The organism is Bradyrhizobium sp. BR 1432, assembly GCF_051547705.1.
Classification (GTDB): Bacteria; Pseudomonadota; Alphaproteobacteria; order Rhizobiales; family Xanthobacteraceae; genus Bradyrhizobium; species Bradyrhizobium zhanjiangense.
Window position 1 is genome coordinate 5,830,321 of the sequence record NZ_JBPUGF010000003.1, and the last position, 908,218, is coordinate 6,738,538.

The 908,218-nt window shown below is 63.7% G+C and carries 808 protein-coding genes, 13 tRNA genes, 95 pseudogenes and 2 riboswitches (2 of these 918 running past the window's edge); of the genes and pseudogenes, 489 read left to right on the forward strand and 427 right to left on the reverse strand.

Annotated features, from left to right (window positions below; genetic code table 11):
- The 3 genes and pseudogenes from ACSKB8_RS28185 to ACSKB8_RS28195 all read right to left on the reverse strand — a co-directional run.
- A protein-coding gene (locus ACSKB8_RS28185) for a GNAT family N-acetyltransferase (protein ID WP_438107755.1) crosses the window boundary here: on the reverse strand, positions 1-1,104 show its 5' portion. The gene continues 138 nt to the left of window position 1, outside the view; only the first 1,104 of its 1,242 coding nucleotides appear in the window; the start codon lies at positions 1,102-1,104; the stop codon falls past the left edge of the window.
- Between the two features lie 211 nt (positions 1,105-1,315).
- Positions 1,316-2,058, reverse strand: a pseudogene (locus ACSKB8_RS28190) (glycerophosphodiester phosphodiesterase).
- Between the two features lie 5 nt (positions 2,059-2,063).
- Entirely contained in the window at positions 2,064-2,531 is a 468-nt protein-coding gene (locus tag ACSKB8_RS28195) for a RidA family protein (protein ID WP_438107756.1), read from the reverse strand.
- A gap of 240 nt (positions 2,532-2,771) precedes the next feature.
- Here ACSKB8_RS28195 and ACSKB8_RS28200 point away from each other — a divergent pair, with 240 nt between their 5' ends.
- Positions 2,772-3,617, forward strand: a complete 846-nt coding sequence (locus ACSKB8_RS28200; protein ID WP_438107757.1) for a cell envelope integrity EipB family protein — start codon at positions 2,772-2,774, stop codon at positions 3,615-3,617.
- A gap of 175 nt (positions 3,618-3,792) precedes the next feature.
- Positions 3,793-4,194 carry a RidA family protein gene (locus ACSKB8_RS28205; protein ID WP_091899125.1) on the forward strand — a complete coding sequence of 134 codons (402 nt, stop codon included), beginning with the start codon at positions 3,793-3,795 and terminating at the stop codon, positions 4,192-4,194.
- Positions 4,195-4,283: 89 nt separating this feature from the next.
- On the opposite strand, the gene ACSKB8_RS28210 is transcribed toward ACSKB8_RS28205, so the two are convergent.
- Complete coding sequence (locus tag ACSKB8_RS28210) at positions 4,284-4,691, reverse strand: ACT domain-containing protein (RefSeq protein ID WP_438107758.1); 408 nt, start codon at positions 4,689-4,691, stop codon at positions 4,284-4,286.
- A gap of 199 nt (positions 4,692-4,890) precedes the next feature.
- Between ACSKB8_RS28210 and ACSKB8_RS28215 the strand changes: the two genes are divergently transcribed.
- Entirely contained in the window at positions 4,891-5,046 is a 156-nt protein-coding gene (locus ACSKB8_RS28215; protein WP_438107759.1) for a hypothetical protein, read from the forward strand.
- Between the two features lie 16 nt (positions 5,047-5,062).
- Here ACSKB8_RS28215 and ACSKB8_RS28220 read toward each other — a convergent pair whose 3' ends face one another.
- Together ACSKB8_RS28220 and ACSKB8_RS28225 are read right to left on the reverse strand one after the other, a co-directional pair.
- Positions 5,063-6,352 carry a DNA polymerase IV gene (locus ACSKB8_RS28220; protein WP_438107760.1) on the reverse strand — a complete coding sequence of 430 codons (1,290 nt, stop codon included), beginning with the start codon at positions 6,350-6,352 and terminating at the stop codon, positions 5,063-5,065.
- The gene (locus tag ACSKB8_RS28225) at positions 6,349-6,660 is read right to left on the reverse strand and encodes a DUF3572 domain-containing protein (protein WP_091895933.1); all 312 of its coding nucleotides are present in this window, start codon (positions 6,658-6,660) and stop codon (positions 6,349-6,351) included. Before ACSKB8_RS28225 ends, ACSKB8_RS28220 begins: the two co-directional genes overlap by 4 nt.
- A 240-nt stretch (positions 6,661-6,900) precedes the next feature.
- On the opposite strand from ACSKB8_RS28225, the gene ACSKB8_RS28230 reads away from it, so the two are divergent.
- A complete protein-coding gene (locus ACSKB8_RS28230; protein WP_008566616.1) occupies positions 6,901-7,266 on the forward strand; it encodes a response regulator in 366 nt (121 codons plus the stop codon).
- Positions 7,267-7,280: 14 nt separating this feature from the next.
- A complete protein-coding gene (locus tag ACSKB8_RS28235) occupies positions 7,281-8,654 on the forward strand; it encodes a PleD family two-component system response regulator (RefSeq protein ID WP_128933302.1) in 1,374 nt (457 codons plus the stop codon).
- A 295-nt stretch (positions 8,655-8,949) separates the two neighbouring features.
- On the opposite strand, the gene ACSKB8_RS28240 is transcribed toward ACSKB8_RS28235, so the two are convergent.
- The gene (locus ACSKB8_RS28240; RefSeq protein ID WP_438110706.1) at positions 8,950-9,552 is read right to left on the reverse strand and encodes a TetR/AcrR family transcriptional regulator; all 603 of its coding nucleotides are present in this window, start codon (positions 9,550-9,552) and stop codon (positions 8,950-8,952) included.
- Between the two features lie 130 nt (positions 9,553-9,682).
- Here ACSKB8_RS28240 and ACSKB8_RS28245 point away from each other — a divergent pair, with 130 nt between their 5' ends.
- The 3 genes from ACSKB8_RS28245 (at position 9,683) to ACSKB8_RS28255 (ending at position 13,065) form a co-directional block, all read left to right on the forward strand.
- Positions 9,683-10,915: an MFS transporter gene (locus ACSKB8_RS28245; RefSeq protein ID WP_091895942.1), complete on the forward strand. Its 1,233-nt coding sequence runs from the start codon at positions 9,683-9,685 to the stop codon at positions 10,913-10,915.
- A 169-nt stretch (positions 10,916-11,084) separates the two neighbouring features.
- Complete coding sequence (locus ACSKB8_RS28250) at positions 11,085-12,821, forward strand: adenylate/guanylate cyclase domain-containing protein (RefSeq protein WP_438107761.1); 1,737 nt, start codon at positions 11,085-11,087, stop codon at positions 12,819-12,821.
- Positions 12,822-12,942: 121 nt separating this feature from the next.
- Entirely contained in the window at positions 12,943-13,065 is a 123-nt protein-coding gene (locus tag ACSKB8_RS28255; RefSeq protein WP_276339337.1) for a hypothetical protein, read from the forward strand.
- Positions 13,066-13,200: 135 nt separating this feature from the next.
- Here ACSKB8_RS28255 and rpmG (ACSKB8_RS28260) read toward each other — a convergent pair whose 3' ends face one another.
- Positions 13,201-13,368 (reverse strand): 50S ribosomal protein L33, encoded by a 168-nt coding sequence (rpmG, locus tag ACSKB8_RS28260; RefSeq protein ID WP_438107762.1) that lies wholly within the window; start codon positions 13,366-13,368, stop codon positions 13,201-13,203.
- Between the two features lie 75 nt (positions 13,369-13,443).
- Here rpmG (ACSKB8_RS28260) and ACSKB8_RS28265 point away from each other — a divergent pair.
- Both ACSKB8_RS28265 and ACSKB8_RS28270 read left to right on the forward strand, forming a co-directional pair.
- Positions 13,444-13,742 (forward strand): annotated as a pseudogene (locus ACSKB8_RS28265) (MFS transporter); the annotation flags it as partial.
- Between the two features lie 397 nt (positions 13,743-14,139).
- Complete coding sequence (locus ACSKB8_RS28270; protein ID WP_438107763.1) at positions 14,140-15,534, forward strand: ammonium transporter; 1,395 nt, start codon at positions 14,140-14,142, stop codon at positions 15,532-15,534.
- Positions 15,535-15,550: 16 nt separating this feature from the next.
- Here the strand turns inward: ACSKB8_RS28270 and ACSKB8_RS28275 are convergent.
- A protein-coding gene (locus ACSKB8_RS28275; protein ID WP_438107764.1) for an IS5 family transposase occupies positions 15,551-16,299 on the reverse strand; the annotation gives its coding sequence in 2 pieces (ribosomal slippage) (positions 15,551-15,975 and positions 15,975-16,299; 750 coding nt in all).
- A gap of 144 nt (positions 16,300-16,443) precedes the next feature.
- Here ACSKB8_RS28275 and ACSKB8_RS28280 point away from each other — a divergent pair.
- Positions 16,444-16,791, forward strand: a complete 348-nt coding sequence (locus ACSKB8_RS28280; RefSeq protein WP_370985845.1) for a hypothetical protein — start codon at positions 16,444-16,446, stop codon at positions 16,789-16,791.
- On the forward strand, positions 16,769-17,872 hold the full coding sequence (locus ACSKB8_RS28285; RefSeq protein ID WP_438107765.1) for a DUF6745 domain-containing protein: 1,104 nt from the start codon (positions 16,769-16,771) through the stop codon (positions 17,870-17,872). The genes ACSKB8_RS28280 and ACSKB8_RS28285 overlap by 23 nt, the downstream gene beginning before the upstream one ends.
- Positions 17,873-18,198: 326 nt before the next feature.
- Here ACSKB8_RS28285 and ACSKB8_RS28290 read toward each other — a convergent pair whose 3' ends face one another.
- The 7 genes and pseudogenes from ACSKB8_RS28290 to topA all read right to left on the reverse strand — a co-directional run bounded on the left by ACSKB8_RS28290 (position 18,199) and on the right by topA (position 27,024).
- The gene (locus tag ACSKB8_RS28290) at positions 18,199-18,729 is read right to left on the reverse strand and encodes a hypothetical protein (protein ID WP_370985848.1); all 531 of its coding nucleotides are present in this window, start codon (positions 18,727-18,729) and stop codon (positions 18,199-18,201) included.
- Positions 18,730-18,828: 99 nt separating this feature from the next.
- Positions 18,829-18,996 carry a 50S ribosomal protein L33 gene (gene rpmG / locus ACSKB8_RS28295; protein WP_007603295.1) on the reverse strand — a complete coding sequence of 56 codons (168 nt, stop codon included), beginning with the start codon at positions 18,994-18,996 and terminating at the stop codon, positions 18,829-18,831.
- A 124-nt stretch (positions 18,997-19,120) separates the two neighbouring features.
- A complete protein-coding gene (locus tag ACSKB8_RS28300) occupies positions 19,121-20,446 on the reverse strand; it encodes an LLM class flavin-dependent oxidoreductase (protein WP_438107766.1) in 1,326 nt (441 codons plus the stop codon).
- Positions 20,447-20,677: 231 nt separating this feature from the next.
- Positions 20,678-21,430, reverse strand: coding sequence for an NUDIX hydrolase (locus ACSKB8_RS28305; RefSeq protein ID WP_438107767.1), 753 nt, complete (start codon positions 21,428-21,430; stop codon positions 20,678-20,680).
- Positions 21,431-21,461: 31 nt separating this feature from the next.
- Entirely contained in the window at positions 21,462-21,902 is a 441-nt protein-coding gene (locus ACSKB8_RS28310) for a DUF983 domain-containing protein (protein WP_370985853.1), read from the reverse strand.
- Positions 21,896-24,251: pseudogene (gene rnr / locus ACSKB8_RS28315) on the reverse strand (ribonuclease R). Before rnr ends, ACSKB8_RS28310 begins: the two are co-directional and overlap by 7 nt.
- Before the next feature lie 7 nt (positions 24,252-24,258).
- Positions 24,259-27,024 (reverse strand): type I DNA topoisomerase, encoded by a 2,766-nt coding sequence (topA, locus tag ACSKB8_RS28320; RefSeq protein ID WP_438107768.1) that lies wholly within the window; start codon positions 27,022-27,024, stop codon positions 24,259-24,261.
- 323 nt (positions 27,025-27,347) lie between these two features.
- Between topA and ACSKB8_RS28325 the strand changes: the two genes are divergently transcribed.
- Positions 27,348-27,491, forward strand: coding sequence for a hypothetical protein (locus ACSKB8_RS28325; RefSeq protein WP_244551336.1), 144 nt, complete (start codon positions 27,348-27,350; stop codon positions 27,489-27,491).
- Between the two features lie 135 nt (positions 27,492-27,626).
- Here the strand turns inward: ACSKB8_RS28325 and ACSKB8_RS28330 are convergent, their stop codons facing one another.
- A complete protein-coding gene (locus tag ACSKB8_RS28330; RefSeq protein WP_438107769.1) occupies positions 27,627-28,094 on the reverse strand; it encodes a winged helix-turn-helix transcriptional regulator in 468 nt (155 codons plus the stop codon).
- 124 nt (positions 28,095-28,218) lie between these two features.
- Between ACSKB8_RS28330 and ACSKB8_RS28335 the strand changes: the two genes are divergently transcribed.
- Positions 28,219-28,992, forward strand: coding sequence for an SDR family oxidoreductase (locus tag ACSKB8_RS28335; protein WP_438107770.1), 774 nt, complete (start codon positions 28,219-28,221; stop codon positions 28,990-28,992).
- Positions 28,993-29,201: 209 nt separating this feature from the next.
- A complete protein-coding gene (locus ACSKB8_RS28340; protein ID WP_091895976.1) occupies positions 29,202-29,384 on the forward strand; it encodes a hypothetical protein in 183 nt (60 codons plus the stop codon).
- A gap of 72 nt (positions 29,385-29,456) precedes the next feature.
- Here the strand turns inward: ACSKB8_RS28340 and ACSKB8_RS28345 are convergent, their stop codons facing one another.
- Positions 29,457-30,065 carry an FMN-dependent NADH-azoreductase gene (locus tag ACSKB8_RS28345; RefSeq protein ID WP_438107771.1) on the reverse strand — a complete coding sequence of 203 codons (609 nt, stop codon included), beginning with the start codon at positions 30,063-30,065 and terminating at the stop codon, positions 29,457-29,459.
- Positions 30,066-30,148: 83 nt separating this feature from the next.
- On the opposite strand from ACSKB8_RS28345, the gene ACSKB8_RS28350 reads away from it, so the two are divergent.
- The gene (locus ACSKB8_RS28350; protein ID WP_438107772.1) at positions 30,149-30,595 is read left to right on the forward strand and encodes a winged helix-turn-helix transcriptional regulator; all 447 of its coding nucleotides are present in this window, start codon (positions 30,149-30,151) and stop codon (positions 30,593-30,595) included.
- A gap of 232 nt (positions 30,596-30,827) precedes the next feature.
- Here ACSKB8_RS28350 and dprA read toward each other — a convergent pair whose 3' ends face one another.
- Positions 30,828-31,970 (reverse strand): DNA-processing protein DprA, encoded by a 1,143-nt coding sequence (gene dprA / locus ACSKB8_RS28355; RefSeq protein ID WP_438107773.1) that lies wholly within the window; start codon positions 31,968-31,970, stop codon positions 30,828-30,830.
- A 91-nt stretch (positions 31,971-32,061) separates the two neighbouring features.
- On the opposite strand from dprA, the gene ACSKB8_RS28360 reads away from it, so the two are divergent.
- Positions 32,062-33,306 carry an amidase gene (locus tag ACSKB8_RS28360; RefSeq protein ID WP_438107774.1) on the forward strand — a complete coding sequence of 415 codons (1,245 nt, stop codon included), beginning with the start codon at positions 32,062-32,064 and terminating at the stop codon, positions 33,304-33,306.
- Positions 33,307-33,534: 228 nt separating this feature from the next.
- On the opposite strand, the gene ACSKB8_RS28365 is transcribed toward ACSKB8_RS28360, so the two are convergent.
- The 4 genes from ACSKB8_RS28365 to ACSKB8_RS28380 all read right to left on the reverse strand — a co-directional run bounded on the left by ACSKB8_RS28365 (position 33,535) and on the right by ACSKB8_RS28380 (position 37,862).
- Positions 33,535-34,752 (reverse strand): patatin-like phospholipase family protein, encoded by a 1,218-nt coding sequence (locus ACSKB8_RS28365; protein ID WP_438107775.1) that lies wholly within the window; start codon positions 34,750-34,752, stop codon positions 33,535-33,537.
- A gap of 211 nt (positions 34,753-34,963) precedes the next feature.
- Positions 34,964-35,560, reverse strand: a complete 597-nt coding sequence (plsY, locus tag ACSKB8_RS28370) for a glycerol-3-phosphate 1-O-acyltransferase PlsY (protein WP_128933319.1) — start codon at positions 35,558-35,560, stop codon at positions 34,964-34,966.
- Positions 35,561-35,607: 47 nt separating this feature from the next.
- On the reverse strand, positions 35,608-36,909 hold the full coding sequence (locus tag ACSKB8_RS28375) for a dihydroorotase (protein WP_438110708.1): 1,302 nt from the start codon (positions 36,907-36,909) through the stop codon (positions 35,608-35,610).
- A gap of 5 nt (positions 36,910-36,914) precedes the next feature.
- Positions 36,915-37,862, reverse strand: a complete 948-nt coding sequence (locus ACSKB8_RS28380; protein WP_438107776.1) for an aspartate carbamoyltransferase catalytic subunit — start codon at positions 37,860-37,862, stop codon at positions 36,915-36,917.
- 290 nt (positions 37,863-38,152) lie between these two features.
- On the opposite strand from ACSKB8_RS28380, the gene ACSKB8_RS28385 reads away from it, so the two are divergent.
- The 3 genes from ACSKB8_RS28385 to ACSKB8_RS28395 all read left to right on the forward strand — a co-directional run bounded on the left by ACSKB8_RS28385 (position 38,153) and on the right by ACSKB8_RS28395 (position 41,493).
- The gene (locus ACSKB8_RS28385; protein ID WP_438107777.1) at positions 38,153-38,872 is read left to right on the forward strand and encodes a M15 family metallopeptidase; all 720 of its coding nucleotides are present in this window, start codon (positions 38,153-38,155) and stop codon (positions 38,870-38,872) included.
- Positions 38,873-39,061: 189 nt separating this feature from the next.
- On the forward strand, positions 39,062-40,705 hold the full coding sequence (locus tag ACSKB8_RS28390; RefSeq protein WP_438107778.1) for an acyl-CoA dehydrogenase family protein: 1,644 nt from the start codon (positions 39,062-39,064) through the stop codon (positions 40,703-40,705).
- Positions 40,706-40,728: 23 nt separating this feature from the next.
- Entirely contained in the window at positions 40,729-41,493 is a 765-nt protein-coding gene (locus ACSKB8_RS28395; protein WP_438107779.1) for a CPBP family intramembrane glutamic endopeptidase, read from the forward strand.
- Positions 41,494-41,620: 127 nt separating this feature from the next.
- Here the strand turns inward: ACSKB8_RS28395 and ACSKB8_RS28400 are convergent, their stop codons facing one another.
- Both ACSKB8_RS28400 and ruvX read right to left on the reverse strand, forming a co-directional pair.
- Positions 41,621-42,544: an AEC family transporter gene (locus ACSKB8_RS28400; protein ID WP_438107780.1), complete on the reverse strand. Its 924-nt coding sequence runs from the start codon at positions 42,542-42,544 to the stop codon at positions 41,621-41,623.
- Between the two features lie 3 nt (positions 42,545-42,547).
- Positions 42,548-43,039 (reverse strand): Holliday junction resolvase RuvX, encoded by a 492-nt coding sequence (gene ruvX, locus ACSKB8_RS28405; protein WP_438107781.1) that lies wholly within the window; start codon positions 43,037-43,039, stop codon positions 42,548-42,550.
- A 46-nt stretch (positions 43,040-43,085) separates the two neighbouring features.
- Between ruvX and ACSKB8_RS28410 the strand changes: the two genes are divergently transcribed.
- Together ACSKB8_RS28410 and ACSKB8_RS28415 are read left to right on the forward strand one after the other, a co-directional pair.
- Positions 43,086-43,298, forward strand: coding sequence for a hypothetical protein (locus tag ACSKB8_RS28410; RefSeq protein WP_370985874.1), 213 nt, complete (start codon positions 43,086-43,088; stop codon positions 43,296-43,298).
- 318 nt (positions 43,299-43,616) lie between these two features.
- Positions 43,617-45,833, forward strand: coding sequence for a DNA/RNA non-specific endonuclease (locus ACSKB8_RS28415; RefSeq protein WP_438107782.1), 2,217 nt, complete (start codon positions 43,617-43,619; stop codon positions 45,831-45,833).
- 114 nt (positions 45,834-45,947) lie between these two features.
- On the opposite strand, the gene ACSKB8_RS28420 is transcribed toward ACSKB8_RS28415, so the two are convergent.
- Both ACSKB8_RS28420 and ACSKB8_RS28425 read right to left on the reverse strand, forming a co-directional pair.
- Positions 45,948-46,883, reverse strand: a complete 936-nt coding sequence (locus ACSKB8_RS28420; protein ID WP_438107783.1) for a cyclase family protein — start codon at positions 46,881-46,883, stop codon at positions 45,948-45,950.
- Between the two features lie 196 nt (positions 46,884-47,079).
- Positions 47,080-47,969, reverse strand: a pseudogene (locus ACSKB8_RS28425) (LysR family transcriptional regulator).
- A gap of 96 nt (positions 47,970-48,065) precedes the next feature.
- Between ACSKB8_RS28425 and ACSKB8_RS28430 the strand changes: the two are divergent.
- From ACSKB8_RS28430 to gatB, 7 genes and pseudogenes are all read left to right on the forward strand, one after another.
- Positions 48,066-49,027, forward strand: a pseudogene (locus ACSKB8_RS28430) (NAD(P)H-dependent flavin oxidoreductase); the annotation flags it as partial.
- 203 nt (positions 49,028-49,230) lie between these two features.
- Positions 49,231-50,308, forward strand: a pseudogene (locus ACSKB8_RS28435) (NAD(P)H-dependent flavin oxidoreductase).
- Between the two features lie 77 nt (positions 50,309-50,385).
- A complete protein-coding gene (gene gatC, locus ACSKB8_RS28440) occupies positions 50,386-50,673 on the forward strand; it encodes an Asp-tRNA(Asn)/Glu-tRNA(Gln) amidotransferase subunit GatC (protein ID WP_007611211.1) in 288 nt (95 codons plus the stop codon).
- 24 nt (positions 50,674-50,697) lie between these two features.
- Positions 50,698-50,910, forward strand: a complete 213-nt coding sequence (locus tag ACSKB8_RS28445) for a hypothetical protein (protein ID WP_027547180.1) — start codon at positions 50,698-50,700, stop codon at positions 50,908-50,910.
- Positions 50,907-52,382 (forward strand): Asp-tRNA(Asn)/Glu-tRNA(Gln) amidotransferase subunit GatA, encoded by a 1,476-nt coding sequence (gene gatA, locus ACSKB8_RS28450; protein WP_438107784.1) that lies wholly within the window; start codon positions 50,907-50,909, stop codon positions 52,380-52,382. Before ACSKB8_RS28445 ends, gatA begins: the two co-directional genes overlap by 4 nt.
- Entirely contained in the window at positions 52,373-52,675 is a 303-nt protein-coding gene (locus ACSKB8_RS28455; RefSeq protein WP_438107785.1) for a hypothetical protein, read from the forward strand. The genes gatA and ACSKB8_RS28455 overlap by 10 nt, the downstream gene beginning before the upstream one ends.
- Positions 52,672-54,149, forward strand: a pseudogene (gene gatB, locus ACSKB8_RS28460) (Asp-tRNA(Asn)/Glu-tRNA(Gln) amidotransferase subunit GatB). Before ACSKB8_RS28455 ends, gatB begins: the two are co-directional and overlap by 4 nt.
- 91 nt (positions 54,150-54,240) lie before the next feature.
- On the opposite strand, the gene ACSKB8_RS28465 reads toward gatB, so the two are convergent.
- Positions 54,241-54,477, reverse strand: coding sequence for a hypothetical protein (locus tag ACSKB8_RS28465; RefSeq protein ID WP_438107786.1), 237 nt, complete (start codon positions 54,475-54,477; stop codon positions 54,241-54,243).
- Between the two features lie 1,242 nt (positions 54,478-55,719).
- Between ACSKB8_RS28465 and ACSKB8_RS28470 the strand changes: the two genes are divergently transcribed.
- The 3 genes from ACSKB8_RS28470 (at position 55,720) to ACSKB8_RS28480 (ending at position 58,680) form a co-directional block, all read left to right on the forward strand.
- Positions 55,720-55,986: a hypothetical protein gene (locus ACSKB8_RS28470; RefSeq protein ID WP_438107787.1), complete on the forward strand. Its 267-nt coding sequence runs from the start codon at positions 55,720-55,722 to the stop codon at positions 55,984-55,986.
- A 486-nt stretch (positions 55,987-56,472) separates the two neighbouring features.
- Positions 56,473-56,566: transfer RNA gene (locus ACSKB8_RS28475), tRNA-Ser, on the forward strand.
- 572 nt (positions 56,567-57,138) lie between these two features.
- Positions 57,139-58,680 (forward strand): porin, encoded by a 1,542-nt coding sequence (locus ACSKB8_RS28480; protein ID WP_370985885.1) that lies wholly within the window; start codon positions 57,139-57,141, stop codon positions 58,678-58,680.
- Between the two features lie 436 nt (positions 58,681-59,116).
- On the opposite strand, the gene ACSKB8_RS28485 is transcribed toward ACSKB8_RS28480, so the two are convergent.
- Positions 59,117-61,549, reverse strand: coding sequence for a lytic transglycosylase domain-containing protein (locus tag ACSKB8_RS28485; RefSeq protein WP_438107788.1), 2,433 nt, complete (start codon positions 61,547-61,549; stop codon positions 59,117-59,119).
- Positions 61,550-61,828: 279 nt separating this feature from the next.
- On the opposite strand from ACSKB8_RS28485, the gene dapA reads away from it, so the two are divergent.
- The 4 genes from dapA to ACSKB8_RS28505 are packed head-to-tail and all read left to right on the forward strand — an operon-like array spanning position 61,829 to position 64,304.
- Positions 61,829-62,719, forward strand: coding sequence for a 4-hydroxy-tetrahydrodipicolinate synthase (dapA, locus tag ACSKB8_RS28490; protein ID WP_438107789.1), 891 nt, complete (start codon positions 61,829-61,831; stop codon positions 62,717-62,719).
- Between the two features lie 52 nt (positions 62,720-62,771).
- Positions 62,772-63,185: a large conductance mechanosensitive channel protein MscL gene (gene mscL / locus ACSKB8_RS28495; RefSeq protein ID WP_091899100.1), complete on the forward strand. Its 414-nt coding sequence runs from the start codon at positions 62,772-62,774 to the stop codon at positions 63,183-63,185.
- Between the two features lie 59 nt (positions 63,186-63,244).
- Positions 63,245-63,718 (forward strand): SsrA-binding protein SmpB, encoded by a 474-nt coding sequence (gene smpB / locus ACSKB8_RS28500; RefSeq protein WP_024341117.1) that lies wholly within the window; start codon positions 63,245-63,247, stop codon positions 63,716-63,718.
- Between the two features lie 4 nt (positions 63,719-63,722).
- On the forward strand, positions 63,723-64,304 hold the full coding sequence (locus tag ACSKB8_RS28505) for a peroxiredoxin (RefSeq protein ID WP_438107790.1): 582 nt from the start codon (positions 63,723-63,725) through the stop codon (positions 64,302-64,304).
- Between the two features lie 251 nt (positions 64,305-64,555).
- Here ACSKB8_RS28505 and ACSKB8_RS28510 read toward each other — a convergent pair whose 3' ends face one another.
- The gene (locus ACSKB8_RS28510) at positions 64,556-65,230 is read right to left on the reverse strand and encodes a uracil-DNA glycosylase (protein ID WP_438107791.1); all 675 of its coding nucleotides are present in this window, start codon (positions 65,228-65,230) and stop codon (positions 64,556-64,558) included.
- Entirely contained in the window at positions 65,211-65,855 is a 645-nt protein-coding gene (locus ACSKB8_RS28515) for a LabA-like NYN domain-containing protein (RefSeq protein ID WP_128933338.1), read from the reverse strand. The genes ACSKB8_RS28510 and ACSKB8_RS28515 overlap by 20 nt, the downstream gene beginning before the upstream one ends.
- 325 nt (positions 65,856-66,180) lie before the next feature.
- On the opposite strand from ACSKB8_RS28515, the pseudogene rpoZ reads away from it, so the two are divergent.
- From rpoZ to ACSKB8_RS28575, 12 genes and pseudogenes are all read left to right on the forward strand, one after another.
- A pseudogene (rpoZ, locus tag ACSKB8_RS28520) lies at positions 66,181-66,574 on the forward strand (DNA-directed RNA polymerase subunit omega).
- Between the two features lie 207 nt (positions 66,575-66,781).
- Positions 66,782-69,068, forward strand: a pseudogene (locus ACSKB8_RS28525) (RelA/SpoT family protein).
- Between the two features lie 46 nt (positions 69,069-69,114).
- Positions 69,115-69,867, forward strand: coding sequence for a pyridoxine 5'-phosphate synthase (locus ACSKB8_RS28530; RefSeq protein WP_438107792.1), 753 nt, complete (start codon positions 69,115-69,117; stop codon positions 69,865-69,867).
- Positions 69,864-70,282 (forward strand): annotated as a pseudogene (acpS, locus tag ACSKB8_RS28535) (holo-ACP synthase). Before ACSKB8_RS28530 ends, acpS begins: the two are co-directional and overlap by 4 nt.
- A gap of 249 nt (positions 70,283-70,531) precedes the next feature.
- A complete protein-coding gene (lepB, locus tag ACSKB8_RS28540; RefSeq protein WP_091893218.1) occupies positions 70,532-71,296 on the forward strand; it encodes a signal peptidase I in 765 nt (254 codons plus the stop codon).
- Positions 71,293-72,113 (forward strand): annotated as a pseudogene (rnc, locus tag ACSKB8_RS28545) (ribonuclease III). The gene lepB and the pseudogene rnc overlap by 4 nt, the downstream one beginning before the upstream one ends.
- Entirely contained in the window at positions 72,103-73,029 is a 927-nt protein-coding gene (gene era, locus ACSKB8_RS28550; protein ID WP_438107793.1) for a GTPase Era, read from the forward strand. Before rnc ends, era begins: the two are co-directional and overlap by 11 nt.
- 21 nt (positions 73,030-73,050) lie before the next feature.
- Entirely contained in the window at positions 73,051-73,431 is a 381-nt protein-coding gene (locus tag ACSKB8_RS28555; protein WP_438107794.1) for a hypothetical protein, read from the forward strand.
- A 140-nt stretch (positions 73,432-73,571) separates the two neighbouring features.
- Positions 73,572-74,325, forward strand: a pseudogene (gene recO, locus ACSKB8_RS28560) (DNA repair protein RecO).
- Between the two features lie 447 nt (positions 74,326-74,772).
- Positions 74,773-77,031: a DNA topoisomerase IV subunit A gene (gene parC / locus ACSKB8_RS28565; RefSeq protein ID WP_438107795.1), complete on the forward strand. Its 2,259-nt coding sequence runs from the start codon at positions 74,773-74,775 to the stop codon at positions 77,029-77,031.
- A gap of 1,178 nt (positions 77,032-78,209) precedes the next feature.
- Positions 78,210-78,635, forward strand: coding sequence for a YybH family protein (locus ACSKB8_RS28570; protein WP_438107796.1), 426 nt, complete (start codon positions 78,210-78,212; stop codon positions 78,633-78,635).
- A gap of 301 nt (positions 78,636-78,936) precedes the next feature.
- A complete protein-coding gene (locus ACSKB8_RS28575; RefSeq protein ID WP_438107797.1) occupies positions 78,937-80,343 on the forward strand; it encodes an FAD-dependent oxidoreductase in 1,407 nt (468 codons plus the stop codon).
- A gap of 86 nt (positions 80,344-80,429) precedes the next feature.
- Here ACSKB8_RS28575 and chrA read toward each other — a convergent pair.
- Together chrA and ACSKB8_RS28585 are read right to left on the reverse strand one after the other, a co-directional pair.
- Positions 80,430-81,816: pseudogene (gene chrA / locus ACSKB8_RS28580) on the reverse strand (chromate efflux transporter).
- Positions 81,816-82,634, reverse strand: coding sequence for a chromate resistance protein ChrB domain-containing protein (locus tag ACSKB8_RS28585; RefSeq protein WP_438107798.1), 819 nt, complete (start codon positions 82,632-82,634; stop codon positions 81,816-81,818). The pseudogene chrA and the gene ACSKB8_RS28585 overlap by 1 nt, the downstream one beginning before the upstream one ends.
- A gap of 196 nt (positions 82,635-82,830) precedes the next feature.
- Here ACSKB8_RS28585 and dmeF point away from each other — a divergent pair, with 196 nt between their 5' ends.
- Both dmeF and ACSKB8_RS28595 read left to right on the forward strand, forming a co-directional pair.
- Positions 82,831-83,817, forward strand: a complete 987-nt coding sequence (dmeF, locus tag ACSKB8_RS28590) for a CDF family Co(II)/Ni(II) efflux transporter DmeF (protein ID WP_438107799.1) — start codon at positions 82,831-82,833, stop codon at positions 83,815-83,817.
- Between the two features lie 79 nt (positions 83,818-83,896).
- On the forward strand, positions 83,897-84,724 hold the full coding sequence (locus ACSKB8_RS28595) for an N-acyl homoserine lactonase family protein (protein ID WP_438107800.1): 828 nt from the start codon (positions 83,897-83,899) through the stop codon (positions 84,722-84,724).
- Between the two features lie 53 nt (positions 84,725-84,777).
- Here ACSKB8_RS28595 and ACSKB8_RS28600 read toward each other — a convergent pair whose 3' ends face one another.
- Positions 84,778-85,935, reverse strand: a complete 1,158-nt coding sequence (locus tag ACSKB8_RS28600) for an MFS transporter (RefSeq protein ID WP_438110710.1) — start codon at positions 85,933-85,935, stop codon at positions 84,778-84,780.
- Between the two features lie 172 nt (positions 85,936-86,107).
- Between ACSKB8_RS28600 and ACSKB8_RS28605 the strand changes: the two genes are divergently transcribed.
- A complete protein-coding gene (locus ACSKB8_RS28605; RefSeq protein ID WP_370985904.1) occupies positions 86,108-87,367 on the forward strand; it encodes an adenylate/guanylate cyclase domain-containing protein in 1,260 nt (419 codons plus the stop codon).
- 161 nt (positions 87,368-87,528) lie between these two features.
- Here the strand turns inward: ACSKB8_RS28605 and ACSKB8_RS28610 are convergent, their stop codons facing one another.
- Positions 87,529-88,773, reverse strand: coding sequence for an MFS transporter (locus ACSKB8_RS28610; RefSeq protein WP_438107801.1), 1,245 nt, complete (start codon positions 88,771-88,773; stop codon positions 87,529-87,531).
- A 170-nt stretch (positions 88,774-88,943) separates the two neighbouring features.
- Between ACSKB8_RS28610 and ACSKB8_RS28615 the strand changes: the two genes are divergently transcribed.
- Positions 88,944-90,296, forward strand: coding sequence for an Nramp family divalent metal transporter (locus ACSKB8_RS28615; RefSeq protein WP_438107802.1), 1,353 nt, complete (start codon positions 88,944-88,946; stop codon positions 90,294-90,296).
- Positions 90,297-90,425: 129 nt separating this feature from the next.
- On the opposite strand, the pseudogene ACSKB8_RS28620 reads toward ACSKB8_RS28615, so the two are convergent.
- From ACSKB8_RS28620 to hemB, 3 genes and pseudogenes are all read right to left on the reverse strand, one after another.
- Positions 90,426-91,203 (reverse strand): annotated as a pseudogene (locus tag ACSKB8_RS28620) (arginyltransferase).
- A gap of 114 nt (positions 91,204-91,317) precedes the next feature.
- Positions 91,318-91,857, reverse strand: a complete 540-nt coding sequence (locus ACSKB8_RS28625; RefSeq protein ID WP_438107803.1) for an RDD family protein — start codon at positions 91,855-91,857, stop codon at positions 91,318-91,320.
- A 397-nt stretch (positions 91,858-92,254) separates the two neighbouring features.
- Positions 92,255-93,316, reverse strand: a complete 1,062-nt coding sequence (hemB, locus tag ACSKB8_RS28630) for a porphobilinogen synthase (RefSeq protein ID WP_438107804.1) — start codon at positions 93,314-93,316, stop codon at positions 92,255-92,257.
- 123 nt (positions 93,317-93,439) lie between these two features.
- On the opposite strand from hemB, the pseudogene ACSKB8_RS28635 reads away from it, so the two are divergent.
- From ACSKB8_RS28635 to ACSKB8_RS28690, 12 genes and pseudogenes are all read left to right on the forward strand, one after another.
- Positions 93,440-93,936, forward strand: a pseudogene (locus ACSKB8_RS28635) (DUF6163 family protein).
- A 539-nt stretch (positions 93,937-94,475) separates the two neighbouring features.
- Entirely contained in the window at positions 94,476-94,994 is a 519-nt protein-coding gene (gene ldtR, locus ACSKB8_RS28640) for a transcriptional regulator LdtR (protein ID WP_091893258.1), read from the forward strand.
- Positions 94,995-95,199: 205 nt separating this feature from the next.
- The gene (locus ACSKB8_RS28645; RefSeq protein WP_091893370.1) at positions 95,200-95,436 is read left to right on the forward strand and encodes a hypothetical protein; all 237 of its coding nucleotides are present in this window, start codon (positions 95,200-95,202) and stop codon (positions 95,434-95,436) included.
- 38 nt (positions 95,437-95,474) lie between these two features.
- Complete coding sequence (locus ACSKB8_RS28650; RefSeq protein ID WP_091893260.1) at positions 95,475-95,696, forward strand: hypothetical protein; 222 nt, start codon at positions 95,475-95,477, stop codon at positions 95,694-95,696.
- Positions 95,697-95,962: 266 nt separating this feature from the next.
- Positions 95,963-97,261: a serine hydroxymethyltransferase gene (glyA, locus tag ACSKB8_RS28655; RefSeq protein ID WP_128946708.1), complete on the forward strand. Its 1,299-nt coding sequence runs from the start codon at positions 95,963-95,965 to the stop codon at positions 97,259-97,261.
- Positions 97,262-97,276: 15 nt separating this feature from the next.
- Positions 97,277-97,759, forward strand: coding sequence for a transcriptional regulator NrdR (nrdR, locus tag ACSKB8_RS28660; RefSeq protein WP_011087793.1), 483 nt, complete (start codon positions 97,277-97,279; stop codon positions 97,757-97,759).
- Positions 97,756-98,904, forward strand: coding sequence for a bifunctional diaminohydroxyphosphoribosylaminopyrimidine deaminase/5-amino-6-(5-phosphoribosylamino)uracil reductase RibD (gene ribD / locus ACSKB8_RS28665; RefSeq protein WP_438107805.1), 1,149 nt, complete (start codon positions 97,756-97,758; stop codon positions 98,902-98,904). The genes nrdR and ribD overlap by 4 nt, the downstream gene beginning before the upstream one ends.
- Positions 98,904-99,512 carry a riboflavin synthase gene (locus tag ACSKB8_RS28670; protein ID WP_438107806.1) on the forward strand — a complete coding sequence of 203 codons (609 nt, stop codon included), beginning with the start codon at positions 98,904-98,906 and terminating at the stop codon, positions 99,510-99,512. Before ribD ends, ACSKB8_RS28670 begins: the two co-directional genes overlap by 1 nt.
- An 89-nt stretch (positions 99,513-99,601) precedes the next feature.
- On the forward strand, positions 99,602-100,093 hold the full coding sequence (ribH, locus tag ACSKB8_RS28675; RefSeq protein WP_438107807.1) for a 6,7-dimethyl-8-ribityllumazine synthase: 492 nt from the start codon (positions 99,602-99,604) through the stop codon (positions 100,091-100,093).
- Positions 100,094-100,096: 3 nt separating this feature from the next.
- Positions 100,097-100,595 (forward strand): annotated as a pseudogene (nusB, locus tag ACSKB8_RS28680) (transcription antitermination factor NusB).
- A 138-nt stretch (positions 100,596-100,733) separates the two neighbouring features.
- On the forward strand, positions 100,734-101,732 hold the full coding sequence (thiL, locus tag ACSKB8_RS28685) for a thiamine-phosphate kinase (RefSeq protein ID WP_438107808.1): 999 nt from the start codon (positions 100,734-100,736) through the stop codon (positions 101,730-101,732).
- 234 nt (positions 101,733-101,966) lie between these two features.
- A complete protein-coding gene (locus tag ACSKB8_RS28690; protein ID WP_438107809.1) occupies positions 101,967-104,087 on the forward strand; it encodes a sodium-translocating pyrophosphatase in 2,121 nt (706 codons plus the stop codon).
- 175 nt (positions 104,088-104,262) lie between these two features.
- On the opposite strand, the gene ACSKB8_RS28695 is transcribed toward ACSKB8_RS28690, so the two are convergent.
- Complete coding sequence (locus ACSKB8_RS28695; RefSeq protein WP_438107810.1) at positions 104,263-105,276, reverse strand: Bug family tripartite tricarboxylate transporter substrate binding protein; 1,014 nt, start codon at positions 105,274-105,276, stop codon at positions 104,263-104,265.
- 117 nt (positions 105,277-105,393) lie between these two features.
- On the reverse strand, positions 105,394-105,876 hold the full coding sequence (locus ACSKB8_RS28700) for an outer membrane protein assembly factor BamE (RefSeq protein WP_438107811.1): 483 nt from the start codon (positions 105,874-105,876) through the stop codon (positions 105,394-105,396).
- Positions 105,877-105,974: 98 nt separating this feature from the next.
- On the opposite strand from ACSKB8_RS28700, the gene ACSKB8_RS28705 reads away from it, so the two are divergent.
- From ACSKB8_RS28705 to ACSKB8_RS28735, 7 genes are all read left to right on the forward strand, one after another.
- Positions 105,975-106,526, forward strand: coding sequence for a ubiquinol-cytochrome C chaperone family protein (locus ACSKB8_RS28705; protein WP_438107812.1), 552 nt, complete (start codon positions 105,975-105,977; stop codon positions 106,524-106,526).
- On the forward strand, positions 106,523-107,152 hold the full coding sequence (locus ACSKB8_RS28710) for a YceD family protein (RefSeq protein ID WP_438107813.1): 630 nt from the start codon (positions 106,523-106,525) through the stop codon (positions 107,150-107,152). Before ACSKB8_RS28705 ends, ACSKB8_RS28710 begins: the two co-directional genes overlap by 4 nt.
- 234 nt (positions 107,153-107,386) lie before the next feature.
- The gene (gene plsX / locus ACSKB8_RS28715) at positions 107,387-108,448 is read left to right on the forward strand and encodes a phosphate acyltransferase PlsX (RefSeq protein ID WP_091893283.1); all 1,062 of its coding nucleotides are present in this window, start codon (positions 107,387-107,389) and stop codon (positions 108,446-108,448) included.
- Positions 108,445-109,425, forward strand: coding sequence for a beta-ketoacyl-ACP synthase III (locus ACSKB8_RS28720; protein WP_438107814.1), 981 nt, complete (start codon positions 108,445-108,447; stop codon positions 109,423-109,425). Before plsX ends, ACSKB8_RS28720 begins: the two co-directional genes overlap by 4 nt.
- 131 nt (positions 109,426-109,556) lie before the next feature.
- A complete protein-coding gene (locus tag ACSKB8_RS28725) occupies positions 109,557-109,898 on the forward strand; it encodes an integration host factor subunit alpha (RefSeq protein ID WP_176945860.1) in 342 nt (113 codons plus the stop codon).
- Positions 109,899-109,922: 24 nt separating this feature from the next.
- Positions 109,923-110,501 carry a MerR family transcriptional regulator gene (locus tag ACSKB8_RS28730; protein WP_438107815.1) on the forward strand — a complete coding sequence of 193 codons (579 nt, stop codon included), beginning with the start codon at positions 109,923-109,925 and terminating at the stop codon, positions 110,499-110,501.
- Positions 110,502-110,614: 113 nt separating this feature from the next.
- Positions 110,615-110,692: transfer RNA gene (locus tag ACSKB8_RS28735), tRNA-Pro, on the forward strand.
- Positions 110,693-110,838: 146 nt separating this feature from the next.
- On the opposite strand, the gene ACSKB8_RS28740 is transcribed toward ACSKB8_RS28735, so the two are convergent.
- From ACSKB8_RS28740 to ACSKB8_RS28755, 4 genes are all read right to left on the reverse strand, one after another.
- The gene (locus ACSKB8_RS28740; RefSeq protein ID WP_438107816.1) at positions 110,839-111,141 is read right to left on the reverse strand and encodes a hypothetical protein; all 303 of its coding nucleotides are present in this window, start codon (positions 111,139-111,141) and stop codon (positions 110,839-110,841) included.
- Between the two features lie 743 nt (positions 111,142-111,884).
- Positions 111,885-112,616, reverse strand: coding sequence for a hypothetical protein (locus ACSKB8_RS28745; RefSeq protein ID WP_438107817.1), 732 nt, complete (start codon positions 112,614-112,616; stop codon positions 111,885-111,887).
- 314 nt (positions 112,617-112,930) lie between these two features.
- A complete protein-coding gene (locus ACSKB8_RS28750; RefSeq protein ID WP_438107818.1) occupies positions 112,931-113,800 on the reverse strand; it encodes a hypothetical protein in 870 nt (289 codons plus the stop codon).
- 729 nt (positions 113,801-114,529) lie between these two features.
- The gene (locus tag ACSKB8_RS28755; protein ID WP_438107819.1) at positions 114,530-115,543 is read right to left on the reverse strand and encodes a zinc-dependent alcohol dehydrogenase family protein; all 1,014 of its coding nucleotides are present in this window, start codon (positions 115,541-115,543) and stop codon (positions 114,530-114,532) included.
- A gap of 693 nt (positions 115,544-116,236) precedes the next feature.
- Between ACSKB8_RS28755 and ACSKB8_RS28760 the strand changes: the two genes are divergently transcribed.
- The 4 genes from ACSKB8_RS28760 (at position 116,237) to ACSKB8_RS28775 (ending at position 120,059) form a co-directional block, all read left to right on the forward strand.
- A complete protein-coding gene (locus ACSKB8_RS28760) occupies positions 116,237-118,057 on the forward strand; it encodes a glycoside hydrolase family 15 protein (protein WP_438107820.1) in 1,821 nt (606 codons plus the stop codon).
- A 13-nt stretch (positions 118,058-118,070) separates the two neighbouring features.
- Entirely contained in the window at positions 118,071-118,535 is a 465-nt protein-coding gene (locus ACSKB8_RS28765) for a HEAT repeat domain-containing protein (RefSeq protein WP_438107821.1), read from the forward strand.
- Positions 118,536-118,759: 224 nt separating this feature from the next.
- A riboswitch (SAM-I-IV-variant riboswitch) is annotated at positions 118,760-118,867 on the forward strand.
- Between the two features lie 128 nt (positions 118,868-118,995).
- Positions 118,996-119,250 (forward strand): hypothetical protein, encoded by a 255-nt coding sequence (locus ACSKB8_RS28770; protein WP_438107822.1) that lies wholly within the window; start codon positions 118,996-118,998, stop codon positions 119,248-119,250.
- Complete coding sequence (locus ACSKB8_RS28775) at positions 119,247-120,059, forward strand: N-formylglutamate amidohydrolase (protein ID WP_438107823.1); 813 nt, start codon at positions 119,247-119,249, stop codon at positions 120,057-120,059. Before ACSKB8_RS28770 ends, ACSKB8_RS28775 begins: the two co-directional genes overlap by 4 nt.
- A 232-nt stretch (positions 120,060-120,291) precedes the next feature.
- On the opposite strand, the gene ACSKB8_RS28780 is transcribed toward ACSKB8_RS28775, so the two are convergent.
- Together ACSKB8_RS28780 and ACSKB8_RS28785 are read right to left on the reverse strand one after the other, a co-directional pair.
- A complete protein-coding gene (locus ACSKB8_RS28780) occupies positions 120,292-121,920 on the reverse strand; it encodes an AMP-binding protein (RefSeq protein ID WP_438107824.1) in 1,629 nt (542 codons plus the stop codon).
- Positions 121,921-122,045: 125 nt separating this feature from the next.
- Positions 122,046-122,540, reverse strand: a complete 495-nt coding sequence (locus ACSKB8_RS28785) for a MarR family winged helix-turn-helix transcriptional regulator (RefSeq protein WP_438107825.1) — start codon at positions 122,538-122,540, stop codon at positions 122,046-122,048.
- A 98-nt stretch (positions 122,541-122,638) separates the two neighbouring features.
- Between ACSKB8_RS28785 and ACSKB8_RS28790 the strand changes: the two are divergent.
- Together ACSKB8_RS28790 and ACSKB8_RS28795 are read left to right on the forward strand one after the other, a co-directional pair.
- A pseudogene (locus ACSKB8_RS28790) lies at positions 122,639-125,987 on the forward strand (carboxyl transferase domain-containing protein).
- Between the two features lie 25 nt (positions 125,988-126,012).
- Entirely contained in the window at positions 126,013-127,779 is a 1,767-nt protein-coding gene (locus ACSKB8_RS28795; protein WP_438107826.1) for an AMP-binding protein, read from the forward strand.
- A 5-nt stretch (positions 127,780-127,784) separates the two neighbouring features.
- Here ACSKB8_RS28795 and ACSKB8_RS28800 read toward each other — a convergent pair whose 3' ends face one another.
- The 9 genes from ACSKB8_RS28800 to ACSKB8_RS28840 form a co-directional block, all read right to left on the reverse strand.
- A complete protein-coding gene (locus tag ACSKB8_RS28800; protein ID WP_438107827.1) occupies positions 127,785-128,996 on the reverse strand; it encodes an ABC transporter substrate-binding protein in 1,212 nt (403 codons plus the stop codon).
- A gap of 136 nt (positions 128,997-129,132) precedes the next feature.
- Positions 129,133-130,257 carry a CaiB/BaiF CoA transferase family protein gene (locus ACSKB8_RS28805; protein ID WP_438107828.1) on the reverse strand — a complete coding sequence of 375 codons (1,125 nt, stop codon included), beginning with the start codon at positions 130,255-130,257 and terminating at the stop codon, positions 129,133-129,135.
- Positions 130,254-131,918 (reverse strand): AMP-binding protein, encoded by a 1,665-nt coding sequence (locus tag ACSKB8_RS28810; RefSeq protein WP_438107829.1) that lies wholly within the window; start codon positions 131,916-131,918, stop codon positions 130,254-130,256. The genes ACSKB8_RS28805 and ACSKB8_RS28810 overlap by 4 nt, the downstream gene beginning before the upstream one ends.
- A 12-nt stretch (positions 131,919-131,930) precedes the next feature.
- Positions 131,931-133,289 carry an ABC transporter substrate-binding protein gene (locus tag ACSKB8_RS28815; RefSeq protein WP_438107830.1) on the reverse strand — a complete coding sequence of 453 codons (1,359 nt, stop codon included), beginning with the start codon at positions 133,287-133,289 and terminating at the stop codon, positions 131,931-131,933.
- Entirely contained in the window at positions 133,183-134,763 is a 1,581-nt protein-coding gene (locus ACSKB8_RS28820) for an acyl-CoA carboxylase subunit beta (RefSeq protein WP_438107831.1), read from the reverse strand. The genes ACSKB8_RS28815 and ACSKB8_RS28820 overlap by 107 nt, the downstream gene beginning before the upstream one ends.
- Complete coding sequence (locus ACSKB8_RS28825; RefSeq protein WP_438107832.1) at positions 134,760-135,533, reverse strand: ABC transporter ATP-binding protein; 774 nt, start codon at positions 135,531-135,533, stop codon at positions 134,760-134,762. Before ACSKB8_RS28825 ends, ACSKB8_RS28820 begins: the two co-directional genes overlap by 4 nt.
- Positions 135,530-137,311, reverse strand: a complete 1,782-nt coding sequence (locus ACSKB8_RS28830; protein WP_438107833.1) for a branched-chain amino acid ABC transporter ATP-binding protein/permease — start codon at positions 137,309-137,311, stop codon at positions 135,530-135,532. The genes ACSKB8_RS28825 and ACSKB8_RS28830 overlap by 4 nt, the downstream gene beginning before the upstream one ends.
- Positions 137,312-137,313: 2 nt before the next feature.
- Positions 137,314-138,192: a branched-chain amino acid ABC transporter permease gene (locus ACSKB8_RS28835; RefSeq protein WP_438107834.1), complete on the reverse strand. Its 879-nt coding sequence runs from the start codon at positions 138,190-138,192 to the stop codon at positions 137,314-137,316.
- 10 nt (positions 138,193-138,202) lie between these two features.
- Positions 138,203-139,378, reverse strand: coding sequence for an ABC transporter substrate-binding protein (locus ACSKB8_RS28840; RefSeq protein ID WP_438107835.1), 1,176 nt, complete (start codon positions 139,376-139,378; stop codon positions 138,203-138,205).
- Here ACSKB8_RS28840 and ACSKB8_RS28845 point away from each other — a divergent pair.
- The 6 genes from ACSKB8_RS28845 to ACSKB8_RS28870 all read left to right on the forward strand — a co-directional run bounded on the left by ACSKB8_RS28845 (position 139,313) and on the right by ACSKB8_RS28870 (position 146,095).
- Entirely contained in the window at positions 139,313-140,221 is a 909-nt protein-coding gene (locus tag ACSKB8_RS28845; protein ID WP_438107836.1) for a TetR/AcrR family transcriptional regulator, read from the forward strand. The two genes, ACSKB8_RS28840 and ACSKB8_RS28845, sit on opposite strands and share 66 nt — an antisense overlap.
- A 55-nt stretch (positions 140,222-140,276) precedes the next feature.
- Positions 140,277-141,908, forward strand: a complete 1,632-nt coding sequence (locus ACSKB8_RS28850) for an AMP-binding protein (RefSeq protein WP_438107837.1) — start codon at positions 140,277-140,279, stop codon at positions 141,906-141,908.
- Positions 141,905-143,422 carry an acyl-CoA carboxylase subunit beta gene (locus ACSKB8_RS28855; RefSeq protein WP_438107838.1) on the forward strand — a complete coding sequence of 506 codons (1,518 nt, stop codon included), beginning with the start codon at positions 141,905-141,907 and terminating at the stop codon, positions 143,420-143,422. Before ACSKB8_RS28850 ends, ACSKB8_RS28855 begins: the two co-directional genes overlap by 4 nt.
- A gap of 43 nt (positions 143,423-143,465) precedes the next feature.
- Complete coding sequence (locus tag ACSKB8_RS28860) at positions 143,466-143,687, forward strand: biotin/lipoyl-binding carrier protein (protein WP_354136620.1); 222 nt, start codon at positions 143,466-143,468, stop codon at positions 143,685-143,687.
- A gap of 355 nt (positions 143,688-144,042) precedes the next feature.
- On the forward strand, positions 144,043-145,293 hold the full coding sequence (locus ACSKB8_RS28865; protein WP_438107839.1) for an acetyl-CoA C-acetyltransferase: 1,251 nt from the start codon (positions 144,043-144,045) through the stop codon (positions 145,291-145,293).
- A gap of 19 nt (positions 145,294-145,312) precedes the next feature.
- Entirely contained in the window at positions 145,313-146,095 is a 783-nt protein-coding gene (locus tag ACSKB8_RS28870) for an SDR family NAD(P)-dependent oxidoreductase (RefSeq protein WP_438107840.1), read from the forward strand.
- Between the two features lie 77 nt (positions 146,096-146,172).
- Here ACSKB8_RS28870 and ACSKB8_RS28875 read toward each other — a convergent pair whose 3' ends face one another.
- From ACSKB8_RS28875 to ACSKB8_RS28910, 8 genes are all read right to left on the reverse strand, one after another.
- On the reverse strand, positions 146,173-147,381 hold the full coding sequence (locus tag ACSKB8_RS28875) for an ABC transporter substrate-binding protein (protein WP_438107841.1): 1,209 nt from the start codon (positions 147,379-147,381) through the stop codon (positions 146,173-146,175).
- A gap of 33 nt (positions 147,382-147,414) precedes the next feature.
- Positions 147,415-149,157, reverse strand: coding sequence for a class I adenylate-forming enzyme family protein (locus tag ACSKB8_RS28880; protein WP_438107842.1), 1,743 nt, complete (start codon positions 149,155-149,157; stop codon positions 147,415-147,417).
- A 183-nt stretch (positions 149,158-149,340) separates the two neighbouring features.
- Entirely contained in the window at positions 149,341-150,546 is a 1,206-nt protein-coding gene (locus ACSKB8_RS28885) for an ABC transporter substrate-binding protein (protein WP_438107843.1), read from the reverse strand.
- Positions 150,547-150,608: 62 nt separating this feature from the next.
- The gene (locus ACSKB8_RS28890) at positions 150,609-151,889 is read right to left on the reverse strand and encodes an acyl-CoA dehydrogenase family protein (protein ID WP_438107844.1); all 1,281 of its coding nucleotides are present in this window, start codon (positions 151,887-151,889) and stop codon (positions 150,609-150,611) included.
- A gap of 6 nt (positions 151,890-151,895) precedes the next feature.
- Positions 151,896-152,300, reverse strand: a complete 405-nt coding sequence (locus tag ACSKB8_RS28895) for a DUF6285 domain-containing protein (protein ID WP_438107845.1) — start codon at positions 152,298-152,300, stop codon at positions 151,896-151,898.
- Position 152,301: 1 nt separating this feature from the next.
- Positions 152,302-153,303, reverse strand: coding sequence for a phosphotransferase family protein (locus tag ACSKB8_RS28900; protein WP_438107846.1), 1,002 nt, complete (start codon positions 153,301-153,303; stop codon positions 152,302-152,304).
- Entirely contained in the window at positions 153,300-154,046 is a 747-nt protein-coding gene (locus ACSKB8_RS28905; RefSeq protein ID WP_438107847.1) for a TetR/AcrR family transcriptional regulator, read from the reverse strand. Before ACSKB8_RS28905 ends, ACSKB8_RS28900 begins: the two co-directional genes overlap by 4 nt.
- 123 nt (positions 154,047-154,169) lie before the next feature.
- On the reverse strand, positions 154,170-154,865 hold the full coding sequence (locus ACSKB8_RS28910) for a TetR/AcrR family transcriptional regulator (RefSeq protein ID WP_438107848.1): 696 nt from the start codon (positions 154,863-154,865) through the stop codon (positions 154,170-154,172).
- 156 nt (positions 154,866-155,021) lie between these two features.
- Between ACSKB8_RS28910 and ACSKB8_RS28915 the strand changes: the two genes are divergently transcribed.
- The 7 genes from ACSKB8_RS28915 to ACSKB8_RS28945 all read left to right on the forward strand — a co-directional run bounded on the left by ACSKB8_RS28915 (position 155,022) and on the right by ACSKB8_RS28945 (position 162,761).
- Positions 155,022-156,263 (forward strand): ABC transporter substrate-binding protein, encoded by a 1,242-nt coding sequence (locus ACSKB8_RS28915; protein ID WP_438107849.1) that lies wholly within the window; start codon positions 155,022-155,024, stop codon positions 156,261-156,263.
- Between the two features lie 16 nt (positions 156,264-156,279).
- Positions 156,280-157,089, forward strand: a complete 810-nt coding sequence (locus ACSKB8_RS28920) for an enoyl-CoA hydratase/isomerase family protein (RefSeq protein WP_438107850.1) — start codon at positions 156,280-156,282, stop codon at positions 157,087-157,089.
- A gap of 91 nt (positions 157,090-157,180) precedes the next feature.
- The gene (locus ACSKB8_RS28925) at positions 157,181-158,593 is read left to right on the forward strand and encodes an AMP-binding protein (RefSeq protein WP_438107851.1); all 1,413 of its coding nucleotides are present in this window, start codon (positions 157,181-157,183) and stop codon (positions 158,591-158,593) included.
- Positions 158,560-158,727 carry a hypothetical protein gene (locus tag ACSKB8_RS28930; protein ID WP_438107852.1) on the forward strand — a complete coding sequence of 56 codons (168 nt, stop codon included), beginning with the start codon at positions 158,560-158,562 and terminating at the stop codon, positions 158,725-158,727. The genes ACSKB8_RS28925 and ACSKB8_RS28930 overlap by 34 nt, the downstream gene beginning before the upstream one ends.
- Before the next feature lie 10 nt (positions 158,728-158,737).
- A complete protein-coding gene (locus ACSKB8_RS28935) occupies positions 158,738-159,619 on the forward strand; it encodes an enoyl-CoA hydratase-related protein (RefSeq protein WP_438107853.1) in 882 nt (293 codons plus the stop codon).
- Positions 159,620-160,602: 983 nt separating this feature from the next.
- Complete coding sequence (gene ald / locus ACSKB8_RS28940) at positions 160,603-161,718, forward strand: alanine dehydrogenase (RefSeq protein ID WP_438107854.1); 1,116 nt, start codon at positions 160,603-160,605, stop codon at positions 161,716-161,718.
- Positions 161,719-161,972: 254 nt separating this feature from the next.
- The gene (locus ACSKB8_RS28945; protein WP_438107855.1) at positions 161,973-162,761 is read left to right on the forward strand and encodes a sulfite exporter TauE/SafE family protein; all 789 of its coding nucleotides are present in this window, start codon (positions 161,973-161,975) and stop codon (positions 162,759-162,761) included.
- Between the two features lie 66 nt (positions 162,762-162,827).
- Here the strand turns inward: ACSKB8_RS28945 and ACSKB8_RS28950 are convergent, their stop codons facing one another.
- Together ACSKB8_RS28950 and ACSKB8_RS28955 are read right to left on the reverse strand one after the other, a co-directional pair.
- On the reverse strand, positions 162,828-163,370 hold the full coding sequence (locus tag ACSKB8_RS28950) for an Lrp/AsnC family transcriptional regulator (protein ID WP_438107856.1): 543 nt from the start codon (positions 163,368-163,370) through the stop codon (positions 162,828-162,830).
- Complete coding sequence (locus ACSKB8_RS28955) at positions 163,351-164,091, reverse strand: GntR family transcriptional regulator (RefSeq protein ID WP_438107857.1); 741 nt, start codon at positions 164,089-164,091, stop codon at positions 163,351-163,353. The genes ACSKB8_RS28950 and ACSKB8_RS28955 overlap by 20 nt, the downstream gene beginning before the upstream one ends.
- Before the next feature lie 106 nt (positions 164,092-164,197).
- Here ACSKB8_RS28955 and ACSKB8_RS28960 point away from each other — a divergent pair, with 106 nt between their 5' ends.
- From ACSKB8_RS28960 to ACSKB8_RS28990, 7 genes are all read left to right on the forward strand, one after another.
- Positions 164,198-164,524, forward strand: a complete 327-nt coding sequence (locus tag ACSKB8_RS28960; RefSeq protein WP_438107858.1) for an FAD-dependent oxidoreductase — start codon at positions 164,198-164,200, stop codon at positions 164,522-164,524.
- Positions 164,484-165,926 carry an FAD-binding protein gene (locus ACSKB8_RS28965; RefSeq protein WP_438107859.1) on the forward strand — a complete coding sequence of 481 codons (1,443 nt, stop codon included), beginning with the start codon at positions 164,484-164,486 and terminating at the stop codon, positions 165,924-165,926. Before ACSKB8_RS28960 ends, ACSKB8_RS28965 begins: the two co-directional genes overlap by 41 nt.
- Positions 165,926-166,279: a 2Fe-2S iron-sulfur cluster-binding protein gene (locus ACSKB8_RS28970; RefSeq protein WP_438107860.1), complete on the forward strand. Its 354-nt coding sequence runs from the start codon at positions 165,926-165,928 to the stop codon at positions 166,277-166,279. Before ACSKB8_RS28965 ends, ACSKB8_RS28970 begins: the two co-directional genes overlap by 1 nt.
- Positions 166,280-166,307: 28 nt before the next feature.
- The gene (locus ACSKB8_RS28975) at positions 166,308-166,643 is read left to right on the forward strand and encodes a DUF3470 domain-containing protein (protein ID WP_438107861.1); all 336 of its coding nucleotides are present in this window, start codon (positions 166,308-166,310) and stop codon (positions 166,641-166,643) included.
- A 28-nt stretch (positions 166,644-166,671) separates the two neighbouring features.
- Positions 166,672-167,493, forward strand: coding sequence for a creatininase family protein (locus ACSKB8_RS28980; protein ID WP_438107862.1), 822 nt, complete (start codon positions 166,672-166,674; stop codon positions 167,491-167,493).
- A 36-nt stretch (positions 167,494-167,529) separates the two neighbouring features.
- A complete protein-coding gene (locus ACSKB8_RS28985; RefSeq protein ID WP_438107863.1) occupies positions 167,530-168,879 on the forward strand; it encodes an FAD-dependent oxidoreductase in 1,350 nt (449 codons plus the stop codon).
- A 302-nt stretch (positions 168,880-169,181) separates the two neighbouring features.
- Positions 169,182-170,681, forward strand: a complete 1,500-nt coding sequence (locus ACSKB8_RS28990) for an aminotransferase class V-fold PLP-dependent enzyme (protein ID WP_438107864.1) — start codon at positions 169,182-169,184, stop codon at positions 170,679-170,681.
- Here ACSKB8_RS28990 and ACSKB8_RS28995 read toward each other — a convergent pair.
- Positions 170,662-171,819 carry an IS4 family transposase gene (locus ACSKB8_RS28995; protein ID WP_438103250.1) on the reverse strand — a complete coding sequence of 386 codons (1,158 nt, stop codon included), beginning with the start codon at positions 171,817-171,819 and terminating at the stop codon, positions 170,662-170,664. The genes ACSKB8_RS28990 and ACSKB8_RS28995 overlap by 20 nt on opposite strands.
- A gap of 203 nt (positions 171,820-172,022) precedes the next feature.
- Here ACSKB8_RS28995 and ACSKB8_RS29000 point away from each other — a divergent pair, with 203 nt between their 5' ends.
- The 11 genes and pseudogenes from ACSKB8_RS29000 to ACSKB8_RS29050 all read left to right on the forward strand — a co-directional run bounded on the left by ACSKB8_RS29000 (position 172,023) and on the right by ACSKB8_RS29050 (position 182,944).
- Positions 172,023-172,913, forward strand: coding sequence for an MBL fold metallo-hydrolase (locus ACSKB8_RS29000; RefSeq protein ID WP_438107865.1), 891 nt, complete (start codon positions 172,023-172,025; stop codon positions 172,911-172,913).
- Positions 172,904-175,263: pseudogene (locus tag ACSKB8_RS29005) on the forward strand (xanthine dehydrogenase family protein molybdopterin-binding subunit). The gene ACSKB8_RS29000 and the pseudogene ACSKB8_RS29005 overlap by 10 nt, the downstream one beginning before the upstream one ends.
- Entirely contained in the window at positions 175,260-176,096 is an 837-nt protein-coding gene (locus tag ACSKB8_RS29010) for an FAD binding domain-containing protein (protein ID WP_438107866.1), read from the forward strand. The pseudogene ACSKB8_RS29005 and the gene ACSKB8_RS29010 overlap by 4 nt, the downstream one beginning before the upstream one ends.
- The gene (locus ACSKB8_RS29015) at positions 176,093-177,280 is read left to right on the forward strand and encodes a xanthine dehydrogenase family Fe-S subunit (protein ID WP_438107867.1); all 1,188 of its coding nucleotides are present in this window, start codon (positions 176,093-176,095) and stop codon (positions 177,278-177,280) included. Before ACSKB8_RS29010 ends, ACSKB8_RS29015 begins: the two co-directional genes overlap by 4 nt.
- Positions 177,281-177,354: 74 nt before the next feature.
- Positions 177,355-178,502 (forward strand): annotated as a pseudogene (locus tag ACSKB8_RS29020) (ABC transporter substrate-binding protein).
- A gap of 133 nt (positions 178,503-178,635) precedes the next feature.
- Positions 178,636-179,508 carry a branched-chain amino acid ABC transporter permease gene (locus ACSKB8_RS29025; RefSeq protein ID WP_438107868.1) on the forward strand — a complete coding sequence of 291 codons (873 nt, stop codon included), beginning with the start codon at positions 178,636-178,638 and terminating at the stop codon, positions 179,506-179,508.
- Positions 179,505-180,545, forward strand: coding sequence for a branched-chain amino acid ABC transporter permease (locus tag ACSKB8_RS29030; protein ID WP_438107869.1), 1,041 nt, complete (start codon positions 179,505-179,507; stop codon positions 180,543-180,545). The genes ACSKB8_RS29025 and ACSKB8_RS29030 overlap by 4 nt, the downstream gene beginning before the upstream one ends.
- Before the next feature lie 2 nt (positions 180,546-180,547).
- On the forward strand, positions 180,548-181,324 hold the full coding sequence (locus ACSKB8_RS29035; RefSeq protein WP_438110713.1) for an ABC transporter ATP-binding protein: 777 nt from the start codon (positions 180,548-180,550) through the stop codon (positions 181,322-181,324).
- Positions 181,317-182,021 (forward strand): ABC transporter ATP-binding protein, encoded by a 705-nt coding sequence (locus tag ACSKB8_RS29040; RefSeq protein WP_438107870.1) that lies wholly within the window; start codon positions 181,317-181,319, stop codon positions 182,019-182,021. The genes ACSKB8_RS29035 and ACSKB8_RS29040 overlap by 8 nt, the downstream gene beginning before the upstream one ends.
- A 139-nt stretch (positions 182,022-182,160) precedes the next feature.
- Positions 182,161-182,727 carry an Lrp/AsnC family transcriptional regulator gene (locus tag ACSKB8_RS29045; RefSeq protein WP_438107871.1) on the forward strand — a complete coding sequence of 189 codons (567 nt, stop codon included), beginning with the start codon at positions 182,161-182,163 and terminating at the stop codon, positions 182,725-182,727.
- A 94-nt stretch (positions 182,728-182,821) separates the two neighbouring features.
- Positions 182,822-182,944 (forward strand): hypothetical protein, encoded by a 123-nt coding sequence (locus tag ACSKB8_RS29050; RefSeq protein ID WP_438107872.1) that lies wholly within the window; start codon positions 182,822-182,824, stop codon positions 182,942-182,944.
- Positions 182,945-183,485: 541 nt separating this feature from the next.
- Here the strand turns inward: ACSKB8_RS29050 and ACSKB8_RS29055 are convergent.
- The 7 genes from ACSKB8_RS29055 to ACSKB8_RS29085 all read right to left on the reverse strand — a co-directional run bounded on the left by ACSKB8_RS29055 (position 183,486) and on the right by ACSKB8_RS29085 (position 190,474).
- Entirely contained in the window at positions 183,486-184,484 is a 999-nt protein-coding gene (locus tag ACSKB8_RS29055) for an NADPH:quinone reductase (protein WP_438107873.1), read from the reverse strand.
- A 44-nt stretch (positions 184,485-184,528) separates the two neighbouring features.
- Entirely contained in the window at positions 184,529-185,269 is a 741-nt protein-coding gene (locus tag ACSKB8_RS29060) for an SDR family NAD(P)-dependent oxidoreductase (protein ID WP_438107874.1), read from the reverse strand.
- A 60-nt stretch (positions 185,270-185,329) separates the two neighbouring features.
- Positions 185,330-186,256: a 3-keto-5-aminohexanoate cleavage protein gene (locus ACSKB8_RS29065; protein WP_438107875.1), complete on the reverse strand. Its 927-nt coding sequence runs from the start codon at positions 186,254-186,256 to the stop codon at positions 185,330-185,332.
- On the reverse strand, positions 186,253-187,287 hold the full coding sequence (locus ACSKB8_RS29070) for a CocE/NonD family hydrolase C-terminal non-catalytic domain-containing protein (RefSeq protein WP_438107876.1): 1,035 nt from the start codon (positions 187,285-187,287) through the stop codon (positions 186,253-186,255). Before ACSKB8_RS29070 ends, ACSKB8_RS29065 begins: the two co-directional genes overlap by 4 nt.
- The gene (locus ACSKB8_RS29075) at positions 187,274-188,035 is read right to left on the reverse strand and encodes a CocE/NonD family hydrolase (RefSeq protein WP_438107877.1); all 762 of its coding nucleotides are present in this window, start codon (positions 188,033-188,035) and stop codon (positions 187,274-187,276) included. Before ACSKB8_RS29075 ends, ACSKB8_RS29070 begins: the two co-directional genes overlap by 14 nt.
- A gap of 36 nt (positions 188,036-188,071) precedes the next feature.
- Positions 188,072-189,421 carry an MFS transporter gene (locus tag ACSKB8_RS29080; protein ID WP_438107878.1) on the reverse strand — a complete coding sequence of 450 codons (1,350 nt, stop codon included), beginning with the start codon at positions 189,419-189,421 and terminating at the stop codon, positions 188,072-188,074.
- A gap of 123 nt (positions 189,422-189,544) precedes the next feature.
- The gene (locus ACSKB8_RS29085; RefSeq protein WP_438110715.1) at positions 189,545-190,474 is read right to left on the reverse strand and encodes a LysR family transcriptional regulator; all 930 of its coding nucleotides are present in this window, start codon (positions 190,472-190,474) and stop codon (positions 189,545-189,547) included.
- 968 nt (positions 190,475-191,442) lie between these two features.
- Between ACSKB8_RS29085 and ACSKB8_RS29090 the strand changes: the two genes are divergently transcribed.
- From ACSKB8_RS29090 to ACSKB8_RS29105, 4 genes are read left to right on the forward strand one after another with little or no spacing between them, the layout of a single operon-like run.
- Positions 191,443-191,934, forward strand: a complete 492-nt coding sequence (locus tag ACSKB8_RS29090; RefSeq protein WP_438107879.1) for a hypothetical protein — start codon at positions 191,443-191,445, stop codon at positions 191,932-191,934.
- Positions 191,931-192,503 (forward strand): CoA transferase, encoded by a 573-nt coding sequence (locus ACSKB8_RS29095; RefSeq protein ID WP_438107880.1) that lies wholly within the window; start codon positions 191,931-191,933, stop codon positions 192,501-192,503. The genes ACSKB8_RS29090 and ACSKB8_RS29095 overlap by 4 nt, the downstream gene beginning before the upstream one ends.
- Entirely contained in the window at positions 192,478-193,122 is a 645-nt protein-coding gene (locus tag ACSKB8_RS29100) for a CoA transferase (RefSeq protein WP_438110717.1), read from the forward strand. The genes ACSKB8_RS29095 and ACSKB8_RS29100 overlap by 26 nt, the downstream gene beginning before the upstream one ends.
- A gap of 15 nt (positions 193,123-193,137) precedes the next feature.
- Positions 193,138-194,484 carry an MmgE/PrpD family protein gene (locus ACSKB8_RS29105; RefSeq protein WP_438107881.1) on the forward strand — a complete coding sequence of 449 codons (1,347 nt, stop codon included), beginning with the start codon at positions 193,138-193,140 and terminating at the stop codon, positions 194,482-194,484.
- A gap of 29 nt (positions 194,485-194,513) precedes the next feature.
- On the opposite strand, the gene ACSKB8_RS29110 is transcribed toward ACSKB8_RS29105, so the two are convergent.
- The 3 genes from ACSKB8_RS29110 to ACSKB8_RS29120 are packed head-to-tail and all read right to left on the reverse strand — an operon-like array spanning position 194,514 to position 197,627.
- Positions 194,514-195,476 (reverse strand): Bug family tripartite tricarboxylate transporter substrate binding protein, encoded by a 963-nt coding sequence (locus tag ACSKB8_RS29110; protein ID WP_438107882.1) that lies wholly within the window; start codon positions 195,474-195,476, stop codon positions 194,514-194,516.
- A gap of 58 nt (positions 195,477-195,534) precedes the next feature.
- Complete coding sequence (locus ACSKB8_RS29115; protein WP_438107883.1) at positions 195,535-197,037, reverse strand: tripartite tricarboxylate transporter permease; 1,503 nt, start codon at positions 197,035-197,037, stop codon at positions 195,535-195,537.
- A gap of 17 nt (positions 197,038-197,054) precedes the next feature.
- Complete coding sequence (locus ACSKB8_RS29120) at positions 197,055-197,627, reverse strand: tripartite tricarboxylate transporter TctB family protein (protein ID WP_438107884.1); 573 nt, start codon at positions 197,625-197,627, stop codon at positions 197,055-197,057.
- A 117-nt stretch (positions 197,628-197,744) separates the two neighbouring features.
- Here ACSKB8_RS29120 and ACSKB8_RS29125 point away from each other — a divergent pair, with 117 nt between their 5' ends.
- The 11 genes and pseudogenes from ACSKB8_RS29125 (at position 197,745) to ACSKB8_RS29175 (ending at position 205,900) form a co-directional block, all read left to right on the forward strand.
- The gene (locus ACSKB8_RS29125; RefSeq protein ID WP_438110719.1) at positions 197,745-198,503 is read left to right on the forward strand and encodes an IclR family transcriptional regulator; all 759 of its coding nucleotides are present in this window, start codon (positions 197,745-197,747) and stop codon (positions 198,501-198,503) included.
- Positions 198,504-198,647: 144 nt separating this feature from the next.
- Positions 198,648-199,634, forward strand: a complete 987-nt coding sequence (locus tag ACSKB8_RS29130) for a tripartite tricarboxylate transporter substrate binding protein (RefSeq protein WP_438107885.1) — start codon at positions 198,648-198,650, stop codon at positions 199,632-199,634.
- 40 nt (positions 199,635-199,674) lie between these two features.
- Positions 199,675-200,565: an enoyl-CoA hydratase/isomerase family protein gene (locus ACSKB8_RS29135; protein ID WP_438107886.1), complete on the forward strand. Its 891-nt coding sequence runs from the start codon at positions 199,675-199,677 to the stop codon at positions 200,563-200,565.
- A pseudogene (locus ACSKB8_RS29140) lies at positions 200,511-200,669 on the forward strand (CoA-binding protein); the annotation flags it as partial. The gene ACSKB8_RS29135 and the pseudogene ACSKB8_RS29140, both read left to right, overlap by 55 nt.
- A gap of 125 nt (positions 200,670-200,794) precedes the next feature.
- On the forward strand, positions 200,795-202,525 hold the full coding sequence (locus ACSKB8_RS29145) for an acetate--CoA ligase family protein (RefSeq protein ID WP_438107887.1): 1,731 nt from the start codon (positions 200,795-200,797) through the stop codon (positions 202,523-202,525).
- Between the two features lies 1 nt (position 202,526).
- Positions 202,527-203,366: an amidohydrolase family protein gene (locus ACSKB8_RS29150; protein WP_438107888.1), complete on the forward strand. Its 840-nt coding sequence runs from the start codon at positions 202,527-202,529 to the stop codon at positions 203,364-203,366.
- Positions 203,363-204,163, forward strand: coding sequence for an SDR family NAD(P)-dependent oxidoreductase (locus ACSKB8_RS29155; protein WP_438107889.1), 801 nt, complete (start codon positions 203,363-203,365; stop codon positions 204,161-204,163). Before ACSKB8_RS29150 ends, ACSKB8_RS29155 begins: the two co-directional genes overlap by 4 nt.
- A 24-nt stretch (positions 204,164-204,187) precedes the next feature.
- Positions 204,188-204,721 (forward strand): Bug family tripartite tricarboxylate transporter substrate binding protein, encoded by a 534-nt coding sequence (locus ACSKB8_RS29160; protein WP_438107890.1) that lies wholly within the window; start codon positions 204,188-204,190, stop codon positions 204,719-204,721.
- A 31-nt stretch (positions 204,722-204,752) separates the two neighbouring features.
- Positions 204,753-205,142 (forward strand): Bug family tripartite tricarboxylate transporter substrate binding protein, encoded by a 390-nt coding sequence (locus tag ACSKB8_RS29165; protein WP_438110721.1) that lies wholly within the window; start codon positions 204,753-204,755, stop codon positions 205,140-205,142.
- A 1-nt stretch (position 205,143) separates the two neighbouring features.
- Positions 205,144-205,668, forward strand: a complete 525-nt coding sequence (locus ACSKB8_RS29170) for a carboxymuconolactone decarboxylase family protein (RefSeq protein ID WP_438107891.1) — start codon at positions 205,144-205,146, stop codon at positions 205,666-205,668.
- A gap of 88 nt (positions 205,669-205,756) precedes the next feature.
- Complete coding sequence (locus ACSKB8_RS29175; RefSeq protein WP_438110722.1) at positions 205,757-205,900, forward strand: helix-turn-helix domain-containing protein; 144 nt, start codon at positions 205,757-205,759, stop codon at positions 205,898-205,900.
- Between the two features lie 168 nt (positions 205,901-206,068).
- Here ACSKB8_RS29175 and ACSKB8_RS29180 read toward each other — a convergent pair whose 3' ends face one another.
- On the reverse strand, positions 206,069-206,287 hold the full coding sequence (locus ACSKB8_RS29180; protein WP_438107892.1) for a hypothetical protein: 219 nt from the start codon (positions 206,285-206,287) through the stop codon (positions 206,069-206,071).
- A gap of 135 nt (positions 206,288-206,422) precedes the next feature.
- Between ACSKB8_RS29180 and ACSKB8_RS29185 the strand changes: the two genes are divergently transcribed.
- A tRNA-OTHER gene (locus ACSKB8_RS29185) sits at positions 206,423-206,507 on the forward strand.
- A gap of 176 nt (positions 206,508-206,683) precedes the next feature.
- Here the strand turns inward: ACSKB8_RS29185 and ACSKB8_RS29190 are convergent.
- Both ACSKB8_RS29190 and ACSKB8_RS29195 read right to left on the reverse strand, forming a co-directional pair.
- Positions 206,684-206,923: a hypothetical protein gene (locus ACSKB8_RS29190; protein ID WP_438107893.1), complete on the reverse strand. Its 240-nt coding sequence runs from the start codon at positions 206,921-206,923 to the stop codon at positions 206,684-206,686.
- Positions 206,924-207,282: 359 nt separating this feature from the next.
- The gene (locus tag ACSKB8_RS29195; protein WP_438107894.1) at positions 207,283-208,140 is read right to left on the reverse strand and encodes a helix-turn-helix domain-containing protein; all 858 of its coding nucleotides are present in this window, start codon (positions 208,138-208,140) and stop codon (positions 207,283-207,285) included.
- A 480-nt stretch (positions 208,141-208,620) separates the two neighbouring features.
- Between ACSKB8_RS29195 and ACSKB8_RS29200 the strand changes: the two genes are divergently transcribed.
- From ACSKB8_RS29200 to ACSKB8_RS29245, 10 genes are all read left to right on the forward strand, one after another.
- Positions 208,621-208,746, forward strand: a complete 126-nt coding sequence (locus tag ACSKB8_RS29200; protein ID WP_438107895.1) for a hypothetical protein — start codon at positions 208,621-208,623, stop codon at positions 208,744-208,746.
- Positions 208,747-209,563: 817 nt separating this feature from the next.
- A complete protein-coding gene (locus ACSKB8_RS29205) occupies positions 209,564-210,244 on the forward strand; it encodes an isochorismatase family protein (protein ID WP_438107896.1) in 681 nt (226 codons plus the stop codon).
- Positions 210,245-210,347: 103 nt separating this feature from the next.
- A complete protein-coding gene (locus ACSKB8_RS29210; RefSeq protein ID WP_438110724.1) occupies positions 210,348-210,617 on the forward strand; it encodes a XapX domain-containing protein in 270 nt (89 codons plus the stop codon).
- A 427-nt stretch (positions 210,618-211,044) separates the two neighbouring features.
- Positions 211,045-212,079, forward strand: a complete 1,035-nt coding sequence (locus ACSKB8_RS29215) for a LysR family transcriptional regulator (RefSeq protein WP_438107897.1) — start codon at positions 211,045-211,047, stop codon at positions 212,077-212,079.
- A 592-nt stretch (positions 212,080-212,671) separates the two neighbouring features.
- A complete protein-coding gene (locus ACSKB8_RS29220; protein ID WP_438107898.1) occupies positions 212,672-214,846 on the forward strand; it encodes a PAS domain-containing sensor histidine kinase in 2,175 nt (724 codons plus the stop codon).
- Positions 214,847-214,913: 67 nt separating this feature from the next.
- The gene (locus ACSKB8_RS29225) at positions 214,914-215,216 is read left to right on the forward strand and encodes a response regulator transcription factor (protein WP_438110726.1); all 303 of its coding nucleotides are present in this window, start codon (positions 214,914-214,916) and stop codon (positions 215,214-215,216) included.
- A gap of 49 nt (positions 215,217-215,265) precedes the next feature.
- Positions 215,266-215,898, forward strand: coding sequence for a response regulator transcription factor (locus ACSKB8_RS29230; protein ID WP_438107899.1), 633 nt, complete (start codon positions 215,266-215,268; stop codon positions 215,896-215,898).
- Between the two features lie 307 nt (positions 215,899-216,205).
- Complete coding sequence (locus ACSKB8_RS29235) at positions 216,206-217,063, forward strand: alpha/beta fold hydrolase (protein WP_438107900.1); 858 nt, start codon at positions 216,206-216,208, stop codon at positions 217,061-217,063.
- A gap of 5 nt (positions 217,064-217,068) precedes the next feature.
- Positions 217,069-217,524 carry a VOC family protein gene (locus ACSKB8_RS29240; protein WP_438107901.1) on the forward strand — a complete coding sequence of 152 codons (456 nt, stop codon included), beginning with the start codon at positions 217,069-217,071 and terminating at the stop codon, positions 217,522-217,524.
- A 72-nt stretch (positions 217,525-217,596) separates the two neighbouring features.
- Positions 217,597-218,091, forward strand: coding sequence for a cupin domain-containing protein (locus tag ACSKB8_RS29245; RefSeq protein ID WP_438107902.1), 495 nt, complete (start codon positions 217,597-217,599; stop codon positions 218,089-218,091).
- 142 nt (positions 218,092-218,233) lie between these two features.
- Here the strand turns inward: ACSKB8_RS29245 and ACSKB8_RS29250 are convergent, their stop codons facing one another.
- Positions 218,234-218,821 carry a TetR/AcrR family transcriptional regulator gene (locus ACSKB8_RS29250; RefSeq protein ID WP_438107903.1) on the reverse strand — a complete coding sequence of 196 codons (588 nt, stop codon included), beginning with the start codon at positions 218,819-218,821 and terminating at the stop codon, positions 218,234-218,236.
- 366 nt (positions 218,822-219,187) lie between these two features.
- A complete protein-coding gene (locus tag ACSKB8_RS29255; protein ID WP_438107904.1) occupies positions 219,188-219,604 on the reverse strand; it encodes a winged helix-turn-helix transcriptional regulator in 417 nt (138 codons plus the stop codon).
- A gap of 453 nt (positions 219,605-220,057) precedes the next feature.
- On the opposite strand from ACSKB8_RS29255, the gene ACSKB8_RS29260 reads away from it, so the two are divergent.
- From ACSKB8_RS29260 to ACSKB8_RS29335, 16 genes and pseudogenes are all read left to right on the forward strand, one after another.
- Positions 220,058-220,702, forward strand: a complete 645-nt coding sequence (locus tag ACSKB8_RS29260; protein WP_438107905.1) for a hydrolase — start codon at positions 220,058-220,060, stop codon at positions 220,700-220,702.
- A gap of 32 nt (positions 220,703-220,734) precedes the next feature.
- Positions 220,735-221,019, forward strand: a complete 285-nt coding sequence (locus tag ACSKB8_RS29265; protein ID WP_438107906.1) for a XapX domain-containing protein — start codon at positions 220,735-220,737, stop codon at positions 221,017-221,019.
- Positions 221,016-222,900: pseudogene (locus ACSKB8_RS29270) on the forward strand (amidohydrolase). Before ACSKB8_RS29265 ends, ACSKB8_RS29270 begins: the two are co-directional and overlap by 4 nt.
- A gap of 1 nt (position 222,901) precedes the next feature.
- The gene (locus ACSKB8_RS29275; RefSeq protein WP_438107907.1) at positions 222,902-223,321 is read left to right on the forward strand and encodes a DoxX family protein; all 420 of its coding nucleotides are present in this window, start codon (positions 222,902-222,904) and stop codon (positions 223,319-223,321) included.
- 28 nt (positions 223,322-223,349) lie between these two features.
- On the forward strand, positions 223,350-224,258 hold the full coding sequence (locus ACSKB8_RS29280; protein ID WP_438107908.1) for a glyoxalase: 909 nt from the start codon (positions 223,350-223,352) through the stop codon (positions 224,256-224,258).
- Between the two features lie 84 nt (positions 224,259-224,342).
- Positions 224,343-225,695 (forward strand): alginate export family protein, encoded by a 1,353-nt coding sequence (locus tag ACSKB8_RS29285; protein ID WP_438107909.1) that lies wholly within the window; start codon positions 224,343-224,345, stop codon positions 225,693-225,695.
- A gap of 8 nt (positions 225,696-225,703) precedes the next feature.
- Positions 225,704-226,408: a YoaK family protein gene (locus tag ACSKB8_RS29290; RefSeq protein WP_438110728.1), complete on the forward strand. Its 705-nt coding sequence runs from the start codon at positions 225,704-225,706 to the stop codon at positions 226,406-226,408.
- A gap of 40 nt (positions 226,409-226,448) precedes the next feature.
- Positions 226,449-226,910, forward strand: a complete 462-nt coding sequence (locus ACSKB8_RS29295) for a hypothetical protein (protein ID WP_438107910.1) — start codon at positions 226,449-226,451, stop codon at positions 226,908-226,910.
- Positions 226,853-227,950, forward strand: coding sequence for an alginate export family protein (locus ACSKB8_RS29300; protein ID WP_438107911.1), 1,098 nt, complete (start codon positions 226,853-226,855; stop codon positions 227,948-227,950). Before ACSKB8_RS29295 ends, ACSKB8_RS29300 begins: the two co-directional genes overlap by 58 nt.
- A gap of 89 nt (positions 227,951-228,039) precedes the next feature.
- The gene (locus ACSKB8_RS29305; protein ID WP_438107912.1) at positions 228,040-229,260 is read left to right on the forward strand and encodes an ABC transporter substrate-binding protein; all 1,221 of its coding nucleotides are present in this window, start codon (positions 228,040-228,042) and stop codon (positions 229,258-229,260) included.
- Between the two features lie 211 nt (positions 229,261-229,471).
- Positions 229,472-230,200, forward strand: a pseudogene (locus ACSKB8_RS29310) (MFS transporter); the annotation flags it as partial.
- A 94-nt stretch (positions 230,201-230,294) separates the two neighbouring features.
- On the forward strand, positions 230,295-231,119 hold the full coding sequence (locus ACSKB8_RS29315; RefSeq protein ID WP_438107913.1) for an MFS transporter: 825 nt from the start codon (positions 230,295-230,297) through the stop codon (positions 231,117-231,119).
- A 218-nt stretch (positions 231,120-231,337) separates the two neighbouring features.
- Positions 231,338-231,637, forward strand: a complete 300-nt coding sequence (locus ACSKB8_RS29320) for a hypothetical protein (RefSeq protein WP_438107914.1) — start codon at positions 231,338-231,340, stop codon at positions 231,635-231,637.
- An 804-nt stretch (positions 231,638-232,441) separates the two neighbouring features.
- Positions 232,442-233,176 (forward strand): SDR family oxidoreductase, encoded by a 735-nt coding sequence (locus ACSKB8_RS29325; protein WP_438107915.1) that lies wholly within the window; start codon positions 232,442-232,444, stop codon positions 233,174-233,176.
- A gap of 255 nt (positions 233,177-233,431) precedes the next feature.
- A complete protein-coding gene (locus ACSKB8_RS29330; protein WP_438107916.1) occupies positions 233,432-235,225 on the forward strand; it encodes an adenylate/guanylate cyclase domain-containing protein in 1,794 nt (597 codons plus the stop codon).
- 165 nt (positions 235,226-235,390) lie between these two features.
- Positions 235,391-235,714: a putative quinol monooxygenase gene (locus ACSKB8_RS29335; RefSeq protein WP_438107917.1), complete on the forward strand. Its 324-nt coding sequence runs from the start codon at positions 235,391-235,393 to the stop codon at positions 235,712-235,714.
- A 99-nt stretch (positions 235,715-235,813) separates the two neighbouring features.
- On the opposite strand, the gene ACSKB8_RS29340 is transcribed toward ACSKB8_RS29335, so the two are convergent.
- Positions 235,814-235,945, reverse strand: coding sequence for a hypothetical protein (locus ACSKB8_RS29340; RefSeq protein WP_438107918.1), 132 nt, complete (start codon positions 235,943-235,945; stop codon positions 235,814-235,816).
- Positions 235,946-236,291: 346 nt separating this feature from the next.
- Between ACSKB8_RS29340 and ACSKB8_RS29345 the strand changes: the two genes are divergently transcribed.
- From ACSKB8_RS29345 to ACSKB8_RS29360, 4 genes are read left to right on the forward strand one after another with little or no spacing between them, the layout of a single operon-like run.
- Positions 236,292-237,437 carry a hypothetical protein gene (locus ACSKB8_RS29345; RefSeq protein WP_438107919.1) on the forward strand — a complete coding sequence of 382 codons (1,146 nt, stop codon included), beginning with the start codon at positions 236,292-236,294 and terminating at the stop codon, positions 237,435-237,437.
- 2 nt (positions 237,438-237,439) lie between these two features.
- The gene (locus tag ACSKB8_RS29350; protein WP_438107920.1) at positions 237,440-240,364 is read left to right on the forward strand and encodes a hypothetical protein; all 2,925 of its coding nucleotides are present in this window, start codon (positions 237,440-237,442) and stop codon (positions 240,362-240,364) included.
- A gap of 12 nt (positions 240,365-240,376) precedes the next feature.
- Positions 240,377-240,838, forward strand: coding sequence for a DUF1192 family protein (locus tag ACSKB8_RS29355; protein WP_438107921.1), 462 nt, complete (start codon positions 240,377-240,379; stop codon positions 240,836-240,838).
- Positions 240,839-240,876: 38 nt separating this feature from the next.
- Complete coding sequence (locus ACSKB8_RS29360; RefSeq protein WP_438107922.1) at positions 240,877-241,101, forward strand: hypothetical protein; 225 nt, start codon at positions 240,877-240,879, stop codon at positions 241,099-241,101.
- 103 nt (positions 241,102-241,204) lie between these two features.
- On the opposite strand, the gene ACSKB8_RS29365 is transcribed toward ACSKB8_RS29360, so the two are convergent.
- The 4 genes from ACSKB8_RS29365 to ACSKB8_RS29380 all read right to left on the reverse strand — a co-directional run bounded on the left by ACSKB8_RS29365 (position 241,205) and on the right by ACSKB8_RS29380 (position 243,858).
- On the reverse strand, positions 241,205-242,155 hold the full coding sequence (locus tag ACSKB8_RS29365; protein WP_438107923.1) for a sensor histidine kinase: 951 nt from the start codon (positions 242,153-242,155) through the stop codon (positions 241,205-241,207).
- A gap of 284 nt (positions 242,156-242,439) precedes the next feature.
- A complete protein-coding gene (locus tag ACSKB8_RS29370) occupies positions 242,440-242,586 on the reverse strand; it encodes a hypothetical protein (RefSeq protein ID WP_438107924.1) in 147 nt (48 codons plus the stop codon).
- Positions 242,583-243,167 carry an ATP-dependent DNA ligase gene (locus ACSKB8_RS29375; protein ID WP_438107925.1) on the reverse strand — a complete coding sequence of 195 codons (585 nt, stop codon included), beginning with the start codon at positions 243,165-243,167 and terminating at the stop codon, positions 242,583-242,585. Before ACSKB8_RS29375 ends, ACSKB8_RS29370 begins: the two co-directional genes overlap by 4 nt.
- A 316-nt stretch (positions 243,168-243,483) precedes the next feature.
- Positions 243,484-243,858: a hypothetical protein gene (locus tag ACSKB8_RS29380; protein WP_438107926.1), complete on the reverse strand. Its 375-nt coding sequence runs from the start codon at positions 243,856-243,858 to the stop codon at positions 243,484-243,486.
- A 98-nt stretch (positions 243,859-243,956) separates the two neighbouring features.
- Between ACSKB8_RS29380 and ACSKB8_RS29385 the strand changes: the two genes are divergently transcribed.
- Positions 243,957-244,142, forward strand: coding sequence for a DUF3606 domain-containing protein (locus ACSKB8_RS29385; protein WP_438107927.1), 186 nt, complete (start codon positions 243,957-243,959; stop codon positions 244,140-244,142).
- Between the two features lie 293 nt (positions 244,143-244,435).
- On the opposite strand, the gene ACSKB8_RS29390 is transcribed toward ACSKB8_RS29385, so the two are convergent.
- From ACSKB8_RS29390 to ACSKB8_RS29405, 4 genes are all read right to left on the reverse strand, one after another.
- Positions 244,436-244,816 carry a hypothetical protein gene (locus ACSKB8_RS29390; protein WP_438110917.1) on the reverse strand — a complete coding sequence of 127 codons (381 nt, stop codon included), beginning with the start codon at positions 244,814-244,816 and terminating at the stop codon, positions 244,436-244,438.
- 31 nt (positions 244,817-244,847) lie between these two features.
- Positions 244,848-245,081: a hypothetical protein gene (locus tag ACSKB8_RS29395; RefSeq protein WP_438107928.1), complete on the reverse strand. Its 234-nt coding sequence runs from the start codon at positions 245,079-245,081 to the stop codon at positions 244,848-244,850.
- 1,026 nt (positions 245,082-246,107) lie between these two features.
- Positions 246,108-246,350 carry a hypothetical protein gene (locus ACSKB8_RS29400; protein ID WP_438107929.1) on the reverse strand — a complete coding sequence of 81 codons (243 nt, stop codon included), beginning with the start codon at positions 246,348-246,350 and terminating at the stop codon, positions 246,108-246,110.
- Between the two features lie 710 nt (positions 246,351-247,060).
- Positions 247,061-247,492 carry a hypothetical protein gene (locus tag ACSKB8_RS29405; protein ID WP_438107930.1) on the reverse strand — a complete coding sequence of 144 codons (432 nt, stop codon included), beginning with the start codon at positions 247,490-247,492 and terminating at the stop codon, positions 247,061-247,063.
- Between the two features lie 101 nt (positions 247,493-247,593).
- On the opposite strand from ACSKB8_RS29405, the gene ACSKB8_RS29410 reads away from it, so the two are divergent.
- On the forward strand, positions 247,594-247,824 hold the full coding sequence (locus ACSKB8_RS29410; RefSeq protein WP_080648044.1) for a hypothetical protein: 231 nt from the start codon (positions 247,594-247,596) through the stop codon (positions 247,822-247,824).
- Positions 247,825-248,588: 764 nt separating this feature from the next.
- Here ACSKB8_RS29410 and ACSKB8_RS29415 read toward each other — a convergent pair.
- Positions 248,589-248,813 carry a hypothetical protein gene (locus ACSKB8_RS29415; RefSeq protein ID WP_438107931.1) on the reverse strand — a complete coding sequence of 75 codons (225 nt, stop codon included), beginning with the start codon at positions 248,811-248,813 and terminating at the stop codon, positions 248,589-248,591.
- 784 nt (positions 248,814-249,597) lie between these two features.
- Between ACSKB8_RS29415 and ACSKB8_RS29420 the strand changes: the two genes are divergently transcribed.
- Positions 249,598-249,792 carry a hypothetical protein gene (locus ACSKB8_RS29420; protein ID WP_438107932.1) on the forward strand — a complete coding sequence of 65 codons (195 nt, stop codon included), beginning with the start codon at positions 249,598-249,600 and terminating at the stop codon, positions 249,790-249,792.
- 142 nt (positions 249,793-249,934) lie between these two features.
- Here ACSKB8_RS29420 and ACSKB8_RS29425 read toward each other — a convergent pair whose 3' ends face one another.
- Positions 249,935-250,180, reverse strand: a complete 246-nt coding sequence (locus ACSKB8_RS29425) for a hypothetical protein (RefSeq protein WP_438107933.1) — start codon at positions 250,178-250,180, stop codon at positions 249,935-249,937.
- A gap of 126 nt (positions 250,181-250,306) precedes the next feature.
- Positions 250,307-250,522 carry a hypothetical protein gene (locus ACSKB8_RS29430; protein ID WP_438107934.1) on the reverse strand — a complete coding sequence of 72 codons (216 nt, stop codon included), beginning with the start codon at positions 250,520-250,522 and terminating at the stop codon, positions 250,307-250,309.
- Between the two features lie 476 nt (positions 250,523-250,998).
- Here ACSKB8_RS29430 and ACSKB8_RS29435 point away from each other — a divergent pair, with 476 nt between their 5' ends.
- The 3 genes and pseudogenes from ACSKB8_RS29435 to ACSKB8_RS29445 form a co-directional block, all read left to right on the forward strand.
- Positions 250,999-251,199, forward strand: coding sequence for a hypothetical protein (locus ACSKB8_RS29435; protein WP_438107935.1), 201 nt, complete (start codon positions 250,999-251,001; stop codon positions 251,197-251,199).
- Positions 251,200-251,504: 305 nt separating this feature from the next.
- Complete coding sequence (locus ACSKB8_RS29440; RefSeq protein WP_438107936.1) at positions 251,505-252,395, forward strand: hypothetical protein; 891 nt, start codon at positions 251,505-251,507, stop codon at positions 252,393-252,395.
- Positions 252,396-252,424: 29 nt separating this feature from the next.
- A pseudogene (locus ACSKB8_RS29445) lies at positions 252,425-252,664 on the forward strand (Ku protein); the annotation flags it as partial.
- Positions 252,665-253,132: 468 nt separating this feature from the next.
- Here the strand turns inward: ACSKB8_RS29445 and ACSKB8_RS29450 are convergent.
- The 4 genes from ACSKB8_RS29450 to ACSKB8_RS29465 all read right to left on the reverse strand — a co-directional run bounded on the left by ACSKB8_RS29450 (position 253,133) and on the right by ACSKB8_RS29465 (position 254,727).
- Positions 253,133-253,264 carry a hypothetical protein gene (locus tag ACSKB8_RS29450; RefSeq protein ID WP_438107937.1) on the reverse strand — a complete coding sequence of 44 codons (132 nt, stop codon included), beginning with the start codon at positions 253,262-253,264 and terminating at the stop codon, positions 253,133-253,135.
- Between the two features lie 16 nt (positions 253,265-253,280).
- Positions 253,281-253,610: a hypothetical protein gene (locus ACSKB8_RS29455; protein WP_438107938.1), complete on the reverse strand. Its 330-nt coding sequence runs from the start codon at positions 253,608-253,610 to the stop codon at positions 253,281-253,283.
- Positions 253,611-253,690: 80 nt separating this feature from the next.
- Positions 253,691-254,182, reverse strand: a complete 492-nt coding sequence (locus ACSKB8_RS29460; protein ID WP_438107939.1) for an Hsp20/alpha crystallin family protein — start codon at positions 254,180-254,182, stop codon at positions 253,691-253,693.
- Between the two features lie 83 nt (positions 254,183-254,265).
- Positions 254,266-254,727 carry an Hsp20 family protein gene (locus ACSKB8_RS29465; protein ID WP_438107940.1) on the reverse strand — a complete coding sequence of 154 codons (462 nt, stop codon included), beginning with the start codon at positions 254,725-254,727 and terminating at the stop codon, positions 254,266-254,268.
- Positions 254,728-255,066: 339 nt separating this feature from the next.
- On the opposite strand from ACSKB8_RS29465, the gene ACSKB8_RS29470 reads away from it, so the two are divergent.
- Both ACSKB8_RS29470 and ACSKB8_RS29475 read left to right on the forward strand, forming a co-directional pair.
- Positions 255,067-255,288, forward strand: coding sequence for a hypothetical protein (locus ACSKB8_RS29470; protein WP_128944248.1), 222 nt, complete (start codon positions 255,067-255,069; stop codon positions 255,286-255,288).
- A complete protein-coding gene (locus ACSKB8_RS29475) occupies positions 255,288-255,467 on the forward strand; it encodes a hypothetical protein (protein ID WP_438107941.1) in 180 nt (59 codons plus the stop codon). Before ACSKB8_RS29470 ends, ACSKB8_RS29475 begins: the two co-directional genes overlap by 1 nt.
- A gap of 77 nt (positions 255,468-255,544) precedes the next feature.
- On the opposite strand, the gene ACSKB8_RS29480 is transcribed toward ACSKB8_RS29475, so the two are convergent.
- The 8 genes and pseudogenes from ACSKB8_RS29480 to ACSKB8_RS29515 all read right to left on the reverse strand — a co-directional run bounded on the left by ACSKB8_RS29480 (position 255,545) and on the right by ACSKB8_RS29515 (position 259,041).
- The gene (locus ACSKB8_RS29480; RefSeq protein WP_438107942.1) at positions 255,545-255,748 is read right to left on the reverse strand and encodes a hypothetical protein; all 204 of its coding nucleotides are present in this window, start codon (positions 255,746-255,748) and stop codon (positions 255,545-255,547) included.
- Positions 255,749-255,845: 97 nt separating this feature from the next.
- A pseudogene (locus ACSKB8_RS29485) lies at positions 255,846-255,914 on the reverse strand (NUDIX hydrolase); the annotation flags it as partial.
- A gap of 28 nt (positions 255,915-255,942) precedes the next feature.
- Positions 255,943-256,209, reverse strand: coding sequence for a hypothetical protein (locus tag ACSKB8_RS29490; RefSeq protein WP_438110730.1), 267 nt, complete (start codon positions 256,207-256,209; stop codon positions 255,943-255,945).
- 125 nt (positions 256,210-256,334) lie between these two features.
- A complete protein-coding gene (locus ACSKB8_RS29495) occupies positions 256,335-256,562 on the reverse strand; it encodes a hypothetical protein (RefSeq protein WP_438107943.1) in 228 nt (75 codons plus the stop codon).
- A gap of 54 nt (positions 256,563-256,616) precedes the next feature.
- Complete coding sequence (locus ACSKB8_RS29500) at positions 256,617-256,934, reverse strand: hypothetical protein (protein ID WP_438107944.1); 318 nt, start codon at positions 256,932-256,934, stop codon at positions 256,617-256,619.
- Between the two features lie 122 nt (positions 256,935-257,056).
- Complete coding sequence (locus ACSKB8_RS29505; protein ID WP_438110731.1) at positions 257,057-257,983, reverse strand: 3'-5' exonuclease; 927 nt, start codon at positions 257,981-257,983, stop codon at positions 257,057-257,059.
- 27 nt (positions 257,984-258,010) lie between these two features.
- Entirely contained in the window at positions 258,011-258,232 is a 222-nt protein-coding gene (locus tag ACSKB8_RS29510; RefSeq protein ID WP_438107945.1) for a hypothetical protein, read from the reverse strand.
- A gap of 71 nt (positions 258,233-258,303) precedes the next feature.
- Positions 258,304-259,041: a hypothetical protein gene (locus tag ACSKB8_RS29515; RefSeq protein ID WP_438107946.1), complete on the reverse strand. Its 738-nt coding sequence runs from the start codon at positions 259,039-259,041 to the stop codon at positions 258,304-258,306.
- Positions 259,042-259,915: 874 nt separating this feature from the next.
- Between ACSKB8_RS29515 and ACSKB8_RS29520 the strand changes: the two genes are divergently transcribed.
- Together ACSKB8_RS29520 and ACSKB8_RS29525 are read left to right on the forward strand one after the other, a co-directional pair.
- Complete coding sequence (locus ACSKB8_RS29520) at positions 259,916-260,110, forward strand: hypothetical protein (RefSeq protein ID WP_438107947.1); 195 nt, start codon at positions 259,916-259,918, stop codon at positions 260,108-260,110.
- Position 260,111: 1 nt separating this feature from the next.
- Positions 260,112-260,975, forward strand: a complete 864-nt coding sequence (locus tag ACSKB8_RS29525) for an SDH family Clp fold serine proteinase (protein ID WP_438107948.1) — start codon at positions 260,112-260,114, stop codon at positions 260,973-260,975.
- Here ACSKB8_RS29525 and ACSKB8_RS29530 read toward each other — a convergent pair.
- From ACSKB8_RS29530 to ACSKB8_RS29555, 6 genes are all read right to left on the reverse strand, one after another.
- On the reverse strand, positions 260,972-261,313 hold the full coding sequence (locus ACSKB8_RS29530; RefSeq protein WP_438107949.1) for a hypothetical protein: 342 nt from the start codon (positions 261,311-261,313) through the stop codon (positions 260,972-260,974). The two genes, ACSKB8_RS29525 and ACSKB8_RS29530, sit on opposite strands and share 4 nt — an antisense overlap.
- Positions 261,314-261,420: 107 nt before the next feature.
- Entirely contained in the window at positions 261,421-261,702 is a 282-nt protein-coding gene (locus ACSKB8_RS29535; RefSeq protein WP_438107950.1) for a hypothetical protein, read from the reverse strand.
- A 36-nt stretch (positions 261,703-261,738) separates the two neighbouring features.
- Entirely contained in the window at positions 261,739-262,203 is a 465-nt protein-coding gene (locus tag ACSKB8_RS29540) for a hypothetical protein (RefSeq protein WP_438107951.1), read from the reverse strand.
- Between the two features lie 1,069 nt (positions 262,204-263,272).
- The gene (locus ACSKB8_RS29545; protein ID WP_438107952.1) at positions 263,273-263,851 is read right to left on the reverse strand and encodes a DUF2939 domain-containing protein; all 579 of its coding nucleotides are present in this window, start codon (positions 263,849-263,851) and stop codon (positions 263,273-263,275) included.
- Between the two features lie 229 nt (positions 263,852-264,080).
- On the reverse strand, positions 264,081-264,560 hold the full coding sequence (locus ACSKB8_RS29550; protein ID WP_438107953.1) for a hypothetical protein: 480 nt from the start codon (positions 264,558-264,560) through the stop codon (positions 264,081-264,083).
- 272 nt (positions 264,561-264,832) lie between these two features.
- Positions 264,833-265,048 carry a hypothetical protein gene (locus tag ACSKB8_RS29555; RefSeq protein ID WP_438107954.1) on the reverse strand — a complete coding sequence of 72 codons (216 nt, stop codon included), beginning with the start codon at positions 265,046-265,048 and terminating at the stop codon, positions 264,833-264,835.
- Positions 265,049-265,107: 59 nt separating this feature from the next.
- Between ACSKB8_RS29555 and ACSKB8_RS29560 the strand changes: the two genes are divergently transcribed.
- From ACSKB8_RS29560 to ACSKB8_RS29570, 3 genes are all read left to right on the forward strand, one after another.
- Positions 265,108-265,257, forward strand: a complete 150-nt coding sequence (locus tag ACSKB8_RS29560) for a hypothetical protein (RefSeq protein WP_438107955.1) — start codon at positions 265,108-265,110, stop codon at positions 265,255-265,257.
- Between the two features lie 673 nt (positions 265,258-265,930).
- Positions 265,931-266,413, forward strand: coding sequence for a thermonuclease family protein (locus tag ACSKB8_RS29565; RefSeq protein WP_438110733.1), 483 nt, complete (start codon positions 265,931-265,933; stop codon positions 266,411-266,413).
- Between the two features lie 211 nt (positions 266,414-266,624).
- Positions 266,625-266,828: a DUF2934 domain-containing protein gene (locus ACSKB8_RS29570; RefSeq protein WP_438107956.1), complete on the forward strand. Its 204-nt coding sequence runs from the start codon at positions 266,625-266,627 to the stop codon at positions 266,826-266,828.
- Positions 266,829-266,908: 80 nt separating this feature from the next.
- Here ACSKB8_RS29570 and ACSKB8_RS29575 read toward each other — a convergent pair whose 3' ends face one another.
- The 7 genes from ACSKB8_RS29575 to ACSKB8_RS29605 all read right to left on the reverse strand — a co-directional run bounded on the left by ACSKB8_RS29575 (position 266,909) and on the right by ACSKB8_RS29605 (position 274,175).
- Positions 266,909-267,670, reverse strand: coding sequence for a hypothetical protein (locus tag ACSKB8_RS29575; protein WP_438107957.1), 762 nt, complete (start codon positions 267,668-267,670; stop codon positions 266,909-266,911).
- A gap of 4 nt (positions 267,671-267,674) precedes the next feature.
- On the reverse strand, positions 267,675-268,136 hold the full coding sequence (locus tag ACSKB8_RS29580) for a hypothetical protein (RefSeq protein WP_438107958.1): 462 nt from the start codon (positions 268,134-268,136) through the stop codon (positions 267,675-267,677).
- A 354-nt stretch (positions 268,137-268,490) separates the two neighbouring features.
- The gene (locus ACSKB8_RS29585) at positions 268,491-268,973 is read right to left on the reverse strand and encodes a hypothetical protein (protein ID WP_438107959.1); all 483 of its coding nucleotides are present in this window, start codon (positions 268,971-268,973) and stop codon (positions 268,491-268,493) included.
- Positions 268,974-269,048: 75 nt separating this feature from the next.
- A complete protein-coding gene (locus ACSKB8_RS29590) occupies positions 269,049-269,462 on the reverse strand; it encodes a hypothetical protein (protein WP_438107960.1) in 414 nt (137 codons plus the stop codon).
- Positions 269,463-269,828: 366 nt separating this feature from the next.
- On the reverse strand, positions 269,829-272,291 hold the full coding sequence (locus ACSKB8_RS29595; RefSeq protein WP_438107961.1) for a DUF3987 domain-containing protein: 2,463 nt from the start codon (positions 272,289-272,291) through the stop codon (positions 269,829-269,831).
- Between the two features lie 147 nt (positions 272,292-272,438).
- Positions 272,439-272,636: a helix-turn-helix domain-containing protein gene (locus ACSKB8_RS29600; RefSeq protein WP_128933983.1), complete on the reverse strand. Its 198-nt coding sequence runs from the start codon at positions 272,634-272,636 to the stop codon at positions 272,439-272,441.
- 69 nt (positions 272,637-272,705) lie between these two features.
- A complete protein-coding gene (locus tag ACSKB8_RS29605) occupies positions 272,706-274,175 on the reverse strand; it encodes a tyrosine-type recombinase/integrase (RefSeq protein ID WP_438107962.1) in 1,470 nt (489 codons plus the stop codon).
- Positions 274,176-275,339: 1,164 nt separating this feature from the next.
- Between ACSKB8_RS29605 and ACSKB8_RS29610 the strand changes: the two genes are divergently transcribed.
- The gene (locus tag ACSKB8_RS29610; protein ID WP_370985931.1) at positions 275,340-275,510 is read left to right on the forward strand and encodes a hypothetical protein; all 171 of its coding nucleotides are present in this window, start codon (positions 275,340-275,342) and stop codon (positions 275,508-275,510) included.
- Positions 275,511-275,740: 230 nt separating this feature from the next.
- Here ACSKB8_RS29610 and ACSKB8_RS29615 read toward each other — a convergent pair whose 3' ends face one another.
- The 4 genes from ACSKB8_RS29615 to ACSKB8_RS29630 all read right to left on the reverse strand — a co-directional run bounded on the left by ACSKB8_RS29615 (position 275,741) and on the right by ACSKB8_RS29630 (position 277,911).
- The gene (locus tag ACSKB8_RS29615; protein ID WP_370985932.1) at positions 275,741-275,896 is read right to left on the reverse strand and encodes a hypothetical protein; all 156 of its coding nucleotides are present in this window, start codon (positions 275,894-275,896) and stop codon (positions 275,741-275,743) included.
- 115 nt (positions 275,897-276,011) lie between these two features.
- Complete coding sequence (locus ACSKB8_RS29620; protein WP_370985933.1) at positions 276,012-276,221, reverse strand: PRC-barrel domain-containing protein; 210 nt, start codon at positions 276,219-276,221, stop codon at positions 276,012-276,014.
- A gap of 181 nt (positions 276,222-276,402) precedes the next feature.
- Entirely contained in the window at positions 276,403-276,915 is a 513-nt protein-coding gene (locus ACSKB8_RS29625; RefSeq protein ID WP_438107963.1) for a septal ring lytic transglycosylase RlpA family protein, read from the reverse strand.
- A gap of 363 nt (positions 276,916-277,278) precedes the next feature.
- Positions 277,279-277,911, reverse strand: coding sequence for a TetR/AcrR family transcriptional regulator (locus tag ACSKB8_RS29630; protein WP_438107964.1), 633 nt, complete (start codon positions 277,909-277,911; stop codon positions 277,279-277,281).
- A gap of 124 nt (positions 277,912-278,035) precedes the next feature.
- Here ACSKB8_RS29630 and ACSKB8_RS29635 point away from each other — a divergent pair, with 124 nt between their 5' ends.
- Complete coding sequence (locus ACSKB8_RS29635; RefSeq protein WP_438107965.1) at positions 278,036-279,001, forward strand: alpha/beta fold hydrolase; 966 nt, start codon at positions 278,036-278,038, stop codon at positions 278,999-279,001.
- A 122-nt stretch (positions 279,002-279,123) separates the two neighbouring features.
- Here ACSKB8_RS29635 and ACSKB8_RS29640 read toward each other — a convergent pair whose 3' ends face one another.
- Positions 279,124-279,363 carry a hypothetical protein gene (locus ACSKB8_RS29640; protein WP_091893297.1) on the reverse strand — a complete coding sequence of 80 codons (240 nt, stop codon included), beginning with the start codon at positions 279,361-279,363 and terminating at the stop codon, positions 279,124-279,126.
- A gap of 412 nt (positions 279,364-279,775) precedes the next feature.
- Here ACSKB8_RS29640 and ACSKB8_RS29645 point away from each other — a divergent pair.
- Both ACSKB8_RS29645 and ACSKB8_RS29650 read left to right on the forward strand, forming a co-directional pair.
- Positions 279,776-280,733 (forward strand): annotated as a pseudogene (locus ACSKB8_RS29645) (SDR family oxidoreductase).
- A gap of 248 nt (positions 280,734-280,981) precedes the next feature.
- Complete coding sequence (locus ACSKB8_RS29650; RefSeq protein ID WP_370985938.1) at positions 280,982-282,094, forward strand: alpha/beta hydrolase family protein; 1,113 nt, start codon at positions 280,982-280,984, stop codon at positions 282,092-282,094.
- A 13-nt stretch (positions 282,095-282,107) separates the two neighbouring features.
- Here ACSKB8_RS29650 and ACSKB8_RS29655 read toward each other — a convergent pair whose 3' ends face one another.
- Positions 282,108-282,614, reverse strand: a complete 507-nt coding sequence (locus ACSKB8_RS29655) for a MarR family winged helix-turn-helix transcriptional regulator (RefSeq protein ID WP_164935046.1) — start codon at positions 282,612-282,614, stop codon at positions 282,108-282,110.
- A 408-nt stretch (positions 282,615-283,022) separates the two neighbouring features.
- Between ACSKB8_RS29655 and ACSKB8_RS29660 the strand changes: the two are divergent.
- Positions 283,023-284,547, forward strand: a pseudogene (locus ACSKB8_RS29660) (porin).
- 262 nt (positions 284,548-284,809) lie between these two features.
- Here ACSKB8_RS29660 and ACSKB8_RS29665 read toward each other — a convergent pair.
- The 3 genes and pseudogenes from ACSKB8_RS29665 to ACSKB8_RS29675 form a co-directional block, all read right to left on the reverse strand.
- On the reverse strand, positions 284,810-285,313 hold the full coding sequence (locus ACSKB8_RS29665; RefSeq protein ID WP_438107966.1) for a GcrA family cell cycle regulator: 504 nt from the start codon (positions 285,311-285,313) through the stop codon (positions 284,810-284,812).
- 74 nt (positions 285,314-285,387) lie between these two features.
- Positions 285,388-285,585 (reverse strand): hypothetical protein, encoded by a 198-nt coding sequence (locus tag ACSKB8_RS29670; RefSeq protein ID WP_007603456.1) that lies wholly within the window; start codon positions 285,583-285,585, stop codon positions 285,388-285,390.
- Positions 285,586-285,786: 201 nt separating this feature from the next.
- Positions 285,787-286,729 (reverse strand): annotated as a pseudogene (locus tag ACSKB8_RS29675) (acetamidase/formamidase family protein).
- A gap of 168 nt (positions 286,730-286,897) precedes the next feature.
- On the opposite strand from ACSKB8_RS29675, the gene ACSKB8_RS29680 reads away from it, so the two are divergent.
- The 3 genes and pseudogenes from ACSKB8_RS29680 (at position 286,898) to ACSKB8_RS29690 (ending at position 289,692) form a co-directional block, all read left to right on the forward strand.
- On the forward strand, positions 286,898-287,665 hold the full coding sequence (locus ACSKB8_RS29680; RefSeq protein WP_438110735.1) for a YdcF family protein: 768 nt from the start codon (positions 286,898-286,900) through the stop codon (positions 287,663-287,665).
- Between the two features lie 56 nt (positions 287,666-287,721).
- A pseudogene (locus tag ACSKB8_RS29685) lies at positions 287,722-288,503 on the forward strand (DUF169 domain-containing protein).
- A gap of 9 nt (positions 288,504-288,512) precedes the next feature.
- Positions 288,513-289,692: pseudogene (locus ACSKB8_RS29690) on the forward strand (saccharopine dehydrogenase family protein).
- Positions 289,693-289,964: 272 nt separating this feature from the next.
- Here the strand turns inward: ACSKB8_RS29690 and ACSKB8_RS29695 are convergent.
- Positions 289,965-291,200, reverse strand: a complete 1,236-nt coding sequence (locus tag ACSKB8_RS29695; RefSeq protein WP_438107967.1) for an FAD-dependent monooxygenase — start codon at positions 291,198-291,200, stop codon at positions 289,965-289,967.
- Positions 291,201-291,307: 107 nt separating this feature from the next.
- Between ACSKB8_RS29695 and ACSKB8_RS29700 the strand changes: the two genes are divergently transcribed.
- Positions 291,308-291,778 carry a MarR family transcriptional regulator gene (locus ACSKB8_RS29700; RefSeq protein WP_164935052.1) on the forward strand — a complete coding sequence of 157 codons (471 nt, stop codon included), beginning with the start codon at positions 291,308-291,310 and terminating at the stop codon, positions 291,776-291,778.
- Here ACSKB8_RS29700 and ACSKB8_RS29705 read toward each other — a convergent pair.
- The 3 genes from ACSKB8_RS29705 to ACSKB8_RS29715 form a co-directional block, all read right to left on the reverse strand.
- Positions 291,753-293,006 carry an O-antigen ligase family protein gene (locus ACSKB8_RS29705; protein ID WP_438107968.1) on the reverse strand — a complete coding sequence of 418 codons (1,254 nt, stop codon included), beginning with the start codon at positions 293,004-293,006 and terminating at the stop codon, positions 291,753-291,755. The two genes, ACSKB8_RS29700 and ACSKB8_RS29705, sit on opposite strands and share 26 nt — an antisense overlap.
- Positions 293,007-293,167: 161 nt before the next feature.
- Complete coding sequence (locus ACSKB8_RS29710; protein ID WP_438107969.1) at positions 293,168-294,718, reverse strand: undecaprenyl-phosphate glucose phosphotransferase; 1,551 nt, start codon at positions 294,716-294,718, stop codon at positions 293,168-293,170.
- Between the two features lie 118 nt (positions 294,719-294,836).
- The gene (locus tag ACSKB8_RS29715) at positions 294,837-295,970 is read right to left on the reverse strand and encodes a glycosyltransferase family 4 protein (protein ID WP_438107970.1); all 1,134 of its coding nucleotides are present in this window, start codon (positions 295,968-295,970) and stop codon (positions 294,837-294,839) included.
- Positions 295,971-296,173: 203 nt separating this feature from the next.
- On the opposite strand from ACSKB8_RS29715, the gene ACSKB8_RS29720 reads away from it, so the two are divergent.
- A complete protein-coding gene (locus ACSKB8_RS29720) occupies positions 296,174-298,420 on the forward strand; it encodes a GumC family protein (RefSeq protein WP_438107971.1) in 2,247 nt (748 codons plus the stop codon).
- 170 nt (positions 298,421-298,590) lie between these two features.
- Here ACSKB8_RS29720 and ACSKB8_RS29725 read toward each other — a convergent pair whose 3' ends face one another.
- Complete coding sequence (locus tag ACSKB8_RS29725; RefSeq protein WP_438107972.1) at positions 298,591-299,772, reverse strand: GNAT family N-acetyltransferase; 1,182 nt, start codon at positions 299,770-299,772, stop codon at positions 298,591-298,593.
- A gap of 126 nt (positions 299,773-299,898) precedes the next feature.
- Here ACSKB8_RS29725 and ACSKB8_RS29730 point away from each other — a divergent pair, with 126 nt between their 5' ends.
- Positions 299,899-300,942, forward strand: a complete 1,044-nt coding sequence (locus ACSKB8_RS29730; RefSeq protein ID WP_438107973.1) for a polysaccharide deacetylase family protein — start codon at positions 299,899-299,901, stop codon at positions 300,940-300,942.
- A 3-nt stretch (positions 300,943-300,945) separates the two neighbouring features.
- Here the strand turns inward: ACSKB8_RS29730 and ACSKB8_RS29735 are convergent, their stop codons facing one another.
- A complete protein-coding gene (locus ACSKB8_RS29735) occupies positions 300,946-301,167 on the reverse strand; it encodes a DUF2842 domain-containing protein (protein ID WP_027529931.1) in 222 nt (73 codons plus the stop codon).
- A 92-nt stretch (positions 301,168-301,259) separates the two neighbouring features.
- Between ACSKB8_RS29735 and ACSKB8_RS29740 the strand changes: the two genes are divergently transcribed.
- Entirely contained in the window at positions 301,260-302,342 is a 1,083-nt protein-coding gene (locus tag ACSKB8_RS29740; protein ID WP_438107974.1) for a COX15/CtaA family protein, read from the forward strand.
- Here ACSKB8_RS29740 and ACSKB8_RS29745 read toward each other — a convergent pair whose 3' ends face one another.
- The 4 genes from ACSKB8_RS29745 to ACSKB8_RS29760 form a co-directional block, all read right to left on the reverse strand.
- Positions 302,343-302,687 carry a hypothetical protein gene (locus ACSKB8_RS29745; RefSeq protein ID WP_438107975.1) on the reverse strand — a complete coding sequence of 115 codons (345 nt, stop codon included), beginning with the start codon at positions 302,685-302,687 and terminating at the stop codon, positions 302,343-302,345.
- 121 nt (positions 302,688-302,808) lie between these two features.
- Positions 302,809-304,089 (reverse strand): O-acetylhomoserine aminocarboxypropyltransferase, encoded by a 1,281-nt coding sequence (locus ACSKB8_RS29750; protein ID WP_438107976.1) that lies wholly within the window; start codon positions 304,087-304,089, stop codon positions 302,809-302,811.
- A 138-nt stretch (positions 304,090-304,227) separates the two neighbouring features.
- Complete coding sequence (locus tag ACSKB8_RS29755) at positions 304,228-304,812, reverse strand: CoA-binding protein (protein WP_438107977.1); 585 nt, start codon at positions 304,810-304,812, stop codon at positions 304,228-304,230.
- Positions 304,813-304,831: 19 nt separating this feature from the next.
- Entirely contained in the window at positions 304,832-305,656 is an 825-nt protein-coding gene (locus ACSKB8_RS29760) for an enoyl-CoA hydratase (protein ID WP_176945864.1), read from the reverse strand.
- A gap of 85 nt (positions 305,657-305,741) precedes the next feature.
- Here ACSKB8_RS29760 and ACSKB8_RS29765 point away from each other — a divergent pair, with 85 nt between their 5' ends.
- From ACSKB8_RS29765 to ACSKB8_RS29790, 6 genes are all read left to right on the forward strand, one after another.
- Positions 305,742-306,170 (forward strand): PaaI family thioesterase, encoded by a 429-nt coding sequence (locus tag ACSKB8_RS29765; RefSeq protein WP_128933403.1) that lies wholly within the window; start codon positions 305,742-305,744, stop codon positions 306,168-306,170.
- A 156-nt stretch (positions 306,171-306,326) separates the two neighbouring features.
- A complete protein-coding gene (rplM, locus tag ACSKB8_RS29770) occupies positions 306,327-306,791 on the forward strand; it encodes a 50S ribosomal protein L13 (RefSeq protein WP_018642440.1) in 465 nt (154 codons plus the stop codon).
- Between the two features lies 1 nt (position 306,792).
- Entirely contained in the window at positions 306,793-307,272 is a 480-nt protein-coding gene (rpsI, locus tag ACSKB8_RS29775; RefSeq protein ID WP_018642439.1) for a 30S ribosomal protein S9, read from the forward strand.
- Positions 307,273-307,501: 229 nt separating this feature from the next.
- Entirely contained in the window at positions 307,502-308,722 is a 1,221-nt protein-coding gene (locus tag ACSKB8_RS29780) for a diguanylate cyclase (RefSeq protein WP_438107978.1), read from the forward strand.
- A 59-nt stretch (positions 308,723-308,781) separates the two neighbouring features.
- Complete coding sequence (locus ACSKB8_RS29785; RefSeq protein WP_091893392.1) at positions 308,782-309,018, forward strand: hypothetical protein; 237 nt, start codon at positions 308,782-308,784, stop codon at positions 309,016-309,018.
- 123 nt (positions 309,019-309,141) lie between these two features.
- Positions 309,142-309,438, forward strand: a complete 297-nt coding sequence (locus ACSKB8_RS29790) for an antibiotic biosynthesis monooxygenase family protein (protein WP_091893338.1) — start codon at positions 309,142-309,144, stop codon at positions 309,436-309,438.
- 7 nt (positions 309,439-309,445) lie between these two features.
- Here ACSKB8_RS29790 and ACSKB8_RS29795 read toward each other — a convergent pair whose 3' ends face one another.
- The gene (locus ACSKB8_RS29795; RefSeq protein ID WP_370985958.1) at positions 309,446-310,585 is read right to left on the reverse strand and encodes an AI-2E family transporter; all 1,140 of its coding nucleotides are present in this window, start codon (positions 310,583-310,585) and stop codon (positions 309,446-309,448) included.
- Between the two features lie 261 nt (positions 310,586-310,846).
- Here ACSKB8_RS29795 and ACSKB8_RS29800 point away from each other — a divergent pair, with 261 nt between their 5' ends.
- Positions 310,847-311,620, forward strand: coding sequence for a gamma-glutamyl-gamma-aminobutyrate hydrolase family protein (locus ACSKB8_RS29800; protein WP_091893342.1), 774 nt, complete (start codon positions 310,847-310,849; stop codon positions 311,618-311,620).
- A gap of 819 nt (positions 311,621-312,439) precedes the next feature.
- Here the strand turns inward: ACSKB8_RS29800 and ACSKB8_RS29805 are convergent.
- Positions 312,440-313,417 (reverse strand): GlxA family transcriptional regulator, encoded by a 978-nt coding sequence (locus tag ACSKB8_RS29805; RefSeq protein WP_438107979.1) that lies wholly within the window; start codon positions 313,415-313,417, stop codon positions 312,440-312,442.
- Between the two features lie 150 nt (positions 313,418-313,567).
- Here ACSKB8_RS29805 and ACSKB8_RS29810 point away from each other — a divergent pair, with 150 nt between their 5' ends.
- The 4 genes from ACSKB8_RS29810 to ACSKB8_RS29825 all read left to right on the forward strand — a co-directional run bounded on the left by ACSKB8_RS29810 (position 313,568) and on the right by ACSKB8_RS29825 (position 317,368).
- Complete coding sequence (locus ACSKB8_RS29810) at positions 313,568-313,825, forward strand: tautomerase family protein (RefSeq protein WP_438107980.1); 258 nt, start codon at positions 313,568-313,570, stop codon at positions 313,823-313,825.
- A gap of 180 nt (positions 313,826-314,005) precedes the next feature.
- On the forward strand, positions 314,006-315,388 hold the full coding sequence (locus ACSKB8_RS29815) for an NfeD family protein (RefSeq protein ID WP_438107981.1): 1,383 nt from the start codon (positions 314,006-314,008) through the stop codon (positions 315,386-315,388).
- Positions 315,385-316,146, forward strand: a complete 762-nt coding sequence (locus ACSKB8_RS29820; protein WP_128933410.1) for a slipin family protein — start codon at positions 315,385-315,387, stop codon at positions 316,144-316,146. Before ACSKB8_RS29815 ends, ACSKB8_RS29820 begins: the two co-directional genes overlap by 4 nt.
- 82 nt (positions 316,147-316,228) lie before the next feature.
- Positions 316,229-317,368: an asparaginase gene (locus tag ACSKB8_RS29825; protein ID WP_438107982.1), complete on the forward strand. Its 1,140-nt coding sequence runs from the start codon at positions 316,229-316,231 to the stop codon at positions 317,366-317,368.
- Between the two features lie 225 nt (positions 317,369-317,593).
- On the opposite strand, the gene glnA (ACSKB8_RS29830) is transcribed toward ACSKB8_RS29825, so the two are convergent.
- Both glnA (ACSKB8_RS29830) and ACSKB8_RS29835 read right to left on the reverse strand, forming a co-directional pair.
- The gene (gene glnA / locus ACSKB8_RS29830; protein ID WP_370985964.1) at positions 317,594-319,003 is read right to left on the reverse strand and encodes a type I glutamate--ammonia ligase; all 1,410 of its coding nucleotides are present in this window, start codon (positions 319,001-319,003) and stop codon (positions 317,594-317,596) included.
- Between the two features lie 151 nt (positions 319,004-319,154).
- Positions 319,155-319,493, reverse strand: coding sequence for a P-II family nitrogen regulator (locus ACSKB8_RS29835; RefSeq protein ID WP_091893396.1), 339 nt, complete (start codon positions 319,491-319,493; stop codon positions 319,155-319,157).
- 381 nt (positions 319,494-319,874) lie between these two features.
- On the opposite strand from ACSKB8_RS29835, the gene ACSKB8_RS29840 reads away from it, so the two are divergent.
- On the forward strand, positions 319,875-321,374 hold the full coding sequence (locus ACSKB8_RS29840) for an NAD(P)H-hydrate dehydratase (protein ID WP_438107983.1): 1,500 nt from the start codon (positions 319,875-319,877) through the stop codon (positions 321,372-321,374).
- A complete protein-coding gene (locus ACSKB8_RS29845) occupies positions 321,374-321,811 on the forward strand; it encodes a GNAT family N-acetyltransferase (protein ID WP_438107984.1) in 438 nt (145 codons plus the stop codon). The genes ACSKB8_RS29840 and ACSKB8_RS29845 overlap by 1 nt, the downstream gene beginning before the upstream one ends.
- Before the next feature lie 4 nt (positions 321,812-321,815).
- Here the strand turns inward: ACSKB8_RS29845 and ACSKB8_RS29850 are convergent.
- Positions 321,816-323,131: pseudogene (locus ACSKB8_RS29850) on the reverse strand (multicopper oxidase family protein).
- A 153-nt stretch (positions 323,132-323,284) separates the two neighbouring features.
- Here ACSKB8_RS29850 and ACSKB8_RS29855 point away from each other — a divergent pair.
- The 3 genes from ACSKB8_RS29855 to ACSKB8_RS29865 all read left to right on the forward strand — a co-directional run bounded on the left by ACSKB8_RS29855 (position 323,285) and on the right by ACSKB8_RS29865 (position 325,831).
- A tRNA-Leu gene (locus ACSKB8_RS29855) sits at positions 323,285-323,369 on the forward strand.
- Positions 323,370-323,541: 172 nt separating this feature from the next.
- Positions 323,542-324,903, forward strand: coding sequence for a trigger factor (gene tig / locus ACSKB8_RS29860; protein ID WP_438107985.1), 1,362 nt, complete (start codon positions 323,542-323,544; stop codon positions 324,901-324,903).
- Between the two features lie 289 nt (positions 324,904-325,192).
- On the forward strand, positions 325,193-325,831 hold the full coding sequence (locus tag ACSKB8_RS29865) for an ATP-dependent Clp protease proteolytic subunit (RefSeq protein ID WP_128946185.1): 639 nt from the start codon (positions 325,193-325,195) through the stop codon (positions 325,829-325,831).
- Positions 325,832-325,893: 62 nt separating this feature from the next.
- On the opposite strand, the gene ACSKB8_RS29870 is transcribed toward ACSKB8_RS29865, so the two are convergent.
- The gene (locus tag ACSKB8_RS29870; RefSeq protein ID WP_438107986.1) at positions 325,894-326,100 is read right to left on the reverse strand and encodes a hypothetical protein; all 207 of its coding nucleotides are present in this window, start codon (positions 326,098-326,100) and stop codon (positions 325,894-325,896) included.
- Between the two features lie 178 nt (positions 326,101-326,278).
- Here ACSKB8_RS29870 and clpX point away from each other — a divergent pair, with 178 nt between their 5' ends.
- The 3 genes from clpX to ACSKB8_RS29885 all read left to right on the forward strand — a co-directional run bounded on the left by clpX (position 326,279) and on the right by ACSKB8_RS29885 (position 330,773).
- Entirely contained in the window at positions 326,279-327,550 is a 1,272-nt protein-coding gene (gene clpX / locus ACSKB8_RS29875; protein WP_025576640.1) for an ATP-dependent Clp protease ATP-binding subunit ClpX, read from the forward strand.
- A gap of 325 nt (positions 327,551-327,875) precedes the next feature.
- Entirely contained in the window at positions 327,876-330,299 is a 2,424-nt protein-coding gene (gene lon, locus ACSKB8_RS29880) for an endopeptidase La (protein WP_091899076.1), read from the forward strand.
- 69 nt (positions 330,300-330,368) lie between these two features.
- Positions 330,369-330,773 (forward strand): GFA family protein, encoded by a 405-nt coding sequence (locus ACSKB8_RS29885; RefSeq protein WP_438107987.1) that lies wholly within the window; start codon positions 330,369-330,371, stop codon positions 330,771-330,773.
- A gap of 89 nt (positions 330,774-330,862) precedes the next feature.
- Here the strand turns inward: ACSKB8_RS29885 and ACSKB8_RS29890 are convergent.
- The 4 genes from ACSKB8_RS29890 to ACSKB8_RS29905 form a co-directional block, all read right to left on the reverse strand.
- A tRNA-Val gene (locus tag ACSKB8_RS29890) sits at positions 330,863-330,939 on the reverse strand.
- A 242-nt stretch (positions 330,940-331,181) separates the two neighbouring features.
- Positions 331,182-331,538: a hypothetical protein gene (locus tag ACSKB8_RS29895; RefSeq protein WP_438107988.1), complete on the reverse strand. Its 357-nt coding sequence runs from the start codon at positions 331,536-331,538 to the stop codon at positions 331,182-331,184.
- Between the two features lie 232 nt (positions 331,539-331,770).
- On the reverse strand, positions 331,771-333,603 hold the full coding sequence (locus ACSKB8_RS29900) for a caspase family protein (RefSeq protein WP_438107989.1): 1,833 nt from the start codon (positions 333,601-333,603) through the stop codon (positions 331,771-331,773).
- Positions 333,604-333,824: 221 nt separating this feature from the next.
- Positions 333,825-334,916 carry an acyltransferase family protein gene (locus ACSKB8_RS29905; protein ID WP_438107990.1) on the reverse strand — a complete coding sequence of 364 codons (1,092 nt, stop codon included), beginning with the start codon at positions 334,914-334,916 and terminating at the stop codon, positions 333,825-333,827.
- Between the two features lie 170 nt (positions 334,917-335,086).
- Here ACSKB8_RS29905 and ACSKB8_RS29910 point away from each other — a divergent pair, with 170 nt between their 5' ends.
- The gene (locus ACSKB8_RS29910) at positions 335,087-335,947 is read left to right on the forward strand and encodes a class I SAM-dependent methyltransferase (protein ID WP_438107991.1); all 861 of its coding nucleotides are present in this window, start codon (positions 335,087-335,089) and stop codon (positions 335,945-335,947) included.
- 120 nt (positions 335,948-336,067) lie between these two features.
- Here ACSKB8_RS29910 and ACSKB8_RS29915 read toward each other — a convergent pair.
- Positions 336,068-336,882: pseudogene (locus tag ACSKB8_RS29915) on the reverse strand (cation diffusion facilitator family transporter).
- Between ACSKB8_RS29915 and ACSKB8_RS29920 the strand changes: the two are divergent.
- A complete protein-coding gene (locus ACSKB8_RS29920; protein WP_438110919.1) occupies positions 336,820-337,053 on the forward strand; it encodes a hypothetical protein in 234 nt (77 codons plus the stop codon). The pseudogene ACSKB8_RS29915 and the gene ACSKB8_RS29920 sit on opposite strands and share 63 nt — an antisense overlap.
- On the opposite strand, the gene ACSKB8_RS29925 is transcribed toward ACSKB8_RS29920, so the two are convergent.
- The 4 genes and pseudogenes from ACSKB8_RS29925 to ACSKB8_RS29940 form a co-directional block, all read right to left on the reverse strand.
- Positions 337,050-340,268: an efflux RND transporter permease subunit gene (locus tag ACSKB8_RS29925; RefSeq protein WP_438107992.1), complete on the reverse strand. Its 3,219-nt coding sequence runs from the start codon at positions 340,266-340,268 to the stop codon at positions 337,050-337,052. The two genes, ACSKB8_RS29920 and ACSKB8_RS29925, sit on opposite strands and share 4 nt — an antisense overlap.
- Positions 340,261-341,238: a divalent metal ion exporter adaptor subunit IhpB gene (gene ihpB / locus ACSKB8_RS29930; RefSeq protein ID WP_438107993.1), complete on the reverse strand. Its 978-nt coding sequence runs from the start codon at positions 341,236-341,238 to the stop codon at positions 340,261-340,263. Before ihpB ends, ACSKB8_RS29925 begins: the two co-directional genes overlap by 8 nt.
- Positions 341,235-342,510: pseudogene (gene ihpA, locus ACSKB8_RS29935) on the reverse strand (divalent metal ion exporter subunit IhpA). Before ihpA ends, ihpB begins: the two are co-directional and overlap by 4 nt.
- Before the next feature lie 54 nt (positions 342,511-342,564).
- Positions 342,565-342,870, reverse strand: coding sequence for a hypothetical protein (locus ACSKB8_RS29940; RefSeq protein ID WP_438107994.1), 306 nt, complete (start codon positions 342,868-342,870; stop codon positions 342,565-342,567).
- Between the two features lie 203 nt (positions 342,871-343,073).
- On the opposite strand from ACSKB8_RS29940, the gene ACSKB8_RS29945 reads away from it, so the two are divergent.
- Positions 343,074-343,703, forward strand: coding sequence for a cation transporter (locus ACSKB8_RS29945; protein WP_438107995.1), 630 nt, complete (start codon positions 343,074-343,076; stop codon positions 343,701-343,703).
- 43 nt (positions 343,704-343,746) lie between these two features.
- Here the strand turns inward: ACSKB8_RS29945 and ACSKB8_RS29950 are convergent, their stop codons facing one another.
- From ACSKB8_RS29950 to ACSKB8_RS29995, 10 genes and pseudogenes are all read right to left on the reverse strand, one after another.
- A complete protein-coding gene (locus tag ACSKB8_RS29950) occupies positions 343,747-344,460 on the reverse strand; it encodes a c-type cytochrome (RefSeq protein WP_438107996.1) in 714 nt (237 codons plus the stop codon).
- A 2-nt stretch (positions 344,461-344,462) separates the two neighbouring features.
- On the reverse strand, positions 344,463-344,591 hold the full coding sequence (locus ACSKB8_RS29955) for a hypothetical protein (RefSeq protein WP_283806517.1): 129 nt from the start codon (positions 344,589-344,591) through the stop codon (positions 344,463-344,465).
- A gap of 8 nt (positions 344,592-344,599) precedes the next feature.
- The gene (locus ACSKB8_RS29960; RefSeq protein ID WP_438107997.1) at positions 344,600-347,785 is read right to left on the reverse strand and encodes an efflux RND transporter permease subunit; all 3,186 of its coding nucleotides are present in this window, start codon (positions 347,783-347,785) and stop codon (positions 344,600-344,602) included.
- Positions 347,782-349,222 (reverse strand): annotated as a pseudogene (locus tag ACSKB8_RS29965) (efflux RND transporter periplasmic adaptor subunit). The gene ACSKB8_RS29960 and the pseudogene ACSKB8_RS29965 overlap by 4 nt, the downstream one beginning before the upstream one ends.
- The gene (locus ACSKB8_RS29970; protein WP_091886033.1) at positions 349,219-349,617 is read right to left on the reverse strand and encodes a FixH family protein; all 399 of its coding nucleotides are present in this window, start codon (positions 349,615-349,617) and stop codon (positions 349,219-349,221) included. The pseudogene ACSKB8_RS29965 and the gene ACSKB8_RS29970 overlap by 4 nt, the downstream one beginning before the upstream one ends.
- Positions 349,618-349,748: 131 nt before the next feature.
- The gene (locus ACSKB8_RS29975) at positions 349,749-350,123 is read right to left on the reverse strand and encodes a hypothetical protein (protein ID WP_438107998.1); all 375 of its coding nucleotides are present in this window, start codon (positions 350,121-350,123) and stop codon (positions 349,749-349,751) included.
- Between the two features lie 141 nt (positions 350,124-350,264).
- Positions 350,265-350,492 carry a hypothetical protein gene (locus ACSKB8_RS29980; RefSeq protein WP_091886028.1) on the reverse strand — a complete coding sequence of 76 codons (228 nt, stop codon included), beginning with the start codon at positions 350,490-350,492 and terminating at the stop codon, positions 350,265-350,267.
- 165 nt (positions 350,493-350,657) lie between these two features.
- Positions 350,658-351,275, reverse strand: coding sequence for a class I SAM-dependent methyltransferase (locus ACSKB8_RS29985; RefSeq protein WP_438107999.1), 618 nt, complete (start codon positions 351,273-351,275; stop codon positions 350,658-350,660).
- 66 nt (positions 351,276-351,341) lie between these two features.
- Positions 351,342-352,592: a peptidase T gene (gene pepT, locus ACSKB8_RS29990; protein ID WP_370985990.1), complete on the reverse strand. Its 1,251-nt coding sequence runs from the start codon at positions 352,590-352,592 to the stop codon at positions 351,342-351,344.
- Between the two features lie 103 nt (positions 352,593-352,695).
- A complete protein-coding gene (locus ACSKB8_RS29995) occupies positions 352,696-352,995 on the reverse strand; it encodes an HU family DNA-binding protein (RefSeq protein ID WP_091886018.1) in 300 nt (99 codons plus the stop codon).
- A 241-nt stretch (positions 352,996-353,236) separates the two neighbouring features.
- Here ACSKB8_RS29995 and ACSKB8_RS30000 point away from each other — a divergent pair.
- A tRNA-Asp gene (locus tag ACSKB8_RS30000) sits at positions 353,237-353,313 on the forward strand.
- A gap of 126 nt (positions 353,314-353,439) precedes the next feature.
- On the opposite strand, the gene ACSKB8_RS30005 is transcribed toward ACSKB8_RS30000, so the two are convergent.
- From ACSKB8_RS30005 to ACSKB8_RS30015, 3 genes are all read right to left on the reverse strand, one after another.
- Positions 353,440-353,643 (reverse strand): hypothetical protein, encoded by a 204-nt coding sequence (locus ACSKB8_RS30005; RefSeq protein ID WP_370985992.1) that lies wholly within the window; start codon positions 353,641-353,643, stop codon positions 353,440-353,442.
- 142 nt (positions 353,644-353,785) lie between these two features.
- On the reverse strand, positions 353,786-355,078 hold the full coding sequence (locus ACSKB8_RS30010) for a spinster family MFS transporter (protein ID WP_438108000.1): 1,293 nt from the start codon (positions 355,076-355,078) through the stop codon (positions 353,786-353,788).
- Positions 355,079-355,123: 45 nt separating this feature from the next.
- Positions 355,124-356,314 (reverse strand): Rieske 2Fe-2S domain-containing protein, encoded by a 1,191-nt coding sequence (locus tag ACSKB8_RS30015; protein WP_438108001.1) that lies wholly within the window; start codon positions 356,312-356,314, stop codon positions 355,124-355,126.
- 184 nt (positions 356,315-356,498) lie between these two features.
- Here ACSKB8_RS30015 and ACSKB8_RS30020 point away from each other — a divergent pair, with 184 nt between their 5' ends.
- The 32 genes and pseudogenes from ACSKB8_RS30020 to ACSKB8_RS30175 all read left to right on the forward strand — a co-directional run bounded on the left by ACSKB8_RS30020 (position 356,499) and on the right by ACSKB8_RS30175 (position 387,926).
- The gene (locus tag ACSKB8_RS30020; RefSeq protein WP_438108002.1) at positions 356,499-357,014 is read left to right on the forward strand and encodes a MarR family winged helix-turn-helix transcriptional regulator; all 516 of its coding nucleotides are present in this window, start codon (positions 356,499-356,501) and stop codon (positions 357,012-357,014) included.
- Positions 357,015-357,190: 176 nt separating this feature from the next.
- Positions 357,191-359,446: a TonB-dependent siderophore receptor gene (locus tag ACSKB8_RS30025; RefSeq protein WP_438110738.1), complete on the forward strand. Its 2,256-nt coding sequence runs from the start codon at positions 357,191-357,193 to the stop codon at positions 359,444-359,446.
- A gap of 119 nt (positions 359,447-359,565) precedes the next feature.
- Entirely contained in the window at positions 359,566-360,600 is a 1,035-nt protein-coding gene (locus ACSKB8_RS30030) for a PepSY-associated TM helix domain-containing protein (protein ID WP_438108003.1), read from the forward strand.
- Positions 360,601-361,042: 442 nt separating this feature from the next.
- Positions 361,043-361,408 carry an NADH-quinone oxidoreductase subunit A gene (locus tag ACSKB8_RS30035; protein ID WP_091886001.1) on the forward strand — a complete coding sequence of 122 codons (366 nt, stop codon included), beginning with the start codon at positions 361,043-361,045 and terminating at the stop codon, positions 361,406-361,408.
- Positions 361,399-361,989, forward strand: coding sequence for a NuoB/complex I 20 kDa subunit family protein (locus ACSKB8_RS30040; RefSeq protein WP_438108004.1), 591 nt, complete (start codon positions 361,399-361,401; stop codon positions 361,987-361,989). The genes ACSKB8_RS30035 and ACSKB8_RS30040 overlap by 10 nt, the downstream gene beginning before the upstream one ends.
- An 11-nt stretch (positions 361,990-362,000) precedes the next feature.
- Positions 362,001-362,612, forward strand: a complete 612-nt coding sequence (locus tag ACSKB8_RS30045; RefSeq protein WP_438108005.1) for an NADH-quinone oxidoreductase subunit C — start codon at positions 362,001-362,003, stop codon at positions 362,610-362,612.
- A gap of 2 nt (positions 362,613-362,614) precedes the next feature.
- Positions 362,615-363,811, forward strand: coding sequence for an NADH-quinone oxidoreductase subunit D (locus tag ACSKB8_RS30050; protein ID WP_091885993.1), 1,197 nt, complete (start codon positions 362,615-362,617; stop codon positions 363,809-363,811).
- A complete protein-coding gene (locus ACSKB8_RS30055) occupies positions 363,811-364,788 on the forward strand; it encodes an FkbM family methyltransferase (RefSeq protein WP_438108006.1) in 978 nt (325 codons plus the stop codon). The genes ACSKB8_RS30050 and ACSKB8_RS30055 overlap by 1 nt, the downstream gene beginning before the upstream one ends.
- Positions 364,789-364,800: 12 nt before the next feature.
- Entirely contained in the window at positions 364,801-365,412 is a 612-nt protein-coding gene (nuoE, locus tag ACSKB8_RS30060) for an NADH-quinone oxidoreductase subunit NuoE (protein ID WP_091885987.1), read from the forward strand.
- Positions 365,412-365,618, forward strand: a complete 207-nt coding sequence (locus ACSKB8_RS30065) for a hypothetical protein (RefSeq protein ID WP_438108007.1) — start codon at positions 365,412-365,414, stop codon at positions 365,616-365,618. The genes nuoE and ACSKB8_RS30065 overlap by 1 nt, the downstream gene beginning before the upstream one ends.
- A 15-nt stretch (positions 365,619-365,633) precedes the next feature.
- Positions 365,634-366,960 (forward strand): annotated as a pseudogene (gene nuoF / locus ACSKB8_RS30070) (NADH-quinone oxidoreductase subunit NuoF).
- Positions 366,961-366,965: 5 nt separating this feature from the next.
- Positions 366,966-369,043: pseudogene (nuoG, locus tag ACSKB8_RS30075) on the forward strand (NADH-quinone oxidoreductase subunit NuoG).
- Between the two features lie 10 nt (positions 369,044-369,053).
- A complete protein-coding gene (gene nuoH / locus ACSKB8_RS30080; protein ID WP_091885977.1) occupies positions 369,054-370,121 on the forward strand; it encodes an NADH-quinone oxidoreductase subunit NuoH in 1,068 nt (355 codons plus the stop codon).
- An 8-nt stretch (positions 370,122-370,129) separates the two neighbouring features.
- Positions 370,130-370,624, forward strand: a complete 495-nt coding sequence (nuoI, locus tag ACSKB8_RS30085; protein WP_433995575.1) for an NADH-quinone oxidoreductase subunit NuoI — start codon at positions 370,130-370,132, stop codon at positions 370,622-370,624.
- Positions 370,625-370,633: 9 nt separating this feature from the next.
- Positions 370,634-371,274 (forward strand): annotated as a pseudogene (locus ACSKB8_RS30090) (NADH-quinone oxidoreductase subunit J).
- Positions 371,271-371,579 (forward strand): NADH-quinone oxidoreductase subunit NuoK, encoded by a 309-nt coding sequence (gene nuoK, locus ACSKB8_RS30095; RefSeq protein WP_008547737.1) that lies wholly within the window; start codon positions 371,271-371,273, stop codon positions 371,577-371,579. The pseudogene ACSKB8_RS30090 and the gene nuoK overlap by 4 nt, the downstream one beginning before the upstream one ends.
- Before the next feature lie 8 nt (positions 371,580-371,587).
- Complete coding sequence (gene nuoL / locus ACSKB8_RS30100; protein ID WP_438108008.1) at positions 371,588-373,675, forward strand: NADH-quinone oxidoreductase subunit L; 2,088 nt, start codon at positions 371,588-371,590, stop codon at positions 373,673-373,675.
- Positions 373,676-375,182: pseudogene (locus ACSKB8_RS30105) on the forward strand (NADH-quinone oxidoreductase subunit M).
- 22 nt (positions 375,183-375,204) lie between these two features.
- Positions 375,205-376,641: an NADH-quinone oxidoreductase subunit NuoN gene (gene nuoN, locus ACSKB8_RS30110; protein WP_438108009.1), complete on the forward strand. Its 1,437-nt coding sequence runs from the start codon at positions 375,205-375,207 to the stop codon at positions 376,639-376,641.
- Position 376,642: 1 nt separating this feature from the next.
- A complete protein-coding gene (locus ACSKB8_RS30115) occupies positions 376,643-377,449 on the forward strand; it encodes a biotin--[acetyl-CoA-carboxylase] ligase (RefSeq protein WP_438108010.1) in 807 nt (268 codons plus the stop codon).
- Positions 377,449-379,119 (forward strand): annotated as a pseudogene (locus tag ACSKB8_RS30120) (ribonuclease J). The gene ACSKB8_RS30115 and the pseudogene ACSKB8_RS30120 overlap by 1 nt, the downstream one beginning before the upstream one ends.
- A 42-nt stretch (positions 379,120-379,161) precedes the next feature.
- A complete protein-coding gene (mce, locus tag ACSKB8_RS30125; RefSeq protein ID WP_011087668.1) occupies positions 379,162-379,566 on the forward strand; it encodes a methylmalonyl-CoA epimerase in 405 nt (134 codons plus the stop codon).
- A gap of 9 nt (positions 379,567-379,575) precedes the next feature.
- On the forward strand, positions 379,576-379,851 hold the full coding sequence (locus ACSKB8_RS30130) for a DUF1467 family protein (protein WP_128933453.1): 276 nt from the start codon (positions 379,576-379,578) through the stop codon (positions 379,849-379,851).
- 33 nt (positions 379,852-379,884) lie between these two features.
- Complete coding sequence (locus ACSKB8_RS30135; RefSeq protein ID WP_370986007.1) at positions 379,885-380,232, forward strand: hypothetical protein; 348 nt, start codon at positions 379,885-379,887, stop codon at positions 380,230-380,232.
- Between the two features lie 35 nt (positions 380,233-380,267).
- On the forward strand, positions 380,268-381,554 hold the full coding sequence (gene mtnK / locus ACSKB8_RS30140; RefSeq protein WP_438108011.1) for an S-methyl-5-thioribose kinase: 1,287 nt from the start codon (positions 380,268-380,270) through the stop codon (positions 381,552-381,554).
- A gap of 230 nt (positions 381,555-381,784) precedes the next feature.
- Positions 381,785-381,967 carry a hypothetical protein gene (locus ACSKB8_RS30145; protein ID WP_438108012.1) on the forward strand — a complete coding sequence of 61 codons (183 nt, stop codon included), beginning with the start codon at positions 381,785-381,787 and terminating at the stop codon, positions 381,965-381,967.
- Positions 381,968-382,007: 40 nt separating this feature from the next.
- The gene (locus tag ACSKB8_RS30150; RefSeq protein ID WP_438108013.1) at positions 382,008-383,597 is read left to right on the forward strand and encodes an ABC transporter substrate-binding protein; all 1,590 of its coding nucleotides are present in this window, start codon (positions 382,008-382,010) and stop codon (positions 383,595-383,597) included.
- 60 nt (positions 383,598-383,657) lie between these two features.
- Positions 383,658-384,593, forward strand: coding sequence for an ABC transporter permease (locus ACSKB8_RS30155; protein WP_370986060.1), 936 nt, complete (start codon positions 383,658-383,660; stop codon positions 384,591-384,593).
- Positions 384,590-385,410, forward strand: a pseudogene (locus ACSKB8_RS30160) (ABC transporter permease). The gene ACSKB8_RS30155 and the pseudogene ACSKB8_RS30160 overlap by 4 nt, the downstream one beginning before the upstream one ends.
- Positions 385,407-386,386: pseudogene (locus ACSKB8_RS30165) on the forward strand (ABC transporter ATP-binding protein). The pseudogenes ACSKB8_RS30160 and ACSKB8_RS30165 overlap by 4 nt, the downstream one beginning before the upstream one ends.
- Positions 386,379-387,416, forward strand: a complete 1,038-nt coding sequence (locus ACSKB8_RS30170; RefSeq protein WP_438108014.1) for an ABC transporter ATP-binding protein — start codon at positions 386,379-386,381, stop codon at positions 387,414-387,416. The pseudogene ACSKB8_RS30165 and the gene ACSKB8_RS30170 overlap by 8 nt, the downstream one beginning before the upstream one ends.
- Before the next feature lie 177 nt (positions 387,417-387,593).
- Complete coding sequence (locus tag ACSKB8_RS30175) at positions 387,594-387,926, forward strand: RidA family protein (protein WP_370986013.1); 333 nt, start codon at positions 387,594-387,596, stop codon at positions 387,924-387,926.
- A gap of 107 nt (positions 387,927-388,033) precedes the next feature.
- On the opposite strand, the gene ACSKB8_RS30180 is transcribed toward ACSKB8_RS30175, so the two are convergent.
- Positions 388,034-388,708 (reverse strand): hypothetical protein, encoded by a 675-nt coding sequence (locus ACSKB8_RS30180; RefSeq protein WP_438108015.1) that lies wholly within the window; start codon positions 388,706-388,708, stop codon positions 388,034-388,036.
- A 205-nt stretch (positions 388,709-388,913) separates the two neighbouring features.
- The gene (locus ACSKB8_RS30185; RefSeq protein WP_438108016.1) at positions 388,914-389,540 is read right to left on the reverse strand and encodes a LysR family transcriptional regulator; all 627 of its coding nucleotides are present in this window, start codon (positions 389,538-389,540) and stop codon (positions 388,914-388,916) included.
- A 144-nt stretch (positions 389,541-389,684) separates the two neighbouring features.
- Here ACSKB8_RS30185 and ACSKB8_RS30190 point away from each other — a divergent pair, with 144 nt between their 5' ends.
- On the forward strand, positions 389,685-390,071 hold the full coding sequence (locus tag ACSKB8_RS30190; protein WP_438108017.1) for a RidA family protein: 387 nt from the start codon (positions 389,685-389,687) through the stop codon (positions 390,069-390,071).
- Positions 390,072-390,410: 339 nt separating this feature from the next.
- Here the strand turns inward: ACSKB8_RS30190 and ACSKB8_RS30195 are convergent, their stop codons facing one another.
- From ACSKB8_RS30195 to ACSKB8_RS30210, 4 genes are all read right to left on the reverse strand, one after another.
- A complete protein-coding gene (locus ACSKB8_RS30195) occupies positions 390,411-391,439 on the reverse strand; it encodes an ABC transporter permease (RefSeq protein ID WP_370986015.1) in 1,029 nt (342 codons plus the stop codon).
- Between the two features lie 12 nt (positions 391,440-391,451).
- Entirely contained in the window at positions 391,452-392,954 is a 1,503-nt protein-coding gene (locus ACSKB8_RS30200) for a sugar ABC transporter ATP-binding protein (protein WP_438108018.1), read from the reverse strand.
- Positions 392,955-392,960: 6 nt separating this feature from the next.
- Positions 392,961-393,983: a sugar ABC transporter substrate-binding protein gene (locus ACSKB8_RS30205; RefSeq protein ID WP_091885915.1), complete on the reverse strand. Its 1,023-nt coding sequence runs from the start codon at positions 393,981-393,983 to the stop codon at positions 392,961-392,963.
- 141 nt (positions 393,984-394,124) lie between these two features.
- The gene (locus ACSKB8_RS30210) at positions 394,125-394,529 is read right to left on the reverse strand and encodes a globin (RefSeq protein ID WP_438108019.1); all 405 of its coding nucleotides are present in this window, start codon (positions 394,527-394,529) and stop codon (positions 394,125-394,127) included.
- Between the two features lie 481 nt (positions 394,530-395,010).
- Between ACSKB8_RS30210 and ACSKB8_RS30215 the strand changes: the two are divergent.
- The 9 genes and pseudogenes from ACSKB8_RS30215 to ACSKB8_RS30255 form a co-directional block, all read left to right on the forward strand.
- A pseudogene (locus tag ACSKB8_RS30215) lies at positions 395,011-395,384 on the forward strand (DUF2946 domain-containing protein).
- A gap of 84 nt (positions 395,385-395,468) precedes the next feature.
- Positions 395,469-397,601 carry a TonB-dependent receptor gene (locus ACSKB8_RS30220; RefSeq protein ID WP_438108020.1) on the forward strand — a complete coding sequence of 711 codons (2,133 nt, stop codon included), beginning with the start codon at positions 395,469-395,471 and terminating at the stop codon, positions 397,599-397,601.
- 25 nt (positions 397,602-397,626) lie between these two features.
- The gene (locus tag ACSKB8_RS30225) at positions 397,627-397,947 is read left to right on the forward strand and encodes a TonB-dependent receptor domain-containing protein (RefSeq protein WP_438108021.1); all 321 of its coding nucleotides are present in this window, start codon (positions 397,627-397,629) and stop codon (positions 397,945-397,947) included.
- A gap of 38 nt (positions 397,948-397,985) precedes the next feature.
- Positions 397,986-398,519 carry a copper chaperone PCu(A)C gene (locus ACSKB8_RS30230; RefSeq protein WP_438108022.1) on the forward strand — a complete coding sequence of 178 codons (534 nt, stop codon included), beginning with the start codon at positions 397,986-397,988 and terminating at the stop codon, positions 398,517-398,519.
- Between the two features lie 31 nt (positions 398,520-398,550).
- Entirely contained in the window at positions 398,551-399,069 is a 519-nt protein-coding gene (locus ACSKB8_RS30235) for a YcnI family copper-binding membrane protein (protein WP_438108023.1), read from the forward strand.
- Positions 399,069-400,631, forward strand: a complete 1,563-nt coding sequence (locus tag ACSKB8_RS30240; RefSeq protein ID WP_438108024.1) for a copper resistance CopC/CopD family protein — start codon at positions 399,069-399,071, stop codon at positions 400,629-400,631. Before ACSKB8_RS30235 ends, ACSKB8_RS30240 begins: the two co-directional genes overlap by 1 nt.
- Positions 400,632-400,796: 165 nt before the next feature.
- A complete protein-coding gene (gene proS / locus ACSKB8_RS30245; protein ID WP_438108025.1) occupies positions 400,797-402,116 on the forward strand; it encodes a proline--tRNA ligase in 1,320 nt (439 codons plus the stop codon).
- Positions 402,117-402,189: 73 nt separating this feature from the next.
- Positions 402,190-403,470: a lipoprotein-releasing ABC transporter permease subunit gene (locus ACSKB8_RS30250; protein WP_091885894.1), complete on the forward strand. Its 1,281-nt coding sequence runs from the start codon at positions 402,190-402,192 to the stop codon at positions 403,468-403,470.
- Positions 403,471-403,477: 7 nt separating this feature from the next.
- Positions 403,478-404,178 (forward strand): annotated as a pseudogene (locus ACSKB8_RS30255) (ABC transporter ATP-binding protein); the annotation flags it as partial.
- Positions 404,179-404,505: 327 nt separating this feature from the next.
- On the opposite strand, the gene ACSKB8_RS30260 reads toward ACSKB8_RS30255, so the two are convergent.
- Positions 404,506-405,585: an alcohol dehydrogenase catalytic domain-containing protein gene (locus tag ACSKB8_RS30260; protein WP_438110740.1), complete on the reverse strand. Its 1,080-nt coding sequence runs from the start codon at positions 405,583-405,585 to the stop codon at positions 404,506-404,508.
- 110 nt (positions 405,586-405,695) lie between these two features.
- Between ACSKB8_RS30260 and ACSKB8_RS30265 the strand changes: the two genes are divergently transcribed.
- The gene (locus ACSKB8_RS30265; protein ID WP_438108026.1) at positions 405,696-406,469 is read left to right on the forward strand and encodes a helix-turn-helix transcriptional regulator; all 774 of its coding nucleotides are present in this window, start codon (positions 405,696-405,698) and stop codon (positions 406,467-406,469) included.
- Between the two features lie 268 nt (positions 406,470-406,737).
- Here ACSKB8_RS30265 and ACSKB8_RS30270 read toward each other — a convergent pair whose 3' ends face one another.
- Positions 406,738-407,493, reverse strand: a complete 756-nt coding sequence (locus ACSKB8_RS30270; RefSeq protein ID WP_438108027.1) for a LysR family transcriptional regulator — start codon at positions 407,491-407,493, stop codon at positions 406,738-406,740.
- Positions 407,494-407,599: 106 nt separating this feature from the next.
- On the opposite strand from ACSKB8_RS30270, the gene ACSKB8_RS30275 reads away from it, so the two are divergent.
- Both ACSKB8_RS30275 and ACSKB8_RS30280 read left to right on the forward strand, forming a co-directional pair.
- Positions 407,600-408,976, forward strand: coding sequence for an FAD-binding oxidoreductase (locus ACSKB8_RS30275; protein WP_438108028.1), 1,377 nt, complete (start codon positions 407,600-407,602; stop codon positions 408,974-408,976).
- Between the two features lie 115 nt (positions 408,977-409,091).
- Positions 409,092-409,991, forward strand: a complete 900-nt coding sequence (locus ACSKB8_RS30280) for a GNAT family N-acetyltransferase (RefSeq protein WP_438108029.1) — start codon at positions 409,092-409,094, stop codon at positions 409,989-409,991.
- Here ACSKB8_RS30280 and ACSKB8_RS30285 read toward each other — a convergent pair.
- Both ACSKB8_RS30285 and ACSKB8_RS30290 read right to left on the reverse strand, forming a co-directional pair.
- Positions 409,961-410,161: a hypothetical protein gene (locus ACSKB8_RS30285; protein WP_438108030.1), complete on the reverse strand. Its 201-nt coding sequence runs from the start codon at positions 410,159-410,161 to the stop codon at positions 409,961-409,963. The genes ACSKB8_RS30280 and ACSKB8_RS30285 overlap by 31 nt on opposite strands.
- A 7-nt stretch (positions 410,162-410,168) precedes the next feature.
- Positions 410,169-411,575 (reverse strand): PLP-dependent aminotransferase family protein, encoded by a 1,407-nt coding sequence (locus ACSKB8_RS30290; protein ID WP_438108031.1) that lies wholly within the window; start codon positions 411,573-411,575, stop codon positions 410,169-410,171.
- Positions 411,576-411,688: 113 nt separating this feature from the next.
- Between ACSKB8_RS30290 and ACSKB8_RS30295 the strand changes: the two genes are divergently transcribed.
- Positions 411,689-412,150: a carboxymuconolactone decarboxylase family protein gene (locus ACSKB8_RS30295; RefSeq protein WP_370986030.1), complete on the forward strand. Its 462-nt coding sequence runs from the start codon at positions 411,689-411,691 to the stop codon at positions 412,148-412,150.
- 41 nt (positions 412,151-412,191) lie between these two features.
- A complete protein-coding gene (locus tag ACSKB8_RS30300; protein WP_438108032.1) occupies positions 412,192-412,830 on the forward strand; it encodes an HD domain-containing protein in 639 nt (212 codons plus the stop codon).
- Between the two features lie 29 nt (positions 412,831-412,859).
- Here the strand turns inward: ACSKB8_RS30300 and ACSKB8_RS30305 are convergent, their stop codons facing one another.
- Both ACSKB8_RS30305 and ACSKB8_RS30310 read right to left on the reverse strand, forming a co-directional pair.
- Positions 412,860-413,117 (reverse strand): DUF3551 domain-containing protein, encoded by a 258-nt coding sequence (locus ACSKB8_RS30305; protein WP_370986032.1) that lies wholly within the window; start codon positions 413,115-413,117, stop codon positions 412,860-412,862.
- A 1-nt stretch (position 413,118) separates the two neighbouring features.
- A complete protein-coding gene (locus tag ACSKB8_RS30310; protein ID WP_370986033.1) occupies positions 413,119-413,439 on the reverse strand; it encodes a DUF3551 domain-containing protein in 321 nt (106 codons plus the stop codon).
- A gap of 252 nt (positions 413,440-413,691) precedes the next feature.
- Here ACSKB8_RS30310 and ACSKB8_RS30315 point away from each other — a divergent pair, with 252 nt between their 5' ends.
- The 15 genes and pseudogenes from ACSKB8_RS30315 (at position 413,692) to fabZ (ending at position 433,808) form a co-directional block, all read left to right on the forward strand.
- Positions 413,692-414,414: an outer membrane protein gene (locus ACSKB8_RS30315; RefSeq protein ID WP_091885854.1), complete on the forward strand. Its 723-nt coding sequence runs from the start codon at positions 413,692-413,694 to the stop codon at positions 414,412-414,414.
- A gap of 437 nt (positions 414,415-414,851) precedes the next feature.
- Complete coding sequence (gene dnaE / locus ACSKB8_RS30320; RefSeq protein WP_438108033.1) at positions 414,852-418,355, forward strand: DNA polymerase III subunit alpha; 3,504 nt, start codon at positions 414,852-414,854, stop codon at positions 418,353-418,355.
- A gap of 100 nt (positions 418,356-418,455) precedes the next feature.
- Entirely contained in the window at positions 418,456-418,983 is a 528-nt protein-coding gene (locus tag ACSKB8_RS30325; RefSeq protein WP_176945512.1) for a DUF2846 domain-containing protein, read from the forward strand.
- Positions 418,984-419,206: 223 nt separating this feature from the next.
- Positions 419,207-421,753, forward strand: coding sequence for a caspase family protein (locus ACSKB8_RS30330; RefSeq protein ID WP_438108034.1), 2,547 nt, complete (start codon positions 419,207-419,209; stop codon positions 421,751-421,753).
- A gap of 212 nt (positions 421,754-421,965) precedes the next feature.
- Complete coding sequence (locus ACSKB8_RS30335; protein WP_370990084.1) at positions 421,966-422,961, forward strand: 30S ribosomal protein S2; 996 nt, start codon at positions 421,966-421,968, stop codon at positions 422,959-422,961.
- A gap of 133 nt (positions 422,962-423,094) precedes the next feature.
- Positions 423,095-424,018, forward strand: coding sequence for a translation elongation factor Ts (gene tsf, locus ACSKB8_RS30340; protein ID WP_438108035.1), 924 nt, complete (start codon positions 423,095-423,097; stop codon positions 424,016-424,018).
- A 61-nt stretch (positions 424,019-424,079) separates the two neighbouring features.
- Positions 424,080-424,797, forward strand: a pseudogene (gene pyrH, locus ACSKB8_RS30345) (UMP kinase).
- A 66-nt stretch (positions 424,798-424,863) separates the two neighbouring features.
- A complete protein-coding gene (frr, locus tag ACSKB8_RS30350) occupies positions 424,864-425,427 on the forward strand; it encodes a ribosome recycling factor (protein ID WP_091885834.1) in 564 nt (187 codons plus the stop codon).
- Positions 425,428-425,439: 12 nt separating this feature from the next.
- Complete coding sequence (locus ACSKB8_RS30355; protein WP_438108037.1) at positions 425,440-426,198, forward strand: isoprenyl transferase; 759 nt, start codon at positions 425,440-425,442, stop codon at positions 426,196-426,198.
- Positions 426,195-427,037, forward strand: coding sequence for a phosphatidate cytidylyltransferase (locus tag ACSKB8_RS30360; protein ID WP_438108038.1), 843 nt, complete (start codon positions 426,195-426,197; stop codon positions 427,035-427,037). The genes ACSKB8_RS30355 and ACSKB8_RS30360 overlap by 4 nt, the downstream gene beginning before the upstream one ends.
- 4 nt (positions 427,038-427,041) lie before the next feature.
- Positions 427,042-428,265 (forward strand): 1-deoxy-D-xylulose-5-phosphate reductoisomerase, encoded by a 1,224-nt coding sequence (dxr, locus tag ACSKB8_RS30365; RefSeq protein WP_438108040.1) that lies wholly within the window; start codon positions 427,042-427,044, stop codon positions 428,263-428,265.
- Positions 428,266-428,309: 44 nt separating this feature from the next.
- Positions 428,310-429,461, forward strand: a complete 1,152-nt coding sequence (gene rseP, locus ACSKB8_RS30370; protein ID WP_128941739.1) for an RIP metalloprotease RseP — start codon at positions 428,310-428,312, stop codon at positions 429,459-429,461.
- A gap of 178 nt (positions 429,462-429,639) precedes the next feature.
- A pseudogene (gene bamA / locus ACSKB8_RS30375) lies at positions 429,640-432,157 on the forward strand (outer membrane protein assembly factor BamA).
- 125 nt (positions 432,158-432,282) lie between these two features.
- Positions 432,283-433,350 (forward strand): UDP-3-O-(3-hydroxymyristoyl)glucosamine N-acyltransferase, encoded by a 1,068-nt coding sequence (gene lpxD / locus ACSKB8_RS30380; RefSeq protein ID WP_438108042.1) that lies wholly within the window; start codon positions 432,283-432,285, stop codon positions 433,348-433,350.
- Entirely contained in the window at positions 433,347-433,808 is a 462-nt protein-coding gene (gene fabZ / locus ACSKB8_RS30385; protein ID WP_091885814.1) for a 3-hydroxyacyl-ACP dehydratase FabZ, read from the forward strand. The genes lpxD and fabZ overlap by 4 nt, the downstream gene beginning before the upstream one ends.
- Before the next feature lie 6 nt (positions 433,809-433,814).
- Here fabZ and ACSKB8_RS30390 read toward each other — a convergent pair whose 3' ends face one another.
- On the reverse strand, positions 433,815-434,159 hold the full coding sequence (locus tag ACSKB8_RS30390) for a KTSC domain-containing protein (RefSeq protein ID WP_438110741.1): 345 nt from the start codon (positions 434,157-434,159) through the stop codon (positions 433,815-433,817).
- 177 nt (positions 434,160-434,336) lie between these two features.
- Between ACSKB8_RS30390 and lpxA the strand changes: the two genes are divergently transcribed.
- From lpxA to lpxB, 3 genes are read left to right on the forward strand one after another with little or no spacing between them, the layout of a single operon-like run.
- Positions 434,337-435,128, forward strand: coding sequence for an acyl-ACP--UDP-N-acetylglucosamine O-acyltransferase (gene lpxA / locus ACSKB8_RS30395; RefSeq protein ID WP_438108044.1), 792 nt, complete (start codon positions 434,337-434,339; stop codon positions 435,126-435,128).
- A 19-nt stretch (positions 435,129-435,147) separates the two neighbouring features.
- On the forward strand, positions 435,148-436,005 hold the full coding sequence (locus tag ACSKB8_RS30400) for an LpxI family protein (protein WP_438110743.1): 858 nt from the start codon (positions 435,148-435,150) through the stop codon (positions 436,003-436,005).
- Complete coding sequence (gene lpxB, locus ACSKB8_RS30405) at positions 436,002-437,180, forward strand: lipid-A-disaccharide synthase (protein ID WP_438108046.1); 1,179 nt, start codon at positions 436,002-436,004, stop codon at positions 437,178-437,180. Before ACSKB8_RS30400 ends, lpxB begins: the two co-directional genes overlap by 4 nt.
- A gap of 104 nt (positions 437,181-437,284) precedes the next feature.
- On the opposite strand, the gene ACSKB8_RS30410 is transcribed toward lpxB, so the two are convergent.
- From ACSKB8_RS30410 to gltX, 8 genes and pseudogenes are all read right to left on the reverse strand, one after another.
- Positions 437,285-438,052, reverse strand: coding sequence for an SDR family NAD(P)-dependent oxidoreductase (locus ACSKB8_RS30410; protein WP_438108047.1), 768 nt, complete (start codon positions 438,050-438,052; stop codon positions 437,285-437,287).
- Complete coding sequence (locus tag ACSKB8_RS30415) at positions 438,049-439,158, reverse strand: ABC transporter ATP-binding protein (RefSeq protein WP_438108049.1); 1,110 nt, start codon at positions 439,156-439,158, stop codon at positions 438,049-438,051. The genes ACSKB8_RS30410 and ACSKB8_RS30415 overlap by 4 nt, the downstream gene beginning before the upstream one ends.
- A gap of 10 nt (positions 439,159-439,168) precedes the next feature.
- On the reverse strand, positions 439,169-440,026 hold the full coding sequence (locus ACSKB8_RS30420) for a carbohydrate ABC transporter permease (RefSeq protein ID WP_438108051.1): 858 nt from the start codon (positions 440,024-440,026) through the stop codon (positions 439,169-439,171).
- Positions 440,019-440,945: pseudogene (locus ACSKB8_RS30425) on the reverse strand (carbohydrate ABC transporter permease). The gene ACSKB8_RS30420 and the pseudogene ACSKB8_RS30425 overlap by 8 nt, the downstream one beginning before the upstream one ends.
- Positions 440,942-442,228, reverse strand: coding sequence for an ABC transporter substrate-binding protein (locus ACSKB8_RS30430; protein WP_438108052.1), 1,287 nt, complete (start codon positions 442,226-442,228; stop codon positions 440,942-440,944). Before ACSKB8_RS30430 ends, ACSKB8_RS30425 begins: the two are co-directional and overlap by 4 nt.
- A 58-nt stretch (positions 442,229-442,286) precedes the next feature.
- Positions 442,287-443,464 (reverse strand): annotated as a pseudogene (locus ACSKB8_RS30435) (ROK family protein).
- A 322-nt stretch (positions 443,465-443,786) separates the two neighbouring features.
- Positions 443,787-445,088, reverse strand: coding sequence for a citrate synthase (gltA, locus tag ACSKB8_RS30440; RefSeq protein WP_370990068.1), 1,302 nt, complete (start codon positions 445,086-445,088; stop codon positions 443,787-443,789).
- Between the two features lie 148 nt (positions 445,089-445,236).
- A complete protein-coding gene (gltX, locus tag ACSKB8_RS30445; RefSeq protein WP_438108054.1) occupies positions 445,237-446,664 on the reverse strand; it encodes a glutamate--tRNA ligase in 1,428 nt (475 codons plus the stop codon).
- Positions 446,665-446,807: 143 nt separating this feature from the next.
- On the opposite strand from gltX, the gene ACSKB8_RS30450 reads away from it, so the two are divergent.
- Positions 446,808-448,484 (forward strand): glutamine--tRNA ligase/YqeY domain fusion protein, encoded by a 1,677-nt coding sequence (locus ACSKB8_RS30450; protein ID WP_438108055.1) that lies wholly within the window; start codon positions 446,808-446,810, stop codon positions 448,482-448,484.
- Positions 448,485-448,492: 8 nt separating this feature from the next.
- On the forward strand, positions 448,493-448,879 hold the full coding sequence (locus tag ACSKB8_RS30455; RefSeq protein WP_438108056.1) for a nuclear transport factor 2 family protein: 387 nt from the start codon (positions 448,493-448,495) through the stop codon (positions 448,877-448,879).
- Positions 448,880-448,921: 42 nt separating this feature from the next.
- On the opposite strand, the gene ACSKB8_RS30460 is transcribed toward ACSKB8_RS30455, so the two are convergent.
- The 6 genes from ACSKB8_RS30460 to ACSKB8_RS30485 form a co-directional block, all read right to left on the reverse strand.
- Positions 448,922-449,407 (reverse strand): adenosine-specific kinase, encoded by a 486-nt coding sequence (locus ACSKB8_RS30460; RefSeq protein ID WP_130213724.1) that lies wholly within the window; start codon positions 449,405-449,407, stop codon positions 448,922-448,924.
- Positions 449,408-449,850: 443 nt separating this feature from the next.
- Entirely contained in the window at positions 449,851-450,516 is a 666-nt protein-coding gene (locus ACSKB8_RS30465; RefSeq protein WP_438108058.1) for a phosphoribosylanthranilate isomerase, read from the reverse strand.
- Between the two features lie 173 nt (positions 450,517-450,689).
- Positions 450,690-451,838 (reverse strand): CapA family protein, encoded by a 1,149-nt coding sequence (locus ACSKB8_RS30470; RefSeq protein ID WP_438108060.1) that lies wholly within the window; start codon positions 451,836-451,838, stop codon positions 450,690-450,692.
- A 24-nt stretch (positions 451,839-451,862) separates the two neighbouring features.
- A complete protein-coding gene (locus tag ACSKB8_RS30475; protein WP_438108061.1) occupies positions 451,863-452,879 on the reverse strand; it encodes a ribonuclease Z in 1,017 nt (338 codons plus the stop codon).
- 79 nt (positions 452,880-452,958) lie between these two features.
- Positions 452,959-454,389, reverse strand: a complete 1,431-nt coding sequence (gene glnA / locus ACSKB8_RS30480) for a type I glutamate--ammonia ligase (RefSeq protein WP_438108063.1) — start codon at positions 454,387-454,389, stop codon at positions 452,959-452,961.
- Between the two features lie 167 nt (positions 454,390-454,556).
- The gene (locus ACSKB8_RS30485; protein WP_176945507.1) at positions 454,557-454,739 is read right to left on the reverse strand and encodes a hypothetical protein; all 183 of its coding nucleotides are present in this window, start codon (positions 454,737-454,739) and stop codon (positions 454,557-454,559) included.
- 238 nt (positions 454,740-454,977) lie between these two features.
- On the opposite strand from ACSKB8_RS30485, the gene ACSKB8_RS30490 reads away from it, so the two are divergent.
- Positions 454,978-455,340: an SPW repeat domain-containing protein gene (locus ACSKB8_RS30490; RefSeq protein WP_176945519.1), complete on the forward strand. Its 363-nt coding sequence runs from the start codon at positions 454,978-454,980 to the stop codon at positions 455,338-455,340.
- A 158-nt stretch (positions 455,341-455,498) separates the two neighbouring features.
- Here ACSKB8_RS30490 and ACSKB8_RS30495 read toward each other — a convergent pair whose 3' ends face one another.
- Positions 455,499-456,827, reverse strand: coding sequence for an MFS transporter (locus tag ACSKB8_RS30495; RefSeq protein ID WP_438108065.1), 1,329 nt, complete (start codon positions 456,825-456,827; stop codon positions 455,499-455,501).
- A gap of 503 nt (positions 456,828-457,330) precedes the next feature.
- Between ACSKB8_RS30495 and ACSKB8_RS30500 the strand changes: the two genes are divergently transcribed.
- Entirely contained in the window at positions 457,331-459,610 is a 2,280-nt protein-coding gene (locus tag ACSKB8_RS30500) for a ComEC/Rec2 family competence protein (RefSeq protein WP_438108067.1), read from the forward strand.
- Positions 459,611-459,749: 139 nt separating this feature from the next.
- Here the strand turns inward: ACSKB8_RS30500 and ACSKB8_RS30505 are convergent, their stop codons facing one another.
- From ACSKB8_RS30505 to ACSKB8_RS30535, 7 genes are all read right to left on the reverse strand, one after another.
- Positions 459,750-460,184, reverse strand: coding sequence for a hypothetical protein (locus ACSKB8_RS30505; protein ID WP_370990056.1), 435 nt, complete (start codon positions 460,182-460,184; stop codon positions 459,750-459,752).
- 167 nt (positions 460,185-460,351) lie between these two features.
- Positions 460,352-460,582 (reverse strand): hypothetical protein, encoded by a 231-nt coding sequence (locus ACSKB8_RS30510; protein WP_438108069.1) that lies wholly within the window; start codon positions 460,580-460,582, stop codon positions 460,352-460,354.
- Between the two features lie 179 nt (positions 460,583-460,761).
- Complete coding sequence (gene lexA / locus ACSKB8_RS30515; protein WP_091886069.1) at positions 460,762-461,463, reverse strand: transcriptional repressor LexA; 702 nt, start codon at positions 461,461-461,463, stop codon at positions 460,762-460,764.
- Positions 461,464-461,639: 176 nt separating this feature from the next.
- Positions 461,640-462,851 carry a molybdopterin molybdotransferase MoeA gene (locus ACSKB8_RS30520; RefSeq protein ID WP_438108071.1) on the reverse strand — a complete coding sequence of 404 codons (1,212 nt, stop codon included), beginning with the start codon at positions 462,849-462,851 and terminating at the stop codon, positions 461,640-461,642.
- A 224-nt stretch (positions 462,852-463,075) separates the two neighbouring features.
- Positions 463,076-463,282 carry a hypothetical protein gene (locus ACSKB8_RS30525; protein WP_370990054.1) on the reverse strand — a complete coding sequence of 69 codons (207 nt, stop codon included), beginning with the start codon at positions 463,280-463,282 and terminating at the stop codon, positions 463,076-463,078.
- 159 nt (positions 463,283-463,441) lie between these two features.
- Positions 463,442-464,065, reverse strand: a complete 624-nt coding sequence (locus ACSKB8_RS30530) for an HAD family hydrolase (RefSeq protein WP_438108073.1) — start codon at positions 464,063-464,065, stop codon at positions 463,442-463,444.
- 14 nt (positions 464,066-464,079) lie between these two features.
- Positions 464,080-465,213, reverse strand: a complete 1,134-nt coding sequence (locus ACSKB8_RS30535; RefSeq protein WP_091885725.1) for an alpha-hydroxy acid oxidase — start codon at positions 465,211-465,213, stop codon at positions 464,080-464,082.
- A gap of 319 nt (positions 465,214-465,532) precedes the next feature.
- On the opposite strand from ACSKB8_RS30535, the gene ACSKB8_RS30540 reads away from it, so the two are divergent.
- The gene (locus ACSKB8_RS30540) at positions 465,533-466,870 is read left to right on the forward strand and encodes a S41 family peptidase (protein WP_091885720.1); all 1,338 of its coding nucleotides are present in this window, start codon (positions 465,533-465,535) and stop codon (positions 466,868-466,870) included.
- A 186-nt stretch (positions 466,871-467,056) separates the two neighbouring features.
- Here ACSKB8_RS30540 and ACSKB8_RS30545 read toward each other — a convergent pair whose 3' ends face one another.
- The 5 genes from ACSKB8_RS30545 to ACSKB8_RS30565 form a co-directional block, all read right to left on the reverse strand.
- A complete protein-coding gene (locus tag ACSKB8_RS30545) occupies positions 467,057-469,777 on the reverse strand; it encodes a bifunctional diguanylate cyclase/phosphodiesterase (RefSeq protein WP_438108075.1) in 2,721 nt (906 codons plus the stop codon).
- Between the two features lie 175 nt (positions 469,778-469,952).
- Positions 469,953-470,471 (reverse strand): cyclic pyranopterin monophosphate synthase MoaC, encoded by a 519-nt coding sequence (moaC, locus tag ACSKB8_RS30550; protein WP_438108077.1) that lies wholly within the window; start codon positions 470,469-470,471, stop codon positions 469,953-469,955.
- Position 470,472: 1 nt separating this feature from the next.
- A complete protein-coding gene (gene trpC / locus ACSKB8_RS30555) occupies positions 470,473-471,294 on the reverse strand; it encodes an indole-3-glycerol phosphate synthase TrpC (protein WP_438108079.1) in 822 nt (273 codons plus the stop codon).
- A 7-nt stretch (positions 471,295-471,301) separates the two neighbouring features.
- Entirely contained in the window at positions 471,302-472,315 is a 1,014-nt protein-coding gene (trpD, locus tag ACSKB8_RS30560; protein WP_438108081.1) for an anthranilate phosphoribosyltransferase, read from the reverse strand.
- A gap of 14 nt (positions 472,316-472,329) precedes the next feature.
- On the reverse strand, positions 472,330-474,228 hold the full coding sequence (locus tag ACSKB8_RS30565) for a SurA N-terminal domain-containing protein (protein ID WP_438108083.1): 1,899 nt from the start codon (positions 474,226-474,228) through the stop codon (positions 472,330-472,332).
- Between the two features lie 220 nt (positions 474,229-474,448).
- On the opposite strand from ACSKB8_RS30565, the gene tpiA reads away from it, so the two are divergent.
- The 3 genes from tpiA (at position 474,449) to ACSKB8_RS30580 (ending at position 477,522) form a co-directional block, all read left to right on the forward strand.
- A complete protein-coding gene (gene tpiA / locus ACSKB8_RS30570; protein ID WP_438110745.1) occupies positions 474,449-475,204 on the forward strand; it encodes a triose-phosphate isomerase in 756 nt (251 codons plus the stop codon).
- 139 nt (positions 475,205-475,343) lie between these two features.
- Positions 475,344-475,724: a preprotein translocase subunit SecG gene (gene secG, locus ACSKB8_RS30575; RefSeq protein ID WP_438108085.1), complete on the forward strand. Its 381-nt coding sequence runs from the start codon at positions 475,344-475,346 to the stop codon at positions 475,722-475,724.
- A 166-nt stretch (positions 475,725-475,890) separates the two neighbouring features.
- Positions 475,891-477,522: a CTP synthase gene (locus tag ACSKB8_RS30580; RefSeq protein ID WP_128933524.1), complete on the forward strand. Its 1,632-nt coding sequence runs from the start codon at positions 475,891-475,893 to the stop codon at positions 477,520-477,522.
- On the opposite strand, the pseudogene ACSKB8_RS30585 reads toward ACSKB8_RS30580, so the two are convergent.
- The 3 genes and pseudogenes from ACSKB8_RS30585 to ACSKB8_RS30595 all read right to left on the reverse strand — a co-directional run.
- Positions 477,520-478,125, reverse strand: a pseudogene (locus ACSKB8_RS30585) (class I SAM-dependent methyltransferase); the annotation flags it as partial. The gene ACSKB8_RS30580 and the pseudogene ACSKB8_RS30585 overlap by 3 nt on opposite strands.
- A gap of 101 nt (positions 478,126-478,226) precedes the next feature.
- Positions 478,227-479,603 carry a sensor histidine kinase gene (locus tag ACSKB8_RS30590; protein WP_438108086.1) on the reverse strand — a complete coding sequence of 459 codons (1,377 nt, stop codon included), beginning with the start codon at positions 479,601-479,603 and terminating at the stop codon, positions 478,227-478,229.
- Positions 479,600-480,274, reverse strand: coding sequence for a response regulator transcription factor (locus tag ACSKB8_RS30595; RefSeq protein WP_438108088.1), 675 nt, complete (start codon positions 480,272-480,274; stop codon positions 479,600-479,602). Before ACSKB8_RS30595 ends, ACSKB8_RS30590 begins: the two co-directional genes overlap by 4 nt.
- Before the next feature lie 197 nt (positions 480,275-480,471).
- Here ACSKB8_RS30595 and ACSKB8_RS30600 point away from each other — a divergent pair, with 197 nt between their 5' ends.
- The 3 genes from ACSKB8_RS30600 to ACSKB8_RS30610 all read left to right on the forward strand — a co-directional run bounded on the left by ACSKB8_RS30600 (position 480,472) and on the right by ACSKB8_RS30610 (position 482,987).
- Positions 480,472-480,798, forward strand: coding sequence for an NIPSNAP family protein (locus ACSKB8_RS30600; protein ID WP_438108089.1), 327 nt, complete (start codon positions 480,472-480,474; stop codon positions 480,796-480,798).
- Between the two features lie 117 nt (positions 480,799-480,915).
- Entirely contained in the window at positions 480,916-481,779 is an 864-nt protein-coding gene (gene kdsA / locus ACSKB8_RS30605) for a 3-deoxy-8-phosphooctulonate synthase (protein ID WP_438108090.1), read from the forward strand.
- Positions 481,779-482,987, forward strand: coding sequence for an MFS transporter (locus ACSKB8_RS30610; protein ID WP_438108091.1), 1,209 nt, complete (start codon positions 481,779-481,781; stop codon positions 482,985-482,987). The genes kdsA and ACSKB8_RS30610 overlap by 1 nt, the downstream gene beginning before the upstream one ends.
- A gap of 41 nt (positions 482,988-483,028) precedes the next feature.
- Here the strand turns inward: ACSKB8_RS30610 and queF are convergent, their stop codons facing one another.
- Positions 483,029-483,481, reverse strand: coding sequence for a preQ(1) synthase (gene queF, locus ACSKB8_RS30615; protein ID WP_438108093.1), 453 nt, complete (start codon positions 483,479-483,481; stop codon positions 483,029-483,031).
- A 51-nt stretch (positions 483,482-483,532) separates the two neighbouring features.
- Positions 483,533-484,510, reverse strand: a complete 978-nt coding sequence (locus ACSKB8_RS30620; protein ID WP_438108095.1) for a Vgb family protein — start codon at positions 484,508-484,510, stop codon at positions 483,533-483,535.
- A 174-nt stretch (positions 484,511-484,684) separates the two neighbouring features.
- Here ACSKB8_RS30620 and eno point away from each other — a divergent pair, with 174 nt between their 5' ends.
- Entirely contained in the window at positions 484,685-485,968 is a 1,284-nt protein-coding gene (gene eno, locus ACSKB8_RS30625; protein WP_438108097.1) for a phosphopyruvate hydratase, read from the forward strand.
- 44 nt (positions 485,969-486,012) lie between these two features.
- Positions 486,013-487,149 (forward strand): zinc-binding dehydrogenase, encoded by a 1,137-nt coding sequence (locus ACSKB8_RS30630; protein ID WP_438108099.1) that lies wholly within the window; start codon positions 486,013-486,015, stop codon positions 487,147-487,149.
- 29 nt (positions 487,150-487,178) lie between these two features.
- Here ACSKB8_RS30630 and ACSKB8_RS30635 read toward each other — a convergent pair whose 3' ends face one another.
- Positions 487,179-487,916, reverse strand: a complete 738-nt coding sequence (locus ACSKB8_RS30635) for an SDR family oxidoreductase (protein ID WP_438108101.1) — start codon at positions 487,914-487,916, stop codon at positions 487,179-487,181.
- 98 nt (positions 487,917-488,014) lie between these two features.
- On the opposite strand from ACSKB8_RS30635, the pseudogene ACSKB8_RS30640 reads away from it, so the two are divergent.
- The 5 genes and pseudogenes from ACSKB8_RS30640 (at position 488,015) to ACSKB8_RS30660 (ending at position 492,551) form a co-directional block, all read left to right on the forward strand.
- Positions 488,015-488,984 (forward strand): annotated as a pseudogene (locus ACSKB8_RS30640) (AraC family transcriptional regulator).
- 114 nt (positions 488,985-489,098) lie between these two features.
- Positions 489,099-490,097 carry an MBL fold metallo-hydrolase gene (locus ACSKB8_RS30645; RefSeq protein WP_438108103.1) on the forward strand — a complete coding sequence of 333 codons (999 nt, stop codon included), beginning with the start codon at positions 489,099-489,101 and terminating at the stop codon, positions 490,095-490,097.
- Between the two features lie 197 nt (positions 490,098-490,294).
- Positions 490,295-490,846 carry an NADPH-dependent FMN reductase gene (locus tag ACSKB8_RS30650; protein WP_130213688.1) on the forward strand — a complete coding sequence of 184 codons (552 nt, stop codon included), beginning with the start codon at positions 490,295-490,297 and terminating at the stop codon, positions 490,844-490,846.
- Between the two features lie 214 nt (positions 490,847-491,060).
- Positions 491,061-491,378, forward strand: a complete 318-nt coding sequence (locus ACSKB8_RS30655) for an FtsB family cell division protein (RefSeq protein WP_438108104.1) — start codon at positions 491,061-491,063, stop codon at positions 491,376-491,378.
- 213 nt (positions 491,379-491,591) lie between these two features.
- The gene (locus ACSKB8_RS30660) at positions 491,592-492,551 is read left to right on the forward strand and encodes a GAF domain-containing protein (RefSeq protein WP_438110747.1); all 960 of its coding nucleotides are present in this window, start codon (positions 491,592-491,594) and stop codon (positions 492,549-492,551) included.
- A 139-nt stretch (positions 492,552-492,690) separates the two neighbouring features.
- Here ACSKB8_RS30660 and ACSKB8_RS30665 read toward each other — a convergent pair whose 3' ends face one another.
- Positions 492,691-492,867, reverse strand: coding sequence for a hypothetical protein (locus tag ACSKB8_RS30665; protein WP_438108106.1), 177 nt, complete (start codon positions 492,865-492,867; stop codon positions 492,691-492,693).
- Here ACSKB8_RS30665 and adh point away from each other — a divergent pair.
- A complete protein-coding gene (gene adh, locus ACSKB8_RS30670; protein WP_438108108.1) occupies positions 492,860-494,377 on the forward strand; it encodes an aldehyde dehydrogenase in 1,518 nt (505 codons plus the stop codon). The two genes, ACSKB8_RS30665 and adh, sit on opposite strands and share 8 nt — an antisense overlap.
- 65 nt (positions 494,378-494,442) lie before the next feature.
- On the opposite strand, the gene ACSKB8_RS30675 is transcribed toward adh, so the two are convergent.
- Positions 494,443-494,592: a hypothetical protein gene (locus ACSKB8_RS30675; protein ID WP_164934894.1), complete on the reverse strand. Its 150-nt coding sequence runs from the start codon at positions 494,590-494,592 to the stop codon at positions 494,443-494,445.
- Between the two features lie 54 nt (positions 494,593-494,646).
- Between ACSKB8_RS30675 and pdhA the strand changes: the two are divergent.
- From pdhA to ACSKB8_RS30720, 9 genes and pseudogenes are all read left to right on the forward strand, one after another.
- Positions 494,647-495,668 (forward strand): annotated as a pseudogene (gene pdhA, locus ACSKB8_RS30680) (pyruvate dehydrogenase (acetyl-transferring) E1 component subunit alpha).
- Positions 495,669-495,697: 29 nt separating this feature from the next.
- Positions 495,698-497,089, forward strand: a complete 1,392-nt coding sequence (locus tag ACSKB8_RS30685) for a pyruvate dehydrogenase complex E1 component subunit beta (RefSeq protein WP_091885648.1) — start codon at positions 495,698-495,700, stop codon at positions 497,087-497,089.
- Between the two features lie 3 nt (positions 497,090-497,092).
- A complete protein-coding gene (locus ACSKB8_RS30690) occupies positions 497,093-497,395 on the forward strand; it encodes a DUF5076 domain-containing protein (RefSeq protein ID WP_027559362.1) in 303 nt (100 codons plus the stop codon).
- A gap of 1 nt (position 497,396) precedes the next feature.
- Positions 497,397-497,849, forward strand: coding sequence for a nucleoside deaminase (locus tag ACSKB8_RS30695; protein ID WP_128933542.1), 453 nt, complete (start codon positions 497,397-497,399; stop codon positions 497,847-497,849).
- A gap of 62 nt (positions 497,850-497,911) precedes the next feature.
- Entirely contained in the window at positions 497,912-499,267 is a 1,356-nt protein-coding gene (locus ACSKB8_RS30700) for a pyruvate dehydrogenase complex dihydrolipoamide acetyltransferase (RefSeq protein ID WP_438108111.1), read from the forward strand.
- Positions 499,268-499,289: 22 nt separating this feature from the next.
- Positions 499,290-499,523, forward strand: a complete 234-nt coding sequence (locus tag ACSKB8_RS30705; protein ID WP_438108113.1) for a hypothetical protein — start codon at positions 499,290-499,292, stop codon at positions 499,521-499,523.
- 17 nt (positions 499,524-499,540) lie between these two features.
- On the forward strand, positions 499,541-500,962 hold the full coding sequence (gene lpdA / locus ACSKB8_RS30710; RefSeq protein ID WP_438108115.1) for a dihydrolipoyl dehydrogenase: 1,422 nt from the start codon (positions 499,541-499,543) through the stop codon (positions 500,960-500,962).
- A 129-nt stretch (positions 500,963-501,091) separates the two neighbouring features.
- Positions 501,092-502,332 (forward strand): annotated as a pseudogene (locus ACSKB8_RS30715) (threonine synthase).
- 183 nt (positions 502,333-502,515) lie between these two features.
- Entirely contained in the window at positions 502,516-503,484 is a 969-nt protein-coding gene (locus ACSKB8_RS30720; protein WP_438108116.1) for a tripartite tricarboxylate transporter substrate binding protein BugD, read from the forward strand.
- A gap of 48 nt (positions 503,485-503,532) precedes the next feature.
- Here ACSKB8_RS30720 and ACSKB8_RS30725 read toward each other — a convergent pair whose 3' ends face one another.
- The 3 genes and pseudogenes from ACSKB8_RS30725 to ACSKB8_RS30735 all read right to left on the reverse strand — a co-directional run bounded on the left by ACSKB8_RS30725 (position 503,533) and on the right by ACSKB8_RS30735 (position 506,664).
- Positions 503,533-503,919, reverse strand: coding sequence for a response regulator transcription factor (locus ACSKB8_RS30725; RefSeq protein WP_438108118.1), 387 nt, complete (start codon positions 503,917-503,919; stop codon positions 503,533-503,535).
- A gap of 95 nt (positions 503,920-504,014) precedes the next feature.
- A complete protein-coding gene (locus ACSKB8_RS30730; RefSeq protein WP_438108120.1) occupies positions 504,015-504,683 on the reverse strand; it encodes a response regulator transcription factor in 669 nt (222 codons plus the stop codon).
- Positions 504,680-506,664 (reverse strand): annotated as a pseudogene (locus tag ACSKB8_RS30735) (PAS domain-containing sensor histidine kinase). Before ACSKB8_RS30735 ends, ACSKB8_RS30730 begins: the two are co-directional and overlap by 4 nt.
- An 836-nt stretch (positions 506,665-507,500) precedes the next feature.
- Between ACSKB8_RS30735 and ACSKB8_RS30740 the strand changes: the two are divergent.
- Together ACSKB8_RS30740 and ACSKB8_RS30745 are read left to right on the forward strand one after the other, a co-directional pair.
- Complete coding sequence (locus ACSKB8_RS30740; protein ID WP_438108122.1) at positions 507,501-507,863, forward strand: hypothetical protein; 363 nt, start codon at positions 507,501-507,503, stop codon at positions 507,861-507,863.
- Positions 507,860-508,048: a hypothetical protein gene (locus ACSKB8_RS30745; RefSeq protein WP_091885602.1), complete on the forward strand. Its 189-nt coding sequence runs from the start codon at positions 507,860-507,862 to the stop codon at positions 508,046-508,048. Before ACSKB8_RS30740 ends, ACSKB8_RS30745 begins: the two co-directional genes overlap by 4 nt.
- Before the next feature lie 124 nt (positions 508,049-508,172).
- Here the strand turns inward: ACSKB8_RS30745 and ACSKB8_RS30750 are convergent, their stop codons facing one another.
- Positions 508,173-510,668 (reverse strand): transglycosylase SLT domain-containing protein, encoded by a 2,496-nt coding sequence (locus ACSKB8_RS30750; protein WP_438108124.1) that lies wholly within the window; start codon positions 510,666-510,668, stop codon positions 508,173-508,175.
- A 325-nt stretch (positions 510,669-510,993) separates the two neighbouring features.
- On the opposite strand from ACSKB8_RS30750, the gene ACSKB8_RS30755 reads away from it, so the two are divergent.
- The 10 genes from ACSKB8_RS30755 (at position 510,994) to ACSKB8_RS30800 (ending at position 520,879) form a co-directional block, all read left to right on the forward strand.
- Positions 510,994-512,730, forward strand: a complete 1,737-nt coding sequence (locus tag ACSKB8_RS30755; RefSeq protein WP_438108126.1) for an adenylate/guanylate cyclase domain-containing protein — start codon at positions 510,994-510,996, stop codon at positions 512,728-512,730.
- 122 nt (positions 512,731-512,852) lie between these two features.
- Positions 512,853-513,029 (forward strand): hypothetical protein, encoded by a 177-nt coding sequence (locus ACSKB8_RS30760; protein WP_164934897.1) that lies wholly within the window; start codon positions 512,853-512,855, stop codon positions 513,027-513,029.
- 152 nt (positions 513,030-513,181) lie between these two features.
- Positions 513,182-513,391, forward strand: coding sequence for a hypothetical protein (locus ACSKB8_RS30765; protein ID WP_091885589.1), 210 nt, complete (start codon positions 513,182-513,184; stop codon positions 513,389-513,391).
- Positions 513,392-513,542: 151 nt separating this feature from the next.
- Positions 513,543-513,800 (forward strand): hypothetical protein, encoded by a 258-nt coding sequence (locus ACSKB8_RS30770; RefSeq protein WP_438108128.1) that lies wholly within the window; start codon positions 513,543-513,545, stop codon positions 513,798-513,800.
- Positions 513,801-513,889: 89 nt separating this feature from the next.
- Positions 513,890-514,104: riboswitch (cobalamin riboswitch) on the forward strand.
- A 115-nt stretch (positions 514,105-514,219) separates the two neighbouring features.
- A complete protein-coding gene (locus ACSKB8_RS30775; protein ID WP_438108130.1) occupies positions 514,220-516,454 on the forward strand; it encodes a TonB-dependent receptor in 2,235 nt (744 codons plus the stop codon).
- A 61-nt stretch (positions 516,455-516,515) separates the two neighbouring features.
- Positions 516,516-517,097, forward strand: a complete 582-nt coding sequence (locus tag ACSKB8_RS30780) for a hypothetical protein (RefSeq protein ID WP_438108132.1) — start codon at positions 516,516-516,518, stop codon at positions 517,095-517,097.
- A 604-nt stretch (positions 517,098-517,701) separates the two neighbouring features.
- The gene (locus tag ACSKB8_RS30785) at positions 517,702-518,253 is read left to right on the forward strand and encodes a helix-turn-helix transcriptional regulator (protein ID WP_438108134.1); all 552 of its coding nucleotides are present in this window, start codon (positions 517,702-517,704) and stop codon (positions 518,251-518,253) included.
- Between the two features lie 246 nt (positions 518,254-518,499).
- A complete protein-coding gene (locus ACSKB8_RS30790) occupies positions 518,500-518,658 on the forward strand; it encodes a hypothetical protein (protein ID WP_438108135.1) in 159 nt (52 codons plus the stop codon).
- A gap of 378 nt (positions 518,659-519,036) precedes the next feature.
- Positions 519,037-519,258 (forward strand): helix-turn-helix domain-containing protein, encoded by a 222-nt coding sequence (locus ACSKB8_RS30795; protein WP_438108137.1) that lies wholly within the window; start codon positions 519,037-519,039, stop codon positions 519,256-519,258.
- Positions 519,259-520,585: 1,327 nt separating this feature from the next.
- Complete coding sequence (locus tag ACSKB8_RS30800; protein ID WP_438108138.1) at positions 520,586-520,879, forward strand: hypothetical protein; 294 nt, start codon at positions 520,586-520,588, stop codon at positions 520,877-520,879.
- 208 nt (positions 520,880-521,087) lie between these two features.
- On the opposite strand, the gene ACSKB8_RS30805 is transcribed toward ACSKB8_RS30800, so the two are convergent.
- The 3 genes from ACSKB8_RS30805 to ACSKB8_RS30815 all read right to left on the reverse strand — a co-directional run bounded on the left by ACSKB8_RS30805 (position 521,088) and on the right by ACSKB8_RS30815 (position 522,234).
- Positions 521,088-521,432 (reverse strand): hypothetical protein, encoded by a 345-nt coding sequence (locus ACSKB8_RS30805; protein ID WP_438108140.1) that lies wholly within the window; start codon positions 521,430-521,432, stop codon positions 521,088-521,090.
- An 83-nt stretch (positions 521,433-521,515) separates the two neighbouring features.
- Complete coding sequence (locus ACSKB8_RS30810) at positions 521,516-522,070, reverse strand: hypothetical protein (protein WP_438108141.1); 555 nt, start codon at positions 522,068-522,070, stop codon at positions 521,516-521,518.
- Positions 522,067-522,234, reverse strand: coding sequence for a hypothetical protein (locus tag ACSKB8_RS30815; protein ID WP_438108143.1), 168 nt, complete (start codon positions 522,232-522,234; stop codon positions 522,067-522,069). Before ACSKB8_RS30815 ends, ACSKB8_RS30810 begins: the two co-directional genes overlap by 4 nt.
- Before the next feature lie 374 nt (positions 522,235-522,608).
- Here ACSKB8_RS30815 and ACSKB8_RS30820 point away from each other — a divergent pair, with 374 nt between their 5' ends.
- The 4 genes and pseudogenes from ACSKB8_RS30820 to ACSKB8_RS30835 all read left to right on the forward strand — a co-directional run.
- Positions 522,609-523,007, forward strand: coding sequence for a hypothetical protein (locus ACSKB8_RS30820; protein WP_438108144.1), 399 nt, complete (start codon positions 522,609-522,611; stop codon positions 523,005-523,007).
- A 36-nt stretch (positions 523,008-523,043) separates the two neighbouring features.
- Entirely contained in the window at positions 523,044-523,412 is a 369-nt protein-coding gene (locus tag ACSKB8_RS30825; RefSeq protein WP_438108145.1) for a Rap1a/Tai family immunity protein, read from the forward strand.
- A gap of 200 nt (positions 523,413-523,612) precedes the next feature.
- Positions 523,613-523,957 (forward strand): Rap1a/Tai family immunity protein, encoded by a 345-nt coding sequence (locus ACSKB8_RS30830; protein ID WP_438108147.1) that lies wholly within the window; start codon positions 523,613-523,615, stop codon positions 523,955-523,957.
- A 35-nt stretch (positions 523,958-523,992) separates the two neighbouring features.
- Positions 523,993-524,273 (forward strand): annotated as a pseudogene (locus ACSKB8_RS30835) (SOS response-associated peptidase family protein); the annotation flags it as partial.
- 79 nt (positions 524,274-524,352) lie between these two features.
- Here ACSKB8_RS30835 and ACSKB8_RS30840 read toward each other — a convergent pair.
- From ACSKB8_RS30840 to ACSKB8_RS30865, 6 genes are all read right to left on the reverse strand, one after another.
- Complete coding sequence (locus ACSKB8_RS30840; RefSeq protein ID WP_438108149.1) at positions 524,353-524,907, reverse strand: hypothetical protein; 555 nt, start codon at positions 524,905-524,907, stop codon at positions 524,353-524,355.
- Positions 524,908-525,413: 506 nt separating this feature from the next.
- The gene (locus ACSKB8_RS30845) at positions 525,414-525,692 is read right to left on the reverse strand and encodes a hypothetical protein (protein WP_438108151.1); all 279 of its coding nucleotides are present in this window, start codon (positions 525,690-525,692) and stop codon (positions 525,414-525,416) included.
- 145 nt (positions 525,693-525,837) lie between these two features.
- Positions 525,838-526,626 carry a hypothetical protein gene (locus tag ACSKB8_RS30850; RefSeq protein ID WP_438108152.1) on the reverse strand — a complete coding sequence of 263 codons (789 nt, stop codon included), beginning with the start codon at positions 526,624-526,626 and terminating at the stop codon, positions 525,838-525,840.
- Positions 526,562-526,903, reverse strand: coding sequence for a hypothetical protein (locus ACSKB8_RS30855; RefSeq protein WP_438108154.1), 342 nt, complete (start codon positions 526,901-526,903; stop codon positions 526,562-526,564). Before ACSKB8_RS30855 ends, ACSKB8_RS30850 begins: the two co-directional genes overlap by 65 nt.
- A 380-nt stretch (positions 526,904-527,283) precedes the next feature.
- Complete coding sequence (locus ACSKB8_RS30860; RefSeq protein WP_438108156.1) at positions 527,284-527,556, reverse strand: hypothetical protein; 273 nt, start codon at positions 527,554-527,556, stop codon at positions 527,284-527,286.
- 114 nt (positions 527,557-527,670) lie between these two features.
- Positions 527,671-529,278, reverse strand: coding sequence for a primase-helicase family protein (locus tag ACSKB8_RS30865; RefSeq protein ID WP_438108157.1), 1,608 nt, complete (start codon positions 529,276-529,278; stop codon positions 527,671-527,673).
- A gap of 102 nt (positions 529,279-529,380) precedes the next feature.
- On the opposite strand from ACSKB8_RS30865, the gene ACSKB8_RS30870 reads away from it, so the two are divergent.
- A complete protein-coding gene (locus ACSKB8_RS30870; RefSeq protein ID WP_438108158.1) occupies positions 529,381-529,575 on the forward strand; it encodes a hypothetical protein in 195 nt (64 codons plus the stop codon).
- Between the two features lie 348 nt (positions 529,576-529,923).
- Here the strand turns inward: ACSKB8_RS30870 and ACSKB8_RS30875 are convergent, their stop codons facing one another.
- Positions 529,924-531,513, reverse strand: coding sequence for a tyrosine-type recombinase/integrase (locus tag ACSKB8_RS30875; RefSeq protein WP_438108160.1), 1,590 nt, complete (start codon positions 531,511-531,513; stop codon positions 529,924-529,926).
- Positions 531,514-532,828: 1,315 nt separating this feature from the next.
- Between ACSKB8_RS30875 and ilvD (ACSKB8_RS30880) the strand changes: the two genes are divergently transcribed.
- Together ilvD (ACSKB8_RS30880) and ACSKB8_RS30885 are read left to right on the forward strand one after the other, a co-directional pair.
- The gene (gene ilvD / locus ACSKB8_RS30880) at positions 532,829-534,550 is read left to right on the forward strand and encodes a dihydroxy-acid dehydratase (protein ID WP_438108162.1); all 1,722 of its coding nucleotides are present in this window, start codon (positions 532,829-532,831) and stop codon (positions 534,548-534,550) included.
- Positions 534,537-535,361: a tetratricopeptide repeat protein gene (locus ACSKB8_RS30885; RefSeq protein WP_438108164.1), complete on the forward strand. Its 825-nt coding sequence runs from the start codon at positions 534,537-534,539 to the stop codon at positions 535,359-535,361. Before ilvD (ACSKB8_RS30880) ends, ACSKB8_RS30885 begins: the two co-directional genes overlap by 14 nt.
- Before the next feature lie 15 nt (positions 535,362-535,376).
- On the opposite strand, the gene xth is transcribed toward ACSKB8_RS30885, so the two are convergent.
- The gene (gene xth / locus ACSKB8_RS30890) at positions 535,377-536,174 is read right to left on the reverse strand and encodes an exodeoxyribonuclease III (protein WP_128945869.1); all 798 of its coding nucleotides are present in this window, start codon (positions 536,172-536,174) and stop codon (positions 535,377-535,379) included.
- A gap of 132 nt (positions 536,175-536,306) precedes the next feature.
- Here xth and ACSKB8_RS30895 point away from each other — a divergent pair, with 132 nt between their 5' ends.
- Complete coding sequence (locus tag ACSKB8_RS30895; RefSeq protein ID WP_438108166.1) at positions 536,307-538,637, forward strand: ATP-binding protein; 2,331 nt, start codon at positions 536,307-536,309, stop codon at positions 538,635-538,637.
- Positions 538,638-538,664: 27 nt separating this feature from the next.
- Here ACSKB8_RS30895 and ACSKB8_RS30900 read toward each other — a convergent pair whose 3' ends face one another.
- Positions 538,665-539,495 (reverse strand): hypothetical protein, encoded by an 831-nt coding sequence (locus ACSKB8_RS30900; protein ID WP_438108168.1) that lies wholly within the window; start codon positions 539,493-539,495, stop codon positions 538,665-538,667.
- Between the two features lie 261 nt (positions 539,496-539,756).
- Between ACSKB8_RS30900 and ACSKB8_RS30905 the strand changes: the two genes are divergently transcribed.
- Entirely contained in the window at positions 539,757-540,422 is a 666-nt protein-coding gene (locus ACSKB8_RS30905; protein WP_438108169.1) for a DUF4272 domain-containing protein, read from the forward strand.
- Between the two features lie 131 nt (positions 540,423-540,553).
- Here ACSKB8_RS30905 and erpA read toward each other — a convergent pair.
- Positions 540,554-540,884: pseudogene (gene erpA / locus ACSKB8_RS30910) on the reverse strand (iron-sulfur cluster insertion protein ErpA).
- Positions 540,885-541,008: 124 nt separating this feature from the next.
- Here erpA and ACSKB8_RS30915 point away from each other — a divergent pair.
- The 12 genes and pseudogenes from ACSKB8_RS30915 to surE all read left to right on the forward strand — a co-directional run bounded on the left by ACSKB8_RS30915 (position 541,009) and on the right by surE (position 553,094).
- A pseudogene (locus ACSKB8_RS30915) lies at positions 541,009-542,217 on the forward strand (deoxyguanosinetriphosphate triphosphohydrolase).
- Between the two features lie 9 nt (positions 542,218-542,226).
- Positions 542,227-544,017, forward strand: coding sequence for an arginine--tRNA ligase (argS, locus tag ACSKB8_RS30920; protein WP_438108170.1), 1,791 nt, complete (start codon positions 542,227-542,229; stop codon positions 544,015-544,017).
- A gap of 141 nt (positions 544,018-544,158) precedes the next feature.
- The gene (locus tag ACSKB8_RS30925; protein ID WP_438108172.1) at positions 544,159-545,730 is read left to right on the forward strand and encodes an SPOR domain-containing protein; all 1,572 of its coding nucleotides are present in this window, start codon (positions 544,159-544,161) and stop codon (positions 545,728-545,730) included.
- A 46-nt stretch (positions 545,731-545,776) separates the two neighbouring features.
- Positions 545,777-546,805 (forward strand): beta-N-acetylhexosaminidase, encoded by a 1,029-nt coding sequence (gene nagZ, locus ACSKB8_RS30930; RefSeq protein ID WP_370987203.1) that lies wholly within the window; start codon positions 545,777-545,779, stop codon positions 546,803-546,805.
- Positions 546,802-547,641 carry a segregation and condensation protein A gene (locus tag ACSKB8_RS30935; RefSeq protein ID WP_438108174.1) on the forward strand — a complete coding sequence of 280 codons (840 nt, stop codon included), beginning with the start codon at positions 546,802-546,804 and terminating at the stop codon, positions 547,639-547,641. The genes nagZ and ACSKB8_RS30935 overlap by 4 nt, the downstream gene beginning before the upstream one ends.
- A 21-nt stretch (positions 547,642-547,662) precedes the next feature.
- Positions 547,663-548,415 (forward strand): SMC-Scp complex subunit ScpB, encoded by a 753-nt coding sequence (gene scpB, locus ACSKB8_RS30940; RefSeq protein ID WP_165405914.1) that lies wholly within the window; start codon positions 547,663-547,665, stop codon positions 548,413-548,415.
- Between the two features lie 164 nt (positions 548,416-548,579).
- A complete protein-coding gene (locus ACSKB8_RS30945; protein WP_091885538.1) occupies positions 548,580-548,816 on the forward strand; it encodes a twin-arginine translocase TatA/TatE family subunit in 237 nt (78 codons plus the stop codon).
- An 86-nt stretch (positions 548,817-548,902) separates the two neighbouring features.
- Positions 548,903-549,461 (forward strand): annotated as a pseudogene (gene tatB / locus ACSKB8_RS30950) (Sec-independent protein translocase protein TatB).
- On the forward strand, positions 549,458-550,267 hold the full coding sequence (gene tatC, locus ACSKB8_RS30955) for a twin-arginine translocase subunit TatC (protein ID WP_438108176.1): 810 nt from the start codon (positions 549,458-549,460) through the stop codon (positions 550,265-550,267). The pseudogene tatB and the gene tatC overlap by 4 nt, the downstream one beginning before the upstream one ends.
- A 199-nt stretch (positions 550,268-550,466) precedes the next feature.
- Complete coding sequence (gene serS / locus ACSKB8_RS30960; RefSeq protein WP_438108178.1) at positions 550,467-551,798, forward strand: serine--tRNA ligase; 1,332 nt, start codon at positions 550,467-550,469, stop codon at positions 551,796-551,798.
- A 55-nt stretch (positions 551,799-551,853) separates the two neighbouring features.
- Positions 551,854-552,217, forward strand: a pseudogene (locus tag ACSKB8_RS30965) (hypothetical protein).
- A 109-nt stretch (positions 552,218-552,326) separates the two neighbouring features.
- Positions 552,327-553,094: a 5'/3'-nucleotidase SurE gene (gene surE, locus ACSKB8_RS30970; RefSeq protein ID WP_438108180.1), complete on the forward strand. Its 768-nt coding sequence runs from the start codon at positions 552,327-552,329 to the stop codon at positions 553,092-553,094.
- A gap of 106 nt (positions 553,095-553,200) precedes the next feature.
- On the opposite strand, the gene ACSKB8_RS30975 is transcribed toward surE, so the two are convergent.
- Positions 553,201-553,572, reverse strand: a complete 372-nt coding sequence (locus tag ACSKB8_RS30975) for a response regulator (protein ID WP_091886060.1) — start codon at positions 553,570-553,572, stop codon at positions 553,201-553,203.
- A gap of 41 nt (positions 553,573-553,613) precedes the next feature.
- Here ACSKB8_RS30975 and ACSKB8_RS30980 point away from each other — a divergent pair, with 41 nt between their 5' ends.
- From ACSKB8_RS30980 to ACSKB8_RS30990, 3 genes are all read left to right on the forward strand, one after another.
- Positions 553,614-553,802: a hypothetical protein gene (locus tag ACSKB8_RS30980; protein ID WP_438108182.1), complete on the forward strand. Its 189-nt coding sequence runs from the start codon at positions 553,614-553,616 to the stop codon at positions 553,800-553,802.
- Positions 553,799-554,449 carry a protein-L-isoaspartate(D-aspartate) O-methyltransferase gene (locus ACSKB8_RS30985; RefSeq protein ID WP_091885512.1) on the forward strand — a complete coding sequence of 217 codons (651 nt, stop codon included), beginning with the start codon at positions 553,799-553,801 and terminating at the stop codon, positions 554,447-554,449. Before ACSKB8_RS30980 ends, ACSKB8_RS30985 begins: the two co-directional genes overlap by 4 nt.
- Positions 554,450-554,558: 109 nt before the next feature.
- Positions 554,559-555,956: a peptidoglycan DD-metalloendopeptidase family protein gene (locus tag ACSKB8_RS30990; RefSeq protein ID WP_438108184.1), complete on the forward strand. Its 1,398-nt coding sequence runs from the start codon at positions 554,559-554,561 to the stop codon at positions 555,954-555,956.
- Between the two features lie 165 nt (positions 555,957-556,121).
- Here the strand turns inward: ACSKB8_RS30990 and ACSKB8_RS30995 are convergent, their stop codons facing one another.
- Positions 556,122-557,105 carry an ATP-binding protein gene (locus ACSKB8_RS30995; RefSeq protein ID WP_438108186.1) on the reverse strand — a complete coding sequence of 328 codons (984 nt, stop codon included), beginning with the start codon at positions 557,103-557,105 and terminating at the stop codon, positions 556,122-556,124.
- A gap of 182 nt (positions 557,106-557,287) precedes the next feature.
- Between ACSKB8_RS30995 and yajC the strand changes: the two genes are divergently transcribed.
- The 6 genes and pseudogenes from yajC (at position 557,288) to ACSKB8_RS31025 (ending at position 562,944) form a co-directional block, all read left to right on the forward strand.
- Positions 557,288-557,653, forward strand: a complete 366-nt coding sequence (gene yajC / locus ACSKB8_RS31000) for a preprotein translocase subunit YajC (protein ID WP_091885503.1) — start codon at positions 557,288-557,290, stop codon at positions 557,651-557,653.
- A gap of 60 nt (positions 557,654-557,713) precedes the next feature.
- A complete protein-coding gene (secD, locus tag ACSKB8_RS31005) occupies positions 557,714-559,318 on the forward strand; it encodes a protein translocase subunit SecD (protein WP_091885500.1) in 1,605 nt (534 codons plus the stop codon).
- Between the two features lie 10 nt (positions 559,319-559,328).
- A pseudogene (gene secF / locus ACSKB8_RS31010) lies at positions 559,329-560,349 on the forward strand (protein translocase subunit SecF).
- Positions 560,350-560,394: 45 nt separating this feature from the next.
- Positions 560,395-560,793: an Mth938-like domain-containing protein gene (locus tag ACSKB8_RS31015; protein WP_438110749.1), complete on the forward strand. Its 399-nt coding sequence runs from the start codon at positions 560,395-560,397 to the stop codon at positions 560,791-560,793.
- Positions 560,790-561,653, forward strand: a complete 864-nt coding sequence (locus tag ACSKB8_RS31020; RefSeq protein ID WP_438108188.1) for a phytoene/squalene synthase family protein — start codon at positions 560,790-560,792, stop codon at positions 561,651-561,653. The genes ACSKB8_RS31015 and ACSKB8_RS31020 overlap by 4 nt, the downstream gene beginning before the upstream one ends.
- 46 nt (positions 561,654-561,699) lie before the next feature.
- Positions 561,700-562,944, forward strand: coding sequence for a threonine ammonia-lyase (locus ACSKB8_RS31025; RefSeq protein ID WP_438110751.1), 1,245 nt, complete (start codon positions 561,700-561,702; stop codon positions 562,942-562,944).
- Between the two features lie 7 nt (positions 562,945-562,951).
- Here ACSKB8_RS31025 and ACSKB8_RS31030 read toward each other — a convergent pair whose 3' ends face one another.
- Positions 562,952-564,130 (reverse strand): aminotransferase class V-fold PLP-dependent enzyme, encoded by a 1,179-nt coding sequence (locus tag ACSKB8_RS31030; protein ID WP_438108190.1) that lies wholly within the window; start codon positions 564,128-564,130, stop codon positions 562,952-562,954.
- A gap of 148 nt (positions 564,131-564,278) precedes the next feature.
- Here ACSKB8_RS31030 and ACSKB8_RS31035 point away from each other — a divergent pair, with 148 nt between their 5' ends.
- Positions 564,279-564,752 (forward strand): VOC family protein, encoded by a 474-nt coding sequence (locus ACSKB8_RS31035; protein WP_438108192.1) that lies wholly within the window; start codon positions 564,279-564,281, stop codon positions 564,750-564,752.
- 12 nt (positions 564,753-564,764) lie between these two features.
- Here the strand turns inward: ACSKB8_RS31035 and ACSKB8_RS31040 are convergent, their stop codons facing one another.
- The 6 genes and pseudogenes from ACSKB8_RS31040 to ACSKB8_RS31065 all read right to left on the reverse strand — a co-directional run bounded on the left by ACSKB8_RS31040 (position 564,765) and on the right by ACSKB8_RS31065 (position 570,474).
- Positions 564,765-565,316 carry a CAP domain-containing protein gene (locus tag ACSKB8_RS31040; RefSeq protein WP_438110753.1) on the reverse strand — a complete coding sequence of 184 codons (552 nt, stop codon included), beginning with the start codon at positions 565,314-565,316 and terminating at the stop codon, positions 564,765-564,767.
- A 91-nt stretch (positions 565,317-565,407) separates the two neighbouring features.
- Positions 565,408-566,448 (reverse strand): AMP-binding enzyme, encoded by a 1,041-nt coding sequence (locus tag ACSKB8_RS31045; RefSeq protein WP_438108194.1) that lies wholly within the window; start codon positions 566,446-566,448, stop codon positions 565,408-565,410.
- A 60-nt stretch (positions 566,449-566,508) separates the two neighbouring features.
- Positions 566,509-567,937, reverse strand: a pseudogene (gene trmFO / locus ACSKB8_RS31050) (methylenetetrahydrofolate--tRNA-(uracil(54)-C(5))-methyltransferase (FADH(2)-oxidizing) TrmFO).
- Between the two features lie 126 nt (positions 567,938-568,063).
- Positions 568,064-568,216 carry a DUF1127 domain-containing protein gene (locus ACSKB8_RS31055; RefSeq protein WP_007590701.1) on the reverse strand — a complete coding sequence of 51 codons (153 nt, stop codon included), beginning with the start codon at positions 568,214-568,216 and terminating at the stop codon, positions 568,064-568,066.
- A 398-nt stretch (positions 568,217-568,614) separates the two neighbouring features.
- Positions 568,615-569,439, reverse strand: coding sequence for a lytic murein transglycosylase (locus ACSKB8_RS31060; RefSeq protein WP_091885472.1), 825 nt, complete (start codon positions 569,437-569,439; stop codon positions 568,615-568,617).
- A gap of 126 nt (positions 569,440-569,565) precedes the next feature.
- A complete protein-coding gene (locus tag ACSKB8_RS31065) occupies positions 569,566-570,474 on the reverse strand; it encodes a DUF2189 domain-containing protein (protein ID WP_438108198.1) in 909 nt (302 codons plus the stop codon).
- 333 nt (positions 570,475-570,807) lie between these two features.
- Here ACSKB8_RS31065 and ACSKB8_RS31070 point away from each other — a divergent pair, with 333 nt between their 5' ends.
- On the forward strand, positions 570,808-571,194 hold the full coding sequence (locus tag ACSKB8_RS31070) for a DUF3597 domain-containing protein (protein ID WP_176945500.1): 387 nt from the start codon (positions 570,808-570,810) through the stop codon (positions 571,192-571,194).
- A gap of 53 nt (positions 571,195-571,247) precedes the next feature.
- Here ACSKB8_RS31070 and ACSKB8_RS31075 read toward each other — a convergent pair whose 3' ends face one another.
- Positions 571,248-571,523: a GNAT family N-acetyltransferase gene (locus tag ACSKB8_RS31075; protein ID WP_128933623.1), complete on the reverse strand. Its 276-nt coding sequence runs from the start codon at positions 571,521-571,523 to the stop codon at positions 571,248-571,250.
- Between the two features lie 318 nt (positions 571,524-571,841).
- On the opposite strand from ACSKB8_RS31075, the gene ACSKB8_RS31080 reads away from it, so the two are divergent.
- Positions 571,842-572,237, forward strand: a complete 396-nt coding sequence (locus tag ACSKB8_RS31080; protein ID WP_128933624.1) for an SPW repeat domain-containing protein — start codon at positions 571,842-571,844, stop codon at positions 572,235-572,237.
- Positions 572,238-572,340: 103 nt separating this feature from the next.
- Here the strand turns inward: ACSKB8_RS31080 and ACSKB8_RS31085 are convergent, their stop codons facing one another.
- A complete protein-coding gene (locus ACSKB8_RS31085) occupies positions 572,341-572,700 on the reverse strand; it encodes a hypothetical protein (RefSeq protein ID WP_438108201.1) in 360 nt (119 codons plus the stop codon).
- Between the two features lie 94 nt (positions 572,701-572,794).
- Between ACSKB8_RS31085 and ACSKB8_RS31090 the strand changes: the two genes are divergently transcribed.
- The 6 genes and pseudogenes from ACSKB8_RS31090 (at position 572,795) to ACSKB8_RS31115 (ending at position 579,353) form a co-directional block, all read left to right on the forward strand.
- Entirely contained in the window at positions 572,795-573,292 is a 498-nt protein-coding gene (locus tag ACSKB8_RS31090) for a hypothetical protein (protein ID WP_438108202.1), read from the forward strand.
- 105 nt (positions 573,293-573,397) lie between these two features.
- Positions 573,398-575,005 (forward strand): acyl-CoA synthetase, encoded by a 1,608-nt coding sequence (locus ACSKB8_RS31095; protein ID WP_438108204.1) that lies wholly within the window; start codon positions 573,398-573,400, stop codon positions 575,003-575,005.
- Between the two features lie 9 nt (positions 575,006-575,014).
- Positions 575,015-575,874 (forward strand): annotated as a pseudogene (locus ACSKB8_RS31100) (PCC domain-containing protein).
- 140 nt (positions 575,875-576,014) lie between these two features.
- Positions 576,015-576,737 carry an AAA family ATPase gene (locus ACSKB8_RS31105; protein ID WP_438110755.1) on the forward strand — a complete coding sequence of 241 codons (723 nt, stop codon included), beginning with the start codon at positions 576,015-576,017 and terminating at the stop codon, positions 576,735-576,737.
- A gap of 1,082 nt (positions 576,738-577,819) precedes the next feature.
- Positions 577,820-578,382 (forward strand): annotated as a pseudogene (locus ACSKB8_RS31110) (SRPBCC family protein).
- 2 nt (positions 578,383-578,384) lie between these two features.
- Positions 578,385-579,353 carry a cytochrome D1 domain-containing protein gene (locus ACSKB8_RS31115; RefSeq protein ID WP_438108205.1) on the forward strand — a complete coding sequence of 323 codons (969 nt, stop codon included), beginning with the start codon at positions 578,385-578,387 and terminating at the stop codon, positions 579,351-579,353.
- 157 nt (positions 579,354-579,510) lie between these two features.
- On the opposite strand, the gene ACSKB8_RS31120 is transcribed toward ACSKB8_RS31115, so the two are convergent.
- A complete protein-coding gene (locus ACSKB8_RS31120) occupies positions 579,511-580,161 on the reverse strand; it encodes an HAD family hydrolase (RefSeq protein WP_438108207.1) in 651 nt (216 codons plus the stop codon).
- Between the two features lie 70 nt (positions 580,162-580,231).
- Between ACSKB8_RS31120 and ACSKB8_RS31125 the strand changes: the two genes are divergently transcribed.
- On the forward strand, positions 580,232-580,453 hold the full coding sequence (locus ACSKB8_RS31125; RefSeq protein WP_438108209.1) for a DUF433 domain-containing protein: 222 nt from the start codon (positions 580,232-580,234) through the stop codon (positions 580,451-580,453).
- A gap of 71 nt (positions 580,454-580,524) precedes the next feature.
- Complete coding sequence (locus ACSKB8_RS31130; RefSeq protein WP_438108211.1) at positions 580,525-580,875, forward strand: DUF5615 family PIN-like protein; 351 nt, start codon at positions 580,525-580,527, stop codon at positions 580,873-580,875.
- Here the strand turns inward: ACSKB8_RS31130 and ACSKB8_RS31135 are convergent.
- Positions 580,801-581,145, reverse strand: coding sequence for a hypothetical protein (locus ACSKB8_RS31135; protein ID WP_438108212.1), 345 nt, complete (start codon positions 581,143-581,145; stop codon positions 580,801-580,803). The genes ACSKB8_RS31130 and ACSKB8_RS31135 overlap by 75 nt on opposite strands.
- Positions 581,146-581,196: 51 nt before the next feature.
- On the opposite strand from ACSKB8_RS31135, the pseudogene ACSKB8_RS31140 reads away from it, so the two are divergent.
- A pseudogene (locus ACSKB8_RS31140) lies at positions 581,197-581,697 on the forward strand (RNA 2'-phosphotransferase).
- Positions 581,698-581,772: 75 nt separating this feature from the next.
- Here the strand turns inward: ACSKB8_RS31140 and uvrA are convergent.
- From uvrA to ACSKB8_RS31155, 3 genes and pseudogenes are all read right to left on the reverse strand, one after another.
- Entirely contained in the window at positions 581,773-584,754 is a 2,982-nt protein-coding gene (uvrA, locus tag ACSKB8_RS31145; protein WP_438108214.1) for an excinuclease ABC subunit UvrA, read from the reverse strand.
- 286 nt (positions 584,755-585,040) lie between these two features.
- Positions 585,041-585,713, reverse strand: a pseudogene (locus tag ACSKB8_RS31150) (outer membrane protein).
- Positions 585,714-585,946: 233 nt separating this feature from the next.
- Positions 585,947-586,717, reverse strand: coding sequence for an outer membrane protein (locus ACSKB8_RS31155; RefSeq protein ID WP_438108216.1), 771 nt, complete (start codon positions 586,715-586,717; stop codon positions 585,947-585,949).
- A 450-nt stretch (positions 586,718-587,167) separates the two neighbouring features.
- Here ACSKB8_RS31155 and ACSKB8_RS31160 point away from each other — a divergent pair.
- A pseudogene (locus tag ACSKB8_RS31160) lies at positions 587,168-587,663 on the forward strand (single-stranded DNA-binding protein).
- 357 nt (positions 587,664-588,020) lie between these two features.
- Complete coding sequence (gyrA, locus tag ACSKB8_RS31165) at positions 588,021-590,765, forward strand: DNA gyrase subunit A (protein ID WP_438108217.1); 2,745 nt, start codon at positions 588,021-588,023, stop codon at positions 590,763-590,765.
- A gap of 80 nt (positions 590,766-590,845) precedes the next feature.
- Here the strand turns inward: gyrA and ACSKB8_RS31170 are convergent, their stop codons facing one another.
- From ACSKB8_RS31170 to ACSKB8_RS31200, 7 genes are all read right to left on the reverse strand, one after another.
- Positions 590,846-591,781: an alpha/beta hydrolase gene (locus ACSKB8_RS31170; RefSeq protein ID WP_438108218.1), complete on the reverse strand. Its 936-nt coding sequence runs from the start codon at positions 591,779-591,781 to the stop codon at positions 590,846-590,848.
- Positions 591,782-591,812: 31 nt separating this feature from the next.
- Complete coding sequence (locus tag ACSKB8_RS31175) at positions 591,813-592,547, reverse strand: ABC transporter ATP-binding protein (protein ID WP_438108220.1); 735 nt, start codon at positions 592,545-592,547, stop codon at positions 591,813-591,815.
- Positions 592,544-593,677 (reverse strand): ABC transporter permease, encoded by a 1,134-nt coding sequence (locus tag ACSKB8_RS31180; protein ID WP_438108222.1) that lies wholly within the window; start codon positions 593,675-593,677, stop codon positions 592,544-592,546. The genes ACSKB8_RS31175 and ACSKB8_RS31180 overlap by 4 nt, the downstream gene beginning before the upstream one ends.
- 10 nt (positions 593,678-593,687) lie before the next feature.
- Entirely contained in the window at positions 593,688-594,596 is a 909-nt protein-coding gene (locus ACSKB8_RS31185; RefSeq protein ID WP_438108224.1) for an acyltransferase family protein, read from the reverse strand.
- Entirely contained in the window at positions 594,536-595,036 is a 501-nt protein-coding gene (locus ACSKB8_RS31190) for a hypothetical protein (protein WP_438108226.1), read from the reverse strand. The genes ACSKB8_RS31185 and ACSKB8_RS31190 overlap by 61 nt, the downstream gene beginning before the upstream one ends.
- A gap of 86 nt (positions 595,037-595,122) precedes the next feature.
- Positions 595,123-596,976 (reverse strand): potassium transporter Kup, encoded by a 1,854-nt coding sequence (locus ACSKB8_RS31195; RefSeq protein ID WP_438110757.1) that lies wholly within the window; start codon positions 596,974-596,976, stop codon positions 595,123-595,125.
- Positions 596,977-597,174: 198 nt separating this feature from the next.
- Positions 597,175-597,432, reverse strand: a complete 258-nt coding sequence (locus ACSKB8_RS31200) for a hypothetical protein (protein ID WP_128933644.1) — start codon at positions 597,430-597,432, stop codon at positions 597,175-597,177.
- 246 nt (positions 597,433-597,678) lie between these two features.
- Between ACSKB8_RS31200 and coaD the strand changes: the two are divergent.
- The 5 genes and pseudogenes from coaD to queA all read left to right on the forward strand — a co-directional run bounded on the left by coaD (position 597,679) and on the right by queA (position 600,869).
- Positions 597,679-598,174: pseudogene (gene coaD / locus ACSKB8_RS31205) on the forward strand (pantetheine-phosphate adenylyltransferase).
- A 38-nt stretch (positions 598,175-598,212) separates the two neighbouring features.
- The gene (locus ACSKB8_RS31210) at positions 598,213-598,776 is read left to right on the forward strand and encodes a peptidylprolyl isomerase (RefSeq protein WP_091897764.1); all 564 of its coding nucleotides are present in this window, start codon (positions 598,213-598,215) and stop codon (positions 598,774-598,776) included.
- Between the two features lie 9 nt (positions 598,777-598,785).
- On the forward strand, positions 598,786-599,190 hold the full coding sequence (locus tag ACSKB8_RS31215) for a hypothetical protein (RefSeq protein WP_438108228.1): 405 nt from the start codon (positions 598,786-598,788) through the stop codon (positions 599,188-599,190).
- The gene (locus ACSKB8_RS31220) at positions 599,187-599,651 is read left to right on the forward strand and encodes a peptidylprolyl isomerase (RefSeq protein ID WP_438108230.1); all 465 of its coding nucleotides are present in this window, start codon (positions 599,187-599,189) and stop codon (positions 599,649-599,651) included. The genes ACSKB8_RS31215 and ACSKB8_RS31220 overlap by 4 nt, the downstream gene beginning before the upstream one ends.
- Positions 599,652-599,795: 144 nt before the next feature.
- Positions 599,796-600,869: a tRNA preQ1(34) S-adenosylmethionine ribosyltransferase-isomerase QueA gene (gene queA / locus ACSKB8_RS31225; RefSeq protein ID WP_438108231.1), complete on the forward strand. Its 1,074-nt coding sequence runs from the start codon at positions 599,796-599,798 to the stop codon at positions 600,867-600,869.
- Positions 600,870-600,966: 97 nt separating this feature from the next.
- On the opposite strand, the gene ACSKB8_RS31230 is transcribed toward queA, so the two are convergent.
- From ACSKB8_RS31230 to ACSKB8_RS31245, 4 genes are all read right to left on the reverse strand, one after another.
- Entirely contained in the window at positions 600,967-602,004 is a 1,038-nt protein-coding gene (locus ACSKB8_RS31230) for an aspartate-semialdehyde dehydrogenase (RefSeq protein WP_438108233.1), read from the reverse strand.
- A gap of 228 nt (positions 602,005-602,232) precedes the next feature.
- A complete protein-coding gene (locus tag ACSKB8_RS31235) occupies positions 602,233-602,835 on the reverse strand; it encodes a PepSY domain-containing protein (RefSeq protein ID WP_438108235.1) in 603 nt (200 codons plus the stop codon).
- Between the two features lie 251 nt (positions 602,836-603,086).
- The gene (locus tag ACSKB8_RS31240; protein WP_438110759.1) at positions 603,087-603,830 is read right to left on the reverse strand and encodes a TetR/AcrR family transcriptional regulator; all 744 of its coding nucleotides are present in this window, start codon (positions 603,828-603,830) and stop codon (positions 603,087-603,089) included.
- A gap of 135 nt (positions 603,831-603,965) precedes the next feature.
- A complete protein-coding gene (locus ACSKB8_RS31245; protein ID WP_438108237.1) occupies positions 603,966-605,144 on the reverse strand; it encodes a patatin-like phospholipase family protein in 1,179 nt (392 codons plus the stop codon).
- A 216-nt stretch (positions 605,145-605,360) separates the two neighbouring features.
- On the opposite strand from ACSKB8_RS31245, the gene tgt reads away from it, so the two are divergent.
- Positions 605,361-606,506 (forward strand): tRNA guanosine(34) transglycosylase Tgt, encoded by a 1,146-nt coding sequence (gene tgt, locus ACSKB8_RS31250; RefSeq protein ID WP_438108239.1) that lies wholly within the window; start codon positions 605,361-605,363, stop codon positions 606,504-606,506.
- A gap of 1 nt (position 606,507) precedes the next feature.
- Here the strand turns inward: tgt and ACSKB8_RS31255 are convergent, their stop codons facing one another.
- Positions 606,508-606,726: a hypothetical protein gene (locus ACSKB8_RS31255; protein ID WP_370987247.1), complete on the reverse strand. Its 219-nt coding sequence runs from the start codon at positions 606,724-606,726 to the stop codon at positions 606,508-606,510.
- 221 nt (positions 606,727-606,947) lie between these two features.
- Between ACSKB8_RS31255 and cysK the strand changes: the two genes are divergently transcribed.
- Both cysK and ACSKB8_RS31265 read left to right on the forward strand, forming a co-directional pair.
- Positions 606,948-607,925, forward strand: a complete 978-nt coding sequence (gene cysK / locus ACSKB8_RS31260) for a cysteine synthase A (protein ID WP_438108241.1) — start codon at positions 606,948-606,950, stop codon at positions 607,923-607,925.
- 3 nt (positions 607,926-607,928) lie between these two features.
- Positions 607,929-608,171: a BrnA antitoxin family protein gene (locus ACSKB8_RS31265; protein WP_091897797.1), complete on the forward strand. Its 243-nt coding sequence runs from the start codon at positions 607,929-607,931 to the stop codon at positions 608,169-608,171.
- A gap of 238 nt (positions 608,172-608,409) precedes the next feature.
- Here the strand turns inward: ACSKB8_RS31265 and ACSKB8_RS31270 are convergent, their stop codons facing one another.
- Together ACSKB8_RS31270 and ACSKB8_RS31275 are read right to left on the reverse strand one after the other, a co-directional pair.
- Positions 608,410-609,840 carry a caspase family protein gene (locus tag ACSKB8_RS31270; protein ID WP_438108243.1) on the reverse strand — a complete coding sequence of 477 codons (1,431 nt, stop codon included), beginning with the start codon at positions 609,838-609,840 and terminating at the stop codon, positions 608,410-608,412.
- Positions 609,841-610,042: 202 nt separating this feature from the next.
- Complete coding sequence (locus ACSKB8_RS31275) at positions 610,043-610,918, reverse strand: DMT family transporter (protein WP_438108245.1); 876 nt, start codon at positions 610,916-610,918, stop codon at positions 610,043-610,045.
- Positions 610,919-611,067: 149 nt separating this feature from the next.
- On the opposite strand from ACSKB8_RS31275, the gene ACSKB8_RS31280 reads away from it, so the two are divergent.
- Complete coding sequence (locus ACSKB8_RS31280) at positions 611,068-611,466, forward strand: RidA family protein (RefSeq protein WP_438108247.1); 399 nt, start codon at positions 611,068-611,070, stop codon at positions 611,464-611,466.
- Positions 611,467-611,514: 48 nt separating this feature from the next.
- Here ACSKB8_RS31280 and ACSKB8_RS31285 read toward each other — a convergent pair whose 3' ends face one another.
- The 3 genes from ACSKB8_RS31285 to ACSKB8_RS31295 form a co-directional block, all read right to left on the reverse strand.
- Positions 611,515-612,060 carry a hypothetical protein gene (locus ACSKB8_RS31285; protein ID WP_165405230.1) on the reverse strand — a complete coding sequence of 182 codons (546 nt, stop codon included), beginning with the start codon at positions 612,058-612,060 and terminating at the stop codon, positions 611,515-611,517.
- Entirely contained in the window at positions 612,005-612,355 is a 351-nt protein-coding gene (locus ACSKB8_RS31290; RefSeq protein WP_091897812.1) for a hypothetical protein, read from the reverse strand. The genes ACSKB8_RS31285 and ACSKB8_RS31290 overlap by 56 nt, the downstream gene beginning before the upstream one ends.
- Before the next feature lie 172 nt (positions 612,356-612,527).
- Positions 612,528-613,115, reverse strand: coding sequence for a formyltransferase family protein (locus ACSKB8_RS31295; RefSeq protein ID WP_438108249.1), 588 nt, complete (start codon positions 613,113-613,115; stop codon positions 612,528-612,530).
- Positions 613,116-613,365: 250 nt separating this feature from the next.
- On the opposite strand from ACSKB8_RS31295, the gene ACSKB8_RS31300 reads away from it, so the two are divergent.
- Entirely contained in the window at positions 613,366-613,599 is a 234-nt protein-coding gene (locus ACSKB8_RS31300; RefSeq protein WP_438108251.1) for a hypothetical protein, read from the forward strand.
- Positions 613,600-613,604: 5 nt separating this feature from the next.
- Here the strand turns inward: ACSKB8_RS31300 and ACSKB8_RS31305 are convergent, their stop codons facing one another.
- The gene (locus ACSKB8_RS31305) at positions 613,605-613,907 is read right to left on the reverse strand and encodes a hypothetical protein (RefSeq protein ID WP_027575377.1); all 303 of its coding nucleotides are present in this window, start codon (positions 613,905-613,907) and stop codon (positions 613,605-613,607) included.
- A gap of 189 nt (positions 613,908-614,096) precedes the next feature.
- On the opposite strand from ACSKB8_RS31305, the gene ACSKB8_RS31310 reads away from it, so the two are divergent.
- A complete protein-coding gene (locus ACSKB8_RS31310; protein ID WP_438108253.1) occupies positions 614,097-614,309 on the forward strand; it encodes a hypothetical protein in 213 nt (70 codons plus the stop codon).
- A 111-nt stretch (positions 614,310-614,420) separates the two neighbouring features.
- A pseudogene (locus ACSKB8_RS31315) lies at positions 614,421-615,156 on the forward strand (IS5 family transposase).
- Between the two features lie 61 nt (positions 615,157-615,217).
- Here the strand turns inward: ACSKB8_RS31315 and ACSKB8_RS31320 are convergent.
- Positions 615,218-615,445, reverse strand: coding sequence for a hypothetical protein (locus ACSKB8_RS31320; RefSeq protein ID WP_438108255.1), 228 nt, complete (start codon positions 615,443-615,445; stop codon positions 615,218-615,220).
- 82 nt (positions 615,446-615,527) lie between these two features.
- Positions 615,528-615,752 carry a hypothetical protein gene (locus tag ACSKB8_RS31325; protein WP_438108257.1) on the reverse strand — a complete coding sequence of 75 codons (225 nt, stop codon included), beginning with the start codon at positions 615,750-615,752 and terminating at the stop codon, positions 615,528-615,530.
- Positions 615,753-615,902: 150 nt separating this feature from the next.
- Between ACSKB8_RS31325 and ACSKB8_RS31330 the strand changes: the two genes are divergently transcribed.
- Both ACSKB8_RS31330 and ACSKB8_RS31335 read left to right on the forward strand, forming a co-directional pair.
- The gene (locus ACSKB8_RS31330; RefSeq protein ID WP_128941147.1) at positions 615,903-616,982 is read left to right on the forward strand and encodes an AI-2E family transporter; all 1,080 of its coding nucleotides are present in this window, start codon (positions 615,903-615,905) and stop codon (positions 616,980-616,982) included.
- Between the two features lie 145 nt (positions 616,983-617,127).
- Positions 617,128-617,517, forward strand: coding sequence for an NUDIX hydrolase (locus ACSKB8_RS31335; RefSeq protein WP_091897831.1), 390 nt, complete (start codon positions 617,128-617,130; stop codon positions 617,515-617,517).
- A 300-nt stretch (positions 617,518-617,817) separates the two neighbouring features.
- On the opposite strand, the gene ACSKB8_RS31340 is transcribed toward ACSKB8_RS31335, so the two are convergent.
- Positions 617,818-618,057, reverse strand: a complete 240-nt coding sequence (locus ACSKB8_RS31340) for a hypothetical protein (protein WP_438108259.1) — start codon at positions 618,055-618,057, stop codon at positions 617,818-617,820.
- 746 nt (positions 618,058-618,803) lie between these two features.
- On the opposite strand from ACSKB8_RS31340, the pseudogene ACSKB8_RS31345 reads away from it, so the two are divergent.
- Positions 618,804-621,909, forward strand: a pseudogene (locus tag ACSKB8_RS31345) (DEAD/DEAH box helicase).
- Between the two features lie 1,381 nt (positions 621,910-623,290).
- Entirely contained in the window at positions 623,291-623,959 is a 669-nt protein-coding gene (locus ACSKB8_RS31350; protein ID WP_438108261.1) for a hypothetical protein, read from the forward strand.
- A gap of 93 nt (positions 623,960-624,052) precedes the next feature.
- On the opposite strand, the gene ACSKB8_RS31355 is transcribed toward ACSKB8_RS31350, so the two are convergent.
- Both ACSKB8_RS31355 and ACSKB8_RS31360 read right to left on the reverse strand, forming a co-directional pair.
- Entirely contained in the window at positions 624,053-624,229 is a 177-nt protein-coding gene (locus tag ACSKB8_RS31355) for a hypothetical protein (RefSeq protein WP_438108263.1), read from the reverse strand.
- A 548-nt stretch (positions 624,230-624,777) separates the two neighbouring features.
- The gene (locus tag ACSKB8_RS31360; RefSeq protein ID WP_164934919.1) at positions 624,778-624,936 is read right to left on the reverse strand and encodes a hypothetical protein; all 159 of its coding nucleotides are present in this window, start codon (positions 624,934-624,936) and stop codon (positions 624,778-624,780) included.
- Between the two features lie 1,157 nt (positions 624,937-626,093).
- Here ACSKB8_RS31360 and ACSKB8_RS31365 point away from each other — a divergent pair.
- Complete coding sequence (locus tag ACSKB8_RS31365; RefSeq protein ID WP_091897849.1) at positions 626,094-626,369, forward strand: hypothetical protein; 276 nt, start codon at positions 626,094-626,096, stop codon at positions 626,367-626,369.
- A 143-nt stretch (positions 626,370-626,512) separates the two neighbouring features.
- Here the strand turns inward: ACSKB8_RS31365 and ACSKB8_RS31370 are convergent, their stop codons facing one another.
- The 4 genes from ACSKB8_RS31370 to ACSKB8_RS31385 form a co-directional block, all read right to left on the reverse strand.
- On the reverse strand, positions 626,513-627,634 hold the full coding sequence (locus tag ACSKB8_RS31370; RefSeq protein ID WP_438110760.1) for an acyltransferase family protein: 1,122 nt from the start codon (positions 627,632-627,634) through the stop codon (positions 626,513-626,515).
- Positions 627,635-629,034: 1,400 nt separating this feature from the next.
- Positions 629,035-629,110, reverse strand: a tRNA-Lys gene (locus ACSKB8_RS31375).
- Positions 629,111-629,425: 315 nt separating this feature from the next.
- Positions 629,426-632,092, reverse strand: coding sequence for a glycosyltransferase (locus ACSKB8_RS31380; protein ID WP_438108265.1), 2,667 nt, complete (start codon positions 632,090-632,092; stop codon positions 629,426-629,428).
- 216 nt (positions 632,093-632,308) lie between these two features.
- Positions 632,309-632,896, reverse strand: a complete 588-nt coding sequence (locus ACSKB8_RS31385; protein ID WP_370987471.1) for a beta-1-3, beta-1-6-glucan biosynthesis protein — start codon at positions 632,894-632,896, stop codon at positions 632,309-632,311.
- Positions 632,897-633,227: 331 nt separating this feature from the next.
- On the opposite strand from ACSKB8_RS31385, the gene ACSKB8_RS31390 reads away from it, so the two are divergent.
- Positions 633,228-634,787 (forward strand): beta-(1-6) glucans synthase, encoded by a 1,560-nt coding sequence (locus ACSKB8_RS31390; protein ID WP_370987260.1) that lies wholly within the window; start codon positions 633,228-633,230, stop codon positions 634,785-634,787.
- Here the strand turns inward: ACSKB8_RS31390 and ACSKB8_RS31395 are convergent.
- The gene (locus tag ACSKB8_RS31395; protein WP_438108267.1) at positions 634,747-635,127 is read right to left on the reverse strand and encodes a hypothetical protein; all 381 of its coding nucleotides are present in this window, start codon (positions 635,125-635,127) and stop codon (positions 634,747-634,749) included. The two genes, ACSKB8_RS31390 and ACSKB8_RS31395, sit on opposite strands and share 41 nt — an antisense overlap.
- Before the next feature lie 154 nt (positions 635,128-635,281).
- Between ACSKB8_RS31395 and ACSKB8_RS31400 the strand changes: the two genes are divergently transcribed.
- Complete coding sequence (locus ACSKB8_RS31400; RefSeq protein ID WP_164934922.1) at positions 635,282-635,428, forward strand: hypothetical protein; 147 nt, start codon at positions 635,282-635,284, stop codon at positions 635,426-635,428.
- A 127-nt stretch (positions 635,429-635,555) separates the two neighbouring features.
- Here the strand turns inward: ACSKB8_RS31400 and ACSKB8_RS31405 are convergent, their stop codons facing one another.
- Positions 635,556-635,810 carry a hypothetical protein gene (locus ACSKB8_RS31405; protein WP_438108269.1) on the reverse strand — a complete coding sequence of 85 codons (255 nt, stop codon included), beginning with the start codon at positions 635,808-635,810 and terminating at the stop codon, positions 635,556-635,558.
- A 184-nt stretch (positions 635,811-635,994) separates the two neighbouring features.
- Positions 635,995-637,410 (reverse strand): hypothetical protein, encoded by a 1,416-nt coding sequence (locus ACSKB8_RS31410; RefSeq protein WP_438108271.1) that lies wholly within the window; start codon positions 637,408-637,410, stop codon positions 635,995-635,997.
- A 172-nt stretch (positions 637,411-637,582) separates the two neighbouring features.
- Between ACSKB8_RS31410 and glmU the strand changes: the two genes are divergently transcribed.
- The gene (gene glmU, locus ACSKB8_RS31415; RefSeq protein ID WP_438108273.1) at positions 637,583-638,950 is read left to right on the forward strand and encodes a bifunctional UDP-N-acetylglucosamine diphosphorylase/glucosamine-1-phosphate N-acetyltransferase GlmU; all 1,368 of its coding nucleotides are present in this window, start codon (positions 637,583-637,585) and stop codon (positions 638,948-638,950) included.
- 6 nt (positions 638,951-638,956) lie between these two features.
- Here glmU and ACSKB8_RS31420 read toward each other — a convergent pair whose 3' ends face one another.
- A complete protein-coding gene (locus tag ACSKB8_RS31420) occupies positions 638,957-639,172 on the reverse strand; it encodes a hypothetical protein (RefSeq protein WP_128941160.1) in 216 nt (71 codons plus the stop codon).
- A 218-nt stretch (positions 639,173-639,390) separates the two neighbouring features.
- Between ACSKB8_RS31420 and glmS the strand changes: the two genes are divergently transcribed.
- The 3 genes from glmS to ACSKB8_RS31435 all read left to right on the forward strand — a co-directional run bounded on the left by glmS (position 639,391) and on the right by ACSKB8_RS31435 (position 643,034).
- Positions 639,391-641,217 (forward strand): glutamine--fructose-6-phosphate transaminase (isomerizing), encoded by a 1,827-nt coding sequence (gene glmS, locus ACSKB8_RS31425; protein ID WP_438108275.1) that lies wholly within the window; start codon positions 639,391-639,393, stop codon positions 641,215-641,217.
- An 84-nt stretch (positions 641,218-641,301) separates the two neighbouring features.
- Complete coding sequence (locus ACSKB8_RS31430; protein ID WP_091894454.1) at positions 641,302-642,075, forward strand: DUF502 domain-containing protein; 774 nt, start codon at positions 641,302-641,304, stop codon at positions 642,073-642,075.
- A gap of 104 nt (positions 642,076-642,179) precedes the next feature.
- A complete protein-coding gene (locus tag ACSKB8_RS31435; RefSeq protein WP_438108277.1) occupies positions 642,180-643,034 on the forward strand; it encodes a DUF1932 domain-containing protein in 855 nt (284 codons plus the stop codon).
- Here ACSKB8_RS31435 and ACSKB8_RS31440 read toward each other — a convergent pair.
- From ACSKB8_RS31440 to recG, 4 genes and pseudogenes are all read right to left on the reverse strand, one after another.
- Positions 643,031-643,511, reverse strand: a pseudogene (locus tag ACSKB8_RS31440) (IS5 family transposase). The gene ACSKB8_RS31435 and the pseudogene ACSKB8_RS31440 overlap by 4 nt on opposite strands.
- 114 nt (positions 643,512-643,625) lie before the next feature.
- Positions 643,626-644,266, reverse strand: a pseudogene (locus ACSKB8_RS31445) (glutathione S-transferase family protein).
- Between the two features lie 204 nt (positions 644,267-644,470).
- Complete coding sequence (locus tag ACSKB8_RS31450) at positions 644,471-644,899, reverse strand: hypothetical protein (protein WP_438108278.1); 429 nt, start codon at positions 644,897-644,899, stop codon at positions 644,471-644,473.
- A 588-nt stretch (positions 644,900-645,487) separates the two neighbouring features.
- Positions 645,488-647,611 (reverse strand): ATP-dependent DNA helicase RecG, encoded by a 2,124-nt coding sequence (recG, locus tag ACSKB8_RS31455; protein WP_438110762.1) that lies wholly within the window; start codon positions 647,609-647,611, stop codon positions 645,488-645,490.
- Between the two features lie 182 nt (positions 647,612-647,793).
- Between recG and ACSKB8_RS31460 the strand changes: the two genes are divergently transcribed.
- Both ACSKB8_RS31460 and mfd read left to right on the forward strand, forming a co-directional pair.
- Entirely contained in the window at positions 647,794-648,084 is a 291-nt protein-coding gene (locus ACSKB8_RS31460) for a succinate dehydrogenase assembly factor 2 (RefSeq protein WP_438108279.1), read from the forward strand.
- Positions 648,081-651,600, forward strand: a pseudogene (gene mfd, locus ACSKB8_RS31465) (transcription-repair coupling factor). The gene ACSKB8_RS31460 and the pseudogene mfd overlap by 4 nt, the downstream one beginning before the upstream one ends.
- 114 nt (positions 651,601-651,714) lie before the next feature.
- Here the strand turns inward: mfd and ACSKB8_RS31470 are convergent.
- The 3 genes from ACSKB8_RS31470 to ACSKB8_RS31480 all read right to left on the reverse strand — a co-directional run bounded on the left by ACSKB8_RS31470 (position 651,715) and on the right by ACSKB8_RS31480 (position 656,386).
- Complete coding sequence (locus ACSKB8_RS31470; RefSeq protein ID WP_438108280.1) at positions 651,715-652,938, reverse strand: GGDEF domain-containing protein; 1,224 nt, start codon at positions 652,936-652,938, stop codon at positions 651,715-651,717.
- An 84-nt stretch (positions 652,939-653,022) separates the two neighbouring features.
- On the reverse strand, positions 653,023-654,525 hold the full coding sequence (locus ACSKB8_RS31475) for an AMP-binding protein (protein WP_438108281.1): 1,503 nt from the start codon (positions 654,523-654,525) through the stop codon (positions 653,023-653,025).
- Positions 654,526-654,529: 4 nt separating this feature from the next.
- Positions 654,530-656,386 carry an extracellular solute-binding protein gene (locus ACSKB8_RS31480; RefSeq protein WP_438108283.1) on the reverse strand — a complete coding sequence of 619 codons (1,857 nt, stop codon included), beginning with the start codon at positions 656,384-656,386 and terminating at the stop codon, positions 654,530-654,532.
- 260 nt (positions 656,387-656,646) lie between these two features.
- Here ACSKB8_RS31480 and ACSKB8_RS31485 point away from each other — a divergent pair.
- Positions 656,647-657,463, forward strand: a pseudogene (locus tag ACSKB8_RS31485) (invasion associated locus B family protein).
- Between the two features lie 75 nt (positions 657,464-657,538).
- Here the strand turns inward: ACSKB8_RS31485 and hspQ are convergent.
- Positions 657,539-657,871, reverse strand: a complete 333-nt coding sequence (gene hspQ / locus ACSKB8_RS31490) for a heat shock protein HspQ (RefSeq protein ID WP_091894475.1) — start codon at positions 657,869-657,871, stop codon at positions 657,539-657,541.
- A 106-nt stretch (positions 657,872-657,977) separates the two neighbouring features.
- On the opposite strand from hspQ, the gene ACSKB8_RS31495 reads away from it, so the two are divergent.
- Entirely contained in the window at positions 657,978-658,931 is a 954-nt protein-coding gene (locus ACSKB8_RS31495) for an AEC family transporter (RefSeq protein WP_128933840.1), read from the forward strand.
- 70 nt (positions 658,932-659,001) lie between these two features.
- Here ACSKB8_RS31495 and ACSKB8_RS31500 read toward each other — a convergent pair.
- Positions 659,002-660,185: pseudogene (locus ACSKB8_RS31500) on the reverse strand (UbiH/UbiF family hydroxylase).
- Positions 660,186-660,271: 86 nt separating this feature from the next.
- Here ACSKB8_RS31500 and pcsA point away from each other — a divergent pair.
- From pcsA to ACSKB8_RS31515, 3 genes are all read left to right on the forward strand, one after another.
- On the forward strand, positions 660,272-661,039 hold the full coding sequence (gene pcsA, locus ACSKB8_RS31505) for a phosphatidylcholine synthase (protein WP_438108285.1): 768 nt from the start codon (positions 660,272-660,274) through the stop codon (positions 661,037-661,039).
- The gene (locus ACSKB8_RS31510) at positions 661,036-661,770 is read left to right on the forward strand and encodes a TerC family protein (RefSeq protein ID WP_438108287.1); all 735 of its coding nucleotides are present in this window, start codon (positions 661,036-661,038) and stop codon (positions 661,768-661,770) included. The genes pcsA and ACSKB8_RS31510 overlap by 4 nt, the downstream gene beginning before the upstream one ends.
- 92 nt (positions 661,771-661,862) lie before the next feature.
- Positions 661,863-662,837 (forward strand): quinone oxidoreductase family protein, encoded by a 975-nt coding sequence (locus tag ACSKB8_RS31515; protein WP_130219964.1) that lies wholly within the window; start codon positions 661,863-661,865, stop codon positions 662,835-662,837.
- A 103-nt stretch (positions 662,838-662,940) separates the two neighbouring features.
- Here the strand turns inward: ACSKB8_RS31515 and ACSKB8_RS31520 are convergent, their stop codons facing one another.
- Positions 662,941-664,137: an acetylornithine transaminase gene (locus tag ACSKB8_RS31520; RefSeq protein ID WP_438108289.1), complete on the reverse strand. Its 1,197-nt coding sequence runs from the start codon at positions 664,135-664,137 to the stop codon at positions 662,941-662,943.
- A 266-nt stretch (positions 664,138-664,403) separates the two neighbouring features.
- The gene (locus tag ACSKB8_RS31525) at positions 664,404-665,045 is read right to left on the reverse strand and encodes a hypothetical protein (protein ID WP_438108291.1); all 642 of its coding nucleotides are present in this window, start codon (positions 665,043-665,045) and stop codon (positions 664,404-664,406) included.
- 328 nt (positions 665,046-665,373) lie between these two features.
- On the opposite strand from ACSKB8_RS31525, the gene ACSKB8_RS31530 reads away from it, so the two are divergent.
- Positions 665,374-666,315 (forward strand): hypothetical protein, encoded by a 942-nt coding sequence (locus ACSKB8_RS31530; protein ID WP_438108293.1) that lies wholly within the window; start codon positions 665,374-665,376, stop codon positions 666,313-666,315.
- A gap of 100 nt (positions 666,316-666,415) precedes the next feature.
- On the opposite strand, the gene rimO is transcribed toward ACSKB8_RS31530, so the two are convergent.
- On the reverse strand, positions 666,416-667,741 hold the full coding sequence (gene rimO / locus ACSKB8_RS31535) for a 30S ribosomal protein S12 methylthiotransferase RimO (protein ID WP_438108294.1): 1,326 nt from the start codon (positions 667,739-667,741) through the stop codon (positions 666,416-666,418).
- A gap of 111 nt (positions 667,742-667,852) precedes the next feature.
- Between rimO and ACSKB8_RS31540 the strand changes: the two genes are divergently transcribed.
- From ACSKB8_RS31540 to ACSKB8_RS31560, 5 genes and pseudogenes are all read left to right on the forward strand, one after another.
- Complete coding sequence (locus ACSKB8_RS31540) at positions 667,853-668,443, forward strand: ANTAR domain-containing response regulator (RefSeq protein ID WP_438108296.1); 591 nt, start codon at positions 667,853-667,855, stop codon at positions 668,441-668,443.
- Positions 668,440-669,603: a CmpA/NrtA family ABC transporter substrate-binding protein gene (locus tag ACSKB8_RS31545; RefSeq protein WP_438108298.1), complete on the forward strand. Its 1,164-nt coding sequence runs from the start codon at positions 668,440-668,442 to the stop codon at positions 669,601-669,603. Before ACSKB8_RS31540 ends, ACSKB8_RS31545 begins: the two co-directional genes overlap by 4 nt.
- A 336-nt stretch (positions 669,604-669,939) precedes the next feature.
- Positions 669,940-671,724 (forward strand): NirA family protein, encoded by a 1,785-nt coding sequence (locus tag ACSKB8_RS31550; protein ID WP_438108299.1) that lies wholly within the window; start codon positions 669,940-669,942, stop codon positions 671,722-671,724.
- Positions 671,721-673,332: pseudogene (locus ACSKB8_RS31555) on the forward strand (sulfite reductase subunit alpha). The gene ACSKB8_RS31550 and the pseudogene ACSKB8_RS31555 overlap by 4 nt, the downstream one beginning before the upstream one ends.
- Positions 673,333-673,627: 295 nt before the next feature.
- The gene (locus ACSKB8_RS31560) at positions 673,628-673,780 is read left to right on the forward strand and encodes a hypothetical protein (RefSeq protein WP_035666020.1); all 153 of its coding nucleotides are present in this window, start codon (positions 673,628-673,630) and stop codon (positions 673,778-673,780) included.
- A 119-nt stretch (positions 673,781-673,899) separates the two neighbouring features.
- Here ACSKB8_RS31560 and ACSKB8_RS31565 read toward each other — a convergent pair whose 3' ends face one another.
- The 3 genes and pseudogenes from ACSKB8_RS31565 to pxpB form a co-directional block, all read right to left on the reverse strand.
- Positions 673,900-674,670: a LamB/YcsF family protein gene (locus ACSKB8_RS31565; RefSeq protein WP_438108300.1), complete on the reverse strand. Its 771-nt coding sequence runs from the start codon at positions 674,668-674,670 to the stop codon at positions 673,900-673,902.
- A gap of 32 nt (positions 674,671-674,702) precedes the next feature.
- Positions 674,703-675,740, reverse strand: a complete 1,038-nt coding sequence (locus ACSKB8_RS31570; RefSeq protein WP_438108302.1) for a biotin-dependent carboxyltransferase family protein — start codon at positions 675,738-675,740, stop codon at positions 674,703-674,705.
- Positions 675,737-676,469, reverse strand: a pseudogene (gene pxpB / locus ACSKB8_RS31575) (5-oxoprolinase subunit PxpB). The gene ACSKB8_RS31570 and the pseudogene pxpB overlap by 4 nt, the downstream one beginning before the upstream one ends.
- A 248-nt stretch (positions 676,470-676,717) precedes the next feature.
- Here pxpB and ACSKB8_RS31580 point away from each other — a divergent pair.
- Positions 676,718-677,416 (forward strand): ribonuclease activity regulator RraA, encoded by a 699-nt coding sequence (locus tag ACSKB8_RS31580; protein ID WP_027550912.1) that lies wholly within the window; start codon positions 676,718-676,720, stop codon positions 677,414-677,416.
- Positions 677,417-677,440: 24 nt separating this feature from the next.
- Positions 677,441-677,845 carry a (R)-mandelonitrile lyase gene (locus ACSKB8_RS31585; protein ID WP_128933856.1) on the forward strand — a complete coding sequence of 135 codons (405 nt, stop codon included), beginning with the start codon at positions 677,441-677,443 and terminating at the stop codon, positions 677,843-677,845.
- A 140-nt stretch (positions 677,846-677,985) separates the two neighbouring features.
- On the opposite strand, the gene ACSKB8_RS31590 is transcribed toward ACSKB8_RS31585, so the two are convergent.
- From ACSKB8_RS31590 to ACSKB8_RS31600, 3 genes are all read right to left on the reverse strand, one after another.
- Positions 677,986-678,342, reverse strand: coding sequence for a hypothetical protein (locus ACSKB8_RS31590; protein WP_438108304.1), 357 nt, complete (start codon positions 678,340-678,342; stop codon positions 677,986-677,988).
- Between the two features lie 181 nt (positions 678,343-678,523).
- Positions 678,524-679,390, reverse strand: coding sequence for a DUF2147 domain-containing protein (locus ACSKB8_RS31595; RefSeq protein WP_438108306.1), 867 nt, complete (start codon positions 679,388-679,390; stop codon positions 678,524-678,526).
- Between the two features lie 71 nt (positions 679,391-679,461).
- The gene (locus ACSKB8_RS31600) at positions 679,462-679,755 is read right to left on the reverse strand and encodes a hypothetical protein (RefSeq protein ID WP_370987288.1); all 294 of its coding nucleotides are present in this window, start codon (positions 679,753-679,755) and stop codon (positions 679,462-679,464) included.
- A 136-nt stretch (positions 679,756-679,891) separates the two neighbouring features.
- Between ACSKB8_RS31600 and ACSKB8_RS31605 the strand changes: the two genes are divergently transcribed.
- The gene (locus ACSKB8_RS31605) at positions 679,892-680,665 is read left to right on the forward strand and encodes an alpha/beta hydrolase family protein (protein WP_438108308.1); all 774 of its coding nucleotides are present in this window, start codon (positions 679,892-679,894) and stop codon (positions 680,663-680,665) included.
- A gap of 13 nt (positions 680,666-680,678) precedes the next feature.
- Here ACSKB8_RS31605 and ACSKB8_RS31610 read toward each other — a convergent pair whose 3' ends face one another.
- The gene (locus ACSKB8_RS31610) at positions 680,679-681,458 is read right to left on the reverse strand and encodes a transporter substrate-binding domain-containing protein (protein ID WP_438108310.1); all 780 of its coding nucleotides are present in this window, start codon (positions 681,456-681,458) and stop codon (positions 680,679-680,681) included.
- Between the two features lie 112 nt (positions 681,459-681,570).
- Between ACSKB8_RS31610 and ACSKB8_RS31615 the strand changes: the two genes are divergently transcribed.
- Entirely contained in the window at positions 681,571-682,068 is a 498-nt protein-coding gene (locus tag ACSKB8_RS31615; protein WP_165405927.1) for a DUF1993 domain-containing protein, read from the forward strand.
- Between the two features lie 65 nt (positions 682,069-682,133).
- On the opposite strand, the gene ACSKB8_RS31620 is transcribed toward ACSKB8_RS31615, so the two are convergent.
- The 6 genes from ACSKB8_RS31620 to ACSKB8_RS31645 form a co-directional block, all read right to left on the reverse strand.
- The gene (locus ACSKB8_RS31620; protein ID WP_438108312.1) at positions 682,134-682,607 is read right to left on the reverse strand and encodes a hypothetical protein; all 474 of its coding nucleotides are present in this window, start codon (positions 682,605-682,607) and stop codon (positions 682,134-682,136) included.
- Between the two features lie 170 nt (positions 682,608-682,777).
- Positions 682,778-683,767: a hydroxyacid dehydrogenase gene (locus ACSKB8_RS31625; protein ID WP_438108313.1), complete on the reverse strand. Its 990-nt coding sequence runs from the start codon at positions 683,765-683,767 to the stop codon at positions 682,778-682,780.
- A gap of 34 nt (positions 683,768-683,801) precedes the next feature.
- Positions 683,802-684,902 (reverse strand): ABC transporter ATP-binding protein, encoded by a 1,101-nt coding sequence (locus ACSKB8_RS31630; protein WP_128933862.1) that lies wholly within the window; start codon positions 684,900-684,902, stop codon positions 683,802-683,804.
- A 6-nt stretch (positions 684,903-684,908) separates the two neighbouring features.
- Complete coding sequence (locus ACSKB8_RS31635; RefSeq protein ID WP_438108316.1) at positions 684,909-685,820, reverse strand: carbohydrate ABC transporter permease; 912 nt, start codon at positions 685,818-685,820, stop codon at positions 684,909-684,911.
- Entirely contained in the window at positions 685,820-686,758 is a 939-nt protein-coding gene (locus ACSKB8_RS31640) for a carbohydrate ABC transporter permease (protein WP_128933864.1), read from the reverse strand. Before ACSKB8_RS31640 ends, ACSKB8_RS31635 begins: the two co-directional genes overlap by 1 nt.
- A gap of 137 nt (positions 686,759-686,895) precedes the next feature.
- A complete protein-coding gene (locus tag ACSKB8_RS31645) occupies positions 686,896-688,236 on the reverse strand; it encodes an ABC transporter substrate-binding protein (RefSeq protein ID WP_438108318.1) in 1,341 nt (446 codons plus the stop codon).
- A gap of 490 nt (positions 688,237-688,726) precedes the next feature.
- Between ACSKB8_RS31645 and ACSKB8_RS31650 the strand changes: the two genes are divergently transcribed.
- Together ACSKB8_RS31650 and ACSKB8_RS31655 are read left to right on the forward strand one after the other, a co-directional pair.
- Positions 688,727-689,527: a Spy/CpxP family protein refolding chaperone gene (locus ACSKB8_RS31650; RefSeq protein WP_438108320.1), complete on the forward strand. Its 801-nt coding sequence runs from the start codon at positions 688,727-688,729 to the stop codon at positions 689,525-689,527.
- Positions 689,528-689,639: 112 nt separating this feature from the next.
- Positions 689,640-690,017 carry a response regulator gene (locus ACSKB8_RS31655; protein ID WP_438108322.1) on the forward strand — a complete coding sequence of 126 codons (378 nt, stop codon included), beginning with the start codon at positions 689,640-689,642 and terminating at the stop codon, positions 690,015-690,017.
- 133 nt (positions 690,018-690,150) lie between these two features.
- Here ACSKB8_RS31655 and ACSKB8_RS31660 read toward each other — a convergent pair whose 3' ends face one another.
- From ACSKB8_RS31660 to glk, 3 genes are all read right to left on the reverse strand, one after another.
- Positions 690,151-690,306 (reverse strand): hypothetical protein, encoded by a 156-nt coding sequence (locus ACSKB8_RS31660; protein WP_438108324.1) that lies wholly within the window; start codon positions 690,304-690,306, stop codon positions 690,151-690,153.
- 144 nt (positions 690,307-690,450) lie between these two features.
- Positions 690,451-690,654 carry a hypothetical protein gene (locus tag ACSKB8_RS31665; protein WP_091894535.1) on the reverse strand — a complete coding sequence of 68 codons (204 nt, stop codon included), beginning with the start codon at positions 690,652-690,654 and terminating at the stop codon, positions 690,451-690,453.
- A gap of 144 nt (positions 690,655-690,798) precedes the next feature.
- On the reverse strand, positions 690,799-691,785 hold the full coding sequence (gene glk / locus ACSKB8_RS31670) for a glucokinase (RefSeq protein ID WP_438110764.1): 987 nt from the start codon (positions 691,783-691,785) through the stop codon (positions 690,799-690,801).
- 255 nt (positions 691,786-692,040) lie between these two features.
- Here glk and pncA point away from each other — a divergent pair, with 255 nt between their 5' ends.
- From pncA to ACSKB8_RS31690, 4 genes and pseudogenes are all read left to right on the forward strand, one after another.
- Entirely contained in the window at positions 692,041-692,679 is a 639-nt protein-coding gene (pncA, locus tag ACSKB8_RS31675) for a bifunctional nicotinamidase/pyrazinamidase (RefSeq protein ID WP_091894567.1), read from the forward strand.
- Positions 692,680-692,695: 16 nt separating this feature from the next.
- Positions 692,696-693,812: pseudogene (locus tag ACSKB8_RS31680) on the forward strand (alpha/beta fold hydrolase).
- A 156-nt stretch (positions 693,813-693,968) separates the two neighbouring features.
- Positions 693,969-696,002, forward strand: coding sequence for an NAD(+) synthase (locus tag ACSKB8_RS31685; protein WP_438110766.1), 2,034 nt, complete (start codon positions 693,969-693,971; stop codon positions 696,000-696,002).
- 35 nt (positions 696,003-696,037) lie between these two features.
- A complete protein-coding gene (locus ACSKB8_RS31690; protein WP_164939254.1) occupies positions 696,038-696,421 on the forward strand; it encodes a GrlR family regulatory protein in 384 nt (127 codons plus the stop codon).
- A 109-nt stretch (positions 696,422-696,530) separates the two neighbouring features.
- On the opposite strand, the gene ACSKB8_RS31695 is transcribed toward ACSKB8_RS31690, so the two are convergent.
- A protein-coding gene (locus ACSKB8_RS31695; RefSeq protein WP_438107764.1) for an IS5 family transposase occupies positions 696,531-697,279 on the reverse strand; the annotation gives its coding sequence in 2 pieces (ribosomal slippage) (positions 696,531-696,955 and positions 696,955-697,279; 750 coding nt in all).
- Positions 697,280-697,870: 591 nt separating this feature from the next.
- Between ACSKB8_RS31695 and ACSKB8_RS31700 the strand changes: the two are divergent.
- The 10 genes and pseudogenes from ACSKB8_RS31700 to ACSKB8_RS31745 all read left to right on the forward strand — a co-directional run bounded on the left by ACSKB8_RS31700 (position 697,871) and on the right by ACSKB8_RS31745 (position 708,094).
- Positions 697,871-698,685, forward strand: a pseudogene (locus tag ACSKB8_RS31700) (sugar phosphate isomerase/epimerase family protein).
- Between the two features lie 30 nt (positions 698,686-698,715).
- The gene (locus ACSKB8_RS31705; protein ID WP_438108326.1) at positions 698,716-700,353 is read left to right on the forward strand and encodes an ABC transporter substrate-binding protein; all 1,638 of its coding nucleotides are present in this window, start codon (positions 698,716-698,718) and stop codon (positions 700,351-700,353) included.
- A gap of 1 nt (position 700,354) precedes the next feature.
- Positions 700,355-701,338: an ABC transporter ATP-binding protein gene (locus ACSKB8_RS31710; RefSeq protein ID WP_438108328.1), complete on the forward strand. Its 984-nt coding sequence runs from the start codon at positions 700,355-700,357 to the stop codon at positions 701,336-701,338.
- Positions 701,335-702,321 carry an ABC transporter ATP-binding protein gene (locus tag ACSKB8_RS31715; RefSeq protein ID WP_438108330.1) on the forward strand — a complete coding sequence of 329 codons (987 nt, stop codon included), beginning with the start codon at positions 701,335-701,337 and terminating at the stop codon, positions 702,319-702,321. The genes ACSKB8_RS31710 and ACSKB8_RS31715 overlap by 4 nt, the downstream gene beginning before the upstream one ends.
- Positions 702,321-703,250 (forward strand): ABC transporter permease, encoded by a 930-nt coding sequence (locus ACSKB8_RS31720; protein WP_438108332.1) that lies wholly within the window; start codon positions 702,321-702,323, stop codon positions 703,248-703,250. The genes ACSKB8_RS31715 and ACSKB8_RS31720 overlap by 1 nt, the downstream gene beginning before the upstream one ends.
- On the forward strand, positions 703,247-704,209 hold the full coding sequence (locus tag ACSKB8_RS31725) for an ABC transporter permease (protein ID WP_438108334.1): 963 nt from the start codon (positions 703,247-703,249) through the stop codon (positions 704,207-704,209). The genes ACSKB8_RS31720 and ACSKB8_RS31725 overlap by 4 nt, the downstream gene beginning before the upstream one ends.
- Positions 704,210-704,455: 246 nt before the next feature.
- On the forward strand, positions 704,456-706,306 hold the full coding sequence (gene ilvD / locus ACSKB8_RS31730) for a dihydroxy-acid dehydratase (RefSeq protein WP_438108336.1): 1,851 nt from the start codon (positions 704,456-704,458) through the stop codon (positions 706,304-706,306).
- A 397-nt stretch (positions 706,307-706,703) separates the two neighbouring features.
- Positions 706,704-707,021 carry a hypothetical protein gene (locus ACSKB8_RS31735; protein WP_438108337.1) on the forward strand — a complete coding sequence of 106 codons (318 nt, stop codon included), beginning with the start codon at positions 706,704-706,706 and terminating at the stop codon, positions 707,019-707,021.
- A gap of 342 nt (positions 707,022-707,363) precedes the next feature.
- On the forward strand, positions 707,364-707,687 hold the full coding sequence (locus ACSKB8_RS31740; protein ID WP_438110768.1) for a hypothetical protein: 324 nt from the start codon (positions 707,364-707,366) through the stop codon (positions 707,685-707,687).
- A 317-nt stretch (positions 707,688-708,004) separates the two neighbouring features.
- A tRNA-Ser gene (locus tag ACSKB8_RS31745) sits at positions 708,005-708,094 on the forward strand.
- A 372-nt stretch (positions 708,095-708,466) separates the two neighbouring features.
- Here the strand turns inward: ACSKB8_RS31745 and ACSKB8_RS31750 are convergent.
- The 4 genes from ACSKB8_RS31750 to ACSKB8_RS31765 all read right to left on the reverse strand — a co-directional run bounded on the left by ACSKB8_RS31750 (position 708,467) and on the right by ACSKB8_RS31765 (position 710,800).
- The gene (locus ACSKB8_RS31750) at positions 708,467-708,661 is read right to left on the reverse strand and encodes a hypothetical protein (protein WP_438108339.1); all 195 of its coding nucleotides are present in this window, start codon (positions 708,659-708,661) and stop codon (positions 708,467-708,469) included.
- Positions 708,662-709,023: 362 nt separating this feature from the next.
- The gene (locus tag ACSKB8_RS31755) at positions 709,024-709,575 is read right to left on the reverse strand and encodes a hypothetical protein (RefSeq protein ID WP_438108341.1); all 552 of its coding nucleotides are present in this window, start codon (positions 709,573-709,575) and stop codon (positions 709,024-709,026) included.
- Positions 709,576-709,727: 152 nt separating this feature from the next.
- Entirely contained in the window at positions 709,728-709,982 is a 255-nt protein-coding gene (locus ACSKB8_RS31760) for a hypothetical protein (RefSeq protein ID WP_438108342.1), read from the reverse strand.
- 692 nt (positions 709,983-710,674) lie between these two features.
- Positions 710,675-710,800, reverse strand: coding sequence for a hypothetical protein (locus tag ACSKB8_RS31765; RefSeq protein ID WP_370987307.1), 126 nt, complete (start codon positions 710,798-710,800; stop codon positions 710,675-710,677).
- A 278-nt stretch (positions 710,801-711,078) separates the two neighbouring features.
- Between ACSKB8_RS31765 and ACSKB8_RS31770 the strand changes: the two genes are divergently transcribed.
- The 3 genes from ACSKB8_RS31770 (at position 711,079) to ACSKB8_RS31780 (ending at position 712,873) form a co-directional block, all read left to right on the forward strand.
- Positions 711,079-711,342 carry a hypothetical protein gene (locus ACSKB8_RS31770; protein WP_438108344.1) on the forward strand — a complete coding sequence of 88 codons (264 nt, stop codon included), beginning with the start codon at positions 711,079-711,081 and terminating at the stop codon, positions 711,340-711,342.
- Between the two features lie 612 nt (positions 711,343-711,954).
- A complete protein-coding gene (locus ACSKB8_RS31775; RefSeq protein ID WP_438108346.1) occupies positions 711,955-712,272 on the forward strand; it encodes a hypothetical protein in 318 nt (105 codons plus the stop codon).
- A gap of 412 nt (positions 712,273-712,684) precedes the next feature.
- The gene (locus ACSKB8_RS31780) at positions 712,685-712,873 is read left to right on the forward strand and encodes a hypothetical protein (protein ID WP_438108348.1); all 189 of its coding nucleotides are present in this window, start codon (positions 712,685-712,687) and stop codon (positions 712,871-712,873) included.
- Positions 712,874-713,125: 252 nt separating this feature from the next.
- Here the strand turns inward: ACSKB8_RS31780 and ACSKB8_RS31785 are convergent, their stop codons facing one another.
- Complete coding sequence (locus ACSKB8_RS31785; protein ID WP_130216847.1) at positions 713,126-713,332, reverse strand: hypothetical protein; 207 nt, start codon at positions 713,330-713,332, stop codon at positions 713,126-713,128.
- A 403-nt stretch (positions 713,333-713,735) separates the two neighbouring features.
- Between ACSKB8_RS31785 and ACSKB8_RS31790 the strand changes: the two genes are divergently transcribed.
- The 6 genes from ACSKB8_RS31790 to ACSKB8_RS31815 all read left to right on the forward strand — a co-directional run bounded on the left by ACSKB8_RS31790 (position 713,736) and on the right by ACSKB8_RS31815 (position 717,444).
- Positions 713,736-714,755, forward strand: a complete 1,020-nt coding sequence (locus tag ACSKB8_RS31790) for a hypothetical protein (protein ID WP_438108350.1) — start codon at positions 713,736-713,738, stop codon at positions 714,753-714,755.
- Positions 714,724-715,491 (forward strand): phospholipase D-like domain-containing protein, encoded by a 768-nt coding sequence (locus tag ACSKB8_RS31795; RefSeq protein WP_438108351.1) that lies wholly within the window; start codon positions 714,724-714,726, stop codon positions 715,489-715,491. The genes ACSKB8_RS31790 and ACSKB8_RS31795 overlap by 32 nt, the downstream gene beginning before the upstream one ends.
- A complete protein-coding gene (locus ACSKB8_RS31800; RefSeq protein ID WP_438108353.1) occupies positions 715,473-715,769 on the forward strand; it encodes a VTT domain-containing protein in 297 nt (98 codons plus the stop codon). The genes ACSKB8_RS31795 and ACSKB8_RS31800 overlap by 19 nt, the downstream gene beginning before the upstream one ends.
- Entirely contained in the window at positions 715,769-716,443 is a 675-nt protein-coding gene (locus ACSKB8_RS31805; protein WP_370987311.1) for an endonuclease/exonuclease/phosphatase family protein, read from the forward strand. The genes ACSKB8_RS31800 and ACSKB8_RS31805 overlap by 1 nt, the downstream gene beginning before the upstream one ends.
- Before the next feature lie 244 nt (positions 716,444-716,687).
- Positions 716,688-716,879: a hypothetical protein gene (locus tag ACSKB8_RS31810; RefSeq protein ID WP_438108355.1), complete on the forward strand. Its 192-nt coding sequence runs from the start codon at positions 716,688-716,690 to the stop codon at positions 716,877-716,879.
- A 247-nt stretch (positions 716,880-717,126) separates the two neighbouring features.
- Positions 717,127-717,444, forward strand: coding sequence for a DUF1476 domain-containing protein (locus ACSKB8_RS31815; RefSeq protein ID WP_438108357.1), 318 nt, complete (start codon positions 717,127-717,129; stop codon positions 717,442-717,444).
- 19 nt (positions 717,445-717,463) lie between these two features.
- Here ACSKB8_RS31815 and ACSKB8_RS31820 read toward each other — a convergent pair whose 3' ends face one another.
- Positions 717,464-718,054: a TIGR00645 family protein gene (locus ACSKB8_RS31820; protein ID WP_438108359.1), complete on the reverse strand. Its 591-nt coding sequence runs from the start codon at positions 718,052-718,054 to the stop codon at positions 717,464-717,466.
- A gap of 223 nt (positions 718,055-718,277) precedes the next feature.
- On the opposite strand from ACSKB8_RS31820, the gene ACSKB8_RS31825 reads away from it, so the two are divergent.
- Positions 718,278-718,511 carry a hypothetical protein gene (locus ACSKB8_RS31825; RefSeq protein WP_370987480.1) on the forward strand — a complete coding sequence of 78 codons (234 nt, stop codon included), beginning with the start codon at positions 718,278-718,280 and terminating at the stop codon, positions 718,509-718,511.
- Between the two features lie 33 nt (positions 718,512-718,544).
- Here ACSKB8_RS31825 and ACSKB8_RS31830 read toward each other — a convergent pair whose 3' ends face one another.
- Both ACSKB8_RS31830 and ACSKB8_RS31835 read right to left on the reverse strand, forming a co-directional pair.
- On the reverse strand, positions 718,545-718,673 hold the full coding sequence (locus ACSKB8_RS31830) for a hypothetical protein (RefSeq protein WP_256465491.1): 129 nt from the start codon (positions 718,671-718,673) through the stop codon (positions 718,545-718,547).
- Between the two features lie 359 nt (positions 718,674-719,032).
- A complete protein-coding gene (locus ACSKB8_RS31835; protein ID WP_438108360.1) occupies positions 719,033-719,272 on the reverse strand; it encodes a hypothetical protein in 240 nt (79 codons plus the stop codon).
- Positions 719,273-719,480: 208 nt separating this feature from the next.
- Between ACSKB8_RS31835 and ACSKB8_RS31840 the strand changes: the two genes are divergently transcribed.
- Complete coding sequence (locus ACSKB8_RS31840) at positions 719,481-720,416, forward strand: septal ring lytic transglycosylase RlpA family protein (protein WP_438108362.1); 936 nt, start codon at positions 719,481-719,483, stop codon at positions 720,414-720,416.
- Here the strand turns inward: ACSKB8_RS31840 and ACSKB8_RS31845 are convergent.
- Positions 720,410-721,366 (reverse strand): alpha/beta fold hydrolase, encoded by a 957-nt coding sequence (locus ACSKB8_RS31845; RefSeq protein WP_370987315.1) that lies wholly within the window; start codon positions 721,364-721,366, stop codon positions 720,410-720,412. The two genes, ACSKB8_RS31840 and ACSKB8_RS31845, sit on opposite strands and share 7 nt — an antisense overlap.
- Before the next feature lie 154 nt (positions 721,367-721,520).
- Between ACSKB8_RS31845 and ACSKB8_RS31850 the strand changes: the two genes are divergently transcribed.
- From ACSKB8_RS31850 to ACSKB8_RS31895, 10 genes and pseudogenes are all read left to right on the forward strand, one after another.
- Positions 721,521-722,783, forward strand: coding sequence for a D-alanyl-D-alanine carboxypeptidase family protein (locus ACSKB8_RS31850; RefSeq protein ID WP_438108364.1), 1,263 nt, complete (start codon positions 721,521-721,523; stop codon positions 722,781-722,783).
- Positions 722,784-722,785: 2 nt separating this feature from the next.
- The gene (gene tmk, locus ACSKB8_RS31855; protein WP_128933889.1) at positions 722,786-723,472 is read left to right on the forward strand and encodes a dTMP kinase; all 687 of its coding nucleotides are present in this window, start codon (positions 722,786-722,788) and stop codon (positions 723,470-723,472) included.
- Positions 723,469-724,515, forward strand: a complete 1,047-nt coding sequence (locus ACSKB8_RS31860) for a DNA polymerase III subunit delta' (RefSeq protein ID WP_370987319.1) — start codon at positions 723,469-723,471, stop codon at positions 724,513-724,515. Before tmk ends, ACSKB8_RS31860 begins: the two co-directional genes overlap by 4 nt.
- A 110-nt stretch (positions 724,516-724,625) precedes the next feature.
- The gene (locus ACSKB8_RS31865) at positions 724,626-725,120 is read left to right on the forward strand and encodes a hypothetical protein (protein ID WP_438108366.1); all 495 of its coding nucleotides are present in this window, start codon (positions 724,626-724,628) and stop codon (positions 725,118-725,120) included.
- The gene (metG, locus tag ACSKB8_RS31870; protein WP_438110770.1) at positions 725,104-726,588 is read left to right on the forward strand and encodes a methionine--tRNA ligase; all 1,485 of its coding nucleotides are present in this window, start codon (positions 725,104-725,106) and stop codon (positions 726,586-726,588) included. Before ACSKB8_RS31865 ends, metG begins: the two co-directional genes overlap by 17 nt.
- A gap of 14 nt (positions 726,589-726,602) precedes the next feature.
- Positions 726,603-727,391 (forward strand): TatD family hydrolase, encoded by a 789-nt coding sequence (locus tag ACSKB8_RS31875; RefSeq protein WP_438108368.1) that lies wholly within the window; start codon positions 726,603-726,605, stop codon positions 727,389-727,391.
- Positions 727,388-728,185, forward strand: a pseudogene (locus tag ACSKB8_RS31880) (MBL fold metallo-hydrolase). Before ACSKB8_RS31875 ends, ACSKB8_RS31880 begins: the two are co-directional and overlap by 4 nt.
- A gap of 209 nt (positions 728,186-728,394) precedes the next feature.
- A complete protein-coding gene (locus ACSKB8_RS31885; protein ID WP_245473404.1) occupies positions 728,395-728,943 on the forward strand; it encodes a TRAP transporter small permease in 549 nt (182 codons plus the stop codon).
- 2 nt (positions 728,944-728,945) lie between these two features.
- A pseudogene (locus ACSKB8_RS31890) lies at positions 728,946-730,260 on the forward strand (TRAP transporter large permease).
- Between the two features lie 37 nt (positions 730,261-730,297).
- Positions 730,298-731,275 carry a TRAP transporter substrate-binding protein gene (locus ACSKB8_RS31895; RefSeq protein WP_438108369.1) on the forward strand — a complete coding sequence of 326 codons (978 nt, stop codon included), beginning with the start codon at positions 730,298-730,300 and terminating at the stop codon, positions 731,273-731,275.
- Positions 731,276-731,347: 72 nt separating this feature from the next.
- Here the strand turns inward: ACSKB8_RS31895 and ACSKB8_RS31900 are convergent, their stop codons facing one another.
- The 4 genes from ACSKB8_RS31900 to ACSKB8_RS31915 all read right to left on the reverse strand — a co-directional run bounded on the left by ACSKB8_RS31900 (position 731,348) and on the right by ACSKB8_RS31915 (position 737,547).
- Positions 731,348-732,712 carry an autotransporter outer membrane beta-barrel domain-containing protein gene (locus ACSKB8_RS31900; protein WP_438108371.1) on the reverse strand — a complete coding sequence of 455 codons (1,365 nt, stop codon included), beginning with the start codon at positions 732,710-732,712 and terminating at the stop codon, positions 731,348-731,350.
- 239 nt (positions 732,713-732,951) lie between these two features.
- Positions 732,952-734,601, reverse strand: coding sequence for an acyl-CoA synthetase (locus ACSKB8_RS31905; protein WP_438108373.1), 1,650 nt, complete (start codon positions 734,599-734,601; stop codon positions 732,952-732,954).
- A gap of 21 nt (positions 734,602-734,622) precedes the next feature.
- Positions 734,623-736,512, reverse strand: a complete 1,890-nt coding sequence (locus ACSKB8_RS31910) for a TRAP transporter large permease (RefSeq protein ID WP_438108375.1) — start codon at positions 736,510-736,512, stop codon at positions 734,623-734,625.
- 15 nt (positions 736,513-736,527) lie between these two features.
- A complete protein-coding gene (locus ACSKB8_RS31915) occupies positions 736,528-737,547 on the reverse strand; it encodes a TRAP transporter substrate-binding protein (protein WP_438108377.1) in 1,020 nt (339 codons plus the stop codon).
- Between the two features lie 468 nt (positions 737,548-738,015).
- Here ACSKB8_RS31915 and ACSKB8_RS31920 point away from each other — a divergent pair, with 468 nt between their 5' ends.
- On the forward strand, positions 738,016-739,212 hold the full coding sequence (locus tag ACSKB8_RS31920) for a M24 family metallopeptidase (RefSeq protein ID WP_438108379.1): 1,197 nt from the start codon (positions 738,016-738,018) through the stop codon (positions 739,210-739,212).
- 334 nt (positions 739,213-739,546) lie between these two features.
- Positions 739,547-743,539, forward strand: coding sequence for a Dyp-type peroxidase (locus tag ACSKB8_RS31925; RefSeq protein ID WP_438110772.1), 3,993 nt, complete (start codon positions 739,547-739,549; stop codon positions 743,537-743,539).
- 87 nt (positions 743,540-743,626) lie between these two features.
- Here ACSKB8_RS31925 and ACSKB8_RS31930 read toward each other — a convergent pair whose 3' ends face one another.
- The 6 genes and pseudogenes from ACSKB8_RS31930 to ACSKB8_RS31955 form a co-directional block, all read right to left on the reverse strand.
- A complete protein-coding gene (locus tag ACSKB8_RS31930; RefSeq protein ID WP_438108381.1) occupies positions 743,627-743,881 on the reverse strand; it encodes a hypothetical protein in 255 nt (84 codons plus the stop codon).
- Positions 743,882-744,020: 139 nt separating this feature from the next.
- Entirely contained in the window at positions 744,021-746,732 is a 2,712-nt protein-coding gene (locus ACSKB8_RS31935; protein ID WP_438108383.1) for an ATP-binding protein, read from the reverse strand.
- Positions 746,733-747,156: 424 nt separating this feature from the next.
- Positions 747,157-747,985 (reverse strand): annotated as a pseudogene (locus ACSKB8_RS31940) (hypothetical protein).
- 120 nt (positions 747,986-748,105) lie between these two features.
- Complete coding sequence (locus ACSKB8_RS31945) at positions 748,106-748,486, reverse strand: hypothetical protein (protein ID WP_438108384.1); 381 nt, start codon at positions 748,484-748,486, stop codon at positions 748,106-748,108.
- Between the two features lie 199 nt (positions 748,487-748,685).
- Positions 748,686-749,978, reverse strand: coding sequence for a siderophore utilization protein FsrB (fsrB, locus tag ACSKB8_RS31950; RefSeq protein ID WP_438108386.1), 1,293 nt, complete (start codon positions 749,976-749,978; stop codon positions 748,686-748,688).
- A 210-nt stretch (positions 749,979-750,188) separates the two neighbouring features.
- The gene (locus tag ACSKB8_RS31955; protein WP_438108388.1) at positions 750,189-752,177 is read right to left on the reverse strand and encodes a TonB-dependent siderophore receptor; all 1,989 of its coding nucleotides are present in this window, start codon (positions 752,175-752,177) and stop codon (positions 750,189-750,191) included.
- Positions 752,178-752,321: 144 nt separating this feature from the next.
- Between ACSKB8_RS31955 and ACSKB8_RS31960 the strand changes: the two genes are divergently transcribed.
- On the forward strand, positions 752,322-752,540 hold the full coding sequence (locus ACSKB8_RS31960; RefSeq protein ID WP_438108389.1) for a hypothetical protein: 219 nt from the start codon (positions 752,322-752,324) through the stop codon (positions 752,538-752,540).
- 151 nt (positions 752,541-752,691) lie between these two features.
- Here ACSKB8_RS31960 and ACSKB8_RS31965 read toward each other — a convergent pair whose 3' ends face one another.
- The 3 genes from ACSKB8_RS31965 to ACSKB8_RS31975 form a co-directional block, all read right to left on the reverse strand.
- Complete coding sequence (locus ACSKB8_RS31965) at positions 752,692-753,357, reverse strand: methionine ABC transporter permease (protein ID WP_438108391.1); 666 nt, start codon at positions 753,355-753,357, stop codon at positions 752,692-752,694.
- Complete coding sequence (locus tag ACSKB8_RS31970) at positions 753,347-754,498, reverse strand: methionine ABC transporter ATP-binding protein (RefSeq protein ID WP_438108393.1); 1,152 nt, start codon at positions 754,496-754,498, stop codon at positions 753,347-753,349. Before ACSKB8_RS31970 ends, ACSKB8_RS31965 begins: the two co-directional genes overlap by 11 nt.
- A gap of 230 nt (positions 754,499-754,728) precedes the next feature.
- Positions 754,729-756,201, reverse strand: a complete 1,473-nt coding sequence (locus ACSKB8_RS31975; RefSeq protein WP_438108395.1) for a DASS family sodium-coupled anion symporter — start codon at positions 756,199-756,201, stop codon at positions 754,729-754,731.
- A 239-nt stretch (positions 756,202-756,440) separates the two neighbouring features.
- Here ACSKB8_RS31975 and nthA point away from each other — a divergent pair, with 239 nt between their 5' ends.
- Genes nthA through ACSKB8_RS31990 form a run of 3 tightly spaced genes read left to right on the forward strand, consistent with a single transcriptional unit; the run spans position 756,441 to position 758,100 of the window.
- Complete coding sequence (gene nthA, locus ACSKB8_RS31980; RefSeq protein ID WP_438108397.1) at positions 756,441-757,067, forward strand: nitrile hydratase subunit alpha; 627 nt, start codon at positions 756,441-756,443, stop codon at positions 757,065-757,067.
- On the forward strand, positions 757,064-757,723 hold the full coding sequence (nthB, locus tag ACSKB8_RS31985; RefSeq protein WP_438108398.1) for a nitrile hydratase subunit beta: 660 nt from the start codon (positions 757,064-757,066) through the stop codon (positions 757,721-757,723). Before nthA ends, nthB begins: the two co-directional genes overlap by 4 nt.
- Positions 757,723-758,100, forward strand: coding sequence for a nitrile hydratase accessory protein (locus ACSKB8_RS31990; protein WP_370987338.1), 378 nt, complete (start codon positions 757,723-757,725; stop codon positions 758,098-758,100). Before nthB ends, ACSKB8_RS31990 begins: the two co-directional genes overlap by 1 nt.
- Positions 758,101-758,342: 242 nt before the next feature.
- Here ACSKB8_RS31990 and queC read toward each other — a convergent pair whose 3' ends face one another.
- Complete coding sequence (gene queC, locus ACSKB8_RS31995; protein ID WP_438108400.1) at positions 758,343-759,056, reverse strand: 7-cyano-7-deazaguanine synthase QueC; 714 nt, start codon at positions 759,054-759,056, stop codon at positions 758,343-758,345.
- 126 nt (positions 759,057-759,182) lie between these two features.
- Between queC and mazG the strand changes: the two genes are divergently transcribed.
- Positions 759,183-760,037, forward strand: coding sequence for a nucleoside triphosphate pyrophosphohydrolase (gene mazG / locus ACSKB8_RS32000; protein ID WP_370987340.1), 855 nt, complete (start codon positions 759,183-759,185; stop codon positions 760,035-760,037).
- Positions 760,038-760,170: 133 nt separating this feature from the next.
- Here mazG and hflX read toward each other — a convergent pair whose 3' ends face one another.
- The 4 genes and pseudogenes from hflX to ACSKB8_RS32020 all read right to left on the reverse strand — a co-directional run bounded on the left by hflX (position 760,171) and on the right by ACSKB8_RS32020 (position 765,948).
- Complete coding sequence (gene hflX / locus ACSKB8_RS32005) at positions 760,171-761,571, reverse strand: GTPase HflX (protein ID WP_370987341.1); 1,401 nt, start codon at positions 761,569-761,571, stop codon at positions 760,171-760,173.
- A gap of 11 nt (positions 761,572-761,582) precedes the next feature.
- Positions 761,583-761,831: an RNA chaperone Hfq gene (hfq, locus tag ACSKB8_RS32010; RefSeq protein WP_007591126.1), complete on the reverse strand. Its 249-nt coding sequence runs from the start codon at positions 761,829-761,831 to the stop codon at positions 761,583-761,585.
- Between the two features lie 310 nt (positions 761,832-762,141).
- Positions 762,142-763,512, reverse strand: a complete 1,371-nt coding sequence (gene ntrX, locus ACSKB8_RS32015) for a nitrogen assimilation response regulator NtrX (RefSeq protein WP_438108406.1) — start codon at positions 763,510-763,512, stop codon at positions 762,142-762,144.
- Positions 763,513-763,529: 17 nt separating this feature from the next.
- Positions 763,530-765,948, reverse strand: a pseudogene (locus tag ACSKB8_RS32020) (ATP-binding protein).
- 173 nt (positions 765,949-766,121) lie between these two features.
- Between ACSKB8_RS32020 and ACSKB8_RS32025 the strand changes: the two are divergent.
- Positions 766,122-766,268, forward strand: coding sequence for a hypothetical protein (locus tag ACSKB8_RS32025; protein WP_438108408.1), 147 nt, complete (start codon positions 766,122-766,124; stop codon positions 766,266-766,268).
- A gap of 168 nt (positions 766,269-766,436) precedes the next feature.
- Here the strand turns inward: ACSKB8_RS32025 and ntrC are convergent, their stop codons facing one another.
- The 3 genes and pseudogenes from ntrC to dusB all read right to left on the reverse strand — a co-directional run bounded on the left by ntrC (position 766,437) and on the right by dusB (position 770,055).
- Positions 766,437-767,879 (reverse strand): nitrogen regulation protein NR(I), encoded by a 1,443-nt coding sequence (gene ntrC, locus ACSKB8_RS32030; protein WP_091895433.1) that lies wholly within the window; start codon positions 767,877-767,879, stop codon positions 766,437-766,439.
- A 9-nt stretch (positions 767,880-767,888) separates the two neighbouring features.
- Positions 767,889-769,057: pseudogene (locus ACSKB8_RS32035) on the reverse strand (two-component system sensor histidine kinase NtrB).
- Positions 769,054-770,055, reverse strand: a complete 1,002-nt coding sequence (gene dusB, locus ACSKB8_RS32040; RefSeq protein WP_438110774.1) for a tRNA dihydrouridine synthase DusB — start codon at positions 770,053-770,055, stop codon at positions 769,054-769,056. Before dusB ends, ACSKB8_RS32035 begins: the two are co-directional and overlap by 4 nt.
- Before the next feature lie 282 nt (positions 770,056-770,337).
- On the opposite strand from dusB, the gene ACSKB8_RS32045 reads away from it, so the two are divergent.
- Together ACSKB8_RS32045 and ACSKB8_RS32050 are read left to right on the forward strand one after the other, a co-directional pair.
- Entirely contained in the window at positions 770,338-771,519 is a 1,182-nt protein-coding gene (locus ACSKB8_RS32045) for a bifunctional 2-C-methyl-D-erythritol 4-phosphate cytidylyltransferase/2-C-methyl-D-erythritol 2,4-cyclodiphosphate synthase (protein WP_438108410.1), read from the forward strand.
- A 4-nt stretch (positions 771,520-771,523) separates the two neighbouring features.
- Entirely contained in the window at positions 771,524-772,132 is a 609-nt protein-coding gene (locus ACSKB8_RS32050) for a CinA family protein (RefSeq protein ID WP_128933917.1), read from the forward strand.
- 8 nt (positions 772,133-772,140) lie between these two features.
- On the opposite strand, the gene ACSKB8_RS32055 is transcribed toward ACSKB8_RS32050, so the two are convergent.
- On the reverse strand, positions 772,141-772,917 hold the full coding sequence (locus ACSKB8_RS32055; RefSeq protein WP_438108412.1) for a mechanosensitive ion channel family protein: 777 nt from the start codon (positions 772,915-772,917) through the stop codon (positions 772,141-772,143).
- Between the two features lie 970 nt (positions 772,918-773,887).
- Here ACSKB8_RS32055 and ACSKB8_RS32060 point away from each other — a divergent pair.
- The 6 genes and pseudogenes from ACSKB8_RS32060 to ACSKB8_RS32085 all read left to right on the forward strand — a co-directional run bounded on the left by ACSKB8_RS32060 (position 773,888) and on the right by ACSKB8_RS32085 (position 778,991).
- Positions 773,888-774,568 carry a c-type cytochrome gene (locus tag ACSKB8_RS32060; RefSeq protein WP_438108413.1) on the forward strand — a complete coding sequence of 227 codons (681 nt, stop codon included), beginning with the start codon at positions 773,888-773,890 and terminating at the stop codon, positions 774,566-774,568.
- 11 nt (positions 774,569-774,579) lie between these two features.
- Positions 774,580-775,823: pseudogene (locus ACSKB8_RS32065) on the forward strand (cytochrome c).
- Positions 775,824-775,830: 7 nt separating this feature from the next.
- Entirely contained in the window at positions 775,831-776,007 is a 177-nt protein-coding gene (locus tag ACSKB8_RS32070) for a hypothetical protein (protein WP_027542758.1), read from the forward strand.
- The gene (locus ACSKB8_RS32075; RefSeq protein WP_438108414.1) at positions 776,004-776,567 is read left to right on the forward strand and encodes a cytochrome C oxidase subunit II; all 564 of its coding nucleotides are present in this window, start codon (positions 776,004-776,006) and stop codon (positions 776,565-776,567) included. Before ACSKB8_RS32070 ends, ACSKB8_RS32075 begins: the two co-directional genes overlap by 4 nt.
- Positions 776,554-778,176, forward strand: a complete 1,623-nt coding sequence (locus tag ACSKB8_RS32080) for a b(o/a)3-type cytochrome-c oxidase subunit 1 (protein ID WP_438108416.1) — start codon at positions 776,554-776,556, stop codon at positions 778,174-778,176. Before ACSKB8_RS32075 ends, ACSKB8_RS32080 begins: the two co-directional genes overlap by 14 nt.
- Entirely contained in the window at positions 778,176-778,991 is an 816-nt protein-coding gene (locus tag ACSKB8_RS32085) for a c-type cytochrome (RefSeq protein WP_438108418.1), read from the forward strand. The genes ACSKB8_RS32080 and ACSKB8_RS32085 overlap by 1 nt, the downstream gene beginning before the upstream one ends.
- Before the next feature lie 170 nt (positions 778,992-779,161).
- Here ACSKB8_RS32085 and ACSKB8_RS32090 read toward each other — a convergent pair whose 3' ends face one another.
- Positions 779,162-779,632, reverse strand: a complete 471-nt coding sequence (locus ACSKB8_RS32090; RefSeq protein WP_128941665.1) for a type II toxin-antitoxin system RatA family toxin — start codon at positions 779,630-779,632, stop codon at positions 779,162-779,164.
- Positions 779,633-779,638: 6 nt separating this feature from the next.
- Positions 779,639-780,595 (reverse strand): lipoyl synthase, encoded by a 957-nt coding sequence (gene lipA / locus ACSKB8_RS32095; protein ID WP_438108420.1) that lies wholly within the window; start codon positions 780,593-780,595, stop codon positions 779,639-779,641.
- Positions 780,596-780,725: 130 nt separating this feature from the next.
- Here lipA and ACSKB8_RS32100 point away from each other — a divergent pair, with 130 nt between their 5' ends.
- The gene (locus ACSKB8_RS32100) at positions 780,726-781,328 is read left to right on the forward strand and encodes a DNA-3-methyladenine glycosylase (RefSeq protein WP_128933922.1); all 603 of its coding nucleotides are present in this window, start codon (positions 780,726-780,728) and stop codon (positions 781,326-781,328) included.
- Between the two features lie 2 nt (positions 781,329-781,330).
- Here the strand turns inward: ACSKB8_RS32100 and ACSKB8_RS32105 are convergent, their stop codons facing one another.
- From ACSKB8_RS32105 to ACSKB8_RS32180, 16 genes and pseudogenes are all read right to left on the reverse strand, one after another.
- Positions 781,331-784,207: a valine--tRNA ligase gene (locus tag ACSKB8_RS32105; protein ID WP_438108421.1), complete on the reverse strand. Its 2,877-nt coding sequence runs from the start codon at positions 784,205-784,207 to the stop codon at positions 781,331-781,333.
- A 126-nt stretch (positions 784,208-784,333) separates the two neighbouring features.
- On the reverse strand, positions 784,334-785,095 hold the full coding sequence (locus ACSKB8_RS32110) for a PopZ family protein (protein WP_438108423.1): 762 nt from the start codon (positions 785,093-785,095) through the stop codon (positions 784,334-784,336).
- A gap of 302 nt (positions 785,096-785,397) precedes the next feature.
- Entirely contained in the window at positions 785,398-786,783 is a 1,386-nt protein-coding gene (locus ACSKB8_RS32115) for a TolC family outer membrane protein (RefSeq protein WP_438108425.1), read from the reverse strand.
- A 205-nt stretch (positions 786,784-786,988) separates the two neighbouring features.
- Positions 786,989-787,652: pseudogene (locus ACSKB8_RS32120) on the reverse strand (protein-L-isoaspartate O-methyltransferase family protein).
- 143 nt (positions 787,653-787,795) lie between these two features.
- On the reverse strand, positions 787,796-787,975 hold the full coding sequence (locus ACSKB8_RS32125) for a hypothetical protein (protein ID WP_128933926.1): 180 nt from the start codon (positions 787,973-787,975) through the stop codon (positions 787,796-787,798).
- 212 nt (positions 787,976-788,187) lie between these two features.
- Positions 788,188-788,263, reverse strand: a tRNA-Asn gene (locus ACSKB8_RS32130).
- Positions 788,264-788,392: 129 nt separating this feature from the next.
- Positions 788,393-788,761 carry a hypothetical protein gene (locus ACSKB8_RS32135; RefSeq protein ID WP_438108427.1) on the reverse strand — a complete coding sequence of 123 codons (369 nt, stop codon included), beginning with the start codon at positions 788,759-788,761 and terminating at the stop codon, positions 788,393-788,395.
- A gap of 212 nt (positions 788,762-788,973) precedes the next feature.
- Positions 788,974-790,677: a flotillin family protein gene (locus ACSKB8_RS32140; protein WP_438108429.1), complete on the reverse strand. Its 1,704-nt coding sequence runs from the start codon at positions 790,675-790,677 to the stop codon at positions 788,974-788,976.
- A gap of 22 nt (positions 790,678-790,699) precedes the next feature.
- Positions 790,700-791,359: an OB-fold-containig protein gene (locus ACSKB8_RS32145; protein WP_438108431.1), complete on the reverse strand. Its 660-nt coding sequence runs from the start codon at positions 791,357-791,359 to the stop codon at positions 790,700-790,702.
- A 10-nt stretch (positions 791,360-791,369) separates the two neighbouring features.
- Positions 791,370-792,533: a PspA/IM30 family protein gene (locus ACSKB8_RS32150; RefSeq protein ID WP_438108433.1), complete on the reverse strand. Its 1,164-nt coding sequence runs from the start codon at positions 792,531-792,533 to the stop codon at positions 791,370-791,372.
- Between the two features lie 1,190 nt (positions 792,534-793,723).
- The gene (locus ACSKB8_RS32155) at positions 793,724-794,107 is read right to left on the reverse strand and encodes a RidA family protein (RefSeq protein WP_438108435.1); all 384 of its coding nucleotides are present in this window, start codon (positions 794,105-794,107) and stop codon (positions 793,724-793,726) included.
- 13 nt (positions 794,108-794,120) lie between these two features.
- Positions 794,121-796,451, reverse strand: coding sequence for an acetamidase/formamidase family protein (locus ACSKB8_RS32160; RefSeq protein WP_438108437.1), 2,331 nt, complete (start codon positions 796,449-796,451; stop codon positions 794,121-794,123).
- 134 nt (positions 796,452-796,585) lie between these two features.
- On the reverse strand, positions 796,586-797,827 hold the full coding sequence (locus ACSKB8_RS32165; protein WP_438108439.1) for an acetamidase/formamidase family protein: 1,242 nt from the start codon (positions 797,825-797,827) through the stop codon (positions 796,586-796,588).
- 49 nt (positions 797,828-797,876) lie between these two features.
- Positions 797,877-799,498 (reverse strand): annotated as a pseudogene (locus ACSKB8_RS32170) (amino acid ABC transporter permease/ATP-binding protein).
- Entirely contained in the window at positions 799,498-800,379 is an 882-nt protein-coding gene (locus ACSKB8_RS32175) for an ABC transporter substrate-binding protein (RefSeq protein WP_370987358.1), read from the reverse strand. The pseudogene ACSKB8_RS32170 and the gene ACSKB8_RS32175 overlap by 1 nt, the downstream one beginning before the upstream one ends.
- A gap of 455 nt (positions 800,380-800,834) precedes the next feature.
- Positions 800,835-801,094, reverse strand: a pseudogene (locus ACSKB8_RS32180) (hypothetical protein).
- Positions 801,095-801,350: 256 nt separating this feature from the next.
- On the opposite strand from ACSKB8_RS32180, the gene ACSKB8_RS32185 reads away from it, so the two are divergent.
- Complete coding sequence (locus ACSKB8_RS32185) at positions 801,351-801,545, forward strand: hypothetical protein (protein WP_438108441.1); 195 nt, start codon at positions 801,351-801,353, stop codon at positions 801,543-801,545.
- 81 nt (positions 801,546-801,626) lie between these two features.
- Here ACSKB8_RS32185 and ACSKB8_RS32190 read toward each other — a convergent pair whose 3' ends face one another.
- The 7 genes and pseudogenes from ACSKB8_RS32190 to ACSKB8_RS32220 all read right to left on the reverse strand — a co-directional run bounded on the left by ACSKB8_RS32190 (position 801,627) and on the right by ACSKB8_RS32220 (position 812,078).
- A complete protein-coding gene (locus tag ACSKB8_RS32190; protein WP_438108443.1) occupies positions 801,627-801,773 on the reverse strand; it encodes a hypothetical protein in 147 nt (48 codons plus the stop codon).
- A gap of 178 nt (positions 801,774-801,951) precedes the next feature.
- A tRNA-Cys gene (locus ACSKB8_RS32195) sits at positions 801,952-802,025 on the reverse strand.
- A 119-nt stretch (positions 802,026-802,144) separates the two neighbouring features.
- Positions 802,145-802,884 (reverse strand): annotated as a pseudogene (locus ACSKB8_RS32200) (tRNA-uridine aminocarboxypropyltransferase).
- A gap of 36 nt (positions 802,885-802,920) precedes the next feature.
- A pseudogene (locus ACSKB8_RS32205) lies at positions 802,921-806,026 on the reverse strand (efflux RND transporter permease subunit).
- On the reverse strand, positions 806,026-809,175 hold the full coding sequence (locus ACSKB8_RS32210) for an efflux RND transporter permease subunit (protein WP_438108445.1): 3,150 nt from the start codon (positions 809,173-809,175) through the stop codon (positions 806,026-806,028). Before ACSKB8_RS32210 ends, ACSKB8_RS32205 begins: the two are co-directional and overlap by 1 nt.
- 37 nt (positions 809,176-809,212) lie before the next feature.
- Positions 809,213-810,604: an efflux RND transporter periplasmic adaptor subunit gene (locus tag ACSKB8_RS32215; protein ID WP_438108447.1), complete on the reverse strand. Its 1,392-nt coding sequence runs from the start codon at positions 810,602-810,604 to the stop codon at positions 809,213-809,215.
- The gene (locus ACSKB8_RS32220) at positions 810,594-812,078 is read right to left on the reverse strand and encodes an efflux transporter outer membrane subunit (protein ID WP_438108449.1); all 1,485 of its coding nucleotides are present in this window, start codon (positions 812,076-812,078) and stop codon (positions 810,594-810,596) included. The genes ACSKB8_RS32215 and ACSKB8_RS32220 overlap by 11 nt, the downstream gene beginning before the upstream one ends.
- 726 nt (positions 812,079-812,804) lie before the next feature.
- Between ACSKB8_RS32220 and ACSKB8_RS32225 the strand changes: the two genes are divergently transcribed.
- Positions 812,805-813,839, forward strand: a complete 1,035-nt coding sequence (locus ACSKB8_RS32225; protein WP_130214075.1) for a cysteine synthase A — start codon at positions 812,805-812,807, stop codon at positions 813,837-813,839.
- Positions 813,840-813,900: 61 nt separating this feature from the next.
- Here ACSKB8_RS32225 and ACSKB8_RS32230 read toward each other — a convergent pair.
- The 6 genes and pseudogenes from ACSKB8_RS32230 to ACSKB8_RS32255 all read right to left on the reverse strand — a co-directional run bounded on the left by ACSKB8_RS32230 (position 813,901) and on the right by ACSKB8_RS32255 (position 823,100).
- Positions 813,901-816,145, reverse strand: a pseudogene (locus ACSKB8_RS32230) (O-linked N-acetylglucosamine transferase family protein).
- 101 nt (positions 816,146-816,246) lie between these two features.
- Complete coding sequence (locus ACSKB8_RS32235; protein ID WP_438108450.1) at positions 816,247-818,487, reverse strand: O-linked N-acetylglucosamine transferase family protein; 2,241 nt, start codon at positions 818,485-818,487, stop codon at positions 816,247-816,249.
- A 99-nt stretch (positions 818,488-818,586) separates the two neighbouring features.
- Positions 818,587-819,324 (reverse strand): amino acid ABC transporter ATP-binding protein, encoded by a 738-nt coding sequence (locus tag ACSKB8_RS32240; protein ID WP_370987371.1) that lies wholly within the window; start codon positions 819,322-819,324, stop codon positions 818,587-818,589.
- A gap of 11 nt (positions 819,325-819,335) precedes the next feature.
- The gene (locus tag ACSKB8_RS32245) at positions 819,336-820,856 is read right to left on the reverse strand and encodes an amino acid ABC transporter permease (protein ID WP_438108452.1); all 1,521 of its coding nucleotides are present in this window, start codon (positions 820,854-820,856) and stop codon (positions 819,336-819,338) included.
- The gene (locus ACSKB8_RS32250; protein ID WP_438108454.1) at positions 820,853-822,058 is read right to left on the reverse strand and encodes an amino acid ABC transporter permease; all 1,206 of its coding nucleotides are present in this window, start codon (positions 822,056-822,058) and stop codon (positions 820,853-820,855) included. Before ACSKB8_RS32250 ends, ACSKB8_RS32245 begins: the two co-directional genes overlap by 4 nt.
- 25 nt (positions 822,059-822,083) lie before the next feature.
- Entirely contained in the window at positions 822,084-823,100 is a 1,017-nt protein-coding gene (locus tag ACSKB8_RS32255) for an amino acid ABC transporter substrate-binding protein (protein ID WP_370987374.1), read from the reverse strand.
- A 397-nt stretch (positions 823,101-823,497) separates the two neighbouring features.
- Here ACSKB8_RS32255 and metC point away from each other — a divergent pair, with 397 nt between their 5' ends.
- Positions 823,498-824,682: a cystathionine beta-lyase gene (gene metC / locus ACSKB8_RS32260; RefSeq protein WP_370987375.1), complete on the forward strand. Its 1,185-nt coding sequence runs from the start codon at positions 823,498-823,500 to the stop codon at positions 824,680-824,682.
- Between the two features lie 155 nt (positions 824,683-824,837).
- Positions 824,838-826,529 carry a Na/Pi cotransporter family protein gene (locus tag ACSKB8_RS32265; protein ID WP_438108457.1) on the forward strand — a complete coding sequence of 564 codons (1,692 nt, stop codon included), beginning with the start codon at positions 824,838-824,840 and terminating at the stop codon, positions 826,527-826,529.
- Here ACSKB8_RS32265 and ACSKB8_RS32270 read toward each other — a convergent pair.
- The 7 genes from ACSKB8_RS32270 to ACSKB8_RS32300 form a co-directional block, all read right to left on the reverse strand.
- Entirely contained in the window at positions 826,500-826,940 is a 441-nt protein-coding gene (locus ACSKB8_RS32270; RefSeq protein WP_438108459.1) for a DUF3592 domain-containing protein, read from the reverse strand. The genes ACSKB8_RS32265 and ACSKB8_RS32270 overlap by 30 nt on opposite strands.
- Before the next feature lie 41 nt (positions 826,941-826,981).
- Positions 826,982-827,320, reverse strand: coding sequence for a lipid-A-disaccharide synthase N-terminal domain-containing protein (locus ACSKB8_RS32275; RefSeq protein WP_091894846.1), 339 nt, complete (start codon positions 827,318-827,320; stop codon positions 826,982-826,984).
- Positions 827,317-828,054, reverse strand: coding sequence for a glycosyltransferase family 2 protein (locus ACSKB8_RS32280; RefSeq protein WP_438108461.1), 738 nt, complete (start codon positions 828,052-828,054; stop codon positions 827,317-827,319). Before ACSKB8_RS32280 ends, ACSKB8_RS32275 begins: the two co-directional genes overlap by 4 nt.
- A gap of 64 nt (positions 828,055-828,118) precedes the next feature.
- Positions 828,119-828,964, reverse strand: coding sequence for a phosphatase PAP2 family protein (locus ACSKB8_RS32285; protein WP_438108463.1), 846 nt, complete (start codon positions 828,962-828,964; stop codon positions 828,119-828,121).
- Entirely contained in the window at positions 828,965-830,707 is a 1,743-nt protein-coding gene (locus ACSKB8_RS32290) for an ArnT family glycosyltransferase (protein WP_438108465.1), read from the reverse strand. It abuts the gene before it with no gap.
- Between the two features lie 50 nt (positions 830,708-830,757).
- On the reverse strand, positions 830,758-832,995 hold the full coding sequence (pbpC, locus tag ACSKB8_RS32295; protein ID WP_438108467.1) for a penicillin-binding protein 1C: 2,238 nt from the start codon (positions 832,993-832,995) through the stop codon (positions 830,758-830,760).
- Between the two features lie 9 nt (positions 832,996-833,004).
- A complete protein-coding gene (locus ACSKB8_RS32300) occupies positions 833,005-838,209 on the reverse strand; it encodes an alpha-2-macroglobulin family protein (protein ID WP_438108469.1) in 5,205 nt (1,734 codons plus the stop codon).
- Between the two features lie 403 nt (positions 838,210-838,612).
- Between ACSKB8_RS32300 and ACSKB8_RS32305 the strand changes: the two genes are divergently transcribed.
- Positions 838,613-838,689, forward strand: a tRNA-Arg gene (locus ACSKB8_RS32305).
- A gap of 7 nt (positions 838,690-838,696) precedes the next feature.
- Here ACSKB8_RS32305 and ACSKB8_RS32310 read toward each other — a convergent pair.
- The gene (locus ACSKB8_RS32310; RefSeq protein ID WP_438108471.1) at positions 838,697-839,980 is read right to left on the reverse strand and encodes a hypothetical protein; all 1,284 of its coding nucleotides are present in this window, start codon (positions 839,978-839,980) and stop codon (positions 838,697-838,699) included.
- 125 nt (positions 839,981-840,105) lie between these two features.
- Here ACSKB8_RS32310 and ACSKB8_RS32315 point away from each other — a divergent pair, with 125 nt between their 5' ends.
- Both ACSKB8_RS32315 and ACSKB8_RS32320 read left to right on the forward strand, forming a co-directional pair.
- Complete coding sequence (locus ACSKB8_RS32315; protein WP_438108472.1) at positions 840,106-840,333, forward strand: DUF2171 domain-containing protein; 228 nt, start codon at positions 840,106-840,108, stop codon at positions 840,331-840,333.
- 197 nt (positions 840,334-840,530) lie between these two features.
- Entirely contained in the window at positions 840,531-840,800 is a 270-nt protein-coding gene (locus ACSKB8_RS32320; RefSeq protein ID WP_438108474.1) for a hypothetical protein, read from the forward strand.
- A gap of 241 nt (positions 840,801-841,041) precedes the next feature.
- On the opposite strand, the gene ACSKB8_RS32325 is transcribed toward ACSKB8_RS32320, so the two are convergent.
- Positions 841,042-841,230, reverse strand: coding sequence for a hypothetical protein (locus tag ACSKB8_RS32325; protein WP_438108476.1), 189 nt, complete (start codon positions 841,228-841,230; stop codon positions 841,042-841,044).
- A gap of 137 nt (positions 841,231-841,367) precedes the next feature.
- On the opposite strand from ACSKB8_RS32325, the gene ACSKB8_RS32330 reads away from it, so the two are divergent.
- Complete coding sequence (locus ACSKB8_RS32330) at positions 841,368-841,529, forward strand: hypothetical protein (RefSeq protein WP_164935011.1); 162 nt, start codon at positions 841,368-841,370, stop codon at positions 841,527-841,529.
- Between the two features lie 47 nt (positions 841,530-841,576).
- Here ACSKB8_RS32330 and ACSKB8_RS32335 read toward each other — a convergent pair whose 3' ends face one another.
- The 4 genes from ACSKB8_RS32335 to ACSKB8_RS32350 all read right to left on the reverse strand — a co-directional run bounded on the left by ACSKB8_RS32335 (position 841,577) and on the right by ACSKB8_RS32350 (position 843,292).
- On the reverse strand, positions 841,577-841,771 hold the full coding sequence (locus tag ACSKB8_RS32335) for a hypothetical protein (RefSeq protein ID WP_438108478.1): 195 nt from the start codon (positions 841,769-841,771) through the stop codon (positions 841,577-841,579).
- 53 nt (positions 841,772-841,824) lie between these two features.
- Entirely contained in the window at positions 841,825-842,583 is a 759-nt protein-coding gene (locus ACSKB8_RS32340) for a hypothetical protein (RefSeq protein ID WP_438108480.1), read from the reverse strand.
- Positions 842,584-842,766: 183 nt separating this feature from the next.
- Positions 842,767-842,979, reverse strand: coding sequence for a hypothetical protein (locus ACSKB8_RS32345; protein ID WP_438108481.1), 213 nt, complete (start codon positions 842,977-842,979; stop codon positions 842,767-842,769).
- 76 nt (positions 842,980-843,055) lie between these two features.
- Complete coding sequence (locus ACSKB8_RS32350; RefSeq protein WP_438108483.1) at positions 843,056-843,292, reverse strand: hypothetical protein; 237 nt, start codon at positions 843,290-843,292, stop codon at positions 843,056-843,058.
- 264 nt (positions 843,293-843,556) lie between these two features.
- Between ACSKB8_RS32350 and ACSKB8_RS32355 the strand changes: the two genes are divergently transcribed.
- Positions 843,557-843,904, forward strand: coding sequence for a DUF6481 family protein (locus tag ACSKB8_RS32355; RefSeq protein ID WP_438108485.1), 348 nt, complete (start codon positions 843,557-843,559; stop codon positions 843,902-843,904).
- 117 nt (positions 843,905-844,021) lie between these two features.
- Here ACSKB8_RS32355 and ACSKB8_RS32360 read toward each other — a convergent pair whose 3' ends face one another.
- A complete protein-coding gene (locus ACSKB8_RS32360; protein WP_028150975.1) occupies positions 844,022-844,264 on the reverse strand; it encodes a pentapeptide MXKDX repeat protein in 243 nt (80 codons plus the stop codon).
- A 319-nt stretch (positions 844,265-844,583) separates the two neighbouring features.
- Between ACSKB8_RS32360 and ACSKB8_RS32365 the strand changes: the two genes are divergently transcribed.
- From ACSKB8_RS32365 to ACSKB8_RS32375, 3 genes are read left to right on the forward strand one after another with little or no spacing between them, the layout of a single operon-like run.
- Positions 844,584-845,606, forward strand: coding sequence for a TRAP transporter substrate-binding protein (locus ACSKB8_RS32365; RefSeq protein ID WP_370987388.1), 1,023 nt, complete (start codon positions 844,584-844,586; stop codon positions 845,604-845,606).
- Positions 845,603-846,157: a TRAP transporter small permease gene (locus ACSKB8_RS32370; protein WP_438108487.1), complete on the forward strand. Its 555-nt coding sequence runs from the start codon at positions 845,603-845,605 to the stop codon at positions 846,155-846,157. Before ACSKB8_RS32365 ends, ACSKB8_RS32370 begins: the two co-directional genes overlap by 4 nt.
- Positions 846,154-847,533 (forward strand): TRAP transporter large permease, encoded by a 1,380-nt coding sequence (locus ACSKB8_RS32375; RefSeq protein ID WP_438108489.1) that lies wholly within the window; start codon positions 846,154-846,156, stop codon positions 847,531-847,533. Before ACSKB8_RS32370 ends, ACSKB8_RS32375 begins: the two co-directional genes overlap by 4 nt.
- A gap of 119 nt (positions 847,534-847,652) precedes the next feature.
- Here the strand turns inward: ACSKB8_RS32375 and ACSKB8_RS32380 are convergent.
- Positions 847,653-848,335, reverse strand: a pseudogene (locus ACSKB8_RS32380) (GntR family transcriptional regulator).
- A gap of 209 nt (positions 848,336-848,544) precedes the next feature.
- Between ACSKB8_RS32380 and ACSKB8_RS32385 the strand changes: the two are divergent.
- The 4 genes and pseudogenes from ACSKB8_RS32385 to ACSKB8_RS32400 all read left to right on the forward strand — a co-directional run bounded on the left by ACSKB8_RS32385 (position 848,545) and on the right by ACSKB8_RS32400 (position 852,440).
- A pseudogene (locus ACSKB8_RS32385) lies at positions 848,545-849,154 on the forward strand (TRAP transporter small permease).
- Positions 849,154-850,419, forward strand: coding sequence for a TRAP transporter large permease (locus ACSKB8_RS32390; RefSeq protein WP_438108490.1), 1,266 nt, complete (start codon positions 849,154-849,156; stop codon positions 850,417-850,419). The pseudogene ACSKB8_RS32385 and the gene ACSKB8_RS32390 overlap by 1 nt, the downstream one beginning before the upstream one ends.
- Positions 850,420-850,442: 23 nt before the next feature.
- Positions 850,443-851,426, forward strand: a complete 984-nt coding sequence (locus ACSKB8_RS32395) for a TRAP transporter substrate-binding protein (RefSeq protein ID WP_438108492.1) — start codon at positions 850,443-850,445, stop codon at positions 851,424-851,426.
- A gap of 87 nt (positions 851,427-851,513) precedes the next feature.
- Positions 851,514-852,440: a dihydrodipicolinate synthase family protein gene (locus tag ACSKB8_RS32400; protein WP_128941628.1), complete on the forward strand. Its 927-nt coding sequence runs from the start codon at positions 851,514-851,516 to the stop codon at positions 852,438-852,440.
- Positions 852,441-852,547: 107 nt separating this feature from the next.
- Here the strand turns inward: ACSKB8_RS32400 and ACSKB8_RS32405 are convergent, their stop codons facing one another.
- The 4 genes and pseudogenes from ACSKB8_RS32405 to ACSKB8_RS32420 all read right to left on the reverse strand — a co-directional run bounded on the left by ACSKB8_RS32405 (position 852,548) and on the right by ACSKB8_RS32420 (position 858,226).
- Positions 852,548-853,459 carry a hydroxymethylglutaryl-CoA lyase gene (locus tag ACSKB8_RS32405; protein ID WP_438108494.1) on the reverse strand — a complete coding sequence of 304 codons (912 nt, stop codon included), beginning with the start codon at positions 853,457-853,459 and terminating at the stop codon, positions 852,548-852,550.
- Position 853,460: 1 nt separating this feature from the next.
- On the reverse strand, positions 853,461-855,464 hold the full coding sequence (locus tag ACSKB8_RS32410; protein WP_438108496.1) for an acetyl/propionyl/methylcrotonyl-CoA carboxylase subunit alpha: 2,004 nt from the start codon (positions 855,462-855,464) through the stop codon (positions 853,461-853,463).
- A gap of 4 nt (positions 855,465-855,468) precedes the next feature.
- Positions 855,469-857,074, reverse strand: a pseudogene (locus ACSKB8_RS32415) (carboxyl transferase domain-containing protein).
- Between the two features lie 24 nt (positions 857,075-857,098).
- Complete coding sequence (locus ACSKB8_RS32420; RefSeq protein ID WP_438110776.1) at positions 857,099-858,226, reverse strand: isovaleryl-CoA dehydrogenase; 1,128 nt, start codon at positions 858,224-858,226, stop codon at positions 857,099-857,101.
- Positions 858,227-858,382: 156 nt separating this feature from the next.
- On the opposite strand from ACSKB8_RS32420, the gene ACSKB8_RS32425 reads away from it, so the two are divergent.
- The gene (locus ACSKB8_RS32425; protein WP_438108497.1) at positions 858,383-859,411 is read left to right on the forward strand and encodes an AraC family transcriptional regulator; all 1,029 of its coding nucleotides are present in this window, start codon (positions 858,383-858,385) and stop codon (positions 859,409-859,411) included.
- A 94-nt stretch (positions 859,412-859,505) separates the two neighbouring features.
- Here ACSKB8_RS32425 and ACSKB8_RS32430 read toward each other — a convergent pair whose 3' ends face one another.
- The 3 genes from ACSKB8_RS32430 to ACSKB8_RS32440 all read right to left on the reverse strand — a co-directional run bounded on the left by ACSKB8_RS32430 (position 859,506) and on the right by ACSKB8_RS32440 (position 861,059).
- A complete protein-coding gene (locus tag ACSKB8_RS32430) occupies positions 859,506-859,805 on the reverse strand; it encodes a DUF3551 domain-containing protein (protein WP_091894895.1) in 300 nt (99 codons plus the stop codon).
- 252 nt (positions 859,806-860,057) lie between these two features.
- Complete coding sequence (locus ACSKB8_RS32435) at positions 860,058-860,549, reverse strand: Lrp/AsnC family transcriptional regulator (RefSeq protein WP_438110778.1); 492 nt, start codon at positions 860,547-860,549, stop codon at positions 860,058-860,060.
- Between the two features lie 204 nt (positions 860,550-860,753).
- Positions 860,754-861,059, reverse strand: coding sequence for an ETC complex I subunit (locus ACSKB8_RS32440; protein ID WP_438108498.1), 306 nt, complete (start codon positions 861,057-861,059; stop codon positions 860,754-860,756).
- A 256-nt stretch (positions 861,060-861,315) separates the two neighbouring features.
- On the opposite strand from ACSKB8_RS32440, the gene ACSKB8_RS32445 reads away from it, so the two are divergent.
- Entirely contained in the window at positions 861,316-862,485 is a 1,170-nt protein-coding gene (locus ACSKB8_RS32445) for an OpgC domain-containing protein (RefSeq protein ID WP_438108500.1), read from the forward strand.
- A 25-nt stretch (positions 862,486-862,510) separates the two neighbouring features.
- Here the strand turns inward: ACSKB8_RS32445 and ACSKB8_RS32450 are convergent, their stop codons facing one another.
- Positions 862,511-862,705, reverse strand: coding sequence for a hypothetical protein (locus ACSKB8_RS32450; protein ID WP_438108501.1), 195 nt, complete (start codon positions 862,703-862,705; stop codon positions 862,511-862,513).
- A 263-nt stretch (positions 862,706-862,968) separates the two neighbouring features.
- On the opposite strand from ACSKB8_RS32450, the gene ACSKB8_RS32455 reads away from it, so the two are divergent.
- Complete coding sequence (locus tag ACSKB8_RS32455; protein WP_438108503.1) at positions 862,969-863,196, forward strand: hypothetical protein; 228 nt, start codon at positions 862,969-862,971, stop codon at positions 863,194-863,196.
- Positions 863,197-863,589: 393 nt separating this feature from the next.
- Positions 863,590-863,790 carry an RNA-binding protein gene (locus tag ACSKB8_RS32460; protein ID WP_438108504.1) on the forward strand — a complete coding sequence of 67 codons (201 nt, stop codon included), beginning with the start codon at positions 863,590-863,592 and terminating at the stop codon, positions 863,788-863,790.
- A 70-nt stretch (positions 863,791-863,860) separates the two neighbouring features.
- On the opposite strand, the gene ACSKB8_RS32465 is transcribed toward ACSKB8_RS32460, so the two are convergent.
- From ACSKB8_RS32465 to ACSKB8_RS32480, 4 genes are all read right to left on the reverse strand, one after another.
- Positions 863,861-863,937 (reverse strand) — tRNA-Pro (locus ACSKB8_RS32465).
- 74 nt (positions 863,938-864,011) lie between these two features.
- The gene (locus ACSKB8_RS32470) at positions 864,012-864,497 is read right to left on the reverse strand and encodes a DUF192 domain-containing protein (protein WP_438108506.1); all 486 of its coding nucleotides are present in this window, start codon (positions 864,495-864,497) and stop codon (positions 864,012-864,014) included.
- A 114-nt stretch (positions 864,498-864,611) separates the two neighbouring features.
- On the reverse strand, positions 864,612-865,241 hold the full coding sequence (locus ACSKB8_RS32475) for a cold-shock protein (protein WP_164935008.1): 630 nt from the start codon (positions 865,239-865,241) through the stop codon (positions 864,612-864,614).
- A gap of 198 nt (positions 865,242-865,439) precedes the next feature.
- Positions 865,440-866,201, reverse strand: a complete 762-nt coding sequence (locus tag ACSKB8_RS32480; protein ID WP_438108508.1) for an SIR2 family NAD-dependent protein deacylase — start codon at positions 866,199-866,201, stop codon at positions 865,440-865,442.
- A gap of 265 nt (positions 866,202-866,466) precedes the next feature.
- Here ACSKB8_RS32480 and ACSKB8_RS32485 point away from each other — a divergent pair, with 265 nt between their 5' ends.
- Positions 866,467-866,631: a hypothetical protein gene (locus ACSKB8_RS32485; RefSeq protein ID WP_164935006.1), complete on the forward strand. Its 165-nt coding sequence runs from the start codon at positions 866,467-866,469 to the stop codon at positions 866,629-866,631.
- A 70-nt stretch (positions 866,632-866,701) separates the two neighbouring features.
- Here ACSKB8_RS32485 and ACSKB8_RS32490 read toward each other — a convergent pair whose 3' ends face one another.
- Positions 866,702-866,989 carry a hypothetical protein gene (locus ACSKB8_RS32490; RefSeq protein ID WP_438108510.1) on the reverse strand — a complete coding sequence of 96 codons (288 nt, stop codon included), beginning with the start codon at positions 866,987-866,989 and terminating at the stop codon, positions 866,702-866,704.
- 232 nt (positions 866,990-867,221) lie between these two features.
- Here ACSKB8_RS32490 and ACSKB8_RS32495 point away from each other — a divergent pair, with 232 nt between their 5' ends.
- The gene (locus tag ACSKB8_RS32495; protein ID WP_438108512.1) at positions 867,222-867,497 is read left to right on the forward strand and encodes a hypothetical protein; all 276 of its coding nucleotides are present in this window, start codon (positions 867,222-867,224) and stop codon (positions 867,495-867,497) included.
- Here ACSKB8_RS32495 and ACSKB8_RS32500 read toward each other — a convergent pair.
- The 4 genes from ACSKB8_RS32500 to ACSKB8_RS32515 form a co-directional block, all read right to left on the reverse strand.
- Complete coding sequence (locus tag ACSKB8_RS32500) at positions 867,494-867,691, reverse strand: hypothetical protein (RefSeq protein ID WP_091887818.1); 198 nt, start codon at positions 867,689-867,691, stop codon at positions 867,494-867,496. The two genes, ACSKB8_RS32495 and ACSKB8_RS32500, sit on opposite strands and share 4 nt — an antisense overlap.
- 748 nt (positions 867,692-868,439) lie before the next feature.
- A complete protein-coding gene (locus ACSKB8_RS32505) occupies positions 868,440-868,577 on the reverse strand; it encodes a hypothetical protein (protein WP_008558897.1) in 138 nt (45 codons plus the stop codon).
- A 179-nt stretch (positions 868,578-868,756) separates the two neighbouring features.
- Complete coding sequence (locus ACSKB8_RS32510) at positions 868,757-868,975, reverse strand: hypothetical protein (protein WP_438108514.1); 219 nt, start codon at positions 868,973-868,975, stop codon at positions 868,757-868,759.
- 62 nt (positions 868,976-869,037) lie between these two features.
- Entirely contained in the window at positions 869,038-869,334 is a 297-nt protein-coding gene (locus tag ACSKB8_RS32515; protein ID WP_008558895.1) for an HU family DNA-binding protein, read from the reverse strand.
- A 353-nt stretch (positions 869,335-869,687) separates the two neighbouring features.
- Here ACSKB8_RS32515 and ACSKB8_RS32520 point away from each other — a divergent pair, with 353 nt between their 5' ends.
- The gene (locus ACSKB8_RS32520) at positions 869,688-870,179 is read left to right on the forward strand and encodes a hypothetical protein (RefSeq protein ID WP_438108516.1); all 492 of its coding nucleotides are present in this window, start codon (positions 869,688-869,690) and stop codon (positions 870,177-870,179) included.
- Positions 870,180-870,295: 116 nt separating this feature from the next.
- On the forward strand, positions 870,296-870,598 hold the full coding sequence (locus tag ACSKB8_RS32525) for a hypothetical protein (protein WP_091887822.1): 303 nt from the start codon (positions 870,296-870,298) through the stop codon (positions 870,596-870,598).
- Positions 870,599-870,963: 365 nt separating this feature from the next.
- On the opposite strand, the gene ACSKB8_RS32530 is transcribed toward ACSKB8_RS32525, so the two are convergent.
- The 3 genes from ACSKB8_RS32530 to ACSKB8_RS32540 form a co-directional block, all read right to left on the reverse strand.
- On the reverse strand, positions 870,964-871,131 hold the full coding sequence (locus ACSKB8_RS32530) for a hypothetical protein (RefSeq protein ID WP_370987410.1): 168 nt from the start codon (positions 871,129-871,131) through the stop codon (positions 870,964-870,966).
- Positions 871,132-871,207: 76 nt separating this feature from the next.
- Complete coding sequence (locus tag ACSKB8_RS32535; protein WP_438108518.1) at positions 871,208-871,432, reverse strand: hypothetical protein; 225 nt, start codon at positions 871,430-871,432, stop codon at positions 871,208-871,210.
- Positions 871,429-871,662 (reverse strand): hypothetical protein, encoded by a 234-nt coding sequence (locus tag ACSKB8_RS32540; RefSeq protein ID WP_370987411.1) that lies wholly within the window; start codon positions 871,660-871,662, stop codon positions 871,429-871,431. Before ACSKB8_RS32540 ends, ACSKB8_RS32535 begins: the two co-directional genes overlap by 4 nt.
- Before the next feature lie 212 nt (positions 871,663-871,874).
- Here ACSKB8_RS32540 and ACSKB8_RS32545 point away from each other — a divergent pair, with 212 nt between their 5' ends.
- Positions 871,875-872,087 carry a hypothetical protein gene (locus tag ACSKB8_RS32545; RefSeq protein WP_438108520.1) on the forward strand — a complete coding sequence of 71 codons (213 nt, stop codon included), beginning with the start codon at positions 871,875-871,877 and terminating at the stop codon, positions 872,085-872,087.
- A gap of 208 nt (positions 872,088-872,295) precedes the next feature.
- On the opposite strand, the gene ACSKB8_RS32550 is transcribed toward ACSKB8_RS32545, so the two are convergent.
- From ACSKB8_RS32550 to ACSKB8_RS32580, 7 genes are all read right to left on the reverse strand, one after another.
- Entirely contained in the window at positions 872,296-872,427 is a 132-nt protein-coding gene (locus ACSKB8_RS32550; protein ID WP_256477664.1) for a hypothetical protein, read from the reverse strand.
- Positions 872,399-872,581, reverse strand: coding sequence for a hypothetical protein (locus ACSKB8_RS32555; protein ID WP_438108522.1), 183 nt, complete (start codon positions 872,579-872,581; stop codon positions 872,399-872,401). The genes ACSKB8_RS32550 and ACSKB8_RS32555 overlap by 29 nt, the downstream gene beginning before the upstream one ends.
- Positions 872,582-872,620: 39 nt before the next feature.
- Complete coding sequence (gene ligD, locus ACSKB8_RS32560; RefSeq protein ID WP_438108524.1) at positions 872,621-873,562, reverse strand: non-homologous end-joining DNA ligase; 942 nt, start codon at positions 873,560-873,562, stop codon at positions 872,621-872,623.
- A 200-nt stretch (positions 873,563-873,762) separates the two neighbouring features.
- The gene (locus ACSKB8_RS32565; protein WP_438108526.1) at positions 873,763-874,275 is read right to left on the reverse strand and encodes a hypothetical protein; all 513 of its coding nucleotides are present in this window, start codon (positions 874,273-874,275) and stop codon (positions 873,763-873,765) included.
- Between the two features lies 1 nt (position 874,276).
- The gene (locus ACSKB8_RS32570) at positions 874,277-875,350 is read right to left on the reverse strand and encodes a hypothetical protein (protein ID WP_438108527.1); all 1,074 of its coding nucleotides are present in this window, start codon (positions 875,348-875,350) and stop codon (positions 874,277-874,279) included.
- Positions 875,351-875,372: 22 nt separating this feature from the next.
- Positions 875,373-877,172, reverse strand: coding sequence for an AAA family ATPase (locus ACSKB8_RS32575; RefSeq protein WP_438108529.1), 1,800 nt, complete (start codon positions 877,170-877,172; stop codon positions 875,373-875,375).
- A 274-nt stretch (positions 877,173-877,446) separates the two neighbouring features.
- On the reverse strand, positions 877,447-878,061 hold the full coding sequence (locus ACSKB8_RS32580) for a 3-keto-disaccharide hydrolase (RefSeq protein ID WP_438108531.1): 615 nt from the start codon (positions 878,059-878,061) through the stop codon (positions 877,447-877,449).
- 412 nt (positions 878,062-878,473) lie between these two features.
- On the opposite strand from ACSKB8_RS32580, the gene ACSKB8_RS32585 reads away from it, so the two are divergent.
- From ACSKB8_RS32585 to ACSKB8_RS32600, 4 genes are all read left to right on the forward strand, one after another.
- On the forward strand, positions 878,474-878,665 hold the full coding sequence (locus ACSKB8_RS32585) for a hypothetical protein (RefSeq protein ID WP_438108532.1): 192 nt from the start codon (positions 878,474-878,476) through the stop codon (positions 878,663-878,665).
- A 55-nt stretch (positions 878,666-878,720) separates the two neighbouring features.
- Positions 878,721-879,089 (forward strand): VOC family protein, encoded by a 369-nt coding sequence (locus tag ACSKB8_RS32590; protein ID WP_027576603.1) that lies wholly within the window; start codon positions 878,721-878,723, stop codon positions 879,087-879,089.
- A gap of 259 nt (positions 879,090-879,348) precedes the next feature.
- Positions 879,349-879,801: a VOC family protein gene (locus tag ACSKB8_RS32595; RefSeq protein ID WP_438108534.1), complete on the forward strand. Its 453-nt coding sequence runs from the start codon at positions 879,349-879,351 to the stop codon at positions 879,799-879,801.
- 288 nt (positions 879,802-880,089) lie between these two features.
- A complete protein-coding gene (locus ACSKB8_RS32600; protein ID WP_438108536.1) occupies positions 880,090-880,728 on the forward strand; it encodes a glutathione S-transferase family protein in 639 nt (212 codons plus the stop codon).
- 229 nt (positions 880,729-880,957) lie between these two features.
- Here the strand turns inward: ACSKB8_RS32600 and ACSKB8_RS32605 are convergent, their stop codons facing one another.
- The 3 genes from ACSKB8_RS32605 to ACSKB8_RS32615 are packed head-to-tail and all read right to left on the reverse strand — an operon-like array spanning position 880,958 to position 881,704.
- Entirely contained in the window at positions 880,958-881,125 is a 168-nt protein-coding gene (locus ACSKB8_RS32605; protein WP_370987417.1) for a hypothetical protein, read from the reverse strand.
- 6 nt (positions 881,126-881,131) lie between these two features.
- A complete protein-coding gene (locus tag ACSKB8_RS32610; protein WP_438108538.1) occupies positions 881,132-881,392 on the reverse strand; it encodes a hypothetical protein in 261 nt (86 codons plus the stop codon).
- A gap of 57 nt (positions 881,393-881,449) precedes the next feature.
- On the reverse strand, positions 881,450-881,704 hold the full coding sequence (locus ACSKB8_RS32615) for a PilZ domain-containing protein (protein ID WP_091887851.1): 255 nt from the start codon (positions 881,702-881,704) through the stop codon (positions 881,450-881,452).
- A 225-nt stretch (positions 881,705-881,929) separates the two neighbouring features.
- Here ACSKB8_RS32615 and ACSKB8_RS32620 point away from each other — a divergent pair.
- Positions 881,930-882,004: transfer RNA gene (locus ACSKB8_RS32620), tRNA-Glu, on the forward strand.
- 226 nt (positions 882,005-882,230) lie between these two features.
- On the opposite strand, the gene ACSKB8_RS32625 is transcribed toward ACSKB8_RS32620, so the two are convergent.
- From ACSKB8_RS32625 to ACSKB8_RS32635, 3 genes are all read right to left on the reverse strand, one after another.
- Entirely contained in the window at positions 882,231-882,587 is a 357-nt protein-coding gene (locus tag ACSKB8_RS32625) for an Mth938-like domain-containing protein (RefSeq protein WP_438108539.1), read from the reverse strand.
- A gap of 112 nt (positions 882,588-882,699) precedes the next feature.
- A complete protein-coding gene (locus ACSKB8_RS32630; protein WP_370987418.1) occupies positions 882,700-883,887 on the reverse strand; it encodes a 6-phosphofructokinase in 1,188 nt (395 codons plus the stop codon).
- 51 nt (positions 883,888-883,938) lie between these two features.
- Positions 883,939-885,084: a fructose-1,6-bisphosphatase gene (locus ACSKB8_RS32635; RefSeq protein ID WP_438108541.1), complete on the reverse strand. Its 1,146-nt coding sequence runs from the start codon at positions 885,082-885,084 to the stop codon at positions 883,939-883,941.
- A 311-nt stretch (positions 885,085-885,395) separates the two neighbouring features.
- Between ACSKB8_RS32635 and ACSKB8_RS32640 the strand changes: the two genes are divergently transcribed.
- The 5 genes from ACSKB8_RS32640 to ACSKB8_RS32660 all read left to right on the forward strand — a co-directional run bounded on the left by ACSKB8_RS32640 (position 885,396) and on the right by ACSKB8_RS32660 (position 889,698).
- Positions 885,396-886,022, forward strand: a complete 627-nt coding sequence (locus ACSKB8_RS32640) for a PilZ domain-containing protein (protein WP_370987420.1) — start codon at positions 885,396-885,398, stop codon at positions 886,020-886,022.
- 102 nt (positions 886,023-886,124) lie between these two features.
- A complete protein-coding gene (locus ACSKB8_RS32645) occupies positions 886,125-886,379 on the forward strand; it encodes a hypothetical protein (RefSeq protein ID WP_438108543.1) in 255 nt (84 codons plus the stop codon).
- A gap of 306 nt (positions 886,380-886,685) precedes the next feature.
- Complete coding sequence (locus tag ACSKB8_RS32650; RefSeq protein ID WP_438108544.1) at positions 886,686-887,726, forward strand: PrsW family glutamic-type intramembrane protease; 1,041 nt, start codon at positions 886,686-886,688, stop codon at positions 887,724-887,726.
- A 71-nt stretch (positions 887,727-887,797) separates the two neighbouring features.
- A complete protein-coding gene (locus tag ACSKB8_RS32655) occupies positions 887,798-888,376 on the forward strand; it encodes an HdeD family acid-resistance protein (protein WP_091887862.1) in 579 nt (192 codons plus the stop codon).
- Between the two features lie 236 nt (positions 888,377-888,612).
- Entirely contained in the window at positions 888,613-889,698 is a 1,086-nt protein-coding gene (locus ACSKB8_RS32660) for a 3-deoxy-7-phosphoheptulonate synthase (protein WP_438108547.1), read from the forward strand.
- 70 nt (positions 889,699-889,768) lie between these two features.
- On the opposite strand, the gene ACSKB8_RS32665 is transcribed toward ACSKB8_RS32660, so the two are convergent.
- Genes ACSKB8_RS32665 through epmA form a run of 3 tightly spaced genes read right to left on the reverse strand, consistent with a single transcriptional unit; the run spans position 889,769 to position 892,221 of the window.
- Positions 889,769-890,023 carry a hypothetical protein gene (locus tag ACSKB8_RS32665; RefSeq protein ID WP_128934044.1) on the reverse strand — a complete coding sequence of 85 codons (255 nt, stop codon included), beginning with the start codon at positions 890,021-890,023 and terminating at the stop codon, positions 889,769-889,771.
- Positions 890,024-890,065: 42 nt separating this feature from the next.
- Entirely contained in the window at positions 890,066-891,160 is a 1,095-nt protein-coding gene (locus ACSKB8_RS32670; RefSeq protein ID WP_438108549.1) for a lysine-2,3-aminomutase-like protein, read from the reverse strand.
- Positions 891,157-892,221 (reverse strand): EF-P lysine aminoacylase EpmA, encoded by a 1,065-nt coding sequence (gene epmA, locus ACSKB8_RS32675; protein WP_438108551.1) that lies wholly within the window; start codon positions 892,219-892,221, stop codon positions 891,157-891,159. The genes ACSKB8_RS32670 and epmA overlap by 4 nt, the downstream gene beginning before the upstream one ends.
- Before the next feature lie 162 nt (positions 892,222-892,383).
- Between epmA and efp the strand changes: the two genes are divergently transcribed.
- Positions 892,384-892,950: an elongation factor P gene (efp, locus tag ACSKB8_RS32680; RefSeq protein WP_028177546.1), complete on the forward strand. Its 567-nt coding sequence runs from the start codon at positions 892,384-892,386 to the stop codon at positions 892,948-892,950.
- Positions 892,951-892,974: 24 nt separating this feature from the next.
- Positions 892,975-894,597 (forward strand): M23 family peptidase, encoded by a 1,623-nt coding sequence (locus tag ACSKB8_RS32685; RefSeq protein ID WP_438108553.1) that lies wholly within the window; start codon positions 892,975-892,977, stop codon positions 894,595-894,597.
- A gap of 95 nt (positions 894,598-894,692) precedes the next feature.
- Here ACSKB8_RS32685 and ACSKB8_RS32690 read toward each other — a convergent pair whose 3' ends face one another.
- Both ACSKB8_RS32690 and ACSKB8_RS32695 read right to left on the reverse strand, forming a co-directional pair.
- Positions 894,693-895,196: a cupin domain-containing protein gene (locus tag ACSKB8_RS32690; protein ID WP_370987429.1), complete on the reverse strand. Its 504-nt coding sequence runs from the start codon at positions 895,194-895,196 to the stop codon at positions 894,693-894,695.
- Between the two features lie 21 nt (positions 895,197-895,217).
- Complete coding sequence (locus ACSKB8_RS32695) at positions 895,218-895,697, reverse strand: carboxymuconolactone decarboxylase family protein (protein WP_091887877.1); 480 nt, start codon at positions 895,695-895,697, stop codon at positions 895,218-895,220.
- Between the two features lie 54 nt (positions 895,698-895,751).
- Here ACSKB8_RS32695 and ACSKB8_RS32700 point away from each other — a divergent pair, with 54 nt between their 5' ends.
- A complete protein-coding gene (locus ACSKB8_RS32700) occupies positions 895,752-896,276 on the forward strand; it encodes a MarR family winged helix-turn-helix transcriptional regulator (RefSeq protein ID WP_438108555.1) in 525 nt (174 codons plus the stop codon).
- Here the strand turns inward: ACSKB8_RS32700 and ACSKB8_RS32705 are convergent.
- Positions 896,273-896,524 carry a hypothetical protein gene (locus ACSKB8_RS32705; RefSeq protein ID WP_091887880.1) on the reverse strand — a complete coding sequence of 84 codons (252 nt, stop codon included), beginning with the start codon at positions 896,522-896,524 and terminating at the stop codon, positions 896,273-896,275. The genes ACSKB8_RS32700 and ACSKB8_RS32705 overlap by 4 nt on opposite strands.
- A gap of 172 nt (positions 896,525-896,696) precedes the next feature.
- Between ACSKB8_RS32705 and ACSKB8_RS32710 the strand changes: the two are divergent.
- A pseudogene (locus ACSKB8_RS32710) lies at positions 896,697-897,926 on the forward strand (lytic murein transglycosylase).
- A gap of 6 nt (positions 897,927-897,932) precedes the next feature.
- On the opposite strand, the gene ACSKB8_RS32715 reads toward ACSKB8_RS32710, so the two are convergent.
- From ACSKB8_RS32715 to recJ, 3 genes and pseudogenes are all read right to left on the reverse strand, one after another.
- Entirely contained in the window at positions 897,933-898,724 is a 792-nt protein-coding gene (locus tag ACSKB8_RS32715) for an aldolase (RefSeq protein ID WP_438108557.1), read from the reverse strand.
- A gap of 96 nt (positions 898,725-898,820) precedes the next feature.
- A pseudogene (locus ACSKB8_RS32720) lies at positions 898,821-899,629 on the reverse strand (SDR family NAD(P)-dependent oxidoreductase).
- 34 nt (positions 899,630-899,663) lie between these two features.
- Positions 899,664-901,506 (reverse strand): annotated as a pseudogene (gene recJ, locus ACSKB8_RS32725) (single-stranded-DNA-specific exonuclease RecJ).
- Between the two features lie 284 nt (positions 901,507-901,790).
- Between recJ and ACSKB8_RS32730 the strand changes: the two are divergent.
- The 5 genes and pseudogenes from ACSKB8_RS32730 (at position 901,791) to ACSKB8_RS32750 (ending at position 906,017) form a co-directional block, all read left to right on the forward strand.
- Positions 901,791-902,867, forward strand: a complete 1,077-nt coding sequence (locus tag ACSKB8_RS32730; protein ID WP_438108559.1) for a methyl-accepting chemotaxis protein — start codon at positions 901,791-901,793, stop codon at positions 902,865-902,867.
- Positions 902,868-903,257: 390 nt separating this feature from the next.
- Positions 903,258-904,000: pseudogene (locus tag ACSKB8_RS32735) on the forward strand (SDR family oxidoreductase).
- A 40-nt stretch (positions 904,001-904,040) separates the two neighbouring features.
- A complete protein-coding gene (locus ACSKB8_RS32740) occupies positions 904,041-904,457 on the forward strand; it encodes a cupin domain-containing protein (protein WP_438108561.1) in 417 nt (138 codons plus the stop codon).
- A gap of 265 nt (positions 904,458-904,722) precedes the next feature.
- On the forward strand, positions 904,723-905,082 hold the full coding sequence (locus ACSKB8_RS32745) for a hypothetical protein (RefSeq protein WP_438108563.1): 360 nt from the start codon (positions 904,723-904,725) through the stop codon (positions 905,080-905,082).
- On the forward strand, positions 905,073-906,017 hold the full coding sequence (locus ACSKB8_RS32750; protein ID WP_438108564.1) for an adenylate/guanylate cyclase domain-containing protein: 945 nt from the start codon (positions 905,073-905,075) through the stop codon (positions 906,015-906,017). The genes ACSKB8_RS32745 and ACSKB8_RS32750 overlap by 10 nt, the downstream gene beginning before the upstream one ends.
- A gap of 78 nt (positions 906,018-906,095) precedes the next feature.
- On the opposite strand, the gene ACSKB8_RS32755 is transcribed toward ACSKB8_RS32750, so the two are convergent.
- Positions 906,096-907,109, reverse strand: a complete 1,014-nt coding sequence (locus tag ACSKB8_RS32755; RefSeq protein WP_438108566.1) for a 4-hydroxythreonine-4-phosphate dehydrogenase PdxA — start codon at positions 907,107-907,109, stop codon at positions 906,096-906,098.
- Positions 907,106-908,218: pseudogene (locus ACSKB8_RS32760) on the reverse strand (tripartite tricarboxylate transporter permease); it runs 425 nt beyond the window's last position. Before ACSKB8_RS32760 ends, ACSKB8_RS32755 begins: the two are co-directional and overlap by 4 nt.

Sequence of the window (908,218 nt, forward strand, 5' to 3'; positions counted from 1 at the left end):
GGAATAGGTCGTCTTCGGCAGATAGCCGCGTGCGATCTTGTGCTCGCCCTGTGCGCCGGCCTCGACGTGCCGGAGGCCGCGCTTGATGGCGAAATCAATCGCCTGATAGTAGCAGACCTCGAAATGCAGGAACGGATGATGCTCGACCGCGCCCCAGTTGCGGCCGAACAGCGTGTCTGAGCCGATGAAGTTGATCGCGCCTGCGATCCAGCGATTGTTGCGGCGGGCCATCACCAGCAGCACGTCCTCGCTCATCGTCTCGCCGATCAGCGAGAAGAACTCGCGCGTCAGATACGGCCGGCCCCATTTGCGCGAGCCGGTCTCCATGTAGAATTCGAAGAACGCGTCCCAGGCGTCCTCGGTGATGTCTTTGCCCGTGAGCCAGTGGATGGTGATGCCGGCGGAGAGCGCATCGCGTCGCTCGCGCTTGATCGACTTGCGGTGGCGCGAGTTCAGCGTCGCCAGAAAGTCATCGAAGCTGGCAAAGCCATCATTGTGCCAGTGGAACTGCTGGTCGGTGCGCTGGAGGAAGCCGTGCTTGGCGAGCAGCTTCCATTCGGCCTCGCGGGCGAAGGTGACGTGCACCGAGGAGGCCTTGCTGACCCCGCACAGCGCCACCAGCCCGCTCGCCAGGGCCTCGCTGATCCGCTCGCGGTCGACACCGTCGCGGACCAGCAGACGCGGTCCTGTGGCTGGGGTGAACGGAACCGAGACCTGGAGCTTCGGATAGTAGCGCCCGCCCGCGCGTTCATAGGCGTCCGCCCAGCCCCGGTCGAAGACATATTCGCCCTGCGAGTGCGACTTGAGATAGCAGGGCACTACGCCGGCGACGCGACCGTCGAGCTTGGCCACGAGATGCCGCGGTCCCCAGCCGGTGCGGATCGTCGCTGAGCCCGATTTCTCAGCGGCGGAGAGAAATGCGTGTGAGACGAACGGGTTATAGGCCGACTTTAAGAGACCGGCGGAATCGCCTGGAAGGGCGGATGAGGTTCCCGTGCCATTCCCATTGCAAGCCTTGCCGGGATTGGCGCAGGCGTCCCAATCCTCCGGTGCCACTTCGCCAATCGAAGGTACGGCCTCGAGCGTGATTTCGGATGATGCCATCGTCCCCAAGATCGTGCATTGCAGCAGCGACTTCAAGGGTGGGGAACGCCTCTCTCGTGCCCGGACGCAGTGCAGCGCTCCTTCAGCGGGGCGCTGCAGAGCCGGGGCCCATGTGGCAGCACGTTCGCGGAGGGATGGGTCCCGGCTCTGCGCCGCAACGCTTGGAGCGTTGCAGCTTGTCCGGGACACGAGCGCGTTCGCATGCCGTACCCTACGGCACGAACCCCTCGAAGATCATCTGATCCGCATATTGACCGACCCGCGTCCGCTGCTCCGGCGTGCGCACGGTCCAGCCGAGCAGGGCGCAGCCGAAGACGTTGCGGGCAATCCAGGGGGCGGGGCCGGCAGGTGATCGACTTTGAACGCCACAAAGTGCGGCTGGGTCTGCAAGCCGTGGCGCAGGTACAGCATGCTGTCGCGCTGCGCCTGGGTCAGCTTGGCCCAGTACTCGTCCTCGAGGTCTGCTGCGCGACGATGCCGCGCGGGCGGGAGCAGCGCCTCGCGTAGCGCCAGCACCTGGTCGGGATCGAAGGACATGCCGACGGCGGGACCGTCATAGGACGCCAGCACCTCGGCCATCCGCTTCACCAGCTTGCGGTCGCCGCCAAAATGGCTCTTCACCTCGATCACCAGCGGTACCCGACCGGCGACCAGGGCGCAGAGATCGCCGAGCGACATCATCCGCTCCGGCGTATCCTTGAACTTGACGGCTTTCAGCTCGGCCGCGGTTTTCTCGATCACCTCTCCAGTGGCCTCGGTGAGGCGGCCGAGCGCATGGTCGTGATGCACCATGGCCTCGCCGTCGGCGGAGAGCTGGATATCGACCTCGATCGAAAAATTGCCTGCGATTGCGGCCTGGACCGCGCCCGGCATGTTTTCCACGATGCCGCGCGAAATGTCATGCAGGCCGCGATGGGCGACCGGCCGGGCTGTCAGCCAATCCGGAGCGCGCATTCGGGTCAGGCGACCTCGAACACGCCGTCGACCTCGACCGCCGCATCGGCAGGCAGCGAGGCGACCCCGACGGTGGTGCGGGCATGGCGGCCCTTGTCACCGAAGGCCGCGACCATCAGGTCGGAAGCACCGTTCAGCACCTCGGGCCCGTCCAGGAAGTCGGGCGCCGAGTTGATGAAACCGCCGAGGCGGACCACGCGCACGACCTTGTCGAGGTCGCCGAGCGCGGCCTTGACCTGGGCCAGCAGGTTCACCGCGCAGCCGCGGGCGGCCGCAGCGCCGTCTTCGATCGAGACGCCGGCACCCAGCTTGCCCTTGGCGATCAGCTTGCCGGCGGGATCGAAGCAGACCTGGCCGGAGACGAACAGCAAATTGCCGGTGCGCACGAACGGCACATAGTTGGCGACGGGAGTGGGGGCTTCATGCAGCTTGATGCCTTGTTCCGCCAGTTTCTGCTCGACTGTGCCAGCCATGTTCGACCTCGTTGTCCAAGAATTCATCTGCCCCGACGCCTCTGGAGGCCGGCGGCCCTGTTTCGCTCATCGTGCCGCCACATGCAAGCAACCGAAGGGACTGCATTTTGTTGAGGCAGGGGAGGAGGTTCAACGCGGGAGCCGCAACTTTACGTGAAACGGCCTCAGTTGCGACGCAATGGATCGGTCATTAAAATGTCTAATCTGCGCTCCCCAAGGACGCATCCTCAAGGAACAGACATGGTGCACCTTTTCCGGACTTCGCTCGGTGTGATGGCGCTCGCGGCGGCCACTGTCGGCCTTGGCGGCGAGGCGCAGGCTGCCAAGGGTCCGTTCCTCGCGCACCAGGCGCTTTATGACCTTAGCCTCGTGAAATCGCGCTCCAACTCGGTCAACAGTGCCCGCGGCCGCATCCTCTACAATTTCACGGGGAATGCCTGCGAGGGTTATACCTCGGAATTCCGCCAGGTCTCCGAGCTCGACAGCGGCGAGGGTAAGGTCACGCTGAGCGACCTCCGGTCCAATTCCTGGGAGGACGCCGCCGGCAAGAGCTACCGCTTCAACATCGAGACGCGCATGAACGAGGCGGATGCCGGCCGCGTCGACGGCTCGGCCGAGCGCGACGGCGACCACATCAACGTCAAGCTGAAGCTGCCGGCGCCGAAGACATTTACCCTCGACGGCAAGATCGTATTCCCGACCGAGCAGATCCAGCGCATCATCGCTGCAGCCAACGAAGGCAAGTCGCTGCTCGAGCTCTCCGTCTATGACGGCTCCGACGATGGCCAGAAGGTCTACAACACACTGACCGTGATCGGCCAGCCGATCCCGGCCGACCGTGCCACCGCGTCCGACCCGTCGATCTCCGACGAGCATATGAAATCGCTCAAGCGCTGGCCCGTCACCGTCAGTTACTTCGACCGCGAGGCCCAGCAGAAGGAAGGCGAGCAGACGCCGGTCTACGCGATGGCGTTCGAGCTCTACGAGAACGGCGTCTCCCGCCAGCTCGTGCTCGACTACAACGATTTCGTGATCTCCGGCGCGATGGGCAAGTTCGACGTGAAGGACAGCAAGCCCTGTAATTAATGGGGCTGCGTTCTCTCCTCCGTCATTGCGAGCGCAGCGAAGCAATCCAGACTATTTCCATGGTGACAGTCTGAGCTGCTTCGTCGCAAGAGCTCCTCGCAATGACGGGGCTGGCTCTCCGCGCGCTCTCCAGCTACCCTCCATCCCAACCACAAACATCCGGGAGGCCAGCACCATGCCCAAGCTCGACCATCTCCGCCCCAGCGGCCTGCATCACAATCCCGCCTATTCGCACGTCGTCACCGCTACCGGCGCGCGCACCATCTACATCTCCGGTCAGGTGTCGGTGGACGAGGAGGGGCGGATCGTCGGCGAGGGCGATATTGCCGCGCAGACGACGCAGGTGATGCAGAATCTCGGCCACGCGCTGAAAGCGGCGGGGGCGAGCTACGCCAACATCGTCAAGATCACGACCTTCGTCGTGAACTACAAGCCGGAGCTGCGCCCCATCATCGGCAAAGCCCGCTCCGTCTTCTTCGAAGGCATGGAGCCACCGGCCTCGACGCTCGTCGGCGTCTCCGCGCTGGCCGCACCGGAGTGGCTGATCGAGATCGAGGCGGTGGCGGTCGCGGATTGAGGTCTCTCTTGTAGCCCGGATGGAGCGAAGCGTAATCCGGGTCTGCTGCTAGGATGCGCTGTCCCGGATTGCGCTACGCTCCATCCGGGCTACGAGTGTCTCGCGCCAGACATCTTCTGTAGAACAGCCATCGCTTCGTCCGCCTTGTCGATGGGCACGAAGAGGTGATCGTGATGGAAGGCCGAAACGGCATTCACGCTGATGCCGGCGTCGGCCAGACGCGCTGTGATTGCAGCCAGGAAGCCGACCGCGTCCAGCGACGAATGAACCGTCAGAGTGATCAGGCGCGAGGCGAACTCGTAGCGTAGGCCTGCCGCTTCGGCCTCTTCGAGAGCGATCACCAGCGTTGTTCCTTCGCGTTCGCGGAACGTCAGGATCGGACTGATGGCGGCTGGAATGATCGCGCTCGGCGCAAGCGTGCAAAACACGAAGATGCCGTCCAGGATCTCCGGCTTCATGTTACTCAGCAGCGCGTCGAGATCGCGTTCGCCTGTCACGGTGCTAGCCCCTGAACCGGTAGGATCGTTTGAGCCCATGCGAAGCTATCGGCGACAGAGGCTGTTGGAGCCATGGTCAACATACCTTTGTATATCTCCTCTAATCCTTCTCATGCGCTGATCTTACGCTGGTAGAATTGAGCGACGGCGGGAGAGTCTTACAATTTGAGTCCACTCGGGTCACTGCGAGGAGGCTCAAATGAACGTCGTCATTCGAAAGCTCAACGGCTTGTGGCACCTCATCGTCGGGTCTTGTCAGATCCGAACGCCGTTCCTGGAAACTCAGGATCGGCATTTGGCCGTTCAGTATGCCCGGCGCGCCTATCCGGGTGCACGGATCTTCGAACGCGACTGAGTTGAGCAGGACTCGATCACTCCTGCGCCTTCTCCGGCCCCTCATACGCAATGCCGCGGATCACCGCGGCACTGCCGAACTTCTTGCGCAGACTGTCCACCGCGCGCTCGGCGTGCGCGGCGCGGCGGTCGAGCATGTCGGTGTCGTCGGAGACCGAGCCGTCGCGCAGCGCGCTGACGCCGGCGCCCATCAGGCGGAAGGCGGTGCCGTCGATCTCTTTCGCCAGCATCTCGCGGCAGATCGAGAAGATCTTTGCGGCGAGCTGCGTCGGGGCGGCGATCGACTGCGAGCGCGTGCGCTGGCGGAAATCGGCGGTCTTCAGCTTCAGCGTGACGGTCGAGCCGGCGAGCTCGCTGCTCTTGAGACGCGACGACGTCTTCTCGCATAGCCGCCACAAGATCTTCTCCAGCGTCGCGAAATCGCGGATGTCGCTCTCGAATGTGGTTTCGCTGGAAATCGTCTTGGCGCCGCGATCAGGCTCGACGCGGCGGTCGTCGATGCCGCGCGCAAGCCGCCACAGCCGGCGGCCGTCGCTCGGAAACTGCCGCATCATCTCGGTCTCGTCGGCCTTCTGCAGATCGGCGATGATGCGGAAGCCGCGCTGCAAGAGGCGTTCCTGCGTGGCCGGTCCGACGCCAAAGATGAAGCCGACCGGCCTCGAAGACAGCATCAAGCGCGCTTCGTCCTGGTCGAGCGCGGCAAAGCCGCGCGGCTTGTCGAGGTCGGAGGCGATCTTGGCCAAAAACTTGTTGCAGGACAGGCCGACCGAGACGGTGATGCCGATGTCGCGCTCGACCTCGTAGGCAAAACGCGCCAGCACCTTTGCCGGGATCATGCCGTGGACGCGCTCGGTGCCGGACAGATCGAGGAAGGCCTCGTCGATCGAGAGCGGCTCGACCAGCGGCGTCAGCGCCTGCATGGACTGGCGCACCTCGCGGCCGACCCGGACGTACTTCGACATGTCGGGCGGGATCACGGTGGCGTGCGGGCAGGCCTCCAGAGCCTTGAACATCGGCATGGCCGAGCGCACGCCATAGGTGCGGGCGATGTAGCAGGCAGCCGACACCACGCCGCGCTTGCCTCCGCCGATGATGACGGGCTTATCGGCGATAGCAGGATTGTCGCGCTTCTCGACCGTCGCATAAAAGGCGTCGCAGTCGATATGGGCGATGGTCAGGCCCGCGAGCGCGCGGTGGCGGACCAGGCGAGGGGATCCGCAGGCGGAACAGCGCCTCACGCCCATATCCAGATCGGCCAGACAATCCCGGCAGAAGCAGCGGGGCCCGGCCGGATCGGGTTCGGTCACGGCACGTCGCGCTCCCAGGAGGGGTCGCCGAGCGCGTCGCCCAGCACCTGCCGCGCCGCGGCAACGTTGGTTGGATGCAGTTCCGCGGTCTTCGCAAACGCCTTCACGGTCTCGTCATCGCGCAGCACGAAATCGAGCACGCTGAGCAGGAAATTGGGGTCGGAGGCGGCATTGCGCAGGGTCTCCGGACCGACCCCTGTCTCAGCCAGGAACAGGCCCAGCCGCTCGGGCTCGCCGGCGACGAAGGACAGGGCCTGAATCGCAACGATTTCAGCGACTTCGCGGGGGTTGTGAACAGGCTTTTTCACGGGGCCGGTTTGCCTTTCCGTTAACTTTCGGTCTCTAATTTGGAATCATCATGCCCGAGTCTTCGCCTCGAGTCTTGCGAGCCCGACAAGCAACTGGAAACCACATCGCAGAAAGTCGGCCCTCGGGTTTAACGAAACTAGAGCGAATCTGGGGCTAGTTTGAATCCAGTTTTCGAAGCGCCGGCGAGCGGCGCCTGAGGCGTCACATGTATGGGTCTGCGGACCAATCAGGAGGGCGGGATGGCTAAGACCGTCCTGATCGTGGAAGACAACGAGCTCAACATGAAGCTCTTCCGCGACCTGTTGGAGGCGCACGGTTACCAGACCTCCGGCACCAGCAACGGCTACGAGGCGCTCGATCTCGTTCGCAAGATGAGGCCCGACCTCGTGCTGATGGATATCCAACTGCCGCAGGTCTCGGGCCTCGAGGTGACACGCTGGATCAAGGACGATCCGGAGCTACGCGCCATTCCCGTCGTCGCGGTCACGGCCTTCGCGATGAAGGGCGACGAAGAGCGCATCCGCGAGGGCGGCTGCGAAGCCTATTTGTCCAAGCCGATCTCGGTCGGCAAATTCATTGAGACGGTCCGGCGTTTTATCGGATAGGAAGTGAGTTCAAAGTGTCCGCGCGTATCCTGGTTGTCGATGACGTTCCTGCCAACGTCAAGCTCCTCGAAGCCCGCCTGTCTGCCGAATATTTCGACGTGATGACTGCGGCGAACGGCGCCGAGGCGCTGGCGATCAGCCGGCGCGCCGAATGCGACATCATCCTGCTCGACGTGATGATGCCCGACATGGACGGCTTCGAAGTTTGCCGCCGCCTGAAGACGGACCCTGCCACCCACCACATTCCCGTCGTGATGGTCACCGCGCTCGACAGCCCGTCCGACCGCAACCGCGGACTTGAAGCCGGCGCCGACGATTTCCTGACAAAACCCGTCTCCGACGTGGTCCTGATCGCGCGCGTGCGCTCGCTGACGCGGCTGAAGATGATGACCGATGAGCTGCGCATGCGCGCCATCACCTCGCTTGAGATCGGCATGCAGGCGCCCGAGCGCAGCGCCGTGGCCGACACCGGCAAGGGCGGCCGCATCCTGCTGGTCGACGACCGCGAGTCCTCCTATGAGCGGCTGGCGACGATCCTCGCCGCCGAGCACACCATCGACGTCGAGCCGAACCCGACGGAAGCGCTATTCCACGCCGCCGAGGGCAATTACGACCTCTTGATCGTTTCGCTCGATCTCAACAATTTCGATGGCCTGCGGCTCTGCAGCCAGGCGCGCTCGCTGGAGCGCACGCGCCACGTCCCGATCCTGGCGATCGCCGACCCCGAGAACTCGACGCGGCTGCTCCGCGGCCTCGAGATCGGCGTCAACGACTATCTGCTGCGCCCCATCGACAAGACCGAGCTGCTGGCGCGGGCCCGCACCCAGATCCGCCGCCGCCGCTACACCGATCACCTGCGCGACAACGTGCAGAACTCGATCGAGATGGCGATCACCGACGCGCTCACCGGGCTGCACAACCGCCGCTACATGGAGAGTCATCTGGCGACGCTCGCCGAGCAGGCCGCGACCCGCGGCAAGCCGCTCGCGCTGATGATTTTGGACATCGATTACTTCAAGTCGATCAACGACAATTACGGCCATGACGCCGGTGACGACGTGCTGCGCGAGTTCGCGGTGCGGGTGCGCAAGTCGATCCGCGGCATTGACCTTGCCTGCCGCTATGGCGGCGAGGAGTTCGTCATCGTGATGCCCGAGACCGATCTCCACGTCGCCGGCATGGTCGCCGAGCGCCTGCGCCGCTCGATCGCGGGCGAGCCGTTTGCGATCCACAAAGGGACGAAGCGCATCGAGGTCACGATCTCGATTGGCCTGACCACGCTGGAGCAGAAGGGCGAGGCGGTCGCCGACGTCCTCAAGCGCGCCGACACCGCGCTCTACCGCGCCAAGCACGACGGTCGCAACCGGGTGGTGGCGCAGGCCGCGTGAGCTGCCGGCACAATAAGTGCGAAAACAACCCCATGCACAGTAGCCGGCGATAGCAAGATCAACGGCTTACGTGAGAAGCAGGGCGGTTTGCGCTGGCGGCAGCGCCATTTGACACGTCGGGCAAAACAGGGGCATTCTGCCATCATCCCGAACAGGTCCTACAAACTCCGCTGTCATTCCCCGCGCATGCGGGAATCCAGTACGCCGCGGCCTTTCGGTTCTAACCTCGCTGCCTCTGGAATACTGGATCACCCGCCTTCGCGGGTGATGACACCGAGTGATGCGGTGGCAGCGATCACTGCGGCGGACACTTGTCCTTCACCGGCTTCGCATCATCCCCCACATCCACCCCCGCATTTCGCAGCAGCACCTTTGCGGCCTCCTTTGCCGCCCTGGCCATCGCCGGATCGTCGCGGACGAGGTCCTGGGCGATGGAGCCGTCGACGAGCAGCACGAGCTGCGTTGCGAGCGCCTCCGCATCCGCAACGCCGAGCTCGTTCGACCGATCGCGAAACCAGACGCGGCGGCTTTCCTTGAAGGCGATTGCGATCTTCTTCACCGCGCGGTCGGAAGGCCCGAGCTCGGCGACCGCATTCACGAACGGGCAGCCGCGAAAATCCTTGGCGGCGAAGCGTCGCTCCAGCGAATCGAACGTCGCAAGGATCTGCTCGGCCGGCGGCTTGTCGGAGGGGCGCGCGCTGACGAAGCGGCGCTCGAGGTAAGCCGCGATCAGCGCGTCCTTGGAGGGGAAGTGGTTGTAGAGCGTGCGCTTGGAAATGCCGATCTCGGCCGCGATGGTGTCGACGCCAATGGCGCGAATGCCTTGCAGATAGAACAGCTTGTCGGCGGTCTGAAGGATCCGCTCTTTCATCGTCTGTGGGGCGGGCGGGGGAGCCATGCGGTAGCGCGCGTCCTGTTCGCTTGACAGCACCGGCCCTTTATAGCCTAAGTACACAGGTCTGTGTACCCAAAATCAACGGCAAAAGCAGACGGCGGCGTTCGCGCCGTGCCCAAAAGGGAGAAGAAAAATGCCCCTGTTGCAGGTCCTGCGTCCGACCTTGCCCATCCTGATCGGCGCCTCGATCATGCTGACGCTGAGCATGGGACTGCGGCAGTCGCTCGGCATCTTCCTGCAGCCGCTGACGCATGACATCCACATCTCGGTGTCGGATTTCACACTGGCGCTGGCCGTGCAAAACCTCGCCTGGGGCTTTCTCCAGCCACTCGCCGGCGCCATGACCGAGCGCTACGGCTTTCGTCCCATCATGATCGTGGGCGCGCTGATGTACATCGTCGGCCTCGCGCTGATGGCGACCGCCAACGGGCTTGTCAGCATCATGATCGGCGCCGGCGTTCTGATCGGCACCTCGCTGGCCTGCACGGCCGCTGCGATCGCGATGTCGGTGGCGGCGCGCGCGGTGCCTGAGACGGTGCGCTCGACCGTGCTCGGCATCGTCTCCGGCGCGGGCTCGCTCGGCGCGCTGCTGTCGGCGCCGATCGGGCAGATGCTCAACGAGGGCTTTGGCTGGCGCATTGGCCTTGCCGGCTTCGTCATCATGTCGGTGTTGATGATCCCCGCCGCCTGGTACGCCGGTCGCGTCGACCAGATCCCGCTGCCCAAGCCGGCCGCCGACGAAATCGACGATGCCACCGCCGCGATTGCGGCGCGGACCGCGTTCGGCAATGCATCCTTCGTGGTGATGACCTGCGCCTATCTCGTCTGTGGCATGCAGCTCGTGTTCCTCACCACGCATCTGCCGTCGTATCTGGCGATCTGCGGCCTCGACCCGATGCTGAGCGCGCAGACGCTCGGCATGATCGGTGGCTTCAACGTGCTGGGCTCGCTGTTCTTCGGCTGGGCCGGGCAGCGCTGGAACAAGCTGGCGCTGCTGGGTGCGATCTACATCCTGCGCTCGCTGGCGCTCGCCTGGTATTTCATGCTGCCGGCGACGTCATTCTCGACGCTGCTGTTCGGCGCGATCATGGGCTTCCTCTGGATGGGTGTCGGCCCGCTGGTTGCGGGCGCGGTCGCCGAGATGTTCGGCCTGCGCTGGCAGGCGATGATCCAGGGCCTCGCCTTCATGAGCCACCAGATCGGCAGCTTCCTCGGCGCCTACGGGGGAGGGCTGCTCTACGACGCGCTCGGCTCCTACACCATGGCCTGGCGCATCGGCGTGGCACTGGGCCTCGCCGGCGGCATCGTGCAGGTGGCGTTCGCGCTGATCCGGCCGTCGCAGCCGCCGGTGTTGAAGGCGGCGTAGCGAGGGGCGTTCGTAAGCGCCAAGCAAGCGTCGCGCCGCTTGGTCGCGAACAGCCGCTCGTGCCCCCGAAGCGGACCAGGCGCGGCGTCCAGACCCCGGCCTTTCGTCCGGCTGGGACGGAAGATGTTCATCCTGCTATATTAACCAGACTGGCAGGGTGGCGGTGGCTATGGCGCGCGTTGAGAGACGGTTAGCGGCGGTGCTGGCAGCGGACGTTGCGGGTTACTCGCGGTTAATGGGCGCCGATGAGGTCGGCACGCTCGAAGCCCTTAAGGTCATTCGCCGCGAAATCGTCGATCCAGCCATTGCGGAGCACAAGGGCAGGATCGTCAAGACAACTGGCGATGGCCTCCTGGTCGAATTCGCCAGCGCTGTCGACGCGGTGACTTGCGCCATGACCGTTCAAGAGAAGATGGCCGGCCGGGAAGGACCGATTGCCTTTCGCATCGGCATCAACATCGGCGACATTATCAGCGACGAAAACGACATCTTCGGTGATGGCGTGAATGTGGCTGCACGCGTTGAGAACGAGTGCGTGCCGGGCGGCGTGTGCTTGTCGGGAAATGCGTTCGAACAAGTCAGGGGAAAGACGACATTCGAGTTCGATGATCTAGGCGAACGATCGCTGAAGAACATCGATCGGGCGGTTCGACTATATGGAGTCAAGCTTGCCAATGCGAAGCCAGCGACTGCGGAGAGCAATCGACTGCTGTCATTACCCGACAAACCTTCAATCGCGGTTCTCCCGTTTCAGAATATGTCCGGCGACCCGGAACAAGAGTACTTCGCCGATGGCATGGTGGAGGACATCATCACTGCGCTGTCCCGATTCAAATGGCTGTTCGTGATCGCCCGCAATTCGACCTTTACCTACAAGGGGCGGTCCGTTGACATCAGGCAGGTTGGACGCGAACTGGGGGTTCGTTACGTGTTGGAAGGCAGCGTGCGGCGGGCGGCCGACCGCGTACGGATCACAGCGCAGCTCATTGACGCGGAGACCAGGGCCCATATCTGGGCAGATCGCTACGACCGCGCGGTCGACGACATCTTTGCCTTGCAGGACGAAATTACCGTGAGCACCGTCGCCGCGATCGAGCCCAGCGTGCGTCAGGCCGAAATTGAACGGGCGAAGCGCAAGCGCCCTGATAATCTCGACGCCTACGACCTCGTGTTACGTGCGACGCCTCTAGTGGACACCGGGATGCCGGAGGGCGCGTCGCAGGCAGTGCCACTGCTCGAGCGCGCACTTCTGCTCGAGCCGAACTACGCGCTCGCGCACGGCCAGACGGCGTTCTGCAATGAAATACTGTATCTCCGAGCGGGAAGGCGTGAAGACAATCGCACGGCCGCGATACGGCACGCGCATACTGCAGTGGCGCTTGGCCCCGACGATGCCCCGGCACTCGTCTACGCCGCAATCGCTATCGGTCTCGTCGAACATGACCGTATCTTGGCTCTGGAAACGTTCGAGGCCGCCCTGGCAATCTCCCCGTCGGCGGCGTGGGGCTATTCCTGGGGCGCGTTGATCTTGGGCTGGGGAGGGGAAGCCGAGCGCGCCATCGAATGGGGCGAGCGGGGTATCCGGCTTAGTCCATTCGATCCGTGGATTACCGCAGCGCTGCATGGCATTTGCATGGGGCATTTTCTTCGCGGACGCTATGAAGATGCTGCGGCGGCAGCGCAACGGGCCATTCGCAGCAAACCAGGTTTCAGCGTCTCGCACATGTTTCTGGCAGCGTCGCTTGCCAAACTCGGACGAATGGAAGATGCGAATGCAGCCGCCGAGCGCGTGATGCAACTTCAGCCCAATTTCAGCAGCAATGGTCAGTGCTCCGCCATCGGCTGCGTGCCGGTGCTCGCAACACCTCTGATCGAAGCAATGCGCGCTTCAGGTCTTCCCGAATAACCGGGATCCGCCACCAGGCGGCCGATGCGTCAGCACAGTTGACTTTTAACCAAGGTTCCACAGGGCTAGGCTGCCGAGATTAATGATCGCGCTCCCGCCAGATGGTGAGAGGAGGCGTGGCATGATCGAACAGCCGCACTTTGACGCGTATTCAATCCCAGCACGTATCTGCTTTACCGTTGCATTGCTTGGTTGTGCCGTACTGATCGCCGTGTTGGTTACGAGCGTCTACTTCCTGGAATAAGGTGCAGGAGTGAACCTTCGCGACGAACCAGGCTCGCGCCATCGGCATGGCGGCTGGGATACGAGAGGGGCGAGCGGGCAAAATAAAAACGGGGCCCGAAAGGGCCCCGCAAAACTCTTCAACGCTGCGCCGATCTTACTTGATCTTGGCTTCGCGGAATTCGACGTGCTTGCGCGCGACCGGGTCGTACTTCTTCTTGACCAGCTTGTTGGTCATGGTGCGCGAATTCTTCTTGGCGACGTAGTAGAAGCCGGTGTCGGCCGAGGACACGAGCTTGACCTTGATGGTGACCGCTTTGGCCATGTTCTGAACCTCAGAAAATTGGGGAATCTGGAGCCGGCCAAACGGCCCGCGTTGGCCGGCAACCTAGCCAGAGCCTCGACGCTGGTGTTCGGCGCGCTGATGGGGTTCCTCTGGCTCGGCGTCGGGCCGCTGGTTGCGGGCGCTGTCGCAGAGATGTTCGGCCTGCAATGGCAGGCGATGATTCACGGGCTCGCCTTCATGAGCCACCAGGTCGGTAGCTTCGTCGGCGCCTATGGCGGCGGGCTGATCTATGGCGCGCTCGGCTCCTACAACATGGCTTGGCGGATCGGCGTCGCGGTGGGCTCGCCGCCGGCATCGTTCAGATCGCGTTTGCGATAAAGCCGACGGCGCCACCCGTGCTGCGAACCGTATAGGCATCGTCAGCGATTGCTTATTTGTTGGGCGATGCGCTGCTGCGTGAAGCAGCGCAACGCGCGATTGCCGCAAAGCAGCAAACTGGAATCGCTGCGCATTCAGTAGCTTGAATGAATCGCATCGATGGTGCGAATCTTGCACGTCCTTTGATCAGGAATTGGAACGTCTCTGACGCTTTCCGATCTGGTGACAAGGGAAAGGCCGATAAGCCATGAGGCTGGTCGCCGCCAGTCTCCAGTCATCGAGGCTCGACGACCTCATCGCGCCGAGCCGCGATCATTGTGTCCCAAAAACCCGAGCTGATCGCGCTGGCGTCGTCACGCCGGCGCGAACGATCGTTTCCGCGGTTCCACTCGAACAATGCCCAGAAAACATCTCTTGCGACTTGGGAGGACGATGATGGAGTCGAGAACATCCACGCGCCAAAGGCTCGTGACGTTGTTGGTCGCGCTGGTGGGAATTGCGCTTCTCTACCTCGCCCTCGGCGAGGTCGCGCTGGCCGAGGATGCGGCCCCGCCCGCTTGCGGCGGCAAGATCCTCGAGAAGTGCACGCCCAATCCTGGCGACACCGCCTGGATGCTCACCTCCGTTGCGCTGGTGCTGATGATGACGGTCCCGGGTCTCGGGCTGTTCTATGGCGGCATGGTGCGCAAGAAGAACGTGGGCGACACCGTGATGACGAGTTTTGCGGTGACGTGCCTCGTCACCATCCTGTTCGCGATCCTGACCTATAGCCTGGCCTTCCGCGCCGGCACGCCGTTCATCGGCGGGCTGGACCGCATGTTTCTGAAGGATATCCTCAGCGACATCGGCAAGGGCGGGATCGGTAATCCCAATCCGCTCGCAGCGACGATCCCCGAGAGCGTCTACATCTGCTTCCAGATGACCTTTGCGATCATCACGCCGGCGCTGATTGCCGGCGCGTTCGCCGAGCGGATGAAGTTCTCCGCGATGCTCTGGTTCATCGGCCTGTGGGCGATCTTCGTCTATGCGCCGATCGCGCATTGGGTATGGGGCCCTGACGGCATCTTCGCCTCCGGCAACGACGCCGCCTGGGTCAAGGTGCTCGATTTCGCCGGCGGGACCGTGGTGCATATCAATGCCGGCGTGGCCGGCCTGATGTGCGCCATCATGCTCGGCAAGCGCAAGGAGACGGGACCGGCCCATAACATGGTGCTGACCTTCATCGGCGCCTCGCTGCTCTGGGTCGGCTGGTTCGGCTTCAACGCCGGCTCCGCGGTGACGGCGGGCATGCAGGCCGGCATGGCGATGCTGGTGACGCAGATCGCAACTGCGGTCGCCGGCTTCACCTGGATGCTGGTGGAGTGGTCGCTCAAGGGCAAGCCGACGGTGGTCGGCATCTGCTCGGGGGCGGTCGCGGGCCTCGTCGCCATCACGCCGGCGTCCGGTTTCGTCAGCCCGGTAGGGGCCTTCGTGATCGGGATCGCGGCCGGCGCCCTCTGCTACTGGGGATGCACCGGGCTGAAGGCCATGTTCAGCTATGACGATGCGCTCGATTGCTTCGGCGTCCACGCCGTCGGCGGCATCGTCGGCGCATTGCTCACCGGCGTTTTCGCCGTCGAGCAATATGGCGGCACTGCGGGTGCGCTGGAGGGAAACCCGATCCAGTTCGTCAACCAGTGCATCGGCGTCGCCACGGTCTTTGTCTACGATGCCGTCGTCAGCCTGATCATCCTCTACGTGGTCAAGCTCTTCGTCGGCTTGCGGGTATCGGAGGATATGGAGCGCGACGGTCTCGATCTCGCACTGCATGGCGAGGTCGTGCACTAAGGCCTGTTTACAGTCGCTAGTTTGCGAGGAAAGCCGCGACGAGATTGAGGAGGCCGGCAAAGCAGGCGTCTGTCTTTTCGTAGCGAGTTGCGATGCGGCGGAATGCCTTGAGCTGGCAGAAGAAGTTCTCGACCAGGTGGCGCCATTTGTACATTTCGGCGTCGTGCGGGATGCGCCCGGCGCGGTCGGCCTTGGACGGGATGACCGCTGCGGCGCCGCGTTGGTTCAGATTGGCGCGCAGCCAGTTATTATCGAAGGCCTTGTCGCCGATCAGCGCTTCAAAATCGAGGCCAGTGATCAAAGGCTCGACGCCAATGCTGTCGTGACGCTGGCCGGGCAGCAGGGTGAAGCGAATGAGATTGCCGAGTGCGTCGACCAGAGCCATGATTTTGGTAGTCAGGCCACCACGCGAGCGGCCTATGGCCTGATTTTGAGTTCCCCTTTTGCCCCGGTGCCATGTTGGTGGACCCGGACGAGTGTGCCGTCGATCAGGACATATTCGAAATCGGGATCGTCACAGAGAGCTTTGAAGACCCGCTCCCAGACCCCCTTCTGCGCCCAGCGCCAGAAGCGCGTATACACTGTGAACCACTTGCCGAACGCTTCCGGCAGATCTCGCCACGGCGAGCCCGTGCGCGCAATCCAAAGAACTGCTTCGATAAAGAGCCGGTTGTTACGCCCGGTGCCGCCGGGATCACCGGCTTTGCCAGACAATTCCGGCGCAATCCGCTCCCACTGCGCATCGCTCAACATCAATCGAATCAAGGCTGATCTCCAATTTTCAGCCTTGAATCAATTTTCTACTGATTTGGGAATCCTGTCTGTAAACAGGCCTTAGATCGCCGACGGCAATGTTGAACCAATCCGGCCATCCGCACATCCAGCGGATGCGTCGGCACGGGAGAAGGCATGATGACCGAGATCTTTGCGCAAGGTGACCTGCTGATCGAGCGGGTGTCCGATGTCGCGCCATCGGGAGCGCTCACGGAGACCGCCGAAGGTGTGCCGCTGGTCCTGCTGGAGGGCGAGGCCACCGGACATTGTCATGCGATCCGCGAGCGCGTGACGCTGTTTCGCGACGACGATCTGGCGCGCGACATTCCGGCCGGGCTCTATCTCGGGCATCTCCAGATTGCCTCGGCCTATGCGCGGGTGACGCATCAGGAGCATGCGCCGCTGACGCTGCCGCGCGGGACCTATCGAGTGCGCCGCCAGCGTGAGTTGGGGCCGCGAGATGCGCGCGTCCTCGCCGATTGAGCAGACGGCGGCGTTGGGCGATTACCGTGCACGGTGGAGAGCCGTCCGACGCTCGACCGCGCCTGCCGATCGCGACAGCGCGGAGCAGGGCGTGCGGCTTGCCTATCGTGCTGCAGGACTGGAGCCGCCGGCCCGCATCGTCTGGTGCGACGGCCCGCAGGCGCTGGCCGGGCTTGTCGTTTCGCGCGATGACGGCCGCAATCTCCGCTTTCAGCTCGTCGATCGGCTTCGCCGTCAAATCATTTCGAAAATCGAGGCGCGGATTCACCGGAAGGTGCTTGCCGCGGTCGACAGCGCAGTCAATCCCGCGGACGCGCTGGTCACTGCTGCGGCCGAGGCGGTGATTCGGAACGTGCCGGAGCAGAACCTGTCCGTGCTGGGCCAGCTGCGCCGAACCGGTCTGTCGCTCGCTGGCGTGCTGCAGGCGCTCACCGCCCCGCGGAGCTTTTCGAGCTGCGCGGCGGGGCCGCACGATCTGTCGTGGCTGGGTGCTTACGACTATCTCCGCGAGGTCCTCGGTTTGCACGCCGAGACCGAGCCGCTGCGCGGCCTGATGCAACTCGCGACGGGCGTGGGCTGGCTGCTGCCGCACGAGCACACCTGCTGGCTCGCGGAGCGACCGAACCTGTTATGCGGCGATGCGCGCGACCGGCTGCATCACGCCAGCGGTCCGGCGCTGCGTTATCCCGACGGTTGGTCGATCTGGGCCTGGCGCGGGGTGGAGGTGCCACGCTGGATCATCGAGCACCAGGACCGGATCACGCTCGCTGCGATCGACGACCAGATCGACGTCCAGGTCCGCCGCTGCATGATCGAGATCATGACGCCGGAGCGTTACGTCGCGCTCGGCGGCGCCACCCGCGTGGCCGAGGACGAGACCGGAATCCTGTGGCGCCGCAACTGGCTCGCCGCGGACGCCTGGGCCGCCGTGGAGGTCGTCAACGCCACGCCCGAGCCGGACGGCACGCGCAGGCATTTCTTCCTCCAAGTGCCGGCCAATCTGCACACGCCGCGCGAAGCGGTTGCGTGGACCTACGGCATGAGGGCAGAGGCCTATGCACACCTCGTGGTGAGGACGTGAGGCACATCTTCTTGGCGGCTAAAGCGCGATGAGATTTGGATGAATCGTCATCGCGCTTTAGGTTGTTGTTTACGCATGATCTTTCCGGAAAACCGCTTCGCACTTTTCCGGATCATGCTTTAGAGCAGAATGGCCTTTGGTTGAATCGATCGAGCCGCGGGATCACTCGACCTCTCCCGCGTGCGGGAGAGGTCGGCGCGAAGCGCCGGGTGAGGGCTTTCTCCTCTTGGGGGTTCTCGATTGCGGAGACACCCTCTCCCCCAGCCCGAGCGGGGGAGGGAGCGCATCTTCTCCATGGCAACCAGCCAAGCCCAATTTCACCCGCCTTAACTGCGGTAGTAGCGCCACATCCGCAGGAAGGTGCGATGGATCACGTCCGGCGGCTGATCGAACGGCTCGACATTGATCCGCACCATGTTGGTGTGGCTCATCCGCCAGGGTAGCCGCATCAGCCAGCGCCAGGACGGCTGCTTGCGCCAGTCGGCCACGAGCGCGCTGGTGAGCGGCGCGTTCAGCACGATCTGGAGTTCATGCACCGTCATGGCGCGCTCGGCGATCTCGACAAGGTCGATGCGCTCGATGGCGCGCCAGCGGATCAGGCCGAAGGCCTGGACGAAGATGCCGTACTGGTTCGCGCCGATCGTGGGCCGGCCGGTCTCGAGCAGTGGAATATTGTAGTAGGTAAACCCGGCCGCGAGCGCCGCGAGCGCAAGCCAGTAGAACTCGCCGGTGAGAAACGCGGCGGTGCAGAAGATCGCGGCCAGCGCCGCCGTGACGTAAACCGGGAAATAGACATCGTCGCGGCCATAAGCGACCGAGTAGCCACCGACATGTTCCTCGTCCAGGGCTGCGCTCATGGACGTGGAGGCTACGACCATCGACCGCAAATAAAAACGGCCGCAAATAAAAACGGGGCCGCGAAGGGCCCCGTCAAAGTCGTTCAGCGTCCCGCGATCTTACTTGATCTTGGCTTCGCGGAATTCGACGTGCTTGCGCGCGACCGGGTCGTACTTCTTCTTGACCAGCTTGTCGGTCATGGTGCGCGAATTCTTCTTGGCGACGTAGTAGAAGCCGGTGTCGGCCGAGGACACGAGCTTGACCTTGATGGTGACCGCTTTGGCCATGTTCTGAACCTCAGAAAATTGGGGAATCTGGAGCCGGCCAAACGGCCCGCGTTGGCCGGCAACCTAGCCAGAAACCGCCTGATGTCAAGGTTTTAGGGGACTGAAACCACCCAAATCGGCCCGATCAGGCCTCGAAGAACCGGTTTTTCGGCCGCGGCAGGCCCAAATTCTCCCTCAAAGTGGGCCCTTCATACTCTTTGCGGAAAATCCCGCGGCGCTGCAGCTCCGGCACGACCTTGTCGACGAAATCGTCGAGGCCGGCGGGCAGGAACGGGAACATGATGTTGAAGCCGTCCGAGCCGCGCCCGACCAGCCATTCCTCCATCTGGTCGGCGATGGTCTTGGCGGTGCCGACGAAGGACAGCCCGCCATAGCCGCCGACGCGCTGGGCGAGCTGGCGCACGGTGAGCTTTTCGCGGGCGGCGAGATCGACCATGCGCTGGCGGCCGCTCTTGCTGGCATTGGTCTCGGGGATGTCGGGGAGAGGGCCGTCCGGATCGAAGCCGGAGGCATCGGTACCGAGAATGACGGACAGCGAGGCGATGGCGCTGTCGTAATGCACGCGGCTGTCGAGCAGCGCGCGCTTCTCCTTGGCTTCATCGACGCTGTCGCCGACGACGACGAAGGCGCCGGGCAAGATTTTGAGGTGTTCGGGATCGCGGCCGATCTTCTCCATGCGGCCCTTGATGTCGGCATAGAGCTTTTGCCCGTCGGCGAGGCTGCCGCCGCCGGTGAACACGGCTTCAGCCGTTTCGGCCGCGAGCTGCTTGCCGTCTTCGGACGCGCCGGCCTGCACGATCACCGGCCAACCCTGCACCGGACGGGCGATGTTAAGGGGGCCGCGCACTTTGAGATATTTGCCGTTGTGGTCGAGCGTGTGCATCTTCGCGGGATCGAAGAACAGGCCGCTCTCGACGTCGCGCACGAACGCATCGTCGGCGAAGGAATCCCAGAGGCCCGTGACGACGTCGTAGAACTCGCGGGCGCGCTTGTAGCGCTCGGCGTGCTCCATGTGATCGTCTAGGCCGAAATTCAGCGCTGCATCCGGATTCGAGGTGGTGACGATATTCCAGCCGGCGCGGCCGCCGCTGAGATGGTCGAGCGAGGCAAAGCGGCGCGCGACATGATAGGGCTCGTCGAAAGTGGTCGAGCCCGTCGCGATCAGGCCGATGCGCTCGGTGACGGCGGACAGCGCCGACAGCAGCGTGAACGGCTCGAACGACGTCACCGTGTGGCTGCGCTTGAGCGCATTGATCGGCATGTTCAAGACGGCGAGGTGATCGGCCATGAAGAAGGCGTCGAACTTGCCGGCCTCGAGCTTCCTAATCAGCTGCTTGATGTGACTGATGTTGAAATTGGCGTCGGGCCAGGCGCCGGGATAGCGCCAGGCGCCGGTGTGGATGCTGATCGGGCGCATGAACGCGCCAAGCTTGAGTTGCCGTTGTGCCATCGCCCGGTGTCCGTTTTGGGTGTCGTTGCGAAAGACATAGGCATGCGGCGGAACTCCGCCATTGGCGGCGGCGGGAAGATTATTTCGTTTTTTGCAGATCTCTCAGCACGTCATTCCGGGGCGCGCCTCTTGGCGCGAGCCCGGAATCCATCGAGCTGCAGACACGGTGGATGAATCGGATTCCGGGTTCGCGCTGCGCGCGCCCCGGAATGACGGCGAGGGGAGCGCCGATCAGCTCAAAACATCCTTCTGCATCTTGCCGCCGTAGAAATGGAAGAACGGCACCGGCGCATCGTGGCGCAGCGGGCCGGTGGCAAGGCGGGTGTCGAGCTCGTTGAGCACGTTGCGCGTCATCGGATGCAGATCCGCGAGCGGTTTTGAGCCAAGCTCGACCCAGACCAGCTCGACCAGCTCGGCATCGGCATGGATCACGCCGTCGACGCGGTGGGTGATCGCGGAGGCATCTGCCGTGAAGAAGCGGGTGTCGAAGCGTTTGACGCGGCCGGGCGGGGTGATGGCGCGGGCGATCAGGAACAGGCCGGAGGGATCGGGCAGCAGGCCGGCATCCGCGAATGGCTTCCAGGGGCCTTCGAGCTTGGGCACCTTGTCCTCCGCTCTGCGGCCGAGGCAGAGACCCGTCTCCTCGCAGGCTTCGCGGATCGCGGCAATGGCGAGCGACTTCGCGCGCGAGGCCGGGGTCTTCGGGCTGCCCTTGGCGAGATTGGCTTCGAGCTCGGCGGTGATGGGCGCGGCGCAGGGCACGCGATAATCGGCCTTGTCGACACGGCCGCCGGGGAAGACGAACTTGCCGGGCATGAACACCACCTTGTCGTGGCGCTTGCCAACCAGCACTTTCGGAATGGGCCCGCTGCGATCGACCAGGATCAGCGTCGCCGCATCCCTTGGGCGAAAATAGGGATGGTGGTCGGCTTCCTTCTCATCGTGAACCTTGGCCTTCTCCACTGCCTGCGCCGTATCCGTCATATCCTCACCCAAACCGTTTTTTGCTTCTTACTTACACAGGCGGAATACCATCGGGAGGGTTCTCGTCAAACCCGTGCATGCGCAGAGCCCATTGCAAGCCGACCACAGCTCCCTTCACGGGCTGCAACAACGCGAGCGAGGCGACGAAGGTGAAGGGCAGATAGGCCACGAAACTGAGCCAGATCGGCGTGGTGTAGTTGGTCTCGATCCAGAGGATGGCCGGCACCACGATGTGACCGACGATGACGATGACGAGATAGGCGGGCAGATCGTCGGCACGATGCGGGGTGAAGTCGAGGCCGCATTTGGCGCAATTGTCCGCCGTCTTCAGGAAGGCGCGGAACAGCTTTCCCTCGCCGCAGCGCGGGCAGCGACCGCGAAAGCCGCGCTTCATCGCAGCCCACACGTCGCGCTTCTCGACGAGGCCGGTCTCGCGCGTCCAGATCTTTGGGGCCGTGCTCATCGTCACCATGCCTTGCCCTTCTGTCCCTTGCCTTTGCCCTTGCTCTTTCCCTTGACCTTCCTGCCCTTGGCAGATTTTTGCTTTTCCGGCTTGCGTTTTCTCTCCGGACTGCGCCCCGGATGCGCCTTGGACAATTTGCGCTGCGGACGGAACGGCCGGCGCTCGCGGGGACTGGTCTCGCGTTCTGACGACAGCAGCTCGAAGCGTAGCGCGCCTGCGATAGGAGCTGCTTCTATCAGACGGACGTCGACGACGTCACCCAGCTGATGCATGGTGCCGCTGCGCGTGCCGACGAGGGCGTGGCGGCTCTCGTCATAGTTGAAATATTCCGTGCCGAGGGATCGGATCGGGATCAATCCATCGGCGCCGGTCTCGCTCAGCTTGACGAAAAGACCGGCGCGGGTGACGCCGGAGACGCGTCCCTGGAAGCTGGCGCCGATGCGGTCGGCGAGGTGATGCGCGATCAGGCGATCGACGGTCTCGCGCTCCGCCTTCATCGCGCGCCGTTCGGTCAGCGAGATATGCGCGGCGACCTCGCCGAGCGATTCCGGCGTTTCGCTGTCGGGCAGGGCGCCTTCGCCGAGGCCGAGCGCGCGGACCAGTGCGCGGTGCACGATGAGGTCGGCATAGCGGCGGATCGGCGAGGTGAAATGCGCATAGCGGCGCAGGTTCAGGCCGAAATGGCCGTAATTCTCCGCGGAATATTCCGCCTGCGCCTGGGTGCGCAGCACGACCTCGCTCACCAGCGGGTAATAGTCGTGACCTTCGAGCTGGGCCAGCACGCGGTTGAACAGGGTGGGGCGCAACGCGCCTGATTTCGCGAAGGGAACGTCGAGCGTTTGCAGAAACTCGCTGAGCGCGTGGACCTTCTCCAGCGTCGGCTCATCGTGCACGCGATAGATCAGCGGCAGCGATTTCTTCTCCAGCATCTCGGCCGCGGCGACGTTGGCGAGGATCATGAACTCCTCGATCAGCTTGTGCGCATCGAGACGTTCGGGCACGACGACGCGGTCGACCGTGCCGTCGCTCTTCAACAGGATCTTGCGCTCGGGCAGATCGAGATTGAGCGGATCGCGCTCGTCGCGGGCGCGCTTGACGCAAGCATAGGCGGCGTAGAGCGGCCTCAGGATCGGATCGAGCAGCGGGCCGGTGGTGTCATCAGGTCGACCGTCGATCGCAGCCTGTGCCTGCGCATAATCGCAGCTTCGCCGCCGAGCGCATCAGGATGCGGTGGAAACTGTGCGAGCGCTTGCGGCCGTCGGGTCCGATCACCATCCGCACCGCGAGCGCGCCGCGTGGCTCGCCCGGCACCAGCGAGCAGAGATTGTTGGAGATGCGCTCCGGCAGCATCGGCACGACGCGGTCGGGGAAATAGACCGAGTTGCCGCGATCGAGCGCGTCGCGGTCGAGCGCGGTGCCCGGCCGCACGTAGAAGCTCACGTCTGCGATGGCGACGTTGACGATGAAGCCACCCTTGTTGTTGGGATCGTCGTCGGCCTGCGCATGCACCGCGTCGTCGTGATCCTTCGCATCCGGCGGATCGATGGTGACGAGCGGCACGTCGCGCCAATCCTCGCGCCCTTTCAGGTTCGCAGGCTCGGCCGCTTCCGCCTCGCGTTCGGCGGCAGGGGAAAATTGCAAGGGGATGTCGTGGGCATAGATCGCGATCAGGCTGATCGCCTTCTCCGACTTGACCGAGCCGAGCCTCTCCTTGACCCGGCCGGAGGCGAGGCCAAAGCCGCGCGAGCGGACGATGTCGACGCTGACGAGGTCGCCGTCCTGCGCGCCTTGTGTATCGGTCTTCGCGATGTTCAACTCGCGGTCGGCGAACTTCTTGTCGACGGGAACGAGCCGTCCGCCGCCTTCGGGCAGTGCTCGGAATACACCGAGGATGCGGCTCTTGGCCTTGTCGATGAGCTTGATGATGCGGCCGCGATAGGCGGGGCCTTCGTCCTCGTCGGTGCGTTCGACGCGCAGCAGCGCGCGGTCGCCGACGCCGGCGGCGGTGCCGGGCTTGGGCCGGCGCGGCATCTCGATCAGGATTTTGGGCGGCTCGCCGCTTTCGACCTCGTCCCATTCGGCCGGTGAGGCGATCAATTCGCCGTCGCTGTCGCGCCCGGTGATGTCGGCGAGCAGCGTCGGCGGAAGCGTGTCCGGCTCGGAGACCTTGTGCCGCTTCTTCTTGATGATGCCGTCGTCGGCGAGCTCGCGCAGCATGCGCCTGAGCTCGGCGCGATCGGCGTTCTTCAGGCCGAACTCGCGCGCAATTTCGCGGGTCCCGACCTTTCCGTGGTTTGCCTTGATGAAGGCGACGATGGCTGTCCGGTCGGGAAAGCCACGGTCATTCTTGCGTTTCACTTAACCTCTAATTCTTGCCGGCACTCTTCTTGGCCGGAGCCTTGGTGGCGGCTGCCTTGGTCGGCGACGGCTTTGTGGCAGAAGTCTTGGCGGTCGACGGCACGGCGGCGCGCGCCTTGCTGGTGGATTCGGTTTTCGATTTGGCCGCGGCTTTCTTCGTGGCGGGTTTCTTCGGCTTTGGCGCGGCGTCCTCTCCGTCCGCAGCCTTCTCCGTAGCCTTCTTGGCCTTGGCGGGCTTTGCCGCCTTCTTCGCCTTGGTCTTGCCGCCGCCCTTGGCCGCGCGTTCGTCGATCAGCGCGATCGCCTGCGGCAGCGTGATGGCGTCCTTTTCGAACTCGGCCGGGATCGTCGCGTTGACGCCGCCTGCGGTGACATAGGGGCCATAGCGGCCGCTCTTCACGGTGACGGTGCCGAGCGTCGGATGATCGCCGATTGCCTTGCCGGGATCGGCGCCGAAGCGGCGGCTCGGGCCCTTCGCGACCTTTTCCGCGATCAGCGTCACCGCGCGGTTGAGGCCGATGTCGAACACCTCGTCGCCGGCCTCGAGGCTGGCGTAGGTCTTCTCGTGCTTCACGAACGGCCCGAAGCGGCCGAGGCCGGCGGTGATCGGCTGACCGGTTTCCGGGTGCTTGCCGATCACGCGCGGCAGCGACAGCAGTTTCAGCGCAAGCTCGAGGTCGACATCGCTGGGCGAGGTGCCCTTCGGAATGCCCGCGCGCTTCGGCTTCTCGCCTTCCGCATAATCCTTCTGCTCGCCGAGCTGGATGTAGGGGCCGAAGCGGCCGGCCTTGACCCAGACATCGAAGCCGGTGTCGGGATCCTGGCCGAGCGAGCGGTCGGCGTTGGCTTCGCCATCAGCGGCGAGCTGGCGGGTATAGCGGCACTCCGGATAGTTCGAGCAGCCGACGAAGGCGCCGAACTTGCCGGCCTTCAGGTTCAGCCGGCCGGTGCCGCAGTTCGGGCACTGCCTGATGTCGCCGCCATCGGCGCGGGGCGGATAGATGTGCGGGCCCAGCATCTCGTCGAGCACGTCAAGCACCTGCGCGACGCGCAAATCCTTGATGTCGTCGACGGCGCCGATGAAGTCGCGCCAGAAATCCTTCAGCACCTCCTGCCAGGAGATCTCGTTGTTGGAGATGCGGTCGAGCTGCTCTTCGAGGCCCGCGGTGAAATCGTATTCGACGTAGCGGCTGAAGAAGCTCTCGAGGAACGCGATCACGACGCGGCCCTTGTCCTCGCCATGCAGGCGCTTCTTCTCCAGCTTGACGTAGCCGCGGTCCTTCAGGACCTGGAGGATCGAGGCATAGGTCGAGGGTCGGCCGATGCCGAGCTCTTCCATGCGCTTGACGAGGGATGCCTCAGAGAAGCGCGGCGGCGGCTCGGTGAAATGCTGGGTGACGGCGAGCGACTGCCGCTTCAGGGCTTCGCCTGCGCTCATGCCGGGCAGGCGGCGGGAATCCTCGTCCTCCTCGTCGTCGCGGCCTTCCTGGTAGAGCGCGAGGAAACCGTCGAACTTGATGACCTGCCCGGTGGCGCGCAGCTCCAGCGTCCGGCCGCCGGCTTTTGCGGTGATGTCGACCGTGGTGCGCTCGAGCTCGGCCGCCTCCATCTGGCTCGCGATGGTACGCTTCCAGATCAGCTCATAGAGCCGGGCCTGATCGGCATCGAGCTTGCGGCTCATGCTGTCGGGGCGGCGCGAGAGGTCGGTCGGACGGATCGCCTCGTGCGCTTCCTGGGCGTTCTTGGCCTTGGCCTGGTACTGGCGGGGAGCGTCCGGCACATAAGCGTTGCCGTAATCCTCGCCTATCACCTTGCGCGCCTGGGTGATCGCCTCGGGGGCAATCTGCACGCCATCGGTTCGCATATAAGTAATGAGTCCGGTGGTCTCGCCGCCGATGTCGATGCCTTCATAGAGGCGCTGGGCGATGCGCATCGTGTGCGCCGGCGCAAAGCCGTATTTGCGGCTGGCTTCCTGCCGCAGCGTCGAGGTGGTGAAGGGCGCCTGCGGATTGCGCCGCGCGGGCTTGGCATCGACCGCGGTCACGGCGTAGGCGGCTGCTTCCAGCGCCTTCTTGAAGTCTTCGGCTTCCGCGCCGGTGCCGATGTCGAGGCGCTGGATCTTCTTGCCGTCGGCACCGACCAGGCGGGCCTCGAAGGCATCGCCGCGCGGGGTCAGCAGGGTCGCGACCAGCGACCAATATTCGCGCGGGACGAACTTCTCGATCTCGAGCTCGCGGTCGCAGACGAGGCGCAGCGCCACCGACTGCACGCGGCCGGCCGAGCGCGCGCCGGGCAGCTTGCGCCACAGCACGGGGGAGAGGGTGAAGCCGACCAGATAGTCCAGCGCACGGCGCGCCATATAGGCATCGACCAGCGCGCCGTCGATCTGGCGCGGATGCTTCATGGCTTCCGAGATCGCCTGCTTGGTGATGGCGTTGAACACTACGCGCTCGATCTTCTGGTCCTTCAGCGCGCGCTTCTCTTTAAGCACCTCCAGCACGTGCCAGGAGATGGCCTCACCCTCGCGATCAGGGTCGGTGGCGAGAATCAGGCGGTCAGCGCCTTTCAGCGACCTCGCGATATCGTTCAGCCGTCCGGCGGCCTTGGGGTCGACCTCCCAGATCATCTTGAAATTGGCGTCGGGATCGACGGAGCCGTTCTTGGCGGGGAGGTCGCGGACATGGCCGAACGACGCCAGAACCTCGTAGGACGAGCCCAGATATTTGTTGATCGTCTTGGCTTTCGCCGGCGACTCCACAATGACGATATTCATGTAGTTCCAGTAACTTGCGGGAAAATCTTGGCCGAATACGAAAGGACTCGGGTCGGCCGTTTCGACCCGAGCATGGGTGGTGAGGCCGGTCCTGTCGAAATCGGCGGGTGTTGAACGCCGCCGCAATGGGAAAAATTTCATATCGAGAAAGTTGCAAAATACCACCTTGGAGTTGCGGCCGATGTCGGCGTAATGTTTCCGCGGGGCATGGATTCGGGGTGGGTCTGGTGACTAGGCCAGGAAAGAAACGGGCGCGCGCCGCATCGGGCGCGCCGGGAGGCTCGCGCAACGAGGAACCGGGGGAAGGTGGGGCGGATGAGGCGGTGGCCTTCATTGCCGAGCAGACGGCTGCTCTGCGCAAGCTCGCCGAGCGCCACAAGCTGCACGTGTTACATTATCTCTTGGGCATGACACAGCTCGAGGCCGACGAGCATCTGAGGCTGCGGAGCAGGCGCAAGCTGTCGTGAGCGACTCTAGAGTAAGGCGCGCTGTCTCAACGTCGTCATTGCGAGCGCAGCGAAGCAATCCAGAATCCCTCCGCGGAAAGACTCTGGATTGCTTCGCTACGCTCGCAATGACTGTTTGGTGCCGGTCGTGCGCCGTCAGGCCGACCGCCGCCGCGGCGCCGGCCGCGGCTTCAGCGTGGTGTCGGCCGGGCTGAGCAACCGGCCGTCCTCGGCGCGCATTTCGAGCTTCTTCACCGGGCGGCCCTTGGCGCGATCGATCAGGATGGTCGCGATCTCTTCGGGGTGATCGTCGAACTCCTCGCTCCATTGCCGCAGCGCCACCAGGATCGGGAAGGTGCCGCGGCCCTTCTCCGTCAGCACGTATTCCTGGTAGCCGCTGCCGTCGGAGGCCGGGGCGGTCGCCAGAATGCCGTGCTCGACGAGTGACCGCAGTCGCACCGACAAGATGTTCTTGGCCATGCCGAGCTTGCTCTGGAATTCGCCGAAACGGCGTGCGCCGAGCAGCGCCTCGCGGATGATCAGCAGCGACCACCAGTCGCCGAGCGCCTCCAGCGATCGCGCGATCGGGCAGGCATCGCCCTCAAAGCTCGTTCGTTTCACCATGGTCTTTCGTCCTGTCGCGTTCGCCCGCTTTCGGGGGGGCGATCACGCGCTTGTGTGGTTGCATCATAAAACCGTATGCCCTAGATGGCAAATTAGTTTTATCATGCAACCACTGGAGGCGAACGTGAGACTGACGAACAAGACGGCCCTGATTACCGGCGGCAACAGCGGCATTGGCCTTGCGACCGCAAAATTGTTCGTGGCCGAGGGCGCCAGGGTCGTGATCACCGGGCGCAACAAGGAGACGCTGGAGGCAGCTGCGAAAAAGCTCGGGCCGAATGCGCTGGCGCTCGCCGCCGACGCCACCGACATCGCCGCGACGGAAGCCGCGATCAAGAAGGGCGCCGAGACGTTCGGCAAGTTCGACATCGTCTTCGCCAATGCCGGCATCGCCGGCGGCACGCCGCTCGGCTCGGCGACGCTGGACGTCTTCGAGAAGGTCATCAGCACGAACCTCACCGGCGTGTTCTTCACCGTTCAGTCGGCGCTGCCGTATCTCAACGACAACGCCTCGATCATTCTCAACGGTTCGGTGATCTCCGTGCTCGGCATTCCCGGCTACTCCGCTTACGGCGCCGCGAAGGCCGGCGTCCGCGCGATGGCGCGGACCATGGCCTCGGAACTGTCGCCGCGCGGCGTTCGCGTCAACGTGGTGGCGCCCGGTGCGATCCGCACGCCGATCTGGGGACCTGCGGTCGCGACGCCCGAGGCCGAGAAGGCGTTCGAGAAACGGATCGCGCTATCGACGCCGCTCGGCCGCATCGGCGAAACGGATCACGTTGCGAAGACGGTGCTGTTCCTCGCCTCCGATGATTCCGCCGACGTGCAGGGCCAGGAGATCTTCGTCGACGGCGGCGCGGTGGCCTCGCCGAGCGGCGCGCCGATCTATCGCGGCTAACCTAAAGCGCGATGACGATTCATCCAACTTTCATCGCGCTTTAGCGCAAATTGAATTGGTTGGCGCAATGCGCGCGGTTGCGCCGGCCGGTTCCTGCATCTTGCGCGACGTGCTCCAAAACCTTTGCGTGAGGACTTGAACCTCCGCGCGCACTGCCAAGACATTTTTACGGGCAGGGGGCAGAAGACTCATTTTTAAGGGAGTCCGTTATGCCGAAAGCAGCCCGTATTTTTTCGTCGATTTCATCACCGCGTATTTACACTGAAAATTCCGCCACCCCGGCCAAACGCTCCGGAAGGTCCGAACTCGTCGCGGTCGCACTGTTTTCCGGAATCGGCCTGTTCGTCTCGCTCGTCGCCGTGATCCTGGGCATGCAGGGCGTCTGGTTTTAGCTTTGCAGATGGCGCAGCCGTCCATCAGCCGCCGCAGGCGATGCCGCGGCGACTGATGATGTCGGTCTGATCTCAGGCCGCGCGCAGGCTGGTTGCCGCCTGGAGCGCGCCGGCCAGAGACTTCTCGCGATGCTCCGGTCCGACCTGGATGCCGTCGGCGATGATGAATTCGGCATTATGGATGCCCATGAAGCCGAATACGCCGCGCAGATAGCTTTCGAGGTGCTCCAGCGCTGCGGCGGGCGAACCCGCGCCATAGTATCCGCCGCGGGAGATCGCGACGATCACGCGCTTGCCGCCGGCGAGCCCCTCCGGCCCCGCCGCGCCATACTCAAAAGTCTTCCCCGCCACCAGGACGCGGTCGATCCAGGCCTTGAGCTGGCTTGGGATCGTGAAATTGTACATGGGTGCGCCGATGACGACGATGTCGGCGGCCAAGAACTCGTCCAGCGCGGCTGCGCTCGCGGCGAGGTCGGGTGCGAGTTCCGCCGGCGCGGGTGCGCCTTGCGCGGCCGCCAGGTGTGAGCCGGAGAGGTGGGCGAGCGGGGTCTGGGTCAGGTCGCGATAGGTGATGTCGAGCCCGGGCGTCGCCTGGCGCAGCCGGTCGACGATGGCGGCGGAAACCTGCCGGCTGACGGAGTGGGGGCCGAGGACGCTGGAGTCGATATGGAGGAGTTTCATTGGGGTCACCCATGGTATAAGTTTGTAACCCGCGCTACATGAGTGACTGTCGAAATCCCCGCAAGAACGCACTTTTTTGAGCCATGGGCACATTATTGAAACCTGAAAACACCGATTTGCCTGCTCCGCCGAGGCCAAATCCAAGGTCGGATACAAGGCCCGACCCAAGGCCGGATCCCAACCATGCGGATTGTCGTGGGGTCGCCTCCGTGCTGTCCCGTGTCGGCGACAAATGGAGCGTGTTCGTCATCATGATGCTCAGCGACGGGCCGAAGCGCTTCAATGAGCTGAAGCGCATGATCAACGGCATCTCGCAGCGGATGCTGACCTTGACGCTGCGTGGCCTCGAGCGCGACGGCCTCGTCACGCGCACGATCTTCCCCACCATTCCGCCGCGCGTGGACTACGAGCTCACCGATCTCGGCCGCGGCCTGTCGCGCCCCGTGGAAGCGCTCGGCAGCTGGGCGAAGGACCATCTGGCGCAGATCGAGGCGGCACGGACGAAGTTCGACCAGCGCAACGAGGGCTGAAGCGGAGAATGGAGAATAAGGAGTAGGAGCCTGATCGTGCTGCGAGGTGGATTTTACCCTCCCCTGGAGGGGGAGGGTCGGCTCACATTGAGCGCAGCGAAATGTGGGACGGGGTGGGGTGACAGTCTCTCCGTCTCAAACAGAGCCTGCGTGGAGAGATCACCCCACCCCGCTCGCGCTTCGCGCGATCGACCCTCCCCCTCCAGGGGAGGGCAAGGTACGGGCCAGCTCCCTAAAGCAGCGATACCAATCCGCCGCCGTGACGCTCCAGCTTGCCGGCGAGCTCGAGCTCCAGCAGCACGGTGCGCACGATTGCGGGCGAGGCGCCGGACATCCGCACGAGATCGTCGATCGAGATTGGGGCAGGGCCGAGCAGGCCGGTGATCTGGTCGCGATCGTGGCCTTGCGGATCGCTCTCGAACGGCTCGCTGTCGGGCTCGCCTGCGGGGTGCATCAGCGGCCGCTCCATGATCGGCTGCACCGCATTGACGATGTCGGCGGCCTCGGTGACGAGCGTTGCTCCCTGCTTGATCAGATCGTTGGTGCCGGCGGCGCGCGGATCGAGCGGCGATCCGGGCACTGCGAACACCTCGCGGCCCTGTTCGGCCGCCATGCGGGCGGTGATCAGCGAGCCCGAGCGGTGCGCCGCTTCCACCACGACCACGCCGAGCGACGCACCGGAGATCAGGCGGTTGCGGCGGGGAAAGTCGCGGGCACGTGGCTCATGGCCGAGCGGCATCTCGGAGATCGCAGCGCCCTCATGGTCGAGGATCGCGGCGAGCAGGTCGCCATGCTCGGGCGGATAGATGCAATCATGCCCGCCGGCGAGCACGGCGATCGTGCCGCTTTCGATGCTCGTGCGATGCGCGGCCTGGTCGACGCCGCGGGCGAGGCCGGAGATGACGACGAAACCGGCTTCGCCAAGCTCGCGCGCAAGCTGGCCGGCAAACTTCAAGCCGGCGCCGGAGGCATTTCGAGAGCCGACGATCGCGATCATCGGTCGCATCAAGGTTTTCGCGTCGCCGCGCACGGCGAGCAATGGCGGCGCATCGTCGAGCGTTGCGAGCCGCGCCGGATAGCCGTCTTCGCCGGGCGCGCGCCAGGCGATGCCGAACTTGCGGCTTGCGGCGAGCTCGGCCTTCGCTTCATCGGCGCTACAGATGCGCCCCGATCGCTGCGCACCGCCGCGGCGCGCCAGATCCGGCAGCCGCTCCAGCGCGGCGCGCGCCGTGCCGAAATGGTCGACCAGCGAACGGAAGGTGCGCGGCCCGACATTGTCGGAGCGGATCAGCCGCAGGCAGTCGATCCGCTCAGACTCGGTCAGCTCCACGCTTGGATTGATGGCGTCCACGGCGTCTCCTTGCAGACACAGCATGGAACAACCTGAGGGCGTTGCGCAACAGGGACGTGCGCTTGCGCGACCGCGCCCCGATGCTAAAAGCGATCCCAATAAGAAGGATTTTGCCATGATCTCACTCGCCGATCTCCAGCGCCGCATTGAAGCCGGCGAGTTGTCGCCCGATGCCGCGATCGCGCAATCGCATGCGGCGATCGAGGCCAAGGAGAAGGACGTCCGCGCCTTCGTCCGCCACGACAAGGCTGCGAAGGCGCAAGGCGCCGGTCCGCTGCGGGGCATCGCGGTCGGGATCAAGGACATCATCGACACGGCCAATATGCCGACCGAGATGGGCTCGGAGATCTATCGCGGCTGGCAGCCGCGCTCGGATGCGCCGGTCGTGATGATGCTGAAGCGGGCGGGCGCCACCATCATCGGCAAGACCACGACCACGGCGTTCGCCTCGCGCGATCCCACGCCGACGCGCAATCCGCACAATACGGGCCATTCGCCAGGCGGCTCGTCCTCGGGCTCTGCGGCAGCCGTCGGCGCCGGCATGATCCCGCTGGCGCTGGGCACCCAGACCGGCGGCTCGGTGATCCGTCCCGCCGCCTATTGCGGGACCGCCGCGATCAAGCCGTCGTTCCGCATGCTGCCGACGGTCGGTGTGAAGTGCTATTCATGGGCGCTAGACACGGTCGGCCTGTTCGGCGCGCGCGCGGAGGATCTCGCGCGCGGGCTGCTGGCGATGACGGGGCGCAGCGAATTCTCCGGCATCACCGCAGCGAAGTCGCCGCGGATCGGCGTCGTCAGGCAGGAGTTCGCCGGCGCCGTCGAGCCGGCGGCTGAAGAGGGGCTGCAAGCCGCGATCAAGGCGGCGACGCGCGCCGGCGCCAGCGTGCAGACCATCGATCTGCCCGAAGCGGTGCAGAAGGCCTGGCGCATCCATCCGATCATCCAGGATTTCGAGGCGCATCGCGCACTCGCCTGGGAGTTTTCCGAGCGCCACGACGAGATCGCGCCGATGCTGCGCGCCAGTCTCGATGCGACGGTCGGCCTGACGCCGAAGGAATATGACGAGGCGCGGCGGATCAGCCGGCGCGGCCGCCGCGAGCTCGGCGAGCTGTTCGAGGGCGTCGACGTGCTCCTGACCTATTCCGCGCCAGGTACGGCGCCGGCCAAGGAGCTCGCGACCACGGGCGATCCCCGTTACAACCGGCTCTGGACGCTGATGGGCAATCCTTGCGTCAACGTGCCGGTGCTGAAGGTCGGCGGCCTGCCGATCGGCGTGCAGGTGATCGCGCGCTTCGGCAACGATCCGCTCGCACTCGCAGCGGCCTGGTTCTTGGAGGACGCGCTGGCGAAATCAGGCTAGCGCGGGATGCGACTTGGTTGAATCGATGCGCCTCCGGGACTCGATACACCTCTCCCGTAGGGAGAGGTCGCATCGTGAGATGCGATCCGGGTGAGGGGTTATGACCTCACCGAATGCCACAGCCCCTCACCCGGATTGCACTGGACGATGCTCCGCATCGCCAGACGCAATCCGACCTCTCCCCGTTGGGGAGAGGTGAACCACGGACCGCCGGCAGACCGTCACACCCTATACCAGCGCGGGTTCGGCTGGAGCGATGCGCTGATCGGATGCAGGTGAGGCTGCACTGACAGCGGTGCCTTGCTTCAACCAGCGCTCCGCGGCCTCGCGGCCGCTCCGGTGCAAGAGGCGAATGAAGCCTCGGCCGAGATCGGTGGAGGAGCGTTGCGCCAGCCCGTCAACGAAGTCTTCGGCTGCGATCCTGGAGAGCCGCAGCGATGGCGCGGCATGAGCCTGCGCCCATTCGATCGCGGCGATCTCGGCGTTGAGCGCGGCGTTGGCTGCAATCTGGTCGAGCCGGCGGTCGATCGCGGCAAGCGTGATCGGCACGTAGCTGTCGCGCGCCGGCGTGACCTGGACCAGCAGGACATCGGACGTCATCGTTTCCTGCGCCAGCCGCAGCAGCGGCGGGTTGCCGCCAAAGCCGCCGTCCCAATAGGCCTCGCCGTCGATCTCGACGGCGCAGTGGACGAGGGGCGGGCAGGTCGAGGCCAGCGCGACGTCGGCGGTGACAGCGTCATTGCGGAAGATCTGTTGCTGGCCGTCGTGGATCCGCGTCGCTGCGATCAAGAGCTTGGGACAGTTCGGATGGCGCAGGGCGGCGAAATCGATGTCGCGCGACAGCGCCTGCCGCAGCGGATCGAGATCGAACGGATCGAAGTGGCCGGAGCGCAGCGTCGGCCCGAACGCGACCGAGCTTCCCGCTGGCGAAAAGCCGCCGACCAGCATCAGCGCGCGGAACGAGGCTTCATGCATCAGGCGGAGCCAGAACCGGTTCAGCCGTGACCGCGCGCCTTCGCGCCCGCCTTCGGCAAAGCCGGAGGCGAGCAGCAGCGCGTTGATGGCGCCGGCGCTGGCGCCACTAATGGTGTCGATCGCGATGGAGGGCTCTTCCAGCAGCCGCTCGAGCACGCCCCAAGTGAAGGCGGCGAAGGTGCCGCCGCCCTGAAGCGCCAGCGACAGTTTTCGCGGCGGCCATTGATCGGAATGCGTCCGCGCGGGCGCGACCGGTGCAGCCTTCGTCATGACGATATCGACGGGAGCGTCGGCTTTCGCGAGCGGCTCAGGCTGCGGTGCTTGCGGTAAAGCGGGAGCAGGTTCTAGTGCGGGAGGCGGCGAGGCCGCATCGGACCAGATATTGGTCATCGACAGCAGTCGGCTCGCTGCGGTGCCCGAAGCACCCTGCGAACCAACCCCGTCATGCGCGCCGACAATCTTCTCGCTCATTCTGAGCTACCGCGTAACGCTATCCACGCTGTCAGGATGACAGCCCAGAATCCCGCTGGCCAATACAACAGTGATTCGGCCGCAAGTTGCGAACAGGATTTGGGATATAATGTGGAAGGGCCGTTTCGGTATCCGTAGATGCCCGGCTCCGGAGTTTTGTTTTGACGCGTCTTCTTGACGCGAACCGGCATCCACTTCGCTCGAAAGCACTCTAGGCCTTCTCGCCGATCCGGCTTTCCTTGCCCGCTTGCAAGCGCTTGATGTTCTCGCGATGCGCGTAGAACAGCAACAGTGTCAGCACTGCTGTCAGAGCAGACAATGCGAGATGCCCGAACCACCACAGGAACATCGGCGTGATGAACGCCGCCACCAGCGCGGAGAGCGAAGAGTAGCGGGTGGTGAAGGCGGTCGCCAGCCAGAGCAGACAGAACACGACGGCGCCAGGCCAGAACAGGCCGAGCAGGATGCCGATATAGACGGCCACGCCCTTGCCGCCTTTGAACTTGAGCCAGACCGGGAAGAGATGGCCGAGGAAAGCGCCGAGCCCGGCCACCATGGCGGCATTGGGGCCTGCAATGTAGCCGGCAATCACCACGGCCACGGTGCCCTTGAGCGCGTCGAACAGCAAGGTGCCTGCGGCGAGGCTCTTGCGTCCCGTGCGCAGCACATTGGTGGCGCCGATGCTGCCGGAGCCGATCGAGCGGATATCCTGCGTGCCCGCGAGCTTGGTGAGGATCAGCCCGAACGGAATCGAGCCGAGGAGGTAGCCGATGACGAAGGCCACCGGCAAAAATGCTTCAAGCCCCATGGCGGCAGCTCCAAAGGCTGGATCTCCATGTCGAACGATCGCGCGCGTCAGACATGCTCGTAGACCGTCCGTCCGCCGACAATGGTGCGCACCACGCGGCCTGTAAAGCGGGCCTCGTCGAACGGGGTGTTCTTGCAGGGCGATTTGAGGTCGGCGGGATCGACCACCCACGGCGTATCGGGGTCGATCACGATGACATCCGCCGGGCTGCCGGCGCGCAGGGTTCCGCCTTGTAGCCCGAGCAGCTCGGCCGGCCGGGTCGACATCGCGCGGATCAGCGTTTTCAGTTCCATCTCGCCATTGTGCACGAGGCGCAGGCCCGCGGGCAGCATGGTCTCGAGTCCGACGGCGCCGGGAGCGGCTTCCGCGAACGGCAGGCGCTTGACCTCGACGTCCTGCGGATTGTGATCGGACATGATGACGTCGAGAAGGCCGGAGGCGAGTGCCGCCACCAGCGCGCGGCGATCGTCCTCGGTGCGCAACGGAGGCGACAGCTTCAGGAACGAACGATAGGGCCCGATGTCGTTCTCGTTCAGCGCCAGATGGTTGATCGAGACCGAGGCGCTGACGGTAAGCCCGGCGTCGCGGGCGCGCTCGAGGATCTCGAGGGAGTTGATGCAGGTCAGCGACGCCGCGTGGTAGCGGCCGCCCGTGAGCGCGACGAGCCGCAGATCGCGCTCCAGCATCACGGCTTCGGCGGCATTCGGGATGCCCATCAGGCCGAGCCGGGTGGCGAACTCGCCCTCGTTCATCACGCCTTCGCCGACGAGGTTGGGATCCTCGGTGTGATGCACGATCAGCGCGTTGAAGTCGCGGGCGTAGGTCAGCGCGCGGCGCATCACCTGGGCGTTGGTCACGCTTCTGTCGCCGTCGCTGAAGGCGACCGCGCCGGCGGCTTTCAACAGGCCGAACTCGGTCATCTCCTCGCCGTGCATGCCCTTGGTGAGGGCCGCCATCGGCTGGATGTTGACGATCGCGGTGTCGCGGGCGCGCCGCATCACGAAGTCGACCGTCGCCGAATTGTCGATGACGGGCGAGGTGGCGGGCTGGCAGATGATGGTGGTGATGCCGCCGGTTGCGGCGGCCTGGCTCGCCGAGGCAAAGGTCTCGCGGTGGCTGAGGCCGGGCTCGCCGACGAAGGCGCGCATGTCGATCAGGCCCGGCGCCACGATCTTGCCGGAGCAGTTGACGATGTCGGTACCCTCGGGGACGCCGGCCGCGCCAATGCCGCGGCGGGTCTCGCGGACGATGCCGTCGGCAATGAGAACGTCGGCGACACCGTCGAAATCCTTGCTGGGATCGACGACGCGGGCGTTGGCGAGCAGGATGGGGCGGCGGTCGGTCAACATCGGCATCACGCGTTCGGCAGGTTGCGGGCGAGCGCTTCCAGCACGGCCATGCGCACGGCGACGCCCATCTCGACCTGTTCGCGGATCAGGGACTGGGCGCCATCGGCCACGATCGAGTTGATCTCCACGCCGCGGTTCATCGGGCCGGGATGCATCACGAGTGCGTCCGGCTTGGCGTAGGCGAGCTTCTTCTGGTCGAGCCCGAAATAATAGAAGTATTCCGATGACGACGGCACAAAGGAGCCGTTCATGCGCTCGCGCTGCAGCCGCAGCATCATGACGATGTCGGCGCCTTCGAGGCCCTCGCGCATGTCGCGCGCGACCTCGACGCCCATCCGCTCGATGCCGGGCGGCAACAGCGTGGAGGGGCCGACGACGCGGACGCGGGCACCCATGGTGTTGAGCAGGATGATGTTGGAGCGGGCGACGCGCGAATGCAGCACGTCGCCGCAGATCGCGACCACGAGGCCCTCGATCCGACCCTTGTTGCGGCGGATGGTGAGCGCGTCGAGCAGGGCCTGCGTTGGGTGCTCATGTGCACCATCGCCGGCATTGATCACGGAACCGTCGACCTTGCGTGCCAACAGTTCCACCGCGCCGGAGGCGTGATGGCGCACCACCAGGATGTCAGGGTGCATCGCGTTCAGCGTCACCGCGGTGTCGATCAGGGTCTCGCCCTTGCGGATCGAGGACGAGGACACCGACATGTTCATGACGTCGGCACCCAGCCGCTTGCCGGCGAGCTCGAACGAGGACTGGGTCCGGGTGGAAGCCTCGAAGAAGAGGTTCACCTGCGTCCGTCCACGCAGGACGGTACGCTTCTTGTCAACTTGGCGGTTGAGCTCGACATATTCTTCGGACAGGTCGAGGAGGCCGGTGATGTCGGCCGCGGAAAGGCCCTCGATGCCCAGCAAATGCCGGTGGCCGAGGACGAAGGTCGATTTCGATGTCATTAAAAGCAGAGCTATAGGGGGACGGCGGGGGAGCAAGGGGCAAAGGTGAGGAAGTGAGTTATCCCCTGATCTGTCGGTGCGGGCGGCGCGACGTCATCCTCTCCGTCATGCCCGGGCTTGTCCTGGCTTGTGCCGGGCATCCACGTTCTTCTATCGCATTTGACGCAAAAGAACATGGATGGCCGGGCCTTCGCCTCGCCGAAGCGGCTTCGGCCGCGCAGGCGGGACAAGCCCGGCCGTGACGGTCCGGAGGCCATAGCGTGAGATCACTTCTGATTGCGATTGTCGTGATGGCTATCGTTTCGCCTAACCACGCCCAATCGCTGCCCGGCGGCTTCGTGTACCTGCGCGACATCGACCCCAGCATCATCCAGGACATCCGCTACGCCACATCGAACAATTTCGTTGGCCGTCCGCTCGCCGGCTATGGCGCCGGCGAATGCGTGGTGAAGCGGGAGGTGGGGCTGCGGCTGAAGGCCGTTCAAGAGGAACTGGTGGCGCAAAATCTCTCGCTCAAGATGTTCGACTGCTACCGGCCGGCGCGGGCCTCCCTCGACATGGTGAAGTGGTCGCAGAACGGCCACGAGACGGCGGCCGAGCGGCGCTACAATCCCAAAATTCCCAAGACCGAGCTGTTCCGCCTCGGCTACATCGCCAGCCGTTCGCAGCATTCCACCGGGGCGGCGCTCGATCTCACTCTGGTCGATCTCAAAGGCGACAATTCCGCCAAATATGATCCGTCAAGGATCTATGCCGATTGCACGGCACCGGCCGAGGCGCGGGCGCCGGAGGGCAGTGTCGACATGGGCACCGGCTATGACTGTACCGATGCGCTGGGCCATACTGCGGCACCATCTATCAACCCGGCCCAGCGCGCCTGGCGCAAGCGGCTGGTGGCTGCGATGGCGAGGCAAGGCTTTGTGAACTATTCGAAGGAGTGGTGGCATTTTTCCCTGCCGGGGGCGGGCGGGGCGGCCTATGATTTCCCGATCCAGCCGCGAACAAGGTAGAGTTCAATTGAGGCGGAAGCAGCCGCGAGCAGGTTTACCTCTCCCAAGGGGAGAGGTCGGCGCGAAGCGCCGGGTGAGGGGATCAGGTCCCTCGTTCGAGCGTAACCCCTCACCCGCGCCTGCGGCGCGACCTCTCCCGTCGGGAGAGGTGGCACCGCCCGCGGCGAGATACGGTCGATCGGAAGCATCATGACCCAGCCGAGCTTTGCGACCCACGAGGTCTTCAACCAGTCGCCGCCGTTCGAGAACGTCGACCTGTTCGCGGTGGATCGGCCGCTGGTCGAGGCGGTCAAGGCCAATGGCGGTGCGGCGGCGGAACGCGAGCTCTCGGAGTTCGGCAAGCACTGGGGCTCGGCCGCGATGGCTGATCGCGGGCGCGTCGCGAACGAGAACACGCCAAAACTGCGCACATTCGATGCCAAGGGCAATCGTCGCGACCAGGTCGAGTTTCACCCCTCTTATCACGAGTTGATGGCGCACAGCGCGCATGCCGGCGTGCACAATTCGACGTGGACGGCGGACGGGAAGCCCGCGGGCGATGCCGCCGAGGTCATCCGCGCGGCAAAATTCTATATCGCCGCGCAAGTCGAGACCGGCCATCTCTGCCCGATCACGATGACGCGCGCCTCCGTGGCCGCGCTGGCGATGCAGCCGGATCTGCTCGCGCGCGTGATGCCGGTGCTGTCGACGAAAAGCTACGATCCCAGCTTCGCGCCGTGGTGGGAAAAGCGGGGCATGACGCTCGGCATGGGCATGACCGAGAAGCAGGGCGGCACCGACGTCCGCGCCAACATGACGCGCGCAGTGCGCGACGGCGATGCCTACCGCATCACCGGCCACAAATGGTTCATGTCGGCGCCGATGTGTGACGCATTCCTGGTGCTGGCGCAGACAGACGCTGGGCTGACCTGCTTCTTCATGCCGCGTTTTGCGCCGGATGGCTCGGTGAATGCGATCCAATTCCAGCGGCTGAAGGACAAGCTCGGCAACCGCTCCAATGCCTCCTCGGAGGTCGAGTTCGTCGGCGCCTATGCGCAAGCGGTCGGCGAGGAGGGCAAGGGCATCCGCACCATCATCCAGATGGTGCAACTGACGCGGCAGGATTGCGCGATCGCCTCCGTCGGCCTGATGCGCTCGGGCCTCGCACATGCGCTGCATCACGCCCGTCACCGCAGCGTGTTCCAGAAGCATCTCGCAGACCAGCCCTTGATGCAGGCGGTGCTGTCGGACATGGCGCTGCATGTCGAGGCGAGCACAGCCCTGGTGATGCGGCTCTGCCGCGCCTTCGACCGCACGCCGCACGATGCGGCGGAGGCCGCGTACATGCGGCTGCTGACGCCCGCGATCAAATACTGGACCTGCAAGAGCGCGCCGCCGTTCCTCTACGAGGCGATGGAGTGCCTCGGCGGCAACGGCTATGTCGAAGACGGCATTTTGGCGCGTCACTACCGCGAGTCTCCCGTCAACGCGATCTGGGAAGGCTCGGGTAACGTCATGTGCCTCGACGTGCTCCGCGCGCTCTCGCGCGAGCCGGAGGCGGCGATGGCGGTGCTGCAATCGCTCGCGGCCGAGACAAAGGGGCTGCCAGGGACAGAAGATGCGGTGGCGTTCATCGGCAAAACCTTCCGCCGCGCCGACGGCGAACGGGTCGCGCGGCTTGCGGTCGAGAGGCTGGCGCTGCTCGCTGCGGCTGCGGCGCTGAACGGCGTGTCACCGCACGATGCCGAACTGTTCGCGAGCACGCGTCTCGCTGCCAATCACGCCAGCATGTACGGTGCCGTGGAGCTCGACAGCGCCGACGTGCGCGCGCTGCTGGAGCGCGCGCTGCCGTGAGTCTCCCAAACGAAAGCCTTTTGATGGACTCCGTTAATCCCGATCATCCGCCATTGAGGGTAACGCCTGCGACGCCGCATGTCTGGATGTTCTGGGGCACGGCGCTGTGGGGCTTCCTCATCTTCGTCGCGATGTTCGTCGGGCAGATCGGCGCGATCGTTCTGCTGGTGGCGGAGCGTGGTTTGCCCATGGACCTCGCTTCGCTGCAACTTGTCGGCCGTGAGCCCCAGGCGCTGGCGCTGTCGGTCACCATGGGTCTGCCAGCGACGCTGGCTGCGGTCTGGCTTGCCATTCGTATCAAGAAGGCGTCCTTCGTCGATTACCTCGCGCTGCGTTGGCCGGCCTGGAAGCAACTGGCATTCGGCGCCGTGGGGCTCATCCTGCTGGTACTGATCTGGGAGACGATGTCGCGCGCGCTCGGCCGCGAGGCGACGCCGGGGTTCATGGCCGATCTGTTGAAATCGGGCCGCGACAAGGGCGCCGCAATGGTGCTGCTGTTCGCCTTCAGCGTCGCTGCGCCGATGTCGGAAGAAGTCCTGGCGCGGGGCTTCCTCTATCGCGGCTGGTCGGCAAGCTTCCTGCGGGTGCCTGGCGCGATCCTCCTGTCGTCGCTGGTTTGGACGGTCGTGCACCTGCAATACGACATGTACTTCCTCGCCGAGGTCTTCACCATCGGATTGTGGTTCGGCTACATGCGCTATCGCGCCAATTCGCTCTGGCTCACGGCCGTGCTGCATGCGCTCAACAATCTGACCGCAGTGGTGCTGACGATGTGGCTGGGTGTCTGAGGTCTCATACTCCGTCATTGCGAGCGCAAGCGAAGCAATCCAGAATGGTTCCGCGGAGGAATTCTGGATTGCTTCGTCGCAAGGGCTCCTCGCAATGACGAGGTGAGGGAGCTCGCAATGACGAGTCTTAGGCCGCCAGCGCGATCGCCATTGGCATCGTGATGGCCGCAAAAATCGTCTGCAGCGTGATGATCTGCGCCAGCAGCGGCGCATCGCCGCCCATCTGGCGGGCCAGCACATAGGCGCTGGGCGAGGTCGGCACTGCCGCGCAGATCGCCACGATCGCGAGGCTATTGCCGGAAAGCCCGAACCAGGCACCGAGCACCAGCGCGAGCGCGGGCATCAGCGCGAGCTTGAAGACGACGCCGATCGCCGCTCCCATGCTCGGGCGCAAGAGGCCTTCGAGATGCAGGCCGGCGCCGGTGACGAGCAGGCCGATCGCGAGCGAGGAGCGGCTCAGCGCATCCGCCACCTCGTGCCAGAGCTTCGGCAGCGGCAGGTGCGTCAGGTTGACGGCAAGCCCGATGACGCAGGCCCAGATCAGAGGATTGCGGATCACCGTCATGACGATGGCGCGTGCGGACTGCTTTTTAGGCGCGGCGTAATGGGCGAGCACCACGACGCTGAGCACGTTGACCAGGGGAATGATCGCGACCATCGCCACGGAGGCGAGCGCCAGCCCGACGTCGCCGAACAGGTTGGCGGCGACCGACAGCCCGACGAAGGTCTGCCAGCGCGTTGCGCCCTGAAAGATCGAGGTGAAGGCGGGCCCGTCAATGCCGAGCCGCGACAAAGCGGGGCGCAGCGCGAGGCACAGCAGCGACATCGCGAGCGCCGACAGCAGCAGCGCGCCGCCGACGCCGGCGACCGGTACCTTGGAGAGGTCGGCCTTCACCAGCGTCTGGATCAGCAGCATCGGAAACAGCACGAAATAAGTCAGCCGCTCCAGCCCGTGCCACTGCGTGTCGAGCCGCATCAGGCTGCGCTTCAGCACGACGCCGAGCACGATGAGGACGAAGACCGGCAGCAGCGCCGCGATGACGACGGCCATGGATCAGTCCGTCCCCGGGCTCGCGCGAAGATTGGCGAGGCGGTCGAGCGCGCCTTGCAGGATGAAGATCGCGGCATGCTCGTCGATCACCTCGGCGCGCTTGGCGCGGCTGACATCCATGCCGATCAGCTCGCGCTCGACCGCTGCGGTCGAAAGGCGCTCGTCCCAGAGGCCGATGGGGAGCGCGGTCAGGCCGGCGAGATTGCGGGCGAAGGCGCGGGTCGACTGCGCGCGCGGGCCCTCGCTGCCGTCCATGTTGATGGGCAGGCCGAGCACGAAACCGGTCGCCTTGCGCTCGGCCGCGATCGCGAGCAGCCGGGCGGCATCCTGCTTGAACGCCTTGCGCTGGATCGTCTCGATGCCGGTCGCTAACCGCCGGTCGGGATCGGACACGGCAACGCCGATGGTCTTGGTGCCGAGGTCGAGCCCGATCAGCGCGCCGCGCGCGGGCCAGTGGGTTGCAGCATCGACGAGTGGCAGGATAAGAGCCGGCATGGCCTTAGCGCATATCACGCGTCGCGCTGCGGAGTGAACCCTGGACATGGATGCACTGACACTATTCGGCCTGTTTGCCGTGACGGCGATGCTGGTCTGCTATGCACTGGAAGACCGCAGCCATTGGTTCGTGTTGCTGTTCGCGGCGTCCTGCGCACTCGGCTCGGCCTACGGCTTCCTGCAGGGCGCCTGGCCGTTCGGCCTCGTAGAGGCGATCTGGGCTCTGGTGGCGCTGCGGCGGTGGCACCGGAGGGGCTAGCGACGGAAGCTCGTCTTTTGGACCGATCTCAAAGAAGAGCTTTTCGAAACCGTGATGCACATGCGAGAACATCGATCATTTGTTGCGTAGTTCACACAAGCAAAGCGCTCCCCATGACATGATGCCGCGCGCGCGGCAGCCGGCATCAATTGACGCGTTGGTTGTGGCGCGATAGGATTATGAGGCTAAAGTAGTAGGGGACCCAACCCCGATTTGAACAATCATTGGCAGTGAACGGCAGATCAGGCCGCACTGCAGCCTTGGCGCAATTTTCAGCGTCCGCACGTCGATATTCATCCGAATTTTCGAGAGGTCATCATGTTCATCAAGCCAAGCCTGATCGCGGGCTCAGAAAGGCGATTCAAGCAAGCCGAGTTTTCACCGGAAGCCTTGAACCGGAAATTGGGCGACGGCCCGATCGAGATGACGGTCGAGAAGAAACGCCTGCGCCAGCGCCAGCTTTTCGCCGAGACACGGGACGTGCAGGCGGCCGAGATCGGCCTCGAGCGGATCATCCAGGGCAACGATCTCGACAGCATCAACTACCTCGCCAAGGGTACGGCGGCCTCGCGCCCGGTCTGTCGCATCCAGCTCAGGGATATGAGGTCAAATCTGCTCGGCTATGGCTCGGGCTTTCTGATCGGGCCGGGCCTGCTGCTCACGAACCATCATGTCTTCGGCAGGCCGTCCGATGCAGCCAATTCGATCGCCGATTTCAACTACGAACTGGACATTTCGGGACAAGAGCGCGTGCCGGTCAGATTCGGATTCGAGCCGGGCAAATTCTTCTACACCAACGACGGGCTTGATTTCTCAATCGTCGCGGTGGCGCCGACCTCGGTGTCAGGCGACGAACACCTCGAGGATTGGGGATGGTTGCCGCTCAGTGGCGCGCCCGGCAAGGCTGACCCTGGCGAGTACCTCACCATCGTCCAGCATCCCAGCGGGCAGATGAAGCAGGTCTGCGTTCGCGAAAACAAGCTGCTCAAATATGTCGGTGACTTCCTCTGGTACAACACCGATACCACGGCCGGCTCGTCGGGCTCGCCGGCGTTCAACCGCTTCTGGCAGGTGGTCGCGCTGCACCACAGCGGCGTGCCGAGAAAGGATACGCGGGGCCGAACGCTGACCAAGGATGGCAAAGTGTGGGATGCCTCGATGGACGAAACCTCGATCGACTGGATCGCCAACGAGGGCATCCGGATCAGCGCGATCGTCGCCGATCTCAAGGTTTCCGTGGGCTCACATCCTCTGATCAAGCCGGTGCTCGACGAGGAGGAGCCGCCGACCCGGCAGGAGGTCGCGAAAATGCCGCGCCCCGCCGCTGCAGCTCCCTTCGGAGCGAGTGTCTGGGTCGAGCAGTCTGTCGACGGAAGCTCGCTGGTGGTCCCGATCCGCGTGCCATTGCCAATGTTCAGGAAGGACATTCCGGTTGCCCCACCGGCGCCCGTTCCGAACCTTGGGGGCAATGGCGGCGCGCCGAACGGCGGCATGCAGAACGGCGGCAAGCCCCTGATCGTCCCGCCGGTCGGCCTGTTGCCTCACATCAGCGCGAAGAACGGCCTGCCCATGGAGGCGGTGCACATCGATCAGAGCACGCTGAAATCGCGGCCCGGCTACAAGGCGAATTTTCTCGGCAGCGGCAAATTTTCCGTCCCCTTGCCGAAGATACCCGCCGCCCTCAAATCCCGGGTTGCGATGTTGAAGGGCAGCTCCAAGCAGTCCGAGCTGAAATATTTCAACTATAGTGTCGTCATGAACAAGGCGCGCCGGCTCGCCTTCTTCAGCTGCGTCAATATCGACGGCGGCGAGCAGCAGGACGTCGGCAAGCGCGAAGGCGATTCCTGGCTGCGCGATCCACGCATCGACGATGAGGCCCAGATCGGCGACGAGTTCTACCGCAAGCAGGCCACGTTCGAGGCCGACCGCAGCAAGAATCCGTTCGATCGCGGTCATCTCGTGCGCCGGCTGGATGCGACCTGGGGCGACACCGTCGCAGCGGCCAAGCAGCATGGCGACGATTCCTTCCATTTCACCAATTGCTCGCCGCAATTCTTCTCGTTCAACCAGGGCAAGCAGCTCTGGGCCGGACTGGAGGATTATACGCGCGATGTCCTGCTCGAAGGCGAGGAGAAGGGCATCGTGATGAACGGTCCGGTCTTCGACGGACCGGATGCCGACGGATCGGATTTGCCCAATCCGGCCGGCAAGTCGCACAAGGATCCGAGCTTCGGAGGCGTTCAAATTCCGAAATACTTCTGGAAAATCCTGATCCGACGCGACGACGATGGTCTCAAGGCGGCGGCATTCCTGATGAGCCAGCGAAAGCAGGTCATGGAGATCGATCGAATCCAGGAGGCGGATCTGCTCGAGCGGTTGTCCGAAGAGGATGTCAGCGTCTTCCAGGTCTCGATCGCAGACCTGACGAAATTGACCAAGCTCGACTTCGGCAATCTCGTCGACGCGGATTCGCACGAGGCGACCTCGGTCGGCCCGCGCCGGATCGAGTCCTATGAGGACATTCGACTCAAATAGTGCTTCGGTTCGCCGAGCCGCGAAACCGACGCGGCGTTCGGGTGAGGGCAGCGCTGCGCTCCGCAGAGACACCGCATGACCCTCACCCGACTTTCCTTAGGGCCCGTGTGGGCGTCAGCGGATTGCGATCGGATTGATCATCGCCTGCACGCCGCCGGTCCAGCGCGGCTGGCCAAGCACGAACAGAAATTCGTATCCCTTGTCCCGGGCGAGCGCAGCGGTGTCCATGTTCTCGAGGATGTAGGTCCCGTTCATCGCGAGCAGGATCTGGTGCACCTCGAACACGTTCTTGGACTCGAACGGCAGCACCTCGAGCGCCCAGGTATCGGCGCCGATCGCGACGACGCCCTTGCCGGTCAAATACTTCGCACCCTCGACGCCGAGGCCGGGCTCGCCCGCCGAATAGCGCTTGTCATCCTTGCCGATCAGGCTGAGCCAGCCGGTGTGGAAGATGACGACGTCGCCCTGGCGGATCTCGACGCCTTGCTTCTTGGCGGCTTCCTCGATCTCCTTGACGTTGAAGGCGGTGCCTTCCTTGACCACGTCGGTGTTGAAATAAGCGGCCATGTCGAGCAGCACGCCGCGCGTGACCATCGGCGGCACCTTCTCGATGCCGAGCTTCTTCAGCCCGTTGGGATCGGCGAAATCGGCGAGCTTGTTGCCGTTGTAATAGACATGCTCGACGCCGAGATGGCCGAGCCCGTCGAGCTGGCTGCCGATGCCGACCCAGGTGTCGAGGATATCGTCGTTATAGGTTGCCTTGTTCGGACCGAGACCCGGGCTGCCGGCCTGTCCGGGCTGCACGATGGTCAGCTTGAACGCGCGCGGCGGATAGGCTGGTGTCTGCGGCGTGACGGGAATGCCGAGGGCATAGGTCTTGCCGGTCTTCACCAGCGACGCCGCTTTCACCACGAGCTCGGGTGTCATGTAGTTGGCGGCGCCAATCTCGTCGTTCGGCCCCCATTTCGATTTGGTCCAGTCCTGTGCGCTTGCAGTTCCTAATATCGCCGACAACGCAGCGACACAGCACAACACGAGCGTATTGCGCATCGATAGTCCTCCCGATGTTTTGGCTTCGTTATGGTTTCGCGCCGGCCAGTCATTCATCCTAACGTAGAAGGAGAGCGGCCTTCAAAGTTTTTCCACGCGCAGCGCTGCGACGGCTGAACGCAACGCAGCGTGGATGGATTCAAGTACGACAGATTTGTGACGGTGAATTTCGCGCGGTGGAACGGATTGCGTCGCGTCAGGCCGCGATGACGTCGTCATCTTTCGTCAGGCACGCGGCAAAGCCACTGAGCGCGCTGGTTTGATGGCCGGCGCAGCGCTGGATGAAGAGGGTCTCGACGCGCGCGTGCGAGGCGCTCAACGTGTGGATCGACACATTGCCGTCCATCGCGCTGCATTCGACCACCGCGCGCGGCAGCAGCGTCACGCCCATGTCGGCGGCGACGCAGCCGATCATGCCGTCGAGCGTGCCGAGCTCGAAGCGCGCGGCCGACGGCCAGCCGAACTCGACGAACACTTGCTCGAGCCGCTGACGGTAGGTGCAGCCGGTGCGAAACACCAGCGCGGTCGGGCCGGATTCCGGCGTGCCGGCGCGCAACTCGGCCAGCGAAGCCCAGCGCCGCGCGCTGACCAGCACCAGCTCTTCGCGGAAGGCGCTCGTCGCGATGAGATCGGCATGCGCGATGGGACCCGCGACGAAGGCGCCGTCGAGCGTGCCGTCGAGCACAGCGGCGACGAGATCGGCAGTCGGCGCGGTGCGCAAGGAAAGTCGCACGGCGGGAAACGGCGATGGAAGTCCGCCAGCAGCGGTGGCAGCCGCACGGCCGCCGTCGTCTCCATCGATCCGATCGCGAGCGGTCCCTTCGGCTCGCCATCGTCACGCGCGGCGAGCAGGGCTTCGCGCGACAGCGCCGCCATTTTTTGGGCGTAGGGCAGGAGGCGCTTGCCGGCACCAGTCAGCGTCATGCCGCGGCTGTGACGTTCGAACAGCGGCGTGCCGATCTCCGCTTCGAGCGCCTTCACGCGCTGAGTGACGTTGGACTGCACCGTGTTGAGCTCTTCGGCGGCGCGGGTGATGCCGCCGGTGCGGGCGACGGCGGCAAAGGTCTGGAGATCGCTGAGTTCCATGGCGTCGTTCCGCTTTTGAGATGGTAGCGTTCTCTAGAATTCAATTTTAGAGAATGCTATTCGCGCCTAGTGTTCTTGTCCAGAGTGGGAGGACGCATGCCGATCGCGACGCCGCTGACAGAGCTTCTTGGGATCAAGCATCCCATCCTGTTGGCGCCCATGGACACCATCGCCGGCAGCCGGCTGACCCGTGCCGTCAGCGGTGCCGGCGGATTCGGAATCCTGGGTGGTGGCTACGGCGAGCAGGCCCGGCTGGAGGCCGAGACCAAGGAGCTGAATGGCGTTGCGCCGTTCGGTATCGGCTTCATCACCTGGAGCCTCGCAAAACAGCCCGAACTGCTCGACATCGCACTCGACGCTCGCCCGCAGGCCATCATGCTGTCATTCGGTGATCCCGCGCCATTCGCGCCGCGCATCAAGGCGGGCGGCGCGCGATTGATCTGCCAGGTGCAGAGCGAGGACATGGCGAAGCAGGGGCTCGATTCCGGGGCAGACATCCTGATTGCACAGGGTACCGAGGCCGGCGGCCATGGCGCATCGCGCACCACGATCGACATCGTGCCTGCGATCGTCGATCTCGCGGCAGGGCGCGTGCCTGTCGTCGCGGCCGGCGGGATCGCCGATGGCCGGGGCCTCGCCGCAATGATGATGCTCGGGGCGTCCGGCGTGCTGATCGGCACGCGGTTCTATGCCAGCGTGGAGGCCAATGGTGCGGAGGAGGCGAAGCAGCGCATTCGCGCGGCTAATGGCGATGACACCGTGCGCGGCGTCGTCTTCGACTGGTCGCGAAATCTGTCTGGCCGGCGCCGTTCACCGCGCGCTCGCTGGTCAATGATCACATCAAGCGCTGGACCGGTCGTGAGATCGAGCTGATGCAGCGCGCAAGCGAGGTCGCTGTGGAGTATGCTGCGGCGAAGGCCGCGGGCAATTTCGAGATTGCTGCGGTTTTTGCCGGCGAGGCGGTCGGCCTGATCCATGACATTCCGTCCGCGGCGGAGATCGTCGAACGCATCGCGGCTGAAGCCGAGCAGCTGCTTGCCGGACAGCGCAACTCGGTGAGAGGTACGCACGCTCTTCCACCCTCCCCTGGAGGGGAGGGTCGCTTCGCATGTAGCGAAGCGAAATGCGTAGCGGGGTGGGGTGATCTCTCCAGGTGGGCAGCGCCTCCGAGGAGAGACTGTCACCCCACCCCGCTCGCGCTACGCGCGATCGACCCTCCCCCTCCAGGGGAGGGTAAGGAAAACAAGTAGTGAGAGAACCCATGTGGCCTGACCGTCGACTAATCGATCTCTTCAAGACCGAATTCCCGATCGTGCTGGCGCCGATGGCGGGCGTGATGGATGCGGAGCTGGTGATTGCGGCCGCGCAGGGCGGGGCGCTGGGATCGCTGCCCTGCGCGATGATCTCGGCGGAGAAGGCACGCGAGCAGGTTGGCCTCATCCGCCAGCGCGTGAAGGCGCCGGTCAACATGAACTTCTTCTGCCACACGCCTGTCGAACTCACGGCCGAGGCTGAGGCGCGCTGGAAGCAGCGGCTCGCGGGCTATTACACCGAGCATGGCCTCGATCCCGCCGCGCCGATCGCTGCGGCGAACCGTGCGCCGTTCGATGCTGCCTTCTGCGAGGTCGTCGAGGAGCTGAAGCCGGAAGTCGTCAGCTTTCACTTCGGCTTGCCGGAGCAAACTCTGCTCAAGCGCGTTAAGGCAGCCGGCTGCGTCGTGATCTCGTCCGCCACTACGGTGAAGGAAGCGGTCTGGCTCGAGCAGCACGGCGTTGATGCCATCATCGCGCAAGGCGCGGAGGCGGGCGGTCATCGCGGCATGTTCCTGACCGACAAGATCGCCGAGCAGCCCGGTACGTTCGCGCTGGTGCCGCAGGTCGTCGATGCCGTGAAGGTGCCGGTGATCGCATGCGGCGGCATCGCGGACGGGCGCGGCATTGCCGCGGCCTTTGCGCTCGGTGCATCCGGTGTGCAGATCGGCAGTGCCTATCTGCGCTGTCCGGAATCCAAGGTCACGGCCGGAGGCCGCAAGGCGCTCGCCAAGGCGGGCGACGAGTTCGACCGTCATCACCAATGTCATGACCGGCCGTCCGGCGCGCGGTGTCCAGAACCGCCTGATGCGTGAGGCGGGCCCGGTCTCGCCGGACGCGCCGCCCTTTCCCCATGCCGCGACCGCGCTGGGGCCGCTGAAGGCGGCTGCCGAAAAGCAGGGCAGGGTAGATTTCACCAATCTCTGGGCCGGCCAGGCGATTGCCCTTGGCCGAGAGGTGCCGGCGGCCGAATTGACCCGGGATCTGGCGAAATCGGCGCTTGCCCGCATGAAAGCGCTTGCTGGCTAGGCGGGAAGCGCCGGTTGCGGCGCAAAAGCGGCCTCTGCTATACGGCGGTTAGGTTTTGCCGTGAGAGGCCTTATATAATGTCCGTCGACGCCGCTACCGTCCGCCGCATCGCGCATCTGGCGCGCATTGCGGTTTCCGAGGGCGAGGTTCCGCATCTGCAGGGCGAGCTCAACGCCATGCTCGCCTTCGTCGAGCAGCTCTCGGAGGTCAATGTCGAGGGCGTGGAGCCGATGACCTCGGTCACCCCGATGCAGATGAAGAAACGGCAAGACGTGGTCAATGACGGCGAGATCGCCGACGATATCGTTGCCAACGCGCCCGCGACCGAAGGACACTTCTTCCTGGTGCCCAAGGTCGTTGAGTAACATCTCAATTCAGGACGCCGTCCGATGTGCCTGTTATGCGACGATGAGAAGGCCTACCAGGCCTATATGAACTATCTCGACAAAATGGAACGGCAGGGCAAGGCTGCCGATCCCAACGTCGCCGTCAATGCCGTGCTCGACGAGATCGAGGCCGCCGCGAAAGCAGCCGCCAAAAAAGACGACCCGGCCAACGACAAGACCCTGTCTCCGTTCTTCTGCAGCCCGATCAATAAATGACCGATTTGACATCGCTGACGCTCGCCGAGGCCCGCATGGGCCTCGCGGCCAAGACCTTCACGTCGCTCGAGCTGACCGACGCGCATCTTTCCGCGATCGAAGCCGCGCGCGTGCTCAATGCCTTCGTCATGGAGACGCCGGACCAGGCGCGCAGCATGGCGCGCGAGGCGGACGCCAGGATCGCCAAGGGCGACGCCGGTCCGCTCGCCGGCATCCCGCTCGGCATCAAGGATCTGTTCGCGACCAAGGACGTGCGCACCACGGCCTGCTCGAAGATCCTCGGCAATTTCGTGCCGACTTATGAGTCCACCGTGACCTCGCAGCTGTGGCGCGACGGCGCGGTGATGCTCGGCAAGCTCAACAATGACGAGTTCGCGATGGGCTCGTCGAACGAGACCTCGTGCTTCGGCCCGGTCGGCAATCCCTGGCGGCGCGACGGCTCGAACACGACGCTGGTGCCGGGCGGCTCGTCCGGTGGTTCGGCCTCGGCCGTGGCGGCGCTGCTCTGCATGGGCGCGACCGCGACCGACACCGGCGGCTCGATCCGCCAGCCGGCGGCGTTCACCGCCACCGTCGGCATCAAGCCGACCTATGGCCGCTGCTCGCGCTGGGGCATCGTCGCCTTTGCCTCCTCGCTCGACCAAGCCGGTCCGATCGCGCGCAGCGTACGCGATAGCGCGATGCTGCTGCGCTCCATGGCGGGCCACGATCCCAAGGACACGACCTCGGTCGACATCCCGGTGCCGGACTACGAGGCTGCGATCGGCAAATCCGTGAAGGGCATGAAGATCGGCATCCCCCGGGAGTATCGCCTCGAAGGCATGCCGGCGGAGATCGAAAAACTTTGGGAAGCGGGCGCGGCCTGGCTCAGGAGCGCCGGCGTCGAGCTCGTCGAGGTATCGCTGCCGCACACCAAATATGCTCTGCCGGCCTATTACATCGTGGCGCCGGCGGAGGCGTCCTCCAACCTCGCGCGCTATGACGGTGTCCGCTACGGCCTGCGCGAACCGGCTAAGAACATCATCGAACTCTACGAAAACACCCGCGCCGAAGGTTTTGGCGCAGAGGTGAAGCGCCGCGTCATGATCGGCACCTATGTGCTCTCAGCCGGCTATTACGACGCGTACTATTTGCGCGCCCAGAAGGTGCGCACGCTGATCAAGAAGGATTTTGAGGACTGCTTCGCCAAGGGCGTGGATGCCATCCTGACGCCAGCAACGCCGTCGGCGGCCTTCGGCATCGGCGAGAAGGGCGGCGCCGATCCTGTCGAGATGTATCTCAACGACATCTTCACGGTGACCGTGAACATGGCGGGCCTGCCCGGCATCGCCGTGCCCGCCGGCAAGGACGCGCAGGGCCTGCCGCTCGGCCTGCAACTGATCGGCCGTCCCTTCGACGAGGAGACGCTGTTCTCGCTCGGCGAGGTGATCGAGCAGGCCGCCGGCCGCTTCACGCCCGCGAGGTGGTGGTGAATGTCGCGGCATTCATCGCGAGCCTCGACGGCGCGGCGCCTGCGCCGGAATTGAACGCGCCGCTCGCCGGACTCTGGTGGGCGGCCAAAGGCGACTGGGACCGCGCGCACAAGATCGTCCAGGACGAGAGCAGCCGTGAGGCGGCTTGGGTGCACGCCTACCTGCACCGTGTCGAAGGCGATCTCGGCAATGCCGGCTATTGGTACCGCCAGGCCGGCCAGCCCGCAACAAAGGATTCATTGGAAGCAGAGTGGCAGCGCATCGCGGCCACGCTGCTCGGGAGCAAGACATGAGCACGGCCACGCACAAGCTTCTCAAGGGCGCCACCGGCGATTGGGAGATGGTCATCGGCATGGAGATCCATGCGCAGGTGACCTCGAACTCGAAACTTTTCTCGGCCGCCTCGACCGCGTTCGGCGGGGAGCCGAACAGCCACGTGTCGCTCGTCGACGCCGCGATGCCCGGCATGCTGCCCGTCATCAACGAGGAATGCGTCAGACAGGCTGTCCGGACCGGTCTCGGCCTCAACGCGAAGATCAATCTGCGTTCGGTGTTCGACCGCAAGAACTATTTCTATCCGGACTCGCCGCAGGGCTACCAGATCAGCCAGTACAAGTCGCCGGTCGTCGGTGAGGGCGAGGTGCTGGTCGAGCTCGACGGCGGCCGCAGCGTCACCGTCGGCATCGAGCGGCTGCATCTGGAGCAGGACGCCGGCAAGTTGCTGCACGACCGGTCGCCGACCATGTCCAATGTCGACCTCAACCGCTGCGGCGTGGCGCTGATGGAGATCGTCTCCAAGCCCGACATCCGCGATGCCGAGCAGGCCAAGGCCTATGTGACCAAGCTGCGCTCGATCCTGCGCTATCTCGGCACCTGCGACGGCGACATGGAGAAGGAAGCTTGCGCGCCGACGTCAACGTCTCAGTGCGCAAGCCCGGCGGTCCGCTCGGCACCCGCTGCGAGATCAAGAACATGAACTCGATCAACTTCATCGGCCAGGCGATCGAGTACGAGGCGCGGCGTCAGATCGAGATTCTGGAGGATGGCGGGGCGATCGACCAGGAAACGCGGCTCTATGACCCCAACAAGGGCGAGACGCGCTCGATGCGGTCCAAGGAAGAGGCGCACGACTATCGCTACTTCCCCGATCCCGACCTGCTGCCGCTGGAGTTCAGCCAGGAATTCGTCGACGATCTGAAGGCTGAGCTCCCCGAGCTGCCGGACCAGAAGAAGACGCGCTTCGTCGCCGACTTCGGCCTGTCGGCCTACGACGCCAGCGTGCTGGTCGCCGAGCGCGAGAGCGCAGTGTTCTACGAGACGGTGCTCGACAAGCTCGCGAGCCGCGCGCGCGACGGCAAGATGGCGGCGAACTGGGTGATCAACGAGCTGTTTGGCCGTCTCAACAAGGAAGGCCGGGGTATTACGGACTCTCCCGTCAACGCCGAGCAGCTCTCAGGGATCATCGACCTGATCGGCGAGGGCACGATCTCAGGCAAGATCGCCAAAGATCTGTTCGAGATCGTCTGGCAGGAGGGCGGCGATCCCCGCGCGCTGGTGGAAAGCCGCGGCATGAAGCAGGTCACCGACCTCTCGGCGATCGAAAAGGTTGTCGACGACATCATCGCGGCCAATCCCGACAAGGCCGCGCAGGTCAAGGACAAGCCGCAGTCGCTCGGCTGGTTCGTCGGCCAGGTGATGAAGGCGTCCGGCGGCAAGGCCAACCCGCAGAGCGTCAACGAGCTGCTCAAGTCCAAGCTCGGCGTCTAGCCTCGCGCGTTTGAACGAGGTGACGGACACGCTTCGTCACCTCGCTTTCCGCTCTTGGTGCGGCGCTCGCGCGCATCCTCGGCGGCAAACTTCATCCCGATCGACGGTGATGCGGCGGCCGAATCGGCGGCGCGCGATTCGCACAAAACGGCGGCTTGCACACGCTCAGGCGAGCGTTCGCGCCGTTAAGCATGAAAATTTTTTCGTTGCCAAAAGTCGCGACTTCAGAGTCCGCGAAACGCCGTCGCGAGGCGATCGCGCGACTCGCGACGCTCATCATCGCGTCGCTCATGCGCGATGCATGCGCGCAGAAAAATACTTGCTGCATAGTGTTTTTCTGCAATCGCATCCGTCGCAAACGCTGACGATGCGCCCACTCTCTGCGATCGCAAGCACACGTGATGCAGTGCGCTTGCATCGCGCTCGCCAAGCGCACGCGCGTTGCGCCGTCAACACTTCTTTAAGCGAGACGCTGTTTTTTTCTTCGTGTTGGTGTATTCGGGATGAAGTGCATTCGATCCCCGAGTGCACGCAGCGATTAAAGCCATCTCACACATCGGAGGGCAACATGGCCAAGAAAGCGAAGAAGGCGAAGAAGGCGAAGAGCGCAGTGAAGAAGACTGCGAAGAAGACCCGCAAGGTCGCGAAGAAGAAGAAGTAACTTCGCTTCTGAAGTTGCCGGCTCCAGATAGCCGGCACGTCATCAGCGCCTCCTAAGGGTTCTGGTCGACGATAGAGGGTGTCGGCGAGACATCAGGTCAACGGTCGGATCGTTCTCTTTCGCGGTCCGGCAGAAGAAACAAGTTTTCTTCGTTCGGTGCGGTTCTCCTCAAGGGGCTCCGCAATTTCACAAGCGGCCTTCGGGCCAACGTGGAATCTGGTCCTGACGTGTTCGCCGACGCCCTCGTTCTCTTGAAGCCGGGGTATTGCCGGCATTCCTTTCCCCGACATTGCTGATCTGACCGTGACACGGCCGCGCGCCTTGCTCGCACTGCCTTGGGGCAGGCAAGGGCTGCGGCCTGATTGCACGCTGTTCGCACGCCGCTTCTCCGTTCGCGGCGTCATCGCCCGGCTCCGACCGGGCGATGCAATACTCCGAGACGGCAGTGGTTGAGTAGATCCGCCGCGCCGTACGGCAGTCCCCGCCGGAGCCTGTCATCGGGCTCGCCGGAGGCGAGACCCGGTGGCGGGGAATGACAGGGCGGGCGCGGCCACGACAGCGATCCGCTCCTACAAATCGTAACCGCAGGACATCCGCCACCGCGCGCGATGGTTATCGTTCTCCCAAAATCCCAGGGTAAACCGAATCTGACGAATTGCAGAAGTACCTGCAAGTCAGGGACTTTTTGAATTCCCTGCGCAGGCACCGCGCGCTCGCGTTTACGTCTGCTTCATCGCGATACTTAAACTGCCATTCAAATTTGCCCGCCATCATCGCCTCCAACAAGCCGGCAAACGGCAATGGGGATGAGTTGAACAGTGCACGATCCCGGGAAGGGTCGTGCACATCAGAGTTGGACGGGAGCCGCGCTCGGGGGAACGAGACGGCATAAGAAAAAGGGGATGCGACATGTTTCAGGGTACTTTCGATCTGGAGACCGCGACGCCGATCGACACGAGCGCGCTCTCGGATGTGCTGTTCGAGCGCGGCATCTATTGGGCGAGTGGCCGCTCCGGCCTCGTCGATCTCGTCGCCGCGCATAAATGGTTCAACCTCGCCGCGCTGAAGGGCCGCAAGGACGCCGTCGCGCTGCGCCAGGAAGTTGCCGGGCAGATGTCGGACGCCGAGATCTCGGCCGCGCAGCGCGAGGCGAGGGCGTGGGTCTCCGCCCACTGAACTGAGAATCGCATCCGTATCCGTGTTTCCACGGGTGAGCTCGGTTGCGCTGGATCAAATTCCCTCGTCGTGCGGTCCCCTAGATCCGCACGGTATGAGCGACCCCGACCAGAATGGGCCAAACAATGGCCGATGGCTTCCGATTCAGATCGCGCCCGACGACTGCGATCTGGAACTCGGACGGTTCCACAAGACGGGCATTTTGCCCTGGACTTTTCCATGCCGGCGCAGGTCCGGCGTCTGGTTCAACGTCTGGGCGGGCGAGGCGGTGCTGATATCGCCCTCGCACTGGCGGATCTGGCGATCCAGCCGCTGAGACGCGCGCACCCATATATAAGGTCAGTGCGAATCGCAGGAACTCGCCCCGAGGATTCATTCGCGAGGCTTGCGTCGCCGGCTGCTCGTCAGCTTTCAGGTGAAAAGAACCCGCCGCCCTCAATTCTGCCGCTTGCGGCCCGCCGCCGTGTCGGGCATACCCGGCGTATTGGAGACGTGGCCGAGTGGCTGAAGGCGGCGGTTTGCTAAACCGTTATAGGCTTGTAAAGGCCTATCGAGGGTTCGAATCCCTCCGTCTCCGCCAGCCAAGCTGGCCCCGGACATAGATACCCCCGCACCACACATGGAGAGAGCTGACCTGGTCGAGATTTGGCCTCGCCTGTCGGGGCCAAGGCCGTTTCGCCGCCATCGATAACCGTTGGGCTGAGCGAGATTCGGAGGTGCTTGAGTCTCGTCCGATTCTACGATTCGAGCGCGCCTGGGTCGCCACATCCCGGCCCTCCGCTCGCCGCGCCTTAGGTGCGGAATTTTGACGGCAGGCGGAACCTCTCTGAAAACATCAATAAAAACAAAGTGTTGCGAGCGCGTCGCGATCACATCTACGTGTTATTTGTGCAACACCCGTCGGAAAACACGTTTCATAGGCCCGCTTCGGAGCGTTCTTTTGTTGTGTGTGCAAAGACGTTCGGTAATTGTGACTGAGCGACGGAGGGGGGCATCCCAAGGTCGTCCCGTTTAGGTCATTCGCTTAAGTCCCTCGCGTTCATGCGGGTGTGTCCGAAGACGCGAAGGAGCCGAAAGCGGTGATTTAGAGGGGGTTGGGGAATTGGCCGTCCGGTCAGTGACCTTCCCTGAAGAGCAACTTGGAGGTTTAACATGAAGTTGGTTAAGAGCCTTTTGCTCGGCTCAGCGGCGGGTCTGATCGCCGTGGGCGGAGCGCAGGCAGCCGATCTGCCCGTGAAGGCCAAGGCGGTCGAATACGTGAAGATCTGCTCCCTGTACGGTGCAGGATTCTACTACATCCCCGGCACTGACACCTGCATCAAGCTGGGTGGCTACCTGCGCGCCGAAGTCGCGCTGGGCACCAACAGCGTTTACGGCATTGCGAACGGCGCTCCCGCCGGTGCGCACAACCGCCTGAGCAACTACTACACCGCGCGCGCTCGTGAAGATCTCAACATCGACACGCGCACCGCCACCGAATACGGCGTCGTCCGCACCTTCTTCGATGCGACGTTCTCCTGGACCACCGCCGGCTACGTCGGCACCGGCTCGGCCACGGGCACGACCGCCGCTACCTTCACGACGGCTGGTAACACCACCATCAATCCGACGGACGGCGGCACCTCGGGCGGTTCGCTCGGCGTGTACTACGCCTTCATCCAGTTCGCTGGCTTCACGATGGGTAAGGCCGTGTCGCAGTTCGACGCGCCCTGGACCAACTATCCCGGCAACAACATCGACAGCCTCGTCGGCGGCAGCGGCACGGTCACTGGCGTCAACCAGTTCACCTACACCGCTGACTTCGGTCAGGGCGTGACGGCGGCGTTCTCGGCGGAAGACGCGACGGCTTACTATCAGGCCGGCAACCTCAACATGACCGGCGCGACTGCCGCTGGCATGGTTGGCGGTGCGTATGGCTCGAACGCCATCGGCGGTTCGCGCTCTCCGAACCTCGTCGGTATGGTCCGTGTCGACCAGGCCTGGGGCCTCTTCCAGGCGTCGGTTGCTGCGCATGACAACCACGTTGCCTACTACGGCGCTACCGAGACCACTGGCCACCCCGACGACAAGTGGGGTTGGGCGGTTCAGCTCGCTCTGTCGATCAAGAACATCCCGACCGGTGCGGGTGACACGATCAACATCCAGGGCGTCTACACCGACGGCGCGACCCGCTACAACTTCCAGAACCTGGCGGGCAGCTCCTACCAGATGTACGGCAGCTCGGGCATCGCCTATCAGAGCGTCGGCTTCGCCAATGCTCCTGACACCGTGTTCATCACGGGCAGCTCGCAGGAGACGGTCAAGACCTGGGGCTTCCGTGGTGCTTACACCCACAACTGGGATCCCTACTGGAACACCGCGCTCTACGGTGCTTACGCTCAGGCCCAGTTCGGCACGCTCGCCAAGACCACGCTCTGCGGCGCGACTGGCACCGGTGGCGTGTTCGGCGGCCTCGTGGGTGTGACGGGTTGTAACCCTGACTTCGCGATCGGTCAGATCGGTATCATCACCCGCTGGACCCCGGTCAAGAACCTGACGTTCTCGGCTGACCTGAACTGGACCCATCTGGATCAGAAGTATTCCGGCACTGCCATCCTCAGCCCGGCCGCTAACACGGCCAAGCCGACCGCAGTGTATGAGCTGAAGGATCAGGACAGCATCACGCTGCTGCTCCGCGCTCAGCGCAACTGGTAAGTTCGGTCTAACGACCTGACAGAGAGCCTCGGCGGGAAACCGCCGGGGCTTTTCTTTTGTCTTTTGCCGGCTTGTTCTCTCCTCGAGTCAGGGCGGCCAGAGCTGGCGCCGCGCGTTCCGTTGATCGATCGGTCGCCGAGACCTGATTGAAGCCGCTGCGAGAGAGGGATGACCGCGCGGCCCGCATGCCCATCCGTGGCGAGGCATAGCCAGGCTGTCGCTGATCGGTCCGTCTTGCAAAGCGACCCGCCGATCCAGCCTTGCCGACAATGGTGAGCTCGTCGATGTGGCAAGCGACCTTGCAGACCTCGATCGAGGCGCGTCTCGGGAAGGGCGCCAGAAGGTCGCGTGACTGCGCAGTCCGTCCGTCGGAGACTTAAGGCCTGAGGCATCGCTTGCCACCGATGCTCCCGGCAGCGATCGGGCGAGGGTGTTGCTATTCCACGCTGCCGGTGCCGCGGCGCAAATCGGCTTCGATCTGCAGCCGCGTGCCGCCGCCGAAGCGGGCGCGGTAGACCTGAAGGTTCTCCATGATCCGCTGCACGTAGTTGCGCGTCTCGGAGAAGGGGATCAGCTCGACCCAATCGACCGCGTCGACCTTGGGGTCGCGCGGATCGCCGTAGCGCTCGACCCACTTCCTCACGCTGCCGCGGCCGGCATTGTAGGCGGCAAACGTCATGATGTAGGAGCCGCGATAATCCTCGAGCAGTCCGCCGAGCTCGGCCGAGCCGAGCGTGGCGTTGTAGACCGAATCGTTCTTCAGCCGGGACAGGTCGTAGGTCGCGCCGTGGCGTTTGCAGACGTAGCGCGCGGCGTCCGGCGTCACCTGCATCAGCCCATAGGCCTGCGCCGGCGAGACCACCGACGGATTGAATGCGCTCTCCTGCCGTGCGATCGCATAGACGATGCTGCGCTCGACCTGGGGGCCGATCGGCGTGAACTGCGGAATGCCGTTGACGGGATAGGCGTAGAAGTCGAACGGCAGGCCGCGATTGAGCGCGGCCTTGCCCAGCAGCAGCATGCCGCGCGCGTCGCTGTAGCGCTGGGTGAGCTCGCCGAGGCCGGCAAGCGCTTCGGGATCGCCGTTCTCGCCCATGTCGGCGAGCATGGGCACCGCGAGCTCGCGCTCGTCGAGCTCGTAGAGCAGTTGCGCGGCGCGCACGATCTCGAGCCGTTCGGCGCCGCGTCCGCGCGGCGGGTTGTTGAGCTCGATCTGGGGCAGGCCGAGTTTTGCGCGCGCGAGCTGGCCGTAATAGCTGGTCGACTGCTCGGCGGCGCGGGCATAGGCGTTGCGCGCCTCCTGCTGGCGGCCCATCGCTTCCGCAGCGCGGCCCTGCCAATAGCCGGCGCGCGCCAGCGTGGTCGGGTTGACGCTGCCCACGCCGATACGGGCAAAATGCTGGGCGGCGGTCGCAGGATCGTTGAGGAAGCGCAGCGCGATCCAGCCTGCGGTGAATTCCTGCTCGGTCTTGTAGATGTCGCGCGAGGGCAGGGCGGCATCGCGCGCGATCAGATAGGCGCTGCGGAATTCCTCGGTGTCGATCATCTTGCGCGCCAGGAGGCGCCGCTCGATCCACCATTCGTCGAGATTGTGGAGCCGGTTCGGATCCTTCGGCGCCGAGAGCATGAGCTGCGCCGCTTCGGCAAACTTCTCCTCGCGGCGCAGGAGCTGGATCTTGCTGAAGATGAAGCCTGGATCGCTGTGCAGCTCGCGCGGCACGGCATCGAGCAGCGCGCGCGCATTCGGCGCCTTCTTGACGGCAGCGATGCGAGCCTTGGCGAGCGCGACATAGCCGGCGCCGAGGCGCTTGGCGGCGCGCAACGCGGCTTCGTTCTCGCTGCCGTAGAGCAGGGTGTCCATCCGCGCCTTCTGATCGCCCGCCGTCAGCAGGGCGCCGAACTGGTCGAGCGCGTTGTTCTCAGTGTCCTCCGACATCGGATCGCTGCGCCAGGCCTCGCGCACCAGCCGCTCGGCGTTGGCGCGGTCGCCGCGCGCCAGCATCGCCTTGGCAAGCGTGAAGCGGCCCTTGGCGGAGATCGGGAACTCATTCTCGAACCACGACCACGCAACTGAATCGTCGCGCCTGTCGTCCCACATCGCAGCCTCGAGCCGGCGGCGCAGGAAGGTCTGCGACGGCCAGCTCGGATTGGCGGATAGGAAGGCGCGGTAGCGCTCCACGGTCGCGCCATTGTCCTCGCTGCGCAGGATGATCCATTCCGCGAGCTTTCGCGCGACGGGATCCGAGATCGAAGCTGCATAATTGGTGGCGTCGCCCGCTTTGCGCTTGCGCACGAGCTCGATGACGTTTTCCAGCGTGTCCTTGTCGGCCTGCGACGTCGACGATGTTGCGGCGACCGCGGCCGGTATGACCGGCTTGCGCGGCGCTGCATGCTGGCGGGTCGCAGGAGCCAGCACGGGAGCTGCGGACGGTCTGGCGGCCGCCGGGGCGGTGGGTCTGACGGTGGCCGTCGAAGCCGGGGCGGGTGCGGGCTTGGACGGCGCGCCGTTGGCGGTCGGTTTTGATGTTGCCGCGGGGGCCGCTGCCGCAGGCTTGGACGCTGCCGCGGGCTTGGATGCTGCCGCGGGCTTGGGCTTGTCTTTCGCGGGCTCCTTGGCGGCGTCCTTCTCAGCGTCCTTGGCAGATTTCTTCGCGGCATCCTTGGCCGGGGCGCTGGCCGCGCCCTTGCTGGCGCCCTTGTTGGCGCCCTTGGCCGTATCCTTTGAAGTTTCCTTGCCGGTTCCCTTGGACGAGTGCTTGGCGGCTGGCTTCGCGGAGTTCTTAGCCTCGTCCGCGGCCGTCTCGTTGGACTTGTCGGACTTGTCACTGGACTTGGCCAAGGCGGCACAACCGACGGACAACCCTGCCATCAGGCATACGACCAGACCGGTGGATCGCCATGCGGCACGAGGAAAGGAGGTCACGGCGTTTCGTCGCCCCGAATCAGTCAAGTGGCCCAAAATCTAGCTGTATTGATTGAATATGCGGACAAAATACCAACAGCCGCTTACCTCGGGCCGATTTGCACCATCACCGCGGCAAAATCGCGGCCTAAACGGTGCGTCACACGGCGGCGGGCCTTTTACCGGCGGGATAGACCCGATATGTATGAGGCTTGCTCAAGAGATCGCCGCGTACGGAGGAAGTCCATGGCAGCCAAGACGAAATTCCGGGGGTCGTTCACCGCCTTGGTCACGCCGTTCAGGAACGGCTCGCTGGACGAGGCGGCGTTCCGCTCCCTGGTCAATTGGCAGATCTCAGAAGGCACCAACGGCCTGGTGCCGGTCGGCACCACCGGCGAGAGCCCGACGCTCAGCCATGACGAGCATAAGAAGGTCGTCGAATGGTGCATCGCTGAAGCCAAGGGCCGCGTGCCTGTCATCGCGGGTGCCGGCTCCAACTCGACCAAGGAGGCGATCGAGCTCTCTCAGCACGCCGAGAAGGCGGGCGCGGACGCCGTGCTGATCGTGACGCCTTACTACAACAAGCCGACCCAGGAAGGCATGTATCAGCACTTCAAGGCGATCAACGATGCGATCGGCATCCCGATCATCATCTACAACATCCCGCCGCGCTCGGTGATCGACATGTCGGTCGACACCATGAAGCGGCTGTGGGAGCTGAAGAACATCGCCGGCGTCAAGGACGCCACCGCCAGCATGGTCCGCGTGTCGCAGCAGCGCGCGGCGATGGGCGAGGATTTCAACCAGCTCTCGGGCGAGGACGCGACCATCCTCGGCTACATGGCCCATGGCGGCCACGGCTGCATCTCGGTGACCTCGAACGTCGCGCCGCGCCTGTGCGCGGAGTTCCACGTGGCCTGGCAGAAGGGCGATCACGCCACCGCCCTGAAGCTGCACGACAAGCTGATGCCGCTGCACAACAACCTCTTCATCGAGAGCAATCCGGCGCCGATCAAGTACGCGATGTCGCTGCTCGGCAAGCTGGACGAGACGCTGCGGCTGCCGATGGTGCCGGTCTCCGAGCCGACACGCGTCGCCGTGCGCAGCGCAATGGTGCACGCCGGCCTCATCAACTGACGCATTGGCGTTTGGGGAGCGTTTCATGAGCGTCGAGGAGAAGGGCATGCAGATGCTCAAGGAGTTCCGCGAATTCGCCATGAAGGGCAACGTCGTCGACCTCGCGGTCGCCGTCATCATCGGTGCGGCCTTCGGCGCCATCGTCAATTCGCTGGTCGGCGACGTGATCATGCCGATCATCGGCGCCGCTACCGGCGGGCTCGACTTCTCAAACTACTTCACCCCCTTGTCGAAGGCGGTCACCGCCACCAATTTGGTTGAAGCGAAAAAGCAAGGCGCCGTACTTGCTTGGGGCAACTTCCTCACGCTGACGATCAACTTCATCATCATCGCCTTCGTGCTGTTCCTGGCGATCCGGGTGATGAGCCGACTGAAGAAGGAGCAGGCCGCGCCTGCGGCGCCGCCTAAGCCGTCGGCCGAGGTCGAGCTGCTGACCGAGATCCGTGATCTCCTCAAGAAGTCTTGACGCGCGCGCTTCATCCGAACTGTTAGAATCCGTGCGCATCTTGATCAGGTTTGTCTGCGATGGCCGATAAGAACGAACGTCCGATCAAGGTGATGGCGGAGAATCGCAAGGCCCGCTTCAACTACGCCATCGAGGATACGATCGAGGCGGGCATTGCGCTGACCGGCACCGAGGTCAAGTCGATCCGCAACGGCAAGAGCACGATCGCGGAATCCTACGCCGACTCGAAGAACGGTGAGATCTGGCTGATCAACGCCACCATTCCCGAATATCTCCAGGGCAATCGCTTCAATCACGAGCCCAAACGGCCGCGAAAACTGCTGCTTCACCGCCGGCAGATCAACAAGCTGATGGGCGCGGTCGACCGCGAGGGCATGACGCTGATCCCGCTCAAGCTCTACTTCAACGAACGCGGTCGCGCCAAATTGCAGCTGGCGGTTGCCAAAGGCAAGAAGCTGCACGATAAGCGCGAATCCGAGAAGAAGCGCGACTGGAGCCGCGAGAAGGGCCGCCTGATGCGGGCGAGGGGATAGCGGGATGACCCAGAGGAACCTGCTCGAAGTCGATTGGAGCCGGATTCCTGCGCCTGCCGACGACGGTGGCGCCGCCCATCTGAAGGGCATGACGTTGCCGCCGATCGGCTTGGTCGCGACGGACGACAGGTCAGTCACGCTGTCGGCGCTGCGCGGCCGTACCGTCGTGTTCGCCTATCCCCGCACCGGCGAACCCGGCAAGATCGCACTGGTCGACGATTGGGACATGATCCCGGGCGCGCGCGGCTGCACCCCGCAGACTTGCGCGTTCCGCGATCTGTTTGCCGATTTGAAGGCGGCTGGCGCCTTGCACGTGTTCGGTCTCTCGACGCAGAGCAACGACTATCAGATCGAGATGGCCTCGCGGCTGCATCTGCCGTTCCCGGTGCTCTCGGACGAGAAGCTGGCGCTGACGCGCGCCCTGAATTTGCCGACGATGGAGGTCGCTGGCCTGACGCTGATCAAGCGGCTTGCGCTGATCATCGACGACGCCAGGATCACGCATGTGTTCTACCCGGTGTTTCCGCCCGACCGGAATGCCGGCGATGTGCTGGACTGGCTGAAGGCCAATCCCGCCAAGGGCTAGATCGCTAGCTAAGGTGGGATGAGCCGTGGTCGGTTGAATCGATGCGAGCCGAGGGTTCACCTCTCCCGTAGGGAGGGGTCGGATCGCATCGAAGATGCGGTACGGGTGAGGGATCAGGTCTCACTGGATGCCGCGGCCCCTCACCCGGATTGCACTGGACGATGCTCCGCATCGCCAGGCGCAATCCGACCTCTCCCCGTCGTCGGGAGAGGTGAACCCCGGACAACCGACCGGCCCAACTGCATAAGGCTCTAGTAGAGATCGGCCTTCACCTTCGCGAACACGGACCGGAACATGTCGGGCGTCAGCACGCCGGTGTTCGTGTTGTAGCGGGAGCAGTGGTAGCTGTCGTAAAGCTTGAACGCGCCGGCCTGGTGCACGGCGCCATGGCCGAAGGGGGCTTGCGAGCCCTTCAAATTCAGCGGCTTGAGCACGCTGTCGTGCGCAATCCGCCCGAGCGCGACGATCGCGCGCAGGTTCGGCATGGTCGCGAGATTCGCCGCAAGGAACTGGCGGCAGGTGGTGATCTCGATCGGAAGCGGCTTGTTCTGCGGCGGCAGGCAATGCACTGCGTTGGCGATCCGGCAATCGATCAGCTTCAGGCCGTCATCGGGGCGCGCCTGATAGGTGCCCTTGGCAAATCCATATTCGACCAGCGTCGCGTAGAGGAGATCTCCGGCATAGTCGCCGGTGAAAGGACGGCCGGTGCGGTTGGCTCCGTGCATCCCCGGCGCAAGGCCGACGATCAAGAGGCGCGCCTTGATGTCACCGAAGGGCGCAACCGGCGCATTGTGCCACAATGGCTCGCGCACGCGGTTGGCCTCGCGAAAGGCGACCAGGCGCGGACAGAGCGGGCAGTCACGGTCGGGAACGACGGTGGAAGGCTGGCGGCTTGACCGGGCCGCCTCACTCCTCGAAGTCGTCATCGCCCCTCGGCGCCATCGTGGTTGCGCGCTGGAGGAATTGCGGAGCGTGGTGGCGTCCCTCGCGCTCGCCGCGGTCACGCGGGGCGGGCCGTTCGGACGGGTCGCGGCCGAGCTTGGATTGCAGCTCGACGAGGTCTGTGAAGACGTCGGCCTGGCGGCGCAGCTCGTCGGCGATCATCGGCGGCTGGCTGGCGATGGTGGAGACCACGGTGACCCGCACGCCGCGGCGCTGGACGGCCTCGACCAGGGAACGGAAGTCGCCGTCACCCGAGAACAGCACCATCTGGTCGATATGCTCGGCGAGCTCCATGGCGTCGACGGCGAGCTCGATGTCCATGTTGCCCTTGACCTTGCGGCGGCCGGAGGCGTCGATGAATTCCTTGGTCGCCTTGGTGACGACGGTGTAGCCGTTGTAGTCCAGCCAGTCGATCAGCGGGCGGATCGAGGAGTATTCCTGATCCTCGATGATGGCGGTGTAGTAGAACGCCCGAAGCAGCGTCCCGCGGCTCTGAAACTCCTTCAGCAGGCGCTTGTAATCGATGTCGAAGCCCAGAGTTTTCGCCGTCGCGTAGAGATTGGCCCCGTCGATGAAGAGCGCGATCTTGTTGGTAGGAGAAAGTGACATTCAGTTTGCTCGCGTAGTGCTCGTGATTGATCGTTTATTGTTGGCGCGGCGGCAGCGAGCCGCGCAGGTCTAAGGCGCCGTCGAAACCCGTCGAAACCGCAAATCCGGAGAAGTCGGGGCAATCAAGGTATAGTTATGGCGGTCCACACGCCCGGCGCTAACTTCGATGGCAGCCCGGCAAATCACCCATCCCAGCCCTAATGTGGGGGTACCAGAGCCGTTTGGCGAGGCCAAATCACAAATTGGCCTTGCGAAATCGGCCCGGTCCCTATAACTAGCCCGATCATCCACATATTTCGTCCCACCCACAACGGAGCGACAGGCCATGGCTCGCGTCACCGTAGAAGATTGTATCGACAAGGTCGACAACCGCTTTGACCTGGTCCTGCTGGCCGCCCACCGTGCCCGCATGATTTCGTCCGGTTCACAACTAACGGTTGACCGCGATAACGACAAGAACCCCGTTGTGTCTTTGCGCGAAATTGCCGAGACCACCATTTCGCCGGAGGACCTCCGCGAGGAGCTGGTGCACTCGCTCCAGAAGTTCGTCGAGGTCGACGAGCCCGAGCCCGATACGGTACCGCTGATCGGTTCCGCGGGTGCGAGCGTCGATGCGGATGATACTCGAGGTCGCCGTCGAACGCATGACCGAAGAGGAGCTCCTGAAGGGTCTCGAAGGCCTCGCGCCGCCCGAGGAACAGCCGGAGGAGGACGAGTAGATCGTCCCGTCGTAATCATCGACCTCTTGTGATCTTATCAAGGCCCGAACCGTTGTTCGGGCCTTTGCTTTTGTTGGTGTTTTCGTGGTTACCATAGCGTTGTCGGTTCGCGCCGCGCCCTGTCACCGAATTGATCGGACGCGCCCGGGATCAGCGTTAAGATGTATACAACGGCCCGCCTCCGGGTCCGTTTGAAGGCAGGACGGCATGGTGTATCGGCGCTGGAAACCAATGCAGATGCAGGCCGCAACCGAATCGGTCGCCGTGGCCCCGACTGCGCCGGTGCCGCGCCCGGCGAAGCCACGCGCACGCATGATGCGTCAATATGACCTCGTCGAGCGCGTCAGGTCCTACAACCCCAACACCAACGAAGACCTGCTCAACCGCGCCTATGTCTATGCGATGAAGGCGCATGGCTCGCAAACCCGCGCCTCGGGCGACCCCTATTTCTCGCACCCGCTCGAAGTCGGCAGCGATTCTCACCGACCTCAAGCTCGACGACGCCACCATCGTAGCCGCGCTGCTGCACGACACCATCGAGGACACCGAAGCGACGCGGGCCGAGATCGACCAGATCTTCGGGCCCGAGATCGGCGCGCTGGTCGAGGGCCTGACCAAGCTGAAGCGGCTGGAGCTGGTGTCGCGGGAGGCCAAGCAGGCCGAGAACCTGCGCAAATTGCTGCTGGCCATTGCCGACGATGTCCGCGTGCTTCTGGTCAAGCTCGCCGACCGCCTGCACAACATGCGCACGCTGGACTTCGTGCCGACGGAATCGCGCAGGCGCATTGCCGAGGAGACGCTCGACATCTATGCCCCGCTGGCCGGCCGCATGGGCATGCAGGAAATGCGCGAGGAACTGGAGGATTTGTCCTTCCGCACCCTCGATCCCGAGGCCTATTCGGTGGTGATGCAGCGGCTCGACGCGCTCGCCGAGCGTAACCGCAATCTGATCGGCGAGATCGAGGACCAGCTCTCCAACAATCTGCGCCACCGCGGGCTGGGTGCGCGGGTCGATGGCCGGCGCAAGAAACCGTTCTCGATCTGGACCAAGATGGAGCGCAAGTCGGTCGGCTTCGAGCAATTGTCAGACATCTTCGGCTTTCGCCTCGTCGTGAGTGACATCGAAGCCTGCTATCGCGCACTCGGCATCGTCCACACCACCTGGCCGGTCGTGCCCGGGCGTTTCAAGGACTACATCTCGACGCCGAAGCAGAACGACTACCGCTCGATCCACACCACCGTGATCGGCCCCGGGAACCAGCGCGTCGAGCTCCAGATCCGTACCGAGGCGATGGACCAGATCGCCGAGCGCGGCATCGCCGCGCACGTCTTCTACAAGGAAGGCGTCGGCTCGCCGACTGAGTTCCTCAAGCGCGAGTCCAACGCGTTCGCCTGGCTGCGCCACACCATCGGCATCCTCTCCGAGAGTGCCAATCCCGAGGAATTCCTTGAGCACACCAAGCTCGAGCTGTTCCACGACCAGGTGTTCTGCTTCACCCCGAAGGGCAAGCTGATCGCGCTGCCGCGCCATGCCAACGTGATCGACTTCGCTTATGCGGTGCATACCGACGTCGGCAATAGCGCGGTCGGCTGCAAGATCAACGGCAAGTTTGCGCCGCTGTCTTCGGAGCTCCAGAACGGCGACGAGGTCGAGGTGCTGACCTCGGAAGCGCAGTCGGCGCCGCCATCGGCCTGGGAGACGCTCGCGGTCACCGGCAAGGCGCGCGCCGCGATCCGTCGCGCCACGCGTACCGCCGTGCGCGATCAATATGTCGGCCTCGGCCGGCGCATCGTCGAGCGCCTGTTCGAGCGGGCCAAGATCGAATACGCCGACGACAAGCTCAAGGGCGCGCTGCCGCGGCTGGCGCGGACCTCGATCGAGGACGTCATGGCGGCGGTCGGCCGCGGCGAGATCAAGGCCTCCCACGTCGCGCGCGCGATGTATCCCGACTACAAGGAGGAGCGCATCGCGCGCTATGGCGCCAAGAAGGGGCTGGCCGCCAAGCTCAAGGAGAAGTCGTCGGAGGCGCCGCGCAGCCCGGTCGCGATCCCGATCCGCGGCATCAATTCCGACCTCCCGGTGAAGTTCGCGCCGAATGGCGGCGCCGTGCCCGGCGACCGCATCGTCGGTATCGTCACGCCGGGCGAGGGCATCACGATCTACCCGATCCAGGCGCCGGCCCTGAAGGATTTCGAGGAGGAGCCGGAGCGCTGGCTCGACGTGCGCTGGGACATCGAGGATTCCGCGCCGCAGCGCTTCCCGGCCCGCATCAAGGTCGAGAACGTCAACGAGCCCGGCGCGCTGGCACAGATCGCGACGGTGATCGCCGAGCACGACGGCAACATCGACAACATCAGCATGCAGCGCCGCTCACCTGATTTCACGGAGACGACGATCGATCTCGAAGTCTACGATCTGAAGCATCTGAGCGCGATCCTCGCCCAGTTGCGCGCAAAGGCGGTCGTCGCCCGCGTCGAACGTGTTAATGGATAGACGCTTTGCGTCTGCGTCCATCGCCCTGATTTCGTGAGTCCTGCAAATGCCCGCACTTCCGCTCCGCCTCGGCGTCAATGTCGACCATGTCGCAACCCTGCGCAACGCGCGCGGTGGGCGTAATCCCGATCCGGTGCGCGCCGCACTGCTGGCGATCGAGGCCGGCGCCGACGGCATCACGGCGCATTTGCGCGAGGATCGCCGGCACATCCGCGACGAGGACATGGCGCGGCTGAAGGCCGAGATCTCCAAGCCGCTCAATTTCGAGATGGCGGCGACCGACGACATGATGCGCATCTCGCTCGCCACCAAGCCGCATGCGGTGTGCCTCGTGCCGGAGCGCCGGCAGGAGGTGACAACCGAGGGCGGGTTGGATGTCGTCGGCCAGCACAATGCGCTCGCGCCCTATATCGCGCGGCTCAACGATGCCGGCATCCGGGTATCGCTGTTCATCGCCGCCGACCCCGCGCAGATCGAGATGGCGGCACGGCTGCGCGCGCCCGTCATCGAGATCCACACCGGCGCCTGGTGCGACGCGGTGGTCGATGGCCATACTGAGAAGGCCGAGGCCGAATGGCAGCGGATCGTGGCGGGGGCGAAGCTGGCCAAGGCTGCCGGGCTGGAGGTCCATGCCGGACACGGGCTCGACTATGCGACGGCGGAGACGATCGCGGCCCTGCCGGAGATCATGGAGCTCAACATCGGCTACTACATGATCGGAGAGGCGCTGTTCGTGGGGCTGGCCGCGACCGTGCGCAGCATGCGCGCGGCGATGGACCGCGGCCGGAGCCGGGCATGATCATCGGCATCGGCTCGGATCTGATCGACATCACCCGCGTCGCCAAGGTGATCGAGCGCCACGGCGAGCGCTTCCTCGACCGCATCTTCACCGTGGCCGAGCGGGCCAAGGCGGAGCGGCGCGCCAAGAACGAGAAGATGGTGGTGGCGACCTACGCCAAGCGCTTTGCCGCCAAGGAGGCCTGCTCCAAGGCGCTCGGCACCGGCATCAGGCGCGGCGTCTGGTGGCGCGACATGGGGGTGGTCAACCTGCCGGGGGACGGCCGACCATGCAACTGACCGGCGGCGCCTTGGCCCGGCTTCAGGCCCTGACGCCGGAGGGTTTCGAGGCGCGGATCGATGTGTCGATCACCGACGACTGGCCGCTCGCGCAGGCCTTCGTCATCATTTCCGCCGTCCCGCTGGCCAAGTCCTGACAGGATCCAGAGAATCTCATAATTCGTTTGAAATACCAAGGTCTTATGCAGTTTTGATGCGATCCTTGATTGCGTGGTCTTCGACAACAGTCTAAAAGTCTGCCGACGCAAATCAGGCTGGGTGAATTCGGCTTTACGCCGGAATTGGCCCTCACTATCAGAATCAGGACAATCTCCTTGGGCCGCGAACCGATGGGCTGTTCGCGGGAGGAGGGCGCTCTGTGATCGCCGGCCGGAATTGAGAGAGCAATGAGCGTGACTTCGGGAACGAAAACTGAGAGCGGCGTCGGCGAAACGATCCGGGTCGTGATCCACGCTCTGCTGATCGCGCTGGTGATCCGCACGTTCCTGTTCCAGCCGTTCAACATCCCGTCCGGCTCGATGAAGGCGACGCTGCTGGTCGGCGACTATCTGTTCGTCTCGAAATATTCCTACGGCTATAGCCACTATTCGATCCCGTTCTCCCCGCCGCTGTTCTCCGGGCGGATCTGGAGTTCGGATCCGAACCGCGGCGACATCGTCGTGTTTCGCCTGCCCAAGGACGATTCCACCGACTACATAAAGCGCGTGATCGGCCTTCCCGGCGACCGCATCCAGATGCGGGATGGTCTGCTCTACATCAACGACACCCCGGTCGAGCGGCAGCGCATGAGCGAGTTCGTTGGCGAGGATCCCTGCGGCTCCGAAGGCGGCGGCATCTCCCGGGTGAAGCGCTGGAAGGAGACGCTGCCGAACGGCGTGTCCTACGAGACGCTGGACTGCGCCGACAACGGCTACATGGACAACACCAACGTCTACACGGTGCCGCAGGGCCACTTCTTCATGATGGGCGACAACCGCGACAACTCGACCGACAGCCGCTTCCTCGGCCAAGTCGGTTATGTGCCGCAGGAGAATTTGATCGGCCGCGCCCAGATGATCTTCTTCTCCATCGCCGAAGGCGAGCATGCCTGGATGTTCTGGCGCTGGCCGTGGGCGGTGCGCTGGAATCGTTTCTTCAAAATCGTTCGATGAAAGACGAAGCCAAGGACATCGCGACCCCACCGACGGAGGCGCAAGGCGCCCCTGATGGCGAAGCTGCGACCAGAACGCCCGCGAAGAAGAAGCGGACGCGAAGCAGCAAGGCCAAGGGCACTGATGCGAACGCGGCGCTCGAGGCGCGCATCGGCCACAGCTTCACTGACCCGAACCTCCTGATGCAGGCGATCACGCATGTCTCGGCGCTGAAGTCCGGCGCAAGCGCGGCGACAGTTATCAGCGACTGGAATTCCTCGGCGACCACGTGCTCGGGCTGGTCGTCTCCGACATGCTCTATCACACCTTCCCGAACGCCGACGAAGGCGAGCTGTCCAAGCGGCTTGCCGAGCTCGTGCGCAAGGAGAGCTGCGCCGACGTCGCAAAATCGCTCGGCCTCGTCGACGACATCAAGCTCGGCTCGGTCGGCCCCAGCGCCGACGCCCGTCTACGCAAGAGCGTGCTCGGGGACATCTGCGAGGCCGTGATCGGCGCGATCTTCCTCGACGGCGGCCATGCGGCGGCAGCCGAGTTCGTCAGGCGCAACTGGACCGAGCGCATGCACAAGCCGCGCCGTCCCTTGCGCGACCCCAAGACCGTGCTCCAGGAATGGGCGCAGGGGAAGGGGCTGCCGACCCCGGTCTACCGCGAGGTCGAGCGCACCGGCCCGCACCACGATCCGCAATTCCGCGTCGCGGTGGACCTGCCGGGATTGGCCCCGGCCGAAGGCATCGGCGGCAGCAAGCGCGCGGCAGAGAAGGTGGCAGCTTCAGTGATGATCGAACGCGAAGGCGTTGGCGGCGGCAATGACGGCTGAAGCAAACGGCGAGACGCCCACCGCGACGCGCTGCGGCTTCGTTGCGCTGATCGGTGCGCCGAATGTCGGCAAGTCCACGCTGGTCAATGCGCTGGTCGGGGCCAAGGTCACCATCGTCTCGCGCAAGGTGCAGACCACGCGCGCGCTGATCCGCGGCATCGTGATCGAGAACAACGCGCAAATCATCCTGGTCGACACGCCCGGCATCTTCCTGCCCAAGCGCCGGCTCGACCGCGCCATGGTCTCGACCGCCTGGAGCGGGGCGCACGACGCCGACCTCGTCTGTGTGCTGCTCGATGCCAAGGCCGGGATCGACGAGGAGGCCGAGGCGATCCTCGCCAAGGCGGCCAGCGTCAACCACGAGAAGATTTTGGTGATCAACAAGGTCGACCTGGTCCAGCGCGAGAAGCTGCTAGCGCTGGCGCAGGCCGCCAACGAGCGTACGAAGTTCGCGAAGACCTTCATGATTGCAGCGATCTCGGGCGACGGCGTCGACGACATCCGCACGACGCTGGCCGAAATGGTGCCGCCAGGCCCATTCCTCTATCCCGAGGACCAGATGTCGGACGCGCCGATGCGGCAGCTTGCGGCCGAAATCACGCGCGAGAAAATCTATCAGAAGCTGCACCAGGAATTGCCCTACCAGTCCACGGTCGAGACCGACAAGTGGGAGGAGCGCAAGGACAAGTCGGTGCGCATCGAGCAGACGATCTTCGTCGAGCGCGAAAGCCAGCGCAAGATCGTGCTCGGCAAGGGCGGCGCCACCATCAAGTCGATCGGCGCGGACTCGCGCAAGGAGCTGATGCAGATCCTGGACGTGCCGGTGCATCTGTTCCTGTTCGTCAAGGTGCGCGAGAACTGGGGCGACGATCCCGATCGCTATCGCGAGATGGGGCTGGACTTCCCCAAGGAATAGCCAAGAAAAGATCGGTATCCGATGAGCGTGCCCAGCAACGTCCGGCGCTTCGAAGCGCTGCTCTATGCATCGTTGATGCTGGATGCCCTGTCGGTCGCGGTGCAGGACCGCACGCCCAATGCCGAGATGACCGAGCAGATGATCACGACGGCGACGCTGCTCGCCGGCGGCATGATCCTGCTGCTGGTCTATTTCGTTTGGCTCGCTGCGCATTGGCGCAAGAACTGGCCGCGCTGGGTGCTCGCGGCAGCCCTGGTGCTGTCGGTGATCTCGCTCGGCCAGATCATCGGCGAGAAGGGCATGCAGCTCGACAGCGCCATCGAGGTCGTCTCCTGCGCGCTGACCACGATGGGACTGTATTTCTCCTTCACCGGGGATGCGCAGGGCTGGTTCAACGCGTGAAGTTTCACGCGGTGCCGATAGAGTGGGCAAAGGCGCGCCCTTGCGCGCCGTGCCCACCAAGTTTGGCCATCGATCAAAATCGGTGGGCACGCTTCGCTTTGCCCACCCTACGGTCCCTCGAATGGGCTACACTTCCTCCCATGGAATGGATCGACGAAGGCATTGTGCTGGGCGTGCGGCGGCATGGCGAGTTGAGCGCCATCGTCGAGCTGCTGACGCGCGCGCATGGCCGCCATCTCGGTCTCGTCCGCGGCGGCGCCGGCTCGCGGATGCGGCCGCTTTTGCAGCCGGGGAACAGCGTCAGTGCGGTGTGGCGGGCGCGGCTCGACGAGCATCTCGGCACCTATGCGATCGAGGGATTGAAGCTGCGCGCAGCGACGCTGCTGGCATCGTCGCACGGGGTCTACGGCGTCACCCATCTGGCCTCGATTGCGCGGCTGCTGCCCGAGCGCGATCCGCATGAGGCGATCTTTGCGCTGCTCGAACATTCGCTCGACGATTTCGACGATATCGGCGGCGCCGCCGTGCACGTCATTCATTTCGAACTGGCGATGCTCGCCGAGCTCGGCTTTGGGCTCGGCGCTGGAAAATTGTGCGGTGACAGGAGAGACGACGGACCTGATCTATGTCTCGCCCAAATCCGGCGGCGCGGTGTCGCGCGGCGCGGGCGAGCCGTGGCGCGACCGGCTGCTGCGCCTGCCGCCATTCCTGCGCCAGGGCGAGGTGCAGACCGATCTCACGGAGCAGGATCTCCTGGACGGTTTTCGGCTCACCGGTCTGTTCCTGCCGCGCCACGTTCTGGAGCCGCGCGGCCAGGGCCATTCCGACGCGCGCGCCGGCTTCATCAACGCCTTGATGCGGCAGCAGGCGAGGGCGGCAATCCCGGCGCCATGATCGAAATCGCGATTCTGCCTTGCCAGCCAGCATAGATTTTCCGGGAACCAAATCGGGCCGGCCGGAATTGGCTCGCGGGTTCCACAATGGGGACAGCCTAAATGTTGATCAGGGGATTCGCCTTATCCGCGGCGCTGCTCGCGTTTGCGCCTGATGCAATGGCCGGCGAGCCGCAACCTGGCGTATTTCGCCGGGCATCCTGCACGGTCGTCCGGTACGATGTGGCCGAATATTCTGCTGCGGCCGCAGAGGCATGGGCACGCTCCCACGGAGCGACCGAGGCCGAAATCGACGCCGCCCGCCGCTGTGTGACCAATGCGCCGCCGGCCCAAGCCCCTGGCCAAGCCAAGACACAGCCTGTCACAGCCGGCTGGGCCGGCCAGTAGGCCGCCCACAGGGAACCAATCGATCCTTGCCCGATTCGCTTCCACGGTTTAACCGGGCGGCATGGGAAAACGAATCGTTCCGCCGGAAGAACCGGCCGAAATTCACGAGGTGCCGCTGCGTGACGCGCTGGAAGAGCGCTATCTCGCCTATGCGCTCTCCACCATCATGCACCGTGCGCTGCCGGACGCACGCGACGGCCTGAAGCCGGTGCACCGGCGCATCCTCTACGGCATGCGCCTGCTTCGGCTCGATCCCGGTACGGCCTTCAAGAAATCCGCAAAGATCGTCGGCGACGTGATGGGCTCGTTCCATCCGCATGGCGACCAAGCCATCTACGACGCCATGGTCCGCCTCGCGCAGGATTTCTCCTCGCGTTACCCGCTGGTCGACGGCCAGGGCAATTTCGGCAATATCGACGGCGATAATCCCGCCGCCTACCGCTACACCGAAGCGCGCATGACCGACGTCGCGCGGCTTCTGCTCGAGGGCATCGACGAGGACGGCGTCGAATTCCGCGCCAATTACGACGGCCAGTCCAAAGAGCCGATCGTGCTGCCGGGCGGCTTCCCGAATCTGCTCGCCAACGGCGCGCAAGGAATCGCGGTCGGCATGGCGACCTCGATCCCGCCGCACAACGCCGCCGAGCTTTGCGATGCCGCGCTGCACCTGATCGAGAAGCCCGACGCGAAATCCAAGGCGCTGCTGAAATGGGTCAAGGGCCCGGATTTCCCGACTGGCGGCATCTGCGTCGATTCCAAGCAGGCGATTGCGGAGGCTTACACCACGGGCCGCGGCTCGTTCCGTGTCCGCGCCAAGTGGGAGCAGGAGGAGGGTGCGCGCGGCACCTGGGTGGTTGTCGTCACCGAGATTCCGTATCTGGTGCAGAAGTCGCGGATGGTCGAGAAGATCGCCGAGCTGCTCGACCAGAAGAAGCTGCCGCTGGTCGGCGACATCAGGGACGAGTCCGCCGAAGACGTGCGCCTCGTCATCGAGCCGAAGTCGAAGAACGTCGATCCCGCCCTGATGATGGAATCGCTGTTCCGGCTGACCGAGCTCGAAAGCAAGATTCCGCTGAACCTCAACGTGCTGATCAAGGGCCGCATTCCCAAGGTCGTGGGGCTCGCGGAGTGCTTGCGCGAATGGCTCGATCATCTGCGCGACGTGCTGATCCGCCGTAGCAACTACCGCAAGGCGCAGATCGAGCACCGGCTGGAAGTCCTTGGCGGTCATCTCGTCGCCTATCTGAACCTCGACAAGGTGATCAAGATCATCCGCACCGAGGACGAGCCGAAGCCGGCCCTGATCAAGGCGTTCAAGCTCACCGAGATCCAGGCGGAGGCCATCCTCAATATGCGTTTGCGCAATCTGCGCAGGCTCGAGGAAATGGAGATCCGCAACGAGGACAGGGATCTCCGCAAGGAGCTAAAGGGCATCGAAGGCGTGCTCGCCTCCGAAGCCGAGCAGTGGAAGAAGGTCGGCGAGCAGGTCGGCAAGGTCCGTGACATGTTCGGACCGAAGACGCCGCTCGGCAAGCGCCGTACCACCTTCGCCGACGCGCCCGAGCACGATCTCGCCGCGATCGAGGAGGCCTTCGTCGAGCGCGAGCCGGTCACCGTCGTCGTCTCCGACAAGGGCTGGATCCGCACCATGAAGGGCCATGTCGAGGATCTCTCCGGGCTTGCCTTCAAGCAGGACGACAAGCTCGGCTTCGCCTTCTTCGCCGAGACGACGTCGAAGCTGCTGCTGTTCGCTACCAACGGCAAGTTCGACTCGCTCGATGTTGCCAAGCTGCCGGGCGGCCGCGGTCATGGCGAGCCGATCCGCCTGTTCATCGACCTCGAGCAGGAAGCAGCGCCCGTCGCGCTGTTCGTCCACAAGGGCGGACGCAAATTCCTGGTCGCGAGCCACGAGGGGCAGGGCTTCGTCGTCAACGAGGACGATTGCGTCGGCACCACCAAGAAGGGCAAGCAGGTCCTCAACGTCGATATGCCGAACGAGGCGCGTGCGATCACCGAGGTGCTTGGCGACACCGTCGCGGTCATCGGCGACAACCGCAAGATGCTGATCTTCCCGCTCGACCAGGTGCCGGAGATGGCCCGCGGCCGCGGCGTCCGCTTGCAGAAATACAAGGACGGCGGCCTCTCCGACGTTGCGGTCTTCGACGCCAAGGCGGGCCTGACCTGGAAGGACTTCGCGGGTCGCGAATTCTCGGCGACCATGAAGGAGCTCGCCGAGTGGCAAGGCACCCGCGCCGATGCTGGCCGCCTGCCGCCGAAGGGTTTTCCGAAGTCGAACAAGTTCGGGCGGGTGATCGGGTAGGGCGGTCCCGTGTCTCGGACGCGCTGCAAACGCTTTTCGCGTTGCTGCGCAGAGCCGGGACCCACGCTGCACGGATTGCTCGGAGATATGGGCGCCCCGGCTCTGCAGCGCACCGCACGATGCTTCGCATCGCCGGGGGCGCTGCACTGCGTCCGGGGCAAGAGAGAGTATTGTGCGCACCTTTCTCCACACCGTCATTGCGAGCGTAGCGAAGCAATCCAGGATCTTTCCGCGGAAGGACTTTGGATTGCTTCGTCGCAAGGGCTCCTCGCAATGACGGAGCAAGCGGCGAGGCCATTGCTCTCCAATTCACATTTCAAATAGCGCGCGAGCGTTCGCATTCCCGCGGCGCATGTCGCCCGAGTTTTGCTCCAGGTGCACCCTCGAAAAAGACGAGGGCGCAGGGAAGGCCGGGCGCCGGCTGGCACCCGCAGGTCCGTGCGCTGTAGAAATGCACACGGGGTGGACCACAGGTGATGCCGGTCGCCCGGCCTTCCCTGCGCGAATGGTTTTAACGGTGTCCTTCGTGCTCTCCCCGGGGAGCGATGCACCATCGCCCCCGTCGCCCTGCGGATGGCTGATGTGCGGACCCGGTTGGGCCGCGGGCATCACCGCAGGACTTGACGCACAGACCCCGGGCGTCAGGACCACACGACTTCTCCGTCCGCGCACGTCTTCGCTGGGAATCCGAGGGGTGGCGTGTGCTCGCCCCCGAAGCCATGCGAAGACGCTGTCAGCGTCGTGTCGTCGGCGCGAAGCGATTGCTCACAGCCGAAGCCGCCCTGCAGTGCCTGTTACGCCCGACGCCGTCGCGTCCATCGCTGCCCGGCCTGCGGTTCGTGACGATCGCGATCCGCCCCTTGTCTCAGGTCAGGGTGTTTCGCTTGTACGTCAAATCCGAATTTCGGTAAAGTGGAATATTTTGCAAGGTGAGGCTTGACAGGCGGATGGTGGGTGTGTCGCGGCTGGTTTGCCGGACGGGCAACGGCCGACGGGGGCGTGGTGACGAGCTTTGCCTTGAGGACGGGCACTCCACGCCGCACTTACTTCGTCAATATTTCTTACAGTAGTTCCCCGGAGTTGCTGTTTCGTCAAACACGGTCTGGGATGCGGCATTGCATGCTCTGTGGAGCAACAGCCGCGCTGCATTCGAATCGTACATTGAGTTGGAGACGATCATGCGCAACATCGTATTGGTGATGGCATTCGTGATCTCGCTGTCGACTCCGGCTTTGGCTCAGAAGCCCGAGATTGAAGCGATCAACAGCAAATTTGTCGAATTTTTCAACAAGGGCGATTTCCCCGGCATTGCGTCGCTTTATAGCGCTGATGCGATCGCTTTGCCGCCCGGTTCTTCGATGGTGCGGGGCCGAGTAGCCATCGAAGTCATGTGGAAAAGCATGGCGGAACAAGTCGGCGACCCGAAGCTCACAACTGTTGATGTGAAGGCGCTCGGTCCTTTGGCGGCACGCGAGATCGGCACGTTTGCTCTAAAGACCAAAGGGGCGACACCGCAGGAAGTGACTGGGAAGTACGTCGTTGTTTGGGAAAAGGTCGGAAATGACTGGAAGCTCGCCACCGACATATGGAACGAGGGCAAGTAGGCCGGCGGCGTACATGTCTGTTGTTGACCCATCAGCGAAGTGGCGACGGTTCTCATTGAGGTCCGTTTGGTGGGGCATAGCAGACGAGATTTGCTCACGCTGACATCACGGACCTATGGGCGTCACCTGTGACATCTGGCTCCGAAGGCAGGCTGAGGAGAGCTTTGAACCTCCCGTTCGCCACATCGACCTATATCTTGAAGAACCATGCGCATATGAAACTCGTCGTCGTTTCGCCGGGAGGAGACGATGACGATTTAGCGCGACTTCCGCGGTCGGCCGAACTCTAGGGGGAGAACGGATGAGCAAAATCCTGATTTGCGGCGGAGGCGTGATTGGATTGTGCACAGCGATGATGCTTGGTCGCGATGGCCACCGAGTCACAGTTCTAGAGGCTGACCCGGCCGATCAACCCGCAGCGCCCGCCGAGGGATGGAATTCGTGGGAACGTCCGGGAGTTGCCCAATTCAGGCAACCTCATAACCTCAGTTCGCGATTTCGGATGATCAGCGATCAGGAATTGCCGGGGTTGACCGATGGTCTGCTTCGAGCCGGTTGCGTTTGGGTGGACTATCTGGACAGTCGATCTCTTCCCCCAACCATAACGAATCGGACGCCGCGTCCGGGTGACGAGGCCATACGCTTCGTCACCGGTCGGAGGCCCATTATTGAATGCGCCGTGGCTGCAATGACGCAAGTGGCACCTAACGTGACCATTCGTCGGGGCACCAAGGTTCGCGAACTGATCACGGGCGCTTCGGCGGTCCGAGGTGTGCCGCACGTTGCAGGGGTACGCACGACATCTGGCGAAGAGATTCGCGCTGATCTGGTAATCGACGCCATGGGACGACGAAGCGCGGCCTGCGATTGGATCACCAGCGCGGGTGCCCGTAGCCCGATCGAGGAATCCGAAGATAGCAACTTCGCTTATTTTACGCGGTATTTCTCAGGGCAACAGCGGCCTCGCAGGACGGGACGTGCACTCACGCCGATGGGCTTGTTTTCGATCCTTACCCTGGACGGGGACAATGACACCTGGTCGATCACCTTGTATACCTCGTCGAAGAACAAGGCGATGCGAGCCTTGCGCGATACGGCGACATTCCATCGCGTCGTCTCCGCATGTCCGCGGCAAGCCCATTGGCTCGACGGCGAGCCAGTAACGCCCGTCCTTCTGATGGCGGGAGTTGTCGACCGATACCGACGGTTTGTCGTCGATGGTCGGCCGGTCGTCACGGGATTCGCCGCTGTAGGCGATGCATGGGCGTGCACCAATCCGTCCGCCGGACGCGGCTTGAGCGTCGGCCTTCTGCACGCGCAGGTGCTCCGTAATGTTGCCCGCCGACACATCGACAATCCCGGAGCTTTCTCCCGGGAATACGACGCTGACACCGAAAGCCAAGTCGGTCCGTTTTATCGAAATCAGATCGCCGCGGATCGCGTTCGGATCGCCGAAATGACGGCTCTGGAAGAGGGCATGCCGATGCCCGCGCCCAACCCAGTCATGGCCAAGCTTCTGGTTGCATCATCCCAAGACGCGGACGTGCTCCGTGGCATGATCGAAATCGCAATGTGCCTTGCGCTGCCTCAGGACGTCATCGCTAGACCGCATGTAGCCGCAAAACTGGCCGAGTTGGACGGCTGTCAATTGCCGCAAGACCCCAACATCGTCGATCGACAACGGATGGCAGCGCTACTGGATGGCTGATCCTAGCGAAGCCAGCCACACTTCCGCGCGTGGTCATGGGGAGCATCGCTCGGCGCGAAACATTCGTTTCTCTTGCTAACCATGCCCTAGATCACCCCCGCCAGCCGCAGCGCCACGCCGGCGGCGCTGCTGCCCGCAAGCACCGTGAGCATGCCGAGCTTGAAGCGGAAGATCGCGGTGGCGGCCGCGATCGACAGCACCAGCGCCGGAATATCGACGCTCGTCAGCACCGGCCTGTCGAAGTCGAATGGAGACGCGTGCACCGGCACGGTCTCGCGGAACAGCGTGTGTAGCGCGAACCAGATCGAGAGGTTCAGGATCACGCCGACCACCGCGGCGGTGATCGCGCTGAGTGCGCCGGCCAATCCCGTATTGCCGCGCAGGCGCTCGATATAGGGCGCGCCGACGAAGATCCAGAGGAAGCAGGGCGTGAAGGTGACCCAGGTCGCGAGCAGTCCGCCGAACGTTGCCGCCAGCATCGGCGACAGGCCGCTTGGGTCGCGATAGGCCGCCATGAAGCCGACGAACTGGAGCACCATGATCAGCGGGCCCGGGGTGGTCTCGGCCATGCCGAGGCCGTCCAGCATCTCGTGCGGCTTCAGCCAGTGATATTGCTCGACCGCCTGCTGCGCGACATAGGCCAGCACGGCATATGCGCCGCCGAAGGTGACCAGCGACATTTTTGAGAAGAAGAGCGCGATCTGGCTGAAGACGTTGTCCTGACCGAAGGCCGCGAGCAGCGCCACGACTGGCACGAGCCAGAGCGCAAGCCACAACGCACCGACACGGATCGCGCGCCCGGTGTTCGGGACGAACGTGCTCGGGCACGGCTTCGCCGAGCATGCTGTCGATCGCAGCGTTGTTGCCGCCATGGCCGTGACCGGCCGGCGCGAATTCCGGACGGCCACTTCTGGCGCCGGCATAGCCGATGATGCCGGCAGCGATGATGATGATCGGGAAAGGCACCGCGAGGAAGAAGATCGCGATGAAGGCCGCGGCCGCGAGCGCGATCATGATGCGGTTCTTCAGCGCGCGCTTGCCGACGCGCACCACAGCCTCGACGACGATGGCGAGCACGGCGGCTTTCAGCCCGAAGAACAGCGCCTCGACGAAGCTGACATTGCCGTAGGCGGCGTAGACGTAGCTGAGGCCCATGATGGCGATGATGCCGGGCAGGATGAACAGCCCACCCGCCATCAGCCCGCCGGCGGTGCGATGCATCAGCCAGCCCACATAGGTCGCCAGCTGCTGCGCCTCCGGTCCCGGCAGCAGCATGCAGTAGTTCAGCGCATGCAGGAAACGGCCTTCGGAGATCCACTTCTTCTCCTCGACCAGGATACGATGCATCACCGCGATCTGGCCCGCGGGCCCACCGAAGCTCAAGGACGCGACGCGGAGCCAGACGCGAAAGGCCTCATTGAAGCTGACGCCGTGACCGGCGCCAGCTCCTGCTTGAAGGTTACGGGTATCCATTATGCCTTCACCTTGTTGGTCGGCCAGTTGTGGGTCTCGGCCGTGGCATCGCGGCACCAGCGGTAGAAGGCGTCGTAGAGCACCATGCCGGCCTCGAGCTGTTCGAGGTCGTCGTCATACATGCGCGACAGTCCGAGCGAGGCCGCGAGCAGGCCCGGCGCCTCCGGCGCAAGATCAGGCCGCGCGGTGTCGGCGCCGCGCACCAGCGTCGCGAGCCGGAGCAGGGCTGGCGAGGCGATCCCGAACTCCTCGATCATGACGTCGAAGGTGCAGAGCTCGCCGCGGTGGCTCCAGAACACGTTCTCGATGTCGAAGGGAGCTGCATTGAACCGCTCACCGACGCCGACCACCTCGGACGGTGTCACATACAGGAACACCGCGTTGGGGTCGACAAAGCGACGGATCAGCCAGGGGCAGGCAATGCGGTCGATCTTCGGCCGCGCCCGCGTGACCCAGACGGTGCGCCCCCTCGCATCGCGCGGCGGCAGCTTGCGCGTGTCGAGCAGCGGCAGCTTGGCTGCCTTCCAGCCCTCGAAGCCGCCGTCCAGCGTCTCGGCCTGGACGCCGAGCTGGCGCAGCCAGGCCGCCGTGCCCTGTGCGAGCTTTTCGCCGCGCAGGCACGCGACGATCGCCCGGCGGCCGGCGAAGTCGCGGCCCCAGTCCTGGACCTTGTCGTGGCTGAGCTTGATCGAGCCGGGGATCAGCCGCTGATCAGCGGCAAAATCCTCCTCGGTCCTGACGTCGATGAGTACAGGGGCATTGGCCGTGCCAATCAGGCGCGCCAATTTGTCGGATGATATGGTCGTGAAAGTAGACATGATGCGTCCTCGCAAAAACCGAACGGGACGCGATACTTGGGCATGTCGCCTCGTGGGAGATCGCTCAAATCCCCATGGCGCGGATTACAGCGAAACTAAGCAGGACTGTCAATCCACTGGACGATTGGGCCTTAGAAAATCGGACCCCAGCGGTCTATACTGCGCGCCGACAGACCTGAATTTTCTGGAGAATTCGATGCACTCGCACTCCATCGAGCAATGGACCCACGATCACGCCTTCCTCGGCGACAAGCACGAGGAGAACGAGCGGCGCACCTGGCTCGTGGTCGTCCTGACGCTGGTCATGATGGTCGGTGAGATCGTCGCCGGCTCGCTGTTCGGTTCCATGGCGCTGCTCGCCGACGGCTGGCACATGGGAACGCATGCGGCCGCGCTCGGCATTGCGGCGTTCGCGTACCGCTTCGCGCGCCGGCACCTGGGAAATGCGCATTTCACCTTCGGCACCGGTAAGTTCGGCGATCTCGCCGCCTTCTCCAGCGCGATCATCCTGGGTCTGATCGCGGTCGAGATCGCCTATGAGAGCGTGCTGCGGCTGATCGCGCCGGTGCCGATCGTCTTTGGCGAGGCGATCGCGGTCGCTGCGCTCGGCCTGTGCGTCAACCTCGCCAGCGCGTGGCTTTTGCGCGGCAGCCACGATCACCACCATCATGGCCATGATCACGGCCATGGCCACGTGCATGATGATCACGACGATCATGGCCACGACCACGATCATCATGGCCATCACCACCATCATCATCACGACAACAATCTTCGTGCTGCCTATGTGCATGTCATGGCGGACGCGGCGACCTCGGTGCTGGCGATCGCAGCACTCGTCGTCGCGATGTATTCAGGCTGGGTCTGGGCCGATCCGGCCGTCGGCCTGATCGGCAGCGTCGTGATCGCGAGCTGGGCGTTCGGCCTGATCAAGTCATCAGGCGCGGTGCTGCTCGACGTGCGCGCCGACGAGAAGCTGGAGCGGGTGATCCGGGCGCGCATGGAGATCGGCGACGACCGCGTCACCGATTTGCATCTCTGGCAGGTCGGCCCCGGCCATTGTGCCGTGCTGCTCTCGGTGGTGTCGGACCAGCCGAAGCAGCCGGCCGTCTACAAACGGCGACTGGCCGGGCTGAAGGGCCTCAGCCACGTCACGGTCGAGGTCGAGACCTGCCCGCATTGACGGGCTTTACGGGAATTCCGCGAACGGGCCGGGGTTGATCCTCGGTCGTGGCCTGCATGGCTGTACGGGAGGAACAACAATGCCCAGGATGAAGTTCGCGCTCGCCATTGCTGCACTCGCTCTGTCCAGCCCTTCAGCGCTGGCACAATCGGAAAAGACGGGCGTCGAAAGGCTCTACGTCCTCAATTGTGGCGAGGGCACCGCGGGCGACATCTCGCGCTGGACGCCCGGCCTGAACGAAGGCAAGGCGATGGACTTCGTCGACACCTGCTATCTCATCAAGCATGCTAAGGGCTGGTTCCTGTGGGACACCGGCATTGCCGATTCCGTCGCCGCGATGCCGAATGGGCTCGTGCCCGCCGATCCCAAAGCCGTCACCTGGCGCCGGCCGAAGACGCTTGCCGCCCAGCTCGAGCAGCTCGGCGTCAAGCCCGCCGACATCAAGGCGATGGCGGTTTCGCACACGCATCCCGATCACATCGGCAATGTCGAGCTGTTTCCGCAGGCGACGCTCTACGTGCAGAAGACCGAATATGATTGGCCCGCCGCCAACAACGAGCCGCGCTTCAAGCCGTCACATCCGGTCGAACTGCTGGCGGGCGACAAGGACGTGTTCGGCGACGGCAGCGTCACCATTCTATCCACGCCCGGCCACACGCCGGGACACCAGTCGCTGCTGGTGAAATTGCCGAAGACCGGCGCGGTGATCCTGTCGGGCGATGCCGTGCACTTCAAAGACAATTGGGACAACCGCCGCGTGCCCAGCATGAACGTGAGCAAGGACCAGACCGCGGCCTCGATGCAGAAGATCGCCGACACGCTCGCCAAGGAAAAAGCCCAGCTCTGGATCAACCACGACAAGGCCCTGCGCGACAGCCAGAAGATGGCGCCGGAGTTTTACGACTGAGATCCGGATCCGGTGTCTTCGGTCATCGCCGCTTGCGCGAGAAAGTGGCGCGGTCAATCCGAGCGTCGCTCCGGGCGGATCAGGAACAGGGCCGCCAACGCCGAGAGGCTGAGCGCGGAGGAGACGATCAGCACCTTGGCGCCCATGATGTCGATCAGCAGGCCGAAGGCGAGCGGCGCCACCGCCTGCGCCATCCGCGCCGGCGCGCCGATGATGCCGAGACGGTAGCCAAAGTCCTTCGGCCCGAAGATTGCGAGCGGCAGCGTGCCGCGCGCGATCGTCAGGATGCCGTTGCCGGAGCCGTGGAACAGCGCAAATGCGCTCGCCGCAGCGCCGCCGAAGATCGCCACGACCACCGCGCCGATCGGATGGGTGAGGCAGGCGAGCCGCGTCGACCACAGCGGATGGAATCGGCTGAGAACGCCCGCTTCGAGGATACGTGCGCCGACCTGGGCCGGGCCGATCAGCGCGCCGGCCGCGATGGCCTCGACCGGCGTTGCGCCCGTCGTCTCCAGGATGCGCGGGAAATGCGCGGCCATCGCGCCGGTGACGGTCCAGACCGCGGCGAAGATGAAGGCGAGCAGGATCATGGTGCGGTCGAGCGGCAGGTGCGGCTTCTCGGCGGTCGCTGCGGCCTGCCTGGCGCCCTTGATCGCCGGAAGCATGAAGAAGTTGAGAGGCAGGCCGATCAGGATGTTGGCGGCGGCCCAGGCAAAGCAGGTCTCGCGCCAGCCGATATGGGACAGCCCCCAGGCGGTGAGCGGCCAGCCGACCGTGGAGGCGAAGCCCGCCATCAGCGTGATGCCGGTGATGGGCCTGCGCGCCTCGGTGCCATAGATGCGGCCGAGCGCGGCGAAGGCGGCGTCATAGAGGCCCATCGCCATGCCGATGCCGAGCACGAGCCAGGCGATCCCCATCACCGCCACCGACTGCGAGAGCCCGAGCAGGACGAGGCTGGCGGCGATGGTCAGGTTCGAGGCCGACAGCACCTGCCGTCCGCCGACGAGATCGATCTGCCGCCCGATGCGCGGGCCGAGCATCGCCGCGATCACGAGCGAAGCCGAGAACGCGCCAAAGATCCAGTTGGAAGAGACGCCGAGGTCGTGCGCCATGGGATCGGCGAGCAGCGCCGGCAGATAATAGCTGGAAGCCCAGGCCAGGGTCTGCGTGGTGCCGAGCGCCAGGATGATCGGAAGCTGGCGCCGGGTCATTCGCGCGTGCTTCCGATTCTGGCCGACAAAGTCATCATCGCCGGCATTTGCAGCCCGCGCGGCGGACGCGTCAACCGCGGCGGCGGCATATTCGACCTGCAAGGGACGGGAGCCTGGCGTCACGTCGGCCCTCGCGCCTTTCGCTCGTCACGAATGCGCGTCATAATGGCATATGCAAGTAACTTCGCGCCTTTCACTGATGAACTGGGTCGCCGGCCAGGGGCTTACGGGCCTGCCTGAACCCGAACTGCTCCGCGGTTTCTGCGAGCGCTGCTGCGCCGAAGGGCTCGACCTGTCGCGCGGGCTCGTGGTCATCGACACGCTGCATCCGATCTACGAGGGCCGCGCGTTTCGCTGGAGCGATACGCCAACCAACGAGAGCGACGTCATCGAATACGGTTCGACCGCGGAGGGCGACGCCGCCAAGAACTGGCGTCGGTCGGTGTTCTATCATCTGCTCGAGCACGGGCACGACGAGATGGTGATCGATCTTGCCGATGCCCCGTCGCTCGATTTCTCGCAGATCGGCGACCTCGCCGAAAAGGGCCATCGGCATTTTCTTGCTTTCGTGCATCGATTCGGCGAGACCGGCGCGCTCGGACAGATGGACTGTCTCTACTCCTACTGGACGACGCGGCGCGAGCACGGCTTTACGGAATCCGAGCTGGTCGCGCTGCGCGATCTCGTCCCCGTTCTTGGTCTCGCGATCAAGTCGGCGCAGCAGGTCGACATCGTGCGCACGCTCGGCCGCGTCTATCTCGGCCGCGACGCTTCCGAGCAAGTGCTCCGCGGGCGCATCTCGCGCGGCGTTACCGAGCGCATCAACGCCGTGCTCTGGTATTCGGACCTGCGCGGCTCGACCGGGATCAGCGAGAGCATCGGTCCCGACGAGATCATTCCGTTCCTCAACGACTATGCGCAGGCCGTGATCGACGCCATCCACGATGCCGGCGGTGACGTCCTCAAGCTGATCGGCGACGGTGTGCTCGCGATGTTCTGGGGCGAGGATATGGCGGATGCGCGTCGGGCCGCGCTGCGCGCCGAGCATCTGTTTCGCAAGAACATCACTGCCTTGAACAAGCGCCGGGCGGCCGACGGCCGTCCCACCACGTCGGCCTATATCGGCCTGCATGTCGGGGAGGTCTTCTACGGCAATATCGGCAGCGAGGACCGGCTCGATTTCACCGTGGTCGGCCCGACCGTCAACGAGGTCAGCCGCATCGCCTCGATGAGCCGCTCGGTCGATCGCGAACTGCTGGCGTCATCGGAGTTTTACAAGGGTCTCGACGCCACTGGGCGCCGCTATCTCGTCTCCACCGGCCGCTACGCACTGCGCGGCATCGGACGCGCGCAGGATCTCTACACGCTCGATCCCGACGTCGATGCCAGCGAGCCCGTGACGGGAAGCTACGAGCGGTATCTGGCGGGTTGATCTTCGATGTCGTCCCGGCGAAGGCCGGGACCCATACCCCCAGGGAGAAGTTGCGGCACGAGCTAGTAACCACGAGTCTTCGCCAAACTACTCTCTGTGGTTATGGGTCCCGGCCTTCGCCGGGACGACGGAGATTGTTGCTGCGCTATGCTCTCAATCAGCTAACACCGCGCCGGCGCCTCATCGCCCACCATGTCGGGCTGCCGGTCCAGCGCCACGGCCGGGGACAGCAGGATCACCAGCGCCTGCACGCCGAACACGGCCGCGGCGAGATAGAGGCAGGCTTCCGCGCTCCAGATGCCGCCGACGATTGCACCCAGCGCCGAGCCGAGCGGGCGGGCGCCGTAGCTCATGATGTTGATGGCGGAGACGCGTCCCAAGAGGCGCGGCGGTGTCACCGACTGGCGCAGTGTCGTGGTCGAGATCACCCACAGGATCGGCCCGACGCCCAGCAGGAAGAAGCTCAAGGCCGCAAGCCAGGGCGAGGGGACCAGCACCGTCAGTGCCATCACGAGTGCGGCGACGAAGCCGGTGACGGGCCCGAGCCCGACCACGGTGCCGAACGCGACGCGCTGCATCACGCGCGTGGCGACCAGCGCGCCGATCACCATGCCGACGCCGTACATCGTCAGCACGGTGCCAACGCCGGCGGCGGTCAGGCCGAGATGGCGCACGGCGTAGGGCACGAACACCGCGATCTGCACGAACCATCCGGTGTTGAAGATGAACTGGGTGATGAATACCGGCCGCAGCAGCGGGTGGTGAAACACGAAGGCCGCGCCTTCGCGGATGTCCTGGAACGGGTGGCGCTGCGGCGCCGGCGCGCGGGCAGGCTCGTAGATGCCGGCGAGCAGCACCACCGCGACGGCCGAGAGCGCGGCGGCAAAGCCGAAGGCAGGGCTTGCGCCCCACCATCCCACAAGCGCGCCTCCGAGCGCAGGGCCGCTCGCAAAGGCGATGGTGCGCGCGAGCTCGATCCGCGCATTCGCCGCCGGCAACAGGTCCGAGCTCACCAGCGACGGCACCAGCGCTGGCGCGGCCACGCTGTAGACGACAGTGCCGCACACCGCAGCGAAGCCGAGCAACGCCAGCATCGGCAAATTGAGCGCGCCCAGCGCCAGCAACAGCACGATGGCTGCGAGTGCGGCGGCCCGCAACGCCTCGGCTCCCGCCATCAGCCAGCGGCGGGAGATGCGGTCGGCGAGCACGCCGGCGGGAATGGCGAACAGGACGAAGGGCAGGGTGAGGGCGGTCTGCAGCAGGCCGGTCCGGCCTTCGGCGACCCCCAGCGTCAGCACGGCGACGATGGGCGCTGCGGCCAGCGCGATCTGCTCGGCCGATTGCGCCGCAAGGTTCGACCAGGCGAGGCGGTTGAAGGTGTCAGGGAGGCGAGGAGGCGTTGACATGGCTCATATCCTGCAGAGGCGAATTTGCGCCAATGTTCGCCCGTGAGGACCACCGAACCCACCCGCTTCCCGACAAGAGGCGAGATTGCCACGGCCACGCCAGGAACCGGTGCGGCTAGATGCAGTTGCAAATGAGTTGCAATAAGCACCAAGTCGGGTATTCTGCCAGCATGGATGCCCGATCACCCCACCTGACCCCCGACGCAGCCGGCTGGCGTGCCGACGCGCCGATCACCAAGAGCCTCGCCGAGGTCAATTCCACCGTCGCCATTCCGGCCGCCGGCCGCTGGTGGCGGCGGCTGCTTGCCTTCGTCGGTCCGGGCTACCTCGTCTCGGTCGGCTACATGGATCCCGGCAATTGGGCGACCGACCTCGCCGGCGGATCGAAGTTCGGTTACACGCTGCTCTCGGTCATCCTGCTCTCCAACCTGATGGCGATCCTGCTGCAGTCGCTGGCGGCGCGGCTCGGCATCGTCACCGACCGCGACCTCGCGCAGGCGTGCCGCGCCACCTATTCGCCGGCGGTGAACTTCCTGCTCTGGCTCGCCTGCGAGGCGGCGATCATCGCCTGCGATCTCGCCGAGGTCATCGGCACCGCGATTGCGCTGAAGCTTCTGTTCGGCATTCCCCTGATCGGCGGCGCGCTGCTCGCAGCGCTGGACGCCTTCCTGCTGCTGCTTCTGATGAACCGCGGCTTCCGCTTCCTCGAAGCCTTCGTCATCGCGCTGCTGGTGGTGATCGCGGTCTGCTTCGTGGTCCAGATCGCGGCTGCGGCTCCGCCGGTCGCGGAGGTGCTGCACGGTTTCGTGCCGAAGACCGAGATCTTCACCAATTCCGACATGCTCTACATCGCGATCGGCATCATCGGTGCGACCGTGATGCCGCATAATCTCTACCTGCACTCCTCGATCGTGCAGACGCGCGCCTACGAGCGCAACGACACTGGCCGACGCGAAGCGATCAAATGGGCGACGACGGACTCGACCATCGCCCTGATGCTGGCGCTGTTCATCAACGCCGCGATCCTCGTCGTGGCAGCTGCGACATTCCACAGAAGCGGCCATTCCGACGTCGCCGAGATCGGCCAGGCCTTCGAGCTGCTGTCGCCCTTGCTAGGTCTTGGCATCGCCTCGACGCTGTTCGCGGTGGCGCTGCTCGCCTCGGGCCTCAATTCAACCGTGACTGCGATGCTCGCCGGCCAGATCGTGATGGAGGGCTTTCTCGACCTGCGTCTGCCGAGCTGGGCGCGCCGCCTGCTCACGCGCGGCATCGCCATCATTCCCGTGATCATCGTCACCGCGATCTATGGCGAGCGCGGCACGGCGGATCTGTTGGTGTTCAGCCAGGTCGTGCTGTCGATGCAGCTGCCCTTCGCCGTCATCCCGCTGGTCCGCTTCGTCTCCGACCGCCGCAAGATGGGCCAGTTCGCGATCCCGGTCTCGGTCGCCGCCGTCGCATGGATCGTCGCGGGCGTGATCGTGGTTTTGAACGTGAAGCTGCTGGCGGATACGCTGTTCGGGTGATGTAGCCGCAACGTTTTCTGTCATCGCACGGTTTAACCGGGCGATCCAGTATTCCAGAGACCGTTGTGATTGAGTTCGAGAAGCCGCGGCGTACTGGATGCCCTGGTCAAGCCGGGGCATGACAGTGAGCTAATCCTGCGGCTCGGACGCTGTATCCCCGTGCGCGTCGATGCGCAGCCAGCCTGAGGGAGCGAGGCGCTGGCTGCGGCAGGAAGCGGGCCTTGTAGTCCATCTTCTTGGAGCCCTCGATCCAGTAGCCGAGATAGACGTAAGGCAGGCCCTGCCGGCGGGCGCGAGCGATGTGGTCGAGGATCATGAAGGTGCCCATCGAGCGGCTGACCTGGCTCGGCTCGAAGAACGAATAGACCATCGACAGGCCGTCACTGAGCACATCGGTCAGCGCCACGGCGATCAGGTCTTCGCCGCGGCCGGTGAGGCCGCTATCCGGGCCGCGCTTGCGGTACTCGATGATACGGGTCTCGACATGGCTGTCCTCGACCATCATGGCGTAGTCGAGCACGGTCATGTCGGCCATGCCGCCGTGGCGGTGGCGGGCATCGAGATAGGCGCGGAACACCGAATATTGCTCGGAGGTGGGCACCGCGCTGCGCTGCTCGCCGATAATGTCGGCGTTGCGCGTCAGCACTTTTCGGAAGTTGCGGGAGGGCCGGAACTCGTTGGCGATCACCCGGACCGAGACGCAGGCGCGGCACTGGTCGCAGGCCGGCCGGTAGGCGATCGACTGGCTGCGGCGGAAGCCGCCATGGGTCAGGAGGTCGTCGAGGTCACCGGCGCGCTCACCTACGAGGTGCGTAAACACCTTGCGCTCATGCCGGCCCGGCAGATAGGGGCACGGGGAAGGCGCCGTGAGGTAAAATTGGGGGGTATCGCGCGAGTGCTGGGTCAAGGGACGTCGTGGGCCTCCGAACTGTGTATCAGCATCGCGCTACGGACGCTCCCGGTCAATTGGTCTGCTTGGCAGATCAGTCAGTCTAGAAGGTCCGGGTTGATAGGTCGTTGATCAGTACATCCTTGCGGCCTGGGGCGCGGGTACGCGAACCGAATTGTTGATCACAACCGTTCCCAGCACGAAATCGTGCAACAGGCGACGGCGGCCGTTGAACAGGCCGACCAGCACCACGAAGGGTGACAGGAACGAGATCGTCACCCAGAACAGCACGGCATGGGTGGCGCCGAGGACGAAGTAACCGGGCGCGCCGTACCAGGTGCGCAGTTCCAGATCCATCACGCGCATGCCCACTGTTGCGGAGGAAGGGCCGCCGATGCTGGCACCGTAATACACGATGGCCCAGACCACCGAGGCCGGCCAGGCGATCCAGAACAGCGCCCAGCCGATGCCGAGCGTCACCACGCCGAACAGGGCGATGAAGATGTAGCCGAGGATCACCGGCACCGAGATCACGACCATGTCGATCAGGAAGGCGAACACCCGCCGCGTTGCAACGCCGCGGAACAGTTCCGGATGCAGATAGGGGTCGTAGGCGTGCGGCTGCATCCCGCCGTCGTTGCGCCAGGCGCCTGAATTGCCCGAGTCCGACATGTCCGTTTCTCCCAGCGAACCCCCATGGCGGGACATGGGAACAGGTCGTCCGCATGCCAAGGGCGCGCTGGGATCAACAAGCGAAAATATTCCGGCGATTCCGCGGCTGTTGCGAGCGGCGAGTTATCAATCGCAGTGTCGTCCTGGACCCATTAACGCAGGCAGGAGGGATTGCGGCGAAATGCCACTACGAGTCCTCGTCAAACGGAAGCTGGTGGGTATGGGTCCTGGCTTTCGCCAGGACGACGAGGAGGCAGGTGCGCCCGGTCTTCGCCGAAACGACCATGGGGAGGCAGGGTGGGCAAAGGCGCGTTAGCGCCGTGCCCACCATCGTTCCGCGATCACAAGCCGGAATGGTGAGCACGTCGCTACGCGACTTTGCCCACCCTACGGCACCTTATCCTTGGCTCCGCAGCTTCTCTGCCGCCTTCGGCGCGAAATAGCTCAGCACACCGTCGGCGCCGGCGCGCTTGAAGGCGAGCAGGCTTTCCATCATGGCACGGTCGCCGTCGAGCCAGCCGTTATTGGCGGCGGCTGCGATCATCGCGTATTCGCCGGAGACTTGGTAGGCGAAGGTCGGCATCGCGAAGGTATCCTTCACGCGGCGGACCACGTCGAGATAGGGCATGCCCGGCTTCACCATCACCATGTCGGCGCCTTCGGCGATGTCGAGCTCGACTTCGCGCAGTGCTTCATCGGTATTGGCGCTGTCCATCTGGTAGGTGCGCTTGTCGCCGGTGAGCGTCTTGGCCGAGCCGATGGCGTCGCGGAACGGGCCGTAGAAGGCCGAGGCGTATTTGGCGGCATAAGCCATGATCTGCACGTCGAGCAGGCCGGAGCGATCGAGCCCCTCGCGGATCGCGGCGACGCGGCCGTCCATCATGTCGGACGGCGCGATGATGTCGCAGCCGGCCTCGGCCTGCACCAGCGCCTGACGCACCAGCACTGCGACCGTCTCGTCGTTCAAGATCTTGCCGTCGGAGATCAGGCCGTTGTGACCGTGACTGGTGAACGGATCGAGCGCGACGTCGCAGAGAATGCCGATCTCCGGAAACTCCTTTTTGATCGCGCGCACAGCCTGGCAGACCAGATTGTTCGGATTGGTCGCTTCCGATCCTTCCTCGTCGCGCAGGGACGGGTCGGTATAGGGAAACAGCGCGATGCAGGGGATGGTGAGCTTCATGGCGCGCTCGACTTCGCGCACGGCCTGGTCGACGCTAAGGCGGTCAACGCCGGGCATCGAGGCGACCTGCTCGCGCTTATTGCTGCCGTCGATCAGGAACAGCGGCCAGATCAGATCATCCGTGGTGAGGACATTCTCGCGCACCATGCGCCGAGCCCACTCGGCCTTGCGGTTGCGGCGCGGACGGACGGTCAGATCGAGGGCAGGGGAGGCGCCGGCATCATCCCGGCGCGAAACCTCGCGCAGTTCGATCGGACGTCCGTATTTGATCGCCATTAGTCTTCCTCCGGCTGGAATTATTCTTATACCAGCTCGCATGGTTCCCGTCACCGCGGCTTGACCTGCCGCAAGGGATGACAGCCGATTGATTTTGCGGGGCGAAACAGCCAGAAGGGGGCCATGTCCGAGATCTCCACCCGCGATACGGCCCGCGACAGTGCCAGGGACAATGCCAGAGACACCGCCAGGGATGGCGCGATGTCGGTGGCGGCGATCTCATCGGAGCGCTCCCAGTCCGATGACAATGTGTGGACGCGCCGGCTCGTGTTGTTCCTGCGGGTGATGGCGCTGCTCTCGATCCTGAAGGGTCTCTATCACTGGGCGCAAGTGACGGGTTTCGTCGGTGGCGAGGACGAGGCGTTCGAGAACCAGTCGATGGCCTGGCAGGCCGCGACCGTCTACTTCGCCGTGATCGAGCTCGTCGCGGCGGTTGGTCTGTGGCTGGCGACGCCTGGGGCGCGGTGGTGTGGTTGACGACCGTGGTGTCGATGGCGGTGATCGAGCTGATGTTCCCCGGCATCTACGGCGGCAGCCTCGTCGTGGTCGGCGTCGAAGCGTTCATGCTCGCCGCATATCTCGCGCTCGCCTGGATGGCTGCGCGGGAACGGCCGCCGTAGCAGATAGTTCGACACGTCAGTGCTCTCGTGCCCCGGACGCAATGCAGCGCGCCCCGGCGATGCGAAGCGTCGTCCAGTGCGGCGTGATGCGTTGCAGAGCCGAGGCCCATTTCTCCGCGATCTCGTTTGTGGCTTTCTGGGTCCCGGATCTGCGCTTCGCTTGTCCGGGACACGAAGGAAGCTCGCGCAGTTGTGCGCGATTGGTTGACCGTTGGTTGCCTAAAATTTGCGGTAAGTTTTCGTTGACCAGCCTGTTCCGCCACAGCTGTTACGCGCCCGTTTCGAAACGGGGCGGGGCTGTACTGGAATGCGACAATAGGGGCGGACGGAGGGTGAACAGGACCTTGCGAGGGTCAACAGAGGGTTGCGAAAAGTCCTTTTGCTACAGGCTTAATCCGCAATTCACTGTCTTAAATTCATGATCTCTTTATTCTCTTATTTAAGCCGATCTTCAAACGAGCCCCTTAAGTTGCACCTATCAGACGGGACACAAGTTTCGTCGAATAAGTGTCGATAAAAACGACAACAGGGGAAGTGTCATGATGAAAGCCGTCGCAACTGCGGCAGATACCGCAGAGCGCGTCTCCGGCCAGCAGGGTTCGGTGCAGTCGCTCTATCTGGAAGCTTTGACTTTGGTGGAGCGGCTGCATCGCCGGCTCCTCGACGTGATCAAGGATGAATTCGATCGCCGCGGCCGTGCGGACATCAACTCGGTCCAGGCGCTCCTGCTCTATAACATCGGCGACAAGGAGCTGACCGCGGGCGAGCTGCGCACGCGCGGTTACTATCTCGGCTCCAACGTCTCCTACAATCTGAAGAAGCTCGTCGAGCTCGGCTTCCTCGATCATCAGCGCTCGCGCGTTGATCGCCGCTCGGTGCGCATCCGCCTGACCCCGCAGGGCCACGAAGTCCGCCGCATCGTCGATGCGCTCTACCAGAAGCACGTCAAGACGGTGGAGCAGGTCGGCGGCATCTCCGGCGAGGAGTTCTCGACCCTCAACAAGTCGCTGCACCGTCTTGAGCGGTTCTGGACCGACCAGATCCTGTACCGGCTCTGAGTTCCAAGGGATCAAGGCCAAGCCGGCCCCCAACAAGACCGGCAAGCCTCCCCGAACGTGCCCTTAGACTTCCCCAAGCGCGCCGGCCCGGATTCCGTCCGGACCGGGGCGTTTTGTATTTTTTTGCACCTGCGAAAAAAAAACCTCGCAGGCGGGGAACCAGTTCCGGGCTCGGCGCTTATCTCCGTCGGATCGGAGAATGTCGATGCTGGTCGAGCGCGGGCCTCAGGCGATGAACGTGGAACTCGTGAGCGAGGCCTACGCCATTGCCGCGAACTACCTTCGCCGCTCCGGCGCGATTCCCGATTCCCTCGTCACCGACGAGCGCCTGCTCAGGATCATCGTCAAGCTGCTCCAGCAGGGCGAATTCAACAAGATCAGGCTCGCCAACAAGGCGATCGCCCGGTTCGAGACGCAGTCCGAGGCCCGCGCGGTTGCCTGATCAAAACTCCCAAGATTTCAAGAGAACCAGAGGGTGCCATGGAAGCCGCCATCGACCGCATCATGCAGACCTATGACCTGCTCGCCAACCGCACCGCAGCAGCGAGCGAGGAGGCACGGGCCAAGGTCACCAACTATCTCAATACGTTGATGGAGGCCGGCGAAAAGGACACCCACCGGTTGACGGTCTGCGGCCTGACCTATCTCCGGCAGCTCGACGGCAGCGTGGACCCGGTGAAGGCGGGCTATACCGGGCTATGAATTGCCACCGGCTCGGGCCGGCGGCCGTTGGCGCGAGGTGAGGCCCAAAGCGGTCCTAGTCCGGACATTCGCAGAGGAGCGGTTCTATGAAACCGCTCCGGCGCCGAAAACCTCCACTCTCCACCATATCTTGCATAAATCTCAGGTCCGACCCGCAAATACTTGGCCGTGGGCGGGCGATGTGGTAGATCGCGCGTGCTTCCGACCGCCACACCAGACCCGCCCGTAGCCCGCCAAAAGGCTGCGGCGGTGGAGATATTCGCAAGATGACCTCAGCCAAAACCGCCTCCGCGCCCGATTCGTTTTTCACCGCCTCGCTCGAGCAGGCCGACCCGGACATTGCCGCCGCCATCAGGGGCGAACTCGGCCGGCAACGCCATGAGGTCGAGCTGATCGCCTCCGAGAACATTGTCAGCCGGGCCGTGCTGGAAGCGCAGGGTTCGGTGATGACCAACAAATATGCGGAAGGTTATCCGGGCGCGCGCTATTACGGCGGTTGTGAGTGGGTCGACGTCGCCGAGAACCTTGCGATCGATCGCGCCAAGAAGCTGTTCGGCGCCAACTTCGCCAACGTGCAGCCGAACTCGGGCAGCCAGATGAATCAGGCGGTGTTTCTGGCGCTGCTCCAGCCCGGCGACACCTTCATGGGTCTTGATCTTGCGGCCGGCGGCCATCTCACCCACGGCTCGCCCGTCAACATGAGCGGCAAGTGGTTCAAGGCCGCGCACTACACCGTGCGCCGCGAGGATCAGATCATCGACATGGACGCGGTCGCCAAGCAGGCCGAAGAGGTCAAGCCGAAGCTGATCGTCGCGGGCGGCTCGGCCTATTCGCGCGCCTGGGACTTCAAGCGTTTCCGCGAGATCGCGGACAGCGTCGGCGCGTATCTCTTGGTCGACATGGCGCACTTCGCCGGCCTCGTCGCCGGCGGCGTGCATGCTTCGCCGGTGCCGTATGCCCACGTCACCACCACCACGACGCACAAGTCGCTGCGCGGTCCGCGCGGCGGCCTGATGCTGTGGAATGACGAGACGCTGACCAAGAAGCTCAACGGGGCGATTTTCCCGGGCCTCCAGGGCGGCCCCCTGATGCACGTGATCGCGGCGAAGGCGGTTGCCTTCGGCGAGGCGCTGCGTCCGGACTTCAAGGTCTATGCCAAGAACGTCGTCGAGAACGCCAAGGCATTGGCCGAGGCGATGAAGAGCCACGGGTTCGATATTGTCTCGGGCGGTACCGATAACCATCTGATGCTCGTCGACCTCAGGCCGAAGGGCCTGAAGGGCAACGTCTCGGAGAAGGCGCTGGTGCGCGCCGCCATCACCTGCAACAAGAACGGCATTCCGTTCGACCCCGAAAAGCCCTTCGTCACCTCGGGCCTGCGTCTCGGCACTCCGGCCGCGACCACCCGCGGTTTCGGTGTCGCCGAATTCCAGCAGGTCGGCGGCATGATTGCCGAGGTCCTCAACGCGATCGCGCAGTCCGACGACGGCAAGGCGCCGCTCGTGGAAGCTGCGATCAAGGAACGGGTCAAGGCGCTCACCGACCGGTTCCCGATCTACCAGTAAGGCTTGGGTAAACGGATGCGCTGCCCGAACTGCAACAGTCTCGATACGCAGGTAAAGGACTCGCGTCCGACCGAGGACTCTTCTGTCATCCGCAGGCGGCGCGTATGCGTCGCCTGCAATTTCCGCTTCACCACCTTCGAGCGCGTGCAGCTGCGCGAGCTCACGGTGATCAAGCGCAACGGCCGCCGCGTGCCGTTCGACCGCGACAAGCTGATGCGCTCGGTGCAGATCTCACTCCGCAAGCGGCAGGTCGAGCCGGAGCGGGTGGAGAAGATGGTCTCCACCATCGTGCGCGAGCTCGAGACCGGCGGCGAGGCCGAGATCTCCTCCGAGGTGATCGGCGAGACCGTGATGGAGCATCTGCGCACGCTCGACGACGTCGCCTATGTGCGCTTCGCCTCCGTCTACCGCAATTTCCGCGAGGCCAAGGATTTCGCCGACGTGCTCGGCGAGCTCTCCGGTGAGGAGGAAGCGCGGCTCGCCGCGATCCGCAAATGATCTTCCGCATCCTGGAAGATCAATTCGCGCAGAAGGCCCGTGAGGCCAAGGATGCCGATCTCCGCTTCATGCAGCTGGCGCTTTCGCTTGGGCGCCGCGGGCAGGGTCGCACTTGGCCGAATCCGGCCGTCGGTGCGGTCATCGTCAAGGATGGGGTCATCGTCGGCCGCGGCTGGACACAGCCCGGAGGGCGGCCGCATGGCGAGCCCGAGGCCTTGCTGCGGGCCGGCGAGGCGGCGCGCGGCGCCACGCTCTACGTCACGCTGGAGCCATGCTCGCATTTCGGCAAGTCGCCGCCTTGCGCCGATGCGGTGATCGCCGCCGGCATCAAGCGGGTGGTCGCCGCGATCGAGGATCCCAATCCGGAAGTTGCCGGCCAGGGCCATGCGCGTTTGCGGGCAGCCGGCATCGTCGTGGATGTGGGTCCATGCGCTGCGGAAGCCGCGTTCGATCATGCCGGCCATTTCCGTCGCATCCGGGACAAGCGTCCGCACGTGATCCTGAAGCTCGCGGTCTCGCCCGACGGCAAGATTGGCGCGGCCGGCGGCAAGCCGGTTGCGATCACCGGCGAGGCGGTGCGCAATCGCGTGCATCTCTTGCGCGCGCAGAGCGATGCCATCCTGGTCGGCATCGGCACGGTGTTGGCAGATGATCCGCTTCTCACCTGCCGCCTGCCGGGCATGGCGGCGCGCTCGCCGGTGCGGGTGGTGCTCGATCAGAGCCTGCGCATTCCCGGCGCAGGCAAGCTCGTTCGCACCGCGCGCGAGACGCCGCTCTGGGTGGTGAGTTCTGAGCTTGCCGAAGCCGCGGCCGCCACGCGGCTTGGCGCGGCCGGTGCGCAAATGTTGCGCGTGCCGCCGGTCGGTGCATCAGGGCTCGATCTTACGGCCGTGCTGCATGCGCTGGCCGAGAAAGGCATCACGCGGCTGATGGTCGAGGGCGGCAGCCGTGTTGCCGCGTCCTTCGTCGCGGCCGACCTGGTCGACGAAATCTGGCTGTTCCGCGGCGCGGAAGAGGTGGGCTCTGGCGGCGTCGATGCGCTCGATGCATTGCCCCTGTCGAAAATCACGCAGTCGCGGGCCTACAAGGTTCATGCTAGCGAGACATTCGACAGGGATACTCTCACCGTTTACGAGCGCTCGTAATGTTCACTGGCATTGTCACCGATATCGGCGAGATCGTCGGCTTCACGCCAACGGCGCAGGGGCAGCTGCACCGTCTGCGCATCGCCTGCCGTTATGATCAGACCACCATCGCCGATGGCGCCTCGATCGCCTGCAACGGCGTCTGCCTCACCGTGGTCGCCTCCGGCGTTGAGGGGAATAACACCTGGTTCGACGTCGATGCCGCCGCCGAGACGCTGGCACTGACGACCGCAAAACACTGGAAGGTCGGAACAAAGCTCAACCTCGAGCGGGCGCTGAAGATTGGTGACGAACTCGGCGGCCACATCGTCGCCGGCCATGCCGACGGCATCGCAACGCTTCTCAGCCGCGAGGATCTGCCCGACATGGCGCGGTTCGAGCTCTCGACGACGCGCGAGCTGGCGCGCTTCATCGCCACCAAGGGCTCGATCACGCTCGACGGCGTCTCGCTGACCGTCAATACGGTGAAAGACACGACCTTTTCGGTGCTGATCATCCCGCACACGCTGACGGTGACGACGATCGGCGGCTGGAAGGCGGGGCACGAGGTCAATATCGAGGTCGATCTGATGGCCCGCTACGCGGCGCGGCTGACGGAAATGAAGTGACCGGCGCAGCCGGAACGACGGTTTAAAACTTGGCTTACCCGCCTGCGGCGACTACATAACGCGCCGACCACTGTAGAACGGATTGAACGATGGCAGACGCGCGGCGCGCACCCCTGAAGGACCAGACCGACATCTCCGGCGCCCGCGCGCTGATTGTCGAGGCGCGGTTCTATGACGATCTCCAGGACGCGCTCCTGGACGGTGCAGTCGCCGAGCTGAAGGCGGCCGGCCTCACGCACGACGTCATCACGGTTCCCGGCGCGCTGGAGATTCCGGCGGCGATCGCCATCGCGATCGACGCGGCTGCGGCGAACGGCAGGCCCTATGATGCGGTGATTGCGCTCGGCTGCGTGATCCGCGGCGACACCATCCATTTCGAGATCGTCTCGCAGGAATCCTCGCGCGCGCTGATGGACCTTGCGGTGGCGCGAAAGCTGCCGCTCGGCAACGGCATCCTCACCGTCAACACCGAGGCGCAGGCCTGGGCACGGGCACGCGCCAGCGAGCTCAACAAGGGCGGCGATGCCGCACGTGCAGCGCTTGCGATGCTGCGCATCAAACGCTGCTTGGCACGGGCCTGAGTCATGGCCGACAACAACAAAAAGCCGGCGGGCGCTCCGGAGAAGAAGGCGAACCGCCGCGGCGCGGCGCGGCTTGCCGCCGTGCAGGCGCTCTACCAGATGGACATCGCCGGTGCCGGCATCAACGACATTTTTGCCGAGTTCGAGAGTCGATTGGCTCGGCAACGAGGTCGAGGGCGACACATACCTGCCGGCAGAGGCCGCCTTCTTCCGCGATGTCGTCTCCGGCGTCGTTCGCGACCAGAAGAAGCTCGATCCGCTGATCGATGAGGCGCTGTCGAAGGGCTGGCCCTTGAAGCGGATCGAGGCGATCCTGCGCGCGGTGCTGCGCGCAGGAGCCTACGAATTGGAGCACCGCAAGGATGTGCCGGGTCGCGTGGTGATCTCCGAATATGTCGACGTCGCCAACGCTTTCGTCGACCGCGAGGAGACTGGTATGGTCAACGCGGTGCTCGACCAGATTGGCCGCCAGTTTCGCGGTGACGAGTTCGGGCGGGGGTAGCTACACATTCCGCTGTCATCACCCGCGAAAGCGGGTGATCCAGTACGCCGCGGCAGCGGTAATTGATGTCAGGCGTCTCGGCGTACTGGATCGCCCGGTCAAGCCGGGCGATGACACTTGTGTTCGAGGCTAACGCCGATGGCAAACCCGCAAAATCCCTCCGGCGAAGACTCCCTCATCGCGCGCTATTTCAAGCCGCTGGCGACCGATCCCGGCGCGTTCGGACTGGTCGATGATGCCGCTATCCTGAGATCGGCTGGCGAGGACATCGTCGTCACCACCGACGCGGTGGTGGAGGGCGTGCACTATCTTGTCACCGATCCGCCTGACACCATCGCGCGCAAGGCGCTGCGGGTGAACCTGTCCGATCTCGCGGCCAAAGGAGCGGTCCCGGCCGGCTTCGTGCTGACGCTGGCGCTGCGCAGCAGGGAGGATGCCTGGCTCAAGCCGTTTGCGGATGCGCTCGGCGAGGACGCCAAGAGCTTCGCGTGCCCGCTGCTCGGCGGCGACACGGTGTCGACCCCAGGACCGCAGATGGTCTCCATCACCGCCTTCGGCCGCGTGCCGCAGGAACGGATGGTCGGCCGCACCGGCGCACGGCCGGGTGATCGCATCCTGGTGACGGGCACGATCGGCGATGCTGCGCTCGGCCTCGACGTGCTCACGGGCGGCGCTGCGGCGGGCGCGCTGACATCCGATCCCGCTGCACGGGATTTTCTGGTGTCGCGCTATCGCGTGCCGCAGCCGCGCAATGTGCTGGCGCAGGCCGTGCGTGATCATGCGACCGCTGCGATGGACGTCTCCGACGGGCTCGCCGGCGATCTGACAAAGCTCTGTGCGGCATCGGGCGTCTCGGCCACGGTCGAAGTGGCGAACGTGCCGCTCTCGGCCGCGGCCGCAAGCCTGATCGCGCGCAACGCTGTTTGTGTCGAGACGCTGCTGGCGGGCGGCGACGATTACGAGGTGCTGTGCACCGTTCCGCCGGCACAAAGCGATGCGTTGATCGCAGCCGGGCGGACGGCAGGCTTCGCCGTCACCGCCATTGGCACGATCATCGAGGGCGGGGCGCCACCGCGCTTCCTGGACGGGCAGGGCCAGGAGCTGACCTTGAAGCGGCTGTCGTACAGCCACTTCTAGGAATTGCTCCAAACCGGCATCTTAATTCTCCGGACTGGCCCAAATACCTGCCGAGATCGGCCGTTTCGGCCTTATCCGGCGTTGCACCCTTAATTTGATTTTGGCAAGCTCGCGACCGACTGGGGCCGCCCCTTCGGGCAAGGGGCGGCTTTGTTCAAAATCAAGGCGCCGCACCGGCACGACGGACAACAAAAGGCGCCGGGGGTACATCAAGGATCTGAGGCAAAAAATCACATGACAGCATTATGGTTGATAGTGCTCTGCGGAGTGCTTTCCGTCGTCTACGCGATTTGGGCGACGTCTTCGGTGTTGGGCGCGGATGCGGGGACGCCGCGCATGCAGGAGATCGCAGGAGCGGTGCGCGAAGGCGCGCAGGCGTATCTGCGGCGCCAGTACACCACGATCGGTCTCGTCGGCATCGTCATCTTCTTGCTGCTTGCCTATTTCCTCGGGGTCTATGTCGCGATCGGTTTTGCCATCGGCGCCGTCCTATCGGGGGCGGCCGGCTTCATCGGCATGAACGTCTCGGTCCGCGCCAATGTGCGCACCGCGCAGGCCGCGACGACCTCGCTCGCCGGTGGCCTCGAGCTCGCTTTCAAGGCGGGCGCCATCACCGGCCTTCTGGTCGCCGGTCTCGCGCTGCTCGGCGTCACCCTCTATTTCGGCTTCCTGGTCCATTCGCTGAAGCTTGCGCCCGACAGCCGCACCGTGGTTGACGCCATGGTGGCGCTCGGCTTCGGCGCCTCGCTGATCTCGATCTTCGCCCGTCTTGGTGGCGGTATCTTCACCAAGGGTGCGGACGTCGGCGGCGACCTCGTCGGCAAGGTCGAGGCCGGTATCCCCGAGGACGATCCGCGCAACCCCGCCACCATCGCCGACAACGTTGGCGACAATGTCGGCGACTGCGCCGGCATGGCCGCCGACCTGTTCGAGACCTATGCGGTGACAGCGGTCGCCACCATGGTGCTCGCGGCGATCTTCTTCGCCAAGACGCCGATCCTCGCCAACATGATGACGCTGCCGCTCGCGATCGGCGGCATCTGCATCATCACCTCGATCGTCGGCACCTTCTTCGTCAAGCTCGGGCCGAGCCAGTCGATCATGGGCGCGCTCTACAAGGGCCTGATCGCGACCGGCATCCTGTCGTTGATCGGCATCGCGCTGGTGATCTACTACCTGATCGGCTTCGGCAAGCTCGAGGGCGTCGACTTCACCGGCATGGCGCTGTTCGAATGCGGCGTGGTCGGTCTCGTCGTCACCGCGCTGATCATCTGGATCACCGAATACTACACCGGCACCGACTATCGCCCGGTGAAGTCGATTGCGCAGGCCTCGGTCACCGGCCACGGCACCAACGTGATCCAGGGCCTCGCCGTCTCGATGGAAGCGACCGCGCTGCCCGCGCTCGTCATCATCGCCGGCATCCTGGTCACTTACAGCCTCGCCGGGCTGTTCGGCATCGCGATCGCGACCGCCACCATGCTGGCACTGGCCGGCATGGTCGTCGCCCTCGACGCCTTCGGTCCTGTCACCGACAATGCCGGCGGCATTGCCGAGATGGCGGGACTGCCCAAGGAGGTGCGCAAGTCGACCGACGCGCTCGACGCGGTCGGCAACACTACCAAGGCGGTGACCAAGGGCTACGCGATCGGCTCGGCCGGTCTCGGTGCCCTGGTGCTGTTCGCGGCCTACAACCAGGACCTCAAGTTCTTCGTTGCGGACTCCGCGAAACACGCCTACTTCGCCGGCGTCAATCCGGACTTCTCGCTCAACAACCCCTATGTGGTGGTGGGCCTGCTGTTCGGCGGCCTCTTGCCGTATCTGTTCGGCGCGCTGGGCATGACCGCGGTCGGCCGTGCGGCCGGCGCGATCGTCGAGGAAGTCCGCCGTCAGTTCCGCGAGAAGCCGGGCATCATGCAGGGCACCGACAAGCCCGACTACGGCAAGGCGGTCGACCTGCTCACCCGCGCGGCGATCAAGGAGATGATCATCCCCTCGCTGCTGCCGGTGCTGTCGCCGATCGTCGTCTACTTCCTGATCTACGCGATCGCGGGCGGCGGCGTGGCCGGCAAGTCGGCGGCATTCTCGGCGGTCGGCGCGATGCTGCTCGGCGTGATCGTGACCGGCCTGTTCGTCGCGATCTCCATGACCTCGGGCGGCGGCGCCTGGGACAACGCCAAGAAGTACATCGAGGACGGCCATTTCGGCGGCAAGGGCTCTGATGCCCACAAATCGGCCGTCACCGGCGACACCGTCGGTGATCCCTACAAGGACACGGCCGGCCCCGCGGTGAACCCGATGATCAAGATCACGAACATCGTGGCCTTGCTGCTGCTGGCGATCCTGGCGCACTGAGCGGCGGCGGCGACACAAGACAAAACCCCGCGGCGCGAGCCGCGGGGTTTTTGCTTGGCAGGCCGAGCCCTCTCACCACGTCATTGCGAGCGCAGCGAAGCAATCCAGAATTTTTCCGCAGAGGCAGTCTGGATTGCTTCGTCGCAAGAGCTCCTCGCAATGACGTAGGTGGCGATCACTGCACGTCCATCTGCAGCCCTTCCTTCTGGATGATGCCGGCGAACTTCTTCGTCTCGGCGCCCACGAAGGCGGCGAATTGCTGCGGTGTGCCGTAGTCGGCGCGGGCGCCCATGGCGGCGATCTGCTTTTTGATGTCGTCGCGCTCCAGCATCGCCTTGACCTGAAGATTGAGCGCGTTGAGCACCTCGGGTGAGACCCCCTTCGGCAGGAACACGGCGAACCAGGAGGACACGTCGAAGTTCGCCAACTCCGACGCGCTCTCGCGCATGGTCGGCAGGTTCGGCGCGAGCTCGCTGCGCTCGGTCGTGGTGACGCAGAGGCCGTTGAGCGTGCCGTTCTGCACCTGCGGCAGGCTCGGATAGAGATTGTCGAACAGGATCTGGATGTCGCCGGCGAGCGCGGCCTGGAGCGCGGGGCCGGCGCCGCGGAACGGGATGTGGGTCATCTTCAGCCCGGTGAGCTGGAGAAACCAGGCGCCGGTGAGGTGAGGGCTCTGGCCGACGCCCGAGGAGGCGTAGCTCAGCTTGTCCGGATTGGCCTTGAGGTACGCGATCAACTCGGCGATCGACTTGATGCCGGTCTTCGGATGCGCCGAGACGATGTTCGGGATCCGGATCATGTTGGAGACCGGCTGAAGCTGGTCCGGCTTGTAGGTGAGGTTCTTGAAGATGCTGTAGGCGATCGCGTTCGGCCCGGGATTGCCGACCAGGATGGTGTGACCATCAGGCTTGGCGCGGACCACCTCGGCCGTGCCGATCGTGCCTCCGCCGCCGGAGCGGTTTTCCACGACCGCCGTTCGGCCCCAGGCGGTTTGCAGGTGGGCAGCCAGGAGCCGGCCCATGACGTCGGTGGAGCCGCCGGCCGCCGCCGGCACGATGAGGCGGACGTTCTCGGTCGGCTTCCAGTCGGCCAGGCTCGATCGTGGCAGGATGGCTGCGGCCGAGAGACCGGCAACGCCGGTGAGCACGCGACGGCGGGACAACGAAATGTTCTGAAGTTTCTTGGGCACGAATCCACTCCCTGCTTTTTGTTTTGCCGGGAGCGTAGGGAACCCGGCGCGCGACGGCAAGCCGCGCGCGAGGGCAAGTGCCGCGCGGAGGGCGGCACGACGCCGCAGGGTGACGGCTCAGTTAAAGCTGAGCAGCTTGAACAGCGGCGCGAGGTAGCTCATCTCCTGGCCCGACGTCGCTGTGGTGCGGCTGATGAAGTCGAAGATCTTGCCGTCCTGGAGGCCGTAATTCGCCAGCCGGCGCACGCGGCGGTTCTTGTCGAAATAGATCGCGATCACGCGCTGGTCGACCACCTTCTGGTTCATGAAGGCGACCATGCGCTCGGAGCGCTGGGAGATGTAGTAGAACACCTCGCCGTCCAGGGTCGCGACAGTGGAGGGCGTGCCCATCACGATCAGCACTTGGTCTTGGCTCGCGCCGATCGGAATCTGCTCCAGCGCGCCGGGCGGCAGGATGTAGCCCTTCTGGAACTGCTCACCGGTGCACCCGGCGAGGGCGGCGCCGACCAGAGCCACGGCCGCGAACATGCGCAGGCCGCGCCAGCGTGCATGAAGGCCGCGCTTGTCCGCGCGCAGGCCAATCTGGTTCGTCATCGTCATAGCGGAACTGATTCCGTCCCCTTGCGTCGCGCGAGGCGCTGAAGTACCGGGCGGAGGCTCTGAATGCAACACGCGCGCGCCCGCTTGCGGAAACCACAATGCTTTGGCCGTTCAATCACTTCAGGAAACCCCGGCTAACCCCGCCGGGCACCATCGAAGCCATCTATGGCATGATCGTGACGCAGGCGCGAGAACCCATATTTTACCGTGACTTGGGGGTACCGGATACGGTTAACGGGCGTTTCGACCTGTTGCTGCTGCATCTCTGGCTGCTGCTGCGCCGCCTGCGCACGGTCCAGGGCGCCACCGAGCTGTCGCAGGCGCTGTTCGATCGCTTCTGCGAGGACATGGACGACAATCTGCGCGAGATGGGGGTGGGCGACCAGACCGTACCGAAGCGGATGCGGGCTTTTGGCGAGGCCTTCTATGGCCGCGTCCAGGCCTATGACCAAGCCATCGAGAGCGCCGGCGAGGCGCTGGCATCAGCGATCTGCAAGAATATCTTGAATGGGACCGGCATGGATCAGGCGCAGAGGCTCGCGGCCTATGCCCGGGCCACGGAAGCCGATCTCGGCCGGACCGACGAGGCCGCGCTCTTGCGCGCGTCCTTCAAGTTTCCCCCGGCGCTGCCAGAGGATGTCATGCCATGAGCCGACCGACGACCGGATCCCAGCCCGATCCCTGGCGGGCGCCCGTGATCGTGGCGCAGGTCCCCGACACCGGCCTGCATCGCGAACTCGAGGCCTCGGCGGCCGAGCGGCAGGCGATGGCCGCGATCGCGGGCCTGCGGGAGATCCTGTCCGCCCGTGCCAGCTTCGATATCGTTCCGAAAAGCGGCGGGCGGGTCCAGGTCACCGGGCTGGTCCGCGGCCGGATCGGCCAGACCTGCGTCGTCACGCTCGATCCGATCGAGAGCGAGATCGAGGAGGAGGTGGACCTGATGTTCGCTCCCGAGGCCGAGGCGCGCCGGCTGGCCGACCTGATCGAGGAGGGGCAGGACGATCAGGAGCCGCCTGATGTCGCCGACCCTCCGGAGGCGGTCGTCAATGGCATCATCGATCTCGGCCGTCTCGCCACTGACGCGCTGTTCCTGGCGATTGATCCCTATCCGCGCAAGGAGGGGGCCGTGTTCGAGGCGGAGGTCACCGCCCCCGATCCGGAGGACCATCCATTCGCAGCCCTGAAGGCACTTCAGGACAGGAAAAGGGCAAATAGCTCGGCATTTCCGGCGGGACCGCTTGGGGCGGGGCACGAGCCGTTTGCCGCGATGGTTTGAAGAACGGTTATATCCGTTTGATTCCAAGGCGTTTCCTGCAGATTCATCCGTTCGCTCGCGGATCGTCCTGAATGCAAAAGGCTGGGGCAAGAGGTTGTTTCGGGGTAACAAAACGCTATTGTCGCGCCCCGGTTCGGGTGCGGCGTGGCGCTTGGCCAGTCGCCATGTCCGTGGCGAACCCATTTTGCGGCCCGCGAGCTCAAGACCGCACGAGACCAGGTTTCCAGGACTTTCATGCCAAGCAAGGTTCGCATCGCGCTGGACGCCATGGGAGGCGATGTCGGCCCCGCCGTGGTCATTCCCGGTGCTGCCATCTCGCTTGGCAGGCACCGCGATAGCGAATTCCTGCTGGTCGGGGACCGCGCCAAAATCGAGCCCGAGCTCGAAAAGCACCCCGCGCTCAAGGCCGCCTCGAAGATCATCCATACCGACGTTGCCGTCAGCGGTTCGGACAAGCCGAGCCAGGCGCTGCGGCGCGGCCGCAAGACCTCCTCGATGTGGCTCGCGATCGATGCCGTGAAGAAGGGCGAGGCGGATGTCGCGATCTCCGCCGGCAACACCGGCGCGCTGATGGCGATGGCCCGCTTCCACCTGCGCACGCTGCCGGGCATCGACCGTCCGGCCATCTCCGCGATATGGCCGACCAGGCGCGGCGAGTCCGTCGTGCTAGATCTCGGCGCTACCCTTGGTGGCGATGCGCACCACCTGGTGTCGATGGCGGTCATGGGCGCGGCCAAGGCGAGCGTGCTGTTCAACAAGACGCGGCCCACGGTCGGACTGCTCAACATCGGCGCCGAGGAGATCAAGGGGCACGAGGAGATCCGCGAGGCCAGCGAGATCCTGCGTGCGAGGAACCTGCCCGAGCTCGACTATATCGGCTTCGTCGAGGGCGACGGCATCGGCAAGGGGCTGGCCGACGTCATCGTGACCGAAGGTTTTAGCGGCAACATCGCGCTGAAGGCCGCCGAGGGAACCGCGCGCCAGATGGCGGAATTACTCCGCAACGAGATGCAGCGGAGCTGGCTGTCCAAGCTCGGCTATCTCTTTGCGCGTAGCGCTTTTCAGGCCCTGCGCGACAAGATGGACCCCAACAAGTCCAATGGCGGCGTGCTGCTGGGGCTAAACGGGGTGGTGGTCAAGAGCCACGGCGGAACCAACGCCGAAGGCTTTGCCTATGCGATCGATGTTGGCTATGAGATGGCTCACTACGATCTCCTGAACAAGATCAATCAGATGCTCAACCGCGAGGGCGGTGCACTTAGTTCCGTGCAGGCCGCGCAGGAGGCTGTTTCGTGACGAAAATCCGTTCGGTCGTGCTCGGCTGCGGCTCTTATCTGCCGGAGCAGGTGGTGACCAACGCCCAATTGGCGGCGCGCATCGACACCTCCGACGAGTGGATCGTACAGCGGACCGGCATCCGTGAACGGCACATCGCGGCCGAGGGCGAGTTCACCTCGCACCTAGCGCTGAGGGCAGCGCAGGCCGCGCTCGCCGATGCGGGCGTGGACGCGCAATCGATCGAGCTGATCGTGCTGGCGACCTCGACGCCGGACAATACGTTCCCAGCAACCGCGGTCGCCGTGCAGCACGGGCTCGGCATCAACCACGGCGCGGCGTTCGACCTCCAGGCGGTGTGCTCGGGCTTCGTGTTCGCGCTCGCCACCGCCGACAATTTCCTGCGCACCGGCGCCTACAAGCGCGCGCTGGTGATCGGCGCGGAGACATTCTCGCGCATCCTCGACTGGAACGACCGCGGCACCTGCGTGCTGTTCGGCGACGGCGCCGGCGCGGTCGTGCTGGAGGCGCAGGAGCAGCCGGGCAATGCCGCGACCGACCGCGGTCTCGTGACCACTCACTTGCGCTCCGACGGCCGCCACAAGGCAAAACTGTTCGTCGACGGCGGGCCGTCCTCGACCCAGACCGTCGGCCATCTGCGCATGGAGGGCCGCGAGGTCTTCAAGCACGCGGTCGGCATGATCACCGACGTGATCGTCGATGCGTTCCAGGCGACCGGACTCAACGCCGACAGCATCGACTGGTTCGTGCCGCACCAGGCCAACAAGCGAATCATCGACGCCTCCGCCCACAAGCTGCATATCGCCCCTGAGAAGGTGGTGCTGACGGTGGACCGGCACGGCAACACCTCGGCGGCCTCGATTCCCCTGGCGCTCTCGGTGGCGCGCAAGGACGGCCGCATCAAGAAGGGCGACCTGGTCCTCCTTGAAGCCATGGGCGGCGGCTTCACCTGGGGCTCTGCCCTCGTGCGCTGGTAGCAACAGTCTATAAAATTTTGCCGGAATCAGCGCGATTATCGATGCGTCTGCATTGATGAGCGCTGTTGACCGCCGTATCGTAAGCTCCTAATTTCAGACAACAATTGTTCGCCGTGATGTGGGGCAGGGCGATGACCGAGACCAGCAAAACCGTAACGCGTGTTGATCTGTGCGAAGCCGTCTACCAGAAGGTGGGGCTATCGCGCACGGAGTCGTCCGCCTTCGTGGAACTCGTGCTGAAGGAGATCACCGACTGCCTCGAGAAGGGCGAAACGGTGAAATTGTCCTCGTTCGGCTCGTTCATGGTGCGCAAGAAGGGTCAGCGTATCGGCCGTAATCCGAAGACCGGCACCGAGGTGCCGATCTCGCCGCGCCGGGTGATGGTGTTCAAGCCGTCGGCGATCCTGAAGCAGCGGATCAACGCCCAGCACCGCACCAACGGCGATGGCAGCAAGGTTCAACCCGAGGCGTAACCGCCTATCGGAAAGGATTGGCATTTGGACAAGGCGCCGGATGCGTTCCGAACCATCAGCGAAGTAGCGCAGGAGCTCGACATTCCGCAGCACGTGCTGCGGTTCTGGGAGACGCGTTTCTCCCAGATCAAGCCGATGAAGCGCAGCGGCGGCCGCCGCTATTACCGCCCCGACGACGTCGACCTGCTCAAGGGCATCCGCCGCCTGCTCTACGGGGAGGGCTACACCATCCGCGGGGTGCAGCGGATCCTGAAGGAGCACGGCGTCAAATCGGTGCAGGGCCTCGCCGACAGCGCTGCCGCGGTCTCGTTCGGGGCCATCGAGGACGCCATCGGCGCGAGCCTGATGGAGCCCGAGGACGAGGCGCCGATCAAGGGCGTCACCGATACCGACGATGACGACTATCAGGGCAGCGAGGAGGAAGGCATCGACTTCCGCTTCGCCGAGATCGACGACGAGGACATCCTCACCACCTTCCGCAAGGGCGGCTCTGCCACAGCGCCCGCCGGCCCCAGTGCGCTGGATAGGGAGCGGCTCGGCCGGGCGCTCGCCGACCTCGTCGCAGCCAAGGAAATGCTGGATCAGGCGCTGAAGGACGGATGAGGGGCCGCTTCGCGCCGGCTTTGCGGGGAGTTCCGGGGGCTGTGGGCGGATACAGCAAAATGCTGCGGCCTCGCCTTGCGCAAAGCGGCGATCCTAGCTAATGGAACGACATTCGGAGCGTGGCGCAGCCCGGTTAGCGCACTAGTCTGGGAGACTAGGGGTCGGAGGTTCAAATCCTCTCGCTCCGACCATCTAACGAACTGCAATTGCAGGGACATTTTTGCTCCTATCCATCGTGGATTGCGCCCGTGCCTCCCGCGGGGAAGCACCGGGGAAGCACGAGCGTCGATTATGGGCTGATTTGGGCGGTTTGCGAGCGCCCAATGACCGCGATTATTCAGTGCAACTGAAGTCGAGCGCTCGCAGCATCCTTTGCCTCCAGCATCTTCATCGCGACCGGCAACGTCACCGCGGCGTCGATCTCGACCATGTTGCCGGCGAGAACTCGGAACTGGCCGGCGGCCTTCCCCTTGAGAGGGGCAAGCATCGCAGCGGCGATTGCCGAGCTGACCTGACACTGAACGAGGGCGTACGGCCCATCAATGCTCAAGAGGAGGTCGACTTCCCTGCGTGCAAGCGCGCGGCCGATTTCGGTTTCGCAGAGGGTGACGCTGGAACGCAGAGCGGAAGAAGCGATCATGATGTTTTGCCTTTCGAGCAAGATGGAAGTCCAGGGGCGAAATGACCGACATCAGACGGCCCCGCGCACCTTTGGGCGTGCGCCTTGGACATACGCGCGCGGCCCCTGGACAAGATCTGTGATCGCCGCTGACCGGAATGGCTATCGGCTGATGTTTCGGGCTTTCGACCCGGGACCAGCATGCGGCATCTCGAAAAATCGACAACGAATTTCTTGTCTGGAAAAGTCTAATACGTAAAACCAGACAACTTAGCGCTTGATCGGATTTGCGCATTTATCGATTTCAGCGCTTTTGTCGGGTTTCGAAAGCGCGCATTACCCGACAAGGAATTCGAGGCGGGCACGACGCACCGCGCGTCAATATGGAAATAGCGCCAGCGACTTAGCATGCGTGCGTCGCTATCACAGCATGCAGAATTCTTTGAAGGTCAGTCATGCGTATGACTGCGGGCCTTTCGATCGCAGTTTGAAGGGACCGCCTCGAGACCGTCATAACGAGAGCTCAGCGGGGCACCCATCCCGGCCCACTTCCGACCCCTAGGGGGAGGGGCGGACGCGCGTAGTCCAAAGGTCGCAAAGCCCCTCGGCTAAATTTCAGAATTTTCAAAAGTCCGAGTGGCGCTCATCGAGCGTCATACGATGGGTCTTCGAAGATGTCGCTGGCTTCGATCGGCTCAATGATCTGTTTCTGCAATACTTCTACCGCGCAAAGCTTCAGAACCTTCTTAATGAGCTTGTATTTCTCAGCATAGAACTTGAGGCCACGAACGGGCCTCGTATTCTTCGGATCTCGTTGTCGCACCACGTCTTCGGTTGCCGCGGCGATATCCTGCTTCAGAACTCTTAAGGCCGCTTGCAAACGATTCATCTCGGCACGTCTTGGCATAGTCGTCTGGATCAAGTTCGGTGATCGTACGCGCCGGAGCTCGGGGCTCATCGGCCGCAACTGGTGCTGACGTCGTTTCTGAAGGAGAGGCCTTCGCTTCCGTTCTGGATCGCTCGGGTTCGCGCACCACGAGCTCCTTTACTCGGGAAGGGTCGATCTTTGCATGCTCCAGGTTGCGGCCTGCCTCATCGAGCGCCTTCTTGAGTTCCGGAGAGATCTCGGCGATCGCCTCCAAGGCACCCTTTGAACCGGCCACAACGCCTGAGCTTGGCTGTTTTGCCGGAGGAGATGCTTGTGCAGGTGCCGCCGCGGCAGCCTTCGGCGGTGCATCATCGCACTTCATCGGCTTGAGTTCGACGCCATCGATCTTGCCGCTTACGCCGCTGCAATCTTTCTGCGGCTTGACGGGTCTTGAGATTGGATTGCCGACGGCTGCTGCTGTTTGGTTCGAAGGAGTTGGAGAGGGCTTTGCCGGCGGAGCCGGCGCTCTCCCGATGCGCACGGCTCGGGCGATGCCGCCGTTGGCCGTAATCGAGCCGTCGGGTTGCAGCGTGTACACCCACGATCCCAGACTCGTTGTGTAGGTCAAGTTATCGCCGGAGCACGTCCAGGTACCCTCCGCCTGACACGCCGCGTGCTCACTACAAATGGCTCTCCCGTCAGCGGTGAGCGTCCCCTTATTTCCTCCGGAATGCCTCCATTCGCCGATGAACTTAGAAGAGCAGCTCGCTGGCGGAGCGGCAGAGGCGGGTGTCATTGATACGGCTGCTGCCAACGACAGGCAAAGCAATAAGCGCACTGAAATTCTCCCAAACAAATGCGATCAGAGTTATCGGCAGCCACGAGTCCCATCAGAATGGATAACCACCCGCGGCGTTTATCGGAAGCCAAGTCGCCGGCGCGTTAGTGCTTTAGGTCTTCGAGCGCCCTCCCAAAAACCTGTCGGGCTTTGCGCTCATATCCTTCCGTTCCCCCTCGGCCGTAGTCATCCAGGTACGCAGCAGCTTCCGCTGTATAGTGACCTTTGAGACTGCAGCCCGAGTATAGCGCTGTGATCTCCTTAGCAAATGCCCGCGCCGATTCGAGCTCTTGCGCATTGAGCCATTCACCAGCTCGGGGTGTCTCCCTCTCCAATTCCGTAGCAAGATCGTACCGATACAAGCGCTCGAACGGATTTTGGCCTGCTTCTCTCTTTGACCACTGCGAGACGCCGATACTATGCTGCTCTCTTTCTTCAACGAACTTGGGTTCGCCGGATCTAGCTCTTTCCACGAGTGCGCTGTATCGCAAAGCAGCGTAGGCCTGCAGCGTTCGGGAGAACACTTGATACAGGTCAAAACCAATGATCCGTACCATGGGGCGGACGATTCCAGCGCGCTCCTCCGCACTGATGTTCAAATCGGCAAGTTGCTTGTCCACTTCATCTAGCTGAGCTTGTTTTTCTCGTGCGGTCGGGGCGCCCATCCGATTGCCCCATGCTGCCTGATTGTAGGCAGCGCGAGCACTATTGATCGAAGTCCGCCTCAACTGTTGAAGAAGTGCCTGTGCCTGATCGAGTTGCTCGCGCAACTCCACTTGAACCTCCCAAACCTTGAACGTCTTGATTTGAGATAGAAAGACAAACAAGGCGCAGACGATGAACGCAGCTCCTAGGGTCGCAGTCGACCCAGTCTTCCAAGCTTGATGGATGCAGAGTATTAGAGCAGCTATCCCCATCGCAAAGCAAACAAGAGTGAAGATTTCGCGCAGTTTTTCCATGTCGCCGTCGATCAATTTAAATATGCTCCCGCGCCGAATAGGACGCGCCTCTGCCCCCGACGAAATCAAATTGTGACGCGGGCTGGCGTGTCACGTGCAACTCTAGCGGGTCTTTTGCGGCCGCCAAGCAAAACCGGTAGTTTGCCCCCAGCTAGCTTGCGAGGGCGAATCTGCTGAAGGAGGCCGCTTGAGCTAAAGCCCTTGGAGTTGATTTTGATCACAAGGCCGGCCCGGATCGTCGTGGGCACCGGTCTATCTTGAGCCTTCAGGTGGCCGAAAGTGCCGTTTGCCCCGACCCGATGAGCGCTACCGCGCGTGGTTTTCAAGCCGTGCCTACAAACCCGGGCCGATCAGCTGTAACTTTCCGCTTACTACTCCAGAGTCATAATCACCGCACGGACGTCTAAGCCGCTTCGCCGACGGCACCCACCGCGCAATCCCGCGCACTTCCTCTCACCCCGTCGGCGAATGTCGTCAACCCCGTACGGATGTCCAACAGACGTTACGCCGATGGAGTAGTTCGGCGTACGATAGCGTGCGAAAGGGCGAGAGCCGGACTTGGGCTAAGGAGACCGGGCCGCTTTGAACAAACTGAAGATCAAGAACTGTAACGCTGGGGGGCGAGTCGCTCCCGGCCACCCCGGGCCACGATTTTCCGCGCCACTCTGCGATATTCCGCGATTTCCCGCGTTTGATGATAGCGGTCGGCTCCACCGTTGGACAGAGATCGCTCTACAACGTCCGTCATTCGACCGCGATGGCCACTTTTCCGAAGTGCGCGCCGCTAGCCATGTGACGGAACGCCTCCGGAACTTGGTCGAACGGGAAGGTCTTGTCGATCACGGGCCTCATTCGATTGATGGCGATCGCATCGCACATTGCCTGCAGGTCTTCGACTGAGCCCACGGTGACCCCCTGCAGTCGTTGCTGCTGCATGACCATCAAGGGCAGGCGCAGTTCGGCCGGCGGCGGTCCGGCGAGCACGCCGATGAAGGCGATCGTCCCGCCGATGCGGATCGCCCGGATCGACTCGTCGAGCGAGCCGACGCCGCCGACCTCGACGACCAGATCCACGCCTTGGCCTGTAAGGTCTCGCGCCTTCTTGCCCCAGTCGGGCGCCGTCCTATAATTGATTGTGACATCGGCCCCCAAAGATTTCAGCCGTTCGAGCTTGGCCTCGTTCGACGAGGTGGCGATGACGCGCGCGCCGCACATCTTCGCGAACTGAAGTGCAAAGATCGATACGCCGCCGGTGCCCTGTGTCAGGACGGTCTGGCCGGCCCTCACGCCACCGAGTTTGACCGTCGCGCTCCATGCGGTCAGCCCCGCGCAGGGCAGGGCGGCAGCCTCGAGGTCGGAGAGGTGATCCGGAGTTCGGACCAGCGCTTGCGATGAAAAGACGCGGTACTCGGCGAGGACGCCGTCGACAGCGCCTCCGAGGGCTCCCTGCATCTTCGCCGCACTTGGTTCGCCGCCGATCCATGTCTCGAAGAAGCTGCCGACGACGCGATCGCCAGGCGCGAATGCCTTCACATCCGGACCGACGGCCTCCACGAGGCCGGCACCGTCGGAAACCGGTATCAACGGAAATTTCTGACGCGAACCGTACCCGCCCTTGATCGTGAGAAGGTCGCGATAGTTGAGCGTCGCAGCCTTGATGCGCACCAGCACTTGGCCCGGTCCGGCCTGCGGGACGGGTCTGTTGACCAGCTTGAGTCCCTCGACCCCATCCGGTCCCTGCAATTCGAAGCACTTCATTGTCGCGTTTCCTTGTGTTCGCCCGGTCAAGACCGAAACGGCATTCGCTTGAATGTCACGCTCAATCCTCCTGACCGTCTGCACGAAGGGGCCCGGCGGCTTGCGACAGCAGTGCGACGACTCCCAAATGCGGTCTCGTCCGGCTCATCCAGAGATCCGGGCGCCGAATATTCCGGATTCGAAAACCGCCGTTATCCCTGCGTCGTTGAGCATACCTGCCCGAGGTCGAAAGGTCACTGAGTTCGAGTGTGGCTCAAAACCGAACCCAGCGGGGAGGGCAGCTCTTGGCGCGAAGCGGACATTCGACCGGACGCGCATGTCCAAAGGCCAAGCGCCGACATGCCGAATAGTGCCGCTCTCCGGGTTGAGCGGACGCAGTTCCCGAGTTGCGGATCCGACTACTGTTGCGAAGGCCCCGCAGCAGCCGAAAGGTTCTCGCGGGAAGAGATTGCTAGACTTCGCTCTCGCGTGCGCAATTTCCAGCGACCCTGTATTGGATCAGTCGATGCAAACGATGTTTTTCGGACGCTTTAGAGTTCCGAATTTCAGAAATTTTACTGGCGAGGGGGCCGCGAGCGAGATAAGCGAGCAAAAAAGTTGAATATCCGCTGTCTCTTTTCTCCGCCTCAGGGCATTGACGATATGCCCATCATGGGGCTCGATCAGCGTCGAGCGTGCGGAGGAGACGAGATCATGGGCTACAAGCCGATCGAGTCCTATGGCGTCATCGGCGACCTGCACACCATTGCCCTGGTCGGCATCGACGGGTCCATCGACTGGTGCTGCCTGCCGCACTTTGACTCACCGAGCGTCTTCGCGGCGATCCTCGACGACCAGAAAGGGGGCTCATTCCGCATCGCCAGTCTCTACGAGGCGCAGCACAAACAGATGTACATGCCTGACAGCAACGTCCTGGTGACGCGCTTTCTTAGCGACCAGGGCGTTGGTGAGGTCGTCGACTTCATGCCGGTCCAAGGCCCGCGCGAGATCAGAAAGATCCACCAGATCGTCCGGGTAGTGCGGGCGGTGCGCGGGTCGGTTCGATTCCGCCTCGACTGCCGGCCGGCTTTCGACTTCGCCCGCCGGCCCCACCAGGTCGTCCTGGAGGGCCGGGGAGCGATCTTCGAGGCGCAAGGCATGAAAGTCTCGCTAGTCAGCCGCTTCCCGCTTGGTCGGCAGGGCGACGGCGTCGCTGCCGAGTTCGTTCTCAACCCCGGCGAGACGACCACGTTCATCCTCCGCCAGGTGGAGGAGAACGGCCACGATAGCGATCATGACGGCGTCCTGCTCGAGGCGCGGCTGGTCGGCACGGAGGCCCTGACGCAAACCCTGGCCTTTTGGCGGCAGTGGCTGAGAAAGTGCAACTATTCAGGTCGCTGGCGCGAGATGGTCCACCGCTCGGCGCTGGTATTGAAGCTGCTGACGTTCGCGCCGACCGGCGCGATCGTGGCGGCGCCGACCTGCGGGCTGCCGGAAGAGATCGGCGGAGTGCGCAACTGGGACTATCGTTATACTTGGGTGCGCGACGCCGCTTTCACCAATTACGCCTTCCTGCGCCTGGGGCTGACGTCGGAGGCGGAGCAGTTCATGGCCTGGTTGGAACAGCGGGCCGTCGAGGGCGCCCGGGGCAACCCGTTGCAGACTATGTACCGCATCGACGGCGGGCACGAACTACCCGAGGAGGTCCTCGGCCACCTCGATGGCTACCGCGGCTCGCGTCCGGTGCGAGTCGGAAACGCCGCTGCCGCGCAGCTGCAGCTGGACATCTATGGCGAGCTGATGGACGCCGTCTACCTGTACGACAAGTACGGGACGCCGACCGGCTATGACTTCTGGTGCCACCTGCGCAAGATGCTCGACTGGGTGGCGAACAACTGGGAGCGAGCCGACGATGGCATCTGGGAGGTGCGCGGTGGACAGCAGCAGTTCGTCTACTCCAAGGTGCAGTGCTGGGTGGCGCTGGACCGAGCGATCCGCCTTGCGCAGAAGCGGAGCCTGCCGCTGGACCGCACCCGCCTGGCCGCGGAGCGAGACCGCATCTACGAGGCCATCATGACGCGCGGCTGGGACACGGAGCGGCAGACCTTCGTGCAGCACTTCGCCACCGACGCGGTGGATGCGTCCAACCTGATCATGCCGCTCGTCTTCTTCCTGTCGCCGACTGACCCCCGCATGCGCGGGACGCTCGATCGGACCATGGCGGAGCTGGTCTCCGACAGCCTGGTGCACCGCTACGAGATCGGCAGAGGAGCCGGCGACGGCCTGACCGGGAGCGAGGGGACGTTCAATATGTGTACGTTCTGGCTGGTGGAAGCGCTGGCCCGGTCGGGCCGCGCCGAGGAGGCCCGCTTCATCTTCGAGAAGATGCTGACCTATGCCAACCACCTCGGCCTGTACGCCGAGGAAACGGGTCCGCGTGGCGAAGCGCTGGGCAACTTCCCGCAGGCATTCACTCACATCGGGTTGATCAGCGCCGCGTTCAACCTGGACCGCCGGCTCGGCGTGGCGCCTTGAGTAGGGTCGGACCATGAGCGCGCAGGTCACTTACCTAGGGACTTCCATCGCAGACTGGGTGGGGGAGCTTTCGAGCAGCGATCCGCTCCAGCGCCGCCTCGGCGCATATGCCCTGGGCGAGATCGGCCCCGCGGCAACCGAGGCTGTGTCCGACCTCGCTGCGGCCCTCCAGGACCCGGTTGAGTTCGTGCGCGTCTGGGCGGCGGCGGCCCTCGCCCGGGTGGCGCCGCTGGGTGGAGAGTCGGTCACCGTCCTTATTGCGGAGTTAGGCGACGAGCTTGCCTTCGTCCGCAGCCTGGCGGCCTGGCACCTCGGGCGCCTCGGTCCGACCTTCCCGGGGATCGAACAAGCCCTCATCCCCCTCCGACAGCTAGCGGGTGATAAGGATCCGAGCGTGCGGGTGGAGGCCGCGCTGGCGCTGGGGATGCTCGAGGGGAAGGGCGCCCCGCCGCCGGAGCTGAAGTCCTTGTCCACTTGAGCTCGTCAGTTAAACCTATCTTCGAGATAGCTGATCAGCTTCACTTGCGATGGCGCGTGATCGGGCAGGTATATTTGCGCTCGTTCGTCGCCGGATCCCGATTACGAGGTCAGGCGCCAATTTAGGGATGATGATTCTCTTTCGACGTCGAGGAACCGAATCTCTGGACGCGAGAGCAGACCGGCGGGCGCTACTTGAACGTTTCTCGTTCGCCTCCCATGTACAAGGTACATCAAGACGAAGGCTGGTACCTTCACCAACCTGCCCGCTGCGGTAAGGTGGTATCCACACTTGTGGGATGGGGCTGTTCAGTGGCAATCCAGGCAGTACCAGCCTCCGGCGAAGCTCAGGGGGCAACATGTCTATCCCACCTTTAAGTCTGTATTCCGCTCCGCCAACGCGGCGCCGTGTCATCATCGGACTGGCCGCGTCTTCCCTTCCCGCTCCAGCCATTGTCCGCGTGGGCCGCATCATGCCAATCCGCAGCATGGTGATCGCTGAAACCGGCCGCCCATCGGCCGGCTTTGTCCAGCGCCTGTTCTATAATGCTCTCGCCACCGGGCTTGCCCGAGGCCGGATCACGGTCCGGCTAAAAAACAGGGCCGTGACCTCGAATGAAGTGGAGCGACTGGTCAGCAACGCGCGCCAAACTGGCTGGATCGATGACCAGCCCGGCGCGCCGGGGGCCATCCGGAATGGGGAGAACTGGCAATGACCATTAGGCAGAGCACCGAAATCCGAAACGGGATGGATGCGAGAAAGATCGCTGTGCTGCACATTCCCCACAGTTCTCGCCTGATTCCGGCCGATGAGCGCGCGCGACTGTCTCTCGGCGAGAGTGAGCTCGAAACTGAGTTGCTCCGGATGACGGACGCTTTTACCGACGAGCTATTCCCACCTACGCTTCATGAAGCGGAGCGAGTTGTGTTTCCAGTCAGCCGGCTGGTATGCGACGTGGAACGCTTTTCAGACGATGCAGACGAGCCGATGGCAGGCCGCGGCATGGGCGCGATCTACACCGCAACCAGCACCGGGAGACGCCTGCGAGCCACAGCTTCGGCGCCTGAACATGAGCGTATTATGACGCGGTGGTATCGGCCGCATCATGAGTTACTCACGTCGGCCGTGGACAAGGTGCTCCGCCGTGAAGACCGTTGCCTCATTATCGATTGCCACAGTTTCGCTGATCGTCCGCTACCGCACGAGCCTGACCAGGACCCGCGGAGACCCGAAATCTGCATTGGGACGGATCCTCTCCACACCGCGCATGGACTGAGTGGAGCAATTGCAGACGCTGCAAGGAAACTCGGGTTCACCGTTGCTGCTGACAGACCATTTTCGGGCGCGCTCGTTCCGGCGAAACACTACCGTGCCGACATGAGGGTTCAATCGCTAATGATAGAGGTGAACCGGCGGGTCTACATGAACGAGCTTACGGGCGATCGTCTCGTCAGCTTTGAGAAGTGCAGGGAAGCCGTTGGCAGTCTTGTGTCAACTGCGGCGACTTTCCTCCTTTCTGCATAGCCATAGAGCAGAGCCGAGGCTCGCGTTCCGTTTTTTTGCTCGAGCCGCCATATTCACGCTGGAAGCGACGACGCTTTTCCTGCCTGGTGTTTTTGCGTTCACTCGCTGGTAAGGGCTGTCCATTGGTGCAGGCGTTCATGGGGTAGTGCTGCGTGGTATAACGTACGCAAAGCTGGGGTGGGCTTTCGCTAAGTAGGGCATCCGGGTGAGCGCCTGCGTCGAAGAGAGCGCGCTAGCGCGGTGAGCGTACAGGCTCACTCCTGATGACAATCCCAGCCGCATCGCGATCAAACGTGTCGGACGTAACCCCGTCCCTGCGCAGCAGATATTTTTCAATCTTGTTAGTTGGCGTCTTTGGCAGATCGCTCAGGATGCGGACGTAGCGCGGCACCATGAAGTGAGCCATTCTTGGCCTGAGGAAGTGGATGAGGTCCGCGGGATCCAGGGTCTGACCTTCGGCGAGGGACACTGCGACGAGCACGTCGTCCTCGCCATGTTCGCTGGGCACGGAGACCGCGGCAGCCTCCCGAATGGCCGGGTGGGCTGCGACTTCGAGCTCGACCTCGAACGAGGAAATATTCTCGCCGCGCCGGCGAATGGCGTCCTTGAAGCGATCGACGAAGAAGTAATTTCCGTCCTGGTCGATGCGGAAGGCGTCGCCCGTGTGAAACCAGCCATTGCGCCAGGCGAGCGCGGTGGCCTCCGCGGCCTTGTTGTAACCGTGATTCATTGCCCAGGGCGTGTCGGTTCGCAGGACCAGTTCCCCGATCTCGCCAACCGCAACTTCGCAGTCATGGGCGTCGACGAGTCGGGCCTCGACACCGGCCCGTGGCTTGCCGCAGGCGGCTGCGACGGTCGGGTTCGGCTCTGTCGCCAGCGGGCAGGAGACTTCCGACATGTTGAAGAGCGTGTGCGTCGTGACGCCGTAGCGTTTGCCGAACGTGATCCCTTCCTCGCTCAAGGGAATGATGGTGACGTTCTTGAGCGGGCTGTCCTTCTCATCGCCATTGTCCGTCCGTTTCATCAGGAAGCTCGCCATCACGCCGAGTAGGATCACCATCGTCGTGTTGGTCTTGGCCACCGTCGACCAGAATGATCCGGTATCGAAACGGTCAACCATGGCGATGGAGCCGCCGTTGATCAGCATGGCGTAGCTCGGCCCCGTCCCGCCGACATGAAACAGCGGAAGGTTCACCATGAACGTGTCGGTGGCGTCGAGGTAAGGGATGCCGTCTCGATCGGCCGAGATGCCGCGCCCCGTGGCATAGAGGTGGGCGTAGGACGACAGGACGCCTTTTGAGGGGCCGGTCGTCCCGGATGTGTAGATGATGGTCTGCGTGTCCCAGGGCGCGATCGGATGATCGAGTTTCGGCGCTTCCGCGGACGTCGAATCGAGGGCACTCGACGGCAGCACCTCGAGCCCGCCAATCGCAGCCGGCTCACCGCTGATCACGACGACCTTGCGGAGCTTGGCTCTGTCGATGTCGCCGAGCCGTGGCAGCAGGCTCGCATGGACGATCGCAACCGTTGCGCCGGCATTGTTGACGACATGTTGGAGAATGCCGCCACGATAGGCGGTGTTGATCGGCACGTAGATGGCGCCCATCATGTTGATGCCAAACCAGGCGCGCAGACATTCAGGGCCGTTCGGGAGCCAGACGAGGACGGTGTCGCCTTGCTTCACGCCCAGCGCTTGCAGGGCGTTGCCGGTTCGGCGCGCCAGGCGTAGCAATTCGCCGTATTTCAACCGGGTGCCGTCGTCGAAGGTTGCGTAGACCTTGTCCGGCGTCTCGCGACCCCAGCGTTCGAGGAGGCAACTCAGAACGCATTCCTCGGCGGCGGGAACCTTGTGGCTCGTCATTGAAACCTCCCTGCTCATATTGTCGCGGCCAGCGCTAAAGGCGCACTAGCCGGGTCGAATGGCCCCGGTCGTTGCGATGCCGGAGCTTCCTTCAGTTCCACGCCGGAGGGCGCGGTCGTCCAACCTCAGTCGGGGCCGATGGCGCGCAGCCCCCGAGCGATGCGGGACAGCGTTTCGATGCAATCGGTAATTTCGGTGGCCGACACGCCCCTCGTTCCCTGCCGGAAGAATTCCAGCGAGCGCGTGTGCAAATCCTTCCAGGCCCCGATGCCGGCCGAGGTGAGGCACACCATCCTCTTGCGGCGATCGTCTTCAGCCTCGACGCGTTCGACAAGACCCTTCTTCTCAAGTCCCTTCAGCACGGCATCCAGATTTTGCCGGCTCACGCCGAGATACGCATAGAGATCCGAGAACAGCATGCCCTTGGGATCGCGGTACAGCGCGCCCAGCGTCGCACCCGTCACGGCCGAGAAACCCAGTTCGCGAACGGCTTGGGTCTCGTAGATGTTGGCGGCCTGAAACAGCCTGAAGAAGAGCCTGTTGTTGAGATGGTCGCGCGAGGAATGACCCGCCGGCAGGTCGCGGCTGGTCCTCGTCCCGGTCTTGACGGCTGTCGGCATCGCGCGTCCCCTTAATTTGTGTAATGATATTGACATAATATGGCCTTGTCCATAGCCTTTGGCGCCAAATGCAGCCCCGTGAGCCGGGAAGGATCGACATGCCGTTTCGAAAGATGCTCATCGCCAACCGCGGGGAAATCGCGCTTCGCATCGCACGGGCGGCGTTCGAGCTGGATATCCCCATCGTCACGGTGTTTCCCGCAGATGACGCGGCTTCCGCCCACGCCAAGGCCGGCAGCGAAGCACGGCAATTGCCGGGTATGGGAGCTGCGGCCTATCTCGATGTCGAAGCCATCGTCGATGCAGCGCGGCAGACTGGTTGCGACGCCGTGCATCCCGGCTATGGGTTTCTGTCGGAGAACCCGGCCTTCGCGCGGGCGCTGTCCGCGGCAGGGATGACTTTCGTCGGTCCGGCCGCGGAGACGCTCGAACTGTTCGGCAACAAGTCGGAGGCGCGGCGGCACGCGCGCGACGCCGGCGTCCCCGTGCTCGAAGGATCGGCCGGAGCGGTTTCCCAGGCCGAGGCGGCGGCCTTCCTGGACAAGCTCGGCAGCGGCGGCGCGATCATGATCAAGGCGGTGGCCGGGGGAGGCGGCCGCGGCATGCGCGTCGTGTCGGCACCGGCCGAACTCGCTGCAGCCTGGGAGCGCTGTCGTTCCGAGGCGCAGGCCTCGTTTGGCGCCGATGCGCTCTATGTCGAACGTTACCTGCCGAACGCGCGCCATATCGAAGTGCAGGTCGTCGGAGACGGCGACGCGATCGTCCATCTGGGCGAGCGCGAATGCACCATCCAGCGGCGCCATCAGAAGATCGTCGAGATGGCGCCGAGCCGGAGCCTGACGCCAAAATTCCGCGACGCCATCTGCGAGGCATCGGTCCGCATGGCCACTGCTGCGGCGTATCGCGGCCTCGGAACATTCGAATTCCTGATGCCTGCGGACGGCGGCAGCTTCGTCTTCATCGAGGCCAATCCGCGCCTGCAGGTCGAGCACACCGTGACCGAGGAGATCTACGGGATCGACCTGGTCAAGACGCAGATCCGCGTCGCTTCGGGCCTGCGGTTGCGCGACATCGGTCTCGGCACCGCGCCCGTTGCGCGCGGCGGCGCGATCCAGTTCCGCGTCAATATGGAGAAGATGACGGCCGATGGTGGTGCGCGACCGACCGGAGGTGCGCTGACGAGGTTCTCCTTGCCGAGCGGTCCCGGCATCCGTGTCGACACGTTCGGCTATGTCGGTTACCGCACCAGTCCGCGTTATGATTCCCTGCTCGCGAAAGTCATCGCTTATTCACCCGAGGGCATGGACGATGCCATCCGGCGCGGGCGGCGGGCGCTGGAAGAGTTTCGCATCGACGGCGTGGAGACCAACATTCCCGTGCTTCGCGCGCTCGTGGAGAACGCGGATTTTCTTGCCGACCGCCTGTCGACGAAATTCCTGGAGCAGCATCACGAAAGCATCTTCGCGGCCGCGACGAAGTTTGCAGGCCACGCCGAACAGCCGGCCAAGCGCTCGCGCGACGTCCGCGCCATCGATCCGCTCGGCGTCTTCGAGAGCAAGGCGGCCATCGCGTCCCAGCAGCTCACCGCAGGACGCGAGCGGCACGCGGTTCATGTGCCGGAAGGACTGGTCGCAATCCCGGCGCCGCTGCAGGGAACGATCGTTGCCTGCAACGTCGCACGGGGCGACCGCGTGCGCGCGGGACAGCAGGTGGTCGCGATCGAAGCCATGAAGATGGAGCATGTGATCGCGGCACCGGTTGCGGGCGTCGTCGAGGACATTCTCGTCACGCGCGGCGACACCATCTTCGAAGGCGAAGTCACTCCTGCACATCACGCCTTCCGACGACGCCGGGGCCGGTGTCGAGGAAGCCGAAGCCATCGATCTCGATCACATCAGGGGCGATCTGGCCGAAGCGCTGGCGCGACGTGCGGAACGGCTCGACGAGGGCCGCCCGGACGCCGTTGCGCGTCGTCGCAAGACCAACCAGCGCACTGCGCGCGAAAACATCTCCGATCTCTGCGATCCCAACTCCTTCATCGAATATGGCGGCCTCGCGCTCGCGGCGCAGCGCCAGCGGCGTTCGCCGGAGGAGCTGCGCCGGATGAGTCCCGCCGATGGCCTGATCACGGGCGTCGGGGCGGTGAACGGCGAGCTGTTCGGCGACGACCAATCGCGCTGCGCGGTCATGGCCTACGACTACACGGTGTTCGCGGGGACGCAGGGCGTCGTCAATCACAAGAAGAAGGACCGGCTGTTGTCGCTCGCCGACAAATGGTCGCTGCCGGTCGTGCTCTTTGCGGAAGGCGGCGGCGGCCGGCCCGGTGACGAATGGCCGACACCTGCGGGGCTGGAAACCACGACGTTCTCGAAGGTCGGCGCCATTAATGGCAAGGTGCCGTTGATAGGTGTGGTTTCGGGACGGTGCTTTGCGGGCAACGCCGCGCTGCTGGGCAGCTGCGACGTCATCATCGCCGACCGAACCTCGAACATCGGCATGGGCGGCCCGGCGATGATCGAAGGCGGTGGGCTCGGCGTGTTTCGCCCTGAAGACATCGGCCCGGTAGATGTCCAGGCGCCGAACGGCGTGATCGACGTGCTGGTCGAGGACGAGGCGGAAGGTGTCGCTGCCGCCCGCAAATATCTCGGCTATTTCCAGGGGCGGGTCCGTGACTGGTCGTGCGCCGACCAGCGTCTGCTGCGCCACGCCGTGCCCGAGAACCGGCTGCGCGCTTACGACGTGCGGCCGATCATCGAGACGCTCGCGGATGCCGGCTCGGTGCTCGAGCTGCGTCCGTCCTTCGGGCGGGGCATGATTACGGCGCTCGCGCGCATCGAGGGCATCCCGATTGGCCTGATCGCGAACGATTCACGGCATCTCGGCGGTGCCATCGACGCCGATGGCGGCGACAAGGCGGCACGCTTCATCCAGCTCTGCGACGGGTTCGGCATTCCCATCGTCTCGCTGTGCGACACGCCGGGCATGATGGTGGGGCCGGAGGTCGAGAAGACCGCCCAGGTCCGCCACGTCTCCCGGGTGTTCGTCGCGGCCTCGCGCGCGACGGTACCTTATTTCACGGTGGTGCTGCGCAAGGCCTATGGGCTCGGCGCGCTGGCCATGGCCGGCGGATCGAGCCAGATGTCGTTCTTCATGGTGGCTTGGCCCAGCGCCGAGTTCGGTGCCATGGGCCTCGAAGGCGCCGTGAAGCTGGCCTATCGGAAAGAGCTCGCCGCGATCGAGGACGCCGCGGCCCGAAAAGCCTGGTTCGACCAGATGGTGGCCAAATCCTACGAGGACAACAAGGCGCTGAGCGGCGCGACCTTCCTCGAGGTCGACGACGTCATCGACCCCTGCGAGACCCGGCGCTGGATCGTCCGCGGGCTCAAGGCGTCGATGCAGCCGGGCCGATTCAGCGAGAGACGAACGACACGCGTCGACCTGTGGTGAACACGGGCGAACAAGGGAGGAAACAATGACAGGGGTCAAACCCGATACCGACTATACACGCAACGAAGAGAGTTATCTGGCGCATGTGCGCGGCCTGCAAGCCGCGCTCTGGCCGGCTGGCGTTCCCAGGGAGCCGGTGTTTCCGCTCGGCCGCCAGCCACTGACGCATTACCTGCGTGAATGGGCACGGCGGCAGCCCGACAAGGCGGCGGTGCTGTTCTACGGTCATGCCATCAGCTACGCCGATCTCGATCGTCTCAGCGACCGCTTCGCGAGCCTCCTGAAACGTCTTGGCGCGCAGAGAGGCGACCGCATCGCGGTGTTCCTGCCGAATTGCCCGCAGTTCTATGTCTGCTTCTACGGCATCCTCAAGGCCGGCTGCGTTCACGTGCCGGTGAATCCGATGTTCACGCGGCCCGAGCTTGCCTACGAGGTCAACGACACGCAGGCGCGCATCGTGATCGCGCACGATCAGCTGGCCCATCTCGTCGAAGAGGTCCGGCAGGAGTGCAATATCGCGCATCTCGTCGTCACGAGCTTTGGCGATGCGCTGGGGGCCGAACCCGAGGGGCCGCTGCCGCCAGCGCTGACGGCGCCGCGGGTCGCGGTCGCCAATTCCATCGACCTCATGGCTGCGCTAGCGCAAGAGGCTGATGCGCCGCCGCAGGCCGATGCCGGCATCGATGATATTGCGGCGCTGAACTATACGGGCGGTACCACCGGCATGCCCAAGGGCTGCGTCCACACGCAGTTCGACATGCTGTTCACCGGCGCCGTCATGGGATCGGTGTCGATGAAGGTCACGTCCGACGATGTCATCATCAATTTCTGGCCGATCTTCTGGATGGCCGGCGAGGACCTCGGCATCATCCTGCCGATGGTGACGGGTTCGACCTGCGTGCTGATGGCCCGCTGGGATCCGCAGGCTTACATGTTCGCCGTCCAGCGCTATCGCGCGACCATCTCGAACATGGTCGTCGACAACGCGGTCGAGATCATGAATCGGCCTGATGCAAGCCAGTACGACCTCAGCTCATTGCGGGAAGTCATGGTGGCGTCCTTCGTCAAGAAGCTCAATCCGGTGTTCCGCGACGGATGGCGCAAGCTCACGGGAACGACGCTGCGGGAAGCGGCGTGGGGGATGACCGAAACGCATTCCTACGATGCCTTCAACCGCGGCTGGCAGGATGACGATCGCGACCTCAAGCAGCGCCAGATCTTTTGCGGCATTCCTGTGCCGCAGACCGACTTCAAGATCCTGGAGTTCGGCTCGGACCGGCTGCTGCCGCTCGGCGAGGAGGGCGAATTGTGCGTGCGCACGCCGTCGCTGCTGAAGGGGTACTGGAACAAGCCGGATGCGACGGCCGAGGGTCTCGTCAATGGCTGGCTGCGCACCGGGGACATCGGCATGATTTCGGAGCAGGGCACCATCCATTTCCTCGGCCGGCGCAAGGAGATGCTGAAGGTGAAGGGGATGAGCGTGTTTCCGTCCGAGATCGAGGCGGCGCTCGGTCAGCATCCCGACGTGACGGGAAGCGGGGTCATCGGACGCGTGGACGATACGCGCGGACAGGTCCCTGTCGCCTTCGTCACCGTGCTGCCGGAGCGCAAGGCGGTAACGACCGCGGACGTGCTCGCGGCCTTCTGTCGGGAGCGCCTCGCGGTCTACAAGATTCCGGAGATCCAGATCGTCGATGCATTGCCGATGACGGCGACCGGCAAGGTCAAAAAGAAGAACTCGCTCGGCTTTACAGCTGAGCGAGTCCTGAGGTCGCGTAAAGTTTCTTCTTGAGGGCCTTACTTCTTGAGGGCTTTGCATTCGCTTTCGCTGGCCGGGATGAACGCTTCCGATCCCGGCACCTTCTTGACCAGGGTGATCAGATCGGTGGGGCTGCCCTTGGCGCCGGGCTTCTTCGCCTCGGCGTAATAGACGTCGCGCATCAGGCGTCCGTCTTCGCGAATGCGGGCGCCCGAGGTGAAGAGATCCTCGACCGGCATCTCCTTCATCTTGGCCAGCACCGCCGTCGTGTCGCTCGTGCCGGCGGCCTTCACCGACTTCAGATAGTGCAGGACCGCGCTATAGACGTTGGCCTGCGGATCGCTCGGCATCTTTCCAAACGCCTTCTTGAAGCGCTCGGCGAAGGCCTTGGTCTTGTCAGAGGCATCCCAGTAGTAGCTCAGCACGAGCGGCATGCCCTGCGTGGCCTCGTTGCCGAGCGCGTCGATGTCGACCGTGGTCAGCGAGAAGGGCACGAAGCGCTGACCGGTGCGGTCGATGCCGAACTCGGCCGCCTGCTTGATCGCGTTGGTCATGTCGGCGCCACCGCCGATGAAGCCGATATTCTTGGCGCCGGAGTTCTGAGCCTGCAGCAGGAACGAGCTGAAATCCGGCGTATTGAGCGGAAAGCGCACCGCGCCGACGAACTTGCCGCCGTCCTTCTCGATCATCTTCTGGGAGTCGCGCTCGATCGAGTGTCCCGCCGCGTAATCCACGGTCAGGAAGAACCAGGACGTCGGCTTGCCGTCGGATGCGCCTTTGATCGTGAGATTGGCGACCTCGTAGCCGTCATTGGCCCATTGCATGCCGTTCGGCGAGCAGGACTTGCCGCTGATGTCGCGGCTCGAGGCCATCGAGACCACCAGCAGCTTGTTCTTTTGCTCGGCAATGCCCTGCACGGCGAGCGCGACGCCGGAGCTGTAGATGTCGAAGATCGCATCGACGCCCTCTGTATCGAACCAGCGCCGGGCGATGACCGAGCCGATGTCCGGCTTGTGGCCGTGGTCCGCGGAGACCAGTTCGATCGGCTTGCCCAACAGCGCGCCACCCATGTCTTCGATGGCGAGGCGGGCAGCCGCGACCGAGCCGGGCCCGGTGATGGCGGAGTAGACGGAAGCCTGGTCGTTCAGGATGCCGATCTTGACGGGCCGATCCTCGGCCGAAGCATCACTAATGCCCATGGCGGCCGCCAAAAGTGCAAGCGATGCCAGCGTCGCTATTGTCCGCGTCATTCTCTCCTCCCGATGTTTCTTCGTCGATCTTTGCATCCACGATTTCACGGAGGTCTATATATGTCAATATCTTTACATGAATGCAGGCATTGGTCCGCTGGCGGTATTCAGTGCCTGACGGTTTGTCGCAGGCTGCCTATGCGAGGAGACGCTCGACGATGGGCTGCGCCACTCCCCAGCGCCGCAGCACCTCGCGCGTATCGTCGCCGGAGACGCGGGCAGATCGCGGGGTGGCGGCCGGCGTGCGGCTGAAGCGCGGCGCCGGGGCCGGCTGCGTCACTTCGTCGATGGTGACGAAGGTGGCGCGTGCGACATTGTGCGGATCGCTCGGCGCCTCATCCCAGTCGAGCACGGGCGCGACGCAGGTGTCCTCGCCGCCCAGCAGAGCAACCCATTCGGCGCGGCTCCGCGTGAGAAACATCGCCGCAATCCGCTGCTTTTGCGCCGGCCATTTCGCCTTGTTCATCTGGTCGTCGAACAGCGGGTCCGTTAGCCGGCACAGCGTGCGGAAGCGCGCGTAGAATTGCGGTTCGATCGCGCCGAGCGCGATGAACTTTCCGTCTGCGGAAGCATAGGTGTCGTAGAACGGCGCGCCGCCATCGACCAGATTGTCGCCGCGCTGATTGCTCTGGCTGCCGGAGGCACGACCTGCGTAGCGACCGGCGGCAAGCAGCGCGGCGCCATCCGTCATGGCGGCATCGACCACCTGTCCCTTCCCGGAGGCGCGGGCCTCGAGCAGTGCAGCCATGATGCCGAAGGCCAGGAACATTGCGCCGCCACCGAAGTCGCCGACCAGGTTGAGGGGCGGTGGCGGCGGCGAGCCGGGGCGGCCGATCGCGTGCAACGCGCCAGTCAGGGCGATGTAATTGATGTCGTGGCCGGCGCGGCGCGCGAGCGGGCCGTCCTGGCCCCAGCCGGTCATGCGGCCATAGACGAGACGCGGGTTGCGCGCGATGCAAATGTCGGGTCCGAGACCCAGACGCTCCATCACGCCGGGGCGATAGCCTTCGATCAGGACCTCGGCCTTTTCAATCAAGGCAAGCGCGCTCGCGACGGCGCCGTCCGCGCGCAGATCGAGATCGACGAAGCGGCAGCCGCGTCCTGTCACGTCGAAGCGCGGCTCGGTGTCGAACATCGAACCGCCGGGCCTGCGGATGCGCACGACCTCGGCGCCAAGATCCGCGAGCAGCATGGCGCAGAACGGGCCGGGACCGATCCCGGCCATCTCGACGACGCGCAGGCCCGCGAGCGGCCCGCTCACCGGATGATCTCGCCGGCGCCGCCGAGGCTGGCGAGCTTGTCGCGGCGGACCTTGAGCCCGGCCGCCTCGCGGTCCCATGTGTCCGCGGACACGCCGTCGGCGCGCGGCAGGTGTTTCTGCACCTTTTGGGTCGGCGTCTTCGGCAGCACTGGCAAGATCCGGATGTAGCGCGGGATCATGAAGTGGGCGAGCCGCGTGCGCAGCCACTCCAGCAGGGTGATCGCGTCGACCGATCGTCCTTCGACCGGCGAAACGACGGCGAGCACCTCGTCCTCGCCGAACTCGCTGGGGACGCCGACGACCGCGACCTCGCGGATATCGGGATGTGCGTTGATCGCAGCCTCGACCTCGAACGAGGAGATGTTTTCACCGCGCCGCCGGATCGCGTCCTTCATGCGATCGACGAAGAAGAACTCGCCGCGTTCGTTCTGTCGGAACGCGTCGCCGGTGTGGAACCAGCCGTTGCGCCACGCACGTGCCGTTGCTTCCGGGTTGCCGTAGTAGCCATGACTCATCGCCCAGGGCGCGTCCGTGCGCAGCACCAGCTCCCCGGTCTTGCCCTGCACGACATCGATGTCGTTCTCGTCGACGACGCGTGCGAACACGCCGGTGCGGGGTCGGCCGCAGGTGCCGAGCGTCTCGGGATCGCGCTCCGAGATGATCGGCCACGACGTCTCGGTCATGTTGAAGACGGTGTAGACCTCGACGCCGAAACGCTCGCCGAACTCCCTGAAGCCATCGGCCAGCGGCACGATGTTGACGACGCGCAGCGTATGGTCGCGGTCGCCCGGGCCCGGCGGCTCCTTCAGCAGGAATGGCACCATGGCGCCGAGCAGGGTCAAATAGGTCGATTGCGTTCGCCGTACCGTGTCCCAGAACGAGCGCGTGTCGAAGGACTCGACGAGCGCGATCGATCCGCCCTTGACGAGCATGCGGTAGACGGCGCCGGTGCCGCTCATGTGGAATAGCGGCAAATTGACCAGATTGCGGTCGTCAATCGTCAGCGGCGCAAAGGCGAGCGCGCAGGAGCCGCAGTGCATGTAGGTGCAGAGCACGCCCTTGGACGGGCCTGTCGTGCCCGACGTGTAGATGATCATCTGGTTGTCCCAGGGCATGATCGGGCGTTGCGGCGCGTCGGGCTCGCCCGGCGCGGAAAGATCGGCCGCGTCATGGTGCCGGAAGCCGGCCAAGCGCTTGTCGCGGGCGTCGGGCCCGATCAGCAGCAAATCGGTCAGTGCGCAGCGGTCGACGTCTTGAAGGCGGTCGACGAGCTCCACGTGGGAAATCAGCAGTCGCGCGCCGGAAATCCGCACGGCGTTCTCAAGCACCTGCCCACGCCAGGCGATGTTCATAGGGACATAGACGGCGCCGATATAGTTGATGGCAAACCAGATACGCAGCGCATCCGGACTGTTCGGAAGCCAGGTGAGGACGTGGTCGCCCTGTGCCACGCCCATGCGTTGAAGGGCGGCTGCGGTGCGGCGAACGGTCGAATGGATCTGTGCGTAGGTCCATTCGTGGCCGTCGTCGAAGCGGACGAACACCTTGTCCGGGGTATCAGCCGCATGGCGGTCGAGGACATGGCGGAGCACGCAGACCTCGGGCGGAAGGATGCGCGGATCCTTCCACGCCGCGTTTGTGCTGTGGCTCGTAGCCTGCATCGACGCTCTTCCCTAGACAGCGCGCTTGCGGAATACGGACATTGCCTTGGGATCGCGGCCTGACAGCAGCGTCGCCATCGTCATGTCCTCGACCGAGATCGCGGCGTGATTGGTCGGCGTGAAGTTGAGGTTGCCGAGCAGGCCCTTGTAGTCCCTGGTCGCGTCCATCGCGCGTTTGACCTTCTCGGGGTCGAAGGACTTCTCCTGTACGATCGCCGCGCGCACCAGATATAGGAAGTCGTAGAAGGGCGAGGCGGCGACGTTGACGCCGGTCTCCTTGGTCTCGGGAAAGGTGTTCGCCTTCTTGGCGAATTCCAGCTGCCTGCTGCCGATGTCTTCCTTGTCGCTCCAGGTCAGCGTCTTGTAGTAGGTGCCGGCCGCGTTCTGCAGCGCTTCCGCGGGCACGAGGTCGAGCAGCGAATCGGCGAACAGCGAGCTATGGCCGGCGATCGCCGGATAGTATTTCTGGCTGTGCATGGAGTTGAATCCCTTGGCCGTGATCGGCGTCGAGCCGGTCCAGAACAGCACGCCGTCGGCGCCGGCCTTGCGCAGATTTCCGACATAGCCGTTCAGGTCCGGCGCCGTAATCGGGAAGACTTCGACGCCGACAGGCGCTACGCCGAGCTTCTTCAGGATGGTCTGGCACGCCGCGACGACCTGTTCGCCATAGGCGGTGTTCTCCTGGAGAATGCCGATCTTCTTCAGCCTCAGCGTCTCGACGAGATAGCGCGAGGCCATCTCCGCCTGCAGGTCCGAATTGAAGGTGCACTGATAATGCCAGGGATAGCGGTTGCCGTCGCCGGCTTCCGAGGCGATGGCGTACATGGTGGTAATGGTCTTCGATGACGTCGTGACCGCGAGTGCGGCCAGTGACTGGCTCGAACCGGTGGGACCGCATATGTAGCGGACGCCGCCTTCCTGCAGCTTCTTGATGACGGCAGGTTCGCGCGCAGGGACGCTTCGTCGTCTTCTTCCTGGCGCGCGATCTTCCGGCCCATGACGCCGCCGGCAGCATTGATCTCGTCGATCGCGATCAGTCCGCCGATATAGAGCGGGGCGTAGGAGGAGGCGAGCCGACCGGTCGTCGGTCGCACCCAGCCGATGTTGAAGGTATCGTCGGCCGCGAAACCCGGTCGCACCAAGGTACTCGCGCCAAGGGCTGCCACACCGCCGAGAAACAGGCGACGGTCGAGAGTGTTGCGTCGGATCGTCATGGCATTCCCTCCCAATATGTTCTTGTTGCTTCTGCGCGAGGCGCGTGGAGCTAGATCGGCGGGATCGACCGGAATTTCGGCGGGTGATCCGGCTCGCGCCGCGGCGGCACCTGTGCGAAGATCTCGATGATGCGACGGCGTGTGGTGCGCGGATCAATCACGTCGTCGACGCCGAAGCCCTCGGCCGCATGGATGGCGCCGGTCTGTGCACGCGTCTCCTCGATCATTTCCTGGCGGCGCGCCTGCGGATCGGGGGCGGACATGTATTCTTTCCGGAATGCGACATCGACGGCCCCCTCGATCGACATCGCGCAAATCTGCGCCGAAGGCCAGGCGAAGGAGGCGTCGGAATCGAAGGCACGGCCACCGTTCATGGCGAAATAGCCGAGGCCAAAGCCCTTGCGGATCACCACCGACACGCGCGGGACGCTGGCGTGGCCCCATTCGTAGATCAGCTTTGCGCTTCGCCGCCCGAGTGTGGTGCGCTCCGCAGCCGAGCCGATGTAGAAGCCGGGCACGTCGATCAGCGAGATCAGCGGCAGGCCATAGGCATCGCAGAGCGCGATGAAATGCGCGCCCTTCTCGCAGGCATTGGCATCGAGGATGCCGCCGGTCCGCATCGGCTGGTTGGCGATGAAGCCGACCGGCCGTCCGCCAAGCCGCGCGAATGTGGTGATGATATTGCCGGCAAAGGTTGGCTTGATCTCGAACAGGCTGCCGACATCGGCGATGCCTCTGATGATCTGGCGCATGTCATAGGCGCGTCGGGTCGAGGGCGGAACGATATCGAGCAGCGCGTCGTCTCCGCGATCGCTGGGATCATCGGTCGCCACCAGGGGCAGGGGCTTGCGCGCGTTTCCGGGCAAATAAGAGAGGAAGCGCTTCGCGGCGGCGAACGCCTCGTCCTCGCTGGCGACGCCGAGATCGGCAAGGCCCTGCTTGTCGACCTGCACCGCGGCGCCGCCGAGCGCTTCCTGGTCGGTCTCCTCGCCGGTCCCGGCCTTCACCAGCGCAGGTCCCGCAAGGCCCATCACGGACTGGCCGCGCACCATGACGACGAGGTCGGCGAGGCCGGCATAATTGGTCGGTCCGGCAAAGCCTGCACCGAGCATCAGCGCGACCATCGGGATCCATCCCGAGGCATGCGCAAGGTCGTGAAACATGCTGTTGGCTTGGGCGAAGTGCCGCGAGTTTTGTCCGCCCTGGATGCGGTGGCCGCCACCGTCGAGCATCATGACCATGGGGATGCCGCGGCGGATCGCGATCTTCACCAGGCGGTGGGTCTTGGCGCTGCCGAACTTGCCGATGCTGCCGCCGAATACGCTGAAATCCTGCGCGAAGACGGCGACGGGGCGCCCGTCGATGCGTGCGGTGCCCGTAACGACACCGTCGGCCGGCGATTTGTCGCGGGGATGGGGCTGGCCTGCCTGCGGCTCCTCCGAGGCGAGCGCGCCGATCTCATCGAACGTACCGGGATCGACGAGACTGGCGATCCGTGAGCGCGGCGACATGCGGCCGCGTTCGGCCAGCCGCTTCATCGCCTCGGGACGCGCCTCGTCCATCAACTTGCCGCGCTCGCTCTCGATCGCCGCGAGAATCTGCCGCTGCCCGGCATCGGGATTGGTCGTCATGGCTGGCTCTGTCGGGGTTCGGAATGATGGGGCGCGCCGTGCTCGCCCATGAAGGCGGCGTGCAGGGCGTCGCCGGCTGCGATCTCGGCAGCCGGGCCGCTGGCGATGACGCGCCCGTTCTGCATGACATAGGCGTCGTTGGCGATCTCGAAGGCGCGCTCCACCATCTGCTCGACGAGGAGGATCGCGACCCCTTGCGCTCGTAGTGCGAGGATGGCGGCCAGCACCTGGTCCACCAGGACCGGCGCGAGGCCGAGCGAGGGCTCGTCGAGCATGAGCAGCTTCGGCTCGCGCATCATCGCCTGGGCGATCGCGAGCATTTGTTGCTGGCCGCCGGACAGGCTGCCGGCCGGCAGGTTCATCTTCTCCTGCAGGATCGGAAAAAGCTCGTGGATGCGCGCGACACGCCGGCCGTGCTCTTGCTCGGTGAGGCGCAGCCCATAGCGGCCGAGCTCGATATTGTCGGTGACACTCTGGCGCCGGAACAGGCGCCTGCCTTCCGCGACGTGCAGCAGGCCCGCATCGACGATGGCATTCGGCCGCGCGGTCGTGATGTCGCGGCCATCGAAGGTGATCCTGCCGGAGGTCGGACGATTGAGGCCGGACAAGGTGCGCAGCAATGTCGACTTGCCGGCGCCGTTGCGGCCGACCAGCACGACGATGCGTCCCTGGCGAACGTCGACCGAGACGTCCTCGAGAACGCGGACATGGCCATAGCCTGCATCAACATTGGCGGCCGACAGCAGCGGCGCGGAGACCATCGCCTTCATGCGGGAACTCCAGCTTTCAGCGCCCGCTCGCCCATATAGGCCCGCATCACGCGTTCGTCGTTGAACACCGCTGATGGCTTGCCCGCGGCGAGCACCGCGCCGCGGTCGAGAACGGTTACGCGGCTTGCGACATTGGCAACGAGGTCGAGATGGTGCTCGACGATCACGATCGTCGCCCCCAAACCGCAGATGCGCATGATGAGCCGCTCCAGCCGCTCCAGTTCGGACATCGACAGTCCTGCCGCGGGCTCGTCGAGCAGGATCAGCCGCGCGCCGCCCATCATGGCGCGGGCAATCTCGACCAGCCGTTGCTGGCCGTGCGGGATCTCGCCGGCTTCGATGTCGGCGCGGTCGGCGACGCCGACGAATTGCAGGAAGCCGAGCGCCTCCTGCCGCAGTCGCCGCGTCTCAGCACGCGCCGATGGCAGCCGCAACGCCGTCGAGAGCAGCCCCGCGCGTTCGCGCGTATAGGCGCCGAGCATGACGTTATCGAGCGCCGTGAGGTCGGCGATCAGCCGCGGAGTCTGGAAGGTGCGTCCGACACCACGCGCGGCGATCTGCTGCGCGCCGGAGCCGAGCGCCTCGGCGCCGCCGATCTTCACGCTGCCGGAGTCGGGCACGTAATATCCGCTGGCGAGATTGAGCAGCGTCGTCTTGCCGGAGCCGTTCGGGCCGACGATGGCGCAGCAGCTTCCGGCTGGAACGGAGAGATCCACGCCGTCGAGGGCCTGGACGCCGCCGAATTGCTTGCGCAGTCCGGTGATGTCGAGCGCCAGGCCTGCGATCGGCGGATGCTCCCTGGCTTCGGACGCGGCAGCGTTGGCTGCCGGCTTGGCCGGTGCCATGCGCCGCCAGGCCTGCCGCAGTGCGCCGTACAGGCCATGCGGTGCGAACAGCATCAGGCCCAGCAGCATGCCGCCGTAGATCAGCATGCGCCAGCTCTGGAGGCCGGCCAGCAGTTCCGGGATCAGGAAGAAGACCAGCGCGCCGATGATCGGTCCCCAAAGCGTGCCGAGGCCGCCGAGCACCACGGTCAGCAGGAAGAAGATCGAGAAGTCGGCGGTGAAGTCATCCGGTGTGACCACCGTCTTCTGCACGGCGAAGAAGGCCCCCGCAACACCTGCAAGTGCGGCCGAGATCACGAAGGCAACGAGCTTGGTCCGCTGCGGCGAGGCACCGACGGCAAGCGCTGCCGGCTCGACGTCGCGCACCGCGACGAAGGCGCGGCCGAAGCGGGAGTGCACGATGTTGCGCACCAGGATGAAGGCGACGATCGTGACCGCGACGATCGTGTAATAGAGCGGCCGCGGGCCGAATTCGGAGCCGAAAGCCGAGGGCGGCGGCACGCCGACGACGCCGGCAAAGCCCTTTGTCAGCCAGCGCCACTCGACGATCATCTTCTCGAAGACCAGCGCAAAGGCGAGTGTGATGAAGGCGAAGTACCAGGTGCTGAGCCGGAAGGCGGGCAGGGCCGCCAGCACGCCGAGCCCGGCGGCGAGCACCATTCCGACCACGGCTGCGGGCCAGAACGGCCAATGATGATCGACGGTCAGGAGGGCGACCGAGTAGGCGCCGATCGCGACGAACGCGGCGTGCCCGAGCGAGACCTGCCCGGCATAGCCCGCGAGCAGATTGAGGCCGATCGCGGCGATGATGTAGATGCCGAGCTGGGTGGCGACGAACAGCGCGTAGGAATTGGCGCCGACAAAAGCAGGAAGGGCCAGCGCAACGGTGAGTGCGGCGAGCTGCATGGTGATGGGAATGACGGCGCGTGACATGATCAGACCGTCCGTGCATTCGGGCTGCCGAACAGGCCTTCCGGCTTCAAGAGCAGCACCGCCAGGACGACGATAAAGATCACCGCTTCCTGGTAGCCGGGCGACAGCAGCGACGCGCCGACCGCTTCCGTGACGCCGATGACGTATCCGGCGATCAGCGCGCCGCGATTGTTACCGATCGAGCCGACGGCCGCAGCCGCAAAACCCTTGAGCAGCAGATCCGGACCGAGGGACGTCGATGCATAGAGGACGGGCGCGGCGAGAATGCCGGTCATGGCCGCGAATGCTGCACCGAGGAAAAACGACCAGCGGCCGAGACTGCCGGGATCGATGCCGCGCAGCAGGGCCGCCTCGCGATCTTCGGCGACCGCCATCACGGCCTTGCCCTTGAGCGTGCGGTAGATTCTCTCGACGATGAGAACGAGCACCAGCGTCACCAGGATGAGCGCAATCTCGTAGGACGAGATGCGCGACGACAGGATGTCGAGCGATTCCATGCTGAGCAGCGCGGGCGGCTTGACCAGGATCGGATCGGGTCCCCAGAAGCGCCCGACGAGGTTGGAGATGATCAGGGACGTCGCGAGCGTCGTGATGACCCAGCCCGTTCCCGTCTGCGATCGCGCCAGGATGGGCGCGACCGCAACACGCTCCTCGACCAGCCCGATGCATCCGACGGCGACGAGCGTCCCTGCGAAGGCGACCAGCCACGGCATGCCCGCGAGCGAGGTGAGGCTCGCGAAGATCATCGCGCCGAGCATGACGAGCTCTCCTTGCGCGAAGTTGAACACGTTGGTCGGCCGGTAGAGAATATTGAAGCTCACCGCGACCAATGCATAGAGGCTGCCCGCGACGATGCCATGCGCGAGGACGTCGATATCCATCGGCGTGCCTTCACTGGCCGGGTGCGCGGGCGCGCATACAGCCAATGGCGCGCGGATCCTGTCCCGACGCGACCGAGACCAGCACCACGTCCTTGGCCCCGATGCCCGAATGGTTTTCCGGCGTGAAGGAAATGTCGCCCAGCAGGCCTTTGTGATTGCTGAGCTTGTCGAGCCCGCGCTTGATGGCTTCGGGCTCGAAGCTCTTCTCCGATTCGATTGCGGCCTTCAGGCAATAGAGGAAATCGTAATAGGGCGCGGCGGCGACGTTGACCTCATAGCCCTTCGATTCCGGGTATTTTGCCAGTTTCTTGGCGAACTCAAGCTGCCGCGCGCCGGGCTGCTCGGCGTCGGTCCAGGTGAAATTGCGATAGTAGGTCGCGAACACGTTCTTGACGGCTTCTGCCGGCACGAGATCGAATAGTGCCGGCAACATCAGGCCGCTGTGACCGGTCACCGGCGGGAACCATTTCAACGTCTTCATCGCGTTGAAGATCATGGCGGCATTGGGAACGTTGGCGATCCAGCCGATGATTCCGTCCGCGCCTGATTTTTGCAGATTGGCGACGTAGGTCGACAGGTCGGGCGCCGAGATCGGATAGACCTGCTCGCTGACCGGCGTGAGGCCGAACTTCTTCTGCAGGATAGCCTTCGTCGCGGCTGTTCCCTGCTCACCGAAGGCGGTGTTCTCCTGCAGGATGCCGATCTTCTTCAGGCCGAGCGTCTTGATCATGTATTCGACGCAGACATGGGCCTGCTGATCGGTGTTGAACATGATCTGGTAGTGATAAGGATATTTGCGCCCATCGCCGGCTTCCGCGGCAGCCGCATAGGTCGCCTGGATGGTCTTGGCTGATGTCGTGGCCGCGATCGATGCGAGCGACTGCGAGCTGCCGGTCGGTCCGACGAAACATCCGATGTTCTGTTCACGCAGCTTGCGCACGATGCCCGGTTCCTTTGCCGGCGACGCCTCGTCGTCTTCCTCGATGCGCGCGATCTGGCGGCCCAGAATGCCGCCGGCGGCGTTGATTTCATCGACAGCGATGAGCCCGCCGAAATACAGCGGCGCAAAAGACGAGGCGAGGCGGCCGGTCGTCGGCCTGATCCAGCCGACCTTGAATGCTTGCTGCTGTTGCGCAAATGCGGGGCCGGCGAAGGCAGCAACGCCGAGCTGTGCGGCGAGACGCAACAGCGCGCGTCGATCGATGAGGTTGCGGGCAAGCAAGGGGATTGCGGGCGTCGAGCGCATGCGTTTCTCTCCCGGATGAGCGGCTCTTGTGTCGGCCGCAATTTGCGCCCGATCATAATACTTGTTGACCGACCAGCAAGTAGATTATTAACTTCGGCCATGGCTTCTCCAGCGCCTCAACTCAAGACAAAGCCTGCATCGCGGCAGGACGAACGGCGGCGTGCGTCAGATGCGCGCATGTTGCGCGCAGCGATGTCGATCATCGCGCAGAAGGGCGCAGCGGGAGCGACGCTCGCCGAAATCGGTCTCGCCGCGGGCTTTAGTCGTGGGCTTCCGGCAGAGCGGTTCGGCACGAAATTCGCGCTGCTGAACGCGCTGATGGATTTCATGGAAGGCTGGTTTGCCGAGCGACTGCGTCACGCAATCGGGGACAAGACGGGGCTCGACGCCGTGCAGGCGCGGATCGACGCGCATGTGGACAGCGCTTGCGCCAGCCCGGTGGCGACCGCGGCGCTCTATTCGCTGTTCGTCGAATCGCTCTGCGCCATACCGGAGTTGCAGTTGCGCACGCGCGCCATCAGCGCCAGCTTCCATGACGGCTTTCGCAGGCATCTGGAGCAGGCGCGCCGCAGCGGAGAACTCCGCGAAGGCGTCGATTGCACGAAGATGGCCAACATCCTGGTCGGCATGTTGCGAGGCCTGATCATCCAGTCGCTGCTCGAGGGCAATGCGACGAGCCTCGCGACGAACCGGGCGCAAATCCACGCATTCATCGACGCGGGCTTGCGCAAGCGACGCAACGGTGCGGGAGGGCACGCTTCCGGCCGGCGGAAGAACCACTGACGGCGTTCGCGCCGGAATAAACGACCGCCTGAAGGCGGCGCAATGGGAGGCGCCAATGAGTGGCGACAACGATCGGCTGTCCCCATCGGACAGATACGTGCTGCGCAATCTGGTCGACCGCCACGCGCGCGAGCGGGGCGACCAGACCTTCATCGTGCTGTCGACGGGCGAGGAATGGTCGTACACGCGGCTGCGTGACAACGTGCGCCGGGTCGCTGCGAGCCTCCAGGCGCTCGGCGTGAAGCAGGACGATTTCGTCCTGTCCTGGCTCCCGAACGGTCCGCATGCCATCGCCGTCTGGTTCGCACTGAACTACATCGGCGCGGTCTACGTCCCTGTGAATGTGTCCTATCGCGGGCGGTTGCTCGCTCACGTGATCAAGAATTCCGGCGCGCGCCTGATGATCGCCGATGCGAGGCTCGCCGAGCGGCTCATCGAGGTCGAGACCGCCGCGCTCGATACGCTGGTCGTGGTGTCGGGCAATCCGCCACCGGGCCTGACGGGCATTCGCGGCCTGACCGAAGATGCGCTTGGCTCTGCCGCCGGCGAGCCCGCCGATCCTCCGCGCGCGATCATGCCGTGGGACACCCATGCGGTCATCTACACGTCGGGCACCACCGGTCCGTCGAAAGGCGTGCTGTCGTCTTATCGCCATCTGGCGGCAACGACGGAGGCGATCGATACCGTGACCTCGGATGATCGTGCCATGGTCAACCTGCCTCTGTTCCATGTCGGCGGCACTAGTGGCGTTTATCGCATGCTGACGCGCGGCGGCTCGATCGCGCTGGTCGAAGCCTTCGACACCCGGACCTTCTGGGACACGGTGCGCCGCACCGGCGCCACTACGACAACGCTGCTCGGCGCGATGATCCCGTTCCTGATGAAGGCACCGCCGAGCCCGCGTGACCGCGATCATACGTTCCGGCAGGCAATCATGGTGCCGCTCGCCGACGACGCGGCGGAATTCACCGCCCGCTTCGGCGTCGACATCTACACGGTCTTCAACATGACGGAGATTTCGTGCCCGATCGTGTCGGTGCGCAATCCGGATGTGCTCAAGACTTGCGGTCGGTTGCGCGACGGCTTTGAGGCCCGCGTGGTCGACGAGAACGATGTCGAGGTGCCGCATGGCACGATCGGCGAGTTGATGGTCCGGGCCGACGAGCCTTGGACGATGAATCACGGCTACAACGCAAATCCCGAGGCAACCGCGCGAGCCTGGCGCAACGGCTGGTTCCACACCGGCGATGCCTTTCGCCGGGACGAGGCCGGCAATTTCTTCTTCGTCGACCGCATGAAGGACGCCATCCGCCGACGCGGCGAGAACATCTCCTCGTTCGAGGTCGAGGCGGAAATCGGGGCGCATCCGAAGGTGCGCGAGAGCGCGGTCGTCGGCGTTCCCAGCGAATTCGGCGAGGACGAGGTCATGGCGGTGATCTCGCCGGTCCCCGGCGCCGACATCGACCCGCTCGAGATCATCTCGTTCCTGACCCCGCGACTGCCGCACTTCATGGTGCCGCGGTACGTCCGCCTGCTGGCTGAACTGCCGAAGACGCCGACCCAGAAGATCGAAAAGCACGTGCTGCGCTCGGAGGGCGTGACCGGCGACACGTGGGATCGCGAGCAGGCAGGCATCCGCCTCAAACGCGAGAAATTGACAGCCGGAGATTTGAAGGTCGCACGATGAAGGAAGATACCAAACCGAGGGCCGATCTCAGGCTCGTTCGGGATGCCCAGGCCGAACGTCTTGACGCCGCGCGTCCCAAGGCGGTCGCACGCCAGGAGAAGCGGGGACGCTGGACGGCGCGCCGGGCCGTCGAGGCGCTCGCGGATCAGGACAGCTTCGTCGAATATGGCGGGCTGGTGCGTCCTGCGACGAAGGGCATGGAAGGCGCTGCCGACGGACTGGTCATGGGGACCGCCAAGGTCGACGGGCGGCCGGTGGATCTGGTCCTGTACGACTACACGGTCTATGCGGGCACGCAGAGTGCAATGAACCACGCCAAGATCACGCGCATGTTCTCGCATGCCGAGAAGCACCGGTTGCCCGTGATCTGCTGGCTCGATGGCGGCGGCGCACGGCCGCACGACATGCACGTCACGGCCAGGCCTTCGACGCCGACCTTCGTGGTGTATGCCCGTCTGTCCGGGCTCGTGCCGACGGTCGGCATCTCGCCGGGCCGGGCCTTCGCGGGCCACGCCAATCTCGCGGGATTGTGCGACGTCCTGATCGCCACGGAGGATTCGGCCATGGGCATGGCGGGCCCGCCGTTGGTCGAGGCCGCGCTCGGCAAGAAATACACGCCGGAGGAGATCGGTCCGGCCTCGGTGCACTGGGCCTCGGGCGTGATCGACATCCTCGTCAAGGACGAAGTCGAGGCAATCGCCGCCGCGAAGAAATATCTCGGCTATTTCGACATGCAGCAGCCGGCAGGCGAAGCGCCAGACCAGATGCTGCTGCGCGACATGGTGCCGGAGAACCCCCGCAGGGCCTACAATGTCCGCAACGTAATCCAGACGCTGTGCGACGTCGACAGCGTCATGGAGGTCAAGGCGGGTTACGGCAAGGCGGCCGTGACGGCCTTCGGCCGCATCGCGGGCCGCACTGTCGGGATCGTCGCCAATCAGCCAATGTATCTTGCCGGCGCCATGGACACGCCGGCCTGCCTCAAGATGGCCCGCTTCATCCAGATCTGCGATGCCTTCGACATTCCCCTCGTCGTGCTCTGCGATACGCCCGGCCTGATGGTCGGGCCGGAGGTCGAGAAGACCGGGCTGATGCGTCACAGCGCGCGCGTGCTGTCGGCGCTCGCCAATGCCACCGTGCCCGTGCTGACGGTCGTGCTGCGCAAGGCTTACGGCCTCGGCTATTACATCATGGGCTCGCGTCCGCTCGAACCGGCGATCCTCGTGGCGTGGCCGACCGCCGAGTTCGGCGGCATGGGACTCGAAGGCGCTGTCAACATCATCTACGCGAAGGAGCTCGAGGCGGCTACGACGTTGGAGGAGCGCGCCGAATTGCACGCCAGTCTGACAGCGGAGCTGAAGCGATCGAACACGGCGGTCGAGAGCGGCGCCAAGTTCCTCTACGACGACGTCATCGATCCCGCCGATACGCGGGACATCCTCGTCAAGACGCTCGAGACGCTACCGCAGCCGGCGCCGCGAACGACGCGCAAACGCGTCATCGAGCCGTTCTGAACGTCAAGAAATTCTGTTGTGAAGACCTGAAAGGCAATTTGGAATGGCAAAGCTTGAAGCAAAGTCCGAGGTGAGCGGTTTCGTCTGGAAGGTGGAGACCGAGCTCGGCAAGCGCGTGGCGAAGGGCGACACGCTCATCCTGATCGAGTCCATGAAGATGGAGATCCCGGTCGTAGCGGAGGCTGACGGGGTGGTCGTGAAGATCTCCGTCGAGGAGGGCGCCGCCGTCAACGAGGGTAACACGGTTGCCGTGCTGGAGATATGAGGACTACTTTAGGAAAGAGCCTTGATGATGCGCCGGCGAAGTCAATTCCGCCCGGTGAAAATGAAAGACGTTCCGCGTCAAGCTCGGTGAGCAGGAAGCTTATGGATGTTTCGGGTGCCTTGCGTGAGGGAGCCTGGGCGCCCTTGATTGTCTTCGGCGCAAATTGCAAGCTCGTCTGGTTCTCCAACTGAAGTGCTGGCTCCGCATGCAATGGCGCCCGGTGGCTCTCGATTGCGGAGAGCTGCAACAGGCCTGCCTGCGCCGCAGGTCAGGATGTCCACGAACGCGCAACTGTCCGTATGGCGGAAAAACAGCTCGCGCTTGAAGCAAGAACGTTCAAAACGAAGAGGAACGCATGTCTGGAGCATATATCATCGACGCGGTTCGCACGCCGCGAGGCATCGGCAAGCCGGGCAAGGGGGCGCTGTCGCACCTCCATCCGCAGCAATTGGCCGCAACGGTGCTCAAGGCGCTCAAGGAGCGCAACAACCTCGACACCTCGACGGTCGATGACATTATCTGGTCGACGTCGACCCAGGAGGGTAAGCAGGGCGGCGATCTCGGTCGCATGTCGGCGCTTGCGGCTGGATATGACATCAACGCCAGCGGCACGACGCTCGACCGCTTCTGCGGTGGCGGTATTACGTCCGTCAATCTTGCCGCAGCATCGGTCATGTCGGGAATGGAGGACTGCGTCATCGCGGGCGGCACCGAGATGATGAGCTATCAACAGGCTTTGGCAGCCGAGCGATCCAAGGCCGGCCAGCCAGCGCGGCTGATGGGTGCGGGCAATGCGGCGCTCGACGCCGTTCATCCGCAGTCTCACCAGGGCGTGTGCGGCGACGCCATCGCCACGCGCGAGGGTATCAGCCGCGAGGCCTGCAACGCGCTGGCCCTGGTCAGCCAGCAGCGGGCCAAGAGAGCGATTGACGAACGCCGCTTCGCGAAGTCGGTGGTGCCTGTGTACAATGATGACGGAAGTGTCGCTCTCGATCGTGAGGAATTCCCGCGCCCTGAGACGACGGCCGAGGGACTCGCTGCGCTCAAGCCCAGTTTCGAACAACTCGCCGATTTCGATCTCGGCAACGGCGCGACGTTCAGGAAGCAGATCCAGCGCCGCTACCCCGACCTCGAATGGAAAGGCGTGCATCACGCCGGCAACAGCTCGGGTGTGGTAGACGGCGCAGCCGCTGTGCTGATTACCTCGAAGACATATGCCGAGAAACACGGCCTCAAGCCGCGCGGCCGGATCGTGGCCTATGCCAACCAGGGTGACGACCCGACGTTGATGCTGAACGCTCCCGTTCCGGCGGCCAAGAAGGTTCTCGCCAAGGCGGGCCTGACCAAGGAGGATATCGACGTCTGGGAGATCAACGAGGCCTTTGCGGTCGTCGCCGAGAAGTTCATCCGCGACCTCGGGCTGAATCGTGAAAAGGTCAACATCAATGGTGGCTCCATCGCGCTGGGGCACCCCATCGGTGCGACCGGATCGATCCTGATCGGAACGGCGCTCGACGAACTCGAGCGCAGCGGTGGACGCTATGGTCTCGTTACCATGTGTGCCGCCGGCGGGATGGCGCCGGCCGTCATCATCGAACGCATCTGATCTGAAAAGGGATTCTGCAATGAAACTCAGTTCATCGGTTGCCGCTGTTGTCACCGGCGGCGCTTCCGGTCTCGGCGCAGCTACGTCGCGAGCCCTCGCTGCGGAGGGCGTGAAGGTCGCCATCTTCGACTTCAACGTCGAGAAGGGGGAAGCCATCGTCCGGGAGATTGGTGGGGTGTTCTGCAAGGTCGATGTCACCTCGGACAACGAGGTCGATGCGGCTTTTGACAAGGCCCGCGCGGCCCACGGCCAAGAGCGCATCCTGGTCAATTGCGCAGGCACAGGCAACGCGGTGAAGACGGCAGGCCGGGACAAGAAGACCGGGGAGGCCACCCACTTTCCGCTCGATGCCTTCAATCGCATCATCCAGATCAACCTCGTCGGCACTTTCCGCTGCATCGCGAAGTCGGCGAAGGGCATGCTGTCGCTGGCCCCGCTCGAGGACGGCGAGCGCGGTGCGATCGTCAACACCGCTTCCGTGGCGGCCGAGGACGGGCAGATGGGGCAGGCTGCATATTCGGCTTCCAAGGGCGGTGTCGTCGGCATGACGCTGCCGATCGCGCGCGATCTGATGAACGAGGGAATCCGCGTCAACACGATCCTGCCGGGCATCTTCAATACGCCCCTGCTGCAGGGAGCTCCGGAGAACGTCAAGGCTGCTCTCAGCGCGTCGGTGCCCTTCCCGAAGCGTCTTGGAATGCCGGAGGAATATGCGCAGCTTGCGCTGACAATGATCACCAACGGCTACTTCAACGGTGAAGACGTCCGCCTCGACGGCGCCATCCGCATGGCCCCCCGCTAAGAGCATTCTAAAATGAATGGGGCGACCGGACATCAAGTCCGGTCGCTCCTGCGGTCCCGATTGCACGTTGACGAGAATTAATCGACCGTGATCGCCGTCACTTGGACCCAATCCTGCCCGTCAAATGTTTGCACTACCAGGCGCTTGAACGGAACGTAGTTGTCCGGCGTCGTATTGTAGGTGGTACCGGCCAGCAGCGAGGGCGCGGCTACATTGTTCAGGTGCGTCGCCTGATATAGCAGGTTCTCACGGGTCAGATTGTCCCCGCAGGCCTCAATGATTTTCGCCATGATGTAGGCAAACGAATACACGGCAAAGCCGATCTCGTTCTTGGGGTCTTCATTAGGCAGGTACTTCTTCATGAAGGCCTGATAGGCGACGATGTCATGGTCTTCGGCCCATTTCGGGCTCGACACCTGCTTGTAGGGCGTTGCCGCGATGATACCGGTGACCGAATCGAGACCGGCAGCTTCCAGGAACTGTCGCCCGACCGACGGGCTGACGACGAGCTGCAGCGGCTTCCAATCGAGCTCATAGGCCTTCTTCATCGACTGCGAGGCAGCCTTGCCGAGCGAGACGTTGAAGAACACGTCGGCACCTGACGATTTGAGCTGCGCGACCTGCGAATCCATCGTGGGATCGGTCAGCTCGTAGGTGACCTCCTTGACGATCATGGTGGATGCCTTGTCGCCGAGGCCCTTCTTGAACCCGGAGACATAGTCGCGGCCGAAATCGTCGTTCTGCATGAGGATCGCGACCTTCGCGTCCGGCTTCACCGACAGGAGATACTTCGCGAGGATCTCGCCCTCGGTGCCGTAGAGATGGAATGCAGGCGTCGACCATTTGAACGCCTTCGGCTGGTTCCACTTGTTGGCGCCGGTCGAGACCAGCAGCTGCGGAATGCCTTTGCTGTTGAGATATTTCTGCACCGAGGACTGTGCCGCAGTGCCGGACGAGCCGAACAGCGCGAGCACGCCGTCGCTCTCGACCAGCTTGCGGGTCTGCTCGACGGTCTTGGGCGGCGAGAACGCGTCGTCGAGCGAGATCAGATTGATCTTGCGGCCGTTGATGCCGCCTTTCTCCTCGTTGAGCATCTTGAAATAGGCGACCTCGGTGCGGCCCTGGATGCCGTGGATCGACAGCGGACCGCTATAGGGCATGGTCTGGCCGAGCTTGACCTCCGTATCCGAGGCGCCTTCGTCGTACTTCTTCTCCGCGGCACTCGCGCCTGTGACGAAGACGAGCCCGGCGGACAAGACCGCCATCGCCGACAATAGTCTCTTCATTTTATCCTCCCGATCCTGCTTTGTTATTCACCCTCACCCAAGTGCACTTGCCTTTGCGGCGAGTTCTTCGCGAAGCTGTCGCTTGACGATCTTGCCGCTTGCGGTGCGCGGCAGCTCCTCGATTCGAATATCGACATGCGTGGGCAGCTTGAATGCGGCGAGCCTTGGGCGTAGATGCTCGGTCACCTGGTCCGCGGTCAGGCGCGATCCGGCCCGTATGCGAACGACGGCGCCGACGAGTTCGCCGAGCACGCGGTCGGGAATGCCGACGATGGCGGCTTCCAGGATGTCCGGATGCGCGAGGAGGGCGTCCTCGATCTCGACGCAATAGACGTTCTCGCCGCCGCGGATCAGCATGTCCTTGGCGCGGTCGAGCAGATAGACGAAGCCCTCCGCGTCCATCCGGACGATGTCGCCGGTGCGGTACCAGCCATCGCGGAACGCTGCCGCGGTCGCCTGAGGGTTGTTCCAGTAACCCTTCACGACGTTGCCACCGTAGATTTCAAGCTCTCCGATCGCCCCGATGGGCAAGACGTTCCCGGACTCATCGATGACACGCAAGTCGCATCCGGGTACGGCGGGCCCGACGGAGTCCGGCCGTGCGAGATAGTCCTCGGCACCGTTCGAAGTCGATACCGACGACGTCTCAGTGGCGCCATAGCCCGTGCCGCCGAACTTGCCCGGGAAGAGCGCAGCTACTTTCCGGGTCAGCTCAGGCGACGCGGCGGCGCCGCCGTAGGAGAGACCCTCGAGGCTCGAGACGTTGCGCCGTTCGAAATCCGGCGACTCCAGCAATTGCCATGTCATCGACGGTACGCCGGACATAGCGTTGATGCGCTCGCGCTCGATCAGTTCGAGTGCTGCTTCCGCGTTCCATTTGTACATCAGCACGATCTTCGAGCCGTTCGCCATGGCGGGGATCATGATCGAGTGGCACCCGGTGACATGGAAGAACGGCACTGGAAGCAGCACCGCTTTCTGGGCCTCTGGCGGCGCTGGCAGGGGATCACCGCGCCGGATTGCCGCTCGTGCGCCCGAGAACGTGATGTTCACGAGGTTGCACATGATGTTTCGATGGGTGCCCAGCGCTCCCTTGGAACGGCCGGTCGTGCCCGACGTGTAGAGAATGGTCGCGTCGTCGTCCGGATGGATGTTCCGATCGGGTGGTGCCCGGTCCGGCAATGCGCCGTAGTTCGACGCCGGACCTATCAGATCTTCCAGTGTGTCCGTTCCGTTCCGGATGTCCGATGCAGCGCGGACCGCGATGAGTCTGGCAGGGTGACTTCCTGGGGCGAGCGAATTGAGCCGCTCCAGCCGCTCACCGTCGACGATGGCGACAGAGGCACCAGAATCGCGCAAGCCGTAGGCGAGATCATCTCCGGTTCCCCAGGCATTGAGCGGGACTGCGATGGCGCCGATGGTTGTTGCGGCCCAGAATGCGATCGTCCATTCCGGATAATTCCGCATGGCGATGGCAACGCGGTCGCCTTTCTTGACCCCGTAGCTATCGACCAGCCGCCACGCGAGGGCGGATGCGGCGCGATAATGTTCGGCAAATGTAAGCCGCTCATCTTCAAACACGAGGAAAGTGCGGTCGCCCCATGCCTTGCTGGCCTCGAAGATCTCCCGCAGATCGCGACGGGCCTTCTTGTAGAGCCGGTAAGGGCGCCCGGCAATGTCGATCGTCTCCATCTCGAAAGGTGCGCCAGGCGCTGTGAGGAGGCGGTAGGTTTCGTCGAGCGAGACTGCCGGCCAATTGCGTCGCTCACACGTCATTTTCTTGTCTCGTTGCGGCGTGCTCTTGGCGAAGCGCAATTCGTGAAGGCGCAACGCAAGGAATTTCTATAGCGATATCGTTGAGCGCGGCTTGCGTTAGTCTGCTGGCAAGTCGAAAGGGCAGGAAGGCGCACGGTACCGCCTCGGCGGAGCACTCGAGTTGCTCCGCCGGACATGATCAGCTCAGGTCCCAACGCTTTCCCAGTTCTTGCCGTTGAAGCGTTCGAGCGTCATGAATTTCACGACGCGATAGTCAGTCGGGCTGGTGTTGATGAGACTGCCCGCCAATAGCCCGGGATTGCGGAAATCCTTCAAATTGGCCGCCTGCCGCATGATGTTCTCGCGGGTCAAATCGTCGCCGCACTGACGCAGCACCTGCACCAGCATCTGACTGAATGTCCACCCCGCGAGGAAGAAGGTGTCGTTCGAATTCGCGTTCGGCATGTATTCCTTCAGCCATTCGTAGAACGGCTTCAGCTCGGGGTCGTCGCGCCAGCGCGGGTCCGACGGGTCCTTCATGTAGCGTGCGGTCTTGATGCCGACGCAGCGCTCAAGGCCAGCCGGGATCAGGGTCGCGCTCATCGAGGCCGAGCCCGAATGCAGGTAGGTGTCAGGCTGCCAGTTCAGCTCGTAGATCTTGCGGATCGCCTGCGCCGCCTGCTTGGCGTAGGCAAACAACAGGACGGTGTCGACGCCGGTCGACTTCAACTTGACGATCTGCGAATCTACGGTCGGATCGGTCGGGGTGAAGCTCTCGGCCGCGATGACGGCGGAGGCCTTGGCGGCGAGACCGTCGGAAAGGCCCGACAGCATCTCCTTGCCGAAGTCGTCATACTGGTACAGCACGCCGATCTTCGGATTGGCGTTGACGGCCAGGATCTGCTTGCCGAAGAACGTGCCCTCGGAGCGCAAGGTCGGCTGGAAGCCGATGGTCCAGGGATATTTCTCCGGATTGGCAAACTGTTCGGAGCCGGCCGCGACGAACAGCTGCGGCATCTTGTTGGAGTTGAGGTAGGTCCGAGTCGCGAGGTTCAACGGCGTGCCGAGCATGCCGAACATGACGGCGACCTCCTCCTGCTCGACCAGACGGCGCGTCTGCTCGACAGCCTTGGGCGGACTGTAGCCATCGTCGACCGAAATGAAGTTGATCTTGCGGCCGTTGATGCCGCCGCGATCGTTGATCGCCTTGAAATAGGCGGCCTCGGCCTGGCCGAGCTGGCCATAGGCGGAGGCCGGTCCGCTATACGCGATGGTCTGGCCGACCTTGATCTCGGTGTCGCTGACGCCGGGGCCGTATTTCTTTTCGGCCCGAGCGTGGTTCGGAGCGAGCGTGGCGGCAAGTGTTGCAAGCGAGGCGAGCGCGATCGTTCGCCGTGAGACGTCCGGCATGATACTCTCCTTGTGCTTCCCTAACGCGTCCGTTCGTGCCGTTTGCACTGACGGATCTGGTCCTAGGCTCTCTTGTGGGGGCCCATGAAACCAAACAGATAACCAGCCACCTTGCGCATCTGGATCTCTTCCGAACCCTCGGTGATCCGGTAGCGGCGGTGATGGCGGTAGATGTGCTCGAACGCCTTATGGCGCGAATAGCCGATGCCGCCGTGCACCTGCATGGCGCGGTCAGCCGCCTCGCAGCAGAGCCGGTTGGCCCAGTAGTTACACATCGAGACTTTGTCGGAGAGCCGTTTTTCGACCTCGGGATGAGGCATGCTGTCCATCTCCCAGGCGGTCTTGCGAATGAGCAGTCGGAGCATCTCGATCTGCGTGGCCAGCTCGACTAACGGGAACTGGATGCCCTGGTTAACCGATAGCGGCTTGCCGAACGGCTTGCGCTGATTGGCGTATTTGACGCTCTCATTGACGCAATACGCGGCCGCGCCGAGCGAACTCGCGGCCTGGCGAATGCGGTTTTCGTGCACGAATGCCTGCGCCAGCGCGAGCCCCCGGTCGATCTGTCCGAACATCGTGCTTTCGGGCACCCAGACGTTGGTGAAGCTGACGCGCGGGTGGTCCGTCGGCATGTTGAAGGTCCACATATATTCCTCGACCTTCACGCCCGGTGAATTGGCTGGAACCAGGAATGCGGTGATACCCTTGGCATCGCCGTCCTCGCCGCTGGTGCGGGCAAACAGGCAGCAATGCGATGCGGTGTGCATGCCGGTGGTCCACATCTTCTCGCCGTTGATCAGCCAGCCGGCGACTCCATCGCGTGTCTCGCGGACCGCGCGCGTTTCCATGTGAGTGGCGTCCGAGCCGTGGTGCGGTTCAGTGAGGCCGAAAGTGACGCGAATCTTGCGGTCGAGCGAACCGCGGATGAACTTCTCCTTCTGCTCGGGCGTGCCGAAATCGCGCAGCATCACGATGAAGGGGAAGTTGCCGACCACTGAATGTTCGTTCTGGAGGTCGTTGTGCAGGCCGAGGCCTTGCGTCGCCAGATGCTCCCGGATCACGGCCATCCAGAGATTGCCGCCGCCTTGGCCGCCGAATTCCTTGGGCAGCGAGAAGCGGAAGAAGCCGGCCTTGTCGGCCAGCGCCTTGGCCTTTTCGAGCAGCGCCTCCCATTCGGGGCGGGGCAGGCCACCCTTGTCGAAATCGGTCCGTGCCCATTCACGGCGATGATCGAAGAAGCGCTCGTTGTCGTCCTGCGCCTGCAGCGGCTTGATCTCGGCCTGCACGAAAGCGTCGATCCTGGCGAGATAGTCGACGAGATCCTTGGGGATGCTGAAATCCATCGCTGGTCAATCCTCTTGCTTCGTTTGTTGTTGGCCGGCGCGCGTTTCGAGCGTGCGGCGGTAGCTGGCGTAATTCGGCTGATCGATCTTCATCTTGTCGAGCGTGGTCCGCCAGAGATGGTCGGCAAGCCCGTCGCTCTGCAGGTCGAACTCGCCGCGCCGGATGCGGCCTGACAGTTCGGCCTCCAATTGCTCCAGAGTGCCGTCGCGGTTCAGCAGCGCCTGCAATCGCGCAAGCGCTTCGCGTTCGACGCTCCCGCCGAAGTCGATCTCGCGGGCGACGAGGTCGATCGCATTGGCGGCCACCCGGGCCTGGAAGGCGGCGTTGGCGGGAAGTTGCGGCATCAGCGTCTCGCGCAGCAGACGCGAGACCGCGGTCAGGATGTCGGCGCCACGAGGTTGATCCAGCATGTCAGTCCGTCCCGGTCAGGATGCGCATCAGGTCGAGCTCGTTTTCGGACACGCGCCGCGCGATCATCGCGCGCTCCACGCTGGGGTCGCGCCCGCTGATGAACCATTCCAGCATGCTGGCGCAGCTGACGCCCCAGCGCAGGCTGCCGAGGACTTCCCAATAGTGCACGCGCGCGGGATCGACGCGCTCGCCGCTTGCCGCCTCATAGGCCTCGAACAATTGCTGTCGCGAGCCGAGCCCGCCGACCGGGCGGTCGAGCTCACCGAAACGCCAGGGCGGGGTCGAGATCCAGGCGAGGTCCTCGGCGGGGTCGCCGATATGGGCGACCTCCCAGTCCAGCACCGCGCGCACGCCTTCGGCTCCGAAGATGATGTTGCCGTTGCGGAAGTCGCCGTGAACCAGCCGATATGTCGCGAGCGGCGCCGGTGCGTTCTGTTGCAGCCAGCGGAAGGCGAGGTCGAACACCGGCCGCGCGACGCCGAGACTGTCGTAACGGCTCAAGAGCCGCGCCACGATCACGTCAGCCGGCTTGAACGGCAGCGCCGGCAGGCGCGCGGTATCGACCCTGCTCATGGTGCCGCGAATGGTGCCGAACTGGGCCGCGAGGTGAGGGCGGATCGCGGCGAACTGGGCGTCGCGCAAGACCTTGCGCGCGATCGTTTCGCCCTCGATCCGCGTCATCAGAAAGCCGTCGCCGAGTCCGTCCTCCGGCGCCAGCGTGTGCACGACGGTCGCGACCGGCACGCCGCTGCCGTCGAGGACGCGGATCAGATCCGCCTCGGCCTCCAGCGATAGCGATTCCGTGCTGCGCAGGCCGCCCGGCGAGCGGCGCAGGATCAGCGGGTGCAGCATCCTGTCGCCATCGACGGCGTCGAATGACCAGGTCTCCAGGGTTGCGCCTGCAGATAGTCGGCGCAGAGCGGCGATGCCACGTGCGCCCGGCACGATGCGGACCGTCATGGCTTGGAGAGCGTGGCTGAAGCTGTTGTCCATCGCGTTCATGCGTCTCGCCGCTGTCTCTTTCGCTTGCCGCCGGACGCGATGGCTGGGACCATCTCGGGCCCTGGCGTGAGCGGTCGATCCGGGTCGGTGTAGACCGCCCGGCACCAGATCTCGGTGACCTCTTTGCAGAGCCGCTTCAACTCCAGCGGACGTTCGAACGGCTCCATCTTCTGGATCGCAAAGGACTGCGCGGTGCCCTCGACCATCATCGCGAGCGACAGGGCGGCCGCATCAGGATCGATCGGCAGGCAGCGCCCGAGCTGGCGCTGGCGTTCTAGATGATCGCGCACCCGGATGATGTAGGCGCTGCGCATCTCGGCGCGCTTCCGGCCGATCTCGGGATCGACATAGCTCGCCTCGAAGAAGGCCCGTAGCAATCCGCGGTTGGCGCCGAAGATCTCGAAGTAGCGAAGATTGTTGTCGTAGACGCGCTCGCGCAGCGTATGGCCTGAGCGCACCCGGGAGGAGGCGACGATGTCGTCGACGACTTCGGTGATGGTGCGGACGAAGATGTCGTCGGTGCTGCGGAAATACAGATAGAAGGTGCCGCGGCTGAGACCGGTGGACTCGATGATGTCCTGCACGGTGGCGCGGATGTAGCCTTTGTCGGCGAACACGCGCCGGGCGGCCTCGAGCAGAATCCGTTCGGAGGTTTCGGCAGAGTTGCGGGTGCGCCGCAGCTCTGTCGGCAGCGCGCCGCGGCGCACGGCGGCCGAACGCGTGATGCGTCGCTTCCCTGCCACGTCTCTTCCTCTGTTTCGCGTGCATGGATTGCACGTCGTCGCTTGCTTGCACCTAACCTGACACTGATGTCAGTGTCAGACTTGCGTCTTGTCGCCGTCCACGCGGTTCTTTCTCGTGAATCGTCAGGCCATCGTTTCGACGTCGGCCGTTCGGCCGGTGCGCCTGGCCGAGAGCTTGGGGCATTGCGCTTGAAAGGTTCTCAGGCGCTTGAGCATCAATTGCTGCCCCTTCGCCGTCGCAGCGCCGCGCAAGGCGAGCGCATAGCCGTAGCCGACCGCGGCCTGGATATCCTCGATCTCGATCTCCGCAATGACCCAGTGCAGCATCACCGAGCGAAACGTGTAGTCGAGATTGCGCAGCAGCACCGCGGTGTCGATCTCGGGCAGCAGCAGGCCTTCGTCGACGGCGTCGTCGAGCAGCTTCATCCAGAAGCTGTCGCGCTTCTGGTTGAAGATCGCGCTGCGCTCCTCGGAGGCGGACGCGGCGAGAATGCTGGTCCACAGCGCACGGTAGAACATCGGATCGTCTTCGTAATAGCTCACGGCGAGCTTCGCGGCCCGCAGGATCCTTTCAAGCGGATCGAGCGACTTGAATCGCGCGAAGCGCGCGCCGAATCCCTTGATGTCCTCGAGCACGGCGACGAGCACGGCGCGCTTGGAGCCGAACAGATTGTAGGGCGTGGCGAGACTGAGGCCGGCCTTCGCCGCGAGGGCGCGCATCGACAGTCCGGCATCGCCGGTCTCGCGGATCAGGTCGCGCGCCGCCTTGATGATGCGAGAGCGCCGCTCCGCCTTTGCCGTGTCGCGTCGGTTTTCCATTCCGCCGCCTGCCGTGCCTCTCGTGCGGACGATAAGCGCTGGTTGACACCCCGACAAATCTATATCACGTTATAAGAACGCGTTATAAAAATATTTCAGCGGACGGGCGGGGTGTCATCGCATTCCCTTCGAAATCGCCGCGACGGGAGAAACGCCATGCGAACCTGCAATGGATCGCGGCTGACGCCGCATGCCTGCTTCCTGCTTGCCGGGATCGCGCTCGCAGTCCAGTCGCCGATCCCGGCGCGCGCGGACGCCGCGAAGGGCGACATTAAGATCGGCAATATCGCGCCCTACAGCGGCCCCGCCTCGGCCTACAGCGCGTTTGCGAAGACCGAGGCTGCCTACATGAAGATGCTCAACGACAAGGGTGGCATCAACGGGCGCAAGATCCAGTTCATCTCTTATGACGATGCCTACAGCCCGCCAAAAGCGGTCGAGCAGGCGCGCAAGCTGGTCGAACAGGACGAAGTCCTTGCGATCTTCCAGGCGGTCGGAACGCCGTCGAACGCGGCCATGATGAAGTACATGAACGCCAGGAAGGTGCCGCAGCTGTTCTCCGCCACCGGCGCGACCAAGTTTGGCGATCCCAAGAACTTTCCCTGGACGATGGGCTTTTCGACCTCGGTCTACCGGATCGAGAGCGCGATCTACGCGAAGTACATTCTGGCGAATTACCCGGAAGGGAAGGTCGCCGTCCTGTTTCCGAACGACGACTATGGCCGCGATATCTACGGCGGGTTCAAGGATGCGCTCGGCGCCAGGGCCAAGACGACGATCGTGGCGGAAGCGTCCTACGACAGCACTGAGCCGACGATCGATTCCCAGATCGGCAAGCTGAAGGCATCGGGGGCCGATATCTTCGTCAATTTCTCGACGCCGCGATTTGGCGCGCTTGCCATCCGCAAGGTGGCCGAGCTCGGCTGGAAGCCGGTCCATTTCATCAATACAACTGCCGCGGCGATTTCGAACTTCAAGCCGGCCGGGCTCGAGAACGCGATCGGATTGTTCACCGCGACATCGATGAAGGAGGCGAACGATCCTCGTTATGCCGACGACCCCGGTGTGAGGGAGTATCGCGACTTCATGAAGCGCTACAATCCGGAAGGCGACATCGCCAATGGCCAGAACGCCTACGGATTTCTTGCCGCGCAAGTGCTGCAGAAGGTGCTCGAACAGTGTGGCGACGACCTGTCCCGCGACAACATCATGCAGCAGGCCGCCAATCTGAAGGCGTTGAAGTTTGGTCTGCTGTTCGACGGCATCACGGTCAACACCAGCCCGACCAACTACTTCCCAATCACCCAGATGCAGATGCTGCGTTTCAACGGCACCAGCTACGACAAGGTCGGTCCGATCATGTCGGAGACGGTGATGCTGCCGGAAACGCGCGATTGATGCGGAGCAGCCAGCGATGACGGTGCAGCCAAAGATCCCTCCGAGCGAGTTCCAGTGCCTGAAATACGACGTCACCGATCATGTCGCCGTCGTCACGCTCAACCGGCCGGAACGACGCAACGCACTTAACCGGCGTGCCTATGACGAGGTCGAATCCGCCTTCCGCGCCGCCTCGATCGACACGGAGGTCCGCTGCGTCGTCATCACCGGGGCTGATTCAGCGTTCTGCGCCGGAGAAGACGTCAAGGAGATGATGACCGGCGAGAAGCGCGCCATGACGCCGGTGGTGCGTCGTCCGCCAACTCCGGCCGCGATGTCCGCGCTCGAATGCCCGGTGCCGGTGATCGCCGCCGTGAACGGCTCGGCGGTCGGTTGGGGCATGGAGCTTGCGCTTTACGCAGACATTCGCCTGGCGTCCGAGAAGGCGAACTTTGCCGAGCTTTTTATCCGCCGTGGCTTAATCTGCGATGTTGGCGGGCTCTTGCGCCTGCCAGCGATCGTCGGGCCCGCCAAGGCGGCCGAGCTGCTCTATACCGGCGACGTCATCGATGCCCATGAGGCCGCCCGCATCGGCCTGGTCGGCGAGGTGACCGCGCATGCCGAGCTGATGCCGAAGGCGATGGCTCTGGCGGCGCGCATCGCGCGCAATTCGCCGCTGGCGCTGCGTTTCATGAAGGAGGGCCTGCGCCGCGCCTCCCATGGCGATCCCCGCGAGACCGGGAGCTGGGCTATCGACGTCATCTACAAGCTGTTCGACACCGAGGATCACCGCGAGGGCGTGCGAAGTTTCCTCGAGAAGCGCGAGCCGGTGTTCACGGGCCGCTGACATCTTAGACTAGCGGGAGCGGACCGCCGTCCCCGCCAAACACAGCAACACTGCGACAAGCGGGAACTACAACAGAGCCGGGAGGCGCGCGATGGATTCGTGGGTCAGGATTGGCGATCGCGTCAAGACCAAGGCGGAGATGGACGCGCGCGCCCAACGCGCCGCGCGAGGCTATGCCAGCCTCGGTGTCGGCGCAGGTGACGTCGTCGCGGTCTACATGCGTAACGATTTCACCTTCATGGAGGCCTCGCTCGCCGCGGGCCTGTGCGGCGCCTATGTCGTGCCGGTCAACTGGCACAACACGCCGGAGGAGGCTCGCTACGTCATCGAGAATTCCGGCGCCAAGGTGCTGGTCATCCATGCCGATCTCTGGCGCAACATCGGCCACGCTGTTCCCGCCGGGGTCATCGTGATCGTCGCGGAAACGCCGCCGAGCCTGCGCGGTCCTTACCGCGTACTGGATGAAGCTGCAAAGGTGCCGGCAGGGATGAATGACTGGGAGAGTTGGCTTGCGGGCTTCGAGCCCGCAGTGCCGCCTTTCCCGACCTCGCCGGGATCGATGATCTACACGTCGGGCACCACGGGCCATCCCAAGGGCGTGCGCCGGCAGCCGCCGACGCCGGAGCAGGCGCTGGCGAGTCAGCAGATGATGCGTATGGTCGGCGGCCTCACCGACTGGGCGGATCGCCTGAACGAAGTCGTGCTGCTGATTCCGGGACCGGCCTATCACTCCAGCCCGAACGGCTGGATGTTCTCGTTCTACAACATGGGTGCCAACATCATCGTTGAGCCGCGCTTCGAGCCGGAGCGGATGCTTGCGACGATCGAGAAGCATCGCGTCACCCACGCGCTGGTCGTGCCGACCATGTTCGTGCGGATGCTGGCGCTGCCAGCCGAGGCCCGCTCGCGCTACGATCTATCGAGCCTGACTTTCGCCATGCATGTCGGCGCGCCCTGTCCGCCGCACGTCAAGCGCGGCATGATCGGCTGGTGGGGGCCGATCATCACCGAGCACTATGGTTCGACCGAAGTGGGCGCTGTGACTTTTTGCACATCCGCTGAATGGCTGGCGCATCCCGGCACTGTCGGGCGGAGGCTGCCGGGCTGCGCCGTCGTCGTCATGGACGAGGAGGGCAGGGAGCTGCCGCTCGGGCAATCCGGCGAGGTCGTCTGCGGACGCGATCTCTATCCGGAATTCACCTATCACGGCGATCCGGCCAAGCGGGCGAAGTCCGCGCGGGGCCGTCTTGTCGCCACCGGCGACGTCGGATTCTTCGACGCGGACGGTTTTCTCTACCTGACAGGCCGCGCCAGCGACATGATCATCTTCGGCGGCACCAACATCTATCCCGCCGAGATCGAATCGGAGTTGATGAAGGTCCCCGGCGTCGCCGACTGTGCGGTGTTCGGGATACCTGACGACGAGTTGGCGAGAAGGTCTGCGCCTTCATTCAGCCGAGTGCTGGTGCCGTGCTCGACGAGGAAGCGGTCCGCACGGATCTGAAGTCTCGGCTGGCCGGCTACAAGATCCCGCGGCGGATCGAGTTCTCCAGCACGCTGCCGCGCGAAGACACTGGCAAGATATTCAAGCGGAAGCTCAAGGAGCCGTTCTGGCAAGGCACGGGTCGTACGATCTGAGGAGAGTTTCGTGGATCAGCAATATTCCGCTTACAGCTTCATCAGCTGCGAGATCGATCGCGCAATCTTGGTGATCACGCTCAATCGTCCGGAAAAGCTCAACGCCTATACCGGCGCGATGGGATCCGAGATCGAGGATGCCTTCCGAAAGGCCGATATTGATGACGAGATCCGCGCCATCATTGTGACGGGCGCGGGCCGCGCCTTCTGCGCCGGCGCCGATGTCTCGGGCGGCGCGTCGAGCTTTGATACCTCGGGCGCGCATGGCGCCGGCGTGTTCGGCAATCGCCTGACCGGCGGCGGTCCGCGCTCGGGCAGTGGCTTCGTCGACGCGATCTTCCGCTGCCGCAAGCCGTCGATCGCCGCCATTAACGGCCCCGCGGTGGGTATTGGCATCACCATGACCCTCCCGATGGACGTGCGCATTGCCGCGAAGGGCGCGAAGATTGGCTTCATCTTCGCGCGGCGCGGCCTGGTCCCGGAGGCGGGCAGCGCGTGGTTTCTGCCCAAGCTGGTCGGGCTGCCGCAGGCGCTGCGTTGGTCGATCTCGGGCCGTACTTTCGGCGTCGAGGAGGCGTTGAGCGGCGGCCTTGTCAGCGAAACCGCGGAGCCCGCCGACCTCCTGACACGTGCGAAAGAGATCGCGTGGGAATTGACCTCGCAGACGTCGGCCGTCTCGGTTGCGCTCACCCGCCAAATGCTGTGGCGTTTCGCAGGCGCACCGGATCCATTCGAGCTCTTGACGATCGATGGCCCCATCTCGCGCGAGCGCGGCAGTCACGCAGATGTCCGCGAGGGTGTCGCTTCCTTCCTGGAGAAGCGGGCGCCAGTATTCCCGGGCAAGGTTTCGACCGATATGCCCAGCCAGTATCCTTGGTGGAAAGAGCCGTAAGAACACTTGCCGCCCGACTGCCGATCGCTCGTGGCGCAAAGCGGACCAGAATGGCTTGCGCGCAGTGGCGAGCGAACGCGAGAGGCATCGAAAGACCGGACTAGCGCGTCCCTGATCTCTGACGGTATTTGAAGCTTAAGTCGCACGAGTGCGGGCATGGCAGTCTCGGCTGCGCAGGCAGTGCTGATCAGTCGATCGGTTCCGATAGGTCGCGGAATCGCCAACATTGTGAATGGCTCGAATTTTCCTGTGAGTTCGAGACTGAAAAGTTGCTACGGCGATACCGTCGGGAGTCGTCCGTCAGGCTTGAAGAATTGTGCTTGCAAATCAACGACGATACGCTGTCCTAAATGATTGAGTGGGAGTAGTGTCCCCGGCGGTTATTAGCTCGATTGGCGTAGGTTCACGCGTTCTCGATGGATCTGGCATGTTGCCCATATGACTTAACGCCGGGGAAGCGGATCTCCAACAGACGTCACGCCGATGGAGTAGTGCGGCGTACCATAGCGTGCGAAATGGCGGGAGCCGAACTTGGGCTGAGCAGGGGACCGCGCGCGCCGTTTTGAACAGACTAAACATCATTAACGTCGGGGATCGAGTCGCTCGCTCCGCTACGCCCGCCCACAATCCTGCGATCTTCCGCGCTTTAGTGCCCTTCATGGTAGCGCTCACCGCGTGCTGTCTGCGGCGCGATCATTCGCGGCCGAAAACACCAGGTTGAAACAGCATGTCAGCAAATTCCTTGTGACCGTGCGCGCGGCCTGAGGTTTGCGAAGAACGCGCGTCGGCTCAAAAATGCGAACGCGATGCTGTTCAATTCAACTATCCTCATCGAACGTACCATCCCGTGTGGTGAAAATACTCGCGTTCGATAACTTGGACGCAGATTTTGCGAACTCGTCGACGGAGATTCAGCAATAAACGGAGATTTTTCGCGTCCCGTCCTTCGTACAGTGCCGGCTGTTTCAAGCGGAGGATGAAAAATGCGCGTCGGGGTTCCCACTGAAGTCAAGCGGCATGAATATCGGGTGGGCATGACTCCGGCCGCTGTTCGCGAATATCGGGCTGCCGGTCACGAGGTGATTGTGCAGGCGGGAGCCGGTTTGGGAGTTGGCGCTTCGGATGCCGAATACACCAATGCAGGCGCGCATATCGTCGATACCGCCGATGAAGTCTTCGCGACGGCGAATATGATCGTCAAGGTGAAGGAGCCGCAGCCCGCAGAATGGGCAAAGCTCAAGGACGGGCAAATCCTGTTCACCTATCTCCACCTGGCGCCGGATCTCGAGCAGGCCAAGGGACTGTTGGCTTCAGGCTGCACTGCCGTGGCGTATGAGACCGTTACAGACGAGCGTGGCGGGCTGCCGCTCTTGGCTCCCATGAGCGAAGTTGCGGGACGTTTGTCGATCGAAGCCGCCGGCTCAGCTCTCAAGCGCTACGCCGGCGGACGAGGGTTGCTGCTCGGCGGCGTGCCGGGTGTGAAGCCGGCGCGCGTTGCCATTCTCGGTGGTGGCGTAGTCGGCACGCATGCGGCTCGCATGGCCGTCGGTTTAGGGGCGGAGGTCTCGATCCTGGATCGGTCGGTGCCGCGGCTGCGGCAGCTCGACGAGCTGTTTGGCGGCCGCGTTCGGACGCTGTTCTCGACGGCCGAGTCGATCGAGAGCGAGGTGTTCGGATCGGATGTGGTGATCGGAGCCGTGCTCGTGCCCGGCGCCGCGGCGCCGCACCTCATCTCTCGGCCGATGCTCAAGAAAATGAAGCCTGGTGCTGTTCTGGTCGACGTTGCGATCGATCAGGGCGGCTGCTTCGAGACCTCGCGCGCGACTACCCACGACGAGCCGACCTACGAGGTCGACGGCGTCGTTCATTACTGCGTCGCGAATATGCCGGGCGCCGTTCCCTTGACCTCGAGCTATGCGCTCAACAATGCGACCTTGCCGGTCGGGTTGGCCCTTGCCGCTGGCGGCGTGAAAGCGATCTCGCAAAGCCATCTACTGCGCACGGGCCTGAACATCCATAAGGGCAAGCTAACCTGCAGACCGGTGGCTGAAAGCCTGAACCTCCCGTTCTCGCCGCTGGATCAGGCGCTAGCTGCGTAACGAGCTGGCCCGGCCAAGTGTGGAGGGCGGGCGCGGTGTCGATCTCAGGGAAGAACCCGATTCGACCGGTTGTCCATTCAGCCAATCTGCCCGGTGATGTGAGGCAGAACGGGCGCCTGACTTTTCCATGTTTCTCCCTGACTTGGGCTACCGCGCCGAGCGGTAGCCTTCTTTTTGTCAAAACCGCGGTTGTGAGCCCGCCGATGGGAATCCAGTGAGTGTGTTCCATCATGCCGTTAGGGAGATAGAGCGACATGGAAAGCACGATTGCGGCAGCCATTGGGTCTGGCGCGCTGGTTGGGTTCATGCTCGGTCTCATCGGAGGGGGCGGTTCAATTCTTGCGACTCCTTTGCTGCTCTACGTCGTGGGGATTTCCCAAGCACATGTCGCCATCGGGATCAGCGCGCTGGCTGTGTCGGCGAACGCATATGTGAATCTTCTCGGTCACGCCCGCAAAGGAAATGTCTGGTGGTCCCGTGCCATCCTGTTTGCTCTCGTCGGCGCGATCGGTGCATTGGTCGGTTCGACCTTGGGCAAGTCCTTCGACGGACATCTGTTGGTCGTTCTGTTCGGGGGAGTGATGGTGGTCGTCGGATTGCTGATGCTTTGCCCGCAGAAGACGCCGACAATTGCCCCGCAACGTGAGAATGGCTTTCGCTTCGACCTTCGCACGGCGATCACGGCTCTGCTGGTCGGCCTCGTGTCGGGGTTCTTCGGAATCGGTGGCGGATTCCTGATCGTGCCTGGTTTTATGCTTGCGACCCGCATGCCGATGATCAACGCCGTCGGCTCTTCATTGTTGGCTGTCGGCACGTTCGGTCTCGCCACGGCCCTGAACTATGCCTGGTCCGGGCTCGTCGACTGGTCCGTGGCGATGGAATTTGTTGCTGGCGGCGCGATCGGTGGCATCCTGGGCACGTCGGCTGCAACGCGGATGGCCGTTCACAAGTATGCGCTCAATCGCTTGTTCGCGGGTGTAATCTTCGCGGTCGCGTTCTACCTGATCCACCGCAATATGTTTGCCTTTGTGCGCCCGAACTGAAGATAGTTCGTTTCGGCGATGCCGCTGCCGCAGGCACTAGGTTCGAGACGGCGATAGCGTCTTGTCTTAGGTGCCGGCGCGTGACCTTTCCAGCACTCGCGGAGGCAAGTCTCTGTCCAGGATGGTTCTAAGAGCAAAGTTCGATTGGATTCGCGCGACGCCCGGCAGACGCGCAAGCTGCGTCTTGTGAATGTGCTCAAAATCCTCGATGTCGCGTGCGACGACGAGGATAAGATAATCATCCGATCCCGACATCAGAAAGCAACGCGCAATCGAGGGACACAAGGCCGCCGCCCGTTCGAACGTGGACAGGGCTTCTTCGCTTTGGCTGTGCAAAGCGATGCGGACGACCACCGTCGCCGGAAATCCCAAGGCGGTCAGGTTCAGTTCCGCGCGGTAGGCATGAATGTATCGTCCGCTCTCGAGCGCGTTCTGCCGGCGAACGCAGGCCGTCGTCGACAGGCCGACCTTCTCGGCCAAGTCTGATTGCGTGACGTTGGAGTTCGTCGCCAATTCGCGCAACAGTTTGAGGTCCAGATGGTCTAACTCCATCATCAATCCCCGTTTCCGACCCAGTGCGGCTCCGCCCTTATCGGGAAGGCCGAGCACGACCTCCTGAAATATTGGTGCTTGTAAGATTTGTGCCGTCGATCAAACCTTCGATCACCAACTTGCGAACCGTTGCGATATGAGTCTCCGTCATCTCGCGGGCACGTTTCTTGTCGTTGTTTACCAGGGCATCGATCAATGAATCATGCTCTTGATGCATCTCTGCGGGCCGTTCGCGTAGAACGAACCCCAGATGGAGAAGCCGAGTCATCTCGTCCATGATCTGCGAAAGCGCTGCAAAGAGCCGAGAATTGCCCGACGCACGTGCGATTTCCATGTGGAAGCTGCGGTTCGCTTCCATGAAGCGCATCTCGCTGGCTATGTCGCCGGGTACGTAACCGGCCGTGCATTTCGCATTGAACTGATGAAGAAGCCCGCCGTCGACGTTACCGCAGGCCTTCTCCACGGCCGCCGGCTCGAGAAGCATTCTGAGTTCGAAAACCTCGTTCACCGACTGCAGCGTCACCGGTGCTATCACATGACCCGAGCGGGGCACGGGTATGACGAGGCCTTCTTGGGCGAGCTTGGATAGCGCTTGCCGGATCGGCGCCTTGCCGTAGCCGTACATTTCGCACAGCTGCGCCTCGCTGATCGCCTGACCCGGCTGCAGCTTGCACCAGACGATATCGTCCTTGATCCGATCGAAGGCTTGGATCGTCAGCCCCTTTTCGGCGGCCTCAATCGTATCCGATCGCGCCGGGTTCCTTGCCAATTTCGCCACGATTCACCTCCGCAAGCGACATAGCACGCTGGCGAGATATTTCAATGATCGGCCGTTGACATGTCAGATTGACATTTCTAACATATCAAAAATGGAGAGGTTTGAGATGCCTGATATCGCGACGGATGTCCTAGTGGTTGGAGCGGGGGCTGCTGGGATCTCGGCTGCGATGGCGGCCGCGAAAGGCGGTGCATCCGTTCTTCTCGTGGACAAGAGTCTGATCGGACGCGGCGGCGCGACCATCATGGCGCAAATGACCGTCGCAGCCGCCCTGGGTGAGCTGGATGCGGATGATTGGCATCTTCATCTCGCCGACACGCTCAAGGCCGGACGCGGAATCTGCAACGCTGAGCTTGCTGGCATTCTCTGCCGTGAAGCGCCCGATCGGATTCGTGAGCTCGGATTCGTGGAACGTTGGTTGGGCACGCGATGAGAAAGGGCGCATCAAGGGCGTGCGGGCCCCTGGCCACAGTGTGAGGCGCTGCGTCTACGTCGATTTCCTGGACACTGGTCCCGCTATCGCCCAGACACTTCGTACCCAGGTATCGCGCGCAAAGGGCGTCAAACGCATAAGCAATTTATCGATCCGTGATCTCGTGTTGCACGAGGGGCGTGTCATCGGTGCCGTCGGTACCAACGCAGGCGACGGTCGGCATGTCGCGATCGCGGCCAAGGCGGTCATCCTGGCGGCTGGCGGCTTGACCAGGATATTCCAGCGTAACAGTGCGTCTCTGAACATGACCGGCGATTCCTATGCGATGGCGCTGCGCGCCGGAGCAGAGCTGGTCGATATGGAATTCCCGCAATTCTTCCCGATCGGGCATCTGGCTCCGCGCCTGGTGGGCATGGATCCAATCATGTGGGATCCGTTTCGTTACAAGCTTGGCGGCCGCCTGCTGAACGGCAACATGGAGGAATTCCTCGAGCGTTACGGCCTGAACGACGGGGGCGTCTATTCGGCCCCACGCGATGTGACGGCCTATGCCATCGTCAAGGAAAACGAAGCGGGCCGCGGATCGCCGTCCGGCGGTGCCTATCTCAGCTTCATGCACGTGCCGGAGCCGGAGTTGCGTGAAGCGTTCGGCCCGGCGATCGAGTTGCTGGCGCGCAACGGCATCGATCTGGCCAAGCGGTGCGTCGAGGTCGCGCCGATCGCCCACTATCACATGGGCGGAATCCGGGTGAACAGCCAAATGCAGTCCGGTGTGCCGGGCCTGTATGCGGCGGGAGAGGCAGTCGGCGGCGCGAACGGTGCTAACCGGCTTTCCGGGAATGCGCTTCCGGAAGCGCTCGTCTTCGGAGAGCGCGCCGGCCGGTTTGCGGCGATCGAAGTTAAGGAAAGCGAACTCGTCTGGAGCGAGGCGGCTGCGGCTCCAGCTCTTGCCGTGCTTCGTGACGTGGACCAGCGAGCCCAGTCGAGCGATGGCGCTGTGGCGCAAACCGCCCAGCTCTGGACCGACCTGCAGCAGCTCATGTGGAAGAAGGTTGGCCTGTCGCGTACCGAGCAATCGCTTTCCGAAGCGCTTGTCCGTCTCCGCCAGATGCGGGCGGAGTTTCCGAGCCTGACCTTGGGCTCCGGCAGCGCCTACAACATGACGATCGAAGAGTGGTTCGAACTGCGGAGCGCCCTGCAGGTCGCTGAGGCGATCACGCTCGCCGCGCTCAATCGCAACGAAAGCCGGGGCGCTCATCAGCGTCTGGATCATCCCGAAACGCAGGCGGACTACGAGCGCACTCAGGTCCTGCGCCTGGACGGCGACGCAATCACCAGCCGATGGATACCGCTGGTGCGGGACGCCATTGGTTTGCAATCCAACGCAAGCGAGATGAATTGATGACGACTTCTGTCACGCTGTCGGTAATGAGGGGCACGGGAGATGCGGATTCCACCCTGCAGGACTTCACCGTTCCCTATGTCGAAGGAATGTCGGTTCTGGATGCGCTGATCTGGCTTCGTGCCCACGTCGATCCGACGCTTGCGATTCGCTACAGCTGCATCAACGCGAACGCCTGCAAGGAGTGCTCCGTCATGGTCGATGGTGACGTCACTTACGCTTGCACAGCGCGCTTGACGCCGAAGGGCGCGAGGGTCGAGCCCCTCGAAGGCAAGCCGGTTATTCGCGATCTGGTCACCGACATCCTTCCCACAAAGGAACGCCTGTCAGCCGTGCTGGTCGCAAAGCGCTAGCGCTCCGTCTCCAATCAAGGAGGGCCCGATGGCCTTTGTCGTCACCAATTCCTGTATCCGATGCAAATTCCAGGACTGTTTGCAGTCCTGTCCGGCTACCTGCTTCTACGAAGGCCAGAACATGCTGGTCATCAATCAAGACGAGTGCATCGACTGCGGCGCCTGCGAGCCCGAATGTCCCGCCGAAGCGATCGTTCGCGACAACGCGCCTGGCGCGCAGCAGTGGGTCGAGTTCAATCGCAAATATGCAGCGGTCTGGCCCAAAATCCTCAAGCCCGGCGTCGTCCCCGACGATGCCGAGGACTGGGTGGGTACTGAAGGCAAGCTTGAAGCGCATTTCAACGCCGAGCCGGCGGCTCGCTGAGCGCCGGATCTGATCCGTGGGAGGAGCAATGACAAAAAGCGTCTGGATCCATGAACTGACATGGCCCAATATCGCCAAGTACCTCGAGACCGACGATCTCGCCATGGTCCCGATTGGGGCCACCGAGCAGCACGGGCATCACACGCCGCTGCTCGTCGACACCGCCTGGGCAAGCGATGTGTCCGAGATGGTCGCGCGCCGAGAGAACGTGCTGGTGGCGCCGCCGATGCACTTCGGCTGGTCTCCCCATCATCTGGCTTATCCAGGCGGCATCACGCTGCGGCCCGAAACCTTGGCGCAGGTTGCGGTCGATATCGGCGAGAGCCTGATCTCCCATGGCTTCCGGAAGATCATCTTCGTGAACGGAAACAGGGTGGCAAATCTTCCTCCCCTGCAGATCGCCATGGCGAAGCTGCGCTTCAAGACGAAGGCTTATGTCGCGATCATCGATACGCATCTGATCGCACGGAAGGAGGTCTGCGAGGCCGCGGGCAATGCGAGAGACGCATCGCATCACGCCGGCAACGTCGAAACCTCATTCATGTTGCATGCGCATCCCGATCTGGTGCGCGCGGACAAGATCATGAGCCTGCCCGAGCATCCGCTCGCCGATTTCGCGAGCAATTTTCCCATGGATCCGCCGCTCGATCAGAACATCGCATTCTGCCAACCGACGGCCGATGAATTCTACAAGCGAACTCAAGGTCACGGAACGTATTCGAATCCCGGCACCGCGTCGGCCGAGATCGGTCGCGCGGTCCTGGACGTCACCGTCGCGCGGGCAGAGCAGTTTATCGCGCAAGTGAAGAAGATCGACGTCGTCTGCGATCGGTGCCCGATTCCGATCTGATCGATAGCAGTCTTTTTCGAGGGTGGAGGTTTGGGGATGCAGCACGGCAATGAATTCTCGACGCTGAAGGTCGCGATCGTTGGTGCCGGACCGGCAGGCTTCTATGCGGCTGAGGCGCTCGCCGCTCTATGTCCCGGTTGCGAGGTCGATCTGATCGAGCGGCTTCCGACGCCTTATGGGCTGATCAGATCTGGCGTGGCACCCGATCACCAGACGACCAAGTCCATTCAGCAGACGTTCGAGCAGACCGCAAGCCGATCCAACCTGCGGTTCGTGGGCAATGTCGAGCTGGATCGTGACCTGAAGCTGGAGGAACTCGCGGACGTCTACGACGCGGTCGTTCTGGCTTGCGGCGCGCCTCACGACATGAAACTCGATATCCGCGGCGCAACTCTCAAAGGGGTTTACGGTGCTTCGGAATTCGTCGGCTGGTACAACGCGCACCCCGATCATGCGAACCTCGATCCGGATCTTTCCGCTCGCGGAGCCGTCATTATCGGAAACGGCAACGTGGCGCTCGACATCGCGCGTATCCTGACGAGGCCGGTCCGCGAGCTCGCCAGCACGGATATCGCCGAGCATGCGATCCAATGCATCGCGGGTTCGAAACTGACGGATGTTCACGTCGTCGGACGCCGTGGGCCGCTCGACGCGAAATTTACCAGCGTCGAGCTGCAGGAGCTGGGGCACCTGCAGGATGTCGTGGCGGTTGCAAGCTCCGATCAGATGCCTGAGGGCGTCGATGATGGCGTCCCTCCTCGGGAGCGTCGGGCAAAGGTCAAGAATCTCGAATGCTTCCGCGCGTTTGCAGAAGCCGATCCTGCCTCCGCGTCGCGCCGAATTCAGTTTCAGTTCAATGCGCGGCCCTACAACGTGCTGGGGACGGATCGCGTCGAGGCTGTTCGGTTCGAGCGCACGCGCGTCGAAAACGGTAGCGTGATCGGCACGGGGCAGCTGTTCAGGATCCCCTGCGGGCTCATCGTCACCGCGATCGGCTATCGCGCCCGTCCAGTAGGCGAACTGGCCCTTTCCGAAACAAAGGACCGGCTCCGAAACGATGATGGTCGAATTAAACCAGGGCTGTACGTGGTTGGGTGGCTGAAGCGAGGTCCTTCAGGCAAGATCGGAACGAACCGCGCGGACGGTGAGCAGATCGCCGAACGAATCCGCGTCGAGGTCAGTCCGGCGGGCAAGCCGGGTTTCGCTGCTCTACAGCAGGCTCTCCGGAGCCGCGGGCTCCGATGGACCGATTTCACCGATTGGAAAGCGATCGAGCGCGCGGAGATCGAGGCAGCCGCCGAAGGGGCCCCGCGCCGAAAATTCCCCAGTATCGATCGCATGCTTCAAATCTGCGCCGCGAAGTCGCCGGCCGTCGCCTCGCTTTAGCCGGAGCCCGTTCTGATGATCGATGGAACAGGAACAGTTTCACCTCAGCTATCCCGCCGCGGCCCGAACTGGCGCGTGGCAACGCGCGCGCTGAGCGGTCCCGAAGCCGTCGATGCGTGCAGCCAAGGTGGTCCGCGGGCGTCTTGGCTCCGCACTGCTTCGTCAGAACAAGTGCATCGCAGTTTCCGCATGCGTCGTTCATTTGAACGAAAAGAGCGCCAGAAGAGGCGCGGATACGGTGAACAACCACCAGCCTCCCGCGGCTACTGTACCGCCGGGCAGTTGACTTCACCGAGGATTGCATGACCGGAGCAGACAAAACGACTGTGGGTGCCGCCGATCCGTTCGCGGATTTCAGGAGGAGCCTCACGCGGAGCGACCTTCTGCCGTGGCTCGCGACCGATTTGATCGGGCACGATGCGGAGCTCGTCGGCCCGTTCGGGCCAAAGACCCTCGTCTATGCGGACTATGTCGCATCCGGTCGTGCCCTGTCGGTCGTCGAGAACTTCATTCTCGAAAAGGTTCTCCCCTATTACGCGAACAGTCATACGGAGGCCTCCTATTGCGGCGGAGCGATGACGAGACTGCGTCGCGCTGCCCGATCCGTCGTCGCCGCTTGCTGCGGCGCGGATGAGCGGTACGCGGTCATCTTCACCGGGTCGGGAGCGACGTCCGGCCTCAATCGGCTGGTAAATCTGTTCGCGGTGAAGACCAATTCCGGCGTCATTCCCCGCGTGATCATCGGGCCCTACGAGCACCACTCGAACATCTTGCCCTGGCGCGAAAGCGGCGCCGAGATCATCGAGATCGAAGAGGCGCCCGCGGGCGGTCCCGATCTCGTCCAGTTCGACGCCGCGCTCGAAGGAGCGGCAGGCCGCCCGATCGTCTGTGCATTTTCCGCCGCATCCAACGTTACGGGCATTACGTCCGACGTCGTCGAGATTACGCGAAGAGCAAAACGGGCGGGCGCGAAGATCATTTGGGACTACGCTGGCGGCGGGCCCTACTTGCCGATCGCCATGCAGCCGGCGAGCGATGCGGAAATCGATGCGCTCGTCGTCTCTCCGCACAAATTCATAGGTGGGCCCGCTGCCTCGGGAGTCTTGATCGTCCGCATAGACGCCGTCCTTGCAAGCACACCGACTTGGCCGGGCGGCGGTACGGTGAAGTTCGTCACGCCAACGACGCACGATTACAGCGACGATCTGGAAGCGCGTGAAGAGAGCGGGACGCCGAACGTCGTCGGCGACATCAGGGTTGCATTGGCCTTCCTCGTGAAGGAAGCGATCGGCCAGGCTACCATGGACATGCTCAACACGGTCCTCAGGACCGGGGCCTTGGCCGCCTGGCGAAAGCTCGAGCGCATCGAGCTGCTGGGCAATCAGCAAGCTGCCGGCCTGCCAATCTTCTCGTTCAGGATCAAGGACGGGCAGGGCGGCTACATTCACCAGCAGCTCGTGACCCGACTTCTGAGCGACAGGTACGGCATTCAGGCGCGTGGCGGTTGCGCCTGCGCGGGGCCGTATGCGCATCGGTTGCTGTGCATCGATGATGCGGAATCCAGCGAGCTGCGGGCGGCTATCGCCGACGGCGACGAGGTGCGGAAGCCGGGATTCACCCGTCTCAATTTCAGCGTTCTGCTCTCCGACGAGAAGGTCGAGTTCATCTTGAAGTCCGTCGCCGAGCTCTCTCAGAACGCAACGCTTTATTCGAGCAACTATACCGTCGATGCGAGCAGGGCGATCTTCAGTCCCCGCGCGAGCGCAGGGCTGTCCGGGGAATCTATGCATAACAGAAGCTGATCTGGTCGGGGGAGCTTCTGTCGCGGGCAGCGGATGGGTTCACCTTGGGAGGTCGGTCGATGTCGGCGATTGGTTTTCGTGCGAACAGCGACGCGGCGACAAGACCTGCGAAGCGGATAGCCGGCATGATTAGACGACTTTCGCGTGCGGCGATCCGCAGCAGCAGATAGGCGATCATGGCGGCGAGGATTTGCAGACGGACCGCGTTCTCGGAGCGGCCGAGAAATTTGCGAAGCTTGAGGTGCTGCTTGATCCAGCGGAACAACAGCTCGATCTGCCAGCGTGTTTTGTAAAGCGCAGCGATTTCGATGGCCGAACGCTTCAGATCGTTGGTGATGAGGGTCAGTTTTGTACCGTCATCGCGTTTGAGGCGTATGCGGCGCATCGGAACAGCAAGTTTGGAGCTGCTGAGGAGCTTTACCTCAGCATCGTCGATGATTTTAAAGCCCTTCCCCTTTTGTTTCCGCAGCTTCCGCCAGCGTGTAGCTCTGAAGCGCAGATTCTTCTTCTGGCGGGTGACGAAGCAGGCGCCCGCGTCGTGAAGCCGTGTCCACCAGGCATAACTGCAATAGGCCTTGTCGAACACATAGGTGGCGCCGGCCTCGATCGGGAATTGCTGGGCTGGTGTGACGTCATTGACCGTCGACGGCGTGATCGCCAGACGGCGCGGATGATCCGAGCCGGGATCGTAAACCACGTGAAGCTTGAGACCACGGGTACGTCCGTTCCAACCGGCCCAGGTGCTGAGTTGATCCAGCGGCACCGGCGTCGCATCGATCAGCCGCAGCATCTCGGCACCCTCCCGCTTCAGCGCTCGGTCGGCATGCCCAGACAATCGCTCAAAGACTTCTGCGAAGATACTGACCGGCCGTCGGGCATTGGCATCCGCAAGCGTCGAGCGCGCCAATTTGCCGACACCAAGATGGTAGTGATGATGCGAATTGGCGTTCCAGATCGCCTCAAGGGCACGCAAGCTGTCGACGCCACTGAGCTGGGAGAATATCAATGCGACAAGATGATCCCAGCTGTCGAACGTCTTGTCGTAGGCATCGCCATCCAAACGATCCACAGTCGTCTGAAACTGCCGCCGATTGATCGGTTCAAGCAGCCTTCCAAAAATGCTATCGCTAAACCGCATGCCCGGCCCCTTTCTGAGTCTCGACAACCAGAAAGTACCTGCTTCAAGCCGGGAAAACCCGGGCATGCTCCGCGACACAGTGAATCATTCCCCGGACAGCCCTGCGCGCGAGCGTCGATCCGCAAGCCTGGGTGTTGCCGGAGGCGGTGTAGCGATAGTCGGTCTTCGCGGGCCGTTGCGAAAAGAGGACGTAGGAAGGACAGATGCCCGTTTCCGAACCCGGAAAGACCGATGTGCGAGGGTTCTTCGACCCGCGCACGTGGAGTATCCAGTACGTGGTCGCCGATCCCGCCACGCGGGAGTGCGCGATCATCGATCCCGTGCTGGACTACGACGAGAAGTCGGGCTCGACCGGGACGCTCAACGCGGACAAGATCCTGTCCTATGTGGCCGAGCGCAATCTGAAGGTCGCCTACATCCTCGATACCCATCCGCACGCCGATCATTTCTCGGCAGCGCAATATCTCAAGAGAAAGACCGGCGCACCGACGGCGATAGGCAAGCACGTCATCGAGGTGCAGAAGCTCTGGAGGGATATCTACAATTCGGCCGGTCTCCTCACCGACGGATCGCAATGGGATCATCTGTTCGCCGATGGCGAGCGCTTCTCTGTGGGCTCGATGGAAGCGCGGGTGTTGTTCTCGCCCGGGCATACCCTCGCGTCGATAACCTACATCATCGGGGACGCCGCGTTCGTGCATGACACGATGTTCATGCCCGACAGCGGAACGGCACGCGCTGACTTTCCGGGCGGAAGTGCATCGCAACTCTGGACGTCGATCCAGAAGATTCTCGAACTGCCCAACGCCACCCGTGTCTTCACCGGCCAGGATTATCAGCCGGGCGGGCGCGAGCCGCGCTGGGAAAGCACGATCGGGGAGCAGAAGTCCCTCAATCCTCACCTGCATGGCCAAAGCCAGGACGAGTTCGTCGCGATGCGAGAGGCGAGGGATCGGACGCTGCCGATGCCGAAGCTGATCCTTCACGCCTTGCAGGTCAACATCAACGGGGGCCAGTTGCCCACCCCCGAGCGGAATGGCCGGCGCTACCTCAAGATCCCGCTGAACGCGCTGGGAGATGCGGTATGGGGCTGACCTTGGAATCCTCGGGCGGTCATGGGATCGGCGCGCGCGTCTTGCGCAAGGAAGACGATCGCTATTTGCGCGGCCGCGGTCAGTATGTCGCGGACATCCGCTTGCCGAGAATGCAGGACGTGGCTTTCGTCCGGAGTCCGGTTGCGCATGCCCGCATCCGGGGGATTTCCGTTCCCGAGGAATACCGCGACTTTGTCTTCTCGGCGTCCGACCTAGCCGACGTGAAGCCGATCCGTGCGGTCACGGCACTGCCGGGCTTCAAGGTGTCCGAACAGCCCGTGCTCGCGAGCGGCAAGGTGCGCTATGTCGGCGAGCTCGTGGCCATGTGCGTCGCGCCAACCCGTGCCGAGGCCGAAGATATCGCCGCGCAGGTGACGCTGGACCTCGAAGAGCTCCCGGCCGTGTACGACATGCTGCAGGCTTGCGACCCGGGCTCGCCGCTCGTTCACGAGCAATGGGGCGATAACATCTTCCTGAAGTCCAAGTACGAGAGGGATGTCGAGGCGGCATTCGACGCTCCGATCAAGGTGACGCGGGAAATTTCGACGTCCCGGCAGTGCATGGCGCCGATGGAAGGCCGCGGCGTGGTCGCGACGTTCGACCACAGGTTCGAGCAACTCACGCTCCATACCGCGACGCAGATGCCGCACATCGTGCGCAGCGGCGTTTCGGATTGTCTCGGGCTGGAGCACGGCAAGATCCGGATCGTATCGCCCGATGTTGGCGGCGGCTTCGGCTACAAGGGCATTTTGTCGCCGGAGGAAGTATGCCTCGGCTGGCTGGCGATGCGATGCGGTCATCCCGTTCGCTGGATCGAGGATCGACGGGAGCATCTCGTCGCGAACGCCAATTGCCGCGAGCACCATTACAAGATCACGGTCTACGCCGATCGCGACGGCATGCTGCGCGGCATAGATTGCGATGCTCACGTGGATTCCGGGGCCTATTCATCGTACCCGTTTTCGGCATGCCTGGAATCGGGGCAGGTCGTGAGCGTATTGCCCGGCCCGTACATCATGCCTTCTTATCGCTGCAGCGCGCGATCGGTCGCCACCAACAAATGTCCGATCCTGCCGTATCGCGGCGTCGCGCGCACCGGCGTTTGCTTCGCGCTCGAGATCATGTTGGACGCGATTGCCGCCGAGGCAGGACTCGAGCCTGGCGAAGTCCGGCTGCGGAATTTGGTCCGTCCCGACCAGATGCCGTTCGAGAACATCACCGGAAAGCACTTCGATAGCGGCGACTATCCCGAGGCGTTGCGCAGGGCGCTCGCCGCTATCGACGTCGCTGCCGTGCGCGAACGGCAGCGCAAGGGCGAAGCGGACGGTCGCCTGATCGGCGTCGGCATGGCGATCTACTGCGAGCAGGCCGCTCACGGCACCTCGGTCTATGCCGGTTGGGGCATTCCGATGGTGCCCGGACACGAGCAGGCCAATGTCAGGCTGACGCCGGACGGCGGGCTGGAGATCAAGGTGGGCGTGCACTCGCACGGACAGGGCATGGAGACGACCCTGTCGCAGGTGGCCCATGAGGTGCTTGGCATCGATCTGGCGAGGATCAAGCTGGTGCACGGCGACACGGCCTTCACGCCCTACTCGACCGGCACTTGGGGTTCACGCTCGATGGTGATGGCCGGAGGCGCTGTGTCGTGCGCATGCAGCAAACTCGGCGAACGGATGCGGAAGATCGGGGCCAAGCTACTACAGCTTGATCCGTCGGACGTCCGGCTGAGTGCTGGAAAGGTCGAGGGTGCAAGCGGAAGCGTCACGATCGACGAGATCGCCAAGACTTGGTATCGGCGACCGCAGGACTTGCCGGCAGACGTCGATCCGGCTGGTCTGGAGACGACGGCCGGATACAAGCCACAACGCGACACCGGCGTGTTCAGCTATGCAGCGCACGCGGTGACGGTCGCGGTCGATCCGGAGCTCGGGAACGTGAAGATCCTGGACTACGTGGTCGTTGAGGACGGCGGTGTGCTCGTCAATCCGATGGTCGTCGATGGGCAGATCCTCGGCGGCCTCGCGCAGGGTATCGGAACGGCGCTTTACGAGGAGATGCCGTTCGATTCGGCTGCGCAGCCGCTTGCAACTACCCTTGCCGATTACCTGCTGCCGGGGCAACGGAGATACCGGATCCAACACTCGAGCATATCGAGACACCCTCGCCATACACCTTGTTCGGCGCAAAGGGCATCGGCGAGGGCGGTGCGATCGCGCCGCCGGCTGCCATCGCCAACGCGATCAACGACGCGCTGCGGCCGCTGGGCGCAGAGCTGCTGCGCAGTCCGATGTCGCCGCGCCGCGTCATCGAAAGCATTCTTGCTGCACGGGCTCGGAGCGCCACATGAAACCGGCTTCCTTCAGCTATGAGCGTCCCGCAAATGTCGCATCCGCGCTCGAGGTGCTCGGATCGGCCAGCGGAATGGTCAAGGTCATGGCTGGCGGGCAATCGCTCGGGCCGATGCTGAATCTTCGGCTCGCGGCGCCCGATCTCATCATGGACATCGCTGGGTTGAGCGAGCTCGAGCATGCGGCGACCGATAAAGGCGAACTCGTCATCGGGGCGTGCGTCACCCATGCCGATATCGAAGATGGACGTATCCCCGACGTCACGCGCGGCGCGATGAGCCGGGTCGCTGCGGCGATCGCCTATCGCGCGGTGCGCAACCGCGGCACCATCGGTGGCTCGCTTGCACATGCCGATCCGTCGGCGGATTGGATCTCGGCGCTGCTCGCTTTGGGAGCAAAGGCGGTTCTGCGAAGCAGCAAGGGCTCGCGCAAAATTGCCATGTCCGACTTCGTGGTCGGCGCGCTCGAAACGACCCTGCAACCCGGCGAGCTGATAGAGCAGATCCGCGTGCCCGCGACGAGTCCATCTTCCCGTTGGGCTTATGTCAAAGCGTGTCGCAAGACCGGCGAATTTGCGCATGCGATCGGCTCGGTGCTGATCGAGCCGGAAGCGGGGACGGCCAGGATCGTCATTGGCGCCACCGAGACCGCTCCGATGCTCGTGAAGGACGCTGCCGAACTCTTCGGTGGACGCATCACCGGCGAGTTCAAGGCACAGTTCGACGTCCGGGTCGCGGACCGTCTCCTGCTTCAGGCCGGCATGTCGGATCCCTGTGACCGGCAGGTCCATCTTACGGTGCTGCGCCGCGCCGTCATGGAGGCTGCCGCATGACCAATCTCTCGCTGACGGTCAACGGACGCGCCGTCGAAGCCGCCATCGAAGCACGCACCAATCTTGCGGATTTCGTCCGCGAAAAGCTCGACCTGACCGGAACCCACACCGGTTGCGAGCATGGCGTCTGCGGCGCATGCACCATGATCGTCGATGGCATGCCGGTGCGATCATGCATCACTTTCGCGGTCGCCTGCGGCCGCGCCAGCATTACGACCATCGAAGGCCTGGACGAAGACGAGATTGCCGCCGAACTCCGTACAGCCTTCAGTCGCGAGCATGCGCTGCAATGCGGCTATTGCACGCCCGGCATGCTCGTTTCGGCGCGAGACCTCGTGCTGCGGTTGCCGGACGCGGACGAGGAGCAAATCCGCATTGGGATGAGCGGCAATCTGTGCCGATGCACCGGCTATGTCGGGATCGTGCGAGCTGTACGCGCGGTGATCGCGAGCCGCCGCGAACGTGGTATCGCGCCCGTCCCGGGCGCCGGCCGCGAGCAGCTTGGACCCGCCGGTGCCGGTCACAAATCCGGTGCGAGCGTCTCCGACCGGAAATCGAAGCGCGCGAAGGCGTCGGTGACGCCGGCGAAAATCGAGATCCCGGATTTCGCGCCGACGGTCGTCTTTGAGCAGCGTTTCGATGTCGCCCACGCACCTGACCGCGTGTTCGATTTCTTCGGTGACGTTGCGGCGGTCGCGAGCTGCCTGCCTGGTGCCGTGCTCAACGAGGATGCTACGCCCGAGCACGTCAATGGCGCGTTTCGGGTCAAGATCGGACCGATCACCGCATCGTTCAACGGTAGCGCGCGAATCGAACGCGATATCGAATCGCGGTCCGGCCGCATCGTGGGCGTGGGAGCGGATCAGCGCTCTCGATCTTCCACGCAAGGCGAGATTCGCTATCGCGTGGTTTCTCTCGACGACGCGGCCAAGACGCGCGTCGAGCTTACGATCGGATACAGCCTGAAAGGCATGCTCGCCCAGGTCGGTCGTCCCGGACTGGTGCGCGACCTCGCCAGCCGATTGATTTCCGAGTTCGCCGGCAACGTCAATCGACATCTTGCGGGCGCGCCTGCCGCGGCAGACCCGCGAATGGCGTCGAGCTTGAATGCCTTTTCCCTGATCCTGGGTCTCGTGAGCTCGCAAGCGAAGCGTCTGCTTCGACGGTTGACGGGAGGCGATTAGAACTTTCTGGAGTGCGGTCTCCATTCGCCGGGGGAAGTCCGAAGTGTGTAACCACAGTAAGACTGGAGAGCGGAATGAAACGTACTACAATGTTTGCGATCGCAATTGCGCTTGTTTGCGCTCATGGCGCCGCCCTTGCGCAGACGATTAAGATAGGCGTCAACCAGCCGTTGACCGGTGCGTTTGCCGCGTCCGGCAATTTCGTTGTCGGCGGAGCGCGGATCGCTGCCGACGAAATCAACGCCAAGGGCGGCGTTCTCGGAAAAAAGATCGAGCTGGTCATCGAGGACAACAAGAGCAATCCGACGGAAGCCGCAGCCGTCGCTGAGAAGCTCATCACGAGCGACAAGACGCCGGTTCTGATGGGCGCGTGGGGCTCCAATCTCACTCTCGCGGTGATGCCCAAGCTGGTCGAATACGCGATCCCAATGATCGTCGAGACTTCCTCGGCCGCCAAGATTACGACGCAGGGAAATCCCTACGTCTTCCGGATTTCGGCGCCCGCCGCGGTGGAGGCCGACGCCTTGGGCAAGCTCGTCGGAAAGCTCGGCATCAAGAAAGCGGACTTCCTTGCCATCAATAACGATTGGGGCCGCAACACGGTTGATGAATTCGGCAAGATGTTCGGCAATAACGGCGTGCAGGTCGGAACTGTCCAGTTCATGGATCAGTCGGCGCAGGACATGAGTGCCCAACTTGCCAAGCTGAAGGACACGGACGCCAACACGCTGATCGTCACCGCTGCGGTGGACCAGCTGACTCTGATCTTCAAGCAGGCTGCGGCCCTTGGAATGAAGAAGCGGATTATCACGACGGGCGGTGCGCAGAATCCCGATCAGCTCATTCAGCAGGCAGGCGCCGCTGCGAACGACACGATGCATCTGGCGACGTTCGTGCCCTGGTTTCCGGAGGAACTCCAAATCCCGAAGGCACCAAATACCTGGTTGGCGAGTGGCAAAAGCGCGGCTTCACGCCGGCTGGCGTCGCCGAGGGATTCCGCGGCTATGACGGGATCCGCACCGCGGTAGCCGCGATCGAGAAGGCCGGAACGACCGAACCTGCCCCGATCACCAAGGCGCTGTGGCAAGTCAAGGTTCAGGGCCTGAACGGGGACATCAGCTTCGAGAAGGTCGGACCAGCCGGCCGGGAAAGCGGACAAAGCACGCCGCGGGTGTTCCTGCTCCAGATCGCCGACGGGAAGATCACGGTGCCGGCCCTCTAATTCGCAATGGATGACGAACGTTCTCGCACGAGGTGCGACTGACGCCACGCGTGTCGCTTGCAGAGTGGTGAGTCCGCTCTGCAAGGGGGCAGTCGTAACGGTGCGAGGCTCATGCTTCAATGCGGAGAAGGATATGGATGAACTTGCGCAACATCTCGTAAACGCCGTCTTGATCGGTGGTGCCTATGCCTTGCTCGGCATCGGCCTCACCCTGATCTTCGGCATCATGAATGTGGTCAACTTCGCGCACGGCGTCCTGTACATGTTCGGCGCGTACGTGATGTACATGGTTACGCAGCAATTCGGCGTGAGCTTCTTCATGGGCCTTCCGTTCGCCGTCGTGGCCGGATGGCTTCTCGGAGCTCTGATTGAGCTCACCTTACTGCGTCCATTGCGAGGGTCCGACGTCGACACGACCATGCTCGTCATGATCGGCGCCTGGATAGCCATGCAGGCAGGTGCGCTGTGGATCTGGGGCGGGGTCGCGAAGTCGGTGGCGCCTCCGTTCTCTGACAAGCCGCTGGTGCTCGGCCCGGTCTCCGTTTCCTGGTTGTGGCTGTTCGTCCTGGCCGCAGTCGTCGTCCTGATCGGCGGGACATATTTCGTGATAGATCGAACGAAGCTCGGTCGCGCGATGCGTGCCACCTTTCAAGATGAGAGCACGGCGGCTCTGATGGGGGTCAACGTCAATCTTATCTACACCTCGACCTTTGCGATCGGATCGAGCCTAGCCGCCGCGGCCGGCGCGCTGCTCGGACCGGTCTACGTCATATTCCCGCAAATGGGGGATCTTGCCGTCGCCAAGTCGTTCGCCGTCGTCATTCTCGGCGGGCTCGGCAGCATCAGCGGCGCGGTGATCGGCGGCTTCGCGCTGGCCCTCGCGGAAGAGCTCGGTGCCGGCTACGTCTCGTCGGGATATCGGGACGCCATGGGTTTTCTCATCATCATCGCCGTTCTGCTGTTCAAGCCGACGGGACTGTTCGCCAGAGTGGAGCGCGTCGGATGAACAGGTTCACGGTATTCGTCGTCGGGGTGCTGGTGTTCGCATCGATCCCGCTTTGGCTCAGCGATCCATATCTGCTGAACACGCTGGTCACGACCGGCATCTTCATCATTGCCGCCATGAGCTTCAACCTGCTATTGGGCTACACGGGGCAGCTCAGTCTTGGCCATACGGCGTTCTTCGGCATCGGAGCCTATGTCAGCGCGCTGACATCGCTGGGGTTCGACGTCGGCTTGCCCGGCGGGTTTCGTATCGTTCACGAGCCGTGGCCTGCCGTGACGGGTTTTGCTCTTGCGGTCGTCGCAACGGCATTGTGCGGCTATTTCGTCGGACGACTGTCGTTCCGCGTGCGTGGGGCTTATTTCGTCATCGTAAGCATTTCGTTCGCGGAGGTGATGCGGCTCATCGCCCTGAACTGGGTTGAACTCACTCAGGGACCGCTTGCCCTGACGGGCATTCCGTTCTTTACGCTGGAATTGCCGGGCGTGGGCAGCTTCGCGCTGCGGACCAAGAGCCAGAACTTCTACGTCGTGCTTGCGATCGGAGCCGCGGCCTATCTGTTGATCTCGCGACTGGTCCATTCTCCGTTTGGCCGAGCGATGCGGGCGCTGAAGGAAAACGAGACGCTCGCCGTTTCGGCGGGGGTCGATGTTACGCGTACGCTGACGCTCGCGACCGTCATCTCCGCGGCTATCGCGGGCGCGGCCGGCAGTCTCTATGCCCATTACATCCGGATCATCGATCCCGAAGTGTTCATGTTCCTCAACACCGTGACAATGGTCATCATGGTCGTCAGCGGCGGCAAGGGCTCTCTGGCGGGACCGGTGGTCGGTGGATTGATATTCGGGCTGTTGCCGGTGGCGTTGCGTCCGATCATGGCGCCTGAGGCGCAGTGGATCACCTACGGTGTCGTGCTGATCGTGATCCTGTTCGTGCTGCCGCGCGGCATCGTCCCCTCGCTCGCCGAGCGCTTTCGCGGCCGCGTAGGAAAGCCCACTGCGGTAGGTCTATTCCAGCGGAACGCCGAGGAGCGTGCGTGATCATGACAACTCCGGCACTTTCAATCGAGCATGTCGGCGTGCAGTTCGGCGGCCTGACGGCACTCTCGGACCTCAATTTCAGCGTGGGCGAAGGCGAGATCGTTAGCCTGATTGGACCCAACGGGGCCGGCAAGACCACCGCGTTCAACATCATGACCGGGTTCCTCACGCCTACGCGAGGACAAGTGCGCTATCGCGGCGCCGTACTTGCCGGATTGAAGCCGCATCAGATCGCGCATCTTGGCCTGATCCGCACGTTCCAGCGGACGAGCGTCTTTCCGAATGACACGGTCTTCGAGAATGTGCTGATTGGCCTGCATCGGCGGAATGCGGTCTCGCTGCCCGCCTCCATCTTCGGCTTGCCGGGCGCGCAATTGTCCGAGCGAGCGCTACGGGAGCAGGCGGACGAGATCATCGAGTGGGTGGGGCTGAGCGCGAGGCGCGACGACTTGGCTGGGTCCCTGTCCTATGGCGAGCAGCGATTGGTCGGTGTCGCCTTCGCGCTCGCGGCGGAGCCATCGATGCTGCTGCTCGATGAGCCCGTGTCGGGCATGAATGCGTCTGAAACCCATGCGTTCGTGCAATTGATCCGCAGCATTCGCGAGCGGGGAACGACGGTACTGCTCGTCGAGCACGACATGCCGATGGTCATGAGCGTTTCGGATCGCATCGTCGTGCTGAACTACGGGCGTATCATCGCCGAAGGAGGTCCAGATTTCATCCGAAACAATCCGGACGTGATCGAAGCGTATCTCGGAAAGGGCGTGCGGCATGCTTAAGATCAGCGACATGGTCTGCTGCTACGGCCATGTGACGGCTCTCAAAGGAATCTCGCTTGAGGTCGCGGCCGGACAGCTGGTGGCGCTGATCGGTGCCAATGGGGCTGGCAAGAGCACAACACTGCGTGCAGTTTCGGGCCTGATGACACCCAGTTCCGGCGCGATGACCTTCGACGGGCAGGACATCACGCGCGTCGGAGCCAGGCAGGTGCTCAAGCGCGGCATCGCTCACTGCCCGGAGGGCAGACGCGTGTTTCCGCAAATGAGCGTTGAGGAAAATCTCGAAATGGGCGCCTATCTCCGTTCGGACGGTGCGGGTGTCAGATCGGACGCCGAACGCATCTATGGCATGTTCCCGCGCCTTGCGGAGCGGCGGCGGCAGGTGGCCGGCACGCTCTCCGGCGGCGAGCAGCAGATGCTGGCGATCGGCCGGGCGTTGATGTCGCGGCCCCGACTTGTCTTGTTTGACGAGCCGTCGCTCGGGCTCGCTCCCAATATCGTCGAACAGACATTCGACATTATCCGGGAGATCAGGAAGGCAGGCACTACCGTGCTCCTCGTCGAGCAGAACGCATTCGCGGCGCTCGAGATGTGCGACTACGCGTACCTGCTGGAATCCGGTCGAGTGGTGCTGTCCGGATCCGGTGCCGAACTGATCAAGAACGACCATGTTCGCAAGGCCTATCTTGGTGCCTAGATATGATCCGGAAAAGCGCGAAGCGTTCTTTCCGGAAGGGGGCGTGCTCGAACAATGAAGTGCGAGCATGATACGCTTCCACCTGATCGTATCTTGATCCAGGAGGCGTCGAGCGAGCTGACCATGTGAGACGACCGAAATGGATGACGGGCTGATCAAGCTTGACAAGATCGATCTGAAGATTCTCTCGCGTCTTCAGAACGACGGCACGCTGTCGCAGCGGGATCTCGCCGACCGGGTCGGACTGTCGCTCAACGCCTGCTGGAGACGGCTACAGAGACTGAACAGCGCCGGCATCATCCTCGGCACGAGCAGTCAAATCGATCTGGCGGCGCTCGGGATTGACCTGACGATCTTTGTGATGATCAGAACGCGACATCACACCAAGGAATGGACAGATCGATTTCGGAAGTATGTCGAGCGGCAGCCGGAGGTGATCGACTTCCATCGTATAGGCGGCGACTGGGACTATATGATCAAGGTCGCGGCCAATGGGATCAGCGGCTACGACAATTTCTATCAGCGTTTGATAACGAGTTTCGACTTCGACCGCATAACCGGTCTGTTCTCGATGGAAGCCATCGTCAACAATCGCGCCATTGATCTGGTGCGGTTGACCGCGTCCAGCGTCAGGGCAGTCCCCAAACGTGCGCTGATCGAAATATCTGACCACGAGCCCACGCTCAATGGCCGAGAGCTAGTGTAGGTAACGAAGCCATAGCGATCCAGAACGCGATACATCGTATCTATCTCGGCCGCGCGCGCCATAGACGTTCATAACCGGGACCACGGCGCAGATCATGATCGACTTGGCCGATGTGATGCTGCCAGGAAGCGCAAAGAGCCAAGCGACTGGTCGCCTGACAAGGATGTTGGTGAACGTCGTGGTGTTCGAAGACGAACCACAGTTTCCTAATCATTGACGGTACCGGAAGCAGAGCATGAGCGGCGGTCGTTATGGCGAAGCACGTGCGCCCACTTAATCGATTGATTCCGATAGTTGCCGAAGCAGGGATTCTTCCGAGCGGCAAGAATTTTCCTGTGAATTCAAGATCAAAAGGATCGGGCGGGTATCCCGGCGGGATTTGTCCGTCAGCGATGAGAAATTGTGCTTGCAGATCAACGCGGAAACGGCGTCATGAATGATTGAGTGGGAGTAGGGCTAGCGGCGGCCTTCGCGTAGTTTGGCGTATTTCGGGGCGCGTTCTCGTTCTCTTTCTTCGACGTCGAGGTGGTCGGCCGGAGTTGCATGCTTCGATTTAATCCGGCCGAAGCCGATATCCCAGTGTTCTTACGCGGACGGCGTACTGCTGGGCATTTTAGCGTGCAGAAAGGCGAGCGCGTCTTCATCGCGAACTCGATCTACTCACAGACATCGCGCTAGCTTTGGACAAGGCGTAGCCGCATTCGTTGCGTCCAAGTGCCTCAGATGCGAAACCTAGCCTGTCAGACTGGTCTTTTTGCTCATCGACCAGGAGTTTCCTCGGATATGTCGAGGACGACGTTTCCTACGACATCTCCGCGTTCTATCATGTCGTGGGCTTCGGCGATCGCTTCGAGTGGCAAGCGGCGCGCTATGGCGTGGACCAACCGTCGTTCGCTCAGGATCTTGGTCAATTCGGCGACGCCGGCCAGTCGATCTGCGTCAGAAATATCATAGATCAGGAACAGGCGCAGCGTGATCGAGTTCTGCATCAGCCAGAGGCTGGGCAGAGCCAACTCGTTGGCCGACATGCCATACACCACGACCGTGCCGTGTGGACGAAGCAGGAGGGGATACAGCTTCGCGTTCGACGTCAGGTCGAGCTCAATGATTGTGTCGACGCCGCGCCCCTGGGTGATGTCTCTGACGCGCGCGCCGACATCCTCGGTCCTGTAGTTGACGACGTGATCCGCCCCGACGCGTCTGGCATGCTGCGCCTTGGCGTCCCCGCTGACCGTTGTGATGACCGTGGCGCCGCGCAGCTTGGCTAACTGGATAGCATAGTGGGCGACCGATCCCGCGCCGCCGGCGACCAGCACGGTCGCGTGTTGGTCGATGTTGGCAAGGCGAACGGCCTGGACCGCGGTCAGGGCAGGGATGCCGAGGCAGGCACCCTCGTCGTAGCCGACATTGGCCGGTAGCTGCACCGCCTGCGCGCTCGGCAGCACGATGTATTGGGCCGCGGTGCCGTGCGGACGCTTCCATTGGCCGTTCCAGACCCAGACGCGTTCGCCGACGCGATCGGCAACGCCGGGACCGACGGCGTCGATATCCCCGGCGCCGTCGCTGTGCGGAATCACCAGCGGCGCGGCGAGCCCCCGGCCAAATCCGCCACGGCGAACCTTCCAGTCGGAAGGGTTCACGCCAGAGATCCGCAGCTTGACGCGGACTTCTCCCGGTCCCGGTGCTGGGGTCGGCTGTTCGCCGATCTGCAGGACCTCATGCGCCGGACCCTGCCGTGTATAGAATGCTGCGCGCATCGCTAGTGCCTTTCAGTTGGATGATTCAAAGGTGAAAGCACGCCTCATTGCGCCGTCGCGCCGCCGTCGACTTTGAGGCTGGTGCCGGTGACGAGCCGGGCGGCGGGTGAGGCGAGGTAGACGACCGCTTCGGCGACGTCCTTTGGCGCGGCGATCCGCTTCAGCGGAATGGTGTCCATCGCAAACTGGCGATACGACGCATCTTGCAGGAATGGCGCAGTCATCGATGTCTCGACAATGGTCGGGGCGACGGCATTGACCCGGATGTCATGTGCGGCGAGCTCGATGGCCATCGCCTTGGTCAAGCCTTCGATGGCATGCTTGGTCATGCAATAGACACTGCGTTTGGCGGCTCCGACGTGACCCATCTGAGACGAGATGTGGATGATCGCGCCACCGCGTCGCCGTGCAATCATGGACCTGGCGACCGCCTGCGAAGTCTTGAACGCCGAGCGGACGTTGAGCATGAGGAGCAGGTCGAGTGTCGCATCGTCGACTTCGTCGATGGCCTGAAGCCGATTGGTACCGGCATTGTTGACGAGTACGTCGATGTTGGAGTTCGACTCCAGCTCGCGCCAGAACGCCTGCTCGGTGACATCGGCCTGTCGGGTCTCGAGCCGGGGGCCTGCTTCCTCCTTGAGATCGTCAAGGTCGCGCCGGGTCCGGGCAACGGCCACGACGCGGGCGCCGGCCTGCGCGCTGGACAGCGCGCAGGCGCGGCCGATGCCGCGGCCGGCGCCGGTTACCAGCACAGTCAGGCCATTGAGTGGTGATGCACGGTCCATCACAGGTCTCCATGATTCATTCGGGTGAGTGCGCAGGCGTCTGTTGCTTGCCGCACCGCGCTAGAACGCCACGCGCGCCGCACCTTTGAGCGCGAGCATGTCCCTCGCTTCGTCGGCGCTTGCGACCTCAAGTCCGAGGCCCTCGATGATCTTGCGGGCGAGGGTGACCTGCTCGGCATTGGATCGCGCCAGGCGGCCTCTGCCGGACCAAAGCGAATCCTCAAGCCCTACGCGGACGTGACCGCCCATGGCGGCGGCCATTGCCGCAATTCGCATTTGTGCGGATCCGGCACCCAGCACCGACCAACGATACTGAGCGCCAAACAGCCGGTCGGCTGTCCGCTTCATCTGCATCACATCTTCGGGGTGGGTGCCGATGCCGCCGAGGATGCCGAACACCGACTGCACGAACAGCGGCGGACGCACCAGCCCGCAGTCAAGAAAATGCGCGAGATTGTAGAGATGCCCGATGTCGTAGCACTCGAACTCGAACCTTGTGTCGCTGCCGTAGCAAGTCTCGAGGATGTATTCGATATCTTTGAACGAATTGCGGAACACGAGATCGCGCGTTGCTTCCAGATGCTGGCGTTCCCATTCGAATTTGAAGTCGTTGTAGCGGTCAAGCAGCTGGAAGAGTCCGAAATTGATGGAGCCCATGTTGAGCGAGGCGACTTCCGGCTTAAAGCGGGCCGCAGGTTGGACCCGCTCCTCGACCTTCATGTAGGGGCTGCCGCCCGTGGTGAGGTTAATCACCGCACCGCAGCGCTGCTTGAGGCGGGGCAGGAACCTGGCAAAGCCTTCCGAGGTCTGATCGGGCTTTCCGGTTTCGGGATCGCGCGCATGCAGGTGCAGGATGGCGGCTCCCGCCTCGATGGCGGCGACGGCCTCATCGATGATCTGATCCGGCGTGATCGGCAAATGCGGCGACATGGAAGGGGTGTGGATCGCCCCTGTGATGGCGCAGGTGATGATGACTTTTGATGTCATGGCGCGGTGTTCGTTCTGGTTGGCACGATCGGCACGAGCAGGTGTGAAGGGCAGGCGGGCCCGGCGTGCAAAGTCACCCTGCCGCCGAAGATGGAGGCCGGCCGATCGCGGGGATCGTCGTGCAGGAACGGTCCGCAGCCACGCATCTCGTTGCGGATATTGGAAAGGCGGGCCGATGGGCCGGAATACTCGTAGTCCTTGCCGCGCACGGTGAGCGCCAGCCGGTAACCCGCCGGCACGACGATCGAGGTCGGCCAGATCTCGATGTCGAGCTCGTAGATGCGGCCGGGTTGAAGAGGCTCGATCTCGTCATGCGGATGATACGGCCGATAGATCGTCGATTGCCGTGGATCGAGCTTGCGATGCGATGCGCGCAGCCAGCCTTGCGCGATCGGCGTGTGCGGATCGAGCGCGCCCTGGAATACCACCTCTTTCATGTCGGGCGAGAACAGCCGGAGAACCAGGAACAGGTCGGCGTCGGTGGTCTCAGAAGAGACGAACAGCTTTGCCGCAAGCGGTCCGGTGATCTCCAGCTCGCGATCCTGCGCCGGGAGCAGGAATGTAGCGCCATCGCCCAGCCCGTCGTAGCTGTGGCTTGCCTGCAGCTCGGGTTGATAGGGGAGCAGGACCAGGTTGCTGCAATTGAGGAACAGCTTGCGCCACTCGGTGCGCGCGATCGGCCATTGCTGTTCGCTACGCGGCTCGAAGCGATCGACGTGGCGTACCCAGAGCTGGACCGGCGGCTCCTTGTCCCATCCGTTGGCTTCGCCCTTGAGGAAATGGTCGAAGAAGCGCTTTTGAACGTCCACGCCGCAGTTCGAGTAGAACTCGGTCCAGTGCTCGCGGCCGTGGACTTCCAGCCATTTGTGTTTGGACGCAGCGCGGAGGAATCCCTCGATATTGCCTCGCAGGTGCAACCCGTTGCCGCCCCAATTGGCTGCGGACAGCAAGGGCACATCGATCTGGTCCCACTGCGCGGACCGCTCCTTGTAAAACGGATCCCAGAGCGGACGGGAATCAGACGTCTTCACCGAGATCGCTACAGCTTGCCGCGAGTTCAGCGGCGTCCAGCGTCTCCGGACCGCAGACCAGATCGCCCGTGACGACGCTGCGTGGGCCGCGGCGACCGAGGCCATGCTGGACCGACGTGACCTGCTGGCGGTACCAGTTGGCGAGGAACGTGCAATAGATGCCGCCGTGATGGCTGACGTCGCGATAGAAATCGGCCGCGCCTTCCCAGACGCAGATCGCCGCAAGGTGAGGCGGGCGCAGCGACGCCACCTGCCATTGGTTCATGCCGTAATAGGAAATGCCGTTGAGGCCGACCTTGCCGTTTGACCAGGGCTGCGCCGCGGCCCACTCGATGCAGGCGTAGAAGTCGCGGCTCTCGCGTCCTGACCAGGGCTCGATGTGACCGGGCGACCGCCCGGCACCACGTCCGTCGACCCTCACGCAGGCGTAGCCATCCGGCACCCAACGTTCGGGATCGACGACTTCCCAGTTTTGATAGAGGCCGCTCGATCCATGCGTGACCTCCGGGAAGTGCTCGACCATCTGCTGCCACGCCGAGGGATAGCCCTGCTGAAACGACAAACCCTTGGCGTAGGGCCCGTAGCTCATGACGACCGGGCAGGCGGCGCTGCCCGGCGGGCGAAACACATCTGCCCGCAGCACGACCCCGTCATCCATCGCGATCGGCACGTCCCATTCGACGATCATGCCGTCCCGCCGCTCGACCCGGTGAGGATCGGCTGCAACGGGCTGCTCCATCAGCGACATCTCTTCACTCCCTCGCATTCGATTGTCCTTTCCGGTCTATTGCGGCAGCGCGTCGTCCCTGGTCTCGCGGCCGATGGTGACCGCGAGCAGGCTGAGCAGCGCAAAGCAGGTCATCACGCCGGCCGCCTTGCTGAAATTTCCGCCGAACGGCGCGACCAGCAGGCCCGCGACAAGCGGTCCGAAGCTCGTAATGATGCGTCCGGTCCCGTTGCAGAACGACAATGCAGTGGCGCGAACGTGCGTCGGGAAGAGCTCCGGTACGTAGATGGCGTGGCCGGAGAACACGCCCCAGACGAAGTAGCCGAACAGCGGCAGCAGGCAGGGATAGAGGGCGTGGTGGTCGACACCGAAGTAGAGGTAGAGGCCGACGGCCAGCGTTCCGAGGTTGTAGAAGGCGATGGTGGCGCGGCGGCCGATCCGGTCGGCAATAAAGCCGAATGTCGCGTAACCGAGGATGCCCCCGATGCTCCAGAGCTGCATATTGTGGCTGACGATCGCGATCGCCTCGGCGCCGTTGATCGCTTCCTTGTCCAGCATCAGGCTCTGGATCGTGGGCAGCCAGATCAGGCTCGTCCAGATCGACAGTAGCGTGCCGAGGCAAAACATCAGTCCGATGATGGTGTTGAAGATCAGCTTGCGTCCAAAGAGCTGCATCGGAACGAACCGAAGAAATTCGCGATCGGCATCCGACAAGCTGCCTCCGGCGAGCCTGGCGCGCGATCGCCGCGCCTGCACCGCGGCAAACAACTCTGGTTCGGCCACGCCGCGGCGGAGCAGGAACAGCAGCAGTGCCGGTGCGATGCCCGCTGCGAACACGTAGCGCCAGCCCAGCGGCGCGAGCAGGCCGTACACGGATGCCCCGAGCAGGCTGCCGAACGCGCCGCCGGTCATCATAATCCCGGTAATCTTGGCGCGGTACGGCCCGCTGAGCGCCTCCGCGAGCAGCGGGATTCCGACGATAATCTCGGCGCCTGCGCCGACGCCGGCGAGAAAGCGGAAGAGGCCGAGCTGTAGCGGCGTCTGGGCGAGCCCCTGCAGGCCGGTGAACACGCTGAAGATCAGGATGCTGACGGCCAATGTCCGCAGCCGGCCGGCATAGTCAGCCACGATCCCGAACACGAAGCCGCCAATGGCCCATCCCAACAGGCCGACCATGCTGAGCAGACCGCCGATGCGGCCAAGCTCGGCAAGGTTCGCCTGGCTGCCGAGCAGCTCAGAGAGTGCCGGGCGCAGCACAAAGGAGAACAGCCCGAAATCGGTGGAATCGAGAATCCAGCCCAGCCACACCACCGCAAAGACGCGCCATTGATACGGGGTGATGTCGCGGACCCAGTCCAGCGGGCGCGCATCTACCGTGGTCGTCTCAGCTGCCGAAGGCTGCTTCATTGCCGGTCTCCCTGTCGGACGAATTTCTTGACGTCGTCTCGAGCGAGGGGATAGCGGTCCGCACCTTGTCGCAGGAAATACTATCTCGGCATGACGGTCATAACGCGATGCTGATCACGGCGGTCAGGGCAGCAGCTTCGCCATTGTCCAGCTGCCGGAGGCGATCTGGGTGGCGATGGTCTCGCGCAGGGTCGCCTTGAGCTGCTCTCCGGCCGCCGACAAGGGCTGTTCGCGCGACTGGACGAGCGCCCACGACACATCGAGGTGCCGGATCGGCGCGAGGCTGACGCGCCCCTCGCGGAGGAAGCGGTAGGCCGAGCAAAATGGCAGAGTGGCGAAGCCGAGCCCGGCTTCGACCGCGAGCACGATCAGGGTCGGAGAGTTTCCCTCGAACGCAACATGAAGCGGGATCTTCCGCTCGGCCATTGCTGTTTCAAGGATCAGCCGAAGGCTGTTTGGTCGTCCCGGGACGATCAGCGACTTCGTCGCCACCTCCTCGAGCGCAACCGGTGCAGCCGGATCGAGACCGGCGGATCTGGGGCCAATCAGGCACAGCGGCTCACGCAAGAACTCGGTGCTCTCGAGTGTTGCCAGCGGCTCGACGTTGGTCACGACCGCCAGGTCAGCCTTTCCGAGGTGAACCATCGACCAGGCATTCAGGACGCCACTGATGCCCTCGATGACGCGCAGCAGCACGCCCGGGTGACGCTCCCGATATCGGGCGACCGCCGGTAATGTCACGAGTTCGAGCATGGATGGCGGCATCGCCACCGTCACCTCGCCGCTCGGCTCGTTGAACTCGTCGCGCACCTCCTGCCGCACCCGATCAACGTGCTGCAGGAGGCCAACGGCGCGATCGCGCAACAGCATCCCGGCGCTGGTCAAGGCAACTCCGCGATCGGAGCGCTGGAACAGCGCAACTCCGACTTCTTCCTCAAGCTGGCGCACATGACGGGACAGCGCAGGCTGTGCGATGTGCAGCAATGTCGCCGCACGCGTCACACTTCCAAGCTCGGCAATCTGAAGAAAAAAGCGAAGCTGCTTGATGTTCATGATCAAGAAGGCGTGTCACTATCCTGTCATCGGCCAATCGCGGACGGACGCCGAGAGTTGCTCATACAATCTGTTCCTGGCCCTGCCGTTGACGCAAGTACCTCCGACAGCTTCGGCGTTTCGCTTGAGAATGTCTACTTCTTATGACCGGAAACGCGCCAACATTGGCCCGTGGTCTCGCCGTTCAAGAGGCGAAAGGGATCGGCTTGGGCTCATCGGCGCGCCATCCCGAATCAGGCGTTGACGTCGCTCGCAATCGGGCTGTTGATCGGCCCCCTTGGAAAAGGCGTCGTCACTGTGACGGCGGCCCTTAGTTTGAGCGCGTGCTTGCGCTGCCCGCGCCGAGGCAATCAATATCGAGCGCTCTGCCAAACTGAAGCAGGCGGCTTCCCGATCGGAGCGGCTGGTCAGCTACGGGTCAGGCTACGGCTTGGCGGAGAGGGCCCCTTGTGGCGCCAAACCAAACCATCAATGGCCGCCCGCCTGACCATTGACGGTATCACGTGGTAATCGACGAAAGGACAAGTAGAGGCCGTCCGACCGGGTGTATGTCTACTGCGTCGATTGATTCCGATACTTGCTGAAGGTGCCAATCCTCAGAACCTCGTAAATTTTCCTGTGAACTCAAGACCGAAAGATTAGGGCGGGTATACCGTCGGGATTTGACCGTCAGCTTTGAGAATTTGTGCTTGGAAATCAACGCGGAAACGTCTTCCAAAATGATTGAGTGGGAATAGCGCGGACGGCTGGCATCGCGCGGTTTAGCGTAGTTTGCTCGAGTTGCTCTCGCTTTTTTCGCGTCGAGAAGCCGACCGAATAGTGAGCTTGCTTTATCCCAGTGGAGGTCCGAGATCCATTGGTCTTCACTGATGGAGTATCGCAGCGTGTTCGATCGTACGGAAGGTGTGGGCGCTTAAAGCTTGGCCGGGAGCACCGGTCGCTTTTGGCACAAGGCAGAGTTGATTGCCTTGTATCGGTCCTATGACGGTACCACATTTCCCGGTGCGGACCTTGACCGCCATAAACCGGTTGGCCGCGTAGGCGAGATGGACGGGTGCTCCGGCGATACCCTCTTCCTGGTTGCACTAGCGACGTTGTCTCTTCAGACCGAGAGGGCGGCTCGCGGGCCTCTGCTCTTTGTTGCCGATGACGCACAATGGCTGGATCAGCCGACCCATGACGTGCTGGCCTTCATCTCGCGCAGATTAAGTTCGGACCGCGTTGTTCTCTCGGTGGCCATGCGCGATGAGTTTCAACTCTTCGCCGCGGTCATGTTGCCGCCATCACGTCGGTCTTGCCATCGGACAGGATGGCGTCCGGAAGGGCGTGTTTCACGTGATGGAATTTGCCGGCTGACGAGGCTTGTCGGCGGACTAAAATGGATGACGAATAACGGTGTGCCGGCGTGTGAGCAAAAAGGGCTGCACCGGGAGAAACACTTTGCATGGGTGGATAGATGACGAAAGCTTTCAGCGGTATCCGAATTGTCGATTCGACCCACGTTCTAGCTGGTCCGTTTGCGAGCTATCAGCTCGGCGTCCTCGGTGCAGAAGTCATCAAGATCGAATCTCCGCACGGTCCCGACCAGGCCCGCCTGCAGGGCAGCGACAGGGGCATGAACGACCGGGCAATGGGAACCTCGTTCATGGCTCAAGCATCCAACAAGAAGGCGATCGCGCTCGACCTGAAAACGGAGGGCGGCCGGAAAGCGCTGCTGCGCCTGCTCGAAACTGCGGATGTCTTCGTGCAGAACTTTCGACCCGGGGCCTTCGACCGCCTGGGACTGTCCTGTAACGACGTGCGAGCGCTTAATCCGCGCCTGATCTACTGCTCGATCTCGGCCTTTGGCGCGACCGGGCCGAGACGCGAGGAAACCGGCTACGACAATGTGATCCAGGCTTCCTCCGGAATGATGGCGATGACCGGCTATGGCGACGGCCGGCCATTGAAGAGCGGGGCCCAGCTCGTTCGACTATGGTACCGGCTTCGCCGCGGCCTTTGCGATCTCCGCCGCGCTTTTCCAGCGTGAGAAGACAGGCGTGGGGCAGCATATCGATGTATCCATGTTCGATGTGGCCCTCATGCTGTGCTCCTCGCACATTGCGGGCCTGACCTGGAACGGCTCGCATCCCAAGGCGAAAGCGAACCGGTTTCCGTTTGCCACCATCGGCTGTTACCGCGCCTCCGACACCGACATGATGATTGCGGCATCGAATCTTGCGCAGCAGCGGCGGCTGTGGACGGCATTGGGCCGGGAAGACCTGATCAAGACCAACAACAACCAGCGCCTTGATGCCCACGCCGAAGAAGAGGCTGCGCTCAGCGCGATCATCGCCACGCGGTCCGCAGCGGAGTGGGAGGCGTTGTTGCGGAAACATCGCGTTCCGGCCTCTCGCGTTCGCACGCTCGCTGAGGCGATCGCCGATCCCCAGGCCGTCGCGCGAGGGGTCGTTCAGAATGCCGGGCTGCGCGGCTCGGGGCAGCAAGAGCTTGGTGTCGCCGTGGCCGGCTTCAAGATGTCGGCAAGTCCGGCTGGACTGACGTCGCCGCCGCAGCCGGTCGGATCTCACACAGTCGAGGTCCTTGAATCTTTGGGCTATGGTGAGGCAGACATCGCCGCGCTAAGGACGCAGGGTGCGATCGGGTAGAAGGAGATTTGTGCTTTGCCCAATCCGTTGATCGCGCTTGCGGAGGCTGCGGCAGCCTGGCGTGAGGCGGAGCTTGCCCCGGACATCGAATGGGCGGCTCGGCGGGCGGTGCTTGACTGGTTTGCAACGACGCTCCCGGGGTGCCGGGAGAAACCTGCGACACTGGTCATCGACGCTCTGGCCGAGGAGAAAACCTCGGGACGCGCGGTCTGCTATGTCGATGGATCGCTCAGGTCTCCGCGTCAATCCGCGATGATCAACGCGGTTGCCAGTCACATCGTCGAGTTCGACGACATCTTCCGGGACGGCGGCTATCATCCGGGCAGCTCGACCATTGCGGCCGCTTTCGCCATCGCTCAGCACCATGGCCTGTCCGCCGGTGCGTTTCACAGAGCCGTCATTGCCGGCTATGAAGCCGGATGCCGCGTGTCTCTTGCTATCCAGCCCAGCCATTATGCGTTCTGGCACACGACCTCGACGGTCGGCACCATCGGCTCGGCCGCTGCGGGCGCCGTTCTGCTGGGCTGTGATGCCAAGGCCATCGCCCATGCCATGGCGCTGGCGAGCAGCTTCGCGGGCGGACATCAACAGAATTTGCAGGACGAGGGAATGGCAAAGGCGATGCATCCCGGCCACGCCGCCGACGCGGGCCTCCTGGCTGCGGTCTGTGCGAGGCAGGGCATCACCGGATCGATGGCCAGTTTCCATGGGCCCAAGGGCTTTGCCGCAGCGAGCAGCGACTCCGCGGGCGATTGGACCAAGGCGCTGCACGGTCTCGGTGACTGGACGCCGATTGCGCGCATGACAGTGAAAGCCCACGGCTGCTGCGGCCACATCTTCCCCGCGATCGATGGGCTGAAGGCGATGCAGCGTACGTCAGGCTTTGCGGTTGATGAAGTCGCTGCGATCCACGTCGAAGGCTACGGGGCGACCTACCAGATGTGCAATCGGCCCGATGCGATCACGGCGCAGGACGCGCGCTTCAGTCTGCAATATTGCCTTGCGGCTCAACTGGTGCTGGAAGCGGTGCGGCTCGAAGCGTTTCGGCCTGCTGCGCTCTCCGATGCTCGCATCCGGAGCCTGATGCCGCTGATCACCGTCAGCGAGGCCGCCGACCTCGCCGCCGCCTATCCAGGCCGGCGCATGGCCCGGCTCGCGGTCACGTTGCGCGACGGCCGCCGGATCGACCATTTTCAGAGGACGAGGAAGGGAGATCCAGACGATCCCCTTAACGATGACGAGCTCGTTGACAAATTCATGGAGCTTGCCGGCTCCGTCCTCGAACCTGCCAGCGTCGAACGATTGATGCAGACGCTATTGCACGGCAATGACCTGCCCGGATCGGTCCGGTTCAAGCCGTGACCGCTGGCCTGTGGCCAGCGTTCGGAGGCTTACTCCATTCTGATATCTGCTGCCTTGATCACCTCACCCCACTTTTTCGTTTCCGACGCGAGAAAGGTTCCGAAAGCGGAGGACGTCATGGCAACGGGTGATGTTCCCAACGCGTCGAGTCTGGAGATGGCGTCGGTCTCGCCGAGTGCAGCGTTCAGTTCCTGGCTCAGGCACGCGACGATTGTTTCAGGCGTACCTTTCGGTGCCACGAGGCCGTAGAAGTTGGTCGCTTCGTATCCGCCGATATGCTCGCCGATCGCTGGAATGTCGGGCAATGTCGCCAGGCGGCTGGCGGACGTCACGCCAAGCGCACGCAGGGTCCCCGATTTGATGCTTGCCGTCGATGAGACCGAAGACGGGAATCCCGCCTGGATGTGCCCGCCGATGAGGTCCTTCAGCACGGGGCGGCCGCCCTGATACTGCACGAATAGACAATCTGTCTTCGACAACTGCGAGAACAGCGCGGCGGCCAGATGCTGCGGGCTACCATTGCCCGGCAGTCCCATGCTTGTTGCGCCTGGGTTCTCGCGAGCCAGCTCGATGAATTCGGGGAGGGTCTTTGCGGGAACGTCCGGGTGCACAACCAGGATGTTGGGCACGAGACCAATGCTTCCGATCGGGGTCGAATCCGCGAGGAAATTGAATCGGAGCTTCGGATAGAGCGTTGCATTGGCGGCATTGGCGGTGCTCGCGAGCAGCAACGTGTAGCCGTCGGCCGGCGATCTCAACGCGGCCTCCGTGCCGATATTCGCGCCGCCGCCGGCTCGGTTCTCCGTGATGAAGGGCGCCTTGAGCTGCTCGGCCAGCCGCTGTCCGATCAACCGGGCGATGATGTCAGTCGCCCCGCCCGGAGCATAGGGCGAGATGAGCTTGACCGGCTTCGACGGATAATCCGGCGTCGCGGCGAGGCCCGGCCTGCTGCCGGCCGCGGCAGTGGCGATGAAGGATAGCGCGGCAAGCATCTCGCGCCGGCTGAACTGCGTCATGGCATATTCCTTTCTGAAGGGGCGGAGCTTGCGCTTACTCTTCTTGGAAGGCTTCCTCGCGCGTGACCGAGAATGAAGGCAGCAGCACGAGCGCGAGCAGGACGAGCGCGAGCGCCAGCATGCCCGCACTGATCGGACGGGTCAGCAGCACCAGCGGATCCCCCTTGGACAGCAGGAGCGCACGGCGCAGAAACTCCTCCATCATCGGTCCGAGGATGAATCCCAGCAGAAGCGGGGCCGGTTCGCAGTCCAGCTTCTTGAAGACGTAGCCGATCACCCCGAACAGTGCCATTAGGTACACGTCGAAATGCGCATTGTTGAGGCTGAAGACGCCGATCGCGCAGAACACGATGATCATCGGGAAGAGATATCGATAGGGGATCGTGATCATCTTCACCCACATCCCGATCAGGGGCAGGTTCAAGACCAGCAGCATCAGATTGCCGATCCACATCGATACGATCAGGCCCCAGAACAGCGCGGGTTGCTCGGTCATCACGGATGGGCCGGGCTGAATGCCCTGGATGATCATCGCCCCGATCATGAGCGCCATCACCGGGTTCGCTGGGATACCAAGCGTCAGCATCGGGATGAACGACATTTGCGCGCCGGCGTTGTTTGCCGATTCGGGCGCCGCGACGCCCTCGATCGCGCCCTTGCCGAACTCGCTCCTGTTCTTCGAGACCTTCTTCTCGAGCGCGTAGGCTCCGAAGGAGGCGAGCGCGGCGCCGCCGCCGGGCAGGATGCCGAGGATCGAGCCGAGCGCGGTCCCGCGCAGGGTAGGCGCGACCATCCGCCGGAAATCCTCCTTGGTCGGCCACAATCCCTTCACTTCGTTGATCGAGACGTCGCGGCTGGCTTCCTGCTGCAGGTTGGCGACGATCTCGCCGATGCCGAACATGCCCATCGCAACGATGACGAACCCGATGCCGTCGGACAGTTCTGGCAGGTCGAATGTGTAGCGCTGCAGGCCCGAGTTCACGTCCGTTCCAATCAGGCCGAGCAGCAATCCGAGCACGATCATGCCAAGCGCATGCAGGATCGAGCCGTGCGCGAGGACGATGGAGGCGATCAGGCCGAGCACCATCAGCGAGAAATATTCGGCGGGGCCGAATTTCAGGGCGACCTCGGCAAGCGGCGGAGCGAACAGCGCGATCAGCAGCGTGCAGACGGTGCCGGCGAAGAACGAGGCGAGCGCTGCGGTGGCGAGCGCGCGACCTGCCTTGCCCTGTCGTGCCATCTGGTGACCGTCGAGTGCCGTGACCACCGACGACGTTTCGCCTGGCAGGTTGACAAGAATGGCCGTCGTCGAGCCGCCATATTGGGCGCCGTAGAAGATGCCGGCGAGCATGATCAGCGCGGTGACCGGCGGCATGGCGAAGGTGGCCGGCAGCAGCATCGCGATGGTGGCGGCCGGTCCAAGTCCCGGGAGGACGCCGATGGCGGTTCCCAGAAAGCAGCCGATCAGGGCGTACAGCAGATTGACGGGCGACATCGAGGTCTGAAGCCCGAGCAGAAGGTTGGCGAAGATGTCCATGGGAAGGCTCTCCGGACTTAGCGTTGTGGAGCGATGGCGGCGGCGTGCTCGAACCACGATCCGAGGATCGGCATCGGCACTCCGAGACCCTTTACGAAAACGAGGATGCAGAAGACGGTCAGGCCAACGAGCACCAGAAGGCTCTTGAGGTCGTAGACGGATTGTTGCGAGGCCAGCGCCGAGATGATGACAAGCGCGGGCAGGGCGAAGACGAGCCCCGCGGTGTCGATCAGGAAACCGAAGGCCACGACCGCAGCGGTGATCAGCGCGAGTTGCTTCCATGCGATGCTGCCGACGGGAGAGCCGTTGGCAACGAACGAGCGAACGATGGAAATTGCGCCAAAGGCGCCCAGGATCCAGCTTAGGGTCAGCGGAAAGTAACCAGGCCCCATCCGGGAGGCGGCGCCCATCTTGAGGTCGCGTCCAAGCCAGAGGAAAGCAGCAGCCAGCAGAACGTAGAGAAGGCCTGCCCAAAAGTCCTTTTCAGCCCTTATCCTGATCAAGGCGGTATCCTCCCATGTTCTCTTGGTTGTGCCGATCGCTCTCCCGCCGGTCAGGGCGGGTACAGCTCCGATTGTCGCCGCGACCAAAGCGCGCCGATTGCACTATTTCGACGAACCTATATCGACAAATCCGACGGATTAGGCTGTGCTAATTCCACTAGGTGAAACGGCGGCCCCATGACTAACCGGCACGACGGGGATGGGATGAACCGCTCGCTCGAGCGCGGCATCGCTATCCTGCGGGCGTTCAAGCCCGGCCTCAGCGAGCTCGGCAATGCGGAGATTGCGGAGCGGACCGGTCTGCCCAAGGCGACCGTGAGCCGTCTGACGCGGACCCTGGTGTCCGCGGGCATGCTGGAGAGGGATGCCGCCCAACGCGTCTACCGCCTGGCTCCAGCGGTCTTGAGCTTCGCCCATGCAATGCGCTTGAGTTCGCCGATTCTGTCCACAATCGCGCCGCTGATGCGGGCCGAAGCGACACGACGACACGTGAACGTCGGACTGGCGGCGGCCGACGGCGACATGATGGTTTATCTGGAATCATTTCGTTACAGCCCCCGCGCGAGTTTCCGGACTGTCGTCTCGGGTCAGCGCGTGCCGGTGGAACTGACGTCGCTTGGCCGGGCCTATCTCTGGGCGATACCGCGCGAAGATCGGGACCGTGAACTGGCAGCGATCGCAAAGCGCCGCCCAAAGGGATCTCGCCAGTTCCGCCACGATATCGAACGATCTTTCGCCGAACTCGATCAGCTCGGCTATTGCGCAGTCAGATGGCAGCCCGGCGTTGTGGCGGTGGCGACGTCGCTCCGGTTCGAGGAGCAGGATCCATACTCGCTGAATATGAGCCTTGCGAGCGACGAGCCCTTGGCTGACGCCCGGCGGCGGCTGGGACCCTGGCTGCTGGACCTGAAACGCAGATGTCTTGAAAAGCTCGAGTTGAACGCTGCGCGAGACACCTATTGAGCGGTGGATCGCGGCCGCCGCCGGGACGGCGACGGCACGCGTTCGATTCCAGCAGGTGGAATTGGCCGAGCATCAAGCGGCAGTGGAAGTTCTATAGTCCTCCTCAAATCAACAGGCCGTGCGCGCACGGATTGGGAGGATGCCATGTGGAAAGAACGTCGGAAGGTCATCAGCTTCTTCCGAATAGCACTTGTGGCGGCCGCGCTACCGGTTTCGCTCGCGGTACCGGCTCACGCTGAATATCCAGAAAAGCCGATGCGCCTGATCGTGCCTTTTGCGCCCGGCGGCGGCACCGACACGATCGCAAGAAGCCTCGGCTCCCTGCTGGCCAAATCACTGGGGCAGCCCGTCATCATCGAGAACAAGCCGGGCGGCAGCACCATGATCGGCTCGGAAGCCGTGGCGAACAGCCCTCCGGATGGCTACACGCTGCTGGTCGCGACCTTGGCTCATGCCGTCAATCCCAGCATGCAGCCGAAGATGCCCTACAACACCGAGAAGGCGTTTTCCGCGGTCACCCTGATCGGCAGCTCGCACAACGTTCTGGTCGTGAGGCCAGACAGTCCGTTCAAGACGGTCGGCGATATCATCGAGGCGGCGAAGAAGTCGCCCGGCAAATACACGTTCGCGTCCCAGGGTAGCGGCACGTCGGCGCATCTCGCCGGCGAGCTGTTGAAGAACCTGGCGCAGATCGATTTGCTTCACATTCCCTATCGCGGCGCCGGTCCCGCTCTGACGGACCTGATCGGTGGCCAGGTCGACATGATGTTTGCCACCAACGCCGCCGTAGCGGGCTTCATCGCGAGCAAGCGATTGCGGCCAATCGCCGTGACGGCGCCTTCCGGACAGTCGAAGCTCCCCGGGGTGCCGACGGTCGAGGAGACCGTGCCCGGCTATGTGGTGGACAGTTGGTACGCCTTGTACGCGCCTGCGAGGACGCCCCAGCCGATCATCGACAAGATCGGAGCGGCCGTCAAACTCGCCGCGCAGGATCCAGATTTCATCAAGCGGGCGGAAGGCGAAGGCGTCACGCTTCATTCGAGCTCGCCGGCCGAGCTGGACGCGTTCGTACGTGCCGATACGCAGCGCTGGCACAAGATCGTAACCGAGAACAAGATTACCGCGGATTAGGAACATGGCTGAGACACTTCTGAAATCTGTCACCGAGGGCGTGGCAACCATCACGCTCAATCGGCCCGACAAGCGAAACGCGATGAGCGACGAGATGCGAACCGCGTTCATCGAGGCTATCGAGGAGATGACCGCCGACAAATCCGTGCGTGCGCTGGTCCTCACCGGCGCCGGCAGGGGATTTTGCGCCGGTGGCGACATCGCAGGCATGAAGCGTCGCATGGAGGCGCCGGCAGGCGAGGTGGCCTTCAACGGATGGGCCCGCCAGCAGCGCGTGCACCACTCCATATCGCTGCTTCACACGATGCCAAAGCCGACGATCGCGGCCGTGAATGGCGCCGCCGCCGGTCTCGGTGCCGATATCGCCCTGGCGTGCGATTTCATCATGGCGAGCCCGGTTGCCAGCTTCACCTGGTCGTACGTCCTGCGAGGGCTGATCCCCGATGGCGGCGGGATGTACTTTCTGCCGCGGCGTGTTGGTTTGGCGCGGGCGAAGGAACTCATCTTCACTGGTCGGAGAGTCGATGCCGACGAAGCGCTGACGCTCGGCATCGTCGACAGGGTCAGCAGTCCTGAAACACTGCTCCCCGACGCCCAGCAATGGGCACGTTCGCTCTCGGCAGGATCTGCCACTGCGATCGCCCTGGGCAAGTCGATCCTCAATCAGTCCTTCGAGAGCAAGGCCGGGTCGGTCTTTGCCTCCGGAAGCCAGGCGCAGGGCATTTGCTACACGAGCACCGAGCATCGTGAATTCGGTCCTGGCGTTCCTCGCCAAGGCCGCCAACTGAGGGAGTGGATATGTCGCTGGGCGTGCTGTTCAACCCCCGGAGCGTCGCCATTGTCGGCGCTTCGGCCGATCCCTCGAAGACGTCAGGACTGCCCGTCAAGTTTTTGCGACAGCAGAACTTTGCCGGTGAGATCTATCCGGTGAACCCGCGCGTCGCTGTGATCGACGGGTTGCGCTCCTATGCGACGGTCGAGGAGCTGCCGGCGGCGCCGGATGTAGCGATGATCGTTCTCGGTGCTGACCGAACCGTGGACGCTGTGCGCGCACTGGCTCGGAAAGGGACCAGGCACGCCATCGTTCTCGCCAGCGGATTCGGCGAAAGCGGGAGGAAGGTAAGAGCCGTCAACGTCTGCTGCGCGAAGTTGCCGGCTCGATGCGCATCCTGGGGCCGAATACGATCGGGCTGGTCAACGTCTCGGATGGCGTTCCGCTCTCCGCGAGTGGCGCGTTGGCAGCAGGATCGTTCATCAAGGGGCCGGTCGGTGTGGTCTCCCAAAGCGGAGGTATTCTCGGTGCGTTGCTCTCGCGCGCCTCGGCGCAGGGGATCGGTCTGTCGAAACTGGTGGCGACCAGCAACGAGGCCGACCTCGAGATGTCGGAGTTCATCGACTATCTGTCGGACGATCCTCACACGTCGGTGATCGCGCTCTACATCGAGTCGGTCCGCGATTCCGATCGCTTCCGCCGCGCAGCGCTGAAGGCGAGAGCCGCAGGAAAGTCCATCGTCGCCCTGAAGATCGGACGTTCCGCCGCCGGCGCACGCGCCGCGGCGTCACACACCGGCGCCATGGCGGGAAGCGACCGCGTCTACGACGCGTATTTTCGAGATCTCGGCATCATTCGCGCCCAGAGCTTCGGCGACCTCGTCGACATCCCGGCCGCGCTTGCGACGCAGCCGCCGCTGACCGGGCGGCGAATTGCCATCCTGACGTCGACCGGCGGAGCCGGCACGCTGGTCGCCGACAGTCTGGGCCTTTGCGGTTTCGATTCTCCCGCTCCCGAAAAGTCGACCATCGATCACCTGCTGCAGGCCATGCCGGGTGGAAACGCCGCTCTCGACACCAATCCCGTCGACGTGACCCTGGCTGGACTTCAGCCGGACATTCTGAAGGGCTGCATCAAGGCTCTGCTCGACAGCCCGTCCTATGACGGACTGACGGTAGTCGTCGGCTCGTCGAGCGTCGGAAATCCGGAACTGGTCAGCAACGCGATCCGCGAGGCTGGATCGGCAACTGCTGCAAAGCCGGTGCTGGCCTACGTCAGTCCCCACGCGCCGGAAGCGGCCGCCCGACTGACCCGGCAAGGCGTACCGGCCTTCAACACACCGGAAGCGGTTGCCTCGGCGTTCTCGGCGCTATGGACGGCGGGAGAGCCTCTCGTCCGGATGCAGCCGGCAAACCGATCACCCGTGGATGTCCCGGCAGATTGGCAAGGTTCGCTCGATGAGCACAGGGCCAAATCGCTGTTCAGCCGGTTCGGCCTGCCTGTCGTCCGCGAGCACGTCGTTGCCAGCGCCGACGAGGCCCGGCAGGCCGCGAGCACACTCGGCGGCAAGGTTGTGCTCAAGATGCTGTCGTCCGCCGTCACGCACAAGAGCGACGTCGGCGGCGTTGCGGTGGGGCTCGATGCGGACACGATTGGAGAACAGCTCAAGAAGATGCGCGCGACGGTCAAGCTCCGCGCCGGCATCGATCCAGACGGCTTCCTCGTGCAGGAAATGGTGCCGCCCGGAGGGCTCGAGCTCATTCTTGGCTACAGTCGCGATCCGCTCGGGGCGGTGCTGCTGATCGGCATCGGCGGCGTGACGGCCGAACTGATGAAGGACTCCGTTCTTCGACTGCTGCCGCCCGGCTGTGCGATGACTAGGGACGATGCGGTCTCTGCCTTGCGAGAGTTGCGATCCTGGCCGCTGCTGGACGGCTATCGCGGCCGTCCGAAGCTTGACGTCGAGGCTCTGGCGACGGCCATCGTCGATTTCTCCGTCATGGTGGCCCAGTTGGGCGACCGGCTGATCGAGGCCGAGATCAATCCGATCTTCGTTCTGCCGAAGGGATCCGGGGTCAAGGCCGCTGACGCAGTGGCCATCCTTGGGGCGGGTTCGTGACATGAGCGTCAGGCTTCCCGCGCTATCCTGCAATTCCCACTGCCACGTGTTCGGGCCTGCGGAGCTGTTTCCGTTCGACCCGCAGAGCCCGCCGCCGCTCGCGGAGGCGCCGAAGCAGGCTCTGTTCGCGCTGAATGACGCATGTGGCCTGGAGCGTTGCGTGGTCGTGCAGTCGAAGGTTCACGGCTACGACAATCGGGCAGCCGAGGACGCGATTGCGGCTCGGCCGCGAACCTATCGCGGCGTCGCGCTGGTAGCCACCGACGTCTCCGACGACGAATTGAAGCGACTGGACCGGGCCGGGTTTCGCGGCGCCCGCTTCAACTACATGCACCATCTCGGTACTGGAGAGGATGTCGAGGCCGTGCTCACGCTCGCACGTCGCCTTGCTCCGCTCGGATGGCACGTCCAGGTCCACGGCGATCCCGCGACGGTGCTCGGCGAAATCGTGCCCCGACTTCTCGGCGGTCCCGCTCCCGTGGTGATCGACCATATCGGCCGCATCGACGCGGCGCTCGGATTGGAGCAACCGCACTTCACTGCGCTGCGCCGGTTGATGGAGCACCCGGCATGCTGGGTGAAGGTCTCGGGGATCGACCGCATCACGCGCAAGGGACCGCCCTATGACGATGCCGTGCCATTCGCGAGGTTGCTTGCATCCGAATTCACCGATCGTGTCGTCTGGGGCAACGACTGGCCGCATCCGAACCATCAGGGACCGCTTCCCAGCGATGAAGAGCTGGTGGATCGCATCGCCAACGTTGCGCCGGACTCCATGGTGCGCAGATCACTCATGGTGACGAATCCGGCGCGACTTTACCATTTTGGAGAGACGGAATGAGCCAGCGCTTCAAGGAGAAGGTCGCGATTGTCACCGGTGCCGGATGTGTAGGTCCCGGTTGGGGCAACGGACGAGCGATCGCGGTACGCCTCGCCGAGGAGGGGGCCATGGTCTTCGCCTGCGACCGCGACCTGTCCCGTGTCGAGGAAACGGTCGAGCGGGCGGGCGCCGTCGGCGCCGCGATCGTTCCACATGCCTGCGACGTGACATCCAGTGCCGACCTCGCGGCAACTGTCGAGGCGTGCCTTGCGCGCTTCGGCAAGATCGACGTTCTCGTGAACAATGTCGGCGGTTCGGCGGCCGGCGGTCCCGTCGAGCTTGCGGAGGACGCCTGGAATACGCAGGTGGATATCAACCTGAAGAGTGTTTTCCTGGCCTGCAAGCACGTCCTGCCGCATATGGTTGCAAGAAAGGCGGGGGCCGTCGTCAATCTTGCGTCGACGTCGGGTCTGCGATGGACCGGATCGGCCCAGGTCGCCTACGCAGCCACCAAGGCCGGCGTGATCCAGATGTCGCGCGTCATTGCCGTGCAGCACGCACCCGACGGCATCCGGGTCAATACCGTGGTGCCCGGACAGCTCCATACGCCCATGGTCGAGGCGCGCCTGGCCGGTCAGCGAACCGGGGCAACGTCGATGCACTGTTGGCCTCGCGCGTCCGCCGCATTCCACTTGGCTTCATGGGTGATGGCCGCGACACGGCTGGCCGCCGTCGCCTATCTCGCATCGGACGAAGCGCGCTTCGTGACGGGGACCGAGATCGTGGTCGATGGTGGAATGATCGCGCGCTGCGACTGAGACGAATTTTCAGGAGAACTTCACATGTTGAGACGCACATTCCTGGCCGCCATCATCTGCCTGGCACTGGCTGGACCGTCATTCGCCCAGACGAAACCCGCGCGGATCATCGTCGGCTTCGCCCCCGGAGGGCCCGTCGACAGCGTTGCGCGGATCCTGGCCGATCAGCTTGGAAAAGAGCTCGGTCGCACCGTGATCGTCGAAAACAAGTCGGGTGCAAACGGGGCGATCGCTGCCCAGGAGGTCATCAGATCGTCGCCTGACGGCAGCACGATCTGGATCACGTCGGTCGGTGCGGCCGCAATCAACCCATCGCTTTACGACAAGCTCGTCTATGACATGACGAGGGACTTTGCGCCGGTCTCGCTGGTCGTGAACAACGTCGAAGTTCTCGTGGTCAATCCGAATGACAGCGCAAAGGATGCTGCCGATTTCGTCGCCAACGCCAGGCGGGCCAAGGAGACGGCTATGGCTTCGTCGGGTGTGGGATCGATTCCCCATCTCGCGATCGAGCAACTCGCCGACGCGACCGGTGCGGCGTTTCTGCATGTGCCCTGACAAGGGAGCGGCTCCCGCGATTTCTGATGTGATGGGAGGTCAGGTCGCGGGTTTTTTTGGAGATGTGCCTGGTCTCATCGGCCACGTCAGAGGAGGCAAATTGCGCGCCGTCGGTGTGGCGGCGCCGAAGCGGCACCCGGCGTTGCCCGACGTCAAGACGTTCGAAGAGCAGGGCTTCAAAGGCATCGATACCAACAATTGGTACGCAATATTCGTGTCATCGAAGACTCCTCTCGCCGTGGTGGAAACTCTGAACAAGGCCGTACGGGCGAGCCTGACCGCACCGGACGTGAACGCCAAGCTGATCGCGCTGGGCGCCGAGCCGGCCCCCTCGACCCCAGACGAATTGGCCGCTCTTCTCAAGACGGATACCGAGAAGTGGTCGGCCTTGATCAAGGCGAAAAATATCAGAGGTGAGTAAGATGGCTGACGGAATCCGGGTGCCGCCGGTCGTCCCTGGTACGCGACCCGAGCTTGCCAATCTCGAGGGTCGGATCCTGGCTGAACGCGGACGCATCTCGCTGCTCTACCAGGTCCTGCTCAACTCGGGGCCGATCGCCGCCGGCTGGGAACGGATGTTGACGGCGGTACGCAACGAGACATCGCTCCCTGCGGACTTGCGCGAGCTCGTCATCTTGCGCGTTGCGGTGCTCAATCGGGCCAGTTTCGAATTCGAAGCCCACGCGCCGATCGCGAAGCGCGCCGGTCTTAGCGACGAGAAGATCGAGGCGGTGAAGCAGGATGGCATCGCTGCAGCGTTCGATTCCCGCGAAGCGCTGATGCTCGAGCTCACCGATGCAATGACGCGCGACATCATCGTATCGGACGCACTCTTCGGGAAGCTCCGGGAAACGTTCGATGACGGCGGGATCGTGGAAGTCGTGGCGACCATCGCTGCGTACAACATGGTCTCACGCTTTCTCGTCGCGCTCAATGTTTGCCATTGACAGGGAGCCAGGACGATCGACCAAAGAGATCGCCAGCGAAGTTGATGGTCACCTTTGGCTCTAGGATCGGGGGCGTGGCCTGCCGCGAATAGTTGTCCGGGAAGGCAAGCGCCATGCCTCCAAGAAGAGGAGGGTCATCGATCTACGCTTTTCCCAGGAGGACTTGGCCGTGAGGATCGGCGTCGGTCGCCAAACGATCAACCGGTTGCTCAAGAGTTCTCGAGCAGGATGAGTTGTTAGGAGAGCCGCTGTTGGTGCAAACCTTGACATCAGAGGCCTGTCCGATTGACCGATGACGGTATCTGCTGCAAGTCGAGGAAAGCACAAGAGCAGGCCGTTCCGAGCTTGTGGCCCGTCGAGTGCCCCGATTGATTCCGATACTTGCTGAAGATACCAACCCTCAGAGCCACCCAAATTTTCCTGTGAATTCAAGACCAAAAAATTGCGGCGGGTATACCGGCGGCATTTGTCCGTCAGATTTGAAGATTTGTGCTTGCAAATCAACGACGAAACGTCGTTCGAAATGATTGAGTGGGTAGTGTGGCCGGTGGCTGACGCGCAGTTTGGCGTAGGTTTTCGTAAGATTATTCTCACTCCTTTCATCTTGGTCGATGACCACCGTTGTATGCGTTGGCTTAGCCGACGCCCGGCCGCGATTTCAAGCCGGCATCGCTGGTGTGCGCGTTGCAGCGTACAGAAGGGAAGAAAGCCGTACTGAAGGCTTGTGGCGCGTGGGCAGGGTCCGGAGTTGCGAGGGGAGGAGCGGGCGAGTGCCTACGTGCAGTCTCAGCAGTTCGACGCGGAATTGAAAATCGTGGGTTTGACTCCCACTCTCTCCGCCGCACCATTTCTCTACTTTATCCGGCTGTTCGAAGCGACAGCAAAACAATGAAGAGTGCCAGAACAGTTGTTGCAGCTAATTCCGTGATGTTACCCTTGGTCACCGCGCCAACAGTAGCTTCAGAACGTGGGGTCGGAGATTTTGATGAAGAACCTAGCGCGCAAGACCAAGTCGTTAGTTGTTGGACACGAAAAGAGATGAAAAACCTCGGTTAAATCGCAACCTGAAGTGAATGTCGGTATCGGTGGTTGCACCTGCATCATGCCAGTCCACCGCGCGTTCCTGGCAACGTGAGGGACAGCCGCAGGGGATCGCGATAGACGTGCGGCAGGGCCGCCCGCCTGCCAAAGCCGAAAGCTCGGAGTTCGAGACAAACACGTTTGGCGTTTCGTCCCGCTGGAAAGCGATGCGCATGGAATACTCGCGACTGAGAGGTGTCGGCCTGTCCCGATAATCCAAAATCAAGCCTGTCGCATGCAGCCGGGCCGTCCCCACACACAAATCGGGTTGGCGCGCAGACCGGACGAACGCTTTCGACGGCTTCACCGCCGCTTTTGACCCGAGTCGGAGAGTACGAACGCGGCTTCGACCGCGGCTCGGTTGCTCCGCCCGACGGCATGGCTCAGGTTGCCATCACAACCCATTAGTGCGGCAGATTGGTCTGGCGCCTGCGCAGGCTGATGGAGGCGTTCCGGCACGAGGGGAATGCGCAGCCAGAAAAGTGAGGAAATGATCATAAACGAGGGCCTAGTGTCGGTGGTTATTCGCATGATCTAAACGTCGCTTTGGCGCCTATACTCCGTCGGTGTCGTTCCGACCATGCGGCGGAACGCGGTGGCCATGTGCTGCGACGAGGCAAAGCCACAGGCGTGCGCAACCTGGGTAACGCTAAGGGGGCCTGCTACCAGAAATTCCTTTGCGAGTTCTATCCGAAGCATCATTACATAGCGATGGGGCGGAACTCCCGTGCTGGTCTTGAAGGCGCGTGCGAAATGATATGGAGAGCGAGAAACAAGTGCAGCAAGCTCGGCGAGCGACAAGTCACTCGCGAGTTGACCCTTCATGTACTCAGTGAGGAGCTTCAATTCTTTCGGTGTTAGTCCGCCTTTCGCCAGTTTCATCCCAATCGCGGGCTGCGAGGCTCGCGCGAGCAAAGTCGCGAGCGCCATGCCAAAGCTGTCGGCCTCCAATTGCGTCAGTCCATGCGCGCTTAGCTCCCAAAGTTGCTCCGCGAGCTGCAGCGGCAACGTGTCATAGCGTGCTCCATGATGGAGCGGTCCGCAGTCTTGGAGGCGCCAAGGATCGTCCCAAAAAACCTTGGACGAAAATTCAATGACGAGAAGATCGATGTTGGACGTGAGGTCGTACCTGCAAGGATGATCGGGAGGCGCGACGAAATAGTTTGGTGCGGACAGATCCGCGTTGAAACGGCCTGCGCCCAGATCGACGACAGACCGACCCGCCCGAGGCGCGCGGCTAATCTGAAGCGATACTCCATGGGCAGATTCGACGTACTCACCGGCTTGGTGCTGCGGCGAACGAAACAAATTCAGTCCGCCAACAGATCTGTGCTGTTGTTCAAACGGATATATAGTGCGGTAATAGTCGGCGTAGCTCAGGGGGTGACTCATGGGCGGGCATCACGATGCGGTCTCCTACTAGGACAGTGGGAGAGGCGTCGTGTCGATTACACCATAGTGTATGGTTGTTTGTTGCGATAGCGGCGAAGCCGTTGGCGTACATGCCGTCGACGCAGATCAGGTGGTTCTTGTGAGTGGCGCCTTACGCAGGCCTGATGCTGAGTTTGGATTGGTATCGCCGCGACGGAAGGCGCTTGCGTCAGACTGTTTAGCATTGTGGCCGATCAACCATACTCACGGCCTGCGGCCTCGTCTCAGGATGCCGCGGATCTCTTGCGGCGTAGCGTGGAAGGTTTTATGGAAGGCCAACCTGGCTTCCGCCCCACTCCTGTCCAGCTCGCGAGCGAGTTGTTCGAGGCCCGGCTCCTGAGCGTCGCCAAGAAGCGACAAGAGGCGCCGGCTCTCTTGTCCGGAAAGCGCTCGGGGCCGCGGGCGGCGAGGAGGCTTTGTCGTTGCGTGGGTACGAATGAGATGGCATCCGAGACTCAAGGAAAGATCGTCCAGCTCAAGGCGGCTAGGCACATCGCCGCGCCGCAATCGCTGCTCGAGCCTGCGTCCGATCCGACCAAGCACGGGCTCTCGGGCAAAATGGGGTAGGGTGAAGGTTAGCCCGAATGCGTCTATTGCCGAGAGTCCAAGGTCTTCGCCGAGTTGCCAGAGATCGGCGGCCGGAAAGTAGATGTGGATGACGCGCCAGTCGCCCGTCAGCATAGCGGCCGGTGCTTGGCCTGCTTGGACCAATTCAACCGCGCCAGCCTCAAACATTCCCTCATGTACTTCGCGACCATCCACGGCGTAGGTCGCATGGTGGCCGCAAGTCGATACCGCGAGAATGTGTGTTGTCGGATCTGAAGGCGATGCGACTTCGAGTCTCTGAGCGTTCTGGCCCGCGAATACGCCGGCCGATAGGCCAGCTGTCCGCCCCGGCCAGGCAATTGCAATCGGAGAGATGCCCCAATCAGCTGACACACTCTCAGGGGTTGTCGATCCTCGTTCGCCCATAGCGTTGCCACCGGTCAATTATTGTTTCGCATGATGGCGGACGCGCGCTGGAGACATGTCTTGTTCGCCAACGAAGGCCAGCAAGCACCAAGTCACGATTTCAACCATAGCCGTAGTTGATCAAGTGTCGCCAGCTCTAATGTGCGTTCGATACCAAAGACGGCGCGGTTTTGCGCAAGAATTTGAACATTCATCAAATCCGTGAACGACGACTGTGGCTTTGTGCTCCACATCCATCCTCGAGATCGTTGCTGAGATCTGCGCAGCGTTTCTTGGCACGAGGGCCTCAAAGCGTCCGGCATCTGGAGTCGCGACGGCATTCAGCGAGACGGCCTCTCAACGAACGTATGAGCAGACCCGCCGGCTAGCCAGGTTGCTGATCCGGTGGGACACCACTGCTGAAGGAGAAGTTATGGCGAATACATTGAAGAGCAAGTCAAGCGTTCTGTCGACTGGTGGCGGGCAAGCCCTGATCGACCCGGCCGACACAGTGATCCTATTGCTCGATCACCAATCCGGTCTGTTCCAAACAGTGAAGGATATCGCGGTCGCCGACCTCCGGCGGAACGTCGAAATGATCGCGAAACTAGCGACATTGCTGAAGATCCCGGTCATTACGACCGCATCTGAGCCGAAGGGACCGAACGGCCCGCTCATGCCGGAAATCCATAAGCACGCGCCGCATGCCGTGTTCGTGCCGCGTAAGGGTGAAGTGAATGCCTGGGATAACGCAGACTTCGTCGAAGAGGTGCGCTCGACCGGCCGAAAGACGTTGGTCATGGCGGGTGTCTGGACGAACGTTTGCGTGATGTTCCCGGCGCTGGATGCCCGGGCAGCTGGATTCGACGTGTATGCGGTGATCGACGCCTCCGGCGACCCGAGCGAATTGGCGTCGCGCACGACGCTGGCCCGCTTCGTCCAAGGCGATGTTATCCCGACGTCGACCAATGCGCTCCTGTCCGAGCTTCATCGCACGTGGGCCCGCCCTGAAGCGGCAGAGCTCGCGAAGTTGTATGGCCTGGTGGCGCCCAACTACGCCGCGGTATCGGAGAGCTACGAGAAGGCTCAGGAGGTCGCAAAACATGCAAAATGACGTCGAGCTTTGTTCGGGTGCCGTACGCACGGCATGAAGGCGTCAGCGCGCGACGGCAGGCAAGACCGCGGTAATCCCCAAAACGTTCAAAGGAAGGAAGCCGATATATGTTGTGTCTCTTGGCGCGGGCCTCCTTGTTGGATTGATCTATAGCGTTCTCAACGTGCGCTCTCCGGCGCCGCCTTTGGTCGCCCTCGTCCGATTGTTCGGCATTCTCGTCGGCGAGCAGTTGCTTCCTGTCGGCAAGCAACTGCTCGTAGGCTCGATCATCGCGGCTGCATGGCGCGAAGGAGGATGCTCTGCTTACATGTTCGGGATGTTGCCGGGACGGCACGGTGATGATACGGCAGAATCGAAAGAGGACTTGTCATGAGTGTTCCGGACCTCATCCTGCACCGCGGTCTGACCACGAAGCCCGATCGTTCCACGGGCATTTGCGACCTACCGGAACCGGGTACCACAAGACGGTATCACAAGTCTATGTGCGCGCATGCTGTGGTGCAGGTCGTGGTGCAGGTCGAATCCGACAGCGCGCCGGGAACTGCGCGACGATTCGTCCGCACGGCATCAGCTCTGCCGACGAGCACAAGGATTTTTCACACCAAGGTGCAATTGAGCAGTCAATTTCATGGGCTCTACTCTCGGCTGTTCGCGATACCTGACTGAGAGAGCGCATAGATGATCCCGATCGAGAGCATCTAGGTCGATAACAATAATGTCCCTGCGAAACTATCGTAAAGTAGCGAGACTGAGCTGCATCCTAAGTTCCGCAACGCGTAATCATCTTTCGCAGTTTGGCCATGACGATGTCCCTGAACAGATTTGATCTGAATCTTCTGCGCGTGTTCGACGCGGTCATGGAGGAACGAAGCGTGCTGCGAGCCAGCCGGAGGATATGTGTCAGCCCTACGGCCGTTAGTCACGCTCTCGCCCGGTTAAGAGAGTTGCTCGACGACGAATTGTTTGTTCGCACGAACGCGGGGATGCAACCGACCGCGCGCTCGGTTGCGATGGCCCCTTTGATACGCCAAGCGTGGAAATCACTGGAGGCGGCGATCGACCCACCCAAATTCGAGCCAGGTAGTTCGACGAGGCGGTTCACTATTGCGGTGAGCGATTTTGCCACCATGGTGATGCTGCCATATCTCCTCACCATTTTAAGGAGGGAGGCGCCGCTCGTTAATCTCGTAATCCGGCCGGATAGTTGGATCGATCTGGCCGAGGAGATAGATCTCGGACAGATTGATGCAGCAATCGGTACTTTCTCAGATGTGCCTGCGCGTTTCGGGTCAAGCTCGCTCTTTGCATACGATGATGTCCTTATCACGAGTTCTTCACGGGAACTCGGCAAGCCGTCGCTTGAGGCATTCTCTGCGCTTTCCATAGCCGTGGTCTTGTTGAATGGCGAGCATGAGGGAGCTGTCGACGGCTATGTATCTGAACGTGGGCTGGCCCGGCGATCGGAAATGTTCGATAGGGCCGCCTTCGAACGGGCCTTTTCGGGGGCAAAGCGAAGTCCGCGCATAGCTGTCTCATTGCCTCACTTTCTTGCGCTTCCCTCACTACTTGAGGACGCGGATTTGACGGCTATCGTGCCACGGCCGCTCGCCAAGTTGTTGGTCGGCAGGCACCCACTGTCGATGCACGAGTTACCATACAAAACGACTTTGGAGGACGTTAGCGTTCTGTGGCATGAACGGAACGAGGGTGACGCGCCGCAAGAGTGGCTGCGCGCCACATTGAGCCGAGCTACCGAGCCTCTGCGGGCTCGTTTGTTTGAGTTTGCGAGACCCATATTAAGCCCATCGGTGCAGCGGCTCGCCGCGGAAGCGTGAGGGAGGTCGAAGACTTCCTGTATTCCAAAAACCGACACCAAGGTACGATGGACCTCGCCGAAGAGGCACTCTATTCTAGCGGGCGGACCTTGGCTGTTCGCAACCTTGATTTGTGGCCTCTTACGAGTTGTTCAGGGAATGACGTGGAGGACGGCCGGCCTCCCAAAGACCTTCATCAAGCGCCGTATCGGGACTTCCCGTGAGAGCTGGTCAATTCGTTCGAGCCGGCTCTCAGCAACTCCAACGGTGAGCGGGCTAGGAATTGACCCCGTGGCCGACCAGCAGCCAGCGGAGTAGAACATGGGCGAAACGGCAGTTCGGCGCCGTGACCGCAGCTTGTATGAGTTGATGACCCGTAGTCCGAAGTGTCAGTGAGTGCCGGCGCTATGGTCGTCGTAACGGAAGGGCCTCTGCGTGCGCAAACTTGCGACAGTTGGAAGGGGCATGGTAGCTTATGTTATGCGATCGTACTCTATCATTGTCGACGGCCTCTGAAGCGACAGCTCGGGTTTGCTGCCGCCGGAAAGGGATACGTGGAAATGTCTCCGAGCGTAAGTTGAGCACGCCGGGGTGTCCTTGGCAGCGATCTAAAATGGTGGTCAACAGCAAACATTCTGCTGAGCAGCGCCAGTGCTCTCGGTGCTGTATCAACGATCTGAACAGGATCCTTGCTCATCCTCCTATCTGGAGCGATGGCTCGTTCTCACAAGCGCTTCCGGATTTGCTGGACATCGTGGTGGACATGCTCCACCTGGACTTTGCTTACGTTCGTCTCAAAGACCCAGTCAAGATGGAATATCTTGAAGTAGCTCGAACAGCGAGATCACTTGTCGGAGCCATCGCGCCGCAGGAGGTAAGCAGCGTTCTAAGCACTTCGCTGGGTCAAGACCCGAAAACTTGGCCCTTGATCCAGCGAATTGCGATTGGCGAGAGAGAGCTGTCGACCATATCGCTGCACCTGGGATGGCTCCCGGATGATACCGGAATGTTGGTGGCTGCATCTCATCGTGCCGAGTTTCCCGAAGAGGCAGAGACGCTTCGCCTCAGAATTGCAGCCAATCAAATTGCGAGCGGCCTACAGGAGGCGCGGCTCTTCAGCCAACGAACGCGAGTTGACGAAACTACAGATCAAGAGGTTTGGCGGCGAACCAAAGAGATTCTTGCCCTTAGCGAAGATCGAAGACAAGAGATTGTCGAGCTCAGGCGAGTGGTGGAATCGCTTCGCGTACGAGAAATCGATATTCAGTTGATAGTGGACGCCATTCCGGCTCCTCTAGCCATTATGACGGTGGATGGAGAGGTTGAGGCCGTCAATCGTCCTGTCCTTGAATATTTCGGGATGGGCGCCGATGAATTGAAGCGCTGGAGCACGACCGGAGCCGTCCATCCTGATGACGTAGCCGCGACGATCAGCACATGGAGGCGGGCGGTCCAAACTGGCGAGCCATATGAAGTGGAAAGCCGGCATCGCCGCAGCGATGGTGTCTACCGATGGTTCAGCGTCCGCGGCTTTCCATTACGAGATAAGCACGGAGACATCGTACGCTGGTGTGTACTGCAAATCGACGTCGAGGAACGGAAACGCGCCGAGGAAGCGTTGCGAGCCAACGAGCGCAATCTCAATCTCATCATCAACACCATTCCTGGGCTCGTGTGGTCTGCTAGTGCAGACGGCTCAGCCGACTTCGTCAATCAGCACTACGCAGATTATGTGGGCTTCGACTTGGAGCACCTCCAAGGGTCTAGGTGGACGGCGGCGATTCATCCCGACGACAGGAGCGGTATGGCTCATGCGTGGCGTTCGTTCATGACGTCGCGCCGAGCGGGAGAGAGGGAAGCGCGATTGCGCCGCTTCGATGGCACGTACCGATGGTTTCTGTTTCGCGCCAATCCACTACTTGATGAGTCCGGTAATGTCATCAAATGGTTCGGAATCAACACCGACATAGAAGACCGCAAGCGCGCCGAGGAGCAGCTGCGCGATACGCAAACGAAACTAGCGCATATGGCGCGTATGACGACGATGAGTGAGCTAACGGCATCCATAGCCCACGAGGTCAACCAGCCGCTATCGGGCATCGTCACTAATGCAAGCACTTGCTTGCGCATGTTAGCCGCGGATCCACCAAATGTCGCAGGTGCCCTCGAAACCGTGCGCCGTACGCTTCGTGACGGCAACCGGGCGTCCGATATCATTGGTCGCCTGCGATCGCTCTTCAATAGGAAGGCGCCTGTAGCCCGGCCGGTGGACCTGAACGAGGCGACCCGCGAGGTCATTCCGTTACTACTAAATAGGCTTCATCGTGATGGCGTCAGCCTGCGGATGGAATTTGCCGAAGACCTTCCGCTCGCGGCCGGCGATCGGGTGCAACTTCAGCAAGTAATCTTGAATTTGCTCCAAAATGCCATGGACGCGATGAGCATGATCGATGATCGACCAAGAACGCTGACGATCAGGACGGAGCGGGAGCAAAGTAATTGGATTCGCCTGAGTGTGCAGGATTCGGGACATGGTTTTGACGGTGAGGCCATAGAAAAGCTTTTTGACGCATTCTATACGACCAAGGACGACGGTATGGGAATTGGATTATCGGTCAGTCGCTCGATTATTGAGAATCATCATGGGCGCCTATGGGCGTCGTTGAATGACGGCTGGGGGGCCACGTTCTCGTTTTCAATTCCCCGAAGCGCAGAGAGTATAACTAGCGCGCACAGTCTTGACGCCAAGGGAACGCTCGGTGAGGGCGGCGTCACGAGGAATGTATGATGGTCACACGTTCGTTTGTGTCGGTGGTCGACGACGATGAGTCCGTGCGGAGTCCTTACCGGACCTGCTGAGGGAATTCGGCTACGCGGCTCTAGCGTTTTCGTCGGCCGAAGAATTTCTGGCATCTGAATATGTAGGGCAGACGGGCTGCCTCGTTCTCGATATCGCGATGCCCGGTATGACTGGTCCCGAACTCCAAAGAGAGCTGACGCGTCTCAACCAAAGAATTCCAATTGTCTTCATCACCGCGCATGGAGATAATTCAACACGTCCGCGAATGCTTGAGCAGGGCGCCGTTGAGTGCCTTTCCAAGCCATTCAGCGACGAAGCTCTGCTGAAGGCGCTCAATGCTGCGTTCGGAGCCAGTTGAGGTTGGAAAGTACTCACGCGTCTGATGTGAGATATTGGAAAAGGAATCGATGGCGGAAGGGCTCCTCGCTATGTCACACGAAGACGCAATCGTGTTCGTCATCGATGATGACGTCTCGGTACGCGAATCTCTAGAATTGCTGATACGTAACGCGGGCTGGCTGCCGGAGATATTCGAGTCCGCTCAGGTGTTCCTCTCGCGCCCACGCGTGTCTGTTCCTCATTGTCTGATTTTAGACGTTCGTCTTCCGGGGCTTAATGGCCTCGAATTGCAAAAGCGGGTAGCAGTCGAGCGCCCCGATATGCCGATCATCTTTATCACGGGTTACGGGGACGTGCCGATCACGGTCCAAGCCATGAAGGCTGGAGCCGTAGAATTTTTGACTAAGCCATTCAGTGATACTTTGTTGCTGGATGCAATTCGAGATGCCATCAATCGAAGCGACGCCTTACTCCGCCGTGAGGCTGAGGTGCAGGATCTGCGAGATCGCTATGCCTTGCTCAGTCGACGTGAGCGGCAGGTGATGGGTCTGATCGTTCGTGGTGTCTTGAACAAGCAGGTGGCCCACGAGCTCGGCATAAGTGAGATAACAGTCAAGGCGCATCGAGGCCAGGTAATGCGGAAGATGAACGTAACCTCGTTCGCCGAATTGGTGAGCATCGCGCCAAAGCTAGATCCTTAGCGTCGACTGGAAAGCCGGTGGCGGTGTCACAGCGCTTGGCTCTTTGCTGCCTCGGTTACGCGTCAGTATAGCCAACGCGGTGACGAAGCGCGTATCGCGGGCCCTTCGTGGCATTGGTGTACCAATATTCGAACGCTGAGCGACCGGAATGCAGCCTGCTCATCCGAGCGCTGAAATCGTTTCACTTCCGCGCGCTCGCTAAATTGCACAACATCCACGTCGACTTCGCGACGGTTAGAGGCAACGGCGGGACATAAGCATCGATGGATGCTGTTAGCTTGCGCATAGCAACGGGAGGGGCTCGGCAATGGTGGAAGCTCAGATGATTAGCAAGCGCGCTTTGGTGAATGGCGTGACGCTGCACTACGTAGCGGTCGGTTCCGGGCCTGCAGTGCTATGCCTCCACGGCTGGCCTCAAAATCACCGCGAGTTCCTGCCGATCTTTAAGGAGTGTGCTGAGCGCTACCAATTCATAGCCCCGGACCTGCGTGGGTACGCCGACAGCGACAAGCCCTATGCTGACTATATGCCGGCCACCATCGCCCAGGATTTGCTTGAGCTCGCCGACGTTGAGAAGGTCGACCAATTCCACATTCTCAGCCACGACCTTGGAGGGCCGCCGTCCGTCGCCCTAGCTTACATGGCAGGAGCGCGCGCGCTGTCTCTAGCGACGATCGAGACGCCGTTCTTCGGACTCGATTACAAGGACTATGTGGATCCGAGAGTGCCGTATTGGCATCTGTCGATGCACGCCAATATGGATATTGCGCGTTTCTTGATCGAAGGTCGAGAAGAACAGTATCTTCGTCACTTTTTTCGAGACTTTGCCTACAATCCCAACGCGATCAACGAAGACGAACTACAACGGTACGTTATTCAGATGAAGCAGCCCGGAAACCTGCGGGCCAGCCTCAACCACTACGCCTTCATCGATGAGAAAGCGGCGCAACTCGCTGAGTTCGCAAAGGAGAAGCTTTCGATTCCGACCATGGGGTGGGGAGGGCGCCGATCCTTTGGGGCGCACTGCTTCGACAGCGCCAAGGCACTCTCGGACCGGGCAGAGGGCGGTGTCATCGAAGAGTGCGGACACTGGGTGTTCGAGGAAAAAACGGACTTCATTTGCGAGCAACTCGTTCAATTCTGGGACAAGGGTGCCAGGTTGTAATCGGCATGATCGAATCAAGCCCTCCATTTCGCATCGAGAGTACAGAGCATACCGGCATCACGGTGTCGTCGCTCGATCAGGCGCTTTCGTTCTGGGTCGACGTCATGGGCTTCGATCACCTGTATACTTGGGACTTCGATGAAAGCTCTTTCCTTGAGGAGCTGGTCGGCGTGAATGCGGCAGCGGCGCGTTTAGCAATGGTGAAGGCGCCCGGTCATTTGATCGAGCTTCTGGAATACCGCTCTCCGAACGACCGGAAGGTAGTGAAGCCCCGGTCCTGCGATGTGGGATCTGTACATGTGGCCTTCCGGGTCGAGAACATCGACGCATTGTTGGAGCGGATCAGTACTGTGGGGTGGAACGCTTTAAGCCGGGTCCAAAAGGTGGAGTCCGGGGAGCGCACCGGACTTCGCCTCGTTTACGTGCGTGGGCCGGACGGCGCGAACTCTCGAGTTTCTTGAGTATCCAAAAAGTAGCCCCGGCGCGGCACCCTGAGTTTCGATCGACCAATTCCGGGAAAGGAAGGAAAAGTCATGCTCCGAAGCAGAGCGATTTTCATCGTCGGCACGATCATGTTTGGCGCAGCCGCAGCAGCGCAGCCGCCGGCGCCACAACTTCCAAAGTACTCCAAGTCGCCTGCCGAATTGACTGCTATCGCGCCAACCGGTGGCGTGGGAGGGTCGGGCAACGCCAAGGTCCAAGTCGTTACGATTCTAGGCGATCCGTCCAAGCCAGGGCCGTACAGCCAACTGCTTAAGGTCGCGCCCCATGCGACCATTGCCGCGCATCATCACGCAGGGGATCGGGTCGGCACGGTGCTGCAGGGAACCTGGATGTTCGGTTACGGTCCAAGTTTCAGCAAGGAAGAACTCCGGACGCTTCCCGTCGGGTCAGTTTACACCGAGCCGTCAGGCGCTGCGCACTTCGCGATGACCGGTGACGAGGCGGTAACTGTGTTGATCACCGGCTCAGGGCCGACGGATACTGTCTACGAGAACCCTGCTGACGACCCGATGAAGAAGCCGTGAGACACCGACTCCGGGCGTTCACTATTTCAGCCGTTCACGGTGGGCGAGCGACGCGAAGCGCAGCTTATCGCGATTGCCGATCTGCATGAGATCGGGCACAGCGGGCGCGTCGATGCGCACAAGCCGTACTCAGAATCGCATATTAATTCTCAGGCCAGCTGAGCAAAAATGCTTGCACAATTTGCCGGAGCTCATTCCTCGTGGCGCCGCCCTTTGCCTCAACCGCCATGCCTTGAATGGTCAACACCACAAGCCGCGCCGCATCGGCCGTCGTCATGCCAGGAGGCAGCGGCCCGGCGCTTGTCACAGCTTCGAGCCTGTCGCGTAGGATCTGACCGAATTCATTTCGGCTGCGAACGAGATGTTGGCGGATTGATTCAGTTTCCGGTGAACATGCAAGCGCAGCGCCCGTGATAAGGCAGCCCGGGGGCGTGCGCGATCCAGCGTGCAGATCGGCCATGCCATATAGTAGACGCTCTATAATTCGCCGCGGTGTTGGTTCGGCCAGGGCGCATGCCTGGCGAAATTCAACGTGCTTGGACAAGTAGCGCTCGACGATCCGATGGAACAGCTCTTCCTTGCTACCGAACGCAGCGTACAGGCTTGATTTCGTAAGCCCCGTCGCGTCGAGAAGATCATTCAACGAAGTGCCTTCATATCCTTGCTGCCAGAACACCTGCAGCGCTTTATCCAGCACCTTAGTTTCATCAAACTCTCGGACTCGAGACATTGTCGCTCCTGAACCAAACGCATTATAGTGGACCGAGTGGTCCATTATATCAACCTATGTTATTGATTCAAAACCCCGAAAATGCGGCAAGGGCCGGTACCAGTTCAAGCGGCAGGCGAAAGTGAAACGATTTCACTAGCGAGATGAATCTGATGCAGTTTGCCGTTCGAGCTCGGCCTTCCGAGATTCTAGAGATTGTCAGGCGTGTAGGCTAGTGCGTTCAGTCGACGCACCTGAACGTGCGGCGCTTGCGAACGAACGGATTATTGACGGATCCAGCTACCGATAGGCAAGCAAGCGACTTCCGACGCGCTTGGAAGTGCGTCCGGCTTCGCAATGCGACGCTTTCCGCAAGCGATGATTTCATTATTTGCGGGCCTTTCCTCGCTGCGCATCGAACCGCTGTCGGGCCCCCTCGACCTGGTCTTGGTATGCGACGGCCCACCGGTATATCGCCGAGAAGGGACCGCCAAGCGTACGGCCGAGCCGGGTGATGGCGTATTCAACCGCTACCGGAGAGGTATCAAGCACCTTTCGGGAAACCATCCCGCTTCGCTCGAGGCGGCGGAGCGTCTGCGTCAATGACTTCTGAGTGACGGGCTCTAGTGCGCGCTTCAGCTGGTTGAAGCGCGTCGGGCCTCGCGAGAGCGCCGCAACCACCAGGATCGTCCATTTGTCGGCGATCTCTTCGATCAGCACCCGATTCGGACAATCCGCCGGAAATGGCCAAATCTCCAGCTCTGGCGGATAGATGAGTTCAGGAGGTTGAGCTTCATTTTCCACGATGCGGTATCCGATCAGAAACCTGGTAGCGGGCTAGTGCCTAATTTACATGAGCGCCGTGCCGATACTATAGCCCCATCCCATGACGTGGACGGGAAGTGGGTTGAGATGAACATGCAGAACCGCCAAAGCGTAGCACGCTTCGGCCTGTGATTGTCCCATCGAAACCGCCCGCGATCATCAGTGCAAATATCGTCGCGGCGCACAATCTCGGGTCGCGAACACCAGAAGGCATCGGCGCATGGAGTTGTAGTATCTTCAGCCCTTTTTGGAAGTCGCAGCCGCAGGCGCCGTCCCGCCAGTCGCCGCTGTGTCGGCACAACGCGTGAAGGAGAGAAATGCAGCGTTTTCATCGACCGGCTGAAATCGTTTCACTTCCGGCAACGGCACGGACAGCATCAATTACAGGCCGCCTCCAACTGATCTGCCCTCACCAAACTCAGGAGACCTCGAATGCCCAAGCTTGATATGCTTACCCCGCAAAACAGCGCCATCGCCCTGATCGACTATCAGCCGGCAATGTACCAGGGCGTGCAGTCGCATGACCGCCTGGTGGTGTTCAATAATATCCAAATCCTGGCCAAGACGGCGAAGCTGTTCAAGATCCCCACCGTAATATCGACGGTTGCCAAAGACTCGTTCTCCGGTCCGTTCATGCCGGAGGTGACAGATCTGTTCCCAAACTACGAAATCATCGACCGGACGTCCATGAACTCGTGGCTCGATCCGAACTTCCGCAAAGCCGTGGCTGCTACCGGCAAAAAGAAGTTCGTCATCGCCGGGCTGTGGACGGAAGCATGCGTGATGTTTCCGAGCCTCGACATGCTTAAGGAGGGGTACGAAATCTACGTTCCGGCAGATGCCTGCGGTGATCTGTCGCTCGAGGCGCATAACCGTTCCATGGAGCGCCTGCTGCAGGCCGGCGCCGTTCCGATCACCTCGTGCCAATACGTCTTCGAACTGCAGCAGGACTGGGCACGCGCCGAAACCTACGAGGGCGTTATGGATATCCTTCGCGCTCATACGCCTTACGGCATCCAGGTCCGCTTCTCCAAGTGGGCGCTCGGCGAGCACGCTTCCGAGGCTGGCCCGCGGTAACACCCGGAACCGAAGGAGATAGGAGGACTGACATGAAGGTTTATGTATTGTCTTTGGGTGCAGGCCTCCTCGTCGGAGTGATCTACAATCTCCTCAATGTACGCTCGCCAGCGCCGCCCCTGGTGGCGCTGGTCGGGCTTCTCGGAATCCTGATTGGCGAGCAGGTCGTCCCGGTCGCCAAACTCCTGATACGGGGCTCGAGCTTTGTCGAGGCATTCCATCTCTCGAGCTGCAATTCCCACATTTTCGGCATGCTGCCTGGCCGACGCACGGTCGGTCCGATTGATGGCCTCAAGAATCCGGAGAAACAAGCATGAGCAAGCAGGGCCCCGACCTGATCCTGCATCACGGTCTGTTCGCGACACTTGATCGCTCGAACCCGGCGGCGACCGCAGTGGCGATCAAAGACGGGCTGTTTACGGCCGTGGGACACGTTGGCGATGTGATGAAGCTCGCCGGTTCCTCGACAAAGATCGTCGACCTGAAAGGGCGGCGCGTGCTGCCGGGGCTGATCGACAATCATCTCCATATCATTCGGGGAGGGCTAAACTACAATATGGAGCTGCGCTGGGATGGAGTTCTGGTCACTCGCCGACGCCATGGCCATGTTGAAGAAGCAGGTCGCGATCACGCCGCCGCCGCAGTGGGTGCGGGTCGTCGGCGGATTCACCGAGCATCAGTTCGCCGAGAAACGGTTGCCGACGATCGAGGAGCTTAATGCGGTCGCGCCCGATACCCCGGTCTTCATCCTTCATCTTTACGACCGCGCCATGCTAAATGCCGCCGCGCTGCGCGTAATCGGATACACAAAGGACACGCCCGAGCCGCCCGGCGGCGAGATCGTGCGTGATGCGAAGGGCAATCCGACCGGACTTCTCCTGGCCAAGCCGAATGCCAACATCCTCTACGCGACGCTGGCAAAGGGACCGCGGCTTCCCTTCGAATATCAGGTCAACTCGACCCGGCATTTCATGCGGGAGCTGAACCGTCTCGGCGTCACCGGAGCGATCGACGCCGGCGGCGGTTTCCAGAATTATCCGGAGGACTATGCGGTCATTCAGAAGCTGTCGGACGAAGGGCAGCTCACCGTCCGCCTTGCCTACAACCTGTTCACGCAGAAGCCGAAGGGGGAGAAGCAGGACTTCCTGAATTGGACCAAGACTTCGAAGTACAAGCAGGGAACCGACTACTTTCGGCACAACGGCGCCGGCGAGATGCTTGTGTTCTCGGCAGCAGACTTCGAGGATTTCCGCGTGCCTCGTCCGGATATGCCGCCGGAAATGGAGGGCGAACTCGAAGACGTCGTGCGCATCCTCGTCCAGAACAAGTGGCCATGGCGCCTGCACGCGACCTACGATGAGACGATCTCGCGCGCGCTCGACGTGTTCGAGAAGGTCAACCAGGACGCGCCACTTGATGGTCTGCACTGGTTCTTCGACCACGCCGAGACCATCTCCGATCAGTCCATCGACCGCATCGCGGCGCTTGGCGGCGGCATCGCGGTGCAGCACCGCATGGCCTATCAGGGCGAGTATTTCGTCGAGCGCTACGGTTTGGGCGCGGCCGAAGCGACGCCACCGGTCAGGAAGATCATGGACAAGGGTGTGAAGATCTCCGCCGGCACGGATGCAACCAGGGTTGCCTCCTACAATCCGTGGGTCTCGCTGGCCTGGCTCGTGACTGGCATGACCGTGGGCGGTCTGCGGATATATCCTCAGCGCAATTGCCTCGATCGCGAAACCGCGTTGCGGATGTGGACCGAAAACGTCACTTGGTTCTCCAATGAGGAGGGGAAGAAAGGGCGCATCCAGGTCGGTCAGTTCGCAGACCTGATCGTGCCGGATCGGGATTTCTTCTCCTGCGCCGACAACGAGATCGCCGAAATCGCGAGCGATCTGACGGTGGTCGGCGGGCACATCGTCTACGGGGCAGGCGAGTTCAAAGCTCTCGACGATACCGCGCCGCCGCCCGCGATGCCCGACTGGTCTCCGGTGCGCAGTTTTGGAGGGTACGGCAACTGGGCGGAACAGGGCGGCAAGGCACAGGCCATCCGCGCGAACGCAATGCAGATGTGCGGCTGTGCCAACGCGTGTACCGTGCACGGCCACGACCATGCGCGCGCATGGTCCGGAAGGCTGCCGGTTTCGGATCTCAAAAGCTTCTGGGGTGTACTCGGTTGCGCCTGCTGGGCTGTGTGAGATGTTCGCCAAATCGGATACTCCGAGATGGGTTGCGACAGTCCTATCTTGGTCATGGCTTGCCGCGGCGGCCAGAATTGCGCTCGTCTCCGCGTTCTTGATCGGCGGAGTTCAGAAAGCCCTCGATTTTTCGGGGGCCGTTGCGGAGCAGGCGCATTTCGGTCTGCAGCCGGCATGGCTTTGGGCCACGGCGGCCATCATCGTCGAACTCGGCGGCTCCGTGCTCGTCATTCTTGGACGCTGGGTGTGGCTCGGAGCCGGCGGGCTTGGCGTGCTGACTACGGTCGCCATGCTCACCGCGAACGATTTTTGGACCAAAGCCGGCCATGATCGTTTTCTGGCCGTGAACGCCTTTTTCGAGCATTTGGGGCTGATCGCCGGCCTGGTGCTCGTGTCTGTACTGTCCTCGCGCTCGCAATGAGCTTTCAACTTGGTGTTCGAGGTGTCCCATGATCGGCAAACGTCATCTGATTGAAATCCTTCTGGTGTCGTCACTGCTATCCCCGTCCGTGGCAATCGCGCGGGATCCGGGAGAGCATACCGCGCCACAGGTCGGTGTCGGCGCGCAATACGACACCACACATGTCTATGTGGCTCCCGAAGACGTGGACAAGTTCGTGGCGAGCTTTCTCGCAACCTTCGGAGGTCAGAGCACGAAGCAGGTCGTTGCCACGGTGACGCCGACGCCGAGCAGCACGACTTCCCAGCTTCTTCAGACGCCCGTTGGTACCGTGTCCCTGTTCGGATTCAAGACGCCCATTCCTTATCCATTCGGCGCCGAGCGAACGGGCTATCTCGTTACGGATCTCGACGAGGCGATCAATGTGGCCAGGGACTCGGGCGCGGACGTGCTGGTGGCGGCCTTTCCGGATCCCATCGGACGCGATGCGGTGATCCAGTGGCCGGGCGGCGTGAATATGCAACTCTACTGGCATACGACGAAGCCTTCCTATGCGGCGTTCGAGACCATTCCCGAGAACCGCGTTTATCTCTCTCCGGAGCGGGCGGATGCCTTCACCCGCAGCTTCTTGCGGTTTTCACACGGGAAGGTTGTGTCTGACGATGGGCATGCCGGCGGGGTCGAGATCGGCCGAGCGAAGGATACGTTCAGGCGCATTCGGATCGAATTGGCGTTCGGAAAGATGACGGTGTTGGTCACGGACGGTCACCTGCCGTATCCCTACGGGCGGGAGCTGACCGGTTACGAGGTGAAAGATCTGCAGGAAACTTTGACGAAGGCCAAGGCCTCGGGTGCTACCGTGCTTGTCGAACCCTATAGCTCTGACGGGCGATCTGAAGCCATGGTACAATTCCCCGGCGGATACATTGCGGAGATTCACGCGACCGTACCGAAATGAGGGGGCGGGATGGCATTGTTGCCGGGACGATTGCTTTTGCGGAGGTGCTGGGCGGCAGGCGTAGTGTGTGCGGCGGCGCCCCAGATGGCGTGGGCGGATGATCAGTCTCAAGCTTCAACGCCGCAGCGGCCGGCCATCATGTTCAACCGCTGGCAGGAAGACTGGTCGGTGCTCGCGGACCCGCGCGTGCCCCGTGAGCCGTTTGATGAGCTCAAATACATTCCGCTGTCCGGCTTCGACCCGCACACCTATCTCTCATTCGGCGCCAACACGCGTGAGCGCTTCGAGTCCAACAACGCGCCGAACTTCGGCACCGGTCCGAACCGCAGCCAAAACTACGTCATCAGCCGAAACGAATTCCATGCCGATCTTCGCGTGGACAATCAACTACAGGCGTTCGTGCAGTTTCAGGCCGATTACGCGCCGTGGAAGACCATGTTGACGCCGGTCGACCGCGACCGGCTCGATCTAGAGCAGGCCTGGGTTGCTCTGACCGAGCCTGTGGGCGGCGGAACGCTGAAGCTGAGGGCCGGCCGTCAGCAATTTGGCTTCGACCTGCAGCGCTTTGTGGCTGTTCGCGACGGTCCCAACGTTCGCCAATCCTTTGACGCAGCCTGGGCGGACTATGAGAACGGACCCTGGCGGTTCATCACCTTTTACAGCCTGCCGGTCCAGGTTCGGGACGTTGCGATATTCGATGATTACAGCAGCGTCAGCACGCAGACTTTCGGGATGGCGCGGGCGGAGTATAAGTTTTCCGAGTCGCTGTTTATCGCCGGCTACTATGCCAATTTCACCCAGGGAAACGCGCAGTTTGCAAATGCCTCCGGCGCCGAGCGGAGAGACATTTTCGATGTCCATCTGAACGGTAACGCCAACCATTTCGATTTTGATTTCGAATTGATGAATCAGACCGGACGCATTGGCATCGAGCCTGTCGAGGCCTGGGCTGTCGGCTCAATCGCTGGCTACACCTTCGCCGACGTGAACTGGAGTCCAAGAGTGGGAATCCAGCTCGACGTGGCGTCCGGTGATGGCAACACCAAGCGAACCTTTGGGACGTTCAATCCGCTGTTCCCCAACGGTTACTATTTCACTCTGGCGGGTTACACTGGGTACGCCAACCTCATCCACGTCAAGCCATCCCTGACGTTGAGTTTGACTTCGTCAGTGAAGCTCATGTTCGCGGCAGCGCCTCAGTGGCGCCAAAACACCGCCGATGCGGTCTACGCGCAGCCCGACATACCGATTCCGAACACCGCGGGCCGCCCTGGTGCGTATACTGGAAGCTACGGCCAGGTCCGGCTCGATTGGAGCATAGACCGCGCGACTTCCTTCGCAATCGAAGCGGTGCACTTTGCGGTCGGTGACACGTTGCGCAACGCCGGTGCGCATAACTCGAACTATGTCGGCGTAGAGATCAAACGGGGATGGTAGTGACCCCGGTGTCGAGCGGAAATTCCATGATCGTGCCTTTTCTCTTGAGCCTCACCGCAGGCTATGTCGACACGGCGGGCTTCCTCGCATTGCAAGGGCTCTTCACGGCCCATGTTACCGGCAATTTCGTGACCCTTGGCGCGTCGCTGGCTCTCGGCACGTCGGGAGCCGTTGCGAAACTCCTGGCGCTTCCGGTCTTCTGTGCGGTCGTAATGGCTGTCCGCCTGCTCAGCTCGGCGCTAACGCAGCGCTGGCGCTTTGTCTTCGAAGCCATGCTCGGCCTTAAGGTCCTCCTGCTGATCGTCGGCGCCGCGCTCGCGATCGAGTTCGGACCGTTCCGGAACGGCGACAGCTGGCAAGCGGTGATCACCGGAATGGTGCTCGTTTCGGCCATGGCGATCCAGAACGCCGTACACCGAGTTTATCTAGGAAGTTCACCTCCCTCGACCCTGATGACCGGCACGACGACGCAGATCATGATCGATCTAGCAGATATGATCTACGCGAGGGACAACGTGCCAGCTGGCCAAATCAGGTCGCGGGTCGCAATGATGTCGAAGAACGTCATCATCTTTGCCATCGGGTGCGCCGCCGCGGCCCTCTTGTACGCGCAATACAACATTTGGTGTTTCGTGGTGCCACCGCTATTGGGCGGACTTTCGCTGCTTGCTCGACTAACGGAGCAGACGCTGAAAGATGCACCGAAAATCTGACCGTTCCAGTCTGTTTCCAAATTCGCGGACGAATTCGAAGATGCAAATCGACGTTGTCGAAGGTGCTAACTCTTCCGGATTTTTCGGAGCCCGAAAGTTAGTCGATGGGGCCGCCCCCGTGGCCGCGGTCCTCGCGGCGATGGCTATCTTCGTTGCAGTTGCCGTCGCGGTACCTGCCGACGCCCTGTCAGCGGAAGTCAATGGAACGGAAAACGCGAATGTCGCGCCGCTGAAGACGACGCTCCTCCGCTATGACGAGGACTATTCCTATTTGCGCGATCCAGCGAAACGGACCGGAGCCTGGTGGGAGCCATACAAGTACATTCCGCTCGATTTCAGAGATGATGCCTACCTTACGCTCGGCCTGGAGCTTCGGTTCAGGGAGGAGGCATATCGCAACTTTAATTGGGCGAGCTTCCGGTCAACGAGTATCAGTGGTACCGGATGTTGCCATATGCGGACCTGCATTTCGGCCCGAACCTGCGCCTGTTCGGCCAAATGATTGGTGCCTGGGTTACGGACAAGGAAACAGTTGGAGGCATCGACGCAACGGGTGCTGAACTGCTCCAGGGCTTCGCAGATATCAAGCTGCCGTTGGCCAGCGGTACCGATCTTACCTTGCGGGGAGGGCGCCAACTCCTGTCGTATGGCACTGAGCGATTGATCAGCTTGCGGTATGGCCCGAACGTGCTTCGTTCCTTCGACACGGCCCTGGCCTCGATTCAATCGGCTCCATGGCGGGTCGATGCCCTTTATGCGCGACCGGTCCGAAACCTGGTCGGCAGCTTCAATGACCGTTTCGATCCAGACCGATCACTCTGGTCGATCTATACCACGCGCCAATTGACGGAGATCAGCTCCAAGTCGGGGCTTGATGTCTACTACATCGGGTACCGCAATGCCGCCGCAGAGTACAATCAAGGGAGCGGAGAGGAACTACGGCACACTATCGGCAGTCGGTTTTTCGGTGCCGCGGAGGGATGGGACTGGAATTTCGAAGGCATGGCTCAGTTTGGCCATTTCGATCATGGAGATATCCGCGCCTGGTCCATTGCCTCCGATACAGGCTACACGTTCGCCGGCGTGACCTTCAGCCCGCGGCTTGGCCTGCGGGCGAACATTATCAGTGGCGACCGTAACCCACACGACCCGAATCTTCAGACCTTCAATCCACTGTTCCCGAAGGGAAAGTATTTCGGCGAGATCGGCCTGCTCGGGCCATACAACCTGATCAACGCTCACCCGACGCTCACACTCCAGCTGAACCGGGAATGGACCCTCGATCTGGCAACGGTCTTCTACTGGCGCGAAAGTCTTGGCGACGGAATCTACGGTCCTGGAGGGAACCTCGTGCGACCTTCGGATGACAGCCGCTCCCGTTATATCGGAACTCAGGCCGACGTCATACTCGGGTGGCAACCGGTACCTTGGTTCAGCGCCGCCCTGTCCTACTCTGTATTCGTGCCTGGACAGTTTATACAGGATACCGGCCCATCCAAGACGGCTCACTTCGTGGGCGTCGAGGCGATGCTGAAGTTTTAACTGCAATGTAGACGCCGCTCTGGATCCATTTCGGATAGCCCTACAATAGCGACTGAAGCGAAACCAATCTTGCGAGGGGAGCCAAACAAATGCGCATGATACTAAAGATCGTGTTCGCAGCATCGCTACTCGCCGCCCCGATGCTCCCTCTCGCGGCTTCGGAGACGAAGGACACGGGTGATGGCGAAATCCGTATAGGCAACATCATGCCCTATAGCGGTCCGTTGACGGAATTTGCGCCTATCGGAAAGACGGAATCTGCCTATTTCGACATGATCAACGATCGCGGAGGCATCAATGGCCGGAAGGTGAGGTTCATTTCGCGGGATGACGGGTCAAATCCAAGGAAGGCATTGGAGCAGACCCGCCAATTGATCGAAGATGATCATGTGTTGCTGATTTCTGGCTCGTTCGGAACACCCGGCAATTTGGCCGTACGCCCTTATCTGAACGAGAATAGGATACCACAGTTGTTCGTCGCTTCCGGTGACCAGGAATGGAATAAGCCCGCTGAGTTTCCCTGGACAATGGGCTGGCAGCCTCCGTTTCGCGCCGAGGGGCGCATTTACGCGAATTATGTGCAGGCGTTTCATCCGGACCACAAGCTTGCAGTCCTCTGGCAGAACGATCAGTTCGGGCGCGATCTGTTGATCGGCCTACAGGAAGGCCTAGGAGACTGGACGCGTATGATCGTCGCTGACAGTACTTTCGACATCTCGGACAAATCGATCGATAGACAAATCGACGTTCTGAAAGCGTCGGGAGCAGGAGTCCTGCTTTTCGCGGGTTCGCCGAATTTGGCTGCACTTGCCATAAGGCGGTTGGCAGAAATCGATTGGCACCCGGTCGTTATCCTCAACAACGTGGCCGCACCCGCCGTGCGCGCGCTGAGGCCGGCCGAAGTACAAAACGCGGTGGGAGTCATCTCCACGTCTTTCTTGAAAAATGCGACCGACCCGGCCTGGAAAGATGACGAAGGGATCAAGCAGTTCTCAACGTTCATGGACAGGTATTATCCCGGCGGGGGCAAGGCGGATAGCAACGTTCTCTTTGGTTACGCTGCTGCCCAGACCCTGTCTCAAGTGCTCGAACAATGTGGCGACGACTTCTCGCGCGAGAACATCATGCGACAGGCCGCTTCGTTGAAGGATTTTCAGAGTTCGGTCACTCTCCCTGGGATTACGATCAGCACGGGCCCAAACGACTTTCTGCCGATCAAGCAGATGCGGCTTGTGCAATTTGACGGAAATATATGGCAGTTAATCGGGGATGTTATCGATAGCGCGTTCCTCGGTCCGACAAACCACTAGATCGAGAGATGAGGACGCGCCGTGTACTCCCCGATCTACCTTCCGTTTCGGCATCTCTCCGGTGAAGGTCAGATTATTAAGCGATCCTCTGGTCAGTCTTTCTTGGAGAGTGGTCGCTTGCGGCAGCTGGCAGACTGCGGCTCGGCAGAGAGCGATGCTGCCGCTCACGTTGGGCGCCAGTTACTCCCACACCTGAGTGGAGCGAATGAAGATGGAGATCGATCACCAACCAAAGCGGACGACAAGTCCGCCGAGCACGTTGCCCTGGAACGCATTTCGCCACACGGCCTTTACGGTAGTTTGGATTGCGACCGTGGTCTCCAATGTCGGAACCTGGATGTACAATGCGGCGTCCGGCTGGCTGATGACGAGCCTGGACGCCAACCCACTGAGCGTATCTCTGGTTCAAGTCGCAACCAGCCTGCCCATGTTTCTCTTTGCGCTTCCGGCGGGCGCGCTGGCGGACATTGTCGACAAACGCCGCTTCCTGATCGTTACGGAAATCGTTGTCACGTTGGTTGCGGCGGCGAGTGCTGTCCTCGTCTGGCTGGGCCTCATTAATCCGTCCATCCTGCTGCTGTTTACGTTCCTCCTCGGCGTGGGCGCAGCGTTTACCGCGCCAGCGTGGCAATCGGTGGTACCCAGCCTTGTGCCGAGGCAGGATCTGGCTGCGGCGGTGGCAAGCAACGGGGTTGGCGTCAACATCAGCAGGGCGATCGGACCTGCACTGGGCGGCGTGATCATTGGCGGATTGGGAATTGCCGCGCCGTTCTGGTTGAACGCGCTTAGCAATTTCGGCGTTATCGGAGCCCTTTGGTGGTGGCGCCCATCAACGTCCGGCGGTCATGCGCTCCCTGCCGAACGTCTGACCAGCGCCCTGATGATCGGACTTCGCCATGCCCGGTACAATCCGCATCTGCGAGCAACACTGATAAGAGCTGCGAGCTTTTTCTTCTTTGCGAGCGCCTATTGGGCGCTACTTCCGCTTGTCGCGCGCAACCAGATTGTTCGGAGGGCCGGCGCTTTACGGCATAATGCTGGGCGCGATCGGAGCAGGCGCGGTCAGCGGAGCGTTCGGCCTGCCCTGGATGAAGGACACCTTCGGGCCCGATCGGCTCGTTGCACTCGGCACCGTTGGTACAGCGGTCAGCCTGATCCTGCTCGGCCTCGCACGTGACTCCTTGGCTGCGCTGGTTGCCTGCATCGTCGCTGGTCTTTCCTGGATCGCGGTCCTCGCGACCCTCAATGTCTCAGCGCAGGTTTCTCTGCCGGATTGGGTACGTGGTCGCGGGCTTGCCATGTTCGTGACGGCCTTTTTTGGTGCCATGACTGCGGGCAGCGCGATTTGGGGGCAAGTTGCTTCGATGCTCAGCCTGCCGGGCGCTCACTTCATCGCGGCTGCTGGTGCGCTGATTGGTATTGTGTTGAGTTGGCCATGGAAGCTGCAAAGCGGGGCGGAGATTGATCTCACACCCTCAATGCATTGGCCCGTTCCGGTTTTGACGATCGACGCGGAGCCGGATCGGGGACCAGTGCTGGTAACGGTTGAATACCACATCATTCCTGAGCGACGCGGTGCCTTTTTGGCCGCGCTCCAGGAACTTGGCCAGCAGCGTCGACGGGACGGCGCGTACGCCTGGGATGTCTTTGAAGACGCCGCCGAGGAAGGGCGCTTCATGGAAACATTCCTGGTCGCATCGTGGCTTGAGCACTTGCGGCAGCATCAGCGTGTTACGAATGCCGACCGCGTCGTCCAAGACGCCGTTCGTCAATACGACGCCAAGGCCGAGCCGAAGGTAAGCCATTTCGTTGCTGCATCCTTCGAGTCCAAATCAATCCGGGGATCTGATGAGCTATAGCTTCTTCCAGGGGCGTGAGCTTAGAGGCGTTGATTTTCTAGGCGCGCGGGCGTTTCTCGAAACTAAAACAGCAAGAAGCTTCACAGAAGTCGGCAACAGCCCTCAAGAGATGGGCCTGTCTGAACGTCACATTGGGGCGTGGGAAAATTGGTCTTGCAATTCTAGTGGTTGGCAAATGGGCCGATTGTCCTCGTGTGTGTGTCTTGAGGCGCGGTAAAATGGAGGCACTGATGCAGAGCGAACGGGTGTACTGGGTATTCACTGTTACCGTTGATCAGATGGACAAGTTCACGTCGCTGATAGCAAAGATTGTTGCAGCGACAGAGAAGGAGCCGGGCGCGCTGCAGTTCGAGTGTAGTATCGGTGAGGACCAGAAGACGGTTGGATTTATTCGAACGATACGCGGACTCAAAGGCGGCCCTATTCCATCAAGTGGAAAGCTTCGCACCGTTCTCGAAAGAGTTCTTCGCCGTGGCCAAGCTCACTCGCTGGGTGATCTATGGCACGCCTTCAGATGAGTTCAAGAAGGCGAACGTGGACTTTCACTCGATTTATATGACGCGATTCGATGGTTTTGTTAGGTGAGGAAAGTGGCTGCTGAGCTTAAAGTCTAGCGGATTGAACGGCTGCCTGATCCGCCGATCCTCTCCGAAGTCATTGAAACCCCCGTGGGCTCTGCCCAATTTCTACCTTATAGATTGCTCCTTGCTGGAGCAGGAGCGCACACATGCTGGAGGCGCAGGTCTGACACAGGTTAGCGGCCATAGTCGCGGCCGATGTGGCAGGCCGTCTGAGGAACAAACGCAAGCGATAATCGAATAGCCGGTGCATTAGGAGATCTCGGAAAATACCCGGACATCAAGGTCCTTGCGGTTCGGCCGGCCAACGATCAGCCTGGCCTAAGCTCCATGCTACGAAATTGGAAGCTTTCGCATCTGCCCAGCGTCAAAAAGGTCCATGGTGGTGAGTAGGGAGGGGGTGACCTCGGTGGCACCGGAGGGCTGCTCGCCCGCGCGACGATTTCGTTCGCAGGCTTTCAGCTCTGCTGGTTATGCACAAGAATTGTTCACACCATGGTACAATTGAGCCATCAATTTCGGGGGCTCTACACTCAGCTCCTGGCGATTGATCACTCAAAGAGTGCGTTGATGGTCCCGACCGAAAGCATCGAGGGCGCTCGATCCCCGCTCCAGGAGCCATCAGGAAGTAGCGAGCAGTTCAGAACGCGCGGACTATCGACGCAGCTGTGCTTGTTGGTGCAACCGCATTGCGGCGCTTCTCCGTTGGACCGGCACAGCTCTTTAACGGAGGACGACTGACAAATGAACAGGTTGAATAACAAACGCACTCTTGTCACCGGCGGCAGCAGCGGCATCGGGCTCGAGACGGCTCGCCGCTTCCTTGAGGAAGGGGCCCGCGTTGCCATTACCGGCAGCAATTTGGCCTCGCTGGAAGCTGCTCGCAAGGAACTTGGAAACGTGCTAGTTGTCCATGCGGATGCCGGCGACATCGGCGCTCAGAAGAAGGTGGCCGCTGAGATACAGGACAATTTCGGCGGCCTCGACGCAATCTTCATCAACGCCGGCATCGGCGACTTCCGTCCATTGGCCGAGTGGGACGAGGCGGGCTTCGACCGCTCGGTGGCGGTCAATTTGAAGGGACCGTTTTTTCTGATCCAGGCTCTGTTGCCGATTCTCGCCAACCCGGCGTCGATTGTGCTGAATACCTCAATCAACGCTCACATTGGCATGCCCAATTCCAGCGTCTACGCGTTGACGAAAGCGGGATTAATTTCGCTCGCTCGCACCTTTTCCGGCGAACTCCTGCCGCGGGGCGTTCGCGTCAATGCTGTGAGCCCCGGCCCAATCGCTACGCCTTTGCACGGCAAGATCGGCATGGGCGATGCGGAGATCAAACGCCTGGTCGGTCAAATCCCGGCGGGTCGCCGCGGCGTGCCCAAGGAAGTAGCTGACGCCGTCGTCTTCTTCGCCTCAGATGAATCATCTTTTGCCATCGGTAGCGAACTCATTGTCGATGGTGGCATGAGCACACTCTGATCGATGGGACCATGCTTTTTCGCGAAGTGACATGTTCCGTCAGCTGTTCGAGAGCGTCGTATGCTGCTATAGTAATAGCGAATGGTCAGCAGGGATGGAGTTGCAGTCGATGCAAGCCTGTTCAAGGACGATGCCGACCGACAGAAGGGGATCGAAGGCGTAAAGACTTCTTTCGGAAGTCGGCCGAGCGATCGATGAATATCGGGCTGTTTTCGCGAGACCGCTACATGCTCGGTTCTGGAGCAGAGCGCACACATGCCGGAGACGCGGGTTGGACGCAGGTTGGCGGCCATAGTCGCGGCTGACGTCGCAGGCTATTCACGGCTCATGGGCCTCGACGAGGTCGGTACCGCCCGGACCCTTCGAGAGCACCGAGCAGTGATTGACGCGCTTGTGGCCAAACACGGCGGTCGGATCGTCAAGACGACCGGCGACGGCGTGCTGCTTGAGTTTCACTCGGTAGTAGATGCGGTCGAATGCGCGGCGACCATGCAAGTGGTGATGGCCCAGCGGAACAACAGTGTCCCCGAGGGCCGGCGCATGCTGTTTCGGATCGGGATCAACCTTGGCGATATCCTGATCGAGGAGGATGACATCCTTGGCGATGGCGTCAACGTCGCGGTCCGGCTCGAGAGCCTGGCGGAGCCGGGTGGCATCTGTATCTCAGCTTCCGTGTACGATCAGGTTCGGGGCAGGGTCGCGGTCGAGTTCGCCGATTTTGGCGAGCAAAGGCTGAAGAACATCAATCGCCCGGTGCACGTCTACGCAACGAGGTCGAGTGGTAATCTCGGGATGGTTTTACCTGACGTACAATCTCGGTACCCTCAGATGCTCGCGCTACCCGACAAGCCGTCGATCGCAGTGCTGCCGTTCCAAAATATGAGCGGGGATCCGGAACAGGAATATTTTGCCGACGGCATAGTCGAGGATATCATTACCGCGCTCTCGCGTATCCGCTGGCTCTTCGTGATCGCCCGCAATTCGAGCTTTACGTATAAGGGGCATCCCGTTGACGTGAAGCAGGCTGGGCGCGATCTAGGAGTTCGCTATGTGCTTGAGGGCTCAGTGCGCAAAGCCGGCGACCGGATTCAAATCACCGGACAGTTGATCGATGCGCTTACAGGCTCGCATCTGTGGGCCGAGCGCTATGACCGCGACATCAGCGACATCTTCGCGGTGCAGGATGAAATCGCCGGGAGCGTCGCCGCGGTTATAGAGCCGGCACTGGCTGCCGCCGAGCAAGAGCGCGTGCTCCGCAAATCACCGGAACGGCTTGATGCGTGGGAAGCCTATCAGCGTGGCGTTTGGCACCTCCACAAATATCGGCCGGAGGAGAACAAGATCGCGCTGGCTTTCTTCAGCCAAGCTATCGCGCTCGATCCGCATTTCGCACCCGGCCACTATGGATATGCGCTGGCTCTCCAGTGGGATATCTGGCACTTTTCGAACCGCCCCTTCGTGGAGGTTCAACAAACCGCGCGTGACGAAGCGCAAATCGCGGTATCGCTCGACGACAAGGATGCGACGGCGCATGCCGTACTGGCACACATGATGATGTGGGGTAGCGAATGGGAGTCGGCGATCGCGGAAACGCGCACCGCAATTGCCCTCAATCCAAACAGCGCGTTTGTCATCAGCATGCTTGGCTGTGTGCTCGGGTTCGGCGGATATCGAGAGGAAGCACTCGAAAGGCTGCAGCAGGCATTGCGTGCCAGCCCACACGATCCCCTGATTTGGCTTTGGTTGATCTGGCGTGGGCTTTTGCAGTTCTTTTCACGCGATTTCACGGCTGCGCTGCAGACGTTGCGTCAGGTTGCTCGCCTGCGTCCGGGGTACGTTGTCACCTTCCAATACATTGCAGCGTCGCTTGCTCATCTCGGGCGTTCGGACGAGGCGCGCGAAGCGCTCGAACGTGTCCCCCCGCAATCGGTGGAGCAGCTTGAGCGGTGGCAGGAAAGGCCACCCTGGATGCGCCCCGAAGATTATGCGCTTCTCGTCGAAGGTGTCCGCCTCGCAGCCCATCCAGGGACAGCGCAATCCCAATCATAAGGGGTAAACGATCAACTCTACTCTTGCAGCATCGCGTTTCGTTTACTAGGAGCCAGGGATGTCATCGCAGATTATCTGCTGCTCAGGTCCGCCACCGCTGCACCGAGCTGAACGCCGCCGCAACGGCTGATTGAGCACTCTTGGTCCAACTCTGGGAGCTTATCTATGTCTCAGACTATTTCATTCATCGTTCATTTGCCCGGCAAGGCCGAAGCACGCGAAGCACTCTATTCGAGCCTCGTAAAGGTACTCGACGAAATGTCGAATGAACCGGACTTCGTAAACACTTATCTTCACCGTTCGGTCGAAGATTCCGATACCTTGGTACTCTACGAAACCTGGGCATGCAGCGCGCAGTATTTCCAAGATTACCATCTGAAGAAGGCGTATCGGGTCGAATACGAGGGCAAGCTCAAGAACATGTTGAGGTCGGAGCGGCGTTTTGAATGGCTCGAACCCGTCAAAAGCTACGAGAGCAAGGGAAGATAGTTCATGATCGACGCCGGCCCGTTCCTTGGGCTCCATTGAGCGACCGCGAGAGGCAGGTGGACGAAGGTCTAGGCCTAGTTGCGAGCAGGGAGCGGGTTATCATCGATCAGCTCCGCCGGAGCTCCCGGCCGCCATCTTGGCGTCGAGCACATCAGTCAAACGGACTGGATCAAGCTCGCCTTCGGTCCGCGCAATCACGATCGTCGCCACGCCGTTGCCGATCACGTTCACGAGTGCCCGTGCCTATGACGGTATTTGAAGCGTCGCCGCACCAGTGCTGCACGGCAGCCTTGGTTAGGCACGCAGCACTGATCAGTCGATTGATTCCGATAGGTAGCGGAACGGCCAGTACTTCAGCGGCGTGGATTTTTCTGTGGATTCAAGAGCGAAAGATTTCGGCAGGTATACCATCGGCATTTGTCCGTCGGACTTGAAGCTTTGTGCTTGCAAATCAAGGACGAAACGTCGTCCGAAATGATTGAGTGGGAGTAGTGCCCCCGGCGGTCATCAAGTAGATTTTCGTAGGTTCATTCGCATTCTCGATGGATCTAGCCTGCTGCCCATCCGACTTAACTCCGTGGAAGCGGATCGGCAAACCAGTTTCGCGCTATTCAGCGCTGAAAACCCGACCTCTCAGCAGTCCGGCACCGATCTCGACGCGGAATTCAACGCCGTCAAGGTCGCCCTCGACGACACCCAACAGAACCTGGCCAAAATCCAGGATGACGACGGTGTCCTGAAGCGCGGATCAGTCGGGAAGGCGCAATTCGACAGCAGCGTGACGTTAGGTTTCGCGGCGCCGGCGCTGTGGGCGAGCGGCGTCATCTACACCGCAAACGTCAGCACGGTCTTTTACAACTCGATTTTCTACATCGCGAACACTACGCACACGTCTGGCGTGGGTTTCGATGCGTCCAAGTGGGACGAGATCGCAGATTTCACCGCTGCGGCCGCCATCACGGATGGTTCGATCACTTCCGCCAAGTTGGCCGACGGCGCGGTCGCCGCGAACAAGCTGGCTGACGGCGTTGTGTCCAACAGCAAACTCGCGACGGGCGCGGTCACCACGAACAAACTGGCCGACGCGAACGTTACGAGCGACAAGCTGGCCGACGCGGCCGTTTCGTTCTCGAAACTTGGCAGTGACGCGAACCAGATTATCCCCGCGGGCCTCGGGCCGTTGCCGTGGTCCTTGCCGACGCTGCCGGCGGGCTGGGATTGGGCCGACGGCGGCGTGCTGCTCCCGAGCACGGCGTTTCCTGTGCTGCGTGCCGCACTCGTGGCGGCCGGTTTTCCTCATGGCCAGGACGGCTCTGGTAATCCGAAGAAGCCGGACGCGCGTGGCAGCTTCATCGGAGGTGCGGATTCGCTCGGCGGGGGCGCAGCGGCAGGGCGTCTGACGTCGGCCACGATCTCGGGCGGCGCAAATCTTGGCGGCCGTGGCGGCCAGGAGCAAGTCACGCTCACCCAAGCGCAAATGCCGCCGCACAGCCACCCTGCAACCTCGGTCGATGCTGGCCACTTCCACAACTACAATGAGTCCTACAAATCCGGTGCCAACGCGGGCGCAGCCAATTTTGTGTCCGTTGACTCCACACGAACATCCACCACTGCTTTCGCGCAGGCCAACGTCACCACTTCGATCAGCGCGACCGGCGGGGGCGGCGCGCACACCAATATCCCGCCGACGCTTGTGTGCAACATGATCATCAAGGCGCACTGACGATGCCCCAACTCATCGAATTCGAAGGCCAACAGCACGAATTCCCCGACGACTTCACGCCGGCGGACATTCAGCGCGCGCTCGCCACCGTGCCGCCTCCGGTTGCGGCGGCGCCTGCATCCACTCCCGGCGTCGGCGCTCAAAACGCCGCACAGCAAGGTCGTCTCTACGTCACTCCCGAAGCGCCCAAGCCGATCGAACGCCCCGCGTCCGTGCTGCCGAGCAGCGTCGGCGGCGCAGTGCGCGACTTCCAGGTCGGCGCTCAAGGCGTCGGCAAGGGGCTCACCGACATCGTCACTGGTCCGTTTGACCTTGTGGCCGGCGCGCAGAACGCCGCCGTCGGCGGCATCAACAAGCTGTTCGGCACGAACATCCCGATGGCCACGCCGGCGTCCAAGCTGGTCGAGCATGCCGTCGACGCCACCGGCATCCCCGTCATCGATCCGGCCACCATGTCGCGGAGTGAGAAGCTCGCCTACGACGTCAATCGGTTCGGCACGCAAGCCGTCGGCGTCGGCTCCATGTTGGCCCAGCGCGCGCCGAGCGTGGCGGCCGCGGCCACGCGATCCGAGACCGTCTCTCAGCGGGTCCTGGACCACATGGCGCGTCCGTACACCGAGTCACCGGCCCGAACACTGGTAGGCGATACGATTGGCGGTGCAGGTGCCGGCGTCGCTGTGAATGCCTCAGACAACTACATTCCCGACGACGCAAGTGTCTTCGGGCATTACGTTGGGCATGGCCTGAAAGATGTCACCAATGTGCTTGCTCCGCTGGCAGGCGCTTCTGGCGCCAATACGTTGCAGGCTGGCGTCGAAGGCCTCGGCGGTCTGATCCGGAATATCGCGTCCAAGACCTTCTCCTCCGCACCGGCGCCGATACCACTCAACCCGGCCACCAAAGCGCCCTACAGCATCGCCGATGTCGACCGCGCCGCGGCAAAGCTTCAATCTGCTACTACCGGCTCCCCACGAGCTCTGGCTCAAGACATCCGGGAGAACGCAGCAGCTCTTGCAAACCCTCAAGAAGGAGGAGTGCCCCTCCAGGTTTCGGCGATGCCGACTTCAGCCTTGCTGTCGCGGGACCCTGGCCTAATCGCAGCGGAGCAGGGCGCGCGTCTCAAGTCCTCGCCCGATTTCGTCAAGCGGGACCAGAACGTCAAGGCCGCGGCCGCCGAGCGTGTCGAGGCGATGCGGGATCCCGAGGCGGACCTCGGTTCGGTGATGCGCCGCGCCGCCGAAACGCGGGCGGAGCGCATGAACGCCGCGGAGGGCGATGTCTTGCAACGCCAGGACGCCGTCAACTCGCTCGATCAGATCAGGCGTGATCAGGGGCAGCCGCTCAGCGCCGTAGCCAACTCCGAGGCCAGAGCGAACGCTTCCCGGCGGCTCGATCGAGCACTGGTAGAGGACACCTATCTTCCGGCCCGTGCCGAGAAGAACCGCTTGTTCGACACCGCACCCGGCCGCAACGAGCAGCTCCCGGCCGACGATGTATTTGGGGCGATCGATCGCATCCGCGCCGGTGCGAACAACTTGGCACCCGGCACGCTCCCTGAGGATTTCATGCGGCGGTTAGACGCCCTGCGGCCGCGGCTGGTGGAGCATCCGCCGGAGAGCGGCCAGATGGCCAATGTCGGCGGCCCCGGCACGGCCTTGGGTGCGGACCTTGCGGATCTCCGCAAGTTCATTGGTCCCGCACAGGCGCGCGCTCAGCGCGCCGGCAACTTCGACCTGGCCGACAACCTCTCGGCGCTCCGGAGCGCGGTCAATCGCACGATTGAAGATGCGCCTGGCTACGCGGATGCGAACGCAAACTATCGTGGCTTCGCCGAGCGGTTTCGGCCCGAGCCGAATGACGCGATGGCCAAATTCACCCGCGCGCTTGACCGCGGCGGTCAGAATGCCGACGGCGAGCTCAATCGTGGCGCCACCCCGCAGAGCGACACCGCGAGCAGGTTCCTTTCATCGCCCGAGAGCGCCGCCAGCTTGCCGCGTGCGCTGCAAGGCTCGCCGGCCATGGCCGCCGGCGAGACTGCGCTGCGCGACCATTACAGGTCCAACCTGGCCATGTCGGCCTTGAACCCGGACGGCACGATCAACCCGATTAGGGCGTCGGCATGGGCGAACAACCACGCGGAAATCCTGGCTCAATTCCCCGCAATCCGTCGGGAGTTTGACGACATCGTCGCACAGGCACGCCGCGGTGAGCACCTGTCGACGCAGGCGCGTGCCGATCTCGAGGCCGCTCGGACGGCGCGGAATGCCACCGAAGTCGACGTCGATCGTTCGGTGATCGGCACATTGCTCAGAGAAGACCCTCGCGACGCTGCCGCCAAGATCCTGAATGGGGGTTACGATGCATCGAAGCGGCTCGATGAGATCAATGCCCTGGTCCGCCACGATGCACAAGCGCAGCGCGGCTGGAAAGCTGCCATGACGGAAGTCCTAGCCGACAAGGTGCAAGGCACGCGGCAAGTCGGCGAGACTCTTGAGGTTCAATTCGCGCGCCTCGCCAAAGAGTTCAAAGACAACGAGACGCTGCTTGCAAAGACCTTCAGTTCACAAGAAATGAACAACCTGCGGCAGGCCCACAAAATCCTTTCGTACTTTAAGGAGGCTGAGAAGCGAGCGACGGTCGGTAGCGACACGGCGGAGAAGCTAAACATTCCCGGATGGGCCCAACTGGCCGTTCGCCACTTCAAGGGAGATCTCGCCGGTGGCGGTTTGATCAAGCGGTTCAAGCTGCTCCTCGAGATGCTGCCATCCAACAAGCAGAGCGCTGATGAAATCATCCACATGGCTTGGTTTGATCCGAATGTGGCCGCGTATCTCCTGGAGCGCCCAGTAAAGAACCCGAACGTGCCGGCCTACAATATCGACCTGCGGCGGCTGATCGCGGCCGCGAACGCGTCTCGCGAAAACTGAAGGGGGACATAAATGCCTTCAATTGCCGCTTACGATCTGTCCGAACAGCAGCGGACACTAGTTCGGCTCATCGTCAACGAGGGCAGGCGGCCTGAGGAAGCCGCAGAGCTCGCCGGATATCACCCGAAGTCCGTCTACAAGACGATGCGATTACCGGCGGTCGCGGCCGCAATTTCGGAATCCATCCAGCTCGATCTCGCAGTGGTTGGCGCGCCACTAGCTTATCGCGTGGCGAAGTCACTGCTCCAGGACGCAAGTGTGAGTGCCCGTGTCCGAGCTGACCTTTCGATCAAGGTGCTGGATCGGGCAGGGCACATTGCGCCAACTCGCAAGGAGACGGCCTCTCAGCAGAAGTCGCTCTCTGAAATGTCTCGTGACGAATTGGCTGCCTTCATCGCGGGCAACCAAGCCGAGATCGACAAGATCGAAGCCGAGCTGGCCTCGCGGGCTAAGGACGTGTCGTATCTGGGCTAGGTGGGTCGCCTTAGGGCGACATCTAGATCCTAATTGGCATGGCCGTCATCGTCGGACTCTGCACGGCCATGGCCGCACTGCAGGAGCTGCGCCGCGGCATCTCGGCTGCAGTCGGCTGGCTGGCGCTGGGGCTGGTCGACGCCGTCCTGGCGGCGGCCTTCGCCGTGCACGCGGCGATGCCCGCCAGCGGCTGCGAGCAGCGTTTCTCCGGGCCTGTCTCACACTATCCGTGCGGCTGGGTGGAGCTAGGGCTTTCTCTTTGAACTAGGGCGTGTCCTCATAAGCGCAGACGTCCGCTTTTGATGACGCTGCCCGCTTAAAGTAGCGCGTCGTCAGGTCGATTGAAGGCGTGCTGACGGTCGGCCTCTAGACACTAGGCTTAGGCATTCGGAGTGTGACGCGGCAACCCTGATCCAGATTTTCGTAATCGATCGTGCCGCCGAGTTGCTGTGATAGCAGAGATAGAACCCGCGATCCGACGCCTTCCGGCTGCTGCGTTCGGATGCCGACGCCGTTGTCACTCACGGTAAGGACCACTTCGCTGTCGGCATGAAGGTCGACGTGGATATGACCCGGCCGCCCGTCCGGGAAGGCATACTTTAGGCTGTTCGTAACAAGCTCATTGACGATGATCGCGATTGGGACGGCCTGCTCGCTGTGAATATACAGCTCATCCGCCCGAGCCGTGATCGCCACAGGGCTTGTCCCAGTGATTGACGCGGAAAGATGCTGGCATATTTCTGTGAGATACTGCTTGGCATCGACAACCTTCCGCTCGGCCCTGATCGTGAGGTGATCGTAGACCTGTGACATCACCTGGATACGTGAGGCCATGTCGCCGAGCGCGTCGGCCGCGCTCACGCCAGCCTGCTTGGCCTGCAATCGCATCATCGCGGATAACATAGCTAAATTGTTCTTCGTGCGATGCGCCAACTCCATGAGAAGAACCGTTTTCGCTTTCTGGGCGGCAACCATCCTCTCCAGTTCGTTACGAAATCCCTCTGCAACTACGCCGATACCGAGACCGGTCGCAACGAACAATCCCAAAGGTAGAAGATGGGCAGTCCACGGTGCAGCGGGCGCGGCGTACACCGCATATAACGTGGCGAGTGCGGTCCCCAAAAATGTGCTACCGCGATCGAACAGAAGGCCACATAGAAAGATCCCGGGAAGAAGGAAGAACAATCCGCCGAAGCCGCTTTGCGATTGCAGACCCATTTGCACAAGAATGAAGAACGCCATGATGAGGGCGCTCGTCCCAAACCGGATATAGGCAGGCTGCGGATGAGCAGGGAGGAAATAGAGTAGGCGTTCCATTCAGTCGAAACCGTCAGGCTGCACTTTGAGTTCCCGAAGCTCTCGGCCAATGTCCCTTTTCTGTAGGCCGCCTTGCTCCGGCGGTGGCCGGCTGTAGGTGCGTGCGCTGCACAGGAATTTCGTCAAAGATGCGAGCCCTCCTTCGTCTGCTCCTGGGCCCTTAGCCGAAGAAGGCTAAGGCCATTGCGGTGTCGGCTGTCGGGGGTACAGCGGGCCCGCCGGCTCGCGCTGGCGGGCCCAGGCGTACTGGCCTAGAAGGCGCGTCCACGTCGGCGGATGCGCGTTTATTCGAGAATCTCATATTCGAACGCTACGCCCTCAGGGTCGTTTTCCTCGAACCATTTCTCTGCGGCATCCTGGTTAGCGAACACCTTAATGTGGTCCTTATCGCCAGCCTGCTTGCCGGTGTTGACGTATACGAAGACTGTCATAGCTCGCGCTCCATCGCGGGATGGCTCCGGTTCTTCACCTTGATCCAGTGCTTCTGCCGCCCACCACGATACGGTCGATCGCGATAATTCGAGACCAAGCCCTCAAGTCCCATCCGGCAAGCCGCCCGAAATAGGTCAGGTCCAATCTCCCCGCGCTCGAACGGCGCGACACTGATCCCGTCCGGCCGGCGCGCCAATAGCTGCTGCAGATTTGCTTTGCGCAAGTAAAGGGGCAGCAAGCGCAAATCATCGCCGCCCATCGCGAGGATATCGAAGGCATATAGCTGCACCTCGTGGTCGTGGAGCCGGCTGTGGAGCGCGTTGAAGTCGCTGATGCCGTCCACCCCGAGGATCACAGCCTCGCCATCGATCACAAAGCGCTTCTGCCGGTTCTTCAGCGCCGCCTCAGCAATCCAGGGATAACGCTTCGTCCAGTCGGTGCCGTTGCGAGATAGCAGGCGCACGCGCTCGTTCTCCCGGACGACCAGCATCCGATAGCCATCGTGCTTTACTTCGTGAATCCAGTCCGGCCCTGAGGGCACTTGCTTGGCGGCGGTGGCCAGGCTGAGTTCGTACGCCATACGCATGAGCCGAAGATAGGCACCTGCCGCGAATTTTACGAATCCGAATCGATAGCGCAAGTTCCTGACCGGAACAGTGCTAAAGCGAACAGAGGACTGCGGTGACCGCTGATAGGCTCGTTCTCGCCTGGCCTTGATGCTTGAGGATCAGGCAAACCTCCAGCGGCCCCGGCCTCACGACCCCTTTCTAGCCTAGGGCCGGGGCCGTCCAATCGCCATCATCGTCCTCTCGCTGCCGGCGCGCAGGATGACGCTTCGCTGGCCGCACGCCTGACATACAAACGCCCTCCTACGGCGTCCAGCCGAGCGGCCTGCTTCACGCGGTGCCGCGAAGCGGTAGGGCGAGCTGCACGTCGAGGCGCCTCGTGGCATTGGCCTGGATGAAGGCCTGCAGCCCCGGCGAGATCTCCGCGTCGGTATGGGCCGCGCGCTCGGCCAGCGCGTTGGCGACGTCCGAGGTGGCATCGCGCGACCAGCCCTCGACCGGATTGAAGCACACGATCCGGATAGGATAGGCGTATTGGCCGGAGAGGATGTCCTGCAGGACCGTCTCGAGATCCGTGTCGGCTTCGTCAGTCTCGCGCCAGGCGCATCCGGCACGCGCGCCGAAATCCTCAAGCACCAGGTAGATATCGCGGTCGAGGCGATCGTTCGGGATGATTGACGGTGCGGCCGTACGCGAGAACTCCACTGACCGGAGTTCAATCTAAGTGGCCTGTGGCTGGAAGGCGAATCGGAACCTGCGAAATCTTCCTCGCATTGGCGTGGTGCCAACATGGAGGAATGAGCATGGCAACGTCGAACAAGCAGGCCGCTCGCGGTCGCAGGCAAGACCGGGCGCGGGTGGCGGGCGGACAAGATTACGAGATTGGTTATGAGGCCAAGAAGACTAGCCGCCCGGCTTCCGCCGTGAAGAAGGCGGTCAAGAAGGTGGGTAGCAGCCGCAAGAAAGTGGAGCGGCGCTTGGGCCGATGAGGGGCGTGGTATTTCGGCATCGATTCCTAGGAACGAGCGCCGCCGCAGCCAGTTCAAGGATCGGTCTTGCGTGCCATCGAAGCAAGACCTATTGCCAAAACTTAGCTCCAGCTCGTCCCCCGCGGGCTGGAGCTTTTGCGGCGGATTCATAAATTTGAATCCCAAGTGGATGATTTTTGGGAGGAAGCTCCTTTGCCGACCAGACAGCGGCAGACCGCTCGGTCCCAGCTCATTTTTCGATCCGGAAAAACCGCCAGGCTGGGGCCGATGTGCTCTATGCCGGGCGCGTTCGATCAGTACCAGCCCATCTTGAAACAGAGACCAAACCAACCAGCGAGCGCGATTAGAGCGGCAATGTTGATGTACGTCTGAGCCTTCTGCATCGGTTCACCGCAATCAAAGGCGTCCCGCAATTCGGAAAAATGGTGCTTGGTCCCTGCCTGCTCCACCTCTCCGCACTCGACCAGGTCAACAAGGTTTCTGTTTCTGGCGCCCGGCTCATCGCCGGAGCTTGGGGTTCTCCACCTTATGTGCTTTGGCGTGTTCTTCTCGACCTGCGGGACCATGCGGGCGGGGTCGGGAGCGCCCGGAACGCCCCGCGGGCCGAGCAGCCCACGCGTAATGTCATCTTCGGTTCTTTCCGGCTCGACGCCGTTGATGGGCCGCTGTCGCACGGGAACGACCTCCTGATGCGCACCGGCAAGCTCAAGCTACCTCCGGCTTGAAGGTCTGCGGCTGCTGCTCTGGTGCCGGCGGTCGAAAAGGAATCGGGAACGTCGTGCGCGCGAGGCTTACCAGCGCCGCTCGTTGCTCGGAGAGACGGCTTTCGATGTACTCGCGCTCCAGATGGGAAAGGCGGGTCTTGAGCAGCCGGTGGTAGCGGTGAATGTTATTGCGGTGGGTGCGCAAGCGGGCGAGCTTTTCTTCGAGTGTCATCATCGTCATCCTCGACGGTTACAAGCAATCCTTTCCAAAAGAGGTCGGAGGAGCCCCTCCGGCGCAAGACTTAGAGAGGCTTGATCTTGTTTCAAGATGGATAAGGATAGGGCGAGGGAGCCGGACCGGCCGCTGCTTCGGAGGACATCAGGTGGGGAGCAAAGTCCTACCCGGTTCTTCGGCGCTGGTTGGCTTCCGCCGTAGCCGGCGCCCCGCCTGCGGTATCCACCGTGAATCTTGCGACCCGCCGGGGACCACTCCAGACCTCTGTCACCGGGTGCGCTTCGAGGAATTTCACAGCTCGACGCTTAGCATCATCGTCGCAGCCGCACTCCAACTCATAGGTCGCATGAGCGACGCCCCAGAGATCGACTGCATATGCCACGTAACGCATGGTCGTGCTGTCGACTAATCGAGAGCGGTCGTTTTTTGCGTCACAACTTCGGCAGCCACGTGCTGACACGTCGTTAGGACAAATGCCGCCCTGCTGCATTGCCATTCACTACCGAGGGCAGCACTTGAGACTGGCTCGTGAGCGGCCAACCCTAACAGAGCGGCCGCGCCGATCAGCAAATTTACGACAACGAGCTTGCGTGCTTTGCGAAGTCCACGTTGGGCTAATCATTGAGATAGTTCCCCTTCTGGGACATGCGCTGGAAGGGAGGAGGCTGGGCCTCGTTTGTTTCAGGCCGACTTCGCAGCCCAGGGAAAATGGTTTCATGGCGATGATCTGGAGGATCGATTCGGAGGCATCTCGGTTAGGCGGGCATGGGCATCCAAGCGATAATGCGGGCGGTTTTGGTCGGCCTTCCTGCCCTACTTGTCTCTGCTTGCGTGAGCTCTGATCGGGTCACTTCCGGTTCGACAGTTAGATCAGGGGCACCATGGGCGCGAGACCTCAATGAACCGCCCCCAAGTCGACCGCCGGCTGACGCAGCAATCTCAGGCGTAAAAGCAGACCTGAATGCTGCGCGCGCGAGAGCTTCCCGTTAGAGCTATCTTCGGCTCGCACTCACAAGACCCGCTGGTTCACGCCGGCGGGCCTTCGCTCCTGCTTCTCTTTCCGGAACTGAGGAGGAGCTTGGGCAGGGGCGGCATCTGCGGGCGGGGAGTATCGATCGGTTGGTCAGGAGAGGGATCAACCTCTTCCGCCTTCCTCCTGCTGACGAGGACGCCAATGGAGCCGGTGACTACTAGCAAGGTCCCTGCGATCATCAGGAAGAGCGGCAACTTCAAGGTTGCGAAAAGAGATAGCCACGCAGTCTCCGCCAACTTTTCTACTCCTTTGGTTTGGCCCACCGGTTGATGGCGCCACGCCTGCCGCAGGCCTTACAAACCGGCTCTGTATGTGACGGCGGCTTGCTGATTATCTCGAATTGGTTACAATACAACCTGTTTTAGAATTTTGGATTTGGATCTACCCATTGGCAACAAGCATTGAAGAGATCGTTTCGGCTTATGTACGTCTGAAGAACCGGCAAGCGTTGGAGAATATGCGAGACCTGCGGCGCCAGTTGCTTGAACAGCTACAGTCCACATCAAGCATTAATCCGACTGACTCTCGGGATGCTTTGCTTGATGACCTCCGAGTGATCGAGGATGGACTGGAGCAGCTCCAGCTAAGGCATTGACGAGAGGCCCGCCGGTTCACGCTGGCCGGTCTCTATGCTAGCGAGTTGGGGTGCCCCGGCGATCGTGCGGAACGTCGTGGCACCGGCCGCAGGAACCGTCACAAGGCGGCGCCTGCGGCCGCTTGTTCTCGTTTCACGGAACGTTCTTACGCACCGTCAAGGTACTGTCCGTATTTAAGCCCAGGTGTCCTAAGTTGAATTTGGAAAGTGCCCTAAATTCCAGAAGGAACAAATGTTCGCTTTGGCATTTAAGGGGCCGATAGCCGAACGACGGTGCAGCCGTTGCTGAGGCTATGGGCCCGGCCTCCTAGGCACACCGGGCCCGCTTGGGGGGTCTTAGGAACCCCTCGACTAAAAAAGCCCCAGCCGCTGTCTGGACGGCTGGGGCGTCAACCAAGAGAGATCACCTGTTCTTCGGCAGATGTATGGATCAAGCTGCCCAAGGCATTCACGTTCCGAATAGAGTGTGGCGGTGTCGGTATCAGGACAGCGGGCGGAGCGGCGCGAGTAAGCGCGTGGAAGTAACCAAGCATGCCTCAGGCTGTTCACATGCATGAAGCGCATCTTCTGCAGGTCACTACTGACGATGGTGAGCGCCGGTTTTGGTTGGCGGCCGGTACGGAAGAACAGGCCGTTCAGCTGGTCTTGGATGCCATCCCAGAGGGATGGACCGCTAAACTGATCGATGGTGGGCTCGCCGCCCGCGAGGAAGTCGCAGCACTCGGCCTGAATGTTGGGCTCGCGCCAGGTGAAGCCCGCGAGGTAAGCAGAGGAATCGGGCATAGCTGATATGAAGGTGCTTCTCCGCCCGCGAGCGGGAAACACAAGCACGGTTCGGGACGCGAGCCAGATGATTCTGAAGCTCCCCCGACAAGGAGCGTCAGATGAGCGAACGACGTGAGCTATATCGCAGCACCAATGGCGACGCCTGGTTTCTGGGACGCGAGCCGGCCAATGGCCATGCTTTCATCATTCATCAGCCAAATGCGCCTTCCGGCGGTCGATTGACACACATCGAACTTGGCGACTTCTTGCGAAGCGAGCCGAAAGGACCCGAACATCAGGCCCTGCTGCGCTTGATAGGGACCCTCGTGAACGTGCCGCCATACGCTTAGGATATTGCGGCCGCGGACAGCTTCTTACCAAACTGGGAGCTAAGATCACGTTGTTACACGAATGCGCACTGCGTTCTGGAACCGGCCTGAATTTGCTTGCCAGTGCTTAGGAACGGCGTCGGAGGGGCGCACGTCGAACACTTCGCGAGAGGAGCAACGTGGACAACGAAACTCAGCTGCCCTTCCGTAGGAGGACACTATCCCTGAAATGGCCATTGGCCATGCTTCACAACGTGGGCACGATGGGAGCATACAATCAGCCGATAATGTCATGGGACAATCTCCTTCGTATCACTGCATTCCGAGGGACGCTCCCGCTGGAGAGCTGCACTGAAGGCCGGGGCCGCTCCACCGGCTCGGCGGGAGAGCCGACACATTACCAATTCCGAATTTTCGCCCCTCTTGAAATACTCGGCCGCCCTCTCCGATTGAGCTAGAATCTGCTTGCTTTGCTCGATCAATAGGAGGGTTCGCTCCCTATGTTGTTGGGCCTGCTGTACTTGCCTCTGTGCTCGTTCGATCAAATAGCGGCTGTATTCCTGTGGTGAGGGCATCAAATGCATAGGTAGAACTCGTGGTAAGAGTGCTAAATGCCTCGATTTGTTAAACGTTCCTCTCGCGGTTGCCGAGCTAAGCCGACGCCATGCCCATCATACATCGCGCAGATCAAGACTCCGCTTCCGATGACGTCGCGCCCCCAGAAATTCAAACTGAGGCTTGACCCAATTCCGCGTTGGAAGTGTAGGGGCGTGCCTCGACGTGTTTCATGCGCCGTGCCCCGTGAGCTTGTCTCGTTCAGTGCGGGCGATTGCCTTGACCTTGGCCTCGGCTTCGCTGCGGGTCAGCAGATCCGGCCTGAGGCGGCGGCTCGGCATATCGTCCCAGTAGACAAAGACGCTGGGCCGGCCATCGGCGAAGCGGACTTCGTAGCTGCCGGCATTGGGGACGGCTTCGTGCTTGAGCAGGCGGATAGGATCGGCGTCGGTCATGGTTTGGTGTCTAGGCAACTGATTGGGTAATGCCAAATCGCTTCGCCCGGATCCAGCCCTGTTCGGAACAGTAACCCGACAATGTTCGGAAACGAACAGAACGGCGCTTCGAGCTGTGATTAAGCTCGCAATCGCTTGGCCTCCCCAAGCGCCAAGCACCTCCAGCGGCCCCGGCCTCCACCACCCCGTAACCCCACTGGCCGGGGCCGTCTTTCCTTGTGGTTCCGGACAGTCCGCGCGGCCGCTTGCCGCTGGCGATTTAATTTTTAATTTGAATTAATTTAAATGGCTGATTTAATATCGCGTCGGGGGCAATCGCTGGCCGCTCGGCGGAGCGCGGAGCTAGCAGAGGAGAGGTTCCAGGAAGATCACCTGGGGTGTTCTTCGGCAACAGCATTTGCATTGACTCTGGCGATGACGACCGTGCCATCTGTATGGGCTTGCAACGGCAATGGGAAGTGTTCCGACGCGCCCGGGCAGACGAGGGGAGCCCCCGGACCGATTGGGGCCGGCCTTCCTATTCTCGCGATTGGATACGGCGTGTACTGGCTGGTAAGACGACGGCGGACCCGCTAAGTCCCGCGATTGCCGGAACCAAATCACAGGAGCAGAGTTGATCCTTCCGTCACGTCTTGCCAATGTGATGCCGACACAAGGACCTCAGCTCGGCGTCAGCCCCGGAGCTGAGGTCTTTTTTTGTCTTCTGTGTACATTTTGCACAAAGCACCGGAACGCAATCCGGGTTCCTGACTCATCTCAAGGGGACTTGGATGGATAATAAGACGTGCCGCGCTACACCTCCTTTGCCCGAGAGGCCGCAGCAACGCTGCTTCGAATGGCCAAAACAACAAAAAACCCGCAGGTTGCATCCGGATTGATCCAGCGTGCAGCCGATCTGAAGGACAGAACGGGCGAACTGCCCCCGGTTGATATTGAGGCGGTCGCCGAGGAACCAAAGAAGCCTCTAACGAAGAACTGAGGCTGCCTCAATTGGCGGCCTCTTTCATTTCGGAATTCATGTGAACAAAAATGGCCCCCCTCCATGGGCGGCGAAGCTGGGGCCAATCGGGGTCGACCGGGCAAGGGCCGTTCCACTCCGGCTTGAGCAGAGCAGTCGGAAATTACTTTAAAAGAATCTCATAGCGACGTTTGAGCCGGTCGCTTGTGGTCTTTGCTGCGTATTGAATGCGTGCAAGGTCGCAGCCTTCCTGCGCGACGACATGCAGCTTCCACTCTGAGGTGCCGGGTCGGGGATCGGGCCCGAACTCAACTTCGATGGACACGACCTTTTCTGTGCCTGGAAAACTTCGGATCTCCTGCAGCGCAATTCGCTCGAGCTCATCCTTCGACACCGGTGATCTGGACACCGTTCGCTCCTAAGGGTGGAGGCGGCTGCTTGAAGCCGCGCACAGCTCAATGCAGTCAGTGACCTCGACGTTCCTCAGATGAGAAGGCGCATCGCGAATCGCTCCAAGCTCGCGCCGATCTTATGATCAGCGCAATTGCTGCAGAGCTTCCGGAGTCAGCTCGTATCGACTCCCCACCTTTTTCAACCAGTGTGCTTTAAGCATACGCCTTGCAGTGTAGAACCCGCACAGTGGACGGTCGCCTCCTGGATGAAATAGCAGGCCGTCGCGTTCGATCAGATAGCCGTACAGCTGTGCGTGCCGCAGCGGCCTCAGCATTCCCGGTTTCGAGGCGGCCTCCATAATCGGCGTTGCTCCTTCGGGCGACGCGGCTCGCTGGACAGAAGGTCTACGGGGAGAGCGGCAGCTGTACCGGTGAGTCGCTGCGAAAACAATGGCGGCTCTGCGCATATCGTTCCTGCCTCTGGGGCGCATCCTCTGCCCGAAGAGGAACGGGTAATCGTCCGCTCTGGAACTGGAACCCTGCTCACCCCGTTTAGCTAACGGGCAGAACAAGGAGGAGGAAACCATGCCAGTCGTACTGCTTTGGGCTGTGCCTACGGTTCTCGTGATCGGTGGCGTCAGCTACTATTTTCTTCATGTCGTGCACTGATCCTGTTGTTTTGAGCGTACGGGCGATGCTTGATGGCGCCTAGGTCGACGCTGCAGCACTGCCGGAAGCCCAGCGCCCTCCCATTGCCCGGCGCTGGGCAGCTATTTGAAAAGGTCGAACCATGAAGCACGCGCTTCCGACAATCGGAATTGTTCTAGGGTTGATCGTGACACCTGCACTCGCCGACTCCTGGAAGGATGAGAGCGGCAAAGGCCGATGGGGCTACGATCATGGTCCTTACCGCGCCTACAACTACGACCGCGAATACAAGCAGGAGTATTACCGAGGCCCCTGCAAGATCGAGCGGAAGTGGGGCAAGCACGGAGAGTACAAAGAAGAGACGAAGTGCAAGGGCTATCGCGACTGACCGCCGAGCGCTGGAAGCGGCCTAGTTTGTAAGCCCGCAACTGCAAAATGCGGCAAAGGCCCCAGCCCGGGACTGACCGGCTGAGGCCTTTGTACCCACAATCTTCATCCTTCGGATCGCCCACGCAAATGCGCATCCCACCGGTTCGTTTCCTGGAATTTCCGAATTCAGGAACGTTCCTCATTCCTCCTGATTAGACGTGTTTGAGGAGGAAGGGACCATGGACGGACTGATTTATCTCATCGGCTTGATCGTCGTGATCATGGCGATCCTGTCGTTCTTCGGCCTGCGCTGAGAGAACGACAATGGCTATTGAAACACTCATGCGCGAAGAAATCATGGAGGGCGGCGTGGCTGCCGAAGACCGCCGGACCATCCAATGGAGTTCGGTGCTCGCAGGCGCTTTCGCCGCCGGCGCGATGTCGTTCATCCTGGTCAGCTTTGGCGTTGCCATCGGTCTCGGCGTCAGTTCGGCCTCGCCGACCTGGCGTGATGCCTCCGCGGCGCTGGCGCTGCTCTCCGGGCTGTATCTGATCATCCAGGCGATCTTCAGCTTCGGCTTCGGTGGTTACATCGCCGGCCGGACCGCGCGCCCGGCGCCCGCCCTTGCAACGATCGAGGATGAGGGTGAGCGGCGGGACGGGCTGCACGGCCTGACGGCGTGGGCTCTCGCGGTGCTCCTCGGCGCCGCGCTGCTTGCGCTGCTCGGTGCAGCCGCGATCGACCGCTCGCCGATGCGCAGCTCGGCCAGCAATATGTCTGCCGCCGAACCGCTGTTGAGCTATGAGCTCGACAAGCTGTTCCGCGCGCCGCGGCGCCCGCCCAACACCGATCTGCGGGAAGCCCGCGCCGAAGCGGGACGCATCCTGATGACGTCATCGAGCCACAGCGGTGTCAGCACCGATGACCGGACCTATCTCGTGCAGCAGGTGGCCGCAGTCGCAGGACTTGCGGCGCCCGACGCGGAACGACGGGTCGACGCGCTCATCGCAGACTCGAAGACGGCCATCAACCGCGCGCGGCGCAACGCGATCATCGTCGCCTTCTCGGTTGCGGCCGCGACCTTGATCGGGGCCGCGGTCGCCTGGGCCGCAGCCGTCGCCGGCGGGCGGCATCGTGACGGAGAACCGCTGCCGAACTGGATGGCGAGCTCCAATCGCTTCCATCGCAACCCGCGCGCAATGCCGGTGCCGTAGGCCCCAAAGAAAATGGCCGGGCGCAAGCCCGGCGCAGCGGAAAGCCGATCGCGCCGAAGGAGCGGCCCGCTGCCGGCAACGTCGTCGACCTGATGGAGGCGCTGCGCCGGAGTGTCGGCGGTGCCTCCGCCGAGACCAAGACTCCGAAGAAGCCGGCCAAGAAAGGGAAGAAGGCGGCCGTGGGGCAACGGGAGATGCTTATGCCGATCGCCGGCAAGGAGGCGGCGGCGAAGAAGCCGGCGGCCAGGCCGCAGCGCAAGTCTGCCTGAAGCCAGAATAGGAGAGCCGCATGGATATGCGAGAAGCTTCGGCGATGACAGAAGCCTCGGGGCTTGTGAGCGATCCGACGGCGTCGAGCAGGTTTCCGGTGTGAGGCCCGCCGCCTCGGCGGAGGCGGCAAGGAGGCGGCAGCCGCTCCAGTCGCCTTCGTCTGACGCCGCGATGCGCTGGGCCGGTCGGCTGCGCGAGGTAACGGTGAAGGCCCCGTTGCAGTCGCTCTTCGTCGCGTTCCTGCTCGGTGTTTGGGTCGCGCGCCGGCGCTAAGAGACCTGCGAGCCTGCATGCTTCATGGCTAGGACGCTCAAGACATCTCAGGCCTCACTGGGCTTCTACGATCTGGCGATAGCGGCCCCCTCCAATGAGTCCGAGGTTGACTCGATCGAAGAGAACGGACGGCACTCCAGGGGCGAGCCGAGATGAGGAGACTCGCTGGGAGAAGCAGAAGGAAATGCTCGAGGCTACCCTGCGCCGCGCGCGAACAGCGTTGTCGCCTGCGCTTGCTGCGCGAGCCGGCCTTTCGACTCGCTCATGAGCGTAATGAACGGAACGGCCCACATCGCCGAAGCCTGCCCGAGCAGAACGACCGTCACTACGGCCTGGTGAGTATCATGCTGACCTCCGCAGCGCGGCGGCCCAAGGCCGCCGCAGCCGCATCGGCACACCCCCGCCGCGCGGCGGGTCATCGTCGTCGCCGTCGAGCCGCCGCAGCGCGGCGAGGATGTCGGCGAGCCGGATCGCGCGATCCATGCCGGGTATCTCGCGTAGCGCGGGGCAGGATTCCACTGCGAACATGTCGGACGCCCAAGACGACAGGATGATCCGCTTTTCCGGCACGGAGAGCTCATCGTCGTTGAGGACGTCGTCCGCAGATGCATAGTGCGCGGCGGGATGGAAGAGGGGATCGAGATTGCCGGTGTTTGTGTTGGCGTTGGCCATCGGTTGCCTCCCTTACGCTCCTTTTCTTCGGGATGGGTTCGAGTTGGTGCCGGACGGCGGCGTGGCCGCCGTCCGGATTGCTACTGGGTGTTGATCGCGATGCGCTTGACGCCCGCACTCGGATTTTCCGACTTCGGCAGCGACACGATCAGGACGCCGTTCTTGAACGACGCCTCGGCCTTGTCTTCTTCGACGTCCTCGAGCGGGATCCGCCGCTCGAAGGCGCCGTAGGTGCGCTCGGTGAAGTACCTGCCTTCGTCGCTGCGCTCGGCCTTCTTCTCCCCGCGGATGGTCAGCACGCCACCGGCGATTTCGATCTGGACGTCCTTCTCCCTCATGCCGGGCAGTTCGGCCGAGATCGTCAGCGCCTTGTCCGTCTCGCTGAGCTCGATCTTGGGCCAGCCGAATTGCCCTTCCATCAGCGGCGCCAGACCCGTCCCGCCGAAGCCGCGGAAGACATCGTCGAAGAGGCGGTTCATCTCGCGATGAAGCGCCATGAAGGGGTCGTAGTTGCCGCGCGCCGGCGCAAGTTCCTGATTCCGCGACCGGGGAATGAGATCACCAACTGCCATGGTTTTTCTCCTTCGTTGCATGAGCCAAGGATCGCGGCCGCGATTGCGCAGGCCGCGTTCCGCCATCGAACCTCGATCCGGCGTCAGGCCGCCTTCTTCTGCTCGATCTGCGAGGCCGGAGAGGCGCCGCTTCCGATCTGGATCCGGCGCGGTTTCATGGCTTCCGGCACCTCGCGGACGAGATCGATGATCAGCAATCCGTCGCGGAAGGCGGCCTCTTTCACCTGGACGTAGTCAGCCAAATTGAACACGCGCCTGAATGGACGTGCGGCGATCCCCTGGTAGAGATATTCGCCGGCCGCCTTCTCGGGCTTCCTGCCATCGATGGTGAGCGCGTTCTGTTCGGCCGTCACGGTGATGTCGTCGGCTCCGAAGCCGGCGACGGCGAGCGAGATCCGGTAGTGGTCCTCGCCGGACCGTTCGATGTTGTACGGGGGGTAGTGGTCCTCGGTCGCCTGGCGCATGGTGCTATCGACGAGATCGGCCAGGTGGTCGAAGCCGATGGTGGAGCGCCACAGGGGCGCGAAGTCGAAGGTCGTCCTCATAACCAAGTCCTCCAAAGAGCAAGATGGATACGAAGAGCGCAAGACAGGGGTTTCAGACGGGGTCCGAAGACACCGGCCCGGCGCCCGCACCGGGCCCGATGAGGCGCCCGGCACACCGCTCTCGCGGCGAAAAATGACTTAGATAAACGGAAGGTCGTTTCAAGCGGTGGGTCGCAAAAAATTTGCCGGTGACGGCCGGCCCTGCGCCACCTTCCTGAAGGACTCGGATGCGCGGCAAGAGGCGTCTTGACAGTGATCCGCGCCCGAATATTTTTCCGCTGGGATTCTCTTCCCTTCTTCTCAACACAAGGACCGCGACGACCGTCAGGAGTGACGACGATGCTCGATGAAGATCTGGCCCGCATTCGCGCGCACCGCAACAACATCCACCGCTACCAGCGACTGCTTCGGACGAAGCTATCGGAGCTTGAACGCCAGTTCATCGAACGCCGCCTCGCCGAGGAGCAGGCCGCGGTTCAATCCCTCGCCGCAGAGACCTTCCCAGTCGCGTTTATGCTGCCGGAAGGTCCCGCTCGCTCCGCAGGAATGGGGGCCGAGTGATGAGCGACGTTCGCGACCTCCTGATCCGCGGCAGCGAAAAGGTCATCGGACACTATCGGCTGCTACTGGCGAGCGCCAAAAGCGAGAGCGAGCGCCAGCTCTACCGAAGCCGGATCGAACGCGAGCAGCGGCTACTGGATGAATTGCTGGGCGGCTTTCCGGATCGGTACGCCGCATAAGCTCTTTCCGAATGCCACACGATGACCGCCATCCACGTCTCGGGTGGGCAGTTCGTCGTAGATCGATGCTACTGTCGTCAGCTCGAGCCGATGCCAGAGTGCGCGTCCTTGCCGCCGGAGGCCATTGGCGAGGAGGCGCCGTTCCTATCGGGTGCTTGGATCAGTCGGGCACCATCGAACTGCCTGGCGCGGTACTCGAGATATAGCTGGCCCGTTATCAGCATGACGCCGGCGCAAGCCAGCGCCATGGCGGCGGCGATGATGTCACGATAGTCATCCATTTTGGAATCGAATTTCGCAGCCAAAGAACGCTGGTATTGCGGCTAAGTTCCTGGCCTAGCCTGTAGCTCACACGCACCCGCGCAACGGTTGCCGCGCTCACCTCGGAAAGAGCTTGTCGCGAATATAGCGCGAGGTCGGCGTCAGTCTGATGCCGCGCGGCTTGCGCACGCATTTCCACGCCGGCGTCGATCCCTCAGTCCTCGGGCGGGCACTCGGGACAGGTGACGCCGATCGAATCCAGGAAATCGCGAAGCTCGGCGGCAGCCTCATCGGACGAGACGCCTGGCGGCGGATCCTGACGAGCGATGTCGAGGGCACGCTCGCGGGCATGCGGGTCGGCGCGATCCTGCATCCACCCGTGCGCCCCGCATTCGCCGATTGCGCCGGCTTCTTGCAGAACGCTGATCGCCCATCCGCGCATCGTCCGGATCGCCGGCCGTCTCTCCTTCGTCATCAGCATCGAGATCGCTCCTGCCGGACGAATCCTTCCGCCGCCCGCGTCGTTCCGGCGCATAGCACAGAGCAGGGATTCGAAATGTGCAGGCTCAATCTTGTCCACCTGTTCCAGTGCGGGTCTGTGGACAGCTATTGTCCCGATTTCATCAGCTGCCGCGGGAGAACGAGCACTACATTGATCTGGCGATCGAGGATCTTCGAGGCGATGATCGAAATCTGCAGCGCGAACTCGTCCTCCATCTCGGCTGCGGCATCCTCGTCTCGTGCATAGACGTAGAGGATATCGCCGTCCACTTCGTCGAACCGGACAGCTCGGAAGAGCCGATCGAAGCGATCCGCACCGACGATCAGCGCCATTCGGGCGGCAATCGCCTGGTCTTGGACTGCAGTCACAATCATAGCTCGGCGGTCCTAATTTCCTCTGCCGTAGTCGACTGCGAAGACTTGGTAGTATTGGCCCGGCGTCGTCTGAGTGAACACGATCTCCAATGCGACGATCTCTGCATAACCTCTGGTATCGTCGCCGACGTTGATGAGATCAACCACAGTCAGCCCTTTGCCAGTGTCAAAGTTGGAGGCCGGCGCTCCAGGAATGCGGATGAGACCTTGCATGGCCGGGCCTCGGGTCTGGATGGCAACCTTGATGTGGGGCGCCCTTCGAACGGCGAGCCGCTCCGAACGGAAATCGATCCGCTGCCACTGGTCGCGATCTCCTGAAGCGTGACCCATGTACCTAGGTCCAGTCGCCGGATCGATAGCGGCAAAGGTTGGTGCCGTGAAAAGTAACAGGGCTGCGCAACTGCTTAAAAAGGAACGATGCATGGAGCAATTTCGTTTCGGCATCGCCCGCCTCATGCCCTGATCGAGAAGCGGTCGAATGCCGTCAGGGTTTGCAAGCGCGGTTGTACGTCCTGAAGATAGATTTGAGCCTTGAGGAACGTGATCTCATCCTCAAGCTTGCTCTCATCAACATCGACAAACCATGACCTTGGCCTACCGTCGGTCCCATCGCTCCATCTGTATCCCCGTCGCTTGAGGGCGTCCTTGAGATCGAAAGGCGATTGCTCCGCCCATACGCGGATCGTCTTTTTCCGGGCTTGCTCAAGCAGGGCCGCCAGAGCTGATGTGCCTGTCGTGGGGAGCTGGAAAGCAAGCAATTCGAGCAGCGCATGGCAATCGTCGACCGCTCTGTGGGCATGATGAAAGAAGCCGGCGCCGTTCAAGAGATAGCCCAGGCGAGAGCCTTCGAAGCCATGCTTCCGCCACTCGACCTGCGTTGCAGAGCATGCCCAGGCTTTGCGTTGGAAGATTGGCCAATAGCGCTCCGCAAATTTGCGGTCGAAGCCTGCGTTATGGGCAATGACGATCACTGCGTCGCCCACGAATGACGAAACAGAATCCTCGTCGATACGGTGGCCGGCGACCATCTCGTCGGTGATACCGGTGAGAGCAATCACCTCCGGCGGGATGGGCGCGGATGGCTCATTGAACGAGGTGAAAGTATCTCTCAGACCTGCGATGCGACCGTCCGGTAGGTAGCCGAATTTGACCATCCCCAATTCGATGACTTCGTCCTTTCGCTGGTCGAGGCCTGTCGTTTCTACATCGAGCAGAATCCCGGTTTTGGTTTGTTGCTCGCTGGACGGCGTAAAGGTCTCACGGCGCACTAAACGCCGAAGGACGCGGTAATCTGCAGATTTGGCCAATGCCTCGGCCATGGCGGCCAAGGCTAGGTGGTTCTCAGGATTCGGCGTCGTGCTGACCTCGCGTAACGCTATCTTCACGTTGGAGTTTCGCGTATGCCTTCAGGCGTTTCGGAAAGCGTGCGTGTACGCTCCTGCCGCGATGGCATATACCGCTTCGCCGCCTGAATAGAAGACAAGCGCTCCACCTGCAACCACGTCCATCTTCTCTGCATTCAGGCCAACGACCGCTGTTCGTCCGCTCATCACGACAAATGAATGCTGCCCAACAAAATCCGGAGATTCAAATTTGGGCTGCTTGGGTTTGGTGGGCTTCTTGGGCATGAAAACCTCCATGAATGTTGCTTCAACGATCGGAGCGGCGGAGCCGCGCAATATCAATTAGCTTGACCCGGTCACGCACCTGCCGGCCCTTGAGCGACGTCAATGACATGACGGTCAGGCCCAACAGTGATCACGATTGTGTAGCTCTTTTGAGCTCCGCCCTGGTCGGTCGGCGGCGCAAGGTGCAGCTGGCCTCCGTACCATTCGCCCGGTAGCAGCGTATTGTCTTTGATCACCGCTTGCTCGAGCACGGCCATGTTGCGCTGGCCGGTCTCGATGGTCGCGGAAATCATCGCTTCATTCTGAGCAGCTGCGTTGCCTTGAGCAATGACCGCTGCGGTCGGGCTGTAGAACGTGCCGGTTCGGCCACTCGGTGTCGTGTAGCTGCCGTAACCAGCGCGAGAGGCGCTGTATGCGTTGGCGCCGGCGGCAACGCCTGTCAGAAGCGCAGCGGCGACCTGCCGGTTCTTTTCCTCCTGAACCAGCATCTCATAGGTCACGATTTTCATTTCGAAGTCCGACCCGGCGGCGTGCTGGACTGCCTCAACTTGTCCGACTCGAAACTCGACAGGCTGTCGGCTGAGATTATTAATGCCCACCACGAACACAGGGCGGCCGTTCGCTTGCAGCTGACGGGATGCCGGTCGAACGAGCACCACAGAGCTTTTCTGTCGAGACACAAGGGCAGGTTGCCCGTCCCGCATAAGAGCTTGTTGCTGCGGATTAGACGCCTTGAACGAAACCGTCTCGCCAGCTGTCATGCAGCCAGCCACCGTGGCGCAGGCCGCCACAATCACCAAAATGCGCATGTTGAAATGCCCCGTCGAAAGGGGCTATGCAAGCGCAACCGATGCGCGAGGGCAAGCGCCGTTTACGCGCGGGAGGTCCGCGGTCCGCAATCAAAAGGTCTAAGGCGGCCGCGGGGTACCGCTACGCACCTCGCGTCCAGTGCAGGGCAGGCTTTAGGCGCACTGCAGCAAGCGTGCAGGGTATTTGTCGACTATTGTACTAGGCTCAAGGACCATCAGTCGCTCGAGGACCTCAGGATACGCCGCCGGCGACTGGTGGTGGATCTGCCAGAACCGGCTGCGACTGCTGGACGTCGATCGTTGGCGGGTAGCGGGCGAGCACGAGCGAATCAGTGTAAAGACGCCCAAAGGGCCGCGTGGAACCTGAATGCCATCTTCCGCTCTCACGAGGTCTGGAGGGCCCCGGAGCGCCTGATGGGCGAGGGGCGCCCCCCACTGCACATATTAGCGGGGCGACGGGCCTGGTGAGGTCTGAATGCCACCGGATGGGCGCCGTGATCGGTCGCATGAACGAAGGCGGCGGGGCAAGCCGGAATGGGCCTCCCCGAGCTGGCTGGGCGCTCCGGGTAGATTTCAACCGCCTACCGCCCCGGCGATGTCCGGGAGAAGGGTCGGCGGACGATTGCCGACCGGGCGGCCTGTTGCGCCAGTCCGCCAGCCGAAAAGAAGGACAACGTGGTAGCGATGCGGGCCTGATTCTGGGGCCGCCGCAAAGCTCGGCAGAGTTGTAAAGCATCAATTTGAGTTGACGTCGGGCCTCCGGTAGGCCTTTAGTTCCTTCGTGGGGCAACCGAACTTCATCGTTAACGCAGCGTTAATAGCTGGAATGTTCGGATCTGACTTGGCGATTGCCGAGTTGCAAAGGGAGATCAGCATGGCTATGGCAACGGGGCGTCTGTACGGCCCCACAGAGGAACGGAAGGACGCGGATTACAGTTCGCTTCTCGGGTTCGTTGCTCAGCCTGTGCGGATCGATCCGCATACCCACGATGCTGAGCAGAGCCCGCAGGTCAATCTCAGAGACATCGCGGAAACCATTCGTCAGCGGTCGACATCACCCACGGAATAGCATGACCGGTGCCCCGTCGGCGCCGCCTGCGCCTGTAACGGCCGACGATCAGTTTCCGCGGTCGATGAACCTACCTAAGCAATCTCCGCTGTTTTGGGTGGCGGAGAAGGACAGGTATCTTAGGCAATTAATGATACGCGACATCCAGGCCCTGACCGGCCGGACATTGCTCGTCTATTTTGCGTCTATGACTGATCAGCGAGCGCAAATCAGCCTGGGTGACGAGGTCTATTTCACTGAGATGTTGCGCGATGCAAAGGGCGGTCCTGTCGATCTTCTGATCGAGACCCCCGGCGGCTACACCGATCCCACCGAAAAGATTGCATCGCTCCTTCGGACTCTCGCGCCCGACCTACGAGTGATCGTTCCATGCCGCGCAAAAAGCAATGGAACGATGCTCGCGCTCGTGGGATCGAACATCGTCATGGGACCGGCCTCGGAGCTCGGCCCAGCGGATCCGTTTATTTCCCTCGGGCCGAATAATATCGTGCCCGCGCATTTCCTGATCGGAGTGCAAGGGGTAGATCCGGTTTTCGTCCAGGCCGCACAGCACGCCATTGCGCAGACAATGAAGCTCGCGGAAACCCTTCTGACCACGGGCATGATGAAGGGCAAACAACCTGGAGAGATAAACTCCGTCGTGCAAGCCTTAGCGTCGCGGCAACAGTACCCATCTCACGGATCGGTCATTGACGCGGACGAGGCCATGCGTCTGGGTCTGTCAGTGACGAAACTAAGTTCATCGGACGACCTATGGCAGCGCTTGTGGCTCTTACGATGCATGTACGAGCACGACATCCGTCGGGCAGGGGCGATCAAAATCTTTGAAGGCCCTTCGATCAGCAACAGCCTGCGAGCTGCTTAGCCGCCGCGGGACCATCCCGGCGGCAAGATCCCAGGTTTTGGCTCGTGCCCCTTCTCGATGTCGAGGAGGTCGCAAACGTTTTCAGGCTTGGCATCGACGACGCGCCATCGATTGAGATCGCGAAACCATAGCTTCTCTTCAAATCGATAGACCTTCAAGATCGGTCCAGCGGCTGCGCCAGGATCAGACCCGCACGTCTTCACGAAGACTGCTTCGCGATCAAACCTCTTGTCGAACGCAACCTGCTCGGCATCAGGGATATATCTGTTCCAATATCCGAACAGGCCAATCCCGCAAAAGAACAGGACAACAAATATAAAGCTTCCTAGACCGCGCACTGCGACTATCCCCGATACCGCTGACTATAGAAAACGCGCCAACCGCCAAACGATCGCGACGACTGTAAGACATACAGGTGATAGTGCGCCGGCCGATGCGGTTCATCCTACTGTCGCTTCTTGGCTCGGGATTCCAGGACAGCGAGCGTCGCTTCTCCCACGGCGTGGTTCTCATAAGCGGTGAGCTGACCCCCTACGAGATTGGGATTGCGCTCGAGCATCTTCGCTAGCAGACCGCCGCAAAGCACTGCCGCATTTTTTGCGATCAGATCTGCAGCGTTCGATCCAGCTGAGAGCCGCATAGATTCATCAGAAACGCAGCGATTGTAAGCTGCGATTTCCAGATCGATGGCAAAGGCCGGTGCCGAAAGCGCACAGAACAAGATCATGGCGTACGATATTATTCGCATGGTCATTCCTGCACATCAATCGCGTGTAAAGCCGGCGCATAGCCAGCCGATAAGCCAGAAGAATAGGAAAACGGCGGCGCTGCACGCGATCGAGATGGCGAGCCCGAGAGAAAAGGGCTGGATTGCGTATTCAAGGGGAGCAGGAGGGGCGCCTCTCGCGTGCGCAAGCGCTACTTCCACCGGGTCTCCGTAGAAATAATAGCCTGGGCATCCAAATTCATCCCAATCCACTTTTTTAGGATCGTACGTCCTTGTTTTGAGCGGACGATTTTCCTTAACCAGACGTGCAATGCACGTTGCCTGCGCGAATTTTCGATTTTCTCTGTCCTGCTGTTCCACTGCTGTCACTACTGAGAAGGCAATACCGATGAGCAGGAAAATTGCACCGGCAACAATGCCGATCCGCTTGAAGCCGCGAATGAAGCGGGCTCCTGCCGTCAACGGCACGGGTGCTGATCGATAGGGGCTGATCTCGGTCATTCTTGCAAAATTCGGAAAGAGATGTTGCGACACGTGAGAAATGCGAGAAGAGCCGCCGGTTTTAAAACACCGGCGGCTTGAGCGATCGATCTCGTTACACAGGCGGCAAGCCAATCATCGTGCGCCCCCAATTGTAGGGGGCTTTCCGATCAATCGCTGTGCAACTCGCAAAATTCTCTCTACTCGGCTTATTCTCTTTTTTTCCTTGGCAATTATAAAATCCTTGACCGAACGCAAACGTGTCGCGAGGCGCACCAGTAAGCTTGAGCGAGTCCCACATTGTGTTGCGGCCCTCGATGGGCGGCGCCCCTCCACGCAGACACCACTCGATGTCCATCTGAGCTCGCACGGAATCGCAAGCGCTCGCGTCCCATGATCCAGCCAGTGAGATGACAAACGCGCCGAAAAATGTTCTTCCGATAAACATCGTGCCCCCTGCATAGGTTCTAAGGTCAAACGGCGCGGATCCCACCGCAACCCGAAGGCGAGCGCAAGAGATGCGGCCATAAGGTAAGCAAATTTATTTTTTCACAATAAGCCCCATTGCGCGCGCCATTCGCCTCACGGATCCGGTGTGCCGACCGAGCGCCGCCGCTATCTCCGACACGACACGACGACGTGCCAGCCACGCAAGCCGCTTCCGCTCAGCCGCAGTCCATTCCTTTGGCTTCGACGATCTCATTTCGAAATGATCGAATGAGCTCGATGCGAGCGATATTGGGAAATTTACGGGTGGCGGCGAGCGACTAAAGTGCGCCGAAGCGCCCAGGAGAGACGGATTTCTTAACGCACCTCAAACCCGCCAACCTTAGTGCAATACGCGAGCGGCTTCTGCTAGCCGGACCTTCTCTCTCAGCCCCTCAAGATCTTTCATTGCTTTAAGCAATCTCACCAGATCAGAGACCATGTGTGCCAGAGTAGGCTTGCGCGGCTTTGGGACTCGAGATTTCTGTTTCATCGCGAAACGGCTCCCTGCCATGACCGACGGAGATGGGCTGGATCAGCAAGGACCGTGCCAAGCGAAGTGCAATCAGTCGCGGCAGAGAGCGTGGGGGCGGGCAGGAGGGGGTCACCGCGTCGGCAGCCGGTCAACCATATTCGCCAAGACCTTCGGCGGCAGCCCGATCCCCGAGAGCTTCCAGGTCGTCCCGTCCAGATGCATGCTGACGCTACCTGCGTCCTGACTCTCGCCAAGCCGCAACGCAAACTCGACAGGCTTCACCGGGGTGATCCGTCCGGCGAAAACGAAGATGTTCGAGACGTCGAGCTCGGCCAACGACGACATCGTTCCGAACGTGATGTTCTCCGCGCCGTTGCGAACAGTACCGCTCTTCAGAAGTACCGACAGGTTTTCCGGAGTCAAGAGCTTGATTGCGAGATCATCGGCGATCGTTGCGCCGAACGCGTTTATGGCCATTCGCTCGAATGGTCGCACCGGCCGCTTTTGGCTGATTCGATCGAGGTACGCGGAGACAACCTGGTCGACGAGGGAGTGGCGAACACGCGGCAGATCCGTTCGGGTCATCACTTGACGGGCGTCTCCGCTCCGAACGGCCGAAACGAGATCCAACGCGGAAACGAAAGCCGATCCGGCATACACCACAAGGCAGAGCACGAGGACCGCAACGATGCCTACGAGCCACTTCATGGAGCGGCAATCGAGGCGACCGGACTTTGTTCCCGGAGCTACCGATCCGGTGGCGCCTTCGATCCATAGGATTGACGCGCGATTGGGCGATCCCCGGCACTCAGCGTTGGGATCGCAAGGGGATTGATTGGTATCTCGACCGGGCGTCCGGTCTGGCTACCGAGGCGACCGCATCGAGCGATCCGCTGGCAGACTGGCGGGCTTTCCGCGCATGGCGAACGACATGACACTAATCCTGAGCAAGCTTCATCAGACCTTTTAAGCGGCGACCGATACCACCCTTAAGTTCGCGCATGTTACGAAACATAATTATGGGATAGTCTTTGACATCAAAATGAAGCTTCGTCCCTGAACGAGCAATGTAGATTGGGGTCTTCCCAATACCGTGTGCGTATCCGGCTTCCCAAAACACATTTGGCCTCTCAAGCGTCAGGTCGACAAAAACATACTCTGCCTTTCGAATAGACTCTAAAATTCGATCCGTGATGCGGTCATTCGACTCGGCATCATCGATCCTCTCGGCGGCAATTCCGAATTCCTTCGTGGCCTCTTTTATAGCTTCAAGAACGTCGACGAGCTGATGGTCGTTTTCGTCGATTGCCATGGCTACGAAAGCATAGCCTTTCTGGATGTCCGCAACGACCTGAGCACCGTCTTCGGGCTCTTTTGGAGAAGGATTGAGCAGCTCGGCAATGGTCATATCGATCATATCGCCAATTGTCGGGACTAGGCTCATCAGGTACGGGCGGGGTCGTGCATCAGATCGAACGGATTCGAGTTTCGCATTATTGGCCCTCCAATTGCGGGAGGAGGACTAATTGTGACAAGCCTCATGCATCCGGCTTCGACGATTTCTCGCTCAACTGCTCGCCTATTGAGGTTCAGCCGTTCGCGAAGTTCAGCGTCGGGCTTGTTGTGCCATGCCTGAAGTCTTTTCTTGAATGCTTTAAGCCGCTCGATACGGTCTTTTATGTCCATGAATTATCCGGAATAAGCGTTGAACCTGCCGTGCTTCACGCCGCGAATGTACCCGCGCGACACGCGCTCTTCCATCTCGCGCTCCAAAAACTCGTTCGCAATCAACAGCGCCTTCACAGCTTCGCGCGCATCACCGCCGCAGGCTGCTATGGCCTGATCGGCGGCAGCTTCCAAAGCCTGCGCATCCAATTGTAGTTTGGGAGCGGCAGCTTCGGGCATGAGGAAGTCCAAACGGTGGGGCTAGGCAATGTTCTCATTCCGTTCTAAACAAGTCAAGCATGGTCGAGCGCGGCTGGAATCGCGAGTTCGATGAACCGATCTCGCTGCCCGGCGGGAAGGAGCTTGTCACTTTGCGGGATGCTGCAATGTACGTGACGCTGCTTCCGGCTGAGAGCGCCCAAGCGCGAGGAGTGGCAGGCCGCTATTGAGGCTTTGATGTTAGTGGCAGAGCAAGGCGGTCCCACAATGTTCGCGCGGATAGGAATCATGCGGGCGCTCAACATTGGCAGGGCGGAAGTGCCTCGAAAGAAGGTTGCGAAGAAATATAGGATTGTGCGGTGATGCTCAGATTGCCGGTTCGATCATATCGGCGCAATATTGGCCGCTCCTGATTATCGTTGAGCGTACTTAGATTGTTTAAGGAGACTTGAGATGAGAGTGTTTTTGGGCGTGCTTTTGGCTTTCTGCCTCGCTTCCGCAGCGCATTCGCAAGACTCACCCTACCGAAAAGAGTTGAAGCGTGCAGACCTCACCGGCACAAACATGGAGGTGATAACAAGCATTAGCGAAATAAAACCCGGCGAAGTCTCGATGTTGCACATCCATCATGGGGACGAGTCGTACTACTTCCTGGAGGGCGGCACTATCGAGAACTCCAGACGGCAACCAACGGAACGTGCCGACGGGTACTGTGGGTGTAAACGCGCGTGACGTGCCCCACGGCGCTTATAAGGTTGTTGGCGACAAAACGATAAAGATTCTGACCGTCCACATCGTCGACAAAGGTAAGCCCCTTTACGACAAACCCAATTAGGAGAGTCCACTATCATCGGGCGGTTTTGCAGCGTTCTATTCCGGGCGGCGGCGTTAACGGTTCTTACTCTGTCGCCCGGCATTGCGAGCAATTTGGTCGGACAAGCCAGCATCATTGACGGCGACACGCTCGAAATTCACGGCACGCGCATTCGCCTTTTTGGAATTGATGCACCCGAAAGCTCGCAGCTCTGTCGCGGTGACGACAGCTTGCCTTATCGTTGCGGAGCGAAGGCGGCGAACGAGCTGGACGCCTTCATAGCGCGGCGGCCGGTTGACTGTGAGCCGGTTGGGCGTGATTTCCATGGACGTACAGTCGCAACGTGCTCAGCGAGCGGTGTTGATCTTGCGGAGTGGCTAGTCCGTGGCGGGCTCGCATTCGATTGGCCTCGCTACTCCAAAGGTAAATACGACGGCGCGCAACGCGAAGCCGAACGCGCGGGGCGGGGAGTATGGACGGGCAGCTACGTCGTGCCCTGGCTCTATCGCGCTTGCATCAAAGACGGCGGCGAGCCTAAAGGTTGTTCTGACGGGGCAAATGCACGGCCGTAGTGATCAGCGACAGGCTTCGTAGACTGAAAGCGGCAAGGTCACCGGGACGGCGACGCCCCAGCGCAGCTGTTCCCCCTTTGACGTATATTTGATGCGCGATTGAAACGCGCACTGCCGCTCGTTGGTTTGGAGGGTAATCGAAACTGCTCTCGGAGATCCCCATGAGCGACGAGGATATGGTCGTCCTGGCCGGATTGGCCGGCTTAGCCTGGTGGACATACGTCTTTCTGCCCCTGGTCTATTTCTATACCTGAAGGACGGGTTGTTTGGTGGACGTTGTGCCGCTTTGGAGATCTTGGAGGAGGAGACCCGGAGGCGGGCGCACGAGCTTTGGGAGAACGAGGGGCGGCCCGAGGGCAGGGACCTAGAATTCTGGTTGCGCGCGGAGCGCGAGCTACACCGGGGAGGCCCTTAAACCCATCAACCCACGCGGCTGATCTTTCACGTGGAGGAGCGCGTGGAGAAGATCAAAGAACGCGAAAAACATCAATTAAATCAATTATCATAGGGGGACACCCCTTCCACCGAGCCGAAGCGATAATCGTCTCCGTCCCTCGGGTTCCTCCGCAGGATCTTCATCAGCTTCGGCTTCGGCGGTCGCTTCTTCGGATCCTTATGGTTGAAGTGCCCGCGGGTTGGCATAGGGATCATATATCGCTTGCAGAGGTGGCGTAGGGCGGTCTCGGTGATCCCAAGATCGGCGCCGGCGCGGATCATGGTTTTGCTCCACACCAAGTCTCGGAGCTTCGCCCGGCTTATCTTGACCTGCGTGCCGCGAATGCTGACATCGACACCGCGGGTCTTCGGCGGCGGTTTGATCCCGTGCTTCAGCTCGAAGGCTTTGGTGGCGCGGTCTTCCATCCTTGATCGGTAGCGCGCCAGGCGCTCTGGGTAGGGATATGGAAACGGCGCGCACGCCTTCTTCAGCTTGTAATAGCGCCGGGCCCAGGATTGCTGCTCTTTGTCATCGAACGGATAGAAGGGCAGGTCGACGGCGCGCGCCCACGGAGCTCCGTCGGGCACGTAGCCGGGTCTGTTCAGGTCGAAGTCCCACCACAGGGCGTCGGAGAGCCTGATACGTTGCTGCGGAGCGGCCAGGTGATCGACTGTCTCGGCGCAGTATCTGGGGTGCCCTGATGGATCGCCGGCCACTGGCGCAATGATGCCGACATTGAGGAGGCCGTCGAGCTCGTAGCCTTTAAGTTGGAGCCGCTCGAGGAGCTCCTGTTCGTCGTAGAGGGGCGGATCGGTCGTCATTGCTTCATCCGCCGACGACAACGCGCGTCCATCTGATCGGGCGGTTAGCAAAGCTTGTGTTGAAATAGCCTTTTGGAGGTGTCGGCACCTCGTAAAGTTTGCAGATCCGCATAAGCACGTGCTTCTTCATCCTAAGGCGTTTCGCCACCTCGGCCATCGGCGCATTCCAGACGCGCAGACCCAGCTCAACTCGAGAGATGCCGGTGTACTTGGTGACCTCATCGTTCTGAAGCGCGGCCAGTCGATCGATCATGAGCTGGGCATAGGCGGCCGCAAGCATCGCCTTTTTGATCTCGGGTGAAACATCGTGCGGTACGCTGGGCTCCAGGGCAGGGGACGCTTCCAGCGGCCGCGGATCCTGAGCGCGGTCAATGGCCTGATCGTGCGGCAGAGGGGGCGGAAATGGGTCGTTGGGCGCGCCGGTGAATGGCTCTGCGGCGTTGAGGACTTCCTGTTCGTTGCACATGCTTTGCTCTCCGTGAGCCCCAGCATGCGTTTGGGATCACTGAAACCGAGCTCGGTCAACGGTGAGAGTTTGTTGGCTTTGTCGACATTGCGCGAATTGCCTGCAATCTGGAGGCCCCCGCTTGCGTGTTGGTCTTTGTCGGGTCGGTAATGATCACAAAACTCGACCGGCGCGGACGAAGCACTCCGAATCGGGTCGGGTTGCTAGTGCTGCATTGTCGATTTTATCCGTTTTGGCGGTTCTGAAAGGAGCGACTTCGTCGACCGAGGCTGGCTGCTCTCTGCGATAGTGGGCAGTGCGGGGTACGTCGCCGGAGGCTGGTTCGGTGAGATGACTTAGGGGCGCGCAGCCCTTTCACGTGGCTGCTTCGCGGCAGCGCTCGGCCGCCTGATCAGACGGGCGTCTAACTTGGACGCCGGCGGCAGCTGCAGCATGCAGCATCTTCTCGCGTCCGAAGAGATTGAACGGCTTGCCCTCACTCTCCTCGATCATCGATTGGGCCTGCAGTCTCATGAACTCGTCGGCGTACTCACGACCCTGAAGCTGCGCGAGCATGTTGTATTCGCGGTTTAGCTTCGCGATAAGGCGATCGCCGGACCATCGAACAATCGCTTGCTGGATCCGCACAATCCAGTAAGCGAAAAACAACGCCGCGCCGGCAACAGCGAGCGACAAGTACAGCGGCGACAGGTGATCGCCGTAGGCTCCGAGCGCCCTAGCTATGCGCCAGGTGGGCTCATGCCAGAAGAGCAGGATGCCCCCGGTGACCATTCCGAGCACTGCGATCGCGCTGGCAAATCCCAGGGTGAACACCGTGTAGAATTGGCCGCGGGGCATCCCCAAACCTCCGTTCTGAGCTCAACGCCAGATTGCCGTAGCTGAAGGGCCCCTGCAAGCCCGTCAGAAGGCCCCTCAGTCAAGGTAGGAGAGCCGCTGGACGCGTTGCACGGCGACGAGGGCCCGTTGAACCGCACGCTCCCGACGAGCCGCCATGCGGGCCGCCGGTGTGATCGCTGGAGTTCTGGGGACCAAGCGGCGCTTTTTCGGCCGGGCCGTCTTCGCAGGCTTCTGCTTGAGCTTTTTCAGCGGCGCCGGAATGCCCGGCGCGTGGTGGAGCTCGCAGCGCTTGTTGAGCTGGCCTTTCTGAATTCGGCTCTTCGTTGTCAGAGCCGTGAACACGGCGTTGCATCCGGGCTCGGCACAAACGGACTGATAGCGGATCATTTCGACGTAGCGGCCATCCCGGCACCAGTGATCTTTCGTTCCGAGGATTTGGTATTGCCGGCCTCGAGACTTGAAGATGCGGCCAGGGGTGAAGCGGTTCATTGGGGTCTCCCCATGTTGCGGGCGCATGCCGGCTGCTTGAGTGGACGCAAAAGCCGATCCCGGCACCACGACTGCGGTGGAACGGCCAGCGGTGGGGGTGTCAGCGGTGTCAGCGGATTCCGCCTAAACAGGCTCAGGGGAAAATAGAGGGAGGAGGGGGAAGAAGCCTTGGTGTTTCCGCGCGCGCAAGTGACACCGCTGACACCCCCGCACCTGGTGAGACCTTCAAAGCGTCGTTCGTGTCAGCGCTGTCAGCGGTTGTCAGCGCCTCGAGGCGCCCGCACCGCTCCCGGCTGCGCCGAACGTCGGGAAGCAATAGCGCTGACAGCGTTGACACCCGCTGACAGCGCTGACGGGGGCCGGTCTTCATGCCGGGCGTCCGTCAGGTGCCCGCCGGCTGGCTGCTGCGACCGCAATTTCACCGCGAACAGCATCTCGTCGATCAGCTTCGGCGCGCCGGATATCCTCGAAGCGACCGTCGTGAACGGCGGGGTTGATCCGCCAACTGGCCGGGTCGGACGTCGCGAGGCGGACCCATCCGTCGACCTCGAGCTGGCCCATCACTGCCATCAGTTGCTTGGGGTTCTTGCTGAGACTGCGCGGCCGAGCCCTCTTGATCTCCCTGGCCGTGAGCCGCTCGATGTTCCGGGTGAGTATGTAGCCCGCGACCCACCGTGCCTCATGGTCGTGGCCGGCGCCGTCGAGCACAGTGGTGTGAATGAACAGCGCGTGAGCGTAGAGAAACTCCTCGACGTAGCGCCGTGCCCTCCTGGCCGTAGCAGCAGAAATGAGATTGTCCGGCGGCATTTCGATCGCGTCCGCTACGATGGCCCATTCGATCAGGTGAAAGGCGAGGGCATACCGCCCGAACTCGGCATCGGCCTTCGCCAGCCACGTCTTCAGTCCCGAGGGGACGTCGGGGCGGGCCATCTCTCGCACCTTGAACGCCTTGATGGCCCACAGCTCCTCTGCCGCTGCAGGGGAGAAGCGGTAGGTTGCCTCACTGAGGCCAGCAAGTGCCAAGGCGACGCGCGGGATCGTAGCTTCGATGGCAGGATCTTCGGCATTATCCTCGCCAAGGCCGAGCTGCCGAATGGCAATCAGAGCGAAACGCTGCAACAGCCCGTCGGTCTGGAGATCGGGAGCTAGTCGAGCAATGAGATCGTCTTGGATGCCCCCGATGATCGACACAGCCAAATTCGGTGCTTCGACTGACCCGCGGCCTTGCCGGTCGACCCGGTAGGACGCGCCTTCCTTGGCCTCAAGCCAAAGCGCCCTGTCTTTGGACCCCTTAGCCCGATAGGCATCCATGCCGCCAAGCCACCCCGAGAGCTCGTCGGAGCACTGGATTAGCGGAGCAATTTCGGGCGTTTCGGCCAAGCGCGTTACGATCGCCTCTGTCGTGCTGTCGTTCGAGATCTTGGATCGCGATTTGGGCGGCGTGGGCCTTACAATGAGGTCTGCAGGAAGCTCAGCTGGCTCGTCGGCCTTCTTCTTCTTCCAGTTCCGAGCTGAATAAGCGAGCTCTGCCTGTTCGTAGCCGGCCATTTCCTTGGCGAATGCCGCCGACCAACGCTTGTTGACCGGACCCGCGAATGTAAGAGCCGCCTTCACCGCGGCGGATTTGGCCGACCCCGGATCGCCGACAAGGGCAGTCCAAAGCACACAGAGTACGGACCACGAACTCCGATTCTGAAACATCTGTAGCCGGTTGCTGGCCGGGATCAGTGAGCCCACGACGGCCACGGCTGCGGCCGTGACTGCATCGGAATTTACGCCTAGCGATCGCGCGCGATCTTTTCCGAATGCCACCAGGAAAGGCGGAACGATGCCCTCGAGCATGTCTCCGGGTGGCTTTTCTTGCTTCCAGAAATCGGTCGGCTCGTCCCATGCGCCGGGAAGAGTCTTGGAAGAATCCTTCCGATGATCTTTCAGTTCAACCGCCTCGAGCTCGTGCTCCGGCGCCTTCACCCCGACGGAATTCTTGCGGGATTTCGAGGCGCTCCTCACCTTCTTGGCGAGATCATCGTAATCCCACGGCGGAATTGCCTTTGTCCGGTTCCAAAACTCGTCGACCAGTTCGAGCGTCGTCTCTGCGCTCAAGTTGAAGTCGCGAACATGATTGATGACAATGATGGTGGTGGCGTCGCCCCCTTGTCCTTCGATCGCCTCGGGCGCGTGACGGACGAGATAGTCGATCGCGCGTGCTTTTTCGCTCTCGCTGTCCTGTCCTTCAAGTGGAGGGTCCAACTGGAGGGCTTGGCCTTGATCGCTCTTCGGCAGAATGGCGATAAGCTCAGGGCTCGCGTCCGCAATTGGAGCGTCGTCCTCAATTGTGTACGCACCGGCTGAAGTCGTCGAACCCGCGCCGAGTATGTATCCCTTTCGATCGGCACGAATGTCGGTCCCAGGATATCCGGGGATCGTCCCGACGGCATTCTTGAGGATTTTAGCGATCGCTGGCGAGCATTTATAGGTTTCGTGGAAGCCTCCCGAAGGCGACCGTTGCGTATAGGTGCGGGTGAGGAGGCCTGCCTGTTTCATCCTCTGGCGAGACTCTAAACCGCCGTTTTTGGGGTCAAAGTCGATCGAAAAACCCGCGTCGATCAAGCAGCCTATGTTTAGCCTCGGTTCGAGCTCCCAAATCGCACTGAGCTGCTCAGGATCTCGCGTCGCATGGGTTTGCCATCCTTCGATGAAAGGCGGCTTCTTTTCGTTGATCACAACCGGAAAAGCGCGGAAGCCCTTCGCGGCGAGATGCAGCACGCTCTGGAGCTTGGCGTTCTCTGGAGCACTTCGTTGTTTCGTAACGGTATTTGTGGTATTCATCTCTCAGGTTTTCAGTTTCTGGCCCCGTTCGACCTGGCAGTCGGCGGGGCCATTCTTTTGGCGCCCGCGGGGACGTTGTCTTTTGGCCCTCATTGTCTGGTGTTGGGAATGCTTGGCCGGCGAAGAGCGCTTGGCGCGAGTAAAAGATTAGGCGGCCGCTTCTGAGGTCGACTTGCGCCGGCGACTCCACATCCAAGCATCGAGGTCGGTCACGTCGTAGACCACCTTGGACGGAATTGGCGTGATGTAGGTCGGGCCTCCACCACGAACGCGAAGGCGTTCAAGAGTCGCAGTCGAGAGGCGCACGTGTTTCGCTGCCTCTTTGGTATTCAGAAATTGCTGCATCCTTCTCTCCATTTGAAGGCGCCGGCGCTCAGCAAACAAGCGACCGGCGCCAACTGACTGGATCAGATGCTAGCAAACACCATCAGGGGCCATCTCCCCTTGCATTTGTGGGTTTGTCGATCTTAGCGATTCACAAGAGTCACAATTCTCGGCAATCGAAGGCCGGGATCCAATAATCTTGCGGAGCTCGGCTTCCAGAATCGTCGCAACTTGACGCTTCTCTGGCAGCATGTCGTATTTGTCGTAGACCGCAGTCACATCGCCGTTGACGTGATCAAGTAACGCCTTGACGTCTGGCCGCGGAGCGCCCCCGCGCCGCGCGATCGTAGCGGCAGTCCGCCGCAAATCGTGCGCAGTGAAGTGCGCCAGTCCCAGAAATTCGCGGATGCCGCCACGATCCGAGATGTCCTTTCCCTTTTTCTTGCCCTTTTTCTTGCCATTCAGTGCTTGGCTGATTGAAGCGCGCGAAATTGCAATGTCCCCGATGCTGAATTTGCTTGGAAAGACTACCTCCGCCGGCACCTCGTCGATGGGTTCGGGTGGATTGTTGTGACCGATGCCGGGCCGCTCGCGTGTGGTCGCTTCCCTAACAATCTCTTTTGCGAGTTCTGAGAGGGGGACGAGCACAGCCCGGTCCTTTTTCACACGACCGGGCGGCATGTCGTAAAGCGCCTCCACGGTGTCGAGGTGCGTGAGTTCGGCGATCCTGGCGCCGGCCGCTTGGTACGGGCGGACCATCGTCGCCAGGATGAACCTGATTGCAAGGGCAACGGGCCGCTCCACGGGACAGTCGGGCAGGTCGAGACCCCACCAAAGGATTCGGATCTCGTCGTCCGCCAGGACTCGGTTGCGCTCCTTTTCCTTGCCGCCGCGACGCTCCATCCCCTCCAGCGGGTTAGAGGGGACGTACTTCCGCCCGGGCTGTTTGCCCCACTTGAACATCTTGTGGAGGATCGATTGGGTCCGGTTGGCGCTGACGGGTGCGGTTTCAGCGATTAGATCCAGCAGCTCTGCGGCGTCGTCGTCGGTAATGGCTGCTGCCAGCAGGCGCCCCCATTCGTCGCGCGGCCGCTTGAGGTATTGGACGTCATTCTTCCAGCTCTTCTTGTTTGCGCTCGGAATCTCCGCCGGCCACTTCCCCGTCGCATTGAACGCCTGGACGATCTCCTTGCCTCCGGTCCCGATCACGTACTCGGCTATGTATCGGTCCGCAAAGGCATCGAACGTCAACTGATCTCGTTTGGGGCGGTTCGCCCGCTTCGCTGCAGCCGGGTCGGCGCCGTTGGCGATGTTCCCAAGCAAGATCTTGGCTTGGGTACGGGCGGCCTCGGGGGCCAACTTCCCGACTGCCGCGACGGTGTAGCGCCGGACGGGAGCTCCGCGGCCGGTCCCGGCGCGATAGACGATGACGAATGATTTGGCGCCGGTGGGTCGGACGCGTACCCCGAACCCGGGTAGCTTGGCGTCCCACACTGTGTATTCGGATGCCTGCTTTTCGAGGCCGTCGACCAGGCTCTTTGTGATGGTTTGACCGCTCATTTGCCCTCCGGGAAGCACGGGGAAGCACCGCGATGCCAATCACAGCAGGCAAGGGATAGCGGTAGGTTATGGTTGGCCAGACTTTCCGCGAGGCGTTAGGGCCTCTGAGGGTGGGTGAGGGGAGGCGAGGGAATGGCAGATATGTCTGGGAGACTAGGGGTCGGAGGTTCAAATCCTCTCGCTCCGACCATTTTTTCCAACTCATTTGGCGGGTGGATGATGTTGGCGTGGGGGCTTGCTCCCGCCCGTGGCGGACGCGCGGCGACCAGTGGTGGGTGGCTGCTGCGGCGGTCGGCAAACTAAAGTGCCAAAACAACCCCATGCACAGTAGCGATGCCATTGGAAGATAATGTTTTTCCGAAAACGACTTGACGCGTCGGGCAAAACAGGGGCATCATGTCACCATGCCAGCGGTGTCGTGATGGGAAAGTATCTCCGACAGCCGGCTCCTTATCCCATGTTGGTGATGCGCCGAATTCGGAGTGCGCCATTTGCGAAGCGTCGGCACGCTCGCCAAGTTCGGGTGGCGCGAAATGCAAACAGCGTCAACTAACTCAGATCACGCAAAACTTTTGCCAGAACGTCGCGCCAAAGGACGGCACGATCACGATTCGCCGCAGAAAAAGAGCTGCCCACCTTTTCGGAGTGATCAACCTCCGCCTGCGCCACCGCGGGCAATCAAGCCTTTGGCGGGTTCATCGACAGCACGATGATGCGGCCGATTTTCTAAGAGTTGCTTAACGTCTCAGGTCGTCGCTACTGCCAAAGCCGGCGAGTGAGGTTGAGAAAGCCGGCGAAAGGCACGCCAACCAAAATGCCGACAGTGCCGTATGCGATCGCGAACAGCGCCGCCATCCATGGCCCTGAACTTGTCGCTATCCCCGTAAGCCGCACCAAGCCCCGCCAAGTGCTCCAGCAATAACGATCATATTGCGATCGTTGCGCGCCTCAACGTTGTGAATGGGCGATCGCTTGCGATCCAGGATCGGAGGACCAAACGGTTGCCTTGACCCGCGATCAGAAAATTTATTATATATTTTTTATTTAATGTGATTTAATATTGGGGGCTTAATTGTAACAGTGCCCGTGCCTGAGCTTGGCCTAGAACGCTGGGCATCTCCCTCAGCCACGCATCTTGGGGTAATCTGCAGGGACCCGGGTGGCATGGATCGAGATCACTTTGACGAGATGTCCATTGATGAGTTGTGGGCGCTGCACACCGACGTGGGTCAGGTCCTAGCCGTCAAGCTGATCGCAGCAAAGCGCGCCCTGGAGGAGCGGCTTAAACAGCTCGGCCAGAGAGCAGACTGGAGAGAACCGGGGATAAAACACTAAGGGAGCCCGGCGCGAGTGTTATAATTCGTGATTAATTTTAATTAACTAATTTATTTTTTTTGACTTGCGATGTGATTTAATTGTCGCCTCGCTATACAAAAAGCGCGGCGCGGCCCTTCCTACTCCATTTCCCTTGCGCCCGCTCGGAAGGTCCGGCCATGACTGGTCTCCATCATTTCCAGAATTCCCCAACGCCAATGCGATCGGCCACTCCCTTCGAATGGGCCAACTTACCCGAGGCGGGCAATCGCGGCGGTCGAGCGGATACCGCTGCCGCTGTTCTTCGGCACCGCTTCGAAGTGCTCGCTGCTCAGATTGCCGAATTGGAAGCACTGCGCGAACGCGTCCTTGAGGCTGAGCAGAAGATCGCCTTTTGAGTTGAACAACGCAGCTACCTCCGCTCACGTCGGCCGTCCGCGCCAGATGAAGCGCCTGCCACAGCGCAGCAGCAACAATTGCTCGCGTGATGACGAGGATCAGCGCACATAAACAGGTGGGCTGTCACTTCTGCGCCAGCTTAATCGTTGCCACGGGCCACTTTCCGGGATGGCCAGTAATGGAAAGACGCAAGCCGTGCGCTTCGTCCAAGTGCAGTTCCTCGACAGTCCCTGCTGTACCGTCCGTGAGCACCACCGCCTTGCCGATCAATTCTGTCTCGGCTTCGTGATATTCGCGTAGAATAGCAGAGGCGTGAGCTTTAGCCCGGGGCATCTGCCGCATCTCGTTCTGGCTATGCGGCCACAACCGCTGAGACTGAGCTGCGTTCCTTTCTGAATGGGCGCACGAGGGATGGATGGCTGGATGACCTGACGCGCCGGGCAAAACAGGGGGCACGCAGGAGCGTCGGAGTTCCTTTAGTTGCAGGCAAGTTCGCTCGGCGCCGGTTGTGTGTTCACAACACCTCGGCACGAACCTGAGCCACGCCACGATCCGTAATCCCCAAGCTGCGCGCAGCAGCCAGCGAAAGGTCGAGGACACGACTGCGGACGAACGGACCGCGGTCATTGACTGTGACGATGACGCTTCGGCTGTCGTGAGTGACGCGCAATTTGGTGCCGAAAGGCAGGCGGCGGTGCGCCGCTGTTAGCCGATTACGATCAAACGATGAACCGCTCGCTGTCTTGCCTTTGAAATAAGAATAGTAGGAGGCTTTGCCGGAAAGAACTCGATTAGAAGATTGGGCTCCTAAACGATCTTTCGAAGGCTCTTCCGGAGTGAGAGGTTGCGCTTGCTGTGGGGTCGAAGGTTTCGTTTGCGTTTCGTCCTTCTTTGTCTGGTCGAGCCCCTCAGGAGCTGGCTCCGCGTGAGCTTTTGGAATGATGAACCACCTCTCATCGAAGGTTTGCGCGACAGCAGAAGTCGAGTAGATCGCCATCCAAGCTGGGATTGTTGCAATCGCGATCATTCTACAAAGAACTTGCATGATCGGCCTCACGCATGAAACTGATGGACAATGCAAACTCATCGGCCTGTGTTCCTGCACCCCGCATTCTCGTGCAGACAAAGGTGAGTGCATACCGATGGTTCGATGCGTAGTTCCGAGAGTACTTAGGCGCAGCGCAGCAAGCAGCCGTCTCGCTGCGGCGCATAGCCGCGTCCAGCAGGCACTGCTTGGCTTCTACTCCGATAGTGTAGTTCTTCGATGTCGAAACTGCTCGAGCTTCGCAATTTGCGTTAGCTGCCAGAACGCCCAGTCGTGCAAGGTCGAGATCAATAATCTTCTGGGACTTGTCGACGCTCTAGCAATGAGCGCTTGCAATATCGACTGCTAAGCGGCTGGTCGCAAATACCCCACCACCATCCTTGTCGTCTCGTCCACCAGCGTCCGCACCATTTTCTCCGACAGCATCTCGGCCTGGTTCAGCACCGTGTTGTGCGCGACCGCTTCGATCGCGCTGACGCAGATGAACGTCGCCAGGCCCGGATCGATCTTGCGCATCTCCTTGCGGCGGCTTTCGAGATAGGTGCGCACGAGGGTGTGGACTTCGCGGTTGAAGGCTTCGACGTCTTTGAGCTGGCCGGTGCGCGGAATTTGCTCGGCGAGGACGCGGTGCAGTTTCGGGTCGATGCGGTGGGCTTCGATCGCAACGGTGACGAGCTTGCGCACGGCATTTTCGATCGGCAGGTCGGCGACTTCGGTCAGCGCGGCGCGGACGAGGCCCATGATCTCCTCGTTGTGACGCTCGATCACGGCGGCGACGAGGGCCTCCTTGCTCGGAAAATATTGGTAGAGCGAGCCGACGCTGACGCCGGCGATTTCGGCGATGCGATTGGTGCTCGCCTTCTCGAAGCCTTCGCGGACCAGAATGCGAGCGGTTGCCTCGACCAGTGCGTTGACGGTGGCGCGTGATCTCGCCTGCGAAGCATTTTTCCGCGGTTTTGTCGGCGGTTTGCGCGCCATGGTCTTGCAGTCCGAATGCGAGTAGGAAAAGCGAGCGAATGCTCGCATTATAGTCGCAAGTGGCGGCGGGTCGGCAAGCGTCTTTGTCGCCCTGTGAGATCAAGCCAGGCGGAGAGAGGTGGCCATGAGCGTCGCAAAGATGTTGTCGTCCCTGCAGTTTTGCCCTGACTTCGGCGCGCTGCGCCGCGGCGATCCCGCGCCGAGCTTGCAGAGCCGTTGCTTCAATGCGCTGCTGCGGCAGCTTCCGTTCAAGCAGCAGCTCGCCTCAGCCGAAGCCGTGCAGGCGCGTGTTCAGAAGCTCGCATTACAGCCGGCGTCGTATGAGCCGACGGGACTGGGCCGCGGCGTCGAGGTGACGTTGACCAAGATGGGCGGCTGGCCGGTGTACTACACCGCACCGTCGTCGGGCCATGAGGGCTGCAATCACGTCATGTTCCTGCATGGCGGCGGCTTCATCAACGAGATCGTGCCGACGCATTGGCGCTTCGTCGGCCAGATGACGCGCAAGGCGCGCGTCGTTTGCGTCGTGCCGATCTATCCGCTGGCGCCGCGCGCGACCGCGAAGGAGATCGTGCCGGCGACGGCGGAGCTGTTGCGCATGCTGCTGGAAGACGCGGGGTCCGCAAAGGTCACGGTGGTCGGCAATTCCGCCGGCGCGGGTCTTGCGCTCGCTGCCTGCCAGTGGCTGCGCGATCGCGGGCACCGGCAGCCGGCCCGGCTGGTGCTAATCTCGCCCGCGGCCGATGCCTCGGTCAGCCGTCCGGAGCAGGTGGCGCTTGCGGCACGCGATCCCATTCAGGACATTCCGGGGATCGTCGAGGCGGGACGACTCTATGCCGGTGAGCTCGATGTCGGTCATCCCTTTGTCAGCCCGCTCAACGGCGCGTTCCGTGCGCTCGCGCCGATGACGATCTTCTCGGGCACGCGCGACCTTCTGTATCCCGACAGCGTCGATCTTGCGGAGCGGGCGAGGGCGGTGGGTGTGCCGGTCGAGCTGCATCTGCTCCGCGACCAACCGCACAATTACGCGCTGATGCCGACGCCGGAGGGGCGACGTGCGCGTGCGCTCATTTTGCGCGCGGTAGCTTAAAGGAAGGGCGTGATCATTGTCACAGAGCGCGGCGGCCCAATGAGGGTGGCGCTATCGAGCCCATGCGGAGGGAGAATGGGCGCGCCTCCGGGGCGTTTCCTCAACGTCGTAGTTCTACGGGCCTACGCGTGGCCCTTGATCTCGTAATGGCCCGGTACGCATTTGTAGCGCTCGAGGCGCCAGTTCGCGTGATAGATCGGATGCTCGCCCATCCATTTCGCCAAGGGGGCCTGTGCGCCGATCGCGCATTGCATCATCGACATCTCGGGCGTCATGTTGCTGTCGGTCACGATTTCCTCGACGCAACTGCCTGAGCTGATTGCGCTTAGCCGGCAGAGCACGGCAACGACGGTCACGAACATTCCTGTCACCTCATCGGTTGTTTCTGACCACGAAGAGGATGCAAGCGGAGTGCCAGAGCCTGTGACACGCAAACAACACGCTGGCCTGGCCGAATCGCCCAGCGTCCGGAATCCATTTGACGATTCGGATTGTAAAAAAATTCCCCCTAAACCGAAGCCGGACAAATACGGGAACGGGGCAGCAATGCACAAATTATGGACCAGCGCCGCCCGGCGCCTTTCACGAGGCCTGCCCCGCCGTAACGGGTTGGCGCGCGTCGAAGCCGCACAATAGTCCGTCCGCCGAAATAACTGATGCCGAACATGGCAGCGCGCCGCTTTTACCTGCGGATGCGGCGCTGCTACAGTTTCGCGGCGCCCGATGAGCGCGGCAAGGAAGAAACAAACCGACAAGGGGAGGGACCGAAGTCCCATGAAGGATTTTGCAGGAAGGATCGCGGTCATCACCGGCGGCGGCACGGGGATGGGGCGAGAGCTGGCGCGGCAGCTCGTGGCCGAGGGCTGCAACGTCGCGATGTGCGACGTCTCGGAAGCGGCGATGGCCGAGACCAAGCGGCTTTGCGAGGTCGAGAGGCTGCCGCAGGGCCTGCGCGTCACGACACATGTCGCCGACGTCGCGATCGAGGATCATCTGAGGCGCTTTCGCGACGAGCTCGCCGAGCAGCAGAAGACGGACAAGATCCATCTGTTGTTCAACAATGCCGGCATCGGCGGCGGCGGCAGCCTGTTCAGCAACACGCGCGAGCAGTGGGAGCGCACCTTCAACATCTGCTGGGGCGGCGTCTATCTCGGCGTGCGCACCTTCCTGCCGATGCTGGTCGCCGCGGACGAGGCTCACATCGTCAACACTGCGAGCGTCAACGGCTTCTGGGCCTCGATCGGCATGAACCAGGCGCACACCGCCTACAGCTCGGCGAAGTTCGCGGTGAAGGGATTTACCGAAGCGCTGATCAACGACCTTCGCCTGCACGCGCCGCACGTCAAATGCTCGGTGGTGATGCCCGGTCACATCGGCACCTCGATCGTCTCCAATTCGCGCAAGGTGCAGAGCAGTGACGGCTCGGACCGACTCGACGCCGACGAGGTCGCGCTGACCCGCAAGCGCATGGTCGCGGCCGGCGTGCCGGATGCCGACAAGATGTCGGACGAGGACATCCAGGCGGCGTTTGCCGAGCGCGCCCGCAGCGCCGACGACGGCGGCAGCGGCCGCGAAGATCATTCTCGACGGAGTCAAGGCGGAGCGTTGGCGCATTCTCGTCGGCGAGGATGCCAAGCGCCTCGACGAGCGCGTGCGCGCCACGCCCGAGCAGGCCTACGACCGCGCCTTCTACGAAAGTTTTACGCAGGAGGTCGGCTGGCGGCTTGGCTGACCGCCCAAGAGGCGCGCGAATGTAGGTATGATAATCGTCATGGCAAGAGGTGCGCCGGTGATAATGCGTGCCACCTCTTGCCAATGTTCAGCGCCTTATGCCGAATTCGAATGTCACGCATGCGACGCGTCCGTGCGTTCAAGCGATGGTGATCTTGAATGGGTCTCATTTGACGCACGCCAGCTTGGTTGGCCAACCAAAATAGTCTAGTCAATCAGGGGTAACGCGACGATAGAGCGTAGCTCCCGATGATACCCGCATGCCTCTCCGACGACTGGACCCTTTGCCCGGAGAGAGAGGACATCTCCGCTGAATTCACGCGGCTGCTCACCGCGGCCCAGGAGGGCGGCGCCACGATCGCCGAATGCCTGATGATCGCGCGGCAGCTGAAGCGGGGCAACGATCAATCCTGGCATCGCGAGTGGAAGAAGCTGGCGCAGGCCAACCGGCAGCGTGCCGAAGCCGCCTTCGCGGAAGGCCATTTGGCGACGGCACAGCGCAACTGGCTGCGTGCGACGAACTACTATGGAGCAGCGGCGATGCCGCTCGACCCGGCCGACGAGCGCCGCTGGGTCGCAGTGCTCGCGATGCAGGAGTGCGCCCGCCGCTATTTGTCGGCCCGCGGTCCGGCCGGCGAGGTCGTGACCATCCCCTGGATCGACGGACATGCGCTGCAGGGGTACTTCCTGCCTGCGTCGTCGGGAAGGGGGCGGGCGCCGACCGTGATCTGCATCGGCGAGCCCGGCCACCGCAAGGAGGAGTTTCTGTTCAAGCTCGCGCCGCATGCGCGCGAGCGCGGATTCTCGATGCTGGCGCTGGACCTCTTCGGCGACCAGCGCGACGATTTTCTCGACGTGCTGCTGCGGCGCCGGGACCTCGAGAGCTCGATTCCCTGCGTCATGGACTATCTGGAGATGCGCAGCGATGTCGATTTCGGGCGCGTCGCGATCGTCGCGGACGGCTGGGGCTCTTCCTTCGTCGCGCGCGCGGTGTTGCAGGAGCCGCGGCTTGCCGCCGCCGTCTGCGACGGCGGGCTGTGGGATCTGCACGAGCGGGCCTTCTTCGCCAGCCGATTCGCGATGAGCGACGTCAGCATCGTGCCGGTGCCGCATGCCCCGCTGATGGCTTCCAGCGCCGACTGTCCCGTGCTGATCACGCTCGGCGAGGACGGCTGGCTCAAGGCCGATCGGGCCCGTCAGCTCGTCCAGAAATCCCGGCTCGGAAGCTCGGACGTGATGCTGAAGGTGTTCACTGCGGCGGAGACCGGCGCGGCGCAGGCGCATGCGGACAATCCCAGCCTTGCCAACGAATACATCTTCGACTGGCTCGAATCGCGGCTCGGCGCGGCCGGGCGGATCTGATCTAAAGCGCGCGTCAGAAGTCGAGGGTGAGGCGAACGCAGGCCTTCTCGAGGCGGGACTTCAGCATTGCGAGCTTGGCGGTGAATTCGGTGAGCTCGTGCTCGTCGAACTCCTGGAAGACGAATTCCTTGATGGTCTTGTACTGCTCGTTGAGGCTCGCCAGGTGCTTCTGCGTCTTCTCGGTCAAGGACAGCCGCACCACCCGGGCGTCGGTCGGCGAGGGACGACGGCGCAACAGGCCCTTCTTCTCGAGCAGCTTGGACTGGGTGGTGACGAACGAGGGATCGACGTGGAGGAGCTTGGAGACGACGTTGACCGGGATGCCGTCGTCCTTGTCGAGGTCGGAGATGGCCATCAGGATCAGCCATTGCGGGCCGCTGATGCCGAGCGTCCTCGCCCAGAACTGACGCAGCTCCTCCAGATACATGTTGATCGACGATATCTCCCAGGTGAAGCGCCTGATGATATCCAGATTTCCGATGGAGCGCAGGCGCGCACCCTCTTTCCTCGTTGCGGACACAGCGTCACTCCCGTGAACTGATTTTCAGGCCGGTGTTCGTGGAAGGCCATAGTCCACGCAAGCCTGCCCTGACGCAAGTGCAGAGCAGGGTAATTTCGTCACTAAAACTACAAAGATGATCAGCTCAGCAGATTTGAGCTCACCCGTGGTGTTGCGCGCGGGGCACAGGTTTAGTGAAACAATAAAGCTGACTAAATAAACTATTTTGATTAGCGGAACAGCGTAGGCATATTGGCTGGCGACGGTGGGGGGTACTCGATCGTCCCGTTGCAGGTGGTTCGCTCACGTCCCTCGCGTTGCAAGCGGGTGCGTCCGAAAGCGCGAAGCGGCCGAGCGGATTGAAGAGGCGGGGACCTGGGGGGCCTCACGGTCCAGTCTCCGTAAAATGAGCAACTTGGAGGTTTTAAAATGAAAGTAGTGAAGAGCCTTTTGCTCGGCACTGCGGCGGGTCTGATCGCCGTAGGTGGAGCCCAGGCGGCCGATCTTCCGGTCAAGGCCAAGGCGGTCGAATACGTGAAGATCTGTTCGCTCTATGGCGCGGGTTTCTACTACATCCCGGGCAGCGACACCTGCATCAAGCTGGGCGGCTATCTACGTGCCGAAGTGGCGCTCAATGCCGGCGGCAACTACAGCGCCCAGTACAACGGCGTCTTCGCGGCGAATAACCGCCTGACGAACTACTACTCGATGCGCGCTCGTGAAGATCTCAACATCGATACGCGCACCGCGACCGAGTACGGCGTGGTCCGCACCTATTTCGACGCGGTCTTCACCTGGACGACCGGCAGCTATGTCGGCACCGGCTCTGCCACAGGTGCGACCGGCTACAGTGCCACGACGGCTGGCTCGTCCACCATCAACCCGACGGACGGCGGCATCTCGGGCGGATCGCTCGGCGTCTACTACGCCTTCATCCAGTTCGCCGGCTTCACCATGGGTAAGTCCGTCTCGCAGTTCGACGCGCCCTGGATCAACTATCCCGGTAACAACTTCGACCAGCTGGTCGGCGGCAGCGGCTCGACCAACGGCGTCGCCCAGTTCACCTACACGGCTGATTTCGGCCAAGGCGTGTCGGCGACGATCTCGGCGCAGGACCAGAACTCAGTTCTTCACGACCAACATCTGGAACACGGCCGGCATGAGCACCACCGGCGTCCTCGGCGGCGCTTACGGCTCGAACGACATCGGCGGCACCCGGTCGCCCGACATCGTCGGCGTCGTCCGTGTCGACCAGGCATGGGGCCTGTTCCAGGCGTCGGTCGCCGCGCACGACAATCACGTCGGCTATTACGGCGCCACTGAAGTCACCGGTCATCCGGAAGACAAGTGGGGCTGGGCCGTCCAGCTCGCTCTGTCGATCAAGAACATTCCGACCGGCGCAGGCGACGTGATCAACGTGTCGGGCGTCTACACCGAAGGCGCGAGCCGCTACAACTTCCAGTCGCTGGCTGCGACCAGCTACTCGATGTTCGGCAGCTCGAATGCGGCGTATCAGAGCATCGGCTTCGCCGGCGTGTCTGACGCGGTGTTCGGCCCCGGCGGCAACCTCGAGCTGACCAAGACCTACGGCTTCCGTGGTGCCTACACCCACAACTGGAGCCCGTACTGGAACACGGCGCTCTACGGCGCGTGGGCTGCGGTCAACTACAGCGGCACGGCGAAGGGCCTGATCTGCGGCAGCGCCGCGTTCGCGACCCTGACCGGCACCTGCAACCCGGACTTCAACATCGGCCAGGTCGGCGTCATCACCCGCTGGACGCCGGTGAAGAACCTGACCTTCTCGGCCGACTTCACCTACAGCCATCTCGACCAGAAGTATTCGGGCGCGATCACGACCGGAGCACTGACGAGCGTCGCCAAGCCCGCGGCAACGTATGAGCTGAAGGACCAGGACACCTACAGCCTGCTGCTGCGCGCCCAGCGCAACTGGTAAGCGCGGTCTTCGGACATGAAGCAGCCCGGCGGGAAACCGCCGGGGCTTTTGTTACGATGAGGGGTTCGGAAATCCGGCAGCTTTCCACGCAGCCGATGAAGACGAGCCATGCGATTCGATCGTCCTCAGACTTATTTACTTACCTGAGTTACTAAGCTATATAGATCTCGGCCGATTACGAAAGTTGCGGCTCTTAGCTTCACGCTAAGCCTCCAAGAACCTCCGGTGATGCCCCGCCGGAGGTTTTTCGTTTTGGGCTGTTTCAGCCGCGCATGGCGCGGCTGCGCGAGTTCGGCCGGTAGGCGAGGCGGCTGTGGCCGGCGCAGTAGGACTGGCCGTTGGGTGCAGCATTGCCGCAAAAGCAGAAATCGTCTTCGCCCGGCGTCGAGATCGGCCAGCGGCAGCGATTCTCGGAAAGCTCCAGCAGCGAGCAGCGGTTGGCCTCATCGATCGGCCCTGTGATCACAGGCGCGTCGGTCTCGCCGTAGATCGTGGCGAGCATCGCGTATTGCAGCCGCGGCACGGCCCTCGTCGCGCGCGCCGGCGCAAAGCCCCTGTCGTGAACCTTGCGCTCGTCGGCCGTCCGGCCCCGCGTCAGATTCAATCGGGACAACTTGCCGATCACGGCGTTGCGGCTGACGCCGATGTCGGCGGCGATCTCGCGGCAGGAGAGGCCGGCCTCGAAATGCCGCTTCAAGAGTTCAATGCGTTCGTCGGTCCAAGTCTGTGAAGCAGTCTGTGAAGCAGTCGGGGAAACAGCAGGCATGTGTAACGGTCCCAGGTTGCGAGATGTCGGCCATCCGCCTCTCGAGATCGGTCCGCCTCACGTCCGGCGCGCGCTCACGTCCTGCCATTGTCGCGGATCGACAAAAGCCCGTCCTTGATGGCGAGACGGATGCCTTCCTCGATCAAGGTACGTGCGACGCCGGGGACGCTGGTGCCGTGGGTGCCCTGTCTCACCAGTTTCTCCAGATAGGTGATGGTCGAGAGCGCCAAGGTTACGGGAATACGGTCAGTCTCGGCTTTTTCGGTGGCCATGGCCCGAACGCTAGCCTCTTACTCGGGTACATAAAAGTAACGATTAAGACTCTATTTAGGTTCAGAGGTGGAAGTCAAATCCGGGCCATGCCGGTGCGTCAGCCCGTTGGAATCACTGGAGAAGTTCGGGCATGGCGCGGCACGCCGCCCGAAAGCCGGGCAGCGGCGTGGCGTCACCACATCAGGAGAGGCGGGGCCGGCTCAGCCGTGCACGATCGCCTTTTCGATCATGCAATGGATGCCCTTGGCGCCATTGACGGTCTGGGTCACCCGCAAATCGGCGGCTAGGCTGCACAGCGTATAGGCGTCCTCGCGCGACAAGTTTCGCGTCTCGCCGAGCAGCGCGATCATGTCGCGCAGCGCGCGCACCACGCATTGGTCAAGGTCGGGGTCCATCGCCATGGTCATGTAGTGCGTCGCCGTCTCGGCGCGGGGATAGTCGAACTTGAGGTCCTTGCGCAGCGTCAGGCGGAAGCGGCCCCGGAGTGCAGTCTCGATCGCGGTGACGCAGACCTCGCCGTCGCCTTGCACGCCGTGGCCGTCGCCACAGGAGAACAATGCGCCCGGCACGAACACCGGCAAATAGAGCGTCGCACCCGCACCTAACTCCTTGTTGTCGAGATTGCCCGCCCATGGCCCGCGGGATCAGCGAGGAGATGCGGCCCCAGCTAGGTGGCGGCGACACGCCCATCACGCCGAAGAACGGTTTGAGCGGCAGGTCCAGGCCCCATGGCATGCGACCGACCATCCGCGAGCGGTCGAGCGGGATGTTCAGGATACGCGTCTCGTGGAAATCGTCGGGCAGGGTGCCGGACAGCGGCTTGATCATGTTCCAGCCCCAATCCTGCCGGAGTTGGACGTCGAGGATCTCGACCGCGAGCACGTCGCCGGGCTCGGCGCCTTCGACCGCGATGGGGCCGGTGAGGATGTGGCCGGGCAGCATGCGCTCGTTTTTGGCATGAACCTCGAACATCTCCGGCGGAATGTGAAACTTGTTGTGGTCGGGCAGCATGTCCGGACCGCCGCTGATGGTGTCGACCGTCACCTCATCGCCGCTGGCGACGGTGAGGACGGGCTTGAGCGCAGCTTCGAAGAAGCCCCAATGACAGGTTTCGGGGCTGGAATGCAGGTGGTGATGGGGCATTTGCCGCGTCCGGTTGGTTTCATCGGCCGCGGGCTTGACCCGGCGATCGATCCTCTTTCAAGAAGATTTCCGAAGAAGGCCGGGCCGGTCAAGCCCGCGCATGACAGGCACGATCATTTCAGCGAGGCTCCCCTGTTTTTCGCTCTTTCCAAGACCCTCGGCGTCGCGCTGCTGCCGATCAATCTCCTGGCCGAGCTCGGAATCCTGTCTGTCGTGCTGATGGCGACGCGCTTTGCCGCGCTCGGCCGCAAGCTCGCCGTGACGACGCTGGTTCTGCTGGCGCTCGCGGCGTTCTCGCCGCTGGGCAATCTCCTGATCTATCCGCTGGAGTCGCGCTTCGCGCCCTGGGATCCGTCGCGCGGTGCGCCCGACGGCATCATCGTGCTCGGCGGCTCCGTCGACACCGATCTGTCGGCGGCGCATCGGACGTCAGTCGTCGCGCACGCGGCCGATCGTCTATTTGCGCCAGCCGAGCTTGCCCGCCGCTATCCCAATGCGCGCATCGTCTTCACCGGGGGCACGTCGAACCTGGTCTCGACCAACGCGAGGGAAGCAGATTATTCCGCGCCGGTCCTGGAGAATGCCGGCATCGCGAAGGAACGCCTGATCCTCGAGCGGGACTCCCGCAACACCTGGGAGAATGCCATCTTCACGAAGCAATTGGTCGCACCGAAGCCGGGCGAGCGCTGGCTTCTGGTGACGTCGGCCTTTCACATGCCGCGCTCGATGGGAATCTTCCGCAAGGCCGGATTTGACGTCGAAGCCTATCCAGTGGACTGGCGGATGGGCGGGCGTGACGATCTCTTCTCCTTCACCAAAATAGGTGCGGACGGCCTTGGCCGAACCGACGTCGCCGTGCGCGAGTGGATCGGCCTCGTCGCCTACCGCCTGATGGGCAGGACTGGCGAGTTGCTTCCGGGGCCCGTCAAGGACTAGAACGAGAGCCGCAAAACAAGAACAGACGGCGCGCGATCGCCGGCTCGGAGGACGCCATGCAACAGCAGAGTGCGGACAGGATCGATCTTGCCGGCCTCGTCGCCGATCTCAACAGCCTGCTGCGGCTGAAGACGACGGTGATCGGCATGAAACTGTTCGCGCGTGCCGCGGACATGGAGGCGATCGCAAAAATCCGGCGGCCGAACGCGATCCACACCACCGATCAGATCGTCAGCATGGCCGCGCGTCTGGGATGGACCGTCGGCATCACGGCCGACGATCTCGTGGGTGCGCAATGCCGCGCGGTGATCGGTCTTGCGCCGCAGGATGAAAAATGGCTCGCCGGCGAAAATTATGTCGGCGTGTGGCACGGCACAGCGGAAGATGCGCGCAAGCGTCAGGAAGCGCTGGACGTGGTGCCGTTCGGGCAGTATCAGGCGCTCGCCGTCAGTCCGCTGGCGAGCGGCCGGCTCGATCCGCCCGACATCTGCCTCGTCTATGCGACGCCCGCGCAGATGATCATCCTGATCAACGGGCTGCAATATACCGGCTACAGGAAGTTCGAATGGGGCGTGGTCGGGGAGACCGCTTGCGCGGATTCCTGGGGCGGGCGCTCAAGTCCGGCGAGCCCAGCCTGTCCTTGCCATGCTATGCCGAACGGCGCTATGGCGGCGTGCCGGACGAGGAGATGCTGATGGCCTTGAAGCCCTCGCATCTTGCGAAGGCGATTGAGGGCATGAAGGCGCTGGCGAAGAACGGCCTGCGCTATCCGATCCCGCCCTATGGCATTCAAAGCGACGTCCGCGCCGGCATGGGCGTGAGCTACGCGAAAAAGTAAAGGCCGATCATGAGCTCTGCGAAATTCGACATCGTGGTCTACGGCGCGACCGGTTTCACCGGCCAGGCTCGTCGCCGAATATCTGGCGGCGCACTATAGGGACGACAAGGCGCTGAAATGGGCGATGGCGGGCCGCAGCCTCAACAAGCTGAAGTCGGTGCGCGAGGCGATCGGCGCGCCCGCGGATACGCCGCTGATCGTGGCGGATGCGGCCGATCCTGCATCGCTGAAGGCGATGGTGGCGCAGACCAAGTCGGTGATCACGACGGTCGGTCCGTACCAATTCTATGGCGAGGGCTTGCTCGCGGCCTGCGTCGCTGCGGGTGCGGATTATTTCGATCTCTGCGGCGAGCCGGTCTGGATGCGGCAGATGATCGACAAGTACGATGCGGCGGCCAAGGCCAGCGGCGCGCGCATCGTGTTTTCCTGCGGCTATGATTCCGTGCCATTCGAGCTTGGCACCTTCTTTGTGCAGGAAGAGGCCAGACGCGTGTTCGGCGCGCCGGCCGCGCGCGTGAAGGGCCGCGTGCGCGACATGCGCGGCACGCTGTCAGGCGGCACCGCGGCGAGCGCGAAGGCGACCTTCGATGCCGTCGCCAAGGATCTCAGCCTCGTCGCCATTCTCAACGACCATTTTGCGCTGACGCCGGGCTTCACCGGTCCGAAGCAGCCGAAGGGCAACAGGGCGGTCTATGAGGAGGATCTGCAATCCTGGGCCGCGCCGTTCATGATGGCGCTGATCAACACCCGCAACGTCCATCGTTCCAACATGCTGATGGGCTTTCCTTACGGCAAGGACTTCGTCTACGACGAGATGGTTCTGACCGGTCCCGGCGAGAAGGGCGAGGCCAACGCCAAGCGCGTGATGGCTGCCAATGCCGAGAAGACCGGGCCGAACGCGCCGAAGCCGGGTGAGGGGCCGTCGAAGGAGGAGCGCGAGAAGGGCCTGTTCAATCTGCTCTACGTCGCCATCGCCCCCGACGGCCGCCAGGTGCGCGCCGGCGTCACCGGCGACCGCGATCCCGGTTATGGCTCGACCTCGAAGATGATCTCCGAATGCGCGATCTGTCTGCTTCGCGATGCGGCCGACGTTCCGGCCGGCTTCTGGACCCCGGGCGCAGCGATGCAGCACAAGCTGATCAAGCGGCTGGTCGAGAACGCGGGGCTGAGGTTCGGGGTGGAAGCCTAGGCGCAGTATCGTAGGGTGGGCAAAGCGGAGCGTGCCCACCACCTACGAAGCGATATTGCGGAGAGATGGTGGGCACGGCGCTTTGCGCCTTTGCCCACCCTACGGCAGCTGACATTTTAGGTAGAGAGTTAAGCGCGACGTGCGCGCCCAAATGACGGTGTCATCGTCCGGCTTGACCGGACGATCCAGTATTCCAGAGAAGGCATTGATTGAATCGAGAGGCCGCGGCGTACTGGATGCCCCGCCTGCGCGGGGCATGACAGCGTCCGCCGTCACACCGCCCGCGCGTCATACGCATACATGAAGTCCATGCCCTTGGCGCCCAGCGGCAGGAGCCATTTCAGCATCTGATTTCTGACCCACGCACCAGTCGCGCTGAACTCGCGCTTGCTGTTGCCGTTGCGGCGGGCCATGGCGACGATCTTTTCGGTGCGCGGGCGGCGCTCGGCCTCGAACGCCTGGAAGGTGGCGCCGAGCTCCTGGCCTTCCTGCATCAGCCGCGCGAGCCGCATCGCGTCCTCGAGCGCGAGCGAGGCGCCCTGGCCGGCATGGGGGCTGGTCGCATGCGCGGCATCGCCGATCAAGAGCGAGCGCTTGCGCGACCAGGTCGGCAAGGTCGCGACGTCGAGCGTGTCGGTGACGACGATGTTCTCGGCCGCTTCGATGATGTCGGGAATCGGATCGTGCCAGCCGCGGTGGAAGCCGCGCAGATGCTGCTTCAGCGTCGCTGGGTCGAGCGCGCGGAACATCGCGGCGTCCATGCCGTGCGCCGGCTGCGTGCTCCACCACATCACGCCGTCGTTCGGATCGGGGCTGCAATAGCCGTAGCCGAAGAAGCCGCTTTGTCCGAACGTGGTCTCGACGTGACGGCCGATCGGCCTGCCGTCGAGCACGGCGTGCGGGACGAAGCCGCCGAAGCCGATCAGTCCGGTGTTGAACGGCTGCGGCCCGTCCGGCACCACCTGGCGGCGCGCCACCGAGTGCACCCCGTCGGCGCCGATCAGGAAGTCGCCTTCGGCCGTGGTGCCGTCGGCGAAGTAGGCGATGATCGGCTGGTCGCCGCGGTCATCGATCTTGATCAGGCGCTTCTCGAAATAGAGCGAGACGCAGGCACACCAGGCCTTGTCGATCAGGATCTCGTTCAGCGTGGCGCGACAGACGTTCACGGCCGGTTGGCCGAAGCGCCGCTCCATCTCGCGGTTGATCGAGCCGAGCCGTTCTCCGCCTTGCGAATAGAAATCGAAGGCCTCCGCGACCGAGCCGCGGCTGATCAGTTCGTTCGCGAGCCCGATCTCGTCCATGACGTGCATGCCGTTCGGTGCGATCTGAAGGCCGCCGCCGATGCCTTTCGAATAGGGCCAAGCCTCATAGATCGCGGATTCGATGCCGGCGCGGCGCAGCAGGATGGCGGCCACGGGCCCGGCGATGCCGGCGCCGATGATCAGGGCCTTGCGGGACGGCTGGACATGGCTTGCTCCCGAGGTTTCCGTGGTGCTAGGAGAAATCACGGCTGCTAAATCGCTTAGCTGCTAAGATATATATCGAGTAAGAGAAGAGGCCGACCTTGTCAAGGACGAAGGCGCGCACGGCGTTGTTGCAGGAGCTCGAGGCGGCGATGCGCAGGTCGTCCGCGCAGGGCGTGCTCTATGGTCAGACCGTTGCGAACGTTGCCGGAATTGCCAATTCCGACCTGGAATGCATGGACATCCTCTATCTCGAAGGCCGCGTCACCGCGGGCCGGCTCGCCGAGGTCACGGGCCTCACGACGGGCGCGATCACGGGTGTGGTCGACCGGCTCGAAAAGGCAGGGCTGGTGCGCCGCGAGCGGGACGAGACCGATCGCCGGAAAGTTTTCATCGCGGTCGTGCCGGACGCGGCGATGAAGATCGGTCAGTTCTACGTGCCGATGCAGCAGGCGATGGAGAAGGTGTTCGGCGGCTATTCCGACGAGGAATTGCGCTTGCTGCTACGCTTCGCCAATGATGGCTACAAGGGCGTGCTCGCAGCCACAGAGGCGCTCAAGAGCCTGCTCGACACGCCGCCGGAAAAGCGGCCCGCTCTCAAGCTGAAGAAGCTTCGTCGCTAGCCGTCTTGTAGACCTGCGCGGCCGCGATCATGCCCCACATCGCGCCCAGCATCATCCAGAAGTGCCGCCAGTGGTCGGTGTCGATCACAAAACTCTCGCCGACGGTGCCGACGAAGGCGGAAAAGATCGCGAGATAGGCGCGCTGCCAGGGCACGCGGACGAAGACGTGGCGGAAGCCCATGATGAGGGTGGTGAAGACCAGCGCGGGATAGCACACGCCGGAGAGCCAGCCGCCGGACATGAAGGCGTTGAGGTAGGAGTTGTGGGTGTCCTCGGGGAAGTAGCGGTGGAATTGCAGGGGGCCGATGCCGAACGGCAGGTCGAGCGCCATCTCCGCACCGAGGATGTGGCGGCCGAACCGGCCGAAGCGGCCCTCGTCATAGCTCTGGTCGAAGCTCGCGCGCTGCTTGAACATCTCGGCAGTGGAGTCGAATGACAGCAGTGCTGCGATCAGCGCCAGCCCCAGCACTGCGGCGACGATCGCCATGATGATGATGCGCGAGCGCTGTGCGTTGGTGCGGCTGGTCAGCACCATCAGCGCCAGCATGAAGGCGGAGGTCAGCACCAGCCCGCCCCAGGCGGCACGGGAGAACGCGAGCAGGATCGCCAGCGACATGATGCCGAAGGCGATGACGTTGCGGAACGCCTTGCCGAGCTTGTCCGAGACCACGCTCTGGAGCGCAAACAGAGCCGGCAGGATCAGGAAGGCGCCGAGCACGTTCGGGTCTTTGAACGTGCCGCGTGCGCGTCCGTAGAGTGTCAGGAGGTCGTTGCCGCCGGGAACCAGATGGAAGTAGCCGGCGACCGCCAATAGCGAGGCGACCATGGCGCCGACCACGAGCCCGCGGCGGAGCATGTCGAGCCGGGCCGCCGTATCCTCCGAGGTGACCATCGCGAAGAACACCACGGTCACCGCCATGTACCAGGAGGTCGCGATCGAGCTCACCACCTCGGACTGCTCGAACAGCGGGATCGCGCTGATCGTGTAACCGACATTGAGCAGGACCAGCAGCGCGACCAGCGGCATCAGCGCGAGCCTCAGCCGCAGGCCGGTGGCGAAGAAGGCGACGGTCGCGAGCAGCGTCGCGATCTCGTAGGGGCTCGGCTCGATGAACACGATCGCGCCGGACGCGCCGACCAGCCACACCAGCGCGCGCTGCAGCGCCAGCACGCCGGGCGCAGCCGGTGCGGCTACGTTCACTTCACCGGCTGTCGCCGCATAGGCCATCACACGCTCATACGCTTACGCTACTGGTACGCCACAAACACCGCTGTCATCGCCCGGCTTGACCGGGCGATCCAGCTACTCCGCGGCGCCTATTGCGAAAACGGTTGGCGCTGCGGAGTACTGGATGCCCCGCCTTCGCGGGGCATGACAGGAAACTCAACTCAATACGCGTTCTCGTTCTTGGTCAGCAGCGAGATCGGCGTCTTCAGGAGAATGTAGAGGTCGAACAACACCGACCAGTTCTCGATGTAGTAGAGGTCGAACTCGACGCGCTTTTGGATCTTCTCTTCATTGTCGATCTCGCCGCGCCAGCCGTTGATCTGGGCCCAGCCGGTGATGCCGGGCTTGACCCGGTGGCGGGCGAAATAGCCGTCGACGGCTTCGTCGAACAGCCGGCTCTGGAGCTTGCCCTGCACCGCATGCGGACGCGGGCCGACCAGCGAGAGATTGCCGGAGAACACCACGTTGAAGAGCTGCGGCAGCTCGTCGAGGCTGGTCTTGCGGATGAAGCGGCCGACGCGGGTGACGCGTGGATCGTTCTTGGTCACGACCTTCGAGGCGGTCGGATCGGCCTGATGGTGGTACATCGAGCGGAACTTGTAGACGTCGATCCGCTCGTTGTTGAAGCCGAAACGCTTCTGGCGGAACAGCACCGGGCCGGAGCTGTCGAGCTTCACCGCCAGCGCCACCAATCCCATCACCGGCAGGGCGGCGAGCAGCGCGAGGCTGCCGACGATGCGGTCGAACAGCCACTTCATCACCAGATCCCAGTCGGTGATCGGCGCCTCGAACACGTCCAGCGTCGGCACCTCGCCGAGATACGAATAGGAGCGGGGACGGAAGCGCAGCTTGTTGGTGTGCGCGGAGAGGCGAATGTCGACCGGCAGCACCCAGAGCTTCTTCAGCATCTCCAGGATGCGCGTCTCCGCCGAGATTGGCAGTGCGAACAGCACGAGGTCGACGCGGGTGCGGCGGGCGAACTCGACGATGTCGTCGACCTTGCCGAGCTTGCGCGCGCCGGCGCAGCTGTCGAGCGCGCGGCTATCGTTGCGGTCGTCGAATACGCCGAGCACGTGGATGTCGGAATCCTCCTGCGCCTTCAGCGCCTCGACGAGCTGCTCGCCGTTGCTGTCGGAGCCGACGATAATGGTCCGGCGGTCGAGCCGACCCTCGCGCGCCCAGGCGCGCACCAGCGAGCGCAGGACGAGACGCTCGGCCATCAGGGCGGCGAGCCCGAGGAAGTAAAAGGCGGCAAGCCACAGCCGCGACACTTCGCTGCCGAACTTGGCGAAGAACGAGATGCCGATGAACAGCAGGAAGACGACCGACCAGGACGAGATCATCCGGGTCAGCTGCCGAAGCTGCCCGCGGAACAACTGCACCTGATAGATGTCGGCGGCCTGAAAGCAAACCACGGCGGCGACCGCCACCGCAATGATCTCTGCAGGATAGACCCAGCTGAAGGCACCGGCGAGCGGCATGACATAGCCGACATAGAGCGCAATGCCGACGAGGCTGAGCAGCGCGAAGTCAGCCAGGCGGACGAAGCCGGCGATCACGATCGGCGAATAGGCGCGGGCGACCTTCTGATTGACGACCTCGAGCGCAGCGGGCGAGAGCCGGCGGCGGCGCTCCACAAAGGGTTGGGCAGCGGGCGTCGCCGCGGCGCTGGCCGCGGCATCGAGCATCGAGCGTGCGTTGAGCGGTTCCACGGGCGTCCACGTCCATTCCAAAGCCCCGCGGCACGGCCTTGCGCGCCGGGGCGAGCATCCCCTGGGCCTTCGATTATCGAACAAATCGGAAGATTTTCTAAAGCGGGCTTAAGGATGGTTAATGATTGGCAAATGCGTCGCGATAGGCGGCGAGCACGCCGTCGACCATCGCGGCTTGCGAGAAATGCGCCGAGATGCGCGCGCGCAAGGCGGCCGCGCGCTGCGCCGTTGCTTGCGGATCGTCGAGGGCGGCCGCGATCGCTTCGGCCATGGCCTCGGAATTGCTCGGTGCGAACAGGGCCGGACTCTCCGCCCCGAAGATCTCGGGAATGCCGCCGATGCGGGACGCGATCATGGGAATGCCGGCCGCGCCCGCTTCGATCACGACATAGGGCATGGAATCGCCGCGCGAGGGGACGACCAGCAGCCGCCCCTTGGAGAAGCCGTAGCGCGCCTTGACATGGCCGATGAAGCGGATCGCGCTGGAGAGGCCGAGCCTCTCGACCTGATGCTTCAGCGCCGCGGTTTCCTCGCCATCGCCGCCGAGCGTCAGCGTGACCTTCTTGCCGCCCTCATGCAGGCGCGCCACGGCATCGACCAGCAGATCCGCGCCCTTGATGTGCCTGAACTCGCCGACATAGGCGAGGTCGGTGGCATCGTCGGCGATCACGACGGGCTCGAACTCTTCCGGCGTGACACCGTTGAAGACGCAATGGACCACACCCTTGGGCGTGCCGACGATGCGTTGATAGGTGTCGCGGGCAAACGCGCTCTCGAACAGAAACAGGTCGGTCGCGTCCATCAGCGTGCGTTCGAGTCGCGCGTAGAACTCGCCCTTGAAGGTGTTGAGGGGATAATGCAGCGAGCCGCCGTGCGGGGTGTAGATGCGGATGGTATCGTCCGAGCGCCGCCGCATGCGGATGAAGGCGCCGGCCTTGGCGCCGTGGCCGTGCATGACGTCAGGCTTGAGCGTCGCGATCAGGCGCCGCATGCGAAGCCACACCAGAACATCGCCAGGTGACGGTTCGCGGTGGATCGCGAGCCGGTGCACGCCGAGCTTCAGCCGCGGCGCGAGCTCGGCAAGCGCCTTGTCGGCGCGCTCGCCGCCGGTGAGGCTGTCGGCGAGGATGCCGACATGATGGCCGCGATCGACCTGGCCATTGGCGACGTCGAGGATATGGCGGAAGATGCCGCCAACGGGTGCGCGCACGGCGTGCAGGATGCGAAGCGGCCGGTCGGGAGAGGGGGGCATGATCAAAACCAGCGCTCGACGGCGGCTTCCGAACAATTCTCGCGAAATAATCGAGATGGATTAAGGGGCCTCGTGGTTAACAAACGGTGACGAGCGCGCGTGCGCCGGTCGCCGGACGTCGCGATTAACCCAGCGGCAACCTTAATGGAGTGTAATCGCTCCGGTTGAGATAGAGTCGCAGCGTTGCCCTGCGGGAGTGTTCGATGCGTTTAGCGTTCTGGCGTGCCGGCAAGGACAAGGCTGTGATCGAGCGGGCTGTCTCGAAGTCCAAAGCCGAAGCCGCGCCCAAGATCGAAGCCAAGATCGAAGCAGGGCCTGCACCCGTTGTCGTGAAGCAGGCGCCAGTCGAATCCGGCGACATCGACCTGCATGCGCTCGGCGCGGCATTGGCGCGCAAGCGCGGCTGGATCGTCGTGCCGACGGTGCTGGTGCTCGTCGCATCCATCGCCGCCGTCAACCTCGTCACGCCGCGCTACAAGTCCGAATCGCGGATCCTGATCGACGGCCGCGAGAACGTGTTCCTGCGCCCGAACAGCGATCGCACCGAAGAACGGCAGGCGCTCGACGCCGAAGCCGTCACCAGCCAGGTGCAGCTCGTGCTGTCGCGCGATCTCGCGCGCGAGATCATCAAGAAGAACAAGCTCGCGGAGCGGCCTGAATTCGATCCGGTGCTGCAGGGCATCTCGCCGCTGAAATCGCTGGCGGCACTGGTCGGCATCGGCCGCGATCCGTTCTCGATGACGCCGGAAGAGCGCGTGCTGGATGCCTATTACGAGCGCCTCCAGGCTTACGCCGTCGACAAGTCGCGCGTGATCGTGGTCGAATTCCAGTCCGCCGATCCCGAGCTCGCCGCGCGTGTCGCCAACTCTATTGCCGACGGCTATCTCGTGCTCCAGCAGGGTGTGCGGCAGGAGCAGGCCAAGAATGCCAGCCAGTGGCTCGCGGGCGAGATCGAGACTTTGCGCAAGAAGGTCTCCGACGCCGAGGCCAGGGTGGAGGATTTTCGTTCCAAGTCGAGCCTTTTCGTCGGCACCAACAACACCACGCTGTCGAACCAGCAGATGGGCGAGATCAATACTCAGCTCAACAACGCGCGCTCGATCAAGGCCGACGCAGAATCCAAGGCGCGCCTGATCCGCGAAATGCTCCAGAGCGGAAAGCCGATCGAGGCATCGGAGGTGGTGAACTCCGAATTGATGCGGCGGCTGTCGGAGCAGCGGGTGACGCTGCGTGCGCAGCTTGCCGAGCAGTCGTCCACGCTGCTCGGCAATCACCCGCGGATCAAGGAGTTGAAGGCGCAGCTTGGCGATCTCGACAACCAGATCCGCGACGAAGCGGGCAAGATTTCGCGTTCGCTCGAAAACGACGCTCGAATCGCCAGCGGTCGGGTCGACGGGCTGACGACGAGTCTCGAGCAGCTCAAGAAGCAGGCTGCATCCACCAACGGCCAGGATGTGCAGCTCCGCGCGCTGGAGCGCGAAGCCAAGGCGCAGCGCGACCTGCTGGAAACCTATCTCGCCAAGTACCGCGAGGCCAACACTCGCGAGACGATCGATACCGCGCCGACGGATGGCCGCATCATTTCGCGCGGCATCGTCTCGAACACGCCGGCCTATCCGAAGAAGCTGCCGATCGTGCTGATCGCGACGATCGCGACGCTGCTGCTGTCGTCCGGTGTCGTCGTCACCGGCGAGCTGTTGCGCCAGACCGCGCCGCGCGCGGTAGCTGCGGTCCTCCCGTCGCGGGCTACGCTGCGTCATGAGCCGGTGGTCGAGCCGATGGTCGATCCGGTCGTCGACGAGCCCGGGCCGCTTCAACCAGCGATGACGGCTGAGGCCGACATCACCGAACTCGCCGAGATCGAGCAGTTGGCCGAGCGCCTGCGCGCAGCGGGCGCGGCGGCGAAGAAGATCACAGTGCTGGGCACCGCGGCCGGCACATCGATCACGCTCTCGGCGCTGACGCTCGCCCGGCATCTTGCGCGTGACGCACGTGTCGTCGTGGTCGATCTCGCCGCGTCCTCGCCGACCATTGCCGCGGTGGCTGTCGATGCCTCTGCGCCGGGCCTTGCCGAGCTGATGCAGGGCGAAGCGTCTTTCGCGCAAATCATCACCCGGGACAAGCTGTCGCGGCTGCATCTGGTCCTGGCCGGCCGCCCCGGCTTCGATCGCAGCTTGCTGCAGTCGCCGCGGGTGACGCTCGCGATCGATGCGCTGCTCCGGGCCTACGACCACGTGCTGCTGGATGCCGGCAGCGCCTCCGATCTGCCGGCCGAATTGCTGACGACCAATGCCCGCGCCGTCGTGGTGCCCGAGGCGTCGATGACGCCGGATGCGCGTACGTTGATGTGCGAGCAGCTGAGCGCCGTCGGCTTCAGCGATGTGACGATGCTGAGCAAGCCGGTGCAGCCGACGGATGCGATGGAGGCGCCGCGCGTCGTGGCGGCGTAGGCTTTTCTTTCTCTCTCCGCGCGCTCGGAATCGTAGGGTGGGCAAAGGCGCGCTTGCGCCGTGCCCACCATCGATCCAATACCGCAACAGAAGTGGTGGGCACGCTTCGCTTTGCCACCCTACGATACTTTCCGTTGCGGGAGCAGGGCAGCTCGCAAGCGGAGAATTGCTTACCCGAACGCCTGCCGCAACTTACGCGCCAAGTCGAACAGCATCTGGTTCTGCTTGACCATTCGCTTGCCGCGGCTCAGTGAGGACATTGCCATCGCCGCGAGCTTTCCGCGTGAGGTCAACGGGACGAAGCTGTCAAAAATCTCTTCGTCGTCCTTGCAGAACATCCGCTTGTAGTCGTCCGAGCCGATGCCGAGGTCGAGCGAGCAATAACCGCGCTCGGCGCAGGCGTCGATGATGTAGCGCATCAGGATCAGGCCCGGGCTGTAGCGGGCGTGCTCGGACATCGTGTAGGTGTTGAACATCATCGAGAGGCGCTGGCCGTCGGCGACGCCGGCGAAGATCGCGATCACGTCCTCGTCGCATTCGAGCGCGTGGATGTCGATCACGCGTCCATCTCCGCGCCGGGCAAGGCAGGCGTTGCGGATGAACTGTTCGACCCCCGGTTCGGCGAAGACGTTCGGTAGTTTCTGCTCCGCCATCCGCGCCGGCTTGACGCGGAAGAACCAGTCGAGCAGGCGCACGATGTCCGCATCCTCGGTCGCAAGGTGGTAGCGGTAGCCGGCGAGGGCCTGGAGCTTCTTCTCCTTGCTCTTGAGGCGGCGACGGAAGGAATTGCTGATCCGCGATGCCGGCGGGCCGGCCGGCTCCATCGCCAGCAACGGGCAGCCGTTGACCGAGCTCTGCTGCGGCAGCAGCGCAAACGGGTTCTGCTGGTCGTGCCAGCGCTTGGGTTGCTGCGTTAGCGAGAGGACGTCGACATGCTCGCGCAGCGGCGCAAGCAGCGCATCGAGATCCGCGAGGACGACCTGTGCCGCGAATTCGGCGCTCCACAGGCCCATGTTGAAGGTGGTATGCTTGCCGCCCATGAAGCAGGCCGTGCGCACGCCGTGGCTTTGGCGCAGCGACAACGGCAGCAGCAGGAGCGGCCTGTGCTCGGCGTCGCGAGCGATCACAATGAAGGGGCGGGCGCCCTCGCATTCGCCGACCAACTGCTGCCAGGGAGCGAGCAGGTCAAAGCGCTGATAGGGTGTGAAGAAGTGGCCGCTCTCCTCGAAGGCGCGCCAGGCCGCCTCGGCCTCGCCGAGATCGGTGACGATGTCGACCTGGGCGATGCGGCTCGTTTTCGACCGCGCTGGCGCTTCTGCCGTCCGGCTTTGCATCGCCGCAGCCATGGTCATTCGCGAAACCTGTCGAGAAATCAAAAATATAGGTATTTCGGCCCGTGGCCGACCTTTGCAAAGAAGTGTCAACAAAGGGTAATGATAATAGGCGGGGGGAACAGGCGCCGGAGGGAGGTGTAGACCTTGGCATCCGACGACAGATGGCCGGCGCGTCTGCGGCTTGAACTGGCCTGGTTCAGCGGTCAGGCTGCGCTGCGCAGCCGTGGTGCCGGCGCCATCCTGCGCTTCGCGCATGTGCGGCCGCGGCGGCGCGGCCGATTTCAGCCGCTGGGCCAGCACGAGATCACGCCGCAGTTCCTCGATCGCGCCATTCGCGCGCTGAAGCAGTGGAAGTACGATTTCCTTGGCATGGACGAGGTCTGCCGCCGCGCGGTGACGCTGCCGGAGAAACGGCGCTTCGTGGCACTGACCTTCGATGGCGCTACTAAGGATCTCATCAACTTCGCCTATCCGGTGCTGGCGCGCCACGCCGTGCCCTTCACGATCTATGTGCCGACCGCGTTCCCCGATGGCGTCGGCGAAGCCTGGTGGCTCGCGCTCGAACGGATGATCGCGCGCGAGACCCGCATCAGCCTGATCATGGACGACAAGGAGCAGCGCTTCACCATCACTGACAATGCCGAGAAGCAGGCGGTGTTTTCGTATCTCGAGGGCTGGCTGCGTTCGCTGCCGCCGGCGGATCTGTCAGCGGCGATCGCCGATCTCTGCACGCGCTACCGAATAGACCTCGCCGCGCTCTCACGCGAAGCGTCGATGGATTGGGAAGACCTGACCAAGCTCGCCGCCGATCCGCTCGTCACGATCGGCAGCGCGACCGTGAACTATCCCGTCCTCGCCAACATGAAGGATGCGGCCGCGCTCCGTGAGATGACGATGGGCAAGGCGGTCGCGGAAGCGGCCTTCCGCCGCGAGATCAGGCATCTCGCCTTTCCGTTCGGCGATCGATCTTCGTTTCGGCGCAGCCACGTCGTGATGGCGGAGGAGGCCGGCTTTGCCAGCGCCGTGTCGACGATCCCTGGTATCGTAGATGCGGAGGGACGCACCAATTTGCGCGCGCTGCCGCGGATCTCCTGGGACGGCCGGATCCAATCGCTGCGCAGGATGCGCGTGCTGATGTCAGGCGTTGCCTTTGCGCCGGTGAAACCGACGGGAAGCGCCACGAGATAGGCGCTACGAACTGGATTTGGCGCGATCGGGACGCTGCATCCAGCTCACGATCGGCATCGCCGGCAGCACCCAGCCCATGCCGACGACCACATAGTAGATCGCCTGCCGCCAGCCGGACTCGGCGATCCACGGCATCTGCGCCAGCGCCATGCCGAGCAGAGCCCAGACCGTGGCCAGCACCAGGAGCAGGATGGCGCCGAGGAACTTGCGGGTGCGGATCGTCATGGCGGGAGCTTGCTGCTTTCGCGTAACTTGCGCTGCGGGAGCGGGGACTATAAGGAGCGCGCAGTCCGGTTCAAGCCTGGTTTTTGCCCTCAATGACGACGATTTCCGCCCCGTCCCAACCGCATCGCGCCGTGCGCGTGTGGCTGATCGCCGTGGCCGCGCTGATCGCGCTGATGGTGCTCGTCGGCGGCGCGACGCGGTTGACGGAATCCGGCCTCTCGATCGTCGAATGGAAGCCTGTTACGGGCAGCGTGCCGCCGCTCACCGAGACGCAGTGGATCGAGGCGTTCGAGGCCTACAAGAGGATCCCGCAATATCGCGAGCTCAATGCGGGCATGAGCCTGTCCGAGTTCAAGGAGATCTTCTGGTGGGAATGGAGCCACCGGTTGCTCGGCCGTTTCATTGGCGTTGCCTATCTGCTGCCGTTCCTGTTCTTCCTGTGGCGCGGCGGCCTGCCGGGTGAACTGAAGCGGCGGCTCTGGCTGCTGTTCGCGTTCGGCGGCCTCCAGGGCGCGGTCGGCTGGTGGATGGTAGCCTCGGGCCTGTCGGAACGCATCGAGGTGTCGCAATATCGGCTGGCGACCCATTTGATGCTCGCGCTTCTGATCTTCGCCGGCATCGTCTGGACGGTGCGGCGGCTCAAGGAGCGGCCGCAGATCGCCGTGCCGCCGCGGTTGAGGTTCACGAGCGCACTGCTCCTCGTTGTGACCTTCGTGCAGATCTATTTCGGCGCGCTGGTCGCGGGTCTGCGGGCCGGGCGTGCCTACAACACCTGGCCGCAGATCGACGGTGCGTTCATTCCGTCGGCGGATCGGCTGTGGTTCGAGACGCCGTGGTGGCGCAACCTGTTCGACAATGTGCTGACGGTGCAGTTCGAGCATCGCATGACCGCCTATGCGCTGTTCGTGCTGGCGGCGCTGCACGCGGTTGACGCGGTGCGCTCACGCGCAGGTACGGCGGCAAGCGGCGCGCTCTGGTTGCTTGCTGCGGTGAGCCTGCAGGCGGTGTTCGGCATCCTGACGCTGCTCAACCAGGTTCCGATTGGACTGGCGCTGGCGCATCAGGCGGTCGCGATCATCGTGTTGACACTCGCGGTAATGCAGGTGGAGCGTCTGGCTTCGCGGCAGCTGACTGAGGCGCGGCCGCGCGGTGTTCCGCTGGGTCAGGCCAGCTGATCAACAATAGCCGTAGACTCCGCACGCGTAAGGCAGGCGCCAGAAATAGTCGACCTGCTTCCCGCCGTAATACGAGCCCTGATAATCGTAATCCCAGGGGCGACCGTAATAGCCCGGCAGCGTGTGCGAGCCGGGCAGGAGCGGGTGCCCGGCAGGTTGCGGACGTAGCTGCCGATGCCATAGGCCGGCGAGATCAGCGCGTCCGGATCGGTCTCGACATAGAACTCTTGGTGCCTCCTGCGGCGGAACAGCGGCGCGTCGCTTCGGCGTGGCCGGCAGATCGGCAGCAACGGCGGCCGAGACGATCAGCATCGCGGCAAGGGCAGGCACCATCCAGCGCAGCATCGTCGGCTCCGAATCAAAGGGGGCGATCCAAAGACGATGTATGCGGCAGGTGTGGTTAATGACTGTTAACTAGGCCCGTCATTCCGGGGCGGCTTTGCACTCCGCCTCGGAATCACAAGAACTAAGCGCCCAGCGCCTGCTCCAGATCCGCGATCAGATCTTCCTTGTCCTCGATGCCGATCGAGAGCCGCACCACGTCGGGGCCGGCGCCGGACTTGACCTTGGCGGCGTCGTCGAGCTGGCTGTGCGTGGTCGAGGCCGGGTGGATCACCAGCGAGCGGGTGTCGCCGACGTTGGCCAGATGCGAAAACAGCTGCAATTTCGATACCAGGCTGACGCCGGCGTCATAGCCGCCCTTCAGGCTGAAGGTGAACACGGCGCCCGCGCCCCTCGGCGCATATTTGCGCGCGAGCTGATTGTACTTGTCGCTCGGAAGGCCCGCATAGCTGACCGAGGCCGCCGCCGGATGGCCGGCGAGGAATTCGGCGACCGCCTTGGCGTTGTCGCAGTGCTTCTGCATGCGCAGCGGCAGCGTCTCGATGCCGGTCAGGATCATGAAGGCGTTGAACGGGGAGAGCGCCGGCCCGAGGTCGCGCAAGCCCAGCACGCGGCAGGCGATCGCGAAGGCGAAATTGCCAAAGGTCTCCTGGAGGCGGATGCCGTGATATTCCGGCCGCGGCTCCGACAGCATCGGATATTTGCCGCCTATGGACCAGTCGAACGTGCCGGCGTCGACGATGATGCCGCCGAGCGAATTGCCATGGCCGCCCAGGAATTTCGTCAGCGAGTGCACGACGATGTCCGCGCCGTGATCGATCGGGCGGATCAGATAGGGCGAGGCCAGCGTGTTGTCGACGATCAGCGGGACGCCGGCCTTGCGCGCCACCGTCGAGATCGCCTCGATGTCGGTGATGCTGCCGGCCGGATTGGCGATGGACTCGATGAAGATCGCCTTCGTGCGCGGCGTCACCGCGCGCTCGAAGCTTCCGATGTCATCGGGATCGGCCCACACCACGTTCCAGCCAAAGCTCTTGAACGCATGCGTGAACTGGTTGATCGAGCCGCCATAGAGCTTTCGCGCGGCGATGAATTCATCGCCGGGCTGGAGCAATTGCTGCAGCACCACGACCTGTGCGGCATGGCCCGAGGCCACCGCGAGCGCGGCCGTGCCGCCTTCGAGCGCGGCGACACGCTCCTCCAGCACCGCGTTGGTGGGATTGCCGATGCGGGTATAGATGTTGCCGAACGCCTGCAAACCGAACAGCGAGGCGGCGTGGTCGGCATCGTTGAACACGAAAGATGTCGTTTGATAAATCGGAGTTGCGCGCGCACCGGTGGTGGGGTCGGGCTGTGCACCGGCATGCACGGCGAGCGTGGAAAATCCCGGAAGGCGATCGCTCATTGAGGGCGTCCTGTTCTCTTGGTCTGAAATCGCGCGGCATGCTGATCGGCGCGGCGTCCGCCGTCAAGCTGCGGCTTCACATCGGAACGATCGTGCTACGCATTGTCGCGATCGCGAAATGAATCCTACGCGATCGCGTCAGCTTTGCTCGGTCTTGTTTTTGGCGGCGCGATCTGATGCCGCGGTGTCGCCACCGCCGACACTCATCCGATTGAGGGATAGCCGCATGCCTTGCGTCGGCACCGGCGCGCGCTTGGAGCTGAGCGTGCGTGAATTCACGCCCATCCAGGAGATCTCAGACGACAAGCGGCCGTATTCGATCTTGGGACAGCGGTTCATCACAACCTTGATACCGACGGACTCTGCCTTCGCCGCCGCAGCGTCGTCGCGCGCGCCAAGCTGCATCCAGATCACCTTCGGCAGTGGATCGAGCGTGAGCGCCTCTTCGACCACAGGCATGATGTGGCTGGAGTTGCGAAAAATGTCGATCATGTCGATCGGACGGCCGATGTCTACGAGCGAGGCGACGAAGGGCTTTCCGAGCAGCTCCTTGCCGACATGACCGGGATTGACCGGGATCATGTCGTAGCCGCGCTGCGCCAGATATTTGAACGCAAAGTAGCTCGGCCGCACGTTGACCGGCGAGGCGCCGACCATCGCGATCGACTTCACGCTGTTGAGGATGCCGCGGATGTAATTGTCGGGATAGGCGTCGTGGTTCATCTCATATCTTTTCTTGTTGTCATTCATCCCGCCATGTCGGCGTACGCTTTGCGATGAAGGCGCCAATGCCTTCCTCGGCGTCGCGCGCCATCATGTTCTCGGTCATCACCTCTGCCGCATGGCGATAGGCCTCGGCAAGGCTCATCTCGGCCTGGCGATAGAATGCCTCCTTGCCGAGCTTGACGGTGTAGGCAGATTTCAGTGCGACCTGCTGTGCGAGCGCAATCGCGGCCTCGCGCTCGGTGCCAGCGGGGACGATGCGATTGACGAGGCCGATCTCGCGGGCGCGCGCGGCCGGGATCGGCTCGCCCGTCAGCAGCATCTCCATCGCCTGCTTGCGCGGCACGTTGCGCGACAGCGCCACCATCGGTGTCGAGCAGAACAGGCCGATGTCGACGCCGGGAGTGGCGAAGCTCGCCGCCTCCGAGGCGATCGCCAGATCGCAGCTTGCCACGAGCTGGCAGCCCGCCGCGGTGGCGATGCCTTGGACTGCAGCGACCACGGGCTTGGGTAGGCGCACGATCGCCTGCATCATGGCGCTGCACGCCGTCATGATCTGTGCAAAATAAGCCCGGCCGCGATCCGGATCGGTGCGGCGCGCGGTCAGTTCCTTCAGGTCGTGGCCGGCGGAAAAAGCGGGGCCGTTGGCTGCGATGACGGCCGCACGGATGTGCTTGTCTTCCGCGATCGCATTGAGGCTCGCATGCAGCTGTCCGATCATCGCCTCCGAAAGGCTGTTGCGCGCGGCTGGTCGGTTCAGCGTGAGCACGGCGACGCTGCCGACGATCTCGCGCAGCAGGATCGGCGGTTGCGGGGAGGGGGCACGGGCGGCCTGGGCGGACATCGAAGCGTTTCCAGTTGGATTATTGCAATTGGATGATGCAGATAACTTAATGTAACAGGGCGAGCGAAGCGAGGGTGGGAACAGCATGGCATTGGCGAAAATGAGCGTGGCGGAGGTCGAGCAGTTTCTGCGTGACGAGTTTCCCCAGGCCTTCAGCGGCGATGACATCACGATCGAAAGCGCCGATGGCCAGACCTGCCTTTTGCGCCAGCGCTACAGCGAAAGGATGCTGCGACCGGGTGGAACCGTGTCCGGACCGACGCTGATGGCGCTGGCCGATTTCGCGATGTACGTGGTGCTGCTGTCAGCAATCGGGCCGATCGGGCTCGCGGTCACGACCAATCTCAACATCAACTTCCTGCGCAAGGGCCAGCCCGGGCAGGACGTGCTGGCCGAGGCCCGACTGCTCAAGCTCGGCAAGCGCCTGGCAGTGGGGGAGGTGAATCTCCTGTCGGGCACATCAGCCGACCCAATCGCCCATGTCACCTCGACCTACTCCATTCCAAATGTTTGAACTTTTTGCAGGTAGTATAGCACCATATTTTTAAGTTATTGATTCTACGAATATAAATTCCGCCTTGGGGCATTGACCGCTGCGCCTCTCTTCTCTAGAAACCCGCCCAGTCCGGTGCGGTGTTCGCGCCGATGTCTCCCTCACGGAAATTCTGACATGAAAACCTTTTCGGCAAAGCCGGCCGAGGTGACGAAGAAGTGGGTGCTGATCGACGCCAAGGGTCTGGTCGTCGGCCGTCTCGCCACCATCGTCGCCATGCGGCTCCGCGGCAAACACCTCCCGACCTACACCCCGCACGTCGATTGCGGCGACAACGTCATCATCATCAACGCGCAGCATGCGGTCCTCACCGGCCGTAAGCGCGAGCAGAAGACCTACTACAAGCACACCGGCTACGTCGGCCACGTCAAGGAGCGCACCGCGCGCCAGATCCTCGAAGGCCGTCATCCCGAGCGCGTGCTCGAGAAGGCCGTCGAGCGCATGATCCCGCGTGGTCCGCTCGGCCGCGTGCAGATGGGCAACCTCCGTGTCTACGGCGGCGCCGATCATCCGCACGAGGCGCAGCAGCCCGAGAAGATCGACATCGCCAAGTTGAACCGCAAGAACACGAGGGCCGCATAACATGGCCGAATCCATCCAGTCGCTCGACCAGCTCTCGCAGCTCAAGACGGCGGCCGCGCCCGAGGCGCCCAAGCACGAGAAGAAGGTCGACAAGTTCAACCGCGCCTACGCCACCGGCAAGCGCAAGGACGCGGTCGCCCGCGTCTGGATCAAGCCGGGTGCCGGCAAGGTCACCGTCAACTCGCGCGAGGTCGAGGTCTATTTCGCCCGTCCCGTGCTGCGCATGATGATCGAGCAGCCGTTCTCCGTGGCCCAGCGTTCCGGCCAGTACGACGTGATCTGCACGGTCGCCGGCGGTGGCCTGTCCGGCCAGGCTGGCGCCGTCCGTCACGGCATCTCCAAGGCGCTCACCTATTTCGAGCCGGAGCTGCGCAGCGTGCTCAAGAAGGGCGGCTTCCTGACCCGCGACTCCCGCGTGGTCGAGCGTAAGAAGTACGGCAAGGCCAAGGCCCGCCGGTCCTTCCAGTTCTCGAAGCGTTAATCGCTTCGATCACATTCGCCGCGAAAGCGGCTCCAATGAGATGCAAAAGGGCGCTGTTTTCAGCGCCCTTTTTGTTGTTCGTTTGTACGCAAATTGATGACGTGTTTCCCGAAAACTTGGGTCCACGCGAAAACCTGAATGGAACCCGCGAGACATAGCGTCACATTCGGAAGGGCGCGCAAATCGGCTGGGCCGATCGCGTAACTGCTATGTTTTAGAGGGGGCTGACATGATGTCGCTCGATAGCATCACGCTCTATTTGGTCGCCACCATGGTTGCCGCACTGCTCGGCGCCATGATGGTGTTTTTCGGCAGACAGGAGAACAGCCCCGCGCTGAAATGGTGGGGCACCGCCTATCTCCTCGGCGCCGCCTCCGTTGCGCTCTGGACTGCGGCCGGCGACAGGCTGGGGCCGCATCTCTATCTGGCGTTAAATGCCGTCGGCTTCGTCGCCTGCGGCATGGTGTGGAATGCGGCGCGCGTCTTCCACGGCCGCAAGCCGAACTGGCCGGGCCTCGTGCTCGGCGCGCTCGCCTGGGTCGCTGCCGTCACGCTGCTCAACGCCGAGGCGTCCGTGCTGCGCATGATCATCGGCGCCGGCATCGTCTCGGTCTATGCGGCGCTGACCGCGAGCGAGCTCTGGACCGAACGGCGCAAGAGTATGCAACGCCGCTGGCCGGCCTTCGTGATGCCAGTGATGCACGGCTGCGCATTGATGCTGCCGATCGTGCTCGGCAGCTTCCTGCGCCCGCACGACGCCGGCTTCTCGTCGAGCATCTGGGTCACCGTGTTCGCGGTCGAGCTCGTGCTCTATGCCGTCGGCACCGTGTTCGTGATCTTCATGCTGGTGTCCGAGCGCACGGTGACCGCGCACCGGACCGCCGCGTCGACCGATCCCCTGACCGGCATGCTCAACCGGCGCGGCTTCTCCGAGGCCTGCAGCCGCGTGATCGAGCGCGAGGCCAAGGCCGGGCGGCCGGTGACCGTGATGATCTTCGACATCGACCACTTCAAGTCGATCAACGATCGGTTCGGTCATCCCGCGGGCGACGAGATGCTGAGACTGTTCTCGACCGTCGTCGTCAGCAACCTGCGCATCTCCGATCTCTCGGGCCGCATCGGCGGCGAGGAGTTTGCGGCCTTGCTGCCGTGCTCGCTGGAAGAGGGGGTGCTGGTCGCCGAGCGCGTGCGCGAAGCGTTCGAGACCTCCGGCGTCGTGGTCGATGAAGGTCCGGTCGATACCACCGTCAGCATCGGCGTCGCCGGCGGTCCGGCCGGCACCGAGCTCGAGGTGCTGCTGGCTTCGGCCGACACCGCGCTCTACCAGGCCAAGCGCGGCGGCCGTAACCGCGTCGAGGCGGCGGAGGAGCTGCCGCTGTCGCTGGAGAACTGGCGTCGCCAGAGCGCTGCGCGGCCCGGTGCGCCGCAGGCGCGTCCGGCTACCGCCTGAGACGACAGGCGGCGTTGCGGTAATCCTCTGTTTACCATTCGATCCCTACCATCATGGTCATGGAATCGATCCGTCGACAGACCCCGCAGGCCGCCCTGATGTCACTCGAAGCCCAAGCTGCCTCGGCACGCGGCGGCTTCGCCTGTCTGTTCTCGACCGCGGACGAATACGAGAGCGCGCTGATCACGGAGCGTCGTGCGCAAGGACGATACGGCCAGGCCCGCAGCTACTGGCCGTTCGTGCTGTTCGTCGGCTGCGCGTTCATCGTGGCGGGCACCGTGCTGCTGCTCGCCTGAGAGGCTTGCATTTAGCATTTAAGAGACCTGCATTTTCGAGCCGTCCAGGCGCCGTTTCGGCGCCTTTTTCTTTTGCGCCGGCTGCGGTAGACACGCCCATCGAACAAAAATGGGTGGAAACCGATGATCACCGAGATCGCGCAAATCGACGTCAAGCCGGGCAGCGAAAAGGATTTTGAGGCAGCTGTCGCCAAGGCCAAGGCCGCCTTTGGCCGCTCCAAGGGCTTTCACGGCTTCGAGCTGCACAAGTCGATCGAGAAGCCGCAGCGCTACCGCCTGATGGTGAAGTGGGCGACACTGGAGAGCCACACCGTCGATTTCCGCGGCTCCGAAAACTTCACCGAATGGCGCGGCCTCGTCGGGCAGTATTTTGCTTCGCCCCCCGAGGTCGAGCACACCGAGACCGTGCTGACGACCTGAAGCAGGCTCAGGCCGCCTCGGCCAGAGACGGTGCCTCATACGACTTGAAATGGTCGATCATGACCTTGGCGATGGCGACCAGTGGCAGCGCCAGCGCGAGGCCCCAGATTCCGAACACGACGCCGAGCAGGATCTGGAACGCGAACAGTGTGGCCGGCGGAATGTCCAGGGCCTGGCGCTGAAGGATCGGCGTCAGCACGTAGCTTTCCATGGCGTGGACCCCGAGGAACAGCAGCAGCGCGGACAGCGCCGCGATCCAGCCCGACGCAAGGCTCGCCAGCACCACGATGACCCCGGCGATGATGGCGCCGACGGTCGGGACAAAGGCGAGCAGGCCTGCCTGGATTCCCAGGATGAACGCGCCGGGGATGCCGATGACGGCAAGGCCGATCCAGGTCACCGCGCCGACCGCGAGCATGACCGTAATCTGCGCGATCAGCCAGCGCTCCAGCGTCTCGCTGATGCGGTCGATGATGAGGGTGATGCGCGTGCGATGTTTGGCCGGCGCGAGGAACAATAGGCCGTCGTGATAGACGCCGGGCTGGGCGGCGAAGGCGAGACCCAGGAACAGCACGATAAAAATGTTTCCGACACCGTGGATGGTGCCAAGCAGCAGCTTGAAGGTCTGGCTCACGATCGCCCCGCCGCTGGAGGCGAGCGCGCCGGCGCCCGGCAATGCACCGCGCGAGGGCGCTGCGGGTGAGGGCGTCGAGTCCGATGTTGTCGCCGCCGTGGCGTCAGGAGCAGCGTTGCCGAGATCGAAGAAGCTGGTGTCGATGCCGTGGCTTTCGAGGAAGGACCGGACGTTGGTGATCTGCGACTTGATGGTATTGCTCAGCAGCGAGGCCTGCTCGGCGATGGTGGCACCGCCGAGATAGGCGACGCCCGCGAGCATCAGCGCGAGGGCGATGCAGACGATCGCGAGCCGGACGGGATGCGGCAGGTGCACGCGGCGGCCGAGCGCGCCCGTCAGCGCATTGAGGCCGAGGCCGAGCAGCATGCCGGTGAAGATCAGCAGCAAGGTGGCGGCAAAATACCAGGTGAAGACCAGCATCGCCGTGAACAGAACAACGCCGATGCCCCCGACCGAGATCGCCCAGGCGAGATCGGCACGAGGGCGGGGCCGTTCATCTGCGGGGATGGTCACATCGGGTCCTTTCAGGGGCTGCGGGGGAGGCACTCTTTCGCGAAATCCCGCCTCGGATCAAGCCGGTCGAAAACCGCCGGTTTGACGTTGTCCACGGCTTCGTTCGGGCGAACGCCACCGGCGCGAACAGTGCCGCGGCCGCCCTCCGACCGGGCATTTGCGCGAAAATAGCATTGCCGTCCCGCGATCCCTTCTGTTGAATTTGTTCCACCCCAAGGGCATGTTTGGAGAATCTTCTTACGGAGGAGGTCGGAACGGGAGATGAGAAAGCCGGTCGTCGGCGTGATCGGGAATGCCCATCGCGTCGAAAATCGATTTCAGGTCCAGATGGTCGGCGAGCGAAATCTGCGCGCCGTGGCTGAGGTCTCCGGTGGCTTGCCGGTGATGTTCGCGGGCTCGCCCGACATCACCGATATCGGGGCGCTGCTCGATACCGTCGACGGCGTCATCCTCACCGGCGCCCGGGCCAACGTGCACCCGACGCGTTTCAACGTCGATCCCTGCGAGAAGCACGAGCCCTACGACATCCACCGCGACGAGGTCGCGCTGGCGCTCTCGGTTGCCTGCGTCGCCCGCGGCATCCCCCTGTTCGGCATCTGCCGCGGCCTCCAGGAGATGAACGTCGCCTTCGGCGGCTCGCTCCACCCCGAGATCCGCGAAATCCCCGGCCGCATGAACCACCGCATGCCCAGGCTCGAGAATGGCGAGATCCATCCCGATCCGACCGTGGTGTTCGCCGACCGCCACGACGTCGACCTGACGCCGGGCGGTGCGTTCGCGAAGATCCTCGGGTGCGAGAAGATCCGGGTCAATTCGCTGCACGGCCAGGGCATCCTGGAGCCCGGCAAACGTGTGCTGATCGAAGGCGTCGCCGAGGATGGCACCATCGAGGCGATCCGCATCGCCGAAGCCCCGACCTTCGCGCTCGGCGTGCAATGGCACGCCGAATACGATCCGCAGCACAATCCGATCAACCGCAAGCTGTTCGAGGCCTTTGGCGAAGCGCTCGTGGCGCGGCAGAAGGCGGTGGCGTAGGCTAAGCACACGTCGAGGCTTTGGGGCCGACTCTCGGCACGCCGTCATTGCGAGCCAACGGGTCCGACGAATTCAATTCATCGAGCTCATGCTAGGCATGTGCGCTGATGAGCCCATCAATTCGATCTGCCGGAACGAGCCCATTAGGTCTGCATGGCTGCTACACCATCGATGGCTGCGGGCCTATAGAGGGGATGGACCGCCGTGCGCGGTGAGCGCCCGTGCGTACCACCATTTTCATAAAACTAGATTGTAACTGCCCCACGTAGCTTAATTCGGTTGTGAGGGCTCAACTCATGACGAAGTACTTTTCGAAGCGCATCGCGACTGATGTGTTCGTAGTCGTCATATCGGTGGTGACAATCACGATTGCAGCGACCTCATTGGGTGAGCCCATTGTGGCAGGCATCGCGGCTTCTATTCCGGGCCCATTTCATCTTGCGATGGAAAACACACTTGGAAGTGCCAGGCCGAGCACACCGAAGCAGGCCTCCGCGCAAACAGGTTGTCGGCTTCGATCTGCTCCTCTGCAATGGAACGTGGACTGGCTTTTCCGTCCGCCTGCCGCTCCCACACGATGAATGCGATCCCAATTGAGGGCGCGGCAAAGATGGGCGGCCCGTGTTTCGCCCATGCGCCTTCCAAATCTCGGGCGGCATAAACCAATCAGTAGGAATTGGTCCGCTCCGATTTTTGCGGCTCTGATTTGTTCTTTGAGAACAAAGTGGAGTCAGATGCAGAACGAAAGCTGACGGTGAGGTTTATCTCTGCAATGCGGTTGAATCGTAGACGCGCTCAGTTGGTCGTCTGGCGTCAGCCTCACGCCGCCCGCTCCATCCGCCGCGTGCGGTAGGCCTGCGGCGACATCAGGGTCAACTTGCGGAATGCCTTGCGAAAGCTGCTTTCGTCCTCGTAGCCCGCCGCCCGCGCGATGGTCTTGACCGGCTGCGCCGTCGTCTCCAGCAGCGTGCGCGCGTGCTCGACGCGGCGGCGCGTGATGAAGGCCTGCGGCGGCTCGTGCGTGAGCTCCTGAAACTTCCGGTTCAGCGTGCGCTCGCTGAGGCCGAGTGCGTCGGCGAGGCGCTTGACTGTCATCGGACGCTTGCCCGCGCGCCGAACCAGCAGGTCGGCCCTGGTCAGCAGCGGGTCCTGCGACAGCAGGTAACCGACGGGCATGAAGATCGACTGGGTGCGCTGCGCGGTGTCGATGACGACGTAATCGGCGCACAATTTTGCGATCTCCTTGCCGTCGACCATCTCGATCAGCCTGAGCAGGAGGTCGACCCACGACATCGGTCCGGCCGCGCAGACGAGACGGTCTGCGCAGGTGATGACGGCGTCCGGGGCGAGGTCGATCGCGGGATGGCGTTGCCGCAGTTCGTTTTGCAGCCACCAGGTGATGGTGGCGCGGCGGTTGTCGAGCAGGCCGGCGCCGGCCAGCAGAGAGACGCCGCTGCAAAATGCACCGATCAGCCGGCCATTTGCGTGCTGCTGCCGGAGCCAGGCGCCGGCGCGGGCATATTGCGGTTGCAGGCGCGCGGCCGTGACGTGGTCGACGAGATTGCCGGGGACGATGATCGCGTCGAAGCTGCCGCGGCTCGTGGTCGCGCCATCGACCGAAACCAACTGGCCGCCGCCGGCGCGCACGGCCTTGCCATCGAGCGAGAGCGTCTGGCAGGCGAACCGGGATTTTGCTCCGCTCTGCTGCATCACGTGGTTGGCGAGCGACAGAATGTCGGCGACGCCGGCGATCGCCGAATGCATGCAGCCTTCCAGCGCCAGAATTGCAAGTTTCATGGGACCTCCGGGCGATGCGACGATCCTAACCTGATCGACGTGCGGGCGCGTGGCGGAAATTGCCCGATCTCTGTCTTATCCGCCACTGCCTGGCCGCCACTGTCCGGTCCAATCTGCCGCCGTCGTCACACGACATGATTGGAGAAAGACATGCCTTACGTCACCATTTCCACCGTCCGCGGCATCCTGGACGCTGTGCAGAAGAAGACGCTGCTCGAACGCGTCACCGACCTCCTGGTCGAGGTCGAAGGGCAGGGCAACCCCGATTTCCGCCGCAACGTCTGGGTGAGGATCGAGGAGCACGAGCCCTCGCACTGGTCGCTCGGCGGCATGCAGCCGACGAGCGAGATCATCGCGAGCACGTTCGGACCGATCGGCGCGGACGGCGTGAGGGTGGTGGCACGGTAGCAGCGCCTGGCGCAGGGCGGATCAGCCGTACGCAGGTCCGCCACTGCCTCTGCTCAACCGATCGCATCGCCATCCCGCATGGCCATTTGCATTGCGTTGCACAATCGCGACGTTGGCCTCCACGCGCAGCATTGAGGTTCACGAGGGGAACACCATATGCTCTGCAAGGGAGCCCTTGCCGTGCAAACCATGAAGGCGGCCCTCGTTGCGGCGATCACCGTCGTGGCATTGATCTGCTGCCTCCTTCCCAGCTCAGCGGAGGAGAGCGGCCGCCTTGCACTGATTGTTTCGATCGACGGGGCCATCGGCCCTGCGTCAGCCAGCTATGTCCGGGAGGCTTTGGCCAGGGCGAGCGAACGGCGCGCGGAGGTCGTGCTTCTGAGAATGAACACGCCCGGCGGTCTCAATTCCAGCATGCGCGAGATCATCGCGGATGTGCTCGCCTCGCCCATCCCCGTCATCGGCTACGTCGCTCCCTCCGGCGCCCACGCGGCGAGTGCAGGGACCTATATCCTTTATGCGACCCACATCGCGGCGATGGCACCAGGCACCAATATCGGTGCGGCGACGCCGGTCCAGATTGGCGGGCCGCTGCCGGGACTGCCGAGCGGCACACCCGACAAGGATGGCAAAGACAAGAAGGATGAGCCGAAGGACGCGATGACGGCGAAGGCCACGAACGATGCCGTCGCCTTTATCCGCAGCCTCGCCGAGCTGCGCAGCCGCAATGCGGACTGGGCGGAGAAGGCGGTCCGTGAGGCCGCCACTCTCTCTGCCAATGGCGCGCTGGAGGCCCATGCCATCGATCTCGTCGCGCGGGACCAGGCTGAATTGCTGAGGCAGCTCGATGGCCGTGTGGTGGAGGTTGCAGGCGGCAAGACGCAACGCCTCGCGACGAAGGATGCGGTCGTCGAAGCCATCGAGCCTGGACGGATATCCCGCTTCCTGGCGGTCATCACCGACCCGAACGTGGCGTTCATTCTCCTGATGGTCGGCATCTACGGTCTGATCTTCGAGTTCATGTCTCCCGGAGCCGTCGCTCCCGGAGTTGTCGGCGCGATCTGCCTGCTGATTGGCCTCTATGCGCTCAACTTGCTGCCGATCAACTATGCCGGCCTAGCCCTGATGCTGGTCGGACTCGTGCTTCTCACCGTCGAAGCCTTCAATCCAACGGTGGTGATTGGTCTCGGAGGGATCATCGCTTTCGTGCTAGGTGCGCTGATGCTGTTCAGGGTCGAGGCGCCCGGCTACCAGCTGTCGTGGTGGGTGATCGGCATCACTACAGCTGTGTTCGTCGGCTTTGCACTGGTCGTGCTTGGTTCGCTTCGGCGGGCCGCCAAGGCTCCTGAACGGGTCGGCGCGCAGGCCATGCGAGGCTTGCCCGCCGAAATTCTCGACTGGAACGGGAACGAGGGTCATGTGTTCGCCCATGGTGAACGCTGGCAGGCGCGCGGCGCCGACACGTTCGAGCCCGGAGAGACGGTCGAAGTTGCCAGCGTCGTCGACCTGACGCTGCTGATACGGCGCGCACCGGCGAGGACCGGTGAGGGAGGTACATCATGATGCTGGAATATCTGACCTATGCGGCGCTCGCGCTGCTAGTCGTCATATTTCTGTCCCAGGCCATTCGAATCCTGCGCGAATATGAGCGCGGCGTCGTCTTTACGCTCGGCCGCTTTACCGGTGTGAAGGGCCCTGGCCTCATCATCCTCATTCCGATCGTGCAGCAACTCGTCAAGGTCGACCTCCGGGTGATGGTGCAGGTCGTGCCGCCGCAGGACGTGATTTCGCGAGACAACGTGTCCGTCAAGGTCAACGCCGTTCTGTACTTCCGCATCGTCGACCCCGAGCGCGCCATCATCAAGGTCGGTGATTACATGGCGGCCACCAGCCAGCTCGCCCAGACCACGTTGCGTTCGGTGCTCGGCAAGCACGAGCTCGACGAGATGCTTGCCGAGCGCGACAGGTTGAACGCCGACATCCAGGAGATCCTCGACAAGCAGACTGACGTCTGGGGCATCAAGGTCACCGGCATAGAGATCAAGGACGTCGATATCAACGAAACCATGGTGCGTGCGATTGCCAAACAGGCTGAGGCGGAGCGCTTGCGGCGGGCCAAGGTGATCAATGCGATGGGCGAGCAGCAGGCTGCCGAAAAGCTCGTCGAAGCCGGCCGGATCCTCGCGCAGGAGCCTCAGGCCATGCAGCTGCGTTATTTCGCGGCTCTGCACGACATCGCCGGTGAACGGTCATCGACCGTCGTGTTTCCGCTACCGACGGGCTTGCTCGACCATTTGATGCCGCGGCCTAACAACCCGTAGCCGTAAGCGGCGAAGATGACCCATCTTCGGCCCAAATGGGCGTGTCGAATGTTGATGCCTACTTAAACGGGAGCAACATTCGATGACCAAGCACGCCGTCAGCCCACCAAGCCGCCGTCAACGCCGGACATTCATGCTTGCCGTTCCGCTGGTCGCCTTCGCACTTTGTTCGTGGCCGATCGGCGGAGCCGCGCAGGCCGCAGAGCCCGGCAAGGACACCCCTGCCGCCAATCTGCCCCGCATTCTCGTACTGGCGACGGGCGGCACCATCGCGGGCCAGGCCGACCCGCGCGCGACGGGTGCGTACAAATCCGGCCAGATCACGGGCGAGCAGCTGATGCAGTCAGTGCCGGGCCTGGACAAGCTGGCGAAGCTGAACGCCGAGCAGATTTCGTCGATCGGATCCCAGGACATGAACGACAAGGTCTGGTTTGCGCTGGCCCGCCGCATCCAGGAGGCCTTCGACAAGAATGAAGCCGATGGCATCGTCATCACCCATGGCACCGATACGCTGGAGGAGACCGCGTTCTTTCTCGACAACGTGGTGCGCGGCGACAAGCCCGTGGTGATCGTCGGCTCGATGCGGCCGGCCACGGCGGTGAGCGCGGACGGCCCCGGCAATCTCTACGAGGCGGTGCAGGTGGCCGCCGATCCGCGCTCGCGCGGGCGGGGCGTCATGGCGGTGCTGAACGACAAGATTCAGGGCGCCCGCTCGGTCACCAAGACCAACACCACGAGCATCGAGACGTTCAATACGTCCAATGACGGGCCGATCGGTTATGTCGACACCGCCGGCGGCATCCGTTTCATGACCCAGGCTGCCGGCTTCAAGCGCGCGACCTATCAGCTGCCGGCAGGCGAGCAATTGCCGCGCGTCGCGATCGTCTACTCGCACGCCAATATGGATGCCGTTCCGATCGAGGACGCCATCTCGCACGGCGCCAAGGGCATCGTGCTCGCCGGCGTCGGCGATGGCAACACGTCGAAGCCGGCGCTCGAAGCGCTCGAAGCGGCGGCGAAGAAGGGCATCATCGTGGTGCGCTCCACGCGGGTTCGATCCGGCTTCGTGACGCGAAACGTCGAGGTCGACGACGACAAGAACGGATTCGTCGTGTCCGAGGACCTCAATCCCCAGAAGGCGCGCGTTCTCACCCAATTGCTGATCGCGAGCGGTGTGACGGCGCCGGCCGAATTGCAGAAGGCGTTCACCGCGACGTGGTAGCGGCTGGCTCGTATCTTGTGGGGTGGGTTAGCTTAGCGGGTTGCGCAAAGCGCAAATCGCTAGGCGTAACCCACCAACTTCCGCATTTGCTGAAGCATGGTGGGTTACGCCAGCGGACTGCGCTTCGCGCAGCCGCCAGCTAACCCACCCTACAGACCCAACGGCCCAAACGAAAAGGCGCTCCTCTCGGAGCGCCTTTTGCTTGCCGTATGGCGTTCGGGCCGATCAGCCCGAATAGTACATGTCGAATTCGATCGGATGCGGGGTCATCTCGAAGCGCTCGACTTCGGTCATCTTCAGCTCGATATAGGCATCGATGAAGTCGTCGTCGAACACGCCGCCGGCCTTCAGGAAGGCGCGGTCCTTGTCGAGATTCTCGAGGGCTTCACGCAAGCTGCCGCACACCGTTGGGATCTGCTTCAGTTCTTCCTTCGGCAAGTCGTAGAGATCCTTGTCCATCGCCGGGCCCGGATCGATCTTGTTCTTGATGCCGTCGAGACCGGCCATCAGCATCGCGGCGAAGCCGAGATAGGGGTTGGCGAGCGGATCGGGGAAGCGCACCTCGACGCGCTTGGCCTTCGGCGAAGCAGTGTAGGGGATGCGGCAGGAGGCCGAGCGGTTGCGCGCGGAGTAGGCGAGCAGCACGGGGGCCTCATAGCCCGGGACCAGACGCTTGTAGGAGTTGGTCGAGGGATTGGTGAAGGCGTTGATCGCCTTGGCATGGTTGATGATGCCGCCGATGTAGTGGAGGCATGTCTCCGATAGGTCGGCGTATTTGTTGCCGGCGAACACCGGCTTGCCTTCCTTCCAGATCGACTGGTGCACGTGCATGCCCGAGCCGTTGTCGCCGTAGACCGGCTTCGGCATGAAGGTGGCGGTCTTGCCGTAGATGTGCGCGACCTGGTGGATGCAGTACTTGTAGATCTGGAGGTGGTCGGCCATCAGCGTCAGCGTGTCGAACTTCATGCCGAGCTCGTGCTGGGCGGAGGCGACCTCGTGGTGATGCTTCTCGACCTTGACGCCCATCTTGGCCATGGCGCCGAGCATCTCCGAGCGCATGTCCTGCACGGAGTCCTGCGGCGGAACCGGGAAGTAGCCGCCCTTGGTGCGGACGCGGTGGCCGAGATTGCCGCCTTCATATTCGGTGTCGGAGTTGGTCGGCAGCTCCGAGGAGTCGAGGCGGAAACCGGTGTTGTAGGGGGTCGAGGAGAAGCGCACGTCGTCGAACACGAAGAACTCGGCCTCGGGGCCGACGAAGACGGTGTCGCCCACGCCCATCGACTTCACCATCGCCTCCGCCTTCTTGGCGATGCCGCGGGGGTCGCGGTTGTAGGGCTCGCCGGTGGTCGGCTCCAGCACGTCGCAGGTAATGACCATCGTGGTCTCGGCGAAGAACGGATCGATCGTCGCAGTCACCGGATCGGGCATCAGGCACATGTCGGACTCGTTGATCGCCTTCCAGCCGGCGATCGAGGAGCCGTCGAACATCGTCCCTTCGGCGAAAATGTCCTCATCGATCATGCTGACGTCGAACGTCACATGCTGCCACTTGCCGCGCGGATCGGTGAAGCGCAGGTCGACGTATTTGACGTCGTTGTCCTTGATCGATTTCAGGACGTCTTTGGCGGTCTTCATGCATACCCCTTTTGGCTCTGCGGGTCGGTTTCCAGATGAGCAAGATTATTCTCGCTTGGGCGAGTTTGGCGCGACCGCACAAACGAAATCAGGCCGCCGAAGCAGCCTTATTTCCTGTCAGAGTGTCGCAAAACGCGGGATAGCACCCGGCTCAGATAGCGTCCAGCCCGGATTCGCCGGTTCGGATGCGGATCGCCTCTTCGACGTTGGAGACGAAGATCTTGCCGTCCCCGATGCGCCCGGTCTGCGCGGCGCGGCGGATCGCCTCGATGGCGCGCTCGACCAGATCGTCGCCGATCACGATCTCGATCTTCACCTTGGGCAGGAAGTCGACGATGTATTCTGCGCCGCGGTAGAGTTCGGCGTGACCCTTCTGCCGGCCAAAGCCCTTGGCCTCGGTGACGGTGATGCCCTGAAGGCCGACTTCCTGAAGCGCTTCCTTCACCTCGTCGAGCTTGAATGGCTTGATGATGGCTTCGATTTTCTTCACTGCGCGCCTCCCGGCCTCTCGATCAAATAGCAACGTCTTCGTCAGGATGCGCTTTGTCACGCACGATCTTGTCTTCGCTATGCCGGGATGCCTGACCAGCCCGGCAACGACGGCCGGCCACACCCTGATGAATGCCAGTGAGCACGACAAACCGAAGCGGCTTCCTCGAAAGCAGGGTCTATGCCAAGTTGCAAATGCCCTGATTATTGGAGCGTTATCAGCCTTTTAACGAGCACAATCTGATAGGTGGCGCCGACCGGCCCAAAATACCGCAGACTACGAAATAGGCAAACGGTTCAATATATGTGCAGATCGTTGTTCCGTGGGATGGGTCGGCGCGGAACGTGCCCGTTGAACGGGCGTTTGGACCAGGGAAGTGGCATGGAAGTTCTGACCAACGCTGAAATGCAGCGCGCCGATCAGCTCAGTATCGCGGCAGGCACGCCCGGCTTCAAGCTGATGCTCAGCGCCGGCCAGGCGGTCGCCGAGGCGGCCAATGCGCTGGTCGAGGAGGGGCCGATCCTGATCGTCGCCGGCCCCGGCAACAATGGCGGCGACGGTTTTGTCGCAGCCGCCGAGCTCGCCGCCCAGGGCCGCGAGGTCTCGGTGATCCTGATGTGCGAACGCGACCAGCTCCAGGGTGACGCCGCCTCCGCCGCGCGGGGCTGGAAGCACCCGGTGCTCCCGTTCAATCCGCAGGCGATCGGAAAGCCGGCGCTGATCATCGATGCCCTGTTCGGCGCGGGCCTCAGCCGCCCCGTCGACGGCGAGGCGCGCGCCATGATCGAGGCGATCAACGGCAACGGCGCCTTGGTGCTGGCGGTCGACCTGCCGAGCGGCATCAACGGCACCAGCGCCGCCGTGATGGGCGCGGCCGTGAATGCCACGGAGACCGTGACCTTCTTCCGCAAGAAGCCGGCGCATCTGTTGCTGCCCGGCCGCATGCATTGCGGCCGCGTGCGCGTCGCCGACATCGGCATCGACGCGAGCGTGCTGGACGAGATCGCCCCGCAGCTCTTCGAGAACGATCCGGATTTCTGGGGCGCCGCCTTTCCGGTGCCGCGCATCGACGGCCACAAATTCGCGCGAGGCCATGTGCTGGCCGTCTCCGGTGACGCAGCCGCGACAGGCGCTGCGCGGCTCGCCGCGCGCGGGGCGCTGCGGGCCGGCGCGGGCCTCGTGACGCTGGCGAGCCCGCGCGATGCGCTCGCGATCAATGCCAGCGCGCTGACCGCGGTGATGGTTCGCCCGGTCGACACCGCGATCGAGTTCGGCGAGCTCCTCGGCGACAAGCGCTATAACACCTGCATGATAGGCCCCGGCGCGGGCGTCGGCGAGCGCACCTGCGATCTCGTTCATACCGCGCTGACGGCGCAGCGGCATCTGGTGCTGGACGCGGACGCGCTGACGAGCTTTGCCGCAAAGCCAGAGCGGCTGTTCGAATCGATCAGGTCCTCGCAGGACAATGCGGTGGTGCTGACCCCGCACGAGGGCGAGTTTCCGCGGCTGTTCTCGGATCTCAGCAACAAGCATCCCGGCCGGTCCAAGCTCGAGCGCGTCCGCGCCGCCGCCGAGCGCTGCGGCGCCGTGGTGCTGCTGAAGGGACCGGACACGACGGTCGCGGCCCCTGACGGCCGCGCCACCATCGCCGCCAACGCGCCGCCCTGGCTCGCCACCGCCGGCGCCGGCGACGTGCTCTCGGGCATCATCGCAGGCCTCCTGGCGCAAGGCGTGCCGGCGTTTGAGGCCGCCAGCATCGGCGTCTGGATGCATGGCGAGGCAGGAAGCGAGGCGGGGCCGGGGCTGATCGCGGAAGACCTGACCGAGACGCTGCCGGCCGTGCACCGGCGGATCTATGATGCGCTCGGGGTGGAGTACTAGTGCTGCGGCAGCTCGCGCTCGCGGACATGGATGCGGCCGCCCAGGTCCATCGGATTGCGCTCGACCAGGCGATGCCGTGGCTCGTCGGGTTGCACACGCCGGACGAGGACCGCTGGTTCTACCGCGAGCGTGTTTTTCCGACCTGCCGCGTATGGGGACGCTTCGACGACGAAGTGCTCAGCGGGATCATTGCGTTCCGTGAGGGCTGGATCGAGCAGCTCTACGTGCTTCCGGTTGCCCAGGGCCGTGGTGTCGGTACTGAACTCCTCGACGTTGCCAAAGAGGCCTGCGATCGACTCGAGCTCTGGACCTTCCAGCGCAACGCGCCGGCGCGGCGCTTCTATGAAGCGCGCGGATTTGCGCTGGTCGAGCAGACCGACGGGGTGCGGAACGAGGAACGGGAGCCCGACGCTCGGTACCTCTGGACGCGCCAATAGGCGCTCACTCCACCGCGTACCAGCGGACGAGCCGCGGGGCGGCCCAGTCGGTCAGAACGGATTCGATCAGCCATCGTCCGGATGAGGTCGCCGCGAATGCGATGCGCTGGGTCTGGCCGGGCTCGATCGCGAGCGTATCGAGCCAGTAGGGCTTCCAGCCGTCGTCGAGCTTGTCGAGCAGGCGGAAATGGTGGCCGTGCAGGTGGAACACGGTCGTGACGGGGGCTGGGTTCTTCAGGGCCAGGACGATCGTGCGGCCGGCCTTGGCGCGGAAGGTCGGGGCGGAGGCGGTGGAGAAATTGACGGGCCGCGTCCAGCCGGCGTCGGCTGCGCCGAGCGCGACATCGAACCGCAGGGCGCCTTTCAGATCGAGTTGATCGGGCAGGTCATTGGAAGGGAGCGGCTGTGCCGGCACTGGCGGCGCGCGCCGCTCCAGCCTGCCTGTGACCGAGAGGCTGCCGACCTGGCGGGCCTCCTTGCCGTCGTGCAGCAGGAATGGGGCCGACGTGGCCGCGTCCACAAAGACATCGGCCCGCGCGCCCGGGGCCAGCACCAGCGCCCCGCTGCGCGCCGAAAACGGCTCGGCCGGTTGTCCGTCCAGGGCCATCACCCGGACGTCGTGGCTTTCCAATTTGATCGCCAGAACAGTACGTTGGGAGCCGTTGATAAAGCGTAGCCGCAGCCGCTCATTGGCCGCGGCTAACAGTTCGAATGAAGTCTGTCCGTTGATCGTGTAGAGCGGCGTCGTGTCCTTGGGATCGCGCCCCGGGGAAGCGCGGTCCCATCCGGCCGCACGCGCCATTCCTCGATCAGCAAAACCTCGTCACGATCAACAGTGACCCGATTTGCCTCCTCGGCGATGATCGGAAGTGGGCGCGCGGGTTGCTTCAGGCCGTCCTCGAAGAGGCGGAAGTCGGCCAGCAGGGTTCCTGCATTAGATATTGAAATAATTGATGTTTCAGTCGTGTCTGGGGCGGTCGGCGCGCGCCCCCGGAAAGGATCGGAAGTGGTCGGGCCGGTCAGGCCGTACCAGACTGGTGCAAGCGGCACAGGCAGCTCGTTCCGGAACACCACCTCGCAGCGGTTGCCGCGCTTGAGACGGACGTTTCCCAGGTGGCTTACGGCGGCCAGCTCCCAGATTGGTGTCGGCGGCTGACCCGGCGTCAAGGCCAACGTGGCCGGTCGTGCCTGGAGCGCGAGCTGGGCGGTCACGAGCGGGCCTGCGCCGCCGCCGATCAGCCCGGCCGCCGAGGCGCCAAGTCCAGTCAAAAGTCCGGCCAAAACCTCGCGTCGGTTCGGGTCAAAAATCCGCGTTGCCATGGCCGATCCGGACCACGCCGCGCTGGATAAGTCCAGCCGTCGTGCCTACTTGAAGCTTGCCTCCAACCGGCCATTTTTTTGCTGCGAACAGTCAGGCACATGCTATAAGCCCGGCCGCCCGCGGCATCGCGGCCGGTCTTGATGCAAATTCACGCGGGCGTGGCGGAACTGGTAGACGCGCTGGATTTAGGTTCCAGTGACGAAAGTTGTGGGGGTTCGAGTCCCTCCGCCCGCACCAAGCGCTTTCAGCGTTTGCACGGATTACGAGACCTGCTTCCGCGCGGACTTTGTCCGCTTGGAGCCGGTCCAATGAACCACCGGCGTTGAGGCGTTTGCCTCGCGTCGGATCGATTAATGACAGCGTCCCGACGCATGCGCGCCGGGACCGAACGAGAAGAAGATTGGACGCCATGCAGGTCACAGAGACCCTCTCGGAAGGTTTGAAGCACGAGTTCAAGATCAGCGTCCCTGCGTCAGATCTCGACGCCAAGGCCGATGCCAAGCTCGTCGATCTCAAGGACAAGGTCCGTCTCAACGGCTTCCGTCCCGGCAAGGTGCCGGTCGGTCACCTGAAGAAGGTCTATGGCCGCTCGGTGATGGCCGAGACCATCGACCAGACCATCCGCGACACCAACACGCAGCTGTTCTCCGAGCGCGGCTTCCGCCTCGCGACCGAGCCGAAGATCACCATGCCGACCGAGCAGGCCGAGGTCGAGGAACTGCTGAGCGGCAAGACCGATCTGACCTACACCGTCGCGATCGAGGTGGTGCCAGCCATTGCGCTCGCCGACTTCAAGACCTTCGAGGTCGAGAAGCCCGTCGTCGACGTCACCGAATCCGACGTCGACGAGGCGATCAAGCGCATCGCCGATTCCAATCGCACCTTTGCCGCCAAAGGCGAGGGCGCCAAGGCCGCCTCGGGCGATCGTGTCACCATCAACTTCAAAGGCACCATCAACGGTGAGGCCTTCGAGGGCGGCACCGGCGAGGGCATCCAGGTCCTGATTGGCTCCAACACCTTCATCCCCGGCTTCGAGGAGCAGCTCATCGGCATCGGCGCCAACGAGACGCGCACGCTGAAAGTGTCGTTCCCGAAAAACTACATGAACGACAAGCTCGCCGGCCAGCCGGCCGAGTTCGAGACCACCGCGACGCTGATCGAGGCGCCGCAGGATCTCGCGATCGACGACGAGTTCGCCAAGACGCTCGGCCTCGAATCGCTCGACAAGCTCAAGGAAGCCGCGCGCGAGCGGCTGGCCGCCGAATTCGCGACCGCGACGCGTCAGCGCGTCAAGCGCGCGCTGCTCGACCGCCTCGACGAAGCGCATCGCTTCGATGCGCCGCCCTCGCTGGTCGACGAGGAGTTCAATCTGATGTGGAACTCGGTCAAGGCCGAGATGGCTTCGGCCGGCAAGACCTTTGCCGACGAGAACACCACTGAAGACGCCGCCAAGGAAGAGTACCGCAAGATCGCCGACCGCCGCGTGCGCCTCGGCCTCGTGCTCTCCGAGATCGGCGAGAAGAACAAGATCACCGTGACCGACGACGAGGTCGGCCGCGCCGTGATCGAGCGGGCGCGCCAGATGCCCGGCCGTGAGAAGGAAGTCTGGGACTATTACCGCAACAACGCCCAGGCGCTGGCCCAGCTTCGTGCACCAATCTATGAGGACAAGGTCGTCGACTTCATCCTCGAGCTCGCCAAGGTGACCGAGAAGAAGGTCTCGCGCGAGGAGCTCTACAGGGATGACGAGGCGGAAAAGAGCGCTGCCTGAAGGCGTTGAGAAAGCCTTCCATTAAGGATGATCAGCGAAGGGGCTCAGCTAGCCAGATGGCCGGCTGGGCCTCTTTGCGCGAATCAGCTTCAACTGCCCGACGGGTTAAGCCTTAATGCGCTCCGCACTTGTCAGGCGCGAATTGGGCTATATCTGTCGGTACACCCTGTACTCAATGTTCTACCTCTACCAAGTTCCTGCATCACAGGACGTCCATCCGCCTTCCGGCAAATCCAGCCAAACTGGCAGCTAGCCTGGCGATGTCCGTCTCCGAAACCCTAGGTGACTCATGCGCGATCCGGTTGAAACCTACATGAACCTCGTGCCCATGGTGGTCGAGCAGACCAACCGTGGCGAGCGCGCCTACGACATTTTCTCGCGCCTGTTGAAGGAGCGCATCATCTTCGTGACCGGCCCGGTCGAGGACGGCATGTCGACGCTGATCGTCGCGCAGCTGTTGTTCCTTGAGGCGGAAAATCCGAAGAAGGAAATCTCGATGTACATCAACTCGCCGGGCGGCGTGGTGACGTCGGGCCTTGCCATCTACGACACCATGCAGTTCATCCGTCCGCCGGTCTCGACGCTGTGCACGGGACAGGCGGCCTCGATGGGCTCGTTGCTGCTCGCCGCCGGCGAGAAGGACATGCGCTTCTCGCTGCCGAACGCGCGCATCATGGTCCACCAGCCCTCGGGCGGCTTCCAGGGCCAGGCCACCGACATCATGCTGCACGCTCAGGAAATCCTGAACCTGAAGAAGCGGCTCAACGAGATCTACGTGAAGCACACCGGCCAGACCTACAAGTCGATCGAGGACGCGCTGGAACGCGACAAGTTCCTGACTGCGAACGACGCCAAGGAGTTCGGTCTGGTCGACAAGGTCATTGACAAGCGCGCCGAGGAGCCGACGCCGGCGAAAGCCCCATTGTAGCACTACCGGGGCGTTACGGCGATCCCTCGGGATCGCCGCGTAGCGTCAGGGCGGTGTTCACGTTAAGGGCGCGTGCGCGCGCCGCACAACGCGGTTTTGCGCCCTGCGACAGGCGGAAAGTTCCGCTTTCGTGCTTGTTTTTCGTGGCAATCCAGCAACGCCGGGGTGATTTCGATCACTTCGCTCGTGCCAAGACCGGAAATCACGGTATTGTCACGGGTAGCCGGCGAGCCCCGATTAGCGAATTCTTGATAGTCGGGTGACAGCATGGTTGGCTACGATTGATCGGCTATGATCGCGGAGAATCGAGCGACCGTGATTCGCACTGGATGTAACGCGTAGGGTCTTTTTTGGTACGGAATTTGCTCTACTTAAGCTCCATGCCGGCCATCGTGTCGGAATGGAGCGATCGAGCGGAACGGGATCGAACCGCGGACGGAGACATGAATGAGTAAGGTCGGCACGAGCGACTCCAAGAACACGCTATATTGCTCGTTCTGCGGCAAGAGCCAGCACGAAGTCCGCAAACTGATCGCGGGTCCCACGGTCTTCATCTGCGACGAGTGCGTTGAGCTCTGCATGGACATCATCCGCGAGGAGAACAAATCCTCGCTGGTCAAGTCGCGCGACGGCATTCCGACGCCGAAGGAAATCTGCAAGGTGCTGGACGACTACGTGATCGGCCAGAGCCATGCGAAGAAGGTCCTGTCGGTCGCGGTGCACAACCACTACAAGCGCCTCAACCACCAGACCAAGCACAACGACGTCGAGCTCGCGAAGTCGAACATCCTGCTGATCGGTCCGACCGGTTCGGGCAAGACGCTGCTCGCGCAGACGCTCGCCCGCATCCTGGACGTGCCGTTCACGATGGCGGACGCGACGACGCTGACCGAAGCCGGCTATGTCGGCGAGGACGTCGAGAATATCATCCTGAAGCTGCTTCAGTCCGCCGACTACAATGTCGAGCGCGCCCAGCGCGGCATCGTCTACATCGACGAAATCGACAAGATCAGCCGCAAGTCCGACAATCCCTCGATCACGCGCGACGTGTCGGGTGAGGGCGTGCAGCAGGCTCTGCTCAAGATCATGGAAGGCACGGTGGCTTCGGTCCCGCCGCAGGGCGGCCGCAAGCATCCGCAGCAGGAGTTCCTGCAGGTGGATACCACCAACATCCTGTTCATCTGCGGCGGCGCCTTCGCCGGCCTCGAGAAGATCATCTCGGCGCGCGGGCGGTCGACCTCGATCGGCTTCGGTGCCCAGGTGCTCGCGCCGGAGGACCGCCGTACCGGCGAGATCTTCCGTCACGTCGAGCCTGAGGACCTCCTGAAATACGGCCTCATTCCTGAGTTCGTCGGTCGTCTGCCGGTCGTGGCGACGCTCGAAGACCTGGACGAGACGTCGCTGAAGAAGATCCTCACCGAGCCGAAGAACGCGCTGGTGAAACAGTACCAGCGGCTGTTCGAGATGGAGAACATCGAGCTGACCTTCGCCGACGAGGCGCTTGGCGCGGTCGCCCGCAAGGCGATCGAGCGCAAGACCGGCGCGCGCGGCCTGCGCTCGATCCTTGAGGCGATCCTGCTCGAGACCATGTTCGACTTGCCGGGCCTGGAAGGTGTGGAAGAGGTCGTGATTTCGCGAGAAGTCGTGGAAGGCACGGCGCGTCCGCTCTACATCTACGCCGATCGGTCCGATCGCGCCGTCGAGAACGCCAGCGCCTGATTTTTTCGGCGCTGGAACGCTCCAATTGTCTGATCAAGGAGGGCTGCGGAAATGTATCTCCGCAGCCGGTGTTGCGTCGCTTACCTGCGTGCGTAAGCGCCTGATGGCGCGCGTTTTTCGATGACTTGACACCCCCCGGGTCGATAGCCACCTAATGTCGGCGGGCGAGCGAAAATTCTCTTCAAGATTCGCCTCAGTTCCGATCCGGCAAGCCGGTCCAACTCGCAAAAGGACCGACCGGTTCTGCGGATCACCTCGGCACCTCGTGGCGGTTGCGCATGATCAGCGGGCTGCGTGCGAGGGGGCAAAGCAAAAGGAAAAGGCCATGACTAATCCCAAACCCCGGCCAACCATCGTTCATGGCGCAACGCACGCTTATCCCGTGCTGCCGCTGCGCGATATCGTCGTCTTCCCGCACATGATCGTGCCGCTCTTCGTCGGCCGCGAGAAGTCGATCCGCGCGCTCGAAGAGGTGATGAAGAACGATGCGCTGATCATGCTGGCGACGCAGAAGAACGCGTCCGACGATGATCCGGCGCCCGATGCGATTTACGAGACCGGTACGCTTGCCAGCGTGCTCCAGCTCCTGAAGCTTCCCGACGGCACCGTGAAGGTGCTGGTCGAAGGGCTCGAGCGTGCGCGCGTGCAGAAATACACCGATCGCGCCGACTATTACGAAGCGACTGCCGTCGCGCTCGCCGATACCGATGCGAAGTCGGTCGAGGCGGAGGCGCTGGCGCGCTCGGTCGTGTCCGACTTCGAGAGCTATGTGAAGCTCAACAAGAAGATCTCGGCCGAGGTCGTCGGCGTCGTGCAGGCGATCACCGATTTCGCCAAGCTCGCCGACACGGTCGCCTCGCATCTCGCGGTCAAGATCGCGGACCGCCAGGGTATCCTGGAAACGCTGTCCGTCACCACGCGCCTCGAGAAGGTGCTGGGCCTGATGGAGAGCGAGATCTCGGTGCTCCAGGTCGAGAAGCGGATCCGCTCGCGCGTCAAGCGCCAGATGGAGAAGACCCAGCGCGAGTATTATCTCAACGAGCAGATGAAGGCGATCCAGAAGGAACTCGGCGACGACGACGGTCGCGACGAGCTCGCCGATCTCGAAGAGAAGATCTCCAAGACCAAGCTCTCCAAGGAAGCGCGCGAGAAGGCGCAGCATGAATTGAAGAAGCTGCGCCAGATGTCGCCGATGTCCGCGGAAGCGACCGTCGTGCGCAACTATCTGGATTGGCTGCTGTCGATCCCGTGGAACAAGAAGTCCAAGGTCAAGAAGGACCTGGAAGCGGCGCAAGCCATCCTGGACTCCGATCATTACGGGCTCGAGAAGGTCAAGGAACGTATCGTCGAGTATCTCGCGGTGCAGTCGCGCGCCAACAAGCTGACCGGGCCGATCCTGTGCCTCGTCGGGCCTCCCGGCGTCGGCAAGACCTCGCTCGGCAAGTCGATCGCGAAGGCGACGGGGCGCGAATTCGTGCGCGTCTCGCTCGGCGGCGTGCGCGACGAGGCCGAGATCCGCGGTCACCGCCGCACCTATATCGGCTCGATGCCCGGCAAGATCATCCAGTCGATGCGCAAGGCGAAGTCGTCCAATCCGCTGTTCCTCTTGGACGAGATCGACAAGATGGGCGCCGATTTCCGCGGCGATCCGTCCTCGGCGCTGCTCGAGGTCCTCGACCCCGAGCAGAACGCGACCTTCAACGACCACTATCTCGAGGTCGACTACGATCTGTCCAACGTGATGTTCATCACGACCGCGAATACGCTCAATATTCCCGGCCCGCTGATGGACCGCATGGAGATCATCCGGATCGCGGGCTACACCGAGAACGAGAAGGTCGAGATCGCGCGCAAGCACCTGATCCCGAACGCGGTGTCCAAGCACGGCCTGGACTCCAAGGAGTTCTCGATCGACGACGACGCGCTGCTGCTTTTGATCCGCCGCTACACCCGCGAAGCGGGCGTGCGCAATCTGGAGCGTGAGCTCTCCACACTCGCCCGCAAGGCGGTGAAGGAGCTGATGATCTCCAAGAAGAAGTCGGTCAAGGTCACCGAGAAGACTCTGGAAGAGCTGCTCGGCGTTCCGAAATACCGCTTCGGCGAGATCGAGAGCGAGCCGCAGGTCGGCATCGTCACCGGCCTTGCCTGGACCGATGTCGGCGGCGAGCTGCTGACCATCGAAGGCGTCATGATGCCCGGCAAGGGCAAGATGACGGTCACGGGCAATCTGCGCGACGTGATGAAGGAGTCGATCTCGGCGGCGGCGTCCTACGTCCGCTCGCGTGCGATCAACTACGGCGTCGAGCCGCCGCTGTTCGACAAGCGCGACATCCACGTGCACGTGCCGGAGGGCGCGACGCCGAAGGACGGTCCGTCCGCGGGCGTCGCCATGGCCACCGCGATCATCTCGGTCATGACCGGCATTCCGGTCCGCCACGATGTCGCGATGACCGGCGAGATCACGCTGCGCGGCCGCGTGCTGCCGATCGGTGGTCTGAAGGAGAAGCTGCTGGCAGCTGCCCGCGGCGGCATCAAGACGGTGCTGATCCCCGAGGACAACGCCAAGGATCTCACGGAGATTTCCGATGCGATCAAGGGCGGCATGGAGATCATCCCGGTCTCGCGCCTCGACGATGTCGTCGCCAAGGCGCTGGTGAAGAAGCCGGTGCCGATTGTCTGGGAAGAGGACACCAAGGTGACGGTAAAGCCGGATGGGGACGAAGCCGCCGGCGGCCTCACCGCTCACTGAGGCTCAGTGAAAGATGATAGAACGGCGCCTTCGGGCGCCGTTTTTGTTTTGGGCGAAGGGACGAGGGCGATGCAGATCGACGGGCAATGCCATTGCGGCAAGATCACCTTCGATGCCGACATCGATCCCGAGCAGATCTCGGTCTGCCACTGCACCGATTGCCAGACGCTGACCGGCTCGCCGTTCCGGGTGACGGCCGTCTGTTCCGGAACGGACGTCCGTCTGACCGGCGGCACGCCAAAGATCTACGGCAAACGGGGCGACAATGGCCGCATGCGCTTCCAGCACTTCTGCGCCGATTGCGGTTCCCCGCTGTTCACGAGCGGCGAGGGCGATGACGCCGACGATCGGGGCATCCGCTGGGGCAGCATCCGTCAGCGCGACGCTCTCAGGCCGGTCCGGCAGATCTGGTGCCAGTCGGCCGCGGTCTGGATCGATGCGGTGCCGGGGCTACCGGGGAGGCCGAAGGATTGAGGTTGGCTCGCGACAAGCCTTCGCCAGCTTCGCACCAATGAGCGCCTCGGCTGGCTTGCCAAGCCGTAGCCTGCGAAGCAGGCGAAGGCTGGTGGGCGGTCACGGATTCGAACCGCGGACCCTCTCGGTGTAAACGAGATGCTCTAACCAGCTGAGCTAACCGCCCAAGTGCGCCTTCAAGTGCGCCTCTTTAGCGCCCCGGCGGGTGCCGAAGCAAGAGCCGAGCGCGTCGCAAACTGGCTCCAATTTGCGGCCTGGTCAGGGTTTTCATGCTGGACACACGAGCGGCCCTGCAGCAGGCCCGCTGCAGGGCAATCCTCTTTCGTCGCGTGGATCTCGTCGTCCGGCCGAGGAGGCGGCGATCGTGCTCGCGGCCGCCGTGCGTCGCCTCGAAACTGCCGTCCGATGTCAGGCCGTCTTGGTGAACATCGTCAGAACACCGTCGGCGATGTTGATCGCAACGACTTGGGACGAACTCAAGCCCTTGGCCTTGAGCACGGAGGCTGCCTGCGGTGTGGCGTCGATGGACTTCCGAAGCGACTGGATGTCTTGCTCGCTTGTCTGCGCCACGAGTTCATCGACTTTCGCGCGCACCGCCGGCTGCAATTCCTTGACGTCCACGACCTGTATGCTCCGGATCACCGTGCTGGATTCAGAGGACGGCTGTTCCGCGCCGGGTTGTGACGATGCGCCCTGTGCCTGCACCAGAGTAGGTGTTCCCAGGGAGAGAGCTGCAACGATGACGGATGCCGTGAAGCTGCGCATGGTCTTGCCTTTCCAGGTTTGAGGAACGGCGAATCTATCGAGGAAATCTGGTTGGCATCTGATTCCGATGTGGCCGTTCGGTGAAACCAATGCGGCCGCAATGCGCACAGAGGGTCCGCGGTTCGAATCCGTGACCGCCCACCAGTCTGCGCTCGCAGGTCGAGCGAGGCAGCGTCGTTCTCGTTGGGGCTAGCTTCAAGTTAAGCAGTACTGCTGGACGGTTACACCGCTGTCAGTTGCAAACTTCGACGTCGCCAGGTCCACTGCCGTAGCCACGTACCCCGGCTCTATTTGCCTCGAGCCTGCAGCCCGATCGAATTGGACGGCAACCGGCTGCATTGCAAATTATCTGTCCTGACGATTTGGCTTGCGGAGACGCTGGCGCAGCCTCCGTTTGTTTCCGCTCGCTATCCCGCCCTTTCGAATTATCGCGCGTCGCTATCGGCTTCTTCTCCTGCACCTTCTCGCACTCGTTCTCGTCATTGACGCGATAGCCCGCGCGGCAGGCGATCTTCACGCAGGCGTCGCCGTCGGCCTTGAAGCCGTGATCGCAAACCAGCGGACAGACGCGGCCCGGCTTGGCCTTGATCGCGTCCAGCGCATAGAAGCTCGCCAGCTTGGCGTCGAGCTTCGTGCCGGCGTACTTGTTGAACAGCGTCAGCGAACGTTGTGACGACGCATTCCAGTCGCCGTCGGCCGAGGCCGTCAGGCAGCCGACGCGGCGGAGTTCTGACTGCACCAGCTTTGTCATTTCCTGCGGCGACAGGCTCGGCTGCGACGAGGTCGGGGCGACGGCGGCGACCTTCTGTTCATTGGCGACCTGCGGCTTTTGCTCGGCGACGGCCTTGTCGCTCGCGAGCTTCTCGGCCAGCGCCTTCTCGGCCGCTTGTTTGTCGGCCAGCGCCTTTGCCGCTGCGGCCTCGGCCTCCTTCCTTCGTTGCTCGGCTGCGGCTGCCTTGGCTTCCTCGACCTGCTTGGCCTTCTCGGCGGCGAGACGCTTCTCCTCGGCCGCCTTGGCGGCGGCCGCCGCCTTCTCCTGCTCGGCCTTGGTGGCGCGCTCGGCGGCGAGCCGGGCCTTGGCGTCTTCTGCCTGGCGCGCCTTCTCGGCTGCGGCGGTGCGCGCCTCTTCGGCCGCGACGTTCTTCAATTGGGCGCGAGCGAGGCCGGCATAGAAGCCGTCGGGGTAGGCCTGCAGGAAGGCCTCCCAGGCGTCCCGGTTTCCCGCCTGCAGCGCCAGTTCGTAGTCCCGGCGGATCGCATCCTGCGGGCTCGCTTGCGGTCCTGCGGCGACGGGCTTGGCCGGGACCAGTGCCACGTCATCGCCGCCGAGCGAGCCGTACACATACGGCTCCTGCTTGTAGCCGGTGTTCTTCAAGACGTCGTCGCGCACGAATCCGAAGGCCTTGCGCAGGTCGAGCCCCGGCGTCGGCAGGCGCTCGACCAGCGCTGCTGCAAACGGGCTGTTTCTGGAGTCGCCGTCCGATGCCGTCGAGCCCGCCTTGGCCGCGAAGGCGATCATGGTGTTCGGGCTGGTCGGCTCGACCTTGGCGAGGCCACGGCCAATGGCGCGCGCGGCGACCGTGCGCTTCATCGTCTTGGCGAACGGGTTGTCGCGACAGGCGTCGAGAATGACGAGACGGAGCTGCTTGGCTGGCTCGATGGCGAACAACACCCGGTCGAGCGGGAAAGCCTCGTCGAAGACGTCGGTGTCGGTTTCCAGTGCGGCGTCAGTGGGTATCAGATAATTGTTGCCGTCCAGCTCGATGCCGTGGCCCGCATAGTAGATCACCGCGACATCGGCCTCGCGGGCCTTGGATCCGAATTCGCGCAGCGCCTTGCGCATGTCGACGACGCTAAGGTCGAGTTTGACATCCACGGTATCGAACCCGGCCTTCCTAAACATGCCACCGACGAGCGAGGCATCGTTCACCGGGTTGGTCAGCCTGGGCACGCTCTTGTATGCGGAATTGCCGATGACAAGCGCGACGCGCTTGTCCGCCTGTGCCGGTCCGCAGCCAAGATAGAATGCGCCCAATAGAAATACGAAAATCCGAATCGCGCCCATTGCAGCCCCAAATCGCAATGTGACCAGAGTAGTCGGAGCATGCCACCAAGGCAAAGCCCGCTATGTGACCAATGTCACAGGGGGCTGCGCCACCCTGGGCCATATCAAGCCGCAAGCGACAACGGTGGGTTGGCCGATGCGTACTCTGCTGGATCTCATCTATCGATATTGCTGCCGCGCCTGCCTGCGCGAAAGTCGACGCTATCGGACTGGCAAGGACGCTATCGGATTGGCAAGTCCTGGGGCATGACGTCGCCGGCGTTGGCAGCGGCGGAGGATTTGACGGCCGCGGGCTGCCATTGGCGAAGCCAGGCGAGCGGGTGAGTCAGGAAGGCGGTCAGCGGCTTGAGCGTGGGCCTCTCGACAAATGTATAGACCAGCCAGGCTATGCCCGTGAGGAAACCCGGCAGCACGACGGCGCGAATGAGCAGGGCCGGCTTCGAGACAAGACCAATCTGGGCCCATTGCAGGATCATGGTCCCGATGTCCTGATGCAGCAGGTAGAGCGGATAGCTGATGACCCCGATGAACGCCAAGGGAACGGCCAAGGCGCGAAACGATCGAAGCAGGACATGGTCATAACGCGCGGCAAGATAGACCGCGGCGGTGCCGGACCACAGCAGCAGCGACCGGTACATCTCGATCGCCATCGACGGCTGTTTGACGTTGAAATACAGATGATAGAGCTCGAGCGAGAACGCGATGACAATTCCCATGATCGCCTCCCTGCTGCGCCCCCTGACGAGCGCCGCCACGCTCATGCCGGCAATGAAGAACGGGAAGAAATCGTTGGATGTGGCATAGTCCGTGCTGGTGGTCAGGGTCCGGAAGATGGTCACCACGCAGAGCAATGCCAGCAGGCGTTGCTTGAGCCCCAGCGCCATCATCATGAAGCAGAAGAGGTAGAACTGAAACTCGATCTGCAATGACCAATAGGCGCCGTCGGGCAGATGATAGTCGACGTGAAGGACGTTGAGCGTCGGAAGAGCTATCAGCGTATAGGCGTAATCGAACCAGTTCACCCCACGGCCCGCTTCGACCAGCTCGGGCATGAAAATCTTGAACAGCGTCGTCAGCAGGCCACAAACAATCAACGCCGGCAGCAGGCGGCCGAGCCTCTTGGCATAGAAGTGCCACGCCGATTGCGACGTCTCAGCGCTGAACGCGATGCAATAGCCGCTGATGATGAAGAACAGCAGGACGCCGAACGTGCCCCGGTTGAAAGCCTGACCCGGGACGAAATGATAGAGCAGCACCCATATGATAGAGATTGCGCGCAGGCAATCGATGCCGATTGATCGTTCCGACTTCAAGGGGTTTTCTCCTGTTCCCTGAGTTAGCGCAGGGCCGCTTGGCTGTGTCAACTTGGCTTGGCACATCAGCCTCGGCCGCCGCGTTGAAATCGGCCTTGCAGCAGGGAAGGACATGTGGATAAGCGTCTTGGGCCGGGCGCGGACGTTCGGCCCTGTCGCGGAGAGGGTTGATGGAACAGTCAAGCGGACACGAGCTCAACGCCGACCAGATCGCCTATTGGAACGGCCCAAGCGGACAGCGCTGGGCTGATCGTCATGCGGTGCAGGAGACGCTGCTCGGGCCGATCGCGGACGCGCTGATCGATCGTGCCAAGCCGAAGCCGGGCGAGCGCGTGATCGACGTCGGCTGCGGCTCGGGTGCAACGACGGTCGCGTTCGCGAGGGCGGTGGCGCCTGATGGCTTTGCGCTCGGCCTCGACGTCTCCGATCCGATGCTGTCGCAGGCGCGCGCGTTGGCGCCGAAGGGCCTGCCGCTCGATTTCGTGCTGGCGGATGCGACCGTTCATCCGTTCGAGCCGGCGAGCTTTGATCTGCTCGCCTCGCGCTTTGGCGTGATGTTCTTCGCCGATCCCATCGCGTCCTTCACCAATCTCCGCCGTGCGCTGAAGCCGTCCGGGCGGCTTGCCTTCGCCTGCTGGCGCGAGCCGAAGGAAAATCCGTGGATGATGGCGCCGCTGATGGCGGTCTACAAACACGTGCCGAAAATGCCGCCGGTCGGGCCGGAGGAGCCGGGCCCGTTCGCCTTTGCATCAGAAGAGCGCGTGATGCGTATCCTGAAGGGTGCCGGCTTCGTGGACGCGGCGATGCAGCCGCATAATCTTGCGATGGATATCGCGATCGGCGGCGGGCTCGATGCCGCCGTCGACGGCGCGCTTCAGATCGGCCCCGCCAGCCGCGCGCTGCAAGGTCATCCGCCGGAGACGTACGCGGCCGCCAAGGCTTCGATCCGCGACATGCTCGCGCCGTTCCTGAAGGGGCAGTCGGTGACGTTGCAGGGCGCGATCTGGATCGTGACGGCGAAGGCGGCGTAGGACTCTCTTTCCGCCGTCATTGCGAGGAGCTCTTGCGACGAAGCAATCCAAAGTCCCTCCACCGACGCATTTCTGGATTGCTTCGCTGCGCTCGCAATGACGATGTGGAGATAGAGCGCCTCACACCACATCATCCGGCGCCAGCGCGCAGCCGTTGTCGGGATGCGTCTCGACCTGAAGCGTCGTGTGGCCGATGCGGAATGAGGTCTTGAGCAGCTGCGCGGTCTCCATCAGGAATGCGTCGCCGGCCCCAGTGGGCATCACGAGATGGCAGGTCAGCGCTGTCTCGGTGGTCGAGATCGGCCAGACGTGGAGATCGTGGATCCCTGAGACGCCCGGCCGCTCGAGGAGAAATGCCCTGATCGCGGCGAGGTCGGTGCCTTTGGGGGCTGCCGCCATCGACATGTCGATGGAGCCGCGCAAAAGGCTGGTCGTGCTCCAGAGGATCGTCGTGCAGATGACGAGGCTGGTTAAGGGATCGAGCCAGAGCCAACCGGTCCAGATGATCAGCGCCGCCGAGACGACCACGCCAAGCGAGACCGCGGCATCGGCGGCCATGTGCAAGTACGCGCCTTCGATGTTGATGTCGTCCTTGCGCCCGCGCGCGAACAGCATGGCGGTGAAGCCGTTGATGAGGATGCCGATGCCGGCCACCACCATCACCGTGACGCCGGCGACCGGCTCCGGCGCGCGCAGGCGCAGGATCGCCTCCCAGCCAATGGCACCGGTTGCGACCAGCAGGAACACCGCATTCGCCAGCGCCGCAAGAATCGTGGAAGCGCGCAGGCCGTAGGTGAAGCGGCCGCTCGGCGCACGCCTTGCCGCGATCGACGCGCCCAGGCCACGACCAGGCCGAGCACGTCGGAAAGGTTATGGCCGGCGTCCGCGAGCAGGGCGGTGGAGTTGCCGATATAGCCGTACACGGCTTCGGCCACGACCAGCGCGGTGTTGAGCGAAATGCCGATCGCGAACGCCTTGCCAAAGCTGGCGGGCGCATGGACATGCGCGTGCCCAAGACCATGAGCATGGTCGTGACCATGGTCGTGCGAATGGTCGCCATGATCATGGTGGTGATATCGGTGATGGTCGTGGCCGGCCACCTCTAGCGCTCCCCGGACGCTGCCAAATCAGGCGCCATTGTAGGCGTTTCGGTGGCTGCGTCACGGCGGAACAGCACGTAGAGTGCGGGCAGCACCAAAAGCGTCAGCACGGTCGAGGAGATGATGCCGCCGATCACCACGGTCGCAAGCGGCCGCTGCACCTCGGCGCCGGCGCCGGTGGCGAGCGCCATCGGCACGAAGCCGAGCGAGGCGACGAGGGCGGTCATCAGCACCGGGCGCAGCCGCGTCAGCGCGCCCTCGCGCACGGCATCCACGACGGACCGCCCCTCGCTGCGCAACCGCTCGATGAACGCGATGATTACGAGCCCATTGAGCACGGCCACGCCCGACAGCGCGATGAAGCCGACGCCAGCGCTGATGGATAAAGGAATGCCGCGCAGCAGCAGTGCCGCAACGCCGCCCGTCAGCGCCAGCGGCACGCCGGAGAACACCAGCGCCGCATCCGCAGCCGATCCCATGCCCATGAACAGCAGCAGGAACACCAGCAGCAGCGCCACCGGCACCACGATCGTCAACCGCTTGGTGGCGGAGACCAGTTGTTCGAACTGCCCGCCCCAGCCGATGAAGTAGCCCGGCGGCAGCTTGACCTTCTCAGCCACCGCCGCTTCGGCCTCGACGACGAAGGAGCTGAGGTCGCGCGCGCGGACATTGGCGGTGACGACGATGCGCCGCTTGCCGTTTTCGCGGCTGATCTGGTTGGGACCAGGCGTCGCATCGACGGTGGCGACCGACGACAGCGACACATAGCGCATCTGGGTGAGCGGGGAGGCGGCCAGCGCGGTCCGAATGGCCGTGCCGGGGCCGGCCTCCTCACCGGGCGGCAGCGGGATCGGGATCGCCCGGATCGCTTCGAGATTGCCACGCAGATGCTCCGGCAGGCGGACGACGATGTCGAAGCGGCGGTCGCCCTCGAACAGCTTGCCGGCCGACTTGCCGCCCACCGCGATCTCGACGATGCCCTGCACCTCACCGACGCTGACACCGTAGCGGGCGAGCGCCTGGCGGTCGAGCCGGACGGTGAGGATCGGCAGGCCTGCGACCTGTTCGATCTTGACGTCGCTGGCGCCGCGGATGCCGCGGATCGCGGCCTCCACCTGTTTGGCCGCGCCTTGCAGGATGTCGAGGTCATCGCCGAAGATCTTGACGCCGATGTCGCTGCGCACGCCGGAGATCAGCTCGTTGACCCGGAACTGGATCGGCTGGGAGATTTCATAGGCGCTGCCGGGAATGTCGTCAGCGGCATGGTCGATGGCCTGGATCACCTCCGATTTCGGCTTGTTTGGGTCGGGCCATTCGGCGCGCGGCTTCAGCATGATGTAGCCGTCGGTCTGCGCGGGCGACATCGGGTCGGTTGCGATCTCCGCGGTGCCGATGCGGGTGAAGAACTCCTTGACCTCGGGAATCTGATTGATGCGTTTCTCCAGCGCCTTCTGAAGGTCCAGCGATTGCGTGAGACTGGTGCCGGGAATCCGGATCGAGGCCAGCGCGACGTCGCCTTCGTCGAGGCTCGGAATGAACTCGCCGCCCATGCGCGCGGCGGCGATGCCACTTGCGACCACGACGACGACGGCCATGATTGCGAAGGCGAGCCGGTTGTCGATGGCAAATCGGAGCAGGGGAAGATAGGCGCGCTTCGCTGCCCGCATGAACAGGTTTTCGTGCTCGGATACCTTGCCGGTGACGAAGATGGCAACCGCCGCCGGCACGAAGGTGATGGAGAACAGCACGGCAGCGCCCAGCGCCATCAGCACGGTCAGCGCCATCGGCGTGAACATCTTGCCTTCGACGCCGGTCAGCGTCAGCACAGGCAGGTAGACCACCGCGATGATCAGCGTTCCGAACAGGCTCGGTTTGATGACCTCGCTCGACCCGCGCAGGATCGCGCGCAACCGCTCGGAGGTCGTCAGCAGCCCGCCTTTCTCGCGCTGGGCCGCGGCCAGCATGCGCAGGCAATTCTCGACGATGATCACGGCGCCATCGACGATGATGCCGAAGTCGATTGCGCCGAGGCTCATCAGGTTCGCGCTGACCTTGGTCTCGACCATGCCGGTGACGGTCATGGCCATGGATAGCGGAATGACGCAGGCGGTGACGAGCGCGGCACGGATGTTGCCGAGGATCAGGAACAGCACGGCCACCACCAGCGCCGCGCCTTCCAGCAGGTTATTCCGGACGGTGCGGATGGTGGCTTCGACCAGATCGGTGCGGTCGTAGACCGTCCGCGTCACGACGCCTTCGGGCAGCGATTTGGCGATGTCCGCGAGACGGGCTGCGACGCGGCGCGCCACGGTCCGGCTGTTCTCGCCGATCAGCAGCATCGCGGTGCCGAGCACGGTTTCCTCGCCGTTCCACGTCGCGGCGCCCGTGCGCAAGTCGCGGCCTTCGGTCACGGTCGCGACATCCCTGATCCTGACCGGATTGCCGCGGCGCGAGCCGATGACGATGTCCTGGATCTCGTTGACGTTGCCGACCTGGCCTGGGGAGCGAACCAGGTATTGCTCGCCGTTGCGCTCGATATAGCCGGCGCCGACATTGGCGTTGTTGGCGGCAAGCGCCGTCATGACGTCGCGAAAGCCGAGCCGGTAGGCCATCAGCTTGCCGGGGTCCGGCAGCACGTGGAATTGGCGCTCGAAGCCGCCGATGGTGTTGACTTCGATCACGCCCGGCACGTTGCGAAGCTGCGGCCGGATGATCCAGTCCTGGACCGTGCGTAGATCGGTCAGCGAATAGTCGTGGCCGCCTTGCGTCTTGGCGCCCGCCTTGGCCTCGACGGTGTACATGAAGATTTCGCCGAGCCCAGTGGAGACCGGGCCCATCGCGATCTCGACGCCGGCCGGAAGCTGGTCCTTCACCTGCTGGATGCGCTCGCCGACGAGCTGGCGGGCGAAGTAGATGTCGGTGCCGTCCTTGAAGACGACTGTCACCTGGCTCAGGCCGTAGCGCGACAGCGAGCGGGTGTAGTCGAGCTTCGGCAGGCCGCCCATCGCGGTCTCGACCGGGAAGGTGATGCGCTGTTCGGTCTCGAGCGGCGAATAGCCGGGCGCACGGGTGTTGATCTGGACCTGAACGTTGGTGATGTCTGGCACGGCGTCGATCGGCAGGCACTGGAAATTCCAGCCACCGAAGGCGAGCGCGCCCAGCGCGAGCAGCAGGACCAGCCAGCGCTGATGCAGTGAGGCGGCGATGAGACGCTCAATCATGCTCGGCCTCGCCCTTGCCCATCTCCGCCTTCACGACGAAGCTGTTCTCCGCGACGTAATGCTCGCCGGCCGCAAGGCCCGCCTTGATCTCGACATGGCGCGGATCGGAATCCCCGAGCTTCACGGGACGCGCCTCGATCTTGTCGCCGTCCTCGCGGACGAACACGATCGTCTTGTTCTCCAGCGTCTGGATCGCACTGCGGCGCACAGCAACCGCGACGTTGCGCGCGGCGAGGATCAGCCGCGCCGTGACGAATAGGCCGGGACGAAGTCGGCCGTCGGGGTTGGCCAGCACCACCCGCGCCAGCGCGGTCTGGGTCTCGCTACTGCCGATCGGCGCCATGTAGGAGATCGTGCCCTTGATCTCGCCGCGGCCATCGTCGAGATCGATCAGAACCTCGTCGTTGAGGTGGACGCGCCGCAGATCCTGCCGGTAGATCGACAGGTCGACCCAGATGGTGGAGAGGTCGGCGACGACGAAGGCCGGCTTCTGTTCGGAGGCGTATTCGCCGAGCGAGATCTGCCGCTCGATGATGGTGCCCGCGATCGGCGCCTTCAGCTCGTAGACGGTAAGGCTCTGGTTGCTCTCGATCGCGGCGAGCAGATCGTCCTTGCCGACCTTGTCCCCGATGCGCTTCAGGATCGATTTGGCGATGCCCGGAAAGCGCGGCGTCACCTGCACCACGGCTTCCTGGTTGGCGCGCAGGATGCCGTTGAAGGCGAGCGTGTCGGTCAGCGTCGCGCTCGCGGCTTCCGCCAGCACCACACCGGCTGCGGCAAGCTTGACGTCGGAGATGCGGATGCGGTCGGCGCCGTGCTCGTCCTGCTCGACATGGTGGTTCGGCTTCTCCGGCTTCTTGTCCGCGGCATGCTCGGCGGGCGCGACCCTGGCCGGCGTCAGCAGGGCATAGCCACAAGCGCCGAGGGCAGCGGCAATGACAGCGACGACAATGGTGGAGGACGTCTTCATCGTGCGCTCTCCCGCGCCAGCGTGAAGGGATTGCCGACCAGGCCTTCGATGGTCGCCACCCCCGCATGAAAGTTCTGGAGCGCCTCCTGCTCACGCAGCCGCGCCTGGGTGACGCTTGCCTGGGCGTCCAGCACTTCGAGCAGGGTGAAGCGGCCCTGACCGTAGCCTTGCGAGATCGCCTCGGACGCTTCGACGGCCTTGGGAATCGCGGTCTCGCGCAGGACCGCGAGCTCGCGCAGCGAGCCTTGCAGCGAGTCGTAGGCCCGGCCGGCGATCACGATCAGCGCGTTGCGGTTGGCCTCGCGCTCGGCTTTGGTCTTGGCGAGGCTTTCCTGGGCGGAGAGGATGTTGCCCTGGTTCTGGTCGAACACGGGAATTGGCACCGAGAGCGTGAGGCGCACAGCATCGTCATTGGTTTCGTTGTAATGGCGCCAGCCAGCCGCGATCCGCACGTCGGGGTAGGGCTTGAGCCGTGCCAGCAACAGCTCGGCATTGCGCTGAGCATAGACCGCGGTCCAGCGCACCAGTTGCGGATTGGCATCGATCGCGGCGACGACCGACTGGAACGTCGGCGGGCGTCCCGTGGTGTCGAGCCGGCCGGAGACCTCGCCGAATTTCGCGGCGGGATCTCCCATCAGCACCGCCAGCTCGCGCCGGGCGCTTGCCAGCGTCGCCTTGAAGCGCTCGCGGTCGGCCTTCACCAGGGCGGAGGCGACCTCGGCGCGGCCGGTCTCGGCCGGCGAGGAGGCGCCGGCCTCGACGCGGCGGCGCAGCAGCGGCGTCAGGCGGTTGATCGCGGCGATCTGCTCGTCGAGGATCTGGATGCGCCGCTGCGCGCCGAGCACGCTGAGGAAAGCGATCGCCGTCTCCGACAGCACCTCCAGCCTGACGGCCTTACGCTGGATGGCGGCGACCTCGATGCCGGCTGCGCCCGCGGCAATCCGCGCCTCCCGTTTGCCGAACAGCTCGAAAGCCTGGCTGATCTGGAGCGTGGTCTCGGCCGACCGCGTGCCGCGATATTTGCCGGAGCCGAATGAATCGTCCTGTTCATAAGTCAGCTCCGGGTTGAGCAGCGCGCCCGCCTGGATGCGCTGGCCCGTGGCAATGCCGACGTCGCGCTCCGCCGCCGTCAGGCGCGGACTTCGCGGCCAGCGCGCGCGACAGCGCGCTCCGCATCGTCAAAGTCTGGGCGTGAGACGGTGCAAGCGCCAATCCGACAAGCAGACACGCCGCCGCGCACGCGAGGCGCGCGGCCATTCCCCTGCAAAACATGAAACCGACCTGTGAAGGATGAACCTAATGGGCGCGGGGGCCCGACCAATCCATTCAGGCAATAGGTTTGGGAGGCGGGGAGTCGGTATCGGGAATAATTCCGGCGAGCCGGGATGCGCGTAGCGGGTGCGATGCAGACACCAGCGCGACCGATGTGGCGGATAGCGCCGGCTGCGCCACCGTCAGCGAGAAGCAGCCATGGCAATGATGGCCGCCGATCGCCTTGTGGTCGCCGTGGCCCGTGGAGCCAGCGAGGATCGAAGCGATTTCCGAGCCACCGGACGGGCTGGTCACATCGATGTCATGAGTGCCGTGGAGCGCGCCCGACAGCAGGTACATGACCGCAACAAACACAGCCATGAGTCCACGCCAATTGCGCGTGCGCCTGAGTCTAAAGGGCCGGCGGTTCAAGACCACGAATTCACTCATCCTGTCAGTCAGGCTGGCCTAGCACGGTGACGGGAACAGTGTCGACCCGCAACAATGTTACGTGTGGGAACTTGATGTCGCGGGGCCGGCCCCGCGTGATTGTCCGGCGCGTGCAACCGCTCTATCCTGTGAGCATGGCTGATGCATGCTGCTCACCGCCGCCGCTTAATCTCGATCGCCATCGCGACAACAAGGCGTATCGTCGCGTGCTTTGGGTTGTGCTCGCCGTCAATGCCGTCATGTTCCTCGCCGAAATTGGAGCGGGCCTTGCTGCGGGATCGGCGTCGCTCCAGGCGGACGCGCTCGATTTTCTCGGAGACGCCGCGAACTACGCCATCAGCCTTCTGGTGGTCGGCATGGCGCTGCGCTATCGCGCTGCCGCGGCCCTGGCGAAGGGGCTGACGATGGGCGCCTTTGGCCTTTGGGTCGTCGGCACGGTGGTCTGGCACGCAGCCCATGGCACGCTGCCGAACGCCTTCACTATGGGTGCGGTCGGCGTGGCGGCCCTTACCGCAAACGCTGCTTCGTTCGGATTGTTGTGGGCCCATCGCAAGGGCGACGCCAATATGCGCTCCGCCTGGATATGCACCCGTAATGACGTGCTCGGAAACATCGCCGTGCTGTTGGCCGCCCTCGGCGTGTTCGGCACCGGCACGGGCTGGCCCGATATCATCGTGGCCGCAATCATGGCCGGCCTCGCGCTTCAGGGAGCGGTTGTCGTGGTACGGCGCTCCCGAATGGAGCTGAAGCTCACTCCGGCCTAGAACAAAACCTTGGTTGGCGGCCAGATGGCGACCAGCCAAGAGCTCAGCAGTGATCTTCTATCGTTTTGGAGATTTCGTTCGGCGCGGCGAAAATCACGTCCGCCCGGTCACCCATCATGCCGGCCGACACGATAGCGGGCGCGCCGCTCTGCGGTCCGTCTTCGCTGGAATCCGTCTTCAGACGCAGATTGCGTTCCCAGAAGGGGCGCGTCTTGCCGTCGGCCGTCGTCACCCGATAGGTGTCCCGACAGTGGGTCATGCCGGTGACGCGTTGCGCGGGATTCAGATTCTTCAGATTGGGGGCGCGGCCGCTACCCATCATCCCTCCCATCATGCCGCCCCCATTCATGCGGTTTTCGGCCGTTCGCTCCGGCGCGGCCCCCGGCCTGGTGGCCTCCTTAAGGAATGCCAACAGATCCGCGCGAACGCGTGAGTCATCGATCCCCTCGAACGGCATCTCGTTGTCCGGCACCATGCGCGCAGGATCGGTCAACCAGGCATCCAGCGAGCGGTCGTCCCAGATGATTCCCGAAGCTTTCAGCGCGTCGGAGTAGCGGTCGAAACTCGGCAAGCTGGCGGCCTTCCTCCCCCAGAGATTTGCAAGACTTGGCCCCGTCATGTTGCGGTCGGGCTCGAGCGAGTGACATGCCGCACAGACGCGAAAATCACGTTCGCCCCGAGCCACGCTGTCCTGCTGCGCGCCGGCCGGCGAGGAGACGAGGACGGCCGCGAATGCCACGAAGAGAAGGCGATCCATGTTCAATCTCCCCGATTTGAGAAGAAGAGATACTTGACCAGCGCTGCCGCCCCCAGCGCGAGCACGACAACGACTAGAACCGCGATCAGCCCCATGCCGGCCATCATTCCCGACATCATGTCCTGCATCATGGCTCACCTCATTCGGCTGGCTCCTGGATTCGCAACTTTGCAACGATCGCTTTCGATTTTCCCGGAGGTCGTGGCTTGCCCGCAGACAGCAAATGCAAGCCCTTGACCAGGCCAAAGATCGCCGGGATCACGATCAGGGTCAGCAGCGTCGAGGAGATCATGCCGCCGATCATGGGCACGGCGATGCGCTGCATGATCTCCGAGCCGGTGCCGGTGCTCCACATGATCGGCAGCAGGCCGGCCATGATCGCGACCACCGTCATCATCTTCGGGCGGACGCGCTCGACGGCGCCCTCCATGATGGCCTCGCGAAGGTCTATCCGGCTCAATGTCCAACCCTCGGCGGCGCGGCGCTCCTTGATCTCCGCAAGCGCTTGATTGAGGTAGATCAGCATCACAACGCCGGTCTCGGCGGCGACGCCGGCGAGCGCGATGAAGCCCACGGCGACGGCGACAGAGAGGTTGAACCCGAGCCACCACATCAGCCAGAGCCCGCCAACCAGCGCGAACGGCAGCGACAGCATCACGATCATCGTGTCCGTGACCGACCGGAAATTGAGGTACAGCAGCAGGAAGATGATGAGGAGCGTCGCCGGCACGACGATTTTCAGACGCGCCATGGCCCGCTCGAGATATTCGTACTGGCCGCTCCAAACCACGTAGTAGCCCGGCGGAAACTGGATGCTGGCCTGGACGGCGCGCTGCGCCTCCGCGACGTAGCCGCCGAGATCGCGGTCGCGGATGTCGACGTAGATGTAAGTGGCGAGCTGTGCGTTCTCCGTCCGGATCGATGTCGGGCCGCGCGCGAGTTGGACGGTCGCGACTTCCGCGAGCGGGACGGCGCCGCCGGCCGGCATGGGAACGAGGATGTCGCTTGCGATCTTCTTCGGATTGTCCCGGAGGTCGCGGGGATAGCGCATGTTGACCGTGAAGCGCTGCCGGCCCTCGACGGTGGTCGTGACCGCCTGACCGCCGAGCGCGGTCGCGATGGTGTCCTGGACGTCTTGGACCATGATTCCGTAGCGGGCCAGCGCCGACCGGTCGGGGGTGATTTCCAGATAGTAGCCGCCGATACTGCGCTCCGCGTAGGCGGACGAGGTCCCGGGCACCACCCGCAGCACCTGCTCGATCTGCTTCGCGAGCTTATCGATTTCGACGAGGTCAGTCCCGATCACCTTGACGCCGACGGGGGTCCGGATGCCGGTCGAGAGCATGTCGATGCGCGCCTTGATCGGCATGGTCCAGGCGTTCGATACGCCGGGAAACTGTAGCGCCTTGTCCATTTCGGCGATCAGCCCGTCGATTGTGAGGCCTTTCCGCCACTGTCCCTTCGGCTTGAGGTTGACCACGGTCTCGAACATCTCGGTCGGCGCCGGATCGGTCGACGTGGAGGCGCGGCCGGCCTTGCCGTAGACGGACTCCACTTCCGGAAACGACTTGATGATGCGATCCTGCGTCTGCATCAGCTCGGCGGCCTTGGTCACGGAAATGCCGGGCAGCGTCGTCGGCATGTAGAGCAGGGTGCCTTCGTTGAGGTTCGGCATGAACTCGGTGCCGAGCTGGCGCGCGGGCCAAATCGTCACCGCGAGCACGGCGAGTGCGAGCAGGATAACCAACGTCTTTGCGCGCAGCACGCCCTTGATGACCGGTCGGTAGATCCAGATCAGGAAGCGGTTGATCGGATTCCTGTGCTCCGGAACGATCCGCCCGCGGACGAAGATCACCATCAAGGCCGGCACCAGGGTCACCGAGAGCAGCGCGGCCGCGGCCATCGCGAAAGTCTTGGTGAAGGCGAGCGGGCTGAACAGCCTCCCCTCCTGCGATTCCAGCGTGAAGATCGGCATGAAGGAGACGGTGATGATGAGCAGGCTGAAGAACAGCGCCGGCCCGACCTCGGAGGCGGAATCGATCAGGATCGCGATCCGCGACCTGCCGGGCTCGGCGCGCTCCAGGTGCTTGTGGGCGTTCTCGATCATGACGATGGCGGCGTCGACCATGGCGCCGATGGCGATGGCGATGCCACCAAGGCTCATGATATTGGAGCCGATTCCGAGCAGCTTCATCGCCCCGAACGCCATCAGCACGCCAACCGGCAGCATCAGGATGGCGACGAGCGCGCTGCGGACGTGCAGCAGGAACACGATGCAGACCAGCGCGACGACGGTGCTTTCTTCGACCAGCGTATGCTTGAGCGTATCGATGGCGGCATAGATCAGGTTCGACCGGTCATAGACCGGCACGATCTCGACTGATTTGGGGAGGCTGGTCGCGATCTCCTTGAAGCGCTTCTTGACGTTCTCGATGACGTCGAGCGCGTTCATGCCGAAGCGCTGGAGGACGATGCCGCTGGCGACTTCCCCCTCGCCGTTGAGCTCGGTGATGCCGCGCCGCTCGTCCGGTCCCAGTTCGACCCTGGAGACGTCCCGTAGCAGCACCGGCGTGCCCTTGTCGGTCTTGAGGACGATGTTACCGAGATCGTCGATACTCTTCAGGTAGCCCTTTCCGCGGATGACGTACTCGAACTCCGACAGCTCGACAGTACGCCCGCCGACGTCGGCGTTGCTGGCACGGATCGCGTCCCGGATCTTCTGCATGGTGATGCCGAGATCGCGCATCCGCTGCGCGTCGAGGACGACGTTGTACTGCTTCACGAAGCCGCCGACACTCGCGACCTCCGCGACGCCCTCCGCCTTGGCAAGGGCGAATTTGAGATTCCAGTCCTGGATGGTGCGTGTGTCCGCGAGGTTCAGTTCCTTGGACATCACCGCGTACTGGTAGACCCAGCCGACGCCGGTCGCGTCCGGACCGATGGTCGGCGCCACGCCCGCCGGCAGCCGTGAGGTGGCGGCGTTGAGGAATTCGAGGACACGCGAGCGGGCCCAGTAGATGTCGGTGCCGTCCTCGAAGATCACGTAGACGAAGGAGACCCCGAAAAAGGAGAAACCGCGCACCACTTTGGATTTCGGCACCGTGAGCATGGCGGTGGCCAGCGGATAAGTGACCTGGTCCTCGATCACCTGTGGCGCCTGCCCTGAATACTCCGTGTAGACGATGACCTGCGTGTCGGAGAGATCAGGAATGGCGTCCAGCGGCAGATGGACGAGCGCGTAGATTCCGGCGGCAGCCGCGAAGCCGGTGCCGAACAGCACCAGCAGCAGGTTGCGCGCCGACCAGGCGATGACGCGGGCGATCATGGGCGCGCTCCCGTCGTGCCTGCCGCTTGGGCGGGTTGCGTACCCTCGGGCGCGGCAAACCCCTTCAGCGCGGCCTTCAGGTTGCTCTCGGCGTCGATCAGGAAATTGGCCGAGGTGACGACGGCCTCGCCCTCCGACACGCCTTGGGTCACCTCGACGAAGCCGCCGCCGCGACGGCCGAGCTTCACTTCACGCGGCTCGAAGCGGCCCTCACCCTTGTCGACAAGGACGGCCTGGCGGCTTCCGCTGTCGAGTACGGCGCTCTCCGCCACCGCCAGCACCGGCCCAGGCGTGCCGGCTTCGATCTCGGCATCGACATACATCTCGGGCCGCAGCACTTCGTCGGGATTGGGCACCTCGATCCGGATCCGCGCGGTGCGCGTCGCAGCGTTGAGATGGGGATAGATCAGCGCCACCGTGCCGGCGAAGCTCTGGCCGGCGAGAGCGCGCGGCCTGATGGTCACTTTCGTGCCGACGGCGACTTGCGGCAGATCGCGCTCCGCCATATCGATGAGCACCCAAACCAGGCGGTGGTCCGCGATCCTGAAGAGCACGTCTCCCGGGCCCGCCCGCATCCCGGGCACAGCGTTGCGTTCAAGAATCTCGCCGTCCTGGGGCGCGAGCCAGGGAATCGAGAGCGAGATTTCCCGGGTGCGTTCGAGCTCCTTGATGGCGGGCTCCGGCGTGGCGAGATTCTCCAGCCTCCGGCGCGCGCCCTTCAGTTCCTTCCCGGTCGCGCCGGCGTTGATGGCGGAGAGATATTCGGCGGCGGCGCTCGACAGCGCGGGGCTGTATACGTTCAGCAGCGGTTGCCCCTTGTGGACGTGATCGCCAGTCGTGACGTTCGCGACGCTCTCGACGAATCCCTCGAAGCGCAGCGCGACCACCGAAACGCGTCTCTCGTCTTCCTGGATGGTCCCTGGCGCGCGGATCAGGGTGGTGACGGGCCTCCTCACGACCGGCTCGGACCTGGCTCCCGTGCGCTGAATCTTGCCGGGCGACAGTTTCACCGACCCGTCGTCGCTGTCCTCGCCTTCGTAGACGGGGATGTAATCCATCCCCATCGAGTTCCTTCTTCGGCACCGGCGAGGTGTCCGGCAGGCCCATCGGGTTGCGGTAATACTTGATCTTGCGATCGCCCTTGGCGTCGGTCGCCATAACGTCGGGCGCTTCGTCAGCCTCCTCGAAGCTGATGTCCTCGTCCGCCCGCACGGCGCGATAGTCGCGGCCGTCGGCGGTCTTCTTCGGGGTGAGCGAATAGAACGGCCGGCCGTCCGGATCCCGGAAATAGATCGGTGCGCCCGCGTCAGCCGCATGCGCGGCGAAAGTCAGCGAGCTTGAATCCGACTGAGGCTGCATGGCGCGGCCGCCAATCAGCGCGACACCTGCCGCCGCGAAAATCGCAGCGGCAGTGCCTGTAATGGCGAGGCGGGTCATTTCTCGGCCGTGACGACGAGCTTGTTTTCGACCGTGCCGGTCTCGCCCTGCACCTTGGCGCCGAGCGAGAGTTGCCAGCGTCCGGCCATGCTGAAATTGGCCTTGAAGCGATAGGTCCCGGGTTCGGTGCCCGGCATCGGCGTGACCTTGGTGACCATCTCCTGCATGCCGTCAGGCGCCATGTCGAGCCGGCTGGCGAAGATCACCGCATCGGGTATCGCCTTGCCACTGGTCTTGTCGACCAGCCGCACGGTCACGATGCGATCGGCCCCGGTCTTGATGGTCGGCTGAACCAGATGGAATTCGTAGTTCTTGATTTCGGCGTGCGCGCTCCCCGTGAACGCAGCACCGATCAGCGCGGCCATGGCGGCGCGCGCGAGCTTGGTGGTCGTCATAATTTATAATTCCTCGATGGGTCTGATGGAGCCGCCGGAGCTGCTCGCGGCAAGCCGGATGCAGCCGAGCGGCAGGCAATGGCGCGCACGCCGATGTCGGCGCGCACTATCATCAGGCGCGTCAGCGCCGATCAGGCCCGGGTTCGAGGAGGATGGTCGGGAGGTTTTGCCGCGAGGCCGTCGCGCAGGCGGTCATTGCCCGGCGCGAGCGCGCTACTCTGCGGCTGCCGCTCGATCTCCGTGCTCGCTCCGGAAGGAGCGGAGAGCGAGAGGCTCAGCATGCACAGCGCGACGAGCGGACAGGAATCGCAGGTCTTGCTCTTGGTCTGATCCGGGCAGCAGGGCATGTCTTCGTACATGCCTTGCGTGTCGTCCGACATCGCCGCCATGCTGCTTCCTGCACCCGATACCGCCATGGCAGATGCCGGCGTCGCCAGCGGTGCGAGCAGGAGCCCGACCGCTACGAGCAGCATCACGACAACCTTGGCGAACCTATTCAGGTGCATGCCTCGTTGTCGCATGGCACGGCGGAACCTGTAAACCGGCCCGACATCACGATTTGGCCAGAGGCGGACGCGGCGGCATCTTGTGCGCGGGGCAATATAATTCGCGTTAAGCAAATTCTGAATTTTTGGAGGAGCGTGCGATCAGCCACTGCGCTCGGGGCGTTGCGACAACAACGCTTCAGCTGCCGCATCTTGAAGGAGCCAATCTTCTTTGGCTTCGATCGTGACCGCGACGCGGCGGCTCGCCTCCATTGCCCGCTCCAGCCACTTGATGGCCTCGTCGATCCATTCGTCATGGTGCGCTGGATCGGCGATGGCCTTTTCCCGAAATGCGTCTGCCTGCTTCAGGCAAGCGGTTCTGCGGTCCACGCGGCTCTCCCGAGTTTTCCGCCCCGACCGCATCTTTGATGCATCGCGTAATGGACGTCGTTAACATAGGACATGTGACGCGCCGCAAAAACGGAAGGCGTCGCGAATGTTTGTTCCCGCCGACGATGCCGGCCGTCGGCATCGCGGGCGCGGCAACTGCGGTCATTACGAACGCGGGAGGGCTCGACCTTCATACATGAACGTCATCGGCTTTGGTCCCCGCATATAGCCGACATTGAGATCTTGGACGAAGAAGCCGTTGGTGCGGATCAGGTCTGCGATGGCGCGGTTGAGATGGCAGCCGCCCGCGATGACCTTCCAGGGCGGGGTCAAACGATCCTGCCACCATTGCACGCTGGGCTCGGGTGCGCGGCCATGCTCGACGAACAGAAGCTGTCCGCCCGGCTTCAGGATACGTCGAGCCTCCGAGAGCGCGCGATTGACGTCGGGGATGCTGCACATCGTCCACGTCGTCACGACGGTGTCCACGCTCGAACTCTCCAGCGGAATAGCTTCCGCGGAGCCTTCGATCAGATCGAGCCAGCTCGCATGCTGCCGACCGGCGTTGCGCGCGATCTCCAGCAGCTTGGGTGATGGATCAATGCCGATGATTTGCGTCACGCTCGGCCCGTAGAATCCGAGATTGAGCCCCGGACCAATGCCGAGCTCAAGGACGCGCCCCGTTGCGGCGGATGCGACCCGGGTACGATAAGGCACGAGCTGGGCCTGGCGCATGGCGAGCTGCGTCAGCCAAGGCAAGATCCTGTCCTGATAGAAGCTCATGCGACTCCTCGGACATCGTATCTGTCTCGCGGGGCCGTGCTGGCCCCGCGTCCTGTCGCGGTGGCCTTACGCCCGTTCTTCCCAGATCATCGCCAGATGCACGATGGTCTGCACCGCCTTCTCCATGTCCTGCCGGCTCACCCATTCCAGCCGCGAATGAAACGCGTGCTCGCCGGCGAAGATGTTGGGGCAGGGCAGTCCCATGAAGGACAGGCGCGAGCCGTCGGTGCCGCCACGGATCGCGGTGCGCATCGGCCGCAGGCCGGCGCGGCGGATCGCCTCGATGGCGTATTCGAGCACGTGCGGGTGCCGGTCGATCACCTGCTTCATGTTGCGGTACTGCTCGCGTACCTCGAATGTGTAGGTCGAGCGCGGATAGTCCTTCATCACGTCCTTGACGATGGTCTCGAGCAGGACCTCCTTCTCCTTCAGCCCTTCCTCGGTGAAGTCGCGGACGATGAAGGAGAGCGTCGCCTGTTCCAGCGCGCCCTCGATGCCGACCGGGTGCAGAAAGCCCTGCTTGCCTGAGGTCGTCTCCGGCGAGCAGCCTTCCTTGGGCAAGCGCTCGACGATGGCGGCCGCGATCTTGATCGCGTGCTCCATCTTTCCCTTGGCATAGCCGGGATGGGCGCTGACGCCGTTGATGGTGATGGTGGCCCCGTCGGCCGAGAAAGTCTCGTCCTCGACGCAGCCGGCGCTCTCGCCGTCCATGGTGTAGCCGAAATCCGCCCCGAGCTTCTTCAAATCGACATTGTCGACGCCGCGGCCGATCTCTTCATCTGGCGTGAACAGGATCTTGATGGTGCCGTGCTTCACATCGGGATTGTTGATGAAGAAATGCGCGGCATCCATGATCTCGGCGACGCCGGCCTTGTTGTCGGCACCCAGCAGTGTGGTGCCGTCGGTCGTGATGATGTCGTTGCCGATCTGGCTCTTCAGCGCAGGGTGCTCGGCGAAGCGGATCACCTGGCTGGTGTCGCCAGGCAGCACGATGTCGCCGCCGCGATAGTTCGTCACCAGCTGCGGCTTGACGTCCTTGCCGGTGACGTCGGGTGAGGTATCCATGTGCGAGCAGAAACAGATCACCGGCACCTTCTTAGGTGTGTTGGCCGGGATCGTTCCATAGACATAGCCGTAGTCGTCGAGATGCGCGTCCTCGACGCCCATGGCTTTCAGCTCGGCGGCGAGCACGCGGCCGAGATCCTTCTGCTTCTCGGTCGAAGGCGAGGCCGGGGAGTCCGGATCGGACTGGGTGTCGATGGTGACGTAGCGCAGAAAGCGCTCGGTCACGGTATGCGAAAAGGTGAGGGAGGACATTTCTGGTCAAACCGCCGGGTCAGATGAGCAAGGCGATATACCAGAAAAGCGGGCCGCGTTGCGGCCGGAACGAGGTCGGATCAGGCTTAACGAAACGTAATTGCTAGATCGCCTCTTTCAGTTCCTTGACCGGGCGGAACGCGACCTTCCTGCTGGCCTTGATGTGGATCGGCTCGCCGGTGGCGGGATTGCGGCCGGTGCGGGCGGCGCGCTTGCGGACCTGGAGGATGCCGAGACCGACGATCCGGACGCGGTCGCCCTTCTTCAGGTGCTTGGTGATCAGGTCGACCATGTCGGTCAGGACGGCCTCGGCTCGCTTTTTCGACAGGTCCTGGCTCTCCGCGATGTCAGCGGCGAGGTGCTTGAGCGTGATGGTGGCGGGAGCGGCTGCTTTCTTCGCCATGTCTGCCTCCTCGATTCTGGCCGGAGTCCTCTAGGAAGATAGTCTGGGAACTCCACAAGTTCCGCGAGGCGTAGACGATTCGGGAATGGACTGACTACGCGTCTGCGCGGCCCGTTAAGCATCGTCTGCATGCGGTGCTTGGTGGGAAATGCGGGCGTTGCGGCTGAACGACGCAACGTCCTTGACTTCACCAAGTCCGGCCTTTAAGTCCCCCCTCGTTCCGCAGACATTTGCGTGTCACGCGGGAGTAGCTCAGTTGGTTAGAGCGCCGGCCTGTCACGCCGGAGGTCGCGGGTTCGAGCCCCGTCTCTCGCGCCATTTCATGGCGGAATACACCCCTCGATCTCATAAAATCAATGGCTTGGCGGCTTGTCTTTACCTGTCGCTGGACATCAAAAAGGCCGCCCAAGGGCGGCCGTTTGGCGTCAAATCGGACCTTTCGTCTCAGCGAATCTCCGAGGAGCCCGCGCTGGTCACCACCACAGGCTTGCCGGCCTTGATCACGTGGGTGGACTGAGCGGTCTGGCTGTAATCGGCATGGGTGCGGGCCGCGATCCCGAAGCCGGCCACCGCAATGCCGGCCACCAGCGCCACCACCACGATCTTCAGGTGGGTCGCACGATCAGCAGAGTGAATTGAGTGGTTCATCTGAGCCTCCCGACGGGCTTTGCCGCCGTCTATGGGCTCCTCTTCTAGGCACTCTCTGTTTCCGGATGGTTTCGCGGGTTCCGCAAAATGGTTTCATTAATACGCCCGCTTGGTTTCGCCGGGCTGGTGGCCTGAAGCGGCGTTAGGCGGCCGCTCGGCCGATGTCATCCCGGATCGAGCGGGCCGCCCAGATGAACAGCAGGGCGCCGAGCGTGGTCGTGACAGCGGCCGAGAGCAAGGAGTAGCGCACGGCATCCGCGCCATAGCTGCCCTTGAGGGCATCGTTGACCGCGCCCACGGCGAGCGGGCCGACACCCTGGCCGAAGCAGGTCGCGGTAAGGGCAATGAGCGCGGAAGCGAGCGCCCGCATGCTCGGCTTGGCCACGGTCTGCGCAATCGCGAAGACGGGGCCGAGATGGAAGCCGACCAGGAACGAGGTCAGCGCCAGCATGGCCACCATCATCGTAAAATCCTGCGTCAGCATGCACAGCGCGAACACCGGGCCGGCGACGCCAGAGGTGACCGCGGGCGCCCATAGCTTCCAGCGGTCGTCACGACGGCTGATTTGCGCCACCACGAAGCCGCCGAGCAGGGTGCCGGCCATGCCGGCGAGCCCCTTGAAGGCACCGGCATAGGTGCCGATCTCGGCGCTCGACAGATGGTGCACGCGCGCCAGGAACGGCGGGATCCAGGCTGCGGTCGCGTAGTTCGTGTAGGTGGTGAGGCAGAAGCCGATCAGCACGATCACGAAGCTCCGCTGCGAGGCGAGGAAGCGCAGCGTCGGCTCGAGCGGCTCGGGGACGAAACTCTCCTGCATTGCGCCGCGCTTGGGCTCGGAGATCGTCAGCCACAGCAACAATGCGAGCAGGATGCCGGGCAGGCCCGCGACGTAGAAGGCCATGCGCCAGCCATAGTGCTGGTTGACGTAGCCGCCGACGAAATAGCCGAGGAAGACGCCGAGATAGGTGCCAATGGCGTAGATGCCGAGCGCGCGCGGACGCTCGTTCTTGGCAAAGAGATCGGCGACGATCGATTGCGAGGCCGGCGAGCCCGCGGATTCGCCGATGCCGACGCCGATGCGCGCCAGCGCCAGCGAGGTTAGGCTGGTCGCCGCGCCGCACAGTGCCGTCATTGCGCTCCAGAACGCGAAAGCGAGGGCGACGATGTTGCGCCGGTTGAGCCGGTCGGCGACGCGCGCGATGGGGATGCCGAGCAGGGAGTAGAACAGCGCAAAACCAAAGCCTGCGAGCAGGCCCATCATGGTGTCGCTGAGCGCAAACTCCTTCTTGATGGGCTCGATCAGGACGTTGAAGATCGTGCGATCGAGGAAATTCAGCGCATAGATGATGGTGAGCAGGCCCAGCACGTAATAGCGCCGCCCCGACGGCTTTGCTTCGGCCGTTTGCACCGACATTTGTGACGCTACATCGACCATTGCTTCCCCCGATTTGTCTTTGTTGTCGTTGTCGGTCCAGCTGCTCTAGCCTTCGCGGATGTAATTCCCCGCTTCGAATTCGACCGGCGGCGCGGCTGCATCGAACGAGACGCCGATTGGATCACGGCCTGCTGCGAGCGCGTCGAGCTGATCGCTCAGCATGCGCCGGATCATCAGGATGCCGCGGTCGCTCTGGCCGAAATGCTCCTCGGAGTGGACGGTCACCTCGCCCTGGCCGACCTGGGCCTCGTAGTCGCCCGGGAATTGCTGATGCTCTTCCTCGGTCATGTCCCACCAGAATTTGCCGTTGAACTTCGAGCGCATGCGGCCGATGTCGCCTGGATTCTTGACGCGGCCGGCGACGTAGATGCGGAAGGACGTATCGTCGATCGGAAGCACCCAGCCGATCGACTCGACGCGGGCGAATTGCGCAACGCGCGGGTTCGGCACCACGCGAAGCGTCGGCAATGCGGCCTCGCTGACGCGATAAAACACCTTGCCGTCGTCCTGCTTGCGCTCGGAGCGCACGAGCACGCCGCGCGGCGATTTCTCGAACTTCACCTCGGGGATCGAGGCCATCATGTTGGTGAATTGCGGGCCCGAGAACGAGCCGTGCAGCACCGGCACGTGATAGGGATCGACCACGTTCTCGAAGTGCTGGAGCCAGTTGCAGGGGATGATGGCGGGACCGCCGCCGCCGATCGAGGAATCGTCGGCATCGACCAGTTCGCCATCGTCCATGTTTTCCAGACATTCGTAGGTCGGCAGCACCGGACGTTTCTCGGCCGGGCCCATATAGGCGAAGATCAGGCCGTAGCGTTCCTCGACCGGATACCAGGGCTGACGCACCTTGTCCTTGAACTGGCCGCCGTCAGGCTCGCAGGGCTGCTCCAGACAGTGGCCTTCGGTGTCGAACTTCCAGCCGTGATAGCAGCAGCGGATGCCGTCCTCCTCGACCTTGCCATAGTAGAGCGTGGTGCCGCGATGGCAGCAGCGGGCGTGCAACAGGCCGGCGCGCCCATGCTTGTCACGGAAGAGCACGAGATCCTCTCCGAGCGCGCGCACCTTTTTCGGCGCGTTGGTGGCGTCGCTGGTGAGCCCGACCGGGTGCCAGTAGCGGCGGAGCAGCTCGCCCATCGGCGTGCCGCGCACGACCGAGGTGAGCTCGGTGCGCGTATGCGCCGGCTTCATCGCATAGGCCGTACCGAGATCGCGATCCCGCTGGGTGATGGTCATGCTGCTCCTCCCGCTGTGGGCCGTGCTGGCCGGGCCTTTTTCATGCCTTGTCCCGAGTGAAAGATAATTCGATGACAATGTCAACGATCTTCCAAATGCCTCTTAGACGCATTCGGATCAGATTGGGGGAGGCCGCCGTGACCCGGGCTTGGCACGCCCCGGCTTTCTTGGCAGAGGTGGAATCATGAGCGAGACGGAGAGCAGGGGCGGGTCGACGCCGTCCGAAACGGACGAGAGCGCGCCGGCGGCGCCGGTCACCGCGATGCTGTCGTCGCGGCTGATGGTGCTCGCCAACCTGCTCAAGCGCGGCGCCATCCTGCGCTACAAGCGTCTCACAGGACTGAACTCAGTCGAGTTCGGTCTCGTCGCCTCGCTTGGGCGGCGGCCGCCCATGAGCGTGGCGCGGCTCGCCGAGGCGGTCGGCCAGGACAAGGGACAGATCAGCCGTGCGCTGGCAAACCTCTTGTCGCGCAAGCTGATCGCGAAAACGGCAAACCCGAAGGACAGCCGCGAGGTGCTGATCTCGCTGACTGCGACGGGCCTCGCCGCGCATGATGCGATTGTCGATGGCGCGCAGGAACGCAATCGGCGCCTGCTGCAACATTTGAGCGAAGCCGAGTTCCAAGTACTGCTTCGGCAGGTCGATCAGCTCACGGCGATCGCGGCCGAGATGCTCGAGAGCGAGAAGAATTCGCGCTGATGTCTCGGCAATCTCTGGAAATGTTGGAGCGCTTCTAAGAATCTTTCTAAGAAGTTTTCAATTAGGCAATTCGCGCACCCTCACATAAGCGTCACCGCAGCGCATGTCGCCGCGGGGACTGGCGGCATGATGCATCAAAACATGCAGCTTGGGGTGGCGCGTTGAACAGTCTTGGAATGCTGCGGTCGGCCGTGTTGGCGACCGCATCCGCTTGGGTCTTGATGCCGCAGGCATCGCTCGCACAATCGTCCGCGCAGGGTGGCGCGCAGAACATTCCGTCGGTGACGGTCACGGCGCCGGAAGCGCGCCGCCGCACCGCGGCGACCCCTCAGCGCCGTGCGCCGCGGTCGTCGGAGCAGACCGCCAACAGGAACAAGCCGCAGCCGCAGCGCAATGTCGGCTTCGTCGAGACGCCGCGCGGTCCGGTGAACGGCTACGTCGCCGGCCGCAGCTCGTCCGGCACCAAGACCAACACGCCGATCATGGAGACGCCGCAGTCCGTGTCGGTGATCGGTGCCGAGCAGATCCGCGACCAGAAGCCGAACAAGCTCGACGAGGTGCTGCGCTACACCGCCGGCGTGCGCGCCGGAACGTTTGGCACAGACACCCGCAACGACTGGTGGCTGATCCGCGGCTTCAAGTCCGAGGACATCGGACTGTTCCTCGACGGCATGCAGCTGTTCTACACGTCCTATGCGAGCTGGAAGCTCCAGACGCCCAACATGGAGCGCGTCGAGGTGCTGCGCGGACCGTCAGCCGTGCTCTACGGCGGATCGAGCCCAAGCGGCATCGTCAACGTCATCAGCAAGATGCCGCCGGCCGAGCCGATCCGCTATATCGAGACCGGCGTCAACAATTTCGGCAACGCCTATATCGGCTTCGATTTCGGCGGACCGGTCGCGACGAGCCCCGAGAACGGCAAGCTGTTCGCCCGCGTGGTCGGCCAGGTCCAGAACGGCGGCACCCAGGTCAACTTCACGCCCGACAACAACTACTTCATCGCGCCGTCGGTCACCTGGAAGCCGGATGCCGACACGACCTTGACGGTGCTGGCCTCGGCCTCGAAGCAGGACACCCGCGGCATCAACTTCCTGCCTTACCAGGGGACGGTGACCAGCGCGTCGTTCGGCAAAATTCCCACCAGCTTCTTCGTCGGCGATCCCAGCGTCGACAAGTTCACGCGCGAGCAGGAGATGCTCGGCTATCAGTTCGAGCGCAATCTCACTGACGACCTGACGTTCCGTCAGAACGCCCGCTTTGCGCATGTCGACATCACCTACCGCGGCTATGTCGGCAACGGTTGGGCCGACATCAACACGGCCACTCTCAATCGGTACAATTGGTATGCGAAGAACACTGCCAATCAGGCCAATCTCGACAACCAGCTCGAGTACCGCTTCGACACCGGCCCGGTCAGGCACACGATGCTGTTCGGGGTCGACCTGAGGGGCTACCAGATCGACGACTACCAGGCCTTCGGGTTCGGCGTGCCCGCGATCAACGTCTTCAATCCCGTCTACGGGTCGGCCGAGGTTCCATTACCGAGCGCTCCGTTCCGGAACTTCCTGATCACGCAGAAGCAGGCCGGCACGTATCTTCAGGACCAGATGAAGCTCGGCAACTTCACGCTGGTGCTGAGCGGGCGCAATGACTGGGTCGAGACGACGCAGGAAGCGCGCGACACCGGCGCTCTGGTCGCCAGCCGCGATGACAGCAGGTTCAGCGGCCGCGCCGGGCTGATCTACAATTTCGACAATGGCATCGCGCCCTACGTCTCCTATTCGACGAGCTACAACCCGATCATCGGCCTCAACGCCCAGAACCAGCTGTTCCTGCCGGAGACCGGCAAGCAGGCCGAAATCGGCGTGAAGGTCGCGCCAAAAGGCTTCGACGGCGATTCCACGGTCTCGGCTTTCGATCTGGTCCGGCAAAATGTCGCGACGACATTGCCGGGTAGCGTACCCGTGTTGCAAAACCAGACCGGCGAGGTGACCTCGCGCGGCATCGAGCTCGAAGCGGTGGCCAATGCCACGAGGGAGCTGAAGCTGATCGGCTCCTTCACGGCCTATCATCTCTTCAACAGCAAGGATCTCGATCCGGCGCTGGTCGGCAAGACGCCGACCAACACGCCTGAGCTCCTGGTCTCGGGCTGGGCCGACTACACCTTCAAGGACGGACCGCTGGAAGGATTTGGTTTCGGCGGCGGCGTGCGCTACGTCGGCTCGTCCTGGGCGGATACGGCCAACACTCTCGAGGTTCCCGCAGTGGTGCTCGGCGATCTCGCGGTCCACTACGAATGGCAGAACTGGCGGACGGCGCTCAACGTGATCAACGTGACCGACAAGATGTACGTCGCGAGCTGCGCGTCGGCCACGTCCTGCTTCTACGGCGACCGCCGGCGCGTGACCGCCAGCGTCTCCTACAAGTGGTAGGCGAGGGGAGACTGTCGTGAAGGCGCGCACGGTCAGGCTCTGGTCCGTGGTCCATAACTGGACCAGCCTGATCTCGACCGTGTTCCTGGCTGCTGCTCTGCCTGACCGGCCTGCCGCTGGTGTTCCACCACGAGATCGATGAGCTCCTGGGCTATGCCCCCCAGCCCGAAGCTCATGCGAGCGCGGCGCGCGCGACGCCTCAACAAATCGCCGAGGCCGCGCTCGCCGCCGATCCCGGCCGGGTGATGCAATATATCTCCTGGGACAAGGACGAGCCCGGGATCGTGATGGCCTTCACCAACAGCGCCCCTGACGGGGTTCCCGACAATGCGACGGTGCGAGCCTTCGACGCGGTCTCGGCCAAGCTGCTCGGGCCTGTCGGCGTCGGGCCGATGCTGATCGTGCTCAAGCTGCACACCGACATGTTCGCTGGCCAGGCCGGAAAACTGTTCCTCGGTGCGATGGGGTTCTTGTTCGCCGTCGCCATCGTCTCGGGCGTGGTGCTGTATTGGCCGTTCACCCGCCGCCTGCGCTTTGCCACCATCCGCGATCATGCCTCCCGCCGCGTGCGCTGGCTCGACTGGCACAACCTGATCGGCGCGGTGACCGTGGCCTGGGCGCTGGTGGTCGGGCTGACCGAAGTCGTCAACACCTGGGCCGAGCTGATGCTGAACCAGTGGAAGGCGACCGAACTCGCCAGCATGGTCGCGCCCTATGCCGGCAAGCCGCCGCCCGCGCATCTCGCCTCACTCGATGATGTCGTCGCGCGCGCGAAGGGGGCGGCTCCCGGCATGGAGATCGCCTTCATCGCGTTTCCGGGCACGCCGTTCACGTCCTCGCATCATTTCGCCGCCTTCATGCGGGGCGATACGGCCCTGACGGCGCGGCTGCTCAAGCCTGTCCTGCTGGATGGCGAAAGCGGGGAGGTCGCCGACAGCCGGGCACTGCCGCTCTATCTGCAGGCGCTCTTGATCTCGCAGCCGCTGCATTTCGGCGACTACGGTGGCATGCCGCTCAAGGTGATCTGGGCCGCGCTCGACGTGCTCACGATCGTCGTGATCGGCAGCGGCCTCTATCTCTGGCTGGCGCGGCGGCGGAAGCGGTCCTCCGCCCGCGCTGACGCATTCGCCAGACGAGTTCCGGTCCCGTCGTGATGCATGGCTCGCCCGACCGCCCGCGGCTGTGGATACGTGTCTTTGCTGCACCTATCCTGCTCGGGGCTGCGACCATCACCGGCTTGCTGGCCGCGTTGCTTTGGGGCGAGGCCGGCCAATATGTCGCCTGGGTGACGGTAGGGGCGCCTGTCCTGGTTGTAATCTGGACTTTGCTGCGCCCCAGCCTAGATAAAGTGCGCCTTCCCAACAAAGGCCGTCACGGCCGAGCGCGCGTGGACTGATCGGGATCGCCCTTGCTGGGTCAGCTGATCTGCTCCATACCAGCGCGGGGTGATTCCGGGATTTCCACCGTTCTGGGAGCGGCAAAGGGCCTGAAAAGAGCGTGTCTTGCGCCCATTGGTGCACTGCGCTAAGGCTCAGAATAATTCCAAATCGGACGAATCCGTGGCTGTCCCGAGGCTGCGGGAAAAAGGGCTCGTCGATGAGCGGCATTCTAGAGAACTATCTTCCACTCGTTGTCTTTATAGGGGTCGCGGGCCTCATCGGCCTCGTGCTGCTGATCGCGCCCTTCATCGTGGCGTTCCAGCAGCCGGACCCGGAAAAACTGTCGGCATATGAGTGCGGTTTCAACGCCTTCGACGACGCCCGCATGAAATTCGACGTCCGCTTCTACCTGGTCGCCATCCTCTTCATCATCTTCGACCTCGAGGTGGCGTTCCTGTTTCCCTGGGCGGTGGCGTTCGGCAAGCTTGGCGCGACCGGCTTCTGGTCCATGGTGGTGTTCCTCGCCGTGCTGACGGTCGGGTTCGCCTATGAATGGAAAAAAGGGGCACTGGAATGGGATTGAACCCTCCTACTCAGTCCTTGGCTCCGGTCGTTGCGCCGGCCCCCAAGGGCATTTTGGATCCGTCGACCGGTAAGCCGGTCGGGGCCGATGATCCGTTCTTCCTCGAGGTCAAGCACGAGCTGTCCGACAAGGGCTTCTTCGTTGCCGCGACCGACGACCTCATCACCTGGGCGCGCACCGGCTCCTTGATGTGGATGACCTTTGGTCTCGCCTGCTGCGCGGTCGAGATGATGCAGGTCTCGATGCCGCGCTACGACGTCGAGCGCTTCGGCTTCGCGCCGCGTGCCTCGCCGCGCCAGTCCGACGTCATGATCGTCGCGGGCACCCTGACCAACAAGATGGCCCCGGCGCTGCGCAAGGTCTACGACCAGATGCCCGAGCCGCGCTACGTCATCTCGATGGGCTCCTGCGCCAATGGCGGGGGCTACTATCACTATTCCTACTCGGTCGTGCGCGGCTGCGACCGCATCGTGCCGATCGACATCTACGTGCCGGGCTGCCCGCCTACGGCGGAAGCGCTGCTCTACGGCGTGCTGCTGCTGCAGAAGAAGATCCGCCGCACCGGCACCATCGAACGCTAAGGTTTTACGTCATGGACGACGCCAAGCTCAACGCCCTGGGGCAGACGATCGTTAGCGCGCTTCCGGGCGCCGCTACCGGTCACTCGGTGGCCTTCAACCAGCTCACGGTGGACGTCGAGGCGGCCAAGATCGTCGAGGTGGTCAAGTACCTGCGCGACGATCCGAACTGCCGCTTCGTCAACATCACCGACATCACGGCGGTGGACTATCCGGATCGCGAGAAGCGTTTCGACGTGATCTATCACTTCCTGTCCCCGACGCTGAACACGCGGATCCGGCTCAAGGCCCAAGCCGACGAGACCACGCAGGTGCCGTCTCTGATCGACGAATTCCCCGGCGCCGACTGGTTCGAGCGCGAGGCCTACGACCTCTACGGCGTGTTCTTCGTCGGCCATCCCGACATGCGCCGCATCCTCACCGATTACGGTTTCGAGGGCCATCCGCTGCGCAAGGATTTCCCGCTGACCGGCTTCGTCGAGGTTCGCTACGACGACCAGGAGAAGCGGGTGGTGTACGAGCCCGTCAGGCTCAACCAGGAGTTCCGCAAATTCGATTTCCTCTCGCCATGGGAAGGGGCGGACTATCCGTTGCCGGGGGATGAAAAAGCGGGGCCGAAGAGCTGATCATGAACGAGCAACCGCAAAATCTCCGTAACTTCACCATCAATTTCGGCCCGCAGCATCCGGCGGCGCACGGCGTGTTGCGGCTGGTGCTGGAGCTCGACGGCGAAGTCGTCGAACGCGTCGATCCGCATATCGGCCTGCTTCACCGCGGTACCGAAAAGCTGATCGAGCAGAAGACCTACCTGCAGGCGATTCCCTATTTCGATCGCCTGGACTACGTCGCGCCGATGAACCAGGAGCATGCCTTCTGTCTTGCTGCCGAAAGGCTGCTCGGCATTGAGGTGCCGCGCCGCGGCCAGCTCATCCGCGTGCTCTATTGCGAGATCGGCCGCATCCTGTCGCATCTGCTCAACGTCACCACGCAGGCGATGGACGTCGGCGCGCTGACCCCGCCGCTGTGGGGTTTCGAAGAGCGCGAGAAGCTGATGGTGTTCTACGAGCGCGCCTCGGGCAGCCGTATGCATGCAGCCTTCTTCCGCGTCGGCGGCGTGCATCAGGATCTGCCGCAGAAGCTGGTCGACGACATCGAGGCCTGGTGCGATCCGTTCCTGAAGGTGGTCGACGACCTCGACCGTCTGCTCACCGCCAACCGCATCTTCAAGCAGCGCAACGTCGACATCGGCGTCGTGTCACTCAAGGAGGCCTGGGAGTGGGGTTTCTCGGGCGTGATGGTGCGCGGCTCGGGCGCGGCCTGGGACCTGCGCAAGTCGCAGCCCTATGAATGCTATGCCGAGATGGATTTCGACATTCCGATCGGCAAGAACGGCGACTGCTACGACCGCTATCTGATCCGCATGGAAGAGATGCGCCAATCCGTGCGCATCATGAAGCAGTGCATCCAGAAGCTGAACGCGCCCGAGGGCAAGGGCCCGGTCGTCGTCGCCGACAACAAGGTCGCGCCGCCGCGCCGTGGCGAGATGAAGCGCTCGATGGAAGCGCTGATCCACCACTTCAAGCTCTACACCGAGGGCGTCCACGTTCCGCCCGGCGAAGTCTACGCCGCGGTCGAGGCCCCCAAGGGCGAGTTCGGCGTCTATCTCGTCTCCGACGGCACCAACAAGCCGTACAAGTGCAAGATCCGCGCGCCGGGCTTTGCCCATCTGCAGGCCATGGACCACGTCTGCCGCGGCCATCTGCTCGCCGACGTCTCGGCGATCCTCGGCTCGCTCGACATCGTGTTCGGAGAGGTCGATCGGTGATGGCGCAGGCGCCAATCCAGTTTGACCGTGCCTCGGGGGCCCTTGAAGGGGCCAACCTGTGGGAGCGGACGGCTGCCTTGGCGCTGGTGACGGGATCGAAGATCTCCTCGCACTTCTCGCATATGGGCTACATCGCTTGCGCCAATTTGCTGGCGAAGACGCTGCCCAAGCGCAACATCGCGATCAGGCTCAATCCCGACGCCGTGTTCGAATTCCCTTATGGCGACGGCTATTGGAGCAAGCTGCTCAACCGCTCCTACAACTACGAGGACGAGCTCGAGCTGCTATTCGCCGACTCCATCGACGTCGACTACACGCTGCTCGATTGCGGCGCCAATTACGGCTACTGGTCGGTGCTGGTCTCGAGCAGGCCGTTCGGTTCGCACAAGGCGATTGCGATCGAGCCGTCGGGTCAGAACTATCCGAAGCTAGCCAACAACGCCCGCATCAACGAGGGCCGCTTCGAGACGATGAAATGCGCGATCGGTGCAGCGCGCGGCACCGCGCGCTTGTCTGGTACCAAGCACGAAGCCTTCAGCATCGCCGGCGATCCCTCAGTGGGCGGCGAGGAGGTGCCTGTCATCGCGCTCGACAATCTGATCGACGACGGCAAGGTTGCCTCCAGCGGCAAGTATCTGATCAAGCTCGACGTCGAGGGCGTCGAGATCGAGGCGATCAAGGGCGGTGCCCGGCTACTCCAGGCCGACAGCGTCATCATGTGCGAGGAGCACGGCAGCGACCGCTCTCATGCGGTGTCGCGCTACATCCTCGAACAGACCCCGCTGAAGCTGATCGTGTTCGATCCGCGCAGCAACCGGATGGAGACCGTGACCGAGCTGTCGATCCTCGACCGCATCAAGGTCTCGACCCATGTCGGCTACAACGTTTTCGGCACCGCAAGCGCATTCTGGCAGGACAGGATCGATGCCCTGAATGCCAAGAATCTGAATGCCAAGTCCGCGCGCCGCATGCAGTGAGAGATTGAAGAGATGTCCGTTCGCCGATTAGCACCGAAGGAAGTCCAGCCCGCGAGCTTTGCGTTCACGGAGGAGAACCTCGCATTCGCGCGGCAGCAGATCGCGAAATATCCGGCCGGACGGCAGGCCTCCGCGGTCATCGCCATCCTCTGGCGCGCGCAGGAGCAGAACGAGGGCTGGGTCTCGGAAGCCGCGATCCGCGTCATCGCCGACATGCTCGACATGCCCTATATCCGCGTGCTCGAAGTTGCGACCTTCTACACGATGTTCCAGCTCGCCCCCGTCGGCAAGAAGGCCCACGTCCAGGTTTGCGGCACCACGCCGTGCCGCCTGCGCGGTGCCGAGGATCTGATCCACGTCTGCGAGCACCGCATCCATCACGAGCCCTTCCATCTCTCGAAGGACGGCAATTTCAGCTGGGAAGAGGTGGAGTGCCTGGGCGCCTGCGTGAACGCGCCGATGGTGCTGATCGGCAAGGACACCTATGAGGACCTGACCAAGGAGAGCTTTGGCAAGGTGCTCGACGGTTTTGCATCGGGCAATCCGCCGAAGCCCGGCCCGCAGAACGGCCGCCAGTTCTCGGCGCCGATTACGGGGCCGACCACGCTGAAGGAGATCACCTGATGCGTGATCTCTCGTCGCCTTCAGTGCAGGGGAGCGGTGCCATGAAGAAGTGGGGCTTCATCGCGATGCACGCCGCGTTGGCGGCCGCGTTCATTTTCCTGCTGCAGCGTTTCAGCCTGAACGCGTCGCTGGAAACCAGTCTGCTCTGGGCGCTGACCTTCGCCGTCTGCGCCGCCGGACTTGCCTACAAGCAGTCCAATCGTTGATCGGAAAGCACTGATATGCTCGAGGACAAGGACCGCATCTTCAAGAACCTCTACGGCCTTCACGATTGGGGGCTCGAGGGTGCGCGGCGCCGCGGCGCCTGGGATGGCACCAAGGCCATCATCGACAAGGGCCGCGACTGGATCATCAACGAGATGAAGGCGTCGGGCCTGCGCGGCCGCGGCGGCGCCGGCTTCCCGACCGGCCTGAAATGGTCGTTCATGCCGAAGGAATCGACCGACGGCCGGCCGAGCTATCTCGTCGTCAATGCCGACGAATCCGAGACCCGGCACCTGCAAGGATCGCGAGATCATGCGGCACGATCCGCATCTCCTGGTCGAGGGCTGCCTGATCGCGAGCTTCGCGATGAACGCGCATGCCTGCTACATCTATGTCCGCGGTGAATTCATCCGCGAGCGCGAGCGCCTTCAGGCCGCGATCGACCAGGCCTATGAGGCCAAGCTGATCGGCAAGGACAACGTCAACGGCTGGCCGTTCGACCTTTACGTCGCCCACGGCGCCGGCGCCTATATCTGCGGCGAAGAGACCGCGCTGCTCGAAAGCCTCGAAGGCAAGAAGGGCCAGCCGCGGCTGAAGCCGCCGTTCCCGGCCAATGTCGGCCTGTTCGGCTGTCCGACCACCGTCAACAACGTCGAGTCCATCGCGGTCGCGCCGGACATCCTGCGCCGTGGCGCGGCATGGTTCGCCGGCATTGGCCGTCCGAACAATGTCGGCACCAAACTCTTCTGCATCTCCGGCCATGTCGAGCGGCCCTGCAACGTCGAAGAGGCCATGGGCATTCCGTTCCGCGAACTGATCGACAAGCATTGCGGTGGCATCCGCGGCGGCTGGGACAACCTCAAGGCCGTGATCCCCGGCGGCTCCTCCGTGCGCATGGTGCCGGCCGAGCAGATCATCGACACGCCGATGGATTTCGACAGCTTGAGCAAGCTGCGCTCGGGCCTCGGCACCGCGGCCGTCATCGTGATGGACAAGTCGACCGACCTGATCCGTGCGATCGCCCGCATCTCCTATTTCTACAAGCATGAGAGCTGCGGCCAGTGCACGCCGTGCCGCGAGGGCACGGGGTGGATGTGGCGCGTGCTCACCCGCATGGCCGAAGGCCGCGCCCACAAGCGCGAGATCGACATGCTGCTTGAAGTGACGAAGCAGGTCGAGGGCCACACCATCTGCGCGCTCGGCGATGCCGCGGCCTGGCCGATCCAGGGCCTGATCGCCCATTTCCGTCACGAGATCGAAGCGCGCATCGACCAATATTCGCACAGGGCCGACATCGACGATATCGGCGTCCGCGATCCCGTGAACATGGTCGCGGCGGAGTAGGATAAATGACCAAGCTCATCATCGACGGCAAAGAGATCGATGTGCCCGCCGAGTACACGCTGCTCCAGGCGTGCGAGGCCGCGGGCGCCGAAATTCCGCGCTTCTGCTATCACGAGCGGCTGTCGATCGCCGGCAATTGCCGGATGTGCCTCGTCGAAGTGAAGGGCGGCCCGAAGCCTGTCGCAAGCTGCGCCTGGGGCGTGCGCGACTGCCGTCCGGGCCCCAAGGGCGAGCCGCCGGAGATCTCGACGCGTTCGCCGATGGTGAAGAAGGCACGCGAAGGCGTGATGGAATTCTTGCTGATCAACCATCCGCTGGACTGCCCGATCTGCGACCAAGGCGGCGAGTGCGACCTGCAGGACCAGGCGATGGGCTACGGTGTCGACACCAGCCGCTTCGCCGAGAACAAGCGCGCGGTCGAGGACAAATATCTCGGCGCGCTGGTCAAGACCTCGATGAACCGCTGCATCCAGTGCACGCGCTGCGTCCGCTTCTCGGCGGAAGTCGCCGGCGCGCCCGAGATGGGCGCAACCGGCCGCGGCGAGGACATGGAGATCACGACCTATCTCGAGCACGCGCTGACGTCGGAATTGCAGGGCAACCTCGTCGACATCTGTCCGGTCGGCGCGCTGACCTCGAAGCCTTATGCGTTTGCGGCGCGTCCCTGGGAGCTCGGCAAGACCCAGTCGATCGACGTGATGGATGGCCTGGGATCGGCGATCCGCGTCGATACCCGCGGCCGTGAGGTGATGCGTGTGCTGCCGCGCATCAATGAGGCCGTGAACGAGGAGTGGATCTCCGACAAGACCCGCCACATCGTCGACGGCTTGCGCACCCAGCGCCTCGACCGGCCCTATATCCGTGAAGCCGGCAAGCTGCGTGCGGCGAGCTGGCCCGAGGCCTTCGCCGCGATCGCGGCCAAGGCGGCGCGCACTGACGGCAAGCGCATCGGTGCGATCGCCGGTGACCTCGCCGGTGTCGAGGAGATGTTCGCGCTGAAGGACCTGCTCGCCAAATATGGCTCGGGCAATCTGGCGGTGCAGGGCGGCGACGCCTTCGATCCCGCGCTCGGCCGCGGCTCCTACATCTTCAACCCGACGCTCGTAGGCGTGGAGCAGGCCGACGCGCTGCTCATCATCGGCGCCAATCCGCGCAAAGAGGCGGCCGTGTTCAATGCCCGCATCCGCAAGCGCTGGCGCGCCGGCGGCTTCAAGATCGGTGTGATCGGTGCCAAGGTCGACCTGACCTACGACTATGACCATCTCGGCGCGGGCACCGAGACGCTCGGCGAGCTCGCGGCGGGCAAGCACTCCTTCATGGACGTGCTAAAGAACGCCAAGCACCCGATCATCCTGGTCGGCGCGGGCGCGGCCTCGCGTCACGACGGCGCCGCCATCCTCGCCGCCAGCGCCAAGCTCGCGCTCGATGTCGGTGCGGTGAAGGACGGCTGGAACGGTTTTGGCGTGCTGCACGAGACCGCCTCGCGCGTCGGCGCGCTCGATATCGGCTTCTCTGCCAGCGCGGGCGGGCTGAACGCGGCACAAATCGACGACGTTCGGAACGCTCGATCTGTTGTTCCTGTTAGGGGCCGACGAGATCAAGGCGCCGGATGGCACCTTCGTCGTCTATATCGGCACCCATGGTGACCGCGGCGCGCACCGCGCCGACGTGATCCTGCCGGCAGCGGCCTACACCGAGAAGTCCGCGATCTACGTCAACACCGAGGGCCGCGTGCAGATGACCGGCCGCGCCGCGTTCCCGCCGGGTGAAGCCCGCGAGGACTGGGCGATCATCCGCGCGCTGTCGGAAGCGCTCGGCAAGAAGGCTCGGCTATGACTTGCTTGCCGCCCTGCGTCAGGCGATCTTCAAGGCCGTGCCGCATCTGATCCGCCTCGACCAGATCGAGGCCGGCTCCGCCGACCAGATCAAGAAGCTGGCGGGGAAGGGCGGCTCGCCGGAGAAGGCGCCGTTCAAGCCACTGGTCGAGGACTTCTACCTGACCAACCCAATCGCGCGTGCGTCCGCCGTGATGGCGGAATGCTCGCGCCTCGCCTCCGGGCACATGCTGACCGCAGCGGAGTGAGCGTGATCTGATGGAATTCTTCGAAAGCGCATTCTGGACCGGGTTCCTCTGGCCGCTGATCATCATGGTCGCGGAGAGCGTCCTGGTGCTCGTCGTCCTCTTGGTCGCGATCGCCTACATCCTGCTCGCCGACCGCAAGATCTGGGCGGCGGTGCAGATCCGCCGCGGCCCGAACGTGGTCGGCCCCTGGGGCCTGCTGCAGTCCTTCGCGGACTTGCTCAAGTTCGTGCTGAAGGAGCCGATCATCCCGGCCGGCGCCAACAAGGGCGTGTTCCTGCTGGCGCCGCTGGTGTCCTGCGTGCTCGCGCTCGCCGCCTGGGCGGTGATCCCGACCAATCTCGGCTGGGTGATCTCCGACATCAATGTCGGAATCCTCTTCATCTTCGCGATCTCGTCGCTGTCGATCTACGGCATCATCATGGCCGGTTGGTCGTCGAACTCGAAATACCCGTTCCTGGCCGCGTTGCGCTCGGCGGCGCAGATGGTGTCCTACGAAGTCTCGATCGGCTTCGTCATCATCACGGTGCTGCTCTGCGCCGGCACGCTGAACCTCACGGCCGTGGTCGAGGCCCAGCATGCGCGCGGTCTTGCCAGCCTGATCGGGCTGCCGCAGCTCACCATCCTGAACTGGTACGTCTGGCCGCTGTTCCCGATGTTCGTGGTGTTCTACGTCTCGGCACTGGCGGAAACCAACCGTCCGCCGTTCGATCTCGTGGAGGCCGAATCCGAGCTCGTCGCCGGCTTCATGGTCGAATACGGCTCGACGCCGTACCTCTTGTTCATGCTCGGCGAGTATGTCGCGATCGTCACGATGTGCGCGTTGGCGACGATCCTGTTCCTGGGAGGCTGGCTGCCGCCGGTCGACCTGCCGCCCTTCAACTGGGTGCCGGGGATCATCTGGTTCTCGCTGAAACTGTTCTTCATGTTCTTCCTGTTCGCGATGGCCAAGGCGATCGTGCCGCGCTACCGCTACGATCAACTGATGCGCCTCGGCTGGAAGGTGTTCCTGCCGATCTCGCTGGCGATGGTGATCGTGGTGGCCGGCGTGCTGCATTTCGCCGGCATCGCGCCGAAGTGAGGTCCGCCATGGGTATCAACGTCAACGCCACTGCACGCTCGCTTCTGCTGTCGGAATTCGTCTCGGCGTTCTTCCTCGCCATGCGCTATTTCTTCCAGCCGAAGCCGACCATCAACTATCCGTTCGAGAAGAACCCGATCTCGCCGCGCTTCCGCGGCGAGCATGCGCTGCGCCGCTATCCGAACGGCGAAGAGCGCTGCATCGCCTGCAAGCTGTGCGAAGCCATCTGCCCGGCGCAGGCCATCACCATCGAGGCCGGCCCGCGCCGCAACGACGGCACCCGCCGTACCGTGCGCTACGACATCGACATGGTGAAATGCATCTATTGCGGCCTCTGCCAGGAGGCCTGTCCGGTCGACGCCATCGTCGAAGGTCCGAACTTCGAGTTCGCGACCGAGACCCGTGAGGAACTGTTCTATGACAAGGCCAAGCTGCTCGCCAACGGCGACCGCTGGGAACGCGAGATCGCCAAAGCGATCGAGCTCGACGCGCCGTACCGGTGAGGTGAGGGCATGATCCTTCCCGCGCTGTTCTTCTATCTGTTCGCCGGCGTCTGCGTCGCCTCGGCGGTGATGGTGATTGTCTCGCGCAATCCCGTGCACTCCGTGCTGTACCTGATCCTGGCCTTCGTCAACGCCTCCGGCCTGTTCGTGCTGATGGGCGCCGAATTCCTGGCGATGATCCTGATCGTCGTCTATGTCGGCGCGGTCGCGGTGCTGTTCCTGTTCGTGATCATGATGCTCGACGTCGACTTCCTCGAGCTGCGCGAGGGCTTCATCGAGTACCTGCCGGTTGGGCTGGTGATCGGCGGGATCTTCATGTTCGAGCTGCTGCTTTTACCGTCGGCTTCTGGGTCATCAACCCCGGCGTCTCCAAGACCATCACGGCGGCGATCCCGACCAATGTCAGCAACACTGAAGCACTCGGCCTCGTGCTCTATACGAAGTACATCCACTACTTCCAGCTCGCGGGCATGGTGTTGTTGGTCGCCATGATCGGCGCCATCGTGCTGACGCTGCGCCACAAGGCGAGCGTGAAGCGGCAGGACATCAACGTGCAGAACGCGCGCACGCCGGAAATGGCGATGGCGATGCGCAAGGTGGCGTCAGGACAGGGGCTCTCGGATGCCGATGCGGCGGAGTGGGTGAAATGACGATCGGGCTCGGACACTATCTGGCGGTCGGCGCGATCCTGTTCACGCTGGGGATCCTCGGCATCTTCCTGAACCGCAAGAACATCATCGTCATCCTGATGTCGATCGAGCTGATCCTGCTCTCGGTCAACATCAACCTCGTGGCGTTCTCGACCTTCCTCGGCGACATCGTCGGCCAGGTCTTCGCGCTGCTGGTGCTCACCGTCGCTGCTGCGGAAGCCGCGATCGGTCTCGCCATCCTGGTGGTCTATTTCCGCAACCGCGGCTCGATCGCGGTTGAGGACGTCAATCTGATGAAGGGCTGAGCTCAGTCATGGTTCAGGCAATTGTCTTTCTGCCTCTGCTGGGCGCTATTCTCGCCGGCCTGATCTCGCTGGTCGGCGCGCATGCTCGCAATCCCTCAGGCGACACGGTCGAGCATCACGACGAGGCGCACGGTAATGGTGCGAATAACGGTCATGTCTCCGCTGCCTCCATCAAGGAGGAGGGGAGCGTCATTCATGAGACCCATGACGAGCCGGGCGACCACGAGCCGCCAGCGGCTGGTTCTCGCGCGGCCGAGCTGATCACGACGGGACTGCTGTTCGTGTCGGCGGCGCTGTCCTGGTTCACGCTGGTCGACGTCGGCTTCATGCATCATGACGCCCGCATCCAGCTGCTGCCCTGGATCTTCTCCGGCGATCTCCAGGTCTGGTGGACGCTGCGGGTCGACACGCTCACCGCCGTGATGCTGGTGGTGGTGACGACCGTGTCTTCGCTCGTGCACCTCTATTCCATCGGCTATATGGATCAGGACCCGAACCGGCCGCGCTTCTTCGGCTATCTCTCGCTGTTCACCTTCGCGATGCTGATGCTGGTCACGGCGGACAACCTCGTGCAGCTGTTCTTCGGGTGGGAAGGCGTCGGTCTCGCCAGCTACCTCCTGATCGGCTTCTGGTACCAGAGGCCGTCGGCGAATGCGGCGGCGATCAAGGCCTTCGTGGTCAACCGCGTCGGCGATTTCGGCTTCGCGCTCGGCATCTTCGCGATCTTCATGCTGGCCGGCTCGACCGATTTCGAGACCATCTTCCATGCCGCACCTGGCCTCACCGGCAAGACCATCAACTTCCTCGGCTGGCACGCCAACGCGCTGACCCTGACCTGCCTGTTGCTGTTCATGGGCGCGATGGGCAAGTCGGCGCAGTTCCTGCTGCACACTTGGTTGCCGGACGCGATGGAAGGCCCGACCCCGGTCTCCGCGCTGATCCACGCCGCGACCATGGTCACCGCCGGCGTGTTCATGGTGGCGCGGCTGTCGCCGCTGTTCGAACTCGCCCCTAACGCGCAGGCCGTCGTAATGTTCTTCGGCGCGACCACGGCGTTCTTCGCGGCGACCATTGGCCTCGTCCAGAACGACATCAAGCGCATCGTCGCCTATTCGACCTGTTCGCAGCTCGGCTACATGTTCGTGGCGATGGGGGCAGGGGCCTATTCGGTCGGCATGTTCCACCTGTTCACGCACGCCTTCTTCAAGGCGCTGCTGTTCTTGGGCTCCGGCTCGGTGATCTACGCGATGCACCACGAGCAGGACATCCGCAACATGGGCGGCCTCTGGCGCAAGATCCCTTATACCTACGCGGTGATGGTGGTCGGCACGCTGGCCCTGACCGGCTTCCCGCTCACCGCCGGCTACTTCTCCAAGGACGCGATCATCGAGTCCGCCTACGCCGCGCACAATCCGTTCGCGGTCTACGGCTTCCTGATGACGGTCATCGCCGCCGGCCTGACCTCGTTCTACTCCTGGCGCCTGATCTTCAAGACCTTCCACGGCGAGCCGCATGACGAGCATCACTACGAGGCCGCACACGAGGCCCCGATCTGGATGCTGATCCCGATCGGCGTGCTCGCGGTCGGCTCGTTCGTCGCGGGCCTTCCGTTCAAGGAGCTGTTCGCCGGTCACGGCATCGAGGAGTTCTTCCGCAAATCCGTGAAGATGAACCCGCACATCATCGAGGAGATGCACCACATCCCCGAGACCATCGCCTTCCTGCCGACGGTGATGATGGTGGTGGGCTTCCTGGTGTCGTACCTGTTCTACATCCGCCGGCCGTATCTGCCGGTCGAGCTGGCGAAGACGCAGCCGATGCTGTACCAGTTCCTGCTCAACAAGTGGTACTTCGACGAACTCTACGACGTCATCTTCGTCCGTCCGGCGAAGTGGATCGGCTATCAGCTCTGGAAGAAGGGCGACGGCTTCATCATCGACGGGCTCGGTCCCGACGGCGTCTCGGCGCGCGTGCTGGACGTCACCCGTAACGTCGTGAAGATCCAGACCGGCTATCTTTATCACTACGCATTCGCCATGCTGATCGGCGTCGCCGGCCTGATCACCTGGTTCATGTTCGGCTTTGGAGGCCAGTAAATGACAACCTGGCCCATCCTTTCCGTCACCACCTTCCTGCCGCTGGTCGGGACGCTGATCGTCTATCTCAGCCGCGGCGACGACGAGGCCGCGCAGCGCAACTCGCGCTGGATCGCGCTGTGGACCACGCTGATCACCTTCGCGGTGTCACTGATCCTGGTAGCGCGCTTCGAATTCCTCGACCGCCGACTTCCAGTTCGTCGAGAAGGCGAACTGGCTCGCCACCGGCATCACCTACCACATGGGCGTGGACGGCATTTCGCTGCCCTTCGTGATCCTGACCACCGCCTTGATGCCGTTCTGCATCATCGCGAGCTGGAAGGTTACGAGCCGGGTACGCGAATACATGATGGCGTTCCTGATCCTGGAAACGCTGATGGTCGGCACCTTCTCGGCGCTCGACCTTGTGCTGTTCTACTTGTTCTTCGAGGGCGGCCTGATCCCGATGTTCCTGATCATCGGCGTGTGGGGCGGCCCGCGCCGGGTCTATGCCTCGTTCAAGTTCTTCCTCTACACGCTGCTCGGCTCGGTCCTGATGCTGCTCGCCATCATGGCGCTGTACTGGAACGGCAACACCACCGACATTCCGACCCTGATGCACACGGCCGTGCCGCGGTCCTTGCAGACCTGGGCGTGGCTGGCCTTCTTCGCCTCCTTCGCGGTCAAGATGCCGATGTGGCCGGTGCACACCTGGCTTCCGGACGCACACGTCGAAGCGCCGACCGCCGGCTCGGTGATCCTGGCGGCGATCCTCCTGAAGATGGGCGGCTACGGCTTCCTGCGCTTCTCGCTGCCGATGTTCCCGCTGGCCTCGCATGACTTCGCGCCGCTGATCTTCACGCTGTCCACCATCGCCATCATCTACACCTCGCTGGTGGCGATGATGCAGGAGGACATGAAGAAGCTGATCGCGTACTCCTCGGTCGCGCATATGGGCTTCGTGACCATGGGCATCTTCGCCGGCACCATGCAGGGTGTCGCCGGCGGCGTGTTCCAGATGATCTCGCACGGCATCGTCTCCGGCGCGCTGTTCCTCTGCGTCGGCATCGTCTACGACCGCATGCACACCCGCGAGATCGCGGCCTATGGCGGCATCGTCAACCGGATGCCGCTCTACGCCATGACCTTCATGGTCTTCACCATGGCCAATGTCGGCCTGCCGGGTACCTCAGGCTTCGTCGGCGAGTTCATGACGCTGCTCGGTACCTTCAAGACCTCGATCCCGACCGCGTTCTTCGCCACATCAGGCGTCATCCTGTCGGCGTGCTATGCGCTCTGGCTATACCGCAAGGTCGTGTTCGGATCCTTGGTAAAGCCGTCGCTGATGACCATCAAGGACCTCACCTTCCGGGAGTGCCTGACGCTGTTCCCGCTGATCGCGCTGACGATCCTGTTCGGCGTCTATCCGCAGCCGGTGCTCGACATGTCGGCCGCCTCGGTCCAGCAACTCGTCAACAATTACAACACCGCTGTGACGGCCGTGAAGGCCGCCGCACTGCTCCAGTGAGCGGGCAGGTCAGGACATCGCCATGAGCTTTGAGACTGCAGGATATCAACTGGCGCCGGTGCTGCCCGAGCTCTTGCTCGCGGTCGGCGCGATGGCGCTTCTGATGCTGGGAGCCTATCGCGGGCAGGAGACGACCAAGACCGTCACCTCGCTGGCGGTGGTGCTGCTGATCGTGGTCGGCGCGCTCGTCTACATGCAGCCCGCGGGCAAGCAGGTCACCTTCGGTGGCAGCTTCATCGTCGACGATTTCGCCCGCTTCATGAAGATCCTGGCCCTGATCGGCTCGGCGGTGACACTGGTGCTGTCGACCGAGTTCCTGTCGGACCCGTCGCGGCGGATCTTCGAATATTCGATCCTGGTGCTGCTCTCGACGCTCGGCATGATGGTGCTGATCTCGGCCGGCGATCTGATCTCGCTCTATCTCGGCCTCGAATTGATGTCGCTGGCGCTCTACGTCGTGGCGGCCTCGAACCGGGACAATGCCAAGTCGAACGAGGCGGGCCTGAAGTACTTCGTGCTGGGCGCGCTGTCCTCGGGCATGCTGCTGTACGGTGCCTCGCTGATCTACGGCTTCACCGGGACCGTCAGCTTCACCGGCATCGCTACCGCCGCGACATCAGCGAATGTCGGACTGATCTTCGGCCTCGTCTTCCTGCTTGCCGGCCTCTGCTTCAAGATCTCGGTGGTGCCGTTCCACATGTGGACGCCCGACGTCTATGAGGGCGCGCCGACGCCGGTCACGGCCTTCTTCGCCTCTGCGCCGAAGGTTGCCGCGCTCGCCGTCTTCACCCGCGTCACGCTGACCGCGTTCCCCGGGATCGTGCCGCAGTGGCAGCAGATCCTGGTGTTCGTGTCGATCGCCTCGATGGCGCTCGGCGCCTTCGCGGCAATCGGCCAGAGCAACATCAAGCGCCTGATGGCCTATTCCTCGATCGGCCATATGGGTTTTGCCCTGGTCGGGCTTGCCTCCGGCACCGTCGAGGGTGCGCAGGGCGTACTGATGTACATCGTGATCTATGTGACGATGACGCTCGGCGCGTTCTCGGTCATCCTCGCCATGAAACGCAACGGCCAGGCGGTCGAGCAGATCAGCGATTTCGCCGGTCTGTCGCGGACCAACCCGATGCTCGCCTTCTTCTTCGCGATGCTGCTGTTCTCGCTCGCGGGCGTTCCGCCGCTCGCCGGCTTCTTTGCCAAGTGGTACGTCTTCGTCGCCGCGATCAAGGCCAACCTGTTCACGCTCGCCGTCATCGGCGTGCTGACCAGCGTGGTGGGCGCCTACTACTATCTCGCCGTCGTCAAGACGATGTCTTTCGACGAACCGGCCGGCCAGGTCGATCCGGTGCGCGTCGAGGTGCGGACGGTTGTGGCGGTCGCGGGCGTGTTCAATATCCTGTTTGCGCTGTTCGCGGGCCCGGTGGTGAGCGTCGCCTCCGCAGCGGCAAAGTCGCTGTTCTAGGATGGGGTTCGCGCTCGGTCCTCGCGCACAGGCCGCGGGCTTCAAGCTCGCGGCTTTCGAACGGACCGGCTCGACCAATACCGACGCGATCGAGCACGCCCGCGCCGGCGAACGCGGCCCGATGTGGTTCGTCACGTCCGAGCAGACTGCCGGCCGCGGCCGGCGCCAGCGCGCCTGGATCGCGCCACGGGGCAATCTCGCAGCCAGCATCCTCGAAGTCATGGACGTAGCCCCGGCGGTGGCCGCGACGCTCGGCTTTGCCGCCGGGCTGGCGGAAGAGGCCGCGCTGGAGAAGGTCAGCCTGGAGGCGGCGCTCCGCCTCGGCCAGGGCCGTCCCCGCTACGCCCTGAAATGGCCGAACGACGTGCTTGCCGGCGGCAAGAAGCTCGTCGGCATTGCACTCGAGGCCGAGGCCATTGGCGATCGTCTTGCCGTCGTCGTCGGCATCGGAACCAATGTCGTCGCAGCGCCGGAGGGCACGCCAACGCCGGCGGTCTCGCTGGCCGAGCTCGGCGTCCAGATCAGCGCGGAGGAGCTGTTTGCGGCGCTGTCCGACGCCTGGGTCGAGTTCCGCGGCATCTGGGACAATGGCCGCGGCTTTGCCGAGATCCGAAAGCTCTGGCTGGAGCGCGCCGCCGGCCTCGGCGAGAAGGTCGCAATCCACACGGGAACGATGACGCTGGAAGGCATTTTTGACACCATCGACGACACAGGCTGTCTGATCGTCCGCACCGCGGAAGGGCGGCGGGTGCCGGTTGCGGCGGGCGAGGTGTTCTTCGGCCCGGCCGCCTCCGTGGGAGCTGCGTGATGGCGAGGCCCGACGAACTGGTGTTTGCGCCGCTCGGCGGCGTCGGCGAGATCGGCATGAACCTGTCGATTTACGGCCTCGGCAACCGCCACCAGCGCGCCTGGCTCGCGGTCGATCTCGGCGTCTCCTTCGGCGACGAGGAGCATCTGCCGGGCATCGACCTGATCATGCCGGACATCTCCTTCCTGGAGAAGGAGCGCAAGAACCTGATGGGCCTGGTGCTCACCCACGCCCATGAGGACCATTTCGGCGCGATCATCGATCTCTGGCCGAAGCTGCAATGCCCGATCTACGCGACCAAGTTCAGCGCGACGCTGTTCGAGGCCAAATGCGCCGCCGAGCGTGGTGCGCCCAACATTCCGGTGACTGTGGTCCCGTCCGGGGGCCGCGTCGATGTCGGGCCGTTCAACGTCGAGTTCATCCCGGTCGCGCATTCGATTCCGGAAGCGCATGCGCTGGCGATCCACACCGAAGCCGGCACGGTGTTGCACACCGGCGACTGGAAGATCGACCCGACCCCGACGCTGGGGGCCCCGACCGACGAGAAGCGCCTGCGCGAGCTCGGCGAGCAGGGCGTGCTCGCCTTGATCGGCGATTCCACCAACGCGGTGCGCGACGGCCGCTCGCCGTCGGAGGCCGAGGTCGCCCGGACCATCATTGATCTCGTGAAGGCGGCCAAGGGCCGCGTCGCGGTCACGACCTTCGCCTCCAACGTCGCCCGCATCAAGGCCGTGGCCGAGGCCGCGAAAGCCGCCGACCGCGAGGTCGTCGTGGTCGGCCGCGCCATGGAGCGCGTGGTGCAGGTCGCGCGCGAGACCGGTTATCTCGATGGCGTGCAGAATTTCCGCTCGCCCGAGGTCTACGGCCATCTGCCGCAGGACAAGGTGCTGGCGCTGTGCACCGGCAGTCAGGGCGAGCCGCGCGCGGCGCTGGCGCGCATCGCCAATGACGACCATCCCGAGATCACGCTCAATCGCGGTGACAGTGTCATTTTCTCCTCGCGCACCATTCCCGGCAACGAGAAGGCCGTCGGCTCGATCATCAACAATCTGGTGCTCCAGGGTGTTCGAGATCATCACCGACCGCGACCATCTGGTCCACGTCTCCGGCCACCCGCGCCGCGACGAACTGCGCGATTTGATCTCCTGGGTGAAGCCGCAGCTTCTGATCCCCGTCCATGGCGAGGCCCTGCACCTGCACGAGCACGCAAAACTCGCGCGCGCCGCCGGCGTGCCGCGCGTGCTGGTCTGCCGCAACGGCGATCTCGTCAAGCTCGGTCCCGGCGATCCCGGCATCGTCGGCGAGGTGCCGTCGGGCCGTCTCTACAAGGACGGCATGATCCTGGAGGACGCAAAATCCCGTGCGGTGGTCGAGCGGCGCCGCATGGCGTTCTCCGGCTGTGCCTTCGTCGCCATCGCCATGACGGAGCAGGGCGAGCTCGCCGACGATCCCGAGGTCGATCTCGTCGGCATCCCCGACAAGAACAGGGCGGGCGAAGCCTTCGACGACATCGTCTTCGACGCCGTGCTCTCCACCATAGAAGGCTTGCCGCGGCCCCGCCGCCGCGATCCGGACGCGCTGGCCGAGTCGGTGCGACGCGCTGTCCGTGCCGTGATCAACGAACATTGGGCAAAAAGCCCCCCTGTCTGGTACACGTCCTGACAGTGTAGACTAGGCGTGGTCTCCGGATCACGCTGTGAGGGAGAAGAAACATGCTGGGTCGCCTCAACCATGTCGCGATCGCGACCAAGGACGCCGTCAAGGCCGCAAAGATCTATGGCGCCGCGTTCGGGGCGCAGATTTCGGAAGCCGTGGCGCTGCCCGAGCATGGCGTCACCACCGTGTTCGCGACGCTGCCCAACACCAAGATCGAGTTCATCGAGCCGCTTGGCGAAGCCTCGCCGATCGCAAAGTTCCTCGAGCGCAATGCCGACGGCGGCATCCACCACGTCTGCTACGAGGTCGTCGACATCATTGCCTCGCGCGACACGCTGGTGAAGGAAGGCGCGCGCGTGCTCGGCGACGGCGTGCCCAAGATCGGCGCCCACGGCAAACCGGTGCTGTTCCTGCACCCCAAGGATTTTTCCGGCGCCCTGGTCGAGATCGAGCAGGCATAAGGCCGCCCCATGGCCATCCAGATCTCAACGGCGATCGCGATCTACTTCGTCATCTGGTGGATCGCGCTGTTCCTGACGCTGCCGTTCGGCGTGCGCAGCCAGCACGAGGACGGCGTCGGTGCGCCCGGCACCGACCCCGGCGCGCCGATCCTGACGCGGATGGGGCGCAAGCTGATCTGGACCACGATCATCTCGGCGATCATCTACGGCCTCGGCATGGCCGCCTATCACGCCGGCTATCTCTCGATCGAACGCCTGTCGAAGATGATGGGAATGCCGTTCTAGACGTTTTTTGCTGATTATTGTTTTGGGGGAAGAATGACTTTTCAGCGCATCGTCATCGCGCTTCTGGTGCTGATCGTCGTCGGCCTTGGCGCCATCGGTTATGTCGAATGGAAGATGGCGGTGCAGGTGCGCACCCTGAAGGCGTTCGTCGAGGGCTACGTCTTCAACGAAGCGGTGATGGCCTGCGAGCAGGCCAAGAGCTCGACGCCGTTCAAATGGAACGGGGGCAAGAGCACCTCGGTGATCGGCTTGAACTCGGTCAAGCTGGACAAATACACCGTCAGCGCCAGCTACACGCTGGTGGCGGACAGCGTCTATTGTGATTACGATCCGATCAAAAGAAAGGCCGGGATCGGCTCGAGCTTCCTGGAGCGGGAGTAACGATCCGGCCATATCGAGCATGGGATGGGATCGTCATGGCGCGGGAGCAGGGGGACTACCGGATTCTGCATGAGGGTGCCTTGCGGGATTATCTCGCAGGCCTGCCTGAAATCGCCGCACTCCTTGGCGGTGAGCCACCATCCTGGGCGATCACCGAAGTCGGCGACGGCAATCTCAACCTTGTCTTCATCGTCAAAGGCGGGCGTGGCGGCATCGCGGTGAAGCAGGCGCTGCCTTACGTGCGCCTCGTCGGCGAGAGCTGGCCGCTGCCGCTGTCGCGGGCCCATTACGAATATCTGGCGCTGTCGAAGCAGGCCCAGCTCGCACCCGGCCTCGTGCCAGCGCTGTTGCATCACAACGAGGCGCTGGCGCTGACGGTGATGGAGCTGCTCGAGCCCCATATCATCATGCGCAAAGGGCTGGTTGCGGCAACGCAATATCCGCGCTTTGTCGACGACATCAGCACCTTCATGGCGCGGACGCTGTTCTTCACCTCCGATCTCGCGCTCTCAGCGGCCGAGAAGAAGCAGGGCATCGCCGCCTTCGCCGGCAACCATGCGCTGTGCAAGATCACCGAGGACCTGATCTTCACCGATCCCTACCGCATCGCCGAACAGAACCGCTGGACCGCGCCTTACCTCGATGGTCTCGCTGCGTCCTTACGCGAGGACATGGAGCTGCATGTCGCGATCTCCCGGCTGAAGCTGAAATTCATGGCGAGCCCCGAGGCGCTGTTGCATGGCGATCTCCACACCGGCTCGATCATGGTCACGGAGAGGCAGACGCGGGTGATCGACCCCGAATTCGCGTTCTACGGCCCGATGGGATTCGACGTCGGCGCCGTGCTGGCTAACCTCCTGATGGCCTATTTCGCCTCCGCCGGCCACGAGCGCTCGCCGGGCGAGCGGGTCGCATTCGAGGGCTGGGTCCTGGAGACGGTCGAAAAGGTCTGGAACGAGTTCGCCCGCAAATTCCTCGAGCTCTGGCGCGCCGGCGCTGCCGGCGATGCCTATCCCGTCTCACTCTTTACCGGCGAGAAGGGCGCCGTGCGTCTCGAGGCCGAGCGGCAGGCCTACATGCAGCGCCTGTTCACTGATACGGTCGGCTTCGCAGCCGCAAAAACCATCCGCCGCATCTTCGGTCTCGCCCACAATATCGACTTCGAGCTGATCGAGGACCCACGGAGGCGAGCGGTTAGCGAGGCGCGTGCCGTCCGTCTGGCAAGGGCGATGATGGTGGAGGCGGCGGCGTTTCGGGCGATCGCTGAGGTCACCGGTGCTGCACGAAAATTGCGCGATTGGATGCCGGAATTATCCAGTTAAGGGCCTCTAGAGGAGCGCGCCTTCGCGCTCCGTCATTGCGAGCGCAGCGAAGCAATCCAGACTGCCGCCGCGGAAAGACTCTGGATTGCTTCGTCGCAAGGGCTCCTCGCAATGACGGTGGAGAGAGAGCTGCGCTCGCAATGACGGGGAGAGATTGTCGCTGAACGTCAATAAAGCCGCACCGGGAGCAGGACGCCGTGCCGCCTCGGGCTCAGATAACGATCCTGAGCTTGGTCGCGCTGATCGCGAAAAATGTTCACTGGTTCTGGTCGATGACGCACCGCGTCAATTGGCGGCTTGCATCGCCCGGGGGATACAACCTGAGCCCCGAGCTCTCCGTCGAAGGGCTGCTATCCGGAACCGGCATCGGTTGTCACCAAAAACGAAGCTTGCTTTCGACAGGCGACGAATGATCAAATCCCTGATCGGAATACCTGCGTTGTTGGGGGACACATGATGTTCAGGATGATTGCGGTCGTCGCTGGTTTGGGACTGGCGCTCGTTACCACAGCGGAGGCCCAGACACCGCGCAAGGGCGGAACCATCCGCATGACCGCGCCCTATGGCTCGAGTTTCTCCAGCCTCGACATTCACACGACGCAGCGCGCCCAGGACGAGATCTACGCCAAGGCCCTGCATCGGTCGCTCTACATCTGGAATTCCGCGGAAGGCAAGCCGGTCCTGGAGCTTGCCAAGGAAGACGTGGTCTCGGGCGGAGGCCTGGTTCACACCTTCAAGCTGCGAGACGATGCCTATTTCCACAACGGCCGCAAGATGACGGCTGACGACGTCATCTGGTCCTACAATCGCATCATGGACGGCACCAAAGCCTATCCCGGCGCGCGTTTCGTCCGGGTGATCGAGGGCGCGGCCGCAGTGGAGAAAGGCCAGGCCAAAGAGATCTCCGGCCTGAAGAAGATCGACGACTTCACCGTTGAGATGAAGCTGACCGAGAAAGTCGATCCGGGCTTTTATTTCTTCAACGCGCTGACCTCGATCTATCCCGCAGACGAAGGTGCAAAGGAAAGCTTCATCCAGAAGCCGATCGGCCTCGGCCCGTTCAAGTTCGTCGAGCACGTGCCGGGATCGCGCATCGTTCTGGAACGTTGGGACCGGTTCTACAAGCCCGGCAAGCCCTATGCCGACAAGCTCATCGTGTCGGTCATGGGCGAGGCCGCGGCCCGCGATGTCGCCTTCCGCAACAAGGAGATCGACACCTCGGTGCTCGGGCCTGCACAATATGTCGCCTATCAGGCCGACCCTGCCCTCAAGGGCACCATCGTCGAAGTCGCCGAGGTCTTCACGCGTCACATGGGGATGAATCCGGCATTCAAGCCGTTTGCCGACAAGCGCGTCCGGCAGGCGATCAACCACGCGATCGATACTGACCTGATCATCAAAAAGCTGGTCAAAGGCAAGGCGTATCGCGCCACCAGCTGGCTCCCTCTGACCTCGCCAATCTACGACAAGACAATGAAGCCCTACGCCTTCGATCCCGCGAAAGCAAAGCAGTTGCTTGCGGACGCCGGCTATCCCACGGGCTTCGAATTCGAATGGACGACCAGTCAGAATGAAAGCTGGGGTCTGCCGATCGTCGAGGCCATCATCCCGATGCTGGACCGCGTGGGCATCAAGGTGAAGGTCAAGCAGGTCGAGACCGCGGTGCTGGCGGAGGTCATTAAGAAAGGCGACTTCCAGGCCTATGTCTATTCCATGGCGACAGGGCCGGATCCCCAGGCGGCGCTGAAATGCTTCTACTCGTCGACGCCGCAATCAGCCTGCAATTACACCTCCTTCAAGAACGCAGATTTCGACAAGCTGATCGACGAAGCCGGGCAGACCGACGACGCTGCGAAACGCGACCAATTGCTGCAGAAGGCCAATGCGCTGCTCGATGAAGAGGCGCCGGTCTGGTTCTTCAACTACAACAAGGCGGTCATGGCGGTGCAGCCGTGGCTGAAGGGGATTCAGTTGAATGCGACGGAACTGACCCATCAAAACGTCGAGGACCTCTGGGTGGACGAGTCGTCGCCCGCCAAGTGACACGTGCTCTCACCCTCCCGCCATCGCAGCAAGCGCTGGAGGGAGGGAGGAACAGTTGCAATGCTCGCCTTCCTGATCCGTCGAATCCTGCAAACCGTTCCGACCGTGCTGGCCGTGGTGCTGGTGGTCTTCGTGCTGTTCAGCGTGGTCCCGGGCAGCATCGTCTCGAGCATGAGCGATGACGGCCGAGGTGCAGCGGACCCGCAGGTCGTGGAGCGCATGAGAAAACAGCTCGGCCTCGACGATCCCGTTTACATGCGCTTTGGCTCCTACATCGCCAAGCTTGCGACCGGTGATCTGGGGACGTCGTTCCGGACCCGTGAGCCCGTGACGATCATGATCGCAAAACGGATGTGGCCGACGCTGCAATTGATATTCGCAGCCTTGACGTTTGCGATTGCGATCGGCGTTCCGCTCGGCTTCGTCGCAGCATTGCGACCGGGCGGCATCGTCGACACGGTCTCCATGGTTGTCGCGGTGTCAGGCCTGTCAATGGCCAAATTCTGGCTCGGGCTTCTGCTGATGTACCTGTTCGCCTTGAAGCTCGGCTGGCTGCCGAGCTTCGGCTATGGCGACGGCAGCCTCAAATATTTGATCCTGCCGGCGGTGACACTCGGCGTCTCGCCGATGGCGCTGCTGGCCCGGACGACGCGCGCCGCCGTGCTCGAGATCATGACCGCTGATTTTGTCCGCACGGCGCGCTCCAAGGGCATGAGCGAGATGCGTGTCGTGAAGTGGCACGTGATGCGCAACGCGCTCGTCCTGATCCTCACGACAATGGGCCTGCAATTCGGTGCGTTGATGGGACAAGCCGTCGTCGTCGAGAAATTGTTCTCGTGGCCGGGCATCGGCTCGCTGCTCGTCGACAGTGTTCTCCAGCGCGACATTCCCGCCGTTCAGGGCTCCATTCTCGTGGTGGTGCTGGCCTTTCTCGCGATCAATTTGCTGATCGACGTGCTCTACGGCGTGATCGATCCCAGGATCAGATACGCATGAAGCTCCGCGCCAATCTCATCATCGGTGGCGCATTGTTCGCGCTTGCGATCCTGGTCGGCCTGCTCGCGCCGTGGCTGGCGCACACCGATCCCGTCATGGACGCCAACCTCATGAACGCAGAGGAGGCGCCGAGCTGGACCTGGTGGTTCGGTACCGACGGGCAGGGCCGCGACATCTATTCCCGCGTCGTCTATGGGGCGCGCGTCTCGCTGACGGTGGGTATTGTCTCCCAGCTCATCAACAGCATCATCGGCGTGGCACTGGGCCTGAGCGCCGGGTACCTGGGCGGCTGGTGGGACGATGTCGTCAACGCCCTGACCAACCTCATGCTGGCGATCCCCTCCCTGATCTTCGCGCTTGCCATCATGGCGGTGCTTGGGCCCGGCCTGACCAGCCTGCTCATCGCGCTCGGCTTGACCAACTGGTCCTTCACCTGCCGGATCGCGCGGGCCTCGGCGCTGTCGCTGAGGAGCCAGGGCTATGTGCAGGCCGCAACCGTGCTCGGCTATGGCGATCTGCGCATCATGATCACGCAGCTGCTGCCCAACATGCTCGGACCGATCGTCGTCATCGGCACGCTCGGCATGGGCAGCGCGGTCCTGTCGAAGCCGCATTATCGTTCCTCGGCCTCGGCGTCCGCCCGCCGTTTCCGAGCTGGGGCAGCATGTTGTCCGAGGCCCGCGACCAGATCACGACGGCGCCGTGGCTCTCGGTTTTTCCCGGCCTTGCCATCTTCCTGACGGTGCTCGGCCTCAACCTGCTCGGCGACGGCCTGCGCGACATTCTTGATCCACAATCGCGGAGCCGGCGCACATGACGGGTTCGCCGCTGATCGAAGTCGAGGATCTGCGCATCGATCTCGACGACGGCTCCCGCAAGGTGCCCGCCGTCGAGAACGTTTCGTTCCGCATCGATCGTGGCGAGACGTTCGGCTTGGTCGGCGAATCCGGCTGCGGCAAGAGCATCACGGCGCTCGCCTTGATCGGACTGCTGCGGCCGCCGTTGTCGATCGGCGGTGGCGTCATCCGCTTCGAGGGGCAGGAGATCCAGAGACTTTCCGCCGCCCGGCAGCGGGAGCTGCGCGGCAACCGCATCGCGATGATCTTCCAGGAGCCGATGACGGCCCTGAACCCGGTCTCGCCGGTGGGACGGCAGATCGCCGAGATGTTCGTGCTGCACAAGGGCAAGAGCCGGCGGAAGCCGACCAATTGGCGGTCGAGGCGCTGGCGAGCGTCCGCGTCCCCGCGCCCGAGCGGCGCGTGAAGGATTACCCGCATCAGCTCTCAGGCGGCATGCGTCAACGCGTGATGATCGCCATCGCGCTGGCATGCGGTCCGGATCTCCTGATCGCAGACGAGCCGACCACCGCGCTCGACGTGACCGTGCAGGCGGAAATCATCGAGCTGATGCGCAATCTATGCGCTGAGAGAGGAACGGCGATCCTAATGATCAGCCACGATCTCGGCCTGGTCGCCAATGTCTGCCGCCGCGTGGCCGTCATGTATGCCGGCCGCATCGTCGAGGAGCGCGGCTCGGCCGATATCTTCCGGACGCCCTCGCATCCCTATACGCAGGGCCTCGTCGCCTCGCTGCCGCGGCTCGGCAGCCGCGCTGCGCTTGGCCGTAGCAGACTGAAGGAGATCGCGGGCGTCGTTCCGGCCATTACGAGCTTCCCGGACGGCTGCCGGTTCAATCCGCGTTGCGCGCAGGCGACCGATATTTGCCGGACACTCGCGCCCGAGACGGATTTGCTGGAGGCAGGCGGTCTTGTCAGGTGCCACCACCATGCATGAACCGCAGGGGAGAGCGGATGACGATGTCATCCTCAGCATCGAGGATCTCGCGGTTCATTTTCCGCTCGGGGGTGGCTTGCTGGGCCGCGAGAAGCGGCTGCTCCGTGCCGTCGACGGCGTCGATCTCAGCTTGAGGCGCGGCGAATGCCTCGGCCTCGTCGGCGAGTCCGGCTCGGGCAAGTCGACGGTCGCATTGTCGATCCTTGGTCTCCTGACGCCGACGCGCGGCCGCATCGTGGTGGACGGACAGGTCGTGACGAACCGGCAATCCGGCGATCGGAAGGCCTTGGCCCGCATCGTGCAGATGGTGTTTCAGGATCCCTACGCCTCGCTCAATCCGCGCCAGACCGTTCGCCGTACGCTGGAAGATCCGCTGCGTGTGCACGGCGTGACCGCGAAAAGCGAGATCGAGGACCGCGTTGCGACGATGCTGCGGCATGCGGGCCTGCGGCCCGAACAGTCGGGCCGCTACCCCCATGAATTCTCCGGTGGCCAGCGCCAGCGCATCGGCATTGCGCGCGCGCTGATCCTCAATCCCAAGATCGTCATCTGCGACGAACCGGTCTCCGCGCTCGATGTCTCGATCCGTGCCCAGATCATCAATCTGCTGCTGGAATTGAAGGACACGCTCGGCCTCTCATTCATCATGATCAGCCACGACCTCGGCGTCGTCGAGCACATGAGCGACAGGGTCGCCGTGATGTATCTCGGCCGCATCGTCGAGAATGGCCACTGGCGCGAGATCTTCGAACGACCTGCGCACCCCTACACCCAAGCCCTGATCGCCGCCATCCCCGATCCCTTACGCCACGCACCGTTAGCGACGACAGGGGGCGACCTGCCCAATCCGCTCAATCCGCCAAACGGATGCGCGTTCAGCCCGCGCTGTCGTTACGCCGAGTCCCTGTGTCGCCGCGAGCCTGGTCCATCGCTGGAGACGCGCTCCGACGGACATGCGGTCCGGTGCTGGCGAAGTGATGAGATTACGGGGCAGCTGGTGTTAGCTTCGTCCGAAAGCAGATCTTCCTAGAATGGCCACGCGAACCGATCAGTTATTTTCCGCTATTCTGGGCGTTGTTGGACCCGTGCGCCAGTTATCGTCGTACAACTATCGGGAGCTGCAATGAGTCGAGTGGTACATGTCCCAAGGGGGGTCTTTGACAGTCGGCGTTACGGCTTTGCGCAGGTGGTAGTTGTACCAACGCCCTTGGGCGACGCTGTGCATGTATCTGGCCAAGTGGCGTGGGATGCCGACCAAAAGGTCGTCGGCATTGGTGATGTTGGACGCCAACTTGAGAAAAGCTTAGATAACCTTGCTGCCGCCCTAGCATCCGTTGGCGCCAAACTCGATGACGTCGGATCACTGCGGCTTTACATTCGGCAAACGCACATGCATGAAGGCGACGCCATTACAGCTGCTCTCAAGGCTATGTTTGGCGATAATCCGCCTTGTGCAACTTGGATCGGGGTGTCGAGCCTCGCCATGGACGAGTTTCTGGTGGAGGTCGAGCCCTGTGTTGTGTTTCTTACGCGAAAGTAGGTCAGCTTCGAGTCAGACACGGTCACCGTTGCCGCCTCACGCCAGCTTTGGGCCATGCCGACCGGCAGTTCGAGGCGGAGCAGTCGACGCTGACGTCGCTGTGGTCATTAGTCGTCGATCGTCAGCTGCGATACCGGAATTTGCGGCGGTGGATCTGGATCTGCCAGGTAATTGAGGCGCCTGACCAACTCGCCAGGGATGTCCCGCTCCCATTTTGAACCCCTGCCACCATTGCGGAGCCTTCGAAGCCCCGCGTAGCAAAATTCGTAAATGCCGTGAAAAATTGAATAGTTGCCTGTGTAGGCAAAATGGGACAACCCAACGAGACACGGTTGGCCAAACCCGATCTCTTCGTAGTCACGCTTTGTGCCATCGCCATAGTTGACGCTCCATCGGACTTTGTCGTTCTTCATGACAATGTAGTCGCCGGCGAAGATCGAAATGTCGTGGATGATATTGACGCCGTGATATTCACCAACCCATGCGGGCTCGTAATCGTTCATCGCGAAGAGGACTTCGCCGCCATTCGGAATCAAATGGCCGCCATAACGAAGGAGCCAGTTGTCGAGCGCGGGTAGCGCCTCCGGCGATAGACTTAGCTCTACAAAGAAATGACGCAGATAGCTCGCTAGAAACTCCAACCGCCTTGCCTTCTGCTCCAGAAAATAATTGTAGTTGGCGGCGATCTCGCTCCGCGACAGAACCGCCTCGGAATTGTGAAACGGTGGAGAATAGACCGGATATTTAGACAGCGCCTTCAAGACCCGGCGCCGATCGATCATGTTGGAGATAAACCCCACTTACATTCCCCCAGCGTGACCAAGATCCGCTAGATAGCGCGATGCCACTTTAACTGAAAAGCCGACAGCACGCGCACAAACTATGCCACCACGAATCAGCTGCGCAAATTCCGCTTGTCGGTGCAGAAGGTCGGGCCGCTAGAGGTAAGTACACCCCAATCATTAAGAGAATTCAGTGTCGCCCGCCTCAACGTCCGCTGATGCCGACCAGGCGGGGGCGGCGGTTTGCGTGCGGGTTCTCGGCGAGGAAGGCGCGCAGCCATTCGCGGAAGCTGACGACTTCAGGGCAATCCGCGGTGCCTTCAGGCGCAACCAGCCAATCACCCAGACCAGCCCCCTCACTGACCCGGTCGCAGCGATAGCCCGGATGGTGGCCAAGACCGCGCGCGATCAGCAGGTCGACCTTGCCCTCGACCAACTCGTGCAGGCCGGCGGGCTGCAGCACCCGCAAGCCGATGTCTGGATGCGCGCTGCGAAACTCCGCCAGTTCGAGGCGGCGCAGGTCGACGCTGCCATGGACTCCCAATTGCAGCAGCGCCGCACCTGCCGGCTTCAATTGCGAGGTCGCCTCCGCAATGTGACGAAAGCCTTCGGATATCGCGGGCAGATAGGTCTGACCGGCCGCGGTCAGGATGAGCTGCTTATGCAGCCGCTCGAACAGGCGTACGCCAAGGCGCGCCTCCAGCGCCTTCACCTGCTGCCCCACGGCGGCGGGCGTTACGTGCAGCTCGTGCGCAGCCAATTTGAAGCTGAGATGCCGAGCCGCGGCTTCGAATGCGCGGAGCGCGTTGAGCGGAGGAAGGATGTAAGTCATCGCTGCCGAGTTTGTCACTGAATGGCCGCGCGCTTGCAATAGATTTTCTTGCGCTGAACCGCAGCAACATTGCTTTGCGCCGGCGCGATGCCGCCGGTTAGGGTCGATCAACCGCAAACCGGAGCGAACAGGAGACAATCTGACATGGCTCAAATCGTCGGTCATAATCCTCCATCGGTCCATGCTCCCGCCGGTGGTTACAGCATGGGACTTGAATTCAGTCAGCATCGCCGCCTGCTGTTCATCAGCGGCCAGGTGCCCGAGAGATCTGACGGCAGCGTGCCCGAAGGTTTCGAAGCGCAATGCGAGCAGGCCTGGCGCAATGTGATCGAGGTGCTCGCCGCCGCCGGCCTCGGCGTCACGCATCTGGTCAAGGTCACGACGTTCCTGACCGACATCAGTCAGGTCGTGCCCAATCGTGCCATTCGTCGCAAGATGCTCGAAGGACACGAACCCGCGCTGACGGTCATGATCGCTGAAACCGTCGACAGCAAATGGCTGCTGGAGATCGAGGCGATCGCTGCGGAATGAAGCGGATCCAAGATGCAATTGCTCACGGTGCCCGAAATGGAACGTCTCGCCGCGGAGCACTGCGTCGTCATTGCGAGCGTAGCGAAGCAATCCAGAAATGTATCCGCGGAAAGACTCTGGATTGTTCGCTGCGCTCGCAATGACGGGGGGTGGCAGACAGCACTCCGCCGGTTGCTTTCGAGGCGCCGCCATGGTGACATCCTGCCCCTGTTTTGCCCGACGTGTCAAATGGATTTCGCGAAATCCGCAATTGTACGGCGCCGCCGGCAAGCCATTGATTCCGCTAGCCCCGGCTACTGTGCATGGGGTTGTTTTCGCACTTTTTTGTTTGAGCGCCGTCTACTCCGCCGCTTTTTCTCTCAGCCGCTGCGCATAGACGTTGATGACCAGCGCCGCCAAAAGGATCAGGCCGCGGATCAGGATCTTCAAAAAGCTGTCGATGTTGACGTGGTCGAGGCCGTTGTTGAGGACGCCGAGCACGAACAGGCCGACGATGGTGTTGCCGATGCCGCCGCGGCCGCCGAACAGGCTGGTGCCGCCGACCACGACGGCGGCGATGGAGTCGAGCAGGTAGGTGTCGAACTCGTTCTGCTGCGCGCTGCCGAAATGGGCGACGCCGAGCATGCCGCCGATGCCCGAGCAGACCGCCGAGATCACCATCACCGCGCCGAGGATCAGCTTGACGTTGAGGCCGGAATATTCGGCCGCCTCGCGATTGCCGCCGACCATGTAGATGTAGCGGCCGAAGCGCGTGTAGGTCAGCACCAGATGCCCGCCGAGCAGCATGATGGCTGCGACGATGACGATCCAGGGGATGCCACCGATCGAGCCGGAGCCGAGCGTCGTGATCAGGCTCGGCACCTTGTAGGCGATCTGGCCGCGTACCAAGAGTGCCGAGATGCCGGCCGCGATCTGCATCATGGCCAGCGTCATGATGAAGGAGGGGATGCCGATCACGGTCAGCCCCAGCGCATTGACGAGGCCGAGCAGCGCGCAGAGCAGGATCGACAGGATGATCGCGATCGCGCCCGGCAGCGGCACATTGGCGATGTTGACGTAGGATTCCTGGAGCGTGAAGTAGGCGACGGCGATGCCGGTGACGTTGGCGATGCTGGCGATCGACAGGTCGATCTCGGCGCAGAGGATCACGAAGGTGAGGCCGACCGCGATGATGCCTGTCACTGACACCTGGGTCAGGATGTTGCCGAGATTGTCGAGCGTCGCGAAGGAGGGGCTGGCGAAGGCGAAGAAGCCGGACAGGAAGATCAGGGTGAGGAACGGCGCGATGTTGCGCATCTGCGAGCGCAGGAAGGGCGCAACGCCCCGCGCTCGCGCAGCTGCCGCCGGAACCGTTTCACTGCTCGTCATGGTGCTGCTCCGTCACGCCGCTTCCAGCAGGCGGTCCTTGCTGACCGGCTCGTTCCTGAATTCCCGCACCAATGCGCCGCGTTTGAGCACGAGGATGCGGTCGGCCAGCGACAGCACCGTTTCCGGCTCGGTCGACAGCACGATGATGGCAAGCCCCCTGGCGCGAAGGTCGCGGACGATGTTGATGACGTCGTTCTTGGCGCCGACATCCATGCCACGGGTCGGCTCGCACAGCACCAGAAGCTTGGGCGGATAGGTCAGCCATTTCGCCAGCGCGACCTTCTGCTGGTTGCCGCCGGAGAGCATGCCGAGGTCGAGGCCGACCACGGGCGGCCGGATCTGCAACTGATCGACCTGGCGCTTGGCGATATCGCGCTCCTGTGCCGGCTTGAGCAGCAGGGACGAGATGCGATCCAAAATGCTGATCGAGATGTTCTTGTAGACCGGCTCCTGGTGAAACAGCATGTCGCGCCGGCTCTCCGGCACCAGCGCCACGCCAGCCCGCCGCGCCGCCGCCGTGCTGGCGAAGGTTTTTGGCGTGCCCTCGACGGCGAGCGTGCCGCTGTCCGGCTTCAGCTTGCCGAACAGGATGCGCGACAGCTCCTGCTGGCCGCAGCCCATGAAGCCGTAGATGCCGAGCACCTCGCCGGCGCGGGCCTCGAACGAGACATCCTGAAGGCTGCGGGCAAGCGATAGCTGATCGACTTTCAGCACCACCGCGCTGTCGCTCGGCTGCGGCAGCATCAAATCGTCGGTGTAGCTGTGCTCGAGCACCTCGCCGCCGCGGCCGATCATGGCCTCGATCAGCGCGCCCTTGCTGGTCGCGGCGCTCGCCGTCTCCGCGACCTTCCGTCCGTTGCGGAACACGGTGACAGTGTCCGACACGCGAAGAATGTCCTCGATGAAATGCGAGATAAAGACGATTGCGGTGCCTTCCTCGCGCAGTCGCCTGAGCGTTGCGAACAGGCGCTCGACCTCGGGTGGGGAGAGGGCGGAGGTCGGCTCGTCCAGGATGACGATGCGCGCGCCGGAGAACAGCACGCGCGCGATCTCGATCAGCTGCTGAAGTCCGATCGGGAGGTCGCCGAGCCGCGACATCGGGTCGACGTCGATGCCGAAGCGGGCGAGCTGCTCGCCGGCTTCGCGCGCCATCCGCCGCCACTGCACGAGGCCGAGCCGGTTGACCGGCTGGTTGCCCAGGAAGACGTTCTCCGCGACCGTGAGGTCGGGCGCGACAGAGAGCTCCTGGTGCACCATGGCGATGCCGGCCGCATGCGCATCGCGCGCCGAGCGAAAATGCGTCTCCACCCCGTCGATCAGGAAGCGGCCGGAGAATTCGGCATGCACGCCGGCGATGATCTTCATCAGCGTGCTTTTTCCCGCGCCGTTCTCGCCGACAAGACCGTGGATCTCGCCGGGAAGAAGCGCGAAGTCGACACCACGAAGTGCTTCGACGCCGCCGAAGCTCTTCGTGATGCCTTTCAGTTCCAGGATGGGCGAACGAACCTCTGGCATGGAGGACTAAATCAGGAAATGGTCTTCCATCCACTGCATGCCGGGGGCATTGGCCTTGGTCACGACCGGGCCGTCGGTGACGACGTTTTTCGGGATTCCCTGTCCGCTCTTCTCGCCGCCGACCACGGCCGACACGCCTGCGATGATGGCGCCGCCATGGATGCGGCAGGATGGATTGCGCACGGTCGCGAACATGCGGCCCTCGCTCACCGCCTGGATTGCCGGCGGCATGGCATCGACACCGCCAATCAGGATGTTGGTGCGGTTGCGGGCCTTCATGATGTTGTAGGCGGCGAGCGCCATGTCGTCATTGTGGAAGAACGCCGCGTCGATCTGCGGATATTTCGTGAGATAGGTCTCCCAGAGGCGGGCGGTCTTGGAGACGTCCCAGTCGGCCGGCTGGGTGTCGAGCACCTCGATGCCAGGGAATTGCTTGACCACCGAGTTGAAGCCTTTTGCGCGTCCTTGTGCGCCGGTATGGCCGAGCGCGCCTTGGGTCATGATGATCTTGCCCTTGCCGCCCATGGCGTTGCACAGCGCCTGCGTCACCGAGGCGCCCATGAACTCGTTGTCGGGGGCGAGGAAGGAGTGGACATTGATCTGGTCGAGCGGCGCGATCAGCGTGTCCATGTCGATCACGGGCGTGCCGGCGTCGATCATCTTCTGCACGGGCTGGGTGAGGGTGCCGATGCCGAAAGCCTGGATCGCAACGAAATCCCATTTCTGCGAGGCCATGTTGTCGATCGCGGCGCGCTGCTTCACCGCGTCGAGCTGACCATCGAACCAGGTCACCTCGACATTGAACAGCTTGCCCCAGAATTCCGCGGCCTGCTTGCCTTGCGCACACCAGGTGGCCTGGAGGCCCGCGTTGGAGAAGGCCGCTTTCAGCGGCTTCTCGGATCGTCCGACTTCGGCTGCAAGTGCTGGGTTTATGCCCATGCTGCCGAGGATGGCAGTCGCGGCGCCGGCGGTCGCTGCCGCCTGAAGAAGATCGCGCCTCGTCGTCGAGAAATCTTTCGTCCCGGACATCGCTCGCTCCCGTAAAATTTTATCGTCGGCGCGTCATTGCTTGCGCGACCGATGTCCGAAAGTGTCTCACAAGAGCTGACGTCACTCAATCTGCAATCAATCGCGCGATCGCAGCAAGCACCCTTGGTGCAGCGCAAAGTATCAGGCCGGCACGCCTGCGAATGCGTCGATCGCCACGAGCAATGCATCCCAGGCCTGTCCAATGTCCGGTGACCATTCATCGCCGAGCAGATCGCGGAGCGTATCCCTGATGATCGCAAAGAAGGCGATGAAGAGGTCGCGTGACGTGCCGTAAGCCTCGTGCGAGGCGGCCTCGCAGGCGTTCAGCCGGAAATGCCCGCGGCGCTCGTCGGCGAAGTCGAGGACCGCCTCGATCGCCAGCGCGAGCATCGATCCCATCACGAGCTCGCTGCCTTGCGAGCGAAACATCATCCGGGTTTCCGGATGCTCTTCGAACAGGCGCTGATAGACCCTCGGCGTCAGATCGGCGCGGCGCGAGGCCGCCAGCTCAAAACTGCGTTCGATCGGATTGGGAGGAGCCTTCATCGGCGCTTCAGCCATGCAGGCAAAAAAAGAGCGGGGCCCTGGCCCCGCTCAAAAATTGTGTCGACCCTATTATCCCCAATTCTAAGATTTGCTCTTGATTGACGGGGCGACGCTGCGTTTTGCGCGCCAGGGGCTCCTCCCGAGACTTGGACCACCAGGCCACGACCTCGCGGTCAGCGCCTGAGCAAGAGAATGCTAGATCAACTTTTCTCACTTGTCATCATTTTCGGCAACGATTGTTCAAAATAAGAGCAGCTGACGAAATGATCGGGTTTGCGGCCTTATAAGTATATGACAAATATAAGAAATCTGTGGACCGTGGTGCCTTTGACTTGTCTCAAATGCCGGCCTTCCCACCGGGGTAGGGTGCTCCGATCACAGTTTTCGAGAAATTTGCGCCGGGGCAAGAAGGCCGCGGAACTGACCTCGACTTAGGGCAGGCCGCGGTGTTTAGTTAGCAGGCGAACGAATGGTTCGGCGGATGCGCGCGCGGCTGCAAAAATTCCTACCCCTTGTCCTGCTCGCCCTGGCGATGCAGGTGCTGGCGCCGATTGCTGCCTGTCTGGCGGCCGGTCAGGCCGTGGCCGATCCGCTATCCGCCGGCGTCATCTGCCACAGCGGGGGTGAGCAGGGGGCCTGAACGATCAAACCGGCGGCCCCAGCGCGCACGCCGGTGCGTGCGCGCTGTGTTGCCTGGCGCAGGCGGGCGCATCGCTCGATTCGCCGCCGCAGCCGGCGTTCGCGATTCCCTCCCGCCACGTCGAAAGCGTAGTGTGGCACGCGGCGGATGTATCTGCCGGTTTCACCCACAAGGGCTCAAGCGCCCAGGCGCGCGCGCCTCCTCGAATTTCCTGACGACCTCCACCGTCGCCGCGGCTCGTCCGCTGGCGATTGATGCTGTCGAACAGCCGGGAAGAAAGCCGGCGTCAGGAATGCCCCATGTTACGTTGTCATGCCCGCCGCGGCGTGAGCATCGTTGCCATTCAGGCCGCGCTGCTGGCGTCGTCGAGCGGAGTTTTCGCTCAGAGCAGTAACGTCGTGCTGCCGCCGGTCACCGTCGATGCCCCCGCGGTAGTGAAGCCCAAGCCGCGCAAGCCGGCGGCGCGTACGGTCGCCGTCCGGAACCGGTCGGCAAAGCCCGCCACCGAGCGGGCCGCCCCCGCCGTCGCGGCCGAGCAGGGTGCAGGCAGTGCCCGCGTGTCACTCGAGCCGCCGGCCGCCGTGGCCCGTTATCAATTGCCGCAGCGCTCCTTCAGCGTCACGGCGAAAGAGGTCGACGAGACTATCAACCTCAAGGACCCCGAGGACGCCGTCAAATACATGCCGAGCCTGTTCGTGCGGAAGCGCAACGACGGGGACAACAATGCCGTGCTCGCGACGCGAAGCTGGGGCCTCAATTCAAGCTCGCGGACGTTAATCTACTACGACGATCTCCTGATCTCGGCGCTGATCGGCAACAACAACACGAATGCCTCGCCGAAGTGGAACCTGATCTCGCCGGAAGCGATCGGTCGGGTCGACTATCTCAACGGGCCGTTCGCGGCCGCCTATCCCGGCAACTCGATCGGCGGCGTGCTGCTGATCTCGTCGAAGATGCCCGACAAGCCGTTTGCAGTCGCCAAGGAAGCCGTGTCCGTGATGCCCTGGAATCAATACGGCACCAAGGACACCTACGTGACCAGCCAGACCAGCGCCGCTGCGGGCAATCGCGACGGCAAGCTGTCCTGGCTCGCCAGCGCCAACTATCTCGATAGCTACCAGCAGCCCCTGACCTACACGACGAGCGGCAGCATCCCGGCCGGTACGACCGGTGCGTTTTCGGCGCTCAACAAGCAGGGCGTTGCGGCCAACGTGGTGGGCACGGGCATCCTCGCGCATTCGCAGCAGACGTCCGGTAACATCCGCCTTTCCTATGACGTGACGGCGCAGGTGCAGGCGACCTATTCGTTTGGGATCTGGAATAACCACCAGGTCTCCGATCCCCAGACCTACTTGAAATCAGCAGCGACGGGTGCGCCCACATTCGCGGGCCTGTCCGGATTTGCCACGGGCAAATATGTCTGGGACCAGACCCATGTCAGCAACGCCGTTGCGATCAAGAGCGACACCAAGGGCACCTACGATTTCGACCTTTCGGCGTCGAGCTACAACTATCTCCAGGACATCCAGCTCAACCCGTTCACCATCACGCCCACAGGCGTCGGCTATTCCCAGAACGGGAAGATCACGAGGATGGACGGCACCAACTGGCAGAATGCCGATGCCAAGGGGATCTGGCGGCCGTATGGTTATGACGGACCGCACGAGGTCAGTTTCGGCATGCATGGTGATCGTTATCGCCTGGAAAGTCCCGTTTATGCGTCATCCGTTTGGAATACGACGGGAGACACCGGGACGGGCACGCTCTACTCGCAGGGGCAGGGTGAAACCCGGACCGGTGCGATTTGGCTTCAGGATGCCTGGAGGATCCTTCCCAATCTGAAGCTCACGCTCGGTGGTCGGTTCGAAACCTGGCGAGCCCAGGATGGTTTCAATATCAGCACCGCGACGAACGCTGCCGGCGCGATTACATCGATCGCTGCGGTTCAACAATCGCAACTCGCCTCGACGAATTTTTCACCGAAGGCGTCGCTGTCCTTTGATCCGAACAAGGATTGGAATATCACGGCAAACTTCGGGCAGGCCTATCGCTATCCGACCGTCATGGAGCTCTATCAGAACCTGACAGTCGGCGGCGTAGCGACGATCGCCAATCCCAACCTGTTCCCCGAGCAGGATCTGACAGGTGAGCTGAACATCGAGCGCAGATGGAGCGACGGCCGCATCCGCTTGACCCTGTTCCGGGAGCACACCGATCATGCGATCATCTCCCAGACCAACCTCGTCACCAATCCGATCACGAAGGTGCAAACGCCGACGACCGTGATCAGCAATGTCGATGCGATCAGGTTGCAGGGTATCGAGTTGTCCGCCGACAAGGACAACGTTCTCGTCAGTGGTCTGCAGCTGTTCGGCAGCGTTACTTATGTCGACTTCGCGAATCCTGGCCGACGCGGGGTGGGCCGGAATTGATCCTCTGACGAATCTGCCCACGACTGTGGTCGGCAAGCGCGTGCCTTACGTGCCCGACTGGCGCGCTAAGTTCGGCGTGACCTACCGGCCGAACGATAGCTGGGCCTACACGGTTGCTGCACGCTACAGCGGCAAGCAGTACTCGACGCTGGACAACACGGATCGCGTCTCCCACGTCTATGGCGCGTTCGATAACTTCTTCGTTGTGGACTTGAAGGTGCACTATAACGCGACGAAGAACTTCGCATTCGACTTCGGCATCGATAATCTCTTCAACGAGCAGTACTTCCTGTTCCATCCGTTCCCGGGGCGAACCTTCGTTGTCGCCGGCAAGTACACGTTCTGAGGGGTGGAGTGATGTTTACGACAAGAAAGGCAAAGGACATGACCAAGCTCTCACGCATCCTCGCGCTCGCAGCGCTTTCCGCCGCAATGTTCGCCGCCCCCGTGCGCGCCGACGACGTCAAAGCCGGCGATATCGTCATCTCGCAGGCCTGGAGCCGGGCGACGCCGGGCGGCGCCAAGGTCGCGGGCGGCTATCTCACCATCGAGAACAAGGGGTCGGCGGCGGACAGGCTGGTCAGCGTTTCCGCCGACATCGCGGGGAAGGCCGAGATTCACGAGATGGCGATGGACAATGGCGTGATGAAGATGCGCCCCCTCGACAAGGGGCTCGTCATTGATCCCGGCAAGACCGTGAAGCTTGCGCCCGGCGGCAATCATCTGATGCTCCAGGAGCTGAAGGGCCCGTTCAAGCAGGGCGACAAGGTGCCGCTGACACTTCAGTTCGAGAAGGCCGGCAAAGTCGCCGTCTCTCTCGACGTTCAGGCTGTTGGCGCGCCGGCGCCCGGCGGCGCCGGACACTCCGGCCATATGGACATGAAGAAAATGCCGGATCACTCGGGAATGAAGATGTGATGAGGATGATCTGGCCTCCGGGAGACCGAATATGTTGAAGCGATCCTGCCCGATCTTGATTGCTGCGTTCGCCATCTCGCCGGCGGCGGCGCATGTGTCGCTCGAGACCAAGCAAGCCACGGTCGGCGCGTCGTACAAGGCTGTGTTCACCGTGCCGCACGGCTGTGCGGGCTCGCCCACGGTGAAGATCCGCGTGCAGATCCCTGAAGGGGTGATCGCTGTCAAGCCGATGCCGAAGGCGGGCTGGAACGTCGATGTCGTCGAGGGCAAATATGCCAACGAATACGACTTTCACGGCAACAAGCTCTCTTCCGGCGTCAAGGAGGTGATGTGGTCCGGCGGCAAGCTGCCGGACAAGTACTATGACGAGTTCGTCATGCAGACGATGCTGACCGATATGCTCAAGCCGAACACGACGCTGTACTTCCCGGTTGTGCAGGAATGCGATACGGGCGTGAGCCGCTGGATCGAAATCCCGACGGAGGGGGCAGGGCATTCGCATGAGGGCAAGTCGCCGGCACCGGGCGTGAAGCTGCTGCCAAAGCCGTAATGCGCCTGCTCGCCACGCTTGCGACGCTACTCATCGTTGTCGGCTTCGCGACCGGCGCGTTCGCGCATGCGGCGCTGGTCGCGGTCGAGCCGGCCAGCGGCAGCGTGCTTGCGAGCGCGCCGAAGGCCGTGGTGCTGCGCTTCAACGAGGCGGTGACGCCGGGCGCGGTCCAGCTGATCGATGGCACGGGCAGGGCGCGGGACGATGTGCGCATCAACGCGTCGGGCGAAACGATTTCGGTTGCGGTGCCGCCGGACCTGCCGCAGGGCACGGCGGTCGTCAGCTATCGGGTGATTTCGCAGGACGGCCATCCCATCGCGGGATCGGTGGTGTTCTCGATCGGCGTGCCGACGGGGACGACGCCTCCCGCGAATACGGATGGCGGGTTGAGTGCGCTCATCTGGCTGGCGCGGGTCGGCCTTTACCTCGGGCTGTTTGTTGGTGTCGGCGGTGTGTTGTTCGCGCGCTGGATCGCGTGGTCGATGACGGGCACGACCGTGCCGTTTGTTGCACTCGCGGTCGGCCTTCCGAGCGCGGTGGTGTCCCTTGGTGCGCTGGGCCTCGATCTTCTCGGCCTGCCGCCGGCGGCTCTTGCAACCATTGCTCCCTGGAAGGTGGCGTTCGCGACGAGCGCGGGCCCCGCATCGCTGGTCGCCATCGCCGCGATGCTGATCGCATTGATGGCGCTGCGCAGCGCATGGTACGCGCGCGCTCTTGCGTTCATCGCGTTCATCGGCGTCGGCCTGTCGCTGGCCATGACCGGGCACGCCGCCACGGCTCCGCCCGAAATGTTGACGCGGCCGGCGATTTTCCTCCATGGCCTCGGCGTTGCCTTCTGGATCGGGGCGCTGGCGCCGCTCGTTGCGCTGGTGTCGAAGCCGGTGGCCACGACCTTGCCTTTCGTAAACCGCTTCTCCCGCATTGCCGTGCCGGTCGTCGCCACGCTGGCATTGACCGGCCTTGTGCTCGCCATCGTCCAGCTCGAAAAGTTGTCGGCGCTGGTCGAGACCCGCTACGGCCTCATCCTTTCCATCAAGCTCGCGCTGGTCCTCGTGCTGCTCGCACTCGCCGCGCTCAACCGCTTTCACCTGACCCCGGCGCTGGCAAGGGATCACGAGGCCGCGTCCGCCCTCAAGCGCTCGATCCTGTTCGAATGCGCGATCGCACTCATCATCTTCGCGGTCGTCGCCGGCTGGCGCTTCACGCCGCCGCCGCGGAGCATCGTTCCGGAGACGCCCTTGGCGATCCATATTCACAGCGACAAGGCAATGTTCCAGGTGCTGGTGTCTCCTGGGAAGGCCGGCGTCGACGATTTCGTGCTTCAGCTCATGACCGGAGAGGGGACGCCGCTCGCGGCCAAGGAGGTGACGTTGACGCTGAGCCTGCCTGAGCGCGGCATCGAGCCGATGGAACGAGGCGCCTCGCTGGGGCCGGACGGCTACTGGTACGTGCGCAAGGTCGAGTTGCCCTTCGCCGGCCGCTGGTACGTGCGGATCGACGCGCTGGTGACCGACTTCGAGAGGATCACGCTGGAGGATGAACTGGAGGTGGCGTCGCCCTAGGCTCGCCGGCTTTGCAGGGTATGCTGCTGCTCAAGTCAAACCTGAAGTCGACGGAAAAATGACAGGAATTCCGCCGCGTTAGCGGCTTTTCCTCATTCTCGGTCTTGTGTTTTCGCTCCCAATCCGGTTTCACTGCAACCCGTCACTGATTCCTAGAGTGTTGCCATGCGGTTGTCGCGATTCTTTCTGCCCATCCTGAAGGAAAATCCGAAAGAGGCGGAGATCGTCTCGCATCGGCTGATGCTGCGCGCTGGCATGATCCGGCAGGAGGCCGCCGGCATCTATGCCTGGCTGCCGCTTGGCTTCCGCGTGCTCAAGAAGATCGAGCAGATCGTGCGTGAGGAGCAGGACCGCTCCGGCGCGATCGAGGTATTGATGCCGACGCTCCAGCTCGCCGATCTCTGGCGCGAGAGCGGCCGCTACGATGCCTATGGCCCGGAGATGCTGCGCATCGCCGACCGCCACAAGCGCGAGCTGCTGTACGGACCGACCAACGAGGAAATGATCACCGAGATCTTCCGCGCCTATGTGAAGTCCTACAAGAACCTGCCGCTCAATCTCTATCATATTCAATGGAAATTCCGCGACGAGCAGCGTCCGCGGTTCGGCGTGATGCGCGGCCGCGAGTTCCTGATGAAGGACGCCTATTCGTTCGACCTCAACGAGGCGGCGGCGCGGGTCGCCTACAACAAGATGTTCGTCGCCTATTTGCGGACCTTCGCGCGGATGGGGCTGAAGGCGATCCCGATGCGCGCCGAGACCGGCCCGATCGGCGGCGATCTCAGCCACGAGTTCATCGTGCTGGCAGAGACCGGCGAATCCGGTGTCTTCATCAATCGCGACGTGCTGGACCTGCCGGTGCCGGGCGAGGACGTCGATTATGAGAGCGACCTGACGCCGATCATCAAGCAGTGGACCTCGCTGTACGCTGCGACCGAGGACGTTCACGATTCCGCGCGGTTCGAGCAGGAGGTGCCTGCGGACAAGCGGGTGAACACCCGCGGCATCGAGGTCGGCCAGATCTTCTATTTCGGTACGAAGTACTCCGAGCCGATGAATGCGCTGGTGGCCGGCCCCGACGGTGTCGACGTGCCGATCCATGGCGGCTCCTACGGTGTCGGCGTCTCGCGCCTGCTCGGCGCCATCATCGAGGCCTGTCACGACGACGCCGGTATCAAATGGCCGGAAGCCGTCGCCCCGTTCCGCGCCGTGGTGCTCAACCTGAAGCAGGGCGATGCCGCGGTCGATGCGGCCTGCGAGAAGCTCTATGCGGAGCTCACCGCCAAGGGCGTCGATGTGCTCTATGACGATACCGACCAGCGCGCCGGCGCCAAATTCGCCGCTGCCGACCTGATCGGCATCCCCTGGCAGATCATGATCGGGCCGAAGGGGCTCGCCGACGGCAAGGTCGAGATCAAGCGGCGAGCCGACGGCGCACGCGAGACCATGTCGCCTGCGGACGCAGTCGCCCGGCTGGTCGGCTGAATATTGTTCATCGCGCGATATCGCGGCCGCCAATCCGGCCACAATTGACCCCGAATCATGGGATTATCGAGCGATGGATGAGACCATGACCGAAACCGTGCAGACCGCGCCTTTTGCGCCATTCGAGTGGATGCTGTCGGGGCGCTATTTGCGGGCGCGCCGCAAGGAGGGATTCATCTCGGTCATCGCTGGGTTCTCCTTTCTCGGCATCATGTTGGGCGTGGCGACGCTAATCATCGTCATGGCCGTCATGAACGGCTTCCGCAAGGAGCTGCTCGACAAGATCTTAGGGCTCAACGGACATATCCTGGTCCAGCCGCTGGAATCGCCGCTGACCGACTGGAAGGACGTCGCCGACCGCCTCAGCCAAGTCGAGGGCATCCGGCTCGCTGCTCCCGTGGTGGATGGCCAGGCGCTGGCGTCATCGCCATGGAACGCTTCGGGCGTCCTGGTGCGCGGCATCCGCTCCGACGACCTCAACAACCTCACCTCGATCGCCAAGAACATCAAGCAGGGCTCGCTCGAAGGCTTTGACGAGGGGCAGGGCGTCGCGATCGGCCGCCGCCTCGCCGACCAGCTGTCGCTGCATGCCGGCGACAGCGTAACGCTGGTGGCGCCAAAGGGCGCGGTCACCCCGATGGGGACGACGCCGCGCATCAAGCCGTACAAGATCGTCGCCGTGTTCGAGATCGGCATGTCCGAATACGATCTCGGCTTCGTGTTCATGCCGCTGGCGGAGGCACAGGCCTATTTCAACCGCAGCAACGACGTCACCTCGATCGAGGTGTTCACCACCAATCCCGACAAGATCGACGCCTTCCGCAAGGCAGTGACGGAGGCCGCGGGCCGCCCTGTGTTCCTGGTCGACTGGCGGCAGCGCAACTCGACCTTCTTCAACGCGCTCCAGGTCGAGCGCAATGTGATGTTCCTGATCTTGACCATGATCGTGCTGGTCGCGGCCCTGAACATCGTCTCCGGCCTGATCATGCTGGTGAAGGACAAGGGCAGCGACATCGCGATCCTGCGCACCATGGGCGCCTCGCAGGGCTCGATCATGCGCATCTTCCTGATCACGGGCGCCTCGATCGGCGTGGTCGGCACGCTGGTCGGCTTCTTCGTCGGCCTCGTGATCTGCCTCAACATCGAGTCCATCAGGCAATTCCTGTCCTGGCTCACCAGCACCGAGCTGTTCTCGCCGGAACTCTATTTCCTGTCGAAGCTGCCCGCCGAGATCGACATCGGCGAGACCACGGCGGTCGTCGTCATGGCGCTGACGCTGTCGTTCCTGGCGACGCTGTACCCGTCGTGGCGCGCCGCGCGCCTCGATCCCGTCGAAGCGCTCCGGTACGAGTGAGGGGCTGATGGAGCAGCAGCAGGGGCGGAAGATGTACCGGTCATTTATCTCCACGAGATAAAGCGGCAGTACTTGCAGGGCGAGGTGCCGCTGACGATCCTCGACGGCGCCAAGCTGGCGTTGTGGCGCGGGCAGTCGGTCGCGCTGGTGGCGCCGTCGGGCTCGGGCAAGTCGACGCTGCTGCACATCGCGGGGCTGCTCGAGGCGCCGGATTCCGGGGAGGTCTATGTCTCGGGCGCGCCGACCTCGCAGCTGCCTGATATCGAGCGCACCCAGCTGCGCCGCACCGATATCGGCTTCGTCTACCAGTCGCACCGGCTGCTGCCGGAGTTCTCGGCGCTGGAGAACGTCATGCTGCCACAGATGATCCGCGGCCTGAAGAAATCCGAGAGCGTCAAACGCGCCAAAGATATCCTGGGCTATCTCGGCCTCGGCGATCGCATCACCCATCGCCCGGCCGAGCTGTCCGGCGGCGAGCAGCAGCGCGTCGCGATCGCGCGCGCGGTTGCCAATGCGCCACGCGTGCTGTTTGCGGACGAGCCGACCGGCAATCTCGATCCGCATACCGCGGACCACGTCTTTCAGGCCCTGATGCAGCTGGTCAAGGCGACCCAGGTGTCGATGCTGATCGCCACCCACAACATGGAGCTCGCCAGCCGCATGGACCGGCGAGTCTCGCTGTCGAACGGCCAGGTCGTCGAGCTCGAACTAGCTGAAGCGTGCTTGGTTGGACCGGGCTCCGGGCTCGCTTCACCTCTCCCCGGCGGGGAGAGGTCGATTTGCGCCAGCAAATCGGGTGAGGGGGCGCTGCCCAACGCGAGACCTTAAACCCTCACCCGGCGCTACGCGCCGATCTCTCCCAAGGGAGAGGTGAGTTTCCGATGCCGTGCCGGCGGGCCGCCAAACTAAAACAGCGAAAACAACCCCATGCACAGTAGCCGGCTGCTGCCGGCCACGATCGGGGGCATGCATTCCAGCTATTTGATATATCCAGCAAATCGGCTGCGACGGCGCATCGCAGCGGCGCGCTCGCCGTTACGGCCGGATCACGGTCAATTTGAACGGCCCGCCATTGGTCGCGGCATGTGCCACGGCCTCGTTGGCGTGGTCGAGATCGAATGCCGTCACCTCGTACTCGTCGAGCCTGAGCAGCCCGGCACGCACCAACGCGATCAGGCGGCTGGCGGCGTCCGGCGGGTACATCCAGACGCCGTGGATGGTGATGCAGTTGCGCATGATCCAGGGGTAGGGCAGCTCGAGCCCCGCGCCGCCCGCCATGCCGACGCCGCCCATCAACACGACACGGCCGTAAGCGCGCACCGCCATGATCGCCGCGCGCACCACATTCGTGCTGACCGAGGGCGGCATGATGTCGAACACGCAGTCGATCGGGCCTGATGCAGCGCGCTTCATGCTCTCGCGGTCCTCGTCCTCAACGCCGGTGAGCTTGACCGGCTTGACCCGCGCGCCGAAGCGGCGGACGAGGTCGGCCAGGATTGTCTCGTTGCGGCCGGGAGCGATCACGCAGGCCGCGCCCATTGCCAGCGCGACCGAGACGGCGGCGCTGCCGAAATTGCCGGTGGCCCCGCTCACCAGGACGGTCTCGCCTGGTCGCAGGTTCGCAGCAAGGAAGCCGCCATAGGGCACCAGCAGCGTGCCAAGGGCGCACCATTGGGTCGCTTCCTCCGGCGTGATCGCGCCGAGGCGTGTGACGTTCTCGGTCGGTACCCGCATCTGCTCGGCAAATGAGCCGTGGCGAAAATGCTTTTGCAGGAGCATGCCGCCGGGGCCGGCGGCGGTGAGCCCTTGCAAGGCGATGTCGGGTGCAACGGCGTCGTCGCGCGAACGCACCATCGGGTCGCAGAACACCCAGTCGCCGATGGCAAGTTTGGTTGCGTCCGGGCCGATCGCGCGCACCCGCCCGATGCCGCCGGGTCCGGGGATGATCGGCAGGTCGAGCGCATAATTGCGCGTCCCGTCGAAGACCTCGTTCATGTAGGACAGCACGCGCGTGGCGACGACATCGACAATGACCTCGCCGGTGCCGAGCACCGGTTCGGGGGCATTCTCGATCACCAGCGGCGAACCGAAGGATTTGAGCACGGCAGCTTTCATGATGTTCACCTCAAAGTCGGTGAAGCGCATATGCGCCGCCTTGGAGGGGACATGAAGGCCTGGTATTATCCTCAGCATTCTAGAGACCCTCCATCGCGGGAGCGACAGCAATGGCCGACCCACGCCGCGTCGAATTCGGCGATTTCCTCAGGTCCCGCCGCGAAAAGCTGTCGCCGAAATCCGTGGGCCTTCCGGCGGGCCGCCGGCGGCGCACCGCGGGGCTGCGGCGTGAGGAGGTCGCGCAGCTCGCTGGTATCGGCGTCGACTGGTACATCCGCCTCGAACAGGGCCGCACCGTCAGCCCCTCGGTCACCACCGTCGACGCACACGCCCGCGCGCTGCGGCTCAGCAAGACCGAGCACGCCCATTTGAAGGCGCTGGCACGCGACGGCGCGAGGGCTGCCTTCGTGCCCGAGATCGTGCCGCCGCCCATCCGGCGGATGATCGAGAGTTTGACGCAGCCGGCCTACATCACCGGCCGGCGCTGGGACGTGCTGGCCTGGAACGCGGCGGCCGAGGAGGTCTTTGGCTTCGGACAGCTGCCGGAGCAGGATCGCAATACGCTGCTCCTGGTGTTGACGAACAAGCAGACGCGAAAATTCTACGGCGCAGGCTGGACCGATGTTGCCAAGAGCATGGTCGCGATGTTCCGCGCCACTCACGACGTCTGGGCCGGCGATCCCGCCTTCATCGAGTTGCTCACGCGACTGCGCCAGGGCAGTCCGGAATTCGTCAAATGGTGGGAGGCGCACGAGATCCGCAGCACGGCCTCGGGCCTGAAGACCATGAACCATCCGACCAAGGGCGTGCTCCGGTTCGAGCACACGAGCTTCCAGGCCAACGACGATCCCGCGCTGAAGCTCGTGATCTATACGCCGGTGTAGGGCAGAGACATCAACGCCAGCGCGTCTGCTTTCGAGTGGCCGGAGACGTTGCTGGTCAATTTGGACTGAACCGCTATAACCCTGATGACATCTCGAAGGGCGCAGAGAAGCGGATCAAGGACTTGACCGTAACCACTCCGAGAAGGCCCGGATGGTTCGCGCGCGCGGATGGCCCGGCTTGCTGACCACATGGAAGCCGTAGCCAGGCAAGCTCAACTTGAACGCCTTCACGAGCGTACCAGCTGCGAGGTCGTGTGCCACGAGCACATCACTGAAAACCCCGAACTCCTTGCCCGGCGATCACCGCCTCGATGGCGTGCAGTTCCTCCCGGAAACTCAGGTGCTGCATGTCCTTGAACTGGGGCACCTCGCGCCACCTGCGCTGAGCCGCGGCGAGCCATCTCTGCCATGTCGGCGGCTCACGATCGGCCGGCGACCAATAGGAGTGAATCAGAACGTGGTTTGCGAGGTCGACCGGTCTCTTCAGGTGCTCCGTTGCAAGCAAACGCGGACTGCACACCGGCCAGAACGTATCGCTGAAGAGATCATCGACAATTCCGTCTGTCGGCCGTGCTCGGCTAGTCGCATAGCGAATGGCGACATCGCCATCTCCGGCCTGCAAATCGAGCACTGAGTCAGTGCCGATGACTTCCAGTGGCACATCGGGATGCAGCTTCCGCCACAGGGGCAGGCGGGGCACGAGCCAGCGGCTCGCAAAAGCATTGGTCGTCGTTACCCGGAGAGGCTGTTGGTCGCCTTCCTGCCTGACGGCCGCAATGGCCGCGGCGAACACCTCAAGGCCGCCACGAATGGCGGGGAAGAGCCGCGCTCCGGCATCGGTCAGCGAGAGAGGCCGTGGTCTGCGCCGGAACAGAGCGCGACCACAATACTGCTCGAGCAACCCGATCTGGTGGCTGATCGCCGTTGGCGTGACGCCGAGTTCCGCCGCCGCCTTCTTGAAGCTCAGATGGCGGGCGGCAGCTTCAAAAGCGCGCAGCTCGATCAGGGGCGGCAGCTTGTACATGCCGCCAGTCTAGGTGAAATCAGTTCATCGTCACCTGAAATCTTCGGATTTGCTCCAAGACAGCCCACGATCGAGGATATGGCGGGTCAAGCTGAGGAGACATATCATGTCGTCCATCGCATCTGTCGCCAGCGCTGCCGCCGACCTCAACGCCTCGTTCGGAGGACAACTGCTCAAGCCGGGGGACGAGGGCTACGAGGAGGCGCGAAAGATCCACAACGGGCTGGCCGACAAACGGCCGGCATTGATTGCCAGGTGTCGCAGTGTGTCCGATGTCGTGGATGCCGTCGTTCTTGCGACCAAGCTCGGCCTCGAGGTCGCGGTTCGCGGCGGCGGCCATAATGTGGCAGGTCGCGCGACCATCGACGGCGGTATCATGATCGACCTCTCGCCCATGAAGGGCGTCCGGGTCGACCCTGTCGGCAAGACGGTGTGGGCGCAGGGCGGGGTCACGTGGGGCGAGCTTAATCGCGAAACACAACTTCATGGGCTTGCGGTCACCGGCGGCGTGATCTCGACCACCGGGATCGCCGGGCTGACGCTCGGCGGAGGACTGGGTTGGCTGATGGGCAAGTACGGCCTCGCACTGGACAATTTGCGGGCCGTCGAACTCGTCGCCGCCGACGGCAAGGTTTTGCGGGCCAGCAAGCAAGAGGAGCCTGATCTGTTCTGGGCGATCCGCGGCGGCGGCGGAAACTTCGGGATCGCCACCAGTCTCGAATATGATCTCCATATGGTCGGGCCAATCATCACGGGCGGTCCGATCGTCCACCCCATAGAGCGCTCACGCGACGTGCTCGAATTCTTCCGGGCCAGCACGCGATCGCTCGCGGACGAGCACATGTTGTTCGCATCCCTGACCCATGCGCCCGATGGGTCCGGCACGGAGGTCGCAGTCCTGGTCACCAGCCACTGCGGTCCGGTGGCGAAGGCCGAACGAGCGATGCGACCGCTGAAACAGTTCGGGGCTCCGATCCTCGATGCAGTGGGACCGATGCCCTATTGCGACCTCAACCGCATGCTCGACGCCAACTATCCGAAAGGCGCCTTCAACTATTGGAAATCGAACTTCCTGAGGGAACTGAGTGATGGTGCGATTGCGACCATGATCGAATGTTTCGCGCGCTGCCCGACTCCCATGGGGCAGCTGCTTCTTGAACACATCCACGGTGCGGCGGCCCGTATCGATGCCGGGGACACGGCATTTCCGCATCGGCAGGAGGGCTACAATTTCTTGATTCTCGCGCAGTGGATGCAGCCCAGCGATACGAGCCGCTGCATCTCCTGGGCACGCGAAACCCATGAAAGGATGCGACCCTTCTTTGCCTCCGGCCGCTATGTCAATTATCTCGATGATGACGAGACAGGCGATCCCGTCGCGGCTGCCTATGGACCGAACTACCGGCGCCTGCAGCGGATCAAGGCGAAATACGACCCGATGAACTTCTTCCGCATGAACCAGAACATCCGGCCGCTCGCCTGATTGCCGGCCGAGGATTTCGTCGCTCTCATTCTGTTCAGGATGTCGGTCGAAGGCGCTACGTTCCGGCCCGGTTCGACGGTTGGCCGGGCGTGCTGATCCCCGGGAGGATTCGAGAATGGCTGTCGTGTGCCGACCGGCTCGCATGGACGACTTGGCGAGAGCCGACGAGATCGTGGTCGCCAGCATCAATGAACTCACTGAGAGGCGGGGCTTTGGCAAGATGGCATCCTCCTGCCCGCAGAATTTTCAGGCCTTCTCGCTCACGGACGATCCCGAAGGTTTATGGGTCGCCGATGACGACGGAGAACTCGTCGGCTTCGCGTGGAGTTGGGTTTGTGGCGAGCTTTGGTTTCTGGCGCAGCTGTTCGTGGCCCCAGATCGCCAGAGCGACGGCATTGGCAATCAACTCATCAGCAAGATGTTTGCTCACGCAGAGAAGCGCGGAGCATCCGTCAAAGCGCTGATCACCTTCACGTTCAACAACGTGTCTCAAGGCCTCTACATTCGCCACGGACTGTTCCCGCGCTGTCCGATCTACATGGTCAGCGTGCCTCGTGACCGACTGGCGTCGCGGTTGGCTGAGCCGCGGCTTCGTCTTGAATCTCTCACGGCCAAGACGGCCGGGTTGGATGAGCTGGCGCCCATTGATATCAGTGCACTCGGTGTTTCCAGGGAGAAGCATCATCGATATCTCCTGGGCGACAGCCAGACGAGCGGGTTCACCATCCACGCCGGCAGTGAGTGCGTCGGGTATGTCTATATTTCGGATGGACACATTGGCCCGCTTGCAGTCTGCCGGCCAGATCTCATGGGCTCGGCGTTTGCTGCTGCGTTATCGTTCGCGGCGCAGAGCGATGTTCCGACCATTTCGGCCTTCGTGCCGGGCGCGAGCGAGTCAGCGCTCAAGGCGGCGACCGACCACGGGATGCGCCTGACGTTCCCGATGTTGCTGATGTCGAATCGACAGTTCGGAGATTGGGGCAGCTACCTCCCGCGCAATCCGGGTTTCATGTAGTTCAATCCAGATGCGTTGAACGTGGCGTCGTAGGTAGCGGCCTCACCCGGATGGATACAGGGCTCATCGATCCTGCGCAGCTTGGTGCCGACTGTTGCGATCACGCCGTGATCGCCACCCGAAGCGGAGCTTTGATCGTCACGCTGGCCGGTGAAGGTTACCGAACTCATAGTCGGATCACGTAATACGGTCGATGATCTGAAGGAGCCGATCACAGGACGCCTCGATCCTCTTGAGTGGAGATGTCGCGACGCCCAGCAACAGTCCCGGGCGCGCCGAAGCCCTCGACGCATACCAGAGCGATAGCGGCGTAGGCGCCAGTCCAAGCGGTGCTGCTTCCTTGGCGATGGCAAGATCGGCTGCTCCCTTCGGCAACCGCAGGACAGCCGCCAATCCGGCAATCGCAACATTTGCAGTGCGCGGGCGAAGGTATTTCAGCAATGCATCGCCTTGCGCTGCGTAGACCCGCTTGGTGCGCCGAAGATGCCGGAGATAATGGCCGTCGCGCATGAAATCGGCGGTCGCGAGCTGCACCGCTGGCCCGGGCGCCGGCGCGAGGCACGCCGCAGTTTCGGCAAACCGCGACGCCAGTGCGGCCGGTGCAACCACAAAGCCGAGCCGCAAGGCAGGGGTTATGGTCTTGCTGAAGGAGCCGATGTGAATGACGCGGCCGACGCGATCGAGGGAGGCGAGCGCCGGCGTGGCTCGGCCCTTGAGCTGAAGCTCGCTCAGATAATCATCCTCGATCACCCACGCCTTGTTTTGGGTCACCCAGTCGAGCAGGCGTGAGCGTCTTGCCAGCGACAGCGTGAATCCGAGCGGCGCCTGCTGCCCTGGTGTCACGACAACCAGTGCCGCATCAGGCGCATGTTTCAGGCCGAAGTCGACATCGATGCCGTCAGCGTCAACCGGGATCGGCGCGATCGACAATCTCGCAAGCTCGAGGCCGCGCCGCGTAAAGGGAAAGCCGGGATTCTCCACCCAGACTTTCTTCTGCTCGAGACCAAGGACACGGAGCGCCAGACCAAGCCCGCCGCTAAAGCCGCTGGTGATGATGATCTGGGACGGCGCGCATTCGATCCCGCGCGCCAGCGCAAGGTAGGCCGCGATCTCGCGCCGCAACTCCAACTCGCCGCGCGGGTCACGGTAAATCGCCGGCGCGCTCACCTCAACGCGAACCGCCTGCGCGCGCATCCTCGCCAGCAGCGTCGCAGGAAGGGTCTCCTGCGCAGGCACGCCCATCTGGAAGATCGCCGGCCCTGCGGTGAGTTCCTGGTACATCTCCATGAATGAGCCGGGGGCGGGGGCTTTGTCCCGCCGAACGGGGAAGGACGGCCGGTCCACGACATGCGTGCCTGTAGCGCGGGCTGCAACGATCAGTTGGGCGGATGAGAGCTTTTCATACGCCGAACGCACGGTGCCGCGCGCAACGCCGAGCTGGGCCGCCAAATCCTGCCATGAAGGCAGGCGAGCGCCCGGGGCGAGCACACCGCTCTCGATGGCAGCTCTGATTCCCCGGTGGATCTGCTCCGCCAGTGGCGTCTTTGCGGATCGATCAAGCTCCAGCCGCAGCCGTTTGGTCATGCATCTTGGTACACGAGTTTAGTGCCTTTTTGGTACTTTTTTGTAGACCAGGACAGGGGCACCTAAGGGGGCGAAGGGAGCGTTTCATCCCCTGATCATCAAGGAGATAGCAGATGCGTGAACGTCTCAACTACAACCACATCGCGCCGGCAGGCGCGAAGGCACTGGGCGGTGTCTACGGCTACGTCATGCAGAGCGGACTGCCTGCGACACTGGTCACCCTGGTTTATCTCCGCGTGTCGCAGATCAACAACTGCGCCTATTGCTTGGACATGCATACCCGCGACCTGCTGAAGAGCGGCGTGAAGATTGAAAAGCTCGCGCTGGTCCAGGCGTGGGCCGAGGCGGGCAATCTCTTCGACGAACGCGAGCGCGCGGCGCTCGCCTGGGCCGAGACTGTCACCCGCGTCGCCGAGACCAACGTTCCGGATGAAGCCTATCAAGCCGCCCGCGCGGTCTTCAGCGAGCGCGAGCTGGTCGATCTCACGATCGCGATCAGCCTGATGAATGCGTACAATCGCATGTCGATCAGCTTCCGAAAGACGCCACAGGCTGCGCTCGAGAATGCAGCCTGACCCGAAGGGCATCAGCCGAAACAGAAACCAGGAGCCTGAAAATGACGAGCGTGATTTCTGGCGTCAAGATTCCCGACAGCCGATTGGCGCGCGAAGCCACCGAGCTGGTACGCAGTTACGAAGACGAGATGTTGTTCAACCATTCGGTTCGCGTCTATGTGTTCGGCGCGATCAAAGGGCTGCGTCAGAAGCTGAAGTTCGATTCCGAGCTGCTCTATGTCGCAGCGCTGTTTCACGATCTCGGCCTCATCGATCACTACCACACCGAGACCAAGCGATTTGAGGTCGACGGCGCAGACGCCGCGCGCGACTTTCTGCAAGCGCGCGGCATTGCCGAACCGCAGGCCGATCTGGTGTGGGAAGCGATCGCGCTGCACACCACCCCCGGCATTCCGCAATATATGAGGCCGGAGATCGGTCTCACCAACGCAGGGGTTCTGGTGGACGTCGTCGGTGTTGGATATGACGAGTACACACCGGAGCAGCGCGACCAGGTAATCACTGCGTTCCCCCGCGGTGACTTCAAGAACGAGTTCCTGAAGGTGCAGACCTGCTCAGCCCTGAAGAAGCCGCAGACGACGTTCGGGACGGTCAATTTCGACTACATCGAAGATCACGACCCCAGCTTCCGCAAACCAAACGCATGTACGCGCATCCGCAACACGCCCTGGCAGAGCTAAGGAGACGCCAGGCCGCCGGATCGTTGGGATCATTCGGCGGCACGGCTCGATCGGCGAGGGGGCGTCGGTTTCCTTGATGGGAAATATGGGTTCACGACGCAGCTCGCCGAACGCCCAACGGCGAGATATCTGCACTGCTCAAGCGAGCCATAGCGGCAGTCGAAATAGCCGACGGGACCGTAGATCTGCATGCAGACCGGATAGCGCGGATCATAAGTCTGCGCGTGCGCAGGCGCGCTCGCAAGGAGCATGCCGGCTGCGATGAGCGTAGGCCACGCGCGGCGCATCTCAGCGCGACAGGAAATAGCCTGATGAAGAGCCTGGCGTCTGCGCGCGCGGACGATTTTGATAGGCGTAGGGATCATCGCTCTGGCCTGCGAAGAACGGATTGGCGATGCAGGTCAGCGCGCGACCCGATGCGCTCGCCTGACACTGCGCGTAGCTATCGAACCTGCAATTGCTCAGCCCCGGCCATTCGTCGCCGGTGAGACAGAATGGATGATTCTTGCCGAAGGCGAGCGCCGGCGTGCTTGCGTTGAGCGCGAGCGCAAATGTGGCGAGTGCGAGCGAAAATGTGGCGACAATGGGGAAAGCAATTCGGGCTCGCATCTGGATTTTCCAATCACGCGAATGTGCGCGCGACGTTGTTACGCGCGCATGCAGTTTATGTCGTGTAGTCGACATTGGAACTGCTGAAAACACTTGTTTCAAAGGGTTTCCAGCGCGCTCTGCTAAATCTTCATTAATGAAGCGCGGCCCTTTGGCCCTAACTGTTGCGTCGAAGTTACAGCAATTCCGTCGATCGCTGATATGACGACCCACGGCCCGGGGGCCTACTGAAGAAACTGGAACGGGAATCAAATGAAGAAGAATTTGTTGCTTGCCGCTGTCAGCCTGATCGCGCTCAGCGCGGCTGCGCCGGCGGTGGCTGCTGACCTCGCGGCGCGGCCCTACACCAAGGCTCCGCCGGCGGCGATCGCTGCGGTCTACGACTGGAGCGGCTTCTACATCGGCATCAACGGCGGCGGCGGTTCGGCTCGCACCACCTGGGATTTCGTTGGCGTCGGCCGCGAAGGCTCGCACGATGCGACCGGCGGCACGGTCGGTGGTCAGATCGGCTATCGCTGGCAGTCCGGCCAGTTCGTGTTCGGCGTGGAAGGCCAGGGCAACTGGGCCGACTTCTCCGGCGACAATGTCAGCGCGCTGTTCGCCACCCGCAACCGCACCAAGATCGATGCGTTCGGCCTGATCACCGGCCAGGTCGGTTATGCCTGGAACAACGTGCTGCTCTACGTCAAGGGCGGTGCGGCTGTGGTCAGCGACAAGTACGAGATCTCCGACCTCGGCGGCGGGCTGCTCGCGTCGACCAGCGACACCCGCTGGGGTGGTACTGTTGGTGCCGGCCTCGAGTACGGCTTCGCGCCGAACTGGTCGGTTGGCGTCGAGTACAACCACATCTTCCTGGCCGACAAGGACGTGACGTTCGCCGGCTTCGCTGGCACGGAGCGCATCCGTCAGGACGTCGACATGGGCCTCGTCCGCCTGAACTACAAGTTCGGCGGCATGCCTATCGCGCGCTACTGAGACTGATCGCTCAATTCGAGCGACGTCGAAAGCCCCGGCCTTGCGCCGGGGCTTTTTTTGTTCGAGTTCAACAAGTTAACCATGCCCCTGCGGAATGGTTCAGACGGCTTGACTCCTGAGAACGAAATGAGAACAATGTTCTTCATACGTTCTAGCAAGGGAGCGAGACATGTTCAGGGTTTTCGTGGAAGAAGCGGCTGCACTGGCGTCGATCACGCTGTTCGTCGGGATGATCGCGATCTGGGCCCAGGTGATTCCGCAGCTCTGAGGAGGCGCGGTTGGGGAAAAGCGGGACGACGCGGCGGATTGGCCGCTCCGGCGTGGACTCTCGCGGCGCCACACCCCACCATCGGGACGCGAGTCGGCCGGGCGAGTGCATAATGCCTTGAGGAGCTGGCGACCGCTCCACTTCATCTGCAAGAGGCCGTTACGCGACCATGCCGAGCGCCGGATTTGTCCACCTTCACGTTCACTCGGCCTATTCGCTGCTCAAGGGCTCGATCAAGATCGCCAAGCTTGCCGAGCTCGCCAAGAAGGACCACCAGCCGGCCTTGGCGCTGACCGACACCGACAACATGTTCGGTGCGCTGGAATTCTCCGACAAGATGGCGGGTTCCGGCATCCAGCCGATCGTCGGCTGCGAGCTGGCGATCGACTTCGGCGACCAGGATCCGAACGCGCGCAACGCGCTGGGGCCGTCGCGCGTGGTGCTGCTGGCGGCGCAGGAGCGCGGCTATCGCAGCCTGATGCGGCTGAACTCGCGGGCGTTCCTGGAGACGCCTGACACCCATGCCTCCCACATCAAGTTCGACTGGCTCGAAGGCGAGACCGAGGGGCTGATCGCGCTCACCGGCGGTCCGGACGGACCGATCTCGCTGGCGCTTGCCACCGGGCAGGCCGAAATTGCGGCGTTGCGGTGCGAGCGTCTCGCCAGCCTGTTCGGCGACCGCCTCTACATCGAATTGCAGCGCCACAACACCGACAAGGAACGCCGCATCGAGAGCGGCCTGATCGACATCGCCTATGCCAAAGGCCTGCCGCTGGTCGCGACCAACGAGCCATATTTCGCCGCGACCGACGATTACGAGGCGCACGATGCGCTGTTGTGCATCGCCGGCGGGCGACTGATCGCCGAGACCGAGCGCGAGCAGCTCACGCCCGATCACCGCTTCAAGACGCGCGCCGAGATGGCGGTGCTGTTCGCCGACATTCCGGAGGCGCTGGCCTCGACGGTGGAGATCGCCGAGCGCTGCTCGTTCCGTCCGATGACGCGCAAGCCGATCCTGCCGTTCTTCACCGTCGGCGCCGCATCGAGCTCGGATGCGGCCGCGGTCGAGGCCGCCGAATTGAAGCGCCAGGCGGAGGAGGGGCTCGCCAACCGCCTGCGCGTCCACGGCCTGTCGCAGGGCACGACGGAGGAGACATACGCCCAACGGCTTGCCTTCGAGCTCGACGTCATCATGCGCATGAAATACGCGGGCTACTTCCTGATCGTGTCGGACTTCATCAAATGGGCGAAGTCGCAGGGCATTCCGGTCGGGCCGGGCCGCGGCTCCGGCGCAGGCTCGCTGGTCGCCTGGGCGCTGACCATCACCGATCTCGATCCGATCAAGTTCGGCCTGCTGTTCGAGCGCTTCCTCAATCCCGAGCGCGTCTCGATGCCGGACTTCGACATCGACTTCTGCCAGGATCGCCGCGGCGAGGTGATCCAGTACGTGCAGCAGCGCTACGGCCGCGACCAGGTCGCGCAGATCATCACCTTCGGTACGCTGCAGGCGCGCGGTGTGCTGCGCGACGTCGGCCGCGTGCTGCAGATGCCCTACGGCCAGGTCGACAAACTCACAAAGCTGGTGCCGCAGAATCCGGCCGCACCGGTGACGCTGGCGGCTGCGATCGAGAGCGAGCCGAAGCTCCAGGCGTTCCGCGACGAAGACCCGGTGGTGGCGCGCGCCTTCGACATCGCCCAGCGTCTCGAAGGCCTGACCCGCCATGCCTCGACCCATGCGGCCGGCATCGTGATCGGCGATCGTCCCCTGAGCGAGCTCGTGCCGCTCTACCGCGATCCCAAATCCGACATGCCGGTGACCCAGTTCAACATGAAATGGGTCGAGCCGGCGGGCCTCGTCAAATTCGACTTCCTCGGCCTGAAGACGCTGACCGTGCTCGACGTTGCTTGCAAGCTGCTCAAGCCGCGCAACATCCACGTCGATCTGGCGACGCTGCCGATCGACGATGCCGACAGCTACCAGATGCTAGCGCGCGGCGATGTGGTCGGCGTGTTCCAGGTTGAAAGCCAGGGCATGCGGCGCGCGCTGATCGACATGCGCCCCGACCGTTTCGAGGACATCATCGCGCTGGTGGCGCTCTATCGCCCGGGTCCGATGGCGAACATTCCGACCTATTGCGCGCGCAAGCACGGCGACGAGGAGCCGGAATATCTGCACCCCGTGCTGGAGCCGATCCTGAAAGAGACCTTCGGCGTCATCATCTACCAGGAACAGGTGATGCAGATCGCGCAGGTGATGTCGGGCTATTCGCTCGGCGACGCCGACCTGTTGCGCCGCGCCATGGGCAAGAAGATCCGCGCCGAGATGGACAAGCAGCGCGACATCTTCGTCGCGGGCGCGGTGAAGAACGGCGTGCCGAAGGCGCAGGCCGAGACCATCTTCGAGCTGCTGGCGAAGTTCGCCGACTACGGCTTCAACAAGAGCCACGCGGCGGCCTATGCGCTGGTGTCCTATCACACCGCCTACATGAAGGCGCATTATCCGGTGGAGTTCATCGCGGCGTCGATGACGCTCGATCTCAACAACACCGACAAGCTTTCCGAATTCCGCTCCGAGGCGCAGCGCCTCGGCATCAAGGTCGAGCCGCCGAACGTCAATCGCTCGGGCGCGACCTTCGAGGTCGGCGAGAAGACGATCTACTACGCGCTCGCCGCGCTGAAGGGCGTCGGCATTCAGGCGATCGACCAGATCATCGAGGAGCGCACGAAGAACGGTCTCTTCACCTCGCTCGCCGACTTCGCCGCGCGGGTCAATCCGCGCGCGATCAACAAGCGCATCATCGAAAGTCTTGCCGCCGCCGGCGCCTTCGACACGCTGGAGCCGAATCGGGCGCGCGTCTTCGCCGGCGCGGACTCGATTCTGGCCGCCTGCCAGCGCGCGCACGAGGCCGCCACCATCGGCCAGAACGACATGTTCGGCGGTTCGGCGGATGCGCCCAGCATCATGTTGCCGCAGGTCGAGCCGTGGCTGCCGGCCGAGCGGCTGCGCCGCGAATATGACGCGATCGGCTTCTTCCTGTCGGGACATCCGCTGGACGATTACGCCACGGTGCTGAAGCGCCTGCGCGTGCAGAGCTGGGCCGAGTTCTCGCGCGCGGTGAAGACCGGCGCCACCGCCGGCAAGGTCGCGGCCACCGTGGTCTCGCGCATGGAGCGGCGCACCAAGACCGGCAACAAGATGGGCATCATGGGCCTGTCCGATCCGACCGGCCATTTCGAGGCGGTGCTGTTCTCCGAGGGCCTCGCGCAATATCGCGACGTGCTGGAGCCGGGCGCCGCCGTGCTGCTCCAGCTCGGCGCCGAGCTCCAGGGCGAGGACGTCCGCGCCCGCGTGCTGCATGCCGAGCCGCTGGATGACGCCGCCGCCAAGACGCAAAAGGGCTTGCGCATCTTCCTGCGCGACACCAAGCCGCTGGAATCGATCGCCAAGCGTCTCGCCGGACCCGAGATGGCGCCCGCGAACGGTGCCGCGCCAAAGATCGGCAGCCCGGGCATCGCGCCGCGCTCCAACGGCGACGGCGAGGTCTCGCTGGTGATGATGCTCGACCTCGAGACCGAGGTGGAGATGAAGCTGCCCGGCCGCTTCAAGGTCTCGCCGCAGATCGCCGGCGCGATCAAGGCGGTCGCGGGTGTGGTGGACGTGCAGCAGCTCTAAGACCCGGTCTGCGCGATCCACACAGTGGTCGTGGGATGTTGTTGCAACCTGTCGCTGATTCCAGCTAGCATGCACCCCGGGGAATGGGCTGGGGTGTGCGATGCTGCGACGGGGCGCGTTGTTGTTGGCCGTTGGTGCGATGCTGGTGGGCTGTGTCAGCGATCAGGTCGGAACCGACTTTGCCTCTGTGTCGAAAAAGGTCGGGCCACCGCGCGCCGGGCACTCGCGCGTCGTCCTGCTCCAGGACAAGAGGAATGGCCTCAGCATGGCGATCTGCGCCTGTGAGGTGAAGCTCGACGGTGCGCCGCTCGGCAAAGTCGTGGCTGGGAAATACGCCTATGCCGATCGGCCGGCGGGTCGCCACGAATTGCTGGTGACGGAGCTGATGTTTCCGGGCGACACCAAGCGCGAGATCGTGATGGAAGCCGGCCGGACGCACTTCTACCTCATCAAGAGCAGCCCCAGGCACGACGCCGCGACCGGCGGCGCGATCGTAGGCGGCTTGGCCGGGCTTGCCGTCGTTTCCGTGGCGACAGCAGGAGACGCCAATCCCGGGCCGGCCGAACTCGTTGCGCTGGACGAGGCGACCGCGCGGACGAAGCTCGCCGAGCTGCAAGCTGTGGAGTGAGGTGCGCTGCACGACGATCCGATCGCACAGGGTAGCGACTTGAAGGAGCCTTGCGCCGTTTCGAAGCTGACTTGAGGCTGACTTGAGGGTGATCTGGAGCTGACGGCAGCAGCGGCGTGGCCATGCCACCGCCTCAATCCGAGCTTTTCGTTCAACCGCCGTTCAGCCGGCTGCGCGCTTCATGCGTGGTGGCACCTCAACAACAATAGCGGGCAAGCAAGCCATGCGTGGGACGCTCAAAGTCTTCATTTGCCTTCTCCTGCCGATCGTGGCCCTTGCCGCCGGCGCGCCGGGACCCGTGCGCGCCCAGCAGCAGGAAAAGCGCATCGCGCTCGTGGTCGGCAACGGCGCCTATGCCAAATCGCCGCTGGCGACCACTGCGAACGATGCCGGCCTGATTGCGCAAACGCTGCAAGCGGCGGGCTTCGACGTCGTCGGCGCGCGCGATCTCGACGGCGATACGCTGCGCAAGAGTTTTCGCGATTTCATCCAGAAGGCGCAGGCCTCCGGCCCTGGCACCGTCGCGATGATCTATCTTGCCGGCTATGGCGTGCAGCTTGCCGGCGAGAACTATTTTATCCCGGTCGATTCCAACATCACCCGCGACACCGACATTCCGACCGAAGCCTTGCGCGTCAGCGACTATGTCCGCCAGCTCGCCGCCATTCCGCTCAAGGCCAACATCGTCGTGCTCGATGCGGCCCGCGCGCAGCCATTCATCGAAGGCGGCCAGCCGATCGCGAGTGGCCTCGCGCTGGTCGAGCCCGAGGCGAACATGCTGATCGCCTTCAATGCGGCGCCCGGCACGGTGGCGCCGGAGGAGCCGGGACCCTACGGCATCTACGCGCAGTCGCTTGCCGAGATGATCCGCACCGGCGGCCTGCCGCTGCCCGGGGTGTTCGATCGCGTCCGCCTGCGCGTCAACGAGGCCAGCAAGGGCGCGCAGGTGCCCTGGAACGAGCAGAAGATCACCGCCCCATTTTCGTTCTTCGAGCGTGGGCCGGATGCGCCACCGCCGGAGGCCGCGCCCGACCAGGTCGCTGCGATCCGCAACAAGCCGATCCGCGATCTCGGCGTGCAGGATGCCTATGCCGCCGCGCTCGAGCGCGACACGCTGCCGGCCTATGAGGAATTTCTCGTGGCCTATCCGAACGATCCGCTCGCAAAGCGCGTGATGGCGATCGTCGCGGCGCGCCGCGAAGCCATCACCTGGCGGCGGACCTACCGCACCGACACGCCCGAAGCGTACTGGTCGTATCTGCGTCGCTATCCGCGCGGCCCGCATGCGGCGGATGCGCGCCGGCGCCTTGCGATCCTCACCGCGCCGGCCGAGCCGCCGCCGAGCTTTGCGATGATCGACTACGACGTGCCGCCACCGCCGCCGGAGGAGGTGGTCTATGTCGATCGCCCGGTGCTGTATTTCAGCGATCCTGATTTTGGCTTCGCGCCGCCACCGCCGCCGCCGGTCTACTATCTGCCGCCGCCGCCGCCGGATTTCGTCGTGCTGCCGCCGCCGCTGCCCGTGGTCGGCCTGTTCGTGCTGCCGCAGCCGGTGTTCGTGCCGATCCCGGCGTTCGTCCAGCCGCCGGTCTATGTCGCGCCGCCGCCGAACAACATCATCTACCAGAACATCCACAACACCACGGTCATCAATACCGTGATCGACCGTCCGCCAGCCACGCCGACGGGCGCGGCGCCTGCGCCGGGCAATCTGGCGCCAGCCGTTGCCGGACGCGCCAACCCGGCAGGTCCGGCGGTGCCACAGGCCGTCGTCCAGCGCGCTGCCCTGATCCAGCAGGGCAAGGCGCCGATGCCACCGAGTGCGAGCATCCAGCCGACGGCTAGACCTACGGCTAGACCTGGAGCGCCTGCCGCGGCGCCGGCGAATGTCGCTCCGACTGTTGCGCCAACCGCTGCGCCACCGACCAGGCTGCCGCAGGCCAACACGCTGCCGGTCCCCGGCGCTCACGGCGGCCCACCGGCGCCGCCCGCGGGGGCAGGGCCTCTGCCGGGCGGAAGGCCCGTGCCGCCGACGGCGACTGCACCCGGTGCGCCGTCGCCGACCCATCCGGGGGCGCCGACGACTGCTGCGCCCGGCACAACACCGCCGGCTCATTCCGGTGCGCCAACGGCTGTCGCGCCAGGGACGGCTGCGCCCCCCGCGACCAGTCCGGCCGCTCGGCCCGGCCAAGTGCCGAAGCCACCGGTGGCACAGAGCCCAGCTGGGGCCGGGCCTGCGGATCACGCCAAATCCGCGACCCGCGAGCCGGCCAGCTTGCCGCCGCCAGCGGCGGGTGGGCACGGCACGCCTCCGACCACCGCCGGCAGACCGGTCACGCCGCCACCCTCGGCCGCGCGCGAGCCGATCAAGCCGCCGAATCATCCGTCGGCTGCGCCGGCGCAGGCTGCCCGGCCGTCCGCACCGCCACCGCGGCCGCAAGCCGTGGCACGACCGACGCCTCCGCCGCCGGCCGCCGTCGCGCGCCCGGCACCGCCGCCTCCGCCGCGTGTCGCATCGCCTCCACCGGCACGGGTGGCTCCGCCCGTGGCGGCTGCGCGGCCGGCGCCGCCTCCGCCGGTCGCAAGGCCAGCGCCGCCGCCGATGGCACGGCCCGCGCCGCCGCCGCCGGTGGCTCGGCCGGCACCACCGCCGCCGCCCCGGATGGCCGTCGCGCCTCCGCCACCGCCGCGCCCGGCAGCGCCTCCGCCACACCCCGCGGCTCCGCCGCCGGCGGCAAAGAAGTGCCCGCCGAACCAGCCGAAGTGCTAAGGCACGGCCCGATCTCTCTAAAAGGGGCCTCTCGCGGGCGAAAACCGCCCCCCGAAAGGCCCTTAATTTCCTTGCTTCTGGCCGAAATGGCGCTATATAGCGCGCCATCTCACACGGAAACATGGCTCAAAAGGCCGTCCGGTGGCAACCGGGGCGAGAACGCTCCGTTTTGCTCACACGTTTCCGGAGGAACCAACCGGAGAATTAGAACGATGGCGCTTCCTGATTTCACCATGCGTCAGCTGCTCGAAGCTGGCGTGCACTTTGGTCACCAGTCTCACCGCTGGAATCCGAAAATGGCACCGTTCATTTTCGGCACCCGCAACAACATCCACATCGTCGACCTCGCCCAGACCGTGCCGATGCTGCACCAGGCCCTCCAGGCCGTCAGCGACACGGTTGCCAAGGGCGGCCGCATCCTGTTCGTCGGCACCAAGCGCCAGGCGCAGGACGGCGTTGCGGACGCAGCCAAGCGCTGCGCGCAGTATTTCGTCAATTCGCGCTGGCTCGGCGGCACGCTGACCAACTGGAAGACGATCTCGGCCTCGATCAAGCGCCTGCGTCACCTCGACGACGTGCTGTCGGGCGGCGAAGCCAATTCCTACACGAAGAAGGAGCGCCTGACGCTGCAGCGCGAGCGCGACAAGCTCGATCGTTCGCTCGGTGGCATCAAGGACATGGGCGGTCTGCCCGACCTGATCTTCGTGATCGACACCAACAAGGAAGACATCGCGATCCAGGAAGCCCAGCGGCTCAACATCCCGGTTGCGGCGATCGTCGACACCAATTCGGACCCCAAGGGCATCACCTATGTGGTGCCGGGCAATGACGACGCCGGCCGCGCGATTTCGCTGTACTGCGATCTCATTGCGCGTGCGGCAATCGACGGCATTTCGCGCGCGCAGGGCGATTCGGGCGTCGACATCGGCGCCTCGGCCCAGCCGCTCGCCGAAGAGCTGCCGGCGCCCTCGTCGAGCGGTTTCCAGGGCCTTGCAGGTCCCCGCGGCACCGCGGACGACCTCAAGAAGCTGCCGGGCGTGTCGGGTGCGATCGAGAAGAAGTTCAACGATCTCGGCATCTTCCACTACTGGCAGCTCGCCGAGCTCGACCACGACACCGCGCACACGATCGGCGAAGAAGTCGGTCTGCCGAGCCGCGCGGATGCCTGGGTGGCCAAGGCCAAGGCGCTGACCGCAGAAGCGGAATAGTCAAAAAGAGCGATGGGTTGGCCGGATAGGATCCGGCCACCATTTCAGTTGACGCGAATTCCTGAGATGGACCGCGGCGGGGTGCTTCGATGCCGCGCCGCGGCAAACCGGCAGGCACAAAGGATTTTCAACGATGGCAACGATCACAGCTGCGATGGTCAAGGACCTGCGCGAGTCGACCGGCGCGGGCATGATGGACTGCAAGGCCGCCCTGACCGAAAACGACGGCAACATGGAAGCAGCGCAGGACTGGCTGCGCAAGAAGGGCCTGTCGAAGGCCGCCAAGAAGTCGGGCCGTGTCGCGGCAGAGGGGCTGATTGGCGCGCTCACCAAGGGCACCAAGGGCGTCGTGGTCGAGGTCAACTCCGAGACCGATTTCGTGGCGCGCAACGGCCAGTTCCAGGGGCTGGTCAAGATGATCGCCCAGGTCGCGTTCGACGTCGGCGCCGATGTCGAGAAGATCAAGGCCGCCAAGGTCGGCGACGTCACGATCGAGACCGCGATCAATGACGCGATCGCCACCATCGGCGAGAACATGACGCTGCGCCGCGCTGCCCAGCTCGAAGTCAGCCAGGGCGTGGTGTCGAGCTATGTCCACGGGGCCGTCGTCGACGGCGCCGGCAAGATGGGCGTGATCGTGGCGCTGGAATCGCCGGGCAAGGCCGACGAGCTCGCAACGCTCGGCCGCCAGATTGCCATGCATGTCGCCGCCACCAACCCGCTGGCACTCGATCCGTCCGGCCTCGATCCGGCGGTCGTCAAGCGCGAGAAGGACGTGCTCGCCGACAAATACCGCCAGCAGGGCAAGCCCGAGAACGTGATCGAGAAGATCGTCGAGTCCGGCCTCAAGACCTACTACAAGGAAGTCTGCCTGCTCGAGCAGGCCTTCATCCACGACACCGGCAAGTCGGTGGCGCAGGCGGTGAAGGAGGCCGAGGGCAAGGTCGGCGGGCCAGTGAAGATCGCGGGCTTTGTGCGCTATGCTCTCGGTGAGGGAATCGAGAAGCAGGAAAGCGACTTCGCAGCCGAGGTCGCGGCGGCCAGCGGTAAGAAGTAAGCGCCGGAACACCTCCTTCCGGCGTGCCGCCGGAAGCGGCGCCCGGACAAGGAAAGTGCTCATGACTGATCCGGTCTATCGTCGCGTCGTGATCAAGCTGTCCGGCGAATATCTCGCGGGACAGCAGGGCTTTGGTATCGACCAGCCGACCGTGGACCGGGTTGCGGACGATCTGATTGCCGCCCGCAAGCTCGGCACCGAGGTCGCGGTCGTGATCGGCGGCGGCAATATCGTGCGTGGTGTCGAGGTGTCATCCCGCGGCGTATCGCGCCCGACCGGCGACACCATGGGCATGCTCGCCACCATGATGAACTGCCTCGCGCTGGAAGCGGCGATCGAGCGCAAGGGCACGCCGGCGCGCACGCTGTCCGCTTTCGTCATGCCGGAGATTTCCGAGCTGTTCACCCGCACCGCGGCGCACAAATACCTCGCCGAGGGCCGGATCGTGCTGCTCGGCGGCGGAACCGGCAATCCGTTCTTCACCACCGACACGACCGCGGTGTTGCGCGCCGCCGAGATCGGCGCCCAGGCGGTGCTGAAGGCGACCAATGTCGACGGCGTCTACTCGGCCGACCCGAAGAAGGATCCGACCGCCACGCGGTTCGAACCGGCTGACGCATTCGCAGGCCATCGAGGGCGACTACAAGGTGATGGATGCCACCGCCTTCGCGCTTGCCCGCGAGACGTCGCTGCCTATCATTGTATTCTCGATCGCGCAGTCGGGTTCGATCGGTGCGATTCTGCGTGGTGCCGGCCACGGAACCATTGTCGCCGGCTGACGGCTCGTCGTCGCGCCCCAATAGAAGGGCGCGGAGCGGTCGCCGGGATTTTGAAGGAGAAACGTGATGGCCACGGGTAGTTTCGACCTCAACGAAGTGAAGCGCCGCATGCAGGGCGCCGTCCAGTCCCTCAAGCACGAGCTTGGCGGCCTGCGGACGGGGCGCGCCTCCGCCTCGATGCTCGATCCGGTGCAGGTCGACGCTTATGGCACTCACATGCCACTCAATCAGCTCGCCACCGTCAGCGTGCCGGAGCCGCGCCTGATCTCGGTGCAGGTCTGGGACAAGTCGATGGTCAAGGCCGTGGAGAAGGCGATCGTCGATTCCAACCTCGGCCTGTCGCCCGCGACCGAGGGCCAGGTGCTGCGCCTGCGTATTCCCGAGCTCAACGAGGAGCGCCGCAAGGAGCTGGTGAAGGTCGCGCACAAATACGCGGAGGCCGCCAAGGTTGCTGCGCGCCACGTCCGTCGCGACGGTCTCGACGTGCTCAAGAAGCTCGAGAAGAATCACGAGATGTCGGAGGACGACCAGAAGCGTCACGCCGACGAGGTGCAGAAGGCGACCGACGGCACGATCACCGAGATCGACCAGCTGCTGGCCGCCAAGGAAAAAGAAATCCTCACCGTTTAAGGCATCGCCTTCATGTCCAACGCCACCGCGCCCGCAACGGAAGGACCCGACCGGTCCGACGCGCCTGCGCATGTCGCCATCATCATGGATGGCAACGGGCGTTGGGCGGCTGCGCGCGGCTTGCCGCGTGCGGAAGGGCATCGCCGTGGCGTGGACGCGCTGCGCCGCGTGGTGCGCGCCTCGCACGAGCTCGGCATTCGCTATCTCACCATCTTCTCGTTCTCCTCGGAGAACTGGTCGCGCCCGGCGAGCGAGATCGGCGATCTTTTCGGCCTGCTGCGGCGCTTCATCCGCAACGATCTGGCGAGCCTGCATCGCGACGGCGTCAAGGTCCGCATCATCGGCGAGCGCGAAGGGCTCGAGAGCGACATCTGCGCGCTCCTCAGCGAGGCGGAGGAGCTGACGCGCGACAACACGCGCCTCACGCTCGTCGTCGCCTTCAACTACGGCTCGCGGCAGGAGATCGCGAAGGCCGCGCAGAAGCTCGCGCGCGAGGTCGCAGAGGGCAGGCGGGATCCCGCCACGATCGACGCCGAGACGCTTGGCGCGCATCTCGATGCGCCCGACATTCCCGATCCCGATCTCATCATCCGCACCAGCGGCGAGCAGCGCCTGTCCAACTTCCTGATGTGGCAGGCCGCCTATAGCGAGCTCGTCTTCGTGCCGATCCACTGGCCCGATTTCGACAAGGCGGCGCTGGAAAGCGCGATCGCCGAATTTGCCAGGCGCGAGCGCCGTTTCGGCGGCCTGGTCGCGAAAACCGCCTCGTGAGCGAACCCGACGCCGCACCGGCGGGCTCTGCGCCTGCCCCGAGCAATCTCGTGCTGCGGGTTCTCGCCGCGCTCGTGCTGGCGCCGCTCGCCATTGCGCTCGCCTACGCCGGCGGCTGGCTGTGGGCACTTCTTGTCACCCTGGTATCGATCGGATTGTTCGCGGAATGGCTGATGGTGGTGGGCGCGGGCTCGGTCGCGCTGACTGGGACGGGGACTATCGTCATCGCCATCATGGGATTTTGCGTTGCCTTCGGCGCGCTCAAGACGGCTGTCATCGCCGGCTTCATCGGCGGTGCGATCGTGACGCTGATCGCGCGGGGCAAGTTCGTCTGGGCGGCTACCGGATTTGCCTATGCATCGGCGGCGCTGCTGGCCTCGATCCTGGTGCGGCAGGATCTCTTAAACGGGTTCGCCGCCCTGATGTTCGTGCTGCTCGTGGTGTGGGCGACCGATATCGGCGGCTATTTCGCCGGCCGCAGCATCGGTGGACCGAAGCTGTGGCCACGCGTGAGTCCCAAGAAGACCTGGGCGGGCGCTCTCGGCGGCTTTGTCGCAAGCCTCTTGGTTGCGGTGGGCTTCGCGGCTTGCGGGCTCGGAAAGATGGCGCCATTGCTGCTCGTCAGCGCCATCCTGTCGGTGGTATCGGCATTGGGCGATCTGTTCGAATCCGCGGTGAAGCGGCGCTTCGGCGTCAAGGATTCCAGTCACTTAATTCCCGGCCATGGCGGACTTATGGACCGCCTGGACGGCTTTGTTGCCGCCATCCTGGCGGCATGGATTATCGGCTTTCTCCGCCATGGTGTGCATAGCGCCGGAAGCGGTCTTATGGTTTGGTGAGGATATGAGCGCGGTCCCATTGCGTAACAACAGGCTTGCTGCGTCTGCCGTCCGCAGCGTCACGGTACTCGGTGCCACCGGCTCGATCGGCGACAGCACGATGGATTTGCTGCGCGCCTCGCCCGAACGCTATCGCGTCGAGGCGCTGACGGCGAACGGCAATGTCGAAGCGCTGGCCAAGCTCGCGAAGGAATTCTCCGCGCGCTACGTCGCGATCGCCGACACCTCCAAGCTCGCCGAGCTGAAGGCCGCGTTGGCCGGGACCAGCACCGAATGCGGCGCCGGCGAAAGCGCGGTGATCGAGGCGGGTGCGCGTCCTGCCGATTGGGTGATGGCGGCCGTGAGCGGCGCCGCCGGACTGAAGCCGGCCCTGGCCGCGGTTGATCGCGGCGCGCATGTCGCGCTCGCCAACAAGGAATGCCTGGTCTGCGCCGGCGATTTCTTCATGCAGCGCGCGGCAAAAGCCGGCGCCTGCATCCTGCCGGCCGATTCCGAGCACAATGCTCTGTTCCAGGCGCTGAGCTCAGGCAATCGCGACGAGCTCGTCCGCGTCATCATCACGGCCTCCGGCGGCCCGTTCCGGACCTGGAAGCCTGCCGACATCGAGCAGGCCACGCTCGAGCAGGCCCTGAAGCATCCCAATTGGAGCATGGGCCAGAAGATCACGATCGATTCCGCCTCGATGATGAACAAGGGGCTCGAGGTGATCGAGGCGTCCTATCTGTTCGCGCTCGCGCCCGACGAGATCGACGTGCTCGTTCATCCGCAGTCGATCATCCACGGCATGGTCGAGTTTTCCGATTGCTCCGTCGTGGCCCAGCTCGGCGCGCCCGACATGCGGACGCCGATCGCGCACTGTCTCGGCTGGCCTGACCGTATCAAGGGTCCGGCGGCCAAGCTCGACCTGGCCAAGATCGGCCAGCTGACCTTCGAGGCGCCGGATTTCGAGCGGTTCCCGGGCCTGCGCCTGGCCTACGATTCGCTCCGGACCGGGAAGGGAGCGACCACCGTCTACAACGCTGCCAACGAGGTCGCTGTCGCCGCCTTCATCGCCGGCAAGATCCGGTTTGGTGCGATCGCGCGCCTGGTCGAGGCGACGCTGGATGACTGGGTCCGCAGCGGGAACCAGGCTCCGATGACCTCGGCCGATGATGCAATCTCCGTTGACCATGTTGCGCGAAATAAAGCTGCCGCCCTATTGCCTCAAATTGCCTTAAAGGCATCCTAGATGGTTCGGGGCCAGGGCCTTGCGGCGCTGGATGAGGGAATTCGATGATCGACTTTTTTGTCCATAGTTTCAATACGTTGAGCCATGGGCTCCTCGGTTACGCGATCCCCTTCTTGTTCGTCTTGACCATCGTCGTGTTCTTCCACGAGCTCGGCCATTTCCTGGTCGCGCGCTGGGCGGGCGTTCGCGTTTTGACCTTTTCACTCGGTTTCGGACCTGAACTGGTCGGTTTCAACGACCGTCACGGGACCCGCTGGAAGATCTCCGCGATTCCGCTTGGCGGTTACGTCAAGTTTTTCGGCGACGAGAGCGAGGCCTCGACCCCGTCGGCCGAGACGCTCGCGGCCATGACGGCCGAGGAGCGGGCCGGCAGCTTCCACCACAAGAAGGTCGGCCCGCGCGCCGCCATCGTCGCAGCCGGACCGATCGCCAATTTCATCCTGGGCGCGCTGATCTTCGCCGCCATGGCGCTGTACTACGGCAAGCCGAGCACGATCGCGCGCGTCGACGGCGTCGTCGCCGACGGCGCGGCGGCGGCGGCGGGCTTCAAGATCGGGGACGTCGTCGTCCAGATCGACGGCAAGCCGATCGAGAGCTTTGCCGACATGCAGCGAATCGTTGCGATGAGCGCAGGTTCAGCGCTTGCGTTCCAGGTGAAGCGGGACGGCGCCATCGTGTCGCTGACCGCGACCCCCGCACTGCTTGAGCGCAAGGATCCCTTCGGCAACCGCCATCGCGTCGGCGTGCTCGGTGTCGAGCATAAGTCGCAGGCCGGTGAGGCCTCGACCGCTCCGGTGGGCATCGGCGAAGCGCTCAAGATCGGCGTCGAGCAGGTCTGGTTCATCATCACCAGCACCTTCAAGTTCCTGGGCTCGTTGTTCGTCGGAAACGGCAATCCCAACGAGGTCAGCGGCGTCCTGGGAATCGCGAAGATGTCGGGGCAGGCGGCCAGCGCCGGATTCCAGTTCGTGATCAATTTGTGCGCGGTGCTGTCGGTGTCGATCGGCCTGTTGAACCTGTTCCCGATCCCGCTGCTCGATGGCGGTCACCTTATGTTCTATGCGGCGGAAGTGGTCCGCGGCCGGCCTCTGTCCGAACGGACTCAGGAGATGGGGTTCCGAATCGGGCTCGGTTTGGTGCTGATGTTGATGGTGTTTGCGACCTACAACGACATCCTTCGGATGGCGGCTTCCTGATAGGGGCTTTTTTGTGGCGTTGCTGTTGAGCAACGTCTTGGAATGAAATTGAAATTGCGGCGCGCTCGACCGTTTGCGGCGTCGGTGAAATTGGCTACAAGCGGCCTGAACTTGGGGAATCTTTCCAGATCGGCGTTGGGGTTGGGTCTGGTACGGAATGATAAGGGCGCGTTGCGCGATGAAGTTTGGACTGCGACTCCGGGGGCTTGCTCGCAACCCTGATCATGTTCGGCGCGCCGGTGGTTGCCCCGGTTGGGGCTGTTTTCGTGTCTTCGTCTGCGCTTGCTCAGACGGTCCAGTCGATTTCCGTCCAAGGAAATCGCCGTGTCGAGGTGGAGACGATCCGCTCCTATTTCAAGCCGGGTCCGGGCGGCCGCCTGGATCAAGGCGCCATCGACGACGGCCTGAAGGCGTTGATCGAGACCGGCCTGTTCCAGGACGTCAGGATCAATCGTGGCCCCGGCGGCCAGATCATCGTCTCCGTGGTGGAAAACCCGGTGATCGGGCGCATCGCCTTCGAGGGCAACAAGAAGATCAAGGACGAGCAGCTCACCGCTGAGGTCCAGTCCAAGGCACGGGGCACCTTCTCCCGCGCCATGGTGCAGTCCGACACCTTGCGAATCGCCGAGATCTATCGCCGGTCCGGCCGCTATGACGTGCGCGTCACGCCTGAAATCATCGAGCAGCCGAACAACCGCGTCGACCTGATCTTCACGATCGAGGAGGGCGCCAAGACCGGCGTCAAGTCGATCGAGTTCGTCGGCAACAGTGCGTTCTCGTCTTATCGCCTGCGCGACGTCATCAAGACGCGCGAATCGAACCTGCTGAGCTTCCTCGCCAGCGGCGACATCTACGATCCCGATCGCGTCGAGGCCGACCGCGACCTGATCCGCCGCTTCTATCTCAAGCACGGCTTCGCCGACGTCCAGGTCGTGGCCGCGCTCACCGAATACGATCCGGAGAAGAAGGGCTTCAACGTCACCTTCAAGATCGAGGAAGGCGCGCAATACCGCGTCGGCGCGGTCGACTTCCGCTCCAGCATTCCGAACTTCGACCCCACCTCGCTGCGCACCTATTCGCGCATCAATGTCGGCTCGCTCTACAACGTCGAATCGGTCGAGAAGTCGGTCGAGGAGATGCAGATCGAGGCTTCGCGCCGCGGTTATGCCTTCGCGGTGGTTCGTCCCGGCGGCGATCGCAATTTCGAGGCCCATACCGTCTCCGTCGTGTTCAACGTCGACGAGGGCCCGCGCACCTATATCGAGCGCATCAACCTGCGCGGCAACACCCGCACGCGCGACTACGTGATCCGCCGCGAGTTCGACATCTCGGAAGGCGATGCCTACAACCGCGCGCTGGTCGACCGCGCCGAGCGGCGGCTGAAGAACCTCGACTACTTCAAGAGCGTGAAGATCACGACGGAGCCCGGTTCGTCGAGCGATCGCGTGATCCTGATCGTCGATATGGAAGAGAAATCGACCGGCGACTTCTCGATCTCGGGCGGCTACTCCACGACCGACGGCGCGCTGGCCGAAGTCTCGATCTCCGAGCGCAATCTGCTCGGCCGCGGCCTGTTCGCCAAGGCGTCGGTGACCTATGGCCAGTATGCGCGCGGTTACTCGCTGTCGTTCGTCGAGCCCTATCTGCTCGACTACCGCGTGGCGCTCGGCCTCGACCTCTATCAGCGCCAGCAGCTGGCCAACAGCTACATCTCCTACGGCACCAAGACGCTCGGCTTCTCGCCGCGCCTCGGCTTCTCCTTGCGTGAAGACCTGGCGCTCCAGCTGCGCTACTCGATCTACCAGCAGGAAATCACGCTGCCGTACTACCTGACGAACTGTAACAACAATCCGGGCAGCTCGTTCAACCCGAGCCCGGCCTTCGCCGCCGTGAACGGCATCGACCTGAGCTCGACCAATGGCCTCGGCTGCTACAGCGACGGCGAAGCCTCGCTGCCGGTGCGCAAGGAGCTTGCCAACGGCAAGACCCTGACCTCGGCGCTCGGCTACACGCTGACCTACAACACGCTGGACAACAACAAGAACCCCACCGACGGTCTGCTCATCGACTTTCGGCAGGATTTCGCCGGCGTCGGCGGCGACGTCAGCTATCTGAAGACCGTTGCGGACGGAAAGTATTACGCTCCGCTGGTGTCTGACATCGTCGGCATCGTCCGTCTGCAGGGCGGTATTCTGACCAAGATCAACGATGATCTGCGGATGCTCGACCACTTCCAGATGGGCCCGAACCTCGTCCGCGGCTTCGCGCCGAATGGTATCGGCCCGCGCGACCTGAATCCGTTCGGTACGCAGGACGCGCTCGGCGGCACCAAGTATTGGGGCGCTTCGCTCGAATTGCAGATGCCGTTCTGGTTCCTGCCCAAGGAAGTGGGTCTGAAGGGCGCGGTCTATGCCGACGCCGGCGGTCTCTACGACTATAAGGGACCGACGAGTTGGACCGCTACCAACGAGGTCAATGTGCCGGGCTGTATCCCGTCGACCATCAATCCGACGAGCACCGGAACCTGTACCGGCCTCATTTATGACGACAGCAAAGTGGTCCGCACGTCGGTCGGTGTCGGCCTGATCTGGCAGTCGCCGTTCGGTCCGCTGCGCTTCGATTACGCCGTGCCGCTCACCAAGGGCAAGTACGACCGCACGCAGGAGTTCCGGTTCGGCGGCGGCACCACGTTCTAATTCGATCAGCACGGCACGATCCGGATCACTGGAGCCGGTTTCCGAAAGGGATCGTGCCAATCCTGCAGATGAGGCATGATGCGGCCTGACCGCTTCATGCCGAAGCCGGACCGCGACGGGGTGGAATGGCGCAGCCGACCTTCTTCACAAAACCGCCTGCCTCAGCGTTGGCTGACATTGCCGCGCTGACCAAGGCGCAGCTGGTCGACCCCGAAAGGGGCGGCCGGATCATCACGGGCCTTGCTTCGCTCGACGAAGCCGGCCCGATGCATCTGGCGTTCTTCGACAACCTGAAATATGCCGATCAGCTCAAGGCGACCCGGGCCGGGGCCTGCCTCGTGAGCCCGCGCTTCGAGGCCGAGGTGCCCGCGCATGTGGCCGTGCTGCGGGTGACGCAGCCGTTCCGTGCCTTCGTCAGGATCGCGCGGGAATGGCACGGAGACGCGCTCAGGCCGCAATCCTGGGTCGGCAATGACGGCATCGCGCCGTCCGCCATCATCGATCCGACGGCCCGGCTCGAGGATGGCGTGATCGTCGATCCCTTGGCCGTGATCGGCCCGGACGCCGAGATCGGCAGCGGCACCGTGATCGGCGTCGGTGCGGTGATCGGCCCCGGCGTCAAGATCGGCCGGGACTGCAATGTCGGTGCCCGCACGGCCATCCAGTGCTCCCTGATCGGCAACAACGTGCTGATCCATCCGGGCTGCTCGATCGGCCAGGACGGCTACGGCTTCATTTTCTTCGGCCCTGAGGGCCACCTGAAGGTGCCGCAGACCGGGCGGGTGCTGATCCAGAATGACGTCGAGGTCGGCGCCAACACCACGATCGACCGCGGCTCCTTGCGCGACACCGTGATCGGCGAAGGGACCAAAATCGACAATCAGGTCCAGATCGGCCACAATGTGACGATCGGGCGGCACTGCCTGCTGGCGGCCCAGATCGGCCTCGCCGGCAGCCTGACCATCGGCGACAACGTGGCGCTGGGAGCGAAGGTTGGCATCAACAACCACCTCAAGATCGGCGACGGAGCTCAGGTGACCGCCATGAGCGCCGTCAAGGACGACATCCCGCCTGGCGGACGCTGGGGCGGGCATTTCGCCAAGCCGACCAAACAGTGGTTCAAGGAGATCATCGCGGTGGAGCGCCTGGTGCGCGACAGCAAGGCCGATGCGAAGGACGAGGGACGGGAATGACGGTGGAATCACCTGTTAAGTTCGAACTGGTGGATATCAACGCGATCCTCCAGACCCTGCCGCACCGCTTTCCGATGCTCTTGATCGACCGCGTGATCAACATCCGCGCCGATTACAGCGGCATCGGCATCAAGAACGTCACCTTCAACGAGCCGGCTTTCCAGGGGCACTTTCCCGAGCGCCCAGTCTATCCCGGCGTGATGATGATCGAGGCGATGGCGCAGACCGCGGGCGTGATCGGCATCAAGTCGGTCGAGGGCACCGAGAAGCCGCGCGCGGTCTATTTCCTGACCATCGACAAGTGCAAGTTCCGCAAGCCCGTGCTGCCCGGCGATACCATCGAGTATCACATGCGCTCGCTCGGCCGCCGCAAAGCCATGTGGTGGTTTCACGGCGATGCCAAGGTCAACGGGCAGATCGTTGCGGAAGCCGACGTCGGCGCCATGCTGACGGACTGAGCGGGATCAATCCCTCTGGGCCGGCTCGTGTGTCCGGCACGCGTAGCTCCCGGTGGTCGCCTCGGGCTTGATATTTTGGTTGAAGAACTGCCCCATGGAGGGCGCGCCGAGGAGACGCTCGACCGTATCGGGCGTCACGTCGCAATAGCGGTCATAGGCGCCGTTGTTCGCGACAACCAGATTCTGCTGCGCGCGATCGTAACAGACCCGCTGAAGCACCGTGCTGCGGGTGATGTCCCGGCATTCAAATGTCCCGAGATCGACGAGGCGGCGTTCGCCGGTCTCGACCGTCTCGGACACGATCGGAGCCGTCGCGAGCTGGGCGAGCAGAAGTGCCAGGGTCCTGACCACGATCACCTCAAGCTTCACATGAACCTGTTGATGGGCCGGGAAGGCCGCCTCATCCGGCACATGAAACACGCCGAGATGATACGTCACTGGACAGATCGGGCATAGTCGCGCTAACCAGCCGAAAACCAAGCGACTTCAATACATAACCAGACCTTCTTGACGAGTAAGATTGGCTTGATGAGCAAAATTGATCCCACCGCACGGGTCGCGGACGGCGCCGTGATCGGCGCGGGCACCGAGATCGGACCCTATTGCATCATCGGCCCGAACGTCGTGATCGGCGCGGACTGCAAGCTGATCGGACATGTGCATGTCACGGCGCAGACCACGATCGGTGACGGTTGCACCATTTACCCGTTCGCCTCGCTCGGCACGCCGCCGCAATCGCTCAGCTATCGTGGCGAGCTAACGCAGCTCAAGATCGGCTCGGGCTGCACCATCCGCGAATCCGTGACAATGAATGCTGGCACCGTCGCAGGCGGCGGCGTCACCACGGTTGGGGACCGCGGGTATTTCATGAACTGCAGCCATGTCGGCCACGACTGCCATGTCGGCAATGACGTGATCTTCGCGACGTCGGCAACGCTCGGCGGCCACTGCGAGATCGGCGACTTTGTCTTCATCGGCGGCCTGTCCGCAGTGCACCAGTTCACCCGCATCGGCCCGCAGGTCATGGTTGGCGGTGTGTGTGGCGTGCGCGACGACATCATCCCGTTCGGCCTCGTCAACGGCCAATATGCAGTGTTGGAAGGCCTCAATCTGATCGGCATGAAGCGGCGCAAGTTCACCAAGCAGCGGCTTGCGACCGTGAGAGGGTTCTACCAAAAACTCTTCCATGGTCCCGGCACTTTCGCCGAACGGCTGGAGGCCGCGCGGCCGCTCGCGGGCGAAGACCCTGCGATCGCCGAAATCCTCGACTTCATCGGCAAGGGCAAGCGCCCGCTCTGTCTTCCCGCCATCGCGAAGTGATCCTGGGATGGCCGCGGGCATGACATCGGCGGCTGCGGAGATTTCCTCACCTATCGGCGTGGTCGCCGGCGGCGGCGCGATGCCGTTTGCGGTCGCCGAATCGCTCGCCGCGCGCGGCATCACGCCGGTGCTGTTTCCGCTGCGCGGGGCCTGCGATCCGGCGCGGGTGGAGAAATTCCGCCACCGCTGGATCTCGGTCGGCCAGCTCGGCCGCGCGATGCGGCTGTTTCGCGAAGAAGGCTGCCGCGACCTGATCTTCATCGGCACATTGGTGCGGCCGTCGCTCTCGGAGATCCGGTTCGACGTCAAGACGCTGCGCCTGCTCGGCAGCGTCATTCGTGCCTTCCGCGGCGGCGACGATCATCTGTTGTCCGGCGTCGGCCGCATCCTCGAGCAGGACGGCTTTCGCATAGTCGGCATCAAGGACGTCGCGCCCGATCTGCTGATGCCCGAGGGCTGCATCAGCCGCGCCTGGCCGAGCGACACTGGCAAGACCGACATCGAGCGCGGCCGGGCGGTGCTGACTGCGCTTGGTCCGTTCGACATCGGCCAGGCCGCGGTCGTGATCGACGGTCATGTCGTGGCGGTCGAGGACATCGAGGGCACCGACGCGCTGCTCGCGCGTGTCGCACGGCTGCGCGAGGAGGGCCGCATTCGCGCGGCCATGGGCCGCGGCGTGCTAGTGAAGGCACCGAAGAGCGGCCAGGATCTGCGCTTCGACCTGCCGACGATCGGCCCGCGTACCATCGAAGGCGTCGCCAAGGCGGGCCTTGCCGGCATCGCCGTCATCGCCGGCAATACGATTGCGGCCGAGCCGCAGGCGATGATCGCGCTCGCCGACGCCAAATACCTCTTCGTCATCGGCCTGCCGGCGTGATGCAGAGCCGCGATCCCAAGCGCAAGATCTTCCTGATCGCCACGGAGGAATCCGGCGACCGGCTCGGCAGCGCCTTGATGAAAGTGCTGCGGCAGCGCCTCGGCGACGGTGTGCAGTTCGAAGGCGTCGGCGGCCGCACCATGGCGCGCGAGGGGCTCGAGACCCTGTTTCCGATCGAGGAGCTCTCCATCGTCGGCTTCGCCGCCGTCGTTCAGCAATTGCCGAAAATCCTGCGGCTGATCCGTAAGACGGCCGACGCCGTGACCGAGGCCGCGCCCGACGCGCTCGTCATCATCGACAGCCCCGATTTCACCCATCGCGTCGCCCGCCGCGTGCGTTCGCGCAGTCCGGCGATTCCGATCGTCGATTACGTGTCGCCGCAGCTCTGGGCGTGGCGGCCGGGACGGGCGCGGACCATGCTCGGCTATGTCGACCATGTCCTCGGCCTCTTGCCATTCGAGCCGGAGGAATACCGCAAGCTGGGCGGGCCGCCATGCAGTTATGTCGGCCATCCCCTGGTCGAGCAATTGGGCTCGCTGCGGCCGAACGCGGAGGAACAGAAGCGCCGCAACAGTGAGCCGCCGGTGCTCCTGGTGCTGCCCGGCAGCCGCCGCAGCGAGATCCGGCATCACCTCGAGGTGTTCGGCGCGACGCTCGGCCGCTTGCAGGCGGAGGGGCGCGCGTTCGAATTGATGCTGCCGACCATGCCGCACCTCGAAGCGACCATCCGCGAAGGCATCGCGAATTGGCCGGTCAAGCCGCAGATCGTGATCGGCGAGAACGACAAGCGCGCCGCCTTCCGCATTGCGCACGCGGCGCTGGCGAAATCCGGCACGGTGACGCTCGAGCTCGCGCTGTCGGGCATTCCGATGGTGACGGCCTATCGCGTCGGCGCCATCGAGGCCTTCATCCTGCGCCGCGCGATCCGCGTCTCCTCGGTGATCCTCGCTAATCTCGTGATCGGCAAGGACGTCATTCCGGAGTTCCTGCAGGAGGAGTGCACGCCGCAGAAGCTGGCACCGGCGCTCGCCGCGCTGTTGACGGACTCGCCGCTGCGCCGGGAGCAGGTCGAAGCGTTCGCCCGGCTCGATCAGATCATGTCGACCGGCAACAAGTCGCCGAGCGTGCTCGCCGCCGACATCGTGCTCGCGACGATGCGCAAGGGTAGGCGGTAAGACGGATTTCGTAGGGTGGGCAAAGCGAAAGCGTGCCCACCCTTTCTCCTCATCAATTGCGTAGAGAGACGGTGGGCACACTGCGCTTTGCCCTCCCTACAGGACTAGCCGAGACCGCCGTCGACCTGAAAGCATTGGCGCGTGATACGCTGGCTCTCGTCGGAGGCGAGGAACAGCGCCATGTTGGCGATGTCGTCGGGCGTCACCGCATCGGGGACGGCCTGACGCGCGCGCATCTCGGCGATGGCCTGCTCCTCCGGGTACCACAGCCGGCGCTGGCGCTCGGTGATAACCATGCCCGGTGCAATCGCGTTGACGCGAATGCGGTCGGGGCCGACCGACCGGGCCAGCGAGTTGGTGAAGCCGACGATCGCCGCTTTCGCGGCGGCATAGACCGGCAGCGCCGGGGCGCCGCGGATCCAGGCGATCGACGACATGTTGATGATCGAGCCGCCGCCGCGCGCCTGCATCTGCGGCACCACCGCCTGCGCCGCGAAGAAGACGTGCTTGAGATTGACGCCGATCATCCAGTCGAACTCGGCCGGCGTCACCTCCGAAAGAATTTGGCGTTGATCGTTGGCGGCATTGTTGACGAGAACGGCGGCATCGCCCAGCGAACGGTGGACCTCCGCCATCGCGGTGCGCATGGCTTCGATGTCGAGGAGATCGCAGGGCACGAACAGTGGCGCAGTCTCGGACGCGGCCGCCACCTCCCGCACCAGCGTTTCACCGGCCTTCGTGTCGATGTCGAGGAAGGCGACGCGGGCGCCCTGGGACGCGAAAGCCCGTACGAAGGCGGCGCCGATGCCGCTGGCGCCACCGGTGATCAACACTACGCGCCCCGCAAGGCCTGAATAGGTCGTCTTCGTCATGCGATCAGTCGCTCCGTCTCGGGGTCGAACAGGCAAATGCGCCGTGTGTCGAGCGCGAAAGAGGCGGACGCGCCGAGCGTGGGGCGGATATCGGGCGAGATTCGCGCCATCGCGGGCTCGCCCCCGAGCCGCAACAACACCATCGTCTCGGCACCCGTCGGCTCGACCATTTCCACCGGTGCGTTGACGAGGACAGGCGCATCGCCGGAAAACGCGCGGCTGGCTTCGGCAATGCATTCCGGCCTGATCCCGAACACCACCTCGCGACCGACGAAGGATGCTGCGGCCTCATATCCCCTCAGGCGCAGGCGAACCTCGTCCGGCCGCCCGGCGCCGATCACGACCACAGGTCCGTCATTCCCGGTCTCGAGCCGCGCCGGCATTGTGTTCATCGGCGGCGAGCCCATGAAACGCGCCACGAACAGATTGGCCGGATAGCGGTACACGGTATCGGGATCGGCGAATTGCTGCACGCTGCCCTGATGCATCACTGCGATCCGTGTCGCCATCGTCATTGCCTCGATCTGGTCGTGGGTGACATAGACGATGGTGGCGCCGATGCGCTGGTGCAGCCGCTTGATCTCCATTCGCATCTCGACGCGCAGCTTGGCGTCGAGATTGGACAGCGGCTCGTCGAACAGGAAGAGCAGGGGATTGCGCACCAGCGCGCGACCCATCGCCACACGCTGGCGCTGGCCGCCGGACAATTGCGACGGTTTGCGGCCGAGCAGCGGCTCGATCTGGAGCAGCTTCGCCACATTCGCCACCGCCTTCTCCTGCTCGGCCTTCGGCACGTGGCGGCATTCCATGCCGAAGGTGATGTTCTGGCGCACCGTCATCGAGGGATAGAGTGCGTAGGACTGAAACACCATGGCGATGTCGCGGTCCTTGGGCGGGATGTCGTTGACGACGCGTCCGCCAATCTCGATCGTTCCCGCGCTCGGCCGGTCGAGCCCGGCGACGATGTTGAGCAGCGTGGACTTGCCGCAGCCGGACGGTCCGACCAACACGGTGAATTCGCCGCTCTCGATGTCGAGATCGATGCCCTTCAGCACCTCCAGATTGGCGTAGCGCTTGGACAGGGCGCGAATGCTTAGTGCTGCCATGACAAATCCATCATTTCACTGCGCCGGCGGTAAGGCCGCGTACGAAGTACCTGCCGCCGAGGAGATAGATCAACAATGTGGGCAGCGCTGCGATGATCACCGCTGCGCTCTGCACGCCATGCTGTGGGATATCCGCAACTGCAGCAGATAGCGCGATGAGAGCAGCCGTGACGGGCTGCTGTTGGCCGCTCGTGAACGTCACGCCATAGAGGAACTCGTTCCAGATGTGCGTGAACTGCCAGATCACGGTGACGATCAGGATGGGAGGCGAGAGCGGCAGAATGATGCGCCAGAAAATACGAAAGAACCCGGCGCCATCGATGCGCGCGGCCCTGATCAATTCATGGGGAATGGCGACATAGTAGTTTCGGCAGAACAGCGTGGTGAAGGAGAGCCCCTGGACGGTGTGAATCAGCACGAGGCCCGCCAGCGTGTTGATGAGACCGATGTCCCGCAGCACGATGGTCCAGGGAAGCAGGCGCATCTGCTGGGGAAGGAACAGGCCGAGGGTCACGATTCCGTAGACCCAGCTGTCGCCGCGAAAACGCCAGAGCGACACGGCATAACCGGCGATCGCACCGAGCATGGTCGAGAAAATCGTCGCAGGAATCGTGACGAGCGCGGAGTTCAGCATGTACGGCCGGATGCCGGCGCAGGTCTCGGCGACGCAGAAGCCGCTCCAGGCTGCGGCGTAATTGCTCCAGGCCCATTGCTGCGGCCAGCCGATCATCGAGGCCTGCGCGATCTCCTCGTTGCTGCGGAGCGAGTTCAGGACGACAACAGCCAATGGCGCGAGCCATGCTGCAGCGATCAGCGAAACGACGAGATAGATCAAAATCCGGCCTGGTGCGAAGGTTCGGTCACGCATGGGCCGCCCGCCGCCGCTGAAGATAACGCCACGCTGCATACGGCAGCAGCACCGCGAGAAGAATCAGCAGCATGAGCACCGCCGCCGCTGCCCCGCGGCCGAGCAGGCTGCGCTGGAACATCAGGTCGTAGACGACAAGTGCCGGCAGCTCGAGTCTGCGATTCCCGGCCCGCCGTTGGTGAGCGCGCGGACAAGGTCGAAAGCCGAAATCGCGAACTGCAACTGGATCACGACGACGGTGATGGTGATCGGCCAAAGCGTCGGCAGAATGATGCGCCGGTACATTCGGACCGGTCCTGCGCCGTCGATCTGCGCAGCCTTGATGAGATCGGCATCGACCGAGCGAAGGCCGGCAAGGAAGAGCGCCATGGCGAAGCCCGAGGATTGCCAGATGGCAGCGATAACAATGGTCCAGATGGCCATGTCGCGGTCGATCAGCCAGTTCGAACTTGAAGGAGGTCCAGCCGAGGTCATGGACCAGCTTCTGGATCCCAAGGCCGGGATTGAGCAGCCAACTCCAGACCGTGCCGGTGACCACGAACGACACCGCCAGGGGGTAGAGGAAGATGGATCGCAGCAGGTTCTCGCCGCGAATGCGCTGATCGAGCAGGATCGCAAGGATGAGGCCGGTCACCGCGCTCAGCAGCACGAAAGCGCTGCCAAACAGCAGCAAATTGTCGAAGGCGATCTGCCAGTTCCGCGATGCCGCGACCGCCGTGTAGTTGCGCAACCCCACCCAGCCCGAGACCGGCACCAGAGTGGATGGCGTGAACGAGATCCAGATCGTCCACAGCGAGAACGACACGAGGTGCGCGGCGGACAGCAGCAGCGGCACCCAGATCATCAGATATTCGGGCAGCCGGCGCACCACGTCCGAAGGCGCCGGCCGGCCCGGTCTTGTCGCGACGGCCTGGGTCAACGTGCGCTCTCGACGGCATCGGCAAGGCGGGTGACGGCTTGCTCCGGCTTGATCGTCTTGTTCTTCACGTACTCCGTGATCACGTCGATCATCGCTGCGGTCATTCCGTTTTCCTGAGCCATATTGTGCGCAAGGCTCAGAACCGCCTGATCGCTGGCAATAGCGTCTTTCAGGGCTGCTGCAGTCCGCCGTTGACCGTCCGACCAGCCTTCACCGGAAAGATCGACATCGGTGCGCACGGGTATCGATCCCGTAATCTGCGAATACATCGTCTGGATCGCCGGATCCATGACGAGCTGAGCCATCAGCATCTGACCGGCCTGGAGGTCAGGCTCCTTGCGCTGCCAGAAGATGAACGCATCAGCGTTCAACAGGAACACCGGCTTGCCATTGTCGCTGGGGCCCGGCGCAATCATGAAGTCGTCGAACTTGAAACCGGCATTGCGTAATACGCCCTGCGCCCAGCCGCCCATGATCATCATGCCCATGTCGCCGTCGACGAAGCGCTTCAGGTTGGTCGAAAAGTGTTGGGCGCCGACGTTGGGATCCATCCAGTCGGCGATCTTGCGCACCTGCGCGAACGCGGCCTTGAGCTCGGGACCCTCCAGAGCTTTCTTGTCGAGATTCATGATGGCCGCGCGGTATGCGGTTGGACTGATGCCCGCCAGAGAAGCCTCGAATTTTTGTCCGTCGTCCGGGCGGGTACCACCGTTGGCGATGGGATAGGGGACACCGCCTGCTTTCATCTTTTCAGCAAGCTCATTGAAGTCTGCCCAGGTGACGGGAATCTTGTCGGCCTTGGCCTTGTCCATCGCGCGTTTGGACAGGAACAGCATATTGGTGCTGTAGATCTGCAACGGCAGCGCGATCCACTTGCCGCCCGGCTTATGCAATCGTGCAAGATCTGGAGCGACGACCTTCTCGTAGCCCGCGGCAGCGACAACGGCGTCAAGATCGACGGTTGGGGCAATCTTCGACCAGGCTGCAATCTCGGGACCTTTGAGTTGCGAGCAGGCCGGAGGATCTCCGGCCATGATCTGAGCGCGCAGCTTGTTCATCATCTCGGTGGTGAAGCCGGGGACGGGCGAGTGCTGCCAGACCCCTCCCTTCTCCTCGAATTTCTTACCGAGCGCCGTGATGGCCGCCCCGTCGCTGCCCGCGGACCATTGAGAGATCGCGGTCAGGCGCGGCTTGACCGCGCCCTGGGCGCGGGCAAATGCCGGCAGCGCGAGTGCGGCAGCAGATCCAGCGAGCAGACGGCGCCTTGTTGTTGTGATCGGCATGGCAGTTCCTCCCGGTGTGAAGTTCTTTGTGCGTTGAGGCCGCGCGGTTCAGGGCATGTTAGGCGGCCTCCGTCGATGTGGCGGGCATGCCGCCGCGGCTGGCCAGGCAGAAGGCGGCGAAGGCCAGGGCCGCCTGCGGATCGTTGCCGGTCGAGGGTGGCACGAAGGCGATGGACACTTGCGCCGATGTCCGGCCGCCCAGCAGGCAGGCGTCGATCCCCTCGACCACGGCGTTGCGATCGTCATCGAAGAGCAGCGATGGCCAGCCGCTGACGGCGACGCCACCGCACGGCTTCACATTCAGCGTGTTGCCGATCGCAAGGCCAAGCCGGAACAGCCGCCGCCGCAACTCCTGGCGCACGCGCGTCGAGAGCGGGATCGCGTGCACCCATTCGCTGCCGAGCTGGAGCAATTCGGCGTCGGAGACGCCGAGGAGCTGGCCAAAGCGGCGAGCGAAGTATAGGCCTCGACGCAGCCGAGATGGCCGCAGCGGCAGCGCGGTCCTTCGGGTCCAAATACCATGTGGCCCAGTTCAACCGGCTGGAGCGCATCGGCTTCAGTCGGGTCATCCATCCAGGCGCCGGCAACGCCATGGCTGACAAAGACGAACAGATGCGTGCCGCTGAATGGATAGTTCTGCGTGCGGCAGCGGTGAAAAGTGGCGTGCGCCACCACCGAATTGGTGAATTCCAGCGGCACGTCGGTAAACATCTCGCCGATCATGGCGCTGATGCGCCCGACATCGCAGGGGATGATCGGATTGCCGGATACGGTCAACCGGCCAAGGCCCGGAATGGAGACGCCGATTTGTGAGAGCGTGATGTGGCGGCGGCGCGTCCAGTCGCGCAGCAATGTCATCGCTTCGCGGAACACGCGGCCGACCGTCTCGACGGTTGGCGCCTTCGGCAACGGCAGACGTTCGGTGTAGTGCAGTTCGCCCGACAGAGCGCCGACGCCGACGCTGAGCCATTGAGCGGACAGCTCGACGGCTGCGAGCGCCACGGAGCCGCCGAGCGACACGAGACCCGTCGGGCCGCCGACGTAAGGGGCAGGGCGCCGCACTTCCTCGATCAGGCCTTCGGCCTTCAGGTCGAACAGGATGCGCGACAGGCTCGCCTCGGACAGGCGCACCGCCTTCGCCAGCGGCGGCCGAAACGAGCCGCCCGACTGGAGCAAATGAGTCGAAATGGCAGCGCGCGTCTGCCGCCGACTTCTCGGCTGCTCCGGCATTTCCATCCCTGTCGTCATTCTTACTTAGTGTAAGAATTTGCGCGCGGAGCGTTTCAGCTGTCAAGTGTTTGCCGGTCCGATGCGCCGACTTGTTGTTGTGCGCGGCAGCAACAGCGGTGTCTGTAGGTTGGGTTAGCCTTGCAGATGCGCGAAGCGCACCTGCAAGGCGTAACCCACCATGCTTCTGCACTGGCCGAACGAAGTTGGTGGGTTACGCCAGCGGACTGCGCTTCGCGCAGCCGCTAGCTAACCCACCCTACAAGTGCGCGCACAAACAAAAACGGCGCCATCTTTCGATGACGCCGTTTCGAAGCCGTTATGGCGATCGTTACCGCTTGTCGATCGGCACGTAGTCGCGCTTGGCGACGCCGGTGTAGAGCTGGCGCGGACGGCCGATCTTCTGGTGCGGATCTTCGATCATCTCGCTCCACTGGCTGATCCAGCCGACGGTGCGGGCGACCGCGAACAGCACGGTGAACATCGAGACCGGGAAGCCCATCGCCTTCAGTGTGATGCCCGAATAGAAGTCGACGTTCGGGTAGAGCTTGCGGTCGATGAAGTACTGGTCGCTGAGCGCGATCTTCTCGAGCTCCATCGCCACGTTCAGCATCGGATCATTACCATGGCCGGTCTCCTTGAGCACGGCGTGACACATCTTCTGCATGATCTTGGCGCGCGGATCGTAGTTCTTGTAGACGCGGTGGCCGAAGCCCATCAGGCGGACTTCAGAATTCTTGTCCTTCACCTTGGCGATGAATTCCGGAATCTTGTCGACCGTGCCGATCTCGTAGAGCATGTTGAGCGCGGCTTCGTTGGCGCCGCCATGCGCCGGGCCCCACAGGCAGGCGATGCCCGCCGCGATGCAGGCGAACGGGTTGGCGCCGGAGGAGCCGGCGATGCGCACCGTCGAGGTCGAGGCGTTCTGCTCGTGGTCGGCGTGCAGGATGAAGATCTTCTCCAGCGCGTCGGCGAGGACCGGGCTCACCTTGTAGTCCTCGCAGGGCACCGCGAAGCACATGTTCAGGAAGTTCTCGGCAAAGCGCAGCGAGTTCTTCGGATAAACGAAGGGCTGGCCGACGGTGTACTTGTAGGCCATCGCAGCCAGCGTCGGGATCTTGGCGATCATGCGCATGGAGGCGACCATGCGCTGCTTGGGATCGTTGATGTCGGTGCTATCGTGATAGAACGCGGCCAGCGCGCCAACCGCCGCCACCATGATCGCCATCGGATGGGCGTCGCGGCGGAAGCCCTGGAAGAAGCGGGCCATCTGCTCGTGCACCATCGTGTGATGGGTCACGCGATAGTCGAAATCCTTCTTCTGCGCGGCGGTGGGCAGATTCCCGTAGAGCAGGAGATAGCAGGTCTCCAGGAAGTCGCCGTGCTCGGCGAGCTGCTCGATCGGGTAGCCGCGGTATTCCAGCACGCCCGCATCACCGTCGATATAGGTGATCTTGGACTGGCAGCTCGCCGTCGAGGTGAAGCCCGGATCGTAAGTGAACAGGCCGGACTGGCCGTAGAGCTTGCCGATATCGATCACATCGGGCCCGACGCTGCCGCTGAGGATCGGAAGATCGTAATTCTTGTTTCCGACCGTCAGCGTGGCGGTCTTGTTGCTTGGTTTTGCGTCCATCGTAGGTCCCCGATGTGTGGTGAAACGGGCCGGAGCCGGAGGCCCCTGAGGAGATCGTTGGGGGCAGGCCGGATGTTCCAGAATGTACGGGGGAGATGGGTATATTATTGCTGTGTGCGCTGCAAGATCACCCCCACGCATGGTCGACTTACGTCGTAGATTGATCTTGAAGCCGGCCCAGGCTTTCCTGGCGTCCCAGGACGTCCAAAACCTCAAATATACCAGGCGACGTCGTCCGTCCGGTCAGCGCGGCCCGCAAGGGCTGGGCGACCGCGCCGAGCTTGAGACTATTTTCCTCGGCAAAGGTGCGCAGCGCGGCTTCCGTGCTGGCACTGCTCCATGTCTCGACTTTCCCCAGCGCGGAATGAAGCTGGCCGATCAGCTTGCGGTTCTCAGCTGTCAGCAGCGCCTGCGCCTTGGCATCGAGCTGCAGCGGCCGGTCGGCGAAGATGAAGTAGGCGCCGTCGATCAGCTCGATCAGCGTCTTGGCGCGCTCCTTCAGGGCCGGCATGGCTTTCAGGAGCTGCGCCCGCGTGGTGTCGTTTAACTTGGCCTTAATGTCGTCGCGGCTGGGCACGATGTGGTCGAGCACATCCTCGAACATCTTCACGAGTGATTGATCCTCGGCGTTGCGGATGTAGTGGCCGTTGAGATTTTCCAGCTTGGCGAAATCGAAGCGGGCGGCGGCGCGGCCGACGCTGGCAAGGTCGAATGCCGCGATCATTTCGTCGGTCGAGAAGATCTCCTGGTCGCCATGGCTCCAGCCGAGCCGGACGAGGTAGTTGCGCAGCGCCGCCGGGAGGTACCCCATGGCGCGGTAGGCATCGACGCCGAGTGCGCCGTGGCGCTTCGACAGCTTCGAGCCGTCCGGGCCGTGGATCAGGGGGATGTGGGACATGCTCGGCAGCGCCCAGCCCATTGCATCGTAGATCTGCTTCTGGCGGGCGGCGTTGATCAGATGGTCGTCGCCGCGAATGACATGGGTCACGCCCATGTCGTGGTCATCCACGACCACCGCGAGCATGTAGGTCGGGTTGCCATCGCCACGCAGCAGGACGAGGTCGTCGAGGTTCTCGTTCTGCCAGACCACGCGGCCCTGGACCTGGTCCTCGATCATGGTCTCACCGGTCTGCGGCGCGCGCAGGCGAATGGTGGGCTTCACGTCGGCCGGGGCGGTCGCGGGATCACGGTCGCGCCACATGCCGTCATAGAGGCGGGTGCGGCCCTCTGCGCGCGCCTTCTCGCGCATGGCGGCAAGCTCCTCGGCGGTGGCGTAGCAGCGATAGGCCTTGCCGTCGGCGAGCAGCTGCTCGGCGACCTCGCGGTGGCGGGCGGCGCGGGCGAACTGGTAGATGACCTCGCCGTCCCAGCCGAGCTCGAGCCATTTGAGGCCGTCGAGGATGGCCGCGATGGCGGCCTCGGTGGAGCGCTCCCGGTCGGTATCCTCGATCCGCAGCAGCATCTTGCCGCCGTGCTTCTTCGCATAGAGCCAGTTGAACAGCGCCGTGCGGGCGCCTCCGATATGGAGGAAGCCGGTCGGCGAGGGAGCGAAGCGCGTGACGACGGAATCGGTCATTCTTGGCAGGGCCTATGCATTGGAGGCGGTGGTATGTATCAGGACCGGAGCATGACTAAAGCCCGACAGCGGACCTGCTAAGGCTTGGCGCGGCCCAGCGAATTTGGCAGAAGGACCGCTGATTTCCCTACAGGATTTTCGTAATGACAGAACCGGTGGCGACTGAGGTTGGGCGCGATTTCATTCGTGACATCATCCAGGCCGATCTCGATCAGGGCAAATACAAGGAGATCGTGACCCGGTTCCCGCCGGAGCCGAACGGCTATTTGCATATCGGCCACGCCAAGTCGATCGCACTCAATTTCGGCATCTCCCAGGAATTTCCAGGCCGCTGCCATCTGCGCTTCGACGACACCAACCCGATCAAGGAAGAGCAGGAATATATCGATTCCATCCAGGCCGACGTGCGCTGGCTCGGCTTCGACTGGGGCAAGAACCTGTTCTTCGCCTCGGACTATTTCGATCGCCTCTATGAATGGGCGGAGCAGCTGATCCGCGACGGACTCGCCTATGTCGACGACCAGACCCAGGAGGAGATCCGCACTTCGCGCGGCTCGCTGACCGAGCCCGGCAGGAACTCGCCGTTCCGTGACCGCTCGGTGGAGGAAAATCTCGACCTGTTCCGCCGCATGAAGGCCGGCGAATTCCCGAACGGGGCGCGCGTGCTGCGAGCCAAGATCGACATGGCCGCGGGCAACATCAATCTGCGCGACCCCGTGCTGTATCGCATCCTGCATGCGCATCATCCGCGCACCGGCACCGAATGGAGCATCTATCCGAGCTACGATTATGCGCACGGCCAGTCGGACGCGATCGAGGGCATCACGCACTCGATCTGCACGCTGGAGTTCGAGGACCATCGGCCGCTCTATGACTGGTTCATCGAGAAGCTGCCGGTGCCGTCAGAGCCGCACCAGTACGAGTTCGCGCGGCTGAACCTGACTTACACGCTGCTCTCGAAGCGCGTTCTGACCCAGCTCGTTCGCGAGGGCCATGTCGCGGGCTGGGACGATCCGCGCATGCCGACCATCGCGGGGATGCGCCGCCGCGGCGTGCCGCCGGCCGCGCTGCGCGAATTCGTCAAGCGCATCGGCGTCGCCAAGGCCAACAGCGTGGTCGATGTCGGCATGCTCGAGTTCTGCATCCGTGAGGAACTGAACCGCACGGCGCAGCGCCGCATGGCGGTGCTGAAGCCGCTGAAAGTGGTGATCGAGAACTATCCGGAAGGGCAGGTTGAGGAGCTCGAGGCGATCAATCATCCCGACGATCCCAGCGCCGGCACGCGCAAGATCACGTTCGGCCGCGAGCTCTATATCGAGCAGGATGACTTCATGGAGAATCCGCCGAAGAAATTCTTCCGCCTGTCGCCGGGCAATGAGGTGCGGCTGCGCTATGCTTATTTCGTCAAGTGCACCGGTGTGATCAAGAACGACGCAGGCGAGGTGGTCGAGCTGCGCTGCACCTACGATCCCGCTAGCAAGGGCGGCAACGCGCCCGATGGCCGCAAGGTCAAGGCGACCATGCACTGGCTGCCGGCAGCGGCATCCAAGCCAGCGGAGATCCGCATCTACAACCAGCTGTTCTCCAATCCGAATCCGGACGCCGCGAACTTCGCGGCCGATCTCAATCCGCAATCGCTGGAGATCCTGGCTGATGCCCGAGTCGAGGCATCGGTTGCGGAAAGCAATTCGATGGAGCCGATGCAGTTCGAGCGGCAGGGCTATTTCGTGCGTGACAAGGACTCGACGCCCGGCAAGCCGGTGTTCTCGCGCACCATCGGCCTGCGCGACACGTTTGCGAAGGAAGTCGCGAAAGGCTGAGATACGACATGAACAATGAGGCCGACGCCATCGTTTCCGCCATCATCGCGAAATGGTGCGCCGGCTTCGCGACGCTCGACGCGGCCGCGCTGTCGTCGCTCTATTCGAAGAATGCGTTCTTCTTCGGCTCCAACCCGACGCTATATCGTGGCAGGGACGGAGTAGCGGCCTATTTCAATGGCCTGCCGCGCCGGCGCTTGCCGAGCGTCCGCTTTTCCGAGGTGGCCGCGGCGCAGGTCGCGCCCAAAATGATCAACATGGCCGCGATCGCCTCGTTCGACCTCGGCGAGGAGGCCGCGCCGCTGTCGGTCAAGCTTACCTGGGCAATCGTGCGTGAAGGCGGCGACTGGAAGATCGCGAGCCACCACGTGTCGTCCAGAGCTGCGCTGATCTAGCGCCGGGGGATGTACTTCATCGCATCCGGCTTCATCCGCTCGCTACAGCTTGTAGCCGATCTTTCGCAGCAGGTCCTTCCGCCACGCAATGTCGGCGTCGGTCTCGATACCCAGAGGCGAAGCGCCATCCACTACGCCGAGCACGCCGCGGCCAAGCTCCGTTTGCGCGACGATCACCTGCGTGGGGTTGGCCGTCGCGCAGTAGATGCGGCAGACCTCCGGCACCGCGCGCACGGGAGCCAGGACGTTGACCGGAAAGAACCCGTCGCCCAGGAAGATCAGGAAAGTGTGGCCGGCGCCGATGGCCAATGCGTTGTTGCGGGCGAGGGTGAGGGCCGCTTCGTCATTGCCCGACCAGCGTACCAGTCGCTTGCCGGAGGCCTCGCAGAAGGCCAGCCCGAAGCGGATGCCCGGAACCGCGCCCACGAGCGCCTCGTGGAGGTCTTCCACGGTCTTGATGAAATGCGACTGGCCAAAGATGAAGTTGGCCGCATCCGGTTTGACGATGGGCACCACGGTGAGTTCCATGGCTACGCTCCTATCGGCAGAGTTCCACATGTTAAGCCGTACAGCCGGCCGCGCAACGATCGCGATTACCGTACCCGATATTTGCTCGCGTAGTGCTTGCCGAGAATCTTGCGGGTCTGATCGGCCAGCCGCTTGTTACCAGTCGCCGGCCGCCTGGCGTGGCGGGTCTTCGGCTTTGGCCAATCCGTTCCTGAGCTCTGCTTTCTTGGCGTGCGCATAACTGCAGACCTCGTTGCCACATAACCATCTAAGGGACGAATCTCAACCGGGCTGCCGGTCGAAAGGCCAAGATCGCGGTCCGCACGGCCCTGGGATTCCTCATGGGCGCATCGGTGAAGAGGTCAATAGCGGGTATGCCAGGCGCCATGCCTTCATCTGGCCCGTATGGGGCCGTGCAATCCGAAATCCGTGAACAGAACAATCATGATGTCAGCTGCTCCACACTATGACGGCGCCGCCGCCCGAGCCGCTTCATGGAACCGGCGAACTCGATCCAGGTCCTTGGCGTGCGATCCGTCCTGATCCGTTCTCGTCTTGGAATCGACACCGGCTGGACGGACGGTGCGGATCGCTTCTGCGACGTTGTCCGGTCCGAGACCACCGGCAAGGACAACAGGAACAGGGGCGAGGTCCACGATCCGGCGGCTGATACCCCAGTCATGCGTCACGCCGAGCGCGCCGATCTGCTCGTCCGTGGCTCGATAGCTGTCGAGAAGCAGAAAGTCTGCAATGCCAACGTAGCTGCGGGCAATCGCGACGCTCTCCTCGCCGAACACCGGTATGCTCCTCATCACGACCATCCCGGGCAACACGCGTTTGAGCGAAGCAACGTCTTGCGGCGAAAGCAATTCGGCGCTGGCTCCCAAATGGACGATCGCGGGGTTGAGTTCGCGCGCCCATGAGGCAATCAAGGAGAGATCGCAGGTCAGAAACAGTGCTGAGAACTTCGATGGCGGTACAATCGCCGCGGCAATTTCGGAAGCTGCTGAGATCGGCAGCTCGCGCGGAAATCGGCCGTCTCCGACGAGCACGCCGACATGATCGACGCCAATGGCTGAAACAGCGGACGCCTCTTCGAGGGTGGAGATTTCATAAATCTGGGTCAACATCGCGCGTAACCTCCGCGGCGGACATTGAGCATAAGACATCCGAAGGCGGCGTTTGGCAAAGCCACAGCCTTCGTCGGCTAGCGGAAGTCGAAGATTGGGTCAGCTGCCCGGCGGGGACGCAGTCCCAGTCGCGCCGGCCCGCCAATTCTATCGGGGAGTGCTTGTTACGAGAGTCAGGTCGTTGCCCTCTGCGCGACACATGCAAGCTGCTGTTCGGATTCAAAAATAACCCTCGTTCCGAACGGCCGGCATTCCCTATCCAGGGTTTGCCGGATCCATTCAATGTCGCGCCGCGATGGAATGGAGAGACGAAAGTTCTTGATCTGCATGGGAACCAGTTTGAGCGCATGGAGGCTTCCGCTGGTTGGATCCAGGTCGGCGAAATACATCAACGCCAGGTCGTCGCGGTAGCACTCGTAACCACGGATCCCCTCATAGTCGTTCAGAAAATCACCGCAGCCATAGAGTATAAGGCGGTCTCGATAGATTTCGATCGCTCTCGGATGGTGCGAAGAATGCCCGTGAACGATCGACACGCCTGCCTTGTCGACCAGGGCCCGGGCAAAAATCCTCTGCTCATCGGGAATGTCATATCCCCAATTGGATCCCCAATGGATCGACACCACCGTGAGATCGCCCGGCCTTCTGGCCGCCATGACCTGATCAGCGACCTCGAACGCGCTCGCCCCGCTGAGGTCAGGCAGCAGGTTGACGCCCGGAGTGTCTGACATTGCAACCCACTTGAACGGGATTCCGCTCGATGTCGATCCGAACGCAAAGACCAGGAGCCGCGCGTCGGCAAGGCTCAACACTGCGGGTGCGCGCGCTTCCCGATCATTGCGGCCTGCGCCCGCCGCCTTGATGTTGAGCTTCTGCAAAGTTGTCAGCGTCTCGACTAGGCCGGCGCGGCCCCAATCGAGCACATGGTTGTTGGCCAATAGACAGCAGTCGATCCCCGCGGCCGCGAGACACTCTGCGTTCTCGGGGCTCATGCGGTAGTTGATGCCCTTGTTCGCGCGGTCGTTGCTGCCCGTCACAGCCGTTTCGAGATTGATGATCCGCGCGTCCGGCTGCATGGACTTGAATTGGTCCAGTGCAGCGCCCCAGACGTAGGACGATCCATTGCGCCGCGGAATAGGCCCGTTCGCCTGCTCGGCGAGCAGCACGTAGCCCGCCGCCGATCGCATGTAATCTTCGTAAATCTCGGGGCTACAGGGGTGCGCCAGCACCTGGTCGATGCCGCGGCCGCACATGACATCTCCGCATAGGAAGAGCCGCACCGGTTTCCGACACACCGCTGGCAGTTGTCGTTCCTCGGACATGACTTTCCACTCCGGTCCTGCCGCTTAGCTCTTTGCGTCAGGTGCGAGATGCCTGAACGCCGCCATCACCTCGGCCAGCATCCGCTCCTGCTCTCCCGCATAGCGCGGCGAGAAGTGGAAGGGCTCGACGCGGCGCACATTGGCTTCCCGTGCGATTTCTCCGGCAGCCGTGGTTGTAAGATGAGCCCGCTCATTCGCCAATGCGGCGTCGGCCCCCGCAAACGCCGCCTCGATGAAGAGGATGTCTGCATTCTGAATCAGCGCCACGATGGCGGCGCGATTGGCCGGCGTGTCGGCAACATCGGTTACATAGGCAATTTTCTGGCCCGCAGCGACCGTCACGAGATCGCGCAGGCTGGCGAGCGGAACGAGGCGATCTGACGTTGCCGTTTCATTGATGCGGATCAAATGATCGTCGGCGCGACGCTCGACGATGGCCTTCTTCAGCGACAGCAACCAGGGACCGACGGGCAGTCCGCGCTCCAACAGCCGGTTCTTCCATACGTTGACATGCGCAGCCTCCTGCAGCGCAAAGGCGAGGCAGGGCGTGCCATGTTCAAGGATCGCGGCGGACACGCGATGGGTCGGTTCATCGCAGAGTACGCCGCCAAAGACCTTGCGAGAGACTGATGGCTCTGCTGCGAACGCCTTCCTCAGGTGGAACCGCGTGGTCGAGATGGAATCCGCCGTTCCGAGTTCGCTTACATCGAAAACGAGATCGCAGGGATAGGTTTCGACGAAGTTCCAGCAATAGGCCTGAAGCTTGTGAAAGACGTGCTCGGCAAAGCCGGACGGACCGAACAGCTGCACCGATTTCTCATGCCCGACGAGCAAGCGAAGCAGATGGTCGAAGCCCACGAAATGGTCAATATGTGCATGCGAGACAAAGACCTGGTCGACGCGCCGTATCCTCCGCGGCGCTAGTGAAGCAATCTCTCCGACATCGAACAGCAGACTTCGCTTTTCGAACAGCGTTTCGACATAGACCGTCGGGTCGCCGTAGCGACCGTTGACCAGGCTCGGATGGAAAAGTGGTCGCATGGCAAACTATTCTGCTGCAACAGCGCCCGATGGATTTCCCGCATTTAGCCAACGTTGATGAATCCGCATCCGACCGCTGTCAGATGTCGTAGTAGAGGTGGAACTCATAGGGATGCGGTCGCAGCCGGATCGCATCGACCTCCTTTTTTCGCTTGTAGTCGAGCCAGGTCTCGATCAGGTCGGCCGTGAAGACGTCGCCGCGCAGCAGGAATGCGTGGTCGCGCTGGAGTGCGTCGAGCGCCTGATCCAGCGATCCCGGTGTCGACTTCACTTGCTTGGCTTCGGCCGGTGGCAGGTCGTAAAGGTTCTTGTCGATGGGGCTGCCGGGATCGATCCGGCTGTCGATACCGTCGAGGCCCGCCATCAGCATTGCGGCAAAAGCCAGGTAGGGATTGCAGGAGGGGTCGGGCGAACGAAATTCGACCCGCTTTGCGCGTGGATTCGGCGAGTACATTGGAATTCGGCAGCAGGCTGAACGATTGCGTTGGGAGTAGACCAGGTTGATGGGAGCCTCATAGCCCGGCACCAGGCGCCGATAGGAGTTGGTCGTCGGGGCGCAAAGCCCGCACAACGCCCAGGCGTGGGTCAGGAGGCCGCCGATGTAGTAGCGGCCGAGCTGGCTCAATTCCGCATAGTCGCCCTGATCGTAGAACAGGTTGGTCTCGCCATTCCACAGCGACTGGTGCACATGCATGCCCGAAGCGTTGTCCTCGAACAGCGGTTTCGGCATGAAGGTCGCGGTCTTGCCGTGCTCATGCGCGGTATTCTTCACCACATATTTGTAGATCATCAAATTGTCGGCCATGCGGGTCAGGGTTGTGAAGCGCATGTCGATTTCGTTCTGGCCGCCGGTTGCGACCTCGTGGTGATGAGCTTCGATCTGGATTCCGAGCTGTTCCATGGTCAGCACCATTTCGGTGCGTAGCGCCTGCATGCTGTCGGTCGGAGGAACGGGAAAATATCCCTCCTTAGGGCGCGGCTTGTGCCCCAGATTCGGCGCTTCCTCCGCGCCGGTGTTCCAGCTGCCTTCGCTGGAATCGATCTCGTGCATGGCGTAATTGATGCCCTGACCGTAGCGCACCTCGTCGAAGACGAAGAACTCCGCTTCCGGGCCGAAGTAACTCGTATCGGCGCGACCAGTGCCCTTGAGATAGGTTTCAGCCTTCTGGGCGACGTAGCGTGGATCGCGGCTATAGGATTGGCCGGTCACGGGGTCGCGAATGTTGCAGATGAGGACCAGCGTCGTTGCCGGACTATAGGGGTCGACGAAGGCCGTCGTCGGATCGGCGACGACCAGCATGTCGCTCTCCTGAATCTCCTGGAAGCCGCGGATCGATGAGCCGTCGAACCCGATGCCCTCCTCGAGCGCATCGACGCGCACTGCGCTCGGCGGGACGGAAAAATGTTGCCATACCCCCGGCAGGTCAGTGAACCGCAGATCGATCATCTGGACCTTCTCGTCCTTGATCGCCTTCACGAGATCTTCGGCCGTCGCACATTTTGGAAACATGGCTCGCTCCCAGCATCGTGGAGATGCGCGTCTTGCGGGTCGCGTTGCCGTTCAGCCGCAGCCGAACGGCTTGCGACGGATTGTGGTCATACTCTGTGTTGCCGCCCCTCCAGCCTCAATCCGGCTTGGCGGCATTTGCGGTCAGGCGGCCACGCACGCCGGCTGCTTCAGCTTTGGTGAGGCCCGCGCATCAGCTTCATGGCGTCTTCGATATGCCGCCAGGTCTTGGCCAGCTCGATCTCGCCCTTCGACTCGAGATCGATGGCGTTCTGGGCGGCTTCCGCAATGGCCTTGGGACCATGGGCTTCCAGCAACTGCCGCGCATAGTCGTGGATTTCGATTTCTCGCATGGCGTCACCTCCCTCTTGTCCCGGGCGCAACGCAAACGAAGTGCGGCCGGGACGATAGACGTCGACACCTGTCAAGCGCGGCTAGTCTGCATCCTGGTGCAGGCCCTCGCAAGGGCCCTTTCCGGAGCATGGGCCGCGAGGATTGGATGCGGCTTCTGTCGCGGCAACACGGCGCAGGTCGGAGGGATGCATTTCTCAGCTGCGCCACCATCTAACCGGGAGAGAGGAGGTGAGCATTATGCGCATCCAACATTGGCAAGACGCTGCCAGCCTCCTGGTTGGCCTGTGGCTGGTTCTTTCGTCCTTTATCCTGGGCTTGTCCGGGGCGCCTGTCTGGGTCTCCATCGCACTCGGGCTCGGCGTCATGCTGTTTGCCATCGAGGCTCTTTTCATCCCGTCCTATCTGGAAGAATGGGGAGAAATGCTGGTGGGCCTGGCTCTGCTACTGGCACCTTGGACCATTGGCTATGAGCCGGTATCGGCAACGGTGAGCAGCGTGCTGTCCGGCATACTGGTGATCCTACTCGCTGTCTGGGAGCTGATGACCGATCGCGACTTCAGCACCTGGTGGCACGATCGTTGGCATCGACTGGCCGGCTGAGAAGAGGTGCTAGTCGGGCGCTTGCCGACCGCCATTTGCTGGCGGCCGGGAGTTCGAAATCGGCTCGCTCGGGCGCGGTGCCGATGGCAACGATCGGCACTGCGCCCCGACACGAACTCCGGTGCAGGGCCCCGCGGTCCTGCACCGGGATCAATCCATCACAATGCGGCTCTCGGCTCGATCGGCTCCCAGATGCTGATCTTGCGCGTTTCCGGCATCAGGAAGACGGCAAGCACGAAGCACACCGCAGGGACCACGATCGGATAAATCAGCGCATAGCCGATGCTGCCGGTCGCGGCGAATGCCGCCGACGTGATGAACGGCACCAATCCGCCACCCCAGCCATTGCCGATGTGATACGGCACCGAGACTGACGTATACCTGATCCTGGCGGGAAAGAATTCCGCCAGAAACGCGCCGACCGGCCCGTATACCATCCCGACATAGCAAACCAGGATGAAGATGATGAAGGTCGCGACCGGATAGTTGACGTTTCCGGGCTGCGTGACAGTCCCCAGCCACAGATACAGCGGATAGTATGTGATCGCGGCGAGCAGCATGCCGCCCAGGATCACCGGCTTGCGGCCGATCAGATCCGACAGCCAACCAAAGAGGATCAGGCTCGGCGTGGCAATGAGCAGTGCGGCGCCCACGATGTAGGCGGAGGTTAGCGGGTCCACCTTGGAGACCTGCTGCAGGAAGTACAGCGCCCAGAACTGACCGCTGTACCAGACCACGCCTTGTCCGATCAGGACCACAATCGCGATCCCGATGTATTTGATGTTCGAGCTGAGGAAAGCCTCCTTCCAAGGATTCCTCGTCATCTGGCCGCGGGACCTGATCTCCTGGAAGATCGGCGTTTCCTGGAGCTGGAGCCGGATGTAGATCGCGATCGCCACCAGCAGGAAGGACAGCAGGAACGGAACGCGCCAAGCCCATTCGTCGAAGGCCTGGTTGCCGGCATATGTCCGCGTGAGGATGATGACGGCCAGCGACACCACGATTCCGAGAGTAGGCGAGGTCTGCAGCCAGCCGGTATAATAGCCGCGTCGATCGTCCGGCACATGTTCGGCGACGTAGGTGATGGCGCCACCATATTCGCCGCCCAGGCACAGGCCCTGGATCATGCGCAGGCCGAAGAGGACGAACGCGGCCGTCAGACCAATCGACTGATAGGTCGGGATCAACCCGATCGCCCCCGTACCGAGTCCCATTCCGCTGAGCGTAATGAGAAAGGTGTATTTGCGGCCAACCCGGTCACCCATCCATCCGAACAGGAAGGCGCCTAGCGGACGGATGAGAAATCCTGCCGTGAAGAGCGCGATCGTGCTGAGGAGGGCGGCAACCGGGTGGGATTGCTCAAAGAACTTGACCGATAGAACTGCGGCCAAGCTGCCAAAGATGTAGAAATCATACCATTCGATGATGTTTCCCACCGATGCAGCGATGATCACGCGGCGAAAATCACTCGGTACCTGCATGTGCAACTCCTATGGTTTCAAGACGTCTCCTCGCTTGTTTCAGCGATCGATCTTCTCGCGGGGAGAGCGTGATGCGCGGCGTCGCAGGCGCCAATTCAAAGAGTTGCGTCGGCAACGTCTGACTTCAGGCGCACTTTCGCGCCACCTGAGAAGAGCTCCGGCGGCCTTAGAACCGCGAGCGACCACTGCCTTGCCCGTCCTGTCGGGGAGGCGGGGAACCGTAGTGTAATCCCACCTCGGGCCGGCAACTTATGAGACTTTCGGCTCAATCGATCTGTCGCGGGGCGTTTGCCAACGAGATCGCAAGGGCTCGAATACTTCGCGACTTCTGGTCAAAGACGTCTCAGGCGTTGCGAGCAATCCAGAAGAGATGCCAAGGCGGCGGTCGCCGTGACGATGGAGGGGAAAAGTAGGGTCCCGCCGCGTTCGTTCCTGATCCGTACCGCTATTCGCGCAGCCGCACGTTCCGGTAGCCTCCGCACCCGTCGCGTAGCGTAAGGTGCATGGGAATGGCGGAGCCGGGCCGGCCAGTGCGCTCCCAGGGAGTCGCAGGAACGTGGCCCGTTGGCCGCGTCACACCGGCTGGCGGCGTTGTGCCGGCGGGCTTTGGTGCGTGGCCCGCGATCGTCGAGACGCTGCGCGAATGGGCACGCGCTGAGGCCGGCGCCGGGCGGCTGTTGCCCTGGGTGCCCGTCGCCTTCGGCACCGGCATCGCGCTCTATTTCGCTGCCGATCACGAGCCCGTGCTGTGGGTCGTTGCCGCGACGGCGGCCGCGCTCATGCTCGGCGCCGTCCTGCTGCGGCGGAGCCGGCTGTTCGCGCCCGCGATCATGATCGCGGCGGTGGCGGCGGGTTTTGCCATGGCGACGTGGAAGACGGCGCGCATCGCCCATACCGTGCTGGCCAAGCCGCTCTATTCGGTGTCGCTGTCGGGCTTCGTCGAGACCCGCGACATCCGCGAGCGCACCGATCGCTTCATGCTGCGCGTTACGGCGATGGAGGCGCAGCGCAGCGACGTCAGGCTGGAGCGCGTGCGCCTGTCGGTGCGCAAGGGGACGGCGCCGGAGGTCGGCAGCTTCGTGCAACTGAAGGCGCGCTTGATGCCGCCGATCTCTCCCGTGCGCCCGGGCAGCTACGATTTCTCCCGCGACATGTTCTTCCAGGGCATCGGCGCCTCCGGCTTCGTGATGGGCGCGATCACCGCTTCAGTGCCGCCGGATGGCGGTGGCCTGCGGCTGCGCTACGCGGCCTTCATGCAGGGCCTGCGCGATGCGATCGACGCGCGCATCCGTGCGACGCTCGAGGGCGACAACCGTGCGATCGCGACCGCGCTGCTCACCGGACGGCGCGATGCGATCACCACGCCCGTCAACGACGCCATGTTCATCTCGGGGCTCGGCCATGTGCTGTCGATCTCCGGCTATCACATGGCGGTTGTCGCCGGTGTCGTGTTCTTCGCAGTGCGTGCGCTGCTGGCACTGATCCCGGGGCTGGCGGCGGGCTTTGCCATCAAGAAATGGTCGGCAGCTGCAGCGCTGGTGGCGGCCGCGTTCTATTTGCTGCTGTCAGGCGCGGAGGTCGCAACGCAAAGATCGTTTTTCATGACGGCGGTGGTGCTGATCGCGGTCATGGTGGATCGCCGCGCTATCACCTTCCGCACGCTGGCGGTGGCTGCGCTGATCGTGCTCGCGGTCGCGCCCGAAGCGCTGGTGCATCCGAGTTTTCAAATGTCCTTCGCCGCGACGCTCGGGCTGGTCGCGCTGGTGCAGATCGGCATGCCGAACCTGTTTGCCTCGCCGGACCATTCGGCGACCGCGCGCATCGCGCTATGGGGCGGCCGCGAGATCGCGATGCTGTTCCTGGCCTCGCTGATCGCGGGGCTTGCGACCACGCCCTACGCCGCCTTCCACTTCCACCGCGTCACGCCGTACGGTGTGCTCGCCAATCTCGGCGCGATGCCGGTGGTTTCGGCACTGGTGATGCCGGCGGGCCTGCTCGGACTGCTCGCGGCTCCCTTCGGGCTCGACGGCGTGTTCTGGTGGCTGATGGGGATCGGGAACGACTGGATGGTCGCGGTATCGCGCTGGGTGGCGGCACTGCCGGGCGCAATCGGCCGCATCCCCGCCTTCGGCATCGCGCCGCTGATCGCGGCAAGCCTCGGGATCATCGTGATGGGCCTGTTGCGCACACCCTTGCGCTGGTCTGGTGCGCTGATGTTGTTGGCTTCCATTGCCTGGGGGCTGTCGGTGCGGCAGCCCGACATCCTGATTGCCGGAGACGGCGCGAGCGTCGCGGTGCGCGGCCGGGACGGGCACCTGCATGTCATCCGGGCGAGCAAGGACGGCTTTCTGCTTAGGGAGTGGTTAGCTGCCGACGCCGATCCGCGCGACGCCGGGAGTAGCTCGCTGGCCGATGGCGTGTCGTGTGACGAGGCGGGCTGCGTGACGCCGCTCGACGACGGGCGGCTGGTTGCGCTTTCCTTGCGGATCGACGCGCTGGCTGATGATTGCAGCCGCGCCGCGCTGGTGGTGACGCGGCGGCCCGCGCCGCCGGATTGTGCGGCGATGGTGGTCGATCGGCAGCGTCTCACCAGTCAAGGCGCGCTGGCGTTGACGCAGCGTGGTGACGGTTTTGCAGTTCAAGCTGTGAGAGCGAGAGGCACAAGCCGCCCTTGGCTCCCGGCCGGCGCCGGCGAGGGTGATTTCGACGGGAGCCTTGCGCCGAAGGCGGCTACGGCCCGCAACCGGGACGCGACTCCGGCGGAGACCGACTTGCAGGCCGACGATTAAGGCCAGACGATTAAGAACAAATGCGAGGACTTGGTCCGGGTCCAACCGGACTTTCGCAGAACATAAATCATACCATCTCGCCGGCCTCGGCCGGCGATGGCATTTTCAATCCTGGCCCGACCTGGTGGCCAGGGACGGCTCAGCCGATCGGCAGACGCGTGATCGTCGGCCGGCTGTCGGCATCGATCTGCGGCTTGTGCTCGCGCTCGCCGACCGGCTGCGTCACCGGCAGTTGCAGCACGGTTGCGCGCTGGCCTTCGACGAGCTGCGTCACCAGCACGTATTTGCCGTCGGGGAATTCGATCGCGTCATGATGGCGATCGGGAACGTGCGGATCGATCTTGCCGAACTTGCCGACGCGGGAGTTGATCGTGCGCGTCCAGATCCAACGATTGTCGTAACGGACGTTGTCGGCGAAGGCGAGCTCCGTTCCCGGCAGCAGGCAGACGGCCACGGTCGGGTCGGCCGCGGAAGCAAAACCGCGCGTCGAGGTGCCGCGGAACGTTGTCGACACGATCGTCTCGCCGACTTCGGCGGGGCGCGATGCAACGGCATGCAGACTGTAGTCACACATCGGGTGCTCCTATTCGAAGATAGCAACCCGCGCCTCTTTCGGAGGCGCAAGCCTCTATCAGAGTGGAAGCACGTAACGTTCTGCTTGGTTGTGGGCGAATCTGCGGCTGGCGTCAGCAGGATGCGATCACATTATCTTTCCCGAATCCGATAGGAACAAAGTTCGCTTTAGTGCATTTGGCGGATGCGAGCGTCAGCGGCCTGCGGGCGCCGACCATCGGAATATGGCCAACTCGGCTGTGGTTGTCGCGCGACGGCATTTCGGGCGCTACGCAATTGCTCGGTCGTTGTTGCGTGCGCCGACTTGCGGGGATGGTGCTGCGATTGTGCTGCGAATGCTTGCGCTGCCGATGCAGCGATCAGCATACTGGCGAACGCGCTCAAAACGATCTTGCGCATCGTTGTCTCCTCGATCTCTTGAGCCGCAAAGCGATGAGTGCTTCGGGCGGCATGTCGAGGACATAGCGCTGGGAGAGGGGCCAGATAATCTGCCCAAGATCAGAAAGACTATCCAGCTGGAGCGGACAATCCGTCCGCTCCAATCGGAATCATTGATATCGAATGACCGCTGGGTCGTCTCAGTACTTGCGGTACAGCCCGATCAGCTTGCCCTGAATCTTCACCCGGTTCGGCGGCAGGATGCGCACCTCGTAGGCGGCGTTGGCGGGTTCGAGCGCGATCGAGGCGCCGCGGCGGCGGAAGCGCTTGAGCGTCGCTTCCTCGTCGTCGATCAGCGCCACCACGATGTCGCCGGTATCGGCGCTCTCGTTGCGCTGGATCAGCGCCATGTCGCCGTCGAGGATGCCGGCCTCGACCATCGAATCGCCGCGCACTTCGAGCGCATAGTGTTCGCCCGAGCCGAGCATGTCGGGCGGCACGCTGATGGTGTGACTGCGGGTCTGCAACGCTTCGATCGGCGTACCGGCTGCGATGCGACCCATCACGGGCACCGCAACGGGACGCTCGCCCTCGTCGGCGGGCGGACTGGAGCTCGCGCGCACCTTGCCGAGATTGCCCTCGATGACGCTTGGCGTGAAGCCGCGGCGGTTGCCGGCGGCGGCCTGGAGCTCAGGCAGCTTGATCACCTCGATGGCGCGAGCGCGGTTGGGCAGGCGGCGGATGAAGCCGCGCTCCTCCAGCGCGGTGATCAGGCGATGGATGCCCGATTTCGAGCGCAGGTCGAGCGCATCCTTCATCTCGTCGAAGGAGGGCGGCACGCCGCTTTCCTTCAGACGTTCGCTGATGAACCGCAGAAGCTCGTATTGTTTGCGCGTTAACATCTCGACCAAAGTCCCCCGGTCGATGTCGTTCGATTCCGAGACGCTGAATTGGAGCGGCGAACCGCTACATCCTCGAAACAAATCATGAACGGACACTATATGTTCGATATGTGTTCCGCAACTGCTTAATTTACCGTGAACGCGACAAAGTTCGCGGAACACGTGTGGTGGTGCGCTCAGACGGGCAGGCGCAGCACCTCGCAAGGCGAGCCGGCTCCGGCTTTCGGCGCGAACGGTGCGCGCACGAGAAGTGCCTGCGCCGCAGCGAGATTCGCAAGCAGCGAGGAATCCTGGTGATTGACGGGAACGGCCACCAGCGTGCCGTCGTCGCGCTGTTCCAGACGTGCGCGAAGATAATCCGCGCGCATATCGTTTGCGCCCACATCGCGGCCGAGCACGGCGCGCTCATGGCGGTGATGAATCACGGATCGACCCGACACCGCACGAATCAGCGGGACCATGAACAGGAAGGCGCACACATAGGACGAGACGGGATTACCCGGCAGGCCGATCACGCGCATCGCGCCGAGCCGTCCATGCATCATCGGCTTGCCCGGGCGCATCGCAATCTTCCAGAACGCCATCGAGATACCTTCGTCCCTCAGCGCCTGCTGGACAAGATCGTGGTCGCCGACCGATGCACCGCCGGTCGTGACCAGGATGTCGGCGCCGCTCTCGCGGGCGCGGCGGATGCCGGCGGTGGTGGCCTCCAGCGTGTCGGCGGCAATGCCGAGGTCGATGGTGTCAGCCCCCTCGCTGCGGGCGAGCGCGTGCAGGGCATAGCCGTTGGAATAGACGATCTGGCCGCGGCCGGGCGTGGTGCCCGGCATCACCAGTTCGTTGCCGGTGGCGAGGATCGCGACCTTCGGACGGCGGCAGACGGCAAGCTGGGGGTAATTCATGGCGGCGGCGAGCGCGAGGTCGCGCTCGGTGAGGCGGGTTCCCTTGCGCAGGAGCACGGCGCCTTCGGAGAAGTCGACGCCTGCGGGGCGGATGTGCCGGCCGGGAATCGCGGCTTCCTTGATCGTGATGCGCTTGCCGTCCGCGACCGTATCCTCCTGGATCACGACGGCGTCGGCACCGTTGGGAACGACGCCGCCGGTGAAGATCCGCACGGCTTCGCCGGCGCCGACCGTTCCCGCGAACGGACGCCCCGCGGCTACCTCGCCAATCACCGTCAGCTGGGAATCGATCGCCCCCGCGTCGGCCGCGCGCACGGCATAACCATCCATCGCGGACATTGCTTCAGGCGGCTGCGTGCGCAGCGCCGCCACGTCGCGGGCGAGCACACGGTGGAAGGCTGCGTCGAGAGCAACCATTTCCTCGGCCAGAGGCTCCGCGCCGGCAAGCACGGCGGCAAGCGCATCGGAAACCGGCATGAGAGCCACGGCGAAAACTCCTGCTCGCGGACGAATTGGCAGGAAGCCTTCTAGCCGAGCGCGAGCGCAGAGGCAAAAGAGCAGCCGAGCGGGATGATCATCCCGACGACGCATTCATAGGCAACGAAGGCGACGTCAGGCCCGGCGCGACATGATCTCCAGGACGAGGCAGATTGGTACCAGGGTGGCCATGGCTAGGACGAGAATGACCAGAGCCACGGCCAGCATCGCGATCAACTCTGCGTCTGTTCGCCCGAACTGACGCCAGGCGTCACGTCCGGAGCTTTGGGGCCCTGATCCTTATCCGGCAGCGGATCGGCCTGTGATTTCAGGTCGGCGGCCTTGCTGATGAGCTTGGCGGAGAGGCGCGAATCCGAGGTGGTTCTGGCGAATTCGAGCAGCAGAGAAGCTTGCTTTGTGAGGTAGGCTTTGCCCAGCACGAGAATAGTCCGATGTAGAAGTCCCAACGGATTCGATAGAGTCCGGAGGAAGTATTTCCGTTCCCGGAACTTTGTACAAAAATGCACAAAGTGATTTGGTTCCGCATCCCAAGCAGATTTGGTCCTCGGAACCCAACCAGATCCGGCCGGGGGCGGCAGTCAAATTCCCAACGCTCGCAAGGCGTTGCCGACATCGCCGGGCGATGTGACATGCACCGCGGTCAATCCGCGCGCCCGCGCCCCTTCGACGTTCTCGGCAAGGTCGTCGAAGAACACGATTCGGCTGGCCGGCACGCCGATCGCCCTCACGACATGGTCGAACGCCTCCGCATCCGGTTTGCGCAGGCCGATGCTGGACGACAAATAGAGCTCGCGGAAATGCCCGAGCACGCCGGCATATTCCTTCGAGAAATAGTCGACATGCGGCCGGTTGGTGTTGGAGAAGACATAGAGCGGCATCTGCTTTGCAGCGCGCGGCAAGAGCTCGGCGATGTCAGGCATCTCGCCGGCGAAGATCGCGTTCCATCCCTCCAGAAACTGCGCATCGGAAATGCCGATCCCGAGCGATGAACGCAGCGATTGGAAATAGTCCTCGTCGCTGATCTTGCCGACCTCGTGCAGCCGGTAGGCCTCGTCACGCACATAGCGCGCGACGATGGCCTCGGGCTGGCAGCCGGCATGTCCCGCCCAGCAGGCGATCGCCTTGGAGAAGTCGATGTCGAGCACCACGCGTCCGAGATCGAACAGGAGCGCATCGGCGCTGCCGGGAGAGAGCGAGGTCATCGTGTCCTTTCACTTCAGTATCGATAGGGGTCGTGGTCGAACAGCGGGAACGCGCTGAATACGCTCGGCGCATTCGTTGCGGTCGCCTGATGCAGGCAGGACTTGTCGACCTCGGCGAACGAGGTGGCACCCAAGAGGCCGAGGCAGCGCAGCACTTCATCCTCCAGCAGTTCCAGCATTCGCATCACGCCGGCTTCGCCGGCCGCCGCCAGCGCCCAGCATTGCAGCCGGCCAATGCCGACGATGTCGGCGCCCGCCGCGATCGCCTTGACGATGTCGGTGCCGCGGCAGAAGCCGCCATCGACCATGATCTTGGCGCGACCCTTCACGGCCTCGACGATTTCAGGCAGCACATGCATGGCGCCGCGGCCATGATCGAGCTGACGGCCGCCATGGTTGGAGACGTAGATCCACTCGACACCATGATCGATCGCGATCTGTGCGTCCTCGGCGGTGGCAATGCCCTTCAGGATCAGCGGGATCCTGAATTTGTCCTTGATCATCTTCACGGTCCGCCATTCCAGACCCTTCTGGTAGTCACCGCCGGTCGCGCGCAGGCGGCTTTCGCGAACGTAGCGCTTGGCGATGTCACGTTCGCGACGGCTGTAATGGGCGGTGTCGACGGTCAGGCAGAATGCGGCATAGCCGTTCTTCTCGGAGCGGCTGACAACATCCGCGACGAAGGCATCGTCGCCGCGGACATAGAGCTGATAGAGCCGCAGCGCGTCGGGCGCGGCCTCGGCAGTCTTTTCCAGGCCGGGCTCGGACACCGAGCTCAACATGTGCGCCGCACCGAAGGTGCCAGCGGCACGCGCCACGCTTGCCGCACCGTCGGGATCGAATATCTCCAGCGCACCGACGGGGGCGAGCACCACCGGCAGCCGCATCCTGCGGCCGAGCTGCTCGACCGAGCCGTCGACTTTGCGAACATCGCGCAGCACGCGGGGGCGGAAGGCGATCTCGTCCAGCGCCATCCGGTTCCGGCGCATCGTGGTCTCGGTCTCGGCAGCGCCGACGATGTAGTCCCAGGCATTCTGGTTGAGGTTGGCGCGCGCTTTCCGGATGAATTCGTGCAGGTTCTGGAACGGCTCGTTGCTGGCGCCGAGTTCGACGTTCCTTTCCGGCCGGATGCGGGGCGCGTCGTTCATTGTTGTCCTCCCGAGAATTTGAAGTCTTATCGCCATCGCCTATCGCGTCTGACCCTGCAAAACCATCCTAAAATCGCATAACTGCGAGGCGTGGGCGGCCGACCGATGTCCGCTTTGCGCAAAATGGTTTCGGAACGTTGCCAAAAGTTTAAGCCGCGGCGAAGGGATTTCTTCGCCGTACCGCCGGCACGGCGAGCCGGCCTTGAAGAAACCAGAATGGTGTTGTGAGACGTGACTTGGATCGCCATTTGCATGGCGGCTTCCAAGCCCGAGAGACAAGCCCCTCAAGAGAACCGCTAAGCAAAAGGCCAGTCAATCCATGCGGAAAAACCTGCTGTTCCCCCTGGGCGCGCTCACGGGAGCGTGTCTGACCCTTCTGGTAGCCAGTCCCCACGGCGGCGTGTGGGCGGCACGGGCGGCGGCGAGCGCGGATGATGCCTATTCCCAGCTCAACTTGTTTGGCGCGGTGTTCGAGCGGGTCAAGGCGAACTATGTCGAGAAGCCCGACAATGCCAAGCTGATCGAAGGCGCGGTCACGGGCATGGTGACCTCGCTCGACCCGCATTCGCGCTACATGAACGCCAAGGCCTGGACCGAGATGCAGGAGACCACCTCCGGCGAGTTCGGCGGGCTCGGCATCGAGGTCACGATGGAGGATGGCCTCGTCAAGGTCGTCTCGCCGATCGACGACACGCCGGCCTCGAAGGCTGGCATCATGTCCGGCGACCTCATCAGCAAGATCGACGGCGAGGCCGTGCAGGGCATGACGCTCGAGCAGGCCGTCAACAAGATGAAGGGCCCGGTCGACACCAAGACCAAGCTTACCATCGTGCGCAAGGGCGCCGACGCGCCGCTCGACGTCGCGATCACCCGCGAGATCATCCATGTGCGCCCGGTGCGCTTCCACGTCGAGAACGGCGACATCGGCTATATCCGCATCACCTCGTTCAACGAGCAGACCACCGACGGCCTGAAGAAAGCGATCGCGTCGATCTCCAAACAGGTCCCGTCGGAGAAGCTCGCAGGCTATGTGATGGATCTGCGCAACAATCCAGGCGGTCTGCTCGACCAGGCCGTCTCGGTGTCGAGCGCATTCCTTCAGCGCGGCGAGGTCGTTTCGACCCGCGGGCGCAATCCGGAAGAGACCCAGCGCTTCACGGCGCATGGCGGCGATCTCACCAAGGGCAAGCCGCTGGTGATTCTGGTCAATGGCGGCTCGGCTTCGGCTTCCGAGATCGTGGCCGGCGCACTGCATGACCACAAGCGTGCGACGATCATCGGAACGCGCTCGTTCGGCAAGGGCTCGGTGCAGACGATCATTCCGCTCGGCGCCGGCAACGGTGCGCTGGCGCTGACCACGGCGCGCTACTACACGCCGTCGGGCCGCTCGATTCAGGCCCAGGGCATCGCGCCCGACATCGAGATCCTGCAGGATGTGCCGCCGGAGCTGAAGGGCCGGATGGACACCATGGCGGAATCCCAGATGCGCGGGCATCTGCAGGCCGCCGACGGCACCGAGCAGACCGGATCACAATCCTACGTCCCGCCGGAAGAGAAGGACGACAAAGCCCTGCATACGGCTTTCGACTTCTTGCACGGCGTCACCGCGAATGCGGTTGCCGCGAAGCCCGGGTCAAAGGCGGCGGTGCCGAACTGATTCTTGCGACGTCTGGAATCGCCGGGAGTGGATCACCGCTCCCGGGCGATTTCGTTTTGGGGCCGCCGTCTCAGGTCGGGTTCATGGCGGCAAACGTTGCTTCGTAGCGGCCGTCGCGCTTCACCAGCACTTCATCGCGGGGATGAAGCCGTCAACCAGGAGGGATCAGGCCGTTCGGCCGAAGATCTAGCCTGCCTCGCGGCGGCGGATTTCCTCGCCACCGCGCTGGGCGAGACGGCTGCGATGCAGCGCGAACAGCTCCAGCATCTTGTCGGCGGGTTTTGCGGCGCTGAACAGATAGCCCTGCATCTCGGAACAGCCAAGCGCGCGGAGGAGGCGCTGCTGCTCCTCGGTCTCGACGCCCTCGGCCCTAGTGGTCATGCGGCGGGCGGCCGCGAGGTCGACGACGGCCTGGACAATGCTGGCGGAGCCGTCGGGGCCGGCGATGTCGTCGACGAAGCAGCGGTCGATCTTGATCTTGTCGAAGGGGAAGCGGTGCAGATAGCTCAGCGACGAGTAGCCGGTGCCGAAATCGTCCAGCGCGATGCGCACGCCGATGGCGCGAAGCTGGTGCAGGATCGCGAGCGCTGCGTCGTCGTCGCGGATCAGCACGGCCTCGGTGATCTCGAGCTCGAGCCGGCTGGCCGGCAAATTGGAAGCGGCGAGCGCGGCCATGATCTTCAGCGCCAGCGTGCCGCTCTTGAACTGCACCGGCGAGACGTTGACGGCGAGGCGAATGTCGTCGGGCCAATTTGCTGCATCCCTGCAGGCGGTCGCCAGCACCCATTCGCCGATCTCGTTGATCAGGCCGGTGTCTTCTGCGATCGGGATGAATTCGGCCGGTGAGACCATCCCGCGCTCGGGATGGCGCCAGCGTACCAGCGCCTCGCATCCGGTGATGCGGTCGTCCTTCAGACCGAGGCAGGGCTGGTAATAGACCTCGAGACCGCCATGGACGATGGCGTGGCGCAGGTCGATCTCGAGCTGCCGCCGCTCACGGACCTTGGCATCCATCTCCGGTTCGAAGAAGCGATAGGTGCGCCGGCCGGCGGCTTTGGCCGCATACATCGCCATATCGGCATTCTTCAGGATCTGGTCCAGCGCGGTCCCGTGTCTCGGTGCAAGGGCGATGCCTATGCTGGCGTCCGTGGTGAGATGATGGCCCATGCAATCGAATGGCATGCGAATGGTCTCGAACACCCGTGCGACGAGCTCGTTGACCTCCTCCAGCGATGTTACTGCGCTCTGTACGATGGCGAATTCATCGCCGCCGAGCCGCGCCACGAAGTCCATTGGACCTGCGCAGCGACGAAGGCTCTGTGCGACCGATTTCAACAGCTCGTCGCCGACGAGATGACCGAGTGCATCGTTGACGCCCTTGAACTCGTCGATGTCGATGTAGTGCACCGCGATCTCTTCGCCGTCGGCGATGGCACCCAGCTCTTCGCGCAGGTGCTCGTGGAACATGGCGCGGTTGGGCAGGTCGGTCAGCGCGTTGTAATGGGCGAGGTGGGTGATGCGTTCCTCGGTCCGCCGGCGCTCGGTGATGTCCTCATGCGTCGCGACCCAGCCGCCGTCCGCGAGCGGTTCGTTGACGATCTGGATCGAGCGGCCGTCGGAGGTGTCGACCACCATGGAGTTGCGCAGGTGGATGTCGCGCAGCACGCGCGCAACGTAGTCGTCGACATTGCCGGTGAACGAGCCCGTCGCTTTGCGATGCGCGATGATGTCGTGGAAGCTGCAACCGGGCTTCACGGTCTCGGCCGACAGCCCGTACATCTCGATGTAGCGCTGGTTGCAGATCACGAGACGCCGCTCGGCATCGAACAGCAGGAGGCCCTGCGTCATGTTGTTGACGGCGCGGTCGAGACGCTGCTTTTCCAGCGTCAACCGTTCCCGGGAGAGGCGGTGCTGCTCCAGCAGCTTGCGCACGATCGCGATCAGCACGCCCGCGATGGCGAGCGCGGACGAGGCGGCGACCGAGATCAGGATGCCGATCTGCTCGCGCCAGTCCGTCAGGGCCGCCGCGCGCGTCATGGTGGCCATGATCAGGATCGGAAAGTGGGGCAGGGCGCGCGAGGAGATCAGCCGGTTGTCGCCATCGATAGGGCTCACGAAGCGGCCGGCGAAGTGATCGAGCCCGAAAACCCTCTGATGCGAGAACGGGCCGGTCTTGAAATTCCGCCCCATCAATTCGCTGGAAAGAGGATAGCGGGCCAGCAGCGTGCCGTCTCGATGCAGCATCGAGATCGACGCGCCTTCGCCGAGCACGACGGAAGCGAAGAACTTCTCGAAATTGGCGGGCTCGATGCCGCGCCCGACGGCGCCCAGGAACTCGCCGTTCGGTCCCAGGATCTTGCGGACGATCAGGATGGTCCAGGCGCCCGAGATGCGGCTGTGCAGCGGCTCGATCAGCACGTCAGGCGAATAGGGATCGTATTTGAAGGTGCGGAAATAGGCGCGATCGGCAACGTTGACGTTCGGGGCCGGCCATGCCGTCGACGAGTTGACCAGATTACCTTCGGCGTCGATGACGTTGACCCCGCCCATGTAGGGCAGCGCCTCGATCTTCGAGCGCAGCATCCGGTGGATGTCCTGGCCCGCGAGGCGCTTGCGATAATCCTCCGCATTATCGATGCCGGTGGCGCGGACGTGGTCGACGAAATCCTTCTGGATGACCGCGAAATCCTGCAATTGCTGGTCGAAATGATGGGCGAGCATCAGCACGGTGTTTTCCAGCTCGCGGCCGGAGTTGCGCAGCGCGCGTTCGCGGAAATTCTGCGCCATCAGCGTCGCGCCGACGGCGATCGCCGCAATCAGCAGCATGCCGCCCACCACCAGCCAGCGGATCGGTCCGCTGCGCGCGAAGGCCTGGTCAAAGAGGCGACTGCCGAATCTCGTCATCATGCTGGATCATTGCCGTGCACACGCCAGGATCAATTCTTGGCCCCGGAGACATCCGTTGGCTTACGGGAACGGTGTGGAGGCGAAGTTAGGAAGCGCGGTTAACGCGATATGAACGGCCGGGCACAAAGGCAACCGATGCGCGCGACGCAGAAGGTCGGTCGCTGAAATACGCGCTTCAGGCGTGGTAATGGCCGGACTTGCCGCCGAGCTTCTCGACGAGATGGATGCCCTCGATGCGCACGCCGCGCTCCACCGCCTTGATCATGTCGTAGATGGTGAGGCAGGCGACCGAGACCGCCGTGAGCGCCTCCATCTCGACCCCGGTGGGACCAGTGACCTTCACGCTGGCGCGGACGAGGCAGCCCGGCAGTTTCGCATCGGGCTCGATGTCGACAGTGACCTTCGACAGCGCGAGCGGATGGCAGAGCGGGATCAGCTCGGAGGTGCGCTTGGCGGCCATGATGCCGGCGATGCGCGCAGTCCCGAGCACGTCACCCTTCTTGGCGTTGCCGGACACGATCAGATCGAGCGTCGCCTTGGTCATGATGACGCGGCCTTCGGCGACCGCAAGCCGTTCGGTCGCGGGCTTGTCAGACACGTCCACCATCCGCGCTTCGCCCGAGGCGCCGATATGGGTGAGGGCAGGGCCGGCTTTCTCGGACTGGGACTTGGACTTGGAAGGCTTGCGCGCCATGTCAGCGCGTGCCCGTCGCGCGCGGTGCCGTCTCGCGCGCGAGCAGCGTGCGCGTGGCGGCGGTGACGTCGGCCTGCCGCATCAGGCTCTCGCCGACCAGGAAGGTCGACATACCGACGCGCTCGAGCCGCGCAAGGTCTGCGGCTGTGAAGATGCCGCTCTCGCCGACCATCAGCCGGTCCGCAGGGATCAGCGGCGCCAGCGCCTCGCTGGTCGCAAGCGTGGTCTCGAAGGTGCGCAAATTGCGGTTGTTGACGCCGATCATCGGCGAGCGAAGTTTCAGCGCGCGCTCGAGCTCGGCACGGTCGTGGATCTCGATCAGCACATCCATGCCGTAGGCGAAGGCGGCATCTTCGAGGTCCCTGGCGGTCGCATCGTCGACCGCGGCCATGATGATCAGGATGCAATCGGCGCCATGCGCGCGAGCCTCTGCCACCTGATAGGTGTCGAATATGAAATCCTTGCGCAGCACCGGCAGTGACGTTGCCGCGCGCGCCGCCACCATGAAATCGAGATGGCCCTGGAATGACGGCGTGTCGGTCAGCACCGAAAGGCAGGCGGCGCCGCCAGCCTCATAGGCCCTGCCCAGCTGAGGCGGATCGAAATCGGCGCGGATCAATCCCTTCGACGGCGAGGCCTTCTTGATCTCGGCAACCAGCGCGTAGTCGCCATTGGCGTGCTTCGCCTTGATCGCGCGCATGAAGCCGCGCGGTGCGGCTTGCGCCTTGGCCTGTGCCTCGACAATCGAGAGCGGCTGCGCGCGCTTGGCCGCAGCAATCTCCTCGCGCTTGTAGGCTTCGATCTTGGTCAGGATATCCGACATGTCAGGCTCAGCCGTTCGAGACCGCGATCAGATGTTTCAGCCGCGCGCTTGCGGCGCCGCTGTCGAGCGACTTCGCGCCGATCGCAACGCCCTCCTTGAGATCCTTGGCGCGTCCGGCCACGACCAGCGCGGCGGCAGCGTTGATCAGCGCGACGTCGCGATAGGGGCTCGGCTTGCCGTCGAGCACGCCTTGCAGCGCGATCGCGTTGGCCTCGGCGTCGCCTCCTTTGAGTGCGCCAGTCTCGCAGCGCGACAGGCCGGCCTCCTCCGGCGTCACCTCGAAATTCCGGATCTCGCCGTTGTGGAGCGCGGAGACGAAGGTCGGGCCGGTCAGGGTGATCTCGTCGAGGCCATCGGAGCCGTGCACCACCCAGGCGGATTCCGAGCCGAGGTTCTTGAGCACCTGCGCCAGCGGTTGCACCCATTGCCGCGAGAATACGCCGACCATCTGCCGCTTGACGCCGGCCGGATTGGACAGGGGGCCGAGCAGGTTGAAGATCGTGCGCGTCGCAAGCTCGACCCGGGTCGGGCCGACGTTTTTCATGGCGGGATGGTGGGCGGGGGCGAACATGAAGCCGATGCCGCATTCGCGCACGCAATGTCCGACCTGCTCGGGCCTGAGGTCGATCTTCACGCCGAGCGAGGCCAGCACGTCGGCGGCTCCCGAGCGCGAGGACAGCGCGCGGTTGCCGTGTTTGGCCACCGGCACGCCGGCGCCCGAGACGACGAAGGAGGCGCAGGTCGAGACATTGACCGAGCCGGAGCCGTCGCCGCCGGTGCCGACGATGTCGACGGCGTCAGGCGGCGCCGTCACGGCCAGCATTTTGGAGCGCATCGCCGTAACGGCGCCGGTGATCTCGTCCACGGTCTCGCCGCGCACCCTGAGCGCCATCAACAGGCCGCCCATCTGCGAGGGCGTGGCTTCGCCCGACATCATGGCGTCGAAGGCGGAGGCGGCTTCGTCACGCGACAGGCTGGCGCCGGTCGCCACTTTTCCAATGATCGATTTCAGGTCGTCCATCGCGTGCTTTCAACTCACTGGTTCGCGCCGGTCACCTGCGCGAAGGCGGCCTGATTAATGGTGGTCCCGATGTCGGTTTCAAGCTTGTTGACGTAGGAAGCGACCTGCTCCTCGGTCTGCGCGCGGTCGAGGCTATCCTTCAGCTTCTTCACCGCGTCGGAAGCGGCGTCGACCACGGGTTCGACGATGTCGGTGACGCGGAAGATGATCACTTCGCTGCCGCCGCTCACGGGCGTCTGTCCGACGCCGTCCTTGGCGGTGCGGAAGGCGGCCGATACGACGGTTGCGGGTACGCCGGCAGGCGAGTCATCGCGCTTGAAGCCGGTCGCGGTCTCGACCTTGGCGCCGATCGCAGCAGCTTCATCGGCGAGCTTGCTGCCGGATTCGAGCTTCTGCACCATCTCGGTCGCCTTGGTCTTCAGCTTGGCCGCGACCTGGTCCTGGCGCCAGCGCGCCTCGACCTGGTCGCGGACCTCATCGAGATTGCGGTCGCGCGAGGGCGTGATGGCGATGACGTCGTACCAGACATAGCCGCCCTTGAATGAGATCGAGTCGTTGTCGACGCCGACGTCGGTGTTGAAGGCCTGCGACACCACGTCGAGGCCCTGCGGAATGTTGGCGACCGGCTGGCCGTTCGGGGCGCGGCCGGAACGGTCGACGGCGTCGATGGTCACCGCCGTGAGCCCGAGCTTCTGCGCCGCGTCGATCACGCTGGAGCCGCCGCCACGCTCGTCCTCCATCTTGTCGCGGAGATCGGCGACCTTGACGCGCGCCCGCTCGGTCGCGATCTCGCGCTTGATGTCACCCGCAACGCTGGCGTAGTCCGCCTCCTTGCCCGGCTCGATCTTGTCGACCTTGACGATCGCGACGCCAAGCCCGCCTTGGATCGGCTGGCTGATCTCGCCGGCAGGAAGCGCGAAGGCGGCATCGCCAACGGCGGGATCGAGCGAAGACTTGGTCGCAAGCCCGAGATCGACGTCGGAGGCGCTCAGCCCGCGCTCCTTGCCGAGATCCTCGAACGTCATACCGCCGACGAGGCGCTCGCGTGCGGTTTGCGCCTCGGCGACGTTCGGAAACACGATCTGCTGGATCTGGCGCTTCTCCGGCGTGCCGAGCCGGTCCTTGCGCTGGTCGAACACCTTCTTGGCGTCCTCGTCCGACACCTCGGACCACTTACCGATCTCCTCCGGCGAGACCACGACGAAGGCGATCTTGCGATATTCGGGCGCGCGGAACTGGACCTTGTGATCCTCAAAATAGGCGGCGAGCGTCTCGGGCGAGGGCGCCTCGATTGGGCCTGCCTGCGCGGCGTCGAGCCTGACGAACTCAATGGCGCGCTGCTCGCTCTGGAAGCGCGTCAACGCATCGAGCATGGTTTTCGGCGGCTCGAGGCCGGCGCCGATCGTGCCGGTGATCTGCCGGCGCAGCGACACTTTGCGCTGCTCGGCGACGTAGCGCTGCTCGGTATAGCCGAAATTGCGGATCACGGCCTGGAAGCGGTTCGCATCGAAGTTGCCGCCGACGCCCTTGAAGTTGGGGTCGTTCATGATGACCTGGCGGATCTGGTCGTCGGACTGGCCGAGCCCGAGCCGGCGCGCCTCTTCGTCGATGGCGGCTTCGGCGATGGTCTGCTGGAGCACCTGGCGGTCGAGGCCGAAGGCACGCGCCTGATCAGGCGTCAGCGGACGGCCGAACTGGCGGCTGATCTGTTGCAAGCGGTCGGTGTAGATCTGGCGGAACTCGTTGAGCGAAATCTCGGTGCTGCCGATCCTGGCCACCGTGGACTGCCCGAAGCCGCGGAAGATGTCGGCGATGCCCCAAATGCCGAAACTGACGATCAACACGCCCATCACCACGGCCATAATGGTCTTGCCGAGCCAGTTTGATGAGGCCTTGCGCATTCCTCGAAGCATTTGGTCCAACTTGTTTGGCAGGAGGGAACGGGAGCGCGTCTTAATGCAGATTCCGCAAAAGCGCGTCACCAAATTGATAGATCATCATAAAGTGGCGGCTTTCCCCCGCAACCTCGCCTCATGCGGCGCCTCGAAGCTGCGGTTAAAAGCCCCTGGTCTCTGGAACTGCCGCGACAGCTCTGCTAGCGCATGCACAAACCTCATTTTGCTGGACACTGACATGACCGACGCCATCCGACCGCTGATCGCCGGCAATTGGAAGATGAACGGCCTGAAGGCCCAGGCTGCCGAATTCGACGCCATGCTCAACGGCGCGGCGGACGTGGCTGCCAAGGCCGACCTGCTGGTCTGCCCGCCCGCAACCCTGATCGCCGCCTTCGCCGACAAGGCGCGGGGCAAGAAGGTCGCCGTGGGGGCCCAGGACTGCCATCCCAAGGCCTCAGGGGCCCATACCGGCGATGTCGCCGCCGAAATGCTGGTGGATGCCGGCGCAACCGCCATCATCGTCGGCCATTCCGAGCGGCGCGCCGACCACGGCGAGGGCGATGCTCTAGTCCGGCAGAAGGCCGAGGCAGCGTGGCGCGCCGGGGCGACGGCGATCGTCTGTATCGGCGAGACGCAAGGCCAGCGCGATGCCGGCCAAACCCTGGATATCCTGCGTGGCCAGCTCGACGGCTCGCTCCCGGACGGCTCCACCGCGGCCAATCTGATCGTGGCCTATGAGCCGGTCTGGGCGATCGGCACCGGGCTGACACCGACAGCCAAGGATGTCGAGCAGATTCATGGCTTTATCCGGGAATTCCTGAGTTCCCGGTTCAAAACCGACGGTGCCAAGATGCGGATCCTTTACGGCGGCTCGGTCAAGCCCTCGAATGCGGCCGAGCTGATGGCGGTGAAAAACGTCAACGGCGCGCTGGTCGGCGGCGCCAGCCTGAAGGCGGCCGATTTCCTTGCTATTGCCAAGGGCTGTCCCTAGCTCATTCAAACCGTTGGTCCGGGCCCGATCGGGGGTGGCAATACCCCCTCCGATCGTGTAACACCGCGCAACTTCAGGAAAACCCGCGAAGCGCGATCGGCCGCCGTCAGGCGCCGCCCGCTTGTGACGGAAGGATACTATGCAGACCGTTGTCATCGTCATCCACCTCATGATCGTCGCCGTCATGATCGGCGCCGTCCTGCTCCAGAAGTCGGAAGGCGGCGGCCTCGGCATGGGCGGACGCGCGGGCTTCATGTCGAGCCGCGGCACGGCGAACCTTTTGACGCGGACCACTGCGGTTTTGGCCGTTGGCTTCTTCCTCACCAGCCTGTTCCTGTCCTGGTACGCCGGCTACGACCGCAAGCCGTCGTCGATCATCGGCCAGCCGTCGCAGACCCAGCCGGCCGGCGGGTCGCCGATCGCGCCGCCGACCTCGGGCGGCATCCTGGATTCGCTGAAGAAGGCCGACGAGCAGCAGAACCAGGCGCCCGCCGGCCCGCAGGTGCCGCGCTCGCAATAAAGCAGGGGGGCCATGCAGGGCGGCTTCTACCGTCCTGCAGCAAAAGTCCCCATCAAGGCACTGTCACCACTTTCAGTTCTGGATCACCCACAGGCCCGCAAAATCTTTGGGGCGGAATGCGAATCGCTTTGGCGAATCGAATTCGAGGGATTAGAGGTTAAGTCCCATGGCGCGGTACATATTCATCACCGGCGGCGTGGTTTCTTCGCTCGGCAAGGGTCTGGCCTCGGCGGCACTCGGTGCGCTGTTGCAAGCCCGGGGCTACAAGGTCCGCCTCCGCAAGCTCGACCCCTATCTCAATCTCGATCCCGGAACGATGTCGCCGTATCAGCACGGCGAAGTGTTCGTGACCGATGACGGCGCAGAGACCGATCTCGATCTCGGTCACTACGAGCGCTTCACCGGCAGGCCGGCGACCAAGGCCGACAACATCACCACGGGGCGCATCTACCAGGACATCATCTCCAAGGAGCGCCGCGGCGATTATCTCGGCGCGACCATCCAGGTGGTTCCGCACGTCACCAACGCCATCAAGGAATTCGTCCTTGACGGCAATGACGATTACGACTTCGTGCTGGTCGAGATCGGCGGCACCGTCGGCGACATCGAGGGCCTGCCGTTCTTCGAGGCGATCCGCCAGCTCAAGAACGAGCTGCCGCGCGATCACGCCGTCTACATCCATCTCACGCTGCTGCCCTACATCCCCAGCGCCGGCGAGCTCAAGACCAAGCCGACGCAACACTCGGTGAAGGAGCTGCGCTCGATCGGCATCCAGCCGGACATCCTGCTCTGCCGCACCGACCGCGCGATCCCGAAGGAGGAGCGGCGCAAGCTGGGGCTGTTCTGCAACGTGCGCGAAAGTGCCGTGATCGAGGCGCGCGACGTCGACAACATCTACGCTGTCCCTGAGGCCTACCACAATGCAGGCCTCGACGACGAAGTGCTCGCCGCCTTCGGTATCGGCTCGCGGATTCCGCCGGAGCTGCGGAGCTGGCAAGAGATCAACGAGCGCGTGCGCAATCCTGAAGGTAACGTCACCATTGCCATCGTCGGCAAGTACACCGGCATGAAGGATGCGTATAAGTCGCTGATCGAGGCGCTGTCGCATGGCGGCATCGCCAACAAGGTGAAGGTCAATCTCGACTGGATCGAGAGCGAGATCTTCGAGAAGGAAGATCCGGCGCCGTTCCTCGAGCACGTCAACGGCATCCTGGTGCCCGGCGGCTTCGGCCAGCGCGGCGCGGAAGGAAAGATCAAGGCGGCGCAGTTCGCGCGCGAGCGCGACGTACCGTATTTCGGCATCTGCTTCGGTATGCAGATGGCGGTGATCGAGGCCGCGCGAAACCTCGTCGGCATCGAGGACGCCAACTCCACCGAGTTTGGCCCGACCAAGGAACCGCTGGTCGGCCTGATGACGGAATGGCTGCGCGGCAACGAGCTCGAGAAGCGCTCGCAGGCCGGCGATCTCGGCGGCACGATGCGGCTAGGGGCCTATCCGGCAACGCTCAATCGTGGCAGCCGCGTCTCAGAGGTCTATGGCGGCGCGACCGAGATATCCGAGCGCCACCGCCATCGCTACGAGGTCAACACGGCCTACAAGGATCGCCTCGAGCAGCACGGCCTGAAATTCTCTGGGCTATCGCCCGACGGCGTGCTGCCGGAGATCGTCGAGTACGAGGACCATCCCTGGTTCATCGGCGTCCAGTTCCACCCCGAGCTGAAGTCGCGGCCCTTCGAGCCGCACCCGCTGTTCGCGTCCTTCATCCAGGCGGCGATGGTGCAGAGCCGGCTGGTTTGAAGCCTCGGGCGAATGCGATCCCGTGACGACCTTGATCCGCGGCCGCCGCGTCAGCCTGTAGACGGCAGCGGGTGGCACGTTCAGCATCGCCCGATCCACCAGCTTGGCGCGCAGGCCCAGCCGGTCGAGCACCGGGCGCGGCACCGGGCAGCTCATGCCGTAGGTGAACTGATAGAACGCGCCGCCCGGGCGGATGTAGCTGAATGCGCCACTGACGATCGAGACGACCTTGCGCATTGACATGTTGAGCAGCGGCAATCCGCTGATCACGGCGCCAACCGGCGCGCCGTCATAGAGACGATGCGTGGTGAGCCGGGCAGCATCCATCCACAACACGCGAGTCCCGGGAAAGCGCATCTGCAGCAGCTTCATGAAATCGGAGCCGTACTCGACCAGCGTGAGGTCTTCCTGGCGCACGCCGCGCTTCAAAAGCTTGTAGGTGAATGCGCCGGTGCCGGGGCCGAGCTCGAGGATCGGGCCAGTCGATGCGCCGATCTCGCGCGTGATCAGATCGGCCAGTGCCGCGCTCGACGGCGCGATCGCTCCGACCTGACGCGGGGCCGACATCCAGGCGAGGAAGAACGAGAGGAAATCGTTGGGCATGCGCACTCCGGTATTTTGCTTAGCGCCTCGCAAATCAGAGGCGGCTCGCAATCTCACGGGAATGCATTGCGACAGCATTGCGGAGGCGATGCGGACCAAGATCAATTGGCGCGGATCGGCGGCAATGTGACCTTGAAGCATGCGCCGCCGTTCGCTCCATCCAGCACCGAGACGTGGCCGCGATGCAGCTGCACGATCTCGCGAACCATGTTGAGGCCGAGGCCGGCACCGCGATCGAGCGGCGTGAGCCGATAGAACGGCTCGAAGATCAGCTCGCGCTGTTCGAGCGGAATACCCGTGCCCTCGTCGGTGACTTCGATGCATGCGGGCTTGCTGACGCGGATGCCGATCGTGCCGCGGCGCGGGCCGTGCTGGATGGCATTCTGCACGAGGTTGGTCAGCGCGCGTTCGAGCGCGGCCGTGTCGCCGAGTGTCTCGATCGGTGTTTCCGGTGCGTCGAGCGCCAGCTCGTAGCCCGCAGCGATGGCAAGCGGGGCAAGCTCGGCGGCGACGCCCTGGGCGATTGCGACGAGGTCGACCCGCGCGAAAGGATGTCCGCAACGGTCGAGTCGCTGGATGTCGAGCAATTGCTCTGCGAGCGTGGCGAGCCGCGCGGCATCCTCGATCAGGCGGGTCTTGTCGGGTCCCGGCGGAAGTGACTCCAGACGCGTGTTCAGGATCGCGATCGGCGTGCGCAGTTCGTGTGCGGCATCGGCGACGAAGCGCTTGTGGCGGGCATAGCCTTCGTCGAGCCGCGCCAGCGCGTCGTTGATCGCGGTCACGAGCGGCACGACCTCCAGCGGAATGTAATCCGCCGACAACCGCGCCCCGCGCTGGTGAATATCGATCCGCCGCGCCTGGTCCGCGGTCGTATCAAGTCCCCTGAACGCGCGCCGCAAGATCATCGGTGTTGCGATGAAGGTCGCGGTCCCCATCAACAGCAGGCCGGGAAGTGCGATGCCGAGCAACACGAGCGACGTCGTGAACACGGCCTTGGCACTGGTCAGTTTTCCCTGCGTCGCCGTGATGACCTGCACATTGCCGGCCCCGGTGTCGATGCGCTTCAGGCGTGCCGGCGGCTTGCGCGGATCGTCCTCGAAGAGCTGCCAGCCGAGCCGCGCCTGGCTGATCTGGTCGAGGGCGCCGCCGATGGCGGCGAATTCGGCCGGGACGGGGCCCTCACTGAGGGAACGCCCCTGCCTGTCGCGAACCAGCAACCAGAGGTCGGGGGTCTCTGCGCGCAACTGTTTCAGCTCGTCGGTCGGTCGCAGTGTGAGGCCACCCTGGGCATCGCGCGCGAGCGCATGCTGCACGATGTCGATCACGCGGTCCTCGTCCCGCTGGGTCAGCACGAAGCCCGAGGCGCAGAGCGCGCCGACGACGATGGCGACGAGAGCGACGAGCAGGGCGGCCTGCAGTGAAAGCAGCCGCCAGCTCAGCCGCGAGCGCAGGCAGTATGGGTCGTTGTGCCGGCTCATGGCAGCTTCTTCAGGAGATAGCCGACGCCGCGGATGCCGTGGATCTCCACGCGCGCATCTGCCTCGGACAGTTTGCGGCGCAACCGCGACACGTGCGTATCGAGCGCATTCGACTGGATCTCGTCGTCGAAACTGTAGACGGCCTCTTCCAGCGCCGAGCGCAGCACCGTCCGGCCCATGCGGCGGACCAGGGCTTCCAGCACCAGCAGCTCGCGCCGCGGCAGCTCGAGCGGAGACCCGCCGACGGTTGCCTCGCGATGGCCGAAGTCGAAGGCGAGGCGGCCGGCGCGCATGATGTCGGGCTGCAGCCGGCCGGGCCGGCGCAGTACGGCGCGCAGACGCGCCAGCAATTCCTCCACCGCGAACGGTTTTGCCAGATAGTCATCGGCCCCCCGGTCGAGCCCGGCGACCCGGTCGGCGAGCTCGCCGCGCGCCGTCAACACGATGATCGGCACGCCGTCGGCGCGCGCCCTCAGTTTCGGGATCAAAGCGAGACCGTCGCCATCGGGAAGCTGGCGATCGAGCAGGACGGCGGCGTGGACATCGGCAGAAATGGCCTCTTCGGCCTCGGCGAGCGAGGGGGCATGGTCCACCACCATGTCGTAGCGCTTCAGCGCCGACGCCAGTGCATCGGCCATTTCGGCCTCGTCCTCGACGAGCAAAATCCGCATGATCCGCCACCTCAACCTCAACCGCGCCATTCTAGCGGCCGCATCATTGCGGCAGCATTGCGGGAACCGGCTGCGGCGGAGTGGCCCCGATCGACCTCCAGCCATGCGCGGAACGCCACAGGGGCAACCGGGCGGGGCTCACGACACCGTCGGGACCAGCCGCTATAACCGCCGGACCTGTTCAGGGAGGAACATGAATGATCTACGAAATGCGCCAGTATCGCTGCGTGCCCGGCCGCCTGCCGGCACTGCTCAAGCGGTTCGAGACCGCCACGCTGAAGATCTGGGAGAAGCACGGCATCAAGCAGGCCGGCTTCTTCACCACGCTGATCGGTGAATCCAACCAGGAGCTGACCTATTTCCTGGCCTGGGAGTCGCTCGCCGAGCGCGAGACGAAGTGGGGCAAGTTCATTGCCGATCCCGACTGGATGAAAGCGCGCGCCGAGAGCGAAGCCGACGGCCAGATCGTCGCCAACATCGTCAGCCAGGTCCTGGCGCCGACCGCCTTCTCAGTGGTGAAGTAGCGATCCCTCGCGCGGCGAGGAACCCTGGCGCAACCCTGATATTCTGACCGCCCTGGCCGAATAGGGTTGATCCGACCCTCATCGGGGCTATGGTCGCGCCGAAACGAGGGATTTGCCTTGAGCTCTTCGACGTCAGCGGCGCCGGTCGTCACCATTGGCACGGTCAAATTCGGCAATGACCTGCCGATCTCGGTCATTGCCGGGCCGTGCCAGCTCGAGAGCCGCCAGCATGCGCTGGAGGTCGCCTCCGCGCTGAAGGAGATCGCGGCGCGGCTGAACATCGGGCTCGTCTACAAGACCTCGTTCGACAAGGCCAACCGCACCAGCGCATCGGCGGCGCGCGGGCTTGGCCTTGCGCAGTCGCTGCCGATCTTCGCCGAAATCCGCTCCTCGCTCGGCCTGCCTGTCCTCACCGACGTGCACGAGGCCACGCAATGCGCCGAGGTGGCGCCGGCCGTCGACGTCCTGCAGATTCCCGCTTTCCTTTGCCGGCAGACGGACCTGCTGCTCGCTGCGGCCGCGACCGGCAAGGTCGTCAACGTCAAGAAGGGCCAGTTCCTGGCTCCCTGGGACATGGCGAATGTCGTGACCAAGATCACGAGCGCGAACAATCCCAACGTGCTCGTCACCGAGCGCGGCGCCTCGTTCGGCTACAACACGCTGGTCTCCGACATGCGCGCGCTGCCGATCCTGGCGCGCACCACCGGCGCTCCCGTGATCTTCGATGCCACGCATTCGGTGCAGCAGCCGGGCGGGAAGGGGACGTCGTCGGGCGGCGAGCGCGAATTCGTGCCGGTGCTGGCACGCGCGGCTGTTGCCGTTGGCGTGGCCGGCGTCTTCATCGAGACCCATCCCGATCCTGATCGCGCGCCCTCCGATGGCCCCAACATGGTGCCGCTGCGCGAGTTCGAGGGGCTGATCGCTAGACTGATGGCCTTCGACGCGCTCGCCAAAGAATCTGTCAAAACCGGCCCGCGCTGATGCAGCACGGCGAGGCGCGGCCGCACGATCACGGCTTGCCGACAGCGCTCTACGTCATATCAGGCGCAAGCTTCGCCGCAGCGCTCTCGGCCCGCGCGCTCGACCCGGTGCTGCCGCATGTCGCCGAGGACTTTGGCGTCAGCATCGCGACCGCCGCGGGCTTTGCCGCGGTGTTCGCCTTCACCTTCTCGATCATCCAGCCCATCGTTGGCGCCGCCGCCGATCTGTTCGGCAAGACGCGGCTGATGATCGGCTGCCTCGCGCTGCTCGGCCTTGCCAACATCCTCGGCGCGCTCTCGACCTCGTTCTCGGTTTTGTTTGCGACCCGCATTCTCGCCGGCATCGGCTCCGGCGGCGTGTTTCCGGTGGCGTTGAGCCTGACCAGCGATCTCGTTGGGCCGGAGAAACGCCAGGTCGCGATCAGCCGCACGCTCGCCGGCGCGATGACCGGCAATCTGCTCGGCGCCTCGGCCTCCGGGCTGATCGGCGATTTTCTCGGCTGGCGCGGCGTGCTCGCAGTGCTCGGCGTGCTCGTGATCGCCGCCTCGATCGCGGTCGCCGCCGGCTTTCACGGCGCCAAGGTCAAGCATCCGCCGAAGACGAGCCTGTCGGCGCTGAAGGCCGGCTATCGCACCATCTTCACCAATCCGAACGCCTATGTCTGCTACTCGGCCGTGTTCATCGAGGGCTGTTGCGTGCTCGGCCTGTTTCCCTATGTCGCCTCGTTCCTGTTCGAGCTCGGGCAGACCTCGCTCTCGATCGCCGGTATCGTCATCGCGGGCTTTGCGGTCGGCGGCTTGTTCTACACACTGACGGTGTCGCGCCTGCTGCCGTGGCTCGGCATGAAGGGCATGATGATCGCGGGCATGACGTTGGTTGCCTCACAGCTCATTGCCGTCGCCTTCGGGCCACGCTGGGAGGTGCAGGCCCTGAATCTCATCGTGATGGGATGGGGCTTCTACATCGCCCATGGCTGTCTGCAGGTCTTCGCCAGCGAACTCTCGGTCGAGGCGCGCGCCACCGCGCTGTCGCTGCATTCGTTCTTCTTCTTCATGGGGCAGACCGTGGGGCCGCTCGCCTATGGCTTCGGCCTCCAGCATGCCGGCAAGATGCCGACCCTGTCCGCGAGCGCCGTGATCATGGTGGTGCTGGGCTTCCTCTGCGCCCGGCTGCTCAAGCAGCGGGCGCCCGCTGATGCGAGGGCCTGAACGAGAGGGTTAGGGCCGCGCCAAGTCGGACAAAATGGGAGCTAGCCCCGTCCACGATAGGGCGCGACGCCTTGCTCCGGCACCCACAGGCCCCTCGGCACACGGCCGGTCTGCCAGAACACGTCGATCGGGATGCCGCCGCGCGGATACCAGTAGCCGCCGATGCGCAGCCATTTCGGCTTGATCTCGCTCGCGATACGCTTGCCGATCATCACGGTGCAGTCCTCGTGGAAGGCGCCGTGATTGCGGAAGCTGGCGATGTAAAGTTTCAGCGATTTCGACTCCAGCAGCCACGCACCGGGCGCGTAGTCGATCATCAGATGCGCGAAATCCGGCTGGCCCGTCACCGGGCAGAGCGAGGTGAATTCCGGCACGGTGAAGCGCACCAGATAGTCGGTGCCCTTTTGCGGATTGGGCACGCGGTCGAGCTGGGCTTCTTCCGGTGTGTGCGGCCACTCGACCGCACGACCGAGCTGGAGGGATTTCTTCGCCATCGTCGTCACATCCTGTTTCGGATGCCGGGATGGACGCAAATGTCGCGGCCGTCAACCGGCCGCGATCGTCTGGATCATGACGATCCGGTCGTTGCCGGACTCGCACCCCCACAGCTCGCCCGGCCTGCCGTCGAGCTGTCGCACATTGGCATTGGCCTTGTCGCTGGCGAAGACGTTGAACCGCTCGGTCGCGGGATCGAAGCGGACGATGGCGTTGGCGGAGAAATCGCTCAGCCAGACCTTGTCCTTGTCGTCGACATAGACGGCATAGGCGCGGGGACGTTCACCGGGCAGCTTCCACGTCTTCCAGGAGCCATTGGCGGGATCGTGCACCGAGACATGGCCGCTATTCCATTCGCTGACCCAGATCCGGCTCTTTGAATCCGACCAGACGCGCCGTGAGCCCGCATTCGGTGTCGGCGGCTGCACGACGCGTGCATTGCCGTTTGCAAGATCGACTTTGGCGATGTAGCTGCCGGCGAGGGAGGCGTACCAGATGTCGCCCTTGGGCGTGACGGTGATGCCGTAGGGCCCGATGCCTTTTGGTGCCTTGAAGACCGTCATCTCGCCGGATTTCGGCACAAGCCGGCCGTAATAGCCGGACTGGCCGGTGAACCAGTAGGTGCCTTCCTTATCGAACACGCCGGTGTTGAGATTGGCGGAGGCGAACTTTTCCGGCAGGCGGAACAGCGTGACCTTGAGATCGCCGGGATCGAGCCGCGCGATCGCATTCTGGCCGCCCTCGGTGATCCATGGCGCGCCGTCGGGGCCGATGGTCACACCGTGCGGGGCGGCGCCCTGGCCGAGGCTGACCGTCTTGAAGGTGCCATCCTTTGGATCGAGTCTGCCGAGCAGGCCCTTGCCCTGCGCCGTGAACCACACGGTGCCGTCAGAAGCGGGCGTGAGATCGTGCAGGCCGATGCCTGGGCTGATCGGGAAGTATTTCGTCCGGAACGGGCCTTCCTGCGCAAAACTTGGGCGGGCGGCGAGGAGGGCGGCGCTCGAGGCAAGAAACTGGCGGCGATTCATGGCGTTACCTCGACTGTCTAGGATTGAGGTTGGACGCGCGGAGCAGATGTCGTCGAGCATAATCTGAGGTTCTTCATGCGTCAGTCGAAGCGGCTCGTCCAAGCGTTCACATTTGCTTGCGGCCCGTGTAAGACCCGCGACACCGATCAGCCCTAACGAACGGAAGTGCACATCATGACCGCCATCATCGACATCATCGGCCGCGAAATCCTCGATAGCCGGGGCAATCCCACCGTCGAGGTCGATGTCGTGCTGGAAGACGGCGCGCTCGGCCGCGCCGCGGTGCCGTCGGGAGCCTCGACTGGCGCCCATGAGGCAGTGGAACTGCGCGACGGCGACAAGGCCCGCTATCTCGGCAAGGGCGTCTCCAAGGCAGTCAGCGCCGTCAATGGCGAGATCTTCGAGGCCCTGAGCGGCCTCGATGTCGAGCAGCAGGCCCAGATCGACCAGATCATGATCGACCTCGACGGCACGCCGAACAAGAGCCGGCTGGGCGCCAACGCCATCCTCGGTGTGTCGCTGGCCTGCGCCAAGGCGGCCGCGAACTCGCTCGACATGCCGCTCTACCGTTATGTCGGCGGTACCTCGGCGCGGCTCTTGCCGGTGCCGATGATGAACATCATCAATGGCGGCGTGCACGCCGACAACCCGATCGACTTCCAGGAATTCATGATCCTCCCGGTCGGCACGTCGAGCTTTGCCGAGGGCCTGCGCTACGGCGCGGAAGTTTTCCATACGCTCAAGTCGGAGCTGAAGAAGGCCGGCCACAACACCAATGTCGGCGACGAGGGCGGCTTCGCCCCGAACCTGCCGTCGGCGGACGCGGCGCTCGACTTCGTCATGAATGCGATCGGCAAGGCCGGCTTCAAGGCGGGCTCCGACATCGTGCTCGGGCTCGACTGCGCCTCGACCGAGTTCTTCAAGGACGGCAAGTATGTCTATGAAGGTGAGGGCAAGTCCCGCTCGATCTCCGAGCAGGCCAAGTACCTTGCGGACCTCGTCGCGCGCTATCCGATCGTGACCATCGAGGACGGCATGTCGGAAGACGACATGGACGGCTGGAAGGAGCTCACCGACCTCATCGGCAAGAAGTGCCAGCTCGTCGGCGACGATCTCTTCGTCACCAACGTCAAGCGCCTCGCCGAAGGCATCAAAGCGGGCCGGGCCAACTCGATCCTGATCAAGGTCAACCAGATCGGCACGCTGACCGAGACGCTCGCCGCCGTCGAGATGGCGCACAAGGCCGGCTACACCTCGGTCATGTCGCACCGCTCCGGCGAGACCGAGGATTCCACCATCGCCGACCTCGCGGTCGCCACCAGTTGCGGTCAGATCAAGACCGGCTCCCTTGCGCGGTCCGACCGCACCGCCAAATACAACCAGCTTCTGCGTATCGAGCAGCAGCTCGGCAAGCAGGCGCTCTACGGCGGCAAGGCGGCACTGAAGGCGCTGGCATAAGCCGGCGCTTCGACTCGCGAAAAGACAGACAGGGGAGGATCGACATGAGCGACGGCAAGACCGGACTGCAGCTGCGTTCGCTGCTCAAGAAGAGCGGCGAGCTGGAATCGTCCCTCGTGAATGTCCCGACACCGGAGCCGGCCGACGATGAGGTCGTGGTCCGCGTCGAAGCCACGCCGATCAACCCCTCCGACCTCGGGCTCCTGATCGGGGCCGCCGACATGTCGGCGGCTCAGGCTTCCGGCACGAAGGACGCACCGGTGATCACCGCGAAAATGCCTGAGGGCGCGATGCGGATGATGGCGGCCAGGTTCGATCAGTCATTGCCGGTCGGCAACGAAGGCGCCGGCACGGTGATCCGGACCGGATCATCGGATGCGGCGAAGGCGCTGATGGGCAAAACAGTGTCGATGATCGGCGGCGCCATGTACACGCAATATCGCGTGCTGAAGGTCCGCGACGTCATGGAGCTGCCGGCAGGCACCACGGCGGCCGACGGCGCCTCCTGGTTCGTCAATCCGCTGACCGCGCTCGGCATGACCGAGACGATGCGGCGCGAGAACCACAAGGCGCTCGTGCACACGGCCGCCGCCTCCAATCTCGGCCAGATGCTCAACAAGATCTGCATCAAGGATGGCATCGGTCTCATCAACATCGTGCGCAGCAAGGAGCAGGCCGACATCCTGCACAAGATCGGCGCCAAGCATGTCGTGGATTCCAGCGCGGCGAGCTTCATGGACGACCTCACCAACGCGCTGGTCGAGACCGGCGCCACGATTGCCTTCGACGCCATCGGCGGCGGCAAGCTGGCGAGCCAGATCCTCACCGCGATGGAGATCGCGGCCAACAAGACCGCGAAGGAATACAGCCGCTACGGCTCCAACGTGTACAAGCAGGTCTATATCTACGGCAGCCTCGACACGCGCCCGACCGAGCTGAACCGCTCGTTTGGCCTGAGCTGGGGCGTCGGCGGCTGGCTGCTCACGCCGTTCCTCCAGAAGATCGGTCCGGCCGAGATCGGTCGCCTGCGCCAGCGCGTCGCGTCCGAGCTCAAGACCACCTTCGCCAGCCACTACACCAAGGTGGTGTCGCTTGCCGAGGCGCTCGATCCCGCCAACATCGCGGTGTACGCCAAACGTGCCACCGGCGAAAAATTCCTCATCAACCCGAATAAGTCGTGACGCGCAACGGCGTCCAGGCCTGATCGAATTTATGCCTGAGCCGTGGGGCGAATGACGATCTCGCCGACGTCCACGCTATCCGGCTGCGCAATCGCGAAGGCCATCGCCTCCGCGATTGCGCTCGCCGGAATGGCCATCGCCTTCATGCTTGCCTGTCCTTGCTCCCGCAACGCGGAATCCGTCATGGAGGACGGCAGTTCGGTGTCGACATAACCGGGTGAGATGGTTGTCACCCGAAGCGAGGGGCCGGCCTCCTGACGAAGCCCTTCGGAAATCGCCCTGACGGCATTCTTCGATCCCGCGTAGACCGCCATTGTCGGAACGATCTTGATGCCGGCGGTCGACAGGGTGTTGATGAAATGACCGAAGCCCTGACGTCGGAAGACGGGCAGGGCGGCGGCGATTCCGTAGAGCACGCCTTTCACGTTCACGTCGATCATGTCGTCCCAGTCGTCGATCCTCAGGTCGTCAAGGCGGGAAATCGGGGCAATCCCCGCATTGTCGATCAGGACGTCCAGCTTCCCGTATCGGTCCGTGGCAAGTCCGACGAGCCTGGCGACATCCTCGCGTCGCCTGACGTCGGTGACGAGGTACGACGCCTTTCCGCCCTTTGAGGCGATGCTCCCGGCCAGAATTCGCAGCCGGTCGGCGCGCCGTGCGCCGAGGATCACGATGGCGCCACGTTCTGCGAGATGCCGGGCGGCGGCTTCGCCAATTCCGCTGCTGGCGCCCGTGATGGCGATGACCTTGCCTGCGATGCCTGACATAGATGTTCCACGCAATTCGTTGCGAGATCACCTTCGCATCGGAATCGAGGATGATCTATGCTCGAAGTGCTCGAAAATCGTCGAGATCGGATCAAGCCTTGGACAAACCCTCGGATAGGCACAAGACCTCGGACCCGCTGTCTCAGGTCTTCTCGCTCCTGAACGTTCGCGCTGCGCGTTGCACGAGGTTCGAGGCGGGCGGCAATTGGTCGTATCGGTTCCCGGCCAAACCCGCCCTTAAGTTCGGCGCGGTCATCCGAGGTGATTGCTCGATCGATTTCGGCGACGAAGCCCATCATCGGCTTGTCTCCGGCGACTGCTTTCTTCTGGCCAATGCACCAGCCTATGTTCTGGCCAACGACCAACGCCTTGCTCCCGAAGACGGTATAGCGGCGTTCGATTGGACGCAGTCGGATGTCGCGCGTCACGCGGGCCGCGATACCGTTCTGCTTGCCGGCAGTTTCGGTTTCGAAGCGTCGGACGCCGGAATGCTGCTCGATGCGCTCCCTCGCTTTCTGCTCATACCGTCGCGCAGTCCATCGGCAGCCGTCATTCATTCCACGCTCGAGATTCTCGACCTTGAAATCAGGGGGACGGGAATCGGAGCGGCCGTGCTCACCGACAGACTTGCCGACGTCCTGCTCGTCCAGGTGCTCCGCGCGGCGCTGGACCAGGGTGCCGGCGAGGGTTTGGGATGGATCAATGCACTGGTCGACGCCAGGATCGGCAAGGCCATCAGGCTGATGCACGAAGACTCCGCTCACCCCTGGACCCTGGAAGCATTGTCCGAAGCGATCGCCATGTCGCGATCCGCGTTTTCGAAGCGGTTCAAGTCGCTGGTGGGGCTGGCGCCGCTCGACTACCTGCTTAGATGGCGAATGCGACTTGCACGCGATCTTCTTCGACGTGGAGCGACCGTTTCGGCAACGGCCGCGCAGCTTGGATACTCGTCGGAGAGCGCCTTCGGACACGCCTTCAAGCGAGTTCTACGGCCATGCACCGAAGCGATACTGGCGCAGACAGGCGATCGCCGAAAAATTCCCCATCAACCCAAATAAATTATCGTGATGTGCGACGGCACGTCACCGGAAGAAGGGACTTGCCTTCTGAGCGAAGCGGGGGATTATTCCCGCCGCCGTTGAAAGCGGAAAAACCGCAAGGCGTTCAGAAGGGGACCTCTGCATGACCGACCTCAATCGCCGTCACCTGCTCGCAGGTGCCGCCGCCCTCAGTGCGGCCGCCGTTACCGGGCTTGGACCGACCACCACCAATGCCTCAGTGCCGCCGGCTGGGACGCAGGCGCCGGGCTTCTACCGCTACAAGGTCGGCAGCTACGAGTGCACCTCGATCAACGACGGTGCGCGCACCTTCCCGATGCCGGAGAAGTTCGTCGTCAACATACCGAAGGATGAGGCGCTGGCCGCGGGCGAGGCGGCCTACATGCCAAAGGGCATGGTCACGGTGCCGTTCAATCCGCAGCTCATCAACACCGGCTCCAAGCTCGTGCTGATCGATACCGGCAACGGCGTCGCCAATCTCGAGCCGAGCAAGGGCGCTGTCGGCCGCACCCTGCAAAACCTTGCCGCCGCTGGCGTCGATCCCAAGAACATCGACGTCGTGCTGCTGTCGCATCTGCATCCCGACCACACCAACGGCATCCGTCTCGCCGATGGCGCGCTCGCCTTCCCGAATGCGGAGATCATGGTGCCGGGCAAGGACTGGGAGTTCTGGACCAGCGGGGACAACGTCGCCAAGGCCGAGTCCAACCCGATGATGAAGAACTATTTCGCCAACGTGAAGAAGACCTTTGCCGGCCTCGAGTCCAAGGTCACCAAGTACGAGTGGGGCAAGGAGGTCGCGCCCGGCATCACCTCGATCGCGACGCCGGGTCACACGCCAGGCCACACCTCGTTCGCGGTCGCATCGGGCGATGCCAAGGTGCTGATCCAGTCCGATGTCACCAACATTCCGGAATTCTTCCTGCGCAATCCGGACTGGCACGTGATGTTCGACGCTGATCCGGCGATGGCGCAGACGACACGCCACAAATTCTACGACATGGCGGCGGCCGAGAAAGCGACCGTGATCGGCTTCCACTTCACCTTCCCGTCGGTCGGGCATGTCGTGAAGGACGGCGCCAAATATCGCCTGATCCCGTCGGCCTGGAATCCGACAATCTGACCTGGCTAAGACGTTTGGGCGAGAGATCGGGCCGCCGCTTGGCGGCCTGATTTTTTTGGGAGAGTGTCGTAGCCCAGATGTCTGCTTTCCAGAAACGCAGCGTTTCCAAATCGAGCCAGTTCATGCACTTGCATCCATCGGTACGGATCGCTTAAGTGCGCTCCCGGCACTCCCGCTCAAGTTCGAAGGATACCCCCATGGCCTACAATATCGTCGTAATCGCCGGCAGCGTGCGCAAGGCCGGCTTTTCGCTCAAGATCGCCAATGCGCTCGCCAAGCTCGCACCTAGCTCGCTCAAGCTCGAGGTGATCACGCCGGCGGGCATCTCGTTCTTCAATCAGGACCTCGAGGGCGCGCCGCCCGCGGACTGGCTGGCGTTTCGCGAGAAGCTTCAGAAGGCGGACGGCGTCATCTTCGTCACGCCCGAATACAACCGCTCCATCCCTGGTGCTCTGAAGAACGCCATCGACGTCGCCTCGCGGCCCTATGGCAAGAGCTCCTTCAATGGCAAGCCGGTCGGCATCATCTCCAATTCGCCGGGCCCGCTCGGCGGGGTCAGCGCGGCCAAGCATTTGCAAACCATCCTGCCTGGTATAACCGGCCCGATCATGCAACAGCCGGAGACCTATCTGAACGCCATTGGCGACGCCTTTGATGCCGAGGGCAATCTGGTCAAGGAGTCGCTGAAGCCTGTGCTCCAGGCCTATATCGACGCCTTCGCTGCCCACGTCGCGAAGCATCACGGCTGAAACTGGAAGCCAAAGCCGCTCAACTCTCCGTCATGCCCGGGCCTGTCCCGGGCATCCACGTTCTTCGTCATCCGAGGCAAAGCACGTGGATGGCCGGGACAGGTCCGGCCATGACGCGTGGAGATAGCTTGCCTCGCCGCGATCGGCGGCTGGAGCGACGCGCAGGGAGAGGACGATTAGCACTCTCTTAACCAACCTGTCCCATCTTCCCAAGATGGTCTCTCGCGCGCGCCTGAAATCGATCCTGACCGGCCTTGCCCTCTATGCGATGGCGGCGGCGATCGTCGGCTATTTCGGCGTCAACGCCTACACCGGCAAATACGGCCTCAACGCCCGCCAGGAGCTCGATCAGGAGATCATCGCACTGACCAGCGAGCTGGCACAGCTCAAGCGCGAGCGCGCCAGGAGCGAGCAGCGCGTCTCGTTGCTGCGCACGTCCAGGATCGATCCTGATATGCTGGAAGAGCGGGCGCGCTACCAGCTCGACTATGTCAATCCGCATGATCTCGTTCGGATGATACCGGCGAAATAGCGTTTTCGCTGCATTCGAAACCGGCAACGAAAGCGGCTGCCGATCGGCGCCAACTCAGCCCTCGACTGTACCGAAAGTCGTAGGCCAAGAAGCGGTCGGCTGCCTTGACGGCGCCACAGCAAGGGGCTCATGCCTCGCAGTCGCCCAAGATTGACGCAGATCAACCGGGCCGTGCCGGTACTGCCTAGACTACCTTCCGGAGGAAACAGAGTGATGAATGGGTCAACGCCACCGCATCACGCGGCCCGCGTCGAGGCCGCCATCGCGTCAGGCCAGGCGGCCCGGTCCGCGCTCGTGGCCTCGTGGCGCCGTTCGTCCCGATTGCATCATCTCGATCCCGCCGGGCGCAGCTCACCGATGCGGCTTACCGAAGCCGAGCTGGATCAGGCCCGCAAGCGCATCGCGCCGCTGCTGGCGGCCGCGCAAGGTGCGATGGACCGGCTGTATCAGGCCGTCGGCGCGAGCGGCTGTTGCGTGTTGCTCGCGGACGGTGAGGGCGTTCCGGTCGATCGCCGTGGCACGCCGGGGGACGATGCGACGTTTCAATCCTGGGGCCTGTGGACCGGCGCGCTCTGGAGCGAGGAGCACGAGGGCACCAACGGGATCGGCACCTGCCTCGTCGAGCAGCGTCCGCTGACGATCGATCGCGACCAGCACTTCTTCGCCCGCAACACGCTTTTGAGCTGCACCGCCGTTCCGATCTACGACCACGAGGCGGCGCTCGCAGGCGTGCTCGACGTCTCCTCCTGCCGCGCCGACCGCACCGACGCGTTCTCCAGTCTGATCGCGCTGGCGGCGGGCGAGGCAGCCAAGCGTATCGAGGCCGACCTGTTTCGCAGGGCCTTCAGCCATGCCCGCATCGTGCTGACGCAGGGCCCGGACGGCAGTTGCGGCGGCCTCATCGCCGTTGATGCGGACGATCTCGTGATCGGCGCAACCCGCTCTGCCCGGATCGGACTCGGGATCGCCCTCGGCCGGGCACTGCAGCCGGTGCCCGCGGCCGATCTCCTCGGCGGCGACACTGCACACGACCACCTTGCCGGCGGTCAGCGCGCGGTGTTGCAGCGGGCGATGCTCCGCGCGGGTGGCAACGTTTCGGCGGCCGCCAAGGCCCTCGGCGTCAGCCGCGCCACGCTGCATCGGAAGCTGAAGCGGTTCGGGCTGAACCACTGAGCTTTGTGTTTCCGTCATTGTGAGCCAACGGGTCCGCGCGAAGCGCGGCCCGATGACAGGCTCAGCGAAGCAATCCAGAATCTTTCCGCGGAGGACTCTGGATTGCTTCGCTGCGCTCGCAATGACGATGCGGAAGCTTCTAGCGTCCCATCCAGCCCTTGCCTTGCCCACGACTGTCGCAGAACTGCGACAGGTCGGCGCCATCATCGCTCGCGCCCGGGCTGACAGAAAACACCTCCCGCATCATCGTCGGCGCAAGTCGCGACCACGCGACGAATTGCGCGAACAGCAAACATCGGGAGTGATCAATGAACAAGGTGGAATTCCTCAGCGTCACCAAAGTTCCCTTCGCCGAACGCTATGACAATTTCATCGGCGGCAAATTCGTCGCGCCGATCTCGGGCAAGTATTTCGACAATGCTTCGCCGGTGACCGGCCAGGTCGTCTGCAAGATCGCGCGCTCCGACGCGCAGGACGTCGAGGCGGCCCTCGACGCGGCGCATGCGGCGAAAGCCGCGTGGGGCCGCACCAGCGTCGCCGAGCGCGCCGCGATCCTGAACCGGATCGCCGATCGCATGGAGGAGAATCTCGAGCGTCTCGCCATCGCCGAGACCTGGGACAATGGCAAGCCGATCCGCGAGACCCGCGCCGCCGACCTGCCGCTCGCCATCGATCACTTCCGCTACTTCGCCGGTGTCGTGCGCGCCCAGGAAGGCTCGATCGGCGAGATCGATCACGACACCATCGCCTATCATTTCCACGAGCCGCTCGGCGTGGTCGGCCAGATCATTCCCTGGAACTTCCCGCTGCTGATGGCTTGCTGGAAGCTTGCGCCTGCGCTGGCCGCCGGCAATTGCGTGGTGCTCAAGCCCGCCGAGCAGACGCCGGCCTCGATCATGGTCTGGGCCGAGATCATCGCCGACATCCTGCCTCCAGGCGTCCTCAACATCGTCAACGGATTTGGCCTGGAAGCCGGCAAGCCGCTGGCCTCGAGCCCGCGCATCGCCAAGATTGCGTTCACCGGCGAGACCACGACGGGCCGGCTGATCATGCAATATGCCAGCCAGAACCTCATTCCCGTCACGCTGGAGCTCGGCGGCAAGTCGCCGAACATCTTCTTCAAGGACGTCATCGCCGAGGACGACGACTTCTTCGACAAGGCGATCGAAGGCTTCGTCATGTTCGCACTGAACCAGGGCGAGGTCTGCACCTGTCCGAGCCGGGCGCTGGTGCATGCGGATATCTATGACCGCTTCATGGAGCGGGCGCTGAAGCGCGTTGCCGCGATCAAGCAGGGCGATCCGCGCGACGCCACCACCATGATCGGCGCGCAGGCCTCGAGCGAGCAGCTGTCCAAGATCCTCTCCTATATCGATATCGGCAAGCAGGAGGGCGCGAAGGTGCTGGCCGGCGGCGGACGTGCCGAGCTCGCAGGCGATCTCGCCGGCGGCTTCTACGTCCAGCCGACCGTGTTCGAGGGCCACAACAAGATGCGGATCTTCCAGGAGGAGATCTTCGGCCCCGTGGTCTCGGTCACGACCTTCAAGACCGACGAGGAGGCGCTCGCGATTGCCAACGACACGCTCTACGGTCTCGGGGCGGGCGTCTGGAGCCGCGATGTCAACCGTTGCTACCGCTTCGGCCGGGAGATCCAGGCCGGCCGGGTCTGGACCAACTGCTACCACGCCTATCCCGCGCATGCGGCTTTCGGCGGCTACAAGCAGTCGGGCGTCGGGCGCGAGACCCACAAGATGATGCTCGATCACTACCAGCAGACCAAGAATCTCCTGGTCAGCTACAGCCCGAAGAAGCTCGGCTTCTTCTGATCGGTCGGCGGAGAGGGCGGCGTCGTTTCGGCGCCGCCCATTCCGAATGTCAGGTCCCGGTCGCCTCAACGCTTCTTGACGCGGTCACGAATCTGAGCGTTCGGCAGCGTTGCATCGATTTGTTGCCCGATCGGCGCCAAAGATTTTCCAATATTACGATCACGTTGCAGTGCGGCATAATGAAAATCGTGCCATGCCGCCGCGGTGCTTTCCAACGGTGTTTGACTTGGGTTAGAGAGGGCGAAAGTTTTCTCTGACCCGGAATTCCCATGGCCGCACCCAAGAAAGCCGCCGCAAGCACTCCACAGGACAAGACCGACGGCGGTTCGCCCCGGAATTCACCAGGGAGCAGGAGCTCAAGGCGCTCCGCGATATGCTCCTGATCCGGCGCTTCGAGGAAAAGGCCGGCCAGCTCTACGGCATGGGCGCAATCGGTGGCTTCTGCCACCTCTATATCGGCCAGGAGGCCGTGGTGGTTGGCATGCAGATGGCCCTGAAAGAGGGCGATCAGGTCATCACCGGCTATCGCGATCACGGCCACATGCTCGCCACCGGCATGGAGGCCAACGGCGTCATGGCCGAGCTCACGGGTCGCCGCGGCGGCTATTCCAAGGGCAAGGGCGGCTCCATGCACATGTTCAGCAAGGAGAAGCACTTTTACGGCGGCCACGGCATCGTCGGCGCGCAGGTCTCGCTCGGCACTGGTCTCGCCTTCGCCAATCACTATCGTGGCAATGGCAATGTGAGCGTCACCTATTTCGGCGACGGCGCGGCCAACCAGGGCCAAGTCTATGAGAGCTTCAACATGGCGGAGCTCTGGAAGCTGCCGGTGATCTTTGTCATCGAGAACAACCGCTACGCCATGGGCACCTCGGTCTCGCGCGCCTCGGCGCGGCAGGATTTTTCCAAGCGCGGTGCGTCCTTCAACATTCCCGGCAAGCAGGTCGATGGCATGGATGTCCGCGCCGTGAAGGCTGCGGGCGAGGAGGCGGCGGCCTGGTGCCGTGCCGGCAAGGGTCCCTACATCCTGGAGATGCAGACCTACCGCTATCGCGGCCACTCGATGTCCGATCCTGCAAAATATCGCACGCGTGAGGAGGTCGAGAAGGTCCGCCATGACCAGGACCCGATCGAGCAGGTGCGTAACCGCCTCTTGGCGGCCAAGGTCACCGAGCAGGATCTGAAGGCGATCGACGCCGAGGTGCGCGACGTCGTCAACGCATCCGCCGATTTCGCCCAACATGATCCCGAGCCGGATGCCGCCGAGCTCTGGACCGACGTTTATCGCTGAACGCGCGCAAGCTTTCTTTTGGAGTCGATATGCCAATTCAAGTGCTGATGCCCGCGTTGTCGCCCACGATGGAGAAGGGCAACCTCGCCAAATGGCTGAAGAAAGAGGGCGAGCCGATCAAGTCGGGCGACGTCATCGCCGAGATCGAGACCGACAAGGCGACGATGGAGGTCGAGGCGACCGATGAGGGCACGCTCGGCAAGATCCTGATCCCCGAGGGCACCGCTGACGTCGCGGTCAACACGCCGATCGCGACCATCCTCGCCGACGGCGAGAGCGCCGCCGATCTCGCGAAAGCGCCCGCACCGGCCAAGCAGGAGAAGGCTGCGGAGTCCGCTCCGCCCGCCGCTGCAAAGGCCGAAGCGCCTCAGCCCAAGGCCGCGCCAGCCGCGCCGCAGGCCGTGGCCGAGCCCGATCCGGAGGTGCCTGCCGGCACCGAGATGGTGACGCAGACCATCCGCGAAGCCTTGCGCGACGCCATGGCCGAAGAGATGCGCCGCGACGCCGATGTCTTCGTGATGGGCGAAGAGGTCGCCGAATATCAGGGCGCCTACAAGGTCACCCAAGGCCTGCTCCAGGAGTTCGGGGCCAAGCGCGTGATCGACACCCCGATCACCGAGCACGGCTTTGCCGGCGTCGGCGTCGGTGCCGCGATGACGGGCCTCAAGCCGATCGTCGAGTTCATGACCTTCAACTTCGCCATGCAGGCGATCGACCAGATCATCAACTCCGCGGCCAAGACGCTGTACATGTCCGGTGGCCAGATGGGCTGCTCGATCGTGTTCCGCGGGCCCAACGGTGCCGCTGCGCGCGTCGCCGCCCAGCACAGCCAGGACTACTCGGCCTGGTACTCGCACATTCCCGGTCTCAAGGTGGTCGCGCCGTATTCGGCGGCCGATGCCAAGGGTCTGCTCAAGGCCGCGATCCGCGATCCCAACCCGGTGATCTTCCTTGAGAACGAGGTGCTCTACGGTCACACCGGCCAAGTGCCCAAGCTCGACGATTTCGTGATTCCGATCGGCAAGGCGCGCATCGTGCGCTCCGGCAGCCACGTCACCATCATCTCCTGGTCGAACGGCATGACCTATGCGCTGAAGGCCGCCGACGAGCTCGCCAAGGACGGCATCGAGGCCGAGGTGATCGACCTGCGCACGCTGCGACCGATGGACACCGAGACCATCATCAACTCGGTCAAGAAGACGGGCCGTGCGGTGACGGTGGAGGAGGGCTGGGCCCAGAGCGGCGTCGGCGCCGAGATCGCCGCGCGCATCATGGAGAACGCCTTCGATTATCTCGACGCGCCGGTTACGCGCGTCTCCGGCAAGGACGTGCCGATGCCCTATGCCGCGAACCTGGAGAAGCTCGCGCTGCCCTCGGCGGCGGAAGTCGTCGAGGCCGCCAAAGCCGTCTGCTACAGGTAGACCATGGCGGGCCCGAAGGAGCAGCCACTGCCGCCCGACGTCATGACCCGCGAGGACGCGGTCGAGATCCTGCGCGTGTTCGTGCTGGACGGCGGGCTGTCGATGGCGTTCCAGCGCGCCTTCGAGGAGCCCGACATGTGGGGCCTGCTGCTCGTCGATCTCGCCCGTCATGCCGCGCGCGCCTATGCGCGCGAGAGCGAGTACACCGAGGAGGATGCCCTGAACCGGATCCTGGACATGTTCCAGGCCGAGATCGAGCGTCCCACCGACACCGGCACGACGACGCCACGCGGCAAAGGGCACTGACGTGGCGATCGAATCCTATCATTACGATTTCATGCTGGAGGCGATCCGCGAGGCGGAAGCCTCGATCGCGCAAGGTGGCCTGCCAATCGGCGCGGTGCTGACGCGCGACAACAAGATCATCGCCCGTGGCCACAACAACCGCGTGCAGGAGAACAATGTGATCCTGCACGGCGAGATGAGCTGCCTGCGCGAGGCCGGCGCGATCACGTTCCACGACACCGTCATGTATACCACGCTGTCGCCCTGCTCGATGTGCGCCGGCGCGCTGGCGCTGTTCAAGGTCAAGCTGGTGGTGATCGGAGAATCCGTCACCTTCCCAGGGTCCAAGGACATCCTCGACAAGTTCGGCATCCCCTGGATCGATCTTGCCGACGACCGCTCCATCACCATGATGAAGACGTGGCGTTCCAATCCCGCCAATGAGCGCCTGTGGCAGGGCGACATCGGCAACTAAACCTGGTCTGTTCGTCTTCGCTTCTGGAGACGACGTTTTGAGAAGTTCTTCGTGAGGTCAGCATGCCCATCAACATCCTGATGCCCGCTCTCTCGCCAACAATGGAGAAGGGCAACCTCGCCAAGTGGCTGAAGAAGGAAGGCGACAAGGTCAAATCCGGCGACGTCATCGCCGAGATCGAGACCGACAAGGCGACCATGGAGGTCGAGGCGATCGACGAGGGCACGATCGCCAAGATCCTGGTACCCGAGGGCACGCAGGACGTCCCGGTCAACGACGTGATCGCGGTGCTGGCCGGCGAGGGCGAGGACGTGAAGGCCGCGGGCGCCGCGAAGCCGACCGCCTCGGCTGCACCGCCCAAGGCCGCTGAGGCACCTGCTGCTGCGCCGGCGCCGGCACCTGCTCCGGCCGCACCGAAGGCGGCGCCGGCACCTGCCGCCGCACCGGCGGCGCAGGCTGCAGCTCCCGCGGCGCACGGCAACGGCCATGGCGGCCGCGTGTTCTCATCGCCGCTGGCGCGCCGTATCGCCAAGGAAGCCGGCATCGACGTTGCGATGGTCGCGGGCACCGGCCCGCACGGCCGCGTGGTCGCGCGCGACGTCGAGCAGGCCAAGTCCGGCAAGGGCCTCAAGGCGCCCGCGGCGGCGCCGTCCGGGGCGCCAGCGATCGCGCCGACCATGTCGGACAAGCAGATCCTGTCGCTGTTCGAGCCTGATACCTACGACATCGTCCCGCATGACGGCATGCGCCGCACCATCGCGCAGCGCCTGACCGCGTCGATCCAGAACGTCCCGCACTTCTATCTCACCATCGACTGCGACATCGGCAAGCTGCTGATCGCGCGCGAGGAGATCAATGCGGCTGCTCCCAAGGACAAGGAGAAGAAGCCGCTCTACAAGATCTCGGTCAACGACTTCGTCATCAAGGCAATGGCGGTGGCGCTGCAGAAAATCCCGAACTGCAACGTCAGCTGGACCGAAAGCGGCATGGTCAAGCACCACCATTCCGACGTCGGTGTTGCCGTGGCGATGCCGGGCGGCCTGATCACGCCGATCATCCGCAAGGCGGAGACCAAGACGCTCTCCACCATCTCCAACGAGATGAAGGATTTTGCCGCGCGCGCCCGCTCGCGCAAGCTGAAGCCTGAGGAATACCAGGGCGGCACCACGGCCGTCTCCAACCTCGGCATGTACGGCATCAGCCACTTCACCGCCGTGATCAATCCGCCGCACGCGACCATTCTGGCCGTGGGCACCAGCGAAGAGCGTCCCGTCGTGCGCGGCGGCAAGATCGAGATCGCGAACATGATGAGCGTGACGTTGTCCTGCGATCACCGCGCCATCGACGGCGCGCTCGGCGCCGAGCTGATCGGTGCGTTCAAGCAGCTGATCGAAAATCCCGTCATGATGATGGTCTGACGCGGCGGCAGAGGGGGCAACCTTGCATGTCCGTACCCGCTGGCCATGGATATCGCTGCTGCTCGGAGCCGTTGTCGCGCTCAATCCGATCGGGCTTGATTTTCTTCAATCCGCCTTCCTGTCGGGAGAGCAACTGTCGCGAAACATCGCTCAACCCATTGTGCTGAGCGCGTTGGCCATTCTGGTCCTGGTCGGGATCATCGAATGGCTGATCAGGTTTGTTGTCTTCAAGCGCCGCGCCCGCGGCGCTTCTTGAGTTGAACGGGAGCCGCCATGGCCGATACATCCTTCGACGTCATCATCATCGGCTCCGGTCCCGGCGGCTATGTCACCGCGATCCGCGCCGCCCAGCTCGGCTTCAAGACGGCGATCGTCGAGAAGTCGTATCTTGGCGGTATCTGCCTGAACTGGGGCTGCATCCCGACCAAGGCGCTGCTGCGTTCAGCCGAGATCTACCACTACATGCAGCACGCCAAGGATTACGGCCTGTCGGCGGAGAAGGTGTCGTTCGATCCGAAGGCCGTGGTGCAGCGCTCGCGTGGCGTCTCGAAGCAGTTGAACACGGGCGTCGGCTTCCTGATGAAGAAGAACAAGGTCAGCGTGATCTGGGGCGCGGCCTCGATCGACGCGCCCGGCAAGGTCACCGTGAAAAAGTCCGATGTCGAGGCGCCGAAGGGCTCGCTGGGGGAGGGGACTTACCAGGCCAAGCACATCATCGTCGCGACTGGCGCGCGGCCGCGCGTTCTGCCGGGGCTCGAGCCCGACCAGAAGCTGGTCTGGACCTATTTCGAGGCGATGGTGCCGGACCGGATTCCGAAGTCGCTGCTGGTGGTCGGCTCCGGCGCGATCGGCATCGAGTTCGCGTCCTTCTTCCACACCATGGGCTCTGACGTCACCGTGGTCGAGGTGCTGCCGCAGATCCTCCCCGTGGAGGACGCGGAGATCGCAGGGCTCGCGCGGAAACGCTTTGAGAAGATGGGCATGAAAATCATGTCCTCGACCAAAGTCACAAAACTCGAGAAGAAGGCCGACAGCGTCGTCGCCACCATCGACGACGGCAAGGGCAAGCCTGTCACGACCGAGTTCGAGCGGGTGATCTCGGCGGTCGGCGTGGTCGGCAACATCGAGAATCTCGGCCTGGAGAAGTTGGGGGTCAAAACCGACCGCGGCATCATCGTGGCCGACGGCCACGGCAAGACCAATGTCCCCGGGATCTACGCCATCGGCGACGTCGCTGGTCCGCCGATGCTCGCGCACAAGGCCGAGCATGAGGGTGTGATCTGCGTCGAGGCGATCAAGGGCCTCAATCCGCACCCCATGGACAAGAACATGATCCCGGGCTGCACCTATTGTCATCCGCAGGTCGCCTCGGTCGGTCTCACCGAAGCCAAGGCCAAGGAGAATGGCCGCGAGATCCGCGTCGGCCGCTTCCCCTTCGTCGGCAACGGCAAGGCGATCGCGCTCGGCGAGGACCAGGGTCTCGTCAAGGTGATCTTCGACAAGAAGACCGGCCAGCTTCTCGGCGCTCACATGGTCGGCGCTGAAGTCACCGAACTGATCCAGGGCTATGTCGTCGCCATGAATCTGGAGACCACGGAAGAAGAACTGATGCACACGGTGTTCCCACATCCGACGCTGTCGGAGATGATGAAGGAAGCCGTGCTGGATGCTTATGGACGGGTGCTGAATATTTGACCGCTTCCGTCATTGCGAGCGCAGCGAAGCAATCCAGAGATATCTCTGCGGATACAGGCTGGATTGCTTCGCTGCGCTCGCAATGACGACCAAAGAGAGCTGTTTTTAGAATAAGAAGGAAACCAACCCATGCACGACAACGACAACCTGACCATCGAACGCCCGACCTTCGTCACGCATCTCGAATGCGCGATGGAAGGCGATCATTATGCGGCCGACCAGGTCCACAATCTCTCCAAGGCCGGCAAGCCGCTTCTGGTGCGCTACGACCTCGCTGGGGTGAAGAAGGCGCTGACCAAGGACGCTTTGGCCCAGCGCCCCGCCGACATGTGGCGCTACCGCGAGCTGCTGCCGGTGCGCAAATGCAGGGACATCGTCTCCCTCGGCGAGGTCACGACGCCGCTGATCCGGCTGCCGAAGCTCGGCGCCAAACTCGGCGGCGGCGAGATCATCGTGAAGGACGAAGGGCGGCTGCCGACCGGCTCGTTCAAGGCGCGCGGCCTCGTGATGGCGGTGTCGATGGGCAAGGCGCTCGGCATCAAGCACATGGCGATGCCGACCAACGGCAACGCCGGCGCGGCGCTCGCGGCCTATGCGACGTCGTGCGGCATCAAGACTACGATCTTCTGCCCGGCCGACACACCGGAAGTGAATGTCAGCGAGATCGAGCTCCAGGGCGCGACCGTCTATCGCGTCAACGGCTATATCGACGATTGCGGCAAGATCGTCGGCGAGGGGAAAGCAAAAGTCGGCTGGTTCGACACGTCGACGCTGAAGGAGCCGTACCGCATCGAGGGCAAGAAGACGATGGGTCTCGAGCTCGCCGAGCAGCTCGGCTGGGACGTGCCCGACGTGATCTTCTATCCGACCGGCGGCGGTACCGGCCTGATCGGCATGTGGAAGGCTTTCGACGAGCTCGAGAAGATCGGCTTCATCGGCTCCAAGCGTCCGCGCATGGTCGCGGTGCAGGCCTCGGGCTGCGCGCCGATGGTGCGGGCCTATGACGAGGGCACCGAGCATGCGACGCGCTGGAGGATGCACACACCATCGCTTCCGGCATTCGCGTTCCGCAGGCGATCGGCGATTTCCTGATCCTGCGCGCAGTGCGACAGAGCAAGGGTTTTGCCATCGCGGTCGAAGACGACAAGATCTCGTCGGCGCTGAGCGAGGTTGCGCGCGAGGAGGGGCTGCTGTTGTGCCCCGAGGGCGCCGCCACCTACGCCGCCTACAAACAGAGCCTCGCCGACGGCCGCGTCAGCAAGACCGACCGCGTGATGCTGTTCAACTGTGCGACCGGCCTGAAATATCCGCTGCCGCCGGTCACCCGCACGCTCGATCGTCACAAGCCGATCGACTACACGCAGTTCTAGAGCATGATCCGGAAAAGTGTGCAGCGGTTTTCCGAAAAGATCATGCTCAAAATAACCTAAAGCGCGATGATGATTTATCTTAATCTCATCGCGCTTTAGCGCGGCAATACGCCACGAATGATCCCTCTTCCCGTACGCGGGCAGAGGGCCAAAAATAATAAAGACATTGCTGGGGAGAGGACCATGAAAGCCGCTTGGGCTGCGCTGATTGCTATTCTCGCTGTTGCAGGCGCCGCGCGCGCCGACGATTATCCCACGCGTCCCATCACAATCATCGTGCCATTCGCGGCCGGCGGGCCGTCGGATGCAATGGCGCGGGTGCTTGCGGAACGCATGCGGGTGTCGCTTGGCCAGCCCGTGGTGATCGAGAACGTCACCGGCGCGGGCGGCTCGATCGGCGTCGGCCGCGCCGTGCAGTCACCGCCGGACGGCTACACCATCTCATTCGGCCATCTCGGCACTCACGTCGCCAACGGTGCCGTCTACAAGCTCAAATACGACCTCGTCGCCGACCTCGAGCCGGTGGTGCTGTTGCCGAGCAATCCGATGATCATTGTCAGCAAGAACGCGGTGCCCGCGACCTCGCTGAAAGAGTTCATTGAGTGGCTAAAGTCACGGCCGTCGCCGCCCACAGCAGGCACCGCCGGCGCGGGCTCCGGCAGCCACATCGCCGGCGTCTATTTCGAGAGCGTCTCCGGCATCAAGCTGCAATACGTGCCGTATCGCGGCACCGCGCCCGCCCTCAACGATCTCATCGCCGGTCAGATCGACCTCATCGTCGACCAGACCTCCAACTCCATCAACCAGGTCCGCGCCGGCACCATTCGCGCCTACGCCATCACAGACGACAAGCGCCTGCCGTCGGCGCCGGAGATTCCAACCGCGGCGGAGGCGGGTCTCAAGGGTTTCAACATGACGCTGTGGTCGGGCATGTGGGTGCCGAAGGGCACGCCGAAGGAGATCGTGACCAAACTCAACGCGGCGGCCGTGGAAGCGCTGAATGATCCCGGAGTGAAGAAGCAACTCGAAAGCCAGGGCCTGGAGATGACGCCCAAGGATCAGCTCACGCCAGAAGCGCTCGGCACCCGCCAGAAGGCGGAGATCGCAAAATGGTGGCCGATCATCAAGACGGCCAACATCAAGGTGGATTGAGGCGGCGGTGCTGTTGTCAGCGTGTTGCCTTCGCTGACCGCCGGAGAATCACTTCATGGTTTCGCCACCTGTTGCCAGCGCTACCTCCAGGCATTGCATCAGATCCGAGGCGGCGAACGGCTTACCGAGGAAACAACTTGCCCCCGCTTTAAGCGCCCGCACACGCACGCTCTCATCCGGAAAAGCAGTGATGAAGATGAATGGCGTCGCCGACCCCTGCGCGCGCATCTGCGTCAGCAGATCGATTTCAGTGACCGACGGCATCTGCACGTCCGCGATCACGCACGAGGTGTCGGTCGAATTGGCCGACCGCAAAAACTCCTCGGCGGAGGCGAATGTGTGGACGATGTATCCGCGGGATTCCAAGAGATTGTTGATCGCGGCCCGCACGTAGGGATCATCATCAAGCACCGAAATGACCGAAGCCACTGACAAGACGTCCGCTCCTCGCTCGGGATTGCGCTTGCCGTCGCCACGGCCATACCTAAACGTGCAAGGTGGACCTGCCAGCCACCATTGGAAACTCATACTTAGGTTTGTACGTCGGGCTTGCTGGGTCGAATCCCGAGCGCCTCGCTCATCCTCACGAGGTCGGCCAGCGACTTCGCACCCATTTTCCGCATGATCTGGCCGCGATAGATCTTGACGGTGATTTCCGCCAAGCCGAGCTGGGCGGCCACTTGCTTGTTCATCAGGCCCGACGTCACCAGTGACAAGACGTCCCGCTCCCGCGAGCTGAGTGACTCGAAGCGTGATCTGACGTTCGAGACCGTCTTGTTGAGGTCGCGGCGCTTGCGGTCTCGCTCGATTGCGGCCTGGACCGCGTCCAGGATGTCCTGGTCGCGAACCGGCTTGGTCAGGAAGTCGATCGCGCCGCTCTTCATGGCCCGAACAGTCATGGGAATATCACCATGACCGGTGATGAAGATGATGGGCGTCTGGATATTTGCCTTGGCAAGATCGGTCTGCAGCTCAAGGCCGCTCGTTCCGGGCAGGCGGATGTCGAGCACCAAACAACTGGGGACGTCTGGCGGCTTGGCCTGCAGGAGTTGCGGCGCCGAGCCGAATGCTTCGACCTTGAGGCCGACCGACTCGAATAGATTGGTGAGCGCACGGCGCATGGACGCGTCGTCGTCGACGATGAAGACGATCGGCTGGTCGCCGTCCTCCTTGGGCGAAGGCTCCGCGCGCTCGGTCACAATGCGTCCTCTCGATGGAGCGGCAGCGTGATCTGAAAGGTCGCGCCATGCTCCTGGTTCGGTATGGCGGAAAGTCGTCCGCCATGGGCCTCGATAATGGAGCGGCAGATCGACAGGCCCATGCCCATGCCGGAGGACTTGGTGGTAAAGAACGGCATGAACAGGCGGTCCATTGCCTGTTCGCAGATACCAGCGCCGCAGTCGGATACGCTCACCAGCACCGCGCCATCGTCGTCGGCCGCTGAACGGATCGCCAGCTCGCGCGGGCGATCATCGATGCCTTCCATGGCCTCGATCCCGTTCTTGATCAGGTTGATCAGGACCTGCTGCAATTGAATTCGATCGCCAAAGATCCTGGGCAGTGCCGACGACAGCTCCATTCGAACCGACACGGCATGGCTGGCCATCTCACGCTGAACGAGCGCGACAGCCTCGCGCACGACCACGCTGACGTCGAGCGGAGCCATCTCGATTTCGGAGCGCTTGGCGAGCGCCCGAACGTGACGGATCACGTCGCTGGCACGCTTGCCGTCCTCGATGATCCACTCCACCGAGCGGCGCGCCGCCTTGAGATCGGGCGGACTGCGCTGCAGCCAGGCGACGCAAGCGTCGGCGTTTGCGATCACCGCGGCGAGCGGCTGGTCGATTTCGTGGGCGATTGAAGCGGTCAGCTCACCCAGTGTCGTGACGCGCGTGACATGGGCGAGCTCGGCTTGAGCCTTGCGCAGCGCATCTTCGGCCTGATCGGCCCGGATGGCCGCGGTCACGTCGGTGCAGACGCCCCGATAACCCAGAAAGGCCCCGTTGGCGTCGAAGAACGGCTTGCCGCTGGTTCGGACATAGATCGGGTGTCCGTTGCGGTCCTTGCTGCGGTACACGAGATCGCGGAACGGGATGTGGGCGTCGAGCGCCGCGCGATGTTGTCGCCATTTTTCGGGCTCGAGATCGGAGTCCGGAGCAATGTCCCAGCGCGTGAGCCCGATCAGGCCGGCGGGGGCGGTGACGGTATCTGAATGTTCCGATACTTGAGTGACGCGATGGTCTGGCCCCGTCTCCCAGAACCAGTCGGAGGCGGTTTCGGCATAGTCGCGAAAGCGCTGCTCGCTGTCACGAAGCCTGCGTTCTGCCTCCTTGGTCGCCGTGATGTCGGTCACCGATCCAACGAACTCCACGTGACCGCTGGCATCTCGCGTCGCCCGGGCGACGGCTCGGACGTACTTGATGGAACCGTCGGGCATCACCAGCCGGTATTCGTGATCGTAATCTTTCCCCTCGCGCGCCGCCCGGCCCGTGGTCTTCTGCACTGCGAGCCGGTCCTCCGGATGGATCCGCTGGAGCATGAACGGGATCTCTGGCTGGTCTCCTCGTCGCAGTCGAAGATGCGATAGGTCTCCTTGGACCAGGTGATCTCGCCGGTTGCGGCCCTCCAGCCGAAACTGCCGGTGTGGCTCAATTCCTGCGCCTGGGCGAGGTAAGCTTCGCTCTGTCGCAGCGCATTCTCCGCTTCCTTGCGCTCGGTGATGTTCTCGCAGGCGACCAGCACGATTGGCCCGCCATTGGCCCGCAGCATGGTCTTGGCGTTCTCGCGCACCCATAGCACCGAGCCGTCCTTGCGAACCTTCCGAATCTCCCAGGTGTGTGACTGATCGATGGTCTCAAGGCACAGCGCGACACACGCGCGGACGAAGTCGCGGTCTTCCTCGAAAAAGACATCCAGCACCGATCGGCCGATCAACTCCGCGGCCGTATAGCCCAGTTGCGCCGCGCCGAACGTGTTCACGTTGATCACGGTTCCGCTCGGGTCGACCATGAAATACATGACCGGGTTGTGCTCGAAGACTTGCTGCCACTGCTTGACCGCCTCCAGCAGACCGGCGTCACCGGTCTCAGTGCGCGGCTTGGGGGTGACAACTTGCCTGACACAGCCGGCGAGGAATTGCGCGGCTGACTTCCCGAACGTGGCTGCCCGGCCCGGCTTCATCGCAGACGCTCCCGGCGCTCTCTGCGTGAACGCAAGTAGAGCACGTTGCCGCCGGAGGAGCAATTCCGGCCAAAGTCGGATGGCGACTGCGACATTGGCCTTGGAATTGGCTGCTCGCCGCCCTGTTCGCCGCAGCGCATCAAGCACGTCGTGCCAGGCAAGTTTTTCACGGTCGCCGTGCAGCTCGTGCGTCGTTCGCCGTCTCGTTGAACATGGGCCATCGCGAGAGTCCCGGGCGACTACGGGACAAACCTAAGTATAGCTCCTCCATTCCTAGTCATGTTGGCCAATTACCTCCGTACAATTGAGCGTCTTGTTCTGGGGGACTGAGTCTCACGGCCAATCGGGAGTGTCGACCAGCCAATCGCAGTGTTCGCACGAGAACCGGGTCTGAAGCGTATGGCCCCGGGCGCTTTCACCGACAGGCAGGCGACCAGCGACGAGGCAGCGGCATTTCTCGACACGCAGCCGCGATCTCCGCAACTCACGACCCGAGTGAATTCGAAGGAAACCAATAGGCAAGAGCGCAAGCAGCCGAAAGAGGGAGAGAACAATGTGCGATACGTCGCAACTTCCTGAGCGTCGCCTATCCGAGTCCGAACGTTGCTCTTCGATCAAGGGCTGTGCGGTGTGTGGCGGCAAGTTTGGTCTGATCCGCTACTATTCCTGGCGCACTGCGCTCTGCTCCAAGAAATGCGTTGATCGCTTCCGCACACGCCGCGAACGCGACCGCCGGTGGCTGTTTCGGGCGCAGGTCGCGTGAGGGCTGAATTGGAGAGCTGATATCTAATCCGGGAGCCCGTGCGTTGATCCGTTCATGCAAGCTCTTGTGCGCGATGGTTCTCCTCGGCGCCGCTGCGACGGCCCAGGCGCAGGAGACGGGACATGGCACCGTTCATCGCCAGCACCCACCCCAGGACCAGGCGCTGCACGAAAAATTCTATTCGACCTGGCACATGCCGGATAATCCGAGCCTCAGTTGCTGCAGCAACGCGGACTGCTATCCGACCGACATCAAGTACATCGACGGCCGGCTCTATGCACGGCGCAGGGAGGACGGGAGATTCATTCTGATCCCACCGCAAAAAGTGGAGCGAAACAGGGATAATCCGGACGGCCGAAACCATCTTTGCGCTCCACCGCCCGCACTGTCTCCGATGGATAGCGTTTACTGCTTCGCTTTGGGAGGTGCCACATGAGATTCGCGTTCGTACTGGTGAACGGCCGGACTCCGTTCCGGAAGACATGGTGCATGCAGTGCTGCGAGCCGATCGGCGGCAGCTATCTCCGCGAGATCGCGACCCGTCTGCCTTACTGCGACTATCAGTGCTACGCGCTGTTTTGCGAGGCGCTCGCGAAAGATCGCGTGAGGGCGGCTTCATGAAATTCGTGGTGGTCAATCACGAGCCCCCGTTGCGCACCGCCACGTGCAGCGCATGCTCGCGGTCAATCGGGATCGGCTATGTCAGGCATGTGCGGACACAGCGCTGCTACTGTGACACCGATTGCTACCGGCGCGGCGAACTCGTCACGTTCTTCATGCAATGGTCGATGCCCGGGCGCACAGAACCGGCCGCGGGTAACGTCGAGCTCGCCGCTGGCAACATGATCGAGACGTTGGCGGTCCTGAGTGCCGTCTCGTGCTGGAGCTGCACGATACACGCCTGGACCTTCGCAAGAGCGTTGACCGGCGCATATTTGGGCGGTGGCGATCTGAATGGAAGGAGGTGACACCTGCCTGCGCGACTATACGCGCGTGGAAGCCGCAGCACCGTGACCCCGCAGGCGCCGCGTCCAGCCCCGGCGGCGTTGACTGAGGGAGCGGGTGCTGCGGCCGCCACGGGTGCGGTTGCGCTGACCTCGTGCGTGACGACGCGCTGGTCGCTCTTGCCGGCGATCATGCTGCTGTCTTCGAACCGCGCACGGTAGACAAGGACGTTCTCGATCACGCGTTGGACGTAATTGCGCGTCTCGGACAGCGGGATGCGCTCCACCCAGTCGACCGGATCGACCTTGGGATCTCTGGGATCGCCACGCGCCTGCACCCATTCGCGCACGCGGCCGCGGCCGGCATTGTAGCCGGCGAAGGTCATGATCTGGTTGCCACGATATTCCGACAAGAGCGCGCTGAGCTCGGCCGCGCCCATCTGGGTGTTGTAGACGGGATCGGAGACCATCCTGTCCCAGTCATAGGTCAGGCCGAAGCGTTTGGCGGTGTCGCGGCCCGCTTCCGGGGTCACCTGCATCAGCCCGACCGCATTGGCAGGCGACTTGTCGCGCTGGTCGAACGAGCTTTCGGTGCGCGCTACCGAATAGATCACGCTGGTCTCGATCGCGGGTGCGACCTGCTTGTGCTCGGGAATGCCGATGGTGGGGAAGGCGTAGTGGTCGAGCGCGAGCCCGCGCGCCAGGGCCGACTTGCCGACCTCCAGCATCACGCGTGCGTCGTTGCGCTGTCCGGCGAGCGCGGCGAGCGCTTCGAGCGCCGCGGCGTCGGAGCTCTCCTTGGCAAAATCCTCGGCATAATAGAACACGACGTCGCGCTCGCCGATATCGTAGAGCATGTTGGCTGCGCGCACGCGCTCGTCCGCCAACTGCGTGTCGGCGGCGGCCAGCACGGGCGAGGGCGCGCGCAGTTCGATCCGGTCCAGGCCGAGCTTTGCGCGGGCGAGCTGACCGTAATAGGCGGTCTGATAGCGCGCCGCTGCCCGATAGCTCATGCGCGCGTCGGCTGTAGCACCCATCGCCTCGGCGGCGCGGCCGCGCCAGTAATGGGCGCGCGACAGCGCGATCGGATTGGCCGAGCCTGCGTCGATCGCGGCGAAGTGCACCATCGCCGTCTTGGGATCGTCGAGATAGCGCAGCGCGATCCAGCCGCACATGAAGTGGTAGTCGACCCGATAGACTTCCTTCTCCGGCACCGCGGCCGTGAGCACCACGTCATAGGCGGTCTTGAACTTGCCCTGGTCGAGCAGCTTGCGCGCCAGCAGGCGGCGCTCGCGCCACCAGGCATCGGTGTCCTGCGCGGCCATCGTGTCGGGCCGGGCGGCGAGGATCACCTCGGCTGCGTCGTCGATGCGGTCGTTCTGAAGATGCCACTGAGCGCGGCACAGCACATAGCCGAGATCGCGCCGCGCCTCGGTCGAGACGTCCTCGAGATAGTCCTTGGCCTTGCTCGCCTTGCCGGTGACGGCGGCGCAGGCCTTCACGATCGCGAGCGCATCCTCGCCGAGACGTTTGGCCGCGCGCCTTGCGCCTGCGTAGTCCTTGGCGCCGAGGCGCTTGTCCATGCGCGCGCGGTGATCGTCGGCGGATAGAAGGTCGCTGAACGCCGCATAGGAGTCCTCTTCGCTCCGCTCGGTCAATTCGTCCGTGCGCCAGGCCTCGCGCACGAGACGCGCAGCCCTGTCGGTCTCGCCTTCAGTGAGCAGTACGCGGGCCAGCGCGAACTTGCCCTTGGCGCTGGTCGGCCGGTCCATGGTGAATGTGTGCACAATGGCCGCGTCACTCTTCTCCTGCCACAGCCGCGCCTCGGCGCGGCGGCGGAGCAGGGCGCTGCTCGGCCAGTCCGGATTGGCGGCGAGGAAGGCGGCGTAGCGCTTGAAATTCGCCGTGCTCTCGGAGTGGCGCAGCATGAACCAGTCTGCAAGCCTCTGTCCGGCGGGGTCAGTGATGCGGTCGCGCGCGGCGCCCGCATCCTCGGTCTTGCCCTTGCGCGCGAGGTCGATCGCATCCTTCAGCGCGGCGAGATCGCCGGTCAGCGGCGGTGGTGCCGGCTTGTCCGAGGGCTCGTCGACCGTTTTCTTCGGCTTGCGCTTGGCCTCGGCGTGCTTGCCGTGCCGCGCTTTGCCGGCGGAGGCATGGCGCTGCTTGCCGGCTTTCGCCTCATGCGTCTTCTTCGGCGCGGAAGATTTATGACTGCTCTTCGCCGCCAACTCGGTGGGAAGGAGGGCCATTGTGGCCACGGCAACGACACACGCGAGCGAGCGTAGGCACTGGTTCATTCCATGGTCCCCCTGCGAAACCACTACAAACCAAGGTCCGCGACGACATGCGGCTTGAGAATCAAGAGACGACACCAAACGATGTCATGACATCGTTTCGCATTCCTCACGCTCTCGCAACAATGCGGCAAAATACGGATGGGAACTCGGGAACTTCCGAAATAGCGGAAAAGGCAGCGTGTTTAACCTTTGTTAACGATTGAGGCTCGCGCGACGGTTGCGTACGGCTCACGGCGTCAGAAAGGCGAGATTGCGCGTGTTCCCATGGCTAAATCCGGTGTATTGAGTTCCCTCGCTTCATCCTTTCAGCCTTTGCCCTGCACCTATGCCGATTTTCAACCAGTCGATCCGGCGCAAGATCGTCGGTATCGCCCTCGGATTGATCGTCCTGATGCTGGTCACCTCGATCCTGTCGATGGTGATGTCGAGCAAGGTCGGCGTCCTCCTGGACGAGCTGACCAACCGCTACATCCCGGCCTACGGCCATCTGGCGCGCGCCAACATCCGCTCGCTGGAGCGTGCGCTGGCGCTGCGGCGCATGGTCATGACCAAGATGCAGTCGCCGTCGGACGAGGAGGCCTATGCGGCGCGCGTGCGCGAGTTCGAGCAGACCGACCGCAGGATCGAGGAGGAGGCCGAGAGCGCACGCACGCTCATCAACGCCATCATCAACGATCCCAGGACACCGTCCGACAATGCTGCCCTGGCGCGGATCGAGCTCCGCATCGAGACCGCCGTCACTGAGCTGCGCCGCGATCTGACCGAGGACCACGCAAAGCTGGCCAAGCAGGTCGATGCCAGACAGATGGCGGAGGCCCGCGGCACGCTGGAGCACATCGACGTGCTGCGCGACCAGTTCAATCAGAAGATCGATGCGATCCGCGCCGACATGCTGACGCAGGTTTTCTTCAGCACGTCGCAGGTGATCAGCCACCAGCACCAGGCGATCATCGTATCGGGCATCGTGACCTTGCTCGCAGCGATAGTTGGATTTGCCTTTGCGCTCCTGGTGAGTAGCGGCATCACGCGCCCGGTGCGGCTGCTGCTCGCCGGCACCCGCGAGGTCGAGGCGGGCCGGTTCGACAAGCCCATTACCGTCTCCACCCAGGATGAGATCGGCGAGCTTGCCGCGGCCTTCAACCGCATGATCGAGCAGCTCCGGCACAACGAGCGCATCCGTGAGACCTTCGGCCGCTACATCGACCCGAAGGTGGTGCAGGGCCTGATTGACCGGCCGGAGGTCGCCATCGACGGCCAGCGCCGGGTCATGACCATCATGTTCTGCGACATGAGTGGCTTCACCTCGATGAGCGAGGGCGTGACCCCGCGCGGCCTCGTCAAGGTGATGAACCACTATTTCACGGTGATGTCCGGCCCCATCCGCAGCAATCGCGGCATCATCGACAAATATATCGGCGATGCAATCATGTGCTATTGGGGCCCGCCCTTCATCGAGGAGGACGAGCAGGCGATGCTCGCCGGCCTTGCCGCCATCGAGATGGCCGATCAGGTGCCCGCGCTCCAGAAGCAGCTGCCGGATCTGCTCGGCATCCGCGCCATGCCGGCGCCGTGCGATCTGCGCATCGGCATCGCCACCGGCGAGGTCCTGACCGGCAGCATCGGCTCCGAGCTGATGATGAGCTTTACCGTGATGGGCGACGCCGTGAACCTCGCCTCGCGGCTGGAGGCCGCCAACAAGGCCTACGGCACCCGCATCCTGGTCTCGCAGGCAACGGCGGATGCGATCGGCTCACAGCTCCAACTGCGTGAGATTGATCGCGTCGCGGTCGCGGGGCAGCGCGCACCGCAAGCTGTTTTCGAGGTGATGGGCAGGGCCGGCGCACTCACCGATGCGCAAGCGCGCCTGCGCACGCTCTATGCCGAAGGTCTCGACGCCTATCGCGCCGGGCACTTCGACGACGCCCGCGCCGCCTTCAACGCCGCGCTCGAAGCGGTCCCCGGCGACGGTCCCTCACGCACGCTGCTCGGCCGCATCGCGCAGTTCGAGGTCAACCCACCAGACGAGGGTTGGGACGGCGCCTGGCGGCTGGAGCAAGAATAGCGGTGCCTGCCGTCCGGCGTCGCCGAACGGAAAGAACGATTCTACTCCATAACGATGTTCGCCGTGACCTATTTCCCGGGCTTAGGCTTGACGTCCCTGAGGCGTCAGATGGGGACACGCCGATGACACACCTTGAGGACAGGCTCGAACGGTTCGAGACGCTCTCCGCCGAGTGCGAGCTGATCGCGAAGCTCGCCACCGACAGCACCAAGCGCGAGTTCTATCTGAAGCTTGCCGAGCAGTACCGCCAGCTGGCAGTGGATATGCGGCAGGCGATCGCGACCAGCGCTGCTGCTTGAGGCCGACTGCAATCCGTTCTTAACATTTGGCGCGCATTCTGAGGCGCATGCGGGCGTCGCTGATTGGCGATGGCTCGCGGTGGGAAGGCCGGGGCTCGTTGCGATGCAGCGCGCCTCGCGAGTGTCACTTGCCATGTTTGACGGGCAATCCCATGCGCCTCGTTGCAGTGATCATATTCGCGCTCATGACGGCGGCCTGCGATCAGGAGCAGGACATCACCGGCTCGACGTCGACCTGCCCGATGCGAAACTACAGCTACAATCCTCGCGACATGAATCAGTGCGTCAGCGCCTGCAAGTCATGCGATCACGGCACCACGGTCACCTGCACGACCTCCTGCACCCTCAAGGGGGCTCGCTGAGTTCTTGATGCGTGCGAAGGTCGGGAGCGACGCACCCAAAGTCGCTGACGACGCGCCAAAAGACAGGAGGCCGTCGGCGGTGCCCAGGCACCGGAACGATTCACTTGGATCAATCATTGAAGGAAGCGGGCAGGACGTGGAGTCCGATTGAATGGGTATGCTCGATCCCGGCCGGTTCCTGGTGTCGTGCTCGCATTGCGACGCTTGGCCGATGGCTGCCAACGTCAAACGTTCAAGCTGGTCGGCATTCCCGCGTGAGGTCCGTTTCGTGTGTCGGCGCTGCCGCCGCGAGGAGACCGCGATCGTCTCTGCCTCCGGCGAACTGACGCCGATCAAGCGCATCGATGTTCCGCCACGCGACGTCGCCGTCGCTTGGGCGCAGGCCCAGCGCCCGCGAGGGCGGACGTAGCTGCTGGGCCTCTGCTTGCGGGACGCACCGGTAGCGGCGAGTTGTCGCTGCCAGATGCAACCAGCCGATTGACTCCCGGGCTGCACGACTCGTAAAAGATCCACGACGGTTCTCCTCACGGAGATCAAAAGGGAACGTGGTGCGAGATTTTCCCAACGCCGGGATCTTCTCAATGCCATGGCTGCCCCCGCAACTGTAAGCGGCGAATCTCTCGTCCTATGCCACTGGGAATCTCGGTCCTGGGAAGGCGACGGAGAGGTCACGACCCGCGAGCCAGGAGACCTGCCGTCAGCCGTGGTCACACGCGAAGATGTCGGTCGGGGAGTACAGACATTAGCTTCACCGGAGCGATTGATCGCTACGTCGTGAAACCTCGTTCGCTGTGACGTGCCACTGACGTCCTGCCGAGGTTTTTTCGCATGTCTTCCGTTTCCGCCGCCGTCCGGTGCCGTCGCGCGTCCTGGCTGGCGTCCAGCTTCATCATTCCCGTTCTTGTCCTCAATATGATGGGCGTCCGCGCGCAGACTGTCGCCGAGCAGTTGCCGCCGGTCGAAATGACCAAGGCCGACGATCAGAACCGCACGCGTGCCAGGGCGAGCAGCGATGGCGACATGGGGAGACGCCGTGCGACGCCGAACGGCGCGCCGACAGGAACCGGCTCGTCCGGCTTTGGCGGTGAGGCGGCCAGCAACAATGGAGGCATCGTCGGCGCCGCCACGACCGTCATCACGGCCGCCGACATCGCCCATGCGCCGTCGCAGACGCTTGCCGAGATCATCTCGACGCAGGTACCGGGCGCCCAGATCACGACGTTCTATGGCGGTCCGATCTGCGCCAAGACCAGTGTCGACCTGCGCGGCTTCGGCGCGTTCGCAACCGCCAACACGCTGGTGCTGGTCAACGGACGGCGGCTGAACGACATCGACATGGCGCAGGTGGACCTTGCCACCATCCCGCTCAATTCCATCGAGCGTATCGAGATCACGCACGGCAATTCCGGTGCGGTGCTCTATGGGGACAATGCGGTCGGCGGCGTCATCAACATCGTCACCAAGAGCGGCGTCGGCGGGCCGCCAATGGCCGCGCGCATCGAGGCCGGCTTCGGCTCGTTCAACACCAGGCTCGGCAACGTCTCGACGTCGCTCAATTCCGGTCCGTGGTCGACCTCGTTTTACGGCAACACCGTCAAGTCCGATGGCTATCGCGACAACAATCGTTATTCCCAGGAGAACGGCATCGGCAATCTGAACTACACGACGCCGGGCCTGACCGCTTTCCTGACCGTGACGGGAGACAATCAGGAGCTGCGACTGCCGGGGGGCCGCACCGTCGATCCCTCGATCGGCCTCGACGAGCTCGCGACCAACCGGAAGGGGACCAGCACGCCCTTCAACTATGCCAACCAGCAAGGTTTTGGCGCGACAGCGGGTTTCACAAAAACCCTGGTGAACGGCGTCGATCTCATCGTCGACGGAGGCCTGCGCGACAAGAGGCAGCAGAGTGCATTCTTCTCCAGTCCGACGCCGGCGCCCGCTTTCTTCACCTCGACCTATGTCGACGCCGATCTGACGACGTGGTCGATCACGCCGCGGCTCAGCGTGAAGAGCCTTCTGCTCGGAATGCCGTCGCAGCTCTTGACCGGCATCGACTATTACGATGCGAGCTTTCAGCAGAACCGTGGCGCCGGCCAGGGTCTCGCCGCCTGGCACAATTACGACCTCAGGCAGCAGACGGTTGCGGGCTATCTTCAGCACACATTGGGTGTGACGCCCACGACCGACGTTTCCTATGGCGCGCGGGTGCAGACCATCAGTCTGTTGGCACGCGACAATTTTGATCCGGCAGCTCCGTTCAACGCCGACATCGGCGCGCTCCCGCTCGGGAGCGACGAGACCCAATATGCGCTGCACCTCGGTGCCGAGCATCGCCTCAACGACATGGTCTCGCTGTTCGGCCGCGCCGCGCGGGCGTTTCGCACGCCTGACGTCGACGAGCGGGTGTCGTCGGGACCCTCATTCGACCCCTTCTTCAATCCGCTGCCGCAAACGTTCCAGCTCAAGACCCAGACCTCGCAGGATGTCGAGGCTGGGCTGCGTATCAAGGGAGGCGGTCTTCAGATGCAGAGCAGTCTCTATCTGATGGACCTCGCTAACGAGATCCATTTCAATCCAATCCTGTTCTACAACACCAATCTCGATCCGACCCGCCGTTACGGCTCGGAGACCAGTGTCTCCTATCGCGTTAACGACGCTCTGCTCTTGCGCTCCGGCATGGCTTATACGAGGGCTGTCTTCCGAGAGGGTATCTGGGCCGGCAATGACGTGCCGCTGGTCTCGCGCTACACCGCGAGTGCGGGCCTCACCTGGAACATCTGGCAGAACTATGTCGTGCTCGACGCCACCGCGCGGTTCTGGAGCGAGCGTCGCATGGACAACGACCAGGCCGGCACTCAGAAGCCGATTCCTGCCAATGGCACGATCGACCTCAAGCTCAGTGGTCAATATGAGCGGTACTTCTGGTCGCTCAGCGTCAACAATTTGCTGAAAGCGCTCTACTACGACTATGCAGTCGCAAGCACCTTTACCGACGGTCGCTTCAGCGCCTATCCGCTGCCCGGCCGCAGCTATCTGCTCAAAGCCGGCGCCACGTTCTGACGTCGATAGGGCTGTCACACGTCCCCAAATGGACTAGAATTCGAAGAGAAGGAGATCACTTATGGCTCTCAGCATCCAGCCGTCTCGCGCCGACCGTCTGTGGCTTCATCCGGTGACGCCGCGCCTTGCGCCGATGTTCTGCTTTGCGCTGCTCGCGGTGTCATGCGCGCTCGCAAGCTTCGCGCTCGCCTGTGCGACACCGTTCGCGGCCTTTGCCGTTGTCGCGGCCGCGATGCTGCCGCTGCGCCCGGCGCTGCTCGTCGTCACCGGCGCCTGGCTCGTCAACCAGACCATCGGCTTCGGCGCGCTGCACTATCCCATCGACGGCAGCACCGTCGCCTGGGGTTTTGCGATCGGCGCGGCCGCGCTGCTGGCGACCGCCGTTTCGTCCGCGGTGCTACGCATGCTGCCGCAGGGCCGCACGCCGCTGGCGCTGGCCGTCACGCTCGTCGCCGCCTATGCGGCCTATGAGCTCGCGCTGCTCGCCGCGACGCCGTTCCTGGGCGGAGAGGGCGCCTTCACTGCCGCCATCGTGACGCGCCTCGGGCTGACCAGCGCCGCCTGGCTCGCCGGTCTCGTCGCCGCCTGCGAGATCGTCCGCCTGCTCGATCCGTTCGGGCGCCAGGGAGCGATGTCGGCCTGAGCGCCGCTGCGTTCGACGTCGTGGCGCCATTCGGGCCACGGGATCTTGCTGTGTCGCCGGACTGTCAACCCGCCCGCACAAAAAGATTCCGCTTTACCGAAATTCGGAATTGGCGTATGTGTCGCTCATCCCGGCTCACCCTTGAGGGGCGATCATGTGTCGTGATGATCGCAGAGTCGGGCTTGCGGTGGACGCGGCAGCGTCGGGCGCGAGAGCCAAGGGCAGGGCGGATTGCTCTCCGTGAGCCCTTAAGGCTTCGCGCGGACGGACGGCGCTGTCAGGTTCGTCGTGCCAGCATTTCGATGGCAATGTGCACAACGCCGTCGAACCCTGTGGCGCAGGCGAACCGCGCGTACGGCAAAACCGTGTGGTCCTTTCCGCAAGGTCTTTTTTGGGCCTGTCGATAACGTCGTAAGTGCCTGTAAATATAGCCATTTTACGATCTTTAGCGGGGAGCGGACGGCCCCCTGGAAGTCCGCCGGGCCCTAATAGGCCCTATTTCACATGTGCGGGCGCGCGCGAGCTTCCGGGGCGTGAGAGGATGCGCGTTTACAGCCTCCTCTTGTCAGCGGTAAGGTATTTCGGTGCTCATGGGGTCGGCGCTATGAATAGACCGATCTTCGAACAGCCTACTGAACGTGAGTTTCTTCTCGCGCAGCTGTCGCCGGACGATCGTCGTCGTGTTCGCGACTTCATGAGAGAGAACCGCATCGCTGCATCCGACGCCATTCAGATGCTCGGCATAGGGCAGCCAGATGTGGATCGGAGCACCCCTGGAATAGAGGTCTCCGACGACGAGCGCCAGTTCATGCTGAGCCAGCTACCTCCGAACGAGCGTGCGTGGGTCGAGCGAGCTCTTGCTCGCAACCGTGAAATAACAGTCGGCCGGTGCATGGCACAAATCCGCAAGGCAGCCGAACCTAGACAGATGGCCGTGGGCAAACTGCCGCTAAGTCCGTGCGAGAAACAGCTCCTGAGGCGTTTGGCCGCCGGGAAAACTGACGCTCAGATCGCCAAGCGACTTGGTGGGACTGCCAAGCAAGTCGGACAGCAGCGAGCGCGCTTGCTCGCCAAGCTGGGACTGAGCGCACCGCACGAGATCGTCGATGCGGCTGAACGACTGGCAAACTGGCGAACTTACCGAGGCGTAACGTAGGACCGGGGTTTCAGCACCTTGGGGTCCTCTGGTGCGCGCAGAAAATGGGGGGTACGCGCGACGGCACCCCTTCAAGATATTTGCCCGGAGGATTTTCTAGATTGCGTTGCGGATCGGTACAAAAATCGGAGGGGTCGGCGAGTGCGATGTCGGCGCGCCTTGGGCAGGCGGTTGCATGTCGCATTATGAGCGCGCGGTACTCTATGGTATGAGTGACTTAGTCACGAGCAGAAGGAGGTCGTTGCCATGCACCTTCATGCCTATCGGGACGAAAACCACTCCAGCCATCTCGATCTCGTCGGCGGAAGAGACCGCCCGTGGACGATTGACCTAGTCACGGTAACAGCCGCGGCCGTCATTGTGGTGGGCTTCGCCTGTGCCCTCGTGGTCCTGTGGGTCCGCTAGTGCGGAGCGCTTCTGGGTCGGCTGGAGCGGACAGTCCGCTCCAATCCTAAACCATCCGCCTGTCGCCACCGCTCGATATATGGCGGCGCCGTTGTGCGTCGCGATCGTGTGACGCTGAGCGGTCGCAGCAAGCAAATTCATCTCTCCTGATCCGCAAACATAGCATGGCTATTTGTCAGCTTTCCGGCGCATCCTTAGGTTGGGGAGGCGTCCATGAGTGAGCGAGCGCGAGAGATCATCTACACCGCTACGGTCATAATCGGAGGCGGCTTGCTACCCGTCGCGCTGGTAGCCGTGGCACTGCTGCGGGTGATCGTGCACATGTACCGGCCCACATAACGCGCGTGGCGACGAAGGCTGGGATTGCCGAACCAGACCATGCGCAAGCTGCCCCTTACCCCGCGCGAGAAACAGCTCCTGAGGCGCTTGGCCGCTGGGAAGACTGATCATGAGATCGCCGTGCGACTTGGCGGGACCGCAAAGCAAGTTGCGGGTCAGCGGGAACGCTTGCTCGCCAAGCTGGGCATCTGCGCGCCCGCCGAGATCGAGGACGCCGCCGAACGACTGGCAGGCTGGTCCACCTACAGAGGCGTAACGTAGACACCGCGTTCGATGCTCAGCGCAGGCGAACTGCCCGCGCTCGCGGCGCGCGGTACGGCCTTCCTGCCGCCCGCCTTCCGGGTGTCCTACGGTGCAATTGATCGGCTGACCGGCCCTGCTACCGTTTCCGCATGGGACTGCAAGATCGTCTGTTCATCGCGCTGACTGTGCTGGCGATGTTGGGAGCGGCGGCGTTGTGCCCTCGTTTGGCGCTGAGCGGTCGCGCTAAGCAAATTCATCTCTTCTGGGCCGGAAACATAGCATGGCTAATTGCCAGCCTTCCGCATCCTCAACGCCTATGACCCACCGTACAATGCCCGCTGCTGAATACCGTTCGATTGCATCCGCTTACAGGGCTCAAGCGAGGCAGGCCGGGATCTCAGAAAAAGAGCATCCCTTCTGACGAACATAAGTCGGACCTTCAGCGGTCTGGCGAGCCAGCTTGAAATCCTGGAAGCCGACGTGGCGGCGGAGCGCAGGACGCTACGATAGGCGCTGCTCGCGACCCAAGCGTGATCTAGTTCGCGAAGGATTTGATCGCGGTGCGCAACGAATTGCGTTTGCGTGCGAGGAATGTTTCCAACACTGCGTGGGCGATAGTTGTGGTGTGCCCGATCGCTGCTCTGGCCTTCGTTCCAGTAAACGGAACCCTCGACGATCGGTCGAGGAGTTCGGAACGTTCTCTCGCTCCTCAACTTACGTTAATCGTGGGGCCCTATCGAGAAGTCGCGATATGGAACCGATCAACCGAATATCAGACCACATCGACCGTAAGACTGCCCGGTCGATCTGTGACGAGGTGGGTGACAGGTTGCAGCAGGACTTAGTTCTCGAAACTTCGCCGCTGCCGCCCTACCTCAAACGCCTAATCGATGAGTTGCGCAAACAGGAGCGGTCATCTCATTGATGGCGTCGAAAGCTGCCTCGCCTGCGCGTGGCCATCTGACCGCAGAGAAAAAGTCGCCGCCGCCGGTGGCGGCTCCCCAGACGCGAGCCTCGAGGGGATCTCGCTTTAATGGGTTGACGCCTACACTGATGGTGACGGTGTGACGCTCGATGCTCGCACGGCTTGCATTGAGGTCGCGATGTCGCGCGATGCGCCGTGGATGGCGTCCCTCCACAACCGGACTTCGGGTCCTTTGGGGCGCGTGAGAAAAGCGGGGTACGCGCGACCCCGGCGCGCGAATATATTTGCAATTTCTCATTTCGCTGTAAATTTTGTACCGTTTCGCACACAAGGGCGGTGCGCGGTGTGGACCATGTCGCCGGTCGAGGTCGCGATCTTCATCGCAGTGGTTGTCGTCGCTGTCGCACTGCGGTCAGCTCGATGCGCGAGGCGGTCATCATCAGCGGCACTGCCCGCGAGAGCGTCAATGCGCAGCCTCTGCTAGCGCTCGTGTCGCGGTCGGAAGTCTCGACCGGCGACAGTTGTCGGTTTGTCTGTGAGGTAGTAGGTCGGCTCGTTGGGGCTATCGACGCGGACGCGGTAGCGTCGTTCTGGTGTGAAGTTCGAGATGAGCCATTCATCAACGTCCTCCAGTCTGTCGAACTTGATGATGTCCTCGGCGGGCCATCCATTGTGGCAGAGGACGATGGTGTACCGTCGTTGCAATTGGCTTAGGCGCATATGGTCGTCCTGATAGCTTAACGTTCCAAGTCTGGCATGGCTCACTGAGTTTGGGATCGCTCTCTTCCCTGAGTTAACAACTAATCGAGCCAGCCAATCAGACACCCGCCCTCCGACCCGGCATACGGGCTGGAACTCCGCGCCGCTGCCGCCGACGCCGTGGCAGGACGGCGGGCGGTAGTTCAGCGCTAGGGGCGCGGCTTCAATCGGTCTTGGTTCGATCGATCAGGGCCTGCCGCTGGCGCTCCCTTTGGCGATTGAACTCGTCTAGGGCCTCGGCGCGACCTATTGCGCGGGCCAATTCGAGCCATGGCTCGTTCATCGCGGCCATCGCCTCGGGAGTAAGCTCGACGGCGTAATAGGTGCCCTTGTAAAGCACCGTCGGGCTGCGCAACTCACTCAACTCGGCGGGCGGCGGCTCGATGGCGGGCCACCGCGAAGCGTCGAATTGGGACGGGTCCACGGGATACACCAACGAACGGTAGAGAAGAAACGGGCCGTCGCCTTTCGGCGGCACGATGCGCCCTGTCAGTTTTTTCCTTTTCATGAATGCATCTTGGAGACGGTATCGACGCCGTCAACCGATCTTTTGAGCACGAAGCCCCCGCAGTCGCCCACGCGCGAACCAGCTCACTTGCCCTGCTGCTTGATCTTCCAGAGGCGATACGCTTCGTCCTCGTAGGGATCGTCCGCCGTCGGCGGCGGGATCAGCTTGGCACCTTCCTTGCGGAAGTGATCGATACCGCGCCCCAGCTTCTTCCCGGCGAGAGTGTGCTGATCGTTGGCCCAGTCGGGGATTGTCGGCGCGTAGCCCTCCAGCGATGACCGCAGGCCGATGGCGGCTGCGAAGTGGCAGCCAGCACGAGACTTCGGTGACCGGCACATCATGCGGATGGCATTGCCGATCATCAGCCGGGCTTCGCCGATGCTCTTGCTGTAGCGGTCCCTTGATGCCGCGAGCGATGCAGCGACGAACGGGAAGACGTGCGGCGCTGCCAGCGTGTCGAGGTCTTCATGGCAGATTACTTCGAGGCGATTGCAGACCATCGTGTGGAAGGCTTTGGAGGTGTGGATCAGCTCGCACGCGAACTCCATGGCTTCACGTTCCATGCCCCTGCGGATGGCTTTCTGCATCGCTGAGACGCAGGCCATCGCCGGAAGGCCGCTCCTCGTGTTGGGGATCATCGGCTCGCTCCGTCCGGTGAGGCGACGACGATGGTCTCGCCCGCGACCTTTGCGGCGACGAGCGCGCGCGCCTGCTCGATTGAATAGGCGTGGATGACGAAAAGTGGCTTCGCGGTCTGGCCGGGCGTCGGCTGAAAGACGGTGAAGGGTTTCGGGGTTCGCACGGGGCTTGCTCCTGTGAGCGGTTGGCGCTCCTCCCGTTCAGCCACCGTTGCCGCGTGCAGTAAAACATTGTTTTTGCTTGAAAATTCATTCTCCAACATTGTTTTTGGGCCTGACCTTGCCGCGTCGCCTCCGTTTGTGGCCGTCGCGTCATCGACTGGACGTTTTTCCAGACTGATCCTAACGACGGACGTGGAGCGCGACGTGCGGACGACGCGCCCTAGGATGAGGCGAAGGTTAGCCTCATGCCGTCAGGCTCCCTAAGGTGCCACTCAACTATTCAACATCGAATGTCGGCTGTGTGCAGACGCACCGTCCTTGTGACTGATCGTCGTGGTCTGTATATGCTGGGTTCGCTTTAAGGTTGGGGGCTTTAATGAAAGTGGTTGTAGCCGCGCTGGTCGTTGGCGCTCAAATGATTGCACCAACAATTTCGCATGCCGATGTGCTGAAATGCAAAATCGAAGCATACAACGAAGACATTTTCATCACCACTTCGCCCGACACTAATCAGAACGACGGTCAGTACGCTCGGATCGGCATCTCACCCGGCATCGGCAATAGAGCCTTTGTTGTCGCCGATCGCATGGGAGCTGTCGCATTCGTGGAGCTGAATGCCGATGGCACACCGATCGGGCTGCTCACGGTTCAGAAGAATTTGCGCGTGATCAAATCAACTCAGTCAATCGATCCCTTCGGCGCTGTTCAGGCACCATCCCAAAGTGCGGGCGTGTGTTCTCGATGCGTGGGGCCAAAGGCCTGCGTGCCATATTGAGCCGCCGTTTGCTACAATCACCGGATCACCCAACCAATGACCAAGACGACCCTAATCGCCGCACTGACGCTCGCCCTTCTGACTGCCGAAGCAACGGCGCAGACTGAAAGCGGCGGCACGACCAGAGCGCATGCCCAAATCTACGTGAGCGCTGATACATTGCATGAGTGGTGTCAGCAACAGCCTGCGAGGGCGATGTATTACGTTGCAGGCGTTCTGGACGCTCTGACCCTAGCTGCCAATAATGCTGGCAATGCGCCCGTGTGCATCCCTGTGACATCCACGTTGGCGCAAGCACGCGACGTAGTGTGCAAACACCTCAGAGACAACCCAGAGAAGCGTCAATACAACACGGCGTCGTTGGTGTGGACGGCCCAATCGCAGGCTTGGCCTTGCAGGAAGTGAGCGGAGAGCTGGAGCGCTACATGCGGTGCAAGGATTGCTCAGACATGCGCGGCTATCCGTACAAGCGGAGCCATTTGGTCGCGCTGCGGTCCACCAAGATTTCGGCGAGTGATCCGCCGTCGAGACATGGTGGCCGGGTGAAAGGTAAGAAAGATTTTTCAGTAGGGACGTGCCACTCACGGTACGTGGGGCTTGTGCAAATGAAGAACGTGGTTTTGCTTTCTATCGCGTCTGCGGCGGTTTGTTTTTCATATCCCGCGACAGCATATTTCGACAGCGGCAACACGCTACAGTCTCTCTGTTCTGACAAGGACAGAACGACTGAACTGGTCTGTACTGGGGTTGCCGGGGCTTACTTCGATATGATGGTGGCGCTCGGTTACTCGGGGTGTCGAAATAGCGCGACCCGTAAGCAACTGAAGGACGTTCTGCTGAAGTACATCGACCAAAATCCGGAAAAGCGAGACTTGCCTTCATCATTCTTAGCTATCGAAGCCTTCTCCAAGGCATTGGGATGCTCCAAAGCCACTAAGCAAAGCCAGTAGCAGCGTTCAGCATTTTCAGTCACGGCTCAACGCTCATGTGCAACCTCTACAGCATCACTACCAATCAAGCCGCCATCGCTGCGCTGTTCCGCGTCGTCAACCGCTATGTCGGCAACCTGGCACCGATGCCCGGCGTCTTTCCTGACTATCCAGCGCCTGTCGTGCGCAACACCGACGCCGGGACCGAGATGGTGACGATGCGCTGGGGCATGCCGCCGCCGCCACGCACAGGCGGACCGCCAGTCACCAACATCCGCAACACGTCATCGCCGCACTGGCGCGCGGCTGGCTGAAGCCGGAGAGCCGGTGCTTGGTCCTCATTGGCTTGCTCCATGTGTGAAGGCCGGGATTGGCACTTCGTGCGGTGCAGCACCGTAATGCGCAGAGCCGAAGCGTCAATCTGCGCGGTGCCGTTCCGCAAATCTGTCGATGTCGGTTTTGGCAATCCCGCCGAAGCGCATAATGCAGTCTACAAATTTATCCGTGACTTCAACGCCGGGGACCGAGGCGGACCACGACGGGCTGCCATCAGCAAATTCAAACGAGATTTGCTTGGCATCATCGAGGCCAGTTAGGATCGAGACGACGTTCGACTGCAGGATCGGCATTTCCAGCCAACCTTGACCAAGCACGATATTGAAGTTGGCTTCGGCCCAGCCGCTAACCCAAGAATTGTGCCCATCAGCATAGGCAAAGTTGACTTTTGTCATGGTGATGAACGGGCAGTCTCTTAGACCGCACATGCGCTTGGTGGGGAAGGCATGCTTATCTTTGAACAGTTGTAAATGCAGGTTCTGACCTTTCACAAAGGTGATCGCAATAGCACCCGTTGCGGCTGATCCAGTTTGCATGCGGCACATGCTGTTCTGTTCGACGTTTTCCCAAACATCTGCCGCTTGCGCGGTGGTTGCCAGCAGCATCGCTGCGGCGGCGAATAGAGGTCGTTTCATGTTGCTTGCTCTTGTTGAGGCGTCGGTTAAGAAGGCCGGGATGGCACTTGGCCTCCTCAATGACAACACGATCGGCTGGGATAACCACTCGCGATGGCGTCACGTCCGCTTCCTTGACTAGCGCGTCGTCGCGATAGCCATATTTGAAAGTAAAGCGAACCTTGAAGGAGCATCCCCGACTGACCGAGCGGGTTGCACTGGCTCGGGCGACCACGCGAAAGCCCGGCTATGAGTTAAGACTGCCGGGCGTGGATATACGGCAGTCATGCCGGACATTCTATCCGGGCGAGTACGGAAAGGCAGCCTAAACCTCCCACTGCTCGTACCACTACCGCTTCTTGACGCCGGTCGCGCCACGCTGGCCGACCAGCCCGATCTCGCGGCCGATCTTCCTTGATGTTCGCCAGCGCCTGATCCGAGACGACGGTCGCTCGCAGCCTCAGGACGTCATCAACCATGAAGGTTCTCCACTTTCGTCGTCACCGCCTCTCGCGGCAATCGTAGCACTATTGCCGCCGGTTCGCGGGCCGCCGTCGTCGATACCACTTCGCAATCTGCCATCGGGCATTGTCCGGCGAAAACTCGCGGCTCACATCGTCGCGGATTAAAAGATGCCGCCAACTTGGTCTCTCGCCGACGTCGCGTCGGAACAGCGGAAGTGACCGCCAGCGCTGGCAGAGCTGGTTGCGCGATTGAAGCGTCAACCATGCGTGGGTCACGGAGGCGTGCAGTGCCTGAGCCTTGTCGCGGTCGGCCTCATCCGCAGTGCGATAGGTGTTGATCATGCTCGTTGCTTTCGTGTTGAGGCGGGCGAGGCCACCGTGGCGATGGCCCCGCCCGGAGCGGCCACCCCTGCGCCAGCGAGGTGGCCGCCTTGTCGCGCAAATGCCGGGACGAAGGCAGGATGTAGCTCCCGGCTGCACGATCTCGTCATCGCCGCGCTCCGATGATGTCGAAGGCATGCTGCGGTGACGTTCCCCGTCCATTGACCGCCGCCGGAGCCGTGACCAGCCTGCACTGTAGGATCGCCAGCGGTGAACAGTCACTGCGATGCTCGACCGGCAGCTTCTGCTCCAGCGCCGCCCAAACAAGCTGCGCTTCCTCATATTCCGAAAAAAGCAAATCTTGCTGAACCTCGCTGAGGCGCTTCTCGCGTTCGATGTGGCTCAGGCTGGCACCATCATCAGCTTCGGTGTCGATCTCCGCATCGAGCCGCTTGACCAACGCATCCTTGAACAGCCATGCGATCAGAGGTACCGCCGCCTCGATCTCCGCGAACGCAAGTGCCGGGTCGGCGCTGAAGACCTGCGACTGCACGCGCTGCGTCGGCCAAACGATCGGGCGGTCGTGCTCGATGAGGTTCGAGACACTCGGCGCACCCTGCATCGCCAGTGCCTCGATCTGCGCGCGCATCTGCTGCTTGCAATAGCTCGACGGATATGGCGCGGAACTGATGCGATGGAGGTCGGCCTTCAACTCTCGTCCGCGTCGGCGCAGGCGCTCGATCGCATCGATCAGGCTCTCGCCCTTGTTGAGCTTCGGCTCCGGGCCGCTGAAGTCCTCAAGCACGGTGCCGGGTGGCCTGCGGTCCTTCAACCAGCCCTCGACCGCTAACAGCACATGCGATGCCGTGCGCCATGCCGCCGACCGCGTCTCATTGCGCTCGTTGAGCCGCTTGAAGTCGGCCGTCAGCTTGTTCGAGCTGTCGCTGCTGCTCAAGCACGCGCGGATCATCGGGCCTGAGGTTAAAACCATTATCTTGCTGGTGATCCCGGAGCCGCTTCAGCCGCTGCTCGGCCTGTATACGCGCCGTGCTCGCCTCTTGGATGTCCGCGAAGGGAACGGTCAAACTGCGCAAATCCTGCACGTGGTGTCGAAGTGCCCGGAGCCGGTCAGCACCGTCGGGCGGCAGCAGCTCGATCACATCGAACGCTGGCCGGGTGTGGAAGCCGACGCTCATCGGCTGCGGGTTTGCGGGTCCGGGTTCAAACGTCATGGTTCTCGCCTCCATCAGGTGATTGAAGCGGATCACATCTCAAACGCTGGGCCACGAATAGGGCCAGCGACCTCGCGACAAGACGCGCCTGATCGTTCGCTCTGACGGCACATGGTCGCGGACCTTCAACAGGCACCACAACGCCGCATCCAAGCGCTCGGGGTCGTGCGGGCACCTCAAGTCTGTGCATGTGCGCCGCCAACGCCCACGATAGATTAGTAGTCGAGACCGCAGCCGGTGCGCTGCCTCCCGATGCGAGACACCGGGATAGAAGCGGCGCGCGATCTCGATTAGCAAGGCATCGCGCTCGTCGATCGCCAGCAGCGTCTGCGGCGTGCGATGGCCGGGACCGACAGGAAGCAGTGGATGCCGCAGCGGCTTCATCGTCGCGTCTCCAGCGGTTCGAGCCGTCCGCCCGGCAGAGCCTCCTGCAGCGCATGCTCGGCGGCGCGCTCCAGCGCCTCAAGGGGAAGCCCGGCATCCCAGCACTCCCGGCAGACGCCGCATGCACTGGCCGATGTCGGCCGGACCGCTGGTGTCGCTAGCAGCAATGCGCCGACATGCTGCCTGTCCACCAGCCACGAACTGCAGACGATGCAATGTCTGCCCCGCGTCGAGAGGGCATCGATCCAGTTGCTGGCCGTGCGCTGCAACAGGGGCGCGCCGGAGAGGCGAGCGTCATCCGGGCTCGGCCAAAAAGGTCATCAGATCGCAGCGTGATGCATCACGCTTGAAAGCCCGTAGATCGGCCCGGCGCTGGTGGCGGTTCATGGCGACGCTCGCTGATGTTCGATCCCGGCCATCGTGGCGATCCAGTCGTTGAAATCGCTAAAGTCAGTGATCTTCCATCTCCATTCGCTGGCGCGGCCAGAGAGCGTCGGTGCTCTATTTAATGGAGATGGAAGATCACTGATTTCATCGATTTCACCCATTGGGGTTGGCGAGCCGCGCCGCCGCCGCAAGCTGCTCAGAAAGCGATTGGCGAGCCGCGCCGCCGCCGCAAGCTGCTCAGAAAGCGATAGGGAGGCCTTGGCGTAGACTACCTGGCGGGCATGGTTGATCACCCAAAGGCCATCTTTCGCGGCGGCATTTCTGACGGGCACGTACCCGCACTGCTCGAAGCGGTACGGGATTTGCCTGCGGTGTCTGCGGTCCCGTATCCACGTCTCGAAGTCGCCGGTCGCAGCATTCTGCACCCGCGCGAGCGTCGTCGCGGCGGGGCTGCAAAGCCGGTCGAGCACGTCGGCCAGTTCGGCATCTTCGGGCGCGCGATTGGCGTCCACGATGTCCCAGAACGCGGCCGTCTTGGGCGGCGGCGCTTTCGGGTCGAAGCTCGTAATGTCGAGGTCGGCGAGATAGGCCGCCACGTGGCCATAGCCACCGGTCTCGTACCAGCCCCACAGCGTGGTCCAATAATCCGTGGTGAAGTCTTCCTTAACCGCATCGGACCAAGCGACATAGTGGCGGCGATCATCGGCTGGCAGGAAAATTCCATCCGCCTTGTGGTTGGTGGTGATGATGACGCCGCAGCAATTAAAGACGCTGTACTCGCGCACGTTCTTCTCATCGACCCGCAGCACGTCGGGCGGAGCTGCCGTATAGGTCTTCATGTGATCGTAGAAGGAGAAGCGGTTCAGGTCGCCCAGATCGCGCGCCTCACTCACGCGCAAGATCACAGATTTGACGAAGCCGTTAAACCTGCCAAGCAGGTGCTGCGGCGAGACTTCACTGAAATTCCAAGGCCCCACTGCGCGCTTGACCGGCTCCAGAAAGCTGTCCTTGCCGATCCCTTGCATGCCGCCGAGAACCAGAGCATGGTTGATTTTATCCTGCGGGCGCTGCACCCGGTGTGCGAGCCAGAGGATCATGTGCGACGCCTGCTCGCCGTAGATGCTGCGACCGTGGTCGAGCCAGGGACCAGCCTTGTCAGCATCACCGAGCCTGATCTCGGGCGGCTTGTAGAGGTTGAAGCAGCGCACCCCTTTACGCTCGAACCAGCCGCCCTGCGAGACCAACCGATCATCGATCACCATTGGCAGGCCCGGACACCACGTCATCTGCTCAACCGGCTTGTTCTGGTCGAGCCACGTCGAGGCAGGGAGTTCAATTGGCTTGCCGCCCTCATCGATGCCGACGTTCACAGGCGGAATGCGCGCGTTGACGCTGGCACCGGGCCACATCTCGCGCGATGGCGTGTAGATGTAGCTGTGCATCGGCATGTAGGCTTCGAAGTCTGAGATCGTGACGCCCGCCGCTTGCTGGGTGAGCGTTTCGTCGTTCCGCATGCCTTCGGCCCGCAGTGAACAGTCGAGCGCCGCGCTCGCGGGATCGGAGTTGTGATGGACTTGTAGGCAGGCTTTGGATGGCATAGACATTTGGCGCACACTCCTCGGTGGCTTTCGGTGTCCTGAGAGGTAGTTCGACCTGATCGTCCGCCCGCCCGGCTGTGGATCAGGATTGAGTTCTGGAAGCGCGCGGTGCCGGTGAAGCTGCCGCGCGCTTTTTCATTGGTCGTTCACATCGTCGCCTCCTGTCATGGCGTGCTGCCGCTTCAGGTAGACCGGCATCGCGCTCATGTGGTGCGCCGCCAGCCCCGGCCCCGGCCATTGATTTCGGTTTGCCATGCGATGACCTCGTCCTCAAACCAGACGCGCCGGTTCGGCGAAATGTAAGTCGATCTCGGAAATCGGCCTGCCTTCTCCATTCGCCAGAGCGTTACTGGACTAATGGGCACGAGCTCAAGAACCTGCGCCTCGCTGAGCATGCGCCGAGGCCCCGGCGTCGTGCTCGGTGCGCCGTCAGTTACCGAATGTCGTAATGCAGGGCGACACGTCGAAGACAGCAGATTTGCGGCGGGGGCGGTCGGTGTCTTTTCTTCCATGTGGTCGCTCCGGGTTTCGTGCGACCTCTTTAATAGTCGGATTGCTCGACGATGCATCAACGAAAACCTCCCCTGATACATTTTCGTTGACGCGCTACGTTGAGTTGCGTCGCGGCGGATGCCATTTTCAGGTGTTCTATCAGATGTTTCCCTTTAAGCTGGGCTGCTCGGTCGGTCTCTCGCGCTCGCGCAACTCTTGGGTGGTTGTCAGGGGTGGGAATTCGTCAACGCCGCGCTCGACGGCTCTCAAAAGGAAAAGCCCGGCCAGCGATGTGCTGACGGGGCTGCTCACATCGCCCAAGTTGGGCGATTTGCGTTGATCAGGCTGCGAGCCGCAACTCGTCCTGAGCGATGGCCTTCGGCGCAGGCTCGCCGATGATCCGCCGCAGCTCGGCTGCCCACGCCTGTAGGACCTCGCGCTTCTCTGCCATCTCGCGTTCCTCGGCGTGGATGTAGTGCTTGCCGGTGACAGGGGCAGCTTGATGCCGTCCTCGGTCGTCACGCGATGATCCAAGCAAAGCGCAATCTTCGATGTCGGTTGGCCGATCAAACGCGCCCAGCTCGCCGCCGTGCGCCGCAAATCGTGCGGCGTGAACGGCCTCAAGCCAAGCAACTGGCAGATGCCGGGGATCGTCACCTTGCCCTTGCGGGTCACCCCGCGTAGCGCCTCGGCCATGATTTTGCGATGCAGCGGTTGATCGCCGAGCGAGCTTGCGAAGACGAATTGCTTGTTCGATCCGCGCAAGGCCTCGTTGATGATCTCGACCGCGAGGTCGGACAGCGGCTGCCGGATCGTTCGCCGCTTCTTCACCCGCTCCTCCGGCACGTCGAAGCGGGCGCGCAGGCCGTCTAGATCGCACAGCTCGTCGCGGCGCGCGCCAAGCAACTCCTTCGACCGCAGCATCGTGACCAGCTCGAACCGGAGCGCGAGCCGGGTCCTGCGGTCCCATGATCCCATCAGTTCGTTGCGGTCGAGGCCGTGCCAGAAGGTTCTGATCTCATCCTCGTTGAGGACGCGGGCGCGCGGGTGCTCCGGGTCGAGCTTCGGCAGGTTCACGCAGGGGCTGGCGGTGACGTACTCGCGCGGCGGCTCCGCCGCCCAGTTGAAGAGTGCCGAGGCAGCCTTGCGCATGTGCCGCGCATTGGAGACCGAGGGCCTGCCGAACTTCCCCGCCACGATGTCGTCGGACAGTTGCGCGATGTCCCGCTTGGTGACCTCGCCCGGCAGCTTCTTGCCAAGCCGGGGACGCAGGAAGCGGTTGAGCTGGCGCGCCGTCTCCTCCCATGCCTCCAACCGGGGCCGCAGCTTGCCGCCAGCCTTTGCGACGGGCGTCTTCATCCACTCGATCCGTTCGTCGATGATCTCGGCCATGGTCTTGCCGCGCTTCGCCTTGTCGGCCTTGTGCTCGCGGAAGGTCTCGGCCAGCGCCTCACCGCCCATGCCCTTGAGACCGTAAACGCGGCTGCGGGCATGCTCGACCGTGAAGGTCTCCGGGTTGTAGATGCCCAGCCAGCCGGTGCGCTGCTTGCCGGTCTGCTTGTCGGTGAACTTGAATGAGAAGGTCGCCACGCCAGCCGAGGTGATGCTGACGTACAGACCGGAACATTTGCGGTCGTAGATTTTGACCCGTTCCTCGACCCGCTTTTCGCACATGCGGTCGGTCAAGATGACGTTGCGCTTGCGCGGGCGCTTGGCAACGGGCTCGGCGGTCGTGATAGTCTCGCTCATGGTTTCAGCTCCGAAGGGTTGGGACCATGGGCTCGGCTCTCGCTTCCAGTCTGTCGTGCGGACGCTGAAGGAGTAGGGCCGGGCCCTAGATTTGGCGAAATGCGCTGAAATCCGATGCGGGTATCGTAGGGAAAAACCCCTTGTTTTGAAGGGTTTTGTTGCTTTCAGGACCTTTCACCGTCCTTCAAAATATAGACGTGTGGTCCTGGCCGTCGTTGCTACGGTCAAGCCCTGGCGGATGCGGCATTGGCGTCAACCGGCGCAGTGTCGGCGACTTTCGCTGGGGTGAGGGAGGCCAGAGGGAACTCGGCTCCCGGGAGAGCGCGGCATAAGCCGTCAAACCACTGCGCAGGGAAGGCCGTGTGTTGGGCTTCACCTGTATGCTGCTGTGCGGTCTTCTCTGCGTGTGCGTTTCGCGCAGCGGACCGCGGGTGCCGCCGGCACCCGGCCTTCCCTGCGCCCTCTTGGATCTAGAGGGTGGAGAGACGAAGCAAAGCTCGGGCGAAATCCGTCGCGAGAATGCGAAGGCGTGTCTGCGACCACGCGCGCGCTGTCATCGCCCGCCTGCTGTTCAGCCCGGGGACATGACCGACGGGTGTTCGGGGACATAGCCGACACTTTTTCCGCTCGCCAAGTCGATGATAGCGACTTGGAGGACGACGGCAGTGCCCCTTGCTCCGTCATTGCGAGGAGCCCTTGCGACGAAGCAATCCGGAGTCCGCGGAGGGATTCTGGATTGCTTCGCTGCGCTCGCAATGACGCTGTGGAGGCAGCATGCGCCACACTGCGCCTCGTGCCCTGGACGCAGCGCAGCGTCACCCCGGCGATGCGAAGCATCGTCCAGCGACGATGCGCTGCAGAGCCGGGGCCCACGTCGCTGTGTCGTGCCGTGTGGCCCTGGATCCCGGCTCTGCGCCGCAACCGCTGCGCGTCCGGGACACGAGAGGGGCTCGGTGGTGCAGCAGGGCGGCGCCGACTCAGCCGAGCTGCCTCATCGTCAAACGGGGGCGCGCTGCCCGTGCTGTGAAATCGGAAGTTGTGGATCATCATCCCTGCGAGGGTATCTTGGTAGGACAATCCGTGTCTTCCACGCCACGATTGTTGTGTTCAAGCAACAGTGATTGGCGTTTTAGCCCTCATCACCGGCCGTTCGCATCAGCGCCGCTTTTTGGCCACACCCGAACATGAATAAAATCACTCTAATGATTTAAGTGCAGCGGCGGTCTTCGACGGCGACGGGAAATCCCAAGGTCGATTCAAATCTTGGCTCTGATTTTTCGGGTCTGAAAGGGTTGACCGGGGAAACTGGTTTGCGATGAGCGCGAAGATTGACAAGCAGAGGCTGCCGAGCCGTCACGTGACGGAAGGCCCTGCGCGCGCGCCGCATCGGTCCTACTTCTACGCTATGGGTCTGACCACCGAGCAGATCCACCAGCCCTTCGTCGGCGTCGCCTCGTGCTGGAATGAAGCCGCCCCCTGCAACATCGCCCTGATGCGCCAGGCGCAGGCGGTAAAGAAAGGTGTGGCGTCGGCCGGCGGCACTCCCCGCGAATTCTGCACCATCACCGTCACCGACGGCATCGCCATGGGTCATGACGGTATGCGCTCCTCGCTGCCGTCGCGCGAATGCATCGCCGACTCGGTCGAGCTGACGGTACGCGGTCACGCCTACGACGCCCTGGTCGGCCTGGCCGGCTGCGACAAGTCGCTGCCGGGCATGATGATGGCGATGGTCCGTCTCAACGTGCCGTCGATTTTCATTTACGGCGGCTCGATCCTGCCCGGCAATTTCCGCGGGCAACAGGTCACCGTGCAGGACATGTTCGAGGCCGTCGGCAAGCACTCGGTCGGCGCCATGTCGGACGAGGATCTCGACGAGATCGAGCGCGTGGCCTGCCCCTCGGCGGGCGCCTGCGGCGCGCAGTTCACCGCCAACACCATGGCGACCGTCTCCGAGGCGATCGGCCTTGCGCTGCCTTACTCGGCCGGTGCCCCCGCACCTTATGAAATCCGCGACGCCTTCTGCATGACCGCGGGCGAGAAGGTGATGGACCTGATCGCCTCCAACATCCGGCCGCGCGACATCGTCACCCGCAAGGCGTTGGAGAATGCCGCTGCCGTGGTCGCCGCATCCGGCGGCTCGACCAATGCTGCGCTGCACCTGCCGGCGATCGCGCACGAGGCGGGCATAAAGTTTGACTTATTCGACGTCGCCGAAATCTTCAAAAAGACACCATATATCGCTGATTTGAAGCCGGGTGGCCGTTATGTCGCCAAAGACATGTTTGAAGTAGGTGGCATACCGCTTCTGATGAAGACGCTGCTCGACAACGGCTTCCTGCACGGTGATTGCATTACCGTCACGGGCCGGACGATCGCCGAAAACCTCAAGAGCGTGAAGTGGAATCCGCACCAAGACGTGGTGCACCCGGCAGACAAACCCATCACCGTCACGGGCGGTGTGGTCGGTCTGAAGGGCAATTTGGCGCCAGAAGGTGCGATCGTGAAAGTCGCGGGAATGTCCAACCTCAGGTTTACCGGTCCGGCCAGGTGCTTCGACCGTGAGGAGGACGCTTTCGAGGCGGTTCAGAAGCGCACCTACCGCGAAGGCGAAGTCATCGTGATCCGCTACGAGGGGCCGAAGGGCGGCCCCGGCATGCGGGAGATGCTGCAGACCACCGCGGCGCTGACCGGCCAGGGCATGGGCGGCAAGATCGCGCTCATCACCGACGGCCGTTTCTCCGGCGCCACCCGGGGTTTCTGCATCGGCCATGTCGGGCCCGAGGCCGCGATTGGCGGCCCGATCGGGCTGCTCGAGGACGGCGACATCATCGAGATCGACGCCGTCGCCGGTAGCCTTAACGTAAAATTGAGCGACCAGGAGCTCGCCCAGCGCAAGACCAAATGGGCGGCTCGCGCGACTAACCACACGTCGGGTGCGCTCTGGAAGTATGCTCAGCAGGTTGGACCAGCGCGCGGGGGGGCGGTGACCCATCCGGGCGGCGCGCACGAGAAACAGTGCTATGCGGACATCTAGGCGTGCGATAGTTGCGTTTATGTTGGGGGCTGCTGCGCTGGCCGCACCGGCGCTCGCCTTCGACGGCGCGCCGGTCAACAAGGATGCGACCATCCCGGTCGTGACCACCTTGCCGGGGGCTGCGAATACGGTTCGCACCAGAGTTCCGCCGGCGGTCGCATCTCAGGAAGCCTCGCTCAGCGCCCTGCAATATGCCGCCGAGGGCGGTCACCCCATCGCGCAGTGGAAGCTCGGCCGCATGTACGCCAATGGCGACGGCGTCGCCCAGGACGATCTGCGCGCCTTCGAATATTTCAGCCGCATCGCCAACGCGCATGCCGAGGACAGCCCCTCGGCGCCGCAAGCGCAGATCGTGGCCAACGCCTTCGTCGCGCTCGGCCGCTACTATCTCAGCGGCATCCCGAACTCGAAGATCAAGTCGGATCCGGAGCGGGCGCGGGAGATGTTCTCCTATGCCGCGTCCTATTTCGGCAACGCGGATGCGCAGTACGATCTGGCCCGCCTGTACCTGAAGACGCCGGACGCCTCGCGCGAGGATTTCCGCTATGGCGCGCGCTGGCTCGGCCTCGCCGCGCAGAAGGGCCAGCATCAGGCCCAGGCGCTACTCGGCCAGATGCTGTTCAACGGCGACCGCCTGCCGCGACAGGCCGCGCGCGGCCTGATGTGGCTGACGCTGGCCCGGGATAGCGCCGGGGCCGAGGAGACCTGGATCAAGGAAAGCTACAACCGCGCCTTCGCCAAGGCCTCCGACGACGACCGCGCCATGTGCCTGCAAATGCTGGAGCAGTGGGTGCAGGGCCGCCGGGAGTGACCTGCAGAGGCGGCGTTAAGCCGCCTCGAGATCGAGATCCGCCCACACGGGCACGTGATCCGACGGCTTCTCCCAGCCGCGCACATAGCTGTCGATGCCGACATTGGCGAGCCGGTCGCTGGCCTGCGGCGACAGCAGCAAATGGTCGATGCGCAAGCCCTGGTTCTTCTGCCAGGCCCCGGCTTGGTAGTCCCAGAAGGTGTAGAGCCCCCCCTCATCCGTGACCGCCCGCAAGGCGTCGGTCAGGCCGATCCCGAGCAGGGACTGAAAGCTCTCCCGCGTCTCGGCCTTGAACAGGGCGTCCTCGGTCCAGGCGGCGGGATTGTGCACGTCGCGCCCATGCGGGATGACGTTGAAATCGCCGGCGAGGATCAGCGGGACCTCCTCCTTGAGGCGCTCCTTCGAATACTCAAGAAGCCGCGACATCCATTTGAGCTTGTAGGGATATTTGTCGGTGCCGACCGGATTGCCGTTGGGCAGGTAGAGGCAGGCAATCCGCAACACTCCCTGCTTGAGCGTCACCACGCCTTCGAGGAAGCGGGCATGCGCATCCTCGTCGTCGCCGGCGAGGCCCGACTTGGTCTCGTCGAACCGGAGCTTGGAGAGCAGGGCGACGCCGTTGAACGTCTTCTGCCCGTGCGTGACCACGTTGTAGCCGAGCGCTTCGATCTCCAGCCGCGGGAAGGCTTCGTCGACGCACTTGATCTCCTGAAGGCAGACGATGTCCGGCTGGCACTCCTTCAGCCAGGTCAGCAGCAGGTCGATGCGCTGCCGGACCGAGTTCACGTTCCAGGTGGCTACTCTGATGGGCATTGGAGGGCTCCAGGAGGGAGCCACCGTTAGAACAAAATGCAAACGCGCCCGTCAAGGCGGTCGCAAAATCTCCCACAAAATTAACCCGGCTTAAGCGCGCGCCGGGTCATTGATGCCGAAAAGGTTCCTCGGATGAGATGGCCGGACAAATCCATGACGCGAACTGAGTCGCGCGACGGCGTGGTCGGCGCGTTCCTGCACTGGCTCGGCGGCTTCGAGATCGAGGACGGCCTGACCGCCGATCTCAGCGAGCGCGAGCTGCGACGCATCCGCGCCAAGCAGATCGACGCGGTGACGCGGCTGATCCCGGTGACGATGGCCGTGACCCTGCTCAACGTCGCCATCGTGCTGATCCTGTTCTGGGGCAGGGGCTGGAACGATTTCCTCGCGATCTGGGGTATGACGTTCGCCGCTACCGCCTTGCTTGCGGTGCGTTCGTGGCGGCGGTCGCATCGAAATCCGCTGCAGGAGGCCTCAAGCCGCGCCGCGCGGCAGGTGCTGCGACAGGCGTTCTTCCTCGCCGCGATCTGGGGCATGCTGCCGCTGGCGCTGTTCAGCCACATCGGACCAACCAGCCAGCTCATCCTGGCCTGCCTGATGGTCGGCATGATGTCGGGCGGAGCGTTTACGCTGTCGACCTTCCCTCGTGCCGGCCTCGTCTATCTCGCCACCATGACGATCGCCTGCGTCGGCGCGCTGCTCTTGTGCGGCACCGGGCCCTATCTGGTGACAGCGGTATTCCTGCTGCTGTTCGCATTCTTCATGGCGCGCAACATCGTCTCCCAGGGCAACCTCTTCCTCGGCAATCTCAAGGCCCAGCTCGAGCTCGAGCGCCAGACCGAAATCATCTCGCTGCTGCTGAAGGACTTTCAGGAGAACGCCAGCGACTGGCTGTGGCAGACCGACGCCGAGGGGCATCTGGTCGACGTGCCCCAGCGCTTCGCCGACGTCGCGCAGCTGCCGCTTCCGCTGCTGAAGGGCTCGCATTTCGCCGACGTGCTCGACATGCTGTGCCCCGAGGACAAGAGCGCGGCCTACAACATTGTCGGCCTGATGGAGCAGGCCGAGCCGCTGCATGAGATGAATATCAAGGTCGTCGTCGGCGGCGAGGCACGGCTGTGGTCGCTGACGGCGAAGCCCGCCCACGATCGCGACGGCCAGTTCCTCGGCTATCGCGGCTTCGGCCGCGACGTGACCGAGCGCTGGCGCGCGGAAAAGGCCGAGGCCGAGAGCCGCGCCAAGTCCGACTTCCTCGCGGTGATGAGCCACGAGATCCGCACGCCGATGAACGGCGTGCTCGGGCTCGCCAGCATGCTGCTGGAGACAAAACTCGATCCGGAGCAGCGCGAGGCCGTGACCACGATCCGCGAGTCCGGCGACAATCTCCAGCGCATCCTCAATGACATCCTCGATCTGTCCAAGCTCGAGGCCGGCCGCTTCGCGTTCGAGGCGATCGACTTTGCGCCGCAGGCGCTGGTCGAGACCGCAGCGACCGTGGGACGCGCGAGCGCCAAGAGCAAGGGGCTTGCGGTCAAGGTCGAGCTCGATCCGAACCTGCCGCCGACGCTGCGCGGCGACGTCGCGCGCATCCGCCAGGTGCTGCTCAACCTCGTGTCCAATGCGGTGAAGTTCACCGACGACGGCGAGGTGACGATTTCGGCCACCTGCCAGGCACGGCGCGATCTGCTGGCGACCGTCGAATGGACGGTGACCGACAGTGGCATCGGCATCGCCCCCGAAAAACTAGGCCAGCTGTTCAGCGACTTCGCCCAGGCCGACGCCTCGATCAGCCGCCGCTTCGGCGGCACTGGCCTCGGCCTTGCGATCTCCCGGCGCATCATCGAGCAGATGGGTGGCACCATCGGCGTCACCTCGACCCCGGGCAAGGGCTCGACCTTCCGCTTCACGCTGGTGTTGCCCTGGAGCCAGGCGCAGGCGTCCGATCAGGATGCGGGCCGCGACGACGCCGACGAGCTCAAGGCGCGCATTGCCGGGCTCGACCGGCCGCTGAAGGTGCTGGTCGCGGAGGATGATGCGGTCAACCGTATGGTCGTCAGCAAGATGTTAGGGGCATTCGACGTCGAGCTGTGCGTCGTCACCGACGGCGTTCAGGCCGTCGAGGCGGTGTCGGAGGGCAACTACGATGTCGTGCTGATGGATGTGCGCATGCCCGACATGGACGGCCTGGCCGCAACCCGTGCGATCCGCGCACAAGGCGGGCGCTTCGACGCCCTGCCGATCATCGCACTGACCGCCAATGCGTTCCCGGAGGACGTGAAGATCTGCCGCGAAGCGGGCATGTCGGACTTCCTCGCCAAGCCGCTGCGCAAGCCGGCCCTGGTCGCCGCGCTGCTACGCGCGCTGGACGGCTATGTCCTCTCGGAGGACGCGCCGCTTCAGCCGCAGCTGCTGCCGGCGGATGTCGAGTGGACGGACGAGGAAAGGCAGATGACGGGCGCTTAAAGCGTATTCAAGCGAAGCGGCGCCCCGTTACAGTTTTCCATAGACTCGCCTGGCGACCACCTTCAGGCGTTGGACCGAGCCGGACTCCGGATGCGGCTTGACCGGTGCGAACAGGATCGAAGCCTGCCTGCCGTTCTTCCAGACATAGATGGTGTCGGCGTTGCCGTTGCCCTTGGTGCAGGAATGCTCGCCGAACGCTTCGTTGCCGAGCTCGGGGATCACCACGTGTTGGCAGGGACCTGCGCGTTTCATCATGCTGATGGCGGTGTCGCGCGAGGTCGCGATCACCGCGACTGTCATGGTGTTGGCCTCGCGATCGAACATCATGCAGCTGCCCGCGCCGGTCCGCTGGACCGTGAGCGTGCTCTTGTCGAGGAAACCGTCGGCATCCGCGGCGGTGAGCCACTCGCAATCGCCGAACCGCTCGCTGGTCTTGCCCACGTTGGCGATGGCAGCGCGCGCAGCTTCGGTGAGCGGTCCGAGTAGCGCGTCGTCAGCGCGCCGGCCGATCGGATAGATGCTGATCTGCAGGATGTAATCGCCGGACAAGGCGACGACCGAGGCCTCCTGACGCTGCGCGCCGGCGGCGCTCGTTCCGCCCTGGCCTTCGTCGCCGATCCCCGCGACTGCGTTCAGCGGCATGCGCTCGCCGAGCGTCTTGACGAAGGTCGCGTACAATTCCCTGGCGCGGTCCTTGTCGGGATTGCGAAACACGGTCAGCATCATCGTGTCGCCGCGCCCGGCCTGGTAGATGCAGCCGCGGCCGTCCTGATTTGAAACCAGCGACCAATTGAGCGCCGGCATCGCGCCGCCGAGCTCCTTGGCACTGATGAACGGACAGGATTCGGCAGCGAGCACGGGAGATACAGGGACGGCTGCGATTGCAAGGAATAGAACGAGGCAACAGAACAGACGATCGATTATGCGCATTGGATAAGCTACCGCTATTGGCGCCATGGCCGATGAAGATGGGCACTACTCGTTCACCGCGGCGCTATGATGCCGCAGTCTGGCACGGGCTCCAAGCGGCAAGGCATGCTCGATCCTGTCGCAGCCGAAGAGGCCTCGTGATATTGTACGTTCGACAAGCGTAGGGGGATTGGCGTGATAAATGGGAGGATGTCAGCGGAGAACGGGAGGATATCAGCGGAAGCTATCGACAGAAAGCTCAGATCAGAAAGGATACTTCGAGCCGAGGGCGTACCCCTCCTTGCTGCATTACCCGTTATTGAGACCACGGCTGAGGCGCTGAAACGGCCTAAAGAAGAGGTCGCGCTGCGCACTCTTTGTCTCCTCTTCGTTGCTGCAAAGGGCGAAGGACTTGGGGAAGAATTGGTTGAACGACTTCTACAATCATACGAACTCCGCCCACATCTGACTCCCAAGGAACTCGGCTTCGCGCTCGACAAATCCCCCTCGCAGCACGACCGGATTCAATTCACCTGGAGGCACGAAGCCGCCTGGACTCTGCTTTGGGCATTGGGCTTCGTGCCCCAACTAGGCAAGCCAGCTCAGATTTGCGACGTGAATTTCGCCGCGGGGACGATGGCCGAAAGGACAACCTCTCAGTTCATCGAAGACTTCGAACTTCGTCCGATCGCCGACATTCTTGATCAGGCCGATCTGATCTACAGGTATCACTGGGCTGTTAGAAACGCCCGCATGAAAGGACCGCAGGTACCGGCAGCTCTCGATCCTGGCGTGACGGAAGAAAGACACTACGCTTTAAACTGGCTTATCGGATGCAACGGACAAGCGTGGGATCATGTCACGACTGATACCTAACGCTCGATTGAGCGAAGGGGCTGCAGGTGGCTCGCTAAAGTAGGACTTCCGCAAGCGCGCAAAAGCCGAAATGCACCGTGCCGACGTCCCGGCCACGGTGCATGGGGTCGTTTTTCAGATTTTGAGTCTGACTAAATCGAGAAGCTGGTCCCGCAGCCGCACGAGGCCGTCGCGTTGGGGTTGTTGACGCGGAACGAGGCGCCGATCAGATCGTCGACAAAATCGACCTGGGATCCCGCCAGGAACGGTTGCGAGGCGGAGTCGACCAGCACCACCGCATTGTCCTGCTCGATCACGAGGTCGTCGTCGGTGCGGGCGCGGTCGATGTCGAACTTGTACTGGAAACCCGAGCAGCCGCCGCCTTCGACGGAAATGCGCAGCATCGCGCCAGAACCTTCGCCCTTGAGGATCTCCCCGAATCCGGCGTGCGGCCCGGTCGCTGATGGTCACGGCAGTCGTCATTACTGGTCTCCAATAGTCCCCGCGGTCATACCAAATTCATTTGCCCAATTCATTTGGTATCCCGTGTCCGACATAGTTAAGTGCCACCATACGCAGAATCAAATGGATAGGGACTAAATTCGCCGTGTCCGTCGGAATGGCTGCCCCCGCGCGCCCTATGCCTGCGACCCCGATCGCAGCCGCGGCCGGCTGGTCGCCGAGCCCCCGAGCCGGACCCGCAGCCCGTTCCGGCGCGATTGCGACCGCGTGATCCATTCCACCGCGTTCCGCCGCCTGAAGTACAAGACCCAGGTGTTCGTGTTCCACGAGGGCGACCACTACCGCACCCGGCTGACCCATTCGCTGGAGGTGGCGCAGATCGCCCGCGCGCTGGCCCGGCAACTCGGGCTGGACGAGGATCTCACCGAAACGCTGGCGCTCGCCCATGATCTCGGTCATCCGCCGTTCGGTCATGCCGGCGAGCGGGCGCTGGACGCCTGCCTGAAGGAGTTTGGCGGCTTCGACCACAACGCCCAGACGCTCCGGGTCGTCACCGCGCTGGAGCACCGCTATCCCGACTTCGATGGGCTGAACCTGACCTGGGAATCGCTGGAGGGCATCGTCAAGCACAACGGCCCGCTGACCGATCGCAGCGGCGCGCCGACCGAGCGCTACCGCGAGCACGGTGTTCCCGTCGGCATCGCCGACTATATCAAGACCTATGACCTCGAATTATGGAGCTTTGCCTCGCTCGAGGCGCAGGTCGCCGCGATCGCCGACGACATCGCCTATGACGCCCACGACATCGATGACGGCCTGCGCGCCGGCCTGTTCCACCTCGACGATCTCAAGGTGATGCCGCTGACCGCGGAGATCATCGCCGAGACCTCGGCGCAGTATCCCGATCTCGAAGATGTCAGGCGCGGCGCAGAGCTTGTGCGCGAGCTGATCTCGCATCTGATCGGTGCGGTGTTCGCCGAGGCGCAGAAGAATCTTGCGGCGGTCAAACCGCAATCGGCTCAGGACGTGCGCCAGCAGAGCCGGGCGCTGGTCGCGTTCCCAGCCGAGGTCGCCGAGGAGGAGGCCGCCATCAAGCGCTTCCTGTACCAGCACATGTACCGCCACAAGCGGGTGATGCGGGTGATGGGGGAGGCGGAGCAGATCCTGTTCGAGCTGTTCGCAAAGTACCTGAAGGAGCCATCTGAACTGCCGCCGGAATGGCTGGTGGGGGCGGAGGCGGACAATGAGGGCGATCGGGCCCGCCGGATCGGTAATTTCATTGCCGGAATGACCGATCGTTTCGCCCTGACCGAGCACCAGCGGCTCTTTGAACTCGACCCCGGATTTGCGTTAGGCGGCGGCCATGCCCGACACATCCTCATCCCTGCACCTGTTCGCCGACGTGCTCGCGCGTGTGCACGCCGCCTGCCGTACGCTGGCCGTGGACGCCAACTGGCCTGAGGGCATCGATTTCTCGCGCGTGGTGGTCGAGCCGCCGCGCGATGCCTCCCATGGTGACATGGCGACCAACGCCGCCATGGTGCTTGCGAAAGAGGCGAAGGCAAAACCCCGCGATCTCGCCGAGCAGATCGCCGAGCGGCTGCGCACGGATGCGCTGATCGCCAAGGTCGACGTCGCCGGCCCCGGCTTCATCAACTTGACGCTGAAGCCGGCCGCCTGGGCCGAGGCGCTGCGCACGGTGCTGCGCGAGGGCGCCGATTACGGCCGCGTCCGCGGCGGCTCCAAGGTCAACGTCGAATACGTCTCGGCCAATCCGACCGGACCGATGCATGTCGGTCACTGTCGCGGCGCCGTGTTTGGCAACGCGCTGGCAAGCCTGCTTCAGTTCGCGGGCCACGACGTCACGCGCGAATACTACATCAACGACGCCGGCGCCCAGGTCGACGTGCTCGCACGCTCCGCCTTCCTGAGGTATCGCGAGGCGCTCGGCGAGGACATTGGCGCGATCCCGGAAGGACTCTATCCCGGTGACTACCTCAAGCCCGTCGGCGCGGCGCTGGCCAAGGAGCATGGCGCCAAGCTCCGCGGGGTGAGCGAGGCCGAGTGGCTGCCGACGGTGCGCGCCAAGGCGATCGCGATGATGATGGACGAGATCAAGGACGATCTCGCCGCCCTCAACATTCGCCACGACGTGTTTTTCTCCGAGCGCTCGCTGATCGAGACCGGCAACAACAAGGTTGCCGAGACCATCGATTTCCTACAGGCCAAAGGCGACATCTACGAAGGTCGCCTGCCGCCGCCAAAGGGCGCGCCGGTCGAGGATTGGGAAGACCGCGAACAACTGCTGTTCAAGGCGACCGCCTACGGCGACGATGTCGACCGTCCGCTGATCAAGTCGGACAATTCATACACCTACTTCGCCTCCGACATCGCCTACCACAAGAACAAGTTCGACCGTGGTTTTGCGGAGATGATCGACGTCTGGGGCGCCGACCATGGCGGCTACATCAAGCGCATGCAGGCGGCGGTGAAGGCGACGACATCAGGCAAGGGCGCGCTCGACGTCAAGATCGTGCAGCTCGTGAAGCTGCTGCGCAATGGCGAGCCGGTGAAAATGTCGAAGCGGAGCGGGGACTTCGTCACCTTGCGTGAGGTGGTGGATGAGGTCGGCCAGGACGCCGTCCGCTTCATGATGCTCTACCGCAAGAACGATGCGGTGCTCGACTTCGACCTCGCCAAGGTGATGGAGCAGTCGCGCGACAACCCGGTGTTCTACGTCCAGTATGGTCACGCCCGCGGTCACTCGATCTTCCGCAACGCGCGGGCCGAGGTGTTCCCGGAACTGCCCGGGGAGACCGTCGAACGGATCGCCTGGCTGAGTGAGTTGGCGGTGGAACGGTTGTCGGATCCGGTCGAACTCGATCTTCTCAAGCGCCTCGCAATTTATCCGCGGGTGATGGAAGCTGCCGCCGCGGCCCACGAGCCGCACCGAATTGCCTTTTATCTCTATGATTTAGCCAGCGAATTTCATGCACTTTGGACGAAGGGGCGCGATTTGCCCTATTTACGCTTCATTATCAATAATGATGCAGATCTTACAAAAGCGCGACTGGCCATGGTCCAGGGCGTTGTCTCTGTCCTGGCATCGGGCCTTGCCATCCTCGGCGTCCATGCCCCGGACGAGATGCGGTAGTTTGGGGCGAACTACCTAATGGGAATTCGGGGGGTAACCGGCAGAAGCCGGATCGCTTAGACTTGGTTGAAAGCCTTGTGGGTCGAAAGCCGTGCCTTGGTCGAGGGGCGCGCGGCTTTCCCGAAGGGACGCATCATCACGATGGCCGAACGATATCAGGACAGACCGTTTCCCTCCGATGACTATGGTCGCGGTAGCGATCAGCATGGGAAGGCGGAAAATGATCCCTTGGCCGAGCTCGCCCGTCTGATCGGACAGACCGATCCGTTCGCAGCGCAGTCGCGGCCAACTGTGCGCCCGACGGCAGCGCCTGCCCAGAGCTATCGGGAAGACGACCATCGCCATGACGATGATCAGCAGGACTATGCTGAGCAACCTCCGCCGCCGCCCGGGCCACCCTCATGGATGCGGCGCGCTAACGTGCAGCCGCAGCCGGCACCCGCGCCGGAGCCTGACTATCCCGTCTCCGTAAACCCAGTTCATCCGTTGCATCGCTATTCGGCCCAGCCGACTGCGCCTGCCCCAGAGCCGGATTTTCATCAGCCGCAGACCCATCAGGATCACGCTTATCAAGTTCAAGCGTATCAGGATCAGGCCTACCAGCAGCACGGTCAGGCTTATCAGGAGCAGGCCTATCAGGAGCCGTACGCGCAGCCCGATCCGTCGCGCTACGATGATGCGCTCTACGGTCGGCTCGAGACCGGCGAGCAGGACTACCAGCGCGATCCGGCCTACCCCGACGATCCCTACGCGTACCAGAACGACTATCCCGAGGCCGAACTTGACGAGCCGAAGAAGCGGCGCGGCGGCATGATGACGGTCGCGGCGATCCTCGCGCTTGCCGTGGTCGGGACTGGCGCTGCCTTTGCCTACAAGACCTATGTGGGTTCGCCTCGCAGCGGCGAGCCGCCGATCATCAAGGCCGACAACACGCCGACCAAGATCGTGCCGGCGCCGACGGACTCCACGGCCAAGGTGCCGGATCGCATGGTGAGCGGTGACGGCACTGAGAAGATCGTGCCGCGCGAGGAGGCGCCTGTCGACGTCAACGCCAGGGCGGGTGGACCCCGTGTGGTGTTCCCGCCGCTGAACCAGAATGCGAACCCGCCGTCGGTAGCGAGTGTGTCGCCGTCGATGGTGCCGCCGCCGAGCGCAGGGCCGACTCCGAGCAACGGCACACTGCCGAACAATTCGCCGCGTTCGATCAGGACGGTGGCCGTGAAGGGCGATCAGACCGATAGCGCCGCCCCGCAATCGGCGGCAGCCGCCAAGCCGGCAACTGCGCCAAAACCCATTGCCGCGCCGCCTGCACCGATCGCGCCGCGCAATCCGCCGACCTCGGCCAACGCCAGCGCCAACCAGCCTATGTCGCTCGCGCCGCAATCGGGACCGACGGCCGAGCCTCCGCAGCGGATGGCTGCGACCAATCCGACGCAACTCGCCCCCACCAGCAGCGGCGGCTACATCGTGCAGGTCTCCTCTCAGCAGAGCGAGGACAGCGCCGCCGCATCCTACCGGGTGCTTCAGAGCAAGTACGGCAGCGTGCTCGGATCGCGCTCGCCGGTGATCAAGCGCGTCGACCTCACCGACAAGGGCAAGGGCATCGTCTACCGCGCCTTCGCCGGTCCCTATGGTTCGGCAGAGGAAGCGACGCAGGCATGCAACAGCCTCAAGTCCGCAGGCCTGTCCGCCTGCTTCGTCCAGAGGAATTAACGGTCGTTTCCTTGACCCCCTCGCGGGGCAGGGTTAATCGGCCGTTATGAGCACGCGGGCCTTCATTACCGGCGTATCCGGAACGGAACTGACCGCCGCCGAGCGGGAGTTTATCCGTGCCGAACGCCCGTGGGGCTTCATCCTGTTCAAGCGCAATGTCGCGACACCGGCGCAAGTTGCTGCATTGGTTGCGGAATTGCGAGCTGTGTCGGAAGCCGCCGACGCGCCTGTCCTGATTGATCAGGAGGGCGGTCGGGTGCAGCGGCTGGGGCCGCCGCACTGGCCGATCTATCCGCCGGGGACCGTATTCGCGACTTTGTACGACACTGATTCGGCGCTCGGGCTCACTGCGGCGCGCCTGAGCGCCCGCCTGATCGCGGCCGATCTCGCCGATCTCGGCATTACCGTGGATTGCCTGCCGCTCGCTGACGTGCCGGTGCCGGGTGCCGATGCCGTCATCGGCAACCGGGCCTACGGCACGGAGCCGGGCAAGGTCGCGGCGATTGCCCGTGCGGTCACCGAAGGCCTGGAGCAGGGCGGCGTTCTGCCGGTTCTGAAGCACATCCCCGGTCATGGCCGGGCCACCGCCGACACCCATTTCAAGCTGCCGACGGTCGATACGCCCCGGGACGAGCTGGAGCGGACCGATTTCGCCGCGTTCAAGCCGCTTTCGGACCTGCCGATGGCCATGACTGCACATGTTGTGTTTAGCGCGGTCGACTCCGCCCATCCGGCGACGACATCTGCGACAATGATTGCTGACGTGATTCGCGGCGCAATCGGGTTCCAGGGTTTGTTAATGAGTGATGACGTGTCGATGAACGCGCTGTCGGGGAATATCGCCGAGCGGACCCGCGCTATCTTTGCGGCCGGTTGCGACGTGGCCCTGCATTGCAACGGCAACATCGCGGAGATGCACGACGTCGCTGGGCAGACACCCGAACTGTCCGGCAGGGCACTGGAGCGGGCGAAAGCCGCGCTCGCCGCACGCAAGCCGCCGCAGCCGTTCGACCGGGCGGCCGCACGCGCGGAACTGGACGCATTGATCGCACGGGCAAACACGGCATCCGCATGACCGCAGAAATCCTATCGTTCGAAACCGGGCGGCCCGCAGAGCTCGCCGAGGGTGAGCCGGCGTTGGTCGTGGACGTCGAAGGCTATGAGGGCCCGCTCGACCTGTTGCTCGCACTGGCACGGCAGCAGAAGGTCGACCTTGCCAAGATTTCGATCCTGGCGCTGGCGGACCAGTATCTCCACTTCATCGAAGCTGCGCGGAAGATCCGGCTGGAACTCGCTGCTGATTATCTCGTGATGGCGGCCTGGCTCGCCTTCCTGAAATCGCGCCTCCTGCTGCCGGAGCCGCCGAGCGCGGAAGGCCCGAGCGCCGAGCAGATGGCGACCGCGCTTGCCAACCGTCTGCGCCGGCTGGAAGCCATTCGCGAAGCCGCCAATCGGCTGATGAACAGGCCGCAATTGCAGCGCGACATCTTCCCGCGCGGCGAGCCCGAGCAGATCGCCGAGATCAAGCATCCGAAATACACGGCGACGCTGTACGACCTGCTCACCGCCTATGCGGCGCAGCGGCAGTCGCGCGTGCTGGCGAGCGTGCATCTGGCCAAGCGCACGGTGTGGTCGCTCGCCGAAGCGCGCGCCACGCTGGAGCGGCTGGTCGGCAGCATCAGTGAACAGGACGACTGGGGCGTTCTCGACAACTTCCTGATCCGGCATGTCGCCGATCCGACGCAGCGCGCGACGGTGTTCGCCTCGAGCTTTGCCGCCGCGCTCGAACTGGTGCGCGAAGGCCAGCTCGAGCTGAACCAGAAAGAGGCGTTTGCGCCCATCTATTTCCGGAAGGGGCGTCCTAAACCGGTTCCGGACGCAGCTCCTGCGCCCGATGCGCCGGTCGGTTAAGTGCAAGAAGGAGAATTTGCCATGGCAAGCCTGGCTGAAGTGCGGGTAGAAGAGGCCGAGCCGATGGACAACGAATCCCAGGCACGTCCCGAGGAATTGCGGCTGCTGGAAGCGCTGCTGTTCGCTTCGAGTGAACCGCTGGATACCGCGACGCTGGCCAAGCGGATGCCGGATGGCGTCGACGTCAAGGCGGCGCTCGAGCAGCTCCAGGCCGATTATGCCTCGCGCGGCGTGAACCTCGTGCGCGTCGCCAACAAATGGACCTTCCGCACCGCCGGCGATCTCGCCTGGCTGATGACGCGGGAGAGCACCGAGACCCGCCGCCTGTCGCGTGCGGCAATCGAGGTGCTGGCGATCATCGCCTATCACCAGCCGGTGACGCGCGCCGAGATCGAGGAGATCCGTGGCGTCGTCACCTCGAAGGGCACGCTGGACGTGCTGCTGGAGACCGGCTGGATCAAGCCGCGCGGACGCCGCAAGACGCCAGGGCGCCCATTGACCTTCGGAACCACCGAGGACTTCCTGTCGCAGTTCACCCTGGAACAGCTCGGCGACTTGCCGGGCCTAGAAGAGCTGAAGGGCACGGGCCTGTTGGATTCCCGCCTGCCGACCGGATTCAGCGTGCCGACGCCGTCGGATGACCCGGCGCTGCGTGAGGACGAAGATCCGTTGGAACCGGGCGAGGACCTCGATCTGGCGCTGGCGCCGGCGGTCGAGCCCGAGGCGCCGGAAGGCGGCAATGAGGGTGGCGGCGAAGGCGGCACTGAAGAGTGACGCCGGTCCGTTCACGGGTCACTGCGACCGGTTAACACTAGCAAGATTGCGTAGTGCCAACAGCGAATTGGCGCTGCCTTGGTCCTTGTTTTTGAGACCCGCCAAGCCTAGTTTTGGGTGAAGATCGGCCGGTCCCCGGCCATGCGCGTTTGGAGGGTTGCAGGATGGGTTCACTCAGCATTTGGCACTGGATCTTGGTGATCGCAGTGGTCCTGCTGCTGTTCGGCCGCGGCAAGATTTCGGATCTGATGGGCGACGTGGCGCAGGGCATCAAGGCGTTCAAGAAGGGCATGCAGGACGACGACAAGCCCGCTGAAAAGCCCGAGCCGAACAAGTCCATCGAGCACAACAACGCCGCGCCGACCGCGGCACGGTCCGACGTCGGCAGCAAGGCCGTCTGAGCCAGAGAGCATGCGAGACGCGGGTAGCCCCGATCCTGCGCGCGAGGGATTGGGCCGGCTTGCGGCTGGCGTGAACGGAAGACCTCATGTTCGACATCGGCTGGAGTGAACTGGTCCTCATCGGGGTCGTGGCCCTCATCGCCATCGGCCCGAAGGAGCTGCCGGGCGTGCTGCGCATGGTCGGGCAGTGGATGGGCAAGGCCCGCAAGATGGCCGCCGAATTCCAGGGCCAGTTCCAGGAAGCGATGCGCGAGGCCGAGATGGCCGACCTCAAGAAGAGCTTTGACGAGGTCAAGGAAGCAGCGACCGGCTTCAATCCGTTGACTTCGCTTCAGAAGGACGTCAGCGACGCGCTCCGCGTCGATGCGCTCGACAAGCCGGCCGAGACGCCAGCCACCAGCGCCGTCGAACCGCCGGCGACTTCAAGCGAAGCGCTGGCGACTTCGAGCGAAGCACCGGCGACTTCAAATGAAGCGCCGGTAACGCCAACGACTTCCGGAAGCCCCGCCGCCCGCGACCTTCATGGAAGCCGAGGCGCATGCAGCCGCGAACGAGCCGCTGGCGATCACCCGTGAGGTCGAGCAGGCCCACGTCGCGCAAGACACCGCGCCATCCGAAGCGATCAAGGATGCCAAAGCGTCATGACCGACGCCGATATCGAGGCCAGCAAAGCCCCCTTGATGGACCATTTGATCGAGCTGCGGTCGCGGCTGATCAAGGCGCTGCTCGGCTTTGGCGTTGCCTTCATCGTCTGCTTCTTCTTCGCCAAGCAGATCTACAACGTGCTGGTCTGGCCGTTCGTGTGGATCGCGGGTCCTGAGAATTCCAAGTTCATCTACACGGCGCTGCTGGAATATTTCATCACCCAGCTGAAGCTCGCGCTGTTCGGCGCCGGCTTCATCTCGTTCCCGATCGTCGCGACGCAAATCTACAAGTTCGTGGCGCCCGGTCTCTATAAGCACGAGAAGCAGGCCTTCCTGCCGTACCTGGTCGCGACCCCGTTCTTCTTCGTGCTGGGCGCGGCGCTGGTCTATTTCGTCGTGCTGCCGATGCTGGTCCGCTTCTCGCTCGGCATGCAGCAGGCCGGCAGCGACGAGACCGCGCAGATCCAGCTCTTGCCCAAGGTCGGCGAATATCTGTCGCTGATGATGTCGCTGATCTTCGCCTTTGGCATCGCCTTCCAGCTTCCGGTGATCCTGACGCTGCTCGGGCGGATCGGCATCATCACATCGAAGATGCTGCGCGAGAAGCGGCGCTATTTCATCGTCATCGCCTTCGTCATCGCGGCCGTGCTGACGCCGCCTGACGTGCTCAGCCAGTGCTCCCTGGCGATTCCCTTGCTGGCGCTCTACGAGGGTTCGATCATCGCGGTGGCGATGGTGGAAAAGAAGGCGGCGGCCTCGCAGGCCACCGGTACCGATGTGTCGACGCCGGCCAAGCCTGCGGAGTAGGGGCGGGCCAAATCCTCAGTGTCATTCCCCGCGAAGGCGGGGAATCCAGTACGCCGGGGCCTATCGGGGAATCACGGACGTCTCTGGAATACTGGATCATCCGCCTTCGCGGATGATGACAGCCGTGCTAGGAGACGCGCTAATGTAAATGGGCAACGTTCGATGTTGCATGTTTACGCGCTGCCCCAGGACCACAGCCATGCACGACATCAGATCGATCCGCGACAATCCGCAAGCCTTCGACGCCGGCCTCGCGCGGCGCGGCCTGAAGCCGATGTCGGCCTCGCTGCTCGCGATCGACGAGAAGCGGCGTGCGGCGATTCTGGCCTCCGAGCAGGCGCAGGCGCGGCGCAACGCGGCATCGAAAGAAATCGGCGATGCCAAGAAGGCCAAGGACGAGGCGCGCGCCGCCAAGCTGATGGCCGAGGTCGCCGAACTGAAGACCACGATGCCGCAGCTCGAAGCTGCCGCGAAGGCCGCCGACGAGGAGTTGACGAAAGAGCTGTCGGCGATCCCAAACATTCCGTTCGACGAAGTGCCCGACGGCGTCGACGAGCACGGTAATGTGCAGCACCACGTGTTCGGCAACAAGCGCAACTACAGCTTTGCGCCGAAGTTGCATGACGATCTCGGCACCGCGCTCGGCTACATGGATTTCGAGGCCGCGGCAAAGCTCTCCGGTGCGCGCTTTGTCGTGCTGAAGAAGGGGCTGGCTCGGCTCGAGCGCGCCATCGGCCAGTTCATGCTCGACCTGCACACCACCGAGCACGGCTACACCGAGATCAATCCGCCGCTGCTCGTACGCAACGAGGTGATGTTCGGTACCGGGCAGTTGCCGAAATTCGAGGATGACCAGTTCTGGGCGATCAAGGGCGAGCTGCTGGCTGCGCCCGACCATGAGCGGCTAAAGACCGAGCGCCTCGGCCTGATCCCGACCGCAGAAGTGTCGCTCACCAACCTCGCGCGCGAATCCATCCTCGACGAGAAGCAATTGCCGATGCGCCTCACCGCGCTGACGCCGTGTTTCCGCGCCGAGGCCGGCGCCGCGGGCCGCGACACCCGCGGCATGATCCGCCAGCACCAGTTCACCAAGGTCGAGCTGGTCTCGATCACGACGCCGGAAGCGAGCAAGGACGAGCTGGAGCGGATGCTGTCCTGCGCCGAGCAGGTGTTGCAGAAGCTCGACCTGCATTACCGCGTGATGACGCTCTGCGCAGGCGATATGGGTTTCTCGTCGCAAAAAACCTACGACATCGAGGTTTGGATGCCCGGGCAGGGCGACGGCGGCATGTTCCGCGAGATCTCGAGCTGCTCGGTCTGCGGCGACTTTCAGGCGCGGCGCATGGATGCGCGCTCGCGCGGGCCGGACGGCAAGCCGCGCTTCGTGCACACGCTGAACGGCTCCGGCACCGCGGTCGGCCGCGCGCTGATCGCGGTGATGGAGACCTACCAGCAGGAGGACGGCTCGATCGCGGTCCCCAGCGTGCTCCAGCCCTATATGGGCGGGCTGAAGGTGATCGCGCGCGAGTAGGCTTGCGAAGATCGGGCGGCAGGCTATCCTGCCGGCCCCACAACGCGAACCCACCATGGCCTTGCACCGCGACATCTTCTGGGTCGGCCGACAATGGGCGGTGACGGGGGCCGGCATCCAGGCTGTTCGATCAGCGCCTGCGCGGCGTGCTCGACATTGAGATTGCGCGGCTCTGGGACGACGATCTCGTGCGGAGCCGGCGGGCCAAGCCCGGAGTCAATGCAGCGGATTTCGACAAGGCGCTGACGGTCGCGCGCGAACGCTTTCCGCAGGCGCCGGTGTCCGACCCGTTCGTCGCGCAGCTGGAGGCACTTGGCGTGATCGAAAATCCTGTCGAGAGCCCGGTCGTGCCGGCGATGCAACTGCATGCCGAGGGTCGGCTGGCGCGCTTCCTGCCGCAATGGCGCATCCGCCGGTAACATGATCAAGCCGGGAACCTGGCCGCCGGGACCCAATCGGCCGGTTTGCCTGATTGGGCAGAGCCGGATAAGACGGCTCAGACCCGCTTTTCTGGAATCGATATTTCGCATGCGTATTCTCTGCACCAATGACGACGGCATCCACGCCCCCGGCCTCAAGGTCGTGGAGGAGATCGCGCGTGCCTTGTCCGACGACGTCTGGGTGGTGGCACCGGAGCTCGACCAGTCCGGCGTGTCGCATTCGCTCTCGTTGAACGATCCGTTGCGCCTGCGCGAGGTCGGCCCGCGGCACTTCGCCGTGCGCGGCACGCCGACCGACTGCGTCATCATGGGCGCGCGCCACATCCTCGGGCCCAAGCTGCCGGACGTCGTGCTGTCGGGCGTCAACAAGGGGCGCAACGTCGCCGAGGACGTGGTTTATTCCGGCACCATCGCTGGCGCGCTGGAAGGCACCATCCTAGGGCTGCCGTCGTTCGCGCTGTCGCAGGAATTCAGCGTCGAGACCCGCGAGCGGCCGCCGTGGGACACCGCGCGCAAGTTTGGGCCTGACATCCTGCGCAAGGTGATCGCCGCCGGCGTCCCGAAAGACACGGTGATCAACATCAACTTCCCGTCGTGTGCGCCGGAGGATGTGCTCGGCATCCGCGTCACGCGCCAGGGCAAGCGCAATCTCGGCTTCCTCAGGATCGACGAGCGCAGGGACGGCCGCGGCAATCCTTATTTCTGGATCGGGTTCGAGCGCACGGCGATGATGGACATGCCCGCCGACGGCACCGATCTCGCGGCGCTTCGCGAGCGCTACGTCTCGGTGACACCGCTCAGGCTCGACCGCACCAATGAAGCGTTTTCAGAAGAATTGAGCGCGACGCTGAAGTAGCGCCTAGAGCATTATCGGTTCTGATTGAATCAGAACCGAAGCTCTAGATTCTCGTTTTGACGCGTTTTCTTCACGCGAACCGGTATCCACTTCGCTCGAAAACGCTTTAGCCGCTGCGAAGCGCGGCTTCGATGGTCTTGCCGAGTGCGTCGAGCTGGAACGGCTTCTGGAGCGCCGGCCGATCGCGGTACTGTTCGGGCAAGCCGGAGGAGCCGTAGCCGGTGGCGAAGATGAAGGGGCAGCCTTTCGCCCTGATAACATCGGCCACCGGCGAGATGACCTTGCCGTTGACGTTGACGTCGAGAATGGCGATGTCGAACTCGGTCGCCTGGGCGAGCCGCATGGCCTCGGTGATGTCGCCGGCCTCGGCAGCGACCTTGTAGCCGAGCTCTTCGAGCATGTCCGCAACCATCATCCTGATCATCACCTCGTCTTCGACGAGGAATACAGAGCGGCCGGAAAGCCCCGTCGCGGTCATGGTAGAGTCCTTGCCCATTCCCAAAAACGTTCGCAGATAACATGAATCGACGCAATGCGCGTTTTGACGAACGAATGCCTGAAAATGGCGATCACGACTGGCCCGTTGCACGCCAATCTGTGATCAAATATCCAGCCGAATGGTATCATGAGTTCCCGACCAAGGAACAAGATTCTCGCGCCCGGGTTGGCGACTTAACGGGCCTGACAACACAGCATTGGCAACAATGACCTCCCATCAACCTCCGCCCGAAAAGATGATGTTTCAGCTCACGCTGAGGCGCCGGGGCATCAGCGATCAGGCCGTGCTGCGGACGATGGAGGAGGTGCCGCGCGAGCTGTTCGTCGACGACGCCAACCGCGACGGCGCCTATCGCGACAGTGCACTGCCGATCGCCTGCGGGCAGACCATCAGCCAGCCCTTCGTCGTCGCCTACATGACCGAGCAGCTCCAACTCCAGAAGCGGCACCGCGTGCTCGAGATCGGCACCGGCTCCGGTTATCAGGCCGCCGTGCTGTCGCGGCTCGCAGGGCAGGTGCTCACGGTCGAGCGCTACCGCAAGCTCGCGGACACCGCACGCGCCAGGCTCGAAGAGCTCGGCTGCCACAATGTCGAGGTGATGCTCGGTGATGGCCTCAATCTGCCGGCCAATATCGGCCCGTTCGACCGCATCATCGTCACCGCCGCGATGGAGCAGATTCCAGAGAACCTGATCGAACGGCTCGAGATCGGGGGCATCCTGATCGCACCGGTCGGCCCGCATCAGGGCGTGCAGACGCTGACCCGCCTCAACCGCACCGAGGCGGGGATCGAGCGCAAGGAACTCGTCGATGTCCGCTTCGTGCCGGCGCTGCCTGGCGTGGCGCGGGAGCTGTAGAATTCCGGATTAGCTGTGCCGCCAACATCTTATTGGGAGGGTTAAGCCGTTATTTACTCGGCGCGTGTTTACTTAAAACACCAGTTCTGTTGCGTACGAGTGAGTAACCATGTCCGCTGTCGCCGAGTTGCTTTACTCGCGCCGCGTGCCGCAAGTCGCGGTGCTGGCGCTGATCTCCTTCAGTTTTGCGGGGTGCAGCGCCGACATGTCGTCGCGACTGTCCCAGTCGAATTTCTCCAATCCCTTCGCCTCGGAATCCACCGGTTCGGTGCAGCAGGCGCCACCGCCGCAGCGTGAGCTGCCGCAATATGCGCGGCCGCAGACGCAGCCTGGTTCCTATCAGTCCCAGCCCCTCCCTCCGCCCGCGGTGTCCACCCCGCAATCCTATCCCGTTGCCTCTGGCCGCGGAGTGTCCGGTGGCGGGCGCGGCGTCGGCTCCTATGCGCCCCCGGCGCAGCCGCACCTCGAGACCACGGCGACCGTGCCGCCGCGCTCGGTTGCCGCAGCCCAGCCGGCCGGCGGCACCAAGATCATCGTCGGCACCAGCGACACGCTCGACGTGCTCGCCAAGCGCTATCATGTCACGCCGCAGGCGATCCTCGCCGCCAACGGCTACAAGGGCCCGCGCACGCTCTCGCCCGGCCAGCAGCTCATCATCCCGCATCCGGCCACGGCCACGGCCACGGCCGCTGCGCCCGCGCCGGCGATGGTTCCCGTCGCGGCTGTGCCTGCGGCGAAGCCGGTTGCAGCCGTCGCTGCGCCGCCGAGCACGCACTTCGTTAACCGTGGCGACACGCTCGCCAGCATCGCGCGCAAGAACCACATCTCGGCGGCCGAGCTAGCCCGTGCCAATGGCCTCGCGCCCTCGGCCAAGCTCAAGCTCGGCACCAAGCTGACCGTGCCCGGTGCCAAGACCGCCGCCGTCGCGGCGCCGGTTGCCGCGACTCCGGTCGCGGCTGCTCCGGTTGTGGGAACGCTCCAGCCCGTGGCGGCCGCTCCGGCGCCTGCTACCAAGATGGCCGCTGCCGCCGCGCCCGTGCAGAGCGCGCGTCTGGCGCAAGCCACGGCCAATGTTGAAGAGAAGCCCGCCGAGACGCCGGCGAAGGCTGCGGAGGCCACCGGCGCGCTGCCGACCTTCCGCTGGCCGGTGCGCGGCAAGGTGGTCACGAGCTACGGCGCCAAGACCAACGGCAAGTCCAATGACGGCATCAATCTCGCGGTGCCCGAGGGGACGCCGGTCAAGGCGGCTGAAGACGGCGTCGTCGCCTATTCTGGCAACGAGCTGAAAGGTTACGGCAATCTGGTCCTGGTTCGGCACTCCAACGGCTACGTCACCGCATATGCCCATGCGAGTGAGCTGTTGGTGAAGCGCGGCGATACCATCAAGCGCGGTCAGGTCATTGCCAAGTCGGGTCAATCCGGGGAAGTGGCGTCGCCGCAGCTCCACTTCGAGATCCGTAAGGGATCGAGCCCGGTTGACCCGCTTCAATTCCTGAACGGAGCGTGAGGCGGACGCTTCAGCCGGGTTCACACCGCGCGCTCACTGTCATCGTCCGCGAAGGCGGACGATCCAGTATTCCAGAGACAGCAATTGTTCGGCCGATAGGCCGCGGCGTACTGGATTCCCCGCTTGCGCGGGGAATGACAGGAGTAGGTGAGGCGAAACTGTCCGCTACATCATCCTCAGCTTCACACCCAGCCGTCCCGCCAGCTCCTGCACGAACTGCCAGGCGACGCGGCCTGAGCGGGAGCCGCGCGTGGTCGACCATTCCAGCGCCTCGCGCTCCAGCGCCTCGTCGTCGATCTTGATGCCGAAATGGCTGCAATAGCCGCGCACCATGGCGAGATATTCGTCCTGGCTGCAGCGGTGGAAACCGAGCCAGAGGCCGAAGCGATCCGACAGCGAGACCTTCTCCTCGACCGCTTCGCCGGGATTGATCGCGGTCGAACGCTCGTTCTCGATCATCTCGCGCGCCAGCAGATGGCGGCGGTTGGAGGTGGCGTAGAGGATGACGTTCTCGGGCCGGCCTTCGATGCCGCCTTCGAGTACGGCCTTGAGCGATTTGTAGGACGCATCATTGCCGTCGAAGGAGAGATCGTCGCAGAACACGATGAAGCGGAAGGACGAGGCGCGCAAGCACTCCATCAGCGCGGGCAGGCTTTCGATGTCCTCGCGATGGATCTCGATCAGCTTCAGCTTGTCGGTCGGGTTGCGCTCCGCGTTGAGGCTGGCATGCGCCGCCTTCACCAGCGATGACTTGCCCATGCCACGCGCGCCCCAGAGCAGGGCGTTGTTGGCGGGCAGGCCATTGGCGAAGCGCTCGGTGTTCTCCATCAGGATGTCGCGCATCCGGTCGACGCCCTTCAGCAGGAATAGCTCGACGCGGCTGACCCGCGGCACTGCCGCAAGGCGGCCGTCCGGGTGCCAGACGAACGCGTCGGCCCGTTCGAACGACTCGGGTTCGAGGGTCGGGTTGCCCTGGGCCGAGAGGTGCGCTGCAATGGTCTCCAGCGCGCGGACGATGCGCTCCTGGGAGGGATCGACCGGGGCTGCCTTAGCGGCGCCCTTGGGACGTTTTGCCGCGACGCCGGCGGGCTTCTTGGCAGGGGTATTGGGGCCTTTGCCGGCCGGGCTTTTGCTGGGTTTTTTGGGCATGTCCGAAGTTCCTGAGAATGCAGCCTTATCGGGCCTGAGGACGCGCCGCAAGGTGGGCCAAAAGGGCGGTCTGGCAGCGTTGCAATTGGGGCAATGGCCGCTATAGTCCGCGCGAATTTGACCGAACCGGTCGCCTTTGAGGGCCTGACCGGCTTTCCCCCGTTGTCACGAGGATCGTCCGAATGCTGATTACCCCTGCGTATGCCCAGGCCGCGGGCGCCGGCGACACCAACAGCATGTTGATGTCGCTGCTGCCGTTCGCCCTGATCTTCGTGATCATGTACTTCCTGATTCTGCGTCCGCAGCAGAAGAAGGTCCGCGATCATGCCGACCTCGTGAAGAACATCCGCCGCGGCGACACGGTGGTGACCTCGGGCGGCCTCGTCGGCAAGGTCACCAAGGTCGTCGACGACGACCAGATCGAGTTCGAGATCTCCGACGGCGTGCGCGTGCGGCAGATGCGCCAGATGATCTCAGGCGTGCGCGCCAAGGGCGAACCGGCCAAAGAATCCAAGGAAAGCGCCAAGGACGACAGCGCGGCGAAGTGAATGCTTCCCGCGAGTCACTATAAGTCTCCTGCAAGTCTCCTGATCTGACAGGTCTAGTCGATGTTGTATTTCACGCGGTGGAGGGCGCTCGGGATTATCCTGACGGCGCTGATCGTGTGCCTCTGCGCGGTCCCCAACTTCTTCCCCGAGGCGCAGGTCAAGACCTGGCCGGCCTGGGCGCAGCGCCGGCTCGTGCTCGGCCTCGACCTGCAGGGCGGATCCTATCTGCTGCTTGAGGTCGATTCCGCCTATGTGAGGAAGGAGAGGCTCGACCAGATTCGTGACGACGTTCGCCGGACGCTGCGCGATGCCAAGATCGGTTTCACCGGTGGCGTTACCGTGCGCAACGACGCGGTCGAAGTTCGCATCAGCAAGGAATCCGATGCGCAGGCCGCACTCGCCAAGCTGCGCGAGCTGTCGCAGCCGCTGGGCGGCCTCATGGGATCCGGCGGTCAGCGCGACCTTGAGGTCACCGATGCCGGTGGCGGTGTGATCCGCCTGAGCATCCCGCAGGCCGCGATGCTCGACCGCATGCGCAAGACCATCGAGCAGTCGATCCAGATCGTCGAACGCCGCGTCAACGAGCTCGGCACCGTCGAGCCCGTGATTCAGCGCCAGGGCAACGACCGCATCCTGGTGCAGGTCCCCGGCCTCCAGGACCCGACGCGCCTGAAGGAACTCCTGGGCAAGACCGCGAAGATGGAATTCCGCATGGTCGATACCTCCGTGCCGCCGGATCAGGCGCAGCAGGGCAGGTTGCCGCCGGAATCCGAACTCTTGATGAGCGCCTCGCCGCCGCCGACACCTTACGTGGTCAAGAAGCAGGTGCTGGTCGCCGGCGGCGATCTGACCGATGCCCAGGCGAGCTTCGACCAGCGCACGGGTGAGCCGGTCGTCAGCTTCAAGTTCAATACGTCGGGCGCGCGCAAATTCTCGCAGGCGACGCAAGAGAATGTGGGACTGCCGTTCGCGATCGTGCTCGACAACAAGGTGATCTCGGCGCCCGTCATCCGCGAGCCGATCACCGGCGGCCAGGGCCAGATCTCCGGGAATTTCACCGTGCAATCGGCCAACGATCTCGCGATCCTCCTGCGCGCCGGCGCGCTGCCGGCGCCGCTCACGGTGGTCGAGGAACGCACCGTCGGTCCGGGTCTCGGCCAGGATTCGATCGAGAAGGGCGAGCTTGCGGCCTATGTCGGCTCGATCCTCGTCATCGTGTTCATGCTCGCGACCTACCGGCTGTTCGGCGTGTTCGCGAATGTCGCGGTGGCTATCAACGTCGCGATGATCTTCGGCCTGTTGTCGCTGCTCAACGCCACGCTAACGCTGCCCGGCATCGCCGGCATCGTGCTCACCGTCGGCATCGCGGTCGATTCAAACGTGCTGATCTACGAGCGCATCCGTGAGGAGCTGCGCGGCGGCCGCAACGCGATTTCGGCGATCGATGCCGGTTTCAAGCGGGCGCTGGCGACCATCCTCGATTCCAACATCACCACCTTCATTGCTGCCGCCGTGCTGTTCTACATCGGCACCGGCCCGGTGCGCGGCTTTGCCGTGACGCTCGGCATCGGCATCATCACCACGGTGTTCACCGCCTTCACTTTGACCCGGCTGATCGTCGCCGGGTGGGTGCGGTGGAAGCGGCCGCAGAGCGTGCCGATCTAGGAGCCTGATCGTGACTCACACCGTTCTCATCGGGCTCGGCGTCCTCATTGCCATTCTCACCGTGGTTGCGGCCCTCGGCCTCTTGCCGTCGCTGCGCATCGTCCCGGACAATACGCATTTCGACTTCACGCGCTTTCGCCGCGTCAGCTTCCCGATCTCGGCGGCGCTGTCGATCGTCGCGATCACGCTGTTCTTCACCCACGGGCTGAATTTCGGCATCGACTTCCGCGGCGGCACGCTGCTGGAGGTGCAGGCCAAGTCCGGCACCGCCGACATCGCGGCGATGCGCACGACGTTCGGATTCCTTGCGTCTCGGCGAAGTCCAGCTGCAGCAGTTCGGCGGCCCCGCGGACGTCCTGATCCGCGTTGCAGAGCAGCCCGGCGGCGACGCCGCGCAGCAGGAGGCCGTGCAGAAGGTCCGCGCAGCGCTCGGCGATTCCGTCGAATATCGCCGTGTCGAGGTGGTCGGCCCGCGCGTCTCCGGTGAGCTCTTGGCCTACGGCATGCTCGGCCTGATGCTCGCGATCGTGGCGATCCTGATCTATCTCTGGTTCCGTTTCGAATGGCAGTTCGCGCTCGGCGCCATGATCGCCAACGTGCACGACATCGTGCTCACGATCGGCTTCATGTCGATCAGCCAGGTCGATTTCGACCTCACCAGCATCGCCGCGCTGCTGACGATTCTCGGCTATTCGCTCAACGACACCGTCGTCATCTACGACCGTATCCGCGAAATGCTGCGGCGCTACAAGAAGATGCCGATGCCGCAGCTGCTCAACGAGTCCATCAACTCGACGCTGTCGCGCTCCATCATCACCCACGTCACGGTGACGCTGGCACTGCTCGCGCTGCTCTTGTTCGGCGGCCACGCCATCCACAGCTTCACCGCGGTGATGATGTTCGGCGTGGTGCTGGTCGGCACCTACACCTCGATTTTCATTGCGGCCCCGATCCTGATCTATCTCGGCGTCGGCGAGCATCGCGAAGATGCGCCGGACACGGCTACGCCGGCGAAGAAAAACAAGGCATGATCCGAACCGCATACCCCCGCACGCGTTTGCGGGGGTAGTAAGCTCATTCGGACCTGGCTCGATGGCTGGCGACCCAACGCACCCCATTTCCCGCGCTCGGCGCCGATCGAAGCCTATGGCAAGGGCGGCTTCGCCTTCGCCGGCATGTCGCATCGAGGATCGTTGCTGTGCCTGCCCGACGCGATCTGGGCCTGGGACGTGACGGATCCCACCAAGATCGACCGCTACTCGCTCGATCGCGTGTTCACGGCCGCCAACAGCATCGACACGCTTCTGGTCGGCACTGGAACCGGGGTTTGGCTTCCGCCGCCGGAACTGCGCCAGGCCTTGAAGGCGGTGAGGGTGGTGCTGGACACGATGCAGACTGGCCCCGCCGTGCGCACCTACAACATCATGATCGGCGAGCGACGCCGCGTCGCGGCCGCGCTGATCGCGGTGCCATGAGCAGCACCGCGCCGCCACCCGATTCGGCTACCTTCTGCGCCGATCTCGTGCGCAGCCACGACTTTCCGCGTTACGTCGCGACGCTGTTCGTACCCGCCGCAGAACGCCGCGCGCTGCTGGCGCTCTATGCCTTCAATGCCGAGATCGTGCGCGTTCGCGACCAGGTGAGCCAGCCCTTGCCCGGCGAGATTCGCCTGCAATGGTGGACCGACATGCTGTCAGGCCATGTCCATGGCAGCGCCGAGGGCAATCCGGTGGCGGCGGAGCTGCTCCGCGCGATCCGCGATTATGACCTGCCGATCGAGCCGCTGTCGCTGCTCGCCGACGAGCACCAGTTCGATCTCTACAACGATCCGATGCCGACCATGGCGGCACTGGAAGGCTATCTGGCGGCGACCTCATCGGCGTTGTTTGCCCTTGCAGCCCGGATCATGACGCCGCCGTCGGAGGCGGCCGAGCATCTCGCCCGTCATGCTGGGCTTGCCCAGGGTATCGTCCAGGTCATTGCCGACCTGCCGCGTGATGCGGCGCACCGGCAATTGTTCCTGCCGCAGCAGGTGCTGGCGAGCCACAACTGCAATATGGAGGATGTGTTCGCCGGCAAGGCGACGCCGAACCTGCGCGCCGTACTGGACCAGCTCGCGTGCGAGACGCGGCAGCATCTGACCACGGCCTCGTCGCTGCTGCTGCAGGTGCCGCCATCCGTGCGGCTCGCGTTTTTGCCACTGAGCCAGACCCGGGCCGATCTGAAGCGCCTGTCGAAACCTGGCCGCAATCCGTTCGCGCCGCAGCCGGCCTCGCGGCTGCGCACGCTGTGGACGCTGTGGCGGGCTTCACGCTCCAGGGAATTTACCAAGTAGGAGTTGGCTTATCGCCTATGGCGGCCAAATGCTCGACGCTGGCCTATTGGCCGACTTGTCCCAAAGCGCGACCTCCGATCTCGGCGACTTCCCGGTCGCACCAAGCGACATCCATGCGGCCGCCGAGACCATCCGGGGGGCCGTCGTCGAAACGCCCTGTAGCTACAGCCGGACGCTGAGCAGCATCTGCGGCTGCGGCATCTGGCTGAAATTCGAGAACCTCCAGTTCACGTCCTCGTTCAAGGAACGCGGCGCCCTCAATAGGCTGACCGCGCTGACGCCGGAGGAGCGTGCGCGCGGCGTCATCGCGATGTCGGCGGGTAACCACGCGCAGGGCGTCGCCTATCACGCAAGAAGGCTCAACATTCCCGCCACCATCGTCATGCCGGTCGGCACGCCCATGGTGAAGATCGAGAACACCAGGCATCACGGCGCGGAGGTGGTGGTCACGGGCGCGACGCTGGAGGAGGCGGCCGCGTTCGCGCGGAGCCACGGTGAGGCTCGCGGCATGATCTTCGTCCATCCCTATGACGATCCGCTTGTGATCGCCGGGCAGGGTACCGTCGGGCTGGAGATGCTGAAGGCGGTGCCGGAGCTCGATACGCTGGTCGTCCCGATCGGCGGCGGCGGGCTGATCAGCGGCATCGCCATTGCCGCCAAGTCGATCAAACCGTCGCTACGGATCCTCGGCGTCGAGGCCTGGCTCTATCCCTCGATGTACAACGCCATCCATGACGGGAATCTGCCGGCGCGCGGTGACACGCTCGCCGAAGGCATCGCGGTCAAATCGCCCGGCAAGATCACCACCGAAATCGTCCGCCGCCTCGTCGATGACATCGCGCTCGTGAACGAAGCCGAGCTTGAGCGTGCGGTTGCGACCCTGATCTCGATCGAGAAGACGGTGGTCGAGGGCGCCGGTGCCGCCGGCCTTGCCGCGCTGATGTCCGATCCATCCCGCTTCGCCGGCCAGAAAGTGGGCCTGGTGCTGAGCGGCGGCAACATCGATACGAGACTGATCGCCTCGGTCCTGACCCGCGAGCTGGCACGCGAGGGGCGACTGACCCAACTCTCGCTCGATATTCCTGACCGCCCCGGGCAATTGGCCGCGGTCGCGGCGCTTTTGGCCGAAGCCGGCGCCAACATCATCGAGGTCTCGCACCAGCGGACATTCTCCGACCTGCCGGCCAAGGCGACGCTGCTGCAACTGGTCATCGAGACCCGCGACAGCGCCCATCTCGACGAGGTGATGGCAAGGCTCAGTGCATCCGGGTTGACGGCGCGCTGCACGTGAGCGCGTCCTATCGCGGTGTTAAACCCGCGAGGTGACCGATCAGCCGATCGATCTCGGCTTCCGTATTGTAGTAGTGCGGCGAGGCGCGCACGACTGGCGGTAGCGCGCGAAGTTCTGCATCGATGCGGGTGCTCGACGGATCCGAAGCGCCGATGGTGATGCCCGCCGCAGCGGCACTGCTGACAATGGCGTCCGCGTCATATCCCTCCACCGTGAAACTGACGATGGCACCCGGGCGGCGGCCGAGGTCGCGTATTTGGATGCCGCGAATGGAGGCGAGGCCGCTGCGAATACGGTCCGCAAGCAAGCGGCAGCGCTGCTCAATAGGACCAAGGCCGATCGCGAGGGCATAATCGACAGCAGCCCCCAATCCAAGCCGGGCCGCGTAGTTGTTTTCCCAGGTCTCGAAACGGCGCGCATCATCGCGGAGCTGATACTCATCGCGCGAGACCCAGGGCGCCGCGAAATGGTCGATCATCGGCGGCTCGAGCCGCTGCAGCATCGCTCGGCGGACGTAGAGAAAGCCGGTACCGCGCGGCCCGCGCAGGAATTTGCGCCCCGTGGCGGACAGCATGTCACAGCCGATCGTTTCGACATCGACCACCATCTGGCCGACCGCCTGGCAGGCATCGAGCAGATAGGGAATGCCGTGCGCTCGCGCGATCCTGCCGATCGCCGCCGCGGGATTGATCAGCCCGCCATTGGTCGGAACCCAGGTGATGGCGATGAGCTTCACGCGCTCATCGATCATGCGTTCGAGCGCAGCGACATCGAGTTCGCCCGTCGAGTTGCTCGGCACGACGTCGATGATCGCGCCTGTACGCTTGGCCACCTGAAGAAACGCGACATAGTTGGCGGCGTACTCTGCCTCGGCGGTCAGGATGCGATCGCCCTGGGCAAATGGAAGCGAATAAAACGCCATCTGCCAGGCAACCGTCGCGTTCTCCATGAGGGCGATCTCGTCGGGCGCGGCATTCAGCAGCCGCGCGACCGAACCGTAGATCGTGTCGAGCCGGGCGGACTCGCGATCAGCGGCGGCATAACCTCCGATCTCGCTCTCGAGGTCGATGTGCCGTTTCATCGCTGTGGCAACGGGCGTTGGCATGAGAGCGGCCCCCGCATTGTGGAGATACGCAAGTCGGGAGGCGGCTGGTGTGTCGGTGCGTATCCGGTCGATGTCGATCAAGTGAGAGCCTCTGCGTTAGGGTTCCCTGAGTTTGGCACAACGACGCACGCGAGCAAGATCGGACAATAGATGCCGCGCCTGGAGCATGCCGTTCCGGATGCTATGATGATAGAGGGCGTGATTTGGTGGTGATTTGAAAGGACCCGCGATGGCGAAGAACACGATTTGCCTCTGGTACGACAAGGACGCCGAGGCGGCGGCCCGCTTCTATGCCGAGACGTTCCCCGATAGCGCCGTAAGTGCCGTTCACCGCGCGCCCAGCGATTACCCGTCCGGCAAGGCCGGCGATCTGCTGACGGTCGAATTCACAGTGGCTGGCGTTGCTTGTCTCGGACTTAACGGCGGGCCCATGTTTAGACACAACGAGGCCTTCTCGTTTCAGATCGCTACCGACGATCAGGAGGAGACAGACCGTTATTGGAGCGCCATCGTCGGCAATGGCGGGCAGGAAAGCGCCTGCGGCTGGTGCAAGGACAGATGGGGCGTTTCCTGGCAGATCACGCCGCGCGTATTGATCGAGGCGCTGGCGGCCGGCGGCCCTGAAGCCAAGCGCGCATTCGACGCAATGATGGGGATGACCAAGATCGACGTGGCCGCGATCGAGGCGGCGCGGCGCGGCTGAAATTGTCAGGCCTCAGATGCAGAGGCTGAGCAGCTTGATGTGGCAGCCGCTGGATTTGGGCTTGCTCGCGGGCGCGGCCTCGCGCTTCACGGCAACCAGCGGCTCCTTGTCCTTCTTTCTCCTGCCCTTCGGCTCATAATCGCCGGCGATCACCATCGCCCAATAGGTGCGCTTGCCGCTGGCATTCTTGGCGCTCGCGATGCCGACGCGGGAGGCATTGTGCAACAACAGGTTCTTGCGGTGCCCGGAGGAGTCGATCCACTGTCCCAGGGTCTTCTCGAAATTGTCGTAGCCATAGGCGATGTTCTCGGCGGCACGGCCCGCGCCGGCTGGCGCCACACGGCGGTTGAACGGGCCGAGTGCGTCGTGGCTGAGATCGTCCTTCGTCGCCATCGCGCGGGCCTGGTCCATGGCGATGCGGTCAAGGGTTGAATCGCGGACGACACGGACTTCGCCGTGCTTGAGGCGGAAGCTCGAGATCAGCTCGGCGGGGAACTTGGCCATTGCGGGTGTGATGGCCAGCAGTAGAAGGCCGGCGATCACCCCGCCGACCACACGATGCATCATCGTCCCCCGAGCGCCCATGACCCCCACCAAGTCTGCCTTTGCCGACCGCTTCTCTATCGCCAATGTGGACGCTTCAAGGCGCCAGGCCCTAGCTCGTTGGCAGATCCGCCTCGAAATTGAAGCGGTCGCGCAGGTTCTTGCGCTGCTCGAGGATGGCCTTGAGGAAGGCGCGGTCCTGATCGTTCTTCATCATCGGCTCGATCAGGTCGAGCTGGTTCATGGCGACCAGTTGCAGGATCTCGGTGCGCGGTTTGCCGCTGGTGTCGCGGGGCAGGGCGTGCACGACCTGGATGTGTTCCGGCGGCTTCGGGCCCTTGGCGGCCGCAAGCTCGTTGCGCAGCTCGCCTTCGAGCACGGCCTGATCGGCTTCGACGAAGGCATAGAGCCCGACGCCGGAGCGGCGGTCGGCAAAGGCGACGATGGCGGTGTCGCGCACGGCCGGGTTCTTGCGGATCAGTGCCGCCAGCACCGGCGCGTCGTTGACGAGCCGGCGGCCGCCACCCTCGCGGTCAGTGAAGTTGAACAGGCCGCGGGTGATGGCGCGATAGACCTTCTTGCCGGTGACAAGCCACAGGCTCGCCGCGAACGATTTCTTCGCCAGGATCTTCCGCTCGCGCGGCGTCAGTGCGTCCGGTGCGTAGGAGCGCTTGTGCTTGAGCAGATGCCGGAGGTCTTCATAGGCAAGGATGCGGTAGAGCCGGCCGCGCCGCGCAAAGCAGGCGGCGAGCTGGAAGTCGGTGACGTAGGCGCGGCCGTCGCGGCCGACCAGCCAGTTCTGCTCCTTGGCGAGATCGTTGTGGCAGATGCCGGCGCGGCGAAGCCGGCGCAGCGCGGCCTTGGCCGAGCGGAAATAGGCGAGGTCGCCATGCGGCTTGGCCAGATGCAGCGCGACGCCATCAACGAAGCCGCGCACCAGCGCGCGGCGTCCAGCCCACAGCAGCTCCGGACCGACGTTGAGGCCTTTGGCGAGCGCCAGCGCGCGCTTCTCGCGGGCGAACAGATGGCGTGCCAGGAGGAACGACCACCACGGCACCTCGTCGAGCCGGCGCAGCACTGCGTCGACCTCGCCGTTCTCGCTGCGGAAGCGGCCGCGCTCGACGGTTGAGAACACGTCGCGCTTGAGCAGCACGCCCTCGGTCCAGCGCGCCGAGAGTGCCGCGGCGTCGTCTTGGGGAGGCTCATCGAAAACTCACGCCGCGGCGGCAATGCGCAGGTGATCGGCGATCCAGCGATCGAGATCGGCGAGCGCGCGTGCGCTCATCGCCTGCTTCTTGGCCACCGTCTTCTCGTTGCCGCGCAGCCGCGTGCCGTCGGCCTTCTTGGTCGGCACGGCCGCGAGCGGCGGGAATAGGCCGAAATTGATGTTCATCGGCTGGAACGAGCGCGTGCCGGACTCGATGGTTTCGATATGGCCGCCCGTGATGTGGCCGAGCAGCGATCCCAGAGCCGTCGTGCCGGGCGGACTCGCCAGCGTTTCGCCGCGCGCATCGGCGGCCGCGTAGAGGCCCGCGATCAGGCCGACGCTGGCGGATTCCACATAGCCTTCGCAGCCCGTCATCTGGCCGGCAAAGCGCAGCCGCGGCTGCGCGCGCAGGCGCAACTGGCCATCGAGCAGCTTTGGCGAATTGAGGAAGGTGTTGCGATGCAGGCCGCCGAGGCGGGCGAACTCGGCCTTCTCCAATCCCGGAATGGAGCGGAAGATGCGCTGCTGCTCGCCGTATTTCAGCTTCGTCTGGAAGCCGACGATGTTGTAGAGCGTGCCGAGCTTGTTGTCCTGGCGCAGCTGCACGATCGCGTAAGGCTTTGTGGTCGGATCGTTCGGATTGGTGAGGCCGACCGGCTTCATCGGACCGTGGCGCAGCGTCTCGAGGCCGCGTTCCGCCATGACCTCGATCGGCAGGCAGCCGTCGAAATAGGGCGTGTTGGTCTCCCAGTCCTTGAACTCGGTCTTCTCACCGGCGATCAGTGCCGCGACGAAGCCGTCATACTGCTCCTTGGTCATCGGGCAGTTGATGTAGTCGGCGCCGTTGCCGCCAGGACCGACCTTGTCGTAGCGCGACTGGAACCATGCCACCGACATGTCGATGGAGTCGTGATGCACGATCGGCGCGATCGCGTCGAAGAAGGCGAGCGCATTCTCGTCCGTCAGCTCGCGGATGGCATCAGCCAGCGGCGCAGAGGTGAGGGGGCCGGTCGCAACGATGACGTTGCTCCAGTCGGCCGGCGGCAGGCCTGCGATCTCGCCGCGTGCGATCTCGATCAGGGGATGGTCGTTGAGCGCCTTGGTGACGGCCGCTGAGAAGCCGTCGCGGTCGACGGCCAGGGCGCCGCCGGCGGGTACTTGGTTGGCATCGGCGGCGCGCATGATCAGCGAGTTCGAGCCGGCGCATTTCCGCATGCAGCAGGCCGACGGCGTTGTTGGCGGCGTCGTCCGAGCGAAACGAATTGGAGCAGACGAGCTCGGCGAGCCCGTCGGTGCGGTGCGCCTCGGTCATGCGGCTCGGCCGCATCTCGTGCAGCACCACGGCCACGCCCGATTTGGCGACCTGCCAGGCGGCTTCGGAACCGGCAAGGCCGGCGCCGATCACGTGCACGATGTTGGGTTGGGATCCTGTCATGGGGCGGACAGGTAGCGCTTTTCGGCGTCCAGTGGAATCGCCGAGATCGAGTTTTCTGCCATCAGATGCGACAACGCCCGCACGAGGCGGGCGCTATCGGTTCGTCCGGTGAAGGGCTGAACGATATCAGCCCTGATACTGGCCGGCGGCAACGCGCGGGATGTCCGAGCGATCGAGGCCGATATCGGCCAGTTCGCGATCGCTGAGCTGGGACAACTCGGCAACATTGCGCTGATAATCCCGGAAAGCCTGGATCATGCGGATGAGCGAGAGCAGCATTGGTAGTCTCCTGTAGTTCGATTCAGCCCTTGCCCGGGCCTCATCGTTGAAATGAATATAGGAGAGAGTGGTGCAGTGCGAAAGTTCCGATGTTGCGATGCAGCTAGGCGAAGAATGCATAGCACTGGTAACCGACGATTAACCCGACGGCATTCCCGCTCAAGCCACGAGCAAGACAAGCAATTTGGTGCCATAAATTCCCGTGAATTCACGGGGTTATTGCGGATCATGCAGTTTAATACATGATGGAGTTCCTCGTACCTGCAAGGAGTTCATCCAGCGTCTGGACCCAAGTTAGATATGCACGAATCGCATGCACGACGTCGGCATAAAAATGAATATTAATTCATAATAAGATCTGCCGATTCGGAAATTGGCTGAACGGCAAAACGAGGGTTTTAAGGCGCGCGGGCGAGCTGGGTGGCGAAATAGGCGACGGTCTTGGAATAGACCTCGCTCTTGTTCCACTGCTGGAGCACCGCGAAGTTCGGACCGCCCGGCTGCCAATCCTTGCCGCGCTGCCAGCCATAGCCGGCGAGATAATTGGCAGTGGAGGCGAGCACGTCGGGCGCGTTGTGCAGGAGATCGCGCTTGCCGTTGCCGTCGAAATCGACCGCGTACTTCATCCAGGATGACGGCATGAACTGGGTTTGGCCAAGCTCGCCGGCCCAGGCGCCCTTCATGTCGGCAGGTGCGAGATCGCCGCGCTGGACGATGCGCAATGCATCCATCAGCTCGCCGCGAAACTGCTCGGCGCGCCGACAGTCATAGGCCAGTGTCGCCAGTGAACGGATGGTGGCGAACTTGCCGGTGTTGACGCCGAAATCGGTTTCGAGCCCCCAGATCGCGACCAGCACCTCGCCGGGCACGCCATAGGCCTGCTCGATGCGCGACAGCACCGAGCCATACTGCTTCATCATGTTGGAGCCGCGCTGCAGGCGCGGCGGCACCATGCGGCCGGAAAACTCCTCGAAGGTCTGGGTGAAGACTTTTTGCGACCGGTCGCGGTTGAGCACGCCCTGATCGAGCGTCACACCGGCGAGCCCCGATGCAATGGCCTGTTGCGAGATGCCCTTGGCCGCAGCGTCGGTTTTGAAATCCGCAAGCCAGGCGTCGAAATTACCCGAGCCGCAGGCAACAGCGGCGAGCGCTGGCTGGACTGACAGGATGGACGCGGAGAGGGCGAGGGCTGCAAGAGCGAGACGAGAAATCGTCGTGGTCATCAGATGAAATGGATTCCGTGAAGTGATCTGACCGGCGAGCATAATCTCGGTTGTAACCGCGGCCAAAGCAAGGCTGTGACAGCGCGACCCTGCCCAAGCCGGGCAGGATCGCACGTCACGATATCGTCAGGCGTCCGTGTTGTTCCTCCAGGGGAAGAGGTTGGCGGGGAAGTCGGCGGCCGGCTTGCGCGGACGATGCGGCGGAGGCGGCACTGGACGTGCACCTGGATCGGACACGATCACCTTGCGGTAGAGGTGCCAGGTGGCATGACCGAGCAGGGGGATCACCACGGCGAGGCCGAGGAACGCCGGGATCGTGCCGAGCGCCAGCAGCAGCGCCACGATCAGGCCCCAGGCCGCCATCGGCGCCGGGTTCTTCGCGACGACGCGCAGCGAGGTCACCATCGCCTCGAACGCACCGGCATGACGGTCCAGCATCAAGGGGAACGACACGGCACTGATGCAGAGCGCGGCGAGCGCGAACAGGAAGCCGGTGCCGCAGCCGACCACGATCAGCCACCAGCCCTGCTGCGTCGTCAGCACGCGCGTGATGAAATCCGAGATACCGGTCACGCCCTCATAGCCGAACGCCGCAACATAGATCGCCTGTGCGGTCGCGACCCAGGTCACGAACAGAGCGAGCAGCAGCGTGCCGAGGCCGAGCATCGCACCGAAGGAGGGCGAGCGGAGCACCTCCATGGCGTCCCAGGCGGTGGCCTCTTCATGGCGTTCGCGCCGACTGGAAAGCTCGTAGAGACCGAGCGCGGCGAAGGGCCCGATCAACGCGAAGCCGGCGGCCAGCGGAAACAGCAGCGGCAGCACCGAATAGCCCATCACCACGCGGGCGAGCACGAGGCCGAGCACCGGATAGATCACGCAGAGGATGATGGCGTGGCTCGGAACGGCCTTGAAGTCCTCCCAGCCGCGCTTCAGCGCGTCGTGCAGGTCGGACAGTTGGATGGTTCGGATCACCGGTCCGGCCGCTTCCGCGGTCCGGGCCATGCTGGGGACATTGCCCTGGTAGAGTGTGGCCATGGTCGGTTGCTCCCTTGCCATGCGGTCGATCTCGCGCCGGCAACGGCGCAAGTGGTCGCCTTCTTTGAACGATCGCGATTCCGACCAGACGCGAATTCCGGATGGCATCGCGAGCTGAACGGCAAGCGTACTCCCAATTCCGAGTCCTGTCCCTCACGCTTGGGCGAATTTCGATGACGCAGTGCAAACCTCGCCGATGTCATTCGGTCGTCATTTCGCCGCAGATAAGCTGATGCTGCGTGCTGCTTCGCAGAACTTCGCGGGCGTAACGCACGAACATCGTCTATAGTGCCACTCAAGGCCCTTCCAACGGATCCTTTTCGGGGAGCAGACATGAGCATTTTCGGGAAAATCATGAGCGCGATCTTCGGCAGCCAGCCGGCTGCTGTCGCGCCTGGCGGCAGCGCGCCCGCAGGGGCCGCACCGGGCACATCGGCGCCGGCTGCCGCGCCCATGGCAGCCGTCGACGTCGCCGCGATCGTCGATAAGGCGGTGGCTGCGCACAAGGGCGAGAAGCTGGAATGGCGCACCTCCATCGTCGATCTCATGAAGGCGCTCGACATCGATTCCAGCCTTGCTGCGCGCAAGGATCTCGCCAAGGAGCTGGGCTACACCGGCGATATGAACGACTCGGCGAGCATGAACGTCTGGCTGCACAAGCAGGTGATGTCCAAGCTCGCCGCTAATGGCGGCAAGCTGCCGCCGGAGATCAAGCACTGACCGATCGCTCGGTCGTAGCGCAAGGGCCCGCGATCTCGCGGGCCCTTTTGCGTTCAGGCGAGGAGATCCGCATCTTCCGGATGCCTGTCGAGATAGTCGACGACGAAGCCACAGCCGGCGATCACCTTCTTGCCGTCGCGGCGGATCAAGTCCAGCGCGCCCTTGACCAGTTCGGACCCGATACCGCGGCCGCGCAGGGCGCGCGGGGTTTCGGTATGGGTGATGATCACGGCCGACGGCGTCAGCCGGTAATTGGCGAAGGCGATGCCGCCGCCGACATCGAGCTCGAAGCGGCTCCTGTCCTTGTTGTCGCGTACCGAAGCCGCCATGCGAGACCCTTCCAAAGTGCAGATTGCGTCCTGATCTAGGAGGCTGAGCCCGCCCTTGCCAAGGTGAGACCAAGGGAGATTGCCGCAGGGGAGATATCTGCAAACGCGCGTCCTTGCGGCCGCAGTGCAGTATGGAAGTCTCGCTGTGCGAGCATGATGCAGCGAGTGCAAATAATCCTCGGTATTGCCCTTGCAAGCCCCACGGCGGTTCCCACGTCCTTGAGAGGACATACGCCCGAATGCGGCCGGCAGGGTCGCTAGACATTCGGAGTGTCATGATTGCCAGCCGCAGACGTATGCCTCTTGTAGGAGGGTACGATGTCGGATTTTGGTTTCTTGGGTACTCATCGAACATGGGAAGATTGGTGCGGGATGCTGCTCGGCGCGCTGATCGTGGCTTCGCCGTGGTTTCCCATCCAGGATCAGCCGGTCACCGGACACGAAACGATGATCCTGAATGCCGTCGCGGTCGGTCTGGTCGTGTTTGGCATCAGCCAGCTCGAATATGTTGCCTTGCAGCGCTGGCAAGAGGTGACGACGATCCTGGTCGGGCTGTGGCTCATCGCCTCGCCTTACGTGATCGGCTATTCCGGTGAAGGCTTTCTCCGCATCTACCACACGAGCCTCGGTGCGGTGGTGGTGCTGCTCGGCGTACTGCAGTTGTGGCAGGACTGGGATCTGAATGACCAGGACATGCTCAGGCACGGACAATAGGCCGTAGATATCGGCAGGCCCGCCGGCCGGCGGGCCTGTGTCCTTAGCTCGTGACGAGACCTGAGTAGCCCGGACGCCGCTCGATCCGCGAGGGCGGTTCGGTTCAATCGGCGGCTTTGGCGAGCCTGGAATCTTCGGGCTGCGGCTGCGGGCCGAGGCAACCCTGACAGATGACCAGGGAGCGATTGACCCTGGCGTCCTGCTCGGCGTCGGTGCCGTCCTGCGCCTGCCACCATTCCTTCGAAGAGGGCTGAAGTCCGGCGTGCGATCGGTCGTGCTCGGATCGGGCTGCGGTGCGCGCAGGTCCGGACGCTGCGTGCGGCCGGTTGGGATCTTCGCCGGCGCCGTCCCAGGCATAGCGCGCGGGTTTGAAGGCGGGATCTGAGGCCAGATGCGCTTGCGGGGCCACGGCACATCCGGCAAGCGCCAGCGTAAGCAGGAGGACGGCGGGCGCTTTGACCATGATCTGACACTCTGAACGCAAGAATTGAGCGAGGTTGCGCCGGTCATGTTTAAAATTCCCTGAACGATTGCGTCCGGGCCGGCGACAGAGGCGTATGCGCTATCTGATCCTCCTGCCCGCTCTCGTCGCTTCCGCCGCGCACGCCGAAGACGCAAGACCCTTCAATCCGTCCGACTATCCGCCCGGCGTGCAGAACGCGCTGCGCTACGCCAATGAGGAATGCGACAGCCAGGACGGCGGCACCGTGACCTTCGCGTCGGACACGGTGCGCAAGATCGACCTGACCGGCGACGGCCGTGACGACTACATCGTCGATTTCAGCGGCACCAAATGCGGCGAGCGCGAGACGATCTGTTGCGGAACCGGCGGCTGCACCATGAACATCCTGGTGGCGTTGCCGGGTGGGGACGTGCGTCTCGTCTTCGACGGTCGTGCCCGCAGCTACGAGATCAAGCCGAAATCGGCCAGGCACGGCCCCTCGCGCGTCATCCGCTTCGATCTGCATGGCAGCTATTGCGGCGGCTTTGGTGCGCAGACCTGCGTCAAGGAGAGGGCCATCACGACGAAGCCGTTTGCCTTCAGGGAGCCGTAGGGCAGGTACGCGGCCGGCGGCCTTGCGGGGGCGCGTTCGGTCGCGATAAATGGACTGCAATGAGCGGGTGGCTCGCGTGCCTTCCGCCGTCGAAGAGGAAACCCGATGCAGCCCCTGCGCATGTCCCGCCGCGTCATGAATCTCGCTTACATGTTGACCCAGAATGCGCGGCGGCATGGATCGCGACCTGGCTTTGTCTGGGGTGACAAGTCCTGGACCTGGCGCGAGATCGATGCACAGGTCTCGGCGCTGGCGGCCGCGCTCGCCGCACGCGGCATCACCAAGGGTGACCGCATCCTCGTCCATTCCAAGAATGGCGACGAGATGTTCTTTTCGATGTTCGCCGCGTTCCGGCTCGGTGCGGTCTGGGTCCCCACCAATTTCCGCCTGATGCCGGATGAGGTCGGCTATCTCGCGCAGGCCTCCGGCGCCAAGGCGTTTCTGTGCCATATCGATTTTCCCGAGCACGCTGCGGCCGTGAGCGGCGGTGCGCTGGAATTCACCTGGAGTATCGAAGGCAAGGCCGCGTTCGGCGAGTGCTCGGTGGCTGACGCGATCGTCTCGCAAGCCGGCGCTGCCGTGGAGAACGCCGCGGTCGAGCACGACGACCCCTGCTGGTTCTTCTTCACCTCCGGCACCACCGGCCGCTCCAAGGCCGCCGTGCTGACCCACGGCCAGATGGGATTCGTCGTCACCAATCATCTCGCCGATCTGACGCCCGGCACGACGGAGCAGGATGCCTCGCTGGTGGTGGCGCCGCTGTCGCACGGTGCCGGCGTGCATCAGCTGATGCAAACCGCGCGCGGTGCGCGCACCGTGCTGCTGCCGACCGAAAAGTTCGACATCAACGAAGCGTTCCGCCTGATCGAGGCGCATCGCGTCAGCAATCTCTTCACGGTGCCGACCATTTTGAAGATGATGGTCGAGCATCCCGCCGCCGACAAATACGATCATTCCTCGCTGCGCCAGGTCATCTATGCCGGCGCGCCGATGTATCGCGAGGACCAGAAGGCGGCGCTGAAGAAGCTCGGCAAGGTGATCGTGCAGTATTTTGGCCTTGGCGAAGTCACCGGCAACATCACCGTGCTGCCGGCCGCGCTGCACGATTCCGAGGACGGCCCGCATGCGAAGATCGGCACGTGCGGCTTCGAGCGCACCGGCATGCAGGTCTCGATTCAGGACGACGACGGCTGCGAGCTTGCCGCCAACCAGAGCGGCGAGATCTGCGTGATCGGCCCCGCAGTGTTTGCCGGCTACTACGACAACCCTGAAGCCAATGCGAAGGCGTTTCGCAACGGCTGGTTCCGCACCGGCGATCTCGGTCACATGGACGAGGAGGGTTTTGTCTACATTACGGGACGGGCCTCCGACATGTATATCTCCGGCGGCTCCAACATCTATCCGCGCGAGATCGAGGAGAAGATCTTGACGCATCCGGCCGTCGGCGAGGTTGCCGTGCTCGGCGTGCCCGATGCGACCTGGGGTGAGGTCGGCGTTGCCGTCTGCGTCGCGCGCGAGGGCGCGACGCAGGTGAGTGAAGTGGAGATGGCGGCGTTCCTCGCGCCGAAGGTGCCGCGCTACAAGATGCCGAAGCGCTTCTTCTTCTGGGAGGCGCTGCCGAAATCCGGCTACGGCAAGATTCCAAAACGCATGGTCCGTGATGAGCTCGAGGCGCGAGGCCTGCTCGATCTCGACAAGACGAAGGCAGGCTGAGCGGGCGTCATGCGCAGCATCGAGCAGCCGGGCGCACCTGGCGCAGAACGCATCCAATGGGTGGAGGCGAGGGGACGCGCCTTCGCGTTCACGCTTGAAGCCGGCCTGCCGCTGCTGGAAGCCGCGCGCCGCGGTTTTGCCGCGGAGGGTTTTGCCGGCGGCGTGCTCAATTTTGGTGCTGGCGCGCTTGGGCCGTTCGCCTATGTGATGCCGGCGCTGTCGAAGACTGGCGAGAACGCTGCGTCTACAGCGATACGTTCCGGCCCAAGGGCATGACGCGCACGAAGCTCGGCAGCATGACGCTGGGCATGCGTGACGGCGCGCCGTTCTTTCATTGCCACGGGCTGTGGACAGAGGCCGATGGCCGCGCCGGCGGCGGCCACATGCTGCCGGACGAGACCGTTGTCGCCGAGCCGTTCGAGGTCGAAGCGTTCGGTCTCGATGGTGCGATGTTCACGGCCGAGCCTGATCCGGAGACCAATTTCAAGCTGTTCGGGCCGGTGGCGGCGGCGAGCACCGGTGCGCGGGCCACGAGCCAAGCGTTTGCGATGCGGCTGCGGCCGAACCAGGATTTTGCCGGTTGCCTCGAAGCATTCTGCCGCGCGCACGGCATTGCCCGCGCCAAGCTCCACGGCGGCGTCGGCTCCACCATCGGCGCGCGCTTCACCCATGGCGGCATAACCGAGCCGTTCGCCACTGAGCTGGCAATAACGTCCGGCGCGATCGAGCCCGGTTCGTCCGGCGCGCTCGAAGCCGCACTCGACGTCGCCCTGATCGACTACACCGGCGGCCTCGCCGAGGGCCGCCTGGTGCGCGGCGACAATCCCGTGCTGATGACCATGGAGCTGGTGCTGGTGCCCATGGGTTAATCCTTGGGCTGATGCTTTGGCTGATCCTTGGGGTAAGGCACGACCGAAGCTTGCGACCTTCCGCAGATGCCACTTCCATGCAGTTTTCGTTCCTGATATGTTCCTTCGAAGATTTCGGCGGGGAGGAGCGGGGTAGGGGCATGAGCCGGACACGACGTCGACAGACCACACTGCGCGCGCCCTATCTCAGGCGTGTCTGGCTCGATCGCTCGCGGGTCGAGGACTGGGAGGCTTATCCGTTCTGCCTTCCCGTCTTCAGGGATGAGTTCGATCACAGCTTCGAGTCCGCGGTCACGATCATCGTCGGCGAGAACGGAACCGGGAAATCGACCATTCTCGAAGGCATCGCGGGGATGGCCGGCTTTGCCAGCACCGGCGGCCGCAAGGGCTTTCAGGAGATCGACGGCGGCGGCATCGAAATCACCGGCGAAGAGCTGTCGTCTGCCTTGCGGGCCGCGTGGGTGCCGAAGGTGACTGACGGCTGGTTCTTCCGGGCCGAGACATTCTTTTCGGTTGCGCGCTATATGGACCGTTCCGCCGTGAGCGCTGCGCAAGCCATGGAAGGCGTGTTTGGTGCGAGCGTCCAGGGCATCTACATCTTCGACGAGCCGGAATCGGCGCTGTCGCCGGCGCGGCAAATGGACTTCCTCAAGCTCCTGCATCGCATGGATCTCTCCGGCAATTGCCAGGTGATCATGGCAACGCACGCGCCCTTGCTGATGGCCTATCCCAACGCGCAGCTGCTGCGGCTGGGAAAATATGGCCTGGAGCCTGTTACGGTGGAGCAGACCGATCATTACCGGGTGATGCGTGAATTTTGCGACGATCCGCACGGGTTCGTGGAGGCGACGCTAGGGGAGTGATTGAGGGATGTGGCAGACACCCGCTCTCTCCGTCGTCATTGCGAGGAGCTCTTGCGACGAAGCAATCCAGAGTCTTTCCACGGTGGCAGACTGGATTGCTTCGCGGAGCCTGTCATCAGGCCGCGCTTCGCGCGGACCCGTTGGCTCGCAATGACGGAGTGGAAGGCAACAGCGCACCTACTCTCGTGTCCCGGACAAGCTGCAACGCGTGAGCGTTGCGGCGCAGAGCCGGGCCCCAGGAGGCCGCGGTGCGCTGCTGCATGGGCCCCGGCTCTGCAGCGCATCGCCGAAGAGGCGCCGCGCTGCGTCCGGGGCACGAGAGACGAATCCATCTCGCATTCCTATCCAGATCGCACACACGGTTTCCCGTTCTCGCGGCACCTCGTGCCCGAGCTTTGCGTTGGTCGTCGCCCTCGAAGATGCCGAGGGCGCAGGGAAGGCCGGGTGCCGGCTGGCACCCGCGGTCCGCTGTGCGCAAATGCGCTGGAAACAAATGCACAGCGGCATACAGGGCAGCCTGGACATCCCGGCCTTCCCTGCGCAGTGGTTTTACGGCTTATGTCGTGATCTCCCCGGGGAGCGATGCACTATTGCCCCCGTCGCCTTGCGGATGGCTGATGTTGCGCGCCCGGTCGGGCCGCATGCATCACCGCAACACTTGGCGCACAGACCCCGGGCGCCAGGACCACACGATTTTGCCGTACGCAGGCTGCACCCGTCGTGTGCGCGCGGCGTTCGCTCACGGAGTGACCCGCCCTGCAAACCCACCAACGCGCGATGCTGCCCGCGTCCACCACATCCCATCCCGCGTTCGTGACGATCGCGATCCGCCCCTCGGCCCGGGTTGGGGTGACCGAAACATGCGATAATTCCGAATTCGAGTAAAGCGAATTGTTTTGATCTGGACGCATTGACCCTGGCCTCGTGTGTTTTGCCCGTCGGGCAACGCAAGGGATGGTGTGGATACGGGCACCGACGCTTGCCACAGCCGCGCCACGAACAGGTCTCCCCATGGTCCAAATATGCGCTACGATGATCTCAGCGCGCCTCAAGTCGCGCAGATTGATGAATGAGGAAACGGTATGAGGATGACGATGGGAACGGCGATCGCCGGGGTGGCGGCGCTGGCGGTGGTGGGGACGGCTCTGACGGCGGCTTTTGAGCCGGTCTGGGCTCATGGGCCGACCCGGCAGAAGGTGCGGGAATCGATCGAGATCAGCGCGCCACCGGCCAAGGTCTGGGCCGCGATCGGCAATTTCCAGGACATGAGCTGGCTCCGCCCGTCACCAAGACCGAGGGCCAGAAGGGCAACGAGATCGGCGCGACGCGGACGCTGACCCTGACGGGCGGACCGACCGTCGAGGAGGAGCTCTACAAATACGAGCCCGAGATGCTGAGCTATTCGTACCGGATCACCAAGGTCGACGTGAAGGTGCTGCCGGTGACCAATTATTCCTCGACCTTGACGGTGTCGCCCGCGCCTGATGGCAAAGCGAAGCTGGAATGGGCCGGCGCGTTCTATCGTGGTTACCCCAACAACGATCCGCCACCGGAGCTGAGCGACGAGGCCGCGGTGAAGGCGGTGAGCGGGCTGTACAAGGCCGGGCTCGAGGCGCTCAAGAAGAAGATCGAGAGCGGTAGCTGATCGTGCGAGCGCTGGTCCTGGCGGCCTTGGCCGCCAGCCTTTGCGCTGCCAGTCTCGGTATAGCGGGGCCTGGCAGCGCGTCCGCCGAAGAGGCGTTCGTCACCAACCAGCTCAGTGACGATCTGATGGTCGTGGATCTCGCCACTGCGCGCAGCGTTGCGACCATCCCGATCGGCGGCAAGCCGGCGGGCGTCGCCGTCAGTGCGGACGGACGCTTTGCCTATGTGACGAGCCCCGATGCGAAGGCAGTGACTGTGGTGGACGCGGCCGCGCGGCAGGTTGCGGGGCGGATCGAGGTCGGCGGCGGGCCGCTCGGCATTGCCGTCGGGCCCGATGGCCGCACCGTCTATGTCGCCGACTGGTATGTCGCCGCGGTGCGGGTGATCGATACGGCTTCGCGTAGCGTCACGGCCAGCATCGCGGTCGGCGCTTCGCCATCGGGCCTTGCGGTGACGCCGGACGGCAAGCTGCTGCTCTCGGCCGACCGCGACGACGACAGCGTCTCGGTGGTGGACACCGCGACGCGTCAGCGCAAAGCAATGATCAAGGTCGGCACGCGTCCGTTCGGCGTCACCATCGATGCCGATGGCAAGCGCGCCTACACCGCCAATGTCGGCTCCGACGATGTCTCCGTGATCGACATCGCCGAAGGCCGCGAGATCGGCCGCGTGCCCGTCGGGATGCGGCCCTATGCGGTGGCGCTGACGCTGGGGCGCGGCTTCGTCACCGACCAGTATGGCGGCACCGTCAGCGTGTTCGATCTGGCGACGCTGAAGCCAATCAAGCGCATCAATGTCGGCGACTATCCCGAAGGCATCGCCGCCACCGCCGACGGCAAGCGCATCATCGTCGCCTGCTGGGAGAGCAACGTGCTCGATATCATCGATGCCACTGATCTGAAGGTCATCGGCGAGGTCAAGACCGGCGACGGCCCACGGGCATTCGGGTCGTTCTTGCGGAGGACGGAGTAGGGGGCGCCCGCGTAGGGTGGGTTAGCCGGGCCGCGTGCACGATGCCTCAGCGATCTCAGGCGCACGGCGTAACCCACCATGCCACGAGCAGCAGCGGCTCGAGGAGACGCACAGCGGTGGGTTACGCCCTGCAGATGCGCTACGCGCATCTGCAGGGCTAACCCACCCTACGGATTCCGCGATCCGAGTACACCGCTTCCGCAATCTCATCCATCTGCTGAAACACGTGATCCGGCCCCAGCGCCCGCAGCGCCGCCGGTGCCGCATAGCCCCAGCACACCGCGCCACAGGCAATGCCGACGGACCGCGCCGCCTCGATGTCGCGGACTTCGTCGCCGATCGCGATGACCTGGCTCGGCTCGACGCCGGCGCGGCGGATGACTCGACGGAATTTCGCGGGCTTGCCGAACAGCGAGGCCGCGCAGTCGAAATGCGAAAACAGCGCGGCGGCCTCGCCCAGCTTCTCGCGCGCATTGGCCTCGCTGTCGGATGTCACCAGCGCGAGCTGCACGCCGTTGTCCGCCAGCGCCCGCAGCATGGTCTCGACGCCCGCAAACAGCGCAATCTCGCTAGCTGCCTCCGCCTTCAACCGCCGCGCATGCCGCGCGATCGCCGGCAGCTTCCACACGGGCACTTCGAGCCGGGAGAGGATCTCGCGGCTCGACGCATGCCGCAGCTCTTCGATGTCTTCATCCGCGACACGGCGAAAGCCGAAGCGATCGGCGACGTCGTTGATGGTGCGCAGGAACCACGGAAAGCTGTCGGCCAGGGTGCCGTCGAGGTCGAAGATGGCGAGGGAGTAGGGCATTGTGGGTTCTGGAGTTCGCTGACAGGCAAGATGTGACGTGCTATCATTCGGCAAAATTTCGAGGACAGCCATGCGGCACGAGCGAATTGAAATCAACCCGGCGGTCATGGACGGCAAGCCCGTGATCCGCGGGACGCGTGTGCCGGTCGAACTGGTGTTGCGCGAGCTGGGTGCGGGTATGACCACTGAGGCCATCATCGCGGAGCACCCGCGGCTTACGCCTGATGATATCCGGGCGGCCCAGGCGTTCGCAGCCGACTATTTGACTGACGAAGACATCATTTATCGCTGAACCGTGCTCGGCTCGCGGACGAGTGCGTCACGGTCTCTCTGGTTCGAGAACTGCGCGGCGCCGGTCACGACGTGCTTTACGTCGCCGAATTTGCTGCCAGTCTGAGCGACGTGGAGGTCATCGTGCTGGCGTCGCGGGAAGGGCGTCTTCTCCTCACAGCTGACAAAGATTTCGGCGAGCTTGTCTTTCGTCGCGGCCAAGCCGTTCCAGGTCTTATCCTGTTGCGCATCGATCCGGAGAATGGGCCGCTGGTACGGAAGCGGCTGCTGGAGGCCGTCGACAAGTTCGGCCAAGGGCTCTTCGGCCGCTATGTCGTGATTGATGAGGTTCGTTTTCGATCCCGTAAGTCACCGCAATTTGCGGACATGAACATTGATATCGATATCGATGTTGCTGACGCAAGTCTGAGTGGTCCGATGTGAGCCGCCCTCGTGCCAATGGCCGTCGCGCGCTCGAGCACCGCTGACATTGGCCAGCTTCAGGCAGCGCCATTGCGGCAGCGGCCCGCTGCTTTCGCCAGAAAACTGCCAAGCCAGCACAGTTTCTTCACCGCGTTTGTTGGTGCCGATGATATGCGGACAGAGCTCGCGGTATCGCCCCTCGTAGACGCAGGTCACCTGCCGTTCCGCAAGGATGGCGTTGCGGAAGAACGTGTAGGTTTGGTTAGGCATCGCTCCCTCCAGATCGATCATCTGGTCTTGTCGAATACTTAAATTTAGAGGTAGGGGATTGGAAGGGAAGCCATGCCGATCGATGACATCCAGCTCAGCAAGTTTCTGAGCCTCGTCCTGCGCCATAAGCCTGATGTGATCGGGCTTGTGCTGGATTCGCAGGGATAGGCCGGTATCGACGACCCAATCGTCAAGGCGAATGCCGCTGGCACGAAGTTTGGCCGTGAGGATCTGCTGCGCATCGTCGCAGAGAGCGACAAAAAGCGATTTTCTCTGTCACCAGATGCCGACCGCATTCGTGCTGCGCAAGGGCATTCGGTTTCGGTTGAACTGGGCTTGGCTGCGCAGGAGCCGCCCAAGACCCTTTATCACGGGACAGCGGTCCGATTTTTGGAGCCGATCCTGTCGGAGGGCCTGAAGCCACAGTCGCGTCAGCAGGTGCATCTTTCCGCCGACAAGTCGACGGCGCTGCGTGTGGGGCAGCGCCATGGAAAGCCTCATATCTTCAAGGTCGATGCTGCCGTCATGCACGCGCGCGGTTTCAAGTTTTATCGCGCTGACAATGGAGTATAGCTAACCGATACCGTCCCACCAGAGTACCTGGTGCCGGTTACGAACGAATAACGCGAAGAGGTAGCGGAGCTGGCTTCACTCCGCCGCCTCGCTTGTCCTCCCGCGCTTCGGCTTGCGCGCCTTCTTCAGCACCGGCTCCAGGAATTTGCCCGTATAGCTCCGCGGCGCTTTCGCGATGTCTTCCGGTGGGCCCCAGGCGACGATCTCGCCGCCGCCGTCGCCGCCTTCGGGGCCGAGATCGATGACCCAGTCGGCGGTCTTGATGACTTCGAGATTGTGCTCGATGACGACGACCGTGTTGCCCTGTGCGACCAGTTCGTGCAGCACCTCCAGGAGCTTCTTGACGTCGTGGAAGTGCAGGCCGGTGGTCGGCTCGTCCAGGATGTAGAGCGTGCGGCCGGTGGCGCGCTTCGACAGCTCCTTTGCCAGCTTGACGCGCTGGGCTTCGCCGCCTGAGAGCGTGGTCGCCTGCTGGCCGACATGGATGTAGTCGAGGCCGACGCGGTGCAGCGTATTGAAAGTCTCGCGCACGCGCGGCACTGCCTTGAAGAACTCGGCGGCCTCCTCGACGGTCATGTCGAGCACGTCGGCGATGCTCTTGCCCTTGAACAGGACCTCCAGCGTCTCGCGGTTGTAGCGCTTGCCCTTGCAGACGTCGCAGGTGACGTAGACGTCGGGCAGGAAGTGCATTTCGATCTTGATGACGCCGTCGCCCTGGCAGGCCTCGCAGCGGCCGCCCTTGACGTTGAAGGAGAAGCGGCCGGGCTCGTAACCGCGCGCCTTGGCCTCGGGCAGGCCGGCGAACCATTCGCGGATCGGCGTGAAGGCGCCGGTGTAGGTCGCGGGGTTGGAGCGCGGGGTGCGGCCGATCGGCGACTGGTCGATGTCGATGATCTTGTCGATATGCTCGAGGCCCTCGATGCGGTCGTGCGGCGCGGCGCCCTCGCTGGCATTGTTCAGCTTGCGGGCGATGGCGCGGTAGAGCGTGTCGATCAAGAGCGTCGACTTGCCACCGCCGGAGACGCCGGTGACGCAGGTGAACAGGCCGAGCGGAATTTCGGCGGTGACGTTCTTGAGGTTATTGCCGCGCGCATTGACCACCTTGATGGTGCGGCGATGGTTCGGCGGGCGCCGCTCCGGCACCTCGACCTCGAGCTCGCCGGTCAGGTACTTGCCGGTCAGCGATTTCGGGTTGCGCATGATCTCGGCGGGCGTGCCTTCGGCGACGATGTAGCCGCCATGCATGCCGGCGCCGGGGCCAATGTCGAGCACGTAGTCGGCGAGGCGAATGGCGTCCTCGTCGTGCTCGACCACGACCACGGTATTACCGAGGTCGCGCAGGCGCTTCAGTGTATCGAGCAGGCGCGCATTGTCGCGCTGGTGCAGGCCGATCGAGGGCTCGTCGAGCACGTAGAGCACGCCTGTTAGCCCCGAGCCGATCTGCGAGGCCAAGCGGATGCGCTGGCTCTCGCCGCCGGACAGCGTGCCGGAGGAGCGGGACAAGGTGAGATAGTTGAGGCCGACGTCGAGCAGGAAGGTGAGGCGCTCGCGGATTTCTTTCAGGATGCGGCCGGCGATCTCGTTCTGCTGCGCGTTGAGCGCATCAGGCACGGTCTCAAACCACTCGCCCGCCTTCTTGACCGACAGCTCCGAGATCTCGCCAATATGCTTGCCGCCGATCTTGACGCAAAGCGCCTCGGGCTTGAGCCGAAACCCGCGGCAGCCCTCGCAGGGTACGTCGTGGAAATATTTCGCCAGCTCCTCGCGCGCCCATTCGCTCTCGGTCTCGCGGTAGCGGCGGTTGATGTTGGTGATGACGCCCTCGAACGGCTTCTTGGTGTCGTAGGAGCGCACGCCATCCTGGTAGGAGAACTTGATCTCGTCCTCGCCGGAGCCGTAGAGGATCGCGTCCTTGGTCTTCTTGGCGAGATCCTTCCACTTGGTGTCGAGCGTGAACTTGTAGTGCTTGCCGAGCGCGGTCAGCGTCTGCTCGTAATAGGGCGACGACGATTTGGCCCAGGGCGCGATCGCGCCCTTGCGCAAGGACAGCTCCTTGTCGGGGATCACGAGATCCTCGTCGACATGCTGCTCGACGCCGAGGCCGCCGCAGGCGGGACAGGCACCGTAGGGATTGTTGAACGAAAACAGTCTGGGCTCGATCTCGGGGATGGTGAAGCCGGAGACCGGGCAGGCGAACTTTTCCGAGAACAGGATGCGCTCGGGCCCGCTCTTGTCGTGGATTTTCGCGGTCTTCTTTTTCTCTTTCTCTTCCGCAGGCGCAGCTGCGGGCGCGTCGGCGAACTCGACGACGGCGAGGCCTTCGGCGAGCTTCAGCGCGGTCTCAAAGCTCTCCGCAAGGCGCTGGCCGATGTCGGGGCGCACCACGATGCGGTCGACCACGACGTCGATGTCGTGCGGGAATTTCTTGTCGAGCGTCGGCGCTTCCGCCAGCTCGTAGAAGCTGCCGTCGATCTTGACGCGCTGAAAGCCCTTCTTGAGCCACTCGGCGAGCTCTTTGCGGTACTCGCCCTTGCGGCCGCGCACGACCGGAGCGAGCAGATAGAGGCGGGTGCCTTCGGGCAGCGCCAGCACGCGGTCGACCATCTGCGAGACGGTCTGGCTCTCGATCGGCAGGCCCGTGGCCGGTGAATAGGGTACGCCGACGCGCGCCCAGAGCAGGCGCATATAGTCGTAGATCTCGGTGACGGTGCCGACGGTGGAGCGCGGGTTCTTCGAGGTCGTCTTCTGCTCGATCGAGATGGCCGGCGATAGCCCGTCGATCTGATCGACGTCGGGCTTCTGCATCATCTCCAGGAATTGGCGCGCATAGGCCGACAGCAACTCGACGTAGCGGCGCTGGCCCTCGGCATAGATGGTGTCGAAGGCGAGCGAGGATTTGCCCGAGCCTGACAGGCCCGTGAACACCACCAGCTTGTCGCGGGGAATCTCGACGTCGATGTTCTTGAGGTTGTGCTCGCGCGCGCCACGGATCGTAATTGCGCGCAGGCTCGAGCCCGCGTTCTGTTGTTGGCGCTTGGCCTTGATCACTTCGTCCATCCCGGTGGTCCTCAAGGAATCCCAAAGACGCGCGATCGCGCCAATGCAAAAGGCGCGCTTCGCCCGGAACCGGGATCGGCGCCAATGGGTATGGCAGCGAACGTAGGAAGAACGGGCGCGGATTTCCAGTGGCCTTTGCGAATCGTCAACGGATTGTTGGTGCGCTGGCGGCATCTGGCGGCAGGAGCGGCGGAACTGCGGAAAGGGCGCTCAAAACAAAAAAGGCCGGCGCGAGGCCGGCCTTTCGTGACGATGTGACGTCGGTCGCGAAGATCAGTACTTCAGATCAGTACTTGGCGACGACCGGGCCGCCGAAGTGATAGTTCACGCCAACCTGCACGGTGTGGAAGTTGATCGTGCCGGACGCCAGCGGAGTGCCGAGGTTGGAGAAGTAGTTCTCGCTGCCGAGGCTGCGGATAGAGGTACTCGCCCTTGACCGACCACTGCGGAGCGAAGAACGCTTCAACGCCCGCACCGACGGTCCAGCCGGAGTGCCACTTGCTGTCGGAGACGCTCACGCCCAGCGCGCTGAGGGTGATCTTGTTGTCGATCCAGGCGTAACCACCGGTCCCGTAGAACAGGAAGTTATTGACGGCCCAGCCGATACGGCCACGCACGGTGCCGAGCGCATCGGTCTTGGAAGCCACGGTGATGCCAAGCGCGGTCGCCGAAGCGTTGACGTCAGCCCAGGCGCCATCCGCCTCGATGCCGAACACGACGTTGCCGGTCTGCCAGTTGTAGCCGGCGGTGCCGCCGACGAAGCCGCCCTGCATCTTCGGGTCGGTCGAAGTAGCTTCCCAAGCGCCGCCGCCGACGACACCGAGATAGAAGCCGGTCCAGTTATAGACAGCAACCGGAGCGATCGGCGCCTTGGTGTAGGGGCGGGCTGCGAGATCAGCGGCCGAAGCCGGAGCAGCGAGAGCGAACAAACAGGCCGAAGCCAACAAAACCTTCTTCATCTTCAATCTAATCCCAGTCCCAGTTTCTGTTGTTGCCTTCCATGCCGGAAGGGCAGCGGACTCAACGGCCCAACTAATGCCGTGCTTACACCACTAAAGCCGCAAGTTGTGTCTCCGAAAAGCCACAACAGCCCCCAAAACGTGGCAAGTGCTAACCTATTGTTCCGAAGAGCACGCAAGCAAAAGGCCGGCGCGGGGCCGGCCTTCAATCTCTCAGTGATATCAGGTAGATATCAGTATTTTGCGATGAGCGGACCGCCCCAGCGATAATTCACGCGGATCAAGCCGATATCAACATCCTGGCTGATGCGCTCGGAGCGCGTGACAACACCGAGCGGCGCACCGACGAAATTGCCGGACCCGGTGAAGTTGATCGTGCGGTTGCCGAGGAAGATGTGATCGTACTCGAAGCCGACCGACCAGTTCGGCGCAAATCCGAACTCGATGCCCGCGCCCACCGTGCCGCCCCAACGGGTCTCGTTGGCCCGGTCGAACTCGAGGCCTGTCGCCAAATCGAAGGTCCGATAGCGGTCACCGACGACGGCGCCGCCGCCCTTCACGTAGAGCAGCACATTGTTCCAGGCGTAGCCGACCTGGCCGGTGATCAAACCGAACGAGTCGATCTTCGAGCGGTTGCGAAGGGCGAACAGCGCGCTGTCATTGTCGCCAGAAAAGTCGGCCCAGTTGCCCTGGCCTTCGACGCCGAACACCCAATTGGCCGACTGCCAGCGATAGCCAATCTGGCCACCGACCGTGCCGCCGGTCGCGTTGTGGCAGCCTTCGCCGACCAGAGTGCCGGTCACAGGCGTCACGAAGTCCCAGCACTTGTGGCTGGTGCCGCCGCCGCCGTTGATACCGATGTAGAAGCCGCTCCAGTCGTAGATGGCGGCGACCATCGGCGGCGGAGCTTTGGTGTAGGGACGCGCAGCGAGATCTGCCGCACTTGCAGGAGCCGACAGGCCCAACGCGATTGCACCGATTGCACCAAACAGAAGCTTATTCATTGTAGTCTCCCCAGTTTTCGTCCGCTTCTCAAAGTCCCCGAAGCGGTTGATCAGGCGCGACGCCCATATGAACTAAGTCCAACTCAACCGTAGCCTAAGGAGTGGGCAAAGTCCGTCTCCGAAATGCCACACTCGCAAACCGATTGAACCAAGTGCAACTTGATGAATGTTAAGTAGTTTTTACCGTTTCTCGGGAACCCAAAAAGTTCCATCCGGAGGCTGCCTTCTTCATCGCCAATCGTAGCCGGACTGGGCCGACGTTCGCCCGATCGCCACAAAGAACAAATCTGGAACGAAGCGGATGGCGATGCTATATGTGGGGATAACCTTGGGGGTGATGGGCTGAGCGGCGTCCGCAAGCGTATAGGGTCGCCTCAACAGGGCGGCGGAGGAACGCGAGGAGCGGACTTTCGCCTTTGAAATTCAGTGGCATTGGAGTGGAGAGCGGCGATGGCGGGAAGCGTCAACAAGGTCATTCTGGTTGGAAATCTCGGCAAGGATCCCGAGATCCGCCGCACCCAGGACGGGCGGCCGATCGCGAATTTGAGCATCGCCACCTCGGATACCTGGCGCGACAAGAATACCGGTGAACGCAAGGAAAAGACCGAGTGGCATCGCGTCGTGATCTTCAATGAAGGGCTGTGCAAGGTTGCCGAGCAGTACCTGAAGAAGGGCGCCAAGGTTTACATCGAGGGCGCGCTCCAGAACTCGCAAATGGACCGATCAGAGCGGCGTCGAGAAGTACTCGACCGAGGTCGTGCTCCAGGGCTTCAACTCGACGCTGACGATGCTCGACGGCCGCGGCGGCGGCGGAGGAGGCGGCAGCTTCGGCGATGAGCCGGGCGGCGATTTCGGCTCCTCCGGTCCCGTCAGCAGCGCACCGCGCCGTCCTGTTGCCGCCGGCGGCGGTCGCAACAGCGACATGGATGACGATATCCCGTTCTGAGAGCACGGATCGCGCGGCCAAGGCGCATTACCTGATCGGGTTGCGCCGGGCGTGTCGTGTCAGCAATTTCTACTAATCGGCGGGTCAGGCTCGGATTTTCCGGGCCCGCTTCATGTTCGACGTGAGCTCGGGCTGCCCATGGGCAAACCGTCTGACAGGGCCCGCTCGCTGTGCGGTTTTCCAGGCGCGTGAAGTCATTTTGGAGGGGATTCCGGGCCTCTCGGAAGCAGTACTCGGAAGGGCTTAAGTTATTGGAAAAATAGGCGGAAAAATCGCTTGCCAGGGCCTTCGCGAGGGTGGTTATCCGGCCCCCGATGCGCTATATGATTCCCAGATAAAACCTCACCGGATTTCCCCTTGGCTGACGACGACAACAAGCCCGGCGACCAGCCGGCGCAACCCTCGGACATTCGCCCCGTCTCCATCCTCGACGAGATGAAGAAGTCCTATCTCGATTACGCCATGAGCGTGATCGTGTCGCGCGCGCTGCCCGATGCGCGCGACGGCCTGAAGCCGGTGCATCGCCGCATCCTGTTCTCGATGAACGAGGAAGGCTACACGCCGGACAAGAAGCACAAGAAGTCGGCCGGTATCGTCGGCGACGTCATGGGCCAATACCATCCGCATGGCGACCAGGCGATCTACAACGCGCTGGTGCGCATGGCGCAGCCGTTCTCGATGCGCGAACTGCTGGTGGACGGGCAGGGCAATTTCGGCTCGGTCGACGGCGATCCGCCGGCGGCGATGCGCTACACCGAGTCGCGCCTGACCAAGATCGCGCTGAAGCTGCTCGACGACATCGACAACGAAACCGTCGACTTCCAGGACAATTACGACGGCTCGACCAAGGAGCCGGTGGTCCTGCCGGCGCGGTTCCCGAACCTGCTGGTCAATGGCGCCGGCGGCATCGCGGTCGGCATGGCCACCAACATCCCGCCGCACAATCTCGGCGAGGTCATCGATGCCTGCCTGGCGTTGATCGACAATCCGTCGCTGACCATCGACGAGCTCAACAACATCATCCCGGGTCCGGATTTCCCGACCGGCGGCATCATCCTGGGCCGCCAGGGCATCCGCAGCGCCTACCATCTCGGCCGCGGCTCCATCGTGATGCGCGGCAAGGTCACGTTCGAGACGATCCGCAAGGAGCGCGAGGCGATCGTCATCACCGAGATCCCGTATCAGGTGAACAAGGCGACGATGGTCGAGCGCATCGCCGAACTCTACAAGGAAAAGAAGATCGAGGGCATCTCCGATCTGCGCGACGAGTCCGACCGCGAGGGCTACCGTGTCGTCGTCGAGCTCAAGCGCGATGCCGTGCCCGACGTGGTGCTGAATCAGCTCTACAAGTTCACGCCGCTGCAGACGAGTTTCGGCGTCAACGCCGTCGCGCTCGATTCCGGCCGTCCGCAGACGATGAACCTGAAGGATATGCTGACGATCTTCGTCGGCTTCCGCGAGCAGGTCGTCACGCGCCGGACCAAGTATAAGCTGCGCAAGGCGCGCGAGCGCGCGCATGAGCAGGTCGGCCTCGCCATCGCGGTCGCCAACATCGACGAGATCATCAAGGTGATCCGCACCTCGCCGACGCCGGCCGCTGCGCGCAACACCCTGATGACGCGCGACTGGCCGGCGCGCGACGTCGAGGACATCATCACGCTGATCGACGATCCGCGCCACCGCATCAACGCGGACGGCACCATCCGCCTGTCACTGGATCAGGCCAAGGCCATCCTGGAACTGCGCCTGGCACGTCTCACTGCGCTCGGCCGCGACGAGATCGGCGACGAGCTGTCAAAACTCGCCGGCGAGATCGGCGACTATCTCGAGATCCTGCGCTCGCGCGCCCGCATTCTCGAGATCATCAAGACCGAGCTCGCCGAGGTGAAGGCCGAGTTCGCCACGCCGCGCCGCACCGTGATCATGGAGCAGGAAGGCGAGGTCGAGGACGAGGACCTGATCCAGCGCGAGGACATGGTCGTCACCGTCTCGCACGCCGGTTACGTCAAGCGCGTGCCGCTGTCGGCCTACCGGGCGCAGCGCCGCGGCGGCAAGGGCCGCGCCGGCATGCAGACCCGCGACGAGGATTTCGTCAGCCGCCTGTTCGTGGCCTCCACGCACACGCCGGTGCTGTTCTTCTCCTCGCGCGGCCAGGTCTACAAGGAAAAGGTCTGGCGCCTGCCCATGGCCGCGCCGAACGCGCGCGGCAAGGCGCTGATCAACATCCTGCCGCTGGAGCAGGGCGAGCGCATCACCACCATCATGCCGCTGCCCGAGGATGAATCGACCTGGGCCAACCTCGACGTGATGTTCGCCACCACAGGTGGCAACGTGCGGCGCAACAAGCTGTCCGACTTCGTCGACGTCCGCCGTTCCGGCATCATCGCGATGAAGCTCGACGACAACGAGGCGATCGTCGACGTGCAGATCTGCACCGAGCGCGACGACGTGCTGCTGACCGCTGCCGGCGGCCAGTGCATTCGCTTCCCCGTCACCGACGTGCGCGTGTTCACCGGGCGCACCTCGATGGGCGTGCGCGGCGTCGCGCTTGGCGAGGGCGACAAGGTGATTTCGCTGGCGATCCTGCGCCATGTCGAGACCACCTCGGACGAGCGCTCGGCCTATCTGAAGATGCGCCGTGCGGTCGCCGGCGAAGCTGCGACTGAGGAGACCGCCGTGGACGGCGAGGCCGAGGAGGCCTCCGGCAGCTTCCAGCTGGCCCAGGAGCGTTACGCCGAGATGTCGGCGCAGGAGCAGGTCGTGCTCACCGTGTCGGTCAACGGTTACGGCAAGCGCACCTCGTCCTACGAGTACCGCACCACGGGCCGCGGCGGCAAAGGTATCGTCGCCATGAGCGTCAACAACCGCAACGGCAACCTCGTGGCCTCATTCCCGGTGGAAGACGCCGACCAGATCATGCTGGTCACCGACAAGGGCCAGCTGATCCGCTGCCCGGTCGAAGGCATCCGCATCGCCGGCCGCTCGACGCAGGGCGTGATCGTGTTCGACACGGCCGAGGACGAGCACGTCGTCTCGGTCGAGCACATCACGGAAGAGGCCGAGAGCGGGAATGGAGAGAACGGCAACGGCGGTGGAGCCTAGCGCATGATCCGGAAAAGCGCGCAGCGGTTTTCCGAAAGATCATGCTCGAACAATAAGCGCGATGACGATTCATCCTGATCTCATCGCGCTTCGGCTGGCCCGGGCGCCGACGAAGCTGTATCGCAACGCAGGTTGGAGATGAATTCTCCGATCTGAGCGATGGCCGCATGGGCTTCCGGCAGCACCGGAACGAAGAGCTGGAAGACGTGCGGCATGCGCGGCCAGACCTCCAGGCGGCTCCGCGGATTACCTTGTTTCAGCTTGTCGGCCATGCGGACCGCGTCATCCCGCAGGATCTCGTCGCTGCCGACATGGATCAGCACCGGCGGAAGGCCGAACGCATCGCCATAGAGCGGCGAGGCATGGGGGTTATAGGGGTCGGCGCCTGCCAGATAGCAACGCACGAATTCCGGAACATCGTGCACGTTCAACATCGGATCTGATGCGGCATTCTCGATCAACGAGGGCGCGGTGAGCGCGAGATCGGTCCAAGGTGACATGGCAACGGCGGCGACAGGAAGCGGCTTGCGTTCGTCACGCAGCCTCATGAGAAGGCACAGGGCCAATCCTCCACCGGCTGAATCACCCATCACGAACAGTTCGCCTGGATCGCCCGTCTCGCCGGCGAGCCAGAGAAAACCCGCCACGGCGTCGTCCAGTGCGGCCGGAAACGGATGTTCGGGTGCGAGGCGATATTCAAGGGCCCAGACCGTCGACCTAGTCACATTGGCAATGCGCCAGGTGAAATGCCGGTAGTAGATCGGCGCGCCCGAGACATAAGCGCCGCCATGAAGGTATAGCACGTTGCGTCCCGGACGCGACGCCGGGGTGGCGATCCGGTGTAGTCTGAGGTGACTGGCCTGCACGACGCTTGTCTTTGTGCTGCGTGGCGGACGAGGCACCCATCGCTCCATGCGATGCATGTTGGCCCGCCACGTCCCGACATCGAATGGCTGACGGTGCCGTTTCAGGAACATGCGGATGCCGAGACGCAGCATTTCCGCGCGCAAGCTCATGGTGCGTCCTCTTGCTTCATTCGCTTGGGTCTTACGGCCTGAATGCGGCCGCCTTTGGCAGGTGCAGCCGCTCGGGTTCGCCGGATCCGGTGTCGACCAGCAGGCCATCCTCGATCTCGACGATGCGATCCGCAAAGGGAATGACTCGCGGATCATGCGTCACGACGAGCACGGCGCGCTCGCGCTGATGGGCTGCATCGGCGAGAATCCGCATGATGCTTCGCCCGTTATTGCCGTCGAGCGCGGCAGTTGGCTCGTCGGCGAGAATGACCGAGGGATTGGCGACAAAGGCTCGCGCGATCGCGACCCTCTGCTGCTCACCGCCGCTGAGCTCGCCCGGCAAGGTATCGGCCTTCTGCTCCAGACCAACCAGGTTCAGTGCTTCCCGCGCCCGTTTCCTTGCCTTGCGTCCACTCTCATGACGGATGTCGAGGGCGAGTTGCACGTTCTGTGCAGCGGTGAGCGTCGGAAACAGATGATAGGACTGGAACACAAAGCCGATATGGTCGCGCCTGATTCTGGCCAGTCCCTCCTTGTCGACGCCCGACGTGGGCGTGCCGCACACGGTGAGCGCGCCCGAACTTGGTGCCAGCATGCATCCGAGCACGAGCAGCAGCGTCGTCTTGCCGCTGCCCGACGGTCCCATCAGCAGTGTGAACTCGCCGCGTCGCAGCGTGAGGTCAATCCCGCGCAGCGCCTTCACCTCGCCAGCGCCACGCCCAAGCGTTTTCTTGATCGCAGTGGCCTCAATGATGATTTCGTTCATCGCATGAATACCGTTGCTGGATCGATCCGCACTACACGCACGATTGCGCCGATCGCCGACGCTACGCACATCACGACCGTCAGCACAAACAGGGCTGCAATTAGCCACGGCGTGATGACGATGGGCAACGCGCTCTTGGCAGTCATCTCCACAACGACAGCGCCGATCGCAGTCGCAATGATGAAGCCGATGATCGCGTTGAGGAGCGCCTGATAGATGATGACCCTGTAAATATATGCATTCGACGAACCCATTGCCCGCAGGGTGGCGAATTCACTGAGGTGATCCTTGGTGCTCGAATAGAGTGTTTGCGCGACGATGACGGTGCCGACGATCACCCCCAGCAATGCGCCGGCAAACAGCGCAGCGCCGGCGCCGGTCCCGAACAGCCAGAACGAGCGGCTACGGCTGCGGAATTCATCCGTCGTAAGCACCTCGTGCTCACCAACCTGAGCTCGAACGGCCTTAAGAACTGTGTCGCGGTCGGCGTCGGGCTTGAGGCGAACCAGGAGGTTGCTGGCGCGATCGGGAAAGGCTCCGGTGTAGGTGCGAGCGTTTTTCAGGTCGACGAAGACATAGGGCGTCGTGGTGAAGGAGCGGATGCCGTCGGTCAAGGCCACGACCTTCACGCGGCGGCCGCGGATCTCGGCCGTTGATCCGATTTTTGAGACGCCGAGGCGTTCGTAGTAGGAGCGGTCGACGACCACGGCTCCATTTTGCGAGAGCGCGCGAACATCACCCTCGACCACGTTCCATGGCCTCAGGCTTCCATCACGCAAATCGGCGCCGACAACAAAGATCGGTGTCATCTCGCCGCTCTCGAGGCGCCAGTCCGAGAAGCCGATGACCAGCGGGACCACGGAGGCGACGCCATCGACGGATGCGACCTTGTCGCGCAGCTTCGCATCCAGCAACGAAGGATCCTCAAAGCATTTCGCTCCCCTCGGTAGCACCCAGAGATCGGCTGACGCATGGTCGATCATCGTTGTCACCATGCGACCGAAGCCCAGGAATAGGCCCATCTGGATCATCACCAGGACGACCGAAAATACGATGCCTACGAGTGTCGCGACAAAACGCAGGCGATCGTGGAAGAGATTGCGGGACGCGAGCGTCGGGACCAGTGACATGGACGTTCCGTCATCGAGGTTGATCTGAGATAGCGCCCTTGCCCGGGAGTCCGGAATGCCGGTGCACCAGCAGTCTGACGCCTGCGGCGAGGAATCCGCTCGCGGCCCAGCTCAGAGCCAGTGCCACGATGAGGACGAACGCGGCTTTAGCGACGGCATTCAGTCTCGTGCCGAGCAGCGCATATTGCAGCCACAGCACGAACGGGTAATGCGTGAGGTAGATGCCGTAGGCATTGGTCGAAAGACTATCGGCGAGCGCCGAGCGGCGACGCAACAATGCCAGCGAACTGGCCACGAAAGCGATCACGCCTGTTGCGCATGCAGGGGGAAAGGCGAAAGCCGCGGCGAGACGGTATGCGGGCGGGCTGGCATTCCAATCCGGCATCGTCAGCGAGGTCAGCCCGCCCCACAGTGCAAAGCAGGCACATGCTGCGGCAACCCAGGTGGGCCAGTGGCGCGCGAGTGGGCCGTCGATGCGGAAGATACTGCGATCACAGCCGTAGCTGCCGATGGCAAATCCCGCGGAGAAATAGAGGAGATAGTGCAGCGGGCGGCTTAGCTGGAAAGACAATGGGCCGAAAAAGGTCCATTCCCAGGGCGTAAAGATCATCGCAAGCGGGACATAGGCCAGTGCCGACAGAATTGTGAGGCCTGCAAAGAACAGCAGGGGACGATCGTCGCACTTGGCGACGATGAGGCTCGCGGCTCGTGGCCACGATGGCACGAGCTCATGCAGCGCTGCAGCCAGACCGCTGAGCAGCAGAAGCTGCCACAAGAACCATTGCGGGCCCGCGGGCCACATCGGCAAAGCGCGCCAATGCTGCCAAAATGCCGCAGGCGACGTGTCGGTCGCGGTCGTCAGATATGAGGCGTAGTACGCCACCGGACTGAGAAACGTGACCGCCAGGACGAAGGGCAATCCAATTCGCCACCACCGCTCCGCGAGATAGGCGGGGCCACCCTTGCGGATGAGTCCGTGCGGGTGAACAGGCCCGCCAAAAGGAACATCAGGGACATCAAGCTGACGTCCTGCCATGCGCAGAACAGGTCCAGCCCGAACCAGCGCTCGCGGTCGATGATCGGAAACGCGATCCACCGATAGGGCGGCGCGTCGAAGGCGAACGGATGCGGCGGCTGAGAGGCGAGGTAGGGAAGGGCCGAATGGAAGGCGACCACGATCAGGATGACGACAGCGCGCAAGTTGCTGAATGTGACGTTGGCGCCAGGGTTCATGGGGAGCACCGGCCCAGGATTGATCTCGCCGGAACCAACCGAAGGCGATCCACCTGGTTCCAATTCGCCGGGCAGCGGACGCTGTTTTGCTGAAGCCAACGCCTCCAGCGCCCGGCGCGCCGGCATGCTCGTCAGCGCGGGTCTTGTCGCAGCCAGTGCCGGTGGGGCATCGCTGCGCGCATTCTCGCTACGCGATGCGCGCAGCGCGTCGGCTAAATCTCGAGCTCCGTGCCGAACTCGACGACCTGCTTGGTCGGCACGCCGAAGAACGCGGCGGAGCGTTCTGCGTTGCGCTGGAGGAAGGCGAACACGCCTTCGCGCCAGACCCACATGCCCGGGATGTCCTCGCTCGGGATAATGGTCTCGCGACCGACGTAGTAGGTAATGTCGGAGAGGTCGATGCCGGGCAGCTTGCCCTGGCGGCAAGTGAGCTTCAGTCCCTCATAGATCGTGGGGTTCTGCATGAAGCCATAATGCAGGATCACGCGGGTGATGCCGGGGATGATGTCGATGATCTCGGCGCGTTCGTCGTCGGGAATGTGCGGAGACTCCTCGATCAGCACGGTGACCAGCAGCACGCGTTCGTGCAGCACGCGGTTGTGCTTGACGAACTGGGTCAGCGCCAGCGGCACGCCGCGCTGCGCGGAGGCAAGGAACACGGCGGTCCCGGGCAGCCTGGCGCGGCATTTGTTGATGGCCGTCTCGATCAGGTCCTCCTCGGGCTGGCGCAGCCGCGCGCGGGCCGCCTCGACCAGCTTCACGCCGGCGCGCCAGGTCAGCATCAGGAACGCGACGAGGCCGGCGAGCAGCAGCGGAAACCAGCCACCCTCGAACAGCTTGATCGAGTTCGCCGCAAAGAAGATCAGGTCGATCACGAAGAAGAAGCCGTTCACGGCGACGACGAGCCAGGGCGAAAAGCCCCACTGGATCGCGACCAGGGCGGCCAGCAGCGTGGTGATCGCCATCAGCAGCGACACTGCGATGCCATAGGCGCCGGCGAGGGCGTCCGAGGAGCCGAAGCTCAGCACCGCCCCGAGCGTTGCGGCTGCGAGCAGCCAATTCACCAGCGGCACATAGATCTGTCCGATCGCAGCGCTCGTGGTGTGACGGATCAGCATGCGCGGCAGGAAGCCGAGCTGGATCGATTGCTGGGTCAACGAGAACACGCCGGAGATGATCGCCTGCGAAGCGATCACGGTGGCGACCGCCGAGAAGGCGACCAGCGGATAGTGCAGCGCGTCGGGACAGAGCTGGAAGAACGGGTTCTCGATCATGGCGGGATCGGTGATCAAGAGCGCGGCCTGGCCGAAATAGTTCAGCACCAGCGCGGGCAGGCACACCGCGAACCAGGCGAGCCGGATCGGGAAGCGGCCGAAATGCCCCATGTCGGCATACATGGCTTCGCCCCCGGTCACCGCGAGGAAGGCCGCGCCGAGAATTCCGAAGGAGACATGGAAATCCTGGTGGATCAGGAAGTCGAAGGCATAGAACGGGCTCAGCGCCGCCAGCACCGCCGGAGCCTTGACGATGCCGTGGATGCCAAGCGCGGCCAGCACGACGAACCAGGTCAGCATCACCGGGCCGAAGATGCGGCCGATGAAGCCGGTGCCCTGCTTCTGCATCATGAACAGGCCGATCAGGATGGCGATGGTCACGGGCACGACCACGGGCGCAAGCGAGGGGGCGTCGACCTTGAGGCCTTCGATGGCGCTGAGCACGGAGATTGCGGGCGTGATCGCGCCGTCGCCGTAGAGCAGGGCGGCGCCGACGAGGCCGACGACCAGCAGATGCGCCCGCCAGGTGCCGGGCTGGGCGTTGCGGGCATGCAGCAACGCCAGCAGCGCGACGATGCCGCCTTCGCCGCGATTGTCCGCGCGCAGGATCAGCAGCGCGTATTTCAGCGAGATGATCAGCAGCAGCGCCCAGAGGATCAGCGAGGCAACCCCCAGGACAGCATCGTGACTTAATGTGCCGCCATGGGCAGCCGCCTTGGCGGCTTCCTTCAGGGCATAGAGGGGGCTCGTGCCGATATCGCCATAGACCACCCCGAGGGCGCCCATGGTCATGGCAAGCGGCAGCGGATCGGGATGGTGGCCGGAAGCGACTGCGGGCGTACTGGACAATGGCGACCCCGATGGAAACGCGCCCGGCGGGCCATTCCGACGGGCGCGAGCGTCATGCAGTCTGCGACGAGACGTCGCAAATATCCATGGGGTTGTGTTGGGTCTATAGCGGACTAGCTGACGTGAAACTGACAGATCCGACTACGGGGTCCGATCAGCGGTCACGAGGCGTGCCTCACGGACATCGGCTTTGGTGCCGGCGCGGCGCAGGCACGAGGCTTCGAAGTTCGGCCAGGCCTGCTGCGAGCAGTCCTTGCCGATGCTGCGGATGTCGAGCCGGTCGCTCTTGGCCAGCGGCTGCGGCACGCTGGCTTCGACCGTCGGGGCGAAGCCGGGCAGCAGGGTGAGGGCGGCAGCAACACATGCAGAGATGGCGATCGCCGAAAGAGCCTTGATCATTGACAGTCCCCTGTGATGCGGCCGCTGCGCCTTGTGTGCGGCCCGTCATTCGTTGGCTGGATAAGTAACCATGGCCAGTTTCCAGACGTCTTCGCCGGAGCGGGAAATGGTTTCGTTGCTGCGCCCTTTGTTTCGTGGCCGCCCTCAGGACGAAACAATTCGGGGATTCCGACATGGTTTTGCGGAAAAACCGCCAGGGAACCCGCCCGGCTTGCCGGGCCGGGCCGGGCGCGGTAGGAGGAGACCATGCCGCGCATCGCCTTCTATCCCGGTTCCTTCGACCCCATCACCAACGGCCATCTGGACGTGGTCCGGCACAGCGTGTCGCTGTGCGAACAGGCTGGTTGTCGCGATCGGGGTCCACCCCGGCAAGAAGCCGCTGTTCTCGACCGAGGAGCGGCTGAAGATGCTGCACGAGGTCTGCGGGCCGGTGGCGGCCCAGGCCGGCTGCGTGTTCGAAGCGGTGACCTTTGACGATCTGTCGGTCACCTCGGCGCGCAAGCACGGTGCGACCATCATGATCCGGGGCCTGCGCGACGGCAGCGACCTCGATTACGAGATGCAGCTTGCCGGCATGAACGAGGCCATGGCGCCGGAGGTGCATACGGTCTTCCTGCCGGCCTCTCCCATGGTTCGCCCGATCACCGCCACTTTGGTGCGCCAGATCGCCGGCATGGGCGGAGACGTCTCGGCCTTCGTCCCGCCGCTGGTTGCGGCACAGCTCAAGGCAAAATTCGCCTGATAACGGCGCGCTTCCTCTCTCATCTGACCGGAGTTGTCATGATCCGAATTCTCGCAGTTCTTGCCGCGCTTGTGTTCGCGGTGCCGGCGGTGGCGCAGCAATTGCCGGCGAACCTCGACAAGGCCAACGCCATCGTCATCGACAGCACCAAGGGCCGCATCGTCATCAAGCTCCGGACCGACATCGCGCCCCAGCACGCCGAGCGCATCAAGCAACTCGCGCGTGAGGGCTTCTACAACAACGTGCCGTTTCACCGCGTGATGGACGGCTTCATGGCGCAGACCGGCGATGGCCAGAACGGCAACGGCACCGGCGGCTCGAAATATCCGAACCTGAAGCAGGAATTCTCCAAGGTGCACTTTGCACGCGGCATCGTCGGGATGGCGCGGCGCGGTGACAGCGTCGACAGCGCCAATTCGCAGTTCTTCATCATGTTCGCCGACGGCGGCAGCCTCGATAACCAGTACACGGTGATCGGCGAGGTCGTGCAGGGCATGGACGTCGTCGACAAGCTGAAGAAGGCACCGCCCGGCTCGGCCGGCGGCACCGTCACCGATCCCGACAAGATGGTGAAGGTGCAGGTCGCATCCGACGTCAAGTAGGAGAGGACGATGGCGCGCCGCGGTGGCAAGCTCGTGCTGGTTGCCGCGATGCTGCTGCTCGGCATCTCCAGTACGGCGGCCGAAAACGCGCAGGTCAACACCATCCAGGACATTTTCCGGCATCTGCGCACCTGCTGGAAGCCGCCGGCCAAGGCGCGCCCACTCGACATCACCGTCGTCGTGAGCTTTAACCGGGCCGGAAACATTCTGGGCCGTCCGAGGATTACCTATGAATCCGCGGAGGCCTCCGACAACGACCGGCTGCAATACCGGATCGCGGTGATGGAAGCGTTGCAACGCTGCACGCCGGTGCCATTTACCGATGCAATGGCTGGCGCTGCTGCGGGGCGTCCATTCGCGATCCAGTTCCGCACCCGGAAGACTTCACCCCCAACGCAAGAGAGACGAGCATGAGCGTCACCGAAAACACCCTGATCCTCGAGACCACGCAGGGCCCCGTCACCATCGAGATGCGGCCTGATCTCGCGCCCGGTCATGTCGCGCGCATCAAGGAGCTGGTCCGCGAGGGCTTTTACGACGGCATCGTGTTCCATCGCGTGATCGACGGCTTCATGGCGCAGACCGGCTGCCCGCAGGGCACCGGCACCGGCGGCTCCGGCAAGAAGCTGAAGGCCGAGTTCAACAAGGAGCCGCATGTGCGCGGCACCGTGTCGATGGCGCGCGCCGCCAATCCCGACTCCGGCGACAGCCAGTTCTTCATCTGCTTCGACGACGCCCGTTTCCTCGACAACCAGTACACGGTGTGGGGCAAGGTCATCGAGGGCATGGAGAACGTCGACAAGATCAAGCGCGGCGAGCCCGTGCAGAACCCCGACAAGATCGTCAAGGCGCGGATGGCGGCGGATAAGGAATAAGCCTTCGACCCTCATCCTGAGGAGCGCGGAACGCGCGTCTCGAAGGATGAAGGCCCCGCTGCTGCAGCTCGGCCTTCATGGTTCGCGACGGCGCTAACGCGCTTCCTCACCATGAGGGTTTGGCTTTGCCGCGCCCGGCCCGACATGCGCACCGACCTCTTTGATTTTGACCTGCCTGCCGAGCGCATCGCGTTGCGCCCGGCGAGCCCGCGCGACTCCGCGAAGATGCTGGTCGTCGAGAATGGCGCGTTGCGCGACCAAACCATCTCTGACCTGCCGCAATGGCTGAAGCCGGGCGACCAGCTCGTCGTCAACGACACCAAGGTGATCGCGGCGCAGCTGAGGGGCCGTCGCATCGGGCGTGAGACCGAGCCGAGGATCGATGCGACGCTGATCAAGCGCCTCGACGGCTCGCGCTGGCAGGCGTTGGTGAAGCCGGCGAAGAAGCTCACAGCCGGCGACCGCATCCGCTTTGGCAATGAAGGCAAGGTCTGCCTGCTCGGCCATCTCGACGCCGAGGTCGAAGCCAAGGGCAGTGAAGGCGAAGTGACGCTGTCGTTCTCGTTCCACGGTCCCGCGCTCGACCAGGCCATCGCCGATCTCGGCAGCCCGCCGCTGCCGCCCTACATCGCCTCCAAGCGCACGCCTGACGATCAGGATCTCGCCGACTACCAGACCATGTTCGCGGCGAACGAAGGCGCCGTCGCCGCGCCGACGGCCGGGCTGCATTTCACCCCGGCGCTGGAGCAGGCGCTGCGCGACCGCGGCGTCGGCATCAACCGCCTCACGCTGCATGTCGGGGCAGGGACCTTCCTGCCGGTCAAGGTGGACGATACCGAAGGCCACAAGATGCACCCCGAGTGGGGCACGATCTCGGCCGAGGCCGCAGAGCGGCTCAACGCCGCGCGCAAGAACGGCGGCCGCATCATCGCCGTCGGCACCACGTCACTGCGGCTGCTGGAAAGCGCCGCCGCGGAGGACGGCAGCATCCAGCCGTTCGCCGCGGAGACGTCGATCTTCATCACCCCCGGCTATCGCTTCCGCGCCGTCGATATCCTGCTGACCAATTTCCATTTGCCGAAGTCGACGCTGTTCATGCTGGTGTCGGCATTCTCTGGCCTGGAGACGATGAAGCGAGCGTATGCGCACGCCATCGCGGCTGGTTATCGGTTTTATTCGTACGGGGATGCGTGCTTGTTGTTTCGAGCAGGGCCGTAGGGTGGGCAAAGCGAAGCGTGCCCACCATCTTTCCTGATTGCGCGAGTGAAGTGGTGGGCACGGCGCTTGCGCGCCTTTGCCCGCCCTACGATACCGGTTATGCCATCACCCGCTGCGGCAAGAGCTCGGCGATCTGCACCGCATTGAGCGCCGCGCCCTTGAGCAGCTGATCCGCCGCAACGAACATCGAGATCGAATGCCCTGAGGGATCGCTGAGATCCTTGCGGATGCGGCCGACCAGGACGTCGTCCTGGCCCGAGGCGTCGATCGGCATCGGGAAGTAGTTCTTGGCGCGATCGTCGACCACCTTGACGCCGGGCGCCTGCGCCATAATGGCGCGGACCTGGTCCTCGGTGATCGGCTTCTCGCATTCGAAGGTGATGGCCTCGCAATGAGCGCGCAGCACCGGCACGCGCACGCAGGTGACGCCGACTGCAATGGTTTCGTCCTCGAAAATCTTGCGGGTCTCCTTGATGACCTTGGTCTCTTCGTCGTTGTAGCCGGTGTCAGGATCGACCGCCGTGTTGTGGTTGAAGAGGTTGAAGGCGTAGGGGTGCGGCATCACCCTGGGCGTATAGACCTGCCCGTTGAGATTGGCGCGGGTGGATTCGACGAGCTCCTCCATCGCCGCAGCCCCGGCGCCGCTGGCCGCCTGATAGGTCGCGATGATCACGCGCTTGATGCGATTCTTCTGGTGGATCGGCCACAGCGGCACCAGCGCGGTGATCGCGGCGCAGTTCGGGTTGGCGATAATGCCCTTGTGATCGCGGATGCGGTTCGCGTTGATCTCGGGGATCACCAGCGGCACGTTCGGGTCCATGCGGAAGGCGGAGGAGTTGTCGACCACGACCGCGCCGGCCTTGACCGCGATCGGTGCGAACTTCTTGGAGATGCTGCCGCCGGCGGAGAACAGGGCGATGTCGACGCCCTCGAAGGAACGCTCGGTCAATTCCTCGATGACGACCTCTTGCCCGCGGAACGACACCGTCTTGCCGGCCGAGCGGGCACTGGCCAGCGCCCTGAGCTTACCGGCGCGAAAGCCGCGCTTGTCCATGGTGGCGATGAATTCGGCGCCCACCGCACCGGTGACGCCGACAATCGCGACGACGGGATCGTTACTCACTTTGTCCTCCATTGCATTGAGAATTTAGACAACAAAAAAGCCCCGGACCATCGAGGGCGGGGCTTCGGTAGAGCTGATGCGTTTAAGTCGACGACCTACGCGCGCACGCCTCCCCGGGCCCCTGAGGCCGTGGTGGTTTTGGTCGTGCGTTTGGTGGTCGTGAACATGGCGGCGACTTATGCGGGAGAGTCTTGCAGCCGTCAATGGCTTTTCGCCTCCGGTCGATGCCGGGGCCCGTCGCTATTTGGCCCGTGCGCCCGGCGGCTCCAGAATGACCTCCTTGAGGTCGTCGCCGCTGATCACGACGATCGCGAAATTGAGCCGGCCGCGTTCGCGCACCAGCCCGCCGCTGATCGCCTTGCCCGAGGCCGCGCGTTCGGCGACGCGCACGGCATCCGCGAGGCGATGCCTGATCGCGCCGAGCGCTGCGAGGTTGCTGCGGTCCTCAAGGTCGAGCTCGGCGAGCGGAAGGGCGGCTTCGCCGCCGACGAGCTCGCCGGTCGCAGCATTGATGGTGTGGCGCCAGATCCGGTCGTTGTGCAGGGTCTTCACGCGGTAGACCGGCACACCGGAGGCTCCGTCAAAACTCACATCCGCCGTCGTGGCGCCGGCGTGCCGGCCTTCCGCGATCGCCATGGCTTGGCTGATCGAGATCGACGAGCTGCGAAAGCGCTCGATCTCGCGGCTGACTGCCTGGCGGTCCGCTTCGGCATCACTATCTGTGTCGCTGTGAAGCGCGGTCGGCGTGCCCGCAGTCACGATCGCCTGTGCCGGTGCGGCGAGGAGCAGCGCGGGCAAGGCGATCGCAAGCAGTTGCGAGGTCCATCGTTTGGCTGTCGTCATGCTCGAAACCCTCGGCCAGCGAGTGTGCCGGATGATCGTAAAGAATTCGCGGCCGACCTTGGGCATCGGTCGGCCGCGGAACGCCGCATCGGGCTGTACCCGGCACGACGATCGAAGCGGGACGGACCTCTTTGGGGCTGGTGAAAAAGCGGTCCGTCTCGCCTTGTAACTAAACCATACCGTATCGTTTTATTTTGGTCAATGGCGAGGCCGTGGTTCCCTGGGGGATAGATCGCGCGCTCACGGAATTGTCAGCGGGACGGGCGCCGCTGCGGGCTCTTTGCGGCGCTCTGGATGCGGTCGGCGGGTCCCAGCGCGCCAGCCAGGAACAGCTTGATCGCCGCCCGCATCCGCTTTTCCGCGGCCTTCATCTCCAGCGCCGTTCCGAACGTCGCCATGCGGTGGGTGTGACCGACGACGACGTCGAGAAACACCTCGGCGGCAATGGTGGTGTCTTCGACATCGAGTGCGCCTTGCGCCACCAGACGGTCGAAGAAGCGTGCCGTCGTGGCGACGGCCTTGAGCCAGCCTTCCTCCTTGCCGAGCTTGGCGACGTCAGGGAAGTTGATGGCCTGTGACGTCATCATGCGGCTGAAGGCGACGGCGTCGGGGCCGCAAGTGAACGTCAGCATCTCGCGCCCGATCTCGACCAGCCGCTGCTCCACCGAGATGTTCGCGGCGCTGGATAGCTGCGTCTCCGCGGCCGCCGACAGCGGTGCAAGCCATCGCGCGATCTCGCGCCTCAGCACGGCCGCAAACAGTCCGCGCTTGTCGCCATAGCGGGAATAGACAGTGGGCTTGCTGACCCGGGCCGCTTCCGCGACGGCGTCGAGCGAGGTTGCATCGAAGCCGCGATCCAGGAACAGGCGGGTAGCGACCTCGATCAGCCGCTGGTCGCGCTCGATCGCGGCGGTTTTCGTCGGCCGGCCGCCGCGCGATTTCGGCACCTCGCGCCTTGGCGAGGCGGTTCTTGTCTTGGTCGCAGTCAATCCCATGCCCAATGATTCCTGCGCGGTCGTGATATCAGTCATTCGCTCTATATCGCGCGGGAGCGGGGGCGTCATGGCGAATCTGGCCGAATTGGCCGTATCGTCAACGGTTTCCGTATGGCCTCGTTCCGTCACGAAGGATCACGGAAGCGTCGATGTCCAGGCCTGGCCGGACGCCGCCTTGTCATATCCGTACTGATACAGCGCCCGCATATAGGCAGTGTCGAATCCTTCCGAGGGCGCTGCCGGATAGTCGCGCGCGATATAGGAGAGATGGAAGCCCAGGCGGTTACGCTTGGCAAAATCATAGGTCGAGAAGATGATCGAGCGCGTCTGCGACTGGGTGATCGATGACAGGCTGCGCGAGGCGACGTCGATGGTGCTGTTGGAGACGAGCTCGAAATTGCGTTCGATCTTCTTGTTAACGAGGATGTAGATGTCCATCTTCGCGTTGCCCGGCAGGCGGCTGCCCTGGAAGAGCAGGGCTTCCGGCAGCGTCAGCACCGGCGCCGTCACGCCGCCATCGACATGCATCTCCTGAAACCTGCGGCCCTGGCCTTCGGCGTCGATCATGATCGGCGGAAACACCAGGGGAATGCTGGCGGAAGCCGCCATCACGTCGCGAAACAGTTTTAGCGCCTCGGGCGTTCCGACCGCGGCGACCTTGCCCATGTCCCAGATCGCGGTCCGCTGGGTGTCGAGATCGGTCGTCACGATCAGCAGCTTCCGACCCTTGGCATTTTCGCGAGCGACTTGCGCCATGATCTCGGGCCCGACATAGCGGGCGACGAGCTCGCGCAGCCGCGTGTTGCCGAACAGGCCGGATCCGAACAGCACCCGCACGATGCTGGGATCGTTCAGCAGGCTCTCCGCGATGCCGCTGGTGTAGACTTCCTTCAGCGTGTCGTCATATTGCGAGCCGAGGAACGCAAACGGCGCGATCAGGCCGCCGGTGCTGACACCCGAGACGACCGAGAAGGTGGGACGGGTTCTGGCTGCGGTCCAGCCGTTCAGCACGCCGACGCCATAGGCGCCGTCGGCACCGCCGCCGGATAGCGCCAGATAGGTTTTGGTCGCGGTGTCCTTCTCGAAGCTGAATTTCGTGACGGGCTCGTCGGCGTAGCGCCGGAGGCCATCGATATCGAGCACACGCGATGTGCTGGCTTCGGCGGCCGTATAGGGCGTGCGGGGCAGGGACGTGCAGGCACCGAGCGCCAGGCTGCACGTCAGGACCAGGACTGCGCCCAGGCGGGCGCCGATCCGCCCAATCCAGCCCTGCGAGAGGCCGGGAATTTTGGTCGAACTTGAAGGGAGGGGCATCGTCGGTGGCTGGCGATCACGCTTATACCGCCGCCGGCAAATTCGCCGCGGCAATCTCGTCCAGCCCCAGGATAAAACTACACTGTATCGTTTTGTTTAACAAGAGCAATTGGCACCAATATCCGCTCCAATTGTGTCCCAGTCTGAGGCACAAGCCAGCCTTGGCCTGGTTCGCGCGGGTTGATCGGCCTTCTCCGACACGCAATAAGCACCGCCATGAATCCCGACAATGATCTTCCCAATCACTTTGAATTGCTCGCCACCGATGGCGCCGCGCGCACCGGGCGCCTAACCACGCCACACGGCACGGTCAGAACGCCGGCCTTCATGCCGGTCGGCACCGCGGGCGCCATGAAGGGCATGCACTGGCGCGAGGTGCGCGACGCCGGCGCCGACATCGTGCTCGGCAACACCTATCATCTGATGCTGCGGCCCGGGGCCGAGCGGATTGCGGCGCTTGGCGGCTTGCAGACATTCACCGGTTGGAACGGGCCGATGCTGACGGATTCCGGCGGCTTCCAGGTGATGTCGCTGGCGGATCTGCGCAAGGTCAGCGAGCACGCCGTCACCTTCCGCTCGCATATCGACGGCGCCAAGGTCGAGCTGTCGCCGGAGCGCTCGATCGAGGTGCAGCGCTTCCTCGGCTCCGATATCGCCATGCAGATGGACGAATGCGTGCGGCTACCGGCTGAGCGTGACGACATCGAGCGGGCGATGCACCTGTCGCTGCGCTGGGCCGAGCGTAGCAAGCGGGCCTTCGCGAGCGCGCCCGCCGGTTACATGCTGTTCGGCATCGTGCAGGGTGGCGACGTGCCGCAGCTTCGCCATGCCAGCGCGCAAGGCCTGGTCGAGATCGGCTTCCACGGCTATGCGATCGGCGGCCTTGCCGTCGGCGAGCCGCAGGCGGTGATGCTGGCGATGATCGAGGAGACCGCACCATTGCTGCCGAGAGAGCGGCCGCGCTACCTCATGGGCGTCGGCACGCCCGACGACGTCCTCGAGGCAGTGAAGCGCGGCGTCGACATGTTCGATTGCGTGATGCCGACCCGCAATGGCCGTCACGGGGTCGCCTTCACGCGCTTCGGCCAGGTCAATTTGCGCAACGCACGCCACGCCGACGATCCGCGTCCGCTCGATGAAGAGAGCTCATGGCCGTCGACGCGGAGTTGCGCGCGCGCCTATCTGCATCATCTCGTCAAGGCGGGCGAGACGCTGGGGGCGATGCTGCTGTCCGAGATCAATGTCGCCTATTACCAATCCCTGATGCACGGCATCAGGGACGCGGTCGCACAGGGAAGGTTCGAGGAGTTCTATCAGCGTACGCGCGAGGACTGGACGAGGGGCGACATAGCCCCGCGCTAGATTAATTGCAGACGAAGCGCTGCTTGACGGCATGCTTGGTCACGAAGCCATAGCCGCAATTGTCACAGGTCCAGAGATAGCTGATCACGTGGTCGGAGACGTAGGCAGATGCTTCGGCGGCGACCATGGAGTCGGCGCAGACCGGACAGGTAGGCAACTCGCTGCAGCGCGGATAGCGGTTCAGCGCGACGGTCGACAACACTTCAGCAGCTGCTGACATCGTGGTGACCTCCCTGCTTTGAGACCTAAGTCTAACATAAGCCGAATCAGTTGACGAGGTCGCAACACAAATGCGTTGCTTTTCTGAATATTTGCAGCTCACGTGATTTTGCGATGCAGCGTATTTAACATGTGCCGCATTGTCGCTTGCGTGTCGCTGCAAGCTGTCCGTAACTGCGCGAGAGCCGTGAAAGCGCAGATTGTTGCCACAGGGAGTTCATCATGGACGCGTCGTCCAAGACGGGTGCAGCGCACCAACCCGGCCGCGGCCGGATCTATGACTCGATCGTCGAGGCTTTTGGCGACACGCCGATCGTGCGGTTGCAACGACTGCCCGGCATGCACGGCGTGAACGCGACCATTTTGGCAAAACTTGAATATTTCAATCCGGCCGCGAGCGTGAAGGACCGCATCGGTGCGGCCATGATCATCGCCATGGAGAAGGCGGGCATCATCAAGCCCGACACTGTGCTGATCGAGCCGACCTCCGGCAATACCGGAATCGCGCTTGCCTTCGTCGCGGCCTCGCGCGGCTACCGGCTCAAACTGGTGATGCCGGAGTCGATGTCGATCGAGCGGCGCAAGATGTTGGCCTTTCTCGGTGCGGAACTGGTGCTGACGCCGGCAGCCCAAGGCATGAACGGCGCCATTGCCGCCGCGGAAGAACTGTTGAAGACGACGCCGAACTCGGTGATGCCGCAGCAGTTCGAGAATCTCGCCAACCCCGAGGTGCACCGCCGCACCACGGCGGAAGAGATCTGGAACGACACGGCCGGCAACATCGATGTCTTCGTCGCCGGTGTCGGCACCGGAGGCACCATCACAGGCGTCGGCCAGGTGCTGAAGCCGCGCAAACCTTCCTTGCGGGTGGTGGCGGTCGAGCCGGAGGAGAGCCCGGTGCTGTCAGGTGGCCAGCACACCCCGCACAAGATCCAGGGCATCGGTGCCGGCTTCGTCCCCGACATCCTCGATCGCTCCGTGATCGACGAGATCGTGAAGATCAACTCGACGACGGCAATCGAGGCCTCGCGCGCGCTGGCGCGGCATGAGGGCATTCCGGGCGGCATCTCTTCGGGCGCCGCGATCGCGGCCGCGCTTCAGATCGGCAAGCGGCCAGAAGCTGCGGGAAAAACCATCCTGGCGGTGGTGCCGTCCTTCTCCGAGCGGTATCTTTCCACGGCTCTATTTGAGGGAATCTAGGACATGGCGGATCAACCGAGGCGGCCGCGTACGCTGGGCGATGCCAGAACGGAAGCCGAGGCGGCATTCAAGAAGGTGACGGCCAAGGTCGCCGTGGCGCCGCCCAAGCAAACCGCCGTTCCCGGCATCAAGGAGCAGGTCACGCTGCGTATCGACCAGGACGTGCTGGAGTTCTTTCAGGAGGGCGGGCCGGGTTGGCAGGACCGCATCAACGAAGCGCTGCGGAAGGCTGCGGGGAAGTCGTAGCCAACGTCGTCATTGCGAGCCAACGGGTCCGCGCGAAGCGCGGCCCGATGGCAGGCTCCGCGAAGCAATCCAGAATCTTTCCGCGGTGACAGCCTGGATAGCTTCGTCGCATCAGCGCAAAATTGCTCTGCAATTTTGTCGCGAGCTCCTCGCAATGACGGAGCATGCTGCGACACCGTTGTACCAAAGAAAAAGCCCGGCGCGAGCCGGGCTTTTGTTTTGATGCTGCAGTCCTGCCTCAGCGGCGGAACATGCCGCCCATCATACCGCCGACGACGCCACCCACGAAGGCCGCGCCGGCAGCATCGCCGGGGTTGCTACGCTGGGGAGCCGGTGCCGGCGCGCTGCTGGGGGGCGGGGCACTAGCGCGCCGAGCCGCCTTCTGGCTGTTATCGCTGGCGGTCGGCGGTGCGGCCACGATCTCCGAGAGCAGGGCCTTGTGCTGGTGCTTATTGAGGTAGCCGGACGAAGGATAGCCGCGCGCTGCTTGCCAGCGCTTGAGCACGGCGCGGGTCTCGTCGCTGAACACGCCGGTCTGCTTGGTGTCGAAGCCGAGGCCGGTCAGGCGACGCTGCACGTCGCGGCGCTGGTTCTTGTCGAGGCCGATCTGGTCTTCGGTGAGCTGGGTGGCCTCGTCGGTAAAGGTCGCGGGATCGATACCAGCGTTGAGCGTGCGGGTCGCGGTCGAGGGGCCGCTCTTGATCGCGGCAAGGCGTGCCAGCGCCAGCGCCTTGAACTGACCGTTCGGATAGGCGGCGAGATAGGCGTTGAGCTCTTCCGGCTTGTTGGACTCCTTCACCGAGCGCCAATATTCGAGCTCGACACCGTCCGAGCCGCCGCCGGTTGCCGCCGGCACGGTGCCGGCCGCGGTCGGCGCCGCGTTGGCGACTTGCGTTGCCGGGGCCTGGTTGAGATAGACGGAGCCGGTCAGGTTGGTGTGGCCCCAGGGCAGTTGGCCCTTGCGGGTCTCTTCATTGACCTGGGCGCGCACAGACGTCATCGCCTGCTGAATCTCGACGCCGGGCTTGGTGATGTTGTCGATCAGCGCACGGGTGAACGGGCTGTTGTTGCCCTCCTGGCCGTCGAGCGCGGTCTGGCCAGGGCCGGTGGCGAATGCGATCAGCGTGCCTTCGCCGGACTTCATCTCGGCGAGACCGCTCTGGACGTTGACGCTGCGGGTCGCCGAGTTCGACTTGATCTTGGCGGCGAACGGATTGTCGCGGCAGGCATCGAGGAAGACGAGCTTGACCTTGGCATCGCCCATGGTCTGCTCGAGCGTCAGGTCGATGTTGATGGCGGCCCCTAGCTTGACGTCCATCTCCGACTTGATGTCGGCGTCGACAGGCAGGAGATAGTTGGTGCCGCTGACGGCAATGCCGTGGCCGGCATGATCGAACAGCGCGATGTCGGAGCCCTGCGCCTTGCGGCCGAAATCGAGCAGCTTCTCCGTCATCTGGTCGCGGCTGAGATTGGACCCTTCGATCACCTCGAAGCCGACATTGCGCAGCGTCGCCGCCATCGCCTTGGCGTCGATCGGCGGGTTCGGCAATTGCGCGACGTTCTTGTAGGAGCCGTTGCCGACGACGAAGGCGACGCGGCGGTCAGCCTTCGCAGCACTGATCGACAGTGCCATGCACATCAGCGAAGCGAGGAGGGTGAGATAGCGCATTCTGAAATCCCCCAGAATCGAATTGCAGGCAGCAACAAATTGGCAACGAACCTACACGAAGTGCCCGACTTCGCGCCACCAAAACGGCGGTCCGCTGCGTTCAACCCGCTGCTGTGTGGCCGAATGTGCACGATGGAATGCTTCCCCAACGTGATCCAAATCACACGGCCACTTCGTTTTGTCGCGCGAGGCGGCGCGAGGTTCACCGCGCACGGGCTGGAACCACTGATGGCGGCCTTAAATTGAGGAGATTACCGCACAGGATCAGCGCCGCGCCCAGTACGGTCAAGGTGTCGAGACGCTCCGAATACAACAGCCAGCCGACGGTTGCCGTGAGCGGAACCCGCAGGAAGTCCATCGGCACCACGATGGTCGCATCCGCGTACCGGAGAGCGCTGGCAAGGCAGTAGTGCGAGAATGTGCCGCAGACTCCGATGACGAAGAGCCAACCCCACATGGAGGCTGACGGCCAAGTCCAGACGTAGAGCGTAGGTAGCAGGCCGACGACCATCTGTACGACGATCATCCAGAACAGGATCGACAATGCGCTCTCGGTCCGGGTCAGCGACTTCGCCAATATCATGGAGATGCTGAAGCCAATCGCGGCCCCAAGCGCGATCAGCTGGCCCGGATTGATCTCGCCGGTGGCGGGCCGCACGATCATGACGACGCCGACGATGCCGAGTACGACGGCGGCGATCTTCCAGACGGTCATGCGCTCGGACAGGAAAGTTGCGGCCAGCAGTGCCGTCCAGATCGGCATGGTGAATTCGATCGCGACGACCTGGCCGATCCCGATCAGCGCCAGCGCGTAGAACCAGCCGAGCTGCGCGAAATAGTGGACTCCGTTGCGCGCGAGGTGCTGCGGCAGGCGTTTGGTCGCGACCGCCTTGAAGCCGCCGGCGCGGTAGATGATCGGCAGAAGCAGGAACAACCCGATCACAGATCGCACTTCCATGATCTGGAAGACGTTGAGCTCGCTCGTGGTCTCGCGGCCGGCAACCGCCATGACGAGCATCAGCGCGAGCCAGCCGGCCATCCAAAGTGCAGCCATCGATTTGGACGGTGTCGTCGTCATAGGTGTGAGTGCGGGAAATCGTACCTGAGGGGAAAGCCGGTATCAGCGACATCGACGCCGTTTGCAACGGTCAAATCTGCGGATGCAGCGATGCAGCTCAGTGTGCTAAGGCGTCAGCGAACAACGAGAAAATCGGGAGGTCTTCGCTCATGCGCATCTTGCAGCCGGCCGAGTGGAAAAAACCGCGCGGCTTTTCCCATGGCGTCCTGGTCGACGGCCCGGGGCGGTGGGTGGCGCTGGCCGGGCAGACCGGAGGCGACGAGAGCGGCAACTACGCGCCCGACATGGCGGCGCAAGTTGCGACTGCGCTGAAACGGATCATCAAGCTTCTGGGCGAGGCGGGCGCCGGCCCGGAGCACATCGTCCGCCTGACCTGGTACCTGACCAGCCGCAGCGAGTATGAGGCCGCCGGTACCGGCATCGGCGCGGCCTGGAAGGAAACGCTGGGACGCAATTTCCCGCCCTCGACGCTGCTCTACATCGGCGGTCTCGTGGACGAGCGGGCCAAGGTCGAGATCGAGGTCACGGCGTTCGTGCCGAATGCATAAAAAGACCCGGCGAGGTCGCCGGGTCGATGGTCTTGAATGTGATCTGGCTCAGCGCGTCATCGAGATATTGGCGCCGCGGAATTGGCTGTCGGCGCGCAGCGTGACGGTCTGCTTGTTGCCGCTCGTCCTCAACGCGATATTGGCGTTGAAGCCGGCGGCGGAGGCGACCACCTCGAAGTTTCCGCCGCCGCCGCGGCCCTGGAGCGAGCCGCTGATATTGCGGCTGGCCTCGGACCAGTTGCCGGTGATGGCGCTGCCCTCTGCCTTGACGCTGGCCCCGAGATTGAACTTGTAGGCGTCGCTGGCGCAGGTCAGCGACATTTCCATGGTCGGACCGATCGGGGCGTATTTGGCTCGGCAGCGGATCCGCTCGGTCGAGCCGTCATCGAGGATGACAGTACCGCCGCCGCTCCAACTGCCTGCCATCGGGGCAAACGGGCCAGCCTGGGCTTTGCTTTCGGTGTGGGCGATACCCGCCGCAAACAAAACGGCGGCCGCGATCAGCAGCCGCCGGCCTCTAGCGCGAGCCTCAGTTGGTTTATTGGCGCGATGCTTCCCACCGCCCGCTGCATGGTATGCCTGCAGATGCTCCATTCCACTTCCCCGATCCGGCGTTGCCGTTGAGTTGACCGTTGGCATATGCACCATTGATCGAAACTTTCACAAGTCCCTCACGGCCGATGGTGCCGGAAACGTTAGCGCCGGGCGCGGTGATCTTGCCGTCGGCAACCGTCAGCATGGAGCTTGCGGTCGGTTCGCAGGAGCCGCTTTTGGTCACGATCGTGACCTGCCAATTGCCGTCATAGGGACCCTGGGCGAAGGCGGGAGCGGCGAGGGTGCCGGCGAAAACTGAGGCGGCACAGAACACCGCAATGCGACCAAAACGCATGAATTCCGTCCTTGAACTTGTCTGATATGCTGACGTTTATTCTGACGAAATGTGACGGAAATTTGTTGCAATGCCAAATCGAAAATTGTTCCTGTGGGAACAATGGTTTATTTGGGTTCTTGGCTCCGATTTTCGAAGCAGAATCAACGCGGGCTCACGTTAAGGGTAAACGTCAGTAGAGACTCGGCGCCGAGGTCGCGAACTGCTCGTCCTGAACTTTGGCCGGCAGCGCCTTGTGAACCTTGATGTAGTCGATCACGTCGGCCAGCAGCTTGAGGCCGAGAGGCGCCAGCGCGCGCTCCCAGAGCTCCCGCGCCGTCTCGCCCTTTTTGACGAAGCACCAGTCCTGGGCGGCGATGGCGCCCGCGTCCATGCGGTCGGCGAGGTGGTAGATCGTGCCGCCGGCGACCGGATCGCCTTGCTTGATGGTCCATTCCACTGCCGCCTTGCCGCGGTGGCGCGGCAATAGCGAAGGGTGATAGCCGATCCCGCCATACTTGGCGGCGGCGAGCGCGTCCTTGCCGATCCGGGCGTGGCTGTGCGCCGTGATGATCAGATCCGTATCGGGGCCAATCTCGGAGGCCACCACCAGCTTCGGATTGGCCTGGACCACCACCTCGATGCCGGCCGCCCTGGCGGCCGCGGCGAGGCGATCCTCGGCATCGGCCACTACGACCCGCACGATCGAGACGCTGTGCTCCCGGAGCATGTTCAGGGTGGTCACGCCGAAATGGCGGGAGCCGACGAGGGTAATGCGCATGGATGTCCGATCTGTCTCGCAGCTGCGTCATCCCCCGATATCACGTCCGGACGTCCTGTCACCACCCGCGCTGCGTTTGCGCGGGTTATCAACAATGCACAGCGCATCACGACATCATCTGATGGTAATACGTTCTCAACCAGCCTGGCGTATCGACGAATCCGTCGCGGATTTGTATTGCGTAGCGCGACCTGAGAATGTCCCGCCGGCGTGGGTGCGCCGCGCGGGCCTTTTGGCCGGGACCAATTTCATGCCCAGCGCGATTGAGCAGATCGTCGACACCTATGTCCGACTGAAGAACCGGCGTGGCCTCGACGAGCTGATGATGCACCGGCAGCGGCTCGCCGTCGATCTGAAGAGCAGGTCGGGCTATGATTTCAGCCTGCCAATCGGCCAGATCGACGAGGAGATCGCGATCATCGAGGCAGGCCTCGGCCGGCTGAAGGCCGAAAGCGCGGGTCTCGGTCCATCGTCTCCTGTCTGAACCGTTCAGTCGCGCCGGCCACCGTCAATGACCGTGAACAGCGGCCGCGCCGGGGTCGGCTCGACCAGGAGCTCTTCCACCAGTGCGGTTGCCGCATCGACATATTTGCGCGTCGGCTTGTCGAGCGGACGCTTGGCCTCGTCGTCGAGCGCGACTTTCGCAGCCTCGACCAGCTTGCGCATGCGCGCCGCGTGATCATCGCCTGCCGTCAGCGTCGCGCGTGCCAGCGAGCGCAGCACGAACAGCTCGCCCTCGAGACGGAGCAGACGGTCGTTGAGCCTGGTGAGGACGGCGTTGAGGTCGGCCATGGCTGATGTTCGGCGCGGATGATCCGCCCTGATCTAGCGGCGATCGGTGAACGGAGTCCAAACGCCTACGGCGCAATTGGGCAGATTTTCCGGCGATCTCGCCGATGTGACCGGTTGTGACGCGCAGATGAATGGTGCGAGCAGGTTCTGCTGACCACATGATGGGCGGGGACGTCAGGAGCCCGTGCGATGCGCTCTGTCTTGGCTTTGCTTGTTCTGATGTCAGCGTGCACCTCGGCTGCCGCAGCGCCGAGGCGTGACGCGCATCCGCGGCACCATGTCGTGGTCCGCCCCGACACGCGCGCGGTCGTGTCGCCCGGCTGGTACAGGTTTCCCGGCTATCGGCCGATCCCGCCGTCGGAGAACAGGAATCTCGATCCCTCCAATTTCGGTGGCGGCTGATCGCGGCTCACAATGCGGTCGGTGAACTAAGGCCTGTTTACAGACAGGATTCCCAAATCAGTAGAAAATTGATTCAAGGCTGAAAATTGGAGATCAGCCTTGATTCGATTGATGTTGAGCGATGCGCAGTGGGAGCGGATTGCGCCGGAATTGTCTGGCAAAGCCGGTGATCCCGGCGGCACCGGGCGTAACAACCGGCTCTTTATCGAAGCAGTTCTTTGGATTGCGCGCACGGGCTCGCCGTGGCGAGATCTGCCGGAAGCGTTCGGCAAGTGGTTCACAGTGTATACGCGCTTCTGGCGCTGGGCGCAGAAGGGGGTCTGGGAGCGGGTCTTCAAAGCTCTCTGTGACGATCCCGATTTCGAATATGTCCTGATCGACGGCACACTCGTCCGGGTCCACCAACATGGCACCGGGGCAAAAGGGGACTCAAAATCAGGCCATAGGCCGCTCGCGTGGTGGCCTGACTACCAAAATCATGGCTCTGGTCGACGCACTCGGCAATCTCATTCGCTTCACCCTGCTGCCCGGCCAGCGTCACGACAGCATTGGCGTCGAGCCTTTGATCACTGGCCTCGATTTTGAAGCGCTGATCGGCGACAAGGCCTTCGATAATAACTGGCTGCGCGCCAATCTGAACCAACGCGGCGCCGCAGCGGTCATCCCGTCCAAGGCCGACCGCGCCGGGCGCATCCCGCACGACGCCGAAATGTACAAATGGCGCCACCTGGTCGAGAACTTCTTCTGCCAGCTCAAGGCATTCCGCCGCATCGCAACTCGCTACGAAAAGACAGACGCCTGCTTTGCCGGCCTCCTCAATCTCGTCGCGGCTTTCCTCGCAAACTAGCGACTGTAAACAGGCCTTAGCTGGCTTTGCAGGGCAATCGAGCGCGACCGATGCCTCGGCCCTACCATCCAACCCCCGCCCAGCGCCGTCCGAACACGGGCGGCTTGGTCTTCACTGCTTCCCAGCCGAAGAAGTGATGCTTGCCCGACCAGCTATGCACCACGCTGCTACAGATGCTGCACTTGAAGCTCCCGGAATGCTCTTCGGCATGTTCTTCCCTTGTCGCGGTGTAGCTCATGCTGCAACCCGCACAGGTGAATTCTTCGATCGTCCAGATGCTGTTGGCCATTGCACAGAATGTTTTTTGGGGACCTCAACCCACGGTAGCCACGGGCCTTTGCAGCGGCGTAAACTGGCCCAGAGAAATCCCCTTAACGGGCGTTAGCCAAGCCAGGCCGCAAGTCGCGGTCAATGCGCATCTGCACGCGCCTGATGGCGAGCAGCGGGAGCTTGCCTTGCACCCGCCCGGAGCGGACCCTGTCGCCGATCGCATAGGCATAGCGCCAGTAGCCCGGCGCGGCATTCGGCTTCAGCGAATAGTGGACGCCGCGGTGACTTCCCGCATGTGCATCAGGCTCTCTGGGTCCGGCCGTCATCGTCCTCAAAATGCCGATTGGTCCGATGCGTTCCTAGTCAGCGGATCGTGCGGGAACCGGTCGCCTTGACGCCCGGCTTGTTGCTGGCAATAACGGCTAGGCCTCGCAAGCGCCGGAAGTTGCGTTCATGTCGCAAGGAAAGCTGTAGCCGTGAAAAGTCTCCGTCAGCTCCTGACGGGTGAGGATATCATCCAGCTCGTGATCCGGCTCGGCCTGCTCGGCCTGCTGATCATCTGGACCTTCCTGATCATCCGCCCATTCGTGCCGATCCTGGCCTGGAGCGGCGTGCTCGCGGTCGCCTTCTATCCGGCCTTCAGCTGGGTCGCCAAGATCCTCGGCGGCCGGCCGAAGACCGCGGCAGCGATCCTGACCCTGATCACGCTTGGCATCGTCATCGGTCCTGCGACCTGGCTCGGCCTCAGCGCCGTCGACGGTGTGCGGGAGTTGGCGCACCAGCTTAGCACCGGCGACCTCGCGCTGCAGTCGGCACCGGAGCAGCTCAAATCGTGGCCAGTGGTCGGCCCCTGGCTCTATGATCTCTGGGACCAGGCCTACACCAATATCCGCGCGGTGCTGCGCGAGGTGGCGCCGTATCTTCAGCCGCTGGCGGGACCGCTGCTGTCGCTCGCGGGCGATGCCGGTCTCGGAACGGTCCAGTTCCTGCTGTCCGTGTTCGTCGCCGGCTTCCTGTTTCCGCACGGGCCGCGGCTGGTTGCGGCCGGCCGCAGCTTCCTGTTCCGGATCGTGCCCGAGCAGAGCGAGCATTTCCTGGAGCTTGCGGGCGCGACCATCCGCGCCGTGGCGCAAGGCGTGATCGGCGTCGCGGTGGTGCAGGCGCTGCTCGCCGGCTTCGGCTTCAAGCTCGCGGCGGTGCCGAGCGCCGGCCTTCTCGCCTTCATCGTGCTGCTGCTCTCGATCGTGCAGATCGGCGCCTTCCTCGTGCTGCTGCCGGTGATCATCTGGATCTGGACCGCCAAGGACGTGACCACGGCGCTGTTGCTCACCGTGTTTCTCGTCCTGGTCGGCTTCATCGACACCATGCTGAAGCCGCTCGTGATGGGACGCGGCCTGACCACGCCGACCATCGTGATCTTCGTCGGCGTGATCGGCGGCACGCTCGCCCATGGCATCGTCGGCCTGTTCATCGGGCCGATCATCCTGTCGGTGGCCTGGGAAATGATGATGGCCTGGATCAGGACGGAGGACCGGCCGAAGGTGAGCGAGGGCTGATCTCGCGCCGCGACGGCGCGCTCGGTCCGCCATGTCGCACCAGGAGCGCACGGCTCCGTGGCCTGCGATCAAAATGCGCCCGAACTTGTCTGTTCGACTAGACAAGTTACGATCTGGACGATTCTGGTCTTGATCTACGGCAGTAATGGCGAAGTCTTCCAAACTGGTTGCCGCGAGACGCGGCAAGGTATTGTTGGTCAGACGCCGGTCGGACGGCCTCTGGATGTTCCCAGGCGGCCGCAAGCGTGCGCGTGAGTCCGCGAAGGACTGCCTGCGGCGGGAGATCAAGGAAGAGCTGCCCGAGCTGAAGCTCGGCCGGATCAGTCTTTGGAAGGAAGTGAAGGCGAGAAACAAGCGCTCCGGCCGCAAGATGAGCGATGCGATCTTCATCGCCAAGGGCGCCAAGGGCAGGCTAGCGATCGGCGACAAGAAGGAGATCGACCGCGCCGCCTGGCAGAAGCCCCGCGGCATCCGCCTGACGCCGACCTCGCGCTACATCCGCGACCGCCTGTTTCCGCGAAAGCCGCGGCGGTGAGCTAATCCTCTCGCCCCGGTGTTGGGAATCCTCTGCGAAGAACAGCACCACTTCGCAGCTCGGACATTGCCTGGAATAGCCGTCCTGCAACCGGCCGGCGCGATCGCGAAACACGCCCTTGCAGCGCGTGCACTGAATCTGGACGAAACTCATGCGCGATCGACAATGACTGTTGAAGTGGGGTGTTCAGGTGATCCCAAATGTCTGAAGAAAGCCTGAATGCCTTCCCGGCTTGTCGGACAGGCTTGGTGACAGCCAATGCGGGTAAGTGGGCCGCTGTTCGCAGAATGCGCGCAGCCGCTATTGCTTGGCGGCCATGGTGTCCAGACAGTGGTTGAGATAAGCGGTGCGATCCCTGGGCAGCACCTTCTCGAGATCCGCCTTCATCGCGCATTCGCGCTGCCGCAGCTGCTCGGCCCGGCGCTTCTCGGCCGCCTCCCGATATTCGGGGGCAACCTTGCTTGGGTCGACCAGCGCCTGTGAGCGTGCGGGAGCCATTGCAAGCAGTGCGATGGCCGCGATGAAAATGAATGGTTTCAAATGAGCCTCCGTAAAAGAGAGATCCTAGCGCGCGGCGTGTGCATGCTCAAACCGGAAGGATGCGGTACCCGGTTCCGGCAGGTCGGATCATCAGTGCGCCGACCGCGCCGGCAGACATCTGGCCCACTTTCTTGGAACGACTTCGCTCGGCGCGCGTAGATTCTAGGCTCACGGCCCATCCCCAACCCCAAAAGCCCCCGGGCCGCGAGAAAACCTTCCCCACAAAGGTTGGCGACCTCAGCGCCTTCGCACTGAGGTCGTTTTGGCGCAAATCGTGTGAACCAGTTCACAAACGCTCGGCGAGATCGCTGCTATGAAGACGTCATTGCTTAACCGCTTCATTTGAACGAACGCCCCAGCGTGGCTCCAAGCGCTGGGGCTTTTTCGTGCCTGCCAGTGAGTAGAGCGTCTCGATTGTATTGACTTTCGCGTCGAGAGCATGGACCGCATTTCACGCGTCGGAACGGAGCCAGTTCCGATCTGCTGGGCGATCAACGGCCAAGCTGCCGGGATCGCGATGGCGTCCCGGACGTTGCCCACGAGCGTGCGTTCGCCGGGCAAATCCCATATGCATGGCGCCGAGCAGCCGAATCAGGATGAGAGCGGCTCGCGTTCAGTTGCCGGCGGTTTACGACCAGAGACGGATTCAAGTGAGGCTTTCCAAAAACGCGCGGGCCACCAAGAAGTCGCCCAAGAAGAGCAAGGGGTCGCAGCGCGCAACGATCTCGTCTTCGTCGCCCCTCGGGATGATGGCCCTCCATCTGCTTGCACAATGGAAGCAGTCCGGACGCAGCGGTCTCGTTTTTCTTGCCGAGAGCGAGAACAGGGCCGAGCGGCTGGGCAGTGTCATTCACGCGCTCGACCCTTCCTGCGAGGTTCTGGTGTTTCCGCGTTTGAACACCTTGCCGTTCGATCAGTTGGAGCCATCCCACGAACTCGCGGGGCGCCGAGCCTCGGTCCTGAGACGCCTCGCAAGATCCAAGAAGCCGCTCTTTCTCGTTTCGACGGCGGAAGCCGTGATGGAGCGCCTGCCGCCGCCTGCGAGCCTGTCGCGCCTGAGCGTGAGCTTGAAGGTGGGCGGCGCGTTCTCCGAGCGTGACCTTGAGGCACGCCTCGAAGCTCTCGGATATGATCTCGACGACGAGCCGGACTATCCGGGCGGGGCGCTGTTTCATGGCCAGACCTTCGAGATATTTCCCGCAGGCGCGCTGGGGCCGTTCCGGATCGAGCATTCGGATCGCGCGATAAGACGGATCGTGGCGTTCGATCCGAAAGAGCACGACATCATCTTCGAGACCAGCGAGCTTCTGGTCGATCCCATGTCCGAGCGGCTTGCCTTTGCCGGCAAACGCGGCAAGCGCGCGAGCCTGTTCGATTATTGCGGGCGCGCCAATGGATCGCCGATGCAGGCGTGCCGTTGCACGCCGACGCGTGGCTGAGCACGATCGAGGAAGCCGCGCCCCGTGCCGAGCGGGAGCGCGAATATCTCGGGCGGGCTGACTGGAAACGGCTCGCCAAGGGCATGAAGGCGTTGCCGCGGACGGCGCCGCTCCAGACCACGCCGGAATTTTCGAAGCTGACATCTGCAAGGAAGGCGCTGCGGGCCTTCGTCGAGGAGACGCGGCGGGCCGGTTCGCGCCTGATCCTCGTCGCGGCGCAGGAGGATGATCTGCGCGTGATGGAGCGGATGAGCGGCGTCAAGGCGCAGCGCTGCGAAGACTGGGACGAGGTGACGAGCGGGCGGAACGGCGAGGCGGCGCTGCTGGCCGATCTCGATGCGGGCTTCGTCCTGCCGGGAAAAAGCCTCTTGCCATCGTGACGGCGTCCGACGTGCTCGGCAGCCGGGCGCATCATCCCCAGCCGATGGCGCGCGCCTGGAGTGCGGCTTTCGATCATGCCGATGTGCCCGAGCAGGGCACGGTGGTCGTCCATCTCCAGCGCGGCCTTGGCGTTCTCGACGGCTTGCAGACCGTGAACACCGGCGGCGGCGCGCTGCGGGAGATGATCCGCCTGAAGTTCGCAGGCGACAACGCGGTGCTGGTGCCGCCGCCCGATCTCGCTTTGATGTGGCCTTACTCAGCCGAGCTCGGCAAGCTCGCGCTCGACAAGGCGGACGGCAGCACATGGTGGGCACGCCGCACCTCAGCCGAACGCGAAATCCAGATCGCGGGCAAGGTTCTGGCCAAGCACATCAGCCAGCGCCGGCGGCGGCGCGCCGAAAAGCTGGTTCCGCCGGGATCGGCCTACGAGAAGTTCGTGGCGCGCTTCCCTTATTTCACGACGAGCGACCAGGCCAAGGCGATCGCCGACGTGCTGGATGATCTTGCCTCCGGTCACCCCATGGACCGGGTGATTTGCGGCGACGTCGGCTTTGGCAAGACCGAGGTGGCGCTGCGGGCGGCCGCCGCCGTGGTGCTGTCCGGCAAGCAGGTGGCGGTCGCGGTGCCGACGACGGTCTTGGCACGGCAGCATGTCGCAACGTTCCAGAAGCGCTTTGCTCCGTTCGGCATCGAGGTCGGCAACCTGTCGCGGGCGACATCAGGCGCGGAGCTGCGCGAGACCAAGGAGGGACTGCGCAGCGGCCGGATCAAGGTCGTGATCGGCACGCAGGCGCTCACCGGCAAGGACGTCAAGTTCGATGATATCGGCCTCGTCATCATCGACGAGGAGCAGCATTTTGGCGCGGCCGAAAAGGCAAAGCTCTCCGGGCTCGCCAAGAACGTTCACGTGCTGATGATGAGCGCGACGCCGATCCCGCGGACGCTCGCCGCCGGCCTTGCCGGCTTCCGCGACCTCAGCGTGATCGCTTCGCCGCCGGTGCACCGGCTTCCGGTCGCAACCCGGATCGCACCGCTCTCGGATGCCGCCATCGCCTCCGCGCTGCTGCGCGAGCAGCGGCGCCACGGCCAGAGTTTTCTGATCTGTCCGCGCATCCAGGATCTCGATCCCATGCTGGCGCGGGTGCAGGCGGTGGCTCCCGACCTTCGCATCGTCTGTCTGCACGGCAGACTGGCGGCCGACGAAATCGACGACCGCATGATGAGCTTCGTCGAGGGCAGGGCCGAGGTCCTGCTCGCGACCAACATCGTGGAGAGCGGCCTCGACATTCCCCGCGCAAACACCATCGTGGTGTGCTGGCCCGAAAAGTTCGGCCTTGCCCAGCTGCACCAGCTCCGCGGCCGAGTCGGCCGTGGCGGTATCCGCGCCTTCGCCCATCTGCTGACCGAGACGGAGTCCGGGCAGTCCGAGAAGCGGCTGGCCGTGCTCGAGGAGTTCAGCCGACCCGGCGCCGGCTTTGCCATCAGCGAGCGCGACCTCGATCTCAGAGGTGCGGGAGACTTGTTCTCGGAGCAGCAATCCGGCCACGTTCAGGTGTTCGGGCCCGTGCTCTACAGCCACCTCTTGAAAATGGCCTCGGAGAAGGTCGATGAGGGCCGGGCCGCAGTGTGGGTGCCAGACCTCAATCTGCCGGTCGGGGACATGCTGCCCGACACCTATGTGCAGTCCGAGCCCGTGCGGCTGGAACTCTATGCGCGTGCCGCGCGATGCAATGACGAGGACGACCTCGACGACCTCGAGGAAGAAACCTCCCGCCGCTTCGGCCCGCTGCCGAAAGTGGCGCGCGACTTCTTCGCCGCAGCCTGGCTCAGGATCGAATGCAAACGCAGAGGCATCATCCGCCTCGACGTCGGTCCCGGAGCGGTCGCCGCGACGTTCCTGCCGGGGCGCTTGCGGAAGTCGCGGGGCAAGTCACTGCAACGCGACGGCGATCGCGTCGTCTATCACAGCCCGATGCGGGACGCGCCGCTCGAGCGGGTGGAGGAGTTGTTCGAGCTGCTGGATGAGGAGTAGCGCGCTCGCGCCTTCGTCAGCAGCTTAACGTCATCTCCAGCGCGGATCACGTGTCCGCGTCGCTGTCGTATTTGATTTCGTGGTCCAGTCGGGCCGGACGGCACGGCTTTCGCCTGCTTCGGTTGGCAGAACTAGAACTATCTCAGCGACCGCTTCTTCAACTGCGAATTCGGAGCGGGAACCCTGTGCCACAATTATAGTTAATTGGCTTGGCGATGGAGATTGTCCGATGTCCCATGCCATCCCTCCGGTCATTGTCGCGATTGTCGTAAGCTCATCTCTGTTGGTCCTGGCACAAGCAGGCGGCGGAAATGCAGGGTCCGCCGGAGCGGGCATGGGGACGGGGGCGGGTAGCGCCAGCGCTGGCGGGTCGGCACCTTCTGGAATGGGGACGAGTGCAGGCATTGCGGCTGCCTCAGCGCCCCCAGGGCTGGGGACGAAAGACACCGCCACCGGCGGAAATCCGGGCACCAACAGCCAACCGACAAATCCGAACATTCAGCCCGCCACGCCTGCGAAGTCGCGCTCGGCAGCCCAGGCCGCGAGAAATGCCGGGGTTGGTCATGCCCAAAACGGTCTGCCGATCGGCGCGATTGGGAGCGGCACGAGCAATGAGGATCAAATGACCACTGGCCTGGCGTCCTCCCGAAACAGGTCGGCAACACAGGCTCAAGGTGGTTCAGAAGGTCAGCCAGGGAGGGGCACGAGCATTTCGGACCAGATCAGCCGGCCGCGAGCCGCACGAGCTGGCGACAAGGTGCTGGACGCCAACGCGCAGGTCGAGCGACGAACAACTATGTCGCCCAGACGCGTTCCCAGCCCGACAGGGCCAGGTTTGTAGTCTGCGAGCGAAGGGGCGAAGAGACAGGATGGGCGCAATGGATCATCGCGCCCCGTTCCCATTTTACCGTGGGACCAAATTGGCTGCGCATAACAGTTGAACCTGTCTGAGCGGAGTTCTGGAATCCGCCGCCTAACCGATCGGCCACTGCGCATTGATTGGTGAAGGAGTTGGTACCCGAGCCCATCCTCTCGATTGAGCGACTAGCCAAAAACGTAAAAACAACCCCATGCACAGTAGCTAAGTGCTGCTGGCACAATGCCTTCTGCATTCGTCGCGAAATCCGGTTGACGCGTCGGGCAAAACAGTGGCATTCTGCCATTCTTCGGAAAATCCGTTGTGGAGAAATCTGCTGCTGGGGTGAGGGGCTTAACCCCCGTAATTGGCCGGAGTCGCAGAGCCCGTCAGCCGGCCAGGCCGCTAACGTGGAATTAATCCAAAAAGCCCACAATTTTAGACAGTTGTCTATGGGTGCTGCGTAAAGGAGTTGTCGTGAGGACGCTCCAGGGGCGGCTTCCTTTTGCTCGCTCATTGGGGTCAATGCACGTGACCACGACTTTCGAAACGGAAGGCTTCGCTGAAGAGCTCGACCCTGCAGCACTTGCAGCCGCCGCAGCAGCACACGAACCCGCAGCCGCGGAAGCTCCAGTGCCGATCAAGCGGTCCAGCCGGAAATCGGTCCTGGCCCTGTCGGTGTGTGCCTTGGCCATCAATGGCTCGGCGGCGATCTATACGTTGCCGTCTGGTTTTCCGTCGTTGAATGTCAGCAGCCTGGCTGAACTGCTTCCGCGCCAAAAGGCTTCCGCGGCAAAACCGGATCCGGTCGTCGCTGCCTTGAAGGACATTCAGTCTGCCCAGCAGCGACAGACTGCCTTGCTGAAGGAGAACAATGATTCAGCGCAGCAGAATGCAGCTCTGCTGCAGCAGGATTCATTGGTGCTGCTTTCCCTGCGACAGAGCATTACGGACGAACGGGTCGACGTGAGGAAGATATCTTCGCAGCTGTCGACGCTGATCGCCAAGGTCGACACGCTGCAAAGTGCATTGATGTCGGACGTCACGTCCTCCATTCGAAGGGCGCATGCTCGCTATGGACTGTCGGCAGCGATGCGCAAACGGATCGCTCGGGAATCGAAACCTGTGGGGCCCGTTTCGGTTGGAGGAGCGCCGCTGAGCATACCCGCTACAGTTTCAGCTCCGGAAAGCTGAAGGCACGTCAAGCGGATCACTTGGGGCCATATATCCGCGCGACCCAGTAAGCGAACGGGCCTATGCTCGTGTGGCGACTGATCGCCGCCGGCATCAAGTCCATGACCACTCGAGCATCGCCGTTTCAACTTGGTCAGCCAGGACCGTGAGGTGGCTCGCAAGCCGGTCGAACAGTTCGCGCTTGGCGGGTTCGGTTGCCAGATCGCGGATCAGGGCGCATTCGGCCGCATCTTTCCGGAGTTTCTCGAGCTGGGCCAGATAGTCCTTCATTTGCAATGACTCCGCTCTCCGTAATGGAACGGTACAGGCAATGTACGAAAGCGAACAGACGTGGTTGCCGCTTTTTCCTAGTCTTCGGTGGGCTTTGGCCTTCCCCAAAGGTCCAAGCACCTCCAGCGGCCCCGGCCTCGACCCACCCAAAAGCCCCCACGGCCGGGGCCGTCACCACGGCGCAGCACTTTCAACGGGAACCATCGCCTCGCCACCGCATTTCTTGATTGCATAGTTTTCCCGGCTGTCCGGCCGGGTCCTTGGGTGTCGTGGGGGCGTTTAATGGGCGCTTGTGATCGCACCGCTGTTCTGAAGCAGCGTGTCGACGAGCTTGTTTCCGGGCTTTCCGAGTTAGAAAATTTGCGATCCCGCGTCATCGCAGCCGAGCACATGCAACAGGGGCATAGCGTCGACCGCAAACCGGCCGCAGCAACTCGCCGGACTGCTAAGCCCAAATCATCATCGGCAAAACCCGATCGCCCAAAAAAGCACTTGGCGCGGCCGCCCAGCGAGCAATGACTGATCTGAGGCCTGATTTCCACGTCCAGTCACATGGGGCCAAAGGCGCTCACGAGCCCGATGGTGATCGGGACCAGCGCAACGATTGTCCATAAGGCAGGCGAACTGGAGGACAGGCCGGCGAAAAAGATCAAGACACCGAAGCCGACGAGGGCCACCGAGATGGCGTATGCGAGCGCTTTTTCCATCGCTTGATCCACAGGGAACACTGGATGGATTGCGCCTGTAGGATTCCCTGCCGGTCGAAACGTTCCTATGCCGAATATCCGGCTCAAGCGGTGGATTGGCACCTTTGAGTCTTTGACCCGTCGCGACCCTAGGTGCCGCCTCGACGCGCGCAATTCTGCGCCAAGCGGAGTGGGCCATGTCTGTCTCTGGAGCATCACGGACGAGCGGGTCGACGTGAAGAATTTGGCTCGCCTGTTGGGCGATTAAGGGAAGCCTCCTGCTGGCCAAGCTCTATGGCGTACTGATGCTGGAAGAGCTGCGCTAAGGGCAGTGGAGGCTCGCTGGTTCACGCTGGTGGGCCCCTGTGCTACAATCCACGAGCGATCGGCAGCCGCCGCCATCGCGTCGATCGCCGATAACTAAGCTGGTTATCGACAAACGTAAGTACTCTGTGGCCGTGGTGCCGAGCGTCCGCCACTTTTGCATTACTGGCTCCGGCGCGAAGCATCCCGATCTTTTCCTTGCAATGATTAGATCATCGTTCATGTAGGGAGTTGTTTAATGATTAGGCTGATTTCAATTGCTTCCCTCACTCTGGCTCTGACCACCGGCGCTGGACAGGCGCAGCAGAGCACGCCTCGCGGAGGCTCCCCCAAAGTTTGGAAAGATGCAAGCAGCTCGCTAGCGAACGTGGTTTCTCGAGTGCGGGTGGGATTATGAAAGGACAAGGTCGCGCAAAGCGAGAGTTTGTGATCAATTGCATGCGCGGAAAGCAAATCTAAGCAGGTCGAACGGGACATCTTCGGACGGCTCGCCGGTTCACGCTGGCGGCTGTCCCACTCGTCCTAAAACAAGACGCTGCCGGGCTCGAAATACATGTCCCGGCAGCGTTTCCTTCTCAAACTGAGCACTGAAATCCCAGTTGGTTTCGACTGTGCAACGGCCATGCCACAGGTGTGTGACACGGCCCGCCAGCTACGGGCGGGCCTTTGTCCTGGTCCATCGATAGTTCTCATGCGCGGTCGGCTGCCGTCCGTATCTAACCCTCAGTGTCCTAACTTGATTTTGGGAGTGTCCTAATTCATTCTCAGTACTGACAACATTCACAAGCTCTGTTCACGCACGACGATTTGGGAGGGGCGCTCCAGGACCGTGACCCTTCGCCCGCGATGATGTCATGAAAGGCATGCAAGCCCACTTAGAACTACTTCGCGGGCAAATCGCAGAATGCGAGCGCATGCAGAAGGCCGCAAAGAGTCAGCTCCAGCGCAACGTGTTCGCAAGGCTGCTCGCGCGCTACAGGGCTATCGCGGTCGAACTGGAAGAAGCGATAGCAAAGATGCCTCCTCCAAACACTTTCCGAGATCGCACCAAGCAAGCGCGGCAAGCTGCCAAAGAGTACGGCGACGACCAAAGGAAGCTAGCCAAGAAGCTCCGCCGCAAAATGAATTAAGGCCGCCTCAGTTGGCGGCCTAACTATTTATCCTCGGTCCAAGTCTGTTCGCCGCACTCGCACTCGAACATGCGAACCGCTCCAAATTACGGTGACAGCACTGTCACCGTAATATGGTCGCAAGTGCTTCCACAGCATCGCGCTCATTGGGCATCGCGGATCCGGATGCCTGGCTCGCCGCGGACATAGAATTGAATACGCGAGATCCTACGCTGGAGCCATTGCGCAAGCTGCTTGTGCCGGCTTTCGGTGTACGTGGCAACGACTGCAGCGACAACATTCGCTACCAAGACGGCTGGGATAAAGATCAGCCATCCGCCATCTTTCCAGAGCAGGAAGGCCGGATACATCAGGGTGTGATGAATGAGATAGAGGGTGAAGGAATACCCGGCGAAAAACCGGACGATCTTTGCAGGCCACGGAGAGGCGACGATCCGTCTTGGCTGCGTCGCCACGACGACTCCTAGAACAAAGAGCACGAGGAAGGGGTAGGTTATGGGCTTGTATTCGAGATATGCGCGGGTCGTCGCCACATAGGCGACGATCGAGCCGACGGCGAGCAGGGCGCCCAGCGTCCTGCTTTGCAAGGCAACGGACCTCAGGACGACATAACTGTAAGCGCCTGCCAGCCACAGGGCAAAAAGGGATCGACCGAGACCGTTGTCCTCTTGGAGAGCCCCAAACATGTAGTGGAGGGGGATCTGACCGAAAATGATGGCTATCGGGATCAGGACAGCCGCCCGGGCAGGCGTCGCCCCAATGAAAAACAGCGCGCCAACGAACAGATAGATGTGCCACTCGATCACCAGTGTCCAGAGCGGGCTGGCAGAACCAATGATCGGCCATCGTAGCAGGCTCAGGTGCTCAAGCGGACCGCGGTAGGTTTCGATCATCAGCAAATTGGCGAGAAAGATCGTCGGACTTCGACTACCCTCCAGGACGCGATCGCCAATGAGCCAAATGGTCCCCGTGTCCACGAGGACCACAAGCAAAAGGCATGGCACAAGGGCAGAGTAGATGCGGGCGGCTCTATCAATGAAGAACTGCAAGAAAGTGTAGCTGGGGTTTCTCGATTTCTCGAGCAGCGTATAACTAATCAGGAATCCAGAAAGCACGAAGAACAGTAACACGCCGACATTCTGGGCAGAGGGAGCCCGGACTGGCGGAGTTCTGGCAGGAAGAACGAGATGCCATGACCGATGCAGACCATCTGGGCTGCGATGGCGCGCAGTGCATCCAGGGCTAACGACGTGTCGTTCTTTGATCCATCCAACGTAAACTGACTACAGCTCAATTCTTGTCTCTCGCGATCAGTTCAGATGCATATGGCGTCAATCTCGACGATTAGTTGAACTATTGCAATGTGTGTCTGTGTGTTTCCAAGTTCTGCGACGACGCAGTCGGCCTGGGCAGCAGAATGATCGGAACTGGCAAGTGAGCACGCTGCCCCAGTTCAATCGTGATGGCTTGGTCTCCGTCACGAACAGAATCGTCGGGCGAGCCCGAGATCGCCGGAGCCGATGGTCGATTTGCCAGCACAATGCCCACGAGCTTTGCTGGTTGGCTATTCGCGACGTTATTGGAGCTGATTGGTGAGCGCGCTGGGGCTCGAACCCAGGGAATTACGGTGCCAATGCACTTAACAATGGGCACCCGTTCCGTGGCACATTAAGTGCACTGTCACCGCAATGGTCGTAATGGGCCTGACCTCAGCTCTGCGGCTGCCCCATTCGCCGCAGACGAAACGCGGCTCGATATCAGACAAGTGAACATCGTCAGGCCAGCGATCGGCGTTCAGAGCCACGTGATGGCTGCAATGGCGGCTCAAGATCACCTTCGGCCAGATGCGCGAGATGGGCTTGCGCGGAGTCCTGGTCTACTGCGGCCGGCCGGCGGCGTGCGTAGAAGTGTGGCGGCGTGCAGGGCGAGGCATGCCGCAATCAAAGCGGCATTGTAAGTACCTCGCAAATTATCAATCCCTTGGGGCTCATCCGTCGCGCGAGCTACTGCGCGTTGTGGGTGGGAAAAGCTCCGAGGGCGGCGGTTCTATATGGAGGGGCCAACGGATCCGCAGGGCTCACGGGTTATGAGCACGTGCCCGTGCCGCCAATTTTTGAGCACGTGACCGTTCCAACATTGATGGTGCTTTTGAGCGAAGCCAATCGAGGCCATGATAATTAAGGCCACGACGACACACACGGCTACGAGGTTATGCGTCATTGTGCCACTCCACGGTAAACTGTGACTGGCTTACTCGGGCATCATACTGAGCGGTGGCGGCCGATCAAAAACACAAAATCCACCGCGTGAAGGCCTCACGGGTGGTGGTCAGATCGGCGCCGTGTCCGGTAATAGGGGAATACGTCAGGCAGCCAACGGGACGGGCGCCGGCGGTTCACCCTGGCCGCTGCATTTAGGAAGCGACCGCTCGCTATATCTACCACCCCACAAACACGACGACCAGAACGACCCAGCCCACCGTCGACACCGCATCCATAACCAGCCCCTCTGCCAACCCAGGGCAGGATGGAATTAGCGGGCCCGCGGTGTCGTTAAGTCAAATTGACTCACCCGCGCTGAGCGCAGCAGTCGATTTGCCAACACAAGTGCCCACAGAGCACTTTTTAGGTCGGCTCGTATTCCGGGCTAAATATTTGATTTGGCTTGGTGAGCGCGCTGGGGCTCGAACCCAGGACCCCGTGATTAAAAGTCACGTGCTCTACCGGCTGAGCTACGCGCTCCCATGGCCGCTGATGGCTTGAAGACGGACGCCATCGTGTTCGGTCATTTCGAGAAGCATGTCTTGCCGCCACGCTCGACTTGCGTTGCGGGGAAAACCGGCTGTTTCCGGATCATGCTTCCGCGCTGTGTAGGGGGAGTGGCTGCGGAGGTCAATAGTGCGGGTCGCTGCCGAAGTTCTTGGCAGGGGCGGGGATTCCATCGGCATCCCCGCGGCTTAGCTTGGGATTTTCAACCTGATTGGCGGGCGGTCATCCACGCTGAAGAGCACGTGACTTTTAATCACGGGGTCCAGGCGCCCGAGTTTCGGGCGCCCGTCACTTCGCCTCGCGCCGGACCTCGTTCGGCACCGGCTGCGGCGTACCGGGGGTCGGCAGGGCGACCGGGCGGAGGCCGATCAGCTCGGCGGAGCGGATCGCGCTGTCGCGCCAGAACTGGAACGAGTTGATCCGGCTAAGCTCGAGGATGGCGATGGCGACCGCGGCCAGGAACGGCAGGCTTTGCAACACCAGGACGCCGGCGAAGACGTAGATCTCGGTGATCTGCCGGAAGCTGTTGCTGGCGATCAGGACGCCGGCGCCGATCACCAGCAGGGTGCCGATCACGGCCTCCCAGAACGCCTGGAACTCGATCGACATCCTGCTAAGGCCGCCCTTGGAGGTGCGGGCGAAGGCGATGTGCTCGGTGATGAGGCCCTGCGCGACCGCGCGCGACACCGTCCATTGCACGCTCATCGCCGCGATCATGGCGCCCAGCATCTGGCCGGGCTTGATCGCGACGCGGGCGCGGTACATCGACAGGAAGTGCACCAGCGACACGATGAAGGCGCCGATGATCGGCAGCGTCAGGATCTTGTCGGGGATGGCGATGTCGGCGAAGGCGACGATCGGCACCCAGACGAGGTTGAGTAGCGCCACGACCACGCCGAGGCTTTCGGCGCCCAGCCAGTTCAGCCAGCCGAGGCCATATTCGCGCTTCTGGTCGGGCGTCAGCCGGCTCTTGCCGGGCAGGAACTGTCGCCAGTGCTTCTTCACGATCTGGAGGCCGCCATACGCCCAGCGGTGACGCTGCTTCTTGAAGGCCTCGTAGGTGTCGGGGAGCAGGCCCTGGCCGTAGCGATGGTTGGTGTAGTGGGTGGTCCAGCCGAGCTCCTGGATCGCAAGGCCGAGATCGGAGTCCTCGCAGATCGTATCCGACGACCAGCCGCCGGCCATGTCCATCGCGGCGCGGCGGATCAGGCACATCGTGCCGTGCACGATCACGGCGTTGAGCTCGTTGCGCTGGACCATGCCGATGTCGAAGAAGCCGGCATATTCGCCGTTCATGATGTAGTGCATGATCGACAGGCCGCCGTCGCGATGCTCCTGCGGCGCCTGCACCAGGCCGACGCGCGGGTCGGCGAACGCCGGCACGAGGTCCTTCAGCCAGTCGGGATCGACGACATAGTCGGCATCGAGGATGCCGATGATCTCGGCATCCGCCGCGGTGCGGTCCATGGCGATGCGCAGCGCGCCGGCCTTGAAACCCTGCACCTTCTCGGCGTTGATGAACTTGAAGCGTTCACCGAGCGCACGGCAATGGTCCTGGATCGGTTGCCAGAAGGCGGGATCCGGCGTGTTGTTGATGATGACCACGCATTCGTAGTTCGGATAGTTCAGCCGCGACAGCGCATCGAGCGTCTGCTTCAGCATCTCGACCGGCTCGAAGTACGCCGGGATGTGGATCGAGACCTTCGGGTAGTAATTCTCCGGCACGTTCTCGACCGGCTTGCCCTTCGTGATCAGCCGCTGCGGTGGCCGGCCGAAGGCGACCGCGGCGATCTCGTCGATGCGCGCCATCGCGATGAGGACGAGCGGAACGAGCAGGATCATGCCCAGCGTCAGCGCGAAGGCCGAGCCGAAAATGAAATAATGGCTGTTCCAGAACGCGAACACGGTGGCGGCCCAGGCGCCGACGCCGTTGGCAGTTGCCGACAGCAGGAAGGCCTGCTTCGCGGTCGGTTTCTCGAGCCGCAGGATCGGCAGTGACAGCAGGATGCCGACCAGCAGTGCGATGCCCATCAGCTTCCAATAGTCGGGGTTCTCCACCGGGCCGGTCCAGGCGAATTTCGGCTCGCGGCTGGCGTTGAGGATGCCCCAGTACGGACCGACGCCGCCTTCGAAGAATTTCCAGGGCTGATCGATCGCCTCGACGATGTTGTATTCCATGCCGATGGCTTCGGCACGGCTGACGAAGTTGCGCAGGATCAGCGCCTGCTGGAACGGGCCCGGATCGGCGTTGCGCAAATTGTAACCCTGGCTCGGCCAGCCGAACTCGGCGATCACGATGCGCTTGCCGGGGAACAGGTTGCGCAACAGGTTATAGCGGTCGACGGCCTGGTCGACCGCCTGGTCCGAGCGGAAGTTTTCCCAATAGGGCAGCACGTGGGCGGCAATGAAATCGACGCTGGAGCCGAGGTCGGGATTGTCGCGCCAGATGTTCCAGATCTCGCCGGTCGTGACCGGCACGCGGACCGATCCCTTGACCTTCTTGATCATGTTGATGAGGTCTTCGACCTTCTGCTCGCCGCGGTAGATCACCTCGTTGCCGACCACGACGCCGACGACGTTGCTGTTCTTGCGGGCGAGCTCGATCGCAGCCTTGATCTCGCGCTCGTTGCGATCCTTGTCCTTGTCGATCCAGGCGCCGACCGCGACCTTGAGGCCGAATTCGGCGGCGATCGGCGGCACCAGCTCCACACCGCCGGTGGACGAATAGAGGCGGATCGCGCGCGTCATGGTCGACAGCGTTTTCAGGTCGGCGCGGATTTTCTCGATCGTCGGGATGTTGTCGATGTCGGGGTGGGCCGAGCCCTCGAACGGTGCGTAGGAGACGCTGGGCAAGAGGCCCTTGAAATCAGGCGCGGGTTCCTTGTCGCGCAGGACTCCCCAGAGGCCGGCGTGGAGCGCGGACACAAGCAACAGAACGGCGGCGACAACGCGCATCGCGGCTAAACCAATAGGGGCTGAGGTGGCAGGGCAGCGGATCCGACCCCGAGATCCGACCGAGTCCGCGGCAAAGGGAGCATACCTCTGCCGCGCGGTTTCACAACTGTCATGGCCTCATGTCCTTATGAGGGCATGGCCTTTTCGAACGATGCGTGGCAGTGCCAACCGTGTCTATGGCCGATCGTTCCTGAACGACAGCTGAAACGATCGCGGCTATTTCTGGGGCGCGGGCGTCGGGCTTGGCGCAGGCGAGGGGCTGGCGGCCGGCTGGGGAGCTTGCGAATTGCCTGAAGCCGGCGCTGCAGTTTGCGAGGCGCTCGCCTGCTGCGGCTGGGAGGCCGGGTTGATCCAGCAGGCGTGCACGCGGCTGTCCAGGGTCTCGGCGACCTTGGGGTCGATCTGCCCGCCGAAGCGGGTCAGGCAGCGGAAGGCGGCCTGGATGTGGCCGCCGGGGCAGCCGAAACGGTCGTAGAGGTCGAGATGGCGGAACGCGGTATCGAGATCATCCCGCCACATCAGCCGCACCACGCGCCGGCCGAGCCAGACGCATTCGGGATTGCCGGCGGGGCCGTTGATGACCTGGGCCGCTTCCGCGAATTCGTCGGTGCGGCGCTGGTTCTGGGCGGCGTCCTTGGCGGCGTCGGCGGGTTGGGCGGCGGCCTTGCTCTGGTCGGGGGCGGGCGAGCCGCTCTGGGCGTAGGCGCCACCGAGACCGGCGAGAACGAGAAGGCAGGAGACGGCCAAGGTGGCGGCGAACTGCCGCAGGACCGCATTTCGTAACTCGAACACCCGTTGCCGCATGAATTCCCCAATATGTCCGCTGACCGTCCGCATCCCGACCTCGCGGACGCGCCGGTGATGGCGTCCAAATGGGTCTCCAATGCGGCGGAAAAGTCCTTGGGAGTCCATGACCTGTATTTGGAATTTTGTCCAGCAAAGTCACGATGCTAGGCCCCGGTCGAACGGCCGCAGCAAAAAATCCGTTGGGGGGAGGAACTGATCCGCACCTGGACACCCCCTTGGCAGACGGCGTGCAAGCAGGTAATCGACGGGCCCTTCGCGGAGGACGGAACCGATTTCTCTTCGTACGCCACTGGCGCTTCTGCTCGTTTCACTGGGTGCGATTGCTGCCGTGTGGTGGTGGTTGGCGACGCCGATCACGCTCGCACGTGCCCCGATCGATCCCGCCGAGAAGGTCCAATGCGTCTCCTACGCACCGTTCCGCGGCGAGCAGTCGCCGCTGGATGCGTGGACGCATATCGACGCCGACCAGATCGAGCAGGACCTGCGCCAGCTCAAGCAGATCACCGACTGCGTCCGCACCTATTCGATGGAGAACGGGCTCGACCAGGTGCCGGCGATCGCCGCCAAGGTCGGCGGGCTGAAAGTGCTCCAGGGCATCTGGCTCTCCAGCAACCGCAGCAAGAATTTCGAGCAGGCCGCGCTCGCGGTTCGCCTCACCAAGGAATTCCCGTCCATCATCACCGCGTTGATCGTCGGCAACGAGGTGCTGCTCCGCGGCGAGATGACCACGGCCGACCTCGTCTCCATCATCCGCTCGGTCAAGGCGCAGGTCAGTGTGCCCGTCACCTATGCCGACGTCTGGGAGTACTGGCTGAAGAACCGCGAGGTCTATGACGCCATCGACTTCGTCACGATCCATATCCTGCCCTATTGGGAGGATTTCCCGGTGCGCGCGAAATTCGCAGCGAGCCATGTCGAGGCGATCCGCGAGCGCATGGCGGTGGCGTTTCCGGGCAAGGAGATCCTGATCGGCGAAACCGGCTGGCCGAGCGAGGGGCGCATGCGCGACGGCGCGCTGCCGTCGCGCACCAACCAGGCGCGCGTCGTCTCGGAAATCCTGAGCCTTGCGAAGGCACAGAAGTTCCGCGTCAACCTGATCGAGTCCTATGACCAGCCGTGGAAGCGCAAGCTGGAAGGCACCGTCGGCGGCTATTGGGGTCTGTATGACTCGGTGCGCCGGAGCCTGAAATATCCGCCGGGCGAGCCGATCAGCAATTTCCCGTACTGGAAATGGTACATGGGCGCCGGCATGGGCCTCAGCGTGCTGGTGTTCGCGGTGGCCGGTCTCACGCTGCGCCGGCGGCCCTGGACGCCGCGCTTCTCGGCCTGGCTCGGTGTCGGCATCTCGGCGACGACGGCGGGCATCCTGCTCGGGATCGGCGCCGACAAGATGTATTACGAGAGCTACGGCATCGGCGGCTGGCTGCTCTGGGGCGCGCTGCTACTCGCCGGCATCCTGTCGCCGATCTTCTGCGCGCAGGCGATGGTGATCGGCCGCAGCCTCCCGACCTTCCTCGATCTGCTCGGCCCGCGCGAGGGCCGGAAATGGTCGAAGCTCACCGCCGTGCTCGGCCTGACGCTGGCCGTGACCGCGGTGATCGCGGCGCAGACCGCGCTCGGTTTCGTGTTCGACCCGCGCTACAAGGATTTTCCCTACGCCGCGCTGACGATGGCGGTGGTGCCGTTCGCGCTCTTGATGTTGAACCGGCCGCAGATCGGTCAGCGTCCGATCGCGGAGGCGGTGTTCGCAGGCGTGCTGGCGCTGTCGGCCGTCTTTGTGCTCTTCAACGAGGGCCGCGAGAATTGGCAGTCGCTGTGGACCTGCGCGATCTACCTTTTGTTTGCGCTCACGCTGTGGCGGGCGCGGGCCGAGCAAATCCAAGAATGAACAGGCCGATCGCAAGGCCCGACAGCACGACATTGTAGAGCACGATGCCGAGGCCAGCGGCGATGACGCCGACGGTGAGCAAAACGATCGACGGCCGCATCAGGTTCAGCGTCGCAACCACCAGCGCGACGATGCCGAACACCGAATTCTTGAACAGCACGGTCGAGACCGAGCGCGCCTTGCAGATCAGCGTCTGAAGTCCGGCATCGCAGGCGAGCGCGACTTGCGACAGCTCGATCGCGAGGTAGCGCAGATAGAGCGCATAGCCGACGGAAACGAAGCCGACGACGATCAGGAACTGCACCTGGTAGGACGTGAGGCGGAAGGGTTTTTTTCTCATGGGGGCAATATGGTCGGGATGGCGCGGGCAGGCAACAGGGCAGGCGATGTTTCTGTTGGTTTGGCTCGCCCGGGCAGCCTTTGGGAACACGCGAGGGGCGGGCTGAGTTCTGAATGTTATGACGTCCAACGCATGTTGCCTTCAAGGAGTGAGCATGGACAAGCCAACTCAGGAGCAGCTGAACGAGCTCAAGAGGTTGAGCAAGGAGGCGCGGGTGGAGGATTGGTCGGAAATCGTCCAGTCCAGGGATGAAGCGGAGATGCGCATTCGGGATCTGAAGGAAAAGGCGCGCATCGAGTAAATCATCGCGTGCGCAAAGAGCCATCAAATTCGACCCTACGTCTTCCGGCTCTGTTTCCAAATGCAGACCGGCGCCTGATCCTTTGATCAGGCGCCGGCTATCGAAATTACAAAGGCGAGGCGCAGCCTCACTTCTTCTTGGTGCTCGAGCCCGTGGTGTTCTGCATCTTCTGTCCGGGCGCGCTTTCCGAGTGGCCCGGTCCCGCGGTATTGGTCTGGTGACCGGGCGCGTATTCGGAGGTGCCGGGAGCTGTCGAAGGCTTCGTCGTGTTCTGCATCTGCTGACCGGGCGCGTTGCTCGAAGCGCCCGGCGATTTCGTCGTTTGCGCGAGCGCCGAGGATGCCGCCAGAACGACGGCCGTCGCGATGATCAATTTCTTCACTTGTACTTCTCCTTGGTCATGGACGCGGGCACGAGCGATGTCGCGCGTCGGCCGCTCCGGTTCAGAACCGTGATAACTTGGCAGCCGATGGCTGGTTTCGGTGGTGGACCGAAATTTAAGTCTATCGAAGCGCACAGGAACACGCCGGCATTCACCGCGCGTTCAGGTGGAAGCGAATTCTGACCTACCGCCGGAAGAACGACGACAGCGTCGATCCCGCAGACGCTGATGCCGTCTCCGGCTTCGCCGGCGCCGGCTGGGCCGCGGGTGCAGGCGCGGGCTCCTCACGCTTTGACGAGCGCTTCGAGGAGTAGTTGTGGCGGCGCTGCGGCTTCTCGGGCTTCGCGCTGGGCGCGGGCGCGGTTTCGGCTTGCGGTGCCGCGTCCTGGTTCTTCTCGGAGCTCTTCTCCTGAACCCTGTCCTGAGTCTTTTCTTGTCTCTTGTCTTGCGCCTTCTCTTGCGACTTCTCTTGGCCGCCGCGCATCGACAGGCGCTGACCGTCGAATACGGTGGTCTCGCAATGGCGGTCGTTCTCGGTGAGGCCGGCGCAAAGTTTTGCGGCGGCGGCGGCGTTGATCAGAGGACCGGCACCCAAGCGGAGCTGCATGCCGAGGCCGGTGGCGCCTTCCTTGATCATGATGATCGGCCGCAGTGCTCCAACTTCGGGATTGGATTTCGTCACGCCGCGCCAGAGTGCGCGCAGGCCGTCGATCGAGTTGGCGCCGCCGAGGTCGATCGCAAAGCGCGTCTGCTGGACTGCGATCGCGGGGGCTTCGGTCTCGGCTGCTTCCGGCGGCTTCGTTGCTGCCACGACGACCTCGGTTGGAGCAGGAGCCGGCTCGGCCTTCTTCTCGGCGGCCTTCTCAGCTGCCTCGGGCTGAATCAGTTTGGACGCGGCCGGATCCGGCGGCGCCATAATCGACTTGGACGGCACCAGCGGAAGGGTCGGCAGCGCCGATGTCGTGGCCGGCGACTGCTGCACGAGCGAGGCGGCAGCCGCGGTCTGCGGCGGCGGGCTCGAGGACTCCTTCACAGGCGCCTTCGGCGTGTCCTTCGCAGTATCCTTCTGAGTATCCTTCGCAGTTTCCTTGGCGGCTTCAGTGCGCGGCTTCTCGCTCGCCGGAGCTGGCGTCGAGGCGACCGGCGCCACGCTGGGAGCTGCGGTCGCTGGCGCGACATCCTGCGGCTTGGCGCCTTGCGACGGCGCGGCGCCCTGCTTGGCGATGGCACCGGTGACGGAATCGAGACCCTGCTCCAGCACCGTGACGCGTGAATAAAGCCGGTCGCGATCGCTGTTCAGCGTCTCGATGGCGGCGGCGAGCCGGCGCGCCTCGTTCTGGCTCTCCTTGGTCAGCATCTGGAGCCGGTCGGCCTGGCGCGCGAGATCGGCGGAGGCGACCTGGTCGCGCCGCCAGCTGAGCTGGGCCTGATTGGCCATCACGGCGATGACGACGGCCCCCACGGCTGCGACGCCCCACGAGCCCAGCCGCCACATCATGCGCCGGTCGAATGCGCTTTCCTCGGCCAAAAGTCCGGAGAGCAGCCCGCCGGTCTCCTTGGTGCCGAAGGCATCCGCCAGTGGGTCGGAATCCTTTGCCATGAACGTTAAGTGCCCAGCCCTGTCCGGCTTCCCCGAATCAATCAGGGAACATTAACAGGAAATACGCCCCGCACTTGAATTCCGGGCGTTTGCGGGGGTAGCAAGGCGGGAGCATCAGGGCGGCCTGCCGTCCGCCGCACCACTTGATTCGGCCGTATCTGACAGGATTTCGATGACCGCCCGTTCCAGCCTCACGATCGTGCTCGCCGCCGGCGAAGGCACGCGCATGCGATCGAGCCTGCCGAAAGTGCTGCATCCCGTCGCACATCAGACGCTGCTCGCCCATGTGCTCGCCGCCGCGCCAAAGGGAACCGGCACGTCGCTCGCAGTCGTGATCGGTCCCAATCATCAGGCAGTTGCGGAGGAGGCGAAGCGCGGCCGCCCCGATGCGCTCACCTTCGTGCAAGCCGAGCGGCTGGGCACCGCGCATGCGGTGCTGGCAGCGCGCGAGGCGATCGCGCGGGGCGTCGATGATCTCTTGATTGCGTTCGGCGACACGCCGCTGATCTCGGCCGAAACCTTCGCGCGGCTGCGCGAACCGCTCGCCAGGGGCGCCGCGATCGCCGCGCTCGGTTTTCGCGCCGCCGATCCTTCCGGCTATGGCCGCTTCATCGTCGAGGGCGACCGCCTGGTCGCGATCCGCGAAGAGGCCGATGCCAGTGAAAAGGAGCGCAAGATCGATCTGTGCAACGCCGGCCTGATGGCGATCGACGGTCGCCGCGCGCTCGAAATTCTCGGGCAGATCGGCAATGCCAATTCCAAGGGCGAATATTATCTGACGGACGCAGTCGGCATCGTCCGCGAAAAGGGATGGGAGTCGGTCGTGATCGAGACCAGTGAAGATGAAGTGCGTGGCATCAACACCAAGGCGCAGCTCGCCGAAGCGGAAAGCGTGATGCAGGCGCGCTTACGCAAAGCGGCGATGGAGGCCGGCGTCACGCTGGTCGCGCCGGAGACGGTGTACCTGTCCGCCGACACCGTGTTCGGCAAGGATGTGACCATCGAGCCGTTCGTGGTCATCGGCCCGGGCATCTCGATCGCCGACGGCGCGGTGATCCATTCCTTCTCGCACATCGTGCAGAGTTCGATTGGCAAGAACGCATCTGTCGGTCCGTTCTCGCGCATGAGGCCGGGCAGCTCGCTCGGCGAAGGTGCCAAGATCGGCAACTTCGTGGAGACCAAAGCCGCGACTCTCGAGGCGGGTGCGAAGGCCAATCATCTCGCCTACATCGGTGATGCGATCGTCGGCGCCAAGTCCAACATCGGTGCAGGCACCATCACCTGCAACTACGATGGCTTTGGGAAGCACAAGACGGTGATCGGGCAGGGTGCGTTCGTCGGCACCAACTCCTCGCTGGTCGCCCCCGTCAAAATCGGCAACGGCGCCTATATCGGCTCCGGCTCGGTGATCACCCGCGATGTGCCCGACGATGCGATGGCGCTGGAGCGCAACCAGCAGACCATCCGCGAAGGCGGTGCTGCGCGCTATCGCGAGATGAAGACGGGCGGCAAGACTCTCGAAAAGAAGCCGGAGAAGTGAGCGAGGCTATTCGTCCGCGAATTCGGAGAAGATCGCGCGGGTCAGGCGCCAGCCGCGCGGCTTGGCGCGCTTGGCCGGCTCGCCTTCGGGATGCTTGATGAAGAGGGGCTTGTTTTCCTTGCCCCGCAGGGGCGGCGGCCAATGCGCAAGGTGCGTGCCCGAGGTCTCGCTGGCGCGCAGATACATCGACGACAGGCCTTTGCGGTCGGATGAGCTTCTCATGGCCGTCTCTCCTGGGCGGGAATTGTTAGCCAAACATGTTGACAGTGAGTTAACGTGCGAGCTTAAAGGCCGGCCAAATCGACGCAGGCGAGGCTCGGTGTGATCTGGCGCTGTCTCAATCAGCAATAATTATTGAGTATCTGGTTCCGTAGGAGTTTCGCTAAAACCGACCGCGTCGTTTAGGCGATTTTTCGGCGATTTGGGGGATAGTGATCCGCATGTGCGGGATTGTCGGCATTCTCGGGCGCGAGCCGGTTGCAGAGCAATTGGTGGATTTGCTCAAACGTCTCGAATATCGCGGCTACGATTTCGCGGGCGTCGCCACACTCGAAGGCAAGCATCTGGAGCGCCGCCGCGCCGAGGGCAAGCTGAAGAACCTGGAAAAGCGGCTCGAGGCAGAGCCGTTGAAGGGCACCACCGGCATCGGTCACACCCGCTGGGCCACCCACGGCAAGCCGACCGTCAACAACGCCCATCCGCACGCGACCGAGCGCGTCGCCGTGGTCCACAACGGCATCATCGAGAATTTCCGCGAGCTGCGCGAGGAACTCGAGACGAAGGGCACGGTGTTCCACACCGAGACCGACACCGAGATCGTGGTGCACCTCGTCGACGATCTGCTCGCGCGCGGCAACAAGCCGGTCGAGGCCGTCAAGCTGACGCTGGCGCGCTTACGCGGCGCCTTCGCCCTCGGCTTCATCTTCGCCGGCGACGACGACCTCATGATCGGCGCCCGCAACGGCCCGCCGCTCGCGATCGGCTATGGCGACGGCGAGATGTATCTCGGCTCCGACGCCATCGCGCTCGGACCGTTCACCGAGACGATCAGCTATCTCGAGGACGGCGACTGGGTCGTGCTCACCCGCAACAGCGCAACGATCTTCGACAAGGACGGCCACGCCGTCCAGCGCGACAAGATCAGGCACGCGGCCTCGACCTCGCTGGTCGACAAGGCCAACTACCGCCACTTCATGGCGAAGGAGATCCACGAGCAGCCGGAAGTGGTCGGTCACACGCTCGCGCGTTATGTCGACATGGCGACGGAGCGAGTCTCCCTGCCGGTCAAGCTGCCATTCGATTTCAAGACCATCCAGCGCATCAACATCACGGCCTGCGGCACGGCGAGCTATGCCGGCTTCGTTGCAAAGTACTGGTTCGAGCGTTTTGCGCGTGTGCCGGTCGAGGTCGACGTCGCCTCCGAATTCCGCTACCGCGAAGCGCCCCTGCGCAAGGGTGATCTCGCCATCTTCATCTCGCAGTCCGGCGAGACCGCCGACACGCTGGCGGCGTTGCGCTATGCCAAAGCCGGGGGCGTGCACACGGTCGCCGTCGTCAACGTGGCGACATCGACGATCGCGCGCGAAAGCGAGACCGTGCTGCAAACGCTGGCGGGACCCGAGATCGGTGTCGCCTCGACCAAGGCCTTCACCTGCCAGCTGATGGTGCTCGCAAATCTTGCAATTGCGGCCGGCAAGGCCCGCGGCGAATTGTCAGACGAGGATGAGACCAGGCTCGTCCATGGCCTCGTCGAGATCCCGCGCTTGATGTCGGATGCGCTCACCACTGAGGTTGAGATCGAGCGTCTGGCGCGCGAGATCGCGAAGTCGCGCGACGTGCTCTATCTCGGCCGCGGCACCAGTTTTCCGCTGGCGCTCGAAGGCGCGCTGAAGCTGAAGGAGATATCCTACATCCACGCCGAAGGCTACGCTGCCGGCGAGCTGAAGCACGGACCCATCGCGCTGATCGACGAGACCATGCCAGTCGTCGTCATCGCGCCCTATGACCGGGTGTTCGAAAAGACCGTCTCGAACATGCAGGAGGTCGCCGCCCGCGGCGGCAAAATCATTCTGATGACCGATGCCAAGGGCGCGGAGGAGGCGACCGTCGATTCTCTCGTCACCATCGTGATGCCCGACATGGCGGGGGCATTCACGCCAATGGTCTATGCCGTTCCCGTGCAGCTGCTCGCCTATCACACGGCCGTGGTGATGGGCACCGACGTGGACCAGCCGCGCAACCTCGCGAAATCGGTGACCGTGGAATAGGCACAAGGGATATCGGTTGGTCGCAGTCTTCCAAAACCTGCTAGAAGACCCTAGCTTGTGTGCTGCGACCGACCTGGAACCCGAATGACCCCCCGCGACGACGCGCCTGCGCCACTTGATCCCGTCCCGGAACCGCATACCGGCCTGATGGGCCGTTTTCGCAATTATTTCCTGACTGGCCTCGTCGTGACGGGGCCGATCGCGATCACGCTTTATCTGGTCTGGTGGTTCGTCACCTGGGTCGACGGCGTGGTGCGACCGTTCGTGCCGCTGGCCTATCGACCCGAAACTTATCTTCCCTATGGTGTTCCCGGCTGGGGACTGATTGTCGCATTCTTCACGCTGACGCTGGTCGGCTTCCTCGCGGCCAACCTGATCGGCCGGACGCTGGTCGACGTCGGCGAGACCTTTCTCGGCCGGATTCCGGCTGTGCGCGCCATCTACCGCGGCCTCAAGCAAGTGTTCGAGACGTTGTTCTCGGGCAAGGGCTCGAGCTTCCGGAAAGTGGGCCTGGTCGAGTTTCCCTCACCCGGCATGTGGTCGATCGTGCTGATCTCGCAATCGCCGAACGAGGACATCGCGCGCAACCTGCCGGGACAGGAGGAGCACGTCTCGGTGTTCCTGCCGTGCTCGCCGAACCCGACCACCGGCTTCTTCTTCTACGTCCCGAAGAGCAAGATCATCGAGGTCGACCTCAGTGCCGAGGATGCCGCGACGTTGATCATGTCGGCCGGCGTGGTGCAGCCTGGCTCGGCACCAGATCCGAAGAAGGCCGCCGCGCTCGCGGGCGTGGCGAACGCCGCACGCATCGCCAACGCGTCTGCGCTCCAACCCCAGCAGCCTGCGAAAGTGGAGTAGGGCCATTCCCGCGCGGGATGGCCGCGTTCACGCAGGCGTTCGCGTCCTCTGCTAGTCTCCGGTTGAACTGATCGTATCGTTCGGAATTCGACCTGGAGTGCATGATGTCCAAAACCATTGCGATCCTCGCGCCCGGTGCCATGGGCAGCGCCGTGGCTCGCCGCCTCAGCGAGAATGGCGCGCGGGTGCTGACATCACTGAAGGGGCGGAGCGAGGCGACGCTGAAACGGGCGGCGGACGCCGGCATGATCGGCGCCGAGGACGACGCGCTCGCCGAAGCCGACATCATCCTCTCGATCGTGCCGCCGGGCGAAGCCGTGGCGCTGGCTGAACGGCTGGCCGCGCTGATCGTCCGGCGCGAGAAGAAGCCGGTCGTGGTCGACTGCAACGCCGTCAATGTCGACACCGTGCAAAGGATCGAGGAGATCATCGGCTCGGCCCAGGCGCCCTTCGTCGATGCCGGCATCATCGGCTTTCCGCCGCAGCCAGGCGGCAAGAGCCCGGCGTTCTACATGTCGGGCGAGCACGCCAAGGACGTCGCGGTGCTGAAGGACTTCGGCCTCGACGTGCGGATCGTCGAAGGCCCGGTCGGCGCGGCCTCTGCGCTCAAAATGTCCTACGCCGGTATCGTCAAGGGCCTCGCCGGCATCGGCTCGGCCATGGTGATCGCGGCCACGAAAGCGGGCGCGGCCGACGCGCTGCGCGACGAGCTCGCGCTCAGCCAGCCTGCAATTCTGGCGCGCCTCGAAGTGGCGCTGCCGGACATGATCCCGAAGGCGCATCGCTGGGTCGCCGAGATGCGGGAGATTTCGGGATTCTTGGGTCCGGATCATCCGGCCAGCCAGATCTATGAAGGCTTTGCGAAGTGGTTCGAGCATCTCGCCGAGGATGCCAAGGGGAAGGCGATGGATGCCGCGCTTATGAAGGCGTTCGCGGCGAATGTCCCGAAGAAGGACTAGGCAGTAGACTCGTAAGCGCGGAGCCACAGCCGGATTGAAGCGAGTTGGACCATGGCGAGGAAGTTGGTGGCGAGCTTGTCGTCGCGGGTGGCGACGCGGCGGAAGTGCTTCAACTTTGAGAAGAACCGCTCGATGAGGTTGCGCTCGCGGTAGACCCATTTGCTAAAGCAGGGTTTCCAGCGCCGGTTGCTCTTCGGCGGGATGTTAGGAGTGGCTTCTTGATCCTGGATCAGTTCGCGGATGCGGTCGGCGTCGTAGGCCTTGTCGGCCAGCACGATGGTGCGTGGACGAAGACGGTTGAGCAGCGTGTCGGCGATCTGGCCGTCATGCGTTTGCCCGGCGGTCAGGCCGAGCCGAATTGGGAGCCCTCGCGCATCGACGACGACCCGCCGGGCGTCCACTCGTGGCACACGGCTTGTTGGGCAGGAGCGGCTCGATCACGCGCCACTCGAAGTCGGTTAGATCATATCGGCTCATGCCGCGCGTGAATCAGAGTTCAGTGCAAGCTGGAAGCCCCCAATTGGTAGACGCCCATGAGGAACTTTTCGCAATTACTCAACCAGGCGCTTGGCCGCTCCGATGAAGCGAGCACTACAATCCCGGTGATCTCGCCGCCCAAGCCTTGGTGGCCTGGCAGCTTTCCATCGCTCGGACGTAGGCAGGGCGTGCCGTCGTGCGGGCGAGATAGTCCCGCTCGGTAGAACCGGGGACGTAGTTGCCAGTTCGCACGCCGAGCAGGAGGGCGTAGCTCACCGAGATATCGGCAGCAGTGAATCGGTCGCCGGCGAGATAGGGCAATCCGCGAGGCGGCGAATAACTAACCCCAGCCGGCTCTCGAAGGTCTCGAGGGCCCAGCGGGTAACCCGGGCATCTCGCTCGGCTTCGGGCGCCAGTTCGCGACCGACAAAGACGGCGTTCATCGGCCCGGCGAGCCCGGCCTCGCCTAAGTGGAGAAATTGCAGATAGGAAGCGAAGGCGGGATCGTCCGGGGCGACGGCAAGCGAACCTGAGCCGTGGCGGGCGAGCAGATACTCAAGAATCGCAATCGATTCGACCATGATCGTCTCGCCGTCCTGCAGTGCGGGAATGAAGCCGGCGGGGTTGATCGCGAGGAAATCGCGATCATTCTCGACTGCGAGCAGATCGACCGGGCGCAGCCGATAAGCCAATCCTAATTCCTCGAGCAGCCAAACAACACGGAAGCCACGACCTTCGCCATAGACGGTGAGCATAGTTAAGCGTTCCTGGATTGGGCTAGATGTACTAACTCGCAGAGGTAAGCCAGTCGCGCAACGGACTATCGATGGCGCATAATGCACTCAAGGCTTGGCGCATATTCGTCATTCTACAATGCGGCCCTTCCCACTTTATGGGTTCACAATCTAGAATCTACCTGCATGCCCGATCTGTCGAATGTCTTGCGCCAAGACCTTGGGCTAAGACAGTGGTTGCGTCTCCGAGAACATATCGACAATCTTGTTGGTCATGCCGTTCACGATCAGCACCTGATCCTTCATCTTGACGTACATATAATCGCGCAGCTCTGGCAATTGCGCGAGCACCTGCGCTGGCAGTCCTTGAGCCTTTACGCCTTTTGGAAGTGTTGCGCCAACGGCAGGGGTAAAGTCCCTGGCTGGCTGGGTGGTCTTCAGCCGGAATTGGATCTCGTTATGCTCTGTCAGCACGGTCTTGCGGATCTGCTCGCGCTGCGCGTTGGTGAGGCTGAGTTTCGGCAGGGATGGACGTTGCGATATCGTTGTGCCGTCGCTCAATTCAACCGCACCTTGCCCACCCGGTTGCGCGAGCGATACTGCGGGCGCGCCGAGTAAGATCGCGAGCGCGGCGATGGTGGTGGGAGCCCTCATGGTCTGCTCCTCCCTGTCTGCGCCGCCCTTGAGCAATTAACGGGCCGATCGTGCGTTCCGTTCCGCGGCGGGCCCGACGAGCGCGCCTTTGCCTGTCCTGCGGGTAATCATGCTCCGGGATCAGGCTACGGCAAGAGTTCCGTGCGTGCGCTCAAGGCAGGCAATGACGGGAATGTACCATCTTGCCCGAGCATCGCTTTCCCGGAGGCATTGCGGCGGCGACGGATCAGCGTGGATGACCCCATATGCGCCAATGGGTAGGCTGAATGTCGGCGTGCGTTTTGCCCGATCGATCGACCCAATTGGATCCATCCTTGTGACAGGGAAAGGGAAGCGAGTGGACGATACCATCAAAGTCCAGCGCGCAGATCTCGAGATCCCCGTCTAAGGGAGCCGTCGAAGTGGACTGCCATTCGGTGGAGATGAACTGCATGATCTACCTCCAGCAGGGATGTGGGGACAGTTCCAATATACTCTTTAGCACGAGTGATCCGTCCCTGAATGTGAGCCAGCTCGCAATGAAGCAAGGAAAACGTACCCTTCATTAGGGCAATTGCATTGTCCTTGCCTCGGGCGCACGAGAACGCTTCAGCCCGCACCGATCAACGGGATCGCCTCGTCCCGCTCGTAGAGATACAAGAGGCACCGCAGCGCTTCGCCGCGCTCGCCCTTCAGCTTCGGATCGTCCTTCAGGATGCGCAGCGCCTCGTCGCGGGCCTGGGCGATGAGCTGGCCGTGCACCTCCGGGCGCGCGATGCGGTACCCGGGCAGGCCGCTCTGGCGCACACCGAGCACGTCGCCTTCGCCGCGCAGCTTCAGGTCTTCCTCGGCGATACGAAAACCGTCAGTGGTTTCGCGGATCACCTTCAGCCGCGCCTTCGACATCTCGCCGAGCGGCTCGCCATAGAGCAGAATGCAGGTCGAGGCTTCCGAGCCACGTCCGATGCGGCCGCGCAGCTGGTGCAGCTGAGCGAGGCCAAAGCGCTCGGCATTCTCGATCACCATGATGGTTGCGGCGGGCACGTCGACGCCGACCTCGACCACGGTGGTCGCAACGAGTAGGCCGATCTCGTGGGCGGCGAACTGGCCCATTACATGGTCCTTCTCAGCGCCTTTCATCTGGCCGTGGACGAGGCCGACGCGCTCGCCGAAACGCTTTTGCAGGCTCTCGAAACGTTTCGTCGCATTGGTGAGGTGCTCGGTGCCCTCGGCTTCGGATTCCTCGACCAGCGGGCAGATCCAGTACACCAGCTTGCCGGAGGCGAGCGCGCGGCCGACGCCCTCCATGACCTCGCTGATGCGGCTCATCGGCACCGCGCGGGTGTCGATCGGCTGGCGGCCGGCGGGCTTTTCGCGCAGCTCGGAGATGTCCATGTCGCCGAAATAGGTCAGCACCAGCGTGCGCGGGATCGGGGTCGCGCTCAGCACCAGGACGTCGACGGATTCGCCCTTCGACGTCAGTGCCAGGCGTTCGCGCACGCCAAAACGGTGCTGCTCGTCGACGATGGCGAGGGCGAGATCCCTGAAGATCACATCGTCCTGGATCAGCGCATGGGTGCCGACGAGCAGGTCGATCTCGCCGGCTTCAAGCTGCGCCAACAGCTCGCGCCGCTCCTTGCCCTTTTCGCGGCCGGTGAGGATCGCGACCTGCATGCCGGCGCGCTCGGCGAGCGGGGCGATGGTCTTGATGTGCTGGCGCGCCAGGATTTCGGTCGGCGCCATCAGCGCGGCCTGCTTGCCGACCTCGGCAACCGCCGCGGCCGCGAGCAGCGCCACCACGGTCTTGCCGGAGCCGACGTCGCCCTGGAGCAGGCGCAGCATGCGCACGGGCTGTTTCAGGTCCTCGGCGATGGCCGAGGCAGCGCTGCGTTGCGAGGGCGTGAGCGCGTAGGGCAGGGCATCGATGATCTCGTTGCGCAGGTGTCCGTCGCCGGCGTTGCGCACGCCGGCGGGGCGGCGCAATTGCGCACGGATCAGGGCGAGCGCGAGCTGGCCGGCCAAGAGTTCATCGAAAGCGAGGCGCGACCAGAACGGCTGGTCCGGCAGAATGTCCGTGAGCTCGACCGGCTGGTGCACGCGATTGAGCGCTTCGGCAATTGGCGGGAAGTGGCAGCGGCGCATCACCTCCGGGCTGATCCATTCGGGCAGGGCCGGCAGCTTTTGCAGCGCCTGCGCGATCGCGCGGCGAAGTGAGCCGAGCGCGAGGCCCTCGGTCAAGGGATAGACCGGATCGATGCCGGAGAGCTTTGCAATCGCCTCCTCGTCGAGCACGCGATCGGGATGCACGATCTGCGGGATGCCGTCATACATCTGCAGCGTGCCGGAGACGTAACGCTTCGCGCCCATTGGCAGCAGCTTCTCGACATAGCCGGGCTTGGCGCGGAAGAACGTCAGCACGACGTCCCCGGTGTCGTCGCTGGCGTAGACGAGGTATGGCGCGCGCGCGTTGCGCGGCGGAGGCGGACGGTGGCGATCGACGGTGACCTCCAGTGTCACCATGGTTCCCTGGGCGGCGTCGCGGATCTTTGGCCGGGCCCGGCGGTCGATGACCTGGCTCGGCAGATGCAGCAGCAGATCGACCAGCCGCGGCGTCTCGCTGCGGCTGAGCAGGTATTGCAACAGCTTGTCCTGCTTCGGACCGACGCCGGACAGGCTGGTCACGGGAGCAAACAGCGGGTTGAGCAGGCTGGGCGCATTCGTGGAATCTAAGATCGTTCCTCGCCGTCATGCCCGGCTTTATGCCGGGCATCCACGTCTTTTTTTCGAAGCCCGGCTGACCATGACGCACCGGATGGGCGAACTGTCACAACAAAGGGCTGACACGGCCGGTCCGAATGGCTATATCCACCCCGCCCGGCACGTCCGGGCTTTCTGCGTTTGACTGGATTTGAGAAATGACGGGAACGACACGATCGAGCAGCGGGCTGGACGACCGCCGCAAGCGGCTTCTGTTCCGCTGCTGGCACCGCGGCACGCGCGAGATGGACCTGATCCTCGGCCGCTTTGCGGATGCCGAGATCGGCAATTTGTCCGAGCCTGAATTGATCGAGCTCGAGCGCCTGCTCGAGGTCAACGATCCCGATCTCTATGCCGCCATCACCGGCGACAAGGTGCTTCCGGCCGACGTCGCCGGCGCGCTGTTAGCCCGCATCAAGGCGTATCCCATCGCGGACCGCGACGCATGAAGCAGGGTATGAAATCACCGGCCGAGCTGCTGACGCCCGGCCGCGCCTTGACGCTCGCCAATGTCGCCGAGGGCGCCGAAGGCCTCGTCGTCTCCGATCTCGCCCGCGCCATCGCGGCGCGGCCGAAGAAGCCGGCGGTCAGTCTTGCGGTGGTCTGCCGCGACGGTCCGCGGATGCAGCAGCTCGAACGCGCGCTGCAATTCTTCGCGCCCGATCTGCCGGTGTTGATCTTCCCGGCCTGGGACTGCCAGCCCTATGACCGCGTCTCGCCGCATGGCGGCATTTTGGCGCAACGCCTGACGACGTTGGCGCGGCTTGCGTCCCTGACGGGCAGCGACAAGCCGCTGATCGTGCTGACCACGGTGAATGCCGTGGTTCAGCGCGTGCCTGCGCGCGAGCTCGTCGCGGCGCAGGCGCTGTCGGTTGCACCGGGCAACGTGGTGCCGATGGACACCATCGTCGCCTGGCTGGAGCATAACGGCTACAACCGCTCCTCGACCGTGCGCGAGCCCGGCGAATACGCCGTGCGCGGCGGCATCCTGGACCTGTTTCCGGCCGGTCTCGACCAGCCCGTGCGCTTCGACTTCTTCGGCGACAGCCTGGAGTTCGATCCGCTCCTTCGACGCCGAGACCCAGCGCACGCTGCTCGACATGCGTGCGCTCGACCTCGTTCCGATCTCGGAATTCCAGCTCGTCACCGACACCATCCGCCGTTTCCGCATGGGCTATGTCGCCGAATTCGGCGCGCCCGAGCGCGACGATGCGCTGTACGAGGCCGTCAGCGAAGGCCGCCGCCATCCCGGCATGGAGCACTGGCTGCCGCTGTTCCAGGACCGGATGGACACGCTGTTCGACTATCTGCAAGGGGCAGCAGTCGCGATCGAGCCGCAGGCCGAGGACGCTGTGCGCGAGCGCTTCAAGCAGATCCTCGACTATTACGAGGCCCGGCGCGAGGCGATGGAGCATCCCGGCGGCGGTGCCATCTACAAGCCGTTGCCGCCTGACAGGCTTTATTTGACCGAGGAGGAGTGGGGCAGGCGCCTCGGTGATATCCCGCTGGCGCGGTTGACGCAGTTCTCAGTGCCGGCCGATGGCACGAGTGTCATCGATGCCGGTGCGCGCAAGGGCCGTGACTTCGCGCCGGAGCGCAACGACACCAGCGTCAACGTGTTCGAATCCGTGGTCGCGCATGTGATGGCACTGCAGGCCCAGCGCAAGAAGGTCGTGATCGCGCTCTGGACCGAAGGCTCGCGCGACCGCATGACTTCGATGCTGCGCGACCACAAGCTGGCCCACACCACCAGCGTCAACAGCTGGCGGACGGTGCAGGCGACCCCGCGCAACGAGACCATGCTCGCCGTGCTCGGCCTCGAAAGCGGTTTCGAGACCGACGAGATCGCACTGATCAGCGAGCAGGACATCCTCGGCGACCGCCTGGTGCGGCCGCGCAAGGCGAGCCGCAAGCTCGACAATTTCATCTCGGAGGTGACGAGCCTCACTGCCGGCGACATCGTTGTTCACGTCGACCACGGCATCGGCCGCTTCATCGGCCTGCAGACCCTCGATGTCGCCGGCGCGCCGCATGACTGCCTCGAACTGCATTATGCCGCCGAAACCAAGCTGTTCCTTCCCGTCGAGAACATCGAGCTGTTATCCCGCTACGGCTCCGACCAGACCACGGTCGAACTCGACCGCCTCGGTGGAGGCGGTTGGCAGACCCGGAAGGCGAAACTCAAGAACCGCATTCGCGAGATCGCGGGCGAATTGATCAAGATCGCCGCCGCGCGCCATCTGCACGAGGCGCCCAAGCTGCCGGTGCAGCCGGGCCTCTACGACGAGTTCTGTGCGCGCTTCCCCTATGACGAGACGGAGGACCAGCTGGGTGCGATCGAGTCCACCCTGAAGGACCTCGAGCTTGGCCGTCCGATGGACCGGTTGATCTGCGGCGACGTCGGCTTCGGCAAGACCGAGGTGGCGCTGCGCGCGGCCTTTGCCGTCGCGCTCGAAGGCAGGCAGGTCGCTGTCGTGGTGCCGACCACGCCGCTCGCGCGCCAGCACGCAAGGACCTTCACCGAGCGTTTCAAGGGCTTTCCGGTCAACGTGGCGCAGGCCTCGCGCCTGGTCGCGACCAAGGAGCTCAATCTGGTCAAGAAGGGCATCGCCGACGGTTCGGTCGACATCGTCGTCGGCACCCACGCGCTGCTCGGTAAGGCGATCAAGTTCCGCGAGCTCGGCCTCGTCATCGTCGATGAGGAGCAACATTTTGGCGTCACGCACAAGGAGCGGCTGAAGGCGTTGCGCTCCGAGGTGCACGTGCTGACGCTGTCGGCAACCCCGATCCCGCGCACGCTCCAGCTTGCGCTCACCGGAGTGCGCGAGCTCTCGATCATTGCCTCGCCCCCGGTCGACCGCCTCGCGGTCCGCACCTTCGTTGCCCCGCACGATCCGCTGATGATCCGCGAGGCGCTGTTGCGCGAGCGCTATCGCGGCGGCCAGGCATTCTACGTGGTGCCGCGCATCGACGACCTCGCCGAGGTCAAGGATTTCCTCGACAAGAACGTGCCGGAGATGAAGGTCGCGGTCGCGCACGGTCAGATGCCGCCCGCCGTGATCGAGGACATCATGACGGCCTTCTACGACGGCAAGTTCGACATCCTGCTGTCGACCACGATCGTAGAGTCCGGCCTCGACATTCCCAACGCCAACACGCTGATCGTGCATCGCGCCGACATGTTTGGCCTCGCCCAGCTCTATCAGCTCCGCGGCCGCGTCGGCCGCTCCAAGCTGCGGGCGTACGCGCTGTTCACGCTGCCGGCGCAGCAGAAGATTACCGCGCAGGCCGAGCGCCGGCTCACCGTGCTGCAATCGCTGGAGACGCTCGGCGCGGGCTTCCAGCTCGCCTCGCACGACCTCGACATCCGCGGCGCCGGCAATCTGCTCGGCGAGGAGCAGTCCGGTCACATCAAGGAGGTCGGCTTCGAGCTTTATCAATCGATGCTGGAGGAGGCGATCGTCAATCTCAAGGCCGGCGTCTCCGAGCCTGCCGCCGACCGCTGGTCGCCGTCGATCACGATCGGCATGCCCGTGCTCATTCCCGAGGACTATGTCGGCGATCTCTCGGTGCGGCTGTCGCTGTACCGGCGTCTCGCCGATCTCGACACCGAGGAGGAGATCGAGAACTTTGGCGCCGAGATGCGCGACCGCTTCGGCGTGCTGCCGGACGAGGTCCGCTATTTGTTCAAGGTCGCCGCGATCAAGGCGTTCTGTCGCAGGGCCAATGTCGAGAAGATCGACGCGGGCCCGAAGGGCGCCGTCATCGTCTTCCGCGACAATTCCTTCGCTTATCCCGAGCGCCTGGTGACCTTCATCCGCAGCCACGGCCAGGCCGCCAAGGTGCGCCCCGACATGAAGGTGGTGTTCCTGCAGGACTGGGAGACCCCGGAAGAGCGTCTCGCCGGCACCACGGAGATCATGCGGCAACTGGCGCATCTCGCCGAGAGCAAGAAGGCGGCGTAGCGAGGTGCCGTAGGGTGGGCAAAGCGAAGCGTGCCCACCAATTGTCAACGTCACGGAAAGATGGTGGGCACGGCGCTTTGCGCCTTTGCCCACCTTACGGCATTGAGGTTGTAACTACGACGCCGCGCGCGACGCATCGGCCGACAGCCGCGCCAGCAGCGATCGTGCCGTATCCGACGGCGACAGCGAGTCCACGCTGACCACGGGATCGCTGCGCATCTCGTGCTTGCCGTTGGAGGTGTGCCGCATCACCGCGGACAGCCGGCGGGCGATCATGTGGGCGGTGCGGAAGTCGGTCTCCGCGAACACCGCGATCACCGAGCCGTCCTTTTGCGCCACGCCAAAATCCATCTGCCGCATCAGGCGGCTCAGGATGCGCGCGGCATCTAACTGGGCGCGGGGATTATTGGGATCGAAGGCGAAGCGGGCGACTGAGAGGCCGCCGCCGCGGGCCAGCGTCTGCTCGACCGCCTTGGCGAAATCGCGGGCGAAGGCTTCCACCGTGAGCAGGCCGCTGCGCGGATCGAGCCAACCGCCGGCGTCGATCGAGCGCAGCGTGCGGCTCAGCTGCGCTTCCATCGCATGCTGGCGGATCAGCGGCAGTGCATTGGCGGCGACCTTCACCGGCTCGCCGGAGATCAGCTCGAGATTGGGCAGATCGTAGCTCTGCGCGAGCTGGTGTGCGGTGACGACGACGGGCAGGTTGCGGAAGCGGGTGTCCTCGGCGAGCACCGTCAGGAAGGCATCGGCGACGCGCGCCGTAAAGCCTTCGGCGAGCACGACGCCGTCGAGGTCCCGGGTGTTGAGATGCTTGGCAGCGGCTTCGATCGAGAGCGCGCCGATGACGCCGACGCGTTCGCCGAGCGCGACCGAGAGCGCAGGATAGGCCGCGCCACGGCCGATCAGGAGCACGGTGGCATCGCGTGCGGGATCGGCCTCAGGTAGCGAGACCGTCGCCTCCGGCAGCCGGCGCAGCACGGTGGCATGAAGGGTGCGCACTCGCAGCGCGGCGCGGAGCCGCGCGATCAGGCGGTCGGGATTGCCGCTGCGTGAGGCGAAGGGCAGGGCGTTGGGAGGCAGCGTGCCCGCGGCGTCCATGGCCACGAAGGGAAGGTAGGGCGATTGGCTGGCGATCTTCTTCGCGAGCGGAGCGATGTGCGGCTCGTGTCCGGCATGCATCGCCGCGAGAACCGCGGCCGGCTGCACCTGCTCGACCGCGCGTGCGGCGCTGGACCAGTCGGTGTCGACCACGGGAAAGAGCCTGGCCTCGTCCAGCGCCGCAATGAAGGGCGGCCGTTCGACATTCGACACAAACAGGATCGGGCCCGCCTGGGACATTGCAAACTCTGATCACGCAACAGGTGCCGCGCAATCTAGTTTGGCCGCCTTAATGCGGCGTCAACGGAACGGCTGAAACTGGGCCTAGACCGGCCCCGAGCGGTCGCGAAAAGCCTCGACCATCAGGGGGTTAAGCCCGAGCTCGCTGAGCGCCTCGCGGGCGCGGGTATTGTCCTGGGCCCGGCCCGCCAGCCGGTGGCCGGAGAGGCGGTCGGGCAGCGCGGTGAGCAGGGCGCCCTGGCCGAGCCGGCGGGCCCATTCCTGGAGGTCATTGGAGAGGAATTGGTAGCCGCCGACGGCCATGATGCCGGACGGCGGCGCGGTGATGCAGATCGCGCCGCTCGGACGGTCGAGCCGCGCGGCATAGCCGGTATCGACATAGTCACGCGGCGGCTGCGCAATCAGCGTCTCGCCGACCGGCTGCGGCGGCGCGTAGGCCGCGATCGGCACCATCGGCCCGCGCAGGCCGAGCGTCCCCTTCGGGGTCAGCAGGATCTCGCCGGCGATGGAGGAGCCGGACTGCTCGCGCGGGGCGCCATGCGGCCCCGGCATCACCGCGACAGGCATGCCGTCCTCGCCGCGGCGGACGCCGAACAGGCCGGCCTCGCCGAACAGATAGACGTCCGTGAGCGGCGCATGCGGCGCGATCCAGGCATCGCTTGCGGCGACCTGCTCGGGCGCGCGCCAGAGGCCGATGACGTTGCGTAAGGTCGGCATCCGCGCCGCGAGATCGGAATCGCCGAGGCGCAGCGCGAGCTGGGCAGGCGCGATCAGCACCTCGCATTCGTGCTGGTCGATCTGCTGCTCCAGCACTTCGCTCTCGAAGGGATGATGCAGCGCCAGCGTGCCGCCCGAGAGCAGCCACACTGCGAGCGAAGAGGCCAGCCCCGCGAACGACATCGGCGCGAACGCCGCCATCACGGTCGCGCCCTGCTTGACGTCGGCTTCGAGCGACATCGCCAACCCGCCGGCGATCAGGCTGAAATGCGGCCGCGGCACCGGGCGAAAACCTTCCGCGGTGACGTCGAAGGAGATCATCGCCGCCTTGCGGCCGTCCTGGATCACGGTGCGCGTGGTGCCGGGCGGGCGAGCCAGCACGTCGTCGAGCGAAGCCATGCCTTCGGGCAGATCAGTGCCGAAGCCGCAGACGTGACGGATCGAGAAGGCTTCGGCGGCCGCATGCATCGCAAGGTCGGCATAGCTGACGCCGTCGACCGTGCTCATGGTAACGATGGCGCGCGCGGCGGTGCGGTTGAGCGCGGCGGTCAGTTCCGCGTGCCGCCACAGCAGCGGCAGCACGGCGACGACGAGGCCGGCGCGATGGGCGGCGAGCACCGTCAGCACGAACTCGACCGTGTTGGGCAGCTGGATCGCGATGACGGAATTGGCCGGCAGGCCGGATTCCACGAAATACGCCGACAGCGCCTCGATCGCCGTATCGGCCTCGGCGTAGGTCATCCGCCGCGGCTGGTGCCCGGTCACGCGCGCCTTGTTGAGGGGATCGAGCAAAGCGGGCGCGTGCGGCTGCCGGGTCAGCGTGCGCTGAAACAGCGTGTCGAGCGTCGGCGATGTTGCTGGCTGGTTCACGGCGTCACTTTGCTTGATGAGCTTGCGGCTGCCCCTTCGACCACCAGGTCTCCGGCAAATAGCCGGACAGCGAAGTGGCCTTGGGCCGTTCTATCCGATTCCAGCGGGCGATCCATTGCTCGGATACGTTAAACAGGGGGATTGTGTAGAAGCCCGCGATCAAAGCGCGGTCGAGCGCGCGCACCGCCGAGACGAAATCCGTATGTTCACGGGCCTCCAGCAGGGCGGCGATCATGGCATCGACGGCGGGATCCCTGGCGCCCATGTAGTTGCGGGTCCCCGGATTGTCGGCGGCTGCGCTGCCCCAATAGAAATACTGTTCATTGCCGGGCGACAGCGACTGGTCCCAGCGGTTCTGGATCATGTCGAACTCGTAAGCGAGCCGGCGCTGATCGAACTGTACGGGATCGACCGAGCGTACGGCCACCTCGATGCCGGCGCGCTTGAGGTCGCGCTGGAAGGCGAGCGCGATGCGCTCCTGGTCGCGGGTCGTGACCATGATCTCGAAACTGAAGGGCGCCTTGGTCGCGCGGTTGCGCATCACGCCGCCGTCGAGATCGTAGCCGGCCTCTGACAATAGTTTCAGCGCGGCGCGCAGCGTCGTGCGGTCGCGTCCCGAGCCGTCGGTGACCGGCAAGCGGTAGCTGCCGTCCATGATGTCGGGCGGGATCTGCGCGGCGAAGGGTTGCAGCAGCTCACGCTCGCGCGCATTCGCAGGGCGGCCGTAGGCCGATAGTTCCGAGCCGGCGAAATAGCCGGCGACGCGCGAATAGAGCCCGAAGAAATAGCTGCGGTTGACCAGCTCGAAATCGAACAGCAGCGTCAGCGCCTTGCGCACGCGGATGTCGGCGAAGATCGGTCGGCGGGTGTTGAACACCAGGAATTCGGAAGGCTGCGGCACCCCCGGCTTGATGGTGTCGCGGATCACTTCGCCGCTTCTGGCGGCCGGAAAGTCATAGCCGTCGTGCCAGCGCAGGGGCTCGTGCTCGACACGGAAATCATAGAGGCCGCGCTTGAAGGCTTCGAACTGGCCGTTGGCCTCGCGAAAATAGTCGAGCCTGATCTCGTCGAAATTGTAGAGCCCGCGATTGATCGGCAAATCGCGGCCCCAATAGTCGGGATCGCGCGTGAGCGTCACGCTGGCGCCGGGTTTCACCGCCGTGACGCGATAGGGACCGGAGCCGACCGGGCCCGTCAGTGTCGTCTCCTCGAAGCTGGCGACGTCCACTGCATGCTTCGGCAGGATCGGCATCAGGCCGAGGATCAGCGGCAGCTCGCGGTCATTGGCGTCGGTGAGGTCGAAGCGGACGGTGAGGGGATCGGGCGCCTCGGCCTTCGTGACCTTGGCGTAATACTGGCGGTGATTGGGGCGGCCGTGGTCGCGCAAGAGCTGCCAGGAGAACAGCACGTCTTCGGCGAGCACGGGTTTGCCGTCGGAGAAGCGGGCGCGCGGATCGAGGTGGAACGTGACAAAGGTCCGGTCGTCGTTGGTTTCGACGGTCCTGGCGAGCAGACCATAAAGTGTGAACGCCTCGTCCTGGCCGCGCGCGAGCAGGCTCTCGACCACATAGCTCCGCACCTGCTGCACGGCCAACCCTCTCACGATGAAGGGATTGAGGCTGTCGAAGGTGCCGAGAACGCCCCACGTCATGCGTCCGCCTTTCGGGGCGTCCGGATTGGCGTAGGGCATGTGAGTGAAATCGGCAGGCATCGCCGGCTTGCCATGCATGGCGATGGCATGGGCTTCCTCGGCACATGCGCCGCCTGCCGACAGCTCGACGGAGAGGGCCAAAACGAGGGCCGGGGCGAGACGGCAAAGGCGGCGTCCGGGGCCCTCGAAGAGGCGCGGGAACATGAACATCGGCACACGTTGATTCGAGGACCGGCGGGCCTGAATCCTATCACAGGGAATTTCACTGGGCGCGGCTGTGGATCTGGCCAAAGACGCTTGTCGGCATTGATCTTTTCGTCGGCCACGTTAAGAAGGCGGTCAATCGCGCAAGAGCGCCGAGCCCGTCACTTATCCGCCTCAATTGACGGGGAGAGAGCCGCGCCCAAGGCGGCCAGGTTCGGCGCTTCGGAGCGGTTCGGGCACTTCCCGTTCAGAAAGGGTTTTCCGCAATGAATTTTCGTTACTTGGCCGCGTCCGTCCGGCCGCGCGGGCGACTTCTCGCCTTGTTGACGGCGACGGCGTTGGCCGTTCCGTTTGCCGCCGAGGCCCAGACCCCGGCGCCGGGCCCAGGTGCCCCCAAGGCGGCTCCGGCCCCAAAAGCCGCTCCGAAGGCCGCCCCCAAGGCTCCCGCGCCCGCAGCGTCTCCGCAGGCCCAGCAGGCTCCCGCTCAGGGCGCTCCGGCGCAGCAGGGCGCAGCCCAGCCGGCTGATCAGCAGATCCAGCTGATCTATGCCCCTGGACCAAGTTCTGCCTGAAGGGCCAGGATGCCAATGCCAAGCAGGTCTGCTTCACCGGCAAGGACGGTCGCATCGAGTCGGGCCAGCCGGTCATCGCCGCCGTGATCATCGAGCCGGAAGGCGAGCCCAAGAAGATCCTGCGCGTGACGCTGCCGCTCGGCATGCAGCTCGTGCACGGCACCCGCATCATCGTCGACAGCAACGCGCCGCTGCAGCAACCGTATGTGATCTGCTTCCAGAACGGCTGCATGTCCGACTACGAGGCTACGCCCGAGCTCATCAACAGCATGAAGAAGGGCCAGAATTCGTTGTCCAGGCGATCAACGCCAACGGTGCGCCGCTGACGCTGCCGCTGCCGCTCGCCGGCGAATTCCAGAAGGCCTATGACGGTCCGCCGACCGATCCGAAGGTGTTCGAGGAAACCCAGAAGAAGCTCCAGGAAGAGCTTCAGAAGAAGGCCGAGGAGCAGCGCAAGAAGCTCGAGCAGCAGGGCACGGCTCCCGGCACGGCTGCGGCTGGTCAGAAGTAATCGGGACCACATCCGAACATGAAAAAGGCGCTCGGTTCGAGCGCCTTTTTGCTGGCCGCTTGCTGACGGCGAATTTCAGTTCAGCGACGGGTTGCGCGGGCGATAGCCGCCAGCCTTGTCCTTGATGAAGATCTCGGCGACCTGTGAATGCCGGACCGGCTCGCCGGAATCGTCGGGCAACAGATTCTGCTCCGAGACATAGGCGACGTATTCCGACTCCGCATTCTCCGCGAGCAGGTGATAGAACGGCTGGTCCTTGTGGGGCCGCGCCTCCTCGGGAATCGACAGCCACCACTCCTCGGTGTTGTTGAATTCCGGATCGATGTCGAAGATCACGCCCCGGAACGAGAAGATCCGGTGGCGCACAACCTGTCCGATCTGGAATTTGGCTGTCCGCGCTTTAATCATCCCCCGTCGATAGACCAGGATTGTGGCCGATGCTAGTGGCCTTATCCGGAATTAACCTTCGCGTCAGGGGCGCATAGCCCCCAAGTCTTCAGAAAACACTTCAATAATGGTCGATATCCTCAATCTGGCTCTACCCTATTTCGGCTTGATCTTCGTCGGATTCGCCTGTGGCAAGACCAAATCCCTGCCGGAATCGGGCCTCGCCTGGATGAACTTCTTCCTGCTCTACGTCTCGCTCCCGGCGCTGTTGTTCGCGATCATGTCGAAGACGCCGTTTGCGGAATTGAACAATCCTCCGTTTCTGGTCGCGACCACGCTGTCGACGGTTGCGGCGTTCACGCTGGCGCTGGTGGTCGGCAAGATGCTCGGCCGGCTGTCGCTGCGCGAGGCGACGCTCGCGGGCCTCTCCGGCGGCTACGGCAATATCGGCTATATGGGGCCGGGCCTGGCGCTCGCGGTGCTCGGGCCGAAGGCGTCGGCGCCGACCGCGCTGATCTTCTGCTGCGACAGCATCTTCCTGTTCACGATCGTGCCGCTGCTGATCGAGCTGTCCGACCGCGACCATCCCTCGCTCGTGCACGCCTTCGGCGTGGTGCTGAAGCAGATCGTGCTCAACCCGCTGATCATGTCGGCCTGTTTTGGCGCGGCGGTGGCGGCGCTGCATATCGAGCTGCCGGTCGCGCTCGATCGCACCATCACCTTCCTCCAGAACGCTGCTGCTCCGACTGCGCTGTTCGTGCTCGGCGTGACCGTGGCGCTGCGCCCGTTCGACCGGGTGCCGTGGGAGGTGCCGGGCGTGATCGCGGTCAAGCTGCTGATCCATCCGCTCACGGCGTTCGGCCTGATGCTGGCGTTCGGCCCGTTCGCGCAGCCTTGGGCCGCGACTGCGATGCTGATGGCCTCATTGCCGCCGGCGCTCAATGTGTTCGTGATCGCCCGCCAGAACGATGCCTGGATCGAATCCGCCTCCGTCGCGGTGCTGCTCGGCACCTTCGCATCCGTGGTCACGCTGACCAGCGTGATGTGGGCGATCCAGAGCGGGCGGCTGATGTTTCCATGAGCGGTTGCGGAAGTTCACCTCTCCCTACGGGAGAGGTGTTCGAGCGCTCCGGCTGGCAGTTAGTTCGTGGCTACCTGCGCCACGTCGGCGTCAGGCCCTCGCGCATCGCAAAACGCCGGAGCGGGCCGATCGCGCCAAGCAGGTGCATGCCGACGGCGCGGACCGGCTGCAGCGGCAGGAAGTCGTTGAGCAAAGAGCGATTGGCGATGTCGATCGCAAAGGTGCGGCTCAAAATGTCCGGACGCCGCGCCCGGTCGTAGCGCCTCAGCACCTCGTCCATGCCGGGATCCTGGCCCGTTGCGACGGCTTCGCCCGCGAGCCGGGCGATGTCGGCGGCATCGCGCAGGCCGAGATTGAGGCCCTGGGCGCCGATCGGGGGAACCACATGGGCCGCTTCCCCGACCAGCGCGACACGGTCTCGGCCAAAGGATTTTGGACGCTCGATAGCCAGCGGGAATAGGTTGCGCCCGGGCTCGACCGTCATGCGTCCCAGAATTGAATGCGACTGCTTCTCGATCGCGGCGGACAGCTCCTCGTCGCTCAGGCCGCGCAGCCGTTCGGCCTCCGCGGGGGCCGCGACCCAGACGATGCTGGAGCGGTCGCCGGGCAGGGGGACGAACACGCAGGGACCATGCGGCGTGTGGAACTCGGTCGAGACATTGCGGTGCGGCCGCGCATGGGCGACGTTGAAGGTCAGCGCCGTCTGCGTCAGTTCGCGCCGCGTCACGGCGATGCCGGCAGCTTCGCGGCACAGCGAGTGCCGGCCGTCGGCGCCGACCACGAGCCGGGCCGAGAGGAATTGTGCCGAGGCCGTGCGGATGGCGACGTCGTCGGCTTCGATCAAGATGCTTTCCGCCTCGTCGTCGAAACGGACGAGCTGGGGAGTTCGGCCGCGCGTTCTTCGAGCGCCAGCATCAGCGAACGGTTGTCGATGTTGTAGCCGAACGTGTCGAGACCGATTTCGTGACAGGAGAACCGGACCTCCGGGGCACGGAACAGCCGGCCGGTGTCATCGACGAGCCGCATGACCTCGAGCGCGGCCGCCTTGTCCTTGCAGCGCGACCAGACGTCGAGGCGCTCCAGGAGATCGACGGAGGCACCGAGCAGCGCGGTGGTGCGGTTGTCGGCATAGGGCACGCGCCGCGCCACCAGCGCGGTCCGCGCACCCGCCTGCGCCAATGCGATCGCTGCTGGAAGTCCCGCCGGTCCGCCGCCGATCACGGCGGTGTCATGGAGTGTCGATGCGTCTGTCATGGAACGACATTTGACACGGCCCGCGGCAAATTCAAGCCCGCTGATTTTGCTTGATTTTATGACGAATTGCGCGGCCGCGCGTCGCAATGGCGGATGTGCAAATCGGTCTCGTTCTGGTAGCAGAAGCCATGGACAGCCAAGAGGATTCCCTGAAGCCCACCCCCGCGATCCGCGCTGCGGCGTTCTCGGTGCACATCTTCACCGCGTTCGGTGCGGCGGTCGCGTTGCTGGCGATGCTGGAGGCCGTGCGCGAGCACTGGGCGGCGATGTTTCAGTGGCTGGGCGTCGCTCTGATCATCGACGCGATCGATGGTCCGATCGCGCGTCGGCTCGACGTCAAGAACGTGCAGCCGAACTGGTCGGGCGACGTGCTCGATCTCGTGGTCGACTTCGTCACCTATGTCTTCGTGCCGGCTTACGCGATCGTGGCCAGCGGGCTGTTGCTGCCGGTCGCCGCGCCCTTGCTCGGCGTCGCCATCATCGTCACCAGCGCATTATATTTCGCCGATCTGCGCATGAAGGCGGACGACAATCATTTCCGCGGCTTCCCGGCGCTGTGGAATGCGGCAGCGTTCTATTTGTTCCTGCTGCACTGGCCGCCGCTCTGGTCGACGCTGCTGGTCGCCGCGCTCGTCGTGCTGACCTTCGTGCCGTTCCACGTGCTGCATCCGGTCCGCGTCGTGCGGCTGCGCTGGCTGACGATGTCGCTGATCGCGATCTGGGCGCTACTCGGCCTCTACGTGCTGGAGATGGATTTCCGCGTCGGCACCGGCGTGACCGTGGTGCTCTGCGCCATCGCGCTCTGGATCAGCTTCAGCGATGCCCTGATACGCCTGGTAAAATCCTTCGCATGATGCATCTCCTCACCAGCCCCGAAGCCTGGGCCGCGCTGCTGACGTTGACGTCGCTCGAGATCGTGCTCGGCATCGACAACGTCATCTTCCTGTCGGTGATCGTCTCTCGCATTCCGGAGAAGCAGGCGCACCGTGCCCGCCAGATCGGGCTCGCGCTGGCGCTGGTGTTCCGCATCATCCTGCTCAGCCTCCTGGTCTGGCTGATCGGCCTGACCGCGCCGGTGTTCTCGTTCGCCGGCTACGACTTCTCCTGGCGCGACCTCATCCTGATCGGCGGTGGCCTGTTCCTGATCGCCAAGGCAACGCACGAGATCCACGGCGAGGTCGAAGCCGATGACGGCGAGGGCGACGAGAAGTCCGCCGGTAACGCCTTCTTCTGGGTGATCATCCAGATCGTGATCATCGACATCGTGTTCTCGCTGGACTCGATCATCACCGCGATCGGCATGGCGCAGGACATCGAGATCATGATCGCGGCCGTCGTGATCGCCTGCCTGATCATGTACATTTCGTCGGGCCCGGTGTCGCGATTCGTCGCGGAGCATCCGACCACCAAGATGCTGGCGCTGGCGTTCCTGGTGCTGATCGGCGTCGCGCTGGTCGCGGACGGATTCCAATTCCACATTCCGCGCGGCTATATCTATTTCGCGATTGCGTTCTCGGCGGCAGTCGAATTCTTCAACGTGCTGGCCAAGCGCAACCGCAGGAAAGCCGGCGCGCCGTCGGTCTAGCCGTTCCAATTGCGTCGAGTTGACAAGGCGGGCGCGATGTCTTTCGCTTGTTCGCGAGAAGGCCGAGAGCAAGACAACGAGGAGGTCAGGTGATGACCAAAGCCGTCCGTGTGCACCAGGTCGGAGGCCCTGAAGCGCTGGTCTATGAGAGCGTCGACGTGCCGGCGCCGGGCCCGGGCGAAGTGCGCATCCGCCAGCACGCGGTCGGTCTGAACTTCATCGACGTCTACTACCGCACCGGCCTCTACAAGGCGCCGGGACTGCCCTTCATCGCCGGCAATGAGGCCTCGGGCGAGGTCACAGCTGTCGGGCCCGGCGTGACGCATTTCCATCCCGGCGACCGCGTCGCCTACTACCACAATCTCGGTGCCTATACCGGCGAGCGCAACATTCCCTGGGAGAAGCTGGTCAAGCTCCCCGACCACATCACCCACGAGCAGGGCGCCGTGCTGATGCTGAAGGGGCTCACGGTCTGGTATCTCCTGCACAAGACCTTCAAGGTCGAGCCGCATCATCGCGTGCTGATCCACGCCGCTGCCGGCGGCATCGGCCTCTTGGCCTGCCAATGGGCGAGCGCGCTCGGGGCCCACGTCATCGGCACCGTCGGCTCGCGCGAGAAGGCCGAGCTTGCGGAGGCCAATGGCTGCGACCACGTCATCCTCTACAACGAGGAAGACTTCGTCGCGCGCGTCAAGCAGATCAGCCGCAACGAGGGTTGCGACGTCGTCTATGATGGCGTCGGCAAGGCGACCTTCCCGGGCTCGCTGTCCTGCCTGAAGCCGCGCGGCATGTTTGTTTCTTTTGGCAATGCCTCCGGTCCCGTGCCGCCGTTCTCGATCGCCGAGCTCAACAATCACGGCTCGTTGTTTGCGACGCGGCCGAAGCTCAACGACTATGTCGGCAAGCGCTCCGAATTGCTGGAAGGCGCCGACACGCTGTTCGCCGCCGTCATCAACGGCAAGCTGCACGTGCCGATCAACCACGCCTACGCGCTGAAGGACGCCGCGAAGGCGCATATCGATCTGGAAAGCCGCAAGACGACGGGCGCGTCGATCTTGAAGCCGTAGTTCTTCCGTCATTGCGAGCGAAGCGAAGCAATCCAGAATCTTTCCACGGAGGCAGACCGGATTGCTTCGCAATTTTGTCGCGAGCTCCTCGCAATGACGAACCTCACGCCACCCGCCGTGCCGCGCCGGCCTTGGTCAAAATCCCGTCGAGACAATCGATCATCTCGGCGATCTCTCCCTTCGTGACGTTCAGCGACGGCATGAACCGCAGCGTGTCGACCTGTGGCGCGTTGAGGAGCACGCCGGCTTCGAACGCTTGCGCGACGATGCCGGGCGCGATCGGCAGCTTGAGGTCGAGCGCGAGCAAGAGCCCGCGTCCCCGCACGCCGCCGAGACCATGCCGGGCCGAGACCTTTTGCAACTCGCTTTCGAGCAGGAGGCCGGTCTCGGTGACCCTCTTCAGAAAGTCGGGCTTGCTGACCTCCTGAAGCACCGCAAGCCCCGCCGCGCACATGATCGGGTTGCCGTTGAACGTGCCGCCCTGATCGCCGTGCGCGAAGCAGGAGGCGCGTTCGGTCGCAAGCAGGGCGGCGAGCGGCACGCCGCCGCCGATGCCCTTGCCGAGCGTGATGATGTCGGGCGAAATCCCCGTGTGCTCGTAGTGAAAGAGCTTTCCGGTCCGGCCCATGCCGGTCTGGATCTCGTCGAAGATCAGGAGCAGACCGTGCGCCTCGGTGAGCGCGCGCAGCTCTTGCAGGAACTGATCGCTCGCCGGCCACACGCCTGATTCACCCTGGATCGGCTCGAGCATGACGGCGACGGTGTTGTCGTTGATCAGCTTCTCCACCGAGGCGATGTCGTTGAGCTTGGCCTTCTTGAAGCCGGCGACCTTGGGCTCGAACAGCGGTTCGAACGCCTTCTTGCCAGAGGCCGACATCGTCGCAAGCGTCCTTCCGTGGAAGCCGCCTTCGAAGCTGATGATCTCGAACGCGCCGTTCCTGTGTAGGCTGCCGTATTTGCGCGCCAGCTTGATCGCGCCCTCATTGGCTTCCGCGCCCGAGTTGGCAAAGAACACCTGATCGAACGCGCTGCCATCGACCAGCGCCTCGGCAAGCTTCAGGCTCGGCTCGTTGTAGAACGCAGGGCTCGGCGTCAGCAGCCGCTTGGCCTGCGCGGCCAGCGCATCGGCGATCGCAGGTGGCGAATGGCCAAGGCAGTTCACGGCCCAGCCCTGCACGAAATCGAGATAGCGCTTGCGGCTGTCGTCCCAGAGGTAGGAGCCGGCGCCGCGGACGAACACGGCCTTGGGCCGTGCAGTGATGTCCATCAGCGCATCATACGGATGGGTGGCGGTGATCATGTCGAACTCCTCTGGAGGCGGGTGGAAAAGACGCGTGAAAAGCAAGAAGGCCGCACTTTGCGGGTGCGGCCTTCTCGAAAACTCTGCTGAACTCAGGCGATCAGCGGCGTCGTCGGACATGGCGCAACCCATCATCGTCGCGGGTGCGACGACGGAAAGCTGCGCGGCGGTGGGTCCGAGAGTTGATCATGGGGCGCGTCCCTACAGCCGAACGGCATGGCTTGTCAAGCGGACGGTTTGCGAAACACTCGCCCGGCGTGCATCGGTCAGGTCGGATGCGCAGCCTTTTCGGCGCCGTCGTCACCCCAATCCGCGTCCGCAATCGCAGTGTCGATGAGCTCGCCGCGCATCAGCTTGAGCGGCGATGACCAATACAGCGCGATGTTGTGGAAGGGATCGGTCAGCACCTTGAACACCCACACCAGTCCGGTCGTGACGTCGCGCTTCGCGAAGAGCTGGATCATGCGGGCAAGCCCTCCACCGATGCCGATGGCGAGCCAGAGCGCACCGACGTGGCGGATGAAGTCCAACCGATCGGCCGGCGGAACGAACAGACCGAACAGCGTCGGATAGACGTACAGCGCGATCGGCGCGCTGCCCCAGACCAGGAGCAGGATGATCTTGCGGGTCTGGTTGTATCCGACCTTGACCGCTTCCTTGTATTCGTTGCTGACGTCGTTGACGGCGTCATAGCCGTTCGGCTCGAAGAAGAAGTGCCCGGTCTGCCGCGTCAGCATCGCGAGCCAGCCGACCAGGCCCGCGAGCGCCGGATCCTTAAAGAGGAGCGCGTAGCAGCCGAGGAAAATCACGGCGCTAATCAGGTGCAGCGTCTGGTTGACGGTGCTCTGGTGGTAGAAGCGATAATCGTCGAAGCGCTGCGTGCGCAGCATGTCCGAGAGACGGCTCATCCTCGATTCCTCGCTCGCGTTGAAAGCGCGGGCAGAGTTAGGCCGAGTCCGTGACCCCCGCGTGAATGCACTATAGTGTCACATTGCTCGCGCGTGCCGTCGCGCGCTTTGCATCGCGGCAGCGGAAACCACGAAGATGCGGATGGGATCAGAGCGCCGGCACATGCAGTCCGCTCCCAATACCGGCCGTTTTATCCCATTTCATCGCTCGACCTGCAGAAACCATCGCGCCGCTGGCGCGTTTGTGATCGAGGCACGCGAATTGGTTCGAACCGGACGCATGGCGGCTCAGACCAAGAGGGGCGGGACCAACCAGACAGTTTCAGCCTTGTCCGACACGCCTTATCCAATCGACCTCGACAGCATTCGCGGCGCATTTCCGCCGGGCATCGAGGCGCCATCCCTGCTGCTCGACTTCGCCGGATGGCTGAAAGGGCGGCCCTGGGGCAGCGTCGGCTGCTTCTCGCTGCAGGGCCAATTCTCCGATCATGCGCCGATCGTCGACGGCAGTCCCTTGCGCGACAGGTTCTCGCTGTTCATGCGGTTGCCGGATGGCTCGGCAGTCGGCGGCTGGTATGGCGCCGGTCTCGACCGCGACAATCCGCCGATCGTGGGGCTGGGGTCGGAGGGCGACTACGAGCTGCTCGCGCCGAGCCTCGACGGGCTGCTCGCAAAACTGACGTCGCAGCAATTCGACAACGCCTGGAGCGATCTGAAGCCGAAGGACGAAGTCGAGTGCCAGACGGCCGAACTTGCGCAGTGGCTCGCTGGCCGGCCGACAAGCAAAATAGCGGCGCCCGAGGATACATCGTCGGAGCTGCCCGACTTTCGCGGCTTCGTGGAGAAGTGGAGCCGCGATCGCGAGGATTATTGGGCCAATCACCGCCTGATGGTCGAGCTCGGCTGGCGGCTGGCAGCGCATCTTCCGAAGGGCAAAAAGCCCTGGGACCAGACGCGCTTCGAGATCGCAATCGTCGGCAAGCAGTACGAGGCGCGCGTCCTTTCGCGCGGGCCGCAGCCGTTCGAGGAAGCGGCCTCAATCGAATCCCTGCTGCGCGATTTGCGCGAGCAGATGCGCCGTGCCCAGCCCGAGCTCGGACTATGGTACGCGATGCATTTCGGGCTCTATGCCGACGGCCGGATCATGCCGAATTTCGAATACGATGTGCGTCCGACCATCGAGGGCGAGCCGGCGAAATTATCCGAGGCACAGGCCGATCTCGCCCGAGCACCGCGTCCGGAGCGCTGGGTGCCGAAATGGCTGGTTTGACTGCATCCACGCCGTCATTGCGAGGAGCCCTTGCGACGAAGCAATCCAGAATCTTTCCGTAGAGGATCTGGATTGCTTCGCTGCGCTCGCAATGACGGAATCAGAACCCCGCGACGCTGCCGTGCAGATCGTATGCGTCGGCACGCTCGATCTTCGCGGTGACGATCTCGCCGACGCGCAAGGGGCGGCGGCTGGAGAGATAGACTGCGCCGTCGATCTCGGGTGCATCGGCCTTGGAGCGGCCCTTGGCCACCGTCGGGCCGACCTCGTCGATGATGATCTGCTGGCGCGTGCCGACCTTGCGCTTCAGCCTGCGCGCGGAAATCTTCTGCTGGCGGGTCATCAGCGCGTTGTAGCGCTCCTGCTTGACCTCTTCCGGCACGGGGTTCTCGATCGCATTCGACGTCGCACCCGCAACCGGCTCGTATTTGAAGCAGCCGACGCGGTCGATCTCGGCTTCATCCAGCCAGTCGAGCAGACAGGCGAAGTCGGCATCGGTCTCGCCGGGGAAGCCGACGATGAAGGTGGAGCGCAAGGCGAGATCGGGACATTCCTCGCGCCAGCGCTTGATGCGCGCGAGCGTTTTGTCCTGCGCCGCCGGACGCTTCATCGCCTTCAGCACCTCGGGGCTCGCATGCTGGAACGGGATGTCGAGATAGGGCAATACCTTGCCCTCATTCATCAGCGCGATGGCTTCGTCGACATGGGGGTAGGGGTAGACATATTGCAGCCGGACCCAGGCCCCGAGCTCGCCGAGCTCGCGCGCGAGGTCGAGGAATTTGGCGCGGACCTGGCGATCCTTCCACGGGCTCTCGGCGTATTTGAGATCGACGCCATAGGCCGAGGTGTCCTGCGAGATCACCAGCAATTCCTTGACGCCGGCACCGACCAGGCGCTCGGCCTCGCGCAGCACGTCATTGGCTGAGCGCGAGACGAGGTCGCCGCGCAGCTTCGGGATGATGCAGAAGCTGCAGCGATTGTTGCAGCCCTCGGAGATTTTCAAGTATGCGTAGTGGCGCGGGGTCAGCTTGATGCCCTGCGGCGGCACCAGGTCGAGATGCGGATTGTGGGCCGGCGGCAGGGCGCGGTGCACGGCATCCAGGACGCTCTCATATTGCTGCGGGCCGGTGATGGAGAGCACGCCGGGATAGGCCTGCTCGATCTGCTCGGGTTCCGCGCCCATGCAACCTGTTACGATCACCTTGCCGTTCTCGGCCATGGCTTCGCCGATCGCCGAGAGCAATTCCCGCTTGGCGCTGTCGAGGAAGCCGCAGGTGTTGACGATGACGATGTCGGCCCCATCATGCTTGCGGGCGAGCTCATAGCCCTCGGCGCGCAGGCGCGTGATGATGCGCTCGGAATCCACCAATGCCTTGGGACACCCGAGCGATACGAAGCTGACCTTGGGCGCAGCCGTCTGATCCATATCTAAAACTGCCTGATTGACGGGCCTGAGCTAGTCCCAATTGCCCACAATTACAACCCTTTGCAGGGCGTTCCGGCGTGCTATGGATGAATCACTGGTGGTGAGTGAGCTATGAGCGCCGAACAGTCGCCCAAAATCGTGATCGTCGACGAAAGCCCGATCCGGGCTGCGATCCTGGAGGAAGGATTGCGGGAGGCCGGATTCACGCACGTCGTCCATATCCGCGAGATGCAGAGCCTGCTTGCCCGTATTTATGCGGTCGACCCTGACATCATCCTGATCGATCTGGAGAACCCCAGCCGCGACGTGCTGGAGGCGATGTTCCAGGTCAGCCGCGCCGTGAAGCGGCCGATCGCGATGTTCGTCGACCAGAGCAATTCCGCCTCGATCCAGGCCTCGGTGGAGGCGGGGGTATCGGCCTACATCGTCGATGGGCTGAAGAAGGAGCGCATCAAGCCGATCCTCGACCTCTGCGTGTCCCGCTTCAACGCCTTCGCCAAGCTCCAGGAGGAGCTGGAACGCACCAAGTCGCAGCTCGAGGACCGCAAGATCATCGAACGCGCCAAGGGCATCCTGATGAAGGTGAAGGGCCTGACCGAGGACGAGGCCTATGTGCTGCTGCGCTCCACGGCGATGCGCGAGAAGAAGAAAATCGGCGAGATCGCGCAGTCGATCATCACCGCGTCGGAGATGCTGAAATGACTGCTCCCCTCCGCATCGGGTTCATCCCACTGGTCGATGCTGCCGCCCTGATTGTTGCCGTCGACAAGGGGTTCACCGCCGCCGAAGGGCTCGACGTCGAGCTGGTGCGCGAGGTGTCCTGGTCCAACGTCCGCGACAAGCTCAATATCGGCCTGTTCGACGCCGCGCATCTGCTCGCGCCCGTCGCGATCGCATCCTCGCTCGGGCTCGGCCACGTCAAGGTGCCGATCGCCGCGCCCTTCAATCTCGGCATCAACGGCAACGCGATCACGGTCTCGCCGGCGCTCCACGCCGCGCTGATGGAGGAGATCGACGGCGACCGCTTCGATCCGCTCGCCACCGCCAAGGCGCTGGCGAAGGTGGTCGCCAGACGCCGCAAGGCCGGCGCCGATCCGCTGACCTTCGGCATGACCTTCCCGTTCTCGACCCACAATTATCAATTGCGGTTCTGGATGGCGGCGGCCGGTGTCGATCCCGATGAGGACGTGCGCCTCGTCGTGCTGCCGCCGCCCTACATGGTCGACAGTCTCAAGAGCGGCCATGTCGACGCATTCTGCGTCGGTGCGCCCTGGAACTCGATCGCGGTCGATCTCGGCATCGGCCACATCCTGCATTTCGTCTCCGACATCCTGGCTCGCGCGGCGGAGAAGGTCCTGGCCGTCCGCCAGGTCTGGGCCGACAAGCATCCGGACGTGGTCGCTAGCCTGGTGCGGGCGGCGGTGAAGGCGGCCGAGTTCATCGAGCATCCGGAAAACCGGATCGAAGCGGCGCGGATTCTGGCGCAACCCGAGCGGATCGGCGTCGATGCCGAAGTCATCCAGCGCACCCTCACGGGACGCCTGAAGATTTCGCCGGACGGTACCTTCCGCGAGAGCGGCCGCTATCTCCTGGTCGGACGCGAGGAGGCAGGGCGCCCCGATCCGGTCCAGGCCGCCTGGCTCTATGCGCAGATGGTGCGATGGGGGCAGGCGGCCTTGAGCCCCGATGGCGTCAAGACCGCCATGGCGGTGTTCAGGCCCGACCTTTACGACGCGGCCCTCGGCCGCCGCCCGCCCGAGGAAGCCCCGGCGGCATTTGGGGCCTTCGCCGGGCCTGTATTCGATGCCGACAACATCTTGGGGCACCTTGAGGCCTTCGAAGTGGGGCGTTGGAAGGCCTGATTCGTCGCTGCATAAGTTTTGGGCAATTTGGCTCATCGACTAAATTTTGAGCCAAGTGCTCGAATTTCATGAGCCACTCCGGGATCGGAATGTTCCGGGATCTCCGCTAATTTCTTGAAATCACGACATCTTTCATTTCGCCGAAGCTGGCACGCAACTTGAATGTTGCACTGCGGCCAGCTTGTCACAGGTGACTGCTGAGCCAAGTCCCGCAGCAACGAAGCTGATCGGACCGTTGGGTGGCTAGGCCGGCTCTCGAGCCAGCAAGGTGCCCTTCGGGTCGCGCCAATTTCCGTCGATGCCACCTCGGTGGCCGCAGGAGCTTCGTTACCGACCATGAAAATCGATACGCTCGCAGTCGACTTTACCGACGAGCAGAAACGCTATCTCGAAGGCTTCACGACCGGTCTGCAGATCAGCCGGGTCGGTCGCGGTCTCGGCGGCAGCGGTGCCGGCAAGGCGAACGCCGAGCCCACCGGCCCCGATGCTGTGCACATCAAGGCGCAGGACAAGGTCATCGCCGCCGGCAAGAAGCTCGCCGACCAGGAGAAGTTCAAGCGCGACGAGCATCCCTTCGATGCCTATCCGCGGCTGCGCCAGCAGGCGCTCAACAACGCGCCGCCGAGCCCGGCGGACAATTTCCGCTGGCGCTATTACGGCATCTTCTATGTCGCGCCGACGCAGGACTCCTACATGAGCCGCCTGCGGATCCCCAACGGCATCATGAAGCACTGGCAGCTGTCCGGCCTTGCCGATCTCGCCGACGAGCTCTGCGGTCCCTACAGCCACGTCACGACGCGCGCCAATCTCCAGCTCCGCGAGATCCCGCCGAAGCATGCGGTGAAGCTGATCGAGGGCATCCAGGATCTAGGCCTGTGCTCGCGCGGCTCCGGCGCCGATAACATCCGCAACGTGACGGGAACGCCGACCGCCGGCATCGATCCGCAGGAGCTGATCGACACGCGGCCCTATGCGCGCGAGTGGCACTATCACATCCTCAATGATCGCTCGCTCTACGGCTTGCCGCGCAAGTTCAACGTCGCCTTCGACGGCGCCGGCAGGATCGCGGTGCTCGAGGAGACCAACGACATCGCGTTCACGGCCTACGAGGTGAAGGACGGCTTCGGCATCGAGCCCGGAGTCTGGTTCCGCCTTGGCCTTGGCGGCATCACCGGCCACAAGGATTTCGCCAAATATTCCGGCATCATCGTCAAGCCGGAGCAGGCGACCGCTGTCGCGGATGCCATCGTGCGCGTGTTCATCGACCATGGCGACCGCACCAACCGCAACAAGGCGCGGCTGAAATACGTGCTCGACAGCATGGGCCATGACGGCTTCCTCAAGCTGGTCGAGGAGCGGTTGAAGGCGCCGTTCACGCGCGTGCCCGAAGAGGCGTTTGCGCCGCGGCCGGCTGCGGACCGCATGGCGCATGTCGGCGTGCACAAGCAGAAGCAGGACGGCCTCAACTGGATCGGCGTGTCGCTGACGCTCGGCAAGCTCACCTCTGATCAGATGCGCGGTCTCGCCAAGATCGCGCGGGATCTCGGCGACGGCGAGATCCGTCTCACGGTTTGGCAGAACCTGCTGATCTCGGGTGTGCGCGATGAGAATGTCGAGCTCGCCGTTGCCGCGATCAAGCAGATCGGGCTCGCGGTCGAGGCTTCACACATCCGCGCCGGCCTGATCGCCTGCACCGGCAATGCCGGCTGCCGCTTCGCCGCTGCGAACACCAAGCGCCACGCTGCCGAGATCGGCGACTGGTGCGAGCCGCGCGTCACGATGGACAAGCCGGTCAACATCCACGTCACCGGCTGCCACCATTCCTGCGCGCAGCACTACATCAGCGACATCGGGCTGATCGGCGCGCGCGTGCCAGTCGGCGAGGAGGACACGGTCGAGGGCTATCACCTCTTCACCGGCGGCGGGTTCGGCCCCGACGCCGACGTCGGGCAGGAGGTCTATCACGACCTCAAGGCCGAAGACGCGCCGAAGACGGTCGAAGCACTGCTCAAGGCCTATATCGCCCATCGCTCGTCTCCCGACGAAACCTTCCTGTCTTTTGCGCGCCGCCATGACGGCGAAACGCTGCGCAAGCTTGCCGATGCACAGGTGTCCGCATGAATCAGATCACGCCTCCGCCGAAACTCGACATCATTCCCGCCAGCGCGCCGTTCTCCGATGCACAGCGTTCCTGGCTGAACGGCTTCTTCGCCGGGCTGCTGTCGCCTGACGTGGCCGCGCCGCTGTCGGCCGAGCAGGGCGCTGCCGTCATGCAAGGCGCCGCCGGTGACGGCGACGACGGCGAAGCGCCGTGGCACGACCAGACCATGCCGATCGCGGAGCGGATGAAGCTCGCCGAGGGGCGTCCCGTGCGCCGTAAGATGATGGCAGCGATGGCGCAGCAGGATTGCGGCCAGTGCGGTTACAATTGCCACGATTATTCGGAGGCGATCGCGAGCCGCAGCGAAGCGCGGCTCAACCTCTGCGTCCCCGGCGGCAAGGAAACCGCGCGGATGCTGAAGTCGCTGTACGAGGAGCTCGACAAGGCCGCAGTGGCCAAAGCGGCGGACAAAGCGGACACTCCGGCGCCGGCCGTGACCGTGACGATCGCGGAGCCGGGCCGCTCACGCGACAACCCAGTTGCCGCGACCTTTCTGTCGCGCCGCCTGCTCAACAAGGGGAAATCGGAGAAGGAGACCTATCACATCGAGTTCGATCTCTCCGAGAGCAAGCTCGACTACGTCGTCGGCGACAGTTTTGGTGTGTTCGCGCGCAACGATGTCGGCCTCGTCGATCAGATCATCGCGCTGCTCGGTGCCTCCCACACCACGAAAGTCAACGGCAAGACGCTGCGCGAGGTGCTGATCGACGACGTCTCGCTGTCGCCGGCGCCCGATACGCTGTTCGAGCTGATCTCCTTCATCACCGGCGGCGCGCAGCGCGAGAAGGCGCGAGCGCTGGCGCAGGGCGAGGATCCCGATGGCGATGCCGCCACCCTCGACGTCATGGCGGCACTCCAGAAGTTCTCGGGCACGCGGCCGCACCCGGAGGCCTTCGTCGAGGCGCTGGAGCCGCTCCAGCCGCGGCTCTACTCGATCTCGTCCTCGCACAACGCGACGCCTGGAAAGCTGTCGCTGACGGTAGAACTCCGTCCGCTACGTCATTGGCAAGCGCAAACGCCTCGGCGTCGCCTCGACCTTCCTCGGCGAACGCATTGCCGAAGGCGAGCAGCTCAACGTCTATGTGCAGAAGGCACACGCCTTCGGCCTGCCGCGAGATCCGAAGACGCCAGTTATCATGATCGGCCCCGGCACCGGCATCGCGCCGTTCCGCGCTTTTCTGCTCGATCGCAAGGCCACCGGCGCGCCCGGCAAGAACTGGCTGTTCTTCGGGCACCAGCGCAGCGATTGCGACTTCTTCTACCAGGAGGAGCTCAACGCGATGAAGACGTCGGGTCTGCTCACGCGCCTGTCGCTGGCCTGGTCGCGCGATGGCGAGAAGAAGTTTTATGTGCAGGACCGCATGCGCGAGGTCGGACGTGAGGTGTGGACGTGGCTTGCCGAAGGCGCGCATCTCTACATCTGCGGCGATGCCAAGCGCATGGCCAAGGACGTCGAGCGTGCGCTGGTCGACATCGTCGCCCAGTTCGGCGCGCGTTCGACCGACGAGGCCGTCAGCTTTGTCGCCGAGCTCAAGAAGACCGGCCGCTTCCAAGCTGACGTCTACTAAGGCGCGAGAACATCGGGATGAGCCTTGTAGGGTGGGTTAGCCTTGCGGCTGCGCAAAGCGCGGTCCGCATGGCGTAACCCACCGTACAGTGACCCATGTTGACCCCGTCGGGCCCAACTCGGTTCCAGCTGGATCGGATTCTAACGAATAAGATTCTCGGAACCGGGGTGGCGGAAGAATTTGCGCCTGCGATGCCGGCCTTTCAGAGAACCGTCATCGCTATTTCCGCAGCCACCTTGCCTCCCGCCAGGGTTGATCCTTCATAATCCCACAAATGGGGCGTTGGAGATCGACCATGCGCGAACTATCGGCGGAAGCCAGGCTGCATTTCTACGCGCGCTCGCTCTCGCGGCGGACCGGGGCGAGCGCCCATCATCTGGCGCTCTATAGCGCGTTTGCCGTCATCGCGGCGATCGTGTTCGGCACGCTCTCGGTGCATCCGTTCTGATGCTCCAGTAGGGTGGGCAAAGGCGCGCCCTTCGCGCGCCGTGCCCACCATCTCTCAAGATGCGACATCGGCTTGGTGGGCACGCTCCGCTTTGCCCACCCTACGGCAGCGTGTTTGCGTCACGCCCCGCGCTTGAACGGCGCGACCTCGATCCCCGCATTCTTCAACGCCTGACGCACACTGCGCGCGATCTCGACCGCGCCGTGCGTATCGCCGTGGATGCAGACCGTGTCGGTGCGCATCTTGATCACCTTGCCTGTCACCGACACCACCGCGCCGTCCTGCACCATGCGCACGACGCGCTCGGCGATCACTTTCGCATCGTGCAGCACCGCGCCGGGCTTCTTGCGCGAGACGAGATTGCCGTCGTCCTCATAGGCGCGGTCGGCGAACACCTCGTGCACCATCGGCAGGTTGGCCGCTTCGCCGGCCTTCACCAGCTTCGAATTGGCGAGCACGACGAAGATCAGGCTGGGATCGACCGCCTTGATGCCGGCGGCGATCGCCTTCGCCGTCATGTCGTCCTCGCAAGCGACGTTGGAGAGGGCGCCATGCGCCTTCACATGGGTGACCTTGTGGCCGGCCGCGGTCGCGATCGCCTGCAACGCGCCGATCTGGTAGGCGACGAGGTTTTCGATCTCGGAGGCCTTCAGGCCCGCGATCGGATGCCGGCCAAAGCCGTGCAGGTCGCGGTAGCCCGGATGCGCGCCGACCGAGACGCCGCGCGCCTTCGCGAGCTCCACCGTCCGGCGCATGATGTCAGGATCGCCGGCGTGGAAGCCGCAGGCGACGTTGACCGAGCTCGCCAGCTCGATCATCGCGGCGTCATTGCCCATCTCCCACGCGCCAAAACCTTCGCCGAGGTCGCAATTGAGATCGATCGTCTTCATGGGTGCTCTCCGCCTCTGGTCTTTGTTGCCGTTTATGGTTCCGTTGCGACCTGCCACGTCCCTGCGTCGACGGCGCTCACGGCATAGCCCGCAACGTTAGCATCGCTGAGCGCCTCGATGTTGAGCGCGACGGTATCGGCAGAGCGCAGGCGATCGGGCAGGCTGCGGATCAGTTGCGCGAACTTGCGCGCCTCGTCCTGCGCCTCGGCCATGCTGACGGCCTTGAAGCGGAACGCGGTTCCCGCCGAGGTCTGCGCGAGCCGGCCGACATCGGCCGTGATCACTGTTGCGATCTTCGGATAGCCGCCGGAGGTGCCGCGATCCATCATCAGCACGATCGGCGCACCGTTGCCGGGCACCTGGATGCTGCCGTTGACGGTGCCGTCGGAGACGATGTTGTGGCCGTGTAGATGCTTGATCACGGGGCCCTCGAGCCGGTAGCCCATGCGGTCGGAGGTCGCCGAGATCTTCCACTCGCTGTCCAGGAACAGCGCCTTGTTGGCGTCGTCGAACTCGTCGTCCTGCGGACCCAGCAGAACACGGATCGGGCCGCTCACGGGCTTCGGCAACTCGATCCGCAATTCGCTCGCGCCGCTGGCGGCATCGACGCTGAACTCGTCGCCGGCCTGCAGCGGGCGCGGGTAGGGGCTGCCGAGGCCCGCGCGCGCATTCACGGCGAGGCTGCCGAACACCGCCTCGCCCTTGATGGCGCCTTCGATGGCGAGATAGGTGAAGGCGCCGCCGCGGGCAAAGCCCAGCGTCAGCGTCTCGCCATCCTTCAAGGTCACCGATGTGTCCATCGCGATGGGATTTCCGGCGATATCCGCATTGCGCGGCGCGCCCGAAATCGCGACGCGCACGGCACCATCACGGGCGGTGAAGGAGGCGCCGAACGGGCCGATCTCGACTGCGGCCGCAAACGGCCCGTTGCTGACAAGCGTGTTCGCCGCAGCAAGCGACAGCCGGTCCATCGCCCCGCTCACCGTCAAGCCGTAGCGCTGCGCACCGTGGCGGCCGCCATCCTGGACCGAGCTTGCAGGCCCGATGCTGGCGACGACGAGCCGGCTCATGCGACCACCTGCTCGGCGACGATCTCGCCGGCTTCCGCAGCGCGGTCCAATTCCTCGAACGTCTTGTGGTCGATGGCGAAAAACGTCACGCGATCACCGGGTTCGGTCAGGAAGGTCGGATTGCGGTGGAGCTGATAGGTTCTGACAGGCGTGCGGCCCAAAAGGTGCCAGCCGCTCGGGGCAGCCAGGCATTGGATCCCGGCCTGGACGCCGCCGATCGAGATCGTGCCGGCCGGCGTCAGCACGCGCGGATTCTGCCGCCGCGACATATGGAGGGATTTGTCGAGGCCGCTGAGGTAGGACCAGCCCGGCGTGAAGCCGATCATGGCGACCTTGTAGTCGCCGGCAACGTGGCGGGCGACAATGTCGTCCGGCGTGGTGCTCAGCGCCTTGGCGACGTCCTCGAGATCGATGCCGTGCTCGCCGCCATAGGCGACGGGAATGCGCCAGCGGCGCGCCTTGGTCGCCCGCGGCAACTTCTGGCTGGCGAGCGCGATCAGCTTGTTCGCCGAGCGTATCGAAACCGATTTTGCCGGGATCGTAGTGCACCAGCAGCGAGCGATAGGTCGGCACGGCTTCAGTGATGCCGTCGATCGGGCTTGCTGAAAGCGCCTTGTCGAGCGCCAGCACGCGCTGGTTGGCATCGTCATCGATGGTGCGGCTGAACTCGACCGTGACGGCGCTGTCGCCACTGGGCAGAAGGCGGGGCGGGGGAAGCGTCGCGGCCATGAGCTGTCGAAATCGGGCTTCTGAAGAATGCGGCCCCCGGCGTTCGAGTTCCGCTTCTTCCTGCTTCGCGTAAATGCGTCCGCAAGTCCAATAAATTAATGCTGGGGGAAGCGATAAGGCCTTGTTATCGCGTCGCATAATAGCCCAGCGGCCCTGCGTTATTGCTAGCCTCTTGGCCCTTGACGCAAGGGCTGCGGCTCGCAAGATGCGCGCGTTCTTTCCCGCCCATCCGGAGCTCGTCTGTTTCCATGTCGCTGTCCCCCGAAGCCCGCAAGACCCTCGCCGGCATCACCACCGCCACCATCACCACGGTCCTGCTGAAGAAGGGCCTGCGCAATGTGTGGATGCGCGGCGCGCGGCCGCTGCGTCCGGGCCTGCCGCGTCTGGTGGGACCGGCCTTCACCCTGCGCTTCGTGCCCGCGCGTGAGGATCTGGCGACGCCGGAATCCTGGTCGTCGCCGATCTCGACCCGCACCGCGATCGAGGCAATGCCCGAAGGCTGCATCGCGGTGGTCGATGCCATGGGCATCACCGATGCCGGTATCTTCGGCGACATCCTCTGCGCGCGCATGGTCAAGCGCGGCGTGACCGCGCTCGTCACCGACGGCGTCGTGCGTGACGTCGAGGGCGTGCTCGGCACCAATCTTCCGGTCTGGTGCGACGGCTATGCCGCGCCCCCTTCCGTTGCGGGCCTGACCTTCGTCGGCTGGGGCGAGCCGATCGGCTGTGGCGGCGTCGCCGTTTTCCCGAACGACATCGTGGTCGCCGACCAGGACGGCTGCGTGCTGATCCCGCAGGCGATGCTCGATCACGTGCTCGCCGAGGGCGTCGAGCAGGAGCGGATGGAAGCCTGGATCGTCAACGAGGTGAACAACGGCGCCGTGCTGCCGGGCCTCTATCCCATGAACGCCGAGACCAAGGCGCGCTACGCCGCCAGCAAGAAGTAATCGGGAAGCAGCGAGGTAATCCCAATGGAAATCACTGTTGCAGGCACGCGGCCGACCCGCCGAGCGCCCAATGAACACTTCACCGGCACCGTGTGGCAGGACCCCGTCATCATGGCGCCCGCGCCGGCACGGCTGAACTGCTCGCGCGTCGCGTTCGAACCGGGCGCGCGCACCAACTGGCATCACCATCCGCTCGGCCAGACGCTCTACGTCATCTCCGGCGTCGGCCGCGTCCAGTCCAAGGGCGGCCCGATCCGCGAGATCCGCCCGGGCGACACCGTCTGGATTCCGCCGGGCGAATTGCATTGGCACGGCGCGTCGCCGGGCAACGGCATGTGCCACATCGCCATGCAGGAAGCACTCGACGGCGTCTACTCGACCTGGCTGGAGCCGGTCACCGACGCGGAGTATGGGGCGGCGGTCGGCTAGTCCCGTGCCCCGGACAAGACGCATGGCCTTTGGCGATGCGTTGCCGATCCGGGGCCCAGACTCTTCCGAGCGATTGACACTGCTGGGCCCCGGCTCAGCGTCACGGCGCTTCGCGCCGCGCCGCGTCCGGGACGCAGGACCTAGATCCGCTCCGCCGTCCACGTGCCCGTGCACATGGCGCCGCGCCAGGTGCCGGAGCCTGACGTGCCGCTGAGCCGGCCGAAGCCGACGGCGCGCTTGATGCCGGTGCTTAAAGTGACGTTGATGTTGCCGGCATCGGCGACGCGGCCCGACGCCGTCACCGCAGCGCTGCTTGATGCGATCTGACCATTGTTGATTCCGATCGCGACGGTCGCGCCGTTGCCGCAGGTCTCGCTCGATGACGAGATGCGGACATTCCATGTGCCGTCGAAAGTGCTTGTCGTGGCACCGGCCTGTGTCAGCGGAAAGGCAATGGCGACAAGCGTAACGAAGAGTCCTGTGCGAATGCCGTTCATGGCACGCCCCTGTGGTTGACCATGCAGGGGACCGTGGCACGGCTCGCAGAACCGGCGATGTGAGGGGGCTCACGCCTGCAGCAGGCTCTGTGAGGTGGCTCACCTCGCCATCACACCGCGGACAACGCAAAGGGGCCCGGATCACGGGCCCCTCGTTCTGATCAGAGCATCGAAGCCAAACTCAGTTCACGCGCGTCCAGGTTTGGCCGCCGCAGAACATGCCGCCGAAGGCGCAGCCCTGCACGCGCAATCGGTCGGTGCCCTTCATCGCGATCGTCGAATCGTAGGTCGAACCGGAATTGGGATCGAGGATGCGGCCTGACCATTTCTGGTCCTTGCCGGGCTTCATGTTGATCAGGACCTGCTCGCCGTTCTGGTTCGATTTGGAGTCGACCGAATAGCCGCAGAGATTGGTGCCGCATTGCTCGATGCGGACCTTGCCCTCCTTCTCCTCGGTGAGCCAGACGCCGAGCGGCGAATTCAGATCGCGCGTGGGCGCGGTTGCCGGAGCAGGCGTGGCTGCGGCCGCCTGAACGGGAGCGGGCGCAGGCGCCGGGACGGGTGGCGGAGGCGGCGCCGGTGGTGCGGCAGCCACGGTCGGGGCGGGCGGCGGCGTCACAGCGGGCGCTGCCTGCTGCTCGACGGGAGCAGGGGCCGGAGGCGGCGCAGGCGGCGGCACCACGGCCGTGGCGGCCGGCGTGTTGTTGGCAGTGGCGGCCGGCGGCGGGGCCGGTGGTGGCGGAGCGGGAGGCGGCGCAGCAGCTGCGGGTGCAGGCGCCTGCACGGCCGCGGGCGGCGCGGCGGCGGGAGCCGGTGCCGGAGCAGCAGCCGGCGCTTGCGGATCGACCGTGGCTTGCTGCGGCGCCTGCTCGTTCTTCTTGGCCTTCTTGGCCTTGCCCTGGCCGGTGTTGTCGTACACGCCGGGAATCTGCACCGTGCCGCGGTCGGGATCGATCCGGATGGTGCGTCCCCCATATTCGAAGGTGTACTGTGCCTGAGCAGCCGTGCTCGCCAATAGGAATGCGGCCGTGGCCAACAGCTTCCTCATTTCCGTCTCCTGAGCAGATGGTCCCCGGACCGACGCTTACGCCCCGGCTCGATCGCAAAAAGTGATCTAGATCACTGTTCTCGGTATGAGTCGTGCTCGCTCTGATCTTGGTTCAATAACGCCGAACTCGGTCCAGAGTTGGACGTGGCCGGCACAGGGATGACGCAGAAATCCCTGCCTGGACGAGCGCAGGGGGCGCCCGTAAAATCGTTCTGGTTGATGAAATCCATCGGGACACGCACGCCGAACGGCGGCTGCAACACCGAGGCGTGAATCATGTTTGGACGACGGCTTTGCCAGACGATTGTGACCGCGGCCTGCTGTCTCGGCGCGGCTGCGGCGCAGGCGGCCGGGATCCGCTTCATCGATGTGCCCGCGGACGCTGGCGGGCTCTCACTCGCAGGCGTCGTGTGGACACCGTGCGCAGCCAAGGTCGTGGCAAACGAGGGGGCCGCTTTGCCGGGCATCGTGAGGTGTCAGATCGAGGGCGATCGACTGCCCTTGGTCGTCGTCTCGCACGGGCGACGCGGCTCGTTCCTGGCGCACACCGACACTGCGGCCGCGCTGGCCGATGCCGGCTTCGTGGTCGCCGCCATCAATCATCCTGGCGACACGGCCAAGGACAGCAGCCGGACCGATGAGTTCTCAGTGTTGGTCGAGCGCCCCGCCGACATCAAGCGGCTCACGGATTTCATGCTCAGTGGCTGGGAGCATGCAGCGGTCATTGACACCAGGCGGGTCGGCCTGTTCGGATTCTCCCGCGGCGCCTATACAGGCCTCGTGGTGATCGGCGGCAATCCCGATTTCGGAGCTTTGGCGGCCTTGTGCGAGAAAGCGGCAGCCTCGACGCAAAAATGCCTGGATGTTCGCGCGGGCCGAGTGCCAACCGATCCACCCGTTCACGATCCCAGAGTCCGCGCCGCCATACTGGCGGATCCCCCGCTCTTTGACGGCCTCTTCACCCGCGAACGTCTTGCCGGCGTAACGATACCGATCCTCCTGTGGCGGTCCGCGCTCGGCGGCGACGGCGTCGTGCCTGACGGCATCGATGCGCTGGTGCAGCTTCTTCCCGCACGCCCTGACTACCGCATCGTGCCGAACTCCTCGCACTTCTCCTTTGTCATTCCGTGCCCGCCGAAACTTGCCGAAACCGCGCCGGTCCTGTGCACCGATCCGCCGGGATTCGATCGGCAGGCGTTTCACCGCGAGTTCAATGACGCGGCCATCGTCTTTTTCCGCATGCACCTGAGAACGACCGAAAACGGGCACGATTGATTGCCGGCCCGCCTTAATCGAACCAGGTCGCGTAGATCTTCCTGTAGCTGCCGTCTTCCATGGAAATATGCAGCCATTGGTCGACAAAGGCCTTCAGCGCCATGTCGCGCTGGAGCCAGTAGGCCTTCTCGGAGAAGTCGAACGGCTTTTCCGGATGCACCGCGCAGAGCACGCCGGCATGCTGCTTCTGCTGGTAGCGCGTCTCGGAGGCGTCGGTCATCATCAGGTCGGCATTGCCCTTGGCGATCTCGTCGAAGATCACGGTGTTGTCGGCGAAGACAGTGATCTCGGCATCCTTGATGTTAGCGCGGGCGAAGCGCTCGTTGGTGCCGCCGGGATTGACGATGACGCGGGTGCCCTTCCTGTCGATGTCAGCGATGCTCTGGTACTTGCCGACGTCGGCGCAGCGCGCGATCGGCGTCTTGCCCTCGCGCATGATCGGCGTGGAGAAGAAGCCCTTCCTCTGCCGGTCGAGCGTGACCGAGACACCGCCCATGGCGATGTCGAACTGGTCGGCCTCGAAATCCTTCATCAACTTCGGCCAGGCCGTCGGTACGAATTCGACCTTGACGCCGAGCGCCTTGCCAAGGGCCTGCGCCATGTCGACGTCGAAGCCGCTGAACTGCTGCGTGGTCTTGTCCAGATAGGTGAAGGGCTTGTAGTCGCCGGTCATGCCGACGCGCAATGTGCCGCGCTTGACGATCTCGTCGAGGCGCGAGGGCGCCTGCTGCGCATGCGCCGAGACATTCACCAGCAACGCCACGGCCAAAGCCGCCCAGATTCGAACGATCATCTCTTTTCCACCCATGCCCGAGCTGTCATTGTGCAGCTCTTGAGGTGGATTTAGACCAGATGCCCGTCGCTGGCGAGGCAGAATTGAAGGGAATTCAGAGGTGACGATCTCGATGTACGAGGCCTCGGTTGGCCTCTTCGTGCCTAACTTGCGCAACCTGTCCGGATTGCTCGACAAGGGCGTGGCCTATGCCGAGACCCGCAAGTTCAACCCGGCGGTTCTGCTCGGTATGCGCCTTGCGCCGAACATGTACGATCTGGCGCAGCAGGTCGGTGAGGCTTGTCGCCATGCCGTGGTCGCCCCGGCCTTGCTGGCCGAGCGCGAGCCGGTCACGCTGCCGGTGCTGGAGCACGACATGGCCGGGCTTCAGGCGCGCATCGCGACGTCGATCGAATTCGTCGAGAGCCTGCCGCGCGCTGCGATCGACGCCGCGGCGGAACGCAATGTCTTCTTCAAGCTGAAGAACGGCACCGAGCTGCCCTTCACCGGGCGGACGCTGCTGCTGACGTTCAGCGTCCCTCAGTTCTTCTTTCACGTGACGACGGCCTACGACCTGTTGCGGCACGCCGGCGTCGAGCTCGTGAAGAAGGATTATCTCGGGCGCAAGTAGGTAGGCTCGATGTTCGCCTCTCCCCGACGGGGAGAGGTGCGGAGACATCCGGTCTGCAAGCTGCCTTAAGCTTCGCCCTTGCGCTCATAGTCGGCAAGCGAGCTGCGGCCGGCGATCTCGCTGCGCAGCTCTTCGAAGCGCCGATGCGCTTCGTGCTCCTGCGCATCGACGAAATGCACGGCGGCTTCGCTCGTCATCGGGCCGCTGACCACGGGGGCGGACTGCTCGCCGATGGTCTCATGGACGTAGTACTGGCCGTCATCGCCGCGATGAACCGTCCATTTCAGGCGGATCGCGACCATCGGGCCGGGGCCGATCTTGCTGTAGCCGTCGGCATCGGTATGCTCCGGCACCAGCGGCTGCTCCTCGACCACCGGATGCTCGTCGACAGCTGGCTGCTCGTCGGGAGCTAGGTGCTCGCGTTCACCGGCGACCACCATTTCGGTCTCGGTTTCGCGAACGACCAGAACGTGCTCGGGGTGCTCCAGAATGCTGGCGATGGTCGCCAGCGCGTGGTCAGTCGGGTCGATCTCTGCCAAGGGTCCATCCTCCAGCTCGACGCGCCGGCCAGTCTGTCCCACCGCCGCCGCGCTTCCCTCTCATTACGCGCGTTTGATTAAGGCTGAGTTGGGGCTCGATCTGCACCAAAATGGGACGCTTTCTGGCCTTCCGAAGGCGGGGCGGACGGGCCGCCCGACCATTGGCTCACTCAGCACAGCACGTCCTGATTGATGACGTTCTGCCGGATGGGATCGCCGTCCAGCGCACTCAGGATGTTGCGCGCGGTCTGCTCGCTCATGCGCTGAACGGCCTCGACGGTGACGCCGGCCACATGCGGAGCCATGATGACGTTGGGCAGCGCGAACAATGCGTTGCTGAGCGGCGGCGGCTCCACCTCGAACACGTCGATGCCGGCCCCGGCGATCTTTCCGGAAGTGAGCGCGTCATAGAGCGCGGCCTCTTTCACGATGCCACCGCGCGCGGTGTTGATGAGATAGGATCTCGGCTTCATCCGGCCGATCCGCGCCGCATCGAACAGGCCGGTGGTTTCGGGCGTCTTCGGGCAGTGGATGGTGACGAAATCGGCGTGGGGCAGCGCGGCATCGAGATCGGCGACGGGCTCGCAGCCCGCGGCCTTGATCTCGGCGGCTCCCTTGTAGGGATCGTAGACTTGGACCTTCATTTCCATCGCCAGGCAGCGCTTGGCGGTGCGACTGCCGATCCGGCCGAAGCCGACGATCAGCACGGTCTTGCCGTAGAGATCGAACGGCAGCATGCCGAGCCGGTCGGCCCATTTGCCGTCCTTGACGCAGGCGTGCATCTCCTGCGCGCGCTTGGCCAGCGTCAGCATCATGAACAGCGCCGCTTCCGCGACCGAGGGCGAGTTCGCGCTGCCCGCGACCATCAACGGCACCTTGCGGCGGGAGAGGGCGGGTACGTCGACGGCGTCGTAGCCGACGCCGATGCGGGTCACCACCTTCATGTCGCCGGACGCCTCGAGCTCGGTCTCGCCGAAGGCGGTGGCACCGAGCGCGACGCCGTGGACCGGCGCATGGTTCTTGAGCAAGGCCTCGAAGTCCTTCGCCGAGATCAGGTTCGAAAACTCGACGAGCTCGATATCGTCCCGCTGCGCGAGGAGGGCGCGTGCCCCTTGCGACAAAGTTTGTGTAACGAAAATCTTCTTCTTGTTGGTCGCCATCGTCCCCTGCCTGCGCGAGTTTCTTGTCCGGCCGTCACAACACGACGCCGGACGCCTCGTTTAGCAGGTGCATGTTGTTGAGGTCCATCGCCAAACGCATGGGTGCCCCGTCCTTGGCGCCGGCATTGGGATTGACGCGGCCGCAGACCGGCGTGCCGTCGAGCCCGAAATAGACCAGCGTCTCCATCCCCATCGGTTCGGTCACGTCGAGCACGGTCTCGAAGGTTTCGACGCCGGGCTCCAGATGCGCATGCGACTCGGTGAGGTGCTCGGGGCGAAGGCCCAGCAGCAGTTTCTCGGTGCGCGGCAGAGCGTTGTAGCGTGCGGCGCGGGCCGGCGGCAGCGGGAAAGCGATGCGATCGGTGAGACGGATCTGAAGCGTGCCGCCGACGTCCTCGAGCCGGCACGGGATGAAGTTCATCGCGGGCGAGCCGATGAAGCCCGCGACGAAGCGTGTCGCCGGCTTGTGATAGAGCTCGTTCGGCGTGCCGATCTGCTCGATGCGGCCCTTGTTCATCACCACGACGCGGTCGGCCAGCGTCATCGCCTCGACCTGATCGTGAGTGACGTACACCGTGGTGGTGCGCACCTTCTGGTGCACCTTCTTGATCTCGATCCTCATCTGCACGCGCAGCTTGGCGTCGAGATTGGACAGCGGCTCGTCGAACAGGAAGACCTTTGGATTGCGCACGATGGCTCGGCCCATCGCGACGCGCTGGCGCTGGCCGCCGGAGAGCTGCTTCGGCTTGCGGTCGATCAGGTCGGTGATATCGAGGAGGCGAGCGGCCTCGGTCACCCGCGCCTTGATCTCGGCCTTGGGATAGTGCTTCAGGCGCAGCCCGAACGACATGTTCTCCGCGACCGTCATGTGCGGATAGAGCGCGTAGTTCTGGAACACCATGGCGATGTCGCGGTCCTTCGGCGGTACGTCGTTGACGACGTCGCCGCCGATCATGATGTCGCCGTCGCTGATGTCCTCGAGCCCCGCGATCATCCGCAGCGTGGTCGACTTGCCGCAGCCGGAGGGGCCGACCAGGACGATGAACTCGTGGTCGGCAATATCGAGGTCGATGCCGCGCACGGCTTCGACATCGTCGTAACGTTTAACTACCTTCCGCAAAGCAACGTCAGCCATGAGTCATCAACCCTTTGTCGCACCGGCGGTCAGGCCGGCAATGTAGTAGTCCATCAGGAATGCGTAGATGATCAGCGGCGGCGCCGCGCCAAGCAGCGCGCCGGTCATGATCTGCCCCCAGTCGAACACGTCGCCCTTGATCAACGTCGTGGTGATGCCGACAGGCAGCACGAACTGGTCCACCGACGTCGTGAACACCAGGGGATAGAGGAACTGCGCCCAGGAGACGGTGAAGGCGAAGATCGTCGCGGCGATCAGGCCGGGCAGGGCGACGGGAATGAAGATCCGCGTCAGGGTCTGGAGCCAGGAGGCACCGTCGATCAGAGCGGCCTCATCCAGCTCCTTCGGGATCGAGGCGAAATAGCCGATCATGATCCAGGTGCAGAACGGCACGGTCAGCGTCGGATAGATGAACAGCAGGACGTACCATCTGTTGAGCAGCGTGATGCCGGTATAGTCCTGAAAGACCGCGAGCATCTTGAACAGCGGAATGAACAAAAGGCTGTCCGGGATCAGGTAGGTGAGGAAGACGCCCGTGGCGAGCGTCGCCGAGCCCCAGAACTTCATCCGCGCCAGCGCGAAGGCCGCGGGGATGCTGATCAGCATCGTGATGATCACGACCGCGATCGCCACGATCGACGAATTCCAGAAGAAGCGCAAAAACTGGTTCGATGTCAGGAGTTCGACATAGTTCGACAGTGTCGGATGGAACACCCACCAGGGGTTCGTCGCTGCCGATATCTCCGCACTGCTCTTGAGCGAGGTGATCAGCATGTAGACCGGCGGCGTCAGGAAGAAGATCGCAAACAGCACGAGGAAGAAATAAGACCAGCGCAGCGCCCAGGCGCGGTCCCGGCTCATGCTGCCATACTTGACCTTGCGGTTGGGGCCGGCCTTGTCGATTGCAAGTGAGCTCATCAGGCTTCGTTCCCACGTTTGGAGACATCGCGCAGGATGAAGATCGCTGCGACGGCAAGGATCGGCACCATGAACAGCGAGACGCACGCGCCGAGCGGAATATCGTTGCTCTGGATGCCGACCTGGAACGCCCAGGTGGCGAACAGATGCGTCGTATCCAGCGGACCGCCCGAGGTCAGGATGCGCACGATGTCGAAATTGGCGAACGTCACGATCAGCGAGAACAGGGTGGTGATCGCGATGATGTTACGCATCATCGGCAAGGTGACGTACCAGATCCGTTGCCACCAGTTGGCGCCGTCGATCGCCGCGGCCTCATAGAGCTGATCGGGGACGGATTTCAGCGCGGCCAGATACATGATCATGAAGAACGGCGCGCCGTACCAGACGTTGACGAGGATGACGGAGAACCGTGCCCAGAAAGTGTCGCCGAGCCAGGGGATCGGGCCGACGCCGAAGAAGGACAGCGTATAGTTGAAGGCGCTGTAGGAAGGGTCGAACAGCCACAGCCAGGCCAGCGTGCTCATCGCCGGCGGGATCACCCAGGGCACCAGCAGCATGCCGCGCCATTTGCGCTGGCCCTTGGCGGGAATGTTGTGGACAAAATGCGCGACGATGAAGCCGATCAGCGCCTTGAAGATCACGGCCGTGATCGCGAAGATGCAGGACTGCTCCACCACCATCCAGAACGTCTCGCGCTTGAACAGGAAGGTGAAGTTGCCGAAGCCGACGAACTTCGTCATCGACTTGTTCAGCGTCGCCAGATGAACGGAATAGAAGGCGGGGTAGAGCACGAGCAGCGCGATCAGGAGGATCAGCGGCAGCGTCAGGAAGAACGCAACCGTCGATTTCCGCCCGAGCGCGTTGCGCAGGCTCGATCCCCTGCGGGCGCCAGCCCCACGGGCAACGCGAGCTCGCTCAACGACGACATCGGCCATGTCAGAGTCCTTGGATCAGTCTTCTTGTCTGCTGTCCAACCGGGAAGCCGGCCATGCGGTTTCACGATCGGACGGATTGGACCACGGAGCCCGGGCGGCTCACGCACGTGGCGCGAGCCGCCCTGTCACTCCCCGGCCTAGCTCCGCATGAAGCCTTCGCACTCGCCCTCGGCCCAGGCGAGCGCCTGCTCCATCGTCTCGCCCCGCGCATAACGCAGCGCCATCTTGGTCAGCGTCGCCTGGAAGTAGATCTGCTGTGCGACCTTGGGCGGCGCCGGCGACGCCGCGATCGACAGCGTCTGATGCTTGTACGGGTCCGGATAGTGGAAGAGCGTTCCCTTCGGCGGCCCTTCTTCCGCCCAGGTCTTGAACTTGGTCATGTTCGCGTAAGCCGGCAGGTCATAGCCGCCGCTCACCGCGACGAACTTCTCGATCGACGATGGCGAAGACAGGTGAACGAGCAGGCTCTTGGCCGCCTCCTTGTTCTTGCCGAAGCTCCAGACGCCCCAGAAGTAGGGCAGGTACGGTGCGAACCGTCCCTTCGGACCGGACGGGAAACCGTGCGTCCAGCACTGTTCGGCGACCTGTGGCGCATCGCGCTTGGCAACCGCCCAGGCGCTCGGCGGATTGAGGATCATCGCGCCGCGGCCGGAGATCAGCCATTTGTTGTTGGAAGCGTCGTCCCAGGACGGTGCATCCGGCGGCAGGAAGGCGATCAGCTTCTTGTAGAACTCCATCGCCTGGCGAACCTGATCGGTCTTCACCGTGACATCGCCCTTGGCGTTGACGAGTTCGGCGCCGAACGACTGGAAGATTGCGCCGGCGGTATCCACGCTGTCGGTGGTCTCGCCGAGGCCGATGCCGAACGCGAAGCCCGCCTTATGGCAAGCCTCGGCCGCCTTCAGGAAGGTCTCCATGGTCCAGTTTTCGACCTTGGGCGGACCGCCGGCCGGGTACATCTCCTGCACGTCGATGCCGGCGTGCTGTTTCATCAGATCGATGCGGGAGCAGGGGCCTTTGATCTGGCTGCCGGGAGTCGCGGGCACCGCGAGCCATTTGCCGCCCGACTGCCCAAGATATTTGACGGTGCCGTTGACTTCGCCATTCTGCTTGAGGAGCGGCTCCATGACGTCATTGAGCGGCTCGAGATTCTCGGCATAGGCCTGCGGCCACCAGCTCGGCATCTGCAGAATGTCATGACCCGACTTGGCCTGGGCTTCGGCCGCGGCGGTCAGCTCGATCTTCTTGTTGTTGCTGGTGATGTAGTCGATGGAGACTTCGACCTTCTCCTTCGCGGCCCATTCGTTGACGAGATCGGTCGAGGCCTTGTTGGCGCCCGGCACCCAATGGTCCCAGAAGCCGATCGAGAGCTTGCCGGCGGCGTAAGCGCCCCGGACATAGGGCGCCGTGATCAGCGCCGCGGAGGACATTGCAGTAGCAGCCACAAATTGACGTCTCGTCAGTGTCTTGCGTGACATCTCGTTTCCTCGCCTGGGTGTTGTTGTTGGAGTTTCCTCTGAGAGACTTCTTTCTTCGGGTTCTTGTTGGACTTTCTTATTAGTGCCGTCTTGGTGCCGCCGGCCCGCGTCGGCAATTCACGCAGGTCGCAGCAAATTGGTAGCGCGATCAGATCATGATTGATCGCGTCTGTCGAGAAAGCCGAACGGCTCCTCGTCTAGAACTAAAGGGTGTGTCCGGCACCGTCGTGATCGCATGCAGGACCATGCGTTGCAGGCGAACCGCGGGCGTTCATTTTGCGACGCACACTCTGACCAACCGGGCTCGAATGATCCGTGCGCAATTACGCCGCAGTTTCGAATAAGCCTGCATAACCGCTTCGCGCGAAAGACTTTTCGGACGTGGACAGCAAATGTCCGCGTCTGGACCTCGGCGCGGCGGAAACGATAGAGTTGCAATTGCCATGGGGCTCTCGCCCGACAGGCCAGCAGATCGACGATGGAGACGAGAATGATCAAACCGGCGCTGCCAGCGCGGCTTCACCTGCGACGATGGTTTGCGCTGGGGTCCGTGCTCGCGCTGCTGCTCGGCGCAGCCGCGGTGGCGAATGCTCAAGGTCTGGTCAAAGGCGTTCAGGAGGGAGCCGCGGCCGGAAACAAGGCGGCAGGTCCGGTCGGCGGCGTGCTCGGCGGCGCCATCGGCGGCGTGGTGGGCGTCTTCACCGGCGTGCTCGGCGTCGGCAACAATGGCAATCAGGCGCCGCCGCCCAAGGACGCCAGCAAGGACGCCAGCAAAGATTCCAAGCAGCCGGGCGGCAAGGACAAGGATGCCAAGACCGCCAAGGCGGGCAAGGGCGCCAAAGCGAGCAAGGAGGCGAAGAACGCCGCGCCGAATGGCACGGACAACAAGGATAATAAGGATGTTACGGTTCTGACCCAGAGCGGCGCACCGCAGCAGACCGCGGAGCAGATCGTCGCCAACAGCGATTCCTACATCGAGCGGATCAAGACCGAACTGAACCTCACGCCTGATCAGGAGAAGCACTGGTACGGTTTCTCGAGCGCCATGCACTACCTGGGGCATAATGGTGCAGAGCGGCTCAACCTTCGGGTTGCCCGCGCCAAGCGCGATCCGCCAGACGACATCATCGAGCAGATGCGCAACGAGGCGCAGTTCCTGATCGACCGGGCCGCCGACCAGCGCAATGTCGCCGACGCCGCCGAGCCGCTCTATTCGAGCCTCGATGACAAGCAGAAGCAGGTCTTCATTCAGGAGATGGTGCGCCTGAGCCACGAGCGGGGACTGGATTGATCAAGTTGAATCGGATCGGGCGCGCCTGAATTAACGGCGCCTGCCACGAATTCGTGAATCCTCTCCGCAATTCGGTTATGATTAGCTTCGTAAGGCTGACTGCGGGGTTGATATGGCGGACGGACTCTCCGTTTTCCTGGTCGAAGACGAGGCGTTGATCCGGATGATGATCGCGGACATGGTGGAGGAACTCGGCCACCACGTCGTCGCGGAAGCGGACAATGTCCGCGACGCCAGCGCCTTTGCCATGACCGCGCAATACGATCTGGCCATCCTCGACATCAATCTCATGGGCGTTTACGTCGATCCCGTCGCCGACCTGATCGAGCGCCGTGGAAAACCGTTCCTGTTCGCGACGGGCTACGGGCCGGAGCTGCTGCCGTCCTTGCTCCGGCGCAGGCCGATCCTGCGCAAGCCAATCGCAATGGATCAGCTCAAGGCGATGATCGATTCGATGTTTCCGGGAGCCACAGAGAAGACGCCGCACTGAGTGACGGCGAAGATGCCGCACTCGGTGACGGCGGAGGCGCCGCACTCGGTGACGGCGAAGATGCCGCACTGAGATCGCCAACGAAAATGGCCGCCCGTCAGGGCGGCCATTGGCGAAAGAGCTCGGTGCGCTGTCAGATCAGACCGGCGCTGAGATCGATGCCACGGGCGATCAGGCCGAACGAGACGGCCAGGCCCGTGCAGCAGAATAGCAAGATGGTCTTGAACGAAGAATTGGCGAACCGCGCTTCGACGGCGGCCGGCATCACGGCGAGCGAAATCATGCTCATGTTCGACTTCCCCCCTTTGTTGGCCCTGATTTGCCTCAGGTGGGGGAACTCTTAGAGCAAAAAGTTTGACGTCAGATTGCGAGGCATCGTTAACGAAGTCGCAATCACGCCGAGTTCTCACGCGTTGGGAGGAGCTCGCAAGTCTCAGTTGCGGCCGTTCCTCAGTACCGTGGCAATGGTGCGGGCCGTCATGGCGGCGCGATCCGAGGCGCGCTGGGCAGCCAGCCGGTCTCTGGCCTTTTCCTCGATCAAGAGCTCGATCAAGGCCAGCCGCTTGTCTTCGTTATCCGCCTCGCGCAGCAGGCGGTGGTAGCGGTGATAGTCGAAACCCAAATCCTGTTTACGCATGCCACGCCCCCGCAACTACGCCACACACAGGACAGGATTGTTTCGCATCGGACACGCGCAGGCAAGCACGATCCTGCGTAGAATCGTGTGACCGCTGCAATCAGCTGTGAATTACTGGAACCCGCGAGAAGGGCGCTTCGTCCCTCAATTTGGATTGTGCTCGGCGAACATCTTGAGGCCGACGAAGCTCGCATCAGGTTTGATCACCAGCCTGGTCGGGATGTTGCGCAAGTAATCCTGGAAGCGTCCCTTGGCCTCGAAGCGTGCCCGGAATGCGGACGCCGCGAGAAATTCCGGAAAACGCGGCACGATTCCGCCGGCGATATAGACGCCGCCGCGGGCGCCGAAGGTCACTGCGAGATTGCCCGCGACCGAGCCGAGGATGGCGCAAAACATGTCGAGCGTCGCGCGGCTGACGGAGCAATGGCCCTCCAGCGCGGCTTTGGTGATGGCGGCAGGATCGCGATGCGGCACCTGGCCGCCGTCGACCTCCGCCAGGGCCTCGTAGAGGCTTTGCAGGCCGGAACCCGAGAGCGCGCCACGCTCGATGGAGACATGGCCAAGGCGCTTGCGCAGACAGGCGATCACGCGTTCCTCGCGCTCGTTCTCGGCCGGCAGGGTGGCGTGACCGGCCTCGGTCACGACCGCCAGCCGTGCGCCGTGGCGCTCGACCAGACAGGACACGCCAAAACCGGTTCCGGGCCCGATCACCAGCAACGGCTCTCCGGGCAGGCCGTCCTGTCCGCCAAGCGGAATCAGGTCGGCAGGCTGCAAGGCGGGTAGGGACCAGGCCATCACTTCGAAATCGTTGAGCACGTGCACGCTGTCAAAGCCGAGCGCAGGTTGCAGCTCGTTGCCATCGATGACCCATGGACTGTTGGTCATGACGCAGCGATTGTTGGTCACGGGGCCCGCCACCGCCAGCACGGCTCTTCGGGGCTGCTCGGCGCCGGACTGGCGCCCGAGAACATCGACGATGGCCTCCCGGACGGTTGGGAAGTCGGCGACCTTCACATAGTCGATCGGTCCGGCCGGATCGCCGTCGCTGGATTCGGCCTGGCTCAGCGCGAAGCGCGCATTGGTGCCGCCGATATCGGCGAGAAGAATCTGTCCTGTCTTGCCGATCGTCATGACCATATGGCTGCCGCGGCCGTGCAGGCCACGGGAACCCTTCTCCTCCACTCCGTCGACGCAGTCCGCATGAGTGCGGATGCCCGAGAATCCGCTCTTGGGTGCCGCTAGTCAACACGGACCAGCCCAAACCGTTTCATTTCAGGAACGATCGGTCCATTCTAACAAGCCGCGCGTACGATGGTTGCGAAGCCGCGCGGGAAGATCGACATTGGAGACGAGCGTCTCGGTGCCTACAGTCCCCGGACGGCTGGAATGAGGCCTTGCATGAAGATCTCCGACCGTGACGTGCTGCTGGCGATTGACGTGCAGAATGACTTCTGCACCGGCGGAGCGCTCGCCGTTCCCGGCGGTGAAAAGGTCGTCCCCGCCATCAACCGAGTCGCCCAAAAATTCGCCAATGTGGTGCTGACCCAGGACTGGCATCCGCGTGATCACGTGTCATTCGCGACGAACCATGCCGGCAAGCAGCCGTTTGAGACCATCGAGCTCGACTACGGCACCCAGGTGCTCTGGCCCTCTCATTGCGTGCAGGGGACGGCGGGGGCTGAATTCCACCGCGAGCTCGACGTTGTCAGGGCGAGCCTGGTGGTGCGCAAGGGCTTCCGCCGCGGCATCGATTCCTATTCGGCGCTGTTCGAGAACGACCATAAGACGCCGACCGGACTGCTCGGTTACTTGCGCGAGCGCAAGCTGAAGACCGTCTTCGTCGCTGGTCTCGCGCTGGACTTCTGTGTTCGCTTCTCGGCGGAGGATGCCCGCCAGGCAGGTTTCGAGGTCGCTGTCGTCGAGGATGCCTGTCGCGGCATCGATCTCGACGGCTCCCTGGCCGCGACCCATCGGAGTTTTAGGGATCGCGGCATTTCGGTCGTGAGCCTCGAGGCGTTCCTGTGAGGATATTGAGCTAGCCATGGTGGAGAAGACCGGCAAACAGCCACGCGGACTAGGGCATGCGCCGGACGATCCTTTGCTGTGGCCGTTTGCGGCGGCGCAGCTCGCCATGGACGCCTGTTTCTGGTGGCTGGAGCGCGGAGCTGCGGAGCAGGGCGAGAGCAGCCTGCCATGGACGACGCCCAGCACGGTTGCGCTGGAGCTTGTGACGATGCGCCTGCGCGATTTCACGCAGACACGGTCCAGCCAGCCGGCGCTGGTCTGCGCGCCCTATGCGCTGCATCGGGCCCTGATCGCCGACTTCGCGCCCGGCCATAGCGTGGTGCAGTCGCTGCAAAATGGCGGCATCGACCGCGTCTATCTCACCGACTGGCGGTCAGCCACGCCGGAGATGCGCTATCTCTCGATCGACAGCTATCTTACCGATCTCAACGTCGCCATCGACGAGATCGGCGCGCCGGTCGATCTCGTCGGGCTGTGCCAGGGCGGCTGGCTGTCGCTGCTCTATGCGGCTCGCTTTCCGGCCAAGGTGCGGCGGCTGGTCCTGGTCGGCGCTCCCGTCGATCTGTCGATCGAACTCGGCGCTGTCGCGGCTCGCCCGCAACGCGCCCGAGCTGGTTTACGACCAGCTCGTCGCACGCGGCGGCGGCAATGTCAGCGGCGAGGAGATGCTGCGCTTCTGGTCCAAATCACCTGACAGCGACGGTATCGAAGTGGCGTTGCAGAGGAGGCTTTCGGACGAGGAAGGCGCGAGCCTGCTCGCGCGCTTCGATTGCTGGAATACCGAGACGCTCGATTTGCCGGGCACCTATTACCTTCAGATCGTCAACTGGATTTTCCGGGAGAACCGGATTGCCAGCGGCCAATTCGTCGCGCTCGGCCGCCCGGTTGATCTGAAGGACGTCAAGGCGCCGGTCTTCCTGCTGGCCGGGCTGGACGACGATGTCGTGCCGGCTGTGCAGGCACTCGCCACCGCGGGTCTCGTCGGCACGCCGCCGGCGTTCATTGCGGCAGCCTCCGAGCCGAGCAATCATCTCGGCCTGTTCATGGGGGCGCGAACCCACGTCCATGCCTGGCCCCGGATCGCCGAGTGGCTGCGCAACGATCTGTCCGGGGTCTTGGCCCGCAGCGCCTGACGTCGCGGGCGCCGACCGGCCGATATGCAAATCCGTTATGCATGACGGCGGATGGCCTGCACCGGCCCCGGTCGATGGGCTACATATGATGTGGAGCTGACGGCTGCGGCCGGCCGGCGCACAAGAGATTGCAAGGGATTGAAGGTACAGCGCTCGATGACGTTCCACTCGATCTACGCCCACGGATTTGCGCGCGTGGCGGCCTGCGTCACCACCTCCCACGTGGCCGATCCCTCGGCCAATGCGAAGGCCATTTTGGCTGCGGCCAATGCCTGCCACGAACAGTCGGTGGCGGTTGCTGTGTTTCCCGAGCTGTGCCTGTCCGGCTACGCCATCGAGGATCTGGTCAAGCAGGACCCGCTGCTCGATGCGGTCGAGCGCGGGCTTGTGACGATCGTTGAGGCCTCCTCAGCGCTGATGACGGTCCTGATCGTCGGCGCGCCGCTGCGCTTTGGCAATCGCATCTACAATTGCGCCGTCGTCGTTCATCGCGGCAACATCCTCGGCGTCGTGCCCAAGAGCTACCTGCCGACCTATCGCGAATTCTACGAGGGACGGCATTTCGCCTCCGGTGCCGGCATCGCCGGCGAGACGATCTCCTTTGGCGGGCTGCATGCACCGTTCGGCATCGACCTTTTGTTCTCGGCCGAGGATGTCCCGGGCCTCACCATCGGCGTCGAGATCTGCGAGGACATGTGGATCCCGGTGACGCCGGCTTCCGAGCTCGCGCTCGCGGGCGCCAGCGTGCTGATCAATCTCTCGGGCAGCCCGATCACGATCGGCCGGGCGCGCTCGCGCGCGCTGCTGTGCCAATCGACATCGGCGCGCTGCCTCGCAGTCTATGTCTATGCCGCCGCCGGAGCAGGGGAATCGACCACCGATCTCGCCTGGGACGGCCAGACCTCGATCCACGAGAATGGCGTGCTGCTGGCCGAGGGCGAGCGGTTCCGCCAGGGCGGCCAGATCACGTGTGCCGACGTCGATCTCGACCTGCTCAGGCAGGAACGCGCGCTGATGGGCACGTTCGACGACAACCGCCGCCAGCGCGAGGCGTTTTTCCGCAAGGTGACATTCGCGCTGAAGCCGCCGGCCGCCGACATCGGCTTCCTGCGCAAGGTCGAGCGCTTTCCCTTCGTGCCGAGCGACGAGAGCCTGCTTGAGCAGGATTGCTATGAGGCCTACAACATCCAGGTCGCCGGCCTCGTGCAGCGCATGCGCGCCACCGGCACCAAGCGCGTCGTGATCGGCGTCTCGGGCGGGCTCGATTCCACCCATGCATTGATCGTCGCCGCCAAGGCGGTTGATCTGCTCGGCCTGCCGCGCCAAAGCATCCTCGCCTTCACCATGCCGGGCTTTGCCACCGGCAGCGAGAGCAAGACCAACGCGCTGGCGTTGATGCAGGCGTTGCAGACGACCTGGCAGGAGCTCGACATCCGCACCACGGCGACGCAGATGCTGAAGGATATCGGCCATCCCTTTGGCAAGGGCGAGAAGGTCTACGACGTCACCTTCGAGAACGTGCAGGCGGGGCTGCGCACCGACTATCTGTTCCGGCTCGCCAACCATCACGGCGGCATCGTCATCGGCACCGGCGATCTCTCCGAGCTCGCGCTCGGCTGGTGCACCTATGGCGTCGGCGACCAGATGGCGCATTACAACGTCAATGCCGGCGTGCCGAAGACCCTGATCCAGCATCTGATCCGCTGGGTGATCTCCTCGAAGCAGTTCAGCGACGACGTCAATCGGACGCTTGGCGCAATCCTGGCTGCCGAAATCTCCCCTGAGCTCGTGCCGGTGCAGCCTGGCGAGAAGCCGCAGAGCACGGAAGCGTCCGTCGGCCCCTACGAGCTGCAGGATTTCAACCTGTTCTACACGCTGCGCTTCGGGATGCGTCCCTCCAAGATCGCCTTCATGGCGCAGCACGCCTGGAAGGACGTCGCCAAGGGTGAATGGCCGCCGGCATTCCCAAGCGACCGGCGCAAGGCCTACGAACTTCCTGAGATCCGGCGCTGGCTCGAGGTGTTCCTGCGCCGCTTCTTCGCTTTCAGCCAGTTCAAGCGCTCGGCCATGCCGAACGGACCGAAGGTCTCGGCCGGCGGCTCATTGTCGCCGCGCGGCGACTGGCGCGCGCCGTCGGACGCGAGCGCGGCGGCATGGCTCGAGGATCTCGAAAGGAACGTGCCGAACTGATCGGTGTAGCGGATCGACATAGGGGAGACGATTGGATGTCGGCCGGAGATGGGGCAGAGGCGGGTGAGGAGGCCAGGGTCGTCAACGGCCTCTACATCTTCGACATCGAGATGCGCGACGGCAAGCGCGGCCAGGCCAGGGGCGTGGTCGTGCTATGCGACGGACGCATCATGGGCGGCGACAGCTATTTCTATTACACCGGCAGCTACACGTACCGGAACGGCAAGTGGCGGGGCGACATGATCGTCAATCAGCACACCGAAGCCGTCGGCAAGACGCTCGCGTTCGGCGGCAGGGAGGTCACTTGCGGTTTCTCGGGCGGCTACTCGGCCGGTGGCGCCGAGGTCGAAGGCATGGCGCTGGTTGGGAAGACCACCGTGACATTCACGGCCCGCCTCACGCTCAAGGAGGCGATGTGAGCCCGGCGTGATCTGCCCGATGGGCTTGCTCCTCGTCCCCACTCAGGAGCATGGACAGAATGTTCGCTGACGATCGAGCCGCAGACGCGCTAAGGCCTGTTTACAGTCGCTAGTTTGCGAGGAAAGCCGCGACGAGATTGAGGAGGCCGGCAAAGCAGGCGTCTGTCTTTTCGTAGCGAGTTGCGATGCGGCGGAATGCCTTGAGCTGGCAGAAGAAGTTCTCGACCAGGTGGCGCCATTTGTACATTTCGGCGTCGTGCGGGATGCGCCCGGCGCGGTCGGCCTTGGACGGGATGACCGCTGCGGCGCCGCGTTGGTTCAGATTGGCGCGCAGCCAGTTATTATCGAAGGCCTTGTCGCCGATCAGCGCTTCAAAATCGAGGCCAGTGATCAAAGGCTCGACGCCAATGCTGTCGTGACGCTGGCCGGGCAGCAGGGTGAAGCGAATGAGATTGCCGAGTGCGTCGACCAGAGCCATGATTTTGGTAGTCAGGCCACCACGCGAGCGGCCTATGGCCTGATTTTGAGTTCCCCTTTTGCCCCGGTGCCATGTTGGTGGACCCGGACGAGTGTGCCGTCGATCAGGACATATTCGAAATCGGGATCGTCACAGAGAGCTTTGAAGACCCGCTCCCAGACCCCCTTCTGCGCCCAGCGCCAGAAGCGCGTATACACTGTGAACCACTTGCCGAACGCTTCCGGCAGATCTCGCCACGGCGAGCCCGTGCGCGCAATCCAAAGAACTGCTTCGATAAAGAGCCGGTTGTTACGCCCGGTGCCGCCGGGATCACCGGCTTTGCCAGACAATTCCGGCGCAATCCGCTCCCACTGCGCATCGCTCAACATCAATCGAATCAAGGCTGATCTCCAATTTTCAGCCTTGAATCAATTTTCTACTGATTTGGGAATCCTGTCTGTAAACAGGCCTTAGAGCATGATCGGGAAAAGTGTGCAGCGGTTTTCCGAAAAGATCATGCTCAAACAATATCCTTAGGTCCCAGACCGGAAGACGACGCTGAAACGATAACGCGCCGCCCGGCTGAACAGCCGGACGGCGCGAAATCGTGTTCAATCTGAAAAGTTTCGAGGTCCGGAGTGCCTAGGAGTTCGGACCTCGTCACCTTGCCCCAGCCTTCGATCTCCCGCCCCATGTGGTCCCCCAACCCCATGTTGCGCGATCAGAGGTGATGCCCGTGGAAGTGGCCGCCGATCGATGTCCGGCGATGTACGCGAACCATGGTTAGGACTCCATTCCGGATCACTACGGACATGAATACGCTTGCCGTGTGTTCGTTCGGCATCGGTGCTGCGATCTTGTTTCCTGAATCCGCAGCGGGGCGGCGGCAGGATGTCCACATCTCTTCACGTTGAAGAGCCTGCGTTTCACCGGCCTGTCATTGAACTGGTCTAGCGCTGCTCCCGTCATCGCTGACGGCCAAGGAGCAAGCCATGTCGAAGCCGGTGCTGGGCGCCGCATTGTCCATCAAATCGATCCCTGCGCATCGCGACTGGCTTCTGGAACGGCAGCGCGATCTCGAGATCCAGGATTTTTCCGCGCCGATCTGCTCGATAGTGACTGGCGCCCGACCGCCGGCGAGATCAAGCAGATGCTTGCGGGCCATACCGGCCGGCTCGGCATTCACGGCCCGTTCTGGGGCTTCAAGATCGACAGCCACGATCCCATGATCCGTCAGGCCGTGACCAAGCGCCTGCTTCAGGGTCTCGATGCAGCCGAGTTTCTCGGCGCGACCCAGATGGTGATCCATTCGCCGTTCACGACCTGGGACCACAACAATCTCGATCTCTATCCGGACAATCGCGGCAATCTGGTCGAGCGCGTCAAGGCGACGCTGGCCGAAGTGATCGCGCGTGCCGAGACCATCGGCTGCGAAATCGTCATCGAGAACATCGAGGACAAGGATCCGCGCGACCGTGTGCGCCTTGCCAAGGCGCTCGAAAGCAGCAAGGTCCGCGTCTCCCTCGACACCGGCCACGCCAACTATGCCCACATCTCCACCGGCGCGCCGCCGGTCGACTATTATGTCGAGATGGCCGGCGACATGCTGACGCATGTGCATCTCCAGGACACCGACGGCTTTGCCGACCGGCACTGGGCGCCGGGCGAAGGCAATATCCCCTGGGTCGCCGTGTTCCGCGCACTGGGACGGCTGACGTCCGACCCGCGGCTGATCCTCGAACTCCGCAACCACGACGACGTCCGCGCTGGCGCAGCCCATCTCGCCGCGCTTGGGCTTGCCGAATAACCGACATCACAAAGGGCAGGGGTCACCATCATGAGCAAGCTCACCCGTCGCACCATCCTGAAATCCGGCGGCGCTGCCGCAAGCGCGCTCCTTTTGCCGCGGTTTGCGATCGCGCAAGGTGACAGCCGTCCGTCGGTGACGATCGCCGTGCAGAAGGTGACGAATGCGAACGTGCTCGACGTGCTGCGCGAGCAATCCAATGTCGGCGAGCGCGTGTTCTTCTCCTCGATCTGGGAAGGTCTGATCTCCAAGAACTGGCGCGGCAATCTCGAGGCCGTGCCGGGACTTGCCACCGAGTGGCGCCGCATCGACGACCAGACCGTCGAGGTGAAGCTGCGCCAGGGCGTCAAGTTCCACAATGGCGACGAGCTCACTGCCGAAGATGTCCTCTTCTCCTTCAGCCGTGAGCGCATGTTCGGCGAGACCGAGGCCAAGAGCCGCACCACCATCCAGGCCTTCGAGAAGATCCCGACGCCGCGTCCGGGAAAAGAACTGCCGCCTGATGTGCCCGCCGTTGCCCGCCGCATCTGGCCGGACCTCGTGCGCGTCGATGCCGTGGACAAGTATACGGTGCGCTTCTACAACGCGACGCCCGACGTCACGATCGAGGGCCGGCTGTCGCGTTACGGCTCCGACATCATGAACCGCCGGGCGTGGGAAGAGTCCGCGAGCTATCTCGACTGGGCGCGCAAACCCGTCACCACAGGTCCCTACAAGGTCGTCGAGCTCAAGCCCGACGTCTCGCTGACGCTCGAAGCCCATGACGAATATTGGGGCGGCCGTCCGCCGCTCAAGCGCATCCGCTTCCTCGAGGTGCCTGAAGTCGCGAGCCGCATCAACGGCCTGCTCTCGGGCGAATACCAGTTCGCCTGCGATATCCCGCCGGACCAGATTGCCGGCATCGAGAAGAATTCGGCGTTCGAGGTGCAGGGCGGCACCATTCTCAATCACCGCCTCACCGTGTTCGACAAGAACCACGCCCAGCTCGCCAATCCGCTTGTCAGGCGCGCCTTCACCCATGCGATCGATCGTCAGGCGATCGTCGACAGTCTTTGGGCCGGCCGCACCCGCGTGCCGAAGGGCCTGCAATGGGAATTCTACGGCGACATGTTCAACGCCGACTGGAGCGTGCCGGCCTATGATCCCAAGCTCGCGCAGGATCTGTTGAAGCAGGCCAATTACAAGGGCGATCCGATCCCGTACCGTCTGCTCAACAATTACTATACCAACCAGGTCGCAACCGCGCAGGTGCTGGTCGAGATGTGGAAGTCGGTCGGCCTCAACGTGCAGATCGAGACCAAGGAGAATTGGTCGCAGATCATGGAGCGCGCGCCGACCCGCGCCGTGCGCGACTGGTCGAACTCGGCCGCCTTCAACGACCCCGTGTCGTCGCTGGTCGCCCAGCACGGGCCGAACGGCCAGCAGCAGCAGATCGGCGAATGGACCAACACCGAGCTGAACAAGCTCTCGGAGTTCCTGGAGACCTCGACCGATCGCGCGGCCCGCAAGAAGGCGTTCCGCCGCATGCTGGAGATCGCCGAGCGCGAGGACCCCGCCTATACGGTGCTGCACCAGAACGCGACGTTCACCGCCAAGCCGAAATCGATCAAGTGGAAGGCAGCGCCCGCCTTCGCGATGGATTTCCGCGCCGGCAATTTCGAGGCTTGAGGTGGCGCCGCTGGTCAGCATCCGGGACCTGCGCGTCGCCTTCAACGGCGTGCAGGTCCTGCGCGGCGTCGACGTCAGCTTGCAGAAGGGCGAGGCGCTCGGCCTCGTCGGCGAGTCCGGATCGGGCAAGTCGGTGACATGGCTTGCCGCCCTGGGCCTGCTGCCGCGCCATGCGCAAGTCATGGGCTCGGTGCTGCTCGACGGCCGTGAGATCCTGGGCGCGCCCGCCGCCGAGCTCGACCATGTCAGAGGCGGGCGGGTTGCCATGATCTTCCAGGATCCGGCGAGTGCACTCAATCCGGTGCTGACCATCCGCAGGCAGCTCTGCGAAGCGCTGGCGCTGCATCGCGATCTCTCCGGCGAGGCGGTGAAGGCGGAAGCGCGGCGGCTGCTCGATCTCGTCGGCATTCCCGATGCGGCGCGGCGGCTGTCGGCCTATCCGCACGAATTCTCCGGCGGCCAAGTTCAGCGCATCATGATCGCGATGGCGCTGGCCGGAAATCCCAACCTGCTGATCGCGGACGAGCCGACCACCGCGCTCGATGCCACCATTCAGGCCCAGATTCTGGAGCTGATCTCCACGGTCCGCCGCGAGATCGGCATGGCGATGGTCCTGATCAGCCACGATCTCGGTGTCGTCGCCGAGAATTGCGACCGCGTCGCGGTGATGTATGCCGGCCGCATCGTCGAGGAGGCACCCAGCAATCAGCTCTTCGCCGATCCCGTGCATCCTTACGCGCAGGGCCTGATCGGCGCGCTGCCGCCGCTCGATGGGCCGCGGCGGCGCCTGACGGCCATTCCCGGCACCGTGCCCGATCCCGCGCGAATGCCTGACGGTTGCGCCTTCGCGCCACGCTGCACGCTGGCGGCCGAGCCGTGCGGCCTTGCCGCGCCGAGCCTGGCGCCGATCGCGAACGATCGCGCTGTCGCCTGCATCCGCGCCGAGGCTTCGCGCCGCGCGCTGCTCGGGATCGCCGCCGAATGAGCGCGCCGCTCGTCGAGGTGTCCGCGATCTCGCGCAGCTACGCAATGCGCTCCGGAATGTTCGGTCGAGCTACGGCCGTGCATGCGGTCGATGGCGTGTCGCTGACCATTCCCAAGGGCGAGACGTTGGGCCTCGTCGGCGAGTCCGGCTCGGGCAAATCGACCACGGGCCGCATCGTGCTCGGCCTCGAGCCGCCCGACAGCGGCGAGGTGCGGTTCGACGGCAAGCCGATGGCCGCGCCGGGAACGGCCGCATGGCGCGCGCAGCGGGCACGCATGCAGATGATCTTCCAGGATCCGCTGGGCGCGTTGGACAGGCGGCTGCCGGTCGCCACCCAAATCCGCGAGCCCCTGGACATCCACGATCTCGGCACGCCCGCCGAGCGCGAAGATCGCGTCCGCGAGCTGCTGGGCGCGGTCGAGCTGACGCCGGCCCATGGCGCGCGCTATCCCGGCGCGCTGTCCGGCGGCCAGCGCCAGCGCATCGTGCTGGCACGGGCGCTGGCGACGAAGCCTGATTTCCTGGTCTGCGACGAGCCGGTCAGCGCGCTCGACGTCTCGATCCAGGCGCAGGTGGTGAACCTGCTCGCCGATCTCCAGGCGCAGCTGTCGCTGACGCTGCTGTTCATCAGCCACGATCTGCGCGTCGTCAGGCAGATCAGCAATGTCGTCGCCGTGATGTATCTCGGCCGCATCGTCGAGATCGGCAGCGCCGATGATCTGTTTGCGCGGCCCGAGCATCCGTACACCCAGGCCCTGGTCTCGGCCTCGCCCGCACCGGGCCGCCGCAGTGCCGGCCGCATCGTGCTGGCAGGCGATCCACCCAATCCGGCTGCGCGTCCTCAAGGCTGCGCCTTCCACCCGCGCTGCCCGCGCGCGATCGCGCGCTGTGCGAGCGAGGTGCCGGTGCTCTCAGCCATCGGCGGCAAAAGGCAGGTCGCCTGTCATCTGGTCACGGGCGCCGAGACGCGGGACGCGGCGTGATGGGACGCTATTTCGCCATTCGCATTGGACGCGCGGCGCTCACCATTGTGCTCATCGTCACCTTCGCCTTCGTCGTGCTGCGGCTATCGGGCGATCCCGCGCTGATGATTTTGGGACCGGAGGCACCCCCTGAGGTGCTCGCGGCGTTCCGCAAGGCCTGGGGCCTCGATGATCCCATCTGGTTTCAATATCTCGATTATTTCGGCGCCATCGCCAAGGGCGAGCTCGGCCGCTCCATGCGCGACGGGCGGCCCGCGATCGAGCTGGTGCTGGAGCGGATCCCGGCGACGCTGGCGCTGACGCTGCCGGCCTTTGCCTTCAAGGTGGCGCTCGGCATTCCCGCCGGCATCTACGCCGCGCTGCATCGGGGCTCGGCGATCGACCGCGCCGTGATGATGACGGCGGTCGCGGGCTTCACCGTCCCGAGTTTCGTGCTCGCGCTGGTGCTGGTTCTGGTCTTCGCCGTGCAGCTTGGCTGGCTGCCGTCGGGCGGGCAGGACAGCTGGCGGCACGCGATCCTGCCCATTGCGACGCTCGGCCTTGGCGGCGCCGCCGTGCTGGCGCGCTTCACCCGCAGCGCCATGCTGGAAGTGCTGGGCCAGCCCTATATCCGCACCGCCTCGGCCAAGGGCGTGCCGTGGCGCAAGGTGGTGACGTCGCATGCGCTGCCGAACGCGGCGATCCCGACCGTGACCATCCTGGGCTTCATGGTGGGAACGCTGATCGCCGGTGCCGTCGTGGTGGAGAGCATACTTGCCTGGCCGGGAGTAGGGCGCCTGCTCGTCGTCGCCGTCGCCAACCGCGACCTCGCCGTCGTGCAATGCATCCTGCTGCTGGTGGCGATGACCATGGTCACGTCCAACCTGATCGTCGATTTCCTCTACGGCTTCCTCGACCCGCGGCTGCGTGCCAAGGGAGCGCATGCATGACCGACGCGACGCTGAAGGATACCGAAGCGTTTTCAAGCGAAGTGGATACCGGTTCGCGTGAAGAAAACGCGTCAAAAACAAAATCTAGAGCCCCGTTCCGATTTCATCGGAACGGAAAGGGCTCTAGCGTCCGCCGCCGCATCAGCCTGCCGGCGATCCCGGTCTCGGTTGCGCTCGCGATCATCTGGATCATCGCCATGCTGGTGATCGCCGCCTTCGCCGAGAAGATCGCACCCTACGGCTTCACCCAGCTTGATCTGCGCAATCGCCTGGCCGCGCCCGGCAATGCCGCGCATTGGCTCGGCACCGACGAACTCGGCCGCGACGTGCTGTCGCGGCTCCTCGTCTCGATCCGCATTTCGCTGCTGATCGCGTTCGGCGCCACCGCGATCTCGGCCGTGGTCGGCACCACGCTCGGCTTCCTGGCTGCGCATTTCCGCGGGGCCGTCGAACAGCTCGTACTGATGCTGACCGACTTCCAGGCCAGCATGCCCTTCCTGATCATGGCGCTCGCAGTGCTCGCCTTCTTCGGCAATTCGCTGCCGCTACTCATCGGCTTGATGGGCCTGTTCGGCTGGGAGCGCTACGCCCGCATCGCGCGGGGATTGGCCATCTCCGCCAATGCGCAGGGCTATGCCGCCGCGGTCCGCCAGTTGGGCGCGACGCCGTCGCGGATCTACCTCCGGCACATCCTGCCCAACATCGCCTCGACCCTGATCGTCTCGACCACGCTGGTCTTTCCCGAGGTGATCCTGATGGAATCCGGCCTGTCCTTCCTTGGCCTCGGCGTGCAGCCGCCGATGACCAGCCTCGGCAACATGGTCGGCTATGGCCGGGAGTACCTGACCCGGGCGCCCTGGATCATGCTGGCGCCGGCCACCACGATCGTGGTCACGACGTTGGCGGTCTCCGTGATCGGCGACTGGCTGCGCGACCGGCTGGATCCGACGCTGCAGTAGGGGGAGGGCTCCCGTAGCCCGGATGGAGCGCAGCGAAATCCGGGACAGCCCTAACCGCGGTAGACACCTGCCCCGGATTGCGCTGCGCTCCATCCGGGCTACGAAGAGCCCGCGCCGGGAGCAGGGGAGCCCTGTCCGGCCCAAGTTCCCGTTGCACCTCGCCAGCCCGTGCGCTATCCGGCCGGAAAGGCCTGAGGCGGCTTCCATTTCCGCCCGGCCCAAGCCAACCCGAGGACGGAAACCGCCATGCCAGCCTATCGCTCCCGCACCACCACCCACGGCCGCAACATGGCGGGTGCCCGCGGCCTCTGGCGCGCGACGGGCATGAAGGACGCCGATTTCGGCAAGCCGATCATCGCGGTCGTCAACTCCTTCACTCAGTTCGTGCCCGGCCACGTCCACCTCAAGGATCTCGGCCAGCTCGTGGCCCGCGAGATCGAGCAGGCCGGCGGCGTCGCCAAGGAGTTCAACACCATCGCGGTCGATGACGGCATCGCCATGGGCCATGACGGCATGCTTTACAGCCTGCCGTCGCGCGAGCTGATCGCCGACAGCGTCGAATACATGGCCAACGCGCACTGTGCCGACGGCCTCGTCTGCATCTCCAACTGCGACAAGATCACGCCCGGCATGCTGATGGCGGCGTTGCGGCTCAACATCCCCGCCGTGTTCATCTCGGGCGGACCGATGGAGGCCGGCAAGGTCAAGCTCGAGGGCAAGACCAAGGCCGTCGACCTCATCGACGCCATGGTGGCGGCGGCCAACTCCAAGGTCAGCGACGACGACGTCAAGGTGATCGAGCGCTCGGCGTGCCCGACCTGCGGCTCCTGCTCGGGCATGTTCACCGCCAACTCGATGAACTGCCTGACCGAGGCACTTGGCCTGGCGCTGCCCGGCAACGGCTCGGTGGTGGCGACCCATGCCGACCGCAAGCGCCTGTTCGTCGAGTCCGGCCACACCATCGTCGATCTCGTTCGCCGCTATTACGAGCAGGACGATGCCAGCGTGCTGCCGCGCAACGTCGCGAACTTCAAGGCGTTCGAGAACGCCATGACGCTCGACATCGCCATGGGCGGCTCGACCAATACGGTGCTGCATCTGCTGGCCGCCGCCCATGAAGGGCAGGTGGAGTTCACCATGCGCGACATCGACCGGCTCTCGCGCCGTGTGCCTGTGCTCTGCAAGGTCGCGCCATCCGTCGCCGACGTGCATGTCGAGGACGTGCATCGCGCCGGCGGCATCATGGGCATTCTGGGCGAGCTCGACCGCGCCGGCCTGATCGACACCTCGGTCTCGACCGTGCATGCGCCGACCATGAACGATGCGCTGGAGCGCTGGGACATCAAGCGCTCCAAGAGCGAGACGGTGCGCACCTTCTATCGCGCCTCGCCCGGCGGCATCCCGACCCAGGTCGCCTTCAGCCAGGAGCGCCGTTATGACGAGCTCGATGCCGATCGCGAGAAAGGCGTCGTGCGCGATCTCGAGCATGCCTTCAGCAAGGACGGCGGTCTCGCCGTGCTCTACGGCAACCTCGCGCAGGACGGCTGCATCGTGAAGACCGCGGGCGTCGATGCTTCGATCCTGAAATTCTCCGGCCCCGCGCGCGTGTTCGAAAGCCAGGACGCGGCGGTCGAAGGCATTCTGGGCGGCAAGGTCGTTGCCGGCGAGATCGTGGTCATCATCTACGAAGGTCCGCGCGGCGGCCCCGGCATGCAGGAGATGCTGTATCCGACCAGCTATCTGAAATCGATGGGCCTCGGCAAAGCCTGCGCGCTCGTCACCGACGGCCGTTTTTCCGGCGGCTCGTCCGGCCTGTCGATCGGCCATCTGTCGCCGGAAGCGGCCGAAGGCGGCAACATCGGTCTCGTGCGCACCGGCGACCGCATCGCCATCGACATCCCGAACCGCAGCATCAGCCTCGAGGTCTCCGACGAGGAACTCGCCAAGCGCCGCGCCGCGGAGGAGGCGAAGGGCGATGCCGCCTGGCAGCCGCAGAACCGCAAGCGCAACGTCTCGACCGCGCTGCAGGCTTACGCCGCACTCACCACCAGCGCGGCGCGCGGCGCGGTGCGCGAGGTGAAGCGTCGCCCGAGATAGGCACCTGATCGGCGCGCCGCTGGCTAAATCGATCCCTCCGGGACAACTCGCGGTCTCCACGCGAGAGCGCGGTTGCACGACAGAACCGTGGAGCCCGGGGCAGAGGTCCGTAAAGAAACGGCCCCCGCGTCCTGGGGTGTGGGCTATTGGGGGTGGACGCGGGAGCCGTTTGCGAGGTGGTTGCCCGACGTGCGGGCTCGCCCGCCAGGCGCAATCAATTTAGTGGATTTCACCGCGCTTTGCTATTTAATTTTATTTATTTCCGTTTTTTGTGATTTAATCAGAAGGTGATCCTAGGAAAAATACCTGGAATCCATTTTTCCGAATCCGGTCAGGGGCAAATCGCCTTATCCCGATCTGTCCGCAACTCTTCGGATTGCCAGTAGCGGAGTAAGCCATGAGTCCTTCTCCATCGCTCGTGCCGCACATTACGACCGACCGGGACGTTTATCTCGTGCTCGATGACTTCGGCCGGCGACTGGGCCGCGCCTGGTGTGAGACGGCCGAGGAGGACGCCAATCGCGCGACCCTGCTCAGACATCTCGTCGAAGGGCAATATCTCCATCCCGCACGTATCGTGGCCTTCAATACCGCGGAGGGATGGTCGCGGGATGCCACCGCGGAAATCGCCGATGAGCTGCGCCGCCGCTTTGTCGAGTTCGAGGAGACCGATCCCTCGCTGCTGGAGTTTTTGGAAAGAGCAGCGAGGCGCTGAAGCTCGACCCGTCGGAGGCGGTTGAACGCTTTCCGAACGGCGCTCTAACGGAGCTCTCGCGGTGACGTCCGATCGCCGGCGCAGCGATCACGCTCTCGCATGTCATGCGGACTCCGGAGCCAATGCGCATCGCGCGTTAATGCGCGTGGTCAATGAGTTCTTACTGCTCGGCCGTGATCGGCCGTTCGCATTAAGGATGCGCCGACGAAGTTCGGCATCCCAGGATTTTGCCGCGTATATTGCGTTCGACCTTAGCAAAATCCATTTCGGGCAACTGGGGCAACCACCGCAATGTCTCGTACTCTCGCCGTCGTTTTCTCCACCGCCGTCGCCGCGATTGCCATGACGGGCGCAGCCTCCGCCGGCTGCTACAATTGCTACGCGCCGCTACCGTGCACGACCTGCTATCAGCAGCAATACGTCGCGCCGCAATACCGCACCGTCGACGAGACCGTGATGGTGTCTCCCGGCTCCGTGGTCGCGCATCGCACGCCGGCGCAGTACCGCACCGTGATGGTGCCGCAGACCGTGATGGTGGCCCCGCCCAGTGTCCAGTACGAGCGCATCCCCCCGCAATACGCCACGCGCCAGCGCGTCGAGATGGTTTCGCCGGGCTATTCCTATTACGCCCCGGTGCAGATGGGCTGCGCGTCCTGCGGGTACTGACGCCGACGCAGCGAAGAGCGATTTGGCGCGGCGCTCCTTTAGGGGCGCCGCTTTCTTTTGCGCACCAGCAAACGAGGCCCGGACATGGAGACGTATCCAACCGGGCCTCGCAACCAGCGACGCCCTGGGAGATGCCGCCAGTATCCGGGATTGCTGATGGTTCGGCGGCGGTGGGCGGCCGAGCGGTGTTGTCCAAGCTAGAGGAACAGGCTGACGCTCGCCTGACAGATCAGGGCAGCAGAAGAGTGTGGGGCAGGGCGCCAACTTCGCGTTGCCTTGCGCGGTCGACTGCGTTAAGCGACAGCCATTCCGGGCTTGGAAGGGTGGCCGAGTGGTTTAAGGCACCGGTCTTGAAAACCGGCGTGCCCGCAAGGGTACCGTGGGTTCGAATCCCACCCCTTCCGCCAGTACATTGTTCGCCACTGTTCGCGAGCGTTCGGAATTCACAGTAAAATCAAAGGATTACTTCGAAAAAGCTGGGAGGCGCTGGCGCAGCAATATCAGACGTTACCGCCAAATAGCCTTGCCGCGAACAGCTCGAGCCAAACCAATCCCAGCCACGCGCTCAGCTTCTGGAGAAAATTCTTAATCTCTGCAGGCTGACCAAGGTTGGCAGTACCGACTACACGATGGGTAATAAGGATCGTGTCGTTGGCGTTCAGGAAGTGCGAACCCGATGTTCGCGGTGAACCTGGCCGGCACGGCCTACGATCCTGCCACTGTGGAAGTCGCATGTTTCGGCACGCAGTAATGTGGACCTGCGCGGCGACGGCTACCGCTCAATAGTCGTCGCGGTAATAGCGGTGTCGCCACCGTGGGCGGTACTCTTCCCTGTAGTATCGGCGCGGCTCGTAGTAGGCGCGGGGTTGGCGTGCGGCTTGATACTCCGGCGGAATGACGCCGTTCGGATAACATCGTCCGTAGATGTCGGTATCGTACCCGTAGCTGCATGGCCCTTCACGGACCTGAACCAAGTTGGGCGTTTCGGTCTGGGCTACTGCGGGTGTCCCGAGCTGGAGCGCAAGGACTGCAGCAGCTGCTGCGCTGGTCAATGGCATTTTCAGTTCCTCCCATTGGGTTTGTAGGAACTAAACGCCACAAGCCCCCGCGGTTTCCCCGGAAGAAAATGAATTTCATAACCGGCCGCGCGCGGCATTCATCGTCTATTCATCTACGGCGCCAGCGATGGCGCACCGCACGGTTTTAGCGCTTTGGGGCTGGCTTCTCTCGATTGAGATCAGCCCTGGTGAACCTCGCCTCATCCATTCGCAAAGTTCGCGCGGACGCGTCCTTGAGCTTGCTTATCTCGTCGATCGAGAGCTTTGCTACTTCGTCCTCAACCTTCTTTCGTAGCTCGGTGGTTTGCTGCGGTCAGCATAAAAGCTCGGAGGACGTCGCCGTCGGATTTATTCTGACCGCGGTAAATCGCCATTAGGTGGCCGACTCCCCGCTGTCCATCCTTCAAGACCACGCCGACGACGCATTGCCGCTGCGCGCCGAACTTATGACCAGCATAGGCGTCGCGCGTGTCCTTAAACCACTGAAAAGAGGACAGGCCGTTTGGGTCGCCGCCATATATTTCGTCGGCCGAAAGTGGGAATTGTGCCGTTTTGTCAAAGCAACCAACGAACTGGATGATCGCATCACGGAACAGGCTTGCCGCAATTAGGCGTTCCTCGGGATCTGATGAAGACGCAAACCGACGCTGCCAACACTCCATTGTGGCAAGGGCGCGTTGCATGTCGTTTTGGAGTAACAAGTTCTCCGCGTACTCTTTCGCCAGTGGTGTCTCCAGCGCTTTGAGCGTGCTTTGGTCGATTTCCACGCTCCATCGTTGATGGCCGCCGTCTTCCGGCTCGGCGACAATGGAGTGTTCCTTGTTTGTCATGTCGAGTGCTCGATGTTGTAGTTGCGTTTCGTTTTATTTTTGCAGGGCTTTCGACCGATCCATTCGGTCGCAGCCTCTCGAAAATCTGGTTCGTCTCAACCTCGGACAACCTGAGGCAAGAGCAGGGGCAGTCGATAGAGGTTGGTCGAAAATCAGTAGCCGTAAGGCCCGCGCAAACTCGAGCCGATCCACCCAGCCGCGCCGTAGAACAAATCGTATTGAAGCCAAAACCACAGGTAGTAACCGAGGCCGAGAAGCCCTTTGCGGAAGCCGCCCCACTCTGACCAAAGCGTATTGTCTTTCAGGAATGTGTTAACGTCTTCCGTTGCTGCGCGAGTGCCTTCTTGCGAGATCTGTTCAAACTCAATGGGCTGTCGATCGCGAACGCGGTTCAACAGTTTCTCCATGATAAACCTGTCAGAGAGTGTGCTGTGCCACTGTTGGTTTGCGGCGGCCGAAGTAGTCGCAATGACCACCTCTGCTATATTCCAGGATACCACATCGATTAAAAAACCAGCGTTGCCAGGATAGTGCCAGTCTTCTCATCCCGCTGAGCGAAGGCGGCAATAGCCACAAAGAAAAACACGGTCCATCGGAAGGCACCGATGGCCCAAGCTCTATGAAGCGCAACTGGGGTGACGCTCACTTTACCACCTGCACTGTCGCGGACGCTATCGACCAGCCGCCTAGCTCAACGCACAGCGCTGCAATCAGAAAAATATGCATAAGCCTCCCCCAAATCTTACAGTCATCCAACGGCAACCGCAGCGGGAGGGCAAGGGATGAGGCTGGAAGGCGGGTAAGATTTATTTTTTCAGAATAAGCCCCATTGCGCGCGCCATTCGCCTCACGGATCCGGTGTGCCGACCAAGCGCCGCCGCTATCTCCGACACGACACGACGACGTACCAGCCACGCAAGCCGCTTCCGCTCAGCCTCAGTCCATTCCTTTGGCTTCGACGATCTCATTTCGAAATGATCGAATGAGCTCGACGCGCGCGATATTGGGAAATTTACGGGTGGGCGAGTGACGCAAGCGCGCCGAAGCGCCCGGATGGAATCGACGCAAATTCAGCAGGGGGCGAGCGCAGGGGATATAGCTAATGCAGCACGCGGCCGGTCTCGGCGAGCCGGACCTTCTCTCGGAGCTCCTCGAGCTCCTGAAGCATTTTCAGGAGATCGGGCAGAAGGTGCGCCCGCTTCAAAACTCGGGTCGTTTGTCCCATCGCTATACGCCTCCATGGCACGCTGACGCCGAGCCACATCAAGGCGCACACACGCAAATTTTCCCCTGCAAGGGAATGGACAATCTTAACCAAATCATGATGGGATGATCGCGGAGCCTAGGAAACTCCCGAAGCGGTCCCTTGCTGCCACATCCAAACAGGATTTGCCGACATCAATTCCAATGACACGCTTGCCGCTCATACCGACCTCCCTCATCCTAGTCGGGTCCGGAGCGAGCACTGGATTGCAAGCGGGCGATTAGCCCTCTCTACCGTTCGTGCCCGGACCCAGAGCGCCGGCGGGCCTCCAGATCTGCACGATCGTCAAGATCTTCCAGGACCGCGAGGTCCCGCCGGCGTCCGATCTTCCATCAGGAAGACGCCAGCAACATGCAATCCAGGAGTGTTCTTTGCCGGATGACGAGCAGGGGTCTCGCGGGCTCGAGCTCGCTGTGTTCGCCGTAGCTCAGCTGACCATCATGACGAAGGCCTTCCGCAAGCACTACGAGGCTGCTTATCGCGGTCAGGAGGGGCCGGAATGAAGCGCCAGCGCCGATCGCACAGGAAGCGCAACCGGCAGCGGCTGGCTGCGCACGCCCGTCGGCTGAGGCGGTGAACACGAGGCCCGCCGGTTCACGCTGGCGGGCCTCTGTGCTAGCAATTGGCGTGCCCTGCCGATCGTGCGGAACGTCGCGGCACCGGCCGCTGGGGCTGTTCCAGAGCGGCTCCTGCGGTCGTTTGTTCTGTGCTGTCCAGAAGTGTCCTAATTTCTGGAAGGAACGAATGTTTTCTCTGGCACTTAAGGGGCTGATCGCCGAACGACGGTGCAACCGTTGCTGAGGCTATGGGCCCGGCCTCCTAGGCACACCGGGCCCGCTTTGCTTAAGGCCGCCTCAGTTAGCACCGCTCCCTTGATCTAGCTCAAGCGGTACCCGCCTGTACGGCGCTCCATATAGGGACAAGCCCGAATCCGAAAAACAACCCCAGGGTAAGGAAGCCAAGCCGTCGCGCCTGGACGAGGCGCGCCGGATCGTCGAGGAATACGCCACCAACCTCCGAGAGCTCATCAGAAAGCTACGTCAGAAGATGAACTAGGGTCTCGCTTCGGTCCCGCGTTTTCTTTCGTGATAGGCTCCGCTCAAGGAGTCGAACTCATGGTCAAGCACGAGCCGGAGATCAGGCGGGCAAAGGCCAAGCTCTACGTGGAGGCGTGCAACAGGGCTATACATGATGCGCCTTGGACCGCGGGAAGAACGAACACGATCGACAGTAGGGGGATCTATCGGGCACTGGAACTCGCCGAACAGGCGTACGAAGCCCATGATCTTCCGTACGAGGGCGGACTCTCCAAGATGTCGAAATATCCTCCTGGACGCTTCAGGTGGGTTTGGGACGATACCGGGAGCGCCGATGAGTGCGTGAAGGTGCTCGACACCAAAACGGGCCGCTCAGTGGTCTGGCCCTACTTTTAAGCTGCTCACCTTCGCCGGCCGGCGCCGGCCACAACTCCCAGAAACACGACTATCAGCACGATCCAGCCGACCGCCGACACTGCATCCATGATCCGCCCCCCTTGCGCTGAGGGCAGGATAAGAATCACGCATTCGCAGGTTTGTCCAAGCTACGGTTTCAGGCCCTCACCGTGGCTAAGACCGTAGATTGCTCGCGACGCAGGGCGAAAAGCCATGTGATATCAAGAGGGTTGACCAAGACACCTCTTCCGCCACAATTCAACAAAATCAATTACTTAGATGCGATTTCGGATGGGGTGTGCGTCCAATTCAGCGCACAATGCGGCTTCGTTGCCGCGGTCAGCTGAGCTCGATATTGAGGGCACAATCGCCGACTAGCTGAAGTGACTGTTGACCCGTCGAGGGCGCCGCGATGCTCGAGATCGGCGGCAACTCCAATCGAGGCGGCTCGGTTGCCTTAGCTGCGTTCCGCGGACGATTGATCATCCCAGAGCAGTTCACCGCACCGGCATTTGTACACCCGGATGAAGCGGGCTGCCTTCATGTCCCACAGCTTCTCCGCCAGACTGAGTGGTTCGCCGCATTTGGGGCAGCGGAATAGGGTGGGGTTCGGGGGCGTGGCTGGAAGCATAGGCACGTCTCTTCTTTCAGAAGACGCGAAAGCCCCGCGAGCGTTCCTGGGATAGGGGTTGCCTCCACTCACCGCAGTCCGCTGCGCGTACTCCCGCGGAGTTCAGCCACGGTTGTGGTGTCAGCGGCCGCCACTCACTCGCTCCGGCTTGTATCGCGTTGTCTACTTAGGCGTCTTTGCACCAACGTCGCAGTGGACCGGGCTGCTTGATCCACAAAGACATCAGTCAATCGACCTCTCCAGCTTCTGGGCTGCCCGGAAGTCGTCCAGATGCTGCAGGTTCGGGCCGTACGCGGCCTCCTTGGTAAGCAGGTGGTAGATCCGGGCCACCACCAATTGGAGATGCTTCATTCGTCCACGAGGCATCGCCCGGGCCTTGCAAAGGGCTCGGACCGCATGCGCTCGGAAATAGTCAAAAGCGTCGGACATCAGAGATTCAACGTCTCGTCCAGAGATCGGTTCTTACCCCCGTTTCCAGGAACACCATCCGGAACGCTATCGAATTTGAAAAATTAGCCCGGCAGGAAGCTTCACGGCGAGCACGCATGTTCTTCTTTTTCTCGAACCGGCTGGGGTGTCTCGGCTCGCTGCTGATCTCCGGCTTGGTCACTGTGGCGCTGCTCTTTCTGTTCGGGATACTCCGGTTCTGAACCCAGGCGCGTGGTGCCAACAGATCACCTTCGTCTTTGTAACCCTGTGTCCAGAGGACGTGGAACCCTCTAAGCGTTCAGGACGTTGAGCCGCGAATGCGACTTGCGAGGTCCAACTGCTTCAGAGTTCATCGACCCTGATCCCCGGAGACACCGTCTGGAGGCGGTGCGAAGCGCGGCGCGTGACGGTTCTGAACGATGCTGCCGCGTTTTTCGCGGCCCTGCGGCAAGCGCTGCTGGAGGCGCAAGAACAGGTCTACATCATCGGATGGGACATCCACAGTGCAACCAGGCTGGTCGGAGCTTCCGGACGAGCGGATGATGGTTTGCCGGAACAGCTTGGCCCATTGCTGCGCGCGCTCGTTCAACGCCGCCCGACCTTGCGGATCGACATCCTTGTCTGGGACTTTGTCTCCTTTTACGCCTCCGAAAGAGAACGGAATTCCGCGGCAAAATTTACTGCCGAAACGTCCGGGCGCGTCCGGTTTTGTCTCGATTGCACGCTTCCGTTTGGTTCGGCCCAACACCAGAAGATGGTCTGTATCGACGGTTCACTGGCGTTCGTTGGCGGGCTCGATCTGACGATCAGGCGCTGGGACACCAGTGATCATCGGGCCGCGCATCCATTGCGCTGCGACCCTGAGGGCAAGCCATACCCTCCCTTTCATGATGTTCAATGCATGGTCGACGGGGATGCCGCGGCGTGGCTGTTCGACCTCGCGGAGGAACGCTGGCGTGCTTCAGGTCAACCGACCCATCACCGGCGCCGGCTAGGGAAGATGCGGTGGCCGGCCAATGTGCCGGTGGAGGCCGAGCACTTGCCGGTTGGTATCGCCAGGACCGAGGTCGTCTGTCCTGCAGGCTCGACCATCAAGGAGGTCGAGCGCTCATTGACTGCAGCGATCCGGTCGGCGACCAGCTTCGTTTATATCGAAAACCAGTTTACCAGCGCGACCAAGATCGCGCGTGAATTGGCGCTGCAGATGCTTCGCGTGCCTTCGCTTCGGGTTCTGGTCGTCACTCCCAAACTGCATTCATCGTGGTTGGAATCCCAAGCCATGCAAAATGGCCGTGGTGCGTTCATCGACTGCTTCAGTGAGGCTGGAGTTCGCAGATCGCGCCCGCTTCGTCTACCCGATCTCACGCAGCGGGGATACCGAAGCTGCCGTGATGGTGCACAGCAAGCTCATGATCGTCGATAACAGGATCTTGAGGGTCGGCTCGGCCAACCTGAACAATCGCTCGATGGGCGCCGATAGCGAATGTGACCTGATCTTTGAAGCGGCATCCGGTCAGCATCGGAATTTCATCGCTTCGGTCCGCCGTCGCCTGATCGCGCATTTCTGCGGTCTCGACGAACTGACCATAACGCAAAACGAGGATCGTCTGTTTGCGCTCCTGGACGACGTGTCGAGAGCTGATGGGGCGAAGACGCTGCGGGAAGTGGAGTCCTCGGTCCTGACCAGTACGCTGGCCACAATGGTTCAGCCGGTGGCAGACCCGGAGCGGCCGCTTCATCTGGAGCGGGCGGCATCTCGCATGTGGAGCACGAAGACCCTAATGGGGATCGCGTCGATAACGGTGGCGCTATTTGGGCTGACGATGGCTTGGTCGTACACGCCTTTGAGCGATTTTACCGACGCGCCTCATATTTCGGCGTATCTGTCTGCCTACTCGCAGTCCATATGGGGGCCACTATTCGCTATCGCAGCTTTCGTCGCTGGCGGGCTGGTCGTGTTTCCGGTTCTCGTGCTCATTGCAGCAACTGCTGCCGCACTTGGGCCCTGGCTAGGCTTCATCACCGCAATGGCGGGCGTCTTGCTCAGCGCCTTCATCCTTTTTGCGATCGGGCGGGACTCGGCCGACAACGCCTCCAGCAGTTGCTCGGCCGACGTGCAGCGCGCATCCAGGAACGCGTTGTGGGCAAGGGGATTCTAGCCGTCGTCGTCATCCGGATGATTCCGATCGCACCGTTCTCGGTGGTGAATGTCGTGGCTGGTGCGAGCACGCTGCCTCTACGTGACTTCATGGTTGGAACTCTGCTGGGCATGATGCCCGGTATTCTCGCCATGGCAGTTCTGGGGGCTCAGATCGCAGACTTCGCCAGGAATGCGTCCTGGAGCAACATATTGCTGTTGGCTCTGGCGTTCTTGGGCTGGCTGGGGATCTGCGCGGGCGCACAATTCGTCGCGACCTGGCTCGCCGGGAGGCGCTGATGGCGGCGATGCGCTTCATGACATGGAATGTGCATGGCACGTTCAATCTCAATCCGAAGTTCGATTTGGAGGGTGTTTGCTCGATCGTTCGCAAGTGGGCCCCTGATGTCGTCGCGCTTCAGGAGGTGGATTCGCGATCGCGGTCAGACGATCCATTTGCGAAGTTGGCGAGTGTTGTCGGCGATCACGGGGTTCACGCTAAGTCGATTGTCGCCGAGGATGGCGACTATGGTCAGATGCTCCTGAGCCGCTTTCCGTTCTCTGGCGTGCCCGAGATCCTCGATGTGTCCTATCGAGAGCGGGAGCCACGCAGGGCGATTGCCACGGGATTGCTGACACCGGTCGGCGATGTGCGCGTGGTGGCCACTCATCTCGGCCTAAGTATCCACGAGCGCTATGCGCAAGCTCAGGCCCTGGTAAGCCTGGTGCGAGCTGGAAGGACCGTCGTCCTCGGCGATTTCAATGACTGGTTTTGGGTGAAATCGGTGCGGCGCGTGCTCGCGCAGGTCTGCCCCAACCGTACGCGCTTGCGGACTTTCCCGGCGCGTTTGCCCGTTCTCCGCCTTGATAGGATCTATGCCACGCCCGATAGCCGGTTTGGGAGAATTTGGACCGACGGAGAGGCAACGGCCTATTCAGACCATTTGCCCGTGATTGCGGAAATCGAGATCTAGGATTGTCTGCCGACGCGAGATGATCTTCGTGGAGGCCCATCACCTCACTAACGATTTTCCGAAGATGGCAGAATGCCACTGTTTTGCCCGACGGGTCAACCGGCTTTTGCGCGAATGCAAAAGTCGTTGTGCCAACAAGACTTAGCTACTGTGCATGGGGTTGTTTTCGCCAACTTTGGTGGTCAGCGCCTATGCTTCAGCTCGACCATGCGGAACTTTTTCCTCGCCGCCACGTTGTGTCGCCATGACTGAAGAGCTTTCCTTCCGACGCAAACCCCTGACCCCCGAGCAGCGCCAGGCGCGCGATGCGGCGCGCCGGATCGAGGCCGAAAAGGCCATGCGCGATCATGAAGAGGCGCAGAAGGCGTTTTACGCCAATAAGGAGCGGCTGAAAGCCGAACGCCTCGCGCGCGAAGCGGCCGCGACGAAGGGCTGACCAAGCGCGGTCGGCGCTGACAATCTCCTAGATCGATCTTTCGACTGACGCCGGCGGCTCATGCCGATTGGGTGTTCCCGTCGCGCTCAAGACCAGCTTGAGCGCGCCCGGTCGGACCCATCGGCGGGCTTGACGGCGTTTGCCCTTCGGGAGGAAGCTTCGAATGATCCTCAATTGACGTGAATGACGGAGACGTTCGCTCCCAGCCAGTCCGACCCCTTCAGCGAAAGCGAGAATGGAGCTGACCATGACCACGTTCGACAAGCGCGAGCAGGGCTTTGAAGCAAAGTTCGTCCACGACGAGGAGCTGATGTTCAAGGCGACGGCCCGGTCCAACAGGCTGCTCGGGCTCTGGGCCGCAAGCCAGCTCGGCCTCAGCGCCGAGGAGGCGGCAAACTACGCAACGGCGCTGGTCACGGACAATCTGGAGAGGCAGACGATCGACGACGTCGTGAGCAAGGTGTCGGGCGATCTCGCCGCCAAGGGTGTGGCGCGCGAGCAGGTCGCGCAGAAGCTTCTGGAGTACCTGCGCCAGGTCATGCAGCAGCTCGAAGCCGGCAAATAGGAAGGCCGGTCGTTGTACCTCATTCGGCGTGCTTGCGCGCGCCGGAATCACCGAGCTTGTCGACATAGGCAATGCCGAGCGCCGAGACAATGAAGGTGATGTGGATCAGCACCTGCCACATCACGCCGTTCTCGGTGTAGCTGGCACGGTTCGAGCCGAGATTGCCGGCCTCGATGAAGGTGCGCAGCAGCGCGATCGAGGAGATGCCGATGATGGCCATGGCGAGCTTGATCTTGAGGACGCTGGCATTGACGTGGCCGAGCCATTCCGGCTCGTCGGGATGACCCTGGAGGTCGAGCCGTGAGACGAAGGTCTCGTAGCCGCCGACGATCACCATCACCAGCAGGTTGGAGATCATCACGACGTCGATCAGCGCCAGCACGCTCATCATGATCTGCTGCTCGGTGAGGTCGAGCGCGTGCCAGGACAGGTGCCAAAGCTCCTTGAGGAACAGCGCGATGTAGACGCACTGCGCCGCGATCAGTCCGAGATAGAGCGGCAGCTGCAGCCAGCGCGAGCCGAAGATGATCATCGGCAGCAGGCCCAGGCGCGGCGAGGGCGGACGGGCTTCGGTGCGGAGTTCGGATTGGAATCCAGTCTCAACCGACATTCAGGCAGGATCCTCGCATCGAGATGATCTCGCTGCCATGTAGCCCGGCAAGATGGCCGGCGGAAGACGGGGCGCGCTACTCGCTATCCAGGGATCGCGCCATTTCGTGCTACGGTGCCGGTCGGCCGTCGCGCGGGCGGCCAGGACCGGGATCAAGATCGGGAGGCGGGGCGTGCTTCGCAGCGGAAAATGGCCGGGCGGGATCGCGCTCGTTGCCGCGATCATGGCCGGCTCCGGCGGCACAGAAGTCTCGGCAACTCCGCTGACCCCGTTCCGCTACGAGGCGCAGGCGCAGCGCCATTGTCCGCACGATCAGGTGGTCTGGCTCGATTTCAGGAAGGGTGTCTACTACACCAGGGGGCAGAAGCGATATCGCCAGGGTTTTGACGGGAGCTTCGTCTGTCTGGGCGAGGCCCGCGACGGCCGCTATCGCCGCTCGCTGTTGGGCCTGCGCTGAGCGGCGCGTGACCGGGGCTCGACGGCGAGCCGGTTATTTCCGGCTCGGCAGCTTCACCGGCACGTGCGGGGAGGTGCTGATGACCCGGGGACTTCCGTCGGGATAGGTGCGATCGCCGCGGATCAGGGATTCAAGGACCAGGAAAAACTTCTCGGCAAGCATGTGAGTCACCCTCGTCGGTGATGGCCTCTTGAAAATAAGTCGAGGCGCCGAACGCGGAAATTCAATCAACTAAACGGGAGCGGGACAATCCGGGCAAACACCTGTTTGCAGCACGGCACGGTCGTCGTCGGGAAAGTGCGACGATCTCGTCCGAGATCAGCCGAAGGCCAGGGCCACAAGGCCCGAGCAGAGCAGGACCAAGCCGCCTGCAGTCAATGCCAAGAAGCCATCGGATACGAGGTCATGGTTGCGCATGGGACACCTGCCGCTCTCGTCCTCGATGCTCGATCGGATCGATTAAAATTGTCCGAACGTGCAGCCTTGAAAGAGGTGATGCTTGCCGCCCCGCGCGAGTGCCTTCAGGCCCTCGTGCGGTAACCTTCAAACGCATGGGCCAGGAAGATCCCCGCGCTTACCAGACCCATCAGTGCCGAAACCGTCTCGATCATCGTTAAATTCCACATCCCGCCCTTGCATTCGAGAGAACGCGTGCGGCCTTGCACAGTCAAAAGAATTTCGGTGAGCGGCGTGACAATGGGGGTGGAGTGAGGATTTGGCGCAACAGAATGTCCAGCCTTGGCACAGAGCAGGGCGCCCACGCTCTGTAGATCAACGGAGGCGAGCGAACGTCCCGTTTACCATCCCGGCGTGATCGCTGTGGGCTCCCCATTTCCGCCGTGTTCGGGTTGCGTTATCGTTACCGCTTCCGATGCGGTGGTGGGCTGCCTCGGATTACAGGGACCGGACGGCGCTCTCCGCGGCTAAAGCGGGATGGGTACGCGCCCGGCGAAATGGTATTTGGGGCGAATGGGGATCCGACGGTCAGATTCGGTTTTGCGGGCCGCGCGCGGTGTTGCGGCGGTCGCGACCTGCCTTGCGCTCGCCAATTGCGCCTCCTCGAACAAGTTCGCCAGCCGCGTCGATCCGAAATACGGCGTGTCCTCGAGCCCAAGGGTTGTGGCCTGGGGCGATCCGGTCCCGAAGGAGGGCGGCACCTACCGCGTCGGCAAGCCCTATGTCGTGGCGGGCCGGACCTACGTGCCGGAGGAGGATGTCAACTACCGCGCCGAGGGCATGGCGTCCTGGTACGGCGATGATTTCCACGGCCGCCTGACCGCCAATGGCGAAGTGTTCGACATGGCCTCGCTGACCGCGGCGCATCCGACCCTGCCGATGCCGTCCTACGCGCGGGTGACCAACATCTCGAACGGCAAGTCGCTGATCGTCCGCGTCAATGACCGCGGGCCCTATCACGGCAACCGGCTCATCGACGTTTCGAACAAGGCCGCCGAACTCCTTGAATTCAAAGGCAATGGCGTCGCCAAGGTCCGGGTCGAATATGTCGGCCGGGCGCCGCTCGAAGGCTCCGACGACCGCCAGCTGATGGCGACCTTGCGTACCGGCATTCCGGCGCCGACGCCCTCGATGGTCCGGGTCGCTTCGGCCAAGCCTTTCGTGCCGGAATTGCCCGCATCGAGCCGCGGTGCCATTCGCGGCGAGGTTCCGATGCCGGAGGGGAGGCCCTACAATCTCGGCAACAGCTCGGCGGATATGGCTTCGCTCAATGCGACCTCGGAAATGTCGGCCTCGAGCCGCAGCCGGGGCCGGGCGCTCCAGAACGCGCGCGCCGTGTCCTATGACGAGGACGGCCGCTACGCGACGGAGAGCGCTCCGTCCGCCGCCTACACCTCGGACGGCGCGGCCGAGGCCCGCAGCATCCTGAGCGGTCGCGGCCTCTACTGAGCCGCGCTTTCCTTCAAGAACGTCACCAGCGCCGCGTTCACCTCCTCGGGCCGCTCCTGCTGCACCCAATGGCCGGCGCCCTCGAGGATCAGCTTGCGCTTCAGCTTGGGCAGCACGCGCTCGAGCTCGTTGACGCGCTTGGCCCCGATCAGGCCGGTGATGACGGCGTCTTTGGAGCCGGCGATGAACAGCGAGGGCTGGTGGATCTGCGCATCCTGCCAGGGGGCCGTCAGCTCCCAATTGCGGTCGATGTTGCGGTACCAGTTCAGCCCGCCGCGGAAGCCGGACTTGCGGAAGCACTCGGTGAAATAGGCGAGATCAGCGTCGTTCAGCCAGCCGGGCAGCGGCCCCTCGGCGCCTGCATGGCCGAGAAAGCCCTTGCCCTCCTGCACGAACATGGCTGCCGAGGGGTCGGCGAGGCCGCGGCCGCCAAGCACGATGCGCATGGTGCGGGCGACGTCGCGCTCCAGCTCGGCTTCGGCGACGCCGGGCGTCTGGAAATACTGCCAGTAGAAATTGGTGATGCCGCCCTGGCGCAGCAAATCGAGCGGCTTGCCGCGGCCGCGGAACGGCGGCGGCACGCTCAGGCCCGCGACCGCCGTGAAGATATCGGGGCGGAACAGCGCCGCGTGCCAGGCGACCGGTGCGCCCCAATCGTGGCCGACCACCATCGCCTTGCTCTCGCCCAGCGCCTGCACGAGGCCGACGACATCGCCGACCGTGTCGAAGATGGAGTAGGCGGCAACATCAGCCGGCGCCGTGCTCTGGCCGTAGCCGCGCATGTCGGGGGCGACGACGTGAAACCCGGCCTCTGCCAACGCCGGGATCTGGTGGCGCCAGGAATAGGACAGTTCCGGCCAGCCATGGCACAGCACCACCAGCGGCCCCTGGCCGGCTTCGCGGATGAAGAGCTCGACCCCGTTGGCCTTGATCATCCGGGTTGAGGACATTCGCTTTTCCGCCTTGTTTCAGGGGTTTGGTCGGGAAATATAAGATGCCACGATAGGGGCGCGAGGAGAATCGTGCAATCTCAGGGACAAGCGTCCAGCTCCGTGTTGTTCGCATCTGTTCCAACTGCTAGAACGCCGCTCTCAGGGCTTGGCCATGGCATTTCGTCCTTCTTTGCTTCGTCGCTCCCGGTTCACCGCCGGTGCGCTGGCGCGCGGGCTGATCGCGGCGGTTCTGGCCGCGGCTATCGGCTCGGGCGGGGCGCTCTACGCCGCCAACCAGAGCGTGCAGGGCGCCAAGAAGGCGGAAGACACGGGCTTCGATGGTGACGCCCCGACTGCGATCCTGATCGAGGCCTCCTCGGGCAGCGTGCTGTTCGAGAAGAACGCCGACGAGTTGCGCGCGCCCTCCAGCATGATGAAGCTGATGACCGCGGAGGTCGTCTTCAACGCCGTCAAGAAGGGCGACATCAAGCTGACCGATGAGTACCGGATCAGCGAGAACGCCTGGCGCAGGGGCGGCGCGCCCTCGGGCGGCTCGACCATGTTCGCCGCCATCAACAGCAAGGTCTCGGTCGACGATCTCCTGCATGGGGCGATCATCCAGAGCGGCAACGATGCCTGCATCGCGCTCGCCGAAGCCATGGCGGGCAACGAGCGGATTTTCGCGGCCGACTTCATGACCAAGCGCGCGCGCGAGCTCGGCCTCACCCGATCGACCTTCGCCAACTCCAACGGCTTGCCGGATCCCGGCAACAAGATGACGGTGCGCGAGCTCGGCATCCTCGCCCGCCACATCATCCTGGACTTCCCCGAGTTCTACAAACTGTTCGGCGAAAAGGAGTTTACCTGGAATAAGATCCGCCAGCCCAACCGCAATCCGCTGCTCAATTCGATGGAAGGCGCTGACGGTCTCAAGACCGGCTACACCAAGGAAGGCGGCTACGGCATGGTGGGCTCGGCCGTGCAAAACGGCACGCGCCTGATCGTCGTGGTCAACGGGCTCGACGATCCCGAAGACCGCGCCACGGAAGCCAAGAAGATGCTGGAATGGGGCTTCCGCAATTTCGAGACCCGCGTGCTGATCGCGGCCGAGCAACCCGTCGGCTACGCCAAGGTGTTCGGCGGCGAGAGCCGCTCGGTCAAGCTCGTGGCCAAGACGCCCGTGAAGGTGATGGTGCACAAGAACGGCAGCGACAAGCTGATCGCCCGCATCGTCGATAGCGGCCCGGTGCGCGCGCCGGTCGAGGCCGGCCAGAGGGTCGGCGTGGTCAAGGTCTGGCGCAGCGGCGCCATCGCGGTGGAAACGCCGGTCTATGCTGCCGAAGCGATCGGCACCGGCTCGACCATGCGCCGCGCGATCGACGGCGCCAGCGAGCTCGTGATCGGCATGTTCCGCGCGGGCGCCGAGAAGCTCTGACCATGAGTAAAAGCCCGGTACGGTGGCCGTCTGGACGCGGACGCTTCATCACCTTTGAAGGTGGCGAGGGGGCCGGCAAGTCGACCCAGATCAAGAAGCTCGCCGACCGTCTGAAGGCGGCAAGGATGCGCATCCTCGTCACGCGCGAGCCAGGCGGCTCGCCGGGCGCCGAGATCATGCGTCATCTGGTGCTGTCGGGCATGGGCAAGCTGCTCGGACCCGAAGCCGAGACGCTGCTGTTCGCCGCTGCCCGCGACGATCACGTCCGCACCGTGATCCAGCCCGCGCTCAGCCAAGGCATCTGGGTGCTGTGCGACCGCTTCGCCGACTCGACGCGGGCCTATCAGGGCAGCCTCGGCCGCGTGCCAGATGGCCTGATCAACGCGATGCAGCGCGTCACGATCGGCGATCTCAAGCCGGATCTCACCATCATCCTCGACCTGCCGGTCGAGATCGGCCTGCAGCGCGCGGCCGCGCGCCGCGGCAGCGCCACGCCGGACAGGTTCGAGGGCGAGGATCTCAAGTTCCACCAGGACCTGCGCGACGCCTATCTCAAGATCGCCGCGGAAGATCCCGCGCGTTGCGCGCTGATCGACGCCAATTCCGATCCCGATACGGTTGCCGGGCGTGTCTGGACGGCGCTGCGCGAACGTCTTCTTCCCACGCCCTCTTCGGTGATTTCCGCATGAGCCGGCGTCAGATTGAGCGCGAAACCGCCATTGCGCATCCGCGTGAGACGTCGAGGCTGTTCGGGCATCGCGACGCCGAGACGGCGCTGCTGACCGCCTACCGCAGCGGGCGCATCCCGCATGCCTGGCTGATCGGCGGGCCGCAAGGGATCGGCAAGGCAACGCTGGCCTACCGCATGGCGCGCTTCGTGCTCGCCCATGGCCAGCCGTTGGCGCCGTCCGTGCAGCACGCCCCAGACCTTGCGATCGATCCCGATGACGCCGTGGCGCGGCAGGTTGCGGCGAGCTCGCATGGCGGCCTGTTGACGCTGGAGCGCACCGCGAACGACCGCGGCGTGATGCGCACCGTGATCACCGTCGACGAGACGCGCGAGACGATCGGCTTCTTCGGCTCGACGGCCGCGGCCGAAGGCTGGCGCGTCTGCATCGTCGATACCGTCGACGAGCTCAATCCAAACGCGGCCAACGCACTGCTGAAAATCCTCGAAGAGCCGCCGCAGCAATCGCTGTTCCTGCTCGTGAGCCACGCGCCCGCACGCGTGCTCGCCACGATCCAGTCGCGCTGCCGCAAGCTGCGCCTGCGCCCGCTCGCCACGGACGACGTGATCGGTGCTGCGGCTGCGGCGGCCGACCTCGACCCGAACGATCCCGCGCTGCGCGAGGCGGCGGAGGCCTCCGAGGGCAGTGTCGCGCGGGCGCTGACGCTGCTCGGCGGTGATGCGCTCAAGCTCCAGCAGCGCACGGCAGCACTGCTCGCGCGTCTGCCGCAGGTCGATCCGCGCGAACTGCACACGCTCGGCGATTCGCTCGGCACCAGCGACCGCGTCGCACTTGCCGCCTTCATCGACGGCATCGACCGCTGGATCGCCGAGCGCCTGCATGCGGATGAAGCCAATGCCAACCAGAACCTGCCGCGCCTTGCGCGGCTAGCTGAGGTATGGGAAAAGATCGTCCGCGCCGCGCGCGACACCGAAACCTACAATCTGGAGCGCAAGCCCTTGGTTTTCTCGGTGTTCGGCTGGCTGGCGGACGCAACGCGCTAGAGCATGATCCGGGAAAGTGCGGAGCGGTTTTCCAAAAAGATCATGCGTAAAACAACAACCTGACGCAGGTTCGTTTCCAAATTTTTGAGAAGCCGGTAAAGGAATTCGTCGTGGCAACGCGAGCTAAGAAAACCGCCAAGGGCAAGAGCAGCAAGAAGAAGGCTGCAAAGGTGCTTGCGCGCAAAGCTGCCAAAAAGACCAAGAAGGCCGCCGCCAAGAAGGGCGTGAAGAAGAGCGCTGCGAAGACGGCAAAACGGGCTGGCAAGAAGGCTACCAAGAAGCAGGTCGCCGCCAAGAAGGCGGTGAAGAAAGCGGCCAAAAAGTCAGCCAAGGCTCCAGTGAAGAAGGCCGCCAAGAAGGCGAAGGTGACTGCGCCTGCCGCGATCGCGGCGCCGGCTCCTGTCGTCGCGCCGCCGAAGGCTGTGAAGCCCAAGGTATCGAAGCCCAAGGAATTCGAAGAAGGCGCCGCGTGCGCCGAAGCCCGCCGCAGTCGCAGCTCCGCAGGCCACTGCTCCTGTTGCCGCGCCCGCGCGCGACAACGTCTTCTACATCACGACGGCGATCGCTTATCCCAACGGAAGCCCGCACATCGGGCACGCCTATGAAGCGATCGCGACCGACGTGCTGGCGCGCTTCGCGCGGCTCGACGGCAAGGACGTGTTCTTCCTGACCGGCACCGACGAGCACGGTCAAAAAATGGTTCAGACGGCTGCCGGCGAGAACATGTCCGTCTCCGCGCTCGCGGCGCGCAATGCCGGCCGCTTCAAGGAGATGGACGAGCGCCTGAACGTGTCGTTCGACCGCTTCATCCGCACCACCGAAGAGCAGCATCATCGCTCCAGCCAGGAGATCTGGCGACGCATGGAAGCGAACGGCGACATCTATGCCGACATCTATTCGGGCTGGTACTCGGTCCGTGACGAGGCGTATTACGCCGAGGACGAGACGCGCCTGAACGATGACGGCGTGCGGCTCGGGCCGCAGGGCACGCCGGTCGAGTGGGTCGAGGAAAAGAGCTATTTCTTCCGCCTGTCGGCGTACCAGGACAAGCTGCTCAAGCTTTACGCGGACCATCCCGATTTCATCGGGCCGGACTCCCGCAAGAACGAGGTGGTGAGCTTCGTCAGAGGGGGCCTGCGCGATCTCTCGATCTCGCGCACCACTTTCGATTGGGGCGTGAAGGTGCCCGGCGACGAAGAGCACGTGATGTATGTCTGGGTCGACGCGCTGACCAACTACATCACGGGCGTCGGCTTCCCCGACGAGAGCGATAACAGCTGGCGCTATTGGCCGGCCGACGTGCACATCATCGGCAAGGACATCATCCGTTTCCATGCGGTGTATTGGCCGGCGTTCCTGATGTCGGCAGGCATTCCGCTGCCAAAGCGGGTCTATGCCCATGGCTTTCTGTTCAACAGGGGCGAGAAGATGTCGAAGTCGGTCGGCAACGTCGTCGATCCCTTCAACCTCGCCGACCAGTATGGCGTCGACCAGATGCGCTATTTCTTCCTGCGCGAGGTGCCGTTCGGCCAGGATGGCAATTACAACCACGAGGCCATTGTCGCGCGCATCAATGCCGATCTCGCCAACGATCTCGGCAACCTTGCGCAGCGCTCGTTGTCGATGATCGCCAAGCAGCTCGGCGGCGTGCTGCCGGAGCCCGGCGAGTTCAGCGACAACGACAAGGCGATCCTTGCGATGGCCGACGGCATGATCGCCACGTCACGCGAAGCAATGGCGACGCAGCAGATCCATCACTGGCTCAACGCCGTGTGGGCCGTGGTTGCGGAGGCCAACCGCTATTTCGCGGGCGAAGCGCCGTGGGCGCTCGCCAAGACCGATCCTGTCAGGCAGAAGACGGTGCTCTACGTCACCGCCGAAGTCGTGCGCCAGATCGCGATCCTGGCCCAGCCGGCGATGCCGACCGCCTCGGGATTGCTGCTCGACAGCCTCGGCATCCCCGCAGCCGAGCGCAACTTCGCGGCGCTCGGTGGCACCTCGCGCATCGCTCCGGGCTCGACGCTGCCTGCGCCGAAACCGGCATTCCCGCGCTACATCGAGCCGGCGGCCTGAAGGGCGGTCGCGCGATGCTGGTCGACAGTCACTGCCACCTGGATTTTCCAGACTTCGCGGAAGATCTCGACGGGATCGTGTCGCGTGCGCGTGCGGCCGGCGTCAAGCGCATGGTCACGATCTCGACGCGGGTGCGGAAGCTGCAAGATCTCGTCAACATCGCCGAGCGCTATGACGATGTCTATTGTTCGGTAGGCACTCATCCGCACAACGCGGATGAGGAGGACGGCATCGCGCCGGATGAGTTGATCGCGCTGACGCAGCATCCCAAGGTCGTCGCGCTCGGCGAAGCCGGGCTCGATTATTTCTACGACAACGGCTCGCCGGAGGCGCAGGCGAGGGGCTTTCGCGCCCACATCGCCGCCGCCCGTGCCTCGGGCCTGCCGCTGGTGATCCACACCCGCGAAGCGGACGAGGATTGTGCCCGTATCCTGGAGGAGGAGGTCGGACGCGGATCGTTTCGCGCGGTGCTGCATTGTTACACCGGCGGGCGCGAGCTGGCGCTGAAGGCGGTCTCGCTCGGGCTCTATATCGGCTTCACGGGCATCCTGACCTTCAAGAAGTCGGAGTCCCTGCGCGCGCTTGCGGCCGAACTGCCGTCGGACCGTATTCTGGTTGAAACAGACTCGCCCTATCTTGCGCCCGGAAAATTCCGCGGCAAACGCAACGAGCCGGCCTATGTGGTCGAGGTCGCAAAGGTGCTCGCTGAGGCGCGCGGCGTGTCGTTGGATGAGATCTCGCGCCAGACCACCGAAAACTTCTTCCGTCTGTTCTCAAAGGTGAAGGCTTCAGGAGACGCATGACGCTGACGCTGACGATCTTGGGCTGCGGCTCCTCCGCCGGCGTGCCGCGCCCGGCACTCGGCTGGGGCGCCTGCGATCCCAACAATCCCAAGAACCGCCGTCGCCGCTGCTCCCTGCTGGTCGAACGAAAGTCCGAGCACGGCACCACACGCATCGTGATCGACACCTCGCCGGACCTGCGCGAGCAGTTGCTTTCGACCAATGTCGACCACATCGACGCGGTGTTCCTGACCCACGAGCACGCCGATCAGACCCATGGCATGGACGACCTGCGTTCGGTCGTCATGCATATGCGACGCCGCATCCCGACCTACTTCAACCTGTCGACCGCCAAGGACATCATGGCGCGGTTCTCCTACTGCTTCATCTCGCCGGAGGGCAGCGACTATCCGCCGATCCTGACGCGGCATTCGATCGAGGCGGGCGAAAGCCAGACCATCCTGGGGAAGGGCGGCGCGGTGACCATGACCGCCTTCCTGGTGCAGCACGGCAACATTCCCGCGCTCGGCTACCGCATCGGGGATGCCGCCTACACACCGGACCTCAACGACATCCCGCGCGAGAGCTGGGCGCATTGGAAAATCTGGACCTCTGGATCGTCGACGGCCTGCGCTACACCAGTCATGTCAGCCATTTCAGCATCAACGATGCGCTGTCGTGGATCGAGCGTTTCAAGCCGAAGCGTGCGGTCATTACCAACATGACCGCCGACGTCGACTACGAGGTCATCAGGCAGTTCGCTGCCCGCGGGCGTCGTGCCGGCCTATGACGGGCTGCGGCTGGAGACGCACTAAACCCGCGGTGGAAATTCTCTTGCCAGGCGGCATACGCCTTGCTTGCGCCGGCCCCATCATGTTGATCTAACGTCTGAAAGACAGGCGTTTGACAGGGCGATATTCAGGCAGGACCGGGACCGGATGTGCAGTCGCCGGGTCGGTTGAATTGCCTCTTGTGAGGATGGGGATTGCGTTTGGCAGGCGACGATGTAGCGGCTCGGGGACTGGTGCGACGTGCTCTGGATCTCCTTTATCTCGGCGCGGGCTACGCCGCGGGCGTCTTCCTTGTTGCGATCTTTGCAATCATGATGGTCATGTCGGTCGGGCGTCAGTTTGCGATCAACATTCCCGCAGGCGACGATTTCGCGTCCTGGTGCATGGCTGCAATGGCTTTCCTCGGCCTCGCGCACACCTTCAAGCGCGGAGAGATGATCCGCGTCGGCCTGCTGCTGGAGCATCTGCACGGGCGGACCAAGCAGGTCGCGGAGATCGTCGCGCTGGGCATCGCCACCGCATTCATCCTCTACTTCACCCGGCATGCCGTGCAGATGACCTACGATTCCTGGCGCTTCAACGACGTGGCGCAGGGCGTCGTCGCACTTCCGCTCTGGATTCCGCAGCTCGGCTTTGCCGGCGGCCTTGCGATCCTGTCGATCGCGCTGATCGATGAAATGGTCAATGTCGTCGGCGGCAACCGGCCGAGCTACGAGAAGGGCTCGCCGGACGAGACGCCCGACGAGTTCATCGAGCGTATCTCGCAGGGCGGCGGAGGTTGACCATGGCCAATCTCGGCATGATCGAGCTGTCGTTCGTCCTGCTCGGCGTCATGATCCTGCTGCTGGGCAGCGGCGTCTGGATCGCGGTCTCGCTCGGACTGGTCGGCTTCGTGGCGATGGCGCTGACCACGAGCCTGCCGCTCGGCTCGGTGCTTGCGACCACCACCTGGAGCGCAAGCTCGTCCTGGACGCTGGCCGCGCTGCCGTTGTTCATCTGGATGGGAGAGATTCTTTTCCGCACCAAATTGTCGGAGGAAATGTTCCGCGGTCTGTCGCCCTGGGTGCAGTGGCTGCCGGGGCGGTTGACGCATGTGAATGTGATCGGCTGCGGCATCTTTGCGGCGGTGTCGGGCTCGTCGGCCGCGACTTGTGCGACCATCGGCAAGATCGCGCTGCCGGAACTCGACAAGCGTGGCTACGACAAGGGCCTGAGCCTCGGCTCGCTCGCGGGCTCCGGCACGCTCGGCCTCTTGATTCCGCCCTCGATCCCGATGGTGGTCTATGCGGTCACGGCGAATGTCTCCGTGCTTCAAGTGTTTCTCGGCGGCTTCCTGCCGGGCGTGCTCGTGATTGTGCTCTATTCCGGCTACATCATCATCTGGTCGCTGCTCAACCCGAAGAAGATTTCCCCGCGCGATCCGCCGATGCCATTCCGGCAGAAGCTCCGCGAGTTCGGGCAAGCTGGCGCCCTGCCTGCTGCTGATCCTGGCGGTCTTCCTTTCGCTCGTTCTCGGCTTTGCGACTGCGACCGAATGCGCCGCGTGGGGTGTCTCGGGCGCGCTGCTGCTGGCGTGGTGGAGCGGCACGCTCACGCGCAAGAACTTCCTCGAGAGCATCATGAGCGCGACGCGCCTGACCTGCATGATCATGCTGATCCTCGCGGGCGCGGCCTACACCACGGCTGCGATGGCCTATACGGGCATTCCGGCGGCGCTCGCCACCTGGGTCCAGGGGCAGCAGCTCACACCAAGCATGCTCGCGCTCTATCTCAGCATCATGTACATCATCCTGGGATGCCTGATCGACGGCATCTCGATGATCGTCCTGACCGCCGTCATCGTGCTGCCCATGGTCAAGCAGGCCGGCCTCGATCTGGTCTGGTTCGGCGTCTATCTCATCATTCACGTCGAGATGGCGCAGATCACGCCGCCGGTCGGTTTCAACCTGTTCGTGCTCCAGAACATGAGCGGCCGCGATACGTTCACCGTCGCGCGGGCGGCATTTCCATTCTTCATTCTGCTGCTAGCCGCCGTGTTCATCATCACGGAGTATCCGCAGATCGTGATGTTCTTGCCCAAGCTTGCTTTCCCAGACTGACATACCGCTTTTCAAATTGACTGTGAGGAGAAGCCCGATGATCTCTCGTTTAATCCGCGCATCCTTGATCGCCGGCGTCGTGATGGCCGCGACACCTGCTTTGGCCCAGACCAAATGGAATTTGCCGGCAGCGTATCCTGCCGACAATCCGCACTCCGAAAATCTGGTCGCCTTCGCCAAGGACGTCGAGGCCGCCACGTCCGGTAAGCTCCAGATCACAGTTCATCCGGGCGCCTCGCTGTTCAAGGCGCCCGACATCAAGCGCGCGGTGGTGACCGGTCAGACGCAGATGGGCGAGGTGCTGCTGTCGATCCACGAGAACGAGGATCCGCTCTTCGGCGTCGACGTCGTGCCGTTCCTCGCGACCAGCTTCCCCGACGCGATGAAGCTGTATCAGGCCTCCAAGCCTGCGATCGCCAAGAAGCTCGATGCGCAGGGTCTCAAGCTGCTGTTCGTCGTGCCCTGGGCGCCGCAGGGCGTCTACGTCAACAAGCCGCTGACTACGATCGAGGACATGAAGGGCTTGAAGTGGCGCGCCTACAATGTCGGGACCGCGCGCATCGGCGAGTTGGTCGGCGCGCAATCGGTCACGATCCAGGCTGCCGAACTGCCGCAGGCGCTTGCGACCGGCGTCGTGAACTCCTTCATGTCGTCGGGCGGCACGGGCTATGATGCGAAGGCGTGGGAGTCGCTCAAATACTTCTATGACGTGCAGGCCTGGATTCCGAAGGACTACACCTTCGTCAACAAGGCCGCGTTCGAGGCACTCGACAAGCCGACCCAGGAAGCCATCCTCAAGGCAGCCGCGACGGCGGAAACCCGCGGCTGGAAGGCCTGGCAGGACAAGAGCACCTGGTACATCGATCAGCTCAAGGCCAAGGGCATGACTGTGGAGCCGCCGAGCCCCGCGCTGAAGGCCGGCTTCCAGAAGATCGGTGAGCAGCTCACCGCCGACTGGCTCAAGAAGGCCGGGCCCGACGGCCAGGCGCTGATCGACGCCTACAAGAAGATGTGAGACCGGCGAGGCCTTCCGCTCACCGCTTTCCGGCGCGTGGGCGGAAGTCTTCTCCTCGATCTCGCGGCAACCTCACCATGCGTAACGCAGCATGGCCTTGCCGGTGTAGGACCGCACGAGGCTCGACACTTCGCTGTCGAAGTTCGCCGTGGCGGACCAGCCGTTGAGGTCGCGCAGCTCGATTGCAACGCCCGTGAGCGCCGCGTTCGGCGCCAAAGCCGTACCGCCGACGATGACGCCTTGGCCGGGCAGGGACTGGAACGCAGCTGGGATCGATTGTCCCGCGCTGAAATCATGCGCCCAGGCGAGTCGACCGCGCAGGTTCAGCACGCTTCCCAACAAGGCAAAGGACGTGCTCGTGCGCAGGCCGAGCTCGGTGCGGCTGTCCGTGAAGCCGTCGCCGCCGGACGTGCTCGGCAACGCATTGGCGGTGGAGGGCGGCTGCGCGATGTCGGATGGGAGGCGGAAGGTGGTGATTTGCGCCGCCGCATAGGGCGTGATGCCGAGCCAGGGCATCGCAAAACGATAGCCGCCTTCGAGGCGGCCGGAATAGGCGTTGGCATTGATCGTGGCATTGAGCTGCCCGGTGCCGGCCGGCGTCACCTGATAGTCGCCGATGATGGCCTGCCAGCCATAGGCGAGTGCGGTCGCGACATAAGCCGAACCGGTGGTGTGTCTGACGAAGGCGCCGGCCTGGAACAGATCGGAGCGGCCGCTGGAAAAATTGTTGGCAAAGCCGCTGCCGCCGCCGGCGAGCGCAAAGCCCATCCGTGTCTGCGGCGAGAGAGAGTAGTCGGCACCGGCTACGGTGCCGAAACTGCGGCTAGCCGAGCCGCTGCCGCCGGTCGAGACCTGCGAGCCACCGAAGCTGGCAGCCCAGACGCTCCATTGTGGGGCGGCGAGCGAAGGCCTGCCGTAGATCGCCCCATAGGCCTCGCGTCCGATGCCGCCATGCGTCAGGTCGTTTCCGATCTCGGCGTAGGCTGCAAGCTCTGCATCGAACTCAGCCGGGCCGATACCGCGGCCCTCGACGGCAGGATTGAGCAGGGTCTGCGTGAACTGCGTCATCGCGAGGAACGTGGCCTGTGCCGTCTCGGGCTGCACGGCGCGATCGGCGCCGCCGCCGAAGACCCGCCGCATGCCGAACCGTGCCGGATCGGTCAGGCCCGGCGGTTCGGCGTTCCAGCCGTAGGCTGGCGGAATGCCGCCGCCATTGCCAAATCCGGCCCCCGAGAAACCCGGCGGCTGCGAGCCGCCAAAGGCAACGCCTGCGGGACTATTGAAGCCACCTAGAGCATTCGGCCCGCCAGGCCCAGGTCCCTGCGTGCCCGCGAAGGCGCCGAACTCGCGCGTGGCCTGCGCGGCGGCCGCGTTGGGCAGCAACAGTCCAGCCGTCAATAGCAGCAGCGTCAGACGCGCAGGCGCGTCCGCACTCACGACACCAACCGCATGAAGCGCCCCAACCGCACCGGTCGCCGGCCGCGCAGCCCGCGCGGCGAATCATCTGGAAGCGGCGAATCCGACAACGTGGAAATCGTAAATGCGTCTCTAACGTTTTCCAATCTTTTCCTGTCGTATCTCGAGATCGCCGGAGCTGCGCGCTCGGTTTCCGACAACGCACAATCGCCGCGCAGACGCAGCTTATGTTTCCCGATATTTCTGAAGCCTCGATCGGCTCAGGCCGAGATCGCCTTCGCTGATCCGACTTCGCTGCGCAGCAGGAATTTCTGGATCTTGCCGGTCGAGGTCTTCGGGATCGGCCCGAACACGACCGCCTTGGGCGTCTTGAAGCCGCTCATCTGCGATCGGCAGAACGCGATGATCTCGGCTTCGCTCGCGCTGGCGCCGTCCTTCAGCTCGACGAAGGCGCAGGGCACCTCGCCCCATTTCGGATCGGGCTTGGCGACCACGGCGGCGAACAGCACGGCCGGATGCTTGTAGAGGATGTCCTCGACCTCGACGGAGGAGATGTTCTCGCCGCCGGAAATGATGATGTCCTTGGAGCGGTCCTTGATGATGACGTAGCCGTGCTCGTCGAGCACGCCGAGGTCACCGGTGTGAAACCAGCCGCCCTCGAAGGCTTCCCTGGTCGCCTTCTCGTTTCTGAGATAGCCCTTCATCACGATGTTGCCGCGGAACATGACCTCGCCGATGGTCTCGCCGTCGCGCGGCACCTCTTGCATCGTCTGCGGATTGATGACGGTGACGTCTTCCTCGAGCGGGTAGGGCACGCCCTGCCGGCGCTTCATGCGCGCGCGTTCGGCGGGCGGAAGCTCATCCCAGCCGGGTTGCTCGGCGCAGACGGAGGCGGGGCCGTAGACCTCGGTCAGCCCGTAGACATGCGTCAGCTTGATGCCGATGCTTTCGGCGCCTTCGAGCACGGCGACCGGCGGCGCAGCGCCTGCGATCAGGCCGACGACGCGACGGGCAGCGTTGCCTTTGGGCGCATCGGGCGCGTTGATCAGCGTGTTGTAGACGATCGGAGCGCCGCACATGTGGGTGACGCCGTGCTGTCTGATCAGCTCGAAGATTTTGGTCGGCTCGACCTTGCGCAGACAGACATTGACGCCGGCGGCCGCCGCAACGGTCCAGGGGAAGCACCAGCCGTTGCAGTGGAACATCGGCAGCGTCCAAAGATAGACCGGATGCTGACCGAGATTGCCGGCGAGGATGTTGCTGACGGCGTTGAGATAGGCGCCGCGATGATGAGTAACGACGCCCTTGGGATTTCCTGTCGTGCCCGAGGTGTAGCTCAGCGCGATCGCATCCCATTCGTCCGCAGGCAGGACCGCGGTGAAGCGCGGGTCTCCCAGCGCGAGCGCCGCCTCATATTCGATCTCGCCGATGCGCTTGCCGCCCTTGAAGGCCGCATCGTCGACGTCGATCACGAACGGCTTTGGCCCGGTCATCTGTGCGAGTGCGTCGGTGATGACGCCGGAGAATTCCGGGTCGACCAGGATGATCTTGGCTCCGCCATGGTCGAGCTGGAACGCGATCGAGGGCGCATCGAGACGGATGTTGAGCGCGTTGAGCACGGCGCCCGTCATGGGGACGGCGAAATGCGCCTCGTTCATCGCCGGGATGTTCGGCAGCATCGCCGCCACGGTGTCACCGACGCCGATACCCTTGCCCGCGAGATAAGAGGCAAAGCGGCGGCAGCGCTCGTGAGTCTGCGCCCAGGTGAAGCTGCGGCCCTCATAGACCGTGCTGACAAGATCGGGATAGACGGCGGCGCTGCGCGCGAGGAAGCTCAGCGGGCTCAGCGGCACATAGTTGGCGGGGGTCTTGTCGAGGCCGATATTGTACTGGTTCTGCCGCTCACTCATCGACATCCTCCTGAAAACGCCTCAAAGGAATCCGATCGAAATCCAAGGGAAGATCGCGACGATGATCAATCCCACCAGCAGCGCCAGCAGATAGCCCCAGATCGGCCTGATGCCTTCGGCCGGATCGACGCGTCCGATGGCGCAGGCGGCATAATAGCCGACGCCGAAGGGTGGGGCGAATAGCCCGATACCCATGGCCAGAATGATCACCATCGCATAGTGCACCTCGTGCACGCCAACGGCGCGGGCGATCGGAAACAGCAGGGGCCCGAACAGCACGATCGCCGGGATGCCCTCGAGCACGCTGCCGAGAATGGTGAAGGCCAGGATCGAGACGGCGATGAAGGTTGCGGCTCCCCCGGGCAAACCCGTCATGGCCGCCGCCAGCGAGCGCGAGAAGCCGGATTGGGTCAGGCCCCAGGCCATGCCGGTGGCGGTGCCGATGATCAGCAGGATCGCGCCCGACAGCGCTGCGGTCTCGACCAGCATCGGAAACAGCCGCCGCCAGTCGAAGCGGCGGTACACCAGGAGGCCGACCAGGGCGCCATAGACGATGCCGATGGTGGAGACTTCGGTGGCGGTCGCGATGCCCTCGACCACGGCGTAGCGGATCACGAAAGGCAGCGCGAGCGCGGGCAGGGCGATGATGAAGGTCTTGCCGATCTCGGATGCCGTGGCGCGGCGGACGTGGCTCATGTCCTCGTGGCGGTAGCGCCACCACACCAGCATGCACAGCGTGATGGCGAGCACGACGCCGGGCAATAGGCCGCCAGTGAAGAGGGCGGCGATCGACACGCCCGTGACCGAGCCGATCGTGATCAGCACGAGGCTCGGCGGAATGGTCTCGGTTTGAGCGCCCGTCGCGGCAAGAAGCGCGACGAGGTCGCCGGGCTTGGCGCCGCGCTGCTTCATCTCCGGGAACAGCACGGGCGCGACCGCCGCCATGTCGGCCGCCTTGGCGCCGGAGATGCCGGACACCAGGTACATGGCGCCGACCAGCACGTAATGCAGCCCGCCGCGGACATGCCCGAGCAGGCTCGCCAGGAACGCCACCATGGCCCGCGCCATGCCGGTCATCTCGATCAGAAGTCCCAGGAACACGAACAGCGGCACCGAGAGCAGGATGAGGTGGCTCATGCCCTCGTCCATCCGCCCGACCAGCACCATCACGGGCGTTCGCGTGGTCAGCGCCAGATAGCCGAAGATCGCGAGGCCAAAGCCGAACGCAATGGGAACGCCGGCAAAGACGCAGAAGCCGGCGACGCCGACGAAGAAGATGACGAGGTTGAGATTGCCGAGCGGCCGCAGCGACGGCTCCGCCAGCCAGAATGCGCCGATCAGGACCGCAACCGACAGCACCGCGGCCGCGACCATCCGGTAATCGGCGGCGCGCAGCAGCCGCAGCAAGGCGAACGCCGCCATCAGGCTGATGCCGGCCGGCAGCGCGGCAGCGCGCCACATATTCGAGATCTGCAGCGCCGGTGTGGTGATGTAGCTCTCTTCGTAAGCATAGTCGCAGGACGGCCAGACGATCAGCGCCAGGAACGCCAGCGCCGCGCAGGTTGCGACCAGATCGAGATAGGCCCGCATCGCCGGCCTGGCGCTGGCCACGACCGCGGTCATGCGCATGTGCTCGGAGCGGCGAAACGCGACCGCCGCACCCAGCATGGCGAGCCACAGGAACAGGATCGAGGCGAGCTCGTCCGACCAGATCAGCGGCCGGTGCAAGCCGTAGCGCGCAACCACGCCGGCAAACAGGATCACGATCTCGGCGACGACCAGGATCGCCGCCGGGATCTCCACGAGAAGGCCGAGTGCGCGCTCCGTTGAGGTCAGCAATGAAGGTCGGCGAGGGGACTGAACAGTCGCCTCGCCCGCCACTTCGATCACCTCGACCTCGACATGAGCCATGACGCGGCCTGCGCGTTACGACAGCTTGCCCACCGCCTTTTCCAGAAGGTCCCAAGCCTGGTCGCCGTATTTGCCCTTCCACTCGGCATAGAAGCCGGCGGACCGCAGCTTGTCGCGGAACGGCGCCACGGCCGGCTGGTTGAAGGTCAGGCCCTTGGTCGCGAGCTCCTGCTGGAGGTTGGCGTTGAGCTTGGCGGTGTCCGCGCGCTCGTTGACCGCGGCGGCGTTGATGTTCTTGGCGACGATGGTGCGCACGTCCTGCGGCAGCTTTTCCCACGCTCTGCGGTTGGCCAGGAACCAGAAACCGTCCCACATGTGGTTTGTCAGCGAGCAGTACTTCTGCACCTCGTAGAGTTTTGCGGTCGAGATGATCGCCAGCGGGTTCTCCTGGCCCTCGACGATCTTGGTCTGGAGCGCTGAATAGACCTCGCTGAAATTGATCGAGGCGGGCGCCGCATCGAACGCCTTGAACATCGAGGTCCACAGCGGCGACACCGGCACGCGGATCTTGAAGCCCTTGAGATCGTCCGGACCGGTGATCGGCTTGGTCGACGACGTGGTCTGGCGGAAGCCGTTGTCCCAGATCTTGTCCATGACCTCGAGGCCGGCCTTCTTGATCTCGCCGCGGACATGGGCGCCGAGATCGCCGTCCATGGCCTTCCAGACCGTGTCGTAGTCCGGGAACGCGAAGCCGATGCCGTTGATGGATGCCGCCGGCACCAGGGTCGACAGGATCAGGCCTGACAGCGTGAAGAACTCGACGCCGCCGGAGCGGATCTGGCTCAGCATGTCGGTGTCGGACCCGAGCTGGTTGTTCGGGAAGATCTGGAGATCGAACTTGCCGTTGGTCTCGCTCTTGATCGCGGCCGCCATCTCCCTGGCGCGCACGTTCAGCGGATGAGTGTCCGGCAGGTTGTTGGCGTATTTGTAGGTGAACTCGGCGCTCTGGGCGCGGGCCACATGGGGCGCACCGAGGCCGCCCAGAACCGCGGTGGCGGCGGAGGCCTTGAGAAGCGTGCGTCGGGAAAAGCTCATGGGTCTGCTTCCTCGGAAGGTTTGTTGTTGTTCTGAGATGCAAACCTATACGGACGTCAGGTCAGAAGGTCATCTGCGATCTCGCGAGGCCTCGCTTATTGCAGCCGGACAAGGTCACGGCAATATCGGCTTTCGGAGAGATGGGCCGACAAAAAATGCGAAAACAACCCCATGCACAGTAGCCGTCAACGAGCTGGGAGAGCCGCCCAGCGCCAGCCCGCAAATGGCCTGGAGCGAAGGAGCAGTGGCAGGAATTCCATCTAAATGTCTGATCTAATTGTACATAAATATATTCCATAATATACCTTATGCGAATTACGGATATGGACGGCAGGCAGTTCCCCAAGCTGGTGCGAACCCTACTTCCGGGCCTAGCATCGGGAGCCAACTGACCATCCGGCTGTTAGTCGGATGGTCGCGGACAGGAATTGCAGGAGATCAAATCGCCGCAGCCATGGGAGAGTTGTCATGCAGGAGACCGCTGCCCGCGCCACTGCCTCGCGTGTCATTCCGTTCGATGCTGCCAAGCTCGACCGTCTCATGGAGGACGCCGGCCTCGACGTGTTGGTCGCGACCTCCAAGCACAATGTGCAGTACCTGTTAGGCGCTGAGCGGGCGATCTTCTTCGACTACATGGATGCGCTCGGCGTCAGCCGCTATTTGCCGGTCCTGGTCTATCCCAAGGGCGCACCCGAGAAAGCGATCTATGTCGGCCACCGGCTGGAGGCCCATCAGCGCACGGTCGCGCCGCCATGGGTTCCGCAGCTCCGGGCCGAATCCAATGGGTCAGTCGATGCGATCACGCGGGCCGCAGATCTGATCCGGGATGCTGGCGTGTCCTTGCGGCGCGTCGGAGTCGAGATGGCGTTCCTGCCGATGGATGCTGGCCGGGCACTGGCCGACGCCCTGCCCGGTGCCGAGCTCAAGGACGCCGTCGTGGTGCTGGAGCGGCTGCGGGCGGTCAAGTCGGCGGAGGAATTGGCGAAGCTCAAGACCGCGTCCGAGCTCGTCGTCGCATCCATGCTGGCGGTGATCGCCGGCCACGGTCGGGGCACGACCAAGCAGCAATTGGCGGATGCGTTGCGCCTCGCGGAAGCCAACCGCGGACTGACCTTCGAATATTGCCTGCTCGCCTGCGGCAGCAGCCACAACCGGGCGCCATCGTCGCGGCACTGGGAGCAAGGCGAGGTGCTGTCGTTGGACTCCGGCGGCAATTATCACGGCTATATCGGCGATCTCGCGCGCATGGCCGTATTGGGCAAGCCGGATGCCGAGTTGAAGGACTATCTGGCCGAAATCGAGGCGGTCCAGCGCGCCGCCTTCGCCGCGGTCCGGCCGGGCGCCATGGGCGGCGACATCTACGTCGCGGCCGAGCGGCAGCTCGCCCAGATCACCCAGCGCGACTGCACCGATTTCCTGGCCCACGGCATGGGCCTCGTCAGCCACGAGGCCCCTCGCCTGACCGCCAAGGGCCCTGTTCCCTACGACGACACCGACGCCCGCCAACCGCTCGAAGCCGGCATGGTGGTGTCGATCGAGACCACGATGAAGCATCCGACGCGTGGCTTCATCAAGCTCGAGGACACGGTCGCGGTGACGCCGACGGGATACGAGATTTTTGGCGAAGGCGGGCGTGGGTGGAATCTCGGCGGCAACGCGCTTTAGCGTAGCGGCAGCTGATCGAGCTGGCTCTGCATCTTCTTGACGACGGCTGCGAGCCAGCTCTGCCTCGGTGCTTTCTTGGCGAAGCATGCGGGTTAGGACAACTCGCTGAGGGACAGGGCGAGCGGATCGTCGATGCTCACCGCCTCCGCTGGCCTGAATGGCCGACGGCGGTGCCCCACCCTCGACCACTTCTGCGCGCGACCAGGATGCCGTTTCGATTCGAGTCGGGCGACTTTCGGTCTGCGAACCGCGACGGAAAGTTCGGAGATTGTGAGCCAGTTCATAGAAGCAAGGGCGCCCGGAGTCGCAGAGTTGGATCCCTCTATTGCTCGAAGTGACGCTACGAGGACGGTGCGACCGAAGGGCCTGCGTCAAATTCCATGACCGCACCGGAATTAGCCAAATTGCATGTTTGCGAAGGAAAAAGCGTAATAGTTGCATTTTAGCGAGGGCGCAACGTAGGGCCGCTCGCACCAGGGGAGGCAGAGACATGCGTCGGGATTTGACAATCAAGACCGGCAGCATGGCCGGGACGTCGGATTTCAGGGTGATGGCTCCGATCAAGAAGGGGTTTGTGCCGTCCCTGGATGCGACCACGTACAAGACGCGTGTCAAGTACGTGTTGCGGTCGCTGAATGGCGGACGTGCCAGCGCGTATGAATACGAGCTCGCCCGCGTCCTGTCCGACTCCGTGGACCGCGTCGGACGCATCCACTCGGTGGGCATCGCCGTGCTCGAACCCGAGGACGACTCCGTGGATGCCGTGGACTATGTGCTGCTGACAGCGACGTTCGACGGCTCCTGGGAAGCCTATGTCCGCGTCATCTGGCAGAAGGCCGCGCGGCTGCTCGACCTCATCTTCTGCAATACCGAGGGCTATTGGCTCGGTCACGAGAACACTTACGAAAACTGGGGCATCTGGCTCAAGAGCATGCAGACCGAAGCCTATTTCCTCTATGCCACCCCCGACCTGACCGTGGATGACACACGTTTCCTGCGGATGGAGGAGCGGGTCTATCGGCGCGCCTCGGGCGACGGCGCCGATCGGATTGTCACGCGGGCCAGGATTCCGTCGCCGGAAGACATTGCGCGACGCTCGATATTCGAGGTCGACGGCCAGATCGGTGTCGATCCGACCAATGCCGGCTTCAGCAAACCGCTCACCATCGAAGCCGCCGGCCGGCCTCCGTTTCACCACGGCATACGCGCGCTGGCGGGGCTCTACCATCTGGCCGACTTCTATCCGCCGGGGACGCATGACGGGGTGGTTCTGCATCGGGCCGCCCACGAGCTGCTGCCGGAATTCGTCACCATGATCAACGACCCTGCCTACGCGGAAGGCGTCAAGCGCGCCCGCCGGCGCTATGAAGAGGCCCTGCGCTGGTTGATGACGCCGCCCGACGTCGCGCCGGTACGGCGCAACCTGCCGCTCGCCCTGCCGAACAAACCGCTGTTGCAGGATCCCGGCAACGTGCAAGGCGGGATTCTGACCGCCTACAATTCAGATCACGGCTGCCTGCTGCTGTTGCAGTTCGCCAATCCGGCCGCACTGGCGGCATTTCTCAGCGTCCTGCAGGCGACGGTGACATCCGAAGCCGACGTTCTGACGCCAGGGCAGATCGTCACCAACATCGCATTCACGATCGAGGGGCTGCGTCACGCCGGCCTGTCCGACGAAGAGGTGCGCTCACTGCCGGAAGAATTCGTGCAGGGCATGGAAAGACGCGCCGGCCTGCTCGGCGACGTGCGCTGGAATCATCCCCAGCGATGGCGACTTCCGGCAAGCAACTGGGCGCTCGGGATCAACGCGCCGGACCTGCGCGAAGACGATCCGGCGCCGCGCATCAGCATGAGCTCGGTCCATGCCGTCCTTCAGCTCCGCTTGTTGCTGTCCAAGGATACGCAGACGACGGCGGATGCGAGAAATGCGTTGATGGCCGAAATGAACCGCCTGGTCGACGTGGATGCGGGTGTCAGGCCGCTCTCGATTCAGTGGATGCAGCGGCAGCGCGATGGGTCCTCCGGCATCATGCAGGACCATTTTGGTTTCGCCGACGGTAGTTCGAACCCGGTGCTGCGCGAGGACCAGGCCGGCAGGCGCTATTCCAATCAGGTGCATCTCGGCGAGATTCTGTGCGGCTACCCGAACCTCGCCGACGAGACGGCGCCGCTCGGCGACGCGACCAATCGTGCTCACGCGATGCTCCGCGACGGCAGCTTCATGGCGCTGCGTAAACTGCGACAAGATGTCGAGCAGCTCGAGGATGTCCTGTCCCGCGCTACGCGACAGGCAACCGAGACGGCCGGACCGGACGCACCTGCCCTGACGCGCGAGACGCTGATGGCCAAGATGATGGGACGCTGGCCGACCGGCCATCCCCAGGCCGGCCAACCGCTGACCCCTACTCCGCCCCCCGACGAGCAGTGCAACGACTTCAACTACGACGCCGATCCGCAGGCCCAACTGTGCCCGTATCACGCGCACATACGGCGCGCCAATCCGCGCGCCTCGATCACCAAGGCGGATGCCGGCGCCCGGCCCCCACGGATCGTCAGGCGCGGCATGTCCTACGGTCCGCCCGTCAAGCGTGACGACCCGCAACCCGCCAAATCCGCCCTGCAACAGGAGCGCGGCCTGGTTTTCATGGCCTACAATGCCAGCCTCGGCGAGCAGTTCGAGGTGGTGCAGAGCTGGCTCGCTCGCGGCAACAGCTCGGGTTCGTCCTCGGGGGTAAGCGATCCTTTCCTCGGCCTCGCCGAGCCTGGTCGGCTCCGACATTTTCGTTTCGAGCATGGAGGCCAGACGGTCCGCGTGGCGCTGGACGGCTCGGACCGGCTCCACGACGAACCCCGTCCGTTCGTACGTCTGGAATGGGGAGCGTATTTCTTTGCGCCATCGAAGAAGGCGCTTGCCGATCTGCAGCAATGGGCGGCCAGCCAGGGGCGCAAACCGGCAGTGGTGTGGAGCGTGGAGCAGGGGGAAAAGGAGATCGCGCGTCTGCGCCTGATCGAGAGCCGGCAGGGCGAAGCCGCGGGGATGGCCGCGTGGAAGACGGCACTCGAAGATCCGGATTCCGCCTCGCATTTCGTCAACGCGTCAATTTGGGCTGCGATCCGCGAGCGCCACAGCGGCGCGCTCCGCACGCCATTCGGGGTCTTGGTGGCCGACCGCGACATGGTCTCCCAGGTCTTTGCCGATTCCGACACCAAGCTGACCATCACCGGCTACCTTCCTCGCATGCTGCGGTCGTTCGGCATCCTCTATCTTGGCCGCGACGCCGGGCAGCCAGACGAAGTCTACGAGCATGAATCCGCAGCCTGCAACGCTGCGATCATGGCCCTCGACCAACCCGCCGCATTCGAGCTGGCGCGCGCGGTCACACAGAAGGTGCTGGGCTTCATGGTCAAGCAGACGATTGGTTATGCCGCCGAGGACGGCGAAGCGAGCTGGGAACTGACCGTCGACGTGCACGAATTGGTGGATCCGCTGCTCGCCACCTTCTGCGAAGCATGGTTCGGATTGAGCGAAGAGGGGGGCCATTTTCGCCGCGTCGGCTATCGCTGGGATTGGAAGCCGGGCGAGCCGCCCGGTTATCCCGGCCATTTCCTCTCCCCTTCGCGCTACATCTTCCAGCCGCATCCGAACAAGACAGTGGAGGCGGTCGGTGCGGCACATGGCGAGGCTGCGCGCCGTGCCATGGAAAGTTTCCTGAAGCAGTTCGGGCCGACAAACGGACCAGTCACGAAGGCGGTTTATAACTCGCCGCGCGGAACGGGCGACATACCCTTCGTGGCGCGCACGATCGCCGGCGCCATGATGGGTTTCATTCCGACTGTCGACGGAAACCTGCGCAGGATATTGAACGAATGGCTGCGCGAAGGGACGCTGTGGGCGTTGCGCGCTCGCTATGCCGGCACCGTGGCGGAGAACTACACCGACGCCCTCAACCGGCTGAGAGACGACTTCATCCCAACCATGCAACTGCGTGCGGTGCCCGAACTGATCTGGCGGACAGCCATCGTTTCGCACACCATCGGAGATGTCGAGATCAGGCCGGGAGACGTCATCGTCGCCGGCGCGGTTTCCGCCACCCAGCAAAATCTCGCCGAAGGTCGTCAGGACATCTATCACGCCTTCGGCGGCAACCGCAGGGTCGTGGGGCATCCCACGCATTCATGTCCCGGAGCAGACCCGGCGCTGGCAGTGATGCTGGGTTTCTTCAGCGCACTGGTGGAGACGCCGCTACCCCTGCGCGCCGGCCCCATTCCCATGAGCCTGACGATGGACGGAAGGGTTCCCGCGCCGCCGAGCCCACCTCAACCCTAGAGGCGTATAAGGCGGAATGGGTTTGCGCATGCCCAGACAATCATACAAAACGCGATGACGATTCATCCTGATCGCACTGCGCTTTGGCTAGACAGCATAATGCTGACCGCTTCCGAGCTGATCGCTGGCGTAGATGACGGGCGTGCCGATGACGAACCGGATCGCCTGCTCCGCATGCCAGTGCATGCCGAGCGCCTGCAGTTTCTCGGCGGCTTCCGTAATGGTCTGGCGGGCCGCCCCGTCCTGCCCCTGCCCCGCGAGAAGCTCGCCGCGCAGGGCGAGGTTCAGGGCCGCATCGCGCAGTGACCCGCGCCTGCCTGCGGAGATCTCCGCGCGCCGCAACCAGCGCTGGCTTAGTGCAAAATCTTGGCGTTGGGCTGCGAGTTTCGCGAGCGAGCGGCATGCTGCCGCCTCGCCCAGCCGCTCGCCTTCACGCGCGCGGCGCAGGACATGGGCGGCGTACCGCCGTGCCGTATCGACATCACCTTCGGCTGGCTGCTGCCTCGACCAGCCAGCTATATTGAACCGACGTGTAGAAGTGGAAGTTTCGCCTTTCCATCCATTGCGCGGCGTTCCGCAACTGCTGCAAACCGTCGGCATCGCCGGTCGCCGACCAGCGGGCAAATCCGGACGCGGCGCGGCAGGCCGCCAGCAGCAGCAGGCTGCGCATATTCTCGGCGACACGGGCTCCCTCGACGGCGAGCCGCTCCGCCTCCTGCCAGCGACCTTGCCAGACCAGTACGACCGAAACCCAATTGCGCACCGAATTGACGACCGGATGGGTCGAGCCTTCGACCAGGGCCATCGCCTCTCTGAAGCAGTCGTGAGCGCCGTCGAAATCTCCGCGATCGGCCAGCACACTGCCTTTGCACGACAACGCGTAGGCCGTGCCGATGGCGATCGCGCCATGCCGGCGGCTTCGTTGCTGCTTGGCTGAGATGGCAGCGTCGATCAAGGTGATGGCTTCGTCGTATTGGCAGCTTGCTGCGAGAATCTGGCCCAGTGAAGCTTCGATCTGGGCGATCATGCGGTGGTCGCCGAGCTTGCGCGCCAATTCCAGTGCTGTCCGTGTGTGTGTCACGCCCTCCCGAAAGCGGCCGAACCCGTAGCACATGTAACCGAGCCATTCATAGGCACTGGCCATCGCGCCGGTGTCGCCGAGCGAGGTCGCAATCGTGACCGCTTGCTCAAAGACGGTGGTGTCGTCGGTCAACGACATCGGGTCGAAAATGTTGACCAAACCCAATTTATTGGCCAGCAAGCACCAGCGCAGCGACTGCTCGCGCGAGCGATCCGGCACGCGATCCAGCGCTTGCATGGCCACCTGATACTGGACACGGGCACGGTCCAGCGCGAACGCAGCCATGGCCTTGTCGCCGGCGCGCTCGGCATAATGGGCCGCGCTCTCCCAATGACCTGCGCCGCGGGAGTGGTAGGCCAGCCCTTCCAGCGTGTCTTCGCGATCGGCCTGCTCGGATCGTGCCAGCAATTCGCCCTGGATGCGCTTATGCAATGCCTGACGCTCGTGCAGGCCGATCGTGTCGTACACTGCGTCCCGCGTGATGCCATGTTTGAAGCGAAGGACGCCGCCCGCTGGATCGGCATAGAGAAAATCTGCGTCGGCCAATGCCCGCACCTTTGCCGGGTCTGGTTCGCTGCCGCAGGCCGAAACCAGCAACCCGTGCGGCACCGTGTTTCCAATGACCGCTGCGGCGCGTACCACGTTCACCTCATCCGCCGGCAGGCGCGCCAGCCGCGAGGCGACCAGCGTTGCGACCCATCCCTGCTTGCTGCGCATTTCGAACGAAAGGGGATCGTTGGCCGCGACGGAATGGCACAGCTCTTCGATGAAGAGCGGCACCCCGCCGGCATAAGCCTGAACGCGGGCCACCAGGAAGGGATCGGCCTGTGGCACCCAGCGTCGTACAGCCAGATCGGTTTCCGGGCCCTGGAACGGCTCTAGCTGCAGGTGAGGCGCGCTGGAAATCCACTCGGTGCCGTCGTCGCGCGGCCGGCTGGCGAGGATGACGCGCGGTCCATTGGGCAATTGCAGGAGGGCCTCCAGCAGCTGCCGGCTCGCGTCGTCGGACCATTGCCAGTCGTCGATCACCAGCACCAACGGACCCTGCGCCGACAAGACGGTGAAGAATCCGAGCAGGTCACCGACCACGCCGTCGACGGTCATCCGGCCGCCGCGCGCATCGGCGCCGGTCGACGCCAGCGCGAGGATCGATTCAGCACGCGGACCGAGCTGGGCGGCCCATGGCTGCAGGCCTGCGCGGGCAATCTCGTCGGCCTCGACGACAGATGCGTCCGGTCGGATTCCTAGGTAGGCGCGCAGCATTTGCAGGAATGGTTGCAGGACTTCGGCACCGACATAACTTTCGCAGCTGCCCCGCAGCAGCTTGAACTGTTCGGTACCACTATGTCGCAACACTTCTTCCAGCAGGCGCGTCTTCCCGAGCCCGGGACCGCCGACGACGACCACGCAGCGTTGCGTGGCCGGATGGGCTTGGGCGAGAAAGCCGGTCAGAACGTTGAAAATCTCGTTGCGACCAATAAAGGGCGTCAGGCCGCGACGAGAGGTTGCCTCGAAGCGGCGGGTCGCCGTGCTTCGTCTCAGCACCACGCGCGCCTGCGGCATTCGGGGCGCTGCACCCGATGTCTGAAGACGGTCGCCGAGCTCGAAAAAATTTGCATGCGGACCAAGGGCATCGATGCTAGCCAGGATCTGACCCGGGGCAGCGTAGCGCGACAGGTGCGCCGCCGTGTTCACGACATCGCCGATCAGGTCGTACCGGCCGGACTCGATATCTCCCTCCGTCAGGAGCAAGGTGCCGGCGTGGATACCGGAATGCATTTGAAGCGGCATCAGAGCCGGCGACACGCCATCGTGGCGTAATTGCCCGACCCAATGGTGAATATCAAGTGCCGCTTCCGCGGCACGACGACCGTCATCCTCGCCCGATTGGGGGTAGCCGAACACAGCGAGGGCACCGTCTCCCTGCGTTCTGATGATGCGACCGCCGTGCCTGGCCACCGCGCGATGCCAGATTTCCCGCAGTTGGCTCAGGAGTTCGGAAAGGTGCTCGGACTCGATATCTCTGCCTAAGGCGGTGGACCCCACGAGGTCAGAGAAAAGCACCGTCAATCGATGACGTTCGCCTTTCCGGTCACGGGTCTGCGTATTCATCGTCGATCGCAGCCAACTCGTTGCCGAACGGCAAGCACGGTCTCCGGCTGGTGCCAGATCGGATGCCGCAAGGCAGGATACACACCGCTAGTATCCCGCCTACCCTACGCGAGCACAAGGTGAAAGCTCGTGGGGTCGCATTCGCCGAACATGGTTCTCGGCGCGGCCGCCTAGACCAAATCTAACCCATTCAAAAATTTGATTCATTTCCCTTAATGGACAGCGGATGCGGTTCGCGGCGTTTGCGAAAGCCGGGCCAGCCCGCCTATCCGGCAACTCAAATGCCCAGGGGGCCAGTCCCCGGTGCGCCCACAGCGATTTCATCACGCAGGAGGAAATCGAAGGTGCACATGATCGCTGAGCCGACGGCTTTGGCTATGAAGGTCCCGGTGGAAGGACAGCGCAAGATACTCGAGCTGCCGCTCTAGCGTAGCGGCAGCAGATCGAGCCGGCTCTGCGCCTTCTTGACGATCTGCCGCGAACCAGCTCTGGCTCGGCGCTTCCTTGGCGAAGCAGGCTGTGAAGGCCGCCATCGCATTGTCTTCGCGGGTCATGTCGCCGCGCGGGTCCTTCTTGTCGACCGCTCTGGCCATCATTTGTTCCCAGATCTTCTCGCAGGCCGTGATCGGGGCCGTCTTTACGGCGTCCGATGTCGCGATGAAGAACACCTTATCGCCCTGGATCGCGACGACGTCGATCTCATGCGGCGGCGCCTTGAGACCGCCATTGCCGCGCACGCCGAGCATGGCGACCGCGGCACTCGCCGCTGCAGGCTTGGTGATCGGCAGCTCCGCATAGATGGCGAAGGCGGCGTCCTGGATCGCGTAGTAATAGAAGCGGTCGGATTTCAACGCTGCGCCGCTCTCCTGCGGCATGCCATCCTCGCGATGCTCGCCCAGCCAATGCCTGAGCAGCGTGGTCGTGGTCACCACCGCTTGCGTCTTGTGACCTTCCGAGGCGAAGCTGAGTCCGTCGAGATGGCCGAAGCCGATGTCGTTCTTGAACAGCGTATCGACGTTCGACTTGCCCTCGGCCGGCAGCCCCTTGATCGTAACTGGTCCCACCAGGCCGCCCAGCACGCCTGCCAGCTCCTTGAGTGCGGCATCGTGCTGCTTATAGATCTCGTCGCTCTCCTTAGTCGCCGAGAACTTTGCGATGTAGCGATCGCGCAGGTCGAGATAATGCTCCTCGGGCGCGGCGGCACAGGCGGGCGTTGCCAAGGCGAGCAGGCAGAGCAAGGCGGGTAATCTCATGGCAATGTCCGCAACTGGGAGCTATCTCCAGTCTTTGTGCCGGTGCCGGGCGAGGAGGTTCATCCGCGATGCCGCGCTGTGCTCTTCGCGCGCGACGCACGGCATGCGATGCGGTCTCCCTCAATAGCTTCGGCCCGGGCCAGACGAGCCGCGCGAACCTCGCGCGCCGCGGAAGTAACGGCACCACCCGTCCGGGCTGATAGGTCCGGCAACGATCTCGCAGCTGCCGGGGGACCGGAAATGCGCACAAACCCCGCAGCGCTGGGCTCCGTTTGGCTGATACTGGTACTGCGCAACCTCTTTCGGGATGGGCTTGCGTGCGCGGGCATAGGCACCCGTGGCAGATCCTGCGGTGCCATGGGCCCATGCCGGAGCCGCAGCCGTGCCCGCCAGCGCTGCGCCGCAGAGCGATTTTGCGATGAAGCCGCGGCGAGAAAGACCCTTGTCGGGCTTGTTGCTGGAGGAAGAGCTTGCACCTACCGGCTTGGATTGATCACTCATCAGTCGCCTCCTGGCGGTACCGCCTTGGGCAAGTGGGATTTCCCTGTAACTCACAAACCGTGCCGGAATATTCCTGGTTCCTAAATGTATCCTCAGATGACCGTAATCGCAGCGCGGCGCGTCACCACGGATATGCGCTACGGATTCGTACCGAGGCTCGGTTTCGCGGCAACGTTCATCCGAAGACCGGACGAGCGCCCTACTCTGCCGGCGAGAGTTGCTGCCGGCCGAGGCGCATCGCCGCGGTCTCGCGCACGCGGACACGGGCACGGCGCTTGCGCCACCAGATCACGACGCCGGTCACCGAGAGAGCCGCTACGACGAGGCCCATGATCGAGATCAGGATGCGGCCGAACAGCCCGACGATGCGGCCCGAATGCAGCGGGAATTGCGCCTGCACGAAGATGTCGGCGGCGGTGCCGACCCAGGGCAGGCGCTCGCCGATGGGACGGCCGTCTTCGCTATCGTAATAGAGCTGCGCCGGGCCGACGCCGCCGGCGCCGTGGTCGTCGCCGGGATGAAAGAAGGCGGCGGCATAGACGCCATGAGCCGGGCCGTAGCTGATCGCGCCGACCGGGGTGATCCACCCTCGCCCCTTGCCGTCGGCCGCCGCGCGCGCCGCGATGTCGGCAAAGCTGACCTTGGGCTCGATGGGATTGTCGAGATCGCGATAGGGCCGCTGCTCATAGGGCGTCGGGGTGTAGTTCGAGACCATCTTCATCAGCGGCGAGAACACCTCGAAATAGAGGTTCAGCGAGAACGCCGTGAAGGCGATGACGAACAGTACGCCCCAGGTCCACAGGCTGAAGGCACGGTGGATGTCGAAATTGATCCGGTAGGCGCTGCCCGAGGTCTTGATGGTCCAGGCCGGCGCCCACCGCGCCCAGAAACCGCGCTGGAGCTGGCGCGTGACCTCAGGCGGCCGCGCCGTCCTGGCGCGCCGGCGTGAGGGCAGCGTCAGATAGAGGCCGACGAAGCAATCGATGGTCCAGATGATGGCGATCACGCCGAGCACGCGCATGCCCCAGCGGTCGCTGCCCCAGAATTCCGGGATGTGCATGGTGTAGTGCAGCTTGTAGAGGAACGAGACGAAGTTTTCTCTCGTCACCGGCCACACCGCGCCCCAATAGCGCCGGCCGAGCTCCGTGCCGGTGTTGGGATCGAGGAAGACTTGATTGTAGTCGAGCGGGTAACGCTTGCCGGTTGCGGCATCGATCCGCGGCATGACGAAGAACCACAACGAGTGGCCCTCCTCCGGCGTCATGAAGAGATAGACGACGCGCGCGCGGGGATCGCGCTGCTCGATCATCTTCGCGAGCTCGATCGACGGAATCGCCGGACCCTTGGTGCTGACGTCGAACAAATGGCTGTTCAGGACGTCGTCGATCTCGTGATCCCAAGAGATGATCGCCCCGGTGATGCCGGAGAAGAACAGGAAGCCGGCGGTCAGCAGTCCCGCCCAGCGATGCAGCCTGCCGAATATCGCTCTCATCGTTCGCCTCTTATGAAGCGGTCTGATCCCTCGCTGCCAAGGGCCATCGCATATGAGGTTGGAGCTTGGGCGCTAAAGCCCCCGCAGCGTCATGGCCGGGCTTGTCCCGGCCATCCACGCCTTGCCAACGGCACAAAAGAACGTGGATGCCCGGGACAAGCCCGGGCATGACGACCTCTTGTGGTGGCTTAGACGCGATTGCCATCAAACTCACCAGCGGTAGGTCAGCTTGCCGATCGCCTTGCGCCCCTCGGCATACATGCAGCCCGACAGGCCGTAGCAGGCGGCGACGTAGCGTGTGTCGGCGAGGTTGGTGACATTCACCGACAGCCGCCAATTGTCTCTGGTGTAGGCCAAAAGCGCATCCAGCACGGTCGAGGATCCCACCTTGAAGGTGTTGGCGTCATCGCCCCAGGTCGCGCCGACATAACGGATGCCGCCGCCGAACTGCAAGCCTGCGAGCGGTCCGTTCTGGAGCGTGTAGTCGCTCCACAGCGAGGCGCGGTTGAGCGGCACGGTGACCGGCGCTTTGCCGACATTCACCGGATCCTGCGTGACCATGGCATCGACATAGGCATAGGCCGCGCGCAGATTCCAGCCGTCGGCGAGCGACATCGTGCCTTCGAGCTCGATGCCGCGCGACTTCACCTGCCCGATCTGTTCGTAAAAGGTCATTGCAGGTACGTACACAGCGACGTTGTCGCGCGTCAGGTCGAAGGCGGCGAAGGTGAACAGCGCATTCCAGCCGAGCGGCTGGTACTTGACGCCGACCTCGTACTGCACGCCGGTCTCGGGATTGAGCATCTGGCCGCCCGGTCCCGTGGCGAGCACCGGCAGGAACGATTCCGAGTAGCTGAAATAGGGCGCGATGCCGTTGTCGAAATTGTACATCATGGCAGCACGGCCGGTGAAGGCCGAAGCATCCTTCGAGATCGATGTGTTGCTGATGCCGCTGTCGAGCTGCGTCGTCACGAAATCCTGGCGGCCGCCGAGTTGGAATGACAGCCGGCCGAGCTTGATCTGATCCTGCGCGTAGAGGCCGAGCTGAGACTGCTTCACGCCGGTGTTGTCGTTCATCGCGCCGATGGTCCAGTCGTAGCTGTAGACCGGATTGAACACGTTGATCTCCGGCGACGACGTCGTGACGCTAAACGCGGTGTCGCGAAACGCGGTGTTGCGATAGTCGATCCCGACCAGCGTGGTATGGCCAAGGATGCCCGTGCTGAACTTGCCCTGGAGCTGGTTGTCCACTGCGAAGGAGTTGATGTACGAGTTGCTGTAGCTGCCGAAACGCCCCAGCTGCCCCGCCGCCTCGTCGGTATATCCCGTGCCGTAGAAGGTCTTTTCCTCGTTGTGCTGATAGGCGTAACGCAGGTTCTGCCGGAGCGTGATGTTGTCGGTGAAATCGTGCGAGAGCTGGTAGCCGGCGGTCGCGATCTCGGTGTTGAACGCGTTGAAGCTCGGCACGCCCGCGAAGAACGAAACCGGGATGGTGCGACCGTTGTTCGGCCACACCGTGCCCGAGGCCGGCAGGAACTGGAGGCCCCACCCTGCCCGGTCGCGCTGGTAGTTGGCGAGCAAGGTGATGGTGGTGTCCTCGTTCGGCTTGAAGGTGACGGCGGGCGCGATGAAGACGCGGTTGTCCTTGGTGAAGTCGACCTGAGTCTCGCCGTCGCGCACCACGCCGGTGAGGCGCCACAGTACCGTGCCTTCCTTGTTGGCGGGCCCGCCCATGTCGAACTGGCCCTGATAGCGGTTGAAGCTGCCGCCGGAGATCGAGATCTCGCCGAACTGCTGCGCCGTCGGCAGTTTTGTCACGTAGTTGAGGATGCCGCCGGTGCCGCTGCCGCCATACATCGCCGAGGACGGGCCCTTGAGAATCTCGATACGCTCGGCCCCGTAAGGATCGAGGCCGTTGAAGTGCACGTAGTTGCTGGACGGAATCCGCAAGCCGTCGACGTAGAGGCCGGACATGGTCGTGTCGAAGCCGCGGATCTGAAGGGCGCCGAAGCGGGTGTCTGAGCCGCCATTGACGTCGCCGCTGACGCCGGCCGTGTAGCGCAGCGCCTCGCCGATCGAGACCGCGCCCTGGTTCCTGACCTGGTCGGTGGTGACCACGGACACCGACTGCGGCGTTTCGATCAGCGGTGTATCCGTCTTGGTGGCGGTGCCGCTCCTCGTGGCGACGAAACCGCGCACCGGACCATTGGCGCGTTCGAAGGTGGCGCCGTTCGATGCCGACTGGGTTGGCGCAGCCTGCTGCGCCGGAGCGCGACGATTGGCGCGCGCGGCACGTGTCGCCGCCGACCTTCGTGACGATGCAATCGCCGCGGGGCGAGCGCGTTGGACTGGCGCGTCGACGGTGACAGCGGGAATTTGCGTCTGGGCTTGCACGTCACCGAGCGGCACGGAGAGAGCAAATGTGCTGACGGCACCGAAGAAGAGAAGATGAATTTGCCGGCGACGCGTGCCATCACGCGAAGAAAGTTGGAAGTCGGTCACGTCTTGGAAGCCCCACGCACTGCCGGCTTTGCCGGTATCATTTTTGATGCCCCGCCCTAACTCAGGCGGTTTCGGAGTGCGATAGGAACAGCGTTAGAATTTCTCCAGACGTGTGCGCAGCAAGTGCGGCGAAAGCGCCCAGTCACGTTTCGATTTTGGAATGTTTCCAGACGAACGAGAATTTGCCCGTCCGCAACATCTGGAAACGATATCAGCGGTGCCGCAGCCGGCGGTTGACGCGACGCGCCAGATAATCGCCCGCGCTCTGCACGAGCTGCACCAGCGCGATCAGCACGACGACGACGGCCAGCATCATTTCCGGCATGAAGCGCTGATAGCCGTAGCGGATGCCAAGATCGCCGAGGCCTCCGCCGCCGACGGCGCCGACCATGGCGGAATAGCCGAGCAGGCTGACCACCGCGAGCGTCAGTGCCAGCACCAGGCCCGGCAGCGCCTCGGGGATCAGCACCTTGAGCACGATCTGGATCGGCGAGGCCCCGAACGAGGATGCCGTTTCAATGAGGCCGCCATCGACCTCGCGGATCGCGGCTTCGACGAGGCGTGCGATGAACGGCGTCGAAGCGATGGTCAACGGCACGATCGCCGCGGTCGATCCGATCGAGGTGCCGGCGACGAGGCGCGTGAACGGGATGATGGCGACGACGAGGATGATGAAGGGCGTAGACCGCGTCGCGTTGACGATGACGCCGAGCACGCCGTTGACGGCAGGTGCCGCGAACAGCTCCCCCTTCCGGCTGGTCGCAAGAAAGACGCCGAGCGGCAGACCGAAGACGGTGCCGAGCAGCGCCGCGATGCCGACCATGAACAGGGTTTCGCCCGTGGCCTGGGCGATCAGGTTGATGAGTTCAGGCGACATGGCCGATGCGCTCCGCCGGGAATTGATATTGAGACAACCAGGCGAGCGTCCGCGTCGCCGCGTCCTCTCCGCCAGAGATGTCAAAAGGAATGCCGAGAACGAGCGAGCCGACTTGCTGGCCGCTGATCTCGTCGATGCGCGCCGAGAGCAGCGCGACGTCGAAGCCGAGCTCACGGGCAAGCCGCGCCACCAGCGTATCGCCGGCGCCGGCGCCGCGGACCTGGACGCGGATTACGGCCTGTCCACCCGCGACCGGCTCCGAAACAATGCGGCTCGCCAGCGACACCGGCAGGCTGTCGCCGATCACCTCCGCCAGGAAGGACTGCGTGATCGGGTTCCTGGGATGGGTGAAGATGTCGGCGACATGGCCGCTCTCGACCACGCGGCCGGCATCGAGCACCACGACCTCCTTCGCGAGCTGACGCACCACCGACATTTCGTGGGTGATCAGCACGATGGTCACCCCGAGCTCGCAGTTGATGCTCGCAAGCAGATCGAGGATCGCGCGCGTGGTCTGCGGATCGAGCGCGGAGGTCGCCTCGTCCGACAGCAGCACGCTCGGCCGCGTGGCGAGCGCCCGCGCGATGCCGACGCGCTGCTTCTGGCCGCCGGAGAGTTCCGAAGGATAGCGGTCGTGCTTGTCGGCGATGCCGACCAGCGCGAGCAGCTCGGCGACACGGATCTTGATGTCGGCCTTGGCCCAGCCGGCGATCTCGAGCGGCAGCGCGATGTTGTCGGCCGCCGTGCGCGACGACAGCAGGTTGAAGTGTTGGAAGATCATGCCGATCGAGCGCTGCGCCAGCCGCAATTCGCGCCCTGCGAGCGCCGAGATGTCTCTGTTATCGACGATGACGCGGCCCGTGGTTGGCTTCTCCAGCCCGTTGATTAGCCGGACCAGGCTCGACTTGCCGGCGCCGGAGCGACCGATCACGCCGGTGATGGAACCGCGTGGAATCGCGAAGTCGATGTCTTGCAGCGCTTTGACGCCGGGCTTGCCGCGATAGGCCGGATAGGTCTTTGAGATGCCGGCGAAACGGACCATCGCGTCCGGCTCGGTCGCGGCGGGCGAAATCGCTTCAGGCGTCTGGATCGGCTGTCCGATCGCAAGCGATTGGTGGGCGTTCATGGTGGTGGCCTTCATGCACAATGGTTCGCTTGCCCGCAAAATCCACGGGGAAGCCTGGTCGCAATCATGCGACGGGATTGGAACCGCGATGAGGGCTCGGAAAGCGCGCTGCACCGCAGCACGCACCATCGCCCTTTCAGGTCCGTCTTGCAATGTCAGATATCTGCGGGAGTTGGATGAAGTTTTCCAAATCCCGCCCCTCGGGGAGAAAATTCATCTGCCAGGCCAAGAGCCTCCGGCGCGGCTCAGTGGACCTGCAACCAGGGCAGCACAATCAGCAGGAGGCCGGCGAAATAGAGCAGCCCAAAGATCAGGCCAAAGCCCCAGAACTGGCCTTTGCCGATGTAACCGCTGCCGAAATACATCGGCGCAGGTCCCGTCGCGTAAGGCGAGATCACGCCCATCAGGCCGAGCGAATACATGCAGAGCATGGCGAGCGTCGTGACTGGCAGATCAGTGATGCCGGATCCGACCGCCAGCACCACCGGCAGCACCGCGGCCGCATGCGAGGTGATGCTCGAGAAGAAATAGTGGATCCAGAAGAACAGCGCGACCAGCAGCAGCATCGCGGTCGATGGCGACAGCCCCGCGAGCGGCTTGGCGTATTCGGCCGCGAACCATTTGATGAAGCCGATTTCGTTGAGGCCCGAGGCCAGGGTCAGCAGCGAGGTGAAATAGAAGAACACTTCCCAGGCGCTCTTCTCGCCGACGATGTCGGCAAACTCGATCACGCCCGTCACCAGCATCAAGGAGATCACGATGAACACGACGGTGGTGGCGTTGACGAAGTTCGAGCCGAGCACGGGGACGTGGATGTCCGGGCTCGAGCCCGCGATCCACAGGAACATCGCGAGCACGATCAGGCCGAGCATGATCCATTCGTTGCGCGACATCGGGCCCATCGCGCTGAGCTCCTTCGCCGCCCATTCCGAGATTTCCGGGCTGCGCTTCACCTCGGGACGGCACACCAGATAGCTCAGCAGCGGAACGAGCACCATCAGCAGGATTCCGAGCGGCGCAAAGCCGACGAACCACTGGCCCCAGCTCACCTCGATCCCGACTGTCTTCTTGGCGATCGCAAGCGCCGCCGCGTTGGGTGCGAGCGCGGTGAAGAACAGCGAGCTCGTGATCGCGGTCGCCGCAAAGGCGGTCCACATCACATAGGTGCCGATCCTGCCGGCGGTCGGTCCCGGCTCGGAGCCATAGATGCGCGGGATGTTGCTGATGATGGGATAGACGATGCCGCCGCTGCGCGCGGTGTTCGAGGGGGTCGCCGGCGCGAGCAGGAGGTCCGACATCGCGACCGCATAGCCGAGACCAAGCGTGTTGCGGCCGAGTCGCTGCACCAGCACCAGCGCAATGCGCCGGCCGAGCTGGCTCTTGCGGTAGCCGATCGAGAACACGAAGGCGCCGACGATCAGCCACACCGTGCTCTCGGCAAATCCCGCCAGCATCCAGCGCAGCGATTTCGTGGGATCGGCATCGATATAGCCGGCGACGCCCGCGACCGTGAGACCGATGAACCCGACTGCACCGACCGGCATCGATTCCAGGATGAGCCCTGTGATGACCGCCGCGAACACGGCAAAATAGTGCCACTGATTGACATTGAGCCCCGACGGCACCGGCCACAGATAGATCGCCAGCCACACCACGAGGGGCGCGATCAGCTTCCAGCGAAACCCGTTCGCCTCAGACGCCTGTGAGCTAGCGGTCATGGGCCTTCCCCCTCGATTGTCGTCGCGCCGTGCGGCCCGTTGACCGGACCCGCTTTTGTCCCAGCGCGGCGTATACGGACTGTCCACGACGATATCAATGGCTGTCCAGGGCCGGATTGAAAGCGGTTTTCGTCATGTCACCGGCGATGCCAGCGCGCAAAGGCGTCACGAACACGTGGCCGGATTGCACTGCAACGAACGCTCGACAGAAACGGACCATTGCGCCTATCCTTTGTCCCATGAGCCACGATCATGACCACCACCACGACGACCATTCCGAGCTGTCGGAGACCGAGCTGCGCGTGCGCGCGCTCGAGACGATCCTGACCGAAAAAGGCTATGTCGAGCCGGCCGCGCTCGATGCCATCATTCAGGCCTATGAGACCAAGATCGGCCCGCATAATGGCGCGCGCGTCGTCGCCAAGGCCTGGACCGATCCGGCGTTCAAGAAGGCGCTGCTGGAGGACGGCAGCAAGGCCATCGGCACGCTCGGCCATGTCAGCCGCGTCGGCGATCATCTCGTCGTGATCGAGAACACACCTGAGCGCCACAACATGGTCGTGTGCACGCTGTGCTCCTGCTACCCCTGGGAAATGCTCGGGCTGCCGCCGGTCTGGTACAAGGCCGCACCCTACCGCTCGCGTGCGGTCAAGGATCCACGCGGCGTGCTCGCCGATTTCGGCGTCACGCTGCCCAAGGACATGGAAATAAGAGTGTGGGATTCCACTGCGGAGACGCGCTTTCTGGTTCTGCCGATCCGCCCCAAAGGCACGGAGGGCTGGAGCGAGGACCAACTCGCTGAACTCGTCACCCGCGACTCCATGATCGGCACCGGCTTTCCCAAGACGCCGGGAGCGCCGTCATGAACGGCGTGCACGACATGGGCGGCATGGATGGGTTCGGCAAGGTCGAGCCCGAGCCGAACGAGCCGATGTTCCACGCTGATTGGGAAGCGCGTGTCCTCGCCATGGTGCGTGCGATGGGGGCGGCCGGCGCCTTCAACATCGACACCTCGCGCTTCTATCGCGAAACGATCCCGCCGCATGTCTATCTCTCGAGTTCCTATTACAAGAAGTGGTTCCTCGGTCTCGAGGAGATGCTGATCGAGAAGGGCTATCTCACACGGGAGGAGGTTGCCGCCGGCCACGCGATGCAGCCCGCAAAGGCGCTCAAGCACGGCAAGTTCGATCTCGCCAATGTCGAGCGCGTGATGGTGCGCGGCAAGTTCGCCCGCCCTGCCCCGGCCCCTGCGAAATTTGCGATCGGTGACCGGGTGCGCGCCAAGAACATTCATCCGGCGACGCATACGCGGCTGCCGCGCTATGTGCGCGGCCATGTCGGCGTCGTCGAGCTCAACCATGGCTGCCACGTGTTTCCGGATTCGGCTGCGATGGAGCAAGGCGAAAATCCGCAATGGCTCTACACGGTCGTGTTCGAGGGGCGCGATCTCTGGGGCGCAGATGGCGATCCGACCTCGAAGGTCTCCATCGACGCGTTCGAGCCCTATCTGGACCCGGCGTGATGAGCAGCCCGCTTGCGGCCGCCGCCACTGCGGCCATCCCGAGCATTCCCCGCGATGACGACGGACCGGTGTTCCGTGCGCCCTGGGAGGCCCATGCGTTTGCGATGGCGTTGAGCCTGCACGAACGCGGCGTGTTCACCTGGCCGGAATGGGCCGCCGCGCTCGCCGAGGAGATCAAGCGTGCACAGGCCGCCGGCGATCCGGATACGGGCGAGACCTACTACCTGCATTGGCTCGCCACGCTGGAAGGCCTCGTCGCACGCAAGGGCGTCGCCTCGACGCAGACGCTGCACCGCTACCGCGACGCCTGGGACCACGCCGCCGACCGCACGCCGCATGGCAAGCCGATCGAGCTCAGGCCTGAGGATTTTCGGTAGGTCTCGCTGAGTTCGTCATTGCGAGCGCAGCGAAGCAATCCAGAATCCCTCCGCCGGGACAGTCTGGATTGCTTCGTCGCAAGGGCTCCTCGCAATGACGGCTGGAGAGAGCGCGGGTTCTCTCCACCTGTCGTCGCCCGGCTTGACGGGGCGACCCAGTACGCCGCGGCCTCTCGGCTCAAGCACGGTCTCTGGGACAATGGATCACCCGCCTTCGCGGGTGATGACCCGAATTTGTAGCCTCAGCGACCCGCTACGAACTCCCGCCACCCCTTCGCCCGCAGGCTGCACGCCGGGCACTCCCCGCAACCGTATCCCCACTCGTGCTGCGCGCCGCGTTCGCCGAGATAGCAGGTGTGCGACTGCTCGCGGATGAGATCGACAAGCCCGCCGCCGCCGAGGTCGTGCGCGAGCTTCCACGTCGCCGCCTTGTCGATCCACATCAGCGGCGTGTGCAGCTCGAAGGATCTCGCCATGCCGAGCGAGAGCGCGGCCTGCATGGCGCGGATGGTCTCGTCGCGGCAATCGGGATAGCCGGAATAGTCGGTCTCGCACATGCCGCCGACGATGTGGGTGATGCCGCGCCGGTAGGCCAGCGCCGCGGCGAAGGTTAGGAACACCAGATTACGACCGGGCACGAAGGTGTTGGGCAGGCCGTCGGCGCCCATCGCGATCGCGACATCGCGCGTCAGCGCCGTCTCGGACACGGCCGCCAGCGTCGGGATCGACAGCGTGTGGCTCTCGCCGAGCTTTGCGGCCCAATCCGCGCGCAGGCCCTTGATGCCCTCGAACAGGCGGTCGCGACAGGCGAGCTCAATGGCATGGCGCTGGCCGTAGTCAAACCCCAGCGTCTCCACGCGGGCGAAACGGCTGAGCGCCCAGGCGAGGCAGGTGGTGGAATCCTGGCCGCCGGAAAACAGCACCAAGGCGGTCTGTGATGAAAATGCGTCACTCATGGCCCGCGCTTTAGCACTGCGCAGACCGCCCGCCAATCGGTGGAAATCGGCCTGTTCCGCCGCGCCCCGCTGGGAACGGCCGCCCGCTTTTGGCATAAGGCTTTGGAGCCAGGAGACCGCCCCGCAATGACCCCTTCCCGCGACATTTCCCGCCTGATCGAGATCATGGCGGCGCTGCGCACGCCGGTGACCGGCTGCCCCTGGGACCTCGAGCAGAATTTTGCGACCATCGCGCCCTACACGATCGAGGAAGCCTATGAGGTGGTCGATGCGATCACACGCGGCGATCTCGACGATCTGCGCGAGGAGCTCGGCGACCTCCTGTTGCAGGTCGTGTTCCACGCCCGGATGGCTGAGGAGCAGAACGCGTTCGCTTTTGGCGACGTCGTCGAGGCCATCACCCGCAAGATGATCCGCCGCCATCCTCATGTCTTTGCCGACAAGGACGGCAATCTCGCCTCCTCTCACGTCAAGGAAGTCTGGGACCGCATCAAGGCCGAGGAGAAAGCCGAGCGCGCCGCGCGCCGGCCGCCGGAGCAAGTGCCGGCGCACAAATCGCTGCTGTCGGGCGTGAAGGCCGGCCAGCCCGCCTTGACCCGCGCCATGGAGCTCCAGCGCAAGGCCTCCACCGTCGGCTTCGACTGGAACGACCCGCGCGCGGTGCTGCAAAAGATCCGCGAGGAAGCCGACGAGATCGAAGCCGCGCTGGATCGAAATGACAAGCAGGAGCTGGCAGAAGAAACCGGGGACCTGATTTTCGCACTCGTCAACCTCGCCCGCCATGTCGACGCTGACCCGGAGGCCGCGCTGCGTGCGACGAATGCAAAATTCGAGCGGCGCTTTGCCTATATCGAACGGACGCTGGAGGCGCAGGGCCGCACCCTGGAGCAGGCCTCGCTGGCGGAGATGGATGCGCTATGGAATGCGGCTAAGGGCGAGGAGAAGCCGGCGTCGGAGGGACGCAAGGAAGCCCGCCGGTAACTCAGTGTCGTCCTGGCGAAAGCCAGGACCCATTACCCCAAATGCAAGTTGTTGAGGCCCGCTGGAGCAAGCAGGGTTGCCAATTGCATTGGCCTGTGGTTAGGGGTCCTGGCTTTCGCCAGGACGACGGCTGCTATGTGGCGGACAGATGCGGCACCGCGTCGAACCGCGACACCACGATATCCCGCTTGGTCTCGTCGACCCGCACGGTCATGTCGAAGCGGCCGTCGTGCAGCTCCTTGGCCAGCACCTCTGCATTCCGGTGCAGCCAGCTGATGCCGGCGCCGTCGGCAGCGTCGATGGAGAGATCGAGCGTGGTGCGTTTTGCTGCGAGCCGCTGCTCGATCGCGGCGAGCAGCGCGTCGACCCCCTCGCCTGACACGGCTGAAACCAGCATCGCCGGATGATCTTCCGGCCGGCGCGCGGCGATGTTCAAAAGCTCTTCGCGCTGCTCGGCGTCGTAACGGTCGATCTTGTTCCAGACCTCAATGATGCGGCCGGGGTCGTCGGGGTTGATGCCGAGCTGGCGCAGCACCGCGTCGACGTCGCTCTGCTGCGCTTCGGCATCGTCATGCGAGATGTCGCGGACGTGCAGGATGACGTCCGCCTCCAGCACTTCCTCCAGCGTGGCGCGGAAGGCTGCGACGAGCTGTGTCGGCAGATTGGAGATGAATCCGACCGTGTCGGACAGCATCGCCTTGCCGCCATGCGGCAGGTTGAGCGCGCGCAAGGTCGGATCGAGCGTCGCGAACAACATGTCGGCGGCCTGCACGTCGGCGCGGGTCAGGCGGTTGAACAGCGTCGACTTGCCGGCATTGGTGTAGCCGACCAGCGCGACGACGCGATACGGCACGCGCTGGCGGCCGGCGCGATGCAATCGTCGCGTCGCCTGCACCTTCTTCAGCTCACCCTCGAGCTTGGAGATGCGCTCCTGGATCAGGCGGCGGTCGGCTTCGATCTGCGTCTCGCCGGGACCGCCCATGAATCCGAAACCGCCGCGCTGGCGCTCCAGATGGGTCCATGAGCGCACCAGGCGCGAGCGCTGGTAATTGAGATGGGCGAGCTCGACCTGAAGCGAGCCTTCCCTGGTCTTGGCGCGGCGGCCGAAGATTTCCAGAATGAGCCCGGTGCGGTCGAGCACCTTGGCGTGCAACTGCTTCTCGAGATTGCGCTGCTGGATCGGCGCCAGCGCGCAATCCATCACCACCAGCTCGACGTCGAGGCTCTTGGCCAGCGCGGCGATCTCCTCGACCTTGCCCTTGCCGATGTAAGTGGCAGGGCGGATCTGGCTGACCGGCGCGATGATGGCATCGGCAATGACGAGATCGATCGCGCGCGCGAGGCCCACGGCTTCATCGAGCCGGGCCTCGGCGTCGCGCTGGACTTGGTTGGACAAGGCATGGCCTTCCGATTGCGCGTCGGCACTGCCCGCACGCACTCGCAAGTAGGGGCCGATGACCAGCACCCGCCCCGTCTGCTTAGCCCCTGCCGACCGCGGACGGTCGGCGTCCCCGTCAAAATTCCGGGGTTCCAATCAGAGCACTCTCAAGCCGGCTGATCCTCGCCGCCTTCGAACAACTGGATCGGAGCGCCCGGCATGATGGTCGAGATCGCATGCTTGTAGACGAGCTGCGAATGACCGTCGCGCCGAAGCAGCAGACAGAAATTGTCGAACCAGGTCACGATGCCCTGGAGCTTCACTCCGTTGACCAGAAAGATCGTTAGTGGCGTCTTGGTTTTGCGAACGTGATTAAGGAAGGTGTCCTGTAGGTTTTGTGCGCGGTCTGCCGCCATTTTTTTTCTCGCTTTGAGTTTCTTTTTATTGCGCCGGTTGCGCCCCTGTTTTGGTTGATGCGGGGCCTTTCCCGGTTGCCGTCCCTCATGAGATCCCCCTCGGAAGGAACAGCTGTGCGATTAGAGGACAGGTGGAGTTATTAGGCAAGCCGCTTCACGCGCCAGCCCTCGCCGTCTTGCCCCGAAAAACTACGGAAATCGATGATTTTCCTCGCTTATCCCTGATGTCTCACCGCAACGTCGCGGCGCGACATCTTGTTTTGACGCGTTTTCTTTACGCGAACCGGTACCCACTTCGCTCGAAAACGCTTTAGCCGACACCGAGCGCCTTCAGCTTCCGATGCAGCGCCGAACGTTCCATGCCAACAAACTCGGCCGTGCGAGAAATATTTCCTGAGAAACGGCTGATCTGTGCAATCAAATAGTCGCGCTCGAATACTTCGCGCGCTTCGCGCAGCGGCAGGCCCATGATGTGCTCGCCATTGTTGCTGGTCGGCATCGCCGGCACCATGGAGCCGACGTCCTGCGGCAACATGTCGGCCGTGATGATGACCTCGGGCCCGCCCGCAGCCAGAATCATGAGTCTCTCAACGTTGTTGCGGAGCTGGCGCACATTGCCCGGCCAGACGTGCGATTGCAGCACCGCCATCGCATCCTGCCCGATCTGCCGCTTCGGCAGGCCGCTGCCGGCCGAGATCTGCTCCATGAAGTAGTCGATCAATTCCGGAATGTCCTCGCGCCGCTCCGACAGCGCGGGCACGCGGATCGGCACCACCGAGAGCCGATGATAGAGGTCCTCACGGAAATGGCCGGCCGCGATCTCCTCTTCGAGATTGCGCGCGGTGGAGGAGATGATGCGGACGTCGACCTGCACCTTGGCGGTGCCGCCGACGCGCTGGAACGATTGCTCGACCAGCACGCGCAGAATCTTGTTCTGGGTCTCGCGCGGCATGTCCGCGATCTCGTCGATGAACAGCGTGCCGCCATGGGCTTCCTCGAGCGCACCGGGCTTGCGCGGCTGTTCGCCGTTGGACTGCTCGACGCCGAACAGCTCATGCTCCATCCGCTCGGGCGTGATGGCGGCTGCGTTGATGACGACGAAGGGTCCGTCGGCGCGGCCCGAGGCCGTGTGCAGCGTGCGCGCCGTCAGCTCCTTGCCGGCGCCGGCGGGGCCGACGATCAGGATGCGGCTGTTGGCCTTGGCCGCGCGCTCGATGGTCTGGCGCAGCTGGTTCATGCTCGGCGAGCGGCCGACGAGCTGGCTGGCGCTCGGCGCGAGCTGCTTCAGCTCCTTGACCTCGCGCTTGAGCCGCGAGTTCTCCAGCGCTCGGGTCGCGACCAGGATCAGGCGGTTGGCCTTGAACGGCTTCTCGATGAAGTCGTAGGCGCCGCGCTTGATCGCGGCGACCGCGGTCTCGATGTTGCCGTGGCCGGAGATCATCACGACCGGCAGGTCGGCGTTGTCCTTCTTGACCTGCTCCAGGAGCTGCAAGCCGTCGAGCTTGGAGCCCTGGAGCCAGATGTCGAGGAACACCAGATGCGGCCTGCGATTGGCGATCTCGGCCAGGGCCGTATCGCTGTCGCGTGCCGTCCTTGTGACGAACCCCTCGTCTTCGAGAATGCCCGCAACGAGATCCCGAATATCGGCCTCGTCATCGACAATCAGAATTTCACTAGCCATGGGTCGCGCCTGCCTTGTCAGCTACCTGTTGAGGCTTCGATTTTCGTTGAATCATTGGTCTTTTCAGTCGGCTCTTTGGTTTCGGCGGCCGGCTCTTTTGTTTCCGAGTCCGGCCTGGATTCCTTGACGGAATCCGCAACCGTTTCCTTGTTGTCCGGCTTGGTTGCTTCCGGGGGCGCCGGCTCGGCTCCCTCGGACTTCGCGGGTTGCCCGGAGATCGCAAAGCGCATCCGCATCCAGGCGCCGCGCTGGCCTTCGCGGAAGTCGGAGGCGTCCTTCAGCTCGATGCGTCCGCCATGGTCTTCCAGCACGCGGCCGACGATCGCCAGCCCCAAGCCGGTGCCCTTGGCGCGCGTCGTGACGTAGGGCTCGAGCAGCCGCGAGCGCGCGACCTTGGGCAGGCCGATGCCGTTGTCGACCACGTCGATCAGCACGTCCTCACCTTCGCGCGATACCACGACGTCGATGCGGCCTTTTCCGTTTTCCTGGCTGAGCTCCTCCGGCGGGACCTGCTCGATCGCCTCGGTGGCGTTCTTGACGATGTTGGTGACGGCCTGGGAGATCAGTCGCCGGTCGAACTGGGCGCGCAGCGGATCCTCTTTGAACTCGGCCTCGATGTCGATCTCGGGATGGGCGACTTTCATCAGGAACACCGCCTGCCGCACGGTGTCGGCGACGTCCTCGCCCTCCATCACCGGTTTCGGCATCCGCGCGAAACGGGAGAACTCATCGACCATGCGCCTGATGTCGTCGACCTGGCGCACGATGGTGTCGGTGCATTGGTCGAAGATCTGCTTGTCCTTGTCCTCGGTGATGGTCTTGCCGAACTTGCGGCGGATGCGCTCGGCCGAGAGCTGGATCGGCGTCAGCGGATTCTTCGATCTCGTGGGCGATGCGGCGCGCCACGTCGCCCCAGGCCGAGGTGCGCTGCGCCGACACCAGTTCGGTGATGTCGTCGAGCGTGATGATGTAGCTGTCGCGCGGTTGGCTGGTCTTCTCGGCGCTGACGCGGACCGAGAGATTGCGCTCGGTGCCGTCGCGGGTGATCGTGATCTGGCCCTGCACCAGGCGCTGGGTCCCTTCCCGCGCCGCCTTCATCATCTCGTCGAGCTCAGGCAGCACGTCGGAAAGCGGGTGGCCGAGCGTCTCCGCTTCGGAGTGCCCGATCAGCTTCTCGGCGGAGCGGTTGAGGATGCCGACGCTGCCGGACGCGTCGACGCCGATGATGCCGGCGCTCGCCGACGACAGCACGGCCTCGATGAAGCGGCGGCGGCTGTCGATGAGGTCGCTGGCGTTGACGAGCTCGTCGCGCTGGCTGCGCAATTCCTGCGTCATCTTGTTGAAGGTCTCACCAAGCTGGGCAAGGTCGCCTTCCGACTGGTGCACGGCCACCTGAACATGGAGGTCGCCGGTCGAGACCGTGTGGGCCGCATTCATCAGCCGCCGGATCGGCGAGACCAGCGAGTTGGCGAAGTTGAGGCCAATCAGCACCGAAGCCATCAGGATGGTCAGTGCGATCACCGCGAACATCAGCGCAAAGGCGACCTGGATGCCGAGCCGGCGCGACTCGATCTGGGCGTATTCGGCGACGCTGACCTCGGTCTGCTTGAGCTGGTCGACGACGTTCGGATCGAGTGGCCGGGCGACGTAGAGGAAGGTGTCGTTGAAGGCACGCAGGCGGATCACCGCGGCAACGAAGCTCGCATCCGGTAGCACCGCGATTTCGGGTTCGTTCTCGTTGACGTTGCTGAGGAAGTCCGGCGCGGGCGGCGAATAGGCCAGCCGCATGCCGGTGTCGGCGGATTCCAGGATGTTGGTGTTCTTGTCGATGATCATCGCGCCCGGCAGATTGCGGGAGCCGGCGCTGGCGGTCAGCATCTCCCGGAACGAGCGGCGGTCCTGGTCGTAGAGCGGCCGGGCGTGCGCGATGTCGTTGGCCATGCCGAGAATGTCGCCGCGGATCAGCTGCGCATGGTCCTGCATGTAGGCCCGCGCGATCGTCAGCGAATTCTGGATCACCTCCTTGGTCGGGCCCGAGAACAGCCGGTCGAGGCCGCGCTCGATGGTGACGTTGGCGACGACGGCGACCAGCACCGCCGGCAGCACCGCCACGATCGAGAACAGGCTGACGATCTGGACATGGAGGCGCGCGGCCGCTCTGCCCCGCCGCCGGGCCAGGATCAGCTGCCAGAGTTCCCGGATGATGATCCCGACCAGGAGCAGGATCGTCGCGGCATTGATCAGATAGAACGAGCGGACCACCTCCGGCGTCGGCTCGATCTTGGTGAGGCCGGTCAGAACCAGGAACGTGAGGAAGGCAGACAGCAGCGCCAGGGCCACGGCAAAGGGTGCCAGCCAGCGCCGCAGCGACCAGCGCTTGGGCTCTTCGGCTGGGGCCGTGTCAAAGGATGCGGCCGAGGTATCTGCGCTGATCATTCCGGCAATGGGTGCTGAAAACGGGTCCGCGGGCGCGCGGATACTGATGTATTCGTACCACATTGTTGCCAAATTGCGACAATTCCGCGGCGTCTCGGCCGCGACCGCCGCGCCCATCCACAAGACATGGCGGGTGGACGGGAACGGATTCCCGCCATCCCGGCTTGACGGGGATGGATAGATTTTTTCTCGCGACGATGGTCTCGGCCGTTCTTCTGCTGATCGTGGCCGCCGACCTCCTGGTCAACGGCCTGGGCCTCCAGCCGCCGCCGGTCAATGTCGCCAGCGTGACGCCGGCATCCGGCCGGCTTGTCAGATAGATGTGATGCCGCGCGTTGCCGCCGAATGACCAATTTGAAAGTGCGAGCGGAACATTTCGGTCCGATCCGGACTTCTGCCCACCGCGTCAGCCGCAACGGCCAACGCGATCCGGACAGGCTCAGCTCCGCCTTGGGTGGGGGAGCTGAGCCACCGTCCGTTCTGAAAGCCTAGCCCCCGCTCCGATACACCTGGATATCCAGGTCCCGGATCTTCTTGCGCAGCGTGTTGCGGTTGAGGCCGAGCAGGTCCGCGGCGCGGATCTGGTTGCCGCGGGTGGCTGCGAGTGCAGCCGTGAGCAGCGGCACCTCGATCTCCTTGAGGATGCGGTGATACAGGCCCGGCGGCGGCATGCCGTTCGGGAAGCCCTGGAAGTGCGAGGACAGATAAGCCTCCACCGCGCCGCCGAGATTGTCGACGCCCTGCTGGACCGCGGCGCCCGGACTGACCGAGGGCGGCGCGAGCTCGCCGTCGATGACCGAGGACGTGATCACGTCCTGCGGATAGAGCGCGGCGAGGCGCCGGGCGAGATTTTCGAGCTCGCGCACGTTGCCGGGCCAGCGGTGTTGCTTCATCCGTTCCAGCGCCAGCGCGTCCAGCTTCTTCGGCGGCAAGCCATCTTTCTCGGCCAGCGTGAAGAAGTGCCGCACCAGATCAGGCAGGTCCTCGATGCGCTCGCGCAGCGGCGGCAGCCGCAGCGGCACGACGTTGAGGCGGAAGAACAGGTCTTCGCGGAACAGGCCCTGCTGGATCAGGACGCGCAGATCCTTGTTGGAGGCCGCGACGATGCGCACGTCGGTCTTGATCGGGGTGCGGCCGCCGACGGTGGTGTATTCGCCCTGCTGCAGCACGCGTAAGAGACGGGTCTGCGCCTCCATCGGCATGTCGCCGATCTCGTCGAGGAACAGCGTACCGCCCTCGGCCTGCTCGAACCGGCCGGAGGCGCGGGTGTTGGCGCCGGTGAAGGCGCCGCGCTCATGGCCGAACAGCTCGGATTCGATGAGGTCGCGCGGGATCGCGGCCATGTTGACGGCGACGAACGGGCCGTTGCGGCGCTTGCCGTAATCGTGCAGCGCGCGCGCCACCAGCTCCTTGCCGGTGCCGGATTCGCCCGTGATCATCACGGTGAGGTCGGTCTGCATCAGACGCGCCAGCACGCGATAGATTTCCTGCATCGCCGGCGAGCGGCCGACTAGCGGGATCGCCTCCATCTCGGCGTCCTCGTCCGGCGTCGAGACCCGCTCCTTCGGCTCGGCGAGTGCGCGGCCGACGATGGCGATCAGCTCTTTCAGGTCGAAGGGCTTTGGCAGATATTCATAGGCGCCGCGCTCGGAGGCACGGATTGCCGTCATGAACGTGTTCTGCGCGCTCATGACGATGACGGGCAGATTCGGCCGCATCTTCTTGATCCGCGGCAGCAGGTCGAAAGCGTTCTCGTCGGGCATCACCACGTCGGTGATGACGAGATCGCCCTCCCCCTGGCTGACCCAACGCCACAGCGTTGCGGCATTGCCGGTCAGCCGCACTTCGTAGCCGGCGCGGGACAGTGCCTGATTGAGAACGGTGCGGATGGCGGTATCGTCATCAGCTACGAGAATGCTACCTGCGGGCATCGCTAATCCTCATTTTGCCCCCTGTGATGCAGGCGACGGCTTCCCGGCAGAGTCGGCGCGACTGCTTTGATCGGCATGTTTCACCGATGTGGAATACATCGGCATCAGCACGCGGAAGGTGGTCTTGCGCGGCTGAATTCGCATTCGATGATGCCCCCGTGATCGCCGACGATCTTTGCGACCAGCGCGAGGCCCAGACCCGAGCCGGTCTGCTTGGTGGTCACGAAGGGATCGAACAGGTTGGGCAGAAGGTCATCCGGCACGCCTGGTCCGTTGTCTCTGACGCAGAATTCAAGCGGCAGGGATACCCGGGATTTTTGACCGGGGACTGACAGGCGCACGCCGGGGCGGAACGCGGTGGTGAGCTGGATCTCGGCGTCGGGCACGTCGATCAGGGCTTCGGCGGCGTTCTTCACGAGATTGAGGAACACCTGGATCAGCTGGTCCTGGTTCGCCAGCACCGGCGGCAACGAGGGATCGTAATCCTCGATGAAGCGGATGTTGCGGGCAAAGCCGGACTGCGCCAGCCGCTTCACGTGATCGAGCACCGAGTGGATGTTGACCGGGCCGCGCACCACGGGGCGCTCGTCGCCGAACACCTCCATGCGGTCGACCAGCGTCACGATGCGGTCGGCCTCGTCGCAGATCAGGCGCGTCAGCATGCGGTCCTCGGAGGAAGCCTGCTGCTCGAGAAGCTGCGCCGCGCCACGAATGCCGGACAGCGGGTTCTTGATCTCGTGCGCCAGCATCGCGGCCAGCGCGATCACCGACCGCGCGGCGCTGCGATGGGTGAGCTGGCGATCCATCTTGTCGGCGATGGTGCGCTCCTGGAGCATCACCACGATGTGGCCCGGCCGCTCAGTGAGCGGGGCGACATGCAGATCGACCTGGCGGTCGCCGCCCATGCGCGGCGTGCCGAGATCGACCTTGTATTCGTTGACCGGCGAGTTCGACAAGCGCACCTGGTCGATCAGTGCCAGCAAAGGGCTGCCAAACGGCACCAGTTCCTTCAGCGACTGCCGCTTCAGGAACTGCGTCGAGATTTCGAAGAAGGCTTCGGTCGCGATGTTGGCGGCGACGATCTTGCCGTCCGGCCCGATCATCAGCACGGGATTGGGAAGCGCATCCAGGATCGCGTCGCTGTCGGACGGCCGGCGCTGTTCGGCGGCTGAGTTCATGCAGCAGCGCTCCATGCGAAGTCGTCGAAGGCGTCTCGCAGCGATCGGTGGACCAGGCGCGGATCCTCGGAGGTGAGGATCTTCTGACGCCACCCCTTCAGCTTCTCGACTGAAGCGCCGCTCGCATCTGCCGCGATATCGAGCGCCCAGGCGAGATGCTTGCGCGCGTGCCTGAGGCCAATGCGCAAGCCGTACAGCGCGCAGACACCCTCATAGAGCGTGCGGACATAATGCAGCTGCGTCTCGAGCGCCGGCGTTGCTTCCTCTGCCCCGCCCCTCAGGCGGCGGCCGATCTGGCCGGGCAGCCAGGGCTGGCCCTGCGCGCCGCGGCCGATCATCACGGCATCGGCGCCGGAGGCGTCCAGTGCCGCGAGCGCCTTGTCATACGTGGTGATGTCGCCATTGACGACGAGCGGAATGGAGATGGCCTTGCGCACGGTGCGGATCGCATCCCAATCGGCCTCGCCCTTGTAGAACTGGCAGCGGGTGCGGCCATGCACGGTGACGAGCTTGACGCCTGATGCTTCCGCGCGCCGCGCCAGTTCCGGCGCGTTGTGGCTGCGGTCGTCCCAGCCGAGCCGCATCTTCAGCGTCACCGGCACCTTCACCGCCGCAATCGTCGCATCGATCAGGCTGACGGCGTGATTGAGGTCGCGCATCAGGGCCGAGCCGGACTGGCCGCCGGTGACGTGGCGGGCCGGGCAGCCCATGTTGATGTCGATGATGTCGGCGCCTTCGGCTTCGGCGATCCGGGCCCCTTCGGCCATCCAATGCGCCTCGCAGCCAGCGAGCTGGACCACGTGTGGGCCGATTCCCGTGGCTTCGCAGCGCAACCGCGACATCCGGTGGCCGTTGGCGAGCTCATCGCTGGCGGTCATTTCCGACACGACGAGACCTGCCCCCAGCTCGGCGGCCAGCCGCCGAACGGGCGAGTCAGTCACCCCCGACATCGGCGCCAGGAAGACCGGGGTGGCGACATCAATATCGCCTATTTTCAACGGCTTAGAGCCGGATACTGCCGAGCCGGTCACGGGGGTCTCGTTGACTGGACAGGGCCTCATCGCGCCTGCCATGATCTATCTTGCGCACAATTCTTGTGCAGTCAAGCGTCATGCCTACAGTTTAGACAGTTCTGCAGATCTTTCAAGTGCAGTGCAGCAAAATGCTGTTTCCCACAAAGCGGGGAAACCCCCTTTTTTTGCGGGCCTGCCGTGCTAGAGGCATGCCGTCAAATCACCCCACTCCCCGACTCTTCATCACCAACTGAGTATTTGAGTCCTATGGCGAAATCACAACGCACTGCGGTCGTCCTCGTCGCAGCCGGTCGGGGCTTGCGCGCCGGCGCCGGCGGGCCGAAGCAATATCGCGAGATCGGCGGTGTGCCCGTGATCTATCGCGCCATGGAAGCCTTCAGCCGTCACCCGGAGGTGTCTGCGGTGCAACCGGTGGTGAATCCCGACGACAGCGCTATGTTCACGGCCGCGGTCGCAGGGCTGAAGCACGAGCCGCCGACCAATGGCGGCGCCACCCGTCAGGCCTCGGTCCTCGCAGGTCTAGAAGCGCTCGCAAAGCACAAGCCCGATATCGTCCTGATCCACGATGCCGCCCGCCCCTTCGTCTCGGCAGGCGTGATCTCCCGTGCGATCGAGGCGGCGAGCCGCACTGGCGCTGCGATCCCGGTCGTCCCCGTCACCGACACCATCAAGCTCACCGGCGAGAGCGGTCATATCGAGGACACGCCGGACCGCGCGCGTCTGCGAATCGCGCAGACGCCGCAATCCTTTCGTTTCGACGTCATCCTCGAGGCGCATCGTCGCGCGGCGAAGGACGGACGCTCGGATTTCACCGACGATGCCGCCATTGCCGAATGGGCAGGATTGACGGTTGCAACCTTTGAAGGCGATGTTGCCAATATGAAGCTCACCACTCCCGAGGATTTCGTGCGCGAGGAAGCACGCCTGGCCGCCCAGCTCGGCGACATCAGGACCGGCACGGGCTATGACGTGCACGCCTTCGGCGAAGGCGACCACGTCATGATCTGCGGCGTTCGCGTGCCTCACACCAAGGGCTTCCTCGCCCATTCCGATGGCGATGTCGGCCTGCATGCGCTGGTCGACGCCATCCTCGGCGCGCTCGCCGACGGCGATATCGGCTCGCACTTTCCGCCGAGCGATGCGAAGTGGAAGGGCGCTTCCTCCGACCAGTTCCTGAAATATGCCATCGAGCGCGTCACGGCGCGCGGCGGCCGCGTCGCCAATCTCGAGGTGACGCTGATTTGCGAGCGGCCGAAGATCGGCCCGTTGCGCGACACCATGCGCGCCCGCATCGCCGAGATCTCCGGCGTCGACATTTCGCGCGTCGCGGTGAAGGCGACCACCAGCGAGCGGCTCGGTTTCACCGGCCGTGAGGAAGGCATCGCGGCCACCGCGAGCGCCACCATTCGTCTTCCCTGGAGCGTGTAAGATCATGGGCGGCAGCGACGCACGCGCCCTCTCCCGCTCGCTGCTCGATCTGTGCCGGATGCGCAAGCTGACGATCGCGACGGCCGAGTCCTGCACCGGCGGCCTCGTTGCCGGCGCGCTGACCGATATCCCCGGCTCCTCTGATGTCATCGACCGCGGCTTCGTCACCTATTCCAACGACGCCAAGCGCGCAATGCTCGGGGTCGAGGCGAGCACGCTCACTAATTTCGGCGCGGTCAGCAAGGAGACCGCAACCGCGATGGCTATCGGCGCCCTCGAGCGCGCCGATGTCGATCTCGCGGTCGCCATCACCGGCATTGCCGGCCCCGGCGGCGCCACGCCGGGCAAGCCGGTCGGCCTCGTGCACTTCGCGGCGGCCGCGCGCGACGGTCGCATCATTCATCGCGAGCACCGCTTCGGCGCGATCGGCCGCAGTGCCGTGCGTGCCCGCTCCGTGGTCGAGGCACTGCGCATGTTGATGGACCTCGCCCGCGGCCCACAAGCCCAGGCCAAGCCGCGTCCCGCAGCCGCAAGCCGCCTTCGTCCCCGCGTCACCCGCTCGCCGCGCCGGCATGCGGTGAAGCGCAGGCCGCCGCGCTCGCCGCGGGGCTAAAGGCGCTCTCACGCCGCCGCCAGCAGCGCACTCGCATGATCGAGCACCCGCTGCTTGACGGCATCGGCATCGGACGGCTTCACTTTCGCACTCACCGTCAATTCCACGACGGGCGCTGCGGGGTCGGCAGTAATCACCTTTGATACATTGACCGAAGGCGCGGTCCTGTCGTCGATGCGGGGATCGTCGCGCAGCTCCTTCAGGATCTGGTCGGCCAACGCATTGGCCGCCCCTGCCCTGACCGGAAACGCCACCTTGATCTCGCCCGTACCGGGATAGGCGCTGTGGTTGATGATGGCCGCGCCCCACACCTGCCCGTTCGGCAAGAGGATCTGCGTGTTGTCGGGCGCGACCAGCTCGGTCATGAACAGCGACAACGACTTCACCTTCCCCGCCTTGCCGGCGACCTCGACGTCATCGCCGATATGGAAGGGACGGAACAGCAGCAGCATGACGCCGGCGGCGAGATTGGAAAGCGTGCCTTGAAGCGCAAGGCCGATGGCGAGTGAAGTCGCGCCCAGCACGGCAACGAGGCTCGCGGTCTGGATGCCGAAGAGCTGAAGCACTGCGATGCCGACCACCGCGAGCACGGCATAGCGAGCCACGCTGGCAACGAACAAGGTCACCAGCGGATCGACGCGGTGCGTGACGCTCAATACGCGCGTGACGAAACGCTGCAGTGCGCCGGACAGATACCAGCCGAGCGCGAGCAGAAGCATCGCGTAAATCGCGTTCAAGCCGTACAGGACGAGCGATGCTTTCAGCGTGTCAACATTGATGGTCATGGCGGCTCCAACCCGAACAATCCGTTGAGAACCCGCGACGGCGCGAAATGATCCCGGCGGATTTCGGGGGAACACGGTCGTGTAGCCCGGATGGAGCGAAGCGCAATCCGGGGCCGCTGTGTCGGTCGGTGCGAATCCCGGATTACGCTTCCGCTCCATCCGGGCTACAAGCCTTGGTGTTGCCCGTCGTGCAAAACACCCCACGGCTCGGTCAATCGGCTCACGCCAAAATATTCGCCTTTACAGAATTTCTGATTTGTCGCATTCTCCCGCCACCTCATCCCAGTCAAAGGGGCGTATCGCGATCGTCACGAAACGCGGGATGGGCCGTGGTGGACGCTGGCAGCACCGGCGCGATGAGGCAATCGCAGGGCGGGAGACCGTGAGCGAGGCCTTCGCGCAGACGACAGGTGCGACCAGCGTACGGCAAAACCGTGTCGTCCTGACGCCCGGGGCCTGTGCGTCAAGTCTTGCGGTGATGCGTTTCGTCCGACCGGGCGCGCGCATCAGCCATCCGCAAGGCGACGGGGGCAATAGTGCATCGCTCCCCGGGGAGAGCTCGGCATAAGCCGTCAAACCACTGCGCAGGGAAGGCCGGGTTGTTTCCGGCTCCACCTGTATGCCGCTGTGCAGCTTCTTGTAAGCACACGCTCTCGCACAGTGGACCGCGGGTGCCCAGTCGGCACCCGGTCTTCCCTGCGCCCTCTGACATCGGAGGGCGAGACGACGAAGCAAGACTCGGGCAGGAACTGTCGCGAGAGCGCCGTGGTATGTTTAGTTTTCAAAAAGCACGCAAGTTTTGTCGAATTCGATCGGGATCGCTCATGCAGAGACCGCGACCAAACGTCATCACGCGTGACCGATCTTGCGCGGGACCATATTGGCGCAATAATGCTCCCCTACTTTGTGATCCGGAATCAACCGGTCCTGTTTTTGGAGGGTGACGAGAGTGTTCGCTCGCACCACTGCTATGGCCATTGCCACCTTGGCCGCCATTGACGGTGCGGCCGCACAAACGGCCAATCAACCGCCCGACACGATGGCGGCGCGGGTCGAAGCGTGCACGCCCTGTCACGGCAACAAGGGCGAAGGCACCAGCGACGTCTATTTCCCGCGTCTTGCCGGCAAGCCGGCCGGCTATCTCTATAACCAGCTGCTCGCCTTCCGTAACGGCCGGCGCAAATACCCGCCGATGAACTATCTGCTGGAATTTCTGCCCGATCCTTATCTGCAGGCGATGGCGGAGTATTTTGCCAGCGAGCATCCGCCGTTGCCGCCGCCCGCACCGAGCGAGGTCAGCAAAGAAGTGCTGACGCACGGCGAACTGCTGGCCACCAGCGGCGATGCAGGTCGCAACATTCCGGCCTGCGTGAGCTGCCATGGTCCGGGGCTCACGGGAATGCAGCCCGGCATCCCCGGCCTGCTTGGCCTGCGCGCCAACTACATCAGCGCTCAGCTCGGCGCCTGGCGCTACGGCACCCGCACGGCGAAGTCGCCCGACTGCATGCAGCTCGTCGCCGGCCATCTGACCGAGGCCGACGTCACTGCCGTTGCCGCCTGGCTTGCCACGCGGGCGGCACCGGCGGATCCGGCCCCCGTGCCGAAAGGCACCTACGCGCTGCCGTTCGGCTGCGGCAGCCAGCCCAACTGACGAGGCGGATGATGGGCTCCAAATTGTCGATTGTGCTCCTTGCTTTCGCCGCGCTGACCACGGCCGCGCAGGCGCAAGACAAGGACAAGACCGGCGACATCATCGCACGCGGCGAATATCTCGCCCGCGCCGGCGACTGCACCGCCTGCCATACCGCGCCGGAGGGCCGCCTGTTCGCCGGCGGCCGGGCCATGCCGACCCCGTTCGGCACGCTCTACACCTCCAACATCACGCCGGATTCCGATACGGGCATTGGCAAGTGGAGCGCGGACGATTTCTACAAGACCATGCACAGCGGCCGCTTTCCGGATGGCGGGCTGATCTATCCGGCGATGCCGTTCGCGTCCTACACCAAGGTCACGCGCGCCGACAGCGATGCGATCTTCGCGTACTTGCGCTCGATCGCGCCGGTGAACCAGAAGAACAAGCCGCACGAGCTGCGCTTTCCTTACGACAACCGTCAGCTCATCCTCGGCTGGCGCACGCTGTTCTTCAGCGAGGGCGAGTTCAAGCCGGATCCGAAAAAATCGGCGGAATGGAATCGCGGCGCCTATCTGGTCGAGGGCCTCGGCCATTGCGGCATGTGCCATTCGCCGATCAACGTGCTCGGCGGCACCTCGCGATCGGATGCCTTCAAGGGCGGCCTGATCCCGATGCAGAACTGGTACGCGCCCTCGCTGACGTCGAACCGCGAAGCCGGGCTCGGCGACTGGAGCATCAAGGACATCACCGACCTGCTCCAGACCGGCGTCTCCATGCGCGGCGTCGTCTACGGCCCGATGGCCGAGGTCGTGCACAACAGCCTGCAGATCTCAGCGACGAGGACACCAAGGCGATGGCGGTGTACCTCAAGGGCATCGCAGAGCCCTCGCCTGCCCCGCCGCCAAGCTCGGCGCTGCCGACCACCGAGAGCAGCCTGCTGATCAGCCTCGGCAAGACCGTCTACGACAAGAGTTGCGCGAGCTGTCATGGCATGCAGGGCGAAGGCAAGCCGCCGCACTGGCCGCCGCTCGCCAATAACCAGTCGATCGAGATGCAATCGGCGGTCAATCCGATCCGCATGGTGCTCAATGGCGGCTATCCGCCGGGCACCAAAGGCAATCCGATGCCCTACGGCATGCCGCCCTTCGCAGGCCTCCTCTCCGACAACGAGGTCGCCGCCGTCGTCTCCTACATCCGTACCGCCTGGGGCAATCGCGGCACGCCGGTCTCGGCGCGCGAGGCCAACGAGCTGCGCTCCGCACCCCTGAACTGAGGCCGCCATGATCAATTCCGATCCGCCGACCAGCCCAGCCGCCGCCGATCAGGCCGTCGAGGAGGTCGTTGCGCAAGGGCCGTCCGGGGCGATCGTGCTCGCTGGCATCGCGACAGCCTGCGTGGTCGCGATGTGGCTTGCCTTCTACCTGTTCGTGTTCCTGCCGCGCGGATCACTGCAATGAGCGCGGAGGAAGCCCATTCAAGCGCCGAGGTCGCGGCTCGCGTCGAGCGGCGGTGGGCCACCGTTGCCGTGATCATCATCGTGGCCATGGCCCTGCTGGCGGCCTTCGCCGGCATCCATCGTGCGACCATGCCGCAGCCGCGCGTCGAGATCACCGATCCGTCGCGGCTGCATTTGTCGGGCGAGTTCGTCGAAAGCAATCTCGGCAGCGTGCTGGAGGCCAATGGCAATGTGACCGTGCGCGCGATCGGCCAGCAATATTCCTTCACGCCCGCCTGCATCGTGGTGCCGGCCGACACGCCGATCACGCTGCGTGCCACCAGTGCCGACGTCGTCCACGGCATCCTGATCCAGGGCACCAACGTCAACACCATGCTGGTGCCCGGCTACATTTCCGAGCAGTTCATGCGCTTCACGAAGACCGGCGACTATCCGATGCCCTGCCAGGAGTTTTGCAGCTTCGGCCACGAGGGCATGTGGGGCAAGGTCAAGGTGATCGACAAGACCGAATTCGCCGATCGTGCGAAGGGCGGCGGGAGGCTGAGCTGTGTTGGTCAATAGGAAGCTCATCCTCGCCCATTTCTGGCTGGCCTTCGCAGTGTTCGGCATAGCCCTCACGCTCGGCGCCTGGCAGATGTTCATCCGCAGCCCGATCGGCACCTGGCTGTCCAATCCCGAGCTCGATCACCGCTCGCTGACCGCGCACGGCACGGTGATGGGCTACGTCTTCCCGACCCTGGTCGCGATGGCGTTCGGCTATGCGATCAGCGAGTCCGCGCTGGAGCAGCGCCTGGTCGGCCTGCGCTGGGCCTGGGCCGGATTCTGGCTGATCGTCGCCGGCAGCATCATGGCGGTGATACCGGTCGCGCTAGGACGCGCCTCGGTGCTCTACACCTTCTATCCGCCGCTGATCGGCAACCTCTTCTACTATCTCGGCGTCGTGCTGGTCGTGGTCGGCTCATGGATCTGGGTCGCGCTGATGTCGATCAATCTGCGCGTCTGGCGAAAGGCCCATCCCGGCGCGCCGGTGCCGCTCGCCATGTTCGCCAATGTCGCAGGCTCCTACTTGTGGGCCTGGACCGCTGTCGGCGCCGCGCTCGAGCTGCTGCTCCAGATCATTCCCGTCGCGGCGGGACTGAAGGCCACGATCGACGCGGGGCTTGCCCGCGTGTTCTTCTCCTGGACGCTGCACGCCATCGTCTATTTCTGGCTGATGCCGACCTACATCGCGTATTACACCATCGTACCGCGCGCGATCGGCGGCCGCGTCTATTCCGACACCATGGCGCGGATCTCCTTCATCCTGTTCCTCGTGGTCGCGATGCCGATCGGCATGCACCACACCTTTGCCGATCCGCAGGTCGGTGCCGGCTTCAAGTTCATCCATTCGGCGTTCACCGCGATGGTGGCACTGCCGACGCTGCTGACCGTGTTCACGATCTGCGCGTCGGTCGAGATCGCCGCACGCCTGCGCGGCGGGCGCGGCATGTTCGGCTGGATCAGGGCTCTGCCCTGGGACAATCCGATGATGCTGGCGCTTGCCTTCTCCTTCGTGATGCTTGGCTTCGGCGGCGCCGGCGGGCTCATCAACATGAGCTATCAGCTCGATACGTCCATCCACAACACGCAGTGGATCACCGGCCATTTCCACCTGATCTTCGGCGGCGCCATCGTGATCATGTATTTTGCGATCGCCTGTGATCTGTGGCCGCATCTGACCGGCCGTGAGCTGACCGATCTCCGCCTGATCCGCACCCAGCTCTGGCTGTGGTTCATCGGCATGATCGTCACCACCTTCCCCTGGCACTGGGTCGGCATCCTGGGCATGCCGCGCCGTATGGCCTATTTCGACTTCGTCGATCCCGCGATCGCGCCGCAGGCGCTTTCGGTCACGTTCTCGGTGATCGGCGGATTCATCCTGCTGGCCTCGGGAATCATGTTCATCGTCATCCTGGCGCGCGGCATGCGTACGCCTCAGGCCGACGCCGGTCCCTACCGGTTTGCGCTGGCCGTGCACCAGCCGGCGACCGTGCCGGTCGCACTCAACACCTATGCACTATGGGTGGCGCTGATGATCGGCCTCACTCTCACCAATTATGGCTATCCAATCCTGACGCTGGCACTGACCGAGGGCACATCGGTGCCGGCCGTCTATGTGGGAGCGCAGTGATGAGCACGCGCGACCTCTTCACCTTCCGTAACAGGCATTTCACGCTTGGAGTCGGCATCACCGCCGCGATCCTGGTCGTGACGGCGCTTGCCGGCTTCATCGTGCTGCCCTTCGCGCAGCCCTGGGTTCAGTTCGCCAATGTCTGGGATGCCATCTGCAGCGCCGCCGGCGTGCCGCAGCGCGCGCTGAGCGTGACGGCGCCCGAGCTCAGCAAGCGCCTGTCGGAGGTCGTGCTGACCTCGTCCACGCTGTCACGCTCGAGCCAGGAAGCGATCGGCCGCGGTGCGACGCTGGCGCAGCGCTGCGCCATCTGCCACGGCCCAACCGGCATCAGCCGCGCGGACTCGCCCAACCTCGCCGGCCAGTATGCGGCCGTGATCTACAAGGAGCTGCACGATTTCCGCTCCGGCGCACGCAGCAATGCCGTGATGTCGCCGTTTGCCGTCAACCTGACCGACCAGGAGATCGCCGATCTCTCGATCTACTACGCTTACCTGCCGCGGCTGCCGGCCTACCACCCGACGCCACAGCTTCCAAAACCCAACATCGTCATCTACGGCGCGCCGATGCGCGGCATCGCGCCCTGCGGCTCCTGCCATGGCAGCCTCGACAACAAGACCGGCAGCCCTTGGCTTGAAGGCCAGTCGGAGGCCTATATGAAGGCGCAGCTCCAGGCCTTCGCCTCCGGCGAACGGCGCAACGACATCAGCCAGCAGATGCGCAACATCGCGCGCGCAATGACGCCGCAGGAGATCGAGCAGGCCGCGGCGTACTACGCCTCGCAGCCGCCGGATGTGGTGAAGGCGGTGGATTGAGGGTTTGGCACGTCTGCCTCTCCACTGTCATTGCGAGCGGAGCGAAGCAATCCAGAATCTTCCGCGGAGGGATTCCTGGATTGCTTCGTCGCATCAGCGCAAAATTGCTACGCAATTTTGTCGCGAGCTCCTCGCAATGACGGCGGAGAGAGCGGTGCCCGCCGGGAAGACTAGGACGATGCCAGCTTCGGCCGGCCGTAGATCGCGTCGGCCCGCTTTTCGAACGCAGTGGAGAAGCGCGCGAATGCTGCGTCAAACATCGAGCCCATCAGCATCGCCAGCATGCGGCTCTTGAATTCGTAGGCGAGGAAGAACCCGACGTCGCAGACGCGCTCGCCTTTGGGCTCGAACGTCCAACGGTTTTCGAGATTGCTGAACGGACCTTGCAGATATTCGACGAGAATCTTCAAATTGGCGCGGTCGAGCGTCACCCGGCTGGTGAAGGATTCCTTGACCAGCTTGAACGACACCGTCATGTCCGCGACCAGCACCTCGGTGCCGTCAGGCTTCGCCATGCGCTGACGCACCTTCAGCGCGCTGCACAGCGGCACGAATTCCGGGTAGCGCTCGACGTCGGCGACCAGATGAAACATCTCGGATGCGCTGTGATTGACACGGTGCTTGCTCGAAAATTTGGGCATAGCGGTTCAGCGAGCGTTAGCTGCCCGCGCGGCCTTCAGTCTCGCAAAATCCTCGCCGGCGTGATGCGACGAGCGGGTCAGCGGGCTCGCCGATACCATCAGAAAGCCCTTGGTATAGGCGACCTTCTCGTAGGAGGCGAACTCGTCGGGCGGCACGAAGCGTATCACGGCGTGATGCTTGCGGGTGGGTTGGAGATACTGGCCGATGGTGAGGAAATCGACCTCGGCCGAGCGCAGATCGTCCATCACCTGGAGCACCTCGTGGCGCTCCTCGCCGAGACCGACCATGATGCCGGACTTGGTGAAGATGGTGGGATCGAGCTCCCTGACCCGCTGCAGCAGCCGGATCGAGTGGAAATAGCGCGCGCCGGGCCGGACCGTGAGATAGCGCGACGGCACGGTCTCGAGATTGTGGTTGAACACGTCCGGCTTCGCCGCGACGACGACCTCGAGTGCCCCCTCCTTGCGCAGGAAGTCGGGTGTCAGGATCTCGATCGTGGTCGAAGGACACGCGGCCCGGATCGCACGGATGGTCTGGGCAAAATGCTCGGCGCCGCCGTCGGCGAGGTCATCGCGGTCGACCGAAGTAATGACGACGTGTGCCAGCCCCAGCTTGGCGGTTGCTTCCGCGACGTGCTGCGGCTCGGACGCATCGAGCGCGTTGGGCAGGCCGGTCTTGACGTTGCAGAAGGCGCAGGCACGGGTGCAGGTGTCACCCATGATCATGAAGGTCGCGTGCTTCTTGTCCCAGCACTCGCCGATGTTCGGGCAGCCCGCCTCCTCGCACACCGTGTGCAGGCCGTTGGCCCGTACGATGTTGCGGGTGTCGGCATAGCCGCGGGTATTGGGCGCGCGCACGCGGATCCAGTCCGGCTTCGGCGGCGAAGCGGAATCGGGCCGGTTCACCTTTTCGGGGTGGCGCGGGCGCAGCGGGTTCGAGATGGTATCGACAATAACGACCATGGGGTGTCCGGTCTGTTCTGGTCCTACCTAGTCGGTCTGGCCAAGCATCGCAACCCGGCTCGCCCCGCCTCAGAGAACATGGCAGATATGGGCAATATCCTGCTCTGTTCTCAGGCGATTCTCACCTCGAATGGCTCCAAGATCGAATGCCTTTCCATTGCGGCTTGGCAAGCCGCTGAAGCGGACCTTTTTCGGCCGCAGCGTCCACGAGGTCGCGCCCGACCTGATCGGTGCCACCATGCTGGTCGACGGCGTCGGCGGGATCATCGTCGAGGTCGAGGCCTATCATCATACCGACCCGGCCGCGCATTCCTATCGCGGGCCGACGCAGCGGAACCAGGTGATGTTCGGTCCGCCCGGCTATGCCTATGTCTACCGTTCCTACGGCATCCACTGGTGCGTGAACTTCGTCTGCGAGGAGGAAGGCTCGGCCAGCGCCGTGCTGATCCGCGCGCTGGAGCCGACCCATGGCTTGGCTGCGATGCGGCGCCGCCGCCATCTTCAGGACATGCACGCGCTGTGCTCGGGCCCGGGCAAACTGACCGAGGCGCTCGGCATCACCATCGCGCACAACGCCGTGCCCCTCGACCGGCCACCGATCGCACTGCATGCGCGGACGGAGGATGTCGAGGTCGCTGCCGGCATCCGGATCGGTATCACCAAGGCGGTGGAGCTGCCCTGGCGCTACGGCATCAAGGGCTCGAAGTTTCTGAGCAAGCCATTTCCGAAATAGGGCTACGATGCCTGCTTCAGCCGCTCCAGCGCCTCGAGCAGCTTGGCCTTGCGCGCCAGTGCCGCCTCGCGCTTTTCGCGCTCCTCCTCGACGACCTCCTCGGCCGCGTTGGCGACGAACTTCTCGTTCGCCAGCTTGGACTCGGCGCGCTTGATGTCGGCGTCGGCCTTGCCGATCTCCTTGTCGAGGCGCGTGCGCTCGGCGGCGACGTCGATCACACCCTTCAGCGGCAACGCAGCCACCTCGCCGCGCACCAGCAGTTGAACCGCACCGTCAGGTGCGCGGTCGGCGAAGGAGATATCCGACAGCCGCGCCATGCGCTTGATGACATCAGTCCAGCGCGGCGCGCGCTCCCTGGTCTCGGCGGATGCGCCCGCAAGCACCAGCGCCGTCAACGTTGCCGGCGGGATGTTCATCTCGGCGCGGACCGAGCGGATTTGCGTGACGAGGTCGATCACCCAGCCGATCTCGGCCTCGGCCGCGGGATCGGTGAAGTCGGCATGGTCGAACATGGGCAGCACCCAAGCCGGCGAGACGAGCGGATCGGTCGGCCCTGCCGTCGCCGCAAGCATCGCAAGCTGCTCCGGCGTCGGCTGCGCCGGCTTCAGTGGCCACGGCGCCAATGCGAGCAATCCGTCGCGCTTCGCCGTCACCTCCCACAGCTCTTCGGTGATGAAGGGCATGAAGGGGTGCAGCAGCTTGAGGATCTCGTCGCGCGCCCAGGCGACCATGGCGCGGGTCTCGTCCTTGGCGGGACTGTCCGGACCGAGCAGCACGGGCTTTGCGAGCTCGACATACCAGTCGCAATAGACGTTCCAGACGAAGCGGTAGATGCTGCCTGCGGCGTCATTGAAGCGATAGGCTTCGATCGCCTCGGTCACCTCGCGCGTGGTGTGCGCGCTCTCATGCGCGATCCAGCGGTTCAGTGTCTCCTTCGCCTTCGCCGGTTCGAAACCGTCGGGCACGGCGCAATGGTTCATCTCCGCGAAGCGACAGGCGTTCCAGAGCTTTGTCGCGAAATTGCGGTAGCCCTCGACGCGGCTGGTGGCGAGCTTGATGTCGCGCCCCTGCGCCGCCATCGCGGCCAGCGTGAAGCGCAGCGCGTCGGCACCGTATTCGTCGATCAGATTCAGGGGATCGATGACGTTGCCCTTCGACTTCGACATCTTGGCGCCCTTCTCGTCGCGGACGAGGGCGTGGATGTAGATGGTCGAGAACGGCACCTCCTTCATGAAGTGAAGGCCCATCATCATCATGCGAGCGACCCAGAAGAAGATGATGTCGAAGCCGGTCACCAGCGCATTGGTCGGATAGTAACGCTGCACCTCGGGCGCATCTTCGGGCCAGCCGAGCGTCGAGAACGGCCACAGCGCCGAAGAGAACCAGGTGTCGAGCACGTCCTCGTCGCGGGTGATGAAGCCTTCGCGCTTGTTGCGGTCGAGCGCCATCTCGCGCCCCTGCTCCGGCGTGATGACTTCCTGCTCGACGTAATAGCCGAGCGCGTGGCTGATCGCCTCCTCCTCGGACTCGGCGACGAACACCTTACCATCCGGACCGTACCAGGCCGGGATCTGGTGGCCCCACCAGAGCTGACGCGAGATGCACCAGGGCTGGATGTTCTCCATCCACTCGAAATAGGTCTTTTCCCAATTTTTCGGCACGAAGGACGTTTCGCCCGACCGCACCGCCGCGATCGCCGGCTTGGCCATCGTCTTGGCGTCGACGTACCACTGGTCCGTCAGATACGGCTCGATCACGCTGTTCGAGCGATCGCCATGCGGGACCATGTGGGTGTGCGGCTCGATCCGCTCGACGAAGCCGAACGATTCAAGCCGCTCGACGATACGCTTGCGCGCGACGAAGCGATCGACCTTGTGGAACTCCTCGGCGAACTGCGAGGCGCCTTCGGGCAGGTCGCGCAGATAGTCCTCGTTGTTGAGGAGATCGAGACAACCTTCCCTGTCGAGAACGCTGATCCTGCGCAGGCCGTGGCGATTGCCGACCTCGAAATCGTTGAAGTCGTGCGCCGGCGTCACCTTCACCGCGCCCGAGCCCTTGTCCGGATCGGAATACTCGTCGGCGACGATCTGGATCTTGCGGCCGACCAGCGGCAGGATGACATTTTTGCCGATCAGATTCTGATAGCGCTCGTCATCGGGATGCACGGCAACGCCGGTATCGCCGAGCATGGTCTCGGGGCGCGTGGTGGCGACGACGATGAAGCTCGAGGGATCCTCGGGGCTGAAAATCTTGCCCTCGATCGGGTAGCGCAGATACCAGAGGCTGCCCTTGACCTCGGTCTGCTGCACTTCGAGATCGGAGATCGCGGTCAGCAGCTTGGTGTCCCAGTTCACCAGCCGCTTGTCCTTGTAGATCAGCCCGTCGCGGTGCAGCTCGACGAACACCTTGACGACGGCCTTCGACAAGCCCTCGTCCATGGTGAAGCGCTCACGCGACCAGTCGCAGGAGGCGCCGAGGCGCTTGAGCTGGTTGATGATGGTGTCGCCGCTCTCGGCCTTCCACTGCCAAACCCGCTCCAGAAATTTCTCGCGGCCCATCTCGCGGCGGCTGGGCTGCTGGCGCTCCATCAGCTGGCGCTCGACCACCATCTGCGTCGCGATGCCGGCGTGGTCGGTGCCGGGCTGCCACAGCACGTCGCGGCCGCGCATGCGCTCGAAACGGCACAGGATGTCCTGAAGCGTATTGTTGAGGGCGTGGCCCATGTGCAGCGAGCCCGTCACGTTCGGCGGCGGGATCACGATGGTAAACGGCACCGCGTCGCGGCGGTCAGGGCGGCCGGCCTTGAAGGCGAGGCTGTCCTCCCACACCACGGACATGCGGGTTTCGATATCGGCGGGCTGGTAATTTTTCTCGATCATGGGGCTGCTAGAAAGCCGCGCGCGCGGTTCAAGTCAACGGGAAGCTCAACGGCGAGCGTTTTCGGCCCGGACCGCATGCCGAATATGACGCAGGAGCAGGGCTTTATCGGGGCCGCATGGCCCGTCTCAGCGGCCGCCGCGCGAGACCCGCTCGATTTCGGCCTTCACAATGCGTTCAACCAGGCCCGGCAGGTTGTCATCGAGCCAGGACTTCAGCATCGGACGCAGCATCTCCTTGACCAGATCCTCCAGCGTCCGCGCATTGCTGCTCAGAACCGTGTGGGCCAGCGAGTTGAAGGCGGATTCGACCGCGGAGACCGTGGATTGCGCGAGGATTGGCTGCTGCGGCGGCAGCGGCGGTGCATCGAAGTCCACCGGTGCGTAAGACGGCGGCGGCGCGGTGCGCGGCGGCGGCGATTCGGCGAATTCGAGATCGTCGCGCGGCTCGACCTTGTGGAAGCTGGGTGGCGGCGGAGGCGGTGTCGGGTCCATCGCCATCTCGTCGGTCAATTCGAGCACGTCGGGCTCCGGCTCGGGCTCGGGAGCGCGGACCTCCGGCGCAGGCGTGGCCGCGTCGAGCCCGGCCAGCAGCGCGTCGATGTCGTCCTGGCTGTTGGATGCGTCCGCCGCAGGTGCGGGCGGCGGCGGCGCCGGCTTTGCGGCCGGCGGCGGTGCGGGCTTTTCGGCGGCGGGTTTGGGCGGAGCGACCTTGGATGGCGGAATGTCGTTCATCGCCTGCGGCTTTGGCGGCGCGGCGGGCGCCGCAGCCTTCTCGGGTTTGGCGGCCTCTGTCGGCGGCGGCTTGGCCTCATCGTCGGCAATGATGCGCCGGATCGAGGCCAGAATCTCCTCCATCGAGGGTTCTGTGACCTTTGCAGGCTGCGTCATCTCCGACTCCACATCATCAACGCCCTCGCATGCGTTGTTTTACACCAAGCACGACAGGATTGGCCGGTTCCGGAACGACGGCCCGACATTTTCGTCGCGGCAGCCCGACTTGTCCCCAGATCACGGCTCAACGTGCGGCGGTGCGCCCCTGCCCGCGGCACTCAAGCTTTACGTACACGGCATCGATACGGGCGAATCGACCCGCATCTTCTTGGCAAGGCTATGTCAGGGATTTTGATGATTGCAAGCAAAGCGCCGGTCGGCCTCGGCTATTGGCGAGGCCGACCGGACACTTACGGAAATCAGCGTCCGTCGGGCGTGCGCACGCCGGCCCAGCTGTCGCGGACCTGATGGTAGTGGACGCTGGGATCATAGACAGTGGTCGCAAGACCGAGCACCTGCGGCGACAGGCGGCCAACGGCCGCGAGGACGTTATAGGACGCAACCACGCGATCGTGCTGCGCGGTCACCAGCGCAACGCGCGCATTGACCAGGGCCTGTTGCGCGTTGAGGACGTCGAGGGTGGTGCGCTGACCGGCCTTGGCTTCCTCGCGCACGCCGTTCAGCGCGATCTCGGACGCGGCGACCTGCGCCTGTGCGGACTGCACCTGCGCCTTGCCGGCCTGCAACGAACCCCACCACTGCACGACGGTCGCGCGAGTCTGGTCGCGCGTGGTTTCGAGGTTGAGACGCTGCTGCGCCAAGTTTTCCTTGGATTGGCGGATCAGCGAATATTCACCACCGCCCTGATAAATCGGCACCGAGACCTGCGCGATCGCGGATGCGTTGAACGAGCGCAACTGAATCAAGGACTGTTCGTTGGACTGCGTGGCCGATGCCTGGATCGTAATCGTCGGCAGCAACGCACCTTCGGCGACTTTGACCTGCAAGAAATTGACGTCGATGCCGTACATTGCGGCCGTGACGTTGGGATGCTCGACCAGGCTGAGCTCGACGGCCGAAGCGAGCGTTGACGGCAGGAACCGGTCGACCGGCGAGCCCGGAGCGAGGTTCGTCGGCTCGTTGCCGATGATGCGGCGGAAGTTCGCCCGGGTCGTGGTGAGATTCGCTTCGGCGGTGAGCGCCTGCGTCTTGCCGGCAGCCAGTTGCGCTTCCGATTGCGCAACGTCGGTGCGCGTCACTTCGCCGACGTTGAAACGATCACGGGTCTGCTTCAGCGTCTGCTCGAGCACGCGCACGTTGCTGCGCTGGACTTCGAGCGTCGCGGCGTCGCGCAGATAGTCCATGTAGGTCGTTGCACCCTGGAGCAACACGCTCTGATCGAGGCTGCGCAGCGCTTCGCGGGCACCGGACACCTGACTCTCCGCCGCCCGCGTTCTGTTGGCGGTCTGGTTGCCATTGTAGAGCGTCTGCGAAGCGGTTATTCCAGCGCTGCGAGGTACGGTGGTTCCATGGATTGAGTTACTCCCCACGCCACTCTGCAAATCCTGATATTGATAGCCACCGTTCGCCGTCAGCGAGACCTTGGGGCGATAGCCAGACAAGGCTTGAGGCACATTCTCGTCGGTCGAGCGCACCTGGGCGCGCTGTGCGTTGAGTTGCGGATTGTTCTGATAGGCGCGCACCAGCGCGGACTCGATCGTATCCGCTAAGGCAGGCATCGGCCCGGCTAGCGACAGCAGCAGGACCGAAACCGCAGCTCCGGTGAAGAGCTTCACCCCATGCATCCCTGAAATTCCGTTCATTCTAACGCCCGAACTCGTGCCCGCGAGCTGGGTTACCGTCTACCGAGTGGAGTCGTTGCCCCGCCGCAACATAGGACGGGGATTGTCGCGACGGAACCACCTCAAGGTAGTTCAAGGTGGAAACTCTTCACGTGCAGCATCCCGGCCACACTTCTGATTCAGAACGGGATTTTTAGGCCTTGGGACCTCAGAAGACGAACGCTGCGGCCCGTTCCAGCCCGGGAAGGACCGGGGCGGCGGCATCAAACAGCGCCCGATAGCCGAATTCACCGTGGCTATGGGTCACGATCACGGCCCGCGGCGGCTTCGGATTCGGCCGACACTCCCACCAGGCGCCCGCCTTCCTTCAGCTGCCCGAGCAACGCCTCCGGCGTTGCCTCGGCAGCGCCGTTGAGGACGATCACGTCATAAGGAGCGGTGGAGGGATCACCCTCGCTGCAGGAAGCGACCTTGCAGGTGACATTGGCGAGCCCAAGAGCGGTGAAGGCGTCCTTGGCCTTGGCGGCCAGAGCCGAATCACATTCGGTCGCGGTGACCTGGCGCGCGAGCTTGGCGGCCAGCGCGGCGAGATAGCCCGTGGCGCAGCCAACGACCAGCACATTGTCGCCTTCGCCGATTTCGGCAGCCTGCAGCAGCTTGCCGGTCAGCTGCGGCTTGATCAGGAACCGCTTGGCGCCGCCCTCGCTCACATCGAGATCGAGGTCGAGATAAGCCAAGGCCTGCCGGCTGGCCGGCACGAAGGCCTCACGTGGAACCGTGAGCATGGCATCGAGAATACGACGGTCGGTGACGTCATTGGTGCGCACCTGGCCATCGACCATTTTTTGGCGCGCGGTCGAGAAACCGGACATTTGCGGACCCTGAAATGCGGACGATGCCGCGGAGATGAGTTGGCGGCATCTTTGGAACATGCCCGGCCAAAACGCAACATGGCCGTTGGCTGCGACGAGCCCTGTGGCTTGCGCAGCTCATCGCATCAGGGCTGCGGAACGGCTCATTCGATCGCCACCGCGAGGCGGCCGATCAGAGCGGCGACCTCGTCCAGCCGCGCCGAGTCGGGCGCCTCGACCGCACGCGCAAGGCAAGCGAGGCATTCATCGTCGCTGAGCTCGGGAACGTCGGCCGGCAGAATCGAGGGGGCCATATGAGTACGGTCGACCTGGATGTCTGGCATGGGAATCAGCTCCGTAAGGATCCGGCACTGGCCAGGCTCGATTTGAATTGAGTTGATTTGGCGCCGTCCTCATGGCGCGACGGCGCTGCCGGACACGTCTGCTTGAACCGATTCCGCGGGGTTCGGCACCTGACGGTGCTCGCAGATCGCGCGAACGAGATCGCGCGCCACATCAGGATGCAGCTTCAATGCATTGAAATATAAGTGAAAGTTGGCTCCCCGGGCTGGATTTCGAACCAGCGACCATCCGATTAACAGTCGGATGCTCTACCGCTGAGCTACCGAGGAAAAGGCGAACCAGTCGTTCGCGCGCGGCTGCGTATAACAAAGCCGGTTGCGCTTGCAAAGACGAATTCGTCATCTTCCGCAAGGAGCCTGAGGGAGGCCAGGAGCGGCCCCTCCCCGGCCAAGTCAGGCTTACTCGGCGAGGAACGAGGTGGTCTTGGTGCCGGAGTCGTAGCGCAGCCGCAGCGCGGTGATCCTGCAGAGGTTGACGTTCTTCCACAGCACCGCCTCGTCATAGTTCTGCCAGTCGACGCGAATGTTCCAGACACATCCCTCGTCGTCCTCATCGAACTCGACATAGGTGCTCGCCTGGTTCTGCAAGACCCTATCGAGCTCGTTGTCCCATTCGTCCAGGCCGTCGTCAGGCGCGTTGAAGCCGAGGAATTTGATGGCGTAGCCGGTCTCGTTGACGACGGTGACGTTGCGGGCATCAGCCGCGAGCGACGGCGCGGCGGCGATCGCAAGCGCGATCGCGACCAGTGCAGACAGAAAATACTTCATTGAAAATCTCCCGATCGAAACAGGCTTCGGCGCCTGGCGTCGATCGGCGCAGGCGCCGCGGCAACAAATGACATTGCCTCGAAAGATCCGTCCGGAGCGCAATCGACGGGTTCAAGACACCCATCGACCAGCACTCCGGAAGATGTGCGCGACGCGAGACGCGCACGGCCTGTTCTTATCGTTTCGAATTCTCCGCAGCAATGAACGGGCATTCATAGATCGGCAGAGTTTGTTTTCTCCGGTGCGGGCGCAACCGCCGGCACCGCAGCGCCGTTGCCCTTCCCCGTCACGGCGCCGACCAGCGCCTTCACGGGATCTTCGCCCGGCGCAAAGCCGCTCTGACGCAAGATCTCGTCGATCATCGGACGCAGCGCATGCACCTTGAGCAGTTCGCCGGCGAGCCCTTCGCCGAATCCGACATTGCCGCCGGCGCCGTTACCATTGCTGCCGAAGGCGCCGCCGGTATGCAGGATGCGAACGTCCTTGAGATTGGCGATCGGCTTCACCATCTCGGCGAGCGCTTCCGGCATGGTCTCGATCCGTTTCTTGGCGATCTCGAAATCGATGACGTTGCTGCCGAGCTTGTTCTGCGCCTCGTTCTTCATGGTGATGACGGCGGCCTCGGCCTCACCGATGTTGCGGACGCCGACCGCCTTGATCTTGTTGGACTCGGCTTCGGCGGTGGCCAGCGTCGTGATGGCCTCGGCTCGGTCGAGCGCCGCCTTCTTGTCTGCCTCGGCCGCGACGATCACCTCAGTCGATTTGCGCTCGGCCTCGGTACGCGCGGCAAGCACCTGGGTCAGACGGGCGCGATCGGCAACCTCAACGGCGCGCGCGGTCACGACCTTTTCCTCGGCGGAGACGGCGAGCGCTTCGGCCGTCTTGGCTTCGGCGACGGCCTCCGAGGTCTGCTTGCTCTTGGCGGCGATCTGGATCTCGTTCTCCTGGGTCGCGATCTGGATTTCGCGCTGCGCGTCGGTCCTGCGCTTGTTGATCGCTAGATCCGACTCGATCACCGCGGTTTCCTTGACCTGCTTGGCGCCGGCCTCCTTTTCCGCGACGGCCCTGTCGGTGTCGATGCGGGCGTTCTCCTCAGTCAGGCGCGCGGTCTGTGTCGCAGTCGCGACCTCGGCGCGGGTGCTCGCGGTCTTGTTGGCGATGTCACGCTCCTGCGAGAGTTCGGCCTCCTTCTTGGTGCGTTCGATGGTCAGGGTCTGCTGTCGTGCTTCGAGATCCTTCTGCGCGATCGCCACCTCGTTGTCGCGGACGATGGCATTGCGGTCACGGCGGCGGGTCTCGGTAATGGTCTTGAGTTGGGTCAGGCCTTCGGCGTCGAAGAAGTTTTCCGGATTGAAGAACTTGACGTCGGTCTGGTCCAGCTTCGTCAGCGACACCGATTCCAGCTCGAGGCCGTTCGATTTCACATCGGACTCGACCGTGGACTGCACGTGCTTGACGAAGTCCGAGCGCTTCTCCTGGAGCTCCAGGATGGTCATGGTCGCAGCCACCGAGCGCAGGCCGTCGACGAATTTCGCCTCGACCTGGTTGCGCAGCGCCTCGGCATCGTTGGTCAGCGCGCCCAGCGTCTGGCTTGCAAGCGCGATACTCTCCTCGTCGGGACGGACGCGGACGTAGAACTCGGCGACGATATCGACGCGCAGGCGGTCCTTGGTGATGAGGGATTCCCGCTCCTTGCGCTCGACGGTGAGCCGCAGCGTCTTCAGATTGACGCTAGCATAGGAGTGGAAGATCGGCAGGATCATGGCGCCGCCGTCGAGCACGACCTTCTTGCCGCCGAGGCCGGTGCGCACGAAGGCCTCGTCGCGGGTGGCGCGCTTGTAGAGAATGGTGAAGACGATCCCCAGGACGACGATCAGCGCGACGCCAATCATGGCCGGGACTGCGATGTCGAACATGACTTTCTCCGATAATGACGTGCTAGCTGCTTAGAGTGGGCTTGGAGGGTTTGAGTTCATCGTCGGCCTTGACCGCCACGAAGCGGGTGCCATCGCGGTCGACCAGCAGAACCATGGTTCCCTGCGGCAGAGGCGATGATGAAGGTGCTGCGACGGCCCAGACGAAGTGACGATTGCCGTGGACGTCGGCGACGCTGACGCGGCCCGGCGGCCCCTGGTCGAGCGGACCGACGACGACCTCACCGACCCGGCCGACGAGATCGCCGAGGCCGACGGCGTAGCTCTCGTCCTTGGGAATGACCCGCGCGATCGCACGGCTTGCGCCGCGGACCAGCGGAACCGATACGGCGACCGCCCCGATCGAGGCGACCGTCGCCGGCAACGGACCGGCCACCATCCGCGCGACGTCCTGGATCAGGAAGCCCATGATGGAGAAGGCGCCGAGCAACAGTAGCAGGAAGATCAGTAACGGCACGCCACCGACATTGATCCATGAGATCGCGTTGATCACGCCATTGTCGCTGGGGTGGCCGAAATCGATGTTGGTGCCGAGCATTTCGCTGAGCGAAGCCCCGACCAGCATCGAGACCACCTCGATCGAGCCGACGATGACGATCATGGCCGCCGCGATCGCGAACGGCCTGACCTCCGGCGACATGACGTGTTCGAGCAGAGCGCTCATGACACGGCACTCAGGAGCGCGACTTCAACCGGGCCAGCCTCGCTGCAATTTCCTTGTCGCGATGCAACGTGCTGAGCTCGTCGATGTCGCTCGAATAAGGGATGCCCGGCGGCACGCCGGTGACCCGTGCCACCGCCCTGCCCGCGCGCAGCGCCTTCGCGGCTGCAGAACCGCCGCCCGGCTTGCGGGGTGATGTCGACGCCTGCTGGCTTGCGACGGCCTCGCTCTTTTCGAGATCGGCGCGGCGCTGCTCGGCATCCTGGAGCGCCGACAGCACGGCGCGCAGGGACGTCACGCATTGCTCGATCTTCTCGTTGTTCTCGTCGATGGCGCGCGAGAGCACCTCGAATTGCGCCTCCAGATCCATCTGCCGCGCGATGCCGGCGCGCGCGAGATCGTCGCGCCCGTCCGTGATCGCCCCTTCGATTTTGGGAGCGAGCTCGGCCATCTCGCGCTCGATCTCGGTGCGGCGCGCGTTGAGGCGGTATTCCTCGGCGCGCGCGGCCGCGAGCGCATCGCGCGCCTCGCTCTCGGCGCGCTCGATCTCGCGGATGGCTTGGCCAACCACTTTGAGCTTGTTCTTGCCTTCCGCCTGCTCGATCGCGTCATAGGCAATCCCCGCGATCAGACGCCCGACCCGGGACAGGAAATTGTCGGGGGCGGCAGCGATGGTATCCATAGCGTTCTCCTCCTCTGGCAGAATGTTCGGCGTGACGCCGTAGTGAACTTCGAGACCGTCGTCGGTGCGGATCAGGTGCGCCGGCACGCTCTGCCCCCAGCCCTCGGCATAGCCGGCATAGTCGAAGGGCACGCTGAAGCGGCCGTGCACGGTTGCAATCGAAATGGTGGCGGGGCCCTTGATCTTGGCGAGCTTGTCGTCGAGCGGCAGCCGGCGGCCCTGCGACGCGCGATAGTCGGCACGGTCGCGCAGGCCCAGCGTCACCAGGCGTGAGGGCAGCGCGGTCTGCTTGCGGATCGGCTCATAGGCATGGGCATGGAGCAGGACCACGTTGGAACCGATGTTATGGCTCCGCGCGACCTCGTCGAGAATCTCCATCATGCGGTCATAAGCCCTAAACGTCGCCTCCAGCGCGGCCTTGGCAGCCGGATCAGGGGCAAGCCTGTAACGCAGCGCAGATGGAGCGTTTCGGGGCGACGGGCTCATGGAAAGCACTAAAGCACCATTTTGGTGCTTTAGGAAGGGGAGTCTCGATCACGGTCCGCTGATCCCTAGGCACTCTATCGAGTTAGTCGCCGTGGTCTGGGCCCGCGTTCAAGCCGGGCGATTACCTCTAGATCACAGCCGATCAAGACTTCCTGCACGCGTGGGTTGCAATTTGAGACGAAATGCGGGGAGCGTTCGGCATCCCGTAACCGACCCCGCCACTCACGTGTCCCGGACAAGCCGCAACGCCAAAGGCGTTGCGGCGCAGAGCCGGGATCCAGCAGGCCATGGTAATCGCTGTCGCAGGGGCCCCGGCTCAGCAGCGCACCGCTCCCGGACGATGCTTCGCATCGCGTTGAGAGCGCTGCGTCCGGGCCGCGAGACGGAGATTGAAGCGCAGTGAGCCTCCCCGTCGTCATTGCGAGGAGCTCTTGCGACGAAGCAATCCAGAGTCATTCCGCGGAGGGATTCTGGATTGCTTCGCTTTCGCTCGCAATGACGGAGTTGGACGCAACACCTCTCTCTACCAACGCAAATCTCTGTCGCAGACACACCTACGCCTCCTCGCGGCTCTTCTCGCCCGAGTCATGCTCCATCTCGACACCCTCTTTTGTCAGAGGGCGCAGGGAAGACCGGGTGCCGGCTGGGCACCCGCGGTCCACTGTGCGAAAGCGTGTGCTGCAAGAATTTGCACAGCGGCATACAGGTGGAGCCGGAAACAACCCGGCCTTCCCTGCGCAGTGGTTTGACGGCTTATGCCGAGTTCTCCCCGGGGAGCGATGCACTATTGCCCCCGTCGCCTTGCGGATGGCTGATGCGTGCGCCCGGTCGGACGAAACGCATCACCGCAAGACTTGACGCACAGGCCCCGGGCGTCAGAACGACACGGTTTTGCCGTACGCTGGTCGCACCTGTCGTTTGCGCGTGACGATCGCTCACGGTTTCCCGCCCTGCGATTGCCTCATCGCGCCGGTGCTGCCAGCGTCCACCACGGCCCATCCCGCGTTTCGTGACGATCGCGATACGCCCCTCTGACTGGGGATGAGGTGGTGCGACAATGCGATAAATCAGAAATTCTGTAAAGGCGAATATTTTCAAGCGCGGTGATTGACCCGTCGGTTGTGTGTTTTGCCCGACGGACAACGCAACGGCTTGTAGCCCGGATTTCGCTGCCGCTCCATCCTGGCTACAGCAACATCTCACGGCCGCCGGCACACCAGGTCGATCTCGATCAGCGCGCCATAAGCAAGGCCAGTGACGCCGACGCAGGTGCGGGCCGGCAGGCGATCCGGTGCAAAGTAGCTGCGATACGTCTCGTTCATCGCCGCGTAGTCCTCCTTGAACCGCGTGAGATACACGCGCGTCATCACGACATGATCGAGGCCGAGACCAAGTCCGGCCAAAACCACCTTCAAATTCTCTATCACCGCGCGGGTCTGCGCGACGATGCCCTCGGGCAGGACGCCGGGCGCTTGCGGTGTATCCGGCATCTGGCCGGTTACGAAGACAAAGCCGTCGGTCTCCACCGCGTGGCTGAAGGGCGCGACCGGCTTCGGTCCGCCGCTGATCATGTGGAATTTCACTTGGGTGTCCTTGTCAAGGTGCGTCCTGAAACAGGCGCTTGCTGAGGATGGCGTGCACGCCCCAATTGCCGTCGACCACCTGCGTGACGCCGAAATCGACGGCGGCCGACATCAGCGCGATCGCCTCGTCCTCGCTGAGACCTTTGGTGTTCATCAGGAAGCGCCGCATCTTGCGGAACGCGTCCTTCATGGCGAGATCGAGCGAGGATTTTGCGTAGACCTCGCTTTGGCCCTGCGTGCCGAACTCGGCGAGGTAATTCGGGTGGCTGAAGCCGGTCAGCACCCAGTCGGTCTCGGTCTCGATGAGGGGATAAGAGAGATCGGCGAAGGGCCGGCCGGCGAGATCGGCCTTCTTGTGCAGGATCACCTCGAAGGTGCCGGTCATCGAGCATTCGATCGCGGTGCCGCTGAGCTCGCCGTCGCCCTGTGTGGCATGGGGATCGCCGACCGACAACAGTGCTCCGGGCACGGAGACGGGAAGATAGACGGTCGCCCCCTTCCCGAGCCGCCAGTTGTCGAGATTGCCTCCGAAATAGGACGGCGGCACGGAATCGACGAAATCGACCTCGCGCGGCGCCACCGCGATCACGCCGAAATGCGGCCGCAGGGGAATGCGGATGCCGTCGAGCACGGCGTGGCGGCGCTTGATCGTACTGGGCGTGACGGGAACGCCGGGATAGTCGTAGGTGGCGTGCACCACGCCGGAGGGATCGGTCTGCGGCTCCCAGCGGTAGGAATAAAGCGCGCGGGCGTGTGGCTGCACGGGATCGTCGAAGATCTCGTAGATGGTAACGACCTCGCGCGGCTGGGGACCGCCGAGAAACTCGCGATAGTGATAGCCCCACCACGCTGCGACCGAAGAGCCGAACACGCGGCCCGCATAGTTCGGGCTGCGGCTTGCGCGCGGGACGATGTCGAGGATGCGCACCTCCAGCACGTTGCCGGGCTGGGCGTCCTTGACCGCGACCGGCCCAGTGCAGATGTGGACGCCGAATCCCTCGCCCGCGCCGCGGCCGAACACGCTGGCATCCATGGGACCGGCACCGCGGCGATCGACGTTCTTCTTGTCGGCCGTCCAGCCGAACACGCTTTCGGCGCCGGCATCGCCCGCGATCATCATCTCCGGCGCGTCGGAGGCGTGCTGGGTCAGCGTTTCGATGGTGATGGTATCGCCGGAGGCAATCTCGATCTGCGGCGACAGCGAGCGGCTGAAATAACCCCAATGGACGCGGCGGGCCTCGACCGGGAGGTGATGATGCCTCCGCTCCGACGTGGTTCGCTCCTCGCTGCCGGCACAAGTGACGCTGCTGCGGACCTCCACGCTCTGATGCGTGCGGAGCTGTGCCAGCGCCTCCTGTGGCCAGCCGCGCTGGCCGGCGACGCCATGCTGCGAGGTCGCCCGCTCCGCCTCCTGCTGGCGAAACTCGCGCGGCGGCAATCCGAAGCGATGACGGAAGGCGCGGCTGAAATGCGCGGAGTCGCCGAAGCCATAGGCGTAGGCGATCTCCGAGATCGAGCGATGCGCCTCGGCCGGATTGGAGAGATCGGCAAAGGCGCGCTGGAGTCGGCGCTCGCGAACGTAATGGGTAAAATTGTCGCCGACGGTTTCGAACAGCTTTTGCAAATAACGTTCGGAGATGCCCTCGGCCTGCGCGACGCGCGCCGGCACCAGATCGGGATCGTCGAGGCGGCGCTCGATGGTCTGACAGATTCTGTGGAGCAGCGCGGCCTGCGTCGCGCTCGATCCGGCATCGGAGGCCGATGATGCCAGCCGATGCGCGAGCGTCAGGAGAAGATCGACCAGAGACTGCGCGACCGAATTCCATTCGGCGTCGCTCAGGGTGTTGAGGATCCGTGCGGTCGTGTCGAGCAGACGGGAGAATACATCGGCAAAGCCGCCGGGTGGAACGACGCGGGGCCCACCGAGCCGTGGCTTGACCGAGAGTCGCCCGTGCAGCGCCTCCGAGGTCACCGACAGCGCGATGGCGCGCATGTCGCGCTGAAATACGACGCTCCAGTCGCCGGCTCGCGGCAGCAGCACGAGGTGGCCGACGGGAACGATGCGATGACCGCCGGCGCTTTTCAGCACCATACCGTCCTCGACCGGCAACAGCGCGATCGGAAGATCTTCACTCGCTTGCGCGAGAGGCCCGACACTCTGCGCGCCTGCGGCCATGCGGGTCAGTGCAACACCTGCGGTGTGGCGATGGGATGCGGTCGCGTGTCCGTCGAAAATGCCGTGACCGCCCGCTGGTTGCAGGCCGACCGCAGCCAGCACGTCCCGCCATGCTTCGGGGCGGTCGTCTTGCGCGTAGGACTCGCTCGTGAACGGGCGGAAGCTCATCGGATCGACCCAGATTGCAGTCGATCGAAGCAACCTCTGTGCCAGACGCACGCGATCCTCCGTCACAGCGACGGGCCGCAAATGAGGTTTGTCCTTCACGCGTTCATCCGGAATATTGAATGCACTTCAATGCATTAGTCGCACCGGAAGATGTTCTTGCGGATCGTGCCGTGAACGCCCCAATTGGCATCGACCACCTGGGTGACGCCGAAATCGGCGCCGACCGACATCAGCGAGATCGCCTCGTCCTCGCTGAGGCGATGCACGGTCATCAGGAACCGGCGCAGTTTTCTGAATGCGTCGCGCATCGCACGGTCGAGACTGGAGTGATTGGCAATCTCGGTTTGTGCGTCAGTGCCGAGGGCTGCGAGGTAGTTCGGATAGGTGAAGCCGTAGAACGACCAGGCGTGGTCAGTCTCGAGCATGGGATGGTCGAGGCCTTCGAGGCTGGTGCCGCCAAGGTCGACCTTCTTGTGCAGGATGAATTCGAAATCGCCGGTCAGCGAGGTCTCGATCGCGGTGCCGCCGAGCTCGCTGTCGCCTTGCGCGGCATGGGGGTCGCCGACCGAGAAATAGGCGCCGGGGACCGCGACCGGATAGAACATCCGCGCCCCCTTGCCGATGCGCCAGTCGTCGATGTTGCCGCCGGTATAGCTCGGCGGTATCGAGCTGACGAAATCGGCTTCCGACGGTGCGAGGCCCATGGTGCCGAAATGCAGCCGCGCCGGCACCCTCACGCTGGAGAGGATGTTCTCGCGCTTCCTGATCGTGGCGTGGTCCACGCGCACGCCGGGATAGTCGATGGTCGGATGCACGATACCGTCCGGGTCGATCTGCGGCGTCCACACGTAATTGTAGACGGCCTTCGCGTAAGGCTCACCCGAGGTGTCGAGCTCGAAGATGGTGACGACCTCGCGCGGCTTCGGCTCCTCGACCAGATCGTGGTAGTGAAAGCCCCAGTTTGCCGCGACGTTGGAGCCGAAGCAGCGGCCGGCATGGCAGGCGCTGCAGCTCGGCCGCGGTCGGACGTCGAGAATGCGAACCTCCAGAATGTCGCCGGGCTCGGCGCCTTCGATCGCGACGGGACCGGTAAGAAGATGCACGCCGATCCCCTCGCCTGCGCCGCGGATGAAGGGGCCCTCGACGGGGCCGGAGCCGCGGCGCGCCACGGCCTTGTGCTCGCGCGTCCACTGGAACACGCTCTCGGCGCCGGGATCGCCCTGGATCATGCGCTCGTAATCATCATTGGCATGATGGGTCAGCGTTTCGATGGTGGCGCGGTCTCCGGAACGTAGCGTCAGGGCCGGCGCGACGGTCTTGGAGAAATAGCCCCAGTGGACGGTCTTCGGCGAAACCGGCAGCGTGACATGCTTCATGAGGTGGCCTCTTCGGGGAACGCGGTCGTGAACCTTGTGGAGACAGTGCTCATCGCACGGTCTCCGGAGTCTTCTCGGCTTCCATCACGCTGAGGAAACGCGCCGTCAGCGGATTGCGGGGATTGGAGAGCACCTCGTGCGCCGGTCCGTCCTCGATGATCGCCCCGCCGCTCAGGAAAGCGACACGATCGGCGACCTCGTCAGCGAAACGGATCTGGTGCGTCGAGATGATCATGGTGAGGCCGTCGTCGATGGCGAGACGGCGGATCACCTCCAGCACCTCATTGACGAGCTCGGGATCGAGCGCCGAGGTCGGCTCGTCCAGCAGCAGCACGCTCGGATTCGGCGCGAGCGCGCGGGCGATGGCAACGCGCTGCTGCTGGCCGCCGGAGAGATGCCGCGGCAACGCGTCGGCGCGATGCGAGAGCCCAACGCGGTCGAGCAGCTCGGCGGCCCGACGATCGGCATCGATCCGGCTCATCCCGTGGACCCAGCGCAACGGGCCGGCGATGTTCTCCTTTGCCGACAGATGCGCGAACAGATTGAACTGCTGGAACACCATGCCGACGCCGACGCTGGCGCGTTCATTGGCAATCGCCCGCGGCGACAGCGGCTTGCCGTTCTCGCCAAAGCCGAGGCGGCGGCCGCCGACGCGCACGGTGCCGGCGTCCCAGTTTTCGAGATGGTTGATGCAGCGGAGCAGCGTGCTCTTGCCGGAGCCGCTGGGACCGAGCAGCGCGACGACCTCACCCACGCGCACCGTGAGGTCGAGGCTGTCGAGCACCTTCTGCGGGCCGTAGCTCTTGGTGAGATCGTTGGCATCGACCGCGACATTGTTGCGCGCGATCGTCGCGGCGCGGCGGCCGCGTTCCTCGCGCGTCAACGCCAGGGGCGCCGTGTCGGTGAGCGAGGGCTGTGCGGGCTCTCGATCGGTGACGGCCGCAGCGGCAAGCTCGAGCTTGGTGGCGAGATCCACGCGGCGCCAGGGCAGGTAATCGGCGAGCTTGCGCTCGCGGCGCGTCGTACGGTCGAGATCGAGCAGCCATTCGACGAAGAGCTGGATGGCGCTGATGGTTGCGCTCAGCACGAGATACAGAAGACCTGAGGCAAAGAAGATCGAGAAGAAGTCGAAGGTCGAGGACGCGAGCTGGGTCGAGCGCAAGGTCAGCTCCTGGACCGCGACGACGGAGGCGAGCGAGGAATTTTCAGCGCACTCACTACCTCGTTGCCGAAGGCCGGGATCATGGTGCGGATGGCCTGCGGCGCGATGACCCGGTGCATCAGCACCGACGGCGTCATGCCGAGCGCCTGCCCCGCCGTCAGCTGCCCGCGGTCGACGCCGAGCACGCCGGCGCGCAGCATCTCCGCGATGAATGGCGCCTCGTTGCAGGCGAGCGCGAGGCCGGCGGCGAGCACGGCCGGAAGCTTGATACCGATATGGGGCAGCGCGTCGTAGGCGAACACCATCTGCAGGATTAGCGGCGTGCCGCGGAAGATCACGGTGTAGGCCCTGGCGATCGCCGCCAGCGGCCAGAAGCGGGAGAGCTGCATGCCGGCGAGGATCAATCCGAGGATCAATCCGCCGCCGAGCCCGAGGGCTGTCACCTCCAGGGTGAGCTCGATGCCCTCGAGCAGATACGGCATGCTCAGATAATGGAGGAACAGCGACATCAGTCAGCCGTCAGGATGTCCGGCTCCTTGAAATTGTTCACGTCGAGCCCCCACTTCTTCAGAAGCTCCATATGCGTGCCGGCCTTCTGCACCTCGATCAGCGCGGCTAGCACCGCGTCACGGAATTTCGGCTTGTCCTTGGGCACGGCGATGCCGACGGAGTACGGGATGGTCACTGCGATCGCCTTCTCCAGCTTGTCCGGATAGGCCTTCACCGCGCTGTCGACGGTGTTGACGTCGTTGACATAGGTGTCGGCGCGGCCGGCGAGGATCGCCTGGATGCAGTTGGCGTTGTTGTCGTAGAGCTGGATGGTCGGCTCCGGCTTGCCGGCCTTCTTGCACTCCGGGATCAGTGCCTGGATCAGGGGCACCTCGACATAGCCGGTGTTTTCGGCGGCGGCGGCGCCGCACATCGACAGGTTGATGCCGTTGATGCCCTTCGGATTGCCCTTGGCGACCAGCACGCCGTCGAACACTTTCGAGTAGGTGATGAAGTCGGCGGCCTTGGCGCGCTCCTTGGTGGCGTAGATGTCGGAGATGACGATGTCCGCTTGCCCCGCGGCGAGCGTGGTGAGGAGCGCTGCGAACACGACCGGCTTGTAAGTCAGCTTGAAGCCGAGGCATTCGCCGATGGCTTCGCCGAGATCGATGTCGAAACCGATATATTTGCTGGGGTCCTTGGGATCGATGGTCTCATAACCCGGCGTGTGCGGGTTGATGGCATTGACGAGTGTCTTGCCCTTCCAGTCCGGGTACTTTTCCTGGAGCGCGGTGCAGGCGGGCGCTGCGGCCTGCGCACTCAGCGGTGCGGCGGCAACCATGCCGAATGCGATCGCTGCGCCAAGCATGAGCTTGCGCCACGGCAATGATGCGCGCGCCATTCCTTGCCGCGCCTGGGGCCAAACCGATTTCTCCATCTCGCCAGTTCCTCCGAAATGTCATGGCGCCTGCCATGGTCCAGTGATCGGGGAGGAAACGTGAGGGAGTGCGCCGAGAAAAGCTTGTCTGCAGGCGTACAAAAAATTGGATGGAGGCGCCCGGCATTTGGGCAAGCGGTTGCACAAAAACTGTTCGCCCGGTCGCCAACCGACGCAGGCGCCAATTCCGAATTCGGGAGAACGCAGCAATCTGCCGACCAGAGAATCATTCGGTAAAGCCGTTTGACAGAGATATGACGGCCCGCCGATGGAAATGTGACGCCAGAGTGGAGCATCTAGGGCCGCCTTCCCCAGCAAATCAACCGGACCTCCACAGTCTGTCCGCAGCATATTCACAAGTTGACCGTGCCGGATTCGTGAGCCTGTGCAAGCCACTTGCTGCGCACAAATCCACAGGACTACCCGCCGGCCTGGTCGAACACGCTGCGGAGGCTTCGCTCAGGCTGGCCCGGTTGCGCCGCAGGCACGCGGTGATGGCACGGACGTTGGGGATTTCGCCGGCGCAGAGGCGGTAGACGTCGGGCGTGCAGGCCCGGCGCTGCGCTGGTGTTCCCTGCGCATGGGCGGCGGAGGCAAACAGCGTCAGAAACAGCCCGACGGTCGAGGCGCGGCGCGCCCGGTTCTTCACACCTGCAAATCGCAAGAACCTCGCCTTCATGACTGCTCTCCCGTTCTGCCCTGCCCGCCCGGCTGCGTTGGCCGGCGTCGCAACAGACGGTGCGAGAAATAAACCTGCGGGGATGTGAGTTTATTCACAGTCCTCGCAAGCGGAGGAACCTAGAGTTCCTAAGGGGTCTCAGGAATTGCTAACCAATCGGGACCCGATTGCCGGATCGTTAAAATGCGAACGATCGGGTCAATCAGGAAACAAACCGGCTTTGCGACATTGCGCCATCCGCGTTCCGGAGGGTGTGATGAGCGAAGCCGAATTCAACTTGCTGCTGGATGCCGTCCGGGACGTCATGATTCACGAAGATTTCGCGCCCGCGCCGGAGGAGGAATTCGTGCCCCGCTCGTGGTCGTACGCCGCAACGCCCAAAGCCGCCAATGACAATGAGGGCGCTTGGCCCCTCCTGCCCTTTCCGGACGGCTGGTACGCAGCCTGCTGAGCCACCTTCGCTGAGAGTGGAAGCGCCCGCCTCGCGGGCGTTTTGCTATAGGCATGCGCAGCAAACCCGGCACAGCGACGATCAAGTCTTGACGCGCTCCTCACCGTCCTGCGGCACTCGGTCGGATGCGACCGGCGGAAAAATGCTGTCATAGATTGCGCGCGCCTCGCGAATGAGGCGAGCCCGTTCCAGCTCGGATTTCGGGACAAATCGGACGATGTCGCCCACGGCTTCTCCAACGCTCGGTTGATCGGATATCCCGCCCAACCGATGCGAACTCTATGCCAACGGGCCTGAATCGCGGGTTCCCAGCGGGCCCCGGGCAAAGCCGGTAGCAAGCCGCGCGAAAGCAATACTTGCGGAACCTGAGCCGAGGTGAGTTTATGCTGAAGAATCAGAGGCTTGATGGAGGCCACGACCAGAATTGAACTGGTGTACACGGTTTTGCAGACCGTTGCGTAACCACTCCGCCACGTGGCCCCGTAAGGGCGGAGCAATATAGGGGATGAAGGGTTTAGGCAACCGCCTTCGTCCCACTTTCCAGGCGACTTCCAACTCCTTGACAGAGACCTCGAGCGCTATGCTTTTGCTCCAGCCTGTCAGGCTCGCTTGCGACGCCGGAAGTCGCGGCGGCCGCGCTTCGGGCAGGTCTGGGCGCCAATTCCGGCATCTCGGCCTGGACCTCGCGATAGCGCGCCAACAGTCGCTCAAAACTGGCGTGCAGGGTGTCAGCGATATCAGGACGCCGCTCGAGGCCCGCGAGGATCGTCGCCGCCGCCTCGATGGTCGAGAGGCCGTCGCGGCGTGGCTCCTTGCGCAGGCGCCCGTAGCGCGACGGGTGCGCCGGGTTCAGGATCACGCGCTGGCATTTCAGCATCCAGGGATTGCGCCACCACAGCGCCTTGGCCTGGCTCCAGGTGCCGTCGAGCAGCACCACGCCTTCGAGCTTGCCGAGGATCGCCCGCTGATTTTCTGCGATCTCGCCCTTGCGGTTGAGCGCGACGATCTCGCCTTCGGCGTCGAGAGCGGCGGCGCGGGCCGAGCCGAGATAGAGCACGGCCCAACGCGCGGCATTCTCGACCGGCCGGCCCAGCGCCTTGGACAGGCTCGGCCAGGACAGGCCGACGCGCACCGTGGCATCGGCGAAATGCTTCGCGAGCAGCCGGGCGGTGCCGAGCGCCCTGTCCTGCTCCTGCGGATGCTGGAGGATCAGGAGCGACAGCCGATTTTCAATGGGCGTGACGCTGTCGCAGATGCACAGCGGCATCGGCTTCTGGCAGTGCGGGCATTCGGGGATCGGCTCGGCCGGCGCGGCGGCGGTGTCGGGCGCGTTGGACATGGCGCCGCTATACGCTCGATGCGGCGCCTCAACAACCTATTCCGCCGGCGCGGCCAGCGGGCGCGGCGCGGTTCGCCGCCGCAGACGGTCGATCAGGAGGTAGATCACCGGCGTCGTGTAGAGCGTCAGGATCTGCGAGACGAACAGACCGCCGATGATGGTGATGCCGAGCGGACGCCGCAGTTCCGTGCCGGGGCCGGTCGCGACCACCAGCGGAATGCCGGCGAACAACGCCGCCATCGTCGTCATCAGGATCGGGCGGAAGCGCGCCTGGCAGGCCTCGAAGATCGCTTCCGCCGAGGACAGCCCGCGCTGGCGCTCGGCATCGAGCGCGAAGTCGACCATCATGATGCCGTTCTTCTTGACGATGCCGATCAGCAGGATGATGCCGACGAAGGCGATCACCGTCAGCGGCGTGTTGGTCAATTGAAGCGCAAGCAGCGCGCCGAGTCCGGCCGACGGCAGCGTCGAGATGATCGTGAGCGGATGGGCGAGGCTCTCATAGAGCACGCCGAGCACGATATACATCGCGACCAGCGCGCCGAGGATCAAGAGCGGCTGACGGCCACTGGTCCTGGCGAAATCACCCGCATTGCCGTCAAAGCTGCCGCGGATGCCTTCCGGCATGTGCAATTCCTCGACCGCACGCTGGATGTTCTGCGTCGCGGCCTGGAGCGGCACGTCGGGCAAGAGGTTGAACGACACCGTGGTCGAAGGGAACGACTGCGAGTGATAGACGGCGAGTGCGGCGAGGCCTCGCGTCGCATGGACCACGGCGGACAGCGGTACCTGCGCGTCGCCCGCGCCCGCGACATAGATGCGTTCGAGGTTGGAGGGATCAACCTGGAATTTCGGGTCGATCTCCAGCACGGTCATGTACTGGTTGCGCTGGGTGTAAATAATTCCGATCTGCCGCTGCGCGAAAGCATTGTTCAGCGCATTGTCGATGTCCTGCACCTTGACGCCGAGCGCCGAGGCCTTCTGGCGGTCGATCGACAAGGTCAGCTGAAGCCCGCCGGGATCGCGATCGCTGGAAATGTCGGTGATGCCTTCGACGCTCTCCATGCGTTTGGCCACGATCGGCGCCCATTTCTGCAGCAGGCCGAGATCTGTGCTGGTCAGCGTGTACTGGTAGTCGGAATCGCTTTGTCGTCCGCCGGCGCGCACGTCCTGGGCGGCGAACATGAAGAGGCGGATGCCGGGCACGGGATACAATGCGCGCCTGAGACGGTCGATGACGACCTGCGTCGAGACGTGGTCGCGCTCCTCCGGCGGCTTCAGGCTGATGAACATGGTGCCGCGGTTCGAGGTGGCGCCGCCGGGGCCGACGCCGCTGCCGACGGTCGAGCCGATGCCAGCCACGGCAGGATCCTGCATCACGATGTCGGCGAGCCGCTGCTGCAGGCCGAGCATCGACTGAAACGAGATGTCGGCCGAGGCGCGCGTCGCCCCGATCACGAAGCCGGAATCGTCGGTCGGGAAATAGCCCTTGGGGACCTTGATGTAGAGCGTCACGGTGAGAGCGATGGTGGCGAAGAACACCAGCAACGTCAGCAGCGGGAATTCCAGCGCGGTGCGCAGGGTGCGGGTATAGAAGGCGACGATGCGCGACAGTGAGCCCTCGATCAGGCGATCGAACAAGGTCGCGGTGCCGGACGTGGTCTGCCGGATGTAATGGGCGCAGATCATCGGCGTCACCGTGAGCGACACCAGCGTCGAGACCAGGATCGCGAAGGTCAGCGTCAGCGAGAATTCGCGGAGCAGCCGGCCGACGATGCCGTCCATGAAGATCAGCGGCGTGAACGCCGCGATCAGCGAACAGGCTGATCGAGACCACGGTGAAGCCGATCTGCTTCGCGCCCTCCTGCGCCGCCCGGAACGGCCGCATGCCGTGCTCGAGATTGCGGAACATGTTCTCGATCATGACGATGGCGTCGTCGACCACGAAGCCGACGGAGATCGCCAGCGCCATCAGCGACAGATTGTCGATCGAGAAGCCCGCAATCCACATGCCGGCACAGGTGCCAGCCAGCGCCAGCGGCACCGAGATGCCCGCCGCGATCGTCGGCGTCAGCCGCCGCAGGAACACGAACACCACGATCATGACGAGGAACGCGGTCGCCAGCAGGGTCCATTGCATGTCCAGGACGCTGGCGCGGATCGTGCCGGTGCGATCGACCAGGGTGGATATCTCAACGCCGGCTGGGATCCACTGCTTCAATGCCGGGATCAGCGCCTTGACCCTGTTGACGGTGTCGATGACGTTGGCATCGCCCTGCTTGGTGATCTGGATCAGCACGGCCGGCTGCTTGTTGAACCAGGCGATCGAGCGGGCGTTGCGGACGGAATCCTCGATATCGGCGACGTCGGAGAGCCGGACGAAATTGCCGTTCGAGCTCTTGATGACGATGTCGCGGAATTCCTTCGCCGTGCGCATCTGCCGATTGAGCGCCAGCGTCTCGCTCTGGCGCTCGCCGTTGAAGATGCCGACGGGACCGAGCGGATTGGCATTGATGATCGCGGTCCTGACGTCGTCAGTGGCGATGCCTGCGTTCGACAGCGCGACGGGATTGAGCTGCACTCGCACGGCCGGCTGATCGGCGCCGGAGACCGTGACGTCGCCGACCCCCGGCACTTGCGAGATGCGCTGGGCGATGACCGTATCGGCGACGTCGTAGATCGCGCTGGCCGACAGCGTCTTCGAGGTCAGCGCCAGCACGAAGACGGGCGCACCGGCCGTGTTGGCTTTGCGAAAGCGTGGCAGTGTCGGCAGGTCGCTCGGCAGATCGATGAGCGAGGCGTTGATGGCTGCCTGCACGTCGCGGGCGGCCTTGTCGATGTTGCGGCCGATGTCGAACTGGAGCTGGATGTTGGTCGTGCCAAGCGAGCTCGTGGACGTGATCTGGTTGATGCCGGCGATCTCACCTAAGCGCCGCTCCAGTGGCGAAGCCACAGTCGCGGCCATCACGGACGGATCGGCGCCGGGCCGGCTGGCCGAGACGAAGATGGCGGGAAAGTCGACGTTCGGGACGGAGGCGACGGGAAGGAACTCGTAGGCGACGACACCCAGCAGGAACAACCCGATCGACAGCAGCGTGGTCGCAACCGGGCGGCGGATGAAGGGCTCCGAGATCGATGCCATCACTGCATCCCCTCGGTCGCGCCCGCGACCGGCGGGCCGCCGGATTCGGCCGGCGGCAGCGCCTGCTCGAGGTGGCGGTTGATGCGGTCCAGTGCGAGGTAGATCACGGGCGTGGTGTAGAGTGTGAGCAGCTGGCTCAGCAGCAGGCCGCCGATGATGGAGATGCCGAGCGGGAAGCGCAACTCGGCGCCGGTACCGCTCTCGATCGCGAGCGGCAGCGCGCCGAACAGGGCCGCCAGCGTCGTCATCATGATCGGACGGAAGCGCAACAGACACGCCTGCACGATCGCCTCGTTCGGCGACATGCCCTGCCCGCGTTCGGCCTCGAGCGCGAAGTCGATCATCATGATCGCGTTCTTCTTGACGATGCCCATTAAGAGGATGATGCCGATCAGGCCGATCACCGAGAGATCCTGCCCGCACAGCACCAGGGCCAGGATGGCGCCGACGCCGGCCGAGGGCAGCGTCGACAGGATCGTGATCGGGTGGATGTAGCTCTCATAGAGCACACCCAACACGATGTAGATCGTGATGACGGCGGCGAGCAGCAGCCAGGGCTGGCCGGCGAGCGCCTTGGCGAACTCGGCGGCATCGCCGGCATAAACACCGACGATGCTGTTGGGCATGCCGATCCGGGTTTCGATCCTCTTGACCGCCTCGACGGCATCGCCCAGCGCCGCGCCGGGCGCGAGGTTGAAGCTGAGGGACACGGAGGGGAATTGCGCCTGGTGCGAGATCGCGAGCGGCGCCGTAGTGCGCTTCAGCGTCGCCACGGTCGACAGCGGCACCTGGGCACTCGGCGCGCCGACGATGCTGCTCGCCGCGCCCGGCAGATAGAGCTTCGACAGGATCGAGGGATCGCGCTGGTACATCGGCAGGGCCTCCAGCACGACGCGGTACTGGTTGGCCTGGCCGTAGATTGTCGAGATCTGCCGCTGCGCGAAGGCGTCGTTCAGCGTGTCGGTAATTCCTTGCAAACTCACGCCGAGCTGACCGGCGCGGGTACGGTCGACATCGAGCTGTGCCCGCAGGCCGCCTTCCTGCGCCTCCGAGGAGACGTCGCGGAACAGCGGGTCGCGCCGCATCTCCGCCACCAGCTTGCCGGCCCATTCCGAGACCAGCGTCGCATCGGTGCCGGTCAGCGTGTACTGGTATTGCGAGCGGCTCGACTGGGTCGAGATCTGCACGTCCTGCACCGGCTGGAAATAGACGGTCATGCCGGGGATGCCTGACACCCTCTCCTTCAGGCGGATCACGACCGCCGCGACATCGTCACGCCGTTCGCCGCGCGGTTTCAAGGTCATGACGAGGCGCCCGACATTGGTGGTCGGGTTGACCGAGCCGGCGCCGATGACTGAGACCACGCCGACCACATCGGGATCGGCCTTGATGGCAGCGGCGGCCTCGGCCTGCCGCTTCTGCATCTCCGCGAACGACACGTCGGGCCCGGCTTCCGTCACTGCCGTGATCGAGGCGGTGTCCTGAAGCGGCAGGAAGCCTTTTGGCGCGACGACATAGAGGACGAGGGTCGCAGCCAGCGTGGCGAAGGTCACGAGCAGTGTGGCGCGCTGACGCTCCAGCACCCACAAAAGCGTGCGGTGATAGAACTCGACGGTGCGGTCGATGAAGCGGCTGATCGCAGCGAGTCCAGGAACCGCCAGCTCCTCATGGGCGTGCTTGAGCAGCCGCGAGCACATCATCGGCGTCAGCGTCAGCGAGACCACCGCCGAGGTGACGACCGCGATGGTCAGCGTCAGCGCGAATTCGCGGAACATGCGCCCGACGAGGCCCGACATAAACAAGAGCGGGATGAAGACCGCGATCAGCGACACCGTCAGCGAGATCACGGTGAAGCCGATTTCGCTCGCGCCCTTGAGCGAGGCTTCCATCGCACTCTCGCCATTCTCCATGTGGCGGACGATGTTCTCGATCATGACGATGGCGTCGTCGACGACGAAGCCTGTGCCGATCGTGAGCGCCATCAGCGACAGATTGTCGAGGCTGAAGCCGGCAAAATACATGATGCCGAAGCTCGTGATCAGCGACAGCGGCAGTGCCACGCCCGCGATCAGCGTGGCGCGAAGCGAACGCAGGAACAACAGCACCACCAGGGTCACCAGCACGACGCTCAGGATCAGCGTGAACTGGACGTCATGGACCGAGGCACGAATGGTGACGGTGCGGTCGGAGACGATGGTGAGGTTTACGCCGGCCGGAATCGCGCGCTGCACCTTGGGGATCTCGGCGCGGATCTGGCTGACAACGTCGATGACGTTGGCGCCGGGCTGGCGCTGAATGTCGATGATGACGGCCGGCGTGCCCTGGTACCAGCCGCCGGTGCGGTCGTTCTCGAGACCATCGACGATCTGCGCGACGTCGGCAATGGTGACGGGCGAGCCGTTGCGGTAGGCAATGATAACGGGCTTGTAGGCGTCCGCCGCGGCGATCTGGTCGTTGGCGGCGATGATGTAGGATTGCTGCGCGCCGTCGAGCGAGCCCTTCGGCCCCGAGACGTTGGCATTGGCGATTGCGGTGCGCAGGTCCTCCATGGCGATGCCATAGGCCGCGAGCCGCGCCAGATCGGCCTGGATACGCACGGCCGGCTTCAGCCCGCCGAGCACCGAGACCCGTCCGACACCGGAGATCTGGCTCAAGCGTTGCGCCAGAATGGTGTCGGCAATGTCGCTCATCACGCGCAGCGAGATGGTGTCCGAGCGCAGCGCCAGCGTCATCACCGGCGCGTCTGCCGGATTCACCTTGGCGTAAGTCGGCGGATAAGGCAGCGTCTTGGGCAGCACGCCGGCCGCCGCGTTGATCGCAGCCTGCACGTCCTGAGTCGCGCCGTCGATGTCGCGGTTGAGGTCGAACTGGAGCGAGATCTGGCTGACGCCGAACGAGCTCGTCGAGTTCATCGCCGACAGCGACGGGATCTGGCCGAGCTGCCGCTCCAGCGGTGCGGTGATCAGCGAGGCGATCACGTCGGGGCTCGCACCCGGAAGCTGCGTCGTCACCTGCACGGTCGGGAAATCGACCTGTGGCAGCGCCGAGACAGGGAGCGCGAAGTAGCCGAGCGCGCCGCCGATCAGCAGCGCGATGCCGAGCAGCGAGGTTGCGATCGGTCGTCGGATGAAGGGTTCGGAGACACCCATGGGTTACGCCTGCCGCGTCAAGCGGCTGTTGTCGGGATCATGGCTGCTTGGCTCCACTTCCCGTTGCCCCCGGCCCCGGTGCTGGCCCGGTCTGTCCCTTCTGGTCGCCCTCGCTGCTCTTGCGCTTGGCGCGGAACTCGCCGTCTTTGCCCTGTCCGTCCTTCTGGCCTTCCTTGGCACCATCCTTCTTCTGAGCGTCCGGCCCGCGTGAGCGCTTGCGCGGGGCAAGATCGGCCGAGGGGGTCTGGTCGTCGCGGCCGACCGTCACCTTGGAGCCGTCGGACAAATTGGCAAAGCCCGTGGTGACGACCTTGTCGTTCGGCGACAGGCCGCTGGCGATGACGGCGTCATGCTCGTTCTGCTGCGTCACCGTCACGGGCTTGGCCGAGACGATGTTGTCCTCGCCGATGACATAGCTGAAGGTCCCGATCGGACCACGCTGCACCGCAGAGGTCGGCACCACCAGCGCCTGCGTCAAGGTCTCGACCTTGAGGCGGACATTGACGAACTGGCCCGGCCAGAGCTGGTAGTTGGCGTTGGGGAATTCCGCCTTGAGCCTGAGCGTGCCGGTGGTCTGGTCGACCTGGTTGTCGATGCCGGTGAGCTTGCCGGTATCGATCACCGTGATGCCGTCATTGCCGAACACGTCGACAGCGAGCGCACCCTTCGCCGCCGCGGCATTGACGCGCATGATCTGCTGCTGCGGCAGGCTGAACCACACTGCGATCGGCTGCAACTGGGTGATGACGACAAGGCCGGTGGTGTCGGAGGCGTGGATGATGTTGCCCTGGTCGACCTGGCGCAGGCCGACTCGGCCCGAGAGCGGCGCCACGATCTTGGTGTAGCTCAGCGTCGCCGCGGCATTGTCGATCGCGGCCTGATCCGCCTTCACCAGCGCCTCGGTCTGCGCCACCAGGGCCCGCTGGGTGTCGGCCTGCTGCTTGGAGCCGGCATTGGTGGCGGCGAGCTGCTCGTAGCGCGCAAGGTCGATGCGCTGGTTGGCGAGTTGGGCCTGATCCTGCGCCTTCTTGGCCACCGCCTGATCGTACTGCGCCTGATAAATCGCCGGATCGATCTCGCCGAGCACGTCGCCCTTCTTGACGTCCTGACCTTCGGTGAAATTGACCGCGATCAACTTGCCGTCCACCTGCGAGCGCACGGTCACGGTATTGAGCGCGCGGATCGCACCGACGCCGTCGAGATAAACCGGCACGTCCTGGACGCGCGGGCTCGCCGCCAGCACGGGCACCGGCAGATCGGGCCGCTGGTTGCGGTTGTTCGCCTGCTGCTGATGCGTGACGGTCCAGCCGAGATAACCAAGGCCGCCGAGGATCGCGAGCGTGATCAGGGTCATGACCAGGCCGCGGCCGCGCGATTTTTTCGCCGTCCCCTCCTTCGCGCCTTGCTTCGTCTCCGGCTTAAAGAGCATTGACCGGTTTCTCCATCCTCGGCTCCCAACCGCCGCCGAGCGCCTGGTACAGGCTGACGATGGCGAGAAGCCGCGCGAGTTGGGCCTGCGACAGCGCGTCTTCCGCCTGGAACAGGGTCAGTTGGGTGTTGAGCACGGTCACGATGTCGGCAGTGCCGGCGCGCAATTGCTGCTCGGAGAGATCGAAGGCGCGGCGCGAGGCGGCGACGACATCGCGCTGCAATTGCAGCTTGATCGTGGTCTGCTTGATCGAGAACAGCGCATTGTCGACGTCGGCAAAGGCCTGGACGATGGTCTTGCGGTAGGTCTGGAGCAGCTCGTCCTGTCGCGCCTTGGCAAGTTCGAAATTGCCGAGGATCCTGCCGCCGTCGAAGATCGGCTGCGTGGCGCTGCCGACGAGCTGGAAGAAGGCGGCGTGCGGCTGGAACAGCGAGACCAGCGCCGAGCTCTGATAGCCGCCATTGCCGGTCAGCTGGATCGTCGGAAAGAATTGAGCGCGGGCATTCCCGATGTTTGCGGTGGCCGAGGCGAGCTGCGCCTCCTGCCGGCGGATGTCCGGCCGCTGCGTCAGGATCTCGGACGGCAGGCCGGGCGTGACGCGCGGGATCGCGATCCGGTCCAGCGAGCCGCCGAGCACGCGCACACTCTCCGGCGGGCGCGATACCAACACAGCCAGCGCGTTGATGTTCTGGTCGAGCGTCTGGCGCAGTGGCGGCACCAAGGCCTTCTGGTTCGCGACCAGGCTCTCCTGCTGGGCGACGTCAAGATCGCTTCCGGTGCCGGCCTTACGCCGCTCCTTGACCGCATCGAGGATGCGTTGCGCGCTCGCGATGTTGCGCTGAGAGGTCCTGATGCGGTCCTGCGAGGCCAGTACCTGGAAATAGGCATTGGCGACGGCCGCCAGCGTCGTCAGCGCGACCGTGTCGCGATCGAAGCGGTTGGCGTTCGCCGTCTCCTCGGCCGTTTGCAGTGCATCGCGGTTCTGGCCCCAGAAGTCGAGCTGGTAGCTCGCGCTCAGCGAGGCCGAATAGTCGACGACCTCGCGTCCGCCGATGGACAGGCCCGAGGCGCTCGAGCCCGAGGTACGTGAATAGGTTTCCGATCCGGCCGTGGACAGGCTCGGCAGCAGCGCCGCGCCCGCCTGCCGCGCCTGGGCGTCGGCCTGGACGATGCGCGCCACCGCAGCGGCGATGTCGAGGTTGACGGTCTGCGCCTCCTGCATCAGCTGCGTCAGCTCCGCGGAGCGAAAACCGCGCCACCAATCCAGCGGCGGCGGCGCATCCCCTTTGCCGGCGTATTTGTACTGCGTGGGAACATCGAGCGCGGGATCGGGAAGATCCTGCGTCAGCACGCAAGCGCCCGAACTGGCCGCGAGGCACAGCGCCGCAAGCCAGCGCGCCGCGTGCCGCGTCCTGGACGCAGACCCCGGAGACCGCCGCATGGCGATCGCAGGAACAACTTGTGTCACATCCACCCCCCGCCGGGCAGATCGAGCCGCCACCGCGAAGCCGGATTAACCGATTCGCGGCGGCGCAGTCGGGGGGCGTTGGACGACTCGTTCACAGCTGTGATGCTTTCTGCGGAACCTGAGACCCATATTAGCCGGGCGCGGAACTGCGGGACAGTCCCGCAGGTGCGAGAGGCGCGCCGGAACGGACCGACATGAGGACCGCGCAAATGCAAGATGTCCTTGTCTTGCAGCGGCTTCTTGCATTTCAGCGCCGCACTGACACGTGCTCAAGCTTACTAAGATTTCATGTGATATTGCCGCAACACCGGCGCGGCTCGATCCTGTTGCACCGCTTATCAGCACCCACGCGACTTCAACTCGGTCTCGAGGTCCGGCCGGGCCACTCTCACGAGATCGTCAATTGCCGAACACGAACGCGCCTCGCTCAGATATGCCTTCAAGCTTCCGGACGCCTTTCACCCAGCTCGACATCGAGGCGAAGATTGTCGCGAGGACCGCCCACGACGATCGTTATCTCCCGTGCTCGGACGAAGATCGCCCATATTCTCCTACCGATATCCCGCCTCGCGGCCCAGCACATCATCGCCGGGTCTGTGCTCTCAAAAATATCCCTGCTGCGGCGGGGGCTTCGACCGGTTTCGCCGCAGCGCAAAAGCCTTCCCCTTTTGTCTTGCAAGCACTAGGTTCTGGCCAAGCTGATCAACCCCTTTGCCAGTGATTTCCCCCGATATGACCATCAAGAATGACGTTGTCGAAGCCATCGGCAACACCCCGCTCATCAAGCTCAAGCGCGCCTCGGAATTGACCGGCTGCACCATCCTGGGCAAGGCCGAGTTCATGAATCCCGGCCAGTCGGTGAAGGACCGGGCCGGCAAATGGATGATCCTGGAGGCCGAGAAGCGCGGCGAGCTGAAGCCCGGCGGGCTCGTGGTGGAGGCGACGGCCGGCAACACCGGCATCGGGCTTGCGGTCGTTGCGAGCGCGCGGGGCTACCGCACGCTGATCGTGATCCCGGAGACGCAGAGCCAGGAGAAGAAGGATTTCTTGAAGCTGTGCGGCGCCGAGCTGATCGAGGTGCCGGCCCTGCCCTATGCCAACCCGAACAGCTACCAGCATGTCGGCCGGCGCCTCGCCGACGAGCTGCGCAAGACCGAGCCCAATGGCGTGCTCTTCGCCGACCAGTGGAACAATCTCGACAACGCCAAGGCGCATTACGAATCCACCGGACCCGAGATCTGGGAGCAGACCGGCGGCAAGGTCGACGGCTTCGTCTGCTCGGTCGGCAGCGGCGGCACGCTAGCCGGCGTCAGCCGCTATCTCAAAGAGAAGAACAAGAACATCCGCATCGCCTGCGCCGATCCGCACGGCGCCGGCATGTACGAATATTTCAGGACCGGCGATCCCAAGGCTACGCCCGGCGGCTCGATCACCGAGGGCATCGGCCTCAACCGCGCGACCGCGATCGTCGAGACGGCCAAGGTCGATGACGCCTATCTCATTCCCGACGCTGAAGCCGTCAGCGCGATCTATGAGCTGCTCCAGCACGAAGGCCTGTGCCTCGGCGGCTCCACCGGCATCAATATCGTCGGCGCGATACGCCTTGCGAAGCAGCTCGGACCCGGCAAGACGATCGTCACCGTGCTCTGCGATTCCGGCAGCCGCTATCAGTCGAAGCTGTTCAACGCGGACTTCATGCGCGCCAAGAACCTTCCCGTGCCGGAGTGGCTGGAGAAGCGCAGCAACATCAAGCCGCCATTCGTCTGACTGCCGTAGGCTTCCTCACATCCGGAAAGCGCGCGCCCAAGGGGCCCGCGCGGCCGGCTGTTTACGCGACGTCGCCGCGCTCGGAGGCCGCGGCACAATGGTCGCGCCAGAACTGGCGATAGCCCGCCTCGACCCCGCGCGTATAGATCTCGACATTGCCGGCCGGGGAAGCTGCGATCCGAGCCGGCAACTCCGCGCGCAACTTCGCCAGCTGCGCAGGCTGCGCCGCATATTTGCACGCGATTGCGGCGTAGCCCTCGTCGTCCTCGGCGACCCAGTCGTCGAGCCCGACGGCAGCCACGATGGCGCCACCGGCGCGCGACGATGCGCCGTTGCCGAGCTTTGCGACGACCGGAACCCCCGCATAGAGGGATTCCCAGGTGCTGACGCCGCCATTTTGCGGGAACGTATCGAGGGAGATGTCGACCTGCGCGAAGGCCAACAGGTGCTCGTGGCGTGGGGTCGAGCCCATGCAGATGACGTTCTCTTTGGCGATACCCTGCGCCACGAACCGCGCGATCAGACTGTTCGCGCAGCAAGGAATCATCGAGCAAAGTATGTTTGATGATGATCTTCGATCCGGTCGCCTCGCGCATCACTTTCGCCCATACGCGGATTGCCTGGTCCGAGATCTTGTAGATGCGGTTGAACACACCGAAGGTGACATAGCCGTTGCGGAGCATGGGAAGCTCCGAAGGCGGCACATCCAGGATGGGATCGGTCGTGATCAGGCACGGCAGATCGTGAACCTTTTCGGCGAGCAAATGGCGCGCCGATTGCGGAATGAAGACCGGATCGGCGAGCACGTAGTCCATGGTCTGAAGGCCCGTACCGGTCGCGTGGCCGAAGCCCGTGACCTGGATGGGAGCCGGCTTGCGGGCGAATACGGGCAGCCTGTTGCCGGTCGAATGCCCGGACACGTCGATCAGGATATCGACATTGTCGGCCTGGATACGATCGGCCAGCTCGTCATCCGAAAGCTGCCAAGCGTCGACCCAGATATCCGCCAACGCCTTGAATTCGGCGGTCATCTCGTCTCGCAACGGCGAGCACGAATAGCAGACGATTTCGAATTTCGCGTGATCATGATGGCGCAGCACCGGCAGCAGGCCGAACGCCGCCGAATGGTACCAGAACTCGGCAGCGACATAACCGATCACGATCCGTCTGTCAGGATCGAGTTGCCGGGGTGAGAGCTTCCGTTGCGGCAACCTGGCGCCGATCGCGTCCCACCAATATTTTCGCGCGGCCTGCTGGACCGCGAAATCGGCGTCGGAAAGAAAGTCCAGAAAGTGGATCTTCCGCGCGATCAAGTCCGCATGGTCCGGCGCGATTGCCAGCGCGGCGTCGAGATGCTCGATCGCGGATGCGATCTCTCCCTGGTTTGCAAAACAGGCGCTCAGCAGCGTCATCGCGATCGCGGAGCGCGGATTTTCCTCGAGCAAGGTCTTGACGGCCGCAATCGCCTGCGCCGTGTTGCCCATGGCAAGCGAGACCTGCGCCTTTCCCTGCAAGGCCACCTCGAGCCTGGGCGAAAGCGCCAGCGCTGCATCAAAATCCGCCGCCGCCCGCTCCGACCGCGACAGCTCGAGATGGAGCCGTCCGCGGTGTGCCAGAGCCTTCGCCGAATTGGGCCTGATCGTCAGCGCCGCGCCGAGCGCGGCTTCCGCCTCATCGTAGTGCTTGAGCTCGATACTGACCACGGCTTTGCCGACGAGCGCTTCCACGTGACGCGACTGAAACACCAATGCGCGCTCGAAACTTTGCTTGGCGCGATCAAACTGGCGCAGCGTCAGCTCCGCCAAGCCTCGATTGCAAAGCGCATCGGCATGGTCCGGCTTCAGCCGAATGGCGCGATCGTACGCTTCGATGGCCTGTTCGGGCAGGTTCAGGTGGAGCAGGGTATTACCGAGGCTGGTCAGGGCCTGCGGAAAATTCGGCTTCAGCGCGATCGCCTTCTCCTGACATGCGCGGGCGGCCTCAAATTGCCCGAGACCGGAGTGTACGGTCGCGAGATTGTTATAGGCCTCATGCGAACGCGGCTCGAGCGCGATCGCGCGCGCGAGCAGCTGTTGCGCCTCCTCCAGGCGGCCGCCTTGATGCGCGCACAGGCCGAGCAGGTGCGTGGCGTCGAAATGATCGGGAACGGCTTGCAGGATCTGACGGCACAGCGCCTCGCTCTCTGCATATCGTCCCTGGCCATGAGCACTTGCCGCGGCGGAGATGATGGCGTCCGCCTGCTTCTTCAATTTCTTCTGCAATCGCGCGTTCTGGAACGCGCGCGCGCCGGCGCCGCTGCTCTGCAAGGTGTCTCTCCGGAGAATGGCCCGGAAAGAGTCTAACTGATTCGCGGCCGGCGCCGCCCCGTGAGCTGGACCAGTAACGCCCTGGGGCGCAACCGACCTGCTTATGCCAGCTCGCCGCCGTCCGAGGCGGCGGCACAATAATCGCGCCAGAACTGGCGGTAACCCGCCTCGAGCTCACGCGTGTAGATCTCGACATTGCCGGCGGGCGAGGCTGCAATCTGAGCCGGCAACTGCGCGCGCAACTTCGCGAGATGATCGGGCTGCGTCGCAAATTTGCGCGCGATCTCGATATAGCCCTCGTCATCCTCGGCGACCCAGTCGCCGAGACCGACGGCGGCCACGATGGAGGCGCCGGCGCGCGACGACGCCCCGTTGCCGAGCTTGGCCACCACGGGAACACCCTTGTAGAGCGATTCCCAGGTGCTGATGCCGCCATTTTGCGGGAACGTATCGAGGGAAATATCGACCTGGGCAAAAGCCGCCAGGTGGTCGTTGCGCGAGGTGGTGCCCAGGCAGGTGATGTTCTCCTCGGCAACGCCCTGCGCCACGAAGCGCGCGACCAGGCTATCGCGCAGCAATTGGTCATCGAGCAGACCATGCTTGAGGATGATTTTCGATCCCGGCAGCTCTCGCATCAAACGCGACCACACCCGGATCGCATCGTCCGATATCTTGTAGATGCGGTTGAACACGCCGAAGGTGACGTAGCCGTTGCGGAGCATCGGCAGCTCGGAAGGCGCCAGATCCGAGACGGGCTCCATCGTGATCAGGCACGGCAGATCGTGGATCTTTTCGGCAAACAAATGCCGAACCGATGGCGGAATGAAAATGGGATCCGCGAGCACATAGTCCATGGTCTGCATGCCCGTGCCCGTCGCGTGTCCGAAGCCGGTGGCCTGGATCGGGGCCGGCTTCCGCGCGAAGACCTGCAGCCTGTTACCGGTCGTGTGGCCCGAAACGTCGATGAGGATGTCGACATTGTCGGCCTGAATGCGATCGGCGAGTTCGTCGTCCGATAGCTGCCAGGCGTCGACCCAGACGTCCGCCATTTGCTTGAACTTGGCGGTGTACTCGTCCTCTCCCGGCCAAGAGTAGTAGCAGATGATTTCAAATCTGGCGTGATCATGATGGCGCAGCACCGGCAGCAAAGTGAGCCCCGCCGAGTGCTGCCGGAATTCGGCAGCGACATAGCCGACCACGATCCGCTTTTCCGGATCAAGCGGCCGCTTCGGCAGCTCCCTTCGCGGCAGCTTGGAACCGATCAAGTCCCACCAGTCTCGTCGGACCGCCTGCTGGACCACGAAATCGGCCTCGGCACGGTAGTCCTGCAAGAAGATCTTGCCCCTGATCGCATCGCCATAGTCCGGTCGGATCGCCAGCGCGCGATCGAGATATTCGATCGCGGCGTCCATGTCCCCCTGGTTCGAATAAGCGAAGCCCATCAGCGCCAACCCCATCTCGGAGCGCGGATTTCGCTCGATCAAGGTCGTCGCGGCCGCCATCGCCTGCGCGGTCTTTCCCATGACGAGGCAGGCCTGCGCCTTCCCCCGGAGCGCCAGTTCGAGCTTCGGCGAAATCGCAAGCGCCGCCTCGAAATCCGCAAGCGCGGGCTCCAGGCGCTGCAGCTCGTAACTGAGGCGCCCGCGCTGGGCCAGGATCCTCGGCGCGCCGGGCTTGATCGCGAGCGCCATGGCAAACTTGGCTGCTGCTTCCTCGTGGTGCCGCAGCTCCATGCTGACCATGCCGCTGCCGACGATGGCCTCGGCGTGACGCGGCTGAAACAGCAGGGCGCGATCGAAACTTTCCTTGGCGCGAGTGACCTGTCCAAGCAAGATCTCGACCATGCCGCGATTGCAGAACGCATCGGCATAATCCGGCTTCAACTTGATGGCGCGTTCGTGCAACTCGATCGCCTGGCCGTACTGCCCCAAATGCATCAGCGTATTGCCGAGGTTGGTCAGCGCCACCGCGAAATTCGGCTTCAGCGCGATGGCCTTCTCCTGGCACCGCCGCGCCTCTTCGTAATTGCCGAGGTCGAAATGCACTGTCGCGAGATTGTTATGGGCATCGTGCAGGCGCGGATCGAGCTCGATCACGCGCTCAAGCAATTGTTGCGCCTCCTCCAGGCGCCGGCCGTCATGCGCGCACATGCCGAACAGGTGCATGGCGTCGACATGATCCGGAATCGCTTTCAGGATCTCACGGCAGAGCGCCTCGGTCTCGGCAAATCTGCCCTGGCCATACGCGGCGGCCGCGGCGGAGAGGATGGCATCCGCCTGCTTCATCAATTTTTTCTGCAATCGCGCGTTCTGGAATGCGCGCGCGCCGCCGCTGCTCTGCAAAGTGTCTCTCCGGAGGATTGCCCGGAAAGAGTTTAACTGATTCGCGGCCAGGGCCGGCCGATCAGCTGGAGCGGGGACGCCCCCGGGATTTCCCGGGGCTCAGCGCAGGATCTGGCTCAGGAAAAGCTTGGTGCGGGCGTGCTGCGGGGCGGCGAAGAATTCTTTCGGCGTGTTGGCCTCGATGATCTGGCCGGCGTCCATGAACACGACCCGGTTGGCGACCTCGCGGGCAAAGCCCATCTCGTGGGTGACGACCAGCATGGTCATGCCCTCCTCGGCGAGATCGACCATGGTGTCGAGCACCTCCTTGACCATTTCGGGGTCGAGCGCCGAGGTTGGCTCGTCGAACAGCATCACCTTCGGGTTCATGGTCAGCGCACGGGCGATCGCGACGCGCTGCTGCTGGCCGCCGGACATCTGGCCGGGAAACTTGTTGGCCTGGTGCGGGATCTTGACCCGCTCCAGGAATTTCATGGCGGCCTCCTCGGCATCCTTCTTGGGGATGTTGCGCACCCAGATCGGCGCCAGCGTGCAATTATCGAGGACCGTGAGATGCGGGAACAGATTGAAGCTCTGAAACACCATGCCGACTTCGCGTCGCACCGCATCGATACGCTTGAGGTTCGGACCGAGCTCGATGCCGTCGACGACGATCTCGCCCTCCTGGAATTCCTCGAGCGCGTTGATGCAGCGGATCAGCGTCGACTTGCCCGAACCCGACGGCCCGCAGATCACGATGCGCTCGCCCTTGTGGACCTCGAGGTCGATGTCGCGCAGGACGTGAAAGTCGCCGTACCATTTGTTGAGGCCGGAAATCTTGACGATGGGGTCGGACATGGTGAGCTCCATCAGTTGCGGCGGTGAACGTTGAGGCGGTGCTCGACGAACAGCGAGTAGCGCGACATTCCAAAGCAGAAGATGAAATAGATGACGCCGGCGAAGGCAAAGCCGGTGAACGCGGTCGACGGCGTCGACCATTTCGGATCCGAGAACGAGGCGCGCAGCGAGCCGAGGAGATCGAACAGCGCCACGATCGAGACCAGCGAGGTGTCCTTGAACAGCGAGATGAAGCTGTTGACGAGGTTCGGAATGACGTGGCGCAGCGCCTGCGGCAGCACGATCAGCGAGGTCGTCTTCCACCAGGATAGCCCCAGGGCCGCGGCCGCCTCGCCCTGCCCGCGCGGAATCGCGGCTAAGCCGCCGCGGACGTTCTCGGCCTGATAGGCGCCCGTGAACAGCGCAATCCCGATCAGGGCGCGCACGAGCCCGTCGACGGTGAAATTGCCGGGCAGGAACAAAGGCAGCATGTAGGTGGCGAAGAACAGCACGGTGATCAGCGGCACGCCGCGCCAGAATTCGATGAAGGCGATCGAGAAGATCCGGATCAGTGGAATGGTCGAGCGGCGGCCGAGCGCCAGCGCGACACCGATCGGCAGCGAGGTGACGATGCCGGTGACCGAGACCACCAGCGTCACCAGAAGGCCACCCCAGAGATTGGTTGCGACAACCGGCAATCCCCCACGGTCGAGGCCCATCAGATTGATGACGATCGCGATGCCGATGAAGGCGGCGATGCTGGATGCCAGAGCCCGCCCCCCGGTGCGAATGCCACCACCAAGCACGAAGGCGATCAGGCAGACAATCGCGGCCGTGATGGCGAAATCGGCCCAGACCGGCTGCCCCGTCTCCTGGATCTGATCGCGCAGCCAGGTGAGCGGAAAGATCAGCCAGGAGATCGCCGTGCCGACCAGCAGGATGAGGCTTCCGACGGCCCACAGCAGCGGTGCGATGGTTGACGTCTTGCTGAGATTGAGCAGCGCCTGCCCGGCACCGATGATGCTCTCGTCGAACAATTGCAGCAGGCCGGCCGTCCAGCTCAGGCCCAATCCCTTGATGCCGCCGCCGTGCAACAGGAAGAATGCCACCACCGGAAGGGCGATGAAGAACAGGCTGGCATTCAGCCCCTTCGCGGGCAGCCTGGGAATGAGCATCGGCGCCAGCAGGACCACCGCCAAGACGAACGTGAGATTGACCCGCCAGCGCTCGGCCTCGGGATAGAAGCCATAGATCAGTTGCGGCAGCTTGGCCTGGATGTAGGGCCAGCAGGCCCCGACCGCAAAGCCGGCGTTCTCGGCGAGGCAAGCCGTGCGATCCTTGCCGGTCCAGACCGCATCGACCATCAGGAACTTGACCGAGGGAACGATGGTGAACCAGAGCAGCAGCGCGCCCACGATCGTGAGCAGGATGTTGGTCGGCGAGTTGAACAGGCGGGTGCGCAGCACGCCGATGAAGCCCGTGGTCTTGACCGGCGCGGGACGCTCGGCGACCAGGTCCCGACGGACGAAGGCGGACGTCGCAATATCGCTCATGCGCCGAGGCTCCGGCTGACGCGCCAACCGTAGACGCTCATGATCGCGCTGGTGACGAGGGAGATCAGGAGGTAGACGCCCATCGTCATAGCGATGATCTCGATCGCCTGCCCGGTCTGGCTCAGCGAGGTGCCGGCGAATACCGACACCAGGTCAGGATAGCCGATCGCCACGGCCAGCGAGGAATTTTTCGTGAGGTTGAGGTATTGGTTGGTCAGCGGCGGCACGATGACGCGCATGGCCTGCGGCACGACGATCAGCCGGAGCGTGGTGCCGCGGCTGAGACCCAGCGAGGACCCCGCCTCCATCTGCCCCTTGTGGACGGACAGGATGCCGGCGCGCACGATCTCGGCGATGAAGGCGGCGGTATAGGTCGATAGCGCCAAGGTCAGCGCCACGAACTCCGGGATGATGCGCGAGCCGCCGGCGAAATTGAACCCTTTGAGCTGCGGCAACTCGACGGTGAAAGGTAAACCGAACACCAAGATGGTGGCGAGCGGCAGCCCGAACAGCAGACCCAGCACATAGGGCCAGATCCGGATCATCCGCCCTTCCTGAAACAGCGCGCGCCGCGCATAGATGCGCAAGGCCAGCGCCGCGACGATGCCGAGCGCCAGCATCGCCAGGAACGGCTCGAGACCGCTCTCGCCGATCGGGCTGGGAACCACGAGGCCGCGATTGCTAAGGAAGGCAATGCCGAGCAGCGAAATGCTCTGCCGCGGATTGGGCAACGCCGCGAGCACCGCGAGGTACCAGAACAGGATCTGGAATAGCAGCGGCAGGTTGCGGATGATCTCGACATAGATCTCGCCGACGCGCGACAAGAGCCAGTTCGGCGACAGCCGGCACAGCGCGACGATGAAGCCGATCACGGTGGCGAAGACGATGCCGACCACCGAGACCACGAGCGTGTTCAGAAGCCCGACTACGAACACGCGCAGGAACGTGTCCGAGCCGGTGTAGGGAATCAGGGTCTGATTGACGTCGAAGCCGGCATTGTTGCGGAGGAAGCCGAACCCGGCGGCGATGTGCTGGTTTTCGAGGTTGGCGCGGGCGTTGGAGACGATCTCATAGCCGATCCAGCCCAAGATCGCCGCGAAGGCAAACTGGACGGCAATGCCGTTCCAGCCTGCCTTGCCGCCCAGCACACGCCTGATCTTCAGCGCGATCTGGGGCGGCGGTTTACGGGCCTCGGTGCTCATCGCCGCGAGCTGCGGATCAGGGTGATCAGCGGATCGGCGGCGCGTACTGGAGACCGCCCTTGTTCCAGAGATTGTTGAGCCCGCGATTGATGGCCAGCGGCGAGCCCGAGCCGACGTTGCGGTCGAACACCTCGCCGTAATTGCCGACCGCCTTCACGATCCGCACAACCCAGTCCTTGGTCAGGCCGAGCTGTTCACCGAAATTACCGTCGCTGCCGAGCACGCGCTTCAGCTCCGGGCTTTCCAGCTTCGCCTTCTCGTCGACGTTCTTCGAGGTCACGCCGAGCTCTTCAGCCGTGATCATCGCAAACAGCGTCCATTTCACGATGTCGAACCACTGGTCGTCGCCGTGGCGCACCATCGGCCCGAGCGGCTCCTTCGAGATGATTTCGGGGAGCACCATATGGTCGTTGGGATTGGCGAGCTTGAGGCGGTTGGCGTACAGGCCCGACTGGTCGGTGGTGAAGACGTCGCAGCGGCCGGCTTCATAGGCCTTGACCGTTTCGTCATTGGTGCCGAACGCGATCACCTCGTACTTCATGTTGTTGGCCTTGAAGTAGTCGGCGAGATTTTGCTCGGTGGTGGTGCCGGTCTGCACGCAGACCGATGCGCTATTGAGCTCGAGCGCGGAATTCACCTTGAGGGACTTCTTCACCATGAAGCCCTGCCCGTCATAATAGGTCACGCCGGTGAAGTTGGCACCGAGCGAGGTGTCGCGCGAGATGGTCCAGGTGGTGTTGCGCGAGAGCACGTCGATCTCGCCGGATTGCAGGGCCGTGAAGCGGTCCTTAGCGGACAGCGGCACGTATTTGACCTTGGTAGGATCGTTGAAGATCGCCCCGGCGATGGCGCGGCAGACGTCGACGTCGAGCCCGGTCCAGTTGCCCTTGTCGTCGGGCGATGAGAAGCCCGGCAGGCCCTGGCTGACGCCGCAGGACAGCATGCCCCGGTCCTTGACGGTCTTGAGCGTTTGCGCATCGGCGGCCTGCGCGGTGAGGCCCGTGGCGAGAGCCAGAGTGAGAGCCAGGGTTACGCGTTTCATGGGCTTTGGGCCTTTCAAAATCGTCTCAAGTGTCGGGAACGTTGTCTTTGGGGTCATCTCTGCCAGGGTCAATCGTACCAAGGCTAGCCTTGCAAGACTCATGCTGGCAAACCTAGCCGAACACCCGCCGATCTCGGGAGGCCATACCTTCATCCCCGCCGAAAGGCGCCCGCCGTTATGGCTGTAGCGCAAAGTCCGGTCAGGCGATGGATCGAAGGTCGCGGCAGGCCCCTCAACATGCGGCGACTGAATAGCACCTGCGCATCACAGAACGACTGGCGTGCCGGGTCAAGGGGTTGACGGGACTCTTCTGTGTTCTGTTATTAACGACAGCGGCCTTTCGGCCAGCCCGCGGGCGCGACGCGCCCGCTGCAAACGCGGTTTTGAAAGCAGACGCATGGATTCCTCGCACCCCTCCCAGCAGCAGGCCGAGACCCGGCTGGTCACCTCCGGCCGCGACACCAAGGCGCAGAAGGGGTTCGTCAATCCGCCGGTGTTTCACGGCTCGACCGTGCTCTATCCGACCGCCGAGGACCTGCACGCCCATCGCGGCGAGTTCACGTATGGCCGCCACGGTTCCCCCACCACGAAGGCCTTCCAGGAGACGCTGATGGCGCTGGAGGGGCCGCAATGTGCCGGCGTCGGCATCGTGCCGTCGGGACTGTCGGCGATCTCGACCACCCTGCTCTCGGTGCTGAAGGCCGGCGACCATCTCCTGGTCTGCGACAACGTCTATCGGCCCTCGCGCAATTTCTGCAACGGCATGCTCACCCGCTATGGCATCGAGACCACCTATTTCGATCCGCTGATCGGCGCCGGCATCGATAAGCTGTTCAAGCCCAACACCCGTGCCGTCCTGGTGGAGGCGCCAGGCTCGCAGTCGTTCGAGATGCCCGACATCCGCGCCATCGCCGAGGTCGCCCATGGTCGCGGCGCGATCGTCATCGACGACAACACCTGGGCGACGCCGCTCTATCACCGCTCGCTTGAACAGGGCGTCGACATCAGCATGCAGGCGGCCACCAAATATATCGGTGGCCATTCCGACATCATGTTCGGCACCATCTCGGCCAACGCCAAGGCCTGGCCGATGGTCGCCGAAGGCATCCGCCTGCTCGGCGTCTGTGCCGGCCCCGACGACGTCTTCCTGGCGCTGCGCGGTCTGCGCACGCTGTCGGTGCGGCTGGCCCAGCATCATCGTTCGGGGCTCGACATGGCGCGTTGGCTCGCCGCCAGACCCGAGGTTGCGCGCGTGCTGCATCCGGCACTCGAGACGGATCCCGGCCATGCGATCTGGAAGCGTGACTTCACCGGCGCGTCCGGCCTGTTCAGCATCGTGCTGAAGCCGGCGCCGCAGAAGGCGGTCGACACCATGCTCGACACGCTCAAGCTGTTCGGCATGGGCTTCTCCTGGGGCGGCTTCGAGAGCCTCGTGATTCCCTTCGACTGCGACAGCTATCGCACCGCGACCAAATGGGCGCCGGGCGGCCCGACTCTGCGCCTGCACATCGGGCTCGAGAGCGTCGACGACCTCAAGGCCGATCTCGACCGCGGCTTCGCTGCTCTCAAGGCGGCAACGTGAGCCTGCTCACAGGGCATCGTGCGCGAGGACGCGGCATCGCGCGCCGCGGGAACGTGCACGCGCCGTAAACGTTAACGGCGACGCGCCAACAAATGATTTGATCCGCCGACGTTTGGCGCTAGCCTCACCAATCGACTCCAATCCGGACACGGAGCATGGGAACGTTGGTTCTGCTTGATCTCATGGGCGGCGTTGCGCTGTTGTTGTGGGGCCTGCACATGGTCCACAGCGGGATCTTGCGCGCCTTCGGTCCCGACCTGCGGCGCCTGCTCGGCAAGGCGCTGAGCAACCGCGTCAGCGCCTTCGCCGCCGGCCTCGGGCTCACCGCCCTGCTCCAGAGCAGCACGGCGACCGCCCTGATCACCAGCTCGTTCGCCGCTGAGGGTCTCGTCAGCCTCGCCGCCGCGCTCGCCATCATGCTCGGGGCCAACGTCGGCACGACGCTGATCGTGCAGGTGCTGTCGTTCAACATCGCAGCCGTTGCGCCGGTGCTGTTCGTGCTCGGCCTCGTCGCCTTCCGCTCAGGCCCGCGATCGCGGATCAAGGACATCGGCCGTGTCTGCATCGGCCTCGGCCTGATGCTGCTCTCGCTGCACATTCTGCTCGACACGCTGGCGCCGGCGGAGAACGCGCCCGGCGTCCGCGTCGTGATGTCGGCCATAACAGGCGATCCCATTCTGTGCATCGTCATCGCGGCTCTCATCACCTGGGCGGTGCATTCGAGCGTCGCCAGCGTCCTGCTGATCATGTCGCTGGCCTATTCGCAGTTCGTGGCGCCTTATGCGGCCCTCGCACTGGTGCTCGGAGCCAATCTCGGCAGCGCCATCAATCCCGTGTTCGAGGGCGCCAGGCGCGACGATCCCGCGAGCTACCGCCTGCCGGTCGGCAATCTCGTCAACCGCGTGATCGGGATTGCCCTGGTCCTGCCCTTCCTGGGCGTGATCGCCGAGCACATGCACGCCTGGCAGCCCGATCTCGCCCGGATGACAGCCGCCTTCCACATCGCCTTCAACGTCGGCACCGCCGTCCTCTTCATCGGCCTGCTCGATATCATGTCGCGGCTGTTGACCCGGCTGCTGCCCGATCGCGTCAAGGAGGCCGATCCGGCCCGCCCCCGCTATCTCGATGAGACCGCGCTGGAGACGCCGTCACTGGCGCTCGCCGACGCCGCCCGCGAAACCTTGCGCATGGGCGATCTCGTCGAGGTCATGCTGCGCAAGGTGATGGCCGCGATGATGACCGGCGACCGCGCGCTGGTCGATCAGGTCTCGAAAACGGACAATCTTGTCGACGGTCTCGACGAGGCCATCAAGCTCTACGTGACCAAGCTCATGCGGGGCAGCCTCGACGAGAGCGAAGGACGGCGCGCGATGGAGATCATCTCCTTCGCCATCAACCTCGAGCATATCGGCGATATCATCGACAAGAGCCTGAGCGAGCTCGCCACCAAGAAGATCAAACGGCGCTTCCAGTTCTCGGCCGAGGGGGCCGAGGAGCTCGCCGCCTTCCACAAGCGCACGATGGATTCGCTGCGGATCGCCTTCGGCGTCTTCATGTCGGGTGACGCAAATGAGGCGCGCAAGCTGCTGGTGGAGAAGACGGCGCTGCGCAATACCGAGCTTGCCGCCGTCGAGCGCCATCTGGATCGGCTGCGCGAGGGCCGCCCCGAGACCATCGAGACCACGTCGCTGCATCTGGACGTGCTGCGTGATCTGCGCCGCATCCACTCGCATATCTGCTCGGTCGCCTACCCCGTGCTGGATGCGGCCGGCGAACCCTATCGCCGGCACGAGGCCGATCAAGCCGCCGTGCCGGCGTCAGGCGCGGCGTCGGCGTTGCCGCGCTAATCCAGCGCGAACGAGAACCGCGCCTCCCGAAAGCAGCAGGCCGGCGGCGCACAGCAGGGTCGGACTGATCCATAGCGTCAGGAACGATACGAGCCGCGCCTCTTCCGGCCACCGAGGATCGTAGGCGATCTTGACCCGCTCGCCGTCGGAATAGGGCTGATCGGTCGATCCTGACGAGGAGGTGAACGTCATCGAGCGGCCGTCGGTCGTCTGGAATCGAAACGTCGGATAGAGGAACGTTCCTCCGTGATTTCTGCCGCGTCGCGCGACCGCCCCTACAAAACGCGCTTCCGTCTGCTCGGCCCGCGCGAGGAATGCGATCGTGCTGCCGAGTTCGAGAACGCCGCGCGAGAGCAGCAGCAGGCCGGCCGCAACGACTGACACGAACAGAACAGTCGATAATTTGCGCATGCCGATCGGGGAGTCGGAGGGCCCGGGGCGCTGCCCCCCGCTCAGCGGTCCAGCGTCTTCGAGGCGCTGCCGCGGTTCTTCACGATCAGCATGATGTTGCGGATATAGATGATGGTCGCGAGCGCCTGTCCGAGGATGATGACCGGCTCGCGCTTCACGACGCCGTAGACCAGCGTCATCAGCCCACCGCCCATGGAGCAGAACCAGAACGCCATCGGCACCACGCTGTTGCCGGCGCGTTCGCTCGCGATCCACTGCACCAGAAAGCGCGCGGTGAAGAACAATTGCGCGACGAGGCCGAACGCGAGCCAGAAATCGAACTTGGCGACGAAGACGTCGTAGAGATAGTTGCTCAGCGCCTGACCGTATTGGATGATCATGCGTTCACCTCGGTCACATCTGGCGTCGTCTTCTTGCGGCGGATCAGCCACCACACGCCGGCGAGATCCATGATGCCGATCCACAGCCGGTCGAAGAAGCCATAATTCGACACGCCGGAACGGCGCGGCCGGTCGATCACGTCGACGTAGGCGATGTCGTAGCCTTCGCGGCGGACCAGCGCCGGGAGGAAGCGATGCAGCCCGTCGAAATAGGGCAGCATCAGGAACACGTCGCGCCGGAACGCCTTCAGACCGCAGCCGGTGTCGCGCGTGCCATCCTTCAGGATCGCGTTGCGAACGCCGTTCGCCACGCGCGACTGTAACTTCTTGAAGCCGGTGTCCTTGCGCCCGATCCGCTGGCCGGCGGCGAGCCCGACGCGCCCCGCTCCTTTTTCGACCGCCGCGATCAGGTCCGGCAGGAACGCCGGATTGTTCTGGCCGTCGCCGTCGAGCGTGGCCACGATCACCCCGCGCGCCGCACGCACACCACTGCGCACGGCTGCCGATTGGCCGCCTGATCTCGCATGGCGGAGCTGACGCAGATTGTCCCGCTGCTTCATGATGCCGGCAAGCCGCTCGCCGGTCGCATCCGTCGAGCCGTCGTTGACGTAGATGATCTCATAGGCCCAGCGGCCATCGAGCGCCGCCGTGATCTCCTCGATCAGGGGCGCGATGTTGTCGGCTTCGTTGCGCACGGGAACGACGATGGAAACCGATGGCTGGGACGTCGACAAATCAAGGCTCGTGGTTGGAATTGGCCTGCCTCCAAGGAACCGGCGCCCCGGCAGGCAGCCGCTTTTATGGGGCGGATGCCCCGTGGGCAACCCTTTTGAGACGGCTCGATACTGCCCCTGGAAGGGGCACGATCGTGCCGTCGGCGCGGATGGCAAAGCCCAGCCTTCGGGCCGCGAACCAATAGCGGACGGCCAAGGCGCCGACCGTGCCGACCATGGCGCCGGCCACGACGTCGCTCGGGTGATGCGCGAGCAGCACCAAGCGCGTCAAGAGGATCACGATTGCGTATGTGAACATGAACACGCGCAGGCGCGGCCACAATGCTGACACCGCAAACGCCAAGGCGAACGCTGCCACTGCATGGCCCGACGGCAGGCTGGTATAAGCCCCCGTCCCCTCGAACGGGATGAAGTTGAACGGGTTGGCTTGTCCGCCGACGAATGGACGTCCGCGTCCGATGAGATATTTCAGGATCTCGGCGACCAACGCTGATACGGCAACCGACAGAAACATGAATTGCAGCCGCGTGCCGAGGCCAAGCAGCAGCGCGCGGCGAGTCCCGTGCAGCCCTGCCGCAACGAATGCCACAGCCACGAGCGCAGCCCCCAGCACCAACAGCACATACTCGTCCTTGCCGAAATCGGTGAGGATGCGGATTGGCCACAGGCTTGGCGTGCCGCGAGCCGGCATCAGCTGGATCTCGGTCAGATCGAACGCGACCATCAGCACGATGACCAGGGCTGCGCCCGTTGCACTGAGCCAGAGCGAATGCCGCGCCAGCTTTCGGGCGGCCTCGGCGCGGCGCGAATGCGAGGGCGTGCGCACGAGCTGCGCCAGCGCATGCCAGGACACGGCGAGCAATTGCGCGGGATAGCCTGCTGGCGGCCCAATGTCGTTCGGGGCCCGCATCTATTCGGTGCCTTCCGAGCGGAAGATCGAGATCGCGATCGCGCGCCCTTGCGAAAAATTATAGCCCTCGATGCGCGTACCGACCTTGTAGCGCAGCCCGATCGCCTCGGCGCGCTGCACGAAGCTGCGCTCCGAGCGTTGCTCGATCAGCGCGAAGCGACAGCTGCCCTGCCGCAGGAAGTCGGCCGCGCCCGAGCCGTCGGTGAGCAGCGTCTGCGTGCCCGTCAGGAACACGAGGCTCGGTTCGTGATAGCCGGCAGCCGCCGCCTTCGGTCCGACGCAGGTGACGTTGCGAAGCGCGCGCGCGATCTCGATGCTCGGAAACAGCGGGGTCAGCGACGGCAGCACGATGCCATAGACCGTCACCGCCAGCATCAGCGCGGCGACCAGCGCGTTCAGCAGCGAGCGCTCGGCGCGATTGTTGTCGTAGAGCCACCAGGCGAACAGGCCGAAGATCAGCGACGCCGCGATGAACGGCCAGGCCACGAAGGCCGGCTGGCGCGTCAGCATCACCGCGCCGACCACCGCGATGACCGAGGCGGCCGCGGGGATCGCGAACCACCAGGCCGAGCCGCGCATCAGCCAGGACCGCGACAGCACACGCCGCTCCACCGCCCCCGCGGTGAGGATCGCAATCGCGGGATACAGCGGCAGCACATAGTGCGGCAGCTTGGTCAGCACGGCCTCGAACACGATCCAGGAGGGAACCAGCCAGGCCAGCAGGAACTGCGCGCCGGGCTCGCGGCGCGCCCGCCACACCGCGGGCGCCGCCATGGCCGCGAGCGGCGCGCCCGGCCAGAAGGTGATCCAGAACAGCGCGAGATAAAGCCCGGGCGGCGCGCCGTGGGATTCCTGGGCGCCTATCTTGCTCAGCATGTCGCCGCCGACGGAATCGGCGAAGAAGGCATCGCCCGCACGCCAGAAGATCGCGACGAACCAGGGCAGCACCAGCACCAGCATCCACATCAGGCCCCAGACCGGACGCAGCCGCCACAGCCAGGAGGCATCGCGGTCCTGGATCGCGAGCGCGACGATGGTCAGGCCCGCAAACATCAGGATCAGCGGACCTTTGATCAGGATACCGATGGCGAGCGCGCTCCAGAAGATCGCCGGCCAGCTCCAGGGCGGATGGGTCTCATCTTCCGCGCGCTGCCAGGACAGATAGGCCCGTGCCATCGCGCCCATCGCGGCGACCACGCAGAACAGCAGCATCGCATCGGTCTTGGCGAGACGCGCCTCGACACCGAGCAGCACCGAGGCGCACATCATCAGCGCCGCCAGCACCGCGGCGCGCCGCGTGACGAAGCCAAGCGCGGCCCAATAGGTCATGAGCACGGCGCCGATCGCTCCTAACAGCGACGGCAGCCGGTAGACCCAGATGCGCAATTCGGCCTTCGGCAATTTGAGCGCCGCTGCGGTTTCGACCGCGGCCGATTGCAGCCAGTAGATGCCGACCGGCTTCTTGTAGCGGACGTCCTCCTGGAAGCGGATGTCGACATAGTCGCCGCTCTCGACCATCTGCTTGGTGGCCTGGGCAAAGCGCGCTTCGTCGCGGTCGATCGGCGGGATGGTGAAGAAGCCCGGCAGGAATAGCAGCAGCGCGCACAGCACCAGGAAGCCGACCGCACGGGCGTGGCTGGCCGTGACGATATCGAGCATGCGCACGAGCCCGCTGCCTGGATTGACGGGCGATTTCGGCTCGCGGGGGGCTCCAAAACGGGGCGTTGGGTAGGTCTCGGCCATTGGTTCCGCTTACGCTGAAACCGCCATCGCCACAACCGCTTAAGCCGGCCTCATTGAATTCGAATGACAACTGTGTCCGCCGCGCCCGTGGCATCGATCACGGTGAGCCGCGCAAAGCCCGGACCGGGCGGATCGATCAGCCGCTGGCGACGGCCGTCGATCTCGCCGAGCGCGGTTCCGTTAACCATGACGGTCATAGGCAGAACGCCGCCGGCGACTTTGACCGGCATGGCTGCGCTCTCCCGACCACCCGATCGATCGACGTCGATCCGCGAGCCGTTGAGCGGAAACTGAATGTGCAGCGCCTGCTCGCCCCCGGTGCGCACCAGTTCCCCCACGGGACGGAACCGCTTCAACGGCAGCGGCAGCTTGGTGTTGCTGGCCACCAGGGTTCCTCTCGGGGGCTTCGGCAATGGAGCCAGCGTCTTGCCGGTCCGGGCGAAGGCGTCGAACAGGATCGGCGCGGCGGCGACGCGCCCGATCAGGCCGGGAACCGGGGCTCCGTCGGGCCGGCCGACCCAGACGCCGACGGTCATGCGGCCATCGAAGCCCACCGACCAGGCATCGCGATAGCCGTACGAGGTGCCGGTCTTGAAGGCGATCCGGTTATGAGCGGCGTTCTCCGGGGGCGGCGTGCCCAAGAGCACATTGCCGACCTGCCAGGCCGCAACCTGGTCCAGCAGCCGCAACGGCTCGCGGTCATCCCTATCAGCTATGACCTCACGCAGCGGCTTGGTGGTGCCGAGACGTGCGAAACCCGTATAGAGCTGGACGAGGTCCTGGAGCGTGACGCCGACGCCGCCGAGACCCATGGCGAGCCCGGGCGCCTCGTCCTTGGGCAACACGAGATTGCCGCCGGCCTGCCGCAACCGCGAGGCCAGCCGGCTGGAGCCGACGCGATCGAGGAGCACGATGGCAGGCACGTTCAGCGACAATTGCAGCGCCTTCCTCACCGGCACCGTACCCTGGAACGTCATGTCGAAATTTTCCGGCGCGTAGGAGCCGAAGCGGACCGGCCGGTCGTCGATCAGGCTCTCCGGATGGACGAAGCCATCCTCGAAGGCGAGCCCGTAGATGAAGGGTTTCAGCGTCGAGCCCGGCGAGCGGATGGCGCGGGTCATGTCGACCTGCCCTGCCCGGCTCTCGTCGAAATAATCGGCCGAGCCGACGCGGGCGAGCACGTCGCCGCTCTCATTGTCGACCACGATGATGCCGACCGAGATATTGGGCCCGAGCGCAATGGCACGATCACGCGCCAGCGGCTCCAGCACCTTCTGCAAGTTCGCATCCAGCGTCAGCTTGATGACCGGCGTGTCCTTCACGATCGAAAGCGCGGTGTCGGAGGCATGCGGCGCCAGGATCGGCATCGGCTTGCGCAGCTTCGGAATGGCAACGGCCTTGGCCTGCTTCGCATCTTCAGCGCTGACCTGATGCTCGGAGACCATGCGGTCGAGCACGCGGTCGCGCGCGATGCGGGCTGCCTCGGGATGGCGGTCAAGCCGGCGCGTCTCCGGCGATTGCGGCAGAGCCACCAGCAGCGCGGCCTCTGCCAATGACAGCCGCTTCGGCTCCTTGCCGAGATAGGCGATCGAGGCGGCCCGGATGCCTTCGAGATTGCCGCCGTAAGGGGCGAGCGCGAGATAGAGACCGAGGATCTGCTCCTTGCTCAAGCTTCGCTCGATCTCGATGGCCCGCACCATCTGCCGCAGCTTGGCATAAAGCGAACGCTGTCGCCGCGGCTCCATCAGCCGCGCAAGCTGCATGCTGATGGTCGAGCCGCCCGACACGATGTGGCCGCGCGTTGCAAGCTGCAATGCGGCCCGGCCCAGCGCCAGCGGATCGATGCCGTCATGGGCGTAGAAGCGCTGATCCTCATAGGCGAGCAGCAGTTTTAGATAGGTCGGATCGACGTTCGTCTTGGCATCGACCGGCAGCCGCCACCGCCCATCCGCCATGGCATAGGCGCGCAGCAGCTTGCCATTGCGGTCGACGATGGTGGTGGAGACCTGCCGCGCCTCGTCGAGCGGCAAAGGACCGAGGGAGTAGACCCAGGCGACGAACCCGACGATGGCGAGGATGAGCATCAGCGCGAGGGCGGAGAGGACTTGAAAGCCCCTGCCCCCTGCTCCGTCATGGCCGGGCTTGTCCCGCCTGTGCGGCCGAAGCCGCTTCGGCGAGGCGGAGGCCCGGCCATCCACGTTCTTGCTCGCGGGGCCAAAGTCCGTGGATGCCCGGGACAAGCCCGGGCATGACGACGGAGGTTGTGGCCCGTTCGGAGCGTCAGTCATTCCAAACACTCACTTCGCCGCCCGCACCTCGACGGTCCCCGTCCCAGTGCGGCCGTAGCGCGAGGGATTATACATGTCCTCGACATAGGCCTGCGGCAGCACGTATTTGCCGGGCGAGACCGCGCGCACGACATAGGCGACGGTGAAGACCGATTTGGAATCCGAGGCCCGGTCGACCGCCGCGGTGAAGCGGTCGTCGCGGAATTCGGTGTCTTCAGGCTCCTCGCCATCCTCGATCCAGTCCAGCGTGCCGCTGTCGCCGGACGAGACCAGCTTCGGATTGTCGATCTCGAGGCCCGCTGGCAGATAGTCCGACACCATGATGTGGCCGTATTCGGGCTTCGCCTCGGTGATCTTCAGCACCACCGCAAAGCGCTGGTTCTGCTTGACCTTGCTAATGTCGGCGGGCTTGCCGTCGAGCGTGAAGTAATTGCGCTCGATCTTGAAGCCGTTCGACGCCGCCGGCTCCGGCGTGACCGGCGAGCCCGACACCGAGACCACCGCCTGCACCGGCGCATCGCCGGTGTTGGTGATCTTCAGCGGCCTGCCCTCCAGCGTCGCGGCCTTGTAGCTGCGATAGAGCGCGGTCTTGACCGGCTGGCCGTCCACTTCCATGGACAAGTTCTCCTTGGCCAGCGCCCGCGCCGCCAGCACCAGCCAAGCATTCTCCTGCGTGGAGGTGTAGGGCGTCAGCCCGCGCGCGGTCTCGACCCGCGATACCGCCTGCGTCAACGTTGCCTTCGGCGCGTTGCCTTCACTCGCGAGCGAAACCAGCGCCGCGGCATCGCGAAGCTGCGAGCCATAGTCGGTGCGGCCAAACTCCAGCACGGGTTTCGGCGCGAGGCTGTCGAGCGCGGCACCATAGACCCGCTCGGCGCGATTGCGGTCGCCGACCAGCGCCAGCGCCGCCGCAAGCTGCGACTTCGCGATTGGGGTTGCGAGGTTGCTGAGCTTAGTATCGGCGAGATAGCGGAGGTCGCCGATGGGAGCCGCGCCATTGCGTGCGAGCACGTAGAGGCCATAGGCGAGCTCGCGGCCACCGTCCTTCTCCGGCTCGTTGGCATTGACGACGGAGTTGCGGATGCGGTCGAGCGCGTTCTTGAACAGCACGTCCGGCACCGCAAAGCCCTTTTCGCGGGCGCGGGTCAGGAAGTCCGTCACATAGGCATCCAACCAGGCATCGTCACCGCCCGCCAACCACAGGCCGAACGAGCCGTTGGAGCCTTGCCGCGCCAAGAGCCGCTCGATCGCGTCGCGGATGCGCTGGTCAACCTCGGTGTCCATGGCGAGATGCGCGCCGGCGGCGAGATCGTTGACGTAGAGCAGCGGCATCGCGCGGCTCGTGATCTGCTCCGAGCAACCATAGGGATAGCGGTCGAGCGCTTTCAGGATCGTCGCGGCATCGAGCGCGGTTGACAGGCTCGCCGACACCGAGACGCTGCCGGTGCCCGGCACAAGGTCGGAGAACATGTCCGGCGTCAGCGTCAGGCTCTCGCCCTTCGCCAGCGTGCGGATCGAGCGCCGCGCCAGCACCTGCGTCGCCGCCTTGACGTCGAGCGCATAGTGACGCGCGAGCGTAAGGCCGTTCGGCCCCTTGATGTCGACGTCGAGCGTCGCCTGCCCCGCCGCGGTTGCGTCGATCGTGAGCGAGAACGCGTTGCGCTGCTTGGCGGCGAGCTTGACTGTGGTCGCGGGATTACCGGTCATCTTCACCGGCCCGCCCGTCGTCACGTTGATAACGTAGTCGCCGGCCTGGCCCTCGACATTGTCGATCTCGAGATTGACCATGCCGCGGTCGCCGTTGAGCAGGAAGCGCGGCAGGGTCGTCGTCAGCACCACCGGATCGCGGATCACGACATCGGTGTTGGCGTGACCGAGTTTCGTGGCGGTCCACGCCACCGCCATCACGCGCGCGGTGCCGGCGAACTCCGGAATGTCGAAGCTCACCTCGGCTGTGCCATCAGCAGCAACGGTGACGATGCCCGAATACAGGGCCAGCGGCTTCTGCGTGGGCGGCGAGCCCTGGAGCTCGCCCGCACCGGCATCGCCGCCGGACTTGAATTGGCCGCGCGTGCCCGACATGCCGTCGATCAGCTGGCCGTAGAGATCGCGGATCTCAGCGCTCAGGCGGCGCTGGCCGAGATAGTAATCATCCGGTGCCGGCGGCTTGTAATTGGTGAGGTTGAGGATGCCGACATCGACCGCGGCGACGACGACCTTGGCGTCCTCGCCCGGATTGAGCCCGTCAAGCTTGACCGGGATCTTCAGCGTCGAGTTCGGCCGGATCAGCGCCGGCGGCGTCAGCTTCACCTGCAACGTGCGGGTCTGCTTGTCGATGCCAAACCATTTCAGGCCGATCGCCCGGCCCGGCATGCGCTGGGCGGCCGCATCGAGCGGACGGCGCAGCGTCGCCACCACATAGGCGCCGGTGCCCCAGTCCTTGCCGATTGGAAGCTTCACCTGCGCCGTGCCTTCCTTGACGTCGATGGACTGCGTCGTCAGCAGGCGGTCGCCGAGCACGTTGATGGTCAGCTTGCCGGCGCTGCGCACATTCACGGACACCGTCATGGTGTCGCCGGAGGCGTATTGCGGCTTGTCGATCGAGGTCTCCAACAGGTCCGGCGTGTCGGCGCTACCGTCGGAATACCAGCCGACGTCGAACTGCACCGAGGTCACCGGGCCGTCGGCGTCGTTCGACTTCACATCGAGCCGATAGCGGCCGGGCTGGGGGTTCAGCGAAATCCGCGACGGCTTGTCGGCGGCGATCACGACATCACCATCGGCAACGCGCGAGGTGGACTTGACCGGCTCGTACTCCCAGTAATTGTTCTGGCGATACCACTGGTAGCGCAATTCCATCTTCAGGAGCTCGTAGCGCAGGCCATCGCGGGCGAGTGTCTTGCCCTCGGGCGAGACGAACACGACGTCGAACTCGGCCTTGTCGCCCTCGGCGACGTTCTTGTCGCCGAACAGCGGCTTGACGCCAATCATGGCGGTCGCCGGCGCGATCGGCAGCACGAGCTTGCGTTCGACGGCACGGCCGCCGGTCTCGACCATGCGGACGAAGATCTGTGCCTCTTGCGGCCGCGTCGAGGCCGGCTGCTTGTCCAGCGTCACCGGGAAGGTCGCAACGCCGTTGGCGTCAGCTTCGGGCAGGTTCTCCAGCGGCGTGCGCTCGTTCGAGGTGGTTTCCTCGTCGTCGACGCCGAACTGGTAGCCGGCAAAGCCCGGGCGCTGGCTCGCAGGGGCGACCAGCATATCACCTTCGAGCTGGAGGCCCGAAGCCGGCGCGCCATAAAGGAAATGACCGTCCGCCTTCAGCTCCACTGGAGCATTAGCTTTGATCAGCTTGTCCTTGGCGGACAAGTCGAATTCGATCCGATCAGGGACGTAATCCTCGACCATGAAAGTGGTCTCGCCGACCGATGTGCCCTTCGGATCGGTAAAGGCGCGCACCCGCCAGGTCCCGGTCGGGACCGCCGAGTTGAGCGGCACGGCGAGCGTGCGGCCACCGGCGCCCTGGTCGGACAGCACGGCGCGGCGGAATTCGACGCCGTCGGGGCGCTCGATCACCAGCGTCAGCGGCCCGCCGGTGACGGCGTTGCCCTGCCCGTCACGCAAGAGCGCAGTGAGATAGACGGTCTCGCTGGAGCGATAGACGCCGCGCTCGGCATAGACGAAGGCATCGGCGCCTGCCGGCACCGCGCGGCCCGAAACGCCACGGTCGGAAAGGTCAAAGGCGGAGGTCTTCAGGCTGAGGAAGGCATAATCGGCTTTCTCGCCCGTGACCGTCAGCAGCGCCGGCGACAGCCCGCCCTCGCCGCGCGCGAGGCCCGCCTCGAACAGCACATGGCCGCTGTCGTCGGTCTTGCGGGTGGCCAAAATCTCATTGTTGCGGGCAACCAGGCGCACCTCGGCCTTGCCGACCGGATCGGTTGAAGCCAGCGAGTTGACGAAGACGTGGATGCCGTCATTGCCGGAATAGGCCGACACGCCGAGGTCGGAGACAATGAACCATTGCGTGGCGAGCTGGTACTCGTTGTCGGAGCCTGGCCCCTTGGCCGCAGCGGTCATGACGTACACACCGGGCTGGAGCTCGCCGAGCGCCTGGTCGACCGGGAAAGCCGTGGTGACGTCCCGGTTCAGCGTCATCGCGGTCGCAAGCTCGCCGGACCAGACCTTGACGCCGCGCTCGTCGCCCAGATCTGAGAGCTGATATTTCGACAGCGTCTTCTGGAAGTCGCTGTCAACGACCGTGTTGATCAGATTGCGGTCGCCGATCCGGAACACGTTGATGCTGACCGCAGGCGTGTTGACGCTGACCACGGGAATGCCGCGCTGGCCGGTCCTGGGCAGCACATAGGCGCGGCTGGTGAAGCGCACGAAGGGTTTTCGGTCGCGCACATAGACGTTGAACTCGGCCGATTTCGGCAGGCTCTCCTTCACGGCTGACGGCAGGCCGGCGCGCAGGTTGATGTTGTAGCGCTCGCCGTGCTTCAGCCCGTCGACGCAGAGCTGCTTGCCTTCGGCCGACAGCGCCGGCTTGTCGGTGCCAGCCAGCGCCAGGAATGGCGCGAAGTCGGTGCGCTTGGCGAGCTCTTCCGAGAACTGGAAGCAGGCGCGTGGGCTCGCCGAATCCGAGTCCACGGTATAGTCGAACAGCCGAAAACCGTGCTCGTCGCGCAGCTTCTCATACTGCCCGCGGACGTCGGCGACCTCGCGCATGTCCAGCGACAGCCGCATCGCATCCAGCGCCGGCCGCCACAGCTTGCGTTCGGCCATCGACTTGCCGAGCACGGCGAGCGCGTCGGCCTCCTCGCCCGGATTGCCGGCGCGCTGGTAAGCGATATAGGCGGCAGTCGAGGCACGCTCCCAGAGGAACGTCTGCTCGCTCGACGTCTTCGGCGAGATCTGGAAGATGGCCTTGGCGAGCCGCAGCCAGTTGCCGGCATCCTCCGGCGTGGTCGCCGCGATCTGCCCGAGCACCGAGAGGCCGGTGCGATAGTCGTTGCGCCGGAAGGCGGCGTCGGCATCGGTACGCAGCGTCGCGCTGGTCTTGGCGACCGGGCCCGCTTCGCTCTTGATCTGGGCCTCCAGCTTGATCGCGGAATCGGCGAGATCGTCGCGCTTGAACGCCTTGTCGGCGGCCTGTGCTGCGCTAAGGCCGAGCGCCAGCGTGGCGCAGAGTGTGACGGCGCGGATCAGACCGATCATGATGGACTCCCGGAAATCGCGGACGAACGCCGCGGCGGTAAATGAAATGCGCGGAATGGTGACGGACTCAAGGCGATGGAACCAAAGGTGCAAATCGTCGCATTCGCCATGACAAGGCAAGCCCAGAGGAGACCGGTCAAGATACCGCCGCGCACGCCGTCCTGATGGCGCAGCAATACCAGACCGGTCGACCGGTGGCCGTGTCCCGGAAGCTAGCCAGCGCTCCCGGCGATGTGATCCATCGTCCAGTACACTGCCGCTCAACCCGGCACCCTGACGCCCCACCGTTCCGCTTTGTCGCGGCTCTGAGGAAAACGGTTCGGTTCAGACTTGGCGAAACGCCAGATTTTTCATATTGGCATGGTAGATGAACAGCCAGCCCCCGACTGGGGCGGCTGAAAACGGTCCCGTAGCTCAACTGGATAGAGTAGCGGATTTCTACTCCGCGGGTTGCAGGTTCGAGTCCTGCCGGGATCGCCAGCCTTGTTCATCTTCCAACCTCAGCCTGATGCATCGTCCACCACCGGGCGATGGCCGCGGCCAGATTATTCCACAGCTCCGTCGGCAAATCCGGCACGGCCACCCGGACGCTATACTGGTCCGTGGTCGCATCGTGAAACCACTCGGTCGCGGCGAAGTCGAAACCGAAGCTGCCGGCGTGACGGATGGGGAAGCCCTCGCCGCGCAGTTCGTTGCTCATGTCTTCGGCGGCCTGTCGCGCGCTCGCCTCGTCGAGCGGGCGTCTGCTCCGAAGCGTCACGTAGAGGCCGTGGGTGAAATGGAGCTCGGCCGACAGCGCCGGGAGCTTCGCGGCAAAATATCGGGCCGTGCTTCGTCCGTTGCGCAAGATCGCCGCAACGCGCCTTTTGGTCAGAGCCCAGTAGGTCGCACTGCCCGCAAAGGGCGGGAAGTGTGCCGGCAACGCCGCGCCGCCGAGAAGCCGCACCGCTTTACGCGTTTCGGCGGCGAGCCCTTTGCAGTCAAGGCGCCCCGCCCGCTGCTCGTGCTCATTGCCGTGCACGAAAACCGCCGAGCCGAGCCGGCCATATTCCGCTCCGAGCGAATCGAGCTTGTTGTGGCTTCGCACCAGCACCAGCGGAATTCCGTATCGCCGGGCCCACCGCAGGACACGCCTGATGCGACCCGATCTGCCGGCGAAACAGGTCGTGTCGAAAACCAGGAGATCGAGCCCCGAGCCATCACTACGCAGCGCGGCCTCGAAAGCGCCGGCAAAGGAGCAGGAATCCAGCATAAGCATGCGCGGAGAATTCGCCCTGGCAAACCCATCGCCTAGCGGAAGCTTCAAGCTCACGAGCTGCAGATGAGGGACAAAGCTCCGGATCAGCTCCAGCGTCTCGCCGTAGGAGCCTGGGAGCACGATAATGTCAGACTTGTCGACGATCTGCGCGGAGGCAAGGAGCACGGCGGAGAGCGCGGCCATGCCTGACGCGGTGTAGATCGCCGTACTCGTACAGCCGCACTCGAGCTCATAAAACGAAGGACCGCGTACCCTGAGATCGGCGCGCTGGTAGTCGTAACTGAACTCGAACGGCCCGCTGGAAGGATCGGCCGCATGCGACCAGGCCGTCTCCGTCGCCTTCCACTCATGCAGCTCATGCTCTGCCCTCAGCGCCGCAGTGATCTGGAATTTGGACCTGACGACCTCGTCGACGGATCGTGGACGTGCCAAATCGAGCCGGTTCCTCAGACAATCATTCAACAGCCTGAGTTCCTGATGCTTTCGTTCCAGATAGGCTGCAAGCGTCTCCATGCGGATCTTGGATAGGTGCCATCTGCAACGTCAACGTCCGGGCCTTGCGTTGGGTCCAGCATCTGCCCGCGCGGTCTGCAACGAAGGCCGCTCTTCGCAGTTAAAGACTGTGCAAGGAGGACATCATGGCTGATATCAGAGAGCACATGAAAATCATCGGCAAGGACGGCGCCCATGTCGGCACCGTCGACCGCGTCGAGGGTAATCGCATCAAGCTGACCCGGAAGGACAGCCCCGAGGGTCACAAGGACCATCATCACTATATCGACATGAAATATGTCGGCGCGGTCGAGGGCGACGTCGTCAAACTGTCGATGAATGCCGACGCCGTGCCGAAGACGGAAGCGGCATAAGACAATAAGCCCCTTCCGGGGCTTTTTCTTAGTTCATGGAGCCGCTTCGAGCCTCGCCGATTCGAGGGGCATTCCGATCTTGTCGCAGTTCAAGAAAGCGTGCGCAGGCCTGTTCGGCTGCCCGGAGAGCCCTACCTATCCGGCATGCAAAAGGGCCGTCGAAGGATATTGTGATGCCGCCATCCGATTGGACAAGAATGGCCATCACATCCGGGGTTGCCGCCACCGCCATGGCGTTTTTGGCGATTGACGCTGCCGTGGATGTGAGCCCGGGCGGCATCGCAAAGCGCCTTGAAGTGGTGCAAGCTCCTCTTACGGACGCCGCAGTCGGTCACCATCAACTGGCCTTCGCCGTTCGGGCCTGGGCGCGTGGAAGCGACCAGACGCATCGTCCGGCCGCCTATCAAACATGCATCGAGCGTCACGAGCACAGGCCGCAGCCGGGAGGCATCGATCGCGGCGTTTGACGGCAGCAGTTGGCGCTGCTGCCCGCGCAGCATCATGCGGTCGATCCTGTTCAGGATGAAGCGGGCTGAATCCCCGTGAAAAATTCTGTGCGTCGTGGAACGAGACCACCACCGGCACGTTGGATGTGGCGAAATAAGGTGGTGCCGACCTACCAGCCCCGGTCGGCTTTGAAGGACCCCGTGCTTGTCCCCGAGCACGGGGTTTTTCTCGTCGCGAATGAGGCTGCCGGCCGCAATGCGGCTAGTCCGTCCGCTCCTCACGCCGATCGCGGGCGAGCTGGTGCCAGGCCAGGGCCAGCTGGATCAGGCGTTGCCGATCGGCGCCTTCGGACGCTGCGGCCCGCCTCATCGCGGCCTCGGCCTCGTGCTGTGGATCGTACTTGCTGCACATGAGGCTGACCGTATAACCGGCCGATCTGGACAAGCGCATGGCAATTTCGCCCGTATGATTGCGGGGTACTTTCCTCGGCATCCAAGGCACGTTTGAGGGTCTGTGAACTGCGTCACAGCCTGCACCCCGTATGTCCGCTAAACAGCGCTCCAACGCTCCACGGTGGTGTTCAGGTCATGACACACAAAGCAGCAGCCGAAGTGGTCGTCCCGACGCAACGACAAAGGTCCGACCTGCTCGGCATCGCCTATCTCGGCACCATCACCATCGTGATGCTGGCCTGGATCGGCGGCCTGGTCTGGGCCGCGATGGCGTTCTTCAACTGGCTGGTGTCCTGACGTGCAAGGCGCAGAGCCTGCCATGAGCGAGCGACAGGGGTCGTGCGCTAGAACAAATGGGGCAGCATCTGCGAGAGCTTGATCCCGCCGCAAACGATGATGGCCCACAACGCCACGCTGATCTGGATCGCATCCAGCATGTCCGACATCCCCCGCGAATCATCCCGACGTTTTTTCTTTTGAGACTTGCGCGAGGCGGGAACGAGTGCCAGCGCTAATTTGAAGCCATCGCCGGCGCGCAAAAAAGAGACGGGCCTGGGCCCGCCTCTGCTGCTTCAGATCCAGCTTGGAAAGCTCAATAGCACGCGCGGGGATCGGCCTGCACATACTGGCCGTTCGGATAGCGGTAATAGCAAGTGTCCTGCGCCCAGTAATAGCCGGGCTGAGATGCGGCCGTAGCGCCGGCAATTGCTCCCGTCGCCCCGCCGAGAACCGCGCCTGCGGCAGCTCCCGTTGCGTTGCCCGAGAGCAGGCCACCTAGCACGCCACCCACGATGGCGCCGCCCAGCGCGCTCGCGCCGGGATCGGCCGGCGGCGGAGGCGGAGGTGGCGGCGCATAGGCGACCGGAGGTGGTGGGGCATAGGCCACCGGCTCATCGTCGATGTAGTCCTCTGAAATGTAGGCCGGCGGGCCCGCCATCCGCTGCGGATAATAATACCAGACGCCGCCAACGTCCCACCACCAGCCGGACCGACCGTTGCGGACTTCGTGACGCCAGCGCCCGCCGTCCCAGGCGAGATTGCCGCGATAGGCGTGTCCGCCCCAGTCACGCGCCGGAGCGGGATCGCGCGCATAACGTCCCGGCGGCGGACCGCCGGCGTTGCGCGGGCCGGGACCGGCGTGGGGCTGCAGCGCGGGCCGGGCCGCCTGCCGCGGCGGAGGCTCCTTGCGCATGTTCTGATTGGTCTGGGGCGGCGCGCCTGCGGCCGGCCTTGCCGGCTGTTGGCCTGCCTCCTTCGGCGGTCTGGCCTCCTGCGCCTGCGCCGACAGCGCGAGCAACGACATGGCCGAAACCAAGGGAATGATGATCTTCATGCGGCTGGACGCACTCATGCGTGCTTGACCCCCTACTCTCGATTGCCGTGGTCCCTGGCGCGATAGACGATTCGCCTCACGCTGGGCTGATGCCGGCCGACATAACTGACCTGCTTGATCGGCTAAGTCCCGTTACAAATGATTAAGATCAGAGCAATTTTTCGACCCCAAAGGGCGGCAGAGGGTCGCGCTGGACCGCTCCTAGCGCGCCGGCTCGATCACATTGCAATTGGTCCGCCCCGACATCAGGCAGTCCTGCATCTTGCTGGCCGAAGTGAGGTCGCGGGCAAGCCACCAGCCGACGCCGAGGATCAGAAGCGCGATGATCAAGCCGGCAATCGCGCCGCGGCGGCTATCAGCGGGTTGAGGTCTTCTAGGGGATGTGGGCTTCTGGCCTGGTTCAGGCTTGGGCATGGCTACCTGATTGCGCAACCGGACTGGCTTTATCACCTCTGCGGCAGCCCGTCACATCCCGGTCAGCCTCGCGCGCTCAGCCCCGGGTCTGCCGGATCGCGTCCTTGCGCGAGGTCTCGACGGCCGGAATTGCCTCCTGGACCCGCGGTGCACAGGTTGTGAGCACGAACGCTGTTTGGGTGCATTCCCAATCCGCACCGAGAACGGCGCTCTCGATTGGCTGCGGACGGGCTAGCAGCAACGCGGCGCAGGCCAGCGCCGCCACCACGAAGGTGGCTGCGAGCGCCTTCAGGCTCAGTCGGAAGATCGTCATGCCCGTGCTCCGTCTCGTTGGGGGCGGACGCTAGGCGCCGCTCCGCATGCTCCCCTATGAGGGACATCACAATTCGGCAGTTTTTCCGGGCTACGAGATCGTCGGGGCTGGCGATTTTTCGTTGACCTGGTCGGCTGCGATTATGGGTGGCTTCGCGACGCGCGCCGATGTACACGCTTCTGCGTCGCGTGGCGCCTGCTATGCCCAGCCGACGTACCAACAGGCACTGATGTAGGATTGAAAGCGAGGAAGACAAGGCTCGTAATGAGTGGATTCAGGGAACCCGGCTTCGCAGACCGGCAAAAGGCGGCACAGGACGCCCGCAAAAATCTTTTGAACAAGTTCAAGTCGCAGCCGGGTCCCGATGATCCGGCCGTTGCGGCACGCCGCGCCGAGCGCGAGGCCCTCGCGGCCAAGCGCGCCGACGCCAAGGCTGCGCGCGAAGCCGAAAAGGCCGAGCAGAAGCGCCTCGAGGAAGAAGCCAAGGCCGCCGAGGCCTCGCGAATTGCACGCGAGGCCCAGGAAGCCGCCGAAAGGCAGGCAGCCCTGGAAGCCGAGCAGAAGGCCAAGCGCGATGCCCGCTACGCGGCCCGCAAGGCCAAGCGCAAGTAACGCTCAAAAGTAACGTTCAATTGAAATTGAACCACTCCGGGGCGGTCCGTGGGGGCCGCACCCGGAATTCGAAATCGCGCGGCTCGCCTCAGGCGAGCGTTGCGCGGAGGACGAGGATCAATTCTTCTTCATCATCCCGTCGTCTTTCTTCATTCCGTCCTTCGACATGTGATCCTTCTTCATGCCGTCGTCCTTGGACATGGTATCCTTCTTCATGCCGTCCTTGGACATCGTGTCCTTCTTCATCATGCCGTCGTCCTTGCCCATCTTGTCCTGAGCAAAGGCGGCCGGCGACAGCGCGAGGCCAAGCGACAGAGCGGCAGCCGAAACGCCGAGCACGATGCGGGTGCGAATGGTCATGAGCAGTCTTCCCTTCGAGATGGTGTTGGTCAGCGACGGATGCCGCTACTGTCTCGACGGATTGCCACGCGGCGTTGTTACGCGCTCGCCGATAAATTTCCGCGATATCGCGCCATCCTTTGGTGCAGGCCCGCGCGGATCGGAAGTGTGCAGCGCAGCACGACCGGCACTTGCCGCGACATTCGGTCTCGAACTATCAGATGAGAGATCATCGGGTGAAAGACCGGCTAGGATGGCCTACACGCCGGTCTCAAAGACCCAGACCCAAATCACGCCAAGCAAGAACCGTCCAAAGAACCGTCTCCAAGGGGATCACACCATGCTTACGCGCCGTCATCTGATCGCGACTGCCGTCGCCGCACCCGCCATTCTTCGTTTCGGCACCGGTACGGCGCAGGCCGCCACCACGCTGAAGATCTCGCACCAGTTCCCGGGTGGCACCATCGACAAGGGCGATTTCCGCGACCGGCTCTGCCGCATGTTCGCCGCCGAGGTCGCCAAGCGCAGCAATGGCGACATCGCCGCCGAAATTTATCCGAACTCCTCGCTGATCAAGACCAACGCGCAGTTCTCCGCGATGCGCAAGGGCGCGCTCGACATCAGCCTCTATCCGATGCCCTATGCCGGCGGCGAGCTGCCGGAGACCAATATCGGCCTGATGCCGGGCCTCGTGACCACCTATGACCAGGGCCTGCGCTGGAAGAAGGAGCCGGTCGGCAAGGCGCTGACCGACTTCCTCGCCGACAAGGGCATCATCCTGCTCACCTGGGTCTGGCAGGCCGGCGGCGTCGCCAGCCGCTCCAAGCCGATCGTCGCGCCGGAAGACGCCAAGGGCATGAAGGTGCGCGGCGGCTCGCGCGAGATGGACATGGTGCTCCAGACCGCCGGCGCCTCGGTGCTGTCGGTGCCTTCGAACGAAATCTACGCAGCGATGCAGACCGGCGCCTGCGATGCCGGCATCACCTCCTCGACCAGCCTGATCTCGTTCCGTCTCGAAGAGGTCGCGAAGTCGCTGACCTCAGGCGCGGGCACCTCCTACTGGTTCATGCTCGAGCCGCTGATGATGTCGAAGGCGATCTTCGACAAGCTGCCGAAGAACCATCAGGACATCCTGCTCGCGGTCGGCACAGAGCTCGAGGCCTTCGGCCGCAAGGGCGCGCAGGACGACGACATCGAGGTCGCCAAGGTCTATGAGAAGGCCGGCGCCAAGGTCTCGGTGCTCGACGCTGCGACCGTCGGCAAGTGGCGCGACATCGCCCGCGACACCGCCTGGAAGGACTACAGCGCCAAGACCGCGACCGCTGCGAACCTGCTCAAGCTCGCCACCGACGTCGCGGCATGAGCCACGGTCCGCTTCCGGATCGTGATGACCTGCCGAACGCTGCCGCAAGGACAGGCCTTGCGGCGGCGATCGATCGCGGTCTCGCCGTCCTCAACAGCATCATCATCGTGTTCGCCGCGATCGCGTTGGTCGCGGCGTGTACCATCCTGAGCTACAGCGTGCTGAGCCGCGCCCTGTTCAAGGCCGCCAATTACTGGCAGGACGAGGCCGCGGTGTTCCTGCTGGTCGGCGCGACCTTCATGACGGCGGCCTACGTGCAGCAGAACCGCGGCCACATCGGCATCGAGGCCTTCGTCGGCCTGCTCTCGCCGTTCGCGAACAAGGTCCGCCTCTGGCTGGTTGACGCCGCAACGTTGCTGTTCTGCGCCTTTTTCACCTGGAAGTCCTGGACGCTGGCCCATGAAGCCTATGTCGACGGTCAGGTCTCGAACTCGATGTGGTCGCCGCCGCTCGCCATCCCCTATTCGCTGATGGCGCTCGGCATGAGCCTGCTTTGCGTCCAGATCATCGTGCAGCTTGCGCTGCCTTTCGCAGGAGCCAAGCGTCCATGAGCGTTTTCGGTATCGGCCTCGCCTACGGCATCGCGACGCTGCTCGTGATGTTTTCGGGCATGCCGATTGCGTTCGCGCTTGGCGCGGTCGCAGTCGTGTTCATGGGCATCTACATGCCCGCAGCTTCGCTCGATACGGTGACGCAGAACGTCTACGAGGAAATGGCTTCGATCACGCTCTTGTCGATCCCGCTCTTCATCCTCAAGGGTGCCGCGATCGGCAAGTCGCGCGCCGGCCAGGATCTCTATTCGGCGCTGCATGCCTGGCTGCATCGCGTGCCCGGCGGGCTCGGTGTCGCCAACGTGTTCGCCTGCGCACTGTTTGCGGCGATGGCGGGCTCTTCGCCTGCGACCTGCTCGGCAATCGGCTCGGCCGGCATCCCCGAGATGCGCAAGCGCGGCTATTCCGGCGGCTTTGCTGCCGGCATCATCGCCGCCGGCGGCACGCTTGGCATCCTGCTGCCGCCCTCGATCACCATGATCCTGTTCGCGGTCGCCGCCGAAAAGTCGCTGGGGCGGCTGTTCCTCGCCGGCATTGGACCTGGCCTCTTGCTGGTTACCCTGTTCGGCGCCTATGCCGTGATCCGCTTCCGCCGGGAATACAAGGCGGCCGAGGCGATCTACAAGAATGGCGGACCGCAGGCCGCGATCCTCACGCGCGACGAATATACGCTCGCCGAACGCTTCAGCCTGCTGCCGCGCGTCATTCCCTTCGTGCTGCTGCTCACCGGCGTCATGATCGCGCTCTATGGCGGCTACGCCACGCCGTCGGAAACCGCCGGCCTCGGCGGCCTCCTGGCGCTGGCGCTGATCGCGGCGATCTACAGCGTGTGGCGACCGAGCGATCTTGCTCCGATCATGCGGTCGACGATCCGGGAATCGACCATGCTGATGATGATCATCGGCATGTCGCTGCTCTATTCCTACGTGATGAGCTATCTGCACATCTCGCAATCAGTCGCGGAATCCATCGTCGCGATGTACCTGCCGCGCTGGGAGCTGCTGTTCGCAATCCTCGTCATGGTCGTGGTGCTCGGTTTCTTCCTGCCGCCGGTCTCGATCATCCTGATGACGGCGCCGATCATCCTGCCGCCGCTCCGCGCCGCCAATTTCGACATCATCTGGTTCGGCGTGGTCATGACCATCGTGATGGAGATGGGGCTGATCCATCCACCGGTTGGCCTCAACATCTTCGTCATCCGCAACGTCGCGCCCGACATTTCCCTGAGCGAGGTGATCTGGGGCACGCTGCCCTTCGTGCTCTTGATGATGGCCGCGGTGCTGCTGCTCTGCTTCGTGCCGGAGATATCGACCTGGCTGCCGGATCTGGTGATGGGGCCGGACGGGAGCAGGTCGAGACAATCGCAACTGCCGTAGGGTGGGCAAAGCGGCTTGTCCGCCGTAGCTCGAAAAGCGAAGGCGGAAGCGTGCCCACCACTGGTGAATGCGACTGCGGACAGATGGTGGGCACGGCGCAAATGCGCCTTTTGCCCACCCTACGAATTCTCCTTCCGGCGTTGCTTCGGCGCGATCGCGACCACCTGCAACAGATCCTTGCGCACCGCCTCGATGTGCCGCTCCAGGAAGCGGCAGGCCTCCTCGATCTTCTGCGCACGGCACAGCGCGATCAGCTCGGCGTGCTCCTTCTCGGCGATCCCCATCGCCTTGGTGTTGGAGAGCTGGAGGCGAGTGTAGCGGTCGCTGGTCTGGAGCAGTGACAGCACGATCGCGCGCGTGCGCGGCTGCGGGGCGTGAACGTAGAGCGCCATGTGGAAGTCGGCGTTGAGTTGCCCCATTCGCTGACGTTCCTCGCCTTGATCGCCTTCTCGAAGCTCCGGTGGATGTCGGCAAGCCCGTCGAAATCATCAGCGGTGAAACGCGGCGCGGACTGCGCCAGAAGGCGCGGCTCCAGGATCCGGCGCAAGTCGAACACGTCGTTGATCTCATCCAGTGACAGTTCGGAGACGATGGCGCCCTTTTGCGGCACGATGCGCACCAGCCCCTCGGCCTCGAGCTGGAATAGCGCCTCGCGAACGGGGATACGGCTGACGCCATAGGCCTCGCCAAGCGCATCCTGCCGCAGCTGCGATCCCGCGGGATAAGTGCCGTCGAGGATCGCCTGCCTGAGCTGGTCGACGATCGCAGCCGAGAGCGTGCGATGCTTCAGAGGCTGTTTCATCTGACCTTCTGTCTTCCTTCGCGACTCATCCGGCCGAAGCGGTCCCTCTCTTGCATGTTGAAGGGCCCAGCAAAAGCCGGTGCCCAGCAAGAGCGCGGACTGCCGCCGAAATGACCGCAATCTCCGTTTGACACCCCAAATGTATAAATTATACATTTACGGATAGCACGACAAATCTCGGGGTTGGGGCCTCCATGATCGAGCAGACGATGCCGGCCACACGCGCATTCAGCGTTCGACGCTTCATCGTGCGCGCGTCCAGCGCCCTGCTCGCGGTCGAGCGCCTCGCGCTGATGGGCCTGATGTACCTGCTCACCGGATTGATCCTGGTGAACGTCGTCACCCGCTACTCGCATTTCCCGATCTATTGGATCGAGCGAATCCGCGGTCTATTGCGTGGTCTGGCTGACCTTCATCGGCGCCTCCGCGATGACGCGGCTGCGGCTCGATTTCGCGGTGACCATGCTGACGGAGCGGCTTTCGCCGCAGCACCAGAAGCTCGCCAAGGTGATCTCGACCGGCCTCGTCGTCGTGTTTGGCGCCGCCTTGATCGTCACCTGCGTGCTCTGGATGGACCCGGTAGGTCTCGCCCGCGCCGGCTTCGACGGGCGCAAGCTCGCGGCCGAAACCTTCAACTTCCTCTACACCGAGCACACCCAGACGCTGAACTGGCCGACCTGGATACTCTATCTGACGCTGCCGATCTTCGCGGTGTCGATGACCATTCACGGCCTCGCCAATTTGCTGGAAGATCTCGGGCTGGTCCCGCGCGTCACACCTAAGGGCTTTCAGCTCTCCGAGCTTGACGGGGTCAACTGATGATCACGTCAGCAGCCTTCATGGCGTTCATGCTGGTCGGCGTGCCGATCGGCCTCTGCCTGTGCCTCGCCGGCCTCGTCTACATCGCCGCATCCGGCAACCCGGTGCTGTTCCAGTCCTACCCGCTCCAGCTGTTCGGCGGCGTCGACAGCTACGGCCTGATCGCCATTCCGCTGTTCATCCTGATCGGCGAGATCATGAACGGCGGCGGCATCACGAGGCGCATCGTCGACATGGCGATGGCATTCGTCGGCTCGTTCAAGGGCGGATTGGCCTACGTCAACATCCTCGCCAATATGTTCATCTCCTCGATCCTGGGCTCTGCGACCGCGCAGGTCGCGATCATGGCCCAGATCATGGTCCCGGAGATGGAGAAGAAGGGTTACGACAAGACCTTTGCGGCGGGCCTCACCGCCTATGGCGGCATGCTCGGCCCCATCATCCCGCCATCGGTGATGTTCGTGGTCTACAGCGTGCTGGCGCAGGTCTCGGTCAGCGACATGCTGATCGCCGGTATCGTGCCGGGCGTCATCCTCACGGTGATGTTCTGCCTCGTCATCGCGCTGATGGGCTACGTCTACAACTATCCCCGCGCGGATTATCAGACGCCGCGTCAGCGCATCATGACGATCCTGCGGACGTCTCCGACACTGCTGATTCCCATCGTCATCGTCGGCACCATTCTCGGTGGGCTCGCCAACGCGACCGAATCCGCCGCCGTCGGGGCCGTCGCAGCAGCACTGGTCGGAAAATTCTGGACCAAGGAGTTCGAGTTCTCCAAGCTGCCGCAGATGATGCTGCGCAGCGCCATCTATTCGGCGATCGTGCTGTTTCTGGTGGCGGCCGCGGCGGTGTTCTCCTGGGTCCTGATCTTCGGCAAGGTGCCGCAGGAAACCGCCGCCTGGATCCAGACCGCCGCCAAGGATCCCGTCAGCTTCATGCTGATCTGCAACGTCATCCTGCTGGTGATCGGCACGGTGATCGACGGCATTCCCGGCCTGATCATGACGGTGCCGATCCTGCTGCCGGTCGCGACCGACGTTTATCACATCGACCCCCGGCATTTCGGCGTCGTGGTGGTAATCAATCTCGTGCTCGGCCTGCTGTCGCCGCCTGTCGGCCTTTGCTTCTTCGTCGCAGCCGCCGTCACCGGCGCGAAGCCGGGGAAGATGTTCATGGTGACGCTGCCCTTCTTCGTCATCGCCTGCGTCCTCCTCGTGCTGCTTTCGCTCTACCCGTCGCTCTCGCTGATCCTCGTCAAATAGGCCCATCAAAAAGGAGCCCGACCATGCCGCTTTCACGTCGCCGCTTTCTCGCCGCCAGTGCCGCCGCATCGGTGTTCGCGCCGTCGCTGGCGCTCGCCCAGGCCAAGGAATTCCGCCTCGGCCTGATCACGCCAAACGGCCATTCCTGGAACAAGGCAGCGCTCAAATTCGGCGACGATCTCAAGGCCGCCACCAGCGGCCGCCTGACCGTAAGCGTGTTCCATTCCGGCCAGCTCGGCAACGAGCCGGCGATGATGCAGCAATTGCAGTCCGGCGCGCTCGACATGGGCTTCATCCAGGCCGCCGAGCTCGGCTCGCGCGTGCCGCACATCGCGGCGATCAACGCGCCCTACATCGTCCGCTCGACGCCTGCGGTCGCGAAATTCGTGCGGCATCCCGCGGCGGTGAAGCTTTTCGAGGTGTTGCCGCAGGAGACCGGCACGATCGGGCTCGGTTGGGGCATCACCGGCATGCGCGCTGTGTTCTCCTCCAAGGATCTGAACACGCTGGCCGACATCCGCGGCATGAAGCTGCGCATCAATCCGACGCCGGTCTATCGCGATTTCTATTCCTCGCTGGGCGCAGCGCCGACGCCGATCCCGACGCCCCAGGTGTTCGACGCTATGGCCAACGGCCAGGTCGACGGCCTCGAGGCCGATCTCGAATTTTCCTGGAACCAGCGCTTCGACAAGGTGTCGAAGGTGATCCTCCAGATGAACGCCGTCTTCATGCCGATGGCGGCGGTTGTCTCGGGTCGGGTCTGGCAGTCACTGCCCGCAGCCGACCGCGAGCTGATCACCAAGACGATCAGGTCGACGCTGGACATGCAGATCGACGAGCTCGCCGGCAATGAGCCCGCGCTGATCGAAAACTTCAAGAACGCGCCGATCCCGATCCGCCAGGTCGATGCCAAGGATACCGAGGCCGTCATTGCCGAGTTCGACAAGATCTGGCTGCCCAAAGCCCCCGTCCTCGCTGAGCTGCGCAAGGTCGGCGCGACGCTCTGATCTTAGCCGCCATCCTCTTCACAGTACCCGGCGGATCCAGCCCCCCGCCGGCCCAATCTACCTTGCAAATCTACTTGGAGTGAAATCATGAGCCGCCGCGTTTCCTGGGAAGGCGTCTTCCCGGCCGTCACCACGCAATTCAATGACGACCTGTCGCTCAATATCGATGCGACCGCCAAGGTCATGGATGGCCTGATCCGCGACGGCGTCTCCGGCCTGATCGTCTGCGGCTCGGTCGGCGAGAACACTTCGCTGGAGCGCAAGGAGAAGGTCGCGATCATGGAGGCCGCGAAGTCGGTTGCGGCCGGCCGCGTGCCCGTGTTGTGCGGCATCGCAGAATTCACCACGGCCTTTGCGGTCGAGACTGCCAAGGAAGCCGCGCGCGTTGGCATTGACGGCGTGATGGTGATGCCGGCGCTGGTCTATTCCTCCAAGCCGCACGAGACCGCCGCGCATTTCCGCGCCGTCGCCTCCGCGACCGACCTGCCCGTGATGCTCTACAACAATCCGCCGATCTACAAGAACGACGTCACCCCGGACATCCTGGTCTCGCTCGCCGACGTCGACACGGTCGTCTGCTTCAAGGATTCCTCCGGCGACACGCGGCGCTTCATCGACACCCGCAACATGGTCGGCGACCGCTTCGTGTTGTTCGCAGGCCTCGACGACGTCATCGTCGAGAGCGTCGCCATGGGCGCCGTGGGCTGGGTCTCCGGCATGTCGAATGCCTTCCCGCGTGAGGGCGAGACGCTGTTCCGTCTCGCCAAGGCGGGGCGCTTCGCGGAGGCGATGCCGCTCTACGAATGGTTCATGCCGCTCTTGCATCTGGACGCACGTCCGGACCTCGTCCAGTGCATCAAGCTGTGCGAGCACATCATGGGCCGCGGCACGGCACTGACGCGCCCGCCTCGCCTGGCGCTGCTGCCGCAGGAGAAGGCCGAGATCGAGGCCATGATGGCCAAGGCGCTGAAGAACCGGCCGCGCCTGCCGGATGTGGGCTTGAAGGCGGCCTGACGAAAGCTCTCTCCGTCGTCATTGCGAGGAGCTCTTGCGACGAAGCAATCCAGAATTTTTCCGCGGAGGGACGCTGGATTGCTTCGCTACGCTCGCAATGACGAGGACTAGGAAACAGCTCGCTTCCGCTTGGCGTTCAGCGCGGATGCCACGCGGCTCACCGGCGGCTTGGCCAGCACGCCGCTCATCTCGTTGGTCGCCGCCAGCAGCTTATCCATATCGACGCCGGTCCTGATGCCCATGCCTTCGAGCATGTAGACGACGTCCTCGGTCGCGACATTGCCGGTCGCGCCCGGCGCGTAGGGGCAGCCGCCGAGGCCGCCGGCGGCGGCGTCGATCACACGGACGCCCTCTTCCATCCCCGCATAGAGGTTGGCGAGCGCCTGGCCGTAGGTGTCGTGGAAATGCATCGCGAGATTGGCGGGAGGAATATTGGCGGCTATCGCGCGCAGCATCTGCTTCGCCTTATCAGGCGTGCCGACGCCGATGGTGTCGCCGAGCGAGATCTCGTAGCAGCCGAGCTCCCAAAGCGTAGTGGCGAGATCGGCGACTGCCTTCGGCTTGATCTCGCCGTCGAAGGGGCAGCCGAGCACGCAGGAGATATAGCCGCGCACCCTAACGCCGTCGGCCTTGGCGCGCGCGAGCACGGGCTTGAACCGCTCGATGGACTCCGCGACCGTGCAATTGATGTTGGCGCGCGAAAAGCCTTCCGAGGCTGCCGCAAACACCGAGACGACCTGCGCGCCCGCGGCGCGGGCGGCGTCGTAGCCCTTCTCGTTCGGCACCAGCACATGGAATTCGGCATCCGTCAGGTGGCTGACGCCGCGTAGCACGGCGTCCGAGCTTGCCATTTGCGGGATCGCCTTGGGCGAGACGAAGGCACCGACCTCGACTGTATGGAGGCCGGCCTCTACCAGCGCCTCGATGAAGGCGATGCGCGCCTCGACACTCACGGGCGTCTTCTCGTTCTGGAGCCCGTCGCGCGGTCCCATTTCGATGATGCGGACTTGATCGCTCATCTCACTCTCCCGAAGGCTCGACCACAGCGAGCTCGACGCCCTCCTGCACGATATCGCCGACCTTGCATTTGATGGACTTCAGCACGCCGGCATAGGGCGCCCGCAGCGTCTGCTCCATCTTCATCACTTCGAGCGTGAGGATCGGCGCGCCCTTGTCGAGCTTGGCGCCCTCCTCGGCCAGCACGGCGACGACGGTGCCCGGCAACGGCGCCGCGATCTTGTCCTCGCCGGCATGCTCCTCGCTCTCGCCGCCGAACGGATCGACCCAGTGCAGGTCGAAGCGGCCGTTGCGCGTGCGCAGATACAGCTCATGGCCGTCGATTACGGCCGCAACGGAAGATTTCAAGCCATCAAGCGTCAGATCGAGTCCGCCGTCGTGGGGCGCAATCGTGAACGCCAGCTCGCGTTCGCCGATCAGCAGCGTCGAGGGGCCACTGCCGTAGTTCAGCGTAATCTTCTGCTCCGGCCCGTGACCGACGCGGAAGGCAAAACTGCGCTGGCGACGGCCGACCGGCTGCCAGCCGAAGGTTTGCCAGGGCGAATTGGCCTGCACACGTGCGGCCTGTTGCTCCTCGTTGATAACAGCGGCCACGGCGGCGCACAGCTCGAGTTCGCCGGGCGCCGGTGCGGCCTGCGTCAGGACCGCCAGTTCGCGCTCGATGAACCCGGTGTCGACCGAATTCGTCCGCACTTTTGGATGCGTCATCAGCGCCGACAGGAATGGAATGTTGGTGACGATGCCGCGGACGTCGGATTCCTCCAGCCCCCGGTTCAGCCGCTCGATCGCGACGTCCCGCGTCGGCGCCCACGCGATCATCTTGGCGAGCATCGCATCGTAATAGGGCGATACGCTGTCGCCCTCGCGATAGCCGGCATCGATGCGCAAGCCCCCGGTCTCCGCCGGCAAACGCCAGGTCGAGATCTTTCCGACCGACGGCATGAAGTTCTTGGTCGGGTTCTCGGCGTAGACGCGCGCCTCGACCGCATGGCCGTTGAGCCGGATCTCGTCCTGCTTCAAAGGCAGCGCTTCGCCGAAGGCGACGCGCAGCTGCCATTCGACGAGGTCGATGCCGGTGATCAGCTCGGTCACGGGATGCTCGACCTGGAGGCGCGTGTTCATCTCGATGAAGAACACATCCTTGCCATCGGAGACGAACTCGATGGTACCGGCGCCAACATAGTTCACCGCGCCCGCCGCCTTTCGCGCGGCGGCGCAGACGGTCTCGCGCTGGGCAGGATTGAGCGTCGGCGACGGCGCCTCCTCGATCACCTTCTGATGCCGGCGCTGGAGCGTGCATTCGCGCTCGAACAGCGACAAGAGATTGCCGTGGCTGTCGCCGATCACCTGCACCTCGATATGCCTGGGATTGTCGACGTATTTCTCGATCAGCATGCGATCGTCACCGAACGCGGCCTTGGCTTCGCGCTTGGCGCTGACGATCGCGGTCTCAAGTTCGGCAGCCGAACGCACGATGCGCATGCCGCGGCCGCCGCCGCCGGCCGACGCCTTCACCAAAATGGGGAAGCCAATCCTCTCGGCGGCCTTCGCAAGCGTTGCCTCGTCCTGGGCTTCGCCGTGATAGCCGGGCACCAGCGGCACGCCGGCCTTTTCCATCAACTCCTTCGAGCCGGATTTCGAGCCCATCGCCGTCATCATCCCAGCGGTCGGGCCGACGAAGACCAGCCCCGCATCGAAGCAGGCCCGCGCGAATTCGGCATTCTCAGACAGGAAACCGTAGCCGGGGTGCACAGCTTCCGCGCCGGTCTTGCGCGCGGCCTCGATCAGCCGCTCGACACTGAGATAACTGTCGCGGGCGCGCGCCGGCCCGAGCAGCACGGCCTCGTCGGCGAGCGCGACATGCATCGCGTCGCGGTCGGCCTCGGAATAGACCGCGACTGTGCGGAGGCCCATGGCCCGCGCAGTGCGGATGACGCGGCCGGCGATCTCGCCGCGGTTGGCGATCAGGAGCGTGCGAAATCGCCGGTAGAGCTTTGAGCGGTCCATCGCATCACATCCTGAACAGGCCGAATTTCGTCGGTTCGATCGGCGCATTCGACGCTGCCGAGAGGCCAAGGCCGAGCACCAGCCGCGTGTCGGCCGGATCGATCACGCCGTCATCCCAGAGCCGCGCGGTCGCGTAGATAGGGATGCCCCTGGCTCTCATATTGCGCACGAATGGGGCTGCGGAATTTCTCTTCCTCTTCCTTCGACCAGCTATCGCCCTTGGCCTCGATATTGTCACGCCGGACCTGGCTCAGCACCATCGAAGCCTGTTCGCCGCCCATCACCGAGATGCGCGCATTCGGCCACATCCAGAGGAAGCGCGGCGCGTAGGCGCGGCCGCACATGCCGTAATTGCCGGCCCCGTAGGAGCCACCGATCACGACGGTGAATTTCGGCACCGCGGCGGTCGCGACCGCCGTCACCAGCTTGGCGCCGTCGCGCGCGATGCCGCCGGCCTCGTACTTCTTGCCGACCATGAAGCCCGTGATGTTCTGCAGGAACACCAGCGGAATGCCGCGCTGGCAGCACAGCTCGATGAAATGCGCGCCCTTGAGCGAGCTCTCGCTGAAGAGAATGCCGTTATTGGCGATGATGCCGACCGGAAAGCCCCAGATGTGCGCGAAGCCGCACACCAGCGTCGTGCCGTAGAGCTTCTTGAACTCGTCGAACTCGGAGCCGTCGACGATGCGGGCGATGATGTCGCGCACGTCGAACGGCTTGCGGCCATCGACTGGGACGACGCCATAGATTTCCTCGGCCGCAAACAGCGGCTCGCGCGGCGGATGCATATTGAGATTCGGTCGCGTCGGTGGCTTCAGCGTGCCGACGATACGCCGCGCGATGCCGATCGCGTGCGCATCGTTCTGGGCGTAGTGATCGGTCACGCCCGACTGGCGCGAATGTACGTCGGCGCCGCCGAGCTCTTCCGCGCTCACCACCTCGCCGGTCGCAGCCTTCACCAGCGGCGGGCCGCCGAGGAAGATGGTGCCCTGGTTGCGGACGATGATGCTCTCGTCCGACATCGCCGGGACGTAGGCGCCGCCGGCGGTGCAGGAGCCCATCACGATCGCGATCTGCGGAATCCCCTGTGAGGACATCTGGGCCTGGTTGTAGAAGATGCGGCCGAAGTGCCGCTCGTCCGGGAAGATCTCGTCCTGCAGCGGCAGGAAGGCGCCGCCGGAATCGACCATGTAGACGCAAGGAAGGTTGTTCTGCCGCGCGATGTCCTGCGCGCGCAGGTGCTTCTTCACGGTCATCGGATAATAGGTGCCGCCCTTGATGGTGGCGTCGTTGGCGACAATCACGCATTCGCGGCCCGAGATGCGCCCCACTCCCGTGACGACGCTCGCCGAATGCACGTCGCCGCCATAGAGGCCATAGGCCGCGAGCGGCGATAACTCCAGGAATGACGTCCCGGGATCGACCAGCAGGTCGACGCGCTCGCGCGCCAGCATCTTGCCGCGTGCTGTGTGGCGGTTGCGCGAGGCCTCACCGCCGCCGCCGGCGACTTGGCTCAGCTTTTCACGCAAGTCCGCGACGAGGTTGCGCATGGCCTCGGAATTGCGCGCAAAGTCTTGGGAAGACGGATCGATGCTGGAATGGAGCGGCATGGTGATTCCAATGAGGTGAACGCTTTAAGCCGTCTCGGCCATCAGCTCGCGGCCGATCAGCATGCGGCGAACCTCCGAGGTGCCGGCGCCGATCTCGTAGAGTTTGGCGTCGCGCCACAGACGTCCGACCGGGAATTCGCTGGTGTAGCCGACCCCGCCGAGCGCCTGGATCGCCTCGCCCGCCATCCACGTCGCCTTCTCCGCGGAATAGAGGATCGCGGCAGCCGCATCCTTGCGCAAGCTGCGCGCGTGGTCGGCGCGGTCGCAGGCGCGCCCCACGGCGTAGACATAGGCGCGCGTGGCCTGCCAGGTCGAATACATGTCGGCGAGCTTGCCCTGCATCAGCTGGAAATCGCCGATCGGCTGGCCGAACTGCTTGCGTTCGTGCATGTAGGGCACCACCGCGTCCATGCAGGCCGCCATGATGCCGAGCGGACCGCCTGACAGCACCGCGCGCTCATAGTCGAGGCCGGACATCAGCACCTTGACGCCCTCGCCCACCTTGCCGAGCACGTTCTCCTCCGGCACCTCGCACTCGTCGAAGAACAAGGGATAGGTGTTGGAGCCGCGCATGCCGAGCTTGTCGAGGTGCTGGCCGTGGGTAAACCCCTTGAAGCCTTTCTCGATGAGGAAGGCGGTCATGCCGCGCGGACCGGCCTCCGGATCGGTCTTGGCATAGACGACGAGGACGTCGGCATCGCCGCCATTGGTGATCCACATCTTCGAGCCGTTGAGCACGTAGCGGTCGCCGCGCTTGTCGGCGCGCAGCTTCATCGAGACCACGTCGGAACCGGCGCCGGGCTCGGACATCGCGAGCGCGCCGACATACTCTCCGGAGATCAGCTTCGGCAGATAGCGCTGGCGCTGCGCGTCGTTGCCGTTGCGGCGGATCTGGTTGACACAGAGGTTGGAATGGGCGCCGTAGGAGAGCCCCACGGCAGCCGAGCCGCGCGAAATCTCCTCCATGGCGACGATATGGGCGAGATAGCCCATGTTGGAGCCGCCATATTGCTCCGGCGCGGTCATGCCGAGCAGGCCGAGGTCGCCGAAGCGCTTCCAGAGGTCTGCGGGAAACAGATTGGCTTTCTCGATGTCGGCAGCGCGCGGCGTGATCTCCGCCTCCGCGAAGGCGCGAAGCGTGTCGCGCAGCATGCCGATGTCTTCGCCCAAATCGAAGTCGATGCTCGGGATGTTCAAGGCGATTCCTCCCTATTTTGGCATCCGAACCTCGCGGGGCCCCGGCGCTCTTGCGGTCGAAAAGGTTGCATTTTCCGCCAAACTTGGCGAGGATTTTCCGAGGGAATTCCGATGCCTTTTCAAGCCGCCACCGCGATCCCGCGCCGTGCCATGACCCCTGCCGCCTTCGTCCGCGGTGTGGTCGCCGCTTATGAACGATACGGCCGCGATCCGGCGGAGGCGCTGAGCCGGGGTCAGGTAGCGCCGGACCTTGTCAATTCTCCGGATGGGCGGATCACGGCCGCCCAGTTCGAGGCCCTGGCGGGCCATGCCATGCGCGAGCTCGATGATGAGGCGCTCGGCTGGTTCTCGCGCCGGCTGCCATGGGGCACCTATGGCATGCTATGCCGCGCCTCCATCACGGCGCCGACGCTCCAAGTCGCGCTCAAGCGCTGGTGCCGGCATCACCGCCTGCTCACCGAGGATGTCGTGCTCGATCTCGCAGTTGGCGAGGAGACTGCGGTCGTCTCCATCCGGGAGCTGCGCGATCTCGGCGGCTTACGCGAATTCTGCCTGGTGACCCTGCTCCGCTACGTGCTCGGCTTCTCCTGCTGGGCGGTCGATTCCGCGATCGCCTTGCGGGCGGCGGAATTTCCTTACCCCCAGCCCAGCCACGTCTCGGTCTACCCGACCATCTTCTGCCGCAATATCCGCTTCGACGCGGACCGCGCCGCGATCATCTTCGACAAGCACTATCTCTCGCTGCCGCTCGCGCGCAGCGCCGCCGACCTCGATAACATGCTCAAAGGCGCCTTGCGGCTGACGGTGCTGCCCTATCGGCGCGACCGGCTTCTTGTCGAGCGCGTGCGCCGGGTGCTCCGCAATGCGCGCGGACGCAGTCTCGGCGCCGAGGATGTCGCGCGCGAGCTGGCGCTGTCCACCCGCACCATGCATCGGCGCCTGCGCGAGGAGGCCACCTCGCTGCGCGAACTCAAGGAAGAGGCAAAGTTCGAGCTCGCCAAGCAGGAGCTGATGCGCGGCCGCACGCCGATCAAGCGGATCGCGGAAATTGCCGGATTCCGCAACGAGAAGAGTTTTTCGCGTGCCTTCCGCACCTGGACCGGCGCCTCCCCGCGCGAGTTTCGCGGGCGGTATCGCTGAAGCATGCCCGCTGTCGCCTCACTGTCATAAATTGAAGGCCCCCGAGATGACTCCCGGAGGCCGAATGTTTTCGAAACCGGTTCGAATTCAGGCGTTAGTTCGAGTTGGTCTGCGCGCCCGGGCGAAGCTTGCTACGCGACCGCGTCTGCTTGGGCTGGTAGGCCAGCGCGTCATTCGAGGTCTTCGCACCACCGCTCTGCGAGCAGGTGCCGCCGATGCCGCCGGCAGCGGCCCGGCAGGCTTCCATGGTCGGATAGCCGCAACCGTGAGCGGCCTGGGCACCGTTGGTAATGCAGAAATCGTCTGCACGCGCGGCGGGTGCGGTCATCATGAGAAACGCGGATGCAAACAGCGTCGCAGCGGATGCGACAAACGTCTTCGAGGTCGAGGTCATGGTGTCTTTTCCTGGCTCAGGGTCCCACAAAAGAGGCCTCGGCACGCGACGCAGGCCGAGGTTCACACCTTGGATCTAGGCGGCGGCCCCGAACCGACAATCACGGTTTAGCGCATCGCAGGACTTCCGAAATCACATGTCACAGTTAGGTGATTTACTCAGCATCATAGCCGACCGTCGGCCGTGTGGCGGCGCACCGCTCCTTCGGATTTTCGCGAGCCTGGCGGTGACGGCGCCTGGAACGCAGCGTCCCTATCCCGCAAATACCGCCGCGACCTCCTGCAACGGCAGAGGCACGTCCTTCGCGACACCCAGCACTGGAAAGCTGCGGACGTTCTTCACGTTCGGCATCGCGGCGAAATGCAGGAGCTGCTGGCGCATGCTCTCGACGCTCGGCGCCACGCATTTGAGGAGATAGTCGGTGTCGCCCGAAATGCGCCAGCACTGCTGGATGCGCGGGATCGCGGCAATCGAGCTCTCGAACGCCTCCAGCACGGGCTGGGCCTGGCTGCCGAGCTGGATCGAGACGAACGACACCACCTCATAGCCGAGCCGCCGCTCGTCGATGACCGCGCGCACCGCCCGGATCACGCCGCGGCTGAACAACGATTTCAGCCGCCGCAGGCAGTTGGGTGCAGACACCCCGACCCGCAGCGCCAGCTCATTGTTGCGAATCCGCCCGTCCTGCTGCAGTTCGGATAGTATCTTCAGATCGACGCCGTCGAGCTGGTCACGCCCCGCCATACCCACCTCGCCCATGAGCTCGTCATGCGAGGCAGCGAAGCACGCGGCGGAATAGCTGCCAAGGGCCAGAGCCGGCGTGGTAGCTGATCCGTGACGTGGGATGGTCGGATGCGAGGTTTATAGTGTGTCGGCGGAATATCTCCCGCCGTCGTGGCCGGGCCTTGTCCCGGCCATGACGGAAGTCTTTGGCGCCGGGTTGGCCCCTCAATGCGTCCAGGGCTCGCCGCGGCGGAACGAGAAATTGTCGGCATAGGCGGCCGGCTGGCGTACCGACTCCTGCGGCTCGATCACCTGGTAGGCGATGCCCTTGCGCTCGCAATAGGCGACCGCCTCTTCCTTGCTGTGGAAGCGCAGCGTGATCTGCTGCTTCATGTCGCCGGACGAGGTCCAGCCCATCAGCGGCTCGACCGAACGCGGCTGCTCCGGCTCGTAATCGAGCTGCCATTCCTTCGTCTTGGACCGGCCGGATTGCATCGCGTTCTTGGCGGGCTTGAAAATGCGTGCGGTCATGGGTGGTCCGGGCCTCTTCGTCTTTTCGTTCGAACTGGATGCGTCACGGTGGCAGTTGGTGGAAATCTCAGGGATAGTATAGAGACACCGTTCGGGAAGTGTTCGGTGATTCCTGCTCCCCGGGTGCCCTACCTACGGGTATAGTCATTATGCTGCACCGTGACAATTGCGTACCCGCCTTCCGCGCCGGGACCCCGCCCGGCGGCACTGGCTCCCCGACATCAGCGTATTTGTTCCTTCCGAAAGCTCCCGTCGCATGGCCTTCCTGAACATCAGCGCAACGCTTCCCGAAAAGGGGCGCGACCTCCAACTCGACCTGTTTCGCGGTGTTGCGAACTGGGCGATCTTCCTCGACCACATCCCCGACAACGTCGTGAACTGGGTCACGACGCGCAATTACGGCTTTTCCGACGCCGCCGACCTGTTCGTCTTCATCTCCGGCTACACCGCGTCCTTCGTCTATGCGCGGATGATGCTGGAGCGCGGCTTCGTCGTCGGCGCCACACGGCTGACCAAGCGGGTCTGGCAGCTCTATGTCGCCCACATCATCCTGTTCGTGATCTACATCGCCTCGATCAGCTATCTCGCGCTGCGCTTCGGCAATTCCGAGATGATCAACGAGTTCAACGTCGCCGGCCTCGTCGACAACGCCACCGAGACGCTGCGCCAGGGCCTGTTCCTGCGCTTCAAACCGCTCAATCTCGACGTGCTGCCGCTCTACATCGTGCTGATGGGACTGTTCCCGCCGGTGCTGTGGTTCATGCTGCGCAAGCCCGACGTGACGATGGCGCTGTCCATCGTGCTGTGGCTGGCCGCGCGCCATTTCGGCTGGAATCTGACGGCCTATCCGGCCGGCCAGTGGTACTTCAACCCGTATTGCTGGCAGGTGCTGTTCGTGTTCGGCGCCTGGTGCGCCATGGGCGGCGCGCGGCGCTCGATGACGCTGATCAATGCGCCGATCACGCTCTACCTCTGCCTCGCCTATCTCGCCTTCGCGCTGATCATGACCATGGCTGGCCGCTTTCCGACCCTGGGCGGCATGTTACCGCAATGGCTGTTCTCGGCCTTCAACCCCAACGACAAGACCAACCTCGCGCCCTACCGCTTCATCCATTTCGTCGTGATCGTGATCCTCGTGATCCGCTTCGTGCCGAAGGAATGGCCGGGCCTGGAGTGGAAGGTGTTCGATCCGCTGATCGTCTGCGGTCAGCAGTCGCTCGCGGTGTTCTGCGTCGGCGTGTTCCTGTCCTTCGTCGGCCATTTCGAGCTGTCGATGAGCTCGGGCTCGCTGTTCGCGCAGCTCTTCGTCAGCATCGCCGGCGTCGCGATCATGACGACGGTGGCCTATTACATCTCGTGGTCGAAGAAGCAGGACAAGCCGTTGAAGCCGCCGCCGTCAAAGCCGGCTGCGGCGAAGACCGCCTGATGGTGACGCGGCCGCCGATGCCGCGTCACGCCGCCTCTTCGCCGTCGAACTCGGTGAACTTCTTGTAGATCCAGTCGCGGCCGTCGTGGCGGCGCCAGACCTTGCCGTAGACGAGCTGTCCGTTGATCGAGCGGCGCGGCACGATCACGGTCCAGAGATGCCAAATCTCGGTCGAACTCGACTGCGGACCGGCGGTTTTGGAGTTGCGATCGGAAGACATGGCAGAACTCACTGGCGCAGAACTGGGTTGATACGCGCGCTGCCACGAACTGTGATCTTGTGTGAGCACGGATGTCAGGCAGCCCATCGCGAGCCGTGCTCGATCTGATAACAGCGACTAGGGCGCCCGCAACAACCGCTCGCCCTTAACCTAACCGATCAACCTTACTTCTCGTGCGCAAACGGCGAGATTGGTTGAAAGCCGGCGTCGACTTTTCTAGAGTGCGTGCGTGATTTGAGAGCGCGCCGTTTTGAGGACGCGCGGTGTTTTTGAGCCGACACGTATTTTCAAAAGAATTGACTGGCCAGGACGACCACAATGAATTTGCAATGTGCATGTCTGCGCTTGGCGCTGCGATCGACAACGCCTGTCCCAATCGCAAAGACACCATCCCCGCAGCCGCCGAAGGCCGCCAACGACAACCAGACAGTCTGGCCGTTCGTGCCGTTTCCGGCCGGCTGGCACGCCTCGAGCTGATGGGCCAGATCTGAAAAAGCGACGCTTGAAAAGCGCAACGCCGCGCAAGCGGAGTATCATCGCTTGGCGGCGTCCGTTTAGGCATTGGGCGCTGAAATCCCCAACACGCATATGTCTATGGCGCCGCGCAGAAGGTTCGATGAGCGTCCGGCAATTCTGCGGCCCTCGGAGGGCCGCAATGGCTTGAAACATCGCGCCGAAGTCGCGCTGAAAGGAGAATGCGCGAAGGCTTCCGCCGCGCCTTTCGGCCCAGACGACGGCAACCAATCACTACGCCACGCGTTGCAGCTTTCCCGCCTGTCCGGGGCATCCGAGAGTGTCCGCGGTCAGCGTGCGCCCGCCTGCACGGACGGCGTCTCACGTCCCTGTGAGCTGGAGCGCGGCCGGTGAATTTCCACGAACGAGCAGTGATCAAAGAACAGCAGGAGGCAAAGCCAGCGGACGCAGTGAGCCAGGTCGATACGCCCGAGGAACTCGCTGAGACGCCGGAGGCCGGAAGCTTGCTGCTCGCGCTCTGCGGGCTCGGCCTAGCGGCAATCGCGATGTTGGGCTGGATTTGCGCCCTCGCCTGGTTCGCCTGGCGCCTCGTCAACCGGCTGTCGTTCTAGGCGCCCCCCGAATCCCTAGGCAAGAGATTTGGGCATCGGCCTGGGGCATTCTTCGGGGACACGTCGGAACTGGTCGGGGCAGCTGGATTCGAACCAACGACCTGCAGTACCCAAAACTGCCGCGCTACCAGGCTGCGCTATACCCCGAATGTCCGGCGAGCCCCGTCGATACACGCTTCCCGGCGCGCCAGCAAGGCGCCAATGACGCCGTTCCCGGGCGCCTATTTGCTGCCGAACAGCGGGTGGGCGACCCGGTCGCCAGGACGGATGCCGTATTTCTGCGCCGTTCCCGCCACCACCTCCAGCACCGCCCGGGCCGGCCCCTGGGACGAGATGATCTTGGTCGACATCGGCTCGGTGTTTTCGGCGATGCGCAGGATGCGGCCGTCGGCGCGGATGAAGATCATGTCGAGCGAGACGTAGGTGTTCTTCATCCACATCGACACTTCCTGCTCGGGATTGAAGTCGAACAGCATGCCTTTGCCATCGGCCAGTTCCTTGCGGTACATCAGGCCGGTCTGCTTCTCCTGCTCGGTCGTCGCCATCTCGACCGAGAACACCTGCACGCCGTTTCTGGTGACGATCTCGAGCGGCTGGAAGCTCGCGGCGCGGACAGATCCGATTGCGGTCGCCATGCCGACAAGAACGAGGACGGCGGCAAGCCAGCCCTTCGCAACGGACCAGACGGCCTTTCGATCAGAATTCATGGGAGCACTCGAGGCGTGGGACTGGAACAGTCCTTACGTGGCGGTCGCTGGAAAAGCCAGAGGCGCGCTGGCTGGCCCGCGCGCCTCTGCTCACGATTGCGAGAATGGGGTGCCTTAGTGCGACTGCAAGCCCGGCGACCCGGTCTCGGGATGGATCTCGGCCGCCATCATGCCCTTGGAGCCGGGCCCGAAGCGGACCAGCACATATTGGCCGGGGCGCAGCTCAGTCATGCCGAAGCGGCGCAGTGTCTCCATGTGCACGAAGATGTCGGGCGTGCCCTCGCCGCAGGTCAGGAAGCCGAAGCCGCGCAGCCGGTTGAACCATTTGACCTGGGCCCGCTCCAGGCCGCTGGTCGGCGTGACCGTGACGTGGGTGCGCGGCGGCAGCATCTGCGCCGGATGGATCGCGGTGGATTCGTCCATCGAGACCACGCGGAATGCCTGATAGCCCTTGGCGCGCTGGACGCACTCGACGACGATGCGGGCGCCCTCGTAAGCAGTCTGGAAGCCGTCGCGCCTGAGTACGGTGACGTGCAGCAGCACGTCGGGCCAGCCATTGTCGGGCACGATGAAGCCGTAGCCCTTCGAGGCGTCGAACCATTTGATGACGCCGTGAACCTCGACGAGGTTGGCGCTGCCCTCACCCAGTCCGGTGAAGGGGCTGAGCGCGCTGTCGCGACCGCTGCCGTGCTCGCCCACGGGAACTCCGACCTTCTTGGACTCAAATCCGTCCGACGACCCCATAACCCCGGACCCCACACTGCCATGCAACCCGCCACTTTGGCGGCGCTCGAATCACGCGTCTTAAGAGAATGTTCTCAATTCGACGCGACGCGAATCTTTCGACTCAAAAGATAACACTCCCGGTTGCGACGCATAGACAAAAAAGAGATTCGCCGGAACCTATGAACAGCTTGCATAGCCGCGAATCAAATTGATGCCTCAATTGCCGGCAAAGGGCCCGAGCGCTTCGCCGATGTCGTGATGGATCACGAGATCGGCAATGTCGTCCTGCTCGGTCGGTTCGCGATTGATGATCACCAGACGTGCGCCGGCGTTCTTGGCCATCATCGGAAAGCCCGCCGCCGGCCACACCACCAGCGAGGAACCGATCGCGATGAAGAGGTCGCAGGTCTGCGACAGCGCAGCTGCGCGCTGCATTTCGTCCTCGGGCATCATCTGGCCGAACGAAATCGTGGCGGTCTTCACCGGCTCGTCGCACATGGTGCAATTGGGCGCGGCGCCCTCCTCGTCGAAACGGCGCTTCACCCAGTCGAGCTGATAGGCCTGCCCGCATCCGATACATCGCGCATAGGTAGTATTTCCGTGAAGTTCAATCACGTGCTCGGCGACCAGCCCCGAGGCCTGGTGCAGATTGTCGATGTTCTGGGTGATGACGGCGGGAACCTTGCCGGCGCGGTAGAGTGAGGCCAAAGCGCGGTGACCGCGGCCCGGCTTTGCCGCCGCGAACACCTCCTCCATCGCAAAGCGCCGGCGCCAGGATTCGTCGCGCGCCTCCTGGCTCGCCACGAACTCTTCGAACGGGATTGGACGGTTGCGCGTCCAGATTCCGCCCGGCGAGCGGAAGTCAGGGATGCCGCATTCGGTCGAGATGCCGGCACCGGTGAACGGCACGATTCGCTTCGCTTCGGCGATCATGTCGCCGAGTCGTTCAACGCCGCTGCGAAGATCCGATGCTATCACGCGCTGCTCCCGATGTGTTTTGCGCACACTGCCAAGACGCACAAGCGGCAAGATTATTGACGCTCTTATCCACCGTGACGAAAAGAGCGAACAGAAACAGACTCGGCAATTGCTGCCGCCCATCGCATATCACAATCCTGCAATGCCTCCTCCCCATTGACGCCCCATTCGGGAGCCCCAATGGATGTATCGAATCCGACTCGCAGCGCGATGCGGCGGCAGTGCTCGAGGTCAGTGGAAACAGGTGCGAACAGAGGGGATGGATATGACCGAAGATGAAGAACGCAAAGCTCGCGAACGCGAGGAGATCGCCACCCGTGTTGCCGCCTTCCGCGCCACTCAGGAGAAGTTCAAGCGCGAGCGTGAGGAATATTTCGTGTCGACGCTCGAGAATGCCCGCAAGGTCGAACGTCCCTCGCTCTGGCCGTAGGGCGTGACGTCACGCGCACACGAACGAAAAAAGCCCGGAGCCTCGCTCCGGGCTTTTCGCTTCTAACTCGCTACCAGTGCCGCCAGTGGTGGTGCCGATAGTACGGTCCGCCGCCGTAATAGGCGTAGGGACCCGGTCCGTAATAGTAGCCCGGGCCGTCATAATAGCCGTAGCCCGGCCCGTAATAGCCATACGGATGCGATGCTGCGACCGCGCCCGCTGTGATCGCGCCTGCGGCAAGGCCGAATGCGAGGCCCGGTCCGATGCCACGGCCGCGCGCCTCGGCTGGCGCAGGCGCCGCGACCGCGGTTACGCTGACGGCTGCGACGGTGGCCAGAACTGCCAGTGTCTTCTTCATGATTATCCTCCTTCGCGCGTCTCGCGGGACAACGGCGAGGGCCTGCGATGGTTGCGCGCAGCGCGGAACCGGAAAACGGTCAAAAAACAATGAACCGGCGGGAACGAACGCTCGCCGCGCGGATTGACATCGTAAGTGCGGAAGCCTCCGCCATCCGGGTTGAGGCGACAGCACGAAGACCTCGTCAGCATCCTCCGCGGTGCTGGCGGGGTTTTTTAGTTTCGCGGGAGAGATGCAGCAGACCATAGCGGCGGCCAGCGTTGCGGCCTTCGGCGGGCAGTTCGATCCTTCGTCGCGGCACCGAACGATGTTTCTTTTTGTGAGCGCGGAACAAGATTTTCGCGCACACGTTGAGGTCGTCTTCAGGCAGAAGAGGCCCGACATGCCCGCGTGGCTCGAAGTCCTGCTCAACCTGTCCGGCTATGCCGGTTTCGTGGCGCTCGCGACGCGCGGCGGCACGTTCCGGGATAGGTCCGCGGACGACCGGATCTGCGGCGAGAAGCGCTAGTTTGCGTGCAGGGCTTGCCCTGCCGTGCGCACCAGCCGATCGGCCTTGACCGCGACACGCGTGTCCTCGGCCTGCGGCCGCAGCGAAAAGCTGATCACCACGAAAGCGAGACAGAAGAGCGTGCCGACGATGGCGACGCGCCGGTAGGTGTGGCGATCGCCTTGATGAAAGGACGGCTCTGAAAATGGCGTCATGACAAAATGGCTTCTTCGCAAAATCGCTTCTTGATTGTCGTTGCCACACACCTATCCCAAGTAGCGGCAAGCGCAACGCGATTGGGCTTTTAACCTAACCGAATAGGGTTATCGGCTTTCGCGGAAGCTTTCGTTAGGCGTTGCGCCGCCCCTGGCTCGCCGCGCGACGACCGCCTTTGTTCCAGCTTCGACTCCCTTTCGTTCGCAAAGAACGAATCGGACTCGAAGAAATCGGCGCGGAGCAACTCTTAACAAGTGGTGTGAACGCGCGCGGCGAGCGCCCGATCACGTGAGGTCGATCGCTGCGGCACCGACAGTTTGTCTTGGCGCAGCCGCGAGTCGCGGTCGCAACAAACGACTGCCTGCGAAAGCCTGCCGTGACCGACATGTCCCGCATCGATACAGAAGGCACGGCTTGTTCTGCATCCGACTCCATTTCGTTCGCAAAGAACGAATCGGAGTCGGAAAATCAGAGAGACGCGAATCCTAACGATCGATGAAAGCGGGCGCCGTCACCCTCGGTGCAAGACTCTTCGGCGGCAAAATTTTCGGCGACACGGATTTCGAGGCGACTGTGAACACGATGACGATCTCGCGGCACGGCTCGCACCGAAAGCTGTTGGCTGAGTTGGCCGTCATCGGCTTGGCGCATTGCGGGCACGTCATGCTGCGCGAACGCGTCCCGTCACACCTTCGTTCCGTCACACGTTCGCTTCAAAGGCATCAGCGTCGACGCCCGCCGATCCACTCACGCCGCCCGCTTTGCTTTGCCCTTCTCCGAAAAGCATTCCAGGATCTGGATGCGCAGCTCCTCTGCAGCCGGGCCCTCGAGCTTCCTGAGCTCGTTCCAGAGCCTGATCACTTCGCGCTGTTTCTCGACGGTCATGAATCACCTCCAAGAGAAGATGATTGACTAGAACAAAATGAGAACAAAAAGTCCAGCCCCTCCCCGAAATTCCACAGGGCCACGGCGGCTTGAACCTTTTCCGCGCTGCGCGGGACCCATGGAGGCTGGGGATTTCAGGGCCCAGTCATACGGCAGCGCCGCCTGACGAACATACTCCGTCATCGCGGCGCTGTTGCTTTTTGGATTTTCAACCTTACGTTACAAGCATGGTTGGCGGCCAGGCGCTGAAATCCCAACGCCGTCAGCCAAGAGAGCCCCGTGCGAAAGCGCGGGGTTTTTCTTGTCAGCCGCGGCTGCGCGGCAGGCCACGATCGGCGGGCCTGTGGTTTCTCCTGATCGTCGTAGTGATGTTCGGCATTGTCGTCGCCGAGCACCACCTCGTCTTCAGCCGCTAATCCGTTGCGATGCTTCGCGAAGCGGCCCCGGCATCGCCGGCGCCTTAGACGGCGTCCTTGGCCACTTTCAGCGGCGAGGCCTTGACCGACTTGCTCGCCGGCTTGGCCGCAAACTGCATCGGCTCCTTGGTGAAGGGATTGATGCCCATCCGGGCTTCGGTCGCGGGCTTGTTCACCACCGACATCTTGACGAAGCCGGGGATGACGAACTCGCCGGACTCGTTGAGCTCCTTGTAGCCGACCGTCGCCATATATTCGATCACCGACTTCACGTCGTTCTTCGACAGCTGCGTGCCTTCCGCAATTGCATCGATCAATTGGGTCTTCGTCATCTTCGCCATGTTCTGAATTCCTTTGAAGGGATGCGCGTGCGTAAACTCTGCTGTGGACGCGGCCGGACCGCGGAGGCGCGCTTTTAATTCATGCCAGAGGTCATGAAGTGACCGGGCTTAGAGCCTATCGAGACCCAAAACGCAAGCAGGGGTTCTCTAGGGTTCCCGACATCCTGTGAAAGATGTTGCAGCATTTGCCAATTCTTTTTGAACCATTTGTCTCCTGGCGCGTCATACTCTTGAAGTCCCTAAGCTTCACCCCACCAGAAAGCCCCGCTTCCCCCAGGCGGGGTTTTCGCTTTTGCCCGGCCTGGTAGAGCGCCGCGGCTGCTATATGGTCGAAAGGTTTCTCGTGGGGACTCATGAAGGTCGCTATCGTCATCGCCGGTTTGATCGTTGTTGCGATCGCCGCCCTCGTCGCCATCCAGCCAAGCTTCTTGAAGCCAGCGTCCCTGGCACTCGTGAAAAAATCCGACATCTTCGGTTTCTCGCCCGGGATGACATTCGACGAGACCAGCAAGCTCGTCAGTCAACGTCGCTACCTCTGCCGCCAGATCCGGGGCTCGTACACCCTCGAATGCGAGATCAATGGCGCCAAGGTCACGGTCGATAGTGACGACGCTGACGCCAAGCACCCGATCTGGCGTGTCCATGCGGAGTTGAACAACCCGGGGCCGCAGGACGCCGCCGTCAAATCGATCTCCGACCAGTTCAACGCCCAGCCGATCAAGGTCCACGCGGGGTGGACATGGATCGTCGGCCGTGAGCTCAAGCTGAGCTATGACGGCCTCGCCTTGAACCTCGTGGACGAGGCCGCGGAGGCCAGGCTTCGCAAAGACGAAGCCAAGCGCTAGGGAGCACGACGAGTCACCTCATCGTGAAACTTGTGACTGGGCACGCCTTGTTGAGACTTCGGTAACCTAACGCCTCCAATCTCGCATCAGTATCGTTGCGTTGGAGTATCCTCACAGTGCTGGATTTTAACGAGCTGCGTGAACTCGCGGCTGATGTACGCGTTTTTGTCGATATCGCCGAGGACAAGGCCGAAGCGCTGCGAGCCGTCATCGCAGCTTATGACGTCGTGCTCGCGATCTTCCCCTCTGGGGACGGCATGGGCCTCCACGTCATCAAAGGCAAAGAGATCCTGGACAAGATCGCAAACTCGCGGAGCCATGCGATGTACAGCCACACGGCCATCGCGGTCCCTGACCTCGAGCACGCAGAAGTGCTCAAATACCTGACGGCGCCGGTCGAGCAACGGATCGCAGCCTGAAGCGGATGCGTTTTGGTTCTGGTTCCACCTCTCCCGTAGGGAGAGGTCGGATCGCATCGCAAGATGCGATCCGGGTGAGGGGTTACAGCCCAGTGATCGCTGCGGCCCCTCACCCGGATTGCACTGGACGATGCTTCGCATCGCCAGGCGCAATCTTACCTCTCCCCGCTGGGGAGAGGTGACTCTCGAACGAACGAGCGAAGCCAGCTTCATCACGAGCCGGAAGGTACTTCGGGAAGTTATCCGCGGAGTCGGTTGAAGATCCGGAGCGGGAGCCGTGATCCCAGCACCATGAGGATCGCGATGGCTGCAACCAGCACATATTTCAGCGGGTGTTGCGACGACGCGAGCGAGCCTTCCCACACTCACTGGCCGCCCAGCAAGAACACCGTGAAGCCAATCGCGATGCAGCCAAGCCCGAGGACAGCCGTCGCGATTTCGACGACGTTTTCCAGACCGAAGAATCTCACGATGGGGCTCCATGCGGCAGACAGGAGCAGATCCACGATCGCGCTGAGCAGGCCTTGAAGCATGGCAATAGGTCGTGTCGGTCGTCAGCGGGGTTCAACCGCAGTAACCGCTCGGCCTGTCCCGCGCTAGAACCGCCCCTCACCGAACGTCCCCGGCCTTCCGGCTCTCACCAATTGAAACCGGCTTGTTGAGGAAATACTCGCGATTACCGGTCGCAGCTTCCGCGTACTGGTCGATGGCCACGATGATGGCCTGGACGTGGGCATAGCACCACCCTTCCCGCGTCGCTCTTCGGCGAACGTCCTCGAGCGCGGTCAGGAAGGGCGATAGCTCTCTCTCATCGTCGAACCAACGCCTGCTCACCATGTCCTCCCGCCGAGCACCCTGCCCTTGGTCTGGCGCGGCTGCGTGCTCTTCAGCGCGTCCCGCTGCGCGCAAAGACCTTCAATCTTCGCCTCCATCCGCGACAGCAGCGCTTCGGCCGAGGCCGTCCCGACACCCGCCCGCTGCAATTGGAGGATCTCCTTCCTCTGCCTTCCCATCCGGATGCGCATCCGTTCGATCTCCCGCCTGACAACGTCCAGGTCCGGCATGTTCAGCCCCGCGATTTTGAATATGGTCCATGAGAACAAAAACGGAACGACGAGTCGAGTCCGACGTTGGACGGAGAAGGAGAATTGTGCCGCCTGCGTCGCACTTGGGTCGCACCCGCCCAGAACGGATGCACGCGTGCGAGTGCGCGGGTAGGGAACAGACGATCGCTGCTCGTTTTGACTAGGCTGACCCAAATGCTGGAGGAGCCGGGATGCCGTACTTCACATCCAAGCAAGACCAGGCGCAACGCACTTACAAGGTGCTTGCCGACATCTTCTGCGCGATTATGCTCGCAACCTTTTCGATTGTGTTCTTCGGACTGCTGGGCGGCATTGTTGCCTTCGTTCTACTTGAGGCCGGCCTGCTTGTGATCGATTGGCTTTTGCCAAACGAGGACGACGATGCGGCAGGCGTTGTTCGCTAGCGGACTTTCCCGTGGTAGCCCCACGCCGACTTGCTCGAACCCATGTTGCTCGAACTCATGAGGTCGACGAGCACGGTGCAATCCCGGCCGGCTCCCGCTTGTTAGCCAGCGACCAATATTTGGGGCCTCCGAAAAGGACTCCAAGCGCGATCGGGATGGCTCTCGTACACAAAGCCGATGCCAAGCCAGATCGGGCAGTCGGGCTTTGTCAGAACAGATCGCCTATGAGCTTGAGGATGCTGACGATCAGGCCCGAGAGACATGCTGCAGTGCCGAGGTCGGCCAGATAAAGCAACACGTCACGTTCGTCCTCACTTAGTTCTGCCAGTGCCTTGCGCATCTTCCCTCTCCATGGCCTCGATCAGCTCTTCGTCATCGAGAACATCCAGCAGATCATTGATTGTCTTGTTGCCGTCGCGCGACCCCGGCTCGACATAGCTCGCCAGAATGGCCTGGGCCTGTTTGACGGCTGCCCTCACGCGATCCGGTTTCACGGCCGGTACTCCACGCATACTGTGGAAGCTAAAACGCAGCTAGGAACGGCGCGTTCCTTTGCTCAGCCCCTTGAATGAGCTGGCGCGCAACAACCCTTCGGATGTGATGTCGCGATACTCCACGTCAGCGTAGAACGTCGGCTCGACCCAGGTGGCCTTCGGCTTCCTGATGGGCTTGGTGAGCTTGGTTTTGGGGCTGACGACGGTCTCCAGTGCCTTGCGGATCTCCGCGGACTTCGTTCGAGACCAGCCGGTCCCGACCTTGCCTATGTAGCGCAGCTCCTTTCCCTCCTGCTTGCCGAGGTATAGCGCCGCGACGCCGGAGGGGTCTTTGATGAACCCGACCACGGGAAATTTCTCGCGCTGGACAGCCTTGATCTTCTGCCAGGCTTCGACCCGGTCCGATCGGTACGGCGCGTCAACCCGCTTCGAGATGATGCCTTCGTAGTTGAGCTTGCTTGCGGCCTCGAACAACGCCTGCCCATCCCCGACATGGTGCTCGCTGTAGACGATCGGCTTCTCCAGCTTGTGGCTCCCGATCAGCTGCTTCAGCAGTTCTTTGCGGGCAAGCTGGGACAAGTTTCGGAGGTCTCGCCCATCGAGCCACAGGAGGTCGAAGGCGAAGTACACCAGGCGATCCTGATCGCCCCTTGCGAGATCGGCCTGCAGCTCGGCGAAGCTGGGACGATCCTCATGGATGACCACGACCTCGCCATCCACGATCGCCTGTCCCGCGATGTCGAAGGCGCCCGCAATGGTGGAAAACTTGTTCGTCCAATCCATACCGTTGCGCGTCAAGGCTTTGCGGTCGTCGCCGTCAATCCGGAGCTGGATGCGGTAACCGTCGTATTTGATCTCGTGAATCCACCGAGCCCCCGAAGGCGGCTTCATCTTCGGGATCGCCAGCTGCGGGCTGATGAAGCCCGGCATGGGCGCGGCTTCCGGCGCTTTGGCCGGAGGTGCCTTGGTACGCTTCGCCACTGACGCAACTCACGAGAGCCCGCCGCTGACAGTGGAAGCCGAGGCGGGCAGTCAACCTGCCCTACTCACGAGTCGCAAACGCCGAGGCTATCTCCACGTTCCGAAATTCTGGCTGAGGTTGGGTGGGGCCAGGCGATCTACTAGGACGCGGTCTCCCGCGCGGCCGACTTGACCAGGGAGCTGCGATGCTCGTTGCAGAATCAACTGCTGGGACCTGGGATCGGATTCTTCTCGGAGCTGACAATGATCTCTTGAAGTACTGCTCTAGCAGCCCGAAGATCTGGTGTCTCAAAGCCCTCAGCGAACTGGCCATAGAGCGGACCAAGCAGATCGTGAGCCTCGCCGCGCCGGCGCTGTTCTATCCAAAGTCGTGCAAGGCATGTCGCAGCGCGCAACTCCCAGAGCTTGGCGCCTTGCTGGTGCGCGGTTGCAGCCGCATGCCCGAACTGCGCTTCCGCGGCGGTCGGGTCGGGCCTCGGTAGCCACAACATCAGCTCGCCTTTTATCCGATGGAGCTCGGCCTCGAACCACCGCTCGCCGGTTTCTTCCACGCGGTCGAGCGCCTTTGCAATCAAATCCAAGCCATCCTCCACTGCGCCGGAGCGGCCAAGCGCCTCGGCCTGGAGGCCGAGGAAATGCGGCTCATAGACATTTGCCCCGGTGGCACGCCAAGCCGGCAGGCCCTGCCGAAGCTGCGCCAGCCCTGTCTCCAACTCACCTTGACTCGGTCAGAGCCCATCCACGGATCACGGTGGCAGGCGCGAGGAAATGCGGAAAACCCTGCTCGGTCGAGAGCTCGACCAGTGCCTCGGCTCGATCCCGGGCTTCGGGCGCCGCCCGGCGGTACTGCTCGAAGAGACACGCGAACAAGAGAGCGTACGCCAGCGTGTTGAGGTGATTGAGATCGTTGGCGGCATCGAGCGCTTCGCGGCTCCGTGCCAATGCCTGTTCCGGATAGCCCAGCGCCAACAACGTCCATGACAGCGCCGACAGCGCCGCCACCCGAGGATCCTGCACGTAGAAAAAGGCGAGCGAGCGATGCCGCTCTGGGTCATAGAGCGCGAGCGTCCGCTCCAGATGGAGGCGGGCAGCGGCTATCTCGCCGCGCCACAGGGCACCGGTCCCGCTGACGCGGTGGGCAACTATGGTTGCGGAAGTTTCCTGATGATCCTGCGCCCGGCGCAAAAACTCGTCTGCCACGTCGCGCGCCGCGTTGTGCTCGGCGCGCACGCCGTGAAACACCCATTGACCGTAGAGCACGGGCCAGAGCTGGGCGGTGGCCCCGATCTGCTCGCAGAGCTCGCGGGCACGGGCGTTGGCCCGTCCAGCTTCCGGCGATGCCCAGCCTTGCGTGGCCATCAGCGCGACGCCCAACGCAACCTGCAGGTCAAGTTCGCGCCGCCTTCGATCGGCCTCGGGCAACCCCGCGACAAGATTCAATCCGTTCCGTAACTGCGCAAGCGCTTCAGCCATAGCCGATCGGGCGATGGCTCGTTGTCCTGCCTTCAACCAATACTCGGTCGCCGGCTCGATCAGTCCTCCCTCTGTGTAGTGGTGGGCCACAAGTTCGGGCTGCGCCTGCATAGTCTCCGGAAAATGCTGCTCGATCGCAGCGGCGATGCGGGCGTGCAGGCGCTGTCGCTTGACGCGCACCAGGGTTGCATAAGCGGCGTCCTGCACGAGCGCATGTTTAAAACTGTAGGTTGCCTGCGGCGGCGTCCCGCGCCGAAAGACCAGGCCCGAGCCGACGAGGTCATCCAACCCCGCCTGCAGGTCGCTCTCCGGCAACTGCGCCGTCCTCGCGAGCAGTTCATAGAGAATTCCCGGCCAATCGCGGCCGCGACCTGGGCCACCTCACGAGCGGGGCCAGCCGGTCGAGCCGGGCCAACAGCGATTCCTGGAGTGTGGTTGGGATTGCCATGGGCGGCAGCGGCCCCGCGAGCGCGTAATGGTCGCCCTCATCGCGGAGTAGATCGGTCTCCAGCACAGTCCGCGTCAGCTCCTCGACGAACAGCGGCACGCCGTCAGTCTTCGCGACGATCTGGCCGAGCACCGCAGCAGGCAGCGCCTTGCCGCCGCTCAGCCGCGCGACCATGGCCGCGCCCTGGCGGCGACTCAACCGGCTGAGGGTCAGCGCGGTGACATGGGCATAGCGCATCCAGGGCGGCTCGAACTCGGGCCGGAAGGTGATGAGAACGAGCACGGGGGCGCCTTGCACCCGGTCGACCAGGAGATCGAGCAACTCGAGCGAGGTCGGATCTGCCCAGTGCACATCCTCAAACAAGGCGAGGACGGGCCGGCGCGTCGCAAGCCCCAGGACCTGATCGACCAACGCCTCGAGCGTCCGCTCCTTCTGCCGATGCGGGCTCATGTCGAGCGGCGGGTAGCGCGCATCCGTCTCCAGCGACAGCAAGGCCGCGAGCAGCGGGGCCGCCTCGGCGACATGATCGTTCGAGAGCGCAAGCAGCGCCTCGAGCTTGTCGAGCCGCGTTACGGCGGGATCGTCCGCGGCGAAGCCCGCCGCCCGCTCCAAATGCCCGATCACAGGATAGAGCGGGCTGGTCTGATGGTGCGGCGAGCAGTAGTGGCTCAGAGCCGTATGCGGCTCATTCTCAAGTCGCCCGCGCAGCGCCCGCAGAAGACGCGACTTGCCGATGCCAGGCTCGCCCGTCAGCAGAACCACCTGGCCATCCCCTTCCTTGGCCCGCTCCCAGTGCTCGAGCAGCAGGCCGATCTCATGGTCGCGACCGACCAGCGGCGTCAGGCCAGCCCCGTGCAACGCCTCGAACCGGCTCTCGGCGGCGCCTTCCCCGACCACGCGCCACGGCCGCACCGGAACGGGAAAGCCTTTCAAGATCTGCATGCCGAGCTCGGTAAGCTCGAACAGTCCGCCGATGAGCTCCCGGGTGCGGGCGGAAATCACCACAGTGCCGGGCGCGGCCATTGTCTGCAGCCGCGCCGCGAGATTCGGCGTGTCACCGACCACGGTCTCCTCGCGCGCCGTACCTTCGCCGATCAACTCGCCGACAACCACCGGACCGGTCGCAATGCCCACACGGGCCGCCAGCGTGTCGCCATCCGCCGATGCCAGGCTGTGTACCGCCGCGACAGCCGCGAGGCCGGCGCGCACCGCGCGTTCGGCCTCATCCTCATGGGCGCGCGGATAGCCGAAATAGGCCAGCACACCATCGCCCATGTACTTCGCCACGTGCCCTTCGAACCGCGCGATCGCGCCCGTCACTGCACTCTGATAGGACCGCAGGACTTGCGCCATTTCCTCCGGATCTAGCCGCGCCGCGAGCGCGGTCGAGTCGACCAGGTCGACAAACATCACGGTGAGCTGGCGGCGCTCGGCCTCCGGTGCAAGCGCAGCGCTGCCGGAGGTGACGCTGGGTGCGGCCGTAACAGCGGTGGTCGCCGACATTGAGCCGGCGCGCAGTGCAGCAATGGCGGCAAGCAGCTTGCGGCGATGGCCGATCGAGACGACCCCGAGCCCGACCAGATCCTCGGCCGTGAGGTCCATGAGGACCTCGGCATCGATGTCGTTCTCCCGGAATGCCTGTTCGTACTGTCCCAGCCCCAGACCACACAGCCAGGTCCCGATGTCCATGGGCTCCTCCCGGCTTTGGTATTCAGCGCTAAGGTGCTCCAGTCTATCTCAAGATGGCGTGCGCTGGGCGCGGTGAAACGTCACGAGTTGAGTGCGGGGAAGGGCAGCTTTTCGCCCGCCGGCGAAGATCGCAAATGACCTCCGGCACGTCTGCAGTTGGGGCCAGACCGACCATCGCGAAAACGCGGCCAACCCGACGCGAATGCCGCTCAGGCGACATTCGCCTGGTCGCAATTCGCGGTGCAGCAGTCTCATGCCGTAGCGTAAACCCGCCTTACAAGGGCTTGATCTCCACCTTACGGAATTTGATCGCTCCCGCGCCGTGTTGCAGGGCGATCGAGCCTTCATCGAACATTCCGTTCCGCAGTTCGGCCGTTTTCTGACCGTTGAGCACGACCGTGATGTCGCGCCCCTTCGCCGTGATCTCGAATGTGTTCCATTTGCCGCCGGCTTTCGGCATCGGATTGATCTCGATGTAACGTGTGATCGCGCCGGTGCCGTAACTTGGATCGGGCCGCTGGTCAAAGATGTTTGCTTCGTAGCAGGTGCGGTCGGTGATCTTCTTGGCATCGAGGCAGCGGAAATAAATGCCGCTGTTTGCATCATCGCTCGGCCAGAATTCGATGCGCAGCTCGAAGTCCTTGTACGGCTTCTTGCTGACGAGATAACCGGCCTCTTTATCTTCCATCTTGTCGGCAATCACCGCGCCGTCCGCCAGATGCCAATTGGATTTCCCGACCTGATCCCATTGTTCGAGGTCTTTGCCATCGAACAGCGTGATCCAGCCGGCTTCCTCAGCTTTAGCCTGCGGCAGCCCCTGACTCACGGCGAAACCCGAGGCGACGAGTGCAAGAGCGAATTGCAAAGAACGGTGTAACGTCTTTGGCATGTTTGACTCCTCCTGGTCGTCCGCCGATTGTCTTTCCGGTCGGCAGACTTGATGATAGGTTCTTGCGTAAATTCTGGCTAGGCTCCTCGCTCACGCATTCAACGAAGATGCGGGAGGCATTGATGAACTCGGCCCTATGATGAAGTTGGCGATGCGCAGGAGTAGCTCATTGCCTTCGCATGAGGTGCCCTCTTGGAGCGACGAGGCGCTGAGGCTATGCGACCGCAGCATGCTCGTCGTTGACGCGCTGCGCTATCGATCCAGCAGACGTTCGCTGGGTCGACTTTTGTTCTGGCGTCGCGCCGGTTCCGGGTGCACACTGGTTCTATCACCGCACGGCGCTGTGCTTTGATCGGTGATGAGAACGCCGTTTTGCGCTCCCTCCCAATTCACGCAGGGAAAGGAGAGTGCCATGGGAAGACACTCACAATCCCACATTGACAACAACCTGAACGCGGAACGTGCCCGCATCATAGCGGAACTGGAAAATACGCAGCCGGGACCACAGCGTGATCTTCTAGAAAGCAAACTGCGCCAGCTCGAAACCGCTTCTCATATAGATGAATGGCTGACGTCATCGGGTCTGCAACCCCCCGAGGAATAAGGCGTCTCAGGCCGACCGAGCGCGTAGGGGTCAGCAGAGAGCGAGAGGTCTTTCGATGACTATCACCCTCAACCACACCATCGTCCCGGCCCGCGACAAGAGGGCAGCGGCACAATTTTTTGCGCGCATTTTTGGCCTCCATGCCGATCCGAAAGACGGCCATTTCGCGCCGGTACGTATCAACGACACGCTCACGCTGCTCTTCGACGACGACGAGGCGTTCGAGAGCCACCACTACGCCTTCCACGTCAGCGATGCCGAGTTCGATGCCATCTTCGGCCGCATTCGCGAGGCGAACCTCGCCTATGGCAGCGCACCGTGGAGCCTCGACGACGGTAAGCTCAACGACTGGAACGGCGGCCGCGGCGTCTATTTTCGCGACCCTGACGGCCACGTGCTAGAACTCATGACCGTACCGCAGTGAGCCGCTACAGCGACGAGGCGATCGAGGAAATTGTTGTTGTGTCGTGTGTAAGATCGTCTGGTATTAGGGTGACAGTGCACAAATTCATTCGCCAGATGTCCTGCTCCCCGCGCCTTCGATCAACGCTAGCGGCGCCTGTCAATTGAGTGGACTGTCACCGTACCCCGCCCCCTGCCCCTCCTCCTCAATTCCTGCTATCTCTCCCTCCCGCCGGCTCCGCCGGCCCAAAACCCTCCATCCGATCCAGGGAGCAAGAAACATGCGATACCTCCACACCATGCTGCGCGTGCGCAATCTCGATGTCGCGCTGAAGTTTTACCAGGATGCGCTGGGCTTGAAGGAGGTGCGGCGGATCGAGAATGACAAGGGGCGCTTCACGCTGGTGTTCCTGTGCTCGCCCGATGATCTCGAGGCGTTGAAGAAGCAGCCGCAAACGCGCGGCGCGCCGCTGGTCGAGCTCACCTATAATTGGGACGAGGAGAAGTACGGCGAGGACCGCTTCTTCGGCCATCTCGCCTATGAGGTCGACGATATCTACGCCACGTGCGAGAAGCTGATGAAGGCCGGCGTCACCATCAACCGGCCGCCACGCGACGGCAACATGGCCTTCGTCCGCTCGCCCGACCTGCACTCGATCGAGCTGTTGCAGAAGGGCGAGCCGAAGCCGCCGCAGGAGCCCTGGTCGTCGATGCCGAATACCGGCCACTGGTAAGGCACTCGGCAGGAACAAGGCCCCTCGCCCGCCGTTCTCTTCGCAACGAAGCCGATTGGAGGAGGATGCGATGGCGAGAGGGCTGTTGCTGTGGCTGCTTGGCGTGCCGATCCCGGTGATCATTCTGTTGTGGCTGTTCTTCGGCCGCTGAGCGTCGCGTTGAATTTGCAATGAAGGCTCCGCCCTGGGCGGAGCTTTTGCATGAGGGGCTCGGCGCAATCGCGCATCGCTCGACGAGGCGAATTCCGCTATCACCCGCGCAAGCGACAACGCCGCGGGAGACGCCTCGTGCCTGACACCAAGCTGACAATCTGGGGCCGCGCCAACTCGGTCAACGTGCAGAAGGTGCTCTGGTGCCTCACCGAGCTCGGTCTGGCTTACGAGCGCATCGACGCCGGCATGCAATACGGCAAGACTCGCGAGGCCGAGTATCTGTCGATGAATCCCAACGCGCGGATCCCGACACTGGTCGAGGGCGAGTTCGTGCTGTGGGAATCCAATTCGATCATGCGCTATCTCTGCCTCGCGCATGGGCGCGGCACGCCGATCTACCCCGAGGCGCCGAAGCTGCGCGCCAGCGTCGACCGCTGGCTCGACTGGACGCTATCGACGGTGCAGCCGGTCGACCGCCCGGTGTTCTGGGGCATCGTGCGCACCACGCCCGCCGAGCGCGACATGATCCAGGTGCAGCGCGATGCCGATGCCGCCGCCGAGGTCTGGACCATCGCCGACCGCCTGCTCTCGTCGCGCCGCTTCATAGAAGGCGATGCGTTCACGCTCGCCGACATCGCGGTCGGGTCCTATGCGCGGCGCTGGCTCGGCGTCGAAGGCATCAGCCGGCCGGCGCAGCCGCACCTCACCCGCTGGCTCGCCGAGCTCGGCAAACGACCTGGATTTGCACAATTCGTCGCACCGCCGATGTCGTGACCGCTGGCGCGGCGTAAGCTGCGATGATTGCGGGAGGAATCGCCGTTGTGGCGCAACCGTCCGGCGTCACGGCAGCGCTTGACGGCTACTGTGCATGGGGTTGTTTTCGCATATTTTGTTGTGGCGCTAGAGCGTTTTCGAGCGAAGTGGATACCGGTTCGCGTGAAGAAAACGCGTCAAAGCAAGAATCTAGAGCTTCGGTTCTGATTCAATCAGAACCGATAATGCTCTAGAGCCAGCCGCGCTCGACCAGCAGCACGCAGATGATCAGCACCAGCGTCACCGCCGCGGTGGCGAGCCGCGCGGTCCAGCTCAGGCCACGCCCGACCCACAACAACAGTGCGCCATACATCAGTACGGGGATGAGGATGTCGAGCCGCAACAGGTCCGGCGCCATGAGCCCTCAGCGCCGGATGCTGGTGTCGATGCTGACCGAGCCGCCGATCTTCACGCAGGTCCCGGTGCCCTCGACCATGACGAAGCGCGGGCCATAGGAGGCGCAGGAACCTGCCTTCGCCGTGCCGGCCGCGCCGCCCTTCAGCGGCAGCGTCTTGCCGGTCTCCTTGTTCGCCTGCGGCCGCTCGGCGGGCGGCAGGCGCAGGCTCTCAGCCGCGGTCGCGGACGTGGCCAGCAACGAGATCAGGATAAGGAACGGCGCGCGCATGGCCGCCTTGTAGCCCGGACCGGCCCCGCGCGCCATCCGGGCCGGCGCGGCCGCGCGTCAGAGGAACTTGATGCCGGCCGACTTGCCGCGGCGCCAGACCACCTGGCAACTCCGCCCGGTGCGCGCATCGCGGGCGAAGGCCATCCGGATCACGCCCGGAAGCTGGCTCGCATCCTCGTCCATCGTGATCTTCGCGCCCGTCGCCGAGATGTCCTGGACCAGGCAATGCCGCGCCGCGAATCCGCCGTCGAGGGTGATCCAGGCGTGCCGCGACAGCAGCTTGCGCTCTGCGCGCTTCTTGGGCGGTGGCATAGGAAAATCTCCTACTCCAGCGCTACCCAGGGAACCCTAAGAAACCGTTGAATTCGCCCCCGGATGATTCCGGGGCCGACGCTTGTCCACCGGGCCAAAAGACCGTTCCCGAACGGCTTGCCCGGGAGCGCAAAGGCCACTATACGTTCGCCCGCTGCAAGCCGCCGGGCACTGTTCGGCCGGCCAGCGGCCGTGCCGCGGAAAGCGGCGGGGCCCTGCGCGTTTGCTCCCTTCGTCTATCGGTTAGGACGCCACCCTTTCACGGTGGAGAGAGCGGTTCGATTCCGCTAGGGAGCGCCAAAATTCCCAGACATCTTTGATTTGGTTGCGCTTTTTTGGCCGATCTGGCAAACGGAACCTGACGGGATCTCCCAATCGCATACTGAAGCTCTGGTGGGCCGGGCATGCCTCGCGTGGTGCAGATTCGGCTAAGCGCGGTCAGGACCTAGCCTAGGCAATGGTGGCTTCCGCCACACGCACGAGCGTACTCTTGCTCATTTCCCAGCGCGGTCTCGGCCGCCCCAACTCAGCACGTAACGTGAAAGAGCCCGATCTTCCGCGTATGCGAATGGTTGAATGTATCAATCGCCTTAGGGGTCGGCTGCAGCAGGACCTTGCAGCCCTTTCTCGCAAAATACGCCTCTGCTTCTGGCGACAGATGCACATTTCCGTACTGGCCCGAGCCAAGAATTAACTGCTCGCATCCCTTCTCAAAGACGAACTTCGCTTCGTCCTTCGAGAGGACGTGCGAGGTGCCGTAGTACTTCTTCGAGAGCTTCTTCTTCCGCTTTGCCACTTCGCCGGACAGACGGATGATCACGTCGTGTTCATACGTCTTTCCGTCAATCGTGATGGTGCCGAACGTAGTGTGCTCGATCTCCATGGACTGACCTCCTCCTGATCTCGGCGCGAGCCCCGACCCGGCAGACGATTTCCAAGACATCCTTCTTGATTTGGTTTCGCTTTTTGCACGATTGGCAAACCAGCCCCCCCGCTCAAGACGCGCGGTTGAGGAAGATCGGCAGCCCCCGCTTGTTGGAATAGAGAGGACGGTACCGCTCCGTGTTGTATGTACTGGCGACGTCCAGTTTGCGCGGCCCGAGCTTGGCGTCAGGGATAGGCACAAGGTCGTAGCGGCCCTCGACCAGTGCTGACATGAGGCCGGACTTGCCCTCCAGAATGGCATCATAGGCCATGTTGCCGAAAGTCAGGGCGACGAGCTTGTCGATGAAGTCAGGATCGCCCGATCGCAGATCGTAGGTGAGATCAGAGACGATGGTCTCCTCGCCGGCGCGCCCCTTGATCTCGTCGGCAAGGGCTTCGGCCACGTTCGTCCTTTTGCGGTGACCGTAGGCGTCAGCTTCGCCGTATTCCTGCATCTTGTAGCCCTCCCACTGAGCGCCTTCGCTCAGCACGATGAGCGCGTAGTTGCTCGGGTTGGCGCGTTTCTCCTCGAGCAGCAAACGGATCAGCTTGTCGAGATTGACTTTGTACTCCGGGATCACGCATCGGATCGAGGTCGCGTACGCGGTGTAGAGTGCCGTAAATCCGGCATCGCGGCCAAAGATGCGGAAAATGCCAATTCGCTCGTGTGAGCCGATAGTGGTGCGCTGGCGCTGGACGGCATCGCTGGCGCGGGTGATCGCGGTCGAGAAGCCGATGCAATATTCGGTGTTGCGGACGTCGTTGTCCATCGTCTTCGGGATGGCGATGATCTTCACGCCGAGGCCGCTGAGCTTGTCCGCATAACTTAGCGTGTCGTCACCGCCGATGGCGATGAGGTGTTCGATGCCGAGCCCCGACAGGTTCGCCAGGACCCGGCTGGTGACGTCCCAGCTCTTGGTTGCGACGCCGCCCTTGGTACTCTCCGACATTGGAAGGTCTTGGCCAGCCAGATGATCCGGCAGCTTTTTCATTCTGGAGGGATTGGTGCGGCTCGAGTGTAGCACGGTGCCGCCGCGTCGATCGATGATGCGCGTGTTTTCGCGGTTGAGTGGGATGAGGTAGTGGGATTTGCTGGCGGGGTCGTCGAGGTTCAGGTGCGTGAGGGCCTCCCAACCGCGGCGGAGACCGATGACTTCGATATCGTCCTCGGTCCCGCGATAGGTCACCGTCTTGATGATTGCGTTGAGACCGGGGACGTCGCCGCCCCCGGTGAGAATGCCAATTCGTTTCCTTGTCACGCCCCACCTCCCAGTATGGCATGTCGCAATAGCGCCTGCGTCACACGTTCTCTACGCGGCCGCTTCCGGCTTGCGCTCCTCGCGCAGGCGAAAACGCTTCAGGAGTGCGGATACGGTGTCGCGGAAGCCGCCATACTCCAATTCGGAATAGGGCAGCATTGCAGCGCCGGACCAGCCTTGGCTGCGCATCTCGATTGCCTTGCTTTGCGCGCGCCGGCGTACCTCGTCCCACGCCGGATTGTCGAAGAAATCGGTATAGGACTCGGAAAAGCGGCCTTCCTTGTCGATCGAAAAACCGACGCAGGAAACGATCGGCAGGCAGTACATGCCAGTCACCGGTGTATTGATCGGGACGGGCATCAGCGGCATCACGTGCGAGCCGCGCGCATCGCCACCCACGAAGTGTGCCTTGGCGAAGGGAGAGACGATTTCCTCGGGCGCGGGAAAAATTCCCTGGTTCCTGATGATCGCGACCGGATCATCTTTGCCGGTGTACTTGCCTGCGATCGCGTGAAGACGCTGCGCCGACACAGCGGCGGCAACCTCGCCATAGGTTTGAGAAACGATGCGATCAATGCCAAAGCGCTCGTTGTCGCGAAGCAGCGCGGCAATGTGGTAATTGTCCGCAGGCGCGTCGAGTTCGATCACGCTGTCGCCAGCGGTGTGATCCATGTCGATGACATGGAAGCGGAAGCCCCTGATCATCGGCGGCAGCATCAGGCCAGCGCAATACATGGGATCGGCGAAGGCGAGGTAGAGCGGCAGGTTGTAGGCGCCGGGGCCGCACTTGTCGGCGGCGAACACCATGAAGGACTCTGCGGGTCTCGGACTCGAGAGGCTGTGGTCGAAGCTGAGCTCGGCGACGCCCGGCCCGGCACCGCGAATGTTTCCTGAAGGTGCATCTGCGAGAAGATCCTGGCCGGCGCCGTAGAGACCGGAAGTCTTCGCAACCGAAGTGGCCGCGAGAAATGCCTTCCAGGCGAATTGATGGATCTCGGAGCTCCCCTCGCCCCGTGTGTGCGTCATGATGATCGCAATGTCGTCGCCGGTGTGGCAGACAAAACCATCGATCAACAGACCATTGCAGATCGCCTTGGCGACCTCGCCCTCGACGGCCGCCATCATGCGTGTCGACGGCTTCGTATGTCCGCCGACGGAGCCAATGTCAGCCTTAATGACTGAAAGAGTAAGTTTCATGAGCGTTCCTCCCCGCACAAGCTCAACACCCGGCCTCGGCGCTTGCTGCGCCGGGGCGACGGCGCTGCTCATTCGCGGAAACGAACGCCTAATGTCGGGACTAGGTTCCAGCCCTAGGTCAAATAGCGCTCCGCACTGCGTGCGCGACCTCGCCCTTTTTCGTTGTGAACTTGCGCAGCGACCTATCGTATCGGCGCGATCCGCGCGTTTACCGGAAATTTACCCCTGCTCCTGAGTGCCGGTATCATTTGCTTAGAATTTGACTGCTACCGTGGAACTACGGAAGCAATCCCCAACATCATTGGCACTTCATGTCCGTCGCAGAGTTCCTCAGGCAGCGTGCAGTGGATGTCACCGTGAGCGGCAGCTACTCGCTGCCGCGCTGGTATGATTGCGAGGGCAAGCTCCGCAGCTTCGCCTGCCGGACCAAGCGCGTTTCGCCCTTCCGCATGATCGTGGACGTGCCTGTCGTCGGCAAAGTCGGCGAGCGCGTCACCTCCTACTTCGAGGATTTCGGCGAATTCCAGTGCACGATCAGCGCGACGCTGAAGTCGGGCTTCCTGATGGAGCTCGACATGACGCGGGCACGGCGCGCCTGGATGTCTGAAAAGCTGACCTGGCTCGAGAAGAAGCAGAAGGACGCCAGCGTCCAGGAGCTGCGGCGCGATGCGCGTTTCGTTCCGCAGGTCTCACACACGTTCCTGACGCTCGCCGACGGCAGCACCCATCCGTGCTTCATCATCGACGTCTCCACGGCCGGCGTCGCGATCTCATGCGAATACGACCCGCCGCTCGGAACCCCGCTTGCGGTCGGTGCCTGCGTCGGTCGCGTGATCCGTAAGTTCGGCCACGGCTTTGCGGTCAAATTCGCCGACAAGCAGTCCCGGGACGACCTCGTCCGGCTGATTGTCCGCACGCCGTTGCTGCAGTCGGCCTGAGAAAAATCGCTGCCCTATCGCGGCCCTAATGCGGGATCAGCTTTACGGGTCTGCGCCTCGCGCCTGATGTCATCTTTTGCAGACTTGCGATCGGGGGACCGAATGGCAGTCAACAAGATCACAGTTGATAAGATCACTTGGGACAGGGTCGGCCGGGTCACCGAGCCCGGACGCTACATGTATACCTTCGGCTGGCTCACCATCACCGCCGGCGATCTCGAGATCTGGAAGCAATATCCGCAGGCCGCGTTCACGCTGCTGGAGCAACCGGCGGAGCCGGACGCCCCCATCGGCGGCGAATTCCATCTCGGAGCCTTCGATATCGCCCCCAGCGCGCCGCCGTACAGCACCCACTGAACGCGGGAAAGGCCGTTGCCGGGGGCGATGGTCGCCTTCGCGGCCACGCGTGCATGTGAATCGAAGAAACCTCCGCATTCCCTTGATCTGGCTTATCAATCAGTCCAGATGACGGCGCTCGGCCGTTGCCATTGGTGACGAACAGATTCTGTCATGCAATTGATTGCCCTCGTCTTTAACGTTCGCCAGCCGCCCCGATGAACGCTGGCTGTCGCGCTTGTTAAGCGAAGCGACAGCTGGCGCATGACACATGGTCGCATCGGTGGACGTAGATTAGCGGATCAAGGGAACCTATTTTCGGCGCCGATGTACCTGATTGAATCATTACCCACCGTCATCGGAACTGCCGCCATTGCCCCGGCGCTGCTGATGCTGTGGCTCGTTATTGCCGCCGAGGAGCGCCCAGGGCCACCCGCCCAGGTCTGGACCGCCTTCCTGCTCGGCGCGGCCAGTATTTCGCTGCTGGGCCTTGTCCGCGCCCCCTTCTCCAGGATGATCGCAGCGCCCGCCGACCCCTGGGCCGCGCTCGCCATGCATTCGGTCTTCGGCGTCGCGCTGCCCGAGGAAGCCGTCAAGGTGATCGCCATCGTGGTGGTCTCCTCGACCAAGCGGCGGACTTTCGCCAATCCGATGGACACCGTGGTCTATGGCGCCGCGGTCGGCCTCGGCTTTGCCGCTTATGAGAACCTCGCCTACCTCGTGCAGCATGCCGAGATGTGGCGCTCGCTGGCCGCCCTGCGCAGCGTGCTGACGGTGCCCTTCCATGGCGCGCTCGGCATCATCGCGGGCGCGTACCTCACCATCGCCCGGGCCGGCACGGCGCTGGGCGCCAACCGCCACAATCGCGACTGGGCCCGCCTGTCGAGCCGCCTGCTGATCTTCGCGGGCCCGCTCGCGTTGCATTCGGCGTTCGATTTCCCGCTGCTGACCCTCCAGCGCATGCCGGATCTGGACCCGACGCTCCGAATGTGGCTCGGCGCAGCGAGCCTGTTGATCGGCTTCAGCTCGATCGCCTTCGCCGTCCGTCTGGTCCGGCGGGTCGCGCGCCACCATGCGCCCCGGACAGATATTGCGCGGGAGCGGCTCAGCCAGCTGCGCCGGATGTGGGCGCTGCTGCTTGCCGGCGGCGGCATCGGCTTTCTCGGCCTCGCCTTCGTGCTGACCTCGATCCATCACTGGCTGATTAATCCCGAGCGCAATCTGACGCTGGCCCTGATCCCGATCGGCTTCGTCTCGATCCTGCTCGGTCTTGCACTTCTGATTGTCACGACCGCAATCTACGTTCTCGGCCGCAACCGCATCCGCACCAGCGCCGAAGGTTTTTCGTCGGCGCCCGGCGGCGGGTGAGCTTGCGGGATGGCGAGCGCGCCGCGCGCATACTCAGATTGAGCCCAGCCCTCTCGTTCTGGAGCCTGCCGATGACATCGCCCGAGGAGTTTTCACGGATGCAATCCGCGATGAGCCAGGCGGTCAAGGCGCATTGGAAGGCCTTTCTGTTCGAAGGCATCCTGCTCGCCGTTCTCGGCATTGCCGCGCTGATCCTGCCGCCGCTCGCGAGCCTTGCGACCGCGATCTTCCTCGGCTGGATGTTCCTGATCAGCGGCATCGGCGGGTTGATCGTGACTTACTGGGCGCGCAGCACGCCGGGCTTCTGGTGGTCGCTGATCTCCGCCGCGCTGGCGGTGCTCGCCGGCGGAATTCTGCTGGCCCGGCCGATCCAAGCGGTGCTGACGCTAACCATCGTGCTCGGTGCCTACTTTCTCGCCGAAGGCGTCGCCACCATCATGTATGCGCTGGAGCACCGCCGCGAGCTGAGCAGCCGCTGGTCGTGGCTCCTGATCGCAGGCCTCGTCGACATCGCGATCTCGTTCATGGTGATCGCCGGCCTCCCGAGCTCGGCGGAATGGGCGATCGGCGTCCTCGTCGGTATCAACCTGCTGTTCGGCGGCGCCACCCTGATCGGCATGGCCCTGGCGGCACGCAAGAGCAACACTTGAGACGCCTCGTCGCGTCTTGTGCCGTTTGGGGGGTGACAACCCGCCAACGGCGCGCTATATGGCCTGCCATGATCACCGTCGCCACCAGCTATTTTTGGTACTTTAGCTACGACAGCTCGCTGGCGGCGGGAGGATCGCGCTCAATCTGACACATTGCAGCAAACGTCCGAACAAGCCGCCAGACCTGGCGGCTTTTTTATTGGCCGGCAGGTTCTAAACACAGACAGGAGCCCGCCGTGCTGAGCACGACCGACGATCTTCGTATCCGCGAACTGAAAGAGCTGAACACGCCGGAAGAGGTGATGCGGGAAGTCCCGCGCACGCTCACCGCGACGCGTGTGGTGATGGCGGCGCGTAACGCCATCCATGCGATCCTCAACGGCCAGGACGACCGCCTGCTGGTCGTGGTGGGCCCGTGCTCGGTGCATGATCCCAAGGCCGCGCTCGACTACGCCGAGCGCCTCGCACACTTGCGCGAGGACCTCGCCGACCAGCTCGAGATCGTGATGCGGGTCTATTTCGAGAAGCCGCGCACCACGGTCGGCTGGAAGGGCCTGATCAACGATCCCGACCTCGACGGCAGCTTCGACATCAACAAGGGCCTGCGGCTGGCGCGCAACGTGCTGTCGGCGGTGAACAATCTCGGCCTGCCCGCCGGCACCGAATTCCTGGACATGACGACGCCGCAATACATCGCCGACCTCGTCTCATGGGCTGCAATCGGCGCGCGCACGACCGAGAGCCAGATCCATCGCGAGCTGGGGTCGGGACTGTCCTGCCCGGTCGGCTTCAAGAACGGCACCGACGGCAACGTGCGGATCGCAGCGGACGCGGTGAAGTCGGCCTCGCATCCGCATCATTTCATGGCGGTGACCAAACTCGGCCGTTCAGCGATCGCCTCGACCGCAGGCAACGAGGACTGCCACATCATCCTGCGCGGCGGCAGCAAGCCGAACTATAACGCGGCAAGCGTCGCGGCCGCCTGCAACGAGCTGACCAAATCGGGCGTCGCGCCGCTCGTGATGGTCGATGCGAGCCACGCCAATTCGAGCAAGAAGCCGGAGAACCAGCCGCTGGTGATGACCGATATTGCCGGCCAGATCTCAGGCGGCGAGAACCGCATCATGGGCGTGATGATCGAGAGCAATCTCGTCGCCGGCCGTCAGGACGTAGTGCCCGGCAAGCCGCTCATCTACGGCCAGAGCATCACCGACGGCTGTATCGACTGGGCGACGACGGCGGCCGTGCTCGAGCACCTCGCCGATGCGGTCGAGATCCGCCGCAACACCCAGCGCGCAGGGCTGCACGAACGATCGGCCTGAGGCGTGACGAGGCGAAGTGTCAGTCGCTTGCTCAGTTCCTCACCTCTCCCTTCGGGAGAGGTGAAAGAGATCAGCAGCCGCGGCAGATGCTCTTGATCTTGCGATCTAGCTCAGCGTCTTCCTTGTTCGCGGGAGTGTTCGGATTGCTCAGATTCTTCTCGCTCGGCACATCGGCCGCGCGCGGCTGGCGGTGACCGACGGGGGCCGGCAACACCGTTCCAGGGGTCGCGCCGCCCGATGTCGATCCTTTGGAGCCGCCGGTCTGTGCAACCGCCCCGCCCCCGAGCAAGACCACGAGCGATGCTGCCACCATGATCTTTTTCATGTCCGCTTCTCCATTCTCAACCGGCGCACGCTCCAACACCGCTCAGGTTTCGGGCGGATAGAGATGAACGTCGCCGCAATAGTCCACGATACGATAGCGCGTTTCGGCTCCCGCTTCACGCGCATCACCTGCGGTATTTTGTGCCACCGACACATAATTCGGTCCGACCGGCGACTTGCCGGCGCCGCCGGGAATATCGATGACATAGTCAGGCTGACACAACCCTGACACCCGCCCGCGCAACTGCCGCATCAACTCCTGTCCCTGCGCCAGCGTCGTTCGCAGATGCGCAGTGCCCGGTGCGAGATCGCCGTGATGCAGGTAATAGGGCTTGATCCGGCATTCGACGAAAGCTCGCATCAAATCCGACAGAGCGGTGATGTTGTCGTTGACACCGCGCAAAAGCACGGACTGGCTCACCATGGGAATGCCGGCGTCGACGAGCCGCGCGCAGGCGGCACGCGCCGTAGTGGTCAGTTCCCGCGCATGGTTGGCGTGCAACGCGACCCAGGTGGTCGCTCCCTCGACCTTGAGCGCGGCGATCATCTCGTCGCTGATGCGCGCGGGATCGGCCACGGGCACGCGGGTGTGAAGACGGATGATCTTGACGTGATCGATCGCGGCCAGATCGGCCATGATCTCGCTCATGCGGCGCGGCGACAGCATCAGGGGATCGCCACCGGTCAGGATCACCTCCCAGATTTCGCGATGCGCGCGGATGTAGTCGATCGCCGCACGATAGGCGCTGTCCGAGAGTGCGTTCTCCTTGCCGGGCCCGACCATCTCGCGGCGGAAGCAGAAGCGGCAATAGACCGCACAGACGTGAACGAGCTTGAACAGCACGCGATCGGGATAGCGGTGCACGATTCCGGGAACCGGCGAGTGCGGATGATCGCCGATCGGGTCGGCGTTTTCGCCCGGCTGCGCGTCCAGCTCGGCTGCGGTCGGAACGAACTGCCGTGCGATGGGATCCTCGGGATCGGCGGTGTCGATCAAATCGACCAGCGCCGGCGTGATCGCCACCGCATAGCGCGCAGCAACGCGTTCGAGCGCAGGCAGCGTCGCTGCGGGCGCCAGACCTTCGGCGACGAGCTCGGCCGGCTCGCGCAAGGTGCGTGCAAGGTTTGTCGTCCTCATGTCTCACTTAGCGTTTCATTTGCAGGCGGTGTCCAGACCACCTGATCAATTCGCGATGCGCCACTCGCCAGCATGACCAGCCGGTCGAAACCGAGCGCGACGCCGCTCGCCTCCGGCATTGCGGCGACTGCGGCCAGAAAGTCCTCGTCCAGAGGATAGGCCTCGCCGTAGCGGCGCTGCTTCTCCGCCATCGATTCCGTGAAGCGCTTGCGCTGCTCCTCGGCGTCGGTGAGTTCGCCAAAACCGTTGGCGAGCTCGACGCCGCAGGCATACACCTCGAACCGCTCGGCGACCCTGGGATCGTCCGCCTTCACCCGTGCCAGCGCCGCCTCTGGAGATGGGTATTCGAACAGAATGGTCAAACGGCCCTGCCCCAGATGCGGCTCGACATGCTCGACCAGAACCTTGCTGAAGATGTCGGACCAGGTGTCATCCTCGGCCACACGGACCTTCCCGCCGGCGGCCACGGCAAGTGCGGCGCGGTTACCCTCGCCGCCCGAGATTGTCGACAGCAGGTCGATGCCGGCGAAGCGCTCGAAGGCGCCGGCGACCGTCACAAGCTCCGGCTCGGCGAAGGGATCGGCGGTCCGGCCCCGGAACGAGAAGGTTCCGATGCCGGTCGCCTGCGCCGCCCGGGCGATGATGACGACGCAATCGGCCATGATCGCGTCATACGGGGCGCCTGCCCGGTACCATTCCAGCATGGTGAATTCGGGTAGATGCAGGTCGCCGCGCTCGCGGTCCCGGAACACCCGGGCAAACTCGAAAATCCGCGTCTCACCCGCCGCCAGCAGCTTTTTGCAGGCAAACTCCGGCGAGGTTCGCAAGTAGCGGCTCGCACGGCTGCCGTCCGGCCGCATGATCTCGGTCCTGGGGGCGTGCAGATGAGTTTCATTGCCGGGAGAGACCTGGAGGACGGAGGTTTCGACCTCGACGAAGCCCTGCTCGGTGAAAAATCCCCGCAGAGCCCCGGTAATGGCCCCCCTGGCCTGGAGGAACGGCCGCCGGTCGAGGTGCCGCTCGGGCGACCAGAACGGCGAGATCGGCTTGTCCCCAGCCATTAACGGATCGCCCCTCGGAACAGCAAAATGCTGGCATCCAACGGCAAAATCAGTATGTTGCGGCCCGAAACGGGCGCCGAGGTCTGATTTGAGGCCCCAAGTCCCCCATCGATTTGACCACGTCCTGGCCGATGCCGGGCCAAGCAAGCAGGAAATACAGCTTTGAGAGTCATCGCCAGTTCTATTCGCAAGGGCAACGTGATCGAGCAAGACGGCAAGCTTTATGTCGTCGTGAGCGCCGAGAACATCCATCCCGGCAAGGGAACCCCGGTCAGCCAGATCGAAATGCGCCGAATCTCGGACGGGGTAAAGATCTCCGAACGCTACAAGACCACCGACCAGGTCGAAAAGGCCACGATCGAAGAGCGCAACTACACCTACCTCTATGAGGACGGTGACGGCTACCACTTCATGAACCCGGAGACCTACGACCAGGTTCAGGTCTCCAAGGACGTCGTCGGCGACGCCGCCGCGTATCTTCAGGAGAGCATGACGGTCAAGCTGTCCATGCACGACACCAACCCGGTGTCGATCGCGCTGCCGCAGCGCGTGACGCTGGAAGTGGTCGACACCGAGCCCGTGACCAAGGGCCAGACCGCCTCCTCCTCCTACAAGCCTGCGGTCCTCTCCAACGGCGTGCGCACCACCGTGCCGCCGCACATCACGGTCGGCACCCGCGTCGTGGTGATGACCGAAGACGGCTCCTACGCCGAGCGCGCCAAGGACTAACGGGGAACAGAGCGATCGCGACAGGTGCTGCCGGGGGGCGAGACAGTGGTTGGGAACGGTTTCCGCTTTGTCTCGCAACTTCTGGCGTCGCTTTCGCTCCTCATTTCCACCCCGCTGGCTGCGGATGAATTTCGCAGCCCCTCGCTCACGGCCCTGCGCGTCGATTGGCGCGCAGCGCTGGACCAGCTCCGCTCCGAGATCACCACTCGTCCCCGCGTCGCGAACGATTTCATTTTCGCACCCCGCCGTTCGGTGCCGCGCTTTGATCCGCGCGCGATGCCTGCGCTGGTGCAGCTCAACGCGGTCTCCTCGCAATTCTTCACCGGTATCGCCCGCAGCCCCGTGCCCGTGCTGCTGCCGTTCGACGCCGCTGCGTACCTCGAGGCGCAGCGCAACGGTGCGCCGGCTACAACAGCGCTGTCGCGCTACCAGGCTGATTTCAATCCCGTCGACATGTTCGACGCCGGTCCCGCCGGCTACAGCGCGACCTTCTCGTTCGAACCTGGCGCCGGCGACGGCATGCCGAGCCGGGTGTTTGCAAGGCCGGTCGAGGTGCAGATCACGGGATCGGCGCTCGTCTATGACATCGCCGATCCCTCAGGGGGCAAGGGCGAGCAGATCAAACCTCTGGCCGCGCTCTACCCGGACCTGCGCAGGTTCATACGGGAAGGCTATGTGCGCTACGCCTTCACGCGCTTCGGTGTCGCCTATGTGGTGTCGGTCCAGTGCCTCGACAGCGTCGCAAGACCGCGGCGGCTCGCCTGCAAGGAAGCCTATCCGGTCGCAGAACGTTTCCTGAAGGCGCTGCGGGTCGCCGGGGGGCAACGGATGCGGCCTCTGATGGACGTTGCCTCCAACATCCACGATCGTCCTGCCGCGCGTTCGCCGGATTTCAGCTACCGGCCGAGCGGCGACATCATCCCGAATACGGGCTATCGCAAGCAAGGCGGCCATCCCGACGTGATGGCCTATGCGCAGATCCGCTTTCCGCTCGAAAAGACGCCGGCCTTCGTGCGCTCGCAATCCTACCGCAAGCGTGACAAGAGCGACGACCCGACCGTCTATCCCTGGCGCGACAATTTCTGCGAGTCCCGCAGCTTCGAGGTCGGTCAGTGCGCCGGGGGATACGGTCACCAGGGCGAGGACATTCGTGCCGCCGATTGCCCGCCGCCCGGAGAAGGGCGCGAGCCCTGCGATCCGAAGCAGCGCGGTGTCGTCGCCGTGCGCGACGCGATCGTGATCCGCGCCGCCAAGGACCAGGCCGCGACGCTGCAAGTCAATAGCCGGACCGAACACATCCGCTTCCGCTACATGCACATGAATCCGCAGGCGATGAACGCCGATGGCCTCGTCAACGGCCGCATCGTCAGCGAAGGCGAGAAGATCGGCGTGGTCTCGAACTATCTCGACCATCCCGCTGGCACCTCGATGCATCTGCACTTCGATGTGCAGGTATTCACCCGCGACGGCTGGATCTGGGTCAGCCCCTACATCACGCTGGTCTCGGCCTATGAGCGCCTGATCCACGCCCGCGGCCGCGAGGTCGGTCCGGAGATCGCGGGCGCTCCGCAGCCCGTTGCACACGCGCTGCCGGAGGACGTGATCAAGCCGGACCTGCGCGAGGGATCGAGCGGCGAGGAGAATTGAGCTGCTCGTGCAAACGGATTGCTCTCATCACACATTCGGTGTCGTCCCGGCCTAGCGCGCAATTACGTGCGGGGGGCCGGGACGACGTTGAGGCACTACTCCAAATACGTTGTCAGCTGCGCACCCTCATCCGCCACGAACACGGCGATCAACTCCGCCGGCTCCATCGCACTGGCATTGGCCGACACCAGATGCGTCGAACCGGGCGGCTCGAAGAAGGACTGGCCGACACCAAACGTCTCGACCGGGCCGCCGCCGAGCTGCGAACGGATCTCGCCCTTGGTGATGTAGGCCGTCACCGAGCCTGCGTGACGATGTGGCCGCGAGAAACCGCCCGGACCGTAGGATACGCGCACGATGGTGACGCGCTTGCCAGGGACGTTCGGTAGCGCGTAGGAGCCGATCGGCTCGACCTTGTCGAGCGGCGAACTCTCCGCAGCGGTGGCGCAGAGCGGCGCCAGCGCGCCTGATACACTGTCGATCGTCACCGGCAGCGCCTTGCCGATCGCAAGCGCGCAGGCAAGCCCCGCCATGATCGCGAGCGCCGTCGAACGTGAGGGCGTCGGACGCTGCACGGCGGAAAAACTCATCGCTGTCATCGTGACCTCCCCTCAGCTTGATCAGGACGCTGCAGCATTCGCCGCCGCCGGCCGCTTTGCCGGCGTCCAGCGATAGGCCGCACCAAACCGGTTCCAGACGTTGATCGAGGCGACCGCCGAGGTCAGGTAGGTCAGCTCGGTTTCGGAGAACTCGCGCGTTGCCTCCGAATAGATCTCCTCGCTGACGCCACCGGGTAGCAGCGTCAACGCCTCCGCCCAGGCCAGCGCCGCGCGCTCGCGCGCGGAAAAGATCGGCGCCTCGCGCCAGACCGCAACCAGATGGAGCTTGTCGACGGGAACGCCGATCCGTTCCGACAGCAGGACGTGATGCTGCAAGCAGAAGGCACAGCCGTTGATCTGCGAGGCGCGCAGCTTGACGAGCTCGATGAGTTGCTTGTCGAGGCCGGCCTTGGCGGCAAGCTGACCGAGCGCCAGCACCACATCATAGACGTCGGGCGCCAGGCGCTTGAAATCCTCGTATTCGCTGCGGGCGTGTGACATTGCGGTTCACCTCGTACGATTGTAAGTGTACTTATATCGTATAAGAGCTCTGATATGCCACGCAAGACCGCTGCCATCACAAGATCGAAAACCGCGCGCACGGCGCCCGCCGACGACGGCGCCGTGCGTATTCCTGCGCCCGGCGAAGGCAAACGCGGCGAGCAAGGCTATCTCGGCTATCTGCTGCGCCAGGCTCACGCCGCGGTCCGGCTGAAAATGGAGCGCACCCTCGCCGATCTCGGCGTGACCTCGCCGCAATTCGCGGTGCTGACCATGCTCAACGCCTATCCCGGCCTGTCCGGCGCCGACGTCGCCCGCCTCACCTTCCTGACCCCCCAGACCGTCGGCGTCATCATTCGCAACCTCGAACGCGACGGCGCAATCGCGATGACGCTGCATCCGGTCCACGGCCGCATTCAGCAATGGACGCTGACGCCGCGCGGCGCGACGCTGCTGAAGGCGTGCCGCGAGCGGGTGATCGCGCTCGAGAAGCGCCTTGCTCTGGGTTTGGATGGCAAGGCGGAAACCACGATCCGGCGCTGGCTCGCCGGCATCGCGGCCGAGTTGCAGGAGGACTAGCCGCCCTTCAACGCATTCTTGACCTCGCCGTCGGGCCAGGCCTCGCCTGCGGCAATCACCCGCACGCGCGTTCGGTCCGCGGCATTGACCAGCACGTGCGAACTCACCCGGTCGCGGCTAGGCTCCAGGTGCAGATCGGTTTCGGGCTTCCAGCTCAGCGTGGTCGCGAGATCGCCGGGAAAGATCTGCCATTGCGATCCGTCGTCGAGCTCGACGACATGGCTTTCCGCATGTGCGTGAATCTTCATTCCACCCCGATTGCTATGGCGGCCGGATATTTCCTCATCTTCTCCTCCTCATCGTCGTGGGGGAATGCAGGACTGCGACAGTTTGTTCCGACGGAACGGCTGATCCGGCCGCGCGGAAATCAGGTGCTAGGAACCGACTCACACGTGCCATGTTTCGGGCTAGAATGTGCTCATGACGCACGCTGATTCCTCATCCCATCCAACGCGCCGCGCACTTTTCCACTCGACGTTCGCTGCAGCGGCGTTGCTTGCACTCCCGAAACGCGTCCTCGCCGCGCCTCCAGGCTTCGACGAATGGCGCGAAGCCTTTCGCGCACGGGCGATGGCCAAGGGCATTTCGGCCGCGACTTGGCAGCGCGCGATGGCGCGGGTCGAGCCGGACATGAGCGTGTTCAAGCAAATGCGCAACCAGCCCGAATTCCACGAGCAGGTCTGGCAATACATCAACCGCCGCGTCTCCGACTGGCGCATCATCAACGGCAAGATCGCGCTGAAGAACAACGAAGCGCTGTTTGCGCGCATCGAGCGCGATTTCGGCGTCGAGCGCGGCACGCTGCTGGCTTTGTGGGGCGTCGAGTCCGCCTATGGCGATCCGCTGGTGCAGCCAGAACCATATGACGCCGGTATTTCCATCGCTCGCCGCGCTCGCCTGGAACGAGCCGCGGCGCAAGGCCTATTGGGAGACCGAGCTAATCAACGCGCTGCGCATCGTCGACAAGGGCTGGAGCACGCCGGAGCAGATGCAAGGATCCTGGGCCGGTGCGATGGGTCATTCGCAATGGATGCCGGAAGTCTGGCTCAATGTCGGCATCGACTATGACGGCGACGGCAAGGTCTCGCCCTTCGGCAAGCCCGATGACGCGCTGGGCTCGACCGCAAAATATCTCGTCAATCGCGGCAAGTGGCATCGCGGCGAGCACTGGGGCTACGAGGTGCGCGCGCCCGGCAACATGAGCGGCAGCCGCACCTACGCCGCCTGGGCGTCGGCCGGCGTCACCCGTGCCGACGGCCAGCCATTCCCGCAGCCGAACGCAACCGCGCAGCTGTGGACGCCTGTTACGGGCGGGCCGAGCTTCCTGCTCGGACCGAATTTCTACTCGGTGAAGAGCTACAATCCCTCGATGAACTATGCGCTGGCGATCTGCCATCTCGGCGACCGCTGCCTGGGCGCGCCCCCCTTCATCCAGCCCTTCCCCGGCTCCGAGCGCGTGCTGACGCTCGCCGAGGTGCAAGAGATGCAGACGCGCCTGACCAAGGCCGGCTTCGACACCGGCGGCACCGACGGCCGCGTCGGCAACGACACGATGAAAGCGGTCAAGGATTTTCAGCAGCGCGCGGGAATCTGACCGCGGACGGATACGGCGGGCTGAAGGTTCTGGCGAAGCTGCGGCAGGGGTCGTAGGCCACCTCAGTGCCGGTACTGCGGCTCTTCCGCGTCGAGTTGGCGGCGGATGGCAGCGAGATGCAGTCGCGCGGATTCGGTATCGCCTTCGCGCATCTGCCTGTAGGTTTCGGCCGCAACCGCGGGATCGACCGGCAGCACCTTTCGTCCGGTCGACATCGCCAGCACCTGCACCTCGGCGGCGCGTTCGAGGTAATAAAGATCATCCCAGGCTTCAGCGATGGTCGGGGCCAGCACCATCACGCCGTGATGCTTCATGAAGACGATATCGGCATCGCCGACGGCAGACGCGATGCGTGCGCCTTCGCGGTTGTCGAGCGCGAGGCCGTTATAGTCGCGGTCGACCGCGGTGCGGCCGTAGAATTTCAGGGCGGTCTGGCCAGCCCAGATCAGGGGCTCGCCCTCGGTCATCGACAGCGCCGTTGCATAGGGCATGTGGGTGTGGAAGGCGACCTTGGCGCGCGGCAGGCGCTTGTGCATCTCTGCATGGATGTAGAAGGCGGTCGCCTCGGGCACGCCCTCGCCGTCGAGCACGTTGCCGTGGAAGTCGCAGGTCAGCAGCTTTGACGCGGTCAACTCGCGGAAGGCGTAGCCATAAGGGTTGACCAGGAAGAGATCGTCATGCCCCGGCACCACGGCCGAGAAGTGATTGCAGATGCCTTCCTCAAAACCGTTGCGCGCGGCCATGCGGAAGCAGGCGGCGAGATCCTCGCGCGCAGTGCGGATCGCATCGGTGGCGAGGTCCGGCCGGTTCGAACGATGGGGCGCGGATGAGGAAGCGTGAAGGCTATGCGCCATGGCGAAGGGCACCTCTGTCGGTCGGGAGCTGCCCGCGTTGTACAGGGGCTGCGCCTGCGCGTCAGCCCCTGCGAGTGCCACCCTGCCCTGCGCAGCTCAAGCCCGCCGTGGCACGCCGCCGGCATTCATGCCGCCATCGATCACGAGTTCGCTGCCGGTGACATAACGCGAGGCATCGGAGGCCAGATACAGCACGCCGGAGGCGATCTCCGCAGCCCGGCCGGCACGGCCCAGCGGCGTGACGGCCTTGGCGCGCTCCTCCGGATCAATCGGCGCGTTCTGGCCGGCACCGGTCGCGCCGGTCGGGATCTTGCCCAGATCGGCGTGTCGATGATGCCGGGATGCACTGAGTTGACGCGGACGCCGTCGCCGGCCGCCGCGCACTCCATCGCGATCGATTTCGCAAACAGCCGCACGCCGCCCTTGGTGGCCGAATAGGCCGACAGCCCGGGTGCACCGCGCAGGCCCGCCAGTGACGACATCATCACGATCGAGCCGCCGCCGGTCTTGCGCATCAAGGGCAGGCAGTGCTTGACCGAGAGGAACACGCCATCGAGGTTGATCGCGTTCTGCTTGCGCCAATCGGCCAGCGTCATATCGACGATTGAAGGGACAGAGATGCCGATGCCGGCATTGGAGACCATGACGTCGAGCCGGCCATACCGCTTTCCGACTTCGGCGACGACCTCGATCCAGCGTTCCTCGCTGGTGACATCCTGCTCCAGGAAAATCGCCTTGCCGCCGGCCTTGGTGATGCGCTTGGCAAGCTCGGGGCCGCGCAGCTCGTCGATGTCGGTTGCAATGACGGTGGCGCCCTCGCGCGCGAACAGCTCGACGATGGCCTCACCGATGCCGGAGGCGCCGCCCGTCACCAGCGCGATCTTGCCCTCAACCTGCCCTGCCATGTTCACTCCCTTTCTTTTTTGTTGTTTGCGGCCGTTATCTAATCACGGATGGCCCCTGGTCCGGTAGCGCGACGTCGACGACGCGGAATTGCACACGCTCGAACGCCCTGGTAGCGATCGACCGACAATGATCCCGCGACATGCATTTGCTGACCGCGGTTGGCGAGCAGCGCATTGCCGAGCTTCTGGCCGACCGAACGGAACGCGATGCCGTTGACGATGGCGCCGTCGCCGGATTTGAAGCGCAGCCTCAAGTGCGCCTGCCCGACCTCGTCGGCATAGACGAGCTGGTGCGCCGGCAAGGCCAGCACCGGCTCCGGATTGCCGCTGCCGAACGGGCCGGCACGGTTGAGGGTGGTCGCAAGCTCCGGCGTCACGGCGCGCGCGGAGACCGCGCCGTCGACATAGAGCTCGTTGACGTGCCGCGCCTCCGCGACGTCGCGCGCCAGCGCGTTCTCCAGATAGGCGCGGAATTCGGCGAGCTTCTCCTTGCGCAGCGTCACGCCCGCAGCCATCGCGTGGCCGCCGCCCTTGAGCAGAATGCCATCAGTGACCGCCTGCCGCACGGCCTTGCCGAGATCGACTCCGGCGATCGAGCGGCCCGAGCCGGTGCCGATGCCGCCGGGCTCGAGCGCGATGGCAAAAGCAGGCCGCGAAAATTTCTCCTTCAACCGGGAGGCGACGAGGCCGACCACGCCGGGATGCCAGCCTTCGGAGGCCGTGACGATCACGCCGAGCTTGTCCTCCAGCCCGATCGAGGCGAGCGCCTCAGCTTCGGCCTGCGCTTCCGCCGCCTGTTCGATGATGCGGCGCTCGTTGTTGAGGCGGTCGAGCTCGGCGGCGATGCGCGCGGCCTCGACGCTGTCGCCTTCGAGCAAGAGCCGCACGCCGAGATCGGCACGGCCGATGCGGCCGCCGGCATTAACGCGCGGCCCCAGCATGAAGCCGAGATGCCAAGCCTCCGGCGGACCGTTGAGCCGCGCCACGTCCATCAGCGCGGTGTGGCCGATGTGGTCGCGTCGCCGCATCGCGATCAACCCTTTTGCGACGAAGGCGCGGTTGAGACCGATCAGCGGGGCGACGTCGGCGACGGTGCCGAGTGCGACGTGATGAAGCATGCCGAGCAGATCGGGCTCGGGCATCTCGGCGCGCCAGAAACCGCGCTGGCGCAGCTCGCGATTGACGGCGACCAGCGTGACCAGCACGAGGCCAACGGCGGCGAGATGGCCAAGGCCCGAGAGATCGTCAGAGCGGTTCGGATTGACCAGCGCATCGACCTCGGGCAGATCGAGGCCGCATTGGTGGTGGTCGATCACGACGACGGACATGCCGAGGCGCTTCGCCTCGGCCAGCGGCTCGATACTGGTGGTGCCGCAATCGACGGTGACAAGCAGCGTTGCGCCCTTCGCAGCGAGCGTGCGCACTGCTTCGGTGTTCGGGCCGTAGCCTTCGAAGATGCGGTCGGGAATGTGGATCAGCGGATCGAGGCCGCAATGGCGCAGATGCCAGGCGAGCAGTGCCGCCGATGTCGCGCCGTCGACGTCGTAATCGCCGAAGATCGCGACCTTCTCGCCTTTCGTCGCGGCATCAGCGATCCGCTGGGCAGCGGCTTCCATCTCCGTCACCGTGAACGGGTCCGGCAGCAGTTTTCGAATCGTTGGGTCAAGGAAGTCCGGCACGGTGTCGATGTCGACGCCACGGCCGGCCAGCACCCGCGCCAGCAGCTCCGGCAATTGGTGCCGCTGCACGATCGCAAGCGCCTTCGCCGCCCCGCGCCCGTCGAGCCGGTCACGCCAGAGCTTGTCGGTGAACGAGCGCGTCACCCCCAGGAACGCTTGGGGCGCTTCGACGGGCAAGGCAGTGGCGGATGGCGTCATGATTCGAGAGCGATCTTGGGAACTCGGGGGCCGGACGAACACGCAAGGCGTCCGGGTCACTGGCGGATTGGCCGGCAAGCCGCCGGATTTTGCAACGGTCGCCAGGCACAAAGCGGTGGATGAGCCATCCTGGCGGCACGAGGTGACTATCATTTAGGCAATCCGCAAAACAGCAAATTAAGCGGGCGTTAGGCGGAATCCTCGAAAAGGAATCGTATTCGATCTGTAATTTGTTGTCCTGGGTTCATTGCAGATCAGACCTCATTGCCAAGGGAAGCTCCCCGATGTCCGCTGCGCTGGGTCTGAAAGCCAAGCCGATTGCCACTGAACCCGCTGATGATGATTCCGACATCTCTGCGCTGATCAACCGCCTGACTGCAGAGGTCAACCAGATCGCGGTCGACAAGACCAAGGCGATCCAACAGATCACCAACCAGATGAAGATGCTGGCCCTGAACGCGCTGATCGAGAGCTCGCGCGCCGGCGCGCAAGGCGCGGGCTTTGCGGTGGTGGCGCAGGAGGTGCGCGGCGTCGGCCAGCAGGTCGAGACCATCGCCCGCGAGCTCGAGACACAGCTGACGAAACGAACCGGCGACCTCGTCGCCTCGATCGACCGCATGAGCCAGCGCTCGCGCGGCGAGCGCATGGTCGATCTGTCACTCAATGCCATCGAGCTGATCGACCGCAATCTCTATGAGCGCACCTGCGACGTGCGCTGGTGGGCGACCGACTCCGCGGTGGTCGATTGCGCGGCTGCGCCGAGTGCGGCGGCCGTATCGCATGCCTCGCAGCGACTCGGTGTGATCCTCGGGGCCTACACCGTCTATCTCGACCTCTGGCTCTGCGACCTCGACGGCAACGTCATCGCCAATGGCCGCGCCGACCGATTCCGCGTCGTCGGCCAGAACGTCGCTCACACCAAATGGTTTCGCGAGGCGCGATCCTTGCGCTCCGGCGACGACTACGTCGCCGGCGACGTCGAGAACCAATCGCTGCTCGGCAACGCGCAGGTCGCGACCTATTGCGCCAGCGTCCGCGCCGGCGGCCAGGCCCACGGCGCGCCGATCGGCGTGCTTGCCATCCATTTCGACTGGGAGCCGCAGGCCCGCGCCATCGTCCAGGGCGTACGCATCGGCGACAGCGACAAGGCCCGCGTACTGCTGGTCGATTCGAATCTTCGCGTGATTGCCGCTTCCGACGGCCAGGGCATCCTCAGCGAGCGTATCTCGATCTCGCTGAATAGCCAGCGCTCCGGCTTCTATCACGACCGCACCGGTGCGCTGGTCGCATTCCATGCCACCCCGGGCTATGAGACCTATCGTGGACTCGGCTGGTACGGCGTGATCGTCTGCGGGGCGTGAGGCCCCGCAAAATCGGACGGGTAGCCAGCCAATATCAAAACTCGCGAAAACAACCCCATGCACAGTAGCAAGGGGTTGCTTTCATTGGTGTTTTCCGACGAGGCTTCCTTGCTGTTCTTAGGGGGCCGTCACAACGCTTTGACACGTCGGGCAAAACACTGGCAATCTGCGATCATCGCAGGATGTGTTCACGGCACGAGGGAATGATCCCTTAGCAGTTTTGTGAGATTGCACCCCGGCTTCTGAAGCATTTTCCGGCAAGCCACGCTCGTTACAGACAAGAGCCCCGCGCCAATGGTCGCGTAGAGTCGCTTCGCATCACGTTCATCGACGTGAGAGCGCGAGTTCGCATTGGTCATCTCGCGCTCCGAAATACCGAGGAGACATGCCATGAAGATCGTCGTGATCGGTGGGACCGGATCGATCGGATCCAAGCTAGTGGCGAAGCTCAAACAGCAGGGCCATGAGGCCGTGGCCGCCTCGCCGCAGTCAGGCGTGAATGCCGTGACCGGGGAAGGTCTCGCTGCCGCGCTGGCCGGCGCCGATGTCGTCGTCGACGTCGCCAACGCGCCGTCCTGGGAGCCGGCCGCCGTGCTCGATTTCTTCCAGCGCTCGAGCCAAAATCTCGTCGCGACAGAGGCTGCTGCGGCCGTGAAGCATCACGTGGCCCTTTCAATTGTCGGCACCGAACGGTCGCCCGACAACACCTATTTCCGTGCCAAGCTCGCCCAGGAGACCATCATCAAGTCCTCTCGGTCCCCTACTCGATCGTGCGCGCCACTCAGTTCTTCGAATTCCTCGCCGCCATTGCCGAAACAAGCGTGATCGAGGGGAAGATCGTCGTTCCCACGGCCCAGTTTCAGCCGATCGCGGCCGATGACGTCGTTGCTCGCCTCGCGGAGGTCGCAACGGGCCGGCCGCTCAACGGCACGATCGATATCGCAGGACCTGAGAAGGCTCCCTTCAATGAATTCATCGCACGCCGCCTGAAGGCGGCCGGCGACACACGTCCCGTGGTCGGAGACCCGAAGGCGCTGTATTACGGCGCCCCCATCGACGACACATCGCTGAACCCGCTCGGCGAAGCGCGGCTCGGGAACACGCCGCTCGCAACATGGCTCGCCGACCTCTGAGACTTGCAATCACGACCACCACCGCAGTGAAGGACATCCCATGCGCAGATTGCTGATCGCGACAGCGGTTTATGCTGCCTCGTTGCTGACGGCTCATGCAGCCGAGCCGACAGCGCCATTGGCAAAGGTAACGGTCGTGTTCGACCAGGCTCTACCCAACGTCCCCGGCAAGAGCATGAAGGGCGTGCTGGTCGAGTATGGACCCGGAGGCTCCTCACCCGCGCACATTCATGCTCCCTCTGCCTTCATTTATGCCACGGTCCTGGAAGGCGCGATCCGCAGTCAGGTCAATGATGGCCCCGCCAAGGTCTTTCACAAGGGAGAGAACTTTTCCGAGCGGCCCGGCGACCGCCACGCCGTCAGCGCGAATGCCAGCGATACCGAGCCTGCGAAACTGCTTGCCGTGTTCGTGGTGGATACGGCCGACAAGGAGTTGACGACGCCGATCGCGAAGTAGCGCCGGATCTGCAGGCGAGGCCCACAGTCGTCGTGCCAATCGATGGGGTTATCGTGTACGGCACTCTTTGCCCATCGACTGAAACCCTCCGCAGAGTTCCGTGTGCAAAGAAGCGCGCTCATGCATTTGCGCGACGGTGGAACCGGCCGAGGCCCCGGTCAACGCCACTTGTCACGCGCCCAGCACGCCCCAAATGAACGGGGTGGTCGTCCGCTCGATTTCCGGAAGGCGGGACCCACCGAGGTTCTCCGCCGCGGAGACCAGCATGCCGTCACCGGCACCCACAAACGAAGCTGAGAGGTTGGCCGCCCTGCGCGCGCTCGACATCGTCGATAGCGCGCCGGAAGTTGCTTATGACGAAATCGCCGAGCTCGCGGCGCAGCTCTGCGGCTGCCCGGTCTCCTACATCAGCTTTATCGACGACGAGCGACGCTGGCTCAAGGCACGATATGGTCTGCCGGCCGAAGTCACCGACGCTCCGCGCGAGAACGCAGTCTGCACAACGACGATTTGCGGCACCGAACTGCTCGTCGTTCCCGACCTGAAACGGGATCCGCGTTTCGAAAACAGCCCGATGGTCTCGACTGAAGCCATCCTGCCGATTTCTATTGCGGCATGCCGCTGATTACCGATGAAGGTTATGCGCTCGGAACGCTTTGCGTGATGGACTTCGAGCCGAGGCAGCTGTCTTTCGAGCAGACGGAAGCTCTTCGAATGCTGTCGCATCAGGTGCTGGCGCAACTGGAACTCCGTCGCAAGCTGATCGAGGATCGCCAGACCATCAAGCAACTGGAGCAAGCACGGCTCGAGGCCGCCGCTGAGCGAGCACGCGCCGAGGAATTGTTGCACAACGTCTTGCCGGCGCCGATCGCCGACGAGCTGACGCGACGCGGCAGAGTTCAGCCGAAATACACCCGGTCGGCCACCATTCTGTTCGCGGATATTCAGGGCTTTACCCTGCTCGCCGAACGGACCGAGCCAGCCAGGCTCATCCATCTCCTCGACGAATATTTCTCGGCCCTGGACGAAATCGGTGCCCGACACGGTCTGGAGAAGGTCAAGACCATGGGCGATGCCTACATGGCGGTTGCGGGCGTTATTTCGCCCGACCGGCGGCACTCGATCGATGTCTGCCTCGCGGCGTTGGAGATGCGCGCGCAGCTCGACCACCTGAGAGTGGAATGCGAAGCGATCGGCGAACATGCCCTGCAATTGCGCATCGGAATCCATACCGGACCGGTCATTTCCGGTGTCGTCGGCAACCGCAGAATGACCTTCGACATCTGGGGTGATGCGGTCAACACCGCGTGGTTCATGGAGGCGTTCGGAGTTGCTGGCCGGATCAACGTTTCGGAAACCGTGGCCGGGCACGTCCACGGGCTATTCAATCTGGAATTGCGCGGCCCTGTCGAGGCCAAGCACGCGCGCGCACACCAAATGTTGTTTCTCAACGGCCTTAAGAGGGAATATTCGCGCAACGAAGACGGAAATCTGCCGAACGATCATTTTCTTTCCGAGTATCACCGTATCGGTGGTTCGCGGTTGGCCCACGAACGGTGAGAGCGCGTTCAGTGCCGCAACCGATGATCGCGAAACGGTTTGCGGACGAACTGCCTGGCTCGATCACCTGATTTGCCGTCAGCTCGACTTAGCGCCGCCACGAGCCGCCATCTCCGCAGCGAGCAGCAGAGCGGCGCGGCTCGCGCCGATCGATGCGATGCCCTGCCCTGCAATGTCGTAGGCGGTGCCGTGCGCGGGCGTGCAGATCGGGAATGGAAAGCCCCCGAGCAGGGTCACGCCGCGATCAAAACCCATCAGCTTCATCGCGATCTGCCCCTGGTCGTGATACATCGTCAGCACCGCATCGAAGGCGCCGCCCTTGGCGCGCAGGAACACGGTATCGGCGGGGAACGGTCCCTCCGCGGCGATGCCCTCGCGCTGAGCGGTTGCGACCACGGGCGCGATCATGTCGATTTCCTCGCGGCCGAAATTGCCACCGTCGCCGGCATGCGGATTGAGACCCGCGACCGCGATGCGCGGTCGCGCAAAGCCTGCACTGCGCATGCAGGAATCGGTCAGCTTGAGCGCGCGATGGATACGTTCGCTGGACAGTCGCCCGGCGACGTCCTTGAGGGGGATATGGGAGGTGACCCGCGCGTTCCAGAGCTGGTCCAGCACATTGAACTCGCTCGCCGCGGTCTTGAGGCCGACCACCTCGGCGGAGAACGCGATCTCGTCATCGTACTCGGCGCGGGCGAGGCGCATCGCCTGCTTGTTGAAAGGGGTGAAGCAGACGGCGTCGACGCGCCCGTCGCGGCCGAGCTCGAGCGCGTGCCGGTAATTGGCCAGCGCGAATTTTCCGCCAGCAAGGGTCGCGGTCTTCGGCTCGACCTCCTTGGGATCGAGATGGCCGAGATCGACGAACAGCGTCTCGCCCTCCGCCGCGCGAAGGTCGGCCCCCTGCTCCACCATCGCCAGCTTCGGCTTGACGCCGGCGACGCGCGCACCTTCGTCGAAGATGCGGCGGTCACCGATCACGACGAGCCGGCTGCGGGCATGGATGTCGTCCTGCACCGCGAGCTTCGCCGTCAGCTCGGGGCTGATGCCGGCGGGATCTCCCATGGCCAATGCAATCAGCGGCTTTGCGGTCATATGATCACCTTTTCCTCAGCTGTCGTCCGATCGGTAGATGGCGCGGGTTTGCGCCAGAGCCGCGCGAGCTGCAGCACCAGCGGAAGCAGCAGCAGCGCGATCCCGGCCACGATCAGGCATGTCACCAGCTTGTTTGCAAAGAAGATCCCGAGCGATCCCTTGGAGATCAGCATCGACTGCCGGAACGCATCCTCGGCCTTGTCGCCGATGACGATCGCGAGCACGAGCGGCGCCAGCGGATAGAACAACTTCTTGAAGAGATAGCCGACGATCCCGAAGCCGAGCATCATGACGACGTCGAGATAGGAGTTCGACACCGAATAGGCGCCGACGACGCAGATGATCACGATCAGGGGCGCGATCACCACGAAGGGAATTCGCATCAAGGCTGCGAAGACCGGAACGGTGAGCAGCACCAGCGCGACCGCGACGATGTTGCCGACATACATCGAGGCGATCAGCCCCCAGACGAAATCCTTGCTGTCGACGAACAGCATCGGCCCGGGATTGAGACCCCAGATCATCAGCCCGCCCATCATGACCGCCGCGGTCGCCGAGCCGGGAATGCCGAGCGAGAGCATCGGCAGTAACGCGCTGGTGCCGGCGGCATGATCGGCCGTCTCCGGCGAGATGATGCCCTCGACCTCTCCGGTGCCGAAGATCGGCCACGGCGCGAGAAGCGGCGGGCGATGCCGTAGCTCATGAAGGATGCCGCGGTCGGGCCGCCCGGCGTGATCCCCATCCAGCACCCGATCGCAGCGCTGCGCAGCAAGGCAATGCCATGCTGCGGCAGGCGGCCGACCGCGCGGAACACCTCGCGCCAGTCGATCTTGGAGGACACCGCGCGGGCATGAAACTCCTCTTCGACGGCAACCAGCAGCTCGCCGATGCCGAACAGGCCCATCACGGCGACGACGAAGCTCACGCCCTTGACGAGTTCGTCGACGCCCATGGTGAGGCGAACGCTGCCGGACACGGTGTCGATGCCGATGGCGGCGATCGCAAAGCCGATCGCCAGCGCCACGACGGTCTTGATCGGCGCCGCACCGCCCATGCCGACGAAGCTCGCGAAAGCGAGGAAATAGACCGCAAAATACTCGGCCGGCCCG

Bases quoted from the DNA above. Each gene is read 5' to 3' on its own strand.
- nthB (WP_438108398.1), top strand. From the start codon at position 757,064: ATGAACGGCGTGCACGACATGGGCGGCATGGATGGGTTCGGCAAGGTC.
- ACSKB8_RS29625 (WP_438107963.1), bottom strand. From the start codon at position 276,915: ATGATCGCGATTGCAACAATCCCAGCTTGGATGGCGATCTACTCGACT.
- ACSKB8_RS29760 (WP_176945864.1), bottom strand. From the start codon at position 305,656: ATGTCCGCCCAGGCCGCCCGTGCCCCCTCCCCGCAACCGCCGATCCTG.
- ACSKB8_RS30985 (WP_091885512.1), top strand. From the start codon at position 553,799: ATGACCTCCCATCAACCTCCGCCCGAAAAGATGATGTTTCAGCTCACG.
- ACSKB8_RS32440 (WP_438108498.1), bottom strand. From the start codon at position 861,059: ATGACCGCACGCATTTTCAAGCCCGCCAAGAACGCGATGCAATCCGGC.
- lpxA (WP_438108044.1), top strand. From the start codon at position 434,337: ATGAGCAAAATTGATCCCACCGCACGGGTCGCGGACGGCGCCGTGATC.
- ACSKB8_RS31035 (WP_438108192.1), top strand. From the start codon at position 564,279: ATGGCGAAGAACACGATTTGCCTCTGGTACGACAAGGACGCCGAGGCG.
- dprA (WP_438107773.1), bottom strand. From the start codon at position 31,970: ATGCTGTGTCTGCAAGGAGACGCCGTGGACGCCATCAATCCAAGCGTG.
- ACSKB8_RS29590 (WP_438107960.1), bottom strand. From the start codon at position 269,462: ATGAACCGCTTCACCCCTGGCCGCATCTTCAAGTCTCGAGGCCGGCAA.
- ACSKB8_RS30115 (WP_438108010.1), top strand. From the start codon at position 376,643: ATGGGGTTCGCGCTCGGTCCTCGCGCACAGGCCGCGGGCTTCAAGCTC.
- ACSKB8_RS29925 (WP_438107992.1), bottom strand. From the start codon at position 340,268: ATGATTGAGCGTCTCATCGCCGCCTCACTGCATCAGCGCTGGCTGGTC.
- ACSKB8_RS32405 (WP_438108494.1), bottom strand. From the start codon at position 853,459: ATGAGCGATCAAGTCCGCATCATCGAAATGGGACCGCGCGACGGGCTC.
- ACSKB8_RS30220 (WP_438108020.1), top strand. From the start codon at position 395,469: ATGTTACGTTGTCATGCCCGCCGCGGCGTGAGCATCGTTGCCATTCAG.
- ACSKB8_RS32215 (WP_438108447.1), bottom strand. From the start codon at position 810,604: ATGCTCTTTAAGCCGGAGACGAAGCAAGGCGCGAAGGAGGGGACGGCG.
- ACSKB8_RS30720 (WP_438108116.1), top strand. From the start codon at position 502,516: ATGAAAGCCGCTTGGGCTGCGCTGATTGCTATTCTCGCTGTTGCAGGC.
- ACSKB8_RS29235 (WP_438107900.1), top strand. From the start codon at position 216,206: ATGGTGGAAGCTCAGATGATTAGCAAGCGCGCTTTGGTGAATGGCGTG.
- ACSKB8_RS31640 (WP_128933864.1), bottom strand. From the start codon at position 686,758: ATGGCCGATGTCGTCGTTGAGCGAGCTCGCGTTGCCCGTGGGGCTGGC.
- ACSKB8_RS30150 (WP_438108013.1), top strand. From the start codon at position 382,008: ATGATGTTCAGGATGATTGCGGTCGTCGCTGGTTTGGGACTGGCGCTC.
- ACSKB8_RS32275 (WP_091894846.1), bottom strand. From the start codon at position 827,320: ATGATCATCCAATACGGTCAGGCGCTGAGCAACTATCTCTACGACGTC.
- ACSKB8_RS29430 (WP_438107934.1), bottom strand. From the start codon at position 250,522: ATGGAGGCCGCCTCGAAACCGGGAATGCTGAGGCCGCTGCGGCACGCA.
- ACSKB8_RS32470 (WP_438108506.1), bottom strand. From the start codon at position 864,497: ATGAATTCTGATCGAAAGGCCGTCTGGTCCGTTGCGAAGGGCTGGCTT.
- nuoE (WP_091885987.1), top strand. From the start codon at position 364,801: ATGTCCGTTCGCCGATTAGCACCGAAGGAAGTCCAGCCCGCGAGCTTT.
- ACSKB8_RS28285 (WP_438107765.1), top strand. From the start codon at position 16,769: ATGCGCGCGTCCTCGCCGATTGAGCAGACGGCGGCGTTGGGCGATTAC.
- ACSKB8_RS32085 (WP_438108418.1), top strand. From the start codon at position 778,176: ATGAGCACGCGCGACCTCTTCACCTTCCGTAACAGGCATTTCACGCTT.
- ACSKB8_RS31590 (WP_438108304.1), bottom strand. From the start codon at position 678,342: ATGAACGGCATTCGCACAGGACTCTTCGTTACGCTTGTCGCCATTGCC.
- ACSKB8_RS28975 (WP_438107861.1), top strand. From the start codon at position 166,308: ATGGCCTTTGTCGTCACCAATTCCTGTATCCGATGCAAATTCCAGGAC.
- ACSKB8_RS30755 (WP_438108126.1), top strand. From the start codon at position 510,994: ATGCCGATTTTCAACCAGTCGATCCGGCGCAAGATCGTCGGTATCGCC.
- ACSKB8_RS31515 (WP_130219964.1), top strand. From the start codon at position 661,863: ATGACCAAAGCCGTCCGTGTGCACCAGGTCGGAGGCCCTGAAGCGCTG.
- ACSKB8_RS30765 (WP_091885589.1), top strand. From the start codon at position 513,182: ATGCGCCTCGTTGCAGTGATCATATTCGCGCTCATGACGGCGGCCTGC.
- ACSKB8_RS28960 (WP_438107858.1), top strand. From the start codon at position 164,198: ATGCCTGATATCGCGACGGATGTCCTAGTGGTTGGAGCGGGGGCTGCT.
- ACSKB8_RS28725 (WP_176945860.1), top strand. From the start codon at position 109,557: ATGACCGAGACCAGCAAAACCGTAACGCGTGTTGATCTGTGCGAAGCC.
- ACSKB8_RS28445 (WP_027547180.1), top strand. From the start codon at position 50,698: ATGTGCCTGTTATGCGACGATGAGAAGGCCTACCAGGCCTATATGAAC.
- ACSKB8_RS29215 (WP_438107897.1), top strand. From the start codon at position 211,045: ATGACGATGTCCCTGAACAGATTTGATCTGAATCTTCTGCGCGTGTTC.
- mtnK (WP_438108011.1), top strand. From the start codon at position 380,268: ATGGCGCGGGAGCAGGGGGACTACCGGATTCTGCATGAGGGTGCCTTG.
- ACSKB8_RS29035 (WP_438110713.1), top strand. From the start codon at position 180,548: ATGACAACTCCGGCACTTTCAATCGAGCATGTCGGCGTGCAGTTCGGC.
- ACSKB8_RS28205 (WP_091899125.1), top strand. From the start codon at position 3,793: ATGCCCAAGCTCGACCATCTCCGCCCCAGCGGCCTGCATCACAATCCC.
- ACSKB8_RS29055 (WP_438107873.1), bottom strand. From the start codon at position 184,484: ATGCGCGCAGCATTCTATACACGGCAGGGTCCGGCGCATGAGGTCCTG.
- ACSKB8_RS32360 (WP_028150975.1), bottom strand. From the start codon at position 844,264: ATGACCATTCGCACCCGCATCGTGCTCGGCGTTTCGGCTGCCGCTCTG.
- ACSKB8_RS28800 (WP_438107827.1), bottom strand. From the start codon at position 128,996: ATGACGCGGACAATAGCGACGCTGGCATCGCTTGCACTTTTGGCGGCC.
- ACSKB8_RS28920 (WP_438107850.1), top strand. From the start codon at position 156,280: ATGACGGTGCAGCCAAAGATCCCTCCGAGCGAGTTCCAGTGCCTGAAA.
- ACSKB8_RS30330 (WP_438108034.1), top strand. From the start codon at position 419,207: ATGCGTGGGACGCTCAAAGTCTTCATTTGCCTTCTCCTGCCGATCGTG.
- ACSKB8_RS28870 (WP_438107840.1), top strand. From the start codon at position 145,313: ATGAAACTCAGTTCATCGGTTGCCGCTGTTGTCACCGGCGGCGCTTCC.
- adh (WP_438108108.1), top strand. From the start codon at position 492,860: ATGAACAAGGTGGAATTCCTCAGCGTCACCAAAGTTCCCTTCGCCGAA.
- ACSKB8_RS30830 (WP_438108147.1), top strand. From the start codon at position 523,613: ATGAAGAACGTGGTTTTGCTTTCTATCGCGTCTGCGGCGGTTTGTTTT.
- ACSKB8_RS31270 (WP_438108243.1), bottom strand. From the start codon at position 609,840: ATGCGCTATCTCACCCTCCTCGCTTCGCTGATGTGCATGGCACTGTCG.
- ACSKB8_RS31240 (WP_438110759.1), bottom strand. From the start codon at position 603,830: ATGGGATTGACTGCGACCAAGACAAGAACCGCCTCGCCAAGGCGCGAG.
- ACSKB8_RS31705 (WP_438108326.1), top strand. From the start codon at position 698,716: ATGAGCAAGCTCACCCGTCGCACCATCCTGAAATCCGGCGGCGCTGCC.
- pbpC (WP_438108467.1), bottom strand. From the start codon at position 832,995: ATGACTGACGCTCCGAACGGGCCACAACCTCCGTCGTCATGCCCGGGC.
- ACSKB8_RS28215 (WP_438107759.1), top strand. From the start codon at position 4,891: ATGAACGTCGTCATTCGAAAGCTCAACGGCTTGTGGCACCTCATCGTC.
- ACSKB8_RS29750 (WP_438107976.1), bottom strand. From the start codon at position 304,089: ATGAGCGATCGCCTTCCGGGATTTTCCACGCTCGCCGTGCATGCCGGT.
- ACSKB8_RS28350 (WP_438107772.1), top strand. From the start codon at position 30,149: ATGGGCACATTATTGAAACCTGAAAACACCGATTTGCCTGCTCCGCCG.
- secD (WP_091885500.1), top strand. From the start codon at position 557,714: ATGTTGTATTTCACGCGGTGGAGGGCGCTCGGGATTATCCTGACGGCG.
- ACSKB8_RS31435 (WP_438108277.1), top strand. From the start codon at position 642,180: ATGTCCAAAACCATTGCGATCCTCGCGCCCGGTGCCATGGGCAGCGCC.
- hfq (WP_007591126.1), bottom strand. From the start codon at position 761,831: ATGGCGGCAGACCGCGCACAAAACCTACAGGACACCTTCCTTAATCAC.
- ACSKB8_RS32430 (WP_091894895.1), bottom strand. From the start codon at position 859,805: ATGACCTCGACCTCGAAGACGTTTGTCGCATCCGCTGCGACGCTGTTT.
- dxr (WP_438108040.1), top strand. From the start codon at position 427,042: ATGAGCGCGGTCCCATTGCGTAACAACAGGCTTGCTGCGTCTGCCGTC.
- ACSKB8_RS31480 (WP_438108283.1), bottom strand. From the start codon at position 656,386: ATGTTCATGTTCCCGCGCCTCTTCGAGGGCCCCGGACGCCGCCTTTGC.
- thiL (WP_438107808.1), top strand. From the start codon at position 100,734: ATGGCAAACCCGCAAAATCCCTCCGGCGAAGACTCCCTCATCGCGCGC.
- ACSKB8_RS29150 (WP_438107888.1), top strand. From the start codon at position 202,527: ATGAGCGTCAGGCTTCCCGCGCTATCCTGCAATTCCCACTGCCACGTG.
- ACSKB8_RS31905 (WP_438108373.1), bottom strand. From the start codon at position 734,601: ATGAGTGAGCGGCAGAACCAGTACAATATCGGCCTCGACAAGACCCCC.
- ACSKB8_RS31775 (WP_438108346.1), top strand. From the start codon at position 711,955: ATGGTCAAGCACGAGCCGGAGATCAGGCGGGCAAAGGCCAAGCTCTAC.
- ACSKB8_RS32340 (WP_438108480.1), bottom strand. From the start codon at position 842,583: ATGAGTGCGTCCAGCCGCATGAAGATCATCATTCCCTTGGTTTCGGCC.
- dmeF (WP_438107799.1), top strand. From the start codon at position 82,831: ATGCACTCGCACTCCATCGAGCAATGGACCCACGATCACGCCTTCCTC.
- ACSKB8_RS31395 (WP_438108267.1), bottom strand. From the start codon at position 635,127: ATGAGAAAAAAACCCTTCCGCCTCACGTCCTACCAGGTGCAGTTCCTG.
- ACSKB8_RS29000 (WP_438107865.1), top strand. From the start codon at position 172,023: ATGCCCGTTTCCGAACCCGGAAAGACCGATGTGCGAGGGTTCTTCGAC.
- ACSKB8_RS29085 (WP_438110715.1), bottom strand. From the start codon at position 190,474: ATGAACATCAAGCAGCTTCGCTTTTTTCTTCAGATTGCCGAGCTTGGA.
- ACSKB8_RS32115 (WP_438108425.1), bottom strand. From the start codon at position 786,783: ATGCATGGGGTGAAGCTCTTCACCGGAGCTGCGGTTTCGGTCCTGCTG.
- ACSKB8_RS32495 (WP_438108512.1), top strand. From the start codon at position 867,222: ATGCAGCAGACCATAGCGGCGGCCAGCGTTGCGGCCTTCGGCGGGCAG.
- ACSKB8_RS29585 (WP_438107959.1), bottom strand. From the start codon at position 268,973: ATGCCCCGCGGCCAATTCTACACGGTGTTCACCCTGGGATTTGCCAGC.
- uvrA (WP_438108214.1), bottom strand. From the start codon at position 584,754: ATGGACGAAGTGATCAAGGCCAAGCGCCAACAACAGAACGCGGGCTCG.
- ACSKB8_RS32520 (WP_438108516.1), top strand. From the start codon at position 869,688: ATGAAGGTCGCTATCGTCATCGCCGGTTTGATCGTTGTTGCGATCGCC.
- ACSKB8_RS30280 (WP_438108029.1), top strand. From the start codon at position 409,092: ATGGCTGTCGTGTGCCGACCGGCTCGCATGGACGACTTGGCGAGAGCC.
- ACSKB8_RS32500 (WP_091887818.1), bottom strand. From the start codon at position 867,691: ATGACGCCATTTTCAGAGCCGTCCTTTCATCAAGGCGATCGCCACACC.
- ACSKB8_RS30700 (WP_438108111.1), top strand. From the start codon at position 497,912: ATGCCCATCAACATCCTGATGCCCGCTCTCTCGCCAACAATGGAGAAG.
- ACSKB8_RS29075 (WP_438107877.1), bottom strand. From the start codon at position 188,035: ATGTCGCTGATGGAGCAGCCCGTTGCAGCCGATCCTCACCGGGTCGAG.
- ACSKB8_RS30510 (WP_438108069.1), bottom strand. From the start codon at position 460,582: ATGCGCAAGATCGTTTTGAGCGCGTTCGCCAGTATGCTGATCGCTGCA.
- ACSKB8_RS28530 (WP_438107792.1), top strand. From the start codon at position 69,115: ATGCCCGCACTTCCGCTCCGCCTCGGCGTCAATGTCGACCATGTCGCA.
- ACSKB8_RS32045 (WP_438108410.1), top strand. From the start codon at position 770,338: ATGGCGAAATCACAACGCACTGCGGTCGTCCTCGTCGCAGCCGGTCGG.
- ACSKB8_RS32355 (WP_438108485.1), top strand. From the start codon at position 843,557: ATGAGTGGATTCAGGGAACCCGGCTTCGCAGACCGGCAAAAGGCGGCA.
- ACSKB8_RS31740 (WP_438110768.1), top strand. From the start codon at position 707,364: ATGACGGGCGCAGCCTCCGCCGGCTGCTACAATTGCTACGCGCCGCTA.
- ACSKB8_RS31650 (WP_438108320.1), top strand. From the start codon at position 688,727: ATGATCAAACCGGCGCTGCCAGCGCGGCTTCACCTGCGACGATGGTTT.
- ACSKB8_RS28385 (WP_438107777.1), top strand. From the start codon at position 38,153: ATGGCTATCGTTTCGCCTAACCACGCCCAATCGCTGCCCGGCGGCTTC.
- ACSKB8_RS32615 (WP_091887851.1), bottom strand. From the start codon at position 881,704: ATGCCACCGCCCAAGAAGCGCGCAGAGCGCAAGCTGCTGTCGCGGCAC.
- ACSKB8_RS32325 (WP_438108476.1), bottom strand. From the start codon at position 841,230: ATGCGCTTGTCCAGATCGGCCGGTTATACGGTCAGCCTCATGTGCAGC.
- ACSKB8_RS30250 (WP_091885894.1), top strand. From the start codon at position 402,190: ATGGATGAGACCATGACCGAAACCGTGCAGACCGCGCCTTTTGCGCCA.
- lipA (WP_438108420.1), bottom strand. From the start codon at position 780,595: ATGGTCGTTATTGTCGATACCATCTCGAACCCGCTGCGCCCGCGCCAC.
- ACSKB8_RS30500 (WP_438108067.1), top strand. From the start codon at position 457,331: ATGGCGGAGCCGGGCCGGCCAGTGCGCTCCCAGGGAGTCGCAGGAACG.
- ACSKB8_RS29065 (WP_438107875.1), bottom strand. From the start codon at position 186,256: ATGACATCAAAAGTCATCATCACCTGCGCCATCACAGGGGCGATCCAC.
- ACSKB8_RS29335 (WP_438107917.1), top strand. From the start codon at position 235,391: ATGTCTCAGACTATTTCATTCATCGTTCATTTGCCCGGCAAGGCCGAA.
- ACSKB8_RS30760 (WP_164934897.1), top strand. From the start codon at position 512,853: ATGACACACCTTGAGGACAGGCTCGAACGGTTCGAGACGCTCTCCGCC.
- ACSKB8_RS29520 (WP_438107947.1), top strand. From the start codon at position 259,916: ATGGCTATGGCAACGGGGCGTCTGTACGGCCCCACAGAGGAACGGAAG.
- ACSKB8_RS31355 (WP_438108263.1), bottom strand. From the start codon at position 624,229: ATGAAGGACTATCTGGCCCAGCTCGAGAAACTCCGGAAAGATGCGGCC.
- ACSKB8_RS31720 (WP_438108332.1), top strand. From the start codon at position 702,321: ATGGGACGCTATTTCGCCATTCGCATTGGACGCGCGGCGCTCACCATT.
- ACSKB8_RS31645 (WP_438108318.1), bottom strand. From the start codon at position 688,236: ATGTCACGCAAGACACTGACGAGACGTCAATTTGTGGCTGCTACTGCA.
- ACSKB8_RS31920 (WP_438108379.1), top strand. From the start codon at position 738,016: ATGCAGGAGACCGCTGCCCGCGCCACTGCCTCGCGTGTCATTCCGTTC.
- ACSKB8_RS30020 (WP_438108002.1), top strand. From the start codon at position 356,499: ATGAGCGAGACGGAGAGCAGGGGCGGGTCGACGCCGTCCGAAACGGAC.
- ACSKB8_RS31540 (WP_438108296.1), top strand. From the start codon at position 667,853: ATGAGCGCCGAACAGTCGCCCAAAATCGTGATCGTCGACGAAAGCCCG.
- ACSKB8_RS28360 (WP_438107774.1), top strand. From the start codon at position 32,062: ATGATCTCACTCGCCGATCTCCAGCGCCGCATTGAAGCCGGCGAGTTG.
- ACSKB8_RS32490 (WP_438108510.1), bottom strand. From the start codon at position 866,989: ATGAAGAAGACACTGGCAGTTCTGGCCACCGTCGCAGCCGTCAGCGTA.
- ACSKB8_RS30450 (WP_438108055.1), top strand. From the start codon at position 446,808: ATGACAGAACCGGTGGCGACTGAGGTTGGGCGCGATTTCATTCGTGAC.
- tpiA (WP_438110745.1), top strand. From the start codon at position 474,449: ATGACCGACGCCATCCGACCGCTGATCGCCGGCAATTGGAAGATGAAC.
- ACSKB8_RS29545 (WP_438107952.1), bottom strand. From the start codon at position 263,851: ATGAAGTGGCTCGTAGGCATCGTTGCGGTCCTCGTGCTCTGCCTTGTG.
- ACSKB8_RS31875 (WP_438108368.1), top strand. From the start codon at position 726,603: ATGCTGGTCGACAGTCACTGCCACCTGGATTTTCCAGACTTCGCGGAA.
- ACSKB8_RS31265 (WP_091897797.1), top strand. From the start codon at position 607,929: ATGGCGGATCAACCGAGGCGGCCGCGTACGCTGGGCGATGCCAGAACG.
- ACSKB8_RS31060 (WP_091885472.1), bottom strand. From the start codon at position 569,439: ATGACCACGACGATTTCTCGTCTCGCTCTTGCAGCCCTCGCCCTCTCC.
- ACSKB8_RS29755 (WP_438107977.1), bottom strand. From the start codon at position 304,812: ATGAACCACGACGCCTATCCCGACAATTACATCCGCGGCATCCTCAAC.
- ACSKB8_RS32225 (WP_130214075.1), top strand. From the start codon at position 812,805: ATGACCATCAAGAATGACGTTGTCGAAGCCATCGGCAACACCCCGCTC.
- ACSKB8_RS28820 (WP_438107831.1), bottom strand. From the start codon at position 134,763: ATGACGACCAATCCCGATGCCGGGCAGCGGCAGATTCTCGCGGCGATC.
- ACSKB8_RS29385 (WP_438107927.1), top strand. From the start codon at position 243,957: ATGGCAACGTCGAACAAGCAGGCCGCTCGCGGTCGCAGGCAAGACCGG.
- ACSKB8_RS30505 (WP_370990056.1), bottom strand. From the start codon at position 460,184: ATGTGTGACTACAGTCTGCATGCCGTTGCATCGCGCCCCGCCGAAGTC.
- ACSKB8_RS30055 (WP_438108006.1), top strand. From the start codon at position 363,811: ATGGCGCAGGCGCCAATCCAGTTTGACCGTGCCTCGGGGGCCCTTGAA.
- ACSKB8_RS28785 (WP_438107825.1), bottom strand. From the start codon at position 122,540: ATGCCGACAGCCGTCAAGACCGGGACGAGGACCAGCCGCGACCTGCCG.
- ACSKB8_RS32545 (WP_438108520.1), top strand. From the start codon at position 871,875: ATGCCGTACTTCACATCCAAGCAAGACCAGGCGCAACGCACTTACAAG.
- ACSKB8_RS31305 (WP_027575377.1), bottom strand. From the start codon at position 613,907: ATGGCCGACCTCAACGCCGTCCTCACCAGGCTCAACGACCGTCTGCTC.
- ACSKB8_RS31350 (WP_438108261.1), top strand. From the start codon at position 623,291: ATGCACGTGACCACGACTTTCGAAACGGAAGGCTTCGCTGAAGAGCTC.
- ACSKB8_RS32290 (WP_438108465.1), bottom strand. From the start codon at position 830,707: ATGGCCGAGACCTACCCAACGCCCCGTTTTGGAGCCCCCCGCGAGCCG.
- ACSKB8_RS29605 (WP_438107962.1), bottom strand. From the start codon at position 274,175: ATGAGCGGTCAAACCATCACAAAGAGCCTGGTCGACGGCCTCGAAAAG.
- ACSKB8_RS28570 (WP_438107796.1), top strand. From the start codon at position 78,210: ATGCGCAACATCGTATTGGTGATGGCATTCGTGATCTCGCTGTCGACT.
- ACSKB8_RS29940 (WP_438107994.1), bottom strand. From the start codon at position 342,870: ATGGCTGTGTTTGTTGCGGTCATGTACCTGCTGTCGGGCGCGCTCCAC.
- ACSKB8_RS29285 (WP_438107909.1), top strand. From the start codon at position 224,343: ATGGCGTGGGCGGATGATCAGTCTCAAGCTTCAACGCCGCAGCGGCCG.
- ACSKB8_RS31215 (WP_438108228.1), top strand. From the start codon at position 598,786: ATGGCGCGCCGCGGTGGCAAGCTCGTGCTGGTTGCCGCGATGCTGCTG.
- ACSKB8_RS30015 (WP_438108001.1), bottom strand. From the start codon at position 356,314: ATGACCATCACCCAGCGGGATCGCGATCTCGGTACGGCCTATGCGATG.
- ACSKB8_RS29840 (WP_438107983.1), top strand. From the start codon at position 319,875: ATGGAAGTTCTGACCAACGCTGAAATGCAGCGCGCCGATCAGCTCAGT.
- nuoI (WP_433995575.1), top strand. From the start codon at position 370,130: ATGGGTATCAACGTCAACGCCACTGCACGCTCGCTTCTGCTGTCGGAA.
- ACSKB8_RS30660 (WP_438110747.1), top strand. From the start codon at position 491,592: ATGAATGGGTCAACGCCACCGCATCACGCGGCCCGCGTCGAGGCCGCC.
- ACSKB8_RS28485 (WP_438107788.1), bottom strand. From the start codon at position 61,549: ATGGCAGGGTTGTCCGTCGGTTGTGCCGCCTTGGCCAAGTCCAGTGAC.
- ACSKB8_RS31320 (WP_438108255.1), bottom strand. From the start codon at position 615,445: ATGGCCAACAGCATCTGGACGATCGAAGAATTCACCTGTGCGGGTTGC.
- ACSKB8_RS31335 (WP_091897831.1), top strand. From the start codon at position 617,128: ATGGCGAAGTCTTCCAAACTGGTTGCCGCGAGACGCGGCAAGGTATTG.
- ACSKB8_RS30740 (WP_438108122.1), top strand. From the start codon at position 507,501: ATGGTTCTCCTCGGCGCCGCTGCGACGGCCCAGGCGCAGGAGACGGGA.
- ACSKB8_RS31785 (WP_130216847.1), bottom strand. From the start codon at position 713,332: ATGTCCGACGCTTTTGACTATTTCCGAGCGCATGCGGTCCGAGCCCTT.
- ACSKB8_RS31915 (WP_438108377.1), bottom strand. From the start codon at position 737,547: ATGAGCTTTTCCCGACGCACGCTTCTCAAGGCCTCCGCCGCCACCGCG.
- ACSKB8_RS31690 (WP_164939254.1), top strand. From the start codon at position 696,038: ATGTCGGCCGGAGATGGGGCAGAGGCGGGTGAGGAGGCCAGGGTCGTC.
- ACSKB8_RS29260 (WP_438107905.1), top strand. From the start codon at position 220,058: ATGCCCAAGCTTGATATGCTTACCCCGCAAAACAGCGCCATCGCCCTG.
- ACSKB8_RS28510 (WP_438107791.1), bottom strand. From the start codon at position 65,230: ATGACGACTTCGAGGAGTGAGGCGGCCCGGTCAAGCCGCCAGCCTTCC.
- ACSKB8_RS31280 (WP_438108247.1), top strand. From the start codon at position 611,068: ATGCGCATCTTGCAGCCGGCCGAGTGGAAAAAACCGCGCGGCTTTTCC.
- ACSKB8_RS31065 (WP_438108198.1), bottom strand. From the start codon at position 570,474: ATGGCCACACTCTACCAGGGCAATGTCCCCAGCATGGCCCGGACCGCG.
- ACSKB8_RS31760 (WP_438108342.1), bottom strand. From the start codon at position 709,982: ATGGAGAAACTGTTGAACCGCGTTCGCGATCGACAGCCCATTGAGTTT.
- ACSKB8_RS31080 (WP_128933624.1), top strand. From the start codon at position 571,842: ATGTCGGATTTTGGTTTCTTGGGTACTCATCGAACATGGGAAGATTGG.
- ACSKB8_RS32025 (WP_438108408.1), top strand. From the start codon at position 766,122: ATGGATAGATTTTTTCTCGCGACGATGGTCTCGGCCGTTCTTCTGCTG.
- ACSKB8_RS32135 (WP_438108427.1), bottom strand. From the start codon at position 788,761: ATGAAGTATTTTCTGTCTGCACTGGTCGCGATCGCGCTTGCGATCGCC.
- ACSKB8_RS29395 (WP_438107928.1), bottom strand. From the start codon at position 245,081: ATGATGACACTCGAAGAAAAGCTCGCCCGCTTGCGCACCCACCGCAAT.
- ACSKB8_RS31040 (WP_438110753.1), bottom strand. From the start codon at position 565,316: ATGCATCGTGTGGTCGGCGGGGTGATCGCCGGCCTTCTACTGCTGGCC.
- ACSKB8_RS29950 (WP_438107996.1), bottom strand. From the start codon at position 344,460: ATGGATCGCCTTCTCTTCGTGGCATTCGCGGCCGTCCTCGTCTCCTCG.
- ACSKB8_RS29700 (WP_164935052.1), top strand. From the start codon at position 291,308: ATGCGCAGGTCGTCCGCGCAGGGCGTGCTCTATGGTCAGACCGTTGCG.
- ACSKB8_RS31975 (WP_438108395.1), bottom strand. From the start codon at position 756,201: ATGACCGCTAGCTCACAGGCGTCTGAGGCGAACGGGTTTCGCTGGAAG.
- ACSKB8_RS31910 (WP_438108375.1), bottom strand. From the start codon at position 736,512: ATGGCTCATGTCGAGGTCGAGGTGATCGAAGTGGCGGGCGAGGCGACT.
- ACSKB8_RS28810 (WP_438107829.1), bottom strand. From the start codon at position 131,918: ATGCAGGCTACGAGCCACAGCACAAACGCGGCGTGGAAGGATCCGCGC.
- ACSKB8_RS30545 (WP_438108075.1), bottom strand. From the start codon at position 469,777: ATGATGACGAGATTCGGCAGTCGCCTCTTTGACCAGGCCTTCGCGCGC.
- ACSKB8_RS29900 (WP_438107989.1), bottom strand. From the start codon at position 333,603: ATGGGCGCGATTCGGATTTTCGTATTTCTATTGGGCGCATTCTATCTT.
- ACSKB8_RS29720 (WP_438107971.1), top strand. From the start codon at position 296,174: ATGCGTTTAGCGTTCTGGCGTGCCGGCAAGGACAAGGCTGTGATCGAG.
- ACSKB8_RS31935 (WP_438108383.1), bottom strand. From the start codon at position 746,732: ATGAATACGCAGACCCGTGACCGGAAAGGCGAACGTCATCGATTGACG.
- ACSKB8_RS32450 (WP_438108501.1), bottom strand. From the start codon at position 862,705: ATGTCTTCCGATCGCAACTCCAAAACCGCCGGTCCGCAGTCGAGTTCG.
- argS (WP_438108170.1), top strand. From the start codon at position 542,227: ATGCCCGACACATCCTCATCCCTGCACCTGTTCGCCGACGTGCTCGCG.
- ACSKB8_RS32670 (WP_438108549.1), bottom strand. From the start codon at position 891,160: ATGAGGACGACAAACCTTGCACGCACCTTGCGCGAGCCGGCCGAGCTC.
- moaC (WP_438108077.1), bottom strand. From the start codon at position 470,471: ATGGCGCGCAAGCCTTCCAAGTCCAAGTCCCAGTCCGAGAAAGCCGGC.
- mazG (WP_370987340.1), top strand. From the start codon at position 759,183: ATGACCCCTTCCCGCGACATTTCCCGCCTGATCGAGATCATGGCGGCG.
- clpX (WP_025576640.1), top strand. From the start codon at position 326,279: ATGAGTAAGGTCGGCACGAGCGACTCCAAGAACACGCTATATTGCTCG.
- ACSKB8_RS32110 (WP_438108423.1), bottom strand. From the start codon at position 785,095: ATGACGCAGCCTGCAAAGGTCACAGAACCCTCGATGGAGGAGATTCTG.
- ACSKB8_RS32390 (WP_438108490.1), top strand. From the start codon at position 849,154: ATGATCACGTCAGCAGCCTTCATGGCGTTCATGCTGGTCGGCGTGCCG.
- glnA (WP_370985964.1), bottom strand. From the start codon at position 319,003: ATGAAGACCGCCAAAGACGTCCTGAAATCGATCAAGGACAACGACGTC.
- ACSKB8_RS28705 (WP_438107812.1), top strand. From the start codon at position 105,975: ATGCTTTGGCCGTTCAATCACTTCAGGAAACCCCGGCTAACCCCGCCG.
- nuoH (WP_091885977.1), top strand. From the start codon at position 369,054: ATGGAATTCTTCGAAAGCGCATTCTGGACCGGGTTCCTCTGGCCGCTG.
- ald (WP_438107854.1), top strand. From the start codon at position 160,603: ATGCGCGTCGGGGTTCCCACTGAAGTCAAGCGGCATGAATATCGGGTG.
- ACSKB8_RS29240 (WP_438107901.1), top strand. From the start codon at position 217,069: ATGATCGAATCAAGCCCTCCATTTCGCATCGAGAGTACAGAGCATACC.
- ACSKB8_RS29640 (WP_091893297.1), bottom strand. From the start codon at position 279,363: ATGTTCGTGACCGTCGTTGCCGTGCTCTGCCGGCTAAGCGCAATCAGC.
- ACSKB8_RS31200 (WP_128933644.1), bottom strand. From the start codon at position 597,432: ATGATCAAGGCTCTTTCGGCGATCGCCATCTCTGCATGTGTTGCTGCC.
- ACSKB8_RS28895 (WP_438107845.1), bottom strand. From the start codon at position 152,300: ATGCTGGATCAACCTCGTGGCGCCGACATCCTGACCGCGGTCTCGCGT.
- ACSKB8_RS30540 (WP_091885720.1), top strand. From the start codon at position 465,533: ATGCGGAAAAACCTGCTGTTCCCCCTGGGCGCGCTCACGGGAGCGTGT.
- ACSKB8_RS31755 (WP_438108341.1), bottom strand. From the start codon at position 709,575: ATGACAAACAAGGAACACTCCATTGTCGCCGAGCCGGAAGACGGCGGC.
- ACSKB8_RS29540 (WP_438107951.1), bottom strand. From the start codon at position 262,203: ATGACCGAGATCAGCCCCTATCGATCAGCACCCGTGCCGTTGACGGCA.
- ACSKB8_RS31075 (WP_128933623.1), bottom strand. From the start codon at position 571,523: ATGGCGGCTTCGGTACGCGACAACAAGGACAGGAGCCGCTTCGAGCTC.
- ACSKB8_RS29650 (WP_370985938.1), top strand. From the start codon at position 280,982: ATGATACCCGCATGCCTCTCCGACGACTGGACCCTTTGCCCGGAGAGA.
- plsY (WP_128933319.1), bottom strand. From the start codon at position 35,560: ATGGGGCTTGAAGCATTTTTGCCGGTGGCCTTCGTCATCGGCTACCTC.
- secG (WP_438108085.1), top strand. From the start codon at position 475,344: ATGCAGACCGTTGTCATCGTCATCCACCTCATGATCGTCGCCGTCATG.
- gltA (WP_370990068.1), bottom strand. From the start codon at position 445,088: ATGGACGCAAAACCAAGCAACAAGACCGCCACGCTGACGGTCGGAAAC.
- ACSKB8_RS31300 (WP_438108251.1), top strand. From the start codon at position 613,366: ATGCCCAGCGCGATTGAGCAGATCGTCGACACCTATGTCCGACTGAAG.
- ACSKB8_RS32635 (WP_438108541.1), bottom strand. From the start codon at position 885,084: ATGAAACTTACTCTTTCAGTCATTAAGGCTGACATTGGCTCCGTCGGC.
- lepB (WP_091893218.1), top strand. From the start codon at position 70,532: ATGAGCGTGACTTCGGGAACGAAAACTGAGAGCGGCGTCGGCGAAACG.
- ACSKB8_RS28195 (WP_438107756.1), bottom strand. From the start codon at position 2,531: ATGGCTGGCACAGTCGAGCAGAAACTGGCGGAACAAGGCATCAAGCTG.
- ACSKB8_RS28980 (WP_438107862.1), top strand. From the start codon at position 166,672: ATGACAAAAAGCGTCTGGATCCATGAACTGACATGGCCCAATATCGCC.
- ACSKB8_RS30490 (WP_176945519.1), top strand. From the start codon at position 454,978: ATGCGCATCCAACATTGGCAAGACGCTGCCAGCCTCCTGGTTGGCCTG.
- ACSKB8_RS29125 (WP_438110719.1), top strand. From the start codon at position 197,745: ATGAACCGCTCGCTCGAGCGCGGCATCGCTATCCTGCGGGCGTTCAAG.
- ACSKB8_RS29885 (WP_438107987.1), top strand. From the start codon at position 330,369: ATGCAGATCGACGGGCAATGCCATTGCGGCAAGATCACCTTCGATGCC.
- ACSKB8_RS30595 (WP_438108088.1), bottom strand. From the start codon at position 480,274: ATGCGGATTTTGCTCGTCGAGGACGAGGCCGAAATGGCCGATGCACTG.
- xth (WP_128945869.1), bottom strand. From the start codon at position 536,174: ATGCCCATCAGAGTAGCCACCTGGAACGTGAACTCGGTCCGGCAGCGC.
- ACSKB8_RS28880 (WP_438107842.1), bottom strand. From the start codon at position 149,157: ATGACGTGTGAGCGACGCAATTGGCCGGCAGTCTCGCTCGACGAAACC.
- ACSKB8_RS28700 (WP_438107811.1), bottom strand. From the start codon at position 105,876: ATGACGATGACGAACCAGATTGGCCTGCGCGCGGACAAGCGCGGCCTT.
- ACSKB8_RS31155 (WP_438108216.1), bottom strand. From the start codon at position 586,717: ATGAATAAGCTTCTGTTTGGTGCAATCGGTGCAATCGCGTTGGGCCTG.
- ACSKB8_RS29095 (WP_438107880.1), top strand. From the start codon at position 191,931: ATGACGAAAGCTTTCAGCGGTATCCGAATTGTCGATTCGACCCACGTT.
- ACSKB8_RS32070 (WP_027542758.1), top strand. From the start codon at position 775,831: ATGATCAATTCCGATCCGCCGACCAGCCCAGCCGCCGCCGATCAGGCC.
- ACSKB8_RS30905 (WP_438108169.1), top strand. From the start codon at position 539,757: ATGTCAGCGGAGAACGGGAGGATATCAGCGGAAGCTATCGACAGAAAG.
- ACSKB8_RS30565 (WP_438108083.1), bottom strand. From the start codon at position 474,228: ATGCTTCGAGGAATGCGCAAGGCCTCATCAAACTGGCTCGGCAAGACC.
- ACSKB8_RS30295 (WP_370986030.1), top strand. From the start codon at position 411,689: ATGCGTGAACGTCTCAACTACAACCACATCGCGCCGGCAGGCGCGAAG.
- nrdR (WP_011087793.1), top strand. From the start codon at position 97,277: ATGCGCTGCCCGAACTGCAACAGTCTCGATACGCAGGTAAAGGACTCG.
- ACSKB8_RS29145 (WP_438107887.1), top strand. From the start codon at position 200,795: ATGCGCATCCTGGGGCCGAATACGATCGGGCTGGTCAACGTCTCGGAT.
- ACSKB8_RS30130 (WP_128933453.1), top strand. From the start codon at position 379,576: ATGGCCATCCAGATCTCAACGGCGATCGCGATCTACTTCGTCATCTGG.
- fsrB (WP_438108386.1), bottom strand. From the start codon at position 749,978: ATGAGAGCGATATTCGGCAGGCTGCATCGCTGGGCGGGACTGCTGACC.
- ACSKB8_RS30610 (WP_438108091.1), top strand. From the start codon at position 481,779: ATGCAGCACGGCGAGGCGCGGCCGCACGATCACGGCTTGCCGACAGCG.
- ACSKB8_RS29865 (WP_128946185.1), top strand. From the start codon at position 325,193: ATGCGCGATCCGGTTGAAACCTACATGAACCTCGTGCCCATGGTGGTC.
- metC (WP_370987375.1), top strand. From the start codon at position 823,498: ATGGATTCCTCGCACCCCTCCCAGCAGCAGGCCGAGACCCGGCTGGTC.
- ACSKB8_RS31220 (WP_438108230.1), top strand. From the start codon at position 599,187: ATGAGCGTCACCGAAAACACCCTGATCCTCGAGACCACGCAGGGCCCC.
- mce (WP_011087668.1), top strand. From the start codon at position 379,162: ATGCTGGGTCGCCTCAACCATGTCGCGATCGCGACCAAGGACGCCGTC.
- ACSKB8_RS29745 (WP_438107975.1), bottom strand. From the start codon at position 302,687: ATGCTGCGCTGGATGGTGCCTGCCCTTGCCGCGATGCTGATCGTCTCG.
- ACSKB8_RS28625 (WP_438107803.1), bottom strand. From the start codon at position 91,857: ATGTCGGACTCGGGCAATTCAGGCGCCTGGCGCAACGACGGCGGGATG.
- ACSKB8_RS32580 (WP_438108531.1), bottom strand. From the start codon at position 878,061: ATGCCAAAGACGTTACACCGTTCTTTGCAATTCGCTCTTGCACTCGTC.
- ACSKB8_RS28650 (WP_091893260.1), top strand. From the start codon at position 95,475: ATGGAAGCCGCCATCGACCGCATCATGCAGACCTATGACCTGCTCGCC.
- ACSKB8_RS28470 (WP_438107787.1), top strand. From the start codon at position 55,720: ATGTTTCAGGGTACTTTCGATCTGGAGACCGCGACGCCGATCGACACG.
- ACSKB8_RS31095 (WP_438108204.1), top strand. From the start codon at position 573,398: ATGCAGCCCCTGCGCATGTCCCGCCGCGTCATGAATCTCGCTTACATG.
- ACSKB8_RS28995 (WP_438103250.1), bottom strand. From the start codon at position 171,819: ATGCGGTTTAGCGATAGCATTTTTGGAAGGCTGCTTGAACCGATCAAT.
- ACSKB8_RS29970 (WP_091886033.1), bottom strand. From the start codon at position 349,617: ATGACGACCACCAAGCTCGCGCGCGCCGCCATGGCCGCGCTGATCGGT.
- ACSKB8_RS32350 (WP_438108483.1), bottom strand. From the start codon at position 843,292: ATGACGATCTTCCGACTGAGCCTGAAGGCGCTCGCAGCCACCTTCGTG.
- ACSKB8_RS28515 (WP_128933338.1), bottom strand. From the start codon at position 65,855: ATGTCACTTTCTCCTACCAACAAGATCGCGCTCTTCATCGACGGGGCC.
- ACSKB8_RS28400 (WP_438107780.1), bottom strand. From the start codon at position 42,544: ATGGCCGTCGTCATCGCGGCGCTGCTGCCGGTCTTCGTCCTCATCGTG.
- ACSKB8_RS32705 (WP_091887880.1), bottom strand. From the start codon at position 896,524: ATGAAGATTCACGCACATGCGGAAAGCCATGTCGTCGAGCTCGACGAC.
- ACSKB8_RS28690 (WP_438107809.1), top strand. From the start codon at position 101,967: ATGACAGCATTATGGTTGATAGTGCTCTGCGGAGTGCTTTCCGTCGTC.
- topA (WP_438107768.1), bottom strand. From the start codon at position 27,024: ATGAATATCGTCATTGTGGAGTCGCCGGCGAAAGCCAAGACGATCAAC.
- ACSKB8_RS31495 (WP_128933840.1), top strand. From the start codon at position 657,978: ATGGTCGATATCCTCAATCTGGCTCTACCCTATTTCGGCTTGATCTTC.
- trpD (WP_438108081.1), bottom strand. From the start codon at position 472,315: ATGGACGACCTGAAATCGATCATTGGAAAAGTGGCGACCGGCGCCAGC.
- ilvD (WP_438108162.1), top strand. From the start codon at position 532,829: ATGAGCGCGAAGATTGACAAGCAGAGGCTGCCGAGCCGTCACGTGACG.
- ACSKB8_RS32585 (WP_438108532.1), top strand. From the start codon at position 878,474: ATGGGAAGACACTCACAATCCCACATTGACAACAACCTGAACGCGGAA.
- ACSKB8_RS28945 (WP_438107855.1), top strand. From the start codon at position 161,973: ATGGAAAGCACGATTGCGGCAGCCATTGGGTCTGGCGCGCTGGTTGGG.
- hspQ (WP_091894475.1), bottom strand. From the start codon at position 657,871: ATGATTAAAGCGCGGACAGCCAAATTCCAGATCGGACAGGTTGTGCGC.
- ACSKB8_RS31070 (WP_176945500.1), top strand. From the start codon at position 570,808: ATGAGCATTTTCGGGAAAATCATGAGCGCGATCTTCGGCAGCCAGCCG.
- ACSKB8_RS32590 (WP_027576603.1), top strand. From the start codon at position 878,721: ATGACTATCACCCTCAACCACACCATCGTCCCGGCCCGCGACAAGAGG.
- ACSKB8_RS29465 (WP_438107940.1), bottom strand. From the start codon at position 254,727: ATGAGGACGACCTTCGACTTCGCGCCCCTGTGGCGCTCCACCATCGGC.
- ACSKB8_RS31860 (WP_370987319.1), top strand. From the start codon at position 723,469: ATGAGCCGGCGTCAGATTGAGCGCGAAACCGCCATTGCGCATCCGCGT.
- ACSKB8_RS29575 (WP_438107957.1), bottom strand. From the start codon at position 267,670: ATGACGACCGATCCGCCCCTCTACGACGAACAGGAGCTCCTCGAGCGG.
- ACSKB8_RS31660 (WP_438108324.1), bottom strand. From the start codon at position 690,306: ATGAGCATGATTTCGCTCGCCGTGATGCCGGCCGCCGTCGAAGCGCGG.
- tig (WP_438107985.1), top strand. From the start codon at position 323,542: ATGCAGGTCACAGAGACCCTCTCGGAAGGTTTGAAGCACGAGTTCAAG.
- parC (WP_438107795.1), top strand. From the start codon at position 74,773: ATGGGAAAACGAATCGTTCCGCCGGAAGAACCGGCCGAAATTCACGAG.
- ACSKB8_RS32330 (WP_164935011.1), top strand. From the start codon at position 841,368: ATGACACACAAAGCAGCAGCCGAAGTGGTCGTCCCGACGCAACGACAA.
- ACSKB8_RS29300 (WP_438107911.1), top strand. From the start codon at position 226,853: ATGTTGCCATATGCGGACCTGCATTTCGGCCCGAACCTGCGCCTGTTC.
- ACSKB8_RS29705 (WP_438107968.1), bottom strand. From the start codon at position 293,006: ATGGCCTATGCGGCGACAGCCGGTGAAGTGAACGTAGCCGCACCGGCT.
- ACSKB8_RS29275 (WP_438107907.1), top strand. From the start codon at position 222,902: ATGTTCGCCAAATCGGATACTCCGAGATGGGTTGCGACAGTCCTATCT.
- ilvD (WP_438108336.1), top strand. From the start codon at position 704,456: ATGCCAGCCTATCGCTCCCGCACCACCACCCACGGCCGCAACATGGCG.
- ACSKB8_RS30780 (WP_438108132.1), top strand. From the start codon at position 516,516: ATGGCTCTCAGCATCCAGCCGTCTCGCGCCGACCGTCTGTGGCTTCAT.
- mscL (WP_091899100.1), top strand. From the start codon at position 62,772: ATGCTCAAGGAGTTCCGCGAATTCGCCATGAAGGGCAACGTCGTCGAC.
- ACSKB8_RS30190 (WP_438108017.1), top strand. From the start codon at position 389,685: ATGGCTCAAATCGTCGGTCATAATCCTCCATCGGTCCATGCTCCCGCC.
- ACSKB8_RS28585 (WP_438107798.1), bottom strand. From the start codon at position 82,634: ATGTCTACTTTCACGACCATATCATCCGACAAATTGGCGCGCCTGATT.
- pncA (WP_091894567.1), top strand. From the start codon at position 692,041: ATGAGGCCTTGCATGAAGATCTCCGACCGTGACGTGCTGCTGGCGATT.
- ACSKB8_RS29600 (WP_128933983.1), bottom strand. From the start codon at position 272,636: ATGCAGCAATTTCTGAATACCAAAGAGGCAGCGAAACACGTGCGCCTC.
- ACSKB8_RS29190 (WP_438107893.1), bottom strand. From the start codon at position 206,923: ATGCGCATCGCTTTCCAGCGGGACGAAACGCCAAACGTGTTTGTCTCG.
- ACSKB8_RS28610 (WP_438107801.1), bottom strand. From the start codon at position 88,773: ATGTCAACGCCTCCTCGCCTCCCTGACACCTTCAACCGCCTCGCCTGG.
- ACSKB8_RS28365 (WP_438107775.1), bottom strand. From the start codon at position 34,752: ATGAGCGAGAAGATTGTCGGCGCGCATGACGGGGTTGGTTCGCAGGGT.
- ACSKB8_RS30535 (WP_091885725.1), bottom strand. From the start codon at position 465,213: ATGAACGACGCGCCCCGCATCCGGCCGGAAAGGAACGTCGAACTCGGC.
- ACSKB8_RS32345 (WP_438108481.1), bottom strand. From the start codon at position 842,979: ATGCCCAAGCCTGAACCAGGCCAGAAGCCCACATCCCCTAGAAGACCT.
- trpC (WP_438108079.1), bottom strand. From the start codon at position 471,294: ATGTCGGATATCCTGACCAAGATCGAAGCCTACAAGCGCGAGGAGATT.
- ACSKB8_RS28615 (WP_438107802.1), top strand. From the start codon at position 88,944: ATGGATGCCCGATCACCCCACCTGACCCCCGACGCAGCCGGCTGGCGT.
- ACSKB8_RS29790 (WP_091893338.1), top strand. From the start codon at position 309,142: ATGATCACCGAGATCGCGCAAATCGACGTCAAGCCGGGCAGCGAAAAG.
- ACSKB8_RS29330 (WP_438107916.1), top strand. From the start codon at position 233,432: ATGCCGGAGACGCGGGTTGGACGCAGGTTGGCGGCCATAGTCGCGGCT.
- ACSKB8_RS31845 (WP_370987315.1), bottom strand. From the start codon at position 721,366: ATGTCCTCAACCCGGATGATCAAGGCCAACGGGGTCGAGCTCTTCATC.
- ACSKB8_RS31175 (WP_438108220.1), bottom strand. From the start codon at position 592,547: ATGAACGAAATCATCATTGAGGCCACTGCGATCAAGAAAACGCTTGGG.
- ACSKB8_RS31520 (WP_438108289.1), bottom strand. From the start codon at position 664,137: ATGATCACCGCCACCCATCCGTATGATGCGCTGATGGACATCACTGCA.
- ACSKB8_RS29455 (WP_438107938.1), bottom strand. From the start codon at position 253,610: ATGGCCAACGCCAACACAAACACCGGCAATCTCGATCCCCTCTTCCAT.
- ACSKB8_RS29620 (WP_370985933.1), bottom strand. From the start codon at position 276,221: ATGCCCCGGGCTAAAGCTCACGCCTCTGCTATTCTACGCGAATATCAC.
- ACSKB8_RS30475 (WP_438108061.1), bottom strand. From the start codon at position 452,879: ATGCGACCACTTTTCCATCCGAGCCTGGTCAACGGTCGCTACGGCGAC.
- rpsI (WP_018642439.1), top strand. From the start codon at position 306,793: ATGGCCGAATCCATCCAGTCGCTCGACCAGCTCTCGCAGCTCAAGACG.
- ACSKB8_RS32650 (WP_438108544.1), top strand. From the start codon at position 886,686: ATGTACCTGATTGAATCATTACCCACCGTCATCGGAACTGCCGCCATT.
- ACSKB8_RS29170 (WP_438107891.1), top strand. From the start codon at position 205,144: ATGGCTGACGGAATCCGGGTGCCGCCGGTCGTCCCTGGTACGCGACCC.
- ACSKB8_RS29265 (WP_438107906.1), top strand. From the start codon at position 220,735: ATGAAGGTTTATGTATTGTCTTTGGGTGCAGGCCTCCTCGTCGGAGTG.
- ACSKB8_RS29415 (WP_438107931.1), bottom strand. From the start codon at position 248,813: ATGACCGACGCCGATCCTATCCGCCTGCTCAAGCACGAAGCCGTCCCC.
- gatA (WP_438107784.1), top strand. From the start codon at position 50,907: ATGACCGATTTGACATCGCTGACGCTCGCCGAGGCCCGCATGGGCCTC.
- ACSKB8_RS29280 (WP_438107908.1), top strand. From the start codon at position 223,350: ATGATCGGCAAACGTCATCTGATTGAAATCCTTCTGGTGTCGTCACTG.
- ACSKB8_RS32425 (WP_438108497.1), top strand. From the start codon at position 858,383: ATGCCTTTTCAAGCCGCCACCGCGATCCCGCGCCGTGCCATGACCCCT.
- ACSKB8_RS30065 (WP_438108007.1), top strand. From the start codon at position 365,412: ATGCGTGATCTCTCGTCGCCTTCAGTGCAGGGGAGCGGTGCCATGAAG.
- ACSKB8_RS29495 (WP_438107943.1), bottom strand. From the start codon at position 256,562: ATGGCGCTGATCGTCGGTGCGGATCGCTTCGATCGGCTCTTCCGAGCT.
- ACSKB8_RS32240 (WP_370987371.1), bottom strand. From the start codon at position 819,324: ATGTCCGACCCCATCGTCAAGATTTCCGGCCTCAACAAATGGTACGGC.
- ACSKB8_RS32060 (WP_438108413.1), top strand. From the start codon at position 773,888: ATGGCCATTGCCACCTTGGCCGCCATTGACGGTGCGGCCGCACAAACG.
- ACSKB8_RS32105 (WP_438108421.1), bottom strand. From the start codon at position 784,207: ATGATCGAGAAAAATTACCAGCCCGCCGATATCGAAACCCGCATGTCC.
- rpmG (WP_007603295.1), bottom strand. From the start codon at position 18,996: ATGGCCAAAGCGGTCACCATCAAGGTCAAGCTCGTGTCCTCGGCCGAC.
- ACSKB8_RS31820 (WP_438108359.1), bottom strand. From the start codon at position 718,054: ATGTCGGTTGAGACTGGATTCCAATCCGAACTCCGCACCGAAGCCCGT.
- fabZ (WP_091885814.1), top strand. From the start codon at position 433,347: ATGACGGTGGAATCACCTGTTAAGTTCGAACTGGTGGATATCAACGCG.
- ACSKB8_RS31235 (WP_438108235.1), bottom strand. From the start codon at position 602,835: ATGACGACAGCCAAACGATGGACCTCGCAACTGCTTGCGATCGCCTTG.
- ACSKB8_RS28380 (WP_438107776.1), bottom strand. From the start codon at position 37,862: ATGACATCGAAATCGACCTTCGTCCTCGGCCACCGGCATTTGCTGGGC.
- ACSKB8_RS32755 (WP_438108566.1), bottom strand. From the start codon at position 907,109: ATGACCGCAAAGCCGCTGATTGCATTGGCCATGGGAGATCCCGCCGGC.
- ACSKB8_RS29500 (WP_438107944.1), bottom strand. From the start codon at position 256,934: ATGGGTCACGCTTCAGGAGATCGCGACCAGTGGCAGCGGATCGATTTC.
- queA (WP_438108231.1), top strand. From the start codon at position 599,796: ATGCGCACCGACCTCTTTGATTTTGACCTGCCTGCCGAGCGCATCGCG.
- ribD (WP_438107805.1), top strand. From the start codon at position 97,756: ATGATCTTCCGCATCCTGGAAGATCAATTCGCGCAGAAGGCCCGTGAG.
- ACSKB8_RS32055 (WP_438108412.1), bottom strand. From the start codon at position 772,917: ATGACCATCAATGTTGACACGCTGAAAGCATCGCTCGTCCTGTACGGC.
- surE (WP_438108180.1), top strand. From the start codon at position 552,327: ATGCGTATTCTCTGCACCAATGACGACGGCATCCACGCCCCCGGCCTC.
- ACSKB8_RS29960 (WP_438107997.1), bottom strand. From the start codon at position 347,785: ATGATCGCCCGCGTCATCGCCTGGTCGGCGCGCAACCTGCTGCTGGTG.
- ACSKB8_RS28985 (WP_438107863.1), top strand. From the start codon at position 167,530: ATGCAGCACGGCAATGAATTCTCGACGCTGAAGGTCGCGATCGTTGGT.
- ACSKB8_RS28850 (WP_438107837.1), top strand. From the start codon at position 140,277: ATGAGTGGCGACAACGATCGGCTGTCCCCATCGGACAGATACGTGCTG.
- ACSKB8_RS30455 (WP_438108056.1), top strand. From the start codon at position 448,493: ATGAACAATGAGGCCGACGCCATCGTTTCCGCCATCATCGCGAAATGG.
- ACSKB8_RS28600 (WP_438110710.1), bottom strand. From the start codon at position 85,935: ATGACCCGGCGCCAGCTTCCGATCATCCTGGCGCTCGGCACCACGCAG.
- ACSKB8_RS30155 (WP_370986060.1), top strand. From the start codon at position 383,658: ATGCTCGCCTTCCTGATCCGTCGAATCCTGCAAACCGTTCCGACCGTG.
- ACSKB8_RS30300 (WP_438108032.1), top strand. From the start codon at position 412,192: ATGACGAGCGTGATTTCTGGCGTCAAGATTCCCGACAGCCGATTGGCG.
- scpB (WP_165405914.1), top strand. From the start codon at position 547,663: ATGGCAAGCCTGGCTGAAGTGCGGGTAGAAGAGGCCGAGCCGATGGAC.
- frr (WP_091885834.1), top strand. From the start codon at position 424,864: ATGGCCACGGGTAGTTTCGACCTCAACGAAGTGAAGCGCCGCATGCAG.
- ACSKB8_RS28885 (WP_438107843.1), bottom strand. From the start codon at position 150,546: ATGCCGGACGTCTCACGGCGAACGATCGCGCTCGCCTCGCTTGCAACA.
- ACSKB8_RS29130 (WP_438107885.1), top strand. From the start codon at position 198,648: ATGTGGAAAGAACGTCGGAAGGTCATCAGCTTCTTCCGAATAGCACTT.
- ACSKB8_RS31810 (WP_438108355.1), top strand. From the start codon at position 716,688: ATGACTGAAGAGCTTTCCTTCCGACGCAAACCCCTGACCCCCGAGCAG.
- ACSKB8_RS29115 (WP_438107883.1), bottom strand. From the start codon at position 197,037: ATGGACATCTTCGCCAACCTTCTGCTCGGGCTTCAGACCTCGATGTCG.
- ACSKB8_RS30205 (WP_091885915.1), bottom strand. From the start codon at position 393,983: ATGTCCGGGACGAAAGATTTCTCGACGACGAGGCGCGATCTTCTTCAG.
- ACSKB8_RS28330 (WP_438107769.1), bottom strand. From the start codon at position 28,094: ATGGTGAAACGAACGAGCTTTGAGGGCGATGCCTGCCCGATCGCGCGA.
- ACSKB8_RS31815 (WP_438108357.1), top strand. From the start codon at position 717,127: ATGACCACGTTCGACAAGCGCGAGCAGGGCTTTGAAGCAAAGTTCGTC.
- ACSKB8_RS32715 (WP_438108557.1), bottom strand. From the start codon at position 898,724: ATGGCGCATAGCCTTCACGCTTCCTCATCCGCGCCCCATCGTTCGAAC.
- ACSKB8_RS30005 (WP_370985992.1), bottom strand. From the start codon at position 353,643: ATGAACCACTCAATTCACTCTGCTGATCGTGCGACCCACCTGAAGATC.
- ACSKB8_RS28915 (WP_438107849.1), top strand. From the start codon at position 155,022: ATGCGAACCTGCAATGGATCGCGGCTGACGCCGCATGCCTGCTTCCTG.
- ACSKB8_RS30470 (WP_438108060.1), bottom strand. From the start codon at position 451,838: ATGTCCGAGGAACGACAACTGCCAGCGGTGTGTCGGAAACCGGTGCGG.
- ACSKB8_RS32540 (WP_370987411.1), bottom strand. From the start codon at position 871,662: ATGCCGGACCTGGACGTTGTCAGGCGGGAGATCGAACGGATGCGCATC.
- smpB (WP_024341117.1), top strand. From the start codon at position 63,245: ATGGCCGATAAGAACGAACGTCCGATCAAGGTGATGGCGGAGAATCGC.
- ACSKB8_RS30180 (WP_438108015.1), bottom strand. From the start codon at position 388,708: ATGATCGATCGGCGCCGGGTCTTGAAGGCGCTGTCTAAATATCCGGTC.
- ACSKB8_RS29010 (WP_438107866.1), top strand. From the start codon at position 175,260: ATGAAACCGGCTTCCTTCAGCTATGAGCGTCCCGCAAATGTCGCATCC.
- ACSKB8_RS28855 (WP_438107838.1), top strand. From the start codon at position 141,905: ATGAAGGAAGATACCAAACCGAGGGCCGATCTCAGGCTCGTTCGGGAT.
- ldtR (WP_091893258.1), top strand. From the start codon at position 94,476: ATGATGAAAGCCGTCGCAACTGCGGCAGATACCGCAGAGCGCGTCTCC.
- ACSKB8_RS30650 (WP_130213688.1), top strand. From the start codon at position 490,295: ATGGCCTACAATATCGTCGTAATCGCCGGCAGCGTGCGCAAGGCCGGC.
- ACSKB8_RS30210 (WP_438108019.1), bottom strand. From the start codon at position 394,529: ATGAAGGCTCCTCCCAATCCGATCGAACGCAGTTTTGAGCTGGCGGCC.
- ACSKB8_RS31630 (WP_128933862.1), bottom strand. From the start codon at position 684,902: ATGGCTGACGTTGCTTTGCGGAAGGTAGTTAAACGTTACGACGATGTC.
- ACSKB8_RS31545 (WP_438108298.1), top strand. From the start codon at position 668,440: ATGACTGCTCCCCTCCGCATCGGGTTCATCCCACTGGTCGATGCTGCC.
- ACSKB8_RS32300 (WP_438108469.1), bottom strand. From the start codon at position 838,209: ATGATCGGTCTGATCCGCGCCGTCACACTCTGCGCCACGCTGGCGCTC.
- epmA (WP_438108551.1), bottom strand. From the start codon at position 892,221: ATGGCTGGGGACAAGCCGATCTCGCCGTTCTGGTCGCCCGAGCGGCAC.
- ACSKB8_RS29740 (WP_438107974.1), top strand. From the start codon at position 301,260: ATGACGACGATTTCCGCCCCGTCCCAACCGCATCGCGCCGTGCGCGTG.
- ACSKB8_RS28875 (WP_438107841.1), bottom strand. From the start codon at position 147,381: ATGAAGAGACTATTGTCGGCGATGGCGGTCTTGTCCGCCGGGCTCGTC.
- ACSKB8_RS28755 (WP_438107819.1), bottom strand. From the start codon at position 115,543: ATGAAGTGCTTCGAATTGCAGGGACCGGATGGGGTCGAGGGACTCAAG.
- tmk (WP_128933889.1), top strand. From the start codon at position 722,786: ATGAGTAAAAGCCCGGTACGGTGGCCGTCTGGACGCGGACGCTTCATC.
- rpmG (WP_438107762.1), bottom strand. From the start codon at position 13,368: ATGGCCAAAGCGGTCACCATCAAGGTCAAGCTCGTGTCCTCGGCCGAC.
- ACSKB8_RS31550 (WP_438108299.1), top strand. From the start codon at position 669,940: ATGAAAATCGATACGCTCGCAGTCGACTTTACCGACGAGCAGAAACGC.
- ACSKB8_RS29560 (WP_438107955.1), top strand. From the start codon at position 265,108: ATGGTCGAGCGCGGCTGGAATCGCGAGTTCGATGAACCGATCTCGCTG.
- ACSKB8_RS30050 (WP_091885993.1), top strand. From the start codon at position 362,615: ATGAACGAGCAACCGCAAAATCTCCGTAACTTCACCATCAATTTCGGC.
- ACSKB8_RS31595 (WP_438108306.1), bottom strand. From the start codon at position 679,390: ATGAGGAAGCTGTTGGCCACGGCCGCATTCCTATTGGCGAGCACGGCT.
- ACSKB8_RS30305 (WP_370986032.1), bottom strand. From the start codon at position 413,117: ATGCGCCGCGCGTGGCCTACGCTCATCGCAGCCGGCATGCTCCTTGCG.
- ACSKB8_RS30580 (WP_128933524.1), top strand. From the start codon at position 475,891: ATGGCGCGGTACATATTCATCACCGGCGGCGTGGTTTCTTCGCTCGGC.
- ACSKB8_RS29205 (WP_438107896.1), top strand. From the start codon at position 209,564: ATGGCGAATACATTGAAGAGCAAGTCAAGCGTTCTGTCGACTGGTGGC.
- ACSKB8_RS32420 (WP_438110776.1), bottom strand. From the start codon at position 858,226: ATGCTGCGCGACACGCTTCGCGCCTTCGCGGAGGCGGAGATCACGCCG.
- ACSKB8_RS30170 (WP_438108014.1), top strand. From the start codon at position 386,379: ATGCATGAACCGCAGGGGAGAGCGGATGACGATGTCATCCTCAGCATC.
- ACSKB8_RS30485 (WP_176945507.1), bottom strand. From the start codon at position 454,739: ATGCGAGAAATCGAAATCCACGACTATGCGCGGCAGTTGCTGGAAGCC.
- ACSKB8_RS30630 (WP_438108099.1), top strand. From the start codon at position 486,013: ATGAGCGACGGCAAGACCGGACTGCAGCTGCGTTCGCTGCTCAAGAAG.
- ACSKB8_RS29955 (WP_283806517.1), bottom strand. From the start codon at position 344,591: ATGATGCAGGACATGATGTCGGGAATGATGGCCGGCATGGGGCTGATC.
- ACSKB8_RS28420 (WP_438107783.1), bottom strand. From the start codon at position 46,883: ATGCGCAATACGCTCGTGTTGTGCTGTGTCGCTGCGTTGTCGGCGATA.
- ACSKB8_RS31020 (WP_438108188.1), top strand. From the start codon at position 560,790: ATGAGCAGCACCGCGCCGCCACCCGATTCGGCTACCTTCTGCGCCGAT.
- ACSKB8_RS28340 (WP_091895976.1), top strand. From the start codon at position 29,202: ATGCCGAAAGCAGCCCGTATTTTTTCGTCGATTTCATCACCGCGTATT.
- ACSKB8_RS29985 (WP_438107999.1), bottom strand. From the start codon at position 351,275: ATGAGCTTCTATCAGGACAGGATCTTGCCTTGGCTGACGCAGCTCGCC.
- ACSKB8_RS28900 (WP_438107846.1), bottom strand. From the start codon at position 153,303: ATGAACGCGATGGACAACAGCTTCAGCCACGCTCTCCAAGCCATGACG.
- ACSKB8_RS32285 (WP_438108463.1), bottom strand. From the start codon at position 828,964: ATGCGGGCCCCGAACGACATTGGGCCGCCAGCAGGCTATCCCGCGCAA.
- lpxD (WP_438108042.1), top strand. From the start codon at position 432,283: ATGGCGCAGCCGACCTTCTTCACAAAACCGCCTGCCTCAGCGTTGGCT.
- ACSKB8_RS30195 (WP_370986015.1), bottom strand. From the start codon at position 391,439: ATGACGAGCAGTGAAACGGTTCCGGCGGCAGCTGCGCGAGCGCGGGGC.
- ACSKB8_RS30240 (WP_438108024.1), top strand. From the start codon at position 399,069: ATGCGCCTGCTCGCCACGCTTGCGACGCTACTCATCGTTGTCGGCTTC.
- ACSKB8_RS30945 (WP_091885538.1), top strand. From the start codon at position 548,580: ATGGGTTCACTCAGCATTTGGCACTGGATCTTGGTGATCGCAGTGGTC.
- dnaE (WP_438108033.1), top strand. From the start codon at position 414,852: ATGCCGAGCGCCGGATTTGTCCACCTTCACGTTCACTCGGCCTATTCG.
- ACSKB8_RS30690 (WP_027559362.1), top strand. From the start codon at position 497,093: ATGGCGGGCCCGAAGGAGCAGCCACTGCCGCCCGACGTCATGACCCGC.
- ACSKB8_RS30635 (WP_438108101.1), bottom strand. From the start codon at position 487,916: ATGTCAGGCATCGCAGGCAAGGTCATCGCCATCACGGGCGCCAGCAGC.
- ACSKB8_RS31735 (WP_438108337.1), top strand. From the start codon at position 706,704: ATGAGTCCTTCTCCATCGCTCGTGCCGCACATTACGACCGACCGGGAC.
- ACSKB8_RS28760 (WP_438107820.1), top strand. From the start codon at position 116,237: ATGGGCTACAAGCCGATCGAGTCCTATGGCGTCATCGGCGACCTGCAC.
- ACSKB8_RS31360 (WP_164934919.1), bottom strand. From the start codon at position 624,936: ATGGAAAAAGCGCTCGCATACGCCATCTCGGTGGCCCTCGTCGGCTTC.
- ACSKB8_RS31600 (WP_370987288.1), bottom strand. From the start codon at position 679,755: ATGAAGCGGATCCCGGCCGCCTGCGCCGCAGCCGCGCCGAGACAGCAG.
- ACSKB8_RS28230 (WP_008566616.1), top strand. From the start codon at position 6,901: ATGGCTAAGACCGTCCTGATCGTGGAAGACAACGAGCTCAACATGAAG.
- ACSKB8_RS30135 (WP_370986007.1), top strand. From the start codon at position 379,885: ATGACTTTTCAGCGCATCGTCATCGCGCTTCTGGTGCTGATCGTCGTC.
- ACSKB8_RS29405 (WP_438107930.1), bottom strand. From the start codon at position 247,492: ATGCCCGATTCCTCTGCTTACCTCGCGGGCTTCACCTGGCGCGAGCCC.
- ACSKB8_RS30800 (WP_438108138.1), top strand. From the start codon at position 520,586: ATGCGCGAGGCGGTCATCATCAGCGGCACTGCCCGCGAGAGCGTCAAT.
- ACSKB8_RS31715 (WP_438108330.1), top strand. From the start codon at position 701,335: ATGAGCGCGCCGCTCGTCGAGGTGTCCGCGATCTCGCGCAGCTACGCA.
- ACSKB8_RS31765 (WP_370987307.1), bottom strand. From the start codon at position 710,800: ATGGGACAAACGACCCGAGTTTTGAAGCGGGCGCACCTTCTGCCCGAT.
- tatC (WP_438108176.1), top strand. From the start codon at position 549,458: ATGACCGACGCCGATATCGAGGCCAGCAAAGCCCCCTTGATGGACCAT.
- ACSKB8_RS29250 (WP_438107903.1), bottom strand. From the start codon at position 218,821: ATGTCTCGAGTCCGAGAGTTTGATGAAACTAAGGTGCTGGATAAAGCG.
- ACSKB8_RS31795 (WP_438108351.1), top strand. From the start codon at position 714,724: ATGGTGCACAGCAAGCTCATGATCGTCGATAACAGGATCTTGAGGGTC.
- ACSKB8_RS31780 (WP_438108348.1), top strand. From the start codon at position 712,685: ATGCTCGAGATCGGCGGCAACTCCAATCGAGGCGGCTCGGTTGCCTTA.
- ACSKB8_RS31120 (WP_438108207.1), bottom strand. From the start codon at position 580,161: ATGCCCTACTCCCTCGCCATCTTCGACCTCGACGGCACCCTGGCCGAC.
- ACSKB8_RS30465 (WP_438108058.1), bottom strand. From the start codon at position 450,516: ATGTTGACCCAGATTTATGAAATCTCCACCCTCGAAGAGGCGTCCGCT.
- ACSKB8_RS32400 (WP_128941628.1), top strand. From the start codon at position 851,514: ATGAGCCGCCGCGTTTCCTGGGAAGGCGTCTTCCCGGCCGTCACCACG.
- ACSKB8_RS29715 (WP_438107970.1), bottom strand. From the start codon at position 295,970: ATGCCCCCCTCTCCCGACCGGCCGCTTCGCATCCTGCACGCCGTGCGC.
- ACSKB8_RS29975 (WP_438107998.1), bottom strand. From the start codon at position 350,123: ATGCACCTGAATAGGTTCGCCAAGGTTGTCGTGATGCTGCTCGTAGCG.
- ACSKB8_RS30825 (WP_438108145.1), top strand. From the start codon at position 523,044: ATGACCAAGACGACCCTAATCGCCGCACTGACGCTCGCCCTTCTGACT.
- ACSKB8_RS32645 (WP_438108543.1), top strand. From the start codon at position 886,125: ATGGCAGTCAACAAGATCACAGTTGATAAGATCACTTGGGACAGGGTC.
- ACSKB8_RS32175 (WP_370987358.1), bottom strand. From the start codon at position 800,379: ATGGCGCGCGCATCATTGCCGTGGCGCAAGCTCATGCTTGGCGCAGCG.
- ACSKB8_RS30335 (WP_370990084.1), top strand. From the start codon at position 421,966: ATGGCGCTTCCTGATTTCACCATGCGTCAGCTGCTCGAAGCTGGCGTG.
- ACSKB8_RS30975 (WP_091886060.1), bottom strand. From the start codon at position 553,572: ATGACCGCGACGGGGCTTTCCGGCCGCTCTGTATTCCTCGTCGAAGAC.
- ACSKB8_RS32550 (WP_256477664.1), bottom strand. From the start codon at position 872,427: ATGCGCAAGGCACTGGCAGAACTAAGTGAGGACGAACGTGACGTGTTG.
- ACSKB8_RS29200 (WP_438107895.1), top strand. From the start codon at position 208,621: ATGGCATCCGAGACTCAAGGAAAGATCGTCCAGCTCAAGGCGGCTAGG.
- ACSKB8_RS31385 (WP_370987471.1), bottom strand. From the start codon at position 632,896: ATGCGGCAACGGGTGTTCGAGTTACGAAATGCGGTCCTGCGGCAGTTC.
- ACSKB8_RS28255 (WP_276339337.1), top strand. From the start codon at position 12,943: ATGATCGAACAGCCGCACTTTGACGCGTATTCAATCCCAGCACGTATC.
- ACSKB8_RS31840 (WP_438108362.1), top strand. From the start codon at position 719,481: ATGGGGATCCGACGGTCAGATTCGGTTTTGCGGGCCGCGCGCGGTGTT.
- ACSKB8_RS28310 (WP_370985853.1), bottom strand. From the start codon at position 21,902: ATGGTGACGATGAGCACGGCCCCAAAGATCTGGACGCGCGAGACCGGC.
- ACSKB8_RS31945 (WP_438108384.1), bottom strand. From the start codon at position 748,486: ATGAGTGATCAATCCAAGCCGGTAGGTGCAAGCTCTTCCTCCAGCAAC.
- ACSKB8_RS28480 (WP_370985885.1), top strand. From the start codon at position 57,139: ATGAAGTTGGTTAAGAGCCTTTTGCTCGGCTCAGCGGCGGGTCTGATC.
- yajC (WP_091885503.1), top strand. From the start codon at position 557,288: ATGCTGATTACCCCTGCGTATGCCCAGGCCGCGGGCGCCGGCGACACC.
- ACSKB8_RS29220 (WP_438107898.1), top strand. From the start codon at position 212,672: ATGGTGGTCAACAGCAAACATTCTGCTGAGCAGCGCCAGTGCTCTCGG.
- ACSKB8_RS30400 (WP_438110743.1), top strand. From the start codon at position 435,148: ATGACATCGGCGGCTGCGGAGATTTCCTCACCTATCGGCGTGGTCGCC.
- ACSKB8_RS30040 (WP_438108004.1), top strand. From the start codon at position 361,399: ATGGGATTGAACCCTCCTACTCAGTCCTTGGCTCCGGTCGTTGCGCCG.
- ACSKB8_RS32665 (WP_128934044.1), bottom strand. From the start codon at position 890,023: ATGAAAAAGATCATGGTGGCAGCATCGCTCGTGGTCTTGCTCGGGGGC.
- ACSKB8_RS31895 (WP_438108369.1), top strand. From the start codon at position 730,298: ATGATCTCTCGTTTAATCCGCGCATCCTTGATCGCCGGCGTCGTGATG.
- ACSKB8_RS30600 (WP_438108089.1), top strand. From the start codon at position 480,472: ATGATCTACGAAATGCGCCAGTATCGCTGCGTGCCCGGCCGCCTGCCG.
- ACSKB8_RS30185 (WP_438108016.1), bottom strand. From the start codon at position 389,540: ATGACTTACATCCTTCCTCCGCTCAACGCGCTCCGCGCATTCGAAGCC.
- ACSKB8_RS31965 (WP_438108391.1), bottom strand. From the start codon at position 753,357: ATGTCGCCTGAACTCATCAACCTGATCGCCCAGGCCACGGGCGAAACC.
- lpdA (WP_438108115.1), top strand. From the start codon at position 499,541: ATGGCCGATACATCCTTCGACGTCATCATCATCGGCTCCGGTCCCGGC.
- ACSKB8_RS31210 (WP_091897764.1), top strand. From the start codon at position 598,213: ATGATCCGAATTCTCGCAGTTCTTGCCGCGCTTGTGTTCGCGGTGCCG.
- ACSKB8_RS28825 (WP_438107832.1), bottom strand. From the start codon at position 135,533: ATGAAGGCGATGGTCTCCGCGCCGCTGCTGTCGGCCGCCAATGTTGAT.
- ACSKB8_RS29515 (WP_438107946.1), bottom strand. From the start codon at position 259,041: ATGCGCATTTTGGTGATTGTGGCGGCCTGCGCCACGGTGGCTGGCTGC.
- ACSKB8_RS32475 (WP_164935008.1), bottom strand. From the start codon at position 865,241: ATGGGGTCGTCGGACGGATTTGAGTCCAAGAAGGTCGGAGTTCCCGTG.
- ACSKB8_RS31380 (WP_438108265.1), bottom strand. From the start codon at position 632,092: ATGCGCGTTGTCGCCGCCGTTCTGTTGCTTGTGTCCGCGCTCCACGCC.
- ACSKB8_RS29920 (WP_438110919.1), top strand. From the start codon at position 336,820: ATGGCCGGCGTCCGCGAGCAGGGCGGTGGAGTTGCCGATATAGCCGTA.
- ACSKB8_RS29550 (WP_438107953.1), bottom strand. From the start codon at position 264,560: ATGATCGATATGACCATTGCCGAGCTGCTCAATCCTTCTCCAAAAGAG.
- ACSKB8_RS30265 (WP_438108026.1), top strand. From the start codon at position 405,696: ATGGCCGACCCACGCCGCGTCGAATTCGGCGATTTCCTCAGGTCCCGC.
- ACSKB8_RS29610 (WP_370985931.1), top strand. From the start codon at position 275,340: ATGGATCGAGATCACTTTGACGAGATGTCCATTGATGAGTTGTGGGCG.
- ACSKB8_RS29025 (WP_438107868.1), top strand. From the start codon at position 178,636: ATGGATGAACTTGCGCAACATCTCGTAAACGCCGTCTTGATCGGTGGT.
- queC (WP_438108400.1), bottom strand. From the start codon at position 759,056: ATGAGTGACGCATTTTCATCACAGACCGCCTTGGTGCTGTTTTCCGGC.
- ACSKB8_RS31290 (WP_091897812.1), bottom strand. From the start codon at position 612,355: ATGCGTTTTGGTCGCATTGCGGTGTTCTGTGCCGCCTCAGTTTTCGCC.
- ACSKB8_RS30810 (WP_438108141.1), bottom strand. From the start codon at position 522,070: ATGATCCCCAACACGAGGAGCGGCCTTCCGGCGATGGCCTGCGTCTCA.
- ACSKB8_RS32485 (WP_164935006.1), top strand. From the start codon at position 866,467: ATGACCGAAGATGAAGAACGCAAAGCTCGCGAACGCGAGGAGATCGCC.
- rseP (WP_128941739.1), top strand. From the start codon at position 428,310: ATGATCGACTTTTTTGTCCATAGTTTCAATACGTTGAGCCATGGGCTC.
- ACSKB8_RS30980 (WP_438108182.1), top strand. From the start codon at position 553,614: ATGAATCGACGCAATGCGCGTTTTGACGAACGAATGCCTGAAAATGGC.
- ACSKB8_RS32270 (WP_438108459.1), bottom strand. From the start codon at position 826,940: ATGCGCAAATTATCGACTGTTCTGTTCGTGTCAGTCGTTGCGGCCGGC.
- queF (WP_438108093.1), bottom strand. From the start codon at position 483,481: ATGGCGAAGAAATCCCTCCAGCTCGGTCGTGCGGTCGAGTGGCCGCAC.
- ACSKB8_RS30995 (WP_438108186.1), bottom strand. From the start codon at position 557,105: ATGCCCAAAAAACCCAGCAAAAGCCCGGCCGGCAAAGGCCCCAATACC.
- serS (WP_438108178.1), top strand. From the start codon at position 550,467: ATGCACGACATCAGATCGATCCGCGACAATCCGCAAGCCTTCGACGCC.
- ACSKB8_RS31990 (WP_370987338.1), top strand. From the start codon at position 757,723: ATGAGCAGCCCGCTTGCGGCCGCCGCCACTGCGGCCATCCCGAGCATT.
- ACSKB8_RS31825 (WP_370987480.1), top strand. From the start codon at position 718,278: ATGGCCGGCTCCGGCGGCACAGAAGTCTCGGCAACTCCGCTGACCCCG.
- ACSKB8_RS30230 (WP_438108022.1), top strand. From the start codon at position 397,986: ATGACCAAGCTCTCACGCATCCTCGCGCTCGCAGCGCTTTCCGCCGCA.
- ACSKB8_RS30745 (WP_091885602.1), top strand. From the start codon at position 507,860: ATGAGATTCGCGTTCGTACTGGTGAACGGCCGGACTCCGTTCCGGAAG.
- ACSKB8_RS32090 (WP_128941665.1), bottom strand. From the start codon at position 779,632: ATGCCCAAATTTTCGAGCAAGCACCGTGTCAATCACAGCGCATCCGAG.
- hemB (WP_438107804.1), bottom strand. From the start codon at position 93,316: ATGGCGATCAAATACGGACGTCCGATCGAACTGCGCGAGGTTTCGCGC.
- ACSKB8_RS29295 (WP_438107910.1), top strand. From the start codon at position 226,449: ATGCAAATCGACGTTGTCGAAGGTGCTAACTCTTCCGGATTTTTCGGA.
- ACSKB8_RS29555 (WP_438107954.1), bottom strand. From the start codon at position 265,048: ATGCCCGAAGCTGCCGCTCCCAAACTACAATTGGATGCGCAGGCTTTG.
- ACSKB8_RS29580 (WP_438107958.1), bottom strand. From the start codon at position 268,136: ATGTGCAACGAACAGGAAGTCCTCAACGCCGCAGAGCCATTCACCGGC.
- ACSKB8_RS29995 (WP_091886018.1), bottom strand. From the start codon at position 352,995: ATGGCGAAGAAAGCAGCCGCTCCCGCCACCATCACGCTCAAGCACCTC.
- ACSKB8_RS28410 (WP_370985874.1), top strand. From the start codon at position 43,086: ATGGATGCACTGACACTATTCGGCCTGTTTGCCGTGACGGCGATGCTG.
- ACSKB8_RS31615 (WP_165405927.1), top strand. From the start codon at position 681,571: ATGTACGAGGCCTCGGTTGGCCTCTTCGTGCCTAACTTGCGCAACCTG.
- ACSKB8_RS29670 (WP_007603456.1), bottom strand. From the start codon at position 285,585: ATGGCCACCGAAAAAGCCGAGACTGACCGTATTCCCGTAACCTTGGCG.
- ACSKB8_RS32410 (WP_438108496.1), bottom strand. From the start codon at position 855,464: ATGGACCGCTCAAAGCTCTACCGGCGATTTCGCACGCTCCTGATCGCC.
- ACSKB8_RS28555 (WP_438107794.1), top strand. From the start codon at position 73,051: ATGAGCGTGCCCAGCAACGTCCGGCGCTTCGAAGCGCTGCTCTATGCA.
- ACSKB8_RS30430 (WP_438108052.1), bottom strand. From the start codon at position 442,228: ATGCCGATCACAACAACAAGGCGCCGTCTGCTCGCTGGATCTGCTGCC.
- ACSKB8_RS32370 (WP_438108487.1), top strand. From the start codon at position 845,603: ATGAGCCACGGTCCGCTTCCGGATCGTGATGACCTGCCGAACGCTGCC.
- ACSKB8_RS31460 (WP_438108279.1), top strand. From the start codon at position 647,794: ATGACGGGAACGACACGATCGAGCAGCGGGCTGGACGACCGCCGCAAG.
- ntrC (WP_091895433.1), bottom strand. From the start codon at position 767,879: ATGCCCGCAGGTAGCATTCTCGTAGCTGATGACGATACCGCCATCCGC.
- ACSKB8_RS30820 (WP_438108144.1), top strand. From the start codon at position 522,609: ATGAAAGTGGTTGTAGCCGCGCTGGTCGTTGGCGCTCAAATGATTGCA.
- ACSKB8_RS28280 (WP_370985845.1), top strand. From the start codon at position 16,444: ATGATGACCGAGATCTTTGCGCAAGGTGACCTGCTGATCGAGCGGGTG.
- ACSKB8_RS32250 (WP_438108454.1), bottom strand. From the start codon at position 822,058: ATGAGCACCGAGGCCCGTAAACCGCCGCCCCAGATCGCGCTGAAGATC.
- ACSKB8_RS28925 (WP_438107851.1), top strand. From the start codon at position 157,181: ATGGATTCGTGGGTCAGGATTGGCGATCGCGTCAAGACCAAGGCGGAG.
- nuoK (WP_008547737.1), top strand. From the start codon at position 371,271: ATGACGATCGGGCTCGGACACTATCTGGCGGTCGGCGCGATCCTGTTC.
- ACSKB8_RS29060 (WP_438107874.1), bottom strand. From the start codon at position 185,269: ATGGACCGTGCATCACCACTCAATGGCCTGACTGTGCTGGTAACCGGC.
- ACSKB8_RS30805 (WP_438108140.1), bottom strand. From the start codon at position 521,432: ATGAAAAGGAAAAAACTGACAGGGCGCATCGTGCCGCCGAAAGGCGAC.
- ACSKB8_RS28860 (WP_354136620.1), top strand. From the start codon at position 143,466: ATGGCAAAGCTTGAAGCAAAGTCCGAGGTGAGCGGTTTCGTCTGGAAG.
- ACSKB8_RS32505 (WP_008558897.1), bottom strand. From the start codon at position 868,577: ATGACCGTCGAGAAACAGCGCGAAGTGATCAGGCTCTGGAACGAGCTC.
- ACSKB8_RS31295 (WP_438108249.1), bottom strand. From the start codon at position 613,115: ATGCGCATTACCCTCGTCGGCTCCCGCCATTTCGGCGTGACCACCCTG.
- ACSKB8_RS31170 (WP_438108218.1), bottom strand. From the start codon at position 591,781: ATGAGCTTGCGCGCGGAAATGCTGCGTCTCGGCATCCGCATGTTCCTG.
- ACSKB8_RS30895 (WP_438108166.1), top strand. From the start codon at position 536,307: ATGAGATGGCCGGACAAATCCATGACGCGAACTGAGTCGCGCGACGGC.
- ACSKB8_RS30845 (WP_438108151.1), bottom strand. From the start codon at position 525,692: ATGATCAACACCTATCGCACTGCGGATGAGGCCGACCGCGACAAGGCT.
- ACSKB8_RS28795 (WP_438107826.1), top strand. From the start codon at position 126,013: ATGACAGGGGTCAAACCCGATACCGACTATACACGCAACGAAGAGAGT.
- ACSKB8_RS30290 (WP_438108031.1), bottom strand. From the start codon at position 411,575: ATGACCAAACGGCTGCGGCTGGAGCTTGATCGATCCGCAAAGACGCCA.
- ACSKB8_RS30620 (WP_438108095.1), bottom strand. From the start codon at position 484,510: ATGAATCGCCGCCAGTTTCTTGCCTCGAGCGCCGCCCTCCTCGCCGCC.
- ACSKB8_RS30285 (WP_438108030.1), bottom strand. From the start codon at position 410,161: ATGAGTTCGGTAACCTTCACCGGCCAGCGTGACGATCAAAGCTCCGCT.
- ACSKB8_RS31665 (WP_091894535.1), bottom strand. From the start codon at position 690,654: ATGCGTAAACAGGATTTGGGTTTCGACTATCACCGCTACCACCGCCTG.
- ACSKB8_RS31410 (WP_438108271.1), bottom strand. From the start codon at position 637,410: ATGGCAAAGGATTCCGACCCACTGGCGGATGCCTTCGGCACCAAGGAG.
- glmU (WP_438108273.1), top strand. From the start codon at position 637,583: ATGACCGCCCGTTCCAGCCTCACGATCGTGCTCGCCGCCGGCGAAGGC.
- ACSKB8_RS32265 (WP_438108457.1), top strand. From the start codon at position 824,838: ATGGGAACGTTGGTTCTGCTTGATCTCATGGGCGGCGTTGCGCTGTTG.
- ACSKB8_RS32750 (WP_438108564.1), top strand. From the start codon at position 905,073: ATGCCGCTGATTACCGATGAAGGTTATGCGCTCGGAACGCTTTGCGTG.
- ACSKB8_RS29315 (WP_438107913.1), top strand. From the start codon at position 230,295: ATGCTGGGCGCGATCGGAGCAGGCGCGGTCAGCGGAGCGTTCGGCCTG.
- ACSKB8_RS31850 (WP_438108364.1), top strand. From the start codon at position 721,521: ATGGCATTTCGTCCTTCTTTGCTTCGTCGCTCCCGGTTCACCGCCGGT.
- ACSKB8_RS32160 (WP_438108437.1), bottom strand. From the start codon at position 796,451: ATGAGCTTCCGCCCGTTCACGAGCGAGTCCTACGCGCAAGACGACCGC.
- ACSKB8_RS32610 (WP_438108538.1), bottom strand. From the start codon at position 881,392: ATGCGCGCGCCGTTCCTTATCCTGATCTCGTTGCTGGCCACGTCCGCG.
- ACSKB8_RS29480 (WP_438107942.1), bottom strand. From the start codon at position 255,748: ATGGATGACTATCGTGACATCATCGCCGCCGCCATGGCGCTGGCTTGC.
- ACSKB8_RS31090 (WP_438108202.1), top strand. From the start codon at position 572,795: ATGCGCTATCTGATCCTCCTGCCCGCTCTCGTCGCTTCCGCCGCGCAC.
- ACSKB8_RS32625 (WP_438108539.1), bottom strand. From the start codon at position 882,587: ATGGAGATCGAGCACACTACGTTCGGCACCATCACGATTGACGGAAAG.
- ribH (WP_438107807.1), top strand. From the start codon at position 99,602: ATGGCAGACGCGCGGCGCGCACCCCTGAAGGACCAGACCGACATCTCC.
- ACSKB8_RS29440 (WP_438107936.1), top strand. From the start codon at position 251,505: ATGGCTATTGAAACACTCATGCGCGAAGAAATCATGGAGGGCGGCGTG.
- ACSKB8_RS28415 (WP_438107782.1), top strand. From the start codon at position 43,617: ATGTTCATCAAGCCAAGCCTGATCGCGGGCTCAGAAAGGCGATTCAAG.
- ACSKB8_RS30260 (WP_438110740.1), bottom strand. From the start codon at position 405,585: ATGAAAGCTGCCGTGCTCAAATCCTTCGGTTCGCCGCTGGTGATCGAG.
- ACSKB8_RS30420 (WP_438108051.1), bottom strand. From the start codon at position 440,026: ATGCGTGACCGAACCTTCGCACCAGGCCGGATTTTGATCTATCTCGTC.
- ACSKB8_RS31610 (WP_438108310.1), bottom strand. From the start codon at position 681,458: ATGATCGTTCGAATCTGGGCGGCTTTGGCCGTGGCGTTGCTGGTGAAT.
- ACSKB8_RS28505 (WP_438107790.1), top strand. From the start codon at position 63,723: ATGACCCAGAGGAACCTGCTCGAAGTCGATTGGAGCCGGATTCCTGCG.
- ACSKB8_RS30590 (WP_438108086.1), bottom strand. From the start codon at position 479,603: ATGAGCCGGCACAACGACCCATACTGCCTGCGCTCGCGGCTGAGCTGG.
- ACSKB8_RS30855 (WP_438108154.1), bottom strand. From the start codon at position 526,903: ATGACGTTTGAACCCGGACCCGCAAACCCGCAGCCGATGAGCGTCGGC.
- tgt (WP_438108239.1), top strand. From the start codon at position 605,361: ATGAATCCCGACAATGATCTTCCCAATCACTTTGAATTGCTCGCCACC.
- ihpB (WP_438107993.1), bottom strand. From the start codon at position 341,238: ATGAAGACGTCCTCCACCATTGTCGTCGCTGTCATTGCCGCTGCCCTC.
- pepT (WP_370985990.1), bottom strand. From the start codon at position 352,592: ATGTCCTCCCTCACCTTTTCGCATACCGTGACCGAGCGCTTTCTGCGC.
- ACSKB8_RS31325 (WP_438108257.1), bottom strand. From the start codon at position 615,752: ATGACGGCCGGACCCAGAGAGCCTGATGCACATGCGGGAAGTCACCGC.
- ACSKB8_RS31830 (WP_256465491.1), bottom strand. From the start codon at position 718,673: ATGCTTGCCGAGAAGTTTTTCCTGGTCCTTGAATCCCTGATCCGCGGC.
- ACSKB8_RS32695 (WP_091887877.1), bottom strand. From the start codon at position 895,697: ATGTCACACGCCCGCAGCGAATACGAGGATTTCAAGCGCCTGGCGCCC.
- ACSKB8_RS30655 (WP_438108104.1), top strand. From the start codon at position 491,061: ATGGTCTCTCGCGCGCGCCTGAAATCGATCCTGACCGGCCTTGCCCTC.
- ACSKB8_RS32255 (WP_370987374.1), bottom strand. From the start codon at position 823,100: ATGAAACGCGTAACCCTGGCTCTCACTCTGGCTCTCGCCACGGGCCTC.
- ACSKB8_RS31625 (WP_438108313.1), bottom strand. From the start codon at position 683,767: ATGGCGACCAACAAGAAGAAGATTTTCGTTACACAAACTTTGTCGCAA.
- ACSKB8_RS29160 (WP_438107890.1), top strand. From the start codon at position 204,188: ATGTTGAGACGCACATTCCTGGCCGCCATCATCTGCCTGGCACTGGCT.
- ACSKB8_RS29870 (WP_438107986.1), bottom strand. From the start codon at position 326,100: ATGCTGTCACCCGACTATCAAGAATTCGCTAATCGGGGCTCGCCGGCT.
- ACSKB8_RS31430 (WP_091894454.1), top strand. From the start codon at position 641,302: ATGACCCCCCGCGACGACGCGCCTGCGCCACTTGATCCCGTCCCGGAA.
- ACSKB8_RS28290 (WP_370985848.1), bottom strand. From the start codon at position 18,729: ATGAGCGCAGCCCTGGACGAGGAACATGTCGGTGGCTACTCGGTCGCT.
- ACSKB8_RS30645 (WP_438108103.1), top strand. From the start codon at position 489,099: ATGACCGACCTCAATCGCCGTCACCTGCTCGCAGGTGCCGCCGCCCTC.
- ACSKB8_RS31450 (WP_438108278.1), bottom strand. From the start codon at position 644,899: ATGAGGGCTCCCACCACCATCGCCGCGCTCGCGATCTTACTCGGCGCG.
- ACSKB8_RS29525 (WP_438107948.1), top strand. From the start codon at position 260,112: ATGACCGGTGCCCCGTCGGCGCCGCCTGCGCCTGTAACGGCCGACGAT.
- ACSKB8_RS28990 (WP_438107864.1), top strand. From the start codon at position 169,182: ATGACCGGAGCAGACAAAACGACTGTGGGTGCCGCCGATCCGTTCGCG.
- ACSKB8_RS29045 (WP_438107871.1), top strand. From the start codon at position 182,161: ATGGATGACGGGCTGATCAAGCTTGACAAGATCGATCTGAAGATTCTC.
- ACSKB8_RS32640 (WP_370987420.1), top strand. From the start codon at position 885,396: ATGTCCGTCGCAGAGTTCCTCAGGCAGCGTGCAGTGGATGTCACCGTG.
- ACSKB8_RS28395 (WP_438107779.1), top strand. From the start codon at position 40,729: ATGGACTCCGTTAATCCCGATCATCCGCCATTGAGGGTAACGCCTGCG.
- ACSKB8_RS31190 (WP_438108226.1), bottom strand. From the start codon at position 595,036: ATGCCGGCGCGCCGGGCGCTGGAGGCGTTGGCTTCAGCAAAACAGCGT.
- ACSKB8_RS31365 (WP_091897849.1), top strand. From the start codon at position 626,094: ATGAAAGGCATGCAAGCCCACTTAGAACTACTTCGCGGGCAAATCGCA.
- ACSKB8_RS30935 (WP_438108174.1), top strand. From the start codon at position 546,802: ATGACCGCAGAAATCCTATCGTTCGAAACCGGGCGGCCCGCAGAGCTC.
- ACSKB8_RS29665 (WP_438107966.1), bottom strand. From the start codon at position 285,313: ATGCCTGCTGTTTCCCCGACTGCTTCACAGACTGCTTCACAGACTTGG.
- ACSKB8_RS29325 (WP_438107915.1), top strand. From the start codon at position 232,442: ATGAACAGGTTGAATAACAAACGCACTCTTGTCACCGGCGGCAGCAGC.
- ACSKB8_RS28830 (WP_438107833.1), bottom strand. From the start codon at position 137,311: ATGTCACGCGCCGTCATTCCCATCACCATGCAGCTCGCCGCACTCACC.
- glnA (WP_438108063.1), bottom strand. From the start codon at position 454,389: ATGTTTCCAAAATGTGCGACGGCCGAAGATCTCGTGAAGGCGATCAAG.
- ACSKB8_RS29510 (WP_438107945.1), bottom strand. From the start codon at position 258,232: ATGCCCAAGAAGCCCACCAAACCCAAGCAGCCCAAATTTGAATCTCCG.
- ACSKB8_RS32445 (WP_438108500.1), top strand. From the start codon at position 861,316: ATGGCCTTCCTGAACATCAGCGCAACGCTTCCCGAAAAGGGGCGCGAC.
- ACSKB8_RS32145 (WP_438108431.1), bottom strand. From the start codon at position 791,359: ATGAGCGCTCTGCTCGAACACGTCATGTCGCCGGAGGTCAGGCCGTTC.
- ACSKB8_RS31055 (WP_007590701.1), bottom strand. From the start codon at position 568,216: ATGCTGCTCTCGCTCATCCGCATGATCCAGGCTTTCCGGGATTATCAG.
- ACSKB8_RS32730 (WP_438108559.1), top strand. From the start codon at position 901,791: ATGTCCGCTGCGCTGGGTCTGAAAGCCAAGCCGATTGCCACTGAACCC.
- ACSKB8_RS29945 (WP_438107995.1), top strand. From the start codon at position 343,074: ATGGCTGATGCATGCTGCTCACCGCCGCCGCTTAATCTCGATCGCCAT.
- glyA (WP_128946708.1), top strand. From the start codon at position 95,963: ATGACCTCAGCCAAAACCGCCTCCGCGCCCGATTCGTTTTTCACCGCC.
- pcsA (WP_438108285.1), top strand. From the start codon at position 660,272: ATGGCGGATGTGCAAATCGGTCTCGTTCTGGTAGCAGAAGCCATGGAC.
- ACSKB8_RS28240 (WP_438110706.1), bottom strand. From the start codon at position 9,552: ATGGCTCCCCCGCCCGCCCCACAGACGATGAAAGAGCGGATCCTTCAG.
- ACSKB8_RS29110 (WP_438107882.1), bottom strand. From the start codon at position 195,476: ATGCTTGCCGCGCTATCCTTCATCGCCACTGCCGCGGCCGGCAGCAGG.
- ACSKB8_RS30045 (WP_438108005.1), top strand. From the start codon at position 362,001: ATGGACGACGCCAAGCTCAACGCCCTGGGGCAGACGATCGTTAGCGCG.
- ACSKB8_RS28765 (WP_438107821.1), top strand. From the start codon at position 118,071: ATGAGCGCGCAGGTCACTTACCTAGGGACTTCCATCGCAGACTGGGTG.
- ACSKB8_RS32100 (WP_128933922.1), top strand. From the start codon at position 780,726: ATGGCTCCAAGATCGAATGCCTTTCCATTGCGGCTTGGCAAGCCGCTG.
- rimO (WP_438108294.1), bottom strand. From the start codon at position 667,741: ATGGATCAGACGGCTGCGCCCAAGGTCAGCTTCGTATCGCTCGGGTGT.
- ACSKB8_RS31085 (WP_438108201.1), bottom strand. From the start codon at position 572,700: ATGGTCAAAGCGCCCGCCGTCCTCCTGCTTACGCTGGCGCTTGCCGGA.
- ACSKB8_RS28375 (WP_438110708.1), bottom strand. From the start codon at position 36,909: ATGTTGACCGACCGCCGCCCCATCCTGCTCGCCAACGCCCGCGTCGTC.
- ACSKB8_RS29015 (WP_438107867.1), top strand. From the start codon at position 176,093: ATGACCAATCTCTCGCTGACGGTCAACGGACGCGCCGTCGAAGCCGCC.
- ACSKB8_RS28970 (WP_438107860.1), top strand. From the start codon at position 165,926: ATGACGACTTCTGTCACGCTGTCGGTAATGAGGGGCACGGGAGATGCG.
- ACSKB8_RS31560 (WP_035666020.1), top strand. From the start codon at position 673,628: ATGCGCGAACTATCGGCGGAAGCCAGGCTGCATTTCTACGCGCGCTCG.
- ACSKB8_RS31125 (WP_438108209.1), top strand. From the start codon at position 580,232: ATGCGGCACGAGCGAATTGAAATCAACCCGGCGGTCATGGACGGCAAG.
- ACSKB8_RS32375 (WP_438108489.1), top strand. From the start codon at position 846,154: ATGAGCGTTTTCGGTATCGGCCTCGCCTACGGCATCGCGACGCTGCTC.
- ACSKB8_RS29895 (WP_438107988.1), bottom strand. From the start codon at position 331,538: ATGCGCAGCTTCACGGCATCCGTCATCGTTGCAGCTCTCTCCCTGGGA.
- ACSKB8_RS30270 (WP_438108027.1), bottom strand. From the start codon at position 407,493: ATGTACAAGCTGCCGCCCCTGATCGAGCTGCGCGCTTTTGAAGCTGCC.
- plsX (WP_091893283.1), top strand. From the start codon at position 107,387: ATGCCAAGCAAGGTTCGCATCGCGCTGGACGCCATGGGAGGCGATGTC.
- ACSKB8_RS30460 (WP_130213724.1), bottom strand. From the start codon at position 449,407: ATGGAACTCACCGTGGTGCCCATCGTCAAACCGGATGCGGCCAACTTC.
- ACSKB8_RS30035 (WP_091886001.1), top strand. From the start codon at position 361,043: ATGAGCGGCATTCTAGAGAACTATCTTCCACTCGTTGTCTTTATAGGG.
- ACSKB8_RS31470 (WP_438108280.1), bottom strand. From the start codon at position 652,938: ATGTCCCAGGCGGGCCCGATCCTGTTTGTGTCGAATGTCGAACGGCCG.
- dapA (WP_438107789.1), top strand. From the start codon at position 61,829: ATGGCAGCCAAGACGAAATTCCGGGGGTCGTTCACCGCCTTGGTCACG.
- ACSKB8_RS29030 (WP_438107869.1), top strand. From the start codon at position 179,505: ATGAACAGGTTCACGGTATTCGTCGTCGGGGTGCTGGTGTTCGCATCG.
- ACSKB8_RS29350 (WP_438107920.1), top strand. From the start codon at position 237,440: ATGCCCCAACTCATCGAATTCGAAGGCCAACAGCACGAATTCCCCGAC.
- ACSKB8_RS28245 (WP_091895942.1), top strand. From the start codon at position 9,683: ATGCCCCTGTTGCAGGTCCTGCGTCCGACCTTGCCCATCCTGATCGGC.
- ACSKB8_RS29800 (WP_091893342.1), top strand. From the start codon at position 310,847: ATGAGAAAGCCGGTCGTCGGCGTGATCGGGAATGCCCATCGCGTCGAA.
- ACSKB8_RS32700 (WP_438108555.1), top strand. From the start codon at position 895,752: ATGCCACGCAAGACCGCTGCCATCACAAGATCGAAAACCGCGCGCACG.
- ACSKB8_RS30770 (WP_438108128.1), top strand. From the start codon at position 513,543: ATGGGTATGCTCGATCCCGGCCGGTTCCTGGTGTCGTGCTCGCATTGC.
- ACSKB8_RS31570 (WP_438108302.1), bottom strand. From the start codon at position 675,740: ATGAGCCGGCTCGTCGTCGCCAGCATCGGGCCTGCAAGCTCGGTCCAG.
- ACSKB8_RS28390 (WP_438107778.1), top strand. From the start codon at position 39,062: ATGACCCAGCCGAGCTTTGCGACCCACGAGGTCTTCAACCAGTCGCCG.
- ACSKB8_RS32435 (WP_438110778.1), bottom strand. From the start codon at position 860,549: ATGGCGGGGCGTGACCAGCTCGACGGCGTCGATCTGAAGATACTATCC.
- ACSKB8_RS31585 (WP_128933856.1), top strand. From the start codon at position 677,441: ATGGAAATCACTGTTGCAGGCACGCGGCCGACCCGCCGAGCGCCCAAT.
- ACSKB8_RS30750 (WP_438108124.1), bottom strand. From the start codon at position 510,668: ATGAACCAGTGCCTACGCTCGCTCGCGTGTGTCGTTGCCGTGGCCACA.
- ACSKB8_RS32075 (WP_438108414.1), top strand. From the start codon at position 776,004: ATGAGCGCGGAGGAAGCCCATTCAAGCGCCGAGGTCGCGGCTCGCGTC.
- ACSKB8_RS29630 (WP_438107964.1), bottom strand. From the start codon at position 277,911: ATGGCGCGCAAACCGCCGACAAAACCGCGGAAAAATGCTTCGCAGGCG.
- ACSKB8_RS32515 (WP_008558895.1), bottom strand. From the start codon at position 869,334: ATGGCGAAGATGACGAAGACCCAATTGATCGATGCAATTGCGGAAGGC.
- ACSKB8_RS30685 (WP_091885648.1), top strand. From the start codon at position 495,698: ATGCCAATTCAAGTGCTGATGCCCGCGTTGTCGCCCACGATGGAGAAG.
- ACSKB8_RS30790 (WP_438108135.1), top strand. From the start codon at position 518,500: ATGCACCTTCATGCCTATCGGGACGAAAACCACTCCAGCCATCTCGAT.
- ACSKB8_RS28305 (WP_438107767.1), bottom strand. From the start codon at position 21,430: ATGACGGATACGGCGCAGGCAGTGGAGAAGGCCAAGGTTCACGATGAG.
- ACSKB8_RS31400 (WP_164934922.1), top strand. From the start codon at position 635,282: ATGGACAAGCCAACTCAGGAGCAGCTGAACGAGCTCAAGAGGTTGAGC.
- ACSKB8_RS28865 (WP_438107839.1), top strand. From the start codon at position 144,043: ATGTCTGGAGCATATATCATCGACGCGGTTCGCACGCCGCGAGGCATC.
- ACSKB8_RS30875 (WP_438108160.1), bottom strand. From the start codon at position 531,513: ATGAGCGAGACTATCACGACCGCCGAGCCCGTTGCCAAGCGCCCGCGC.
- ACSKB8_RS32310 (WP_438108471.1), bottom strand. From the start codon at position 839,980: ATGGAGACGCTTGCAGCCTATCTGGAACGAAAGCATCAGGAACTCAGG.
- ACSKB8_RS30200 (WP_438108018.1), bottom strand. From the start codon at position 392,954: ATGCCAGAGGTTCGTTCGCCCATCCTGGAACTGAAAGGCATCACGAAG.
- ACSKB8_RS32690 (WP_370987429.1), bottom strand. From the start codon at position 895,196: ATGACAGCGATGAGTTTTTCCGCCGTGCAGCGTCCGACGCCCTCACGT.
- ACSKB8_RS29365 (WP_438107923.1), bottom strand. From the start codon at position 242,155: ATGGAACGCCTACTCTATTTCCTCCCTGCTCATCCGCAGCCTGCCTAT.
- ACSKB8_RS32315 (WP_438108472.1), top strand. From the start codon at position 840,106: ATGGCTGATATCAGAGAGCACATGAAAATCATCGGCAAGGACGGCGCC.
- ACSKB8_RS31805 (WP_370987311.1), top strand. From the start codon at position 715,769: ATGGCGGCGATGCGCTTCATGACATGGAATGTGCATGGCACGTTCAAT.
- lexA (WP_091886069.1), bottom strand. From the start codon at position 461,463: ATGTTAACGCGCAAACAATACGAGCTTCTGCGGTTCATCAGCGAACGT.
- ACSKB8_RS29080 (WP_438107878.1), bottom strand. From the start codon at position 189,421: ATGAAGCAGCCTTCGGCAGCTGAGACGACCACGGTAGATGCGCGCCCG.
- ACSKB8_RS29375 (WP_438107925.1), bottom strand. From the start codon at position 243,167: ATGGCGTACGAACTCAGCCTGGCCACCGCCGCCAAGCAAGTGCCCTCA.
- ACSKB8_RS31105 (WP_438110755.1), top strand. From the start codon at position 576,015: ATGAGCCGGACACGACGTCGACAGACCACACTGCGCGCGCCCTATCTC.
- ACSKB8_RS29725 (WP_438107972.1), bottom strand. From the start codon at position 299,772: ATGACCATGGCTGCGGCGATGCAAAGCCGGACGGCAGAAGCGCCAGCG.
- ACSKB8_RS32595 (WP_438108534.1), top strand. From the start codon at position 879,349: ATGCGATACCTCCACACCATGCTGCGCGTGCGCAATCTCGATGTCGCG.
- ACSKB8_RS29305 (WP_438107912.1), top strand. From the start codon at position 228,040: ATGCGCATGATACTAAAGATCGTGTTCGCAGCATCGCTACTCGCCGCC.
- ACSKB8_RS31685 (WP_438110766.1), top strand. From the start codon at position 693,969: ATGACGTTCCACTCGATCTACGCCCACGGATTTGCGCGCGTGGCGGCC.
- ruvX (WP_438107781.1), bottom strand. From the start codon at position 43,039: ATGCCGGCTCTTATCCTGCCACTCGTCGATGCTGCAACCCACTGGCCC.
- ACSKB8_RS32210 (WP_438108445.1), bottom strand. From the start codon at position 809,175: ATGGGTGTCTCCGAACCCTTCATCCGACGACCGATCGCAACCTCGCTG.
- ACSKB8_RS31195 (WP_438110757.1), bottom strand. From the start codon at position 596,976: ATGACCATGGGCGCCCTCGGGGTGGTCTATGGCGATATCGGCACGAGC.
- ACSKB8_RS29320 (WP_438107914.1), top strand. From the start codon at position 231,338: ATGGAGGCACTGATGCAGAGCGAACGGGTGTACTGGGTATTCACTGTT.
- ACSKB8_RS29155 (WP_438107889.1), top strand. From the start codon at position 203,363: ATGAGCCAGCGCTTCAAGGAGAAGGTCGCGATTGTCACCGGTGCCGGA.
- ACSKB8_RS31525 (WP_438108291.1), bottom strand. From the start codon at position 665,045: ATGAGCCGTCTCTCGGACATGCTGCGCACGCAGCGCTTCGACGATTAT.
- ACSKB8_RS28910 (WP_438107848.1), bottom strand. From the start codon at position 154,865: ATGGAAAACCGACGCGACACGGCAAAGGCGGAGCGGCGCTCTCGCATC.
- rplM (WP_018642440.1), top strand. From the start codon at position 306,327: ATGAAAACCTTTTCGGCAAAGCCGGCCGAGGTGACGAAGAAGTGGGTG.
- ACSKB8_RS30885 (WP_438108164.1), top strand. From the start codon at position 534,537: ATGCGGACATCTAGGCGTGCGATAGTTGCGTTTATGTTGGGGGCTGCT.
- ACSKB8_RS31565 (WP_438108300.1), bottom strand. From the start codon at position 674,670: ATGAAGACGATCGATCTCAATTGCGACCTCGGCGAAGGTTTTGGCGCG.
- ACSKB8_RS28595 (WP_438107800.1), top strand. From the start codon at position 83,897: ATGCCCAGGATGAAGTTCGCGCTCGCCATTGCTGCACTCGCTCTGTCC.
- gltX (WP_438108054.1), bottom strand. From the start codon at position 446,664: ATGACCGATTCCGTCGTCACGCGCTTCGCTCCCTCGCCGACCGGCTTC.
- ACSKB8_RS28740 (WP_438107816.1), bottom strand. From the start codon at position 111,141: ATGATCGCTTCTTCCGCTCTGCGTTCCAGCGTCACCCTCTGCGAAACC.
- ACSKB8_RS30865 (WP_438108157.1), bottom strand. From the start codon at position 529,278: ATGTCTATGCCATCCAAAGCCTGCCTACAAGTCCATCACAACTCCGAT.
- ACSKB8_RS29595 (WP_438107961.1), bottom strand. From the start codon at position 272,291: ATGAATACCACAAATACCGTTACGAAACAACGAAGTGCTCCAGAGAAC.
- ACSKB8_RS29910 (WP_438107991.1), top strand. From the start codon at position 335,087: ATGGAACAGTCAAGCGGACACGAGCTCAACGCCGACCAGATCGCCTAT.
- ACSKB8_RS28645 (WP_091893370.1), top strand. From the start codon at position 95,200: ATGCTGGTCGAGCGCGGGCCTCAGGCGATGAACGTGGAACTCGTGAGC.
- glmS (WP_438108275.1), top strand. From the start codon at position 639,391: ATGTGCGGGATTGTCGGCATTCTCGGGCGCGAGCCGGTTGCAGAGCAA.
- ACSKB8_RS31725 (WP_438108334.1), top strand. From the start codon at position 703,247: ATGACCGACGCGACGCTGAAGGATACCGAAGCGTTTTCAAGCGAAGTG.
- ACSKB8_RS32050 (WP_128933917.1), top strand. From the start codon at position 771,524: ATGGGCGGCAGCGACGCACGCGCCCTCTCCCGCTCGCTGCTCGATCTG.
- ACSKB8_RS31180 (WP_438108222.1), bottom strand. From the start codon at position 593,677: ATGTCACTGGTCCCGACGCTCGCGTCCCGCAATCTCTTCCACGATCGC.
- tsf (WP_438108035.1), top strand. From the start codon at position 423,095: ATGGCAACGATCACAGCTGCGATGGTCAAGGACCTGCGCGAGTCGACC.
- ACSKB8_RS32185 (WP_438108441.1), top strand. From the start codon at position 801,351: ATGAGCGAAGCCGAATTCAACTTGCTGCTGGATGCCGTCCGGGACGTC.
- ACSKB8_RS30795 (WP_438108137.1), top strand. From the start codon at position 519,037: ATGCGCAAGCTGCCCCTTACCCCGCGCGAGAAACAGCTCCTGAGGCGC.
- ACSKB8_RS29470 (WP_128944248.1), top strand. From the start codon at position 255,067: ATGCTCGATGAAGATCTGGCCCGCATTCGCGCGCACCGCAACAACATC.
- ACSKB8_RS32655 (WP_091887862.1), top strand. From the start codon at position 887,798: ATGACATCGCCCGAGGAGTTTTCACGGATGCAATCCGCGATGAGCCAG.
- ACSKB8_RS32365 (WP_370987388.1), top strand. From the start codon at position 844,584: ATGCTTACGCGCCGTCATCTGATCGCGACTGCCGTCGCCGCACCCGCC.
- era (WP_438107793.1), top strand. From the start codon at position 72,103: ATGACGGCTGAAGCAAACGGCGAGACGCCCACCGCGACGCGCTGCGGC.
- ACSKB8_RS30310 (WP_370986033.1), bottom strand. From the start codon at position 413,439: ATGCGAGCCCGAATTGCTTTCCCCATTGTCGCCACATTTTCGCTCGCA.
- nthA (WP_438108397.1), top strand. From the start codon at position 756,441: ATGAGCCACGATCATGACCACCACCACGACGACCATTCCGAGCTGTCG.
- ACSKB8_RS31285 (WP_165405230.1), bottom strand. From the start codon at position 612,060: ATGGAGCATCTGCAGGCATACCATGCAGCGGGCGGTGGGAAGCATCGC.
- ACSKB8_RS29735 (WP_027529931.1), bottom strand. From the start codon at position 301,167: ATGACGATCCGCACCCGCAAGTTCCTCGGCGCCATCCTGCTCCTGGTG.
- glk (WP_438110764.1), bottom strand. From the start codon at position 691,785: ATGACGATCGGCAAGACAGGACAGATTCTTCTCGCCGATATCGGCGGC.
- ntrX (WP_438108406.1), bottom strand. From the start codon at position 763,512: ATGGCTAGTGAAATTCTGATTGTCGATGACGAGGCCGATATTCGGGAT.
- ACSKB8_RS30410 (WP_438108047.1), bottom strand. From the start codon at position 438,052: ATGACGAAGACGACCTATTCAGGCCTTGCGGGGCGCGTAGTGTTGATC.
- ACSKB8_RS29245 (WP_438107902.1), top strand. From the start codon at position 217,597: ATGCTCCGAAGCAGAGCGATTTTCATCGTCGGCACGATCATGTTTGGC.
- ACSKB8_RS31135 (WP_438108212.1), bottom strand. From the start codon at position 581,145: ATGATCGATCTGGAGGGAGCGATGCCTAACCAAACCTACACGTTCTTC.
- ACSKB8_RS29165 (WP_438110721.1), top strand. From the start codon at position 204,753: ATGGGAGGTCAGGTCGCGGGTTTTTTTGGAGATGTGCCTGGTCTCATC.
- ACSKB8_RS29460 (WP_438107939.1), bottom strand. From the start codon at position 254,182: ATGGCAGTTGGTGATCTCATTCCCCGGTCGCGGAATCAGGAACTTGCG.
- ACSKB8_RS31255 (WP_370987247.1), bottom strand. From the start codon at position 606,726: ATGTCAGCAGCTGCTGAAGTGTTGTCGACCGTCGCGCTGAACCGCTAT.
- ACSKB8_RS32745 (WP_438108563.1), top strand. From the start codon at position 904,723: ATGCCGTCACCGGCACCCACAAACGAAGCTGAGAGGTTGGCCGCCCTG.
- ACSKB8_RS29230 (WP_438107899.1), top strand. From the start codon at position 215,266: ATGGCGGAAGGGCTCCTCGCTATGTCACACGAAGACGCAATCGTGTTC.
- ACSKB8_RS29490 (WP_438110730.1), bottom strand. From the start codon at position 256,209: ATGCTGATGACGAAGGAGAGACGGCCGGCGATCCGGACGATGCGCGGA.
- ACSKB8_RS31420 (WP_128941160.1), bottom strand. From the start codon at position 639,172: ATGAGAAGCTCATCCGACCGCAAAGGCCTGTCGTCGATGTATCTGCGC.
- ACSKB8_RS29195 (WP_438107894.1), bottom strand. From the start codon at position 208,140: ATGAGTCACCCCCTGAGCTACGCCGACTATTACCGCACTATATATCCG.
- ACSKB8_RS28250 (WP_438107761.1), top strand. From the start codon at position 11,085: ATGGCGCGCGTTGAGAGACGGTTAGCGGCGGTGCTGGCAGCGGACGTT.
- ACSKB8_RS31245 (WP_438108237.1), bottom strand. From the start codon at position 605,144: ATGCCCCTCCCTTCAAGTTCGACCAAAATTCCCGGCCTCTCGCAGGGC.
- ACSKB8_RS28270 (WP_438107763.1), top strand. From the start codon at position 14,140: ATGATGGAGTCGAGAACATCCACGCGCCAAAGGCTCGTGACGTTGTTG.
- ACSKB8_RS29050 (WP_438107872.1), top strand. From the start codon at position 182,822: ATGATCGACTTGGCCGATGTGATGCTGCCAGGAAGCGCAAAGAGCCAA.
- ACSKB8_RS29780 (WP_438107978.1), top strand. From the start codon at position 307,502: ATGATGTCGCTCGATAGCATCACGCTCTATTTGGTCGCCACCATGGTT.
- ACSKB8_RS32740 (WP_438108561.1), top strand. From the start codon at position 904,041: ATGCGCAGATTGCTGATCGCGACAGCGGTTTATGCTGCCTCGTTGCTG.
- ACSKB8_RS30325 (WP_176945512.1), top strand. From the start codon at position 418,456: ATGCTGCGACGGGGCGCGTTGTTGTTGGCCGTTGGTGCGATGCTGGTG.
- ACSKB8_RS31510 (WP_438108287.1), top strand. From the start codon at position 661,036: ATGATGCATCTCCTCACCAGCCCCGAAGCCTGGGCCGCGCTGCTGACG.
- ACSKB8_RS28890 (WP_438107844.1), bottom strand. From the start codon at position 151,889: ATGGATTTCAGCATCCCCAAGGATCTCGTCGACTATCTCGCCAGGATC.
- ACSKB8_RS30010 (WP_438108000.1), bottom strand. From the start codon at position 355,078: ATGGTCGATGTAGCGTCACAAATGTCGGTGCAAACGGCCGAAGCAAAG.
- ACSKB8_RS32320 (WP_438108474.1), top strand. From the start codon at position 840,531: ATGGCCATCACATCCGGGGTTGCCGCCACCGCCATGGCGTTTTTGGCG.
- ACSKB8_RS31310 (WP_438108253.1), top strand. From the start codon at position 614,097: ATGCGCTCTGTCTTGGCTTTGCTTGTTCTGATGTCAGCGTGCACCTCG.
- ACSKB8_RS32140 (WP_438108429.1), bottom strand. From the start codon at position 790,677: ATGTTCGACATCGCAGTCCCGGCCATGATTGGCGTCGCGCTGATCGTC.
- ACSKB8_RS28200 (WP_438107757.1), top strand. From the start codon at position 2,772: ATGGTGCACCTTTTCCGGACTTCGCTCGGTGTGATGGCGCTCGCGGCG.
- ACSKB8_RS31655 (WP_438108322.1), top strand. From the start codon at position 689,640: ATGGCGGACGGACTCTCCGTTTTCCTGGTCGAAGACGAGGCGTTGATC.
- ACSKB8_RS29765 (WP_128933403.1), top strand. From the start codon at position 305,742: ATGGCATTGGCGAAAATGAGCGTGGCGGAGGTCGAGCAGTTTCTGCGT.
- ACSKB8_RS30775 (WP_438108130.1), top strand. From the start codon at position 514,220: ATGTCTTCCGTTTCCGCCGCCGTCCGGTGCCGTCGCGCGTCCTGGCTG.
- ACSKB8_RS30990 (WP_438108184.1), top strand. From the start codon at position 554,559: ATGTCCGCTGTCGCCGAGTTGCTTTACTCGCGCCGCGTGCCGCAAGTC.
- ACSKB8_RS30355 (WP_438108037.1), top strand. From the start codon at position 425,440: ATGTCCAACGCCACCGCGCCCGCAACGGAAGGACCCGACCGGTCCGAC.
- ACSKB8_RS32605 (WP_370987417.1), bottom strand. From the start codon at position 881,125: ATGGCGCCGGACCTGTTGCGGCTCGACATCCTCATCCCCGTACTGATG.
- ACSKB8_RS32530 (WP_370987410.1), bottom strand. From the start codon at position 871,131: ATGCTTCAAGGCCTGCTCAGCGCGATCGTGGATCTGCTCCTGTCTGCC.
- ACSKB8_RS29825 (WP_438107982.1), top strand. From the start codon at position 316,229: ATGACCAAGCACGCCGTCAGCCCACCAAGCCGCCGTCAACGCCGGACA.
- ACSKB8_RS30415 (WP_438108049.1), bottom strand. From the start codon at position 439,158: ATGGCAGCACTAAGCATTCGCGCCCTGTCCAAGCGCTACGCCAATCTG.
- lon (WP_091899076.1), top strand. From the start codon at position 327,876: ATGACTAATCCCAAACCCCGGCCAACCATCGTTCATGGCGCAACGCAC.
- ACSKB8_RS31230 (WP_438108233.1), bottom strand. From the start codon at position 602,004: ATGGAGGACAAAGTGAGTAACGATCCCGTCGTCGCGATTGTCGGCGTC.
- ACSKB8_RS28775 (WP_438107823.1), top strand. From the start codon at position 119,247: ATGACCATTAGGCAGAGCACCGAAATCCGAAACGGGATGGATGCGAGA.
- nagZ (WP_370987203.1), top strand. From the start codon at position 545,777: ATGAGCACGCGGGCCTTCATTACCGGCGTATCCGGAACGGAACTGACC.
- ACSKB8_RS31970 (WP_438108393.1), bottom strand. From the start codon at position 754,498: ATGAAGGCCACCACCATGAACGCCCACCAATCGCTTGCGATCGGACAG.
- ACSKB8_RS32245 (WP_438108452.1), bottom strand. From the start codon at position 820,856: ATGAGCGATATTGCGACGTCCGCCTTCGTCCGTCGGGACCTGGTCGCC.
- ACSKB8_RS30315 (WP_091885854.1), top strand. From the start codon at position 413,692: ATGAAGAAGAATTTGTTGCTTGCCGCTGTCAGCCTGATCGCGCTCAGC.
- ACSKB8_RS32125 (WP_128933926.1), bottom strand. From the start codon at position 787,975: ATGCCAGACATCCAGGTCGACCGTACTCATATGGCCCCCTCGATTCTG.
- ACSKB8_RS28300 (WP_438107766.1), bottom strand. From the start codon at position 20,446: ATGGCACAACGGCAACTCAAGCTTGGCGCGTTCATGCGCCCGATCAGC.
- ACSKB8_RS30840 (WP_438108149.1), bottom strand. From the start codon at position 524,907: ATGAAACGACCTCTATTCGCCGCCGCAGCGATGCTGCTGGCAACCACC.
- ACSKB8_RS28780 (WP_438107824.1), bottom strand. From the start codon at position 121,920: ATGACGAGCCACAAGGTTCCCGCCGCCGAGGAATGCGTTCTGAGTTGC.
- ACSKB8_RS31635 (WP_438108316.1), bottom strand. From the start codon at position 685,820: ATGAGCTCACTTGCAATCGACAAGGCCGGCCCCAACCGCAAGGTCAAG.
- ACSKB8_RS30925 (WP_438108172.1), top strand. From the start codon at position 544,159: ATGGCCGAACGATATCAGGACAGACCGTTTCCCTCCGATGACTATGGT.
- nuoL (WP_438108008.1), top strand. From the start codon at position 371,588: ATGGTTCAGGCAATTGTCTTTCTGCCTCTGCTGGGCGCTATTCTCGCC.
- ACSKB8_RS28710 (WP_438107813.1), top strand. From the start codon at position 106,523: ATGAGCCGACCGACGACCGGATCCCAGCCCGATCCCTGGCGGGCGCCC.
- ACSKB8_RS32575 (WP_438108529.1), bottom strand. From the start codon at position 877,172: ATGGACATCGGGACCTGGCTGTGTGGTCTGGGGCTGGGACAGTACGAA.
- ACSKB8_RS30275 (WP_438108028.1), top strand. From the start codon at position 407,600: ATGTCGTCCATCGCATCTGTCGCCAGCGCTGCCGCCGACCTCAACGCC.
- cysK (WP_438108241.1), top strand. From the start codon at position 606,948: ATGGACGCGTCGTCCAAGACGGGTGCAGCGCACCAACCCGGCCGCGGC.
- ACSKB8_RS28670 (WP_438107806.1), top strand. From the start codon at position 98,904: ATGTTCACTGGCATTGTCACCGATATCGGCGAGATCGTCGGCTTCACG.
- ACSKB8_RS29810 (WP_438107980.1), top strand. From the start codon at position 313,568: ATGCCTTACGTCACCATTTCCACCGTCCGCGGCATCCTGGACGCTGTG.
- ACSKB8_RS29635 (WP_438107965.1), top strand. From the start codon at position 278,036: ATGAGCGTCGCAAAGATGTTGTCGTCCCTGCAGTTTTGCCCTGACTTC.
- ACSKB8_RS29355 (WP_438107921.1), top strand. From the start codon at position 240,377: ATGCCTTCAATTGCCGCTTACGATCTGTCCGAACAGCAGCGGACACTA.
- proS (WP_438108025.1), top strand. From the start codon at position 400,797: ATGCGGTTGTCGCGATTCTTTCTGCCCATCCTGAAGGAAAATCCGAAA.
- ACSKB8_RS28575 (WP_438107797.1), top strand. From the start codon at position 78,937: ATGAGCAAAATCCTGATTTGCGGCGGAGGCGTGATTGGATTGTGCACA.
- ACSKB8_RS32395 (WP_438108492.1), top strand. From the start codon at position 850,443: ATGCCGCTTTCACGTCGCCGCTTTCTCGCCGCCAGTGCCGCCGCATCG.
- ACSKB8_RS28605 (WP_370985904.1), top strand. From the start codon at position 86,108: ATGCAAGTAACTTCGCGCCTTTCACTGATGAACTGGGTCGCCGGCCAG.
- ACSKB8_RS31275 (WP_438108245.1), bottom strand. From the start codon at position 610,918: ATGACGACGACACCGTCCAAATCGATGGCTGCACTTTGGATGGCCGGC.
- eno (WP_438108097.1), top strand. From the start codon at position 484,685: ATGACCGCCATCATCGACATCATCGGCCGCGAAATCCTCGATAGCCGG.
- ACSKB8_RS32165 (WP_438108439.1), bottom strand. From the start codon at position 797,827: ATGAAGCATGTCACGCTGCCGGTTTCGCCGAAGACCGTCCACTGGGGC.
- ACSKB8_RS29040 (WP_438107870.1), top strand. From the start codon at position 181,317: ATGCTTAAGATCAGCGACATGGTCTGCTGCTACGGCCATGTGACGGCT.
- ACSKB8_RS29820 (WP_128933410.1), top strand. From the start codon at position 315,385: ATGATGCTGGAATATCTGACCTATGCGGCGCTCGCGCTGCTAGTCGTC.
- ACSKB8_RS28465 (WP_438107786.1), bottom strand. From the start codon at position 54,477: ATGCAGCAAGTATTTTTCTGCGCGCATGCATCGCGCATGAGCGACGCG.
- ACSKB8_RS29475 (WP_438107941.1), top strand. From the start codon at position 255,288: ATGAGCGACGTTCGCGACCTCCTGATCCGCGGCAGCGAAAAGGTCATC.
- ACSKB8_RS31580 (WP_027550912.1), top strand. From the start codon at position 676,718: ATGTCGCTGTCCCCCGAAGCCCGCAAGACCCTCGCCGGCATCACCACC.
- ACSKB8_RS29535 (WP_438107950.1), bottom strand. From the start codon at position 261,702: ATGATCTTGTTCTGTGCGCTTTCGGCACCGGCCTTTGCCATCGATCTG.
- ACSKB8_RS30785 (WP_438108134.1), top strand. From the start codon at position 517,702: ATGAATAGACCGATCTTCGAACAGCCTACTGAACGTGAGTTTCTTCTC.
- ACSKB8_RS29410 (WP_080648044.1), top strand. From the start codon at position 247,594: ATGAGCGAACGACGTGAGCTATATCGCAGCACCAATGGCGACGCCTGG.
- ACSKB8_RS28345 (WP_438107771.1), bottom strand. From the start codon at position 30,065: ATGAAACTCCTCCATATCGACTCCAGCGTCCTCGGCCCCCACTCCGTC.
- ACSKB8_RS29370 (WP_438107924.1), bottom strand. From the start codon at position 242,586: ATGACAGTCTTCGTATACGTCAACACCGGCAAGCAGGCTGGCGATAAG.
- nuoN (WP_438108009.1), top strand. From the start codon at position 375,205: ATGAGCTTTGAGACTGCAGGATATCAACTGGCGCCGGTGCTGCCCGAG.
- ACSKB8_RS30235 (WP_438108023.1), top strand. From the start codon at position 398,551: ATGTTGAAGCGATCCTGCCCGATCTTGATTGCTGCGTTCGCCATCTCG.
- ACSKB8_RS29360 (WP_438107922.1), top strand. From the start codon at position 240,877: ATGGCCGTCATCGTCGGACTCTGCACGGCCATGGCCGCACTGCAGGAG.
- ACSKB8_RS29805 (WP_438107979.1), bottom strand. From the start codon at position 313,417: ATGAAACTTGCAATTCTGGCGCTGGAAGGCTGCATGCATTCGGCGATC.
- gatC (WP_007611211.1), top strand. From the start codon at position 50,386: ATGTCCGTCGACGCCGCTACCGTCCGCCGCATCGCGCATCTGGCGCGC.
- ACSKB8_RS29785 (WP_091893392.1), top strand. From the start codon at position 308,782: ATGGAATCGATCCGTCGACAGACCCCGCAGGCCGCCCTGATGTCACTC.
- ACSKB8_RS30530 (WP_438108073.1), bottom strand. From the start codon at position 464,065: ATGACCTCGCTCTCTCCCGGCAGCGCCGATGCGCTCCTGTTCGATCTC.
- ACSKB8_RS30025 (WP_438110738.1), top strand. From the start codon at position 357,191: ATGCTGCGGTCGGCCGTGTTGGCGACCGCATCCGCTTGGGTCTTGATG.
- ACSKB8_RS28835 (WP_438107834.1), bottom strand. From the start codon at position 138,192: ATGGATATCGACGTCCTCGCGCATGGCATCGTCGCGGGCAGCCTCTAT.